Source organism: Candidatus Pristimantibacillus lignocellulolyticus (genome assembly GCA_023639215.1).
Lineage (GTDB): Bacteria > Bacillota > Bacilli > Paenibacillales > Paenibacillaceae > Pristimantibacillus > Pristimantibacillus lignocellulolyticus.
Window position 1 is genome coordinate 4,178,773 of sequence record CP097899.1, and the last position, 922,746, is coordinate 5,101,518.

Sequence of the window (922,746 nt, forward strand, 5' to 3'; positions counted from 1 at the left end):
CGTCGCCCACCTGAGGCTCCGTGAAAATAAAGCTTTTCGTTTACCCATACAAAATTAAGGGGCACAACATATGGTAACTTTCCATCAACCATACCAAGGTTTCCGATTCTTGCTTTGCTTAAAAAGGTATCAATGATGTCCTTATCTAACACTTCTCTTATCTTATAACGAACACTATCCATTCTTGACCACTCCTATATATTGATTTATTTTCGTTAGTATAGCAGTCATTGGATTGATTTGTTACATCCATAAGTATGCTTCATAAGCAATCCATAATGGAAATAGTTATAAAACAAGGAAGTCAACTACACGGAACATTCGCTCGATAAACACATAAAAAGATGCTAATTAGATTAGCACCTTTTTATGGATTATGTCTGTTGATGATGCATAGAGGCTACATGGCAATCCGTGCATACTTCGATAAATAGCGTACCTTCGCTGTAATCCATCAATGTATCCCAACGGATCTGGGCGATATATTTCATCGGTTTACTGCAATCTGGACAATTAACATATTGCCAGTCCTGAACCCAAGAAGCAAATCCACCGATTGTATTAATATCTTCACTACCAACTCCATAAAAAAGTGGAACCGGTGATTTTCCTAATATGTATGAGTTAGAAGATAGTGCCTCTATCACCTCTTCATTCATCTCGTCATCTAATTCGTTATAAGGGAAGATAGCGCTACTTTCTCCATCTAATGTAAATCGACTGAAAACAGCATCAGTATAGCAACAGCAATTAGGACAACAAGTAGCGGTGAATATGCCATCCATCTCTAGAAAGCTTAACCGCTCATCTCGTCCATCTAGCACCAGTATATCTACTAGTTGTCTTTTGCAGTGTGGACATGTATCCGTGCGAGACGTCCCAATTAGGGCAGATTTGTCTATACTTTTATCTCCCTTCTCCATAGCATAACAAGTAGCAAAATTCAATTCACGACGATTTCCCGTTCGGTCGAAAGTCCATCCGCCCGCCTGTGCATAGATCGAGGGATCTACAAAAAGGTTTTGACTCCACGGAGCGGGATTAAGCTCCAGCTCCAACAACGTTTCCAATGCCCTTTCATCGCCTTGCATTGCGAGACAACTCATCAGATTGTTCGCCTCGTGAGCATCAGTAGTTTGTAGTAATAACTCGATTAGACCATCACGCACATCAACTGGAGCATGATAATAAAGCTGCTCCATCGAAAATGCTTTGGCTGCCAACGCTGCTCGCTGTAGCTCTGGAGGAAAAATGCCACGGAGCTCCAACAGCTTACTGCAATCTTTATATTCAACCGTATCCCATTTAACCAATCGGTCAGCATGAGCAATAAGATGTTGGATTTTAACCGCAATCTGCTCATCCGTCCATCCCAATACCTCATTGCGTTCCTGCTCAGTACGACATTTCCAACATACTCCTTCAAAACCTATCGGAGCATCACAATTCTGACAGTTAAACTTCATTATTATAGACTCCTTTCATTAATGGGGTTAATGATTATGCTTTCTAGCTAATATTCTTTTTATTATCGGGTTATACTTGAATTGGATTTGATGATTATTCATATCGGTCACTCACATTCATACAATTTTAGTATACTATCCCTTTGGCATATACCAACCTGCTTCTTCGTCCCAAGCGGCCTCTGTACCGTCCAAATGTACATGCCAACTCCCATCAAAAATCGTTCTCCGAATATCGGTCAAACAATCTAACCAATAAAACAATGCATAAACTGAATCTTCAAAGTTATTAGTTAAAGGTAGTTTAGTTGATCCTTTAAAGATTACTGTCGGTTGATCAAGATCATAGGTATAAACAAAGAATGATTCTGCAATATCGTTCAGTTCAAAACCATCGTTATATTTATTAATAATGGCTGTTATCTCGTATGCTTCATTGTCAGTAACGATGTGATCTCTCTCACAAGTGTAATAAACAGAAACGCCCATATGACATTGCTCCTTTTAAATTAGTGAATGACAAGGATCAAGTTTAACTCATTCTTATTATCTCGCGTACTATTTTACTTTTTTTCCATTGATTGTATAAGTATCTTAATACCTATAAACTATCGGGAATTATTTGTTGAGTGTTATCTAATACGTCGATAAAACTTTAAAATAAAAAAACCGCGCCCAGCGCGGTTTTTTATAATGATAAATCTGTAGAAATTCCTCTTGTATTAAGCTTTAACTATAAGTATTTCACTTAAACCCAAAAGTATATTGTTTTGGTACATTCGTTTCTATTTTTAATTGTTTTGCTGCTTCTAATGACCAGTATGGATTTCTCAGCATACCTCGACCTACAGCAACTAGATCAGCTTCCTCATTACCAATTACTGCATTAGCGAGTATCGCATCATCAAGTCTTCCTACTGCAATTACAGGAACATCAAGCGTATTTTTGATTTCTTTAGCTAAAGGAACCTGATAGGCCGCATGTGTACCTGGTCTGCCCCACGCCGCTATTTGGCCCTCTCCGCCTGACGATACATCAAACATGTCTACTCCAGCATCCTTGTAAACGCGAGAGAACTGAATACTTTCGTTAATGCCATAGCCACCTTCTACATACTCTTTTGCAGATATACGCATGATTAGAGGCATATCCTCAGGCATTTCTGATTTGACTGCTTGTATAATTTCTTTACCAAATTTAGTTAGATCTTGACCATATTCATCTTCCCTTTTATTTGTAAGTGGAGAATGGAATTGATGGATTAGATAACCATGGGCACCGTGAATTTCAATAGAATCGAATCCTGCTTCGACAGCTCTTCTCGCTGCACTACGGAATTTCTCTACTAATCCTTTTACTTCATCAGTTGAAAGTGCTCTTGGTGTTTTGTAATTCTCATCGAAAGGAATTGCAGAAGGAGCGACAGGAACTATTGCATCTTCTGCTTTACGTCCAGCATGCGCGATTTGAATTCCGACTTTAGTTCCGTATGCATGACATGCATCGACTATTCTTTTTAGAGGTTGAATTTGTTCATCAGACCATAATCCGAGATCGTAGTCAGAGATACGACCATCCGGTTCTACGTCGGTCATTTCAATGATTATCATACCAGCTCCGCCAACAGCACGACTCACATAATGCAAATAGTGCCATTCTGTCGCAATTCCGTCTTTTTTCTCGACCGAATATTGGCACATAGGTGGCATAATGATACGGTTTTTCAATTCCATGCCTTTAAACTTGTATGGTGAAAATAAATTAATCATCGTAAAAACTCCTTTGAAGTCATATTACATGCTTGCGCATGCATTAATAATAACACGACAAATTTTTATTTGTCAAATAAAAAGCAACCCAGTGTAATCACCGAGTTGCTTTTCTTAGATTTGATTTATTCTTGGCTTTGAAATTGTTGGACTATTGATTGAAGTTCCTTTTGAAATCCATCTTGTAATTGAATTTCTTTAAAAATTTCGTTTACCGTAACTAATGCCTTTTCACATTTTTCCTCGCCGTACTCCGTTAAACGAGTATATATGCCTCGTCGATCATCTTCACAGATGCTTCGCTGCAAAGCACCACAATTTTTGGCTTCCATCCTGCCTACCAATCTGGATATTGCACTTTGACTTAGACCTACCATTTCTTGCAATTGCTGAAGTCTTAATTTTTTTTCACTAGTTTGAGATAAAAAATAAAGAACGTAAAATTCTTTTAATGATAAGTTGTATCTATTTTGTAACTCAGTCTCTAATTTATTGTTAATGGTAGTTTGGATATCTGTGAAAGACAACCAATTATTCAGAAGTTTGTTATTATGCATCAATTATTCACCTGTTCTGTTTCTTAATATGGAATCGATTGGTTGATCATTTTGAACTTTGGATTTTTTGTTCAGAAATAGTATAACCTTTATTGCGTGACGAAACCAGCATTTTCATTAACTCCTGTTCTTATTTGATAAGCGGATAAAGGTACAAATATAAATAAGCCCGTACATGAGGAGGTACTGAAAAACTTAAGTTTCTCAGTACCCTCTTACATGACGGACTCGTTTCAATCATTCAATAAGTATATTATTCAATTACATCGTTCAATAATTTGCTTCACATCATTTGTTATTAAATAACAGTTCTCTTCCAGAAGCGTTGTTTAGTAATAGCATTTATCAAATCAGTTGTGAATTGTTCTGTATCAGTCTCGATAACTACGCCTGGTTTTCCAACAAAATTATTTAATTCCATCCAGTTTTTAACCCCAGCATTTGCTCCAATTGGTTTATAGTGAGAATATGCTTGGTCAATAAAATTAGCAGCAAGCTGATTAAACTTCTGGCTGTCGTTACTAGCGTTTACTAGGTAAACGGAGTCAAATTGCACAGATTTTGCTGTTAAAAAAGTATAGTCTGCTTTTATTCCTATTCCGTCTGTTCCTTCAACTACACCAATCTTTTCACTGATGATTTTTGGCATAATCCCTTCGGCTGTCAAACGATTCAATACAAATTTCAAATTTGGACCGTTAAAGCCATCTGTAACAATGACGGCAACAGTGAGAGTCTTTGGACTAAATATCGTATTCTCCATACTGAGTGCTGGCGAAGACTGTGTGACAGTTGAACCACCCGAAGTTGGAGGATTTGCTCCTATAATTTTAGCAAATGAATTCGTTAATTCTAAACTCACGTTAGCAAACATATCGACAACTTGTTGTTTTACAGAATCACTTTTAACATTAGAAAGTTCAAAGCTGAATGCATCTATAATATGTTTTTTTTCAGTTGGACTCATACTATTCCAGAATAGCGTTGCTTGTGAAAAATGATCTTTAAAGCTATCACTTCTTGCACGAATTTTTCTACCTTCTACTTTTTCTTGATAAGTTTCATATCCTCCTTCAGCTGGAGTAGCAGGTCTAGGCGTGTTTCCCGCTAAAGAATTTCGATGGTAACTGACTTTCCCCAAATTAATGGTTTGACGATGATATCCTTCACGCTGATTATTATGGAAAGGTACTACAGGTCTATTAATTGGAATTTCATGAAAATTAGGACCGCCAAGACGGATTAACTGTGTATCTAAATATGAAAATAAACGGCCTTGAAGCAACGGATCATTCGTAAAATCGATTCCTGGTACAACATTCCCTAGATGGAAAGCCACTTGCTCTGTTTCTGCAAAAAAGTTATCGACATTACGATTCAAGGTCATCTTGCCAATTATTTTTACGGGGATAATTTCCTCAGGCCATATTTTTGTCGCATCCAATATATCGAAGCCAAGGTTAAATTCATCTTGTTCATCTAGTATTTGAACGCCTAATTCATATTCAGGAAAGAAACCATTTTCAATAGCATGCCATAGATCGTTGCGATGAAAATCCGGATCGATTCCTGCGAGCAAATGAGATTCATCCCAAACTAGAGAATGCACACCTAACAATGGCTTCCAGTGGAATTTCACAAAGTGCGCCTTTCCTTGTTCATTCACTAATCTAAACGTATGTACACCAAAGCCTTCCATCATTCGGAAACTTCTTGGTATCGCTCGATCAGACATAATCCACATAATCATATGTGCAGATTCTTGGTTGTTCGCTACAAAATCCCAGAAGGTATCGTGTGCAGTTGATGCTTGTGGTATATCATTATTAGGTTCTGGTTTAAATGAATGAACTAGATCTGGGAACTTAATTGCATCCTGAATGAAAAATACGGGGATATTATTACCTACTAAGTCGTAATTCCCTTCTTCGGTATAAAATTTCGTAGCAAACCCTCTTGCATCTCGTGCTGTATCTGAGGAACCTCGGGCTCCATTCACTGTAGAAAAGCGAACAAAAACAGGAGTTTTTGATGAAGTATCTTGCAAAAATTTTGCTCTCGTAAAATCCTTCATATTTTCATATAATTCGAACACTCCATGTGCAGCAAACCCACGTGCGTGAACAACTCTTTCAGGTATACGTTCATGGTCAAAGTGAGTTAATTTTTCCCGGAAATGAAAATCTTCCATTAAAGTTGGTCCACGATCACCAGCTTTTAACGAAAATTCATCCTCAGATACTTTCAACCCTTGGTTAGTAGTTAGAAACTGCCCTTCATCATCCACTCGAAATGATTCAAGTTGTTCATTTTTACTATTTTCATTTACATTACGCTCATCATCCATTATTACCCCTCCTCATTCATAAAATTTATGAGAATTTTCAAGAGAATAGACTAGAATGACACAAAACTAATAAACCAGTCACCGATTGTTTCGGCAACTGGTCTATATTAGATGGGTTTGGTTCAATTTCAAAGAAAACGTTATTTACCGTTTATTGCTTTAAGCTTTACTGTATCTCTAAATAGTCAATGTAAGCATCCCATGTTCCATTATCAGCTGTGACAATAAGTTCGATCTCTTGATTTCCAGTTCCATGACTGACATTATTTATAGTATAGACTGCTGGATTACTCCCTCCGTAATAGAAGGTACCCTTCAACTGTCCACCGATCTTCAAGTCAACTCTGGCCATATTTGAGTTATTCGAAGCACCACGAAGTGAAAAACTATGGGTACCTGTCGTGAAATTTTGTGTGTATTTTACTGAATCATTGTTAGCGTATAAAGCAACTCCAGTGAACGGCGAACTAATATTACCTGTGTACTGCCCACTTTTCGTCATACTCTCTGCTTCTTTTTTTGTAACTGTAATTGGATTAGTGGTTCCTGTTCCTTCTGGAGCAACCGCTCTCCCTGTGCTCGTAGAGATCATTCCCGAACATAGACCACGGTTCTTAAGGTTCTGTGAGATCTGCGGAATAGCTTGAAGCGTAGTTTGGTATTGGTCATGCATCAGAATTATGTCACCGTTTTGCAATTGACCAACGGCTGCTACGATCTGTGCAGTAGTAGCTCCATTCCAATCTTGGGAGTCAACATTCCACAATACTTCAGTAAGACCATTTTGTGCCTGTATGGACCTCAAAGTAGCATTGGTCTCACCATAAGGCGGACGGAATAACTTCGGTGCAGCTCCTGTAGCTGCTTGGATTGCTTGTTGTGTCATTGTGATTTGTGAAGACATCTGAGAGCTGTTTAACGTAGTCATATGGGGATGAGAATAGGAGTGATTTCCTACCCACATACCAGCAGCCACTTGAGCTTGCACTAATGATGGATTATTTTGGGCGTTTTGCCCAAGGTTAAACATTGTTGCTCGTAAACCAGCTTGATTCAATGCATTAAGCAGATTTGTCGTATTACTTGCATTGGGTCCATCATCAAATGTCAAACCTACATAACCGTTTGGACAGTTTGCATCTGCAGCAATAGCATTAGGCATAAGTGAATTAGAAAATAACGTACCAAAAAGAGCAAACACTGTTAGTACTTTACTTAGTTTTGAGTTAAACAAAATAGGACCTCCTTAAATTTAATTGTAGGTAAACCCTACGAACAAATTCAACCTACTCAACATCGATTGTCGACTTCCAGTTATTACTGTATTTCTAAATAATCAATGTAAGCATCCCATGTTCCATTATCAGCTGTAACAATGAGTTCAATCTCTTGATTTCCAGTTCCATGACTGACATTATTTATAGTATAGACTGCAGGATTACTTCCTCCGTAATAGAAGGTACCCTTCAACTGTCCACCGATCTTCAAGTCGACTCTAGCCATATTTGAGTTATTCGAAGCACCTCGAAGTGAAAAACTGTGGGTACCTGTCGTGAAATTTTGTGTGTATTTCACTGAATCATTGTTAGCGTATAAAGCAACCCCAGTGAACGGCGAACTAATATTACCTGTGTACTGCCCACTTTTCGTCATACTCTCCGCTTCTTTTATGATTCCTGTGCTTGGAGTAGGAGTTGGTGTAGGTGTTGGAGTAGTTCCGCCGCCGGAATTACCACCAATAGTAAGTGTATTTGTTGTTACATCAGCACTCCCGCTACTTTGATAGCCCTCTACCGTAAGTGCAACTTCATACATCTTACCCATTGGCATCCCTAAGCTTTCCCACTTCTTAAAGTGTTCGCTGACAGATATTGTTCCATTTGAGCGTTTAGTTGTTCTTACACTCCAATATTGTTTGAATGTTGCAGTACCTATAATTGAGGGTTGATTAGTTCTAGTAGTCTCATATATGTCATATGTCCCTCCGTCTATCGAAATGGAACCCTTTAGTGTGCCTGTTGGACGATATGTGCCCCAGTTGTCGACAATGTAATATTCTACTAGAGGGTCCTTTGTCCAACCATAAACACATAGATAAGAATTTCCGCCTGGATTGAATGTTGCATTGTAGTTTATTGATATGTTTCCAAGCTGTGCATGTGTTTTCGTCGAGTCGAACTTCTTGCCTTTACGGAATAACGCATTATTGATGTTACTCCACTGGGCACTAAATGCTCCACCACTATTAAGTGTCATACTTGTTGTTCCAGAATCCTTCCATAGCTCATAGTCGTAGCCATCTTGGGTCCCAGTTTGATTGGAGTTAATCGTAGTTGCCGCCTGTACGATAACTGCGGGGATTGTAAGCGCTAAACAAAGTAAAAGTGTTAAAAATAACCTTATTCTTTTTTGTTTCATTTGGCTTTCCTCCTTTTAATTGAATTACAGCTAGTCACACCGTGATGCAGTGCATTTTTTAGTAGGACTGTGTTTACACTTCCTTTCGCAACAATTTTGAAAGCGATTACATAATTAATTTAACAGATATCTTAATAATATTTAAGATGAAAGACTTTAGATAAAATTATAAAAAACTTATATAATTGGTTTAAAATGGAAGTTATAGTTCATTTGGGAAACCTGTTGCGTTATATCTTTCATTAGATAAAAAAATCGCACATAAGGACAGTCCCTACGTACGATTGATATTATAATTAATTGTAACAAAATGAAAGAATAAGGCACTTAGGCATTTTCCCATTTCTGTTTGATGAACAGTTCATATACTTTAAGTACAATAATTTTGATGATCATATATACAGGAATAATCAATAACATGCCTATGATGCCGGCCAGATCTCCTCCAATTAAGACGATTACGATCGTTGTTATTGGATGGATATCCAACTGTTTACCGAAAATATAAGGCGCAATAAGATTATCTTGAATTTGCTGTGCTACGAGAATAATGACAAGAGACCAAATTGCGGTGGACGGCGATTCAATGAATCCGATGATTAGAATTGGAATAGCCGACAAGATAGCACCGATAAATGGAATAAAGTTCATAATAACAGCCACGACTGTAAGTAACAGTGCATAAGGTAGGCCAATAAAAAGAAAACCAATGTACATGAGAACTCCAAGTGCTAAATTGATCAGTACTCTGCCGACGATAAAATTACTAAGCGACTGATTAATATCTGTTACGACATCTGTGGCATCTGATTGAAATCTTTTCGGAGTCAATCTAACCAATTTATCTGAGAATCCACCGCTTTCTTTCAGCATGTAGAACAGAATAACAGGGAATATAAATAATACAATTGCGACATTAGAAATAACTGAAAATAGTCCTGTTACATAATTCGTTAATAACGTAACCCCTTTATTCAAGTAATTGGTAATTTGTGTTAAAGGGCTAACATCTGATGGGAAAAAGTCTGCTAAAAATCCACTTTGCTCAATCTCTTTCAATTGTTCATTCAATGAGTTTAATAAGTTTGGAGCGTTGTTAAACAAGTTCAACATTTGCGTACGGGCGGTTGGCCACACCCCAATAAAAAAACCAATCAATAGAAATGCTATAAACAAATAGATTAGTAGAATTGATAAACCTCGGTTAATTTTTTTCTTTTCCATCCAATTTACTATTGGAAGAAGCAAATAATAGAAAAAAACAGATAACATTAATGGAATCGTTATGTTGGTTACCAACGATAAAATCGGTTTAAATACAAAATCAACAAGCGTACCAACATACACGATTGCCAATATCATAAATACAGCAAGACATAATTTAATAAAATGATTAAGCTTTAACAAAAAAATTCAACCCCTTATGTGTAACTCGTTACAAAGTAAAATAAAAAAGCATTATATTTTAAGATACAACAATAATGGGCCAGAAGCAAATAGTGGAAAGAACTATTAACACAAAGAAACTGTCAAACTCTAAAGAGTTGACAGTTTCCTCATACATAAAAATTTAATTGAGTTGCGAAGCATCAAGCTCAATCAATGCATGGCAATTCCTCGATGTTGTGCAGGTCGTAAGCATATAGTCTGGATCCAACTGGACCTGGTGCAATTTCCAGTTACTTTCCAATTCCCCCGATTCTACCACCGATTGTATACAGAAAACTTGATCATTCTCGCCGCTCCCTTTAAGTCCAGTTCCAACAGCGATAGGAAAATTGCTAACATTGAGAGCAGTTTTAACAACACTGAACGAGTTCAACGGTATGGCCAATCCCTTGCCTAAAGCTTTGATGTAGCTTTCTTTGGCCGTCCAGATCATATTAAACATCCGATCGCGCTCATGTTCAGGGAGATTAATTAATGTTTCATATTCGGTGCTGGTGAACATAGACTGTGCCAGCTGCAGATCCGCCTTGACCATCTTCTCAATATCGATACCGATTGCCTCTGAGTGGAAAACTGCCACTGTCCATACACCAGAATGTGAGACATTAAATTGTACTTCATTGCCAAGTAAGATTGGCTTACCGTATTCGTTTTGAGTAAATATCATCTGATGAACTGGTAATTTGTATTTCTCGCGCAGTACATAATTCACTATCATGTTTCCAGAAAGTGATCGCCATTGATCCTCCCAATGCCGAAAACGTGCTACCCGCATTGCTCGTGCAACTGGCACAAGCGCAGACCAGCGCTCAATTCTTTCAAGATTTACTTGAACCGAACAATTATCCATTCGCACAGCATAAATAGTTGGAACAGACATCATACTTGTCGCAAGCTTAGCGGTGTCAAGTCACACCAGACTTCATTCACGAAAGTCAGGCATTCTGCTTTAGTACCACTCTTCCCAGCATTACTCCAGCCAGATGGATTATGAAGGTGCAATGGCCATAAAGCGTATTGCTCCTCTGCATTGACAACTACTTTATAGCTGTCATCTAGAATTTTGTTCTCCATTTAAAGTATCCTCCCTTATTCATTAATTAGATCCCTGCACCAATTTGGCGATCTGCAAGTTGCTGTAATTGATCTTTATTTCGAATAATCACGGCATCAGGCACAGCATCAGGTAAAATTGTCTCCATATAGCGCAATTGTCGATATTTCATACCGAGTAATCCCCAGATGAACAGGATGACACCGATCGAAGTGATTAATAGCCCAATGCCCATCCCATCTCCAGTTCCGAATAGTCCTGTGTCCTTAGTTCCTGCTGGCAACGCGGAAGCAAGTGGAACGAAAACAGACGCTACAAGTGGTCCTGCAAGAAGGAAACTAAGTGGACGCATGCTGAAAGCCATAACTTGATTCGTTGCCAATACTCGACCTTGTAATTCAAGTCCTACCTTCGTTTGAATTAATGCAAGCCAGTGCGTATTAATAAGTGCAAGTGCTAGACCAAAGCCGAATAATCCGATGGCTGCAGTCACAAGTGAAGGATAGATACCTGCAATTGCAATCGATGCACCAGTCAACATAACGAACCCGACCATCCCATCCGCTCTACGGTCAAATCCGCCCCATACTGACATAAGTATCGAGCCGATTAATAGTCCTGCACCTTCGAAGGCAATTACAATACCAACTTTGTCAGCGGTCATGAATTGTAGAAGGAACGGTGTCGTTAGTACGTTATATAAGCTCATGAAGAAATTGACAACAATGAAAAACACGACCATTGCGATCAAGCTCTTCCTTTGCATAATATATTTCCAACCTCCAATGATTTCTCTGCTCATTGGTTCCTCGCGCTTTTTGAACATCAAGTTCGGGAATCGGATCAGCGAGAGAATGACAATTGACAGACTTAATAGTACGAGATCGATAATGACAATTCTTTGTAGCCCGATCAATACGACTAGAGCTCCTCCAAGTGCAGGCGCCATAATTCCGTTCAAGGACATAACGAGTTGTCCTAATCCGTTCGCGTGTCCCAAGTACCTCTTTGGTACGAGTTGCGCTGTTGCGGCTTGGTAGGCAGGCATCGTGAAAGCTCCAGCGATTGATCCTATACCTGCAGCTACGTAGATCGCCCACAGTGATAATGCGTCCATATAGAACATAGTCGCGATGAAGATACACGAGCATAATGCTAATAACTGACCTACCAACATCACCTTTCGTCTATCATAGCGGTCCACAACTGCACCTGCGAGAGGTAGCAGCAACAATGTGGGAAGTATTGCATACAGCGATATCGTCGCATAATCTGAAATCGATCCGGAACGTTCGTAAACCCATATTCCTAAGGCGAATCCGGTCAATGACGTACCTATTGTGGAAATAATCAAGCACAATGTAACTAATAAAAACGTTTTTATGCTGGGTTTAACGTCCTTCTGCAACTGCTTCCTTATTTTTACGTGCTCAGTGACTGATGTTGTCTGAGATTCGTTGTTCAAAGAAAAACGTTTTTTTTCTAATTCGTTATCATCATCCCACTGACGAATCTGCTGTGATATAATTTTTACGACATGATCTGATTGATGTTTATGAAAATAATGGCCAGCCTGTTCAACGATATGCAATCTCACATCATCACTGAAATCCTGCCACTCCAAGTAACGTTCCTCGTAGAACTCAGTCATTCGATCGGCACCGCCGACAATACAAGATACTGGAGCTTTCAGTTTTGGTTGCTCTGGTAGAGCGTACAAAGCTGTGTAATAATCCTCCGCTTCTCGTACATCATGCCGCAAGTTACGCAGCACGAATTTCTGCTCTTCCGGGGATATTTCGTCATCGAAACCACCAAAGGCACGGAGCATGTCGCGTGCGAATTTATCGGACGTCCATTTCTCCTGTGGGAATAATCTATGCCACCATTCCGTAAATCTGAATGGTAGTCTTGTTCCAGGGAAGGTGCCTGCCATAAAGACTCCACTTACCTCTACATTCGCTTCCTGTAGCAAAAGCGCGGTACGAAGTACCATTGCCCCGCCTAAGCAATGTCCATACAGATAAACTTCACCTTTAACTTTGTTAATGATTTCTTCTGCAATCCGAGCTGAGGTTTCCTCGAGCGACATTAGCAATTGACCATCTCTACTGTAATCATGCCCGGGTAGTTCGACGGCAAACAAAGAATAGTTAGGTGGCAACCCTTTAGCCATCGGCTGGAATGTAATCGCGCTACCCCCACCGTACGGTACGCATACTAATGTAATAGCTTTGCCTCCGATATTGGATGCCTTCTTAAATTCAATTAGTAAATCATCACTACGCGTGGCTCCTGATGAGAGATGCTCTGCTAATTCACGAATTGTCGGATACTGAAAGAGATCCATCACGCTGAATGAATTGCCCATCTTACGTACAACTTTAATCGCCTTGAACGAATCACCACCAAGATCAAAAAATTCGTCGGTGACTCCAACCTTATCTAGACCTAGTATCTCACCCCATACTGCAGCAATTTGATGCTCTTCTTTGGTCTCGGGTGGAATAAATCCGGCATCACCTGCTCGATTTTCGACACTAGGTGCAGGTAACTTAGTACGATCAAGCTTACCGTTTTCGTTAAGCGGTAGCCGTTCGATCTCGACGAAGGCCGAAGGTAACATATAGTCTGGTAAAATGTTTTTAATATGCTTTCTTATTGCACTTACATCGATCTTAGTTCCAAGCATATCTTGCTCTTGACTACCATGTGTCAAGTTGTGCTCCCGCACTAGATAGGCAATCAATCGTTTGTCTCCGGGTTCATCTTCACGTATTATTACGACCGCATCGCGTATTCCTTCGAACTGCAGGAGGACTTGCTCTATTTCGCCTGTTTCGACACGATAACCTCGAATCTTGACCTGTTGATCCATCCGTCCAATAAATTGAATTGTTCCGTTTGGCAAATGGCGAACGAGATCACCTGTACGATACATTCTTGAGCCCGGTCGGACTGAAAATGGATTAGGTATAAATCGTTCTGCAGTTAGATCTGGCTTACCATAGTAGCCGCGTGTGACTGCGCTACCGCCGATATACAATTCGCCAATGGAACCAGCAGGAACCGGTTGAAGATAAGCGTTAAGCACATACGCAGGTGCGTTCGGTATAGGACGACCAAGCGGAAGAATCGCTTGATGATCGTTCTCTTTTGCATCAACAGGAACTTCATAAGCTAGCACGGAAACCGTCGTTTCTGTAGGGCCATAATGATTCTGGATTCTGCAACTAGGATGAAGTCGTCGAATGTCTGCAATTGTTCCCCAATGTGAGGCTTCACCTGCTAGAATTAAACATTCGCGAGGTATGATAACGCTCGGATTAGATACGCCTAGAAGTAACTCCATATGACTTGGAACGATCTTCATGACGTCAATCGGATACAACTCGCAATATGCCGCGAAAGCATCGGGATCAGCAGCACGTTCATACGGGATGACATGCAGTGTTCCTCCTGTTGCAAATGCTCCCCAAATCATTGGCGTTCCGAGGTCGGCAGCAAGCGTGCTGACGATGGCGAAACTCAACTCTTGTTTTAACTTCATACGCTCCATTATGCCATCCAAATAATTGGCATAATTGCTATGCTCAACTGCTACGCCCTTTGGTTTGCCCGTTGATCCTGAGGTAAACAATACATACATTAGATCTTCCGGTTTCGAGACAACTTCTGGATTACTTGCATCTTCTCTAGCGATCGCATCCCAGTCCTTGTCGAGTGAAACGGTGCGTAACGATGAAGAATCCGTACTGTCGAATAGTGGCTGTTGATCAGTTATAGAGCTTTCGGTTACGATAACCGATACTTCAGCTTCCTGAGCAATCAATCTTAATCTTTCTACTGGTAACTTAGGATCAAGTGGAACATAAGCGCCACCTGCCTTTAAGATGCCGAGCAAGCCAACGATAATATCGACTGAGCGCTCCATATAAAGACCTACTGTTTGATTAGGTATAACCTTTATTCCTCGCAAATAATGTGCTAGACGATTCGCCCTTTCATTCAGTTCCAGATAAGTCAGACTAACCCCTTCAGAGCATACGGCTAATGTCATAGGTGTAAGGATTGCTTGTCGCTCAACATTGAGGTGCGGAAATTGGAACTCCGCCATAGAAGTCTCGACAACATTCCAATCGACGAGAGTTTTTCTTAATTGTTCGCTCGAAAGTGATGCAATTTCATATAAGGGTAATTTTGAATTGTTTAATATACGCTCTAAAATATTATTGTACTGGTCTGCCAATTGCTGAATGGTTGACTCGCGGAACAGGTCTACCCTGTACGTCAACGTAACATCCATACCTAATTTTTGATTCTCGAATACTGTCATCGTCAGATCCAGCATGCCTCCACGTTTGCCATCGCCCACGAAAGGTACAATTTGGAGTTCAGGTAGATTAATCATAGACTGACCAATTCTCTCGAACAAAAACATCGTATCGAAGAAAAGTGAATGACCAATTACACGTTCCGGATTCATCTCTTCGACAAGCCGGTCGAACGGCAAATCCTGATTATCGTTTGCTTCGAGCACTGTGTCTCGGACTTTTGCAATAAAGTCGCTAAAGGTACCACCCATGTCGATTTCGGAACGCAGCGCAACTGTGTTGGCAAAGAAACCAACTAGCTTCTCTATTTCCTGCTTACCTCGATTCGCCATAGGCGTCCCAATGACAATTTCTTGCTTGCCATTATAGCTCGCTAGAAGTACTTTATAAGCAGCTAGTAAAAGGACGAACGAGGTGCAACCGAGCTGTTTACTCGTTTCACGGATACGCTGTGAGAATGAAGGATCGAGAGTCAAGCTGTAGAAACCGGCTTTGCGTTCACTTTGAATAGCGGGGCGCGGATAATCTGTTGGAAGATCAAGTGTTGCTGGTGCTGGTGTCAGTTTCTTCTTCCAGTAATCGAGCTGATCTTCGTATTCTGATCCTGTCATCCATTGCCTCTGCCAAACGGCAAAGTCCGGATATTGAATCGGTAGTTCTGGTAGAGACAATGGCTCATCTAGCGTGATAGAGCGATAGATCGTGGCAAGTTCTACGTCGAACACTTCGGCTGACCATCCGTCATAGATTAAGTGATGTGTCATCCAGACTAGGATATGCATTTCCGAATCAAGACGGAAAAGCATCGCTTTCACAAGCGGACCATTCAGAAAATCATAAGGTGCCGTTGATTCTTTGTCGATGAGCTCATAAACTTTATTTTCATCTTTCAACTCAATTATAGGTAGGTCGATTATCATCTGAGGACGAATCATCTGCACGTAATCATCGTTCTCGTAAGCAATGACAGCACGCATAATTTCATGGCGCTTAATTATCTCGTTCAATGTTCTATGCAGAGCTGGAATGTTAAGTTCACCAATCAGTTTATAGCCGTTAGCAAAGTTATATCTCGATGTTCCAGGCATATACTCTTCGAAAAACATAATTCGCTGCTGTGGAAACGATAATGGGAACTTGTTCTCACCAGCTGGCCTTTGCTGTTTCGGAATAATAGCGGATTCTGCAGCAGCTTTTGCCTTCTGCTGCCTAGCCTTCATCGCAAGGAGAGCTCGGCGTTCAGGTGACAATTGTTCGAGTCGGTCAATTGTTTTAGTCATAGAGCACCTCCGTCAAAGGCAATTGTTGATTGTTAAGTTGACGCTGTAAAAGCCTCTGCGCGAGCAAAGAACGCTTGTTGGAATTAAGTGCCTCATTGTTTACATCTAGACGATGATCCGCTAACGAGACTACGCTTTGTAAGAGCTGCTCCTGCTTTGCTGCCATATAATCTACACTCAATTGATCCGATTCAATGGCGTTGCTTCTCCTACCAATGACCGATTCAATAGCTGTACATGCCATTGTCATCGTATCATGTTCTGCCAAGGCCTTAGCTAACTGACGACAGCGCTCCTTCACCGCATTTGTCTGGATGGTTTTTATAGTATTAGCGATCAATGTTGGTTCCCACTGCATCGGCGGTAAATAATCGCCGATACCGAGTTGTTTAATCCGCCTTCCGTTATCTGGTCGATCCGTATCGGCTGCGAGCGCTAGCTGTGGTACCGCTGCAGTCATCGCTCCGGTAATTGTTCCAATCCCGCCATGGTGAATCACGCCGCTGACTAGTGGATAGACACTGGCAAGTGGCAGAATCTTGTACCAGCGAATATGATCTGGAAGCTCGCCTTGAATGAATTCTTCATGTCTTGTAACCAGAATCGTTCGCTGACCTGACAATTTGACACCTTCAATCGCAGCCTGGTAGAAGTTCGGTTTAATCATTTTGCCTGTCCCACCTGTAATCAAAAGCGGCTTCTCGCCTGACTGGATAAAATCTAGTAAATCGATTGGCAATGGCTCGTATTCGATCTCATCTGCGAGTGGGAAACCTACTGTTTCCACCTTCAGCGCCCAATCTGGAGTTTCGACTGCTGCATCAAAACTCTCATGCCAGAAACCGATGTTTTTCTTCACAGCTCCCATCCACGATGTCCAATTCGATACCGGAGTAAGTCCTAGATCGTTCCGGAAAGTATTAATACTTGATATTCCGAAGTCCAGTCCAAGTTCCTCCCAGATATGCAGCTGCGTTACATAGCTTGGTGCCAGTATTGCGGAGACGATAGGTACTTGCATAATTTCAGACACGATCATTGCTACATAACCGTCACGATCCCTACAAATGAGTACGGAATCTTCTTCTTGGCAAAGCTCTGTTATGATGTCATACTCGTGTTGGAATTTTTCCTTTGTATAATACTTGCGTTGGTAATCTTCATAGAGTTCAGGCTTATTCAGCGGATCCTCGATCATGGAAAGATCTTTCATGATCTCTGTATATTCCTCTGGTTTATCGATCCCACGAAATGCGATACCTGACTTCTCGGCAAGTTGTGAAAACACACCGTGTGTCACCAGAGTTGCCTTATGTCCGCGGCGACGAAGTGCAGAAGCCAACCGTAGGAACGGGAGTACATCTCCGTTCGTCATATGCGTGCTAAGAACGAAATTTGCCAACAACTTTCCCCTCCTTTCGTCTAATGATTGTCACTTCAGTAACGCCTCGATTTCTGCTTCTGATAGATGTTCCATTTCGCTCAATAACGCTTCGAGTTCGGCATCGTCGGTGTCGGCAAGTAAATTCGTTTCTATGATCGCAGCAAGTGAGCGAATTGTCGTTCCTTGTGTAAGCATGTCTTTTAGAGATACTTTCACACCAAATAGATGTCCACAGCGGACAAGTATTTGAGTTGCTACGAGCGAATGACCGCCCAAATCAATAAAATTGTCATCAAGTCCGATTTCATCAAAATTGAAAAATCCAGACCAGATCTGAGCAAGCTCTTTCTGAATGTAAGTCTGTGGTGGAACATATTCTTGACTGATCATGAGGCGTGACACAGTTGGACTCGGTAATAGTTTCCGGTCTGTCTTGCCACTTGGGGTTAGTGGGAATGTCTCCATCTCAATAAAATAAGAAGGAATCATATAGTCGGGTAAATGCTTCTGTAGATAATTTCTTAACTCGCTAATAGATGGAGAATATACAGGGTTAGGGATGAAATAAGTTGTGATGCGCTGGTCTCCGGGTTGATCTTCACGAACGACAGTTACGACTTGATTGACGCCTGGATGTTGTTCAAGTACATTGCTAATCTCACCTAACTCGATACGGAAGCCCCGTACCTTTACTTGATCATCGTTTCGACCTAAACATTCAAGATTCCCGTCACTGAGCCAGCGTCCAAGATCTCCGGTATGGTACATACGTGATCCCGGTTCTTTGCTATACAGATCGGGTACGAATCGCTCGGCAGTCAGATCCGGTCTGCCGTGATAGCCACGTGCAAGTCCGATACCACTGATAAAGAGTTCTCCGATTTCACCTTGACTGACCTGTTCATATCGGTCGTTTAGGACGTACACTTCGTCATCAGAAATAGCCTTACCAATCGGAATTATAGATCGTTCAAGGTTACGGTCGCTAGTCCAACTCGTTACAAATACCGCTGCCTCTGTTGGGCCATACAGATTGTGGAGTTGTCCAGACATTGTGCTGCAGAAGCGTTCGTTCAGCGCTGCAGATAAAGGCTCCCCACATAAGAAAACATGCTTCAGAAGAGGGAGATCTTCGGATAGGTCTGAGCTTAAAAAGGTCTGGAGCATCGTTGGCACGAACTGTACAAATGTAATTGACTCACGTTTCATAACATCCCACAAATATGAGGTATCAAGATGCCCTTGGGGCTTAGCCATAATGAGACTTGCACCACACATATGAGGCCAGAAAAATTCCCATACCGAAACGTCAAAACTATAAGGAGATTTCTGAAGAAGTCTATCGTTTTGCGTCATTAGGAAGGTAGATTGTAGCCAGAGAACTCTGTTACGTATGGCAGCATGTGTATTCATTGCGCCTTTAGGTTTGCCGGTTGATCCTGAGGTATAGAACATGTAAGCTAGATTGTTTTCATCTAAAGTGATATTAAGATTTCCTTGCTCTTCTCGATATCCTTCCGATGATTCTACTTCATCTAAAATCAGTACATCGGCGTCAAACTCATCCAGTAGTTCTGAAAATTGACGCTGCGTAATTACAAGTCTTACGTCGCTATCATTAATCATATAAGCAAGTCGATCCTTCGGATAATCCGGATCTAACGGTACGTACGCACCCCCTGCCTTCAATACAGCGTAAAGTGCAACAACCATTTCAATCGAACGCTCCATAGATATTCCTACTAGAATGTCTGGTCCGACACGAAGCGACCTTAACCGATACGCTAGTAAATTTGCGCGACGGTTCAACTCGTCGTAAGTTACGGACTTCCCCTCGAATCTAACGGCTTCTTCATTGGGTGTACGTTCTGTTTGTTGCTCAAACAACTGGTGAATCAAATTTTTCACCTGCATTCAATCACTCCTTTTCTTGTGTAGTAAATAGTAGAAATTACATATATTGTATAAATCAAGCTGCATCATCATTATAGTGAGCAGCTAATCAAAGTGTCAATATTTATGTTAAATTGAAAAAAAAGTATTCAATGAGTCCAACAAAAAAGATTCTTCTCGTTACCAAGTACATAAAAAGTAGCCGCATACTTTCATAATGTTGTTTCTAGTGATATCTAATTCTTCTTTTATCGGTTTTATCTGTTCTGCTGAATTACATCCAGACAAAATAACAAAATCTATAACAAGTTAAGACGATAAAAACGTTTTTATTAAATCTTTTCTCATAAGTGTTCCTCACTTTATTAAGTTTAGATTTTTTAAACTATTCGGTAAATTGCATGAATATCCTTCACGAGATGACATTTCACTATCCATGGCATCTATCAACTAGTGATATCTATCAATACTTGATATTAGTTGAAAATGATAGAAATAGGTATTCCGCTTAGCTCATGCAAGGATGCATGTACATACAATACAAATGAATAGATAAGTCGCATAAAGATGGAGGATGAGAACGATGAGCTATGTTTAATAGAAAGATTAATAAATAGAGAGAGAAAAAATCTATGCGAATAGAGGTTAAGTTAATGCACAATGTTATGATTGCCCTCACCATTATTACCTTTTTGTGTACCATCTCTTTCATATTCTGGCGTCCCAATGTAAACGAGGCTATACCAGCAACTATTGGTGCATTTTTCATTTTTCTTATCGGCAGTGTCACATTAACTGATCTAGGTGTAATAACCGAAACAATTGGCGGTGCTGCAGTCACCATAATAGCAACAATCGTCATGGCCATCGTATTAGAAAGTTTTGGATTCTTTCATTGGAGTGCAAACAAGTTGTTAGAACTAGCAAAGGGTTCAGGTATTCGATTGTTCTGGTTAACCAACCTTCTTTGTTTTTTAATGACCCTCTTCGTTAACAATGATGGTAGCATATTAATTACCACACCGATTCTAATGATGTTGCTTCATAATATCGGACTAAAAAATCATCAGAAAATCCCATATTTATTGTCAGGAGCATTGATAGCGACGGCTTCAAGTGCACCAATCGGAGTTAGTAATATTGTCAATTTGATTGCTTTGAAAATTGTTCACATGGATCTTTACATGCACACAGCTATGATGTTCGTGCCTGCTACTTTAGGTCTTCTCCTCCTTGCTCTCTTGTTATTTGCTTACTTTTACCGTGTCCTTCCTCGAAAGTTACCTGAAGCAAAAAGATTCTCACCTCATGCTTCCGAAAAAGGATATCATCCATTAAAAGAAGTCAAACCGCTTATTCCGCATGAAAAACAAACCAAGTTTATGATTTATATATTAATTTTTGTTTTTATAGTTCGGGTGAGTCTCTTCGTAGCTTCCTACATCCACTTTCCGGTCCCTTTAATGGCAGTAATCGGTTCTATCTTCTTGCTAACTTGGCGTTGGATTTACTTGAAAATCCCTCCAACCGATATGTTGAAGAAGACCCCTTGGTATATTCTTGTGTTTGCTTTTAGTATGTATGTCATTATTTATGGTTTGCATAATATTGGCTTAACCCAAATGCTCATAAGCTTTTTTCAACCGATAATATCGGGTGATTTACTTCAAGCGAGTGTCATGATGGGGATACTCGTGTCGATTCTTTCAAATTTATTCAATAACCATCCTGCTTTAATGGTTGGAACACTTACCTTAACGAATATGAATCTCGAGCCCCTTACACTAAAAATATCATATCTAGCAAGTGTCATTGGTAGTGATATTGGTTCACTCCTTTTACCAATTGGAACTCTTGCAACGTTGATGTGGATGCATATTGTTAAGAAAGGTAAAGTGAAAATAAGTTGGGGCGATTATTTGAAAGTGACTTCCGTCGTCATTCCAATCACGGTGGTTATCACTTTGGTTATTTTGTATTACTGGGTATCATGGTTATTTTAGTAACTTCATTCAAATTAGGAGGTTTTAAATATGAATGATCTTTACCCATTCATCAATAAAAAAGTTGAAATAGAGATCTCTGGCAATAACATTTATATAGGAACATTAATTGACGTTGGGACTGATCTAGTTGTACTCTTCTCAGAAAATCGTTTTTATTATATACCATTGGTTCATGTACAAAACTTAAAAATGGCATTATCCAATAATGAGGAAGATAATCCCCCCGAAGTTCCTATTGATTATCAAACAGAAAACCTCTCTTTCCGAAAAATACTTCAAAACGCTAAAGGTAGTTTTGTAGAAATTTATATTACAGGGAATAAATCTATTCATGGCTATTTAACTAGTATTATGAATGATTACTTCGTTTTCTACTCTCCTGTCTACAAAGCGATGTTTGTTTCAATGAATCATTTGAAATGGTTAATCCCTTATAGCAATGATGTCACGCCGTATTCTCTTAATAATCATACGTTACCAATTATAAACCTCACTTTATCTCGATCATTCGCGGAGCAGTGTAAAAAACTTGAAGGCAGCTTAGTTGTTTTTGATTTGGGTGATAAGCCGAATAAAATTGGCTTACTACAAAAGGGGAGCGGTCAAATGATAGAACTGATTTTGGCTGATGGAACCAAGCAATGTTGGAATATCCATCATTTAAAAACAGTCTATAAAGCATGATGCAATATACTACCAATAGAGAAACATAAAAAAACGACCCTCAAATAAAGAGGGCCGCTCAACAAAAGGTTAGCTAATGCTTTTATAACGTATGCAATTGTAAGCACAGAAGATTGGTTATTTACCTAGTTTTAGTAACATTATTACTATATTAAAACCCACTAAATAGCATGTTCCTGGTATTCCCACTGGACTCATGCTGTTTAGTTTTGTTTGTTTAGGAAACATTTTTTCTCTTCAGGATATGATAGACATTACAAAACATACCGAAAAGAATGCCGGTAATAGGAAATATTGCCCAGTTGATATCCCACCGCTGATAGACAAATCCAATAAACAGGAATATCGCTGTAGCTAGTGGCCATACAATTCCAGCGACTGCTCCGATTATCCGTTCCTCTTCCTTCTTATCTGTGGACGTGATACGCGACCCTTGGAGTAGTTTCGTGTAAGCACCTTGAATATTCCCATAATAGACAAACAAGAATACTGCCAAAGCTGCAGTAAGCATAAAGACAGCAACTCCATATGGTGTAAAGTCATCGTTGATAAATGCCGCAGCGAAAATAAATACTGGCGATAGCACGCATAGACAGACACCCATAATTACTGAAATCCGGAAAGTCATGGCGAACTGGTTCTGGCTGCGTTGTAGCTCCGTCTTCAGTTCATAAGGTAATTGAAAGCCATGCTCCAGATTTTTGAATCGTTCAAGTTTCATACCGCTATAGATGAACATCCCTACTGCCACTGCGATTAGCACGAACATTCCGATTAGTCCGAGCAATGTGCCCATTTCCATTGAACTGTTATTAGTCATAATGGAGTTATTCTCAAACAGAGTATCTAGGGAAATCAATAGCGCCACACCAGACACAGCGAGAAAGACGCCAAGACCAATCCAAAATCCAGAACTGCGTTTGGCAGCCGCATAGTCGTAAGCCTCTTGTAGGGTCAATACAGGAATTTGTGGTTCTACACTTTCCTGATGAATGCCTAGCTCAGCTGTCAACTCATCGATATTGCCGAATTCAGAAATAACGATGCCGATCGCCTCGTTCTCCGATTTACCATTCAACTTCAGCTCATGATACTTGTCTTCCATCCCGGACAGCAGTTGCTGCTTCAGACGCTCTAGTTCTGGTGTCTTTTTTAGACCGGCGAACATATTGTCCAGATACACCACAATTGTCTCCATATTCTGTCACCACTCCCTAATAAATTGGTTTACAACATCCTGCGTAACCTTCCACTCCTCACATTTCTCCCTGTAATAGGTCAGTCCCGTTTGGGTAATCCGGTAATACGTACGCCGCTTGCCTAGACTTTCATCTCGATAAAAGGATTCAATATACCCGTTCTTTTCCATTCTGGTGAAGGCGGAATACAATGTTGTCTCCTTCATAACATATTTCTCCTGTGTTAGCTGCCTAATATTTTTAGAAATCTCGTATCCGTATGATTCCCCGTCCAGCAGCATGTAGAGGATGAGTGTATCATTATAGCCACGTATGACATCACTGCTGATCACGAATGTGGTCCCTCCTTGATTACTTCATCTGTCGTAGTAGTTACAGTGTAACACAATTACTACGACAGATGAAGTAGTTAATGCAAAATTAGGTAAAAAATATCCGCACCGGTATGAAGGTGCGGAGAAGATTGTTTGCTGTTACTGTAGATGATTGTTAATGGTTTGAAGCTTATATATTTCATCCTATCAGTGCTGCTATAACTACACACTGATGAACCAATGACATGTAATCGGTATTTGCTTCTAAGTGAATATACTCGCTATATGCTGCTAAGTTCATTTTCTCGTTACAAAATACTAAGCAACATGCCACCTGCAGCTCCTGAAATTACTATAATCCATGGAGGAAGTTTCCAGAATACAAGCATCACAAATAATATTGATACAAGTGCAAAATCACTAGGGTTCAAGATTGCAGTGGTCCATAAAGGATCGTATAGTGAAGCGAGTAATATACCAACTACAGCTGCATTTATCCCTACTAAAGCACCTTTGATTTTCGGATTAGTCCTCAATGTGTTCCAAAAGGGTAATGCCCCAGCAACAAGGAGAAATGCTGGTAAAAATATTGCAGTTGTAGCAATAACTGCTCCTAATAAACCTCCAGCCATTGTGCCAAGGTAACTAGCAAAGGTAAACAGTGGTCCAGGTACGGCTTGGGTAGCACCATACCCTGCGAGAAAATCTGCTTCACTTACCCATTTATTGAAAATTACTTCATTCTCAATAAGCGGTAATACTACATGCCCACCGCCAAATACCAAAGAACCTGTACGGTAAAAGCTGTCGAACATCGCCAACCATTCGCTCTCTCCCCATTGACTTAATAGAGGTAAAGCAATTAGAAAAATAAAAAATAAAGATAGGCAGACGAATGCAACTGAACGAGTTATCGTAGTTGGTAAATTGTTCACCACATGTTCTTCCTTATTACGATAAAACCAAAATCCTATAAGTCCAGCTATAACAATGATCATAATCTGACTTAATGCTGTCTGCCAATATAATGTAATGATTGCAGCGACTACTGCAATCGTTACTCTATCACGGTCAGGTGTAAGCTTTTGCCCCATACCAATTATGGCTTGAGCAACGATTGCGACAGCTACAATCTTCAATCCATGAATCCAACCTGCATTTCCAATATCAAATCCTTGTAGCAAGTAAGCGAATAGTACTAAGGCAATTATCGAGGGTAGCGTGAAACCTAACCATGCGACAAAACCACCTAATAAGCCTGCTCTTAAAATTCCAATCCCTATCCCTACTTGACTACTAGCCGGTCCAGGTAGAAACTGACAAAGTGCTACGAGGTCAGCGTAACTTTGTTCATCCATCCATTTTCGACGACGTATGTATTCATTATGAAAATAACCCAAATGTGCAATCGGACCTCCAAAAGAGGTGAAACCAAGTTTTGTAGATACGCTAAAAACTTCAATGAGGGTTTTTAATTTTCCTTTCTTTTCGAGCGGGACCAGCACAATGTTGTTCGTATCCATACTGATTATTAGCACCTACTATCTTTCATTGGGAATTATGCAAATCACAATTTCGAAGGTTGATTTCCAATGTATATATTGTAAGCTTAATATCATTAAAGATATAGCCGATTTACAATCTCTTCATATTTCGATTTCTTTTCTTTATGGACTGTTCCACCACTAAGATGACTTCCACATAATAAGAAAACCTGTAAACAGCATCTCTGCAGTTTACAGGTTTATCACTTTCATCCGTTTGAGAATAATGTTATTGATTCATCACTTCACCTAGAAGGAAACTTATATACAATTATTCAGTATTCTTCTTGATTGCAATAATACGCATGCGGGACGTGTCAATCATCCATTGCCCATTGTGCTCAAGTTGAGGCTTCACTCTTTCTTCGATGGCATTGTAGATTGACTCTTTGTCTACTGGTGAGACATCGTGAAAGAAATGATTATTGAATCCATCTAACCATTTTCGTATACCTACATCATTCTTGAGTGGAGATAACTTATCAAAGTGCTGTGCGAACATAACTCGAAATCCAGTCTGCTCTAGAAGACTGGTGTACTCACCGATAGTAGGGAAATACCACGGATCCCTTCCCTCCCATTCATAACCATGCGACTCAAGCTCTTGCTTAATTGCGTCAGTTAGTATTGCAATATTACCACTACCAGCGAATTCAGCTACGAATCGTCCACCTTCCCGAAGTGCGTGCCAAATCGTACGAGCGACGGCGGGAGCATCTTTTATCCAATGAATGGCTGCATTAGAGAAAACAGCATCAAAGTGAGAATCCGTTCGGTATTGAGTGGCATCGCTAACTTGTATATCAAGTTCTGGGTAGTGTTCCTTTGCAAGCTTGATCATGTTTTCCGATAGGTCAATACCTGTAGGTATCGCTCCTGCTGCCGCGATTTGTGCTGTTAAATTTCCATTTCCACAGCCGAGATCCAAGATTCGTTCACCGGTTTGGGGTTGCAATAAGGACAAAGGTTTTGCTCCAAGTTGTGCAATAAAATCAAGCTTCTCCATATTGAATTCTGATCCCGAATGATGATTAGAGGGTTCGTTGGGCATATAATAAATCTCCTTTTATACTTAAAGTTAAATTAAGGTATTTACAGATATGTTATATCTGTAAATAAGTAACATCATTACTATCAAGGACTTTAAGTGTCTATAATAGCAATGATTCTAATCAACTGTCAAGAAAGGTAATCTGAAAGCGTCAAACTAGGTCACTGTTGTTAATTAAATTGACTTTTTATTGTAAAAAAATCGATACAACGAATAAATGGATAATAGGAATACGATATAAATTGCTGCTATAATGATCCACTCTTTTGAACCTGATAACAAATTTACACCTATCAATGTATATACGATCATTATAGGTATTTTCCCAAGCAAGGTTGCTATTAGAAATAACTTAAATGATAAGCCAAACACTCCTGAATATATGTTAATTAATATTGCAGGCATAATAGGAATAATACGTGCTATGAAAATAGTAGCAAATATTCGTTGTTTAATAACATGATCAATTCGATGTATTGTTTTACTTTTATTAAGTAATATGTTGCCTTGTTGAAGAAGTAAATAACGAAACATGATATAGATAAATACGGATGATAATGTAGAAGCTATAACACTCAATGATACTCCTATTGTCACTCCATATTTTGCACCAATTACTCCACTAACTATACCAAACGGAACTCCAGGTATCGAGGCTAAAATCGTTATGACTAACAACACGATAATCAAATTACGATTATCAGTTGCTTTTATCCATTCAAGTAAAGTTTCAGAATTCATAAAGAGTATTACCAATACAGATACATTAGCAAAAACAGTTATCCACTTATATAATTTCATTCGCCAATTCGCTTTCTAAATTCAGTAATATAATTGCATATTCATGATCAACCTCTTACTGATTATAAAGTTATCACTTGCATTTGACTAGCGAATGAACTCGTATCCAACCATAAATTGTTATGGATAAGAGCCAACCGAATGGCTGATTATAGCTATAACTTAAAAAGAGCGAAATTGACTAGTTTTCTTTAGCCAATTTCGCTCCTATTTAATTGATCTTAACTATTCTTTGCTACCTTGAAATCCTTTGTCACTTATATATTCATTCGGTACATCTTCACCATCATGGTTATTATTTTTCATTTGGCTAAGCCGACCATTTCGGTGCTCACCGCCATGAACTTTATTCTGCCTTTGACCGTTATTATCAGTAAGTTCATGTTCGTTATGAACATAATTGTGTTCGTCTGACATATCGCAACACTCCCTTCTTTCTACGCATACAACATAGAATACGTAATCTAGACTAGTTCTATTCGAACATCCTCTTTGTGCATAAAATTACCAGATATGTACGAGTTATGTTCAATGTTACAAATATCCATTTAGTTAGACCTGTTTAACTAATTGGAAAGAAAGAAGTCTGTTAGTCGATTACTGTGATAGATAGCATTCTGCCATCTTCTTTGTTCTCTTCAAACTGTATTGTTAGTGTATCATTCGGGAAGGGTACTTTTATAAAGTAGGTAGTGATCGTCTCGTTGCTTTTTTCAATAACTTCTGTAGCTCCGTAGCTAAATTGGGTACCAACTTTGGTTACAAAATCTAAAATACGCTGTAAGCTAGCTCCTTCGTATTGATTGCGTAAGTAATCCGTCCACTCACTTTCCCTCCAATTAGGTGCGTTAACATCAATATTTTCTCGTTTCAATATTTCCAAAATATTTGAGACCATATTCCCATCTGCTTCCTGCATTGCTACAGCTAGTGCGATATAAATTTTGTTAAGTGATGTAACATCATTTGATTTGTTTTTGGATTTTAGTAATTCAAAAACTTCATCAATCGTACGCTCCTTGCTGAACCAGTAAGTATTAATATACATTGGATTTACATGACTTGTTCTCGGGATGAGAAATTGTCCGTCATTTGAAACATTGAAAACTTGTGAGATATCCAGATTAGATGGATATTGGAACACAAATATATTATTACCATCTCCGCTAACCATAACTTGGACGGACAAAGGTTCTAGAGCATGTTCACTTCCTTGAATGATCGAGGCCGAGCCATTTAAGGTTGAGTAGTACTTCGTGCCATCTAGCGCAGTTTCCTGAACAAGCCGATACAATAGTTTACTTTCTCGTAAAAATGGTTGCACATCAATATTTGTAGTGTTCCCATTTACAGTTCTAACTTCCTCATTAATTTGCCAAGTGATGTCGGCTATACCTCGTAATTGTTGTGGTTTTTGATTACTTGATAAGTCTGGAAGTTTCATATCAATATAATAGTCGCCAGATTGCCATTCATAAGCTGTATACCTTTGATCTGATATATAGAAGATATCAGAGAAATTCGCATTGTAGGAAATTCCTTCAAATCGATCTTTATTACCCAAGTCAAAGACACTAAGATACTTGCCAGATGTTGAAACAATGCCGACCGTAACCAATATTGGTATAAGTAAGATAGTAACAAATATTGAAATTCGGCTAGTATCGACTTTTTGAAATTGTTGTTCAGGTATCTTTTCATTACTACCCTGCAACTTGACGATAAGTAGCTGCACAAACTCCCCGACCAGCCAATTCCCGACTAATGCATATGTAACTAGTGGTAACGCATATCCCCACGGTGATGTTATTAATTTCGTAAGACTTATAATAAATGTTAATAATAATGCAAGCAGAGCCAATGGAAACATCGACCAGAAATAGCGCGTAAACTTTTGAGGTGATTTAGACAGCGCTTCACTAAAGGGAATCTCTTGAAGTACAATTAGGTAAGGGGTAAGTGAGAAAAATATTAAACAAATAATCAATATTAATGCTAGCGGAAAAAATGCTGCAGCTAGTAAAAATGTTAAGAATCCTATAATTAACTGAAATATTGACCAAGCTAGCATTCCTTTGAAATATTTTCGTCCACAATATAACAATGGAACCGTCTTTTGTTGTTGGACCCACCCTTTGAGCCCTCCAAGATACATTCCACGGACAAAGCTTTGTAACACTACAAATACAGCCGATAGAATAATCGATAAGATTACCCATGATTGGGTTCCCGATTGTAAGTGTGTATATGGGACTTTAATATCTGTGAGTGTTGGCATATTTAGTGGTATTGTTGCGTTAAAACTTATTGTTTGTGCAGCAGGATCTCCTGTTGTAAACGATGTATCAAAGAAAGGAAATGTGGAAACTCCAAAATATATACCAAGAACGACTAATACTGTAGTAAGGACTTCAAACATAATTATTAGTACTATTAATCTTAAATTTGCCATTGACGTCTCCTTATCAACATCATAGAAGTTTCCATTATTGTGATTCTCCGCTTGAATCTGTTTTGTACGTTTCGAAGAAATCTTCTATAAATTGTGAGGCTGCTTCTTCATTCGCAAATAGGCAATCAAGTAAATCTTCTTCCAGACTGGTGATAACAGTACCATTGAAGAGACTTAAGAGTGCTTGGTAATTTAATGTGGATTTCGCACCTATCAATTTAGAAAGTTGCGCGATCTCATATCCTAATTGTTGAACTGTTACTTTCATTCCTAATTGTTCGAAAATATGATCGTACTCTATAGAAGTTTGAGGTTTCTCTGTTTCCATTTCAGAAAAATACTGATGACTATACAATTGGATTAATGCTTCATATTTTTCAAATTGAATACTCCCATGTAGATCTTCATAGTAAAACCGTTCTTCACAGGCGATACCGAATGTACGAGTCTCACTGCACCACTCCTTGTACTCTGGTGAGTCCAATACTCTATTCATAGTCTCATCTATTGATAAATCTTGTTCCAAATATGTACGAGCTAAGTTTGTTATAGATTGAGATAATTCCCAATCGCGTTTAAATAATTGTTCGTCCATAATTACCTCCAAATTTTTCCTATATAATAGACGTATACTTGTTGGAATAGTTGCACTTTTTGGAGAATACATCCAATTTAATTCCAAATGATATCTAGTAGACAACATTAAAAAGAGCTTGGTCAGTGACCAAACTCTTTAATCTTCATATTTAGCAGCTAATTGCTTAATGGATTACGCCCATTTTTCTCTAATTTGCTCTGCTTCTCGTACCATACGTTCGATCAACTGGGTAACTGTGGGAATATCATGAATTAGACCGACCACTTGACCTGCCCAACCAAAGCCTGCTTCTGCATTTCCTTCGTGTATCCAACGTTTGTTGGCTTCACCGCTAATATAGTTTTTCAAATCCTCATAAGTAGGTGAAGTTTTTTCGATAGCGATAATTTTATCAGTATACTCATTTCTTAATGCTCTTGCAGGAGAATGAATGGAACGTTTGATGACCGTAGTATCAATCTCAGAACTTTCAATAATAGCTTCTTTATAAGAAGTTGAAGCGTCGACACACTCCTGAGTAGCGATAAAGCGTGTTCCCATCTCAATGCCTTCCGCTCCAAGCGCATGAGCAGCCATCCATCCACGACCATCTCCGATACCGCCTGATGCAATGACCGGAATTTCAACGGAATCAACGACTTGCGGGACAAGCACCATCGTGCCTACATCATCACGTCCTAGATGTCCTCCACCTTCATGCCCAACTACAATAACTGCAGACGCACCTAGTTGTTCGGCTTTTTGTGCTTGTCTACGTGATGCGACGAGTACCAATGATTGAATATTGGTTGGCTGCAACATCTGTAATATTGTCGTAGGATCGCCACCAGTAATAGTTACCACGGGGACTTGCTCATCTATAGCGGTCTGAACGCGTGTCTTATAATCGATACCGTGCATGCCTATAGCAAAATTAACACCGAATGGTTTGTTGGTTAGACTGCGTGTACGGTTAATTTCTTGGAGTAATGCGTCGTCACTAGCTAAGCTCATAGCGGTTATTTGACCTAAACCACCTGCATTAGAAACTGCTGAAGCAAGGTCAGCATACGCTAGATAAGCAAGTCCTCCTTGAATAATCGGATACTTTATTTGTAATAGTTCTGTTATTCGTGTATCCCAATTCATTATCGTCCCCCCTTATCTCTATTTGAAAACTACTTCTCGAAATATATATGATAATGAAGTGCACATCGCTCATTAAAGATTGCCTCACAATGAGGACAATTCGTTGCATTCATATATTGTTTAATCGTTGATTCTGTGTGACAGCTACCACAGAGGATCGCCAATTCGTCAAATTGCTCTTGTGGCCAACGCTCGATGCTGTGATTAGCATGTTCTTCATGGCATTTGTAGCAAGGATAATATTTTTCGCAACATTTAAATTTGATAGCAACAATATCTTTCTCAGTATGATAATGAATACAGCGTGTTTCATTATCTACAATATTCCCATAGATGTTCATTCTATCTCCCACCAATCTAAACAAACAAGAGGATTACTATCATTAATATTACGATTATGCCGACTACATAATCCAATTGTTGAAATTTTAATAACTTAAAGGTAGTTCTCCCCTTACCATTACCATACGCACGAGCATCAATCGCAAAAGTTAGTTGCTCAGCACGTTGTATGATCGTGAATAGTAACGGAATAAGCATTGGAATATATGCAAAGATTCGTTTGTGAAGCGGTAGCACTGTAACATCATGACCTCTTGCTTTTTGTGCCAATAATATACGATCTAGCTCCTGTAAAATAGTTGGGATAAACCGTATCGCAATGACGATCATTAGTGCAAACTGCTCTACAGGTATATTGAATTTGGATAGCGGCGACAATAATTTAACTAGACCATCCGCTAATACTAATGGTTTAGTAGTTAACGTTAATATAGAAGCAAGTAAGATAAGCAATAGGATCCGCCAAACGTAACGTGTCCCATTCTGTAAACCCTCCACCGATATATGGATGAAAGACCATGACCAAATGACGTTTCCTGTAGTAAATATGACATGGTATAGAAACGTAAAAAGTAATATGAATAAGATAGGTTTCAACCCTTTTACAAAAACAAACAAAGGGATCTTTGATAATAACAATATGCTCATAACGAAGATTGTTGCTATTGTGTAGCTAACGAACGAATCTAGCATTAGGAAGCTAATCATAAGGAGGATGATAGCTAAAATCTTCGTACGTGGGTCAAGTCGGTGGAATATGGAGTAAGTCTCCTGATATTGTCCTATTAAAACTGTATTTGACATTTATTAACTCCTTGCATGCCAGATAGGCGATACCTTTTCGAGAATATGCTGTTCCCTACAGCTTGACACTTCTATTGTCTGTCCGGATAATTCCTCTACTAACATTAACAGTTGTACAGGTTCAGGTAGAGACAATCCGAGATTTTCTAGTAAATCAGCTTGTTTTAGAAATAAATGGTTCGTATCAAAATGCCCCACAAGCTTCCCTTCATGAAGCATTATCACTTCATCTGAATATTCGGCAACATCATTCATTTGATGTGATACAAAAAGAACAGTTCGATTATGCTGGTCTTGCCATTGCTTTAGTAGCTGCAACAAAGCGGCTTTATTTACAGGGTCAAGACCAGCTGTTGGTTCGTCTAAAATTAGAAGTTGGGGATCTGTAATTAATACTGAAGCGATTGCTATGCTACGTTTTTGACCACCGCTCAATTGGAACGGTGCCAACTGGAGAATTTCCTCCGACAAATCCATCTGCGAAAGAATAGAATCGATAGATTTCTTAATTTGCTGATCAGAATAACCTTTAATTTTCGGTGCAAAAGCAAGTTCTTTGTATACCGTTGTTTCAAATAATTGATGCTCTGGATATTGAAAAACATAACCTATATCAGAATTGACTTTGATATGACCTTTCCGTTCTCTTAGAACTGGCTGCTTATCAATCAAATATTCTCCAGAAATATTGGGAATTAGACCTTTCAACAGTTGGACAAATGTAGATTTTCCTGCTCCAGTTTGACCAATAATTGAAATCCATTTACCGCTTTGGATCGTACAATTAATATTGTATAAAGCCATGCTTTCATTATAATTAACACTCACATCATTTAGTTGATATTCCATTGTAAACGGATCAACTCCTTCCAATCTGCGTTAACAGGTGATTTGGAGTGAAGTGTATTGTATAGCCGTACTGCAAATGGCAGTTCTAACTGATATTTCGTGACATCGACGGTTAAGAAGAACGTGGTTGGATCACCATCAAATTCAAGCCTACCTTGATGAATGAGTAAAATACGCTCGGCACATAATACTTCATCCATATGATGAGTGATAACAATAATCGTCATACCTTGGCGATGTAGTTCATTCATAATGGATAGTATCTGTTCTCTACCCTTTGGATCGAGCATTGAAGTAGCCTCATCAAAAATGATAGCTTTAGGGTGCATTGCCAAAATTGCTGCAATGGCCACTCGTTGTTTTTGACCACCTGAAAGCTGGTGAGGCATCATCTCGATATAATCCTCCATCTGTACAGCTTGTAGTGCATCTTCCAACCTACTACGCATTTCCTCACTTGGTACACGAATATTCTCCAGGCCAAATATAATTTCATCCATCACAGTTGTGGTAATGAATTGATCTTCTGGATTTTGAAAAACAATGCCAATTTGTTGGTGAATCAGATTAAGATCTGTCTTTTTTGACGTGTCTAGACTGTTGTATTTGACACTACCTTCCTTAGGAAGCAACAATCCATCCATTAGTTTTGCAATCGTTGATTTACCACAACCATTTGCTCCAACAATGGCCACATATTCTCCTTGTTCAATTGTAAAGTTCAAATTCTCTATGATGGGCTTTCCCTTTTTATAATAGAAATGAACATTTTCGAATGTAAGCATTTAATTATTTCCTTTCTGTCGTCGCCATGATTCAAAAAAGTCGTCTATACTGTTTTCAATTATGACAGGCTCAGGTTTCCTCCACTTGGTCACTTTCGTACCGTTGACACCAAATATTTCACCGGATAAATCGGGCTCAGGCTGGTCTAGTAATGTGACTACGAAACGAGCAACATCGTCTGATTCTCCTACTTTCCAAAATTCTGGGAAAGGGTCATTTCTAAGTTCACACTTTTCCTTCAAACGATCGATGACAGGTCTAGTCATATCCGTTAGTGCAGCTGGTGAAATACCATTAACTCTAATTCGGTTGCGCTTTAGTTCTGCTGCCAGCGTCCATACCATGCCAAGTATTGCTGCTTTTGCTGCACTATAGTTTACTTGTCCAACTGAACCACTTAATCCAGCTGTAGAGGTCATCAAAAGAATATCGCCGCCATTCTGTTGCATATAGGGTAATACTCGTTGAATGCAATAAAAGGCGCCGTTCAAATGGACATCTAGCACAGATTGCCACTGTTCATCTGTCATATGCAGACATAGTTGGTCATGCAAATTACCAGCGTTATGGATCAATACATCTATCTGGCCAAACTTCTCCATAACGGTATTTATCATAGCCGTGACATTCACAGCATCTCCAACATTACAGCAGTATCCCAGTGCCTCACCATCACTTCGGTTAATCTGTTGTACAACCTCATCAATTAATAGTTGATTAATACCGTTAATTATTACGATATAACCTGCCTGACTAAGAAGTAAGGCGATACTACGCCCAATCCCCCTCGTTGCTCCAGTAATGATGGCTACTTTCTTCATAATGACCTCTCTTTCACTGAGAAAGCACCAGATGCAATGACTTCACCAGATTCAACACTTACGCTCACAATTATCTCTTCATTGTGTTCTATATATTCAAAAATCGCCACAGTATCAACTAATAGTGGCTTTTGAAATGTCATGTTATAGTTCATAATCCATTTAGTTGGGTGTTGCATTAAGTATATGGATTGCGCTAGACCCATTACATACATACCATGCGCGATGGGGCGCTTATAGCCTATCTTTGTAGCAACTTCAGCATTAACGTGTATGGAAGCATGATCTTTTGATACAGCTGCATATTGCTTGATTATATGACTTGTTATTAATCTCTTAATTTTAATCTTGATCACCAACCCGAATCAATACTGTTTCTGTTGTTACGATCAGTTTGCCATCACATCTACATGTAAGTTTGTAATAATAAAGTGTTAGTAGACCAGTTTTACTTGTCTTCTTCTCTATATTCGTTAGCTGTAATTCACAATCTAATAACATTCCTGCAATAATTGGAGCTTCATACGAGAAATGTTGAGCACCATGAATCAACGGTACACTATTGTTCATTTCCTGCCAAGGTATATTGAATTCTTGCCAAAAAATAATTGGCATCGTTGCGGGTGCAATAAGCTTATCATTAATAGTTTGCAGTGGTGCGTCAATACTTTGAGCATAGCGGGAAATCCATTCTTCTGTTACATGTAAACGGTGTTGGATACTATTCAATTGACTACCTCCACAATTGTTGCTAGGCCGATCCCACCACCAATACCGAGAGTCGCAAGTCCCCTATTGTAAGGTTTATTAAGCATTTCTGAACATAGTCGTGTTATCAAAATAGCACCCGATGCACCGTATGGATGACCTATCGCTAAAGCGCCACCTCCAAGGTTGACTTTATGCTGTGGGATTCGAAGTTCCTGCAAAGAGGCGATTACTTGCGAAGCGAATGCCTCATTGAACTCTACAATATCCAAATCGTCTACCGTCAAATTCTGACGGCTTAGCACTTTTTGCACAGCGGGAACAGGTCCCATACCCAAAAAATTAGGATCGATCCCAGCAGCTTGACCATCCACTACACGCAATATCGGCTTAAGTCCGAGCTCTCGACATTTTTCAAGTGACATGATGAGAACTAGTGCAGCCCCATCATTAAGTGGACAAGCGTTGCCGGCGGTTACAGTACCATGTTCAAGAAAGATTGGTTTCAGCTGTTGTAACTTCTGCAGACTTGTATTAGCTCTTGGACATTCATCGACAGTTAACCAATTACCTTGTACATGTAGAGGAACGATCTCTTGCTGAAATCGACCAGATTGCTCATAGTGAATCGCTTTCTGATGACTTTTCAAGGCATATAGATCTTGTTGTTCTCTAGTAATCTCGTAATATTGGGCGACATTCTCTGCAGCGATGCCCATATCAGGGTCACCATAGGAGCTAGGGGTGAAAGGTGCTCGTGTGTATATCTGAGGTACTCCCATAAGCGAGGATGGCTTGGCCATTTTCCATGGCGCTCGGCTAGTGCTTTCAACTCCACCTGCCAAATATACTTCGCCTGCTCCACTCTGAATGAAGCGTGCCGCTATATTGATTGCCTCCAACCCAGAACCACACTGCCGATCAACGGTTACACCTGGTATTGTGACTGGTAGTCCTGCTTCTAGTGCAGCAACTCGTGCTATATTTCCACCTGGACCAACGACATTACCAACAATGACATCATCGATGATGTCAGGTGAGATATTATTTTCTTCTACTAAATGGCGAATAAGTGGTGACAACAGTGCCTCTGGCTCAACAGTGCTTAGTATCCCACCAATTTTACCAATAGGCGTACGCTTTGCCATTACAATTACAGCTTCTGTCATATATTCACTCTTTCTTCTGGTTTTTCATTCTCTTCGTAAATTCTTTCATTGCTTGACGGGCAATTTTACCACTACTCGTATAAATGAACTGATCTATAGTTACAATTTCTTTGGGCGCTTTATAGCTTGCTAAATGCTGCCGACAAAAACTTTTGATTTTATCCAGAGATAAACGCTCATTTCCATTCCACTTTACAAGTGCTATCAACTGTTCGCCCCAGTATTCATCGTCATCGCCAAGTACCATTACTTCTTGAATTTCTGGGATTTGTAGAAGGACTGACTCTATTTCCTCTGGATATATATTCAGTCCACCAGAAACGATCTTGTTTTGCGATCGACCAGCCATATATAAGTACCCATCTTCATCCATATACATGTAATCTCCAATGATGAGCCAATCATCTCGAAATGTAGCTGTTGTCGCTTCGGGTAATTGATAATAGCCAGAAAAGATCATGTTACTACGGATGTATAGTTGTCCGATGGTCCCAGGAGATACCTCATCAAAATGTTCGTCACGAATAGATATTTGTACCCCTGAAAATGGCTTGCCTACAGAATTAGATTTATTATCAGTATGAATATCTATATAGCTGATGTAGCTGGCTTCAGAAGAACCATAAAATTCGAATAGCTTTGCCCCACTGAACAATTCACTACATCTTTGTTTTGATGCAATGGTCCATTTACCACCTGAGCTTACTAACGCTTGAATATGAATCTCATCTTGTAAACCCTGTTGCATCAAGGATTCAACCATTGTCGGAACAACAAACAAAATTATATTGGGAATCTCTTTACACAACTGTAAAATACATTCCGCTTTAAATTCTTTTACGATATGAAAAGTTGAACCGCTGTATAGACTTTGCATTAAAGCGAATAGAGACAAGGAATGAACAAATGGACCTGGTGCTAACATATGCTCCAAGTTGGTAAATTGAAAAGTTTCACTCGTCGCCTTAAAGCTATTGATCCATGACGAGTGCGTACGCATATACCCTTTTGGCAAACCTGTTGTGCCTGAAGTAAATCCAATGAATAATAATTCATTGGATTCATCCATTTCTACTTCTGACGTTAGCGTATGTAACCATTGCTCATAGGAACCTATGTCCTCAGCTGAAAATGTGAGAAGTTGTATGCTACTTCCCTGTAAGACTAACTTGTTTGCAAATACAGTCTCTGTAAATATCATTCTCGGTTTACATTGTTGCAAGATGATGTTTATTTCTTTTATGCTCCATTTGGGATCCATTGGGATAGGGACACAACCTGCATAAATGGCACCTAGAAAAACCTCTACAAATTCCATACGATTCGAAGAAAGAATGGCAACATTGTCGTGAGTAAGTCCTTCTTGTCTTAATCCTTGAGCTATTTTCTTGATTTTCTGTACCAACTCAGAATAAGTTTGATATATGAGACCATCGGATAATGCGATTTTATTTGGTTGCTCGGCTGCATACTGTAGTAAAGGTTCTACCAAATTCATCGATCATTACCCCCATTCAATATTTACTACTTACTAGTTATTCATTTTATCTTCGATCGGGCTTAAAGCTTTTAATTGAACAACAATAATAGCCGCAATAATTGCTTTAATAATATCCCCTGGTAAAAATGCAGTAGCTCCTATTAGTCCAGCCCAAATTGATGTATTCGTAATAAGTGCCATAACTGGTGCTCCAATCATACTAATCAGTAAAACACCAAATACAACATTAATGATGATAAGTTTCCATGTTTTTAATGTTGACCATACTTTTTCTGTCAAAAAGCCAATGCAAAATGCAGCAACTGGCCAGCTTAGAAGGTAACCAGCAGTCGGCCCTACTAATACCGACAGGCCTCCACGACCTCCAGATAATAAAGGTAAACCTAAAGCTACTAATACTATAAATAAAATCATACTAATTGTACCTGTCTTCTTACCAAGAAAGCTTGCTCCTAACATAACACCAAGCGTTTGTAAGGTGATTGGTACTGGAATAAATCCTAGTGGAATGGGTGGAATCATCCCTAATACTGCAATTAATGCAGTGAATAATGCTGCTAAAACCATTTCTTTTGTTTTCAATTTGTTACCTCCGTCATTATATAAAAATTACTCCCTACATGAGTCGACTTCTATGTATTAACTAAATGATAGCTTGAATTTCGAATATTGTAAACCTAAATAATAGTTTTGTTGGTTAACAATAGGTGTGGCTTATTGAAGTTAGCATTATTTAGACACAAAAAAGGAGCAGTTGCTAAAGCAAACTGTTCCTCTTAGTCAATGATTGGTTCTCGTTAATTTAATCAAGTGCTTTTATTTTCATTGGGTTCAAATCAATTAATTTTGTGTTTTTGAGATGCAGCTCCATTTTCATCTCTGCTTCCTTCATGACAGCTTGAATCGAGCAGTTCTCACCATGAACAAAGTTGCATTCAAATAAAGATGTTGAACCTTCTATGGCTTGAATAATATCCAAAAACGTAATTTCGTCTTTTTTACGTGATAAACGATATCCTCCATTAGCTCCGGATATCGATTCGATTAACCCCGCTTTGACAAGCCTTGTTAATATTTTAGACAAATATGTTGGTGATACACCTTGAGTTTCTGCTAGTTGTTGTACGCCTACAGGCTTGACTGGAGAAGCTTCAACGAGCATAAACATTGTGTGTAGTGCATAATTTGTTGCTTTAGTAAATTTCATCATTCCACCTCGATCAAAGACTTATTGTGTCCATAATATCTATAGAGGAGATGGTTGTCAAGAGAGCAGTTAATTAGTCATGTAGTAACTTTCCTGCTTCAACATTGTAACTTTATAGTTGCATCAACGAAAATCAGCTAATTTCCATTGCGTTTTGGATATTATAATCGTTGATATCTATATCTAAAGGCAAATCAAGTGCCAGCTTTGCTAATTGATTACCTATATATGGTCCCATGGTTAGTCCAGAGGAACCTAATCCATTAGCCGCCATAACACCGTCCCAGCCAGGAATTGCACCAATGACAGGTAGAAATCCTGGGGTGAATGGGCGAAACCCTACTCTTATCTCATCAAATGTGCTTTCTGCTAATTCAGGTGCAAGTTCAAGCCCTTTGTTTAGTATTTCTTGCATTCCGATTGGGGTTACTCTAGTATCGTATCCTTCGATATCATTTTCATGAGTAGCTCCTATAACAATTTTCTGCTCTTCAAAAGACAGCAGGTATTGATCAGTTGGTGGTATAACTACTGGCCAAATGCCAGTGTCTTGACTATGTTCAGCCTGTAAATGCATGATCTGAGCTTTTTGAAAACTTACTTTAAAATTGATGCCTAAGGGCTGTAACAAAGGGTTGGCCCATGCCCCTGCGCAAACGATAACTTGATCAGACAAGAAGCTATTTTCACCTACAGATGCACCTATGACTCGGTCAGCTACATATAGGAGTGTTGCATCCCCGTTTATAAGTAAGGCACCATTTCTCTCTGCTGATCTGATTAGTGCATCTCGTAGTGCTCGACCATCTACTCGAGCAGCACCGCTAATATGTAAGGAATGATAGCCGTCTCCTAATAATGGAAATTTCTCTTTAGTTTCTTTATCGTTAAGAGGAGTTATTGTACCGATTTCTGGTGCATCCTCTTTACGTAAATGTGCTCTCTCTTCTATCTTTTTAAGTTTTTCCAAATCGTTATGAATAACTAAAGCTCCAACTTGTGCATAGCCTGTTTCTGTTTCCCCATCGCTTTCAAGCTCAGCTATCAATTCCGGATAGAAACGAGCACCTGCTTTGGCAAGCCGATACCAAGCTTGATTACGTCTTTGGGAAAGCCATGGACAAATAATACCAGCAGCGGCATCTGTCGCCTGACCTCTATCTTGGCGATCTATTATAATGACTTCTGCACCCAGTTTAGTTAATTGATACGCTGTAGATGCGCCTACAATTCCTGATCCAATTACGATAACTTTCTTCATATTTCCATCCTTTTTCTTCATCACAGTATCCATTTATAAATACTTTATGACATTAATTAATTTATAAGCTTTAGCCACTTTATAGCAACGCGATTGTCACTTCAAACGGCATTAGAGTAGTTGAATCTATTATACAATAGATTCAACTACTCTAAATGTCTAGGTTCTTCTTTTGTAGCGACTAATATTATATGCGAAGCACCGTATAATTCAATTTATTTACACAATGAGGTGTATAATTCGAGTTATGCATTAGTATCGGTTATTGCAGGAACATTAATTTCTTTAACACAAGCTGCTTTCGAGAGACTAATTACACACTTTACAATTGCTATCATATCTTGAACTGGAATGCGGGTTCCATTGTATTCATTAATCGCTTTATCAGGCCCATCCTCATATGGAATATCGGCTGCTAGCTCACCTGGGTTGATACAAGTGACTGTAATGCCATCTTGCCTTATATGTTCCCGTAAAGCATTTGTTATTCCACGTAGACCGAATTTGGAAGCGACAAAAGAAACTTGAGAATTATTGGTGTGATCCAATCCAGCAGATGAGCCGATGAGAATAATCTTACCTGCTTCCGATTTTCGTAAATTAGGCAACAATGCTTGAATACATGTTATCGTTGACGTCATATTGACGTGAATGATGTTTGCAATATCTACAGGATCATCGTGGTCAAAATTATAATCATCTTCGAACCCAGACTTTTCCCATATCCCTACATTATATATGAGTACATCTAACATCTCTTGTTGAAGAGAAGCTGCTATTTTCTTAGCAACATTCTGTTCAGCTAGATCTGCCGGTATCCAATTGCGCTGAACACCATCTTGCAAATCCAAGCTATCAGGTCTTCTTCTAGATACGATCCAAACATGATCACCAGCAGATGGTAGTCCTTTAACAAAAGCATCTCCTAATCCTTGACTAGCTCCAAAAATAATATATTTTTTCATCTGATTCTCCTTCTATGTCCTGACTACTATCGTCCAATAGCATACAAATTAGCTATTCTAAAGATTAACAATCTTTGTAGCGACATTATTACAAAATTCACTATCATGCTCTACAAAAAGAATTGTTGGTGCATATTCTAGCAGTAACTCTTCAATTTGCATACGTGAAATAACATCAATGAAATTAAGTGGTTCATCCCATACAAGTAGATGAGCTCTCTCGCTAATACTTTTTGCAATGAGTACTTTCTTTTTCTGTCCTCCACTAAATGTCGAAATATCCTTTTCAAATTGAACTCTCGAAAAATCTAGCTTACGTAACATCGCTTTGAAGATGCTCTCATCAATCCCATTGAGTGCAGCATATTCAGATAAATTACCTTGCAGATGAGAGGTGTCTTGAGATACATAAGATATTTTTAACTGACTATCTTTATTGAAACTCCCAGTATAGCTCATATCCTCACCGCAAATTAATTTGATAATACTTGATTTCCCTGAGCCATTCATACCTGAGAGTGCTATTCGCTCTCCTTGTTCTATCGTAAAACTGACATCAGAGCATACCTTCTTATCATCATAATAAATTGATACATGATCAAGTTCAGCAAGTTGATGTTTATGATAAGTAAGATGTGAGAGTTCAAGACGTTCAGAAGCTTCGATGTTTTTGAGTAACTTGGATTTCTCTTCAACGGCAGATTTCTGTCGTTGTTCAATTGCTTTAGAACGCTTCATCATTTTTGCAGCCTTGTGACCAACGTATCCTTTGTCTAGCTTTGATCCTGAATTTCGTGTACCATTTTTCGTTTTTTCCACTTCATGGGACCAATCGCCCGTTCGTTTGGCAGAATGGGATAAGCGCTTAATATCGCTTTTAAGCTTCTCATTCTCAGCAATTTCAAAGTTATCTTGTCTTGATTTATTTTCCCACCAACTCGAAAAGTTACCTTTTTGTATTTCGATGTTAGTCTTATTGATGGAAAGAATATGGTCTACGCAGTTATCGAGAAATGCTCGGTCATGGGATACTAATATATAGCCGCGTTTCGTATTGAGGTAATTACTAACTAGCTTTCTTGCATGCATATCAAGATGATTAGTTGGTTCATCAATTAATAGAAAACTATTTTCTTTAATGAACAATGTAGCTAATAATACCTTCGTCTGCTCACCATTAGATAATGAGGCAAAAGGACGATACAGAACATCTTCAGATACTTGTAGCAAATTCAGTTCACGCATTAATTTCCAATGAATATAGTCGGGAAAAATCTCATCGATGACATCGATCGTATTATTCTCCTTGTTAGGAACGTGGAAGGGAAAGTACTCAAAACCAACATGAGCAGAAATATTTCCACTATACTCATATTTCCCTTGCAACAACGCCATAAACGTTGTTTTCCCTCTACCGTTTCTTCCGGTAAAACCTAATTTCCAATCCGTATCAAGTTGAAAACTTACATTTTCAAATATATTATCGTAGCTGCCATCATAGGCAAACGTCAGGTTTGTAACATTAATTAATGACATAAAATAATCCTCCTCTAGGACAAGTTCACTTCAAATTCGATGTCGACTATGTTACAAAGCTAATCATCGTTATCAAAATCCGCTTTTTGAACTTCCTTAATAAAAAATAAAAAGAGCTACAAGAAAGTTACCCCTCTCGTAGCTCAAATATATACATTTAAACTAACCCCAAATAGAGTTAGATTAGGACATATTGTTTGAGTGAAAAGATGTAGTAACTTTCTTGTATATAACAATAAGACGTACGCAAATAAGCGATCATAGTTTTATTGTTTTATAATTCTACAAGAAATTCTACATACTTCTTTCCAACCCCTATCCTTAATTTACAAGTATCATACCATGCTTAAATTGTAAGTTCAACATTTGAATTAGACATCAATAGGAACGAAGTTAATCTTCGAACTTTAAAGTGAAGAGGATAGCATATTCGAGTTTGCTTAACGACTCTGGTGAAAAATCCAGTGTAGAAATAAAATTGCCACTAGTTGCTTGCATTCCCCATACAGGTATAGGACTCTCTGTAGTAAATGTGCTAACTTCTTGAATATCCATTATACCCTTTAATGTTAATTCTTTATCCCCTGGAAATTCAAAGGTAGACGTGCTTGAACCAGAAGCATGAACTGTACTCACTTTAACTTGGTTAATATCTTCTTGCCCTTCCGTAGAAATGGTATTAATTGAAATAATAAGTTCAACCTCATTGCTTTCTGGATTTTCTGTATTTCCAAATAAACCAATTAAGGATCCTTTCGATTCGACTTTCTCGCCATTCTTCCATATATCAATATCCAAGTTTACATTTGGTGCTTCTCCATCATAGCGCAGTTTGAATGCACCGGACATGGTACCAAGAAATGGTTTGAATTTTGCAGCCTCGCCTTTGAAAAGGTCTACAGGAGTCAGAGTAATCCCTTCGGATGGTTTGTCTATCTTCTCATTAATAGTCGACTGAGATTCTCTGCTACATCCCGTTAAAGCTAGTAAAAGTATTAGTAAGCAAGCAATATTACGCATAACATCCCTCCTGTTAGGGATTGTACTATAAATCATCTGCATTTACCACATATGCCCAGTTTCTCTTTTGAAAAATCATTGCTGTTGGATAGATTACGTCTTACGCTTTTAATTGGTTTATAGAATACAAAATAAGCAACGAATAGTTATGACTACTAACCATTCGTTGCTTACATTAGTTGTTGCTATTGATCGGGCTCATACACTCTAGATTATGTTAACATTAGGAAGCATTTTTTCGTAAATAATAAAACCATCATTTTCTGCTATGTAGGTATAGCCACATTGCTTGTAAAAATTATTAAGCTTTTCATTATGAGCGATACAATCTAGCCTTATTTTATCTCTTCCAGAAAATTGAATTCCATTATCAATCCACGACAAGATGTCGAACCCCAATCCTTGTCCAGCATACCCGCGATTGACAATTAAGCGATGCAAGTACACGGCATTGTTCTCGCTTGTTGCCGCTTCTCCCCAAAGCTTTCGATCCCACTGGCTAGCATATTGCTGCAAGATGACCATCCCAGCTAGAGCAGTTTCTCCTTCTTTACGAAAGATAATCATTTCGCCATTAGCTATTGCGGTTAAAAGATATTGGTCATCTTGTTCATTTGGCAAGTTATTCCACTGTGTTGAACCTATACTACTGAACCAACTGACTGTTTGAATAACTAATTCATTAATTACTTTCACATCGTCAGGATCAGCCTGAGTAGCATATATGTCGTTGTTAACAGACGAATTTATTATTTGAATAGTAGTCATATTGCACCTCTCTTGTTGTTATATCGTTATCAGAAGTAATCTGAGAAGTATGGGTGCTCTTGTCTAATCCATTGTTCTAGTAATTCAATTGAAGCTTTATCTGCTTGAAGACGCCCAATTCTAGCTAAGTAAGTCGGACGTTTGTAACCCATCAACATCGTAGTTAATGTTGAAACATCCACAGTCACGGAGGGGCTAGCGCCTCCTTCTTGAATGGTACCTTTCCCTTCAGTATCCACACGTAAAGTGAATATACCTTCGTTCCATTCCAACATAGGATCGTTTAGTTCGAAAATTAGCTCGAATTCTTGATCTAGGCACCGAAAAGGATATTGTTCAATGAATAATTTGACGTCTACAATCCGAGCCATATAGTATGGAGCGAGAGTTTCTTTAATATCTCCATCATCTAAAATAAAGGCCAAAGGTTCATTTTTGTAGATGTCGCCTTTAACTAATTTAATCATTGAAAAATGAGCACTGATAAAATTCCACAAACCAGTCCGAGCTTCTTCGATAATGTAAACCATCTCTTTAATATAAAATATTTCTTCTGCAACCCAATATAACAAATACCCCATAGGTGAGTCGTTTTCATCATAATAGATTGCTACTGTCATATCATCTAGATCCCAACGTAGATACTCCTCCCAAGCTAACTCGTTTCTGAGCATCGCTCCATGATGAGAGACTGCAAACTGTTCATATATTGCTTTAATATCGGGATGTTCAATGGTTACTCGTTCAACACTACCTGGAACAAACCTCGTCTTAGGTAACTGTGTATCAGGGACTTCAAATGAGATTTTATCCGTAATGATCTCCCAGCCTTTTCTTCGATAGTATGGAATCGAGTATGGGTATAGAAAAGAGATCGATTGCTTATTCTCTCGCATGTTAGTTAACGCATGTAGCATCAGCTTATTCATTAAACCTAAGTTTGCATATTCAGGATATGTACCAACACCAGTTAATCCACCCATCTCATAAATATGCCCGAAAATATTAACTTGAAATGGGTATATCGCTAACTGAGATATTAATTTCTCTCTATCAAACCAACCTAAAACTTCCGCGTGTTTGAGAACAGCCAACTTAGATTTAGTAATTTCTCTATTTTCCCAACCAAAGGTTTGTAAATCACGATTGGTTACTTGAAATACATAGCGTAGCAAATCATTAAATTGCTCTCCATGCTTAGGTTCTACAGTACCTAATCTAAGTCTGTCCCGTAACTTACTACGACTCATCATCACTACCCCCGCTACATTACTAAGCACTTTCTAGTTATTATTGTTAATAGCATTATCATAAATGCATGATGTTATAAGACAATATAAACTGAATAATTACTTTCTACCATAATCAGCTTTAATCTGTCCCCATTCCTTCGTATTCCATTTCATTACTTTGGTATCGTACTTATTGTTCTCTAACCAAGCGATCGCACGATCAACTAAGTCCCATATTTCTTGCGTAGATGCATCTCTTACTAAAGTTGAAGAAACAGCTTTGTTGTTCACCCATTTGATCGCATTTACTGAGTCGCTATATATATTTCGTGAACTACCGATTTTTTTAAGATAAGCAAGCGCATGGACAATGGCAAGGAACTCACCAAGATTGTTGGTACCTTTCGATATCGGACCGACGGAAAAAATAATCTCACTATTTCGCGTGTCTACTCCTTTATATTCAACAGGACCAGGATTTCCGCTTGTACCAACATCTACAGAGATCGCATCATAATCGATTTCCCCACTACTGGGGCTAACGACGTTTGACGAACTAGTTTTGGAACTTGTTTTCGCTTTTCCTTGTCCCCAATGTTTCTCCCAACCATCTTTGAACGCTTTTGTTGCAGCATCTTTTGTATCAAATGCTTTATATTTCGCATCGAACACTTTAAGCACTTGCTGCTGACATTCAGGCCAGCTCATATATATTCCAGGCTTTTTCCCGCTCCACACAACATAATACTTCTGCTTTGCCATTATTGAATCCCCTATCTACTCATTAATATGTTCTTCTATTGTAATGCTAACTTTATATCCTGAAAACTTTCTCATATTGATAACGGCATGATCAAAAATAAAGTAATTACCCTTTATGCCAATAAGACGATCTTTAATGATCGGAGTTTTACTTAAATCGTATGTTTTAATCTTATCAGGAGAGTTTATCTTAGGATGTTGGAATTCAGATATGATTGCATCATGGATTAGAAATGGCTGAAATCTTTGTGTAACTAGTGGGAAAAGTTCATCTCTAGTTTCTAAAAGTTCTACGAGATCGGCTTGATCCTTTAGCATTTTACGCCAATCTGTCTTGTCACGCACATGCTGAGTCAATTCAAATTCAAGTTCACCGGCCATTTGTCTCGTAGGCAATTCGGCAATCGGTATAGCTTGAATAGCTCCTTGGTCAACCCATCGCTTTGACTGATTGCCTTTTCTGGTTAGCCCAACTTTCACGCCACTACTGATTGATAAATACACATAATGTGGTACCATGCAGTAGGTATGTGCAAATTGTTCGTTACGGCAAGTGCCTTGAGAAAAATGACATTCATGAGGTTTCACAATGCACAAATCATTTTCCGCTAGATCGATAAAGCAAGGATAACAATAGCCAGAATTATATGTTTTTTTAATTTTACGATTACAGTGTATACAACGTATTTCATCGAGAAACTTAATTTCAAGTTGTTGACCTATCCATTCATTACACGGTAGTTCAGTCTTGTCCAATTTTAAGCTATATTGTACAGGCTTTTCATACTGATGTGTAAAGCCTCTTAACATTCCAACATATTGCATGTTCTTAGCACTCCAAGTCATTTTGATAATGATTACTCCTTTAATAATAACGTATTACCCCAAAAATAAATACAACCCCTACAATAGTAGAGGTTGTAACTTGGAAAAATAACAATTCACATTTGGAATGAGTTAGATTGCAGATTATTATTGCGGGCTATCTTGTTTTTTCTCTATAATAACTCGAGAATTGCCCATCATGAAGACGAATACGGCAGCTATTCCGATTGGAATAATGGCAAGTAAGAAAATTTGTGAGATTGAGCTCGACATGGCATCTACTATCTTCTCTAGAATTGGTGCGGGTATCGTCTCACGCACACTTGGCTCGAAAATTTGTCTAGTGTCACCTGCATTAAACATTTCTGAGAAATTACTAAAGCCAGCATCTTTGAAACTTTCCGCTAGCTGATTAGAAAACACTTTATTTTGAATCGTTCCGAAGATTGTAATACCCATCGTCATACCAAGTGTACGAAGAAATGCATTCGTAGAATTGGCTGTACCGCGATGACGTGGCTCCAAATTGTGTTGTGAAGCAGTAGGTAATAATGAGAATGAGAAGCCCATTCCAAATCCTACAATAATCATAAACACCGTAAGTAAAATTCTAGATGTATCAGGTGTAAGTGTACTTAGAAGTGACATTCCCGCAAGGTAAGAAACAACAGAAATTATCATCAGGTTACGGTAGCTTGTTTTCGTTGAAAAAATACCACCGACCGAGCTACCTGCTACCGAACCTAACATCATCGGCGTTAGAAACAGTCCGGCACTTGTTGCTGAACCACCGAATACCGCTTGAATAAAAATTGGAATATAAACGGTCAATATTATAAACGTACCACCGTATAGAAACGCTAAAATTTGCGATGAAGCAAATAAACGACGTTTGAATAAGAAAAATGGTAATATAGGTTCTTCTGCTCGCAATTCTACAAAGAAAAACACAATAAAGAATAGAGCAAAGCTTGCGAATAATGCAATAATCGGAGTTGAGTTCCAATCGTATTTATTACCACCTAGTTCTAAAGCAAACATTAGACTGACAACCGCAACCACAAGTGTTGATGCTCCCCACCAATCGATCTTTTGCTTTGTATGGATAGGGGTTTCTATATAATTTCTTATAATTAGAAATAACGCAACGATACCTAGCGGTACATTGATGTAAAATACCCATTCCCAGCCGATAGAGTCAGTAATATATGCACCAAGTAAAGGTCCTACTAAACTTGCAAGACCAAATACGGCACCAAGCATTCCTACCATTTTCCCGCGCTTCTCTGGCGGGAAAATATCGAAGATAATTGTGAAAGCAATTGGCATTAATGCACCGCCGCCGATACCTTGAATCGCACGATAAATGCTTAATTGTTCAATTGATTGTGCTAATCCACACAGAGCAGAACCAATTAGAAACACGGTTAAACCAAATACAAAAAATCTCTTCCTACCATACATATCAGATAATTTACCAAAGATAGGCATCCCTGCCATCGTTGTTACCATATAAGCTGATGTTACCCACACAAATTTCTCCAGACCACCAAGCTCAGACACAATCGTTCCCATCGCAGTTGCAACAATCGTATTGTCAATTGCTGACATGAATATAGCAAGTAATAACCCTGCCAAAACTAATGAAATATTACTCTTTTTAAGTTCCACTGGTTTACCCCTTTGCAAAGTAGAATTCTATTCGATATTATGTACATAATAATAACTCGACAAACTAACATCTTGACTAGCAAATATCTTGGTCATCAAGATAAACATATATTATAAGGAGGTAGCGCTTTTGTCAAGAAAATCGAATAACCCATCAAATGAAACATTACAAAATTTCGTCAGTCAGATGAGAGGTTTAGGAAATCGAACAGTCTTATATCAACAAGTTGTCGCAACCAAACTAGAATTGAACAATAACGATTACATGTCGATCGATATTATGCGTGAAAAAGGTCCAATTACTGCGGGTGAGCTTTCCAAATTATCTGGGCTTACAACAGGCAGCGTTACTGCTTTAATCGATCGATTAGAAAAACACGGCTATGTTCGACGTGAAAATGATCCTAATGATCGACGAAAAGTGATTATAGTCCCTTTATATGAGGATAATGAAGAAGTAAGTAATGCATATCATCCACTACATGAAGCAATGATGGCTTTAGGATCTGAATATACTGCGGAGGAACTTGAACTCATTTCTAGATTTTTAAGAGAAGCTAGTAACGTTATCGAAACACAAACGGGTTATATAACTGCGAAACCGCGTGATTAGAAATAACTTTTATATATAGGTAATGAATAGGACGCTATCCTTTTTATTGATGATAAAGGAAAGCGTCCTTAAAGTGTTTATTGAGATACTTGACGAACTAAAATGGATCAACATTATAACTATTACTTCATTATGTGAAGTGACATGCTATCTTAGTTATCTTGAAATATTACCGATTACACGTTGAATTGCATCATCAGCAGAAATAAGTTCTTTTGTGATACTTCTACGTTCTACCCACTCTACATTACCATGAATAGCATCTTTACCAACTACAATGCGATAAGGAATACCAATGAGATCGGAATCTTTGAATGTAACTCCTGGTCGTTCATCACGGTCATCAATAAGTATTTCTACCCCATGTTTCTCTAAATGTGTCTCTAATTGCTGGACTAACTGCATTTGAATTTCGTCTTTAGTAGAAATAACTATTATATGAACGTGATATGGTGTTAATGCCGTTGGCCAAATGATTCCATGTTCATCATGATGCTGTTCCACGACCGCTGAAAGGATACGGGATACCCCAATACCATAACATCCCATAATCATTGCTTTATCTCTACCAGATTGATCTAGAAAGGTTGCTGACAATTTTTCGCTATACTTTGTTCCTAATTTGAAGACATGACCGATTTCTATTCCTCGATGTAGTTGAAGTGTTCCTTGCTCACATCGTGGACATGAATCTCCTTCGACAACATTACGGAAATCTGCTACATGAGTCTGATCTAGATCGCGAGACACATTTACATGACGATAGTGGTAATTAGCTACATTTGCTCCTGCTATGCCATCATGAATTGAAAGTACACTTGCATCAATAAGAATTGGAATGTTTAAGCCGATTGGTCCAATGTACCCTACTTCTGATTTGATGAACTGCTCGACTTGTTCCTTTTCAGCTAACATGATTGTTTCTGCACTCATATACTGTGATACTTTAATCTCATTGACATCATGATCACCACGAACAACAACAGCGACTGGTGCATTATCTACGATGTAAAGTAATGTCTTCAATATTTGACTTGAATCAACCTGTAAAAATTGTACGAGTTCATCAATTGTACGTGTATTTGGAGTATGAATCTGCTCTAGTTCGGTTACTAGTAAAGGATTCTGAACGTTTGAAGTTGATGTCTGCTTACTAGCTTCCGCCTTCTCAAGGTTCGCGGCGTACTCACAACTACTACATGCTGCTATTGTGTCCTCTCCGATGTCAGCTAATGCCATAAATTCATGTGTACCGCCCTCTCCTCCAATCGCTCCTGCATCAGCCTCTACTGCACGATAATTTAGTCCTATTCTAGTGAAAATTCGATGATATGCATCATACATACTTTGGTAGGAATTATCTAGCCCTTCCCAATCTGTATCAAAGGAGTAAGCGTCCTTCATCAAAAATTCTCTACCACGTAGTAATCCGAAGCGTGGTCTACGTTCGTCTCGGAATTTCGTTTGGATCTGATAAAGTGTCACAGGTAATTTACGATATGAGTTAATCTCATTACGCACTAGCGAAGTAATAACTTCCTCATGTGTAGGTCCTAGTGCGAATTCACGATTATGACGGTCGGATATACGCATCAATTCTGGGCCATACACTTCATTCCGTCCAGATTCCTTCCATAACTCAATAGGCTGAATGGCTGGCATTAATAACTCTTGAGCATCAGATCTGTCCATTTCTTGTCGAATGATGTTTTCAATGCGTTGTAATACTTTTCTGCCAAGTGGTAGGTACGCATATATTCCTGCAGCTAGCTGACGAATATAACCTGCTCGTACCATAAGTTGATGACTCACTACTTCTGCATCAGAAGGAGACTCTCGTAATGTGGATAGTAATAGTTTACTTTGTTTCATAATGCTACACTCCTCAAAATATTTCTTAATAAAGCACAAAAAGACGCATTCGCTAGGGACGAATGCGTCGTGGTACCACCCTAATTTGATCATGAATTCCATCTTGATCCTTCATTTTATAACGGATAACTCCGATAATGGATGTGCTATGCTCCATTATAGCTCACAAGGTAGGACGTAATTGTATCGGATGAAAACTCTTTCAGCTAGCGAGTTTCTCTCTGGTCACCGAATCGAATTAATGAGCCTTGATCATTGCTTTGTACATATTATATTTTCAATAATATAACTGAATTCATATTAAAGGTCAATGATGATAATGATGTTTTTTGTCTATAGTTGCAGCTCATGTTAAACAGTATTAAATCCGTTCCATTTTCGTTAGTAACGTGCTATTAGCTAACTCACCAATTTTTCTTATTACATGTTCCTCATCACTTAAGATAACCTCATTAGCTAATTCTACTAATTGAGGATGATCTCCAACACATACCGAGTATTTTGCATAGGCAAACATCGAGAGATCATTCGCATCGTTGCCAAATGCTATATAGTCATGAGGCTGTATTCCAAGCGCTTGAATTCCAGCCCATTTATCAATACCTTGTGGACTAATATCGATAATATTCTCATTACCATGTTTCGAAATGACTACTGGTAACGTCGTAAGTTCCTCCAACAAAGCCTTATTATTATCGCTGTGTAAGATGACGACTTTAACTAAACCTTCTAAGCTATCTAATGGTTTATTTACAGCTCTTTGCTGTGGATCTAGATTGTTCCGGATGGCATAATCTTTCCTAGCGTAATATGCATAGTCCCAACTACTATCGATAAGATAATCTGCGTTATATTTTGCAATAAGTTGCAATAGAGTAACTGTTATCGCAGGATCAAAAAAGGTAGTGGAAATCTGCAACTTACTGGGAACGACAAATGCCCCATTCCCTCCAATCATCGGATAATGATGCATAGATTGTGGCAAGATTGGTAGCAAATCACGTATTGGTCTAGCAGAAGCAAATATAATAGAATGTCCATTGTATTCAAGTCTTTCTATTGCCTGCACCATGAATGGAGATAAAGGTTCGCCTTTGAAGCAGATCGTTCCATCAAGATCAAATATAAAGTTCATTAATATCATCCTCTATAATTGCTAATTGTAAATCTTATTCTATTTTTGTTAGAACGAATGAAAAAAGCAATATGATCCAAAGTGGAACTTATTGCTTCTCGGTTAAATTTTATGCAATGAAATGATTTGTTTCGTACGAGGAGTAAGAACTACTGTAAGAAGATCTTCTACTTGGAATAACTTATTCTCTCGCTTTGTTATACGAATAGTCATCTCTTTACTGGTAGTCAATCTAATTCTCAAATCTTTCCCATAGATAGAGATAACTTCAGCTTGTACAGTCTTTCTAGATGAGCTGTAAAGATCAAGTAATAATAGTGCGCTTAGAACGGTTAGTATAATTCCAAGAATTAAAAAACCTAAAGCTATCATAATGTTGTTTGCGTTAAATGTAATAAAGGAATAGATAAAACAAATGATAGTTACTACAATCGAAGCATATGTAAGTAATCTAAAAGAGCTTAAGCGGTTCATGTCTACTCTCCTTTGACAGTAAAGTACTATATGTATTAGAGGTAAATCATTACTGACTCATTATATGCGACTATATGTGTGAGGGCAACTATCAATTTAACATTAAAGAAAAGGAAATACACCAGTTGTAACCAGTGTTTTCTCCAAGAAGCTAGGTCACCTCTTTATTAAGAAATACTAGTTCGCATTCTGGACAGGAAGTTGTTTGAGGGGATATCGTTGTACCACAAGCGGGACATTGCTCTGTCTGTAATTCAATCTGCCCATTATTAGTCATATTGGCTGGATTATCTCTATCATTAATTAACTGTTGAACGAGTTGTTTTAATTGATTTACTTCAATTGTTAACTTTGAAGAATCAATAGCACTCGAAACGATCCAGTACATTAACATGATGACAAGGCCTAATCCAACTAACCAAGTTAATAAGCTGAGGGTAATTTCCAACATAATGTAAGTCTCCTATTCAGATGGCATCTAAGTTTTTTTGAATCATTTTATTTAATGATGCTAACGTCAACTGGTGAATTAATACGAGCAGTACTTATATCTGTAGCTAGATTAGTAGCTATACCAGTTACTTGAAATCCGATATTGTTTGTCTTGTGTGCTAATAAAGGAAGAGTACTAGAGTTAAAAACGATTTTATATGAATCGTCATAATATCTCGATAAGATAGGTACTACTTCAATTTGCTTAGCCTTCCCATAATTGAACACCGTAATATTACAGTTTCCTTCAACTAAAGAGTCCGTTATTGTTAAATCGCATCGCTCTTTTTCTATATCTATGACAGAAGTTGAAGATGAAGAGTAAAAAACGGCATAACTCACACCCTTAGTTACTGAAGGAAATATTATCATTAAAAGCACAATGCACAATATCGAACGAGAAAATAACTTAGGATACTTCATCATATGTATTTTTTTAAGTAAGATTAGACTAATTAAGACTGCGAAGAATCCTATACTACCAGTATAATGCAATCCTGATTCGCCATTCGAATATATAGGAACGTTCAGCCAATGAAACAACTGTTCACCGACTGTGAAGTCAAGATGTGTGGGCAATTGTATTGCTACACCAATGATGACGATTGCGATAAGAAGTTTAGAATATTTCAAATAGACCTCCTTCGAACGTTTAATTCACTCTCACATTCAGAATGAGAACTCATTGCTAAAAATAAATATTGAGAGAGTTATTTGTTAACAGTCTTACCGTTATTACTTTTTGATGAGACAAAATTCAATCCTTCTTCATCAAGTGATTGTTGGAGAATGCGAATACCTTTTGGCCCAAATCCATGTAATTGCAATAGTTCTTTACTGCTATGACGGCTAACATCTTCTAGTGTTCGAATATTAGCACCTAATAGTGCTCTAATGGCAGGCTGCGATAACCCTTTAGGGAGTTGATGATCTGAATATTGTTGACTCATGATAGTACCTCCTATTTATTAATTGAGACGTTACAATTATAGGATAAAATATTTAACGATATAACCAAGTATGCCACCTATGAAGAACAATGCCATACCACTCCCGAATTTCTTGTTGAATTTCTCAGATAAAATAAGGTCAATAATTAGAGCGATACATATTATTCCTATTCTAATCCATAACGTATTTAGAAATAGAGATGAACCTAACCCAAAACATAACAAATACATTATAGCTATTAAAACTTTCATAAAAACACTCCTCTTCTAATGTGAAAATAAAGACTACTTGTATTTAGCAGATGAGTTGTTTCTTCATTCACTGAAACAAATAATGGTATTGTCTACACTTCAACGTTGCTAGATACTAATTTTCTCTTATCAGTAAAAATTGTAAGTATTGCATCTAATAATGAATACAATATTGTACCAACTAAGCAAATTCGAAAGAAAATAGAATGACTAAAAATTAAACTCATTTCGAATGATGGACTGAAATATATTAGAAACAGTAAATAAGTAACAGCAGCAGCAATAATGTACATTATAATTTTTACTGAAGTTCTCAACACAGTAAAACGTATGCTCATCATAGGTATTAATTTATCAATAAGAATAGAACTCCCTATACCTAATGTTAAATAGATCGGAACTACAATGTATAGTAAAGATAACATCATCGACATAAGTGTAGCATTCTCAGTTGGTCCATTGAGCCAAGCCATCCATAGTGAGAGTAACGGTGAGCATAACAGTGCAGTAACTATTTTTCGAAATACATATTTATATGCTAGCAATTTCCCACCTCGTTACTAAAATTTCTTTACTTAATGCGGTTAGAGCTATCTTTCATCCGCTCCTTTTCTTTTGTAATTTCTATCAATCGATATATTGCTTGCTCAACATTCTTAGAAGTTGAAATTTGTTGTTTAAGTGCGATGATACAGAAAATGCCTATGGCAATAATGATAATAAGCAACACGACAATTGTTGCATAAAGCATATGTGTCCTCCTCCTAGTAAAAGTTACTAGTATAGATGGTAAATTAACTAGAATAGATGTTATTTCTCTACGAATGGTATATTTCCATAGTTACATCAAAAATAGAAGTGAATTACACACATTATGTAATCTTACAATAATATACATAAAATTGCGTGATAAAAAAGTACTACTTTTTAGCAGAAGTTTTACAGCTTCTATAATAATTTGTGCTCCTTGTTTTCTATAAATATCTTTAGAGATGTTTGTCTGTAGCGAAGAAATGAACGCATGTAGTATTTGAGGATGAATGCATCAATGAATGAACCAATCCAGCCAAAAGGTGATTGGAAATGCAGTATATCTCTAACCAATGTGCCATTAATTTGTGGTTCGAATTCATGTCGATGTGAAAGGTGCTTGAATGCACCTTTCTGCATGACATCTACGAAGTAATTAGGATAATTATAATCTACAACTTTAGCGGTAAGTTGCTGCCGAATTCCGAGATGACGAGCTTCGAATGTAATCCATTCGTTATGCCCCAACAATCCAGTTTTTCTTTCTGAAATAATGATTTCTCTAGTAAATGGCCAAACTGTTTTTGTATGTAACTGTATGTCTCTGCTAGAATCAAAACATACTTCAACTGGAGCAAATATTAGCTTTTCTTCAATAATGGTTATGATGTCGTTAACCCCTTTCTATATTATGAATCTATTACCTATCTTCCACTACTATCGTTCTTGTAGATGTAATGAGCTTAATAAGTACGCCTAAAATTGTTCCGCTAAGTAAACTAAATATCGTGAGAGCTAATTGAGTGAAAAAAATAAAACCAACAAGATAATCGTCTCCCTGTAGTTTAGTTGAACCTCCAAAAGTTAAGAGAAACAAGAAATAAAGGATTGGACCACTGACAATATTAATAAATGCGATCCCTAAATAATGTTTGTCATAAGATTTATAGGTAATGTACGCAAATAGACTAGTAATTAGTAAAAATAGAATGAGCATGTAGTTGTAGTGGAGGTTATCATGGTATACAAAGTAGAATAGCAACTCATTTATCATGATAAATAGCATTGGAGTCAGTAATATCATCACTAGTAATCTCATTACGCTAGTAGCGGTCAATGTTGTCACTCCTCAATTGTTACGAAACTGATCTCGCTGATCTTGATCTCGCTGCATAGCCTCTTTCACATAATCTCTCCTTGGAATTCGGCTGCTTATATCAAGTAATAATACGATGATAATTAATAGTAGTAAAATAATGATAAATTGCATATGAGTACACCTCTCCATTCCTCTTAATATAATTAGGTGTCATAACTATAGACGTAATAATGGTAAATTTGTTTCAAAATAACAAACACACCTAGCTAAGTATAATTGGTTAGTTAGGTGTGTTTGTTATAAGTAGTATGTAGTTAGTTAGTGTCTCTCTAAGCATATTGAACGATAAAGATAATTATTCAATAATTAGCATGTCCTGTTCATCAAACTTCCAATGTTCCGAATAAGCAACTTCCCAATAGAAACCATTAGGGTCAGCGAAATATCCGCTATAACCTCCCCAAAATACTAAACGAGGGGTTTTCACAATCGTTGCACCCGCTGCTTCTGCCTTTTTCATAATGTTATCTACTTCTGCTTGAGACTTAGCATTGTAGGCTAACGTAAGGCCTGAGAAGCCAGTTGCTATTGGTGGCTGCTCTTCATTAATATCTTTAGCTAACTCCTCTAATGAGTACAATGATAACCTAGTACCGCCATTATTGAAAAATACAATGCCAGGATTTTCTTCACTTACTGTAGTCTCGAAGCCCAATCCATCACGATAAAACTCTAAAGATTCTTTTATGTTTCGCACACCAAGTGTAATTAGATTAATTCTGTTCATCATTATCCCTGCCTTTAATTAATAGAGTTTGTAATCCTTGTACGATTCGATATAAATAATACATATCCTATTAAGAAACCTATGCTGTTCAAAAGATAGTCATCTACATCTAGGCTACCTCTACGCAATAATAATTGGGAAAGTTCCATTATTGTTAATCCAATAAGAAAAATTGCTAGAAGAAATATTAGTTTCTTATTAATGAGGATAGGAAGTAATATGCCAAACGGAACAAAAACAATAATGTTTCCGATAATATTGATTAAGAGTGGTTTGCTGAACAATGGATAAAGTTGAAACATTTCAATAATAGTTGTTAAAGGAATTAGATTGTATTGATAGTGTAGTTGTGGAGACCTACCAAACCCAAAGAGCATCCAATAAACAAGTAACAACAAATACATGATTAATAGAATTAAAGGATATTTAGCTTTCATTAAAAACGTCCAGTTCTACTTCAAAGATAGAATCTACAATGATAGGTAAGTTATCTCTAACACTTACAGCGCCAAATACCGATCTAGCATGTACGCCTTTGTCACCGAAAACATCGTACATGAGATCAGAAATACCATTTAGTACTTTATGATGCTCTTCAAAGGATGGTTCTGCATTGACAAACCCTTGAAGTTTTACAACTCTTTTCACTTTGTCTAAACTACCCAATGCGTCCTTCAATACGGCTAATAACTCTATACCAGTATTGCGAGCAAATTGGTAACCTTCTTCCGTTGTATAGTTACTTCCTAATTTGCCTTTAGGATTACCGCTAGGTCCTTTTCCAGATACAAACATTAACCCATTAACCATAACGAAATTCGTATATTTCCCTGCTGGATTACTAGCTTTAGGTAATTCGATATTTAACGACGTTAATCTTTCTTCGATTGAGCTAGTCATTACATTCCCTCATTTACTTGAATGATTGATTGTGCTTGGTTTCTGTTATGTAGAATTTTAATCGTAATACGATAAGCAATTATTCCGATTATTGTACCTATTATAATAGCGAGTAATGAATAGGATAACACAAGAAGACAGAATACAAAACTTGGAAGGAATAATGTTTCAAGTGCAATTTCGAGTTTACTTATCGTTGCAGCCCCAAAAATAATTGCAAATAGAGTATAAGTTGTTACTGATGTGCGCATAACCTTCCATATACCTTTGCAAATAAGTGAAGTACTAACTGCTGAAGTAAATATAAGTACAATAAGAGCTGTAGTAAATCCCGAATTGATATTAGCATGGTCTGCTTTTAGAAGTAAACTTAAACATAGTAAAGTAAGGATACAATGCACTGTAGCGGGTATTAAGCGTAATGCAAAAATTTTCATGATCAATCCTCCAAAATCGCAACGAGTCGTTAGTTCAGTCTGAATTAATTAGTTCAGTCTGAATTAATGTGTAATTATCATGATGTATGTAAAATTTACGCTTTAGACGAGTCGCTGAATACATTCAACTCTATTATCAAATGGATCTCTAAACTCAAAACGTTCATATCCAGGTATCGGAACACACTCAACAATAGTAATACCCTGTTTTATAAGTATATTTTGGATTGCGGTTAAGTCACTAACTTCATAACCGATATGAGCTTTTGTAAGGTTCCGTTCAACACCATCTTCTGAACCAATATGCACCTCGCGGTCACCTACTTGAACCCAAAATCCACCTCTACCTTGTAAGGAAGCGGGCTTCTCTATTTCTGGTAAGTTCAAAACTTCACAATAAAAGAGTCTAGCTGCTTGTTCCATACCTTTAGGAATAGTAATTTGAACATGATGTATTCCAATTATCATCTGTGCATCATCCTTAGCTATGAGATAATGAGTTGTAGCGTTTACAGCATTGTAAATGAGTTTTAAATTCTAGCAACCCAATTAAATTATATCATATTTGTATAATAATGGTTCACAATTACTTTCTTTTTGTAAAGGATGTTCTGAATTTATAAAGCAACCATGTCTTAACCATAGATTCACCCATCTTATGTATTGCTATTTTGTCTTTATATAGGAAATCGTTAAAATTAACAGGTAATTTAAACTTTGGTTGAACAGGAGTTTCCGAGATCCACTCATCGAATGAAATTTTCCCCTTTTCTACTTTGCTGAAATGACGTTCGGGTAATATATAAACAATCCCTTTCGTCCAAGGTTCATTTTTCAAAGTTTCTGAATTAATCGAGAAATAATAGAAACGTTTGTTACATGACATAAAGCATCCATTGCGAAAGCTTCCAATGACATTGTTTCTATTCAGCACTGCAAAAAATACAGGTAAAAATCCATCTTTTGATGAAAAAACAGCCTCGACATACTCTCCATTGAAAAGAGTCTGTTTACGTGGTACAAACTCGGTAATATTTTTATGGTTAGAACCATGCAACAGCATTTGCTTGTTGGTAGTAACATACTGCAGAAAACGATATTTTGGATATGTGCTTGAATAATGAATATTCCCTTCATGTTGATATGCATAATCTAGTATTTTTTCAAAATCTGAGATTTCTTGCTGCGAGAAGGATTGAACTGAATTAGAATGAAATAATAGCTTCAATACACTGTGTAATAGCAGAGAACTCCCTCCTAAATGGATGTTCTAAAGTGGTTAAATATCCAAAAAACGTCGGATAGTTTCATATAACTTTAGTTTTTCGGAATTTCGAATATCGTGTCCAGAATGGATAAATTGAACCTCATCAATATGATTGAATATTGTTCTATAATGCTCCATATGAGAGGGTTCGATTAGTGTGCCTTCTTGTGTCCCTCTAATAATAAGCGCTTCCTTATCAATATAATTAGTGAATTTGAACGATGTAGATTCGGTTCCGATTCCATTAACTGCTTCCCTCGTTATATTTCTTGTTCTTTTAAAAGGAATAATATAATTATTGTAATAATCATCAACCCAGTTATAACCCATATCTTTATGCTCTGGTGGATAATCTTGAAGTATTACTTTATGGATATAATCAGGGTAATTCATGATATAGCCGAGCGCATAAGAAACGCCTCTTGAATAAGCGTAAATGTGGAAATGAGTTAATCCAGCATGCTGAACTACGTTAATGATATCCTCGATATGATCAACAAGGTCATAGCCTACAATTGGAGATTCACTGAGTCCTCTTCCTCTGAACGACAATACAATGCCACGTCTAGGCCATATTTCTTGAAGAAGTTCTTCATATTCTTCAGCAGTCTCAGATAGACCCGGGCATACTAAGAGTGGTACTAACGATAGGTTAGCATCTTCCTTCGAATCTAAGTAATGAATGTTTACCTTTGCTTGAATTATTTTTGAATGAATTTTCAGTGGGTTCACCTACTATATCTATTGGGATAATATTCTATCCCCTTATTTGTCTGCTATGTTCAATGACTTCACCATATAGACTATTAGTTCATCATCGACGATAAATGTGTGACCTGGCGACACATACTCATTGTTGTAAGTAAGACCATTACCATCCAGAATATAACCACGCTTACCATACATTCTTTGTGCATTACCATAGTCTCGATATAAACCGACTCCCAAACCTATTATATTCCCAGTTCGAGATGCAATTCTCTCACACTGATCCATTAAGCTGCTTGCAATCTTATTTCTTCTAAACTCTGGAAATACATTCAGGTCATTTATTTCTGGAATATTGTTATGTAGGAAATACGGGTACTTGGATTCATATAATAGATGACAACAGCCAGCTAGTTGATTATGGAAATAAGCAATTAATGTAATTCTCTTGCCGCTCCCATTCTCTTGTAGACAGTTATGGTAATAATCGCTCTTGCAATACCAAGGAAATTGTATAGAAAAATGTGTATCCATCATTTCTGCTTCTTCTGCCGTTGAAAGTTGCTTAATACTTATATTGTTCACTGTTTCACCTCAAGTATAGATAAATAAAAATATGGTTAATGTCATTAATTGTTATAGTTGAATAATCATTTCTTTGACAAATACAGCAGTTCCAGTTATAGATACATTGATACTTTCATCGGATCTCATTGCAGTAACGATGACTCTGCCATCTCTTCCTATTTCTTGTCCTTGTTCAACGATTAGCATAAAATGATCAACTTCTCTATTCATGTATTTTAGATAGTAAGCTCCCATTACTCCAGAAGCAGTTCCTGTCACAGGATCCTCTATTGTTCCAGAAAAGGGTGATGAAAAATGTCTTGCATGCATAAATGCGTCACTATGTTCAGTCTCTAAACAAAATGGATGTATTGAAGCTCTTGGGTTATCTAATAAGATTTGAGGAAACTCATTACTCGATGGATTCATTCTTTTGAAGGCATCTAATCGCAATATAGGAATTAATAACGTCCATGTACCTGTGCTGCCGTATACAATTGGTATGGATCCATCTATATCATGGTTAGATAATCCTATTGATTGAGCGAGTTTATCAACATCACCATTAAATGGTTGGAAAGTAGCTGGACTTTGATTCATCTCAATAAATAATATACGATTCTGCATTGAAAAATTAATTTCAAGTATACCAACATTAGTCTCAATTCGAATTTGATTTTTATCACCTAACAACCCTCGAGTCTTTAGACAATAAAGTGATGCCATGGTTGCGTGCCCACATAAATTTATTTCATGTCCTGGAGTGAAATACTTCAACTTTACTTCTGCAACTTCGGATTTCAATATAAATACAGTTTCATTAAATCCCACGTTATATGCTATTTTTTGCATCTGATGTTCAGTTAATAATTCCTCACTCAGGACAACTCCTGCTGGATTTCCTTTATTCGGAATAGTAGAAAAAGCATCATAGTGATATACAGTAATGTGTGTTCTCATATTTGATGATCCCTCACGTCTCTATCATTTTATTTCATACATCAATACCTGAACAAATCAACCAACCGTTTTCCTTATGAACTCCCGTAATTAAAGAAATTAGAGACTAATTATATTGTCATAAGCTTACGAAAAAGCTTCAGATTAGTCATCTGCTTGTAGTAGTTTATTTTGTACCAATACAATAAAAAAATGAGCCCGAATAAAATCTATTAGCATCTTGGCAGAAAATTTCTACTTTCCGGACAAGGTCAATACGTTGATCCTCCGTTATTAATTGCTCTTGAACAAGATGTTTTGCTTGATTTCTACCCATTGCTAATCGTAAAGGGAATGGAATCTCATCATAAAACCCAGTAAAATCACTTGTATCGGTAATAACTTTCACATCGTCAATACCAACTGATTTATATAGAGAAAATAACTTCCTTCCAATTAAACGATCTGTACCGTTCGTTTTTGAGTACTGTACATTAGCTCGAATTAACTCCGAAAATTCATGAGCAAAGGGATAGAAGATCATCGTTTCATCATCAACATCGACACAGATAATGGTTCCGTTAGGTTTACAAACTCGTCTCATCTCTTGAATAATATTTTCCGGATGTTGATTATGCATTAGTACTAAGCGTGTATATACAAAATCGAAAGTATTATCTTCATATGGTAGTGCAGTAGCTTCAGCTTGTAATACTGTAACGTTATTCTGATGCTTACATTCTAAGTTTGTTAATATATCTTTGCTACTATCTATTCCTATAAATTCGACCTGTGGTAACATAGGAGCAAATAAATTTAGCATCGCACCAGTTCCGCAACCAACATCAAGAACTTTACTTGAATGAATTAATCCGTGATTAAGAAAAATACTCGTAATCGTTTTCGAGTGATTATCAACATTTTTAGTTAGTCTTTCTATTTCGATTAGTTTTAATTTGTCTTCAAATGTATCAAAAGAATATGTGTTCTTCATAAAACATCCCTCATTCTAGTTTAGTTAAATATAATGTAATATTTAGTGTAAACTTTCGTTAACTACTCTTAATAGCTCCTCTTTGTGGTCTGGATGACATGCTATTAAATAAGGTTCTTCATTCATTCCTATAAATTCATTACCGTCAAAGTCGATAACGATTCCGCCAGGTTCTTTAACCATTAGAATCCCAGAATATAGGTCGTCACCCTCGGAATTATATAAAATAATCCCATCAATATCTCCCTTAGCTAACATACACCATTGCAGTGTTGGAGCCCAAAGTCGCATCATCCTCTTGAATTTCACATCAATATGATGTCTCAACCGAACCGCAACCGCGTCGTTTTGTACTTTATGACCTTGAATCCAACCAATATTCCCTCTGAATATATTAGCGTTTCTATTAACCAACATTGGTAACCCATTACATGTTGCCCCACTGTCCTTCTCAGCTATAAATAATCGATTTGTCATCGGTTCATAGATGACTCCAAGAACGGGCTCAGATCGATAAAGTAGTGTGATTGACGTAGAATATACAGGAAGACTTATTGCAAAGTTGTTTGTTCCGTCTAGCGGATCAATTAACCAAAGCCAATCACTTGGTACTCCTAGATCGCCAATCTCTTCACTGTGAATTTGATGGTTTGGAAATGCTGTTACAATTGCACTGACAATTAATTGTTCAGTCAAATGATCCACTTCTGTTACTACATCTCCGAACTCATCTTTCACCTCTAAGCCTTTATAGTTATCGAATTTACTTTTTGCTATATCACCAGCTTGAATAATGATTGATTCACATAATTTTCTAGCCGCTTTAATAATCTGACCGTTCATTTGGCACCTCACCTATATTTTAATTAATAATTTGAAGTGAATCCCATATCGGAATTTTCAGACAATTGTAACTTTAAATTCCTTAATATGGCAATGCGGTATTGTTGAGTAATTTCTAGAATTTCATCATTCTTTGAGGGTTGATTCATTAATCATCAGTAGAAAACGAGGACAACTTTTAGAAGCGGTCTGCATCTCTAAGTTGTCGTCGAATTTTCTCGATATAAAGTTTGATGTATTATTCAACAAATGTACTTATTTGTGCAATAAGAGTTGTGTCAATGATTCCAACTAAGATAGTTATTTGTTTCTAGTTATCTTATGTTTACTAACATACTTCCGTATGAAGTAATAAGATGTGGCAAAGAGTATAAATAATCCAATTATTTCAAATAAATCATCTAGCCCAAATGGTTGGTCAACACCTAATAATACGTACGGACTAGACCAATATGCTATGTGTAATGTGCCATTTGATTGATTGAGAAAGTCAGCGTCTATAGTTATTTCATTTGATAACTCACTAGATAAATCGCTTGAAAATTCACTTGAAAGATGTTGCGTGTTCAAATAACCTTGTACAACTTGCCAACCAATAATTAACGACATTAACAATACTGAAAAGAGTATCGATTCAATCAATATTCTTTTATTCATTGATTATCATCCATTCTTTATTCTGCTGAACTAACCAAGTATTGTAGTCAGTAATTTCATCTTTTAGATCGTAAACTTTATCCATATCCATGTAATGTCCTATCACAGTAAATGGTATTCTAATTTCAAGTTTGTTTATTTCCATCTTTGAAAAATCAATAAATAAACCTTCTTTTGAAATTTCTAGAAGTGTTTTTGAAATATCACTAGGTATAGGAGTAATCTGTTTTCTTGTAAATTTTTTTAACTTGAACGTCATAACATTTGACAATATCAATTCATAATCTAGTAGCTCACTTACATAAATTTTATTGAACCAACCATCATCATGTGCATAGTATGCAAATCTATGTTTGGGTATAACGTGTAAAGGTTTAGCAAGATGACCAAAGTAGAGTAGCTCAGCAATTTGAAGTGAACTCAAATTATCAAGATCTTCTTCTTTATTGAAATCTACCCAACAAAAATCCCCATATCCGTATACATCATCTTCAATTAACTCATCAATTTCTTGAGTTGTTGTATATTCGAATCTAGAGGCTAGGTTTAACTGAGTATTATCGAACTTATGTTTCAACAGGATGAGATTTTCTGGTCTATGTTCAACAGACGACATAAACTCATAAAATTCTATCCCGTATGAGTAAAAGCAATTATTAGCATACTCGCTACCGTTTACATAGATTAAATCTCGTATATTCTTTTTCTTTTTCATTAGAAAATCCCTCAATAATGATTTTTTCTTAGTGGAAGATTATCCCAGCTCTATTTGCAGCTAGGACGCTACCAAAAAATTGAGAATTCTTATATTATACAATAATAGGTAATTAATGATTTTTAAAAATATTGATAAAGGCTAGCGTAAGCTAGCCTTCAACTAAATAAACGGAGTCATTTGCTGTAACAGTTCCTACTCTTGTTATATCAGCATATAAACCAAATTGTAGATTCATATTTTTATTAATGAGTTTTAATATGTTTACATCCTTTTCTAACGTATCAGGGTCAATCGTAATCATAGCACAGCGTTCACAAGGATACTTAATGGTAAGTTCACTATTACCGATAATTAGTTCACGGCCAATGAGCTCATTTTCCTCAATACCTTCTGCTAGCGTGATATAGAAGTTCGCTCTGAATCTGCGGTGATCAATTTGCTGGCCATAAAGCTCTTGAAGCCTCTCTATGGAACGATCTGTAATAATAAGTATACTCGCATCATCAACGCCAAGTAGGGTATTAGCATTAAGATCAAACTGTTCCATCGCTATCGTTGTTTTGGAATACTGCTGGATTTCTTGGAGTAGCTGCTCATCCCAGTTATAGCACACTCCACTTGGTGATTTAATTGACACAGTCAATTCATCTTCGCCTGGAGATGAGACTAATTGTGCATGATAGCCGATCATTTCTGGTATTTTTCTAGCAGTGATATAACGAGCCCAACCTGTCTTCTCATTGTTTACAAAAGCATACCCTCGATCGCCCAATATACCATACGGTGCTAATTGTACAGTTTCTAATATCTCCCCAGAAAAAGACTTCACAGGATACCTATTTATTTCAATGAGTTTACCTATTTGTGTGGTTTTCATAGTATGTAACTCCTTCATTTATCTCGTGCTGATCGGTAATGACTTGAGAGTCTAACCTAATTGCAAATTACTTCGTAGTTTCCACCCGTCGATATTGAATCCACCTGTCTCTTTCAACACATAATCCACCATATTATTATAACAATGAATCATCTTGTCAGCATTGTCTGCATTTAATGCTTCAATAAACATAATGCTAAATTGTTGGTCTGGAAAAGGATGTTTCAAATACTTTCTCAAATAAGAATCTTCCGTTAAGTATCGACTAATTTGGTAATGTGGAATTTGTTCTAATTGAAGTACAGAACAATACATATCGAATAAATTACATAAAGAATTATAATAAACAAATGAGAAATCAGATCTTTTTTGTTCTAAACAATCCAATAAATTATCGTAAGCGTCCCATAATGAATATTTTTTCATTTCAATCAGTGATGGTGATAAGGTTTCGTAACTTTTGGCTTTCCAATCTAATGCTTCCAGCTTCAATTGCTCAATATTGCCAGTACGATCAAAAAGCACTTTGCCAGTAATAAATTGAACCATTGCCATCGTCCGATGTTCATTAAAATCTTCTTCAAAGTAATACCTTATTTGCTGAGGAGGATTTGCAAAATACTCAATTAACCATCCGTCCATTATACAATTTCCTCTTTCTCTCCACTGTGTCTCTTCAGAAAGTATGATATGAATATCAATATCTGATCGATTAGATGGCTCTCCAGTGATATAACTTCCACATACTAAAGCCCCAACAACATCTTCGTTCTCTTTCCAAGTGGATAAAAATTGCTCTACTGCTAATTCCCATGGTTGTATATCTATCACACCTTTTCATAAAGTTTTATAAGCATCCTTTAAAATAATGAAGGTTTTTATTGATTATTAAGAATAATAGTATCAACTATTTTACGGAGTTGAAGTTGTGTTTCTTGCGAAGCAATAAATTCTTCATTTTGAACCATTAATAATTCCCATCTATCTTTTACAGCATCATATTTTTCTGTTCCGAGTTCATGAGATATTACAACTAGTTCATCAAGGATGTTGGATATGATTTGAATTTCATCTACTTCCTTCTCATCTAATGTGAAATAGTGCCTTTCACCATCATTAAGAATGTGTTCGTTGTGATTATTAAACAAATGATCGAAATATATGGATATATTTTGAAATGAATCAAATAAAGTAAAGTTGGTATTACTCATTGCACTAAGATCCATATGATCTTTTGGATGTAGTGTATTGTATAACATTAAAAATTCACTTTGAATGGTTTCCATATTATTGAATCCAGTTTGCAAATAATTTCGATTGGTTCCAATTGGACCAACATACATTCTACGATCCGATATTGCTTCTTTCAAAGATTCATTAAGTGACGATAGCTTATAATATTTAGATAATCTATTATTTATAGCTACTTCGTATAGCGCATGATCTGTTCTTTTACTTTTATTATATTGGTTAATGTTATAACTCACCGATACCACGAGCAGCACAACAATAATTAAGGTAATGATTTTCAATTTAATGTTCATTATCGTCTCCTTTATGATCGTTCAAGAATTTATTTTAATAATCTATTCCTCTCAATTCATCCAATAACTACAGCAAAAAATATGTAACAGAAAAGCAAGAAAACCGCCGCTGCATGAATATTGACTAATAAACAAAATTACCCCTAGTTATTAAACTTACTTTGAAATAGTCATTTTCATTCTCCAAACGATCGAAGCAGCTACAATACCAATAAAAGTTCCACTAAATGGAGCGACGAACATGATTCCTAGAATATTATGACTGGATGACAAAAGTAATTTCAATAACGTAATTAATATTGCAGTTACAATTACAATAAACCAGTACATATATTTTTGTTTTTGCGATACCTTTATCGTATTCGAACTTAATGGATTACTGCGGTACAAATAATAAGCTAACAGACTTATTAGTAATATCATTCCTAACATAGATGATCCATATTGAAGTAATTTATAAGTCGGCATATTCATAATTAGTTGTTCATTTAATACAGGCATTATATTAACAAAATGACCATGTGCATGAGTAAACTCATCTATAAATATATGAGTTACAAAACCTATTACGATAGACATTATGAGTACAATCCATGATCTCGATGATCTTAAATTCTCTAGCTGAAGAAAATGGTAAAACCGAGTATTAAGATTATAACGAGAAGTGATATGAAGAGGTAATGGCACTTTTATTACATAGTGAACGAGATAAGCTATAATTAAAGATAAAGGAATAGCTTGAAGGAATAATCCTGACAATGAATGACCGATACTTCTGGAAGGCTCAAGCATAACGAAATATTCTAAGTCAGGAGACATACTCCCTAATATCAACCCTGTTGTACTAAAATATTTGGGCTTTATGTACTTCAACGGTACAGCAAACATTGCATGTGAAATAGTAAACGGCATAATAAACTCCTACTCCATACGAATTGTAGTTAATATTTTGCTTACATGAGTAGTTCTTTGACTCCAACATAATTATTTATAGATAATGCTTTCGTTAACAGTTCTTTGCTGTAACCGTTAGTTTTCATTGCATTAATAATACTTTCAACACGATCTGGTCTATCTCTCCTTAAGTTAGACTCAAGTTGGATTTCCAATGGGATAATAGGTATGCTATAATCTCCAAATTCGACTTGCTTGGCAAGGGACCAAATATATTTCCCGCCTTCCCAGATTCCCTCTCCTTTATCAGAATCAGCAATTCCAGCAGAATCGGAGATATGAACAACTTCCACGTTAAATCCATTGATCATCCATTTTCCTTTAGTCCAAGAGAATCCCGAAGGAAATGTCTGAGTGTAGTATGGCTCTTCTATTGATGATAACCATTCGGAGTCGTAATATGAGAGTTCACTTTTGGTAATTATACTATACGGTGATAATAAGAAAGCTAATTTACTTACGTCCTCCTTATTTCTAACATAAATATCTATATCATTTGGAATCATTTTTGCGCCTTGCAAGACAGAACTAACAGAACCTACAATGATCCAGTCACAATTTACACTGGAATGATGATATAATTCGCAAAATGTTTCTAGTGCACTCTCCCAGTTCATAAATACATCCCCAATTTCTGATTTAATGTAGATTTCTAGTCAACATTGTGAAACCATAAATACTTTAAAGCTAAGAAAAGGTAAGATAGTTAATGATTTCTGTGTTTACTAACTGGGCTTGCTCGTGATTAATCGCATGCCCTGTATTTTCTATAATCTTATACGATAATTGATGTGCCTGAAGCCTTTTTATTGACTTCGGATAGTAACTCAATATGTCTTTGTCACCAATTAGAAATAAGGATTTATTTCTGAGTAATTTGATTTGATCATGATCAAATATAGTTACTTTATGCTGCATCATGGATTTATTATTGAAATATTTAAGGAGATAATACCAGTGATTCATTAGCTCACTATTATTTTCGAAAACGGAATGATTAGTTCCACTTAACTTTCTAAGTAGCTTCTTACAACTTTTTTCGGTTGGAAATAGTGCCTCCGGTAAGAAGGCTCTCATCATCTTGCTCATTACTTCAAATTGGCTACCTGCAATACTTCCAGCCATACAAACAATTTTGGTAACTTTAGACGGCCTAATAATTGCATAATAATAGGCTAAGTAAGCCCCATATGACACCCCTGCAATATGTGTTGTTTCTATTAATAATGATTCTAGTACTTCATCTAACCAAGTCGTTTGATTAAATTGCTTATAATACGTTTCATTCGGTTCGCTCTTACCAGAACCGCCAATGGCATCTATTGCAATAACATAGAAATGATCAGATAACTGTTGTATATTATAGATCCACATCATCGCTATGTTGTCGCCTGTACCATGTAGTAGTACTACTGGAGGTTTATCACGAGAACCTGCTGTTACAATATGTGTGCTGCCATACGAAGTCTGAATATCCATTTCTTCGTAAACTACATCCCAATCTACTAACAATCTATCATAAGAATCAAAGATAAGTTGTTGACCTTCACTAGATTTGTATCTTTTCATTAAGAATCACACCCTACTTAGAATGATTGGAAATCGCTATCGTGTTGTATTGACCCTTTTCTAAGATTAATCCGTTTAGCTGTAGACCATATGCACATCCGCCATCAATTCCGATCTTATCTTCTCCAAACCACACATCTGCTGAACCATGAATATCAAATACTTTTGTATGTCCAAATACTACCTTCTTATCAATGGCTGTTGGATGCAGGTAAAACTCATCTTTAATGTACATGAAATCATGATCGGTTTGTTCTTTCCAGTTGACATATTTAGGATTTATACCTGCATGAACATATATATGATGATCGTCTTCATAAAAAAGTGGTAAGTTACTTAGGAAGTCAATATGATGACTATAATTCTCTCTAATGATTGAGATTGCAGAATTTAAGTCGAGTTTCGAGTTCATATTGTTATGATCACAATAACTATTTATTGTATCAATTCCACCATGCTGGATAAATTTAGATTCAATAATGTCATCTTTATTTCTAATTAAATCCACTAATCGTTGATCATGATTACCTCGTAATGCGACAGCACCATATTCTTTGACAAGAAACATCACTTTATCAACTACTTCTTTACTGTTAGGCCCTCTGTCTACATAATCACCAAGTAAAACTAACTTATCCGAAGTTGTTGTTAACTCCAACGAATTAATTAATTGATCAAATTGATCTATACAGCCATGAATGTCGCTGATCATAATAATTCTACTCATAAACTACCTCCATTAGATAAATTAATTTAATTCTATCATAAATTGGAAATTAGTTGTCTCAAAAGTGTAATTCATAGATAGTCAGGTTGAGTAATTCCAGTTTCAAGAATTGAGCTAATGTAATCTTCCTCAATTGCCCATTGTTCTAGCGCACTTAATACTGTTTTTGCAACTCCTATTCCTCTATAGTCTTCTTTCACATAAATTCTTTTCATTTCGACTACATTGTCAATTTTCGTTTCCTTAAAACAACCACACCCTACAGGTATGCCAGCATAATAAGCAACAATTACTCGAAAATCTAAGTTTACGTAATTAAATTCAACAAAATTTTGTTGTGTACCTGGATATCTAACGTGAATGTTCTTTATCAATATCTGATAGTTGCTGTTTTAACTTATTTTGCTCGGTAATATAACTTTTACTACTAAGGATATCACTTGATTTTTTACCAATCTTGTCATAAATCATGACTAATGACAATGAAATAACCGCAAAGTTATAGATTAGAAATCCTGAAATTTCAAATTCATTATAGATAACGGTATTAAGAACGATAAATAGAGCAAATGCCAATAAATACTTCATTTAATTCTCCCTCCTATTTTAAAATAGATGGAATTCTTTATATATCATTATTAATTTCATTCATAATATAATTCATATAATTAATTGTATCATTTCTTCTTTTTATCTTAGATCGGTAAAGTGATTTTGATACGTTTTGTCTTGCATTAATTGATTCAATGATAATGTTGTGAAATTGATTTGGTACAATGTTTAATGCATAATTACCTGCTGCTACTTTAGTAGTTATCTTATGTTCACGAAAAGTATAGTACAACCGAGTTATGCCAAGTACTCCCCATTCAATCTCAGAAACTCTAAGGTAAAGTAAATATGAATATAGAGAGCGCCAACTAGATGATTTCTGTATCCAGTTCTTCCAGTAACCATTTAAGTTATCGTGCATCTTTGCAATTAATAGATCCCAATCTAAAGAAAAGTTTAATTCCTTCGCAGCAGGTCCAATAATATTAATCCCAAAATGTTTCAATTCATACCATGTGACAAGATTCATTTCAAAATAGCCCTGTTCCTGCATTCGACCATCCGAATAGTATGGAAAGGGATCTACTTCTTCTGAAAGCTTCCCTACATCATCCCAAGTAATATAGATTCCGCTTAAATTTGGCTTCTTATATTTTCCCTCAACTTTTTGATGAATTTGGTTGAGTTGATCAATTTCAGTCTTACTTAATCTTTCATCAGATATCGCTATAAAATCAATATCACTCCGTTCTAACGAATAATCACCCATTGAAATAGACCCATAAATATAAAAACCTTTAATTAATTTAGAATTAATCCGTTGAACTTCATCTAAATATAAGTCTATTATTTCATTAATTCTGGGATGTAAGTTAGGACGTATCATCTCGGTTCACATCTTTCATTTAAAAAGTTGCACTTAACTAATTCTCAGATTACAAACAAATATAAGTTCTGGCCCTTCTTCTATTGGACGGAGATCATAATATCCGAATTCTTCTCTAATGTTGAATCCACTTGTAACTAGTAAGTTTCTAAGCTGTTCTTCATAGTAATACTTCATTGCTAATTTCTGAGTATGCTTTTGTGTTGTGCCATCTGGCTCTTCAATGTAATATATGTGCTCGGGGTAAGTAATCTGTTTATCTGTATCTATACTTTTACGTATTTGAGTTCTTGTTACCTTTTTATTAGTATTCTGATCATAAATTACCCAATCTTCATGCTCATCTTGTACCCATGTTTCATCTAGCAATCCGTAAGGACGATATGCGGTTAGTATGAACACTCCATCTTCAGTTAATTGAGTTCGAACGTTCTTTAAAAATCGTGTTATCTGACTTTCTTCAGTAAGTAACTGGAATGATCTAAAAGGAATGATTATTAAAGAGAATTTCTTATTAGAAATGAATTCGGTCATATCTGCTACGAAGGGGTTGACTCTGCTTCTTGTATCCATACTTTCATTCAATAATTTATGTTCTAGTACTTTGATCATATGATCAGAAAGATCAATACCGGTAACATTAAAGCCTTCCCGAGCTAGTGGGATACTTATCCTTCCGGTACCACACGCTACTTCTAATATTTCTTGACCGTATTGATGGGCGTAGTCTATGTAAAATGAGAGATCGTCCTTTACTATATCTCGTTGATCCAAATCGTATAGGTATCCTATATTATTATATTGATTAGTTATCTCCATTCACCTCCTTTATGATTTCTATTACTTCCATTAACTCTTTAATCGTTTGACAGGTTACTTCTGGACGTTCGTAGTAGTAATCTTCTTTCCATATGCCTGTCATTCCCGCCGTAATGGACCCTTTAACATCGTTTTGTGGGTGGTCTCCCACATAGATCGCTTCGCTTGCACATACTTGCAATCGTTGTAACATTCTTTCAAATATTTCAGTTGCTGGTTTCTTTATCTTTTCTTCCTCTGATACTACAATCACGTCAAAATAATCGGTTATACCAAGTCCTCTAATATTTGATCTTTGAAATTGAGAGTATCCATTCGTGATGATACCTAATTTTAAGTTCTTAATTTTTAATTCGTTCAACATTTCTTCCATCCCACTAAAGCCAATACAATGATGTTGAAAGCGTTCGAGATAATCTTCTAATAATTCTTTACTTGTAATATTCAGTTGATATTCATCAATCAGTTGTCGGTACACAACATCTTTCCAAACATAGCCACGCTGATGCAATTCAATAAATCGTTGTCTGAAAATTGAATACTCTATTTTCTGTAATGCTATTAGCGCGTTGTATTGCGCGAATAGAAACTCTTTTAAGGAACTTTCTCGATCTAGCAATGTTCCATCTAAGTCAAAAATTACTGCTTTGATCATTTCTATTACCTCTTATTCATGTCTATTATGTTCCGAGGGAAGACAGACGCCCACCTTAGATAGATCTTATCTTAGGTGGGCGTCTATGTTGAGTACTCTATATTACTGGATGTTTATGGTTTATCTACTTCTTACAACGATGGTTGCTCTAACAATGTTGCATTACAGTACTCAATAAAGAAATTTCACTTTTATTGATTCTTCTCATTCTTAATAATACCTGTGAAAATTTCGGCTCTCCTTGATTCGATAATTATTATCTCATCATCCTTTTTAACATAATCAGTTAATGAAACAACAAATAATATTATAAAAACACCAAGAACTATGCTTTCTATTATGATTAGAAAGAGAAACTTTGAACCGGTGAGAGCTAATGTTAATTGCACGAGTGTAATAATTATCAAGAAAATTATTGAGTATAATGATCTTTCAACATATTTGTTAGTCATAGTTCACCGTCCTAATATGAGATAACTTTATATGTTCTTAGTAAATATAATTTCCAAAGGCTCATCTTCGAGTAATAAGCTACCTGAATCCCGATAACCTAATTTTCTATAAAAATGCTGAGCCCCTTCATTAGCTAAGCTAGAGGTCATAACCAAGTTAAAACCGAGCTTCTTCATTTCATCTTCCCAAAAAAGAACTGCTTTCTTACCAAACCCTTTACTTCGATAGGTTTCATCAATCCAAATCATATTCATAAAAGGTGTATTATCCCAGAAATATGAATGCCGCATCCACCCAACGTTATTAGCTTCTTCATTCTCCAGAATATAAATTTCATTTCCCTTAATTTTGGGTAAGATTAAGCTTTCTAAAATATGTTTATCATGTTCTCTAATATATTCGTAGTGCGAATCAGTTGCAGCAATTATTCTCATTATTATTACTCCTCTATTATGAATTAACTATACTCATCCTGTTCTCTAACCGGACTCTGAATCATTTCAAAAGATAGTTATAATATGCTGAAAATTCTCTTATTATTGAGTAGATATCTCTAATCTCAAAGATTTTGGCATGGGCTGAATATACTTCTTTAATATCCATTTTACTAAATGCTAATTTGGTCCTAGATACATGGAAATATTGAGAGATAACCATCACAGATTCAAATTTTAGTTCATCCATAATCTTGCTTGTATTCTGGGCGGTCATATAAGAGTTGTACCCATTATTATCTTCTATAATGTTGTCTTCTGGTATCCCTTTATCCACTAAGTAAGATTTCATAACTCTTGCCTCATCGAAACCTTCCTTACCAGTACCACCACTTACAATGATAAAAGAATAGTAACCATCTTTATAAAGTTCTATGGACCTATCTAATCTTGCTTTTAACCGTATAGAAGGCTGTCCATTAACTTCTACTTTATTTCCTAATACTACTGCTGCGTCAACATGTTTCAATTCATCATTCAATCCATCTATTACTACGAAAGTAGTGTGAATAATAAACCAGATGAAAAGAATGGTTACTATTATTAATAAACGTTTATTTGTAATAACGTTCAATCTCTCACCTCATTCCCAGTTATTAAGGAGAAATATAAGAAGTAATCAGCGAAAAAGCCAAGAAACCTAAAATAATTAGTGCAAGAACTATAGAAAAACTTTTTACAAAACCATTTAAAAACGCAGGCTCACCCTTTTTACGCGGACCAAGATAAAACTCTCGAATCCATAGAACAACAGTGCTTGCTAAACTTGTTTTCACAGCAAATCTAAGTAATTTTAGTAAGTACTCCCGTATCGAGATTGAGTAAATTGTAGTCACATTAGATTCTATACGTGTTATAGTATCTGGAATAAAAATAATAGCTAGAGCTAGCCCAATTAAAAATCCGTATATTGCTCCCTTTACTAATTTCTTTTCGATATTAAAAACCTCCGAATACTACTCTATTTTCTTTGAACAATTACTTTGACAGTATCCCTTGTTCCACAGAATTATTAATTATCGATTGTGCATATTCCCACAACTCATTTGAGCCATTTGCAATCTCTTTGTTGCGATTGAAAACCTGTTCGCTAGTAATATTGTATTTCAGCCAAGTGTCACCTTGATTATTGTGATTATGGATGAGCGGTTGTAAGCGATCCAGTGATGAAGCGAATTTTGCTTCGTCTGTCTCCTTTTTCTCAAATTCAATCCATAAATCCATTAGTTCTTGCTCTTGTTCAGCTGGTAATATTCCAAATAATCTCTTTGCCGCTTGAACTTCTCGGTCAAACTTATCTACATAACCTGAACTATCATACGCAAAGGTATCACCTTCATCTATCTCTACCAAATCATGTATTAACAGCATTTTTATAACTCTAAGCAAATCAATTTTATTATTTGCATTGTTCTGTAGAATTAACGCCATCATCGCAAGATGCCAAGAATGTTCCGCGTCGTTCTCTAATCTTGAACCATGCATGATTTTAGTCTTTCTCTCAATTGTTTTGAGTTTATCTATTTCTATTAAGAAATTCATTTGTTCTTTCAATAAAGTATCCATTTAGTATCTCCTTATAAGGTTGTTGCCTATTCTTCGAGAATTCTATTCATTCAGCACTATCTCTCTATAGTGCTCTACCACTGGGAACGGACTATAGTAATGGTGCAATAAGGCTTTCCATTGTTGATATTGTTCTGAACCTCTGAATCCTATCTCATGGTGCTCAAGCGTCTCCCATCGAACTAATAAAATATACTTGTTCTCTTGTTCAAGACATTTCTGTAATTGATGTTCGATATAACCTTCCATGTTCGCAATAATTTTCGAGGCTTCCTTAAAAGTTGATTCAAAACTATGATTGAGTTCAGGTTTAATATGTAATATAGCTACTTCTAGTATCATATCTATTTCCCCCTTGTAGTACTTAAATTTTTTTATTTACTTAAATTTGTATCATATCGTCCAATAATTCTAACATCATGGCCTAATGTATCCAATATTGTAATTGCTTTATTTATGAGTAGTTCACTGCAATTATTATTCGATTCTAAAAAGAATCTATATACTCCAATTTTCTTTGTCGTAGGCCTTGATTCTATCCAAGACAGATTTATACTGAGTGCTGAGAATATATTCAAGATTGCAGATAATACCCCTGGTTGATCTTGATCAGGCGTAACAACAAACAGTGTTTTCGCAGCAAACGGATTAATTGGGCATTCATTACTAATAATTACGAAACGAGTTTCATTATCAAGATTATCTTGAATATTGTGATCTATTATTGTGAGGTTTAATAGTTTTGCAAGTGACTTTGAGCCAATTACAGCAACGTCATCCCTATCACTATTTTTTAACGAAAATGCTGCTGCTGCAGAACTATCATACTGTAAGCTCTTAACATTTAAATTTCTCAAGTATGCTCTACATTGAGTTAGAATCGGTGAAATCGACCATACCTCTTTAATATCATTTCTATTAATATCCTTATTCGTGAGTAGATGTAATGAAACTGGTAATATCAATTCCCCCTCAATAAATACATTAGTATAATTGATTATTGAATCAATAGTCATGTTAATTGTACCTTCAATTGTGTTTTCTAAAGGAACAATCGCTTTATCTACTGTACTATCACCAACTGCCTCGATTACATCTGGAATGGTATTAAGTAAAAAGAATTCCACTTCGTCTTCTATAAAATATTGTTTAGCAGCTTCTTCGGAAAATGTACCATTTGGTCCAAGATAAGCAACTTTCATATTCTTAAGGCTCCTTTTTCAATCTTATTCATCTGCCTTACAGCTTAGCTACTAATTGGATAATATGATAGGGATTTCAATAAAATCGGTACCCATAATCTTAACAGTTCCTTTTTCAGCAGACCCGACTTCAACGCCCAAATTAATCTTTCCAGTTGGAGTAATATTTTCCTCAGGTACAATATCAATGACAATAGTCCCTTTTCCTCCACCCGTAGGTTTATAACTTCGATCTCTGCCAATTTCAATCATCTTAAATATGTAAACCTACCCTATTTCAAATGTTTTAATGACATTACTTTAAGTTTTTCCCGATGCTTTTCAAATTTCATTATAGGTACTCCCCATCCACAGCTTGATTGTATTTCATAAATATCTATAATAAAAATTTGCCTTATAATTCTAGATTCAATGTTTTGATAATACCGCTGCATTATACTAACAAACTCATCTGAATCTTTACTAACAACTCTTCCTATTCCATAAGCACGTAAAATCACCGGAGTCTCGTCAAAACTATTCCACATCAACGTAATTCTTTGATTCTCATTAATATGGGTAGCAGTTTCATTGCCGCTACCATAATAATCTGCATACATAATTAATTGGGGATTTAATATTGTTAAAGTGTCATATCCTTTTGGTGATAAGTTTACTTTCCCATTAACGAGCGGTGCCGTTGCTACAAAAAAGACTTTCTGTTCCTTAATGAATTCAATTTGTTCTTGATTGAATTCCCGATAAAAATTAGCCATGTAAGATCACATCCATTCATGAAATTGCAACATTAACACATAACTTCATTATGAAAAATAAAAAATCTGTTTTACAAAAAGCTGCTCTACTGATTCTTCCATGCACTCATTGTTCGAACTAAATTTGATGTCGTAATGGTTGGTTACTAATAAGGTTGGGTTAAGTGTATTCTTATAGGAATTAGGGCATCCACTGGTTTATATCATGATGTTCGTCAGTAAAGTAATCGACGGAGTTAAAAGATGAGGGTTACTAGGAGTATTGTTCTAACGTTAATTATATCAAACCATCTAAATTATTACATATATTTTACAATTACTAACTTATCCGTTCCAGTTTTTCTTCAATAATGAGTTTATTACCACATCGATATATTTCTCATTCTTATAGAAATATTCATAAAGCGTTCCTTCTTTTTGAAATTGAAATATATCTAAAATTTTTCTTGTATTTTTATTTTCAGAATGATGCAATGCCTCCATACGATTTAATTCAAGTTCTCTAAATCCATAGTTGATTATTACTGATAACGCTTCGGTCATATACCCTTTCTTCCAATGTTCTGGTGAGAGTTCACAACCGATCTCTGCTTTATGATGGTGCTTTATCCACTTATGGAAACCGCATGTTCCAATAATACGATCGTCATTTTTTAATGTTATTCCCCATCTGATTAATTCAGCAGCATGAAACTTATCATTCCAATAGTTTATGATGGTTTCTGCTTCTTCTAATTTGGTTAAGTTATTGATGTCATAAAACTCAGTCACTAGATCTTTTGTTAAGTACGCAAACAATTCCGGAGCATCATTACTCGTTAGTTGTCTAAGAATTAATCTATCTGATTCTAGAACTGGAAACTTCATGTTTTGCCTCCTCAATGTATATTCATTTCGATTATTCAACTTTCACGCCGTTTTCATCAAAATTAATAAAAATAAAGCCCACCTTAGATCTATCTTCTCAAAGGTGGGCTTCTATGCTCGTGTGTAATTAATTCATAAACCATTAACACGCTGAAACTATTTCTTAAGTACATCAAACCATCAATCTGACACTTTGGCCAATGCTTTTTCTTTTTCTAATATCGTCTGTTCGTACGTATCAATTTTACCATTTAACCGCTCAAAAACTTTTTTCATCTCTTTCATTTTCAATGCGAGTTGATTACGTTGCTCAATTAGGAGATTCTTCCGCGTAGGGATTGATTCATCACCTTGTTGATATAGCCTCACATACTCAATTAACGTCGCCACGGGTAGACCACTATTTCGCATACATTTGATAAAATCTACCCATCGACAGTCGTCTTCAGTATAATGTCTAATCCCTTTGCTGTTACGGTTGACCCGTGGGATTAGTCCGACTTTTTCGTAATAGCGAAGTGTATCCTGTGTTAAATCAAATGTTTTACTTACCTCTGCTATTAACATGCAGCGCAACTCCCCAACTTAATATTATGATTATTGAACTTTAGTTCGTTCCGATTTTTATTTTGCTCCAACAACCGGATGAGGAACATAAGGCTCTTCCAATACCGCAACTTCTTCAGCCGTTAATTTAATGGACAATGCAGCTACAGCTTCCTCGAGATGAGTTGATTTTGTAGCGCCAATAATAGGAGAAGTTACTGGTTCATTTTGTAACAACCATGCTAGTGCGATTTGAGCGCGAGGAACGCCACGGTTTTCTGCAATCGCCGCAACCCGCTCCACTATCAATCTATCTGCATTGGCAGTCGCATCATACTTATGTTTCTGGACTTGATCCGTTTCAGAACGATGTGTTGTTTCTGACCAATCGCGAGTCAATCTACCCGATGCAAGCGGACTGTATGGAATTACACCGATTTTTTCTGCTCTACAAAGCGGCATCATCTCCCGCTCCTCTTCACGATAAATAAGGTTCAAATGATTTTGCATCGACACAAACTTTGTCCAACCATTATTGTCAGCTACATGTAATGCCTTTAAAAACTGCCAAGCGTACATGGCAGAAGCCCCAATGTATCTTGCCTTTCCTACTTTTACAACATCATGCATGGCTTCCATCGTTTCTTCAATAGGTGTATTATAATCCCATCGGTGAATTTGATAAAGGTCAACATAATCAGTTCCGAGTCTCATTAAGCTCTTATCAATTTCACTCATAATCGCTTTACGAGAAAGACCGGCACCATTAGGACCTTCATGCATACGGAAATGAACTTTTGTCGCAAGCACGATCTCATCGCGATTAGCATAATCCTTCAGTGCGCGTCCAACGATTTCTTCACTTGTTCCATCTGAATACACATTTGCAGTATCAAAAAAATTAATTCCAAGCTCTAAAGCTTTCTTAATAACTGGGCGACTACGTTCTTCATTGATAACCCACGGGTGAACCCATCGTTCTGCTATTCCAAACCCCATGCAACCAAGACAAAGTCGAGATACATCCAATCCCGTATTCCCAAGCTTCATATATTCCATCTGGTTTTCCCCACATTCGCTTAAATTTTGTAGTTATCCTCAATAGTTTAACTCTTGGAGTTAACTCCAAGTCAAGCGAATAGGCGAAATGAACTCTATCAGTTCTACTCTCAACTGCAACTATTTTTTCTTTAATTTGTATCGATATACTACAGCTATAATTAATAACCCGATAATTATCAGTATAATAAAGGCTGTGATCAATCTCCATTTATAGAAATCAAAAAGAAAATTAACATTATCACTAGGTTCTAATCCTTGACCCAGCTGCTTAAGGTCTGCATCTGCACTATCCAAAGTTGTAGACCTTCCACAATTCATGACTATATATTTATCTTCATGCTTGTAGGAATAAAGCAAGTACTCTTCACCTTGTTGAAATTCAAACTGACAACTGGACCAATCAGTATACACAATAAATTGTGTTGTTTGTACACCTTTCCATGAATCATAGACATCAATTAAAACTGCATTGAAGGCATTGCCGTTCATAGTAGATTTTTTAATGCCTTTTACTTTACCTGTAAAAACAGCATCCGACTTTTCTAATGCTTCAATTGCATCTTGTGGATAAGCACAAGAACAAGCTGATACAGAAGATGAGGAAAATACCGCAATTAATTGAAATATTAGTACTCCGATAATGATTTTCATTACAATCTTTATTGAAATCCCCCCAATCGAGAATTACTCATAACTCATATAAAATGTAATGTGAGTATTCCTGCCTCCTCAATCACTTCACATACTTTTATAGGGCATCTTTAATTTCGATTATTTGCTTGGTATGTCTTTGTTCGTGTAATTCGAGTGATCTAACCCATTCAATTAATAACATCTCTTTGAAAACGGGATGTGTAAATTCTCTCCTGCTCAAAATGGATGGGTCTTCTAGTGCGTCTAACATTTCATATAACTTCTCCCTGGTCGTTTTGAGTATTTCAAGAATTTCTTCATATTCTACAATCTCATCAGTGGGTTTAGCAATTTCAGGAGCTTCTAACTTCTTCGTTCTATCAAGTAGAAACTCAATTGGTTTATTGCCAATTGAGGAGTCAACCTTGCTTTTTAACGATTTCTTTATTGCAAGCATATATAATTCTTCTGTCTTAACTAGATGTTGACATACCTGACCAATACTCCAACTATTTAATTCTTTTGGCTTGTTCAGTTGATCTGTATTCAATCCATTAAGTGTGGTTAGCAACACATCTCTCGTTTCTTGTAATTTCTGAATGATTTCATTAAGATCCACGAAAAACACCCTTTCAATATGTATTTGCAATATCTCACTTTAACAATTTTTATTCGTAAACGCCGCATAAGTTGATATCTTCAGATGATAAATCCATTAAATTTGAAATAATCATTCCGTGACAAACAACTATAACTTTAGATTAATAGCTGCAGTCTGCAATGATCTTGTGTAGGGGGAAGAAATAATTAACTCACAAAACTTACTAGCAAACGATCATATCCTTATAAGCCTTCAGATGATTCATAATTACCTTCGGAGAGAAATTGTTCCAGTCTAGTTTTTATATCTTTCCATTCAGGTTCAATAATACTGTAAATTACATAATCCATATTGTTGTATTTCCTTCGTAATATCCCTTCTCGTATTGCTCCTAATCGTTCTATTGCTCTTTGAGATATTATGTTATCTGTTGTAGTTATGATTTCAATTCTATTCGTGTTTAAAATTTCAAATCCATACTTCAGCATTAAATATTTCGATTCAGTATTTACTCTCGTCCTCCATACTTTTGTGGAATACCATGTTGAGCCGATATTAAGATTGTTATTTTCTTCTGATATTCTTAGAAAACGAGTTGTCCCAACTATTTCATTTCGTTCTTTATCAAATACAACAAATGGATATTGTTCGCCACTTTCACGACCTGCTAATGCCTTCTCAACAAACTTATCCATATCTGCAATTGAATTAATCTTTATGGGGTAATTGGTCCATATTGCAGTGTCTCTTGAACATTCAAATAAATGTATTGAGTGTTCCCTCTTTAATGGTAGTAACTCTACTCGCTTTCCCTTTAAACCTACGAACTTAAACATATGTATCCCTCACTATCAATTACTTACATGCTTTTCATAATATACAATGGTCATCTTATCATTAACGACATTTATCTCTTCAGTTCTCTTGTAGCCTATCTTCTCATATAGGTAGCAATTCCCTTGCTCTTCTAAAATAGTATCCAGTTCCCACACTTTAGCGTCATAATATTTCTCTTCAATCATTGTAAAAACTTTTTGTGCAATTCCTTGTCCTTGATGTTCAGGTAAAATAAATATAGGGCTAACGCGGTATACATTATTATTTTTCCTCACGATTCTAATTGCACCAACAGGAGTATTAGAATTTTTGATGATATAATAATCAGTAAATGATTGATTTATTCGACTAACAATTCGTTCGACAGATTCAGTTGCTGGGCTTGATTCAACGTCTTCGTATTTTTCAAACAAAGGCATAAATGCTCTAATTTGCATTTCATGAATCAAAGCAGCGTCTTTAATATCTGATTTGTGTAAGTGTATTATCATTTGTTTGTCCTCCATCTTAAGATTTAACGACAAACGCCCACCTTAGATAGCTGTTATCTAAGGTGGGCGTCTGTCGTTGCATAGCTTCAGATTGATTTATATTGTTCAGAATCAATAAACTCATCCAAAATTATTCTAATCATCTCAACAATGTTTTCGGGTAAATCCTTGGGTTTGAAGTATCTATATTCCAGTACTTCAAACTCATCAGGCCGTATACTACCTGTAAATTGATTAGTTATATAAGTTACAGCAACATAATGTGTTTTTTGACCTGTTTCAGATGTGATATAAAATCTACTGTCAGAAAAAGTTCGGAATTCAATTAGATTTTCCACACTAATCTCAAGCTCTTGCATTACTTCTCTACGGATTGCATCTTCAATTGATTCCCCAGGTTCTAATAATCCTCCAGGTAGTCCCCATAAATCATCATTATGTCTTACAAGTAACAATTCTGCTTTTGAATTATAAATAATTAGAGTAGGTCTAACTAAAATTAAAGGTAATTCACTACTGCTATCCTTAAGGTCATTATTAGACATGATTTAAATCCTCCTTTATTTTGTGCAATTGCATTCAGGTCTATAGTTCACTTTAAAGTGCTTTAATATGCCAATCATATATATTACCCTAATAGGGGATATAATTATCAAAATTATTAAAGAATCACCTTTCGATAATTATTAATTGCTATAATCAAGTTCATTTATTATGAGATTAAGAAGTTTACCTTCTAATACATCATATGTATAGGAACCACTATATTCTTTAGCTTCTAATCCAGTCCATTGAAACGCAACACTTACTTGGGAGTTATTCAACCATTCAACGATATTGAAATAAGGATCTGGTCGATTTTCATTTACAGTTGTTTCAACGTCCCAGTTCTGTTGTACTTCTTGTAAATATGGGAGAACGATTTCAGACATGTTTTGTGTGTCTACAACATAAGTTCCACCCGATATCCTAGATTCAAAATTTACACCTACAAAACGGTCATCAGGTGACCATAAGAAAGAGTTATTATAATAACCAGGTGTCGTGGACCATTGAACTTGTTCGGAAGCGGTATCCATCAATCTTATTCCTTCTACTGGATACAAGCCTGCTGCAGTAATGCTTTTATTCACACCAAATGTTTCTATACGATAGATTCCATTAAAAGATAATAATGATACGTGATTAACCTCCGCGTCAACTTGTTCCTCAGAATCATCTATTTCTGCAGGAGGTGTTTCCTGAGGTGTTTCAATTGTAATGGTGTCATTCGTACTATCATAATGATTAAGCGGAATGGTTTCACTATCTAGATTCATAGTTACTACTTCACTTGAGCAGCCAGCTATAATAATCAATATTAAAATAACAGATAATATTTTTCTAGTCACAGTATTCCATTCCTTTCACATGGATTCTAAAAAACATTTAATGTGACTTGGCAAAGTAGCTCCGTAAACACAAATTTGCACGATACCTTCATTATATTATAAATGTAAATATAATACACATATATTAATGTTTACCTAAACGATTCATACATTCTGCTATCTAAAAATCATCTCTACTAGTCGATAATTTATACTTATCTTATGGGCCAATTCTTCTAACTTTAGCGTTAAACAAGAGAAACCCACCTACGATTTTCTTTCATCCGGTGGGTTTCTCTTGTTTAATATTCAACTGATTAAGTATTTCTTCTAAAGCATACTAAATGGTGTTAGATGAAACATTAGTACTTAGTCTTCATCATCCTTTATATAATGTAACTCCAAATCAATTCTTACTCGTTTTCCGAGTAGTACATCCATTATTTCGTCTTTTAGTTTTTCTAAGCGACTATGAACCCATAAAGAGTCTGTTATTAATCCTCCTTTCATACCCCCAGCTATACCATCACCAACTTTTTTTGCTTCAAAATATATACGTGCACCTTCACCATCGTCATCCCATTCTATTTTGTTAATATCATTAAGCAACTGTTCGACACGATCAAATTGGCATTTTATCAAATTAACTGGATAACTCAAATAAATTTGACCTCCCCAGTCACCTTCCATAATTATGTATGAGCTCTTTGTTTTTTTGGCTTTTTCATAATTTCTGAGAAATGTGCTCGATTGTCCATTTGCTAGATTAACCATGTGTCTAACCGGACTATGGTGATCAGGTATGAAGTTATCCTTTACTTTTGGCTTCAAAATATTATTCTCAGACTCTATTAAGTTTATGCCCTTAAAAGTTACTCGTTTAAAGAATTTACTTAGCATCTAGTTTGCTCCAATCAAAAGCTATTTTTCAAAAAGTTAAGAAATTACAGACAGATGCCGACGGTCAAATAAGTACTCGCTGTTACTTAGTCTCAATACAATCTTGCAATTTTCTGTGTAACTTAGCCTATCGACTTTCCTCGTTTACAACGATCATCTGCACCACAGATCTATCGTCACCCTTCAGTTCGACGTTACCTGCTAATAGTTGTGAAGAACCATCTCCATCTAGATATATAGCTTCCTCTAATTTGCCAATAGCAATATTCTCCTTAATTGCAGTACGAAATTGTTCAGCGGTACATTTGTTAGAAGTGACGATGAGATAGAGCTTACCCGAACTATCGTAAGCCATTCCACTGCGAAGTCTCTCTTCGTCTGGAAATGGTAGTACTTCTTCTTGGACTGCTACATTATACCAATTGCTATCGTCCTTTAAATTCATGCTGACTCCGCCTTGAGCCCAGAACTTAGCCTTGTCAGTCATCTTCAAATCGTCGACACTTGTAACTCGTTGCACGTTAATTGACTTTGAAACTCGATCAAACACAATGGTACCTCGGGCATATTTGGCATTGAACCAACCGGAACCATAATCATTTGGATTTCCGCTTGTGGGCATACCATCCATAACCGCGATGCTTAACAAGTTATTATCCCAAAAGAAACCACCATTGATACCGTTAATTCCCGAACGTACAACGTTGTCATTGATGCTAGCAAGGGATATGCTGGTGGGATCTGTCTGTATAACATTAAGAACAACTCCGTTGTCAGCGGTTATTTGAGAGTAATTTTCGCTTTCTGCAGCGTCCTCTTTATTTAAAAACCAAATCGACACTATCCCTAATATTACAATCAAAGCACTTAAGTATATAAGAAAATATCGTGTTCTGACAGCGAATATTTCTTTCGCTGTTTCTTTTATAGCCATTCGTCCGTATCCCCTAGTTTCTATTCCCTCTAAACTATGAAGCTAAATTAGAGGGAGTTATTTGTTAAACCACAATTCGAAAAATTGGTCTAAAAAACCAAAACCATATGACACCCAGCGATATCATTATGCATCCAATAATTTGTAATACTATTTCTAGCCGCCTTGGAATTTCTTTCTTTGGTATATACGCTTCAAATAACAATACCCATTATAAATGTTGGAATGGACAAATAACCGAAAGTACTTGATGTCCACTCTAGCTCAGTACCATTTGAGATATTTTTCAATAAGTTCATCGTTAAGTTCCTTATCAGTTATTATTACCTCGTATTTCTTTGTACCACTTTCTGAGCTGATTAATATGAGCTTGATGATAGCGGTTATGGTCAGCCATATGCCATAATCCCCAGCGAATAGTAGCCTGCTTTTCGTCTTCATGTCCAAACGTGACAAATTTATCAAGATCAGCATCCATCAATTGAATACATGTATCTCTCAACATAGTGATTACATTTTCGTAATCAGACATAAGTGTATTCAAAGACATCCCTTGGATCATTGGAAGTCTATTATTTGTATCTATCATGGGACCATACTGCTCTATGAGTAACTGTGAAAGTGGTAGAGCCCTAAATCTGTAAGTCCAATTCAGATCAACGTACATAATATGTCTTAATAGCTGAGCTGTACTATTAAACTTGTCATTTGGTCCCTTGTAATCTAATTCTTCTTGGGTCATACCTTTAGTGATTAAACTTAGTCGGTCACTATTCTCTTTTACAGCGGAATACAACATTCCAACGATAGGTGACATATTATCTTCACCTCGTAAATCGTGGATCAGCCTCAATTCAGCTCAACTCCATTCAGGTGTTCAATATTGTTACAAAAGAACTCTTGTCAATTGAATTTCTTCTTCAGAAAATATTGTTTTATCCCATCTGGGTATTCATCATTTATCCCGAATATTTCATATCCCGCATTAACATAGAAATCTAATGACTGATATGAGCAAAACGTATTTATATTTGACATTGTTTCTTTAACCTAAATTGCAATTTATCTTTAATCTCTTGTCTATATACTCCTGACATCTCATCAATTCTAACTGCTAAAGTTGGTAGCATCCAATGTTCAAGAAATTCTTAACTTATATTAGCAAGCTGTAGATACTCAGTTATATACTCTTTATAAAATACCTCTCGTAGATCTCTATTATTTAGCCAAGGAGGGGCATTAGGTGGTAGTGATTGGGATTGAATCATCATTGCAGTTCTAGTAATATCAGCTTCTTGATTACCTACTAAAAAGTTCAACCAATCAATTATGACTGGGCCATTTGGTGAAATAATAATGTTATCGGGATGAAAATCATAATGACAAAGGCTATTTCCATCAGGTAATGAGTTCAATACATCTAAAATTGTTTCTTTCTCATCATTTAACATTTCTTGAGACATGTTAACTTTATCAGTTATTTGGGATTTTAGATTCGGTAGTAACTTATTCTCAACATTGTGCATCTCATATTGTAAATTTGCCATCAACTTAGCATTATAAGTAATACTTTTTTCATTTGGTTCAATGTGCCATAACATTGTGGGCCCCTCAATTTTTTCGTAAACGATCCCTTGCTTACCTTCATATTCTACATACCCAACATATTTCGGACTTCTCAACAGTAGGTTATTTATTATTTCTGCGTTTTTGGCTTCAATTATCACAGAATTTGGATCATAAAATAACTTTAATACTTCATTCTTCCCCCATTGATATACTTTTGCAGTGTTACCAATACCAATTAATTCACCAATCATCATTGTATTTCCCTCGATTCAAGCAATATTAGTTTGCGAAAGGGCTTCATATCATTACTTAGCGATCGCATTGAAATTATATGTCTGTAGATTTTGGTGTTGGTCAACAATTACTACATAATCTAAACCTGTGACATCGACAGAGATATTTCTTGGATAAATTTCATCTGCTGGTAATGATGTAGACAGAATTGAATTACCAATCGGCTCGCCTTCTTTCGTAGACTCACTAATAATGATAACTCCATCTGAACCACTCTCCCCTAAAATGGCTTCATTAAAAGCAGAATAGTTCAGTGTTGTAAATTGTTTGTTTAAATGAATAACAATACTGTTTACCGTTTTATCTTGTTGATTATAGATTTCATATACATGACCATCCGCATCTGTCAAACTATCAGAGACTGTAACTACTGAATCTGATAATTTTGATATGGCAATATCTACAATATCGCCAGAAATGTAGTTAATACTCGGAAGTTCTTCATTTGTTGGTGTTGGGGTTAAAGTAAGTTCAGGAGTTAGCGACGGTTCCATCGATGGTGTGGGGGATGGTGTTGAGTTTTCTTTAACAATAGGTATTGTCGGAGATTCCTTATCTTTCTCTTTAAACGAGTTGGAAATTAACATTCCAACAATAATACCGATAACAAGAATAACAATAGCAATTGTAACAACCGCACTTTTACTTTTCATCTAACCACTTCCTTATGTTGATGTTATTAACATATAACGGAATATCCATCAAATAAGTTGCTGATTGAGAATAAATGCGAAATAATTAATTCGCTGAAGGTGACTCTTCTAGATTTGATGCAACATCAATTCGTATAATCCTAAAAAGGATCCTAATTTACTCAAGCATTTATCACGAATTAAATTCATTCCAATCTTCTTTCAACATCCCATATATCACATGATCTACATAATGATCGTTAATCCATTCTGCTTGTCTTACTATTCCTTCATTACTAAAAAGAAGTTTTTCAGGAATTGCCCTACTCTTAAAATTCTGTTCAGCCGCCCTTATCTCAATTCTGTTAAGGGATAAATCACTAAATACATAATTAATGACTGCTGTGCATGCTTTTGTTATCATTCCATTTCCTTGATGTTCTTCTGACAACCAATATCCAATTGTAGTTTTCTTATTATCCCAGTCAATACTATGTAACCCTATACAACCGACAATTCTGTCTTTAAAAAAGATACCCATATTTAAACCATTGCTATTAGCAAAAGAATTCAATGAGAATTGTATAAATTCCCTTGTTTGCTCAACACTTAACGTTTCGTCAACCCAAGGTAACCATTCTCTTAAGTAATCCCGATTCATATTCGTTAAATTATATAGTTCTTCAGCATGACGTTTTTCAAGTATTTTTAATTGGAGATTTTCACTAATAATATGACTGAACATAACTTTCCTCCCGAACTGTTTGATATTTCACGATTAAAGATATTACTATCGAATCAGCTATTCAATAATTCTTAATTTTGGTCATTTATGTAACCACTTTTTTGATTTGATTCTATTATGGAAATAATCTATGTTTTGAAAATTTGAGCTTTTCCGAATATTTAAGTCAAATAAATCTTCTAATCCGAGTGGAGCCATAATATGAATCTGGTTATCCCAATCCATCCTTATTCCTACAGCCGTTGCTGTTTCAGGCCAATGTCTCATGGCATCTGCTATATCAGCATATGGTCTCGATTTATTAGTTATATGCATCCTTGCCTGATTTTTGACTGACCAGTTATGTCTCGGCTTCTTAATTATCAATTGCTTTTCATATTCAATTTCTTTATCAAAAGACAAATCAGATGAATCGTAATAAATGATATCGACATCTTCGAGTAAAGTTTTTTGATTATATCCATGTAGAATATCCCAGCAGTAATTTCTAACATAACCTGCTGCTATCCATGAGTTAGATAAATTCAGTTCTCTCAAGAGAGTTAAGTCTTCCATTAGTTCTTCATTTTTAACCATGATTTCTATTAATCTTTGTTCTAACAACGTTAATTTCCCCCTACTTTAATTTGAAAGGATACGATTCTAATACAACTTTTTGATCTGTAGTGCTAACAACAATGGTTAGTTGCTCCGCATCTGAGAATATCCGCTCAGGGTTTAACATTGAAACATAGAGATCACCATTTTGATTGGGAAGTAGTATAGTTTCCCCTTCAATACTCCCCATTTTAATATCTAAATTTGCCTCAGGTCCAAATGTCACTCCACGTTCTCCATCCTTTTGAAAAATTGTAATTTCATACCTTTCTGCAGGGTTAAGATCTTTCGCTGATACAATAATATCAACGCCGCGAGTCATATTGTGCACAATCGTTGCTCGACCAGATTTGTCTGTAAAAGAAACTTCATTAATTTGGTCAGGTTCAATCAGAGTAATCTCTTTGGTAATAGATTCATTTGAACATCCTATACTAATCATAATAAGTAAAGCTGCTAAAAAATACCGCATAAAGTATTTCTCCTTCCCTTGCTGGAGGATCCTAACTTCTACGTAGTGTGAGCTCGCCACAATTATCACATACTGCTGGGAAATACCTACTATTTCCGCTTTCATGGTTCAGAATATTTAACCTAGTTAAATATTGTTGGTTGTCCATATCTTTTTGATTATTCTTACTCAAAGACTAGACACTTTTAAAATAATGATAAAATTCTTCATCTTTTATAAATCCGAATTCTTCATATATTTTTTGTGCTCTATCATTACTAATAGACGTTGACAATGATAAACCTTTTGAGCTTGTTTCTTTTGCATAACGATATGCTTTGTCTAATAACAATTTTGCTATACCATTACCTCTACGTTCGATTTTTACAAAGAGATCATTTAAAATCCAAGAACGTTGCATAGATATAGAGGAAAATGATGGGTACAATTGAGTGAATCCAATAAATTCTTTATTCTCGGTTTCTTCCACTATAAAAATAATCGATTCATTACGCTTAATTCTTTCGCATAAAAAATGTTTTGCACCACTAATATCTGAATTTTGATCGTAAAAAATTCGGTATAAATCAAATAATTCGGATAACTTTTCTAGATCATTAATTGCAGCTTGTTTAATTGAATAATTATTCATACTTGTAACCTACTTTCATATTATCAATGCAAGATCCTTTCATTCTAACTTATACACTTTGTAATCTTTTGTTTATAAATTCAATGATTCTTTGTCTATTCCAAACTACAAATTTATATTCAACTCCATCACGCGTTGTAATTAACATTCCATTTGGTACGATTCCCAAGGTATTTCTTTTCTTTATCGAAGTTATTTGATCAATGATAATCTCTGTACTACCTTGTTGAATATTTAGAGCATGTGACGTAAATAACAAACTACCATCAGAAATCTTCAATTTTCCACCTACAGACTCAATTCCTCTAAACAGATTTGCAAATACATCAAAATGGATATTTTCTTTATTCTCAATCAATTAATTCACCCTTTTCATTTTAGTATTATAATTGAGGACTATTATTTCATAGTAAATACACTGTTATATGAAGGAATGCTTTGTGGAGCTACTATCAAAAATCTCTTTCAAATAAGTAAACCTTACCATTTTGAGGCTTTAAGAAACTATCACCCTTGTATCCTCTTCTTTTCAGTTCGTTACTAACTACTGTCATAAATGCTCCGTGAGTAACAACCAATATACTCCTACTAGCGTTTGATTCGATCTCATCAATTATTCTATTTGCTCTAAATAAAGTATCTTGTTTACTTTCCTGTGAAGCATGGTTTAATAACCAACATAATCTGCCTAATATTAACCACAATGAACGATGTAACTTTAGTTTAGTTATAATAAATGCTTTAATGTTAATTTCTCTTAATAAGGTTGTTTTAACTATATTGTCATTAAAAATTAGTTCAGCTGTTTTGAATGACCTAGGTTGATCACTGGAATAGCAAAGATCCCAATTCATTTTCTCTATAAACTCATTACTTTCAATATCACACTGGTCATAATATTCGACCCAACTATTGAATTCCGATGATGTCATCCAAAGTGTTTTCGTCATATCTGCTACCCTGAAATGTCTAACTAAGCCTATTCTCATAATAGTTCTCCTGCACTTGTGTTCTCTAGTATATTTAGCATTTCGTTTTTTAAACAAAACATTTATTCACTAATTATTTAATTGATTCAAGTATTTGGATTTAATAATATTTAGATGATGTGTTTCATGTCCAACGATGATATAAATAATTGCACGCGCGGATAAAACATGATCATTAAAATTTCCTACTCTAGTAATTGCCTCTTTGGTTAGATTATCTACTAAGCTAATTGAAGAATTTCGTACAGCACAATAATCATCCAGCACTTTAGTTAGAGGTAAGTGATCACAAGATGACATCTCAGCAAATATATCACGGTCATACCCTGGTAATTCTCTCACATCACTACGCGCTATACGTAACAATCTATAGCTCCATAATCTTTCTACATCAGCTATGTGTCCTATAACTGTCTTTATTGTCCATTTATCTTGAGCATAACGAAACATAGCTTCTTCCTCAGTGAGTTTGCTTAAAAACGATATATTATCTTCCTTTTGTTTTCTTAGAATGTTGATAATATTGCCGTCTGGAACTAAATCGACATATTTCTTAGCTAAGAGTAAATATTCATTCTGATCTGGTCTTGTAATCATAACTTCCTCCTTGTGATATTTCTCTAAATAAATTAAAGTAAGATTTTCATTTACTACAACTGATTTGATTACTCTATAGCCTAGCTTATTGTATAGATATAAGTTCCGTTTACTCTTATGCCCTGTAAATAATTCGAATCTGTTACAAGTCGGGAAATAATTCTCTATTTCATTCATTAAATATGTTCCAATACCATTATTTTGATAATTAGGATGAACAATGAGCTTGCCTACGCTACATGTCCCATTGTTTTCAAATGCTCTAACGGAACCTACAATTCTATCATTCAATTCTGCTTTTATAATTATTTGATTATGGTACTCTTCCGAGAATTCTTGAAGTGTTTGCTTAAGTGGTTGTATAGAATCATCATATATCTCTGCTTCACTTTGATATGATAAATATTGAAGTTCTAATATCTCTTTTAAGTCTGATATTTGTGATTTCATAATTTTCATTAACTTACTCCTTTCACAAATTCAGGTTCTTTCAGATATCATTTAAGTATTCACGCGTTCAGTTGAAGCTTCTTATAGTTCATTGCTATATAGTTATATCCAGAGTATATCGTTAAAATTACTGCTATTAGCATCAAAATCTTATCTATCGGTAAATTTGTAATAAACGAAAACGGATAGTTATTTAGCAATATGGCTGTAATGGCTATTACTTGTAAAACCATTTTTAATTTCCCATAATTATCAGCTGCCAAAGCTATTCCTTTGGAAGAAGCTACCGATCTTATAGCTGTTATTAGAATCTCTCTTCCTATAATTATTAATGCTACCCAACTAGGTATCATCTGTAAAACTACAAGCATTATTAATGCTACAGAGATTAATAATTTGTCCGCAAGTGGGTCAAGTAACTTACCAAGATTCGTTACCATGTTATATTTCCTTGCAATGTACCCGTCTAACTTATCAGTTGCCGCAGTTAGTACAAAAAGAAGTGATGCATAATAAATACCAAATTCATTTAAGTGAGCAAAGAAATAAACTTTACTCTCTAACCAATGTGGGTAAGGTTGTAAAAGAATGATTAAAAACGGAATTAATAGAATTCTGATTACTGTGATTTTGTTTGCAAGATTCATATTATCGCCCCCTTAATTTGATTATATATTCAGTCTTTCTAATTGATGGTCTTCTATTAACGATATACTTTCTCTATACTTCACATATTCCTTTATTTGTTTAGATATATTTGGAATTAATAGTATAAATTCTAATTCATTTATTGGTATCCATTTAACAGCAACTTGGTGAAGGTCTGGATTGTGAGGAAGTCGTGGGATTGAATGATTGATTAGAGTGCATTCAAAAATAAGGTGCAAGCCATGACTCTCATTCTCTGAGTAATCTCCTGACTGTTTATGAGAATCAAACTCATATGTCAACGCCAAATTTCCGACCGCTACTTCGGCATTGGTTTCTTCAAATGCTTCTCTTATAACTCCATCAACAATTGTCTCGCCTGGTTCCAAACCTCCACCAGGTAAATTGTAGTGGGTTCCATTATCTTGATATTCAACTAGAAGAATTGAATCATCTTTAATTATTAAACCAGTACACCTTATTCTAACGTGTGGTATAGTTACGCCTCGTTTTTGTATTATGAAATTAATATTTTCCTCTCAACTTCTGATAATGTAAAGCTATTCACGAACTTGAGTAGCAAGTTGATACGTATTAATCCTTGTTTAATTCACTTGCTAGTATGTAAAATTATTGTTTTAAATTACTATTCAATTCATATCGTCTCTTTTCTTTTTTAGGAGATTTCTTGAGCCATCCTGCATTAGGTTCTTAGTATAGATTTTTTATCATTCATTAAGTCTTCAATTAGTGGCCTTTGTACAGTGCTTATTTCTTCAATATTAATTTCTTCTATCGATTTAAACTCCAACTGTAATGACTCTTTTTGTTTATCTGCAAATATAAGTGTTTTATTATCTTCAGCGACTTTTCCTGTTAAGTCCGCTTTTGCATTAAATATAAACATTACAAACACAACTTCATTTCCATCTGGATACGTATATTTCATTCGTGAACCACTGTAAACAGTATAAAGCTCATACTGAGTTACCTGTAATCCAGTCTCTTCATAAATCTCTCGAATCATCGTCTCTTCAATAGATTCCCCTGCATTCATACCACCTCCAGGAAGTCCCCAGTTGCCATAATCAGATCTACGTTGTAGCAATATTCTACCTTGATCATCTCGTATAATTGCTCCACCAGTTACTAATATTCTCATCTTTGATTAACCTCTCTGCAATATAAGTATTTTGATAATAGTTTCATATAGCTTTTAGGAATTCTTGAAGTATCCGCCTTCGATACACTACTCAATATATAAGATCTTCACGAACTTCTATTCCCATCGCATGGCAATAATCCTGATACTTTTTCAATACTGTATAAATGTCATCCTGTCCAATTACTGAATTATTATTATCGAAATATTGAAGTGATCCTCCCAAAATAAATAATGTAATGACCTCTTCTTCTTCAGTAATCAAAGTATGAATATCTCCTGGCGGTTCAAAAATAAAAGTCCCTGGTTTTGCAATCCAGTTACGTCCTTCATATCTCCATTGTCCTTGTATATTGTAACCAATAACGGAACCACCAGTATGACGATGACGAGTCAACACTTTATTGCTCTTTATCTTAAATAGATACGTCCAAGTGCCAGTTGATAGGTCAAATCTAAGTGGTTTAAAATGACAATTCACTTCCCCTTCATCGAAGGGAACCCAAGGTAAATCATCAATATTAAATACTCGTTCAGGTAATTGCATACTTTCTGCTAGTTTTACAACAGCATCATTAATCAATTGATTCATATGATGATCACCTCTTTGGGTTTTACTAAATCATACCTTGCCAAAAATTATGAAATACAAAAATGATCTCACTAATATGTCTCCTTAAGATGGAAATTAAATCGTTATTGAATTAAGGTTTTCGTCTGGATTTACTAATGATATGGTTGGATCTCCAACTTTTGCGGTTCTTGGTGCGAGGATTAAACTAATTATACTTAAGATTACAGATGCATCTCGTTTCATATTACTATAACGAAATGCGATCCAACATTGTTGCTTTTTGTTTACATTTATTATTTCTTCTTGAATTAAAATATTGTTGAGTTCTCAAGAAATCAATTTCGAGTATCCAATCTATTATGTTGATGTTCTTCAGCATATTTTAACTCTCCATTACTTAAATTTCTTCCGCTAAAATTTCACTTTACGTACTTGTTTTCAATCATTCTGCTGCAAGTTGACACTGAATCTACTACCTGCTAAATGCAACACCATTAATTCTTCATCTAAATATTTTTCATTGTGTTTTAATGCACGTCGTTCCAATCCATAAATCTGAAATCCTAATGATTTGTATAGATTTGTAGCTGAATCATTATTAGCTACAACAGTTAGATTGATCTGCTCTAATCCCACAATTGCTTTCGAATACATTATTAATTCAAACATTAAATTTTTGCCTACACCCTTGCCCCGCATGTCTCCTGTGACGTACATACCGAAAACATTGCCTTTGTGAGAGGTTTTAACTCCATTCTCCCTTATAAAAGTAACAATTCCGACTAGTCTACCATTATCTTCAAACGCTCCTAAAACAAACTTGCCCATATTCGGTTTAATTCGCTCAATAACGGTCTCAAGTGTGAATTTATCTTCAAGATCAAATGTAGATCCGAAAGCATCGGGATTAGTTCTTAGACCATGCAATCTTAAGTCTTGATAGGATTGTGCATCCGCTTCTTGAAGAATTTTAATATACATAAACAGCCTCCATTTACTGAAAGGATATTATCTTGTAATACCTTCTATGACATTTAATTAATACCATTAAGTATTTTTTATATTGGTTTATAAATTATTTTGAGGCTTTCATTGTATTAATTCCGCTTCTTCTAACCAAAGCCAATCAGTAATGGTTGGAATCAATAAATCGAGTGAAATTCCATCAATTTGTTAGTTTAATATTTCCCATAACAATCCTTCATTCATTTTAAGTAGTGTACCAAATACACCAAGCGTCCTAAAGATAACTATACAATTGAAGATAACTTTAAAAATTTTATCCCCTTAATTAGTTTCACCCCTCACTTTCATGATTACATTTAATTTTAAAGCCGCTGCGTGAATACTATTTTATTGATGTTGCAAAACTTCATCGAGTGGCATAATGAAGTATTTCATTAGGTGTATTAAAATAATGATTTGCATGAATCTTTATTTCTTTATCTGCACCCCACACAGCTAATCCAAATGAAACCCCAGAATCTCTAGCACACTGAGCATCATATATTGTGTCACCTATATATATTGATTGTTGGGGATTTGCTTTCGATATCTCTAAGAATTTTAAAATTGGCTCGGGATTTGGTTTATGTAAGTTAGTATCGTCTGCACAAACTACATAAGATAAATATTTCATAAGTCCAAAAGGTTCAAAATCATCAGTTAATTCTACTCTTGTTTTAGAAGTAACAATTCCAATTTTAATTTTTTGTTTATGTAACCGACCTAGTAAATCCTCTATGCCCGGATAGACACTGATTGAATCACTAAATTCTTTCATGTAAATATTCCAAAGATCATTCGCTCGATCTATATCCTTTATTCCAAGCTGAGGTAACGAGTTCGATCCAGGAATCCCTAAAACAAATGATAACTCATCAAAGTTATAGGATTTATTAAACTCAACAAATAACATCTTTTGTAGAGAACCGAGAACTGCCTTTTCCGTATTAATAAGTGTTCCATCTACGTCAAAAATGATTGTGTTATACATTGTCGCACACCTTTTCTTTAAATAACTTACAAATAGTTAATTCATTATTTACTATACTTAGGAACTCTTTGGACATGCTATGATATACTTTTGTGTTTATAGAATTTTCATTATATATTTCATTTCCAGTAATGATGTCATAAATCTTAAATCCTCTATCTTGGGATGAACAATATAAATATTCATCAAAAAACAAATTACCATCATCGATATTAAATCGCTTGAGTTCTCTTCCATCACGAACATCAATAATTCTAAACAACAAATCACTAGTGTAATTATGAATATCATCTTCATCAACTAGATCATAATCAAATCTACCAACTATACCAATTTCAGTCTCACTAATCCAACAGACCGGTTCATTCCAGTCATACTTACCCCACCAAAGTGATTTCTTACTCTTCCCATCTTCAGATTCCCATACATTATTTATTATCCATTCATTAATATTCCAAGATGTTACAGAACCTAGGGGGTGCCATTCCCAACCATTATCAATTAGCCAATTATTATTAGGTGATACCGATAATTGACCGTGAAAATAATCCAAATAATGTTCTGAAGAAATAGGCTCGTTATTTACTATCTTAAGTTCCGGATCTACTCTTGATGTTAATAACTCTCCAGTTAAAGGATCAGATATATCTAATCGATTCCACTTGGTACCATGAACAAGTAGTTCGTTTATTGAATTCAATAAATGCAATAGGGAAATCCGTTTGATCGTAATGATAATCGTCTCTTGAAAATCGCATTAATTCTTTCTTCATACTTAAATCAATAATAGTACCATTTCTTCCACGTGAATTAAAAACAGATATTAGCCTATTATTGGGAGATATAACGAGGGATACTTTCTCTTGAAAATTAATTTCTGTATTTTTCATTGAATAAATATGTTCAATTGATTCCAGCAATGTGTTGAGCTCAAAAATGCTTCCTAATCCAGTTATAACTAAGTATGTGTTTGACTTATTAATAATAGGCTGAATATCCAATATTTTTTCATCGAGCTGTTTTCCAAATTTATTAAGTACAAACTTAAATGTATAACTCCCCATAAGTATCCCTCACAATTTCTATAAATTAATACTAGAACCTTCGAAAATCATTCCAATACTTCTTTTAGAATTAACCAAAAGTTCTCATAATCATATCCAACTACTTCAGCATTAATTTTCCTATTTGGAGTCACATAAGAGTTTAAGAAATTAGTATCGATTTTCATAACTCCAAATCTATTGTTTCCAAGATTGAGAATAATACCTTGAGGATAATTCACTTCAAAACTACCTACTACTTTCATACCAACATATATTTCTTTAATTGTTTGATTCCATTCTTCATGATATGGGTCTATCGAGAATAACCATTCAATTTCAAATTCATCTTTATCTATTGGAAATAAATGAGCATTTTCTTTGATTTCCTGATCTGCAAGAAAAAAATGATATCCTTCTTTTGGCCTTGCTGAATTCAAAATAGTATCTTGAATATGTGTTACTTGTCTGTAAACCGTTCCTTCTTCATCTACTTCAAATAAAAATAGTTCATTATTGTAATGATTCTTAAGATATTTTAACTTCATAGATTCACCTTCTTATTATCAATTTCACCTAACGTTCAGGTATTCTGGCCCCGACCTTCCGCAGGGAGTTGAGTTTGAGTGCATAATGCAATATATTAGCCGTCTTAGATATTCTAAAGATTTAGTTCTCTCGTGGTTCCCCATTTCGCTTTTATTAATGGTTTAGTCTGAACGATTAAAGGTTCAACAAAATTATCTTTATCAAAATAAATTTCGAAAAATTCAGTTTTTTTGTCTCTTTTGATTGTTATTTCAATAATATTTTCTAAATCAATTTCTATTAAGGTATCTTTATTTACATTAATTCTAATAAATCCACTTCTACATGCGGGAAGAAGGTAAAATTCAATTTCTGTTGAATTTCTCTCCAACATAAAAGATACTCCTGAGTAATACCACCCTGTTTCTTCATCAGCAACTAATGAATTACATTCAAACAAATATTCAAGTTCATAAATATCTGGAAATTTTATAAGATTCATTCTCAATTCACCATCTTTGCTAGTATTTCAAATTAAGTTCAGGTGTTCACGAATTTTCGCTTCAATTTGTCATTAGAATCTACTTCTCTACCGCTTGCATCAAGTGACCAAATCCGTATTTACAACCCTCTTATAATATCAACCTCAACGAAAAAATAGGCTTGTATTGCTGATGCCAAAGTAAATAAAAGATAAATTAATACGAAGCTTTTGAATTTTCTTATTAGCAGCCCACCTATAATAAAGTTAAGTGTGAGAAACAGAAGTAACATTAATTCAATACTTATGATCGCTTCTTTAGAATAAAATGAATCTTTATCTACTAACATCACTTCATAAATGCTAGTAGAATATCTATAAATTAATCTATTCAATATATTAGTCGAAATAAGAGTAAAGAATAAGGCAGCAATGCAACTAAATAATAGTTTTTTCTTTTCTAACAAATAACTTATACAAAAGAAGTTCGTACTTTTTGTTTTCAATACATCACTCCTTCAATGTGTGAATACTATGCTATAGGTATGAATTCACTTCATTGAATAATATGCTAAATCATGCTTTCCAACCGGTTTCTTTATATATTCTTTTTATCTGTTGTATAAAACTATCATCTTCTCTGCCCTTATTTGTAATGACTTCTTGTGTAGTAACAGCCCATCTAAAAATTTGTTCAATACTTCCATAACTTCGTTTAAACCCCTTTGCTAACTTTAATATATTTTCTTTTGTTGGAGCGAAAGACAATACAATTCTTAACTCTTCATCACTCCATGCTCTTCCTTTATTTTCGGTAACGTATTTTTGTTTCTTTTCATATTCAAAAATAAGTAATTTTGTCTTTTGAATGACTTGATCTGTTGTTAATTCTTCAATTCCTTCAGTTAATAATTCAAATAATCGATCTTTAAATTCTTTCTTTTTCATAAATTACTCCTCCATTTTTTGAATTAGTCATCTATTCAATCCAAAATTAGGTTCAATAAAGTGAAAAGCGGTACCTGAAGAGGCAAGCTTAAATGGATTATCTGAACCATTCCATTCCTCAAAAGATGTATTTATTACTTTAATAGAGTTCAAGGACTTAAACTTCTCCGCAGTGAATTGTGCTAATTTGTCACCCAATTCTATGCAAGTATATTCTTATAATTCTTATGTACGAACCCTGCAGTTGCTTGACCTGTTCCACAACCAATTTCAAGAATTCTGTCATTAATCATAATATTCGAATAAATCATAATATCATCAAACATCGCTTCCGGATATGTAGGTCTATATTTTTCATATTCATTTGCAATGTAATTAAATGTTTCTTTGTTCTCCATACAAATCCCTTCAAAATAAAATCAATTAGTTTCTTCAACAGTGTCAGTCATATCAAGATTTGAAAAACCTTTATAGTTCCTATCAGTATAAAGTAATAAGTATAGTACAATTATCGTGGACTAACTCACCATATCTCTGATTTCAATCTTCCCATTACAATAGTGTTATAATATATTTCGTCTGCTAGTAATTTATCCATTTTTAATATTCCTTCAATTTCAAATCCATGATTTTTATACAATTCTATTGCTTTGTTATTTGTTTCTAACACATTCAATGTCATTTTTTTTATATTTACAGAATCAGCCCAAGAAATAGACTCTTGTAATAGGTTTTTCCCAATACGATATCCCCAATATTCTTTTAGTACGCATACTCCAAACTCTACTTTATGTAATAATCGCTTTAGATTTGTTCCTTCACATCGAGAATATCCAACAATTTGAGTATCAATTACTGCGACCAAAAATAAATTTCTTAAACTCTCAGTATCTGTTTTAATAATTTCTTCAAATGCCGAGGTATCAATATATGCCTCTCCTCTTTCTCTATCCATATTTTCTGTCTCTCCGTCAATTTGCACTCGTAGTTTAGACAGAGTCTCTGCATCTTCGATTACAGCAGAGCGAATAGAATATTTTAATCCTTTCACTTCTAGGTCTTTTGATTTAATAATCATAAATCCACCTTCAAAAATAATTTTATAAGTTGGCATGCGCGTGTTAATAATATTTCAATAATTCCTTATCTATTTCATCTATGTATCCTATGTCTTTAATTCCATCCCAAAATATGATCTTGTTTGCTTCTTCATTCATTAGAAAAGGTCTCTCATTTTCTATATCTGCGCTAAAAAGGCCCCCATACTCGATTTTTCCATTCCTTAATTTGAATTTCATTAGTCCTTTAAACTCAATTCGTCCTGGAGATTGATTCGTTTCTTCAAACATCTCCCGTATTGCACATTCTCTTAATGTTTCTCCAGGCTCGATTAATCCTCCAGCTAACTCCCAATTGTCCTTCCAGCTATTAAACAATAGTAAAAATCCTTCCTTATTCTTCGCGACGACAAAAGCGTGTGTAATTGGGTAGTCTAAGCTCGTTTGATCTACTTGTTCTTCTGTGATAACTAATAGTTCTTCAAAAACATCACCTTTTTGGTTTATACAAATGGGCATCATTGTTCTCTCCTTAATAAACGAATTTTGTCACTTTCCTATTACGTTCAACTGGCCACTTATCATTGTAAGATTCAATTCTTATTTATTGTTACTTTCTAGTAATTCCCTTGCGATTGTTTCAACTGTTTTAATACATAATTTTGAGACCTTTAATGACATTTCTTTTGAATCGGTATCCCAGTTATTCCATTTGTCATTCACTAAACTATCGCTTACAAAGCCTAACCAGATGCTTTTTACTTTGCATATGTCAGCACAAGCATATAATGCTGAAGTTTCAAGGTTTATAATCTGGGCTCCTTCTGACTGATACTTACGAATCAAATCTTTCGTTTCCCGATACAATGCATCTACATTTGCAACGATTACTTCTTTAATATTGAACTGCAGTTTAATTGATTCTTCCCTTGCAATTTGAAGCAACTCGATATTACAAAGCAATTCTTTTTTTTCTGGTAAATAGATATTACTAATACCATCAGTATTAAGAGATCTAAGCCCTACTATCAATTCTCCTTTTTTAATTTCCCCATCAATCGAGCCGGCAGCACCGTAACCAATTATATACTGTACTCCTAAATGTGTTAGTTCTTCTACAAGAATTGCTGCTTGTGGCCCTCCCCAACTTAATCTAGTAACAATTCCAATCTTTTGTCCGAAAATATCTGCTTCAAAAACTTGTCTTTCTGTTTCATTTGCGTCAATCCCATAAAATATTTTATAACCTTTTATTGGCGTTGCATTAAAAGTATTTGTTAGGATTTCACATCCTATGTAGTCCCTGAAACAAAGAATTACAATTTTCCAGTCTGGTTTAGGGTTATTCATAAAACAATTAATCATAACTGATTTGGGACTTAAGTATCTATCATCTATAATTTCCACTGAGAATACCTCCAAATAATATAATTCCGGGAATTTCCTATAACATTTCGGAACTCACGAAGATCCGTAGCAAGTTATCACTGAATTACTACGCTGCCCAAAGCGTCATAGTGACCGATGCGTAGCCGCCGTGTGAATCCTGTATATGAGATGTTACCGACCTCTTCGTTATACCTACATAATTTTATTTAATATTGTTTTTTCTCTATCAACTGTTAATGTGAGGAACTTTTGTTCAATGTTTTTCCTTAGAACTTCTTTCATTCTATCCCTTCCAATCTGATCAAAACGTAGTTGAACAAGTTTTACATGATCTTCATCTGATTTAATCTTCTTCTCTATCTCTTCATATTGTTCAAGACTATCATATTCCCACATAGCAAAGATTTCACTAATATCATCATCTACCGACATACACCATCGACCAATTAGTCTTGAACCATTTTTTAACTGAGCAGGTAACAAAATATCATTAAATAATGAATTAAATTCTTCTACGAATGATGTATCTACAAAATACGTCTTCCTACGATAAATCATCTTTGCACCTCTTCCGGTAATTTAATTAACATTTAAGAATTCACGAACTTCAGCTGCAGGTTGTCACTGAAACTACTCCTTTGCCAAAAGCATCCTAATGACCAAGGGGTAGACGTTGTGTGAATACTGCGTTATCAGATGTCAATGTATTCCTACATATTCCAAAGTGCTTTATTTATGTTTAGCTTAGTCATCAGAGATTATAATTTTCTTGCCTTAATCACAAACGTTATAGGAAACAACTTTGCTCTCTTTGATAGATCACTGTGATCATCCTGTGATTGCATAATTTCATCATCAGACTGCTCAATCATTTGTTCAATTACAAATCCCGCTTTTGCCAACGCATTTACATAGGTTGATAAATTACGATCCGCTAATAAAAGCTCGCCTTCTTCAACGGCTACCGGATACCAGCATTCATCGAAATAGCTCTTCTTAAAAGTAAACTTATCTTTGTCTGAAGTAACACATCTGTGTATGGGGTGAGACCAACTGAAAATAAATACACCGTCTTTTTTTAGGTAAGCAGCAATCCGGCAAAAAGTACCTTCAAGGTCCGTTGTCCAACCTATCGCATAAATTGAATAAACATAATCAAAATATTCCTCCGGGATGCCACATTCTTTTTCCATGGGAGAACAGATCAATTTTGCCGAAAGACCGTATGCCTTCAAATGCTGCGATGCCTTTTCGATTTGTCTTTCTGATATATCTATAGCCCAAAGTTCAGACGCGTTGCGTTCCCCTTGATATTGCAAGGATTGACCGTTGCCACATCCTATTTCCAATAGTTTTTTCCCTGAGACATCACCAAAAAGCTGGTATTTTTCTTCTGATATATATGCTCCATAATAAGGAAGCACAATTGCTCTTAAGAAGTCATTGCCCTTTGTACCCCAATAAAAGCTGTTTGTTTTATGAATAATGTCCTTATCCAGGTCTACCGAAATTGCGGTGCCGACTTCGCTATCGACTATAATGTTTGTTCTATTAGAAGATTTTTTGCTCATGAATATACCTCCTCTAAATATAGTTAAATTAACTGTTCATTTTACAATCCTTTTAAGATAGAAGTGAGTAGATCATTACTAATTCATTGCCCTTCCTACCCTTAATATTTTTACCGTTATACACGAACCCTGATTTCTCATACAATTTCTTAGCAGGAGTGTTCTTCTCATGTACTGTTAGAATTATCTCTTCAGTCTCCGGGAAATTATCACATATAAATTTGGGCAAGACCCTCATTGCTGAACCAGCATACCCGCGACATTGATAATTCCGATCGATAGACAATGATCTTAAAAATACATTCTGAATTTTGTCTGAATAATCCTTGGCTTCTTTACTACGATGTAAAATGAAAAAACCGATTGGTTCTGTCTCTAAAAATATTATTATTGCAAAGCAATTGTTATCTAGTTCAAAAAAATCAAGAGCTTTTGATGGTACAAATACAAAATCCTTCTGTTTTTCATTCAACTCAAAACTTCTTACGATGGATTCCCATTTTGAATTATAGAAATCAAGTCTACATTTCAATATGTTGTCTTCCTTTCAAGGTAAATTTCAGATGATTAATAAATAAATCAATTATTGTGCGTTTGAATATTGTGTTCTAGCCTTGCATTGATTCAATAACGTTCAGTTATTCACGACAAACGCCCACCTTAGATAGCTCTTATCTTAGGTGGGCGTCTGTGTTGGTGAGCTGCTTCTACTTGATCTAATTTTTTTCAATCTTTAATTCTAATCCTTTTTGTAAAAATTCAACTAACAAATCTTCATTTGCTTGACCATCTTCAGAGGCATGCGATATCATCCATGAAATAGCAGCAATTATAAGACAAAACAATGTTGATACAATTAGTTTCCATAAAAAACTAATTACACCAGTCCAAATATCCGCCAAGCTCACACTAATAAAACAAATAATAAACATAGTCATTAGTGAAACTATATCTGTGTATCCCCTATATGTACGATAATAAACACAAGTTTTGTCGTTTTTTGCACTAATCTTTCCAAGCACCTTATTTCGAACTAAGTCACTCTTTAACATCCCCCTAGTAACAGAAATACTAAAGAACCCCTTGTTAATCCAACCAACAAATTCTCCCCCATCAAGTGAAATGGAATAAAAGTCTACACTATGTTTTATTACTGATTCACAATGTGATTTTGAAAGTTTTGTTAAACATAAATACTTCAATGAACTCACCTACTATTATTATTTATTCCTATCACTGATTCTACTACTTTAGCCCAAAAGCATTAAGTGACCAAGGGGTAGACGCTGTGTGAATACTTGTATTATAAGATGCATCTAACTATTGGAACATCGACTGATGTATCTATTGTTGATCGGAGAATATGATTAGACATGGTTTATGATATGGAGTCTCTGAGGAGTTATTCTGAAAAAAAATTGTTACAGGTATACTTCTTGTGTAACGAAGGAGCATATGCGACGATGCGTGAAGTCGGTGTTATCTGATCATGATGTTTTCTTAGAATACTCTTATAAATATTATTTCCATCCGCCCCATATAGATATCTTATTACCATCAGGGTCAAATACATTAAAGAAATCCCCACAACCTTCTGATTCATTAATCCCTTCAATTCTTACACCATTTATTTTCATGTTGCTATATATTTCTTCTATGTCAGTGACTTCAAGAGTAATTACAGACATTTCTATTCCACCTACTTCAATAAAGTTCAGAGTAGAACACTCCTTGGTTTTAATCAAAAATATAGCTTGTTGCTCTCCGACTCTTAATTGAACTTGATCTTCAGTAACTGGGTTTCTTAATTCAAGGCCAAGGTTCTTCTGATACCATTCTGCTGACTCATACGGATTAGTTATTGGAATATAAACACATTCAATCTGTTTTACTTTTGCATTCATCACTTCATCGTCCTTTCATTTTGCATCAATTTAGATAACGTTCTTGTATTTACGAAGTTCCGTAGGAAGTGTCACTGATGCTGCTACTTCTACAAAACATGTTTTCATTAATATCATAGGATCTCATAAACTTTGCAAATCCTTCATCATAAAAGCTAGCAATCTTTACATCATGTTTAATCAGTTTTTCTGGTAACTTTTTTATCTTTTGTTTCAAAAAAATAACAGGCATTGTGTCTCCATTCTTCACAAAATTTGCTTGTGTGTTATCACTTGTCTTCCAGAGTAGCAACGTCGAACTGGATGTGAGCGATAATACGGCTAAATCGTTAGGTAGGTTTTTTCATACTTTCAGGTATTCAAGAACTCGTGTAGCAAGTTGTCAGTGAGTCTAGTATTCTGCGAAAAGCATCACAGTCACCAAGGCGGAATCGAAGGTTAAGTCTGTGTTAGGTGAGGTCCCTGACTTCTATGAACTTCTATCAATTCGATTTCTGAGATCTGTTATATTGGTTTATATATTATTTTGAAGCTCTCAAAAAAGGAAAAGCTAATAAATTTTATTTCGGGTACTAATTCTAACCATATAACTTCAGATCCTACGGGAGTTTCTAGCTGACTTTTATTTACTCCGATTCGACTCCATACTACTTCAATGTCAGACTTAATTGAATCATCTTACAAAATGTGCTCTTTCCTCTTGTTTTGAACTAAAAATGTAATCTGGAAACGTGTTTGCAATCGGTGGTATCTGATCTTCAGAAAAAAACTTCAGTTCCTTCATTTCTTCATTATCTGGATCTAATTGTCCATCTTTAATAGTGCATTCAAATACTATTGTTACGTATTCTACTTGGTGACCATTCTTATAAGTTAATCTTTGTTCTTTTCCACCATATACACCGATAATTCGTATGGGCTCAATATCCAGTCCAGTCTCTTCTAAAGCTTCTCTAATCATAGCCTGAGCTGGTGTTTCTCCAATCTCAATCGCACCAGCGATTAATCCCCAATTCTGTTCGTTGTGTTTTCTTCCAAAGAGAATATTGCCTTTCTCATTTCGAATAATTCCAGCTACACACGGCATGAAAATCAGTTCGTCTCCAATTTTCTCTCTAAGATTTTTATAGTAATTTGACATTCCCATTTTGATTACTTCCCCATTTCTCAGTTATGTCGCAAAACGTTCTTGTATTTACAAATTTCCGTAGGAAGTTGCCACATGTATCTGCTACTTATGCTAAAAACATCAAGTGACTAAGGCCCAGAGCTACCGTGTGAATACCGTGTTTTATGAAGGTGATGAATTCTTCGGCTTAACTTCAACCCTTAACTCCTCTATCATTTTCATTTTTACTTCGTTTAATTTTATCTCTGATTTATTAATCGGTTCTACCCATCCAAAACCATCATCCTTATACCTTGGAAATACATGCATGTGATAATGTTCTAAGTCATTAAATATTCCACCGTTTTGTATTATCGATATTCCATCTGGTTGGTAAATCCCTTTAAGTACATTAGATATTATTACTGATGCATTTATTATGGATTTAATTGTAGTCTCGTCTATTTCTTCAAGATCTTTAAAATGTTTCTTAGGTAAGATTAATGTGTGCCCTTCATTCAGTGGGTCAATATCTAATACACAGGTGATACTATCATCTTCAAAAACTACATTTGTTTCTAATAATTGATTCGCAAGTTTGCAGCCTAAACAATTCATGATTTATATCCCTTTCTATTTTTACTATGTTTTCATATCCCTTCACTATAACGTTCAGGTATTCACGACCTCCCGTCGACTTAAGGTCAGTCAGGGTCCTGCGCAATCTTCTTTCCTGCTGCTGAAAAGTCACTTGAGACTTTGTCTAATTCTACAATTATTCTAATCCATTTATCACTCTTAACAAATGGATTAGTATTATATTTTGTTATATCTTTTTGATCTTCTCTTGTAATCCCTATATATTCATGTGAGATTTCATTAATCCAATTATCTAGAAGTTCGTTTAATTCAATTAACTTCGTTTTTTCTTCGTTTGATATCATTGAGATATCATTGTGTTCAAAATACCACGCGAAATCATTTGATACACTTGAAGTTTTGTTTTGTAATTGAATTCCTTTGGCTAAACCAAAATTACCAACATAGTAATCAAGATCCTGTGAAAGGCGCGATATTGTATATAGTCTTTCCACTATAATTTTATTCGTTATGGAATTGGTATGGTTGTTAAGTAAAGAAGCTATTTCATCCTTAAGAGAAAATACACTTCCAATAAGCACATTGTGCTTATTGGATATCTCTTGTGAGAGATATCTAACGTACTTTTTATTTTCTTGGCTTTCTTTAAAGTACAAAACAGTAATACTTAAAAGTAATAAACCCACTATGCAATGCTTCCAATTGATCTTCATTTCTTTAGCTCCTTAGGTAATGCGAGATAACTTTACTTGATTCAAGAATTTGCTAATGCAAGTTTTCACAGAAAATTCCTCCTTGAATTTCCTCTGCTGACCAAGTTGTAGCCGATTCGTGAATTTTGTGTTATACGTAGTGACCTCTTCCTAGTTAAAACTATACTTAATTGCTATTATTAACAATGTCTCTCAATTTCGATATTGTTTATTTTAGCCCATTTCATAATTTCTGAAATTTCTGTAAAGAATTATTGCTAATCGTTAATGGTCCTATAATCAATTTCTCATTCATTATTTCAAATTTATATTTTGTAATCTTGCTCTTCAATGAAATGATTAATATAGGTAGTGAACAAATAACAAACAAGATATAATACAAACTACTTAAATTAACAAAAACTCTGATCCCGCTATATGTAGCAAAAACTAATAAGAATATTGGCATTGCATAATGAAATTTCCTACTATACAGAAAGGTTACATACAAATCTTTATCTTGGATTCTCATTATGGATTCCCCCTCTATATTGTAATAATGTCACTTCTGCTAACATTGTTAGAATCTACCCTAAACCATTATTCATTCTATCTTTTTAATAAAAGTCACTATTTTCCCTGTTTCCTTAAATCCAATTTTCTTGTGGAAATCTTGACTACCATAATTTTCCACACCTGTATCCGATGCAATCTCTATACAACCTAATGATTTTAACCATACTTCTCCTGCCTCAATTAGCTTTCTAGAGATTCCAATATTTCTATAATCTTCGCCTACATAAATTCCTTCGATATACCCTACTGGATTTGAACTACAGCCTTCAACATAGTCAATCCTTAAGGATACATGAATAAAACCAATATACTCATTTTCAATAACTGCTAGATAAACCATATCTTTATTTGACTTTATTAATTCTTCAAATTCATTCTTGAGTTCACTCCAAATATTATTTGGCCATAACTTTATAGCTAATTCAGTGACTTCATCAAGATTTTTTTCATTTATCTCTTCTATAATCATTGTGCTCTCCTCTATTTTTTTATTTATAGGGAATTTCGGCGACTTCTTCGAAATTCTAAGTAAAACTATACTTCACTAGAATCTCCCCCCACGGTGCCAAACCTACTTCCTGAAATCCTACCTTCTCATAAAACTTTTTTGCAGAATCATTTTCCGGGTTATAACCTAGCATTAAAATATCGGTTCGATCATCCTTCATTTCTACATCATTAATAATAAGTTTCATTGCTTTCTTGCCATATCCACGACCTTGAAATTGGTTATCGATCATAAATCTGTAAATCCAATAATTACTGTCTTCAGGAGCTTTGCCATACATTGCGAAACCGACAAGTATTTCCTCAAAATAAATTGATTTAGTTACAAAGTCAGGTAAAAAATGTGCCTCTGCGATCGAATATAGATTAGATGCAATAAATCTCTGTTGTTCTTGTTTAGGTTTCAAATCAATACATTCTTCCCAATTGCTTTGATCTATAGATCTTAAACTAATCAAATTCTGATTTCTCCCATATTAGAATAGAATGTTTCTTTTTGAATAATGATGTGATGATAATTTCTGCACATTCGTCTGGTGTATTCAAACTCGTATCGACTGAGCAACTATAACTAATGTTTTGTGACATTATTTTATATTGCTCATCTGATTGATCTACTCTTCTGTCACCACGTTCTATATTTCGCTTTCGACAAAGATCTAATGGACAAAATACCTCAACTATTTCTAATGGAAATCCCTCAAATATTTCTTTGACTTTTTCATAATGTGGCTTTAACTCAGGCCTTTCAACAAGCATCCCATCGATTAAAACATTCTTTCCACTATCGGAGAATAATTTAGCTGTGTGATACATCATAATGATTACCTCACTTAAATACTTCCAATAGTCTGTCTGCAAATGTTTATCACCAATCGTATTTTCAAAAAGATCATTTGCAACAACATAAAAAAAGGGTTCAGAGTAAGATTGCATGGCTTCCACTATTGAAGTTTTACCTGAACTTGTTATACCATTCAAAAATATAATTGTTCCTTTATCCATTTTCATCCTCTTTCTTACTACTCAATAATAGTCATCAAATGACAATGCGTAGGCGTAGCGTGAATGCTGTGATAAGCCAAGTCGTTTGGCCTACTAGCATTATTTTATACTTTATTAAATCTCATCCCTGGTGAATGATCTGGTCGTCTTTCAAATCCGTGGTTTTCATAAAATCTATACTTATCTTTTGCTGAAAATAACTGAATCATTTAAATATCATGGTTCTTACATTTCGTTATTAACTTTTGTAGCAATTCAGATCCTATTCCATGTCTTTGATACTCTGGTAATATAATTACATCACAAATTAATGCATGTAATTCTCCATCTGATAATACTCTACCAAATCCGATTATTTCATTTTCTTTTGAGTAAACACTTATACTATACCAGCTATTCTCAAGAGAATTGCTTAAAGAAGACTTCCCTTTATCTAGTATTCCTTGCCATTCCGTGCTTTCTATCATTTTTTCCTCAACACTTATGTCTCCTTCTAGTCTCACAACCCTACATGATAATGCTGACAATCATTCTTCATGTAACGCCCTACTTCTGTCTCTTTTCCTACACTATCATCCTTATGTCTTTCGGTATCGATATGTATATCACTAAATTAAAATACGGAATAAAGATATCTCCCCATCCACATAATGATCCTGATAATACCCACTTACTATGACTTTGAAGGCTCTTCTGAAGTAAATTAACTCTATCTTCAATCGCTCTAACTTTCGTAAATGCTACTTCTGCTGGTAGCCAATAATAGTCATCAATATCAAAATGTTGATATCCATCTCTATCCGCCATCGCTTTAGCTAATGTGCTAGTTCCCGAGCAAGATACCCCTAGAATATGAATTCTATTGATTAAGTCTTTTCTCCGCCCATTAGGAGTCAGAAGTGATTTATTGTAGTAATGCAAAAGTAAGGAATAACCCCATTTTTATTGCATTTTTCATTAACTTCAAAATTTGTTCTTATAATCTCTTCTTTTGCTTTTTCAGATGTTCTCTTAACATACTGTTTCCATGATTCAAACATCTTCCTTTTCATTACATCAACAGTTGTGTATAGTTCTGACTCTCCATCAATTTCTATTATGCCGCTTATCTGACCTTGTGGGTATAAAAACCATATTTCCCAACCTATCGTTGCTCTTTGTTGTGCAATTATTAAATCGATTGCCGTTAAAATGTCTTCACACCTTAAGACAACCTCAGTTGAAGACAGTGATTTTTCTTTTAATGATTGTGGCAATAAATCGATATCTATTTTATGCATAAATTTTAATACTCCTTAGTTAATATCGAATTTGAATTCAAGTTATCATCCGGCTGTACGTACCTTCAAACAGTACCAGCAAATAGGAAATATATTGAGAGAGATTTCAATATATTTCCTATTTGTTTTGGTTCACACTATCAGGTGTAACTAATTTTAAAGAAAAAATATGCCCACAGTCTTTACATGCATTCGCCAGTATAAGGGAATAATTTTTAGTGAATGGCATTTTTTTGAATGAGGTTATCGTTGTAAATACTACACCTGCAAAACCAGTCGTAAGCTTACCTTCAATAACATTAATTGAATCACATTTCTCACATTTCATTCTATAATCTCCCTTGCAGTAGATTTATCCTTAACTAACAATGATAGTTAATCCTCAGACAAGTATATAGAATTCTTGATATTTCTACTCTATTAAACGCATCAGTCACCAAGGCGAAGCCACCGTGTGAATCTTATGTTATTGGATAACAATTCCTTCTTCGAAAGATCCAACATTACTTACTATTTTAAAATGAATTATTTTCTTAATTATTGCTTGAAAACTTGTTTATTCCTTAACATTAAAACATGTACAAATCATAATAATATTTCCATCCGGATCCTTAAAAGTGAATTCTGATAAGTCTGGAAAGCTTTGAATCTCTTGTACAATTTCTATACCCCGTTGATTTACAAATTGATATGCAGCATCTATATCTTCGGTGTTCAAGTTGAATAATGGCTGATTCTGTGGAACGAATACATAATTGTCATCAAAACAATGATCATCAAGAGTTAAACCCGGTCGCCCTTCACCCATTTCAAATGTATAAATGGGTCCTTGAACTTCGCCTTTAACTTCCAAGCCCAAAAGGTTACTATACCATTCAACTGATTTCTCTAAATCCGTTACATGCACAAAGATAGTATCAACTCTATTTGCTATTGGACTATTCATAATATACCGACCTCCAAGTTTAACGATATTGTTTATTAATAATTGCACTGATTCTTGTTAACATTCAGGTATTCATGAACTTCCATGTGAAGTTGTCAGACTTAGATGACCTCTTTGAATTTCCTCTGCTGATCAAGACGTTACCGCAACTTCATCTGATATATCAATTCTCGGAAAACTACGACACTATCAAAGTTTTCATGTTACTATTGCATTCTTTTTTGGAATTAAACTTTGCTTATTCAATTTGAAGTAAAGTTTTATCTAAGGTGAAGTTATTTTTGCGTATACTTTGTAAAATCTATATTGATTTCCAATTACATTTTTGCACATAACATATCTGTATCCATTCGAAGGTAATTCGTAATTCTTATAGTTGTTTAATGCTATCAATAAAGCCATTCCTCCAAGTAGGATAAAGCGGTTTCCAGCCATATTCCTGACGAGCTTTTCTGTTCGATGCCCCTCGCTCCCAACCTTTTCTATCCAAAAGATTTTCAGGCGTAGGTGCACCTAATTCTTTAGCATAAACCGGGACCCAGTCCAAACCTTTTGCCGGCTCATCGTCAACAATATTAACTGCACCCGATGGCCAACTTAATGCTGAAACTGCTGCTTGAGCGGCATCCTCAACGTGAATGAACGAAGTAATTCCTTCGCTTGCAGGAAACTGCCTTTGAAAAAGTTGTTTTGCCATAAAACCATTACTCTCGAACCAAGTATCTGGACCGTAGAACATTCCATAGCGTAGAATTACATGATGTGGCAACTCAGTCACAGTTCGCTCCAATTCAAAAATACCGTCAATCGTAGTTTTTCGAGGTTCTTCGGCAAGGACATGCAGAGCTTCCTCTTCAAATGCTAGTTCTTCCCCGGGCTCATACGCCCAGGAAATGCTCTGAGCAATAATACGTTTAACGCCAACATTTAAAGCGGCATCAACCAAATTACGCGTGCCATCTATGCGAATTTTAGTATTCTCTGAAAAGTTCCTATTACTCAACGAAGTTAATTGATGAATTATGACATCTGGTTGTGATTCTTCTAACGCAGATATTATTTCCTCACGATCAAAGACATTAGCAATTAACGCATTTGCTCCTATATTCTCGATAATGGATTTATTACTAGCGTTTTGGGTCAATCCAAATACTTCATGACCTTCAAGTATTAATTTTGGAAGTAACAAACGACCAACAACTCCAGTTGCACCAGCTACTAAAATTTTCATAAACCGGTTCCTCCTAATCTCAAAATACACCATCAAAATATTGTTGAGTAAAATATTTGATTGATTCTTCCTGTTCTAACTCTACTTCTATCTTGTCAATTCAAAATCTGATTTATATGGATTTGCATAGAGATCAAAGTGAATTTCTGCTCCTAACTGATATGCCATTTTTACAAATTCATGGCTTATCCCGACTACAGGAGTTTCTCCATTATTCATTTTTATCACAATCATAAATAAACATTTTAAATTATATTCCTCGCAAAAGTTGGTAATTAACTCTTCTTTATTTTTTAATTGTATTAAAACTTTGTTTATTTGCTCTTCCAATTCATATGTTTCTTCATAATCTGTTCCTAATTCCCAAGACGTTTCTTTCCTGAATCTTCTTCCTTCATAATGGTAATGAGGACTTGGTTTTACTAATATTTCATCACCTTTTTTATATGATTCCGTAGGTTCTAGTTCCAAAATATCGGAAAGTTCCTTTATCGGAAAACTCTCGCCATAAATACTTAAATAAACTTTAGCATTTGTATTTTCCAAACAACTCACCTCACCTAGTAAAACGCGTATGCTTTTCTGGATTAACTTCGATAATTATTCTTCTCTGATTCTTTTCTTTTATAATAATCCCAATATGAATATCCAACTAATAAAGCTCCTGGACCAAATATAGTAATAATATTTGTTGAAATTCCATATGCAAGAAAATACAATAAACACCATAAACCAATTAGAATAATTCTTAGTAATATCCTATCTTGATATTTCTCTTTTTTATTTAATACGCTACTAACAACCATTCCTATTATCAATGTATTTATTATTTGTATCATTTGTCCTCCGGATAATTTTGAATTTGATGTATTTTATGAAAACACATTTCTCAATCCTCTCGCATAACTTTGAGGTATTCACTTACTTGCGCAGCAAGTTCGTCACTGATTCTGTTACTACTGCCAAAAGCATCAAAGTGACCAAGGCGCAGCCGACGCTTGAATAATGTGTTATGTGCTGTTGTCCTACTTCATTGATCAACTAGAGTAAATGATTAAGTCTAATTCCATTTTGTTCAACTTCCAAACAATAGATTTCTGGATTTTTCATAGCTTGCCAATCTTTAAATCCAAATGTTTGATTATACTGCATTATTATTAGTGAAAGTAATGCTCCATGTGTTACTAAGATGACATTATTTTCACGCATCTCAACTATTTCATTTATTAATTGAATACCTCTTTTTATCGCTTCGCTTGATGATTCACCGCCTTCAAACTTTAATTCTAGGTCTTCATAGGTTTCTTCTAGTTTTATTAGCCAATCTTCAAGATTAGATGTACTCAAAACTCGTTCCATTAGTCGTTCATCTATCTTAATTTCTGTATTACTGATTATTGAATAAGGCTTTATTGTATCTATTGCCCTTAAATAAGGACTTGATATAATCTTTTCAATCCTCTTACCCATAAAAAAATCTACTATGAGACTCGAAGCATCTTTACTACCCTCTTCAGTTAAAGGAGATTCTGGTTGTTGACCAACTGCTTTGCAATGTCTAACAAGATAAATCTTCTTCATTGTTCAACTTCCTTTCATAAGTTTCAGGCAATGGCTTGTTACGTTCAGGTAATCACGTACGTTGTCACTGATATAACCACTCTACCAAAATTATCATAGTGACCGAGGAGCGTATGCATTGATGCGTTAATGCTGTGTTATAAGTTGTCCCCGCCTTCTTCGAGCCACAAAAATACTGTGTTTTATGGAATTAGAGGAGATTGATGTTCATTTATTTTATCAGCTACAATTGTATAAAATGCTGGTACACCACTATTAATGTGATGCGGCTCCTCTTCTAATTTCCTTAAAATCATGTTCTTTTCTGCTAATGTAGATAGAATTTCACCCATCGTCCATTTTCTCAAAAGAACTTTTGGTAGGTCTTTACGATCTTCTTCTGAAAGAATATCTGAAAAAGCTATCTTTTCTTCAACAAGATTTGAATCAAAATAATTAGAACTTTTGCTTGTAAAAGGATGAAAATCCGTCAAAATCAGTCGACCATTGTTTCTTAGTAAGTTATTTACCAACTCAAAAATAGGTTCTAAATTAGAAAAGTAATGTAAAACACCAAATTCCATAAGAACCAAATCATAATTTCTAAGATTATTCTCAGCTGGTATATTTAAAACATCTGACAAAATATAATTAAGTTTCACATTAGCATAACGAGCAACTTCGGAAGCATATTTTTGGTTCTCTTTAGAAATATCAACAATAGTGACATCTGCACCAAGCAACGCTAATGGAATTGCCTTGCTTCCTGCTGATCCAAGAAGATTAATAATTCTCATTCCATTTGGGTCACCAATATACTTTATCCATCTACGAAGCTTATGTTTCCCATTAAGCTTTAGTTTTTCTGCTTGTGCTTCAGGATGTCCGAATTGAATCGTCCATGCTTCATAAGCTTTTGTATTCCATGCTTTGCTATTAATAGTCGTTTGTTTATCTTGCATTAGACACCTCATTCTATTTTAGGATTTTGCAGGGAGCTCTTATAACGATTAGGTATTCACGAACTTGCGCAGCAAGTTGTCAGACTGCAATCACATCTTGAAACTCTTCTGCTGACCAAGGCGTAGCCGCTGCGTGAATACTGATTAATGTGATGTTATTGCCTTCTAGTTTTACTTTCAAAATTCTATAATACTATTACATTCTCAAACTTTGCCCCGTACCCATTCTTCCCTATATGAGGCTCAATCGCCCATTTCTTCCCCTTAAGAGAAAGATCATTATTTTCGGGATATATATATATTCTTTTATCATGATTAGAAAAGTTTTCTATTGTATGTCCAATATTTCCATTTGGATCTAACAATGTATATCCTTTGTGTTCTATTAATTCTGTACAAAATTCAAATAATTCTCCCACTGTATTAACTTTATTCGAAAACTCATATGTCAATTCAAAAATTTGTTTAGCATCTTCAATCAACTTCTGGAATTCTTCGTTTTTTCCTACAAGTATCGTTTCTGAGTAATCTCCCCACATTCCATTCAGCATAGGACTATAATCTACTAAGACAATATCATTCACTTTCAGATATACTTCTTCTGAAGGTAAATGGTCTCCGCGAGTGCAAAAAATAGTATTTTCATTAAAGTTTACAAGCATCGGATACCATAGTGATTCAGCACCTAAAGAACGCATTATTTCTTCACACTTATCAGCAAATTCTTTTTCAGATATCCCTGGTTTTAGATATTGTTTCGAATTCTGACATGCAACTATAGCAAGCTCTTGCGCATCTATTGATTTAATTAGTCTCATTCCTTTGCAGTGATTTCATATAACGTTCAGGTATTCACTAACTTGTGCAGCAAGTTGTCAGCCAGCATTCATATCCTGAATTTCCTCTGCTGACCAAGGGCGAATGCCCGCCGCGTGAATCTTATGTTATTTGATGCATTCGACTTCTTAGCATCACTTAAAAATGCCAAATGTTTCCACGCTTACTTTAAGTTATTGCAACTTGGATGTACTTGTCGTTTATATGGTTTGTTATTTTTGTTTTTAACAATGAAGTTCTTTGTTGGATCTCCAACTTGTGCGGCTCATGATGCGAGGAGTAAAATACTTAATATAGTAATTAGGTTAGATTTTCTATCTTCTTATTACAACGATGCAGGATCAAATATTGTTACAAATTATATCCTGCTAATATTAGCGCTTATTCCAATGGTTTTACGATTCCGTATGTTACAGTTAACGTTCAGAGATTCACAAACTTCTGAAGGAATTTGTCACTTGAATCTACTACTCTGACAAAGACATCACAGTGAACATGGCGGAGCCGCCGCGTGAATACTGTGTTATAGGAGGTCAACGCCTTCTTCGAAACATCTAACTATTTTCAATTTATCTCAAAAGATTTTCCTTGTTTTCTAGAATATCCTTGATTTTATTAACTAATAATTGATAAAAGGTTACATCATGAGGGACAAACTGAGCCCTGCCAGCAACTTCCTTCACTTTGATTTTATTTCCATTACCATCCATGAAGAACCCATGAATATCAATTTGATTTGTTTTGTTCATCCACAAATCAAAAAAATCATAGAATTGTGCAATAAATATGCCGGAAACTTCTTCTTCTTGTAGAAGAAAGTCATCAATAGACCCGTTGTACTCATGTAAATAAACATGAGCCAATTCTTTGTCAATAATTTTACTATTAGCTACAACATAATCCATGACTCCCAATGGAATTAGATCATGAAAACTAACATCAATACCAGTCTCCTCTTTTACCTCTCTTATTCCATCCTCAACAGTTTCGTTTGATAATAAATGACCTGCGGCTGTAATATCTAGGAGATTAGGGTAATCCCGTTTATGTTCACTTCGTAATTGAAAATAGATATAATCGTTGTTCACATCTCTGTTAATGAACCAGCAATGAAATGTTTCATGCCAATAACCATATTTATGAACATCTACACGAGTTGCCACACCAATTGGAACTCTATCATCGTCAAATATATTTAAAAGTTCTGAATCCATCTAAACATCCTCCTCTTCGTTAAATTAGTGCAATTTAGTAAGCATTTCTACCTTATACTTGCTTTGATTTACTATAACGTTCAGGTATTCACGAACTTCCCTAGGTAGTTGTCACATGAATTAACTCCATTGCTAAATGCCTCAGAGTGACCAAGGCGTATGACCGATGCGTGAATACTGTGTTATAGGAAGTCTGTGCCTTCCTTGAAACAACATTCAAATTCATTATTTTATTGTAAGGTTATGTTAAATCTTAATGTTGATTTTCAGTGAAAGTATAAACCGCCCTAGTCAAAGTACCGACTAGAGTAGTTCACTTAAAACCTTAATGATTTTTTCCTTAGTTTGTGGTAATCGATTTTCAGCACCATCTGGATATAAAGGTTCACCCCAGGTAAATCCATCGCCTTCGTATCTTGGAATGAGATGCATATGATAATGTGCCAAATCATTGAATTTCCCACCGTCTTGACTCATTCTAATACCATCAGGCTTATACAAGCATTTTAAGACAGTTGAAATGATTTTAGAGGCGTCCATTATGCTGTAAGTGGTATCTTGCTCGATTTCATCGATATCCAAGTAGTGTTTTTTTGGAAGAATTAGCGTATGCCCTTCATTAAACGGAGCAATGTCAAGTACACAAGTAATAAGTTCGTTCTCAAATATAATATTCAGATTTGGTTCAATTCCATTTGCAATCCTACATCCCAAGCATTCCATATGGTAGTGCCACCTCACTTTAAAAGAAGTTTTGTTGTTATATACGTGTGAATATTCGATTACACTAATAGATTCTCCTACCAAATAGCTCAACAGTATGCCATTCGAATAACAACATTCAAAAATAATAGAGTCTATTGTAATGTAAACCCATTTAGATACTTAGACATTATTTCATTTGAGATACCTATAGCTTCGGTTCTGTCTAGGGCTGGTGCAGTGACCATCAAACCATTCACAGCAGACCAACCACCTAGATTATCATTCTTTATTTCCAAAAGTGCTATGGTAAGCTTGTCAATTGATTTATTAAAGTACACAGTACCGAGTGGGTAATGATGTGGTTCGCCATTCTCAACATATTGATAAATAATCAAACCACTGTTGTCTTTACGTAAAACAACTTCTAATTGTCTATAGATTTCAGGAACTGGAACATAAACATCCTCTATATCTATTATTCCCTTAAATCTCCTGTTATCGGGAAAAGTCTTATAAATCTTTCCGCGGACTAGAACCCACCTTGTTGTTCAAATTCAATATTATCCATCCCCAGACTGTATTTGAACCCGTCAACTTCCATAAGAATTTCCTTTGGATAGTAGAAAGTAATAGTAAATAGTATTACAAATATTCCAACAACTAATATAGATTTGATTAATTTCCTCATTGCATCACTCCAGAGTATTGATTATTACACAGATTTCCGATAACGTTCAGGTATTCACGAACTTCCGCAGGAAGTTGTCACTGATTCTACTACTCTGTCAGATGCATCAAAGTGACCAAGGCAGAGCCGCTGCGTGAATACTGTGTTATCGGATGTTATCGTCTTCTTCGATTTATCTACACTGATGTTGATTTATATTCTTTCTGTTTACATTGTTTTGTAATATACAATATCTGTCCCATATGCTCCGAATAATGGGTAGCACACTGATGTAGCATATCCAAATTTGATCGTTCTTTCCCTCTGACTATTTGTTTCCCATCGAACTTCTCATCTGGTAAGTGCTTTATTATTCCTATTACATACTCCATATTGGTATTGATTAGTTTTTCTGCTGCTATTTTTGTCATGAATGTCTTTAGGAATTCCTTATCACGATCTCTATTTATCTCTTCATTACAAATGCCCTTTCTAATCCTTTCTTTAATATTTCCTTCTATATGTCTTAATAAAGTCGGAATATTATGACTTATTTTATCAGGGGACCAGTTTAATTGTTCTTCGCTTAGTTGTTCTATTGCCTTTAAGGTTCGATTTTGTATTTCCTCAAATTTCTTCATGAGCCACTCACGATTAAAATTTTCCATTGATGCCTCCCGAATTAAAATCCTACGATAATTTCATATAACGTTCAGGTATTCATGAACTTGCGCAGCAAGTTGTCAGAAAGCGATAACATCCTGAAATTCCTCTGCTGACCAAGGCGTAGCAGCCGCGTAAATACTGTGTTAGAGGAAGTTGCAGCCTTTCTTGATATACTTAGAGATTAGGCTTTAACAGCCTTCCATATGTATTTTTGTTCTCTTATACCAATTTTATTATCTATCATGTTTTCACTCACTTTTTGCATTAATTGATTCTTATTTTCCGGCAGAGTATAATCCGGATTTCCTGGGATACAAGTTAGAAATTTAGCGTATTCTTCTTCATTCGGATAATAAGATACTGCACTATTGTATTCATGAATTTCTATATCAACAAATCCATTAACATCTAATTTTTGAATGACTTTATCAACACTTACATGTATTCCATATATTATTCCACCCGAACGAAGCACTTTACTGTGTTCAATAATGGATGTAGGGCCTCTTCGGTTATATATCAAATCAAATTGATTGTCCTGAAAAGGAAGTTCTGTCTTGGTTGTCGTATGAATAAAGTTTACATTAGAAACTTTAGATTCTGATAACAATTCATTTGCAATTGTAATGAGTTCAATCGAATTATCAAAACCAATTATTGAATTAGCATACTTCGACATCTTTAATGTAAATTCACCGTGTCCACAACCAGCATCTAAAACTGTACTATATTCAGAAAACATTGTGATTAAATTTTCTTCAAATACTTGCTCACTTGAAACTCCAATTGTTGTCGATATTGCATTATTCTTATATCCGCCATTTCGTTTAGCGATCATGTCATACCATTCCATCCCCATGATTAGCCTCCGTTAAGTTTGGTTTTAATAGATCTTGCAGCCATTTCATCTAACGTTCATGTATTCAAGAACTTCCGCAGGAAGTTGTCACTGAATCAGCTTCTTCTGCCAATAGCATCAAAGTGACCAAGGCGTAGCCGATGTGTGAATACTGTGTTATATGCTGTTGAGGCCATCCTTGATATATCTTAGATATGCTTTAAGTCATTATTATGTTGTATGTTTTTTTATTTATATATTTCTATAACCAGTTTTCATCATTTTTCCAATTTTCTTTAATAAGTTGTGATTCAATCTTTATACGATTCTTTAAGTTGGAATATAATAAAATCACTAATCCTGTAATAAGAGATATACAACTTAAGATAAGAGGACCTGGACCAACATATTCGAGCATAGATTTAAACAAGTCTCTACTCCAAGAACTCATTCCTGATCCATAGATAGCTGCAGATAAATACCAAATTCCATATAAAAATGCTGAGATACAAATAAAAATTATTCCTATTGTGTTTTTCATGATTCCCCCCGTATTGTTTATTATAACTTCTCGTAAATAGATTTAAGTCCTGATATTAAACTAAAACAAAAATGAATAATCATAAAAGATTTCTTGAGCAATCGATTTTGAATGGGTTTCATATTACTAATTGCCCAATTGCATATAACGTTCAGGTATTCACGAACTTGCGCAGCAAGTTGTCACATGAATCTACTACTCTGCCAAAAGCATTACCGTGACCAAGACGCGGTCGTAGCTTGAATACTGTGTTAGGTGATGTGACTGCCTTCTTGAGCTGCTGCCTCAATCAGTTCTTCCATCTTAAATAATGAATGTAATTTGAGTCCTTCTTCTTGTAATTTCTTTCTACCTTCTATATTTCTTTCTATTACGATGATTACATCGGTTACGATTGCTCCTGCTTCTCTCAGGTCCTTTGCACTTAAAATGACTTGTCCACCAGTCGTCACAACATCTTCAATAATGCAAACTTTCTTGCCCTTTACATCAATTCCTTCAGCCAATTTATATGTGCCATATGCCTTAGCCTTTTTTCTTACAAAGGCTACTGGGATATTTGATTTCAAAGAAAGTGCCGTTGCTACTGGCACACCACCAAGCTCAAGTCCCGCGAGTATTTCAGTTCCTTTAGGTATTAACTTTTCAAGCTCCTCTGCAATCTTGGATAATAATTGAGGTTTAGATTCGAATAAGTACTTATCAAAATATTCATTTGAGACTTTACCCGATCTTAAAAGGAACTCGCCAGTCAGATGTGAAATATCATAAATTTCTTTTGCTAAATTCTTCATTTAACTACCTCCATTAATATGTTTATGTACTTGCAGTGATTTCACCTAACGTTCTTGTATTCACGAACCTTGCGCATGCAAAGTTGTCACATGAATCTACTACTTCTGCCAAAAACATCAAAATGACCAAGGTGCAGCCGCCGCATGAATACTGTGTTATCTAAAGTCGAGGGATCCCTGTAATACTTGATACATTACTCTATAATGTATATTTCTAATACTTCTATATGATAGTCTGATAAATGATAAGGTTTTATCCAAATTTCTAATCGGTTCGAATTCTCAATATTAATTATTGAAACTTCCTTTCTTTCATTATCATCTAGCTCATATACTTTTGTTCTCTTAGTGATTTCTACGTGTTTGTATGCCTCCTCACTTCCGTGTTCGAATTGATTATGATATAGATTGAATACTGTTTCTTTAGGACTAAAGTTTTTCAATTGTAAAGTGTAGTTTATTTTCATCTCTTTACCGAACTGTTCTTTTCGTTGATCTACTAAACTAACAAATTCACCTAAATAACGATAAGCTACTTCATTCTCAGTGTTTTTTTCCTGTTTTGTACATGCTGTACTTAACAGAAATACTACTAATAATATTAATAATTTTTTCATTAAAATGTCCTTTCGATTTGCCTCGATTTCAGATAACGTTGAGATATTCACGAACTTCCACAGGAAGTTGTCACTGAATATGCTACTACTGCCAAAAGCATCAAAGTGACCAAGGCGGTTCCGCCGCGGTGAATACTGTGCAATATGATGGGAAAGCCTTCTTGGAATTACTCACACAAAGCTTTATTCAGGTCCTTTGTATATATTGAATTCTTGTTTACTTCCCATTATAGTAAGGGTTAAATTATTATCTTTTATTTCATATTCATAAGGGGGTTCTACGAATGTTGACCATAGTTTTCTGCCATTAATATTCCAACATGCAAGTTCTAGTTCGGCACTCATAATTATTACATCCCTACTCCTTCTCCATCCCAAAAACCCAAAATCTGCTTTATCAATTCCAATTCTTGTTGAATTCTCAAAATCATAAATAATTAAGCGCTCACCTGCTCCAATAAATAATAAGTTTGTTTCTGGTGCTACTAGAAAACCAGGAACAAATCCAGATGAATAAAGTGAAAATTTCATATTAAGCAAAATATGAGTGGAACTATCAGAATTGCTAGTAATATAACAAATTAAAAAGTAATCATATTCTTCATCATAATCAATCTCTTCGAAAAGAATTGCTACTTTTTTATAATCATCATAAAGAGGTGGGAACTCATTTATTGAAAAAGTAATATTAATTTCATTAATATAGTAAGATATCAGTATTTTCACCTCGAATAATTGATTGCATTCCTTTAATATAACGTTCAGGTATTCACGAACTTCCGCAGGAAGTTGTCAGACAGCAATTGCATCCTGAATTTCCTCTGCTGACCAAGGCGTAGTCGCCGCGTGAATACTGTGTTATGTGAAGGATCATTGTTTTAATTCTATATTTGTTAATAACTAAATAATAAATGATTTATATCTCTCAGTTATTACAAGCTGTGATTATTTATTACAACATTAAACTTTGAATTACTTTTCTTTAAATCTTTCAATTATCATTACCCATGTACTCGGTCCTCCTTCTTGAGGATGCATAGATATAACAACTACTAACGTTATTATTATGAATATCAACCATATCAATATATTTATTGAAAACTTTCGCTTCATATTCTTAAGTCTAAAATTCATAGCATAAATAAAAAACATAATAATAATAGAATTAATTATCAATGTCATTGGAACGCTTAGAATACGACCTAATCCTGTCATAGGAAAATAATAAATCATTAAATTAATAAAAATAACAGTTGGTATTATTGAAACAATGAATACTATCAAACTTTGTTTTTTATTCATTTTATTCCTCCATGAATAGCTCCTATCTTTCCTATAACGTTATTGTATTCACGAACTTCCGCAGGAAGTTGTCAGATAGCGATCACATCCTGAATTTCCTCTACTGACCAAGGCGTAGCCGCAGCGTGAATAATGTGTTATATGATGCCAGTGCCTTCATTGACCATCTATAATACTCATTGTTTTTTTGAGACTTGTATCTCCTTAGCATATATCGTTAACAATGAATTAGTTCCCCACGAACTTATAAAGGAGTACTTCTTACTGTCTTTTATTTCTTCCTCAGTTACTAAATCATCGTTTATAGAATCAGTGAATTCTGTTCTAAAATCTTCATTGTTATCTGTCTTTAAATGTTCAATGTCATTACCAATTGATCTGTTATCAATCATTCTTATGTAGTCAGTAAATTGAATTAAGAGTATTTGATCGTTCCATGTTTTATAGGTTATTTTTACATTTTCATTCATATGTTCTATTTTAATTATTTCTCCGTCTGCTAAAGAGATATCTAATAAATGAGTAATTATCATTCATTAACTCCTTTCTAATAAGATTTCGACTAATATTTCCTGCACTGGTTTCATATAACACATTATTTACGTATTTCGGTCATAGTGTCTTTTGCTGATATAGTGGGTAGTGTTTCTTTCGGTCTATTAGTGAACTGTGTTCACTTTGCTGTTCTTTATCTAATGTCTGCTTATGAGAGAAACATTTTTAGCCTTTACATATCGAGTGGGCTCGTTATGTTGCGAGTATTAATGTTTGTGACGTGTGTGTACTTTTGAGTAGTACTGATATGATGGTGTCCGAGTAATTCTTGTATGAAGCGTATGTCCATTCCCCCTTCTAGTAAATGTGTTGCAAATGAATGTCGTAAGGTGTGCAGACTTACTTCTTTATTCATTTTTGTTTTTGCCAATACTTGTTCAAACACTTTCTGTACGGTTCGCTCTGTAATATGTCCTTTGTTCTGCTAACCTGGAAATAGCCAATTTGTTAACTTGTTATTCGCTTTATATTGTTCTATAGCTTGCCATGCTGTCGCAGATAATAAAGTATAACGATCTTTTCTGACTTTCAAATTTAGATATAGGGAAATGTCTTTTGTTCATAACCTTGGAAAGGGCTGCTGATGAATAGCTATTTGTTGAAGCGGTTTGTGAAGTGATGTCAGTATTGTGGTTAAACTTTAAGGTGTCTTGCTTATTTGCACTATAATTTACACTGACTTTTGAACCGAGAAATTGTTCTAGCTGAACCTTTTTTCTTGTATGTGCTCGACAGTAGGCAAAAAGATTGCATTCATCCTTTAATTGAGTCTCAACGATTATGTTTTTCTCATGAAACAGGGATACTAGTTGATTAACAGCTGAGCAGGTATACGGAATCATCCAATCTTTCTTTACTGGATCATATTTTCTTCCATGAATCTCTTTAACTCATTGAATAATTGCAACATCATATCCAAACGAAACAATTAACCACTGTTCATCTTGTTATGTTACATAAATCATTGAACATACCTCCATTATATAATAATATACAGTTATTGGAAACGACAAAAAGGGTCTCAAGCAATAGCTTGAAACCCGATTCTTTCGGCTTTATCTTATGATGTTATACTAACATAAATTCTGTTATTATCTTTGTCAAATGTTATTGTAGCTCCCAAATCGCCAACGATATCTCGAATTGGTGCATACGTAGTATTATTTTTAGAAATCACATTTTTACTTGATAATGATAAAGTAGCACTCTTCTTATCTTTTGTAAGTTTGATAACTTTTGCAGCATTATCAATTTCGAGTGTTGCTCCTATTGCCTTTACAACATCTCTAACGGGGAAATAATTACTATTATCTTTTACTAAGATATCATTATCTAATTTGACTAGTACATCATTAACATATAACTTGACCGTCGATTTTATATACTCTTCTTTTTTGACAGTAGAAGTCTTGGATGTACTTGATCCACCATTGTTTTTCTTAGTAGAACTATTGCTCGATGAGCTTGTACCACTTGAAGTTGAACTTTTTGTAGAACTGGAACCTGAATGATAATGATAGCCAGTACATAGTCCTTTGCTCTTAGATTTTGCAGAGCAATTATGTCCTCCATTCGCATCTGTTCTACCTGAGTGGGCAGCTGTTGTTGGTACCAGCAACACAATAGATAAAACAAAAACGATAACTACCTGAATACTTTTCTTCATAATGTCCTCCATAAATGTGTATTAGGCTTACTGATATGAACCTTAGCCTTATCAGGCCGTTTATGTAATTTATGATGAATTCCATCGTCCGCAACCTAGTACTATTATACATTTTTAATACAATTTTGGTAGGGAAGTTACAGAAATAAAAATACACATTCAACAATATAGAAGGATCTTCTAATATTGAATGTGTATTCTTCGTGGTATATTACTTTGCTAACTCATTCACCCATACCATCATCTCGCCCTCACCACGATTAGCCCATGTATAGTAAGGAATAAATGTTAGTGCAATTGGTGTTTCTGAAATTGTTGTATCAGCAGCATATAGCTGATCAGACCAAGAGTTAGCATCAATAGTTACTGCATTTGCTTGTATCGTATATACACCATCAGCTAGTGCATCGTTATATTTCAAAGTAAGTTCAGCATCGTTAGGTAATTTTACTTGTTGTAATAGTTTTCCATTATCAGCCTCTTCAATACAATAGACGATCGGGCCACGTTGTAGAGCAACTTTACCTGCATTTGCTTTTACTTTTGGATGACTCTTCATTCGTTTAATACTCATATCGAAATCTACTTCTACAATATCTCCTGTTGCCCACTCCCGGGTGATCTTCGCGTAACCATCTTCCGTAATATCAGTAACTTGCACAACCAATCCATTTACTTTTATCAAAGTTTTGTTGGACCAATTAGGAAGACGAATGGCCAATGTCATATTAACTAGCTCGGTAGTAGAAAGTTCATATTTCACTACTCCACTCCAAGGCAAATCAGAAACCTGCTTCACAATTACAGTTGAACCCTCGATATCCAGTTCTGTAGTGCCACCGATAAATAAGTGAGAAAACACGGTGTTACCAGTTACAGAATACATATAATCACCTAGTGATGCTAATAAACGAGCAAGGTTAGGAGGGCAACATGCACAACCAAACCATTCTTGACGTACTGGTTTCACATGATTGTAGTTCTTATTATGACCGTTACATTGGTCAGGTAAAACTTCAAGTGGGTTAACATAGAAGAAATGTTTACCATCTAATGACATACCAGATATCACTGTATTATATAGTGCACGTTCCATCACATCCGCGTATTCACTCTTTGCTTCCAATTGAAGCATACGTTGAGCAGCAAAGATTAAACCGATCGAGGCACATGTTTCAGAATAAGCAGTATCATTAGGTATATCATAATCTACGGAGAAAGCCTCTCCTGAAGCCATAGAACCAATTCCACCTGTAATATACATTTGCTTATGAACAATGTTGTTCCATAATGTACGACTTGCTTCTATTAAACTAACATCCTTTGTTTCTTTCGCAATATCAATCATCCCTGCAAGCATATATACTACTCGAACGGCGTGTCCGATAGCTACATCTTGTTCCCGCACCGGTTTGTGTGATTGGAAATATTGTGAATCAATTTGAATGCGGCCTTTATGCCAAATACTACTCCAACCACGTTTTTCAGCTTCTTCTATGAAAAAATTATTAGTTCCACGTTTGTCGATAAAGTATTTACTCAACTGAAGATATTTGTTTTCACCCGTAATACGATATAACTTCACTAAAGCAAGCTCAATCTCTTGATGTCCATCATAACCTTGAATCTGTCCTTGTCCGTCACCGAACACATTAGCAATATCGTCAGCCATTTTACACACAATATCTAGTAATCGACGTTTGCCAGTAGCTTGATAATAAGCAACACCTGCTTCAATCATATGCCCAGCAGTATATAATTCATGAGCTTCCGTTAGATTCTTCCATTTAAGTTGCGGTTCCTTAATAATGAAGTAAGTATTAAGATACCCGCTAGATTGTTGTGCTCTCTCAATAATCGTAATCATTTCATCTGCGATTGCTTCAAGCTCGCTATTAGATTCTTTAGTTAGTAAATATGCGACTGCCTCAATCCATTTTGCTACATCAGTATCTTGAAATACGAATCCGTAAAAATCACCTTCAGCTAATCCAGCTGCAATTTTAAAGTTCTGAACTGCGTGACTTGGTTCCGCACCTTCTACGCGATCATTTATCGCTTCCCATTGGTAAGGCACAACAACATCTCTGACTAATTTTATATAGGGACTCCAGAATGGGTCCGCAATATTAACTTGTTTCATTGGAATAAATTGATTTGGCTTTGACAATGGAACGGGTATCGACATAATCGCACTCTCCTATAATATTAGATTCTCACACTCTACAAATCTATTTTATGTGCTAATATGAATATATACGATACAGTATTCAAACCAATTTATTATAAAATCTCACACTACGGAGTGTGCTTTATGAAGCCAATGAACTATCTATATTTCAACGCACCGCCTCAACCTTATTATTTAGAAAGCGGATTTCAAATCCACGAGAAAGACGATACTCATCCAAACCGAACGAATTTAGGATTTTTTGATTTTATACTTGTTAGGGAAGGTACTTTGTTTATTGGGGAAGATAACGAACCATGGACATTAACAGCGGGTCAATCGCTTATTCTATTACCAAATCAATCACACTACTCTGTGAAACCTGCTGAAGACCATACATTATTTTACTGGATTCATTTTCAGACGATAGGCGCCTGGACACAAAGTGATCAGCAACATGTGAAACTTAATATTGAGGAACATCAACAATGTTTTTACCCAACACCATACACGATCCAATTACCAAAACATACAACGTTCCCCTTTCCTCAACAGGCGTATCAATTATTAGAACAAATGAACGAGGCGATTACAGAAAGAGAGTCTAGTGCTTATTGGAAAAAGCAATATGCCTTTGAACAATTGTTAAAAATGATGGATGTGAGACAGAATAATGATGATGCAACACCAATAGTAAAATTAGCTGAACAAGTTGAGAATTTTATTAGAAATCACTATCAGGAGTCAATTACGAACGAAAGGCTCGCTTTCACTTTCAATTATCATTACAACTATATAACACGAGCAATGAAGCAAATGTATGGTATGACCCCTAATGAATATGTGACGAAAGTCCGTATTGATCAAGCGAAGAGTTTGTTACTAAATACTCATTTGACAGTTTCAGCAATTGCAGAGCATGTGGGATTTGAAAACATACCCTATTTCTCCAACTGTTTCTCTAGACATGTCGGATTATCCCCTTCTCAATTTCGCAATCAATATTTTGAATAAATGAAAAACCTACCCTTTGTCAGCCTATGATTACTCAGTGAGTTATTTCCAAACTCAAGAGTAAATCACAATGACATATAAGGTAGGTTTATTAAATTTAATATGCGGTTATTATTTTACTTTATTAATTTTAATGGATCAATGTTACGAGTTTACCTACAAGAATTGATAGACTTTAGTTCATTGTAATGAGTTCATTGTAATGAGTTCATTGTAATGAGATTATTGATATAAGTTTATTGATATTAAATCAGTAAAGTTAATTCCTTTTATTATGATTATGATTGTTCTCCATAAGGGAAGATCGTTACAATTGTACCGTCCTCGTTATACTTCAGCTCAGTGAATTTAACGCTACGTTTATGGTTAACTCCTCCAGATAAGGAGCAATCGTGATAGAACAGATACCATTTACCTTTAAACTCTATAATCGAATGATGTGTCGTCCAACCAAGTACTGGCTCAAGAATTCTTCCTTTGTATTCGAAAGGTCCAGTAGGCGATTTACTAGTTGCATACACAAGGTAATGTGTTGAACCTGTGGAATAGCTTAAGTAATAAGTATCGTTATATTTATGCATCCACGGACCCTCGAAATATCTACGATCCTCATCACTTGCAAGAATAGCATTACCATTCTCGTCAACAATGCTAATTTCTTGTGGATCCGTTTTGAAAGTAAGCATGTCGTCAGACATTTCAGCTACTAACGGTCCAAGTGCTGGGCCATTTACATCTGGATCTGCTTCATTAGCAACAAATTCCCCAGACTGCCATTTTTCAAGTTGTCCACCCCATAGCCCACCATAATACATATAAGCACGATTATCTTCATCTACATATACAGCTGGATCGATAGAATAGCTTCCTGGAATGTAGTTTTCTTCGGGTTTGAACGGTCCTTCTGGTTTATCACTTGTTGCTACACCAATACGGAAAATTCCATCATGGTCACGTGCTGGATAATATAAATAATAAGTATCATTTTTGAAAGCCGCATCTGGTGCCCACATTTGAGCGCTAGCCCATGCAACATCACGAACATGAAGTGCTTCACCATGATCAATAACTGGAGCATCTACATCGTCCATGGAAAGAACATGATAATCCTCCATTTTGTACTGATCCCCATTATCGTTATCTGGACCATCATGATCTAGGTCATGAGAAGGATAAATATAAATTTTATCATTAAATACATGTGCAGAAGGATCTGCTGTGTAAATATGTGTTACAAGAGGTTCATTTTGCTTAGCTGGTTTTGTCATTGAGCTCTCTCCTTTATATATTAGTTTATCATTTAAGAAAAATGTACACGCGTTCATTATTGCTTAATATGATAGCGTTGTCAATAGTTTTTTTAATCGCTTACATTTTTCGAGCTCATTTAAAATTAATAATAAATAAAGCCTTCTGATGAATTCACATCAAAAGGCTAGAGCTTGAATAACCAATAGCCCACATATGCAGCAGCTATTCCTACGATTAAAGATGCGGTCACATAAAGAATTGCACTACCATACTTTTTTTCTTTCACAAACATGATCCACTCATAACTAAACGTGGAGAATGTAGTAAATGCTCCAAGAAATCCAACCCCGAAAAGGTACCACAACCCCTTAGGTAGTATATCTTGTTCATAACAGGAAAATAGACATCCGAGAATAAAAGATCCTACTACATTAACAAGAAAAGTAGCTCTAGGGAATTTATTAGTGTTCTTAATACTATGATTGTTACTAATGTAATACCGAGCACATGCCCCTAATGCCCCCATAGCTCCAATTGCAATAATCATAAGTTTACCTGCTTTCTCTTGAACTTATCTACAATCATTATGGCGACAATCGCGGCAACCCCACCACCTACTATACTTCCAAGCATATATAATAAAGCTGCTAAATATTGATTCTGCTCTAAATATCGTAACAAATCTAAAGAAAATGTTGAAAAAGTAGTGAATGCTCCGAGCAAACCAGTTCCGAGTAGCCATCTTATTTCTTGATTCCACCGAAAATTAACAGTTACTACACTATACAACAATGCCAATAAAAAACTACCTATAATATTAATCCATAGCGTAGGTATAGGCTGACTTGTTATCCAGTGTTCACTAATTACATATCTAATTATTGCACCAACAATTCCTCCTAGTGCAATATAACCGTATGCTTTCATTACGTTCATCTTCCTTCTAATGACTTTATAATCTTCAACCATAACTATGTATAATTTCATAATTTGCATTTTTCACAATGAACGTAGTATAACAAACTACAATTTTCATTTTAATAAATATAAGCAGACATAAGACATGCATATATTACCATATATTAAGTGAAGTGAATACACATAAGGAGTGATATTTAGTGTCCCAAGCCAATATACCAAACATAACTCCCGACATTAGTGTGACCAAACAGCAAAGTCTTCATCTTCTACTTAGTTCTGTAGCATTGAACGAACTTGCATTTTCACATCTTATCAATGCTGAAGCTGAGAAATTACAAGCCTTCGTCGCTTTTACTAATGAGGCAACTTGCTTAGAAACTCGAGATTTCATTCAAATGAACAAAGCAGTGTCGACGCTTATGGAAGATTTAACTTTGAGTCAATGGCTTAACTTGAAAAAGCTAGATCGTACAATTGCTTTGCTCTCGGAAGAGCATTTTGAAGAAAATTGCGAGGAATAAGTAACATTCCGCAAGTAAAGGAGTGAATTAAATGTCATTACCTAATATACCTAACATTGACCCCAGAATCACCCTATGTAATGAAGATGTTTTCAATTTATTGATGGCTTCAATTGCAATGAAAGGTCTTGGATTAAGTCATCTTGTTAATGCGGAGGCTGAAAAAGTACAATTTGCTTTAGGAACGTTGCACGCTTCTCATGATCCTGCTTGTTTAGACGATATTCTAAAAATTAACGATTCTGTACGAAAAACACTAACAGGAGTTATGCAAACGGAGTTAATATTGCTAATGCAATTATCAACTACTCTAGAAAGCTTTGTTGATGCGAATGAATGTGAAAATGACAATGAAGATGATTGTGTAGAATAAATTATATAGACACTCTAACTTCTTTTGAAGTGAGAGAGTCTTTTTTTATCGAAAACTCTTAATTCATTTTTAACTCTAGTTATTGTTTCTAGTAGTGGCAACTAGCATACGACAGATCTAATTTGTTAGATAACTAGTTCAATGTCGTCATAGTGTGTCCTTCTCTCTGAATCTCGCATATTATATATCATTACCGAGGATTGTGAGGGATCAATATGAGCAGAGAGATTAATGAATCTAGTAAAGAGAAAGAAGTTACTATTTCTTGTGGCTGTAGAAGAAATAGAATTAGGTCATTTGGCTGTTGTGGAGGATTGTTAGGATTCAACAATAATCGCCGAAATTGTCATCGTAGACGTCATGAGAACAGACGTCATAGACGTATTAATTCATGCTGTTAATTACATTAAAATCCCAAGAAAACCTAGTCTCTTATTAAGACTAGGTTTGATGAAGTTACAATCGGTTCTATTATCGCTAGTTTACCAATCTTACCGGATATACCGACTGATTTTAAATAGTCGGTATATTTCTTATTTCCTCTTATATGCAATTCGCCAATGGATTCAGAATGATTAGATTTATTTAGTATTATTTTATGTGAAGCAGATTCCTTAACAATTTTATTATCTAGATTTTCTAACTTTGTAATAATCCGTTTACTAGTTTGTACAACTGACTTGCTCTTATCGACTTGTTGTGGAGCATCATATGTCGCTACAAGAAAGTTATCGAAAACCAATGATTCCTTAGAAATTAGATCAATACTTGTTTCTTTAGCTCCAGTATTTGTACCTTGTTCATTTAACTTAGTTTTTCGAATGTAAGATGCACTTATTGATATTCCTTGATTCGTTTGAAGAATATGACGCCAATTATTTTGTATTCTTGATGGTTTTAATTTACTAACTATGTTTATGATGTTCCAAATTCGAGGAGCATATAATTTGATAGATTTACCGGATAAGCTCAATTCATTCGAACGATTTCGAACATATGTATTTTCAAGTTCTTCAAGTCGTGGAAATAGCTCATTAACCTTTTGATAGGTTCTCATTTGCATAAGTATGGCATCTTCAATCTTCACTCGCATATGAGGCAATTTATGTTCAATTTGTTTATCAATTTTCTCAAGTAATTCAATATTACCTTTCACTATCGTCGCGAGTTTCCAGACGACCGCTTCAGCATGTTCTATATATTCAATATCTTCTTTATTCAACTCGCTCACCTTGTTGAAACAACTTTATTGAAGAGTCAAGAAGCTTAATTTGAATCCGTTGCTTCTCATTGAGTGAATCAATAACCTTTCCTACCGTTTCTTGAAATGCTACGATATCTTGTCTTGTTGGGTGTGTAGAGAAACGACTCTCTTCTGAGAGAAATGCTTGTATATGAATGGCTTCCGCATGTAGTAATTGAGAAAGGGCTGTTTGATCATGCAATAATAACTCTAACCATTGTATATATAATGCTTTTACTCGCTCACCATAATTAAGTTCAGTAGCTTGCTCTTCAACAGAAACCTCTGAGTGTAGCCTGCTATTATTTTGCGTTTCACTGCTAGTCGTATCATCAAAAGCAGCATAGAAGATATTATCATCTATAATGTTATCTACATTGAACTCATCATTGGTTATAGCGTGAATTTGCATTTCACTATACCTATCCACGTTAGGATCATTACATATATTTTGAATTTGCTGTTGATCCATATCATCAATCATATACTCTATTTGATAGTTAAGATCAGTACTGTTTCTTATATGATCCTGATGGTCTGCTATTATTGGCTGGTGTTCCAATCCTAATGGTTCAATAATAACCTCATCATCGTGGGTGAAATTTTGTTGGTCAATACTCTCAAGTTGCTTTTTCAAATCGTCATTATTTACTTTTTCATACCATTGCAATACATACACCCCCTCACTCTTATATATGTATAGGCTCATATAAGCGGAAAATGATATTCAAAAGTCATTCCTCGTACTAATTATATGAAGAACATAAAGTAAACATGACGAGTCTAATTTGCATAAATGATTAATGACCTGTACTAATATGCTAGTCTAATGACATAACCCAAAAAATGCTAAATACAATATAATTAGATTATTTAAAGGATGTGAATGCAAATGTCTCAAGCTAACATTCCTAATATAACTCCTACTATCGATCTTACTCGCGACCAAGCCGTTAATTTACTACTCTCCTCTATTGCCATGGAAGAACTCGGATTAAGTCACATTATTAATGCCGAGGGTGAAAAGATTCAATATGTGTTAGGTACATTACCAGGTGTCACGGGACCTGGAGCTACGATTTCTGATTTACTATCTGTCAACGAAAGTGTACGGAGTACATTAAGAGAAATTACAAAGACAGAATTCGGGTTACAGAACAAGCTAGAAACGGTATTAAGTACGCCTATTGCTATTGGACCCACTGGTCCAGCAGGGCCTACCGGACCATCCGGTGGACCAGTTGGTCCAACTGGGGCTACTGGCGTCGCTGGACCAACTGGACCAACAGGTGCTACTGGAGTTCAAGGACCTCTCGGATTAACTGGAGCTACTGGGTCTACCGGAGCTACTGGAGCTGATGGTGCTGTTGGAGCTGTAGGAGCCACAGGTGCCACTGGTGCTATTGGACCAACTGGAGCAACTGGAGCTACTGGAGCTACTGGAATTACAGGTGATATTGGTGCTACAGGAGCGATTGGAGTAACGGGAGCTACAGGTGCCACTGGGCCGATTGGTGCTACAGGATCTAGTGCAATTATCCCTTTTTCTTCAGGATTACCCGTTACATTAACTACGTTAGTGGGCGGCGTGGTTGGTTTACCAGCTGTTATAGGATTTGGTAGTTCTGCTGAGCTTGCGACGGCATTAGGTGCAACAATTGATTTAACAGGAGCAGGCGGCACGCTTCTTAATTTTGGTTGGTCTATCCCTAGAAATGGTACGATAACTGATATTAATGCTTTCTTTAGTGTAACGGCAGGTGTAAGTCTAGGCGTAGGAACGATTGCTATTCAGGCCCAATTATATGAATCGACTGCTCCGAATAATACGTTCACCCCATTAGTAGGAACTACAGTAGTATTAGCTCCATCATTAGGTCCAATTATTTCAATTGGTAATATTGCAACAGGCAGTGCAACTGGTCTGTCCATTCCTGTTGTAAAAGGAACACGCCTATTACTTGTATTTAGCGCTAATCCAAGTGGTATTACGTTAGCTCAAACATTGGGCGGATATGCTAGCGCAGGTATTGCTATAAGTTAAACAGTTGTTTAAACATAAAGAAGAAGATGGGAGAACTTATCTCCTATCTTCTTCTTTTGCTATTAAGCGAAAGTTCGACTTGCGAAAGCCTGCTATTTGAACAAGTGCATTTAATTATCGATGACACACATAAAATTTCTAACAATTGGAACATTAACAATATACCAACAAGTAACTAATTTCAGCATGCTAAGGAGTCAAAATGAAAAACTCAATGTGGTCTCAAGAGAACAGAAATAAGAATATTCGGAATCAAGAGAAAAAATTGATAATGGTATGCTTCATCGTTGCAGGCATTATGACATTTGCCTTGTTACGCAAATGGTTATAACTATCGCTTTCGAAGTGACGATATGTTTATAAAAAGCAGTATAAGAAAGCTAACAAAAAGTTTTAGGGGAGAAAAACAATATGAACTATGATCCAGTAGTACTTAGCAGAATGTTAACATCATTAACTTTAGGGTTTCATATTATCTTCGCAACAATCGGTGTTGGTGTTCCATTATTTATTGGACTAGCTGAATGGATTGGTATACGCAAAAACGATTTTGAATACATACTTATGGCACGGCGCTGGGCAAGAGGTTATGTCATTACAGTTGCTGTAGGTGTCGTGACAGGAACTGCTATCGGCTTACAGTTAAGCTTATTATGGCCAAGTTTTATGCAAGTAGCGGGTCAATCGATCGCTCTTCCTCTGTTCATGGAAACGTTCGCGTTCTTCTTTGAAGCGATTTTTCTAGGTATTTACTTGTACACATGGGATCGATTCAAGAATAAGACTACGCATCTCTGGCTTCTAATACCAGTAGTTCTTGGTTCATCGGCTTCTGCTTTGTTTATTACGATTGTTAATTCATTTATGAATTATCCTGTAGGTTTTACATATTTGGATGGTCAAATTATCGGTATTAATCCATATAAAGCAATGCTTAGTCCAGCAATGCCCTCAAAGGTTGCACATGTCATATCATCAGCATATTTGACATCAGCTTTAATACTAGCTGCTATTGCTGCACTTTCCTATTTGAAAGGACAAAAACATAGATATCATCGTAAAGCATTAAAGTTAACGATGATATGTTCATTTGTATTTATGCTGTCTACAGCTCTAATTGGAGATATTTCAGGTAAATATCTTGCTGTCTATCAGCCGGAAAAATTAGCTGCTACCGAATGGCATTTCGAAACGACAACACAAGCTCCACTTGTATTCGGGGGTACATTAGACGAAAATCATAATGTTAAAAATGCTCTAGTCATCCCTTACGGATTAAGTATTCTTGGCTTTAATAACCCCAATGCCGAGGTTATCGGATTAGATCAATTCCCTGAAGAAGATTGGGCTCCCTTATGGATTCATTATCTATTCGATATGAAAATGGGTTATGTTGCCCTTCTAACTTTGATAACAACTTTCTTCATTGTTCAGTTAGTAAGAAAAAAAGGAAATATCTACAGTAAATGGTTGTTGTGGTGTGTAGTGATTTCTGCACCCATAGCCATGCTTACAATAGAACATGGGTGGATTTTTTCAGAAGTTGGTCGTCAACCTTGGATACTACGTGGAATTATGAGAACAGCAACAGGAGCAACACAATCGGATCATGTGGATCTTATGCTACTATTGTTCTTTCTGCTGTATCTTGTTCTTGGTATTGCATCAACTAGAGTACTTGTCAAAATGTTTCGTAATAATAAGGCAGAAGATGAACTCGCCTTATATGAAAATTAGAGGGTGATAATATGAGCTATGAAGTACTTGGTATCACTGTCCTTTGGACATTTCTTTTTGGATATCTGATTATTGCGTCCATCGATTTTGGAGCTGGATTCTTCATCTATTACAGTACGATCTCTGGAACAAGACATTTGATCCATAACATAATAGATCGTTATCTCTCCCCCGTCTGGGAAATAACTAATGTTTTCTTTGTTTTTTTCTTTGTTGGAATTGTAGGATTTTTTCCAGATACTGCCTTCTATCTAGGAACTGCCCTACTAATCCCAGGAAGTATTGGAATTGTGCTACTAGCCATTCGCGGAGCATACTACGCATTTAATCATTATGGTACGACAACTAAATCATGGTACACATTGCTTTATGGTGCAAGCGGACTATTTATTCCGGCTGCCCTATCAACAGTACTGACTATTTCAGAAGGTGGCTACATAGAGGTTAACACGAGCGGACAAGTTATTTTACTTACAAAAAAGCTTTTCACTAGCTCTTATTCGTGGAGTGTAGTCATATTGGCATTAGTTAGTGTGTTATACATATCTGCAATGTTTCTCACCTATTATGCGGACAAAGCGAAAGATATAGATGCTTATCGAGTAGTACGGAATTATGGTTTAGTTTGGAGTATTCCTACCATACTAAGTAGCTTGTTTGTTTTCTTTGCTATTTACAATCATAATCGTGAGCATTTCGATAAAATGTTAGATATCGCTTGGGTGTTTGTACTTTCACTGATCTGTTTTGTCATTGCAGTTACTCTTGTTTGGAGAAACAAGCACCTCGGATGGTCGTTTATCTTTGTGATGTTACAGTATGGCTTTGCGTTTTATGGATATGGAGCAGCACATTTACCATATGTGTTATACCCTTATGTCTCAATCTATGAGAACTTCACTAATGAGAATATGGCTATGGCATTAGTTGGAGTATTTATTCTAGGGCTCATATTACTTATTCCATCGCTGTACTTAGTTATGAGACTATTCCTATTTAATACTTCTTATGTTAAAGGAGAATGAGCGTAATGGATATTCACGATTTTATTATTTTCGTTCTACCTCTAGTTGTTGTCGTAGTAGCAGTAATATTTCTAATTGTATGGGGAGCGATCGGTAATACGAATGAGAAGTAACTTACCTATACCAAGTTCTAGACTACTGTCACGATAATTTGGGCCATTTTCATCACACCCCAAACAATATAGTCATAGGATACCTATAATTATATTGTTTGACAGGTGGTGAATTGATGTGGCAGATGGAGATTACCCAATAACCCCTCCGTTTTCTATTTCAAGGGAAGATGCAATCAGTGCGGTAATTGCATCAATTGCGCTTGAAGAAGTCGGATTAAGTCATATATTAAATGCCGAAGGCGAAAAAATTCAGTATGCACTTGGAACAATTCCTGGTCAAACTCCAATATATTCTACGATTGAGGAAATTCTAGAAGTAAATGAAAGTGTCAGACAAACAATAAGAACTGTCACAGAAGCGAATAAAATTTATCAAATAAAACTGGCTACAGTACTTGGTCAACCGATACCTTATGGCCCAACGGGACCTACTGGACCAACAGGTCCACCCGGCGGTGGGCCGACTGGCGCGACTGGAGCTACCGGTGAACAAGGTCCAACTGGTGCTACTGGTGTTCAAGGAGTAACTGGACCTACTGGCGCTACTGGTATCCAAGGAGAAACCGGACAGACTGGTGCTACTGGCGTTCAAGGAGAAACTGGGCTTACTGGTGCTACCGGGAACCAAGGAGAAACTGGGCCGACTGGCAATACTGGGATCCAAGGTCTAACAGGATCTACTGGCGCTACTGGTGAGCAAGGTCCAATAGGTGCTACTGGTATTCAAGGAAATACTGGGCCAACTGGTGCGACTGGAGTTCAAGGAGAAACAGGTCCAACTGGCACTACGGGCGTTCAAGGAAATACTGGTGCTACCGGCGCCACTGGCATTCAAGGAGTAACTGGATCTACTGGGGCCACTGGCATTCAAGGAGTAACAGGTTCGACTGGCGCTACTGGTGAGCAAGGACCTACTGGACCTACCGGGGCTACTGGTGCTACCGGACTTCAAGGACCTACTGGATCTATCGGTGCAACTGGTATTCAAGGACCTACTGGGCCGACTGGCAATACTGGGATTCAAGGTCTAACAGGAGCTACCGGCGCTACTGGTGTTCAAGGAGAAACTGGTGCAACCGGCGCTACTGGCGTTCAAGGAGATACTGGGCCTACTGGCGCTACCGGTATTCAAGGAAATACTGGACCTACTGGCGCTACCGGTGCTACTGGCGTTCAAGGAGAAACTGGGCTTACTGGTGCTACTGGAGTTCAAGGAGAAACTGGACCTACCGGGGCTACTGGTGTTCAAGGACCTACTGGGCCGACTGGCGATACCGGCGTGCAAGGTTCAACTGGGGCTACTGGGATTCAAGGAAATACTGGGCCAACTGGAGCCACTGGCGAGCAAGGACCAACTGGATCTACTGGGGCTACCGGAGTTCAAGGAGAAACTGGTGCTACCGGGGCCACTGGTGCTCAAGGAGTAACTGGAACTACCGGGGCTACTGGGATCCAAGGACCAACTGGAACTACCGGCGCTACTGGCATTCAAGGAGTAACTGGATCTACTGGGGCAACTGGCATTCAAGGAGTAACAGGAGCTACCGGGGCTACTGGTGAGCAAGGACCAACTGGAACTACCGGCGCTACTGGTGTTCAAGGAGAAACTGGTGCTACCGGGGCTACCGGACTTCAAGGACCTACTGGAGCTACCGGCGCTACTGGTATTCAAGGAAATACTGGGCCGACTGGTATTACTGGCGTTCAAGGTGTTACTGGTGCTACCGGCGCCACTGGGATTCAAGGAGAAACTGGTGCTACCGGCGCTACTGGTATCCAAGGAGAAACTGGTGCTACGGGGGCTACCGGACTTCAAGGACCTACTGGACCTACCGGCGCTACTGGTATTCAAGGAAATACTGGGGCAACTGGCGCTAGTGGGATCCAAGGACCAACTGGACCTACCGGCGCCACTGGCATTCAAGGAGTAACTGGACCTACCGGCGCCACTGGGATCCAAGGCGAAACTGGGCCTACTGGGGCCACTGGTGTTCAAGGACCAACCGGACAGACTGGCGCTACTGGCGTTCAAGGACCAACTGGACCTACCGGCGCCACTGGCATTCAAGGAGAAACTGGGCCTACTGGGGCTACTGGAGCTCAAGGATCAACTGGATCCACGGGGGCTACTGGGATCCAAGGCGAAACTGGTGCTACTGGTGCTACTGGCATTCAAGGAAATACTGGACCTACCGGCGCTACTGGTACTCAAGGAATCCAAGGCATCACTGGACCCACTGGCGCTACTGGGATCCAAGGCGAAACTGGACCTACCGGCGCCACTGGCATTCAAGGAAATACTGGAGCTCAAGGATCAACTGGACTTACTGGGGCGACTGGGATCCAAGGAGAAACTGGACTTACTGGGGCGACTGGGATCCAAGGGGAAACTGGTGTTACCGGTGCCACTGGTTTTCAAGGACCTACAGGAGATACCGGTGCTACTGGCGTTCAAGGAGAAACTGGTGCTACCGGGGCTACTGGTGTTCAAGGACCAACTGGACCTACCGGCGCCACTGGCGTTCAAGGAAATACTGGACCTACTGGGATCCAAGGACCAACTGGCATTCAAGGAGTAACTGGATCTACTGGGGCCACTGGCGAGCAAGGTCCAACTGGGGCTACTGGTGCTACCGGTGTTCAAGGAGAAACTGGTGCTACCGGGGCCACTGGTGTTCAAGGACCAACCGGACAGACTGGCGCTACTGGTGCTACTGGTGCTACTGGCGTTCAAGGTCCAACTGGGCCGACTGGGGCTACTGGAATTCAAGGTATCACTGGTACTACTGGCGCTACTGGCGTTCAAGGAGTAACCGGACCTACTGGGGAAGGATCAACTGGACTTACTGGGGCTACCGGAGTTCAAGGAGAAACTGGTGCTACCGGGGCCACTGGTATTCAAGGACCTACTGGAGCTACCGGGGCCACTGGTGCTCAAGGAGTAACTGGGCCGACTGGGGCCACTGGTGCTCAAGGAGTAACTGGGCCGACTGGGGCCACTGGTGCTCAAGGAGTAACTGGGCCGACTGGGGCCACTGGTTTTCAAGGACCTACAGGAGATACCGGCGCTACTGGAATTCAAGGTATCACTGGTACTACTGGCGCTACTGGCGTTCAAGGAGTAACCGGACCTACTGGGGAAGGATCAACTGGACTTACTGGGGCTACCGGAGTTCAAGGAGAAACTGGTGCTACCGGGGCCACTGGTATTCAAGGACCTACTGGACCTACCGGGGCCACTGGTGCTCAAGGAGTAACTGGACCTACCGGGGCCACTGGGATCCAAGGAGAAACTGGGCCGACTGGGGCCACTGGTGTTCAAGGACCTACAGGAGATACCGGCGCTACTGGTGCTACTGGCGTTCAAGGTCCAACTGGGCAAACTGGGGCTACCGGTGCCACTGGTATTCAAGGAGTAACTGGACCTACCGGCGCCACTGGGATCCAAGGAGAAACTGGGCCGACTGGGGCCACTGGTGTTCAAGGACCAACCGGACAGACTGGCGCTACTGGCGTTCAAGGACCTACAGGAGATACAGGCGCTACTGGAATTCAAGGAGAAACTGGATCTACTGGAATCCAAGGAGTAACAGGTTCGACTGGCGCTACTGGTGCTACTGGCGTTCAAGGTCCAACTGGGCCAATTGGGGCTACTGGAATTCAAGGTATCACTGGTACTACTGGCGCTACTGGCGTTCAAGGAGTAACCGGACCTACTGGGGCTACCGGTGCCACTGGTATTCAAGGAAATACTGGACCTACTGGGGCTACTGGGATCCAAGGAGAAACTGGGCCAACTGGCGCGACCGGACCTACAGGCGCTACTGGAACCCAAGGAATTCAAGGCATCACCGGACCCACCGGTGCAACCGGAACTCAAGGGATCCAAGGCATCACCGGACCCACCGGTGCAACCGGAACTCAAGGAATCCAAGGCATCACCGGACCCACCGGTGCAACCGGAACTCAAGGGATCCAAGGCATCACCGGACCCACCGGTGCAACCGGAACTCAAGGAATCCAAGGCATCACCGGACCTACAGGCGCAACGGGTACTCAAGGAATCCAAGGTATCACTGGGCCTACCGGCGCAACTGGTACTCAAGGGATCCAAGGCATCACTGGACCAACTGGCGCTACTGGTACTCAAGGGATCCAAGGCATCACTGGACCTACAGGTGCAACCGGAACTCAAGGAATCCAAGGCATCACCGGACCTACAGGCGCAACCGGTACACAAGGGATTCAAGGCATCACCGGACCTACAGGCGCTACTGGAACTCAAGGAATCCAAGGCATCACTGGACCTACAGGCGCTACTGGCGCTACTGGAGATCAAGGAGCTACAGGAGCAACGGGTGCGACCGGACCCAATATCATGAGTACTGGAATATCAGTGAACCGTGCAGCTACAAATATTAGTGCTGGGGCACAAATTGGAAACTGGTTATCAGCAAATCCTTACTATACTTCTGCTGATTTTAATACAACGACCGGAGTTTATACTGTTCCTGTTTCTGGACGATATCAGATTAGTGTCGCGATTCCATATGCAACAACGGTCGCGATCGGTGTTCAATTAGGTGCAGGTAATACTCCAGCAATTGTATTAAGAAGAATTTCACCAACTACAACGGATCTTGCACGAAGTCCATTCCCTATTTTAGATGTAAACATTCTACTTTTATTAACGCTGCGAGTTTTACTTGCATCAGGTAGTGTTAATATTTATACAGAAGTCATACTATCCGCTGGAGATCAAATTGCAGTGTTCTACGATAATTCAGGGATTACTATTACTCTTAATTTGGGTGCAGGATCTCCAGTAGGGCAAATATTTACGATTCATCGAATCACTTAAACTAAACAAGGGTAGATCGGAAGTATTATCCTCTGATCTACCCTTGCATCATTTGGATTGCATCCATAGTAGTGACGCAACCATTGGTACAATAACGATAATAATAATTCCAATAACTATAGAAAGGAAAAACGTCAGCCTCTTCTTCTCGCTCATTTTCTTAGGCGACTTAATATGACAGGTCGGACATATTTCAATTGATTCAGAAATTACCGAACCACATGATTTACAAGTCATTGTTGCATTCATAAAATACCCACCTTATTTTCATATCTATTATCTCTTACACTATTATATTAAAATCCATAAATTATCACATACATAGTTCTACAGATTAATTCGTTCTTTCCATTCTCGTTTTCTAAATTGACTAGGTGATTCTCCCATAATACGCTTAAACAATATAGTAAAGTAATTAGTATTCTCATAACCAAGTAGTTGGGCAATTTCGGACACCTTCATGGTAGTCTGAACTAGCAGTTGCTTTGCCTCACCCATTCTTCGATTCAAAATGTAATTTATCGGTGAGTCGTTGTATTTACTGCGAAACACATGCGACAAATAATAGGCGTTCATATGAAATGCATTGGCAATATCATTTAATGAAATGTGACGTAAGTAGTTTAAGTCCAAATAGTCTTTAATTCTAATCGCCAAAGATTCAGAATCTCTCTCTAGTCTCTTAGTAGATAGCTCTAACTCAGACAATCTTCTCACCCATATCATTAACGTCATTAACAAATATTCTGAAGCTTCTTGAAAATCTTCTCTTTGCTGTTGCGATTCCTCATAAATCAGTGAAAACAGTGATTCGATCGTATCTCTATTCTGTTTTGTTTTTATAATTGGTCTGTTCTCAAGTGGTATTAACAAGGAGCGATCAGGATGTGAAATTCCACAGTAGTAAGTTTCAAGTGGTTTCGTTGTTGACGAATATTCCTCATGAATAATCCCTTGATTATATACAAGTAGATCTCCCTCTTGAACAGCATATCGTTCCCCACTAATTGTAACTACACCTTCCCCTTTCACTACGAAAATAATTTCGCTCCAATTCGGGTGATGATGACTTGGAAAACTCCAATTTGTTCTTTCAATTATTCTACCAATATACAATAATTTTTCATTCGTCATTATACGCATTCTTTCTATTTACCATATTTTCAACAAATAAACCCAACTATTAGTATACATAAAGTTATAGTAAATTTCATCTTCAAAAAGCAAGATATATCATTTAATTTGAAAGGAAGCCAAGATGTTGCATTGAAATAGATCATAGAAAATTTTATGATAAATTAGCTTTATATATAGAGAAAATAGATTGGATAGGAGTTTTACAACTATGAGCAACACTACTGCAGCGGTGGTTACTAGTGGAATTGGAATTAAAAAGAAAGAGAAAATGCCTATTTCATTAATGTGGTTAGCCATTGGAGCATTCGCCATTGGAATGACAGAGTTTCTAGTTATGGGTCTACTACCTAATGTTGCTAATGATTTGAATGTATCGATTCCGCAAGCTGGTCAAATCATTACAAGCTATGCACTCGGCGTTGCCTTCGGCGCACCATTATTGACTGTCCTTACCCATTCGATCGCTAAGAAAAAATTATTAGTATTTCTTATGCTTATTTTCATTCTTGGGAATGGTTTATCGATGATTTCACCAAACTATACATTGCTAATTATGGCTCGGGTAATGACCGCTTTAGCACATGGTACATTTTTAGGGGCCGGTACATTAATTGCGACTCATCTTGTTGCTCCTCACAAAAAAGGTAGTGCTGTAGCTTTAGTTCTGGCCGGACTCACCATCGCAAATATTGTAGGTGTTCCTTTCGGAACATTTATCGGGCAACAATTTGGTTGGAGAGCTTCTTTCGGAGTAATTACCATTTTAGGAATTATTGCATTATTAGGAATAGCAAAGTTTATCCCAACGATTAAAGAAAATCAGCATGCAAGTATTATGCAAGAAATTAATGCTGTTATGAAACCACAGGTATTAATAACATTAATGGCAGGATTATTTGGATGTGCTAGTTTGTTCGCATTGTTCACATACATCTCTCCAATTTTGCAACAGATTAGTGGTTTCCAAGAGAATAGTGTAACTTGGATCTTAGTAATATTCGGTGTATCGGTAACTATAGGTAATTTAATTGGCGGCAAACTTGCTGATTGGAAAATGCTCCCATACCTTATTATTAATTATGCAATACTTAGTATCGTACTTGCCTCTCTTTCCGTTACATTACAAAATCCTATATTAGCGATTATTACATTGTTTATATGGGGTGCAGCTGCATTTAGTATTATGCCCGGAATTCAACTTCGAACGATGACACTTGCGAGTGAAGCACCCATGTTAGTCGCTACCTCGAATCATTCGTTCTTGAATTTAGGTAATGCAATTGGAGCTTATCTTGGTGGTGTTGTTATAACTATCAATGGTCTTGGCGGTTTACCTTGGTTAGCTTCTGGACTTTCCTTTATTGGTTTTACACTAGTATTCATCATTTATAAGACAGATAAGAAAACTGCATAAATACAAATAAGCCGGTAAAATAGGAGCCCCCTACTCTACCGGCTTTTAATTATTCAAAATCTACATTGATAACTACAATTTCGGATTGGCTTCCTAGTCTAATAGGTGGACCCCAAAATCCATATCCTGATGAAACGATCGAATGAAGTTGACCTTTTTGCAAGTATCCATAATCATTTTCGAAAAGTCGATTCGTAATTAGATTACCTGGAGCAATTTGACCTTTATGTGTATGACCTGATACTAACAAATCAATTCCTGCAGCTTCAGCTTGAGCAAATTCGTACGGCTGGTGATCCAACATGAAAATAGGCTTACTTTGATCCAATGCTGCTACTAGTTCCTTTGTAGCCAAACGATCACTTTCTGTCTTATCTTTTCTTCCCACGATATAAATTTCATCATTTAATAGGAATACTTCATCATATAACATTTCAATATCAGCTGTCTCAATCGCTTCAATAAGGTTGTCCATTTGACCACGATATTTATCATGATTTCCTAATGAACCGAATACCCCGTATTTGCTTTCCAGACCAGACAATATATTAAAGATCCCTTTCTTCTCCACAATCTCTAGATCATCATCAATGATATCTCCAGGAAAAAGAATAAGATCTGCATCAAGCTTATTAACTTCTTCAACTAAACGCTTAGCATGCTTTATTCCAGATAAGTATCCAAAGTGAGTATCAGAAAGCATAACAATTTTCAAATTTTCACTACTAGATTTTTGTATTGCTATATTATATTCGGTTACTTTTGGTGTATAGGCAAGATAACTACCATACATTAACGTTCCTAATACAATAACAAGTACAAGTGTTGTAGCAACCACTCTTGTACGATTACGGTCAACCTTAGTGAATTTCAAAATTAGCATAACAATATGCACAACTGGCAATGTAAGTAACAATAATCCGAAAATAGCTAACCAATAATTGCCAATAACACTAAAGAACGTTGAGCCATTACCTAATCTTACAATAATAAATGAAGTCGATAATACGATAAGTACAATACTGTAGCAAGCTACAAACCAACGGCTACCTTTCAATCCAAAACCTCGGTAACCACTCCATCCAACGTAAAACACCAATAAACCATATAAAAGAAGTGTAATAATTAATCCGATAATCAATTCGTCTGTCTCCTTTTCTAACTAGCAACATTGTGATATACTTCACATACAATACATAGTAAGGTAATTCTTCGTAATAAGACTAAATGTGAAAGGAGTGCAGCTATGATGACAACAGAAATCCCCCACACGTTTAATCCAAACGGTCGCTCTACAAGCCCATCATTAATAGTGCTTTATGATGGCCAATGTTCATTCTGTAATGGTGCAACGCAATGGATTATTACTCGTGATCGGAAAGCTAAATTGTCCTTTGCTGCAATTGAAGGCGAACTAGGACAACGCCTCATTCAACAATTTAACATACCTTCTAGCCTCGACAGTCTTATCTGTATTGACAAGGATAAAGCATACTTATACTCTTCCGGCGCCATTCGTATAACGAAATATTTAGATGGTGCATGGAAACTAATTTATCTTCTAACAATCATTCCAACATTTATTCGTAATCCTGTATATCGTTGGTTCGCCAATAATCGCTATCGATGGTTTGGTAAACAACAAGCTTGCTTACTTCCTACACCGGAGATACGTCGACGATTTCTAGATTAGGTATGTTCGGAATTTGTATAGAGGAAATCGCTTGTTTCTTATCATCATCTTGAATATGTGTATAGATCATCGTAGTCTCGATCGATGTATGCCCCATCAACTCTTTTACGATTCGAATATCAACTTGGTTTCGTAACATTAATGTAGCAAACGAATGTCGAAGTTTATGACATGATAGTTTTAAATGTCGTAACTCATTATGATCTTCTTTCATTGCTTGAAACATCATCGACATTATTTTTTGAATTTGCCTAATCGATAATCGACGCCCTTTCTGTGACACGAAAAAGGCGTCTTCTTTTTGTTTATACGGAGTTAGTCTTTGTTCCATAATATGCTGCATATATGTATTCACTTCTGCTGATAGAGGGATCTCATTCCATTTCCGCCCTTTTCCAAGAACAGTAATCGAACCTTTCTCACCATGATAATGAGAGAGGTTCAGACGATGAACCTCCCCTACTCGCAAACCAGAATACGCCATTAATAAAAATATTGCGATATTCCGCTCTTTATATTTTCCATCAATATAACTCATCGTGTTTTGTAGTTGATCTTGTTCCAAGTATACAGGCAATACATTTTTTTCTGTCTTGGATTTTTTTACATCTATCGCAGGATTTCCTTGCATCATCTCAAAATCATTCATTGCTTTGAAAAAACTTCTTAATGCTGCAAGAGTGCGATTTCGAGTTGCTTCTGACACATGCTCCTTATGTTGAACGAGATAACTTACGACCGTCAGCTTTTTAATTTTCTCTAGAGGAAGCTGTTCAATATAATCTAGAAATGAAGATGCTTCACGCTCATATTCTCTCTTCGTCGCAAGAGTATATCCTGATTGCTTCATCCACAACTTGAATGCCATTATATATTCATCATGTTCCATTATTTTATCGTCTCCACTCATGTTGTAATCTAGTAGTCGATTATACCAATATTTGAAAGTTTTAATCATCAAAAATGACGCATACTTACTCGACTATCGCTATTAAAGTCGCTCTAAATCGAAAGTGCGCAAAATATGTGTTTTGCGCACTTATTGTAGCACATTATGACGCCTTTCTCTATCCAAACATTACCAGATTGAGTGTGTCACTCTAAGTTTGCTAGATTAGAGAAAAAGCCAGATATACTCATATTATTCATGAGTATATCTGGCTTAACGCTTTTATAATTCAATTGTTTAAACCTTTACATTATTTCTTTGGTTTTTCGAAGTACCAAGTAAATGCTAGTTTCTCCATTTCTGTCACAAATGCTTTTTTCGCTGGACTGTACCCACTCGTATTCTCAAACTGTCGAGCTAGTTCTTCTTTAAAGTGACTGTATCTGGCGACTTCCTCTGGGTGGACACGGAGATAGTCTCGAAATACTAAATGTCTTTCGATTTGAGGATTATCGAATTGATAAAAGTGAATATGATGGGTTCGATTATCTCCGCCTTTACGAAATAATCTTCTTCCTGGAATACCCCATTCTCCAGCAACATCGTACCCTAACGCATTCATTTTCTCATTCCATGTATCTACTTCCTGAATTTCATTAACCATACACATCATATCAATTACAGGTTTAGCTAACATGCCAGGAACAGACGTACTGCCGAAATGTTCAAACTGAGTAATTTTATTTCCAAAAATTACTTTAAGATTATTAACCTCATCTTGAAACAGTTGAACCCATGTATCGCTAAAGGGAGTAAGACGAACCTTAATGATAACCACTCCTTTGTAATCAAATATCAATATTTATAGTTCTTCATTGAGAAAAGAATTCCTGCCCCAATCTTGTTGGATTCTATTTTCTGCAGGGTTACGAAGTAAGGTTAAAATCGCTCCAACGTCAAATCAGCATTTACGGAGAACGCAGCTTTGCTACCATCTGCAGCAGAAATTAGTAATGATGAAGGTCCAGACTTTTCAGTTTCCCCCGCAATATAAATATTTGTGATTGTAGTTCTTCCTGCACCATCTGTTACAACCATCCCATTCTCTTGCATTTCACAACCAAGTTTCTCAGCAAATTGATTTGGTCGATAAAAAGTTGGAACAACAAACCCAGCTGTACATTCAAATGTTTCACCAGTTGCAAATTCAATTTTTTCAAGAATACCGTCATTACCTATTAATGATTTTATCTGATCCGATTTTATATTGATATTACGTGCATGTAACTGTTGAACTGCTTCTTCAGAAAGTAAGACTCCATTAGTAATTACAGTGAGTTCCTTTGACCAGTTATATACTAACTTAGCCATATGCAATACATGTTCTTCTTTCTCTGCTATCACAATTAAAGGCTTATCCCGTAGTTCCCAGCCATCACAGTATGGGCAACTAAAAAGACTCTTCCCATAAAAATCTCTTACACTTGGAGCCGGAAATTCCTCTTGAATACCAGTCGCTAATATAACCTTTTCGGTATGGAACTCCTTATCATCTGCTGTTTTCACAATATATCTCTCATGCTCATTATCTTTGATGATCTCTGTAATTGTTGCATTCAGTTTTGTTATCGATGGATATTTCTCCAGTTCAGTAAAACCTAACTCCTTAAACTCTTGTGGTTTAATCCCATCACGAGTTAGAAAACCATGAGACTCCTGTGTCACTCTATTTCTATTTGTTCCATCATCAAATATTGCAATTTCTCTTCGTGCTCTTCCTAATGTAAGACCTGCACTTAATCCAGCTGGTCCTGCTCCTACAATGATACAATCGAAAACTTTCATATCTCTTCCCCCTTTACACTATAATTAATCTGAATAATCATAGATATTATGTATCTACTATATATGTAATATAATTATTAGTCAACCCATCCTCCATCCAGTTGAAAGCATAATAGTAAGAAACAACAAAAAAGAGCCTATTACTAGGCTCTTTTCGCACTATAATCGTAACAATTCACGATTCAACTATTTACCCATTTGCATCATGCGATAAAGTAGAAGCATACCTTCTTCTCTTGTTAAAGCTTGTTGTGGTTTGAATGCTACATTACCAGATGATGTTGCATATCCTTGTATGATTCCTTGCTCAGCAAGATACTGAATAGCCTCTTGACTATAGGTAGAAATCTGATCATTGTCTTCAAATTTGATGGAATTATTTGATGTTGCAGGTGTAACGATACCTTGTTGCGTCATAAAGCGATACATGAATACTGCCATCTGTTCACGTGTAATTTGTTGCTGAGGACCAAACTGCGTAGCAGATAATCCAGTTACGATTTGTTGATTAACTGCCCAGTTCAAGCCATTTGCATAATAAGCATTACTATTCACGTCTGTAAATTTCGTAGACGAGCTTTGTTGCTCATCTGCTCCTGCTATTCTTGCTAAGATCGCAACAAGTTGTGCTCTGCTCAATTCTCCCTTAGAATCAAAGCTTTGCTCACTTATTCCATTAATCCAACCTCTAGCTAACATATATTGAATTGCAGTTATAGCGTCACTACCTTGAACATCTTGGAATGATAATGCAGTATAAACAATGATATACTTACCATTTTCTATGTCAGACAGCTTAATCTGTTGCTTCGTCGTATCATACTCGGAAGCTTCAATTTCAACCAAAGTACCGTCCGCTAACTGTTTATAAATGACTAATCCTGCAACATTCGAGCTCGCTGTAGGTAAAGAATATGGAAGTGAAAGTTCAAGTGGCAATGTTACTTCTTTACCTTCTACTTTAGAGGTAACAGTAATTAAGCCTGCATCACCCGAAGCGATAGTAATTTCTAACTTTTCTTTCCCTGTTAACTTCAATTGTTCCTGTAGATCAGCTAATACATGCTTATCTATTACAATCGTACCTTCATTTGTAATAATCTGAATTGAAGTCCCTGTAGTAGATCTAAGTGCATTAAACGATGCTGTTGCAACGGAACGATGGTTTGCACTATCATTGACTACTTTTGGTGTATTGTTTTCAGCAGATGTTTCACCACTACCCGGGTTTACATAATTATTATTAGGTTTCACTTCGATTGTGGTCTTTGCTTCTGAATATCCATCTAGTGATGTTGCACTAATCGTTACATTTCCAGCCTTAAGCAAAACTATTGCACCTTTACTATCAACAGTCGCAATGTTTGTATTTGAACTTGCCCATATTACATCAGTTGCCATATCAGAAACACCCTCTAATTGATCAACTAATGATACTGTAGAACCTTGTTGATAAGAATAGTTTTCTGCTTTAAATGAATAGGTTGTAACATCTAACTCATATACAGCTACTGTTCCCCCAACTTCATGTGCTACCAGTAAGATTGGTTTTCCTGTTGGACTATCTGCAGCGCTAATAAATTCTAGACCTTCCGGTGCACTGTCTGTATCTAGTCCCTTAGTATAATCACGCGTATTCGTGTAATTCACAAAGTGCGCATTACTCGGATCCGTTACATTATATACTGCTATACCACCAACGCGTTCAAAACCGATAAAAGCAAGAACTTGAGAACCTACTTTGCCAACTTTCACATCTTCAGGCTCTGGACCTTTTTTCGTACTGCGAGAATCTAAAGTAGTATTACTGTTACTGACATTGAAATATTGCGGTAGACGTTGTCCAACAACACGTTCAAATTCATTTCCAGAATCATATACTTGAGTCATAGTACTGCCATTCCAGATAGAGAATGAACGGGCACCATATAAGTAAATGCTATCATTAGGCATACCACTTGCAGCTTCTAATTTATCATAGGTCTTAGTGCTAGCTAGTAATTGTGCTGCTGCAGATTCTGGAACTAATGTAGCTTTCAAGTCACTAACTTTGCTCTCATTCGAACGATTATCCCAGCCTGTTGCATCGCCTTCATTGGCAGTGAAGATATAGTTAATGCCGTTAATTGTGTGAGATGCTATTCCATCCGGCATATATATTCCTTTGAATGGAACATTTTCAAGCAAAATTTTATCATCTTTAACGACATCTAATGCATTACTAGCGATCGATAGATCTTTATAACCTAATCCTTTAACGCTAATAATAGATTGAGTTTCCATTGATATTGTAGCAATCGCATTATTCTCTTGTAATGCTACATACGCATAACTACCATCTTCAGATATCGTAATATATTCAGGCTCCAAATCATGCAATGCATCAGCTTTTGATCCTAGAGTAGTGATCATACCATTAGCGTCTGTAGCACCGCGAATGATAACATTATCATCAATTAATGATGGATTATCGAAGTATAGGTTTTTGACATTCCCAGTAGTCGTATCAATAATCGAAATGCTACCTTTTGGATCAATTCCTGCGTCACGAGGTTCACCTTCGTTAGCAGTCATTATAAATTTGCCGTCAGTAGTTCGTGTAATCATGTCTGGTTGAATACCTACCTTGTATTCGCGAAGTAATTTACCATCATAATCAAGCACTAGTACTTTCCCTGCTTTATCACTTGCTTGCTCTGCAACAGATACAACGACTTCTTTCACGACAGTATTTACATTAACACTAGTTAAATCACCATATAGAAAACCATCATGTTCAGCTAGTTGTTGAACATCAATACTCTTCTCACGAGTAAGCGACTCATCTGCAGTAAGTGAAACAATTTCGAGGCTTGGAGGATTTGTTGAGCCATTTACAAGATAGAATTTACCGTTATCTTTATTGTATTTTACAATCTCAGCTACGCCACCATCTTCATTCGTAACCCCAACTTTATATTCTGATATTTTGTTAATTTTAATGGAATCAAGCAAAGGATCACCTAGATTAGAATCTGTAGGAATCTCTGGCTTTTCTTCTTCAACAGGTGGATACGCTGGTGTCCAGGCACCATCTTTTGTACCACGTGGCGCAACTTCAGCAAGTAAACTGGAAGAAATACTACTATAGTCTACCTGAACAAAATCATTTTTGTTATTATCATTATCCTTACCTAATTTACGGATAATGGCTTTCTTTTTTGAAGTTCCTTCAAGATCTCCAGATGGATAAGCTGTTTCATATCCATCAATGTCACTACCACTATCATTACTACCTGTTCCTACTAAATCAACATAACCTGCTTGTTTGGTATCAAATGGATTAGTTTCAGTAAGCACTGTTGTATTATGAACTAATGCCACCTTTAATCCTTTATTATTAATGAAACGATCGATAGAGTGATCAGCTTTATCAGTAAGGTCTTTTACGAGCGTTTTGGCTTCAGCACCCGTTGCTTTCCCAACGATCAAGTAAGAAGAATGAGCTGGAATTATTCCTTCAAGTGGATACATTTCCCATGCGTTTGTTGCTCCAGTCGTAGCGTTCGTTCCTCGGTCCGAATATTGTAGTGACCAATCATTCAAATCTACCGCGTCATTCGTTGGATTGTAAAGTTCGATGAATCCATGAGAGAATAAGCTATCAGTCGCTGTTTTTAGACCAGCACCATATATTTGCTGAATGACAATATGCGGAACTGTGACATCATATTGACCAGCTTGGTTGTATGGTGTCCCTAATGTTGCAAGTGCTTGAGCATATGTTGTCGTTACTGCTGGTACTAAAGTAGTTGATACGATTGAAGCAATAATTAACCCACTCGTAACTTTTTTGAATCCTTGAATGATTCCCATAATTTCACTCCTAATTTTTTTATATACTTCTTGAAGTACTTCGTAGCTAACAAAAATAGCATCGGAAGCATAATCTTTATGTATGATGTGTCCTATTATATCTATCGTTTGTTAACTAATAAGCTTAATAGTATTAAGAATATGTAAAAAAAGGTTGTCCCAAAAGTAGATAAAATCTACTTTTGGGACAACCTTTAGTTGTTGAAAATGACCACTTGCTTCAACCTCATATTCGATGCCGATTAAACTACGTTAGCATTCTCATCGTTATCAAAGTCCGCTTTTTGAACTTCCTCTTTCAATGAAGGTTCAAAAAGTGGGCTTTCAGAACCAAGAAGATGAGGTGCTACTTGAGGAAGGAGGAAACGCAAGTGTACGTTATTGGTACACGCGTACCGGACTTCCCAAGTTCACCTCATATTTGATGCCGACTAAACTACGTTAGCATTCTCATCGTTATCAAATTCCGCTTTTTGAACTTCCTCTTTCAATGAAGGTTCAAAAATTGGTCTTTCAGAACCAAGAAGATGAAGTGCTACTTGAGGAAGGAGGAAACGCAAGTGTACGTTGTTGGTACACGCGTACCGGACTTCCCAAGTTCACCTCATATTCGATGCCGACTAAACTACGTTAGCATTCTCATCGTTATCAAAGTCCGCTTTTTGAACTACCTCTTTCAATGAAGGTTCAAAAAGTGGGCTTTCAGAACCAAGAAGATGAGGTGCTACTTGAGGAAGGAGGAAACGCAAGTGTACGTTATTGGTACACGCGTACCGGACTTCCCAAGTTCACCTCATATTCGATGCCGATCAAACTACGTTAGCATTCTCATCGTTATCAAAGTCCGCTTTTTGAACTTCCTCTACTAGGAGTATTTACGTTTCAGCCATTCATCAGCTAGTTCAACCCAACTCGCCGCAGCACGATTAATTTGAGATTCATTGTTAGAAGTTGTTCGATCAGCTAATGATAGACCATGACCACCTTGTTCAAATACATGAAGTTCATACGGAATACGATGTTTCACTAATCCCATCGCAAATTGCAATGAATTCGCAGATAGAACGAGATCATCTTCCGAAGTATGCCATAAAAAGGTTGGCGGAGTATGTGAACCGACAAACCTTGATGGACTGAAGCTTTCAAGTAATTCAAAAGACTGTTCTGATGTACCAAGAACAGCTGAGTTCATAAGTCCAAGCATATCTTTATACTTCACAGCTTCCTCTTCATTCATTAATTCCATAGAAATGACACTATCAAGTAATGCATAACCAAGAATTAACGCGTTCGGTTTAATGTATTCAGCGGATACTCCAATATGTTCACTTACGTATGGTTTGTCCCAATGTACGCCAATACTTCCTGCCAGATGTCCACCTGCGGAGAACCCAGCAACAGCTATTTGATCAACATGAACATTCCATTTCTCTGCATTATCACGAACCACCGCAATAGCCTTAGCCACATCATATAGTGGTTGAGGGAATTTCACGAGTGCATTCGGATTTTGTTGATTCTGAGGTTGAATTGGAGCTTGTCCATAATAAGTATTGTAATGTAACACAAATGTTATATATCCTAATGAAGCAAATCTTAACGCTACAGGCTCAGCTTCACGATCAGAAGTGTATAGATAGGCACCACCTGGGCAAATGATAATGGCGGGTCTTGGTTGACTAGCTTGATCACTGGCTACTTGATATGGAACATAAGACGTAAGTGTAACATGCTCTTGATCATCCCATAATTGGATAGTTTCAATATACATACTTGCCCCTCCTATAACTTTTCGTGACATTCTGTAACACTTCTTAGTTAACAAAAAGTCGCTTCGGAAGCATTAGTTAAACTTTCTGTGTGTCCTTAATTGCTTTTAAGTAAACAAAAAGCCTCTTCGAAAGTATTAATAACAATCTATTCGTCACCAAAATTAACGTTATGATACACTTGTTGAACATCATCAAGATCTTCTAGCGCATCAATTAATTTCTCAAATTGAACTTGAGCATCTTCTGCTAGTTCAACTTCATTAGCAGCTAACATCATAATCTCAGCTACGTTAAATTCATTAATTCCTGCAGCTTTAAATGCATCTTGAACAGCTTGGAATTGATCTGGTTCTGCATATACTACTACATTATCCTCTTCAGCAATAATATCATTCACATCAACATCAGCTTCAATCAGTAACTCCATTACTTCGTCTTCTGATTTCCCTGATACACCAATAACTGCCGTAGAATTGAACATATAGGCTACTGAACCACTTACACCCATACTACCGCCATTTTTATTAAATGCAGAACGAACTTCAGGTGCAGTACGGTTTACATTATTAGTTAACGCATCAACGATGACCATAGTACCATTAGGACCAAAGCCTTCATAACGTAATTCAAAGAATACTTCATCTGAACTACCTTTTGCTTTATCTAATGCACGATCAATAATTGCTTTTGGTACATTATATGTTTTCGCACGTTCAAGCACGACTTTAAGTGCACGGTTAGCTTCAGGATCTGGCTCGCCTTTTTTCGCTGCTACATAGATCTCAATTCCGAACTTAGCATACACTTTACTAGTGTTTGCATCTTTTGAAGCTTTCTTATCTTTAATATTATTCCATTTGCGGCCCATGGTTCTCCCACTTTCTACTTAATATTCTTTACTATTATAACTGATATCAATAGTAAAATAACAGTCTATCTCTAATGTAAAGCATAAATTATTGAATTATTATTTGTACTTTGTGTCTATTAGATTAATTCGTCAAATTTTTTAGGCATTCATCAGTGTGTATTGTATTTTACTGTTGCGTTAATTTGAGGAGTAGTTTATCGCTATTTTACAATTTTCTTTTAATTTATTTAGTTTACATAATTATATTTACGTTTTATAATTATGGCTTGACACTTAATTTACAATTTATCTCCGTCATTTCATAAAAAAAATCCAATGACCTCGTTCGAAGTCATTGGATTTACGTTTGATCCAAAATATAAATAATATGACACTCTAAAAAAGTAAATAAGTATCCCAAATTGTACTCCTCTTACTTTCATAAATTATACCTACAGCGGTTTTAACTATTCCTATCTTGACTCCTTATAGCATTTAATAATATCGATTGTAATTATTTCAGATATGATCAATTTATCTAATATTGATCATGATTTGATGAACTTAGATTTCCACATTCGATATAGTCCAATACTAAAATGCTAAAAGCAATAACTTCTATAATTCTAGGAAGAAGAGCAAACCAAAGCAGTTTTTTAGTATCTTGCCCGCCCGATAGCTAACAAATCGATATGTAAAATCTGAAAATTCAAGAATTATCTATTTCAACATACGTTTAAGAATATATGTACTTTTGCTTTCTTTGACTACCAATTCCCATCCTTGATCTCCAAGAATATTTAAAACTCTTATGAGGGGGATATCATTGTATTTTGGAAAATGCTCCTTTTCATCCAAAATGTATCTAACACCGTATAGATCATCCTGCTTTCTCAGGACAGTATATTCAAACTTCATGACAATCACCTCTTATTCTTTTCCTTATATATACTACCATAAGTTGGATACATTGTAAGTTTAGATTACAATGGCCGTAAATAGAGAAAAGACAATCTTGATGAGATTAAACTCTCGTGTCCTGTTAGTTTAATAAGTTTGTTGTCTGTTTCTACACCTCAGACCGTTAAATCATTTTCTGATTTTATAGTAATAGCTTCTTGTAAAAGTCTTTGGAGAACAGCAGCAAAAACGGCGATCACCATAGAGGCTAAAATAATACTTAATCCCATTGGTATGAAACTTGGTGGGTCAACCCTCTTCCCCATGAGATAGTAGAATGGCATACCCAGCAGGTACAAGGTACTGATTGTGATGGCACAGTATTTTATCTTCTTTAAAGTTTTTACCGACAATTCCGAGAACGCTTGATTCTTATCGATATAGCTTAAAAGTTTAAAAGCTTGATACAGAGCAATGTAAAAAGGAATCGCCGCTGCGTACATATCGATTAAAACGAGAGCTTTCATATAAGTTTTATCTGGATACAAATCTCCAGCAAAATTCCCAATCTTAGGTACTAAAAATATGCATATCTTCATAACAAAGAATTGCTCCTACATTCAATTGGTAAATTTATTACTTATTCAACAAAACTGCCTTTTGGTTTAATGAAAAAGAGGAGCTCTATGGTGCAAGCCCCTCCACTACTGTTCCCCGTTATTTCTATAACCGCTATTTATTTCTTTTTAATTGGGATCCATATTTCGCTCTTAAATTGCGGTGTTGTTACATCTTTGTGCTCATTCCAGAGCATTTCAGGTCCTTCGCTTAGCTCATATTCCGAAGACGGAAACCATTCGGCATAAATGCGTCCCCAAATCTCTTGAAGTGCACTTGGAAAAGGGCCTACTGCCGTGAATACAGCCCATGTAGAGGCTGACACCTCCAACTGAGCGAAGCCATCTTGTGATTCATTCGTTGTGGCCGCCCCGATGTAATGATCCAGCTCTCCTTCCTCCTCCATTCGACTTTCACTGAAATTTGTGGATGCACTGATTAGTCCTGAAGGTTGAACATTCGAAAAGCTTTTGATCTTATCAATCATATCTGGTGTAAGTCCCGCAAACATCGATGCAATCTCTGGATTCACCCCCTGAAATACTAGTGATACTCTTTTTTTGATCCCCACTATGCGAAAAGCCTCTTTGTCTTCAATTCGGTAGTTCATTTCACTTCCTCCTTTGATAGTTAGTTGAAATGTCATCCGCGGGAAGGCTTTAAGGGAATGTCCATGGCTCCGGGCTTCCGAGGGAGTAATACCATGTATGCTTTGGAATGCCCTCGTAAAGGAATCCGGCGAGGTATATCCATATTTCATCGCAACATCGATGATCTTAATATCACTATGGCTTAACTCGAGTGCTGCCAAAGTTAGACGCCTCCTGCGGATGTATTCCGATAGAGGAATTCCTGCAAGGAATGAGAACATCCGTGTTAGATGATATTCCGAACAGCAGGCAATTTTCGCCGCCTCCTGATAGTCCACACGATTAGTAAGGTTCTCCTCAATATAACTTAAAGATTTGTTCAGTAATGCCAGCATATCCATAATTATCGCCTCCCCTCGTTACTCAAAGCATAACAAAGAAGGTAATTTCCTTCCCGACATTTAGTGCACAATTCTGCAGGATCTATTATATTGTCGAAGGTCATCCCTTCAATTTTGCGTCAATATACCCTGTGTCAGACAGTTATAACATGATTAATTCATGTTATAACTGTTATTTATTAAATCATTGAAGGTAGGTTTATCTCTAATTTACAATTTAATTTAGTACAGATTTTTAAGTATGTCCACAAGATAACTTGTCCTTGACTCCTCAATATTATAAATCGTTCCTGAATCGGGAAGTTTCATTAAAGTGCTATTACTTGATTGGTCACCTAACCAGAGATAGTATAGTTGCTTACCCAAAGTGAACTGATATTCAGGTGGAGGCATATCTACTTTCCCTGTTTGTTTTTCAGCAAATCTTGCTGCATAAGTAAATTGTTTAATAGCTTCCTTATCCTTAATAATACGTTCTGAATTGGGTAGAACTTCATAAAACATTACCATTTTGTTTACTACTACCTGTGATTCTGTTACTCGTAGTAAGAAATAACAAACTATAGCCATGATTACCAAAGCAGTAATTAGCCCTATTCGAATATATTTTACGTTTGCTTTCATGGTATCACACTTTCTAGAAGAAATTTATGCCACTCTTTACTTCAAACTTGAAATGTACAAATTTCGTAAAGTTAAGATTCTTATAATTCAGATACTTAACTTTAGTTAACATAATAATTATTTTGTTTTAATTCTTTCACTGCTTATTGCACATATTATCATTAACGCTATGCCGTTGGATATTGTTTCTAATTTATACCAAATAATTAATTCCACCTTTTATTTTGTGCTTACTTAGAATATATTTAATTTCAACTTATTTAATTAAAACTCTATTTGCTCTTCTTCGGAATCAATTTCTTACTCTATATTTGAATGATGGGTTTTTAACGATTAATAATATGAACGTTATTGAAATCTACATTACTCCCAGCATATTGTTCATTATTACACTCTAAAATCACTTCAACTTTATATGTACCATCCTGAACAAATTGAATCGACTGATCTTCCATCTTGATCGTTAGGATTTCATCTTTTTCCTCAATATTATCGAATAAGGCGTATATTATTGCCTTATCTTCCGTCGTTAATTGCCCATATATTTTCACTTCAGCAATCCTTTGAATTTCATTGTCTCGGCTGTTTGGAACCATATATTGCTGCATAAATTGCTTTGCTTTTTCATCATTCATTTGCTGAAGAAAAAATTGGAAGGGTACTCCTTGGAATGAGGGTAAATATGCGTTATGCCAAGGCATTGTTCTAGTCAGAAGATTGAAGAACCAGCGAAATTTCAGAGGCTCTGGAGGTGAGATATCTACTTTCTGAGCGATTAGTTTACTATAGGTAGCTTGAATGTCATCGACTTCTATTGCAAATCCAATTAAGCCTCGATGGCCATTATTATATTTTGTAGTCCAATCTTGAATCCATCCACCTCCATCTTTCCGCTTAATACGTACAAATTCAAAATACTCATCCCCAATCCATATATTTGATACTTTGAATCCCTTTGTCCCCTTCCCCCATTTTGGGTTATATGGTAATCCTATCGAGTGGAAAGAACTAATTATTTCTTTATCTTCTTGAATGGTTCGATCGACATTGACTACCAGATGATCGATTTTCAAAACATTAACCCCCTCATAAAATATACAAATATTACTATTATTTTACTCTAAATTGGGCGACACCACTATGAATTTAATTAACAAATTTATAGTAAGGAATTTTCGCATATTTCAATCTTTTAGAATCTAGTTAACATAATTATTATTCCGTATTATTATTAGTTCATTACAAACACAAAAAAACAGCATGCCATTCATTGGCATGCTGTTTTTTTGTGTTATTTTAGAATACTTTCGTAGTCCAATCTTCACAATTCCACGTTTCTGTAACGACATCTCGATAGAATTCAGGCTCATGCGAGATAAGCAAAATACTTCCCTTATAAGCTTTAAGTGCACGTTTTAATTCATCTTTCGCATCAACGTCCAAGTGATTCGTAGGCTCATCGAGTACAAGCAAGTTCGTTTCATTATTAATTATTTTACATAGACGAACTTTAGCTTTCTCTCCCCCACTTAGTACTACGATTTTACTTTCAATATGTTTAGTCGTTAGACCACATTTTGCAAGCGCAGCACGAACTTCAAACTGAGAATACGAAGGGAATTCACTCCATACTTCTTCAATACAAGTATTATTATTGGCGTCTTTCGCTTCTTGTTCGAAATAGCCAATTTGTTGAAACTCTCCGCGTTCTACTTCCCCTGATACTGCAGGAATTAGACCAAGAATACTTTTAAGCAATGTGGATTTACCAATACCATTAGCACCAACTAAAGCTATCTTCTGTCCACGCTCCATACGCAGATCAAGCGGACGAGATAGTGGCTCACCATAACCGATAACTAATTGTCTAGCTTCAAAGATTAACTTACCAGAAGTACGTCCTTCTTTGAAGTTAAACTGCGGTTTCGGTTTTTCTTTCGCAAGTTCGATAACATCCATCTTATCGAGCTTTTTCTGACGAGACATCGCCATATTACGTGTAGCTACACTTGCTTTATTACGAGCAACAAAGTCTTTCAACTCAGAAATCTCTTGTTGTTGACGTTTGTAAGCAGACTCAAGTTGTTGTTTACGCATCTCATACACTTCAAGGAAATGATCATGATCACCTACATAACGATCTAACTTTTGATTTTCCATATGGTAGATCAAGTTTATTACACTATTAAGGAACGGCAGATCATGCGAGATAAGAATAAATGCATTCTCATACTCTTGAAGATAACGTTTCAACCATTCAATATGTTGCTCATCCAAATAGTTCGTAGGCTCATCTAGTAGTAAAACATCTGGTTTTTCCAAAAGTAGTTTCGCTAGTAATACTTTCGTACGTTGTCCACCACTTAGATCATTAACATCTTTATCTAGACCAACATCTGTTAACCCTAGACCACGAGCGATTTCATCTACTTTTGCATCAATTAGATAGAAATCTTGATTCGTTAATGTATCCTGAATATTACCTACTTCTTCAAGTAGCTTTTCTAGCTCTTCAGGCGTTACATCACCCATCTTCATGTACATATCGTTCATTTCCTGCTCCATATCGAGCAAGTATTGGAACGCGCCTTTTAATACGTCACGCATCGTCATTCCTTTTGAAAGAACGGCATGTTGATCCAAATAACCAACGCGCATACGTCGCGACCATTCTACTTTACCATCATCAGGCTGAAGTTTTCCTGTAATGATGTTCATAAATGTAGATTTACCTTCACCATTCGCGCCAATTAGACCAATATGTTCTCCTTTAAGTAATCGGAATGAAACATCACTGAAAATAGCACGATCACCAAAACCATGACTTAGACGTTCAACATTTAATATACTCATTTAGCACCCTATCCTTTGTTCGTATCTCGATATATTATAAGCGTAATCAGTGGTCAGACTCAACTGTTAATTGAATTTTTCCCAAATCAATTCTGCTAATCTTTCACTAAATTTGTCGATAAGTATATGCAATACGCCATCCACAAACCGACAAACATTGTTCTTAACCTTTGTTAGTATAGAAACTAATCTGGTTAATTAACTTTTGAGGTGACTATACTATGGAATTAAATTTGATCATGAATGAACATTTTCAAAATGAAACAATTTGCTTCGACGGCTTTGCATTCAAGAACTGTATTTTTACCGATTGTGTAATTCTCATCACTTGTATGGATTTCGAATTCAGAAATTGTACGTTCTTCGGTTCGACATTACACATTGAACCATCATTGCCGATATTTGAAATCTCTCATCAACTCTCACAATCTCTCTATGACGATTCAACGCACTGCTATCGTGATGATTATCAATATCCTCAGACTGCATTGCCATTACCAACACGTTAATAAAGCTTAGATTCAGTATGGTGGACAGTTTGCAAAATAATAATTGTACTTAGTGTAAATGATTCATCACACCATCGACGAATATGAAAAGAGCAGTTACGTTGCAATCTACGATTGCGGAACGTAACTGCTCTTTCTATATATTATATAGATGAACTATTCAACTTGATGAATTTTGATAAGGTTAGTAGCACCTGCACGTCCAGTAGGAATACCCGCAGAGATAACTACGAAGTCACCAGCTTCAACAAGGCTTGTACGAAGACTGTTACGAATAGCAGAACTGAACATATCGTCTGTTGTCGTTACATATTCACCTTTTACTGGTACAACACCGCGAACAAGTGTAAGTTTTCTTAAAGTCTTTTCATTCGGTGTAATCGCAATGATCGGAGCTTTTGGACGATATTTAGATACCATACGAGCAGTAAAACCACTTTCAGTAGGTGTAAGAATTGCTTTTGCATTGATTTGCAATGAGCTATTTACTACTGCTTGAGAAATAACTTCAGTTACAGAAGTTGATTCAACGTTCATTTTCTTCGCGTAATCATCATTATAATCAACAGTAGACTCAGCACGTTCAGCGATCATCGTCATCATCTTCACTGATTCTAGTGGGTACTTACCTGCAGCAGACTCACCAGATAACATAATAGCATCTGCGCCTTGAAGTACTGCGTTAGCAACGTCACTAACTTCTGCACGAGTTGGACGAGGATTCACTTGCATTGAATCCAACATTTGAGTCGCAACAATAACTGGTTTACCAGCTTTATTACATTTATCAATCATCTGCTTTTGAATCATTGGAACATCTTCAGCAGGAATTTCTACACCAAGGTCACCACGAGCAACCATAATACCATCAGAAGCTTCGATAATCGCATCAAGATTATCTACACCCTCTTGATTTTCGATTTTCGAAATGATTTGAATATGTGAAGCATTATTATCTTCAAGAATTTGACGAACTTCTAATACATCTTCAGCTTTACGAACGAATGACATTGCAATCATATCGATTCCTTCTTTAATACCGAAGTCGATATGCATAATATCTCTTTCCGTTACTCCCGGTAAAGTCGTACTAATACCTGGAAGGTTCACACCTTTACGAGGTTTCAGCGTTCCACCGTTCATTACTTCACAATGCATATTTGAACCTTCAACGTCTTTCACATGTAGCTCAATCAGACCATCATCAATAAGAATAACATCACCAGGCTTGATAACACTTGTCATATCTGGATAGTTCACACTAACGCGAGTACCGTTACCAACAATTGGCTCAGTAGTTAATGTGAAGATTTCACCTGCAACTAACTCGTAGCTAGATTCTTCAAGTGTAGCAATACGAATCTCAGGACCTTTAATATCCATCATTGTTGCAATGATTTTACCAGCTGCGTTAGCTGCTTCACGTACTAATTGAATACGAGCGCTATGGTCAGCAAGTTCTCCATGTGCCATGTTTAGACGCGCAACATTCATACCTGCGATCATCATTTCCTTAAGGATTGAAATAGAATTACTTGATGGACCCATTGTACATACGATTTTTGTGTGGCTCATATAAGTCTCCTTCTGATATGTGTTATTTCTAGTGTCAAAATACTTAATTCAGTTAACCAATAAACTTATTGTATTCCTTTTTCAGCACCTAGTACATGAAATATAGTATAATGGGTGTACTATAGTATACCGAGGTGCGATTATGATCGAGAGAATGACAATAAAGCATGATCAAGGAATGAATTGGCAGGAAATGATAAGCCACAAATCCAAACAATACCATTTATATATTATAACTTACGGCAGTTGTACTTTTACATGCAACGATGTGACCATATTGGCGAGTAAAGGTGATTTCATCCTTACTCCACAGCAAACGACCATTATAGAGGAAACACCTCATCGAACGATTCATCAGAAATTTAGCTTTCAATTTACTGCTGTAGATGAACTTTATGAGATGCTCCCCATTCTACAAACTAAGACTATGACTCATTCATCATCTGGATTGTTCGATAGAACGATGGAAACATTTCGGCCCATTTGGAATGAGCATGGCGAAGACTATGCTTATACAAGCTTGCGAGTTAGCTCATTTCTACTTGATACATTAGCACTTTGGCAGCGAGAGTTGGATCGTGGCGAGCTTGCTCCCGCTTCAATTATGCATATTGATCGAATGAAAACTTATATTCAAAGTCATTATCGCGAACATATTACGAAAGAACATCTTGGAGACTATATTCGTCGCAGTCCTAATTATGTAGCGAATCTATTCAAGAAAGGTACAGGGCAAACGATTAGTGAGTATATTCATTCGATTAGGATGAAAACAGCTATTTATATGCTTTCCCAATCTGTATTATCTATTACAGAAATTTCGGATTATCTTGGATACTCAGACGTTAGTTACTTTCAAAGAATTTTCAAACGAACTTATGGCAAACCTGCAAGTAAATATTTAGATGACCGTAGAAGCAACGATGGTTAAATTCTAGTTTGCAACATAATAGGACAAACTCACGTTTAATTATTGAAAGTAATATTTTGGAAGTGAGGTTATTCATATGCGAAGCTGTTTATTATTATTTTTTCTATTTATTGTACTAAGTGGATGTACTAAAGCATCTTCAGTGACAACAGATAATACTACAGTGACTCTAACTGATACTACACTTGCCAAGCAATACGGTGATCTATTGGATAATATTGATTATATTTCGATTAGAAGCGGTAATGGAGATCTGTTTGAAATCAGACAAACTGATATTATTAATCAATGGGTTCAAGATGTCTCTACCCTTCCGCTTGCAATATATAAAGAAACAGATAGCACAGTTGGAACGCTTTATAGCGTAAACCTTTACTCCGCCAACGAATTAAGTGTGGATTTCTCCACAACCTCTGTGAATGGTTATCACCTTAAGTCAAACACAGATTTAGTTAATGCTATTAATGATTTACTGACTTCAACTAGAATAAAGTCCATTGTAATATCATGTACAGAGGTTTGTCATCAATTTATGAATGAACCATTCCCTGAACTGATATTTGAGGATGTCCATGAAATAAAAGTATTCGAAGATGCGATAAATTATGGACTAATTGATACACGCGAAGCCGAGTACACTCCTCTGTTTCATATGGATGTGACTTTTAATGCTGGATCGCCTATGGAGTATCACTTGAATGTTGCAGATGATGTGAACATAAAAAACGGCTTACTACTGACTCCTAAAGGTGAAGCTTACGTGATCACCGAAAAAATAACGAATGAATTAAAACTGCTTCTATACAAAGACTGATTATATTTACACCAAGTTGAAGCTTGTATATTACTTGGTCAATCTTTATAGTAGATTACACATTGACAAACTAATCTACTATATTTTTGTGGAGGTATACATGAGTAGCAAAATTGAATTACCCAAAATCCCCGCGGTTTTGCCCCAATTAACAGGGGAGTTATACTCCTTACAAGTAAAAGATGAATTCAGTAATGGCACGATTAATGATATTACGATAGACGATCAGCATGCTAATAAAGTATCTTTCGATAAAGTGGTCTTCAACAATGTGACGATTATGGAGTCCACGTTACAGGAAATGGAACTAACAGATGTCATCTTCGAAAAATGCGATTTATTTAACGTTGATTTATCTGGCTCTTTTCTTCATCGCGTCCAATTCAATAATTGTAAATTGATAGGAACGGATTTCACGAAAAGCAGATTTCAAAACGTATCATTACATAATTGTGTTGGTGATTACTCCGTCTACCGATTCTCAACATTTAAATCCGTAAATTTTGAAGGTTGTTCTCTTATTAGCTCTGACTTTTACCATTCAACGGTACAAAAACTATCATTATCACAGTGTAATATTGACCAAGTTTTATTTTCGGGTACGAAGTTGAACGGAGTCGATCTAAGTAATTGTGAATTTGATGGATTGCAAGTAGATATTGAAGATCTTGCAGGTTGTATCATCGCTCCACAACAAGCCACTTCATTCGTCGGTCTATTAGGCATAATTATGAAATAGCTAAAACAATAAAACGAGCTCCTCCCTCATTAAAGGGTGAGCTCGTTTTATACTATCACTTTCACAATAGTCATTATAATTCAATGTATACATTATTTTCTTCTTGTACCCATTTGACCTTTGCCCCTAATGCCTCACTTAAAAATCGAAGTGGGATAAGTGTAGCATCACGATAGATAACAGGTGCTTGACTCATCATATATGACTCACCATTGATCGTTGCTTTGGTTTGATTAACTTTCATAACGATTTGTTTCTCGCCATATTGAATGTTCACCCCGCCATCTTGCCATATCACCTTCCCTCCAAGTGCTTCTACAACCCCTCTAAGAGGCACCATAATCGTGTTATTGATGTTTTGTGGTGAAACATCATAGCTTTGCTTAACACCATTAATATAAACACCTACAGCTGGATCGGCGATATTTATTTTGGAGATCTCATTTTTACTATCGATTCGATATACAATACCTGAGCCAGTATATAAAAATTGATCACCTTTGTTCGTTTCTGTTAATTTCATGGAATGAAGAAGCGATAAATCAGATGCCTTATAGATTTCTAATTTTTTGTCATTCTGCAACATGACCGTTTGATCATCTGCGGTTTGGAAATTATGATCACCCATCGTTAGCTGTTGGGTTTTTCCTTTGGAATCAATTAGGAAAAACTTATTTCCTACTGTTCCCCCAAAATAGCTTTTAAATGTACCTTTCCCTGGATGATGATCATCATAGAGCGTGTCTCGACCAGCTTGTCCAGAAAGCTCCTTACTCCATACTTTCTTTCCTGTAGAATCTTTTGCAAAGTATGTTGTCTTATCTGTTGTACTATTGTATTTATAATAAATAACAAGACCATCGGTCGTAATTCCCGAATAGTAACCATCGCTAAAATTAAAATCTTGTGTGAATTTCAATTTCATGGAATCATCGTAATATGAAAGTCGAGATTTTTGCTTCCCTATAACAGTTATCGTTGTAAAGTAACCATTTTGATAACCGTCAATGTAACTCTTCCATTCTTTCTTCGTTTTCAAGTTACCTTTTGTATCATACGTATAAGTAACAAATCTTTCTGATCCTGTTTCTAAATACGTCATGATAGAGCCATTATCTAAAATAAGTACGCCTGAGATAGATCTGATCTTCTCTTTATAAGGTTTCTCCCACAACTTCTTACCAACATCATTGTAGGCAGTAAGTTTGTAAGCATAAACACCTTCACTATCTCTCGTTGCTGTAATAGCATATACATTGCCTTTATTATCAACTTGAGCTAATGAACCAAAAAACGAATATAATAAGTTCGAATTTTTCAAGTAGTCAATGCTAGCTTTGTGTTTACCTGTATTCGTGTTCACAATATGCATTTTGTCATTTGAAAAATAATATAAATTGCTGTTGCGAATCACTGAGGTGTACTGACTTATATACGCATACTGGTCTTCATTGTTAGGGGCAGTATAGCTCCAATCTGCCTCTGGTACGGTTGTCCATGAGCGTGCTAATACTGGTGTCGGTAATAACAATAAAACAACAATCATTGTACTAAGAAATAACTTTTTGACATTCATGTTCTCTAAATCCTCCCAAGATGTATAATTTATGTATTTGTATATAGTACACCAAAATTCAGAAAAATGGTCATATGAATTTTAGTTTTCTATTCATCTTTCAAGTGTATGTTAATGATTATTACAAGATTATAACAAGTAAATGTTAGTTATTAAAAAGGATATTTACCTTTCCAATTTTCGTAGAGATTTGTTATAAATTTTACTTGAAAATTATTATTAATATCGATATAGTACTTAACACATCATCTAATTTGGAGGTACCGTATGTTTGAATATATTGATCAACACTATACTGGGGTAAATTTTAATCATAAAGATTTAAATGATGGAGATTTAATTCGCTGCACGTTTGAACGTTGTACATTTGTAGATGCCTCTTTGGAAGAAATTAATACGAGTAATTGCCGCTTCATTGAATGTAGCTTCAATGGTGCATCATTAAATAGTTCGATACATACGGAATCAGCATTTGAGAACTGTATATTTGATGAAGCCAATCTATTCGTTTCTAAGTTCAATAATTGTAAAATGACCGGATCAAGTTTTATTAAAACTCGTATGGATGGAATTTCAATCATAACCGGTGACTGGTCCTACACGAATTTAAGACAAGCTCGTTTTGAGAAACAAGATTTGCGAGGGGTTCGTTTTTATGAGGCTGATCTTACAGATGCAAACTTGCAAAAAGCAGACTTAAGAAACAGCGATCTTACGAGAACAGCTTTGACGAATGCCAAATTAACTGGAGCGGATCTACGTGGTGCCAACATGGATGGCGTTAACTTCATGTCAATTAACGTTAAAGGTGTTCGATTAGACAGAGAACAAGCGGTCTATCTAGCTCTTTCTTATGGAGCAAAGATAGATTAAGGTAAATAAGTCGTTTACAGTTAGAGCATTCCTCTTCGTTTGTGAGGGATGCTCTTTTTTATTGTCTTTTTTCAGTTTCGCAAGCTTCAATCAACCATGCATGTACATGTAGCTTTTTAGCAAAATGGAGAAGCGGTTTACTTGTTGACAATGTAATCCCATATGAAGAAAGCAATGAGTTTACTTCGATTTCAGCCTCTGCATGCTGTAGTGGCCATCGGCAATGATTAATTTCACCACGGTAGACTCTCCCCTTTGTATCTACACTGTACAGACAATATCGCTCAGTCAGCCAATACTCTAAAGAACCAGGTTCGCTTAACCTTACCTCACTAATTGGACGATAGGTTGCTTTGAATTGTTCTCTACTCGCTCGCGAGTCTTCTCTAGTACTGAAATAACTCACATTATGATGCTCGTCTGACTTATAAACAATTGTTGTTCGGAAATACGGAAGTTTAAAGCTAAGTCGCGCTAACTCTACAACAATAGACTGATCTGCATCTAAGCTGAAGAAATACACACCTGGTTTTCCGTTCAAAGTAACATAGGTTCTTACATTAATTTGCGGAAATTGAGACAAATAAGGAACCTCAGGTAAAAATCGAGGTCTCACCCCACTCATCCCACATGCTACAACGCTTACCCATGCTTGTCCATCATACGTATCGAGTGGTAAGCAGTTCGGAACAATTGACTGGAGTTTTTCAACTGGAATGGGCCAATGTGCAAATAATACATCGTTCCATGTCTGATGCATTACCCAAGGTCTATTGGGCACAGGGTAAGGACGTAACATATCTGTTGGTGAGCCATTCTTGTCTTGCTTTTGTGTTGCCATTATTCTTAACCTGCTTTCTAGAGTAGTTTTGATCATTATTTGGAAGTATTACCTCATTTACATATACTATATCCTTCTAAGAGGATACTTATAGACCTTGAAAATAAATAATTTCTTATGCTAATTAATAATCATCGAATTGCTAAGTATGATTTTGGATGGTGTTACTATCAAGAGGTAAATATTATATTAAAGTGAACAACGAGGAAGTATTCTTGCACCAGCTCCAAGAACACTTCCTCGATTTCTCTTTTTTAGTTAGTTATTTTACTGAAATTTCAATTTCGTAGTTGTAAGACTTCATGTAATGCATACCTTCAATTAATATATAATGTGGTTCATTCGTAGTATCAAAAAGTAACGTTCGTTCCTTCATTAATGTACCATCAGCTTGTTTTATCATATCCTGCCTTACTGTTGTATTTAATGGAACTACTCCATCACTCGTTTCTATGGATACCCCATCAAGCATCACTTCCTCATCTGTCGCAATCGTTATTTCTACTCCTTCAGAAGTTGTAGAGATATTGTTAACCCTCATCTTCTTTTCACCTATCACTAATGACTCCGTTTTATTTATATCTAACGAATATTTAGCTTTGAGCTTCTCATACCCAACAAACTTATTCATAACTAATTGTAATGACTCAAGTTCTTTCGGCAGTACATCGTATTTAATCTCAAACGTGGTCCCGTTATACGATGTTGTTCTACCACTACCTATCATCGGAATCACTTTACCATTAGCAATTAATTCGATCCCATCTAACGCTGAACTTACTCTATCAAAGTTATCTACATTCATCGTCCCTTTAATCAATGTCATCGTTGGTGTAGCAGTGATTGACTTAAAAGTAATCTTGCCTTGGTCTACCTTAAAGCTCTTATTAATCTTTTGCTTAATTTCAGTTTGCATCGCTTTATCCGGATAATAGTCAAATGTAATGCTATCTTCACTCATTCCATTAGTGGTCGCATTCTGCCAGTAAGAAAGTGTTAATTTCTTTGAAAAGGGACTTACAGGATCGAAACTCATCATCCCTCTTATTTCGGTTTGATCGTCATTGATTATTGACGTACCTGAATTGAAATTTGAATCCGTTAAAAAACCTGTAATATGAGGTCTACTAAAGAGATCAATCGTATCATTTATTCCATTCGGATTAGATAATGTATAGTACATAATAAATTGATTTGCATCCGACATGATCCCATCTATCATTAGTTCTGTGCCGTCAAGTAGCGTTGTTCTTACATCTACACTTTGACCCATCCCCGCTTCATTAAGATCCAGTAATGTACCGTCAATAAGAGCATCAAATCCAAATATCTTTTTTCCATAATAAGCAAACGCATTAAAATTGTAACTAACGATGGAAGTCATGATTAATACAGCCGCAGCGACCTTCCATACCTTTCTATAACCTTTTGTTTTCTTTTGCGCAGACTTATCTAAAGCATTGCGTAATCTTGATTCTAGTTCTTCTGGTGCTGTTATGGAATCCATGCGATTATGCTCTTCGTTCAACAATTTTTCGATATCATTCATGAACATCACCCCCATACTTTTCTCGTAATTTCTTTAACCCTTCAAATATTCTCGATTTCACAGTTCCTATTGAGACTTTTGTAATCTCTGCTATAGTTTGATTGTCGAAATCATGAAAATACTTGAGTTGAATCGCTTCCCTTTGATACTCATTAAGATGCAATAATAATGACTGCAAGTCTATCTGTTGATCACTTTTCCGATATGGATCAACTCTATTAGCATTAGATAATTCATTATTTTCAATAACATTCAAATCATCTATTAGGAGCAACTTATTACGCTTAAGAAGCAAACTTTTGCAACAATTTACTAATATCGTTTTGCTCCAACTATAAAAGGATTCTTCTTTCTGAAGTTGTTGTACCTTTTCATAGAGGATTACAATCATATCTTCCATAGCATCTAATGCATCTTCCTTATTCCCAGTATAGGCGTAGGCAAGTCTATAATAAGTATCTTTTTGCGACATGATCAGTTGAAGTAATGCTTCTTTATCGCCTCTTTTGGCTTTCTTCACTAGCCTTACTACATTCATCTTTTCACCTCTCTCGCTTATAAGAGTATCTAGTATTGTAAAAAGTTCATTTATTAGTATTTTTTTATTATTCTTTTCTCTAGCCAATTCCCTCTTGCTGCCCTAAGCCATTTCTTGCCCATTTTAACCTACTATCCATCAAGCTTAAAAGAGCCCTCCTAACATAATGCCCCTTCTTTTTCATAACCCCAACTTTTATGTTTTCTTTTATACAGAACTATGCATATTCATAATTTACTAGAGTTATATAAATTTCTATAAGTTTATAGTCTTTGAAAAAAAGAGATTGCCTAAACTCATTAGTATGAGATATAGTATTTTGATTATTGCAAAATGTAAGGATGGTAACGATGGTAAAGAAACTAACTCAAGATTTATTTTATTTAGTACTAGGATCATTTCTGTTTGCCCTAGCAGTCAACGTATTTGTCATTCCCAATGAACTTGGAGAAGGTGGAGTTACAGGGGTTTCCATTATTTTTTATTATTTATTCCAATGGTCTCCCAGTCTAGTCAGCTTAATAGTGAATTCTTTATTACTAATTTTCGGATATCGATTTCTTGATAAAAAGATGATTATTTATACAATTATTGCTGTATTGCTGAATTCCATTTTTTTACACCTTACTCACGATTGGAATATTCAATCCAGTGAATTAATAGTGAATGCGATATTTGGAGGTATACTTGTCGGAACAGGTATTGGGATGATCATCCGGGTTGGTGGCAGTACAGCAGGTACAACCATTCTCGCAAAAATTGCTAACAAATATCTCAATTGGAATATTAGTTACGCCCTCCTATTTTTTGATCTAATCGTTGTATTTTCCTCTTTCTTCATTATCGGGATAGAGAAACTTATGTTAACCATCATCATGCTTTATGTCGGCACAAAAGTGATGGACTTTATTATTGAAGGACTTAACCCTAAAAAAGCAGTCACAATTATCTCCGTGCAGCAAGACAAAATCGCCGAACAGGTCAACTTGATCATGAACAGAGGCGTTACTGTTCTGCAAGGAAAAGGATACTATAGCCAGGAGCCAAAAGAAGTGCTCTATATTGTAATTAGCAAACAGGAAGTATCCACACTCAAGAAAATTGTTAAAAAAGTGGATAAAGAAGCATTCCTCACCATTCATGATGTAAGAGATGTATTTGGAGAAGGTTTTGTAGAGTTATCAAAATAAAGAATCCCGTTTCAGCATCCCACTACTCGAAGGTAGTCCTAGAAAGATATTCCAGAAAAAGAAATAACCCAAACGACTCCAATTACTACGAATTGAAGCTGTTTGGGTTTTGTTCATTATAACAGTTTATACCAGCTGTTTAAGAAAGAGGCATTCACAGCTATTTCCTCAAAAAGATTCAGTGATCCACTCTCTAACTTGATGCATGCTACCATTAGGAAAAATGTAACACTAATAAGCAACTTTTAACCTCTCTCTTACACAAAATATCAGCTATGATCCAAATTTCTCACTGCACAACAAAATATCCAATAAATGAACATGAATTAATTAATTTCATGTTCATTTCACTATTCAACAACCCTCCAAGCTCACTAGCAACTGCTGCATCTGCTTGATTCCTTTCGTTTGGGTAATTATGATAGCATGAAGAATCGGCTTTAACGGCGGACAGATATTAAATTGTAGTACGTTGTTACACATACGTACTGCTCCCTCATGATGTGGAATCATTTCTCTCACAAAATTTCCATTTACACCATTAGTAATTGGCGCTGTACCCATTTCGTGGAACATCGTTTCAGATACTTCTTTGAATACATTCATATACTGAGATATTTCATAGTTAGTATTTGTAAATAAACTGCACCTCTGATGCATCGCTTGCATGTTCGCAATGCTTTTTGTTTGTTCTGCAATAATGTTCAATACTATATTTTGCAACTCCAGGTTGGTAGTGTATCGCAATATGTTTTTAGACATTTCAATTGCTGCAGCATGATGTGGGATCATCTGCCTAATAAAGATATCTGAAATACTATTAGTGGGATGTACACTTGTCATTTCCCTAATCATGGTATTAAGTATTTTAAAGTACGTATCTAGATATGCTTTCGTCACAAGACTTAGTTCGTTAACACTAATCATTAGAAAAACCCCCTTTTTCTATAAAGTATTCTCGGCATTAGGCTATTGTGCTTTGAATCTCATTTGAGGATATGCACTGTTTCCTTCATAGTGTTATGAAGGACTCGTTATAACATTTTTCTCTCCTATGTCCCATGCTAAGCTCGTTTTGATTAATACAATACTAATAAAATACAAATAAGCCGAAGCACATGATCCAATCACGCTCCGGCTTATTCTCTTTCATGTTCATTTAGAAAACTTTACATAACAAATCTTTAGTGATGTCTCTTCAGTGATGCTATTTTAAGCAACCTATTTCTGTAATTGCATCAAAATTTGCGGATCTTTAATCTTCGTATCTTCTGCCAATAGAACAATTTTAGACATAATTTCCGCTGTTTTTGGGTCTTCATCAAGGAATGGTAAGAATATACGTCCTCGATGTTGAGAATGTACAGGAATAATATGCAATGCTCCTAGAGCTTGCTTGTAAACCATCCCACTTCCCAAATGAACAGCATACTCACCTAAGCTTCCAGTAATGTGTGCGTAACTACCATCTAATCTAACATTGGACAATCTCATCAGTCGTACTGACTCTTGTACGATCGCTTGACGCATCTCAATCGTAGTTAAGCTAGCTTCAGGATCTACACCACCTACATGTGCTATACTCACCACAAGATCAACATCTCTCATCACTTCTGAGAATAGGATTGGTGGTACTTTGTCTAATGACACATGCTCATAGGTGGATCGATTCATAAATTGTATGATTTCAAGTGTAGGTGCTTCTGTATCTGCAGGCGAGAACCAATCTGCCATAGCATATAGACTTACAATTAAATTCTCAGCGTAGAATACCTTCTGCAATCCTTCCTCGTAGCTAACTGTCCATTGTCTGCTCTTCAGAAGTGCAACCGTTTTTTTCGGCTGTACTTGATATCCAGCATAACGACGAGAATGAGTAACATGATGAAGCTCATCTGAATTAGGCATATACAGTTCACGGAATACTTGCTTGAAAGGCTGTCTAAGCTGGCGCTCGAATAGATCACGTTGGAAACTACTCCATTGTCCACTTTCATATAAATGTACTGGGTGAGCAATTAGTAGATAATCATCTACCTTTAATGTCGTATGCTTACCAGATGCATCGCGTAGCGATAATTCTTCTCCATCGAAATACCCTAGCTGATCACCGACTTTGAATACTAACGAGCTGATTAATGGGCGGATCACCGGATTATTAACCAAACCTACTAATTCATTACAAGTAAAACTATTGCTTAATTCCATCGATCGCTCTAGCTCTTTGCGAGCTCTGCGATACTGCTCAATCAACTCTGACTTCATTTCTTTTAGTGTTGTAATAAATTCATCTTTTTTATACTTTGCAGGAATGGATTTAAGTTCTTTACCTTTTCGATAAATTTGAATATCCGCTTGCCCTTCATCATCTACAACTAATTGTACAGTCGTTTCTTCATCAAGTTTGTGCGGTTCGAAGTAGACCTTCATCTCATCTATCTTACGTGCTTCCATATCCCACTTCAAGCGAGTAACGTCTTTATAGCCCGCATTACGAGCCAAATTATCTAATGCAATCTGAGATATGATCGCTTCACTTGCTCGACGCTGAGCACCAAACTTCTTACTTTGTAATAGAAATTGCTGGATAAAGTCATAGCGTTTGCGCAAATCCTGCTCTTTATCACTTAAAAGTGGAATTAAGCTGTAACTTAGCAAATGATCCTTATTTCTTTTATCAGTAACAGATAAATGCATTGCTTCAAGCTTGAGTTTTCCAAGTGTAGCATCTGCAAATAATTGAGAACGTCGATGATTAGCACCTGCAGATATGTATTTCGCACACTCATACAACATGTTAAACCGTTCTTCTCCCAATGTTGCATATGCTTCCTTGAACCAATCTATATCAAATGCCCCATCATTAAAGTTCTGAGGTGAAATTGGAGAAAAATGAGCAACGACAGTTTCCTTTTCTGCCGAGAAACTTTCATTGATATGAGCGTGGAAATACCATGCTGCACTTCGCAACCCATTCCAATCCAAATACTGTGCAACAATATCAATCCATTGTGGTGCATACATTGCAGCTTCCAACAACTTTCTATTAGTCACACTAGAATAATCTTGAAGCAATGTATGAAGAAGCGCAGAATCCTCACCTGCTTTAGGATAACAATTTTTCAATAAATGACTGAAAGCTTCTTTCTTAGTTAAACTACCATGGTAGCTATATACATAACCTCGAACGAAAGCATCCTGATCCAGTGCTGCTAGCAGTTGAACGAAATAATTCATACCTTCAATTTTTCGAAGACTAGTTACATATGGTGTTACATCTGTCGCCATATCTCCTCGTAAAAGCTCAATACTGACAATACGATTTACTACGGTATTACGAATAGATAATAGTTTAGGACGATCCTCTAATGATCCTAACTTTGATGCCGTAATGTCACTCAAATAACTAGTACTATCACCACTATCAAGTAATGCCTTATACAACTGCTTTTCTCCAATGATGTCTTCCTCAAAAGCACGAATTTGCTCTTCAAATACAAATGAGGTACTTCGATCTGGTTCATCTAACAGCTGATCATACGAAAATACAGTATGATAAAACTCTTTAAATGAATCATGATCATATACACGAGAACGAAGGATTTGCAACCATGGGCGGGTAAGTAATTCAAATATGAATAACTTATCTTTGTGTTCTTGTTGATCTATTTGTTGAATCCAATTAATAATAGCCAGTTCCGCCAAAGCAAAAGTATCTGCTTTGGTACTATCGTAGAAGTAGGCTTGTAATAGACGACTGACTTGATTATTGTATGTTAATTTGTTTAATGCAGACTGAACCTTCAATATTAGCTCCAGTGGATACACTTCTGCTAGAAATAACTTACGCCAATCTTCCAGCAACTTGTGGTTTCTTAACTCGTGATATTCCAGTTCTGAATCTGAATAATAGCTGTAGAATCTGTCCAACGTATTATCCAGTTCATCCAATATTGATATATAGTATAACTGCATGAGCTCTTTAGGATTCAAGTTACTCTGCTGTAAATACTCGCTCCACTGTTCGTGCAATGGATAGTGCTTCAACTTAGAAAAAGGTTCATCACTATGAGGATTATGATTATATGAATGTGTCTCTCGCAAATGAGTTCCGATTAAGAGTGTATCTTTGTAACCAGAATAATACTCCGACACATACTCAACATCACGATGCTGATGTACAAGTTGATCCAAACCCACTATAAAGCTTTCAATCTTGTCAAAGTTTAATGTAAATATATCCTTTTGAAATAAAAACTCTCCAATGTATTTCTTTTCCAGAAGCCACGACTCTGTACCTTTCGGATCAAATAATCCAAAGCCATCTGCCCTACTCGTTCCTTTTGTACTTATAAGCTTGTTAAGTAATGCCTTTTCCTTTGCAGTTGGATCTGCAATAAGATCTGCTAAAGGTATTAATCGTTCTAACTGTTCTGCTTTAGCTTCATCTATAACAAACTCGCTAATAACCTCCAAGGCAGCTAATCTCTGTTGTTCATTTTTTGCTTTTAGCAAGTTCGTTAAGGAAGTAATGAGTCTTTCTTCTGGCTGAAGCATAAGTACACTAATAGTGTTTTGTCTTAACGAACCCGATTTTAGCTTTAACAACGCTTCTATTGGCAACAGTTCATTTTCAGATAGCTTCATTTTTTTAATTTGTTCAAGCGCCAACTCACGATTGGTCATACTTTTGTCGGATAAGCTATCTAGAATAAATGCTCGAATGTTTGGATTGTCCTTATCAACCATGAAATGTGATAATAATTCTCCACGCATATTAGGGGAAAGTTTATCTTTTCTAGCAATAAGCTCTGCAATCCACGTACTGTCCATATCATATGCGGCTAGATAAAGCATTTTGGTTACAGGTAACTCAGAAGTGAATTGTACATGTATGAACTCTAATGCTTTGGAAGTAGCACTATACTGCTGTACCATCCCATCAAACATTGCTAACAAAAGGTCAAAATCACGTTGCCTTTCAACTTTATTTTCCAGTATCTCAACACGCTCAAATGTAATTGTAATATCTTCTGCTGTTGTACCTGGCCTGCGCCATATTGGTAGATAATGATAGCAGTAGTTTGTCAATACCCAGTATTGCAATTCAGCATTTTTCGCAGCTAAATTTTCTCTAGCTAACTGCAAAGACAGTTTACTATTTCGGCTATTCGATAATATGTACATCGCAATAATTTTTTGATAATGTTGTCCATGCTGCATTAACTGCTGTATGTTGGCGTACAAATCTGTTTCCTCATATACAGCTGTCGCCCAAAGTGCAATATAGACCTCATTCGAGTTAATGCTGTTCAACCATTGCTCACGTATATCCTTTTCGGTAAGTGCATTATAGGCTTGCACGATTAACCGACCAACAACCCGCTGATTTGCAGCCTCTAGTTCCATTCCAAGCCAAACGCTAAGACCTCGCACCACGGAACTATAACGGATATATCCTTCGTCTATAATAATCTTCAGCATATATAAGTAAGCTCCAACTGTTCCTTCGTCCATTGTCTCAACAATGCTTTGACGTAAACCTTCTTGAAGCCTTGCAGCTATTAACAGTTCACCTATCATGTGATACATATCTTCTTTATGACTCATGAAAATACCTTTGATCATTTCGTTTCGTAGGAGAGCAGTTTGGTTATCTCCATAAATAATTGTTTTCAAAGAATCTATGATTTGTGCATTACCTTGATCTAACTCATAGCTAATGATATCTCCAATGATCTTATTAATATAATAATGAAATTTATAATCCGATTTTGTTAAATAGTTAAACAAATCAAAAGAGGATCTATCTATGATCATGAGAGCAATGATCTTTTCAGTAATGATTTCCAAATGATTACTCAGTGAACATGATCGAAATGGACGTCGTGCATATCCTCTATCATAAGGGTACTCAATTGCATGTTGAATGATATGATCTAATACATTACCTAAACTATTTCGAAGCAAATGTTTAGCGATAGTTAGAAACGATCCATTCATTAGTTGATCTATAGTAGCACTTTGATTTTCCAGAAAGTCATTAAACTGTTTAATATGATCTTTAGATATCATTTTGTTATTGCTTCTATCCATTAAAATCTGTCCAATAATACGTTGTTCTCCTTGAAGTCCCTCTAAACGCTGCTGAACAAAACATTCATACTGCTGATCATGTTCTTCGTTTGTCATTGTCCAAACTCCCTTCACCAGTAGCTTCCAGCTAACATTGTAAGTCTAATTAAGGTTATGTCATCATGGCCTTTTAATGAGAGAGGCTCATCTAACATCTTTATTTCTTCATCATTAATAAATACCCGATACAAGTCATCCCTATAGGCAAGTAGAGCCGTATCAATTGCAGTTGCTAGATTGGGTTTGCCGTCATGATAGATGGCACCGAAACTAACTTTACCATTTTCGACTCTATCTTGAACCTCTTTCTCGTCCAAATATGGAAAGAGGTATTGTTCTTGCTGGCGCTCCAGCAATCCCTGAACATTCCACTCTACCAATGCCTCTATTAACTCTCTTAATGTTCGAGGTGTATGTAATAGCTCAATAGGCAGACGTGTCAGAGCAGCTTTGCGTTTTCCAATACTTTTAACTGTTATGGATAGTTGTATCATTTCTGTACTCCTTTCTTATTTTATAACTAGTATATGTTTCTTAGAATCATTATTACGTTACAATGCCATTCTTATTACTTAAATCTTCTGCTATTGAATATGAACGAAATGATAACTTGACCATTCACCTTAAAGTGATTGGTCCTCAACTAATAAGCCCTTCTTTTACAATAATAGGCCGTGTCTCTATCAAGACATTACCGGCAACTGCTCTGGAGATCATACAGGACTCCTCTGCCATATGTGCCAGCCTTTCAGCCTTCGTCAATTCAGCATCTGTTGCATCCGCTTGGAGCACAATTAGTGGTTTATGTACGATCCGTTCGTACGTAAACACGTTATTCGTCACATCCACAATCGCTTCAGATTCCAATGTCAGATGCTGTGGTGTAATATATGCACGTTCAAGCATTGCTGCCAGAGTGATCAGATAACAAGTCGACGCTGCCCCCAAGAGCATTTCGTCAGGATTGGTACCTGTTCCTGGACCTCCCATTTCCTGCGGAATTGAAATTGTTGTTTTTAACCCACCTGCTTCTATATGTCCCTCACTGTTACGTCCATCATTCCATACCGCTTTCAGATGAAAAGGATGTTTCATCTCACTCATTCCTTTCAATGATCTCCGGTTCAAACCCCGAAATACTGTTAATTGTTTAAGTACAATCTATATATAATATCCATTTAATACAAAATAAATAATTATCCAACATATTTTAGTTCATTCTATCATTCCATAACACTTCATTAAGGAGAATTTCGACATTTCGCATTTAAGACTCCTACAGTTATAAATCTTCCATACGTTTCTCTTCGCTTTTGGTTACTTACTTTACGAAATATTCATTAATGCTATTAACTAATACTCACCTTCTCTAAAATGAAAAAAGACCACAATGGCAAGCACCGTGATCTATTAGGATATTATATTATCCAAACCGCTTGCGATATCCACATTTACGACAAAGCTCTTCCACAGCTTGTCGCTTCGAGAACCCATCATAGATTGCCGTTGCTCTTGTACCCTCAATAATCTCGTCAAACCGTTGTTCATGAACATTACCAAGCTTCAATATACCCTCACCATCAAGACAGCATGGAATAACAGTACCATCAATGAGTACACCTGCTTGATTACGCAGCGCATGACAGAAGCCTACTCCTTCATCTTCTTCCTCATCTAGTGCTGGCCAGCGGAATTGAGGGTCTTGATTCAAGTATACACGATCAGCAATTTTCAGTCCTGAACCTGTTCCTGGTAAATAGTATTCTTCAATTTTATAATCTAATTGAAATGCAGATTCAATCATTTCGAGCAATTCACGATTTCGTTCTTTTTCAATATTCACTTCATTATCTTCTGCCAAGTTCCATAGACGGAATGAAGTGATCATCTTTGAAGTTGTTCTTGCCTCTTCTACAAAATCTAATATATCTGCTAAATACTTTTTCAGATCACGATTGCCTGGATCCCCATCAAAGCTATGTAATGAGAAGTTCATTTGCCGTAGTGCAGGCTTACCAAGTAACTTCTCTCGATTTTTATTAATAAGTGTTCCGTTAGTCGTTATATTAACTTTGAATCCTTCTTCATGAGCGATATCTAGTAAAATATCAATTTTCGGATGCAGTAGTGGTTCACCTTTTACATGAAAATAAATATAATCAGTAAATGGCTTTATTTGCGATAATGTATGACGATAATCTTCCACCGACAAGAAGCCCTTCGCACGTTCTGTAGGAGGACAGAAATAACATGATAGATTACAAATACTCGTGGTTTCTATATAAAATTTCTTGAATCGTTTCATATGTACAATCCTTTTCATTTATATTAGATACATCTATCATATCATAAATGAGCTACAATATTAATTCGCCTATCCATTACTTATTTCATACAATTATTGCGTCACCATTTATTGATTGCTATAATTGCAACTGTTGAAATTACATCTATGACGGCAAGTACATTGTAAATAACCGTCTAGAATTAGTCAGAAAGAAAGGTAGGATTCCACTTGAAAAAACCAGAAAATAAATATTGGGCTATCGTCGTGTTTGCAGGGTTATTCGAAGTGTTCTGGGTCTCTGGTCTGAAATACTCGTCTACCCCACTTCAATGGTTTGGCACCACAATAGCTATTATTATTAGTTTCTATTTACTTATCCTTACCTCTAGCAAATTACCAGCAAGTACAGCTTATGCAGTATTCGTTGGGCTTGGTGCTGCTGGAACTGTAGTTGCTGAAATGGTTGTATTCGGAGAGCCAGTACATTGGGGTAAAATTGCACTTCTAACTACGTTATTACTTGGCGTTATCGGTTTAAAATTAGTATCTCATGATTCTCCGTCCAAAGAGCAAGATACGATGCATGCTAAGGAGGGCAATGAATGAGTTGGTTTTTCGTTATTATCGCAGGATTATTTGAAATAGTAGGTGTAGCAGGTATTAATAAACTTAACGAGAAAGTTAATGCCATTAACATTCTAATTATGGCTTTAGGTTTTGGCTTAAGCTTTTTGTTCCTTACTTTAGCACTTGAGCAGCTACCTATGGGTACAGCCTATGCAGTGTGGACCGGAATCGGTGCAGCAGGTAGTGCTGTCGTTGGTATCATCTTCTATAAAGAATCAAAAAGTATAGCTCGACTACTATGTATTGCTGTCATTATAGCATCAGTAATCGGATTGAAATTAGTTAGTTAATTCTATTAATCATTTATGTAGTTAAGTATTTTTAACATTAAGAAAAGGCTGGTCACACTCTTAGTTGAGCATGACCAGCCTTTTTATCCTATATTAAATATCAAATTCATTTTTCGGTTTACGTGGTTGACGCGGCATTTTTTTCTGTACAGCAGGTAAATGACGCATACTTCTCATCATAGGTCCTTTGCAAATCGGACAAGTTTGGTCCTCTTGAGCAAATTCTTCTCTAACCCATGCTTTACATTCCGCATTTTTGCATTTTAAAATTTTTGTTGGTTTAAGCTCTGATGTTGTATTCGTAGTTGACACGCTTGAATGAGTCCCTTCACTTACAGTTGATTTTCAACTTGTTGATTTTATGTTTTTGGTATTTGTTACACAATGACTGGAACGACACAAACTGGTTTTGTGGAGTGTACTTCTACACCGATGTTCTCAAGTAAGCCACTGTTTGTATTACGTTTGAACGTTACAATGTTGTTACCATCGCGATTTGCCACTAATAAGTATTCACCAGTAGGAGTTAATGCGAAGTGTCGTGGATGACCACCGCATGTAGAAATATATTGAATAGCCGTCAATGTTCCGTCATTCGCATTTACTTCGTATACAACGATACTGTCATGTCCACGGTTAGAGCCATATACAAATCTACCATCAGTGGATATTGTAATTTCAGCACAATAGCTTTCTCCATTAAAGTCAGCAGGTAACGTTGAAATCGTCTGAATTTCAGTTAACTCTCCTGTTGATTCCTCGTACTTGAATGCAGTAGTAGTAGAATTTAATTCATTAATTACATATACATAAGGCGCAGCAGGATGGAATGTCAGATGTCTAGGGCCAGAACCAGCCGCAAGCTTCGTTATATTGACTTGAATAAGCTTCCCATTCACTTGATCTACTTTATAGCCAATAATTGCATCTAAGCCTAGATCTACTACGTATAGATATTTACCATCTGGACTATAAAAACTAGAGTGTGGATGTGGTACAGCATTGTCTTGGCGGTCTGGGTCAGCTGTAGTAGCGATATGTTGCGCCTCATCCACTACTTTGTCTAGCGATCCATCTTGATTCAATGAAACTAAGCCAATCATCCCAAGATGATAACTCGTTACAGTTAAGTATTTGTCAGCTTGATCACGCTGCACATGACATGTCGTACCAGTAACTGTCGGCATTTTCTCTACTAATGATAGTGTACCAGCTTCCGTGTCTAATGAAAAATGTGAAATTTCCCCAGACTTCTTACCATTCGCATTTTCAATTTCTGAAACCGCGTATAATTGTTTCTTTTCAATATCTACATTAAGAAAAGTCGGATTTAACAAACCAACATATTCGTCTGTTTTCGTTAATTGTCCTGTCTGTTCATTCAATGTAAATACTTCTACTCCACTTTCATGACTTTCAGCATATGAACCCACGTATACATTCACTTTAGACACGAATAATCCCCCTAAAACATTTTATTACTTCACGGGATACTTCTTGTAGATAAAAGTAACCTCCAAAGCATGATCTAGAACTATTTATTAGAGCTATATCTACTCGAGATACTTCTAGCATATAAAAAGTATCTCGAAAGTATATACTTCAAGTTTTACTTGATGTCACAGTTATCTGGACCGCATATTCCTACTTCATCATCACCTTGAATATTGACTAATGTTGGATTAGTTTCAGCCCAAGTTTGTTCTAACGCATTTAAAAATACATGTTGTGGTTGCGCACCACTAATTGCATATTTATTGTTAAGTACAAAGAACGGCACACCACTAATACCAAGACTGCTAGCTTGCTGTTCATCCGCTCTAACATCACTCGCATATTGATCAGATGAAAGTACGCTTTGAACTTCTTCTTCTGATAGTCCAGCTTGTACTGCTAGCTTTATTAGTTCAGCATGATCTTCGATATCAACATTATTCGTGAAATATGCTTCAAATACTATATTTACATAAGATGATGCTATGCCTTTTTCTTGAGCAAGAAGCAATAAACGATGTACATCAAATGTATTAGCGGTAAGCATATTATCAAATTCAAAGCGTAAGCCTACTTCAGCAGCTTGACTTGCAACACCTTGAGTCATTTCCTTCGCTTTTTCCGCAGTCATACCATATTTCTTAGCTAATGAGCCAATTGTTAAACTTTTAGCATGTTTACCTTGATCAAGTTCAAAACATTTGTAAATGACTTCGACCTTATCTTTATGAGCAAATTGTGCTAAAGCGCTCTCGAATTTGGTTTTACCAATGTAACAAAATGGACATACAAAATCTGACCAAATTTCAACTTTCATTACGAACACCTCCTGCGGTATATTTTTTTTGAGCTATTCGAACTAATCCTGTTTCCGAACCGTTACGAACTAAGCTTAAATCATTGTACCTCACTAATTCTGTTGGTACAATATTGACATAACAAATAATAGGGGGTATGAGAAACTTGAATATACTTAAACAAAAAGATCGTACGGATCTTGATCGACGAATTCCTCTTATGCCTTGGTATGTTGAGCAATTTATTCAATATAAATTACCTGATTTATCACCATCTTCCTTATTAGAATATACAAGAGATTACGAAACCTTCTTTAATTGGCTAATAGCGGAAGGTTTGTCGGAAGCGTCCAAGATGAATGAGATCACATTACTTGAATTAGAAACATTAAAAATGGAATCAGTCGATGGCTACAAAATGTATCTCTCTACATACAAAGAAGATCGAAACAGTCGTACCACAATTCAGCGTAAGCTTTCGTCCCTTCGTTCGCTATTTCACTACTTAAGTCAAATTGCCGAAGACGATGACTTCTACCCGCTTCTGAAACGTAATGTAATGGCTAAAGTTGCAATCAAACGAACTCATAAACCTAAAGATACAGCTGCCAAACTCGAGGGGAAACTTCTACAAGAAAATGAGATTGACGAGTTTCTATCATTTGTTCGTGTAGATTATGGTAATGAGGTCATTCGCAACAAGCAAGCTACTTATTCTTATCAGTTAAATATGGTTCGAGATTCATGCATTATTAGTCTTATCCTCCACTCTGGCTTACGTGTATCTGAGCTTGTGAATCTAAACGTGGATGATATAGATCTTAAGAAAAAACTTTGTTATGCATTTCGTAAAGGTGATAATGATGAATCGTTCAAATCACCTGTCTACTTCCGTCAAGCCGCAATTGAAGATATGAAAGCTTATCTCGAACTTCGTGAATCCCGCTACAAAGCACCAAAAAAAGAAAAAGCATTATTTCTTGCAATTGCTAATGGGAAAAATGAAGGCTCGAGAATGACAAAGCGAGCAATCCAAGCTATGGTTATTAAGTATGCGACGCATTTTGGAAAACCATACTTATCGGTTCATAAATTAAGACATTCATTTGCTACAGATTATTATTTGCGAAACGATATATATAAAACTCAAGAGCAATTGGGGCATGCTTCACCTGAAACGACTCAAATATATGCCCACTTAACCGATAAAACGATGGCAGAAGCAATTGATCGCTCTTCTCTGGAATAACCTCTCTAGAAAGGGTACAATAGATGAAGGAAAGTAACAGGAAGCTACATCTAGACGCTACAAAAAGTTTAAGTTTATGCTTTCGAGGTACTTTTTGTTTACAGGAAGCTCATCTAGACGCTACAAAAAGTTTTAGGAGGATTCATATGATTATTGAACATACGATTATTATTGGAGCAGGTCCGTGTGGACTTGCAGCAGGAATAGAGCTACAACGTGTTGGCATAACGCCACTTATTATCGAGAAACGTAATGTCGTTCATTCGATCTCGCAATACCCTACATATATGAATTTCTTCAGTACTGCTGATCGATTAGAAATTGGTGATATTCCATTCACATCACCTAACGATAAACCTTCTCGTCTCGAAGCGTTAAATTATTATCGTATGGCTGCACAACGTCACAAGTTACGTATTAAGCCTTATACGTCCATTACAAAAATTACTAAGGTAGACAACCACTTTATTCTTGACGCTATTGATCATTATAATGAACCTTCACAATATCGTGCAGATAACGTCATCATTGCTACTGGTTATTTCGATCATCCGAATTTGCTTGGTATTGAAGGCGAAGATTTACCTAAAGTAAGTCATTTCTTCCGTGAAGCACATCCTTATGCTGGTCTAAACGTTGCCATTATCGGTGGTAGTAACTCTTCCATCGATGCAGCGTTAGAACTAGAACGAGTTGGCGCAAATGTAACGGTGATCTATCGCCGAGCTGAGTTATCTAGAAGTGTCAAAGCTTGGGTACGACCTATATTTGAAACAAAAGTAGAAAAAGGATCTATACAATTATTATTAGAGGCTCAAGTTCAATCGATTTCGAATCATCATATTGAGGTAAATACTCCCGAAGGTATCGTTACGCTCCAGAACGACTTTGTACTTGCGCTAACAGGCTTCCATCCAGATCAACCATTCCTAACCACTGCTGGAGTAACCATTGAAGCAGAAGGGCATCCAACCTTTAATGAGGAGACGATGGAAAGTAATGTACCTGGAATTTATCTTGCAGGAGTGGTCGTTTCTCGTAAGCAAGATGCGAATGAGATCTTCATAGAATCCGGACGTTTCCATGGAAATAAAATTGCTGCTCATTTAATACAGAAATACACTGTGGAATAACGAATCGGTTATCCAGTTAACAATAAGACATAACGATAAAAAGACTAAAATCAAGAAGTTTTCCTGATTTTAGTCTTTTCTGTATGATCTATTATTTTTTCGCTACAAATTTATCGAATAACTTTTGCAAGATAGACTCATTTGGTATTTTGTCACCATAACGTGCATCATTGTATACATCTAGTAATTGATCATAGTCTTCTTGATTATGTTCATTTCGCTGTATGCGCTGCGTAGTTTTACGATCCACTTGAGGTTGAGCTTGTACAGCTACAGCTTCGATTGTTTGCTTCGCAGTATTGCTCGCATCATATTGGAACCCTGACTCAATTTGTTCTTTCACCACATGTGTATACAACCCTCTAGCTTTATCGTATGAAGATAGTTCTGACCAGTTTTTGACGCTCAGCACAATATTTCCCCGCTTTATTCGCTTTGCTTGTTTGGCTCGCTTAGCAACAGGTTCGAGCTGCTCTACTTCATCAATATAGCCATCATTACTGTCAGAAGCTAGTTTGTATGGATTGAAAAGTCGTGCTATTAATTTCTTAATTCCCTTAACAATCATCCTTATACCATACACAATGATCAATAGTGCTGCTAATACAAGAAGAGTAATAGCTAAGTATTTGAAAATTTTCTCGAGGATAATCCACCACATAGAAGGTTCATCCGGCGGAATAACTTCCCCCATCTCTTCCATAGGTGGAGGCGTCGTCATTTCCTCTGGTACTTCAGAAGATTCAAAACTAGTAAGCCATGCGAAGAATCGTTTAATTAAGTTCATGATCCATTCTTCAATCTGTTGCTGAAGTCCTCTTAATAGCGCAATTGCAAGTAATATAACAGAGATGATCGTTATAATGACACGATTGATGCGAAGTGACATACGAAACGTTCGTGATGTTGCATCAACAATTTGATGTTCACCTAACATTCGTTCGTTCGTAATATACAGTAACAAGATTAAAGCGCACATGCCTAAACCATAAAATACTCCATTGAACGATGTAAGCTCTGTTAGTAATGTTACCTTCAATATTTGTAGCACAATATATGCAATAATACCTATACTCATATGCGTAGGCGTGAAACTCCCACGCCAACTATACATAAAGCTTCTAATACCACTATGAATGAAAAACACAGTGGCAATGATCATAGCAATGATGCTAACAATTGATACAGTAGTCAAGAAAGTTGAATATACTAATACAATGAGCACAACGCTAGTAACAATAATATAGGCTACTCTAGTATAATTTTTATACTGCTTGCCTTCCTTAAACAGTAATTGTGGTAGTGTATAGGCAATTACCAACCCGCATAGCCAACCAATAAGCGCGACTGGGGGAAATAGATAGACGCCAATGGTTACAAAGAGTGGCGCAAAGAAGATCAGTTCTACTAATGCTTGTCCAATCGTTCGAATAACTTTTTTGACACTAGGTTTACTACTTGAGGCTATGCTCTCACTCATCCTGCAGTCACCTCCTGCAGTACAGTTTCTCTGCCATCTGCATTTTGTACATCCGATAATTGCAAACATAGAGCTGCGTTATTATTACTTCTTAGTTGATTCAATTGAGCTTCCAATTCTTCATTCCAAAAGGATGAGAGAAATAGAAAATCAGTGTAGGATACTTTGGAAGCAATAATAGCATCAAGTAACTCAGAGAATGATTCCGTACGTTCAAGCTCTAACGTCGCCATCACATCAAGCATAGATAACCAATGATTCTCTCCACTATTAGGTTCAATATAGAGACTGTTAGTCTGATCAGCAGTACGCATATTCGTTGCAAAACCTGCTTGCATTCCTTGCTTTATGACTTCTTCAGTAATACCAGCTACATAGCGGATCCCATCTTCAATCATCGATGGATTAGATACTACACGCCACATCCCTTCACGATCATCAACATTAAGCACAACCATTAATTTGCGATTGGCAGTAAAATCATATTGATGAACTTGTAAACTCCCCGCCCTAGCAGTTGCTTTCCAATTAATCTGTTTGAATGTATCTCCGGCTTCATATTGACGTGTACCTGCCACTACAAATGGATCAGGGAGAATGTACCGTTTCACTGATACATCGCCTTGCCAACTATGATATGGTATGTTATCTAACGGAATTGCCATAGGCTTTGGATAAACAGTCAATTTCCCATTTAGCTGGATCGAGCGATTAACCTTGGCTAGACTCATAAGATCTCCACTCGTCACGCTTACCGTATTCAGCTTGTACTTCCCTCGCATCATCGGAGTCATCTTGTGCTTTCTAGTTATTTTCGTGAATCCTCTTAACGTGAAAAAGCTATGATGATTCTGATAGAGACTACCCGAACTTACAGCAAAATTATCTGACTTGCCGAATTTCAAGGAAGCTTCAAGTTGTGACTCAATATAGAGCCATGGAATAAGTAATCGTTTATTATTGCTAATTTGTTCAATCATTTCGATCTCTTCGCCTTCAAAACATACGGTTTTATTGAAATGACGCGTATAGTCGACATGACGAAGAACAAAACGACGATACCAATAATATTGCGCGATAACAATAATTAATGCCGTTAAGAAAAACCAAACTAACACCATAATAGCCCTCTATTCTGCAACAAGCTGCGCTTCAGAGGGAACGGGCAATCGCTCCAGCAGTTGATCAATCACTTTTTCAGTACCATTCATCCCACGTTGTAAACCTCGAAGCACAATGCGATGCGCAAGTACAGGTTTTGCCATCGCTTTAATATCATCAGGGGTAACGTAATCCCGACCGCGTAATATGGCATGAACTTGCACTGCTCTTAGAAGCGCTTGACTACCACGAGGAGATACACCGATCACCACATCCTCATGTGAACGAGTTGATTCAACAATATTAAGTAAATAGGCCAATACGTCATCAGACACACGAACTTCTTGATAACTATTGCTCGCTGCTATTAATTGTTCTCTCGTAGCGATAGGCGTAAGTTCTGTCAATGGATCGCTTCTCATAAATCTCTTCAGAAGGACAAGTCCATCTTCAGTGGAAGGATAACCCATTTTAATTTTGAATAAGAAGCGATCGAGCTGTGCTTCTGGTAAGGGAAACGTTCCTTGTTGCTCCACTGGATTTTGTGTGGCAATAACCATAAAAGGTCGCTCAAGCTTCATGGTTTCACCATCTATACTTACCTGTCGCTCTTCCATACACTCTAATAGACTTGATTGTGTTCTTGGTGTTGCACGATTAATCTCATCAGCAAGAAGTAAGTTAGTAAACAGTGGTCCTGGACGAAATTCGAAATCTGATTCTTTCTGGTTGTAGAAATGAATCCCACTAAGATCTGATGGTAATAGGTCAGGAGTGAATTGAATCCGCTTAAAAGTTAATGACAGAGAGCTTGCTAATGACTTTGCTAACATCGTCTTACCGGTTCCTGGCACATCCTCTAGTAATACATGACCAGATGTAACCAAAGCGATAACAAGCAACTCAATAACTTCCTCTTTCCCTACAATGACTTTACCTACGTTTTGCTTCACAGCTTCATTGAGTTGATAGATAACATCTGCGTTCATTACGACGGCCTCCCATATATTGATTAGCTACGATAATTTCTACTTAAATATTACTCAGCATATTTTCTAACCTTAAAACGGGTGTTACATCTATCATCAAAACGGATATTGTCTATTACTGTTATTACGTTGTAACTGTTGTAGTTCGTGCCAATGAATAAGTTTTATCCCTTGATCTTGCAAATGTTGATGCCACTGAGGTCTTTGCATCACTTCCCACTCTATTACTCTTTTCTGTGGTTCTCTATGAAACCTTTCTAGTTCAATTGAAGGTTTACTTGGATGAATGATTAATTCCGTAACACCTGGTTGTAGATGATTGACAAACTCCTTTAACGTGTCAGTAAAACTATCCACCGTCTCACCCTTGCCTAATTCAAACGGCAATCCAACTAAATAATCTAAAATAACTACACCCTTTTGATCAGCAAGATCAGCAAGCAGTTTAATCGATTCGATATACTCTTGACTGACAACATGTTGTTGTAGTGGATTAACATAACGAGGTAATCGGAATGGTAATCCGTAGTAAGCGCATACATCTAAAGTTTCAAGTAGGAAATGTCTACCCGTCTCCAGGCCGTAAAGGCTTCCCATGTGACTATCTGCATGCGTAGGCTTTACACCCAAATTCAACGCCATTTCTAGTTGGCTACTCAACTCTATACTTACCTGACTTGGTGTGGCGCTTTGTTCAAAATTACGGCAATTATCATAAAAATATCCTTCATTGGTAACAAGCGAGGATACATCACTATGACGTGTTACTGGACCCCACTTGTAGTTTTCCCACTCACTTGTAAATGTGAAATGAACACCAACATCATATTGTTGGTTTGAAGCACTCCAGAGCGCAGCCTCTCTAGCCCAAGCACAAGGTAACATTAATGTAGCAGAACTAATAGAACCGTTAACTAGTAATTGCTGTACTGCCGCATTTACTGAATAATTCAATCCAAAATCATCACCATTAATAATTAATAAACGGTCTTCCTTAGCATAACCTAACTTTTCAGCTAAACTCATCATTTACGCCCCACCTTCATCCCCATTTTATACGTGAAACGACTTAAGATATGTAATTGCGTAATCTGCATTGTTGATAATATTTGTAAGTACTTGTTCATCATCTAATCTATCTTCATAACGTCCAATGAAATGCATAGCTACGTCTACTACTCTAAGTTTCACTAGATGCTCAAGAAGACTCAACTCTTCTTCTTGTAAAGGCAGTTCTTTAATAAATGCATTTTTCATTACTTGTATTTTATAATTCAAATTATCGGTATTAGGCTTGATAAGCTCCGCTAGTAGTACAGCTAATTCCATCGCTCTAACGTCTCTTGTAACAAATTCAAAATCTAATATAGCTACCACTTGGTCATTAAGGCATAATGCATTACTACAATTAATATCACCATGTATCCACTGTTGAGGTAGTGCTGTAAATTGCGGAGCCATAGATTCTAACCATGATCTCTCTTGCATAATACGAAGCAATTGTGGCTTTAATTGAGATAAAGTGTCCGTAGTTGAACATACCTTATCTATTCTATCTTCATCTAGTGGTTCGTAATTAGTTGCAATCTCATAATAAGGAGAGTAAGCAGGTATCGTATCGATTGATAAAGATGCCAGTGCTTTACTCAATTTTGCAGTGGCAGTAGCAAGCCATGCAATATGCTCTACACGATCAATTGAAGGTCTATCACCTTCAATATAATGAAACATCGCAACTAATTTACCATTAGATAATTCAGTTATTGTACTATCAAATCGATTCATTACCGGAATTGGAGACATAATGTGTAAAGGCGATTGTAACTGTAATAGCTGCAAAACCTCATGCTCGAATTGCAATTTGCTTTTATCTTGATGATTATTGTAAATGCGTAAGTTATATTGCTTATTACCATCCCGAACAATACGAGTAGTATTATTCATACCGCTATGTCCGACTAATATGGTCGGCTGCTCAAGACAGCTATAGAACGTCAATGCCTCGTTTATCAATTGTGTCTCGAGGCTAGGTGAAGATTGTTCCTGTTGCTCCATAAAGCCCTCCTACCACTTTTCATAACTTCTTAACATTTTACTTTTCCAAGCGAAAGTAACTTTAGAAGGTTAGACTAATAAATCTGGAACTGTAGGAAATAATAGTTCAATTTCCTAATATAGCATAATTATGTTTCTATTCATCATTATAACGCCTAAGTGACTTTATTGGCAAAATTGACCGAAAAAACGGATACTTTCGACATCAACATCATATAATTCACTATGATTTTACCGTCGAAAAGTTGAATTAAAATGTAACTTTATGCGCTTCCCCAGGAAATAATCAAGGAAATAAATCAATATTTCCTTGATTATTCTCCATATTCGACGCCGAATATGCTCCTGTTTCACTTCGTTGTCAAAGTCTGCTTTTTGAACTTCCTCTCACAATAAAGGTTCAAAAAGCGGGCTTTCAGAACCAAGAAGTTGGCCAACAGCGAAAACGAGTAGCACAGCGTACGTATTGTGTACGTGAGCATCTACAATGTTTCTGCAAGAAACATGCCTCGAAAGCTTATGCTAGGCTTTCGATGGGGGACATCTTCGAAGCCGAATATACTACGAAGTTATACATCGTTATCAAAGTCCGCTTTTTGAGCTACCTTTCAGTGGAGAGGTATTTTTCCTTCTAGCTCGATCGTACCCTTCGCCAACTGACTATTATTCATCGTCAACTTCACCATACCAATGTTGATGTAAGTATAGATTAGTCCCAGTACGACTAAAAGTCCAATTCCTATTAATACAACTGGATTCACATAATAACTTGCTGCTGCTACAATGACTAACAAAGCGAATATTAGTATCCATCGTACATAGTTCGTCCATTCCCCTAGCTGCCAAAGTGAATCTATCTTCTTATCTCGTAAGAAGTAAAGTGTAAGTACATATAGACTGCCATAGCATACGACAACAACCATCGCGATCGTTACTAGTATCGTGCTAACATTTAGTGTGCTTAACACGATTATTGATAATATAGCGATAAGCCCCGCTACAGCAACTGCAATATGTGGTACTTGACGATTGAATGAGACTATACCTAGTTTATTTGAAAATGGAAGCATACGATCTCTAGCCATAGCTAATATCGTTCTCGAAGTATGGGTTAAACTACTTTGACCATTGTGCCAACAAGCTAGCACAGCAATGACGATAAGGATGTCACCCCATCCTTTCGACTGCGTAACAAGATAACTTAGCCATTGTTCAATATTACTAATACTTCCATCCGTGCTGTAGTTCATAACGAGATTCGATAAGACTAGTAATACAATGAATCCTATGATATACGTATAGCTACTAGAAAGGAATATAGACCACGGTGTTCTAATACGTGGTTCTAATGTTTCTTCTGCCCCGCTTGAAGCTTCTTCAGTCCCTACAAACCATTTACTCATTAATGCTATTAGAAGACCTACTTGTGCAAATGTAGCTGAACCCTCATTGAGATATAGAGATGAAGCATTATGTTGCGATACAAAGATGTAGATAGCTGAATAACTATTCGAAAACATCGTCATGACGACACAACTAATCAATGCTAGTACCCCTAAAAGTTGTAATAATAGTCCCATGATTTGCAATGATCTTATGTAGGAGCTTTTTATACTATTAGCGAGAACTTGTAGGAATACAATCATTGCAGCAGTGCTATAGAAGCCTACTTCATGCTGTAACCAAGTATTATGTGATGCTAGTAATATAGCTAGAAAATATGTGCATCCTAAGCTATACCATATGATGAGCCCGACTTGTGCAATCAATTTAAGTATACCTATAACACTTGCTAACATAGATCCGGATTGCCGAAACACAACATGATACAATCCACCCGCTGTAGGTTGCGACGATACTAACTGGGCAAGCAAAGCAGATAAAAGGATAAACACTATCCCTATGATAGGAAACAGTATCAGTACAAGCTCTAGTCCCCCATTCTTCACTAACGGCGCAAATAACAACAATGACGTTGCCAGTACCCCGAGTGTATTAAACGATAAACTAAATGAACCAACCTCACCATAATGCCGTTTTAGAAATTGCCCAATGCCAAAACGATGTAAATCATGCTTGTCATGAAAAAGTTGAATGTCGTCACCATACAACGATGAACTAACATAATTTTGTGCTCTAATTCGTTTCTGAACATATATACAAATCCCAATAATCATCATCATACCAATCGCTAACATTGCGATCATACTTACAAGTTCAATCATTACTACACCTCCACTATAACTATGTATATGTGTTTTCTTCATCGCCATGTCAATAAATGAGCTTTTTCAAATGACCATACAATGAAAAAACTAGAATAGTAATGTTCGTTCAGCGGCAAAAAAGCATCCCTCAATAAAAACCACACCAGCAATTTGATGTAATTTCTATAGATGAATGCTTAATTAATAATATGGATGTATGTGCCCAAATAACAACGCAATATCTAGCAATATGTACGCCTGCGTGCACAAAAAGCATCTCGAATAATATTTCTAACTTAACAGCTTCGATTACAATAAATGATCAGATGCCAAATCTGCTTTTTTCAAAGCACTGATCAGAGCTTTCTCCTTTTCCACCAGCACTGTAATTTGGCTTATGATCCACTCTATGTCTACTTCTTCCTTCTTTTCGTAATAGTTTAAAAGCATACTATGTATGGACTCGGAAATTCCAGAACACTCTGCCGCTTCATTAACTAGTGCCTGATCGAAAGACATCACTTCCAAAAATCTAGAAAATAACAGACGCGAGCCAAATAGAATAGCAAAAAAGTACATAAACTTTTCCACATCTTTAATCAGATGATTAGGAATAAGTTTCTGAACGATCATATACGTCGAAAAATCGTCAGTAAAGCTATTTAACCATTCCTTATATTTATTCATTAAGTTTTTAGTATCTACTTCAACGGAAGCATAGTCCAAATACGTAATGCCTCTAATCATTCCTGGAGTAGCAGTAAATGCTTTTTTTATTATCGCTTCGCTTATTTCTCCACGAAATTTTGGTGGATCCTGTACAACATAATGAGGTTCTTCGCCCTCGATAAGATCATCAAAAATAAATGAATGGAATGATCTATACTGCTGGTAATGCTCCCTATGTGGAATATAATAGTTGCAAAGCCATATAAAAATGGATAAGTCCTCTTTAACCAACTGAGCGATATGCTCCTTCGCAGATTGAAACCTCGTATACTTTTTTTCCACAACATTTACGCCTAACAAATTGAAATCTTGATTTTTGCTTATACAGTTTGTATCGAATAACCAACGATTTTTGTTTTGAGTAAATAAGTGATCATATATTGTTTTGGTGTTCTCAAAACAATTATAAAAATAATAATCTACCGGGACACCTTTCGTTCTTAAATGGGAAACAAGTTGAGCATTTCTGCAATTAAAATAATTTTCCTCATATCTAAATAATAGTTTGTACACAACCTCATCTCCTAAACTTGTTGTAGCTCCGTAGAAAAACTTCTCATGTAACAAAAAGTCACTTCGATAGCATTAGCTAAATAGTTATCACATCATTTAAAATTGCGCTAATCCTTGCTGTTAGCTCGTCAATTTGATCAACTAGAAATAGATGCCCTCCAGTAAATGCAACACATTCCATCTGCCGGGCCCACTTTAACCAAGCAGTCGTGTCTTCATTCGTGAAAATGTGATCCTCCGTCCCATAAAATACATACAGCGGTGATATTAACCGGTAATCGCTTGGGCACACATAGGTCCTTAATGCCTCGTAATCCGCTCGAATAACTGGTAAATAGTAATCCATAAAAGGACTATACTGAAGTAATTCATCTGGTATACCACCAAACGAAGTCACATGAGCTAACAATGATTCATCGTCCCGGTATATAGTATGTTTATTATAACGGTCTGGAGCAACACTACCCGATACGATGACAGCTGCCGGAGGCATTCCCTCCAATTCAAGCACCTGTGCCATCCGGTGTGCAATTATACCACCCATACTATGTCCAAATAGAACATATGGATATTGAAAATAAGAACGAAGTCGTTCTATATATAGCTGCACAAGCATCTCAAGATTATTAATAAGTGGATCTGCATTAGATCCATGTCCCGGTGGATCTAGTGAAATGACCTGCCAATCACCGCCAAGCTTCAATTGAATGGGTTTGAAAGCAATTGAGTTTCCACCTGCGTAGGGGATACAGATCAAATACTTTCTGCTGCTAGTAGGATTTAATACCTTAATTAAATTTTTCATTTAATTCCCAGCCTCTTTTTGCAAGCTCTTCGTTTCCGGTTCCCATCTTGTTAGACTCAAGCTATAGTAAACAAATAAAATGAATGCAATTCCTGCTAGCCCAAAATAGATACTTTCTAAGTTAATCATTTTCGGATAGAGCAGCAATACTAGCCCTAATGCGATTGATTGTGCCAGCATCATAATTGGCTCAATCCATGCTCCGACCCTTCCCATTTTATCCGCCGCGACAATTTGTGGCAGCCAGCCCCCGAGTGCAATATTAACAGGAGCAATACAAGCACCTACAACGGTAACGAATAATAAATAAACCCATATATTCGTTATAAATCCAAAAACAATAGCTAACACACTAATCAGAAATAAACCTGTATTGATGACGATATGTGGTTTGAATTTTTGTAAAGCCTTAGAGCCAATGATACTTCCTATAAAAAAACCAGCACCTAAAAAAGCAGCGAACAGGGCCATATACTGCTCGTAATTATCCGGTACCAATTTATATTTCAAAGTAAAGACGGGAAGGACAGTTAACGTTCCATTAATTAATCCAAACACAAAATAGCCTAAAACGATCGATAACAATAAGCGATATCGAAGGATATACTTTATTCCAATCATGAAATCAAGCGTTACCGTTCTAAAATCTAAGCTCCGCCAGTTTGTCTTCCCATTCGGTAGCCTTACCTCCAATGAAATATTACAGGAACGAATGAGCAATGCGGAAATAACCATACTAATTCCGTCGATCACGATTGCCCAAGCAATCCCTAAATATAAATAGGCGGCTGCTCCTAGCCCCATCCCAAATACAACAAAAACTCCGGAAACCATTTGATTTAATCCGGCTGCCTGCATCAATTGCTTATCTTGAAGAATCCCTTGCACTAACGCAATTTGAGCCGGAATAAAAAACTTAGAAACGGCACTTCTCAAAAATATTAATACAAATACGAGCGCCAGCATATCCAGCACAATAGCAATTAAAATAAATATGGTAAGTACCATTCGAATCCAATCCGAATATTCTGCTATTTTTACTCGATCAAATCGATCAGCAATGACTCCGACAATGAAGAATACAAACAGACTTGGTAAAGCATACATAAGCTCGGCTGCATTAGCATACGCAGGCTGCTCGCTAAAACGATCCAACAAATAAAATACAAATGCCATATTTCCCAAAATCGTTCCCAATTGCGATGTCAATGAAGCAAAAAATAACTTAACATAATTTTTATTTTTTAAAACTTCCATCTATTGTGCCTCATTTCTCCATCAAGGTTTCCCTATGAATTCAAATCCCATAACGAAACAACACCTTACTAATTGCTTGTGCTCCTGATTGTAACGCTGTAATAGGAATTCTTTCATTGGCTGCATGAATATATTCGGTAAAGCTAAATGAGTGGGGCAAATCCATTGGTAAAAAGCCATACGTTTGAATACCTATTTTCGCAAAAAAACGACTATCCGTTGACCCTGTTAAAACGAATGGAATTGGAATACCTTGTTGATCCTGTTCATGTAAAATTTGCGATAGTGTTGGAAACAAACTCATATCTACCGTCTCCGAAAAAGGATCATGCATTAACGTTTCGTACTCAAGCTCATACCCGATAACTTTATTCAATTCATTCATTAAATCCTTGGGTTCGAATCCTGGTAATAATCGACCATCGATTTTCAATTCGATTTGCTCTGGAATCGTATTAACCGCCGCTCCCCCCTGGATAACGGTAATATTCGCAGTATTATAAAACAAAGGTGACAATGTGGAGCCTTTTTCCCCTAATATCTTTAAGATCGTAGTCGTCCAAATCGGATTGAGCAATTTCCTGAATATCCACTTTTTAGGTGGAGGCATAGCATCAGCCATTGCTTCGATCATCACACGGACAGCAGGTGTAATATGTACTGGAAAATGGAAAGGACGTAGTCTTTCTATTATATTGCCTAGCAGTGCAACCGCACTTTTGTTTTGCGTTTGAGAGCTGTGTCCTCCCGTGCCTTTAACTATTGTTTTCATCCAGCATAATCTTTTTTCAGTTACCATAATCGGATAATATTTTTGATTTCCAACATAAAATGAAAAACCACCGAATTCTCCTATTGCATGTCGAATACCTGCAAATTGCTCGGCATGGTTTTCAACAAGAAATTTCGAACCGAATGTGCCTCCCATTTCCTCGTCACATACGACAGTAAGAACGATATCTCCCGGCAGTTCATTTTCTCTAGATTTCGCCTCAAGAAAAGCGGAAAGCATCATTGCGATGCCTCCCTTCATATCTAAAGCGCCACGTCCCCATACATATCCATCAATTATTTCTCCACTGAATGGAGGCACGGTCCAGCTTTGGTTTTCTGCTGGTACAACATCCACATGTCCATATAACAACAGGGGCGAAGCTTGTCCTTTCCCTCGAAGTCTGGCGATTAAATTGGGACGATTCACATCAAGAGCCAGCAAAGTAGAATCGATTCCATTTCTACTAAGCAAGTCTTTTATATATAAGATGCATTCCCGTTCATTTCCAGTCGGATTTGTTGTATTAAACTGAATAAGATTTTGTAGAATGATAACCGGATCATACTCAATTTTCATATTGATCCTCCACTTTTCTTACTTTTGTAAAATGAGATAGCCTACTCCGAAATCAATGCTAGCAAATAATAAAAGAATCCTCTTTCCCGCCCGAATCTCTTTCTCTTTTTCCAGCTCTTGCAAACTAATATAAGGATCATTACCTAATAAGTTCATATCTGCCCATTGCGTTCTCGTGAAAAATTCGGCCGAGGTTTGTCGAGAACTAACTTCAATCGCCTGACAAAAGGAATCCGATAAATGCTGACAAATAATATAATCTATTTCGTGAGTTGAGAGCGCAAGTAGAATTAGCTTCTCCGCCTGCTCAATCATAAGCTGCTCCGCAAGCTGATAATCTTCTTCCTTCCATAAAGGATAAGAAAGAGGAATACCATCGTTCACCTTCTGCACCTCGATGATTTGATAATCACCCGCAGATGAAGACAGCATTATTGCAGAGGCGCTGTCCCCCCGTAAGTACCCTGTGAATTGATATCGCAGCACATTAAACTCAACACTATCTACTGTCAACATCAATGCAAGCCCTTCTTGCTTATCAAACAATGAGGCTTGAGCCAAGCAAATTGCGTTTAAACTAGATAAGCTGCCGCTTTGTGAGACCATTAATGGAATGCAATCATGCCATTCAAATTTACGTTTTATTTTCAATGCTGGCAGTACATAAATTTCTTCTAGTGTCTCATGGCAATAAAACACATAATCTAAGTTATTCAAATCCATATTAAGCTCTTTAATAATCTCTATAGATACCAAACTACCTATGGCCTTAAAAACTGGCACTTCTCTAGCTTCTAGTTCTGTCTCTTGCTCCAATAACCCCGCACGAAATTCCTTGTAATGCGCCGGTGTTGAAAAGAATATCCCACTAAATTCATCCTGCAGCGCTTGATCGGCATTCATCATATCGTCGGAAGATATTTTTTGAAGTTTAGGCACATCCGTCTGCCCGATTGTCAAGTATAGGTTACTCACAAGTTCTCTACCTCACTTTACCGAAAATTCAATATTGATGGAGTCCACAGCCCATAAAACCTCCGTAGCCAACATTAATCGTAATATAGAAATCTCCCTGCACAATCGATCCATCTGCAATCGCCTGCTGAAGATTATACTGGATATCTGAGCTCGGCAAATGTCCTACTTCACTCGTCTTTACGTAAAACTTTTCCAACGGAGCACGTAGTAATAAGGCCACTGTTTCCCATGCTACCAAGCTCACATTAGAACCTATAATTAGTTTAACATCGCCTAACGAGAGATTTGCTTGCTTGAGAATAGACTGAATCGCACCACGAATGCCTAGAAAAAAGGTTGTATTAAAAAGTGCCAAGCCTTCTAAGTTCGATTCATCATAAACATACCCATCTTGATTAAACACTTCATACGTTTTGTGACCTTCTCCGGATCGTGTTAATAAACATGCAGTGGCACTATCGCCACATAAATAAAATTCAGTTAGCTTATGCGAACTTCCACTTAATTTGTCAGCGGAAACAATGAGGATCGCTCCTTGATCGGGATTTGAAGAAAACAGATTTGTCGCCATACGCAATGCCATATGAAACGATGCGCATGTTTGCTTTCCAATAGAGTAAATATTCGTATGCTGAAGACCATACGTTTGAATTATTTTTTTGAATAAATTATGCTGCGAATTCCAATTTCCACCATTTACAAACAGAATAGTTTGGATTGGAATCGAATTTCTGTTCAGTATTGGAGTAATTGCTGCAATAATCATTTCTTCCATCGTTAGTTTTGTTTCGAATGGAGCATGCCTAAATCCATATTTTTTTTGAAATGCTTCCACTTGCTCTTCCGTAATTGCCATTCCCTGCTTCCGCAAAAGCTCCACACCGTCTTGAACTGAAAATTGTTGCTCAGGAATATAATTTGAAAAATCAGAAATGGAAAAATATACTTTTTTGTTCATCAATACATTTAATGGCTTTGCTTGAGCAAGTTCTCCCATAATATGACCTCCTTCGATAACAAGGATTTCATGAGCCTATAGCATTGAGCCTGATCCAATTTTCTCAAAATAGAAGCTTTTATAAAAAGCTGTTTAGTATGTTCCCAACCGTTTCTAATATCTTGAATTTGTGAAAGAAGCATTTCGTACGTACTGGTCGAAATCAATAATAATTCATGTAATGACCTAATCAGTGAATCATTTGCTTTATGTCGATTAGCAATAATATTCAATCCGACCATACTATAGGTGAGATAATCATTTAATCTACTTTCATCCAGCTCTATATTCCATAAGCCCTCTATCTGGAAGGCTTGGATCTCAGTTATTAAACGAGCGGCATGATAGCGTACTTCTTCCAAACTAAGCTCATACGGTGGGATTTCCTCACGAATACTGTACTTTAAAATTGGTGGAAGCTTATAGTTCGGATTTGTACAATATTCAGAGTTTTCATAAGCAGCAACCAACCTCTCCTCTGGAACGCCATGCTCCATATAGCCGTCCAAATTGTCATCTATAACATAGTAGGTTGACGTTTTTTCATCGTATCCGTTAAATAAAGAATAATGATACCAATGAAACTTCTCGTAAGCTATACTATTGGGAATCCAATAGTATAGATCTACATTTAAAGAAAATATTTGTTTAGTCCTGCATAATTCTTTGATCTCTTGCAGGTAATTATCGTTATCCTTGAAATAGTAAAGGTCTAGCGGGCCAACTACATTGGAAAGGGAGAATTCCTGTTTCTTTCCTTCATTTGCATATAAATAGTCCAAATAATACATTGAATCTATCGTAGGATATCTAAATAAAGGATCAGTTGCCGCTTCCCAACGAAAATATTGATACGAATTTAAATAAGCTGCATAGCGATAGCTAGGTTCAATCGTACAAGCTACAGAAAACATTTGATTCAAAATACAATTCATCCAAAATTCATCAAATGGCTTGATTTTATTTGAATACATTTTTTTCTCCCCCTGACTGAACCCTTTTCTTCTTCAGTCTGTTTCCAAAAGTAAGCTCTTGAACAAACAAGCATTTTTGCGGAATCCCCCATGACGGCAGCCTGTCCTTGCAAAACGTTCTCATTCGTTTTCTAAATTCCGCAGCAGGCATGTCATAGTTTAATTGAATGGTAGCTGTAATCATCGTCCCCGTAATGATATGCTTCTCACCACATACAGAAACATCAACCACTTCTTCCATCTCTAGCAATACATTTTCAATTTCAATTGGATAAATTTTCTCTCCGCCAATGTTAATCATTTCCGATTGGCGTCCTAATATACGAATATACTCACCGTTACACTCTACGGCATCCCCTGTTCGATACCAGCCATCGTTTGTAAAGCGGCTCTCGGCATTCAAATATCCCAACATAGTGAATTCCGATTTTACTTCTAACAGCCCGTCGACAATCCGTGTCTCATAATCCTCTCCTTTGAATTTCATCCATAAAGAGTTGGAGGATTGTGATGAAGAACGAATAATGCCGATCTCAGACATACCGTAGCTTTGTAACAATTTAATTTGCGGCAAAATACGATTCATATGTGCTAAAGTATGCTCCGTCATCGCCTCCGTACCATAATTTATCAGCTCTAGGCTGCTCAAATCATGTCGCTTATACGCTTCACTAAGCAATAATAAATTTAAAAATGTCGGAGACGCTGGCAGTACTTGTACATTATGCTTGGCTATCGAGGCGCATACTTCATCTGGTGAACGATCCTGCAATGTAACGATGCATCCACCACTGGCCAATGTACTAAGAAGAGTATTAATTCCCCCAATATGATCAAAAAACAGAAAGCCCATCATTCGTTTACCGGCTCTTTTTCGATTTGTAGAAAACTTTTTCAACATGACGGAAAAATTATGAACGGTCGCTTTACTTTTTCCAGTTGAACCAGAGGAGAATAAAATTAGACCTGGATGCTTTTGCTCTTGGATAGCCAAGAGCAATTCATGTGTAGGAGTTGTCGGGAATGATTGAACAGTAGCCTGGTCCTCCGCATCGATAGCAATAACGAATTGAGCTTGAGCTATTTCATATACATCCAACTCTCGGCTTTTCATACCACTTGTCAATGGAACGATCAGACATGCTCGATCTATTAGAGCGAGCATGAGTGCTAATGTTTTCGGTGTGAAATCACCTTCAAGAACTACGATGCTTCCCGCTTGAATCTGATGGCTATCCAGAAAAACCTTACTATGCTCGAAACCATCTAGTAATTGCTCGTAGCTGTAAGCTTTATTTTTCCATATGATTGCATCGTTTGAGCCGTATTCCTTGAATCTCTCAAGCAGAAAGCAAGTATGCATCCCTTATACCCCTCCCAAATAAATACATTGACCTGTAATAAAATCACTCTCTTTCCGAATAAAAAAATCAACCGCATTAGAAACATCCTCAAATGTACCCATTCGTTGGATCGATTGCCTTGCAATCAACTCATCCATCTTTGCACGCGGAACAGTCCGAATCAGATCCGTCATGACTGGTGTAGGTCCAACGCAGTTCACGGTAATACCATAGTTGGCATATTCTCTAGCGACAATCTCGGAAAATGATACAACCGCCGCTTTAGAAGCGGCATAGATGGATTCACCCTCCAATTGCAGCGGATAAGCAACCGTTGAGAAGTTGACAATTCTACCATAACGTTGCTGCATCATTAATTTGGCGGCTTCTCTAGTAAATAAAAATGTCCCCGTAACATTCGTATCAAAAATACTTTTAACAGTCGATAAAGGAGTTAGCAAGCTATGATTCATAGAGGCTATGCCTGCGTTATTAATCATAATATCCAGTTTTCCGTATTTTTTCTTGACATGCTTCATAACTTGCTTTACCTCAGCTTCCTCCGAAACGTTAGCGACAACATGATCATAACGATCATGCTCCCAATCCGCTTCATTACGACTGCATCCTACAACATAATGACCCAAATCAGCGTAATACTGAGCGAGATATTTGCCAATTCCTTTGCGAGTTCCTGTAATGACTGTAATTGGCGCACTCATGCGGATTCCTCTTCTAACAGCTCTTCAATATACTCTGCAAGTGTCCCTACTGTTTTAAAGGGGCTCGATGATCTAGACATTGCTTTTTCACTAGTTAACGTAATATCGTTGGATTCCATATTTTCATTGATTCGTTCTTCCACAACCACGATAAAGCTTACAAGCTCCAACGAATTCAATACAGCATTTTCACCGAAAAGTACTGTCTCCCTATTAAACTCAATTCGAACCTCATTGGCACTTAGAATTTCTTCCAGCGACGGGTACACGATGTTCTCCAGGATCATGTCGATTGTTTCAGGGTTGTTTGAATTTATTACCATTATATATCTCCCTTTCCTTCTTCCATTTTTTTGAACTCACTTATTTTTAGAGCCAATGCTTTGATCGTATTATGTTCAACAATATTCAATCCCTCTACAGGCAAGCCTCTGTCTTCCATTTCGATTTGGACGCGAACAGCTTGAATAGATTGGCCGCCTAGCTCGAAAAAGCTGTCATGAATTCCAATCTCGTCCATGTTCAAAACTTCCCGCCATATCGATGCGATTTCTTTCTCTAGCTCATTGCTTGGCGCTTCATAAGACTCTAATCGGGAATGCTTCCCCTCCAGCTTCTTTAATGCTTTACGATCAATCTTTCCATTTGCTGTTAACGGTATTTCATTAATCTGAACAAAATAAGAAGGGATCATAAAGCTCGGTAAATTCTGTAGTACCGCTTCCCGTAAAGTGTTCAAAGACAGCTCGACATCAGCTACAAAGTAGGCACATAAATAGCTGTACCCCTCATTATCTTCTTCAGCGATCACCACAACCTCTTGAATCGAAGAATATTTTAATAGATGGATTTCAACTTCACTTAACTCGATACGATAGCCGCGAATTTTCACTTGACGATCTATTCGCCCTAAATAAACCATGTTCCCATCAGGCAGCCATTTCGCCAAATCCCCTGTGCGATACATTCTCTCGTCGGCAATCCACGGATGAGGGACAAAGCTGCGGTCAGTCAAATCGGGTCTATGAATATAACCTCGAGCCAATCCTTTACCGGAAATGCATAGCTCACCAGCTACCCCAACCGGTACCGGTATATCCCCATCTCCCAAAATAAACGCTTGATTGTTATAAAGCGGTTTGCCAATTGGCACATTTTTTCCTTCAGGTGTTCGAGAATGATATATATACATATTGGAGCATATCGTCACTTCAGTCGGACCGTACCCATTAATTAAGTACATATCAGGATTCAAGCTCATAAATTGTTCCAATAAGACATCCTGTATAGATTCAACACCGACTAACATTTTATTAAGTTTCACTAGATCCCGATGCTCTAACAAACCTTTTGCTACTGCAGATAAAATTGTAGGAGGAATATAGGCAAATGTAATTTGCTTATTCACAATCGTTTCGACCAATGGCTTGACATTGACAAAATTTCTCATATCATACAGAACCAATGTTCCCCCAAACACTAATGGTAAAAACAGCTCACTTACACTCACATCAAAAGAAATATTAGTTAAGCTCAGTCCACGATCTTTTGTTCCAAACGTTTGGCCGCAATGTTGATTCATAGTGTAGACAAAATTGTGGAAGGAGCGATGTTCAATCATAACGCCCTTCGGCTCTCCCGTTGAACCAGATGTATAAATTACATACATAAGATTACGTGAATTTTGAATTGGCTGGAGATTACGCGAATCCCCTGTGTACAGGCTATCATCTAGTAGATGAATAATCTCTTTATCCTCTCCTAGATTCAATTCCCCAGATACATTCGTTAATACGACCTTCACTTTACAATCATTAAGGATAAACGTCTTTCTAGCATCGGGATATTCTGGATCAATCGGTAAATAAGCCCCTCCTGCCTTTAACACAGCCATAATACCGATCATCATTTCTACCGAATGGTACGTCAACAGGCCAACTACTTCATCCGATTGAACACCTTCGCTTCTCAACCGTTTGGCTAGCTGATTAGCCTTCTCATTAAGTTCACCGTAAGTAATAAACTGATCCTCAAATTCAACTGCAAATTGATTCGGATTCAATCTTGCTTGTTTCTCAAACATTTGGTGAATCATTAGCCCTTCATTAAACTCACCTGATAAATCATTAAATTGTACAGTTATCTGATGCCAGTCCTTATCCGTTAGCATATTCAGCTCGCCAATTTTCTTTTGTGGATGTTGAGTGCATTGCTTCAATAGCTCAATATAATGTCCCATCATTTGTTCAATCGTACGCTGGTGAAATAAATCGCTACAATATTCCACAATTAATTCGATTCGATCTTGTCGTTCTACTGCTTGAACCATAAGATCAAATTTTGCAGTATCCATAGTAATCGCATGTGAACTAAGTTCGAAATGCTCTCCGACCATACTAGGTATTTTCAAATTTTGCATAATGAACATCGTATCAAAGAGTGGATTACGACTTAAATCCGTAAAGCCTAATTCCCGCACTAAGTCATCGAAAGGAAAATCTTGATGCTGATACGCTTGAAGTGAGTATTCTTTCACTTCATTCAAATATTGCTCATAGGTTTTATTCTTTGAAGGCTTGTTTAGGAATACCAGTGTATTAATAAACATGCCTACCAAAGCGTCTAATTGTGGATCCAATCTACCAGCAATCGGCGTTCCAACAGCAATTTCTTCACTTTTCGAGTATTTAGACAACATAATTTGATACGCGCTCATCATCACCATAAATAAGGATGCATGTGCTTCCCGAGTAAACTGCTTCAATTCCTGCGTTTGTGTTTCATCGATTTCAAAGTACAACGTATGGCCTTTTTCACTTTTAATCGATGGACGAACAAAATCCAAAGGAAGATCAAGTATAGGAAGCTCTCCTGACAAAGCTTCTAGCCAAAACTGCTTTTGCTTTGCCATTTCCTCTGATTGTAAAGCCTCCTGCTCCCAAACCGAATAATCCTTATACTGTAATGACAAAGGCGGTAATTCATGCCCATCATATAAAGCAACAAATTCTCGAATTAATATCCCCATTGATGTACCGTCTGAGATAATATGATGCATATCAAAGAGAAGGATATACTCATCATTAGCCATATTAAACACGAAGACGCGAAATAAAGGAGCCGAGCTTAAATCATATGGCTGAATACATTGTTGAAGCTGAGTGTTTATATCGTTCTCAGTCGCCTCCATCCACATGACCTCAATGGACATATTATCGTGTATACGTTGAACCGGATCACCATTTTGAAAATAAAAGCTTGTTCTTAAAGATTCATGTCGATTAACGAGCAATTGCAAAGTTTTTTCCAAATGGCTACGATCCATCGTCCCCTTCAATCGCAAAGCCTCGATTAAGTTATAGCTCGTACTAGTTGACTGCAATCGATCCAATAAAAACAGTCTCTTCTGAGCCGAGGAAACAGGATAATTCTCTTGTTCAATCGCCGGAACTAATGGAAGGGAGCTTGTTACTTTCGCAGGCTGACCCTTATATGTTTGAATAAATGAAGCTAAATTTATAATCGTACCTTGCTGTATAACATCTGAAATTTCAATAGAAACGTTTAATAGACGATTAATCTCATGAACAACCTGTAAAGCAATGATCGAGTCTCCCCCAAGTTGGTAGAAATGCTCGTTAACGTCAATTTCCTGGAATCCTAATATTTGACCTACAATTTGCCCGACATCTTCCTCTAGCGAATCGTATTTTTCAGAGTCTTTTCCTGTTAAATAAACCTTTTTATTTTCAGATAACGCTATCATTTCCTTATCAAATGCAGCTGCTGCCGCTACAGGACTCACATCCAAATAAGTACTCGCAGCGTTTGGCTCTATCCAGCATCGGTTCTCTTGAAACGAATAGACTGGCAGATGTAGACGAGTTCTTCTTTCCCCTGCAAAAATTTCACGCCAATCAATCGATTCACCTTGAACATACTTCGCACAAAGCTCAGCATCTTGTGTTTTATAGATAATATCCTGCACTTCTTTGATATCATCCTTCGCTCCCATAGCAGCCATGAGCTTCTCTCCAATAAATATTTCCTTCACTTCTGCTTGTGCCGCATCTATTTGATTCAACTGCATCCATTTCATTTTCTCCAATTTATGCAATAAGTCTTGAATATCTTCCACAATGCAAGCAAATCGATACTTATAATGCCCTCGACCTACTGCAGAAGTGAAGCACACATCGCGAATCGATAGATGCATAGCATCCTCTTGATAGAAGAATGAAATATAATCATTGGTCATTTGCAATAAGGAGCGATAGCTTTCGGCTGATAAAGTAAAGATAGAAGGACTTTGCTTCAGTTCCTTTATCTCCTTTGTTTCCGTATGCTGGAGACTCTCTTCCAAAATAATGTGGCAATTTGTACCGCTCATACCGAAAGCACTAACACCAGCTCTTCGAATTCCAGACTTCGCTTCCCACTCTCTCATACGTTCGTTGACATACACAGGAGAACGAATAAAGTCAATTGCTGAATTTGGTTGCGTAAAATGGATCGTTGGTGGAAGCTTACGCTTTTTCAAAGCGAACACTGTCTTCACCAAACTCGCTAACCCCGCAGCGTGATCTAAATGCCCAATATTGCTTTTGACCGATCCGACTGCACAAAATTGATTTGCCTCAGTATAATTGCGAAATGCTCTCGTAATCCCATCAATCTCAATAGGGTCTCCGAGCACAGTCCCTGTCCCATGAGCCTCAATATAGGATATCGTTTCAGGCTCGACATTGGCATCCTGCCATGCACGCACAATCACATCCTCTTGCGCTGCTGCATTCGGAGCAGTAATCCCAATTGAGCTGCCGTCTTGATTTGTTGCGCTGCCTTTCACGACAGCATAAATACTGTCACCATCCTTTAGTGCTTTATGCAATGGCTTTAGCAGTACACCTACAATCCCTTCTCCGCCTCCCGTTCCATCTGCATCATTATCAAATGGCTTAGCTCGTCCATCGGCTGATTCAATCCCGACACTAATGCCGACATCGACCGGAAAAGTATAGATTTTTGAACTGCCTACTAACGCTAGTTCACATTCTCCATTACGAATTGCTTGACAAGCCAAATGAAATGCAACCAAGGAAGATGAACAAGCTGTATCTACCATTAGCGCAGGACCTTTAAAATCCAACAAATACGAAATTCGACTCGCAATCATCGAACTCAAGTTCCCAGGAATAGCCATCCCAAGCGATTGTAGATCCAAAGCTTCAATCATTCGTTTATAATCATGAAAGCTGTCTGCATTATAACCGAGAAAAACTCCAGTTCTGCTTCCCCTCAAAGCATCTCCGCCATACCCCGCATCTTCGATCGTATGCCAGGCTGTTTGTAGAAACATTCTTTGATTTGGATTCATTAAGCTAGCTTCTTTAGGCGACAATCGAAAAAATGAATAGTCAAACATACTAATATCATCTAAAAAAGCGCAATCTAGTAATTTAGCAGACTTCTGGTCAATTCCAATCCTCCGCATGTATTCTTCGATATCTTGTAAGCGATTTTCCGGAAGTGGTCCAATACAATCCAAACCTTGCTCTAAGTTTTCCCAAAATTGCTCTAGGTTTTTGGCATGCGGTAGCTTCGCCGACATTCCAATAATCGCAATATCTTTATTTGAAATTTCAGAAATTTCAATCGCTGCTTCGTTCTCTTCTTCTAATTGAATCGATTGAAATTGTAGCATGCCTATCCCTCCAATCTAATATGTCGTCGTTAATTGTGACCTTCTTTTTTTCCGCATTAATAAAATCGTTAAGCCGATCATTATAACTAAACCCGCTATGGTAACTGTAAATGCTAGTGGATCATTGCTGATCCCACTTCCAATCTCCAACTTGTACCCGATAAAAAACAGACTCATCGCAGTAGTTTGCACAATGATTGGCGCCCATAAAGAACGTACAATAATATAAATAAGACAATAAACGGTTCCTGTAACGACCGAAATAAGCATAAAAGCAACACTCGGCTGAACGAGGCAATATGCAACCATTTGGATAATAACCGCTACCGAAATTGGCATCACCTTTTTCAAAGTATTGAACATCAAGCCTCTAAAAATGACTTCTTCTAATGCAGGAAAAAGAATACCTAATGCAACGATAATCAGCACAAAATTCCCACTATTCATCATCATATGCACGTTTTCCTCTAAATCTGGAAACATTTTATTTAACGAAGCGATCTGAAGAAGTCCAATACTAGCTAATGCACCTGCAAGTCCAATTAGAAAACTGAAACCCGCAGTTTTAGGAGTAACTTTCACCAATTTCAATACCTTTGCCAACGTTTTCCGCTCTGTATTCAGAAATATCAAATTCCATTTGTGCACAAGCCAATATAATAGCATCGACAAACAAAAAATCGAAATTAAGTTGATCGATGGATTAGCTACAATGATTGTCGAATAAAGCTTGACCTTCATCATGAGCTCGAAGACATACATAGAAAAATAGAATATGATAAAATAAATTGCGATATTAGCTGCTGTACCCAGATATTTTTTCATTGTCCGCACCTCCCCTTCAAATACTGTCCACTTCTGAGAACCTATCCAGCTGCTCCTCCAGCGGAATACCCTTCGACTGCAATATCGTTTCCAGCCATTGCCGCCCTTGTTGAACTTCTTTCTCACTAGGCTGCTTATTCACTTGCTCTAATTGACTGTGAAGCTGCAATAATTGCTGATAGGGTTCAATCACATCCGCTTTCACTTTTTGAGTGTTCACATTGTAATTTGGTGTTGAAGCAGCAATCGCTAAAAACTTCGAAAGCGGATGGTGGTAGCGCATTGGTCTACTTGTTTTGTTTGTGAGTTTAATTGCAAGTTGCTTGCGATCTTCCGTAACGTTATAAGCGATTGCTTCAATTGCAGCATGACTCTTCCACAACTGCTTCAGCACAGTTTTCGGTCCCATTTCAATTGCCATTTCGACTCCCAAATATTGCAATATGTTCATCGACTTATTCCACCGTACAGGCTCTGTCATTTGCAGCGTTAATTCCTCAACTAAACTTTGCTTCTTTAAATCAATCGCATGACCTGTGACATTCGATAAAACTTTATATTGCAATGCCCCAACTTGAATCTGCTCAAGCTCGTGCTTCAATTGATCGGCAGCAGACTGCATAAATGGATGATGAAAAGCAGCTCCCACCTGCAAATTGGTCACCTTAGCTCCTATCTTTCGGAAATAAGATGCCACTTGCTCTAGCGCTGAATAGGATACCGAGATGACGACTTGAAACGGTCCATTATAACAAGCTATACAAGCTTCTTCCTTACTTTGAACAAGTTTTGTCAATTGTTCCTCGACCGTTAAATAATCGATTCCACCAACAGCAATCATTGTACCCAGACCCAGTTCTGCCGCCGCCTTCATCGTTTTCCCTCTAAAATCAACCAGCTTCAAGGCATCTTCAAAGGATATCGACCCAGCGCTGCAAAGCGCGGTATACTCACCCAAACTATGTCCAGCTGCCGCAAAAGGACGCAGTCCAAACTCCTCCATATACACTCGATACATCGCAATAGAAGTAGTCATTAGTGCCGGTTGGGCAATATCAGTACTCGTTAACTCTTCTAGTGAGCCATAAAAACAGGTGTCGGCTATATTCCAGCCAAGAATATCATTCGCTTCTTCAAAAGTTTGTTTAGCAATGGGATGATGATCATAGAACCACTTCCCCATTCCAACCATTTGAGAGCCTTGTCCTGGGAATAACAAGACTACTTTTTTCATTTACTCACCTCATTTATTAAGGATATCGATGAGCGTTCTCTCACTGTCAATAAAAGATGAATAACTAATAAAACAAGGAGTCCAACTAAACTCACCGTAAACAAAAGCGTTGGAGAAATATCATTAATTTGCGAACCCGCTTGGAGCCAAAACATAACCGTTCCGCTACTAAATATATGAGTAATTAACGAAGCCCAAAGAGATTGGGAGGCCCAGCTAATGACCCCATACACAAGTGCTCCTAGTGCTGCAAAACTTCCTAATATCGGATCCATTAGAATGAGCCCAAATAAAATTGCTTGAACAGCTAACGCGATGTAAGCTGGAGACACGATACGTAGTTCATTAAATATTAATCCCCTGAATAGTACTTCTTCAAATAAAGAGCCGACTAATACAGTGCCTAGTAAGGTTAACCAAATCGTGCTCCCTCCACCTACAAATTCAACTAAACTATAAATTTGCGGCCATTGCTCCCGAATGCTGGGAAGACTAGCAGTACTATAGATGACCGTTCCTAATGCTACTCCAATCATAGGTGCATTAATAAATGTGTTTTTTTGCGATGTACGCTTAAAGCGACAAAATGAAAACAATGAGCGCTTACGAGCCTTTAACAAGAGCCAATAAATGATAAGCGTAACTCCATTGTTCAAGATAAATAATACTTCAGAGGATACTTGATATAATATCCTCTGGCTAACAAGCTGAATGACAACATAGACCGCTAAATATAACACGATAAAAGCGATGGCTCGGACGATTTTCACAAGCTATTCTCCTTTTGGATCGCATGTATACGCGATCCCCTATGTTTATTGAAAATAACGACTAATAAAACAACAATAAGAATACCGGTAACCGTTAAAAATGTGTATTGCATAGTTGGATCTGTCACATGAGTGTCCGTTCTTCTAAATAAAAACTGGCTGCCTTGACATGCATATTGTGCTAATATAGGTGCCCAAATCGTACGATAACGAACATACAACAAAGCGAATACTACCGCCCCTATAAATCCATACGTAGTCAATGGAATGTCAAAGTTGAAAAATAATCCGCCATATAGTAAGCCTTGAACGATAATAGCAATTGTAAGTGGTACAAGCTTACGCAACTCCTTAAAAATCATGCCGCGAAATAGCATTTCTTTGAAAATATTTCCATACAATAAAAATGCAAGAAAGACTAGTACGCTTGGTCCATCATTAAGATAAGCTAAAATCTCCTCAAACTGTGGAAACTGGGCTTGTATCCAAGTCAAACTAAAAAACAAGTCTGTAAACCATCCCATTAACAGTCCAATCGATACAATCGTTACTATTTGCAGCAGGCTTGGTCTTGTAAAATTAGCCTCTTTAAAAATATGAACCTTTCGAACTTTTAACATAATCAAAAATAAAATAGGCATTTGAATAATATCATTAAATACAATAAATGTAAGCGGGTTTTCTGCAAACCAACTAGAGGTTGGAAAAATTATTCTCGAATAAACCTGTAATAAACCGTAAAATAAAACAAAATAAATGGCAATGATCCATACCATATTAAATATGCTTCTATACTTTGTTTTCATTTCTCACTCTCGCCTTCTTTCAATTCTGTGGATCTTCTTTTGTAACTGCAACGTTTAACTCGACTGTAAAGGCTTCAATCACTTGATCCATAACCTGAACGAAAGAATTGAGAAACCTTTTCATTCTTTCCTGATTCAAACGTTTTCCATTAAATTGAAGTGCCAGCTGTATCTCCTGCTTATCAGACATGCTCGCTCCAAGACAAATATCATAGTCGCTTTCCTCTACGAAAGAATGAAGCTCATCCATCGAGAATACAGGTAATAGAACTCCCTTTGCTCTTGTTTTCACGATTTTTCCACGCCATTCGGACAGTGGAACAATCTCAGCTGACTCCTGCTTGAGACATTCGTGGATATTCAATATCAGTTGTTTAAAGTCACTTACTTGAGTAAAGTTTTGATGCAGTTCAATAACCTGAACATGTTTTTGCACAACTTGAATGATAATATCCTGCTCCTTAGAACGTTGGTGGAGTAAATAACAATATATAGCAAGCCATATTTCATTGATGTCCACTTCTAAATCGGCAGCAATATACGACAGATATTGTATCGTTTCACTCTTAGGTGAATAAAAATATTCCATTCTCATTTGCTGTGATCCAAGAAACTCAAAATCAGTTAATGGCCACGACAACAGCGGAACTTTCTTAACTACACTTTGCTGTTTCTGAGCTTGAATATATTCGGACAGTTTAAATATCGTAGGATGCGCGAATAAATCGGTCACTTTAACTACATCAGGATACAAGGAAGTAATTTCTGCTTGCACCCTTATGAGCAGTAATGAATTCCCTCCGATATCAAAAAAGTTGTCGTGAACACTAAAGGTTTCGATCCCTGATAATTCTTTCCAAATCATCGCCAATTGCTGCTCGATTTCGTTATTAGGTAATACTAAAGTGTCGTTTCCTTCTACCAGTCTTTGCGGCTGTGGAAGTGCTTTTCGATCTATCTTCCCATTAAAGCCAAGAGGCATTTGTTCTACTTGAATGATATAACCAGGTACCATATATTCTGGTACTTTTTGCTGCAGCCACTGCTTAACTTCTGTACTGGAAAGGGATTTGCTTGCCACAATATAACCGCAAAGATATACCTCTTGCTGCTTGTTATGCATTACGACTACAACACATTCCCGGATATGCTCATGCTCCAGCACAATATGCTCAATCTCCCCTAATTCAATCCGGAAACCACGAATTTTGACTTGGTTATCCTTTCTTCCCAAGTATTGAATATTTCCGTCTGGCATCCATTTAGCTAAATCTCCTGTACGATACATCTTTTGCCCAGCTTGGAATGGGTGATCTACGAACACTTTTTCAGTCAATTCCGGTCGGTTCACATAGCCTCGCGCCAAGCCATCTCCTGCAATACATAATTCTCCTGGAACACCAATCGGTTGCACGTTGAATTGATCGTTTAAAATCAATAACGAAGTATTATAGATTGGTTTGCCGATCGGCACAGCGTTTGTTGGCGCATTCCAACTGCATTCGTAACTAGACACATCAACAGTTGCTTCCGTTGGCCCATATAAATTAATTAATCGTGTATTGAAATGATCATTTAACCATTTAAATTGATCCACCTGCGGAACTTGCAATGTTTCACCGCTTGCAAAAACATAGGCAAGACTTTTTAGCCCCGGGATCGTATTCAAACGATGGCAATGCTCCAAAAACAGCTTGAGCATAGGTGGAACGAAATGCATATGACTCACTTGATATTGTTCGATTGCTTTCACAATAAGCGTCGGATCTTTTTCCCCGCCATTTTCCAAAAGAGCCACCTTACTACCAGAAATCATCCACCAAAACAGTTCCCATACAGACACATCAAATGTAAATGGTGTTTTCTGTAAAATCACACTATCTTGTAAAAGTGGATATTGATCCTGCATCCATAGGAGTCGATTCGTGACTGATCGATGCTCGATCATTGTCCCTTTTGGCTGCCCCGTTGAACCTGATGTATAAATGACATATGCCAAATTCCGACTCGTATGCACAAGTGGAGGATTGCTGCTGTCAGAATGATAGGATGACTCCTTGTCCACATCAATTTCTATTATTGCTTGAGCTTCGCCTGTTTTCTCTCCTAATAGATTCAAATATTTTGTACGGCTTATTAAAATATTGGATCCGCTATCCTGCAATAAAAATTGAATTCGCTCTGTCGGGAAATCAGGAGACACCGGCAAATATGCTCCTCCTGCTTTCCAAATCGCCAAAATGGAAATCAGCATTTCTGGAGAACGCTCAATCAATAATGGAACAATTCCATCCGGCTTAGTACCGTTTTCACGCAAGGTTCGCGCCAGTTGATTCGCTCGCTCATTAAGCTTACCGTAAGTGAGCGATTCATCTGCCCATTGAATCGCAATATGATCTGCTTTTTCCACTGCCTGGATCTCGAAAAAATCAAGCAGTGTCCGATCATCTGGATAAGCCTTTGATGTTGCATTAAAATCATTGATTCCAACTTGCTTTTCTTGCTCACTCATCCAGTTCAGCTCAGCGATTGTACTAGTTGGATTTTTACATACACTTTGAATAATTTGAATATAATGCTGCAGCATTCTCTCAGCGGTTTCTTTCGTAAATAAAGAAGTCGCATATTCCAGGTTTAATGTAAATGCTGAAGTATGCTCGATAACTTCCAAAGTCAAATCAAATTTTGCAGTTTCATGCTTAAGTGCATATGGCGTAAACGTAATCTCATCTGACCTCAGTTCAGGCATCCCCATGTTTTGTACAATAAACATAGCATCGAACAATGGATTGCGTGAAAGATCCCGTTCAAGCTTCAATTGTTCAATCAAATGCTCAAATGGATAGTCTTGATGTTCAAACGCCTCGATGGTTAACTCTTTCGTTGCAGCTAACAGCTCGCTATAGCTTTTGTCTGCTTCAACTTTTGTTTTTAAAGCTAGCGTATTAACGAACATTCCGATCAGAGGTTGGACGTCTTCATGTGTTCTTCCTGAAACTGGCGTACCGACAACGATCTCATCTTGACCAGCATATTTGTGCAGCAGCACATAAAATGCGGTAAGCAGAACCATATATGGGGTCGCTCCATACTCCACTGCCAAATTACGAATGACCTGCGAATCCTGCTTACTTAATTGTGCAACGATTCGCTCTCCCTCAGTTGTTTTCCTTGATGGTCGCACAAAATCTGTCGGAAGCTGTAAAATTGAGAAGCCATCGGCAAATTGCTCGACCCAGAATTGCTCTTGAACCAAAGCTGACTCACTATCCAACCACTGATTTTGCCACTCCGTAAAATCTTTATACTGTATTCGTAACGGCTGTAAAGTCTTTCCTTTATAAAACGTAATAAATTCATTTGCCAAATGTACAGTAGATAGGCCATCAGCAATCATATGATGCATATCGAACAACAATATATGCTGATTCGGCGATTTCTCAATTAAGACAACGCGCAACAACGGAGCTGCTTCCAAATCAAACGGGCGAAGGAAAGAACGTAGCGTTGCATCCTCTTCTCGTCCATCTACGATGTCGATTGTGAAATTCACCTCTGGATGTACACGCTGTACAGGTACACCCTCGGACCAACTAAAGCTGGTTCGTAAAGATTCATGACGTTCGATAAGTAACCCAAAGGCAGCCTCTAACCTTTGTATATCGAGCAAACCGTTGATCTCAATCGCTTGTGACAAATGATAAGCTGTACTCGCTTCCTCCATTTGATGCAAAATGAATAAACGCTTCTGCGCTGAGGAAAGTGGATAGTTTTCCTTCAACTCCACTTGAGCAATTGGAACAAATAGTTCCCTTTCTGCTGAAGCAATCTGATCAGCCAATTGTTTAATCGTAGGTGACTGAAATACTTCTTTCAATGAAATAGAAATGTGAAAAGCTTCATGTATTTTCATAACGAGTTGAGCAGCACGTAATGAATGTCCGCCTAAGCTGAAAAAATTATCTTGGACGCCAACCTGCTGTACACCCAATATCTCCTGCCAAATCGCAGTCAGCCTAAACTCAATATCATTACTTGGCTTTACATATTCCACTTCATCTCGAGTATGCACGTCCGGTAAAGGCAAAGACTTCCGATTAATTTTCCCGTTTGCACTTAAAGGAAATTGATCCATTCGTATATAGAAACTAGGAATCATATACTCAGGCATACTCCTACTTAAATGCGTGTCCCACTCTTTCCGACTTATTTCTTCATCAGAAATATAGTAACCACATAAGTAGTATTCCGACTGAGCATCTTGATGAGCAATAACGATCGCATCTCGCATCCTGGAATCTGAGCTCATATGGAAAGCAATTTCATCGCACTCAATTCGATAACCACGAATTTTAACTTGATAATCCATTCTTCCTAAATATTCAATTTGACCATCTTCACGCCATCTAGCAAGATCTCCCGTACGATAAAGCTTATTATTTTTGTTGAACGGATGATCAATAAATTTCTCTTCACTCAATTTTAATTGATTGAGATAACCTCGTGCTAAACCATCCCCCGCAATGCATAGCTCCCCAGGTACACCGACTGGCTGCAACTGAAAATGATCATTCAAAACGAGAAGCTGTATATTATCAATCGGTTTGCCTATCGGCACAAGCTGATCCACTTGTTCAGAAAAACAATCAAAATAGGACACATCAACCGTAGCCTCTGTCGGACCATACAAATTCACTAATCTAGTTCCCAATCGCTCATACAATAGTGACTGGAATAACCGCATCTGATGAATATGAAGCGCTTCACCACTTGCAAATATTTGTTTCATACTACTCAGCTTCCCAATATCCTCCGGATGCTGCTGGAGATGTAGTAAAAAGATTTGCAGCATAGATGGAACAAAGTGCAGGGTTGTCACCTGATGCCGGTGGATCGCTTCAATAATTTCGCGTGGATCCTTTTCTCCTTCAGGAGCAAGCAAATGTAAGACCGCTCCTTTTGTAGCACCCCAAAATAACTCCCATACAGATACATCAAAAGTAAATGGTGTTTTCTGCAAAATTACATCCGTTGCATCAATCGGATAGCTTCTATGCATCCAGTTCAAACGATTGATAGCAGATCGATGCTCAATGAGTACGCCTTTAGGCTGACCTGTCGATCCTGATGTATAGATGACATATGCCAAATCCCGTGATTCATTGACGGTTTCAAGCGGACGATCGTCTGCATCATAATTTGACGCCTCATTTAGATCAATTATTTGTATCTCATCATTCGTTAAAGAGATCAATGAAATCAATTTGTTTTGAATTAAAATTCTTTGCGCTTGACTATCTTCAATAATATATTTCTTGCGTTCAAGAGGATAATGAGGATCCAGTGGCAAATAAGCTCCACCAGCCTTCAAAATTGCCCAAATGCCTACAATCATTTCCAATGATCGTTCAGTCATAATCGGAATAATTTCTTCTCGCTGTACACCCGAATTTCTTAGTTTTCTAGCTAGTTGATTTGCCTTTTGGTTAACCTCAAGGAAAGTCCATTGCTGTTCTTGATATGTAAGTGCTACTTGATGTGGGGTGAGAAGAACCTGTTGTTCAAATTGATCTACTAATGTTTGTGTTATAGGATACGGCTCGTACGTTTGATTAAATCCGAATAAATGCTGCTCCATTTCCTGTAGGCTGAGCATATCCAACTTCATTAAGGATAGTTCAGGCTTGCTAATCAGTTGCTCTGCTATTTGTTGAAAATGCTGTGCAAAACGATCCATTGCTGTTCTCAAATAGAGATCGGTATTCATTTCTAAATAACAGCGGAGCTCTCCTTGCTCCTCTAAATAAATATCTAATTTAAAATCAAGCTTAGCTTGTCCTAAATCAAGATCATAGCGTGAGCATTCCCATTCACCGACTTGCCACACTTTCGGGGATTCCAATTGACTATGAACGACAAGCATCGTATCAAACAAAGGATTCCTTGAAGGATCGATGGAAGTATGAGTATCAGCGATCATTTGATCGTAAGGATAATCCGCATGGTCATAAGCATCCATTAATACGCGATGAAGATCTTGAATCCAACTTCTGCATGATTGCTGCTCAGCTAAGCGACAACGAATCGGTAAGAAATTATTGAACATTCCCACCATATCTTGAACCTCAGGATGATTGCGTCCTGCCACAAGGGAACCGATCATGAAGTCATCCTGACCGCAATATTTATAAAGCGCTATACTGTATGCGGCAAACAAAACAGTATGAATCGTTACGTTCTCCTGCAGAGCGAATAAGCGAATTTGCTCCCCGAGCTTTGCATTCACGGTAAATGGAATCGTTTCACCGCGATATGTTTTATGTTCCTGACGTGGGAAGCTAAGTGGCATGTTCAAGACAGGCAACTCACCAGCTAGCTGTTCCTTCCAATATTGCTGCTGCCGAGCAAAATCATCAGATTTGCTTTCCTCCTCTAGCCACTGAACATAATCCCTATAGTGCAGGTGTGGTGCTGAAGACGGTTGTCCCACCATAATCTGAAACATTTGATCTAAGAGCATCTGAACGGAAACCCCATCCACAATAATATGATGCAAATCGATCAGTAAATAATGCTCTTTCTCGGCAGTTTTCAGCAGACAAACACGTACTAACGGAGCTTCGAATAAATCAAATGGATGAATTAAACGCTTTAAATGTTCATCCAATAGATCATGACCTACCGATTCGGTATGAACATGAATACGAGCATGTGGATGCACGGTTTGCATCATATTTCCTTGACTCCAAGAAAAAGATGTTCGCAGTGGTTCATGAATGGCAATCAACTGTTCCAAAGCTGCTTCTACTTGCTTTGGATCAATAGAACCTTTCACCTTCAAAACGATCGGTATATTATAATTTGTACCCATAGATTCAAATTGCTCCTGAATCATCAATCGTTTTTGAGCAGGTGAAACGGAATATTCTCCTTTTTCATTTTCTTGCGAGCGTATAGAAGTAAAGGTTATTCCTTCATTTTGCTGAATCAATGCAGACAATGTGCGAATCGTAGGCACTCGCATAAAGTGTTGAAATAGAACTTTAACATTAAACTGCTCATAAATTCGAGCAATTAAGATCGTAGCTTTAAGAGAATGGCCTCCTAGATTGAAGAAATGGTCTTCTATGCCAATCGGTTTACGTTGTAGTAGCTCTTCCCATATAACCGTAAGCTTACGCTCTATTTCATCCGTTGGCGGCGAGTACGTGTCTTGTTGATTACAATATTCGTTTGGAGATGGCAGCAGCTTTCGATTTATTTTCCCATTCGAAGTTAGTGGCATCTCTTCTAACGAAACATAATCTGTAGGAATCATGAATAAAGGCAATTTTTCAGATAAGTATAATTTAATTTCCTCTGTATTTAGTTCTACATTCGCTACATAATAAGCACATATAGAAGCATTTTCTTTCTCTCCGAGTGATACCACGATCGTTTCTTGAATATGTGGATGAGCAAGTAAACATCTCTCAATCTCACCTAATTCGATACGGAATCCACGAATTTTAACCTGCTGGTCCATTCGATCCAAAAATTCAATATGCCCGCTTGGAAGCCAACGAACTAAATCTCCCGTTCGGTACACTCGCTCTTTCACATCATAAGGATGTTGAATAAACTTTTCCGCTGTTATATCTGGTAAATTTAAATATCCTTGTGCTAATCCATCGCCCGCTATCCAAAGCTCCCCTGGTACACCTATTGGCTGCGGCCGGCCATAACTATCCACTACATAGATACTAGTTCGATTAATCGGCCTTCCTATTGGGACACAGCTCTTTTGATCATCCCATTGATTAATCTCATAATATGTCGCAAACACCGTCGTTTCAGTCGGTCCATATACATGGATGAGCTTGCCTGGTCCAAGTACATGAAACGCCTTTTGCACATGAAGAACGGAAACTCTTTCTCCACCGAATAATATTTTACGAACATGAGCGATCGAGTCGATATATTCATCAACAATCACATTAAACAAAGCTGTGGTCACAAAAAATACCGTTACTTTTTCAGTGACGATAAGTTCACTTAACCGATGCATATCCTTTGTTGTTTCTGAATCAGCGATAACAAGCCTTGCACCATTTAATAGTGCGCCAAAAATATCAAATGTAGAGCCATCAAAAGCATAATTAGATAGCTGCATCAGCGTATCCTGCTCTGTAATCGTAATGTAGTTCGTGCTTTTCACAACTCTAGTAATGTTGTAGTGCATCGTGCATGTCCCTTTTGGATTTCCAGTTGATCCAGAAGTGTACATCACATAAGCTACATCCGCAGCATCATTCATCCGTGGAGGATTCGCACAATTCAAGCTATCATACGATCCATCATCCAATAACAATAAATGTTTAAATTTGGAATAAACCCCCTCACGACTTCGCATCGTTAAGAGACATGCTGCTTGACTATCATTCATCATGTATTCTATTCGTTCCATTGGAAACGTTGGATCAATTGGCAAATATGCCCCGCCAGCTTTAAGTATCCCTAAAATCGCCACAATCATCTCTAGTGAGCGGTCAACAATTAATCCGGCAACAAAATGATTGCCCAGCTCTTTTGAAATAAGCGCATATGCCAATTGGTTTGCTTTTTCATTGATTTCCTGATACGAATAATGTTTTCCTTGGAATACAACAGCAACTCCATCTGGATTATCCCCAGCCTGTCGCTCGAACAACTGAGTAATTGTCTGATCCTTCGGATAAGAATCAAATGCTAGGTTCCAGCCGTTCGTTAATAGCTGCTCCTCCTCAATTGATAAAATATTAATATCTTTAAGTTTTCTGTCTGGAAACTTTACAATGTCATGAATGATACGTATATAATGCTCTGCCAATCCATTTATCGTTTGTTCATTGAATAATTGTGAAGCATAGCGAAAAGTAAAGCCAAGACCTTCTTCGTGAACAGCAGCTTCTAGCGCTAAATCAAATGGAACCGAACTCGGTTCAATAATACTAGCTTGAATTGTTAATTCATTAGCAGTTTCCGGCACAAGCAACTGCTCTTGAAGGACAAAAACATATTCAAACAATGGATTTCGACCTGGGTCGCGATGAACGCCCAATTGCTCTACGACAAACTCAAATGGATAATCTTGAAGCTCGTACACTTCTAGAGACATTTTTTTAATTTCATTTAAGTAGTCCGAATACTTTTTGTCGCCCTCCGGATAGCTTCTTAATGCAGACATATTAACAAACATACCGATCATTCGTTCTAATCCAGCATGATTTCTCCCTGCAATAGGAGACCCGATAATGAGATCCTCCTGCCTGCAATATTTGGACAATAAAATTTTATAGGCAGATAGCAGCACCATATATAATGTCGTGTGCGTTTGCTGTACAAGTTGTTGTAAAGCTATAAAAGTCTCTTTATCTAAATTGAATGTAGAATACGCACCATCATAGCTTTTTGTTGAAGGTCTAAGCTGATCCGTTAACAGCTCTGTCACCTGAAGATCACCTTGTAGCGTATCCAGCCAATATTGTCGCTCGGCATTCATTGGATTCGCAGCCATCATTTCCTGCTGCCAACTAGCATAGTCCCTATACTGAAGTGCGGGAACAGGTAACTGCTGCCCTTGATATAGCTTAATCATTTCATCCATTAATAAATTCATCGAAAAACCATCTGAAATAATATGATGAATATGAATTGATATAACAGATTGATGTTCAGCCCATGACCATACTTGCATCCTCGTTAACGAAGCCTCAGCCAAATTAAAGGGCTGAATAGACGAGCGAAGCTCAGCTTCCAGTGGTTCGTTCTCAACATCCAACCACTCGATAGCAGCAGCAACGTGATCGTGAACTCGCTGCACAATTCCATCCTCCCGAGTGTGGAAAGAAGTACGCAGTACCTCATGTCTAGCTATCAATTCAGAAAAAGCATGTTTCAACGCATCTTTGTTGAGCTTTCCAGTAATCTTCATCACACCTGCGATGACATAAGCCGTTTCTACACCCTCATATTGCTCCACCATATACATTCTTTGTTGTGCAAATGTCGTTGGGTATACTTCTCTTAGTTCCCGAAGCGGCTCTACACGAAGGATTTGAATCTTCTCCGCTTGATCAATAAATCTAGCCATCTCCGCAATAGTCGAAAGCTCAAATATACGCTGGATTGGAACCTCTACTTCGAATTCATGCTCAACTTTGGCTAGAACGAGCGAAGCGCTCAAAGATTGTCCGCCAATCTCAAAAAAATGATCGTCCGTACTAATCTGTTCTCTGTTAAGCACTTCATGCCAAATATTCAGCAGCTTTCTTTCTGTATCATTTTGAGGCAGTTTGCAAACCTTTTGACTGAGCTTTACTTTCATTAAGTTTTCTAGCGTCTGTAAAACACTAGTAAATTCCCCGTTAATAAATTGCTCTGCCAGCTTATATCTTTGTATCTTTCCGCTCGTTGTTTTCGGAATTGTTCTAACTGGAAGCACGTATTTTACATCAATCGCCATGCGGCTGTTCAACGTTCGTTGAATTCTTTCCGCTTGATTCACGAAAGTTTCAGGCTCGCCACGATGTGCCACGAAAAATACAATTTCTTCACTTCCCAATGCATCATTATAAATTCCGCAGGCCGTAGTTCTACCAGGTTGAATCCCTTCTAAAGATTCTATCGTTCCTTCTATATCATGAGGATACACATTTTGACCATTAATAAAAATGATATCCTTATGTCGGCCTGTAACACAAAGTCTCCCGCCTTGCATATAGCCGATATCTCCCGTAATAAACCACCCATCTTCTGTAAATGAATTCGCATTGATTAATGGTGATTTGTAATATCCGGAAGTTACGTTTTTTCCACGAATATGTATATGCCCAACCGTTCCTTCCGGTAGTCGGACATGATCATCCCCACAAATTTGCACTTCACATTCAGCAACCGGAAAACCAACATCAACAAATGTGACCCGATTTCCTTCATGATCTTCACACAAAACTAGTGGGGAGCCGATTTGCAAGGCTTCTCTAGCCGCATGAATAGCTACAACCTCCTCCTCAACGGGAGGAAATGTCACAGCAAGGCTTGCCTCAGCTAGACCATATACCGGAAACATTGCATTTCTTTTCATGCCGTAAGGAGCTAAACGAGTTAGAAAATCATCACATATTTGAGCTGATATTGGCTCTGCCCCGTTATAAATAAGTCTAACGCAGGAAAGATCCCATTCACTTGCAACCGTTTCCATAAAGAACTTAAGGAAATGATGATAGCCAAAATTCGGTGATGAAAGCATTGATATTCGTTGCTTATGAACAGTGTCTAGCCACAACATCGGCTGCATCATAAACAAAGTAGAAGGCATTATCCACTGATTCATGGATGCATATAATGGTGATAAATGGAACCCGATTAAACCCATATCGTGAGTTAAAGGTAGCCAACTGATCGCGGAGTCCTTCTCTGTTGCTTGAGAACCGCCTACGATCGCTCGTATATTTGTAAGCAAATTATTATGGGTTAACATTACACCTTTCGGCTTGCCGGTAGATCCTGAAGAAAATTGAATAAAGGCACAATCATTAGGAGATATATCTGGAGGAGTTCCCTGATCATTGAGGTTTAATTGATCATAAATCAATACGCGTTGATAATTCGTAAATTGATATTTCTCGTGCTGGGCTGACACTTGTTGGAGGTGTTCATACTGTTTAAAATCTGTTGCAACATAGGGATTGTCAAGAATATTCCATACTTCAAAAAATTTATTTATTTGCTCTTCAGTTGTTGCATATTGAATAGGGACTGGGATTATGCCACCTAAAATACAGGCCCAAAATGTAAAAAGAAAGTGATCGTTGTCTTGAAGCAATACAATGACTTGATCCCCTTTCTTCAGTCCTTTCTCTTGCATATAACCGAGATAAGCAGCCGATTTCTGATACAAATCATCGTAGGATACATAATTCTCTTGTTTCCTGCTAACAAACGTAATTCCTTTTTCCTTCGTCCGATTCAAAGTGAGTAACTCAACTAATGTACTCCCCTTATGCATTCCTATGCTACCTCCCCATAATCTACTCTTGCTTAAAGGTCACTATGTCCCTAGCTTAGTTTATTTCGTAGATGAGTGTTGCACATAGTTATACGATTATATTACATATACTCATCTCGAGCTTACAAGGGATACTATTCGACTTTAGGGGGTACTATTCATTGTAAAAAAATAACTGTTTAACCGTTAATATTCTATATTTTGAACATGATATTGTATATAATCTCCAGAAAAATTTTCGATAGCAGTTGAAAGCATATAGCCCTCTAATGGCTGAAAGGTGTAGTATTCCCATTCTCCCTGTAATACTCGTCCAAACTGAAGGGGCACAGCAAAGGACAAAGGCGATAAAGAAAACCCCATCCCCTTTGCTTTAATATGTGCTTCCTTTCTCGTCCAAAGCATAAAAAACGCTTTGAATCTCTCCTCCTCGATAAGTTGCGTATTGACATAACCCATTTCTATTTCATCAAATACTCGAGGCATGACAACCATATGATCTTTAACAATATGCTCTACGTCTACACCAATGTCGCCAATTGTCGTAATCGCGCAAACGATTACTTTGTTCGAATGCGAAAGGTTAAAAAATATTTTATTATTATTTTTGTAATAATGGTCAGGGAGAAATAGCTTGCCATATTTATTTTTAATAAAATGAATATCATGCGGATCACAGCCTAATCGCAGAGCAAGCTGTGTTTTTAACACAATACGTCCAAGCAAAAACTCCGTTTTTTTGAATTCTACTTGATAGCGATGATAGACCATTAACTCATCTTCATCTAACAGACTAAGATCCCGTTCGAGCTTACTCCTATCAAATCTCTCTCCTACTGGCACTACATACAAATTGATTTCGTTCAATTGATCTTCCTCCTACTTTTGAATTTCATTCTATTATTATTCATAGCTTAAGTAAGATAATAGCAGCTACGTCATATGACATTGTATACGATATTCCATCTTACTAGAATATACATACTCGATCAACGGATATTGGAAATTGCGAAGACATAGGAGCAAGTATTTGCATTCCCGAGCTATAAGAAATGATAGAGCCTAGTATACTAGATCTTGAAACGTTTTATCGATATTTCTAGGAATAAGGTTGGAGCGTGGGGCTATATACCTAATCAAAAAGATCCATGCAATCAAAAACATCCAGTAGATTAGTATGGAAAATTAAAAACGCAACCTCAGAGGAACCCCCTAAAGTTGCGTCCATTGCGTGTATGAATAAGTTCTTAAACAATCCCGAATATGCTACTTAAGCAAAACGGAAGCGCAAGGCTTTGTAACAATACCCAGCAACGTGTCCGCCTGCGGACACGAGCGACCACTGCCCTTGCACGAGGCTTAAAAAAAAGGTTCAAAATGTGGGCTTTCAGAACCGAGCAGGTGAAGCGTTACTTGAGCAAGGCGGAAGCGCAAATGTACGTGGTTGGTACATGCGAACCGTACTTGCCAAGTTCGCTTCAGATGCGATGTCGAGTAATCCTCGAAGCATACCCATCGTTATCAAAGCACGCATTTTGAACTACCACTTATAATGAAGGTTCAAAACATTCGCTTGTCAGCACCAAGAAGATGACCCACAGCGGAAACGAGTAGCACAGTGTACGTTATTGGTACACGAGCACACACAGGCTTTCGATGGGGGGCATATTCGCAGCCGACTAAGCCACGTTAGCAACTCATCGTGATCACGAGTGGATGTTTTGAACTACCTATATCAGGTTCTTTTCTCTTTCTGTAAGTCTTCTCCCATACACATCAACCACCAATTCTCCGCCATTTAGACCAATGACACGATCGGCATATCTTTCTGCCCAATCCCCTTGATGAAGAACTGCAATAACGATAATCCCTTGTTCTTTACATAGTGCCTTCAATTCAGCTAATACTAATTCTGCTGCGTGTGGATCAAGTCCTGCAACAGGTTCATCCGCTACGATTACTTTAGCACCATGAACTAAAGCTCTTGCAATTGCAATACGCTGTTGCTCACCACCACTAAGATTTTTCGCTTTCATCTTAGCCTTATCTAGCAATCCGCGTTTCTCAATCATATCCATTGCGCCCATATAATCGTCATTACGAACCATGCCTGTCCAACGTCTCCACGCAGGGGTCTGACCAACCGCACCGATAATAACGTTCTTCAAAGCTGTCTTATCAGGAAACAGAAATGGCTTTTCTTCTAAGTACGCTACTTCTCGCTTAACTTTAAACTTTGCACCGAATCCACCTTCAAATACATTTTTCCCATTAAATATATATTTGCCAGATGTCCAGTTTTGTTGAAGTGCGAGACATTTCAACAATGTAGATTTTCCGCTTCCGCTTGCACCTTTGATCGCTATGAAATCACCTTCATAAGCATCGAAAGTAATATTTTTTAACAATTTTGGACCACCAGGAATTGATTTAGATAGTTTTTGTATTCTTAACATTTTTCGCATCCTTCCCATTTATGCAAACGCTTATACTACTAGTTTACGTTAAAAAAACAACACTTTCCATACGAACAAATGTTTGGTATAATATTATCAGAACACATGTTCTAATAATTCATTATTAGGAGGCTTGATTAACATGCATTCCAATCGTCAACATTTTCGTTTCGTAGAGAAATTCCCGCCTCAACGAGATCTTACTTTCACTTTTTTTGATGATGGTAGACTAACAATTGAAAATAATGATACTGGTGAGCAAGTTAAGCCTTCAGAATTACATCGAGAAAGTAAAGATTTCTATGTACAGCGTCGTATTTCCTATATCAAGAACAAACTATTAGAGTGCCAACAACGTCATGCATAATAGTGTCATTTATGGTAATATAGTTCCTTATTCATTGACTGAATCGCTCCAATGGGGTAGATTGAACTTACAAGCATCCATGTAGATAAGGAGTTTTCATATTATGTCGCAACAAATTTTGTTTGATCTTGATGATACATTAATCTATTGTAACCGTTACTTCTTTCGAGCTATAGATAAATTTGCTGAACAAGTGGTAAGTTGGTTCAATCATCCTATGGTAACCATTGATGAAGTGAAAACTAAGCAAACTCAGTTAGATACATTACTTATTGCTGAGAGTGGCTTCAAGAGCGAACATTTTCCTCAATCATTTATTGAAACTTATTATCATTATTGCCAATTAATTGGTCGCGCTTCCTCACCTATAGAGATCGATACTCTTCAAAAACTTGGACGTGCTGTATATGGACATGAAACGGAAGCTTATCCTCATATGGAAGACACGTTGAAACAATTAACCGAGCAAGGACATCAACTTCACCTCTATACTGGTGGTGAGCAAAAGATTCAATTACGTAAAATACAAGATATGTCTCTAGATCGATACTTTGATGATCGCATATATATTCGTCAGTTAAAAAATATTGCAGCTTTAGATGAACTACTTACCGCAAATTCATTTGAACGTGAGCGTACTTGGATGATCGGAAACTCCATTCGCAACGATATTGTGCCTGCATTATCCGCTGGAATCCACGCTATACATGTCGTTGTTCCCGATGAATGGTGCTACAATATTATAGATGTTAATGTTGAGCCTAAGGGTCAATTTTTATCCGTTCAATCGTTGCAACAAATTCCACCATTCATTTCACGCTATTAATCTTTCTAAGATCATTCTTGTAGTTTACGCACGTAAAAAGATCAGTGACTTAATGTCACTGATCTTTTCTTTTCCCTATACAATTATAGAGGTTGAATTATTAATCGGGTATTAGATTTTTTTCCATACAGCAGCATTACTAGGATTTTCATTTTGTGTCCACCATTTAGCTTCATAGGAAACACCGTTATATTGGACTTTATCTCCGCCAACATACACTTTTGTAGAAACCCATTCAGGTAGTTGACTGCCTTCGCCTCCACCTGACTCACCACCACTAGATTCACTAACTAATTGCCATACTGCCGACTGGCCAGGTGTCTCATTTTGTGTCCACCATTTAGCTTGATAAGTAGCACCGTTATATTGTACCTTAGCTCCAACTAAATAAACCGCAGTAGAACTCCACTCTGGATTAGTGCCACCATTGTTTCCACCATTTTCCGCTGCTGTAGTAATAGTTACGACTGGAGAAGCTTGTGATTTCGCACCTGATCCATCAACAGCTCTCACAGTGTACGCATATGCTGTATTGGCAGTTAACCCTTGATCTACATAAGAATTTGTTGTAGTTGTTCCTACTAGATTGCCATTACGATAAATTTCATAATTAGCAATACCTGTTGTTGCTGTAGAAGCAGTCCATTTCAGCGAAATACTTGTATCAGTTTTGCTAGCTGCACTAACATTTGCAGGCACGCTAGGTCCTTGTGTTGCACCACTGCTCACAATGTTAGCATCGATAACTTGATAGAAAGCCATCGGCGTATCCCAGATATCCCATACTCCAAGAATTAGGTGATAACCTGTACGATCAGTAGGGATATTACATTCATGTGATGTTGTAAAGTCTGGTCTAGCTCCTTCATCATAAAATTCACAGAACAGTTCAATATCATCGCGACCTAACGGTTGATTAGGATCCCAGTCTGCTTTTGTAATGTAATATTTCCAATTTTCTGTTGCATGAGCAGCAGTAAGCTTCCATGTAAACGTATTCAATCCAGTTTGAAGAGTTACTTTTTTCCAACGATCTGATGTTTGTTCATCAAGTTCCTTGAAGATTCCTCCACCCGCGATTTGACCGTCTGCAGGACCGTTTGTCGGGAAGTTTCCAGTTGTTTCGATACTCTGTGGTTCATATTGCACACTACCACAATTCGTGTTTTCACCTAGCTTACACATATATGACCGGCTATTAGGTCCTTCGATATAACCGTGAGCGGAAGCCATTTCTGCAAATACGATAGAGATTAAGAAACAAATTACCAATGCAGAAAAACCTACCATTAGTGCTTTTACTTTGGAAAATACACGAGGATTTAAACTTTGAATCGTCATTATAACTCTCCTTTTTCAATAGTATTTTTGAAACATAATATTTAATGGTCAATTTTGGAAGTTTATCTGGAAAATAATGCTTATGACCACGTTTACATACTACCATTATTTCGAATTTTTCATATAGGTATGAAGTGCTTTTCACGAACTTTATGTAAGTATTCTGAGATTTACACTTATCTAAGATTTAAGATACTGTGCAATGATTTTTTGAAAACATAATGTCTTATGAACTAATTTGAAATTGCATTCGTCAAAATTTGATTAGTTATATTCGCCTAGTAATTTCACAATTTGAAGGTCTAAAGTGACTCAATTTCAAAAAATGAAATTAAAATAATAAATAATTTGAACTAAGATATATTCCAACATTTTTTCCCCACGCAACAAACAAGCCATTATACCTGTACTATAATTTCTCAGTAAATACAAAAGAAAGATCAGCAACACATCTCGTTGCTGATCTTTCTCTAATCAATCATTTGAATCGATACCATTGGCTTTCATATCTATTGATAATTCTCCTGTATTACGATTGACTAACACAATGCAACCGTCCACATGCTCACCACCAGGAGTATACAGCTTCAAGGTTGGAGTAGAGCCGCTCTTAATCAATGTCTTAAGATCGTGTGGTGTAATAGAATGTCCGAACACGTCTCGTCTAATGATAACGGAGCACCCTGAACGATAATGAGAACAGCCATAATCTTTGCGTCCCATGAATAACTGTCCACCACAGCCTACTCTAGGGCAAGAAGTAATCAATTGTAAGCCACTCGTTGCGCTCGCAGCTTTATCTCTAGTAGTTATTGTAGCTTGCCCAATTGCATTAACCTGACTTGCTGATGTTTCAGCCTTTGAGCGACTAGCTGCTGATGCAGCTTGTGAGCGAGTCGTTTTTGTAGCTTCGGGATCCTTTACTGCTGTTTTTCTAGTACGAGGTTTAACCTCTTTTGTCTCCGTTTTATCAGCATCCGCTTTTTTGGTGCTCCGTGTTCGTTTCGTAGCAGCTTCCTGTTTCTCGAATGAAGATTTGGCTACCATCGGTTGCACCCGTACTTTATCAACGATCATCGTAGCAAACTTCTTCACATTATTCATAAATTGCTCATTCGATGCGTTTCCGCGAGCAATATCATTCAATCGTTTCTCCCACATTCCGGTCATTTCAGGTGAAGTTAGAAGCTCTACACCCGCTCCGCGAATGAGTTCTATAGCGATTTTCCCTTTGTTCGCAATCGTTATCTTCTTACCAACCATCGTAATATAGCCTACTGTCTTCAATCTCTCGATCGTCGAAGCACGAGTTGCCGGTGTGCCGAGTCCAGAATCTTTCATAGCCTCACGCATTTCATCATCTTCGATCTGCTTCCCTGCACTCTCCATAGCTCTTAGAAGCGTTCCTTCTGTATATGACTTTGGTGGCTTTGTTGCTTTCTCTCTTGCTATTGCTGTTTTGCATAACACATCAGCATCCGCATTCAACTCGAATGGTTGATCAAGTTCAGTTACTTCTTCTTGTTCATCACTATCTGCATTAGCTTTCTTTCGCTTCGTTGCCGCTTCTTGATTCTGATCGTTGTAAATCACTTTCCATCCAAGTTCTAACAACTGCTTCATATTACTTTTGAATAAGTGCTTTTCCACTTTTGTAAGAACAGTATGTCCCGTATACCTTGCAGGCGGAAAGAATTGGGACAGAAATCTACGCACGACAAGATCATATAGCTTTTGTTCATCTGCTGAGAGTGAAGTCGCTTTACGTACCGTTGGCATGATCGCATGATGGTCTTCTACTTTTGCAGGATTACAAATCGATTTATTACCAATATGTACGAGCGACCGATCACTTTGTTGTACCCATTGACCGTAACTTGTATTTTGTAATGCACTAAGTGCTTTATGCATCTCTGGTATATTTTGTTCTGTTACATAGTTAGAATTCGTACGCGGGTAAGTTATTACTTTATGCTTTTCATATAAACTTTGAGCAATATCTAGTGTTTTCTTAGCAGAGAAATTAAGCTTACTATTCGCCTCACGTTGCAATAATGTCAGATCATACAATCGATGAGGGTATTCCTTAATTTCTTTCGCTTCATAGGACTCTATTACCCCTCGCTTCCCTTTCACATCGGAAACGATTGCGTCAGCTTTTTCTTTTTCTGTAATCCGGTCACCTTGCCAAAGCCCTTTATAGTTTGTTTCTTCTTGTTGGAACTGAGCTTCAACATCAAAAAATGTTAATGAATCAAATTTTGCTATTTCAGCTTCACGATCATAGATTAATGCTAGTACTGGTGTTTGAACTCTACCAACAGACATTAATTCATTATGTTTCGTTGTAAATGCTCTAGTTCCATTCATACCGATAAGCCAATCCGCTTCGCTTCGAGCAGATGCTGCTAGCGTAAGATTATAATATTCAGATTCCGAACGTAACTCTTGAAATCCTTTACGGATCGTTTCAGCAGTTAAATCTGAAATCCATAACCGCTGGACAGGATGATTCAACTTTAAGTACCGTTGAATAAGCGAGAAGATATATTGTCCTTCTCGCCCCGCATCACAAGCATTGACAATATGATCACAACGTTGTGCTAGTTCTTTTATCACTTTCAATTGATCAGCTGTTCGCTTATTTGCTATTAATTTGAATTGCTCAGGTATAATTGGTAAATGAGAAATATTCCATTTTTTATATCGATCATCATAAGCGTCTGGTTCTGCTAATCCAACTAAATGACCAATCGCCCAAGAGATAATATATGTGTCACCTTCTAAATAACTACGCATATTTTTCGCTTTCGGCTCAATAGCAGCAGCAATATTTCGACCCATATCAGGTTTTTCGGCTATAATTAATGTCTTCATAATAACTCCTTCATGATTCATTCACTAATAATTAATGTTGTTAATCATTAATATAATTAATCATGGTAGTGAATAAGCTATTTACTCCAGTTGACCAATTCGGGTCTTCTGCATATTTACGATTAATCCAAACGATCGGATCGATATCTTTAGGACGATCCTTACTTAAATTTACAAGAGTTCGAGCAGCAATGGCAGTCGAATCTTCGATTGTCGTATTATAATCTTCCCAACTATGAAATACATTAAAAGGATTATTAGCAATTTCTTCCGCTCGTTCATTATCACGACTTACAAACCCTTGTTCCTGACCTGTAATTGCGAACAGAAGAACTGGATGGATATTGAATTGTTTGGCAGTATCCATAATAGCTGTATAGTAAGGTTCATCAACGAGCATAGAATTCCGCCCATTCAAATATTGAATCAATAACGACTCATCAAATGTTGTATATTGAAAAGAAGACGGTAGTTCATTATAAGCTAATACTTCCGTAGTTTCGATAGTTGCACTTTGATTGGTTACCTTATTCGCAGTTTGCTTGTCCTTTATAATGGCAGGTGAAAAATAGGTGTACATACTAACAGCAGCGATAAGTACAATACAAGCTAGTCCGTAGCCTACACTTTTCTGATGTTCGTTAATGAGTTTTGTTACTTCATTCCACAACGACCACTTACTTGTATCTGTATCCGTTGTTACGCCTTTCTCTGATCTCCAATTACGGAGTAAATCAAATTCTTCGTTCGTTAACGATGCTTGACTACAAGCCTGATCAATGTCTAAGAGCGAGACTGGACGTTTCTGCGGAATAACGACTTGTTCAATCAACTGATTCGTAATCTGACGTTTTAATTCTGGATGATATGATGGCAACTGACGCTCAATAACCTTTACAATAGCATCTGCAACGATTTCAGCATGTTTCTCTTGGGGTAAATGTGCATATTTGTGTTTAACATAGAACCGTATGCGATCCACTGAATCAAGCGATAGAACACTACTTTGCTCCATAAACAGCTTCAGCCTCATTTCTCCAACAGTATTTATATTCACTTTCAGTTATCAAAGTCCGCTTTTTGAACTACCTCTAAACTTTTCTCTATTGTACGGCTTTTGCAATCCGTAACTGGACCTGGTCTGACTCAATATATTGTCGTACCTGCTCTTTTTCAGAGAAAGTCAGTTGATATTCACAATCACAACCAACATCCTGTGAAACCATCTGCGCAATAGTACCTTCATGTGAACAGATAACTAGAATATTAAAGTCGATCAGATCAGTGGGGATTGGCGTACTTTCCAATACTATTGGAACGAGATTAATATCAACCCACTGTTGATCTCTTTTCTCAATATGTATATCATATGTAATAAATTTCAACTCTTCTATAGTATCTAATCCGTATTTAATCAAGCAGTAATCTCCTTAATGAACACAATATAATCATATTTTATCATAAATTAGCTCTGTATGGACAAGTACTTAGAGATCATACAACATATTAATACGCTCTTGCTTATCCTTAGTAACATACATCTTTACTAATACAATCTAATCTGATCACATAATAAATTAACCATAAAAAAAGCGAGGAATTGTCATCCCTCGCTTTGCAATCATCTTTTAACTTTATTGAACATCTATGGATATCATTGAACATTATAGAATATCAATTAACATTTATTCACATCTTTAATTATTATTCAAACAATTCCGGATAAAACCCTTTTGCTAACGTCTCAACTGTATACGCCATTCTATCACCAGGCAATACACTCTCCAATGAGATCGTTACAAATCGCTCTTCTTTGAGTGCCTCTAATTGTGAAAGGACAGGGTCACTATTAATTTCAAGCAATTTCTGTTCAAGCGCAGGCACATCATAATCATGGATTAAGATGACATCTGGCTGTCTTGCTAATATTTCCTCATAACTAACTGTAGACCATTGCTTGTCAGTAATATCATCAAAAATGTTTTTACCACCAGCAAGTTCGATTAATAATGTCTCAAAATTTGTTCCTGTAGCGGTAAAGACACCATTACCACCACTATCGTAGACAAGTACTTTAACTGGCTCTTGGTCAGCAACGACTTCTTTGATTTGTGACATTCTATCTTCTTGATCTTTAATAAATGCTTCTGCAGCCTCATTAATTTGGAATATGGCACCAATATCACGAATTTCTTGATACATTTGTTCTAATGTAGTCGCACTGTTCACATAAGTAGTCATACCGTACTCTTCTAATTCATTGATATCGATAGCTTCTTCACCAAATTCCCAGTCGATCCCATATACAAAATCTGCGCCACTTGTTAGTACTGCTTCACGCGTAGCAGGTCCATACGTTAATTCGGGAATTTTCTCATACTCTTCTTCATAGGCAGGTAGAGCTCCTCTACTATGATTGTCTAAACTATTTCCGATAATATATTGTGATAATCCTAAAGCGATGAACAATTCCGTTGTATTAGGGCCTAATGTTAGTACTTTGGAAGGCTTCTGCGTAATCGATAATTCTCTACCATAATTGTTAATCGTTAAAGGCGTAAACTCAGCTTGTCCTTCATCGGACTCATTTACTTTTGAACCATTATTAACTTTAGAGTTATTTCCCGTACAGCCAACCAACGCCCCCACTAATACGATAGAACTTAACATTAATGCAATTTTTCTAAGTTTCATACTCTTATCCCCTTATCTCTATATACTAGCTGGTAAATAAGTAATACTAATCTTCTTAGTTAACGGATGAACAATAATATGTGTTCGAATGCCAAACACCTCACCTAATAATTCTGAAGTTAGTACTTCTTCTGGCGTACCTGAAGTGAATATCTGTCCATTCTTCATGACATAGATACGATCGCAATAAAGCGCTGCAAGATTCAAATCATGGATCGCTGACACTACAGTTAACTTCAGACCTTTAATTAGATCGAACATTTGCAATTGATACTGTATATCCAAATGATTCGTTGGCTCATCTAACATAAGAAAGTTGGTTTGTTGCGCTAGAACTCGAGCAATAATGACACGTTGTTTCTCTCCACCTGATAAATCTAAATAATTCGTTTTTGCGAGATGAGTGAGACCAACATTATGTAAAGCTTGCTCTACAATTTCTTGATCTACTTTCGTATCCACATCGAATAGTTTCTTATATGGACTTCTGCCCATCGCAACAATTTCATCAACATTGAAGTCAAAAGGTATCGTATGTTCTTGTCCGACTACCCCTATTTTTTGTGCTATTTTTTTCGTGTTTAACATTTTATAATCGTCGCCATCAAGTAATATCGTCCCTGTGTCTGGCTTCAGTGCTCGATACAAATTCTTCAAAAGTGTCGATTTACCACTCCCATTCGGCCCAACGATACCTACAAATTCACCAGCAGCGACATGAATGGAAATATCATCTATTATTGCCTGTTCGCCGTAACTATAGCTTAATCGCTCAACCTGCAGTCTCATTCCAACCTCCTACAACATCACGTCGTTAATTGATCAAAACTGTCAACCTATACGACTTTATTTCTTAGTTTACGCCTTTGAATTTTTCTTCAATAACCAAATGAAGAATGGACCACCGATTAAAGCAGTCAATATACCAAGTGGTAATTCCCCCGGTGCAATGACAATTCTAGCCACAACATCTGTCCATACTACAAGGATTCCCCCCATAAGCGCACTAATCGGGAGTACTTTTCGATGATCCGAACCTACTAACAAACGTGCAATATGCGGTACCATCAATCCTACAAAACCAATTGAACCACTTACCGCTATCGTCGTTCCCGCTAATAACGATGCTACCAAGATTAATACCTTTTGCATTACACGCACATCATATCCCAAAGTACCAGCGGTCTCATCTCCAAGTAATAATGCATTTAACGAACGATAGTTAATCATCAAAATGATGACACATACGAGCATTGTCACAAAAGGTAAAGTTAGATACCCCCAACGCGCTCCTGCCAAGCTTCCAGACAACCAAAACGTTGCATTATGAATACCCAGTGCATTAGGTGCACTAAGCGTAATAACATTTTTTATAGCATCCATAATCATCGCTAAAGCAACACCTGAAAGTAATAACTGAGTAATGTTGATTCTCCCTTTTACTCTAGAAATCGTATATACTATAATAATCGTTATAGCTGAACCGAGGAATGCACTGATCGGTAATGCATAACTACCTAAAAATGCGAATACACCAAAAAGCATGCCCAGTGTTGCTGTAGCAGAAGCACCAGAAGATACTCCTAAAATAAATGGATCTGCCAAATGATTTCGCACTAGAGCTTGCATCGCCACACCCGTAACTGCAAGTGAAGCGCCTACAATCATTCCTAGCAGAACGCGAGGAAATCGCAATCCCCATACGATGTTTTGCTCTAGTAATGTCCAGTTTTCCGGAATAAAGTCTGTAAGATACGGTATTTTACTTATTAAAATTTGCAACACAGTTTTTGGAGCAACCGAGACAGGACCGATTCCAATGGCCAATAATATTGACGCAAGAGCTACGATTGCCAATACAATAATAATAAATCTCACATTTGTAGCTTTTTGCTTTGCTCGAAGTAAACGATTTGAAGTAAGATGACTTCCGGTCATTATGTAATTCCTTTCCTTTCACAATATCTACATTATTAACTAGAAAGAGGTAATCAATATGGACAATAACAAATTAACTCGTTTTGGTGTTTCAATGGATGAGAAATTATTACAAAAATTCGATGATCTAGTAGAACAAAGAAGTTATCAAAATCGCTCAGAAGCGATTCGCGATCTCGTGAGAGAAGCAATACTGCAACAGACTTATTCAGATAATAGTGAATATGTAGCAGGAACAATACTATTATTTTATGCTCATCATCAAAATGGACTAGTTAATGAAATGATGAATATTCAACATGATTACCATGATCAAATCTTAACGACAACGCATCTTCACATTGATCACAATAATTGTCTAGAAGTTATCGTTGTCAAAGGATTAGCACATCAATTAAAGCAATTAAGTGATCAATTAATTGCCCTAAAGGGTGTTTTCTATGGCAAATTAACCGTGTCACCTTTGAGTTAATTCGTGTTACTGACATCTGAATTTTATCATATTGTTATGTAAATTACTACAGAAATTGCACAACCAATTATCCTTACATATTTACAAAATCAATTAAATTGTGCATGAGTATAGTTTTATTTCAAAAAGATCCGTAATATCTTATATGATATTACGGATCTTTTTGGATACACCTATAAAAAAACAGTAAAAAGCTAGTTATCGAACTAACTCTTTACTGTTTCATCCTGTTGTACCATCTATTCGATGCCAACTTGCTTCCTAATATTACTTCCTTATTAGGTTTGTTTTATAACTACTTCTTTAAGGTAACATTGAACTTCCCATTAGATACTTATCCACTTCTTTAGCTGCTTGACGACCTTCGTTGATCGCCCATACAACAAGACTTTGTCCACGACGAACATCTCCTGCAGCAAATACTTTATCAATGTTCGTTCTGTAATCACCATAACGGGCTTTAACATTCGAACGGCTGTCAGTTGCAAGTGTTAACTCCTCTATAATAGTCGCCTCCGGACCTTCAAATCCAATTGCTATTAGCGCAATATCAACAGGCCACACTTGCTCTGTTCCTTCAAGTTCTTTGTATATTTTTTTACCATTCTCATCGATATAACGTTCGATTTTCACAGTATGAAGTTCTTTCAAGTTCCCCTGCTCGTCACCAACGAATTTTTTCGTAAGGACAGAGAATTGACGAGGATCTGCCCCGAATATTGCTTTTGCTTCCTCATGTGCGTAATCTAACGTATATACATTAGGGAATTGAGGCCATGGGTTTTTCGAAGCATCACGTTGTAGTGGCGCTTTTGCTACTGTACCGAATTGAACAATAGATTCACAACCATGTCGTAGTGCAGTAGCAACACAGTCAGTACCAGTATCGCCGCCCCCAATGACAACAACATTTTTCCCTTTAGCGGAAATATAGTTCCCATCATCAAGATTTGAATCTAAATAACTTTTGATTGTACTATTCAAATAATCCATTGCAGGGTAAATCCCTTTAAGCTCTGATCCTTCAATTGTTACACTTCTTGCTTTTGTAGCACCTAGCGCAAGAACAACCGCATCAAATTGATTCAAAAGCTCTGCAGCAGGAATGTCTTTACCAATTTCTGTGTTCGTAACGAAATTGATACCCTCTTCTTTCAATATCGTAACACGACGATCTACAACATGTTTCTCAAGTTTCATTGTTGGGATACCATATGTTAATAATCCACCAATACGATCATCACGTTCGAATACCGTTACCGTGTGTCCAGCTTTATTCAATTGAGCTGCAGTAGCTAATCCAGCAGGACCAGAACCAACAACTGCTACTTTCTTACCCGTGCGAACTTTAGGCGGTTGTGCAACAACCCAACCTTCCTCAAAACCACGCTCAATAATTGCTTCTTCTATCGTCTTAATTGTAACGGCATCGCCGATCAAACCAACTGTGCAAGAGCCCTCACACGGAGCAGGGCATACACGTCCAGTAAATTCCGGGAAGTTATTCGTTTTGTGTAAACGATTCAAAGCCTCTTTCCATTGCCCTCGGTATACAAGATTGTTCCACTCAGGAATTAGGTTGTTTACAGGGCAACCAGATACTGTATTTGCTATCTCTATTCCTGTATGACAATATGGCGTACCGCAATCCATGCAGCGAGCACCTTGAGTTTGTAGTTGTTGTTCTGGCATATGTTTATGAAACTCTTTCCAGTCATTAACACGTTTCAGTGGATCACGATCTGTAGGTACTTCTCTTTGATAGTCCATAAATCCAGTTGGCATTGACATGATAGCGTTCCCCCAATATCCCAAAGCCCTTACCATTACAACATTCATTAGTGAAGGCATGGATATATTTATTAATCCTCAAGTGAGGTAGTGTATATTAATTCGTTACACTAATGCTATCATTTTTAGCTCGTTTTCCGTAATGGACTATCATCATAATCATTTGCACTATTTGCATGAATTTATCTTAATGAGAAACTAGCAACCATTTGCACTATTTCACACGATTATAAGTATGAATTGTAAAATCATAGTTGTTTTTCTCATCTTTTAGTACAGTTTCGCTATTAATCAGGTGAAAATCGTTCTCATTATAGCATGGGAAAAATGCATCGGCATTTGTAATTTTTACATCAACTTTTGTTATATACATCGTATCAACATATGGCATAAACAGCTTATAAATCTCTGCCCCACCAGTAATCATTAGTTCTTCATTTCCATACTTTTCGATCGCCTCTTCTACAGAGTGTACAATTTCACAGCCTTCTATTGTAAGACCCTGCTGTCTTGTTAGTACAATATTGGTACGATTGGGTAGCGGTTTGCCCAAAGATTCAAACGTTTTACGACCCATTAACACTGGTTTATGTATAGTTGTTCTCTTAAAATGTGCAAGCTCGGCAGGCAAATGCCATAACATTTTATTATCTAAACCAATCGCATTATTTTGACTCATTGCAACAATTAAACTTAAAGACATATTATTCTCTCCCTATATAACATCGATTTCATTTATTATAACTGTTTCTTGTATTTCATCTATACCTTGTACTTCATCTATTTCTAATATATTATACGACATCTAATAGAACTCTGCCTAATTTGTATGAACAATCAGGTTACTGATAATATTTGATTTTTATGATGAATATCATGTTCGATAAATTCGTGGATAATGTAAAGCAAGGAATAAGGTGTGTTTGTATGTGGACATATTGCCACACCGTTTGCGGGTACATGTTTAACAGCAAGATCCAGATCAGCTAACAGCATTTCTACTAATTGAATACGGGTTTGCTTAAATTCGTCTAGTAGATGATTTCGAGAAATTCCCGAACGAGCATACTCATAAGCTTTTTCGTTAAATGAATCGAAATCTGGGAAGACCATCTCTTCCCCATTTCTAACGGCTGGTATAATTGAATAGATGAGGTAATTATCCCAATTTGTTAGATGCGAAATAATTTCTCTTACCGATGCTTTTCCTTTAGCAACTGGTTTTAGCCATATATCTTCCTGTAAAACACTTAGTGTCTCTGTCCACTCTATAAAATCTTTATATCTAAAAATCGTTTCTTTGCTTAAACTAATCATATTGATAACCTCCTGTTTAATGAATGCACAGTATAAAATAAGAACTAACGTTCTTATTTTATACTGTGCATTCCCTAGAAGCAAGTTTTTATGCATTTTATTGAAATTATTAACATTATCTTCTAATTTAAGAAAATCAAAAGCCATCATTAAAAGCTCAGAATGCTCTGTCGCTTAATGATGGCTTGTTATAGATGCATATATTCTACATACTGATCTCAAGTATGTTTTCTCAGTCAACTACACAGCTACAGGAGCTTTGATCGTAGGGTGAGGATCGTAACCGACTACTTGCATATCGGATAATTCGAAATCAAAGATTGACTGCTTGTCTTTATTTAATTCTAAAGTTGGTAATGCTCTTGGTTCACGAGACAGTTGTGTTTCGATTTGCTCCAAGTGATTCACATAAATATGGGCATCACCTAAAGTATGAATAAAGTCACCAACCTCAAGACCACATTCATGTGCGATTAGATGAGTTAGTAGCGCATAACTAGCGATATTAAAAGGAATCCCCAAGAAGATATCTGCGCTACGCTGATACAATTGACAGCTCAACTTACCATTTGATACATAGAATTGGAACATCGTATGACATGGTGGCAAAGCCATCGTTGGAACATCTTCAGGATTCCAAGCAGATATAATTAATCTTCTAGAATCAGGATTAGTTTTGATTGTAGCTATGATGTCGGATAACTGATCAATAACATCCCCTAATGTTGTTTTCCACTCACGCCATTGCTTACCATATACATTACCAAGATCACCGTATTTCGCAGCAAAAACATCGTCTGATAATACTTGCTGCTTGAAATATGTTAACTGTTCCTCATACTGCGCTGCAAATTGCTCGTCCGCTAGCGCGCGATGGGCAAAGTTAGTCATATCCGGTCCAGTATACTCATCGGATTCAATCCAACGTTTGAATGCCCATTCATTCCATATATTATTGTTATTTTCTAACAAATAACGAATATTACTATCACCTTTAATAAACCATAATAACTCACTAGCAACAAGCTTAAAAGGTACACGCTTTGTCGTTAGTAACGGGAAACCTTCTCCTAATGGAAATCTCATTTGATAACCAAATAATGAAATAGTTCCAGTACCAGTACGATCTTCCTTCTTCTCGCCTTTTTCTAAAACATCTTTTAATAGCTGCAAATAAGCTTGCTCGCTAGATACCATTCCGCTCACTCCTAAAACTTTTCATAACTTCTCGATACTGAAAAAGCATATTCTCATTATTATAACATTATAGGAATGATCTACTCAAACTAATTTTAAAAACATACAGAATACAGTTATTATCTTCAAAAAAAAAGGCATCCAGCCCATAAACGAGAGTAACACCTTGAATAAATTAAGGTTAGTTTAATTCATTTTTTCTATCTAGTTTACGTTTTTTCCTCAATTCATGGCGTTCTGGAGCCTGCTCAAATAATTGTTTTTCAAAATCTGTTTGTGGTTCAAGTTGCGGAACTGAAACAGGTCGTCCATTCTCTCCTAATGCAACAAACGTGAAGAATGCATTAACCGTGCGCTTCTTCTCCCCAGTAAATAAATTTTCAGCAGTTACTGTTACATATATCTCCATAGAGCTACGATGCGTCCATGATACAAAAGCTTTTACTTCAATAACTTCACCAATCATGATCGGCGCTAGAAAGTCAATACTATCCATGGAAGCAGTAACTGATCTTGTACGCGCATGTCTCATCGCCGCAATTGCCGCAGCTTTATCCATATATTCCATTAATCGTCCACCGAACATCGTATCATAGTGGTTCGTGTCAGAAGGAAATATAAGTTGCGTCATAAGTGTAAATGAATCCGCAGGTGTCTTTTTTTCCAAATCCATGGTAGTCCCTCGTTTCTTTTTTAGTAATATTATTCACGAGTAAATATGTTGAATAACATCTATATGTGAAAAAGGTTTCAAGTAACATATACAATCATATGTCACTTGAAACCTTAATGAAAACAATAATCTGTCGTCAAACTAATTATTGTATATTATTTTTTTGCAATTGCATGAATCGGATGTCCAAGAAGCATTTCAGCAGCATCAAGAACGATTTCACCAAGTGTAGGGTGAGCATGGATTGTAAGAGCGATATCTTCAATCGTAGCACCCATCTCGATTCCTAGAGCAAGCTCAGCAATCAAGTTAGAAGCTTCAAGACCAACGATTTGAGCACCTAGCAATAGACCTGTTTCAGCATCACCGATAAGTTTCACAAAACCTTCAGTTGCATTCAAGCTCATTGCACGACCGTTAACGCCATAGTTGAATTTACCAACTTTAACATTAAGACCTTGTGCTTTTGCTTCGCCTTCACTAATACCTACGCTACCGATTTCTGGATCAGAGAAGCATACTGCTGGGATACATTTGTAATCAACAGCGCTAGCAAGACCAGACATATGTTCAGCTGCGATACGTCCTTCATACATTGCTTTGTGAGCAAGTGCAAGACCAGGAACAATATCACCAATGGCATAGATATGAGGAATATTCGTACGACCATATTCATCAACTTCGATAAGACCACGATCAGTCATTTTCACATCGATTAGATCTAGACCAAGTTCACCGTCAGTATTAGGACGACGACCAACAGTTACTAGAAGATAATCAGCAGTAATTGACTCTTCTTTATCACCAACAGTATAAGTTACTGTAACATCGTTTTCTGTTTGAGTTGCAGCTTTTGCTTGTGCGCCAGTAATGATGTTAGCACCTTTACCTTTGAATTTCTTAGCAACAACAGCAGAAACATCTTTATCAAATCCTGGAAGGATTGAATCAGAACCTTCGATTACAGTTACTTGAGTACCATAGTTAGAGTACATTTGGCTAAGCTCGATACCGATATAGCCTCCACCAATAACTACGATGCTTTTAGGAATTTCAGGAAGTTTAAGCGCTCCAGTAGAAGAAACGATACGTCCTCCGTAAGGGAAAGCTTTAAGTTCGATTGGACGAGATCCAGTCGCAATAATACAGTTTTTGAAACGGTAACGCGGAGCTTCTTGATCGTTAAATACGCGAGCTTCGTTTTGGTTAATGAACATTACTTCGCCGTTGAAATATTCAACTTTGTTTGCTTTAAGCAATGCAGCTACGCCGCCAGTAAGCTTATTAACAATACCGTCTTTGAAACTTTGAACTTGTGCCCAATCTACTTTAGCTTCGCCAACTTCGATACCGAAAGTTGAAGCGTGAGTAACGTTCTCATATTGATGAGAAGCTGAGATTAGAGCTTTAGAAGGGATACATCCAACGTTAAGACATACACCACCAACAGTTCCTTTATCTACACAAAGTACTTTGTGTCCAAGTTGTGCAGCACGAATAGCAGCTACATAACCACCAGGACCAGCACCAATGACTAAAGTGTCAATATCTAATGAAGCGTCTCCTACTACCATCTCTTACACCTCCATAATGAATAGCTCAGGCTGTGCCAAAAGCTTTTTAATGTGGTTCATGAAGTTTTGAGCAGTTGCACCATCAATTAGACGGTGGTCAAAGCTTAGAGAAAGAGCCATAACTGGAGCTGCTACTAGTTCGCCATTACGTACAATAGCTTTTTCAGAGATACGACCTGTACCAAGAATAGCAACTTCTGGGAAGTTGATAACTGGAGTGAAGAACATACCGCCAGCAGAACCAATGTTAGAAATTGTAATTGTGCTACCACGTAATTCATTAGCAGCAAGCTTACCTTCACGACCTTTAACAGCTAGATCACGAATGTTGTCTGCAATTGCAAACAAGTTTTTACGATCAGCATCTTCAACAACTGGAACGATTAGACCATTCTCAGTATCTGTTGCGATACCTACGTTATAGAATTTACGGTAAACGATCTCTTGGTTAACTTCATCAAGTGTAGAGTTCATAATTGGGAACTCACGACAAGCAGATACAAGAGCTTTTACGATGAATGGAAGGTAAGTTAGTTTTGAACCTTTTTTCTCTGCGTATGGTTTGTATTTCGAACGTAGAGCAACAAGTTCAGTAACATCAACTTCATCCATAATTGTTACGTGAGGAGCAGTGTATACTGATTTGGACATAGCGCCAGCGATAACTTTACGAATACCTTTGAATGGTACACGTTCTTCTGGACGGTATGCACTACCAGTAACAACAGGTGCTGCTGCTTTTGCTTCAGCTGCTGGAGCCGCTGTTGCAGCTTCAGTTGCTTGCGCTGCTGCTGGAGCACCGCCGAATCCTGAAACATCTTCGCGAGTGATACGGCCATTTTTGCCAGTACCAGCAACTTGTTTAATATCTACACCTTGCTCACGAGCGAATTTACGAGTGCTTGGAGTTGCAAGAACTGAAGCATTATCAGAAACTGCTGGAGCCGCTGCCGCTGCTGGAGTTGCCGCCGCCGCTGGAGCTGGAGCTTCTTCTTTCGCTTCTTCAGCAGAACCGCCAAGACCTTCTGGAATTTCACCTTCAGCTTCGATAATAGCTACAACTTCGCCAACTTTGCGAGTCTCGCCATCTTTCATCAAAACTTCTAGTACTTTACCGTTAACTGGACAAGGAACTTCAACGATAGCTTTATCATTTTGAACTTCCATAATGATATCGTCGTCAGTTACCGCTTGACCTACAGTAATACAAACTTTAACAATTTCGCCTTCATGCAAACCTTCACCTAGCTCTGGAAAACGGTACTCGAATTTAGCCACGGAAATTTACCTCCTAGTTGCTTAGCCTGCCTTGTTGACAGGCTTAAGCTTTTATATCAATTTCATTATGTCAATTAGATTAGAAATTTAGTACTTTGTTCACTGCAGCAATTACACGAGCAGGACTTGGAAGCCATTGATCTTCGATTTGTGCATAAGGATACACTGTATCTGGACCAGCTACACGAAGCACAGGTGCTTCAAGGTGTAGAATAGCATGCTCATTCACTTGTGCAATAATTTCCGCTGCTGCACCAGAAGTTTTTTGTGCTTCTTGTACGATAATGCAACGGTTAGTTTTTTGAATTGAAGCAACGATTGTATCAATATCTAAAGGCATAAGTGTACGTAGATCGATAACTTCTGCTTTCACACCTTGTTTTTCAAGCTCATCTGCAGCTTTTTGAGCTGTATGAACCATCATTCCGTAAGCAAGGATCGTTACATCAGAACCTTCACGAACTACATTTGCTTTACCGATTTCTACTGTATATTCACCTTCAGGAACTTCATCACGGAATGCGCGATACAAGTTAAGATGTTCCATGAAGAATACTGGATCATTATCACGAATAGCAGAGATCATAAGACCTTTTGCATCGTAAGGGTTTGAAGGAATAACTACTTTGATACCAGGAGTCTGGATCGCAAGACCTTCAAGAGAATCTGTATGAAGCTCAGCAGCTTTTACTCCACCACCGAAAGGTGTACGGAATACGATTGGTGAGTTATAACGTCCACCAGAACGGTAACGCATACGTGCTGCTTGAACGAACATTTGGTCTAGTGCTTCATAGATGAAACCAACGAATTGGATTTCTGCTACCGGACGGAAGCCTTGAATACCCATACCAACTGCCATACCAGCAATTGCAGACTCAGCAAGTGGAGTATCGAATACTCTATCCTCACCGAATTCTTTTTGTAAACCTTCAGTTACACGGAATACACCGCCAACATGACCTACATCTTCACCAAAGAGTACAACGTTAGGATCACGTGTAAGTTCTACGCGCATCGCATCGCGAATTGCTTCTAACATATTCATTTGTGCCATGGTCGATTTATCCTCCCTATTACTCGAAATCAGCTTTTTGAGCTTCCAAGTGTTGCGGTGTGTGCTCAAACATAGAATCAATAAGTCCAGCAACTGTCATTTTCTCAGTTTGCTCTGCTTTTTTGATATTCTCAGTTACAGCTGCTTTAGCTTCTTCTTTTACGCGAAGAGTATCTTCTTCTGTCCAAAGACCTTTTTTCTCAAGGAATTTACCGAAGCGAGTAAGTGGATCTTTAAGCGCCCATTCTGCTTCCTCATCCTTAGTACGATATTTAGTCGTATCATCTGCAAGGGAATGCGGACGGAAACGATAAGTTAGTAATTCAAGTAAAGTTGCGCCTTCACCATCACGGCCACGTTTAGCGGCATCTTGCACTGCTTTAATTACAGCAAGAACGTCCATACCGTCAACTTGTTGACCAACAATACCTGCAGCTATTGCTTTATGAGCAACAGAAAGTGCTGCTGTTTGTTTCGCGTATGGTGTTGTAATTGCATAGCCGTTATTTTGTACAACGAAAATCGAAGGAAGTTTGAAAGCACCTGCGAAGTTCAACGCTTCGTAGAAGTCACCTTCAGATGAACCACCGTCACCTGTGTACGTAATAGCTACATTTTTTTGATTTTTCTTTTTGAATGCCATTGCTACGCCCATTGCGTGAAGCACTTGCGCACCAATAATAATTTGAGGCATCAATACGTTTACGCCTTCAGGAATTTGACCACCATGTTGATGACCACGAGAATACAAGAAAGCTTGGTAAAGTGGTAGACCGTGCCATACGATTTGTGGCATATCACGGTAACCAGGAGCTATAAAATCATCTTTATTAAGTGCATATTCACTACCAATCATTGAAGCTTCTTGACCAGAAACTGGTGCATAGAAACCAAGACGACCTTGACGTCCTAAATTAATAGCACGCTCGTCCCAAGTACGAGTGAATACCATGCGGTACATAACTTCTTTTAGCTGCTCATCAGTAAGATCCGGCATATATTCCGGATTAGCTACTTCACCATCTAATGTAAGTACAAATAATGGTGCAACTGGCTCTGATTGAACTTCATATGGCAATTTGCTCATGGAGAACGCTCACCTCATCTTAAAATATTTGAAAATTGTGTGTCTCTGTTATAGAATTATTATAACCCTGTTTAATGTTGATGGTCAAAGCAAAAAAGCAAAAAGTCGCTAATTTTAGCGAATTCTCATCATTTCCTCATCAAATTGTATATATAACAGATTCATATTTTGACTATAACAGTATAATACAAAAGCTAGATTCTGCTTTCATTTTACAGGTTACCTTTTATTTTCCCTATTATCTAATTTTCCATACTACAATTTAAAGGAGATTTTTAGCAATGACAGACGCTCGTTATTTAAAGCGTACGATCTTAAAAAGCGTGATTACAAGTAATATTTTACCCGAAGGAAGTCGTAACTTAAGAATTTACCTACCGCCAGGCTATAATGAAGTACTTAGTTATCCAGTCATCTATTGTCAAGATGGTGAAGATTTCTTCAACTTCGGTAGAATTGCAACAACCGCCCAAGAACTTATTCTAGATGAAGGGATTGAACCTTTCATCATTGTCGGTGTCGATGTTGATAAATCGGTTAGAACATCTGAATATTCACCCGATGGATTGAAACATCAAGCATACGTTGACTTTTTTGTCGAAGAATTGCTGCCTTATATTGAAGAGAACTACCCTGTCCGCACAACACCTGAAGAGCGAGTTATAGCTGGCGATTCACTCGGTGGTACGGTATCATTACACATTGCTTTACAAAATCCAGATTTATTCACACGAGTAATGTCTATGTCTGGAGCTTTCTATGATGCTTCGCAACAAATTGTCCTGACGCTTGGAGATTTAGAATGGTTAGACATTTTCATGATTGTTGGTTTACAAGAAGAAGCTTATGAAACTGACACAGGAGTTTATAACTTCGTGCAATTGAACCGTGATATGAAACATCTATTAGAAGAAAGAGATGCTAAAATCTTCTATGAAGAAAAAGATGGTCGTCATCAATGGGGTTTTTGGCAGAAAGAAGTGCCTGCAGCAATTCGCTACTTCATACCAGAAGGCTAAATAGAGGGGTGTAAAGGGAGTATAACAGCGATTAGTAATATCGCAACTGTTATACTTCTTTTTATTTTTAATCTAATTCAGTACTTCGCGAAGCACAACAACACTAGCGGACACGGCTGACCTTATTCTTCCAATTTCCGCTCATATCGAGTTTTCGCGGACACAGATGATCTTATTCACTAGATCGCTAGTGAATTTTCAGCATTATACTATCAATAGCGTATCGTAAGTCCGCTTACCTCTGAAGTTATTCGTTTTAAGCTAATTAGCGTATTCTATGTCCTCTCACACATCTACGTGTTCAACCTAATTGTCCGTTCGCACACTAGTGAGCTTATGCCGATGATAGCGAATACCCCAGCTTACTTAGGTTAAGGACATTCACAGTGTTCAGCACTTATAAGCTAATCATCCGAAAACTAGCGCATTATGCACACTCTCGACGTTGACCACTCGAAAACTAATCTTATTCAGTACTTCACGAAGTACAACAACACTAGCGGACACTGCTGACCTTATTCTTCCAATTTAAGCTCATATTGAGTTTTCGCGGACACAGATGATCTTATTCACTAGATCGCTAGTGAATTTTCAGCATTACACTATCAATAGCGTATCGTAAGTCCGCTTTCCTATGAAGTTGTTTAATTTAAGCTAATTAGCGTATTCTAAGTCCTCTCACACATCTATGTGTTCTGATCAACCTGATGTCCGTTCACACACTAGTGAGCTTATACCAATGATAGCGAATACTACATCACACTTATGTTAAGGACATTCACAGTGTTCAGCACTTATAAGCTAATCATCCGAAAACTAGCACATTATGCACTCTCTCACCGTTACGTAGTCATTAGAATCAGAAAACAAATTCACATCCTCACCTTATAGCTACGGGCTCTCTTTTTACCACTCGAGATTTCAAGTATTTGGAGGTGAACAAGGTTATGTAATACTCGTCTGGCATGACGATCACTGATCCGTAAATGATCAGTAAGTTCCAAGGGTGTAATTTGACGCAATAGGCGTCTAGTAAATCTCACAGTTTCAGCTTCCAACCATGACAAGTTGTCAGGAACATTCGAAGCCAAATATTTACCTATAAAAGAGAGCACTAATTGTTGACACTGTTGTGGCTCATCCACAATTGAAGGATATGCAATCGGTAAAAAAGTCCATCCATCTAGTGCAAGCAAACAATGTCGTCTACATAAATCCTTAAAACGCCACACATCCAGATCTCTTGCATGAGGTCCGTATCCCTGAATTTCAATACCTCCTTTTACTCCACCGGGCATAAATGCTAAATCCAAGTAGCGATAACCATTGTTGAAATCGCGAACCTCCCACTCTGGAAACAAATGATTCAAATTACCGACAGCAGGAAACCATATTGTTCTGAGAAACTCAACAGTGCCATGACCTAAGCCCTTTTCTAATTTTTCTAATCTTCTTGGGTTATTCTCAGTTGCAATATTCTCCGCTAACCATTCTTCATATCGCTTTGTAAACCGATCCATAAAACCTTCCTCCTTCTATTTAGATTAGCCAGATTCAAAAATACGTTTCTAGTACAAACAAAAAGCCGCTTCTACACAATAACATCCAAATCAATAGATCTGGATATTCATGTATAGAAGCGGCGTATGCTTTACGACCGTATTTAGTTATTATAACTCTTACTTTCAAAATCATCAATTTAAATTCAAGCTGAACCAACCATTTAACACTAGAGGACACTGCAGACGTTATTATTGCAATTTTGGCTCATTTACAGTTTTAGCGGACTTAGATAACCTTATTCAACATAATTTAGCCAACTGCCAACCATTTACTATCAATAGCGTATCGTATGTCCGCTTATATCTCAATGTGTTCAGTTTAAGCTAAATAGCGAACTGTATGTCCTCAAAAATCTTAATGTGTTCATTCCTAACTTATTCTAACTTATTGCCCATACATGTATATAAGTAATTACAAACCTTGCTTGATCTCTTCAAGCAACTTTCTACATCCCTCTTCCACCAACTCATACACATATTCAAAGTTACCCGTGTAATATGGATCCGGAACTTCTGTCACATCTGCTCCATCAACTAATGACATAAACGTAATAACTTTACCTTTAACGCCATCGACTTTAGCAGCGTTGAACACAGCTTGTACGTCCTTCAAATTTTGATCATCCATACATACGATATATTGGAAATCCACCTCATCTGAAGCAATAATTTGACGAGCTTTCATACCTGTATATGAAATTTTCTTATTATCTAATAAATTTCTAGTACCTTCATGAGGTTGTTTACCGATATGCCAATCTCCAGTCCCTGCGGAATCAACTTCGATCACATCAGATAATTTCTCATTCTCTACGAAATGACGCATTACCGCTTCAGCCATCGGTGATCTGCATATATTACCAAGACATACAAATAATACTTTAGTTTTTTTAGTCATGTTAGTTCCTCTTTTCTTTTCAATGCTTCTATATATAATAGCGAAAAGAATCACAATGAACAACCATGTTAAGTAGAATCATTACATACTGAACTTAAGAAAGTACAAAACTTTTGTTACGCATGACATTTCTAATCGATTCCTTTATATTATTAAGTAGTATGAACCATCATTTTAATTGAAGATTCATAAAGCAGATTTTTTCAAATCGATCAAATCGAGCGATAATTGCTTCATAATAGATGTCGAATACATTACGAAGATTACCATCGTTATCATAGTCTGCTTTTTGAACTACCTAATAGAAAGGAACTCAATATGCAATCACAGATCAGTATTATTTGTAGTGGTGGTCAGCTCGGTAAATGGGCACTCCCCTATATTAACCAAGAACATTATCTTATTGGAGCAGACCGAGGTGCACAATTTTTAATAGAAAATGGCTTTACACCGAATATCGCGATTGGAGATTTTGATTCTGTAACGAAGGAACAATATGACAGCATACAACAAAAGAGCATGGAAATATTAAGTTTCGATGCCATTGATAAAGATTATACTGATACTGAACTTTCATTCCTACATGCTATAGAACGTGGTAGTACTGAAATAATATTACTAGGTGGTCTCGGAACAAGATTTGATCATTCGCTAGGCAATATTCAACTATTATCTTTAGCGCTTCATAAAGGTATAAAAGCTTGCTTAATCGATGCCCATAATCGAATTCGTCTCATGCATGACACATTGATCATACAGCGGGATCATTATCATTATATTTCTCTATTACCCTACTCTGAAATCGTCACAGGTATTACGTTAGAGGGATTTAAGTACCCGCTTTATGATGCAACCATTAAGAAGGGTGAATCCATCGGTGTCAGTAATGAACTTATCGATGATGCTGCAACTATCCATATCGCAACAGGCCAGTTACTAGTCATTCAATCTAATGATTAATGATGCATAGTAACAACAAAGAATCGATCAAGCTACACTAGCTTGATCGATTCTTTAAGTCGTGCGTATTGCACATGTTCAGGTAAACTTAAACTCTCTCTAGTATCGATATCATGTGATAAATGAGTTAGCTTCACTTGCTTTGGTTTCCATAAGGTAATACATTCTAATATCTCAGTTACATCGTATAATGAACGAGTTTCCATAGGGAATGGTTCCTTATAAAAACTCGTGCCAATAATTAGAAGATCGAGATTAAATAACGGTCTCTGTTGTTCTTCCGGCAAATTAATCGAATCTGGACAATATACCCAATTGATAGCTTCTTGTAGGTGTGTGAATCGGAATGCGTAGGAGTATCCATTATGTCCATGATTAACACGCCATATTGAGATTTTCCATTCTTCAAATGTATAACCCTCATCAAGCGCAATAAATTCCACCTTATTAGCAATCCAAGGAAAACGTTCTTTAATTACATCTAACACTTCTGCTGCTGCATACAGATATGCCGGCAAATCAACATAGCGACATTGGTCATACCATTGGGGTAATCCACCAATATGGTCGAAATGAGCATGTGTAATGAGCATATGCTGCACAAAACGTTCGTTAGCCTGTTCCATCTGAACATACCAGTCTGGCCCACAATCTATCCATAACGGTGCATGATTGTTTAGAAATAGTTGAACGCTTGGCCGTAATCTGCGATTTACACCATCTACTGACCTGGCTTCACTGCATACGTTGCACTCACAATAAAGCCTTGGTACACCATGAGCATCACTTGTTCCGCGAAAATATATATCCATTATAGAGGGTATAACTCCAATTCATCAGTTAATCGCAACTTCGACACCATTGCTAACCACTCTTTTGGCTTATTAGGCAATGCAGCATAGTAACCTTCTAAGAAGGTAGCCACTAGTTCAGCAGAAATTGTAACTTGACCTTCATCTGTTGGTAAGAAGCAAAGATCAAGTTCTGATACTGCCTGACCTTCATGATCCCAAGAAGGATGTACATATGGGAAGTTAATCCGTTTATATCCAATATGCGATAACACTTCTCGACGAACAATCGGATTCATCGGAGAGACACCGCCGAACTCATGAATTTGCGCACGGAATGGGTCATATACTTCTGCAAACATTCCTTGTGACACTGTCCCTGACTCCTCAGCTAACTTTTTCAAATCTTCTTCTCGATTACGAAGTAAGAAACGTCCAATACCTAGATTTGGTTGACCAATGATTGTGAAATCTGTCATCGCCACTCGTAAATCACAATAATAACGATACTCAGTAGAACCTACAACTTTACCATCATGGATAGCCACATAGACATGTATAGATGGATCTTCAAGAGGCTCTCTCCACAAATCAAAAGCAAGCACTTCTTCAGGAGGAAATATCGTTCCTAGTAATTGATGTAGTGCGGGGAAATAAGAATCTTCAATTGATGTGATACGATGATATGTTAACATTATCATTCACTCCTAATTATTAATGTACATGTACTCATGTCATAACATCTCTTTTAGACAAAGTTAGATCGTCCGCTCGTTATTTACTAAAAATGGATTACGCCATTCCATAATAACTGCATTATTACATGACTGTTCATCATCCAAATAATGATGAGCTACCCTCACGGGAACACGACCACATCTCAGCAGGAAACTAATAACAGGGTCATTAAGTTCACCCGCAATTACTTGATCAACGTATTGTTCTGGTGTTAAAGAGTGTCTATGTCCGTAATAACCTGGCATACGACTACCACCAAGCAATGATTTCAATCCTAATTGTACAACTGTCTCGTACATCGATTGCACTAGCCACTTCCCAATTCCGGCTTTGCGATAAGCCGGTACTACACATATATCTGCAACATATAACGTGTCACCTTGTGCATTGTGAGTTCTTATATATCCATCATCAGTAATAATTGACCACTCATGTTGATGTTCATACTCTTGCTGCTCGACAATAAGACAAGTCATAGAGCCAACAATAACCCCATTTACCTCTGCACATAATGCACCATCAGCAAATAGAGTCGTATGTAATAATAATTGCTCTTTATTCCACCATAATTCCTCTGGATATGGCGAGGGAAAACTTTGCCTTTGAACATCAATTAAAGCATCAAAATCTTGCGCTGTATAATTTCGTATAATCAATCGTTCAGGTTTACCATTTTGCATCACATATAGCTCTTTGTTCAAAAAATCCCCCCCAAGGTTCGTCTCATATTCGATATCGAATAGAATATGAAGCCGTTCATCGTTATTAGAGTCCATTACTGGAATTTCCACTATTATGAGAGGTAAACTCGTATGAGAGACTAAGACCAATCCGTATATAGATCTGTACGACGATCACGCCATGTCATAACAGAGCCATGCTCTCGAACCTCTTTTAGCAAGCTTAGATCAAGATCTCCGACGACTAGCATATCATCATTAATGACACCTTCAGCAATAATTCCAGCTGGAGGAAATGGGATATCATTAGGAGCTAGTATAGCAGCCTGACCATAATTGGCACGCATGAAATCTACATTACGAAGCGCTCCTACAGTGCCTGTCGTAACGATATAGATTTGATTTTCAATCGTTCGAGCATGACAGCAATAGCGAACTCGATGGAATCCATGACGATCATCGGTACAAGAAGGACAGAAGATAACATCTGCACCTTTCGCTCTTGCAATCCGAACGATTTCAGGGAATTCAATATCGTAGCATGTAAGCATAGCGATCTTGCCAAATGGTGTATGGTAAACATCTACACCATCCCCCGCACTCATTGACCATTCATCGACTTCAGTTGGAGTTAGATGAATTTTATGTTGTACATGCACTTCACCTTCTGGCGTGAAATAGTGTGCGCCATTACGCAATGAACCATCTTCCATCTCAATAACATGTGTGCCACCAATAATATGCATATTATAATCAGCAGCGAGCTGTTTGAATAACTGAATATATGAAGCCGTGAAACTAGGCAATTGCTTAATAGACATCGCTTGCCCATGTTCATCAACGATCGAAAGTAATTGAGTCGTCATAAACTCAGGGAATAGCAACATTTGCACACCATACTCCGTAGCATTGCGAACATAATGTGTTACTTGATGAGCAAACTGCTCAAATTGTTGAATATCAGCTAATTTATATTGAACAGCACCAACTCGAAACTTCACAACATACCTCCTAAAACTTTTTGGACAACTTAGATAAACTTCTTTGCAACAAAAAGTTACCCCGAAAGAATAAGCTAAAAACTTTTTGATCAACTTAGATAAACTTCTTTGCAACAAAAAGTTACCCCGAAAGCATAAGCTAAAACTTTTTGATCAACTTAGATAAACTTCTATGCTTCGAAAAGTTATTTTCTCTGTTTAAATTGTAATGTAATTGTAGTACCGATATTGTGTAAGCTGAATACTTCTACTTTACCTTCATGTAGATCAATGATCCGCTTGGCAATTGCAAGTCCCAAACCTACACCACCAGTAGTTCTTGCTCTTGCACCATCAACTCGATAGAATCGTTCAAATAGATGAGGGATTTCGTTCTCAGGAATTCCGATCCCCTTATCTTTCACTTCGATACGAACAATGCCTTTGTTCTGAGAAATTGAAATGTCGATTGGATCTTTAGAGTACTTAATGGCGTTATCGATTAGAATCACTAGTAGCTGTTGAATCTTATCTTTGTCACCGACCATTTTTACATTATGAGACTTTGCTTTCACACGAATGGAACGTTGGAATGTCGTTTCCATCATCGTTGCAATCTCATCTGCAACTGGAATGACATCAAACGTGTCTAAAGATAACCAATCCTCTTGTTCAGCTTCAGCAAGAGTTAACATTGATTTCGTTAAAGTCTGTAGTCTTGTCGTCTCTCTAGCAATCGCATCAATCGCCTCACTACGAACATTCTCATCATCGGCACCCCAACGTTTCAATATATTCGCATAACTTGAGATAACCGTTAACGGTGTCTTCAATTCATGAGATGCATCCGCAACGAAAAATTTCTGTCGCTCATAAGTACGATCAAGTCGATCAATCATTTGATTAAAAGCTCTTATTAATTGTTGTAATTCTGCAGACTCCTCACGTTCCCCAAGTTCAATCTTGCGGAGTTTACCACTACGATCGATCTCCCGCATCGTAGTAACCATCTGAGAAATCGGCTCTGTTAAGCGTGAGGTAAACCAGTATGTACCAAAGATTGCGAACAATATTGCCCCACCACTTGTTACACTAAGCGCCGCAATTAGAATTTGTAAATAGTCGTCTAATTCATCTAGAATTCGATTTACTTCCAACATCGCAATAACTTTACCATCTTCAAACAGAGGAATTCGCGAATAGATGATTCGCTCTCCACTTTTTGTGTACATACCAGAATTTCGGTATGAACTATATTCTGCAGGCAGCTCTAATAATAATGAATTAGATCCCTTAATGTTAACAACACGATTGTTAGGACTAATAATTCGGATCATTTCATTCTGATTGTAATACTCGTTAAGGAGATCGGCCGAATTCAATCCCCTGCCACTTTGTATTCGCGGATTTTCGAGGATGAGCTTCACTTTGTTAGCAATGATCTCTTCCTCGCTTTCCGTCGTAATTTTGATAACGTAGTAATACACAAAAATATTGAAAAAAATGAGAATCAATATAAGCCAAAATATTGTAAATAAAGTAAACCTTTTGCGTAAAGTCATCAATCCGGCTCCTTGATCATGTAACCTACACCACGAACAGTGTGAATCAGCTTATACCTATATCCTTTATCGAGTTTTTGACGCAAATAACGAATGTAGACATCTACTAAATTTGTCTCGCCAATGAAATCGTATCCCCAAACTTCAGATAATATTTCTTCACGTGATTTCTCTTCGTTCACATGTTCTACTAAAAATACAAGTAATTCAAATTCTCGCGGTGTTAACTCGATCATATTTTCTTTACGAGTTACTTTACGAGTTCTCAATTCAATCGTTAAATCTCCGAGCGTAATAATATCTGAACCTTCTAAATCTTTTGGTTTCTGTTGGAATATACGCAAAATATTTCGTACTCTAGCTAACAATTCTTCAACTGCAAACGGTTTTGTTATATAATCATTGGCTCCATGTTCAAAACCACTAACTTTATCAGGCACAGTATCTCTAGCAGTTAACAATATAATAGGAATTAGATTGCCAGACTGTCTTACTTGTCTCAAAACTTCAATACCACTCATCTTAGGTAACATCACATCTAATAAGACGAGTTGATACTCGCCAGTATTAATCATCTCATAACCTTGCTTACCATCACTAGCAAGACCGACTTCATATCCTTCATGTTCAAGTTCTAATTGTAGAATGCGAGCTATTCCAGCTTCATCTTCTACGACTAATATTTTATCATTCATTACTTGCACCACCTTATATTCTAGGTACTTTCATCATAAAGGAAGGTAGGTCAAAATTGCAAGCTAGTCTATGCGTTGAAACGTCAAATGCAGCTTGTTAATTAACGGCATTAACTTCTTTCGTAGCTTATTTAACACTCTAGATTTATTAGAAAGCCAATGATAACTCCACATCGCACTATATATGTGTTGCGCTGGTAGCAATGAAATATTAAAGATTTCCTTACCATTATTAAGTGCGTTCCAAGATTTGCGACCACTAAAATTCGTATCTTTATTATTGATCCATGTATAAGTAATATTAATTTCTTCTAATGTTATGAGTAGGCGCTGTATATTACGAAAATTCCGTTCATTACTCATTATAATTGCTGGATCGCTTACGAGAATTACGTAGTCTAACTTGTCACTTATGTGAGATAGTTCTTCAGCATTCCAACCACTCGAAAAGTCAATAAATTGGTAATCCGCTTTACTATCAGCACTAATTATAGTTTCAAATGATTTCAGAGCTTCGGATGGATCATTAACTCCCTTACTTCTAAATATATAATGTTCAATATGATCAACAGTCATTACCTTATAATATTGTTCAACTTCACCGAACGCTCTTTCCGATTCCGGCATAACCTTTTGGAGAGCAGGTATACTTTCAAGACAAGTAGAATGCCCACAGTACTCTACAAATTTTACTCGGTTGTTCAATGCATAATGCTGAGCCATTAACAAGGCAATTGTTGTCGCACCAGCATGTGTATTAAGTGAAAATACACCTATCGTCTTTATCTTTTTTGTGCTGAATAGTTGTTTTCCCGCTGTATAAGCAGTTTCTAAAGGTACAAACTCATGTAATAGAGTTCTCACTTCAGAAGCTTGTACGATTCGATATTGCGGATCTGGTTGTAAGCATTGCAATATTAGATGACGTACTGCTTTAGGAATATGTGACATTTCACGTTTGATTGTATATTCTATTTGTTGTAAATCGTATTGATTGGCAATTTGTTTCCCCCCTGTACATAAGAAGTAGAGAATACAACCATAACTATATAAGTCACTCTGCTCATCCGTAGGTAATCCTTTCATCTGCTCAGGTGCAGCAAAACCAGGTGTGCCAAATGCCATCGTATGATGACTTGATTTACTTCGATGTAATTTACTTATACCAAAATCGATTAATTTAATTTGTCCATTTCTACAAACCATAACATTTGATGGTTTTATATCTCGATGTATGATCGCTGGTTTTTGTTCATGTAAATATTGAATAGCTTCAATCAGTTGGATACCCATAGATAATAACAGTTCAACGGGTAATACCCTCTTTTGTTCCGAGCAAAACTGCATGAGATGTTGACCTTCAATCCACTCCATTACAATCATTTCTTCGTGATATTCATTAGCATGAAAATGATCATAAATAACCGGTAATCCTTGATGATGTAGCAACGTCAATAACTTCGCTTCCGATTCTCTTGCTTGCGCCATTGAAGCAGTGGCAGTAAGATTGTTCACTTCTTGTTTTATTACTTTCATTGCCCTTACTGCACCTTCTAATCTTAAATCACGCACCTTATACAGCTGTCCCATCCCACCTTCAGTAACATAATCAACTACTACATAACGCTCAGCAATAACTGTCCCAGCTGTTAATTGTCTCATTGTCGTTCCCTCCTTTTAGTGGCACATTATCAAGATTTTTTTGAACTTCATCTAAACAGAAAAAAGAGCATTCCACTGCCTCTTGGCAGTAGAATGCTCTCCTACTTCACATATAATTTAATTACAAGATTGCGATCATTATTACTTAACCGTTCTTTTGGATAAGCAAAGTGATTTCATCACGATTATGGAAAAGTTGTTTTGCTTGTAGTACCGTATAACCTGAACCTAATCTTTCCTTCACTTCTCGAATGCTTTGCATCACTTTTTTGTTCATTAGTTTCAATGTAATGATACCATAAGAGTAAGGTTTTAATGCTGGACGTAATACTAGCACTAATTTACTCATCATTAATGGATTCCAACTCATATCACATACGATGAGATCAAAGCTTGCTTTCGGAAGTTTCACATCTGAGGCATTCATTTTCAGATGTGTTAATGCAGGATGACTACTAACTTTTTCATCCAATACTGCTGGGTCAATGGCTGTTACTTTCAAACCTCGCTCTAGCAGCAGGCTACTCCATCCTCCTGGAGCGGCACCAACATCAATCGCCTGTTTGAACAATGATAAATCTAGTCCAAATACTTGTTCTGCTTCAAGCAACTTAAATTTAGCACGAGAAGCTTGACCTTCTTCACGTTGGAAACGAATTGCACCACCTGGCCAATCTGAACGAAGTTCCTCAACTGTACCAAAACCAACATATAGATGAGTGTGATGAGCAAAGATCGTAATAATTAGATCGGGATTTTGCAATACTAGCTGCCCACCCACTTCTACAATCGCTTCCTCCATAGCACTCTTAATCTCTGACTTCGTATTGACAAGTAAACTTTCACGGCTTGTACGAATATGAATTGAGATTTTTTTATCTGCAACGGATGAATCAATATAAGAAATCATTTCAACAAGTTGATTAACGTCGGTTGCTTGTCCAGTTAAGACAAACTCACGATCAATCGGTTGAACATGTCTTAGAAAAATAAGTTCAGATGTAGACAACCGTTGTTGTACTTCATCGCTTTCCATTGGAATATCGAATAAAAATACTTCACCAGGAACTAGCTGTGTGAAATTGATGGATGTAAATAATCTACGCAGTTCTTCCATCGCGTATGGTGAAAAATTTTGATTGGATGTACCGATCCACTTGCTCATGTTTTGCCTCTTTCATCATTCAATTAGATTTTTTGTTATGTCATCAATAACTTGTTGAGGCATTGGTTTACCGAAAAGTTCAACGTCTGCTGGTATTGATTCCTTCAAAGCATAATACATTTGTTCCCTGCCGAACATACTTGACGTGTGTAAATAGATCGTCTTAGGAAACTTACGTGTAGTAATAATATGTTGAACGACTTCAAATCCTGTTGGTTGATTCCAACCAAGATCATAGTCCAAAGATAATATATCGATATCTTCCATATCAATTAACATTTTACACTCTGCCGCATCTTTTGCAAGTACAAAACCTTTTGGACATATGCGGAAATCATCTAAATAGACATGAATCATATGATAGTCTCCTTTATTCTGTATCCAAAAGTTGTACTGATATTATGAAATATCTCATTCATTATTGCTGACAGTGTGGACACACATAACTTTTTTGTTTGGCTACAACAAGTTGCTGAATTGGCTCTGAACAGACCGTACATGGCTCTCCTTCACGTTGAAACACTTTCAATTTATCATTATAGCTACCAGTAAATGAGTCTTGAGCAAACAATGCTTGCTCCTTAGATCCCCCATCAGCAATCGCATTTTTCAAAACCGTTTGCATAGCTGTAAATAACGCTTCCCCTTCAACTGCAGTTAAAGTGTTGGCTTTACGATTAGGTTTCAGGCGAGCTTCAAACAAGATCTCATCACTATAGATCGCTCCAATACCTGTCATTAAAGTAGCGTCGAGCAATAGAGTTTTCAAATAGTTACGTTTTTTCCCTAATACAAGTTGTAGGGCACTTAATGTAAAGCGTTTATCAAGTGGGTCCGGTCCACAAATTTTTAATTGATCATCTACTTCGCGAACTGTCAACAATTGAATAGCTTCATCAGCAAGCTCATAGAAAGCAACGTATCTATTATTAAAGTACAATACCAAATGTGCACCCGATTTCAATGGTTCGCCAGCTTCTCCGCCGTAAAAACGACTACTTTCATGTAAGTAGATCATAAGACGCTTACCTGTATCAAGATGTAATATCAGATGACCTGCTCGGCGTTCTACAAACCATATCGTTGCATGCACTAATGCATCGGATAGTTTTGTTTTTTTACCTACTAAAGCTTTACTATTCACTACAATTTTTGTGATTGGAGCTCCTGCATATTTTTCAGCTAATACAGCGCGTATAACATCTAATTCTGGCAATTCATACATGCTTAAAATCCTCCCTATCATGTTCCAAGAACATTACATCTTATCTATTCTTTCATAGATTGTCATCATTCAAATATAACTTAATCATTACCCAAAAATCGCTGGAAATCTTGTATTGTTTCGAAAATATACTCAGCATCACAACCAGCCTGCTCAGTATAGTATGACTTATTGTTCGCATTCGTTAACCCTGTATATAATAATACTGTTCCACAGCCAGAATGAACGCCCGCTGCGATATCAGTAGACATATTATCACCAACTACTAACGCTTCATGTGCTTCTACACCTAACTGAGAAAGCGCATATTGTACTAGTATACTCGAAGGTTTTCCAATCACAATGGGCTGCTTACCAGATGAAGCTTGTAGCATAGCACCAATCGATCCTGCTCCAGGAATTAATCCCCCATTAGCAGGTAGTAACAAATCTGGATTAGTCATAATTGAAGTAGCACCTGCACGAATGAGAGTTATCGCTTTAGTAGCCTTCTCGTAATTGAATGATTTATCTATTCCTTGTACAACATAATCTGGATTTTCATCTGTAATTTCGATTCCAGCATCTTCTAACGCGGTACGTAATCCATGCTCACCGATCATAAAAACTTTAGGTTTTTGTGGGCTATTTTGCTCTGTAATATAATGTGCAGTAGCTTGAGCAGATGTGCATATATGTTCAGGCTTTGCAAAAATACCCATCGCATTCAATCGATCCGAAACTTGCTCTGGCGTTGCCGAAGAGTTATTCGTAACAAAACGATAAAGCCAGTTATGCTCCTGCAAATACGTTATTAACTGACTTGCACCCTCTATTGGCGAATCTCCATGATACATCGTACCGTCTAGATCAATGAGTAGTGCTTTATATTTGTTATGCATAGCGGTCATTTTATCATTCTCCTATTATATGAGAACATCTTGCAGATGTTATTCGATTTAACCTCTAACTTGTCTCATTTTAATATATCAATATTCAAGATAACATAATAATTCATTTCTATACAGAAAAAAAAAGCTAATGGTAGGAAAATCCTCACATTAGCTCTAATTAACTACATATTTATACCTTGTTTCTTCTCTAGCCTTGCCAAACGTTTACGTATCGCTAAGACATGTTGTTGTTCACTTCGTTGTTTACGACGACTATAGTTAACATGTTTCAATGATGCCTCTAACGCAATGGTTGCATAGCGATACGCTTCATCAAATTCCTTTGTCTTATGCTCATAATACATTGAAAGTTCAATCGCAGCATCTATCTCATCTCTTTGTGGAAATAGACCAATATGATCCACCATTCGATGCCATAATGTAAGTGCACGAGCCATATTTTGTTGCTTCTTATCGCGCATCGCTAGTAGCATTAACGTATTCGAAGCCGTTGTTGGTACATGTACTGCCATAGTGTATAGTTGTTCGGAGTAGGTTGTGAAACCCATCTTCTCTAACCATAGCCCTGTTCGTACCATTTCTTCTGGCTCTGAAGGTTGTTGAACATAATGAGTGATCTCTGTGTCACTCAACAAATGAGCAAACCTTGTTGCTAGTGAGACCAGAGATAACATATCAATTTCATTATGCAGAAATACACCTTCTAATATTTTTGGATTACCATCTGACAAATATTCAAAATACAGTCTAGGAGCTTCTGAACCTGGTACATCCTCTACTCGTGAAATTCCTAGGCGCATTTCCTCTATATGACTAAGTTTGCAAGATTCTAAAGTATTACGCCATAAGCTACGAGATGGGTGTAACAAATCAATATGTAACGGCTCCCATATTTCTTGGCGCATACCATTAATGACATAGCGACTATGTACTAACGGCCAATCAAAACTTTTACCATTATATGAGATAAGATGAGTATAACTTTTCGTTAGATGATGCAAATGCGCTAGCATTGCCCTTTCCTCTGCTGGATGACGAATCAATGCTTGTTGAACAATAAGCGTGTCATTCTCCCAGAAGGCAAGTCCAATCATAAATGGTATATTACCTGTGCCAACACCAAGACCTGTTGTCTCCAAATCTAGAAATAGAATATTGTTTGCATGTGCTTGCTGATCTGGGAAAAAGGCTTGAAGATGATGAGCAACTTGTTGCCATTCGCTCAATTGATGCATGCCATGGTAATGACTACTGTCATATCGATGTGTACGCATTAAAAATTCGCCATGTTCATTGCTCATTAGGTTTACATCTAGTGCTTTCCATTGTTCTGCATATGGTTCTTTTGCGGTCAATAACTGATTCTCGACAACCGTTTGCTCTTGTGATACTCTATCTACTACTTGAAAGTTATCAACTGAAGTTACTGAATTCGTATATTCATTAGACGATTCATCATTTTTTATTCCTTGCAATCGATGCAAACGCGATTTCAAACTACTCATCCAAACCCTCCTCTCAGCATTTTGATCGTAATTATAGATCAAGTAGTTGCAGTGCAGCTTGTTTACCTATAATTCCTACTTCTTCAATAGGACCAACACAAGCAGGACAACCACTCACACATTGGCATTGTGTAATTAATTGCTGTGCATTGCGAATTAACGAACTATGAATCTCATAAAGTCGCTTACTAAGACCTATGCCACCAGGATATCTATCATAAAAAAAGATCGTCGGTTTGCCAGTGTGCAATGCTTTCACTTGAGGCACAACTCGAATATCGAAAGGATCACACATAAGATAGAGCGGAGCTATATTAGATAATACATTGGCTAGCCCTAATAGCGCAGATTGTACTTGTTCCTTCGTCATACTTGCTAACCGTTCTTCGGAGAAAGTGAACCAATAACTAGCTGTATGCAATTCTTCTTCTGGCAGATTGATAGGACCGGACCCTATATTTTCATGAGTCAACAAACGTATCTTTTTGAATATAGTAGGTTGTGCATTAACCGTTACTTCGCCATAACATTGCTCTAGATCACCAGTTGTCTTCTGCTGGTCAATATGAAGCACCTTCAACTCAACTGCGAGATTTGCGTCGGTATAATAATCTACATCTACTTCACGAACATATGCTTTTTTCTCTTCATAATCTAGTTTTTCAACCTGATATTGAATTCCTTCGTGAATGTAGATCGCTTCTTCATGAATTAATGTCGGTGCGCTAAAACGGTCAACTTCACCAATGACTTTGTTCTGATTACTTATATCAATAATAATAAAGTTCTCACCAGCTGCTGAGCGCAATGATATATTGTGAGCTGGGAATGATTGCGCCATCCAGAACCATCTGTCTCCCGAATAATGAACGACTTTCTCTTCCGTTAGAAATTCTAGCATATCCTCCAAAGATTCTTTGCCAAATTGTTCACCACGCTGGAACGGTAATTCATAAGCCGCACATTTAATATGATCAATAAGAATTAATAAATTATCAGGGTCGATCAATGCTTGCTCAGGTGGTCTGTTAAAGAAATAATCAGGATTTTGCACCATATATTGATCAAGTGGATTGCTACTTGCAACAAGGAAAGTTACCGATACTTCATTACGTCTACCTGCACGTCCAGATTGCTGCCATGTACTTGCAATAGTACCAGGGTATCCATTCAGTACACATGCTTGAAGTTGTCCAATATCAATGCCGAGTTCAAGCGCATTCGTACTTACCACCGCTTTAATTTCTCCAGTTCGCAAGCCTCTTTCAATTTCTCTACGAAGTTTTGGAAGGTATCCCCCACGATAGCCTCTAATGGTATGATCATTAACTTTATGATCCGTTAACTCCTGTAAATACGTTAGGAGCAACTCTACACGAACACGACTTCTAGCGAATACAATCGTTTGCAATCCTTGCTTAATTAACATGCTGGCTAATTTCTTAGTTTCTAACACGCTACTTCTCCGTATCCCTAGCTGTTCATTGACAACAGGTGGATTGTAGAAGATAAAGTGCTTTTCACCGGAAGGTGCTCCGTTCACATTTACAACATGAACAGGTCTACCAATAAGACGAGAAGCATGTTCCCCAGGATTCTCAATGGTAGCTGATGCTAATAGAAATTGCGGGTTTGAACCATAAAATTTGCAGATTCGTAATAATCTCCGAATAACGTTAGCAACATGGGACCCAAAAACTCCTCGGTAAGCATGTACCTCATCAATGACTATGAATTTTAAGTTTTCGAATAATTTTACCCACTTTGTATGATGGGGTAATATTGCCGAATGTAACATATCTGGATTCGTAACCACAATATGCCCGCTATTACGAATAGCTGTCCGAGCACTCGGTGCTGTATCACCATCATATGTATTACATTTCAACTCACAATCCATAAGATCAGCAAATTGTTGAAGTTCAGCCACCTGATCTTGCGCTAAAGCTTTCGTAGGAAACATATATAAAGCTCTTGAATTAGGATTATGCACGATTTCTTGCAAGACAGGAAGGTTATAGCATAATGTCTTACCCGAGGCTGTTGGCGTTACTGTCACAACATCATTACCACGTGCAGAGGCTTCAAATGCATCTCGTTGATGCGTATATAATTCTGTCATCCCTTTACTTTGCAATGCACGATAAAGTTCTGGATGCAAATCTAGTGGCAAACTAACGCTATGTGCATCCCTTGGCGGGATAACACGCCACTCGGTAACATTTTTCATGATTTCAGTCTGATCTTTCAGTCCTCTAAGCCATTCATGCATATCTTTTGCCTTACCTGTCCACTCGTTCATCCCATTACTCCTTACGCTTAGCAATCACATTTTTCAATTCATCTATATCATTCACTTCAATTAATATTATTGTTATATTACAAATCTAGTTTACAGAATATACGTTCGTAATACAATGGTAAAATGTATAGTTAACATAATCTCAGCGATAGTTTTCACACACAAAAAACGTCGCGGATAAAAGCATCCACGACGTTTTTTGTATCTCTCATAACTCTTGTATCTCTGTTCGTCCATATTCGATTTCGAATATGATACCTTGAACTTATATCTTTTGAACTTATATCTATTGAACTAACTTTAAATAAGAGGTCAAAAAGCGGGATTTCAGAATCGAGAAGATGGAGTGCTACTTGAGAAAGACGGAAGCGCAAGTGTACATTAGTGGGTACACGCGAACCGTACTTTCCAAGTTCACTTCATATTCGACGCCGACTACGCTACAACGCATACTCATCGTTATCAAAGCCCGCTTTTTGAGCATCCTTACGCTTTGTCTACGTTGAAGTACTGTGCTTCTGGGTGCGCAAATACCATCGCCGATACCGACGCTTCAGGCTCCATCATAAATCCTTCAGTAAGCTCTACTCCAATGTCTTCAGGTTTCATTAATTCAAATAAAGGTCCTTGATCCTCAAGATTTGGACATGCAGGATAACCAAACGATACTCGAATCCCTTGATAACGTGCACCAAAACGTTTCTTCATCGTCATCTCAGGTGGATCTGGATAACCCCACACATCACGCATAATATGATGCAGTTTCTCGGCAAGACCTTCGGCTGTTTCCAATGCACATGCTTGCACGGCATGTGATTTCAAATACTCTCCGTTATCTTTAAAGTCGGAAGATATTTTCGAAATCCCTTTACCTGCCGTAACAACAAGGAATCCTACATAGTCCATGATGCCACTTTCCACTGATTTCAAATAATCAGCAAGGCATAGATAAGGCTCCACTTGTTGACGAGGGAAACTAAATCGCTTGATTTCTTTACTGTGATCCTCTGGATCGTAAATAATGATATCATTACCAGATCCTTGAGCAGGGAAGAAACGATACATACCATTTGCTTCTAAAAACCCTTCCTCCATACCTTGCGCATATATACTATCGACTGTTGCTTTCAATTGAGTTGTTCTCTCATCTCCAGCTTCAATCAGTTTATCTACTTGACCTTTCACACCTAGATGATGTCCTAGCAACATTTGCATATTCACATATGGCATTAACTGACTCAAAGGAATATTACGTAAAATATGACGATCCGTATCTGGCGGAATAAAGACAGGTGCATCTTGAGAAATATTAGATTTCACCGCTCTAGTCATTGCAGGTAGCTTCTTATCCGTATCTACTTCATTAGCTAATTGCTCTCGAATTTGCACAAATTCTTCTTCAACAACGGCACGTAAGTCAGGTGTCGTTATCTTATTAGCGATATCAAGACCATCCATCGCATCTTTGGCATAGAGGACAAGACCATCATATTCAGGTAATATACGTGTTCTAGTAAATTTACGCGTTAACGCTGCGCCACCAACTAGAATCGGTGCATCAATACCTGCCGCACGTAAATCTTGAGCCGTTATAATCATCTGTTGCGCAGATTTCACTAGTAAGCCTGACAGACCTATTGCATCGACTTTTTCTTCACGATAGGCTTCAATAATGCGATCAGGCGGTACTTTAATACCAAGATTTATTATTTTGTAGCCATTATTAGATAAAATGATTTCAACTAAATTTTTACCGATATCATGTACGTCACCTTTTACAGTTGCTAGAATAATTTTACCTTTAGTTGCAGAGTCAGATTTTTCCATAAACTGTTCAAGATGCGTAACGGACGCTTTCATAACCTCGGCACTTTGTAACACTTCAGCAACAATCAACTCATTGTTATTGAATAATCTACCGACTTCAGCCATACCTGCCATAAGTGGTCCATTAATAATATCAAGTGGCGTATATTTCTCACGTGCTAATTCAAGGTCAACAATTAGCCCCTCTTTAGTACCTTCGATAATATAAGAACCTAGTCGCTCTTCTAATGATAAATTAGAAAGTTTTTCGACCTTCTCAACTTTCTTATTACGGAATGCAGCTACAAATGCTGCTAACGTCTCATCAGTCGTATTGTAGATTAACTGTTCAGCAAGTTCGCGTTCTTCAGCAGAAATTGACGCGTAACGCTCTAGTTTCTCTGTGTTGACAATGGCATAATCAAGTCCTGATTTCGTAGCATGATATAGGTAGACAGAGTTCAATACTTCACGCCCTGCATCAGGCAATCCGAATGAGATATTACTTAGTCCAAGAATCGTCTTCGTACGAGGATATTTCTCCTTGATCATTCGGATCCCTTCAAGCGTCTCGACAGCTGAACCAATGTACTGTGGATCACCCGAACCGACAGGGAACATATTCGGGTCAAAAATAATATCTTCTTCGTTCACACCGTATTTGTTCACTAACAGATCATATGCACGATCTGCAACTTCTAATTTTGCTTCACGCGTGACCGCCTGTCCGCGTTCATCAATGAGAATCATAACTACGGCTGCTCCATAACGATGGATCAATGGAACGATTTTTTCGAATTTAATCTCACCATCTTCAAGGTTAATGGAGTTAATAATCGCTTTACCTTGAGAGTATTTCAGACCTAGTTCAATAATGTGATCATACGTAGAATCGATCATAATTGGAGCTTTAATCTTTTTCATTACTTGCGGTAAGAAGTTATGAACCGCATACTCTTCATCAATATCAGTATCCTGCAGATTGATATCAATGACATGTGCTCCATTTTTCACCTGTGCACGAGCAATTTCAGAAGCCTCATCAAATTTCTCTTCTTTGATCAGTCGTTTGAATTTACGTGAACCTGAAATATTAGTACGCTCACCAATCATAATTGGGCGATTATCTTCTTCGATAAATACAGTATCTATCCCAGATACAGCATCTGGATGATTACCGCTTTGTGGGCGCGGCTCATAATTAGCAAGAACTTTAGCCATTTCCTCGATATGTGCAGGAGTAGTACCACAGCAACCACCTGCAATATTAAGCCATCCTTGCTTTGCAAAGTCTTCGATTTTACGAGCTAAAGAAACAGGCGTCTCATGATATTGACCATTTTCATCTGGCAATCCAGCATTCGGGTAACATGATACTGCAGTAGGTGCAATGTCACTTAATGAACGAATATGATCACGCATAAATTCCGGACCAGTTGCACAGTTCAAGCCAATAGATATGGGCTGTAAATGTTCTAATGATATATAGAATGATTCAATACTTTGACCTGCCAACGTTGTTCCCATCGGCTCAATAGTACCTGATATCATAATTGGCAAAGTTATTCCAGTAGTTTCAAATGCTTTTCTAACACCAATACTACCTGCTTTAACGTTAAGTGTATCTTGTGATGTCTCTAGTAATATCGCATCTACTCCACCTTCAATAAGTGCAACGGTTTGTTCATAGTAGCTATCTATTAATTCATCAAACGTAACGCCTCCCGTTACAGAAAGTGTTTTCGTCGTTGGGCCTAGTGCACCTGCAACAAAACGTGGTTTATCTGGCGTACTATATTTGATTGCAGCATCTTTTGCTAACTTAGCTGCTGCTAAATTTATTTCTCTAGCCTTATCTTGAATATCATAATCAGCTAGAACAACACTCGTTGCCCCAAATGTATTCGTTTCAAGAATATCTGCTCCAGCGGCTAAATATTGTTCATGAATAGACTGAATAACATCTGGTCTAGTCAATACAAGCATCTCATTACAACCATCTAACTCAGCACCGCCAAAGTCATCTTCATGCAAATCAGCTTGCTGAATCATCGTACCCATTGCACCGTCTAATATTAAAATTCTTTTTTGAAGTTCTTCTTGAAGTCTGCTAATTGCCAATTATATACACCCTTCCCAAAATCACTATCACAAATTTTATCAGATATTCAGTAAAGTTGAAAGGTAAATAATCGACAAGTACTATAATATCATTTATAATTATAAGTATACGAAATTAATTCCTATTGGAAAAGGTGGAATAATATAATGGCAGAAATAAGAATTCGAAATACAGACGAACGTATTCAAGGAGAAGAAAACGTTAGTGCATTCCTTGAGAAGCAAGGCGTAATCTATGAACATTGGGATGTTTCCAAACTTCGTTCAGGACTACAAGAGAAGTTTGATCTTAATGATGAAGAGAAGCAAGAAATTCTTACAACATTTGATGAGGAAATCCGTGAAATTGCTGGTCGTCGTGGATATCTAACTTGGGATGTTATTACATTATCTGAAGGCACACCTAATCTTGATGAATTACTTAAGAAATTCGAAAACGTTCATACTCATACTGAAGATGAAGTTCGTGCAATCACTGCAGGTAAAGGTATTTTCATTATTAAAGGTTCTGACGATGTAGGTTACTTTGATGTTGAACTAGTAGCTGGAGACTTGATTTCAGTTCCAGAGAACATCCCTCACTTCTTCACATTGATGGACAATAAAAAGATTGTTGCTGTACGTCTATTCATTGAGACAGAAGGTTGGATTGCGCATCCTCACGAAGATCCTGCTTTTCAAAAATAATTTAACATTAATAAGAACTGGTTCACCTCCGGGCAGACCAGTTTTTTCTCATTAGTCGTTCCATGACTCATTATTTTTCTTTTCCTCTACAACTTAAATAACTCCACTTGGACAGTTAATAAGTTATTCACAACACAGTCACTTAAAGAGATAACCATTAAACAGTAAAAAGCATCTAAACTGCAAAAATGTGCAGATCAGATGCTTTTTGTATAAGTAATTAAGTTAATAATTCAAATAAGTCATTCAAACTAGTAATAGTATGTGTAGGAATAATATCATCGTTGCGGTCTACTCCATGGCGATTGATCCATACAGAGGTCATTCCAACTGTATTCGCACCAAGAATATCCGTTGTTAACTTATCACCAACCATAATGCAATCTTCTGCTTGAAGTTCAAGCTGGCCCAGTGCATAATTGAAAATCGATGCTCTAGGCTTTCCTTCACCAAATTCACCAGAGATAATAATATGATCAAAGTAAGGAACAAGTTGCGGTACACCCGCAAGTTTTTCACGTTGTAGATCAGGTGAACCATTCGTCAGAAGTAACAATTTATACTGGTCTTTAAGCTGGTCTAGTACAGCGAATGTCTCATCATAGACAATTGGACGACTGCGACGTTCAGCAGGGAACATTTCGCCTAATTTCTTACCTAGCTCAGCATTGTTAATACCAAGTGCAGCCAAACCTTTTGTCCAGGAATCAGTACGATATGATGGAACAAATTGTTGAAGTTGACGGAATTCCGTTTGTTCGCCTTCTTCAAAACGTGCCCAAAGACCTTCAAAAGGATTAATACCTATCATTTTAGTAAATGGAAAAGCTTCAAAAGCTTCATAAATAGCTCTCGCTTCTTGGCGAACTGCTTGTTCTAGTGCCTCTGGATCTACTCCAGTTTCAGCTTGTGCATATTCACATGTCGTACGAAATGCTTCTTTCACACTACGGTCATCCCACAATAATGTATCGTCCAAATCAAAAAGTACAGCCTTCTTCACGCTTGTTTCTCCCCTTTAAATGGTTATACTATCACTCTTACAAATTATTAATAAAGTTTTGCACTCATTCAGAAACAAACAAAGATCTATTCTGTAAACTTAATCTCATGCTTCTCAGCAAATTTCTTCAATTCAACTGTCATATCTTGCAGTGGGAAACGGTTGAAGAGTTTGGAATATGTCCAACTGCTACCGTGGTTAGGCACGATGATAACATATCCGCTTTGAATTTTAATTTCTTTGATGGCAGCCGCAAATAACTGCTTGTCCCCCATCATTCTGCGAGATTGAACATAGTCTTTACCAATCGTAAGATACGGTTTACGGAAATAGAACAACGCTGCAAGTAAAATGTAACTCACAATAGTTAGCCAGTACATTGTATCGAATTTGAAATTTGGATCCATTAACATAAGGAAATTATACATACCAATAAAAAGTATAAGTACTACTGGTAAAATATAATTTCTTCCTGTGAAACGAATTTCATTTTTCTTTTCAACATTCATAACTAACTTACCATTACCAGCTTTTTTACGTGCCTTATTAACTATAGCCGTATTTTTACGAACTTTTCTTTCCCAAGAACGTGACAATATGAATCCCCCTCAGAACTATTTGGTTGTTACTTTAATTTAATAATGTTTTATTGTCACCTTGATCTTCAGCATCTACAAACTCAATATTATCTAGTTGTTGTCTCATATTAGATCTAAAGTTGATAAGATATTTTTTGCGTAATTCATCACGTTCTTTTATCTCATCAGCTGTTAAACCTTCTGACTTATTTTTACGAGATAACTCATTTATTCGAGCAATTAACTTTTCCATATCCATCTCTTCCACTCCCTTCTAGCTAGCAATAACATAATGTTGACATGAAAATCAAAGAGTTGCAACATCACATAGTTGTTAATATTAGAACAACATTTACATTATAACAAAAAAGTCTGTAAAGTTGCATCACCTATCGATGAACTTTACAGACTTATATATCAAACCATTATATTGAAGGTAATATTAACTGTTGACCAGGAATAATAGTATTACTTTCTAACTTATTCCGGTCCTTTATGAGGTATACAATGTAACCTATATCCGAGGCATCACTGTAGTGATTGTTTGCGATTCCCCAAAGTGTGTCGCCAGTACCTACAGCAATGATAGATTCTCCGTCCATAGGTAATTCGCTATGCGAAGTCGATGCAGTAACATTGAATAGAAATAAACTCATTACAATTAGAGTCACTAATGAAAGTGTAATAATTAATTTCCCTCTTATTGACCCTTTTGCTATTAAATGACGAGTAGCTTGCTTATGTACTTTCATCTCACTGTTGTTTTTACTTGAACTTATATAACTGCGATATGCATATGGATTATAAGTTGACATTAAAATCATCCCCCCAAACATTTGTTCTGTTTTTAGAATACACGAACAGACGTTCCGTGTCAACGATTTACCATAAAATATACGAACATATATTCTTGAGAACTTATGTTTGTGCGAACTCGAGTTCTATGTTATAATTTCCCTAATAAAGTATGGAGTTGATCTAATGAAACAATTATCTAAGCGACAGCTATCTATATTAGAGTTTATTAAGCAAGAAGTAAAAGATAAAGGTTATCCACCTTCTGTTCGCGAAATTGCAGAAGCAGTTGGATTATTATCAAGTTCTACTGTTCATGGTCATTTGGATCGACTAGAAAAAAAGGGATTTATTCGTCGTGACCCATCGAAACCTCGTGCCATCGAAATTTTAGATCAAGATATGATTGAATCAGAAAGTAATATCATTCCGTTTCCAGTTAAACATATTCCTGTTGTAGGTAAAGTAACTGCAGGTATACCAATTACTGCGACTGAGAATATTGAAGATTACTTGCCACTATCTGCTAACTTTGTAGGCGAGAGTAACGTATTTATTCTTAATGTTATCGGGGAGAGTATGATTGAGGCTGGTATACATAATGGAGATTTAGTCATTGTTAGACAACAACAATCGGCTAATAATGGAGATATTGTTGTAGCTATGACTGAGGATGATGAGGCTACTGTTAAAACATTCTACCGTGAAAAAGATCATATTAGATTACAACCAGAAAATTCATCAATGGAGCCAATTCGTTTGCAGAATGTAACTATTCTTGGAAAAGTAATAGGACTATTTCGTGATATGCATTGATTGTCTAATTCTATTATATTAATTTAGAATAAAATGATAGACCATCAGCTACAATGTATCTGATGGTCTATTTCATTTAACTAATTTCATTAAAGAATGTATCAGCAAAGATGACTATGATAAGTTTTAGCTTTTGCTTCCAATGTAACTTTTTATTAATGAATGTAACATAAACGAAGACTATGAAAAGTTTTAGTTTTTGCTTCCGAGGTAACTTTTCATTAAAGATTGTATCATCATGAAAGACTATGAAAAGTTTTAGGAGTGATTGGTTTGAAGAAATGGATTTTGATAAGTACTCTTTTGTTTACCCTTTTATTATCTGCTTGTGGGATTGATACTACTATATCCCCTTCTATCAATTCCGGTACAACGGGAAGTAATGACGCTAGCCCAGAACCTACAGTTAATTCGGCAGTTACAACACAAACTAATCCCGATGAATATGACTATGTTCTTGTATTCCCTAGTGATAGTTATCCTGAAACTGCACTTCATATTTATAGTGCGTTAGAAAACGGTCATTCGGATGTATGTACCATTGATCGTGATGGAGCAGATGCCAATCGTAAAAAGTCATTAGCTGGTATAGACACCAAAGAAGGTTATGATCGAGATGAATGGCCTATGGCAATGTGTGCTGAAGGTGGAGAAGGTGCTGATATTGCTTATATTAATCCAAGTGACAACAGAGGTGCTGGAAGTTGGGTCGGTAATCAATTATCCGCTTATGAAGATGGCGAGAAAGTATTATTTATAGTAGAAAAGCCAAAAAATCTATTTGGTAATAAACCTTCTAAAGATCTCAATATTGATGAGGATGTTACACCTACAGCCAAACCAGATAAACTAGATTCTACTACTACTGACAGCAATTCAACTGACACATCATCAAGCATTGTATACAAAAATTGTACAGAAGTTCGTGAGGCTGGTGCAGCCCCTATTTTAAAAGGTGAACCTGGATACTCTAAAAAGTTAGATCGTGATGGAGATGGCATAGCTTGTGAAGTTTAAGTGATATCTTCTCGTAATCTAGACAACAATCAATTATAAAGTTACCTTTTGAGAGTCCTAAGCCAATACGGTTTAGGGCTCTTTTCTATTAAAAAGAACAATGAATATTTTCTTCAGATTTCTCATTAATTTGTCAACTTTTCTTCTACTCCAAACGTTTAATATATATACACAACAATGAACTGAAATATTAGCTCCTTCAAACCAAATGAAAGAGTGTCTCTTGCTTCTGTGTGTTTTAACGAAAGGTGTGAAGGTCATGTACATCCCTGCTCAGTCAACAGCCCAAAGAAAAATTGCAATTCAACAAAGAAAAAAAAAGAAACGAAGGCAACTACTCGCTCTAATCGTATTAATCGCACTAATTATTCCGTTTTACCATTATCCCGCTAAAGCTGTCCAACATTATGTATTACCGTTATTCTCAGGTTCAACTGTATTATCAGAATTAGATCAATCACATCAAACAACTGACATTACACCGAATAAGAAGCCAGATTCCAACGAAACTGATTTACCTATTGTACAAGAACCTGATTATGAAGCAAATGATGATGTCAACACTAATAATGGCGTAACAACCTCACCACCACATACTGCACCACCTGAAATTGCGCCTGAACATACTAAAACACCGGAATCAACGCCTGTACCTACTGAGAGACCTGTTACAACACCTGATCCTGAACTCACTGAGCCAGTAGAAACGGAACAACCACCTATTAAGGATCCAGAATCTACTACGCAGCCAGACAAAGGAACTGATCATGAAACTACCTTACCTCCGGATCAAGGTGCAGATAAAGATCACAGCAATAAGAAATACGTGGCACTCACGTTTGACGATGGGCCTGACACGAAGTATACTCCTGCTATTTTAGATATATTAAAGCAACACAATGTGAAAGCTACATTTTTTGTTGTAGGAACACAGGTTGAAAAACATGGATCGGTTCTTCAAAGAATACTAGATGAAGGACATTCCGTAGGGAACCATTCTTATAATCATGCAAATTTAACTAAACTTACTAATAAAGAAATTGTTAAGCAAATAGAGCAAACAGATGAGTTAATTAACGCTGTTATTGGCTTTAAACCAGATTGGATTAGAGCACCATATGGGGCTGTCAATGATATGGTTAGAGAGTCTATGAAAGATGACAATAGAAGCTTCATTGGATGGGATGTTGATACACGAGACTGGGCTGGAAGTTCGGTTCAAGAAATGAGACAAAACATAAACAAGAATACAAAATCTGATAGCATTATTCTAATGCATTCATTTGGCGGTAAACATATTAAGAACACAGTCGAACTATTACCTTATATTATTAATGATCTACAAGAAAAAGGATTCACACTAGTTACATTAGACGAAATATATAAAAACAAGGCTTAGTTCAAGCCTTGTTTTATTTTTTGCGAGAAATTATAGCTGAGAACTAGTAAAGTTAATTTGCAAATTTACATTCTCTATTATTCACTTTATATTTGAAAATATTTTAATTGCATCTTCCTTGCTAGTTTCAATTGCAAATCTACCATTTGTTGGCCATTCACTAAAATTAAATTCTTCTAGTGATTTATTCATATCTGTTTCCGAATTAAATTCATATATCTTGACAGGAGAATTATCCATATAAAAAACAACTCCGTCTGTTGCATTTATAAGTTGGAACATTGGTTTTTCTTCCACGTTAATCTCTATACCAGCTTCTACAAACGCACTTATAAAAGTTTCAAGTTTTCTTTCATCTGAAATATCACTTGGTGTTTCCGAGCCCTGTGTTTCCGCAGTTGACGATTCATTCCTAGGTGTTTCCACAGATATTGATTCATTTTTTGGTGTTTCATTACTTGATGCCTCATTAGTTGAACATGCAGACAATAATAACATCAACACTAGTACTATTAAACTTAAATATAGCTTTTTCAATACTGCAACTCCTTCATAATAGTTTCCTATATATTACCACAATTATCAGTTATGGTTTTGTTTTTTAAATAAAGTTTCACAACCATTCTAAATTTTTTGTATATAGGCAAATATCGTGTCCGTTATAGTTTCCAGTCCATAGACTATTGTGAATAATAATTATAGGAGGCTATTTATGAACAGTAACGATTATCAACAAATATGTTGGAACTGCATGAATAAATATGTTGGCATTCAAACGGCAGACGGAAAAGCTTATGACGGATTTATAGCACATGTTGATCAAAATTATGTCACACTTGCAATTCCCACCGATGAGATTGTCGATCGACTAACTGGATTACCCGCACACGAAGCGTACAGACAGTTTGGCTTTCACCCTGGATTCTTCCCTCGACGCAGATTCTTCCAACGCCGAGTTCCACTCTCGACTATCGGAGGTTTATTTTTACTTCCATTTTTCTTCTAATCATAGTTTAAGGGGATGATTACTCATCCCCCTAAAAAAATATATTATTTCGTTACATACTTTTGAACCTTTCATGGTTACTTGTGCTCAAAATACTCAATAACCCCATTTTTATAATGCCTTATATTCATCTACAGCAATTCATTTCTATTCTCATACAATAGATTATCTTCACTTAAGGAGGTGCCGCAAAATGAGTAAAAAAAGAATTCATGTTATAAAGCTTAGACCTGGTCAAAAGGTGCTTGTTATCGCAAAAAAACACCACCGTCATAACAACACAATTTAACTTTTGAAGAAGGAGCGCCATTAGGCGCTCTATTTTCATTTTCACTTATATTGCGCATTCTCTAATATAACTACTTTTTCTTCTTTAGAGTTTTCACCCATTTTTTTCGTGTTTTCGACCAGTCTAAAAATATTATCACAACATTGCTTAGCTCCTATAACTAATAATGGAACACCAATGAAATCAATTTTAAGTCCTCTTGAAAAGAAACCTCCAATTGACATTAATAAAGGTACTGTTGGCGAAGTATTTGAAAATATTATCGTCTCATTAAAATGATGTTTACTACCAAGTAATAAACTTAAGTCTTTTAACGCTGGGACCACAAGTTTAGAGGACTTCCTACCAATTGTATATACGGAATTCCCCTGTTCATCAATACCGTGAAATATTATTCTGCCGAAATCTTTTTTCGTCATCTTATTAAAAAAATTAACATTTAATATTTCTTCCGAAGTTAGTTTTCTTTCGGATTGGGTAATTTGTTTTAAATGATAAGCTGCTGCCAATGATGTTGTATGTGTCCCGCCATAGTCATTATAGATATAAATCATCGTACCATCCCTCAGTTTTTATTATGTTATAGGATGGGCATGTACAATAATTTCTATTCTTTAAAGTTGTGTTCGATATTGGAGATCTCATATATTACATATTTTACATTTTTATGGTATTGTTCATTTATTAATATAGGATTGGAGTTGTTTTAATTATGAAACTCAAGAAAACGATTATAATTGCTATAACATTATTCTTACTTTCCTCTTCCTTTCTAGTTGCATCGGATAATGTGACGTCTTATCTTTTCAAAGGTAAACTATTTATTAATAATGAGATTGTCAATTTGAAACAAGATATTTTTAGCATTAATGGTAGTGTATACGTACCTGTCCGAGCTTTAGTAGAAAAAATGAGAGGGAATATTAGTTATAATAAAAGCAATCAAACTGTTCATATTGAAGAAGCAAACTCTTTAGATAAAAAATCAACAGTAAATAAAACAATAAAGAACGATCAGTTTACCCTATCTGCTTTCTCCAGCAAATCTACTTTTAAGTATGGTGATCAAATTGAACTTTGGTCGCGTATTACCAACCATACAGAGCATTCTATAAATATATTACACGGTGAATCATTAATTGAATATTCGATTACAGATGTTAATGGATTTACTAGTAAAGAAAATTATGGATTAGCTTTATTGCCTAGCTCGTACCAATCTGGGGATGAGCTTCATTCTAACATCAAACAAAATTCATTTTTAACATATAATCTGAACAAAATCGGATTAGATAACAAGGATGATATTTATTCTTTCTATAATGAATCAGCACGACCTTCTGTTTTACCACGTGGAGATTACATAATTACGGTAACAGCAAAGTATACAATTGATGGGGATGATACACATAAAATCAAAACTTTAGAAGTAGCTATTCCACTTACTATTGAATAATTTCATAGTGAAACCTAAATAAGATGCGCCTGTAAATACAGTCAGCATCTCATTTAGGTTATCTGATAATAAAATATTATTAAATGGAACATATCCGGATTCCCTTGTTTTATTAATAATTTGCATTGCTAACTTTCATAATATCCAAAAAAGGAACTTTAGTAATTTCTCCATCTTTACTTACATGTACTAGCTTCGTACGCGAGTCCATTACAACAATACACCCTATTACATTATCTTCCCAATTCCATACTTCTAACTCTACGATAGTATTTTCATTTTTTGCTTCAACTAATCGTTCTCCTAATTCCTCTAATTCAAACTCATCTCGAGTTGGACGTTTTGGTTTCGCATTACCCTTTTTTGGTTTCGGTATCATTCTATATATGCTCCTTCAATTTCACTTATTCAATATTTGAATCCGTCCTTTTGAGCGAACAGTGTATCTAATTTCATATGCTCCTGTAGTCATTACCTATATTTTATGCAAAAGGCTTACCACCATTAGCTTCTAATTATACACGAACGTACGATCTTATTACAAGGTTTGAAATTAATATAATTTTAGTTTCAAATATTCCTTAAAACTTTGGACATATTAACAAATAAAGGAGTGATAAGGATGCATACTGTGTGGAAAGGTGCTATCAGCTTTGGATTAGTACATGTACCCGTAAAAATGCACTCAGCTACTGAGGACAAGGATATACACTTTAGACAACTTCATAAAGAATGTGGGATGCCCATCGCATATGAGAAAAAATGTCCACATTGTTCTAAGGATGTTCTAGCTGAGGATATTGTAAAAGGGTTTGAATATGACAAAGATAAGTTTGTGATTGTAAATGAAACAGAATTAGAATCAATAAAACCTGAGTCAGCTCGTATTATTAAAATACTTGATTTTGTTGAGTTAACAGATATCGATCCAATTTATTATGAAAAACCTTACTACTTATCGCCTGATATGACAGGTGCAGGGGCATACAATTTGCTAATGGAAGCGATAAAGCGAACAGGTAAGATCGGTATAGCTAAAATATCAATACGAAGTAAAAGTAACTTAGCAGCCATACGAGTCGTAGATAATTGTCTATGTCTAGAAACCATGCATTTTCCGGACGAAATTCGAGCTATAAATCAGGTACCAAACTTACCTCAAGCAGTAGAAGTTAACGATAAAGAATTGCAAATGGCTATCACATTAGTAGAACAACTAAGTGAAAAATTTGACGCTAGTAAATATACCGATGAATATCGTGTAGCATTAACTGAATTGATCGAACAAAAAATAGCTGGAGAAAGCATCGATGTCATAAATGCCCCTTCTGCTACTAAATCAAATGTTATAGATCTAATGGCGGCATTACAAGCTAGCTTAGAAGTCACCAAACCCCAACCACCAACACCATCTCCTAAGCGTAAAAAAAGAACTAAAAAGGAAAATGTATCATGATTGATATGCCTCTTCCAGCTGTACCAATGGCCCCAGTCAACTCTAGTGAGATTCCTATTGGACCAGAATGGCGTTATCAAATTAAATGGGACGGAGTTCGAACTCTAGTCAGATTAGATGGTAACGGCGGTGTGGAGTTATTTTCCAAGCGTGTAGAGCCACGTAATGATACTTTTCCCGAGATTGTTGAACTACTTAAGCCATTAAGAATCGGAGCTTGCGTACTAGATGGAGAAATAGCTTATTTTGATGGGACTCGGCCCAATTTTCAGAGGGTACGTCTTGGCGTAAGTAAGAAGAAATTTGATAATTCATTGATCTTTGTTGCATTTGACATTCTCTACGATCAAGGCGTAGATATTAGAGGTTTAACATTTATTGAACGATTCGAACGGTTGCAACGGTACTTTCCAAAGCCACAGCCTAGACTTATGGTTTCAGATATTTTTGACGATGGTCAAGGTTTATGGGATTGGCTACACGAGCGTGAATGGGAAGGTATTATTTCCAAGAAAATTGATAGCCCGTATGTAGAAGGTAAAGGTCATAAGTATTGGTATAAGAAGAGAAAAGAACTTAGATTGCATGTTGATGTTGTCGGCATTAAGCTCAAAAACGGATTAGTATCTAGTCTCATATTACGTTACAAAGATAAATACATTGGACACGTCTCTGGTTTAGACCAAGCCTCTAAAAGACTGATTCTAGAGTTTGCTACTGAACATCAGGGTGTATGTCCTTTTGAGAAAAAACCTAAATATGATGCGTTATGGCTAAGTGTCCCTTTCGTTTGTAAAGTAGCAGCTTTGGAATTTAGTGAAAATGGATTGTTACGGCAACCTAAACTTCTTGGTTTCGGAGTTTAACTCGTATGTTAACAAACAACTTAAAGGCATGCTAACAATATTTACATTGTAGTTCAACAACTTATTTCACAAACTCAATAAGCATCAATTCAGTATCAACAATTACTTCAACAAGAACAACAAAATGCTAGAATATTAGAACAACTTGTACAAAAGGAGCTACATGCTTCCCAAGTTATACAAACAGTTCTACAAGGTCATCAAACCGCCACTAATCAGCTAAATCAAATTAAATCTCTTTGTAATCAAATTAGCTCAATTCAATACAAATTAAATAGATGAACTTATTTACATTAAAAAAGTTCAATTTAAAAACCTTCCCCTGCCCCATTCATAATGATAAAAATCCACTCGACCATATTGGTTGAGTGGATTTTATTTCTTTCAAACGTTGCAGCTATAAATAATACCTCTATCTCGTACTAAGGTTTTCTCAACGTTTATTTTTACTAAAATATTATTGTATTAGTTGGGTACACTATTGAAAAATTAGCAGGAGGTTACAATATGTCGAAAGATGGCTTTATTAATGAACAACGAGAGCAATACACTGATCTCGCTACTGTAGAATCTCAACGAAATGACTTAGTTGCAGAAGAGTTCACAGATGGTCCTTATGGTTCACCTGTTAATGCTGAGTCTTTAGGAAAAAGTACGGCTTGGCGCGTTGATCAACGTCCTCCTAATCGTTTTGATTATGAAAATCGCGAGTTGCATTCCGGAAAAGAACGTGAATATCCAGGCGATCAAGGACAAGGTAATGCCGCTTTAGAAACGTTCAACGAACCTGACGAGTAAAATTCGAAATTCTTGATTTATTAATTTCCAAATTTTCCATAATCCTTAATTGATACCTTTGTATTGCAGAGTACCTCTACATTGGGATAATGATCGTGCCAAACTAAGTTACTCCACTGATTGTAAGTAAGTGAATTCCTTACGTACTTTCCCATACCTAAACTATCAACATTATTTTTTTGCATTTCTTTAATCATTATTTTCGCTTGCTCATTGACGTATTGAGATACAATACCTTCTAGTTCTTTTATATCCTTGTCATTTGCTAGACGAAGATCACCAACATACTCCAAAATAGCACCTTTAATATTCAAACTTATATCAACTGTAAAATGATTTTTTTCAAGATTAGATGTTACTTTAATATCACGTTTACTGTTTAAACTGCTGAGCATTACATGTTCACTTTCTTCACTTATCTCCTTTAAGTTGATACTTATTTCGCCCTGTTTAAAGTTTTCGTACAAAAACGCCGAGAAGTATCACTTTCTTAAATCTTTAATGCGATGTTCCATACAACCCCACTAAATAACCTTCACTCCAATGAAGGTCTACTCAGACAACCTAAATTGTTGGTTTTTGGTGAAATTGAATAAATGACTCTATACATCTTTAGGACCTGACACTCCCTAGTAACAGGGATTAGATATAAAATATCTGACCATAATAGTAGTATTAAATTTAGGAGGCAATTAAAAAAATGAATAAGAGTAATTCAAATCCGATGCACGAATGCGAGCAAATGGTTCAAATGTTGATTCAGCAGACTACTCACTCTTACCAAGTCTATGAGCAACTAAAACAGCAAGAACAACGAAATGCTATGCAACTTCAAAGTTTAATATCTAAAGAAAGGCAAGCTATACAAACAATACATACTGCTCTTCAATCTCATCAACAAGCTATTGCAGAAATGGAGCAAGTAGTAGAATTGTATAAACAAATTGTACCTACACATAATAGTTCTTCTTCAACTAATTAAGGTGAGATTTACTCTGGTCAATAATTTCAAAATGGTGGATAAATCACAAACTAATCAGAAAAGATAATTAGTTTACATTCGTAATATTTTTTGGAATAATTCACGTTGGTTTTGCCAACAAAAAAAGCCCCTACTACTGATGGGGACTGACCCCTTTTTTTGAGACAGGGATAAAACACCTTCTATGCAACCAGTTTCCGATATTCAATCGGAGACTGGTTGTTTAGTTTCGTTTGAATGCGAAAGTTGTTATAATAATAAATGTAATCTCTGACTGTCTGTTCGATGATTGCAGTAATTGTACAGGTCAAATGGTCGAGATAGAATGTTTCTCACTTTAGTGTGGCGTGAAACGATTCAATGGGGGCATTATCAGCCTGTAGACACGAAACATTTAGATATTGAGGTAATACATTGGAACAATGTAGGGTATTCATTTTGGAAATCACTTGGATTTAAGGAAATGTAACAATACCTAATCATTAAAATGTACGGATTATAAGTTTTCAACAACTACGGTATTTCCAAAATTCACTTCAAAAAGTAAGTCAATTAATTTCGCAGCTGTATATTCTGGTGTTTGTAACTTCCCCTCTTGTGCTAATTGTATAAATTGATCTACATAAGGAAAATTTTCTTTACTCACTGAACGAATCTCAGCTTGTAATTGTGTATCTATCATCCCTGGATATACAGAGATAACCTTGGTGGGATACAACTGATTTGACTGCTCTATGCTCACGCTCTTGGAGAATGAATCCAAACCCGCTTTCGATGTACTGTAACAGCTTTGTGCTGGCATGAGATAACGGGCAGAAGCTGATGAAATATTCATAATCCGCTTGTTTATGTCTATTTCTTGTGAATACCTGATGAAATTCGACGTTAAAATCATTGGAGCAATCAAATTTACATTCACATTCTCTATAATGCTGTTAGCTGTGTTTTGTTCAATTGGTGCCACAGGAGATAACATACCTGCATTGTTTATTAGGTATATAGCTGTTATTTCTGCATCACGTGTAATTGCGCTAAATATCTCATCGGATAGACTATCAATTTTACCTATATCATTAAGGTCAAAGGGGTAGTAACTCAACCTAACATTTTTCTCTCTTGCTCGTTCAATCAGCCGTTCATTTTTAGTCCTTGATATGCAAAATATATGATGATTATCAGCCATTAATTGATTGGCCATTGCTTCTCCAATACCTCTAGATGTACCTGTAATAATAAAATATTTCAATGGACTACTCCCCCCAATTTATGTTATTTGTCACTCTGTGCTCACATCTTTTATAAGAACACTATTCACTACTTCCTTCCAAACTCCCTCATAATCCATAGTGAAGTTCATCATCATACATCGGGATATATTATCAATGACTAATGCGAGCATATGAGCCTTGTAATCTACATTTCGCGAAGGTACTAATCCTAATTCTACCCCCTTTAATAACAGGTCACGAAATCCATTCAAAAAATCTTGCTGTATGTTCATTAAACGCATTCTGTAAAGCTCTTCACGTTCCGCTAATATCATAAATTCACTTAAAACCCTCAACATTGCAAAATGTTCTTGATTGTCATCCGGCAGCATTTCTAAGCCGCCTTGATACAATACCTCTATAAAATTCTCTTTAGTTACTAAATCCATCTTAAAGTAAGTGTAGAAATGATGATCTCTAAAAATATGCTCAAAAGTCCGGCTTATAAGGTCTTCCTTGGTCTTGAAATGATAGTAAATTGAAGGCTTTGTTATACCAACTTTACTTGCAATCATCCCTAAGCTTGTTCTTTCTAGACCATGCTCTGCAAACAGATCAAATGCTGCTTCTATTAGTTGATTTGTTGTAAGTTCCTTTTTCTTAATATTTATCCACTCCTCTAGTTATCTTACTGAAACATAGTATAAATGACATGGAAATAGAATATCAATAATTTAACGATCGTTAGTTAAATTATAGTTCGATTTTCATTGTTTATTTGAGTGCCTTCTTTTTAATTTCTTTATCAAATTTTCTGCGAAATATTTGATATCTTAAAAATATTAAGGAGTGAAGATCTAAATGATTTTACCGAAAGTGCTATTTCACCAGTTAACTCAACTGATATACCTATTGGTCCTGAATAGTAATCAAATTAAATGGGATGGTGTGCGAACACTAGTAACGCTTGGTGGTCAAGGTTGCGATGAGATATTTTCGAAACGAGTAGAACCACGTAATGATACGTTTCCTGAGATTGTGGAATTACTTAACCTTTGCAAATCGGTGCTTGTGTACTGAATAATGAGATAGCTTATTTTGATAGGACACGCCCCAACTTTCAAAGAATACGTGTAGAGTCTACAGTCTACATTGTAATAAGATAATGCATATTAAAAAAAGCCACTCTTTAATGAGTGACTTATTTTTCATTTAATTAACTTAAACCAATTTATTTCCTTTTTTCTTTACTTTGATTCCTGACGCTGATCTGCTGCTTCTGCTCTTTTCAATGCTTCCAAATCATTTTGATCGGCCTGATCAATTGCAAATTCTACATCTTCATTTTTTGAGCTAGGTATAGCTTTCTTTTGTTCATTATCCTTATTCAAAATTATCACCTCACATTTGCATAATTCCATTTAGGATGTCCACTAATTAGTTTTTTAAGTCATCATATGGCTATTCTATCTAGGAAATACTTACATTTCTTTTACTTAATTTCTTAAATACCGAGTATTCCTTATTGGACTTAATAAAACTTATTATCTTTTGGGCACACTCTGTTGGATTCATCTCTTCCGTATTTATTTCAAGGTCATATTCATCAAAGCAATATACGTTGCTAAACTGCGAAGCTGTTAGTCCAATCTGCCTATCTCCTCTTGTTTGCTCTCTTCTTATGAGTTCTTCTTTCGAGCATAGTACACCTATAAATAACGTAGGCTGATCGAAAAATTGATCAAGAAACTCATTAAACTTCTTGTCATTGTCGATTACAGTATCTACTATTACGTTAAAACCCATTTCTGTTAACAATTTAATTGTCGAATAATACACTGAGATTATGGAATCATCAAGTATTTGTGAGACAACTTGATGATCTATTTCTCTTATAGGTTCATCTGGAAATTTATTATTAATAAAATCATTATAATTATTAAAAAAATCATCAATTGATAAATGAATGTGCTATAGCTCGTATCATAAGCCCTGTCATTATCTATCCATGAACATATGATATTAATATATTGGTACTAGCTCCTCCTAGATAATGCTAGAATCAATAAAAATTAATAGAAGGTGGAGATAACATGGGTTACTACGGTCCTCACAAAAGGAAGCATAACGGATACAAGAACAATAATTTCAATCACAATACAAACAACAATACTTTTTATTTAACTGGTGGACTAGCACCGGTCACTCCTGAACCAACCTCTGGGTTTAGAGCTATTAATAATACAGTTTCTCAACCCCTTGCCGCAAACACTTTTGTAAAAGTCTTATTCCCCACGGAACAATTCGATTTAGAAAATGAATACGATCCAACAACATCTATATTTATCCCTAAATCACCAGGTGTATATTCCATTATTGCGAGTATTAATTTCTCTCCAACAATTCCCTTCCAAAATTACAGAGCACGTGTTGAAATTCATCTGAATGGCGGAGCAGCCGTCGCAATTGATAATGACTTCTTTGGTCCAACATTACCCGCTTTCGTTAATGTAGCAAGTGTCTCTGCTATTCTTCAATTAAATGCAGGAGACCGAGTAGAAGTTTTTGCTACAGCTAACATTGCAGGAACGCTTGAAGGGCCAAATGTTGCCGATGCTGGCGCTGGCTCGAATTTTCAAGCAGCTAGATTCAAATCATAACGTGCATCGCGACACGATTATGTCCCAAACCTATCGAAAGCGTCGTTACCCTCACCTGTTTGCGTGCTCGGCAGAGATTCCACTCTGTCGTTTTTTTGTATACTGTACATTTTATAGCTAACTTTGATTCAAATTTTCATTGTGTATAATGTTTTCTAATTGGGTAGTCGAAATCTACAATCGAAAAAATGAGTCCCTCAATAGATTTGAGGGACTCATTTTTTAGTATTATGATTACTTAATATAAACTGATGAAGTATCTTTATCCCAACGTACCGTCATATCGAAAAACTCGCTTATCATCCTAAGCGGAACAAATAAGGAATTGTCAATCGTCGTCACTTGTGATGCTTCAAGAATGAGAGTTTTTCCATTTTTCGTAGCTGTAGCTGTTTTATTGTTTTGGTTCCATGTGACGTTTGCACCTAATCGTTCAAATACTTCACGCATAGGAACTTGTGTTGAACCGTTGATAATTACAGGTTTTTTACTAAAGTAGACCTGGACATTATTAATAAAGACTTGCACACCAATAATGTTAGACCAGTCATATGTACGAACTTTTTGCCCATAACGATAAATCATCGTTTTCTTTGTAGCAGGAATAGCAAAAGGTTCCTCGAGTGTAGTGAAATCGTAAAGGTATTGTTTAGATCGTGTATGGAGCATAGAGATAGGATCATATGCGATAAGTTGAACGACATCAGGGTTCATCGCAGGTCGAAGGTAACGAATATCTTCAGAGCCAATAACGGGTAGTGAATTTTCAAAATAATGGACGATGTTAGTTGTCCCTGTATGTGATATTTTATCTGAAAAACGACCAACTGTGAAATAATAGGTTAGATTTTTGTTAGGATCAATAGTCGCTGCAGTAAATTCAATACGATAAAACCAAGAATTTTCTCGATATTCTGGGGTGAATGAAACTAATTGTGGTACCACATTAGTTTCAATCTGTCCATCAGGGACAAGCCCTGTAAGTTCTTGGATATAGGCTTGTAATTTAGGTAATTCATTAACATGAGGAATGAGTTCATTTTCTACGTCAGTCATTCTAGGCATATCTCCATTAATGATCTGAGCGGTCCTTCTTTGCTCCTTTTCCCCGTAAAGTGCAGCATAGTCATCCGCCATAATTTCATGTAAGGACCAAGTATGCTCCTGCGTACTAGTTGTTTGCGCTCTAGTATACAGAATTGGGTAATCTTTTATCTCACGTAGACGCAACCATTTTTCATCATAAATAGATAGCCAATAGTTAGAAAAATGATGACCGTACTCGTGAGATAGAACAGTGTGAGGAGTTTCTGCTACTGTCCAAGATTCACCGTAATTTAAGTAAATGACTCCATCTGATCTATAACATCCAGAAGCATCTTTCAATTCACCACAACCATTACCTTTTGCAACAACAATACCCTGGAGGGATGCTAACTCTTTACCAGTTCGATTACGTGTAATAAAACTTTTGTATAGTGTAATTAAATCAGATTTGGTCCAACCTGGGGCTTCACTCCGAAATACTATGCCTTCAGGGGAAGTATACGTGACACTTTCAGCATGGACGGTTGAAGGAATAAATGAGATTAAGGGGATAAGTAGTGCTACACAGATAAATACACAAGAAAATTTTTTCAATGTAAGCCTCCTAGGTTTTGGCATTAAAAAACCTTATTCATCATACAACATAAGTTAGTTTTCGACAATATTTACATTTATATAGATTACTTAATAATTCTTTTTCCTACAACTCATAACTTAGGTAAGTATTTCTTGTCATTCGGTTGCCAACTCAACTGTTGACAATCATTGGACTGATAATATTGCTCGTATCTGTTTATTTGGCTCAATCTAAAATATATTTGGTTTATCGATCTTAATGATATCACTCTAAAAGTCTGCAATAGCTACACAAAAAGAAAAACCCCCAATGCCAGTAGCATCAAGGGTTCCCCTAATTAGTAATGAGTCAAATATTGATCAAGTTCCCATTGGTGAACTTGTGTGCGGTACATATCCCATTCAATCTCTTTCAATTCATAGAAGTGAGCTAGTGCATGATCGCCTAGTGCTTCACAGATGACATCACTACGAAGTAGTTCATTCAATGCTTCACGAAGATCGTTAGGTAAGCTGTGAATATTTTCATCCAAACGCTCTTCTTCTGACATAATATAAATATTACGATCAGTTGGAGCTACTAAAGGTGTTTTATTACGAATACCATCTAGACCCGCTTTCAATACCACAGCAAGTGTTAGATAAGGGTTAGCAGCAGGATCTGGGTTACGAACTTCTACACGCGTAGAAATACCACGAGAAGCAGGAATACGAATCATTGGTGAACGATTGCTCGCTGACCAAGCTACGTAACATGGTGCTTCATAACCAGGAACTAGACGTTTGTAAGAGTTAACAGTAGGGTTCATAATAGCAGCCATAGCACGTGCATGGCTCATAACACCAGCCATAAAGTGACGTGCGTCTGAACTTAATCCTAGTTTATCACTCTCATCGTAGAACTTGTTCTCATTCCCATCGAATAAAGAAACATGACAATGCATACCTGAACCATTTGCACCGTATAACGGCTTAGGCATAAATGAGGCATGTAGACCATGTACACGTGCTACTGTTTTTACAACTAATTTAAATGTTTGAATTTGATCAGCAGCGCGGATAGCATCTGCATACTTAAAGTCAATTTCATGTTGACCTGGAGCAACCTCATGGTGAGATGCTTCAATTTCAAATCCCATTTCTTCTAATGTAAGAACGATATCACGACGACAGTTTTCGCCCATATCCATTGGTGCTAGATCAAAGTAACCACCATGATCATTCAATTCTGTAGTCGGATTGCCTTTTTCATCTGTTTTGAATAAGAAGAATTCTGGTTCTGGACCAACATTCATGCTTGTATAGCCCATTTCCTCTGCTTCTTTCAATGCACGTTTCAAGATGCCACGTGGATCCCCTGCAAAAGGCGTTCCATCAGGCATATATATATCGCAAATTAGACGAGCAATACGATCTTCAGTTACCCAAGGGAATACAACCCAAGTGTCTAGATCTGGATACAGATACATATCTGACTCTTCGATACGTACATATCCTTCAATAGAAGATCCATCGAACATCATTTTATTATCAAGTGCTTTGTCTAGTTGACTTACAGGGATTTCCACATTTTTCACTGCACCAAGTAAATCTGTAAACTGCAAGCGAATGAATCGTACATTTTGTTCTTTCGTAATACGTTTAATGTCCTCTTTCGTGTAACCCATGAAATCATCTCCTTAAACTTTTCATTTCTTCTCGATATAACTTAGCAACAATGAAAAGTTACTTCGAAAGCGCAATCCAGACTTTTCATTTCTTCTCTATATAACTTAGTAACAATGAAAAGTTACTTCGAAAGCGTAAACCAAACTTTTCATTCCTTCTCGATATAACTTAGCAACAATGAAAAGTTACTTCGAAAGCGTAAATAAACTATTCTCATATGAAGAGTTAAAATTAACGCTTATGCAAAAATCTAGATAATTGACCTTGAATGATTGATGTTTGACCTGGTCTTTTCTCAATCAATTGTTGTTTTAGCATACGGTGAAGCTGTGTATCAGACATTTCACGACGCTTCACTTCCGATTGTTCACTTACAATCGTAGCTTCTTCAGATTCTTTTGACACCGGATTCATAACTTGCTTGATTCCAGCAATATTGACGCCTTTTTCAATAAGCGACTTTATTTCAAGTAGTCTTTCTACATCATTAAATGAGAATAAACGCTGGTTACCACCAGTTCTTGCAGGAACAATCAGCTCATGCTGTTCATAATAACGAATTTGTCTTGCCGTTAGATCGGTAAGCTTCATTACAATACCAATTGGGAACAATGCCATGTTTCTACGAATATCGTCAGCCATATCGCACCATCCTTCCTATAGCTATAATATCATCATTGTACCTAGCTAGTATAAATATGTCAACCTGTGTAAGGTTTGGTCACAATTAAGCCATTAATCGTCATCTTTTCTAATGAAGTTAGGAGACCATATTTGACATGAGCATATGTCAATCCGCCTTGCATATAGGCAATATATGGTTCGCGAATTGGTGCATCAGCAGATAATTCTAGACTTCCACCTTGTATAAATGTTCCCGCTGCCATAATAACTGCATGCTCATATCCTGGCATATCCCATGGCTCAGGAGTAACATGTGAGTCGACTGCTGCCGCTTGCTGAATACCTTGTACAAAGGAGATGAGATGATCAGCTTGTCCAAAGCGAACCGCTTGAATTAGATCCGTTCGTTTCTCTTGCCATGTTGGTTTTGTCTCAAATCCAAGCTTTTCAAACACTGCTGCAGCTAGTACACTTCCTTTTACTGCTTGAGACACTAGATGCGATGCTAAAAATAACCCTTGGTACATCCCACGTAACGTACCAAGCATTGCACCTACCTCACCGCCGATGCCTGGAGCTGTTAGGCGATAGGATGCTGCCTCTACATATTGCTTCTTACCTGCAATGTATCCACCCGTCTCTGCAATACCGCCTCCTGGATTTTTGATCAATGAACCTGCCATCAGATCAACACCAACTTCTGTTGGTTCTAACAACTCAGTAAACTCACCATAGCAATTGTCTACAAAAATAATGACATGTGGTGCAATTTCGCGAATACGTGTAACCATCTCTTGGATTTGCGCAATATTGAATGACGCTCTCCAATCATATCCGCGAGAACGTTGGATGCCAATGACTTTCGTATTAGACTTAATACTACCTTCTACGGTATTCCAATCCACTTGTCCATCTTCTAACAAATCAATGGATTGATAAGAAATTCCCCAATCAGCTAATGAACCTGAACCGTCTTGACCTTTTCCTATTACTTTATGCAACGTATCGTAAGGTTTCCCAGTTATATATAACAATTCGTCTCCAGGGCGCAACACTCCGAATAAGGCGCAACTAATCGTATGTGTTCCAGAAGCAAAATGTGGACGAACTAAAGCTTGTTCAGCGCCAAAAACATCGGCATACACAAGATCTAGCACTTCACGACCTCGGTCATTGTAACCATATCCAGTTGATCCAGCAAAATGAAAATCACTTACCTTATGATTTTGGAACGCCTCAATAACTTTCCATTGATTTTGCTCACTTATACGCTCTATATCAAGAAATGCTTGTCTAATTTCTAATTCAGTTTGTTCTACTAATATTTCAAGTTCTTTCCATGTCTCGCTGCGTTGTTGTTTCATTACAAAGATCTCCCTTACCATCAATTAGGCACTTCCGCAAATAAATGCAGAAGTGCCTTCATCATTATAACTTAATATCTTCAGAACGAATACTAATTAATTCATTTCTAGAAGGCGGATACTTTGGATACTGCCCCATGAGACGAACGGCATGTTGTCTTATTGCCTTCTCTAGCAAGTTCCTTACATAACGAGCATTACTGAATGAGAATTGTTCGCTTTGCTTCGCTTGCATCACAAGCTGACGTAACTTGAACATCGCATGTTGGGAAAGGGAATAATCTCTTTCTTTGATCATCAACTCACCAATTTGCATTAATTGATCAACCGTATAATCAGGAAAATCAATCATGATGGGAAATCTAGATGGTAAGCCGGGGTTAGTCATTAGAAACTGTTCAATTTCGAATGGATAGCCAGCTAGAATAAGAATAAATTGATTTTTCGAATCTTCCATATGCTTTACAAGTGTATCGATCGCTTCTTTGCCAAAATCCTTTTCTCCGCCTCTTGCAAGACTATAAGCTTCATCTATAAATAATACTCCACCCATCGCCTTCTTAACTAAATCTCTAGTTTTTTGAGCCGTATGCCCAATATATTCACCTACGAGATCAGCACGTTCGACCTCGATGAGATGACCTTTTGAGAGCACTCCCATTTTCTGAAACAATTTCGCCACAATACGCGCAATCGTTGTTTTCCCTGTTCCAGGATTTCCTTTGAAGATCATGTGATACACTTGTGCCGAACCATTCAAACCAGCCTCTTGACGCATTTTCGTTATTTGCAACAATGCAAAAATTTCATATACGATTTGTTTAACTTGATCCATCCCAACCATCTGATTTAATTGCTCTTCAAATTCAGCGTAAATGTTAGGTGCGGCAACTGTTTTTTCTTCGCTATCATGCTTTTCTTCTATTATGTGAGCATCGTTTATCATTTGGAGCGGTTCATGATTTCGTAACACCACATTAATCTGACGTGATGAACGAGTGGATACGTAAGGCTCACTTGAAATCACTTTACTACTCATTACTAGCATCACCTTTCTTTCCTCAAAAGCTGTGCAAGCTATACGTAGTATCAGTGTATTCTAGCTACTAATTACATATTAGAAGATTCATGAATTTAACTCAAAAGTATATGCCTAATGGTGAAAGTAATTTATTCAATTGCCATTTCGTATAAGCTAACACTTCTCTAGTGTAATGATATGACTCATTCAACACTTGCGTTTTTACGCCATTTACTTGGACATTTTCCATATTTAAAAATGTTGCAATGTCAGCAGAACGCTCACCATGATAATTATGAGTAATGATGATGAACGAATTCAGATTATGTTGTTTGGCTACCTCATAACTGAATAATAGATTTTCATATGTATCAGTAGATTGTTTTTCTAGTAATAGTTTCTCATCAGGAATACCTGCTTTTATAAGATAATCACGCATCCCTTCTGCTTCTGATAATAATGAAGCATTAGAACCTTTACCCCCACTAAGTATTATGTAATCTATCGTTCCTTCTTCGTACAGAGTTATCGCCGCATCTAGCCGTTCTCGTAAAGCTGGACTCGGAACATTGTTCCATAGTGCTGCACCTAATACAATTCCCGCATCAGCATGTTGAAGTGAACCATCTTTGTTTCCATACAGAAGCAATCCATAACAATATAGACACCATATAAATATAAGTGAAATAAATAAAATAAATAGACGAAAACATTTCCCAAAGAAACCTATTTTCTTTCGAGGTCGCTTCACTTTCTTAACAACTACTTCTGAATCTTCATAAGATTCGTTATCGCTTGGCAATTTCGAACGATTTACTTGGTTGACTTTCATTGATACTGATCCTCCTTACGCATTGAAACACACCTACGATTCACTTAATTCCCATGCTTGATCGTAGACACGCTTATGTTTCATACTAAGTGTGAAATAGCGAAACTTCCCATTGCGAATCATCGACAATAATCTGTTCGCGGTTTTTTTGGCCATCGCCACATCTTTGTATGAAACATCTCCGCTCCTGAAGGCTTCTTCTAATTCATCTTCATCCATTAAAAACACTTCTCCACTAGGTAAGACGACGACATCAAGATACAGATCATCAAACCAAGGAACATGTTGCTCTGTTAAACCTTGATTTTTACATACATCAATGTACCATTGGACAACCTTTCCTTGTTTATCGAACATTGTCGTTACAACAAAATGTTCTCCTTTAGGGAAATGTTGCATCCACAAGTATCCTTCATCAGCTAGACATAGACGATGATTCCCATATTCTTTATACAACGGTTCTCGAAGCTCAAGTATGCGATAAAATGTAAGTAGTCCATGAAATTCTTTATTATCAAGCATCTTACATGAATAACTTTTACGTACGATTCTACGCCAGTTTGCTCGATCAGAAAATTTTCTTTTCATAGTAAACGTACCTTTCTTATTACACCATTAACACTATAATTGAAGCTTAACATAGTCGGCGCTAATATCCAACATTTACGAAAAAGAGAGCTCAAGAACTATAACGGTTTCGCATGTATTCTTATGGAATATCTAGCGTGAATGTCATATATGTCTTTGAGCTCTCTTCAACAATTATATTATTGAAAGTTCACAATAACGCTTTATGGTGTTATCAATCCTGAATTATTACCACCTTCAGGTGTAAACTCCTCTACAGGCGGCACCTCTTCCGAAGGCTCCTCTGGCACAATCGGTGTTGGTGTAGGAGTTGGCGTTAATTCAGGAGTCGGCGTCGGTTCTACCGTTGGCGGTGGAGTGACAATCGGTCCCTCTGTTGGATAAGGATTACCTTCAACAAAGTCATCATCATCACCATCCATTGGAACATCCGGTGTAACTAGATCGCCATCTGGAATATCTATGGAAACAGTATTGGATGGTTCACTTGAAATATTATTTTCTAGATCATGCGCAACTACATAGTACTGATAATTGTTGCCAGGGAACACAGACATATCATCCATCATATTTCGATCTTTAGTCTCAGCATAATGAACAAAGTTCCCACTATTCTGTTCCATTCGGAACACTTCGAAAGTGACGTCTCCTTCATATTGAATGTCCCATTTCAAAGTAACTTTTATAGCATTTTCATCATATGTGTAAGACAAATTACCCATCGTTAATGCTGGAACTTCTACTTTAGGAGTTTCAACTGGCTTAAAGTCATTTTTAGGAATGCTAGCTAGTGCAGGTTTCATTACTTTTGCAAATAAAGAGGCCGCTTGCGAGCTTCCACTCTTCAGTACATGCGTTGCATTCGTCTTGTCATAACCCATCCAGACAGCAGCTGTCCATTCTGCGGTATATCCTACAAACCATGCATCACGGTTACCTTTACCATTATAATCCGGAATACCATGTTGCGTTGTACCTGTCTTACCAGCGACTGGACGGTCAATCTGAGCTCTCTTAGCCGTTCCAGATTCTACAACACCACGCATCATCGAAGTAAGATACGCTGCTGTAGTATCTTTCATTAAGCGTTCTGCTTTAGGAGCTTTATATTTTTTCTCATATCCACCCTTACCAGTAATTTTAGTAATGGTGTGCGGATCTACAGACATTCCATCGTTAGCAATTACGCTAAACGCAGTTGCCATTTGTAGCGGCGAGAATCCTCTACTTAGTCCACCAAGTGCACTCGATAAATTCATATCATCATCAGTAAGTCCTACCCCTAATTTGGTAGCAAATGAATCAGCAGCTTTCAATCCAACTTCATTCAACAACCATACTGCTGCAAGGTTACGAGAATCTTGCAGAGCTTGCTGCATCGTTACTGATGCTGCGCCCCATCTATCTGCTGGGCAGTAATTACCAAAACATTTTTTATCATTTTTCAACACTGTTGATGGTGTAAAGTTACCTGTTTCTAAAGCAGGACCATAAGAGATAATCGGCTTATAAGCTGATCCCGGTTGTCTTGGTTGAGTAACACGATTCCAACCTTTTTTCACATAATCACGACCACCAGACATTGCCTTTATCTCTCCAGTTGCATGATCAATAATGACCATTGCACCTTGTGCTAATTCTTCATCAACACTTTCTTCAAAGTTATCTTTATTATTAAATTCAGTATCCATTGCATCTTGAGCACCAACACTTAATGTTGTATAAATTTGGTATCCGCCAACACGCAATTCTTCCTCTGATAGTCCAGTAACTTCTATTGCTTCTTCTACAACATAATCAATAAATGCTGTGTATTTAGAATTTGTAAATTTTTCTGCGTGATCTGGCTGTACATATTCTACAGCTTTAGCTTCATTCATTTCCGCTTCCGTAATATACCCTTGGTCGTACAACAATTTCAACACAACCGCACGACGCTCCATTGATGCTTCAGGATTACTAATTGGATTGAAACGGTTTGGTGCTTTTGGCATTGCTGCTAGTGAAGCAGCTTGCCATATTTCTAAATCTTCCAGGTTGGTATCAAAATAATATTCAGCGGCAGCTTTAATACCATGGATCCCTCGACCATAATAAATTCGATTCAAGTACATCGTCAAAATCTGATCTTTGGACATTTGTTGTTCCAGTGCAACAGCGATTGAAGCTTCGGTTGCTTTACGGAACACGGTTTTGTCTGCTGATAGAAACACATTTTTCGCAAGCTGCTGAGTAATAGTACTACCACCTTCAACTGCGCTTCGAGCAATGACGTCTTTCACCAAAGCTCTACCAATTGCGATAAAGTCTAATCCGGAATGTTCATAGAATCGTTGATCTTCTGTAGCAACGAAAGCTTGTCTAACAATTTCCGGTATTTCTGAAAACTCAGCTACTTCTCTATTATCTGTTACGTCATATAGTCTCGATATTTCTGTTCCACTTGCATCATAAATAATCGATGCTTCACCGAACTCTAGTTTATTTCCATTTTCCGCAAGTATTCTCTCACCATTAAAAATAATGAGTAAATATCCTACAATGGCACATACGATACCTAGTACAATCGCGAAGAAAATACTATAAAACCAAATTTTACCTTTATTTTTCTTTTTCTTCTTGCTTTTTCCTTTAGTATGATTTCTATTTGTTTCTTTTTTATTCGCTCGGTTATTTTCACCTTGCTCACTCATGCTGACCCCTCCTAAAACTTTTTGCAACTGCTTAGTATAACTTCTAATGTAAGAAAAAGTCGCTGCAGAAGCATAAGCACACTTCATTTACATGAAGTATATACAATAAATAGCAAAAGCAACCCAGCTTACGAAGGGTTGCTCCTGCATGCCGCTATCTAATTAGACGAAAAACATCTGAAAAAGTTTCAATTGCGACTAAACCGTTCTAATGGCTTGAATCTTGCTGCATTAAAGTTACGTTTCGTTGCGGAACAAAAGTAGAAATTGCATGCTTGTATACCATTTGTTGACGACCTTCTACTTCAATAATAATCGTGAAGTTATCGAATGCTTTAATAAATCCACGAATTTGGAATCCATTCATTAAAAACACGGTAACTTGAATTTGATCCTTACGAAGTTGGTTCAAAAATGTATCTTGAATATTAATAGATTTGTTCATATGGACGTTACCCCCGTCTACTTATAAGATTGATTAGTAATATATTCAAGATGATCTTGAAACTTTCCTGCTATTATAGCATGAATACGTTGTAAATTGTTGTGATTATTTTCATCCATGTCAATCCACTGTATGTCCTTCATATGACGGAACCATGAAAGTTGACGTTTTGCAAAACGTCTTGTGTCACGCTTTAGTAGCTCAATAGCCGCTTCATAACTACACTCACCTTGTAAATAAGCGATCATTTCCTTATATCCTAGCGCTTGAAGCGGTACAGCATGCAATGGCAAATCACGAGCTAATAGTGATCTCACCTCATCTAACAAGCCTTCCTCAATCATGAGGTCGATACGTTCTTCTATACGAGCATATAGCTTCTTGCGATCTCTCGTCAAGCCAAGTATACAAAGTTCATAAGGTGATTCTTTCACTTGATCTTTCTGTTGTTCGCTAAATGTGATTCCTGTAACATGATGCACTTCTAAGGCACGTATAACCCGTCGGACATCATTATAATGCAGTCGCTCAGCTGTAGGTGGATCTATGGATGCTAATCTATCGTGCAAAGCTTCTGGACCATGCTCTGCCACAAATTGTTCCTGCTCTAAACGAAAGACTTCATCTGAACCTTGATCAGCAAACCGATATTGATAACAGAGTGATTCAATATAAAGTCCTGTGCCACCCACGATAAATGGTAACTTTCCTTTAGCGTATATATCATCAATTAAGGCACGAGCGTTCGTTTGAAAATCAGCTGCAGAATAAGACTCTTCTGGTTCGCATATATCAATCAAATGATGAACGATACCTTCCCTTTCTTCCATCTTAATCTTCGCGGTACCGATATCCATCTCGCGATATACTTGCATGGAATCACCAGATATTATTTCAGCATTGTATTGCTTAGCAAGTTCTATACTAAGTGCTGTCTTACCAACCGCAGTAGGACCGATCAGTACTAATAATGGTTTTTTCAGCGAAGTTGCTCCTTGTCCTTCATAAGAAGGTTCAACAGTATTATTATCGATTGCTTCCACTTCCTTAATTATGTGTATCATTTAGATCTTATGCGTACCATACGCCGTAAGCAATTTTATTACCTCTCACTTCATTCACACGTGGTATTTCTAGCCTCTCAAATTCATTACTTTTACTATGTTCCTTCAAGATAACACTTTTGCGAGCAATACGCTTCGCATGCTCAATACTAGTCAACGTCAGCGGATTAGGATTAGCTACAGTACGAATCGCCTTAATCGCGCTAGATTCATGCAATGGCTGTCTAAACATCGGATCAAAATATACAATATCTACACTATTATCGTCCAAGCTTGCTAAATATTGATCATGCGCTTCACATCTAAGATCAATTCTTCGCATCGCTTGCTCTATTTCTTGTACTGATGTTTCATATGTTGCTAGTCCTTCACGCACAATCGTATACAACAAGCGTTGACTTTCAAGTGCAGTGATATTCCCTTGTTCTCCAACAGTCAATGAGAATAGTAGTGTATCAGAACAAAGACCAGCGGTACAATCAAGCACCGTATCTCCTGCTTCACATTTACTCAATGAAATCAACTGTTCATTGCCACCACGAAGCATAGACTTTAATTTCACAAATGCCATGCTTGGATGATAGATAAGCGGCTTATTTTGTTCCTCTGCCTCTTTGTCATACAATCGCAATTCGCCATCAGTAGCTACGAGTACTTTACCGTCATCACTTTGTTGTAATAGCTTTGATACCGTCAATTGTCTTCGCGCAACTAGAAGTGCAGACAACTCATTAGCTAATCGCTTAGCCTGTTGTAGTAACTCACTAGTAGGCGCCTGAGACGTCGTTACGATCAACTCATCACCCGCTTAAACATTTTCTCTAATTGATATGTCGATAGATGAACAATAATTGGTCGACCATGAGGACAAGTATAGGGTTGTGAACATGCTGCTAATCTTCTGAGCAACACTTCACCTTCTTCACGGTTCATCCGATCATTAGCTTTTATTGACGCTTTACAAGAACACATTATCGCTGCTTGTTCTCGGAATTTCGTAATATCTATCTTTTTCCGCTCTGAAATCACATAATCTGTCATTTCCTCTAGAATCATTTGCTCTTGTCCCTTTGGAAGCCATTCCGGATATGCACGTACAAGATAAGTCTGTTGCCCGAACGGCTCCATCGACACACCCGCTTGTTCCATGTAAGGTAATAGCTCTCGCAGTGCTTCCGCTTCCCCTGGTGTAAATTCCATCGTAATCGGAACGAGTAATTGTTGACTGGCAAGCTGTGGATGACCAAATTTATATAAATAATATTCATAATTAATTCGCTCATGAGCAGCATGTTGGTCGATCAGATATAGACCATCATTCGATTGAGCAATAATGTAAGTGCCATGATGCTGACCAATCCAATGTAATTCCGGGAAATCAATATTTCGCTGTCCGCTATGTCCACTTTGATTCGGATAACCTTGTTGTTGCCAACCTTGCAAATTGTAAGTTTTGGATGAAGGCATCTGCTCTGATTCATTAGCGTTATTGCTCGAAACATTCGTATCAATGTTTTGTATTGACGATGAATCTACATTCGCTGATTGGGGAAGTTGCGCATCGTTATCTATATTGTGAGATTGATTTTCTGTATACTCTGCTCTGTGCTGCTGCTTCATTTCATCGCCCATCATTCCACTGTTTGAAGAAACTTTCACTTCATCCGTACGATAACTTGATCCTGTAGCTCTACCGTACAGTCTTGAAGTTGCGTCTTTCGGTATATACTCAGAAGTACCACTTTGTACATCATAACTTCGATTACCAGCAGTAGACTTTGTGTCACGGCTTTGATCATTTCCAAACGTAATTTGTTTGGACGGTGCAGCATACTGTAAACCGCCATCTGCCACATGGAATGAGATAGAATCTTGAACTAATGATGGACCAACACGTTCAGGGCGTTTTACAGCATCCATTCCCGGAGTATAACGAAGATTACCAAGCTTTTCACGTACAGCCTTTTCAATTAAAGCTTTAAGTTCTACTTCCTTACTAAAGCGCACTTCTAATTTGGAAGGATGTACGTTCACATCTAGCAAAGCTGGATGCATTTGTATTTCAATGACGGCAAGTGGAAACCGATTTATCGGTAACAGTGTATGATAAGCCTCTGTTATAGCATGATTGACAGCAATACTTTTTATATACCTGCCATTCACAATAACAGTCATACCGTTACGGTTAGCACGAGTCAGTTCAGGCTTTGAAATATATCCGATAATCTCATAATCTGGATCAGACCCATCAATAGCCATCATCGTCTTCGCAGTACTTGTTCCATAGATCGCAGCTATCACTTGCAAGCGATCACCCGTTCCTAATGTTCTTAGCAACATATTTCCATTATGCTTTAATGTAATTGCAATGCCTGGATGAGCTAAAGCGATCCGATTCATATAATCTGAAATATGACCTAACTCAGTCTGAATCGACTTCATATATTTCAAGCGGGCAGGCGTATTAAAGAATAAATCTTTGACGATCATGTCTGTACCTCTTGGTGCATTACATGGCTCGTCCACGATACGCTTGCCGCCTTCAATAATAAGCTTATGAGCAAGTCCGCTTTGATTAATGGAAGATATGCATTCGACCTTTGCAACTGCGGCTATACTTGGCAAAGCTTCACCACGAAAACCTAGACTCGCAATTCGGAATAAATCACTGCTCGTAGATATTTTACTTGTTGCGTGACGTTCGAACGCAGTTACCATATCTTCCTGTTCAATTCCGTCTCCATTGTCTGTTACGCGTATATAGGCAAGTCCACCTTCTTCGACAGTTACATCGATTGTCGTACTACCTGCATCAATTGCATTTTCAACTAACTCTTTGACAACAGATGAAGGGCGTTCAACCACTTCACCTGCAGCAATCTGATTCGCTAATTGTTCATCTAGTAATTTCACTCTTGCCATTGCTTATCCTCCTCTCAAAATGGGCTTTATTTTATTTACGGAATTTATGATTATTGTAGTAATCAGTGCTTGATATGTGCTGATACGTACTTGAATAGGACTTGAATAGCACTTGAATAGCACTTGATAAGATAAACACTACACTCGAACGGACTCAGAAGCCGTTATTTATGAATTTCAAGGTCGAATGGCATTCTAAAGGACACAGTAGTCGTTATTTATCCTTTTTGGAGCCCAAATGCATCAAATAGTTTGCAATAAGTGCATTTGTGTCCGCTAGAATCAATATTAAAGCCATATACTGCTAATAAGTGCATCTGTGTCCGTTATCCGTCGAGTGTAGTAACCAAAATCTACTTTGATTGATATTTAAGCATTAATTTTGTTTATGCTAGTAATAGTTAATGTAGTTTAGTTTTCAGTTCATTCAATATATTCATTGCTTGCATTGGTGTCATATTAAACAAATCCAGCTTTTTTAACTGTTTGACGACTTGTTCTTCCGAACTAGAGAGCTTAGGCTTAACCGGTTCGGTTGTTGCTTCTTCAAATATGGAAAGTTGCACGACATCTTGATGAGGCGAAGCTTTTGGAAGTTCATTGCTAACCTCAGTGGCAATCGCTGTGCTTGCAATTGCGTATGATAATTCAGCTTCACGTTGTGCTTCCATAATAGGAGATGTTGATTCAGCTACAATCAACTTGTCTGAAGAAAGAGTCGCTTCTCCATGAACAATCCCTTTACGAATCGTCTGTGTATCTACCGTCAATTCTTCATCGAGTAATTGATACGCTCTTGTAATTATTGAATCAGGTAGACCGGCAAGTTGAGCACAGTATATGCCGTAACTCGTGTCAGCTGCACCTGGAACTAATTTACGTAAGAAGGTAACATGGTCTCCACTTTCTTCAACTGCCATCCGAGCATTTACAAGCGATGACAACGAAGTAGATAAGTGAGACAACTCATGGAAATGTGTCGACACAAGCGCTTTACAGCCAATATGCTCATGCACGTACTCAATCACTGCTTGTGCAATGGCCATCCCTTCTCCAGTAGACGTACCTCGTCCAAGCTCATCGATGATGACAAGGCTACTCATTGTCGCTTGTTCTGTCATCATCTGAATATCTTTCATCTCTACCATAAATGTACTTTGTCCACCAATTAGATCGTCTGCAGCACCAATTCTAGTAAAAATCCGATCTGTTAACGGTATCGTTGCCGATTGAGCGGGTACAAAACAGCCGATTTGCGCCATTATACAAATTAGCGCAACTTGACGCATATACGTACTTTTACCTGCCATATTAGGCCCAGTAATGAGCAGAATACTATGGTCATCACGATACAAGTCTGTTGCGTTAGCTATGAACGAAGAACCTTCCATCATCAACTCAACAACAGGATGACGTCCCTCTACAACATGAAGATCATATTGCTCTGTAATTGTTGGCTTCACGAATCTTAGTTCAGCACTTACAAGCGCCAAACTTTGATACACATCAAGTTCTGCTATCATCGCAGCCACTTTCTGAAGGCGCGATAAATGCTCCAATAGATGCTCTCTTAGTTCGATAAATTTGCTATATTCTAAATCGACCATTTTCTCTTCTGCTTCAAGAATTAGTCGTTCTTTTTCTTTCAATTCTGGAGTTACATAACGTTCAGCGTTGGCTAAAGTTTGTTTTCGTTCATAACGTCCCTCTGGTAAATTAGCTACGTTCGCTTTAGAAATTTCCAAATAATATCCAAAAACTTTATTGAATCCTATCTTCAATGTACGAATTCCGGTTGCTTCTCGTTCTTTACGTTCTAGCTCTGCAAGCCATACTTTCCCGTTCTTACTTGCTTCACGCAGTTTATCTAAGTAGTCGTCATATCCATCACGAATCAGACCACCCTCTCGTAATGATAGTGGTGGATCATCAATGAGTACTGTATCGATTAGATCAGCCAAATCATCGCAAGGATCTACGCTACCCACTAATTGTTGTAGCACATTGGAACTCGATTGTTCACAAAGTTGAACGAGTGCAGGCACACGTCGTAATGATAGTTTCAACGCATGTACATCTTTTGCATTCGCATTACCGTAAGCTACACGACCAACAAGACGCTCAAGATCGTAGATAGGTGCTAATTCACGTTTGATGTCCTCTCGCAAAATCATATCAAGATACAATGTTTCAACCGCACTTTGACGTTGCTCTATTCCTTTTGCGCTTAGTAATGGCTTATCAATCCAACGACGTAATAATCTTGCGCCCATTGCCGTCTGGGTACGATCAAGTAACCATAACAAAGAACCCTTCTTACTACGATCTCTAACTGTTTCAGTCAATTCTAAGTTTCTTCTCGTATGATAATCAAGAATCATATATTGGTTCGGCTCGTAGTTATGTAGTATTTTCAAATGACTTAGATTACGCTTCTGTGTGTCTTCCAAATAACTTAATAACACTCTAACCGCTTTACGTCTTGCTCCTGTTAGCTCACTCAACTGCTCTATGCTGAATTGTTCCGCTAACATTTCCTCCGTACACATTTCCCATGGAGTAAGCGGAACTTTCTTGCTCCAATTATTAGATTGTTCTAGCTGAGTCAGTAACGATTGATCTCCAACTAATTCTGAAGGTGCATAAATGTTCACTTCATCCATTAAAGAATCAATTCGTCCAACAAATGAAGTTACATAGATTTCACCAGTAGATAGATCACTACTAGCCAAACCAAATAATCCTGCTTGTTCCACGACCGCAGCAATAAAGTTATTTTGTTTGCCGTCAAGGGACTTCGATTCCATTACTGTACCAGGAGTAATTGTCCGCACAACTTCACGACGTACAATTCCTTTAGCAGCTGCAGGATCTTCAACTTGTTCGCAAATAGCAACTTTATATCCTTTTTCAATTAATCTTGCAATATAGTTATCCGCTGCATGATAAGGTACGCCACACATTGGTATTTTTTCTGCCGAACCACCGTCTCGACCGGTTAAAGTAATCTCTAGTTCTCTAGATGCAAGAATAGCATCATCAAAGAACATCTCGTAAAAATCACCTAGTCGAAAAAAAAGAAAGGCATCTTGAACCCCTTCCTTAATACTTAAATACTGTTGAATCATCGGTGTATAAGTTGCCATTTTTGATCCTCCTAAAACTTTTCATTATCTAACTATTAAACTTCTTGAACAAATGAAAAGTTACTTCGTAAGCATTCGCTAAAACTTTTCATTAACTAAATTAGTAAGCCTATATAGGTAACTGCTCGCCAGCTTCCAACTTCTTATTCACTTGCTTAAGAAACTTTTTCTCGGATTCCAGTTGATCAAGCGTATAGCCTAGCCAAGTCTGAAGCTGTTTACGATCTAAAGTCATTTGTTCCTCGTTATATTCAATTATAATTTTCTGTAGGTTATTAGCAGTTGAGAACAGACAAGTGGCATTAAACATCATACTTACTTTTATTTCAAGGTCATTACCATTTAGCTGCTCAAAATAAGATAATGTAATACTTGTCGGTTCATTTCCTTCTGCAAAGTAATCGACAATCATCGCTTTCCACCTCAAATTTCAGGAAATAAGACATCTCATTTTCTTCTCTATTCATTCTAGCATGTCATGTTACAGTGTTCGAGTTTTTTTGCAAAATAAAAAGGATTTCCATCACTTACTATACTATAGTAAATGAGAAATCCTATGTTTTTCTATTTTTTGATGGGGAGCATATTCGATGTCCAATACGCTACTATAGCATACTCATCGTTATCAGACGCCGCTTTTTGAACTACCTCTTCCAATAGAGGTTTATAAAGCGGGATTTTAGAACCGAGAAGATGACCCACAGCGAAAACGAGTAGCACAGCGTACGTATTGTGTACGTGAGCACACGCAGGCTTTCGATGGGGGGCATATTCGATGTCGAATAGACTACGTAGCTACTCATCGTTATCAAAGTCCGCTTTTTGAACTTCCTCTTACAATAAAGGTTTATAAAGCGGGATTTCAGAACCGAGAAGATGACTCACAGCGAAAACGAGTAGCACAGCGTACGTATTGTGTACGTGAACACGCAGGCTTTCGATGGGGGGCATATTCGATGTCGATTACGGCTACGAAGCCATTCATCGTTATCAAAGTCCGCTTTTTGAACTTCCTCTAATGCCCCAACGTGTTCTTATATCAACTTGCTCATCCCACCTACGCCCCCCATGAATCGCCCTCAGTAAAGGATTAATATCATTCGCTAGTTCTACATAAGATGGCAATGATGCTATTTGTTCTAGTATTGTAAGACTCGCAGATATTAGTAGCTCTTCATCTCGATTATCATACGCTAAGTACCATTCCGGCTTTAGTTTACAATTTTGAGAAAGCTTATAGTAGTCTTTCATAGCAATATATGCTAACGCTAATGCCGCTTTAGTGACCGCAGGAGAGACTAACCAGCTGGGCGGCGTCCTATACTCGAAGCCACCATGTGGCTGTCTACGATAATCTCCTAGCGCCCCATATCGTCTATAGCGTCCTCTACCTAGAGGATCCTCAATTGTTGCTAGTGGTATAGCTACCAAACCATCTAACATCCGTAATAGTCGAGGTGAAAGTCTAATTCCACTGAAATGAATATGTCCCCCCAAAGCCAATCCTGGCGATGGCATAGCACCCGCTACCCAGCGTAATTCATCATCTTTAATATATTGTCTTGCTTCTAATAACAATTGCTTAATATTTGCAATTAATTGATTAGTATATAGTTTTGGAGATGGCCTCAGTTCTACTAAAGGATAAATAATATTGTGACGAGACCTCAATGCATCAGCACCTATATGTACATTTGAATCAGTATCAAAAAATTTAGACGCTGGAACAATTTGATTATGTTTATTAATTAAAGCAAATTCTGGATCAGCTCCGATTAAGAACGGAGAGTCAGCGCTATGCTCTGTTTTATCCATTAGTGATCGTAATGATGACGCGATTGCTTCTTGATCATGATCGAAATGGAGATCTGATAGAGACCACACTTCTCGAATGGCAATCGTTCCAGTTCCACTTATTGCTACAAGTACCGAACCAGCATCTAACCATAATGCATACAAAGCTCGACTTGCATGAACCTCAAGTTGACGTAATGTTTTCTCAGCCAATATTGTACCATCGTGACTGATTTGCATCATTTGATCTCGTGCCACAGATTGTCCCTTTTGCATTGGTTGCATTTCACAATTCACTCGTTGCCAACTTAGTAGACATAGATCAAATATCCTTACGAGAAATAATCTTTCATCCTGAAGTCGCTCTCTCACTAGCAAACCTCTCGCCGACCATAAACTTTTCCGCTCAGAAATAGAACTATTTGAATAGGTTACACTCGCAACATTTACAAATTGAGTCTCCCAATAATATTTATCATTAAGAACTTGATCACTACGAAGCCAAATCGTAACTGTATCTGTTTGTTGATCAGCAATATTTGACTTCATCATTTCGGCTTTATCATCATAACTAACTATTAAATCATGTCCAGAAACCTTTTGAAGCATCGCATAAGAACAAAATAGCAGCTCAGGTTGTGTAATGAACTTGAATTCATTCACGTTACCGAGCTGCATATACCATTTATTAACCATCAAGGTTCAACCGCCTGTATTAATTTTTTCTTGTTTTGAAAATAAATAAAAACAATGAGGGCTTTCGCCCTCAAGTTTGTTGTGCTATCGACATATCTTATACTAATTAAAACTTCTCCTAGACATCACCGTCTAGAAGATCAAGATCGTCGAAATCATCTTCTGCATCATTATCATCTTGATCGAAATCTTTGCCATCTGGATCTGGACATCCATTTGGAACAACTGCTACAGAAACTTTTGTTTCCGCAATCATTTCAACAACAAACTCACGTTCTACTCTTACTTGCACGGAATCGCCGTTTGCAGAAATATTCGCCTCAATACAATTCGGTTCAGTAACTGACTCAGCATAAACTTCAGTTGTTGAAACACGATGCTTAGGATCAAGGAAGTACAGAGGTACATTCTCTACAAATTGTACGCTCTCCTTCGCAACATCCGTTTGCGAATTGTTGTTGTAAGAGTACCAAATATTAATGTCATAAGTACCGATTACTTCAACTCCATTACCCGCTTTGACCGCTTCATACTTCGTGTTAATAACCCAAGCACCAAGAATGCTAGTTGGTCTGTGCGGTGGTGTAACTGTGTGAGTTGACGTGCTAAACTTGCGTCCTTTACCGCAAACAGCTTTTGTAATAATTTCTCTGCAGCGCAGCTGTTTATTTGCTCTTGCCATCGACTTAACCTCCTCCATACAATCATTCACTTAAGTGTATGCAAGTGATAGGCGTTTGTTGATTACTGTGTCCTACAATTCCAATATATTTTTTCGAAATATATGTAAGATGGAGTCGTAGCCTAATCTACGCCTATTTGAGTCGACTCGAAGCTCCTTCTACATGTTAATTCATTAGTATGAAATAAGAGCTTATCCTATGACCACATTTTTAAAAAATGTTGGTAGGATAAGCTCTTATTGTATGAATATATATCTTTTTAGTCTAATACTTGCCTATTTCATTACGATCATGGTGACAATTAGTTACTTCGATTCACGCTTTATTATCTTCGTAGCAGTACCTTGTCCTGGGTAAGAAGTGTTATATTCTCCCGTAGTCCATATGTCAACAAGATCACCTTTTGCAAAATCCTTTGCATTTTTATAAGTAAGATACATAGCATTAGGCTGGGCTAATCGTAGAATTTCATCAATTGACTTAGATTCAATTTGTTCATATTCAATATCCCATACAACTAGAAGCCTATTTGTTGAAATGTCGATCACATAACCTTGTATGTTTGGCTCAACGCTATTTACTTTATTCTGTTTACTGTTCGAACAACCAGATACCAATGTGAAAAGTACTAGGATAAGGATAGTAATTTTACTAGAATGCATCTTATCACTTCCTTAACTAAGATTACATCATTAATATTATAATTTAGCAATATTAGTACATTTCTTGCGCTTAACGGTAAATTAACCCAATCCTTCAACCTTGAGTACTTTTTCAGTATCTTCTTTTTTCCTCTTCAACCGTTTTGCAATATCAAGATATCGATTCATCTCATGCATAAGCATCAATAATGAAGCTCTTATCTCAAATTCATCCCTTGTCAGAGGAAGTGGCATCTCACGAAACTGTTGACTTAGTGCTTGAAGCTTGTCCTTTACTTCTCCAACGTAAACTTCAGAACGAGTGTCTCGGCCTAACTGTTCTAGGAGATCGGCAATATGATTACTATGTTCTACATGTCCATTAATAAGTGCAACTTTTTCCATCATCTGATCAATCGAATCTAGTTGCTGCCTTCGCATTTCAAAATATGTAGACCAATAGGCTTCCATTTCCCAGAAGCGGTTTTCTTTGCTTCGAATGGAAAGTGTACTACCTTTCTTAATGGCTGCATCTACTTCAAGCAATTCCTCTCCGCTCCAAATATATGTCTGATCTCTAAGTGTGATTGCCATTTTACTAAAGATGAGGCAATACTTCTCATCAATTTCAGCTCTTAGTTTTTGAATAGAATGATCATCTTTAGGCATGTACACCATGTTAATAACCGTCGCTGAACCGAGCCCAACTAATAATAAACATATTTCATTCCAAATTAGTGCTGGGGTAACTTCTCCAAACGTATATAAATGGAAGACAATAACACAACTCGTTACAATCCCTTCCTTTAAGTTAAATCGAGAAAGTATTGGGAATGAAATAAGTATGAAAATAGCTACTGTCCAATAATAAAACCCTAATATCACGAAAATAAGCGAAGCTAATCCTAATCCAAAGACAGATGCAAGAAATCGTTCTGCCGTCTTCGTAATCCCCTTCATTCTGGTCACTTCTACACCTAGTATTGCTAATATCCCCGCTGACAGTGCAGGTTTTAAGTCAAAGTAACTCGCCAGATAAATGGCTATAATTGTTGCGATTGCTGTTTTAATAATCCGTATTCCCATCTGACTGCTCCGTTTCTTTGCTAGAAAATATTCAAAAAGTTCGATAATTATGATAAATTCCAAATCATTGACTCTTCCAATTTAGATAAATCATTCGAACTTTTTGAACGTTCAATGTTTAATTCTTTGTTACTAGTATAACTATTGGTCACCGTTCTTTCCACCCAGAAGTTATTTTTCGCTCTACAATACTAACAACTTGGTACATAAACGTAGCAACGACAGCAATAACAACTAGAGTAGATAATACTAACGTGAAATTGAATACTTGAAAACCATAAATTATTAAATAACCTAATCCAGAGCGGGCAACTAAAAACTCACCTACGATAACACCTATCCAAGACAAACCAACATTCACTTTTAGCGTCGATATTATTACAGGAAATGACGAAGGTAAAATAACATAATAGAAGCTTTGAAAGCGGTTTGCCCCAAATAATGCTACAACCTTTAAATAACCTTGTTCCGTTTCACGAAATCTATTGTAAATGTTAATCGTTGTGATTATAACCGTTACTAACAACGTAATCGCGACGATCGAATCAAAACCAGGTCCTAACCCTACAATTAGCAGCGGTCCGAGCGCTACCTTTGGCATACTGTTGAGTACAACGAGAATCGGATCTACAACTCTGGCCACGAATGGAAACCACCATAATAATGCGGCTAGTATAGTACCAAGTAATGTCCCTAATAGAAAACCTGCTATTGTTTCTGCAACTGTAATTCCGATATGAGGTAATATCGAGCCGTCGGAAATCGTTGTATATAAATGCAAAGCAATTTTACTAGGTGAACTGAAAATGAGCGGGTCTACGAGTTTGGATTTACTGGCAAGCTCCCAACATATAATGAACGATACTACTAGAAGGAATTGTGTTAGTAGAACAAGTAATGTTTTTAGCTTTTTGTTACGTTTATATATAAGATACAACTGCTTATGCTCTCCAACATACTTATCCATCTAATCATTTCCTCCTCTATCCATTTCTTCATCTAACTCATTCCATATTTCGTCGAAGTACGACTGGTATTTAGGATGTTTTCTAGCTTCAATCGGACCAGCGGCTCTCATATCTCTTGGTATCGTTACAATTTTTCGAATATGACCTGGATTTCTCCCTAGCACCACAATTCGATCACTAATGGCTACCGCCTCTGCAAGATCATGGGTAACAAGGACAGCCGTTTTCCCCATTCGATCTAGCGTTGACTGCACAAGCTCTTCAAGTTGCATTTTTATATGCAGATCTAGAGCAGAAAAAGGTTCATCTAATAACAATATCTCAGGTTCAGTAATAAGTGTTCTTGCTAAAGCTACACGTTGTCGCATTCCACCAGATAATTGATGTGGGTATTTATGAGCGGTATCTTCGAGACCAAGCTCAAATAGTAACTGCTCCGTTTTCTCTACTAATTCCTTCGTACGTTGTTTGCGAATATCGAGGCCAATCATTGCATTTCTTTGGATACTTAACCAAGGAAACAAATAATCTTGTTGTTGCATATAACCAAGCTTTGGATTGGGAGAAAGTATATTCTCCCCCATCACCTTTAGTTCTCCATAAGTGGGTTTAATTAAACCCGCTATAATATTAAGGATCGTTGTCTTTCCACAACCACTAGGTCCAACAAGACTTATAAATTCTCCCTTATGCACGACAAGATTAACATGATCTACTGCTAATGCGGCTCCTGCATCATTGACATAAATATGGGAGAGATCTTTAAGTTCTAATATTACCTCTTTGTTCATGACAGTCTCTCCTATAACGAATTATTGATCAATTGCAGTTTGAGCGAATGTTGTATTTACAATTTCACTATGCTCAGTACGTGCTTTCAATTCGCCTGCACTTGTCATTACATCGAGTAAATTGTTCCATTCTTGTTCATCAACAATCGGATCCGTTGCATAAGAACCTTGTTGCTTATAGCGCTCAATAGAACTAACCATAATTTCACGATCAACATTTTCGAAATATGGTGCTACTACATCAGCAATTTCAGCAGCTGTATGCTCATTTACCCATAATTGAGCTTTATAAACTGCATCAGTAAATGATTGAACGACATCTTTGTTTTTGTCGATATAGCTTTGTTTCGTCATGAATACGGTATACGGTAAATGTCCGCTTTCTACTCCGAAAGATGCTACAACATGACCAATACCTTCTTTTTCAAAAATAGATGCCGTTGGTTCAAATAATTGTACATACTCACCAGTACCAGATGAAAATGCAGGAGCAATATTGGCAAAGTCTACATTTTGAATTAATTCAAGGTCATTTTGCGGATCAATATTATACTTTTTCAACGTGAATTCTCCAGCCATTTGTGGCATGCCACCTTTCCTTTGCCCAAGGAAAGTCTTGTCACGTAATGACTCCCAACTAAAGTTATCATCTTTTTCACGAGCAACTAGGAAAGTACCATCCGTTTGTGTCAGTTGTGCAAAGTTGATAATCGCATCATCCGTACCTTGTTGCGTTACGTAGATTGAAGTCTCTGATCCAACTAGAGCAACATCAATAACATTAGAAAGTAGCGAAGTCATTGTTTTGTCGCCACCAGGTGTTGTAGTTAGTTCAATTTTTATGCCTTCCGCTTCAAAAAATCCTTTTTCAATCGCTACGTATTGTGGAGCATAGAACAAAGATCTCGTGACCTCGCCAATTCGGACTACTGTTGATTCCTTCTCACCCTTACTACAACCACTTAATATAGCTGATGTAGCAACTATCACCGCAATCAACATCAGTAAAGTTCTGCTATGTTTCATAGCATTCACTCCCTTTCTTTAATGTGCTATAGCCTATTCAGCGGAATCTCACATGGTGAAAAAGTTGTTGAAGATTTTAATATAAGCAGCTCTTATAGTACTTTTCCAGCATTATGAGGTGTTTCAAAAAAGTGCATCATGTTCCAAGTGCTCTACGAAAGGGAATTTTACCCTTCATTCTGCTCACTGGCACCTTTTGCGCTCGATGAAAGGGATTATTGCCCTTCATTCTGCCCACTCCCACCATTTGTGCTCGATGAACGGGATTTTTACCCTTCATTACGTTCATTCCCACCTTTTGCATTCAATGAAAGGTTTTTTTACCCTCCATTACGCTCTATCCCACCATGTGTGCTCCATGAACGGGGTTTACACCCTTCATTCTGCTCAACGTATACAAACAAAAAAAGCCTTGGTCACGACAGAACATCGTGCCCAAGGCTTATATAGTATTAACTAAGATTAAACTTCTTCCAAGCGGTAAATATCTTTATACTTGTTCTTCAAGTATTCAACTAAATACTGTGGATTTAACGCTTCATTCGTAATGTCTTGAACAAGTTCACTCGGTGATTTCATCTTACCATATTGATAAATTCGCTCCGCTAACCAGTCTCTAATCGGATGTAAATCTCCCGCTTCTACTTTAGCCCATACATCTGGCATATCCTGCTCTAACGTATTCATAAATTGCGCAGCATACATGTTACCTAGAGAATACGAAGGGAAATATCCAAACGCACCGCCCGACCAATGTACATCTTGTAGTACGCCTTCAGCATTATTAGGAGGCGTCACACCCAAATATTGCTCATACTTTTCATTCCAAACTTTTGGAAGATCTTTGGCTTGCAATCCTTCATTAAAGATCATCTTCTCAATTTCGTATCGAATGATGATGTGTAAGTTATACGTCAATTCATCAGCCTCAATACGAATAAGTTGTGGTTTAACTACATTGTTACCACGATAGAATGTATCCATATCAATAGAAGCTAACTGTGGGAATTTAGATTGCAACTCCGCATAATAGGCATTCCAGAACGGTCTACTACGACCTATTACATTTTCCCAAAATCTTGATTGTGATTCATGAATTCCCATGGATGTACCTGTGCATAGCGTAGTTCCGATTAATTCGTCCGCTATATTCTGTTCATACATCGCATGGCCACCTTCATGAATAGTACCGAATAGAGCACTCGTTACATCATTAGGCAGGTATCTCGTTGTAATACGAACATCACCAGGGTTTAGTCCAGTTGCAAACGGATGGACACTTTCATCCAGTCTTCCCGCTTCAAAATCAAAGCCCATTTGCTCCAGTATAAATCTGCTATATGCTTTCTGCTGCTCTACAGCAAAGCTCTGTTCTAAGAAATCAGTTCGTGGCTGATACGGACTAGCTGCAATTTTCTCAGCTAGTGGCACAAGTTGATCACGCAAATCTCCAAAGATCTGATCAAGCTCAGCAACGGTCATACCTGGCTCATATTGATCAAGCAATGTATCATAACGTGTTGCTTTGACTCCCCATAGATCAATCATTTCATTTGTAATCGTAATAATTTCATCTAATAAAGGTTGGAAACTATCGTAGTCGTTCTCTTCTTTGCAAACTTCCCATTTGGATTCCGCTTGCGCCGTAAGAATAACATACTTCTGATACAAAGCAGGTGGAATTTTAACGCTGCGATCATAATCTTTGCGCGATTCTTTCACTAAAATTTGATCTAGTGGACTTAACTCGTTCCATACTTCTTCGCTTTCAAGCTCAGTCAATAAAGTACCTAGCAGTTGTGAAGTTGAGCGAGCGAACATTTCAGCTGATAATGTTCCAATTACTTGTGAACGTGTGTCCATTCCTTTTCGAGGTGCTCCAGTACGCAAATCCCAATATAGAACAGCAAGTGCTTCCTCGTACTGTTTAATTTCTGTATTAATGTGTCGGAATTGTTCAAGTGGTTTCATACATTATCATCCTTTCCTATGTAACCTAAAAATGAATCCATTTCAGTAATAACCATAAACATTGTTGCCATTTCACTCAAATAAACTCTATAATCAACTATACTATATTCATGAATCTAATGCCAAAGGTGAGGTTAAATATGCAAATTACATTTACACCATCCGCTCAAGAACAATTAATGCCAATTTTAGCTTCGACTCATAAAAAACTAAAATTTCTTCATGATTCAAAAGGTAGCGGATGTGCTGACAATGGCGTTGCTACTTTAGAATTTATTGAAGAACCTTCTATTGACGATGTCGAAGGAATTGCTGCACCATTTCCTTTCTATTATGAGCCAAGACATAAAGTGTATTACGAAGATCATATGAAAATGGATTACAACACGAATACACGTAGCTTTATATTAAAGAGTGACAGTCAAATATATAATAGCCATGTACGAATCATCCGATAAAAACAAAAAAAGGGCGCTATAACCACTAATTATCATTCAAAGTGGTTGTAACGTCCTTTCTATTGCATTTAGTGAAACATCCTTTATTTCACAAAGCAAGTAAACCGTCCTTAAAGTAGATACAGAGTAAAATATATATTAATTTAATTAGCCTATTCTGTCTTCTCCGTATTACTGCGACTCAATGTTTTCTTCTCTAGTGCTACTTGTCTTGCAGAAATAACGTCACTGCGATCTCGCAACTTATGTCGATGAATGATATCATCGGTTGTCTCTTCACTAGATAATCCCCAACGTAAATCACGCAAAGCGGTTTCGTGTTCACATTGCTTACGTAATTGATCATCTACAATATTAAACATCATATCTTCATAAGGTAATTGTAACTGACAAGCTTGCACATGCTGTTGCAATTGTAGAAGTAGATCTTGAAGGTTAACTCCTAATACAACTTGTGGTTGCGGAGTTAATTTATGAATAGCAGACTCATACATCAGTCGTGCTCCACGCAAATTATGTCTACGCTCATGATATTGACCTACTGCAACTTGAATGCAACCTACCCAAAATGCTTCATAGCCGTCTGAAGGGTTTTCTTTCCAATATTCTTCTAACAATTCATGACATTCGAAGTAATCCCTAGTTGCATGAAATTCAATTAAATAGTTAATATATTCCACTGGGTAGATCATTTTCTATCACCTACAAAATAATTATTAGATAAAAGTGAAACCAATGTATATAATAGACGTATTGCTTTACGATAGCAACTTTAAGCTACTTTTCAGGAGGGACTTATTTTGAAGAAAAAAGGATTTATCACAATGCTTGTTCTTACCGTGTTTCTATCTTTGAGCCTTGGCTTTGGTGACACAGCTGATGCAAAAAGAGGTGGCGGCGGGTTCAAATCTAACAAGCAAAGCTACACACAAAAGAGCGATAGTACAACACAATCAGGCAGTTCTTCCAGCACAACTTCAGGTACAAAATCAACTACAGGTGCAGCAAACACAGCTAAAACTGGCGGTTTATTCGGCGGAAGTTCCTTCATGAAAGGAATGATGATTGGTGGATTAGCTGGTATGTTATTCGGTGGCATGTTCGCAGGTATGGGTGGATTTGGTGAAATTCTTGGTTTGCTAGTTAACCTTGCTGCAATCATGGCAGTGTTCATGATTATTCGTGCAGCTTGGACATACATTCGCAATAACAAAAAGCCAGCAGCAGCTGGTCACTATCAAGATCGTAACCGTCGTGATGATGAAGATGATCGTAATCAAAGAGGTCCTTTCTAATCATGAGAATATACACTAATGAGATTATTAATGCTATCTGTGTAAATATAGCTGATCGTCGCGGTGTAAAACCTAACGATGTAGAGGTTCAACTTGCTTGGGATGAAGAGTATGGATATACAGCTGAGATCTGGGTAACTGGTCGTTCTCAATATATTATTCAATCGAATATTCTTGAAGCGCTTGAACAATATTTCTACAGTGAATATCAAATGCGAGTATTCCGTTCAGATATTACGCTTGGAATTGACGAAGAATCAGAACAATTTTGGGCAGAGACTCGTTCTTAAGCTCTCCCCTAACACTTAAAACGCAATATAGTCAGAAATGACTATATTGCGTTTTTTCATTTTCACATATTAAGACTGAAATCTAATTACCCCCTATTATGATTGTGCAGTTAAGTACATATTATGCTATTTTCTTCAATTCTCATAATCTACCAAGTAACATTTCATAGTTTTTCACGTTATACTAGTTATATGCGGATAAATTTGTAATTAGGAATTTTATCAGTTTACTAGAAAAGTTTAGACCATGCTTCCGTTGCTACTTTTCTTTACTAGGAAGTTTAGCTGTTTACTAGAAAAGTTTTAGGAGAGTGATTCGTTCGTGACAAAGAAGTTTTTATCATTTTTAGCAATTATCCTTTTTATTACCCCATTATTGACTATACCCGCTACAGTTGATGCAGCAAGTAATACGACACTTTATCGTGTTTATCAGAATGAAAAGTTACTGAAAGAGTTTCCTACTTCGCAGAAAGCGATAGCATATGCGAAATACTATAATTATAGTCATGTAGAGAAAATAAGTAATCGTGAGTGGGTATGGAACAACATCCCTAAGTACAAAGTATACATAGACGGGAAATCTACTACGAAATTAGAATACAGTTCTTTAGCTGGAGCAACAAAGTATTCAGCAACACAACTAAATTCCTACGTCCGTGATCTTGAAAATGTTGGTTGGGCATTTGAAAATTATGCAAACTATCAACTGTATCAAGGTGATAAAACGTATAGTAACTGGAGTTTCTACAGTCTAAATGATGCGAAGAAAGCAGCTGCCAAATGGACGAACTCTCATATTATCGATCTGAATAGCAATAGTTGGATTTGGGATAATATTAGCGAAGCATCACGCAAAACAATTAAGTCATCCACTCCAATATATATGATAACTGTAGATGGCGAGCAAGTTGCGCAAAGTAAAAAGTATTCTTTCCTAAAAGAAGCTATTACTGCGAGTAATAAAGTTAGTAACAGCGAAGTTTATAACACTGCTACAGAAAAGGTAGTCCATAGCAATATCGCAAAGTATAACGTTTATACGCAAGGAAAACTGTCATCCTCCTTCGTATCTCTTGATTCAGCAGTTGCTTCAGCTAAAAAACTTTACGCTGCAGAAGTAAAAGTTGCTGATTCAGTATTATGGACCAATATTTCGTATTACACCGTATATCAAGGCGATAAAGCAGTAAAATCATTTCACGCTTTGAAATCAGCTTTGGCTTATTCAAAATCATTAAGTAATAGTACAGTCATCAATCAAGATGGCAGAAAACTATTTACCACTGTGAAAGATTTCTTATATCTCGGTTGGAACGGCTCTAGTACAGTTAATACAATTAACCAACATGTAGCTAATACTCAAGGATTAGATATTGATTCACCAACCTGGTATTTCTTAGAAGATGCAACTGGCAAGCTAAACGATACTTCTAATGCAGAGCTAGTAAAAACGATGGCAGAGCAGGATATAGATATCATTCCACTTGTTCATAATCAATTTGATAAAACATTAACCACTGCATTTTTGAAAGATGTTCCTGCACAAGATAAGTTCATTACGTCCCTTATTAACAGCTTAAAATCTATTAATGCAAAGGGCTTTAATCTTGACTTTGAAAGTATTGCCGCAACGGATCGGAACGCTTTCACTAATTTTGTTAAAAAATTAACAGAGGCTGCACATAAGCAGAAGCTAACAGTTTCTATCGATCTATTGCGTGGCGATGTTTTGTGGAATCATAATACAGCATACGATCAAGAAGCTATTGGTAAAATCGTAGATTACGTTATCATTATGGCTTATGATGAACATTGGACAGGTTCTAGCGAGGCTGGTTCAGTAGCAAGTCTAAGCTGGGTTGAAGAAGGTATTAAACAATATCTTAATTATGGCATCCCTCGTAATAAGCTTATTCTTGGTATACCTTTCTATGTGCGTGAATGGCGTCTTGATTCAAAAGGTAACCTCGTTGACAACAGATCGATAACAATGAAAAACATTGCTCAAGTGATCGAACAAAATAATGCTACTGGCGTTTTCGACGCGAAGACCGGGCAATATAAGTACACTTATCAATTAGATGGCTATACACATGTTTTCTGGGCTGAAACAGAACAGACTGTTATTAGTCGTATTAAATTAGCTAAGAAATATGAACTTGCAGGTATCGCTGCGTGGCGATTAGGGTATGAAGATGCTTCACTATGGGAAGCGATATTGAAATATAAATCACAATAGAGGTAGTTCAAAACATTCACTTGTGATCACGCGGTAATGTGCTATCGCTTACTCGGCAGCGAAGAAGCCATTCATCGGAAGCCTGCGAGGTTCGTGTACCACTTATGTACACTCCACTTCTCGTTTCCTAGCTTCATGGCTTCTTCTTGGTGCTGACAAGCAAATGTTTTGAACTTTTATTGGTTGAGGTAGTTCAAAACATTCACTTGTGATCACGCGGTAATGTACTGTAGTTTACTCAGCTGCGAAGAAGCCATTCATCGGAAGCCTGCGAGGTTCGTGTACCACTTATGTACACTCCACTTCTCGTTTCCTAACTTCATGGCTTCTTCTTGGTGCTGAGAGATTCCGAGTAGACGAGATGTTCCATTACCATTATAATAATAAATACTCCTTTGATGAGATAACAGCTAAGAAATGAGGAACGATCAATGATACAAAAAGCAACTTTTGCTGGTGGATGCTTCTGGTGTATGGTTACACCATTCGAAGAGCAACCAGGAATTCACGGTATTATCTCAGGTTATATGGGTGGAGAAGTGGTTAACCCTACTTACGAGCAAGTATTAACTGGAGAAACTGGACATCATGAAGTTGTCCAAATTACATTCGACTCTTCTATTTTCCCTTATGAGAGATTATTAGAGCTATATTGGCCTCAGATTGATCCTACTGATCCGAACGGACAAGGTAATGATCAGAAGAGTCAGTACAAAACAGCTATCTTCTACCACAATGAAGAACAGCGCCTTCTAGCTGAAGAGACTAAAGCTGCTCTAGGTAATAGTGGTCGTTTTGATAAACCAATCGCTACTGAAGTTAAAGAAGCGGTAGAATTCTATCCTGCTGAAGAATATCACCAAAACTTCCACCGTAAAGACCCGAAATATTACAAAGAATCTCGCGTATATTCCGGTCGTGACGTTACATTGGAAAAGGTTTGGGGTAATAAAGAATAACTAGAAATACATAAAAGAGCTAACCATTTACTTTTCAGTAAATAGCTAGCTCTTTTTTTATAGTCGTCTCTTCACTACTGCCGTCACTTCATCATAACTGATTAGAAAGAATTCTAATCAGTTATGATGACATATTTTTGTCCCTCGCCATTTAAACTTACCCGTAGCAAAAAATAAGCAGGTATGTAAAATTCACTCTGGCGCTTTATCAGAAGAAAGTGTATTATAGGTTACTGTCAGTTCATTTTATTATATCATCCAGTGAATTTTCAAAACTTTTCAAAAGGGGTTTATCATCATGACTAGACATAAGTTAGGCTTCTGGATTCTGACTGCCCTCGTGGTCGGCAACATGGTCGGTTCCGGAATCTTCATGCTGCCTCGATCTCTGTCGGAAGCTGCGAGTCCTGCCGGGGTCATTCTGGCCTGGTCTGCTACAGGATTAGGTGTACTTACACTGGCGCTTGTCTTCGGCAGCCTTGCAGTACGCAAGCCCGAGCTCAGCGGCGGCCCGCAAATCTATGCGAAAGAGCTGTTTCGTGAAGGTTCGCACGGTTCTCTCATCGCTGGCTTTATGTCAACTTGGGGATACTGGCTCGGCAATATCGCTGGTTTTGTGGCGGTTATCACGACATTCGCGAGCTACCTGTCTACCTTTTTCCCGGTGCTTACTAGTAACAATGTATGGCTAACCTTGGGAAGCTTCACATTAAAAGCGGGCAATGCCCTAACGTTCCTCGTCTGTTCGATACTTTTATGGGGAACACACGCCATTTGCCTAAAAGGAATGAACAGCGCAGGGAGATTGAATCTTATCGCTACGGTGACCAAGGTCATCGGCTTTACGCTCTTTATCGTAATTGCACTCTTTGCGTTTCAACAGAGCAATATCGGGCCATTCTTGGCTCCGCGCACCAATGACAGTGGGAATACGATTAGCCTGCTCTCTCAGGTTAACGCGGCAGCGATTGCGACACTGTGGGCTTTCATCGGAGTGGAATCAGCAATGGTCTTCGCCGCACGCGCTCACCGCAAGCAGGATATCCGCCGCGCGACTATCACTGGACTGCTGATATCCTTCGTACTGTATGTAGGCATCAGCATCCTGACTATGGGTCTGCTGACACAGGATCAACTGATGGCTTCTCAAAACCCTCTGGTGGACGGCATTTCTACCGTGCTTGGACCTATCGGTGGCAAGCTGCTCGCAGGTCTCGGGCTGATCAGTCTGCTCGGCTCCACGATCGGCTGGGTACTACTTAGTGCCGAGGTACCGTTCCAGGCAGCTAGGATGGGTGTTTTCCTGAAGTTTTTTTCCAAAGAAAATAGTAAGGGCATGCCAACTGTATCTCTCTGGATTTCTACCGCACTCGGTCAAATATTGCTGTTATCCACGATCTCGGGTTCCATCTCGGCGGCGTTTGATTTTATTATCTATATCGCTACGCTCGCATATCTGGTGCCTTATCTAATAGCATCACTCTATCACCTCAAGCTGACCTGGACCGGAGAAACCTACTCGCTGCAGAAGGAGCGAGTTACCGAAGGAATCATTGCGGGTATGGCCACCATCTATTCGCTATGGGTGATTGTGGCTGGTACCGCGGATCTCAAGACTTTCCTGCTTGGACTGGCACTGATTGTCAGCGGTATTCTATTCTATCCTTTTCTACTGCAGTATCATAAAGTCCAAACAAAACAATCCAAGGTAATGCAGCGTTGAAATGAGGAAAGGCGTCCGTCATAAGATGGGCGCCTTTTCTCCAGCAGTGCAGTTACTCTAAAATTATTATCAATTTCTTAGTCCGTACACCAGCAAAGTACACCTGTTAGATCAATAACTTAAAAAATCGATCCGAGGTTGTACGTACAATCGATATATCATTCATCGTTTCTGCTAAAATTAATGAACCTTCCAGAGCAGATACGAATAAGTAAGCACATTCACTTGCACTTATACCAGCTCGAAATTCCCCATTAGTAATACCTTGCTCTAGTAATTTATTAATTAATTCATGAAGTACTTTGAAAAACTGTTGAATGCGATCATGGACATCTTTCGCATCTACTGGACTTTGCTGATACATCGCGGTAAAAGGACAAGTCCCCTTGTTTCCTCTCGCTTCGATTTCTTGCAACAGCAATTCTATAAAACTCTCAATTCTTCGCCTAGCTGAAATCTCTTTTTGTCCAAGTGAAATTTCTAATGCCGACTCGTATCGATTGCCCCAAAAGCTTACAACCGCAAACAATAATTCTTCTTTGCTCTTGAAGTGATAATATAGATTCGATCTAGAAATCCCGCTTCTTACACATACATCCTCGATGCTGGTATATTTATAACCTTTACTCAAAAATAAACGGGCAGCAATATGGATCAGTTGTTCTCGATTTCTCGCGACCATTCCTCTACACCCTTTCACAATTAGGACTGCACAGTCCTAATTTATTTTAGAGATTGTCATATTTTTTTAATTCATAGCGTTTTCCACAAAATTTGCATTTCAAAGTGATTCGATCTTCACTAATAATATAGCTCACAGCGTCGTCATCTTCCATATCTAAACTTTCTATTCCACGTTCATCAATATCACCTGTAGCAAAAAAAGAAGTTTTATTACCGCATTCGCATTCAAAATGTAACATATTGTTCAAGCCCTTCTATATAAAATATGTATCCCTACGTTGATAAGATTGCTTTCCTTAGTTATAATAAGCGATGATAACATATCTAGACAAGACTTACGATTAGGAAGGAATTAATTGAATGTATATAGCAGATCAATGGACTGATTTTGAAGTAATAGACACAGGTGAAGGTGATAAGCTAGAACGTTGGGGTAATTATGTACTCCGTCGCCCAGATCCACAAATCATTTGGCCTATCCAAGAGCTAGATGAGCAATGGCGTAAAGCTGATGCTCACTACTACCGTAGCAACTCAGGTGGCGGCGAATGGAAAGTGAAAAATCCTAAATTACCGGAGCGTTGGACGATAAGCTATAAAGAGCTTCGTTTCCATATTAAACCAACTAGTTTCAAACATACAGGACTATTCCCTGAGCAAGCTGCGAACTGGAGCTGGATGATGGATAAGATCCGACAAGCTAACCGTCCAATTCGCGTATTGAACTTGTTCGCTTATTCTGGTGGTGCTACCGTTGCATGTGCTGCTGCTGGAGCAGAAGTATGTCATGTTGATGCATCAAAAGGTATGGTTCAATGGGCGAAAGAAAATGCTCAATTATCTGGGCTTGAAGATGCACCGATTCGCTACATTACGGATGATGTTTTCAAATTCGTACAACGCGAGCAACGTCGTGGTCGCACATACGATGCCATTATTATGGACCCTCCTTCATACGGTCGTGGACCAAAAGGTGAAACATGGAAACTAGAAGAAAACCTTTACCCATTCCTACAGTCTTGTACAAGTATTCTTAGTGATAATCCTTTATTCTTACTAATCAACTCGTACACAACTGGACTTTCTCCAACCGTGCTAGAACATTTGCTAACCATGAGTATGCAGAAAAAATACGGCGGCGAAATTAACTGTGGCGAAATCGGCTTGCCAATTACTAAGTCTGGTTTAGCGCTTCCTTGCGGTATTTTGGGTCGTTGGGAGTCCAACTAATGCAGATCCCTATCATTTATGAGGATAACCATATCATCGTTGTGCAAAAACCACCTGGAATTCCATCTCAAGAGGACGAAACAGGTGATGCTGATATGCTTACTTTAATTAAAGAAGATATTAAGATCCGCTTTGAGAAACCTGGAAATGTATACTTAGGTCTTGTCCATCGACTTGATCGCCCAGTTGGTGGTGCAATGTTGTTTGCTAAGACCTCTAAGGCAGCTTCTCGCATGTCTGAAGCAGTACGCAGTCGTTCATTCGATAAAACTTATATGTGTGTAGTAGAAGGCGCTCCTTCGTCGTTAGAAGCTGATCTATTGCATTATATCGTCAAGGACACTCGGATCAATCAAGTGACGGTCTACAATAAACCTACAGCAGATAGTAAAGATGCTAAGTTGAGCTATAAAGTGCTACATCAAGCTAATGGACGTAGTCTGGTTGCTATCAAATTGTATACTGGAAGATCCCATCAGATTAGAGCTCAAATGGCTCATATTGGTTGTCCACTTGTAGGCGATCAGAAGTATGGAAAAGTTGTTAGCAAGCGTTATTCTCAAATCGCGCTTTGGTCTACTTCGATTACTGTGGCTCATCCAACAACTAAGGAATTGATGACGTTTCAATCTACACCTTCAGTACAACAAGATCCTTGGTCAATTTTCAGCCAGCAGCAATTAACACAAGCTGCGAATTGGTTTATCTAGTCTTAGCCGTTCGATCGTAGTTCTGATTCGGTCGAACGGTTTTTTTATTATCAAATATTAGTGAAGAAGGTGAAAAGATGAGTTCGCGATCTTCATTACCTAAGCGAAGATTACTCTGGTTAGTAAACGGTATACTTTTAGTACTTACCTCCATTGCTATTATTGCTTTATTTGTAATTGTTAATTCCGATGAATTGGACGCACCAACTAATTCGAATATACCCATTGGTCAAGTAGACATTGAACCAACCGAAGAACCTACAATTGTTGTCACACCAACCCCTACCCCAGAACCTACACCTACACTCCCTGAATATACTGATGCGGTTTGGATCGGCGTTGGAGATATTATGAGCCATTCCCCTCAATTACCTGGGGCATATAATAAAGCAACAGACACTTACGATTTCGATCCATTTTTCGAACCTATAACGAGTTTACTTGAAGACGGTAACTGGATTATGGCAAACCTAGAGACTCCGATTGCAGGTAGCGATATTGGATATAGTGGATATCCCACTTTCAATGCTCCTACTGAGTTAGCAGAAGCTTTATGGAACGCTGGCTTTAATGTATTGTCAACTGCTAATAATCATTCGCTTGATAAAGGCGAAAAAGGATTACTACGTACGCTAGAAAATGTTCAAACAATCGGCTTTACAACGGTAGGTACTGCAGCGTCCATTGAAGAATCTACTGCTTCAACTATTGTTAAACATAATGATATAGCTATGGGTTTCTTATCTTATACTTACGGGACGAACGGAATACCTATCCCAACAGGCAAAGATTATTTAATTGATTTGATAGATAAGGATACTATTATTGCAGATATGAACAAATTAAGAGAAGACGGTGCTGAAGTCATTACGGTAGCACTTCACTTCGGTAATGAATATCAATCACAGCCTAGCGAGGAACAAAAGAAGTTAGCACGAGCGCTCATTGCTGCTGGTGCAGACATCATCGCGGGTTCTCATCCACATGTTCTGCAACCGTATGAGATAATATCTACGTTCGATGATAACGGCAATGAACGACAAGGGTTAATTATATACTCAATGGGGAATTTCATCTCAAATCAACGTGGTGAGTCTAAAGATTACGGAGCAATCTATAAGGTCAATATCCGGAAACATTATAATACTGGAGCGATTGAATTAACGAATGTAGAGGTAACTCCAACTTGGGTACATCGCTACAAACCGGACGATGCATATCGCTATCGCATTCTACCTGTAGCTGACACATTAGAGACTCGAGATGACCCGCTACTGACTAATAAAGATTATGACGCGTTAGAGAGCAGTCTAGCCATGCTTAACAAGCGATTAACTTCCATGCAAGGGACAAAGCAATAATATATTATAACAATAAAAGATATCTTAACGTTCTCTCCTTATTCACTTTCGAATAAATAGAGTCTGCGCTAAGATATCTTTTTTAATTTCTGAAGTTATTGATAAGTTATTTTATATCGTCCCGTTATGTAATGCATTTATGAATGATATATGTTACCTATGATGTACTTGCAACTTTTCCAAGTAAGTAGACAAGTAGTTGTTGATTATGAGCGGAAATTCGATCTAGCGATTGTTCAATAATATCACGCCGAATCTTTGATCCTCTTTCTGTCTCAGCTTGTCCTTTATTTGTGACTTCAATCCAGACAACGCGACGATCTTTTTCGTCACGTACTCTAATAATAAGTTCATTACGTTCCATACGATCTAAAATGGTTGTAATAGCTGCTGGTGTCGTTGATAAATGTTGCAGTAAATCAGATGGTTTCATCGGTGAGCACTCTAGCAGTAGCTCCAAAATATTAAGTTGTCCTTCTGTTAATGGTGATAGTTCTTGTTCCAGTGTCAATTTCCAATCTCGTGAAAGCTTATTCCATAATTTCGAGAAATCTTCTGATACCATTGCTTACACCTACTTCCTGACAATATTATCTAATACTTATTATACTGATTATATTTGTCGAAAGAAAGATTAACGCAATTAATAGTTTACGATAAAAACTGCTAGATTATACAATGCTATTACATCAACTAACAGTTTGTACGAGAACAATGTAGCAATTTGCTAGAATACGAGAAATAAACCGTTATCTCCTTCTACCGAAAAGAGATAACGATTTTCTCATGCTAACGATATTCTTCATTCTATCAGTTAGATTTCTTTCTCCATCTCAGTATGACTAGAACTATAGCAACAAGGAATAAGAAGACAGCTAATACAAGAGCAGTATTTGCAACAGTAGGCGTAGCTTGTTGGTTTACACAGATACCTATAAATGCCCATACAAAAACTAATACAGCGATCGGATCAATATTACGAGTACCTATAGCCACAGCTAGTATTGTACCTACAACGAGCATAATTATTGACCATCCTATAGCACTTATTCCCCATCCATTCCACTGGTTTGCATTTAGTGCTACAGCAATATTTATGATTGTCGCTACACATATCCATCCAAGGTACAAACTAAAAGGCACGGAAACTAACCAATAATTTAGTTTGTTTGTATGAGATGCAACATACTTTTGTGTCGTTATGTATAACACAATTAAAGTTATGAGTAACGCTAACATAATAAATACGCTACTGTTTATCTTTTCATATTGCCATAATATAATCCACGCACTATTAAACACACAACTAAGGATAAAATATGGACCCATCGTTTCACTAACTTTACTTTCCTTACCCTTTCTTGTGAATGAGTAGATGACATGACCAATTAGAAATGCATAGATCAATAACCAAATCATAAACGTATATCCTGCCGGTGTAATTAGAACTGGATACTTAGCTGACACTTCTGCAGTTGTCTGTCCTCCAAAGCTGCCTCGCTGTGCTGCAAAGTTAATAACAAGCATTAGAATAAGCCCAATTAGGTTTATCCATTTATAGTTGTGTTGCATCTTAGCCCTCCTATCTTTATCGTTACAATATTAATATATTCTACTTTACCCATTATTATTATATTTAACGCAGATTATATATATTAGCTGAAATTTAATATTATCATTATCAGGTTAATTGCAAGACTAAATCTGACTCTTGTTCACAACAAAAAACACCTTCAAGATTGCATCTCACATCTTACGACATGAATTACATTTCTTGAAGGTGTTAGTATTTATCAAATATTTTGTAGGTATTATTTTTACAATTAGAGAGAATAAACTTTTTGTAATGCCTTGCTATTCATTAGAAACCTCGGCATATGATCTACCTTGACTTAAGCCATACTTCGCAGCAATAGCAACCAGCTCATTGTACTCATCTTCAGTTAGCTTTTCTAGCATTAAAGTTCTTGCTTGCTTCTTCTCTTCACCAGATAATCCACCACTCGCTAATGACTGCATTGTTGAAATATCAGAAGCAGATAAACGCTTCGTTAAAATTGAAACTACTTTTGCCTTCTCACCTAACGTTACTTTTTCTTCAACTTCCTTTGCCTTATCTGTAGAAACTGTAGAATCGTAACCGCCTGTTCCTGAGCTACCCTCTGAAGATTGGTTCTCACTAGAATTAGGATCAGTTACTATAGTTCCAGTACTTCCTTCACCTTGGGGTTTACCTTCATTAGATGAACTTGAATCATTACTAACAGGAGTATCACCCGCAACAACATCATTAGAGCCATTATCATCCGGTGAAACATCAGGATCACCACTATTTGAGTTACCTTCTTCTCCTGTATTCTCTAGTATTTCTGTACTAAGACCGCTCATAGAACCAAGCATCTTGTCAATCGCATAATTTGCAGCAAATGCGCCACCTATAGCAACTACTACTAGAATAGATGCTATCCATAGTACTACCTTTTTCCATCTCTTCATCGTTTCCATCTCCTACTAACTATCAATATTATTGTGATGCCTAGGATAACACCTAAGCTATCAATACCAACATCTCGTACGCTTGCACCTCTACCATCTACAAAAAGCTGATGTAGTTCATCCATACTCGCATAAATAATTCCACCAATTATCGTAATCAAGATTGACCATTTCTTGCGTACTCCACTTATTAGACATAGAGTCATAATAAAAATGCCAAGTAATGAATAGATCGAAAAATGTGCAGCTTTACGCAACTTATGATCCCACTGATTTATCGTAATATCCGTTCCCGTCAACTTCTCATAGATATGAATCGTATGTTCAGCAATAGTTGTGCTGAGTTTAGCAGAACTTGAAGCTGGTTGATTGGATAGTAGATATATAGAGATTAGTAGAGCAATAACTAGTCCCCATAATATTAAACGGAGAATTCTTCTATTATGTTGCATAATTTATCCTTTTTAGTTCACAATAGATTTTAAATATGTCATAAATGGTTCGCTAAGTTCTTCTCTTCTTAAGGCATATTCAACCGTCGCTTCCAAGAAACCTTGTTTATCTCCAACATCATAGCGACGCCCTTCAAATTCGTACGCATAGACCGCTTCGCTACGAGACAATTGATTGAGAGCATCTGTAAGTTGAATTTCACCGTTAGCACCAGGAGCTGTATTTTCGAGAATGTTAAAGATTTCAGGAGTAATAATGTAACGACCTAGAATCGCGATATTAGAAGGTGCATCCTCAGTATTTGGCTTCTCAACCAATTGATTGACTCGAGATACAGAATCGCCTATCTTCTGTCCATCGACTATGCCATACTTATGTACATCTTTCTGATCAACTTGTTGTACTCCTAGTACAGAGCTATTGTAATATTCATACACATCTATTAGTTGTTTCAAACATGGTTTCTCACTGTGAACAATATCGTCTCCTAGTAAGACTGCAAATGGCTCATTACCGATGAAACTTTTAGCACAATAAATTGCGTGTCCGAGTCCTTTAGGTTCCTTTTGACGAATATAATGAATATTAACCATATTGGAAATCTCTCGAACTTCTTCTAATAAATCTAGCTTTCCTTTAGCCTCAAGTTCAAGCTCTAATTCAACGGATTTGTCAAAATGATCCTCAATAGATTTCTTATTGCGTCCTGTAATAATAAGAATTTCATCAATTCCAGATGCAACTGCCTCTTCAATAATATATTGTAAGGTAGGCTTGTCCACAATAGGAAGCATCTCTTTCGGCTGTGCTTTAGTAGCTGGTAAGAAGCGAGTACCAAGTCCTGCAGCTGGAATGATCGCTTTTCGAATTGTCATGTGGGCCTCCTTAAAGTTTATACACACCTTCAAAATTACATATATTTTTGGTATCAAGTATTAACTTATTTCTAAATAATTCTAGATTAACCTTGATATGATCATGTGCTGTTAAAATAACTATTATATCTATATCGTCAATAAATTCAATAAAGTCAAAGTACTGATTGTCAACAATGTTATTTTTAATCAATGGATCAAATACTTTTACCCCAAACGCTAAATGTTCGTCCATTCTTTCAAGTAGTTGAAGTGTAGGGCTCTCTCTTGTATCGTCAACATTTTCTTTATATGCAAGACCATACAATCCGATTCTTGATATGTCTCTAATTCTATGCTCTCTCATAATATCCCGAATTCTACTTAATACATGTGAAGGCATAGAATCATTTATTTTTCTTGCAGTTAGTATTAAGTTAGTTAGGTCAGGGTAATCGCCAACTAAGAACCACGGATCAACTGATATACAGTGACCTCCTACTCCTGGTCCCGGTTGTAAAATATTAACTCTAGGATGCTTATTTGCTATTCTAATAATTTCATAAACATCCATGTCATCTGTTCGACAAATCTTGGATAATTCATTAGCAAAGGCTATATTTACATCTCTATAGGTATTTTCCACAATTTTCGACATCTCTGCTGATCGAATATCTGTTAAAACTATTTCACTTGCACAAAAGTTTGCATACAATTCTTTTATTTTCTCACCAATTTCCATACTATCAGTACCGATTGTTCTAGAATTGTGCTCAAGTTCGTATATCATGTTACCTGGAATTATTCGTTCTGGAGCATGACAAAGATGTACATCCTTCCCGATTTCAAACCCTCTCCCAATAATAACATTTCTGATATGACGATCAATAGACCCCGGAGAAACAGTAGACTCGATAATTATTATTGCACCTGATTCACAATAATCCAGAATATTGTTCACTGCGTTAATAACATATGAAGGATCCAATTTCTTACTAGTGTGGATATATGGTGTGGGAACAGCAACAATATACATATCCGTTTTCTGGTACTCGGTTGTAAACTCAATACCATTGTTTCTTGCCAATTCAAATAGCTCTCTCAATCCTTCTTCCTCAAAAGTGAGTTGATTGTTATTTAATGAATTAATGATCTCAATATTGAGATCAGTTCCAACTACTTTAATTCCGCTTTTAGCAAACATTAACGCAGTTGGCAATCCTATATATCCTAATCCTATAATATTAAGCATTGTAATTATTCATCCTCCGATTTTTACTGAGTTTATAAATAACTATGTAAAACACTATATAAACTATTGAATATGAGATTGAAACATAAGTTAAGAATGCTTCAATACTTTGACCAAAAATATAACAAATAAAGTATGATACTAACGATGAAATAATAAATAAAGCTTGCATAAAAACTTCTAATTTTTGCTGGCCAACAACCATCAAAGTTGGAGATACAGCAGAAACTATTAATCTTATTCCATACATTGGAGCTAGTATTTGGGCAAATTTCCCCGCAACACTCCATCCTGGACCAAAGAAAAATTCAAATAACATCGGGCTAAATAACATTAATACAATCACCATCGGTATTGAAACAAACGCTAATAGAATTGTTATTTGAGTAATTAATTTGTTGAAACTTAATTTGCTTTCAAATCTTTTTGAAGCGCTTCTAAAGAAAACTTTTGAAACGTTGATACTGACCAGACTTAGAGGTAATGCCAAGATTCTAAATGTCATTGAATAATATCCAAAAATAGCTAGTCCAAACAGACCAGTAATAAAAAAATTAAGTAAGGAATACGATAGAGAGTTTATAAAATGAGCAGGAAAAGCATAAAAGAGCTGCTTTTTATACTTGATAAGAACATTCTTTATTCTTATCCAACTTCTAGCATAGTAATTTTTTTTTTGAGACAAAATAAATTTACTTTGTTTCTTTAAACCAAAAAACATACCTATTTGTTGAGAAATAACTAATCCAATTGTTTCAAATTTGAATAGTCCTAATGTAATAAAACCTACATTTTGAAATAAAGTTCTTCTTACATAAACTGAGGAGATTAACTTATATTCTTGATGTCTGTTGTTATAATTATCTAAAATATTAATTATAGCTTGAGTAATTAACATTAAAATAATAAGATAGGACCAACCATTTATTTCTTCATATATTTGAGGGTTATATTGCAAATAAATAATATAAATAACCGTGAATATGCCTCCAAGAACAAAGGCTACAATCAAACTTCCCCATATTAAATCTACAGCTTCATCTTCATTTGAGGCTAGTACAATAGCAGCATCGTATTTAGCTGATATAACCGGTCCAAAAATAGAAATGAAAGTTAGTAAAAGACTATATATACCCAATTGATCAGGAGTATATATTCTCGTTATTACCAGTGATCCAAGTATTGTTATAAGTTGAGCAATTGAGGAACCTGAAATCAATCTAATAATAGACTTAACAAAAGGGGATGCTTTTTTCATTACCATTCATATCATCCCTCTACAGAATTACTCTTAATTATTTATTAGACAGTATGTAAATAATATCTACTTAATCTAATTGCTTTATCTTTTTAGCTGGTACCCCACCTATGACACAATTTCCAAAAGGGAAACTCTTAGTAACTACCGCACCAGCGCCAACGATTGTTTTATCCCCCAGTACAACTCCTGGTAAAATAACTGCATTCATTCCTATCCAACAATTATCGCCAATGTTAATATCTTTTGCATCAATATGATTATCAAGATTATGAACATCATGGTTTTGTGTTATTAATCCTACGTTAGGTGCTATATAACTACCTTTACCAATTCTAATTTGTGCATTGCCCCATGTTTGAAAATAACATCCATGATGTTGAAAATTATTCAAGTCATTAGTATCAAATTTCAAATTTTTAGTATTCCCAAAGGCGTTATTATGCGAGACAGGAAAAGGTACATGGCGATTCGAACCAAGAATTTTCTGGAAAAGCAAACTTCTCCAACACCACCTCCATCCAACAACCGCATTATCAAACCAACGTCCTTGTAGGTATTGTTTGTCATAAAATAATGGCATAATACATTTTGAAATTAATATAAATGATCTTTTTAAAATTTTTTTCATTAAAATATACAACCCCTGAATTAAACTATTTCTTCTTTGAACCTAATATTTTCAAAATAATATTATTATCTTAAAACTATTAATAGATAAAATTTTTATTCCCCTTAAGAATTAGAGTTGTTAACTAAACGTTTCGCAATCGTCTGTGGAGAAAAATAATTTATAGGGTTAAAATTCTGCTTAAGATTCATTATTTCATTAATTGTTTTTCTAATATCATTAACGTTATTCTCACAAATATAATATCGTTCAAATTGAGAGAAATAATTTACTAACTGTGTATAATATTCACCATCAACTATAAGTAATATAGGCTTATTTGTAGCTGAGTAATGATATATTTTACCAGGAATTTGAGTCCCTTTTTTATTACATACACATATCAATAAATCTACTTCAGCTTCCAATTTTCTAATGAAATCAATGCTTTGTCTGGACATAGAATTAATGTTATGAGTATTAGTTATTTCAATATCCGAATTGCCAATAAGATGCAGCTTAATATCGCTATCTGTTAATGAATTGATTAATGGGGTAATTGTTCTATCCTTACTAAAATAATCGCCAAAATATCCTAAAGTGTATTGTGAATTATTAGTTTCTTTATAAAATAATTGTTCATTGTAGGGAATAGGCTCAAAAACCATCTTTTTCTTTAGTTCCGGATATTTTTCTTGCATTACCACATGAGTAATTGGTGATACATAAATTGATTTATGACACTTCTCTAAAATTCTACGTTCTTCACGTTCTACTATCCAGGTAGGGAAAAGTGTATTTTTATTAACATCAATAGCAAAGGGATCGCCCCAATATTGATACCATAACTTCGTTATATTGGGATATTGTGTTATTAATTGTTCAGCTATTAGATGTGATGACTTAGGATCTGATGAAGAAATTATTAGGTCAAACTCCTCATTAGCAAGTGATACTGGAATTCGTTTAGCTAATCTTGCTCGTGAATCGTACAAAGATAATCTGGTATATACTTTATATGCAATAACCTTAAGTTTTGCTTTTAATTTATCTAATGCAGATTCTATTTTTTTTGAAGTGAATTTGGTATGTACAGCGCCCAATTCAATCCAATGTCGATCTTTAAAATCAGTTCTTACCATTGTTTTATCATAATAACTTGATTCTATTTCAGGGATAGAACTTAACGTAGAGATTTCAAATCCTAATTGTTGAAACCCTCTAATTAATGCCAAATTTCTCATATTCGCAGACGAACTATATTCCAGTGGAACGGATGTGATATATAGTATTTTCACTTACTCTTCACCTTTCTACTTGAGATCAACACACCAATAACGAGCGCTATAAGTAAGAAACTCCTCACGAGTGGCTGGATATCTGCTGCTTGTACAAATAAAAAAAGTAAAATATTAATCGAACTAATCACTAGAATGTAGGCAGAGTTACTTTCCCACTTCGATAACTTAAAATCAATTTTCGCTAATGTGATTCCCAGTAAATATGAGAATAGAACAACTCCTAATAAAGAAAATTCTATAATTGAAAATGTAATAAGATCATTAGGGATTCCACCTAAGGATTTCCAATTTTCTCCTAAGAAGTATTGTGTGGTTACATCATATGAGATGCTAAAGTTAATTCCAGGTATAAACGAAATAATTGATGTAATAAAATCTTGGCCATATCGTATTCCACTAGCAGTAATAATATCCAGAGAATTTATGAGATTTTTGTACGGAAATGAAAATTGGTATAAATAACTGCTATAGTTAGTGGAGTATTCTATCCAAACCCCAGTACTAAAATACAAAAATATACTATCTAAAATATCCAATAGCGGCAATGAAACAAATCCTGTTAAAATAACTATTGGCCATGGATACTTAATTCTCTTTTTAAGAATAGGTATGAGAAAACAAAGGAGATAGGCAATTAACGGAGCCCTACCTGCGTTAAACAAATAAAATATCACTGCTAAAGGAAATGTACAAATCATTATTATAAGGTATCGTTTATTTTCTGGTTGAAATAAATAAACCGTCATAAAAAAAATCGGAACAAGAGTAATAAGTCTTGCAGGAATTATTAATAATGAAGCATAATACGGCATAAATTCTGTCAACTGTGTGTTAAAGGATCTAGCTAATTCAGAGATTGCCAAGGCCTGTCTAACGCCACCTAATGATCCTAAAAATAGAATAAAACTTATTCCCCCAATAATTAATGAGATCCAGCCTACCAACTTAAAATATTTTATTATAACAAACGTATTAGATTCAAATCCTGTTTTTGAATTTGACATTCGATTAATTGTTCGATTGTATATTAGATAAAAAATCATTATAAATACAAGTACAATAACTTGATAAAAAAAGAGTTTACTTGTATTGTAGTCGTATAAATATATTTGGAGGTCAGTATATTGACTCATTTCTTCTTCGTTAATTAATAAAAATAAAGGAATGATCATATAGAAAAACATTATTGAGAATAATAAACTAGTAAATGTATTAGCCCCTTTTTTTCTACTTCGATTCATAATAATAAAAGTAGTAACTCCAATTGATACTATCAACATAAATATAAGCATTAATTGTAACTCCTTGTTTTGAATGTTATCTATATAAGTCTTATCTAGAAAGCACAAAATTAAGTCATCTTTTCAATCGGAGATATAGATTTTTAAGTCTACTTTTCATTTCTAACCAAGAGTATTGATCACTATATAATTGTTTCATCTTTATACTAATCTCTGTATTATTAACTAGTCCATTTAATTGGCCCAATCCTTCTATTAATCCATCCTTTGAATATTCAATGGAAACTCCAAAATTGGACTGTTCTATTATATCGGACATCCCTGTTGCCTTAGCCATTATTATCGGTTTTCCCAGCATTAAAGCCTCGTAGAACTTATTTGGAGCAGCATATTTGTGGTTTTTAATTGCTGGATTATAGCAGGCTATCATTACATCACATTGACTTTCAAGTAGCAAAACATCATAATATTGAATTTTCCCATAATAAAAAATGTTGTCTGACTTTATTGACCATTCTTTAACGGTATCTTCAAGTTGTCCAAAACCTCCGATGTGAAATTCGTAGTTTTGATTGTCTTTGACGACTTCCATTAATTCACTTAGGAGTCTATCCTCACTTAATATCCCTACATAAACTATTTTAAGTTTGTTACTATCAAATTCATTAGAACTTTTCATTAAATCTAGTGAAATGTCTTCAGGTGAATTGTGAATAATACTTAAGTTCTTAGGATTAGTTCCTTTTATCTGAATAATTCTTTCTTCAGAGCAAAGAATTACTTCATCTGCATGATTGATAATAAAATGATCAATTCGCTGTATGAAATTACGAAGCTGATTAGGAACATTGAATGCATCAACATAATAATCGAAAATATCATAGACCAATTTCTTTCCATATAGTTTTTTAAGTATTAGACTCGTGAGTGCCGTATCAAAATCGCATGCATGTATAACATCAAATCTTTTTCTATTTTTAGTAACCCATTTAATAATTGCCAATTGAAATTTAATTAGTGGTTTAATGTTGTTTCTCATTCCGCCACCATATGTTGCTTTTATTCCAATCTTATTAACAACAACAGATTGATTACTACGAAGATAATATGAGTCAATTGGGTGATCTTCTTCTCTATTCCATGCAAATATTTCCACATTATATCCTTCTTCAATAAGTGCTTTTACTTCCTTTTCAACTCTAGGATCAGGATCAACTGGATTTGATCGTAAAAATAATACGTTCATTTAACTAATTCTCCCTCAGATGAGAATATTGGTTTGTATGTAATAACTCTATTTCATACAATTTACTCATTTTCTCTTGAATTACAGATTTTGAATATTGGTGAACTATTTCTTTATTATGTTGACCAAATGTTATGCGCTTCTTCCTATCATTTGAAAGAGACTGAATAGCTTGAGCAATATCCTTGGCATTATGACCAACTAATATTCCATTAAAATTATTAATTACCAAGTCTCGATTCCCTCTACATGAAGTGGCAATTATAGGTAATTCAGACGCCATCGCTTCTAATATATTGAGTGGTAGCCCTTCTTGCAAAGACGTAGAAATAACAATATCAGACAATCCCATTAGATTATCAACATCATTACGGTATCCAAGAAATTTTATAGTATCTTCAAGATTGGCATCTTTGACTAATTGTTTAAGATGCACTTCAAGTATACCGGTACCTACTAATAACAATTTCATAGGACTACCAGTATCTACTAAAGACATAGCTTCAATCAGTAATTTTTGATTTTTTCTAATACTAAGTTCCCCGACATAGATTATAATCTGATCATTTGATGCATAACCATATTGTTTTCTTAACTGGTCCTTTTTTTCAATAGAAACTGATTTGAATTTCCCAGTATCTATCCCTACTCCAGGGACATATTGAACCTGTGAAGATAATAATTTATCTTTAGCTGTATTTTCATCTTCTTTATTAATTGTGATAATACAATCTGTGAATCTAGAAAGAAATTTTTCAATTTGAAAATATATTAACCAATTCTTCCTTGGAGCACCTTTAAAAAAATGAAAACCATGAGCTGTATAAATCACTCTAGTACCTTTCTTTCTAGTTTTCCTAGCTGCTAATCTTGTAATTGCACCACCTGAAGGAGATTGAGTATGAATTAAATCAAAATGTTGCTTTTGAAGTAATTTTTCTAATTCCCTCAAAGCCTTAACATTTTGAAAACTAAATGGACTTCGATCAAAATTAATATGATGTTTTGTAACTCTAGGATCATCAAATTTATCTAGATCATCGCCGAAATTTGCAGCAACATGAACTTCATGTCCCAATTGTAATAAAACTTCATAATCTGAATGACCAAATTTATAAAAATGTCGACCTAAATGTACAGATATTAATACTTTTGCCACTAATTTTTCCTCCAACATGTTTTCATGTAACTCTAATATTAAACGTAACTGTTTCCATTACTTTTTCGCATAATAACGTCGCGTCTTCTACTGTATCTGATGTAGCAATCACATATCCAATACGATCAACGCTACTTTTAATAATTCCTACTTGGTCTCCTTTTGATTTATTGATTATAACTTCCTTTACACCAGGAATAGAAAGCGATTCTTCTATTCCTTGAAAATCTTCAAGAGTCCCTTGTGGAGTAACAAAATACTTTATTACTGCTGAATTATGTTTACTTGAATTTAATGTAACCTCTTCACCTACTGCAATTCGAATGCATAATTCCACCATATCGATTCCAGTAGACAATGGTACTAGATGTGTAGTTATGTTATCTCCACCTAATCTTGCTCCCACCTCAACAATTTTTGGACCATCATTAGTAACAATAATTTCAGTATGTGACGGTCCAATATTTATTCCTAGCGCCTCTACTGCTTCTTGTGTTAACTCTATAATTTTCTGTAATATATCAAAAGATAACTTTGATGGTTGTGCATGTCCTAATTCTACAAAGTGAGGTGCGCCTGTAGTTAACTTGTCTGTAATCTGGATAACGTGACACTTTCCATTAATACTAATTGTTTCAACACTAACTTCAGTACCTTCCATAAATTCTTCTATTAATAACACACCATTTTTCGAATTAGTTATACTATGTTGATAAGCATCTTCAACTTCTTCATAATTGGAAGTATCATGTATAAGGAAAATACCACGACTACCAGAATTATCTGATGGCTTCACAATAACCTTCGTTGTGTACTTTTTTAAAGCGGATTCGAATTCCACTCTATTTTTTACAACATCGAATTTAGGAATTGCTATATTTTTCACATCTAGTCTTTTTCTCATAGCTGCTTTATTTGTAGTATGTTTAGCAGTCTCTACAGTAACGCTATTAAGCTTCATTTTTTGGGATACAGTAGCGACTGTCATCATTGGCATATCACTTGCTAATGTCATAATCCCATCAATATTACTAGATTGTGCGTACACTAATACATCATCAATTTCATTAACACTAATTATTTTAAATTCATCAGCATATCTAAGTCCTATTGCAAGAGGATTCATGTCTACTGCAATTACATACAAACCCAATTGCTTAGCTTTTTTAATTGCTGGTAATTGTAAAATACTTGCACCTAATATCATAATTTTCTTCATCGCATAATCTCCTGAAATAATTATTGACGATATACATTTTTTGGAATTAATAAGATTTTGACAGTCAGAACTATGATTTTTATATCAAATAACAGAGACATATGTTTCACATAATAAATATCATTCTGTAGCTTTTCTTTCGTCCCTACTGCATTACGATGTATCGCTTGGTTATACCCAGTTATACCTGGTCTTACTGTATGAATCACTTTTTCTTCTTCAGTGTATTCATCAACCCAATTCGCAGAGTCTGGTCTGGGACCGATAAATGACATATCTCCCTTTAAAACATTAAATATTTGAGGTAATTCATCGATGCTGGTTTTTCTTAATAATCTTCCAACCTTTGTGATTCTGCTATCATCCTCTGAATTAAAAGTTGAACCATCTTCTAATCTAATATCTGGAGCATTTACATACATCGATCTCAATTTATACATTCTAAATATCTCTCTGTTTTTCCCTATACGTTGTGCATAATAGAATGCTGGACCTTTTTCTTCTAATTTAATTGCAACTATAGCTAATAAAATAATAATTCCAGCAAAAGGCGATAGAATTAATGAAATCAATATATCAAACATTCTTTTAGATTGTTGGTACATGTCTTACTCCTCAATTATATTAAGTCAGTACTTATTTTCCGATCTAAGACTATGCTTTTTTGTGGCACAATAACTTGGTACTCTTCAGTAGACTCTGAAACATATGAGCTTGCTCCTATTAATGAATAATTAGCAATTTTAAGATGATTTTTAACTGTACAATTGTTCCCCAAGAAGCAGTTGTTACCTACCTCTACAAATCCTGATAAACTAGTACCTACAGATAAACTATTAAAATTCCCGACTACATTGTTGTGTGAAACATTTACACTATTCCAAATGATGTTCCCTGAACCAATCGTTGAATATGGAGCTACTACTACATTTTCCATAATAATGTTTCCTTCACCAATAACTGAGTTAGATGAAATAACAGCTGTGGAATGTATATAGTTTATAACCCTATAACCATATTTTTTTATTTTCCTATATAATTTTTCGCGAATTGTATTCATTTTACTGTATCCAACTCCGAGAATAATGTCATACTCATTAACTGGATAACTTTTCGTTAACTCTTCTAATGCAATGAGCGGTATATTATCGAAGTACTCCGTTTCTACATAATCTTTTTCTACTGAGTATGCAATTACTTCTAGTTCTGTATCAACTTCAATATAATATCTTATTAATCGAGAATACTCGGTGTTTCCTATAATAATTATTTTTTTGTTCATCTATTAATCACCTAGTTAATTTTTCTACACTACTTATTTATTTTTATCAGTTGTAATAAGTTAAAGACAATATGTTCAATTTCTTCATATGTTAATTGAGTATTCAGCGGCAATGTAATTTCATTTTTAAACATTTCGTAAGCATTTGGGTATTGTTCAATTGAAAAGTTCAAATTTTTGTATGCTGTCAATAATGGCAATGGCTTATAATGTACATTTACAGCAATCCCTTTCTCACCCATTGCTTGAATAATTCTATTTCTTATTTCTTCAGTTGCACCTTCAATACGCGTTAACAATAAATGCCCACTAGAACTATATTGATCGCAATAATGTGGCATGACTTGAACATTAGAATCCTTAAGCAATTGTTCATATTGTTGAATATATGCCTGTCTTAATGTAAGCATTTGACCGTATCTTTTTAATTGTACTAATCCTATTGAAGCCATTATATCAGTCATATTACATTTATAATTTGGTGCGACGATATCATACTCCCAAGATCCAGCATTTGTTTTCGCTAATGCATCTTTCGTCTGACCATGAAGTGATAAGAGCATAAATTGACGATAGATTTCTTCATTATCCAATCCGGGTACATCTCTCCAAGTGACAGCACCACCTTCAGCAGTGGTTAGATTTTTGACTGCATGAAATGAGAAAGATGTAAAATCTGCTACTTCTCCACTCATTCTCCCCTTATATGTGGCACCAATAGAGTGAGCTGCATCTGCTAGGACAATAACTCTACCAAACACTTCTTGAATTACATTAGAAGGTTTAAATAAATGTTTTTTACTCTCAACAGCTTCAAAGATTTGGTCATAATCACACATAACTCCAGCAATATCTACTGGAATTATTACTTTTGTCTTTTCTGTTATTGCATCTGCAATTGCATCGTAGTCAATATGATAACTATCCATCCCAGTGTCTACTAATACAATAGTTGCACCGACATGATGAATTACACTTGCTGAAGCAGAATATGTATATGCAGATGTAATTACTTCATCCCCAGGTCCTACACCTAACATTCTAAGAGTCATTTCCATACACGCAGTTGCTGAATTCAACGCAACCGCTTTAGACGTATTGCAATATTCTGCAATTTGTTTCTCAAACTTTTTAGTTTTAGGACCCGTTGTAATCCAACCTGATCTTAATGTGTCTACTACTTCTGCTATTTCTTCTTCTGTAATATCGGGAGGTGAAAAAGGAATAATTCTCATCTATATTCTCCTAAATTTATATTCTCAGTTATGTAATTAATAATAAAAGGGAGGCAGCAAATATATTGCACTCCTCCCATCCTCTTGACTACTTACGCATTATGAACTCGTAACAAGAACTCTAGTATCTACCCTTTTTTCAATCACATAAGTAGGAACAATTCGCGAAAGCAGCTCTTGAATAATTACACGATCTTCACCTAATATACGTTCTAAGCGTCTTAATTCTAGTTCAATATCTTCACGATTGAAGGATGCTGGTCTGCCAATAAATATACGACTATGCTGTGTATCGGTCATTCCTTCTTCTTGCAGCAACAATTCCTCATATAGCTTCTCACCTTGACGAATACCGGAATATTGGATCTCAATATCAACACCTGGTTCATACCCAGATAGACGAATCAAGTCTCTAGCTAGATCTGAGATCTTCACTGGTTCACCCATGTCAAGAATGAAGATTTCACCACCGTTGGCATACGCGCCTGCTTGAATAACAAGTCTGGAAGCCTCTGGTATCGTCATGAAGTATCTAACCATCTCAGGGTGAGTTACCGTAACGGGACCACCTGCAGCAATTTGTTCTTTGAATAATGGAATAACACTGCCTCTACTTCCAAGTACATTACCAAAGCGAACCGCACTGAATTTTGTTCTGCTTTGCTTTGCTAAACATTGAATAAACATTTCAGCAATCCGCTTTGTTGTTCCCATAATACTCGTTGGGTTAACAGCTTTATCTGTTGAAATCAATACAAAGCGCTCTGCACCATAAACATCTGCACATTCAGCAACATTACGTGTACCGAACACATTGTTTTTTATGGATTCGGAGGGGTTTTCTTCCATCAAAGGCACGTGCTTGTGCGCTGCTGCATGGAAAACGACATGTGGTTTGTGCTGGTCAAATATTTGTTCCATTCTTTTACGATCCTGGACATCTGCTATGATTGGCACCAGATGCTCAACTTTATCTTTCAACTCACGATGAATTTGATAAATACTATTTTCTCCATGACCAAGCAATAATAGTTTGCTTGGTTTGAAGTGCATAATTTGCCTGCAAAGTTCAGAACCAATAGAGCCACCTGCACCTGTTACTAGCACTACTTTATTAGTTAAATATTCATCGATTCCATCGTTTTCAAGGACAACAGGTTCACGACCGAGCAAATCTTCAACTTCGACATCACGTAGCATGCTTAGTTCTACTTTTCCTTCAAGTAATTCATTAATTGGAGGAACGATCTTCAATTTCGCATTCGTCTGTTTGCAAATGGAAAGAATATCTGATATTTGTGTACGGGATGCTGATGGCAAAGCAACAATAATATCGTCTATTTGCTGTTCTTTACATATGTTAATAATATGTTCTCTTCCCCCAATTACAAGAAGACCGAACACTTCTTGCCCCCACTTTCTCGGGTCATCATCAATAAATCCGATGGCTTCTTGGCTAGAAGCGACGTTCATCTTAAGTTCGCGATAAACTAGAACGCCGCATTGACCTGCACCAATAATTAAAGATTGTCGTTGCTTATTAGGAGTCTTAATGTAATTGTCTTTTATAATGCGAAGCATAAACCGCGATCCGCCAATTAATAATAGACAGAGCTCATACGTACGAAATCCGATTGCAATGGGTACTCGACCTGGAATAACTAGTGAAGTAATCGTATAGGCTAATACAATTGCAATTGTTACAGCTTTAAAGATGATTATTACCTCGCCAATGCTGGCAAATTGCCACGCCCGCCGATATAATCCATAATTGTAAAGTACGATTAAACCAATTACGATAGCAATTCCACAAAATATAGCTGCTTGTCGGATTTCTGCTGAAGAAAGTTCAGCATTGTAACGAAATAAATAAGCTACAATTATGCAACCTAATATAATACTACAATCAATTGCCATTAGTACTAGCGTTCGCATTCGAGAGTAGCTCATTTCTTGCCTCCATCATCTCTACTAGTCTTCTTTCTCTCCGTAGTAATAATAGTAGTAGTCATCATTTTTCTTTTTCTTAACATTATTAAGCACTACACCGAGTATCTTAGCGTTTACTCTATCTAACTTTAATTTGGCATCAATAGCAGCAGTACGCTTGACTTGGCCAGAATCGACAACAAGAATTACACCATCACAAATAGAAGCAACTAATTGAGCATCAGTTACAGCTAGTAGAGGTGGCGTATCAATAATGATAATGTCATATATTTGTTTTAGCCCGTTCATTACTTTAATTAATTGGTTAGAACCTAATAATTCCGCAGGATTCGGTGGTATTGGACCAGAACTTATAACATCGATATTTGGAATATCCGTTGCTCTAATAACCTCTTCTAAGCTCGCCTGATTAGTTAGGACATGTGTAATGCCCGCACGATTCGTTACGTTAAAAGTTTTATGTACTGTTGGCTTACGCAAATCTAACTCCATTACTAAGACACTATAATTAGATTGTGCATACGTTACTGCAATATTAGCAGCTGTTGTTGATTTTCCTTCCCCCGGGCTAGCAGAGGTCACCATAATAACTTTCAAGTCATTATCTACAGCTGAAAAACTAATATTCGTTCTTAACGTACGATACGACTCACTAATTGGTGATTTAGGATTACTAAGCGAAATTATCGTTCGTTTCGCGTTATTCGTTGATTGTGACATTTTTCTTCGCCTCCACTCTAGCAGACCTCGTTGTTCGCGAAGCGGATCTAATAGCTCCTACTTTAAAATCTTCAGATGATAATTTAGGAATACTAACTAGAACAGGTAAATCTAAATATTGCGCAACATCCTGTGGATTTTTAATCGTGTCATCCAAATATTCTAATAACAAGGCGATCCCAACACCCAGCATTAAGCCAATAACAATACTTATGGCAATATTAAGCATTGGATTAGGCTGTACTTGCGATGGATTCTCACTAAGCTTCGCTTCATTTAGAATCGAGACATTATTTACAGTCATTATGGTAGGAATTTGTTGAACGAATACTGCAGCTACTTCATTCACAAGTTTAACCGTTGTTTCATAATCATGATGACGTGCAGAAATAGTTAACACTTGTGTATTATTTACTGATGAAACAGTAATTAATTCAATTATTTTTTCTCCAGTCAACTGCAGTTCTGGGTTACGCAATGCTACTTCATCTGTAATCGCTGTTGTTTTAATGATTTGTTTGTATGTATCTATTAATCTGAGATCAAGATTGACACTATTTAGATCAAGTCCACTAGAGACTTCGTTGTTGTTGTTAACAATTAATTTTGTGGTAGATTCATATTCAGGCTTAATAAAAAAATAACTAACAATTGCAGTTACGATTGCTAGTGTTGCAACAATTGCTACGATTATCCTGAGTCTTTTCTTTATTATCTCCACATAATCTCTTAATTCTAATTCCATTATATGAATGTGCTCCCGTCTATACATATTCTAGTTGTTCGTGTTGTTAGGGGTCTTATCTGCATAATATCTCAAAAGAAAAAGATTCCTCCCCCCATAGATGCAGAGGAGGAATCCCAACTATTATCTTAAGCTTAGTAATTTGTTAATAACTACAGCTGCTTCAGCACGAGTGAATGTTCCTTTTGGATCATAAATGCCTAATCCTTTACCTTGTACAATTCCCTCTTGAGCAACTAGTGCAACACCTGCACGATGCGCTGGAACAACTTCAGTTTGGTCTGCAAATACATTTAATGTCTCATTCACATCACCAACTGGTTTGTATCCTAATACTTTCACAAGTACGTTAGAAGTAATTGTCGCCATTTCACTTCTTGTAATTGGTGCATCAGGGTCAAACGTAGTGCTTGTACGACCATTAATGAAGCCGTATGCTGCTGCTGTTGCAACAACAGATTGATACCAATCATCCTCATTTACATCAGTAAATGTTTCAGTATTAGTTTGCACCTCGATGCCAAGTGTTCTTACAAGCATAGCTGTAAACTCAGCACGAGTAATTTCAGCACGTGGAGCGAATACTCCTTCAGCGCGTCCAACAATGATACCTTTTGCTGCTGCTTTTAGAATATCATCCTCTGCCCAAGCAAGTTCACTACTATCTTTGAACGCTACTGGATTTTCGATAACAACATATGATGAGAAAGAGTTACGCATTGCAGAGAATTGCTTTTTACCTGGGATATAAGTACCACCCAAATTAATTAATTTGCTTCCTTCGATTTTTGCAAGTGTAAGGAATTGTTCATTATTAACACTTCCACTATTCACCGGAAGAACAATACGTGCTTGAGATAGGAATTCATGTTTCTCTTTACCATCAGCGCCAATTACTACAACATTGAATACATCTGATACTTGCTTCATGCCGCCTGTTAATTGAGGAGTAATACCAGTAAGTGCACCATTAGCTTGAAGAGCAGATACTTGCTTCATACCACCTGTTGATTCAAGAGTAATACCAGTAGCTTTTGTAATTTGAAGTGCATTATTTGCTGCAAGCTCCGTTAATGGAACCTCGATCAACGCACCATTAGAAGTTACTCCAACTGCGTAGATCCCTTTTGCTTTAAGAGCACTTAGTAGTTCACCACTAATTACTACTTTAACACCATCAAGATTTCCTACTGATAGATTAAGTACCGGTTTAACTGGATCAGCATCTTTTACAACTGCTTGAAGTGCTGCATTAGTCGATTTCAATACAGAATCCAATTGACTGAATACATTAGTTAAGTCTGCTGGTGTTAACTTCAGTTCACTAACACCATTATTAGAAGTCACTCTACTTCCTGCGTTCACAGTCAGTGCAGCTCTTAATTCTTCTTCAACAATCGCACGAAGCGCGAATATATCTTTATTAGAAGTTAGTTCTCCAATTTCTGCTAAAGCTGCTGCAAGTTTATCACTAATACTTTTAGCTAACGCATCTGCGTTAGTTGATAAACCTAGACCAGTGTCAACTGGAGGCGTTACACTCCCCTGTGGGTATAACGTTACCGTTTGTGTAAATACTTTAGCATTATTTAAGTAGCTCGGAACTAGAGCGCCTTGTTTCAATTTAGCTGTTATTACAATGTCAGTAGCTGATGTAATAGCAGATGTAGTTTTTGCAGTTAGGAAACCATCTGCACCAATTTCAAAAGTAACTCCTGTCGCTTCGAAGTTGAATGCTGAGAACGGAAGTGAATTTACTCCTAGAATTTTGAATTGTGTAAACTTGTAAGTATTAGAATCAACTCTTTGTGCACTACCAAGTGCACCTTCAGTTACAAGACTAGCTTTCACATAAGCAAGACCAAGGGCAGCACTTGCTTTTTTGTATACAGTTGGATTAGCTGCGAAGATCTCTGTTTCTACAACATTTCTTACATTTGTGAAATCATCTTTCAAAGCTTTCTTTGTTGGATAAAGTTCTGTTAGTAGTGTCACTACTTTATAGTTACTATTTGCCCAATGTAGATCAACTAGAGCATCAAACTGGCCTGTTACTAGTGCATTAATTTCCTCAAAGCTATCGATTGCAGTAAGAGGCTGGTCTTTAATAGCTGCAAGTGCAAGTCTCTCAAGTTCATTCACAAAGCTATCAATGTCTGCTTTGTTAAGTTTCGTGAAGCCCTCTCCATCCAATAAAGTATTAAGTCTATCTAAGCTATCGTTAAGCTCAGTAGAAATTTCTGTTATGTTCGGATATAACTCTACAATTGACAATTGCGCAATTATTGTTAATTCATCTTTAACTTGATCAGCAAAAGCTGGTTTTGCATCAAGTGCATCCCATAGATTAGGCAGCAACAATGCTACATCAGCATTATCCAAATAACTCTCAACTTGGTCAACCGCTGGATCAACTAGCGGTTTCAATTGACTATCTAATTGTGCATATACATTGTTCAGCTTACTAACTGTAGTAACGACAGCTGGGTCTGCTGCACTCACCTTATAAGAAACAGGGCCAAAAGTTAATGCGTTTGCTGCAAGTAGTGCTACAGCAGATAACATAATCGTTTTTTTAGTCATTTTCTTCATCTCATTATCACCTCATATATTATTATGACAAATTCGTCATTTGAAACTATTAGCCTAGGAACTTTGCAATTAATGCAGCCTTAGTATCAGCATATTGCTTTTGGAATTTGGTAGCATCATCGCCAATTTCATAACCATGTTGCTCTAGCTGTGAGTTCAAACTACTTATTGCTTCACCAACTTTTGTATCGCACTCTCCTAGCGCAGCAATACCTTGATCAAGATAGGTTTGCTTTTCACTATCTGATGCGGATACATACTTGTCATACAGGCTATAAGCTTTTGTAGAACAAGCCGTTTGTAATTCTTCAAGCTTCGTCTGAGTTGCAGCTACAATACTTGCTCTTGTCGGTTTAGTTGGATCAACTTCTCCCGATCCTGAACCGCCTGTTCCAGTACCCGGATTAGTTCCAGTACCTGGATTAGTCGAGCCATTGCCATTCCCTGGATTAGAACCCCCTTGATTCTTATCCAGCTTCATTGTAATGCTTTTAGTAACGCCATCATATGAGATAGTACTGTTAGTTTGTTCTGAGAAGTATCTAACTGGAACATATACTGTACCCTTATAATTGATCGTTATAGCATCGATAGGTGATGGCTTCTTCACACCAAAAAACTTATATTTTGTTTCAATTGTAGCCAGTGTAATCTTCTCTGTGCGAGAAGTAGATGCGGGCTTTGTAATATCCGCATTTGCAGTTAAGAATTGCTTTTTATACTGTAGCAGTTGTTTCAATTGTGCAGTTGTAGGTTGATCAATGATAACTGTCGAATTAGCTTGGTCCCATACAACCCACAGTTCAAACAAATAGCTTGCAAAGCGAATCGGTACATAAGTACGGCCTTTGTAAACAAATGCCTGTTGCTCTTTGGACGTGTGATAAACTTTACCATCCACAATGAAATGCATATCCATACGCTCGACTGTAAGTGTTTGTTTGCTTGCTGCTTCACTTAATTGTGAACCAACAGAGCTACCTCCTACCATCAAAACTAATAAAATCGCGATGGTTTGTACTACTCTTTTCATAGATAATCTCATTTCTCTCCTCCATTTTCTCGTTTGCCTTACCAAAATCTATACCAACTACGCTTTGCTACTAAGGGAAGCTCTTGTTCAATCGCTTCATTATGCAGTAACAGCTTAGCGTTGTTTTGATAGTAATCAACAAATTTACTCCCTAACTGTTTATGTATGAATTGGTATGCTTCAGAAAGAATACATGGTCTAGTCTGGACATTGTGCGCGTCTGTTGCAATAAAATGAACAAGTCCTTCTTTACACATCGTTAATGATATTTTTTGTATGTTTTTACCTAGCTGACCTGTTATAGAGTTGGTCGTCATCTGAGCTAATGCTCCATCTCGAACGAAATCTCGTAATCTAGTACTATCATTAGCAAGTTCCTTATTACGTTCTGGATGTGCAATAATCGGAACGATACCTATTAAACTTAACTCATACAAGAGCTCTTCTGCTAAATCAGGAACATGTGAACTTGGAAATTCTACAAGCATATATCTACTATTATTAAGTGACTGAAGCAGTCCATTCTCGTAATCTAGTAAAAGATCCGAATAAGTACGCACTTCTTGTCCAGGATATATATGTAATGGAATATTATGTATTTCTAATTGTTGTGATAATTGCTTAACTGCCTCTATTATCGTGTCACGTTCATTAATAAAGCGATGTGCTCGATGATGCGGAGTTGCCACAATATGATGAATTCCATCTTTCACCGCCTGTCTTGCCATCATAATTGCTTCTTCCATATTTGAGGTGCCGTCATCAATTTTAGGCAGTATATGACAATGTATATCAATCACAGTTAAATCCCTCTCCTAATGTATTCCAATTAGTATAATATAAATCCCCCATATTTTCCAGTGAAAATATATCTATATTCTTATTTTTATTCATATTACCTGAGCCGTTTATTACTTTATCTCTATTATTTATTTCATATATCATATTTATAGCACTTTATTACTATATCTTAATATCCATCTACATTATTCGACAATCAATCCGTGACTTTAACATTATTTCTGATTATTTCTATTCTATCTCAATAATTTTATTATAAGGAAAAAGAGCTATTCCAATGTAGATTTTAACTTACATTGGAATAGCTCTTTCGCATTATTGATGGTATGAATAGCCTAAGAGTGAATTTGTGTCACCTGAAAATTGATTAAACATGTCTAATCACAACTAACATTAAAACTGTAATCATCTGTCACCACAATTGATTTGTCGCTGAATCTAATTATGCCCATTAGCTAAAAAAAGGTTCTCCTAAAGTATTAATTAGGAGAACCTGCTTCAATTAATTATAATTAAACATCCGTTTTTGCGATTCCAGTTAACTCTTTAAGTTGGAACATTGTACTAATGGCGTCATCTTTATCGATGCTAAAGACTGCTCTACCAATCGCTTTACGCTCTTCTATAATCGTACGTTCAGAATCTACAGTATATTTACTACCTTTTTCAGTAAATGCTGCAACCTGAATCGGTTCTCGACAATAGAATGCTGCAAATAACTTCGAACCATTTGTGCGAACCCGTTTACCTTCTTTGAATTCAAAGGTTTGAACGCCTTTACCACCTCGAGCTTGAATCGGATAATCAAGTAACAATGTACGTTTCCCGTGACCGGTATCAGATACGACAAGTATCTCACCCTCATCATTATCAACCCAAAGTCCCGAAATAACCTCATCATCTGCTTTTAAGCTAATACCTTTAACTCCACCAGCAATACGTCCCATTGGATTCACTTCACTTTCAGAGAAACGAATGGACATCCCTTGTGCAGTAACCAGTATCAATTCTAATGCTCCATCACTCAATGCTACTGTTACAATTTCATCACCATCAGCTACTTTACATGCTGAGATTGCTGTTGAGCGAGTCGTTGCATATTCTTTCAGTTCCGTTCGTTTGACTTGCCCTCGCTTTGTAACAAATACGAGACTCTTCTCGATGTTCAAATCTCTAATAGGAATAACCGTGACAATACTATCATCTTTCGCAAGTGGAATGATGTTAACGATTGCTGTCCCTGTATCCTTCCATTTGAACTCTGGAATCTGATGAACAGGCAGTAAGAAGTATTGTCCTTTTTTCGTAAATAAGAGCAAGTTATCTAAAGTGTTCACTTGTAAGAAGTCACGAATTACATCGCCATCCTTCACGCCTGAACTTTCAAGTTCAGCACCTGACCTCGTGTAAGAAAGCATATTTGTACGCTTCACATAACCTTCGTGACTCAATGTAACAAGTACATCTTCCGAATTAACGAGTACTTCCAGATTTACTTTCAGCTCTTCAACTTCACTTTGAATATCAGAACGACGCGGAATTTCATAAGTCGTTTTGATCTCAAGTAGTTCCTGTTGAATTACAGAAATTAATTTCTTAGGATTATCAAGAATAGAACGCAAATACTTAATCTTTTTCATCGTATCCGCATGTTCTTTTTCTAAAGAATTAATCTCAAGATTCGTTAAGCGATACAATTGTAATGTTAGAATAGCATCCGCTTGCCGCTCACTAAATCCATATTTCGCCATCAAATTATCGCTAGCATCAGCACGGTTTATAGAAGCTTTAATCGTTTCTATGATTTCATCCAGAAGGTTAAGAGCTTTCACTAGTCCTTCTAGAACATGAGCACGATCTTCAGCTTTTTCGAGATCATATTGAGTACGTAATGTAACAATCTCTTTCTGATGCTCGATATACGCAGCAATCATTGAAATAATTCCTAGCTGTTGTGGCGCTTTGTTCACAATAGCTACCATATTAAAGTTATAAGTAACTTGCAAATCTGTTTTTTTGAACAAATATGCAAGAATACCAGTAGCGTCTGTTTCTTTCTTCAGCTCGACAACAATTCGCAATCCATTACGACCACTCTCATCACGAACTTCAGCAATACCATCTATTTTTTTCTCAAGTCGAATATTTTCCATCGCCGTAACTAGACGGGATTTTACAACTTGATAAGGAATTTCTGTAATAACGATCTGCTGTTTGCCACCACGAAGCGTCTCGATTTCTGTTTTGGAGCGTAAGTAAATACGTCCCTTACCTCTTTCGTAGGCATCACGAATACCTTCTTCCCCCATAATAATACCACCTGTAGGGAAATCGGGTCCTTTAACAATTTGCATAATTTCAGAAAGCTCAATTGATGGATTATTCATATAAGCAATACTAGCATCAATAATCTCACCTAAATGATGTGGAGGAATTTCTGTTGCAAATCCAGCAGATATTCCACTTGCACCATTGGCTAACAAATTCGGATAACGCGATGGTAACACGACAGGCTCTTTTGTTGTATTATCAAAGTTATCTTTGAACAATACGGTACGCTTTTCAATATCGCGTAATAATTCCATCGCTATCTTCGATAAGCGCGCTTCTGTATAACGCATCGCAGCTGCAGGATCATCATCTTGTGATCCCCAGTTTCCATGACCGTCAACAAGTGGATATCCCATCTTCCAAGGTTGCGCCATCCTTACCATACCCTCGTAAATAGATGAATCACCATGGGGATGATAGTTACCCATAACGTCACCGACGGTTTTAGCAGATTTACGATATGGTTTATCAGGACTATTACCTGAATCATACATCGCATATAATATACGACGTTGTACTGGCTTCAAGCCGTCGCGCACATCGGGTATAGCACGATCTTGTATTATATATTTGGAATAGCGCCCGAAGCGGTCTCCAACCACTTCTTCTAGAAACGCCGGTAAAAATTCTTCTAAAGTACTCATAAACCTCGCTCCTTAAACTTTTCATCAGTATCACGAACTTGAGGAAGTGTGAGCCTACTCAACATACTCTGTAAAGTCTACATTTTCGATGATCCAGCGTTTACGAGGATCTACTTTGTCTCCCATAAGCGTAGATACACGACGTTCTGCCTTAGCAGCATCTTCGATTTGAACTTGAAGCAGCGTACGCGTCTCAGGATCCATTGTCGTCTCCCAAAGCTGATCAGGGTTCATCTCACCAAGACCTTTGTAACGTTGTAATTCGTATCCTTTACTCATTTCTTTTGCATAATTTTGTAACTCTTCGTCACTCCAAGCATAACGAACTGTGTTAAGCTTTCCTGATTTACGAGTTACTTTATATAAAGGTGGCTGAGCGATATAGACACGCCCACTATCAATTAACGGCTTCATATAACGGTAGAAGAATGTAAGTAGTAACACTTGAATATGAGCTCCATCAGTATCAGCATCGGTCATAATGATGACTTTGCTATAGTTACTTTCATCAGCTTCAAATTCAGAGCCTACACCAGCACCTATTGCAGATATAATTGCACGGTACTCTTCATTTTTCAAAATATCAGCAAGTTTTGATTTCTCGGGATTCATCGGCTTACCTTTAAGTGGTAAAATTGCTTGATGTTTCGAGTCTCGTCCTTGCTTAGCTGATCCGCCAGCAGAGTCACCTTCTACAATAAATAACTCATTGCGACTAGCATCTTTAGACTGGGCAGGAGTAAGCTTACCACCCAAATTGGAACTTTCACTACGTTTTTTCCCTGAGCGTATCTCTTCTCGTGCTTTACGCGCTGCTTCACGTGCCTTTGCAGCTTGTACAGCTTTCTTCAAAAGAGATTGTCCAACTTGTGGATTTTCCTCAAGAAAGACATTCATACGCTCTGTTACAATGGCATCAACTGTACCACGTGCAGATGAACTTCCGAGTTGATCTTTCGTTTGACCAACAAATTCAACCTCAGACATTTTTGTATTAATGACCGTCATCATACCTTCACGTAGATCATTACCATCAAGGTTTTTATCCTTCTCTTTAAGGATACCTACCTTACGAGCATAATCATTCATTACACGAGTATATGCTGCCTTAAACCCTGTCTCATGTGTACCACCGCCACGAGTTGGAATAGAGTTAACGAAGGATACGATGGTTTCTGTATACCCATCGTTATATTGAAGGGCAATTTCAACTTCAATATCTTCTTTCTCACCAGCAAAATGAACAACATCATGCAAGACGGATTTACCCTCATTCAGGAATTCGACAAATTGACTCGCTCCACCTTCGTAATGGAAAATATCCATTGTACCAGTGCGGTCATCTTTGATCGTTACTTTCAAACCCGAATTAAGAAAGGCAATTTCTTGTAAACGCTCTGATAAAGTATCGTAATTGAAATGAATGCCGTTAGTGAATACTTTAATATCCGGTTTGAATGTAACTTTTGTTCCCGTGCGATTTGTATTCCCAGTCACTTCAAGTGTAGTTACTGGTTCTCCAACATGCTCTTTACCTTTTTTATCTATCCAATATTCAAAACGTTGCTTATGAATTTTTCCATCACGGAAAATCTCTACCTCTAGCCATTCTGACAATGCATTCGTAACTGATGCACCTACGCCATGCAAACCACCGGATTTCTTGTACCCGCCGCCGCCAAACTTTCCACCTGCATGCAAAATTGTAAATACGACTTGAGGAGTTGGAATTCCTGATTTGTGCATAGCTGTCGGAATACCTCGACCATTATCATGAATGGTAATCGAACCATTTTTATGTAATGTCACTTCTATCGCTGAACAATGCTTAGCTAAATGCTCATCCACAGCATTATCAATAATTTCCCAAACCAAATGATGTAGTCCAGAGTTACCAGTACTACCAATATACATACCTGGACGTTTTCTTACTGCGGTTAATCCTTCAAGAATTTGAATATCATCCGCACCATAATCTTCGCTCTTTGAAGCTGTATTAAAAAGATCGATTTGCTCTGTCATGATCTTCCCCCAATCAACTACCTGTCATTGTCTTTATTAATGAAGTTTAATTAAAATTAACATTGTCTTCAAGTGAATGTTCAAAAAGCGGGCTTTCGAAAGCTGTGAAGATCGAGTTGCTTTTCGGAAAGAGGACAACTAAGTAAGACGTATATAGTGTACTTTATTAGTACACTAGTCCCGAACTTCCCAAGTAAGCTTCAGCTTCGATAGCGAGAAAGTTTCCTGCATCACTTCGTTATCAAAGTCTGCTTTTTGAACATCCTCTTAAAACAAACATATTAACATCATACTCGCAATACTGCCAATTAGGCAAACAGTAATCCCAATTTTTGTGAAACAATGATTGGATTTTATCATAATTTACCGTTTCATCGATACGAACATACATTCTACACGACTAGAGCGAAGATAGCAAATACAATCGAAAAGATATTGATAAACGTTCAACGATAGTATGAGATATCGACGCTTTAGACCTCATTTTTAGTGTCTATGTGGCGATTACTTGAGAAATCGTCGCATTTGGCATCATTTTTAGTGCCTACGCGACGATTACTTGAGATATCGAGGCATTTAACCTCATTTTTAGTATCTATGTGGCGATTACTTGAGAAATCGACGCATTTGACCTCATTTTTAGTGTCTGCGCGACGATTACTTGAGAAATCGACGCATTTAACCTCTTTTTTAGTGTCTACGCGACGATTACATGAGATACCGAAGTATTTGACCTCATTTTTAGTGCCCAAGCGACGATTACATGAGAAATCGACGCATTTGACCTCACTTTTAGTCCCATTCTACGATTACTTGCGAAATCGTCGCATTTGACCTCTTTTTTAGCGCCTATGTGGCAATTACATGCGAAATCGACGCATTTGACCTCATTATTAGTGTCTATGTGGCGATTACATGAGAAATCGACGCATTTGACCTCATTATTAGTGCCCATGCGACAATTGTATGCCACATCGACGCATCATACCTCATTTTTAGGGCTTATGTGGCGATTGCATGCTATATTAACGCACAGTAAAGATGAACTTTGATCAACTTAATTCCATAGGCAAAAAGCTTTAGCCAATCCCTGATTCCATCACGGATAACTAAAGCTTTTATAACATATTATATCCAATTATTAGTTCATCAAGCGTTAACGCTCTTCATTGACTCCAATATAATAGCTTTCGTAGCTTCATAAATATCATTAAATTGATCTAACGGCAGTGGATTTACCCCTAATCCTAATTCAATCGTAAACCCAGGTCTACGCCAATCTTGTATGAACCAATCTTTATAACCAGCTGTACTGTTCACCGTTCGGACTGCAGTATATCCACTCGCTTGTGCCATTCGATTTGCAATCATTTCTGATTCAGGTGGTTCAAGTCCTTGGAATCCCCAATAAATTTCTTCCCCTTGCGTATGCAACGCTAACACTTGGTTGAAATTTCTCTCTTTTGTCAGATCTGCAAGTGCAATAACTTCAGGCTCAGTTAGAGGGGCAGTACCTGAGTAATCTCGTGGAGCTGGCTCTTGCGGTCCTTGTACAGCATCAACCTCCCAAAGTGCTGGGAACTGTTTATTAAGATCAACACCATTAATATTGGCTTTCCAACCTTGAAAATCAGTACTTTCATCATTAATGTAATATGCATTTGAGCGAAATGGCTCTTCGTCTGGTAAACCATTCAACACAAGATTTACACCATCCGGATTAACCATTGGAACGAAAGAGAAGGTATTCGTCTTATAACTTGGATAAATACTTTGACCGTTCAATGTTCCACTATTCGTTAATGCAAGCAAGTAATCATTGATAAATGTCATCAATGATGCCGCAGTAATCCATTCATTGGCATGCATCGCTGCATTATAATGTAACTCTGATGGACCCGTTCCTAACCGCAATTCTAATATGTCTTTGCCCATCACTGATTTTCCGATCGAATTCACAGTTAACATCGGATATACTTCCATTAATCTCATAGCATCTTGATATAAATGATCATATGTGTAATTTTTGTTAGCATTGATAACTCTGCCAACAATTCGACGAGGCAATCTTATTTTTGATCCAATGTGTAATTGATCAACTTCTAAATTCGGATTACTTTGCAATAAAAGATTTACTGTAATATTGTTACGCTTAGCAATTTGCCAAATCGTATCGCCCGCTACAATTTCATATTCATACCATTCATAACCAGGAATTATGACAACGTCTCCGATTTGTAATTGTTCGCCTAGATTCGGATTTGCGTCGATAATTAGTCCAATTGGGATTTCGAACATGACACTATAATTCCACAACGTATCACCTTGTCGAACCAATATTTCCATCCGTCATTCCTTCCTTTCCAAATGCTCTTATTCTAGCATATGACAGAAGCCTAGAAATCGTGAATGAATTCAACTTGAGGGAACATGACAAGCGAATCCTTAAGGATAAAATATTGTATTCAATGAATCTGCGAGTTTGTATCATTGCATCTACAAGTTCTGTTTCAAATTCTGAAAGAATTATGTATTTCGAAATTTAGTGTGTGATGTGAGGTTCTCAAGCATTTGAGGAGTAATAATTATATCAAGTTGTTTAAAAGCCATTAAAACAGCACCAGTTACTGGAGGGTGAGCTGGGGTAACGATACTATACTTTTTATTGTTACCTTCCGACATTCGAGAAGCAAGTTGCTGTTGAAAATATTCGCTGTTTACTACACTTCCTATCAATGCAACTTTGACTTCTGGTTCAGAGAAGTAAGAAGCGAGAATTTCTACACCGACCGTAATCTGGTGTATAGCTCGATTACAGACTGTTTGTGCCAAAGGACTACTCTTAATAGCAAACTCGGTAATTATTGGGGCTAATTCAGCAAACCGTCGATTCCGCTTTCTTTCGTCAGTAATAAATCCTTCTAAAGCAAGTTGTGACAAATCTTCTACCGAAGCCACGTACCAGAACTGTAATATAGACTGTATCAACTGTTGATCTTGTGCCTGCACATTGCCAGCTAATAATTCATAGGTTGCATCATATCCCAAAAATCGTGCCGCACTGGCCGCATATTGATGTAGATCATAGTTTCTAATATGCTTACCTTCCTCTGTTACTGAGAAAATGATTGCACCTGTACCCGAAATAACGATAATCCCTGGTTCTGATAATAAAGCGCCGCTATGCGCGACTACTGCGTCATTTACATGTAATTTTGCACAATTAAGTCCTGGAAGGTCAGTAAGTGCTTCAACCCAATTCAAATCAGCTTCTGAATCATAACCAGCAATACCAGCAACAAGTCCGACTACTTGACTTACATTTCTCCCTGATTCATGCAATGCCTGTACAAGTGCCTGATATACATTTTCTCTTGCTTGTAAATCCTTATAAATAGAAGATGAACCTTTTTCAACGTAAGATAATACCGTCCCTTTTGTATCTGCTACTATGACTCGTGTATGAGTTCCCCCACCGTCTATTCCAACCACGACACGATTATTATAGTCCTCCATTTACTAACTCCCTTCAGCAGAAAAATGAAAACTACGATGATTGCCTTATTAGCATTAATAATATTGTTATATTATACAACTTTACCAAACTATCTCATATCCTAAAATTCACTTTAAGCCATCACCATTCTAATCGTATATTTTGTCAGACCACAATTTTCCACAGTCATAAACTTTACTTGCTCTCAACAAAAACACTCCAATGATTAGATAGAAATCTAACCATTGGAGTGTTTTTTACAAATTATTAAGCTTTTTCATCAGTACAACCGAATGACTAGTTACTAGTCATTCTTCTATTTATATTTACTCCAGTTGGTATCACTGTTGTTAAGTAAATAGTCAAAATCATTTTCCAGTCGCTTTTGCTCTAATCGTTGTTGCTCCGCTTTCGCAGCAGCTTCCTTGTTCTTACGATCTTGATCCGCTTGTACAAGTGCATCACTTTGTGCTTTTAATTTCTCTAGCACATCACCACTTAATAGATCTTTCAAACTTGATCCACTTGTCGCGTTAGATTCACTGTTGACACTCGTATATTCCTTTTGCTTTGTTACTTTTTTCTGTTTCTTACCCATATTCTCACCTACTTTAACCTACTTTATATCTTTGATGAATAATGAATTAGCAGCTCTAGTTGCGTAACTTCTTGCTTCCTCCGTATTAACTCCACTAGAAAGTGCTACAGCCATTCGGCGACCAACTTTAGTTTCTGGCTTACCAAATATGCGAACTGTAGTGTTAGGCACAGATAACGCCTCTTCAATCCCACCGATATTAAATTGTTTTGTTTCCGTTGTTGCTTTCAATGTATGCGTCGCACCAGGCGTCAATTGACGAATAGTAGGTATAGGATAGCCTAGAATTGCTCTAACATGCAAGGCAAACTGTGAAAAATCTTGTGTTGCCATCGTCACCATACCTGTATCATGTGGACGTGGTGATACTTCACTGAATAAAACGCCGTCCTTCGTTAGGAATAGCTCAACACCATAGATCCCATAGCCACCTAATTCATCAGTAATCGTACGAGCAATTTGCTCGGCTTCAAGTATTTGAGACTCAGACATCGCATGTGGCTGCCATGATTCGATATAATCACCGTCACGTTGTATATGACCAATAGGATTACAGAAAGTAGTTCCAGATGCAGAGCGCACCGTCAACAACGTAATTTCTGATTCAAATTGTACAAATCCTTCAACGATTATACGTGGTTTTTGCGTTCTTCCACCTTCCATCGCATATGTCCAGCATTTTTCTATATCTTCTTCGGAATGACATACACTTTGTCCTTTTCCTGAGGAACTCATCAGCGGTTTAATGACACATGGAAACCCAAGTACTTCCGTCGCTTCACGTAATTGCTCTAATGATTCTGCAAATTGATAAGGTGCTGTTGGTAAACCAAGAGTTTCTGCTGCTAATCGACGAATGCCTTCACGATCCATTGTAAGCTGAGTAGCACGAGCGGTTGGAATAACTCGATGACCTTCGGACTCTAATTGCACTAACATATCTGTAGCTATTGCTTCGATTTCAGGAACAATATAATCAGGCTTTTCAGCTTCAATGACTTGGCGCAATGCTTCTCCATCTTGCATATTGATAACATATGAACGATGAGCTACTTGCATAGCTGGAGCATGTTCATAACGATCTACAGCAATCGTTTCAACACCTAGACGCTGTGCTTCCATAATAACTTCTTTCCCTAACTCTCCAGAACCTAATAATAGTAATTTACGAGCTTGATTTGAAAATGGTGCTCCATACATAACAAAGAACCTCCTGGAATAATAAGACTACCCACTCGAATATCAATATTCGTGAATAGACATTGTTTTACTCCATTATTGAGGTTCTTCAAAGAAAAATCAACTATAAACATCTTATTGAGTTTACTATTGTCAAATAATGTCCGTCTTTAGAACTGCTTCTTCTAATAAAGGTTCAAGAAGCGGGCTTTCAGAACCGAGAAGATGCCCCACAGCGAAAACGAGTAGCACAGCGTACGTATTGTGTACGTGAGCACACGCAGGCTTTCGATGGGGAGCATATTCGACGTCGATTAAACTACACAGCCTAAGCATCGTTATCAAAGTCCGCTTTTTGAACTACCTCTCTAAAGGTAACGATATTGCGCTTGTATTAGCCCGTAGTAAACCCCCTTCTCATTCATCAATCGCTGATGATTACCTTGTTCAACGATTTGACCATGATCTAGCACGATAATTTCATCGGCATTACGAATGGTAGATAGTCGATGAGCGATCATGAACGATGTTCTGCCTTTAAGTAATACTTTCAATGCATCTTGAATCTTCAATTCCGTATCTGTATCAATGCTTGCCGTAGCTTCATCGAGAATAAGAATTTTCGGATCTGACAGTAACGCTCTGGCAAATGATAATAATTGTCTTTGTCCCATAGACAACATATTACCACGCTCTTCTACTTGCGTATCATATCCATCTGGCAAACTCATAATGAAATCATGAGCATTAACCGCTTGTGCAACTTTTACAATTTGATCGTGTGTCGCATCTAATTTACCATAACGAATATTATCTTTAATCGTACCTGAGAAGATGAATGTATCTTGCATAACAAGACCTACTTGTGTTCTTAAACTCTCGAACGTAATATCGCGAATATCGGTATTGTCGATCATAACCCTACCTTGCACAGGATCATAGAAGCGACATAATAGGTTAATAATTGTACTTTTACCCGAACCAGTATGACCGACCAAAGCGATAGATTGACCCGCTTTCACATCAATCGAGATGTTTTTCAGTGCTGGTCTACCTGGCTCATATTCAAAGACAATATTATCAAACTTCACATTACCTACGATATGCGGCAAGTTACGTGCTTCTGTCTTCTGTGCAACATTCGGCTCTTCATCGATAAATTCGAATATACGCTCAGATGACGCCATTGCGATTAATAGTTGCGAATACATCTGTCCAAGACGATTGATCGGCTCCCAGAAGTTACTCATATAACTTGAGTATGCAACTAACATACCTACTGAGAATACACCGATCTGAATGAGATGCGTACCGTACCAGAATAGTATACAAGTACCGATCGCAGCAGTAACCTCTATAATGGGACCAAACGCCTGATTCATTGCAGATGCTTTATTCCAAGATTTCAAGTTAGATGCATTCATATCTTTGAAAAATTCAATATTGTTCTCTTCTTGTACATAGGCTTGCGTCACTTTCATCCCTTGAATACTTTCATTCAAATGTGAATTAATACGCGAGTTTTTCATACGTACGTCCTGCCAAGCAAAACGAATACGTTTTCTCAATGAAGTCGAAATAATAAACATTAGCGGTACAGTAATCATAACTGCCAAGCCAAGCTTAAAGTTAATGACTAACAAGATAACGACTATACCTACTAATTGAATAATATCCATCAATAGATTTACGACACCGTTGGTGAACAAATCCTGCAAGGCATTGACATCATTCGTTACACGTACAAGGACTGAACCCGCTGGACGCTTATCGAAAAAGCGGAATGATAACTTCTGAATATGAGTGAATATATGTGTACGAAGATCGTAAAGTACCTTTTGACCAATGACATTCGTATTACGAATCCGATACTGGGTTGCAAACAACTGAATGAGATACATCGCAATCATAATTGCTCCGAGAAGCCAAAGATCGCTAGTTTTCCCCGACCCTAGTTCGGGATTAATAACATGGTCAATTCCATAATAGATAAGTAGTGGAACACCAAGTCTCGTTAATGTGCCGATTATCATCATAATAATAACAGGAATAAGTTCACGTTTATAAGGCTTCATGTAAGTAAATAATCTACTAAGTTGTTCCCAGTTAAAACTTTTTTCGATAGCATCATCATCAGTATATATAAAACGATCATTTTTTATCGTTTCTTCTGCTTTTGCTTTTTTCGCCACTTGTCAGTCCTCCCACAACTTTTTATTACCTACTTGATTTATTTCTCTGCAAATAAAAAGTAGCTTCGAAAGCATATTCTACACTTTCTCACTAACCGCAGAGGCAGTTTGTTGCTCTGGCGAATCAGCATATTGAATTTTATATGTGTCACGGTAAGGTCCGTCTTGCGTTAATAGTGATTGATGATTACCACGTTGTACAATATGACCTTCGTCTAACACGATGATCTCATCTGCAAATCTTAATGATGAAATACGATGCGCAATAATAAATGTCGTTCTTCCAGCCATAAGCTCCTTGAAGCCCGCTTGAATTTCGTGTTCTGTTTCCATATCCACTGCACTTGTCGCATCATCAAGAATTAAGATTTTAGGATTTTTAATAAATGCGCGCGCAATCGCGAGACGTTGCTTCTGTCCACCAGATAGTCCCATGCCTCGCTCACCGACTACCGTGTCATATCCTAATGGCAGTTCCATAATAAAGTCATGCGCTTTTGCAAGCTTAGCAGCAACTTCAATCTCCTCTTGTGATACACCTGAGATACCATAAGAAATATTATCTCGAATTGAGGATGAGAATAAGAACGTTTCTTGAAAAACAGGAGCAATTATTGTTCGCAATGATGCGACATCTAAATCGCGAATATCTTGACCATCAACCATAATCGAACCTTGCTTAACATCATATGCCCGCATAAGTAATTGAATAATCGTTGATTTACCAGATCCTGTAGCTCCTAATAAACCAATAACTGACCCTGCTGGAGCATGTAAGTCAATATTAGATACAGCTGGCTTCTTGTCTGGATAATTAAATGTAACTTGATTAAATTTCACTTCACCCACGACACTTGAACTATTAAGTATTTTTGCATTTGCTTTATTCTTAACTTGAATAGGCTCTGCTAACAAGTTTAACACGCGTTCACTAGAAGCTTTGAATTGCGTATAGTTATTAATATGGAACCCTAGTCCCCACATTGGACCAATAATGAACCAGATCAGATTGAAAGATGCAACAAATTGACCAAGCGTTAAAGAACCACTCATAACCATCGTTCCGCCCGCTACAAGTAAAATAACGACACATAGATTAGCTACAAGTTCCATCATTGGGAAGTACTGCGCCCATTTGACTGATGCATTAATTTGATTGTTTTGAAAAGCAATACTACGTTCAGAGAATTTATCTACTTCGAATCCTTCTCTTGCATAAGATTTAACAGTACGTACCCCTGTAATATTTTCTTGTACAGCAGTTGTTAGGTTACTCATCGCTTTACGCATTTCTCTAAATATAGGATGAATCCGACCTTCAAAACGGAAAGCAAGATATAGCAATAAAGGAAGCGGAAGTAACGTTATTAATGTTAACTTCCAACTGAACACCATCATCATCGTTCCACCTAAAATCGCCATAAGAAAAACATTTAATAGCTGAGCAAAACCAAAACCAATAAAGTTACGAATAGCTTCAAGGTCTGCCGTTAAGCGTGACATTAGATCACCCGTTTTTGCCTTATCGTAATATTGATAAGATAACGCATTCAATTTCTCGTACAATGCATTTCTCATTCTTGTAGCGACCCGATTACCAAGTCTACCACCACACAAACCATGTAAAAACTGATTCATTGCCTTAAATGTTACGACTGCTACGACTAATAACGCAATCGGTACGACGAGTTCAAAATTCTCCTGCATAATAACCTCGTCGATCAAGTACTTCATAAGGTAGGGCTGAGCAAGACCTATTCCAGTAGCAAGAACGAGGAAAAATAATGATCCCACAATAAATTTCTTCTCTGGAGAATAGAAGGCTTTCAGCTTCCTCAGTATTTCCAAGACGGTCAACTCCCCACATTTGTTTAATATGAAAGAATCTTATCAACTCCTGCAAATAACAGCAAACTGCAATTTGTAGCGTTTCCAACTATGTGCACTCTAAAAGTGGCAAATGAGTGAACATAGTTTCACTTTACTCTTAAATAATGGAACTTAGTAGCCAATATGTCAGTATTGCTCCATTTTTGTATGTTTTCACACTCATTTATGCAAAAAAGCCCATTTCTTTCTAACCTAGAAAGAAATGGGCTTCCGCTTAAGTTTTTTACAAAAAAATGACTAAGAAATATTGACGACCTCATTCACTGCTCTCGATATTTCTTGTAGCTGTAATACATAGGCTTCATCAGACAGTAGCTTGCGCTGTTGCGATGTAAATTGAGCAACACTTGCAAGTAATTTATCTGCTTGCGAATTCGCAAGTTGTTTCCACTGTGAATCATAATGTAGCTGCCACTCTGAGCTAACTGCTTGCATCCACATCTCCATCGTTGGAAACAGTATAGCATCTAACTCTTTACGGAGTGCAACTTTACCAGCGCCTTCAAAAAATGTTTTCGGTGATTTGAATTGACTCCAAAGCCACTTTGATTTCATGTCATCAAAAGTCCAAGAAGATTGTCCTGCTGGCTGAACAATATGTTCGACCTGGAATGTTGCGATTTGATAACCATTTAACCTCTGCATTGCTTGTTGCCCTAATTGTGTATATGGTTCAGCCAATTGATTCTTCAAATTCTTCTCGATACGTAACGTTGTCGCTAACAATTCTTGCTCCAATTCTAGGGCAAGCGTTCTTTGCAATTCTAGCCATGAAGTCCAGACCGCTTGTTGCAGTTGCCCAATATCATCACGTAATTGCGACGGGTTAAATGCATAATTGTAGAAATCACCAAAGCGGAAACGAATTCGCTGAATAATGTAATACATCAACTCTTCAATTTCTTGAACTAATGCTTGAGGTATTGGTGAATTTGCGAATCGTTGGATCTGCTCTCCTAATTCACGTTCTGACAACGCGATTGCTTGGAGCGTTGCTGCTTTGTCTGCTTGTGCATCACGAGCTCCATTTAATAGACCAGATACTAATTGTTGGCTACGCAGTAATTCTTGCTTAGCAGCATCTACCGTTAATGAACCTAACTCTTCATGAATGAATCGGAAAAATAATTGTTCGAATGCTGAAAGGCCTGATTGCTGCAATAATGTCTCATCTTTACTTTGTCTCGCTTCTAAAGCTTGAATGCTGGATATCGGGAACAATCTAGGCTGCATTATGCCATGTCCATTCAAATTGCTCTCAACATGATTAAGGACACCTTGAAGCTCATCGCTATCCGAAGCTAGATCTGCTGCATTGACAATAAAGAACATTTTATCAAGTTCAAACTGATCCTTCACACGTCCCAATTGATTCAAAAATTGTCTATCTGCATGTGAAAATGCGTGATTGTAGTACGTGACAAATATTATCGCATCCGTATTTTTAATATAATTGAACGCGACGCCAGTATGCCTTGCATTTACAGAATCAGCTCCAGGAGTGTCCACTAATATAATTCCTGCAGCTGTCAACGGACAATCATAATAGAACTTAATTTCTTGTACATAGCAAGATAGCTGTTCTTCTGCAACATACTTCACATACAGATCACGATCCACTTTACGTTCTTTGCCTAACCATTGTTCTTGCGCAGCCCATCCCTGTCTTGCCGCTTTAATGAAGCTATAATGTGCTCTTCCCCCATTGTGAATACTATCAGGCGTTATACCATCAATAAGCTTGAAGAGATGCTCTACATCTTCTCTCGCTTTTTGAGTAATTGTATGTCCTAACAATGATAAGGAGTAATAAATATCATCGAGCATTAACTCTTTTGATTTCATATAAATGAGTGCTGTGTTATGTTCAAATCTTTCATTTGGAGGCATTAAACTGTTAATTGCAGCTGTCGTTGGATTCGGACTAACTGGCAATACCGCTTCTCCGATAAGTGCGTTAGCTAACGATGATTTACCAGCGCTGAACGCTCCAAATAATGAAATCGTAAACTCATTATGAGTTAGTCGTTCACTCTTCACTAACAAATCATGTGCATTTCCATCAAGACCTTCAACAGACGAGATTAGCTTCGCTACTGCTTTAAGCTGATCACTTATGCTGGTCTGCAAGGATTGTTGTTGCTCTACAGAAAATGAGCTAATCTTGTTATCCTCTTGTGCTGCAAACATCTCACTTAAGTCCACATGTTCTCTCTGCTCAACAAAAGTAACAAGTTCTTGATCGCTGTCTGGTTGTGTATCTTCTAGTTGTAGTTGTATTGGATCAGGAAGGGTAGGAGATTCAATTGGTGGTTCCAAACTAGACAATAATTTCGCTTGATAATTATTGATTTCCGTTTCAAGCAAACGATATTGTTCTACTGCAGATGCTTTTTCGTTCCACTGCATTAGTTGCTCTTGCAACTCAATAATTTGTGTCTTATTACTTTCTTTGAAGAATTCCCACAGTTGGTCGACAATATCTAATGCGACTTGACGATAACTAAGCTTAATTGCACTAGCCAAATCTTTGCTATATGTCATCGTATATTCATTACCAAAAACTGCACCATGGTTTACTTTAGAGATAAGCATTTGTTCCTTTGGACTATTCTCATCGATCTTTAAGAGCAATTGCTCTAATAATTGATCGTCAAAAACAATCCTTTTACCTGCGTTACGAAGTAATACTTTAAGATGCCATTCAATCGCGGCATTTGTAAGCTTCTGCAGTTCTTCATGAAATTGTGCTAAGCGACGCTCTTGCTCTTGGGTAGTTTTACCTTTAGCAAATAACAAACCTTGACGAAAACCTGGTTTGCGACTTTCAAGAAATTGATGTGCCAAATCCCGCAATTCAGCAGGTGTAATATTAGCATTGTCTAACAAAGCTTCAATCTCTTTACGAAGCTCGATCGGAAACTGTTCTATATGCATGTGTAACTCTGAAATTCGTGCGTTAAGCTCCTTCAATTGCGATTCCACATGAATTAGCTGATCTTCGCCTCCAATAGCTTGGAGGAGCTTGTGACGCTTCTCTGAGGAATGTTCCTCTATTACCTGTCCATGTTCCTTCGCTAACTGAAAAATCGATGACCAGACACTGAATGTACTCAGATGCGATTGTTGCTTAGTCAACTCATCTATCAAACGTTGCAGTAGCTGCCATTGATGATGTGGATGATTAGGTTCTCGCAGTGACAAGTACAAAATTCCTGCAGGTTCCAAATGCCATGCATGGAATGCTTCTACAACACTTTGTTCGTAATCTGCAAAACTTAATTCTTGTTCACGGTGCTTATCGATCTGATTAACAATAAAGTATAATGGCTTATTCCATTCCTTCAACTCTTTCGCAAAGGAAAAGTTGATCTCTGACTGAACATGATTGTAATCCATGACATAGAAAACTACATCAGCCATATGTAAAGCTGACTCTGTCGCTAATTTATGGGCGGCATCCGTAGAATCTATGCCAGGTGTATCAAGTAGGACGAGCCCATTCTTTAAGAGCGGACTTGGATAATGAATGTTGACTGAAATAAATTGTTCACCATCTGTACAATATTGATCTAACTGCTCAATCGCTACTTCATCATAACGAGTTGTACCATTACTCCACACTTCTACTTCTGCCTTGCTTTGCTCACTATAAGAAATCGTTACGACATTCGCACTAGTGGGTATTGGGCTAGAAGGTAGCAATTTGGCACCACATAAAGTATTTACTAATGTAGATTTGCCTGCAGAAAAGTGTCCACATAAAGCAATAGTAAGCTGACCTTCAGTCAGCTTACTATTCAACTCTAATGCTTTGTGAGCATGTATATGATCGTTATGTGAAGTCATTTCACCTGAGATATATTGAATCTTCTCTAGTAAACTGGCCATCGACATATCAATGTCTCTCCTTATTCAACAACTTCTTCTTCATATACTTCTTCGTCTTCTCCATCAGAAGGTAAGCAGATCTCGAATACATTACCATGTTGAAGAATCATAATATCTCGAGCTTTTTCTCTCATTACTACAACTTCTGGTTTAACACGCATACGTTCAATGTATTGGTGCGGTACATGTCCTGAACCACTTACCGTAATACCATCGAATAAAATATCTTCATTTTCTTGAGGAGGTGATTCAAGAACTTGTTCATAGATATCAGAAAATTGTTCAAAACTATTTGTGTATACAGAAATGCATTTCATTTGTTAATCATCCTCATTACGTTAGTTTAGTTTTTAACTTAGCTTTAGTTTTTTCTGTGACTTTCATACGTTTCTTTCCTTCTTTGCACAACTCAATTAAAGGACAGACTGCACATTGCGGATTTTGCGCTTTGCAATGATAGCGACCAAAAAAGATTAAACGGTGATGTGTTAGGGTCCATTCCTCTCGCGGTACCAGCTTCATCAGTTTATGTTCTACTTCTAATACGTTATCGTCTTGTTTGGCAAAACCTAAACGCTTGGAGACTCGATCCACATGGGTATCAACTGCAATGGCAGGAACACCAAACGCATTTGACATTACCACATTAGCCGTCTTACGTCCAACGCCAGGTAATTCAACTAGGCCTTCATGAGTATTTGGTACATCACCATTATACTTATCAATGACGATACGGCACAATTTTTGTATATTAGAAGCTTTACTACGAAATAAACCTATTCTCCGGATATCTCCTTCAAGTTCTTCAAGAGGCACAGCCAAATAATCTGCAGGAGATTTATACTTTTGGAATAAATTAACCGTCACCTTATTCACTGTTTCATCTGTACATTGAGCTGAAAGCAGTACAGCAATCGTTAATTCAAATGGATTGCTGTGAATAAGTTCACAATGAGCATCAGGAAACATATCAGCTAATATGTCTAATACATGCCTCATTTTTTGCTTTCCATTCATTCGTTTGCCTCCACTTCATAACCATCGTTCAAAGTGTAGCGAAAAAATCTACACTGTGCAAGTAACAATTCACTATATTACAAAAAAAACTGCCCTAAAAGGGCAGTTTTCACAAAATGTTACGTATAATGACTCATTTAAGGTATAGTAATCGTTGAAATTTGGTAACCAGCAAATACTACATTAACAGTACTACCGATAACAAGATCATTAATTGTTGCTGGTGAACCATCAGCTTTCACAACATTAACTTCTGTAAATAATGCAGAATATGGGTTACCTTTAGCATCTTTGAATTTAATATCTTTTGTTAATTGTGTAATCGATTGAATCGTTAACGGATGTGTTTCATGCAATCTGAAAGATGAAACCTTCATTTCATTAGAAGCAAGAGAGAATGTTAAACTCGAACCAATCTTCATGTTCAAGAAATTAGTCGTCGTATTTGTTAGACTTTGAATTGTTGCCCCATTGTAAGGTAACTTCACTATCGATCCATCAATAAGTTTGAACGTTACCATTTTGTCTGTATCGTTCAACTCAACTAATTCACCTTCATACTCCGTAACCATATCATAATAGATAACAACATTTTTACCATCTTGCTCTGCATATCGAATTACAATATTTTTCCAAGTAGCAACCATACCTTTAACGTTTGCATAATCAACTAATACACCATCTATCATATAGCGTGTACTGTTCGTCAAAAATAAAGCTTCCGCCTTATTACCTTCGGAATTCATTGCAGTTATCAAATTGTTCGTAGTGTCGACATTAATAAGTTTTGGAGCATACATCGTCTTAATATTACGATTAGATACAACAATACTCGTAACTTCATCTTTTTCATTCATCGTAATCGTCACTTGGTCAGCTTCGCCAATTAGATCTGAAATTGATGGATTATTTATAAAAGGAATTGAAATCGCTACTTTCGGAGCAAGGAACTTACTTACAAGACCTTTATCCGTTTTTACAGTAATAGATTTACTATTTGAATTGTAGAATAATCCTGAAATTGTTGTTACTACTTGCTCGGCATTATTCAACGTGATGGAAATTGGGATTGCATTATCACGGAAAGTATCTCGTAAAATCGTAATACTATCATTTTCTTTAATTGATGTTACTGGAATAGTTTCACCTTTGGCATTCAATATTTTCACTTTATCATTGTAAGTGATTGCGACAGGTTTGTTGTCAATCCATACATAGATTGTTTTCTCAGCAGTATTAACTTTACCAACAGTGTATGTAACACTCTCCACATGCTTTTCATATCCTTGAGCTTCGATGAATTTAGCAACTCCACCTGATACGAAAACAGCTACTTTTCCATATTGCGTCAGTTTACTTCTATCAACTGCAAAATCATTATCCGTCTCGTAATATCCAGTTGTAGCATCTGTCGTATACGTTGTTTCAACATTATTCTCATATAGAGTAATAGATTTATCCGTGATCGCAGTTACAACACCATAATGCTGACCTTCTACTTCAATTGGGAAGTCCTTTTGCGCACGGCTTAGTATTGTAGCAAAACTTGCACGATTAATTGGAGATGTAGGACCAAACGTTGTTGTTGTAAGTCCTTTTATTAACCCTAATTCAATCGCTGCATTCACATAACCAAGATATTTACTATCGATTTTGCTGTTATCTGTAAATTTGGTGGCAGTTGTAGCAAGTTGTGATGCTTTCTCTTCAGCACCTAGTGCTTTAATTATTAATTTAGTAACCCATTCACGACTTGCTGCTTTAGAACCCCATTTATTAGCTTTATCCGCTGCTGCTAGCTTATACTCAAGCTCACGATCTAAAAGGCCTTTTTCGAAGGCTAATTCTATGTATGGTTTATAATCATCTTTCACAACAAAACCTTCATTGAAAAAGATCATATCTGCTTCTTTAAGTTCATTCGTTAAGCCTGCAAAACGGATCGCCATAATAACAGCTTCTTCTTGCGAAATTGTATTATTATGTTGGAATGTAAACACTCCTGTTTTTTTGTCTTGATACCCTTTAACGATTTGTTGCAAAGATAAACGATATATATGCTTTTCACCGTAAAAGCCCGCTGGAATATCTACAAATGGTGTAATTCCAGTTGTTGCTGCTTGTACTACTGCAGCATTTGATGTTAATACTGGAATAGCGCTACCAGTAATTAGAGTAAAAGCAATTGCACCCGACATAATCTTTTTCCATGAAAAATGTTTTGGCATAATGGATTCCCACCTTATTTATAATAATTATAGGAGGATATGAATAGCTTCATATCCTCCATCAAAGTAAAGTACAACCCGCAGAGGAATGGTGTTAACTTGCCCATTGTAATCCACTACGGTTTGTACATATTGTACAGTTTATTTCAAAAATCTACTAATCTATCATAACATTATTGAATGATAGATTGAAATAGCAACCGGTATCGTTTCAACAATAATAACGACCATTATTTCAAATTAAGATATTCTTTTACACCAGCAGCAACTTCTTCAGCAAATTTTTTCTGGGTTGCTTCATTAAACAGAACTTTAACATCATTGTCATTACTCATAAAACCAACTTCTAATAATATTGCAGGCATTGTTGTAGCCTTGATTACTTTAAAACCAGCAGTTTTCACACCACGGTCTTTCAAACCTACAGCAGCAACCATTCGCGGATGTATAGTTTCAGCTAACTTCTTACTATCGGCACGACTGTAATACGTTTCTGTACCGCTAGGAGCACTTGTAGTAAAACCATTCGCGTGAACAGATATAAATATATCTGCTTTCTTACCCAGTCCTGGTATTTTCTCTGCGAATGCAACACGTTCATTTAATTCTAAGAAGGTATCATCAGATCTAGTAAGATGAACGACTATTTTCGGGTTTTTTTCAAGTTCTGTCTTTAGTTTCAATACCGCACTTAGATTAAACGTTTTCTCAAAAAGTCCTAATTTATTATTAACGTAGCCTGGATCCTGCTTACCGTGACCTGCATCAAGCACAACATGATAAACATCTTTTCCTGTTACTGGTGGAACAGTAGGTGTCGGTGTTGGAGATGGTGTCGGTGAAGGCGTTGGAGATGGCGTAGGTGTTTCCGTATCGACATTATCACCAAACAATATTTTCACTTCTGTATCCGTTTTGACAATTTGGTACTTTGGAACTTCGTTAAATAGAATAACAAATCTTGCTTTTAACGGATTATTGCTAAAAATAGAATAGCGATATCCTGTTATGTTCTGATAACCATCTAACGTTACTTCTGTCTGCCCTTTTATAAAACCATTAGATAAGTCATATGTATAACTTGTATCTGGTAGATCAACGACAAGCCTGTTCGGTGAAGTTAACAACATCGTTGTTGGCTCTTTCATTGAACCTGTATAGTTAATATGAATAGTAGAATCTGCATCCACCGTTACTCCAGTAACCGTACCTGTTTGCACTGCAGGTACCGTCGGTTCCGTTACTTCAGGCACTTTCACCGGACTGGTCAAATATATTTCTTTCTCCGCTTGTTTCCAAACTAGTTTAAACCCTAAAATCTCAGTTACAAAACGTAGGGGCACCATTGTTCGCCCTTTAACTACAATCGGAGCCAAAGCTAACTCATAGCTTTCATTGTTAACCAATCCAATTTTCTGTCCTATCGTTAGTACGATATTAAAGTCATCATCCGTTACTGTAACTTGTTCTAATGCTTGATTCCATTTTACGCCATATCCGAGGCCTGTTGATAATACAGCTAGTGGGACAAGTGTGGTACCTTGTATAATGACTGGATCCACATCACTTTTTAACTGATTTCCATCAACAAAAATTTTTGGAACAACTGCCGCTGATACATTGCCTACTAATCCAAACATTACAAATAAACATAGAACAATAATAAAACTACTTTTACTTTTTTTCATTTCCCACCTCGATGATCATTTCTTCAATCTCATATGTTGTCAACCTATCACCAATTTAGACGCATTTTGTCCAAAAAAGTTGCGCTAGGCAAAAAATATTAAACTATTAAAATATCTCTATGGATCATTATATCTTTTATTTATTAATATGTATGTAAAGGAATTTAGAAATAAAAACACCGACCAGCAATAAATTGCCAATCGGTGCCTTCAAATCGTATATTAAACGATGCCTTGTGCGCGTTTTTCTTCATATGCAGTAATTGCATCTGCATGTTGAAGTGTAAGACCAATATCATCAAGACCTTGAAGTAAAAATTGACGACGGTGCTCATCGATATCAATATTAATATCAAGACCATAGTTATCAGTTAACTTCTTACTCTCAAGATCAACACTTAGTTGATAGCCATCATACTTAGCTGTACGTTGGAATAAGTCTTCCACTTGCTCTTCGCTAAGCTTAATAGGTAGAATACCATTTTTGAAACAGTTATTAAAGAAGATATCCGCATAAGATGGAGCGATAACTACTTTATAACCATAATCAAGGATTGCCCAAGGAGCATGCTCACGAGAAGATCCACAACCAAAGTTAGCACGAGAAATAAGTACAGATGCACCTTCATAACGTGGTTTGTTCGGTTCGAATTCAGGATTCACATTACCTTCTTCGTCAAAACGCCATTCGTAGAATAAGAATTGACCAAAACCACTACGCTCAATACGTTTCAAAAATTGTTTTGGAATGATAGCATCCGTATCAACGTTGACACGGTCAACGGGAGCTACGATACCTGTATGTTGAATAAATTTATCCATGATGGTTACCCCTTTCTTATCTCCAATTAGTTAGCTACTGGTTGTTTAACTTCCCAGTTACGAACATCTGTGAAACGCCCTTCGATAGCTGCAGCTGCTGCCATTGCAGGAGACACTAGATGTGTTCTACCACCACGACCTTGACGACCCTCAAAGTTACGGTTTGAAGTTGAAGCACAACGTTGACCTGGTTTCAATACGTCTGGGTTCATAGCTAGACACATTGAGCAACCAGCTTCACGCCATTCAAATCCAGCTTCTGTAAAGATTTTATCAAGTCCTTCTTTTTCAGCTTGAATCTTAACGCGACCTGAACCTGGAACAACGATAGCTGTAACTCTATCAGATACTTTATATCCGCGTGCGATTTCAGCAGCAGCACGTAAATCTTCAATACGACCATTCGTACAAGAACCGATAAATACATAATCGATTTCAATCTCAGTCATTGGTGTACCTGGTTTCAAGTCCATATATTCAAGCGCTGCTTCCGCAGCTTTACGTTCATTTTCAGTAGCCATTTCAGCTGGGTTAGGAACATTAGCTTCAATGTTAGTACCCATACCTGGGCTAGTTCCCCAAGTTACTTGCGGAATTAGAGAATCAACATCAAAGTCAACAACTGTATCGAATTCAGCGCCTTCGTCAGTTACTAGCTCTTTCCAAATTTCTACTGCAGCATCGTAATCAGCAGGAACATGCTGACGACCACGTAAGTAGTTGAAAGTAGTTTCATCTGGAGCGATCATACCTGCACGAGCACCAGCTTCAATGGACATATTACATACAGTCATACGCTCTTCCATTGTAAGACTACGGATTGCTTCGCCAGTGTATTCAACTACATAACCAGTTGCAAAGTCAGTACCATACTGAGCAATAACACCTAGAATCAAATCTTTTGCAGTTACGCCTGGTTTACGTTTACCATTGAAACGAATTTCCATCGTTTTTGCTTTAGATTGTTGCAAACATTGAGTTGCCATAACATGCTCAACCTCAGAAGTACCGATACCGAATGCAAGAGCACCGAATGCACCATGAGTTGAAGTATGTGAGTCACCACAAACGATAGTTTTACCTGGAGCTGTAAGTCCAAGTTCAGGACCCATAACGTGAACAACACCTTGGTCAATTGTATCAAGATCATATAGCGTTACGCCGAAATCTTTACAGTTTTGCGTTAGTGTATCAATTTGTTGTTTAGAAATTGGATCTTTAATGTTGAAACGATCTTGTGTTGGAACGTTGTGGTCCATTGTAGCAAACGTGCGCTCAGGACGACGAACTTTACGACCAGTCATACGAAGACCTTCAAATGCTTGTGGAGAAGTTACTTCATGAACAAGATGCAGGTCGATATAAATTACACTTGGTTTGCCTTCTTCTTGATGAATGACGTGATTTTCCCAAATTTTCTCGAACATTGTTTTTTTCGCCATTAAACTCACCTCTATCGATTCTGTAGCATTGCCGTGCAACGCATATTTTTATTAAATTAACTATAACATGTCTTTTTTCATTATTCTAAGATATAATATCTATAGCCTTTATAGATAAAACCTATAGAAGAGTAAAACTTTATTGATTTTGATAATCCTTCTCAATTAGGATCGCTCCGAGAACCGATTGCTATTTTTATCGGGGACACTTTGAGAGCTGATTGTATTTCATGTAGGAGACCGCTACGAGAACGAATTGCTGTTTCAATCGCCGTTGTCCTCGGATTTATTGTAATTGTAATAGTGGTACAAATCCGAGGACAAAAACGACCGCTACGCTTTTCCACTAGCAATCCGTTCTCTTCGCTGGGAATTCATATTAGCGATAAGTTCTCTCTGCTGGGGAGTACACTAGCGCGTCGTTCTCTCCGCGGGGGAGTTTACACTATCAATTAATTCTCTCCGCTGGGGGTTTACACTAGCAAGTCATTCTCTTCGCTGGGGTAGTAGGTCTGTGCTTTTAAGTATTACTGCGACTTAATAATTTCTTCAAACTTTCTTCAAACAAATATGTACTAAACGGATCATAAATGAACTTTCATATACTAATTTCACACCAAATAACTATAAGGTAGGTATTAAAATGGAATTAAGACAATTAAGTTACGTTATACAAATCGCGAAGGACAAGAACTTTTCTCGGGCAGCGGAGAAGCTTCATATTGCACAGCCTTCTCTTAGTCAGCAACTTTCTAAGCTTGAGCAAGAGCTGAATGTGATGTTATTTCGAAGAACGACTAATTCTGTGGAACCAACTGAGGCTGGTCAAGTATTTGTAGATAAAGCGCAAGATATACTTGATGCGGTTGAGCAACTTCGTCAAGAGATGGATGATATGGCGCAAATGCGTAAAGGTAAACTTGTAGTTGGGACATTACCTATTACTGGAGCACATATTCTACCACTTGTACTTCCTCGTTTTGGCGAACAATATCCACAAATTGAAGTCGTGCTTGTCGAGGAGACGACCGCAAAGCTTGAGCAATTAACGGCTAGCGGTGGGACGGATCTAAGTTTACTTACTTTACCGCTTATTGACGCTACCTTATCGTGTGAACCTTATATGGAAGAAGAAATCTGTGTCGCAGTTCCGAAAAACCATAGACTTGCGGGTCGCACAGATCCAATAGATATACTTGAGTTGAGAGATGAACCCTTTATTGCTCTGAAACGTGGTCAAGGGTTTCGTCAAATTACATTAGAACTCTGTGAAACCGCAGGCTTTACGCCAAGAGTTGTATTTGAGAGTACTAATATTGATACTGTGCAATCACTTGTTGCTGGTGAGATGGGTATCGCATTCGTTCCAAATATGTTGACTCGCAATTCACTGTCTGATTATACACCGATATATCTTAAGCTGAAATCACATCCAACTCGGACTCTTGTGATCGCTAGTCGTAAAGGAAGATATTTATCTAAGGCAGCTCAAGCTTTTATTGCTACTTTAAGAGAAACAATTAATGAGCATTAACTGCCTATTTCTAAATTTTATAAGGAGAGATTTCAATAAAAAATTTTCTATTACAATCACACTGTATATTTCCAACACCTGAAATAATAAAAACTGCGGATTTTTATGAACAGAAAATGGGATTCAAAGCTGTTCAATTTCTCGAAGCAACAGAACCTCATATTTGTTTGTATCGAGATACAACAGAAATTATATTAACTAGAACAAACGGACAAAAAGTAATACCTAATAGAGAATTATATGGCTATGGATATGATGCATACTTTATTACAAAGAATCAGGAAGAACTTCAAGAAGAGTTTATTAACTCTAATGTGAAATTAATCCGTAGATTAGATCATACTGATTACAACAATAAAGAATTTGTAGTTGAAGACATAGATGGAAGATGGATTGCATTTGGTATTAAACTAGGTTAATTGTACTTAATCAAACCTAAAATAATAATGATAATTAAAGTTAACTGAATCTAAATTAAAAACAGGGTTGCCCCACTACATGTAGGAGCAACCCTGTTTTTACGATATAATTGTATAATTAATATCATATGTACATGCCCTTTGATGATTATTAATTATCCTACTTAGTACTGCTCAGGTCGGCGATCTTTGAACACTGGAATGGTAGAGCGAACTTTATCAACGATGCTCATATCTATTTCTCCACTCAATATCGTCTCCTCGTCTCCAGCTTCAGCAACGATTTCTCCCCAAGGATCAATAACGATAGAATGACCGAAGAATTCACTCTCACCACTTATACCCATGCGATTGCATGCAATAACATACATTTGATTTTCTATTGCTCTAGCCATTAACAATGTTCTCCAATGATGCAGTCGAGGATTTGGCCATTGTGCAGGCACAAACATTACTTTAGCTCCATCTAGTGCAAGACGACGGAACAATTCTGGGAAACGAATATCATAACAAATCATCATCCCTGCATCAATTCCATCTATTTGTAATTGCCCTACTTTGTCCCCTGCTTGCAAATACTTCTCTTCATCCATAAGACGGAACAAATGTAACTTAGAATAATCACTAATTACTTCACCATTACGATTGAACGCATAAATTGTATTATACACACCATCTTCTTTGGATTCCGCAATAGAGCCAGCAACAATGTTCACTTTATGTTCTGCTGCGAACTGTGATAACCATAATTTTGTTGATTCACCGTTACGATCGGCTAATGTTGTAATTTCGGTTAAGGCATAACCTGTATTCCACATTTCCGGAAATAGAATAACATCAGGTTTTTGATCTGCAGATACTGCCTGATATAACTTATTTTTTAATTTCACAGTATTCGCTTCTACATTACCAACCTCAACGTGCATTTGAATGATTGCGAATTTCAACGTCTGACTCATGATGACTCCTCCTAAAACTTTTCATTAGCTTCTTGTATTGCTACTTAGATATGAAAAGTAGCTTCGTAAGCGTTGATCTAACTTTTCATTAGCTTCCTGATTAGAACCATTTCCCTAATCATACCTTGTCATGGATACATGTCAAGATGGGCAAGCTAATCTCATCACAGCATGTTACTTTTATAATTTGAGCTTACTATTACTAAGCTTGGAATATTATTCAATTCCCATTGCTTATTGTCATTCGCTTACAATTGGAATAAGTAACACTGCATCTTAATTGAAGGAGAATAACCAATGAAAATACTTTCACTCTTCTCACTTGCAATATGTTTTTGTTTTTCTTCATTGTTACCCCTAGAACATTCCTATGGTGCACCGAATCATTATGAAGTCGATGCAGAAGCCGCATTTATAGGTGAAGACAATGCAATACCGACGCAATTAATGCTCCCAGAGCAAAGTGAGCTCGCCAATCGAGTTCAAGTTTTTGACGTAAAGAAAGGGCAAGTTGTTCAAACAACCGAAAACAATGATTATTTCCAAAAAAATGTTCATCAATGGCTATCTGGCATTACTGGCTTTGCTCCTGAAGTATCTCCAGACTTAAAAGCAAAATATATTGTACGTGTACCTGTTAAACCAGCTGCAACTCTGAAAGTCGGAACAACGAAACTAAATGTCATCGAAGTATTTCTCTTCTATTATGAGGACAAAGAACCAATGTTGCTCATATTTGATGAAGCAAAGAAGCCTTATATTTTCAACATTCATAATGATGTAAAACCATTCATTCAATATTTATCTATTCCCGATTAACAGGCTTGGATTTTTTCCTCATCCACTTCATTTCTCTCGCCATTCATGCTACATTAGTTCTATTGTAAAAATTGAAAAGTAATTTCGAATCATGGATGGTGGAGAGTTAATGACGACAAAGCAAAAAATAATAATCGAACCTGCAACTAGAATGACCGGTCTACCCACTCAATTTTTTTCTACTCTTGTTGCAAAAGCAAACAAACAAATTGCATTAGGTAAAGATGTAATTAATTTAGGTCAAGGTAATCCCGATCAGCCGACACCTCCACATATTGTGAGTTCTCTACAACAAGCTGCTGCAAATCCGCAGTATCATAAATATCCTCCATTTAGTGGTTATAGTTTCTTGAAGGAAGCTGTTGTGACTCGCTATAAGGAAGATTATGACGTTGATCTTGATCCACAAACAGAAGTTGCAATATTATTTGGTGGTAAAACTGGACTAGTAGAAATTAGTCAGTGTTTCCTTAATCCAGACGATGTTTGTCTAGTTCCTGACCCTGGCTATCCAGATTATTGGTCTGGTGTTGCTCTAGCAGGTGCTAGTATGCATTTCATGCCACTTATTGAACGTAACGAATACTTACCTGACTTAGCAGCGATCGATCCTGCCATTGCAGATAAAGCTAAGCTGATGTTTTTAAATTATCCTAATAATCCTACCGGAGCGACTGCTGATAGTGCCTTCTATGATGAAGCTATCGCATTTGCTCGCAAACATAATATTATCGTAACAAGTGACTTTGCCTACGGAACGATTGGCTTCGACGGCAAAAAGCCAACTAGCTTCTTACAATCTGCAGGAGCAAAAGATGTCGGCATTGAGTTTTACACTTTATCGAAAAGTTACAATATGGCTGGCTGGCGTGTTGGTTTTGCTCTAGGTAATGCACAAATTATTGAGCAAATAAATTTGATTCAAGATCATTATTATTGCTCTCTATTCGGTGGTATCCAAGAAGCAGCTGCAGTTGCTTTAACCAGTTCACAAGAGTGCGTAGAACAATTAACAGCTACTTATGAAAGTCGTCGTGATGCACTCTTCACTGCGCTTGACGAAATAGGTTGGAAAGCTGCGAAGCCTACTGGTTCATTCTTCTGTTGGTTACCAGTACCAGAAGGATACTCTTCTGCATCATTTGCTGATCTTCTATTAGAAAAAGCAGCAGTAGTTGTAGCTCCTGGACATGGATTCGGAACTTCAGGAGAAGGTTATGTTCGCCTTGGTCTTCTGACAAGTGAGGAGAGATTGCAGGAAGCTGTCTATCGCATCGGCAAACTCAACCTCTTTTGATCGTGATCGCACGTGATCACGATGTGAAGCTTCGTAGTATAGTCGGCATCGAATATGGCATTCATCGTTAGCTCCAGTGCTCATGTACCAATAACGTACATTCCGCGCTTCGCGTCACTAGCTTCATCCCATCTTCTCGGTGCTGACGCGCGATCTTCTCGAGGAAGCTTTCTTCTTGAATAGCTACCTCGACATGACTTCTTGGATTTCCTTCGATGATCTGGGCTGTCGCTCACTTTGTGATCGAAACGCTGCTTACTTCTTGAATGGCTACCTCGACATGACTTCTTGGATTTCCTCGATGGTCTGGGGCTGTCGTTCACTTCGTGATCGAAGCGCTGCTTGTTCTTGCTTCTTGATTGGATATCTTCGATGGCCTGGGTAGTGGCCGTATTATGGCTTGTTTTCTTTACAGCTACATCCATTTCATGATATTCTATTAACAATTACATATTAACGTGTTGATGAGACCAGTAAGTAGAAATTGCTTAATCCAGAGAGTAAATTCCTTGGGCTGAAAGAATTTACTATTAGCATACTACTGAAACCAATCTCTGAACGGCCGATAACAATCGGACAGCGCCTTCTGTTATAAGGCTTAAGCTGGACACTATACTTGTGTCAACTAAGGTGGTACCGCGGGAGTTAACGACTTTCGTCCTTTATTTAGGACGAAGGTCTTTTTTATTGTCTTCACTACTTTAAGCTAGGATGGTATATATGGAACGAATTGTCGTGAAAATCGGTAGTAGCTCCCTAACCTCTGATGAGGGTGGACTACATAAACAAAATATTCAATTTTTTGCTGCTGAACTTGCTGAATTATATAAACAAGGTAACGATGTTATTCTTGTTACTTCAGGTGCGGTAGCTGCTGGTTTCCGTGAAATCGGATACGAGTCTCGTCCTAAAATGGTTCATCAAAAACAAGCTGCTGCTGCAGTAGGTCAAGCATTATTAATGCAAGCGTATCAAGAAGCTTTCTCACAATATGGTATCGTTGCAGCGCAAATATTACTTACTCGCTATGATTTCTCTAATCGTAAACGGATTAATAACGCTTTAATGACAATCGAAGAATTACTTGCTCAACGTATTATTCCGATCATTAATGAGAACGATACGGTTTCTACCGCTGAAATCGTTTTGAAATTCGGTGATAATGATCATCTATCCGCGCTTGTAGCTACAATGACTAAAGCTAATAAGTTGGCGATTATTACTGATATGGATGGCTTATATACAGCTGATCCCCGTAAAGATCCTGATGCAACCAAAATCGAACGAGTTGCTGAAATATCAGATGCTATTATGGCACTAGCTGGTGGGGCTGGCAGCGCTGTCGGTACTGGTGGTATGAGATCAAAAATTGAAGCTGCTCGTATTGCAATGCGAGGTGGCGTAACAACATTCATCGGGCGTGTACAATATACTGGAGAATTACCTTCCGCTATTTTAGGGAATGGTCGAGGTACATACTTCGATACAGAACAAACATCGTTACCTATGAAAAAACAATGGTTAGGCTTCCACTCTACTCCAGTCGGTTCAATTACGATTGATAATGGAGCTGTAACAGCACTTATTGATAGACATAAAAGTTTATTGCCCGCAGGCGTAGTTCAAGTATCTGGAGATTTCCATCCTGGCGATGTGGTTGAAGTTATCGACACACAAGGCACCATTGTTGGGCGAGGTGTTGTCAACTATGCAACATGGCAATTACAAGCTGCTGCAGGACTTAATTCCGATGAAGTTGAACGACGTGTTGACGTACAGCGCATAGAAGTAATTCACAGAGATGAATGGATCACTCTTTAGAAGTTGTTTAAAAAGTGGAATTTTATAACGATGTAGTTCTAACGCAGCTTATTCGACATCGAATATGTCCCCCATCGAAAGCCTGTGTGTGCTCGCGTACACAATACGTACGCTGTGCTACTCGTTTTCGCTGTGAGCCATCTTCTCGATTCTGAAAGCCCGCTTTTTAAACTTTTATTTTAAGTTTCGTGCATTTGTCCGCTTGTGTACTCGTATCGTACACGTTGCTGGGTTTTGTTACATTGCGTGATTATCAAGACAACAATGAAAATTTAGGAGGGTTTATGATGACGAATTTCTCGGAAGTAAAAACTAAAGCGTTGCTTGCTAAGCAAGCTGCTGCTGTAATGAATAATTTATCTACTGAACAAAAAAATAACGCTTTGCTTGCGATGGCTGATGCACTAGTTAATGAAAGTGCAGCTATTATTAAAGCTAATGCGCTTGATATTGAACATGGCAGAAATAATGGTACAACTGAATCATTGCTAGATCGATTAGCTTTGAATGAAGATCGCATAATTGGAATAGCTGATGGCTTAAAACAAGTGGTTGAACTTGAAGATCCAGTTGGTGAGCAGCTTTCTCAATTCTCTCGCCCTAACGGACTTGAAATAAAGCAAATTCGTGTTCCAATAGGTGTTATCGGTATGATTTATGAAGCTCGTCCTAATGTTACGGTTGATGCTACTGGTCTTTGCTTGAAAACAGGGAATACTGTAGTATTACGTGGAGGCTCTGCAGCTCTACAATCTAATCGTAAAATTGTTGAAGTTATGCGTAACGCGCTAATAGCAACTGATGTCCCTGCTAATGCTATTCAATTAATTGAAGATTCAGATCGCGCATCAGTTAATGAAATGCTTAAAGCTAATGGATTACTCGATGTTGTCATACCTCGTGGAGGAGCATCATTAATCCGCACAGTTGTGGAAAATGCTTCGGTTCCAGTTATTGAAACAGGCGCTGGCATATGCCATACATTTGTAGATGAAACTGCTCAATTAGAAATGGCTGCACAAATTGCATTAAATGCAAAAGCACAACGTCCATCTGTATGTAACTCAATGGAAACTTTACTTGTTCACGAGAAATTCGCTCAAACGCATCTAGCACAATTACTTGCTCCATTAACAGAAGCAAATGTTGAAATTCGCGGCTGTAAAGACGCACAATTACTATTAAGCAGTATTATTGCAGCAACGGAAGAAGATTTCGCTACGGAGTATAATGACTATATACTGAACGTACGAATTGTGAAGGATGTTAATGAAGCCATTGCTCATATTACAAAGTATGGTACGATGCATTCTGAATGTATTGTTACAGAAGATGAGATCAATGCTGCTTTATTCCTACAAAGTATCGATGCAGCAGCTGTCTACCACAACGCCTCCACTCGCTTCACAGATGGTTTTGAGTTTGGCTTTGGAGCTGAAATCGGTATAAGTACACAGAAGTTACATGCTCGTGGACCTATGGGATTACCCTCATTAACTAGTACAAAATATATTATTCAAGGAAATGGACAAATTCGTCCATAATATAGATGAATATAGACTGTGCTTTCAAAGTATCTTTTCATTATGAAAAGTGGCTCAAAACCAAAATCAACTTCATTCAAAGTTGATTTTGGTTTCTTCACCCGATGAATAAAGGACATCAGAAACCTTATTTGCTGAGTATGCCTTTATTTTTCGATCCTTACGGACATAGACGCACTTATTGCACATCTTTGGATGCATTTTGGTTCCATTTACGTTAAATAACGGCTGTCATGTCCTTTAGAGTACCATTGGATCTTGAAATTCACCCATAACGGCTTCTCTGTCCGTTCGGGTGTAGCTTTTATCTCGTCGAGATCTGATTACTGTGTTTAGCATTAGAAGTAATTTTTCATCATCAATGAAGTTAATTTGAAGCATATGAAAAGTTTTAGGAGGGAAAATGTTATGACACACGAGAACTACCATGAAACTAGCGCAATCTCAAATCAACTTATTTGCTTCTACGGAGCCGGTTCGATGGCTGAGGCGATTGCTAGAGGACTACTCAACCAAGAGTTAATTCCAAGCAAACAAGTATCGATGCTTAATCGTTCAAATAAAGATCGTCAACAACAATTACATCTCGAGTACGGTGTTCAAACAACAATGCAAGGTAAAACTAATGAGCAATATCTTCAAGAAGCAAATATCATTTTCCTTGCGATGAAGCCAAAGGATGCAGTTGAAGCCATTCGTGCACTTAAGCCTAATCTTTCTTCTAATCAGTTGATTATTTCGGTAATCGCTGGATTGTCAATTACTGCTCTTGAAAAATTAATTGGAAATGACATGGCTATTGTCCGTACGATGCCCAATACTTCAAGTACTATTGGTTTAGGAGCAACTGGCATTAGTTATTCATCGTCTGTATCTGAAGAACAACGTTTCATGACTGAAATGATGTTTGAATCTATAGGTATTCATGTAGTCATCGAAGAGCAATTACAAGATGCAGTAACAAGTGTATCTGGTAGTGGTCCTGCTTACTTCTACTATGTAATGGAATCGATGATCAAAGGAGCACAGCAATCTGGTCTAACTGCTGAGCAAGCTAAGTTGCTAGTCGTGCAAACTGCTTTAGGTGCAGCATCTATGGTTAATACTACTGGCGAATCTCCTGCTGATTTGCGTCGCAAAGTAACCTCTCCTAATGGAACAACTCAAGCAGCGCTAGAAACGATGGCTGAAGGTAATCTAGAATCAACTATTATTGCTGGAATGAACCGTTGCGCAGAGCGCGCTCAAGAAATTGGTAAAGGCATCGAGGAGGACATCTAATATGAGTATGTGTATTGCAACATATCGATCATATGACGATACAGCTGATTTTAATAAAAAAGCTAATTCTATTGCGATAGGTCTAACTGTAGGTAGTTGGACTGAGCTACCAGAAGCGAAAAAAGCTTCTATGGAAAAACATCTTGGTAAAGTATTATCAATTGATGTTCACGAACCTACTAATGCTGTAGCTGGTGAACGTTATGCAGATATTAAAATTGCATATCCAGACATTAATTTCAGTCAGGATATCCCTGCTCTCCTCGTTACGATTTTCGGAAAATTATCAATGGATGGTCGTATTAAATTAATCGATATAGATGTTTCAGAACAATTCGCATCAGCTTTCCCTGGACCGAAATTCGGTATAGAAGGCATTCGTAATCTTGTTGGTGTGCATGATCGTCCTTTACTTATGAGTATTTTCAAATCCGTTGTTGGCCATGATCTTTCTACACTTCGCGAGCAATTTTATGAGCAAGCTTTAGGTGGAGTTGATCTCATAAAAGATGATGAGATTCTTTTTGAAAATCCATTAACTCCAATCGAAAAACGTGTTGAAGTATGTATGGAAGCTGCTCGACAAGCGGAAACAATCACTGGTCAAAAGTTGCTTTATGCAGTCAACCTTACTGGTCCAACAAGTAAACTAGCTTCTCAAGCCAAAAAAGCAATTAATGCAGGTGCAAATGCACTATTATTTAATACATTATCTTATGGTTATGATGTATTGCATGAATTAAGCAGTGATCCAGACATTAATGTACCAATCGCATCTCATCCAGCTATGGCAGGCGCGATGTATCCATCACCGCATTACGGTATTAACGCAGCAGTATTACTTGGTAAACTTAATCGTTTAGCAGGAGCTGATCTAGTACTCTTCCCTTCTCCATATGGTTCTGTCGTTATGCCAAAGGAAGAAAACCTTGCAATTAAAGAAGTTTTACTTAATGAGATGCATCATTTGAAAACTAGCTTCCCAGTACCATCAGCTGGTATCCATCCAGGTATTGTTCCTTTAATTTTGAAAGACTTTGGAATGGATGTCGTTGTCAATGCAGGTGGCGGTATTCATGGTCACGCGATGGGCACTGCAGCTGGTGGACGAGCATTCCACCAAGCAATTCAAGCAAGCATGAACGGAATTAATTTGCGAGATGCTGCAACGCAGTCACATCACGAAGAGTTACGAGTAGCAATAGAAGCTTGGGGGATCAAACAATAATGACAACAGCTAAGAAGAAAATTGTGTTTTGTGATTTTGACGGCACAATTACAGTTAATGACAACATTGTTGCGATAATTAAACATTTCAAGCCTGAAGGCTGGGAACAATTGGTTGAGAAAGTTATCTCTACTGAGATTTCAATTCAAGAAGGTGTAGGCTCATTATTCCGTCTCATTCCCGCTTCTATGGAAAAAGAAGTTGTTGAATTCGGTATTCAAAATGCTGTCATTCGTGATGGATTTGCCGAATTTGTACAATTCTGCAAAGATAGTAACATTGATTTCTATGTAACGAGTGGTGGTATCGATTTCTTCGTATATCCATTACTTAAATCTTTTGGTATTCCTGAAGATCATATTTTCTGCAATAAAAGTGATTTTACTGGAGAACAAATTGAGATTTTATGGCCACATTCTTGTGATGAACAATGTCACAATCACTGCGGAATGTGTAAACCTACCATTATGCGTAAATTCAGTAGCGAGCAATATGAAAGAATTATTATTGGTGATAGTGTGACTGATTTTGAAGGTGCAAAAATTGCTGATACTGTATACTCAAGATCTCATCTTACTGAAAAATGTAACGAGCTTGGTATAGCACATACAGAATTCCAAACTTTCTTTGACATTATAGAAGCTATGAAACAGAAAGGATAATTACTACTATGAGCTTTGATAAAATTTCATTGCACGAAAAACAAGAAGTATTAATGAAATTACGTGAAGTAAAAGAAGCATTTGCTGCGCGCAATTGGTTCCCAGGTACTGCGGGAAATCTATCGATACGTATCGGAGACTACACACCAGATCAATTCTATTTCGGCATAACTGCAAGTGGTAAAGATAAATATGTTAATACTTCAGAAGACTTTCTATTTGTAGATCAAGATGCTATTCCTTGTGAAACGACTAATTTGAAGCCATCTGCTGAAACGCTGGTACATTGTGAAATTTACCGCAAAACAGGCGCAGGAGCTATTTTCCATATTCACTCTGTGTTTAGCAATGTTATCTCTGAATATTACTGGCATCGCCGTTCTATTCCAGTTGATGGCGTAGAACTAATTAAAGGATTGAATATTTGGGAAGAAGAATATCAGTTGGAAATTCCTATTGTGAATAACTTTGCTCATATCCCTTCTATTATTCCTGAGATTACAGAAAATTTAGATCCGAGAGTACCTGGGATTGTATTGCGTAAACATGGTGTATACGCATGGGGAGCTAACGCTTTTGAAGCGAAACGTCATCTTGAATCATTTGAGTTTATTTTTGAATATGTTTATCGTCTTGAGATGTTGAAAAAAGGTTTACCTTCCGTATAGTGTAAACAGTAATCTTCTTCTTTCATAAATGTCTTATATATAGATACTAAAAAAGGAATGTCCCCGTCGTCATCTCACTAGAGCGTGACTTCTGGACATTCCTTTTTCAATAATTATTTCCGTTTATTAAGTTTGTATAAATTATAACTTTCGCTATCAATCTCGATAATATGCTCAAAGTTAAATCCACACTTTGCTATAACTCTATTCGATGGTATGTTACTTAATAAAGCAATAGCGTTTAGCTCATCGACGTTCGTGTTCTCAAATAAAAAATGGACTATCCCTTTTGCAGCCTGCGTTGTATAGCCTTTACCTCTATGATCCTTAGAAATTGCATACATAATCTCTCGATTAGGAGGTGGCAATTCATCTTTTATGCCTGTACAACACCAACCGATAAGTTCATTTGTCTCTTTCAAAATGATTCCTAATCGTAGTCGTAGTTCACCAATGTCTTCACCTTTCGATAAAGCATCTAAAAACTGTTTATTCTCCGGAATTTCATAGTTAATAAACCAATCTTCCCTTTGTTCTTTTGATACGTTCCAACCTGGTAAATATTCATAAATCTCCGGTTGCCAAGTAAGTTCGTGAAATTTTTCTAAATCAGAAACGATGAACTCTCGTAAAATGACGTCCCCACAATCAATCTTAAAAATAATATCTTCCCCTTATCTAGCTTTGACTTCCCTCAATAGCTAGTAATAATACTGCTGCTGCTAGACCTAAGCGAGGGTCTAATTGTTTGTTTGTATTAGCTGAGAAATCCACATTTAATTTACTAACCATAGGATTAAAGTTTTGTTGGAATTCTACAACCGTTCTCCCATCTATTTCACCATGAAATTTTTGTGGAACTAGATTTGTTAAAAATCTTCTTAGTAATGCAAGTAGCGCACTATCTTCCTTAATAAGACCAACTTCTTGTTCATTAGCATTGAGTATAATCCATTCGTCTTTCAGAATTGACTTCATACCTTTACGACGCAGAGAACCAAGGTTTTCTCTTGTTACAACATCTACTACATCATATGTTGCAGCGAAATCAATTACACTACGAGCTTGAATCATTATCAATTCCTGTTGCATAGATTCATCACTATATAGACGAATATCCTCTTTCAACTTGAAAGCTTTCATCTGAGAGAACATGACTAGCTGTTCATTATTATCATAAATATGAAATTTAGCTCCTAGTACAGTTAATATTTTCTTTCTAACAACGTACTCTGTATGAGTAAAGATCGGATTCAATGAAATACCTCCTATTAGTAGTGCATGTTTAATGTTAATCCCTACCTAATGAGCATCCTCAATTAAACATAAGAGAAAATAGTTAGGAGTCCATTAGATTTACAATGATACTACCATAATAAGGCATTATTCATTTATGTTGCAATATAAACTATTATTGAAATTATATTTTTATGTATATTTATTTTCATTAAACAAACATTATATTTGTGATATATTGCAAACTCGAATTAATCAAACTCACAATTGTACAAAAGTTAGTGGGCTCGCTTCTATTTTACGTCGTCTCTTACCTCATTCATAATAGCACTGGAGGAAATTATGATGAATACAACTAAACAGAATGAGACTGAAAAAATGTTATCTGTTTTTGCATTAGGTGGCTTATTTGAAATAGGCAAAAACATGTATGTCGTGCAATATGATCAAGATATTGTAATTGTCGATTGTGGTTCAAAATTTCCTGATGAAAGTTTGTTAGGTGTAGATCTAATTATCCCTGATATTTCTTACTTATTAGAGAATAAAGAATCGGTACGAGCTATGATTGTGACTCATGGACATGAGGACCATATAGGAGCTATTCCTTACGTACTCAAACAATTGAATATGAAAGTTTATGGATCTGGATTAACTTTAGGTCTAATTAAAGGAAAACTAAAAGAACATCATCTTAATCAAACCGAATTACATGAAATTAACTCGGACTCACATTTGGAACTCGGTAGTCTGAAGCTTTCTTTCTTCCGTACTAATCACAGCATTCCAGACTGTCTTGGTGTTGTTATCGATACTCCTGAAGGCAGAGTTGTACATACGGGCGATTTCAAATTTGATCTTTCACCAGTCAACCAACAATTCCCTGATATACATAAGATGGCTAACATCGGTGAAAGTGGTGTTCTACTTCTACTATCCGAGAGCACCAATGCCGAGCGACCAGGATTCACCCCCTCTGAGAAAATAGTCGGTGAACGTATTCAAGATGCTTTTCAAAGAGCAGAGAACAAAATATTTCTCACAACTTTTGCCTCTAACGTTAATAGACTACAACAAGTCGTAGATGCTTCTCATAAGACCAACCGAAAAATCATTCTACTCGGTAGAAGTATGGTTAATGTCGTAAAAGTTGCCATGGAGTTAGGTTATTTGAACGTTCCTGAAGATATGATTATCGACGCCAACGAAGCTAAAAATTTCCCTAGGGAACGTATCACTGTCCTATGTACTGGGAGTCAAGGGGAACCACTAGCAGCCCTTTCAAGATTAGCTAGCTCTACTCATCCATTGATTGCAATCGAAGAAGGTGACACAGTTATCTTTGCTTCTTCACCTATTCCTGGTAACGAAAGAAGTGTATCAAGTACACTTAATCATCTATATATGTTAGGAGCAGACGTTATCCATGGAAATGGCTCTTCAACTGGCATGCATGTGTCAGGTCACGGAAGTCAAGAGGAATTAAAATTAATGTTAACATTAATGAAACCCCATTATTTTGTTCCGATTCATGGGGAATATCGTATGCTTCATCAACATCGAATTCTTGCTCAATCTGTTGGGGTAGATTGGAACAATATATTCATCTTACGTAATGGAGATACGCTAGATATTGTGAACAAGCAAGCAGAACAATCTCGTCAGGTAACAGCAGGAAATACGCTTGTAGATGGCTTTGGAATTGGAGATGTCGGTGATATTGTACTACGGGACCGTAAACATCTTGCCGAGGATGGCATTCTTGTTGTAATTATCACTTTAAGCCAACAAGAAAGTGCTTTATTATCGGAACCAGAAATTATTACAAGGGGATTTGTATATGTTAAGGAATCAGAGGAACTGTTGAACGCGGTTAGAAATTTAGCTATTGTTGAAATAGATAAACTACAGCAATCAGAAAATGACTGGAAATGGTCTCACTTGAAAACGAATATACGAGACTCTATTGGTAAATTTATATATGCAGAAACAAGACGAAGACCGATGATATTACCTATTATGATTGAAGTATAATCCATCTAGACGGCTTTACAAGAATATCTCAAATTGTTATAAAAATGCGTGAGCTCGTTTTGAGCTCACGCATTTCGCATCACTATATTAAACTAATATATCTCATTCAAAATGGCAATTACTTTTCATTTACTTTAAGTCTAATCACGTTCCAAGAGGTTTTTAAAAGTTGGGCAGTAATATGTCCACCTTCTACAGAAGTTGTTGTGCAAGTTTGTGGGACAACATTGTTCGGGTTATGCTTTGTATTCACTGCTTTAATATCTTCATTGGCTAGTACAATATGTTCGATCAATTGAACTTCACCGAAGCTGCGCAGATCAATATCAAGTTGCAGACCTTCTTCCAAATGTCTGTTTACCGCAAATATCGTTACTTCATTAGACTCTTCATTGTACACACTAATAGATTCTAAGTAAGGGACATCAGTAAAATCTTTCGAATCGTACTTCGGACTACTGACTAGCGGATGAAGAACCGTTCCTCGCCCATAGACAGAAGTATGCAGGAATGGATAGTAAGTCGTTTGTAACCACAATGCTCCCCCATTCTCAGTCATAATCGGAGCAATAACATTAATAAGTTGCGCCATGCATGCCATTTTAACTCTATCAGCATGTTTCAATATCGTAATTAATAAGCAGCCTACAACGAGTGCATCTTCTACATTATATACATCTTCCAGATCTGGTGGTCCGATTTGCCAACGTTGTTCTGCCGTACTCGCCCCTATTGTGTTCCATACATTCCATTCATCTAGCGATAAATATATTTTTTTCTTACTTTTCTTTTTCGCTTTAATATAATCACAAACTGCTGCAACGCTGCTTATGAATTGATCCAAATCAAGTGATTTTGCTAAGAAGTTTGGTGTATCTTTTTCATTGTTATTGTAGTATTGGTGAAGAGACAAGTAATCTACGTTGTCATAAGTTAGATCTAATACTGTCGCTTCCCATTCGGCAAATGTACTCATACCACTACCAGAGCTACCACAAGCGACAAATTCTAATGTTGGATCAATCCAGCGCATCGCTTTAGCTGATTCATTAGCAAGTCGTCCATATTCGTAAGCTGTTTTCGCACCAATTTGCCATGGCCCATCCATTTCATTTCCTAAACACCATGTTTTGAAAGCATGAGGTTCTTTATATCCATGAGCTATACGTAAGTCACTCCAATACGATCCTGAAGGGTGATTACAATATTCAACTAAGTTTCTTGCTGCATCAATTCCTCTAGTCCCTAGATTGACTGCCATCATAACTTCTGATCCAGCTAACTTGGCCCATTCTGCAAATTCATTCGTACCTACATAATTAGGTTCTGTTGTACTCCATGCGAGGTCTAGCCTTTGTTTACGTTCATTTTTCGGACCAACGCCGTCTTCCCAGTTGTATCCAGACACGAAATTCCCACCTGGATAACGAATAATAGGAATGTTTAACGATTGAATTGCCTCTAATGCATCACGACGAAAACCTTGCTCATTTGCAGTAGCATGATCAGGTTCATATATACCACCATATACCGCACGTCCCAAGTGTTCAATAAAAGAACCATATACTCGAGGATCTACCTCAGCTAGCTTAAAATCTTTGTCTACAATCATCTTTGATTTCAATGTCATAAATGTTGTTCCTCCTAAAACTTTTTGTAGCCTCTCGTATTACTTCTTTGTAACAAAAAGTAGCTTCGAAAGCATGGACTAACTTTTTATTAACTTCCTGTAGTAAGTTCTAGCGATGAAAAGTCATATCGGAAGTATTTTCTCATAAGGATTAATTATTTTATTAATCCTTTGGTTGGATTATACTATTATTATAAGTACATTAATTACTTTTACACAATTCAAATATTGAGGATTAACTAATTTACGTATTCTACTGAATTTCGGAGGGATGATAATGTATTTAACAACAAATTCGGAATCATTGCGAGTATATGAAGCGCTAGGAAGCGAAGTAAGACTCAAAATTATTGATTTACTTGATAAGAGAGAAATGCATATTAAAGAATTGGCTACAGAACTATATCTAAGTAGTGCCATCGTAAGTTCTCATGTGACTAAACTTCAGAAGGCTGGGATCGTCAGCTCTCAAATGAAAAGAATCGGTACTGGCACTTATAAATACTGCTCTCTATCCGCTAATTATATGCAAATTAAATTGTCTAGTTCTGCTGACATTGCTAAAAAAGTTGTTGAACTATCTATTCCTGTAGGGCATTATACTGATTTACAGGCACAGCCGACCTGTGGAATCGCAACGACAGAGAAGCTGATAGGATTTTACGATGATCCAAGATACTTTCTTGATCATGAACGAGTTAATGCAGGTATACTTTGGTTTGCAAGAGGTTATGTGGAGTATAAAGTTCCGAATTACTTATTTATGGATCAAATTGTGAAAGAAATTGAAATATCTATGGAAATTGGATCAGAAGCGCCAAGTATTAATGAAAAATGGCCGTCAGATATTATGTTTTCGATGAACGGAATTGAACTTGGGAAATGGACTAGCCCTGGTGATTTTGGTAATATACGAGGTCGTTTAACACCTGACTGGTGGAATCCAACTGTTAATCAATATGGATTGCTAAAAGTATTGAAAATTAACGCTGGAGGAACTTTTGTCGATGGTCAGCAAATATCAGATATTACGTTAAATGATGTTCATTGGAAAAACGACCAATGGTCGTTCCGCTTCACAGCAGATGACATTGGTCGTAGACGAGGTGGCTTAACTATTTTCGGTAGAGGCTTTGGTAACTATAATCAAGATATCGTATTTAGAGTATTCTATGAGTGACTATGAAAGTATGTTGTATTACAGCTCATACTTGCTAATCTGAATACCTAGATTACTATCTCTAAGAAAAATCTAGCGGCTCGGATTAAGCTGTCTAGTAATTTACAATCTTTCTGCAGAAATAATAATAAACATCGGTCTGCGGTTCTCATCTTTCATCATTGGATCATGATTAAACATCTCATCGTAAGGCTTAGGTTCTTGGACAGCTTTAATTGTAAATCCAGATTGTATGACATCATTAATGTAGGTAGAAACTGTACGATGGTATTTAATAACACCTTCTGCTAAAAAGTTGGTTATCCGTGTCCCTTCTGATTGATAATGATCTACTGGCCAATGAAGACGATTTCCTTGATCGTCTTCATACCAATCTTGTTCATCCCTTGAAGTAAAGATCGGATGTTCAACTGAGAAGATGAAAGAACCTCCTGGCTTAAGACAAGCATGCACCTTTTCACAAATATCTTCGAATGATTCGATATAATGAAATGCTAGTGAACTAATCACAACATCAAATTGTGATGGAGCAAATTCGATGTCCTCTATCGGCATTTGCATATAGGTTATAGTAGAATCATTGGAGTATTCACGAGCTTGTTGCAACATATTCTCAGAGATATCTACTCCAATGACTGAACTTGCCCCTTGATCCATAGCATAACGACAATGCCAACCGAACCCACATCCAAGATCGAGAACACTTTTATTATTTAAATCAGGTAGTAAAGATTTTAGGACATGCCATTCTCCAGCAGCTTCTAGTCCTTTGATCGAACGAGCCATTTGTTTATATGCGTTGAAAAATTGCGAATCATCATATTTGTTTTGTTTCATCCGAATTACATCTCCATTGCGTTAGATTAGAACTATCAATATTGTAACATATACCTGTACATTAATACTTCACAGTGTCTTGGTCATCATTCTAATATTATAGTATTAAAAATTACACTGCCCAAGATCTTAAATCTTGGGCAGTGTAATTTGAATAAATCTACTATTAACAACATAATTAACATCAATAGATCCGATCCTTCGTAAGCTTTTGCCTCCTAAAAATATCCCCCTGTCATTTTTAATCAAAACAATACAAGCTTGCTATTAGAAAAGGTATGTCGTTTTTTAAGTCAAACTCTATTGAATCGAAAAGTCTGAATTAAGAAACATTAGAGTGACTTTTATGTTCTAATTGCTAGCTACCGCAAACAAGTAGGCCGCTAATCGTAAAGTTATGCATGTTCATAACAGATATTCAAACTATACTATGAGTGCATAATAATTCCAAATAAAGGAGATTCGATTTATGACTATATTTAAATATTCGGTTGGTCCATGGAATGTACACAATGGAGCAGATAGTTACGGTCCTGCAGTTAGAAGTGACATTGACTTTGAAGAGAAGTTGAAAAAGTTTTCAGAAATCGGATTTAGTGCCATACAATTTCACGATGATGATGCTGTGCCAAACATCAATGAATTATCCGATGAGGACATCAAGCTTGAAGCTAGAAAGGTCAAAAAATTACTAGATAAGTACAATTTAGTTGCAGAGTTTGTTGCTCCTAGACTATGGATGGATCCTCACACCATCGAGGGTGGTTTTATGTCTACTTCAGAGGTAGATCGAGAATTTGCTATGTGGCGTTCATACCGCTCGATAGATATCGCAAACGAATTGGGATGCGACAAAATTGTATTGTGGTTAGCTAGAGAAGGTACGTTATGTGCTGAAAGTAAAAGCCCAGTTGATGCAACAAAGCAATTAATTAAAGCTATTAACTGTATGCTTACATATGACAGTAATATTAAAATTGTGATTGAGCCTAAACCTAATGAACCTATTGATCGCAGCATTTGTGGAACAATGGGTCATGTTCTTGCTGTATCAGCTGCAACAATTGATCCTACTAGAGTTGGAGGACTGTTGGAATCTGCTCATGCTATTTTAGCTGGTCTTGATCCTTCTCATGAAATAGGTTTCGCAATTGCGATGAATAAATTATGGGGTGTCCATCTAAATGACCAAAATGGGATGAAATTTGATCAGGATAAAAGCTTTGGTGTTGAAAATTTACGTCAAGCATTTAATCAGATCAAAGTATTAAAGGAAAATAACTATGGTTCAAATGGTGAGTATGTTGGGCTAGATGTTAAAGCGATGCGTACAACCATTGATAAGGATAGCTATAAACATTTGGAGAACAGCTTAAACATAATCAAAGCTTTGGAAACTAAAGTTGAACGCTTTGATTATGAATACCAAAAACTATGCGTTGCTAATCGTGATTTTGAAGGGTTAGAAATGTATGTCATGAATCTACTAATGGGTATTGACCAATAAAGATGTCATGCAAATTGAATTACTGTTGTTCAATAAGTCCATCTGCATATTTTTTAAGAATAGTTAAGCTTTCAACATCTGAATAAAAACGCTGAGCATTGGATAGATCCACTCTCGGACTTACATCGTAACACTGTTTATTATTATTTCTATATTCTGTTGGTGTACATCCAAATTGCTTGAAAAACATATTATTTAAGTAACGTGTATCTGAAAAACCACATTCTAAACAGATATCAATTAATTTCATATTGGTTTGCAGAATAAGTTGTTTTGCTTTATTTAGGCGAACTTGATTCAAGTAATTTTGAAAAGTTGTATTTAAGTTATCTTTGAAGAAATGTGACAAGTACGTTAATGAAAGTTCCTCACGTTCTGCAATAGTAGATAGAAAAAGCTTACTTGAATAATTCTCTTCAATATAACTTATGATTCTATTAACTCTATGAAGACGTTGAAGATTCTTTGCACGCTCTTCATCGCTGATTGAAGCATGAGGGATTAATTGAAACAAGGTATAAAACAAATGATTTATTAAACTTAAACACTTGAACTCATAACCATAATCATGCTTAAAATAAGCCGAGGATAACTGAATAATTAATGAAATTAACATACGATTATCATCTTCTGAAAGAAACGGAGTAAGATTTGATACGCTAAAATTAGTATTCGATATTGCAGGATAGTAATTAACGCAAAATTTATTAGAAATTTGTAAAGATAATATTAACGCACTATTATTTTGTGTCATTATTTCATGTGGTTGTATCGGATTGAATAAAATGATTGAATCCTTATTTAAATAATAGCTCTCTTTTTTTGAATTTACCGTACATTCCCCTTCTAGTAATAAGCATATTTCGAAATCATTATGAAGATGTGAGTTTCGAAACGATAAATTCACAACAAATGGATTGAAATGCTTCATTCTAGGATGATTAATGATTTCATATTCGTTATTCATCATGTCCTCCCGGTTATGGATACGGAAATGTAATTATGAATTTCTTTATTTAGTATGTTACTACATATAAATGGAATTCGATATAGAGGAGAGTGAAATGTGTCGAAAATACCAGTCCTTTATCCTGTTATTGTTGGAGGTCATATTTGTCTCGATATTATCCCTACAATTAAAGGAGAGGAATTTGAAATCGTACCAGGTAAGTTGATGGATATTGGCAAAGCTGTGCTAGCGACAGGGGGAGCTGTAGCTAATACGGGGTTAGCATTACATCGACTTGGAATACCTGTTCAATTGATGGGTAAAGTTGGGGAAGACTTTATCGGCGAAACGATTATTTCTATATTCAAAAAAATAGAAACTTCATTAGCTAATAATATGATTATCGCTCAAGGTGAATATACGTCTTATTCAATAGTAATCAGTCCACAAAATATGGATCGTATGTTTCTTCACTTTACAGGTGCTAATGATACTTTTCATTCAAATGATATAAAATTTGAAACGTTGCTACAAGCTGGATTATTTCATTTTGGGTATCCCCCACTTATGAGACAAATGTATGAAAATAATGGAACAGAAATAATTAATCTAATGAGTAAAGCTAAAGAAGCAGGTAACACAACATCATTAGATTTAGCTACGCCTGATCCTGACACATTCTCTGGTCAATTGGACTGGTTTGAGATATTAACAAATTTATTACCCTGTGTCGACTTATTTTTTCCAAGCCTTGAAGAAATTCTGTTTATGGTTCAACGAGAAAAGTATGAAGAAATGCAACTGAAATATGGTAGTGAGCATTTAATTAATCATGTCGATGCCCCGCTCCTCTATGAACTGTCAAATATTCTGCTTACTATGGGAGCTCCAATCGTTGTAATTAAACTAGGTGAATATGGATTATATATGAGGACAACCGCTAACAGAGCCAGATTACAACAGTGTGGACGGTATGCCTACGAAAATATTGAATATTGGTACAATCGCGAGCTATATATTCCCTGTTTTAAAGTTAACGTTGTTGGAACTACTGGTGCAGGTGACTGTACCATTGCAGGATTCATTGCTGGATTTATTCAAAAATTCAATCCTGAACATGTAATGATTAATGCTGTTGCGACTGGAGCATGTAATGTAGAACAATCAGATGCTACGAGTGGGATTATCCACTCCAATGAATTAAATTCACGGATTGCTGCGGGTTGGGAGCAGTCTCATAAGAAACTTCAATTAACAGGATATATTCCAAGTTTTCATAATGAAGTTATCGTTTACCTTGGAACTAGAGATCAATATTATTCATAAGGAGAGTAGAATATGTTTCGTAAACCACGTTTAAACCGTATGTTTAGTGAGCAAGGCAAATGCTTTGATGTTGCAATCGATCATGGATTTTTTAACGAATACTCGTTTCTATCTGGAATTGAAAACATGAAAAAAACAATAGAAACAGTAGTTGCCACAAACCCAGATTGTGTGCAACTAAGCCCTGGTCAAGCTCGTTTCCTCCAAGAAATACCCGGAAAGAACAAACCAGGATTAGTATTACGTACAGATGTAGCTAACATCTATAGTTCAGAATTACCTCAAGTATTGTTCAGTGAGTTAATTCATCAAGCCGTTGAACAAGCTGTAAAGTGGGATGCAGTAGCTGTTTGTGTGAATCTGTTACTTCTTCCTAATCAACCAGAACTTCACCATCAATGTATAAGAAATGTTGCTCACTTAAAAACGGAGTGCGAGAAATATGGTATGACCTTGATGGTTGAACCACTAGTGATGCTTCCTAACGATGTCAAAGGTGGTTATATGGTAGATGGCGATATTCAGAAGATTATGCCGCTTGTTCGTCAGGCTGTAGAACTTGGAGCAGATGTTATTAAAGCAGATCCCTGTGATGATGTAACGGAATATCATCGTATTATTGAAGTAGCATCTGGAATACCGGTTCTTGTGCGAGGCGGTGGTAGAGCTAGTGATGAAGAAATCATTTCTCGCACTGTAGAACTAATGAATCAAGGAGCATCAGGAATCGTCTATGGTCGTAACGTAATACAACATCCTAATCCGACTGGAATGATCGCAGCGTTGATGGACATTGTTCATCAACATGCAACGGAAGAAAAAGCACTTCATATTTTGAAAGGAGAAGACTTCCGATGAGTAAAAAGGTTATTCGCTTTGGAGTCATTGGTTGTGGTTTGATGGGAAAAGAATTTGCTAGTGTTACGGCTAGATGGTTTCATCTGACACAAGTTAATTTCGAGCCGCGTATTGTAGCAGTTTGTGATGCTAATCCAGATGCAGCAAAATGGTTTCACGACAATATCAATAGCGTAGAGCGTACTTATTTCAATTATAAAGATTTGCTTGAAGATTCGAATATAGAGGCCATTTATTGCGCAGTTCCACATCATCTGCATGCTCAAATTTATATCGACATCATTCATTCTGGTAAGCACTTACTAGGTGAAAAACCTTTTGGGATTGATTTGGATGCAAATTATCAGATTCAAGCTGCAATGGATGTAAATCCCCATGTGCTTGTTAGATGTTCTTCTGAGTTTCCATTTTTCCCTGGAGCACAACAAATTGTTCAATGGGTCAATGACGGTCGTTTTGGGAAAATTATTGATGTGGAAGCAGGATTTTGGCATTCAAGTGATCTAGATCCAAACAAGCCAATCAATTGGAAACGACAAATTCAATCAAATGGTGAATATGGCTGTATGGGTGATTTGGGTCTACATGTGCTTCATCTCCCCCTCCGATTTGGATGGAAGCCGAACAGTGTTCGGTCATTACTTTCCAAAATTGTAGATCAGCGACCTGATGGTACAGGTGGAATGTTACCTTGTGAAACATGGGATAATGCTATCCTTTCCTGTGATGTGAGTGCTAATGGTTCAAATTTCCCTATGGTATTATCTACGAAACGAATCGCACCAGGGCATATGAATACATGGTTTCTTCGGATTAACGGAACTAAGTTTTCAGCAGAATTTTCAACCAAAAATCCTAAGCAAATATCCTCACTCCCTTATACTTCCGGTCAACAGCAAGCTTGGCACGTTGTAGATGTTCCGTATAAATCTGCATATGAGACTATAACTGGAACTATTTTTGAATTTGGTTTCTCAGACTCAATTTTACAGATGTGGGCAGCATTCTGTGATGAAGTCGTTAACGGTAAAGCAATGATGCAATCATTTCAATGTGCATTACCAGAAGAAGCAACAGATAGTCATCGTTTATTTACTGCAGCTTTAGATTCTCATCGTACAGGTCAAACCATCTCCATTAACTGGAACTAATGATATTTCTAACATTCTTTATCTATGCTTAATAAAAAACAGGATATTTCCCCCATAATGTCGGGTAGATATCCTGTTCATTATTGTGTAGAGGCACCAAAATCCGTAATTTCCAACTTAATATCAAAATCTACATTGCACTCACTAAACTCTTCATCCCATTGATCACTCACTTTTTTCCAAGCAGCAGGATGTTGTTGCTTTAATGTTTTTCCGAAATTAGCAACTTCGACAATGTAGGTTTCCTGTAGTTTCTTTAATACTTCTTCAAGTTGTTTGTGTAAACTATCAGTAAAAATTTTCTCTGCCTCTTTTAAGTAAGTAGGATCTGATGCGTATGTGTTAACATCCCAATTTTCAATTAATCTCCCCTCTGTTTTGATCGTGACTTTAAAGCTAATTTTTCCATTTTCAACAATTGATTTAATTTTACTCTTAGCTTCTTTTATTTCATAGGTAATAACCTCATCATGTAAGTTGTAGCTCTTAATAAGTCCACCCTTAACATTATCAGTGATCCAATTAATCGCACTAACATCTTCCTCTGTTAAATATCCTACCCATTTGCCGGAAGTTCCTTTTATAATTCCACTTCCGCTAAATTTGATCTCATTATCTGTACTAATTATGTTTTGTAACATGAAGCTCTGTTTAGAATGCAAAAAGGTATTAAGATGATTTAGTGTTATAGGCGTCATTATTCGACTTGAACGTTTATGATTATCAATGAGATTCTTTATATACAAAGCAGGTAGTATACCTGACTCATTAAAACTTAACGGTTCCGCAGCTTTACCTGTAGTGATAAAGACTAAGCAATTAGGACGAATATCATTGTCTTTCAACATGAAATCAATATACTCATTTAGATGCTGTTCTTTAGCTAACTCACTTGAAATGATGACGACCTTTAAATGATGTGCAATGACTGGTCTATTCTGTCTAATCGCAAATTCTCGAAGTATTTCAATTAAGGAATCACCCGTTTGTGTAATATTGTTATATAATTTACTTGAATTTGAAGGGTTAGTAGATTGGACAGCTTGAGGCGGTGCAATTTGAACTGTTGCAGTTAGTAAGTGCTTGTTAGGAAAATCACTGCCCTTTTCATTCATGATTTCTTCATGCTTGGAGATTTCCCCTTTATCTAATGCCAGACCTAGGTATAAGCTTAGATCCTCAATTTCATTGCTACTCCAGCAGCCGCTAACTAGAACCATTAAGATAATTATACTTACTATCTTCATCGTAATGACTGAAACATTACACATGCGAGATCACCCTTTTTCTAAAGCTGTACACAATAAATAATATTAATGCAATAATAAATAATAAAATACAGTAGTAGCTAATCACATAACCAAGTACAGTAATATCATTGATGTTTCTAGGCACCATTGTAAAGATGTAACTTACTGGCAACAGACCCAAAAGAATTGGGCGCTTCTTATTGCCTAATACATGGCTTAAACCTAGTGAAGCTCCATAATACATGCTAGAAAATGCACAAAATAGCTGCATTACCCAGATGACAAGGAACAAGATTTCAATTCGCTCGAAGAAGAATCCCTTTAGCTCATAATTTCGCACGAGATCAATTGTCGGCCAAGTGCTTAGCATCCCTGCCTCCAATGATAAAGACCCTATAACTAGAATTAGCGCAATCAAATATATAACTACGACCAATCCCAAACCAATTGCAAAAGACTTAATTGCTTTTTTAGGCTCATTCATATAGGCAAAATATATTGCAACAAGCTCATATCCTGCAAAACTGTTGAAGCTATGAATAGAACCGTTAAACACAGGAGAAATACCACTACCGAAAACTGGTTTTAAGTTGTCGATATGGAACATAGAGAAACTTAAACCATATACAATTATTATAATGATAATAGTTATCGGGAGCACAATTTGAAATAATCGCATCATCGCATTGACACCACCTAAAAGCAAGTAGTAGCTTACTAGCATGAACGGTATGACAATGGCCCACTTAGGAGTTCCCTCCAATAAGTAAAAAACAATTACTTCAGCAAGGATTCTCAATTCATAAGCAGAGGTAAGTAGTAAATATAAGCTAAATAATAAACACACCAAATTACCTAGAGGTCTTCCTAATATCTTTGAAGAATATTGATATAACGTTTGTTCCGGAAATTTTTGAGATAGTTTGATGAAAAATATTAAGGCTAGAACAACAAGGATGCCGGTAAGCAATAACGTTAACCACACATCAGGTGTACCAACGTCTTGGATAAGTATTCTTGGCATCACTAATAACCCTGCGCCTAGAGTGGTACAAGTCATACTTGCCATTGCTTGATTAGCTGAAATACGATCGTCTTTCGTAACGAACATCCTTATAATCCTCCTTAGCTAATAACAGCTTATATGCGCTTTTTATTTTTTTGTTTTGAGACTTTTAGGTCGATCTCTCATAAATTTAAACGGACTCCGCAGTAATACATCCTTATTATCCCCTGCCTGCAAAGGTGCAATTGGCGATAAGTACGGCAAACCGAAACTTCGAAGATGTATCAAATGGGTACTTAGTAGTAAAAAGAAAATGATTGTGCCATATAATCCTAAAATAGCGGCGAAAAACATTGCCACAAATCGGAGTAAGCGTATTGATATCCCTAAGCTATATTCTGGTATTGTAAATGAGGAGATTGCAGTTAAAGCAACAACAATCACAAGAAAAGGGGTTACTAACCCGGCTCGTACTGCCGCCTCACCTACTACAAGACCTCCAACAATTCCCATTGCAGGTCCAATTGGTTTAGGTAATCTAATTCCAGATTCTCTTAAAATTTCAATTGAAATTTCTAGAATTAACACCTCTAAAATAGAAGAGAATGGTACTCCTTGTCTCGACTCAATAATTGACATTGCTAACTGTGTTGGTATCAAACCTGGATTAAATGAAATGAATGAGATGTATAGTGCAGGTGCAAAGAGTGATAAAAAAGCTACTCCTATTCGCAAAATTCTTGTAAACGTTCCAGAAATCCAGCGTTGATAATAATCCTCAGGTGACTGAAACAGCATCATAAAACTTGCAGGTGCTATTAATGCAAAAGGAGTTCCATCAAGCAATATAGCTACTCTACCCTCTAGTAAAGCGGCAATCACTTTGTCTGGTCTTTCTGTATTTTGAAATTGCTGGAATGGACTAAATATATTATCTTCCATTAGTTGTTCTACGTATCCCGACTCTGCAAAATAATCAAAATCTAACTTTGTTATTCTATCCTTAATCTCACTTACAAGCTCATCGTTAGCAATATCCTTCATATAAGCCATGACCATTGTTTTTTGTGATTTGTTTCCTACATAATCAGCATTTATAACTAAATTATCATTTAGACCATGTCTGCGAAGCAGGGCTGTATTTTCACTTAGTACTTCAGTGAATCCAACACGCGGTCCTCTTATCAATGCATCAGAAACAGGCTCTTCAATGGAACGCGAAGGCGCATCTGGTATACCTACCAAAAGAGCCGTACTCATCCCATCTATAAGTAACCCAGTATAGCCATATAAAATCATCCTTGAAAGAGTATGTATGTTATCCATCTCATTAACATGAATTACAGGTAACAAGTGTTCTTTCACATATTTAGCTATGTTCACTTGGTAAGGAATATTTTGTGAATAACCCTCGATCATGAGTGGATTTAGAATATGTTTATTAATGAAATCACTTTGCTGCATCCCTTCCACAAAAATAAGAGTAGCTTTACGATTCAACAGCTTAATATTGAAATCTCTAAAATGCACGTCGCTATTATGCCCTATCTTTACTTTAAGTAACTCTAAATCATTATCTAAATGACCTGCAATTTTGGGAACATCTTGGTTTTCATCACTATTGTTTTCATTGGTTTGATGATTTTGTGAGTTTTTTTCAAATATTCTGACACGCTCACGGTAAACTTTTGTAACAAAAAAAAATGTTTGAGGGATTAACAGCATCATGAGTGCTTGAAAAAAGACAGAAAAGCTTGGGATAAACGAAATAAGAGATGACCACATTATTCTCATTCCTATTCTTAAGAAAGATTTGTGGTTATTGTTACCTAAAGAGCTTAAATTATACTGTTAAGTTTAGCTTTAAGATATAAGTTCAGTTCAACTTTTCCGATAGTAAGCTATGCTCAGTAAACGAGTTGACTTTTAGAAACTCCAGATCCATGTTTGAAGCGTAGAGGTCTCTACTAGTTCTTGTACAATGCGACTTAGATTTTGAATTGTTATTTTGCTATGCAAATAGGGTAGGATTCCTTGGAATCCTACCCTATTTGAATTACCTAATATGAAATAGCTACTGCTTTTTAAGTAATTCAAGTAACTTGTTATTCATTTCTTTCGAAATCGAATATATAGTGTTTGTGTCAGAAGAATTCATCAACGCGCTCTTTCCATCAGTTTCGGCTATCCAAATATTAAAATTTTGTTTGTCTTCATTCTTATACACAACCATCATTTTATACTCTGGATTAGTCATATTTACAATTCCAGGTTCTCTTTCCGCACTCGCAATGATACTTTTCAAAGTTTCATTTGAATTATCATCATGATAGACTGTTTCACTATTGCTGAATAAATTAGTAATACTTATATACTCAATTTCACTTTCAAGATTATTGGTTTCGCTAACTTCTTGGTTAAGTTTGATATCAGAATTATTAGTATTAGTTACCTGCTGCTTTGAACGAGTTTTATCTGCATCCATTGTAGCATTACCTTCGGATTGGCAACCTACTAGAATTGCCGACATCAGGGCTATGTAAAGAACTAAAATTGAAATTTTCTTCATCCAGCATATCCTCCATTCCTATAGTCTTTCCTAGACCTAGACGGAACATATCCTCTCAAAGTTTCAAATCCCTTTTTATTCAATAAAAGAACTTTTACAAATAGCAAGTATTAATGTAATAACTATCATTACTACTGCGAAATTTTCTATAAAAACACTCAGTTTCATATCAGAAGGGCGTGTATACGGAATAATATTGAACACACGCCCTAGTATCCCTTTTATAAACAATCAGATAACTTTACTGAATTACTCTATCAGTTACCAAACATATTAATTAAATGAATAATTAAAGTATCGTTCGGCATTACGCATACTTGTCCATAAATCTGAACTTTCTCCACCTATATACCAATAGGCGATACCAGCTAAGTCTTTGCTAACAACATATTTATATTTTGTAATTAGTGAACGGGAATCCTCCAACCAGATTGAATGTTTCACTGAATTTGACTTATAGCTCGCAGTATATTGCCCCAGTGAATTATTCCATACAGGTCTCAAACTGTAAGTATCGATCAACTGATTTTGCTTAATTAATGAAATATACTCACTAGATGCAACAGTACCATCTTGTTTTAATGTCCAGTCACGATTATATAAAGGCATAGCCAATATCACTTTATTATTTGGTACGACTTTTAATAATGTATTAATAGCATTTTGAATGTATGGGAGCGAAGCATTCGGCCCAGGATACTTGACTCCATCATAATGTTGATCATAACCCATCATTACCATGTAATCTACTTGTTTGCCTAGAGAACCATAATCGAAAGCCTCCGTCCAATCCGTTCCAAGATCAGGCGACACATCCATCGATAATACTGCATTTACCTCATGCAATTCTCGGGCTAATAAAGTAACAAACGTCGTCAAATATGTCCGATCATCTGAATGTACATTTTCAAAATCTAGATTAAGTCCATCTAGTCCATATTTCGTTACTACTTTTACTAATTGATCAACCGCTATATTTCTAGCCGCTTCACTAGATAGCATTCGATGTGTAGCTTCCTGATCAGATCGATTGCCTACCATTGCCCAAATTTGCTTGTCATTGTTCTTCGCCCACGAAACAAGCGAAGTTTCTGTTTTATCCGTTAGGTAACCTGATTCCTCAACAAAGTACCAACGAGGAGATAACGTATTTACATTAGATTTCAATATATTTCGTTCATACTCTGCTCTTGTTTGCCCATACTGCCAGCCTATTACAATATGTTCTTTCGGCTTACCCGCTAACTCTGCAGCCCAGTCAGCATTTTGCAATACTCGATTAATGAGAACCGCTATTTCCTGCCTTGAAATGGGGTCAGTTGGACGGAAATATCCCGTCTCATCACCTTTCATTAATCCCAGTTTATTAAGAACAGCAACAGAATAACTTGCCCAATCCGCAATTTGACGACCATCCTTAAACGCTGCTTGATTATTAGTTGTACTATTTGATTGTTTTAACACTCTAGCAAATAATACTGCAGCTTCTTGTCTCGTAACTGCTTCCTTTGGTGCAAAAGTTGTACTAGATCTACCACTCGCAAGTTCAAGCTGTACTGCTGCCTGTATCCAACCGTAGTACCAGGCATTCTTCGGTACATCAGTGAAAGAAGTAACCGGACTTTCAGCAGGATTCAGCTTCAGCAGTCGCCCTAGTACAGTAACAAATTCAGCTCTAGTGATGGATTGAGCAGGTGAAAAACTAGTCTCTGATGTCCCTGAAACTATCCCTTTACTATGTAAATGTATAATTTCATTTTTTGCATAGCTAGTGCTTATATCATCAAAAGGTAGTTTTTCTTCTGCAGATATGTATTGAATAAAGAAACTTGTTGCGCATATGATTGCGACTGTCGCTATCATTTTACTTAAATTATATTTCACGAGATTCCTCCTAGAATACTAATATAGAAATTGTATCAAGGAATGAATGTTAATACATCGATGAAATATTGGAAGATTAATAGATTAGATCAAGTAAGTAAAAAACTCCTGACATCAAGAGATCAGGAGTTTTGAGGCCTTATTTTCTAAATGATTGCAAAAACTGTACGGCTAACTGAATATCCGCTTCTGGTTTCTCGCCAACTTCACGTTCAATTGTCAAATATCCTTTATATCCAATATCATTTAATGCTTGTAAATATCCATCCCAATTGACAGAACCTTCACCAAGTGGAACTTCACGAAAAGCTGGTCCATTTGTAGCCATTTCAGCAATTTTATCATGATCAAGTTCAACCTCGTAACCGAACTCTCCATACACATCACGTGGAGCAATGTTGGATAGCTTAATACCATCTTTAGCATGAGTATGTACAATATAGTCCTCTAATGTATATACACCTTGAACTGGATCATCACCCGTTAACATAACCATATTAGCAGGATCAAAATTTACGGCAACACCTTTAGATGACAATTCGTCCAAAAATATTTTCAGATGGCTGGCACGTTCTGGACCTGTCTCGATAGCAAAGTATGCACCTAAGCTATGTGCATACCGACTTAATTCATCACATGCCTCATGCATCACGTTATACGTTTGACTTTGTTTATCTTCTGGTACAATTCCGATATGTGTTGTCACTATATTTGAGCCTAGATCAAGAGCAAGGTCTAGAATGCGTTTCGACTTTTCAATCTTCGCCTTATTTAATGAAGGGTCTTGGAACCCATGTCCACCAAGATCTCCGACTAATGCTGAAATTTCTAACCCTAAAGAAGCAATGTATGCCTTCCATTCTTTTCGATCAGATGGAGACAAATTTTCAGGATCAAATTCACCTTTTACAGCATAAATTTGCACCCCGTCCGCACCAACTTCTTTTGCTTTAATTAACCCATTTTTAACCCCTACTCCAAAACTATCAACGATAACCCCAATTTTATTCGTCATGATTGGTTTTTCCATTTGTCATTCCTCCTCATCAATTCATATATAAGGCTACTTATTATGAAACTTAGATGGTTTGCCAAACTCGTTTTAGATATTGTAAACCAAGTCTAGTCCCTCTAGTACATTCTTCCATACCTTCAAATTCTAAAGAAATATATCCATCGTAGCTACTTTTCTTCACTAGTTTTAAAATTGCAGGGATATCTATATCTCCTTGGCCTAAAATAGCACCTCTTAACCATTTTCCGCCTGAGGATCTAAACCAATCCTCTTCTAGAAGGTGATGTGACGGACGAATATAGAAATCTTTGAAATGAACCATTGATGCTAAGCTTATATTTTTAGCCACAGCCACCACAGGATCCTCATCTGCACATAAGAAATTACCTATATCCACTGTAGTACGGAAGTTAGCACGATTTACTTCGCAAACAATCGCTTGAACTCGATCACTATGCTGAACATAGTATCCATGGTTTTCGATGCTTGTCGTAATATTGAAAGTTGCAGCATGATCAGCAATTTGACGACATGCATCTACTAGTCTTGGTAACTCTTGTAAGAAATGACCTATTGAAATATCCTCTGACTTAGCAATATCATGTCTCATTCTAGTAATACCTAGCTTCGCACACGCTTCAACTTCTTTTTTTACACGAAAAATTTCATCTTCAAATGCTTCATCATCTAAACCTGAGAAGTTTGCAGAGATAGCATAACTCGATAATTCCAACCCAACTTTTTCTGCTGTCGTTTTAATTACATCAATCAACTCAGGCTGATCAACTAAACTATAGCCTAACGGAACAATTTCAACATGCTCGGCGCCAAGTTCAGCGATTTTTTCAATTACACCTTCTAATGACAACTCCCCTGATGCATACGCATTGTGTAAGCTATAGGTACTAATTCCAAATTTCATATATACTACCTCCTTAATCATTCTCTTAAGTCAACCATCTTGATATTTATGCTTTTATCTCAATCCACTCATCACATTGAACTAATGCTTGTTCTCCTGCTTCTATCAGCGCTATGACCGCTAAAGTCTCTTCTGGTTTAACGGGTAGCTGTTGGTCTTCGAAGAATCTCAATATGTGCTCAATTAATTGGTTAAACATATCCGAACATTCTGCAATGAATTGACCTTCACCATCGACATAAGTTAGCATCGCTTGGAATGGAGCTATTTTCATTTGCATAAATGAGGCTTGTCGACCCTGCTCAAATTCAATGATAAAATGACGACCTTGCTCTGTTGATAAGCTCTTTATTCTCTTTGCACCTGTACCCATTAAAGTAACAATCATTTCAAATTGATGTACAGCATAATTAGAAAATCTTCCTGGACCAGAAACAGCTAGAAACTCGATTGGATTCTTAGATGAAATCGCTTTTTGCTCTTGTATTTCTAACGCAAAGCGAAGTGCAGAAGAAGAAAATAAAGGAGTATGTCCAGCTTTAGCGTTTTCAAAAATTCGCTTGGCAATTTTCAAACTTGGTGCAAACGTTTTGTCCATATATACTGGTTTACCCGATTGTAACGCAATTGTTGAAAGTCTCTCATGGTGCTCAGGATGATCTGGAGATAATATGATGATCGCATCAGACAAAGCTATCAATTCTTCAATAGTCGCAACACGTTGAACATTTTCTTTTTCGCACCATTGCTCTGTTGTTAATCCCTCAGCTTTATCTATCTCGGCCCAAGCGTACGTTACTTCCCAATCTAATCCTAAAGCTTGTGCACGTTCACGAATCCAAGTTGGGTAGTTATTTGCATGCCATTCATCTAAAAAGTAATCAATAAAACCTATTTTTTTCATAGATTAACCTCTTTACCTCGTGTAGAAGATTCATACAAGGCATCCATAACTTGAGTAGTAATAAGTGTGTGATCAATATTTGCACGATTTTTTTCCATTGAAATAATAGATTCTAGGAACGCTTTGACTTCCGCAGCAAACATATCCTCCTGTACGAAAGTAGCTGCTGTCTCGTATAACATTCCATTTTTACTAGAGTAGATCGTAAAATCGCCACCATACGTTAATTTAATACCCGCTTTAGTACCTAGAAATTCTATAAACATCGCACGTTCACCGATATTTTGAGCCCAAGCACCATTTAAATTGATAGTGGGACCATTCGTACGAATTAGACCTGTGATGAAATCCTCTACATTAAATGTACCATCTAAGATTGGAGGACCTGCCCACATACTTGTATATGCGTAATCTTTCATCTGACTGCCTAGTGCACCGTAAGTAGAACCTGAAACGGTTAGCGCCTTTGTCTCTTCCCCTAGAATATAGAAGATCAAGTCCAAGAAATGGACACCCCAGTCGATCAATACACCGCCGCCAGACTTTTCTTTCATTGTGAATGGACCGCCTAAGCCTGGAATTGAACGATGTGAACGGAATGAACAATAGATATGATATAGATCACCGAGTTCTCCTGTCTCAATTAGCTCTTTAATTTTATTAACTGCAGTGTTGAATCGATTGACTACACCTATGTTAAGTATTTTTTGATTTTCATCTGCAGCTTGTTTCATCTCTAATGCTTCTGCATAGGTCATCGCTGCCGGTTTTTCACATAGAACATGTTTCCCTGCTTTTAATGCTGCGATTGATATTGGAGCATGAGAAGCATTAGGAGTACATACTGAAATTGCATCAATTTCTGGATCAGACAATACTTCATTGAAGTCAGTAGTTGTATATGGAATTCCAAATTCTGTAGCTAATTCATCAGCTCTTTCAATAATTCCATCTACCAAATACTTAATTTCCACCATTCCACTTTTAACATATGCTGGCAGATGTTGCGTACGAGCGATTTGACCACAACCAATAATTGCAACTTTTAATTTCTTCATCTTTTCACAGCCTCCGATTTAATAGTCCTATTGATGGATTAAGCTCACAGAAGATTTATATTTAGCGCGAAACGTCTCTCATACCATGCTGCATAGCTTGTAAAATTTCTTGTTCAGTTGCTATTGGCGTATCTCCACCAACGGTATGTGCAAGCATTGCAGCAACTACCGCGAATTGAACACTATCGCTTGGATGTTTACCAGTTAACTCTCCATGTATAATTCCACTTGCAAAAGCATCTCCTGCCCCAACGCGATCATACACTGTAAAACTTTTTGGATCTGAATAATGGAACTTCCCTTTTTTAAATATGTAACCATTTAAGGAATGAGTACCATCTTCATTAATTTTTCTATGTGTCCCTGACACTGTTTGCACTCCATAGCTCTTAGCTACTAGAGGGATCAATTGCTCTAATTGTGCTTTACGCTCAGTTTCGCTAGTCGGTAGTCCAAGAAGATGAATGGCATCCATCTCATTCATGAAAACGATATCTGAAAGCTGTAGAATCTCGGCATAGTGCGGGCGAGCAAGTTCATATCCTGCTTCTCCCCATAATGAAGGACGATAGTTACAATCAAAGATGACTAATTTACCTGCTTTTTTTGCAGATAATGCAATACGCCTTAGCGCTTGACGAATCTGATCGTTCATTGCAAGTGTGATTCCGCATCTGTGAACCGCGTCAATATCATCCAAATAATTTTCAAAAGAAAACTTTTTAAAGTCTGCTGTATTAAAGCTACTTCCCCAGCGGTCTGAATAAGTCACTCTACTTTGTCTCACACCAAAACCTTGCTCTAAAAAGTAGCTACCGATATACTTACCATCTCTAACGACATATTCTGTCTGAATTCCCAGCCGACGCAAGTATGAAATAGCAGCATCACCAAGCGCGTTTTGAGGTAGTACAGACCATAAAATACCCTGATGACCAAAACGAGATAGAGCAGAAACGACATTAACTCCCGTTCCGGAAAAAGAATAAAGTAATGTACTGCTTTGTTCCAGTGTTGCATATCGCGGAACCTCTAAACGCATCATTACTTCACCGAAGGATGCGATCTTACTCATAGCGACCAACCACTTCTTTTACCAATTCAAGAAGCAATTGAACATCTTCAATTTTCGTGGCACCTGTTACTGAATCTATAATAGATGTGTATACATGTGGAATAACTTGTGGAACACCTTCACTTAATGCAATATCTAATATCTGACTGAAATTATCGAGATCAATGCCGCCTGTTGGTTCTAATGCAAAGTCTTCTTCTCCACATGCTTTAGCAACCAAACGATATTCATCTATAGATTTCAGACCACCCATTGGGAAATATTTCAGTGCATGACCACCCATATCACGCACTAGTGCAATCGCAGCTTTTACAGGAACAATTGCTTTTTCCTCTTGTTGCCCACTAAAAACCCCAGTCGATATATTTACAAAACCAGGTTTGCCACACGGTGATACAAGGCTATTAATCCAGCTATTTCTACTATTTAAATTGGCAGATGTGGCACCAACAGCAGGGAATATTTGATTAATATGTGCTCCTGCATAATGTTTAACGATCTCAGCTACAACAGCACCTTGGCGGCTATCTCCTGCCCCTAAACCAATCGATACTGCATTATCAATTACTAAGCCATATTCTTTCATTGCCGCTACTGCACTTAGCACATCTGGATATGCTTTGGATAGAATACCTACTAACACATGTCCTTCTGCAGCTGCAAAAATATCTTTTGCATTTTGAATAGAATTAGTGAGCACATTTAAAGCAACTTTACCTTTATATAAACGCTTATCCATATTACTCATGTTTGGCTCCTCCAATAATCTGGCTTATTGTTGATGCAAATCGTTTCAATTCATACTTAGCATGCATCCACTAATGAATAAACTTAGCATAGAAATTTTGTAAGCGTTTCCCACATAGTAAACACAGATCTATTCAACCGGTTGTTACTTTACACCTTTCTGTGGTTTGAAAACATCTATGGGAGTTATTGTTATACATTCACATAAATTGAACGATACTCTTTCGGTGTCATTCCTGTCACCGACTTAAATACCGATACAAAATATTTGTACTCTTTATATCCTACACGATCAGCTATCTCGAAAACTTTATCATTCGTACCCGCTAATAGACGTTTTGCATGATTGATTCGAACATCATTAATGTACTCTTTAAAATTCTTTCCTGTCTTTTGTTTGAAAATATTACTGAAATGATTTGGTGTAATATTCAGCCATAATGCTATTTCAAAAGCTTTAATATCATCGCTATAATTTTCAGCAACATATTTCATCGCTTTCTCTACAATCCAAAAGCTTTTGTTATTACACTGTGTTCCTACTAACTCAAATAATTGATGCACTTCGTCTACAATCTCTTGTTCAACAGATGTATAAGTATTGTGTATATTCAAATCAATATTTTGTTGATTTTCTTGCAATTGTTCCAATGAAAAACTGTTGTTGTGAAGTCGTTGTCTCAATAACACTTTATGCTCTTCGAAAATAGCAACCAGCTCTGAGCAAAGATATTTTTTATCCCTTAACACTTTCACAAAGTCGCGTACCATTTTTTCCGCCTCTACCCAATCCTGACGATGTAATATATTTCCTAGTTGACTTACCCATTCTTGCGAAACCGAATGAACACAATTTACTTTTCTTATACTTTCAATTAACACACAGTGTTCAGCTGATAAAACAGTGCCCTCATGCAACATATGGTATGGAAGCAGTTTTCTTACCTGTTCACATATTGCAGAGGTTTGTTTCGAATCATGATAAGGTTCAGATATAGCAAAATACATTTCATTTTCGCGTTTCCATTTTGTTGAAATTTCCTTTAACTTATTTTCTAAGTTTAGAGAATTGTCACTTTGCTTTTTATCATATATAAAAACGAAGAGAACATTGGGATGATAAAATGAGATAATCGTTTCCATCCCTGCCTCCTGCAAATATGATTGGATATGCTCTGTCCAATCTTGCTGCAGCTTACATTTTTCCTCTTTATTCAATGTTCCATAGTATTTATAGTAATCCATTAACTGACTTGCAATAATTCTGTAGGTCCCACTTGCACCTACCAAACGTCTTAATGGTACCACTTCTTCATCAGAGAAATTTTGTTGAATCGCATTTTTAAACCAAAGAGACTCATCATCTTTTCCTATTTCAATATTGCTTTCAATATTTTTTTCATTAATACTTTCAACGATCTGGATGACGACTGATTTCAATTCATCGATATCTACTGGCTTTAATAAATAATCGCTCACTCCAAGTCTCATCGCACTGCGCGCGTAATCAAAATCCTCATAGCCACTAATCATTACAATTCTAATATTTGGATAGTTCCCTCTTATTCGCTCAGCAAGCTTCAGACCATCCATACCATCCATTCGAATATCAGATAATACGATATCAATTGGCTGAGATTGGATAATGTTTAAAGCTTCTTCACCATCATAGGCTACGTCCACGACTTCAATTCCGAGTTGACCCCAATCAATTGTTTTTCTTAATCCTTCGCAAATAATTGGTTCATCATCAACGATGATCAATCGTTTTAATTGTTGATTTTCCTTAGAAGTTTTATGAAATAGGCTATTCATGAATTATCCACCACCATTTGAATTGACATAAGGAATCTTAATTCTTATCGAAGTTCCCTCTTCACGACCAGTAATAAATTCAATGCCAGTTCCAGAGCCAAAATAAATTCTGAGACGTTCATTTATATTTTGTAAAGCTCCAATTTTATCATTAGATTGTTGACGATTTCTTAATTTGGCCTGAACATGTTGTAACGTATCCGTATCAATCCCTTTGCCATTATCACGAACATCAATCCATACTTCTTCACCATTGCGATATGCATGGACTCTTATCCAATTATTTTTAGATTTTGATATAAAACCATGAATTAAAAAATTTTCCACAAGAGGCTGAATAATCGTCTTAGGTAAAGTAACATCAGCTAAATCATATTCCATAAACAAACCATAATGTAACCTAGAACCAAGTCTTACTTGATGCAATATGAGATAGGACTGCACAAACTGCATTTCTTGTAGAAGCGTTGTTTCATAATGACCATTGTTCATACTTGAACGGAAAAATCTAGAGAGCATCTCAATTAAGTGACTTGCTTGCTCTGCATTTTCTAACCGCGCTGTCCACCTTATCGTATCAAGCGTATTGTATAGGAAATGAGGATCCATCTGACTATGCATTAGCTTCAACTCAGATTCTCTTTCTCTAATTTCCATTTTATATTTGTGATCTATCAACTCTTGAATCGTATCTACCATTTTGTTAAACCTGCGACTCAAATCCGATATTTCATTGTTAGATCTTACTGGAACACGAGCATTGAAATCGCCCATCATAACCCTGGTTGTTTCATTTTTTAATCTCAGAATAGGATTAATAATTGTATATTGAAATCCAATTAATGCAGTAATAAGTAGAAGCAATATGCCGAATAACACACCATTCATCATGTGACGAACACTAATTAACTTTTCGTTAATAACCGATTCTGGAATAGCGGTTACTATTGTCCAATCGGTTCCATCCATCTCCCTTAGAAACGTGTAATAACTGCCATGTTCTGTCTTATATTTCAAATCTCTTACGTTATTATTATTCATATTATAAATAATATCATTAGCGTTTAATTGCGTTGTTAGATTTTTATCTGATTGAAGAATTTGCTCTCCGTTTGGACCTACTACAAATACTGCCCCTTCATCACGATACTGCTCATTCTCGAGTAACTGTACAATGTTTTTTTCATCTAGTCGAATTGTTAAATTACCAAGTGGTGTCGTTACGTCCTTATAGAGATTGAGCACTCGGAATAGAGAGACTACTCTTACCTCACTATTCCAGCCACTATCCACCGCGTAGCTGTCACTCCAAACTATTTTCCCTCGTTTTTTAGTCGCTTCTCTAAGCCAAAAACTTTCGTCGCCTGTTATGGGCTCTCCCATTTCAATCGAAAAACCATTTAGACCTTTAATCGAAATACTCCTAATGTAAGACTTAGAAAATACGTGAAAAGTAAGAAATCCTTCAACTGATTCTCTTAATTTTGAATTACTTTCACTGTATTCCTTTGTTTCAGATTGTAAAAAAGCATTAAGATCTGAATTATATACAAGATAATTTGCTACATCTTCTACCATTGAGAATTGTTCTTCAAGCTGGTTAGTGACAGTATCTAAATTTCTAAGAGTTGATTCAATATATTGACTTTGCAAAATTTTGGTATAACTAGATTGTACGAGGATGCCAACTCCTAATGTAGGTAAAATGACGAGTAATAAAAAAATGAGTATGGCGATTTTTCTTAGCCCGAATTTCCGAAAAAATCGTTTGTTTTTTCGCATTGGATGCATCCCCTTTATCTAAACCCTTTTATCCTTTAACCGCTCCCGCTACCATACCATTTACTAGTTGCTTTTGAAGCAATAAATAGAAGATGATAATTGGAACTAAGGCAATTGTAAGTGCTGCCATTTGCAAGGTCAAGCTGGCGGTTTCAACTCCTACAAAATTAGCTATGCCTAAAGGTAGTGTTTTAAGAGATTCAGAGCTAATTAATACTAATGCAAACAAATATTCGTTCCAGTTATAGATGAAGTTTAGTATAACTACAGTTGCAATGGCTGGTCGCGTAATTGGTAAGATAATAGACCAAAATATACGATATAAACCAGCTCCCTCCATAACTCCTGACTCTTCTAGATCTCTAGGGAAAGTACGCATAAACCCTTCTAGAATAAAGATAGTCAATGAAAGGTGAAAGGCCGTATACGGTAAAATCAACGATAGATACGTATCAAGTAAACTTAAATTTTTCATAATCATAAAAATCGGAATCAATGTCGCATGAATAGGTATAAGCATACCCAATAAGAAAAGTGCGTAGGTTGCGCCACGAAGTTTAAATTCAAATCGTGATAAGAAATATGCAGCCAAGGAGCCGAGCAAGACCGTTACCATCAAGGATGCAAATGTAATTAACAAACTATTTATAAAATATAAATCCATGTTTGCAATATCCCACGCTTTTGCGTAGTTAGAGAATTGTAATACTTCAGGCAATGAAAATGGACTAGTTGCATATTCTTGCTCTGTTTTGAAAGAACCTACTATCATATAGAAAATAGGAACGATATTGAATAAAGCAAACGCGCCAAGGAACGTGTAAGCTATTACATAATACAACGGTGTCTTTTTGTTCATATTGTTCAGTTCCTTTCTAGTTCTTTTCCCTACCAACCCTGTTCGCTATTACGACAACTATAAAACTAAATAATAAGATTAGAATTGAAACTGCACTACCATATCCAAATTGTCTACTAACAAATGCATTATTGTACATGTAGATCGTCATAACTTCGGTTTGATGAGCAGGTCCACCACCCGTTAAGATTTGAATCAAGTCAAATACACGGAAGGAGTTACTAATGCTAAAAATAATCGTTACTAGAATTGTAGGGCGAATAATTGGAATTGTAATTGTAAATACTTTTCTCAACCCTCTAGCTCCATCTAGCTCAGCAGCTTCATTAACTTCACTAGATATATTTTGAAGAGCAGCTAAGAAGATAATCATGTATAATCCACAGTTTTGCCAAATATACGCTAAACTGATTGATAACATTGACCAATCTGGATCACCTAACCAGTTTTTCTGCCAGCTTTCTAAACCAATAACTCCTAGAATACCATTAAGAAAACCATACTCTGTGTTATAGATCATCCCCCAAATAAGAGAAACCATTACTGACGAAACTACTACAGGTAGAAAGCCCACCGTTCTAAAAAATCCATTACCCTTTAATCCTTTATTAAGTAATAACGCTAGTGCTAACCCAAGAGGAATTTGACCAATAAGGCCTGTAATCATAATAACGACATTGTTTTTTAAGGATAACCAGAATATATCGTCCTTAAATATATCAACAAAATTTTCAAAACCTATAAAAATTTTTGGTGAAATTCCATCCCAATTAAAAAATGAATAGTATAGAGAAAACAGAATCGGTATAATAGCGACCCCAATATAAATGATTAGTGAGGGGAGTAGTCCCACAAATATAGCAAGCTTTGTATTTCGTAATGTATGCATTTGGCACCATCCTCCAAATAGTTCATGTTCTTCTTAAAAAGAAGCCAGTGTGAATCACTCTACACTGGCTTGTTTGTTACATCTTAAATATAGTAATTAATGATGTGTAGTGTTATTTCCCTATTAATGCTTGTGCATCAGCAGCAACTTCTTCTGGGTTACTTCTACCAACTGTAAGAGCCTGCAAACCATTCTCAATTTCTTTTGCTGCTTGCGTGTTAATTACTGCATCAAATACTGGTGCAGTACCGTGACTAGTAAGTTCATACATTTCTTTCAAGTAAGGACTAATGTCATCACCCATTTCAACGTTAGCTGGAACAAGGATACCTGCTTTTGCCAAATCAACATACAATTCTTCGTGTACAAAGAATTTCATGAATTCAAGTGCTGCAGCTTGTTTCTTCTCATCCAAACCATTTTTAATAGAGATACCGAATTGAGCAACACCCGCAGATTCTTTAGGATCACCTAGACCACCTGGAACACTTGGAAACAGTGCGATACCGAATTTATCACCTTCTTCATTGGTTGTACGAATACGACCATCAACTGTAGCAGATGACATATGCATAGCTGCTTTTCCTTGAATCAAATAGTCTTGAGCTTGAACGGAGTCCATGTTGTTCGCATCTACGTTGAAAGCTTCAAGAGCAGTTAACTCCTCAATTACAGCGATTGCTTTTACATACTGAGGATCAGTTAACTTAGCTTCTCCAGCCATTACTTTCGCCAAGAAATCTGTCCCAGCAAAGCGTTGACCAATAATTGACATGAATGAAGATTGAAGAGGCCATTTTTCTTTGTTTCCTAATGAAATCGGAGTAATATTAGCCTCTTTTAGCTTTTTAATCATAGAGATAAACTCTTCATACGTAGTTGGAAATTCAGTATATCCAACTTGCTCTAAATATTCTTTGTTATAGTAGATAATATCTACAAAGTTACGTTTAGTTGGAATCGCTAATTGATTACCGTTCGCGTTATATCCAACTAGTGATTCAGCAAGCACTACATCATTCCAGTTATCCATGTAGTCATTTAGAGGTAATAATAAGTCACCTTTTACTAAAGGATCAAGATCAGCACCAGGCCATACCACATTAATATCAGAGATGTTGTTTGCCGTTGCAAGTGTAAACAGCTTTGTTTTGTATTGTGCTGCTGCTACTCCATCTTGCTCAATTTTGATATTTGGAAATTTTTCTTCAAAAGCTGCGATCCGTGCTTTATATACTTCGTTATCCACGTTTGGAGATGTCCATGGATGCATCATCGTTAAAGTAATTACTTCGTCAGATGAAGAACTTCCATTTTTACTACCTGCATTGTTTGACGCATTTTGGTTACCACAAGCTGCTAAAAAAATCATTACCATAGCCATTACTGTACCAAACGAAAATTTTAACCATTTCTTTTGTTTCAAAACAATCAGCTCCCCTATAATATGATATCTTTTATGACATGTTTTTTTGTTGATACGTTCATTCATGTCATAAATTTATTGTAAATGCATTTTCTTCATAAAAATATCCGAACAATTCACGATTATATCCGAAAAATTAAAATTATCACAATTTAAGTTATATTAAGTGACATAAATATAACACAACATACAAACTATTAAGAATAAAACAATGAAGATTCAATGTTAGGAAGCGTTTTCAATTTACCATTTCAAAAACTCACGATACATATTAATCTGTTGAGTGAAAATCATCCAAACAACCTTCACCCAACTTCATATATCTTGTCCTTAGTGACCCGCTAAAATATACTCTACTAGCTCATCTATTGGAACAGTTGCTAGTGCGATCGCTGTATCGGTAACACCGTAATAAATGTATAATATACCATCTTTCACTACATTACCTGTGGGAAAAATTACATTCGGAATTTGATAACCAAATTTTTCATAATACGGCTCTGGCTCCATAATATAATTATTCGTTCTTGCAATAATGATTTCTGGATTCTCCAGATCTAGAAGAAGCGCGCCAACACGATAAACACTATCGTAATCAACTCCATGATAAAGAACTAACCAGCCTTTATCCGTTTTTACTGGTGGCGTTGAACCACCGATTTTTTTCTGCTCCCAATCTTCTGGGCCAGCTTTAGCTAATAACTTTGGTTCATCCCAGTTAATAAGATCATCAGAGTATGAAATCCACATTGCAGCTTTTTCAGTTCCGTATTCATCACCAACATACTCTTCAGGACGTCTTAGTAATACAAATCGATTGTTAATCTTTTCAGGAAATAATATATTGTCCCGATCATTAATTTCTAAAGGTGTAGTATCCGATACATACTCCCAATTAATGAGATCTTTTGAACGTAGTATACTAGAACGAGTTAACCAATGTTGTGGATCTTCTCCCCATCCATCTGGATATTCAGGAATTGAACGCTCTGGGAGACCTGATCCTGTAGGGTAATAGTTCATTGCACATGGACGCAATGCGTAGTTCAAATAAAAAGTACCATCTATTTTAACTATACGTGGATCTTGGACACTTCCGTATGGAAAGCCCAACATGTCAGGAGTGACAATTGGTTCATCTTTCACATGAGTAAAATTGACTCCGTCTTCACTCTCTAACAAACCTAAATAATTTTTACAAGGAGTTAGTGAACCTGCCGTTCTTTCAATCATATAAAATTTTCCATTATCAATAATTACTGCTGGATTAAACACTGTTGCTTTGCGCCATTCAAACAACCCAGGTACTACAATAGGATTTTGAGGATGTCTTGTAATTTGCATGATTGAGCCTCCTAACAAAGTAGTTGTTCATTACTTGGGAACATTATATAACGCAATAATTATCGATGATATCCAACAAACTATCGATTATATCCAATAATTATTGAAATATATTATTTAAATCAAATATTACTATCTTTGCTCTAGTACCTAAAAAACATCTAGTTATCTACTAACTTAATCAAAGCCCAATCAGACCCTCATAGATTTGAATATTATACATTATATAAATTAATTTATTATCAAGTGGAGGGAAAGCTCTTGTCAGATCTTGGAGTGTCTATTATCACATGTACTAATAATCCCGATTTTCTTATGAATATCTTTAACAATTATCAGAAGCAGATCTACACAAAAAAAGAATTGATTATCATTATTAATAAAGACAGTATTAGTTTAAAGGAATGGAAAAAAAAAGCAGCTAATTATCCCAATGTCTCCGTCTATAAAGTAGCAGAAAGAGTATCATTAGGACAATGCTTGAATAGTGGAATCAGCAAGGCCAAATATCCCCTTATCGCAAAATTTGACAATGACGATTTCTATTCACCTTACTATTTAAGGGAGCAAGTAAAAGCACTCCTACGAACAGGAAGCTCTGTCGTCGGCAAACACGCATGTTTGGTCTATCTTTCTGCAAGCAAAAAACTTGTCATTCGTTCTCCTTTTGAAAAGAATAAAACTGTCGATTTTATTCAAGGAGGCACCATATTATTTCGCAAAAAAATTCTTAAGAATGTACGATTCTCAAATCTCACAGTTGGTGAGGACGTAAAATTTTTAAAAGATTGCTCGAAGAAAGGCTATAGAATATACGCTACTACTCCAACGAATTACGTATATATTCGCCGAAAAAATAAAAGCACTCACACATGGCAAGTGAACGATAATGAATTCCTGCATGGCGGCAAGCCTGTTGCCGTTACTACGAATTTCCGTCAGTACGCCGTGCGCAAATTTTGAGCTTGAAAATTCTTCCTTGACTTAAAATAATATTGTATAACTTCAAAACGGACTCATCTTCTAATAAGGGAGTCCGTTTTGACGTTTTTCCAATTATTTTCTGTAGCTATAAAAAAAGAGCTAACCGACAATCATATGAGCATGATTGTTAGTTAACCCTTCTTCGACACTCTTTATTTTAGTTTGAAATAAATGAATGAATCCTCATATTTAAGTGACTCATCTTCCTTTTGTACAACTAAATAGCCAGTTTTATTTTTATGGACAGCTACAATAATTTTTCCTTCAGCAGTATAACTCGCCGTTTCACCTTTTTTAATTTTTTTGGTACCAGTAGCATCATCGAATGCATCACCAAGTGATCCACCATCGAAATATTTTTCAGTTCCAATAACATAATAATCATCTACAGTATTAGTTCCCCAAAACCACGGTTCGTAATATACACCTATATATTCACCATCTGAGTTACTTGATTTGATTAGTTTTCCATTTTTCATTTCTACTTTAACAGTGACCATCTTATATTCTAGATCCGGATCATTCTCAATGTAGTATTCATCTAAATCACTAGAAATGTGTAAATATATTACAATTTGTAAGTCATGCTTTGATTCTCATTGTGTTACTATACAAGTAACCCATCACCAATTAAGGAGATGGGTTACATTTCTTACAAACATATTGGTGTTTTCCTTGTCAAACTTGAACTAGCCCTTCCTGTATAGCTTCACGTAAAAACGGGTTCGGTTCACCTATGCAATAAAGCTTTAAACTATGCATTGCTCTAGTACAAACCGTGTAAAAAACTCTGCGCAGGCTCTCATCACTGTAAACTAACTCAGATGCATCATAAATGATGACAGCTTCGAATTCGATGCCTTTGGATAAATACGATGGTATGATGACAACTCCTTGTTCATAATGTGGGGAGTCATTTTCTATGAGTTTAATATTTTCAACGTTAGACATCGCTACATATGCGTTCTTGCTTTCCTCCGCTGATTTACATATTATCGCGATACTATGATAACCATCACTTCGTAAAATTTCGACTTTAGAATTGATGCAGCGGTGCAATTCTTCTCGATCAGACAATTGTGTCAGTACTGGCAATACCCCTGAACGTTCAAAAGGTATAATCTGCTGCCCGTTCGGAACTAATTTACGTGTAAATTCAATAATTGGTTTTGTTGAACGGTAGCTGCGCGTCATGTTAATGACTTCTGTTTCTTCTTGTCCGTATAAGTTGCTAAGTATGCTAAAATCTATCATTTCATTGGCATGCACGAAAATCGCCTGATTAAAATCACCTAGCACAGTAATCCTCGCCGATGGAAACAATCGTTTTATAAACTCGAACTGAAATGGCGAATAGTCCTGTGCCTCGTCAACAAGTATATGTTTTATCGCGTTATTAGTCTGAAAACCTTCAATCAATTCTTTCATTAATAAATAAGGAGTAGCATCTTCATATAATAATTTACCTTCATCTAGCATTTCAGTTGTCGATTGACATATATCCGCCCACTCCTCGGGTGTTTCCCCCACTAACCACTGTTTGATTTGCTTGGGATCTATAAAAAGCTGTTTGTATATACTCTTAACATCGATGAACTGAAGCTCCCGAATACTTTTTCGCAACGGCTTCAATTTCTGGCGAACAATTAGTTGTGCTAGTGCTTCCGGCTCCATCTCATAGTCGGCAATCGCTTCTCTATTAAAGCCTCGTTTTTTCGCTAAGTAAGCATGTGCTTGATAATATTCCTCGTTGCTAAGAAGCTCAATTTCTTCCTGAACCCATGGCTTCTCTTGTTCCACTCTTTCGGTTTCCGAAACTAACTTAATGAGCCATTCCATTAACTTCTCAAGTCTATTATGGAAGTTGATTGAGCTGTCATTGCTATAAAATTCATCTGAAATTTGCTCAACAGTAACTATTGGCTTTCCTCGAAAGTTAATGTTTTTGAATATCATTCCAGATAACTCTAGTGAATTTCTATATGACTTTATGACTTCAAAAAAATAGGTAGATGCTTTGAATTGAATGCCCGACACTCTTGAACGATGTGAAGGGGTATTAGCTGTAGTTAACACATATTCCAATTGCTCATAAGGATTCTCAACCTGAAACTCTTTGCTTAATCGATGATCCATGTATTCCTGAAATGTAACCTGCTGCATATTTTCTTCGCCGAGTTCCGGCAGAACATTGGATACATAACTGTTGAACATTGAATTAGGTGAAAATAGAATAATCTGATAAGCCTTCAGTCTATCACGATATTTGTAGAGCAAATAAGCAATTCGCTGTAAAGCGGCAGATGTCTTACCACTGCCCGCTGCACCATGAACAATGAGCAACCTTCCGTGATCATGACGGATAATCCGGTTTTGCTCCTGCTGAATCGTAGCTACTATACTATGCATATGTTTATCTGTTCCTTGACCGAGAACCTGCTGCAAAATCTCATCACCAATAGTGAGACTTGTATCGAACATAGAATGAAGTACACCTTCGCGGATGTGATATTGCCACTTCTTCTTCAATTCCCCTTGGATGATGCCTCCAGGCGTTTCATACTGGGCAGGACCTGGTTCGTAATCATAGTAAACGCTTGAAATTGTTGATCTCCAGTCATAGATAAGAAAATCCTCTCCACTCTTATCCATAAGGGAGGAAATACCTATATAGACCTTTTCTTGATGTGGCATTCCTTCTTCTATAAAATCAATTCTGCCGAAGTAAGGAATTTTCTGCATACGGCGCAACGTAGATAGTCTCTTAGAAGCATGTTTGTGGGTGCTTTGACTTACGGACAGTGCTTGAGTTTCTTGTCTTAAACTGATCACTGTCTCAAGAAAATCATCAAAGCTATCCATATTCACCTTAATTTCATCCCCAAAGTTTTTGCGAATATTTACGACTTCGTTTTTTCGTAGTGAAGTTTCTTCCTCTAACTTACTAATTTGCTCCGCAATCGTCTCCATTACATCATCCACACGTTTTTGCTCCTGCAGAAACTCCGAATTCATAGCATTCACTCCTTTAAAATATAGGGTTGACTAATGAGCAACAATGCAATATAATTATATTAGGAATACTGTACCTATTTATTAATTATTTGCTTATCTATATAAATTTACCACGAGTCTGCATTTTTTTCAATGTATTGGACTCTATTTTTATGTCTATAATCAAACATTTTTATTAAAACAAAAACACTCCTAATGAATGCTTAGGAGTGTTTTTGTTATTTGTCTATTTTAGTTTAATTTGCTAGATCTCGTACTTTCAAATGAGTAACATCATATCCCGATGGATTTTGGAACGCCCGTAGCCCAAATGCCGGAGCTACTGCAAAAATATGATCAAAGATGTCTGACTGAATAGATTCATATACCGCCCAATTGGTATCATTGGTGAAAGCGTAAATTTCCAACGGTAATCCATTATCTGCTGGCGCGAGTTGCCTAACAATTAGCGTCATTTCTTTATGAATTTTTGGATGATTTTTAAGATATTGCTGAATGTACACTCTGAATACCCCAATATTCGTAAGCTGTCTACCATTCACTTTATTAGTTGTGTTAATGTGATTCTTCGTATTATACTGATCAATTTCGTTCACTCTTGCCTTCATGTATTCAGCAAGATAATGAATCTCTGTAAATTCATCAATCATTTCCTGCGTACAAAAGCGGATGCTGTTCGTATCAATATTAATGGAACGCTTAATTCTTCTACCACCTGAAACTTGCATACTTCTCCAATTTTTGAATGAATCAGAAATTAAAGCATAACTAGGGATTGTAGTGATCGTTTTATCAAAATTCATCACTTTAACTGTATTCAAAGTGATTTCTATGACATCACCATCTGCACTGTACTTCGGCATCTCAATCCAATCACCCACACGTACCATATCATTCGAAGATAATTGAACACCTGCTACTAAACCTAATATTGAGTCCTTAAAGATTAACATAAAAATAGCTGATAATGCACCAAGACTACTAAGAATGATCAATGGATTTTGTCCGAAGACGATCGAAATAACTACAATACCACCAATAATAAATAGAAATATTTTGACAACTTGAATATATCCCTTGATTGGTTTGACCTTGGATACGTCAAATGATCGATAAATATCATCAATAGCATTAAGCAACGCGTTAATAACGATAATAGCTACTATAATTATATAAGTTGCTGCACCCTTTTCGATCAATAATTGATAGGCAGGAAATGCTGACCCAAAAAAATAGACAATAATGGCGGGAACGATATGAGATAAATTGTGAAAAACTTTCTTCTCTAAGATAATATTGTCCCATGTGTATTTATTGTTCGTTATAATATGAATAACGATCTTTAGCACTATTTTTTGAGCTATATAATTTGCCAGTATGCAGATCACAGCTATAAAACTAATCATAATAATATTTGATAGATAAGTAACTGTTGTTGGGCCCATTCCGTATTGTTCTAGTTGACTTATAATGAATTTCATTGTCTCCTCCTCTTCAACTATGTTAGCTTACTATTATAAATTAGTTTACACTTCAAAGCAAAATTAGCATAGAACTAATCTATCACAGTATCATCTTTTTCTACAATAACCTCAAGATATGTCAAAAAGAGCCCAGTCCTAATACGGACTGGGCTCTAATATTGGTGGTGAAGGGAAATTGACCCCTTCTATTTACAATAATCTAATCTTGATACATTACTCCTTAAGCACGTTCAATCGTGAACTCGAAGCTTAAGTTTTGATTGGCTGGAATTAGATACTCATCATGTACTGGAGCACCCCAGCTATCGTCACCGCCAACACCCATTTGTTTACCAGCTACCGTTACAACGGTATAGTGAACATTGGGCAATTCATAATGATGCATTGCACTTTCAAGTTCGAAAGCAGTGTATGGCGAAATATTGCACTCAACAGGTGCTGTTGCAGGAGAAGTTAACTTGATACCTTGACCAAGCTTATTCGTTACTGCAACACGACGTACGCCAGTACGGTTACCTGATTCTTGTGGTACAACATATGCTGATACATTATCTTTTGCTTCATTACTGAATGTCATTAGACGAGCGCCGAAAGCACGATCGATATAGTTCTCATCTGGTCCCATTGCATACCAATCTAATTGATCATAATCTGCTGGAACTTTGAAGGAAAGTGCGAAGATCGGAAGTTTTGGTAAGTTCTCTGCACCAAAGTATTCTGATTTTACATGAATCGCTCCACCTTCAGATACCGTATAAGCAACAGTCACGGTTACTGCGTCACTAATGTTTAATTTATAAGTGTATTTAACAGTTACAGAATTGTCAGTTTCGATAAGCTCAAGATTAACACATTTACGAGTTAAGCTCGCTGCAAACCATGCACCTGACTCAAAACCTTGTGCAAACCCTTTATCATTGTCTGTCATCGCTCTCCAGAACAATGGTGCAGGTTGACCAGCAATCATCTCACGACCAGCATAGTTCACAGAGATTAGTGTACCAGCTTGCTTAGAGAACATAATGCTAAAGTCTCTGCCATGAACCCCAATATTTACATCACCTTCAGCTACGCGGAATGTACGTTTCATTGGCGCCACTTCCTCAGCTTCAACAACAAAGATATGTTGACCAAAAGCGACTTCATGTCCAGCTTCTGCCCACAGCGTTGCTTCTTTCAAATTCAATGAAGCTGTAACTGCATACTCACCCGCTTCGAATTCTGTATAGAAATCAACTGGAATATAAGATTCATTTCCTGCTGGCACATCAATATCCATTGCAATATCTTCAACTAATTCACCGTTGTGATGTAGTGCGATAACAAGTTCATATCCTTCCGTACCAATAAACAAATTCTCATTGACGATATTTACACCGTTCGCGTCAGGCGTTAACTTCATGTTCTGATAGAGGAATTTCACTTCTTGCATTTTTGGTGATACTTGGCGATCTGCGTATACAATACCATTTGTACAGAAATTGTAATCTGTAGAACGATCATCAAAATCTCCACCATAAGCAAGGAACTCCTTGCCATAACGATCCTCTTTCACAATCACTTGATCGATGTAATCCCAGATGAACCCACCTTGATACATCGCGTATTTATTTTCAAGCTCAGTGTATTTATGCATACCTCCGACAGAGTTCCCCATCGCGTGCATATACTCACAACTAATATAAGGCTTGTCTGGGTTATCATTCAAATACTCTTCGATATCTGCTGGTTTTGCATACATACGACTTTCCATATCACTTGTATCATTGTAGTTACGGTTGTGGAATACTCCTTCATAATGTACAAGACGAGACGGGTCGCTACTACGGAAGTAGTTTGCAACGTTTAATAATACTTGTCCTGCATAGGCTTCATTACCTACAGACCAAATTAGAATGGAAGGATGATTCTTATCACGTTCAACCATAGAAATCGCACGATCCATTACAATATCTTGCCATTCTTCCTTGTTTTCTGGAACGTTCCAAGATGGTTCAACTGCCCCCATCTTCTGCCAAGAACCATGTGTTTCAAGGTTCATCTCATCGATAAGATAAATACCGTACTCATCACATAGCTCATACCAAAGCGATTGATTAGGATAATGTGAAGTACGAACAGCATTCAAATTGTTTTGTTTAATTGTTTTAATATCCCATAGCATATCTTCATCCGTAATTGCACGACCGCGACGGCTATTGAATTCATGACGGTTTACACCTTTGAAGACAATACGTTGACCATTAATATGCATCACTTTATTTATCATTTCAAAGCGACGGAAGCCAACACGATGAGGAATAACTTCTATCAATTCACCATTTTCATCTGAAACCATTACGAAAAGTTCATATAGGTATGGAGATTCTGCACTCCAAGGATTCACTTCACCAGCATCGAGATTAACCGTTACTTTATTAGACGAACTATTTGTAGAATTCGTTTCAGCAACTGGTGCACCATTAGCATCATATAGCTGCATAGCAATGTTGTAACCTTTATCTGTTTGCATAGTAAAGTCTACAGAAAGAGCACCTTTTGTATACGTATCATCTAGATCAGCATGGATAAACATGTCTTGTACATGAATTTCCGGTACAGCATACAAGTATACATCACGGAAAATACCTGAGAAACGCCAGAAATCTTGATCTTCTAGCCAACTTCCCGTACTACGTTGATAAACTTCAACAGCTAGTTTGTTCTCACCGTCGATTAAGTAAGGACTTAATTCAAATTCTGAAGGTGTGAAGCTATCTTCACTATAACCAACGAATTGACCATTCAACCAAACGTAAAACGCTGATTCTACACCTTGGAACGAGATATATGTTTTTTTGTCTTTCATATTTGAAGGGATATTAAAATAAGTAATATAACTACCAACTGGATTATCATTCATCGCAACTGCAGGTGGTCTAAGTTCGTGTTGACCATCCCAAGGATACATCGTATTCACATACTGCGGCTTACCATGTCCTTGTAGTTGGATATGACCAGGAACTTCGATATATCCCCAGCTTGAACTATCATGATTACTTTCAAAAAAAGTCATAGGACGATCAATTGGATTAGGAGAATATTGAAATTTCCAGTTGCCATTTAGTGAATGACGTAATGCCATAGGAGCTCTTTGAATGGCTTCATCAAATGTCTCATAATATTTGTGATCTGAATGAGCTTGTACCCGATTCACGGCAAATACTTCCGTATCCGTTAGCCATTCCAGTTTTGGTATAGTCGTTGTCATTAGTAAACCCTCCAATAAATACATAATGTAAAAGCCAGATAATGCCCACATGGAGCATCGTCTGGCTAAGGTAGTTGATGTTATTTCACAGACCCTGTCATACCTGCCACGAAATGCTTCTGCATAAAGAAGAATACAAGTGCTGTAGGAATCGTTGAAATAACGATTGCTGTCATAATAATACCATAATCAGGTGTATAACTTGAACCTAGATTAGATATTAACATTGGTACAGTTCTCTTCTCTGGAGATTGAAGAATAATAAGTGGCCACAAATAGTTGTTCCAGCTTGACATGAACGTAATAATACCTGCTGCTGCATAAGTAGTTTTCATTGTTGGCATGAATACTTTGAAAAATAATCCAAGCTCTGTCAATCCATCAATTCGACCTGCTTCCAAAAGATCTTTCGGGAACATTTTTGAGTTTTGACGGAAGAAGAAAATTAAGAATGCAGTCGTTACCGTAGGTAGAATTACCCCAGCTAATGTATCCACACCAATACCTGGTGCAGTTGCTGATACTTTAGAAAACATTTGGAACAAAGGAACCATAATTGCTGCGAATGGAATCATCATTGATAACAGCAATATGGAGAATACTCTATCTTTAGCCTTACTACGATAGATCTCAAAGCCGTAACCAGCTAAAGAGGCAATCAATAGTGATAATACCGTTGTTGAAATTGAAATTTTCGCTGAGTTCCATAATGCTGGTCCAATATCAACAGTGGCGAATAAGTTTTTAATATTTTCAATAAGATGGGAACCTGGTAGTATTGTTCCTTGCGTTACATCTGCTGATGTATTCGTTGCACTCACAATCATCCATAAGAATGGGAAAATTGAGACAATCGCTGCAACGATTAGAAACAAGTATATGAAAAAACTTTTTAACTTACTCATTTGTCGTCACCTGCCAATTTGAACTGCAAGAATGCTAATATAATGATGATTATTACGATGGAATAAGAAACCGTCGCTGCATAACCAAAATCTGATGAATATTTGAATGATAAGTTATAAATGTATTGAGAAATCGACAGAGTACTATTTCCTGGTCCGCCTTTTGTAATATTAACGACCTCATCAAATAGTTGTAACGTTCCGATAGTCGATGTAATTGACGTAAATAAGATAATCGGTTTAAGTAACGGAATTGTAATTCCGAAAAATTGTCGAGTAGCTGATGCACCATCAATTCGTGCTGCTTCATATATTGAGTTATCAATATTTTGCAATGAAGAAAGGTAGAAAATCATGTTGTAACCTGTCCAACGCCATGTAATTGCAATGATAATTGTTACTTTCGCCCAGAACGGATCTGTAATCCATTCAATAGGAGTATTCATTAGATTTAGTTTCATTAGGAATTGGTTAATCAAACCATCTGTTGCAAACAAATATTTGAAGATTATTGCGTAAGCTACTAATGATGTAACTGCAGGCAAGAAGATTGCAGTACGGAAAAATCCTTTAAATTTCAAATTGCTACTATTAAGTAATACTGATAAAAATAATGCAAACAAAATCATAAGCGGTACTTGAATGATTAAGTACAACATCGTATTTTTAAGTGCTGCAATAAATGTTGTATCAGAGAATAATCTTAAGTAGTTATCAAATCCAACAAATTCTAAGTTCATGCCTTTGCCTGATTTGAAAGAAAGAAGCAAGGCTTGAATCATTGGATAAAAGTAGAAAATAACAATCATGATGCAAGCAATACTGATGAAAGCCCAACCTGTTAAGTTTGACTTTGTTTGTATACTCATGCCTTTCTTAGCTGTTTTCACGATAATAGCCCCTTTCTTTATGGCCATATTAACTTTGGTCCTTTGTTCTGCTACTACATTTCCAGTAGCAGTAGAACAAAGGATCCTTAATTAATAATCTTAACTTCGAGTTACAAATCTATTATTTAATTTGTGACTCAGCTTGTGTTTGAGCGTTACCTAATGCTTTTGCAAGATCAGTTCCGTTCAAGTAATTTTGCATTTCTACTACTAGAAGATCTTCAATTGCATAAGTGTGCATACCGTAGTTTACATTAGGAATTTGCTCTGTCCAAGCTGCAAGATCAGCGATAGTTTTTTGACCACTGAAGAAATCATCTGCTTTTGTATAAGCTTCACCAGTAGCAGCAGCTTTGAATGTACCGATTACACCGATATCAGTAACTAGTGTTTGGTATAGATCAACATTAGAAGCAAACGTAGATTTTAGGAATTCAGCAGCAGCTTCTTTACCGTCAACATTCAATACATACCATGAGCTACCACCAAGGTTTGATGCATGTACAGATTCAGCTACGTTAGGAAGTGTTGGGAATGGTACGATCGCCCACTTACCTGATTGATCAGCTGATGCTTTGATTGAAGCAGTGATCCAGTTACCTGTTGGAACAGAAGCAACTTCACCACTATTGAATGCACCAACGAATTGGCTCCAGTCAGAAATAACTTTTACAAAACCAGCATCCATAATGTTTTTGTAAGTTTCAAAAGCTTGTTTTAAAGCTGCATTATTTGCAAGATCAGGAGTAGTTCCATCTTCTTTCATATACCAAGAACCAGCAGATTGAATCATCATACGAATTAATCCAAGGTCATTAGGATCTTGTGTTAGCATATCTTTACCAGTTTTTTCTTTTACTACTTTACCGATTTCAATGTATTGATCCCAAGTAATATCTTGTAAATCAGCTACAGTGTAACCAGCTTGTTCTAAGTAATCCGTTCTTACATAAAGTCCAGTTACACCACTATCGAAAGGCACACCATATTGTTTGCCATCGTAGCTAGTAGAACCGATTTTGTAATCTGCGAAATCATCAGCTTTAATGAACTCATCAAGCGCAAAGAATGAATCTGGATAAGCTTGAAGGAAGCTTTGTGCACGATAATCTTCGATTAATACAATTGTTGGAAGACTTTTCGTAGTTCCAGAGTTGAATCCAGCATTCAATTTTTGAATGATATCTGCTTGTGCATTTTCAATAATGTTTACCGTTAAATCTGGGTTAGTTGCAGCGTAAGCTTCTTTTGCTTTTTCCATTGCTGCAATATTAAACGCTTTATCCCAAGCCCACACTGTAATTTCTTGTTTGCCTGTTGTGTTAGTACCAGTATTTCCGTTGTTTGCATTGTTTGTGTTGCTAGAACATGCTGTTAGAAGCATAAAACTTGCTAACATTACTGTTAATAACTTCTTCACTATAATTCAGCCCCTTTGTTTTTCTGTAATCCATTGAAAGCGTTTGCCGGCTAACGATTACATTATATCAACTACAATTATGCCTTCGTTAGCAATATATTTGTCTGGATTGGTCATATCTATTGTTCCTATTGGGGCTTATTTTATGAATTATGATTATTTTTATATATTGGTATTTTTTTGAGGTACCGTGATCGGCATTGTAATAATAATTCTAGTCCCTTGATCTGGAGAGCTAATAATTTTCACTCCATAGTTCTCGCCATATAGTAATTCAAGGCGATCATTGACGTTTCTAATGCCTATCCCCGAGAAGAAATGACTAGAATGACGAGTGCTTTTTTCCTCATCATTTTGTTTGGAATCCATTCCTATCCCATTATCTACGACCTCACAAATAAGATTACTACCATCTCGAGATATCATAACGTAGATATACCCATCATTTCGTCCGCGGAATGCATGGAAGAATGCATTCTCGATAAATGGTTGTATAATTAATTTTGGCAGCTGATATTCTTTACAGTTATCATCAATGAAATAACTTACATTAATCTGTTCACCATAGCGAATATGATTGATTAATACGTAATTTTTCAAGTTTACTAGTTCCTCTTCTACAGAAATTGTTTCACTTGCGTTGCCAATTGTATTTTGTAGTAATTCAATTAATGCGTTAATGGTTAATGTAGCTTTCTCTTTATTTCCTTGTTGAACTAATATTTTTACCGAAGCTAAAGTGTTGTATAGAAAATGCGGATTAATTTGCATTTGTAATGCAGATAATTCAGCATTACGTTGGTCTTTCTGAGTCTGAATAAGTTGCCTGATATAGTCATTAAGTTCATCAAGCATGTAATTATATGCATTTCCGAGCTCTCTAATTTCATAACTACCCGAGACAGTGAAGTAATTACCAAAATTACGCTTCGTTATTCTCGACATTTGTCTAGCTAACAAGGTTAACGATTTTGTAATACGGCGAGTAATAATGAAAACTATAAAAAGTGCAATGCAAACAATTAAGGCACAAATAACAGCTACCATCTTAAAGTTCATCATCTGACTTAATGCAGCTCTCTTATCCACGGTGTTCACAATAAATAAATCATAAGTAGGTAAATATTGTGCTATTAATAAATGCTGTTTACCTTCCCATTCTACTTCTTTTACCCGGATCTCACTTGTGTTCATCTCTATTACTTCAGACAACAAATGTCGCTCATTTGTACCAATTAAAGCATCTCGATTTGAAGAGATAACTAATCCATCTTGATTTAATAAAAGCACGTCGTTACCGATACTAGTAAATCCGGTATAACTTTTTTTGAACTCTGATTCTTGAATCGCAAAATAAAGCATGCCATAAAGAAGACCACTTTTACGGTCCATTAACGCTTTTGTTGTTACAATAACAGCCTTATCATTTTGAGCCGTTATGGAACTGGCATCTAGATGATATTGCAGTTTTTTTGGCTGTTTTAACGCATCAATTGTAATTTGATTCTCGCTCATATCCATATAAGTTAATGGCCAAAATGCACTATCCGTTGAATGACGATAGCCATTCATACCCGTTATCATCATTGTAATCGGATAAGTGGATACGGTTGATTGCAATCTCTTCATTTCTTTCTTGACAAGATAATGACTCCTTAGAGCTTGTTTCGTCGTTTCATTGTTAACAGTTAAAAACCGTTTAATCTCACCACTGCTATTGGTATTACTAGCTGTCATGGAAATTGCGTAATTCATATTTTCTAAACTAGTCTGAATTTGCGTCATAATTTTACTATTCGTTATACTAAATGTTTCCATAAATACCTTTTCAGACATTTGCAACATCACTAACCAAGTAAATAATGCTACAGTAATAACGCTAATCAATGTTACGGAAAACATTTTAATAAATAATCCCTTAAATTGAAATTTCTCCTTAAGCCATTTCATTCTAAAGCTCCTTTCTATGTGAGATGCCCTTTACGATATTGACTAGGTGAAACCCCTTTTATTTTTTTGAATACCTTCGTAAAGTAACTATGATCAGAATATCCAACTTTCTCACTTATATCAGAAATGGATAATTCACCTTTTTGAAGATATTCAGCAGCTTTATTGACGCGAACACGATTCAAATATTCACTAAATCCTTCATCATTATGTGACGAAAAGAAACTAGATAAATAAGATGGATTGAAATGAAAATGATTCGCAATATCTGTTAGATTAATTGGTTCCATATAATGCTGACGAATGTAGCTAAGAATCATTGTCATATTAGGATTTACTGAGGTCAGTTTACTCATTGCTAAAGTTACATTCATTTCATCTATGAACGAATGTAACTCTTTTAATGCATCAGAGACATGTACAGCCTCATTAATCGACCTGAAATAAGTATACTTCTTACTCTCAATAAGCTCAGTATCCATTTCTAGTTTACCTAAAATAATTGTAATATTGAAAACTATGTTACCTAATACCGTTTTAAACGCAAACACATCTTTCTCATAATCTGTAGATGCATATTTGATGTAGTCAAATAACAATTCTAACGCGTTATTAAAATTTCGCGCTTGCATTAATTCAGTAAATTGACTCATATTAAATTCAACTGTTTGGGGATGTAGCTTCGGTAACTCATTTCTGGTGATAAGTGTTGTATTCTGAGGTAAATAAAAACGGTATGAACACATTTTCAGAAAACCTTGATGATATTTCTCATACAAATCACTAATTTTCGTAAATGGATCTCCCAAAGTCCAACTAAGACCGCTTACATTTGCATTAGATTGAATAGCAAAACTTCGTATTTCAGGCATGATCTTCTCCCAATCACGATCATTCATATTCAAAAGGTAAACAGCCATATTATTATCAGTGGGTAAAGCCATCGTCACAATCTTCTTTCCGTACGAAAGAAACATCGTACTTAGTTGCTCAAGCCAACTATCTTTATTAGCATTAGCAATGTACTTCATCTCCGCTCCAAAAAATCGGAAGCTATTATGTGGAAAAACATTATGAATATTATCCATAGATTCATCCATCTCATACCCTGACATCAACTTATCAAGTGTCATCTTAACGCTGAGCAGTTCATCCTTTCCACTTTCCAGAAGTTGTAATGATGGAATTTTTCGAGCTGCACGTTTCAAAATAGTTAGTAATTGAGTCGCTTCTAATTTCGGCTTTAATATATAATCCGCTACACCACTTTGAAATGTTGATCTTACATAATTGAACTCACCAAAGCTACTCAATACAACAACTTCAATATGGGGATAACTACTTTTTAGAATACTTGTAAATTCAACACCGTCCATCAAAGGCATTACGATATCCGTAATTACAATATGAGGTGATAATTTTTCTACCAATTCTAAAGCTTCTTTACCATTTGATGCTTCACCAACGATACTGAACCCTTCACTTTCCCAGTTCAATAAATGCTTTATACCTTGTCTTACTAATACTTCATCGTCAACAATTAATATTTGACAGGTTGGGTTCATCATTATTTCCTCCCAAAAAGTTTCATTTATCGTCTCTGTATGTACCTCTCCATAAATAATTTCATAGAAGGATAATACTTCATCGCGAATTATTATTTAATTGTCTCATTCTACATCAAGTTTTACACTTTTCATATGGTAGTCTAATTCCATTTTCTAACAACAACAAAAAAAAACCTATATGTCATGTGAGTATAATGCATATAATTGCATCATAATCTCACTTATGACTTATAGGTTTTTGGAATAAAATTTTTGTGAATGTAGCTTAGCTTCTTCCGCTGTTGTTACACGATTTCTCGACCACTCTATTAATATCCGATCAATGTAACGTAAACTTAACTTACCAGCAAATACAGATTCTTTCAAAGCAAATCGAATGATTTCATCTGAATATCGATCTTGATCGATCCAGGCGCCAATCGTTTCATATTCCATTGGTGATAATGGTCTTCCGAACTCTTGCTCAAATAATGAAAACAGATCTGCAAATTGATCTTGATGAATAACTCTATGTACCTTCTGACGTTCAGCCTTTTTCGTAGCTCGCAGTTCCTTCGCATACCAGTTCGTTGCAAGCATGTACCAACCTGACCAATTATAAGTTTCACCTATAACATCATGAATTGTTTCCTGCTCAATGGTCAGGAAACCGCTATTAAATAGCTTCTGAAGCCACCCTGTAATGACGTGACTATGAACACCCATCCGCTCAGAAAGTTCCTCAGGAGTTGGGAAAGGATTATGTTCAACCTCTGCAAACTGAATAATATGAAGTAACAGCATAGCTTCCGAATCCTCTAAACCAAGTGCACGATAACTACGTAGTAACAATGATGAAACTTGAATTCCACCCTCTTGTAGTATCACATTCATACCGTGTGCGTAGGCCTTCCAAATATGATCACTCATAATATCCTCCCTTTCCTAAGGTAGTTTAAAAAGTGGACTTTGATAACGAAGTGATGCTTTGAAGCTTATCCGACATCGAATATGAAGCGAACTTGGAACGTCCGGTACGCGTGTACGTAACATGTACACTTGCGTTTCCTCCTTTCTCAAGTAGCGCTTCATCTTCTTGGTTCTGAAAGCCCACTTTTTAAACCTTTGATTATTATAAATAGCTTTAAAAAATTAAAATAAAAGTTCAAAGTGATTGACTGTCAGCACCAAGAAAATGACATGAAGCTAGGAAACGAGGAGCAGAATGTACGTTATTGGTACATGAGCACCACAGGCTTCCGATGAATGGCATTTTCGCCGTCGAGTTTACTAGAGAACAATACATCGTGATCACAGACAGTCTCTTTGAACATCCTCTACTTAACGAGATTATAAGTGTCTCTTGCGATTAGTAACTCTTCATTCGTAGGAACAACCATGATTTTCACACGGGAATTTGGAGTTGAAATTACACGCGGCTCTTTGCTACGTTTTGCATTCAATTCCTCATCAATTTCGATACCTAAGAAAGTAAGTCCATCACATACTGCTTTACGAAGAACAACAGAGTTTTCTCCAACTCCAGCTGTGAATACCATCACATCCAGGCCGTTCATAGCAGCAGCGTAGCTACCAACATATTTTCTTACACGATATACATACATATCGAATGCAAGCTTAGCATCTTCATTCTCACCCATTGAATCTGTAATTTCACGCATATCAGAGCTTAGTCCTGATACGGCTAGAAGTCCACTATGCTTGTTCAACATAGAATTGACTTCATTCAATGTTAGATCTTCTTTGTTCATAACGAAAGGAACGATAGCAGGATCTAAATCACCACTACGAGTACCCATCATTAGTCCTTCAAGAGGCGTCATCCCCATACTTGTATCGAATGATTTACCATCAAGTATTGCAGTAAGACTACCACCGTTACCGATATGACAAGTAATCATCTTCAATGAAGCCAAATCTTCCCCAAGCACTTTTGCAGCAACATCACTTACATATGCATGGGATGTACCATGGAATCCGTAACGACGAACTTTATGACGTTTGTACAATGATTTTGGAATTGCATATAGATAAGATGTTTTTGGCATCGTTTGATGGAAAGCTGTATCAAATACAACAACTTGCGGCACATTTGGCAAGTTCATTTCTACAGCCACAATCCCCATCATATGAGCAGGATTATGAAGAGGCGCTAGTTCGAACAAACGTTTAATTTCGCTCTTCACTTCATCTGTTACAACAACGGAATTTTTGAAAATTTCTCCACCATGAACGATACGGTGACCTACAGCATCTATTTCTGACATTGACTTCACTACGCCATGTTCAGCATGAGTTAACATATCAATGACACGTTTAACACCCGCTACATGATCCAATATTTCTCTAACTTCAACAACTTCTTCTTTGTCAACTGGTTCATGCGTAACAATGGATGAATCCATCCCTATACGCTCCACACGACCACTAGCTAGTACAGATTCATTCGTCATATCGAATAATTGATATTTCAATGACGAGCTTCCAGCATTAATAACAAGTACTTTCATTAGATTCGATCTCCATCCGTATCATATTTGAAAAATCCTACTCCAGCTTTTACTCCTAAATGCCCAGCGCGTACCATTTTTTTAAGTACGAATGATGGTCTATATTTCAGCTCACCATATTCACGGAACATATTTTCAAGCGCAGCTTGAATGGAATCAAGTCCAAAATGATCAGCCATTTGGAATGGACCGTATTTAAATGAATAACCAACGCGCATTGCGTTATCGATATCTTCTGCTGTAGCAACGCCTTCTTCAAGTACATGAAGTGCTTCATTGATTAAAAGGCAGATTAAGCGAGTGGTTACGAATCCTGGAGATTCAAATACCATTACTCCCTTTTTCTGAATTACATTTTCTGCAAATAGTTTTGTTGCGTCTACTGTAGCCTCAGATGTTTTCAAACCACGAACGATTTCAACCATATCTATCGTTGCAACTGGGTGGATAAAATGCATACCAATAACACGTTCAGGCGAACGCGTTGCGCTAGCAATTTCAGTTAAGCTAAGTGAAGATGTATTACTTGCAAGAATAGTATCAGAACTTGTTACTTGATCAAGTTGTTTAAATATTTCTTTTTTCTTATCCAAATCTTCGGAAATGGATTCAATAATTAACTCACAATCAGCTAACTGTTCCATTTCCGTAATGGCATTAATACGAGATAAGATCAATTTTTTTTCTGAAGACGTGATAGCCCATTTCTCTATTTGTTTATCCAGGCTAACCTCTATCATGTGCAAAGCATGTTCTAGTCGGTCTTTAGAAACCTCAAGCATGTAGACATCTAAGCTATTTTTAGCTAGCATCTCAGCTATTCCTTGACCCATTGTACCTACTCCAACAACTCCAACTTTCTTAATCATAGGTTTGTCGTTTCTCCCTTACTACATTTTGTCCTTTACATTATACCTCTTTTTCGAAAACTTTGTAGGCTCAGTAAGCGCTCTTATGCATTTTGTCATAAATTTTTCTAAAATGTCTGGTTATTTAACAATAAATTTCTAAAATTGTCACCACTAACAAACTCATCTTCCATTAATTGTGGCAAGGTGTTATCAAAAATCACATAATACTGTTCTAATTTTTGCTTTGTCTTCATCAATAATTCATCTAATACTTGATTTGTAATAGAATTCCAGCGATCTGGGGTCATCATACTACTATCAATTATTCCAACTGAAGTTAACCCTGACTCTACCATAGTCTTTACCAACTGTAATGCTTGATCAAAATCACCTTTTGATCCTGTACTTCGCTCACCATAAAATATTTCTTCAGCAACTGAACCGCCTAATGTAACCATAATTTTGCCTTCAATCTCAGTTTTCGTATATAAATATTTATCTGTTGTTGGTGTATGTCGAACAAACCCAAGCGCACCACCACGAGGAGTCAGTACTACTTGTGCGACTGAACCAGGTGCCGTAACTTCTGCCATAATAGCATGACCTAGTTCATGACGTGCTACTCTTAATTTATCTTCATAAGTTGCTTCACGATTGTTTTTTTCGCCTAATAATACTTTATCGATAGCAGCTTGCACATGTTCTCTAGTAATAAGCTCATTACCTTCACGCAAGGTATAAATAGCAGCTTCATTCATAACAGCTTCAAGCTGTGCACCTGAAAATTGATACGTATCTTTCGCAATCTGATCAAAATCAACATCTTCATGAAGTTTTTTATTCGTTGCATGCAATTCTAATATATGACGACGACCTTTTTTATCAGGAAGTGATACTTCAATATGTCGATCAAAACGACCTGGCCTAACTAGTGCTTCATCTAGAATGTCTTTCCGATTCGTTGCTGCGATTAATAAAATATTCACTTCTGTATTATGATATATACCATCTAATTCGGTTAAAAGCTGATTTAATGTTTGATCATACTCACGATGCTGTCCACCGTCACGTTTACCACCAATAACATCTATTTCATCAATAAAAACTATTGCATTTTTCTTATTCTGATCTTTCGCTTGTTTTCTAGCCTTTGTGAACAGTTCACGTACGCGATTAGCACCTGTACCTACATACTTTTCCACAAATTCACTCCCTGATGCTGCGATAAACACGCTGTCTGTATAATTAGCAGCTGCTTTTGCAAGCATTGTTTTACCTGTACCTGGAGGACCAGTAAGCAGAATACCTTTCATTAGACGAATTCCGCGTTTCTCTAATTGATCACGTTGAACTAGAAAATCTAATGCTTCTTTTAGTTCCTCTTTTACATGTAATTGACCACCAACTTGATCAAATGTGATTGGTTCAATAATCGACTTATTCTGTTTTTTCAGACTAGCTAGTCCTAACTGTTTATTCGGTTGCGTAGTCATCATATAGATTACTACAAATAATGCTACACTGAAGATTCCTGCCCCGATGTTGACGAAATACCCAATAGACACACTAAATATTGCGACAAATATACCAATTGCAATTTCCTTTGCATAGTTACGCATTATTCCATACCCCCATCTCCTGATTGTTGATCGGAAGTAATACATGTTTGATCACATTGTCTTTACTTAATGTTACGTAAACATAGTTTTGATCAATAGAAGCATTTGCCTCTAGACCTTTTACCTGCTTCTGTAGTGAATCCATTAAGATAGGGAGCTTACTATACTGCTTAGATGACATCGCCTCTGCAACATTGAACAACTCTTTCTCCCATAGTGAATCTAGAAGGTCGCTCTTTTCTTGATTAACGAGAGATATATTTATAAGATCAGAATCTTTAGTATGTTTGGACATGATTGCTTGTATTTCATTTACTGCTTCTTCAAGACTAGCAGTTCCAACTGGAGAAATCTCAATCGTAACGCCCTCTTCTTCTTGTACAATCGGTAAAGTTACTTCGGAATATTGAGCCTGTTTAAGCTCCGTTTCTAACGGTTTTTGCTGTGCTACATACTGATAAGTAAATCCACCAGACACTGTAACTATAATCGTAATAATAAATGCGATAATCATTGGCTTTAGCTTCAAGTTTTGCAATTATTCCACCCCAATTATCAATATATCAATTCATATTGTTATTTTGTATATCAATTAGTATATCATCTTTGCTATACGATTTGACTGCATAAATAAAGGAAACAAGATCTTTACGATCTCGTTTCCTTAGGAATTGTATATTCATTTATTAAACTTCCATCTCTCATTGCATAAAATGCATAGATGGTATAGTCACTTGTATCCTCACTATAATGTACTTCCCATGCTAGTTGTCCTGATATATACGCTTCTTCTATTGTAAAATCTTGAGCTGACGGTTTTGATGATTGCAACCTTTGTAGTATAACATCTGAAGCAATAATATCACTGGAATTCACAGATGTTAGAACATTATTATCTTGCCAGACTGCATACTGCTCTTGCCCATCCCATGTTTTCGCTAACAATATCCAATATTGTTCTTCCCAAATATATTTTTCAAGATAGCTTTCAGTGGATAAGTCATATTGCTCCTGAAGACTAATACGTACATTATCTTTTTCAGTCCAACGATCCATCTGAATATTACGATAGAACATGACGAGTAGAACAGTAATTAGAATGAGGAACAAAACGATGAGGATTATCCATTTGCGTGGAGTCATCCATTTCGAACGCTTCTTATCTATTGCTCTCATCTTAATTCAACAGACGCTCAAAGCTAGCTTGCGCTTCAAAGCGGACTTTCTCCTCATCCATAGTAAGTAATGTTCTATTACTCACAACTTGCTTACCATCAATCCATACATGAGATACATCTCGACCATTTGCAGCATAGACCAGATGAGAAATAAGATCAGTTCTTGGGAAGAAATGAGGTTGATCAATATCAATAGCAATAAAGTCTGCTTTCTTACCGACTTCAAGTGTACCGATCTCCGATTTCCAAATCGCTTCAGCACCCATCGAAGTCCCCAGTTGCAAGGCTGTGTATGCCGGAACTACTGTCGGATCTCCTGATACTCCTTTATGAAGCAATGCCGCAGCTCTAATCTCTTGGAATAGATCTAAGTTGTTATTACTTGCAACACCATCAGTTCCTAGAGATAGTTTAACGCCAGCTTTCAACATGTCAGGCACTCTTGCTACACCGCTAGCAAGCTTCAAGTTACTAATCGGATTATGAGAAATAGATGCACCTCTTGCTGCCAACAATTCAATTTCCTCATCCGTAAGATGAACAGCATGAGCTAACAAAGCTGGACGACTGAAGAAATCTAGTGCATCCAGATGAGCAACCGGACGTTTTCCGTACTCATCAACGTTTTGCTGCACTTCAGCTTTTGTCTCCGACATATGCGTATGTAACGGCAAATTCAAATCATGTGCCGCTTGAACTATGCGTGCAATATAATCTGGTGGACATGTATAAGGTGAATGTGGAGATAACATTGTAGATATTCTTCCATTACCTTGACCATTCCATTGTTTTGCAAAAGAAATCGCTTCTTCTAATTTGGCAGTTTGTACTTCAGGTGAGCAAAGTCCAATAACTCCTCTAGTAAGAAAAGCACGAATGCCCGCTTCAACTGAAGCTTCAGCTACTTGATCCATACGATCATACATATCAACAAATGTAGTCGTACCACTTAACAACATTTCGGCAATTGCCAAATTACTTCCAGCACGTGTGTCTTGGTCAACATATTTCTCTTCCATCGGCCACATTTTTTCTTGTAACCATACTTGCAAATTCAAATCATCTGAAAATCCACGAAGTAATGTCATTGCAGCATGACCATGTGTATTAACTAGACCTGGCATAAACACCAAGCCTTTACCATCAAAACGATCAAAACCTTCTACATCAGCAGGTCTTGTTTCACCAATATATGTGATAACATCATCAGTTACGACCATATGACCAGTTAACACTTTTGGTGTAGTTCCTGCCATCGTAATGAACAAACCGTTCTCAATCCATATCTTACTCATCATTTGCCTCCTCTTTGTTATTCAAATAATAAGCTAAGCTCAATAATTCTTTTGTAAAATCAGCATATTGTATACGTACACTGTCTGGTGCACGTAATATTGTTGGGGCAAAGTTCAATATACCTTCTATGCCTGACTCAATTAATTGATTAGCAACATTTTGCGCTTCTGAAGCAGGTACAGTTATAATGCCAATACGAATGTTTAACTCGGCAATCTGTTTTGTTAACTGAGCCATCGGTTGTACCGTTAGATTATTAATTTTCGTATCTACTTTACTTTCCACATTGTCAAATACAGCAACAATTTGCATATTATCATTACTGTATTTGTTATAATTACACAAGGCATGTCCCAGATTACCAGCACCAATTAACGCAACATTAATCGTTTGATTTATTTTTAGAATATGTTGTATTTTATCAATTAGATAATCTACCTCATAGCCAATTCCTTTGCGACCAAAGTCTCCAAAATAAGCGAGATCTTTGCGAATTTGTGCAGGATTAAGATCTAATCGATTACCTAGATCTTGTGAGGAAACGGTCTGAATTTCACGACTTTTCAATTCATGAAGTACTTGCAAATATACAGGTAATCTTCTGACAACTGCTTCAGAAATTTTTGTTTGCTTCATTTCATTATTCCTCCTTTAACCACTCTTCCATTCGCCCCGGCATTTGACTCGTATGCATCGTTTCGATTTTCGGACCAGGTAATGAATATAAAAAATGTTTACCATAATAAGCTTCAATTACTCTAGTATCATATATGATTACAATCCCTTTGTCTGTAGCGGTACGAACTAATCTTCCAAAGCCTTGTTTAAATCTAATAACGGCTTGTGGGATCGATAATTTCATAAATGGATTTTTCTTTTGCCTTTGAAGTAATTCCGATTTCGCCTCAACCAATGGGTGATTAGGTGGTTGGAAAGGTAATCGAACGATGGCAAGACATTGAAGTGATTCCCCAGGTATGTCTACACCTTCCCAGAAACTACTTGTCCCTAGTAAAACTGATGCTTGATTTTGTAAAAATCTTCTCGTTAACTTCGTGCGATTATTACTATCAATACCTTGGCCAAGCACTTGGATATTACTGCTTTGAAGCGCTGATTTCAGTGGATCATACACTTGTTTTAACAATCGATATGAAGTGAATAAGACAAGCATTTTACCACCGAGCGTTTGAGCACTCTCTGTTAATGAACCTACTAATTTATCCAAATAAGCTGAGTCTATATTAGCACCCTTTAACACCGGGAAATCTCGAGGAATAATAACTAGAGCTTGTTCTCTATAGTTAAACGGTGAATCGAGCATGACTGCTTTCACCCGATTGGAATTTTCGTAAGCAGATAATCCCAGTTGCTCTTCAACATATTCAAAGTTTTTCTGGATAGATAATGTTGCCGATGTCATAACAACAGTATCTTTCACTTCAAATAAATACTTCTTCAACAAACCACTAACATCGACAGGAGCAGAAAATAATTGCAACGATCTGAACTTATACGCTTGCGTTCCTTCCATCCAGTACACATAATCTTCCTGTTCAAGTTTCATAAACATTCGCAATTCGTCTTTAATCCTATTTAAATCACGTAATATTCCATTAAGATCAATTAGTATACTTTGCAAACCTGTATCTTCCTCAAGGCGTTCCTTCACATCAGTTGAAAGCTTCTCAAGAGATTTAACTAAGCGTGACAGTTGAACATGGAAGTTATTCTCCACTTCCATAGCTTCGTTCCATTCGCTCGGTAACTTATGTCGATCTAAGCGGAATACCATACTAGCTGTACCTTCCGACCCGACTTCATTACTTTGAGTTGAATCCGTACTGACGATACTATAGAGCCATTCAAATAACTTATCCCAATGCTCTTTAATATCTTGAAGTTGTGGGTATGTGCTATCGATCACTTCATTCCAAGCGGCAGTATGATCATCATTATCTTCTTGTACACGAATTCGAAGCGATGGAAGAACTCCGGTTCTCATATCTTTGAATAACATATTCATCGCATATATATACGAAGTGTACGTCATTTGGTTACCTAGATGTTTACCGGCAACTTCCTCAAGATGATGTGCCTCGTCTAATATTAAATTAGTGTATCCAGGTAAAAGACGGTGGTCTGCTTGAATATCTGTAAAAATCATCGAATGATTCGTAATACAAACGTCTGAGATATTCGACTCATGTTTAGCACGATGATAATAACATCGCTTGAACCAAGGACAAGCTCGATTCAAACATGAATCGGCATCACTTGATACCGTCCCCCAGAAGTCCGCACCACGTAACCCAAGGTTAAGTTCTTCTTGATCTCCCGTTTCTGTTTCCGATAACCAGATAACCATCTGTGCTGCCGTTACAGGATCATCAACTGGAGCAACAAAGTCCTTAGTATTCAATTTATGTTCGAATTTCCGCATACAAAGATAATTACCTCTACCTTTTAACAATGACGCTCTGAAAGGAAACGGTAAAATCTCATTAAGTAAAGGGATATCTCTGTTGCGAAGCTGCTCTTGTAAATTTATAGTATGAGTGCTAACAATAACTTTCTCTTCTGTCTGTATACCGTAGTATAACGCTGGAATAAGATACCCTAACGATTTACCTGTACCCGTTCCTGCTTCGATGAGAAGATGCTTGTCATCATTAAGTGCTTCATAAACTTCTTGATACATTTGAATTTGCGGTTTTCGTTCTTCATAGTTCTCAAACATTTCTTTGAAACGATTTTGCACATCTTCAATATATTGTTCAAAGCTGGTCACTCGTTCAAAGTACTCATTCGCATTTTCTTTTTCTCTAGCTGAAGTTTCATCAGCCCAGGGTGTTGCCTTTAAAGCAAACTGACGGTAATAATCATATTCCGCAGAATCAAATACAGACTGTTGCTCAATTAATTTTTCAGTGTAGCTCAAATACCATCCAAGATCTCGCGACTCATCAAAAAATGAAGATAGCCGCTGCAATGTAAGCAGCGGCATAGAACGTAGCTTTGATACACAATCAATGAAAATATGAGCTGTAGCCAGTGCGTCACTATCAGCACGATGCTGCATTTCATGTTCTACTCCTAATTGCTCAGCTACCGTTCCTAACTGATACGAAGTGATGGACGGGTATAAAATACGTAAAAAGTCCATTGTATCCAGTCTTCTTCCATTGAATGGAAGATATCCACATTGGTCAAGGGCATGATTCAAAAAATTAGCATCAAAGCCCACGTTATGAGCAACAAGAACAGCATCATCAAGATGTGGTATTAGTCCAACTAAAGCATCATTCAAATCAGGAGCATCTTGAACATCACTAAATTGGATCCCTGTTAGTCCAGTAATAAAAGCAGGAATCTCAACCGTTGGCTTTACAAATGTACTATACGTGTCAATGATTTCTAAATCATCCGACACAACGACTAGTCCAATTTGTATAATTTCATCCAAGGCACTATGTCCAGTTGTCTCCAAATCCAAAATGGCATACTTCATTCAATGACCGTTCCTCTCACGTACAGATCAACTCTGTGCTACCAAAATATAATGATAACTGCTTTGGCGTCTCCAAGCAGCATTGTAAATTTTTAAGTGAATCCTCAAACTCTGGGTAAATAGAATAAGCTTTACGGAATAAGTGCTCTGCTTGGTTCATATTCAACTTAATGGCGTGAATACAGCCAAGTGCATTGAAACTTAACGCTAGCCATTTTGGGAAATCACTTAAAACAGTTAATAATTGAAAATGTCTTTGTGCTTCGTTCCAGTTACGCATATGCATTAACGTCATACCATAATATAGTCTTGCCATATTGCACTCTGGAGTTGTGGTCACAATTCGACCAAATAAATCTGCTGCCTCGGGAAACATAAAAAGTTTATAATAGCCTTGAGCTCGATCAAGAATAAGTTCATCTTCAGTTGGAGTAAAAAGATCACATTCATTGCATGGTTGCACTTGCCCAGAAGAGAACTCTTTAGCAAGCACGCCCTCTGCCAACTTTGAATCATTTAATGAAGCAGGTATTGCTGTTGATTGCTCTGACTTTGCACTTGCTGCCTCATGTTCACGCTCACGATAAAATTCGAAAAACACTGCAAGTTTTTCTTCGAAAGACACCCAATGATCAATAAATAAGTCATTCGTTTCCTTCAATTCTTGAATTCGAAAACAGTACTCTTGTTTTTCCTCGTCATCAGCTTCTTCATAATGCTGAATAATGTAATCGAGTAACTCATGCATCGATGAAAACATTTCACTTATCATACCGTATCCCGCCTTCTTTTGAATGTAGGAGTCTACGGTCATTTTTTGTTGAAATTGATCTTTTCATTCACCATGGGATTCGTTACATAAACAAGGGATTAACTTGATTATAGTATGGTCGAGTGAATTTCACCATTCATAAATTGTGTAGGCTTATTATTACTATCAAGAATAACGATTGTAGGCTTGTAAGAAGTTGCTTGTTCTTCCGTCATTAAGCTATATGAAATAATAATAACATTATCTCCAGGCTGAACAAGTCTAGCAGCAGCACCATTAAGGCAAATTACGCCAGTACCACGTCCACCTTTAATAACATAAGTTTCTAACCTGGCACCATTATTATTGTTAACGATTTGAACTTTTTCATTTTCTAATAAATCTGCAGCATCCATAAGATCCTCATCAATGGTAATACTACCAACATAATTCAGATTCGCTTCTGTTACTGTAGCGCGATGCAACTTAGACTTCATCATTGTTCTATACACGCTCGATCACCTCTCCAACATGGAATAACGCATTATCTATTAATCGGGTAGTACCGAACTTCACGGCAACCGCTACTATAAATCTTTGGTTTTCAAGACTTTCAGCAATGGCAAGGTGACCCTCTACTCCTGTTAATGAAGGATAATGCAATAATTCAACATAATCAATTTCACCAGTAGTATTCGTTACAATCTCATTGGTTATAAGAGCAATACATTCATCTGTTGTCAGCTTATTGTTATCTTTAAGTTGATGATGTAGTTTGTTAAGCGACAAACTTAATGTTGTAGCTTCCATTCTATGTTTCGCTGATAAATATACATTTCGAGAACTTAATGCAAGTCCATCCGGTTCTCTAATAATTGGACAAGGAACAATATTTACATTCATATCAAGATCTTGCACCATTTGTTCAATAACCGCTACTTGTTGAGCGTCTTTCATCCCAAAATATGCTTTTTGTGGTTGTACAATGTTGAAAAGCTTACTAACAACTAAACCAACACCATCAAAATGACCTGGTCGAGAGGCTCCACATAAGCGACTTGTTACTTCTTCAACTTTGATTGTCGTTAATGGTTTTTTCGGATACATCTCTTCTACAGATGGCAAGAATACAATATCAACACCACATGATGCAGCAAGCGCTAAGTCTCTTTCTTCATCACGAGGATAACGATCTAAATCTTCGTTAGGTCCAAATTGCATTGGATTCACGAATATGCTTAGAACAACAACATCATTATCAGATTTAGCTTCACGCAATAAGCTAGCATGTCCTTCGTGTAAGTAACCCATCGTCGGAACGAATCCGATCGATTGTTGATGCTTCTCGGCTTCTCTAACAGCTAATCGTAGCTGTTGCTTCGTGCGACATATATTCATGTTGAATATTCTCCTCTATCTGTTTGCTGCTTTTAAGTGGAAAGTTCCTAAGTGAACTACCTATCCTGATTACCATATAAATTGTCTATATTATGTTCTGGAGATTGAAAAGAATGCTCTTCTTGCGGAAATTGGCGCGATTTCACATCTGCAACATATTCTCCGATCGCACTACGAATAATTTCTCCAACATTTGCATAAGTTTTCACAAATTTCTTCGCATAATTAGGAGATGAATATTGAAGGATATCGTGATAGACAAGTACTTGACCGTCACAACCTCGACCAGCACCAATCCCAATTATTGGGATATGCAACTTCTCACTAATAATATTTGCGATTTGCTCTGTTACAAGTTCGATTACGATTGCGAAAGCTCCCGCTTCTTGTAGGGCAATCGCATCATCTAACAATTTTTTCGCTTCACCTTCGAGTTTACCTTGTACTTTATAGCCACTTAGTTGATGAACCGCTTGTGGCGTTAATCCAATATGACCCATTACAGGAATACCTGCACCAACCAATGCTTTTACATGTTCAATAATTTCTGTACCGCCCTCAAGTTTTAACGCTTGAACATGGCCTTCTTGCATAATTTTTGCAGCATTAATGAGCGTATGCTCTTTGCTAATACCATAAGTCATAAACGGCATATCTGCCACAATAAATGTATTTGTAGCTGCTCTTGCAACAGCTCTTGAATGATATACAATATCATCAATCGTAACAGGAATTGTTGTATCGTATCCAAGTACCACATTTCCTAATGAATCTCCTACTAATATAACATCAATTGATGCTTCCTCTGCAAGCTTAGCTGATGGGTAGTCATAAGCAGTTAATACAGAAATAGGATTACCCTCCTGTTTCATCTTAGCCATAGCAGATATCGTTAATCTCTTTTTCATGAAGTTCAGCTCCTTTAATTGTTGGTCAACGCAAAAAAACCTTTTAGCCATGCTAAAAAGTCCCCAAACATAAAAAGGAAATCATCAATAGTAATGCTTCCTTCTGTCTCGGTCCTTTAGGCTCTGAGCAGAGTGTGCATTCTAAAATCTAAATTAGAATTTAACACATTTTCTAGTGCAGCTTCTAAGAATACCGCCTAGTACAAATAGTGTATCAGAAAAATGTTTTGACGTAAATATACGTTGGATTTTCGCAAACTAAAATCGCCAGTGTGCGTAATTAATATACACGGATATAATTTGTTACTGAAAGAACATACATTGGAGGCTTATGCTATGCTTTCCAAGTTCGCTTCATATTCGATGCGACTATGCTACAACGAGTTACATCGTTATCAAAGTCCGCTTTTTGAATTTCCCTTTTAATGAGAGTTCAAAAAGTGGGCTTTCAGAACCAAGAAGATGTAGTTAATTTTCGAAAGGCGGAAGCGCAAGTGTACGTAGTTGGTACACGCGAACCGTACTTTCCTAAATTCCCTTCATATTCGATGTCGACTAAGCTACAACGAGTTACATCGTTATCAAAGTCCATTTTTTGAACTTCATTTAACCTCGCCCATTTCTGCGGAGTATATCTCTTTCTCCGTCCCATCATCAAGTTGAACCACGATAGAACCTGCATCCGTTAGTCGTAAAGGAGTCCCTATAAATGTTTCGGTTGGCGTCGTAAGACTCACTTTGTGACCTAGAGAAATTGCATTAGCTTCCCATAACTTCGCAATATTACTGAAGCCATCCTGTTCGTATATTGCCATTAACATTTCCCACTCTGACAAAAATAATTGAATGAGTTCGGTGCGATCAATTACTTTTCCCATAATTAAGCGCAATGAAGTCGCTTTATGTTGTAATTGTTCATCATAGTCTTGTGCTGAAAGATTAGCATCTATACCGATTCCGGCAATGACATATTTCAACATCTGATCTTCACTACTTGATTCCAATAAAATCCCGCTTATTTTTTTTCCTTGATATAATAAATCATTCGGCCATTTAATTCCGATTTCTAAACCTGAGTAGTAACGAATCGCGCGACAAAGGGCAACAGCTGTTAGCAATGTCAATTGTGGTGCTAATTGGATTGGTGTGTGTGGTCGTAACACTACGCTCATCCATATCCCTTTACCGTACGGAGAATGCCAATGGCGACCAAGTCTGCCTTTTCCTTTATTTTGTTGTTCAGCGATGACGACTGTCCCTTCCTCAGCACCATCTTCCGCTAATTGCTTCGCAATAATTTGTGTTGAATCAATCGCATCATAATGATGAATAATAGATCCTAGTCGTTTGCCTTGAAAATGATGTTGTAACTTATTATGGTCAATAGCGACTGGTTCATAGATCAGTCGGTAACCTAGCTTCGTAACTGCTTCAATCTCATAGCCCAAAGCTTCTAACTTTTTGATTTGCTTCCAAACCGCTGTTCGACTAATTCCTAGTTGTTGACTAATCATTTCTCCCGAAACATACTGCTGTGGATGTTCTAATAACATTTGTAATAATGGTGATTGTGTCGTCGAATTCATGAATTGTTCACCCCGTATCTTTTGTTGAAATCAATCTGTATAGTACCTCGGTCATTTTCCAATTGACCGAGGGCTACCTGTTTCATAATATAAGCCAATTGTTCCTTTACCCAAGCACCCGAAGGTTGTCCACTCCATTTCATTAGGTCATTACCTTTGATGCAAAGTTCCTTAATAGAATGGATATACAGTAATTGATGAATTGTTGTCAACTTCTCATATAGATTAGGTGCAAAGATAGGAGCAAGTTGGTAAAGCCATAATTCAAGATTACTTAATGGATGAGTTAATAATAAATCTATCCACTCATTTTGCAATAAATGTTCGTCTTCCATGTTGATTCGCATTACCGATTCTTGAATTGATAGGCTAGCAACAATCGTTGCACGTTGCTCATTGGAGAATTTAAGAGCTCGTAGATCACTTGCTGTCTGTTCAGCTGATAAATTCGCTATAAGAAACAACGCTGACCATCTAGCGTTAATATGAGTTAGCGTTTTCGTATCCAACGTAATAAATTGTGTAATATTTACTTTCTGCCAACTTCTCGCAAGCAATAATTGTTCTTTCGTATGTAATAACAAACCAGTTCTCTGAAGTAGTCGTACACCTCTAAGAAATGATGGATACTGAAGCATTCGGGAAACTTCATAACTAACTCTTTCCATAGCAATAAAAGATAACAATGAAGCTTGCTTCGAAATAGCCCTCCATAAGGAAAGTACAGGAGTTAATTCATAGGTTGTACTAAACCTTACCGCACGTAGCATTCGCAATGCATCTTCTTCAAAACGTTCATCACTTCTACCAACACAACGTAATTGACCGTTCTTTAAATCTGAAAAACCTCCGAATGGATCATGAAGTACAAAGTCACGATCTAACGCCATTGCGTTCATTGTAAAATCTCGTCGTTGTAAATCTTCATAGATATCCTTCACAAAATTAACCGATTGTGGTCGACGGTGATCCTCATATTGGTCTTCTGCACGATAAGTAGTAACTTCATAACTTTGACCAGATTGTAATACAGTCACTGTGCCATGTTGCAGTCCTGTAGGGATACAGCGTTCGAATACAGTCATCACTTGATCAGGAGTAGCACTTGTAGCAATATCAACGTCCGATATAATACGCTCTACCATTGTATCTCTAACTGCACCACCAACGATGTATGCAGTAAAACCTGCATGTTGAAGTTTATCTAATATAAGACAAGCTTCAACTAATGCAGGCTGAATGTTTCTTTTCTGAAGTTGGTTCTTCATAATAACCACCTAATTGGTTAGGAGAGACAAATATCAGCGGGAAGCGGCTCAATTTCCGACTCCAAACCTAACACTTTATAATAAATACTTTCATATTCATACGTAATGCGATCATTACAGAAATCTTCTTGTGCTCGCTTAATACAAGCAGCTTTGAATTGCTCATGCAACTTCTCGTCACGTAATAACTGTAGTGCATTATCAGCCATTGAATCAACATCGCCGATATCAGAGAGATAACCAGTTTCACCATGAGTTACAAGTTCTGGAATACCACCTGCATTCGAACCAATCGTCGGAACACCACAAGCCATTGCCTCAAGCGCGACAAGTCCAAAACTTTCTTTCTCAGATGGCAATAATAATACATCAGCTAATGAAATAATTTGCGCTACATCCTCTTGTTTGCCAAGGAACAGCACTTTATCTTCAAGTCCAAGATTATTTATTTTACATTGAATTTTCGTTAATTCAGGACCTTCTCCTACTAACAATAATTTAGTAGGTATTTGTTGTGATACTTTTGCAAATATATCCACAACATCAGAAACTCGTTTTACAGGTCGGAAATTTGAAATATGCATCAAAATCTTTTCATTCGGTGCTGCATAATCATTTCGTAATGTAGATACATCTCTAGGATAATAAATGCGTTTGTCTACAAAATTATATGTTAATTCAATCGGAGTTGTAATATCAAGCAATTGGCGCGTCTCTTTAATCAGATCTTGTGAAACGGCTGTAACCGCATCACTTTGATGAATCGCTAACCGAATCAAATCTTTAAGTGACTCATCTTGAGCCAGCACCGTAATATCTGTTCCATGTAACGTAGTTACCGTCTTCATACCGTTATTAAGCATTTGCTTCGCAAGAAACGCACATACAGCATGAGGAACGGCGTAATGTACGTGCAAAATATCAAGATTTTGCATCTTAGCTACTTGAGCCATTTTACTTGCTAAACTTAGATCGTATGGTGGGTACCGGAATACATAATAATCATTCACTTCTACTTCATGGAAATATATATTTTTATGAAACTTTCCTAAACGAAAAGGGATACTATGTGTAATAAAATGAATTTCATGTCCTTTTTCAGCAAGTAATTTCCCTAACTCGGTTGCAACAACACCTGAACCGCCAAGTGTTGGATAACATGTAATTCCTATCTTTAGTTTACGCGCCAACGGCGACGCACCTCCTGTGTTCCTAACTATGTACTTTACATATGTTTGAATTTCAGTATTCATTACTACTGATTTACCTTAACTTATCTTGTGAATTCATATCTTGTAAAGTTTTATTTAGTTTTTCTAATGAATTTGAGTACATTTCATTCTTTTCAAAGCTGAGTACTGATTACGACTACAAGAGCATCACCAAGCAACGTGTTCACTTGTGTACACAAGTGAACAAAGATCGAAGCTTATTATAGAGGTTCACATATTCATCTATCAGCATCACCAAGCAACGTGTACACTAGCGTACACAAGCGGACAAACGCTCGAAGCTTATTATAGAGGTTCACATATTCATCTATCAGCGTTACCAAGCAACGTGTACGCTAGCGTACACAAGCGGGCAAACGCTCGAAGCTTATAATAGAGGTTCACATATTTATCTGTCCGCATTACCAAGCAACATGTACGCTAGCGTACACAAGCGGGCAAACGCTCGAAGCTTATTATAGAGGTTCACATATTCATCTGTCCGCATTACCAAGCAACGTGTACGCTAGCGTACACAAGCGGACAAAGGTCGAAGCTTATTATAGAGGTTCACATATTCATCTGTCAGCAATACCAAGCAACGTGTACGCTAGCGTACACAAGCGGACAAACGCTCGAAGCTTATAATAGAGGTTCACATATTCATCTGTCAGTATTACCAAGCAACGTGTACGCTAGCGTACACAAGCGGACAAAGGTCGAAGCTTATAATAGAGGTTTAAAACGATCGGCTGTCAGCACCAAGAAGATAACATGAAGCTAGGAAACGAGAAGCGGAGTGTACGTTAGTGGTACACGAGCATCACAGGCTTCCGATGAATGTCATCTTCGACGCCGACTACGCTACAACGTATAAACATCGTGATCACAGTCGATCGTTTTAAACTACCTCTACAGGGAATGGTTTTTTTGTTGCAAAACCTTCCGCAAACCTCCAACCTTGTGCTTGTGCAAGCAATGCATCGCGGTACTGAACTGACTCTATATAGCGATTCGTTAAAGGCGTACTTACTGCATCAGCTGTTGCAGATGTATCAAATTGTGAGGCATAGCATCGTAAAGCTTTCTCTTTATTAGCTTGTTGTTCACTAATATCAATAGCAAACGATACATTGCTCACATCATTAATATAGTAGAAATACACTTGATCAACTTTCCAAGCAGGTAGTTCTGGCATGTAGTTACGAAGTTTCGCATTGAATACCGCTTCCTCAACCATTTTGCTACAAGCAACATGATCAGGATGTCGATCTTCCCAATATGGAGCAAATACAATTCGCGGACGATATTGGCGAATTTGAGATACTACTTGATCGATCTGTTCCTTAACTAGTAGTAACCCACGATCTGGCAACCCTAGACAAGTACGTGCAGATAGACCAAGCACCGCGGAGGCCATGGCAGCTTCTTGCTGCCTTAGCTCCACGGTGCCATTAGAAGACATCTCCGCTTTCGTCAAATCACATATACCAACATTATAACCTGCTTGAACATGTTTCATAATCGTGCCACCCATTCCGATTTCTGCATCGTCTGGGTGTGCACCGAAAACTAATATGTCTAGCTGTTGCATTATTCGTCCACTCCCGGCTTGTATTTATGTACAAGTTCTCTCCAAGAGAAGTCTCCTCGCTCAACAGCTTTTACTAATAACTCAGCAGTCGCTATATTTGTTGCAACAGGAATACCCTGTACATCACATAGACGAAGTAAAGCCGTTATATCCGGTTCGTGAGGTTGTGCCATAAGTGGATCACGCATGAAAATAATAAGATCCATGTAGTTTTGAGCTACTAAAGCACCAATTTGTTGATCTCCACCAAGTGGACCCGAACAGAAACGAGTAATTTGTAATTCTGTTTGCTCCATAATACGTTGACCAGTAGTACCCGTTGAATATAATTTATGTGGTAAAAATACATGTTCATAAGCAATTACGAAATTAACCATTTCGTCTTTTTTTCTATCATGTGCGATAAAAGCAATGTTTAACATTAAGATTCTCCTCTTTGGCAGTAGTATAATTGAGTGCTAATCCATAATATGTTCGAATCCATATACTAATCCTACATATTGCATAACTTTTTTGACTGCCACGTTGACACCAGGCATATATCCAGCACGATCATAAGAATCATGACGAATTTTTAGCGTCTGCCCATTTCCTCCAAAAATAACTTCTTGTTGAGCAAAAACGCCAGGTAAGCGTACACTATGTATACGGAAACCTTCATAATATCCTCCACGTGCACCTTCGATAGTCTCATGCTCATTAGGATTTCCTTGACGTAACTCCTGACGAGTTTGAGCAATCAATTCAGCGGTTTTAATAGATGTACCAGACGGAGCATCTAATTTTTGATCTCCATGGTACTCAATAATTTCTACATGCGGCATATATTTAGCTGCTTCTTGAGCAAATTTCATCATTAGTATAGCACCAATTGAGAAGTTAGGGGCAATTAATCCACCTATACCTTTATCTTTACAAAGTAGCTCTAATTCCGCAATTTGTTCGGGAGTGAATCCTGTAGTCCCCATAATAGGGCGAACACCGTACTCTATTGCAAGTTTAGCATGTTCATATGCAAGCTGTGGAATAGTAAAATCAACCATAACATCTGCTTTTGTAGAGCTTAATGCTTCTTCTAAAGTAGAAACAACGGTTACTCCCGTCAACTCAGCACCTACAATACGACCTGCATCTTGACCTTCGAAAGAAGGAGCAACAGCAGATACCAATTGCAATTGTTCATCTGCTAACACCATTTTCACAACTTCTTTCCCCATACGACCACTTGCGCCTATTACTGCAACTTTTATTGTCATTGTTGTTCTCCCTTATTCCCAGAATCAATTTTTGTCCATCTATTTGCATCTCTTGTATTAAATTTATGCATAACTTTATCATGAGCAGTTGTAAGATCAATGTTCAATGAATTGGCAAAGCAATTCAATATGAACAAAATATCCGCAAGTTCTAACTCGATAGAATTATCTGCTTCATCATGTTTTTTAGGCTTTTCACCGTAAGTATGGTTAACTTCTCTAGCAAGTTCCCCAACTTCTTCAGCAAGTCTGGCAACCAAAGCGAGAGGGCTAAAATAACCTTCCTTGAATTGTGATATGTAATCATCGACTTCACGCTGTAGTTGTGCTAATGATTTCTCAGCCATTTTCATACGCCCCTTCTTCAAGAACCATTCCCTTATATGTTACCGTATCAGTATTAATAAAACAATGTTTTTTGCGAGAGAAAGTAAGGCATACTAATGCTTGACAACAAACTGCGTGAAAAGGATTGATTCATATGCCATATAAAATAAATACCTCGATAAAACAGTTAATCCCTATTACAATAGGAGCTGCCTTATATGCGTTTGGTTTGCAAGTTTTTGTTATTCCTAATCAACTAATGGAGGGTGGAGTTACAGGTATAGCTGTACTCTTGAATTATATTTTTAGCCTTCCTATGTCTATAACAACACTGATTATCAATATCCCTCTATTTCTAGTCGGCTGGAAAATACTCGGTCGAAAAAAGATGATATATACAATTTTTGGCTCAGTAATGCTCTCCATATTTCTCGCTTTATTAGAATATGTATCTCATCGAGGCTACCTTATAGCATTCGATCAAAGCTATGACTCTATGCTTATCGTTCTCTATGCTGGGGTAACACTTGGGGCTGGGCTCGGCATTGTATTTCGTTATGGCGGAACTACTGGTGGCATCGACATTGTCGCCCGCATATTGTCTCGTTGGCGTGGTTATAGCATGGGGCAAATCATATTAGTGTTCGATGCAATTATAATTGGTGTTTCCGTATTCTACATTTCACTAGATAAAATTTTATATACGTTAGTAATGGTTTTCATTGCCTCAAAAATGATTGATTTCATTCAAAATGGTGCTTATACCGCGAAAGCATTCTCCATAATTACAGATCGCGGAGATGAAATTGCCCATCACATTTCAATCGAACTTGAAAGAGGAGTGACTCTAGTACCCGCATTAGGCGCATATTCAGGAAAAGACAAAAAGGTCGTCTATTGCGTCGTACCGCGCTCCGAGACTCATCGTCTGAAGCAACTTATACGCAATATCGACCCTATCGCATTTATCGTTATTCATGAAGTGCAAGATGTGCTTGGAGAAGGTTTTAAGGAAGAAGAATAAAAACTGAATTTTATTGACTTCGATTATACTTTTTTCACTCCATATGGTGCTTGCTTGTATTTACGGTATGCTGTAAATGTTAACAAACCCGAGATAAGAGCACCGATTAACAATGCTAACGTCGTTGGATTCCACCCACTTGAGGCGCTCACAACTGGAACAGTGATCGTCTCTTCTGCTTGTGCAAATAAAGTATGGATCGTCTCTTCTATGTTAGAAATTGCTGTTTCTATTTCCTTAAACTCCTGCGGTGTCCATGTTACTTGAGTTCCATCTTTAAAAAATCGATTCAACTGGTCTGAACGCAGTTGCAATTCTGTCATTCGCATTTCATCCCCAACCATATAGGCTGCTGTTTGCATGCGATCAACTCGTTGCCCAAAAATAGTTAATTGAGCAATGACAGCATTCGTCTTCTTGTTATTAGATATCGTTGATGCACTTGTTGTTTTTATAGAACGAAGGTCATCTAACAGAACAGACTCATATTGAAGCCAAGGTCCATGTTCATCTTGCAAGAGTGCATCACTGGCTAATAATAACGAACTAATTGGCTCTCTCCAAACGACATTGGGCTCATTATTAATAATTGCTTGTTCGATCGTCAGTACATCCTGCTTCATTTGCTTCCAAGCCGTAACTGTTCCATATCGTAATAACTCAGTATTATTGAGTTGTTTCTTTATATTTTGTAAAGTTTTATAGGCTGCTTGCTTATGAGACTCATTCCCTTGAGCATATAGTTCGGAAATTGATTGATCTAATTTCAACAAACGAGTATAGGAAGAATCCATCATATCGCTTGTTCGATCTACACCGGAATATCCTAACACAGAAGCTCCAGAATACAATAAACATATGCTACAAAACAGCGCTAATAAAATTATTTTAAATTTCATAAAAGCAACCCCCCTATTACTATCATATGGGGGGGGTGGACAAGTTATGACCGTATTTTCTTTTTCCACACAATATAGCCTACTAATAAACTAGCTAGCGATAAACCTATCGTGAACCATTTCACTTCGGTTACACTATCATGTAATGCTCTTGGCAGAAATGGATAGATGCCATAGTGATAATCTAACGTATCGTTAAGTAATAACCAACCTGTTGCAATAGTTAGTGAAACGCCACTTACACGCATGAATCTTACATATAATAGTGCCTCAAACGCCATCGCTAGATGTGATGTCATAAGCATATAGCTTTGCCATTCAAGCGGCTCACCTTGTGTTGCCCCCGCAATAATTATTGCTGTAGCCCAAACTCCATACTTCACTGAACAAACTACTGCAAGTGATTCGATAATAGTTCGACTCCAGCGAACGAATCGAGAAGTTCCTTTGGGTGGATATAGCATGTACAGAACAGCAATAGTGAAAAAAAGACTAGCCGTCGGTGAATCAGGTACAAATACTAACAACCAACGCCAATTCTCATAGTTGGCAATTGTCCATTGCAATTGACTATCATACCAAATATAGCCATATATCGTTCCTAACAAATTAATAAGGAATAGCGGCCATAAAAAATTGCGATTCATTAAAAAAGACTTACTGAAAAACCATTTGATTCTCATGAGTATATTCCTTTCAAAAAAAACCTGATCGCAACTTGCGATCAGGTCTTAAAAGATTACTTCTCTTGCGTTTGTTTGGATAACCAAGTTGCTAGTTGATCCAATTCCTCGTCGGTTAAATCACCCGCAAATGCTGGCATCTGATCTTTACCATTAGCAATGATATCATGTATCTCTTCTACAGACTTAGAGTTACCGATACCAAGTAACGAAGGTCCTACTTGACCGTTTAGATCTGCAGCGTGACAACCAATACATTGAGATTGATATACAGCCATCGCAGGATCTTCCGCTTCAATAATAGCTGGAACTTTTGCTGCTTTCAGCGGATTAGGACGTGGTTCACCTTTTTCATATGCTTCTTTCGCTTTCTCAGCACGAACATGATGCTCCGGTGTCATTCCTTTTTCCTCAAGTTGATGTTGGTAATGAGACCAAGAAACAACTGTAAGATAAGTAACTGCCACAAGCGATAATATCATTAGAGAAGAAGCGATAGGGCGGCGATAGAAACGACGCTCTTTACCTGTATCAAGGAATGGTGCTAATAGTAAACCACCGAACATAATCGCTGGAATAATTAGTGTTCCAATTAATACATATTGTTGTGATACATAAGGATATTTCAAAAATTGGTATAAGAATAAGAAATACCAGTCTGGCATCGGAATAAACGATGCATTGGTAGGATCTGCTGGGTAGCCAAGTGGAGCTGCTTCAGACATTACCCATACTAGAAAACCAACTAACACAACGCAACCTACCATCCACTCTTTCAGAAGAAAGTTAGGAATGAAGGCTTCCGATTTACCTGGAAAAGCTGTATAGTCTGGTGGCGTGAAATCCATATTCGTACGTTTTACGCGCGAATCACCAACATATACGACTTTCTCATTCGATTTATGACCATGTGCCATAATTGTAGCCTCCCTTCGCTTATAGTGGACCAGAAATACCTTGTTTACGGATCATAATAAAGTGGGCAGCTAGCATTGCAATTAGTGCACCTGGTAAGAAGAATACGTGAACTGCAAAGAATGTTGTCAATGTTCGCGCACCTACGATGTCACCACCATATAAAATCTTAGCGATATATTCACCGATTATTGGTACAGAAGCGGCAATTTCTACCCCTACTTTTGTTGCGTAGTAAGCTTTATTGTCCCAAGGAAGTAGATATCCAGTGAAACCAAGACCTAACATAATAAAGAAGATAAGCATTCCGACTACCCAGTTCATCTCACGAGGTGCTTTATAAGAACCTGTAAAGAATACTCGTAGTGTATGTAAGAACATCATAACAATTACTAAACTCGCCCCGAAGTGATGCATACCACGAACAATGTTACCAAATGGAATTTGGTGTTGTAAGTAGTCAACACTTGCATAAGCGTGAACAATATCTGGAACATAATACATTGTTAAGAACATACCAGACAAAATCTGAATAACCGTGATGAAGAACGTAAGACCACCAAAGCAATATACGAATGCTGAGAAGTGATGCGCTGGGTTAACGTGTTCTGGAACTTCGTGGTCAGCAACATCTCTCCATAGCGGCGTAATATCAAGACGTTCGTCAATCCAATTGTATATATTTTTAAACATCTAACATACGCCCTCCTATGCTCTAGTGTTTGGAATTATGCCGCCAAGATAAACGACGCCATCTTTTACAACAACTTCATACTCATCCAATGGTGAATTCGCTACGGCAAGATTTTTGCCGTCTTTGGAATAACGTGCATCATGACATGGACAGTCATATTCACTTTTTCCATGTGTATTCCATGCTACTGTACAACCTAAATGCTTACAAATCGGAGAAAGTGCAAAAACTGTATTGGCAGCATCCTTGGAAATCCAAGCTACCTTCTCAGTTTCACTTTCATACCAAGCATCTACTTGGTGTACTTTGAATCTTACTTCTTGCGGCTCAGTGGTAACTTTATTTTCATCTAATACTTTTACTAACGTGCTCTCGCTACCTTTAGCCAATAAAGGATCAACTGCAAAGCGAACCATCGGTAACACTGCACCACCTACCATGAAGGCAGTTGTACCGCCAAGCGTGTATGATAAAAACTGACGCCGGGACATATCTTTGCGTTGAACCGGTTGATGCTCCGAATCATGTTGTTCATGGTTACTCATTTTCTGTTCTAACCCCCTTTGCCAACCAATTCTTCCGTATTGCTCAAAAGCAAAACCGCATGACGAACTAGGACATAATTATAATAGCCTAGCTACCAAATACCGTCAAGAATTTGACAGGACATTTGCGACAATTAGGAAATTTCGTTCATTAATTTGTTGTCAATTTGTCACATTTAGCATTCTATCGGGATTGTTTTCCCCTATTATAAGCCATTTCATACATTTTTAACAAATTATTTATGAATTATTGTGACGCCACAGTTCACGAATTTGTAAATTCACTTGTTCCGCGGAAGGGTTTTCACCATTTTCTGTTGGAGTAATCCACAAGTCTGCTTCATTTATTTGAAACTCAGTATGTAATTTTGCCGTAATAAGGATGATATACTTAAAACCTTGAGCTTTGAGAGCGCTACAAAATGCCGAAATTTGCGAATGAGCGGATGGATTATGACTAATATAATGGCAAGCTGGATAGGTAACAACTCTACCCTTGAAAGGTAACTCTACTAAATCCATAATATCTCTTAGATTTTCTAATGCTATTGTTGTTTCAACAGGAGTTTCACTACCGTCTAATCCAGTTATCGGTAGCAAACATGTATCGAGATAAGGCTTAAGTTCTTCCCACTGCTCCTGTTCTATTTCACTAAACTTCAATGTCTGTCCCTCCTGTAACTGAGATCAAGTCCTACTTGAGGAAGGAGGAAACGCAATTGTACGTTATTGGTACACGCGGCCCGGACTTCTCAAGTTCACTTCATATTCGATGTCGAATATGCTACGAAGCCAATCATCGTTATCAAAGTCTGTTTTTTGGACTACTCCTAATATATTACATAAGAAAGCCTCCGATTGCTATAGCATCCGAAGGCCAATATCATTACACTATTCTAATTGCTTCAATTGACTACTAAGTTCGTAGAATAAATGTTCATCACCTGTTGCAAGTGCTTCATCTATCCCCGTTTCCAACTTATTGCGCTGATAACTTTTTAGAGCATCATCTAATATCATCTCAGCTGTTAATCCTAACATCGCTTCGTATTTTACATTCATCTTGTCGATAGGTAACACCTCCATAACGGTGCTATACATTCCTATACTCATATCCTTTAGTTACATAGCTTTCCATTGTTCTTTTCATTCTATCAAGATCATCTTCCGTTAACTCACGAACAACTTTAGCTGGAGTTCCAAGTGATAATGTATAGGGCGGGATTTTTTTATTTTCCGTAATGACAGCACCTGCACCTATTAAAGCATATTCACCAATTTCTGCACCGTTAAGTACAATAGCCCCCATGCCGATTAAACTTCCTCTCCCAATTAAACATCCGTGGATGATCGCTGCGTGCCCAACAGATACTTCATCTTCCAAAATAAGCGGTTGTCGTGCATTCACATGTCCAACAACACCGTCTTGTATATTACAGCGATCACCAATTTGAATTGGAGCTAAATCACCACGAAGTACAGCATTATACCAGATCGTGCTTTGTTGACCAATTGAAACATCTCCAATTACTTTCGCACCTTCAGCAATAAATACTTCTCCGCCAATCGTTGGCATAATACCTTTATACGGCAACAGCATACCATCATCCCCCTCATAAATTAGAGAAATTCTAACAATGAGGTAGGCGATTGTCAATGTTTATTGTTACCCGTTTGCAAACTCTCAACCATTTTGTATCCGAAGACTGATCTCTTAATTACGATACCTTGCTCCGATTCACCAATTGCGATTAATCCAAAGTGCAGTAGCATTTTCACAATCCGTTTATGCAATATCGCTCCAGCCGAATCAAAATAATACGGCTTTATGTATGGTTCAAGTACAGCTTCAAAAGATTTTATTGTAGTCCAGTCTTTAGATAAACTACAAATCCAATAATAGAGCGAGTTAATATTGGGAATTGCTCCCTTATACAACTTTAGCCAATGTGAGATAATGGATTGCATCTCTTGATTACCTATACTGTCTTTTGCAATTTCTCCTGTTTTAGTTATGTCTACAGTATCACCATCGATACATAACCATCCTTTGGAGAAACAATAATCGTACATGAATGCCATACGATCTGGATATTCACCAAATCCTTTACCGTATCCAAATTTCCAAGCACCTTTACCCGGCATCTCTTCTTGTATTGCAAATAGTTCATTCAACTGAATAACAAATCTTCTGTGCATCGTTCCATCAAGAGCAACATTCGGTTTATAAGTCGCTATATAATTGAGCATCACTTTCAGATCAAGTAGTAACTGACCACCTTCTTCTCGATAGATCGATGGCTGCGTTCCGCGCTCAATTGCTACCGACAATACTTCGGCTAAAGTAATTTTGAATCGTTCCTTCAAATCTTGCGGAACATGGAACAAATATCGGTCATTGCCAGCGTATCCGTTGAACAACCAACCTTGCTGTTTGAATTTTGCAATAATTTCACGTGGTGTTAATTCAATAACTTGTTGCTTTGTTGCCTTTTTTGGTTTTACTTTCTTTTTCTTCTCTTCTGCGACTGAGGTATTCGTATTCTGCACTTCATTCAAAGCTGGAAACCTGCACTGTTGTACTCTTGCTAGTAAATCTTCCAAACTATAGGATTTCCTAGTTTCAAACAATAAGTAATTGACAAACCTCAATTCCTCTAACTCCATTTTTGCTAATTTCTCTTTAATGACATCACGTCTATGTACCGTTGCTAGAATGGACTGAATTAATTCATGCTTTGAATTTCCATTACACTCACAACCATACACTGAAGCTATTCTTGTGAGTTGAGTAATATCGGCATAGCTAAGCATATCTGATAAATTCATTGGAACTCCTTTCTCGCAAACATTGTAACTACGTTGATCCAAACTTCTAGTTTATAGTTTCTAGTATTACTATTTTTACTCATTTCATACTTTAGAAATTAAATTGTTTATAGAACTTTGCTAATGAAATTTCAACCTCTTTATACACAACTAAAAAACAATCCAAGTTCACTGTTAATGAGTGAACTTGGATTGCCCTAGTATCTTATATTATTTATTAATACAACATTTCTTGAATTTCTTACCACTACCACAATAGCAAGGATCATTACGCCCTATTTGTGGAGCTGTAGTTACTTGAGATTGTTGTGGTTGTTGTGCAACATCACTTTGCTCGCCGTTACTATTTAAGCTAGCAGAGTTATGACCTTTCAAGAACCATTGAGCTGTATGGTTGTACATAATTACTAGACGCGGTAACAATAAATTCAATGTTTGTTCGTCTTGAATGATTAACTCGCGCTTCATATATTCAACCAAATCTTGAAGTTGTAGTCCAGCACGAATTCCGAATTCTGCTTGATCTGCAATAAGATTAGCATCAAGTTGTTGTACTTTGAATTGCTTCATTAAAAACTCAACTAGAAGTTGATGCGCTTGCGTTCTTTGAGTATAACGCTCGCCTCCCGCTTTATTCAAATCTAAAGCTGTGAAGTACGCAAAATCCAATTCTGGACGTTGGTTATGTTCTTTCACAATTAGTGTTGGATCAGGAATTGCAGCATGATGTACATACTGTTCATTCAAACCTAGATCATTATGATAATGTCGATAGTTAATAATAATATGCATGAGTGGAACTTCAATTTGGTTGAAAACTGCATATCTAGCAAGGTTATTACTAACTTGTTCATGTGTTAGAGCACCGTAGTAATACATCATGCCTTTCACCGTATTAATTAAACTACTATTCAAAGCAACTTTTTTATGATCTAATTTTCGCAAGTGATCATCTACTACAATTACAAGTTCATTCGGCATTGCAACAACATCTTGTCCATTTACTTCGGTATGGAAGAGCAACCCCAATTCCAACCAATATTGAAGCTGTTGTTGTGTCAATTGTTCATTAAAAGGAATAATTCCTTTACGACGAACAACCTCTTGAAGGAGCTGTACTCTCTCTTCATCGAATAGTTCTAGTAACGAAGATAATTCTAACTCATAAGCACTAGGTAATTGCTCGATAATCGTTTGCTTAAGTTGCTCTCTATTTAACTTACTAACATTTTTGATAGCAGCATGCTTACGTATGCTTGTCAATAAATCTTTAGACAAACCTTCAAGCGCATGGTGCAAATGAAACACTTGACTCCCTTGAGCGCGTGCAGCATTCTCTGTAGCTACTGACATTTTTAAAAGCCTCATTTCTCATTCGTAATAACGTGTCCAAAATTATATGATACCGTAAATTACAAATCAGCACAACAATCCTTCATAATTTCCAATCATTTGAAACTGAGTGAATAGATCATTAAGAAGCTTTATTTCGCTAGATTAGTTAGTAATTATCGCTTCAACCTAGGTCAGACAATTTGCCATCTTTAACAATTTCAATAAAGTTCGATGCACGTTAGAGCTATCATTTAATATTGATTTTCAACCTGAAGAAAACCGCCCTACGTGTGAAGTGACCCCTTAAAGTTAGACACCATGAATCTAACTTTTGGAGGTACAGTTCACTGCAGGCGGTTTATTCAGCTAACGTTCCCCTTCAGAATTCTTGTAAAACGTATAATTTGGACTCAAATAATGCATTTAACGGTTGTACTTCCAGTACACTTTTTTTTGTTCATTAAAAATAACCGCGCATCGACCACTTCATTGGGAACGAGGGAAGCCAGATATCGTTCAACCGCTCTCCTGCTTCAACACATCATCCGTTAAGAAGTCCCAACGACCACGCGATATCTGGACGCCTGAAGGTTAAACATTTGAGCGTATTTCCCATCTATTCTCATAAGCTCTTCGTGTGAACCTTGCTCAATGATTTGACCATTTTCCATCATGAGAATGCGATCCGCCATTTTGGTAGTCGATAAGCGATGGGAAATGAAAATGATCGGTCTATCTTCTGCCTTCTCTAACATGACTTGATTCAAATGGTATTCACTCATAGGGTCCAATGCGCTGGAAGGCTCGTCTAATATAATTAGAAGAGTCGGCTTAGCGAATACTCTTGCGATCGCTACCTTCTGAGCCTCTCCGCCAGATAACTCGATTCCGGCATCGTCAAATTCCTTAGTAACGGAAGTCTCGGTCCCTAGTCGCAAAGATTGCAGCTTATTGCCAAAACCACTTTTCTCAAGCGCTTCTCTTATCAGATAGGAATCTCCTGATGCAGCATGGTTCATGACGACGTTTTGAGAAAGCGTAGCAGCGAACAACTGATGATCCTGAAACACGGAGCTAATCTTCATACGGTAATCGTCTAGCTTCAATTGATCGATTGGTATCCCATTTAAACGAATTTCTCCCGAGCTTGCATCGTATAGACGCATGATCAGCTTAGTCAATGTCGTTTTTCCCGCACCATTGTAGCCAACGATTGCAATTTTTTCTCCAGGCTTGATGTTTAAATTAACGTTTTTGAGGATTGGCGGCCCGGATTGACCATATTGGAATGATAACTCTCTTAGAGTTAATCCAATAAACTTATTCGGCACAGGTATAGGATCTTCAGCTTCTATCAGACCGTTCTTTTGATCCAGGAAGCTTCTTAATTTCTCAATATAGAGGCTGTTTTCTTGCATCTGGCTGATAAGCGTTGTCATATATTGCAAATTGCCTTTTAAACGCCAGGATGAATTAAGCAGCGTAACCGCGCTTCCAAAACTTAACGTTCCTTTCACTAACGTCATAAACACAACATAAACGACGTACAATCCGCTCAAAATCAACTCATTAAAAAAATACTCTGAGGAAAAGTTTAACCAGAACTGCTTTTTCGAATGTTTTTGGACGATTCCGTTCATCTCTTTATGTGTATCAGAAAAATTTCTGAAAAATTTCTCCTTGATGGAATAAAGTCTTAATTCCTTTGCATAATCAGCCAAGTAAAACAACCGCTTCAAATAGATTCGTTTACGATCCTTTTCGTTAAGCTCCATCCTCATTTTGTACCCGATTTTATTGGTGATCATGCTGACAATTAGAGTTAAAATGAAGGACACTAGCACAAACAGCAGACCGAGCTTGTCAACGAACAGGAAAAAGCTTATAGAGGTTATAATAACCGTAACAGATCTGCAAATTGTTCTGATGTTGTTTATCGTAGCATCTATTCGATTATGAGCATCATTGGCGCTCCACACATAATCATTATAAAAAACAGGATCGTCATAATTCGCCAAATCGGTACTAATGGCTTTTTCGTAGAGATCCATCCTTATCTTTTGATACAGCAATTCTTTTCCTTTAGGTTCAACGCTCTGGTAGTAAATACTGTCCAGTACAAAGCAGATTGCGATAAACAGAATTGTTAATCCAATATATAAGGCAACCGTAGAAAAAGAAGTTCCATATTGAACGCTGTCGAACACGAACTTAATCAATAGGACATGCTCAATAAAAATTTCGATTTCCTGCAAGCATGCATACAAGCATGTAAAAATGATATATTTTCGGGAATAGCGCAGCCCGTACTTCAATACAAACCAATTATTTTTAAGGACCCGATTAAAGCTATGCTTATTAGGCTTCATGCAGATTCACCACCTCAGCCAACTCTTCTTGATCCATATACTTTTCTGCTTGCTTTAAGAATAACTCCGCATATTTTCCCTGCAGCTGCATCAATTCCATGTGTGAACCAGACTCTTGGATTTCGCCATTCTCCATGTAATAAATTCGATCTGCCAGCATAGCGGATGACATGCGGTGAGAAATAATGACAACGGCTTTATCCTTGCAGGCTTCCATCATACTTTCAAAAATCTCAAATTCCGCAATCGGGTCGAGTGCGCTTGTAGGCTCATCAAGAATGAGCAGTTCGGCCTGTTGCGCAAAAATGCGCGCGATCGCAATCTTTTGAAACTCGCCACCTGATAAAACTACTCCTTGTTCATCAAACTCCTTCGTAAGCATCGTATCTATTCCCTCCGGCAAAGTGGCTACCTTATCGTATACTCTGCTCTTCTTGAGCGCATTTATGACGAGCTGGCGGTCTTCTTCGGTATCTACATCACGCATAAGCACATTCTCTGCAATCGTCATCGAGAAAATCTTAAAATCTTGAAATACGGTACCATACAGTGAGCGATAGGACATGAGATCGAACTCTTTTATATTGCGGCCGTTTAACAATATTTCTCCCTCCGTAGGATCGTACAATCGCATCATGAGCTTGATTAACGTAGATTTACCTGCTCCATTGTGGCCAACAAGAGCAATTTTCTCGTTCTTATTCACTTCCATTGTAATATGGCGAATAGAGGGTCTTTCTGCTCCATCATACGTAAATTGAAGCTTCCGAAATGCTAATTGCTGTATCGGCGGCGCAATTGGTTTGTCTGGATCGGCATGCTCCTGGATTTCGGAAACATAGCTTAAAAAAGTTTTTAAATTTTCGATGTAAATGCCGTTCTTGTTGATCTCTACAAAACTATCAGACAGCCGGATGAGCGACCAGGCGCCACCAACCATTGCGCTCCCAAGAACGATAAAGGAGCTGATAGAAATCGATTGCTTAACAATTGCTAGATAAGCACCGTACAGCAAAACCCCTTGGAATATGAGCGTGAAGGTAGTAAATATTTTGAAAAAGGAAATTACTCCCGCCTTTACTCTATACTTATGAACGACAGAAATGACGCCATCATACCCTTCAATATACGTGTTTCTCAGTACTGAAAAAATGCGGGACAACCGGATTTCCTTGGCAAAGTGCGATAAATAAATGACACGGTTTACATAGTCCATTTTTCTTTGGTAGGGGACCCGCTCATCATTTTGCTGGAACTGAATTCGGTTCAGTTTTTTTCCAAAATAAAAGTTGCCGATAATCGGCAATAAAGCAAACCATACCACCCACGGATCTATGGCGTACATCACGGCAAATATACTAATCGTTGCAAGCGTTACGAATATAATTCTTGAGAGATTGGCAAGAACAGCACTTACTCGTATATCCGCTTCTTGAATGGCTTTCGTATATTTGTTATAAAATTCATGATCCTCAAAGCACTTCAATTCCACGGTTGCAGCTTTGCGAAAAAGAATGAGATACAGCTTCTCATATAACTTGAGATCGCTTAAAGGTCTGAAGCGATAATCATACCAATTATCCAGCAAGACTAATGCGAATAGCAAAACCAAAGTCAGTATTATGAAATAGACAATTTGCTGAAAATCCCTTCCGATTGATATGGACTCAATGATGTACTTCATGAAATATACGGTAAAAAATACATTAGCAAGCTGTCTGCCGGCTTGAACTGCAAATTCAGCCACCACTCTCTGCGGATGTATACTCCATGCTAATTTGAACATAAATAAGTTGTTGGCGATATTGACTTTAATATGTTGAAATGTTTGGCTTAGCTTCTGCAAGATCGTTCCTTCCCCCTGTATCGTTAATAGCATTCAATCAGCCTTTTGAAAAAAAGCTTCACCCAATAATTAGTAATTCAAAATTTACTACAAGGAATAATGGAAAACAACCCCAGAAATTATATGTATTGTAATTTATAAACAAAAACATAAAAAAGGTATAGACATTAGGTGAGTTACGAATCCAACACTATCAGTCATTGGAGATAGACCAGCAGTTCCATAATCTCATTTATTGACGTTTCGGAAAATGCTTATATTTCTTCTTCGTTTAGCACATCACTCCAATCATATTAGAAGATTAAGTATGTTTTATTGAAACTACTCAGAAATAAGTTTAGGAAAGCTAGTATACAGCCTAAGGATTTGAGACGCGTCAATTCAGCTATATACGAAGGAAGGATTGTCGAGGTAGACTATGGAAATTTTATAATGGAGGCGGGGTTACTTTTTCATTCTAGGGATAAGATGGGTCTGTATTTTAAAGTTCCATCATGACATTGTAAAAGTCTCGTGCATGTCGGATTTATGTACAAAAACATCCTATTTTATGAATATATAAAAGGAGCTGCCGTGGCAGCTCCTTCATGGTTGTATACAGTCTTTCATAGAACTTACGTTTCTCGTTAGTTCAATGATCTATTTATTATTCCGAAAAAATTTGAACAAACACCGATAATGTTGGCTCTATTGCAATAATAGTTCATGTCTAATTAAGTTTATGTTGAACTAGTTATCGCATTTTGGTCAAGATGCTTATTGCAATTATACAATAATAACTTCCATCCCTCTTCATTACGCTCTAATATTGAATAAGATAAATTACCGATCCGCTCATCTTCTAGATCAGGAAATAGTTCCAGTAACAAGTGCGCAATAAAACTACCATGAGTAACGCACAAAATATTAGAAGTCGGATAATTCACATATAACTCTTCCAATATTTCAACACCTCTAGAGCGCATATCTTCTATAGACTCTGCTCCCAGATCAAGACTTTTCCAGTCTTCACCCCACTTAGCGACGCGTTCTTCTAGCGTAGTCCCTTCAACTTGACCAAAATATCGCTCTCTGAGGCGCTCATCGACAGTAAGAAGCGGTATTTGTAGTGATTCATAAATATGCGCCCCAGTAACTTTAGCGCGTTCCAAATCGCTTGTTAACACGTAATCCCAGATCGCTTTGTCAGATTGTAAACGACTTGCTAGTAATTTAGCTTGGGCAATTCCATTTTCATTAAGCGGAATATCCGTTTGCCCTTGAATTCGCTGAATAGCATTCCAGTGGGTTTCGCCGTGGCGGACTAGACCAATTAACACATTCACTCTCTCCTTAAGGAAGTTCAAAAAGCGGGCTTTGATGACGATGAATTGCTTTGTAGTTTATCCGACATCGAATATGAAACGAACTTGGTCCTGAAAGCCCGCTTTTTGAGCTTTCATTTTAATTAACTTTATGATCAACATCACTGCAAAAAAAGGGCTATATAACCATTTTCAAACTAGCTACGCGTCCTTGTGAACCAATTTAACAGTAAAATCGTCATTATTATGCCCAGTAGCGATAATGCTACATAATATTGCGGGAAAGTTGGGACGACTTGCATGACAATCGGATCACTAATACTCGCAACAGGTATTTGACCTTTATAAATATTCGAACTTACTAAGTTAATACTATTTGCATTGGCAATGTCTACTACCCCTGAGACATTAGCAGCAATCGTGGATTTCGTATCCTCTTTATAATCAAAAATAAACACAAATAATGCTATCGAAAACATCGCCAAGCAACTAGCAATAATCATTGCAATATTGCGTCTGAAATTACGTGAGAATTGATAGCTTTTTGTTGCAATTGGCAAGTACCATGCTTCTTCAGCATAAATTCTATCCATTACATGTTTGTTAATATAATCAATATTCGTACCTTTTATGTCTGTATCATCGAAAGGATATTCAGAAAAAGAAATGGTACTGTAGTCCAGCTCTAATAATGATGAGCAATGCTCACAATCAAATAAATGAGCTTCGATTTCAATACGCAACGGATCGTTTTCATCCAGTTCCATGTAGCTATTTATGAATTGTTCGATCTCATTACATTTCATTTCTGATTCATCCTTTCATAATCATCGCTTGATTTATCCTGCTCTATATAAGCCTCAAGCTGTTGTTTCACACTGGCTCTCGCTCTGAAAAGTAGCGATTTCACAGAGCTAACGGTTTGTTCTAAAATATTTGCAATTTCTTGATAATCCATTTGTTCATATTCTCGAAGTATAATAGCTGATCGTTGCTTTTCAGGTAATTTATTGATTGCTTCACGTACCTTTTCCATACGTTCATTAATAAGAAGCTGCTGTTCTGGCGTTGCAGCATCTGAAATAATCGGTTCCATGTTGACTTCCTCTATCGAAACATAAGCTGCTTTTTGCTTACGGAGTTCACTCAATACTGTATTTCGCGCAATTGTATATAGCCACGTAGAAAAGGTTGCATCTATTTCGCGAAACGTATGCAAACTTCGGTATGCTTTATAAAAAGTTTCAGAGCAAAGATCCTCTGCGAGTGACTCTAGCTTTGCACTTTTCAACATATGATAGATAAAGGCCATGATTCTACGTTGATAGCGATTCATTAGCTCAGAGTAGAGCTCGACATTGCCATCCTTGATTTCTCGTATTATCTGGGAATCTGTCATGACAGGCGAACCTCCTCCACCTGCAATTTATTCCCGAAATCCACTATACATGTATACTGAATTCGGATCAAAAAGTTGCGTTTTTATATATGATCAATCATTCTTAGTTAATTCGAGCATAAATGACAAAATCCTTCATCTTACATAAATTATCTTTTTTTCCATATGTTCATTAATAGTTATAACTTCATAGTCTATTATCGTTTATCTTGACAGAAAAAAAAAGACCACTCTCAAGGAGTGGTCCGTGTCCATCTATGAACACAAGAGTTATTGGATAGGAGTGGAGAGAAACCATACTGTACTTTTATTATATGTATACGCTTCCAGTTTGTCAATAAGCGCTTACATTTTAATTTTCAGCAAATATTTTCACATAAATATACAATTCACTTACTTTTATATGTATTTCTTAATTACTCAAAATGAAAAGAATTTAACATTAAAAAACGCTCATGAAAGGAAAATTCTCTCATAAGCGCTCTTTTTATATCTAATTCTAAGTTATTGTTCTATTTTATACCCTTGTTCTCCTAGTAATACAATTGCTTGATCAAGATGTTCCTGTGTTCTGAAACTTAGTTTTAATACGCCAGGAATTTGTTCTCGATTCTCAATAATTTGAATATTACTCAAATTAATTTGAGCTTTGCCTAGTTCACTAGCAATTGAACCAATAATACCAGGATGATCGGGAATATCGACATAACAATCATAGATTGAATGAAGCATTCCTTTTCTTCTTTCTGGTAATTTACTGCGGAAGTCACCAGCTTGGCGGAATGCTTCCACAATCCCATCTCCATCATCCTGCTGAAGTAACTGCTTGAAATGATCCATGTTTTTCTGCCAATCGTTAAGAAGGCGCAAAAGAACTTCTTTATTATCCAATAAAATATCACGCCAAAGCGGTGGATCACCAGATGCAATACGCGTAATATCGCGGAAACCTCCAGCTGCAAGCGTCTCATATAGACCATTATTATCATTATAGCCTCGGATTTGATTAACAAGGCCAACAGCAATAATATGAGGCAAATGACTAATTGCTCCTACAATGGTATCATGAGCTTCCGCGTCAACTGGAACGATATGTGCCCTCGTATAACTCAATAATTCAATTAACTGATTAAGACTAGTTGCTGATGTATCTTCATCTGCTGTTAGCACGTAAAAAGCATTTTCAAGTAAGCGACTTGAAGCAGCCTCCACACCTGAACGCTCCGATCCTGCCATTGGATGTCCTCCAATGAAAACTGCAGAGGTTTGCTTGAATACTTGAGCAGAAGCCATCACAGACGCTTTCGTACTGCCTACATCCGTAATAATGCATCCTTGCTTCAAATCAAGCTTACTAAGTTGCTGCATGTACTCATCCATCAGACCAACAGGAACACATAAGAATATAAAATCTGCATCTAAAGCTGCTTCTTCAACCGAAGTCGTGCCAATATCAACGACGCCACGTTGAACGTACTTTTCAGCAGAAGATGAGCGATTAGAATATCCAACAACTGTAATATTCGGTTGTCCCTTTAAGCACAATGCGATGGAGCCTCCAATGAGACCTACACCAAATATCGCTACCTTTATCATAAATTAAGCTAGCACCGCCAAATCCGTTAAAACTTGTTCTAGGACATTAATGAATTTTTCATTTTGCTCTGGTGTACCAACAGATACTCGAATATGTGTTGGGTATTGCTTCCAACCTGCACGTATAATAATTCCTTTACGCAACATCAGATTGAAAATTTCCATCGATGGTTTACGCACATCAACCATAACGAAGTTACCATGACCTTCGAAGAATTCAAGATTCATTCGAGTGAATTCATTATGAAAATAATCTAGACCTGCACGGTTCGCCAAGCGACATTGTTCAAGGAACGCATCATCTTTAAGCGAAGCTTTTGCTGCTACTTGGGCTAGACGACCAGTATTGAATGGCTCACGTACTTGGTTAATTGTACGAATAACATCAGCGTTACCAATTCCGTAACCAATACGATTCGCAGCAAGACCATATACTTTAGAGAACGTACGCAGCACAACTAAGTTACTGTATTTATCAAGTAATTTAACGCCATCTGTAAAGTTAGTATCGAATACATATTCTCCATAAGCTTCGTCAAGAACAACTAGCACATGCTTAGGCACTTGGTCTAAGAAGGAAAGCATATCCTCGTGAGCAATAATTGTTCCGGTTGGATTGTTCGGATTACAAATCCAAAGCACTTTCGTCTTATCCGTTGTTGCTGCAAGCATCGCAGGGAGATCATGCTTACCATCCTTCAAAGGTACCTCGACTAACTTCACATTCTCGATCTCAGCATTATGTTTATATTGAGAGAATGTCTCATTTGCCATTACTGTCTCATCGCCAGCAACTAGAAAAGCACGAGCAATCATTAGAATAATGTCGCTTGAGCCTGTACCAAATATAATTTGGTCATTATCGACATTAATTTTACGTGCAAGAACATCCGTTAATTCAACACTTGCGCCATCTGGATACAAGTGTAGTTGATCTATTTCTTCAAGCATTGCTGCTTTGGCTAGTGGCGAATAACCTCGTGGGTTTTCATTGGATGCAAGTTTAATGACTTCATCTAATCCTAATTCTCTTTTAACATCTTCTACTGGTTTACCTGGTTGATACACTGGTAAATGCATAATATTTAATTTTGGCTGCATGGGCCATTCACCTCTTTGTCTATAATTGCATTAACGCGTTAAATAGTGACTACTTCATATTGTCTCACAACTTATATTACTTTTAAAGTCTATATTTATGTATCTACTTTTAACGATCTTTTTATTAAACTCTATAGTCCAGATTGCCTTATCACCTATAATCTCATAAGCTGATATACAAAAACCGTATGCTAGCGGACAGATCCTATTAGCATACGGCTTTATATGATGATACTCACTTACAAATACATTTATTGTAAGTAATGATTGGATGAATGATTACCTATTATCCTTTTAAGCTAGCAACAAAATCACCGATCTGTTTCAAACCTGCTTGCTTGGTCGCTTCATCAGCTAACAATGGCAAGCTGTTCTCGATTGTACGAACGATTGCACTACCTACGATAACACCATCGCATTTACCTTCGAAACGAGCAACTTGTTCACGATTAGAGATACCAAAACCGATTGCAATCGGAACCGAAGATGCACTCTTAACTACTGCTAGAAACTCATCAATGCCAGTATGGAATGTAGCTCGCTCACCTGTAACTCCTAATGAAGACACACAATATACAAAGCCTTTTGCATGCTGTGTAATACGAATGACACGTTCATCGGAAGTTGGTGCAACTAAAGGGATAAGATGGATATTATATTGCTGCGCTAATTCTCTAACTTCTCCATCTTCTTCAATTGGAAGATCAGGAATAATAAGTCCACTAATATCATTACTTTTCACAATATCAAAAAATGGTCTAAGCCCAAACTGGAAAATGGGATTAAAGTATGTGAACAGAATTAATGGAATTTGGACACCTTCAGCACGCAACGTCCCACCCAGATTAATACAATCTGTTAATGTAATACTGTGCTGTAATGCGCGTTCTGAAGCACGTTGAATTACTGGACCATCTGCTAGCGGATCAGAATAAGGCACACCTAATTCTATAATGTCAGCGCCTGCTGCTTCTAAAGTTTTAATAATATCGACCGTTGTAGCAATATTGGGATCGCCTACAGAAATGAATGGAATTAATGCAGTATTGTTCTGCTCTTTCAGTTCAGCGAATTTTTTATCAATTAAATTCATATGAGTTACCTCCAATAATTTTTCATTAGTCCATCTCGTCTACCACAGTTCAAAAAGCGGGCTTTCGCAATCCGAGAAGATGGAGCGCTACTTGAGAAAGGCGCAAGCGCAAGTGTACATAATTACGGACACGCGAACCTACAATGTTTGTGAAAGAAAACCTCGGAAGCATTAGTTCGCTTCATATTCGATATCGAATAATCGACGTCAGTATGCACTTCGTTGTCAAAGTCTGCTTTATGAACATCCTCTACAAATGAAAAGATCCATCGGAAGATTTACCTAAGTAACTCATAATCGCTTCTACATCTTTGTCGCCTCGACCAGACAAACTTACTACGATTGTTTGATCTTTGCTTAAAGTTGGAGCTAACTTAATCACTTGTGCAATAGCATGTGCTGATTCTAACGCTGGAATAATCCCTTCCGTACGAGAAAGTTCTTGCAACGCTTCCAGTGCTTCTGCATCCGTAATAGGTGCATACTCTGCACGACCACTGTCTTTCAAGTAAGAATGTTCAGGTCCGATACCAGGATAATCAAGTCCTGCTGAGATTGAATGAGCTGGTTGTACTTGGCCGTGCTCATCTTGCAGTACATAACTCATCGAACCTTGGAATACACCGTGACGTCCTTTTGTCATCGTTGCTGCATGCTCATCTGTCTCTACACCACGACCAGCAGCTTCCACGCCTAATAATTTCACACCTTTATCTTGGATAAATGGATAGAAAATACCGATTGCATTACTACCGCCACCGACAGCAGCCACAACATAATCAGGTAGTTTATTTTCGTATTTCAATATTTGCTCACGAGCTTCATCACCGATAATACGCTGGAAATCTCGAACCATCAAAGGGTATGGATGAGGACCAGTTGCAGAACCAAGAATATAGTAAGTATCTGTTACATTACTAACCCAATAACGTAGAGTTTCATTACAAGCATCTTTTAACGTGCGTGTTCCACTAGTTACAGGTACAACTTCAGCACCAAGTAAATTCATTCGGAATACATTTAGTTGTTGGCGCTTCATATCTTCTTCGCCCATAAATACTTTACATTCAAGACCTAGTAAGGCAGCTACAGTAGCAGAAGCAACACCATGTTGACCCGCTCCAGTTTCAGCAATAATCTTCGTTTTGCCCATACGTTTAGCAAGCAATCCTTGCGCAATTGCATTATTAATTTTATGCGCACCCGTATGGTTCAAATCTTCACGTTTCAAGTAAATTTTTGCTCCACCAAGCTTTTCAGTTAAATTCGGAGCGTAATATAATGACGTCGGACGACCTGAGTAGCGATATAATAAATCAAGTATTTCTGCTTGGAATTCTGGATCTTTGGAATAGTGAAGATATGCTTCTTCTAATTGTAACAAAGCATTCATTAATGTTTCAGGAACATATCTGCCCCCGAACGGTCCAAAGCGACCATTGGAATCTGGAATTTGTGTCATGCTTCTATCACCTTTCTGACAAACTCATTTATTTTGTGCAAATCTTTCACTCCATCTGATTCTACACCACTGGAAACATCTATTCCATCGCAACGATAGCTCGAAATTAATTGTGCTACATTGCCTTCATGCAATCCACCAGCCACGTATAGCTGCAGTTCAAATTGATCTGCAACTGCTCGATATGTCGCAATAGCTTCCCAATTGAAAGGTTTACCTGTCCCGCCACCTGGAGCATCTATTAATATACTCTCAATATAAGGAATATATGGAGTCAATTCATCCTTAATATGTTGCTCCGCCTCATTATTATGCTCACGTTGTTGTTTGATTGAAATTACTTTCCACAACGCTAAATTGGGATAGGCTTCATGCAACAAACTATAGTATTGCACATCCTCATTGCCATGCAATTGCACGACATCGAGCGGAACATGTTGCAATAAAGCAATCATTTCTTCAAGAGGATGATTGACGAATACACCAACGGCACGTATCCTCTCTCCACTAAGGCGATGAATAGCATCGACAAGTTGCTCAGCTTGTGCAGCTGTAACTTGACGCTTACTCGGAGCAAAGACTAGCCCAACTTCTTGAATCGGTAATCCTTCCATCGCCTCTATAGTTGCAACATCGCGTAAACCACATATTTTGATGCGCGGCTTAATTGATAACGACTCTACGACTTCTTGATTCATACGTTTGTAACCTGACCCATTAATTGCTCAATCGCTTGACCAACATCTCCTTGACGCATGAAATGTTCACCGATCAGCAATCCTTGTGCCCCTACAGATCTTACATATTCATAATCTTGCTGACTCAATATGCCGCTCTCACTAATGTTCATAACATGTTCAGGCATCATACCGATTAAAGCTTGAGTTGTCTCAAGTTTTGTTTCAAATGTGTGCAGATTACGATTATTAACACCGATCAATGTAGCCTTATTTAATTTAAGCACTCGTTCTAATTCCGATGTATCATGAACTTCTACAAGAACGTCCATTCCTAATTTTTTCGCAAGATCGTGGAATTCACTAAGCTGTTCATCTGTCAGAATAGCTACAATTAATAAAATACAGTCCGCACCTATAGCTCTTGCTTCATAAATTTGACGGTAATCAATAATAAAATCTTTGCGTAATAATGGAAGTTTCACTGCTTCTGAGATTCTTTTCAAGTATTCATTAGATCCTTGGAAGTAATCCACATCAGTAAGCACGGATAGACAATCTGCACCAGCAGACTCATAGGCAAGTGCAAGTTCAACCGGATGGAAATCTTCACGTATTAATCCTTTGGACGGAGATGCTTTTTTCACTTCCGCGATTAACGCTAAATCACGTTTACGACCACCTGCACGCAAAGCTTTCTCGAATCCACGGCATGGAGGCAATGTAGCAATATGTTGTTCATACTGCTTAATATTGAAGTTTTCCGCTAATTGCTGTACTTCAACTTTTTTCGTCTCGACAATTTTATTAAGAAACATAATTCAATTCTCCTGTCTTTTGAATAAGCTGATCAAGCTTCAAAGCAGCTTTTCCAGAATCAATGATTTCTGCTGCGATTTTCACACCTTCAGCATGAGTATTAGAAAGACCGCCAAGGTAGATACATGCTCCAGCATTGGCTAGCACAATATCACGATATCCATCACGACGTGTGCCATCAAATATTTCTCGAATGATTTGAGCGTTTTGAGCTGGCTCGCCTCCAAGTACATCGGAAAGTGGACGTGTAACTAATCCTAATTGTTCTGGTGAAATATGATATGTGGTTACACTACCATCTTTCAATTCAGATACTTTCGTTGATGATGAAATACTAATCTCATCCAACCCATCGAAGCTACTGACAACAAGTGCTCGTGTTATTCCTAATTCCCGTAATACTTCCGCTATAATCTCAGTCTTACTAGCATCATATAAACCTAGTAATTGACGATCTGCACCAGCAGGATTTGTAAGTGGGCCTAACATATTGAAAATCGTTCTTGTTCCGATTTCTTTACGTGGTCCAGCTGCATGCTTTAAGGAAGGATGATAAAGTTGAGCGAACATAAAGCAGATGCCTACTTCATCAAGACATGCTTTCGCTTGCTCTGGAGTAACGTTAATATTAACACCAAGTGCTTCAAGCACATCCGCACTACCGGATTTGCCTGACATTGCACGATTTCCATGTTTTGCAACCGTAATACCAGCAGCCGCTGCTATTAGTGAAGATGCTGTAGAAATATTGAACTTACTAATTCCGGATCCGCCAGTACCGCATGTATCTAGCAGTCCGCTTTGGTGACTATCGACATGATTAGAGAAGCTACGCATCACTTCTGCAAGCCCAGTAATTTCATCTTTTGTTTCACCCTTCATTCGAAGTGCTATCGCTGCAGCTCCGATTTGCGCAGAAGTAGCTTCTCCGTTCATAATTTGAGTCATCACGGATTGTGCTTCTGCTCGCGAAAGATCATTGCTAGATACTAGCTTAGCTATCGCTTGTTGCATACTTATTGCTTCGCTCATATTCATCTATCCCTCCTTAATTTAACACTTCGTAATCAGTATTAATGGATGTTTTCAATTGCTCTTGTTTAGTACCAAACATTTGCTCAGCTGCACGAATCGCTTTCAAACTTGCTTTTGCTTTATTCACAGTTTCCATATATTCACTTTCAGGATTAGAATCCCATACAATGCCTGCACCGCTCTGTACGTAAGCACGATTATTTTGGAATATAATTGTACGAATTGTAATACAAGTGTCCATTGAACCACCGAAGCCAAGGTAGCCAATCGCACCAGCATAAGCACCACGCGCCTCATTTTCTAACTCAGCGATAATTTCCATCGCACGTAGTTTCGGCGCTCCTGACACCGTTCCAGCTGGTAAACAAGATATAAATGCATCAAAGAAATCTTTATCTTCACGTAATTTGCCGGACACATTCGATACGATGTGCATGACATGAGAATAACGTTCAACTTCCATAAACGTATCACAACGTACGGAACCAAACTCAGATACTCTGCCGATGTCATTACGACCAAGATCAACAAGCATTAAATGCTCCGCTTTCTCTTTCTCATCAGCAAGCAAATCTTGCTCTAGTTGCTTATCTTCTTCAACTGTCTTACCACGCGGACGTGTGCCAGCAATTGGACGTGTTTCCACTTTACCGTTATTGACTTTCACAAGTGCTTCAGGAGAAGTACCTACGATGACTTGTTCACCCATTTTCAAATAGTACATATATGGAGATGGGTTCATTACACGTAGTACACGATATACATGAAGCGGATCAACCGTTGTTTCTATACTGAAGCGTTGTGAAAGAACTACTTGGAATATATCACCAGCGCGGATATATTCTTTCGCTTGATGAATGTTATCTATAAACTTTTCTTTCGTAATATTCGATTCTACTTCCCCAAGATCTGGATCCAAATCCATAGATCCTCTAGGAATATCAGTAGCTACGTTCACTTGACTAATCTCTTCGATCATCGCCTCTATACGGCCAAGAGTACGGTTATATGCTTGCTCAATTTGTGCATCTGTTGATCCTTCTTCGATATGAACATTGCTAACTAATAGCAATTGTTGCTTCAAATGATCAAATACGATAACTTGATCGCAGAACATAAATTGAATATCGTTCATATTGAGATCATCTACTCGGTGAGCAGGTAATTTCTCATAATATTGTAATAGATCATATCCAAAAAATCCGATAGCTCCACCTGTAAATGGAGGAAGCTCAGTATTAGCAGGAGTACGGAATGAACGTAACTTTGCTTTCAATAGTTCAATAGGTTTATCTGAAAGAATTGTCTTTTCGCCATTTTGCTCGAAAACCATCTCTCCATGTTTTCCATATAACATCAAGAACGGATCTGTTCCGATAAATGAATATCTAGCCCATTTGGCGCCACCTTCAACACTCTCAAGTAAGAAAGCGTGCTCCTTTTTAGCAAAATGCTTAAACAATCGAATAGGAGTCTCAGTATCAGCCATAACCCGGCGTACAATTGGAATTAAATTATATTGATCAGCTAATGAAATAACTTGTTGTAATTCAGTAGACATACTCTTCACTCTCACTTTCTAAGGCAAAAGCCCAATCGATTTTGGATATGAAGATAGGGTAACTATCAAAAAAGGCCCCTGCTATCAGAGCAGGGACCATCGAAATTAAGTATGAAATAGAAATAAGCAATGAACTACAGACTTTTCGTTCATACAATTTAACAACAGCTCTCTGTCGTTACAATTGTTACAACTCATCTGAGTTAATCCTATTCCTTGAACTCATCTCATCTCTTCTCGATAAAACCTATCTCTTCTAAACTCTTCTCATCTAACTACTACTATATCCCAATGAATATTATGATGTCAATGCTCTTATTTTTGAGCTAAATCTGGACGAAGAGCAATTGCTCCACCTTTGTAAACATGTTTAATTTCTGCTTGCGTTTTGTCCGTATTGACTAGCACCATCAATCGTACGCATTTTTCAAGGCTCCCTTTTACAGGAACTTCTAGTGCGCACATCTGTGGTACTAATTCCCACCCTGGTAATTGTCGAATCGCTTGTGCAGGGAATGCTTGATCAAGATCTTGCGTAACGGTAATAAATACACAAGAAATGTCTGCTGGGTTTACATTGTTTTGACTGACAATATCTTTAACCATATCTAAGGTAACTTCTTTAATAAGCTCGGCTTGATTTGACTCTACTGTTGCTGCTCCTCGGATTCCACGTACATTCATAATTAGCCCTCCTGCTTTAATTCTTCTATAATTTCACGTATCCATTCAACTGGTACGTTTGGTTTAATTTCTACAGTACCAATTTCTGTTGGTACGACAAACACTGTTGTTCCTTCTGAAAACTTCTTATCATGCATCATTGCAGCTAAGATTTCATCTGTATCGTATTGGCTTGGGATAGATGTTGGTAAACCACAGCTTTCAAGCGCTAAAGTTGTAACGCGCAGAAGTTCTTCTGATGCCCCATAACGAACGCCTAACTTTGCCGAACCAATCATACCAATGCTTATCGCTTCACCATGCATTAGCTCGCCATAGCCCGCTACAGCTTCAAGCGCATGACCGATCGTATGTCCCAGATTAAGAATGGCACGCAAACTATTTTCTTTCTCATCTTGCGAAACGACTTGAGCCTTCACGCTACATCCTTTGTATAGTGCGTATCCGAGACTTTCAGGATCTTTCGCTACTAATCTATCAGCGTGTTCGATACACCAGTCTACGAACTCGGCATCCCAGATCAAACCATGCTTAACGACTTCAGCTAATCCTGATTTCACATCACGATCAGGTAAACTTTGCAAAGTGTTCAAATCATACAATACGAATTCAGGTTGATGAAAAGCACCGATAATATTTTTCGCTAACGGATGATTTACTGCTACTTTACCACCTACACTACTATCATGAGCTAGAATCGTTGTTGGGATTTGAACGAATTTCACGCCGCGCATATAAGCCGCTGCTACATAACCAGCTAAATCTCCAACTACGCCACCACCTAGTGCTACGATTGCAGATTTACGATCAAGTCCACCTTCTAAAGCAACTTTTACTAACAATTCAAGATTAGCTAGAGACTTAGACTGTTCTCCCGCAGCTACTACTGCTGTTACAACGTTAAAGCCATCTTCTCTTAGCGATTGTGCTAATCGATCAAGATATTTTGGGGCTACATTCTCATCAGTTACAATCATAAGTGGTGATTTTTTACTAATACCATGATTCGAGAAATAAGTAGCAACCGTGTCAAGCAAGCCTGATCCGATATAGATTGGATAAGAGCGGTCACCAAGTTCAACCATTAATTTATGCATATTAATATCTCTCCAATTGTTCTTTATAACTATTATAATTGGCATGAATCTCTTCGATAGAGTCTCCGCCGAATTTTTCCAGAAATGCACGAGCGACTTCCCAAGCTACCACATGTTCCATTACTACACTTGCAGCAGGAACAGCACAGCTATCAGAACGCTCGACTTGAGCGGTAAAAGCTTCTTTTGTATCAATATCAATACTACGAAGAGGCTTGTACAAAGTTGGAATTGGCTTCATCACACCTCTTACAACAATTTGCTCTCCATTAGTCATTCCACCTTCAAATCCACCAAGTCGGTTCGTTGCACGATGATAACCTTTCTCAGCAGTATAAAGTATTTCATCATGTACTTGAGAACCACGAATTTTCGCAGCTTCAAATCCAATCCCGATCTCTACACCCTTAAATGCGTTAATAGAAACGACTGCTTGAGCGATTCTAGCATCTAGCTTTCGGTCATACTGAACATGACTTCCTAGACCAATCGGAACACCTTCAATAATACATTCCACGATTCCACCAATAGAATCGCCTTCTTGCTTAATTTGATCGATGTAAGCAGTCATTTTTTCTTCAGTTGCTTTATCTACGACACGAACAGAAGATTCTTCTGTCAGAGCAATCAGTTCATCAACAGGAAGTTGATTAGGTGGTGCAACGATTTCACCGATTCGAATAACTTGTCCAGCAACTTTAATACCGAACTCGGCAAGAAATTGACGGGCAACCGCACCAACAGCTACACGAGCAGCTGTTTCACGAGCACTAGAGCGTTCTAGAATATTACGAAGATCATGTTGATTGTATTTCAATCCACCATTAAGATCTGCATGTCCAGGACGCGGTCGATGAACACGACGTTTGGTTTCATCGTTACCTTCAATAGGCTCAATATTCATTACTTTAGTCCAATGTGTCCAGTCATTATTGGCAACAACAATCGCGATCGGAGCTCCTGTTGTCTTCCCATGACGCACACCACCAACAATATCAGCTGTATCTTTTTCGATTTGCATACGGCGACCACGTCCGTGACCTTTTTGTCTACGTTGTAGTTGGAAGTTCAATTCCTCGAAATCAAGGTTTAAATTACTTGGTAGTCCTTCTATAATTGTGGTCAATTGAGGCCCGTGGGTTTCCCCAGCTGTCAAATATCGTAAACTCAACAATAGTTCCCCCTCTACAAGCAGAACTTCCTGCTCTCCATTTAATCCCGTAAACATCTTTGCTCATTATAGTACAGCACTGCTAGTTTGACAAGAAAGCGTATAGCTTTACGCTATGTAATCGTTTCTATATATTATCCCATTTCTGCCTGATTAACTATATAATTATCTTAATATATGTGCGATAGCTCTTAGTGAGGGTTATTGATAATAAGTTTAGTTGGTGATCATATGAATAAGGTTCTCATTATTGGTAGTGTGGCTAGTGGTAAGACAACATTAGCGAGGCAATTATCGAAAAAACTTAATATACCCTGGTATGAACTCGACTCTATTGTTTATCATCAAACTGCTCTAGAGCGTTATAAACGTAGTGCGGCTGAACAGGTTGAGACAATTATAGAAATTAATCAAAATGGAGATTGGATATTTGAAGGAGTGGATCGTCTATCGTATCAATGTTTATACGAGATGGCAGATACGATTGTATTTCTTGATACACCGCTATGGAAGCGAAAAATTCGAATATTCAGCCGGTTTGTTAAACAACAACTTGGTATAGAAAAGAGTAACTATACATCGGATCTTAAAATGTTAAGAATGATGTATCAATGGACGCAAGGTTTTGAAAATGATAGAGCCCAGTTTGAAGCCAAGTTGCAATTATTTGAGAGTAAAGTTATTAGGCTACATAACAATAATGAGATGATAATGAAACTTTAACTAAACAAATATACAAAAATGAGCTAAAGGGTCTGTTAAGATAGCCTTTAGCTCATTTTTTCTATAAATAGTATAAGTGCGTATGCAATTATAATTTACGATAGAAGAAAGTATCCACCGTTTCAAATCCGTACTGTGAAGGAGTGAATATTTGTTCCGTACTTCCAACGAACAATAAGCCTCCTGGTTTCAAAGCTTTTGCGAATTTATGATACAACTCATTTTTCGCTTCTTCTGTGAAATAGATCATCACATTACGACAAACGATAAGATCAAAGTCTTTATCGAAAGTATCGAACAGTAAATTTTGTTGTTTGAACTGTACCGCTTTCTTTAATGAATCAACGACAGAGAAAACGCCCTCTTCTTCTTGGAAATATTTCTGACGAAACAGTTGCGGAACATCACGAATCGAACGGTCAAGATAAAAACCTTGAGTTGCCTTTGCTAGAACACCTGCATCAAGATCCGTTGCAAGTAAATGCGTCTTTTGCAAAGCATGTAATTCATTCAATATCATAGCAAGTGTATACGGTTCTTCACCTGTAGAACAAGCTGCGCTCCATATTTTCACTCGATTATTCGTTTGAATCATCTCAGGTAAAAACTTTGTTCGAAGTGTTTCCCAGCGTTGTGGATTTCTCCAAAACTCCGATACATTGATTGTCATCCGATCAAGAAATTCATCTAACAATACTTTGTTTTGTGATAGTTGTTGAAAGTAACTGTCAAATGTCTGGAAACCGTGTTTCATCCGTAATGTAGTTAGACGTCTTTTCATTTGTGCTTCTTTATATAAGGAAAGATCAATATCTGTTTTTTTCTTAATCTGATCTATGAATCTAGAAAAATCTAAATCTTCTGACATAACCTAGCCTCCAAAGCTCATGTTAAATCCAGCGCTGAATCGTATGTTCGAACGAAACAAGCTCGTTCTCGTTGAAAAACAATTGAATTTCTCGTTCAGCATTTTCAGCAGAATCAGAACCGTGTATAAGGTTAAAGTTAGTATGAACAGCAAAATCAGAACGAATCGTACCCGGAAAAGCTTCGACAGCATCGGTTTTACCAATCATAGCTCTTGATAAGGCAATGACATTATCACCTGACCAGACCATCGCAAATACGGGACCAGAAGTAATAAACTTAAGTAATGGCTCGTAGAAAGACTTACCCTTATGCTCACCATAATGTGTTTCTGCTAGTTCAGTCGAGATCATCATAAACTTAGCAGCATTAAGTTGTAGACCTTTCTTCTCAAAACGCGAAACAATTTCACCAATTAAACCTCTTTGTACTCCATCAGGCTTAATCATTAAAAACGTTCTTTCCACAATATATGCCCCTTCCCCTAGTAAGCGGTATATTAATAATTGCGTTTCCCCACGAAATGTGCGATATCAACAAGGTTCTTCTTGGCTGGAATCGTTGGCAGTTCTTCAAGCACTGCAAGTGCTTTAGCAATATAACGATTTGCCATGTCCTCTGCCATTTGGCTACCTTTACTATTACGAATAAGTTGGATAGCTCTTTTCGTATTAGCTGAATCTCCATTTGCATGAATATTACGAATTTCGACTAATAGATCATCACGAATGTCTTCATCTTGAAGTGCCAAAATAACAGGCAAAGTAATATTTCCTTGCCTCATATCTGAACCTGGTGGCTTACCGAGCTGTTTCTCTGTTCCATATAGGTCAAGTAGATCATCAATGATCTGAAATGCCATCCCAACATTATAACCATAACGATATAATGCATTATATTGCTGTGGAGTACAACCCGCTACAATACCACCTAATTGTGTGCTTATAGCAAGTAATAATGCTGTTTTCCGGCGAATACGTAATAAGTAATTGCGCACTGTTTGATTCGTATTGAAGAAATCACGGATCTGTTCCATTTCCCCAATACACATTTGAACTAGTGCCTTCGAAAGCATTGTATGTACATCTTTATTCTCAATTAATGAAATCTGTGTCAGAGCTTTGCCATGGATATAATCACCTGTATACATCGCAATGCGATTATCCCATTTTGACTTCACTGTAAGCTGGCCTCGACGTGTCTCTGCATCATCAATTACATCGTCATGAACAAGAGAAGCCATATGGATTAACTCTAAAGTTACAGCCACAGTCTTCAGGTCATTCAAGTTGTACGTGCCGAATTTACCACCAAGCAATACGAAAACAGGACGAATCCTCTTTCCACCCGCTTTAAGTAAATGGAGCGCAGCCTCAGACAACAATGGTTGCTCATCTGTTACAACTCGTTCTAGCTCATTCTCTATTTTGTTAATGTCGCCCTTCATCTTGGCGTATATTTCTAATAGTTTCATGATCTCACCTTTTGAATAGCTCTAGGTTACTATATATCATAGCTTCTAACTTGGTTGAATCTTATCTGTTGTTTCTAGAATAGTATGATGATATCCTTATTAGCTTTTTCTACCGATATGTAATGCTGCGATACCCCAGAAAAAGTTTTTGACAACGACATTTACAGCTCCGACTTTCTCAAATAGCTGACGCAACTCTTTCGCATCCATAAATAATTTCAAAGAATCGGGAAGCCATTTGTAAGCAGCAAACTGTTTCGCGAACATCTTGCCTAACAATGGTACCATCTTTTCGAAATAAAAATAGTAAATGGATTTGAATGGTTGTTGCTGAGGTTTGGACATTTCAAGACAAACAATTTGTCCGCCAGGTTTCACAACCCGTAGCATTTCTGCAACCACTTGTTCATAATTTGGTACATTTCTTAAGCCAAATCCAATCGTTACATAATCAAATGAATTATCTTCGAAAGGAAGTTCCATAGCATTACCTTGAACAAGTTTAATTTGCTTATTCAATCCCGCTTCCGCTACTTTTTGACGTCCTACTTCAAGCATTTGTTCGCTGAAATCGAGTCCTATTATGTGACCAGTTTCACTTGCTTTTGCAAGATCAATCGTCCAATCACAAGTACCACAGCATAGATCTAATGCCGTTTGACCTTTTTGGACGTTCATCTTCTTCATCGTCTTTTTACGCCATACTTTATGTAGACCAAAACTCATAAGATCGTTCATCATATCGTATTTTGGAGCTATCGTCTCAAATAGTTCATGAACATGGCTTTTTGAATCATTTAAGTTATTGCTACTCATTGTGCTTCAACTTCTTTCATCGAAAAATTGCCGAGTTGTTTTTTCATATTTTCAACTGTATGAGATAATTCAGCCTTTAGTTCTGCTAACTGCTCTGTATCAAGTATTCTCAGGACAGCTTCATATGCTGTATGTAAATAATCTAACATATGGCGACGTATATGGTACTTGTCCACAAGCAGATTGTAACTATTCTGTTGTAGCATTTTTTTCTCTTCGACCGAGGTTACAATATTATGTAAATTCCAATATGCAAAACTACGAGCATATCCACCAGCGTCGAATATATTACTCAACTCATCAAGCATAACTTCAAAAGCTGTAACTTGTTGTAATAGTTCTTTCCATACTTTTGCTATCGGCTTACTCAAAAATTTATGGAAAGGAGCAAACATTTCACTTTTTAGTGAGATTCTGTTCATTAAGTATTGTTCTGCCGTTAAGGTTGCTGATTGAGCTGTTGAATAGAAAGAAATTTTCAGACGATTAACATCTGCAACCGCTTTACTTAGTATAGCAACCAATTCAATTTCACCTTTAACTGCAAGAAGTTGATAAAATCTCGCACTAAAGTAATCGCCCGCCAAAATTTTCAATTGTCTAGAACGCATTTGAGTTTCCGTTCGCTGTCCAGTCTCCGTATCAACAAGATCATGCGTATCCATACCTAGTTGAACTAGAGCGGTCACAAGACTGAATAACTCACTACGTTCTCTCGTCTCTTTAGATTGCGCTAATACAGCATATAGTAGCTGTAGTCTAGGCTCCGAATACGACGGTAGTTCAGTATGAGCATGGATCATATCGTAGCTTACGTATGGGTCTGCCGCATCCGCTACAGAGTATTTTTTCATCTATGAAGCCTCCGTACAAAAATAGGTTATATCCTCATAACAATGCTAATCATTATAACACAAATCTTAATTCATTCCTAGAAAGGTTATTAGCGATACTATAGGATGTTATCACTAATTTGGCTATTGCCAATAAATTGTCTTTTTTATGCGTAGTCTCTGCTCCCAGTTGGGATCAACAAGCCACCCGACATCTTGCAACTGCTCGATTCCATTCTCTAACCATGCATCATTGCGATACAGATTACAAGTGAATATTATGACACTATCGTTACGATTATGTTGTTTCTCCATTACTTTCACTTGTAGCTGTTCAATGTTCAACGTATGATTAAATGCTAGACTAACAAACTGCGGTAGATCAGCATAAATTATTTGCTCTGGTGTCTGTTCATTATTGACCAACAATACCACTTCTAGAACATGACTATTCAAATTAATTTTAGATAAATGGCTCGTATCTATAAAAGTATTGATAACATCAACAATGTTATCATTAGTTAAAGTAACTTGCTTCGTATGTGTCCCAGCGTTAACTGGCATCTGGCGATATGAATCATCCTTTATATGTAACATACTATAGTATAAAATGATACTAATCATCAGTGTCATTACAGATGCCAGTAACAAGCCTTTCAACTGCTTCATATTTCTACCTCCTATAGTATTCACTTCTCTATAGTCTACGGTAGTAGTACGAGCAATATTCAGGTTACGAGAAATTATTCCACTTTATATTAATGCTTCCTTACTAGAATAAGATTTTCAAAGAAAAATCCCAATAGCGACGTTGATGTCATCTATTGGGATTCGATATTACAAGAACTTCTATTCATCTGTATGCACGGTACCATACTTCGTCAACACCGTAGCTTTACCGCGGATTTTAATTGCGGATGTATGATCAGTAAACTGACAGATTAGCACTTCATTCTTATCAAGTTTTTCAGTATGATGAAATCTTGTATCTTGACCTCTAGTCAAACCCATAACAGTTACGCCCTGATCTTTGGCTTTAATTACTACATAATCGCCTGTCTGTTGCTCCATCTCATTCCCTCGCATTCTTAAAGACAATCTAACTTACCTCACAGAATTATATTAGAATCATCTCTATTGTGCAATGCCTACTTGGAAAAGTTAATATTCCCTATGAAAAAGAGGCTTCTTCTATGTATACAGAATATACAGAAGCAGCCTCTAGATGGCAAAATATTATTGAGCAACCAAATCTTTAAGTTGCTTACCTGGTTTGAATGCAGGAATTTTGCTTGCAGCGATATCGATTTCTTGTCCCGTTTGAGGGTTACGTCCTTTACGAGCTTGACGCTCACGCACTTCAAAGTTACCAAAGCCAACAAGTTGAACTTTGTCGCCACCTTGAAGAGCTTCACCGATTGCTTCAAACACTGCATCAACTGCTTTACCTGCATCTTTCTTAGTAAGACCAGAAAGTTCAGAAACTTGGTTAATTAGATCTGTTTTGTTCATTGTTTCACCTCCTTAAAGTAAAGCTAGACTAGCGAAATACTATATTATCTCTCATATTGACCTGTTTTTTTGAAATATATACCTTTTTTCACAATAAAACTATAGTAATACAAGAAAAAGACAATTACAAGCAGGAAAATAAAATATTCCGAGCAGGAATAAGGACCTCAATTGACGTACTCCATCCATTTGGACTTCTCTAAATCATTTGGAAAACAATTCATACTAAATGAGCATAACGCTAATGAAACTAAGGTACTAGTAACTTTAGAACTAATTCCTAACAATTTTCGAATGTCTTTTTTGGAATAATATACTCATCTGTTTCACATTTAGTTTCACTAGAAGTATTTAGATTAGATGTCATTTCAACATTTCCACAAGCCGATGCTATCACCAACATTAAAAGAGTGTTCTGGTTAAAGAAGTTAACAAAAGGAGAAAGAAAACGTAAAAATATTCACATAGGTATAATAGTCATGCCTACAACTTTAAATCTATTCAAAATAGTTATCTTATGTTTAATAGCATATTTGTCACATAATGCGCAATATGTTAAGTCAAAAAAAGCCCAATTTATGGGCTCAAAATTTCTCTGGTTTTGCAATTTTAATTGATGCTACTTCCCCGCAATTTTTACAAAAAGTATATATAACTGGGGAACCTGTAGATAAAAATTTACTGATTGGCATTACGTTAGCGTACCCATTGCTTATTTCACCTTTAGTAAATGTATTACTTCCACAAGCTTTACAAGTTAAGTTTTCTTGATTCATAGTAACCACCCTTAATGAAATTAATATATATTAATACGATTTATTCCAAGGGAAGTTTCTTAATTTATTAATGCTACGTGTTGCAGCACGACGAAACTATAAAAGGGTACGTCAATTCTGCTACATAGAAAAAGGCAGTCATAGCGACGCGCGGTCGTTATAACTGCCTTTTTTCATATGTTACTACAGGATGATTGCAATTAAGCCACCTGATCCTTCGTTAATAATTCTACCAAGCGTTTCTTGAAGCTTGTAACGTGCATTGTCAGGCATCATCGCAATTTTACCTTGAATACCTTCTCGCACAATATTGTGTAAAGAACGACCAAATATATCGGATTCCCAAATTTTAATTGGATCATTCTCAAAATCTTGCATTAAGTATCGAACTAGCTCTTCACTTTGTTTTTCGGTGCCGATGATTGGAGCGAATTCAGACTCCACATCTACACGAATCATATGAATAGAAGGTGCAGTCGCTTTCAAGCGCACTCCGAAGCGTGAACCTTGTCTGATCAACTCTGGCTCATCAAGTGCCATTTCCGCAAGAGATGGTGCTGCAATACCATAGCCAGTTGTTTTCACCATTTCAAGCGCTTCTGAGAAGCGATCATACTCTTTCTTAGCATGAGCGAATTCTTGCATTAAGGATAATAAGTGATCTTTACCACGAATCTCTACTCCAACCACTTCCATAAGAATTTGGTCGTATAGTTCATCTGGAGCGTATAGATCAATTTCAGCAACGCCTTGACCCATATCCATACCACTTAACCCTGCACGACTAATGAAGTCATATTCGAGGAATTGTTGGACTACACGATCTACATCACGCAATCTTTTAATGTCCTTAACTGTGTCTCGTACAGAATTTTCAAAGTTACTACGTAACCAATGTTGTTCAGCTAGTACCATAACCCAACTTGGAAGATTAACGTTCACTTCATGAACAGGGAACTCATATAGTACCTCTCTTAGAATCGCAAGACCTTCTTCTTCATTCATCGTTGCAACACTAAGTGCAATTACCGGAATATCGTACTTTTCTTGAAGCTCTTGGCGTAGAGCTTGAGTTTCCTCACTGCGTGGGCGTGTTGAGTTAATAATTACGACGAATGGTTTGCCAACCTCTTTCAACTCTTCAACCACTCGTTCTTCAGCATCCACATAGGAACTACGTGGGATTTCAGCTATCGTACCATCTGTAGTAACTAGAACACCTAGAGTAGAATGCTCTTGGATTACTTTGCGAGTACCGATCTCTGCTGCTTCTTGAAACGGAATTGCTTCGTCAAACCAAGGTGTAGTAATCATACGAGGTCCATTCTCATCCTCATAACCCTTCGCTCCATCTACTGCATATCCAACACAATCTACTAGTCTTACATTCACTTCTAAGCCTTCAGCTACTCTTAATTGCACCGCTTGATTAGGTACAAATTTCGGCTCAGTCGTCATAATAGTTTTACCTGCGGCACTTTGTGGCAATTCATCAACAGCACGAATTCGCTCTGACTCTACTGGAATGTTGGGAAGAACCACCGTTTCCATAAATCTTTTGATAAACGTTGATTTCCCCGTACGGACCGCACCGACCACGCCGAGGTAAATATCCCCGCCAGTTCTTTCGGCAATGTCCTTGAAAATATCTACTTTATTCACTGAATATCCCCTCCCAATTGATTTTCCGGTTCGCCGCCATCCACCGGTCAAAAGGGCAGGCCAGCGACGCAACTCGTACATACTTATTGGACTAGTTATAGCTTATGTTCACTTTGTCCAATTATTCCGATAACTTCGAAAAGTTTTTAGTTTTTCATCGCTATCTGCCTTCCCTTCAAGACTCAAATATATGTATATAGATAATGATATATTCCTCTGATGACTAGAATATGATCTTTCAATTGATAAATTGAAGAGAAAAAAGCCGTATTCATTATAGTGATATCACTACACTGAATACGGCACTTGTTACTAATATATAAATAACTCTATCCAACCTATCTCAAATGAGAATTTCACTATTTCGCTAACTTATTCAAATGCTACAGGATCACCATTGACTAATTTATAATTAGTTGATTTGACTGGAACATAATCAGAATTCGCAATTAGTAATTCTCTTAGATCTAGTTGGTCAGATACGACTAACGAACTGTCTTTTTGTAGCAATTGCATAATATCAGATGCATAGTCAATATAGACATTCCCTTTATTACTAACGAGTAATTCACTCAGATTTCCAGTGTATACACTTTTTATCGTTGGCTTCTTAATATTCAACTTATCAAAATCGATATAAAAAATTCCCTCATAAGCTTCCATTCCTGCAGGAATATCACCATTCGCTGTAATATAATCTGTCACTTTTGACTGTAGATCAATGACTTGTTGCGTTAGTAATATACTTTGTGCTTTCACAATAGGCTCTTCTTCTTCATTCAACACTAGATAGTAGAAGTTGCCTCCTGATTCAAAAGCTGAATTCGGAATATAATCAATATACTTATCATCTATAAGTTTGCCAAAATTAACACGAAACTTCTCATATTTCGGAACTGAACTGTCACTATTATGTATAGGTAATACTCCCGTAGTTGTAAGGTACTGTTCAATAGCACCTTGTGTATTACGCATAGCTTCTTTGGTTACAATTACTCCAGAGCTTGAATCTGGTTTCGGATACATACAACCTGTCATAAGCAGAATTAGAGTAGTTACCAACATAAGTACTTTGATCAAAGACCATGATTTTCTTTTCAAACTATATTTATTCATCTTATCCCCCTACCATAAAGCGTCATCTTCTTCTTGTAGTTTCAGTTGCCGAGCAATTGCAGCTCGGAGTGGATCAGGTGGTAATTCAACTGTAACTGTTTTCTGCACGATCGCTTGACAAGCCAAACGAGTGCCTGTCAATTCAAGTCCTGCAAGCTTACGACGTTCATTTTCTTTCATCGGTGCTAAGCCGCTACAATCAGCTATGTTCACTTTACACATGAAGCAAGCAGCGTTACCGCCACATCTAGTGACGATAGCGACACCAGCCTTTCTAGCAGCTTGTAGCACAGTCGTACCAGGTCTTACTTTGATCGTGCGGTTCAATGGCAAGAAAATAACTTCTGCATCCATAGGGAACACCCCCATAATTAGAAATATGTCTTGTTTATTGCGACAATTTTGCCTTCAGTACCGGTAATAACCGCTTGACAACCTAAGCGATATCCTTGTTCAAATTCTTCAGGCTCAAGACGATCCCATTCTTCATCGGTGATCTCATCAAGTAAATCAGCACCCTCAACAATAAGACAGCGACAACGTGCGCATGTTCCTCTTGTACATGAATAACTCCAATCTACTTTATGCTTAATGGCATGATCCAAGATGGTCAATCCATCTTCTGCTTCAACAGTACTTGTAATCGTTCTACCTCTAAGTTCTAATTCCATATGACAAACCTCAATTCCTTTCGCTCACAACATTATGTATTATATAATGGAAAGAAGACCCAATAAAAATCCGATACATAGCATAATAAATGCAACAGTTGATAAAAGTCCTTTAATAATACCTTTAGTTTTTATTCGTGCAAAAGTAATAATAACAGCTGCAATTGCCATAAGGCCAATTCCGATTAAAGACATCCACATCTTATCCATTGGATTCATGAAAAATTTTCCCCTATCTACAAATGTATGTATTGTTAATTCTACATCATTATAGCATCTCTCTAATATTGTGACAAAGCTAGTAAAACAGTTATGCAAAAAAATGACACAGAATAATGTTTATCGTAAGAAAAACATTATTCTATGTCATAGCAAATTGTTACTATCTAATTAGTATTTTCATTAAAGCTTCAATGTTAGAAGTTTTCATACCGCTTGACTTTATCGTCTTCACAATATGCTCGAATTGTGAATCAGTCATTTTAATTTTAGCCATATCTGCAATGGATCTCACTAATTTGCGTAGCTCAGCTTCGTTTTCTAATGAATCAGGTTGAACAGTGCTAGCAATTTTGCTAACTGAATTAGCTGTAATATTTTTACCTGTTTTTTTCTTTATGGCACCTAGTACATCTTTAGATAAATCGTTGGACATAACAAAACCTCCTCTACGATACGTATTCTACATATCATATGAGAAGGTATATAAGGTTGTGATTTCAATTATTGATTAGGTTCCATTTCATTCGTTCGAACTCTACCCATTAACACTCCTATAGACTTATCAATAGGTTGGTCATTGAACAATACTTCGTATAATTGATTCGTAATTGGCATTTCAATATTGTAAACCTTGGCAAGATCATGAGCTGCTCTAGTCGTTTTAACCCCTTCAACAACCATCCCCATTTTCTCAAGAACAGTTGAAAGTGGTGTTCCATCCGCAAGCATATAACCGGCACGAAAGTTACGGCTATGTTGACTTGTTGCAGTAACGACTAAGTCACCAACACCAGCAAGCCCGATGAAAGTCAGAGGATTTGCCCCCATCGCTGTCCCAAGTCTTGAGATTTCAGCTAAACCACGAGTTAACAATGCTGCTTTTGCATTATCACCTAGGTCTAATCCATTAATAATACCAGCAGCCAATGCAATAATATTTTTCAATGCACCCGCAACTTCAATGCCAATAACATCATTATTTGTGTATACACGAAAAGTAGAGTTCATTAACGCTTCTTGAGCTTTTTCAGCAATATGTATATTTTCCGCAGCTACGACCACTGTCGTTGGGAGCTTCAAAATAACTTCTTCGGCATGACTAGGGCCAGAGATAACAGCTATTTCCGACAGTGGACGTCCAAGAGATTCTGAAAGAACGATAGACATACGCTTCAACTTCTCTGGCTCAAAACCTTTTGTGGCATGAACGACGATCGTATCCGCTTTTAGATATGGTTTCGCTAATTCAGCGACCGTTCGCATTGCACTAGAAGGAGCAACGAATAATGCAATAGTAGAATCGACTAACGCCTCTTCCATACTCGTCGTCGCTCTTATGTTGCTCGGCAAAGTTATGTTCGGTAAATATTTGTTGTTCGTATGTTTCTCATTAATCTCTACAGCTTGTTGCTCTGTTCTAGTCCATACTACGACATCATATTGATTGGATGCCAGTACAGAAGCAAGCGCTGTTCCCCAACTTCCTGCAACAATTACGGTTGCTTTTCGTTTGGCCTCGATCAAAGACATAACACTATGCTCCTTTCTTACTACCTAATTTGTTCTCAGTTCCATTCATCAGTTTCACAATATTAGAGCGATGACGTATGAATGCAAATATACAAATGATTAACGTCCCAATAAAGTTAGGCCAAGTAAATTGTAAAATAAGCACAAAAATAGGTGTTAAGAATGTGAAGATTAACGAACCTAAAGACACATATCGAGTAAATACGATAGACAGTATAGCTATTATTCCTGCAATTAATGCAGGAATAAAGACTAACGAAGTAAGCACTCCGATAGCAGTTGCGATACCTTTTCCACCTTTAAATTTGAACCAGATAGGCCAGTTATGACCCACTATAGCTGCTAAACCACAAATGACAGGCAACCATGCTTGATCAAACAACGCGCTCGCAACTAATACACTACCCATACCCTTCAGTAGATCAAGAACAAGTACTAGTATTGCAGGACCTATCCCAAGTACTCGTAATGTATTGGTAGCCCCAGCATTGCCGCTTCCATGACTTCGTATATCGATACCTTTGAATAGTTTTGCAATAACTATACTGAAGGAGATTGAACCTACTAGATAACTGATAACAATCATTAATAATGGTAACACACTGTTCTCCCCTAATCTTGATCAGATTTTTTTCTAGAAAAGATGCGCACAGGTGTACCTTCAAAGTTGAATGCGGCACGGATTTTGTTTTCCAAATAACGTGCATAAGAGAAATGCATCAATTCAGGATCATTTACGAAACAAATAATTGTTGGTGGTTTTGTAGCAACTTGCGTCACATAATTAATACGAAGTCGCTTACCTTTATCAGAAGGAGCCGGATTCATAGCTACTGCATCTGTAATGACATCATTAAGAAGATGCGTAGCAATACGAAGAGCATGTTGCTCAGATACATGGTTAATAACAGGTATTAACTTATGTAAGCGAAGCTTTGTTTTCGCTGATAGGAAAACTACCGGCGCATAAGTCATAAAAATAAACTCATCACGGATACTCTCAGTAAAGTGTTGCATCGTTTTACCGTCTTTTTCTACTACATCCCATTTGTTTACCACAAAAATAGATGCTTTACCTGCTTCATGAGCATAACCTGCAATATGTTTGTCTTGATCAATAATGCCTTCTTCACCATTAATGACAACTAGAACAACATCTGCTCTTTCAATAGCTTTCATTGCACGCATAACACTATATTTCTCAGTATTCTCATATACTTTTCCACGTTTACGCATACCTGCAGTATCGATCAGTACATATTTCTGACCATCAACCTCGAATGGCGTATCGATAGCATCACGAGTCGTTCCAGCAATGTTACTTACAATAACACGGTCCTCACCTAATAATGCATTGACAAGTGATGATTTACCTACGTTCGGTCTACCGATTAATGCTACTCTAATAACGTCATCATCATACTCATCTTCCTTTGGTTCAGGAAGGAGAATTGTAGCTGCTTCTAGTAGATCACCAATACCAATACCATGAGATCCAGAGATAGAGATAGGTTCACCAAAGCCTAAAGAATAAAACTCATAAACTTCATCTTGACGTCCATCATTATCAACTTTATTAACAGCGAGAACGACCGGTTTTTTAGAACGATATAGCATTTGAGCTACTTCTTCGTCTGCGTGAGTTATACCCACTTTAGCATCAGTCATAAATATGATTACATCTGCCTCAGCAATAGCAAGCTCAGCTTGCATGCGAACAGATTTCATAATTTCATCATCACCATCAATTTCAATACCACCAGTATCAATGATACTGAACGCTTTTCCGCTCCATTCCGCTGTACCATACAAACGGTCTCGAGTAACTCCAGGTTTATCTTCAACGATAGCAAGTCGATCACCGATAATACGATTGAATATTGTTGACTTACCAACATTCGGTCGACCTACAATTGCGATAATGGGTCTAGCCATATAATTATTTCCACTCCTACTACTTTTTATTGTTATACTTCTCGAAATAAACTTCTTATACATAAAAAGTTACTTCGGAAGCATTAACTTACTTTTTTTGTTTGCTAGCGAATCACACTTTCGTTACCCATCATAGCAAAAAAGTTCACAATTGGCTAACTTTTCGTTCTATTTAATAGTATAACAATGAAATTACGCCCAATTTTAACCACCATTTCGAAAATAAGGATAAATACAAAGCCAAATATTATGGACATAGAAATCATATCCCACCATAATAGATTTCCGATATGGGCAATATATTCACCTTTCTGTTGCCACAACAATAAAATCTCAGCACAAATTGATCCCCAAAATACGATTCCACCTAATTGGCTTACAGAAATCCCAAGCGCACCTAATAATACGCCACACCCAATGGGGATATACCAGATAGCCATATTTGCTTCCACCCAAGGCGAATAAAATATGATAGCATGACTAATTGTAGATACTAAAGCTAGCAGCAAAATATACATGATGCTATATAATATGTGAGCTCTGTGTGGTATACGTTTGAATAATAATGCAATGTGTAATAGTACTATAAGTAGTATTGAGCCATCTATTGATATTTTAAACTTATGTAGGTTAAGAGGTATACTCCATCCGAACCAATTGGATAACGCTATACTTATGTATGAAAAAACGATAAAACCAATATTAACATGTTGTTCCAACCATGATTTCCAACCAGTTAAAAGCAAAATCAATATCATAATGAACAGCAATATTGTCCAGTATCCTTCTGTCATCTCGATCACCTATCATTAATATGTGCTATTTCTGATCATTTCACGCATCAATAAGAAAAAGCCTTGTACAACAGATCAACTGTTGTGCAAGGCTCTCAATATATCATAGGTAACGACTAGGACTTACTTAAATTGACTTAGTTTGTCCCCAAACAACTCAGCTAGGGAGAAGCTCATATTGTTACCGTTAAGACTAACGTTAGTTTTATCAACTTCATCCATATTAACTTCAATATCTTCTGCTTCAGTCGCAGGTGCTTCTTGTGTTTGTTTAATGCTTAAGCTTATACGCTTGTCAGCAGGGTTGAATTCCAAGATTTTCACTTGTACTTCTTGACCTTCTTTGACAACTTCGTATGGAGAGTTAACACGACGATAAGCAAGCTGAGAGATATGAACTAGTCCTTCAATACCAGCAGAAATCTCAACAAAAGCACCGAAAGTAGTAACACGTTTTACTTTACCAGTAACGATGTCACCTACATTAAACTGTGAAGTAATGTTTTCCCATGGTCCAGGTTGAGCTGCTTTAATACTTAAACTAATTTTACCTTTTTCAGCCTCAACTTTAAGAACTTTTACTTGAACTTGTTGTCCAACAGTAACAACATCTGCAGCATTTGTTACATGTTCCCAAGCAAGCTCAGATACGTGAACTAGACCATCAACGCCGCCAAGATCAACAAAAGCACCGAAAGTTGTAACACGTTGTACGATAGCTGTTAATTCTTGTCCTACTTGAATCGTAGCAAGTTTGGCAGCCTTTTGTTCTTGATATTCTGCCTCAAGTACATCTTTTTGAGATAGAATAACTTTATTATTTTCACGATCGATTTCTTTCACAATAACGCGTAGTGTGCGTCCTTTGTAATCACTGAAATCTTCCACGAAATGACGTTCAACCATAGAAGAAGGAATGAAAGCACGAACGCCAACATCTACAACTAATCCACCTTTAACAACATCTGCAACAACAACTTCGAAAACTTCTTTTTTCTCTAGAAGTTTGTCGATATCGTCCCAGCCTTTTTCGTTATCAACAAGTCGTTTGGAAAGCGTCATCGTTTCTTTGTTATCGTCGATAGAAAGTACTTTAAGTTCCACTTCTTCACCAACTTTAACAACATCAGTAGCTTGCTGAGCTTGAACAGATGATAATTCACGAAGAGTAATAATACCGTCATATTTATAACCAACGCTTACATAGGCTACGTTGTCTTCAATTTTAACGATTGTTCCTTTTACGAAGTCACCTTTCTTCAATGCCACCATATGATCTAGTGCCGCCTGATTGGATTCTTCAACTACAGAATCTTGTTCTTTTACTTCTTCTGACATGAAAATAACCTCCTCAATTCATTTCCCTACTTTATTATTTAAAGCTCAATACATAGAAATGGTATTCAGCAATAAAACAATTATACTTTTGCCTTTAGCAAGTTAATTTGCTTCATGATTTCATTCGTTACGGCTTCATATTGATCAATGTCATCTGTTGCTGTAACATTATGAATATCGACAGGCTTACCATAAGTAATGGTAGTCTTTCTAAATAAACGATAATCGCCTACAATAGCTGCAGGAATGACTGTTGCTTTACTACGTAAAGCAATCATGGCTGTACCTTTTTTTGCGCCAGTACCATCATCGCCTTTTTTGCGAGTCCCCTCTGGAAATACTCCCATTACATCTCCCGTTTTCAATAGGTTAATAGAGGATTTTATTGCATCGATACTAACCCCTCCACGCTTAACGGGATAAGCGCCAAAAGAACGAATAAGCATTCCTAGGACAGGTATTTTGAATAATTCCTCTTTTGCCATAAAGCGAACTTGACGTTTTATTAGTATACCAACTGCAGGGGGATCTAATAGACTAGTGTGATTGGTCGCAATAATTACTGCGCCTTCAGCTGGAATATTTTCAGTGCCAACCGCGTTGATTCGGAATAATATACGATATATGAAACGAAGTATTGCACGAAAAATTTTATAAGACATCTATCCTATTACCTCCGCTAGTTTTTTCTGACTTAGACTTACAATTAAGTCTGTTACCTCATCAATGCCTATATGACTACTATCTATGAGAATAGCATCGTCAGCTTGAATAAGAGGTGCAATCTCTCTTGTTTCATCTAGTTTGTCTCTCGTAGCGATTTCTGCTTCGAGTTGCTCTAGTGGAATATAATTGTCTGTTGTTAATTCCTTATAACGACGTAATGCTCGTTCCTGGACGGATGCAGTTAAAAAGATTTTCAACTCTGCATCAGGCAACACATGAGTGCCGATATCTCTACCATCCATAACGATCCCTTTGTTAGCAGCAAGTTCTCTTTGCAACTTACTAAGATGACTTCGCACATGTTCATCTGAAGCATAATGTGAAACTTCAGTTGTAACTTCTCTTGTACGAATTAAACCTGTTACATCTTCTTGTTGCAACAAAATCATTTGTCCTGCGGGGGTAGGAATCAGTTCAATCTCTAGTTGCGCAACCATTTGTTGTAATGTTGATGATTGATTTGCACTTACTCCGTTACGCTGTGCATATAATGTAACCGCACGATACATCGATCCTGTATCGACATACACATAGCCTAACTTAGAAGCTACTTGACGTGCTACTGTGCTTTTCCCAGCTCCAGCAGGCCCATCAATCGCGATATTAATGCGACTCATACCTTGCACTAACATGCTTTAAGCCAACTCCCTTCAAGTTAACGCCAAACAAAAAGCAGGCATAGCCTGCAAGTAGAACAAATTATACCATAGAAAGAATAGGCATGCAAAACTAAGGAGTTGATTGAATATGTTCTCCTTCCCATCGTTCAGTTGGTACAATTCGTTGCCTGATGCTATTCACCTGCAATATTGTTTGAACAATAATTATGACAAATAAGCATATTACGACACATTTAATCGCTAATCTACTATATTGATCAATCATTTTTATGTATTTGTTGCGGGATTTCATAATGACACCTCATCAAAGATAGATATCGTTACTATATCCCACTTTTTAACTAATATTCATCGATCACGTAATTCGATCTGTTTTTCGAACAAGAAGCGAATAATTCGTTGTCGCTCGGATTCAGTAATTTCATGAAATTTCATCATAACAATTTTCCGACCAGTTTCTAATACTTTTATTCGCAATACTTCTCCAACGAAATTACTATGTTCAATCATTCCATTACGATGCGGCAGTAGAACCCAACAGTTTAGTTTTTCAGTTGCCTCAAAATGTTCGTGTCGGTCAATGATGAAGGAAATCCCTCCGCCACCAATATCATCTGTCTTATAGATAAATTGTTGACCTTTCTCATCTCGAACGGCAATATCAACTTCAAGCATTACTCTGAAAAAGTTTCTGCGTTGCATTGAAGTCATCTCATCTTTTGATGGTCTTGCTAATTCTACAAGCGGAAATTCACCCAACATTACATCGGTTACATGCGTTTCAAAAAAATGTTTTACACCATTTGTAGTAATAAAATGAGCGGCCAGAGCATCTCCGACATGTAATCTTTTTACTCTTCCTGTTACTGTATCAATCGGAAATTCAATAATTAAGCTTTCTTCATTTTCATCAGCTACTCGAGCTTTGAATTCAATGACTGAATCCTCTACCTCATCAGACTTAAGATGAAAGAATATGATCTGACTTACTTTAGGTACAATCAACATAGCCCCTCCCTCCGCAAGAGATATTATACCACTTACGTACTAGAGGAGCTATATAAAACTTGCTTAATCACGCACTTTTTGATCCTGTTTACTCAGTTTTTCTATTGTTTCCTCTATTGCTGTATCACTATTAATGTAAATGCGATATAAATTGTCGTTAATTGTACCTGTAAACTCATAGCAAAGCACTTCCGTACCTAGATCACCTTTAATAACTGCCATACGCTGATCTTTCGTTTTCAAATTCGGGTTAAGAGCTTTTCTTGCATCCGTTAATGAAACGACTGGCTCATTTATAAGACGTTCACGATGATGTGCAGCGAACTCATTCCCTTGGAAACTAACGATTTCTCCATCATCTAATGCCACTTTCACCATTATTTTATCTGGATAAATATATACATCATCTTGATTATAAACAAATGTAAATGTTCCAGAATTACCAAACTCATCATAACTAACTGCGGCCATATTGTTATAACCACGTTCTTGTAAGTAGTTTTCAGCTTTTTTCTTTGCCTGCTCTATCGTTAACTCCGCCGAATTTACGTCTCTCATATGTACAAATGAGAGTAATTTTCCACCTTTTGCTGAAAAGGTAAGCTTTTTATCATTATCATCTTCTTTAACTAAAGCAGTGAAGGTTGGATAATCACTTTCTTTGCCGTTCTCCGTTACTTCGATCTGCTCTTTCGGCACTCCTGTAAATTGACTCGCTAAATCAATAACTTGCTCTGCTGTAACAGGAACACCGCTTAATAGTTCAATATTATCATCGCTATACATACTATTAACGGCTGGACCCCAATTTAGCTCTGAATAGCGACCAACTCCTTCATTCAAGCCGCGAAGACCACTGACCACTGGATTTTCCGTATTTCCTTCATTAACAGACAAGGCAAGTTCAACATCCATCCAACGTAAGCTACTAGCCATAATATTTTTTTGTAATTGACCTAACTCATTGGAAATCTCACTAGAGTTTTTATATAGTGATTGCAATGTTGCAAGTTCTTCTTCATTAAGTGGTTGCTTCGTCAGATCACGTACTGCTGTTTTATATGCAAAATTGGAAACTCGCGATAAGAAGTTATTTGCATCGACAAAAGGTAAATAACTAAGTGGTAATTGTGCGATCTGATTTTGTGCTTCACCTGAGATTCTCCATACATTTACTAATCCCTTACGATGATAATCCATAGACGTCGAGTTGACAGCAAGTGTGTTACCAAGTTGATTGTTTAGTTGACTAACATAATAAGTTAAATCTCCAAACGCCCGCTGGTATTGATTTTCAGCTTTCATTAATACCGTATTCTTTTCTTGATGTTCTTGGTAGCCCCAATACATTGCTCCTATAAGTAGAATTGTCATAATAGGAAACAGTACAGCACTTAGTCTTTTATACATACAAAAAGCCTCCTTAAAAACCAATTTGACTATAGTTTGGTTTCTAATAGGAAGCTTTATGCATCAAAAATATTAGATTGGATGTTCTTCAATTTCTAAGTCATCAATATTATCGCAAATACACATTTTGAAGCCAGTATCATATACTCCATTATCTTTACGCCCTCTTAGAATATACTTCTCTCCGCATACTTTACAACGAATTAACACTTTGATACGAGTCATCATTTATTCCTCCACATTCAAAACTAATACTGCTAGTATGAACGGAATTTTTATAAATTAACCTCGTCTTTTGCTCGAACATATCTAAAAGGTGATCGTAAATGTGCTGATTTCATTTTTGACAAACCAAAAATCCAGAGCAGAATCATAAATGGAATTATAACAAAAATCCAGTCGTTTTCTCTTACAAGAATGATCCAATCATACACACCATGTAATAGGATTGGTGCTAATAACGATGCTCCTAAATATATTTTTCGCCCTTTCCCTTGGGAAAACTTCGCTCGACCCAAATAATAGCCCATTAAAACTCCGAATAATGCATGCCCTGAAACGGGTAGTAATGCACGTAAAAACATTACGCTGAAATCTGCTGGCATGAATACGGAATATAGTATGTTTTCTAGAGTAGCAAATCCAAGTGATATTGCCCCAGCATATAGAATTCCATCATAAGGCTCATCGAATTCGGTATGATTGTAGATCAGATGAAATAATACAAACCATTTGATACTTTCCTCTATACCTGAAGATTGAATAAATGCTTGCACAAATAGCCCGTCGCCAAGCCACAGTTCAATCCCACGTTGCAACACTAAAATAGGTATTACTAGTAGTATTCCTAACAAAAAGATACGAATAACCATGTGAATTGGCTCTGCTTCGTATTTATCTCTAAGATATAAGTAGGTGAGTAAAGACAGTCCGGGAGCAACTGCGGCAGAAATAACGGAAAATAGTAACATTATATTGCCTGCTTTCATTAAAGATTCGAAAATAACAAGTGCATCTAAACTAGATTACTTTATTACATTATAACGAAAAACGAAAAAAAGAACATTGACTTTTTACTGTCAATGTTCTTAAAGTTTTTTCCTGTTAATTGAACCTTATTGAAAGTGAGTACAAATCTGATGTACAGCTTCTTCAGCCATAATCACCTTGCCGTATTCTTCTAACATAGCATAAGTTACTGACGTCGCATCACCGTATTCGGCTAGAATCGCTAATACAGAATTAAAGCTCGTTGATTCTATATCTGATGGTTCAATTGACAAGATCCACTTATTATTATACGAAAATAATGTTCCGCCATCTGTTAATTGAGAAGCCTTCAAGGCTTTACAAACCGAAATAATATGCTCAAAATCATTAAAAGAATACATGATAATGTCACTGTGCTCCATTGTTACATCGAGATCATAAATATCATCATCAAGATCATCGTCCTCACTAAAGCCATTAACAGATTCACCGCCACGCTTACCTCGTGTAACGACAACAAACATGCCTTGTGCCGGCATTGCATACACTTCCACTGCTAATGGTCTACCACTTGCCTCAAAACCAAGCTCAGTATAAGCTTGTTCCATTAATTCCATAAATAGATCATGTAGCTTAGGAGGTTCACGTAACATATCTTCCTTTTGGATACCCCGCTCCAACAAATCGTCGTAAGTCAGGAAAATCCTTATCTTGTCCTGACCTAATCTTTCGATCTTCATGACAGGATCCTCCTTTGCAGCATCTGACTATAGCTTATGTAAAGAAAAAAGGAATGTTACCAAATTCTTTTTACAATTGCTATAAGCATACTTTATCATGTCTTGATAACTATTGCACTAAAAAAACAAAAAATAGGTACCTTTATTAAGTCTAATAAGCATATGTAAATATGATAAATTTATGAACCTTTTCTTATTAATAAAGACTGATCCCACAATAGAAGGATCAGTCCAAAAAAAACTTTGATTAGTGCTTAACCGTTTGAGGCTCTTTTGTAATTTCATTAAACTCACTTTGTAATTGTGGATCATTTTCAATAATGTTTTTTATTAATGATTCGTTACTTGCATGATCCTGTTTATTCTTCTGTGATTTGTCCTCTGAAGATGAATCCATCTTAGATGAATTAGATGAACCAGATGCTCCACTTGCAAAGAGGCTAGAAGCTGCCTTGTTCCACATATCATTTTTGACATCAGACATCATGTTAGTCACTGCTTTAGCGGTTTCTGGCTTACGTTGCATCAGATACATCGCGCCAACCATCCCGGCTACGCCACCTATTATAAAGCTACTCATTCGCATAACTGACACCTCTCTTCTAATATGACTTCTCCTATAGAATGACCATCAAAGAAGACACTCATACGTTAGAATCGAAAGGTAAATAGGTGCAAACTTCCCTTAAGATGTTGAATAATATTTGTTACCGTACCAAAATAAAAAGATGACTAAAGCAACGAATAAAATGAACAAGAGATTATAATAAAGACGACTAAGTTTATTTTTACTTGAAGGATGTTTTTTGCTTCGTGACGGAAGCTTTGTCTCTTCGTTCTCGCCATCTAAGTAAATTTGATTATCAGCCTCTTGTTGTCTGTGATTTCGTGCTGAGCGACTGAACTTTTCTTTCCTACTCATGATTCCCTCCTAAAACGAATCAGCAATCCCATAACAAAGTCGAACAAAAAATGAGCAATGATTGGAGCCCATATTGAATCTGTCTGGATATATATCCATCCTAACCCATAGCTGATTGAGAAAACAAGACCTGTTGGGATCCAGTGTTTCAAATATCTCACATGGATGGTAGCAAAAACAATACTTGTCCAATATGGCCCAAATGCATGTTGCATTGCCCCTCGAAATAATAACTCTTCACAAATAGCAACGACCAGCGAAATAAGTGCGATATGCCATACTGCACGAGTGCCAAAAATCCGCTCATTTACTCCACCATCATCACCAAGATCATCAGGTACAAATTTGGATAACACCAAATCGACACAAATTGCTACAACAGCTAATCCGGCGCCCCATAAAAAAACATTTGTAATTGATGTTGGAATAGATAATAATGAAATCAAATTTTGTTGTTGAAAAATTACCCATATTAAGCCGATAATAAAAGTAAGGCCTTGAGTTGCGTATAAGTTAATGAGCAACATGCGATCATCTAGATCATCAATTGTTACTTTGCGGAACTGAAATTTTTTAAATTTGAACTTTTTCATCTGTACACATCCGTTCTAAGTTAGATCAATATTTGACATAAAGGAGAAATGAAATGGATAAACGTTTTTCAAGAACAGCCACACTTTATACAATACTTTTTTTAGGAATGCTTGTTTTTGCAGTAGTTGCTTTTTTCTATGGTATGAATATTGGGACCAATCGTGTCGAAGCAAAGTATGCTCACCTCAATGAGGAGAAAGTCGATAAAACAAATTATGTGTATCAACAACAAGAACTCGCTTCCTTCTATCTTACTGTATACTCACCTTATCGTGAATTTCAACTAGATTGGTCTGAGGCACTTCATAATATCTCTAACAAAAAAGTAAGTAATGTTTCTTCACTATATAAAGAATTAGAAGGTCAAGCAAGTAAAAAAGCAATTGAAGCTGCAAGTTACAACTTACAAAATGCAGGACAACTAGGTGAAGCTCAACAAAATTATATTCGAAGCCTTAATCAATTCGAGAAAGTAGCAGCTACACTGCAAAAGAAATCATCTTCTATTACGTACGAACAGATCATTGAGTTGCTAAAATCAAATGAATCTTATCAAACAGCAGTATCACAAGCTTTAAAGGGACAAGACATATATTTTGAGACGATGAATCTTTGGGCGATTTCGATAGATCCGAACATTCCAACTGATTTCGATGAGAATGTTAGCCAAAAAATTTCGACTTGGAGCAAATATCCGCTCGTAATTAAAAATGAAATTATCGCAAACTATTTAGCTGAACAAAATGATTTTGTTGAATTTTTGCCACATGATTTGACAAGTGCTATCGATCAATTTATAACCTCAGGACAAGCAGAAGCTATGAATCTAACGACTATTGACGGAATTATTACGTTATTATTAAACACCTCTGCTGTAAGACCTGGTGACTATAATCTTAATAAGAATAAATTGTATTCTCAAGAGTTTCTTCCACAAATTCCTTTCTTCTATCCTAATGTAGAATAAAGTTGAATTTTTGTGAAATTTCACAAAACAGATCGAAAATTCGTTTTTTAATCATTCTGAAGCATTGATTTTATGTATAGAGTTGCTATAGAATAAGAATTACCGTAATGTTCGTTGATGAAACTCTCGACCCACTATTTTCATCGGTGCGGAAGAGAGTTTTTCTGTCTATACTAATTGCGATGATTACATCGCACATCCAGGGGGTAGTTGTAATTATGTATAAAGTACTTGTATCCGATCCAATCAGTGACCTTGGTATTCAACAACTCGTTGATGCCCAAGACATCGTAGTAGACAAGAAGCCTGGTTTATCAGAGGATGAATTAGTATCCATCATTGGTGAATACGATGCCTTGCTTGTTAGAAGCCAAACAACAGTAACTGAGAAAATCTTGGAAGCTGGTAAGAAATTGAAAGTTGTCGGTCGTGCTGGTGTAGGCGTTGATAACATCAATCTTGATGCTGCAACGAAGCTTGGCGTAATCGTTATTAACGCTCCAGACGGTAACACAATCACTACATGTGAACATACTTTTGCAATGATGATGGCACTTGCTCGTCACATTCCTCAAGCTTACAAAAAGACTACTGAAGGAACTTGGGATCGTAAGTCCTTCCTAGGTGTTGAACTTCGCAATAAAACACTAGGTGTACTTGGTATGGGCCGTATTGGTAGCGAAGTAGCTAAACGCGCCAAAGCATTTGGTATGAACATCCTTGGTTATGACCCCTTCTTAACGGAAGAACGTGCTCAAAAACAAGGGATTACTCTTGCTACAGTAGATGAAATTATTCGTAATGCAGATTTCATGACTGTTCATACTCCATTGACTCCTGAGACAAAACATATGATTAGCAAAGCACAATTTGAAGTTATGAAGCCTGGTATGCGTATCGTTAACTGTGCTCGCGGTGGAGTTATTGACGAGATCGCATTGGTTGATGCTATTAATGAAGGTATTGTTGCTGGTGCAGCATTCGACGTATTCGAAGTTGAACCGCCAGCTGCGGATCACCCATTCTTGACACATCCAAAAATTATTGTGACACCACATCTTGGTGCATCTACTGTTGAAGCACAAGAAAATGTTGCAATTGATGTTTCAGAGCAAGTGCTTCATATTCTTCGTGATGAGCCGTTCACGAATGCTGTTAACATGCCTCCAATCCCTGCTGAAGTACGTAAAGTGCTTGAGCCTTACTTTGAACTTGGTGAAACTCTTGGTAGCTTCATCGCTCAAGGTACTGAAGGTGCTGTGGAAGAAATTAGTGTTAGTTACTCTGGCGATCTAGCTGATGTTGATACACAACCATTAACACGCTACATCGTTCGTGGAATTCTAGCTCATTACTTAGGTAAAGATACTGTAAATGTAGTTAACTCCATGCATACAGCGAAACAACGTGATGTAAACATCGTTGTTCAAAAATCTCGCGTTGCGCATAATTTCACTAACTTAGTGACTGTTACCCTTCGTACGAATAAAGAAGAGCGTTCTGCAGCTGGAACATTATTGTCTGGTTACGGTCCTCGTATTGTTCAAATTGATAAATACAATGTTGACGTTACACCTCGCGGTAACTTCATTCTTATTTCACATAATGACAAACCTGGTATCATTGGTCGCGTTGGTACATTGCTTGGTAGTAACGATGTTAACATCGCTACAATGCAAGTTGGTCGTCAAGATGAAGGCGGCACTGCAGTTATGGTTCTACGAGTTGATAAAGGAACTCCGAAAGAAGTTCTTACTCAATTAACAGACCTTCCTGAACTAATCACTGCAAAAGAAATCATCATCTAATCCATACTTTCTTACACAAAAGGCTAACGAGTTAAACTCGTTAGCCTTTTGTTGTTCCACGATTAACAATATTATCAATGACAATTCTACGAAAAAAGAGGTTCCTCGACGGTAATAGCGTTCAACGTCAAATTGCTACAGCAATCTACATTAATGCCTTACGGTTCAAGAAACCTCTAATATTACTGAATCATTTCATGTACCTTTACTGGTAACAATATTGTGAATGTCGTGCCATGACCAATCATACTATCTACGGCAATGTTTCCGTGATGTTGATCAATTATGTTCTTCACAATAGCAAGTCCTAACCCTGTACCTGAGCTATTTTCCCGTTTCCTCGCTTTATCAGCTTTGTAGAAACGTTCAAATATGTAAGGGATATCTTCTGAAGGTATACCTTGTCCTTCATCTTTCACTTGCACTTGGATGAATGATTCATGATTCAGTACAACTTCACTAGCTCGAATAATGACTCGTTTACCAGCGTCGGTATGTCTGAACGCATTATCAATCAAATTCGTAACAACTTGTTCAAGACGATCCTCATCGGCATGCTGAAGCTCTAATACAGCCTCTGCAAACTCCGACACTAACTCAACATCTCTTTCCTTCGCAAATACGGTAAACTTGCGTGCAACACGTGAGAGCAGCATATTAACATCAACAAGTTGATATTTCATGTTCATATGTCCTGCTTCCATTCTCGCAACGTCTAGAAAATCATTGACCAATCTTCCCATTCGGAGTGATTCATCATGAATGACTTGAACTAGTTCTTGGCGATCAGTAGGTGATACAACGATATCATCTAAGAGCGCTTCGCTATACCCTTGTAACATTTGCAATGGCGTACGAATTTCATGTGAGATATTAGCTACAAAATCTCGACGAATTTTATCAACCTTATGTTCTTCTGTAACATCACGGATAACAGCCACCACACCTCGCATCTTACTTGCAGACATTAATGGTGTTAAGACGACAGACCATACATAACTTTGCACATGAATTTTATCGGTAATTTCCTTACCATGATTAAGGACAAGAACATAACTTTCACGAATAGGTGCAGGCACCATTGGATAATTAACTATTTCACCAGTCGACCATTCCTCTTCAATGTTTTTCCATTGCTGAGTAAGTAAATGTCCATCTGGATTCGTAAGAATAATTTCACCGTTAGCATCAAATGTGATAACAGCATCACCAATACTCCGTAATATGCTTGAAAGGTGATTACTTTCATGATGAAGTTCATGAATAAGCTTCTCTAGCTGTTCGGTCATGTTGTTAAATGTTTGAGCTAGTTGTCCGATCTCATCCGAAGAGTCGATATGAACTCGAGTTGAGTAATTCCCTTCTGATATCGACACTGCAGCGTCTTTTAATTGCAGAAGTGGCTGCTGAATCTTTGAAGATAAGAAGAAGGCAAAAAAAGTAGATAATAAGAAGCCTATAATTGCCGTAATAATAAAGAGCACCTTAATGTCATTCGCATTTTCATCAAAAGATACATCAATATATTGCAGCAAAAAAGCACCAAGTATTAGTAGCACTACAGCTACTAATACTATAATCGTTACCCAAAGCTTTCCGATAACACTGTGCCACAGCATGCCAAACAGTCTTCGAAGCCATTTCATTTACTTCGGCACCTCTAGCTTATATCCGACTCCCCAAACCGTTGTAATCATGCTTGCAGCCTCTGCAGATACTTTATTCAACTTCTCACGTAGTCTTTTCACATGAGTATCGACTGTTCTTAAATCACCGAAAAATTCATAATTCCATACATCTTTTAATAATTCTTCTCTAGAGAATACTTTATCAGGTGAAACCGCTAAGTAATGTAACAGCTCATATTCTTTTGGCGTTAAGCTTACTTCTTGCCCACCAGCTGTTACGCGATGCGCATCATGCTCAATAATTAGATGTGGAAAAACTATACTATTTGAAGTGTTCATTTCTTTCGTTAAGAACGCTGTCGCTGAAGAACGGCGTAAAATTGCTTTCACACGATAGATCACTTCTCTAGGTGAGAATGGCTTAACAACATAATCATCGGCTCCAACTTCAAATCCTTGTACACGGTTCATTTCTTCACCTTTTGCTGTTAACATAACAACTGGCGTTGCTTTAACTTGACGAAGGCGTGTACATACTTCTATCCCATCAATACCTGGCAACATAACATCAAGTAAAATAAGCGCATAATCTCTATTCATAGCAAGCGATAGTGCTGTTTCTCCATCTTCCGCCTCTTCTATTTCATATCCTTCTTTTTCCAAATACATTTTCAGTAATCGACGAATTCTTTCCTCATCATCAACTACCAATATACGACTCAAATATTCTGTCATTATATTACACCTCTTCCTGTACCATCGTAACGCTTATATTAGTTTACACCTGCATACGAATGCATGCCTGAGATCAGTAGGTTAACTCCTACTAATGTGAATAATACAATAACGAAACCGATTACTGCAAGCCAAGCTGATGGTTTACCATGCCATCCACGGGAAAGTCTGAAATGTAGATATGCGCTATAGAATAACCAAGTTATCAATGCCCATACTTCTTTCGGATCCCAAGCCCAGAATCTTCCCCATGCGATTTCTGCCCAAATCATAGCAAATATTAATCCGCCTAGCGTAAATATAGGGAAGCCAATAGCAATAGCACGATAACTTATTTCATCTAAATCATCTGGATCAATTCCATCTAGCATAGGATGAATTAGAGCTCCAAGTGGCTTTCTAATAATAAGACGAATGACAGCATACATTAATAATCCAACAATAATAGACCAAACGACGGTATTAAATTTACGGCCTGCATCGACACCGCCAAACCAAGATGGTGTTTCTAACAACGCATCACTCATTCCTAAAAATGGTGTTACATGTAGCGAAGTACTATTGTACGGTTTAAAAATTGGTGGCATCGTATAATCAACGGTAGCCATTTTAGTAGTAACTTCTCCAACCGCAGAAACTTTTACGTTCTCTTGCTCAAATTGTGCAGTGTAGCCAGCACCTTTGAAACCAAATGAAGCAACGATGAAACCACATATAACAAGAATAGATATAAGTGTGAATTCTACCCAACGTTGTGCTTTACGACCTTTTTTCGATTTATCACTAAAGTCTACTACTCTTAGAAGATACATAAGCCCTGCAGCAAAACCAACTGCAAAGAATGCTTCACCAGTTGCTGCCATCGTTACATGGACTTTCAACCAGATTGACTGCAAAGCAGGGATTAGTGGCTGTACTTCTTGCGGGAAAACGGATGCATAAGCGACAATAATGATAGTTAACGGCAGAGCAAACATACCTAGTAATGGTTTTCTATACATAAAATGAATAATCGTATAAGCGACCATAATTGCCATACCTAAAAACGTAATAAACTCGTACATATTACTTACTGGCGCTTGTCCACTACCAATCCAACGAGTTGAGAAAAATAAGATGTGTGCAATTAAACCAGCCGTGGATGTAATAAAGGCTATGTTACTCCATCTAGCCTCATGTTCCTTAGGATCACGATTACTCCATTTCTTACCTGCTACAGCAATGCAATAAAAGATAAAAGCAAAACAATATAAAAAGAAAGCTACGATAAATATTGAACTACTAAAATCTAATAAACTCATCCTTTGTTTCCTCCGTTATCGAGACTCTTAGCATCTAACTCAATACCGACTTTTCCTAGTGCATACGAAGTATCAGTTCGCATACCATACCAGTTCTTTGTCGTATGAGCGCCTAGTGTCAATTTATGCTCATCAATACGCAACCAAATCCGACGATGTTGCCAATACGTTCCTAGTAATAGGCCAATCATACTTATAATTGCCCCTATCCATAAAAATTTCACTGCTTTATCAATTCGTATATTCAAATAAGTCGTTGCTTCTGAGAAAGAAACGTTTTCCATACCATCAACTTTAATTTCTAATTTATCAGTTAGTTCACGATTGATTGTATTTTGTGAAAAACGAACTTTATCTTTTTGAAGTGGGAAGTACATAAATACTTCTCCAGATTCTTTCAAATTCGGACCTTGAATATTGAAAATGAATGCAGGTGCATTAGGTTCGCGAGATAAGGTTATCGGCTCACCTTCACTATTAATTGAGAAGTCCATGTACTTGTCGATTAACGTAATTTTGTAAGGTCCTACTTCATAGTTGAGTTCTGGATCCACCATCGAAAGATGGAAAGGTCCAAAGGTTTCACCGGTTTCTTTGTTTGTGATCATAGGCGACACTGCATTGATTCTAGGTGTTAGATCATAATCAAATTGATGAAGCTTTAGATCTTTGTACCGTAGTGGGTCGTTTATTAGAATGGTATGCCTAAGCACTTCTGTTAAATTAGGCTTCTCGAAATCATCGTTACAATTACTTTCACACTCGTATAAAACCGCAAATGTTTCGAAATTTTTCACACGACCAGTATTTTGTAAACTTTCAGGCAACTCAGCATTATCGTAAAGTTCCATCTTAAAGCCTTCACTTTTTACATAATAATTGGTACCACTAATAGGTACAGTATCACCATCTACAACTTTAACGTAATTGTCTACATTCCATCCTGGTATCCCTCTTGCAAGAAGTGCCAATAGAACTAAAATAAGACCAATATGATTTATGTATGGACCCCAACGACTGAAGCGATTTTTCTCAGCCAGTAACGCTGTTCCATCAATATGTACTTTATATCCTTTTTTCTTAAGTGCTTGTCCGTAATTTTGCACCCATTGCTCTTCGTTTCCTTCAATTAGAGTAGAGTAAGTAACTTTCTGCCTAGTTAGGAACGAATGATGCTTTCGTATTTGTTGCTTATTCAACGCACGATATAAAGGAAGAACTCGATCGATACTACATATAACTAAAGAGGTTCCGATCATGACAAGCAGCGTAATAAACCACCAGCTGTTGTACGTATTATGAAGGCCAAGTAAATAATAAATTTTACCTGCAGTACCATAAGTTTCTTCATAATAAATTTTTGGGTCGAAATTGTTAATAAAGGTGTTAGCTTGTGGGAAAATAGTACCGAACATAGCTCCAATAAATGTAGCAATGATTAAATAAATAGCGATCTTCACAGAGGAAAAGAAATTCCAAATCTTATCTAATAGATCCGGATTCGCTTTTTGTGAACGACGTGCTACACCATCATAACGCATTTCAAGAGGTTCATTCGAATCGATAATCTCTTGAACAATAGGTTTGCCGCATGTTTCACATAATACAGTACCTACTGCATTTTGATGACCACACTCACACTTTGTATTCTCTGGTAAAAGCACACTTAAACCTCCTAAACATTATGATGAACAATAATTCTACTTCAGGATCAAAAATAATCATTGTGGACGTTATGAACAACTTCTTATTGCATTATTTGTTGGATATGTTCTTCTATTTGCTTCTCCGTCATTTCACCAACAACTGCTGCTTGCAAAGTGCCGTCAGCGTTTACAAAAAATGTTGTTGGATATGAACGCAACCCATATTTCTTCTCCGTTTTACGATCGACATCTCTAACAACAGCGTAAGTCATATTGAATTTGCGCACATAATTTGAAACCGTTAATGAATCTTCGCTTAGATTAATACCGACAATTTCAAGGCCCTGTTCATTCCACTTCTCATATTGATTTTGGAATGATGGAATTTCACGTATACAAGGCTCACAAAAAGTACCCCAAAAATTAATAACTAATGGAGTTCCGACATAATCTGAAAGTGCAACAGCTTCATTATTTAAGTTTGCTAGTCTAAAATCAGGTGCTGGTTGACCAACTTTGATCAAATTGTTACTGTCATTGTTTTGAAACGACTGAAAAATTGCATAGCCACCAATAATAAGAACGGCAAGCAAAACGACAACTTGTACCTTTTTCCTATATTTACCCATTATGTATACACCACCACTACTCGAATCTTTAAGTGCATATTCAGTTACAATACGATATTCTCATTATAACGAAAATTAGACGGCAAAATATGCCGTCCTCAATCCCTAATTATGAACTTTATGTGTCTTACGTGCTTCATTTAACAATTGTTTTATTTCTGATTCAGTTAGATGACGGAACTTACCGCGAGGCAACCCCTCAAGAATAACCTCACCGAAGCGAACACGTTTCAAGCGAATAACTTTATGGCCGATTGCTTCAAACATACGACGCACTTGGCGGTTACGTCCTTCATGAATTGTAATAGCTATCGTCGACTCATTATTTTCCATTTTTACATCTTGATATTCAACAGACGCTGGAGCAGTCATCCCATCTTCCAGTTCAATACCACGCTGTAGTTTTTCTAACAAACTACCATGTGGGACTCCTTTTACCGTTGCATAATACGTTTTTGGCACATGATGACTCGGATGTGTTAACAAGTTTGCAAACTCACCATCATTCGTAAGAAGCAGTAGTCCCTCTGTGTCGTAGTCAAGACGACCTACAGGATATACGCGTTCTTTAATACCAGGTAAGAAATCCGAGACAACTTTACGACCCTGTGGATCTTTTGCGCTCGTAATAACACCTTTTGGTTTGTTTAACATCACATATATTTTTTTCTCACTACGAATTGGACGACCGTTCACGGTGATGACATCAACATTTGGATTTACTTTCGTACCCATTGCAGTCACTTGTTCGCCATTTACTTCAACAGCACCAGACAGAATTAACTCCTCACATTTACGACGAGAAGCAACTCCAGCCTGTGCCAATATTTTTTGTAATCGTTCCACTATGCTCACCTCATCTACCATCATAACGATTACGACGATAAAGCACAAGCGTTGCTACTGGAATACAAGCATACAAATTACAATTGCTGCTACAAATCCAACCAAATCAGAGATTAGACCCACTTTTAAAGCATATTTCGAGTTACGTACTGCTACAGCACCGAAATAAACCGTTAATACATATAATGTTGTATCAGTACTACCTTGTATTGTAGAAGCAATTCTGCCAATTAATGAATCAGGACCATATGTCGCAATTAGATCCGCCGTAAATGCTAGCGAACCTGCTCCGGTGATCGGGCGTAACACCCCTAATGGTAAAACCTCGCTAGGTATACCGAACGATTCAAAAATCGGTTTAAATGCTAGTAGCATCATATCCATCGCTCCGGAGGCACGAAACATACTAATGGCAACCATCATCCCAACGAGATGCGGAATTATACCAATTGCCGTTTCAAACCCATCTTTAGCCCCATCTACAAAGATTTCGTATACCGGTTGACGTTTTTTAAGCATAGCATACAAAGGAATAAACACGATAATAGCAGGAATCATGTAAGAAGAAAGTTGAGTGAATATACTATACAAATGGTTCACCTCCATTAGAGGATCGAACCGTCGTTGTTGTGTTTACTTGCGCGGAAGAATTAATCGTGGTGTATGTACTTGGTGGTCCTTTATCTCGACTACGATACCATCGATCGACTAGTATAGCTGTTAATGTGGCAACAAAAGTAGCAGCTAAAGTCGTTCCAATAATTTCAGCAGGATTAGCTGAGTTGTAATTCATTCTAATCGCAATTAATGTTGTCGGCACTAATGTTATACTCGACGTATTGAGCGCAAGTAGCGTACACATTGCAGGTGTTGCGGTATGCTTGTCTGGATTCAGTGTTTGTAATTCCTGCATTGCTTTAATGCCCATAGGTGTTGCCGCATTACCTAATCCAAACATATTGGCACTTAGATTACTCATGATGTAACCAAGCGCTGGATGTCCTTTCGGAATATCTGGAAACAACCAACGAACAATCGGATAAAGTAAGCGAGATAACTTATGAAGTAACCCCGCTTCTTCAGCGATTTTCATCATGCCTAACCAGAACACCATAATACTAATTAATCCAAAACTAACGGTAACACCAGATTTGGCTCCGTCAAATGCTGCTTGCGTAACAGCATCCATGTTACCGTTAATTAGTCCAAAAATAACACTTACGACAATTAGAAATAACCATATCCAATTGACCATTCCCATGCCTCCCCCCAACATGTAACGATTATTGATATTGTATTACTTTATTCATCTAACCAATTTGACATCTTCTCAAGCCAACTCAGATGATCTTTACTATTTTTCTTGAATTTTGCAAATGTCTCTGAAGACACCGCATTCTGTTCTAATGAGAGTCTTGGACTATGTGCATCGTAGATTGGAACATTTCCGATATTTTTTCCCTCAAGGTAAAAATTCATTTTGCCTCTTTCTCCTAATGCAAAATGTACTGATTTCGGATCAATTAATTCAAGATCAGCTGTAATTTTCCCTAATTCATTCTCATCCAATGGATAAGCATATTGTTGTCCATATACAAGTGTACTGCCTGTAATCGTTTCTTCTTTTTTAGCTATGATGGACAGAGGATAGTTTTTGAAGCCCCAGTCCAGTAATTTGCTATGATCTTGCCAATCGTCTCCATCATTTAATGTAACTGCAACTAACTGTTGTCCATTTCTAGTTGCTGAGCTAACAAGGCAACGGAACGCCTTTTTTGTATAACCTGTTTTAACCCCATCTGCACCTTCATACATATAAAGCATTTTATTTTTGTTGCGCCATGAATAATTCCATTTTTCATATGGATTTGGTGCTTGCTTCTCTTCAGTTTTGACGATTTCTGCAAAAACTTTATTTTTCAATGCATAGGCAGTAAGAATAGCAAGATCATTGGCAGAGGATATATGACCTTCCTCATCTAAGCCATGTGGATTACGAAATTGAGTGTTGATTAAGCCTAGTTCAAGAGCTTTTTCATTCATTAGGTATACAAATCCTGCTTCCGACCCTCCAACATGTTCAGCGATTGCTGTTGCTGCATCATTACCACTTCGTAACATGAGGCCATACAGCATATTCGATAATGTCATTTCCTCTCCAAGCTTAAGATAGATTGAAGAACCTTCCCTTCCCGCAGCTCTTTTTGTAACTACGGCTTTTGAACTTAAATCACCATATTCTATAGCAACAATAGCTGTCATAATTTTAGTTAAACTGGCAATTCGTAACGGCGTGTCTCCATCTTCACTATACAAAATCCGCCCCGACTGAACGTCGATTAAAGCAGTTGCTTGCGCATGGGTTGATATTTCCGGGGTAGCTCGTACCACTTCAGCGTTTACTACTCCAAAGATCAAGCATCCGATTAGTGTTCCAATAAAACCTTTCGACCAAATAGAATCCTTCATAGTTCTCCTCCTGATGTCATTGGACTTACCTATCATATTTTGCAACCTATTGATGTAGTATATGCAGAAAGTTGAAATTGTAGACGAGCACCCAGCTCTTTCCACTAGCTTATTCGAAGTATTTGATGATTAGCACAAAAAAGCCAACTAACTAGGAAGTGATTCCAATGTTAGTCGGCTTTTTCTTCGTACATTAAGACAATATTATAATGGAGAAAAGATTACTGGTGATAACCACTTGTATTATCATCAGAACTTTGTTGAATTGATGCAGTACTGCTTGCATCCGTATTTGATGTTATCATGGATTGTATTTTATCCATCCATGATGGTGCAGCATCAATCACTTTGTCTAACAGATGAGTTTGATTATCTAGCGGCACAACTTTGACGCCTTGAGCACCTACAACAAGAAAAGCAATTGGAGTAATGGATACACCGCCACCACTACCACCACCGAACGGCATAGCGCTAGTAGCAGAATGTAGTCCTTCTAGCTGAGTGTGATGTGGCTCATCTTGATCCATCCGTATTTCACTACCTCCAGCTACAAATCCTACACCAACACGAGAGATCGGTAATATCGTATCACCACTTGGTGTATGAATGGGATCTCCTACAATCGTGTTGATTCCTAACATTTCTTTAATGTTTTCTAGACTCGTGGACATTAACCCTTGAATAGGATGTTCTGACATTTGAAATCACTCCTAATTGATGATATGAAGCCTACGCAATATTTTGCTCAACATTACCGTAGAATATAAGCATCAATTATTACCTTTAGAGGAAGTTTAAAATGTTCGACTGTAATTAAGATGAATCGCGTTGTAGTTTGCTCGACGGCTAACATATCCTCCATTCGAAAGCATGCGTGTGCTCACGTACACAATACGTAAGCTGTGCTATTCGGCAGTGATAATGATCAATTCGTTCCCGCTGGTACATTACTTCGTACGATATACCTCTTTTTCCATTTTGAAATTCGAAACATAATATATATGCCTGTAAATAGTGCATGCCACAGCTTCATTTTAACCAAACAAGACCATTCCGTCGCGAAGAACGTCGTCTGATAAATTGGTTCAATCTTTACAACAGGTGACTCCTTTACTCGTACAAGTCCTGAAAGCGTTCCAAAGATCATGCCTTTCACAGACCATAATAAGCCACAAGTCATCGCTGTTGTCACAGCATCACCAGTTCCAACATAACTGTACCATTTCCATTCCGTAAGTATACCGTTACTCAAAACGCGTTTAAATCTACCTCGCATGTCATGAACCATTTTCAAAGCAGCATGCCATTGCTTATATTGCGCAATTGCAATATCAGGGTCCCAATCCCGACTTCCGCGTTGCTTATTCTCACTAGCTTCACTGTCTTGTTGAGCTTGAAATGACTTTTTACCAAATTCAAATTGGGGCATTACAATTTTGAATTTGAATAAACCATACAATCCAACTATTTTGATTAAAATGTAATCTTCATCTTTTCGACTCCGCGCATAACAATCAAATGTAAGAGTAGAGTAACAAGCAGCGATAACTAGGGCGACAATAAAAAGACCGACCAACCACGCCCAATTACTAAGAATCCAAGGCAGCATGTTCCACCTCCTCTACTTAAGTATATTGACCATAGTATGACCAGTCTTATTGTTATCATTCCTTCACTTCATCCAACGTCATCTGACGACCTTCAAATCTTTCAAACAACAATTGCGTTTGCTCATCCATATCTTCATCTTCTAAAGATACCTCTTTCGGTTCTGGAAGTTCTTTAATAGAACCAAGACCAAAACTATCAAGAAATATTTTAGTAGTTCCATAGAGAATAGGGCGACCGATCGCTTCCGCTCGTCCTACTTCTTCAATTAGATCTTTCGCTACTAAAGTATGTATCGCACGTTCGCATTTTACGCCACGAATTTCTTCGATTTCAACTCTTGTAATTGGTTGCTTATACGCTACAATAGATAACGTTTCAAGTGCTGCTTGTGAAAGTTGTGCTCTTGTTGGCGTATAAGCCATTCGTTCAAAATATGCTGCGTGTTCTGGATGTGTTGTTAGACGATATGAACCGGCAAGAATCCCGATTTGCACACCTCTCCCATCTCGTTCCAAATCACGTTGTAAATCAAGAACTAACTCCTCAATATAGTCAACATCTATACCCATTATATCTGCGAGTTGACGTTTATTAAGCCCTTCATCTCCTGCCATGAAAAGCAAACCCTCAATAATCGACTTCAATTGCTGAAATTCCATCGGAAATACCTTCTCCTCTCCACTGTATCACAATATCATCGAAGAGCCCGTGCTGGTAGCAACGGATATGCTTCATTTTCATTAATTCGAGAATAGATAGAAAAGTAACTACAATTTCATGCTTAGACATATTTTCGCGAATAAGTTTAGAGAATCGAACCGTTTCATATTGTTTTAATACTTCAACAATATCTTTAATACGATCCTTAACTGAAATTTCATCTCGTTGAATTGTCGCTATAACATCTCTTCGATTCGCACGTTTCATAGCTTTTTGCAGTGCTAAGACGAGATCAGACAATTGAATACCTTCTAATGGATTGACATATGTCTCCTTCATAAAACCAGTCATATCTTCTGGTTCACGTGAAAATACAAGACTTCTCTGAAATTCTTTATCTTTCAGATCTTCTGCAATCTGCTTGAATTTACGATATTCAATCAACTTCTGAATCAACTCTTCACGCAAGTCAGGCCCTTCATCATACCACTCTTCATATTCATTCTCGAATACAGGAGGCTTCGGTAATAACTGCTGGCTTTTAATTGCTAATAGCGTAGCAGCCATTACCAAAAATTCACTTGTTATGTCTAGCTCCAATTCCTTCATATCATTCAAATATCCCATATACTGATTCGTAATCTCGCTAATGGATATATCTTGAATATCAATTTCCGATCGATCAATAAGATGCAACAATAGATCGAGCGGACCTTCGAAAGAATCTAGCTTGTATTGTACGGACACACCATAACCTCCTGTCTTGTAAGAATGTTTAAAAAACGGACTTTGATAACGATGTGTTGCTTCGAAGCATACTCGACATCGAATAAGAAGCGAACTTGGGAAGTCCGGTACGCGTGTACCAATAATGTACACTTGCGTTTCCTCCTCCCTCAAGTAGCGCTCCATCTTCTCGGTTCTGAAAGCCCTTTTTTTAAACCTTCATTGTAATTATTAGTCTTTAAAATTTAGCGGAGCTAAGACGCTTATGCAACGGAGCATAGAGCACAACGTACGTAACTAGTACGTAAGCGAACTCACAACTTCGAAGCGAAACCAACTAGTCTATGCAACGAAGCATCACTAACAAGGATCTCGATCGAATTTCAAATAAAGATTCAAAATGATCGCTTGTCAGTACCAAGAAGATGGTATGAAGCTAGTGACGCGAAGCGCGGAATGTACGTTATTGGTACATGAGCACTGGAGTTAGCGATGAATGCCATATTCGCCGTCGACTAAGCTACGTCAGCATATTCAACGTAATCACAAGCAATCACTTTTGAATTTCCTTCAAAAGGTTCGCCATCTCAATCGCTGTAATCGCTGACTCATACCCCTTATTCCCTGCCTTCGTCCCAGCTCGCTCAATCGCTTGCTCGATCGAATCAACAGTCAATACGCCAAATACAGTAGGAACTCCTGTTTTCAACGCTACTGCAGACACACCTTTAGCCGCTTCGTTACAAACATAATCGAAATGAGGCGTTGCTCCGCGTATAACGGCACCTAGTGTAATTACTGCATCATATTTTCCGCTCTCTGCCATCTTTTGTGCTATAAGTGGAATTTCAAATGCTCCTGGAACCCACGCTACATCTACTTCATTATCTTGTGCACCATGACGTTTGAATCCATCTAATGCTCCAGCTAATAACTTACTTGAAATAAATTCATTAAAACGTCCAACTACTACCCCATACTTTAATCCTTCAGAAATCAAATTACCTTCATATACAAATGCCATCTTAATTTCCCCTCTCTATTCTAATGATTATTTCGTATAAAAGCATTACTTTTATATGAATTTGTTAAAATTTTAAGATATGACCCATTTTTTCTTGCTTTGTATGCATATACTTTTCATTATCTTTGTTATGTTCAAGCTGAATAGGTACTCTTTGTACAACTTCGAGCCCATGTCCCTCTAACGCTGTAATCTTGCGAGGGTTATTAGTAAGCAGACGAATCTGTTTCACACCAAGATCCTTCAATATTTGAGCACCAATGCCATATTCTCGCAAATCAGCAGCGAATCCAAGTTTAATGTTAGCCTCAACTGTATCTAAACCTTGCTCTTGTAATTCGTACGCTTTCAGCTTATTAATTAACCCTATACCGCGACCTTCTTGACGCATATACAATACGATACCAGCACCAGCTTCATTAACGGTGCGAAGTGCTGCTTCAAGTTGCACCCCACAGTCACAACGATGTGAATGAAATACATCTCCAGTTAGACATTCAGAGTGTACACGAATTAATACCGGTTGAGAAGGGTCTATCTCACCCTTCACTAGTGCAATATGCTCTTTATGATCAATTACATTTGTATAACCGACTGCAGTAAACTCACCAAAGTCTGTTGGAAGCTTACAAGATGCTTCACGAGTAATTAATTTTTCCGTTTGACTGCGATATTCAATGAGCGCTTTGATCGTAATTAACTTTAATTGATGTTTCTCCTTGAAAAGTTGGAGGTCATCCAAACGTGCCATACTGCCATCTTCATTAATTATTTCGCAAATAAGTGCAGCTGGTTTCGCACCAGATAATTTGGCCAAATCAATTCCAGCTTCTGTATGACCAGCTCGTTGCAAGACACCACCTGCTTTAGCAATTAGTGGAAAAATATGCCCGGGTCTACGAAAATCTGTCGCTACTGCGTTGTCGTCGATTAATGCATGAATTGTCATCGCTCGTTCATGTGCGGAAATGCCTGTTGTCGTTGAAGTATGATCAACTGAAACTGTAAATGCCGTACCATGAAAATCAGTATTCTGTTTAACCATTGGTGGTAAATCCAGAGACCGTGCTCTTTCTTCAGTAATCGGCACACATACTAGTCCTCTTGCCTCAGTAATCATGAAGTTAACAGCCTCAGGTGTAACATATTCAGCTAACGCGATTAAGTCTCCCTCATTCTCACGGTCTTCATCATCAACGACAATAACCGATTTACCTTGTTTCAAATCTGCTATCGCAGATTCTATGCTATCAAATATATCTGTTTGTTCACTCATCGTTATTCCTCCCAAAACTATAATTGTTACATAAATCCATGTTCGGTCAGGAACGCATTAGATAAATTAGATTGTTTGGGCTTATCTATATCTTTAACTTGATATTTCAATAAATGTTCAACATATTTTCCGATAATGTCGGCTTCAAGGTTCACAATATCACCAACATCTCGTTGTTGTAATGCCGTCTGAGCTAACGTATGTGGAATGACGGATACTTTCACAACATTTTGGAGAACACTAATGATCGTTAGACTAATACCATCAATCGTTATTGAGCCTTTTGGAATGACATACTTCAGTAATTCTCTATCACCTACTTGGATCTCGAAAACTACTGCATTTCCATCTCTATATCTTGCAGCGATATGTCCAGTCCCATCAACGTGCCCTTGCACAATATGCCCGCCAAATCTTCCTCCGGCGATCATAGCCCGTTCCAGATTAACGGTACGCCCATTTGTAAGTTGTGATAGTGAGCTTTTTCGATATGTTTCCGGCATGACATCAGCTGTAAAATCATTCGTATGAAACGACGTTACAGTAAGACAGACACCATTAACAGAGATGCTGTCCCCAATAGCGACCCCTTCAATAACCTTTTTAGCAGCTATACTAAGTTGCATAACCTCACCTTGTTTACGAATCCCTTTTACTAAGCCGATTTCCTCAATTAGTCCCGTAAACACAATCCATCCCTCCTCTCATTCTCTTTTTTTATACCTAGTTCAACTCCTGCTTGACCGATAGAATTACTCAACTTTGTAGTTGATTTATGCTTGTATTACTTATGATGGATGAGATCGTATATACAAAAAACCCCCAAAGGCTATTGCCATTGGGGGTAGATTATGTAGAAATTTCTACGCTGAAAAAGCCTAGAACTTTGCATCAAATTGACACAATGCTTCATAGACATCTCTCAATGTACGAATTCCTTAAAAAGCGAATTCAAATAGACCTTGTATGATGATTATACTCAAAAAAGTATACCTCATCACAAAGATATATTGAAGCTTCTCCTTCTCCCATCCAGACTTTACTGTCGGTTCTAGATTCACACTAGATCAGCCAATCCATTATGTCGCCATAATTAGATTGGGTCGCGGACTTACACACTATGAAGTGAAACTCACTTCATAGTGTGATCACCGCCGGTTGGGAATTTCACCCGACCCCCGAAGGTAAGCATACTACTATTCAATTGAATTAATTGTAATATTAAACTTCGTAAACTTCAACTGATTCCATTTTAGAACCATTTGACAATGCGTCTACCAATTCCATACCTGAAACAACTTTACCGAAAACAGTATGTTGTCCATCTAAATGTGGTTGAGCTTGATAACAAATGTAGAATTGGCTACCACCAGTATTGCGACCAGCATGTGCCATCGCAAGTGAACCGCGCTCATGTTTGTTAGGATTGATTTCACAATTAATTGTGTAACCTGGACCACCAGTACCACGACCGTCTGGGCAACCACCTTGAGCTACGAAACCTGGAATAACACGGTGGTAAGTTAAACCGTTATAAAATCCATCAGATGCAAGTTTTTCGAAGTTTGCAACAGTATTTGGAGCGTCTTGGTCGAATAAGTCGATTACAACTTCTCCACCTTCAGCTAATTTAATTTTTGCTTGTTTTGCCATTTTGACATCTACCTTTCATCTTTGAGATAACATTACGTTACCAATTTTAAGCCTATTTCGCAAGTGTAGATTTTTGTAGACGTGCAGGAACGACATCATTGCACACAATATTTTCCAAAGATTCGCGTTTAACAACTAAATCTGCTTGACCATCTTTTACAAATACTACAGCTGGGCGACGAATTCGATTGTAGTTACTTGCCATTGCATAGTTGTACGCACCTGTACAGAATACAGCTAGTAGATCACCAGTTTTTGATTCTGGAAGATTAACATCCCAGATCAACATATCGCCACTCTCGCAACATTTACCAGCAATTGAAACTACTTCTGTAGCTTCTTCATTCGCACGATTAGCTAATACCGCTTCATATTGAGATTGATAAAGTGCTGGACGAGGATTATCCGTCATACCACCATCAACCGCTACATATTTACGTACGCCAGGAATGTTTTTGCTTGTACCAACTGTATACAACGTTGTACCAGCATCACCAACCATACTACGACCTGGTTCAGTCCATATTTCAGGCCAAGCATAGTTTGCTTCTGTAAAATTCGTTTTAATCGCATCTGCAATCGCATTGACATATTCACTAATTGGAAGTGGAGAATCTCCTTCAACATAACGAATACCAAAGCCACCACCCACGTTAATTACAGTGAAATGAATGTTAAATTCATCACGAATTGCAACTGCAAATTTCGTAATTTTTTCAACAGCCATACGGAAACCTTCAACTTCGAAAATTTGAGATCCGATATGGGAGTGTACACCCAATAAGTTTATGTTAGCTAAATCATTAGCTTGGATAATTGCTTCCCTTGCAGATCCATTACCAAGATCAAAGCCGAATTTAGAATCTTGTTGACCAGTTGAAATATAATCATGTGTATGTGCTTCAACACCTGGAGTAACACGAAGTAGCACATTCACTACTTTATTTTTTTGTGCTGCAAGATCATTAAGTACGTGTAACTCAATAAAATTATCAACTACGAAACAACCAATTCCAACTTCAAGAGCCATATTGATTTCTTCGTCAGTTTTGTTATTACCGTGGAAGTGAATACGTTCAGCAGGGAAACCCGCTTCCAGTGCAGTATATAATTCACCGTCAGAAACAACGTCTAGAGACAAGTTTTCTTGCTCAGCTAATATACACATTGCTTTTACAGAAAATGCTTTACTCGCGTAAGCAACTTGAAATTTCAACCCTGTAGCTGTGAATGCATCTACATATTCACGTGCGCGTTGTCTAACTAAAGCTTCATCAACTATATATAGTGGAGTACCAAATTCACTTGCAAGATTGGCAACATCAACTCCACCAATTTCCAAGTGACCATTATCATTTACTTTACTAGTACCATGTAAATACATAAATTCCCCTCTGCTTTCCTCTATCACTGAAAGATAGACCATTATTCATCATTTCTCACAGTATAACTCATATCGTAAGCAATAAGAAATGGATATTTACACATGAAGTTTGTATTTTTCAGTGCTCATCCTCATTTGGCATACGATCATATTGTTGTGGTCTCATGATATTTGGCCTGGTCCGATTATACAACATTGGCTTCCGAATTAAAATATTTATTACCGATTTTAGGTCAAAAGGAATAAACGGCCACAGGTATGGACGATTTACAGAGCGTTCCATCGCTAATGCTACAATGATTATCGTTACAGGCACCACCAGTCCTGTTAAGCCAAATATCGATACGGTAACAATTAATAATAAGCGAATTAATCGATTAGCAAGCCCTAGCTCATAGCTCGGCGTAGCAAACATTCCTACTGCTGCAATAGCCATATAAAGGATTACTTCATTAACAAATAGCCCTGTTTGTACAGCAATATCTCCTATGAGAATAGCAGCAACAAGTGACATCGCAGTTGCGAGTGACGTTGGAGTATGTACGGATGCCATTCGCAATAGATCAACACCAATTTCAGCAATGATAAATTGGATGACAATCGGAATTTCACCTGTTTCTTTCGGACCAACAAAAGCAAGAAAATCTGGTCGATATTCTGGATGCAACACAAATAATAACCATAGTGGCAACAACATTAATGACATTAATATGCCAATAAACCTTACCCAACGTAAATATGTACCTACGAATGGCGTTTGACGGTTCTCCTCGGCATGCTGCATCAAGTCAGCGTAAGTAGTTGGCATCGTCATTACACTAGGTGAAGTATCTACAAACACTGCTACAGCACCTTCTAGCAAGTGAGAAGCAACTGTATCTGGACGTTCTGAGTAACGTACAAGCGGAAATGGATTCCAAGCTCGATTTATCGTCACTTCCTCCAATTGCTTATCTGCTAATGGTAATCCATCAATACGAACAGCTTCTATTTTTTCTTTGATGGATGCTAACAACGTTTTATCAACAAGATCATCAATATAAGCGATGCAGACATCCGTTTTCGTTCTAGTACCAACTCGCAAAAGTTCATACCTAAGCATAGGATCTTTCAACCGTCGTCTGACGAGTGAAATATTAACCATCAATGTTTCAATAAAACCATCTCTACTTCCACGAACAACTTTCTCTAATGAAGGCTCAGCTAAACCACGCGCCGGAAAATTACGCACTTCAATCAATAATGCAATTGGCTGATTGTCTATAAATAATGCGCACTCACCACCAAGCACACTTGCAATCATCAAATTCCAATCTTCTTCTTTTCGCACTTGAGCCGATGGCACATAGTATGTGAAAAAGCTATGTAATGCATCATAACCCAAATCTTTCGCTTCAAGAAAAGTTAGCCTTTTCAATATTTCAAGCATTATACCGGAGTTAACTAGTCCACTAACACAAAGCATTGCAATGCGAGTATTGCCAATTGTCATCTCTCTAACAGATACATCAAAACTTTTTTTGTAACCAATTTCGGCTTCAAGTCGAATGAGAATATCTTCTATTTTTGATGGAATGGGTTCTACAGGAGCTGTCTGCTTCTGACGCTTCATATGACTTAAATGGTGACTTTCATCTTCTCCTTCAAACATGCTTTCATCATCTATACTTTGCTGATGTGAAAAGAATTGATCATAAAGTAATCCATCATTTAAGAACTGATTGGATGGTGGTATCGGATCGTTTCCCGCTTGCTTATGATTTTCCTCCTGATTTTCGTAGGTCATTACTATACACTCCTTTTAAATATATTTAGATTAGCATTCATATAGAGATTCAAAGTTACCACTGGAAGATTAGCCAATCAAAAAAGGAACCTACCGTTTTTCCAATGACCATAGCCATCACTAATGCAACCATAGCCCGTGATAAACTCAGACGTTTGGCTATAATCGGAAGCACGTTCATCACTTCTGTTAGTGCAGCTGCCAACATTCCTACAAACATTCCATCTAGTAACCCAATGAAGCTGGTTATAGGCGGTAACGGTAAATTTAGTTGGATATTCAAAAAATCTGTTACTGTAAAATAAAGCGCTCCACCTATTAAGGCGGACTCAAAACAAAATGAGAGGTGATAGCTATTCGTTAACTGAGCAAGTCTTGGAATAAGATCAAAAATAACGAGTAAAGCTACAAAGCTTGTCCCGACAACAATCCCGCCAGAAAGCGCAAGGAACATAATAAAACCAATTTGTAAAAACTCAATCATATCCTTCCTCTCCTACCGAACTTTTCTCCTTATCTTGTCGATTCCTTATTTCCTCTGCGATCACATATGTATTAACATTCTCTTGATACATATACATTTCTACTTCAAGTGGATTCGGTTCCTCATTAAACTTCTTACGGAAAATATGATTGAAAAACAATATCATCCCGGCTCCTACCCCCACCGAATAAGGAATTTGAAACCAAAGTGGATGATCTTCACGTTTACCGGTAATTAGCTCTACAATTCGGATATGTGTATCCCTCATATTAACATCCGAGTGAAAGTTCATAAGTGCTAATCCAGATCCGAAGAATAGCAGTAACCAACAAACGACAAGTAATATGTAGCGAGGTTTTTTCTCGTCACTTGAAATCATCACTAATACTTGGGGATCACCGTACACATCAATTGACATCGTCGGCCATCGTTGTTTTACCTTCTCAATAATTTGCAGAAGATCGATAACTACTCGGTTTCCATCTTTAAGATTGTGCTTATATAGAATTAACTCAGAAAGTTGAGCATCTATTTCTTTATCACCAACAAGAATATGCGCTGCATCAGATAGTTTCACACTCTCTTGCTGACGAATGCTAATTCTACGTTTCAAGCGCAAATAGAGTGTATTTTTCTCCGTGTCCATACTAGTCACACCTCTTTTTAATCCAAATATGGTTAGATCATATGTAGTATTTGCAATTGTAGCTTTCCTACTCTATTTATTGAAAAAAAGATCATTTCAACATAATGAAATAAATGTTTAAACATAAAAAAACTGTCAGTGAACTAGTTAACAACTGGTTCATTGACAGTCTAGATTTTTTTATAGTAGGCACTTACTTTCGTTTCTATATCCATGGACAGTTACTTGATACGTATATGAAGTCTCATTGATTTGATTATCCAAAGTCCGCCCATTTATAGATTGAAGTCAATTATCATTTTCATATTCCATTTATCGCTCTTGCTCCACATAGCGAATACCTGATTGTTCATATCGATAAAATGGATTGCGTCCATCCCATCCTTCACCCATGACAAATGGGTTCAATCGTTCGTACTCAGCCACTGAAACAATACAAATATAATAATATCGCTGTAGTCTATCTTGAATTATTGAAGGTGTAATCTCATTATCAGAAGTTAACTTAATAAACTCATTTATGTAGAGATTTTTCGGAACCATATATTCGAAGACAAGTTTCTTCTTCGAGCCTTTGAGTCCAGCAAACATCATTGCTTCTTCACTAATATAATCTCCCATTTTATAGTGTTGATAAGGAAGTTTCTGTTTCTTATAATAACTCTCCGTTAAGGAATAAAGCTTGGAACTTATTTCGTTGGCACTCATTCTATATTTCCCGTTATAGATGTCATTCGAATTCATATGAATCTTCAATAAATCAAACAATTGAGACGTAAGGAACTCAATTAATCCATTCCTAAAATCAGTACTTGGTAGGTTAAGTGGTTTTGTTATCTCTTCTTCTGAAATTATATCTTCTTCAACCTCAACCGAAGGTTCATTATTTGCAATTATTATGTTTCTATATAGTCCAACCCTTACTCTTTTCCAATGCTCTGAACGATCCAAAGCATAACTGATTGCTTTACCCACAGCTAATTTATTATCACTTTCGTAACGTTTATTGTAATAAGCTGAGCTTCGGAATAACTCCTGCAAGTTGTGGGTTTGAATTTCTATAGTATCCAATTCATTTTCAGCATAATAATTTACAAATTGGAGTGTCGCTTCATTAAGGGATAGGTTTGCTGTCATTTCATTCGTCATCGGGAGACCCTCCAAAATTGATCGTTCTTTCTATACTAATAGAGAGGGTAGCCATTAGGCAACCTTCTTTAGTACTAATGATGGTTTAAAAGGGACTACTGAATATAAAAAGGATCCGGAATAAAAAATTCCGGATCCTCTAATTTACTTCATTAAAATCAGATAACTTATAAGTTGTAGTATTTACACTATAAGGCAATCTGTTCTTTAATAAGTTGTAATATTTTCTTCTCAAGACGTGACACCTGCACTTGAGAAATACCGAGTCGATTGGCAACTTCTGATTGTGTCTTATCGCGATAATAGCGCAAATATACAATCATACGTTCACGCTCACTTAGTCCACCAATCGCCTCTGTTAACGCTAATTTATCGAACCATTTATCTTGCGAATCATCTGCAATCTGATCCATGAGCGTAATTGGATCACCGTCATTTTCAAAAACTGTTTCATGAATGGATGTTGGTGGCTTGTTAGCCTCCTGAGCGAAGATAACGTCCTCAGGCGTAATCCCCAATCGTTCCGCAACTTCAGAAATAGTCGGTAATCTTCCCATTGTTTTGGAAAGTTCATCTTTCATTTTACGTACCTTATTGGCGGTTTCTTTCAAGGATCGGCTAACCTTGAGTGTTCCATCATCACGTAAGAAACGTTGAATCTCACCAATAATCATTGGAACTGCATATGTAGAAAACTTTACATCATAAGATAAATCAAATTTATCTACAGACTTGAGCAGTCCAATGCATCCGATTTGAAATAGATCCTCTGGCTCATATCCTCGATTCATAAAGCGCTGCACGACTGACCAGACAAGCCTAATATTTGAGTTAACAAGACGATCTCGCGCTTCCATATCACCTGATTGGCTTAAGGCGATTAATCGCTTCACCTCAGAATCTTCCAAATACGGTTGGCCCGTTTGCTTAAAATCGACTTTCATGAGGTTCAACCCCTATGCTCTAGTAATAGAGCGCTTTTTTTGATTCAATGCGCTTCGTCATTATAATACGAGTTCCACCGCCGACAGTGCTTGATGCTTCGAAATGATCCATAAAATTCTCCATAATCGTAAAACCCATTCCAGCACGTTCTCCATCAGATAATGTAGTGAATAAAGGTTGACGTGCAAGTTCCATATCTTCTATCCCTTTACCACTATCACTAATTTCGATGATGATTCGATCATTTTCAATACTTGCATTAATCTCTACTTCTTGACTTGGATCATTATCATATCCGTGAATAATGCAGTTTGTTACTGCTTCAGATACAACTGTTTTTAAATCATTTAATTCTTCTAATGTAGGATCTAGTTGACTGGCAAATGCAGCAATTGCAATACGAGAGAGCGATTCATTCTCAGATCTAGCACTAAATACTAGTCTCATTTTATTTCCCGCGTTCATGATACCACCTCCAAGCTAGAAAGTGCGCGAACCTCATCGTCATATACATCGATAATTTTGAATAAACCAGATAGCTCTAACAGCTTGTGTACTGGTGAATCAATATGACAAAGAATTAATTTTCCGCCCCTATTCTTCAACTGCTTGTAACGACCGAGCAGTACGCCAATACCTGAACTGTCCATGAAGGTTAATGTTTCTAAATTCATCACCATATGATGTGAATTCTCCTTCAAAAGCACTTCATCCAGCTTTAGTCGAACATCCTCAGAAGTATGATGATCTAGTTCTCCGGTTAGGCGTACAATGACAACATTTCGATTGTGTACTACTTCTGTGCGCAATGACATCCATCGCTCAGCTCCTCATCGTTATATTTGTGTCAAATAAAACTAGCTGCTTTTTGGCGAATAGAGAATCATTCCACATCTGCATTGTTAATTCCTGCACCGTGACAAAACTAGAAGAAAACGGTCAATTGCCGACAAATACTTCACATGATCTTACTTAAATAAGCTCTGCGTGGAACGTTTTAATAAGCGGAACCAGTTTACTTTCTCAACCGTTCGTGGTGCTAGCAATTCAAATTCTTTCATCGCTTGTTCACCTTGATAAATAGTTAACTTCCCAATCGGTTGGCCCGCAACAATCGGTGCTTTTATTGATTTATCCATATCAACTTCATAGTGAATTTTTGAAGTATCACTACCTCGTTTAATAAGAATCGAGAAAGGTTGCTCTGCAGCAAGATCAACTCTGCTCTCCATTCCTTTTTCAATCTCAAGCGAACCAATCGTTGCTCCCTTTTCTATAACGACATGATTACTATACTGTGCAAAAGCGTAATCCATCATTTGTGAAACATCGGAGTTTCTTACTTTTGTATTAGGTGCTCCCATAACAACTGCGATTACCCGCATTCCATCACGAGCTGCAGATGCTGACAAACAGAACTTCGCTTCGCTGGTATAACCAGTTTTAACACCATCCGCACCTGGATAGAAACGTACCAATTTATTCGTATTTACAAGCCAGAACGGTTTTTCGGAATCTTTACGAAGATAATCTTGGTACTTCCCTGTAAACTGCCTGATTAAATCATATTTCATTAATTCACGCGATACTAATGCGATATCATAAGCGGAAGAGTAATGATTCTCTACCGGTAACCCATTAGAGTTCATGAAATGAGTGTTATTCATACCAAGTTGCTTGGCACGTTCGTTCATTAGCTTGACGAACTCCTCTTCTGTTCCACCTAACTTTTCAGCTAAAGCAACTGAAGCATCATTTCCAGATGCCATAGCTACACCTTTTAGCATCTCTTCTACAGACATTTCTTCGCCTTCTTCAAGAAAGATTTGTGATCCTCCCATAGACGCTGCGTTTGCACTTGTACGAACCATATCTGTTAATTTCATCTTCCCTTGACCGACTGCTTCCATAACTAGTAGCATCGTCATTACTTTCGTAATGCTCGCAGGAGGTAGTTTTTCGTTACTATTTTTCTCAAAAATAATGGTGCCGCTATCTGCATCTATTAATACTGCTGAAGCAGCGTTTAGTGCAAGTGTTGGTCCAACATTAGAGTTCGTTTCAATTGTTTCTACCTCTTCAGATGATAGCGTAAGCGCGTCAATCGTTGCTCCAGAATAACTGGACGAAATGAGGCAAGTTAATACCAACATCAATACTATTTTTTTCAACTTATGTCCCTCCTACAAACTTTTCGTATTTTCTTGAGAAGCTTCCTTGTAACGAAAAGTTACTTCGGAAACATAAACCTAATTAGCTGTTCTTCTAGACATAATGAAAACAGTCTTCATTAGTTGTCTCACTTACTTAGTCATTGTTGACGAATATATTAAAAATTATTCCATCCATAGTAGTATTCATCTTTGTGAGTAGCGACAAGTTATGTAAGTTGAATCGTATTTAGAGTTTCAACTAGTAGAAAATAGATATACAAAAAATTGAAGAAACAATAATGAACTTACAAAATCAAAAAAGCCTGCAAAGCAATAGCTTATCGCTACCACTTTACAGGCTTCAATATTTTAGTGTGCTCTACAATGTAGTCACTCCATCTTTTGTCACAATCGCCATTAAGAGAGGACGTAATTGTGGATTCTGCTCACTAATATGATAAGCGCTATGAACCATCATGACCGGCTCTGAGTGCTCGTCCAATTCTTTATTCACATGTAGTGTCGCTAGCACTTCACCTTGCCGCACGGCGTCTCCTACCTTCTTTTGGAGTACAATTCCAACTGCATGATCAATCGACTCTTCCTTAGTAGCTCGACCAGCACCTAGTTTCATCGCCGCAATTCCTAGTTGCTCAGCACCTATCGCATTTACATAACCTGAATGTTGGCTCTTCACATCGTACAGTTTAGATGCCTGAGGTAGTTTATTCACATCATAAATAATTGATCCATCTCCACCCTGAGCTTCCACTAGCTCTTGTAACTTAAGTAATGCCTTACCGCTTCGTAAGCACTCTACTACAACATCTCTAGCTTCTTCATAACTATTAGCCTGTTGACCCAATACAACCATATGTGCAGCAAGTGTGATGCAGAGTTCAGTAAGATCAGTAGGTCCTTTACCTTGTAGTGTAACTATCGCTTCTTCGACTTCAAGCGCATTACCGATGGCAAATCCTAATGGCTGATCCATATCACTTATGACTGCCGCTGTATCACGACCAACTTCCGTTCCAATACTAACCATCATCTGTGCTAATTCGATTGACTCTTCTAGCGTTTTCATAAAAGCCCCGTTGCCTGTCTTTACATCAAGCACAATAGCATCTGCACCTGCAGCAATCTTCTTACTCATAATAGAGCTTGATATAAGCGGAATCGATTCAACTGTTGCAGTAACATCACGAAGTGCATACAATTGTTTGTCTGCTGGTGCCAAATCACCACTTTGACCAATAATAGATACGCCTATCTTATTCACTTGATCAACAAATTGTTGTTGAGTGCGTTCCGTGTGGAAACCAGCTATAGATTCTAGCTTATCAACAGTACCTCCAGTATGACCAAGACCTCTACCAGACATTTTCGCAACTGGAACTCCTAACGCTGCAACAAGTGGAGCTAGAATTAGACTAGTTTTATCACCGACTCCACCAGTAGAATGCTTGTCTACCTTCACGCCATTGATCGCTGACAAGTCAATTTGATCTCCTGAGCTCGCCATAGCTAAAGTCAAATCCGCTACTTCTCTAGGCGTCATTCCATTAAAATAAACGGCCATCGTCCATGCAGACATCTGGTAATCCGGAATGTTACCTAGACAATACTGCTCAATCCATTCATTAATTTCTTGAGTAGATAACTCTTTTCCATCGCGCTTCTTCTGTATAAAATCTACTGCTCTCATGAGTTACCTCCATTAAGTATGCTAGTGAATTTTGAATATGTCCTCGCGATCAGTTGAAGTCATAAGTGTAATTAGCGATTACAAAGCTATATCTCTTAGAATAAGAAGCTCAAAGTACATTTCTATACAAGAGCATCTGTAATTGTAGTGTAAGAAACATAATACGGTAGCAATGCTGTCTCAATAAAATATTAGATTAAATATCGATTATGTTTCTTATCAGATTCATGAAATTTAGAAAACTCTTCAAACAACTTTACAAAGCACAGGTTAACAACGGATAACTCGCATGACTATATTGCGCCTTCATGATGTATTCATCAAGAGTTTGACTAAGTACAATAACATCATGATGTAGCAAGCTACCTCGTTGGCTTGCTGTAATTTCCATCTGTTTGCGGAGAAATTCAATTTTCACATTAAGCTGACTGTCTATCACTTGTCTAACCATCCTTCTTCATAATAACTTGTTTTACGCAGACTACTAAGACATTATACGACGAAGTGATTTTCGAATGTTGTCACAATCCGTCAGTTCAATTGTGACAACATTGTGACAGTTTTATTAGATTTTGGCGATTAATGACGTAACTAGCTCTAAAAATTGCGATTTAACTCGATCAGTCGTTTCCATAACTTCCACATGCGACAATGGTTGATCCAATATACCTGCTGCCATATTACTAATACACGAAATACCGACAACTTCAATTCCACTATGTCGAGCTGCAATAACTTCAGCAACCGTTGACATTCCTACTGCATCAGCACCAATGATTCGTAACATTCTAATCTCAGCGGGTGTTTCGTAGGATGGACCAAGTAATCCAGCATATACACCTTCAACAAGCCCTATTCCTTTTTCAGATGCCACATTTTTTGCAATCTCTCTCAAACGTTTACTATACGCTTCAGACATATCTGGGAACCTTGCACCTAGATCAGCGTCATTAGCTCCGATCAACGGATTTTTACCTGTTAGATTCAAATGATCTGAGATTAACATTAGATTACCTGATGCAAACTCTAAATTAATACCACCAGCTGCATTTGTTACAATTAGAGATTTGACACCTAATGCTTTCATCACTCTAACTGGAAACGCCGTTACTTCTGGTGAATATCCTTCGTACATATGGAAACGACCACGCATAAGTACAACTGTTTTTCCTGCAATGGTTCCAATCATTAATTCACCGGCATGACCTTCAACCGTAGATACAGGAAAATGAGGAATATCTTCATAAGAAATTACTGTTGCGCTATCAATATGATCTCCTAACACACCTAACCCTGATCCAAGGATAAGACCAATCTCCGGCATTACATTTATTTGCTCTGCAATATATTGTGCTGCTTCTTTAATTTGCTGACTTGCAGTAATTGTACTCATCTTAATTCCCCCTAAATTATATTCACTATTCTAATGTGACTACTTGTCCTACGTTACTTTGAATAACCTATAGCTCATCACATCGTTATCAGAGTCCGCTTTTTGAACTACCTCTATTATTGAAGTAGAGACAAGAAGCTATTTCCTGTCGGCGGTGCCGCTACTTCGAAATTATCCGCGATTGTAGCTCCTAAATCTGCAAATGTCGATCTCGTCTCAAGTTGTTGAGGATCTTTCAAGGACGGACTATACAACAAGATAGGAACATATTCACGAGTATGATCCGTTCCAGGGTGAGTAGGATCATTACCGTGGTCAGCAGTAATAATCAATAGATCACGTTCGCCTATTTGCTCCATCATTGCAGGTAAAGCTTCATCAAATTGTTCTAATGCTTTGCCATAACCGATTGGATCACGACGATGACCGTACAGAGAATCGAAATCAACGAGATTCGTAAATAAGAAACCATTAAATTTTGTTTTCAAAAGTTCAATCGTTTGTTGAATCCCCTCTTCATTGCTTTTCGAAGGATTGGATTGATTGATTCCCTCACTATCAAATATATCATAGATTTTCCCAACAGAGATCGTCTCAAAACCACCATCTTGCAATTCGTTAAGTACTGTTCTTTGCGGTGGTTTCAAAGCATAATCATGTCGATGAGGTGTACGCTTGAAATCTCCTGGTGAACCAACATAAGGTCTAGCAATAACTCGTCCTACAGAGAAGCGATCTTCCATCGTTAATTCGCGAGCAATTTCACAAGCTTTATACAGTTCCTCCAGTGGAATAATTTCCTCATGGGCTGCTAACTGGAATACACTATCTGCACTTGTATATACAATCCAAGCACCACTCTTCATTTGCTCTTCGCCAAGCTCATCTAAAATCTCCGTACCACTGGCAGGTTTATTTCCAATCACTTTTCTGCCAGTACGAGTCTCAAACTGCTCAATTAACTCTTCTGGAAACCCATCAGGGAAAGTTTGAAAAGGAGTCTCAATAAGTAGCCCCATGATTTCCCAATGACCAGTCATTGTATCTTTGCCGACTGAAGCTTCTGCCATCTTTCCATAATAGGCTTGAGGCTTCTTCGTTGAATCTGGCTTCCATTCGTGAATAGGTGCAATTCGATCCAACCCTAACGCTCTAAGATGAGGTAGATTAAGTGCCGGATATTCACGAGCGATATGACCAAGAGTATGACTTCCTACATCACCAAATTGATCAGCATCTGGTAATTCACCAATACCTACACTATCCAATACAACGACAGCAATTCGATCAAACTTCATATGATCACTCCTAAACTTTTTGTATCTTCATGGTTGACTTCTTAGCAACAAAAAGTCACTTCGGAAGCATATACTAAACTTTTTGTATCTTCATGGTTGACTTCTTAGCAACAAAAAGTCACTTCGGAAGCATATACTAAACTTTTTGTGTCTACATGGTTGACTTCTTAGCAACAAAAAGTCACTTCGGAAGCATATACTAAACTTTTTGTATCTTCATGGTTGACTTCTTAGCAACAAAAAGTCTCTTCGGAAGTATTACTAATTTTTTTGTGTAGTCATGCAAATGACAAGTAACATTTCGCATCTTAGGCTCTTGGGTGTGAGCTACTGTATACATCCTTCATTTTCGACTTAGCGATTGAAGTGTATTTCATCGTCGAAGTAATATCGACATGCCCGAGAATTTCTTGTACCGCTCTTACATCAGCACCATTTTCCAGTAAATGAGCAGCAACAGAGTGTCTCAACGTATGAGGTGTAATCTCTTCTGACACACCCGCTTCAAGGGCGTATTTTTTAATAATTTTCCAGAAGCCTTGCCTTGTTATTCGCCCACCATGATGATTGAGAAATAACACTTCTTGTTGCGTACTCTCTACCGCTAATTGAGCTCTACCATGTTCCAAATAAGCCTCAATGGCTTCTTTGGCGTAATTGCCAAAAGGTACAAACCGCTCTTTCTGGCTTGGACTTATTACTTGGATAAATCCTAGAGATAGATGAACATGATCTACATTCAGAGAAACTAATTCTGTTACTCTAATACCTGTAGCATACAGCAGCTCTAACATGGCTTTATCACGAATACCTACTGCAGTTGACAAGTCAGGTACTTGAAGCAAGCGATTCGTATCTTCTTGCGATATTATTTGCGGCACTTTTTTCTCGAGTTTTGGGGCTTCTATAAATATGGAAGGGTCATGTGAGATGAAATCATGAATAATAAGATAGTGGAAAAGGGCACGGATGGATACCACATGTCTAGCAATAGTGGCTGGCTTAAGATCCGCTTCTTTCAACTGCATCATATACTTCAAAGTATGATGCTTATGTACGCTTGTCCATCCCTTTACACCTTCACCTTCAAGATAGCCAGTAAATTTTAACAGATCTCTTTCATATGACTGATAGGAGTTTGTCGTTAGCTTACGTTCTTGTTGTAAAACTTTTAAGTATTGATGTAACTGCTCGTACATCCTCCCACTCCTTAAACTTTTCATTTAAAATCTCTATTACACTTCTCGCAAATGAAAAGTACTTCGAAAGCATTGACTTTTACGAGGTATATCATTACCTATTTTCTATTCTCCATACCACAAAAACCAAACTAAACGATCTGGCATAGAACTTTTATCAATATATTGTGACGAACTATCGAATACTTTCACTGCGTTTCCAATCGGTTTTTGGTAATGAGTATTTGGTTGAATCAGTTGCTGTACCCATTGATAAGCAGTTGCAACTATAACGAGTAATACGATGAACAAAAAAAAGAAAAGCAGTTTATGTATCATATCCTTCATAATAACCATCAACATACCTCCTAAAACTTTTTATACTCACATATGAAAAGTAGCTTCAAAAGTAGATACATAAAATATGTACATGCATTTTAAAGTAGTATGTTGGATTACAGCAAAATATGATGTCTAATTGCCTCATTATGAAAAAAGGCCTGCAACCAATTACATGGATGAGCAGGACCAATTATTGTTTATTTTCGTTTAAATCACGACAGCTACGGCAAACGCCATGAAAATCTAATCTATGATCTACTGTTTCAAAACCTAGTTGTGCGAACAATCGTTCCTCAAGCGGTAATAGCCAGTCATCCTTAATTTCACTCATCGTACCACATTGAATACAAATGAGATGATGATGATGATGATGATTCGTATCGCCTCTAAGATCGTAACGAGCAACGCCATCTCCGAAGTTAATCTTCTCAACTACATGCAGCTCTGTCAAAAGCTCCAATGTCCGGTAAACAGTCGCTAGTCCAATTTCAGGAGCTATCCCCTTTACGAGTAAAAATACATCCTCTGCGCTAAGATGATCTTCCTCATTTTCTAGTAGAATACGAAGGGTGGCTTCTCGCTGTGGAGTCAACTTATAGCCCTTATCTTGTAATTGTTGTTTAATATTTCCAATCTGGGCTTCCATCTCTCTCCTCCTACCATTACTTCCTACTAAAATCTGCTTTTATTATATTAGTATAAAGCGATATAAGTCAAACTTTTTCAAAGTTATTTAAACGTTTGTCTTACATTGGCAATTGCACCAAATACCATTCCATCATTTGAGGTGATACATATACTTCTATAAACGCTGCCACAGCAAGTAATACAAGCATGGACATTGCTACAGCACTATAAGAAATAAGTGCCTCTCTCACATTACCCGCATTACCATCATGTAATATTAATCGCTTTTTCACTAAAAAAGTTGAAAACCCAATCGCAGCTGAGCTTAGAATCAGTATAGCAGGAACAGCTACGACATTATGTGGAATTACTGTGACAAGACTTAACAAAACACCTTGTGCACCGAACATTTGCACAACGAAATGAATACTGCATCCAAGCAGAAAACCCTTTAAAAAATTCAAAACAATAATGATCGGAACACCTACCACAGTAATTCCAAGAATGAATAGTAATGCGACCCATTTAAAGTAGCCGAAAAATGTATCCCAAAACAAATATGAACTATTTATATCACTATTTTGTTTTATCCAATTCATATATAAAGCAATCTCATTACCAAGTCCTATCTGTTGTTCGCTCGGCAACACCTGTATAAATAAACTGCCAAAGACTGCTCCAGCAAACATTACTACTCCAAGGTAGACCCATTTCATCATATTACTTTTCAACATCATATCACCCTTTCAATCTAACTTATGTCTTCAAAACATATGCTAGATTAATAGAGTTTATGCTATATTAGTTGATTCTAATTACTTAAGTAAGTGAGCCTGTTCGTTGCAACAACTTCCATGCATTAACGGCTAAAAGTGTTTTTGCATCACTAATATCACCAGTAGCAATATAAGCATCCGCCTCTTCAATTGTGATTAATCTCACAATGACATCCTCATCTTCATCGAGATGTTGTTGTCCAATCGTAACCTCATTAGTGAAATACGTATATAAAATTTCATCTGCAAAACCAGGTGAAGTGTAATATTGATGTAATAATTGTAGATTATGAGCAACATAGCCAGTTTCCTCTTCTAATTCACGAGCCGCTGCAACGATAGGCTCTTCCATGGGATCAAGCTTTCCTGCTGGTATCTCAATTTGAGTTTTACCTAGTGGCTTACGATATTGTTCAACTACAATTAATTTTCCATTGTGAATCGCTACTACAGCAGCAGCACCAGGATGTTTCACTATTTCACGAGTCGCCGTTCTGCCATCAGGCAAAGCAACTGTATCTACTTGAAGACTGATTACTTTCCCTTTGAAAATGTGTTCTGTTGAAATTGTAGGCTCATTCCATATTGCTTTATTATTTTTTTCCTTCATTTTTGTTTTCCTCCGATCATAAGTAAGCTAAGCCAATATTTAATGTAAAAAAAGACAAGTTGTCATAATGTAACAACCATTTTCATAGTCTCATTTATAAAGACTAAGGAGATGAGTGAATTTGAAACAAATGATAAATAAGAACAAACTTATGCTTTCAGGAAAAGCAAAGCATATTCAAATAGCTTTAAACGGAATTGCCAAGAGTCAATATGGCAATTGTACATTAGCTCAATATACAGCTAATCGACCTGAGATGCGCATAACTCTTGGCAATTTGGAGTCTTAATATTTAAATTTTGAAAGTAGCGGATTTTTTCAAGATTTCTACGACTAATTGTGCCGTTTGTACAAGATATTCTACTTTTATTTGCTCCTTGGTCGTATGAATATGCTCATATCCCACTGCAAGATTTACTGTAGGTACACCTAAGCCATTGAAGACGTTGGCATCACTGCCTCCACCTGAATGGAATGTACGAGGTGTAGCACCCATCGCTTCAATCGCCGCGCTCGCTAATTGAACTACCGGCGAATCAGCATCGTGGCAATAAGCAGGATATACGATATTGCTATTGAATTTCGCTGTAGCACCATATTTTTTTGCTGTCTTTTCCACAGCTTGTTTCATACTTTCCACTTGAGCATCAAGCTTATCTTGCTTGATGCTTCTTGCTTCAGCGATAAGCTTCACATAGTCGCATACAATATTTGTTGGACCTCCACCTTCAAAACGACCAATATTAGCTGTCGTTTCCTCGTCAATTCTACCCAATGACATTTCACTTATTGCCTTTGCAGCTACTTGAATCGCACTAATCCCTTTTTCAGGACTAACTCCTGCATGTGCAGACTTACCATAGAATTCAATTTCGATATGAGATTGTGTTGGAGCTGCAACGGCAATATCGCCGATGTCACCATTTGAATCCAACGCATAACCATAGCTTGCTTCTAACCGTTCAGGGTCAATAGCACGTGCACCTAATAAGCCTGATTCTTCACCTACCGTAATTACAACTTGCACTTTTGCATGTGATTCTCCACTAGCCTTAATTGCTTCAATTGCTTCAAAAAGAGCGGCAATTCCTGCTTTATCATCGCTACCAAGTATTGTCGTTCCATCAGATCTAATGTAACCGTCAGCATCAATTTGTGGCTTAATGCCTACACCTGGAGTAACAGTATCCATATGACAAGTAAATAATATCGTTGGTTGATCCTTAGCATCATCAGTCGCTTCAAGAATCGCGAATAAATTGTTAGCTTCATGACCTGTCACTTTTGCTGCTTCGTCTTCTGTAACTGTCAAGCCTAACTCCGTCAATCGTTTCTTAAGTACTTTACTAATTTCACCTTCATGACCTGATTCACTATCTACTGTAACCAAATCAATAAATTGCTCTACTAAACGTTTTTCTTGTACCATTTTGTTTCCTCCATCCATCTCTTTCGTATACAATAGAGTATATCAATGTAATTCTATTCATCGAAAGGAGCTTTCTCTATTATGCGCCAACAAAAAATTATTCGCATCGTTGCAATTATTGTTGCAGCTGCTATGTTGATTACTACACTATTCGCAGGTATCGGCTCTTTCTTCCTATAGATGTAGTTCAAAAAGCGGACTTTGATAACGATGATTGACTTTGTCGTATATTCGACATCGAATATGAAGTGAACTTGGGAAGTCCGGTACGCATGTACCAACTACGTACATTTGCGTTTCCTCCTCCCTCAAGTAGCACTCCATCTTCTTGGTTCTTAAAGCCCACTTTTTGAACCTTCATTGTAATTGATGTATTTCAAAAAGCGGACTTTGATAACGATGATTGACTTCGTCGTATATTCGACATCGAATATGAAGTGAACTTGGGAAGTCCGGTACGCGTGTACCAATTACGTACACTTGCGTTTCCTCCTTCCTCAAGTAGCGCTCCATATTCTTGGCTGGCGAAATCCCACTTTTTGAACCTTCATTGTAATTGATGTAGTTCAAAAAGCGGGCTTTAATGACGATGATTCGCCTCGTATCCGATTCGACATCGACTACGAAGTCTTACTTGCACAATAGTATTTATTACGCGAAGCCGAAGCGTTGTTTGAACAGCGGCACTATCTGTGCTGCCGCTTCTTCTACAGTCATTGAGCCGCCTGTAATATCATTAAACGAAGTAACTCCAAATTGTCCGATTCCGCATGGCACAATTCCACTAAAGCCTTCGGCAGCGATTCCTGACTTGATATTAAGTGCAAAACCATGACTTGTTATAAAGCCGCGACGCTGCCTAGCTTTATTAAATTTAACGCCAATCGCGGTTATCTTCTCGTCACCAATCCATACTCCAGTATAATCTGATTTCCTTCCACCTTTTATACCATATTGAGCTAACCAATCAATAACAACTTGCTCCACTGTTCGTAAATATTCGTGAAGATCAAGACCAATAGCATCAAGGTAGAGTAGCGGATAACCAACAAGTTGCCCAGGACCATGATATGTGATGTCACCACCACGGTCAATATCATAGACAGAAATTCCTCTTTGAATCAACGTATCTTTATCTAGTAGTAAATGCTCTGGGTGACGATCAGAACCAAGCGTATAGGTTGGTGGATGCTGAAGAAGGAGCAGCGTCTCAGGACGCTCCCCCTTATCTATTTCTTTCACGTATGCTTTTTGCAGGTCCCAAGCTTCTTTGTAGTCTAGCATACCGATATAATGAGCATCCAACATTTTGCTTACAGTATTTTTTGCTGCTTCAGACATGGACGGTATCTCCTTTGTATCAAGCTACAATCATTATATCAGTATATAGAACTTTCAAGGTTAAAGCTTTCTAAATTATCTTTAACACGTTGCAAGAAACGACCGCAGATTACACCATCAAGTATACGATGATCGAGTGACAAGCAAAGATTCGCCATAGAACGTACCGCAATCATATCATTAATAACTACTGGTTTTTTCACAATCGATTCAAAAGTAAGGATTGCTGCTTGTGGATAGTTAATAATCGGATAAGACAATATAGAACCAAACGAACCCGTATTATTAATTGTAAATGTACCCCCTTGCATATCGGAAAGTGAAAGTTTACCTTCACGAGTTTTACGTGCAAGCTCTTCGATTTCCTTCGCAAGTCCAGCGACATTTTTAAGATCAGCGTTTTTAATAACTGGTGTCATTACAGAATCTTCTGTTCCTACTGCAAGAGAAATATTAATATCACGTTTCACGATGATTTTGTCTACCGCCCATACAGAGTTCATAATTGGAAAATCACGAATCGCATTAACAGCAGCTTTCAACAAGAACGCAAGATATGTAAGATTAACACCTTCACGCTTTTTGAACTCATCTTTATATTTATTGCGGAGTAATACTAGATTCGTAACATCAACTTCGATCATCGTCCAAGCATGTGGAATTTCACTGACGCTTTGACGCATGTTACGAGCAATTGCATTACGGATAGGCGTTATATCAATATAAGTTTCTCCACGACCTTGTGAATATGGATCATCAATTTCAATCTTAGGAAGACGAGGCGATTCAGATAAATGCATACCACCAGTTCGTACTTGTGAAGAAGTCGCTTCTTGTTGAGGCGTCGGTGTACGAACCATAGAAGCTTCCATAGCAACATAAGCAAGTACATCTTTACGTGTAATACGTCCACCCATTCCCGTACCTTGTACGTTTGCTAATTGAATTCCATGTTGTGCTGCAAGTTGTTGTACAGCAGGAGAGTAACGATTTCTCATAGAATCATCACCTTGAACTTGTATCGCTGCGGCCTGAGTATTCATTGCTCCAGTCGTTTGTGTTGTGGAAACCGCTGCAACTTCGTCATTGCTCGCTTCTCCCTCAGTCTCAATTAAGCAAATTACAGTCCCAACAGGTACATCTTCACCTGCTCCTACTAAAATCTTTGTTAGTTTACCTGCCACAGTAGAAGGAATCTCAGCAGTCACCTTATCTGTGTTAATCTCACAGATAGGTTCATATACTTCGATCATATCTCCAGGTTGTTTCAACCAGCGATCAATTGTTGCAGTTACTTGAGATTCAGCTAATTGAGGCAAAGTAATTTCAGTTATTGCACTCATGTTTTTCCAACTCCAATCGTCATAAATAAGCTATGCACGAATTTTCAGCATTTTTCTATATTTGTATTAATAACAACTAAAATTCAGCTAATTGCTTCATCGCTTCTCGAACTTTATCCGCATTCAACAAGAAGAATTTTTCTCCTGGCGGGTTAATTGGCATAGCGGGCACATCTGGACCACATAGTCGCATAATTGGAGCATCAAGTTCAAATAATAGCTCCTCTGCAATGATTGCTGCTACTTCAGCACCAACGCCACCTGTTTTGTTATCTTCATGAACAATTAACACTTTACCTGTACGACGAACTGATTCAAGTATAGCTTCTTTATCAAGTGGTTGTATCGTTCTAAGATCAAGAATATGTGTACTAATACCTTCTTCAGCCAGTTCAGCAGCAGCCTGTTCAATAAAGCGTAGAGGCAAACTATAACTAATAACAGTAATATCATCACCCTCACGAAGTACATTCGCTTTACCAATTGGTACAATATAATCATCATCTGGCACTTCACCACTTACTAGACGATAACTTTTCTTATTCTCGAAGTATAATACAGGATCTTCATCACGAATAGCAGCTTTCAACAAACCCTTTGCATCATACGGCGTATATGGTGCTACAATTTTAAGTCCGGGTGTACCGAAAAATACAGATTCGGGACATTGTGAGTGATATAAGCCACCGAATACACCACCACCGATAGGAGCACGAATAACAATCGGACAACTCCAATCATTGTTAGAACGATAACGAATTTTAGCAGCTTCACTAATAATTTGATTCGTTGCTGGGAACATAAAATCGGAATATTGCATTTCCGCAATTGGCTTCATACCATACATTGCTGCACCGATTGCTACACCTGCGATCGCTGACTCAGATAGTGGAGTATCAATTACTCGTTGTTCACCAAACTGCTCATGCAAGCCTTTCGTCGTTGTAAATACTCCGCCCTTAACACCAACGTCTTCTCCAAGAACGAATACATTCTCATCTCGTTCCATTTCTTCTTTCATCGCGAGACGAATCGCCTCAATATAATCTATTTTAGCCATTACTCTACTCCTCCCTTATTATCATTAGCATATACATGATCCATAACTGATTCAGGAGTAGGGAAAGGAGCTTTATCTGCATAGCTGCTCGCTTCATCAAGCTGTTTCTTAATTTCAGAACGTAATTCGGCTTCTAGCTCTTCATTCCATAAGCCATGATCTACCATATATTGTTTGAATTTCGGAAGTCCATCTAGCGTTCTATTATGATCGACTTCTTCCTTGGATCGATATGCTAAATCATTATCAGAAGTTGAATGTGGTGAAATGCGATACATCATTGCCTCGATCAAAGTAGCACCATCACCTGCAATTGCACGCTCTCTTGCTTCTTTCACAACTCGATATACCTCAAATGCATCATTACCATCAACACGTTCACCATGAATACCATAGCCTAACGCACGATCCGATACTTTACCTGCTAATTGCTTATGTATCGGTACAGAGATCGCATATTGATTATTTTCACACATTAAAATTACAGGTAACTTGTGTACACCAGCAAAGTTACATCCTTCATGGAAATCACCTTGATTACTAGAACCTTCACCAAATGTAACAAAGCTTACAAATTGTTTCTTATTCATTTTTGCGGCAAGCGCAAAACCAACAGCATGAGGAACTTGCGTCGTTACAGGACTTGATCCAGTAACAATACGTAATTTCTTACTTCCAAAATGACCAGGCATTTGACGACCACCACTATTAGGGTCTTCAGCTTTAGCAAACGCAGAAAGAAATAATTCTTTAAGTGTCATCCCTACGGATAGAACAAAGCCATAGTCACGATAATAAGGAAGAAAATAATCATTGTTCCGATCAAGCGCAAATGCAGCTGCGATCTGAGCGACCTCCTGGCCAATACCAGATACGTGAAAATTTATTTTACCAGCTCGCTGCATAAGCATCATCCGCTCATCATACATCCTTGCTGTGAGCATTTTTGTATACATAGCAATAACGGTTTCCTCGCTAATGCCTAATTGATGATGCTTGGCTTGCTGACCTGACGAAGACAATACTGTCATATTATCTTCCTCCTTCTCTATATAAATTATAACCAGGTACTAATACCACGTCATATATCTATTATACTCCTATATTTTAAAAAATAACATGTGACATTTATAATAAAAGTTTAATGACATCTATGAGTGAAACCAAACACTCCCAGCATTACCAGTAATGTGTACATTTGTGTACACGAGCGGTCAAACGTTCAACCACCTGAATTACTCAGCAATGTGTACACTTGTGTGCACAAGCGTCCAAAAGCTCGAGGCTTATAATAAAAGCTCATCCACCCAGAATCACTCAGCAACGTGTACACTTGTGGACACAAGCGATCAAACGCTCGAGGCTTATAATAAAAGCTCAAATCTTTCGCCTGTCAGCACCAAGAAGATGCCATGAAGCTAGGAAACGAGAAGCGCAGTGTACGTTAATTGGTACATGAGCATCACAGGCTTCCGATGAATGGCAGCTTCGCCGCAGAATACGCTACGTTAGCATAATCATCGTGATCACAGTCGGAAGATTTGAGTCTCCTCTCCTATCAAAAGGAGATTGCTCGTCCGTCTACTGCAAGCATAGCCTCCCCAATCGCCTCCGACAACGTAGGATGCGGATGAACCATTGCTCCTACTTCCCAAGGCGCTGCGTTCATCCAACCTGATAATGCAGCTTCAGATATGAGCTCAGTAGCATGTTCGCCAATTATATGAACGCCTAAAATATCATCTGAACTCTTATCTGCAATAACTTTTACAAATCCTGTTGGATGCCCAGATACAATAGCTTTTCCAAATGCTGCAAAAGGTACCCTAGCTTTCTTAATTTCAAAACCAGCAGCTACTGCAGCCGCTTCTGTATATCCATACGAAGCAACCTCAGGAGATGAGTAAATACAGCGAGGAATTAGATGTGCGGCTACTACATTAACTTGACGTCCAGCGATATGATCTATTGCTGTCAATCCTTCATGTGCTGCAGCATGTGCAAGTTGTACGCCACCGATACAGTCACCAATAGCATAAATATGCGGTTCACTAGTTTGACCATAATCATTTACTACAATGACATCATTTTTAACTCTAACATCCGTATTTTCTAAGCCAATCTCATGACAATTAGCTTTTCTACCAACGGAAACGAGCATTTGATTGCCTTCTAGTAGTACATTACCATCAGCTGTAGTGGCAGTAATAGAGAAGTGATTATCGATCACTTTATATGAAGAGACATCAAGTTGCACACCAGTGATGATGCGAATTCCACGCTTATCAAGTAACTTCGTCATTTCCAATGAAATTTCAGTATCTTCACCTGGCAATAGGCGAGATCCAAGTTCTACGATTGTTACTTGAACACCAAAGTCATTCAATAATGATGCCCACTCTACGCCAATTACGCCACCACCAACAATTAACATGCTTTCAGGAAGCTTGTCCATCGCTAAAGCTTGATCACTATTCAATATGGTGATTCCATCAGCTTCAAGACCTGGTAAGTTACGAGGAGTGGATCCTGTCGCAATAATTAGATTTTGACTTACAACAGACTCCATTTCACCATCTGGCAATTCAACCGCAAGTGTTCCACTACGAGGTGAGAAAATGGAAGGTCCAACCACACGACCTTTGCCTTTAATCACTTGAATACCATGACGTTTCATTAGACCTTGCAAACCTTTAAATAATTGTTCTACTTTCTCATCTTTTTTTAGTTGAACATTATTAAATTGAAAAGTTGAGAAATCTGTACTTACATCTATGCCATATTCTGAGCTGTTCAACAACGTTCGATATACTTCGGCACTTCGTAGTAAAGCTTTACTTGGGATACATCCTTTATGTAGACAAGTACCGCCAACCTTGTCCATTTCTACGATAGCTACTGATTTCCCCATTTGAGCTGCACGAATAGCGGCAGTATACCCACCAGGTCCACCACCGAGAATTGCAACATCTACTTGAATACTCATTTACTATACCCCCATCATTTCTATCAATATATGCAACGACTTGTAAAATATCCTCTTTCAATAAAAGTCCATATCGATCGTTGGTCTGCATTCGTGACGTTTCTTTAAGTAACAAATATATGTTTTCGATTTATGTAATGTGTATATCGATGATGTTACTTTTTGCTAAATATTATTGCTTAAGAAAACTTTGTATATCTTATTGTACATCTTTTCGCTAAGGAAATCATCGTTTACGTATTCACTGTACCGTTTATGGCGTTTTATGGTACTATAATTTACAGATTATGATAATCAATTCAAACCTTTTAGGAGATCACTTATGAGATTAACTGTACAGCGCATCATTGCTATGTTTTTACTAGTTATACCAGGATTAATTGCTTGTTTTGGATTTTTGAAAGTAAAAGATTCATTATATGATTATTATATTTCCTTCGGCATAGAGGGAGTCGATCCTTCACTTCAATGGTGGAAATTAATACTAGGTCTAATTATGTTTGTTGCTGGTACTGGATTTATTGCAGGTTGGACATTTTTCCGTGATCGTAAACGTAACTATGTTGCAACACGTTTCAAAGTAAAACGCGAAAAACCACCTAAACCTACAAAGTCTTCACAATAATTAACACCCATTTTATATAGCTTTAATATTCCATTAACAAACCTGCTCTATACTACTATTAAGTTAGTAGAAAGGCAGGTGAAATGAATGATCGTTTTCGATGTAATTGTAGATGGGACTAAGGTCGATACATTACGACCTATGGCTTCGAAACTTAGGGATCTAAGAAACTTTATCGATCAACAATTTGAGCTATTAGTTGAAAAGTATGGACAGAATGTTCACTTAAATAGACGATTCGAGTATTAATATCGAATTGTCTATTTTTTTCTAAATGAATAAACTAGCTCATATAAAGACTCCCCAATTTCCACAAAAAATCTAACAACACTTTGTTAGCACTTCTTCTCACCCGTCCAATAAGTTGTAGTAATTATGCCGATCAAAATTTTACCAATATATGTTTTGACAGTAAACTCTATCAGTAGTTATAATCCTGCTATTCTTGTAAATCTTTAGTATTTATAATCATAGGAGGTTACATCATGTCAATCAAAATTAAACATCGTTCTTCTAGTAAACTAGCAGCACTAGTCATTGCTGCAACTATCGCTATTGCACCACTAGCAGCGCCTGCGACTACGTATGCAAGCATTAACTCAGGGAATCTAACGCAGTCAGAGCAATACCAAACATTTTTAAGCACGAAGTATCAAATTAATGTAAATTCCCAATTAACTAAAGGTCAATATATTCAATATGTTGCCGATCTACTTCCAGGGGACGCAAACTCTTCTACACTTGCCTTCACAGATGTTGCTTCAACAGATGCTCAATATGCTGCTATAGTAGAATTGAATGAAAAAGGAATACTTTCTGGGGCAACAGTTTCAGCTAAGCAACAACTTGAACCATGGGTAGCTGCAATTATAGCTGTTAGAGCTTCTGGTCTGAAAGAACTAGCGCTAACTTACACAACTGCGAAAACAGATGCTGCATTGAAAAAGATCAATTCATCTTCAGCTCAATGGGCACCCCATGTTGCTCAAGAACTTGCAGTAGCAATTGACAATGAATTGATTCCTGAACAATATTATAAAGAATTCTCCAAAAAATCTGTTGCAAGTTCCGAATTAATCAATACATTATTAGGTCAAATCGTGACTTTCAATGGCCAATACAAACAATATCTTGGTAGTTCACAAGATGCAGATATCATAGCTGAACTTATCGCAGCATATAGCACATCAGATATTATTCAAGTTAATGATCTTCAAACTATTGTAAACACTGCACTTGAAAAAGACATTATTACAGGCTACAACTTCAAAGATAGTCGTTTTGATGCTAATTTTGTAGATGAATATGCACTAACATACGGTCATTCTGATCTGAAACACGCTATTCAATTAATTGGTTTACTTCGCAGTGAAGGAATCGAAGCGAAAGTTCAATTTGAACCAAAAACTTCAGCATTCCAATACTTGATAGAGTGGGGAGAGCCTACACAATCCGATACATACCAAGTTAAACAAATCGCTAATGGTAAATATGTAGCTTATTCGAAAGAATATGATCTTAAGCTTGAATTTACAAGTTTAGCGGATAAAGCTAAATTCCAAGATATTATTAATGCTTATGCCAAAAAAGATGCGGATGATGAGCAAGGACTAATCTATGCTTCTTGGTGGCAACCTTTGTATCATTCAAATACAGAGCTAGCTGATTATGAATCAGTTTCTAACAATACAATTTCGTTAGGCAATTATTACGCTCAAACATTCTCTCTTAATGAAGAAGTAGAAGAGATTGTTGCAGGTATGAAGCAAGTGAACCCTGATGTTGTCGTTAAAACGAACCAATTCTGGGTAAATAAAGCTTTCTTCAATTATTTAGGTGGTAAAGATCACAAGTAATAACCACAAAGATTGCAAGTAAAATAAAGAAGGCTTAAAACTTAAGCACGAGTAACGTGCACCAGTTTTAAGCCTTTTTTATGTGAGATTAAGAAAAGTTCGCTTTGCAAAAAGCAGTTACCATCTCAAGTTCATCGTCTTCCATTTCAAAATCAATATATTTGCCAACATCACCTGTCTGGAACTCGTGTTTTACGATTTTCTCAGTACCAGCGTCTACAACATATATTACACGAAGGATAACACCTTCTTCATGAAACAGTTCATCATCTTCTTCTACTTCGAGATCCATAATAAATTCGTATCGATCTCCCTCTAATATTTTGAACGGGTCAGCAATCGTTTCTACAGTAAATTCTGTAATCTTAAACATAGGTTAGCTCCTCTTGTTTCAACTTAACGTATTACTGATTATAACATTAGTATGTCAGATATGCTATCAATACATTAATTTAAGCTTAAAAGGCTTGTATTTCTTAGTTTTATTCTGTTATCTCAAGAACACAAATCTTCGCTAAATCCAGTAACTACCTATGAACAATAACACTTCTGTGAAAAGCTTCGCATGAATTAAAGCAAATTGGATGCCTTCAGTTAAACCATTCACATACTAAACCCAACTTTACTGAGAGTTTCATGAAAACTAAACATTAATAATATTGAATGCTCTTAGATACACAAATAACGTTGGCATACTAAAAAGCCCCATGCTCGCCATCAATGGCAACATGGGACTTTTTATCAATCGTCGATTACTCAACTTGTACTATGAAGCTGCTTCAACAAAACTTCTAAATATCTCTTTACTTACGTTATCTGCTACATATGAAAATTCAGGATGCCATTGTACAGCCATAAGATAGCGGTATGCAGGATGTTCGATCGCTTCAATAATACCATCTTGGGCAACTGCCATCACTTTACAACCAGGAGCAAGTATATCAATCGCTTGATGATGATAACTATTCACATCTAACCGCTTTTTCCCTACCATCCGATACAATGAACTTTTTCGCTTTACTTCAACTTCATGGGAAGGTGTAGCATACGGAGGTTGTTGAACATGCTTAAGTTTACTGTCCAATTGCGATGGTAAATCTTGATACAAAGTTCCACCTAGTAAAACATTGAAAATTTGAATCCCTCTACAAATACCTAACAGTGGCAAATCAACAGCAAGTGCTAATTGAAATAGTTTCTGCTCCATCTCATCACGTTCATGTATGCTTAAGCCACATTGTTCCAATCGCTCTTGCCCATACAACTTAGGATCAACGTCATGCCCACCAGTGAACAATAACCCATCCATTCCAGTAGCAATTTGTTCTAAATTCGACTGATCCACAGTTAGTGGAAGCATCACTGGAATGGCGCCCGCTTCCTCAAGTGCTTTCATATAAGCGGGCAACATCCAATAACTATCCTTCTGTTCATCATACAGTGGAAGTACTCCGATCAATGGCTTTCTCATATAGCTCACTCTCCAATAACCAATAGCTATTCATGTTAAGATGCTATTTTTCTCTATTTCATTATTGTAAATGAGTTGATCAAAACTCTGAATGAACTTAACGGATTATAATTTATACTTCGTGTACGAAAAGCATAATAATCTTTATAAAAATCTAACTTGCTGTAGCTAGCGTAATTCCTCTCTAGCACATCAATCTCAAAACCTGACTATACCTACATAATAAAATTACAGTACAATTAAATCTATCACTGAAAGTTGAATACGTAATAGGCGAAAGATATTGAGGTGTTATATGAAAAAGTTACTTAAATACATTCGTCCCCACTGGGTCGCAGCCATACTCGCTCCATTATTTATGATTTTAGAAGTTAGTATGGACTTGCTCCAGCCATTATTTATGGCGACGATTATTGATGATGGAATTATGGCAGGATCACAGTCACATATTTTACAAACTGGCCTTTATATGATTGGCGCAGCAATTATTGGACTTATAGGGGGTGTTGGCTGTACCATTTTTGCTTCTTATGCTTCGATGCGCTTTGGACAAGATTTGCGGGAAGATGTATTTCATCATGTTCAAAAATTTTCATTCCGAAATATTGATCAATTAGAAACTGGTTCTCTTATTACGAGATTAACGAATGATATTGTTCAATTACAAAATGTTGTGCAAATGCTATTACGAGTACTTGTTCGCTCTCCGTTATTGATGATTGGGAGTATTGTAATGACGATTTTTATTAGTCCTAAACTAGCAATCATTGTAGCTATTTCCGTCCCAATACTTTTCATCGTCATGTTTTTTATTATCCGCGGGACATTACCACTGTTCACAAAGGTACAATCAAGGCTCGATCGGTTGAATACGGTATTACAAGAGAATTTATCTGGAATGCGCATTTCTAAGGCATTCGTTAGACGCCAATATGAGAAAGATCGTTTCGGACAAGCAAATGATGATCTAACAACGCAATCCGTAAAAGCACAACGACTAGTATCTATTAATGGTCCGATACTATCGATGATCTTGAATGTCAGTGTTATCGCAGTATTATTGTTAGGCGGCAAAGATGTAATTAATGATTCATTCGAAGTAGGTAGTTTAGTAGCTTTCATTAACTACGTGACTCAAGTGTTATTTGCCGTATCTTCTGTAGCAATGCACCTTGTTCGTGTTAGTAGTGCAAAGGTTAGTGCTGATCGAGTATTAGAAGTGTTGAATACGGAATCAGATCTAATCGAACATACGAAACTAGATCGTAAAATTTTCGGACAAGTCGAGTATCATAACGTGTCTTTCCGGTACAGAGCAGATCAAGTCAGTGATACGTTGCGAAATATTAATTTTAAAGTAGAAGCCGGTCATAAGATTGCTATTATCGGTGCAACTGGGTCAGGTAAGTCCACCTTACTACAACTGATTCCAAGACTATACGACGTGTCCGAAGGTCAGATTCTTATTGATGGAATAGACTTGAAACAATATTCATTTGCTGCTTTACGCTCACAGACTGCGATGGTATTACAAGAGACAATTCTTTTCTCAGGTTCGATTCGAGAAAATATATGCTACGGCAGACCTGATGCTTCAAAACAAGAAATTATTGCTGCAGCTATCGCGGCTCAAGCTGATGAATTTATCGTTGCTATGAAAGATGGATACGATACCGTGATTGGACAACGTGGCATTAATTTATCAGGAGGACAGAAACAACGGATCTCGATCGCAAGAGCTTTACTTATGAAACCTGCTATTTTGCTACTAGATGACAGTACAAGTGCGATTGACACTCGTACAGAAGGATATATACAAGTTGCACTGCGTAAACTTATGCAAGGGCGAACAACATTTATCGTCGCTCAAAAAATTAGTTCTGTTATTGATGCAGACCAAATTTTTGTAATGGAACACGGAGAAATTATTGCTCAAGGTAATCATGAACAATTAATCGTTCACTCTCCTCAATATCGTGAAATCTATCAATCGCAACTAGGACAAGAGGAGGTCAGTTATGAGTAAGTCAACAAATACACCACCCCCTGCTACTCCAGACTTTAGTATGCGAGGCGGATCTCAAGGGAATATCGGTATGAAGAAAGTAAAACCGAAAAACACATGGTCTACGTTGAAGCGAATATGGAACTATTTATCTATGAATCGCAGCGGTCTAATCATTGTTATTATCGCAACAATGATTACAACGTTACTCTCACTTGCAGCTCCTTATTTACTAGGTGTCGCCGTTGACAACTATATTATCCCGCGTAATTGGAATGGGCTTGTTCAAATTGCGATACTGTTACTCATTGTCTATATTAGTGTCTCTCTAACCGCTTGGATTCAACAGCATATGATGGTTAAAGTTTCACTACTCACTGTACGAGATATGCGACAAACGATATTCAATGCGATGCAGAAATTGCCTATCTCTTTTTTCGATACTCGTACGCATGGTGAACTTATGAGCCGTACGACGAATGATGTTGAGAATGTTTCTGTAACATTGAATTCTACAACTACTCAATTACTGTCTAGTATAATTTCTTTAATTGGGTCGTTAGTGATTATGTTGTACCTCAATGTATGGTTAACATTGCTCAGTATGGTCACGATCCCAGTCGTTATGTTGTTCACCAAATACGTAGCGAGCTACACTCGCAAACAGTTCTCGGCACAGCAGAAAAAACTGGGCGAATTGAACAGTTATATTGAAGAAACGATTTCTGGTCAAAAGGTTGTACAAGTGTATGCTAGAGAACATGTTGTGGAAGAGCATTTCAACAAACTGAACCGTTCGTTAACGAAAAGTAGTATATCAGCTCAAATATACTCTGGCTTAATTGGACCGACGATGAATGTATTGAATCATAGTAGCTTTACACTCATCGCTGCTGTTGGTGGTTGGATGGCCTTTCATAATTACACATCAGTAGGTATAATCGTTGCTTTCGTTAATTATTCTAAGCAATTCCAACGCCCAATTAATGATCTTGCCAATCAATTCAATATGGTACAATCTGCAGTTGCAGGCGCAGAACGAGTCTTCGAGGTGATAGACACGGAAGATGAATATCATGATGTTCAGATTAAACAAGATAGAAAAACAATTGTTGGTGAAGTCATATTTGACAATGTTCAATTTGGATATAAAGCAGATACTCCGATACTGAAAAATATATCGCTCCATGCAAAGCCTGGACAGACGATCGCGCTCGTTGGACCGACAGGAGCAGGAAAAACTACGATTATTAACGTACTAACTAGATTTTACGATATTCAGCAAGGGCATATATGGATTGACGGACAAGAGTTACATCAATATGAGAAAGATGATTTACGTCGTCAGCTCGGCATCGTACTTCAAGACGCATATGTATACTCGGAAACTATTCGAGAAAATATTCGCTATGGTCGCTTAGATGCGACCGATGAGGATGTAGAACATGCAGCGAAGATTGCCAACGTGCACCGATACATCAAAGAATTACCTGCTGGATATGATACGATGCTAACAAGTGGAGGCAGTAATATTAGTCAAGGACAACGTCAGCTATTAACTATTGCTAGAGCCGTTCTCGCTAATCCCGCCATCCTCATACTCGATGAGGCTACGAGTAGTATCGATACAAGAACTGAAATGCATATCCAAGCTGCGATGAAGAAATTAATGGCTGGTCGGACAAGCTTTGTCATTGCCCATCGTCTTAGTACTATTCGTGATGCTGATCAAATACTAGTAATTAAAGATGGTTCGATCATTGAACGTGGTAGTCATGATGAATTGTTGAATAAGCATGGTTTCTATCATGATCTATATAATAGTCAATTCAAGCGAAATCGTTAATTGCAACCTTCTCCTCTACTATTCGTCTAGTAGGCATATATTAGAGTCATTGAGGAGTGTGAAATCATGCAAAAATTGATGATCAGTCTATTATTAATCTGTATTCTCTGTACAGGTTGTTATAGCGGAAATAGTAAACCTAAAACGATAAGTGAGCTCTATAAAGGTGACATTATGAAAGTAGATAGAATTGCAATTTTGGATGGAGGAACTGGAAAAGAAAAGACAGATGAGAATGCAGATCATATTGTCTCTTTGCTAGAAGTGATAAAGGATGAGACGTTGACTCTTAATTCTGATCAAGGAGAACGTGATGGATTCAGTTATGTAGTAGAACTATATGAAGGAGAGAAACTTAAGATGGTCTTCTCTCCTAATAGTTTCAAGAAAAAGTACTATATTACTGATGAAAGCTTGACGATTTCAATTCAGCAGTTCTTTGACGGGACGACTGAGTGAAATTAGATAAATTTAAGGGTGATTATTTTCGGAATATAGCTACCATCCCCATTTCATTTATATTTATCATTCCTTCAACTACTTCACTACATGAAACTTAATAACTATAACCCAGCAATAATTCCTCTTAATAAGCCTTATAATACCTTTTCCACGAAAAGGAATTAGTCATTTTTTGTCGAATAATATCAATTATATTCAATATTAGACTATACTGGAGGCATTTATGAATCAACTAGAAGCATTGCTCAAAGTAGCTCCATTATTACAAAAGCTTTATAAGAACGAAGAAACTATGGTTGCCATTACAGATCGTGAAAAATTTATTTATTTAGAAGCAGATCCATCTATGATTGTTACTGCAGTTGGAGAACCAACTATAGAGGGTGATGGTCTATATGAATCGATGCGTGATAATGAAACCTACTATGTTGAAATTCCTAAAGAGGTTAGAGGCATGGCATTCAAGGCAGTAACGATGCCTGTTACCGATGATGACGGTGAGATCATCGGATCATTCGGCGTAGGATGGTCTCTAGCTCAGAAAGATGCTCTTATTGCTGCAGCTACTAATCTAGCAGCTTCTTTGGAACAAATCTCTGTCTCTGTTACCGATATTGCGGATAAGGCCCAAACTTTGACCACTGCGCAAGAACATACTTCAGAGCTTATGAAACAAATAAGTCAACAAGCGAAACAAACCGCAGAAATCTCTAAATTAATTGAAGAGGTCGCTGATCAAAGTCATTTACTTGGTCTAAATGCTGCAATTGAAGCTGCTCGTGCCGGGGAACATGGACTTGGTTTCGGGGTAGTGGCTAATGAAATTCGTAAGTTAGCACAACATAGTCGAGATGCGGTAAAAAATATTGAGGGTAGTTTGAAAGATATTAATCAATCCATTCAGAACGTAGCGGATAAAGTTGCTAAAAGTACATTGATGATTCAGTCACAAGCAGCCGCTACACAAGAAGTTACAGCGAGTGTTGAAGAACTAAATTCACTTTCCGAAGTATTAATTGATATGGCCAAATAGTTGTCTCTCTGATAAAAAATAAAGTCTATCATATTATTCCTCAAGGAATTGTACATATTTCATCATGCCACCGTTCATACTATGGGTACTTATGTGGAGGTGAAAATGCATGGGAGAAAAAACAGTATTCAGTGCAGGTGAGAAAGCGCCCAATACCGCTCATTATATCGAAATTGGTGAAAAAAACCACGTTATGGGAGTTAAAAATCCACTGAAAATATCATTATCTGCTGGGGATACATTCCCAAACACTTCAAACCACAATCGGAAGTGGTCTAAGGTGGAGAAAGATTAAATAAGTTTTGAAAATAGTCTATCCGATAAAACAATTATAAGTATGAAAAATCTGCCTTCTAGTTAAGAAGGCAGATTTAATTTGTATAAGAGATAGCTGCATCGCGGTCCATTAGACTCGTATTCTAAGTAGTAGCCTTTTTCAAATGGAGCTTACTTACCCCATACTTCTTCAGAAATTTCTTTAATGAATTTTAATTTATTCCATTGTTGCTCTTCTGTCAGAATATTACCTTCCTCTGTAGAAGCAAAACCACATTGTGGGCTAAGGCAAAGTTGATCAAGAGGAACATATTGTGCCGCTTCATGAATACGAGCGATAATAGCTTCTTTCTCTTCTAACTCTCCGATTTTGGAAGAGACTAGACCAAGAACAATTTTCTGTCCTTGTACATGCTTCAATGGCTCAAATGAACCTGATCTGTCTGTATCGAATTCCAAATAAAATGCATCATAATCTGTAATGCTGAATAGTGTTTTCGCGACTGGGTCATAGCTACCTGCGCCAGCCCATGTCGATTTGTAGTTACCACGGCATACATGAGATGTGATGACAAGATCTTCTGGCAAATTAGCTACAGCATGCTTGTTCAACTCAGCATATACTTTACCGATATCTCCGACAAATATACCTTCTGCTTCTCTAGCATTAATGAATGATTCATCACAAAGCATTCCCCAAGTGCAATCATCAATTTGCAAGCTACGACAACCCGCAGCATAGATTGCTCTAATAAAACCTTGATACGCATTAGCGATATCATGCAATAGCTCATCAAAATTAGGATAATGTTGTTGTAATGCTGCTTGATTTTCAAATCGTTGAAGCTCAAGTAATAGTTGTGCAGGAGCAGGAATCGTTTGTCTAGCAATCGCATTTTCGCCCGCTACTTCTTGCAAAAATTTAAAGTCATTAATAAATGGATGTTCACTAAATCCGATTTTACCAGTTACACGTGCAGTTTCTGGACGTGACTCTACACCGTGGAATACATAACCTTGAGGTACTCCTGCTTTTTCAACGCCATCAAGTCCCCACATAAAGTCAAGATGCCACCAAGAACGTCTAAATTCTCCATCCGTTACAGCTTTTAAGCCAACTTCTTTTTGCTTCGCTACTAGATTAATTATCTCTTGATCTTCTACCACTTTTAATTGCTCGGCTGTAATTATTCCATCTAGAAACTGTTGACGTGCTTGTTTTAATATTTCTGGTCGTAGGAAACTACCTACGACATCATTTTTAAATGGTGAATTGTGATTAGTGCACATGTATAATCTCTCCTCTGAATACGGATCTTTTTAGTTATTTCTTCCTTGAACCGCGTCTCTTAGCTGTTGAATCAAGATTACCATAGCCAAGCTAATCATAAGTAACGCTAATAATCTATATCCAGGTATAGATTGAAACTATAACGAACTTAAAAGTATTGATCTATTCAATATGATGGTGTAAAGCTTCAATATACGATTCTGCAAGATGTGACAAACTTACATTTTTATGTGCAATCCATCCGATTTCAATATCATCAACGATCTCAAGCGGTACCGGTATTATGTCATTACCATTAAGATCTTTACTCAGTACACCTGATGAAATGGTATAACCATTCAAACCAATTAATAGATTGAATAATGTAGCGCGATCAGTTACTTTAATACTTTTCGGACGAGAAACCGTACTTAAAATTTCTTCAGAGAAATAGAAAGAATTATATTCTCCCTGCTCAAAGCTGAGGTAAGGATATTCCTCTAGATCTTCCATCGTCACAGATGTTTGCTTCGCTAAAGGATTATTGACACTTATAAATACATGTGGTTTAGCAATAAATAAACGATGAAACACTAGATTACCTTCTCTAAGTAATTTCGAAATAACTTTCCGGTTGAAATCATTAAGAAATAGAATACCAATTTCACTACGCATAGACTTTACATCATCGATAATTTCATGAGTTTTCGTTTCACGAAGCGCTAATTCATATTCAAGTTGACCATGCTGTTTCACAAGTTGAACAAATGCGTTCACCGCGAACGCATAATGCTGAGTAGATACCGAGAAATGTTGCGGAGATGGAGCAGCATCCAAGTAACGATTTTCTAATAGTTCAGCTTGCTCTACAACTTGGCGTGCATAGCTAAGAAATTCAATACCTTCCTGAGTTAACGTTATTCCTTTATTGGTACGCTCGAAAATTGTAATGCTTAGTTCATTTTCAAGCTCTTTAATTGCATTAGAAAGGCTCGGTTGCGAAATAAATAGAAATCTTGCTGCTTCATTCATTGAGCCACGCTTATTAATTTCAAGTACATACTTCAATTGTTGTAATGTCATCAGTTCCTCCTACAGACATAATATAATCTCATCATAACGAAACCTGATTATATTGGCTAGTGCTACAAAAAAAAGCATATGCATTTTGATATGCACATGCTTTTCCATCCATATTAAGGTCAACCTACTTTATGTCAATTAACGAATTGTTTTTAGCGCAGTAGACCAAGGAATAACTTGATCAAGCATTTGATTCACAGAATCAGCTTGAACTTCTTTTGGCTTGAATACTGTACCATTTTCGAAATCAGTGAATAGAGAAAGTGCAGGATGCACACGAACATCAGCGACTAGTAATTCTCCAAGAATTCCACGTAGATGCTCAGCTGCACGTGCTCCACCTACTGAACCATAGGATACGATACCAGCAGCTTTGTTGTTCCACTCTTCACGAAGGTAATCTAACGCGTTTTTCAATGCACCAGTAATAGAGTGATTGTACTCTTGAACGATAAATACGAAACCGTCACAATCTTTAATACGAGCAGACCATGCACCTACTCCAGATGCGTCTCCACCAGGTTCACCTAAAAGCGGTAATTTGAAATCAGCGATATCAATAATTTCATATTGAGCATCATTACGTTGGTCTGCTATGCTCTTCACCCATTCACCAACTTGCGGACTTACACGACCTTCACGAGTACTACCTAGAACGATACCAATTTTCAACATTTCAATTCCTCCATTATTTTCATCTTTTTTTGTACCAAATAACTTACTTAATATGCCCATTTTACTCTTATTACTCCTTTGTAAATTCGATTGTGCTTCTTACTGTATTAATAGGTCTAACTTGACTTTCAATCTGTGCACGCTTCGGCTCAAGGAATGGTGGCAGTGATAATTTTTCACCAACTGTCTCATATTCCTCGTCTCCCATGAAACCAGGTCCATCTGTTGCCAGTTCAAATAAAATTTGTGGTGCAACACGTGTATATAAAGACTCGAAGAAATGTCGATTAACATATCCCGATGTGTTAAACCCAAAACTTTCAAATCTCTCTGTCCACTCATCTAAGACAGCTCGATCTTCAACGCGGAAAGCAGCATGATGCACTGTTCCAAAACCTTGTCTGGCAGGAGGTAAGCTGTCATTATGCTCAACTATAATTTGAGCCCCATTACCACCTAGACCGCCTTCAAACAAGTAAAAGCTATCCTCTTGTGCAATTTCTTTGAAAAGCATTACTTTCTCAAGCATTTCCTTGAAGTATTTAAAGTTAGCAATACGAATGAAGATTGGACCTAGCCCAGTTATCGCATATTCCAATGGAATATGACCTTTTTGCCACGGCGTTCCTGATTCAACACCGCTGTTGTTCTCATCTGAAATTAGCTGATATTGTTGATCATCAAAATCGACGAATGATAATGTCTTCTTACCAAACTGTTCTTGTATACCATTATGTTCTACTTTTAGTCGATCAAAACGTTTTACCCAATATTGTAGAGCGGCATCCGTCGGAACGCGGAATGAAGTCTTTGAAATTTCATTCGTTCCATGAACTCCCTTTGGAATGTTCGGAAAATCAAAGAACGTCATATCTGTCCCAGCAGATCCTTTATCATCCGCAAAGAATAAGTGATACGTTTGAATATCATCTTGGTTAACTGTTTTCTTTACTAATCTCATACCCAATGTATACGTAAAAAACTCATAATTTTTCTCTGCACTACTCGTTATCGCAGTTACATGATGAATACCTTTTAATTCATTAACCATTTCTACACCCCTCATTTTTGCAGATTAGATTATTTTCTTATAATGCACAATTCGAGTGCAAACCATTATATATCTTTAATTTAAGATATATAATAAAAACTAAGATCAACACTTTCTTAAGCAACTTATTTTCATGTATTTATTCACAGATACATTTAATAACTACCCATTGATAAAGTGTTTTGATTATATTTCAAAGTTAAGTATCTTTAACTTAAGACAATGTTATCATGAGTATTCTTCTTTGTCAAACAAAAAAATACTTTTAATTAGTTCTTAATAAATATATGCAAGCGACGCTGCTTACTACATGGTGCCGCTCGCATTTTTTCTATATTTATCAAGGTAACTTATTTTGCAATTCGTTCCATGTACTAAGTGCTTCTGCTCTTGAGTTTGCTGGTGCAACGATCCATAAATCTTTCGTCGTTTTTAAATCTTTTTTCATTTCCGTTTCTTCCGCCGTATTCGAATCACTATCTAACGGTTCAAATATATTGATGCTTATTTTGGAAAAATCATCTGACATTCGGATAACTCCATTAAAGCTTGAACTCACAGTTCCATTTAGAAAGGATGAGATATCTATAAAACCAAATAAGTGATTGTCTACTTCTTGGAGAAACGAAATATAGCTTGAATTCTCAACTTTTGTAAACTCATTATTATGAATACTAAATGTCCCTTCAAATCTCTTGTAGTTAAACCACTGTGTATAGTACTTGCCTTTAATCGTAATTTTCGTATTTTCTACAATTGTTCCATCGTCCATACGAAATTGAACTGCAGAGAGTTCTTTATCAATGTTATGTGGAATACCTGATATTAAATATAATATCCTCGTAACAATAGCTAGACAAATTAAAGACACTATAACGATTATAATTGGTTTAATAATTTTATGTAGCACATCACGTTTTTTCTGAGCAGCTATAAATTTCTCATAGGCAAGTTCTTTCTCTTCCGCAGATTCAGTTTCAAATTGTGATATTTTATACTGATATGCAAATTTATGTAATGGAGTACGGCTTACTTCAACTGACAACCGTTCAACAAGATGTTTGGCATCTGAGATCACTTCCTGCTGAATACGTTCAATTGCTTTGATAACAGCAAGATCTTGATTCTCTTTTTGAGGTGAGACATTAAGTTGTTGAGACAATATGTCATTTATCTGCTCAGGTTGAGTTTGTAGTGCAATTATATGCTCCATACTAAAATTCCATTTTGTAAGAGCTGCGGTTACTATTAACTGTTCTATGTTGTCTTCGGTATATATATAATGCTTCTCACCATTAATGGTTTCAATATTAGGAGATATCAGCTTTCTTTCTACACATTCAAGAATCAATTGTTCAGTAAGACTTGTTCGAGAACAGACTTCCTGTATTTTCATGCTTATTTTAACTCCTCTTCATCCCGATACTACTATCGTGTAACAAACGTTAACCATAATTAAAATAATGTATATCGCTATCATCACTTATAACTTGTAATCGTATTATAATATAACACTCCAATAATTCCCATGTTTATTATATTTTCTCTGCAACTGAATCATTTCATCACAAATAATCGATACAGAACAAATGTTCGTATATAATAGTGGTTGAGGTGATAGAAATGAACGAAAACATATCTTTTCAATCGACTAAGCAACATTGTTGCTCCTATATGACCACTTACTCTAATTACGATCAGTTATTACAGGAGATACTAATTTCAAAATCTCAGCATGTTATGATTGAACTTCAATTATTTGATGATTATGAAGACTTACGCTTAATAGGCATAATCGAGGATATCGATACGAAGAGTGGAACGATTCGAATAGATGGTGAGTGGTTTCAACTCAATAAAGTCAAAGGGATATCGCGGTAATTTAATATTGTACGATAGAAGTAAATAATGGCCGCATCTGTTCACATCATCAGTGAGCAAATGCAGCCTATTGAAATAAAGGAATATAATAAGGTTCTTCACTTATTTATTTCATATGAGTAATGACTCATTGTTCTACACATAGTCTCCTGGTGCCGTTTTACTACTCATCGCTACTCCAAAATCTGTATAGATTCTTTGGCTTAGATTATTGCCTCTATCCTCTGCAATATGGTAGGCAAGCACCTGGAACGGAATGACAAGAACAAGCGGTGCCATCCATTCATTAATATCGAGATCTAATCCAATCGTACGAGTATCACTTGATGCTTCAAGTTGGATACAATACGTATAAGCTGTGTACTTACTTTCATATTGCTTTAATCGTATCATACGATCTCTAACCTTACTTTCTGTTTCAATAAAGAAAATACGATGTTCTTTATTAACTTCCAAATAAGGACCATGCATAAATGCTTCTAGCTCTATACCTCTTGTCGGCACGCGGACAGTCTCAATAAATTTCGTTTCAAATTCATTTACCGTTCCAACAGAAGGGCCATAACCGACAGCAGTAAACTTAGGTGCTATTAGAAGTTCTTCCTTATACTGTTCATAGAAAACTTCAGTTTTATTAATAATTCGATGAATAGAACGACATGCAATATTAAATTGATTCAATTGACTTTGAACTTCTTTTTCAGTAACTGTACCACTCAATTGGCCTATACGTAATCCTACAAGCATCAACGTTAATACGGTTGCTGTGAAACCTTTCGTGACATAGCCTACTCGCTCTTTGCCACAACCTACATCAACCATAACGTCTGCAACTTCAGACATTGTGCTTTGAACATCACTGGAAAGAGCCGCAATTGGAAGGCCACTCTCTAGTTTAATTCGTTCTAGCGCGCCGATAGTTGACGTACTTTGACCGCTTTGTGAAACACCTACAATATAATCGATGTGATCTGACAACTGATCATAATTAGTGAAATGAAATGGTTCTCTTACATCCAATAGCGCACCAGTCATTTTCTCTACATAATAGCGAGCACTTTGTGCCGCGTTTATACTAGAACCAGTTGCAAGAACTAGCCAGTACTTTTTCCCAAGAGCTTGTCTAGCCATTGCCTCCACACTACTTGGATATTGACTTAAAATCTGCAAGGTCATTTGCTCTTGCTCAAGAATATATGACTTCATCGTTGGCTTAATCTCCATCCTAATCCTCCTTTTCCATCTCGTCATACTTGATGATGGAATTTATCTGTATATGAACTACATGCAATGCGTAAGATCTTCTCGTGGATCACCTGACAAATGACCTTCTCCTGACTGGATGATCATTCGCGGATCGGGAGCCAAATATCTTGCTGCATTTCGCAGTACCTGACGAATCTCCTCTTGATAATAGATCGGGAAAGTCTCATGGCCAGGTGTGAACCCGAAAACCTTCCCTCTTCCACGATCATAAAGAACTCCACTTCGGCAAACATCTCCGCCTTCCCACCATGCGATAAATAATAATTTATCGGGATCTGGGATGATCATAGGTTCTCCGTACATTTCATCTTTTGGAATCTCGATAAAGTCAGATATTCCTTGGCAAATAGGATGACCTGGTGTAATTACCCATAAACGTTCCTTCTCGCCTTTAGGCATTGTGCGAAAACGTCCCCATTCACCCGCTTCGAATTCAATTCCTAACAATCGTTGCCATGGCTTGGAGAACGTTGCAGAATGTAGTGCTACAAAACCCATACCATCTTGCACGACACGTTTGCATACCGCATTAGCTACCCTATCGTCCAATAAATTATTATCGATATGACTCCACCAGAATAGGACGTCTGTACTGTTAAGCACTTCATCACTTAGACCATGCTGTGGCATATCTTGAGTAGCTATCGTAACAATAAATTCTTTGTCATCGAAGGCTGCTGCAATCGCTGTATGCATGCCATCGGGATAAACACTTTTCACAGGCTCATGTTTATCCTGATTATGTTCACAAAAAACGGTTACTCGTATTTTACTCATTGTAAACTCCCCTTCTTTGATGATTCGGGTAATTTATTGATCAAATTAATATCTACTGCTCAGAATCAAGTTCTTGGATAAACTCAATTTCTTCTCCATCAAAGCCGATAACATAAGCAAAATACATATAAACGGGCTTTGGTTTTGCTTCCAAAATATCTGCATAAGTAGGTTCAAGCTTAGGTTTAGCACCAGCTGCAATTGCCCGTTGATAGCTTGCTTGAATATCGTCAGTTCGAATGGCAACATGTAACCAACGCCCCATTGGCGGAGTTTCCTCTTGACCACCATCGAATACTTCAATACAAGCGCCATCTCCCATATCCATCATATAGACTCGTTGATCACGCCCCCATATATGCTTAATAGTAAAGCCCAAACCTTCTTGATAAAACTTTATTGTTTCATCAAAATTAAAAGAAGTCATCCCAATATGGTGAACACTTGGTTTAGTAACGTTCATCCTTAATCTATCCTTTCACCGCTCCTGCAACGGAGTTAATATAATTCTTTTGGAAGAAGACAAAAATAATGATGATAGGTACGATTGAAATTATTGTTGCTGCAGCAATATAACCAAATTGGAAGTTAAATGCCCCTTGAAGATTATTTAGCGCTGCTGCGATAGGATATTTATCCGAATCGAGTACAATAATCGGCCATAGGAAGTTATTCCATTTGTTAATGAAATCAAAAATAATAACTGTAGAAACGGTTGGCATAATTTGAGGCACCATGATGCGATACCAGATTTTAATCTCTGACGCACCATCAATTCTAGCTGCCTCCAGAACCTCATTCGATACGGAGAAATACGCTTGACGAAATAGTATAATACTAAATACGGCAACTGAGCTTGGTATAATAACAGCCCAATAACTTCCCATCATACCAAGCGCACCCACTGTTATATAATTGACGATAAGTCCCGCAGCCGCCGGAAGAATTTGCGTTACTAGTAGAACAGTAATAATTAACTTTTTTCCGTAGAAATCGAATTTCGCAAGTGGATAGGCACATAATGATGCAAAAATCACATCTAGTAAAATACCAAAGAAGGTCATATATAATGTATTCCATATATATTTGTGGAGTTGTAAAAACTCTACAACGCCCACATAGTTTGCGAAAGTTGGATTCTGAGGTATTAACGCCATCTCGTAAATGTTTTCATTGCCCTTAAAGGATGTACTTAACATCCAAAAGAATGGTCCAGCACATATAATAGCTACAATGATTAAGATGACATATAAGAGCGCTTTTTTAGCCATTGTCTGATCCGCCCTTTCTACCATAAATAAAGATTAATAAACTGAAGAGCGTCGTAATAACACTCATAACTAATCCTGCTGCTGCAGAATAACCAAATTCAAAGGAACTAAACGCTTTTTTATAAGTATAGAGATTCATAACCATCGTCGAGCCATCAGGTCCACCTTTTGTCATTGCAAATACCACATCGAATACACCTAGCGCTGATAGTACACTAAATAGTGTACAGAACCAGATATACGGTTGTAGCATTGGAAGTGTAATCTTGAAAAATGCTACCCTTTTATTCGCACCATCAATCATTGCTGATTCTAGTAACTCCGCTGGAATAGATTGAAGACCTGCCAAATATAGCATCATATAATAACCAAGACCTTGCCAGATGGTAACAAACATAAGAGAGAATAATGCATATTTCGTGTCAGCAAGAAAATAAATGGGAGAATTGATAATACCCATATCAAGAAGTAAGCTATTAATTATTCCATCCTGATTGAAAATAAAACTCCACATAATAGAAATAGCAATCATCGACGTAATAACCGGTATATAATACATCACTCTGAAAAATACGATACCTTTTAATTTAGTGTTAACAACTACAGCCAATAGAATAGATAAAAATTGCAATACAGGCACACAAGCCACAAAAAGAGCAGAGTTTTTCATAGCAATCCAAAATTCTTCATCTTGGAAAGCGCGGTTGAAATTATCGAACCCCACATAATGTGTATCACCTATCGCTGAATAATCTGTAAATGCTAACGGTATGCTGTATACGATCGGATAAATAACAAATATAGAAACTAGAATTAACGCCGGTGCCATAAAGAGATAAGAAATAAAACTCATTCGAAGCTTTTTGTTCATTTTCTTCACTGGCTTAACGTTATTCTCTGTGGGAATATAGCTTGAAGCCGCGCTAGTACGTGCCATATGATTCATCTCCTTCATTGTGTGGTCCGCTACTCTCATTACAAGAATGAGGCAAACAAAGGACAATTAAAGATGGATCTGACAGATAACTTTTCTGTCTGTCAGATCCAAAATAACTTATTTCAATAACGCATTTACTTTAGCTTCTACATCAGTTAGTACAGTTTGAGGATCTTTATTAGCTTGCATGATAGATTCGAACATGCCGTTAATTAACGAGATAACTTCACTTTCCTTCTCAACTCCGAGACCCAAATCAAAGCTCACTGCAGTCGCTTTGGCTGCTTCAGCGCGTGCTTGACCTGATAACGTTTCTGTATCAGATGTGAAGAATGGATCTGCAGCAGCTGTTTGCGTTGTTGGCATAATTGCTGCTAGTTTTGCGAATTCCAATAAATACTTATCACTTGATACAAATGTCGCGAATTTAATCGCTTCCTCTTGATTCTTGGATGCTTTAGGAATAGCTAAACTTTGAAGAGCTCCTTGAGCAATCCCAGCGTTCCCAAGTAATGGTGCTCCTACTGCAGTTTTACTAACAGATCCTGGAGCTTCATTTTCAATTCTGGTAACCGTTTGTGCACCAAGACTAATTAGAGCTAGCTTATCTTGAGCGTATAGCTTAATCATTTGATCCCAGCTATTCCAATCCGTTTTAGGCATCCAACCTTCGTCTACACCTTTTTTAAGTTCTGTTAGAAGTGCTACTGCCTCTGGTGTATTAAAAGCTGCTGACTTCTTGTCTACACTTAATAGCTCGATACCATTACTGTAAAGCACTTGTGCCATCTCATTAGGGAAATACAGGAACGCACCAGTGTTATCTTTCACTTGTTTAGCCATTGCAAGCATTTCTTTATAGTCTTTCGGTGGGCTATCAAGTCCTGCTTTTTGAATTAGTTCTGTATTGTATGTGGAGATTGGAGGAGTTACATACCAAGGTATCCCATACATTCCATCACCGATCATGTTCGATTTTGTAAGACTTTCCAAGTATGGCGCTAATTGTTCTGCACTTGCAGCAGTATTTAGATCAACTAGTGCATCCTTACCAGCCATACCAAGCAATAACGTAGTCCAAATATTCACAACGTCCGGTGACATGCTACCAGCAATTTGTGCTACTAATTTGGATTGCATCGCATCATAAGGCAGATCTGTCCATTTAACTTTGATTCCCTCATTCTCACTTTCAAAATCTTTAATAATTCCGTTAATGTAATCTGTAAAAGTAGGTTGTAATGATAATGTCCAGAACTCTAGCGTCACATTTGATTTCTTATCTCCACCAGTATTGCTTTTCTCTGTATTTACATTTGCTGGTTTAGAATTCCCTCCACATGCTGCTAGAACAAAAAGCAATGTAAATGTCATTAAGATAGCTAATGTTTTCTTCATTTGCAATTCCCCCTAATTTGATATACACCAAAAGTCATTTTGTTTCAGTAAGCGTTGTCATTCATTTCATTACAAGTTGCATACTTTTTAGATCTCGTTCAGCGACATCTAGCTTACCTCCTAATGTTACTGCTTCATTCTCAATCGCAAGCCATTGACAATGTTGTAAGTGACATTGATTGATAATAGTTGACCAGCTATTTAAATCAACCGGTGAGGCTATCGCTGTTTCAATCCCCCCTTCCAAACTATACGGTTTAGCATGAACAACCTTAATTCTTCCTACTGCTTCCTGTAATGCTTTCACAGGATCATAATGAGCCTCTAAGCAATTTCCAGTATCAAGCTCTAGAAAAATAGATGGTTTCGTGTGTTCAAGCAATATATTCCATGGCGATAAACCATCGAAATCATCTTCAAATTCATGTGCATGAGTATGGTAGCCTAATGTCATACCCGCCGCTTCAACTTGCACTGCAATTTCATTCATTTTTTTGGCATGCGCTAGCCAAGTTTCCTTATTATTTTCTGCTGCTGTATGTGCTACATTCCAAGGACCACCCAAACACGGAATAATGATATTAGGATTTCCTAATTCATGGTGGTACTGTAATGTTTCAGCGATTGTCTCAGACTGTAGTAGTTTCCACTCAACATGCCAGCCGCATATTTCTAATTCATTGACTTCCAACAGTCGCTTCACATCAACCGCTGGCCAGCTAGTTTCTCCATAAAATTCAACTCCCTGATAGCCCATTTTTTTAATAGCTGAGAGTGTTTCTTCTAGGCTTTGCTGAAGCTCTTCATATACGGTATACATTGCAAGCGCTAATTTCATTATCAATTAGCCTCCTCACCCTTTGTTAACCAATTAATAGTGTTAGTAGCTAACTTAAGCATTTCCGGATCATTTTGCATTTCAAGTGTATGACCTTGACTTATTGCTACCAATTTACCTGAACCATAGGCATGACACCAAACACTAGCAGCTGTAATATCAACTGAAGTCGCACAAGCTAGCAGATTCGTTCTAGTAATATCGACCTGACAGAAATAATGCTCGTCTTTTTGGGTAAATGGTTGAATCCCTTTCGTTATCGGATGATCAACATTCAACAGTGGTGTAACAGTAACTGATGTTTGTTCAGGATGATGAACAAAACGACCGGAATTCAGTTTCACATAGAATGGACTCTGCTCGTCAATAAGTACAAGACCCGCATGATAGAACAATATACCCATACCAGCTTCAACCTTTTCAATGACAAGCTCTTGTTCTTCAAAAGTAATATCAGCTTCTCCATCAGGTCGACCATTCGTATAAAGAATTGCAAGATCAGGGCTTTTCTCCATCTCAATTAAATCTCGTAAACGCTCAGTTGTTGTCACTTCCCACCCTTCTGCAAATAGCTTTTGAACAGCAGGAGCAATCACTTCTTTCGGATGATAGAAATCATTCCAAATAATTACGACTTGTTTTTTCATAGTACTTACACTCCTTTTGACGTTTCATTTATTAATATAAAGTTTCTTGCTTAGCAAAACCAACTGCTGCTGCTCCGATTAATCCGACCACTGCTGGATCCAGTTGTGATAACTGCACACCTTTATGAACTGATTTCATTGCTCTAATATGAAGTCGTTTAGGTAACTCTGTGCGCATCCAACTACTCCCTGCGACGCCTCCACCTAATAGAATAAGTTCAGGATTTGTTACTCTAACCAGATTAATAATTAACTCTGATGCTGCATCCACTGCATCATGTGCAATGAGCCTCGCAAGTGGATCGCCTTCATCAGCAAGAGCAAATATGTCTCTTGCATCTACAAAACCAAGTGAAGCAAGTTTGAGTAGAGGTGATTCCGGATATCGCTGACCAAGTAACTTAATCCGTCGATCCATTCCTCCACCTGAAGCAAGTGCTTCTACACAGCCAAAGCGCCCGCAAACACAAGGTGTATTACTTTGATAATTTACTGATAAATGACCGATCTCTCCTGAATCATTCTGATAACCTCGAATTAAGTTTCCCTCTGATACAAAGCCGGCCGCGATACCTGTTCCAATATTTAGATAAATAAAGTCCTTACTGTTTTGCCCAAGTCCAAACCTTAGCTCAGCTTGAGTAGCTGCTTTCACATCATTATCGATGCCAATTGCCATTTGGAAGCGATCTCCTAATATGTTAGCAATCGGTATCGGGCTTTTGCGATCAGGATCTATCATGATCCATTGACCACTACTTTGATCAATGAGTCCCACAATTCCTAAACCGATCACTTCTGGATATGGTTCAACAAAACCCACTGTCGAAATATAATCTTCTATTGAAAGTAATATAAGTCGTAGTGCTTGCTCTTGATTAAGAAATCCTGAGGGATACTGCTTACTTCGCAATATCTCCCCTGACTCATTTACCTGCCCAATTAATAGTTTCGTTCCACCAAGATCTACCCCAAGTACCGTTCTTTCCATCACTTTCACCACCTAGTTAGAGCGAATCTCAATTTTATTTTGCATGATACCATTAGGAATCAGTACAAGAAGCCAAGGTTTATTATCATGTTCTATAAGTGCTGTATGCTTTGTTACTTGGCCAGGACTAGCTGTCATAACTGGAGAAGTCTGTATATTGTTAGCACGACATTCGAAGCTAACTTCATCATCACCAGTCACCAAAATTTCAATATGAACGGACCGTTCTTCTACCTCATACTTGATTGCATAATTATTAAATTCATTTGTAAGTTCATACTCTGCGCCATTTACAATCGTTAACTGTGTAGATTTCTCGTCGCAGATGAACTTATACTCACCACTTGGAAGTTCTAGACTGAACTCACCTGTTCGAATTGCAGTTTGCACACTATATTCCTTCCCAGTAAGCAAACACACTGCTCTTAGTAACGAATCTGCATGTTCTGACAGCCATCCGTAAACTTTAGATTTTTTATTAATATGACTAGCAAGTAATAAGTAGCGAACACTTGGATGGATCCACATTTCTCGATAAACTGCATTGTTACTCTGTGGCCAATATGGAACATCCTCATTACGATAACTTTGGATACCTACACATAACGAACCGCTCAATGACCCAGGTAAACAAACATATTGTGCTGCATAATTATAGCCTTCGCCTAGCATTAACGATTGACCGAATGGATTTTTCCCGACGATCCACTCCAATTGTCTCTGCGCTAGTTGTTCAAGTTCGTAATCATTTCGAATGGTAGCACCATAAGCTAGAGCATTACCAGTACCAAGTACTAGACCATTATTTCCTCGATAACTGAACCAAATCGGATATCTTCTTAAATAGTAGCCTTTTCCTAGCGCTATACCATTTCTAACTTGCTCCTTGTATTCATCGAGCATTCCAGGATGTGCAAATGCTTGCTGTTTCAGGAATAGCTCAGCATCATTATCCGCTTCATCCTCGTGATATATCGAAGCAGGACTCATCTCATAAGGAGCTGTAATCGCTATAGACTGTTTACAGTATTCTGTATAAAGAACGATAGAATGATACCAACGTGTCCAGCTCGGATGATTCGGAAGTAACTGACATAATAAACTTAAGGCCATTATTGGTTCGTGCTCATGCGATCGATGATTATAATGCTGAATCTGATTTTTCTTCTCATCTCTATAGAAGAATCCAGTCATTGGAATATCCCAATCTGGATAATCTTGCTGCTGACATGCCATTACTCTCTCCGCAATCTCTATCGCTTTCTCCAAATAGTACTCATCACCATCTACCTCATAAATATGACAAGCTGCTAGTACTCCCACACTATACAGAAGAACTGGTGAGGATACGCGCGCTGGATCCATTGCCTCGGTATACTCTTCAAAGTCGATCTTCTCATATGCGAAGCCCCAATCTTCTTTTGCAACTTGCTTTAAGTATCTGCTTTGCTCCGGATCAGCGTCCTTCAGTACCATTGATGCTAATGCTTCAGCTGCAGATGCCATGAAATTCTCAATTGCAAGGTTTTGCGCTTCACTATTCATTTGATCACAGCTACCAATAATGTTACTCGTCCAGACTGAGCCGCCACTTCCCATTGTTCGATATCCATCACCAAAGCGAGTACGAAGCATCCAATCTAATCCCCATTTTCCTTCTTCAATCAATCTATCGAATAATTCAATATTATCTTTTTGATTAATTGCTGCTTGGAAGAAGGAATAGACTCCTTCAGCAGTGTTGGTCAAATTTTGAGACATATCAGCTGCATCATGCCATCCGCCATTTGCGACTACGCTTTTGTCACCATGATGATTAAGGACATTACCATGACAGTACTTATGCACTCCAGGGACCTCGTATCCACATCGTTCTGCGAAAAACAGATTGATCGTCTTCCAAATCGAGTTTTCCCAAACATCATCAGCTATCGGGAAGGTACGGGTAATCTTCTCACCACATACAATTAGATAGTTACCTTCGTCTTTCACCACTGAGAAGTCCATAATCGCGAATTTTCCTTGTTCATTCTCAATGCGTTCAAGTTCACTCTCGAACACTACTTTACCAGTGCTAGCATCTACTACTTTGAAACGGTCTGCTAAAGTATGATGAGCGATCGCTCTCTTAATTGAGCCTGTTTGATATCCAGTACCACAAAATATAATTTCGTTTTGTGCAGGTTCCCAACCAATCCACTTAGCTGTTTTTTCTAACTTCTCTAATTTAATCTGTGAGAAGTAAAAACAAGCATGATCCACTGCTTCTGTTTCATTACCTACCATATCGTAACCAATTTTGAAGGCTGTAATTTTATCTCTAGCAACGTTAGGAATTTCTATACTTACATGGTTCCACTCATGATTTCTCAAATTAATATTGTGACATCCCTCACGTTGATATCGATCCGGCACTGGCTCCTTACCTTCGTTCACAAGTTGAATATGTAAACTTACGAACTTAAAACCAGGCATTTCAGGACGAATACTTAAGGAAATACGATCAAAGTCAGTCCAATCTTCATTATTCACAACCCGAGTAAGATAAGGCGTATAGTAAATTCGTGCGTAACTACCCGGCCAATGATCAAATCTTGTGGGGGATACAAATTTAATGTTTTGTTGTTCATCTAAACAATAGTCAGAGCTTAGCGACATCTGTGCAGCACTATCAACCTCCCAAAACTTCAGACTAATACACTCATCTAACACTCTAGACGCTATTACCGTTGTATCTTTAATACTATTTTCAAAGTATTCTGCTTCATCTAGCGGTAAAGGACGATGAACCATACCACTTTCTTCTAGTTGCTTATAGAACATGCTGTTGCGCATAGGGCATTATCTCCTGTCGAGTATCATAATTATTCGCAATGTGTAACGATACACACCGTTTGTAAATAGAATATATCAGAATTCAAACCAATCGTCAACAGGAAACCGCTTACTTTTTAATGAATTTCAAAATATTTATTATACATACCGAATAAATATTAATAACTTGTGTAATAATCAAACAAAAAAAGCACTGACAAATGATATCAGTGCTTTTTTTGTTTGTTTTACCTATATAAAGGAAAAAGTGTGTATCGTTATATATCAGTCTTATATCCTACTTTTACAACTTTCTCTAATGATTAGATTAGTTTTAAGTACTATTCGTTCATCTGATATTTCAGGAGTATTAACCTTTTGAATAAGACGTTTAATACCAGTATAACCAAGATCATATAAAGGTTGTCTCATCGTTGTTATTCTTGGACTTGTTGATCCGTAGTCTGCAGGATCCTCATCATCAAAACCTATGATAGATATATCATCAGGTACAGACAACCCAGCCTCCTCTAATGCTTGCATTGCACCAAACGCACAAATATCCGTAGCAAAAAATATAGCATCAGGTAAGTTACCTGCGTTAATCAATTTCTTCATCTCTCTATATCCAGCGGTGTAGTAAGAACGATCCCCCCGCGGGAAGCGGTCACCATCATCAAAAACAGTCTCCTCTGGATCATAGGAAGGATGAATAATTAGATCACTAGAAATCGGAATTTGATAGTCTTGTAGCGCTCTAATATATCCATTCATCCGTTCTAACGTAATTTTTAAATTCATATTTCCTGCCATATGCGCGATCCGCTTATGTCCCTGTTTAATCAAATGCTCAGTCGCTCGGAAAGCTCCATCAGCATTATCAATAACGACTTTATCTACCTGTATTCCTTCAGCGTCATTCTCGATCAGCAAAAAGGGGAAAGTTGATTCCGCTAATTCGGATATTAACGTATCATCTGATGTTAAACTACCATAAATAATTATACCGTCAACTCTTCCTTGTGTTAAAAAATTTACATGACGTCTCTTTTTTTCTAAATCACCATTTGAAGAGCAAAACATTACATTGTATTTATTTTCTTTATCAAAATCTTCTGCTCCTTGCTCAAGTCCAGATATCAATCTAGCAGCAAAAGGAGCACATAAATTATCTAATACAATTCCGATGCTTTGTGTTTTTTGCAATACTAAGGAACGAGCTAGCCCATTTGGACGATAATTCAACTCTTTAATAGCCGTTCGAATACGCTCTTTCGATGCTGGACTCACCCCAGAACGCTCATTTAAATATCTAGAAACAAGCGTAGTTGACAGTCCTGCACGCTCCGCTACATCCTTAATTGTTGCCATTGAAACAACTCCTAAAACAAAATTTCAATTATAATTCAAGATTTCTCCAGTCATAGATAATACATGTTTTGGAGGTAGTCTTACTTAGAATTGATTGATAAGCAGCATCACAATTTCGGGGATCTGCTAATTCATAAATACCTTTAACCTTCAGGTCACCATCTTTAATCCACTGCATGCATACTGCAAAGTTACCATAATTACTAGCAGGAATAAAGTCGATGGGATGCTTCGGAATACTCCACTCCCATCCAGAAGTAATTGTTACAAATCCGTAGAATATCTTTTGAAGTAATTCGTGAGCAAATGTATCTGTACCTCTATACCAAGGAACACCTACTAAAGATAGCTCGCCACCTTTACGTAGCACTTCTAAAGCACTCAATGTAGCCTGCTCAGCACCTGAACATTCTACAGCAAGACCGATATTTCCTTTTACCGGAATATCTTGAACTTTTTCATATACATGCCGTATTCCACACTCTTGCGCAATTTCCCTTCTATTCGCACCAGGATCAACAGCATAGACTGGATAACCACAATGTTGAAGCATCTGTGCGCACATTAATCCTACAATTCCCAAACCAGTAACAAGCACAGGTTCAATCGGACGGATTCCAGTTTTCAACATACTTGTCATTGAGATTGCCGGAAAACGACAAAGAACGGCTTCCTCCGGCTCCATACCTTCAAGCATAAGTACAGTATCACTAACATCGACGATATTATAAAGTGAATGAGGAGCGCTTGCAAATACTTTGTCCCCAACTGCGACTGTTGTAACTTGATCACCTACCTCAAGCACCTCCAAAATCGCCGCATAGCCTGTTTCCATCGGATACTGTTCCGGCTTAAAATCTGCCATGTAGCCACCAGCCTCGGAACCTGAAGATATTAATGAAACTAGTGTTTTACCTAGTATTTTCGTACCTTCTAGTTTAACATATTGCAATTCCTCTTTTCGTAGCTCAGCCTTGCCTTTTGATACAAATTTTACACATTGATTAATAATTGTGTTCATAGTTGGCACTCCTTTAGAATTAGAAAGATTACATTACAATCAGTGTGAATCGATACACACTCACATTAGCATAGTAAAAACGATTATGTCAACGTCATTATTCCCTAGTTGCATTCATTATCGAAACTTTATGATCATTATTCTTTTTCCCCCACATGAAAGACAGTAAGAACAATAGCATAGCTGCTGCAATAATACTCATGCCCGTCCAGTAAAGTGGCTTAATGCCAAAATTATCAATTACTAATCCACCACTATAATTGCCGACAATTGCAGCTAACCCCATACCGATTGCACTTACTAGAGTTTGCGCTGTTACTTGCATATCTTTCGGCGCTAGCTGATACACATAGTTTAATGTCCCTAGCAATAATAGACTATAAGCTGGTCCTTGCATAATTTGTCCCAGTGCCACTTGAAGAGGCGACTCCGCTAAAGCGAACAACAGTTGAGACATGAAATATAAGCTAGAGGCAAAGAAAATCATAGCCACATGACCGAATCTCCTTAATAATAATGCCCCAAACAGAAAGGCAGGAATTTCAGCAGCAGCTCTAAAAGAATTGCTCCAGCCGTACATTTCTACACTGCCACCTGTTGCTTGAAATAAATTTGGAAGAAAAGTGCTAGCTGGAGAATTAGGTAAAAAGAGCATAAAAACAAAACATAACAACAACATATATCGATTATTACTGATAAGTAATTTCGGAGAAAATTTCAGTTTTTTTCTCTCCTCTTTGATCGGTAAATTGCTACCTGCGTATCGAATAAGCAGAAAGAATGCAATCAGCGTTAGTATAGACACTATAATGTAGACAGGAAACATTGACGCAATCGTTCCACTGCCGACAACTTGTGAATATATGAGAACAGCACCAGAAAAGCCGATCGATCCCCATAGACGAATTGAACCATAGTTTTTACCTACATGCGCTAATATCCAAACATCTAGTATCGATGCAATCGCGCACTCAAAAAAACTAACTGATACAAGAATTACCCCCAAAATAATTGGTACTTCTGTAGTTAATAACATACAGTACATAATCGTAGCCATAGTAAAACAGGCGATAAGAATTGGGATTCTAGCATTAAAACGATCACTAATATATCCCCATAATGGTTGTAGAAAAATAACGATAACTGCACTTATTGAAATAATTAAGCCGATAATTGTATTACTTAAACCTTTTTGTTGGAGATATAACACTGTAAATACTGATTTTGCCGTTGCTGCACAATACATTAACTGCACAAACGAAAAGATTATATTATTACGAATCCCAGGTTTTATTGCCATATACGATGTCCTCCACGCCGTTCAATTCACACTATCTATTTTTCAAAACGAAACGATTGCAAACGTTCTAAGTACGATTCAAGTCTGCAATTAACCACATTAAGCGACAGGTAGTATGAACCCACACCTCTTTATAGGTAGGTGCGTTTTGCATTGGGAAGAAAGGCTCGTCTAAATTTTCAAACGTCTCAAAGCCTACAGGAACAGCTCCAACTAGCTGATCAGAAAAAGCGACATACAACGGATGATAATCATACCCTTCACCGTAGACACTGCTTATTGCAAATGGATTATAACCTAACAACCACTCGACTTGACGCGTTGCAATATCTTTTAATTCTTTATCCGGTAGCGCTTCATCAATAAAAGCAATCGCTTTCGCTTTGCCCATCAACGTAGCATGAAAACCACGGAACTGATAAGCAACAGGGAATCTCCGAATATAATGGGTATCATTCAATTGAATTCCTTGCAATACTTGCTCATTATACTCATCCAAGGTAGGCTGACCTACAGAATTATCACCTTCGTGATATAATCCTGTAAAATCACAATTATTCAGTTCATAAATTGCATTAGGTAAAACACGATACGGCTCAACCATATGTGCAATTGTTTTAATATAGCTAGCATAAAGTTCCATACTTCTCTTCCACAGCAATGCATCTGCATGATTCGGTGCAATTGTATACAATCTACCTAACGCTTGCATTGGCGCATGTTCTAAGCTCGAATGGAAATAAGCTAATATTCTTGATTTTGCGCGACTTTCATAGAAAAATCCAGATAAAGGAGTCTCAAAATCTACTCTTAACTCTAACTGCTGACATTCGATAATTAACAGCGCATATTTAACTGCGAATGCCAAATAATGTTCTTCCCCTGTCAAAACGTATAACTCGTAACCAGCTATAGACGCTTGAGCAAATAGATCAATCTCCCGCTTGTGAGGAAGCATGCTTTCGATTTCTTCTAAACCAAATGCAAAATCTTCTATCGCTACTCGTTGGCAAAGAGCCGAAAAGTTCGCGTCCTCGGTATATATTCCAGCAGCTTTCGCACATAAAGCTGCCGCATTCAAATTACTAATAGCATTATTTTTCGCTTCCGTGCGAATATCATCATGATCTCCATGCACATTATTAGTCCAAATTCCAATGATGCAACCAGTATTTCTATATCCATCACCAAAGCGAGTTCGTATGATCCAATCTAATCCCCATCTAGCCTCTTCCAACAAACGGACATAGAGACTTGTTTCTTTCTCCTTTATTGCAACCGCCAGCTCTAACATCGCATAGGCTGATTCTATAGTATTAGTAAGCCCTTGAGAAACATCGCCTGCATCATGCCACCCACCTGATATAGGAAGTGTTCTTCCGTCGGGATGAACACAAAGCACATCCAGATGACAAGCTGTGTGAACACCAGGAATATCAGCACCACAACGCTCAAGATTAAAGAAATTAAGCGTCTTCCAAGCAGCAGATAAATATGCATCGTTACCTATGGCAAAAGGACGAGAATTAATATCTCCTATACGTAACGTATACCATCCTGATTTTTTATAATTAGTGAAATCCATCTTTTTAAAGTCATCATTTAACTGCAATGTTTCTGCTTCATAAACTACTAGACCTTCTGTATCTAGTAATTGAAAGTTACTTGAATCGCAATGTTGGACAAGCGCTTCTTTGAGAGCCTCTTCACGGTAACCACTATGGCAATAAGCAATACTATTTTTCCGAAGGTTAAACCCTAGATAATTCTCCTCTTCCACCACTTCAAAGCTAAGATCAGAGAAGTATACTTTCAACTCCTTCGCAGTATTAGGCATGCTTCCAAGTAGCGGCACCGCTAAGGAAACCCCTTCTACACAATCACGATATATATATGGGATTTCCCAGACAACATGATGCCATTGACCCGGGGCAAGGCACGGATGATGTGTTCCTTCAAATCGCCCAGGCTTAGGCATAATATTTTTACCCTTATTATGAATAGACATTTCCAAATAAACGGCATGAAAACCAGGAGCATCAATATATACCCATACGGATAACCGATTATAAGCGCTTAAATCTTTTTTTTCAAAACTAATCATACATTGACTTATCCCGTATGCACGATTATTGTCTTTTTTTACTGACAATGTAGTTGGCGTCTGGATCAATAAGCTTCGCGCTTCATCTCTAACATAATCATAACTTATCTCCGAATGCCCTGGACCTTGATGATTAAGCGATACAGATGCAAACTCAATCATTTTTCGTTGGTTAACTTTTTTCTCTCTCCACCGCTTTTCTCCCGAAGCAGTCATATCGGGTTGCATTCCTTCACGCAAAAATCGACTCTTCTCAAGCTGTTGTTGCAACTCTGTATACATTATGATTCACTGTCCTTTCATCATTTCGGTAAATTGGCGTTCTTTGAATTAATGCCGATATAGATTACGCTTACAATTCATTCTAAAAACAAAATGTGAAACGTTACACACTCACATTAGCATAGAGAAAACGAATTAGTCAACGGGATTATTTTTACGAAGGGCAGCTAGTTTAATATTGAACATATAAACAAAAAGCTGCATCTGTTCATAATATCAATGAACAAATGCAGTCTATTGAAATGAAATGGCTAGTTATTGCCAAACAAAAAAGAACCCATACTAATCAGCATGGGTTCTACTAATTCAATTATTATAAAGCCTCAAGTAATTTCAAAATATTTCTTGGCATCATATTAGCTTGCGCGAGCATAGCAACACTTACTTGAGCTAACATTTGAGATTTTACAAGTAACATCATTTCTTCAGCCATGTCTGCATCCCTAATTCTAGATTCAGCGCTACTTAGATTTATTGACATATTAACTACGCTATTATATCGATGCTCTAACCTATTTTGATACGCACCAAGCTTCGCACGCCCGGTTGACACATCATCTACCGCTCCTTCTAAAGCACCCATTGCCGCGCCAGCACCTACAGCAGTCGATATATCGAGTCCAGCTATACCAGCAACTGCATCCAAAATATTCGGCATATCAAAAATAATATGATCATCAGCGCCTGATCCTGCCTGTATAATTAATCCCTGTCCAGGTAATGTCAGATCACCGTTAAGTAGCTTTATTCCATTGAAATTCGTTTTTCCAGCTATATGATTAATTTCTTCCTTTAATTGAGCAAATTCTAATTGAAGTTTTACTCGATCCGCGTCCGAATAAGTACCGTTAGCAGATTGATTCGCTAACACACCCATTCGTTGAATCATTGCATGAATTTCTTGCATAGCACCTTCAGCCGTTTGAATTAACGAAATACCATCTTGAATATTTCTAGAAGCTTGATTTAACCCATTAATTTGATATCGCATATTTTCAGAAATAGCTAAACCTGCAGCGTCATCAGCTGCTCTATTAATACGATATCCGGTAGAAAGTCTTTCCATAGATTTAGAAATTTGATTATTATGAGCGTATAAATTGTTGAGAATATTAAGTGCCATAACATTCGTTCTAATATACATGAAATTTCCTCCCTCTAGATATTGTATTCTTATATTTCTATTATAGTGATCTCAAATTTATTATACAATAAGGAAAATTATTATGTAACTTCCAGAAAAGCAATTCCGAAAGTATGTTGATTTCATATTATAGCGATAATAAAATACCACTCCCTCTTAGGTTTTAACCTAAGAGGGAGTGGTATTATTTAATCTACTATCTATATGGTTTAGCAATTACCGACTTGTTATATAATCAGTCATCTAATTCTACACTTTCAATATGACCTTCAGCATTGATAACCCATTCAATCTGTACTCCACTTTTCATTCCAAGATTATCTTCATCCTCAATGATAATTTCACTTGGTATAACGATAGTCTTCTCTTGACCTTGCTCCACCTGAACGATAATCTTATCTCCATTGACCGATTTGATTACTCCATCATATTCAATGTTTTCCATAACTATTTCACCGTTAGGGTCTGAAATAGTGATTAACTTTCCGCCATCTGTAAGTAATTCGACTTTCTTCAGATAGTCTTTATTTATCGTAACCTCTTTAATAACTTTTTTGACAGTAACCCCTTCAGGAATCATAGTTTTGTTCAGTTGATCATTATTTATCGGTGTTTCATTGGTGGCTGTTGGTGAGTTTGAAGGTGCTGTTGTCGTATTCATCGGTGACGGTGCTACTGAAGGAGTAATTACTTCTTTAGGATTCGCATCAGTATTTGTATTTGAGCAACCACTTACTAACATTCCTAAACTTAATGACATAAGTAATAACACGTTAAATGATGTACGTAATCTGCTTTTTCTCGTTGTCATCTTACACCTCATGTTCTTCTATTTTATCGTATTATACTTCAGTATGTACTTTTTTCCCAACTTTAATGCTTAACTTATTTCATTATATACCCATATATCCTCATTTCGAATCACCCGATGTTGCAACGTAACCTCCTACATCCCGACCCAAATCACAAGTATATACCCACTCCACAATGTCTCCATCTTGTAATGTATATCGACTAGCTCCATAATTCGGGAACCAATCATTAACTTTATACATCCATCCACTTAATTCACCACAATCGAACTCGTATATATTATTGATTCCTTGAATGTAGTTACTGTTATAGATAGGTGTCATCTCGAATTCCATATGAATCTTATTGGCTTTCATCTCTCGCAGTAAAACATCAAACACTGATTCTCCTTCATAGAAAACAACTTTTTTTGCAGCGTATATGATGCCATCTTTCGGAAGAACCTCTAGCTTATCTTCATTAAATATATTTAGATTATTAAGAATCGTTGCTGCTGAAACAGAAAGAGTTACGGTAAACTCTTTTTTCTTATCAATTTCAACATCTTGCCATTCAACTGGCTTTGGTTTTCCAGATGGAACAGGATCTGTTTCATATTTTTCTTTTTCAGTTTTCTCTGGAGATACAGTAGCTTTCGGCGTAATGACAGGAGTAGTCGTTGGTTTAACCGTTGGAGTACTAGTCGAAGAGGAAATTGCATCAACCGGTTTCGTCTGTTGCTCTGTTCCCGTTACTTCCTTTGTTTCATTCTCAACCGCATCAGTTGGATTCGGTTCTATGGAATTGCTATCCGTACTAGACTCATTCGTTACATCTTCTTTTTCATTAGAGCCGTCCGTGCTAAGTGCGTCATTGACTTCTTTATCACCTATAATCAGCTCGGAATCTCTCATATTGCTACTTCCATCTGCAATATCAACATTCGCATTTAAATCTGCAACTTCAGTAAGAGGATCAGTTATCGTTACTGTTTTTTTCTGGAAGTCTCCCCCCCAGAAAAATGCTACAGCAAGAATACTAACGATCACAATCGCTGTTAACCATTTCTTTCTATTCATCGAATAACCTCCACATTACACAATTAAGCAAAGGCACTAATATATGCCTCTGCTCACTGTGCAAATGTTTATTTTACATCTGTCATATCATAAAGTCTGTTCTTATTAGTAATGAATCTCTCATAGGAAACCAGGGCATAGAAAGCCTGATCCGTCGCCATTAGATCAACTTCTCCTGGCTTTGCACCTCCATTATCTGATCCGCCAGATTTCACGTGATAAAATCCACCGTTAGATGCGGTATAACCTAGCAGTGCGTCTACAATAGATTCACCATGTTTAATGAATCTTGTATCTTTATCAGGATTAATTCCAAGGCCAGTCAATGCTACGATTACTTGTGCAATACTTTCAGAGTTAGCCGCACCCCAACTTGTATAAGCACCATCAGATTGCAGTTCATTTGCTAACCATTTGAGACCACGATCAACTGCAGATTTCACTTTTGCATCAGTCTTATAATATGGTGTCAATCCTTGAATAGCCATCGCAGTAATATCTGTGTCTGCTGCCGTAGGATCACTTCCTAGTGCCCAACCTCCACCAGATATTTCTCTATCCAATATAAATTGAATTAACAACTCTCTTGTTGTTTGCGTTTTGACACCTTCAACTATAGGAATTTCATAATTGTTACTATCTAGAGCTATAAGAGCAAAGATGGGACCATTGATCCCTTGTTTAATTAATGTTTCATAATCAGCAAGTGGCTTTCTCAAATCATAGCCCGCTACATCCTTGATGTCTTTACCAAGCGCAGTTAGTGCTAAAATCACTCTGTCATATTCTGTGTATTTTACATTATGTAGTTTCCCAGCTTTATCTTTAAGTGTCTGTTCTACATTTCCATAATAATTATTGTAATAGGCTTGATTAATTTGCTGACCAGAACGAGCTAAACCGAACACCGTCCAATCGCCACCAACACTAGCTAAAACAGGATCAGTTACTGAACTTAGTAAAAACTTAGCTGTCTTTTGTATTTGATTATTAATTTTAGTAACTTCTAGCGATGCGATATAAGCATCAGTGTCCTGTTTATATAAATAAGATCGAACAGCTACTACCGCCGCCATTTCTCTCGTCACTGCAGCTTGAGGATTAAAGCCAGTTGCATCACCAACGATTATTCCTAATGCAACGACCGCTTCAACATCTAGCTTAGCCCAAGATGATACTTTATCGATGTCTTTAATTGAACTTGTAGAGACATCGGTTGTCAGTTTTAACGCTCTTGCTATAATTACAGCCATCTCTTCACGAGTAATGGTTGCCTGTGGATTAAATTTATTGTTATAACCGTTTATAAGACCGTTTTGATAAGCTACGTTAACAAAAGGATAGAACCAATCCTTAGTTGTAACATCACCGAAGGATATAGATGGTTCAATATCTGTGCTTAGATTAAGTAGTGCTACTAATATTTTGGTAAATTCTGCTCTAGTTATCGATGATTTTGGATTAAACTTACCGTTACTTCCTTGAATAATACTCTCATTAGTTGCTTGTTGGATGGCATCAACTGCCCAAGGTGAGATTGTATTATAATCACTGTATAATACTTTAATTGAAGGCTTAGACGTTTGATTTTGATCATTCACACTATTAGAGCTTTCACTACTGGAAATATTATTTGCCAATGTTACAGATACATTAGACATAAATATCGATAAAATTAAACTTACAATCAGCACCCCTGCTAACCATTTGTTTCTTCTCACTATCTAAACCCCTCTCTAGCTTCTCTATTAGATCCATAGTCATAACAAAAAACCTCTTACCTAAAGACAAGAGGTTTAAAATTGCGATAGCTCATCATTTGCACGCAAAAATAAACACCTTCCTATCCATCGTAGAAAAATTGGTGTGACACATTAGGCAGGTATTCTGGCTTAAGGATCATCATTTATGCTGCCTTCCCAGTTACCCAGTGGCATTAACATAAACTCCTCTTTTACAGCGGCGGGACCGCGTGGGAATTGCACCCACTTCCCTTTTAACCAATATTGAATCGATATCGAATCAACATTGGCACCTAAAGTTGGATATATAATTATTTGTTCATCATAGCTTAGTAAACACTATTTGTCATGGTAATATTGTTCTCGTATTACATACGAAAACACTTTACATTACGGATTTAATTTTGTATAGATCAACTCATTTGCCACAGCATTTTTTATATTTAAGCCCACTACCGCATAGGCAAGCATCATTTCTACCAATCTTATTAGTACCATTTACCAGTTTAAGTTCCTGCGGTTGTGTTTGTCCCTCTTGCGAGAAACTCGCTACCTCTGCAGGAGTAAAGCCAACATTAGACCATAGTCTCGTATCATTATATAATTCTATAACCAATCCAGTTATTTTTTGGATTTGCTTCATGTCTTTGAATACTACATCTCTTTTCTCAATTTCGAACACAATATCGTTTAAAGGCGCTTCGATCGAACAAGCAAACTGTACATCATCAATAATTTCCTTAGCTAACATAACATTGACATGTAACTCATCAATTAAGTGACGATAAAGCCTCGTATAGCTAGGAGTAATTTCAAAATACAAATCATCTGCGAACTTTAAGAAGTCCTCTTTACTTGGAACATATCTTGGTTTATCCTTCACTAGTTCAAGTAAAGCTTCATGTTCATCCATATTTTCCTCATCAAAAAAAGTACATATGAATCGACCATTGTACCAATCAAAGGTTTGTGATCTTTGTAAATAGAAATGAGCAATGTTCTCAAATTCATCCATTGTAATCTCTTGCCCATTTTGATTACTATATAGATCAACGAGTTCTTGAAGGCTAATGGTTCCATATAAATGGGATGCTGATAAGATATATTGAAGAACTAGCTGTTTCTGTTTTCTAACTTCCAATACTTCATTCCAATCTATCTCATCATATAGAGCTTTGATTTCAGCAGGAATTACGAAGGTAAGCTTCTCTTGGTGATAGAATGAGTACAATATACCTTGCATTTGAAGGAAGCGGTACTTTCCAGGTATGATCTCTACCGTCAATTGTTCTGGATTATGGTATACATCTTGCCAGAACTCAAGTTCTTGATCCGTCGACAACATAAGACTTTCAACTAAATACTCTTTATTTGCAAGATGTTGTGTTGAGGTAACCACTAAATCTTCTTTATTCAGTTTAGAGTAACCTACTAATCTTAATTTCTTCGCAAATTGTATTAAATCTTCTTTTTTAACTTGTGTTAACAGTTCAGCTAGCTTGTGCTTAGCTTCACTATGAATCGCATACTCTATATTCAAAGCATGATATATTGACGTTTCAGATGCTTCCTTCATGTCCAACCCTCAATCTATTTAATTAATTTCTCTACTACATATAGTACTGATACCATATTCACAATATACACTTTATATATTCGATGTGTTAAACTATTTCCCCAAAGAAGATTGTCTAATCATTAGCTCTGAATCGATAATAAAATGCATTTTGTCTAGAAACTCATTATCTGTCAAAGAATCGATAATCTTTTCTGCCATTATCGCACCCATTGTATTTTTAGGCTGCTTTACAGAGCTAAGTGGTGGCAATAAATAATGCGCAATTCTAGTATTATCTACACCAACAACAGCAAGCTCATCAGAGATAATTATTCCCTTCTCCCTGCACGCCTTGTATACCCCAAGCGCCATCTCATCATTGGCGACATATACAGCTGTAATCGGTATGTTCTTGTTAATAAGGCGTAATAACGCAGCATAACCGCCCTCTTCATCGAAGTCTCCATTATCAATCAGATCTGGTCTAAACGGTATATGATGCTCTTTAAGTGCATGCATATATCCTTCTAATCGTTCATAAGTTTCGATTGAATCTGGAAACCCTCCAATGTAAGCAATGTGCTGATGACCCTGCTCGATCAGATGATTAACAACTTGAGTCGAGAATTTCACATTATCTGTCTTACATGTTGGAATACGGTCATGTGTGACGGTTTTACCTATAACACCGATTGTATATCCTCTGTCAGCATAATCATAAAGAACTTCGTTATCACTAAGCGGCGTGACGAGAATCATTGCATCTACCGCACGATTAGCAAGTAAACTCAAATACTCCTGTTCCTTCTCAGACTTGTTATTAGAATCACAAATGATGACCTTATATTTACGAGCATAGGCCATATTTTCAATCCCTTTAATAATTTCAGCAAAGTAGGCTATGTTAATTTCAGGCACAATAACACCAAGATTCATCGTCCGCTGTGAGCGCAGATGCTTAGCGGCAGCATTAGGATGATAATCCATCTCTTTAATCGCTTCAAGTACTTTAGCCTTGGTTCGTTCTTTCACAAGAGGACTGTCATTCAGCACTCTTGATACGGTTGCTGGAGACACACCCGCACGTTTAGCAACATCTACAATTTTTTTATCCACAATAACTATCAACCTTTGTCATAAGACCATATTTTCTTTATTATATGATTAATTCCATATTAATAAAAGAGGCTACCCAGCAAGTCGATACCATCTCGACATTGGGTAGCCTCTGAGTACTACTTATCTAAGTTTAGCAAACGTAAAATCATTACAGTTGCTTCAGCTCTAGTTGCGTTGTCGTTCGGTACAAATAAATTACCGCTACGACCTTCCATAATACCTTTATCAACAGCTAGCTCTACCCAGCCTTTCGCCCAGGTTGGAATATCGCTACTATCAACGAAGGTTAGTTTTTCGCCGTCAGAAGCTTTCAAGTTCAAACTACGGGCAACCATTACTGCAATTTCTGCTCGTGTTATTTGTTGATCTCCTCTAAAGCTATCATCCTGATAACCTTGGATCAATCCCGCTGTTACCGCCTTTGCAACGTCAGTTTTTGCCCAATTCGGAATATTACTTGCATCAGCGAATTCAAGCTCTCCCTGTACTTCTAGTTGTAACGCTCTAGATAGCATTACGGCAAATTCTGTTCGTGTAATAGAAGCGTTTGGCAAGAACTTCCCACCTGGATATCCATTAATTAGGCCTTTACTTGCTGCTTCAATAATTGACTGTTCAGCCCAATGACCCTTAATATCGTCAAATGAAATAGGGTTCACAATTGCATCCGAAATAACTAGTGATGCCGTTTTATTGACTACATAGCTATTTGTAATTTGTTTGCTATCGATCACTTTCATAGCATTCCAGTTTACTAATGTTGAACCGCTTTCCTTCGCTTTAAATGTTAACGTTCCAATGAACACATCACCATTTTCGCCCGCCACATTTCCAGTCTTCGTATGAGTGATTATTATTTCATTACCTTTTTTAATTGGAGCTTCCGAAACTCTTTTTAACTGCGATGTAGCCTCTAACAACTCCAACTTAGTAGCATCATAAGTGAACTTAGCTTCATAAGCGTACATGTCATTTACTTTTGAGCCATTCATCGTTAGCGTAACCATTTCCCCTGATTTTAGCTCAAGCTTATCAGCTACTAATTTAAATTCTGGTGAACTTAATACATGATCAGAGCCTTGATTAGAATCAGGATTACTTGGCTCTACTTCTGGTGCTGGATATTGGTACAGCTCAAAATCATCAATAGCAGCCCAGTTTCCACCTTTAGCATCAGAAGTAATACCAATCTCTATTTGTCCATTTGTTACTTCGATTCCATCAATCGTAAAAGCAGTCCATGTGCCGCCACTAGCACTGCGCAAGTCTTTTGTTTTTTGATCTCCACCATAATTTTTCGCTTCTAACTGTAAGCTATTTTGACCTCCACCAGTACGTACCCATACTTTTAATTTATACAAACCATTAGGTACTTCTACTTTACGGAATGTAGATTGCTTATAATCTGCTCCAGCCCAATGTGTAAGCTTATATTTTCCTCGTGCCCCGTCATCATCGACAAAGCCAGCAAGACCCTGACCTTCTGGATGCCACTGCTGCCAATGCGTAAGATCACCTAATTCGAAGTCCATATTAGGGAGAGAAACCAGTTCAGCTGCCGCAATTGGTGTTCCTGATACTATTGCTGATTGTGCTGATTCATTAAGAACATTATTGACTGCTGATACAGAAAATGTATAGTTTTTCCAAGCTTTCAAATTAGTTACGGTATATCGCGAATCTATTGCAGAATCTACAGATGCAACCTTAGCTCCATCTACATAAATATGATATCTTAAAAATTCATTTTCTGTATTAGCTGCCCAGACAAGTTTTGCTCCATTAACAGTAGGTTCAACCGTCAGTCCAACAGGCGTTTGAGGAACCATTTTATGTGATCCCGTTGCCGTTGTTGCGACTACTGCAACTGATGCCGCAGATTGCGCAGAAGATTGATTTGCCGTTACACGGTAGGAATAAGTCATTTCTCCTCTTAATCCTTTATCTGTGTATGAGCTTACATCTCCTGATACAACACTGATCAGTTGATAGTTAACATAACTAGAATTTTCTTCGTCATCAGAATGGATCACTGAACGGTAAATATTATAGGAATCCGCACCAGTCGATGATGACCAATTCACTACGATATTGTGTCCGTCTTGTACAACTGCCCTTACATCTTGTGGGGTATCAACTACTTGATCTCCTTGAGCAGCTACTGGAGCTTTTGGCGTCTGACGGAATAATTGTACATCATCAAATGATGCCCACTCATTAGCTGCATTATCAGAAGTGATTGCTAGCTCTAGTTCACCGTTCGTAACGGATATCGCAGGAATAACAAGCTGAGTCCAGTTACCTACATAGTCTGTAGTATGTGCAGCCACACTTATATCTGCTCCACCATATTGACTTGCATTCAGACTTACATTCGTATTTCCACCCTTTTGATACCATACGGATGCTGTATATATTCCATTGGGCACTTGTATCTTACGATAAGTTGTCTGTTTATATGCTTCACTCGCATAATGTCCTAATTTATAATTACCTGTTCGTGGGTTATCTCCATCGACTTTATGAACAGCAGCTTGCCCTTCTGGTGTTCTGCTTTCCCAGCCTACAAGATTACCTTCTTCAAATCCTCCACCAATGTTTAAGTAGTTTGTATTGTCTTGAAGGGAATCTGTTGAGAATTGGAACCAATTCAAGCGAACTGAACCACTTAGTACAACGTAAAGATCATGCGTTCCTGTCACACCATCGATTTTAACTGACTTCGTTTTCCATGATTGTAGACTGCCGGTATCAGAAACATTGACTTCACCAACATATTCACCTGTGGGACTACCTAGTCGAAACTCAATTTTCCCGTCTCCTACAGCTGCTGCCCTTACTTGTAAACTAGCTGTTCCATGTACGAATTCAGCTTGATCGAACTTGACATAGCTATTACTGCCATTTGATTCTACATATTGGCCACCACCATCATCGGTAGCAATACCTGCGGTTACATTATTCATTTCATTGTATTGTTCAGCTTGCGTTCTAGCATAAGGATTCATCGCTGAAGCTCCTACCTGTGTTCCCTCCCATACAAAGGTCGCAACTGCACCCGCTGGAAGTGAATAGCTAAAGTTACGTGATCCCCATTTAACCTTTAATGATTTTTGTTGCGATGAAGAATTTAGAACGATTAAAGCTTTTGAACCGTCGACATTTTTAAAGGCAACGTTTTCAATATTACCAGAACCAAATGTATTTGACTGTATACGAACTGCACCAGGCAGTACAAAGCGACTCGCTTGACCAAATGCATAATATTCTTCATTATATTTCACCGATTGGTCTTTCTCGTTAATTGTAACGATTCCTCGGCAGTCTTTACAACCACCTACTCTAGGTCCATATTCTTCATTAAGTGCGATATTCCATTTCAAAGAAGTTTTCGCCCAATTTCTCGTAGCACCAATAATTAAGTTTTGTACATCCCATACGACATTGCTGGCGAAGTCAGGAGCAAATTCTCCTCCAGAGCTTTCTGTGAAATAAATATCCTTATCAGGAAATAAATCTTTTACTAGCGATTGACTTTCCACTTTTCCTGCGTACCCATGGAATGCTGTTCCTGTAATATATTTGTTTGCTTCAGCATCCTTTAGAATATCAATCGGATAATCTGGTTCATCCCAGTTATGATCCCACACAATAATTTTAGTATCGATGTTAGCATTTTCTAAAGCTACACCAAGATGCTTCGCTAGTTCTGCTTGATCCTCTGGCTCCATTAGCATACTAGGATAATCAGAAGACTGATGATGCGGTTCATTTTGCAAAGTTACAGCATCAATAGTAATACCTTCTGATGAATATGCTTGAATAAATTTTACAAAGTATTGAGCATATACGTCATAATACTCTGCCTTAAGCTTACCACCCATAAGTGAACCATTTTCCTTCATCCACGCTGGTGCACTCCACGGGGATGCCATTACTTTAAGTTGAGGATTAATCTCCAGTGCTTGCTTAAGAACAGGAATAATGTATGCGCTATCATGTTGAATTGAAAAATGTTCTAGATTAGGGTCTGTTTGACCTTCTGGAATATCGTTATATGTATAAATACTTCTTGCAAAATCACTCGCTCCCATCGGAAGTCTCACATAGCTGAATCCAACACCCTCGCCAGTTCTACCAAATAAATTATTCATAAGTTCGTCACGAGATGATTTTTCCATTCCGTGTATAAGCCATGCTGAGGAATCTGTGAGAGAGCCACCAAAACCATCCATAGTCTGATAAGTTACAGACTCGTTTACATTTATAGTATATTGTTCATTCTTAAGAATTTCGTCAGTAAATTCGAGTGAACCCGCTTGCTTCTCAAGAAGCTTTGACTTATCACCAGTCGTCATCCATACGTTGACTGACTCTCCTCCGGCCGCAGATACGCTAGGTGTGCTTGCACTACTAAAGCTCGTAAATAAGAAACTTACCAATAATGTATGAACTAATAATTTCTTTATTTTCATGTTGTCATTACCCCTCTCAATATTATTTAAAAATCTATCATTTCTCTAATTGCTGCCTTCAAGCTTCAGCTATTATATAATCACCTCCCCTTTCTATTTCCATCGTCTTTCGGAACGAAGATTACACACTTTCTTAATGTTGATATGGTGTGTTTATTGTCCCACTAAGCAGATAATATCATTTTATGAAATCGATTTCAATAATAAAATACAAAAATAGTAATTTAATAAAATGATAATCCCTTGAATATATCGATTTTATCACACATTATAGTGTGTACATTATTTCCCTTAAAATGAAATCGATTTCTTATATGATTATATAAAGCAAGTGATGCTGTGAGGTGAGTGCGAAGTGTTTCAAGTTTAAGTATCCTTTAGAATCTATCTCCATCATAAAAATACCGTAATGTATCGGATCTCTACATCCATACATAACGGTATTTCCGGGGGTTAATCATATCCATGTATATATTGTACCTTTTACTACTTTAATTCCGTTCTCCTCAGCCCATTGTTCCCACTCACGTATTTGAAGTTCACTATTATGTTTAAATCTAAAATGTAGTTTCGTACTTACAAATCTTTTCCCAATTTGTTTAATACCTATACTTTGGATAAAGTATCCTTGTATTATTAATTTTTCTATCTTATTTATAGGAAGCTCCAATTTCTTCGTCTTTAAGCCATTTTCTGTAATTTCAATTTCTTTAGTAAATCCTGCATTTGAGATCAGTTGAATAATAATTACAGATAAAGATAACACAATAATAACCCAATTTAACAAATTAGAAGTAAATGATATGTTATCAAATCTTATAAAAAAAGACAGCTGTATTACCAAATGTATTGAGAAAATGATCGGTTGTCCGTAGGCAGAAATTGGCAAACTAATTTCACATTTCTTATTCAACTTTTGTCCTCATTTCACAACATTCACTAAATCTATCCCTTAATTTCTTTGCCACACTTCGAGCAGTAACTATATGAACTATCATTTATCTTGTTACCGCAATAAGGACAGAAACTAAAACTACTTGTATTACTTATTTGTTCGTTAAATTGATTATAATCTTGCCCCTGCGTATTATTGATGTACCTATTCAGCGGATCTGGTTCTTCATTAGTTTCAGTAATATCAAATAGAGACATTCTATTTTTTGCTGTTGCATTATTATAATGATAAATCGCTTGAGCAATAGAAATTCCTACAAATATTATTCCAAAAAACACAAAAAAGATCGGAGCACCCATGCTTGCCGCCGTTATGGTCCAAAAGATTCCGAATAATCCAATTGCTACACTTCCTACAGCTCCCATTGCAGAAGGACCTCGACCTGGTTTTACACTTTTACTCATTTGTATCACCTCTCCTATAATGTAGTAATAAAATATGATGAATTTGCCTTTACTAACTTATATTATGGGTCATATTTCCATTTTACTAAAGAATCGATTTATTAGATACAGAGTTTTATTCCTAATAGGACTGTTTTAATACGATTTTTACTATCAACATTGCTCCTCTCTTGATTCTTATAAAAAAACCTTCGGATTTATAACATCCGAAGGTTTTGAGAATTACTTATCTAAACTCAATAGTCTTAATATCATTACTGTCGCTTCTGCTCTTGTTGCGTTATCATTCGGTACAAATTTATTACCGCTACTACCTTGCATAATTCCTTTATCAACTGCTAGTTCTACCGATCCTTTAGCCCAGCTTGGAATGCTGCTACTATCAACAAATGGTAGTTTGGAACCGTCAGCAGCTTTCAAGTTCAAACTGCGAGCAACCATTACCGCAATTTCTGCTCTAGTTATTGGTTGGTCACCTATAAAGCTATTATCTTGATAACCTTGGATAAATCCAGCTTTTACCGCTTTAGCAACATCTGATTTTGCCCAATTCGGAATTTTGCTTGCATCAGTGAATGTAAGCTCGTCCTGCACTTCCAGCTTCAATGATCTTGATAACATTACTGCAAATTCTGTCCGTGTAATGGAACCGTTTGGTAGAAACTTCCCATTAGGATATCCATCAATCAAACCTTTGTTTGCTGCTTCAATAATCGATTTTTCAGCCCAATGACCATTAATATCGGTAAATGAGACTGGATTCACGATCGGACCTGCAATAGTAAGTGATGCCGTTTCATTCACTGCATAACTATTTGCTTGAAGTTGACTGTCTACTACTTTCATAGCGTTCCAATTCACTACGGCTATACCGCTTTCTTTCACTTTAAATGTTAATGTTACAATTAATAAATCTCCATTTTCGCCAGCACTATTTCCAACTTTCGTATGTGCAAGTGTGATTTCATTATCCTTTATCATTGGAGCTACGGAAAATCCTTTTAATTGTGATTTAGCTTCCATAAATTCTAGCTTAGTAGAATCATAAGTGAATGTAGCTTCATACGCGTACATATCTTTCAGTTTTTTTCCATTCATCGCCAACGTAACGACTTCACCTGGTTCCAGTTCTAGCTTGTCTGCCGTTAATTGAAACTGTGAGGTACTTGCTGCAAGAGCTGAACCTTGCATGAAATTAACTGTACAAATGATACCAACCAATAAAAACATTAATATTTTCCTCTTCATATATGTCCACTCCTTTTTTGATGTTTCGATTATCGTAAGTTAGGAGATGATTAATCTTTTCCTAAATTACGAGTATATACGCTTGTTAATTCATTAGGATTGCTTGCATAACGATTGTCAAATCTACGATATCAATTTTGCCAAAGCTACAAGATCCTCAATATCAATCTTATTATCATTGTTAATATCAGCAAACTTTACATCGTTCCAATCTGCATCACCAAACTTTTTACCATAATGTTTTGCAATATGTGCTAGATTCTCAATGCTTACTTTATCGTTACCATTCACATCTCCTGGAACCCCGATAGATACTGCAGACTTAAACGTTTCTAATGCCGTATTCAAAGTAGCTACCGCTTCGTTAATTTGCAATTGCGTTGCATCAGTATCTTTAGCTACATCAGCTGCACTATGAATTGCATCCTGCAAGACGGCTTTCGAACCTACCGGGTATTGACCAGCATTTGTACCTTCCAATGCTGCATCATGTGTTGATTGTGCTGTGTTAATTAGATCATTTAGAGCTGTACGATCAACTTGAACTACAGTAAATTCATGTGCACCGATATCTGGTTGTCCTGCATATAACGGCGTGCCGTAAATATCATGTGCTCCCGAGTTAGGAATAACTACTCCTGCATCAATTGCAGGTGAATCAGCTGTAAGCTTGAAGTTAGCTATATTCGTATCCCATATTTGCTGTGTCCAAGTGTCCATGACGATACTTTCTGCATCAGGACTAACAAGATTAGCAGGTCCTGTTACTAATGTTGAATATGAATTCGGGCTTCCCGGTAAGCTTGCTACGCTCGCTGGATAGAACAGATTGTTCGATACATTTGGAGCATCATAAGATGTCGTCATTTGTGAATATTTTTCAAGCTTACCTTCAACATGTACGATATTGTTTTTGAAGAACATGTTTTGAATATTGTTTTCTTTGATCAAATACAGCACCTTCATACCTTCTCCAATATAGATCGTATTGTTATAAATTGCAGTACGATCATTCATACAGAAGAATATTTCTGTGCCGTTACCATCATTTTTACTAATATTATAACGGAACACATTGCCTACCCCTGCGCTCGCCATTGTTAGCAGGAAGCCGCCTCTATTATTATGACTGTAATTATATTGATAAATATTGTTTGTTGCACTAATATCAAAATCAAACGCTTCGCCGTCATTATAGCCATGAACCCCATCATAAACTTCGTTGTTTTGAATTAATACCTTATCGGTTTGATACAACCAAAGTCCCGCATAGTTTCTAGATTTAGGGCTCATACTGTGTCTTCTAATAATATTTTTTTCTACCAACCCGCCCGAAGCCATTTCGGAAATAACAATACCATCTCCCAAAATATTTTCGATCAAGTTATTTCTAAACACGACATCGACATTTTTGATACTGCCTGTATCGCTGCCGTTTTTATATGTTTTGGTACGAAGGCCTTCAATAGCAACATCTTTAATGTGAGAATTTTCTACAAGAATATCTCGGAAACCAGATGAGACATTTGTGATATTGCCTTTTTCATCAACGGTATCCCCTCTGAAAATAATACCGCCTGATATTTTTTGAGCGTCGTCATGTGAGTTTATATCATGTACATATACATCTTTCACATGAACATGATCAACAAATCCATTACCACCAGCTACTACCATAATCCCTGCTCGCGCAGCCTCTGATACTATAGCACCTTTATTCGTTACTTCTATTCCATTAATCTCCCAATAGGATAAGTTGTATAAATGTACAGCACCTTCGGCAAATGCATTATTCGTATCTTTATTAGAAATACCGCCACCATTAATAATTGGTCTACTCGTTGACTCACCATATACATCTACAATAATTGGCGCTTCTACTGTACCTGATCCTTTAGGTCTAAATTGACCATTCCATATTCCACCACGTTTAAATAATATTTTACTGCCCGGTTGCCATTGAATTGCATTCAGTTTTTCAAGCGATTTCCATGCCGTTTGTTCACTTAATCCATCGTTATTGTCGTCACCAGCTTCACTGTCCACATAATAAACACCAGTTGCTGCACCTTGAAGACGTGTCACCGTGTACATTTTCACAACCGTATTTCCCGCTTCATCACTTGCTGTCACTTTGATCGTATTTGTTCCTAATTGCAATGGGACATCATATTGACCATTGATGTTTGGTGCAACTAAATCATCATTAACTATTACTTCTAGATCCACTTGAATCGTATCATTCACACTTTTCGCACTAATCGCTACATCTTTAATACTTTCTGTTGAATAAATCGCTTGATCCTCGATTCCCACTACTTCTAGTGTAGGAGCTGGCAAGCCTTCAACGAGTACAAGGCGTGGCGCTTCTGCTTGAGAGTTTTCTTTACTTAGGAAATAAGCACCTTTTTGATCATGTCCATTGTCAATTTTCAACACGAAATAGACGAGTCCAGATTGTTGTGCTGCTAACTTTTTGTTAATAAACTCACTGATATCTAATCTGACAAACCTATTTGGATATGCGTTAGCAGATACCCTACTGTATGCAGCATCGGCTACTTTCTCACCAATGGCAGGTGCATTACCTGAAGTTAGCGTCGTTTCATCGAACCCAGAAACCTCATAGATATTAATAACTTCCGATGTTCTTTCATTCCCCATCAGCTCTGCTAAAAATAACTCAATGCCTGCTTCCTTCACATAAGGTACATTACTAGGTAAAGCGAATGACAGATAAATATTTCTCGTTGTTCCGCCACCCACTGGCTCTTTTAATTGCATTTTTGCGCCATTAAAGTTCTTGTTTAACTCTCTAATATCTGTATAGGTATCCCCCGTTACAGGAATCACTTGTGACTTCGAATAATTAACAGTATATTGTTTTGTTTCAGATACATTACCTGCAGCATCCATTGCTGCAATCGTAATCATATTCTGTCCAGACTTCAGTCTGATTGTATTGCTTCCATTTGCAGCTGTTACGGGAACTCCATTCACCGTCAACAAAATTGCCGGATTAGCATCTACATTATCTAAAGCCTCGATCGTAAACGTTAAATCTTCCTCGATTAATTGCTGGCCATCTGTTAATCCGATAACTTTAACGGTTGGAGAAATTGTATCCACATATTCGGATTGATAAATGCTTAAATATGGTTTGTATTTACCTGATTCTTGGTGCTGAGAATAAAAACGGATTCCTCCATTGTCTGCCTTTGCCTTCGGATAAAGAGCTAAAGCAAAAGGTGATGTAGCATCTGCCTGAAGTGATTCCTTCAAATCAGTCACATCAATTTCAACCCATGTGCCGGTATTCGCATCCGTAAACGTCTGTTCACCGATTGCAACAGCGTTATCCATTAACCCAAGCGTATTATTCCATGTCCAGTTTTCTTCACTTATTGAAGGTTTTTCTGTTCTGAAAACTTGAATCGTATCTGTCTTATCGTTACCTGTATGTTCCTTTAAAAACATCGTCAGCTTAATACTTTGTACATTATTCCAGTCGATGTTCGAGCTAGCAGACATATCAAACTCCATATGTCCTCTTCTGCTAAAGCTCATATCGCCCGCCCATTTCGTTTCAATGAGTTCTTTAGCAATTGTAGTGGAGCCTGTCGTTGCCTGCTTATCAGCATGAGAACCTCCACGTACTGTCGTACCATATAACGAATTTGCTTTAATCGGGGATGATGATTGATCATCCCCTGCAATTACTGGATCGATTATCTCTGCAGCAGAAACCGATCCGCCACCTACAAAATTCAAACTTTGTGCAATCATCATTACCGCCAATAAAAGCGCTGTCATTTTAATTCGAATTCTCATCATTACTTTTCTCCTTTAAGTTTATTTCATTTGAATTTGATTGAACCATTCTTCATTGACATACATGACTTGATTACTTTTCTCTTTCTCAACCTGCTGCATAAAGTGATCATCCTGCAAAACATCTTCTATCCACAACTTTGCTTCATCAAACGTACTAACTGGCTCTTCCTCTCTATCCAAACAAACGACTATATACGTCTGTCCGCTAATTTCAGTTGGTGTGCTCGTTTGACCAATAATTAGTCCATAAGCAAGTTCCTTCAAATGTGCTTCAAGCTCGGATGAGTTTTCGTCTTTCCCTTCATCTATCCCGTATTGTTTATGTTGAATGACGTAACCATACTGGCTGAAATACTTCTTCTTAAGATCATCTATCTTTACTCCGCTATGAATCTCATCAATAAGATTCGAAATCACTTCATCCATATTCTCAAAATCTAGTACTTCCAAAGTAATGACAAGAGCTTCAACTTGATCAGGTAATTTGAAACGAACTGCTTTGTTCAACTCATAATACTGAAGCAGTTCAGTTTCTGGTATGGAAACCGCTTTCACTTTAAAAGAGTTTTTCGCATCCACTACCAATTTACTGTGATACACCATATATTGTTGGATCCCATCCAACGATTCCACACCAAACTGATTATCCTCCTTATCCATTTGCTTTTTAATATGGTCATACGAAACACTTCTAATCAGACCATGTTGGACTGCTAGCTGCTGTTCAGCCTTTACTTGTACTAGCTTGCTTAACGCTTTTTCTCTTGCAAATTGTATCGGATTTTCACCTTCGAAATCGGTATTCCAAAAATGCTCATTGTACTCTGCACCATATGTTTGTGAAAAATAGTCCGCTGTAATTGCTTTTTCGTCTTGAAGAAACATTCTGAATTCTTCTTCCGGTATCTCTATACCGTTAATGGACAACAATACAGAACTGCGGCTCGTAGTTGCACTTTCGATCGAAGCCCCGCCTAGCCAAATGCCGATCATAAGGATTACTAGCACAGGTAGCCCGAGCAAGGCTAGACGTTTCCAACTTCGTCTACCTTTTTTTACTTTCATCGAGTTTAAATCCCCCCTCTTTACACGTCGAATTTTCATAACTGCATACATTGCGACTAGCTAATCAATACTACCTTTTATATGATCCTACTCATATTAGCAATCTGAATTATCGCTAACAGTATATTATTTTTACTTTTTACTAACAAATTCGACTTCTTTACATAGACGCACAAAAAAAACTCTGGATTATACTGCATCCAGAGTTTTTCCTTGCTACGTTCTATTTCTTCGACCATAAATAAGTATTCATTTACTTCCATGCAGTATATTCGCTAGGCTTTATCCCCATCTCTCTTTTAAACAGTTTAATAAAATAACTTTTATTGGCGTAACCCAAATAATCTGAAATTTCTTCAACCGGCTTATTAGATTGTTGTAGTAATTCCTTCGCCTTCTGTAGCTTCACCTTGTTGACATACTCAATAAAGTTTTGGTTTGTCTCACGTTTAAACAATCGGCTAAAATAGCTTGAGTTTAAATTCAAATAATTAGCCATATCTTCCAATGTAATCTTCTCTGTCACATGTTGAATAACAAATTGCTGAGCTTTTATAACTTCCGTCCTCGTAGAACTGACTACTAACATGCTTAATTGTTTCGTTACATTGCTTAAATAATCGACAATCCAATCTCTTAAATGATCTAATGATTCAATAGAGTTCACTACATCATACAACTTATCTCTTGTTGAATCTTGTTGAACTTGAAGGGTAATCTTCGTTTTCATCTGTAGATCTAAAAGCAATTGCAACACCATTTCTTTCACATCGCTAGGATGAAACTTTTTGTTTCTTACTTCTTTGGTCCATTCAGTAATCTGAGTACACAGCGCATCCGGTTGATTAAGTGCAATACTATTATTAATCGCAGAAAATAACTGTGAATATTCCGCATATATATCTTCCTTGGAAAACACAGTTACTTCAAATCGATGAATCCTTGATTCATTTAAGTAAAAACATTGCTCCGTATTTTTCAACATTGGTCTCAACACATTTTGAATTTCTTTCGGATTAAGAGATCCCTGACCTTGAAAACAAGAGACTGATATTTTCAAATACTGCTGAATCGCTGAAATACATTGCTGCATCGCATAGTAAATGGTTTGTTGCTCCTTCGCTGGATCATCACAGCAAAAAAGAATCACTAGCTGTCTGTAACTATACTGAAAAATGGTACATTGACTAGACTCCAAAATATCTTGCAAAACGTTTTCAACGGCAAAAGAAATGGTGTAATCGTTCATTTTACGTGAATTAGCAAGCGTTGACATGCGGTCGATTGACACGACCATTGGTATGTAATATTTTGCCTGCATAGAGATACCTATTTGACGTGCTTGTTCAATCCAGGCCACTTTCGTCCAATTCGATTGATATAAAGTGTCCTTCAGAAACTTTTCCTTTAATGCCGATTGATTCATAGACTCTTTTTGTTTATACATGATCATTTCTGCTGAACGCTTTTTCTCAGAATTTATTTCTAGCACTACTGTTCTCAAAATCTCTTGCAGCTGATCCACATCTAAACTTTCTTTTAAAATATATTCTCCAACATTTAGTTTCATCGCTCGTTGCGCGTACTCGAACTCATTATGACAAGACAATATAATAGCTTTAAAGTTAGGATTGACGGTTGTAAATTTCTCCAACATTTCTAATCCATTCATTTTGGGCATTCCAATATCGGTAATAATAATATCTGGATTTTTCAACCCTGCAGCCTCCCAAGCTTCAAGACCGTTCGAATAACAACCAATAAGCTCAACAGCTAGTTCTCCCCATTGAAGAGACTTTGAAAGATATCTTACTACCGGATAATCATCATCTACTAGAATTGCTGTTAGCACAAAGATCACTTCACCTTCTATTTTGATGGGAATTCCATAATAATTTCCGTGCCTACATCGGGCTCACTTTGAATATCGAAATGAAAAAGTTTACCATGAATTAATTGTAGCCGCTGAACGACGTTGCTGACACCGATCCCCGAGAAACCTTTAATCTTATCAACCTCTGTAATATCCTGTTCTTCTTCAATGTTTAATCGAACCTTTTTCAACTTATCTAGCTTCTCTTTCGACATCCCTTTTCCATTGTCCCGAACTGATATTTTCAAAAATGCGGTCTCATCCTTGTATGTACGATTTGCTTCGATAACAATTTTTCCATCAAATTGTTCAAACCCATGAATAATAGCGTTTTCAATTAAAGGTTGTATCATAAATCGTGGAACTAATAACTTGCCGCATTCATTATCAAAAGCATTTTCCAGTACAACTTGATTGGCATGTCTAAAATTCATCAATTTCACATAATGATTAACCGTGTTCACTTCTTCTTGAAGAGAGATGAATTCGTTATCACGATTAATTGTCATCCGCAACAAAGATGAGAGCGAGCTAATTAATTGTGCATTTTCTTTATCGCCTTTTTCGAGAATATTGAGGCGTATCGAATTCAACAAATTAAACATGAAATGCGGATTAATTTGTGATTGGAGCATTTCAAGCTCAGCTTTGCGCTTCTTCGCCTGTTCACTTTCTATTTGTTCAAACATCGACTGGATACGATCTAGCATTTGATCAATCGTCCGAGCTAAACGACCAACTTCATTAGGGCCTCTAATTCCGTTCCGAGCATTAAGCTGCCCCTCTCCAATGGTAGTGACAAAGTTGCTTAAGTTTCTAATTGGTTTAGTTAATGCAGAAATAAGAATAATTAATACGACAAAAAATAAAGTAAAAAATAATGCTTGAACGATAAAACTAATAAATAAAACCTGATTATTCTTTGCAATGGCTGCTGAATAAGGAATTAGGCTAACGACTCGCCAATCATTACTTTCCAACCACTGCTCTACATAAATATACTTTTTCTGCCCAATTTCTATCGTTCGTGGATTCCCGTCCTCCGACCACCAAGACATCTTCTTGCCTATTTCCGTCGAATCAGCATGAGAAATCACTGTTCCTTCATTATCTATTAACATCATAGTTTGATTATCATCATTTACTAGACGAGAGCGAATCATTCGTTCATTCACATTCACAATCACGGAACCAATTGAATTATTAAGCGCTCGCTTAATCGGGCGACCAATTGTAATCCAATGAGCTGAATTTTTATTATAATTAAAGTTTTCTCCCTGCCAGTAAGAAGAAAAAACAGGCATATTATTCAAAAGAGGAAACCATTCTTTTTCGTAAAATATGTTGGGATTAAATTCACTATACGAGTAATTTGTATAAATATAGCCATTCTTTCCTAGGATGGTTACATAAAAATCATCCTTTGGAGCAAAGAGATCATCCAACGTACCGGATAACCGACTATAGCTGAGATTATAATCTTGTTTTTTTTCACTCGTTGTTAATTCATCCCGATTAACTAAGAGCATTTGACGAATCTCACTACTCATCAGTACGAAATTCGATAATTCTAATGTCTGTTCAAAAACACCATTAATTTCGGTTGTCGTCACCTTCAGCGTATTTTCTGCGCTAGATATTGCCCTCTCTAATATAATGTCTCTCGTAAAATAATTCGTAAAAAAATATATTATGATGAGCGGAATTAGAATACATAGTAAAGCCGACCATACCAATTTCATACGCAAAGAATATTTTTGAATAAACACAGATGTAGTCTCCTTACATAAATTGAAATTGGGACAGGAAAATTTACAATTTCCTGTCCCAACTTATTATACATAACCTTCATCCGAAATCTACATCAACATTTTCTTGCTTAGTTATTTTTAACAATATCTGCAATTTTTTTGTCAATGTTCGCGATCGTTGTATCCACATCTTGTTTGCCTAGAATATACAATTCCGCCTCAGGGATAACTGTATTTTTCGCTTCATCAGCATACTTCGCAGGAACTGGAGCGACACCTGGATTAGTGTTTTCCATTGTATATTTCAATGATTCTACATCGATCTTGGATGGGTCTTTAGCTCCAGCCACGATTGTATCAACAAGTTTGTTTGTATCTGAATTTGCCCAACCAGAGAATACACGTCCTCCGATTTCCAAACCTTTAGTTGTATACCATCTAACGAAAGTATAAGCTGCTTCTTTGTTTTCTGACTTAGCTGCTACCCCCATAAAAGTCGGTTGTACTGGAGAATAGTGCTTGCTTTCACCTTCAGCTTTTGGAATTGGCGCAAATGCAGTTACAAACGAAGCAGGAATAGCGTCTGTACCGCCAGATTCAGCAACCATCCAGTCGCCGATTGGCAACATTGCAGTAAGACCATTGAAATATTGATTACGATAAGCTAGCTTCTGAGAAATAATATCTTCATACATGTTTGCACTTTTATCTTCATACATCATTCTATTCATCATTTCCAAGTTTGCTTTAAATAATGGATCTGACGCATTTGATGTTCCATCTGCTTTAAGGAATGTATTATCTGTAGACTTACTCATTAATTGTAATTGGAAATAATCTGGCCAGTTATGCAAATATGCACCATAACGCTTAGTAGCACCTTCACCTTGCGTTAATTGCTTCGCATAATCTTCGAACTCTTTCCAAGTCCAGTCAGTTGGCACCGGCAATCCAGCTTCATCCAACATATCTTTGTTCAAAAGAACAAACCAACGTTGCATAGATGATGGAAGTGCATAAATCTCATCATTTACTTTTGTATCAACAAGATATTCTTCCTCATACTTATAACCTTCTTTGTCAATGAAGCTTGTCAATGGCTCAAGTAACCCAATATCCGCACGCTGAGCATAGTTTGTATAAGGTAGCTCGATAATGTCTAGCTGATCCTTAGATGCTGCCATCAAGTCTAGCTTTTGCATAGCTGCAACAGAATCGCCTTTTTCATTAAGTAAATCAAGTTCTACTTTAATGCCAGGGTGTTCTTTTTCAAATTCTGGAATAATGACATCCCACTTCGCTTTGTCATTAGGTTGCCAAGTGCTTAACTTAAGAACTACTTGCTCCGCTTCTGATTTACCATTAGCATCTGCTGGTTTATTAGTAGCGTTCGGTGCATTGTTTCCATTACCTCCGCATGCCGCTAAAGACATTGCCAACGTCAAACTTATTAATACTGTTGAAAATTTTCTCTTTTTCATCTAAAACCCTCCTAATTAATAATCAATACTAATTGTAAATGCTTACAATATTATGCTAACATACTGTTTTTTCACCTAAAGTACTCAAATTTTACTGAAAAGAAACTATTTTGACTTTCTTTAACCTTTTACACCACCGGCAGAAATACCCGCAATAACTTGTTTTTGTCCAATTGCAAAAATGATAAGTAACGGTAGAATAGCAGAAACTGCTCCTGCCATCATAAGCGAGTAAACATCACCATATTGGTCACCGAACAAACGTATTCCTAGTTGAATCGTAAATAATTCTTTTGTTTTAATGAAAATAAGTGGATATTGATAATCGTTCCATGTCCATATAAAACGTAGAATAGCATATGTCGCTACAGCTGGACGAATTAGTGGGAACGCAATTTGGAAAAATGTACGGAGATGTCCTGCACCGTCCATACGAGCCGATTCAAGGTACTCATTGTTAACACCCATGAAAAACTGTCTTAACATAAATGCACCGATAATACTAAAACTATTAATTAAGATCAAACCAACATGAGTATCAATTAAATTTAACCAATTAAACAATAAAAACTGAGGAACTAGTGAAGCTTGCGGCGGTACCATGTACAAAGCAAGTACAACTACAAACATCGCATCTCTACCTGGGAAACGTAACTTAGAAAAACCATATGCAGCTAATGCACATACAAATACATTAATCAAAGTCGTTGCTAGTGTTATATAGATAGAGTTCACATAGTACTGTACGAAATCGCCAGTCCATACTTCTTTGTAATTTTCAATTGCATTCCAATTTTGAGGAATCCATTGTATCGGAAAAGTAAATACATCTGCCTCTGTCTTAAATGAAGTTGAAAGCATCCATAGAAATGGAAGTAAAAACACGATACCTAGCAATGCCATTGCCAGAGTCCAACCAATTTTTGGTATATTTATATTTTTCATTATCTATTCCTCCGAGCCCAAGCTTAGTAGTTAACCCATTTCTTTTGTGCCAGCATTTGCAAACCTGTAATAATAAGACAAATCACGAACAGAATAAGTGCCATACTTGATGCATATCCCGTTTTCAGCTGATTGAATGCAGTGTCGTACAATTCATATACGATAACCGTTGTTGAATTGGCAGGTCCACCTTGTGTCAACACTTGAATTAAGTCGAAAATCTTGAACGTTCCGATGATACCTGTTACTAGTAAGAAAAATGTCGTTGGTGAAATACAAGGTACTGTAATGTTAATGAATTTTTTCCATACATTTGCACCATCAATATCGGCAGCTTCATATAGATCTTTCGGAATTCCTTGCAAACCAGCTATAAAAATAATGATATTATAACCAAGTAAAATCCAAACTTGGATCATCATTAATGATGGTAAGGCAAAGTCAATATCAGCAAGCCATTTCGGTGGATTATCAATCCCGATCGAGATCAAAAAGTTATTAACGGGTCCAAGTGATGGATGGAAAAGAACCTGCCACACCATAGCTACCGCTACAACACTTGAAATATACGGCAAAAAGTAAATAACTTTGAAAGTATCTTTAAGATATACGTACTTATCAAGTAAAATAGCTATTAACAATGCAAGCCCGATCGTAATCGGCACCGTAATAATAAATATTAGATTGTTAAGTAAACTTTTCATAAATACATCGTCATTAAATAATCTTATAAAGTTATCAAAGCCTGCAAATTCAATTGCTCCAACCCCTGCCACGAAGTTCCAATTCGTAAAGCTTAGTAATAATGAAGCGACAACTGGTATTAAAGTTAAAATAACCAATCCGATCATTAAAGGAGCAACAAATAAGTATCCTGCAATTTTTTCTCTTGTCCCCATACTTAAGCGGGCCCGTTGTTCATTCTGTTTCATCTTTCTCCTCCTCAGTATCCTTTTCAATACTATTATTGTAAGAAAGATAGCGACTGCTATTAAGAACTAGAATTGTTCAATTTGAAACTTTTTTTACTTTTAACCGACAATCTTGGGATGAATTCACTATGAATATTAGTAAAATAGAAGGATGCACTAGTGTAACGAAAAAGAACTGATAGAAGAATTGACTACTTTACTGTAGTCAATTCTTCTATCAGTTCTTTTTTTCTTTGGCTTTGCCAAAGGGTTGATTTGGCTTAAATCTACTTGCAACTTGTAAGCTAATTAACATATTAGTTGAAATAACTAATTTATAAGAAAAGTAATAGATATGTTGCTCAAAATGGAAATATTCACATAATTAGTAACTTGACTTTCATAGAACAAAAAAGACGAATTAGATTTTTTATAAACATAGTTCGTCTTTTTGAAATTAATATTATTATGATTAATGCTTCTATATACTTATGCGTTTAAAATCTTCAAGATATTCTGTGGCAAAGTATTAGCTTGTGCTATCATAGCTTGCCCCGCTTCTGATAATATCTGAGACTTTGTTAAATGTGTCATTTCTAAAGCCATATCAGTATCCGTTATGCGAGAATGTGCAGCAGATAGATTTTCAGCACTTGTGAGTACGTTATTTAGAGTGTGTTCTAAACGATTTTGATATGCTCCCATTCTTGATCGTTCCGAAGATAATAGATTTATTGCGTTATTAATACTGACTAATGCTGTTTTTGAAGTGTTATTAGAAATTAAATTAGCATCACTTATCCCTAGAACTGAAACTCTTACATCTGGAACAACAATCTCAAGATAATTTTCTGCTTCTACACCTTTTTGAATCGCAATGCCTTGCGAGACCATTGCATCTTTTGTTCCCTTATATATATTTCCAAACATTCCAACTGCTATGTATTCTTTTCCATTAAATACAATTGCTTGTGTTTGAGATCCACTTCCAATTTTAGAAACTTCCCAATTTACTGCATCAGTTGAACTTAAAACAGTTGATCCCGCTACCATATGATAATTCTCGCCATCATAAAGCAAATTGTTTGGAGCAAACCCCGCTATTGGTATCTGTTGCTTCACCCAATTCTGTCCATCGTCAGACGTTAAAACAGTTCCACTTCCTACTGCAACGTATTGATTATTAGCCCATACTACCTGTCTCAAATCATCTGACACACCAGATGTTTGTTCTGACCAAGTAATTGCGTCTGAGGATTTTAAAATAACCCCATTTTTTCCTACTGCTATATATTCACTCCCGTTTGAAGCAACATCCATGAGCATTTCGCTAGTATTAGAATTTTGTGCTACCCAAGAGTTCGCCACATTAGGATTAGTAGTAGTAGCAATTGCTCCATTCTCTCCTACAGCAATATATTTTCCTCCCACATAATCTGCTATAAATAACCTATCAAAATGCGGTGGAAAAGAATAACTATACCCCGAACGATTTACGCCATCTGTAGTTGTATAAATTTTTCCACCTTCAGTTATTAAAAATTGACTTCCGTCCCACTTAACACTATGTAAATTTACTGATGTTACGGGTGAATGTGGTTCGAACCAAGTTGTGCCATCATATGAGGCTAACGTATTGCCTGCAAACCCAACAGCTAAATACTGTGTTCCACTCCATGCTATATTATAAAAGTGTTTATCAGAACCTGAATTAACTTTTTCCCAATTAATTGTATCTGTAGCAGTTAGCTGTCTGTTCCCATTCAAAACATTTATCCCGTTAAAATTCGTATTCTCTGCTATACTATTTATTTCACGCTTTAACTGTTGGAACTCTAAATCAATCTTTGCTCGATCCGAATCAGAATATGTCCCGCTAGCAGACTGATTTGCTAATACGTTCATTCTTTGCAACATCGCATGAATTTCCTGCGTCGCACCTTCAGCAGTTTGAATTAAAGAAATACCATCCTGTATATTTCTAGATGCTTGATTAAATCCATTAATTTGATACCTCATATTTTCGGAAATAGCAAGACCTGCTGCATCATCGGCTGCTCGATTAATCCGATATCCGGTAGAAAGCTTTTCCATTGCTTTTGCTCTTTGATCACTATTGATTTTTGAGTTTCTATGCGCGTTGATAGAATTAAGGTTAGTGCTAATATACATATAAGTTACCTCTTATGGAATATTGTTACAGATTATCACTATTATAGGCATATAATTATTATTATTCAATCCTTTTAATTAATTTAGACTACAAATTAAAAATCTTATCGATTGCGGCTCCTATTTCTTGGACTAACTGCAACAAAGCATAATATAATTCTGTAAATCAGTTAAATCTCCCTATAATGAGCAGATTAATAATTACGAATTCGGTTAAAGCGATAAAGTGTGTTTGGATTTCAGTTGTCTACACGGATACGTGTTTATCGTCAGATACGATTGTTACGTTGATGTTAGACATTAGCGCACACCACCGCCTGCTAGATCTTTGTTTAACTTATCCAATATCAAATCCGCATTTATTATGTTACATCTTCGATACTCTTAGATTTCGTTTGCCACATTTGACGAAGCGGTAACTTTCGTATGTTAACCTTCATAAAGCGTTTCCTCCCTCGGATACAATCTTAGTTTCCATACAGTCATCTGACTGAACGTTGTCGTCCCTTATTAATGATACTAGGGCGTCACTTACGCTCCTTGCAAACTTCACATATTTCATAATCAATTTTGAAAATGTGACGTCTACCGTTTGATTTCCAAGTCACATAGCTAGAATGTGCTCACTCCACTTTCGCCTAAATCGTATTTAACGTGTCCGTGTACGGATGCGTCCCGAACCTTCTCCGCTTTTACGATAGGCACGCCTATCAGCGACGAGTCCGGAACGTACGGAGCCAACGTCGAATTTTACGATCACGAAAGAATCACCTCCGTTTTCTGCGCATACAGCTATATAGTAGTACGAGTATCCGAATCGGCACAATTTGAGGGTTATTAATTTTCAGACACTACGTTACCCTTTCGTTTAACTTCGACATTAGCCGTCCCCCCCCCGTGACCTATCGAATACCCTAGGAAATAGGTGTAGCCCGAAACACTATATCTATCACGGTTATAGAAAAACGTATATAGAACTTATCGATATATTTGGTATACGAAGATAATAGTTGTTACTAGATCTTACGTTGAATTACATTGGTACTTATAACATTGACGTTGATATTAAAAGGATGTGTAAGTAAAACAGATAAACAAAATACCTAGTTTACTAGTCAGGATGATCCAAATTACACCTCAAAGGAGTACATGTCCGAATATACCGTTTATGGTAAATCGTGGAATTTGAAAGAGGAGGTAGTGGTATATAGAAAGTATGAGAAAACGGCTGCGCAACTTAAATTAGCAATAAAAGTTGAGAGGTTACGCGTTGAGTTACTCGAAGAGCAGACGAAACTTGACCTGGAATATATGCCGAATGCCGTTAACGCTGCTTCAAGGATATTATGCGTATAGTTGCAGAGATTAAATCGTAGACCACCGGTTAAAGAATTACAAGTCGTCGGTTACTTATATTCGTGGTAAATATCTTTCAATTTACAGTCACTTGACGACTATATGCTTTCATTTCAGAACGATAAACACGTCGCCGCCAGTTACGTAGATGCTCTAACTATAATAAAAGAAATCATACCGAAAACTCTAAAAGACCCGGAGTATACTCACAATAAACGAAAAAGCAAAGAGCCTTAGACGTAAATGTCCAAGGCTTTTTTGCTTTTATAACCGATATGCAAATATGCTTTTGGTTCGAATACGAACGAAATTTATCGGAAGTAGGTGAAAAAATTTATCGGAATAGTTACTGAATGAAATACCGTAACCGTGCTGGGCTAAGACACCTTATGCTCAATTCTTAGCTTATCCGCAACCATCGCGATGAATTCCGAGTTCGTTGGTTTAGACTTGCTAATATTGACTGTATAGCCGAATAGGTGGCTAATGCTGTCGATGTTGCCTCTTAGAGCCATAAGGGTTTTAAGATTTTTATTAACCATATACTTTTCCCATCTCACAAGGCATTTATAGGTTTTATGACCACAATTTGTCTGTCTGTGATTATTGTAATATGTGATAAATTTGAACATAAGTTCAAAGTGTATAAACTTATAAAGTAATTGCATATGCACTTACTGCTTCAGTTGTTAGGAACATAACTGCAACAGATGCTGCGTTTTGAAGAGCTGCTCCTAGATATTATCGATTTCCCTTATGTACGATAGTTGTTATTGAAGAGTCTGTTTTCACTTTCAGATTAAATCAGCTTTCATCGTACTTTTTGAAATTAATTTAACAATCTCTTTCTGTATATGAGTTAAATAATTACTTAGAAATTCATCACCTATTATTTTCTCAACTTTAATTAGAACTAATCGAAGCTTATTAATAAGATCTTCATTAAGTTCTATAAACTCTAAAGTCTTTAGATATATGTCAACTTTATTTCTAATCACATTATTTTTTAAATCATCATCAATTTTCAATTCTAATCTATGTATATTTTCTTCCGCTATAGAGTTACTAAATACTTTCAAACCTTCAAAAATTTGATATTCCATCTTTATGTAACTATAGGGGGCACCTTCATTAAACTCTCCTTGAAGAGCTTCCTCCCAATAGTCAATGATTTCGACAATACTTTTACTATTAATATATTCTATGTGAGCTTGAAACTCTTCGTCTTTATTTTTAAGTTCAGGAAAACAATTGTAAAATAAAAGGTTATCAATAGTTTTTCTCATAACAAGGCTATAATCCACGTAATCATTCCCTGTAGAAGCATAGTAAATGAAATTTTTGGATTTGTTTAACTTATCTAGTTCTGAGGAATTCCCGATTCTTTTTAATGCATTGAAAGCCGCAAGATAAAACCCATCATTAAATATTTTTCTCTCATATGCAATAATTGCGGTATCATTTGGAGATATGTTATCGATGTTATCCTCATACTTGATACTACTCGCTACATTTTCGCAACCCTCAACTATTCCACGGCTAACGCCCATATCACTCGGGAAAAATTGAAAGGAAAAATCACCTTGATTATACTTAACATCATTTTTTCGATCTTCTGTGTAATGAGAATAGTTTTGCTCTATGGTTTTTTCAAATGAGCTATCTGTATTTAAATAGACATAGAAACTATCGTATTCATCAGCATATAAATTAAAGGCATAAACACCTTTGTTATCATCAGAATTAACAAATCCATTAATAATATGTTTAGTACCCTCAAAAAGCGCATCCTCTAATTTTTCAAATGTAATAATTTGAACATTAAAAGGAGCAATGTCAGAGTAAACAACTCGACCATCCTCAGTTTTAACAAGATAACCATTGCCTTCTAATTCCTTATCGCCATTTAGAAGTTGACATATTCCTGTATAATATAAGTTCACATCAAAACCCCCACTGATTTAGATTAGGCAATATTTCATAAAAAATCATTCTTTCATCAATACAATAGTACCATATAATGGTATAAAATTCCCTATCGTATAGCTATATGTTACTCTTGAGTCTCTGAACTTTAACAACACAAAAAACCACTCCCTAATAGAATTATTAAGAAGTGGTCATTGCTTGATTTATTATTTATAATCTACGATAAATTCTAAGCATTCACCAATTCTCCCATGTGGCTTCACATTCATCACAAATGAAATAGATTTTAAACCTTATTTTTGTTTTATATACAAGCCATTTCCATCACACCTAGGACAAATTACCTTCCTTGAAATGGTTATACTGACATATACCCATCTCTTATAGCGGATTATTCATCACACTTATCAAATATCAATTCGAAGTCACCTTCTAATATTAGATGCCCAACCACTTCTTCAATGCGTTTACGACTGCATTCATCCACAAGTAACATGTCACTTCCCCAAAGATACTTTCCATGTAGGCACTCGCCAGTTTGTTGATTTTTTTCTACTAATGTCTGTATGTTCTTAAATGTAATAAATGTAGCAATCCATCTTGAACCATCTTCAAATGCAACTATTGCATCAGTATTATCATCGTGTATGTTCCATTCTCCTTCCGGCCACTGTTCAGCTTCAACCCAAATGGAATACTGCTTACCCTTCATCCAATTACCTCCGATATCATGCGATAAATTATCATACCATAAAATGGTATATGAGTCTTTATCGAATCGCAAAATATACAAATTACTCTCTAACTCTACCTGCTTAAATAGACATTAATAATAACTCATCATATGTTGAATTGGATAAGAACAATATATAAATAATAATAAGCCTATTAATAAGAATTGATGTAATATTTTTCTTAATAAAAAAAATACCGTTATTTATTGAGTTTTCAAACCCAATAAATAACGGTATTAGTTGGCTCAAAATAAGGATTTCCATACCCAATTCTGAAAATTAGTTGGTTTATGTATTCCTTAAAACCCTCCTCACTACAGCAATCAGCTAACCTTATGCTCAATTCTTAGCTTATCCGCCACCATCGCGATGAATTCGCTATTAGTAGGTTTAGACTTGCTAATATTGACCGTATAGCCGAATAAGTGGCTAATGCTGTCGATGTTGCCTCTTGTCCAAGCGACTTCGATCGCGTGACGAATGGCTCTTTCTACACGAGATGGTGTCGTTTTGAATTTTTCGGCGATAGCTGGATACAATGTTTTTGTGATTGATCCAAGTATTTCAATATTGTTATATACCATCGTGATTGCTTCACGTAGGTATTGATATCCCTTAATATGTGCTGGAACACCGATTTCATGGATAATACTTGTAATGTTAGCATCAAGATTTTTACCTTTTCCGATTGGAACAACATTCGATCTGCTCATTGAAAGGCTCGAATTGAATGTAGAAGAACTCATAGAACTTGATTGAGAACCTACTAATTGTCTAATGCGGTTAGAAAGCATATCCATATCGAACGGTTTTAATATGTAATATGATGCCCCTAATTGTACTGCTTTTTGAGTAATGTTTTCTTGACCGAATGCCGTCAACATAATGATCTTCGGCATAGGATTAAGATCCATCTCTCTAATCTTTTCAAGTACTCCTAGTCCATCTAAATGGGGCATAATGATATCGAGAATTAATACATCTGGCAACTTTCTAGCGCTCTCCAAATGTCTTAATACTTCATCTCCATTAAATGCTACTCCACATACATTCATATCACTTTGTTCAGAAATAAATTCCGATAACAAGTTAGTAAATTCTCGGTTGTCATCTGCCAATAATACGTCAATCTTCTGCAAGATGTAAGCCTCCCTTTAAATTATATGAATGTCGAGTCGAATTTTTCTGTCTCACTACAGTTTCGACATGAGAATATGATTTCCTTCTGTCGAAAATCATTTTTCTTTATTTTTTTTCAGTATTTCGATATAATAAACATTTGACTACACACTTCGAATTAATTCGACATAAGCTCACAAGATCAGCTACTACAATTATAGAGAAGGTCACCATTACATTTTCTTGTAATGGTGACCTTCTTATCGTTATGAAGCAACATTTTGTTCAAGATCAGTTTCTGAGTGTAACAATACCCCTGCATCTTGCAACATCCATTCGATGAAACAACCGTATCCAGAAGTCGGATCGTTCACGAATACATGTGTAACAGCTCCAATTAATTTCCCATCTTGAATTATCGGACTACCAGACATCCCTTGCACGATACCACCTGTTTTACTAATCAATCTTTCATCCGTAATCTTAAGCACCATACCTTTTGTTGCAGGCGATGATTGCTTGGCTACATGAACAACTTCAATATCAAAACGTTCTACCGTTTGTCCATTCAACACGGTTAAGATTTGAGCAGGCCCTTCCTTCACATCTTCTGCGAATGCAACTGGAATTGCATCACTGTCAAAGCTGTGAGTAGGCATCTCATTCATCTTACCAAATATTCCGAACGGAGTATTGCGCTCTATACTACCTAAAATCTTTTTCTCTTTTACAAAGATTGCTCGTTTTTCACCTGGATCACCATTTTGACTCTTGTTAATTGAGGTTACACTTGATTGTAAAATCTCACCATTACCAACTACGATCGGAGTTCCCGTGTCCATATCCGTAATGACATGTCCTAATGCGCCGTATACACCTTGATCTGGAGCATAGAATGTCAACGTCCCGACTCCTGCAGCAGAATCACGAATATAGAGACCGATTCTCCAAGCTTGATCACCTTTATCATAAATTGGTTTAAGCTTTGTTTGCATCGATTTTCCATTACGAATAAAAGTGATGTTTAATGGTTTTTTGTTTGAACTATATTTTTCACATAGTTCACCCAATTGCTTAACATTTTGCACTTTGTCTTTATTAATGCCAACAATAAGATCGCCTAGACGAAGACCCGCTACTTCTCCAGGAGATTGTTTCTGACTAGATTCATCTAATACTTGATGATGACCAACAACTAATACACCAGCTGAATTCACTTTTACACCAATTGTCTGCCCGCCAGGTACAACTTTAAGATCTGGCATAACATCTACTTTCACTGTCTTAAACGGGATCTTACCAAATAATTTTACTTTCATCTGGGTTTGACCAATTTGATAAGAATGTAATGATAACGGATCTTTCAAACTTACTGACAACGAAGATTCTGATGAACCATTTACTTGCAAACTTTTCGGATCTACCGTTAACTGAGCGTGCACGGGCACACTATACTGTACGTTTTTTAATTGCCCACTAAATAGCCTGAGTTCATCGGGAAAAGCTACAATCTGCTGCATCGGAGTAGATATCCCGACAAGACCGACCATAATTACGAGAATTAGTCCAAAAATACGTCTAGGTTGCTTTGGGTCCAATCTTTTCACGCTCCTGTCATTCCATCGCATGACGATAGGTAGATCGCCAATGGCGTACCTATAAGTTACCCCGAGCAACAAGTTTTATGACCACAAAAACATTCCCATATTTCCTTACATTACGCACCTTTCAAGCCCAGAGCCAAATCTAACATTTCTTGAGCATGATGTTTCGTTTTTTCAGTTATTTCCACGCCACCAAGCATACGTGCAAGTTCATTAATTCGTTGTTCACCTGTCAGCTGTGAGACAGACGTATATGTTCGTTCTCCTACAAATTGCTTACGGATTTCATAATGATGATCTGCCATACACGCAACTTGAGGTAAATGGCTTATAGAGAAGACTTGACACTCTCCTGCAAGCGAAGATAATTTTTCTGCAATAGCTTGTGCTGCTCGTCCACTTACTCCAGTATCTACCTCATCGAATATAAGTACAGGAATTTGATCGATTTGCGCAAAAATAGATTTCAATGCCAACATAATACGTGACATCTCTCCTCCTGATGCTACCTTATGTAACGGCTTCAAAGGCTCGCCTGGATTCGTACTCATCATAAAGACTGCATGATCAATTCCAGTGGCGCTTAATCGTACTCGGTCCTCAACGTCTTGTGTAGTGTGATTGATCTCCACTTCGAATTTGGCTGCACCCATTTGCAAACCAGTAAGTTGTTCTTTTATCTCATTAGAAAGCTTGATCGCAGCCTCCTTGCGTAAAACAGATAATTGTTCTGCCAACACATATGCTTGCTTATATTCTGCTTCTTCTTGTTCTTTCAATACTTGTAATCGCTCATCACGATTTTCCATCTTATCACGTTCATCTGTGATTTTAGCTAAATAGGCGATGATTTCTTCAATACTTTCACCATATTTACGTTTTAATGTACGGATAAGATCAAGTCGATCTTCTACATAAGTAAGCTGCTCTGGATCAGACTCAATACCATCACGATAATTACGAAGTTGATACATAACATCTTCTGCACCATAGTAAGCAGCTTGAAGCTGTTCAATCATTGGAGATAATGCAGATTCATCATAACTAACGATATCTGTTAAGCGGGTTATCGCTCTACTCAAAGCTTCTATCCCTTGTCCATCATTAAGCAGACCATAGGCTTCATTGACAGATGTGGTGCGTTTTTCAGCGTACATAAGCATTTTACGTTGTTCTAATAATTCTTCATCTTCACCAGGTTTTAATTTGGCTGCACTTATTTCTTCAATCTGAAACATATACAGATCTTGCATCTGAACATTGTGACGAGAAGTATTTTCTAATTCATGTAATTGTGAGCGAATAAGTAATAATTGTTCATATTGTTGTGCATAAGCTTTTTTATTATTCAGAAGGCTCCCGCCTCCATACATATCTAACCATTCTAGATGCTGCTCGTTTTTAAGCAGAGATTGATGTTCATGCTGACCGTGAATATTAACAAGGCTCTCTCCGATTTCCCGTAACATTGTAATCGTAACAAGTTGACCATTAACACGACTGCTAGTTTTACCCGTAGAGCTTAGTTCCCTACGAACAATTAACATCTCATTTCGATCATGTTGGATTCCAAGATTTGCTAACTTCGACCAGACAGGATGTTCATTGGATAAATCAAACATAGCTTCAACCTCAGATTTATCACAACCGTAACGAACCATATCAGCAGACCCTCGTCCACCGACAACTAAACTGAGTGCATCAATCAAGATTGATTTACCTGCACCAGTTTCACCCGTTAAAACATGAAAACCATTATGAAATTGTACACTTGCTTCTTCAATAACTGCTAAGTTGCGAATAGAAAGTTCATGTAGCATGAACATACGCCTCCTAAAACTTTTCATAAGATAATGGATAAACTTCATTGCGATGAAAAGTTGCTTCGAAAGCATGAGCTTAACTTTTCATAAGATAATGGATAAACTTCATTGCGATGAAAAGTTACTTCGTAAGCATGAGCTTAACTTTTCATAAGATAATGGACATACTAATTTAATAATAAAATATATATCTTCTTCTTATTTCAACATATCTAAAAAACGCTCAACAACTAATTGACTTTGAGCACTTGACCTACAAATGATAAGAATTGTATCGTCGCCTGAAATTGTTCCCATAATATCTGGAGTGTCCATCGTATCAATTAATGCGGCAATCGTATTAGCAGTACCAGGTAAGCATTTCATAACAACAAGATTATCTGTATAATCTATGTGTGTAAAATGATCCTGTAGCGCTCTACGAAGTTTATGAATTGGATTTGGTTTTTGACTTTCACCAGGCATTGCGTATTTGTAACTACCCGATGCAGAAGGGATTTTAATAAGCATTAACTCTTTAATATCTCTAGAAACTGTTGCTTGTGTAACTTGCATCCCGCTATGGCGCAATGCTTCCACTAGATCTTCTTGAGTTTCAACATCTCGAGCCGTAATAATTTCCTTTATTTTAAACTGTCTTATACCCTTCACTTATAAAACCCCTATTCTTTATTATTCAACAAAGTGAAACGCAATTTTCCGAAGCGTTCCTTCTCTATAATTAATATATATTATTCCCGACATGTCTGGAACTAATAACGAATACAACAACAATCGATCACGCATTTCGTTATTGCTCCACTCCATAGGATGACGTTCACGTTCATACTTTACAATATACATGCGACCCTTTTTCTCTGCAACATAGTCCACATATACATTTGTCGCCTTATCTAGTACAATATCGTCTAACTCAATCGCGATTGGTATTGTATGACGCCCCGATATAACTACATATCCATTCTTCGTTAGTAAATTAACATTAGGATCATCTTCCTTAATCCTTCCGCCTTTACCAAGCTTAATTCTAGACATGGTCTGTGCAGTATGTAGCCAACGATATAACCAGCGGTATGCGAGTAGCAATAATACAATGGCAGCAACAATCATAATAAACCATTCACCGTATGGTGCCAAATCATTCCCCTCCTATACTTTTCAACTTCCATAAATACTTTTACAAATTATATACATCCATGGAGTGAAAACCGCATCTGAGGTTAATATAGAACATTTGTTTGTATTTACAGTTTATCTCAATTACTGAGTCCCTGTAAAGAGAAAAGATGCCTCACGATAAATAACCGATTGGCATCCTTCTAGATGGATATTATTTTTTCGCGTTCACCTTAAAAGTTTCGTTAGCTTCAAGCACGATACTCTCAATACGTTCAAGAGGGATTTCTTCACCAATTGGAGTGTTCTCCCAAGTCCAATGTGCTAAGAACTCAATGTTTCCTTCGCCGCCTGTAATAGGAGAAAACGTCAAATTTTTAAGGGAATAACCAATCTCGTTAGCCATACTAAGAACTTTTACTAACACTTCTTTATGAACACTTGGTTCACGAACGACACCTAGCTTACCGACTTTTTCACGGCCAGCTTCAAATTGCGGTTTAATAAGTGCAACTACTGAAGATCCAACTGGGAACAATGTAGATAATGTAGGTAAAATATGTTTTAACGAGATAAACGAAACATCAATACTCGCAAAATTCGGATTTGGACCTTGTAATTCTTCTACTGTTAGATATCGAAAATTCGTTCTTTCCATCACATTGACTTGCTCATGTTGTCTTAGTGACCAGTCCAATTGATTATAACCAACATCGATGGCGTACACATAGGATGCACCATGTTGCAGAGCACAATCTGTGAATCCGCCAGTTGAAGCTCCGATATCAAGCATAACTACATCTTGCATATTAAGATCAAAGCTCTTAATTGCTTTTTCTAATTTCAAGCCGCCTCGACTAACATACGGGTGTATTGAACCTTTTACTTTAATAGCAGAAGAACGTGCAACTTTCATTCCAGCCTTATCTACTGGCTCTTCATCGACGAGGACAAGTCCAGCCATTAAAGCTTTTTTCGCTTTCTCTCGACTATCAAAGTAACCAAGCTCAACAAGTAATACATCAATTCGTTCCTTTGGAACTGCTGTCATTGTATCCCTACCTATCAATTGTGCAAATTAGCACTTTTCTTACGCTTTGGCAACATATCATGAATGACATTAATAACGCCATCAGCATTCAATCCAATTTCATCTCGTTGCTCGGCAATACTTCCATGCTCCACAAATAGATCAGGTATACCCATCAGACGAATAACCATATCATCAATATGTTGTTGCGAATAATGTTCAAGAATTGCGCTGCCTAGTCCACCTAGTTCAGCACTTTCTTCAATTACAATTAATTTTTTATGTTGTTTAGCTAATCGTTGAAGCATCTCATGATCCAACGGCTTAACAAATCGAGCATTAATAATTTCAACGTCGATACCTTCACGTTTCAACTGTTCTGCTGCTTCCTTCGCAACTTTAATCATTGGACCAAGTGCCAATATTGCGAATTCAGATTCTCCCTCTTTCAACACTTCCCAAGATCCAATCGGAAGCGCTGTTAATTCTGGCAGAAGTTCAACACCTTCAACATTAATACGCGGATACCTTATTGCAATCGGTCCATCATTATATTCAACAGCTGTTTTCATCATTTGGCGAAGTTCATTCTCATCTTTAGGCATCATAATAACCATATTTGGTACATGACGTAAGAAAGGAATATCGTACACACCTTGATGTGTTTCTCCATCAGGTCCAACAAATCCAGCTCGATCAATCGCAAAAATAACATTCAAGTTTTGACGACAAATATCATGGACAACTTGATCATACGCACGTTGCAAGAACGTAGAGTAAACCGCAAATACAGGCTTCATCCCTTCGATAGCAAGTGCTGCCGCCAACGTAGCTGCATGTTGTTCTGCAATTCCTACATCAATCATGCGTGTAGGGAAACGATTAGCAAAGTCAATTAAACCTGACCCGCCTGGCATTGCTGGTGTTACCGCAACAATACGCTCATCTTTTTCAGCCAACTCAATGAGTACGTCACCAAAGATTTTAGTATACATCGGAGGTCCAACAGCCTTGACCATTTTACCTGACTCAATCTTATAAGGTGATGCGCCATGCCATGCATGGGAATCATTTTCAGCAGGCTTGTAGCCTTTGCCTTTAGTGGTGATGACATGTACAAGTACAGGTCCATTAATCTTATCAGCTTGCTTCAACGTTTCCATTAATGCTTCCAAATCATGTCCGTCAACCGGTCCAAGGTACGAAAGACCAAATTGTTCAAACAAAATGCCGCTCATTAATAGGTATTTCAAGCTGTCCTTGAATCTGCTTACAGTCTCAGCAAGTTTCCCACCAATAGCAGGAATTTTGTTAAGCATCTGATTAACATCTTCTTTGGCTTTCTGATATTGGCGACCAGTACGAATTTTACTTAAATACTGATGTAGAGCACCAACATTAGGCGCAATTGACATCTCGTTATCGTTCAAGATAACAATCAATTTACGTTTCTCATGTCCAATATGATTTAACGCTTCTAGTGCCATACCACCGGTTAGTGCACCATCACCGATCATTGCCACAACGCGATTATGTTCACCTTTAAAGTCGCGAGCCATTGCCATGCCTATAGCCGCAGATAGTGAGGTACTACTATGTCCAGCTTCCCACACATCATGTTCACTTTCATTACGTTTCACAAACCCACATAAACCTTTATATTTCCGTAAAGTATCAAATTGATCTTTACGACCAGTAATAATTTTGTGAACATAAGACTGATGCCCAACATCAAATATAAATTTGTCTTTTGGACTGTCAAATAAATAGTGCATTGCTAGAGTAAGCTCAACAACTCCAAGATTTGGAGCGAGATGACCACCAGTAATAGACAATTGACCAATTAAAAACTGACGGATTTCTTCTGCTAATTGTTCTAATTGTTCTGTTGATAAATGTTTTAAATCTTCTGGGCCATCTACATGTTCTAAAAGCACATTGCTTTCCTCGCTTTCAAAAAAAAGATTGTCATCCCAATCCCTTTATTCATTACCATATATTATAGCACAATCATTGAATACTACCTAATGGTCGGTTAAGAGTACAACTATTACGCTCCCTATTCGATGTCGAGTACTCTACGAAGTTAATGATCGTTATCAAAGTCGGAGTTCTGCACTTCCAACCTAAAAATCTCTGTTTACAAGGTAATCTGCAAGCTCCAATAATTGTCCCGGTTCCTGTAAATTAGCTTCTACAATTGCTGTTTTCGCTTGCTCAGTAAGCTTCTGAACTAGTGCAATACTTTCATCCAAACCTAGAAGGAACGGATAAGTTACTTTTTGTTGCTCGATATCACTTAGTACCGGTTTGCCAAGCTTCTCAGCATCTCCAACCAAATCAAGAATATCATCTTGTATTTGAAAAGCTAACCCGATATTTCTACCATATAGCTCAAGTTTTTCAAGTTGGATCGCACTTGCACCAGCAGTCCTTGCACCTGAAAGTACAGAACAAACAATAAGGTCACTTGTTTTGTGTTCATGTATATATTCAAGTTGTGAGATCGAAGTTATCCCTTGCTCTCCTTGAATATCAGCCACCTGTCCACCAACCATACCTTTAGCACCGGCATATTTAACGAGGTCATCAATGATATCTATTGCGACTGCAGCACTGATATAACCTTTTTTCGCCATGTCGGTAACAAAACCAAAGCTTTGTGTAAGTAATGCATCTCCAGCTAGAATTGCCATTCCCTCGCCAAAAACTTTATGATTCGTTGGCTTACCGCGACGGAAATCATCATTATCCATCGCAGGTAGATCATCATGAATCAGTGAATATGTATGTATATACTCAATTGCGCAAGCAGCGCCATATGCTTTTTCATAGATGTCGGTTTCTCCGTGTATCGCATAAGCAGAAGCTAATACGAGGTACGGACGAATACGCTTACCACCAGCGGTCAAAGAATATTCCATCGCCTCTATAAGAGTAGAAGGAGCTCCTTCTAGTACTTTTAGTGATAATAGAAGTTGCTGACCAACTTGCTTCGCTACTGTTTTCACATGCTCTTGTATCGTAATTGAGTCATTCACGAGATTACTCTCCTTTTTCTAATTGAGCTGTTGGGAATGGTTTCGTCTCCGTACCATTATCAGTTTCAATAAGCATTTCTATTTTTGCTTCTACTTGCTTTAATTTACCGTTACAAAGATTAGAAAGCAGCATACCTTCCTGATACAATTCAATCGCTTGCTCTAGCGGCACATCACCATTTTCCAATTGTGCAACTATCGTTTCAAGGCGCTCCAATGCCTGCTCAAAGCTCTGCTCCTGCTTCTTACTCATTACGAATCCCCCCAAACTTTTCATTGCTACGAGTAAATCTTCTCATATATGAAAAGTTAACTCGAAAGCTTATACTTAACTTTTTATTACTTCTAGTATTACGACACATAATATAAAAAGTTACTTCGAAAGTGTATTAGTTATTTGCTGTACTTCGCAACTCAATGTTCCATCTGCTAATCTCACTTCAATATGATTCCCAATTTTAACCTGATCTATATTCTTCAACAGTTGTTGATTATCTGTATAGGTCAAGCTATAACCACGAGCCATTACTTTAAGCGGACTTAACGCATCCAATTGTCTCATATTAGATACGATCTGCACTTTCTTGCCATCAATAACACGTTTCATCTGAACGTCTAATTGATTCTTCAAGTAGCTGACATTACGAGCCAGTAGCTTTATTCGATGTTCTGGATGAAGTCGTGCTAACTTACTTTCTTGTGCAGACAGCTTTAACTTATGACTGTCCAGTTGTTTTCGCAAATTAACTTTTAGTCCCGTTTGCAAATAGTCCACTCTTTCAGCTTGTTGCAAAAAGAACCTTTTTGGTTGTACAAAAGTGGGTGCTTGTTGCGCTCTGCGAAGTCGTTCAGTTAATCTATCTAGTTTGGAATTCATCGCATAATGAAGTTTTTCATTAAATCTTGCAACTGTAGAAGCAAGCTCTTTAGTATGAGGAACCGCTAGTTCTGCTGCAGCAGTTGGTGTAGCTGCACGAATATCCGCAACAAAATCAGATATCGTGTAATCTGTTTCGTGTCCTACAGCACTAATAACCGGAATACGAGAAGTAGCGATCGCTCTTACAACTATTTCTTCATTGAAAGCCCATAGTTCTTCGAGTGAACCACCACCACGCCCGACTATCAGTACATCACATTGCGAGGTTTCATTCATCATATGAATTGCTTTAACAATGGATGGAGCAGCTAATTCACCTTGAACTTGAACCGGTGCGATTAACATATTTGCCATTGGATAGCGACGTTGTAAGGTTGTAATGATGTCTCGAACTGCTGCGCCAGTTGGTGAAGTAATGATACCTATGCTCTTAGGAAAAAGAGGAAGTGTTCGTTTGCGTGTCTGTGCAAACAATCCCTCCTCCTCTAATCGAGCTTTCAATTGTTCATATGCAAGATATAAGCTTCCCAAGCCATCGGGTTGCATTGCATTCGCATAAAACTGGTATGCACCATCACGTTCAAATACTGAAATGGTACCGCGAGCTAGAACTTTTGTCCCTTCTCGCGGCATAAATTTCAATCTGGCATTATGAGAAGCAAACATCACACATTTGATACGACTTTCTTTATCCTTCAACGTGAAATACATATGACCACTTGAATGATGGGTAAAGTTAGATACTTCACCTCTAAGCCATACATCAGATAATACTGGATCAACATCCATAGCCATCCGAATATATTTATTGACTTCCTTTATCGTATAAATATGAGGCTCATTTCTCATAAATGGCTCACATCCCGTTTGCTTTTTTTGCTGCAGTAATCGTATTTTTCATTAACATTGTAATCGTCATAGGACCTACGCCACCTGGTACTGGTGTAATGTGCCCAGCTACAGTTTTACAACTTTCAAAGTCAGCATCTCCAGCTAATTTACCAGTATCAAGTCGGTTAATACCTACATCAACAACGACAGCTCCTGGTTTAACGAATTTGCTATCAATCGCATTAGCTCGTCCAATCGCAACAACTAGAATATCAGCTTGTTTTGCAATTTCTTCAAGATTCGCTGTACGAGAGTGACAGATCGTTACGGTAGCATTTTCACGAAGTAGTAGCATGGCAACTGGCTTACCAACGATATTACTGCGTCCGATAACTACAGCATGTTTACCCGCAATCTCTACTCCACTACGCTTAATTAATTCAATAACGCCTGCTGGAGTACATGGTAATAAGCTATCATCGCCGATAACTAGATTACCAACACTTTCAGGATGGAAACCATCAACGTCTTTATCAACACGAATAGCATCAATAATTGCTTTTTCATTAATATGTTTTGGAAGAGGTAATTGAACAAGAATACCATTAATAGAATCTTGATTATTAAGCTTATCGATAAGTGCCAATACCTGCTCTTCAGAGCTGTCGGCATCCATACGATGAACTTCAGAATACATACCTAATTGAATGCATGCTTTTTCTTTTGAGCCAACATAAACTTTAGAAGCAGCATCTTCACCAACTAATATTACAGCTAAGCCAGGAGTTACTCCTTTTTGTTTCAATTCAGCAACCTCAGAAATCATTTCATTACGCATATCAGCAGAAATCTGTTTTCCATCAATAATCTGTGCACTCATGAATTATCTCTCCCTTAACTTTTCATTATGTCATCTCGATATACTTCTCGCTAATGAAAAGTACATCGGAAGCGTATGCTCAACTTTTCATTATGTCATCTCGATATACTTCTCGTTAATGAAAAGTACATCGAAAGCTTATACCTAACTTTTCATAATTCTCGATGTATTTCATCAACTTCCATTTGATGCCTCACAACGAAAGAAGCTTATCGCATCATTCGCGACAAGCTTATGCTTTTTCTAAATCTAGGTTTTGCAGTAATTTAGCTAGTACACCATTAACGAATTTGCCTGATTCCTCAGTACCAAAATGTTTCGCAAGTTCGATAGCTTCGTTAACTGCTACTTTTGGTGGAGCATCTTTACTGAATACCATTTCAAAACATGCAAGTCGTAGTATTTGAAGATCAACTCTTGATAATCGGTCAACTTGCCAACCTGTTAGATGACTCGTCAATAAATCATCAATTGCAGCTTTATGTTCATTTACACCTAATAACAACTTACGTGCAAATTCATCTGTCGCTTCATCACTTATTTTATCACTTACTTCATCATCTGCTTTAATTTCCTCAATAATCATTTCTAATGCTTCAAATACTTCTACATCATTTAGCTCTAATTGATACAAGCTTGATACTACCATTTCTCTCGCTAATCTACGTTTCATATGCCCTCCACAACAATTTGCTCAAAATCAACAGTAATCTATGATCTCATCCCTGCCCCGAATATTTTACAATATCCGAAGTACGGAGCAGACCACAGCTCTAGCGATATGGCCTAAATAGCTTTAAGAAAGTTTGCCATAATTGCTCTAATGGTGCTAGTGGATGTGAAGCATCTTCCTTCTCTTTTCCAATCCAGTAACCAACTCCTACAAGCAATGCTACAAATAGCATATCCCAAAAACCAACTATTAAATATATAATTCCAAAGAAAAGACCAATGCCAGCACCAATTATTCTTTTCCAATATACAGGCCAAATATCTTTCCACATAGATAGCTCACCTCTATTCTACGCGACTTTTAATCGTATTCGTTTGAATAATGTTTGCTATATATACAGATACATTAGTAACAGGAATACCCGTTATTTCTTCTAAATAATTTTTCACAGAGATTTGAATTTCCTCCGTTAATTGCGGAATTGAAACTTCACCGTCAACAACAGCACGAAGAACAATGTCCATACCTGTATCAGTAGCCTTAACTCTAGCTTTCAAATCTTTTACACCACGTATCTTCATAGCCGCTTTTAACGCTAAGTTTTCCATAGTTTCAATCGAGATCCTAATGTCACCATATTCAGTACGTTGATCAACAGATTGAGAAGAAACTGCACTACGAGAAAGTGAAACTATAAAAAATCGTAAACTAATTAAGAACAATACGATACCGACAATAGCTAAGGCAATAAGATAATTATTATTGGTATACAGCGTTTCGATGAATTCAATGGAAAGTGATTCGTTAATCCAAGCGAAGCCAACAGATACGAATACTACTGAAATAATACCGATAACAATGCTGTACAAAAACAACAATAGCTTGTCCACTACTCTGATCAATGATCTTCATCCTCTCGATTTATTGAAAGTTCAAATCGTTTCGTCTAACAGCCCTTCAATGAGTACACGAGTGCTCAAAAGCTCGAATTATCCAGTGAAGGTTCAAATCGTTCGATTGTCAGCACCAAGAAGATGACATGAAGCTACCTCTAAATTAATATAATCAACCCCCTTGGCAGAGCACCTCAGCCCAACACAAGGGGGTTAATTGTTCTAGTTTACACGCTTCGTATGATCTTCATTCTCAACTTTTCCATCAGGTTTAAGATGTACATCATGTACATGTACGTTCACTTCAACAACTGAAAGTCCGGTCATCATTTCAATAGAGCGTTTAATATTTTCTTGAACATTGTTTGCAACTTCTGGAATTTTATGTCCATATTGGATAATAACAGAAACGTCAACTGCTGCTTCTCTTTGTCCAACTTCAACTTTTACGCCTTTAGCAACGTTCTTTTTACCAAGAAGCTCAGCAATACCACCAGCTAAGCCACCACTCATACCTGCAATACCGTCAACTTCAACCGTTGCTAGTCCTGCAATTACTTCAATGACTTCTGGGGCAATTTGAATTGTACCCATGTCTGTTTTTTCATATTCAGCAATAATACTCATGCTGGTTACACCTCCAAATAATCAATACCTGCCTAAGGTCATGCTTACCTTCGTTACTTATTTCTATACTATAACATTCAGTAAGAATTATGACAAACTATATTGCTTAGTGTATTGATGGCTTAAGCTGTGCCATTAATGTCATGTTCCTCAAGGAACTTAATGTCAAAGTCACCGCTAATGAACTTCTCATGCTCAAGCACTTTCAAATGGAACGGAATAGTTGTCTTAATACCATCAATTGCAAATTCTTGCAAAGCACGTTTCATACGGCTAATCGCTTCATTACGAGTTGGTGCCCATACAATAAGTTTTGCAATCATAGAATCATAATGTGGTGAAATCGTATATCCTGGATAAACTGCACTATCTACACGAACACCGTTACCACCAGGTGGCAAGTAGAATGCAATATTTCCTGCAGATGGCATGAAGTTACGTTCAGAATCTTCTGCATTAATACGACATTCAATAGACCAACCATTTATACTTAGATCTTCTTGAGCGATTGAAAGTGGATTACCTTCAGCTACCGAGATCATTTCCTTAATCAGATCCGTATTTGTGATCATCTCTGTAACGGGATGTTCAACTTGAATACGAGTATTCATCTCCATGAAATAGAATTGATTGTCAGGACCTAATAGAAACTCTAACGTTCCTGCACCAGAATAATTAACTGCAAGTGCGGCACGAACAGCAGCTTGCCCCATCGCCGAACGAAGTTCAGGAGAAAGCATTGAACAAGGAGCTTCCTCGATTAGTTTCTGACGACGACGTTGTACAGAGCAATCTCGTTCAAACAGATGAATCGCATTACCATGCTTATCAGCCATAATTTGAACTTCAACATGCTTCATACCAGTCAAATATTTCTCCAAGTATACTCCACCATTACCGAAAGCTTTTTGAGCTTCCTGTTGTGCAGTAGAAATTTGGGTAATCAGACTATCTTCATCTTCAGCAATACGTATACCTTTACCGCCACCACCTGCTGTAGCTTTAATGATGACAGGATATCCGATATCACGTGCAACCATAATCGCCTCGTCCATATCTTCGATAAGTCCATCAGAACCAGGAATAATAGGAACGTTAGCACTCTTCATTGTAAGTTTTGCAACTGCCTTATCACCCATTTTGCTAATTGCTTCAGGCGAAGGTCCGATGAATGTAATGTTGCATGATTCACAAATTTCTGCAAAATCAGCATTTTCAGCTAGAAACCCATAGCCTGGGTGGATAGCATCACATTCGGTAATTGTAGCAACGCTCATAATATTTGTTAGATTTAAGTAACTGTCTTTGGAAGCGATTGGCCCAATACAGTATGCCTCATCTGCTAGCTTCACATGTAATGAATCACGATCTGCTTCAGAATATACAGCTACCGTTTGGATACCTAGCTCACGACAAGCTCGAATAATTCGAACCGCAATTTCTCCACGATTCGCAATTAATATTTTTTGGAATTTCACGAATGACGAACCCCTTTCAACCATTAAATTCTTGTAGTGGCAAACGATTAGTCCGCTTTCACTAGGAACAATGGTTGACCAAATTCAACCAACTGGCCATTCGTTACTAAAATTTCAACGATTTCGCCATTTACTTCTGCTTCTAGTTCATTCATAAGCTTCATTGCTTCAAGAATACATACAACTGACTTCGTATTCACTCGATCGCCAACGTTTACGAATACAGCAGCATCAGGTGTTGGTGAACTGTAAAAAGTACCTACCATTGGAGATGTAATTTTGTGATACTGTTCAGATGTTGCAACTGGTTGTACAGGAGCTAGCTCACTTTGTACGACAGGTTGGCTTACAGTAGGCTGCGCTTGAACAGCTGGTTGCGTATATGTATGCATAACTGGAGCCGTCTGAACTGTAACCACTTCAGATTTGCTAGGTTTACGAATATGTAGGCGAGTGCCTTCATTTTCGATTTCGAGCTCTTCAACGGATGTTTGATCTACCAGCTTGATTATTTCTTTAATCTCGCTCAACTTAAACATGAACGTAATCACTCCTCATTTTTCACATAACGTCTAGTATTATATCACAAATAGACAATAACACGAATTTTTTTTTATGAGATTTTAAGATAACTCCATCATAAGTAGATTATGTCTACTTATAACTGGAGTTATCCACGAAAAGTGATTACTTTTTTCTAAGGATTTGGAATAAATTGCACGGAGACTTGCTCAGGTCTTACATCCATTACAGTAATCACTTGATCAATAATTTCAGCTGCTTGCTTTTTCTCTAGAACATCACTTGTAACGACAACTTTATATTTATCATTCAATTCCTCAGATACAAACACAACTTCATACGTTTGCATGAGGTCATTTTCAAGTTGAGTCACTTTTTCCATTTTCCCTTCCAATTGTTCCAATTCAGCAACCGCAGCTATAGATGTTTCTTCATCGACACTTACATCAGCAATAACTGAGTTAATTCGATTGTTTTCTACTTCGTACTGCTGTTCACGTTTTGTAAGCAATTCACTGAACATTCCACCTTCGAAATAGTTTTCTGCTTTCAATTGTTCTAGTACCTCTTGGTCTAAAGCACTAATTGTGTACTTAGAACCATCTTCATTCGTTCCTGATACCGCAGTAGCATCTTTTCCTTCTGGAGTGCTTACTTCAGCCACATTTTGCAAATTAGTTGCGTCTGTCACTTTATCTTTACCACCGATATCTTGTGTGAATAAATAGTATGCGGATAACACCACCATCAAACTAAGCATTGAAATTAACCAAATCGTTTGTCTCTTTGTATTCATTATAAAACCCTCCATATATTGATTATTTTTTACTTGGCACTACGGAAATTCTTGTTGGCACTACATTCATTCCTTTTTCAACTGCTTGTATAATCAATTTCCGTACAGCTGCATCCTCTGCACCTTCTGCTACTATTAACACTCCACGGATTCGTGGGTTAATAATTTTTGTAATAAGAGGTTGCTCACCATTATTAGCTTGATACAACACGACTTTTCCATCTGAGGTCACTGACGTAATATTTCTAGTGCCACCATTGCGATCATTCTCCTCAGTTGTACTTTCACTCGTATTCATATTTCGCTCTACGACTTTTTCTTCCGTAGATTCAACGGTAACCATAACATCTACTTTTCCGACACCAACCATCTTCTCAAGTATTTCCTTGAGCCTTTCTTCAAGAGGACTCTCAACACTTGCAAAGGATGAAGTTGCGGTATCACCATTACGAAAAACCTCCTCTGTAGTAGAAACGGCAGAGGGTTGTTGGTCAACCGTATCGATGTCTTTGAATGAAAAAAATGAGTTGATTAGCATTAGGAATATGCCAATTGCGCCTAAGATGATCAATCCCTGAATAACTTTCACTCGTTTTTCACCACCAGGGCCACCACCAAACCACTTTTCAATAAATTTCAACCATTTCACCACCTTATGTCTTCCGATAATATGACCCGCTAACTTTTGGCTTGTACGTAAATTTGATTTTCTTTAACATTCCAACTTGCTGCAAGAATGGATATGATTTGTAAAGCTTGCTCATCTTGCACCGCATGGTAACCACTCTGTTGCTTTGGTTTTTGTTCCGTTTCTGGGTTAGGTGATTCTGATTCCTCACTGACAGTTACATCAACCTGTACTTTGATTTCACTCACTTTAATTGGCTCCTGTACCGCTACTTCTTCAACTTGTGACTCAGATGGCACCTGCTTAAGCGTGACCGTTATGGATTCAATATAAGGAGTTTGATCTGCGCTAGTACCTTTGTTCCAACCTAATTGAACTGCAACCTGTTGAACGTTGGCATCACTTTGATTGAGTAGTTGCTGCTTCATTGCTTCTTCTAGACCGAGTTTGGTTAATTGTTCAGATGCTTGCTCGCGATCAACCTTCAACTCCGATGCACGCTTATTAATTTCTTCTAGTGTTGGAACGTTTAACTCTTCACCTTCGAATTGTTCGTCCCATAATGAATAACTGGCAGCCAATTGTGAGGTAAAATCTTTCTGAAAGAGATTCAGTAAAGGATTAAGCATTGTGAGTAGCAAGATTAATCCAATAACTAACCGCGAATAACGTAGCATCTTGTTGTTTGGTAGAACTAATTCGACAATTACCGCCAACAAAATTACTGCAATTACGCTTTGTAGCCATTCTCCTAGCCAGGCTAGCACATTATCCTCACCTCCTTATAGGTAGTTCAAAATGTTCAATTGTGATTACGATGTTATATCAATGTAGATTAGTCGACTTCGAATATGTCGGTCATCGCTCTCTCCAGTACTCACGTACCAATTACGTACGTTCCGTGCTTCGTGTCACTAACTTCCCGTCATCTTCTTGGTACTGACAATCGAACATTTTGAACCTATATTGAATGGTAGTTCAAACTGCTCGTTCGTGATTACGATGTTTAGGCTTGGTAGATTAGTCGACTTCGAATATGTCGGTCATCGCTCACTCCAGTACTCATTTACCAATTACGTACGTTCCGTGCTTCATTTCACTAGCTTCCCGTCATCTTCTTGGTACTGACAATCGAACATTTTGAACCTATATTGAATGGTAGTTCAATCTGTTCACCTGTGATTACGATGTTAAAGCCTCTTCACCGCACCATGACGGTGGCGTTCCCCGCTGTAATGATGATCGTGATTGCAAGGAAGAACATTAGACTTACCGCCGCTAGTGCCGCAAACACATACAGCATCGTCTTCCCAATCGTTTGTAGACATGCAGCTATAGGTGAATCACCTAATGGCTGCATGATCGCTCCTGCAATGTGATAGATCAATGCTAAAGCAACAATCTTGATTGCAGGGAAAGCGCAAATGATAAGTAGCACAATGACACCGGCTAGTCCAATTGCGTTTTTTGCTACCAACGATGCGGATAGAATAGTGTCAGCAGCATCAGAGAACATCTTCCCTACCACAGGAACAAAGTTGCCCGTTACGAATTTGGCAGTTCGAAGTGCAACGCCATCAGTAATTGAACTCGTTGCTCCCTGCACAGAAATGACGCCAAGAAATACAGTCAAAAGTATACCTAGTAGAGTAACTGCAATCCCTCTTAACATGTTGGCTAAATGAGTCACTTTGAAGCGATCTGTCATTGCACTAACAATATGTAAAACTGCTGAGAAGAACAGCAATGGAAACACAACTAGATAGATTAAAGTGCCAACGACATGAATCATAAAAATGATCAGTGGATGCATTACTGATACTGTGACCACTCCACCCATTGAAGCTAACAATGTAAGTAGAAGTGGGATCATGGCTAGCATGAACGTGATCATCTCTTCAATCGCTTCCTTCGCGTAACCAATAGCTACACTGAAACTATTAATTGCGATTGTAACTAGTACCATGAAAACGATGGAATAGGCAACTTTACTAATTGCGTTTCGTTCAAATGCGTTCTGCAGTGTTTCTAGCATCATACTGAATACCGCTAACATGACGATGATTATTAGAAGTTTACTGTTATAAATAATTTCCTGAATAAAGTAAGCAAACAACCCTTTTATTATTGTGCTAGCTTCAAATTTATTTCCTTCATCAGAGAACATAAGTTCATTAATGGTAGGAAGCTGGTTGTTCGGAAAATACTGCCTGTATTCTTCACCCATTTGCTCCCAATATTGCTCAATTGTTTTCGTATCAAGTGAATTGACCTGTTCTTCTACCCATTTGGACGTCATATCTGAGGAATATTCATCGCTTGGTGTACTGCTTGCTTCTGCCAATGGCGAGAAACAAGTAAGCAATAATATCATAATTATCCATGTTAGTAATCGACTCACTACTCTCATTTAACTGTCCTCCTATCAACTTCCCATAGGAAGTAACGATAGCAATGTTTCGATAATGACATTAATGATAGGTATTGCTAGAACGAGAATGAATATTTTACCAGCAAACTCGATTTTTGAAGCAATGCTTTCTTGTCCGGCATCTCTCACCATTTGGGCTCCAAATTCTGCGATATAAGCGATCCCTATTATTTTAAGTACTGTTTTTAAGTAAATATCCGGAATGCCGGATTTCGTTGCTAGTTCATTTATTACAGTAATTACAGCATCAATTTTTCCAATGACGAGTAAGAAGATGAACACACCTGTAAATGACGTAATAAGAAATGCGAACAATGGCTTCTGATCTTTAAGGACTAAGACGAGGATCGTTGCGATTAAGCCAAGTCCTACAATTTGAATGATTTCCACAGCGTTCACCTACTGAAATAGAAAAATTGCCTTAATTTCTTGAAATAACTCTCCTAGTAGATCGATAACCATAAATAGTCCTACTACAAAGCCCATTACAGTTACCCAATGCGCCATGTCTTCTTTCCCCATTTGTTTCAATACAGAATGTATAATCGCAATAACAATGCCGACACCTGCAATCTGAAATATTGCTGTTACATCCATCTTTATCATCTACCCCTCTTACACCATCAATATGACAATTAGAACAGCTCCTAATGCACCTAAACTTCTCCACATTTTCACGAATTTGTCTTGTTCTTCTCTTGCTGTTACTTCTTCGGTTTTCAATTGTAATTGAGCAAGTTGGAGATGTTTCTGCTGATCTTCGGAGTCACTCATCCCAAGAACGGAGCCCATTCTAAGTAAAACTTCTTTCTCCCTGATTTTCATTGATGTAGTGGACCAACATTGTTCTACAGCCTTACACCACGCTTCATTGAGCGAAAGTTCTTGTTCCCCTTGCAGCAAATCTGCGGTAGTTTGGAAAAGTTCACGTATTGGTGGTTCAGTTGCTTCTGCGGTTACGAGACAAGCTACTGGTAAAGGCGTTCGTCCATAATTGATTTCAGTTTCAAGGCGTTGCAACGCATGTATGAGAATACGCAATTCTTTTGCTCGATCTACATACTTTGCTGCTTGCAAAAAACCAACTGCTGTTCCAGAGAACAGAATTAGTAAAGCACCTAGCAGCTTAATCATTATCCACCCACCTTTCATTTTCAGTGTGCAAGTTCGCTTCATATTCGATGCCGATTACGCTACTTTAGCCAATCATCGTTATCAAAGCCCGCTTTTTGAACTACCTCATTCAATAAAGGTTCAAAAAGCGGGCTTTTAGAACCGAGAAGATGGAGCGTTACTTTAGGTAGGAGGAAGCGCAAGTGTACGTTATTGGTACACGCGGCCCGGACTTCCCAAGTTCGCTTCATATTCGATGCCGATTACGCTACTTTAGCCAATCATCGTTATCAAAGTCCGCTTTTTGAACTACCTCTTCCAATAATGGTTCAAAAAGCGGGCTTTCAGAACCAAGAAGATGGAGCGCTACTTGAGGGAGGAGGAAGCGCAAGTGTACGTTATTGGTACACGCGGCCCGGACTTCCCAAGTTCGCTTCATATTCGATGTCGAATATGCTACGTAGCATTCTCATCGTTATCAAAGTCCGCTTTTTGAACTACCTCTATAGGACGAAGTCTTTAGCTAGTTCCTCTCTCGCCTTCTCCACCGGCACTATACGATGCATAAAGCCTTTTTCACTGCGCCGCAGTTCGATTATGTTAGCAAATACTTTTTCGTCGATTAGTCTCATAATCTCATGTCGCCCAAGTACTTCTAACACATCGTAAGCATGTGCCGTAGCTATCACTTTCACTCCAGAATGAGCTGCCTCTCGAATGGATACCGCATCTTCTACTCGTCCAATCTCATCTACTATGATCACTTCAGGCGACATCGACCTGAGCATCATCATCATTCCTTCTGCCTTAGGACACGCATCCATGACATCTGTTCGAGGCCCTACATCGAATGTAGGAATCCCTCTAACACAAGCTGCTATTTCTGAGCGTTCATCTACAATTCCGATCTTCATTGGTAATCGTCTATGCCCATCACCATAACTTAATGATCGAGCTATATCTCGTAATATCGTTGTCTTGCCTTGTTGTGGAGGAGATATAATTAGTACGGATTGAAGACCGCCTCGCATGTGTGAAAATAGCTTGGGCAATAATTGTTTGGATGCTCCTATCACTTCTCGCGCAATCCTTATATTGAAGCCACCAATATCGCGGATCCCTCTTACTAAGCCTCCATCCAATATCGTTCGACCAACAATACCAATACGATGCCCGCCTGCAACTGTAATATAGCCACGTCGTAATTCTTCCTCCATCGTATACAGAGAATAGTTCGTTATTTTCTCAAGCAATTTACGGCATTGCTCTGTAGTAGGATGATAGGCTAATCTTGAATCTTTCTCATGTTGACCCGCTTCTGTTACATAGTAGAAGTTCCCTTGAAGCGTAATTTCTAATGGTCTGTGTTCACGAATTCTTATTTCTTCGATGCTGTTCTTCATGTCTGCCGGTAACTTCTCAAGTATCTTTTTTATTTCAATTGGAAGTAGTTGAACAATATCTGCTAACATCGTAATGGTCACTCCCTACAAATTGCTCTTGACGATACAAGTCTATGCTTGTCTTTTCAAAAATATCCCTATTTATTTCATACGTTTTAATAGCTTGCTAGAGAGAATGATAATTACTAACTTACAATTTACGATTCAGGTTAAATTCAGATTGACACCTGCCTAATAATTCATGCATAGGATATCACTATATAGCAGAGCGATAGAAAGAAGGATTGTCTATGCGAGTACAAGTTATTTCCAATGCGAGTGAAGCACATCAGGGGAAATTTATTGGAAAAACTGCAATAGTTATCGATGTTTTTAGATCATCTAGTTCCATTGTGAGTGCTTTAGCTTCAGGTGCAACTTGTGTCATTCCAGTAGAGACAGTTATGGATGCAAAACAAATATATCGAGAATACGACATCCTTGGTGGGGAAAGATTTTGCAAACGAATATCAGGATTTCATTATGGGAATTCACCGATAGAATATCGTAGCTCACAGTTGCAAGATCGTAGAGTCATTCTTACAACTACGAATGGAACGAGAGCCATTCATCGTTCTAAGAGGGCATCAAACATATATATCGCCAGTCTAAACAATGCAAAAGCATGTGCTAATGCAGCGCTATATAGTAATAATGACGTTGTCATTCTATGTGCGGGTAGTCACGACCAATTTACAGTAGAGGATGGATTATGTGCAGGCTATATATTGTCCCACTTAGTCGCTCATAGTAAAAACAGTGAAAATCATCTACAAATAGATGATTTTGGTAAAGCTATGCTTGCTTTATATGAACATAATAAAAATGACATTTCACACGTTATTAGCCAGGGCTTATCTGGGAATCGTTTACAAGAACTTGATATGACATCTGATATTGAAGATTGTGCGCGGCTTGATGTATACGATATAGTGCCCGTATATCTTAATGGGGTTGTTGTCGTTAATGCTAATAATACAACGTACAGTTAGAAGCATAGTGAACCTATAAAAAAAGGAGTTTCCGTCCTAACTCGTTATGTTAACGAGTAAGAGACAGAAACTCCTATTTATATAATAGCTATTTATCTTCTTTCAGATGGTCCACCTACGAAGGCTTGTTCTGTTGCATCTAGGCCATAGGCTGTGTGCAAAGCAATAACTACTTCATTAAGTTTCTCAGAACTAATTACACATGAACATTTAATTTCAGAAGTGCTCACCATATTAATGCTAACTCCTAGCGAAGAAATAGTTGAGAACATTTTTGCAGCAACTCCAGGATTACTCACCATACCAGCACCTACAATAGATACTTTTACAAGATTGTCTTCTGAAATTGTCTCACGATATGGAACTATATTTTTGATACCTTCGATAACTGAAATTGCTTTATCTTTATCGCCACTAGCAAGAGTAAAGGCAAAATCAGCCTTACCATTTTGAGTTCCACTTTGAACGATAATATCAACATCAATACCATTATCTGCAAGTGCACCAAACACATTCGCTAATACACCTGGAACATCTTCCACGCCATTGATTGTAATTCTTGCTACATTTTTATCAAAGGCAATACCGCGAACAACTACGCCTTGTTCCATAATCGCTTCCTCCTTCACACTTGTGCCTTCATTCTTAGTAAAGCTTGAACGAACGACTAACTGTACATTATTATGCTTCGCATATTCAACTGCTCTAGGATGTAGTACTGCTGCACCTAGATGTGCAAGCTCAAGCATTTCATCATATGAAATTTCATCAAGCTTACGAGCATTTTTCACGACGCGCGGATCTGTTGTATAGACACCATCAACATCAGTGTATATTTCACAAATATCAGCGTTAATTGCCGCTGCAAGTGCCACTGCGGTTGTATCAGAACCACCACGACCAAGTGTCGTAATTTCTCCTGCTTCACTTGCACCTTGGAACCCAGCAACAACGGCAACATAACCTAGTTTCAACGCTTCTTGTAAACGTTGAGGTTGAATGTCGACAATTTTTGCTTTTCCATGTACGGAATCAGTTTTCATACCAACTTGCCATCCAGTAAAGGACTTAGCTTTACCGCCAGAAGCTTCAATCGTCATCGACAGAAGTGCGATAGAAATTTGTTCTCCTACTGTAAGTAACATATCCATTTCTCTTGCAGATGGATTTGAATTTAACAATTTTGATTGTTCGATCAAATCGTCTGTTGTATCACCCATAGCTGAAACAACAACTACAATATCGTTTCCTTCTTGTTGTCTTTCAATGATTCGTTGTGCAACACGTTGCATTCTCTCGGGCGTTCCCACGGAACTACCACCAAACTTCATCACGATCAAAGACAAAGCTGCTCACTCCCAACCTTGACATAGGTAATTAATCCTTACTTATATATGCATACGGTTATATATTATATCACCCATTGCATTTTATGAATACATTAATATGAAAAAAGCTGCTTGAATATTTCAAGCAGCCGTTTATTACTAATTATGCGCGAGAGATGTATTTACCTTCGCGAGTATCAATTAGAAGCACATCACCTTCGTTAATAAACAATGGCACTTGAACGTTATGTCCAGTTTCAACTTTAGCATTTTTAGTAGCACCTTGAGCAGTGTTACCTTTAACGCCTGGTTCTGTTTCAATAACTTTCAAATCAACACTGTTTGGAAGTTGAATACCAAGAATTTCACCTTGGTAGCTTGTAATATTAACATTCATGTTTTCTTTTAAGAAATTCAATTCCCACTCTAGTTGAGATTCACTTAATGTGAACTGATCATATGTTTCATTATCCATGAAGGAATACTCTCCAGCAGCACCGTATAAGTATTGAACTTCGCGGTTTTCAATAATCGCACGACCGATTGTTTCACCTGCACGGAAAGTTCTTTCAACTGTATTACCATTACGAAGATTTTTCATTTTCGAACGTACAAACGCTGCGCCTTTACCAGGTTTAACGTGTTGGAATTCTACTACTGTGAAAATATCGCCTTCTACTTCAACTGTTAAGCCTGTCTTAAAATCGTTTACTGAAATCATGAATGATTCCCTCCTGAGATAAGTTTCTGATCACACAAGTATTAGTTCTTTTGGTGACTTGGTTAGTATTTGAATGCCTGTTTGAGTAATTACAATATCATCTTCGATTCTTACACCACCAAAACCAGGGATGTAAATACCAGGTTCAACTGTAACTGTCATTCCAGGTGTTAATATTGTATCGCTGAAGCGAGATAGTCTAGGTGCTTCGTGAATTTCCATCCCGATGCCGTGCCCCGTACCATGTCCAAACAGCTCACCATATCCGTAATTAGTAATCACATCTCGAGCAAATGCATCCCCTTGTACACCTGTCACACCCGGTTTAATGTTAGCTAAGGCGTTCATTTGTGCTTCAAGAACGATGTTATAAATTTCAAGATGTTTTTCAGTCGGCTTTCCTACAACAACTGTCCTAGTTATATCTGAGCAGTATCCTTTATAGTAGGCACCAAAATCTAATTTAACAAATTCATTATTGCCGATAATTCGCTCGCTGGCAATACCATGTGGCAACGCAGAACGTTCACCAGAGGCTACGATCGTCTCAAAAGATGAACTTGTTGCGCCATTTGAACGCATAAACATTTCCATTTCTAGAGCGATATCTAATTCCCTAACACCTGGCTTAATGTAATTCAATATATGAGCAAAGGTACGATCAGCAAGATCAGCTGCTTCTTGAATAATTTGAAGTTCTGCTTGATCTTTAATCATACGAATTTGTTCAACAAGACCTGCGGTTGGACTAAGTTCAATACCTGCAAGCTCATTTTCCCATTGTTTATATTGAGCAAATGAAATATGATCTTGTTCAAATCCTACTTTGTTTATACCAAGTTTTTGAAGCAATGTTTTAATTTCAACCATTGGTTGTGACATATACTCAAGTACCTGATAGCCTTTTGCCTGCTCTGCAGCTTGTGTACGATAACGAAAGTCCGTTAATAAGTATGACGCAGATGTCGTCAATAATAATGTACCTGCTGAGCCTGTAAAACCGCTAAGATATCTTCTGTTTATTGGGCTATCAATGATGATTGCTTCTAATTGCTTCGCCTCTAATAGAGAGTGAAGTTGTTCTGTTCTTGGGTTTGTCATGGTTTATACCTTCTTTCAACATACATAGTAAAGGCGGCTCAAAACTTTCGTTTGTGATCACGATGTAATACTTCGTAGTCATTCGAAAAATTATTTATTCAACCTTTAGTCTGAGATAATTGTGTCACTAGAGCCTCTAATCCCAATGTGTAACCAATTGGGCCAAAGCCTGCGATTTGTCCTACTGCAATCGGTGCGATTACAGAATGATGTCTGAAAGCTTCTCTCTTATGTATATTCGAAATATGGACTTCTACAACAGGGAGAGAAATCGTACTAAGTGCATCACGAATAGCATAACTATAGTGTGTCCATGCACCAGGGTTAATAATAATTCCATCTACATTACCATAAGCGGCATGAATTCGATCAATCATCGCACCTTCATGGTTACTTTGAAAGAAACTAACTTGAACCCCCAGTTGTGAAGCTTTTTCCGTAATCATTTGCTCAATTGCCGCAAGAGATACATCTCCGTATATACCAGGTTCACGAATACCTAGCATATTCAGATTTGGTCCATTTAACACGTCAATACGATGCACAATATGCGCCTCCCAAATTGCCTTCAATAGCTCATACAATGAGCCTTTGACATTTTACCACAAAAACGGGCGTTTTGAGAAGTCAAAGTTCGTTAGTTAGGACGCGTTTGCAGGCTCACGTGATGCTTCATCCGTGAATTCGAACGCAATAGAGTATCCGATGAATAATCCCCATACTACAAATAGGCATAAATCTGTTACTGCTAACGTAAATCCAACTCCAGTTTGAATCTGTGTAAATCCAAATAAAGGTCCAAGACCAAACAGAATTCCCCACCATCCTAGTCCGTACCATAAACCTGGCCAAGCTCCTTTCAAATTGCGAAAAAACCACATATATAAGACGCTTGCTACTATTGAAAAAGCGGTAAAAGAGAGAGTTCCTAGCGTCTGACCGAAGCCGCTTGTCATTTGCTCATTACTCAACCAATTACGTATGAGAAACGATACGGGTTCACTCGTAAAGTTACAATAATAACTTATCATTCGTATACAACTCCAAAATAGACCTGCAAAAAAACCAATGTATATAGCATAAGCTAGCGGTTTTGTAACACCTGTTCTTTTGAAATTTTGAAATATTGAGTTCATCGAACTAACCTCCTTGAGTTTATTGTTCTAGTATGGATAATTCCAACTATTCTTAATCGCCTAACAAAGTTAGTTGCAACATATAACGTTTGTTTTCATGACTAGGTCGCTAGTAGTTGTGACCAAGTCGTTGGCAATCTCATATAAAATCAAGTACAATAGAACAATAGATCGTAGCATAGAAAGGAGACTTTTTCTTGTCAGACAAATCTCGTGGTATTTATGGCGGACAAGCCGTCATTGAAGGTGTAATGTTTCAAGGTAAACATGTAAACGTAACTGCCGTTCGTCGAAAAAATAAAGAAATAGAATATTTAGAGGTTCCTAGAACGTATACAAGTTGGGTTCAAAAACTTAAAAAAGTCCCATTTGTTCGCGGAGTCGTTGGTATCGTTGAATCTAGTGCAAAAGGGTCTCAACATCTAAATTATTCTGCGGATGCATATGCAGAAGATCAAATGGACGAAATGACAGAAGAAGAAAAAGAGAAAGAAAGAGCTAAAGCAGCCAAAAGCGAAGGAAAATTTAGTCTAGGTATGGTACTTAGTGTTGCTGCAATAGGCGTGCTATCTTTTGTTTTTGGTAAGCTGATCTTTACAGCTGTTCCTGCTCTATTAGAAGAACTGATTTTTCAAAATATGTTTGAAAGTAAAGTCGGGCATACTGTTTTAGAAGGACTTATTAAAATCATCTTATTATTAGCGTACTTATATTTCCTATCATTGACACCTATGATTAAGCGTCTTTTCCAATATCACGGTGCGGAACATAAAGTTATTACTGCCTATGAAGCTGGTGTCCCTCTCACTGTGGAGAATGTACAGAAGTATACACGATTACATTATCGTTGTGGTTCTAGCTTCATTATTTTCACAGTAATCGTCGGTGTCATCATATACTCTATGCCTATGTTTGTATGGGATAGTATTTGGGAAAGAATTTGGATTCGTCTTGCATTACTACCAGTTGTGCTTGGTATTTCATATGAAGTACTTCGCTTAACCAATTCTGTTCGTGAAATACCTGTATTGCGTTTCCTAGGGTATCCTGGACTATGGTTACAACTTTTAACAACAAAAGAACCAAAAGATGATCAAGTTGAAGTATCAATTGCATCTTTTAATCGTATGCTAGAGATAGACAACAAAATTTCTCAAGGAGCTACACTTACTAAATAAAGTGAAAGGAGCATCATTGAATGAAGTTCCGTCATTGGTTAAGTTACCTTATATTTGCTTTAGTAGTACTTGGTATCGGTGTAACGATCTCTCGAGATCCTATCATGATTATCATTCCATTAGTCATTTTCGGAGTAGTCTTTTACTTGATTAAACGTCCTCCGTCTTTCAATCGCAATGAAAAAAAAGCGACTTATTATCGGAGTAGTACATCTACAACTAAGCAAAGTAAACCGAAAAAAGATCGCCCGCGTTCAAAAACTGTTCCTTTCAAAGTTATTGAGGGTGGTAGAGATGATAACGATACACCTCGTTATCACTAATGTATCACACTAGCGAATGTTTGTTACGAAATAGGGCATGAGTTCGGCTTAAGCCGAACTCATGCCCTTTACTTATGTAATCTTTAATGCCATATCAAGCAATTTTACGAATTGCCTTCAAGGAAACTTTCATAGCCTCTATATAAATGATAGAAATAATTCAATTGCTGCTAAACGAATAGACTTCCGAATACACCCAAAAGTTTTTTATTATCTAGCCATTCAATACAGTTTCTGTTTCAAATCTTCAAGCCAATTCCTTCATCCAATCCGAGCATGAGATTCATATTTTGTACAGCAGCACCTGAGGCGCCTTTACCTAGATTATCATATCTTGAGATAATATTTACTTTATCTTTTTGTCCAAAAACAAAAATTTCAAGACGGTTCTTATTATTGCATTCTGATATCATGAAGTCTCCTTCATCAAGGTATTCTTCTGAATCATACGGCATTACATGAACAAAACGTTCTGTTTCATAATAGGCTGATAATACTTCATGCACATTTTTTGCATTAGAGTTTCTAGGTAGAATCCTACTAATTAAAGGCACTGACATTGCTAGTCCTTGTGCATAGTTAGCTTTAATAGGTGTGAATAATGGTTCGTGTAAAAGCCCTGAATACAATAACATCTCTGGAATGTGTTTATGTTGATGTTGTAATGAATAATGTCTTGGAACGTTCAGTTTTCTTGCAGCTACTAATGCCGCATTCTCATATTCTACTATTCCGCTTCTACCAGCTCCGGAGTACCCTGTCACCGAGAAACACGTAACAGGGTACTCTTCTTGTAGAATACCAACTTCGATTAGCGGTTTAATGGTTAGAATAAAGCCAGTTGCATGGCAACCTGGGACTGAGACTCTCGATGCAGTCTTTATCAAATCTCTTTGACCTTTCAACTCAGGCAAACCATATACCCAATTATGATCAGTTCTGAAGGCAGTACTAGTATTAATGATTTTTGTGTTTTCATTTTTCACAAGCTCAACAGATTCTATAGCCGCTGAATCAGGTAAACAGATAAAAACGATATCTGCTGCATTAAGAAATTCACTTCGTACTTTAGCATTTTTTCTTTTGTCGGGGTCTATCCTAAGAATTTCAATGTCCGATCGATTTGACAGATACTCAAAGATCTTCAAACCGGTTGTACCTTCTTGTCCGTCTACGAAAACCTTATATTTCATAAAATCACTCCATTTAGTATATTTATACAATAATGTGAATAACTATACAACTTTATTTTACTTTGATCAAATATTATTTGAAGGAGTGATTTTTAGTAACACTAAAAAGAGGCTGTCCAAAAAATCATTGACCCATGACTTTTTGGACAGCCTCTTCAATTGTTTACTTATTCTTCGTTATCTAATTCAGTTCTAAATTGTTGAAATTGCTCCATACGAGCAGGGTCTCTGCGGAAATATTCTACTAGAGTCTCGATGCAAGTAATTGAATCCGAACTCAAATGATGCTCAATACCCTCAACATCAGCATATATATTTTCAGCTTGCACACCTATCGTCGTTAAAAATGTCTCAAGCAGTTGATGACGTTCCATCAATCGTTTCCCCATTTTTTTACCCTTAGGAGTAAGGATCAATCCACGATATTTCTCATAGATCAAATAATTATCTTTATCTAGCTTTTGAATCATTTTTGTTACAGAAGATGGATGTACTGATAAGCCTTCAGCAATATCTGAGACCCTCGCATATCCCTTTTCTTCCATAAGCTTATAAATTCTTTCCAAGTAGTCTTCCATGCTCGGAGTCGGCATTGAAGAACCCCCTAACATTACTTCATCACCAGTCTAGCCTTTGGTGTCACTCGTATTATGATACACTTTTTCATAGGAACCGTGCAAGCTTTTGTAGATTACTTCATCTAGACTAGAACTTCAGCCAGTCTGGTGTAATCATATTAAGCCATATTGTAATCTTTGTCATCTGATCAGTAAATAATAGAATCCCCATTAAGATCATTACAGCGCCACCGATTTTCATTACCAAACTTGAATATTTCAATATCCATTTAGCAGATCCTAAGAAGAATGCTAGTACGAAGAATGGTATCGCAAAACCTAGAGAGTATGCTGTAGTCAACTTAAACCATGTCCCTGGCTCAGCTGCTGCCATCGAAAGAATAGAAGCTAATGCCGGCCCAATACAAGGTGTCCATCCCGCAGAAAACCCTATTCCAAAAACAAAAGAGCTAACATATCCAGTTTTCTTTGGTATGAGATTCATACGCTTGTCTTTCATTAATAATTGCGGTTGGAAAATACCAACTAGAAATAAACCCATAATAATAATTAAAACTGCAGAAACTTGGCGAATGACTTGTTCATATTCACTGAAAAATTCACTAAATACATTGGTACTATATCCTAATGTGTAATACACCGTACTGAAACCAAGCACAAAAAAGAGTGTGTGACTCATCATTAGCCATCTCTTCTTTGATCCTAGCTCATTCTCTTTCAGTTCAGCTACTGAAATACCCGTTATGTAGGATAGATAGGATGGATAAAGTGGCAAGCAACACGGCGAAATAAATGATATAAACCCTATACCAAACGCTAACCAAATCGAAATTTCATTCAATTCCAGTCACCTCATCAGTTTATTATCTGGTTCTGAGCAATAAATTTTTTCCTAGCAAAATAATTAGTAAGAACGCAATCAAGACAAGTACAATTGTACCACCCGCTGCCAGATTCCATATACCTGCAACTAATAAACCAATAATTACTGCCAATTCACCGATTAATACAACGATAAATATACTTTGTCGGAAGCTTCGAGCAAGTAGTAAACTACATGCGGCAGGAATTGTTAATAATGCTGATACAAGTAATCCCCCAACGATTTTGATAGAAACACTTATAACTAAAGCAGTCATTACACTAATAAGTATATTATAGAAACTTACAGGAACACCACTTACCGAAGCAGCTTCCTCATCAAAAGTAAGTAGAAATAATCCATGCATATGCTTACCAATAATAAATAGCACCACAACTGTTACACCAAAGATCAACCATAAGTCAGTTGAATTTAAAGTATAAATGAATCCAAATAAAAAACTATTTGGGTCCATATTCAAATCACGACCTAAAGTAAAGAAGATCGAAGCTAATGCGATTCCGCCTGACATAATAATGGCTAGCGATAATTCAGCATATGATTTGTATGACTTCCGCAGTTTTTCAATAGCAAATGAAGCTAGTAACGCAAAAATTAATCCATATAATATTGGATATTTTCCAACAACGAATCCTAAAGCTACCCCGGCAATAGCCGCATGAGATAATGTATCACCAATCATCGATAAACGACGTAACACTAAAAATATTCCCATTAACGGAGCAGTAATGCCGATTAGAATTCCTCCGATTAGTGCACGTTGGAAAAATCCACTCATCAAAATATCCAATCTATATTCCTTCTTTCTTACTTTCCAATTGAGTACGCAATGATCGCAAACTATGGGCTAAGTTTTGCTCGACACAGTCTTGAGTTTCATGAGAATGACGAATATAGAAGTTCAATTTCCCAGAGCTTGCAGCAGGCTTATCTCCTAAATAACCTTTGATCATGTCCATATCATGAGAGACCATTAAGAAGGTCATATTATGATGCTGATGCATATGTTTGATCATATGGAAGAAACTAGCTTGAGTCTCTGCATCTATACCTACTGTTGGTTCATCAAGAATGAGTAACGAAGGATTATTAATAAGTGCACGCGCTAGAAACACTCGTTGCTGTTGTCCGCCAGATAATTGCCCAATTTTCTTATCGGCCAAATCTTCTACGCCCATTGCCATAAGTGCATCATCACATTTAATATAATCTTCTTTCGAATTTCTCCCGAACCATTTGCGCTTCCCAACTAAGCCTGAGATAACTACTTCTCTAACGGTAGCAGGAAACAGTGGGTTCAATGAATTTTTTTGTGGTACATAACCTATTTTCTCCCACGCTTTGAATTGTGACAACGGTTGTCCAAATAATTTAACTTCACCAGAGCTAGGTTTCAACAATCCCACAATCATTCGAAGCATCGTAGTTTTTCCCGCTCCATTGGTACCAATCAAACCTATAAAATCTCGTTCTTTCACACTAAAACTTACATCTTTCAATATTTCACGTTGCTGATAGGAGAACGATACCGAATCAACCGTAATAATATCTCGGTGGCAAGAAGCATCTATTTGAGTAGCCATATTTCCTCCTAAAACTTTTGTTACTTCTCGAAAGTGACTTCTAGCTTACAAAAGTCGCTTCGGAAGCATAAACTAACTTTTCATGTAGCTCTCTATTATACTTCATTTGAATGAAAATTACTTCGAAAGTATCAAGACAGCAAAACGGAGCTTATTAAGCTCCGCAGCGAATCCAATACTACTATTGTAATGCTTGAACTAAATTTTGCAAGTTCAGCTCCATTAAACTAAAATAATCTTCTCCAGCTTTTTCTTGTCTCGTCGTTAGACCTTCTAGAGAATATAATACCATCGTATCAACTTTAGCTTCAGATGCAAGCATTTTAGCTAGATTATCCGATACTAACTCTTCGAAGAAGATATACTTCACATCATTAGCTTTAACTGTCTTAGCAATTTCAAGAATATCTTGTGCTCTAGGCTCTGCATTAGGGCTAAGACCCATAATAGATATTTGCTCTAAATTGTAATCACGTGCTACATAACCAAATGATTGATGCGATACAACAATAGTCCGCTTAGTAAGATTAGATAATGCATCAGTATATTGTTTGTCTATACTTGTTAATTTTGCAACAATCGCATTGTAATTTTCTTCGTATTGTGCTGAATGTTCTGCATCAACTTCAATAAGGCTATCTTTAATGTTACTTGCTAACACTAATGCTGACTTGGGCGACACCCATGTATGAGGATCAGTTGTATGGCTATGAGAATGACCTTCTTCTGCAGTAGCAACGTGATCGTCTTCCGTTGCATGATCATGGTCATGGTCTTCTTCATGCTCCGATTCCTCATTAGCTGTATCGATCAACGTCATTCCTTCACTAACTTCTTTTACAGCAACTTTACTATCAGATTCCAAACCTTGCTTGAAATTTTCAATCCATGTTTCAAGTCCAGCTCCGTGATATAGTAATAGATCAGCATTGGAAGCAGTAATAAGATCTTTACTCTTAGGTGTCCAATCATGTGGTTCCACACCAGTTGCGATGAGATTAGTAACATCTACTTGCTCACCACCAATTTCTTTTGTTAAGTAATAAATAGGATAAAAGCTTGTTACTACTTGAATATGTGAAGGATCTTTACTAACATTTGATGATCCCGTATCATTACCACAACCCGTAATCGTAACGATCATTGCGATAATAACAATAAGTGCACTAAAACTCTTGTTTATTTTCTTTAACATCATATAATCTCCTATAAATGTGTTTTGTTAATAGTAATCGTTACTATTACGATTTTCATTATAGTAGTTCAATAGAGTAGTGTCAACTGTTTCATTCCAAAAATAAAGAGCTGTTTATTGCCATCATTAGCAATAAGCAGCTCTTTCATACACATTATTATTTCACAATTGCACCATTAGGCATACTGTCTGGTACCGTTGTTAAAGTCAATTGATCATCTACAGAAGCAGCAAGGATCATACCTTGAGATAGTTCACCACGTAGTTTCACCGGCTTTAAGTTTGTTACACAAATAACTTTTTTGCCAACAAGATCTTCTGGTTTATAAAACTTAGCAATACCAGATACAACTTGTCTTTGCTCGTAACCTAGATCAAGTTGTAATTTCAATAATTTATCCGCTTTTGGTACAGGTTCAGCTTGAATAACTTGTGCGACGCGTAATTCTACTTTAGAAAAGTCCTCAATACCAATCTCTTCTTTAATATCAGCAGGTTTTTCAATTGCTGGCGTTGGTTCAGCAGCAGCACTACCACCCTTCATAGAGTTAGTAATGAATGTTACTTCCTCTTCTAGATCAAGACGTGGGAATATAGGATCTGCTTTCGCTACTTTCGTACCCGTTGAAATTTTGTTATAGTCTGCAATGCTATTCCAAGCCGTTAGCTCACCTTCAGCAATACCTAGCTGTTGCCACATTTGGCGCGGAGCATGTGTCAAGAATGGTTGAATCATAATGCTAATTGAACGAAGTGACTCGGCTAGATGCCCCATAACGGAAGCTAATTTTGTAGCTTCTGCTGGATCTTTCGCTAATGCCCACGGTTGAGTCTCATCGATATATTTATTCGTACGACTTACAAATTTCCAAATCGCAGTTAATGCTACCGAGAACTCCATGTTATCCATAGCTTCTTCAACTTGATTCAAAGTAGATTTTGCATAACTCTCTAATTCTTCATCAAATGAAGAAGTTACACCAAAGTCTGTTGGAATATTTCCATCGAAATATTTATCAATCATCGCAACTGTACGATTCAACAGATTACCTAGATCATTGGCAAGGTCGAAGTTAATACGTTCGATAAAGTTATTTGGAGTGAATTCACCATCTGAACCAAATGGTACTTCACGTAGCAAATAATAACGAAGTGCATCTAGACCGTAACGGTCAATAAGGACAACCGGATCAATAACTGTCCCTTTAGATTTTGACATTTTTCCTTCCTTCGTTAACAACCAACCATGAGCAAATACCTTTTTCGGAAGTGGCAAATCTAAAGCCATTAACATAATCGGCCAATAGATAGTATGGAATCGAACGATTTCCTTCCCTACAAGATGTACATCTGCTGCCCAATATTTCTCGAACATATCTTTCTTAGCATCATCACCATATCCGATAGCTGTAATATAGTTGGATAAAGCATCAATCCATACATAGATAACATGCTTTGGATCTCCAGGAACTTTAATTCCCCAATCAAACGATGTACGAGATACTGCTAAATCTTCAAGACCTGGCTTAATAAAGTTGTTAATCATTTCATTACGGCGTGATTCCGGCTGAATAAACGTTGGATGATCTTCATAGTATTGAAGCAAACGATCTGCATATTTGCTCATACGGAAGAAATAGCTTTCTTCTTTCAGTAATTCTACTGGACGACCACAGTCAGGACAGTTGCCGTTTACTAATTTATTCTCTAGGAAGTAAGATTCACAAGGTGTACAGTACCATCCTTCATATGAACCTTTGTAAATATCATCTTGATCAAGTAACTGTTTGAATAGCTTTTCAACTACGACTTTATGTCGTTCTTCAGTTGTACGAATAAAATCATCATTAGAAATTTCTAGCTTAGCCCAAAGTTTTTGAATGCCACTAACAATTTCATCAACAAATTGAATTGGAGTTTTACCACTTTTCAAAGCGTTTCTCTCAATTTTTTGCCCGTGTTCATCTGTACCTGTCAAATACCATACATCATAGCCACGTAGACGTTTGTAACGTGCTGTAGCGTCTCCTGCTACCGTCGTGTATGCATGACCGATATGCAACTTATCACTCGGATAATAAATTGGTGTTGTGATGTAAAAGCTGTTGTTGTTGCTGGACATTGTATCACTCTCCTAATTGTAATTCAAAATATTTACTTGTGATCACGATGATTATGCTGATGTAGTGTATTCGACGGCGAATATGGCATTCATCGGAAGCCTGCGATGCTCGTGTACCAATTACGTACTCTCCGCTTCTCGTTTCCTAGCTTCTTGCCATCTTCTTGGTGCTGACAAGCAATTATTTTGAACCTTATTATAAGTCGTAATTCAAAATATTTACTTGTGATCACGATGATTATGCTGATGTAGTGTATTCGACGGCGAAGATGGCATTCATCGGAAGCCTGCGATGCTCGTGTACCAATTACGTACTCTCCGCTTCTCGTTTCCTAGCTTCTTGCCATCTTCTTGGTGCTGACAAGCAATTATTTTGAACCTTATTATAAGTCGTAATTCAAAATATTTACTTGTGATCACGATGATTATGCTGACGTAGTGTATTCGACGGCGAAGATGGCATTCATCGGAAGCCTGCGATGCTCGTGTACCAATTACGTACACTCCGCTTCTCGTTTCCTAGCCCTAGCTTCATGCCATCTTCTTGGTGCTGACAAGCAATTATTTTGAACCTTATTACAAGTCGTAGTTCAAAGTACTTGCTTGTGATCACTTACTCATTAGTTCATGTTAAAAAAACGAGCTTTTTGAACTACTTCTTAAAATGAAAGTTCAAAATCGCGGGCTGTCAGCATCAAGAAGATGCACTTCAGCTAAAACGAGTTGCACAGTGTACGTTATTGGTACACGAGCACACGCAGGCTTTAGATGGAGGGCATATTCGATGCCGAATCAACTACGTTAGCATAAACCGCGTGATCACAGCCCGCGATTTTGAACTACCTCAAAACGCAAAAAACTCTCGTCCATATGGGACGAGAGTTACTACTCACGTGGTACCACCCAAATTCCAAGACTTGCGAAAAAACTGCTTGTCTTGCTTCTTAGATTGCCAACTGGCAATATCTTTATCGCAGACTTACGCCTTGCCCTCACGATATTCGCTCGAACAAAGAACCTCCAAGACCATATTCCAATACCTTCAACATGTCGGCTTCCACCAAGCGCCGTACTCTCTACAAAGGAAGGTTACTGTACTCATCTCTTCACTGGTTATCGTTATATAGATGTTAAATTTGAACTAATATAACTCTAATATAAAAAATGTACACGTCAATGTCAAGTGAGTCTATTTACTCTTTGTTTTTGGCTCTGGTACATAATCTATACCACCTTGATGAAACGGATGACATTTGCTAATTCGTTTTATAGCTAACCATGACCCTTTGAATGGACCATGCTTTTCAATCGCTTCAAGGCCATATGCCGAGCATGTCGGATAAAATCGACAAGTCGGTGGCTTATGAGGCGAGATGAATAAGCGATAAAATTTAATTGGAGCTTGAGCAATAGTTTTCATTACATTATTCGTACTCATCCCTATTCGCCGCCCTGAACTTGCTCTTCCTCAGCACAAGCTTTGCAATGACCGAAAACTTCAAATTTATGTCGAATCACTTTAAAATCAGTAGGAACATTCGTTTGTTCCATTGGACAAAACTTAATGGGATAAGTTTTACCACAACCAAGACATATCATATGATGGTGATGATCATTCTCACGACAATGAATTTTAAACTTCACGCCTTCTTCGAACATCACTTGTTCCAAAACACCTAATTCCTCCATCACTCTTAGGTTCCTATATACAGTATCAAAGCTAAGCCCTGTATACGTTTTTCCCATATGATCATAAACATCTTTCGGCGATAAATAGCCTACCGCTTCTGAGAAAAGTTTTGCTAATGTTTTACGCTGATCTGTAACTCGTAAGCCTCGAGCTGACATAAGCGTAACAATCTCATCAAATGTTTGCATCTAAATCCCTCCTAACTAAATAAGTTAATGTCTTGTATTGAGAAAAGCTCCCTTGCATTAAGAGAGCTTCGTATCTACCCGTTATAATACATATCTGCTAAAAAAGCACCAGACATACCTAAGAAAAATACTGTTGTTAATCCCCATAGCATACTACGAATCATAGTCAATTTACGAATCTTAGTCTCAGGTGCATGCTCTAGTCGAGCCATTGAAACTGATCGGTGAAGAAACAACGTCGTAATAAGTGAAGCGACGAACAATATATTAATGCCGAACCATATTGCTTGCCAATACATGCTGAAACCCCCGTTTGCTATACATACCAAATATTAAGAATAACCATAAGGACAATAAAGCTTACTAGAGCACCTGCAAAATTGTACCAGCCCAAGCGGAATCTTTGTTGAAACATTTGCAAAATACCAAAGCTTAATAACCCAAAAATAAGTAAAATAAATACAACAGCAATGATAAATAAATCCGCAGAAACATCGCTTACATCTACTACTGACACGGTGGACACTCCTTCACGATCTAATCGTAATCACTAGACATTATACTAGATCATGAGATTATTAGCTAGTTTGTTATAAAATGTCGATAAAATTTTATTGGTCTTGGTCGTTTAGTAAGTCTAATGATCAGCTTATCTTCCTCAATTTTCGCTTTGCACTCTTTAGATTTCACTAATTTAGGCAGTTTTATCAATTCAATATGCTGATCTGGTAAGCCTTCTATTTTCACAAAATCTTCTCTTACAAATAATAGAATGTCTTCTTGTTCATAGCCTATTGGTAGTTGAAACGTTACTTCTAGTACTTCTTTTCCTTCTCTAATTTGATAATTACTTTTAGATGCATGTTCGTTTTTATTTGTAGTTGTAGCGGCAGTTGCTTGTTTTATCTGATTAATCCAATTATCTAGCACTGGAATTTCCCTTAGGCTTTCCAGATTTTTCGGAAAATTTGTATTGCTGAACCACTTCTCGAAATCATCCCAATTCTTCAATTATCTCACCTCGTATGATTCTTCTATTGTTTATCTTATGCACGAGCTAACAAGTAGGCTACTATCATTGTCAATATAGGAACTCTTAGGCAACTGATGCATAAACTACACTAAAACACTCGAAGCAGGTGAGTTCATGCCATCAATAGTCGGCTTTGTAAATGTAGTGAGTAACGGGTCAAGTGGAATTGTACAGTTTGGTGATGCTGTGCAAGTTTCACCTTCTAGCTCTTCCAAAACTTATGCTGGAGCTGGTTCCTTCTTAACGGGTAGTTTAGCAAATTCTAATACAGGACTAAGTGCTACCAATTCATTAGATAATGATCTTGTCGACAACGTCAGTGGAGTATTGTGATCGCTATGTTAACTGTACAACAACAAATCAACATTCATAGTATTCACATTGAGACCATTTCGAATAGCTCTGTTTTTCAAATTGGTACATCAGGAGCTATCTCTGCTGTTTCTCATATCTCTACACAAACTATACCTCACACAGCAGCATATCATCAGCAATTACAAATGGACCAATTCACACCTTTTCTAGTCCCGCTTCCAAATCCTAGATAATAACAATAAAATTACAGAAGGGCTGGATCTACGATGTATAACTCTGAATCTTCGACATCTTCGCAGTTAAACCCATGGCAACAATGGGCGTTCCGTATCGAACAACGACTGCAAGAACAACAAGATACGATTGATACATTACAAGCAACAGTATCCCAACTAGAGCAACAACTAACAGATCAAAAACAAAATCATAGTTCCAGTAACCCTCCTATATTTCATGTTGATAAAATCGAGTATCATTTTGATCAGTTAAAAGTAGAAACTTTAGAAGGCTCCTTACAGATTGGCATGTCAACAGCTAGTAGCAGTCAATTGCCGACGATGATTGAAGAGTTAGCAATGAAACAGAAAAATGTTCACGGTAATTCACCACATCCCAATTCCAAAGTCAAAGTCGTAGAAGGTAATACAGCTCATAATCTTTCCAAACCAATTAAAACATCCGTTCACAGTAGCATTCCTTCGGCAAATAATGCCCCTCCAACTGAGCATTCAGCGAACCTCCCTGCCGGTTTTGAGCAGTACTTGAGTGAGCAATTAAGAACTTATCTTCACGAACAAGGGGTAAGCTATATTCGCAAGATGAGTTCACAATTAGATATCCCAATTGATGATGATCATATCACCCAAATTATAGTTGATCTAGAAAACCAAATTGAGGCTCGAATCCATCATTATGTAGCCGATGAAGCACCTTCTTTGACTCGAATTGCTCCATCTTCTGATCAAGAGCTACAGCATGAATGGGAAAAGATTGAGAGATCGGTAAGTGAACGTACTTGGCATGATATAGAGACTGCAATTAGGTACTATTTACAAGAACAAGCCGTGCGATAGGAGATTACTAATGAAAATTATTATTCAAGAACAACATCTCCATGTGGAGCAAATTGATGTCATTGCTAACTCAAGTTGTTCTAATATCCAAATAGGGGATAACGACCAAGTGGTACTCTATTCTTGTATCGAAACACCACCTGATGGTGTTCAAATTGGGCCATTTAACTCCGCTTCAAAACCTGCACTATGCTCATCAGGTAAATTAATTCAATTACCTGAGCCCACATTAAGTAAGGGGAAATATCGTTATGAGTCATAATACGCTCTCTAGTGTTACAAAGCTAAATGTTATTAATAATTCCTCGAGTTCAATCATTCAAGTTGGTGATCGTGACAATACTTCAATGTTCAGTAGAAGTATTGTTGTAGTACAAGATGTAACAAGGAATACGGGAGATGAGCCTGATTTTAATCAATATCAACTATTTTGCAAGCCATCTCCCAATCTAAAGCGCCTCTTGTATCACAGTAAGATCATTGAAAAAGAAAATGATATCGAACAACCGTTGGATCTTAACTCAGTGCCCAATATCACCATTGGCCGAATGAAAGTAATATCTAACTCTGACTCGTCGAATATCCAGATAGGGAATGGTAAGCATATTAATTCGGAGTACCGTTCAAAAAGCTTTGATCAGCATTTCGTTTCGAATCCACACAAAGAAGGGTATCCTTTCTTACCGTAACGGTAATGAAAGGATACCCTTCTTTGTAATTCGTTTTGACCTGATCATCAATTAGCAACCTAACTGTTAACAGTAATAAATTTAGAAAAGATAATCACTATACTGTTTGGTTTAATTGCTTGTATTTCGCAGCGTATTTACATACTGATTGAACAACCGTAGCATGTGACCATGTTAACGGCGCTACAGATAATGGTGTGCCATCAAATGGATTCAATTGTTCCGCTAATACTCCACTAGATAAAGCATGCTGAGCAACCCATTCCAACGTACGTCTTGGACTTTCAAGATCTGCAATCGTTTTGGCAGACTCTATCTCAAAGTTAGCTACCCACAATGTACATATAATCCATGGGTTGCCTGGTATCCGCTCAATATCACCTGATTGTTGGAAATAGTAGTCATTCATATAACGCGCAATTCCACCAATTTCAGTTTTAACTTGCAATCCATCCTTAATCGCTAGCATCGTTTTTTGTACACGATGATCATTTACAGGAAGCACACCAAAGTCGAGAATACCAAACATACTACTTTCGAGTGTCATATCTTTTACCCATACGTTTTCCTTCATTACTAGTCCACGGGCAAAACGTCCAGCTTCTTCATCCCACAGATGCTCAAGCATTCCTTTTTTTATTCGCTCTGCAGTATTTCGATAATGATCGCTACGTTCGTAGTCTCCGAATAAATCGGTAAAGGAAGCAGCTGATATTAAGCCTCCGTATACAGATGCTACAGTGTAGGTCCAAATTCCGTAACGTTCTTCCCATAAGTCATAACTTGGTTTGGGCAAATTCAAGTCTTCTTCCATATAACTACTTAAGAAATTAGCTGCTTTCCGTATAAGTTTCGTATATAATCCTTGCGGCAGCTCAATAACTTGATGACGAGAGTAATCTTGCCATAAGGCAAAAAGAACTAATGCTGTCTCATCTTCTTGAATTGGTAGTCGACGGCTCCCTTGAACGATATAAGGATGCCAACTTGAACCTACCGTTCCATCTGGATTGTACTTATGATACAAATATCCTTCGGACGAGATCGTATTCGCACAAAATTGGAAGAATGGTGCAATCATACTTTGGTATCCTGCTAAAGACATCGCATCAGCCACTAGAGCGCCATCACGAGGCCACATATAACTATAGTGATCTCTATTGTACTGCAAAATATCAGTATCATTAGCAGCTAGAATGGCGCCTTTCTCGTCAGTCTGGGTTCGAACAAGCAATAAACTTAACTTAAATAATTTGCGAACCTCATTCGGCAAGTCTCCAAGATCAGACTCTGCACGTTGTAACCAATGATTCCAGTATACGACTACACGACTTAATAGTTTTTCTGGGTGGTGCTCACGAACATATTGATCTAGACGTTTTACTTCTTCTAGATTAGGACCGATAGACATCCAGTAGAAAATGGTCTTTTCACTATGGGCTCCAACGACAGTTCGGAAACTAAGCGTACTATCAACCGAACCTTGAGCAATCGTATTTCCCATTAGTGTACCATCTTCCGCATCTCGCCATGTTCCCTCTGCTGTATTGAAGCGTTTCACCCCAGTAGAATATTGTAAGATTCCACCTTCATCTGAGAAACCATTGAACATAAAATAATTAGAACGTTTGTAGTGGTAGATTGTATGATTTTCAGGATAATATACTGCTGTATCTCCGACTTCTGTCCCCTCAATCATAAGATCTTGGTGGAAGAAAAGTCTCACTTCACGAGCTTCATTTCGATGATTGCGTATTGTCACTTGTTTAATGAAAATACACTCTCTTTGATGAATTCCGTCATTAATTTGTAATTCAATGCCTAATCGATCATGCTTAGCTATAACATTGGTAACTAGAGAGTCTTCCATGTAATCAAGGTCAAACTTCCACTCCGCATGATCTAACCATGAGAACTCACCTTGCACCCAAATTCCAACTCGACAATAATGTCCTCCAACATGATTCAATTGCCCAACATACGGATAATAAATATCCCTAATAAAACCGTGCTGATCCATATTAAGCAGCATCTTTCCATTACCTACAACTAAGTGACGTGCCATGAAGTTATCCCCTCTCCTTTAGCTAAGTTGTTGATATAGCTTTTTATATAGTTTCGCTGAGCGATTCCAACTATAATCTTCTCGAGAACCATTATCTACAATTCGTTTCCACACTTCTTGATCACTGTACAATCGAAGTGCATGACGAACGGTATATAAATAATCATGTGCATTATAGTTCGTAAATGTGAATCCATTCCCAGAATAAGTATATTCATTATAAGGAATAACAGTGTCCCGTAACCCACCAGTTTCTCTCACAACAGGAACGGTACGATATCTTAGTGAGATTAGTTGGCTCAAACCACATGGTTCAAAACGTGATGGCATTAAGAACAAATCAGCTCCACCATATATTCTACTTGCGATTCGATCGCTATATCCAAGCCAAAATCTAAATTTAGTTGGATGCCTTAGTGAAGCCTCGTAGAAATATTTTTCATACTTCTCATCGCCAGAACCAAGTACAATCATCTGCACATCGTCTTGTAATAGCTCGTCCAATGTAGCGATAATTAGATCAAAACCTTTCTGCTCAACTAATCTAGAAACAACACCGAGTAAAGGTATATTAGCATCTTGCGGCAATCCCATTTCAGCTTGTAAATCTAGCTTATTTTTTTGTTTTCTTGTAAGCGAATTACGATAAGGTGCTACAAGATGGGTGTCCGCCATTGGATCAAACATTTTCTCATCAATTCCATTAACGATTCCGATCAAATCTTCACGACGATATTGCAACAGAGTTTCCATCTTTTCGCCATAATAAGCCGTTTGGATTTCCTCAGCATACGAAGGACTAACCGTTGTAAGCTTGTCCGCATATTGTAATCCTGCCTTCATACAACTGGCATTCCCGAAAAATTCAAGACCTTCTGCATTGAAATATTCATCTCCAATGCCAAGTAACTCTTTCATATTATCTATACTGTATATACCTTGATACATCAGATTATGTATCGTGTATACGGATCGAGACTGCGACCAATCGGGATGAAATTCATATCTCGTTCGAAGTAAGAATGGGATTAATCCTGTTTGCCAATCATTACAATGGACAATATCAAATTTTTGTCCGTAATAGGGTCCGGCTTCAAGAACTGCAGCCGAGAAGAACACAAAACGTTCCGCTTCGTCACCATATCCGTATAGACCATCTCTTTTGAAATAATGTTCATTGTCAATCAGATAATAAGTGATTCCTTCAAGTTCGCCCTTCCATAATCCACAGTATTGATTTCGCCAGCCAAATCCTACCTCAAACTCTGCTATGAGCGTGAAATGTTCTAAATATTGAGACTGAATGGAACCGTATTTAGGTAATACAACGCATGTACTAACATCTTGCTCATCTAACGCTTTTGGCAGTGCACCTGCCACATCAGCTAGTCCACCACTCTTAGCAACAGGTACAGCTTCAGAAGTTACAAACAGTACGTTCATCCTTACTACCTCCTAAACTTTTTGCTGCTTCTTGATTCACTTCTAGTTTTTCTAAAGTAACCTCGAGAGCATAATCCATAACTTTTTGTTACTTCTCTATCTAGAACCTACGATATTAATTGCATCGTAAGTCTGTAACCTAAACTTATCTCTACAAGCGGGCTTTTGTTAGCCAAGAAGATGAGGCGCTACTTGCGGAAGGAGGAAGTGCCAGTGTACCTTATTGGTACACGCGGCCCGGACTTTCCAAGTTCGCTTCCTATTCGACGTCGACCTATCTACGAAAACACATTCATGGTGATCACAAGTGAGTTTTTTGAACTTCAGCTTATAATAAGGGTTCAAAACAGTCGCCTGTCAGCACCAAGAAGATGACCCAAAGCGATAACGAGTAGCACAGCGTACGTCTTGTGTACGTGAGCATACGCAGGCTTTCGATGGGGAGCATATTCGCCGCCGACTAAGCCACGTTAGCACATTCATGGTGATCACAAGTGAGTTTTTTGAACTTCAGCTTATAATAAAGGTTCAAAACAGTTGCCTGTCAGCACCAAGAAGATGACCCACAGCGAAAACGAGTAGCACAGCGTACGTCTTGTGTACGTGAGCACACGCAGGCTTTCGATGGGGAGCATATTCGCCGCCGACTAAGCCACGTTAGCACATTCAACGTGATCACAAGTGACTTTTTTGAACTTCAGCTTATAATAAAGGTTCAAAACAGTCGCCTGTCAGCACCAAGAAGATGACCCACAGCGAAAACGAGTAGCACAGCGTACGTCTTGTGTACGTGAGCACACGCAGGCTTTCGATGGGGAGCATATTCGCCGCCGACTAAGCCACGTTAGCACATTCAACGTGATCACAAGTGACTTTTTTGAACTTCCTCTATATGATGCGACGCTTAGGCGCTAGATACGGCCCAGTCTCCACACCACGAACTTCTCTATTTTCCTCAATGACAACATCTTTATCGAAGATGCTACATTTCACATTACTATTAGGTAAAATGACTCCATTTTGCATAATGATACTATCTTCAACGACTGCACCTTTATGAACGTGGACTCCACGGAATAATATGCTATTACGAACAGTTCCTTCTATTAAGCAACCATTTGCAATAATAGACTGCTCAACAATTGCATCTTGCTTGTATCGTGCCGGAGGACCATCTTTTACTTTTGTATAGATTGGTCCTGGTTCGTAGAATAGCTCCTTCCATACTTGAGGATCAAGCATCTTCATACTGTTGGCGTAATAGCTATTTATCGTATTCACACATGCTAGAAAGCCGTCATGAATATAACCACATACTTTTAATTGACCTAATTTAGAGAAAATAGCATGTCTTACTAGATGATCTTGACCTTTAGCTAACGACGTTTCTACTAGATCCATAAGTAATTCTTTCTTCATCAAATACATTTCCATATTCGAAAAGTCGCTAATCATAGGACCATAAGATTCCTGAATTTCCGTTATTCGACCGGACTCATTCATACGCACTTTTCTTGCTTTACCCAGTAATGGCTCAATACTTTCTTTACATACTACAGTAATATCGGCCTCTTGCTCTAAGTGGTGAGCAAGCACTTGTTGATAATCAATATTACAAATCATATGACTACGTGTAATTAGCACATATTCAGGTTGTGAACGTAAGAAATAATCACGATTTTGGTAGAAATGAAAGAGATCACCACGACTTAATTCTTGAACATCATCAGTTATAGGAGGTAATACAAATAATCCACTTTGACGATGTTGTAAGTCCCAACTTTTCCCACTCCCAATATGATCCATTAACGAGCGATATTTGCGATGAACAAAGATACCTACTTCATTAATTCGTGAATTAACCATATTAGATAATGTAAAATCAATAATACGATAGCGTGAAGCGAATGGAACCGTTGCCGTACAACGGCCTTGTGTTAATGTATCAAGATCATCTTTTTCATGGATAAGATTAATAACGCCCATAATTTTTTGATTCTTCATTACTCCACCCCCATCAATTGATCCTGTGGGAACACATGCTCACCAACTGGAATAACTGTAATTTCATCGCTACCAGGTGTGCCTATAACTGAACCATCTTCAATAATTGCCCCATCTCCGATAATCGCTCGATAGATTTGCACGTTGCTTCCTACTTTTACTTTAGGCATAATGACTGATTCTTTCACAACACTACCTTCAGAAATCGTCACACCATAAAATAATATAGAACGGTCAACATCACCTTCGACAAAGCAGCCTTCTGTTATTAGACTTGACTTAACTTTTGCAGAAGCCGTTACAAATTGTGCAGGTTGATTAGGATTTACTGAATAAATACGCCAGTTAGGATCACCTAGATCAAGTGAAGGTTCATCTTCTAACAAGTCCATATTACCTTCCCACAAACTCTCAATTGTTCCCACATCTTTCCAATACCCATCGAAAATGTAGCAAGAACATAGCAAACTATTATCCATCATTGCAGGAATGATATCTTTACCAAAATCATTACTAGATAAGACGTTGTCTTCGTCATTAACCAAATACTGTTTCAAATCGCTCCAATTAAATATATAAACGCCCATTGAAGCTAAATTACTCGTAGGATTTTTCGGCTTCTCTTCAAAACCAGTAATAACTGAATCATCATCAATATGCATCAAACCAAACCGACTAGCATCTTTCCAATCGACTTCAAAACCAGCAATGGTAACTGCTGCACCTGTTTTTTTATGATTTTGCAACATTAGATCGTAGTCCATCTTATAGATGTGATCACCTGATATTATTAATACATACTCCGGATCATAACGCTCTATAAATGAGATATTTTGATAAATAGCATTGGCTGTCCCTTTGTACCAAACTCCGCCTTCTTTTTGCATGTAAGGAGGGAGAATCGTCATCCCACCATCACGTCGATCAAGTCCCCAGGGTGTACCAATTCCGAGATACCTATTTAGTTCTAAAGGCTGATACTGCGTTAAGACACCAACAGTATCTATGCCTGAATGTGCACAATTGCTAAGGGTAAAATCTATAATTCTATATTTTCCTCCGAAATAAACTGCAGGCTTTGCTAAATCTTTCGTTAATACACCTAATCTTTTACCTTCACCACCGGCTAATAACATTGCTATCATTTCTTTTCGAACCATGGACATCATCTCCTCGTTAAATGGTGTCCCCCGAATGAAGTGTGTATAGCATGAATGTAAATGGGGGGAGTTCAATAGAAATACTTTGCTCACGACCATGCATACCTATCGTTTCACTTTGTAATTCTTTCTGAACATGTTCGGTTGTACCACCGTACTCCAGTTCATTACTATGCAACATTATCGTATATATGCCTTTATGTGGTACTCCAATACGATAAGGAGCATAATACTGCGGAGAAAAATTGACGACAACTACAAGCACTCCAGATTGACTTTGTCTGCTGAAAGAGATGACAGATTGCTCTGCATTATTTACATCAATCCAGTCAAACGTGCTCGGATTAAACTCATTTTCCCAAAGAATAGGTGTGTTACGGTATAACCAATTCAACTGTTTCGAATAATGATGCATTTTTTGATGAGAATCGTACTTCAAAACATCCCAATCAAGATTATCTTGATCTTTCCATTCATCAAATTGACCCCATTCACTACCCATAAAGAGCAGTTTCTTACCTGGATGGGTCATCCAATAGCCATAAAATAATCGCAATTGCGCAAATTTCTGTTCGTAATTTCCCCACATTTTATTAAGTAGAGATCGTTTTCCATGAACTACTTCATCATGAGAAAGTGGTAATACGTAATTTTCGTTGAAAGCGTACCATATAGAAAAAGTTATGAGATGATGACGTTCTGTGCGGGTTGACGGCGGGAGAGACATGTATTTGAGCATATCGTTCATCCAGCCCATATTCCATTTGTAGTTAAATCCTAAGCCTCCCATATATGTCGGCTTTGTTACGGATGCGTAGGATGAGGAATCCTCCGCTAACATCAATGCGTCGGGGTAATAATGAAATATCGTTTCATTCAATTTGTGGAGGAATGCGATAGCGTGTAAATTTATATGACCGCCATCAGCATTTAAAGTATGCAATTCAGGTGGCTTATCCATGTGAAGATCGAGCATAGAAGCAACGGCATCAACACGTAAGCCATCAAAGTGAAATTGATCTAACCAATAAATAGCGTTTGAAACAAGAAAGCTTTGAACTTCATGTTTACTATAATCGAAGCTTAATGTACCCCATAATGGTAGCTCAGCTCGCTTCCAATCTGCACCTTCAAAAATTGGTGTTCCATCGAATGATCTTAAGCCATGATTATCTTTGCAGAAATGACCTGGAACCCAATCCAAAATAACACCAATGTTATGCCTATGACATTCATTTATCAAATGCTTCAGTTGTACTGGCGATCCAAATCTACTCGTTGGGCTATAAAACCCAACAACCTGATATCCCCAAGACTGGTCGAGTGGATGTTCAGTGATTGGCAACAACTCGATATGAGTATATCCCCAATCAGCTACATACGGAACTAGATGCTCTGCTAACTCGGTGTATGTATAATAATCTTCTTTACCTTTAATCTTCCATGATCCTGCATGAACTTCATAGATTAACATTGGTTTTTCATAGGATGGCTTTGTCGACTGCTCACGATACCAATTCTGGTCTGTCCAAGTAAACCTTGGTAAACCCACTACAATAGATGCTGTATTCGGTCGTCGCTCACTATAAAAAGCAAACGGATCACTTTTCACAATTCGTTCATTGTGCTTCGTTAAGATTTCATACTTATAGAGAGAGCCAATTTTCAAATGAGGAATAAATGTTACGAAAACACCAGATCTCGCTACGCAGCTCAATTTATGATGATGACCATCCCAATGATTGAAATCACCAACAATAGCAACTTCTATCGCATTAGGTGCCCATACAGCAAACCTGATACCATCTTCGCCTTCCCAGTGAATAGGATGTGCGCCCATAAACCTATAGCTATGATGCGATGAACCACGATTGAATAAATAGAGATCCTGCTCTGAAATACCGAACATAGCAGTATCCATCACTTCACCCCCAGTAGGTTTGGCTTTGAAACTATTATATTATTTTCATAAACAGTAGTACATGAACCTCTAGCCCATTCATTTGCACTATACATCATATTAAAGCGGAAATCCCCCATTTCTTACAACATAGAATTTAAACAAGCTATACGATTACTTACAATAAATATCGTATAGCTTGCAAACATGACATTCATGTTATGTTCTTGGAATAAATGGAGATGGTTCGCCAAATGAAAATAGATGTAATTCATGCATTGCTCTAGTACAGGCTGTGTAGAACAATTTACGTTCACGTTCCAAATGATATTGGGTGGAACTCGCGTCATAGATCATAACAGCATCAAATTCTACACCTTTTGCTAGGTAGGCAGGAATGACCATAATACCTTGCTGGAATGTAACTGTTTCTTGATCGACTAAGCGTAATACTTTCCACCTATCTTGTAATCGTTCAAAGACTAACTTACTTTCATGAGCCGTCTTGCAAATAATTGCAATTGAGGTATACCCTTCGCGTATCCAATGATGTAACTTGTCATCGATTTGTTGATCATACTGAGCAGCTGAATCAAGTACAGTAACTTCTGGAACCCTGCCATGACGATTGAACGGTATAATCTGGTCGCCACCTTCAATCATCGCAGCTGTGAACTCGATAATCTCATGAGTAGAGCGATAGCTACGAAGCAATGTCATGCGCTCCGTTTCTTCCTCTGAGAATAAATTCTCGAAAGGGGTGAACTTCTCCTGCAAAGAAGAATGAACAAATATCGATTGGTTTAAATCTCCAACAATAGTCATTCTGCTTCTAGGGAATATTTTTCTCATATATTGCAATTGGAAAGCTGAATAATCTTGACCTTCATCAATAAATACATATTTTACGCTCGTATTCGTTTGGAATCCTTCTAACTTTTCCTTTAAATACAAATATGGTGTTGCATCTTCATACAACATAATATTTCGTGATAATGCATCTAATGTTATTTTTGCAATGTCAGTCCAAAGCGGATTGGAAGAATTACTCCATTGCTTCTGAATAAACATTTTTTTGTAGACACCCTTTACATCTACATATCTAAGCTGCTTTACATGTCTTCTAAGTTTTTTGAACTGTTGTTGAACAATTCTATTTGCTAAGAAATCTCGCTCAGCTTGAAAATCATTGAATGAATTTTCATTGAACTTCTTCTTGTTAATGAGATGTTGGAAAGCTTCGGCATATTGCTCAGTATCAAGTAATTCTAATTCCTCATCTACCCATGCTTCTTGTTGCTCTAACTTCCCTAATGCTGTTAACTCCTTAAGCAACCACTCTGTTAATTCCTTCAAGCGAAGTGGTATCGATAGTGAAGGATCTAATCTATAAAATTGTTCCGTTATTTGCTCATGTGAGATGAGTACTTTATCACGGAATACGATATTCTTAAACTTCATTCCTTGCTCACTTAGATACTTAACGTAATCATTAATGACATTCATGAAATCAGTAGAGGATTTCAAATGAATACTTGCCATCCGAGCTTCATAATCTTGATCTTCATACTGAGTTAAGCTGTACTCCATTTGTGTAAAAGGATCTTCTAGATGCATTTTTCGACCTAATCTATGTTCTAAATATTGTTGATACGTTGTTTGTTGCATATTTTGCTCACCAAGTTCAGGTAGTACTGTGGAGACGTAGCTGTTGAACATTGGATTTGGGCTGAAAAGTACGATCTGATCTGCGTTCAAACTTTCACGGTAACGATACAATAAATACGCTACACGTTGCAATGCAGCTGAAGTTTTCCCGCTTCCCGCTGAACCTTGAACAACTAACAATTTTGCTTGTTCATTACGAATAATGGCATTTTGTTCTTGCTGTATCGTAGCAACAATACTTTTCATCTGAGAATCTGAATGCTTGCCAAGAACTTCTTGTAAAATCTCATCCCCAATTGTTACGCCAGTGTCGAACATACTTACTAAATTGCCATAACGAATATTGTATTGTCGTTTCAATGTCATTTCACCATGAATGACACCGCTAGGCGTACGATAAGTTATCGGTCCAGGCCCATAATCATAATAGACACTGCTTATCGGTGCCCGCCAATCGTAGATTAAGTAGTTCTCATTATTATCATCGAGTAATGAGCCTACTCCTAGATATATAGCCTCTACAGGTCCTCCATCTTCTGAAATATCAATTCTTCCAAAATAGGGACTCTGTTCGAATTTATGCAACAATCGAATTTGTTCAGACATCAGTCTATAACTACGCTCTCGTTCTGAGAGTAATTCTGCTTGTTGTTTCATACTTGCATGACTTTCGGCAGATTCTGCAGCATCCTCAAAATTCAAAGTTACATCGTCCCAGAAATTAGTTTTAATATTAACTATTTCTGATTTGACATCACCCTTCTCATCCTCTATATGCTCTAAGCGCTTGCGCACTAATTGTATAATATCTCGTACACGTCGCTCTTCATTGTTTCGATCATCTGTTGTACTGGACATATGTTCCTCCCTCTGTAATAACTCCTATGTTATCTACAATTAAACTTCCTGATGGTTGGTTGAGATATAACGAGATTTGTTCCATGTCGGATAAATTTATATTTTCGCCAAATAAATCAATTGGAATGATATAAGTTTGTAATAATGGTTCTACATTAACATCATACTTCCCCTTCTTAATACGCTCTTCAAGTAAGCTAGACTTCGTGAAATCATCTTCCGCAGGCGCTAACAAACTGAAGTATGAAGCTAGATCTAACTGAATGCTTCCAAATAAGTCGGAATACAATTCTAACTCAACAGGTAATGTTACGTCCAGTTTATCTATTTCAATTATAGGATCACTGATTTTACTCGGTGTAGTTTCATTCTGTTCCTTCAATGTTTCTTCTTCAATATTAGTTACCGAACTGTTGAGATTAGCATTAGAATTCTCCGTTTTCGTCTTAAATTCATCCTCTTTACTTGAGTCCTCTTTTTGACGATATTCGGTTCGAGCAAAAGAAATCGTAATTGCTTCAATATTTTTATTGAGCATATACTGCTGTTGCTTTGATAGGTTGAACGTAATATGTTGTTGCTCTCCAACCCATTGTAGCCACAAAGCACTATTCTGCTTATCTCCATCACTTCTGCCTTTAAGTTCAATAACTTCTGCCTCTAGTTCAGTTGAAGTGCTCCATGCCGGTTCTTCATAATCTCTTTCAAAATTGAATAACAACGATTCATCTGAACTACTATAACGCGTGACGTATCCTGTTGGGGGCAGATATTGTCCAACTGTTCGAAAATCTTGAAAAATCGCTTTGAATTGATCTTGTTGCAAAAGACTAGCTTGTAGAAAGCTACTAATATAGATTTGAGCAGCTTGACGTTGATCATCGCCTGACATCAGATCTTCAGTATTAAGCAAGATAGCACCTGGAAACTGCTCATCATACTTACCCCATACTGTATTAAATTGCCCATGATTGGCATGATATAATTCAACTGTAGCTTTAAAGTGACCTTCTTCATTCAATCTGGTTCGCTCATACTGTCTATCACCAAATGATTCTGTAAGATCAGAATCCATCGTCCCATGTAGTGTTAGATAGTTCACATTATACAAATTCGCTTGTTTACTATCGACACGATAATCTGTAGGAGCTATTCCCACTACAGCTTTAATCGATACTTTCTCTAATATATTTGTTATTTCATTATCTACTAACCATTTTTTCGCATCAACTGCCATAGCTGCCGCTTGACCGCCACGCGAATGACCTATTAAAGCTACTTGATCCCAATCAATCGATAACTGATCATATTGCTGCTCGTAAAATGAGGTAATATGGGCAAGCATTAGCCAAGAGCGCAACAATTGATCATCATCAACGATTCCTGACCAGACAGAGTAATTCAAAAAGTTTGCATCAATTGAGCACACAATCATCCCTTGTGAAGCTAGTAATTCACCTAAATACGCATAACCATCTGAGGAATCTTCTTCACCTACATGATTGCCATGCATGATAAATACGATTGGAAATTCACCTTCGCCAACTGGAGTCCAAACTTGACCATTGATCGGAATCTGATCTTCGGAAAAACCCCAATATAATTCTTTCGTCCATTTCCAATCCTTTAACACATCTGATCCATCCATAGGTGCAGTGTAGATAATATCTTCCACTTCTTCAGCCATAAGATCAGTATCATCCGCATAGCTTTCGTAATCATAATGTCTTACTTCGTAACTACCGGGCTGGGCAGGATTAATCGGAAATCTGTTCAATGATAGTAGTACTTGTTCAGTACTTCCATCAAGATCCATCTCCGCACTGTTATCATCACTAATATCCGCACTACTATCTTCGTCACTTTGTGATATACCAGGATTTAACAAAACATCCTCATATAACTGAGTGATTAGATCTTTATTTTCGCCAAAAAAATGCTGACGAACCTCATTACCTAATGCAACAACAAGAAATAGGATAACTAAATTGCTCAAAATATAGGAGAATGTCTTTTTCCGGTATGCATGTAAATACGCTGCATATAAAGCGACCACAATCGTAATGATCATAATTACTGCAGTCATGAATATGGATACTTTCCATCCCCAATTCGATTTCATCATTAATAAATAACTTTGCGTGATCAATATAGCTGAGCTTGCAATCATACTTGCACATTTATGCAAATAGAAGAAGGCTAGTATCGATTTCAATAAAATGAACGCAATGATCAATAAAGTAACATATAGACTTCCAAATATTAAATAATCAAAAATAATACCTAGTCCAGTTGGTATACCTGGAATAACTAATACCCACTGTACACATAGTGAAAGCATGAAGATAAGCGAAAAAGATATAATGAAAGCAGATTCTTTCATTAATATGAATTGCCATCTTCTTTTCATCCAGTCGTATAATTTGATTTTTAGTGATTTTCGAATCATTTGTTCTTCCATCATCTCTTCGAGATCGTTAACCAAAACCGCTCATTCTCCTTTTCTAACTGTACCGGAACCTCATAAAACTGACTCATTGTCTGAGGTTTTAATACTTGAGATGTTTCTCCTTGTGCAAATATTTCACCTGTCTTTAATAACAAAGTATGACTAAAGCAAGGTAATATTTCTTCTACATGATGCGTCACATAGATTAATGTCGGGCAATTAGGTTGTGAAGAAATATTGCTAATCATATCTAGTAATTGCTCTCTTGCAATAATATCTAGTCCAGTACATGGTTCATCTAATATTAATAATTTGGGTTCATTCATGAGTGCTCTACCAATTAATACTCTTTGCTTTTCTCCTTGTGACAACGTACGATATGCACGATGTGCAAGATAATCGCAACGTAATGCCACCAAGAGATCCATCGCTTTCTCGATATCTTCAGCCGAAGGTTGGTCATACACCCCTATTGATGCTTCTCTTCCGCTTAATACGATATCGAGTGCGTCATCACTACCATAAAGCTTTTGCTGAAGTGCCGTACTTACCCAACCAATTTCTTTGCGAAGCTCACGCAAATCATATGTACCAAAGCGATGACCTAATACACTAATTGAACCAGATGTTGGCCACTGATAGCCGTTAATCATATTAAGTAAAGTAGTTTTCCCAGATCCGTTCAAACCAAGTAAACACCAATGTTCACCTTGCTGAATTGACCAGTTCACATCTTGTAATATTACTTTATCTTCTCGTTCCCACGTTACATTATCTATTTGTACAATCACGACTATTCCTCCCATAACAACTGTAATTATATAATCATTTTACCACGATATAACCCTCTTTGCTTCCTAAGTATCTATAGCGAATTCAATCCTCAATAAAATAAGTAAATAATGCTTTCAATACTGAAACTACAAAAGTAACGTCTACAAAAGATATAAAAAGCAGGCAGAGGCACACCTTTGAAAGTGAACTTCTACCTGCTAAATTAATCAGTTAACTATAATAAAATAAAATATTCAAAAATTGAGGATGCAATGGCAACGACAGCAATCGTACCTGAAAGCCAAGCAATTGCTTTTGTTCCTTGCGAGTAAGACATAGAAGATAATGCTAAAGCTGATAAGCCTGTCCAAAATGGCCAGATAAATAAAGCACTTATCGCAACAACTAATGCTAAAGTGCCGACGTACCAACCAATAGCACTTACACGTTGATCCGATTCATTGAAACTCATGATCGTTCGAGGGGCATGATCGTAAGCAATCATCTCTTCATACGTGAAGTCAGCTCCCATCTCTTCATATATTCCACCATGCTCTAATGGAGGAATAGGTTCATGTTGAAGAACTGACGTATCATCGTTAGGAATATTACTCCGATGAGTTATCGGTAGATTGCGATAATTACGACTCATACCGCCATATTTTCTGTTTCTTGCCATCTACAATCACCCCTTCGGACTGAAAGTTAGACAACATGTCTCTGCGGATTGATTAGCTGAATCTTGGTGTTCCGGAGATAATAATTCATTGGCAAACTCATTCATAAAATTCCGATTAGCATGAGCGTCAATTTCAATCTGAATAGATGCTGCACCACATTGATTATTTTCTTCCCAATAGTTACAATTCGCTACACTACAAGTTACGCCTTTTGGCATAAAAAAATCACCTCCACTATCAGTTTACCCTGATATTGAGATGATTTATTCGATCCTATTTTTTCCCCATCATTCGACGTTGAGTCATGTAATCACTTTCGTAATATGCCAATTCGTCGCGTAGGTCTTCATAATATTTTGTAATATTCATAATAACATTTCTAGCTTCACGCTTCGGTTTAAAACGGAAGCGAATAGCATCTTGTCCAGTATATGCATAACGTCCATCCTCAGAATAACATTCATTCTTTGGATAGAAAAAGGCATTTACACAATTATGATAAACTTCATACAATGCGCGTTCAGCAAAATCAGTATCAAAATTCGGTCTTCTAAGTAGAACTCCTAGCTTCTCAAACGAAACTTCAGAATAAACAAGCAAATGGCGTAAATCAGCTAGAAAACCTCTGTAAAATAGTTGTTCTTCTTCTGTTTTCTCTTCACTTATTAGATGATCGAGTGAGAAATTGTTAAGGAAAGGTTCAAGTTGAGCAATCGCTTCCTTTAGTTTCTCACGAGCTGATTCACTCAGCCCCTTAACATTAGTCGAAGGCATGTTGGTAGATCCCCTTTCATATTCCAAACCAAAACTATAACATTTATATCCTATCACAAATTGTTACAAAACGGTACTATTTAACTTTCTGTTCTGCATAAAAAACTGTCTTTTACTAAAAATAAGGATACAACATAACAGAACAATAGGGAGTGTTAAATATGTCCAAAAAATGGTATGCCGTTATTGGTGCAATTGTAATTGTTATCTTAATGATGCAGCTTGTGCCCAATAAAGATAAACAGAACAATGAAATAGCACAATTACCTCAGCTAAACGTAAAGAATGATTCCGAACATGCTTCCATTGAAGAAGAACAAAAATTAAAAATTTTACAAAAGAATATGGACAATAGTTTGCAGCTGGTGATGACCGAGATGAAGTCTGATTTAGAGCTATTGGCTAAGGAAAAAGACGCAAAGGAAGCTACAGCCATTATGTCTCGTTTCCAAAAAGAGCATCCTCATTATGTATATCTCCGTTGGGAAAATGATAATGCAAAAATACAGCGAGGAGATATCCCTGGATCAGAACAATCCATTGCAAAATCATATATGAAAAAAGCTGATCAGCTTTATGTAAGTGGTGATCTATACGACTCCGAAAACTTCTATGGCTTAGACCATGAAAAATATCGAGTACTTGGTCTAGTTGAAGATCATACAAAAGTCATTGCCGTTGTAAAAGAATCGATTATACCGCTAGTTGAACAACATCAACGGAACAATTTACGCTTAATTCCTTATCCTGCAGAAGGGCAAATGAAAATTGAATCGGTCAAACCCAATTCTACTATAGATACAACGGTTATTGATGGAGAGGATAATGGAAATGCAAGTCATTATTACAAAAATGAGGTCGTTGTTCAATTTATTAATCAGCCTGATCAACAACAACTTGATAAGTTAAAGCAAGAAATACATGTTGAGCAAGTTCTTAAAATGGGTAATACTTTTATTTTCAAATCGAATGAATTAAGTACAGAACATTTAATCGCTTATTTTAAAGAGAATTATGAACTTAAATTTATCGAACCTCACTATTTGTATATGACGAACGAAGAAACAGTCTCAGAAGTAAAGCCTAACGATGTTCTTTTCGAGAAGTATCAATGGAATATTTCAGATATACAAGCAACAACAGGATGGAATCTATCTAAAGGTACTGAAGATGTTATTATCGCTGTGTTAGACACCGGTGTTCAAGTGGATCATCCTGACCTGCAAGATCGCCTTCTAGAAGGTTATAACGTGAATGACTCCTCAACTAATTCTAACGATGATTTTGGGCATGGTACTCATGTTGCAGGTATTATTGGTGCAACAGTTAATAACGATGAGGGAATTGCAGGAGTATCTTGGTATAACAAAATATTACCTGTAAAGGTACTCAATAGTACTGGTGCAGGTTCTACGTATAGTGTTGCTCAAGGGATAATATGGGCTACTGATCATGGAGCAAAAGTTATTAATATGAGCCTTGGTAATTACGCATCAGCTGATTTTTTACATGAGGCTATTCAATATGCATACAATCATGATGTTGTTCTAGTCGCGGCAAGCGGTAATGACAATACGAGCCGTCCTGGATATCCAGCTGCATATCCAGAAGTATTCGCAGTTGGAGCTACAAATAATAGTCGAGAACGAGCTTCATTTTCCAATTATGGTGATTACATCGATGTTGTAGCCCCAGGCGATTCCATAGCGAGCACTTACATTGGAGGTCAATACTCTTCTTTATCTGGTACTTCAATGGCATCTCCACATGTGGCTGCGTTAGCAGGATTAATCCGAACACTTAATCCATTGCTCACGAATGTTCAAGTTATGGAGATTATGCGACAAAGCGCAACTGACCTAGGCGATAGTGGTAAAGATGATTACTTTGGCTACGGTGAAATCGATGTTTACCACGCATTAACTATGGCCGCAGGATTTCAAGGTACACTACAAACATATCCTCAATCTGTTAAGAACAAATTAGACAAACTTATAAAACGATAAAGCAATAAGAGCCATCCACATATCATTTCGCAATAACGAAATCGATATGTGGATGGCTCTTTGTTGTTAGCATTAGTCGTGCGGAAAGTTTGCCTTAAGCCGGGTTCTGTACTATAAGTGGTAATAACGGGAACGACCCTCCCACTACAAGCGACAATCATCTATCTAGGCCATACATTGCTATATGGCTCAAGCAACTCACCCGAACGCGCCTCAGGCTAAGGCTGTAGCACAAAGCTACTGCATTCTCTCGGTTTTGCTCCAGATGGGGTTTACCAGGAACGTAGTCACCTACGCACCTCGTGGTCTCTTACACCACGGTTCCACCCTTACCTGTTCTGACATAAGTCAGCCATCGGCGGTCCATTTCTGTGGCACTATCCTTCAGCTTGCGCCGACTGGACGTTATCCAGCATCCTGCCATGCGGAGCCCGGACTTTCCTCTCGTAGCATCTTGGCTACCAGCGATTGTCTGTCAAACTTTCCGATGCAGATTACAGTATACCTATTTACTCTCAAAAACTCAAGAGAAAAGGTTGGAAATTTTAGAGGTAGTTCAAAAAGCGGACTTTGATAACGAAGAGTATGCTAACGTAGCACAGTCGACATCGAATATGAAGCGAACTTAGGAAGTCCGGTACGCGTGTACCAAACATGTACACTTGCGTTTCCTCCTCCCTTAAGTAGCGCTACATTTTCTCGATTCTGAAAGCCCACTTTTTGAACTTTGATTTTAAGTAATATCTCAATCAATATACAAACAAAAGAAATATAACTAAACAAAAGTAAAAGGTTCCGTATGAATTGAAGACGCAATAATTTTCACATCTGCTTTTTCTTTACTACATTTGTTCGTAAGCCAATTTGTGACACCCTTGATCATCACTTGTTCGATATGATGACCTGGGTCAATGATAGTCATACCATCTGCAAGAGCGTCTTGAGCAGTATGAAAATCTATGTCTCCAGTAATTAGCACATCAGCACCTGAAAATTTTGCGGATTTCACATATTTGGCACCCATCCCACCAAGTACTGCAATTTTTTTAATAGGCGTGTTAAGATCACCTACAACACGTAGTGAAGGCACATCATATGCCTTTTTAAGCTTCTCAGCTAACTGCCCCAGTGTTGTTGGCTCTGCAAGTGCACCACTTCGTCCCAACCCATATTGAGCGCCTTGATTATGAACTGGAATAAGATCATACGCTACTTCTTCATATGGATGTGCCTTAATCATTGCTTGTATTACTTTACGTTGATTGCTGCCTTGTACGATACATTCAAATCGAACTTCTTGCTCATGATGGATCTCATGTTTATTCCCAACATAGGGATTACTATTTTCTTGGGCCATAAATGTCCCGATACCAGCAGATTGAAAACTACAATGACTGTAATTACCTATATGTCCCCCACCTGCACGCCATATCGCCTGTTGAACATTGTCTGCTGACGTCTGAGGTATGAATACGACTAGTTTGTACAACGGATCTACGTAAGTTGTTTCTAGGATTTTACGCCCTTCTGGCAACATCCCAGCTGCATCAGCTAATAAGTCATTAACACCACCTACAGCAACATCAAGATTTGTATGTGAAATGTATACTGCAATATCATTTTTAATTAGTAGTTCATACAATTTTCCAGCAGGAGTAGAAGTATCAATTTTGGCAATTGGTCTGAAAATGATCGCATGATGCGCGATAATTAGTTGTGCTCCGATAGAAATTGCTTCTTCAACAACTGCTAATGTAACATCAAGCGTGACAAGCACCTTGTCAATTTTTTTGTCGAGGGTTCCTAATTGTAAGCCAATTGTGTCATGTTCAACTGCATAATATTTCGGTGCGAACTGTTCCATATATTGTATTATTGTTTGTCCGTGAACAGCCATTCCAGCACCTCCGAAATTTGATTTTTCTCTTGCTCGGTAGCCTCAAGCTTCGTCTTAGCTGAGTCTAATGAAGATTGTTGTAGCGATGTCATGATATAATCGAGTTTCTGTAATTCTGATTGCCATTTTTTACGTAACACATGATCGCGCTTTGGCATTAGATGTGGTCCCATACGGAACATAATTGTTTCATTTATTGCTTCACTATATGGTAGAGACATATGAGAACCACTGAATAGTTGCTTATTATGATGTTCTGCTTCTACTGATTTGATAGCATAAAGAACTTCATAAATCTTTCCATCTTCTTCAATAATAATCTCATCGATAAGAGCCCAATGATTAAGAACTAACCATCTCCGAACCGTATCTTCACCTACATTCGGCTGAAGTACTAATTCCTTGACTCCCTCTAATTTTCCAGCTTGAAGACCTTCTTCAAGAATATCGGACATTAATACGCCGCCCATACCACATATGGTAACCGTATCAACTTCATTAGGAGTAATGACAGCTAGACCATTGCCACGTCTAGCCTCGATTTTCTCATTTAAGCCTGCATTTGCGATCTGCTTGTGTGCCGCTTGCCAAGGTCCTTCATTCAACTCACCTGCAATTGCCGAAGGGCACTTAGCTGACTGAATGAGATATACTGGCAATAACGCATGATCAGAACCGATATCTGCTACTTTATTTCCTACTGTTATGTAATTTGCAACTGTTTGAAGTCTCTTAGAAAGTAGAATCATTAAATTACCCACACCATCCATTGTTTTCGAAGTAAAAATAAAGTTAATCCACCAGTAATCATTTTAGCAATAAGTTGGAGATGAATAAAGTCCGTTTGATCAATGAACATAAATTGGAATAATTCCGGCATAAACCAAGTACAAATTGCAGTTAATAACATGACGCCCGCTACAGCCTTGCTGAAGCGATGGATAAACCAAGATACCCAACCATAAAGAATAGCTAGTGGCATCCAGTACAATTGAACCTCATACCACTCTTGAGCTGCTGTAAGCTGATGTAGTAATAAAGAATACGATAAGAGAAAGGCTAGCCATCCGACAAAGTGAAGTGCACTTAACTTTTGTTTAATTCCATATACGATCCATATCAATGAACATATGACAATTAATCCGCCGTTCCAATACCATTCTGTATACTCTTGATCGTGAATAATAAATAATCCGCCACACAAAAATAATAGATGACCTAACGTTATTGTCAAAAATCCCATTGGAGGATTGTTCACACGAATCCGTTCTCCTAGCCATAATAACAGGCCGGTTCCAACTAAAATTAGAGCGATTTGCAATGCAATGTGAAAAACGCTAAAATAAAGCACAACAAACGAAATCAAGGTGAAAATCCCAAAAGTTAGGAACCATTGTTTTCCTGTAGCATTAGAAACAGCCATTATTGCTTTACCGACAATATGGTCTGGAACCTCCGATTTTGGAGCAGCTACTGGATCAGCGTACAAGTTTATTAAGAAGTCGCAATAATGATCAGGCAATAACTTAGATCTTCGCCAATGTTCGATTTCTCGAACAATTATCGTTCTACGTTCAGCTTTCATGCACATATTCCTTTCCTTAGGTTATTGAGAAAATGACCTAACTGCAGCGCAGAAAGGTCATCTCATCATATATCATCTATTCAAGGAAATCTTTTAGTCGTTTGCTACGGCTTGGATGACGAAGCTTTCTCAGAGCTTTCGCTTCGATTTGACGAATACGTTCACGAGTAACACCAAAAACTTTACCTACTTCTTCTAGTGTACGTGTACGACCATCGTCTAGACCAAAACGTAAGCGAAGTACATTCTCTTCACGCTCTGTTAAAGTATCTAGAACATCTTCAAGCTGTTCTTTTAATAATTCGTAAGCAGCTGCATCTGCGGGTGCAAGTGCCTCTTGATCCTCAATAAAGTCACCAAGATGAGAATCGTCTTCTTCACCGATAGGTGTTTCAAGTGATACCGGCTCTTGAGCGATCTTCATTATTTCACGCACTTTTTCAGTACTTAATTCCATCTCAGCAGCAATTTCTTCTGGAGTTGGTTCGCGTCCAAGTTCTTGTAATAATTGACGAGAAACACGAATTAATTTGTTGATTGTTTCCACCATATGAACAGGGATACGAATCGTACGTGCTTGGTCAGCGATCGCACGCGTAATGGCTTGACGAATCCACCATGTAGCATACGTACTAAACTTAAAGCCCTTCTCGTAGTCAAATTTCTCAACTGCCTTAAGAAGACCCATGTTACCTTCTTGAATTAAGTCAAGGAAAAGCATTCCACGTCCAACGTAGCGTTTTGCAATACTTACAACAAGTCGTAAGTTAGCTTCTGCTAAACGTTTCTTCGCTTCCTCGTCACCATTCTCAATACGAATAGCCAACTCAATCTCATCTTCTGAAGATAGCAACGGAACTCGACCAATCTCCTTAAGATACATACGTACAGGGTCATTAATTTTGATACCTGGCGGCAACGCTAGATCATCATCAAAATTAAAGTCATCCCCTTCACGCTCCTGATCTTCTCCAGCAGGCGCAAGTGGATTTTCTTCTTCTTTTTCGTTCAACACCTCAATACCAAGGTCATCTAATTGTTCGAAAAATTCATCGATTTGCTCTGGTTCCTGATCAAAGGGAGAAAGCTTCTCCATTATTTCTTTATAAGTTAAAGAAGATCTTTTCTTACCTATTTCAATCAGTTGATCCTTCGCATGATCCAACTTTTGCTCAGTATCTAATTCAGTATGCTGATCATTCGCCATTTTGCGACTCCCTCCTCCCTAGAAATTAACTAAGATAGTTCTTTAAATCTCTTTCTAGGGATATAATCTCAATACCTAATTGTGCTGCCAACCTAGAATCACCAGCACGTTCGGCACGTACCATCAACTCTTTTTTCTGTTCTAACTCTTGCTGCCTCGGGATTTTTCGTATATCTTGTATCCAAGCATTCATAATATCATCGTCGAACGGAAATCCGCCGTCCATCATTAATATCTCAGATGCTTTTTGCTCTAATTGCTCATCTTCCAATGTAGCTATAAAGCGTGCAGCGTCTGCATCATAACCTGAAGCATAATACACATATAAATATGCAGCTAAGGCAGCATGATTGTATACGTTAAAGGAATCACCTAATTTATCATGGACCGCCATTGCAACATCACGATTTCGCATCATAATATGCAACAAACGACGTTCTGCATTCACGTAGGCAGGCAATACAGTTGAAAGTATTTCTGTTTTCCGCTTTTCATTCCTACCATTATTCCACGAAAATTGGTTATTATCCCTTTGAGGCTTTAAATTTTGCTGCTCGATTCGATATTCATTACAATCCTGCTTCAAAACATCTAATGAAAGTTCAAATTCTTTTGACAGTTCCTTTAGATGAATTTCTCGCTCAGTGGATGAATCTAACTCAGCAACGATTTTTATTGCATCAACGATATATTGCCGTTTGCCTTCTTCTTTAGAAAGTATATGGTTCTTTCTGGAATATATAAGCTTAAATTTTGTAACTGAGACAGGTTCTTCTATTACTTGATAGAGGAAGTTTTCTGCTCCATATGCTTCTATATATTCATCGGGATCCATTCCTTTCGGAAGTAAAGCTACTTTTACTACAATTCCTGCCGCTTCTAATGAGGGGATGGACTTGTATGCAGCAGCTTGTCCGGCTGAATCGCCATCATAACAAACGATAACTTCATCTGCATGACGCTTCAACAATAATGTATGTTCATCTGTTAATGCTGTTCCAAGTGTAGCAACTCCATTACTTACTCCAGCAGACCAAGCCTTTATGACATCCATATATCCTTCGAATAGCACGATTTGCTTCGACTTTTTGATGGCGGGTCTAGCTAAATTAAGGTTATAAAGCATTTTACTTTTCGTAAACAACATCGTTTCTGGAGAATTCAAATATTTAGGTTGTCCTTCTCCAATTATTCTACCGCCAAATGCGATAGATTTACCGTTCTTATCCCATATCGGAAACATAATCCGATTACGAAAACGGTCAAAATGGCCCTCACTGTCATTTTTGGAAGAAATCAATCCAGCTTTCTCCAACAATGCAGGTTCAAAACCACGACCTGTCAAAAAACGCGTCAAAACGTCCCAATCACTTGGTGCAAAACCGATCATAAATTGATCAATCAGCTTATCACTCAATCCCCGCGATAATAAGTATTTCTTGGCCTCGGCACCTTGTTGAGTATTGTTCAACAAATAATGATAGAACTTAATAGCAAGTTCATGAGCCTCAATAATTTTATTACGAGTACTATCTTGTTCTTTAGAGTGAGCACTAGTGTTAGAAGTCCACGTGATTGGTAATCCAGCATCTTCCGCAAGCATTCGTACCGCTTCCGGAAAAGTATATCCCTCCATTTCTTCGACGAATCGAATCACGTTACCTCCTTTACCACAGCCGTAGCAATGATAAATTTGTAACTCAGGGGTAACAGTGAATGAAGGAGTCTTTTCAGAATGAAACGGGCATAACCCCTTCATGTATTTACCATTTTTAGTTAAATGAACATACTTACCGACTACTTCTACAATGTCATGATGATTTCTTACTTTATCAATGACTTCATCTGGTATTAAGTCTCCAGCCATAGTTCATCACCTTCACTATTAACACCATAATAATATTCGCTAAACTTCACAGTTCTCCTGCTAATTTCTTAAAAGTTTTGTCAACTTTTGTTGAAATCTTTTTCTATCTTCATCTGAAAATGGCTTCGGACCCTTGCTACGCATGCCTTGTCTGCGTCTTTTAGCAGATTCTGCTCTACGCTCTAACAAGTAGTCAATGTTGTCGTCAGTATATTGTTCACCACGAAATGAGATCGTAATCGCATGTTTTGCCATGACAATACATGCCAATCCAAAATCTTGTGTTATAACAAGATCTCCTCGTTTCACATAATTAGCAATATACATATCCGCTGATTGATCACTTCGATCTACTTGAATCATTTCGACATCCTCTACATCAGGTAAGCGATGATCAAAAGATGCGACCATACACACTGAAGTTTGAAATTTACGAGCCGTTTCGATAATTTCAGTTTTGACAGGACACGCATCACCATCAACGATGATCTTCATCTCATTCACCTTCTCAGATCTAACATACTAAATATAGTGTATTCAATATTATATACGCTACATAGGCAAAAAATCCTCTTTAATACAAGTTCAAAAAGCAGGATTTCAGAATCAAGATGATAAAGTGCTGCTAATAATATTAATTAGCCTTTTCTGACCTTCTCCATAATAAGACTTGCCGTTTCTTCTACAGCGCGGTGAGACACATCAATAACAGTACATTGCAATCTTTCCATTATGTCCGATGCATATTTAAGTTCATGTTGTATCCGTTCTGTAGTAGCATAAGATGCTGTATCAGGCAAACCTAACGCTTTTAAGCGCTCTTTGCGGATGATGTTTAAATAATTCAAATCTATCGTTAGTCCGATTATTTTGGAATTTTTCACTTGGAACAATTCATCAGGTGGTTTGATCTCAGGTACAAGCGGAACATTTGCAACTTTGAACTTTTGATGTGCTAGATACATAGATAACGGAGTTTTCGACGTGCGCGAAACACCAACAAGAACGATATCAGCCTTCCTTACACCAGAAGTATCTCTAGCATCATCGTATTTCACTGCAAATTCCACCGCTTCAACCTTTTTGAAATAATCAGCGTCAAGAACGTGGTTTAGACCAGGTTCTTGACGAGATTTTTTACCCGTTCGAGTTTCTAACGTCTCAATAAAGGGACCAAGCAGATCAATCGCTTGAATGTCTAATTGTTCAGCTAACAGCTTCATTCGCTCACGTAGATGCGGAATGACAAGCGTATACATGACAATAGCATCTAACTGCTTCACCTTTAATGCTACTTGATCAATAGCTGCTTCATTCGTAACGAATGGCGCTCGGCGAATGTCAGCATGAATGGGATGAAATTGAGCTATTGCCGCTCTAACTACAAGTTCTCCCGTATCACCTGCTGCATCTGAAACGACATAGACAATGACATCAGATTGTGAATCTGGCAATGAAAATCCCTCCTAAAACTTTTTGTTGCTTACTATATAACTTCCTTTACAACAAAAAGTTACTTCGAAAGCATATGCCAAACTTATTGTTACGCCCACACTAATTTAGAAAGATCGGCAATTTGATGGATGTCATCAGCAATTAAAGCTAAAGTTGCTAAACGATTGCGTTTCACAGCTTCATCTTCGGCCATAACCATTACAGAATCGAAATAAGCAACGATAGCTTCACGTAGCGACGCAAGTAGATCATATGCTGCTTCTACATTACGTGTAGATATGGATGCAACAAATTGCGGATGTACATTATTCCAAGTAGTATATAGTGCTTGTTCAGATGATTCTTGGAATAGTGACTCATCAACTTGTTTTGTTTCTGCTTTAGAAGCCAAATTGCATACACGGTTAAATGCTTCTACATTTGTTTTAAAGTTCGCTTTACTCGTATCTTCCAGTTGAGTCATTAATACTTTCGCACGTTCCTTAGTAAGAAGTAAATCACTGAAACCTGCAACCATAACAGCATCAATTACATCATACTTGGCACCTTGTTCAGATAACCAATTTTTTACACGCAATCCGAAGAAATCTTGCAAATCTTTAGAAATTTCTTCAATTGCACGTTTCATGCCACGCTTTTCATGAACAGATAGACTAAGCTCGAATAACTGTTTCAATGATAATTGAAGATCGTGTGCTAATAATATTTGTACAATACCGGTAGCTTGACGACGAAGTGCATATGGATCTTGAGAACCCGTAGGAACAATGCCAATTGAGAAACAGCCTACAATAGTATCAATTTTATCCGCAAGACTGACAATTGCTCCTACCATATGTGAAGGAACAGCATCACCAGAGAAGCGCGGTTGATAATGCTCATTAATAGCTTTTGCGACTTCAGTATCCTCACCAAGACGCGTTGCATAATCTTCACCCATAATACCTTGTAGTTCAGGGAATTCGTATACCATCTGAGAAACTAGATCGAATTTACAAATAGCAGCTGCGCGATCTACTTTTGTTTGCGTAGATTTTTCTACTTGTAATTGCTCTGCAATAAGATTGGCAGTAGTTACTGTGCGACGAACTTTATCACCAACTGAACCTAGCTCTTCATGATATACAATATTTTCAAGCTTCGATAACGCGGCTTCAATCGTTAATTTATGATCCTCTTCATAGAAGAATTTCGCATCTGATAGACGTGCGCGAAGTACTTTTTCATTACCTTTGGCAACAACATCAATCGAATGAGCGTCACCATTTCGAACGGTTACGAAGAACGGTAGCAACTTCCCAGCCTGATCCAACACCGGGAAGTAACGTTGATGTTCACGCATTGAAGTAATGAGTACCTCTTGCGGGATGTGTAGGAATGATTCTTCATATGTTCCAAACAATGTACTCGGATATTCAACAAGGAATAATACTTCTTCAAGAAGATCTTCCTTAATTGCAATTTTCCAATTTTTCTCTGAGGCAAGTGTATCAATCTGCTTAACGATTAATTGTTGACGCTCTTCTACATCAACAATAACGGATTGTTGACGAAGTTTAGCTACGTAATCACTAGCATTATCAATCGTAGTTTCTTCTCCTAAGAAGCGATGTCCACGAGAAATGCGTCCAGTAGCCACACCAGCAAGTTCAAAATTAACTACATCATTACCGAACAACGCTATCATCCAACGAATCGGACGCACGAAACGCATCTCATGACTGCCCCAACGCATATTTTTCGGGAAAGACATAGAAGTAATCACATCTACGAAACCTTGAGAAAGTAGACTGGATGTTTCCACACCAATGCTGCTTTTCTTCGCATACACATATTCCACACCAGCAAGTTCTTGGAAGTACAACGCTTCAGGTTCAACACCTTGACTACGTGCGAAACCAAGCGCTGCTTTGCTCCAATTTCCAGCTTCATCTTTAGCAATTTTACGAGCTGGACCTTTTGCTTCTTCTTCTATGTCGCTTTGCTTGTCCGCTACATCCGTAACAATTAGAGCTAGACGACGAGGTGTTGCATAACTATTAATAGCTGTAAAAGAAATGCGATGGTCATTTAACCATTTTTCGAATTTTTGTTGTAATTGCTCCATTGCGCCTCGTACAAAACGAGCAGGAACTTCTTCCAAACCAATTTCTAATAATAAGTCTTTAGCCATCTTACTTCTCTCCTTTCTTCAATAACGGGAATCCTAAACGTTCACGTTCCTCTAGGTATGTTGAAGCAATTGATCTAGCTAAATTACGAACACGACCAATGTATCCCGTTCTTTCGGTAACACTAATTGCACCTCGTGCATCTAACAAGTTAAATGTATGGGAACATTTCAATACATAATCGTAAGCAGGGAAGACAAGGCTCTGGTCCATTGTTTTTTTAGCTTCTTCTTCATACATATTAAATAGTGAGAATAACATCGCCGTATCTGATGTTTCAAATGTATATTTGGAATGTTCAAATTCAGGTTGGTGGAATACATCGCCATAAGTAACACCATCTACCCACTCAAGATCAAACACATTGTCTTTTTGTTGAATATACGAAGCTAGACGCTCCATACCATAAGTAATCTCAACTGCTATCGGGCTCATATCAATACCGCCAACTTGTTGGAAATAAGTAAATTGCGTAATTTCCATACCATCAAGCCATACTTCCCATCCAAGACCCCAAGCACCTAGTGTTGGAGATTCCCAGTTATCTTCTACGAAGCGGATATCATGCTCTCTTGCATCGATACCTAGACGTTTCAGACTTTCAAGATATAGCTCCTGAATATTATCTGGAGAAGGTTTTAAGATAACTTGGAATTGATGATGTTGATAAAGACGGTTAGGGTTTTCACCATAACGACCATCAGCAGGACGACGGGAAGGCTCAACATATGCTACATTCCATGGCTCAGGACCGATCGAACGTAGAAACGTCATTGGATTCATCGTTCCAGCACCTTTTTCAACGTCATACGGCTGTACTAGAATACAGTTTTGTTCTGCCCAAAATTGTTGCAGTGTTAAAATCATATTTTGAAAATTCATTCACGTTCAACCCCTTAATCTTTCATTTTCTTTGGTTCAGGACATCTTGGCAAACAAAAAAACTCCCGCCTCTACGCCTGTTCCCAGACATAGGGACGAGAGTTATATTCCCGCGGTTCCACCCTACTTGACTATTCTTCTGAATAATCCACTTTCATTCGAACGGCTCCAGAGCGCCACGTATTAAGTTCGATCTGTTAGGCTTTCACCACCCCTAACTCGCTATTTGAGCGAACACATCTATACGTTTCTCTTTCTCAGCCTCATATTGATATTCTCATATTCTATTCAACTATCGGGCAATTGTCAAACTAATTTGCCTAAGTTATCCAAGAACTGACGAGTTTTTAACTTCAAACCTAATTGAGCGTCAATTAATCCACGAATAAGTATCGTTAGTTCCTTTTTTGTTTCTGCTGAAACGGTAATATTTCCGATTCGACGCATATCCATTCCTTTGAAAAATCTAAGTAATTTCAAAGCGGAATCACTAATCAGTACTAGGGAAGCGTCATTAGAAGAGCATCTGGAGCACACAATCCCACCTGAATAAAATGACATTTTGAATGGGCCGACATGATTACCACAATGAATGCATTCTTCAACAACGGGACTGTAGCCCGTCATTTGCAATACTTTCAATTCATACAGTTGAGTAACTACCTCGAAGTCTTTACCGTCTGAGAGTGCAGCAAAACATGCTTTCAATTGTTCAAAATGTTGTACATTCACTTCATCTTCAAGAATACCTCGATCGGTTAATTCTGCAATGTAGGATGCATGGGCAGACAGATCAAGATCTGACCGCAGAGAATGATTTGAAGAAATGATTTCAGCAGTTTGCAACGTGCCTAATCCTGTATTTCGTACAAATGAGAACTCTCCATATGTAAAAGGTTGTGCAAGCGAGGCATGCTTGCTACGGACCTTTTTGGCACCGCGCACAAGCACGCCTACCTTACCGGAATTATTCGTTATGAGTGTAATTATTTTATGTGTCTCACCATAGTCCATCGTTCTTAATACGATACCTTCAACTCGATACAGCATTGTATTACTTCCCCCAACCACGGACGATTAGAAGTGAACATACTCGAAGATTACAGTTTCCCTTCTTCAAGAGGTATTTCTTCAAAATCATCCTGAATGCCAATTGCATCGGTATCGATCGAATCTTTTTGCTCCTCCATTGCTTTGAACAGCAAGTAAGACTCGACATCCCCGGTTAACGCAAAATATTTCCACGAAAATTCTCTCATTCGTATCCATCCTTTCCGCCTAGGAAATGCTACTCCAGATGGTATTAGGATGAACACATTATCGAAAACTATCCTTAGTAAATTACGTCATTTACTAATCATGCTTGAATCCAAGATCATTAAGCACCCTGTCTTGATTACGCCAATCTTTCTTAACTTTTACCCAAATTTCAAGGAAAACTTTTGAGCCAAGTAAATTTTCTATATCAATTCGCGCATTTTTGCCGACTTCTTTCAGCAGAGCTCCACGTTTACCAATGATGATTCCTTTTTGTGAATCACGCTCAACAAATACAACTGCCCCGATATAGACAACTCCGTTGTCTTGAACACGCATATCTTCTATATTTACAGCAATTGAATGCGGAATTTCATCACGAGTTAGATGTAAAATCTTCTCACGGATCATTTCTGCACAAACAAATTGTTCAGGATGATCCGTAACTTGGTCTGCTGGATAATACTGAGGGCCCTCAGGTAAATATCTACCTAATTGCTCCATTAACGTGTTAATATTATTACCATTCAATGCTGAGATCGGCACGATTTCTGCAAAGGAATACAAATCTTTATACTTCATAATTGTTTTCATTAAAGATTCTGGATCCACTTTGTCTAATTTATTGATAACTAAAAAGACAGGCGTTTTAACCTTTTGCAATTGTTCAATAATATAACGATCACCGCCGCCAATTGGTTCAGATGCATCAATAAGAAACATTACTGCTTCGACCTCACGCAGTGCGCTTTCTGCTGATTTCATCATGTAGTTTCCAAGTTTGGAGTTTGGTTTATGGATACCAGGTGTATCAAGGAATACGATTTGCATATCATCCTTCGTATATACACCATGAATTTTATTACGTGTTGTTTGTGGCTTGTCTGACATAATTGCAATTTTTTGACCGATAAGATTATTCATTAATGTAGATTTACCTACATTCGGTCTGCCGATAATAGCTACGAATCCTGAGCGAAATTTTCTCTTGCTGTTAGTTGTTTGTTGACTCATTAATTATTGCTCCTTCTAAAAACTATTTATTAATTAATCAATGGGGCATATTCGATGTCGAATATACGACGAATCTAATCATCGTTAGCAAAGTCCATTTTTTGAACTACCTCTTCCAATTACGGTTCAAAAAGTGGGCTTTCAGAATCGAGAAGATGAAGCGCTACTTGCGGAAGGAGGAAACGCAAATGTACGTTATTGGTACATGCGTACCGGACTTCCCAAGTTCGGTTCATATTCGATGTCGAATAATCGACGTTAGCAAATACAATGTTATCAAAGCCCACTGTTTGAACTACCTTAAAGTGAATGCTCCTGGAAGTAGTTCCCCCACCGTCATAACACTACTTTCCCCTGCTAAATTCCCCATAATGACTAAAGTATCTGGTTCACATAACTCTATCATTACTTGACGACAAACGCCACAGGGTGTAATAGGACCGATCGTATCTCCAACTACTGCAATCGCTGTAAATGTTTTGGGTGCAACCCCTGAAGCAATCGCACTAAACAAAGCAGTGCGTTCCGCACAATTCGTTGGTCCGTATGCAGCGTTCTCAATGTTACATCCAAGATGAATGCGTCCATCTTGATCTACTAGAGCTGCACCTACTCGAAACTGCGAGTAAGGTACATAAGCAAGTTTCATTGCTTCTTTCGCTTGCGATAGTAGTATCTGCTGTTCAGACAGTTCCATCATTATTCCCCCTGTTCTCGCTTATCAGCACGATGATTATGCTTCGTTGATTACTCGACTGCGAATATGTCATTCATCGTTTGCTCCGGTGCTCGCGTACCAATTACGTACGCTCTGCTCCTCGCTTCTCTAGCTTTATGCCATCTTCTTGGTGTTGACAAGCGAGCTCGCTTGTCAGCATGATGATTATGCTTTGTTGATTACTCGACGGCGACTATGTCATTCATCGTTTGCTCCAGTGCTCGCGTATCAATTACGTACGCTCTGCTCCTCGCTTCTCTAGCTTTATGCCATCTTCTTGGTGTTGACAAGCGAGCTCGCTTGTCAGCATGATGATTATGCTTTGTTGATTACTCGACGGCGACTATGTCATTCAATTAAAATAGCAACACCCAAAGCTTAGGCATGATAATAATACATCCGATGAATATAGAAGCAATAGCCATTATAAGTACTGCCCCTGCTGCTACATCTTTCGCTACTTTGGCCAAAGGGTGATAATGTGGGCTTTCCAAATCTACTAAAGCCTCAATAGCTGTGTTTACTAATTCTAAACTCATAACTGCTGCGATAACTAAAATAATAATACACCATTCTACCCATGTAATAGAAACAATGGCACCAAGTATGAGAACAATTGGTGCCACTGTCAAATGGATTTTCATATTACGTTGTGTAGAAATACCATACCAAATTCCTTCAAATGCGTATCCCATGCTACGTAAAACCTTAAACATTAGCGTGTCAAACCAACTTGTTGTAGAACAGCTTCTTGTTTTTGTGTCATTACTTCTTCCGCTTCATCATCTTGATGATCGTAGCCTAGTAAATGCAGAAAACCATGAACAAAAAGGAATCCGATTTCACGTTCAAGGGAATGCCCATATTCTATCCGTTGCTCTTCTGCACGTTCCACAGAAATAATAATATCTCCTAGCATACCTGATATTGGGTCAATCTCATCTTCACTTTCAACTTCAAAAATGATGTTCAATTCATCTACACCATCATCATTTAGTGCGAAAGATAATACATCAGTTGGACGATCAATATTACGATACTGCTTATTCAATTCATGAATTTCTTCGTTATTAGTAAATGTTAATGTAACTTCACCAGAAGTTAATCCTTCATTTTCAGCAGCTATTTGTAAGATTCGAGTTAATTTCTCAATCCATTCATCCGAAATTTCGAATTCACTTTGATTATTGTTCCAATCTAATACTATGCTCATTAGATCTGCTCCTTCTCGTTACCTTTTTGTTTGACATCCTCTGGATATTCAATTCGTGAATGGAATATGCCCATTAAGCTTTCTTTCAACGATTGTGCTATTTTATCTAGTTCTTTCATCGTCAGATCACATTCATTGTACTGATTATCATCGACTCTGTTTTTTATTATTTTGTGAATCATATCTTCAACCTGTGTAATCGTAGGATTACGCAAGCTTCGTACTGCTGCTTCTACACAATCTGCAATTCCAACAACAGCCGCTTCTTTGGACTGAGCTTTAGGACCAGGATAACGGAAATCTTCTTCTTTGAAATCAGGCTCAACACCTTGTCCCTCTGCTTCTTTCAATGCTTTGTAATAGAAGAATTTCAATGAAGTTGTACCATGATGCTGCTCAGCAATATCACGTAATTGTTTAGGAATATTGTATGCCTTCAACATTTCCGCACCATCTTTAGCATGTGCAACAATAATTGACTTACTCAACATTGGATCAATCGTATCATGTGGATTACTCATATTCGTCTGGTTTTCTATGAAATAGCTCGGACGTTTTGTCTTACCTAGATCATGATAGAAAGAACCTACTCTACATAACAATCCATTTGCCCCGATAGATTCTGCTGCAGCCTCAGCTAGATTACCTACCATTACACTATGATGATAAGTTCCTGGCGTCTCAGTGAGTAATTTCCGCAGTAAAGGATGATTCGGACTAGATAATTCTACAAGTTTCAATGCAGATAATATACCAAATGAAATTTCGAAAAATGGCATAAGACCAACAACAAGAATTGATGTGACTAATCCACTACCAAAAGCAAGTCCTAGTGAATATAGCATTGGCATCCGATCTAATTGCTCTGCCATTAATAGCATCGTTAATACGGAGAATGAACCGAATAAGCTTACCATTATTCCTGCTTTTAATATTGCCGATCTTTGACTTGCATGTTTTATGGAATAAATTGCTGCCAAAGATATAACTATAATATATACTCCAAACTTAAAATCAAGTAACAGTGACGTATTCGTGTTCAATATGACTGAACCAACAATACTGAAAATAAATGTACTAGCCATCGCAAGATGCTCGTCTATAAGTAATGTAATCAGCATTATACCTAGAGCTGCGGGCGCAAAATAACCTGCTACGTTTGCGGTTTCTGACTGAATTACTGAAGTTATTTGAATAACTCCAAAATTTATAAGGTAGATAAGTAACAGCATAAGTAGCTGTGTGTTGTTATAACTAGCACGCTTTAATCCTACACCTGACGATTGTGATAAATACACATAAAGAAATGCAAATAACATGAGAGACAATAACACAACACCAATTCGTGACCAATGATGATCAGTACCTTGAAGTACATTAGCTTCTGTTAACAGAGCAAAGAGGTCTGGTGTAATTTCTTGGTTTTTTTTCACAATTACTTCATTTTCTTTATAAACGATTGGCGTTGTATTGTTACGTGCTTCTTCTCTAGCCTCATCTGTCATCGTCTTATCAAAAAAACGATTTGGCATAATAGAGAAACGAGCAATTTCTTGAACAATTTCACGAGCCGTGCGGTTAGAAATTGTACTAGAATTCACCATTTCAGCTACTTGAGTACGAGCTGTTTCAGCATTACGAATTGGTTCGATCGTTAACTTTCTAACGATTTCTTTTGCCACCATTCTCATTTCAGTCAGTTGTTCTTGAGAAAGTTGTGGCAATTTGTAAAATGTTTCTTCTGGAATCGTATAACGCTGTTCCTTCGCTACATTGCTCATCTCTTCTAGCAACAATTCGTTATAAGTAGTGGTGGCATTGCTTGATTTTACAAATATTTGAATATGTTGGTCGTATCGGCTTGGAATCTCTGAGCGATATATATCTATTTTGTCTTCCTTACTTACTTGATCGTCAGCATTTAATTGTTCAATTCTTAGAAATATAGACTCCACTAACGAGTCATTTCGCGATGCAACAATAGAATAAGAATCTTCAATCGCATTAGCAGCCTTTTCTTCTGCTTCTCTCGTTGCTTTTTCATCTCTAATTTCTGTTGGTGCCTTTATATCTTTATCACTCACTGATCCCTCAGTAATATTGTATGTTTCAGGAATAATATGTGGTGCTAGATTGAGATAGAAAAGAATGACGAACAACGCCATCAACATCCATTTAACTAGATTACTTTGTCTCCAACCAGTGAAATTCAAGTGGTTTCCCTTAACATTTCGGCTATTTTTCTGTTGTGTCATTCACAATCATCCTTTCCTTTAAAATCTAGATTTATGTAGATTATGATTTGGACTCAGCGTCACGATCATATGCCATAATGATTTTTTGGACAAGAGTGTGACGAACAACATCTTGTTCTGTAAAGAGCATCATGCCTATCTCATCGATATTTGAAAGAATACGTTTCGCCTCGATTAATCCAGAGTTTTTACCTCGTGGTAAGTCGATTTGCGTAACGTCACCGTTAATAACCATTTTAGCACCAAAACCAAGACGAGTAAGGAACATTTTCATCTGTTCGGGCGTCGTGTTTTGTGCCTCATCTAAAATAATAAAAGCATCATCTAATGTTCTACCACGCATATAAGCAAGTGGTGCAATCTCAATCATACCACGCTCAATCGCTTTAACCGTTTGTTCTGCTCCTAGCACATCGTGCAGGGCATCATATAAGGGACGTAAGTATGGATCGACTTTTTCCTGCAAATCACCCGGTAAGAAGCCTAGATTCTCACCTGCTTCTACTGCTGGACGAGTTAATATAATGCGCTTTACTAAGTTTTCTTTCAAAGCGGCAACTGCTAGTACAACAGCTAAATAGGTTTTACCGGTTCCAGCTGGACCGATTCCAAAAACGATATCAAGCTTACGAATTAATTTCGCATAGTGACGTTGACCTATGGTTTTAACCATAATTTTTTTACCACGATATGTCGTAGCTAACGGTTTTTTGAATAAATCTAACAATTCTTCTGCTTGCATTTTCATGGCAAGATCAAGTGCGTACGTCATATCTCGTTCAGAAGGTGAATATCCTTCTCGAACCAATTGTAAAAGGACTTGATACAACTGTTCCAAAGAATCTACTTCATTACTTGGGCCACTAATCGTGATTTCTGCATCTCTTGAAGATATTTTAGCACTAACTCGTTGTTCAATTAGACGTAAATATTTATCTTGCGGACCAAAGATAGCTAAAGCCTCTTCCGCATTTTGGACTAGAATTTTGACTGTTTTCGCTTCATTTTGCAACTATACTCAATCTCCCTGCATTTGGACTATTGGTAATTCCTTCGTAATTGACTGATTCACTTCAAAAAGCACCTTCATTACAACTTTACCATTGTCCGACTCTTCATGCAAAACAATTTCACTAACAACACGAGCATCTTCACCAGCCATTGATTGAACATTGATTCTTGCTTGTTCTAGACTTATTAGCTTCGCTTCTTCAACTGATACTTCTTTTTGTTCAAACCGCGCTTCTTGTTCAACTTCTTTCATCGTACCAAACGGCAATTCAAAATTCCAAAGATGTAGTTGCTCTCTTGAAGTCAATATTTCCGATTTCTCATACGGAGTTTGACCATATCCTGATATCTGCATCGCACGATTACCTATAACAAAGTAGTTTCGTTCCTGCTTCTCTCCAGTATACGCTCTATATTTCTGTATTAACGGTGTAGACACATTATATTCATACCATACGATTCCTTTAACTTTTCCTTGAGCAACAACAACCTCAGAATGTGCATCTGTTCCAATAATACCTGAAATTAATGTTTGTCCCTTTTTCACACGCATGTTTTTACGAACAAGCGGTTTTCCTTCTTCTGCTATTATGTACGTTATTATTGCATCATTAGTTGCAACAAGATGGCGTGGGCTATACTTTTTCCGTTCTTCTGGAATTGTCATTTCTACAACTTGAATTTTAACTTTTGTTCCATTTTTCACTACACCTATCCAATTTGTACCAGGAATTGCATTTACTAATTTTTTTGAGATAATATCTGTGTCTTGTAGCCGGAACGACCATTGCAGAGGATAGAGTCCTTCTGCTTTCGCAGCTGCAATGATCTCCTCTTTTGGTATTCGCTCATTCCCTTCAACATCAACAGTCCATACTAAGGATGAAAGAAGAAAGATTATTGTAAAGAACAACGCTATTCCAACAGAAAACCAAATCCGTTTTTCCATACGACTTAATAAAAATGGAAGCCCTTCTTTGCGCACAATTCGCATCGTACTTCCAGCAGCTCGAATATATTTTTTGAGACCGAAGTATTGAGCCAAACTCACTTCAAACCTGACAATTTCTGAGCTTGTCCAACGAATATTAGCTAATGATAACTTCGCAGACAATACCTCGTTGAGGAAACGAGCAACGTCTCCTCCTTGTAACTCAACCTCTACCCGACCTTTCACCCACTCTACCAATGTTCCTTTCATTACAAACCCTCCTTCAACTTTCATTACTGTTTGATACAGCTTCTTTAAGTAAAATAATAATCTTCGTAATCTCGTTTACTCACGGAAGCAACTGAATTCCTTTAATAACACCTTCCACGAATACTTCATCCGTCCAAATCGTTCTAATGATTAACCCTTCTCCCGTAACTTCTAATTCGCCTTTACTAAGTGAAAGGCGTAATAAATCCTCACGGAAATGAATTACTCCTCTATGATTTTCAATATATAGCTGACGATCACCGATCAAGGTCATTCTAGGTAACTCAAATACAACGTCTTCTGGCATATCAAGCAAAGTCGCTGTTAGTCTATGTAGTTTCCTTTTAATTTGTCTCATTGATGAAGGTTCCCCTTTCTCAAACATCGATTTGTTACCTGCCAAGAGACACATCGGTACTATACCAAAATATGCAGCGATCAGTGTAAATATGAGAAAATGTAATAGTTTCAGCATCAACACAAAAAGGGCCTAGATAAGTTTCTTCATTTCGAAGAAAATATCTAGGCCCTTTATTGTGACTCTTACTAATTTCAAACATTTCCTAACGTCTAAATGGTCGTTTGGCTCTTGGAGAACTCAACACTTCTGACCACAGTACCGCTTTTCGTAATTCGTCAGCTGTTAATTCCGAGTGTTTACGTTTATCCTTATCCTCAGGTGCTGCAAAGGGGTCTACAGGCTGCTTAGCCTTTGATTCCCGCCCTAATTCATTCTGTGCGAAGTAATCAGTCGATAAATCATCCCGCCCTGTCTGAAGCGTTCTAGCGGCTTGTTGTAGTCGCTGTTGCTGCTCATAACGCATTTTTTGCTCTTCACGCAACTGATCGGCACGTTGCATTTGTCTTTCCCTATGCATTTCCTCTTCTTGTAGGCGTTGTAATTCCGCTCTACGTCTCTGCTCTAAACTATCGTCATATTCAGGCTGTTCGTAATCATCTTCATCATCACGCTCATCCTGATTACGATTAGTCTGATTCGTTCCCCCACCAAAAGTAGGCATCGAATTACCCTTTTCAGACTTCGATCCAGAGAACAGTTTATAGATGAAAAATAGAGCACCGATAACAAAAATAAAGTTATTTTGTATAAATTCAACAATATCCAAGGCTAACACCTCCTATCTGCCTCAAATGTGTTACACACTTTGTGTACGATTGAGATAAGAATTAGCCTTATTTATTTTTCGGGTCCGTAGAATCACCTAGTGATGAACGCATAGATGTATCAGCTTCAATGTTTTTCATGTTCAAATAATCCATAACACCTAGTTTCCCACTACGTAATGCTTCAGCCATAGCTAGAGGTACTTGAGATTCGGATTCTACTACGCGAGCTTCCATCTCAACAACTTTAGCTTTGTTTTCTTGTTCTTGCGCAACAGCCATTGCACGACGTTCTTCCGCTTTAGCTTGTGCAATTTTTTTATCAGCTTCCGCTTGTTCCGTTTGAAGATGTGCACCAATGTTTTTACCTACATCTACGTCTGCGATATCAATCGATAGAATTTCGAATGCAGTACCAGCATCAAGACCTTTTTCAAGAACGGTGCGTGAAATTTTATCAGGGTTTTCTAGAACGTCTTTATGCGAATTCGAACTACCTACTGTAGATACAATACCTTCACCGATACGTGCAATAATTGTATCTTCACCAGCACCACCGACTAGACGATCAATGTTTGCACGAACTGTAACTCGAGCTCTTACTTTAACTTCGATACCATCTTTCGCTACTGCTGAAACGATTGGAGTTTCAATAACTTTTGGATTAACGCTCATTTGTACTGCTTGTAGAACATCACGACCTGCCAGATCAATAGCTGCCGCACGTTCAAAAATCAATGGGATATTCGCACGTTGTGCTGCAATTAATGCATTAACTACTCGGTCAACATTACCACCTGCTAGAAAATGACTTTCTAACTGATTAATAGATAAACCAAGACCTGCTTTTGTTGCTTTGATCAACGGGTTCACGATACGACTAGGAACTACGCGACGTAATCTCATCGCAAACAGTGTAATAATCCCTACTCTTACGCCTGAAGCAAGTGCTGATATCCATAGCATAATTGGGAAAAAGCTTAATAATACGCTTAATACGATAACTGCCAATATTACAAAAATTACAACAACCAAACCTGGGTCTAAACCAAACATCCAATCATTCCTCTCAATTTGTAATCAAATTAATTTGCCTGTTCAAAAAGGTCGGCTTTCAGTGACGAGAAGATGGAATGATACTAGAAAACGAGGAGCACAGCGTACGGGTTATGTACGTGAGCACCGTAGATTTCGGTAGCAATCCATCTTAGATGTCGAGTATGCTACTACGCATAACTTCGCAATCAAAGTCGGGCTCTTTGAACATCCTTACACGTTTTCTTTCACTTCTCTAACGACTACCCATGTACCTTCAGCCTTAACAACCACGACAGGACGATTCACTTCTACGAATCCACCTTCAGTTACAACATCAACGCGAGCATTGCCGATTTGTGCTGCTCCTGCTGGTCGTAGCGGTGTTACCGTAACGCCATGTAAACCTAATAGCGAATCTTTCGAATCTGCAGATATAAATCCTTCTTCAGTCGTAAGTTTCTCACGTAGAACGAGTTTATTCCAAACAGCTCTACCTTTTTTCGTACGTGAAACGATGACAACTAAGATGATAGCAATCACTAATGCAATACCAATGGACGTAAGTCCGGTCTGCCAATCTGGTGAGGCAAGTAATATTCCAGCGATTATAGCTCCTCCTCCCAATAATCCCAGTATACCAAAAGCCGGAACTATTAATTCTAAAACAATTAAAATAAGTCCTACGATAAAGAGTACTACTGTTTCCATACCTGCAAGACCTGAAACGTATGAACCAAAGAAGAACAATCCCATACTAATCGCTCCTAGAATACCAGGTAATCCAAGGCCAGGTATAAACAGTTCAATCGCTAGGCCAGCAAAACCTAATATTAATAATATGGTGGATACAATTGGGTTAACAAGAAAACTTGCTACATTCTCAGCTGCACTAGGTGTAATCGTAATAATATCTCGACCACCAAGTTCATGAAAATTCAACACATCAGTAACCGTTTCAGCATTGAAATCAGAATAACCAATTCGTAATGCTTCACTTGCTGAAATTGCAATAACATCACCCACAGATTTAACTTTACCTATAGTATCTGTAAGATCAATTTCTACTCTAGGATCAACCATTGCTGCTGCCACATTCGTATCTCGTCCATGAAGTCTTGCTGCTTCTTGCATCTGATCTACCCAAAAACTAATCGTTTTCGGATTATCAATTAACGTTCCACTAGAATCTACAACTGCAGCGGAACCCATTGTACTTCCTGATTGCATCGCAATGTAATCAGCATTCAGAGCAATATAGGTGCCTGCCGACACAGCTTTACCTTCAATGAATACTGTAACAGGAATTTCTTGAGCACGTACTAACTCACCTATTGTATTAGCTGAATCTACACGTCCTCCATATGTATTGAGGACAATAACGATATGACTTGCGTGTGCCTCCTCAGCTTCACTGAAAGCTCTTTCAACAAAGGTAGCCATACTTTGATCAACTGTTCCTTTAAGAGGAATTTCATATACTGCTGGACCAGCTGATTTGGATTCTGCCTGAGCGAAAGTTGGAGCTATTAATCCATTAACAAGTAATATCGCAAATAAACTTATTACAAAAACAGTAAGCATTTCACGAAAACGATGAATCGAGAATTTGCTATACATGTTATCCCTCCTCTTTTGCAACTCCTCTATATACGTCTATCTTAGTGAAATGTTTCATCTATTATAACACAATGTTCACATGTTGTTTGTTAGTATCAACAAAAAAAACACCCCGTTAGGGGTGTTTTTGAGTCCGCACGTATTCTATTGCAGAAATTGTTGCACTGCATTATTTACTAGTCTACCGTCAGCGCGTCCTTTAGTTTTTGGCATAAGGGCGCCCATCACTTTCCCCATGTCGGCTTTCGAAGAAGCACCGAGTTCTTGGATGGTCTGCCTTACTATCTCTTGAATCTCTTCTTCAGTTAGCTGTTCGGGAAGGTATTTACTAATAATATCAATTTCTGTTGCAAGATTTACGACAAGGTCGTTACGACCAGCTTTCTCAAATTCTTGGAGGGAATCTTTACGTTGTTTGATTTCACGACTCAATATATCAAGCACTTCGCTATCGTCCAACGGACGTTTTAGATCAATTTCCAAGTTTTTAACAGATGCACGCATCATACGAATTGTACTAAGTCTAAACTTGTCCTGACTTTTCATTGCTTGTTTCATATCATCGGTCAATCTATCGCTCAGGTTCATTATGGAAGGATCCTCCTAAAACTTTCTCTTGCGCGCAGCCTCAGACTTCTTCTTACGCTTTACGCTTGGCTTTTCATAGTGCTTACGTTTCTTAACCTCTGCCAAGATACCATCTTTTGCAGTGGAACGCTTAAAGCGACGAAGCGCAGCATCAATAGTTTCGTTTTTACGAACTTTAATTTCAGACACCAGTTATCCCTCCCTCCGAAACAGACCGTCCAGAGTTTATTACACGGTTCATCAACCTTAATTATACGTTAAAAAATAAGTCTATGTCAACTTCTTAATAAGAACTTATTCTGCTAATAACGGTCCCATCAATTTTCCTGCTAACAGATGGAAATGTAAGTGATATATTACTTGCCCACCATCAGCATTAACATTGTTAATAAGACGATAGCCCGCTTCTGCATATCCTTCTTCTTTTGCAATGTGACGAGCAGCAGCAAAGATTTCGGCAACAACCAGATCATCCTCACGAGTTACATCATTCATCGTAGCTATATGCTTCTTAGGAATAATTAAAATATGAGTAGGCGCTGCTGGAGTAATGTCTCTGAATGCAAGTACATGTTCATTCTCGAATACTTTTGTCGAAGGAATCGTACCCTCAATTATTTTACAAAATAAGCAATCCATTATTATTTCCTCCTTATTGTCGGTTTACAGTATGTAACCTATACATCTCGTTTAATTGTAATTATTGTACAGCTTCAACATTTACATATTGCTCGATCGCTTGAACTTGTTCAATCCAGTCAAAACCGTTACCAAGTCTGATCATCGCATTTTTGTTACCTTCAACTTTAAAGTTAAAACTGTTGACAGTCTGCGCGAGGTATTCAGATCCTTCGATCATCGCATTTAGTTCATCGAGCTCAGCTTGAGTAAGTTGACCTTCTACGCTAGCAATCAATTGAAGTTGATCTTCAATCAACGTTAACCATTCAAGTTGCTCTGTATCCTCGGTAGAGAAGGTCGCTTGTTTAAACTCCGTAGCGATTACAATTAATTGTGACATTTCTTGTTTCAGTTCAACTACTAGAGGCACAGCATGAGCTGCCGTTAATCTTGCGAGCTTATGATCTTCTGGTGAAAGATCTACAATGTCGTAAACATACTGCATTAACAGTGTATTTTTCTCATTAAACGTAGTTAAATGTTGTACAATATGTTCCCCAATTTCAACTTTTTGATCTTGACCATAACTCATATTCTTTGTTGAAAATAACACATTGAGCATCAGACTAGCGACTAATAGAACGAGCGTAACTGCTAAAGTGATAGACCTTTTCCCTGTCGGTTCAACCTGCTTTTCTGCAACCTTTTGACTCACATTTTCCCCTCCGATTATTACGAATAATAATATTAGTATACTACCTCTACAACTGGATCGCTCGACCTCCGTCGAAGAAAAACACATAAATCTCATCTACTTTACGATGTAAAATCATCTCTAATCCTCTAGCATACATTTCTAATTGGAAACGATGTTCTTCAGCTTTCAAAGCCCAATTTCCATTCATTATTCGATCCGTTTTATAATCGACTAGGACGAGACCACGCTCATCTTCAAATATACAGTCAATAATACCTTGGATGAATACTTTTTCGCTACCTGTAATTTCATCAATATTACGATGAACTTCATGAGCAGGTAACATAAAGCTGAATGGAAGCTCGCGTTTTAGCCAAGTTGCATGTTGCATACGATAGCCTAGTTCAGATCGGAAAAGCTCTACAATCGCTTTTATGTTAATGACGCTCGCTTGTGCAAGCGTAATTATTTGCAGTTGCTTCATTCGCTCTATGCTTTGCTCAATCGTTTGTTCGTCAATATTTAACGTCAACGGAATATGCTGCATCATTAAATGATTAATTGAACCTTTCTCAGTAGCTGTTATCTTTTTCTCTTCCATGAAAGAAGGTCGTTCCAGATGTAATGTGTAATCTTTCGTTACAGCATTGTCCATTACATCGTTATCAGCCTTATCATTATTAGTTCCATCCGCATTATTATCTGTCTGATAGAATGTTTCTGTTTCCTCTTCAAATGCAGCTTGAATCCGTTTCATCTCCGTAATAGAAGCTTTTGAACCAATTGTTGTTGCCCCTATAAATGGGTAATTGCGTTCTAGATTAGTCCGCAATTGTTGATCCTCAGCGACATCATCTAATTGTGCTAATGCTTGCAGGGCAGTCATTCTTTCAGTTTTTACTAGTTCATCTTCCTCAGAATCCTCGACTTGAGTTTCGTTGATTGCTGCAAGTGACTCGGCAGCCACAACTGAGACCATCCAATCTTGCGGACTAACTACAAGTCCTTTCTCTGGCTCGTCCATAGACATTTGCAATTGCGTTGCAACAAGTGGTGCGATCCAATCTAAGTAACAAGATGCTGCTGCAATACTAGATTGCTGTAGTGTGCCATCGAGTGCTAGTGAGGAGTTCCACTTGGGTAGTTGTTTCGGTAATCTACCACTAGTTCCAAGCAAATATAATTTTTCTTTAGGTCTAGTTAATGCAACATATAGTATGCGCATCTCTTCCGCTAGTAGTTCCATTTTCATAGAACGACGAATCGCATAATAAGGCAATGATGGATAACTAATTCTCATCGCAGCATCCACATATTTCGGTCCAAATCCTAATTCCTTATGGTAGAGAAATGAAGCATTCAAATCTTGCTCATTGAATTTTTTACCTAACCCTGCAACGAATACGATTGGGAACTCTAGCCCTTTACTTGCATGTGTCGTCATGATCTTCACGACATCTTCTTGTTCTCCAATAGCTAGCGCGGTACCAAGATCATTACCACTGGCACGCATACGTTCAATAAATTTCAAAAAACGGAAAAGCCCTCTGAATGAAGTAGCTTCATATTGTCTTGCTCTATCATGTAACGCACGTAAATTGGCTTGACGTTGTACTCCAGCAGGAAGACCACCGACAAAATCATAATATCCAGTTTCTTCATAGATCAACCATAACAGATCCGATAAGGAACCTTCTCGAGCTAGATTACGCCATTGATCTAGTTTATGTAAGAAATATGACAATTTCTGACGACCATCTAGTTCATAATCTTCACTGCCAGCTGCATGAGTGATCGCATCATAGAAATTACTATCCATCGATAGAATACGAATGCCAGATAATTGCTCAGCAGTAAGACTGAATAACGGAGACCGCAACGTCGCTGCTAACGGTATATCTTGATACGGATTATCAATGACTTGTAAACAAGAAAGCATCGTCTGTACTTCAACTGCCTCGAAATAACCACTTCCAATACTTGAGTAAGCGGGTATACCTGCTAATTGAAGCTCTTCCAGAAAAATAGGAGCCCATGCTGAAGTAGCACGCAATAAAATGACTGTATCTCTCCACTTCATAGGACGATACGTAGCTAATTTACTATCGAAAATCATACTTTTCTCTTCAGACAACTTTAACAATTGCTGTGCGACATATCGAGCTTCTAGTTGTGCAACATTCAATTCTTCTAACTGATTATTTGCAGTTAGCTCCGTTTGCTCTTCTTGCTCACTCGATTGTTCCTCAGCAACACGCTCACCACGATCGATGATTGTTAACTGAACTTTACATTGATCCAATGAAATTGGTGCTTCATAATAAGTTGCACCATGAACTAGTTCTGCACGCTCGTCATATTCCATCTCAGCAACTTTTTCTTTCATTATCGCCCTGAAAACTTCGTTAACTGCATCTACTACTTGTGAGCGACTCCGGAAATTACGAGCAAGATCAATTCGTTTCCCACCTTCAATAGTGAAGGCTGATCCCGAACTATATTTCTTATATTTTTCTAGAAACAACTTCGGTTCTGCCAAGCGAAAACGATATATACTTTGCTTCACATCGCCAACCATAAATCGATTTCCGATGCTTTGATTTGCTATTAATCGTACAATCGTTTCCTGTACCATGTTCGTATCCTGATATTCATCTAACAATATCTCATCAAATTGCTGCTGGTAGTCCTTCGCAGCATCTGAAGGAATTAGTTGATCTGAAGTTGATTCTTTATCTAGTAAAATAGCTAGACTATAATGTTCCAAATCACCAAAATCAAGTAATCCTTTTGAGCGTTTCGTTGCATCAAATGCAGCACTAAAATCGTGAATTAGAGCTACCAATGCTTTCATTAGCGGGGCAAGTTCATTCAATTCTTCTAGAAATTGCTCTGCACTTCTTCCAAAGTAATCATTCGCAATCGATTGAATCGTATCTTTTCCTTGCTCACGATAATTTTTGGCACGATCTTGTATATCTTTATCATGATCTTTCCCACGTAAAGGTGCTAATTTATCAAATTGTACAGATGCAAAAATATCGGGCCACTCTCGCCAAGGCGATTGTTGTAATTGATGTTGCAACACTGTGACTACTGCAATATCAGCTTCAAAAGTTGATGCATACGCATACGGACCTGCAGGCAACTTAGTTAATAATAATGCTTGCTCAAAAGCACTTATCGCTCCTTCAAGTTTCAAATGCACATCATCAATAATTTGTTGTACCCAGCTACTACGTTCTAATTCGTCGATACTTGAAATGAGATACGGCTTCAATGTATCGTTAAGCCACTGTGCTGGCCAAGGATGAGATCGTGAGAAGAGATATAGCCGCTCAACGAGTTGAAATAGTGGATCATCACCTTTTTCTCCACCATAACTATTGACTAGCTTAAGAAAATCTCCGCCTCCCGCTCCATCCACACCACTATAACGTTGCTCAAATAGTTCATTCATTACATCAGCACGGATTAATTCTATCTCCGTCTCATTCGCTATACGAAAACCAGGATCAAGATCAATCAATGAATAATATTTGCGGATGACCTCCATACAGAAGGAATGCAACGTAGTGATCGATGATTTCCCCATTAACGCTAACTGCTTACGCAAATGATCTGAATCTGGCTCTTCTTCAAGTTTTTTCTCTAAAGCTATTTTCAGACGATCTTTCATCTCTGCTGCCGCCGCATGTGTGAACGTAGCTACGAGTAAGCGATCAACGTCAGTGTTAGAAGCGACTTTACGAATAATGCGTTCAACTAATACAGCTGTTTTTCCAGAACCAGCCGCCGCGGCTACTAATATATTCGATCCATCAGACACAATTGCTTCATATTGTTCATCTGTCCAGCGAGGTGCATTTGCTGATGATTGTCCACTCATTACCGTCACTCCCCTAACTCACGCCAAATCTCATCCTCGGAGGTTTTAGCTAATTTACGATATTGATTACCTTCAATTACTGGATCAAACTGACATACTGGTTTATAGTCGCAAAATTGACACGGTGTTCGGTCTGCTAACTGATATGGCTCTACAGATACAACACCTTCTTGAATTTCTTGACCTATGTTCTTTATTTTAGTTTTAACAAACCCACGTAACATATCCCACTGATCATGACTGACAACGGAAGCACTGCTATAGAAGCTATCATCTTTCTTCACTGCTACAGGCAGAATTTGCGAATATCCTGTTTCTAGCTCACTGTCCATCATACGAACAACAGTTGTATCAGCAGTCAATAAACCCTTCATCTTATAGCGTTTCAACATAAGATCATCTGCTTCTTCACTACTAATTCGATTTTTCACTTGCAATAGTGGGTTATGAACATGGAAATATAGCACTCCAGCAGGTGAAACTTTCTGTTTCAGCCAGCCTTCTCCATGAGTCATCAATACATCGAGATAGGTTAACATCTGAAGTGATAAACCATGTATAACTTCATCCAACTTCAAAGCCTTACTACTAGACTTATAATCTAACACACGAAGTAACAGGCCTTGATCACTCTCGGCAGCATCTATTCTGTCAATACGACCTACTATTTCTAACATATTGCCATTATCAAGTTGAACTTGCAGTGCAGGCATATTACCATTAGGACCAAAATCAACTTCTGTACCTACGGGGTTAAATTCAGCTCGTCCAGCGTGTTCCCCAAGCATAATTGCAGCTTGCATAACGATCTCTTTCAATTTGCGAGCAATGTAGCGGAATCGCTCACTACTTAGTAATATTTGCGATTGAAGTCTAGGTACAAGTTGATCAACGATAAGACTAACTTCTTGCTTCACCTTATCGTGAGACATTCTTCCCCAACTACTACCAAGTTGATTCGCTAATTTCCCGAGTGCTGCATGGAATAATTGTCCCATATCGGGTGCCTCTAGCCGATACTGCTTCCGTTCCTTCAGACGTAGTCCATAGATCGAGAAATGCTGGAATGGACACGATACGAATCGTTCGACACGTGATACACTCATCCGCATTTGCGAGCCATACAACCCTCTTGCTGTCTCTATTTGCAATGGCATTTCGATATTGTTAAATTGTAGTGAACGAAGCAACGCTGTTAATTTATGAGCATATTCAGGCCTGATAGCATACCAATTATATAGATCCCACCATAACGAAGGCAGTTTCTTTCCTTGTTTCCATTCACGAAGCATAACGATTAGATACGTCATCGCCGCATCTGGGTGAGCAAGAAAATTACGTTGCTCCTGTTCACTCATTCTCAAATGAGGTTCAATTGCAATATGTTGAACATTTATCATCGGAAATTGAGATCGTATTTGCCTGATAATCTCTGAGGGTAAAATACTTTTCCCCTCTTCGTCGGCTAACGGATAGCTTATCCATAACTTAGAAGAAGCTCTCGTTAATATTTGATAGATTAAAAAGCGCTCATCTAGTAATTTGCGGCGTGAACTAGGTGCCATCGCAAGACCATCTGTAACTAATTGTTCACGGTCTGCTTCGGACAATAATCCATCTTCTTGTAATCGCATCGGCAATACACCATCTGATGCTCCAATAATGTAGCAAGCCTTCACATTAGATAGACGAGTTCTTTCCATCGTTCCAATGACAACTTGATCCATTGATGGTGGAATGGATGCTAATTGCAAACTATCTAATCCAGCTTGAATCATTCCAGCAAATAATTCTGTTGAAACTTGCTCATCTCCAGCTAATTCGACGAGTTCATCTAATAGACCCATCACATTACCCCAGAGCTGTCGATGTGTACGAGCCATCATCAAGTTACCTCGCGCTTGCTCTTCATCACTCCAACGCTCTAATCGTTGTGCGACTTGTGCATCATCAAGTAGCTCATATAATGCTTGACACATCTGACGTACATTACTAGCTTTTGTTAACTTATCAGATAATTGCTCTAGTGGGGGCATAATACTCCCTCTAGCAGCCAAGGAAATGTCTAGTTCACGTTGTGCTTTATCCGAAATATGATAAGCAGTCTCTTCTTCTTCGTCGAGCGATATGGTAGCTAATGCTTTCCAGTAGTTGGTGTCGTTCCACTTCCAACCATTAATACCGGAAGCGAGCACATAGTTTTCTAGTATATCAAACCATTCCCTAGGTATGGTCTCATCTTGAGGGAATAGCATTTCCGTCTTAATGCAGCGGAACATCGCATCGTATTGCCATCCGTGAACGATACTTTCTAATGCAGAAGATATAAATTCTACAAAGGGATGATATAATGTTTTCTGCTTCTGATCCATAAAGAATGGAATTTGATATCGACGGAAAACAAGTTCAATATAGTCAGAATAACCATCTAAGTTACGAACTAAGACTGCCATATCGCGCCAACGATAACCATGTTCATGAACTTGAATTAACAATTGTCTTGCTATTTCTTCGATTTCAGCTCGCCGATTTGCCGAGGCTGCTAATTGAATAGCTGAATCCTGACTCCACTGCGTATTAGAAGGCTCATATACTTTGCGCTTACCATAATTTTTTTCCAAAAAAGCAAGTGCTTCTACATTTCCAAATCTAGAAACACCGGAAGATTGTAAAATGATCGACTCTTCAATTTCTATTCCATACTGCTCGGCTAATTGCGCAATCCTTTGATACGTCTCAGCTGTTTGATGGAATAAATTCAGTTCATCAATTGGTTCATCTATTCCAAATTCTCGATCAAGTGTTAATGCGATTGTCATATGTGCACTATTAGCCATAAGAGCACCTAACGCTTCATATTCAGTAGGTGTCAGACCATGAAAACCATCGACCCATACCCTACAACCCTTTAATGAACTTGCATGCGGGAGACCCTGTACCATGTAAGATAAGTAATCTTCCGAGTCAACATACTTGTGATGTAGTTCTTGCTCCATATATCGATAGAGCAATCCCATATCATGAAGTTTCTTCTGCAGTAGTTGCGAATATTCAGATTTATCCGTTTGAATTAATTGCTGTACTTGCTCCGCGGAAACACCATATCGTTTCCATTCCGTAATCATATTAACAAGTCTCTCGATAAAACCTGCTTGATCTTCACTATTTTTGAATAATTGAAGCTCCGAGGCATATCGATTAACTAATTTGTATAGAAGCATATGCTTCCCGGTCTCAGTAATGGGAACAAGCGCAGTACCACCTGTTTCTTGCATAACTCGAAATGCTAGTCGACGAAAACTAAGAGCCTGCGCTCGTAGCATCCCTTGCGGTTCACCCTGATCTATTAATTCATACTCCATTTGGAATGATGCTTGCTCTGGTGTCAGTAAAATGAGGGGAGAACCGAGTGGATCGCTCTTTAATTCATTTCTTATTTGTTCTAAGCAGTAATGTGTTTTACCGCTTCCTGCTCGACCGAGGATAAATCTAACAGACATTCTCTCTCCTCCTTCCTTTATAGGTAGTTCAAAAAACGGACTTTGATAACGATGATTGTTCTAACGTAGATTACTCGGCATCGCATCTGAAGCGAACTTGGAAAGTACGGTTCGCGTGTACCAAACATGTACACTTACGCTTCCGCCTTCCTCAAGTAACGCTTCACCTGCTCGATTCTGAAAGCCCGCTTTTTGAACTTTTACTGTAATAGTAGTTCAAAAACGGACTTTGATAACGATGATTATGCTAACGTTGCTTAGTCTGCATCGCATCTGAAAGCCCACATTTAAACCTTTATTTAATATTAATTACGTTTTGAAGTTACTTCGAAGATTGCAAATTTTAAATAATGACTTTCATTGACCCCTAAAATTAGTGGGTGATCCTTGCCTGCTGCACGCCATTCTACTAGGCGTAGTACTTTACCCGCATCTTTTGCTGCTTCTTGAATCGCTTCAAGGAACAGTTCGGGTCTCATATGGTATGAACAACTAGCGGTCACAAGATATCCACCTTCATTGACAAGCTTAAGTCCTTGTAAATTAATATCTTTATATCCACGCTTCGCTCCTTCAACGGCCGAACGGGTTTTTGCAAATGCCGGCGGGTCAAGTATAACTACATCCCATGAACGACCTTCATTTTCAAGTTTTTTAGATGTATCAACGCCGCCATTAGCGCGTTGTTTACGATCATCTAAACCTTTCACTTGAGTACGCAAATATTCGAAAGCATCCGCAACTACGAATTCTACACGATCAGTAAAACCGTTGCGCTCAACATTACGTTTCGCCGTATCAATCGCATGAGCAGATACGTCTAAGCAAGTGACTTGCTTAGCACCATATTTGCAAGCATGCAATGTGAAACTTCCAGTATGAGCAAAACATTCTAACACTGTCGCTCCATCCCAATAAGGGAATGTGACTTCTTTACCATTGCGATTAACTGGTGCAAGACGACCATCTTCAAGTTGCGATAATGCGATTCCACTACGTTCTCCCCAACCTTTCATTAAAGGTTCAAGAGATGCACGATTTTCACGTTGATCGAAGAAATAACCTGTTTTCTGACCTTGTACAATATCTACTTCCATCAATAAGCCATTTTCACTTATTTCAACAATGGAAGGACATTCGCCATAAATAACACCAGTACGCTCTTCTAATCCTTCAAGTTTACGAACACTTACATCACTACGTTCGTATATGCCCTTTGGTTGAAACACTTCAATAAGAGCTGAGATTAATGCTTCTTTATGCTTTTCCATACCTAGTGATAAAATTTGCAATACTAATACATTTTCAAAACGGTCGACAATTAAGCCTGGTAAAAAATCCGCCTCACCATATACTAATCGACAATCCTGATCTTTCACAAAACGAGCACGATGTATTTTACAACGTGTTAAGCGTTCTACAAAAAATTCGTGATCCATGGTCTCAATTGGTTCATAAGAAACGATTCGCACAGTTATTTGAGAAGCAGGGTTCCAATATCCTGTCGCCAAATATTTCCCGTTGTGGGCAACGACGTCTACTAAGCTACCAGGTTCAAGACCTTCCTGTGCTACTTGTTCTATTTCACTAGCGTATATCCAAGGATGAGCTTCCTCTACTCTCTTTTTACGTGCTTTTATTAGTTTTACTATTGCGTTCGCCATTGTGAATGTTCCTCTCTTGTTCTCAATTTGGATGAAGTGCTTGTCATGCTTGTCTAATCTAGTGCATAAGTTAAACATAAGACATTATGAAGGTGAAAGGATTCAAGACATGATAAGTGCAATTATCTTTCATAGTATTTTAGGGTTTTCGATCTTTATGTGCGGCATGAAATTAATGGAATTAGCATTATTCCGCCTAGGTGGACCTACTTTCTTGCGTCTATTAGAACGTTCTACTCGTACTCCACTTCACGGCCTAGTGCTTGGGACAGCGAGTAGTGCCTTCTTACAAAGTAGTACTGCTGTTACAGTATTATCAATTGGATTCGTTAATAGTCGATTACTACCGTTCTCACGTACATTAGGTATTATTCTCGGCACTAATATTGGAACTTGCCTTACGACTGAATTAATTGGACTAGAAATCAATCATCTTGCAAAACCATTAATGATAGGTGCTCTAATTCTATGGGGCATAACCGTTCTACTCGTCGAGTATCGCATTATCCCCGCATTATATCAATGGAAAGGTAGCGAGTATATCCGTTCACTATCCATTGTAATATTCGGATTTGGCACGCTGTTACTTGGATTAACCGTCATGCAAGGAATCGGTCCCGTTATTCAAAACACTGAATTATTTCATTGGTTTCTAGCGCAAGCGCAAACTACCCTTTGGTGGGGCATACTCTCGGGTGCTGTTCTAACAGCACTTATCCATAGTGGTGCAGCTGTTATCGGCATGATCATGGGTATCGCCGCACTTGGTGTACTTCCGCTAGATCTAAGTATTGCCATCGTTCTAGGATGTAATATTGGGACGTGTGTAACTGCAATTATCGCCTCACTTGGCGGTTCAAAAGGGGGACAATACGTAGCAATGGCGCATCTTGTCCTTAATATAGGAGGAGCATTATTATTCTTCCCATTTATCGATATGCTTGCAACAGCAGTTATGTGGACTACGACATCCATTGCAACGGCAATTGCACATGCACAAACTTTATTTAATATCATCTGTTCTTTCATTGCGCTGCCTATATGTTATATGAAATGGTTCAAACGATTCGACTAGTAAAGGTAGTTCAAAAAGCGGACTTTGATGACGATGTAACTCGTTGTAGTTTAGTCGCATCGAATATGAAGCGAACTTGGAAAGTACGGTTCGCGTGTACGTAATCATGTACACTTGCGCTTCCGCCTTTCTCAAGTAGCGCTCCATCTTCTCGGTTCTGAAAGCCCGCTTTTTGAACCTTTATTTAATAGTAAGTTCATAAAACAAACTACCTCTAATAATAAGCAAGAAAGGATTCCCTATCCTCTTCTTGTGAAAGAAGTATAAGAAATCCTTAATCTATATTCTCTGAAGGATTAATTTAGTATTAGGCCTGCATTGCAGTGCTTTGTGTATCGATTACATCAGAATAACGCTGTAACACGCGAACAAGCTGACCTTTACATTCATTCACGCCAGCCTCAGTAATTTTCACTCGGCAAATCTGACCAATAAGATCTTCAGATCCTTCAAATACAACAGTAATATAGTTATCAGAATGACCACTAATTAGACCGCTACCTTCAAAACCTTTATGCTCTCGCTCTGGGATAACGTCTAACAGTTGTCCGACAAACTTCTGGGCATAGTTCAATTGCATTTTTTCAGATAATTCAATGAGACGATGAACACGTTCATTTTTCACTTCTTCATCAACTTGATCATCCATACGTGCAGCAGGAGTACCTGTACGTTTGGAATATGGGAATACATGCATCTCGGAAAAACCTAGTTCTTCCATAAAACGATATCCCGCTTCAAATGATTCATCCGTTTCACCAGGAAAGCCTACAATAATATCAGTTGTAATAGCTACACCAGGCATCGCTTCTTGCAGACGTCTTACTTTCTCAGCAAATTGCTCCGTTGTATATTTTCGACGCATTCGCTTCAAGACGCTATTCTCACCCGCTTGAAGTGGTATATGTAAATGACGACACATTTTTGAAGATTTGTTGAGTACTTCAATCATCTCATCATCTATCTGACTAGCTTCAATCGAACTAATACGAATACGTTCCAAACCATCTACTTTATCCAAATCCCATAGAAGGCGCGTTAGATTGTAATCTTCCATATCGTCCCCGTACCCACCAGTATGAATACCAGTCAATACAATTTCTTTATAACCAGAGTTAACTAATTGATTCGCTTGTTCGATAACTGTTTGTGCTTCACGAGAACGAGACAAGCCACGTGACCATGGAATAATGCAGAATGTACAGAAGTTATTACAACCTTCTTGTATTTTCAGAAATGCTCGTGTGCGTTCTGTAAAGTTTGGCACATCAAGTTCCTCAAAATTACGAGTTTTCATAATGTTACGAACAGCATTAACTGGTTGGCGTTCTTCTTGAATTTGTTGTACATAGGTCATTATTTTATCGCGATCTTGTGTACCAATCACAAGATCGACGCCTTCGATCGCCATTATTTCCGCAGGAGAAGTTTGAGCATAGCAACCTGTAACAGCAATAATTGCATCAGGATTACGACGAACTGCACGACGAATAATTTGGCGACTTTTTTTGTCACCAGTATTCGTTACAGTACAAGTATTAATAAGATATACATCAGCGGTTGATTCAAAATCAACTTGCTCATAGTTATTGTCCTTAAAAACTTGCCAAATTGCCTCTGTATCGTAAAAATTCACTTTACAGCCTAGCGTATAAAATGCGACCGTTGACATAGGTCACACGCCTCCCATCTCACCCGATTCATATAGTATGCAGGATAAGCCTACTATTCCTGCTGTTTCAGCACGCAATATTCTTTTTCCTAAACCAACTAACTTAGCACCAGCACTTTCGGCTTGCGCAGCCTCTCGTTCAGCAAATCCGCCTTCTGGCCCTGCAATAAGCAATAAAGTAGGAGAACTGATACCAGCAGTTACACATTGTTCTTTGAATGGCTGGAGAACATTTCTTAGATGAATACCTTGACCATCTCCATCCACTTTCTCATAACAGAACAAAACAAGATCATACTGCTGGAAGCTATTAAGCAACTGCTTCCAACTAAGTGGCTCAGCAATGGTCGGAATGGTATTGCGATGCGCTTGTTCAGCTGCCTCTTTCGCAATTTTGCTCCAACGTTCAATCCGTTTAGCTTCTTTTTTGCGATCATATTGAACAATGACACGCTCAGACTCGAATGGAATGAACGATGTAGCGCCTATTTCCGTACATTTCTGAACGATAAGCTCCATCTTGTCGCCTTTAGGTAGCCCTTGTGCAATGGTAACTTTCCATCTCGACTCAGCATCAAGTGGCAATTGCTCAACGATGCTAAGCTGAACCTGCTTAGCCTCAAGCTCTGTTATTTCTGCTAGAACCGTTCGTTCGTGTCCGTCGCTTACAATAACTTGATCGCCTTCCTTCATCCGCATCACTCTAATAATATGATGTGCATCTTCATCTTGAATGACAATGCCATCTAGTACAAATTGCTCTTTGCTTACAAAATATCTTTGCATTCCATTCATCCTTTAATCAATATATCTACCTTAAACTCGCACCATATTTACAAATAAATACCTATAATATTGATATAAAGAAAGTCATAATACTTTCACTCATGTTCTGACCCAACATTAGTACAGGAGTAATCGTAACTGCTCTTAGTGGTGGAATAAATACAATTAGTAAAAATATTATTGATCCCCAATGAGCATTTTGATCCAACTTGTATCGTGTACGTAATGGAAGGAATTCTGAAACGATTCGATAGCCATCAAGTGGTGGCAACGGAATTAAGTTAAATACGAATAGCAAGAAGTTATATTGAATCATTAATCCAAAAAACAAAACAAGTGCATTGGTTACACCATCAGAACCTGCATAAAGCAATCCTGTCTTAGCTAAAATTACAAATGCAATAATTGAAATAATACCTAAAACTAAGTTACTCAACGGGCCAACTAATGACACGATAACACTCATGACCCGAGGATTTTTAAAGCGACTAGCTCTAACTGGCACCGGCTTCGCCCAACCAAAACCAGCAATAATGATTAGAATGAAACCTAACCAATCCAAATGCACCATCGGATTCAGTGAGACGCGACCTTCACGATAAGCCGTGTCATCACCAAATTTATAGGCACTATATGCATGAGCGAACTCATGCACAGTAAATGCAATTAGTAAAACCAATACGATAAACGGTAGTTCCTCAAACGGAAAGTTACTAAAGTTCATTAGTTCACCTGTGGCTTACGAGCAACAAAAGCAAGCCAATCCTCATCACGATGTTTGTCGGCAATTTCAAATCCTGCTGCTAATAATCCTTGTTCCACTAATTCTTCTTTGTTTTTCCAAATACCAGATGCAATATAAGTACCACCTGGCTTCAATGCTTCGTACACATCATCAACAAATAGCATGATTATCTCTGCCAAAATATTCGCGACAACAAGATCAACTGGTGGTTTAACTTTCAATTTATCTGTATCATCAGTACTTCTAAGTACGCCTAACAGATCACTTAGTTTTACTTCTGCACGATCCGATAAATTGTTCAAGTTAATGTTTTCGATCGCACTAGACACGGCAACTGGATCAAGATCTAATGCCAATACATTTTTCACACCAAGCTTCAACGCACCAATAGCTAATACTCCTGAACCTGTACCTACATCAATCATTTCCTCTCCACCTTTAATTACGGCTTCAAGTGTTTTCAAACAAAGTGATGTCGTCGGATGTGTACCTGTTCCGAAAGCCATACCCGGGTCAAGCTCAATAATGATTTCACCCTCTGATGAGTCATAGTGCTCCCAAGTTGGTTTAATCGTAATACGATCCGTAATTTTTATCGGATGGAAAAATTCTTTCCACGCATTAGCCCAATCATCGTCGTCAACTTCCACGTAAGAGTACACGACATCTCCTGGGTCGATGCCAAATTCTTTTAACTCTTCTACACGTGGCGTGATGTCAGCGATTAGCTGATCCATATCTACTTCCTCAGTGAAGTAACCTTTAATGATCGCAACTCCTTCAGGAATATCATTTAGAGCACGGTCATACCATTCACCATACTTCGTATCACGAGGTTTATTCATATTTTCTGACTCCTCAATCGATACACCACCTGCACCATTCTCATGCAAAAAATTCGATATCATTTCAGTTGCAACCTCTGTTGTTGCAATCGTAAGTTCATACCACTTCATTATGTATACCCTCCATCTCTTTACGGCACATTTACATTAAGCCTAATGTCTATTGTACAACAGCTAGATGCTATTGACAAAGTCTAGCTAGAAATCTTGAAAGAGTTTCTTGTAAACTATCATTTGATGTTGAACTAAGACATTGAGAAGGGTTGGTGGAACATTTCCGTAATCAAGGATTAGTCGATAAAATGAAAGGTTTCATTGATCGTACTGTTATGGTTAATCGCAACTCAAATGAATACGAGTAAGTTGTTATATTTATAAATAATGCATGGGATAAATATATTAAGGCAGTTACAAAGTGGTTGGGATTAATGACTTTGTAACTGCCTTTTTAATTGTATTGTAGTGTCAAATCAATAACTATAAATATAACCATCCTTGAACTTAATGATCAATTTGAAGCTTACTTGTTTAGTGAATTCCTCATCTATTATTAATTCCGGGTAGTCCTCTGCAAAGACAATCAGATGCTTATATGAATATTGTAAATTACCGTTTGGCTTGGCTTGTTCTGGTTCATATTCATTGTCAATTGCGAATTGCTCCAAAGTGACCGAAGGATCAATTACCCCAGCTGCAAGTGACACCTTGTATTTAGCTTCGATTTGATCATAATTACCCGAGTGCTGCTCTACTTGCTTAGTCACATCGATTTCGTCAAGCTGCTTGTTGTCTTTCCATACTTGAAATAATACCTTTTCCATTTCCATACCAGTAAATCCTAAATCTCTGATGGAAAATGAGTAGTCCAATTCCATCCTATCTTGTGAAGTTGAAGTTCCGCTACTATGTATGGAAACACGGTTTTCGTACATATCGTCAAAAAGTAGAAGTTGTTGCTCTGACACATTTAATTTCTTTTGCACTGTTGCAGCGCTTTTCTCCCATACATCAAATCGATAATTTTGATCAAGTGACATCTCTAGCTTAGTACCATATATCAGCCCACTTTGCTCAACTAAAGCCACTTCCTTCGAGCGATCATCATCTTGAGCACTATAGGAAATCGAAATTTCAGCTAACGGCGACACTTCTTTTAAAGTGACCATTAACTCGACTAGTGCTTTTTTCTGAATGGGATCAACATCCAGCAACGTATAGTCAACCAGAGCAATCTTGTCGGCTTGATTTCTCAACTCATTGCTCACTCCAACAATGTTGTTTTCTAAAGAAATCATACTATTTTGTATGGAGTTCATTCTGTCATTTGTTTGGGTTTCGTAATTGCTCAATTTCTTTCCGAGTGAACTTCCGAAAAATATCATTACGATTAGATTCAAAGCTAATAAGGCAATGATAAACTTCTGTTTATCCATAAAAAAACCTCCTATAGTTAACAGTGTTAAGTCCATCATATATGAACTGATTCCCACTGTATACCATAAGAGGGTAATATTAGACTACTCTTCAGTTGTCGTTCGTTATGTTACGATTTTTTATTTGCCCTATGAACGATTACACTTGTCCTATTTTGGTTCACATCTAATGCTTTTTGATCCTCATGATCATCTACTGTTAATTCCTCTGCAAATTCCTCTTCATCCCAGTTAACAGGCAAATTACCGAAATTAACTTTTTTCATTTCATTGTTCTCGTTATACATACGATGTCCTCCCCTACTTTTGATCAAACTTTTTCGATTGATTAGTTTCATTGGAAGCAATTTAGCTCATCGGCTATAGTATGAACATGCTGAGAAGATCTATTCATCTTGTTAATCTGAACAACTTTTATGAAAAAACAAAAAGAGGACCCTACCTACGAATAGGTACAGAATCCTCTCCCTTATTTGGATTGATTACTCTCCACGAAAAGCCTTTTTCATTTTATCAAAAATGGATTCATGGTGTTCTTCCGTTACTGTAGTAGCTGGTTCACTGGAGCCACCAAATTGACGAAGCAATTCTTTTTGCTCATCTGATAGCTTAGTTGGCGTTACAAGAGTGACTTTCACATGTTGATCACCAGCACCAATTCCACGAAGCTTAGGTACACCTTTACCTTTCAGGCGGAAGTATGTGCCTGTTTGAGTACCTGCTGGAATTTTCAGCTTAACTCGTTCATTCAATGTCGGAATTTCGATCTCAGCACCTAATGCAGCTTGCACGAAGTTAATCGGCACTTCACAATAGATGTCATCTCCTTCACGATCAAAGAATTCGTGACTCTTCACGCGTAGAACAATGTAAAGATCACCCGCTGGGCCACCTTTTAATCCACCTTCGCCTTCGCCACTAATGCGAATTTGAGATCCTTCATCAACACCTGCAGGAATATTGACTTTAATACGGCGTTGTTTCTTCACACGACCTTCGCCATGACAAGTTGTACATTTCTCTGGAATAATTTTACCAGTTCCACGACAAGTCTGACATACACGTCGGTTAGCAATACGACCAAATGGTGTATTCTGAACCACTTCTTGTTGTCCTGAACCATGACATGTCGAACATGTTTTTGGTGTTGTTCCAGGTTTTGCACCTGTTCCCGTACATGTGTCGCAATTTTCTGTTCTAGGAATCGTAATTTCTGTTTCTTTACCAAATACCGCTTCCTTGAATTCAATTGTCATCGTATATTGCAAGTCATTACCACGTTGTGGGGCGTTAGGATCACGTTGTCTACCTCCGCCACCACCAAAGAACATATCAAATATATCTCCAAAACCGCCTCCGAAGTCAGCGCCACCGCCGCCCATGCCTTGGTTTGGATCAACATGACCAAAACGATCATAAGTATCACGTTTGCCATCATCACTTAGTACATCGTAAGCTTCTTTCACTTCTTTGAACTTCGTCTCTGCATCTGCTTCCTTATTAACGTCTGGATGATACTGACGTGCTAATTTACGATATGCCTTCTTTACATCTTCTGCTGAGGCGTCTTTACCAACACCTAGCACTTCATAATAATCACGTTTATTTGCCAATTGATCTCACCTCCATCTATTGTATTAATATAAGTGCAATGTTGTTATTTGTCACCTTAAATGCAACTAAAGCCATAAAAGCGAAGCGCGCTTACTTGTACGTAAGCAATCTTTAACCACCAAGCCTTCATACAACTACGAAACTTAACATCGTTTTACCTGTCAGCACCAAGAAGATGCCATGAAGCTAGCGAAGCGAAGCGCGCAGCGTACGTACTTGGTACGTGAGTACTGGAGCGACCGATGAATGGCATATTCGCAGCCAAATAAACAACGTTAGCATAATCTTCGTGATCACAGGTAAAAAGAGGTCAAAGGCAGGGGTAGCCTGTCTTTGACCTCTCACCCGTTACATATTACTTGTTGTCATCTACTACTTCATAGTCAGCATCAACAACATTATCTTTACCTTTTGCGGAACCTTCTGCTTGAGCTGGTTCACCTTGACCTTCAGCTTGCGCTGCTTGTTCGTAAAGTTTTGTGGACAATTGTTGTACGATTTCCATCAATGCATCAGTAGCTGATTTGATCGACTCAAGATCATCAGTAGCAATAGCAGCTGTAACTTTTTCTTTTGCTTCATTAGCTTTAGCAACTTCAGCTTCGTCAACTTTACCTTCAAGATCTTTTAAAGTTTTCTCCGTTTGGTATACAAGTTGGTCAGCACTGTTTTTCGCTTCTACTAGTTCTTTACGTTTGTTATCTTCTTCAGCATGAAGTTCTGCTTCTTTCATCATTGCTTCGATATCAGCGTCGCTTAAGCCGCCTGAAGAAGTGATTGTAATATTTTGGCTCTTACCTGTACCTTTATCAAGAGCAGAAACGTTAACAATACCGTTCGCATCGATATCAAATGTTACTTCGATTTGAGGTACACCACGTGGTGCTGGTGGAATATCATTCAATTGGAAACGACCTAGTGTTTTATTACCAGCTGCCATTGAACGCTCACCTTGTAGAACATGAATTTCTACACCTGGTTGGTTGTCAGCATATGTGGAATAAACTTGAGATTTACTAGTAGGAATCGTAGTATTACGATCGATCATTTTAGTAAATACGCCACCTGCTGTTTCAATTCCAAGAGATAGTGGAGTTACGTCTAGAAGAACAACGTCTTTAACATCACCAGTTAATACACCTGCTTGAACAGCTGCACCAAGTGCAACTACTTCATCTGGGTTAACGCCTTTATGAGGCTCTTTACCGATTAGTTTTTTAACTGCATCTTGTACAGCTGGGATACGAGTAGAACCACCAACTAGTACTACGCGATCGATTTCACTAGTAGAAAGACCAGCATCTTTCAATGCTTGACGAGCAGGAACCATTGTACGCTCAACAAGAGCAGCAGAAATCTCATCGAATTTCGCACGAGTTAAGTTTAACTCTAAATGTTGAGGTACGCTATCTACCATAGTAATGAACGGCAATGAAATTGTCGTCGTTAATACACCAGAAAGCTCTTTCTTAGCTTTTTCAGCAGCATCTTTAAGACGTTGTACAGCTGATTTATCTTTAGAAAGGTCTACACCTTGTTCTTTTTTGAATTCAGCAACGATGTAATCAATGATCACTTGGTCAAAGTCGTCACCACCAAGCATGTTGTCACCGCTTGTAGCTTTAACTTCGAAGAAACCATCACCAAGTTCAAGAATGGATACGTCAAACGTACCACCACCAAGGTCATAAACTAGAATAGTTTGATCTTCTGATTTTTCCATACCGTATGCAAGTGCTGCAGCAGTAGGCTCGTTGACGATACGTAAAACTTCTAGGCCAGCGATTTTACCAGCATCTTTAGTTGCTTGACGTTGGCTATCATTGAAGTATGCAGGAACTGTAATTACTGCTTGAGTTACAGTTTGACCAAGATAAGCTTCTGCATCAGACTTAAGTTTTTGTAAAATAATTGCAGAAATTTCTTGAGGAGAATATTCTTTTCCATCAATCGTTTCTTTATGGTTACTACCCATATGACGCTTAATAGACATAATCGTACGGTCAGGGTTAGTAATCGCTTGACGTTTTGCAGTTTCACCTACAATACGCTCACCATCTTTTTTGAAACCTACAACAGATGCAGTCGTACGACTACCTTCTGGGTTTGGAATTACGACAGCTTCTCCGCCTTCCATAACAGCAACGCAAGAGTTTGTTGTACCTAAGTCAATACCAATAACTTTACTCATTTTAATTTCCTCCTAAAATATTTGTGGCTTCACGAAGTAACTTCTATGTAACAGATAGTTACTTCGAAAGCATAATATAATTATTTATATTGTTTTTGAAGTCTTTTTCCCATTAGGGGTTCAAGACAGCATTGAAACGAAACCCAGCAACGTGTACGGCATGAGTACACGAGCGGTCAATCTTTCGCCCGAATCTTCCAATAGAGGTTCAAAAAGTGGGCTTTCAGAACCGAGCAGTTGAGACGCTACTTGAGAAAGGCGGAAGCGCAAGTGTACATGATTACGTACACGCGAACCTACAATGTTTCTGCAAGAAACATACATCGGAAGCGTATGCCGCACTTTCCAAGTTTGTTTCAAATGCGATGTCGAATAAGGTACGTTAACAACCTCATCGTTATCAAAGTCCACTTTTTGAACTATCCCCTAATTAGCCGCTTACTTTAACCATCGCTGGTCTTATTACCTTATCCTTAATCAAGAAACCTTTTTGAAGTTCTTCGACGATAATTCCTTCTTCATATTCATCAGTTTCAACAGTCATAACTGCTTGATGATATTCAGGATTGAATGGTTGACCAATCGTCTCCATCGTTGATAAACCTTCAGCTTCCATCGTACTCATAAGGAGACGGTAAATCATGTCTACACCTTTTGCCAAAGCATCATAATCTTGATTAGCAGCAGATGCTGCAATAGCACGATCAAAATTATCAACAGTAGGAAGTAAATTTTCGACTAGTTTAGCTGATGCATATTTCGCAAGCTCTTCTTTTTCCTTCTGAGTTCTACGACGGAAATTATCATAGTCTGCTTGAACTCTAAGTAATTTTTGCCCAGCCTCGTCTAATTGAGCTAACAATTCAGCTGTTTGCGAATCTACCTCAGTCACCTCGTTAACTTGCGGCTCTTGGGCAGCATGTTGGGTAGTCTCATCCATCTCTTCGTGATTCATATTTGAATCGACCTGCTCATTAGCAGTATCAACGAATTCATTTGTTTTCTTCTTAGTACTCACCCTATCACCTCCTTGAATTAGTTCGATCTTACTTATTTATACCAACGACTCATTGCTGTACCCACATCTTTGGAAATAAGATCTAAGTAACGAATTACTTTTTCATATTCCATTCGAGTTGGGCCGAGAATTCCAATCGTTCCAAGTACGTTTCCATCTAGCGCATAAGTTGCTGTAATTAAACTACAATCTGTGATGGCTATATGATCATTTTCCGACCCAATCCGAACTTGTATCCCTTGTGGAGATGCAGAAAACAACTTCATTACTGTAGGTGTCTCCTCTAGCATATCCAGAATCGTCTTAACCTTATCAACATCTTTAAACTCGGGCTGAATCAACATATTGGTAGCACCACTCATAAATACGCGATGTTCATCCCCTTGTTTCAACGCGTCATCTATTACATTAAGAAGGCCTTCAAAATGGCCGACATAGCGTTCAAGTTCTTGACCTACCTCAGCATACAGTTTCGCTTTCAAATGAAAGAGCGGTACACCTGCAAGTTTCGCATTCAAAATATTCGTCACTTGCTGTAATTGGTCCATTGATAATCCTTGAGGCAATTGTATCGTACGATTTTCAACATGCCCTGTATTCGTAACAATTATCGCAACGGCAGTCGTATCAGTTAATGGGATTAAACCAAAATGCTGCAAGGCATTTGTAAATAGTTCAGGTCCTAGTAGAATAGATGTGTAATTGGTTAAATTGGATAATACAAGTGCTGCATGTTGGATAACTTGTTCCATACGATTCATCTCATCTGTTACAAATGAGCGAATGACGGAATGATCAATTTCAGAAGTCTCAGTTTTATTAATTAGATGATCAACATAATAACGATAACCTCTAGTTGAAGGAATACGACCTGCAGATGTATGTGGTTGTTCAAGGAATCCAAGTTCCTCTAAGTCAGCCATCTCATTACGAATGGTTGCTGGACTATAACCAATATCATCACGCTTAGAAATGCTCCTTGATCCGACCGGTTCTGCTGATCGGATATAATCATCCACTATCGCTTTTAAAATCAACCTTTGTCGTTCTGTTAGCATTTCACATTCCTCCATTCTTAAGATGTAATACTTATTATAACCATTTCGTTAGCACTCATCAACCCCGAGTGCTAATCGTTAATACAAAAATACCAAATCGGTCTGATTATTGTCAAGTCGATTTGGTATTTATCTTCATAATTTATAGGATTTTTTTCATAACTGCGATTTCATCGCATGCATGACGCTTAGGACAGCTAATACAATCTGTCCACACTTTTTCAGGAAAAATCTCTTTATCAACTACTGTAAAGTTATTTCTCAAAAAGAATGATACCGCATATGTTAACGCCATTATTTTACTAATGCCCTGCTCTTGTGCATTTTCAATCAGGCGATCTACAATTTTCCCACCAATGCCATAACCTTTATAACCGTCTGTCATCCCTAATGAACGAATTTCTACTAGATCATCGCCTAGTCTCGTTAATGCCCCGCATCCAACGAATTTCCCATCCACTTCAGCAACGACAAAAGTATCTATACTACGAATAAGTGCTTCCTTCGAACGAGGCAGCATAATTCCTTTCTCAGCGTAACCTTTAATTAATTGATACAAAGACTCCACATCATCCGACGTAGCGTTTCTACATAAAACATGTAGTGTTTGCATAGCTGCCTTCACCTCCGAAAAGTACTCATTCATAATTATACAGTCAATATGAATGAATATACATCATTTCAGAGAATTATGCAATCCTATTTATTCACTATCTTCGAGAAATGCTGCAAACACTTCATTGCCTAGTAACAGCCCTTTATCCGTTAAGCGGTAGATGACATCATCTTGTATTTCAACACGTTCTAACAAGCCTTTGTTCATTTGATCATTGATGATCGTTCCAAAATGATATTCTAACGTTTCATTAGGAAATTGTGTATGGAATACGGAAGATTTAACACCGTCTGCGAGACGTAAACCAACCATCATAAAGTCTTCCATAGCATCTTTTTCAGATACCTCAAATTGGTCTAGTCGAGGCAATTTAGTCTTACACGCTTCAATATAAGGCTGAACACCTTTAATATTCACATGTCGCTGGCGATTAACATAGCCATGTGCACCAGTTCCTAGCCCATAATAAGGTTCGTTACGCCAATAAGTAGAATTATGTTTACTCTCGAAACCAGGCTTAGCGAAATTGCTGATCTCATAATGTTTATAGCCACGTTCTTTGATTCTCTCCATTAATAGGAGAAACATTGCATATTCATCATCTTCATGAGGAAGTACCAATTGATTACTTTCATAAAGTTTGTGGAACAATGTGTTTTCTTCAATTTTCAAGCTATATAGTGAGTAATGAGGTAAATCAAGCTCTAGTGCTTTACGAACGCTATCTTCTAATAATTCCACAGTTTGACCAGGTAGGCCAAACATTAAGTCGATCGACATATTCGTAAAACCAATCGCTCTTGCATTTTCAAGGCTACGGTACACGTCATCTACTTCATGTATTCGACCAATTCTTTTCAATAATTCATTATTAAACGACTGAACACCAAAACTAAGGCGATTGACACCTCCATCGAACATCGCCTGTAGCTTATCCTTGTCCGTTGTCCCAGGATTAGCTTCCATTGAAAATTCAACATCATCTGCTAATGGAAACCAGCGTCTTACGGAAGCAAGAAACTTCTCCATCTGCGGCGGTGTTAATACCGTTGGTGTTCCTCCGCCAACAAATACGGTTTTGATTATCTCCGGCCTCCATAGCTCGACCGTACGTTGCATCTCAAGCTCAAGTGCATCTAAGTAGGCATCAACCGGTTGTCCCTTCAATATATAAGAAGTAAAGTCACAATAATGACATTTATTCGTACAAAACGGGATGTGAATATATAATGCTTGTGGTATCGGCTGCATTTGGTAACCTCCTAAAACTTCTCATATACTTTCTGTATTGCTTCAAGCGAATGAAAAGTAGCTTCGTAAGCATCGTCTAAAACTTTGCGTTGCCATCATATAAAAAAAGGGTTGCCCATTATCGCTCCTCGAAACGACGATTGGGCAACCCTAAATAGCTACTTCATCTGTTTAATGAAGTGTATGTTATTCCATTAATCTTCGTCGATCTTCAGAACCGCCATGAAAGCTTCTTGAGGCACTTCAACGCTACCTACTTGCTTCATACGTTTCTTACCTTCTTTTTGCTTCTCAAGCAATTTACGTTTACGGCTAATGTCACCACCGTAACATTTTGCAAGAACGTTTTTACGCATCGCTTTTACTGTTTCACGAGCGATAATTTTCGTTCCAATCGAAGCTTGAATCGGCACTTCAAACATTTGTCTAGGAATAAGACCTTTTAGTTTTCCACAAATGATACGACCACGATGGAATGCACGATCACGGTGAACGATGACAGATAACGCATCGACTTGTTCTCCATTCAACATAATATCCATCTTCACTAGATTAGAACGACGATAGCCAGTAAGCTCATAGTCGAATGAAGCGTAGCCTTTTGTACCTGACTTCAATTGATCAAAGAAATCATATACTATTTCAGCTAGCGGCATTTCGTAAATGATCGTTACTCGGTTTTCATCCAAATATTCCATATTAACAAACTCACCACGTTTGTTTTGACAAAGCTCCATAACTGTTCCAACATAATCATTTGGAACAATGATACTCGCTTTAACATAAGGCTCTTCAACATAATCTAATTTTCCCACTTCTGGATAGTTAGAAGGATTGTCGATATTGAACTTCTCACCATTCGTTAAAGTGATTTGGTAAATAACGCTTGGTGCTGTTGTAATTAACGGAATATTGAACTCACGCTCAATACGTTCCTGAATGATTTCCATATGCAATAGACCAAGGAAACCACAACGGAATCCAAATCCAAGTGCTGTTGAAGATTCTGGTTCGTAACGTAATGATGCATCGTTAAGTTCAAGCTTCTCAAGCGCATCACGAAGATCATTATAATCTGTTGAATCAATCGGATATAGACCGCAGTATACCATCGGATTAATACGGCGGTAACCAGGCAATGCCTCAGGTGCAGGTTTAATTGCGTCAGTAATCGTATCACCGACACGAGTATCCTTCACATTTTTAATACCTGCTACAACAAATCCTACATCACCGACACGTAATTCATCAATTACTGTAGCTTTAGGAGCAAATACTCCAACTTCGATAACTTCAAATTCCGCTTTAGTTGCCATAAATCTGATTTTCTGACCTGCTTTAATGCTACCATCCATGACTCGAACATATACGATAACACCTTTGTATGCATCATAATGCGAGTCAAAGATTAATGCTTTTAACGGTTGGTCAGGATCGCCTGTAGGTGCTGGTACTTTTTCAACAACTTGTTCAAGTATCTCAACAATTCCGATACCTGCTTTTGCTGAAGCGAGTACAGCCTCACTAGCATCAATTCCGATAACATCCTCTACTTCTTGCCTAACACGCTCAGGCTCTGCACTTGGCAAATCAATTTTGTTAATAACCGGAAGAATCTCAAGATTATTATCTAGTGCCAAATACACATTCGCCAAAGTTTGTGCTTCAATCCCTTGCGCCGCATCCACGACTAACAATGCCCCTTCACAAGCAGCTAAGCTACGTGAAACCTCATATGTAAAATCGACATGCCCTGGCGTATCAATGAGATTAAGAATGTAGTCTTCTCCATCTTTTGCACGATACGATAATCGAACGGATTGCAATTTAATTGTTATTCCGCGCTCACGCTCAAGATCCATATTATCTAGAAACTGAGCTTGCATTTCACGGGAAGTTAACGAGCCCGTTACTTCTAATAAGCGGTCTGCTAATGTTGACTTACCATGGTCAATATGAGCAATAATAGAAAAATTTCTAATTTTCTTCTGTCTTTCACGAACGTCGGTCATGCCAAACCCCCACACAATCCTTGAATGAAATCAATCAACCTATTATAACAGTAAGAGTTGGGTACAGCAATGGACAAGGTTGAAAACTTTTCAAGCGATACTCAAATAGAGCATCGCTTGAACAAAAATATGATTTATTTAACATCTGTCGACTATGCTACAGCGGCGTTACATCGTGATCACAAGTGATTGTTTTGAACTACCTTCTAATAAAAGTTCAAAACATTTACTTGTCAGCTCCAAGAAGATGACTCACAGCGAAAACGAGTAGCACAGCGTACGTTATTTAGTACGTGAGCACACGCAGGCTTTCGATGGGAGCCATATTCGATGTCGACTATGCTACAGCGCGTTACATCGTGATCACAAGTGATTGTTTTGAACTTCCCCTATTAATTTATGACTTTACTGAATAGCTGAGCGATATACTGCATCCCCGAACTAGAAGCATTTTGCAACACACCAGAAGTTGTATCTGCGAGTCGATTAACAGCAGGTTGCTCTGCAGCTTCATTAAGTAGTAATTGAGATTGTAAATTTGTCTTTTCATTCTCCAAAGTCTGCTTCTTCAAGCGAGCAACCTCTTGTTCAAGTGCCACAATCTCTTGTTCAAGTGGCGAAAGTGAAGGATCTATCGTTACTGTTTCTGAGGATGAATTGGTTGTATTAGGCGCTTGATATGCGTCATTTGGTTGTAGTGCAACAGATTGTTGTGGGGACAACGGTCCATATACTCTCTCGATGCCAGTTGTAGTCATCTCCAACATATAAAGTACAATGATCGTCATCGCGCTTCCTACTAATAACCACTTCCAAGCTTTACCTCGAAACATTTCGTTCACTCTTCCTTTCATTTTCAATTTAACAATTTATTGCGTTTCTATTGTTGTTTACTTTCTTCATATATTTCAGAAATAATTTCGGCAAGCACATCCGCTGTACGGTATGATTCTTCTAATGTATTCTCTACTCCACCAATCTCAATCAGTACATTTTGCTCTGCTAGAGATTGATTGTACTCTGCATTACCAGTAGTAGCAGTTTTCCCTAATATACCTCGTGATAAACCTGGATAATTCTCTTCTATCTTCTCATTTATCTTTTTAGCAAATGCTTCGTTTTCTTTCCAATTCGTATTTCGTTGTCCAATAACGAAATATACTTGTGCGTAACTGACTCCATCAATTTCTGCAGTTGTATATTTGCGCGCTTGTGAATCACGATGTAGATCAAAGAAAAACTTAAGATTTTCATTGCTAGCAATTGCTTCTTTTACAGTCTTTTTTGAATACTTGTAACTATAATTCCATTCGTAATTAGGTACAGTGGTTGGATAATCGGTAGTAGACACCATTGCCCCCATGCCCCGTTTCTCAAGTTGTTGTGCCAATCGCTCTCCGACTAAAGTTATATTTTTCTCTTTGGAGCTAGCATTGCTTTCGCCTTCTTGAATTTCACTATTCCATGACTCCCGATTATGAGTATGATAGATAAATACGATACTATCGTCACCCTTTACTGAAGCAACATCATTCGGCTTTGTCGTTGGTTCTAAAGGTACAATTTCATTAGATTCCTCACCATTTTTCGGCGTATTCCATTTATCTAGTAAGTCATTCATCTGCTGATGATCTAGTCCATCATCAATAGCGACTGTATTTGCACTACTTTTGCTTCCATCTAACAGTTGCTTAAATAACGATAGACCGAGTTGACCCAATGAAAGTGTTTGATCAGATTGATATGAAGCATATAAGGGCAATTCCTCCGCTAGTATTCCTTGTACATATTGATTATCCACTTGAAGATTAAGTCCTGATTCTGTTTTCACATTAGCTTCAGCTAAATTCACTCGAATTAACGCTCCCGCACCTATAACTACAACCGCAACCATAGTAACCAGTACCATAATTGTAAAACGTTTAGCATACTTCCATATTTCATTCAATTCATTCCAATCTTGCTCATTGTGTGGAATTGTCATTCTTCTTTCCAATGTGGGTCTCCCCTTTCTCTCTATCACTTGTCTAGTAATCTATTAATACTCTATGAAAATACGAAGAATAGTAGAACAATTTTTTATTTTATAGTTATAAGTTCGGTAGGCAGGTATTCAAATCGCAATTAACTCATGTAAAATCAAAAAGCCACTAGAAAAATAGCTTCGTGCTACCTTCTAGTGGCTTACATGTATAATTATTTCACTTCGTTACAAAATCCGCCGTTTAAGTTTCAACTTTACCTTTACATTAATGCGTGTAGGCAGCTACATTACTTGTATCAATGGCCTCATGTAATGCAGCATTCAATCCACTTGCAATAATATTACCAATGTCTTCTATAAACTCATCAATTTCTTTCGGTGTCACGAGCATATTATGTCCAATTGGGTCTAGTACTTCTTTTACAAATGTTAAACGTTCCTGTTCGCTCATCTTGTTCAACAATCCAAAAATCCGATCATTATCCCCATCTTCTTTTGATAGGTGATTGCGCATTAGATCAATCGTATTGTTCACAATTGTCGCTGCATAAAGTACCGTTGGCACTCCAATCGCAATCGTTTTAACGCCTAAACTTTCGAAAGTCAGACCTTTGCGTTTATTTCCGATACCTGATCCAGGATGAATACCAGTATCTGCGATTTGTATCGTTGTGTTTACACGTTCAATTGATTTAGAAGCAAGGGCATCGATTGCGATAACTAGATCAGGTTGAGATTGATCCACAATACCTTTCACGATTTCACTTGACTCGATTCCAGTAATGCCTAACACTCCAGGGGAAACCGCACTTACTGGTCGATACCCAGGTGCTACATCATTAGGCATTAACTCAAAGAAATGCCTTGTCACCATAACATTTTCTACAACGATTGGTCCAAGTGCATCAGGTGTTACATTCCAGTTGCCTAAACCTACAATAAGTATTTTTGCATCTTTGGGAATTTCTAAACGAACAAGAAATTGCTCAAATTCTTTAGCCATAGCTGTTGCTACTCTATCCTGTAACTTTGTATCTCCATTACGCAATTCAGGCACTTCAAGAGTGACATAGTGACCAATCATTTTACCTATAGCATTAGAACCGGCTTGATCTTGGACATGATGCCTAGTAATCTTAATTCCATTATCACCCGCAGTTTCCATTGCAACGCCTGCTATTGTGCCCCCACTTAGTTCCACTGCCATCTCAACGGCTTCTAAGGCAAGATCAGTTCGAACATTATATTGTTGCATATCAATTGAAGTCATTATTTTCCCACCTTCTCATCACGTTGTAACCATATTGTTAGCGATATATATTCATTTCATGCAATATTGATTTTATTGATTAAAACCGCTCTGCTATTGCTTTTTAATGTGCATCATGATAATATATTTTAAGTTGTGTTGATAAGGTTTCTGGAAAGAAACGCTTGACTAGTCTAGGAGGTGAATTCCATGCCAAACATTAAATCCGCTATCAAACGTGTTAAAACGAATGAAAAACGTCGTGCTTTGAACGCTTCTCAACGTTCTGCTCTTCGTTCTGCAGTTAAAGTTGCTGATGTAGCAATTGCAGGCACTGATGTTGAAGTAGCTAAATCTGCTTTGATCAATGCTTCAAAAAAATTGGACAAGGCTGTAACTAAAGGCCTAATTCATAAAAATGCTGCTGCTCGTAAAAAATCTCGTCTTGCTAAAAAACTTAACGCTCTTAGCGCTCAAGCATAATAGCCGATGAACGATAAAATCCTCACCTTTTTCAAGGAGAGGATTTTTTTATGTTTATTTTTAGTTGTTTATCACAAAACTATAAAACAAAACCCAGCAATGTGTACGGGGCGAGTACACAAGCGATCAAAGCACGAAGCTTCCAATAATGGTTCAAAAAGTGGGCTTTCAGAACCGAGAAGATGACGCGCTACTTGAGGAAGGAGGAAGCGCCAGTGTACGTTATTGGTACACGCGACCCGGACTTCCCAAGTTCGCTTCATATTCGATGTCGATTATGTTACGAAGCCAATCACCGTTATCAAAGCCCGCTTTTTGAACTACCTTAATGAGAGAATTGCATTCGATATGTACTTCCTAGTGACAGTATATACAACTCTAACCCCAGCGCTTTATCGATTTGACCTGTTTTCATACCATAATCTAGATCAGCCAATGAACTTAATAATAGTGCTAATTGCTTGATTTCATAATGTCTTGCTTTTTCTGCAGCAAGCTTCACACTATAAGGATGCGCACCAAGAATACCTGCCATTTGCTGAGGGCTGTAGTGATGTTGTTCGAGTTCTTTAATCTGTAGCATCATCCGCAATTGACGTGCGATAAGTGCTACTAGTTTTATTGGCTCTTCTTTCCTAACTAATAGTTCACGATACATAGAAAGTGCTGTCGTTAACTTAATATTGACGATAGCATCTACTAGTGCGAAGACATCCTCTTCTACAGTAGTTGTAGTCAACTGTGCAACTAATTCCTCTGTAATCTTCCCACCATCACCAACATGCAAACAAAGCTTGTTCAGTTCTTGTGAAAGTTGCTGCATAGATACACCAACGCGACTAATAAGTAGCTCTGCACCTTCAACTTGCAAAGATCTTCCTTGATCGCTTGCTAGTTTAGTTAGCCACTGTTTCAATTGATTGTGATCTAGCTCCGGAAAATGAACAACGCAACGTCTTTCTTTCATCTGTTTAACTAGCTTTTTACGTTCATCTAATTTTTCTGCATACACTGCAAAAATAATGATAGAACTCTCAAGTGGATACTCCATATACTTCATTAAGGAGTCAGTAAGATGTTCTACCTTGTTACTCTCTTTAGCAGCTGCACACATAATTGAACTATCTCTGACAATAATTAATTTTTTATCAAGAAAGAATGAAGGTGACTCCGCTTCAAGCACAATTTCTTCCAATGGTGTCTCAGACGTATCAAACTTAATTATCCCCATGCCTTGTTCTTCATCAGTAAACACTTTGTTCTTAACTAGATCTATAAATTGTTCCATCCGATAACGATCTTTTCCGTATACAACATAAAATGGCTTGAAATAACCATTTTGAACATCTTTTATCACATCTCTTGCTTCCATCTTACCACCACCTGAATGATCTCATCTACTTATAGAGGTTGTTTGGTTTTAACGACACAAAGTGTAACACTGTCTTACTAAAAGTGCAATAATTGTTCTATTTCTATACATTAGTATTTTCATCTTTTTAGCTACTAAGTAAGCTAAGTGTCGTTTGTTCCCGTTCAATTAGGTATAATGGAAGTTAGCCATTCATTATATACATTGGAGGAATTGATTTGCATACTAAACAGAGTCTAATGAAACAGCTTGAAAGTGCAGCAATTAATAAATATGGTACTATTCTAATGCACTCCTCGATGAAGAGCATCGGTGACGTTGAAGGCGGTGCAGATACCGTCTTGGATGCACTATCACAATATATGCAAGAAGGGCTATTAGTTTTGCCGACACACACTTGGTCATATATAAAAACGGATAACCCTAAGTTCTATGTAGAATCCTCTCCAGTATGTGTAGGTATTCTACCTGAACTGTTTCGAAATCGTGAAGGCGTGCAACGCTCACTCCATCCGACGCATTCTGTCGCTGCTTTAGGTCAAGATGCTGCTTCATTCATAGCAGGTGCCGAGATGTTCGATACACCTTGTCATCGTGAATCGGTATGGGGGAAACTGTTAGATCGGAAAGCTCAGATACTTTTAGTAGGTGTTGACCAAAGGAGAAATACATTTATTCACGGAATAGAGGAATGGATCGACATACCAGGTAGACTGACAGATGATCATCAGAAGCTATATACCATTCTACCTGATGGAACGGAAATAGAGGTACCGTCTCGTAGACACCATGGCTTATCTTGGTCAGAGCATTTTTGGAAGGTAGAAAAACTTCTTGAGCAGCAAGGTGCCATTTACAAAGCACCATTTGGTGATGCCGTTACGTGGGTATGCGACACTGTAAAATTAACTGATATTCTGACAGCTATGCTGCTACAAAACCCAGATTTATTTTCAGATAACGAGCCTCTACAAGTTTAATTTGCAATCTATAACATTGAAGTACTGTTGTTTACCATTACACCTTGCAGATCATTAATCTAAAGCAAGGGTTATGAAAGGATAATCTAAAATGCAAAACCTTCAACTTGGACCTTTAGTATTGAATATGGACTTGCTTATATACTTGCTTGCGGGAATAACTGGTGTTCTTGCCGTACGACTTAGGAGCAGAGGACAATTAGATAAGGAACAATTATTGTCATATGCATGGAATACCATAATCATATGGATGATCATCTGGAAGGCTAGCCTTCTTCTCTTCGATCCAATGAGCGTCATTAGTTATCCACAAGCACTTCTTTTCTTTGATGGGGGTTCTAAAGGCTTCTGGCTTGCTACTGTAGTTGCAATTAGTTATATTAGCTATCGATACAAAGGTAAACTAGGAAATTATGAGGCAGCTGCCTTCATAGTAATCATGCTTTCGGGATGGACATTGATCTTTAGTGGTGCACAGATTTTATTAACTAGCTCTACTCAGCTCATTCATTATGTAACATTACTGCTCTCTTTTGTAGTGCTACTTTTATTACAAAATCCAACCCGAAAAGTAACCATTCGTTATACCGTTCAACTGCTATCAATTGCCTTTGTCATTGGTCTCATAGGTAGTATGGTACATGATCAGATACAAGAAGGAATATTCTCAGCTAGAACTTCCACTCAACTTGTAGATGAGGAGAACCAAGCAGTCATTGGTATTCGTAATGGACAGAGCGCTCCAAACTTTCAACTTATGGACCTACATGGAAATTCTGTGAATTTGGCCGATTATCGAGGGCAAAAGGTAATCATTAATTTCTGGACTACGTGGTGTCGTGTTTGTAAAGCAGAAATGCCACATGTAGAAAAGCTATACGAGCATTATAAGAATGAAAATGTTGCAATACTTTCTGTAAATGTAACGAGTCAAGAAAGTAATGCAGGTGATGTTGAGCAATATGTGGAAGAGCGATTACTAAGTTTTCCTATTATTATGGATGAAATAGGATCGGTCAGCAAGCAGTATAAAGTAGCCGCTTATCCTACAACATTTATTTTGGATGAAGCGGGAATTATTCGAAAACAACAAGTAGGCGCTATTAGCTTCGAAAGTATGAAGAACGCTATCCAAGATATTTAAAACTAAAGTGCTATTCTGCAAGGTCTACTGCCTTACAGGATAGCACTTCTTCAAGTATTACTCCTTCTCATATTATTCAATTGCAATATAGATATCAACCTGAGCATGAGTTGGATCGACGCAGCGTTCATCATAATATTCGAAGTCACCGGTGTAGGTCCGCTTCATACTGGAAGCTTCCGACCATTGCCATATTTCATTCCATGCTTGAAAAACAACCTCTTGAATCGGTCCAGTTGATGTCTTAAAAACAGCATATTTAGCTGCTGGAGTGATGACATAATCCATCCCGACAGGCTTGTCCTCTATATTCTGAATTCTTTTGCCAATGAGTAACCGATACCGTCCTTCAGCACCATTTTCGTAATCAGTATAACAACCATAAATCGTGCCATCATTTGCTTGTTCCGATATAAGTGAGCTTATATCATCCGAGTAAAATTTTGTCCATAACGCCCCGAGTTTCCCTTTGCCACTAATTTCATCTGTATTAGTCGTTATGACGCTAATACCTGCTAAAATCATGCTATCCTTTTCCTCTATTCTTAAAGGCTGAAGCTGGCTCGTTTTTGGATTTTGATGATCTTCATATTGAATCTCAGTAGTCATTCTATCACTCCTTCTTAGTTATATTGCAATTATAATAAAACAAACCTGACAACTATCTGTCAGGTTTGTTTTTCGATCCATATATATTTGCTATTTCTCTAGCTCTACTTTCAATAATTTGACGCAAATGCGGAGGATCAAGTACTTCGACATCTGGACCTAAGCTAATAATAAAATTATACAACCATTCATTTTCAGGGAAGATTTGTCGAACAAGGATGCTACCATCTTCCTGAATGTCAATTTCCTCAATGCTGAACCATTCCTCCGCAAAATGCTGCTTATTCTTTTTAAAACAAAGAATAATTTCGATTGAATTTTGCGGAGAAACCCACTCTTCACCTATATTTCGTTCTCGTAAGAGCAGAGAGTCTCTCATAAAGATTTCCTCTATTATAATGGGATCCTTCATTCGAAGTAACTTAAACAAGCGGAATTCAGCTCGTTTGAGGCAGAAGGCTTCAAGATACCAATGCCTCCCCTTCAAGATGAGCGTATACGGTTCAACAATTCGTGTGGTCAGCTCCCCATTGGCATTTGAATAGTTAAATCTCATACGAGTCTGCTGCTCAATTGCTTGCTTGATTAGCTGCAACTTAAATTGAAGTCGTCCTGATCCACCCCAAGGAGAAAGGTCAATAACTAAATGATTCGCCTTCAAATGAAATTCTACCGCTCGAGCGGGAGAGATTATACTATTTATTTTCTCAATAAGATGTTCATTACTTTCACTAATATACGAATTGGACATTCCTCGGAGCGCTGTGATTATAGCAGCTAACTCATCATTTGTTAATACATTGCGATCTAGTCGGTATCCCTCGGCGAGTCCGATTCCCCCGTTCATTCCTTGATAAGTCACAATTGGGATGCCTGCCTGATTAATCGATTCGATGTCGCGGTATATTGTACGAACAGAAACCTCAAAACGATCAGCCAGTTCCTTTGCCTGTATCATATTGCGATTTAAAAGCATGATCACAATTGCTAACAACCGATCTATTTTCATATGACAACTCCAGTGCTTAATAGCTAAGACTTGCTCATTAAAATTGTCATCGCTTGTACTCTTCCTCACAATAATATCGTTAAAAAGTTGTAGAAGGAATGACATACAAAACAAAGGGATGTTTCATAATAATGAAAACATCCCTTTGTTATTATGTTAACATTCTTAGCTAGATCCATGGTACTAGCTTTAGAATGGTCATACGACGGTAGAACCTGTCGTAGACTTTGACATAATGTAGTATACGCACTCTGACTCTGTTGTGTGACTATTGTTGTGCATTTAATTTCCATGCATAACTAGTAATCATACCCGTTTCATCAGTTATTTGAAAAGTAAAGAAAGTTCCTTCATTATCCCATTCGATAAATTCAAATAAACCTTGTTTTGGCACTTCCCATTGTTGTACTATTTGATTTGAACTTGTCTCATACACCGATATTGTATGCTCTTCAAACTGTAAATAGAACTTTTCATCCTTACTTGGATATCGTTCTACACTTGCCCCACTATCATTTACAGTTTGCTCTTGGATTGTAGTAGCAAGCTCATTCAAAACTCCTAATTTATCTACATTTTCCGTTAATGAACCAGTTAATTCAGGGACAAAGGCACTAGATGAAGAATCTTTTGGTTTTTCCGTAGTAATCTCTTTTCTTATATTTGGTATTGCCGGAGCTATCGTGGTACTCCCTACTTCTAAATACTCTTCTAATCCACCACTAGGATCACTACTTTGACCATTGATATTGGGAGCAACAGACGAACTGTATTGTCCGATCTCATCGGTCGTTCTCACCTTACCTGGTGAGTCAGCAGCCATGTCTGTTTCCTCTTCATTTGTAAAAATTTGAGCTGCAGCTGGTTCGGGCCCAATGTCATTTTTAGCATTAATTTTCATCGCAAGATCAGATGACGTAGAGTTACTAGTACCAGGTATGCCATTCAAATTAACCATCAGTACAACTATCGCTGCCGCTGTGGCAATACTTCCAACCGTAGTTAACCATCTATTACGTCTTTGCTTAGCTATAATTAATGAATTACGTTTCTCATTATCGATTCTTTCAAGTTCTGGCAATATAGCATCAACAATGCTGATGGAAGGGGTTACACGAGGCAATTGCTCTAAACTTCCTGATAATAACGTTAATTTTTCGAACAAAACTGTACACTGAGCACAATCGCTTAAATGAGTCATTAATGTTGCTAATTCTGACTCACTCAAATCGTAATCCAAATTTCGTTGCATCAATTCACCAACCTCTGTGCAATTCATCCTCTTACACCACCTTTCTGATAATCTTGTAGTAGATGTTGCAGCTGTTGCCTTGCTCGGAATAAATAAGACTTTACTGTGTTCAATGGTAAATCAAGTGATACAGCAATCTCATTATACGAGAAATCTTGTAAGTACCTTAAAATTACTACTGTACGATGATGCTCTGGTAATTGATCAATTGCTTGTTTAATTTCTTCAATTGCAAAACCTGCCATTACATCATGCTCAACACTACTTTTATCCTGAAAAACAATTTCATGTTCGTCGATAGAAATTGTAGGCTTAGTCTTTCGGAACTTATCAATACAAATATTTGTAACAATGCGTTGAACCCATGTTTTGAACTGAGCTTTTTCTTCGTATGTTTCAATTTTCGTATATATGCGAATTAACGCTTCTTGTGAAGCATCAAGAGCATCTTGCTCGTTGTTCAAAATATAATATGCGGTTCTATACACATGGTTTTCGATCTCTCGCAAAAGAGCGATTAACGCTTCTCGATCTCCGGATTGAGCAGCTTTAATCAGTGAAGGCTCGACCACGCGAAAGCTCCCCCTCTCATGCAACCTTATTGACGGAACAATAGAAAAGAAGGTTGCAACTATTTTCAAATTTATTAATTAAATTTATTATTTTCAGTTCATTTTCAGTTTTATCTCAGAAACTTTCATTCAAAGCATATCAAATTATATCCCTCACGTACACTTCTTATTTCCAATTCATAAAATAGATATCGTCATTTGTAGCTCGAAGCTTCACTTCTCCGAGTTGATCTGTACGAAAAATTATAGAATTATATTGTTCTAATCGTGATAATACTAATGGATGAGGATGACCATACACATTATAGCGCCCTACAGATATTATTGATGTCTTCGGTTCAAAATAGGAAAGCCATGAATACCCCGTCGAATATCGACTTCCATGATGTCCAACCTTCATGACTGAAATATGGTTAATCACTTCATTGTTTGAATATAACTGATTAACAATATTTTCTTCAGCTCGCTCGCCAATGTCTCCAGTATACAAAAAAGAGTGTTTAAACAAATGCAGTATCATAACTAAACTATGTTCATTTTGCTCAGAGATCATTTCCACTTCCGTCGGTAATACTTCTAAGGGCCACAGGATCTCAAATGTAGTTGCATCATCAACCTCAATCTTCTCCCCTATAATCGGACTTCGTAATGTAATATTCTTTTCGAGGATAATGGAAAATAATTGCTGAATATCTGCCGAATCTTTGTAACTACCATTCCACCATACTTCTTCAACTGGTATCGTTTTTATCACTTCAATTAAACCACCAATGTGATCAGAATCTAGATGAGAAATAATAAGAATATCTAATCGATGTACTCCTCGCTTCATCAAGAGTGGAACTAGAACATCTTTGCCTACTTCAAATGGATCTTGTCTTAATTTCCATTGCTCCTTCGATTTCCCAAAACTTACCGTTCCCCCTCCATCTATTAATATATGTTTACCTGAAGGCGTTCGAATATAACTAGCATCTCCTTGTCCAACATCTAAAAAGCTAACATATGCAGAACGAGTGAATAGTAAAGGTTCATACGCGTAAATTAAAAAACCTACTGTTAAAATTGTTATCATGAATAATCTACCGTGCTTGCGGAAGTAAGAAACTTTGCGATTTGGGTACAATATGTTGAGTTCTTCAATGCCATGCAACGGAACTGTTTCTTTATTACTCTCATTCCTATCAATAACCATTTCGCTAGAATTAGCATACTGAGTCTGCAACTCTGCGAAAAATGCTAATAATAATACATACCACCCAATAATCCACCATATCGGCGGAGTTGCCCAAATAAAATGAAACTGATGCACTTTACTGAGCAATGCAACAATATTAAAAGAAGCCTCATTGCACCATTGGACGATTAACACGAATGGTTTGGTAATTGCAAGATGGACATGACTAATTATCATAACAAAACTAGCTAATGGCATGACAATAAAACTAATAAAGGGTACTAGAATAAGATTAGCAACGAAAGAAAGTAGATGAAATTGATTAAAATAATAAATGGAAAGTGGAAATGAAATAAATTGCGCAACAAGAGTTACAGCTAACGAATCCATCAACCACTTACTCTTTTTCGTTCGAGGTAACGCTTTGCTAAGTGCTGGAACACCTATAATAAGTCCAATAGTAACGATAAAAGATAATTGAAAACTAACATTATGTATCATATATGGATTAATTATTACTAGCGTTAAAGCTACGATAGCTATTAAATGAAGCCCATCTTTCAATATATTCATTCTCACGGCAATAAGTCCAAGCATCGCCATTAATCCAGCTCTTAATATTGATGGTGATGCACCAGTTATAGCAACATATAGTGGGATTAATACAAGTAGAATATAAATTATTCGTTCTTTACTGAAGCGAAAAATTCTAAGAAGGACTGTAACGATATACATAAACACTGCAACATGTAATCCTGATATCGCTAATATATGAGTTAATCCTAGAGTGGAAAATTGTCGAAATTGTTCAGGGTCCAGCTCTTCACGAATTCCTAAAATTAATCCCTTTAAGTATCCACTTTGTTCCTTTGAAAATAACTGATCAAGCGGTGCACTTATTTTTACTCGTAATTCATCTATGACTGCCTTAAAACGAATTATCGAGAATGATTCCTCATCTGGAAGTTGTTTTATTGAATGGATCCCTTTACTTTTGAGCAACCAATGTATACGACTGTATTTGAGATATTGTCTATAATCAAAGCCGCCATCATTATTTCTTATAGCAGGCCGTGAAATTTCACCTGTTAGTTGAATATTTAATCCTCTTTTCCATTGTTTTGCGATTTCTAGTTCTTCTTCTGCTTGTAATGTAATATATACTTTAAATTTTTCTGAAATATCGTGTGCCACTACTCCATTGTTCCGAAATATTTGAGATGTTTCCATATCAAAAGATACACGATCCCCATCAATTTCAACTAATGAAGTAATCGTTCCTATCACTTTTGTCTCGAATGTTTCGATTAGACTATTATCCCATTCTTCAACTAACGCCGTCTTATTATGCAGATCTACCATATATCTTTGTCCCGCTCCAGCAATAAGGCACCCTACTAATATCAAGGCAAGAATTATTGTGCACCGTCGTAATAATACTGTAATTATTGCAATTAAAAGTAAACTTGCTATCCATAAAATAATAGTTATAGTGTCGTTATTACTAATAATAATATTTCCAAGCAACCAACAAGTTGTTATCGCAATAACTGGTCGTCTATTAATCATATGTCCCTTCCTCCCAACAAAAAAAGAACCTAATGACTACTCAAAAGAGCAGTCATTAGGTTCTTCCTAGGACTAACTATAATGTTATTATTGCTGAATTTCCATTGCAGCAAGAGCTGGCGGTTCATATAGATCAAGGGAACGGAATAGAATGCCAACTTGCTCCATTAAGTGCCTTACTTTAATATCATCTTTCTTATAAGGTCGATGATATACAATTTCTTTCACCCCACTGTTGGCAAGCATATTAGCACAAGTCCAACATGGTTGATCTGTCACATAGACGACAGATCCTTCTCGGTCGATCCGATCTGTAAATAGTAGAAGATTTTGTTCCGCATGAATAGTACGAATACAACGTTGTTTTTTGATCATTTTTTCGGTACCTTGATCATCATGTACAACCTCATACTCCTCTGTTATCATACAACCTGCCTCTTCGCAGTCTTCTACTCCCATTGGAGCACCATTATAAGCGGTTCCTAATAACTTTTTACCTTGAACAAGTACCGACCCTACATGACGACGATGACATCTTGAACGAGTTGAAACCATATACGCAATGTCCATAAAGTATGTATCCCAGTCTTTACGAACTGATTTATCAATATTTTCTAACATGATACTCTTCCTTTCATTGCTGCATGTCCACTATGTTTTATTGCATCTATTATAAGCGCTCAACGAACAATTTTGCAAAGAAAGAAATTGAAATTAAGACTATTATTGTTGACTAGAGGCAATCGCTTGCTCTAGATCAGCAATAATATCTTGAATACCTTCAGTACCAACAGACAGACGAACCATACCTGCTGCAACACCAGCTGCTTCTCTTGCATCATCACTTAATTGCTGATGAGTTGTACTAGCAGGATGAATAATTAGTGACTTAGAATCACCAACGTTAGCTAGGTGTGAGAATAGTTGAACGGCATTAATTAACTTCTTACCAGCTTCTATTCCACCTTTAATGCCAAATGTCATAATCGCACCTTGGCCGTTCGGCAAATATTTCTGTCCCAGTTCATAAGAAGGATGACTAGGAAGACCAGGGTAGTTCACCCATTCAACCGCTTCATGTGCTTCCAAATACTCAGCAACTGCTTGTGCGTTAGAGCAATGACGATCCATACGTAAATGTAATGTTTCAAGACCTTGTAATAGCAAGAATGAATTGAATGGTGATAAAGCTGCTCCCATATCGCGAAGAAGTTGAACACGAGCTTTAATAATATAAGCAATTGGTCCAAGAGCGTCTGTATACACGATACCATTATACGTAGGGTCTGGCTCAGTCAATCCTGGAAATTTATCGTTTGCTGACCAGTCGAATTTACCACCGTCAACGATAATACCACCAATTGATGTCCCGTGACCGCCAATGAATTTCGTAGCTGAGTGAACAACAATATCAGCGCCATGTTCAATCGGACGGCATAAGTATGGGCTCGGGAACGTATTATCAACTATAAGTGGAATACCATGTTCATGAGCAATCGCAGCTACTGCTTCTAGATCAATAACATCGCCTTTAGGATTACCGATTGTTTCTACAAAAATGGCTTTTGTCTTTTCGTTAATATAAGCTCTGAAATTGTTAGGATCAGACGGATCTGCGAATCTTACTGTAATACCTAATTTCTTAAATGTGTGAGCAAACAAGTTGTATGTACCACCATAAAGACTAGTTGATGAAACAATCTCATCACCTGCACCTGCAATATTGAAAATGGAATAAGTAATTGCTGCTTGTCCAGAAGAAACTGCAAGCGCTGCTGCCCCACCTTCAAGTTGAGCTACACGATTCTCGAATACATCCGATGTCGGGTTCATAATTCGAGTGTAAATATTACCAAATTCAGCAAGACCAAATAGATTAGCTGCATGATCTGTATCTTTGAATCCGTATGATGTCGTTTGATAGATTGGTACTGCTCGTGACATCGTTGTTGGATCGATAGTTTGACCTCCGTGGACGGATAGCGTTTCAAGCGAAAGTTTTCTTTGTTCAGACATTAATAATTCCTCCTAAACTTTTTGTTGCTTCTCGAGGGACATCTGTAAACAAAAAGTCTCTTCGTAAGCGTAAGCTAAACTTTTTGTTGCTTCTCGAAGGACATCTCTGTTAACAAAAAGTCTCTTCGTAAGCGTAAGCTAAACTTTTTGTTGCGGTTTCTCCACGTATAGATCGCAATAATAAGCAAATCTAGCCCATGAATGACAATATATTAAATAAATGCCATGAAACCACTTTCAATTCCATTATGACTGATCTATGGCTTGGCTACAATACTTTCTTGTATTCCAGCATAAAGTTTTTCCCCAATACCTTTAACACGCTTAATATCAGCTATATTTTTAAAAAGCCCTTTTTGTTCACGATCTTCAATTATCGCTTTTGCTTTTGAAGGTCCTATCCCTTTTAACTGTTGCAATTGCTCTGAAGTTGCCGTATTTATATTAATTTTACTTGATTGGTTAGTAATTTCAGTTTCTTCCATACTATTATTAGAGTTCATTGGCACTTCAGTAGAATTTTCTTCCTCATCTGTGTTATTCATTTGCACTTCTTCTAATGATGTACCAACAATTGAGTCATCTTTTACTTTTACACTATCCGTTGAATTATCGTTCATACTCAATGTTATCACCTTTCCGGCTTCATCTTGTTCTAGAAGTTTCTCTTCCAAAAGCAAGTTTAACGATTCCTCTGCTCCCTTCTGTGTTTCAGAATAATGAATAAAGATTGCCATCGTAACTAATAAAAGCCCTGTACCTAGCATTCCAATCCACATAAACGTAACTGCTGAAATGTTTGATTCTTTCTGTTTCAATACATTCACCTTCTTCTGGCATTATTTATTGACATAACATACAAGCCTTAGGGAATACGATAGATAAAAGAATAGAGCTTTCGTCACTTTCATAATAGCTTATACTTACGAGGTAACTTTTCGCTGCATAGAAGTAAATATAATCCGTTCGAAAAGTTTTAGGAGGTTATCGCGATGAAAATTGGATTTATCGGAGCAGGAAGTATGGGGAGCCTATTGATTGAATCTTTCATCTTATCGGAAGCAGTTGAACCGTCACAAATTAAAGTCAGCAATCGAAGTATAGAAAAAGCTCAGGCACTAGCATATAAATATCCTGGCATTGAAGTTGAAAGTAATAATGTACATGTTGTCTTTGAAACTGAGATCGTATTTCTTTGTATAAAACCTCATGAGTTTGCTACCGTTATTTCAGAAATTAAACCTTATGTACATGAAGAACAAATTATCGTTTCGATTACGAGTCCTGTTCTGTTGTCTCATCTTGAGTCGGAATTGAATTGTAGAGTTGCGAAAATAATTCCAAGTATCACTAATAAAATGTGGAGTGGTGCTACACTATGTATTTACGGCAATCAAATCGAAGAAATTTATCAGACAAAGTTGCAAAAATTACTTTCGTATATAAGTGAACCCATCAAAATTGAGGAGAGTTTTACTAGAGTTGTGTCAGATATCTCAAGTTGTGGTCCTGCTTTCTTTGCATTTTTACTGCAACAATTTATTGACTCAGCAGTGGAAGAAACCGGAATTCCAAGAGAAGGTGCAATGAAGATCGCAAGTAATATGCTATTAGGTACGGGGTTATTACTTACTGAAGGTGGTATGACAACAGAAGAGGTTCAACAGCGAGTTGCTGTGCCAGGGGGAATTACAGCCAAAGCACTCCATATGTTAAGTAGCGAAACTGCGGGAATTTTTAATGCTTTAATACGGACAACACATGCCAAATATTACGAGGATTTAGAAGTAGTTAATCAAACATTCGATAGAGAAGAAGTTGGCGGACAATAGCTATGTTTAGCTATTTCCGCCATCTCTTTTTTGTACTAGTTTGCTACGATATTAACAAGCTTACCTTTAACTGCAATTACTTTACGAACAGTTTTACCTTTGATTAGTTCTGCAACTTTCGGTAAAGCTTTAGCTTGAGCTTCCATATCTGCCACATCAAGATCAGCTGCAATAGAAATACGCTCGATAATTTTACCGTTAACTTGAACAACAATTTCAACTTCTTGGTCCACTGTCCAAGCTTCGTCAAATGTTGGCCACGCATGATATGTGATTGTACCGGAATGTCCAAGTACTTCCCATAGCTCTTCAGCTAGATGCGGAGCAAGTGGTGAAATCATTTTCACAAAGTCTTCCATTGCTTTACGTGGTAAAACTTCAGCTTTATATGCTTCATTTACGAAAATCATCATTTGGCTAATCGCCGTGTTGAAACGTAAATTTTCCATATCGTCAGTAATTTTCTTAATAGAACGATGCCATGTGCGCATAAATGCATCACTTGCTGGCTCACTATCAGAAACACGTGGATTAAGCTCTCCACTTTCTGTTACAAACAGACGCCATACACGACTTAAGAAACGATAAGAACCTTCAACGCCATTGGCACTCCAAGGTTTCGTAGCTTCTAGCGGCCCCATAAACATTTCGTACATACGTAGTGTATCTGCCCCATACTCATTGACAATTTCATCTGGATTAATAACATTACCACGAGATTTGGACATTTTCTCATTATTTGTACCAAGAATCATACCTTGGTTAACTAATTTTTGGAATGGTTCCTTCGTATTAACTACACCGATATCATAAAGTACTTTATGCCAGAAACGAGCGTATAGTAAGTGAAGTACAGCATGCTCAGCTCCACCAATGTATAGATCAACTGGAAGCCACTCTGCTTGTTTCTCAGGAGAACAAAGTTGCTCATTGTTCTTAGGATCGATGAAACGAAGGTAATACCAACAGCTACCAGCCCATTGTGGCATAGTATTAGTCTCTCGACGAGCCTTCATACCAGTTTCAGGATCAACAGTGTTTATCCATTCTGTTACGTTAGCAAGTGGTGACTCACCAGTACCAGATGGTTTGATAGCTTCAACGTCTGGTAGTAACAATGGCAATTGATCTTCAGGCACTGTTTTCATTGTTCCATCTTCAAGGTGAATAATTGGAATTGGCTCTCCCCAATAACGTTGACGAGAGAACAACCAGTCACGAAGACGATAAGTTACTTTCGCAGCTCCTTTACCGTTCTCTTCAAGGAATTTAATCATTGCCGCCATTGCATCTGCATTGTTAAGACCATTCAAGAAATCGGAGTTAACATGTGGACCATCACCAGCATAAGCTTCTTCAGCTACATTACCACCAGAAACGACTTCGATAATAGGTAGATCAAATTGTTTAGCAAATTCATAGTCGCGTGTATCGTGACCAGGAACAGCCATAATTGCACCAGTACCGTATCCAGCAAGAACATAATCAGCAATCCAGATCGGAGCTTTAGCACCATTCACAGGGTTTACTGCATATGCACCAGTAAATACACCACTTTTTTCTTTTGCAAGATCGGTACGCTCTAGGTCGCTCTTACGAGAAGCTAACAGTTGATAAGCTTTAACTGCTTCTTGTTGCTCAGCAGAAGTAATTTGTTCAACAAGCTCATGTTCTGGTGCTAACACGCAATACGTTGCACCAAATAATGTATCTGGACGAGTTGTAAATACAACAAGTGATTCATCGGAACCTTCAATTGGGAATGTTACTTCTGCACCTGTGGATTTACCAATCCAGTTACGCTGCATATCTTTAATGCTTTCAGTCCAATCAAGATCTTCAAGATCTTCAAGTAAACGTTCAGCATATTCTGTAATTCTCAAAATCCATTGACGCATTGGCTTACGCACAACTGGATGATTACCACGTTCACTCAACCCATCGATAACTTCTTCGTTCGCTAGAACCGTACCAAGCGCTTCACACCAGTTAACCGGAACTTCTGCAACATAAGCAAGACCACGATTGTAAAGTTGAATGAAAATCCATTGTGTCCATTTATAATATTCAGGATCCGTCGTACTAATCTCACGATCCCAGTCATACGAGAAACCAAGAGATTTAATCTGGCGACGGAAATTATCGATATTTTTGATAGTAAAATCGCGCGGATGTTGTCCTGTATCTATCGCATGTTGCTCCGCAGGCAAACCGAAAGCATCCCAACCCATTGGATGAAGAACGTTGTAACCTTGCATTCTCTTATAACGAGACAAAATATCTGTCGCCGTATAACCCTCAGGATGTCCTACATGCAGACCAGATCCAGATGGATAAGGGAACATATCTAAAGCGTAAAATTTAGGCTTATCTTTATCTTCACCTGTTTTAAAAGTCTTATTAGCATCCCAATATTGTTGCCACTTAGGTTCAATCGTCAATGGACTATACCCATGACGTGATTGCTCTGTACTCATTGTTATTCCTCCTAAAAACTTTTTGTTGCTACCTGCTATAACTTCTATAAAACAAAAAGTTACTTCGGAAGCATAAACCAAACTTTTTGTAGCTACCTGCTATAACTTCTATAAAACAAAAAGTTACTTCGGAAGCATAAATTCACTTACAATGAAGGTTCAAAAAGTGGGCTTTCGTAAGCCGAGAAGATGGAGTCAATTTTAGGAAGGAGGAACATAAATGTACGTACCTTGTACATGCGTACCGACCTTCCAAAATTCACTTCAAATTCGACGTCGAATACGATGCGTTAGCATACTCATCGTTATCACAGTCCATTTTTTGAACTTCCTCTAAACAAAAAAACCTCTCATCCCTAGCGGATTAACGCTAGGGACGAGAGGATTGCTCACGTGGTACCACCCTAGTTAGCAGTGATCTACTTGATCTACTACTCACTTTTCACCTTTATCGCAGGTATACGGTGTATTTATAAAACAAATTCATACACTGCTCAGAGGCGAGTTCCTCACGATCAAGTACCGACTTCCACCAAATGCCGGCTCTCTGATATCTTGATATCGATTGTACTACTCCTCATCAACGCATTACATATTAATAGATAATCTGATTATATAAATCGAATACTACAGTGTCAAGTCGCTCGTCTCATCTTGTTGCTGTTCTTTCTGTTTTCGAGGAGTACGATGACTAGTCATAAAACGATATCCTATTAATATTAGCAAAGTAGAATGCAGCATTACTCCGATTAGAGCATCTACACCTTGCATAATTATGGCCATAAACCATAAGCTTACAATCGGTAATTGAATCACAAATACGATAGCCATAAAAATTTCTAAAGGCTTATCTATCACAATAACATTAATCACCTTACGGAAAGCTAAAGTGCCAATCATAAGTAATCCAAGCACGATAGAGATATATCCCCATGTCGTTAAGCTCTGTAATAAAAACCCTTTACCAATACCTAGAATCTTATAATCAAACCATGAATACCAAGTATAATTAATTCCCGCCAAACAGGTAAGCACTGCTACTAAGGCCACTTGAGAGATTCGGTAGAACATATGCTACACCACTCTTTCCAATTTTATTTTCCACATCTTACTGATAGCTCTTATGTAGATGAAAACGGGAAATATGATCATGCAATCCAACTGCTTTCAACACCTCATATTGATACGGTCCAAGTAAATCAAAATGCGGATAGCGGGCTCTATTATGAATATATTTAGGGTCCAATTGAAATTGCTCACACCAAGCGACTAATTTTGAGATATCTTTGCAGCCGACTTTAGTAACTGTTCGTGCTTCAGGAAATCTATCATCTAGCCAATAATGTGTCAAATATGCAATTTGACCTTGTTCAACAGTAGTTTTCCAATCATTTAATTCTGCTCTTGTAATCCCAAAAGCGATACACAACGCCTCCTAAAACTTTTCATAGCAACTTGATTTACTTCTTTGTAATGAAAAGTTGCTTCGAAAGCATTAACTTAACTTATCATAGCAACTTGATTTACTTCCTTGTAATGAAAAGTTGCTTCGAAAGCATTAACTTAACTTTTCATAGCAACTTGATTTTCTGCTTGAAAATGAAAGTTACTTCGATCGCATACACCTTAAACTTTTCATTAAGTCTCGATTTATTTCCTTGTAATGAAAAGTTACTGTGCAAGTACTCTTTCAACTTTTCACAGCATAAATCTCCATGATAAAATCAAAATTGTTACGTATAAAAGTTGTCATAATTCATTATTTGTATAAAGTTCACTATACTTTAGCATACCATATGAAAGGATATGATGCACTTCTTGTTTACAACTGTTATACTATCAAGAGATAAGTAGAAATGAGGATAACGATTAATGACAAATGCATTTAACCAATTGGGAGTAGCAGAGCAGCTTGCGGAGCAGTTGAAGCTACAAGGAATTATCCAGCCAACTCCTATCCAAAAGACTGCTATACCTGATCTTCTCAATGGTATAGATATGATTGCCCAAGCACAAACAGGAACAGGAAAGACATTAGCCTTTACACTTCCTATCCTACAACTGATCCGTCCTGATAAGGATCACGTTCAAGCATTAATTCTTACACCAACACGTGAGTTAGCTCTACAAATTACCGCTGAAGTAAAAAAACTTGCTAAGAGCGTAGGTGCTACTGTACTCGCTTGTTATGGTGGACAAGATGTTGCAGCACAAGTGAAAAGACTAAAAAATGCACCACATATTATTGTAGCAACTCCTGGTCGACTGATGGATCATATGCGAAGAGGAAGTATCAACATCGGTAGAATTTCTCATCTTGTACTTGATGAAGCTGATCAAATGCTTCACATGGGTTTCCTTCCGGAAGTTGAATCAATTATTATGCAGACTCCAAAAGCAAGACAAACGATGTTGTTCTCTGCAACTATGCCAGAAGCTATTCGTAAATTAGCAGTTCAATATTCAAAGAACCCAATTAACGTTCACATTAAGTCAGAGCGTGTAACACTTGATAATATTAAGCAGCGTGCAATCGAAACAACAGATCGCGAGAAGCAATCTGCTCTTCTACATCTGTTACAAACGGCTAGTCCGTTTCTTGCAGTTATTTTCTGCCGTACGAAACTTCGTGCCAAGAAGCTAACAGAAGCACTGCAGGATGCAGGTTATAACGCGGATGAATTGCATGGTGATTTGACACAAGCGAAGCGTGAACAAGTTATGAAGAAGTTCCGCGATATGAAATTGCAAATACTAGTAGCTACTGATGTTGCTGCTCGTGGACTAGATGTTGAAGGTGTATCTCATGTATACAACTACGATATCCCACTAGATGCTGAAAGTTATATTCATCGTATCGGTCGTACTGGTCGTGCTGGTCATACTGGTACAGCGATTACTTTCGTAACACAACATGACAGATTGAAACTTGAAGCAATCGAGCGCGGTATCTCAGCTAGATTACCACTTCGTAAAGTAGATGGACTTGAAGTTTCTCCTCGCCAATATGGAGAAGATCGTCAAGGTTCTAGAAATAGAAAAAGTAAACCTGGTAGCGGATATGAATCAAAAGGCCGTAATGGAAACGATTCTAGTCGCTTCAACAAAGGCGGGAAGGGATCATCTGAGCGTGGTGGTAAAGGATCTTCGGAACGTAGTGGTAAAGTATTCCCTCGTCCAGTTTCTGAATCGTCTAAACCGAAAGCAAAAGACAAAGCCAATCCTTGGGGCATTTCCAAATCTGATCTAGATCTAGCTCAAGGAATTAAACCAAGAGATGCTGGCAAATCATATAGTTCATCTCGTACTAGCAGTAGTAGTCGCGGTGACAATTCCAGTAGCAACCGATCAAGCGGTGGACGCTCTGGCGGTAGAAGCGGTTCAAGAAGTAGCGGCACTCGCCGTAAATAGATAATACAGAGAGGGATGCCTTCTTAGTCTTCATTGCGAAGATTGAGAAGGCATCCCTCTTATTTCTTATGAATCATTGGCATCACTAATGACTACAGTTTGATCAATAGTATTCACAATATACGTATGAGTTTGATCTGAATTCTCTATTGTCTCCATGTTTCGCTCATTGACAACAATGGTCCACTCTTGCTCATTAGATGTCGTTTTCAATATTTCTGGATAGAAGTTTCTTTCATATTGACTGGAAAAATAATGAAATAATATTTGAACCGCTTTTTTCTCTTCATTATTTTGCTTAGCTGACCAAAGTCGTACTTTTGCTTGATGTGGAAATACGGCATTAATGCCTTCATCTTTGTAGTACACCTTAACTTTTGAACCGATCGATCGCCGAGTCGCCCCTTGATGAATCAATACATTCATACCAGCGCCATTGTCTTCATAAATAATTATCGTCTGATCATTGACCTTATCAACTTGATAAACATATCCGACGAAATCCGCTTTACCAAACGGCACAAAAATGAGTATGCATACTATCACTGTAATAGCTAACAACAAGAATAACAATAGTTTACGCATAATTCCCTCCAACATTACTCTCGATCAATTAATGCTGTATATCGAAATAATGAATTTTCTCAACAGAAGAGGTAACATTTCGTCCTGCGTTTTTAGAACGATATAATTGTTGGTCAGCTGCATCGATTAGCTCTACCTCAGAATTAAATGTTGATTGTTTTGTCATAGACGCTACTCCCACACTAATTGTTGCAAAACCATCTACTCGTTTAATGTGAATAAGCTTCTCATCTTCAACGCCTTGTCGTATTACATCTGCGATCGTATAAGCTTCCGAAAGAAGCATATTAGGTAAAACAATTACGAATTCTTCCCCACCAAAACGTGCAAACAAACTATTGACAGGAAGGTAGCGTGCAACAATTTCTACGACTTGTTTTAATAGATAATCGCCTTGAATATGACCATAATGATCATTATATTTCTTGAATTCATCCAAATCGAACATAATGATAGACAATGAAGAACCCTCTTCATGAGACTGTTGAAAAGCTTGTCTAATATATTCATTAAAACGATGACGATTGTACACTCCTGTTAGACCATCGATTAAAGCTTGCTTTTCCAGCAATTCATTAGCTTTCGTCAGTTGTTCAGTACGAAGGTTTACTTTCTCATCTAATGTCGTGTTGAGTTGGATTAATGACTCATTCAACGATTCCGTTTCAAATACTTTTTCCGCATAACTGCGACTCATCAAAATAACATGGATAACGACATATATGCCAACTGCAGGTAACGCTAAATTAATCGATTTAATCCAACCTTGACCAAATGCATAATCGTTCAATGAACCAACACTAACAATGATTAATCCTACCATATTGACAATATCCCTCTTACTACCCGTGAGAAATCCTTTTACAATAACGACTATAAAATAAATTATTAGAGGAATAACTAGATAAAAAACAGTGAAGTATAGTTTTTGAAAAAATACTGGCTTTGTGAATAAAGTAATTACCATTAAAGCAGAAATAAAATAAGTTGTGTAGACAACTACTTTCTTTGATATTTGCTGTTTATACCATTCCGATATCAACCATATAAACGTCAAAATACTAGCCACTGTAAAGAAATACTCCAATCTTGTTCCCCATATCCAAGGTAGTTCAAGTATTGTTAACGTGTAATAGAATGGATATCCATAAAAAGAGCGTATAGAGAAGAACAGACAGAATAAACCAAACATAAAAAACACACGTTCTTGTCTACGAAACCATGCAAAAAGAATCATAAATAGACTCATAATACAAATACAACCATTAACAAACAATGTCCATATAATATTCGTATTAAATTTTTGAGCTACGACATTTGCTTCACCGATAAACATTGAGTTCTCGATTCCACCACGAATATGCTCAAAACTAGATATTTGTAAAGTTATTAATATTTCATCTGTATTTGGCACCTTATACCCTAATCGTGGTGCCATCTCTGATTGATGGGAAGTTTTATCGCTCCCGACTTGTCCATTACTAGCGATTTCAATTCCATCAACGAACATTTTGTAAGCGCTGTATTGAAATGGGATATGAATAGCTAAAGTACGACCTACATACTGTTTAGGGATTTTTAATCTTGTAGCATACGTTGCATAAGTATTCGTTGTACCTGCATCGTCTTCGAATGAACTTGGTAGTTGTTCGGTGTCAGCGTAATCTCGCAATATATATGAATGTACTTCTGTGGGTGAAAGTAACATTTCGGGAAAGTAGAACCATTCTCCATCTAGTGCAGAATAGAATGGTTGTTCATCACTTGCGACTTCACTTAGATCGATAAATGCAGCAATCCTATCATCGTCTGAACTTTTTGCAAGAGAACTTTTGGGATATATATTAACAAAAACAATCATCGTCACGAACAAAACTAGAAATATAGCACATACTTTTTTTATAGGAGTAGACAATTTCAGACCGCCTTCTCATGTTGATTTCTTAGAAATTAGTTTACCATATTAAAGAAAAAAGTACATGAAATATATTGTAGCATCTACGATAACTATATAAACTACTTCCCTCCTCAATGCAAATACGCCCTTACTATTTCATGTACAATTGAAACATTACATGAATATAGTAAGGGCGTGCAAAGCCAACTATCCTTGAACTAGTTTTGTTCTTATTTTATTTGATATGATTTCAATAATTAGTATTAGTAGAATTAGGCCAATGAGTATTGAGCCAGCTTCAGACCAGCGATATGAATTCATAGCGAATATTAATGGAGCACCGATACCACCCGCTCCTACTAAACCAAGTATTGCCGCATCCCGTAAATTCATATCGTATCGATATATAAAGATCGATAGAAACATCGCTGTTAGTTGTGGAATAATGCCAAACCGTATTTTTTCAATGGTCGTACATCCAATGGATTCCATCGATTCTAATACTGACGTATCAAGATCCTCAATAACGTCAACATATAATTTAGAGAGCATACCGATACTTGTCAGTGACATTGTAAGTACACCTGTAAACGGACCTGGACCTGTAACACGAATGAACATGAGTCCGTATACGATAGCAGGTATCGTTCTAATAATAATTAATATAAATCTAACAATAAAGGATATTGGTTTAGGAACGATATTAGATGCCGATAGAAACGCAAGTGGTATCGCTAGTATGCCCCCCACAATTGTACCAAGTAAAGCAATGGACATCGTCTCTAACAACAAATATGGGACACCTTTTTGTGTGAAGTTAAAAAGTATATCTAGGTCCGGAGTAACTAGACCGTTTAATATATTTCCCGCTATTTCAAGTCCATTGGCCGACCAATTTTTCAGTTGTATTGCAGAAGTCGACCAAAAAAACAATAAAATTACAGCAAGCGTTGAGACGATTTGCGTCCAACGCATCTTGGGCCGGTTTATATATTGCTTATCAATCGCATTCATGGCGTTTCTCCTATGTCAGTTTTTTGCGGAAATATTCACTAATGGACTCAATAATATATACTGTTGCAATAAGCATAATAAGAATCATTCCTAAGTTACTGTAGTTTCTCCACCCTAGACTTTCCTTTAATATTAATCCAATACCACCTGCACCTACAAAACCAAGAATCGCCGCATATCGAACATTACCTTCAAAACAGAATAGAGAAGTAGACAAATAGTTTGGAAGAACTTGTGGAAATATTGCATAGCGGAACGATTGAACTGTCGTTAATCCCATTGCATGCATCGCTTCATATGCTCCCATATTTGCATTTTCAATTTGTTCATATAATAACTTACCTACATATGCGATAGAGAATAGAAAAATAGCAACAGTACCTGCCATTGTTCCTAGTCCAAATACGAATGTAGCAATTAATGCAACAACTAATGTAGGTAACGTCCTTAGCAAACTTAGTACGAATTTCATCGTTATTGATAGCCACTTCATACCATTAATATTGCTTGCAGCTAAAATTGCAAGTGGTAATGCACAAATTGAACCTAGTAATGATCCAAAAAGAGACATCTTAATCGTTGCAATCAGAGGATTCATTAATTGTGAGATGTAATCCCAATTAGGTGGGACCATATCTTGAAGAATAACAAAAAATTGATGAATTCTACTGAATAGTAGCTCCAAATTGAATCGGGTCAGTTGAATCGAGTAATAGATTAGAACAAGAGCAATCATCATGTATAGCGGGAATAACGAACGACGTTCATGCACCACTTTACCGTTTGGTAAAGTAATCGTTTTCGTTAACAACTTGCTGCTTTGCATCTCGATTTATGTCACCCTCCTCAATATTTCCATTATAAATGTATTGCAACACCTCTTCATTCACCTCTGAAGTAGTTCCATCAAATACTACTTCACCTCCGCGAATACCAATGATACGTGTCGCATATGCAAGTGCTAAATCAACATGGTGAATATTGATAAGGATAGTCATATTAATCTCTTCATTGATTCTTTTGAAATCATTCATGACTTGATGAGCTGTTATCGGATCCAACGATGCGACTGGCTCGTCAGCAAGTATAATACTCGGGTTTTGTGCTAACGTTCTTGCTAATGCAACACGTTGCTGTTGACCGCCTGATAATTGATCTACTCGAACGAAAGCTTTATCAAGAATAGTTACTCGATCCAATGCCATCAATGCTTTCTTCTTCTCTTCCTCTCTAAAAATACCAAGAAGCTTTCTCCACCAAGAAATCTCGGGAACAAATGCAACTAATACATTATTAATGACAGAAATTCTGGTTACAAGGTTAAATGATTGAAAAATCATACCTATATTTCTTCTTAACGTCCGAATTTCTTTTCCCTTAAGCTGCTTTATGTCCGTTCCGTTCACTTTCAAAGAACCATCCGTAATATGATGCATACGATTTATGCAACGTAGTAAAGTAGATTTTCCTGCTCCAGATAATCCGATTATTGCCACGAATTCTCCTTGCTTGATAGATAGATTTATATCTTTTAACGCTTGATAGCCGTTGGGATAGCGCTTGTTCACATGATCAAATTGAATCATTTTTAGACTCTCCAATCATTGAAAAATGAGAACATATTATGTTGGATCGTTCTCATCCTTCCTAGTATTAAGTTATCCTTGTATTTGAACATTGATTGATAGAGAAATTTAAAAAGCAGACTTTGATAACGATGAATGGCTTCGAAATATATTCGACATCGAATATATTCCGAAGCCAACTTACACCTATCTCAGACCACTACTTCAATTGTTGTACTAGTTCCTGTGCTTTTCGCTCATTATCATAATCACTGTCTTTTGCGATTTGGTACCCACCATGGCTGTAAATCGCAATGACTTCTTTCCCAGCATCTGAATTACCGATATTAATAAATGCTTGTTGTAATGCTGCTTTTAGATCTTCATTCATAATTGAAGAATTTTTACTTACACTAATAGTGTCATTATATATCGCAGGCATTACACCAATTAGATCAGTTTCTTCCCATATCGAAGCTGTGCGACTATATTCTGAAATCCATTTGGCAGCATAATCACGTCTAGCGTCCGCATAAGTTACCATTACATCTGTTTGACCAGTTGCTAATCGAGCAAATGCGCTTGCATATGAATCTGCTTGTACAACTTGAGAAAGATCGGTGATTGTTTTACTGAAGTTTTCCTTCAACCAAAGTGCAGGGTATATATAACCAGCGGGTGATGAAGATGACATAACATTCCATGAAACATCATTCAAATCTTCAAATGTTAGAGCAGTTCCAGCATTAACTTTTGCAGCTAACGCCTTACCTTTTTCTGAAGGACCTGCAATTAATAACGCACGATAAGAAGTGGCTTGTACATCTGTGGCTTCTGTTGGTTCATTTTTATTCCAATCTACCGGATTATCCGAATCATTATTAAGTCCAGCACGTGTTGCAGTTAGAATAACTTCTGCACCGTCATCATAAAGCACATATGTACCACCTGGAATTAATCCTACATCTGTCGTTCCTGCGGATAAGGCTTCTCCTACTGCCTCGTAGTTTGTACCTACAGTAATATCAACTGTTCCAATTTCATAGCCTTGTGCGGTAAGTTCTTTTTTTAACATTTCTTTTAGCGGTTCGGTAGCAGTAATAATTTCTTGTGGGTCACGAGAAGGTACGAAGCTTATACTCAGCTTGTCTATATTTTTGTCTGCTCCTGCCTTCGTAGCATTTTCATTGTTATTACTACCACATGCCGCTAAAAATACAATAATCATAAGTAAGCTTAAGCCCATTCCAAATTTTTTCATTGAAGATTCCCTCCTATTTTTCTAGTACTAGGAGAATATAACAATCATTTGTAAGCGGAATGTCATCCTCATTTTAATTATTGATTAATATTGGTACTTGCATGGTGAAACAATAATTTATTGTAAAATTGAGGTGTGATCAATTTTAGATAATATAATTAGAAGTACATTTCATATTCAATACAGTACTAAGAGGTGAACGAATGTCAACACACACGATTCAACTACTCGTTACAAGTGATATTCATGGTTACATAATGCCTACATCATACCGTGGTGTACCTGAATCACTTGGTCTTGCTCAATTAGCCACCAGAATAGAAGAGCTACGTTCATTCCATCCAACTTTGTTAATTGATAACGGTGATCTTATTCAAGGGAGTCCACTTACCTATTTCAAACAAACTTTTCTCCCATTAGATACCAATCCTATTATTCAAGCTACCAATGAACTAGCATATGATGCAGCTATATTCGGAAATCATGAATTTAACTATGGAAAGGAAAATTTAGATAGGATCATTGAACAATCACAGTTTCCTTGGCTCAGTTGTAATATTAGAAATGATGATGGTACAGATTGGGTGAAACCATATCAAATATTTGAAGTTGATGGTGTGCGCATCGGAGTTATTGGCGCCACTACACATTTCATTACGACTTGGGAAGACCCTGCACATCTAACAGGACTGCAAATTGATGATGCCCTATCATCAGTAACTTATTGGCTCGGGGTTATGAAAGAGCTAGAAAAAGTGCATGTATCGGTTATTAGTTATCATGGTGGGTTTTCACATTCCTTAGAGACCGGAGGATTAGAGGAGACTGATTCAGGTGAGAATCAAGGATTTCAGATGTTGCAACAACTTGATTTTGATGTCTTAATTACTGGGCACCAACATCGAGAGATTAGTACAAAAGCTTATGGAAAATCAATCGTGCAGCCTGGATCGAGAGCTGTTAAAGTTGGACAGGTAATGATACAAATAGAGTTAGAAAATGATGAGGTCACTCATATTCAACATATCCCCGATTTAATATCGATTGTTGAGCATGATCATCTTCATCCTAAAGTGGTTGCTTCAGTAATTGCGTTACATGATGAGACCGAACGATGGCTCGACGAACCGATTGCCGCTGTTAAAGGAGACATGCTGTATCATAATGCAATGGATGTACGGATTCATAAACATCCTTATATACAGTTTCTTCAACAGCTTCAAATGGATGTTACAGGTGCTCCTATCTCTTGTACCTCACTATTTCACGATCAGCCAGGAGGCTTCAAGCCGATCGTTACAATGCGCGATATAGTAACGAATTATATATACCCTAACACACTTAAAGTACTTGCTGTGACAGGACAACAGTTAATGTTGGCACTAGAACAATGTGCATCTTATTTCACAGTAGAAAATGATCAAATCGCAGTAGCTCCCTCATTCCTTTATCCTAAAGCACAACCTTACAACTATGATATGTGGGAAGGGATTAACTACACGATGGATATATCAAAACCGATTGGCTCTAGAATCATTCAAGCAACAATTAATGAACTACCTATTAAGCCTCTGGAAAGTTTCCACGTAGTAATGAATAATTATCGTGCGACTGGAGCTGGGAACTTTCCTTATTTTACAACTTGTCCTGTCATCTCCGATTTGCAAATTGATATGACAGAAGTAATTGCTACTTACCTACGTACACATCCTGTTATTCATGCCCATGTCGAGCAAAACTGGAATATTATTAAGTAAGTAGCTTGTTGAACAACTAGATACAACTGAAACATAGGATGCCTCAGCCTCAACTATTGAAATCAACACAAAAACGGGTTATCCCATCATTACTAAAATGATGATAGGATAGCCCGTATCTTGCTTCAATTGTCCTTAATATTGCGTTAGTCTAACTTTGACATTACAGTTGTTCCATTACTGTGCCTTCAACTGATGAAATGCTTTCCTATGCTTTCTTCGAAATGCAAGTGGAGTAGTCAAATCAAACGCAGCCTCTACTCTTTGCTTTGAAGCACTAACACATCGTTTACATACTTTCAGCATTGTACCATCTGATTTTTTCTGCGTTTCAAGCAACTTTATTCTTGTAGCTAGACAGATAGGACAAGTACCGCGGCTTCGTGAAGGCTGTTTATATAATAATTTTCCTCGATTATTTTTCGCCATTATATTCCCTCCAAACATTCTTTTAGTATTCATACTCATTGAGTAGTGAATCTCTTATATTTAATGCGTTCATAGTCTAATATATTCCTACTTCACTAGATTTTTTATAAGCAAAGCAGTTAATTATTTTAACTAAAAAACAGTCTAATGTTCGAGGGTACCCTCAACATTAGACTGTTTTTATACTGATATAGTTATGTTATTAATCGTGATATTCTTCAAGTCTTTCAAGAAACTTGTTCGCAGTTAATTTCGGTGTTCCTCCATTAAGGCGATAAACCTCATCACTTCCAGGCTTATTAATTCCGGGACGAGTTGTAAAGAATAATGTTACCCCTAGATCTTTTAGAACCTTCTTAGATTTTTCATTAAATGCACCAAACGGGAATGCAATCATTTGATAATCATTATTTAACTCATCACTTAAACGCTGTTCCATTAGTGATAAATCTTTTGTGATACGTGCAAGATATTCCTTATCTGTTTCTACTCTTCCTTTATCCTTTAGATAAAGAGGATTTGATAACATTGGTCCTGTTTTGCTTCCATCTTTATTAAGTGGTCCATAATTATGAAGATCATACGTATGACTGTAGAAGCTATTACCTTTTTCCTTCATATCACGCATGTCTTCCCATGTTAAGTGAGCAGTTTTTACATTATGTAGGTCTGAGCTTGTTCCAATGATAAAGTGTGTTCCAACCATATCGTACTTTTCCATAATCGGTACTGCGTACTGGCGGAAACTATCATATCCATCGTCAAATGTGATAACCACTGCGTTATTTGGAACTTTAGCTTTCTTCTTCATAAATTCAGCGAATTGTTCCACACTAATGACGTTATACCCTTTTTCATCTAGCAATTTCATATGAGTGCCAAATCTAGCAGGAGAAATCGTTGCTCCACTTTCTGTCTCATCAATATGATGATACATAAGAACGATTACTTTGTTCTTATAATAAGTTTTGGATTTCTTCATCTGACTAGCATAGACCTCTGGAATACAAATAATTAATACTGCCAAAATTAAAATAATAATCGATGTTTTCTTTTTACTCATGTCATCCACTCCAGATTATTTATATAATTTCATATTCGATGTCGAAAATGTTACGTTAGCAAGATCATCGTTATTAAAGTCTGCTTTTTGAACTATTTCTTCAAATCAAGGTTCAAAAAGCGGCCTTTTAGAACCGCATCTACCTCTACAATTGAACACCTTGTTCTTTCTCTATTAGAGCCTTCTCAGACCTTCTCTTCGATTTCGGTAAGTTCCCGAATACGATCCAGTTATAAGGCACAAATTTAGCGAATAGAGTTACGACCACCCAAGATGCTACTAATGCTAATAAGAAACCACCTAGATACCACAGATGATGAAGATAGATATTTCCTGATGTAGCTGGGAATTTACGATAGATCATGAGAATAAACGGATGGAATAAATATATCCCAAATGATAGCTCTCCTAATCTAGTAGCTAACCCGCGTATAAAGGTTGGTAGTTTGCGATATAAAATAAATGAAAGTTGCAGCAATACAATTGCTGTTAATAAAGCGTGAGCATTCCATACGAAGTCCATCCATGTTGTATTATATGAAGCAGCATTTTGACGGATTTGATAGTAGATATTGACGTGATATAGACCTGCAATTACCCATAAACAAAGGGTAGATATCCAGAGCGTTAATCTCTTCTTCGTAACATTATCCTTCGCTACGATGATCCAACGTTTCAATTCATTAAAGTAAATTCCTATGTATGCACCCAAGAAATAATAGGAGAAGTAACTTAGTGACCAACTACCTCTACTTTTAACTGGTACGTCGAATCCAAAGTCGGCCCCATATTTATTAATAATGAAGAAACTCCATTGAATGATGATCCCTATTGGAATTAGCCAATGTGTTAGTTTAGGTAACTTCTTAAATATGAAGAGTAAAATTGGAAACATTAAATAAAATTGAATACTAATATAGACAAAATATAAATGGTCATGTGCTTTTCCTATTAATAGTTGACCCCACAGTTTATTTAACAATTCACCTAAAGAAAGACTTGCGGAGCCAAGGTAATACTTCAGGAAAAAGTAAAATAATGAGAATACTAGATAAGGAATAATAATAAATAGCAATCGTTTCTTATAGAAACCTGCGATCAATTCTTTCGTAATCGGCCTTGAGTAGTAATTGTAGAACAATACAAAACTACTTAAGAAAATAAAGGTTGTTGTGCCAAACTTCAAAAAGATATTAGCGAAATTGTATAGAAAAAATAGATTAGAATCTATCATCCCAGTACTTACCGCAACAGATGTCGAATGAACTGATAATACTCCAATAATTGCTATTGCTCTCACGATAGAAAGTTCAGGAATCGCACTGTTTTTTTTCAATAAACTAGCATTCATTTGTAATAGCCTTCTTTCTTTTACTCAAAAACTAGTAAAATTAACCTTGGTTTAATTGTTAAGTATTACCACGTACAATTATCGACCAATTTGTTAGTTATGTCAAATAGAAGGAACTAATGTAGTTTGAAACAAATATGTATGTAATCCGAAAGTAGTCTTAAATAATGACAACAATGAGCTTAAATGTGATTACTGTAAAGAGAACGACCAACACAATAACTGGGAGTTGAGAGAATTATGAGATATCAAAGAAAAGTATTTGCTTCATCATTGGTTATCGCATCATTTAAATACAAAAAAAATCCTCTTATATAGACTTTCCATAATGATTATGGTTGTATCTACATAAGAGGATTGATGTTCGACTGTTAGATCATTTATGAATTAGTAACGATGTTATTCCCTGTTCCACGATGTTGCTTCAGTAAACTCACTTCTTCATCCGTTAGTTCACGATATTTACCTAAAGGTAAGTTTTCATCTAATTGCAATGGACCCATACTTAAACGAGTCAAAGTCAATACTTGCTTACCTACAGCAAGGAACATGCGCTTCACTTGATGAAACTTTCCTTCTGTAATCGTTAGCTGTATTCGAGTACATAGTCCTTCATCAGACTGTAAACCCTCGAAGATCACTAGATTTGCTGGCTTTGTAACGTAACCATCATCTAGCGTTACACCTTGCTCGAAAGCGATCTTATCTGCCTCATTAACTTCTCCAAGCACTAATGCTTCGTAAGTTTTATCTACATGTTTCTTCGGAGATAGAAGTTCATGTGCAAGCTGACCATCATTCGTTAACAGTAGTAATCCTGTTGTGTCTTTGTCCAAACGTCCTACTGGAAATGGGCTTAACAAATTATCTTCGGCGGACAGAAGATCGATCACCGTACGCTCACGACCATCCTCTGTTGCAGAGATAACACCTTGGGGCTTGTTCAACATAAGGTAGATAGTAGACTTATAATGTACTTGCTCATCATCAAATGTGATTATTTGTATATCTGGTTGTACTATAATTCCACTATCTTTAACTTTCACACCATCGATGAATACACGACCTGCTTTTACTGCCTTTTTGATTTCACTACGTGTCCCATAGCCCGCATGAGAAAGCAGCTTGTCTACTCTTAATTTTTCTAACACTATATCAGTCTCCATCCCGCTGGAAGTTCATTTTTGATCATACCATCTACATACTTACCAAAACCTACAGAACAGTGATCTACACAAATTAGTACGTAGCCATTTTGTTTAGTCCCATCCTTTATTATAAGTTGATCTGAATCAATAAAAATAGTTTCACCTTTCAGATAACGTTGTAACAGCTCATCCGTACTTGCAAAATTAATACTTCTAATCGCTTCATCTTGCCTCATACCCATCGCTAACGGATGAGAAGGTATGAACTTTCCGTTTTTTAACTCTCCGATATACCAACCTGCACGCACTACTTTCAAGCCCGCTAATGAAGGTAGACCCTCTGGTTGTAAGTATACACGATTTCCGTAACAAATGGCCTCGTAATTCACAATAGGAACAATTGAAAGCTGTTCCTTAGCAAATTTGTTCCACATTTCTTCAGGTGTAGCCTCTGCATTTATTGACTTTCCATAATTTTGGTTTTGTTTCAGTTTTTCTTTTCCTTTAATAGAGGAACGATTACCATTTCCACTCTTCACAAATTTAGATTCATTTTTAGTATGCTTATCACGCTTTGTTACAGTATTATCTATCGTTCGCCACATAATATGTCGTTCAACTTCGCGACCCGATGAAGATTCTGAAATATCTCTAGCTATACCCTCACGTTTAAGAACAGCAACATAATGACCTTCGCCTTTCATACGATGAGGCCATAAACGTATTGTCCCATCGATAGAAAGTAATTGCTTTTGACTAAGTTGCTCCGAAATTTCATCACTTACCCATTGATGATTACCATGAGACCAACCCCAATTAACTTCAACTTGTACCACCGAAAACTCCGGCTGTCTGGTGAGAAATCTCGCGATTTGCTCTTCATTCTCTTCTGGAGAAAATGTACATGTCGAATAAACGATTTGACCGCCTGGCGCAACCATTTTGGCAACATCGTCTAATATCTCTCGTTGCATACTACTGCACCGTTCAACTGAGAAGTTTTCCCATTCTTCAATCATACTTTCATTTTTTCGGAACATCCCTTCGCCAGAGCATGGTGCATCGATCAATACTCGGTCAAACCATTGTGGAAAGCTCGTTGCAATCTGACTAGGGTGCTCATTCATTACAACTGCATTACGGACCCCTGCTAACTCAATATTTTTAGCCAATACTTTCGTTCTTTCAGTGGCAATATCATTACTTACTATAATCCCCTGCCCTTGCAGCTTGCTTGCAATTTGCGTAGATTTGCCGCCAGGTGCTGCGCAAAGATCGAGAACACGTTGACCTGGTTGTACATCAAGTAACTCTACAGGCACCATTGCGCTAGGTTCTTGCATATAGTACATTCCTGCGTGGTAATGAGGATGTTTTCCTGGACGATCTTGCTCTTCATAGTAATAAGCATTATCAGTCCAAAGAATCGGTTCAAGATGTTTTTTAAAGGGAGTAAGTCTAAGCCATTGCTCATGACTTACTTTCAATTCATTAACCCGAAGACCATAATAGCGTTTTTCATCATACGATGACATAAAATTGTCATATTCTTGTTCTAATAAAAACTTCATCTTTTCTAGGAAAGACGCGGGAAGTGTGGCGCTCATGCAGTTGCCTCCAATAGTTTAGAAATATTTCATCTACTTATAAAATCGTGTATAATATAAAAAAGTAAGTAAGTAACAATAATACTTACATGTACTTGAAAACAAAGTTGGAGGGAATCATTAAGTGAATACGAATAAGAGAAATACTAAGAAAAAGAAATCAAACATGGTATTAGTTTACATCGGAATTATTGTTGTATTACTAGTAGGAATTTTTGCAATGGGTAAGCTAGAAAAGGACAATGTATTATATAATAAGCCTGCCGGTGAATTAAATACTGCTACACGTCAATTACTTAACGATCCGAATTACCAGAATATTATTTTACCCGAAGAACTAGATCAAAAGATAGAGGAAAAAGAAGATTTTGTTGTCTATATGTTCTCAGCAAGCTGTAATTACTGCAAACAAACTACACCTGAAATTATGCCTATCGTAAATGAATTAGGTATGGACTTACCGCAATTCAATTTATTAGAATTCCCTAAATATCAAGAAAAGTATGGCGTTGAATATACTCCAACACTAATTGCATTCGAAGATGGCGTTGAAGTTGAGCGTCTCGTAGGCGGTATTGTTGCAGATGGATCACCAGAAGGAGCAACACTTAGCGATTTCCGGACCTTCTTTGAAAAATATAATAAGTAAAGAGGATTGATAATGGAAATTAATGAACAAAAGTCAAATTCAGATCAAACACCATTGAAACAGAGTAATTTGTCTTCATTCATGTATCTATTTCTAGTCGGTTTCGCACTAATCACTTTATTAGCTGCATGCAGTATGGACAAGGATGAACATATTCATACGGTCGGTTCAGAAACATGGGAAACTACTACTTCTACAGATGAACTCCCTACTTTCTTAAGCAACCATACTAAACTCACTTCTGAGTTATATAGTCATGTTGGAGAACATGCGCATATGATGGGAGAACTTCCTTGTTATTGTGGGTGTATGGAAGGTACTGAGATCGATGAAGCACATGATTCATTACTCAGGTGTTATTGGGCGGAGCATCCTGCAGATGACGGAGCAGTGACATGGACTGATCATAGTACGACATGTGGTATATGTAAGCATGAGATGGAAATGGTCATAGAAATGTCTAATAAAGGCAGCACTTTAGATGAAATTAAACAAGCGATTGAACAGGCATATAAACAGCCATAGTAAAAAGCACCTCATCTGCCGATAACGGCGAATGCGGTGCTTTTTCGTGTCCATAGGAAATTCTATTTAAATAGTTAGTGAACAGGAAAGATTATGAATGATGGTTCTTTTTCGCTTTCGCTACTTCTGCAGCAAGATCCAACGATAATTGTTCCAACGCCAAGTAATCTTCCTTATCAAAATATTCATTGAACTTATGTTGGTATTGTGCAGCGACGCGTACTTGATGAAAAGTATATAATTTCTGAATACCCCAAAGTATTGAAGCAACAACATTCGAATTATCTTCAAAGCTGGTTTGGGCATCCAAAATTTCTTTACGAATACTGGTCATCTCATTATCTAGCTGCGATGCTGCCTCTGCAGCTTTTTGAAGACGTTGTTGAACATCTTCTGGCAACGCTTTTTTATATTTATAATTCAAGGAATGTTCGATTGTCGCCCAAAAATTCATAGCTAATGTACGTATTTGAATTTCTGCCAAAATAAGAGTATGTCCCATTGCTGTTTGCACTGGGTATTCAATAATCATATGATAACTGCGATAACCACTTTCCTTATAATTAGCTATATAATCTTTCTCATATACCAACTTCAGATCTTTGCGGGTACGAATCAGTGAGGCTACTCGATATATATCATCTACGAACTGACACATAATTCGTATTCCTGCGATATCCTCTATCCCTAGATGAAGCCGATCTTCACTTACGTTCAAACGTTTTGCTTTATCAAGAATGCTAGAAATTCTTTTCACACGTCCAGTAACAAATTCAATCGGCGTGTAATCCTCTCTAGCTTTCAGCTCTGATCGCATCGTTTTTAGTTTAACTTTCAACTCTTCAACCGCTTGCTCGTACGGCTGCAGAAATAGGCTCCAATCTCTGCCGTCCATTTGGCCGCCTCCTGTTTTATCTATGATCTGCACCAATTGCTTCGACGATATTACTAAAGTCATCTTTACGTAAGCATTCTTTCAAACCATCTGTTAACTCGCGTAATACCTCAGGCCCTTTATATATCAACGCCGTATATATTTCTACTAATGAAGCACCGGCACGAATCTTATCGTATGCATCTTGAGCTGTAAAGATTCCACCCGAACCAATAATTGGGAGATTTCCATTAGTTAACTGATATACTTTACGTATAATCTCTGTGGAGCGATCACGCAAAGGCACTCCACTTAATCCACCAGTTTCCCCTTGATTCTGATGGGTAAGTCCATCACGAGACAATGTTGTATTCGTTGCGATAATACCTGAAATTTGGCTATTCTGAATCGTAGCAACAGTATGTTCTAATTGATCATCTGACATATCTGGAGCAATCTTCACGAATATTGGTTTGGAAGGTGCATTACGTTTACGTGCCTGAATATCCATCTCTTCGCATACATGAACCAATAAATTATGTAATTCATTTCCATGTTGTAATTCTCTTAGTCCTTGAGTATTAGGTGAACTAATATTTACTACAAAGAAATCACCATCATCATATAACGTTCTAATACATGAACAATAATCTTCGTGTGCTAATTCGTTAGCAGTAACCTTATTTTTACCGATATTTACAGCGATAGGCATTTTTTGTTGTTTACGACGTTGAAGTGATTTTGACATCGCATCAGCACCTTCATTATTGAAACCCATACGATTAATTAATGCCTCATCTGAAGGTAAACGGAACAATCGGGGTTGATCATTTCCAGATTGAGCTTTTGGAGTAACTGTCCCTACTTCGGCAAATGCGAAACCAATATTAGAAAAACCATCAGTTGATACACCATTTTTATCTAAACCAGCTGCTAGACCGACCGGATGTTCAAACGTTAAGCCTAAGACATTCGATTTCAATTCAGGTGCTGGTTTTACGCCAAACATTCCATTCATAATGGCAAGTGTACCAGGCACTTTACTCCCCATTGCTAGTCCATCTATGACAAGATGGTGAGCCTTTTCAGGATCCATCTTAAAGAAAAAAGGTTTTAACACTTTACTATATAACATTTATTCCACTCCGTTTCAGTATCACTGCTATAACAATAATTGTATCCTTTTTAATACAAAAAAGAAAGTATTCTTAACCGGATTGACACAATGATGACGCTATCATGTTGCCAGTCCAACATAAAAGCATTACAATATACATACAAGCATTGAGTAAGCCTCTACCCGAGGAAATTTACGGATGAGCGACCGCATTTATATGGTAGCTTTTATCGCCAAATAGAATTTGCCCAGCGCTACGCTCGGGATTTCATAAATTCTATTGTGGACAAAAAAAGAAATAGAAAGGTTGAATGAGTATGAGCGCACCTAAACGTAAACCAGCAACAATGAAAGTTAAACCAAAAGAAGAGGTAAACAAAAAAGCTCTATATTGGGTAATTGGTGCTGCAGTTGCCATTGTTGTTGTCATTTCTGTACTTCTTATTGTGTTCTCATAATTAATAATAGCTATACATATGAACAGCCCTACTTCGAGCACGAAGTAGGGCTGTTCCTTTACGCTATACAATTAAGCATTGAAAGGCTCGTCAGCAATTTTAATGGAATCTGTCGGACATCCATCACAAGCATCCTGCATATCTTCAAACATATCTTCAGGGATTTCAGTAACCCCTCTGTTAGCGTCGCCTTCAAAAATAACTTCTGCTATACCCTCGTCATCGTAATCATAGATGTCGGGAGCAGTTGCACCACATGCACCACATGCGATACAAGTGTCTTTTTCAACCCAAGTAAACTTAGCCAATGCCATTCCCTCCTAGTTCTATCACAGAAAGCAAAAATAAAATTAAGCTGTATATATACCAAAAAATATTATAACACAAAATAATTTAATATGCTTACTAACTTTTATCTAGATCTTCATAATCTTTTTCGAGCTTTTGAAGTGATGTTCCACGAATTTTCTTATCACGAATTAAACTAGAAGGATCGTCACTTAGCATTCCTGCAGTCAACACCGCACTCTCACCGAATTTATCACGTAATTGGTCCATAACTTTCGTGAGTGCTTCTTTCTTCGGTTCTTCATTATAACTAAACAGATCTAACTGAATAGCTGAAGACTGTAACGGTTGTAAATTTTGCAACGTAACTCCTAACAATCGCACAGGATCACCATAACGCCAATGCTGTGCGAACAATCGTTGTGCTTGTTTATGGATCTCTTCCATATTGTGTGTTGGCGTGTCCATCGTATAAGAACGAGTAATCGTCGTCATATCTGGCTTTCTTATCGTTATTTGAACCGTTCCCGCAACTAGACCTTGATGTCGTAACCTTCTTGTTGTCTGATCTGATAAGTTTAGTAATACGCGATTAATGTCTTCGCTATTCGTCAAATCTGCTGGTAATGTTGTCGTATGCCCTATCGACTTATTAACTTCCCGCTCCGATTTCACCTCATTATTATCTATGCCATTTGCTGCGTCCTTCATCCATGAACCCATCACGCCAAATGACTTAAGTAATAATGTTTCCTCTGCACTAGCAAGTTCACCAATCGTATGGATATGGAGCTTTTTCAACTTCTCAGCAGTTTTTTGCCCAATGCCAAACAATTCAACACAAGGCTTCTCCCATAATATATGCGGTACATCCCTTCGACGCAACACCGTTATGCCATTGGGTTTCTTCATATCGGATGCCATCTTTGCTAATAACTTATTCGGAGCTACACCAATCGAACAGGGAAGATTCCATTCTTGCTTAATTCGCTTCTGAATCGTTTCAGCAATATGAAGTGGAGTTCCAAAAAGTTTGGACCCGGTAATATCGAGATAACATTCGTCAATCGAGACTTGCTCAATAACTGGTGTATATTGATTAGCAATCGACATGAACCCTTTAGAGTAGCGACGATACAAATCAAAATTCGGTGTAATGAGTATCAGGTTGGCATCAATACGTAAAGCTTCCCGCACATTCATCCCTGTACGAATGCCGAGTTTTCTTGCAGCGTATGAACAGGTAACAATAATTCCTTTTCGCTGCTCAATACTTCCAGAAACTGCAGTAGCTTTTCCTGCATATACTTCCGGCTCTTCTGCTTCATGTACAGAACAATAAAAAGCATTCATATCTAAATGTAGAATTACTCTACCATTTGCCGGATAATGTCCATTAATATTATTATCATTCATTTTATTCACCACCATTTTGATAACAGGTATGCAAACCGATCATTATATTATAGAATTAGCATAGACAACCATTTCATTTGAGTCAATATGGATAAAAGACAACATTTCCGCATAACATTTCATACAGTTACTATTAGTGCTATAATACGTAAATATAGTTAGTGTCTGTTATCATTTAAGGAGGCGTCAATCTTAATTATGTCATCTAAAATATTTATTTTCGATACGACGCTGCGCGACGGTACACAAGGTGAAGGTATAAGCCTGTCCGCAGATGATAAGCTTAAAATCGCTCAAAAACTCGACTCTTTAGGAGTTAACTATATTGAGGGTGGAAATCCAGGTAGTAATGGTAAAGACATTGAATTTTTCCAACGAGTGAAGTCGTTGAAATTGAATGCCAAACTTACCGCTTTTGGTAGTACTCGTCGTAAGAATAGTATTGCCGAACATGATGCGAGTCTACTTAGAATTATTGAATCTGGTGTACCAGCTGCAACTCTAGTCGGAAAAGCATGGGATTTCCATGTACATATTGCACTACAAACTACTCTTGAAGAAAACTTAGCAATGATCCAAGATTCGTTTGCTTTTCTGAAACGTAATAGTATGGAAGCGATGTATGATGCAGAGCATTTCTTTGATGGTTACAAAAATAATCCTGAATACGCAATTGCTGCACTAAAAAGTGCCCAAGCAGGTGGCGCGGATTGGTTAGTTCTATGCGATACGAATGGTGGAACACTACCGAATGAAATCGCTGAGATTGTCTCTCGAGTGAAAGATGAGCTTGATGTGCCTATTGGTATACACACTCATAATGACTGTGAGTTAGCTGTCGCTAATACACTTGCTGCAGTTGGTGCTGGTGCAACTCAAGTTCAAGGCACGATCAATGGCTATGGAGAACGTTGTGGTAATGCAAATCTTTGTTCTATTATTCCTAATCTTCAATTGAAAATGAATTATGATTGTCTTCCTGACAATAAAATTACTACATTAACAAATACTGCTCGTTACATTAGTGAAATTGCAAACGTTCATATGCCTGTTGGTCAAGCTTATGTAGGTAATGCTGCGTTCGCACATAAAGGCGGAATTCATGTTTCTGCTATTATGAAGGACTCAAAAACATACGAGCATATCCAACCTGAATTGGTAGGTAATAAGCAACGTGTGCTTGTCTCTGAACTTGCAGGGCAAAGTAACATCATTTCTAAAGCATCTGCTCTTGGACTTAATGTTAATACGAATAACGAAAAAACTAAACAAATTATGGATCATATTAAAGAACTTGAGCATGAAGGGTATCAATTTGAGGCAGCTGATGCATCACTTGAATTGTTACTGCGCAAAGCTTTCGGTGATTGGGAACCTGCATTCCATGTAGATTCTTTCAAAATCCATAGTGAAAATAAAAACGACGTAATGATTTCTGAAGCAATCGTGAAAATAACAGTTGATGGCAAACCGATTTATACTGTTGCAGAAGGTAATGGACCTGTAAATGCACTCGATACTGCGCTTCGTAAAGCACTTATCCAGCATTACCCTGATATTGAACATGTTCATCTGACCGATTATAAGGTTCGCGTAATTGATGAAAAAGATGCAACCGCAGCTAAAGTTCGCGTATTGATTGAATCTACAGGTAAGTTAAATAGTTGGAATACGGTCGGCTTATCCGGTAATGTTATTGATGCGAGTTGGGCAGCAATTGTTGATAGCTTCCACTATGCTCTAATTAGTTTGGAGAAAGCGAACATTAATTCCCTACCTAATACTTCCCTAGAACATGCTGGACTTGCAAATCTATAATGCATTAAGCTTGGATCTCTTCAATGAGATTCAAGCTTTTTTTAATTCCATCTTCACTAGTTCATCTAGTTCATCTGCTTATAACTTGACTTTGGCAGTTGCATCGCACAGATTAAACTTACCGCATAGGTCAAGGCAAACAAAATAAATGAAAACTCACGATATGAACTATTGATGACAAGCGTTGCAACGATTGGCGCAAGTGCTGCTCCAAGAAATAAAATAAATGTATATATTGATGTCGATAATCCTCGATGCAATTCTCCATAAATTCCTACCAAAGCAATGACAATTGGTACAAGCCATGCAATAGAAAAAGTAAAAACGATACTAATTAAAATATAGACACTCAACTGTTGTTCAAACGTTAACAGTAGTAGAGATAGTATCGCTAGCGATAAAGCCAGTCGCAACATAGTTACGAGTGGCAATGGTATATATCGTACAAATGGGCAAATGAGCATACCAATTGCACCATACGCACGAAACCACAGTAATTGAGTACTTGTTAATTGACCATGCAATATATTTGCAAAGATCGTATAACAGCCTACAAAGCCAAATAAGACCGTAAACGTAATTACGTAAACTAATAACAATCTTTTATTCCGAAAGTCTTCTAGGGCAGCAACAATACGTTCTAGTGTATTGTTCGATGTTGTTCGCTTTACTAATCTTATTAATCGGTTAAATGTTATATAGCGAATCCTCAAAACATCTTTTGTTCGATCATCTATGTTCGGTAACCCTATCAAAACAATTATGGCTAGCAATCCATAAATGATACTCATCCAGCCATATAAATGTTGCCAGTAATGATACGTAGCAAAATAACTTGCTAAGAGCTGCCCTACAATTCCACCAAGTAGAAATCCCATACTAATATAACCAACAACGAGTACTCTCTTTGGTAATGTAAAACGTTCCGCAATATAAGTAAGTGCCACTGGCGAGAAACTTGCAGCTGTAGCACCTTGTAATGCACGTAATAACAGAAACTCCCCGTACTCTTTCACAAAATAGCAACAAATCGTAATGATTGATAAAGAAATTAAACCAATAACAATGATGGGCTTACGACCAACATAGTTAGAAATAGGCCCATATATTAGGCAACCAAGAGCAAAACATATAGAAAATATAGTACTACTCCACGCCGCTTCAACATTGTTAATATTCCATGTTAATTTCAATTCATTTATTATTGGAACCGTGAAATAAACTGCTGATAACACAAATAATGCTGGGAAAAATAGAACCAGTATAACGACAATATCGTAATAGTTGCGTATCTTATTCAAGGGCTGATCGCTCTTAGCTCCCATCATATCCACCTTCTTACCACTCAAGATGCATTAGCCTATTCATCATCAAATAGAAATGTCACCCTTTTTTCGCAAGAAAAAAGAGTTATCTTATTGTCATATGAATCGACAATGAGACAACTCTCTTTGAGAATTTATTGCTTTTATGCAAATAACGGATTCATGTTCATAAAGAAACATAACTGACTTACATATATTGCTCAATAATTCTTTCCCATTGTTCTAACGTAATAACTCCATTAATACGTTCACGAATAACTCCATCTCGATCAACTAAAAAACTCGTTGGGAATGTTCCTACTTTATATAAATTAGTAATATCGCCTTCACGATCAAATAAAATATCAAATGTAAATCCTTGATCCTCTACAAATTGCCGTGCTTGGCGTTCACGATCATCTTTGGTAGCATTCACACCATACAAAACTAAAGAATTACTGTATTTCTCATGTATCTTCTGCAAATCTGGAGCTTCAAGTTCACAAGGACCACACCAAGATGCCCAGAAATTAATCAATTGTAATTTAGGTTGAGCTGATCCAAAACTTATCATTTGCTCATTAAAATCAGGAAGTTCTTGTGCCGGCGACAATTGTCCAGCTTTTGGTTTAAAATCTTCTAGTGATACTCCACCATTAGAGAGCATAGTTTCCGACTTGCGCCCATCTATATAGTTATAAATCCCTAAACTAGCAAGTAACAACGATACAACAATTATGGAATATATTCTTTTCATGTCGTCCCTTTCCTAAAGCCAGTACTCTATCCTTATCCTACCATGAGTTGCCATATGCAACAAGATAACGATATTGCAGAATGATGAACATAACACTATTGTTAACCTTCCTAGTGATCGTTATACTAATGTACAATAATAAGACTTGAGGTGAACACATTGAACACACTTACCATGACATCATCCTGCTACAAAGAGATATTAACCTATGGATACGCAAATCTTCCTTTTGAGTCTTGTGGTGTAATAGCTAGTAGCAATGGCGAACGTATCGATACATTTATTCCGATTATAAATGATCACCCAAACCCGTTGCACTACTTTTCTTTCCAACCTCAATCTTGGATCAATACCCTATATCAGTTGCAACGAAATAACTTACAATTGATTGGTTACATGCATACACATCCGAATGAAGAAGCGTTACCTTCTTCCTTAGATACAATAGGTTTTGATAATCAACAACAGCAATTACTATGTATAGTTAGTTATAAACAAAAAGATAGTCCCTATATTCGATTGTATCAGCATCTGCCGACCAAAGGAATGAAAGACTACCCGTTAATGTTGACTTAAATAGGCGTAAACATCACCTAGTGTGACTATGTTTTTTTTGAGTGATATTTTATCCATATATTTATTCCATAACTTTGCTGTCATTATAGAATCTTCTAATGCATGATGGCGATTAGCGATAGGAATTTCATTACGAAGCAGTAATGTATCGAGATCATATTGAGGGAGTCCAGGCTCAAGCCATTTTGCAAGCATTATTGTATCAATAACTCTATGATTCAAATTTGTTTTAGAGGTGCGCCATAATGCTTGATTCAGAAATTGCTTATCATGTCCTGAAGCATGAGCAACTAGTATCCTTTTTCCGATAAAAGACATAAAACTACTTAATACTTGTATAAGATCAGGGGCATCCTTAACCATTTCATTGCTGATTCCTGTTAGTTCCGATATATTAAGTGGAATATTCCTTTTAGGATTAACTAAAGAGTAGAAGCTTTCCTCTTCAATAATTTTACCACCTCGCACACTAACTGCACCGAATGAAATGATTTCATCACCATTGTTTGGACTGAACCCCGTTGTTTCCAAATCAAACACAACAACCTCTAAACTATCTAGTGTCGCATCAAGCGCTGATGTTCTGCGTTGTTCGCGATTCATATTTCGAATTTGTGCCATATGCTGAGCATTTTGGGACCCAAGCATTGAAGCGATAGCAGGTGTAAAGCCACCTGTTCGATATAAATTCCACATTCTCCCGACACCATTAGGCTCTTTCATCAGTTACACCGTCCTACTTTAACCTTCCAAATTCTCTTAGTACATGCCTTTGAATTTCTTTTCCAATTTTTAAATTTTTCTTGAGATCTCTTATTTCATCCGAATCTAACTTTTTCGGATTAAGTTTGCTATAACCTTCATAATACCCATCCTCCAAACGATGCCCCGCTCGTAAACGCAAGCTCAACATCTGTAGAAAGGCCTCTCGATATTGTTTATATTCACTTACCGAAATAACTTCTTTATCAAATAAGCTATCAATTCGACTAATCGTGGATGTGCTTGGAACATGATTGTTCAATGCTAACCAACGGATGGAATTAACTATTGGTATGTATGCGCCATATTTGACATCAATACTACCAACATGATCACCATAACGATCCGTAATAAATTGACCAAAAACACCAACTAACATTTTGTACTGTACCGTATTATCAATCATTCGTTCCATTATTGTTACGTGTCGAAACAATCCTAATTTGTAATAATCACTTATACGATTGAAAAGTTGTTCATTACCAGCAATACATCTCGCGTCTGCACAGATTAGTAAATAACGAATGGACTCCCAAGAGGCATCAATAAACCAATTTTCCAATTTCTGTTTCCATTCCGTTTCTGACTGACACCACATTAGCTCATTACTTTGAACTTTCCCATCACATGGAGGATAGCCAAGTTGTTTCAACATGTCTACAACTCGTCCTGAGAAATTGATGTAATATTGCTTTACTTCCTCATTGTTAAAAGTATCTTCGTAGATGAGGGCACTATCTTGATCACTAGCTAGCGTCTGCTCACTTCTGCCACCACTACCTAGCAATAGATATGAATATGAAGTAGGAGGGGGCCCTAGGCCCTCTCCTACCATTCTTAATTCTGCTAATGCAACGGTTTTCCTAATCAGAGTGTCATGTACATCATTGATATGAAAATTCCATTGTTCAATGTCATACGCGCCATGCAGTTGCTCAATATGCCCTGTTGATTGTTGAAATTGATCTCTCAAGCCACGTAGTTGCGTTACATTTTTTGCACTCGAAATTTCATCTTTCAGCTTAGCAAATTTAGCAATTTCCAACTCTATCGACTCCTCATACAACCGTAGTCATTATCTTGTATTAAGCATTTTCACTTTTCGTTAATTGCTCAGGATATCCATATGCACCATGCTCCGACAAGTCAAGACCTACAATCTCTTGTTCTTCAGTTACACGGAAGCCCATTACTTTTTTCATAATTCCAAGAACGATGAATGAAGAAACTGCTACGAATACTCCAGCAAATACAACTGATTCGATTTGAACCCAAAGTTGTTTGAAGCTACCTGTATCAAGTAAACCACCTTGACCAACACCAACTTTTTCAGCAAGTGCTTGTGTAGCGAAGATACCGTTAGCTAGCGTACCCCATACACCTGCCATACCGTGAACAGACAATGCATAGATTGGATCATCAATTTTAAGTTTTTCAAACATTTTAACGCTATAGAACACAAGCACACCAGCGATTAGACCAATTACTGCAGCTGCCCAAGGATCTACGAATGCACAAGATGCTGTAATTGCTACCAAACCACCAAGAACACCGTTAAGCATTGATGTAATATCAGCTTTACCACTTACTGCCCATGAAATTAATAGTGCAGAAACACCACCAGCACCTGCAGCAATCATTGTAGTGAAACCAACATAAGCGAAGAATCCATCTCCGATTGCTACTGTTGAACCAGCGTTGAAACCGAACCAACCTACCCATAGTAAAAGAACAGATAATGCTGTAAATACTTGGTTATGTCCTAATATTTCGTTCGGAGAACCATCCTTGTTGAATTTACCGATACGTGGCTTAAGTAAAATTGTTGCTACTAGAGCCGCTACTGCACCTGATAAATGGACAACTGTTGAACCTGCAAAGTCTTGTGCGCCATGATCAGCTAACCAACCGCCACCCCAAATCCAGTGCGCTACAATCGGATAAATAAATGATACATAGAATAATGTAAAGATAACATACGAACCTAATTTAGCTCGTTCTGCAAATCCACCCCATGCAATTGAAAGTGAAATTGCTGCAAACGCTAATTGGAATAAGAAGAAAACTGATGCTGGAAAACTTTCTCCTTCAAGTACTTCTGTTGCCGGAGAGAAGAAGAATTCGCCCCAACCAATAAATGGACTCATACCTTCTGAAGCCGACGAACCGAACGCTATTCCATATCCTACTGCCCAATAAACGATTGCTGCTAAACCGACTGTGAAAATTGTTTTACCTGCGACATGCCCTGCATTTTTCATCCGAGTGGAACCAGCTTCTAGTAGAATGAAACCACCTTGCATCAATAGTACTAGGATAAATGCCAACATAATCCAAAGTGAATCTAATCCCATAGTAAGGTTTGCAATATCTGCTTCAGAAGCGTATGCTGCAAGCGGGAAGACCATCGATATCAACCCTAAAGCCAGTAATGTTTTTTTAATCATAACAACCACTCCCCAATATGATGTAATGTTATCTAACATATTTCGTAAGAATTAATGTTATTGTACCGTTGATGGAGTGGGAAAAGAATATATTTTATGTATTCATATTTGCACTTTTATGCATGACTTGTAAATTCATTAAAGGAAAACATCATTACCTAACATAAAACTATGTTTTTCTACAATTACTATTCTAATCAGTGATCATTCAGTTTACGTAGTACTATAAGTTTTAACATTTCCTAATAATATTTTTACACTTTATTGCTACCCGAGAACATAATTGGATAAGGCTCTTCTATTATTAGAATAAAGCGAATATTTTTATTTCTCTATTAATAGGAAGAGACGTTTGACGAGAACCACCTTTTACTATTAAAATCAGTAGAGAGGCTACGATGAAGGACGGTGAATTTTTTGAACGAAGCAATATTATATAGGATTGGTGAACTTTCGAAACTTGCTAACATTAGCCCTCGGACGATTGATTACTATACATCTATTGGACTTATTCTGCCTACTATGCGTACAGATAATAAGTATCGTTTGTACAATGTTGAAACCTTACAACGATTAGAACGTATTGAATCATTAAAAAAAGATAAACATACGTTAGATGAGATAAAAGAGATTTTGGCACAATGGGATAGCATCACTTCTCAAAAGAAGTTAAGTTTAAAACTTTCAGAACTAGAACAACAACTTTCTGTTCTTCAACGTGAAGTTAAGCAATTAGAACCGGTTCTGGACCAACTTAAGCCTAAGCAAGCAAAACATCTTTACACTCGATTGTTGCCTCAAACAGCAGCTTGTATAGAAGCTTTGATGCTATTAATGAACAAAAGCTCACTTATGTAACGTAATCATCTTGTACATGGAGGAATTTCAAATGATGATAGTTCTCATTATTTTGGCCTTTGGATTGACGATTTGGGCACAATTCAAAGTAAAAGGCACATTTAAGAAATGGTCAACAGTTGCAACTTCTAGTGGATTGACTGGATACCAAGCAGCTCGTCGTATGTTAGATAGCAACGGATTACAACACATTCCGATCGAACCGATTGCTGGTTCACTGACAGATCATTATGATCCAATTAATCGTGTAGTTAGACTATCTGAACCTGTTTACTATGAAAGATCAATTAGCGCTATTGCGGTAGCTTGTCATGAGATCGGCCATGCTATTCAACATAAAGAATCATATCCATTTTTAGTAGCGCGTCACAAAATTTTCCCAGTAGTTAATTTCGCTTCTGGTGTAGCACCATTTCTATTAATCGCAGGTTTTCTTTTCCAAATGATGGGCCTTGCTCAACTTGGTGTAATATTCTTTGCTTGTACTGTATTGTTCCAACTCATTACATTACCCGTTGAGTTCAACGCAAGTAACCGAGCAAGAGATGTAATGATATCTGAAGGATTTATTCGTAGTGATGAAGAAAAAGGCGTTGCTAAAGTGCTTAACTCTGCCGCACTTACATATGTTGCTGCAGCACTTCTATCTCTATTAGAGCTTATCCGTTACGTTCTTATCGTTACACAAAACCGCGAATAAATGTGAACCGCTATAGAAAAAGAAGCTATCGCTTAGGCGATAGCTTCTTTTTCTGAACGTTAACAATCATTGATTGTTATAATAACTTTCTTGTGAAGTAATCCATCATTACAATTACTTACGCGCGAAATAATTCATCAGAAAATTATAAAATACTTTTGCTACTAGCGGTAGCTTTTCATTAGTACGATGTATAATTCCAACATTTCGAGTAATGACAGGATCGATCACCTTAACGATTGCAATCGGAATTGGCGCCACAAACTCAACAGCCATCTTAGGCAGTAAGCTCACACCCATCCCAGCTGCCACGAGCCCACGAATCGTATCAGTCTCTTCTCCTTCGAATGCTATATTAGGAGTGAACCCTGCAGCCTCACAAGCATTCATGACGATAGGTCGCAAAGAATACCCTTCTCCAAACACAATAAATTGATCATCTTTCAATTCATTAAGTCGTATTTCTTCCCGTTCAGCTAATGGATGATTGCTTGGTAAAATCGCAAACAGTTCCTCTGTAATTAATACTTTCCCTGTAACTTGATCCTGCTCATTAGGAACAGGTGAGATAAAAGCTAAATCTATATCACCTTTAACCAAATCACGAATTAAAGTTGGGTACATCCCTTGTCTAAATCTAAACTTAACATCCGGATTATGATGTCTGAAAGCAGCTACAACTTGTGGCACTAGAGAAATACCTAAGCTATGCGGAAAGCCAAGACGAATTTCTCCCTTTTCTGGGTCAAGAAATTCATGAACTTCCTGTACTGCGCGATCTAGTTCACGCAATATTTCGTCTGCGCGTCTTAGGAACAGTTGCCCAACTGGTGTTAATTGTAGATTACGTCCCTTTTGAACAAACAACTTTACTCCTAATTCTTCTTCTAGCTGATGGATCTGCCTACTAACTGCTGACTGAGCAACATGCAATTCTTCTGCAGCTTGCGTTACATGTTCCTTTTGTGCCACCTTTACAAAGTAATAAAGCTGTCGCAATTCCATAAGTTAAAATCTCTCCTACTCCACTTTTATCCTTTTCTCTTTCTTGCAGCTATACGATCAAACAATCGATACAACACAAATCCCGTTATTAAGCCTCCGACATGTCCCCAAAGGTCAACTCGAGAATATATGAGTGAAAAGATTATACCCGAACCTACTATCCAATATATCGTCTTGATCGATGAAGGATCAAGCCATTTTTTACGAAATACTACAAGAAACAGATATGCACCTAAGACGCCATAGATCGCCCCAGACGCTCCAACAGCCACATGAATACCTTCTATACCTATATTACCTTCAAGATTATTGACACAAGCAGAGATAAAGTTACCGCCAATACCACATAGAAGATAGAAAATGAGATAACGCCCACTTTTCATAATACGTTCCAGCGGCGGGGCCATAATGATCAACATCATCATATTTTGGAGGAGATGCATAAAATTCGCATGCATAAATATCGACGTGACATATCTCCAAGGTTGATCCAAACTGAATGGATTCTCTACCGGATGAGTAAGAATTGCCCCATACTGGTATGCAAAATTCCCCTCATTCGGATTTCCCATGAAGAACAGAAATATAAAGTACAATGTACAAATAGCAACAATTGATGAAGTTATCGGGAAACTTTTCAGATATCCACGAAAACTTTCATATCTCAAAAATATCATAGTGAGAATCACTTCCTTTAACGTAATTGGACAAGTTGATGTATGTAGGCTTATAATATGAACGTAGTTAAAACACTAAATTCAAGGAGGAAATTCTAATATGTCTCAAGAACGTACTGGTGTTGCAGCATTTAAAGGTAGTCCTCTCACATTAGTTGGTCCACAACTAAATGTTGGCGACCAAGCTCCAGATTTCAAACTTAACAAATCACTTGGTGAAATTGTTTCCCTTGAAGATTTCGCTGGCAAAGTGAAACTTATTAGCGTTATCCCTTCCATCGATACTGGCGTTTGTGAAGCTCAAACTCGTCGCTTCAACGAAGAAGCCGCAAAATTAGGTGATAACGTTGCAATTCTAACTGTAAGTGCTGATCTACCATTCGCACAAGCACGTTGGTGTGGAGCAGAAGGCATAAATGATGTTATTTTGTTATCCGATTATAGAGATAATAACTTCGGCATCGCATACGGAGTATTTATTAAAGAATTCGCAATTGATATGCGTTCAATTTTTGTACTTGATCAAAATAACGTTATTCAATATGTTGAATATGTAAGTGAAATGAGTAGCCACCCCAATTACGAAGCCGCTTTAGCTGCCGCTAAGCAACTTACATAATTGGTTTCTTGTAAACAAAGCGAGTGAAGGTAATAACCTTCCTCGCTTTTTCATTAGTTGTTATGCAATTTATAAGCAGCTAGCTTTTTATCTAAAACACGGTAAATATCCATAATTACTCGGTAATTGGAACCAAGATCTCCCAATGAACCGCGAGACGCTGAATAAATATCTACTGCAGAACGCAACGGATCAACACTAATTACAGAAACTGTAATATCCATCGTTCTCCCAAACATCGTACGTTTCTCAAGTACGATTTCCCCCACAGATTGAACTTCGTGTAATAGACGGTAGCCCTGCATTTTTTTCAAAATGGAAACTACTTCATCCCAAGCCTTATCTTTCGAAAGCTTATAAAGATGTGATTTAAGTGCTGGATCTTTTACTCTATCGCCTGTTCCTTCAAAACTACGAATTAAGCCGATTAAGGTACGTTTCAACAACTAAGATCTCCCCCTCTTCTCTCTACTCTTCCATTCATAATAACATGTTTCTACCTATGAAAAAAGAGCTTTCACTGGCGGTAACCAGTTAATCGCTCTCGATCTACAATAAATACCCGCAAATGCCGTTAAGCCCAAATGTTTCTGAACCCGCTCTAAGCAGGTGGGTGCCCTCATCTATACATTTGAGATCCCTTTGAAGGGCATGTCAGCCGTATAAAAATTTGAACTCCCTTGAAACAGCCATTGGTTCAAAACAACGAAGAGCCTTTACGAACACCGCAGGATGTATTGTAATTATAGACCGAATTAGTCAAAAAGTAAACGAAGAATCGCCTGTAATTATTTGGGTTCCTTATAGTCTGTTTTAACTAAATCTTCGCGATCTAGCTCTGCAGTAATTTCAGGTTCCTCTTCTTCACTCTTCTTCATATCTTCCAGTTGTTGCTGTAATTTATTATAAATAAAGTTAAAGTTCCAATAAGCGATAACTGCAATAAGACTTCCCGTGAAAAACACTAGCAACCACGTAAATTGAGTGAAACTGATATATAGTACAGCTCCACATAATACTGCTGTTGATAATGATCTGAACGGTTTACCAATTGTAATCAATATCGCGTTTTTAATTAATTGAAAAGTCTTCATATGATAATGAACAAGCATCGAGAAGAAGTTAAACAATGAGATAACAACTAGAACAAGGAGACCAATGAAAATACTCGATACGATTTTTCCAGAATCGCTGTTAAGGAAGAAATAATAATCTACGATTAGCACTACAATAACTATAGAATAAATAATTCCTGTTACCATACTTTGCTTAAAGTTATCTTTATATCCTTTGAAAAATGTTTTGAACATTGGAACATCGGTATCGCCCGTTACCCATTTACGTGCAATGGCAAACATCGCAGCTGTAGACGGGAAAAATGTAAATGGGGCCAATATTGCCAATATGAATGACGTCTGTTGAATAAATGAAAGCAACTGATCTTCAGGCACTGTATTATTCAATAAGGATATCAAGCTCATCCCAAAAAATATAAAGAATGGAGAACCACATAGTATCCACAGTAAGTTTATACATGATAATCTCATAACCCATTCAGATGCACGATATAATCCACCCATTACGCCTCTAGGTTCCATTGAATACGCCTCCATTTTCACTTACAAGTAAAAATCAATAATTATGCCCAAAAATGAGTAATATAGGTATCCGTCTAATCCAACTAATAATTATAGCATAGTATATGGTATGTTCCCCAACAAGAAAACTTAAAGGAGGTTGCTAACATGGGCAACGCATCATATGGATCATTTGGAACAGGATGTAATAATAATTCATTTTCTGCAATATTAGTATTATTCATTCTTCTAGTAATTATCGCTTGTACTCTTGGCTGTATAAATTAATTTAGTCACTAAATAATATGTAGGAAAAGTCCGTGATGCCCGCTAGGCAGCACGGACTTTTCCGATTTTACTCATTAGTTGTTGTTGTATTTGGACGAGGACGACGGTTTTCTGAAGGGCGACGTTGTTCATAACTACGACCTTCACTACTGCCACTACGTTTGTTGTAGCCGCTGCGTGCGCCATCTTTTGAACCCTCGCTACTGTTACCTTTGTAGCCGCCACCAGGACGACGATCTCTTGAACCGCTGTTACCGCCACCACGATAACCACCGCCACCTGATCCACTACCACCACGATTGAACGGACGACCGCTAGAACGAACATCAGGTCTACGTTTTTTCGCACGAAGTGGTTCTTCAGGTGTTAATTCGATATTAACTTCTTTCTTATCGCCTGTAAGCAATTTCAATGCTGCAGCAACTAATTGCACAGAATCGTATTGCTCAAGTAATTGAATAGAAAGACCTTTGTATTCTGCAAAATCACCATTATCAACTAAGTCGATAACACGCTCAGCAGTAATACGTTGCTTACCTTCAATTGCTTCGCTTAAGCTTGGCAAAGGTTTTTTAACCATTTTTTGACGAGTAATTTTCTCGATAAAGTGTAAATGATCAATTTCACGTGGAGTTACGAATGACCAAGCTTTACCTTCTTTACCTGCACGACCAGTACGACCGATACGGTGTACATAGCTTTCAGGATCTTGCGGTAGGTCAAAGTTGACTACATGCGTTACACCAGAAACGTCAAGTCCACGAGCAGCTACGTCAGTAGCAACTAGAACATCAATGCTTCCATCACGGAATTTACGCATTACAGCATCACGTTGATTTTGTGATAGATCACCATGAAGGCCATCTGCACTATATCCACGTTTTTGCAATGCTTCACTAAGCTCATCTACACGGCGTTTTGTACGACCGAATAGAATTGCTAGTTCTGGAGATTCCATATCAAGCAAACGGCTAAGAGCTTCAAACTTTTGGCGTTCATGAACTTCAATGTATGACTGTTCAATGGACGGTGCAGTAACTTGTTTAGGAATTACAGACACATGTTCAGGCTCACGTAAAAATTGTTGTGCTAGACGTTGAATGTTGACTGGCATTGTTGCTGAGAACAACATTGTTTGGTGATCCGCTGGAACTTGCTTAAGGATGTTTTGAATATCCTCCATGAAGCCCATGTCCAACATTTCATCCGCTTCATCTAGTACAACCGTTTGAACATCTTCCAAACGAATTGTTTTGCGGTTAATATGGTCAAGTAGACGACCAGGTGTACCAATAATGATTTGAGGCTTCTTTTTCAAAGCGCGAATTTGACGGCCAATTTCTTGTCCACCATAAATTGGCAATGAACGAAGTCCTTTGTATTTCGTAAGCTTTCCGATTTCTTCTGAAACTTGTATTGCAAGCTCACGTGTAGGGGTCATAATAAGCGCAACAATGCGCTCTTCGCTAACCGGAATTTTGTTAATTAGCGGAATCCCGAATGCCGCTGTCTTACCCGTTCCTGTTTGAGCTTGGCCAATCAAGTCTTTACCAGTTAATCCAATCGGAATCGCTTTATCCTGTATAGGTGTTGACTCCTCAAATCCAAGCTCTGTAATTGCTTGTAACACTTTAGGTTCCAAGCCAAATTCAGCAAATGTTTTCAAACTATTCTCATACTCCTTCTATTTTAAAGCCTCTAAAAAAACGTCTTTACTATTATAGCACAGATTGTCACATGAATACTAGTTGCGGTTTGTTACCCATACTATAAATGTAACTACATTTGAGATAATATAACATTACGAAATGAGCGAATGACCAATGACTTCAGTTGCATTTAACAAAAAACAATTTTTATTACGACTTATTATGTTTACAATAAGTTCTGCATGTATTTCCTTTGGATTCAACATGCTACTTATTCCTAGTCAACTCCTTAGTGGCGGAGTATCGGGCGTTGCGATGCTTATAGGATATATTAGCAAGAGCAATATAGGTTGGTTATATTTAGTACTCAACTTACCAATTTTAATATGGGGTTGGTTTTCATTAGGAAAGAAATTTGTCGTATGGAGTATTTATTCCGTTATTACTGCTACGATATTTATGCAGATTATTCCAGTTCATGCTTTGGCAGATGATATTCTACTAGCAGCTGTTTTCGGCGGTATTGTTGTAGGGTTTGCAAGTGGACTTGCTTTAAGAAGTGGCGGTTCTACTGGAGGATTCGATATTATCGCCTCAATTATCACCCAAAAGAGAGATGTACCCGTTGGCGTTATACTTTCGGGACTTAATGCTTTTGTTATCGTCGTGCATATATTTTTCACCGGTAATTGGGAGTTAGCACTATACTCCTTGGTTGCAATTTTCTGTGTAGGAAAACTTATCGATAGTATACATATCAAACATTTAAAAGTCACTGTATTTATAATTACTACTCGCACGGATGAAATGCTTCAGTCCTTATTATCGCATCCTAGAGGGATAACGATTATTAAGACTCGAGGTGCTTATACATCAAGTGATCGTGATATGTTAATGACCGTTAGAACTAGATATGAGCTTGCTGAACTTAAGAAAAATATTCTTTCTGTTGATAGACAAGCATTTGTTACCATCGTCGAGACCGTTGGCGTACTAGGTGAATTCCGAAAATTCAAAGAAACTTAGCCTAATTAAAGCCCATTTTATTATCTTTCTGTATTTTATTGTTACCGTTATGATATAATAAAGACGTTCTAATCAACTGTTTCGAGATGTCGTTTTCTTTCGCAAGTAACACTTTAACGATTGGGGTGTTGTTGAATGGATACGGAAACTGTTACACTTGCAACAATTGTTGAGCGTCTAGCACCTGAATTAGTTAATTTTTTGACCAATCAGGAGTTAGATACGAAAATCGTATTACGTGATGGCATCGAATTACTTGAGCCTGAAGATGCAATGGAAATCGTGCAATTCAGTATTTGTCAAGGTCAAACGAGTATGATTTTGCATTAAATGGAATGAACACTGCTTATTGCTTCATTAATAAAAAAGCGTATGCCGTCAATGAAAATTGTGGCATACGCTTTTCAATTTTAAAAACAATCCAAATTTAAACCATGATTATAATGAATCCACTACAATACTATTAATAGCATTAATATAGGCAAGCACACTTGCTTTCATAATATCTATATCAGTAGCTTTTGCAACATATGACTTTCCATTATGATCCACTTTTATTTTCACTTTCCCAAACGCTTCTTTCCCTCTTGAAACAGAACTGATATTGTATTCCAGTAATTCCAACTCTAAACCGCAAATGGCTGTAATTGCGGAATATAGTGCATCTACCGGTCCAGACCCCGTAGCACTATGAGTTAGAATTTCATTCCCCTTACTAAGCTTTACACTCGCAGAAGGGAATGTACTGTTGACAATGGCTTGGAAGTCGATTAGTTCATAGAAATACTGACTCATATTTTGGCGTTCCTGTTTATTACCATGTAACTCATGATAATTTTCAACAAGGACATATAGATCATGATTATATACTTCTTTCTTTGTATCAGCGATCTCTAGAAAATTTGTAAATACTCCTTCAAAATCATCTTCATTATCAGGCATTATTCCTAGTTTTTCTAACACACTTTTCACTGCATGCCTTCCAGAACGAGCTGTTAACACTAACTCCATATCATCTAGACCAACATCACTCGGCGATATGATTTCATATGCATCACGTGATTTCAACAGTCCGTCCTGATGAATTCCAGAAGAATGGGCAAATGCATTATCACCTGTTATAGCTTTGTTCACTTGAACTTCAAGTCCCATAAAGTTACTAACTAGACGAGAAGTATTCATAATTTCTTTCGTATTAATGTTCGTTACTGCTTGATATATATTAGACCTAGTCTTCAACGCCATGACAACTTCTTCAAGGGCAGTATTTCCTGCACGTTCTCCAATACCATTTATTGTTACTTCTATTTTATCTGCACCATTTTTGACAGCCGCTAGCGTATTCGCCGTGGCCATACCAAGGTCATTATGACAATGTACACTTAGCAGAACTTTGTCATCTAAATTTTTCAAACGGTCATTCAACCTGTGAATAAGATACCCAAACTCATCAGGAACTGCAAATCCCACAGTATCTGGCACATTAATTATTGTAGCACCAGCTTTCACAACCGCTTCTATCGTTGACCACAAATATTCAAATTCTGCTCGAGAAGCATCCTCAGTTGAATACTGCACCTCAGGAAGTAATGTTTTGGCATACTTTACTGCTTCTACACCTATATTTAGCACTTCGTCTTTTGACTTACCGAATTTTTTCTCTACATGAATATTAGATGTTCCAAGTACGATATGGATCAATGGATTTTGTGCAAGTTTCACACTTTGATACACTGCATCAATATCACTTTTCACCGCTCGAGCTAAAGCAGTAATCATGATGTTATCAGATTGACCAACCTTTTTCGCAACTTCTTGAACTGCTAGAAAGTCACCTTGTGAAGATGCCGGGAAACCAGCTTCAATAATATCAACTTGAAGCTTTTTGAGTTGTTTTGCCACCTCAACTTTTTCATACATATTAAGTTTGGCTCCTGGTACCTGTTCTCCATCACGCAACGTCGTATCAAACACCAAAATTTTTCTACTCATCATCATTCACTCCTCCAACTTTTCATGTTCTTTTCGAAATTACTACTCGTAAATGAAAAGCAATTCGAAAGCTTTAACTCAAACTTTTCATGTTTTTCGAGAAACACTTGCACATGAAAAACACTTCGATAATCAAGCTAATTAACACTTAATGACAGTTAGAAGCAACAAAAAAAGCCTCGTCTCTATATAACTATAGAGACGAGGCGTTGCTCGCGGTACCACTCTAATTGATTATTAAGGTACTCAAAAAGAGCACATAATAATCCACTTTAATTCGGCAGCCAACACTGCCTATCTTGATAACGGTAGAAAACCGACATCTCCTACTTAACGTTCAGAGAGTAGCTCTTGGACGAGTTCAAAAAACTTAAACTATCGGTTCTCACCAACCACCGACTCTCTGAAAGTTACCATTTTCCTAATAGTTCCAATCAACGCTTACTGATATTGTTTCACATTATATTCCGATCAGTTAAACTTGTCAACAAATTTCTTAGATATTTATTGTGACAAACGAAGTGCTAAGTCATACATATCCATATCGAATGGACGTTTCGTAGTTGTTACTAGATCGATATCATTAACAACAAGTTCGCCATTGATTACACCGCAACCTTTGCCAGAAACACCTTCCATTAGTTGTCGTACTGCAAAATCTCCAAGACGACTTGCAAGAATACGATCTTGTGCAGTCGGTGTACCACCACGCTGAATATGTCCAAGTACAGTTACACGTGCATCAATACCACTGATTTCAGTAATTTTTTGTGCAACATCTTCACCTTTTCCAGCGCCTTCAGCAACAATGATAATACTATGACGTTTACCTTTTTCAAAGTTAGCTTTCATACGCTCCGCTACTTCAGTAAGATCATATGGAACTTCAGGTACGATGATTGTTTCTGCACCACTTGCTAGTCCAGCATGAAGCGCAATATCACCACAGTGACGTCCCATTACTTCTACAACCGATGTACGCTCATGAGAAGACATTGTATCACGGATTTTATTAATCGCATCTACAACTACACTTACAGCAGTATCGAAGCCAATTGTGAAATCAGTATATGGAATATCATTATCGATAGTACCCGGAATTCCCATTGTTTTAATGCCTAATTTACTCAATTTGTTAGCCCCTTGATATGAGCCATCTCCACCAATAACAATTAGACCATCAATACCTCTTGCCTTTAAAATATCTGCGCCACGTTGTTGACCTTCAGGCGTAGTGAATTCTTTACATCTTGCTGTTTGTAGAATCGTACCACCACGTTGGATAATATCACCAACACTACGAAGATCCATTGGACGCAAATCGTCGTTCAATAATCCTTGGTAACCACGTTGTACTCCAAACACTTCAATTCCATGGAAAATAGCACTACGAACGACAGCACGTACGGCTGCGTTCATCCCTTGTGAATCTCCACCACTAGTTAGTACTGCAATTTTTTTGACTGATGACATAAATACTCCTCCAATTTCATTAAAATAAAAGTTCAAAAAGTGGGCTTTCGCAAGTCGAAAAAATGGAGCGCTACTTGAAGGTATTCGCTACATTTTCAATGCAGATCAAGCTTCCCGAGTTACTTCATTATCAAAGTCTGCTTAATGAACTATCTTTTATAAATTAAGCCTGTTGCTTACGTATCCATATACTATTTACAAAAAAGAATAATCGAGTTAGCGGGCTTTTCTTCATAAGTTGTCTTGATACTTTACGAACATCAGATTGCTGCTGTACTTTCGGATCTGACAAATATAAAGCTAGTAAGCCTTCTATAATTAAGCGGTGAAAGCCCGATGCAGGAAGTTGTTGTACATCCTTCCTAGCTCGATTCACTATCATAGCGATACGGTCAACAAGTGTAGCTTCACTTTCATAGTAATTGCAAAAATTCAAATCTCCACCGGCCTTGTCTTCTTCTTGATCAATTAGGTAATCAAGTAGAATATGTAGTGCACAAACGTGTGGGAAATATATATCTTTAATTCTTATACCATCTTCCTCGGTAACTCCCTCTTCAGTAGCAGTAAGAAAAAGCATAAACATCGCTAGAGTTGATCCTGACGCTGCAGCAAACTCATTCCACTGCAAATGCGGATACTCAAACTTATGTTCTTCCCACCATCCAAGCAATTTCTCTTCACGTAGATCTTTAGCAATATGCTTGTACACTTGCAAGTCACCATATAAAGATACCAAATGTGTTACATGGAATTGCACAGCGTTATAAGAAGGTAACAACATAATTTGTTGTTGGCATTGTGACACAAGATGATGTAAATAACCACCATCATCCTTCTCCTCACGGAATGCATAATAGTCCTTCAACGATGCACCAGGTGTAACAGCATCTAGCATAGATTGATGTAGCATTCTAAAATCTTCAGCGTCTAGCGAAGTGCTTCTATCACACAAATTATCCAAATAATCACTAATCGTTTGTAGTGCACAAATTAGCGGTATTAAAACTGTACGATATTGCAAATTAGCTGCGGCGTATACGCCACCACCCTGGCAGTGAAATTTCTTATCTTGAATACTATTAAGGGCTTGCATTCTAAGTTCCGGATCAGGTATCAATTCTGCACGGTTTTTAAGCTTTTCTAGCTCAAGTGCTACATCCGGGAGTACATATTTGTACACACGATGCATTAATCTAATGGCACCATTAGGCGCCTTTTTTCGACTTTTTGCGATAAGAATGTTGATGCACCTCCTTGATCAGTTAGATCAGCACAAGCAGATGAAAAGTGCAAATTTCTATAAGAGATCATCTACATGTAAATGTAACATATAATTACTGCAATAATCTAGCCATCAGCATACACAATTTCTGTTATACTATTTTTACAATCCCTTAATAATAATCATATTGGAGTGAACACCAGCATGCAAGACTCAGTTACTCACCCCAGTCCTAACGCTAAGCGTGAGACTTTAGCTCTCAGGAGTTATAGCTTCATATCGTATTCAACACAAGCTTTAGTCGTTAGTTTTCTGCCGTTATTTTTTCTTGACAAAGGTTTTAATGCAAGCCAAATTGGGTTTCTCTATTCTGTAGGACCAATGATATCGATATTCGCAAATATGTTTACTGGTTTTATAAGTGACAAAAATCAGACAATTGTTAAATTACTTCGCATTTTGTTTATTTTCCAATTTATTGCGATTGGATTATTACATCAGGTTGATTCATTTTCGATCACTTGTCTCATTATGACCTTATTCTATTTTTGTCAAACACCAATTAATCCTTTGAATGATAGTTTAATATTGCTATCCAGTAAATATACAGGGACACCTTATGCTTTAGTTCGAATATTTGGTTCACTAGGATTTGCTATATGTGCATATAGCTTCGGACTTATTCTTAAAGAAGTTGGTACTGGTCAGACATTAAATCTGATGCTACTGACGATTGCTGCATCAATACTCGGAACTTTTATCATTAAAGACTATCATGGCAGTTCGAAGAAATTTGATTTTTCAGGACTAATTTTGATATTAAAACAACCTAAAGTAGTCTATTTCTTTATTTTACTCTTTTTCATTTCTACAGCACATCGTATGTATGAAGGATTTCTCGCAGTAACACTTCGCCATATAGGAGCATCCGATTCATTTGTAGGGTTAGCATGGTTGATTTCAGCATTAAGTGAAATACCCGTACTCTTTTTACTTGGTAAATACGGAGATAAGTTTAAAGAGATTCCTTTATTAATCTTTGCTTCCATTATGTATGCGTTGCGAATGTTTCTACTCTCATCCATTACCGAACCGTATTTGGTAGTTGTTACTCAATTGATGCATAGCGTTTCATTCGGAATTTACTTCTCTACTGCACTCCGTTATATGTCTCAATTACTTCCAGATCATTATCGAGCATCTGGTCAAGCAATCTTCACCATTATTTGGATGGGTGTAGCTGGAAGTATTAGTGGTTTAGCTGGCGGACAAATCTATGCTAATTTTGGTTATCAGCTATTTTACTGGCTTGCTACTGCTTTTGCAGTTGTAGGTGCTATCGGATTCGTTTTTTATCATTTCAAGTATGCAGAACGTTAGACAAAGAAAGAGGGCAAGCTACCATCAAATGATGGTAGCTTACCCTCTTGTCTAATTAGATTTGATATCGTTCTGTTGTTGAACTTTAATTGTCATTCGATCTATTATAACTTTGTAACATTCTCAGCTTGTGCGCCGCGATTGCCCTCAGTAATATCAAATTCAACCGATTGTCCTTCATCTAAAGACTTAAAGCCATCGCCTTGAATTGCAGAGAAATGAACAAATACGTCCTCGCCATTTTCAGCTTGAATGAAACCATAACCTTTTTCTGCATTAAACCATTTAACTGTACCTTTCAAAATAAACAACCTCCTAGATTTGACCACTGCAATTACAGTGAATACGGTCATTATACGATTAATCCATAATAAATGCAATTTTTACAAATTATGAATATTTTCTATTATATTGGAGATCATATAAAGTTATGCCTATAAATTACTTGTAATTCACCGTCTTTTGTTGATTGTCACCTCAATAATAGCTATGATATTAATATTAACGTATTTCAATTAAGAAAGAGAGATCAATATGTACAAAAAACATGTAATCTACAAGCGCGATAAATACAATATGCTGACTGTCGAAGTTCAAGGAAAAACTCTTGTCATTCGAGAAATATCTGATCAGTGGGGCGAAGAAGGACATCAATTTATTAGTCGACCTGAAATGCTTCATTGGGCTGCCAATCATTTTCGTGCAGAAGATTTTGTTGGTCGTGAAGATGAACTTCAAGAGATTATGGACAACTTTCGTAATGTCTAATTAATAAGAAACTTTTACTTAATAAGAACATTCATTCTCAAGCTTGAAAACGGAGGTGAATCATAATATGGATCCATCCATCAGTCTCGTATTCATTATAGCTGCATTTTCGTTAGGCGCTGTTTTAGTTTTGAAAAAGGATACCATTCCACCTTCTTTGAAGAAATGGCTAGCTATCTTTTCTATAGTAATGATTTTATTCGCATTTTTCATTATTGTAGATTCTTTATTCAAACTAGGCACATAATCTAAGTGAAGAACATTATAATTGGGTATTCAAAGATTTCACTGCAAATAACTTCGTATAACGCATAGTTTCTTTCATTTCGGAGATAGTATATGGGTATATATGCTATCCGAGGTGAACCTATGAATAAGTTAATATTTGCTAAATTAGTTTGTTGCATTATGCTGGTAGCATTATTACAATCTACGACACTACAAGCTTCCAGCAATGTGTACATAAGTCAATCCAAAAAGGATCTAAGGAGGAATAGTATGAGTACTGTACCTAAACGTGAAGACGTTGCAAAAGAATTCCAATGGGAGCTTGAACATATCTTTGAAAGTGAGAAAGCATGGGATCAAGAATATGATCAAGTTAAAACATTAATCCCTCAATTCGCAGCTTTTCAAGGTAAATTGTCTTCTGCTGCTGAAGTTAATAAATGCTTCGAGTTAGAAGATACATTATCGATCTCACTTGAGCGATTATATGTATACGCTAATATGCGCTTGCATCAAAACATGGCAAATACAAAGTATCAAGCTTTATCTGAAAAAGCTCGTAAAATTAATGTTTCAGCAAGTGAGGCCTTATCCTTCATCACTCCTGAAATCCTTGCTTTAACTAACGACGAACTAGATGCATTAATTAATAGTGAGCATTTGAAGAAATATCGTCATTCACTTGAAGAAATGAAACGTTCAAAAGCTCATATTCTATCTCAAGCTGAAGAAGCACTAATGGCTCAAGTAAGTAATATTAGCTCTTCATCGAACAACATTTTCAGTATGTTAAATAACGCTGATATGAAATTCCCTAAAGTGAAAAATGAAAAAGGTGAAGAAGTAGAATTAACTCACGGTACTTACATTCAATTTCTTGAAAGTAAAAACCGTGATGTCCGTCAGGAAGCATTCAAAGCAGTATACGCTACTTATGGTAGCTTGAAAAACACACTTGGAGCAACGTTTAGCGCTAATATTAACAAAAATCTATTTTATGCTAAAGCTAGAAAATATGATTCGGTGCTTGATATGTACTTATATGGCGATAACGTACCAACCACTGTTTACACTAACTTAATTGATACGATTCATGACAACTTACCTTTAATGTATCGTTATATGGAACTTCGTAAAAAGCTACTTGGAGTAGATGAGCTTCATATGTACGACCTATTTGCTCCATTAGTAGATGAGTTCGATATGAATATTACATATGATCAAGCTAAAGATATCGTTGAAGAAAGTTTACAACCGCTTGGTGAGCAATATTTATCTGTATTGAAAGAAGGCTTAAATAGTGGTTGGATCGATGTATACGAGAACGAAGGCAAGCGTAGTGGCGCATATAGCTGGGGAGCTTACGGTACACATCCATACGTACTATTGAATCACAATGATAATTTGAATAGTATGTTTACATTAACTCATGAGATGGGTCATGCCCTTCACTCATATCATTCAGATGAAGCGCAAAATTATCGTGATGCTCAATATCCAATCTTCCTTGCTGAGGTTGCTTCTACACTGAATGAAGCACTACTCATGGATTACTTACTGAAGAAATCAACTGATCCTAAAGAGAAGTTGTATCTGCTTACGTATTACGCTGATCAATTCCGTACTACAGTATTCCGCCAAACAATGTTTGCTGAGTTCGAGAAGATTGTTCATGAGCGTACAGAGCAAGGCGAATCGTTAACTCCTGAAGATCTAAGTAGTATCTATTATGACTTGAACGTCTTGTACTATGGTAAAGGTGTTAAAGTTGATGAAGATATCGCTATGGAATGGGCTCGAATTCCTCATTTCTACACAAGCTTCTACGTGTACAAATACGCGACTGGCTTCTCAGCGGCTACAAGTTTCTCTAAGCAAATTCTTGATGAAGGCGAGCCAGCAGTTGAACGCTATCTCGGTTTCCTTAAGAGTGGTGGCAGTGACTATCCTATCGAGATTTTGAAGCGTGCTGGTGTTGACATGTCTTCTCCAGAGCCAATTCAACAAGCGATGAGCGTATTCGAAGATCTTATCTCACAAATGGAAGAGCTAGTAAAATAAGCTACACATCATAAAAAGGCTTCCTCTTACGTTTTCGCATCACGCGTGAACATAAGGAGAAGCCTTTTATTAATCAAATCATAATCAACATTAATCCAAGAGCTACAGCTCCACCTATTACACTTGATATGCCATTGACTCTATCGTTGTTCATCCAGGATAGACCACGCCAATATTTCGTCATCGTGCCACAATGCGTTTTGCGCTCAATAATTTTTCCACAATTTTCACAGCGATACATTACTTGCAATCTTGCACCGATTACGGAATCAATCATCGCTCCTACGAAGCCAGCTATTGCTCCAGCAACGATATAACGGTAATCAAGTTGCATAAATAGACTACTAACTAATCCAATCAACGTCGCACCTGCTAACGATGCCAAGCTCCCTAACCAACTTATACCGCCGCTAGTACCTGAACTCACTCTTTTCCAAGTAATGACGGAGATCGGCTCACTTTTACTTAGTGCACCTATTTCAGTCGCCCATGTATCAGCAGTTACACTAGCCATTACGCCAATGTAAGCATATAGCCAACCCTCATGTGGCATTAAGGCATGACCAATACATAACAGTAGGCCAATTCCACCATTTGCCCATACTTGACCTGCATCGCGTCTACCACTTTTCTCGTAATTACCTTCCACTTCCCGCTTCTTAGCTACAGAACGCTTCCACTTTGACCAAAATGTTGAGCTTACGAAAAATACGATTAATAATGAGAACCAGATTGGCTCTCCAAACAAGACGAAACCTGTACCCATTATCATCGCAGACAACATACCAGAAAATGATAATGATTGTTTACGATAAGCACTATAACCTATCAAACCGCTTCCTATTGCTCCTAGAATTAATCTTATCCACCATTCTGAAACGATTGTTACCATGAAATTTCCTCACTTTACTTGCACTTCGATACTGTCATTATGGCTTTGTTAGTGATAATTTGCCACGATCGTCAATCTCAACGCCATTCAATGAGACATCTTCTAAAAACTGTAGCATCTCTTTTGCCTCTTCATCTTTTACTGGTGTAGGCTGTGCATTGACAATTTTCATCGGGTAAAATGTCATTTCGCATTCCGCAGTAATTTTACAAGTCGCACCCAATACCCCTGACTCCGCTTGCTTGCCCTTCGGATGTGAAGCAAATACAAAATTACCTAATGAGTAGGCAATCCATTTCCCATTATATTGTTCAAATCCTTGTAATACATGAGGATGACTTCCAACAATCATATCAGCCCCTGCATCAATAAAATTACGTGCTAATTGCAATTGATAATTTTCCGGCTTATTATTCCGTTCGATTCCCCAATGAATCATTACGATCGTAATATCTGCCAATTTCTCTGCTTCTTCAATAGCTTGTAATGCTCTACTTGCTGTATCATAAGCTTCTGCTAGTCCAGCAGTATATTTGTTCGCTTTCCATGTTGTATAAGGCAAGACACGACTAACCCCAATATAAGCTACTTTAATTCCATTCACCTCTTGGATAACAGGTGAATATGCTTCCGCATCATTGTTTCCTGCACCCACATGCTTAATTCCATATTCATCCAAATGAGTAATCGTATCAAGCATACCTTCAACACCGTAATCTAATGTATGGTTGTTCGCTAATGAAACAACATCTATACCTGCATCAACTAAGCCTTGTAGCCCCTCTGGTGCCCCTTTGAACACAAATGTCTTTTCATCATCAGCCGTTCCTCGTGTTGTTATCGGCATTTCCAAATTTCCCGCCGTAATATCTGCTGAACTTAGATGGAATAATGCTTTTTGAAAAGGATAACTATAGCCTTCTTGTTGTAGCCAACTATTAATATATTCCCCTTGCAAAATATCTCCAACAAAAGCCAGATTCACTGTAGTTGAGGCTTGTTCTATCGGAGTTAGCTCTTCCTCTTCTACAATTGGTGGTTCTTCTGTTACTACATTATCATCAATTGCGATTGTGCCATCATCTGTACCGTTATCATCAATTTGTTCATCCGTAACTAGTGGCTCATTGGGCTTAATCTCCTCTTTAGTAACTGCTGAACCATCTAATTCGTTCTTTTTAGGTGTGTCGTTGAACATCGATAATTTACCTACTTGCTCTTTGGCAGTATGCCATAAATCTTCCCCACGATAAAAGATTGCTACAACAATAATAATTATGGCCAGCAGCGTTGTATTGACTAACCATAAGCGACGCTTTGTTTTTTTATTTTGAACCTTCGTTTGTTGCTCGCGTTTCTTTGTTTCCATTCTAGATAAAGACATGAGAGAACTCCTTTTCATATGTAATACATTCACATATTCCAGAACTTCTCTCATTATATCGTTTAATTGATAGTCTGAGTTAATATTTTCTAATTTACTTCAATGAAAAAGCTAAAAATTTAATTACAAATACTTACAAAATATGAGTTTGATACTCCAGTGACTATGAAGTATGGTAGAGTTTCTGTACCTTTATGGGTACTAAAAAGTATTTATGATTTATCCTTAAGTTGAATAATCTTAACGGTCATATCTAAAGAAATCTTCTTCAAGTTGAAATGAAAATCCATTAATCGGGATTACTACATAGTATAATTTATCTCCCGAGACTTCAACTTCATAATGATAGTAATAATCATCAATAAACCAGGACTTGAGCGGAGTAGTTGGTATTTTTTTGTAGTCCGTAGAAATAAAAGTAACTTCATCACTATTTATTTCATTCTGGACAATAGCCTTCCCACCTTCGTAAGTAGTAGATGGTAAATTAAATATAAATAAAAATGGAATTAAAACTAATAACACAATAAAACCTATAAATATCACCTTTCCAAACTTTTTTATTAACACAAAACAAAGTAATAGAGGAATAATTGCGATATCAAACAACCACGTTTTTATCACACCGTAGTATAACGAGTCTATTAGGTGAAATGCTAACAACTCAACAAAAAAAATTAAAGGCAATAGTTTTGCTAATTTTTTATTTCTCATTAACGCACCCCCATTATCTAAGCTCTTGCAGAAATTTTATATAACGTCAATTTTGCGACTTCGCAACAATCCGTGACACCGCTAATTCATGCTAAAAAAATCGCCGATAAAGTTCTCCGGCGCTCACCAAGGAGCTGGGCATAGATTTGCGGGTTTGATGCTTTTTCATGCCCCAGCATACCTTGGATGAAATCCAATTGTGCACCGTTATCAAGTAGCTGGCACGCATAAGTATGTCTAAATCGATGGGTATATACATTTGCTTTGATTTCTCCCCGATCTGCCAGCCGTTTAAAAGCCCACCTGATCGTAGGAATAGCCATTCGTTTAGTCCGATTTGTATCGGTTACAATTAAGGCTTTACAGGTGTCAGTACGGCTAGCAAGATACTTCTTTAACTATACTTTGCACTCTGTCGTACCAATGTATATCAGTTTGTCGGTATTGATAAATTAATAAAGAAAATAAGGAAATTATAAGCAATAGTATTATTGGAGTTGTACTAAATGAAGCAGTTAGATTTGCGAGAGAGAAGTTGATTTTTGCTATGCAGAAGAAAATTGAATAAGTAATTAGTGAAACAAAAAAACTGTTTAGTGTTTTTTCGTCTTTATGAGTGAAATTTGCAATTAATGAAAATATAAAACCTTAAATTATGACGAATAATTAATTGAAAAGTTGCACTAAACTACCCTATCGCTTAATAAAAAGAGCAGGCTACCGAAGCACCCGCTCATCAATGTGAATTATTGAACTATCGTTCTCCGTTAGTTGAATGAATGAGTGCTTAAATGGCAGTTCTAAGCTAGATTATTTTATTTTCTTACTGTTCCAATCAACGCCATATCCGTATATATAGATTCCTCAATATTAGGAAGCAACCTGTAAATTGATTTATGTATAATATTTTCAATTTCTTGCTTAATAGTGAAGTAGTTTTTCCATGAAATTGGTGAATTAGAATTGATTCCATTTCTAATGGCAGCCGACACAATTCGCTTTTCTATTGTTGAAAATCCCTTATCATCTGCTAATGCATCACATACTCTAATTAGTTTGTCATAGATAGTCCATTCAATTTGATTTTGTATCTCACTTAATTGTATTTGTACGTGCAAGGGGATTTCCTTCCAACCATTAATTAGCTCTAAATCTGATATTGCAATTTCATGCGTAACGCAAACATTAGCAGTGCCCTCGAAGCCCTTATCAATCATAAATAAATAACCATCCAGTGCATGAATGACTGAAGGGGTAAAACCTACATACCGACCAATATCATGTAATAGTCCACTTGTATAAGCTATATTTGGGTCAATTTCGTATCCAGCCTTTAGTAAATCTATTGCTATATATTCGGCTGCCTTTGCCACGTTTTTTGAGTGTTGAACCCAAGTTCCAGGATTTAATATTGCTGCTTCATTTAACAAATGCTCTGCATATAATCTATCTTCAACAAACTTCATTCTACCAACTCCATTTTCTTTTATTAGCCATTTTCCAAATAATAACACCGTTGAGCTAAACTTCCCGTTGGCTTAACGAAAACAAGGAGTAGCTACCGTGGCAAACTGCTCCTTGTTTGATTTAACTAGCGTTCCCTGTTAGTACAATGATTCTCTATAATCGAAGCTTGAGTTAAACTTCTCCCCAAAATATCTCAGTTTCATAATCGAATAGAACAATACCATCTTGCTTATTCCTATCAAATAGATTTCGAAGTTCCGTCATCATCGGATCGTAATTCGGATGCCCGGGTACAGGACTGTAGGAAGAGGATAGCAACCGGCCTCTCAAGCCCTCGAAATCGAACTCCTGACTCATTCTGAATTTCGCTTCATGCATCGTGCCTTCCTTGAAAAAAGAGAGAAGCATGGTCCGTGAAATATTTTTATGATTAATTTTTTTGTAGTCATTACCGTATGTATGAAGCAGCTGATCGTATTCTTCGCGAAATAAAGTACCGTTTGTAAGACGGGAATTCCAGATTAGTATTACTCTCCCACCTGGCTGTAGAATTCTACGGAACTCGTTTTGGGCAGCTAAACGATCAAACCAGTGAAACGCTTGTGCACAGACAATAAACTCAACCGACTGATCAGGTAATCCAGTAGATTCTGCAGAACTCAATATAGTCTGAAAATTCGGATTTTTTTCTAACATTTTCTCTGCGGCTAACCGCATTTCCTGATTCGGCTCGACCGCGGTCACATAGCTTCCACGTTCCAGAAGTAGCTTTGAAAAGATGCCTGTTCCGGAACCGATGTCTGCTATTTTACTGTTCGAATGCAAACCTACGAAGTCGTACAAATAATCAACAGCCTCTTTCGGGTAGCTAGGACGGTACATTACATATGAATCGACCCGGTCTGAAAAACGTTCTTTACTGTTCATTTTTCATCACTCTCCTAGTGTTTCATTTTTTGGTCTGTTAGTTGAGAAAAGGCTGCCTTGATGTCATTGAACTATCGTTCCCCGTTAGGGTGTTAGTAATAAACGTCTATTTCTCTTTTCATCAAGATAAATATCTAGCGCTTTTATACCTCGTATCTGCAGTTTAATGAACAAGTATAGACTATATAGACCCATCAACATTAATAGTCCGTAAAAAATAAACATAAAAATAGCTTGCAATGAAAAAACGAAAATACTATGTCGCAACTTCCTTTTTTGGTAATTTTAGTTATATTATATCATTTTTTATAAATTTTCTCATTCACTTTTATTATTATACTGAACGTTAGCTTAATAAAATGAGCCGGATACCGAAGCACCTGCTCATCAATGTGTATTATTCAACTATCGTTCTCAGTTAGTATGATAACTTCTTTGCTGTAGTGTATAATTTGTATGAGAATCGGAGGGTCGTTCTATGAATATTTTAGTTTTAGGGGCAACTGGACGAGTTGGAGGTCAAATAGTTACTTATGCTCTTCAGGACAGACATAATGTGACTGTATTAGTACGTACTCCAGATAAGATTCAACTAGCCAATGATAATTTAACTATTCTTCAAGGTAATGTTTTAAATAATGACGATATCGCACTCGCAATGCATGGGAATGATGTAGTCATTAGTGCACTAAATACAGATGGATCAAACACCTTATCAGAAAGCATACCTTTAATTATCAAAGAGATGATAAACGAAGGTATTAAACGAATTATTACTATTGGTACTGCCGGTATCTTGCAGAGTAGAACTATCCCAAATTTACTTCGTTATCAGTCCAGTGAATCAAAACGTAAATCTACACGTGCTGCAGAGGAACATCATAGAGTGTTTAATTTACTAAGACAATCAGAACTTGAGTGGACTATTGTCTGTCCGACGTTTTTACCAGATGGAAAACGAGTAGGCAAATACCGTATTGAACAGAATCTTTTACCTGAGGGTGGCATTGAAATTTCTGTTACTGATACTGCAGAATTTGCATACAACCAAATAATAAGTACCAATTATATAAAATCTCGTGTTGGGATTGCCTACTAATAATTTTTCAGTCCTGAACTTTATTCTCTTCAGACACTTAGGGTGTCTGAAACTCGATAAGACATCTCTCATATCACAAAAAAAGATATAAAAAAGCTATTTTATCCATCATAATAACTCAAGATGGATAAAATAGCTCCTCACTAGTACCTTATATTAATCGTTTTTTCACTGCATGATCTTCCAAATAGTCCAGAATAATTCGAGCTCCTGCTTTCCCTTGGCGAATGCAATCAGGTAGTCCGACTCCATCGAAAGCTGCACCTGTTACCCAAACTCCTGGCAGTTTTTCACTCAGTTCGATTCTCATATCCCTTATAGCATTCACATGTCCGATTGGATACTGTGGCATTGAATGATCCAATCTCGTAATCTCTGTGAATAAAGGCTCTGCGGTTAAGCCCACCGATCTTCTAATATCTTCGCGTACAGCAGCTATTAATGATTCATCATCGAGTTTAACGGATAGTTGATCTTCTGAATGCCCCACATAACATCGCAGTAACACTTTATCCTCAGGTGAGGAATGTAGCCATTTATTTGATGTCCATGTACATGCTGTAATATGTAACCCTTCCGAACGAGGCACTAAAAATCCTGATCCATCAAAATCTACATCGAAATTAGATTTGTCGAATGCCATTACTACGTTCGCTACTGATACATATCGGATATTAGCTAGTGCTTCACTGTTAATATGAGGACTTAGTAATTTATCGGATACAAATGCTGGCGTTGTAACAATAACTGCTTGTGCTTGTAACTGTTCTCCGTCTTGCAATTGCACAGTATAACCTTGTTCCGTTTTTTCGAAACGTTCCACTTTGCTATTGAGCTTAATTGTAATTTTAGATAACGCCTTCTCTAACGCATTTACCATAGTTGCTAGACCATTGCGGAAAGTCATAAATGTTGCTGGCGTTTTACCTTGATTCTGTGCATTAGTTACACGTTTATTATGACGTGATCCAAGTATAACACTACCAAATTCCTTCTCTGATTGAGCAAATTGTGGGAATGTGGCATTAAGACTTAACTTATATAGATCGCCAGCATAAATACCAGCTAGTAATGGCTCGGCGATTTTTGCTACAAGTTCTTTCCCAATCCGTCTAGCTAGAAAGCCACCGAGAGATTCATCTCGCTCCGCTGGCGTTGCTTCTTTAAGTAAATCAGCTAGTGCGGCGAGTTTACCCGCTGGACTTACGAGATCACTTTGCAAAAATCGAATAATATCTGTCGGTATGCCAAGTACTAGTCCCGGTGGCATAGCATGTAAACGAAGCTCGTTCATAATATAAGTCTTTGAGGCATTAGGATTTGTCGCTACTAGTTCATCCTCTATCGCTAGATCATGCGCTAGATCAATAATCGCTAATTTACGAGATAGAAAAGAATCTGGACCTTTTTCAATGACAAATCCTTCTTTATGCAGCGTATTAATTTTCCCGCCTAAATGATCACCCGCTTCAACTAACACTATGCGAATGGTTTGACCACTTTCTCTAGCTAATTTTTGTAAATAAAAAGCGGAGCTAAGTCCGCTGATCCCTCCGCCTATCACGACAACTGTATCAATCGTTTCTTCACTCCGCATTATGTCATTCCTTCCCGAGTGGCGCACTTACTGTAATAACAGACTCTGCTAACGTATCCATATATAACGGGTCAGTGTTTAGCATAGCGATACGTTCGAACGATACACCAAGCTGCGCAGCTTTCTCTTTCGCTTCAATATCAAGATCGTACAACACTTCAAGATGATCGGAAACGAAACCTATCGGCGCTGACAATATTGCTTTATAACCTTGTTGTGCTACTTGTTCCATCGTATCTAATATATCTGGACCTAACCACGGCTCATGCGTACGTCCTGCACTTTGCCATGTAAATTGCCAGTCTTCGATTTCCGTATTTTCAGCAATGGATTCAGATGTTTGCATTAATTGGTGTTCATACGGATCGCCTAGTTCTCTAATCTTCTCAGGTAAACTATGTGCGCTGAAAAGCACTTTTACTGGCTTATCTCCTTGCAATGGTGCAAGTTGTTCATATACGTTATTCACTCTATCTGTTAGTGCTTCGATAAGTTTAGGATGAAGATGGTATGACTTTACGAATTTCATCTTAATACCTAGTTCATCAGCTTTTTCTTGTGCACGCTTTACATAACTACCGACACTCATTACAGAGTAATGAGGGGCAAGTACGATGCCGATAGCTTGCTTAATATCATCTTTGGCCATTTGCTCTACACCATCTTCGATTAATGGTGCTGCATGTTTTAAGCCTTGGTAACAAACATAACGATCTGGCGCAAGTTCATTCAGCCTATTTTGCAATCCCGCTACTTGTGCATCGGTATTTTTACGTAATGGGAATACTCCCCCTACAATTGCCTCATAGCGTTCAGTCAATTCTTTAAGTTGTTCAGCAGTAGGTGCATGACCACGACGAATATGAGTGTAATATGCTTCTACATCATCTAGCGATTGGGGAGTACCGTACGACATAACTAATACCCCTATTTTTTGCTGTACCATCGACTTATATCCTCCTAAAACTTTTTATCCTCTTGGGATACTACTTGCACATAAAAAGTATCTTCGAAAGCATACTCTAAAACTTTTTATCCTCTTGGGATACTACTTGCTTTATTATAATGAAGGGTTAAAATGTTCGCTTGTCAGCATCAAGGAGATGGCTTGAAGTCTAGGTAGCGAGAAACACAGCGTACTTTAATCGTACGCGAGTATCACAGTCTCCGACTTCATGTCATATCCGCCGCCGAGTTCTCATCGAAGTTTGTACATCGTGATTACAAGTGGACTATTTAACCAACCTTGCAATAGCTTGCTCCGAATAACTATGAATATAGTCTGTCAGATCCTTCAGCTTCTCAAGAGACGCTTCTGGGAAAAGTCCATGCCCCAAATTGAAAATAAATCCAGGTTCTGCAATCCCTTGATCGATAATCTCAGCCGCGTACTTCTCAATAACTTTTTGCGGAGCTTGTAGAATCGTCGGGTCTAAGTTTCCTTGTACTGCAAATTGATGCTCTAATCTTCTACGTCCATCCGAAATCGGAACACGCCAATCTAGTCCTATAACATTAGCTTTCACATTTTTTAGTTCAGGCAACAACTCACCAGAAGCTACACCAGGGAAATAGATTTTTGGTTGTGAGATATGTTCAAGTTCAGCGAAAATACGTTCAATCGTCGGTAACACGAATACTCTGAAATCGGCAGGTGACAACGCACCTACCCAGCTATCAAATAGTTGGAACGCTTTACCGCCAGCTGCAATATGAGCACGTAAATACGTAATGACCATATCACCTAGTTTGTCCATCAATTGAAACCATACTTGTGGCTCGCTGTACATTAATTCTTTTGTTTTCAAGTAGTTTTTAGAAGGACGACCTTCAATGAGATAACTAGCGATTGTAAACGGAGCGCCTGCAAATGTAATTAGCGGTACCTCCAGCTCACGATCTAATATTTTTATCGTTTCAATAACATGAGATAAATCTTTGTCTACATCGATCGGCTTTAACTTTGCTACATCAGCAGCTGAACGTATCGGATTGTGGATGACCGGACCTACATTAGCAACAATATCAAAATCAATCCCAATCGATGCTACTGGATTCATAATATCAGAATATAATATAGCTGCATCTACACCTAGTTTTTTAACTGGCATCATCGTTACTTCTGCCGCTAATTCTGGTTGCTTACATATTTCTAGAAGTGAATATTTCTCTTTAATTTTCCGGTACTCTGGATCATACCTACCAGCTTGACGCATATACCATGCAGGAATGCGCTCAACCTCCTCTTTCATACATGCTCGTATGAATAGGTCATTGTAAGCCATTGCAGAACCTCTTCTCTATGTAATATTATCTATCTTTCATTATGCCCCTTTTGTTATTATCTAACAACTGATAGTGATGCACACCTATGACAATCCCATGACATTTCAATATCTTCTTTCTCCATAAATATTATTTTTCAAACATGCTATACTATAGTTATGAAACAATGGAAAAAGAATCTTGTTGTATTATGGTTTGGCCAATTTCTCGTTATGGCTGGCATGACGATGATTATGCCTTTTCTTACGTTATATTTGCAAAATGAGCTAGGTGTCACAGATCCTCATAAAATCGGAATATGGGCTGGTGTAATTTTTGCAGGAAATTTCGTAACTGCTTTTTTATTTCAGCCACTTTGGGGAAAGCTGTCCGATCGTTACGGACGTAAGTTAATGTTACTTCGCTCTGGATTCGGTATGGCAATTGTGATGGTTCTCATGGGATTCGCAACAAGCCCTTGGCATTTGTTGTTACTCCGCTTACTTAACGGCGTAATCTCCGGCTTTAATCCAGCATCTGTAGCATTAGTCTCTGCCACTACACCAAAGAATAAGCTAGGATTCGCTATGGGAATGCTGCAATCTGGAGGAATTGCAGGTACAATTCTTGGTCCACTTATTGGTGGAATTCTTGCAGACTCTATTGGCTACCGTCCAATTTTCTATGTGACTGGTATTTCAATATGTATCGCGTCATTACTTTGTTTGTTTATTGTGAAAGAATCTTTTGATCGTAAGCAAGCTGCGACTGAAGTACAGATGACAGTAATTGAAGGTCTTAAAAAGATTATATATATTCCGCAAATTGCTGCATTATTTGCGGTTACATTGCTTATTCAATTCGCTAATATGAGCCCGATGACCTTGATTCCGCTTTACATACAAGAGTTAAGTCCTAATGTTGCTAATATCGCTTTTCTTGCTGGGCTTGTTGCATCAGCGACCGGATTATCTAATATGCTCGCCTCACCTATATTAGGTAAATTAGGTGATCGTGTCGGTTCAGAAAAAATATTAGCATATAGTCTTATCGGCGCCGCCATTAGCTTTATTCCACAAGCACTTGCTGATACCGTATGGCACTTGCTTATTGCTAGATTTTTTCTCGGATTTTTCCTTGGTGGTCTAGTACCTACCGTTAATTCTTTGCTAGCAAAATTTTCACCAGCTGGAATGGCAACACGAACGTTTAGTTTTAATACTAGTATGATTAGTCTAGGAAATGTTATTGCCCCTATCGCAGGAGGTTTCTTCTCCGGTTGGATCGGAATCAAAGGATTGTTTATTACATCTGCCATTCTAATGGGACTTAATGGAGTGTGGGTATGGTTTGCACTTCTCCACAAACGGCAAATCAATCAAAGTAATCAATAAAAAGTGCTAAGTAGCATATTTGCTGCTTAGCACTTTTTGTTGTATGTAGAGGGTACTAGAAGATAAGTAGCAATTCAAAGCAAGAATAATTAACTTAATCGATTACGAACTAGTAATGCAGCTCCTGTCGCAACAGCATCCTCCATTAATATACCTTGAGTAAATTGTGTTTGATATGAAGGGAAATTGTACGTATACAGCTCAGCTGTCTGCGCTACTAATTGTGCATATTCCTTATAAGAGTTAATTAGTGAACCTCCAAGAATAACTTTATTAGGCTGAAAAATGTTTATTAAATTAGCAACGCCAATACCCAGATAAGTAGCTGACTGCTGAAATAGCTCTGTTATAAATGGGTTTTCTAAACGTAATTCTCTAATTAACAGATCAAAGTCTACATCCTTATCATTAACTGGAGACTGATTAGACAATAATGTACGTCCCAACCTAATTTTCTTTTTCACCTGTTCTACTAACACAGGTATAGAAACATAATTCTCTAGTGCACCTGGATTACAACCATTAAGTACAGGAGCATCCCCAGCTTTAATGATCATCTGACCAAATGCACCCTCTCGATCGTAGATTCCCTGTACTAAATGTCCCCCTGAGATCATAGCCGAACGTAAACCTACTCCTACATTAATATATAACAAATGATCTGCTACACTCCCCTGTGTGCGAAATGCAAGCTGTTCACCAAGTGCTGCACAATCCGTTCCGTTATCAAGTACTGCTTTTATTCCGATTTTGTCTTCTATTAAAGTTGTGATTGCAATATTGTTCCAACCTTCAGCGCTATAATACTTTGGATTAATGATCATTCCTTGATTTCGATCTAAAGGTCCAACTGCTCCAATACCTATACCAATGATCTTTTCTTTAGTAATTTGATGATCATTGCAAAAGGAACTTATCGTTTGATCTATATATTCAATAAAGGTATATGGATTCATTGTGCTATCCATTCTCCATCTTGTTAATGCCTTTGCATTCAACTTCATATCAAATAATCCAAGTACCGCATAAAATCGGGAAATTTCAATTCCAATAATATATCCATAATGAGCATTTATATTATAAAGAATAGGTTTTCTCCCACCACTTGATGGCCCATATCCAGACTGAATTAATAATTGTTCCTCAACCATTTCTTGTAGTACTCTCCCTAATGAGGAACTAGAAAGGCTTAATAGTCGTTGAAGGTCGAATTTTGAAATATCACTTCGTTCAGCGATATAGTTAAAAATTCGTATTTTTATTTCTGATAAACTTTTATTGTCCATATTTATATCAGACCTCAATTCACTATATACGGATAGGATTAATAATATATATCCTTCTATTATAACCAAAAAAAAAATAAAAGAAATCAACAAAGATAATCCCAAAATGAATTTAAGATGGTATAATGAATAAATATAAAAGACATAAAGTAAGAAAGGCAGAGGATTATGAGTAAATTCCCAACGAACTTAGAATCAAATCAGGATAAAGTTTCTAGAAACAAACAATTATTACTTATCTTTTGGACTTTTCTAAAAATTAGTCCTGTCTCATTTGGCGGGGGGTATTCGCTCATACCTAGTATTGAAAAAGAAGTAGTAGAAAAACAAAAGTGGATGTCAATGAAAGAAATCGGAGATGTCTTCGCCGTTGCTCAATCCGCACCAGGTGCTATTGCCATTAACTCTGCTATTTTTATAGGCTATCGACTTAATGGTTTTTTAGGTGCTATTGTTGCTCTGCTCGGAACGCTACTTCCTACTTTTATTATTATGCTTGTCCTCTCTATATTCTTTTTATCTATTCAGGAAGCACCAAAAATACAAGCAGCTTTTTTATCTATACGTACTACAATCGTCGCTTTAATTGTCTATGCAGCATTAAAGATGGGGAAAGAATCCATTATAGATTTTACAAGTACTATATTGGTAGCAGGGACTATCTTTACACTCTATTTTTTCAGTTCAATTGTTCATCCTATTATAATAATCATCGCATGTGGCTGTATCGGAATTATCGTTAAATTCGCTAAACATAAATGGCTATCATCTACGAACACTAACAAATTAGATACAATTCCAGAAAATCAATATTATGACTATATGATCTAGCAGAGGTGAAAACATGAGTGAATTAATTCAACTGTTTATCATATTTTTTATGATTGGTTGTGTATCTTTTGGTGGTGGCTATTCCATGATACCGTTAATGCAAACCGAAATAGTGAATCGCTATCAGTGGTTAACGATGGATCAATTTTCAGATGTTGTAGCTGTTGCTGGAATGAGCCCTGGTCCTATTGCTACTAATATGGCAATCTCAATTGGCTATATGCATTTACAGCTTCCAGGAGCTATAGTAGCTACTATCGGAATGGTATTACCATCCCTTCTATGTATTATTTTGCTGGCAGTTTTTTATAATGTAGTATCAAAAAATGAAATCTGGGCAAATGCTTTATATGGCATTCGTGCTGCAGTAACAGGCTTTATCTTCTACTCGGCCATCATTTTCACTAAAAACAATGGTGTTTTCTCTTCAGATGTTTCATATACATTGAGTCAAATATTTATCTTTATCGGATCTCTAGTTGCATTAATGTATTTCAAAAAACACCCAATATATGTTATTGTCGTTTCAGGACTCGTTGGGGTTGCATTATATAGCTAATGAATAGGTGTGAATATAATGGAGAATAAGAAAGCATGTTGCGGAGGCAATCGAAACTCAATCACAATATCAAATGACATTAATATGAACCCTAATACTAGGAATCATGTTGAAACAGTACAAAAACCAAATAGCACCTCTTCCCAAATGTTAACTCATCATGTGGAATCATTCGTTCCTCTAGAAGGCGGTACATTTTGGATGGGTTCAAATTCTGACGAAGGTTTTCCTAATGATGGAGAAGGTCCTATGCGAGAAATATTTATTGATTCCTTTGAGATTAGTAAATACACTGTGACGAACATACAATTTGCCGATTTTGTAACCCATACTGGTTATGTAACTGAAGCAGAGAAATTTAATTGGTCTTATGTTTATACTGACTTTGTATCTAAAAATAATTTAATTCATAAAATTGCATCACCACCCAAGCTCCCTTGGTGGTCTGCAATTAAAGGTGCATATTGGGCTTGTCCAGAAGGGGAAGGAAGTACATGGGTTGGTAGAGAAAATCACCCTGTTGTACATATTTCATGGAATGATGCCACTGCGTATTGCAAATGGATCGGTGGACGTTTACCAACAGAAGCAGAATGGGAATATGCTGCTAGAGGCGGATTAGAAGGAAAAAGATATCCTTGGGGAAATGAGCTGCAGCCCAATAAACAACATATGTGTAACATTTGGCAAGGTAAATTTCCAATAAAAAATCATGCAAGTGACGGGTATTTAGGGACTGCACCTGTTGAGGCATTCGAACCAAACGGCTACGGTTTATACCAAATGTCTGGTAACGTTTGGGAATGGTGTCAGGACTACTTCGATAGAAATTATCATCAATCATCTAACTCAACTAATCCGTTATGGACTAAAGATACTGGCTTACGTTCTATACGTGGAGGATCTTATATGTGTCATCGTGATTATTGTAATCGTTATAGAGTTGCTGCTAGAAGTTCCAATACACCTGATACCTCAATCGGACATTGTGGATTTCGTGTAGTTAGGGACCGTAAATAGCTTAACATAAGCTTACTACGTAGAAAGTTAATTATTGCTCGTTACAATGGAAATTAATCGTTAATTTAGTTTTTCGTATACAAAAATACTCCCTAGAGATGAATCTCTAGGGAGTATTTTTTAACCTAATATCGGACTATCTTGGAATGTCAGCTCTAATCGATCTGTACCATGTAATTCAAACACAATAATCTCATTATTGCCCTTCCGCAATAGAGGTGCTGGTATATATAACGTCTTCTGAGGTCCTTTATTCCAATACCTTCCTAAGTTAAAACCATTAATGTAAACGACGCCTTTAATCCATCCTTCACAATTAAGAAATGTATCCGCAGGCTCTTCCTCAATTGTCAATAATGCTTTGTAGAAGGTTGGATCAGATTGAGTTTTGTTACTAGTGTTAAAAGTAAGTTGCTCTATGTTATCAAGCGGTAGTGGATGTACCTTCCATCCATATAAATATTGATTACCGTGGCGAACTCCTTCTGTAATCCCTTTACGATCTGCTATATAAGGTCCATAATTAATACGCCCCATGTTCTCAACCAAAATCCTTATACGAGCACCAGATGACGGTACAGCAAAACTAACTTTTGTACTTTCATCCCATCTTTCTACAACACCCATAAATTTGTCATCGAGGTATACTAAAGCTCTATCGTGACATTCTTGAATCACAAGTTCACGTTCTTCACGAGGACCAGAAATAAACGTTTCATAGAGTATGAATCCATCATTTTGACCATAGAACTCCATTGATTCTGGACAAGTAGTTTCATGCGGAACAGATAATTTTTCTAATTGTTTAAACAATGAAACACCTTTCTCCACAGATATCATGCCATAATTTTTTTTCGGTATCGGCTTAGGTAGATTTAATTCTGGTAACTCAATATATTTGGACACGACATTTCTAACAGCAAAATATTTTTCTGTAGGTTCACCTGACTCATTCAATGGAACATCATAGTCATAACTCGTAATGGTTGGTTCATATTGATTACGTTCTAACCCATTAGCGCCACTCGTGAAACCAAAGTTTGTACCTCCATGAAACATATAAAAGTTAACAGATCCATCCGCTGACAACATTTCATCTAATGATTCGGCAACATCAGATGCCTCTCGTGTATGATGTTCTTCACCCCAGTGATCAAACCAACCGTTCCAAAATTCCATACACATAACCGGTCCGTTCGGTTGGTATTGGCGAAGCATGTCAAATGCTTCAACAGCTCTAGATCCAAAGTTAACTGTTTCTAATACATCTGGTACCATGCCACCTTGTAGCATATGATGTTCAGGTCCATCGGATGTAAATAGTAATACATCCATACCTCTCTTTATCATTGAATCTTTTAAGTATATAAGATAGTTGGTATCATTCCCGTAGCTACCGTATTCATTTTCAATTTGCATCGCAATAATTGGACCACCGTTCGTGCAAAGAAGTGGTTTCAATTTTGGTAATAATACATCATAATATGCATCCACTTTATCTAAAAATGGTTGATGCATACAACGTAATCGCATATTTCTATCAGAAAGCAGCCAAGCAGGTAGACCACCAAATTCCCATTCTGCGCAAATGTATGGACTTGGACGTACGATAACATATAAGCCTATCTCTCCTGCTAGTTTAATGAAACTTTCAATATCTGCCATACCTTCAAAGTTAAATTTACCTGGTTGTACCTCATGAAAATTCCAAGGTACATATGTCTCTACCGTATTAAAACCACATGCCTTTAACTTAGTTAAACGATCAGACCAATACTCAGGCACAACTCTAAAGTAATGAATAGCTCCGGATAGTAATCGTATAGGCTTCTCATCCATGCAAAATTGATTATTTTTCACTTGAAATATGCACATTTATCATCGCATCCAATCTAGTATAGTTTCATTTATCTTAAACATAAGCGCATTGCAAACAAATGGACAAATAAAGCTAAAATTTGACCATTTGCTTGCGGCAATGTTACAGTGATTTTAATATTAACTTTTATAATCAAGATAATTTGATTTCAATACATATATTGGGATTTATTTATAGAGATTATATAGGAGGTCGTCATCTATGGAGGCAGAATATCATTTTCCTAATTTGACAAGCACATTACAAATTACTGGTTGTCACCTTGGAAATTATCCTGCAAATTGGTCATATCCCATTCATCATCACTTCTTATTTGAATTACTCTACTGTAAGGAGGGAAGAGTATGGCAAACTGTGGGAAACTCTTCGTTTTTCCTCGATGCTGGAGACTGGCTTCTTATCAAATCAGGAGTTTCACATACAAGTGAAAATCGTTCTGATCAATCATATGTAATTTTTAATCTGCATTTTGATATTGATGATCCTCTTGTAAGATCTACATTATGTGAATTCGATTATTTGATCGTGAAGTCCGACGAACCGATACATGACTTATTATCAAAGCATTTAGTCGAACTCGAAACTGCCACATTACATATGAATAACTCAAATACAAATGAATACCAAACAGCAATTAGTCGGCTCGTTATACAGTCGCACACGCTTGGTTTAGTAGCGCTTTTTGTAAGACACTGTATAGAATCCACCATGAAAGATGCAATTGAAACTAGTAAAGTGCAGCAATCTACTGTCTTCGAAACGAAGATCGCGTATGCTATTGAGGAAAAACTACGTAACAGGCATCATCACTCGATAGAGGAAATTGCTAGTATGTTGGGAATGAGTCGTGGACAATGCACCCGCATATTTAGTCAAGTATATGGACTTTCACCTAGACAATATGTTAGTAAGCTTGTGCTAAATGAAGCAAAGCAATTACTCGTTACTACTACACTTACTATGGAAGAAATTTCTGAACGACTAGGATTTCAATCTGCTAGCCATTTTTCTAGGCAATTTCGTCGCTGGACAGGTGTCTCACCAACTACTTTTCGGCCAAAATATAGTCGTTCTAAACATGTAAATAATCAATAATGAAACAAACTTCAACCTTTATTCTGGTGAAATCTTTAATTCTATTGTTGGATTGACTGTAATCCACTTTTCTTATCTCGGGGTTAATGGAAACCTCATTCAACCCCATCTTCAAAATGTTTGTGATGATGTTTATCGCCTTTATGCTTGAGATCATCAATCGTTTTCTCTAACGTAGAAATCACTTGGTCTTTTATTTTCCTTACGGTCTCATAGAATAATATTTCTTGATCTCCTACTGGCTTAATACCGGCTAAAGCTTGAGCAGCAACAAATCTCCTGTGATAATCCTCAAACTGTTCTAGTGAACTTATGACATGTTTGGCATATAAAGCAATATCTCTATTTTGACTTGGAATTTCTGTTATTAATTTTTCAATTTGAATACTCATAATTATTCCCTCCTGGAGATAGCCTTGTGACCCGACTAGTTATCTCCTATGGTACCCCTATTTTTTATTAAGATTCATGGAATTTGTGCATGTTTAATTTCATGCTTGTTGTTGTGTTTTCTCACTATTTAATATTTAGCTCTAATCCCCATTATCCGACAATGTTGAGAAGTATCTTGTTCCTGTATTTTTGATACTTATCTTACGCAATCTTCATAAAAATCATATTATTATATGATAAATAATCACAAACACCCTATCTTTAATCCAATTTGAATTAAAGATAGGGTGCAGATGAATACGTTACTTTGCTCTTTTATTGTGTTTTGATGTATAAAAGCTTCATAAACTTCTGTTCAAAGGTGAATATCCTTCTAATCAGGGTTGTCACTAGAGACATAATATCCGTTATTTATTTTCAAAACGTACTAAGCCTTAGTTCATAAAAATATTGTACAATCGGATGCTTCAACTTCATCTTCTCACTCATGTTTAAAATTCGTTTTTTCCCAACTCGTCTGTCCACCAAAGCTAAAATATTCAATAAGATATCATTACTCTCTATGCTTTCTTCTATAGACATTGATAAAAACTTGTTCGCTACAACAACGAAATTCGATTTACTTAACGTTAACTGTGCTGATAGAAGTTCCTTTGCTACTTCGGATATTTTTCTACTTCTTGCTATTACTTTTAGACGGTCCTCAGGAACTAACCCTTTCGTATCTTTTCTAATTGTTTCAATATCCTCATCGATAATAGGAATTTCGATATCCGGATCATTTTTTATCTCCAAATCCGTCTGATACCATCTGATTAAAGTAGTTCTATCACTCATATTGAGTATATTCTTTTTATCTACTGCAATATAACAAATTCCTGCTTTATCAGGTAAATAACGATAACTAGTTGAACGGTACTCGACCCTTCCATTTAAGGCAGGACTGAGAAAACTCTCCAGTTGTTGCTTCAATTTACTCCAGGACATATAATCCTCCGATGTTCTATATTATGAATACCCATTGATGTATTTACTATATTTTCTATTGGGTCAGTTAACCTATTATCTATCATACAACAACGAACACATCGATCATACTAAATTCAAGTAACAATAGTTGGATTTCAGTAAAGTTACGTATCAAAAAAATAAGTAATAAAGGTTAATGGGAAAATTTGTCGAATGATAAATTAAATAATTAGTACTAATCACCATAATAGGAAGGAGTTAAAAAGTGCAGCAAAATTATAAACCTACAACAAAAGTCGATATGAAGACTAAGTCAAAAGATAGACTAGGGCAAGCGGTAGTATCTTTGATATTCGCTATATTTGGATTTCTATTTTTCATAGTATCAATATTTATTATGTTCTTTAATTCACATACCAGCGATACTAGCACAGTATTTACAGTAATTAGTCTTTTTCTTGCTTTCATTCTAAATTTCATTGGACTCATCTTAGGTAGTAGAGCAATACGCTCTTCTAGAGGAAGAGGTATAGCAATAGCGGGAACGATCCTGACATCAATTTTCCTTTTCATCACGATAATATTTATTGGTGGTGCGGGACTTATTTATTATTACATTTTGTGGTAAGTTGGGCTCTCAGAGAAACGCCGTCCTGTTTTGAGTCATTAAACGATCTATGATGCTAAGTAAAAGTTATATTATTTCATATAATCATTATTAAGTGCTTTGTAACCTAAAAGAGCTGTAGTCTGAAAAGTACAGACCGCAGCTCTTTTAGGTTACCTTATATTTATCATAAGCTGTCTACATTCACCCAAGCTTCTGTTAGAATCGATTGTTCTACCGCTTCAAGCACTTGCTGGCATTTTACCCCGTCATAAAAATCAGGATATGTTCTAGCACTGTCTTCGCTCATGCTCTGCATGATTTCATAAATTAAATGAATAAAAGCATGCTCGTATCCTATCGTATGTCCCGGCGGCCACCAATTACCTGCATATTTATGACTACTTTCAGTTGCCATAATGGTTCGGAAACCTTGCAGATGTGGTTCATCTTCTCGAAGATAAACTTCTAATTCATTTAACCGTTCCAAATTAAAACGAATGGCTCCTTTACTTCCATAAATCTCAAAAGTATTTCCGTTTTTCCAACCCGTTGCGAATCTGCTTGCTTCGAACATCCCCATAGCGCCATTTTTAAACTGTGCTAGAAATGAAGTCGTATCATCTACGGTCACATCCCCGAGTTTCTCTGAAGCAACAGCGGTTAAACCTGTCATCGAAGTAGGAATTGCTCGTTGATTAACAAATGTCTTTTGCTGACCAACTACCTTCTCAAAATCTCCGATTAAATACCTTGCAAGATCAACACAATGTGCATTGAGATCACCATGAGCACCCGAACCCGCATACTCCTTCTGTAGTCGCCAAGCTAGCGGAAAACTTGGGTCAACTAGCCAGTCTTGTAAATAGGATGCGCGATAATGATGAATATCACCAATTCTGCCTTCATCTATCAATTGCTTTGCCAATTGCACGGCAGGAATATAGCGATAATTAAAGCATACAGCATGAATGACACCTTGTTCCTCGGCAACCTTTAGCATTTCTCTTGCATCTTCTAATGTTAAAGCAAGTGGTTTTTCACAAAAAACATGCTTCCCCGCTTTAGCAGCGGCTATAATAATATCCTTATGTGCATTACTTGGCGTATTAACATCAATAAAATCAATGTCATCTCTTACGATAAGCGAACGCCAATCTGTTTCATATTCACTCCAACCAAATCTTTCTGCTGCTTCTTTCACACTCTCTTCATCTCGTCCGCAGATTGCTTTCATCTCAACAAAATGGTCCAAGTCGAAGAACATACCAATATCTTTATACGCATGGCTATGAGCTTTGCCCATAAATTTGTAGCCAACCATGCCAATTCTTAAAGGTCGTTTTACGCCCACCAAATCTCACCCGCTTTTTCGCCAATGATAATTTCGTTCAGAAATTGAGCTGCCTTTGAGAAACCATCCTCCACAGACATCAAACTATCTTCATGTTCGATGCTTATTACTCCATCATATCCTACCTTGCGCAGCGTACTAACAATATTTTTCCAGACTTTCATATCAACACCGTAGCCAATCGTTCGAAAAATCCACGAACGATCTAACTCATTCGAATAAGGCTTGACATCTAATACACCATTTAATGCAGTATTTCTAGCATCTATGCTCGTATCCTTCGCATGCATATGATAGATTGAACTACCAAGCACCTTGATGCACTCAACAGGGTCCATCCCCTGCCAGAACAAGTGAGACGGGTCAAAGTTTACCCCGATATTATCACCCGCTTCACGCCGCAAACGTAATGCAGTTTCCGTATTATATACGACAAAGCCAGGATGGGCTTCAATAGCAACCCGAACACCATATTGACGACAATACGCAGATTGTTCGCGCCAGTATGGAATGACTTTATTTGACCATTGCCATTCTAGTACTTGAAGAAAATCTGGTGGCCATGGACACGTCACCCATGAAGGATATAAAGAATGATCAGATTCTCCAGGACAACCTGAGAAGGTAATTACCGTGTCGACATTAAGTAGAGCAGCTAGCTTTACCGTATCTTGAAAATCTTTATGATCAGACTCAGCCTGTTCCTTATTCGGGTGTAGAGGGTTACCGTGACAGCTAAGTGCGGATATAGTAAGACCACGTTCACTAATTAACCGTTGAATTCGTTCAATCGCTTCTTTGTCTTGAAGAAGTTCTGAAGGAGCTATGTGGGCTTTCCCCACATAGCCTCCTGTTCCAATTTCTACAGCCTGTAATCCAGCAGCTTTCGCAGCATCTAGTGCCACTTCCAATTGACGTTCACTAAACAGTACGGTGAATACTCCTAATTTCATGGCTACCGTCCCTCTCGAAAATTAGTAATTTGCGTCTGCTTTGAAATATTTATCTACATTTTCTGATGTAACTGGTGTTGCTTCAAGAATAATATGATGAGGAACCGTTTTCTCCCAGAAACCATCTAAACCTTCATTTTCTAATATTTTGATAGCCATATTTACTGCCGTACCGCCCATTGTTGGAGAATATGTCAAAGATACAATAACTTCTGGCAAGCTCTTTTCTTTAATCATCTGATATATTTCTTTCATACCCCCTGAACTCACTATGAACATATCCTTCTCACGTTTTGAATCACGAATCGCTTGCACAATACCTATTGTCATATCGTCATCTTGAGAATAAACAGCATCAATTTCTTTATTGGCTTGTAAAATATTCTCCATCGCCTTCAACGCTTTCTCTCTCGTGAAGTCACCAGGCTGTGTAGCTACGATCTCCACGCCAGGATAATCTTTAATATAATCACGGAAGCCTTGTGATCTCAGATCGGTAACTGTCGATGGAACACCGGAGATTTCAACAACTTTACCTTCTGCTTTACCATTTTTCTTAGTAAGCTCATCCACCAAATATTTAGCGTCCCCGTAACCTATACCGTAGTTATCTCCACCTACATACGTACGATAGCTTTCAGTATTAACCTCACGATCGACTACAATCAATGGGATATTCGCTTTCGCTACTTTTTCAGCTGCTGGCGTCAAAGCTGCCGACTCCATTGGTAGCATAACTATTGCATCAACTTTTTTCGTAATCAAATCTTCGATATCAGATGTTTGTTTCGCTGGGTCTTTTGCCGTATACAGCAAATATTTCACGTTGCTATGTTTTTCTGCTTCTGCTTTCGTATTAGCAATAAGAGCTCCCATCCAGCCATGGTCAGCTGCAGGTAGAGAAATTCCAATCGTATATTCTCCTTTAGATGCTTGTTGGTCCTCATTTGATGTGTTTTCAGCATTTTGCGAAACCGCTGGACTATTTGTATTCGTACAAGCCGACAAGATTGCAGTAAGAGCAACAAGTAATATTAATGGCAACAATTTAATTTTTTTCAACATCATATAACCCTCCAAATAATTTGAATTTGAATAAGCACAATAACTTTTCCAAACATTAATTACGTTTCTGAAGCAACACAGCAGCAACGATAATTATGCCTTTTACCACCCCCTGCAAATATGATGAAATATTGAGCAAATTCATAATATTGCTTAATACTCCAAGAATTAAGACACCGAACAAAGTACCAAGTATTCTTCCTCTGCCTCCTGACAAACTCGCACCTCCGATAATAACCGCGGCGATTGCATCCAATTCATACATATGTCCTGAGGTCGAAGTTGAAATCGAGTTTAATCTTGAGGTTTCAATAATAGAGCCTACAGCCGCTGTAAAACCGCAAATCATGTAAGAAATAATCGTGACGCGAAACACTGAGATGGCAGACAAACGAGCTGCTTGCATATTGCCCCCTACTGCATATACATGTCTTCCATATACCGTCTTTTCAAGCACGATATACGATAATAAAACCATAAATACAAAAATGAAAACTGGAATTGGTACACCAAACGCATATGCATTACCAATTTTGGCATAGGTCGAGTTCATGCCTGATATTGCTCCTGCATCTGCATAAAATAAAGCTATCGACCTTGCTATCGTCATCATGGCAAGTGTTGCAATAAAAGCCGTTATTTTTCCGTATGTCACCATTAACCCGTTAATTAAGCCAACTAATAATCCACAAATTAAACCTAAAATGATCGAAACAGGAATAGATGCCGAATAGGTCACCTGTGATGCCATAACAACCGTACCAGAGAGTGCTAAAACTGATCCTACTGAAAGATCAATCCCACCCAATATAATTACAAACGTCATACCTAAAGATAGAATACCTACAATTGAAACCTGTCTTAAAACATTCGTAATATTGGTAATATTGAGGAAGTGCTCACTCAAGATTGATGCAAAGATGATTAAGATGATAAGTGCGAAGAGTACGCTGTACTGTTCCCACAAATATTTAAGAATCCTTCTTTGTTTTGTTTGTGGTTTATTTACTTCGATAGCTGTGTTGGACATTATAATAAACTCCTTTCTTTATACGCCTGCTGCGAGCGCCATCACATTTTGTTCATTTGCGATAGAATGATCTAATTCTCCTTTGATTTGCCCATGGTGCATAACAAGAATGCGGTTACATATTCCTAATAACTCTGGAAGTTCAGATGAAACGATAATGACTGCTTTGCCTTCAGCAGCTAGCTGTGAGATCAACTCATAAATCTCACCTTTAGCACCAACATCTATCCCTCTCGTCGGCTCATCTAGAATAAATAATTCACTATCAGCAGCGATCCATTTCGCTAATACCACTTTCTGCTGATTTCCACCACTTAAATTTTTCACAGGACTTGTTATTTTGTTAACCTTCACATTCAGTTGTGCAATTTTCTTCTGGACAAGCTTGCCTTCTGACCGCTTACGAATAAAGTTCCATTTGCTAACTTTGCGCGTACATGTTACCGATATATTCTCGCTCACACTCATATCAAGAAACAGTCCAGTATGTTTCCGATCTTCGGTTGCAAATCCTATTCCTGCCAGCACGGCATCTACGGGGCTACGGAACTCCGTTTGCTTGCCTTTCCAAAATATAGTTCCTTTATCCGCGCGCCAATCACCAAATATCGTTCTAACAAGTTCTGTTCTTCCAGCTCCGATAAGTCCTGCAAAACCAATGATTTCACCACGCTTGACCGAGAAACTCACATTCTCAAAATTCGGTTTTCGTGTCAGACCCTCTACCCGTAAAATTTCTTCGCCAATGGAATGACGGATGACTGGATACAATTCATTCAGTTCTCTTCCAACCATAAGACTAGCAATCTCTTTCTCCGTCAGTCCATCCATCGGAAGAGTCTGCACAAACTGTCCATCCCTAAGTACCGTTAATCGATCGCAGAAATGTTTCAGCTCATTTAATCGATGGGAAATGTATATAATAGAGACTCCTTGGGTTTTAAATTGTTGAATCAGATCAAATAATTTCTGAACTTCTCTTTCCTCCAATACTGCAGTAGGCTCATCCATAATTAGAATTTCTGCATTCATCGATATAGCCTTAGCTATCTCAACAATTTGCTGTTCGCCAATACTAAGACTAGCTATCATCGCGTCTGGATCCAATTTCAGATCAAATCGTTCTAGAAGCTTCTCTGTTTCCTTCTTCATCTGTTGGATATTGGAGAACACTCCAAGCTTCTTAGGCTCGCGACCAAGAAAAATATTTTCAGTTACAGTCATATGGGGAATGAGATTCAATTCTTGATGAATAATCGAAATCCCATAATTTTGAGAAACAGTTGGTGAAGATAATGCAACCTGCTTACCATTCAACCTTATCTCACCTTCATCTGGTTGATATATACCGGCTAATATTTTCATTAACGTTGATTTGCCTGCCCCATTTTCACCCACTAATGCATGAACTTCACCTTTTAGGAGGTTCATATTCACATTATTAAGCGCTTTCACGCTTTGGAAACTTTTATTGATTGCTATCATTTCCAGTACCATGCTTCCCCCACTCCTTATCTACTGGTCTATATATTTATTGTAAATATATCTTCTTAATGGAACAATTAACTATATTGGGGCAAAACTACATATTCTTGCGAAAGAGATATCTTCCCTTAGAGCACAAAAAAAGCAGCTGTTCCATAGAACAACTGCCTCCTCTATAACTAATTAGCCGTTACGACTTTATCTATATAATATAACTAGAAGAAGAATCCCCTTCAGAATCCCTTGAAGGTAGGGTGACACATTTTGCAAATTCATATAGTTACTAATCATTGTTAACATAAGAACTCCACAAACTGTACCGAGTATGGAACCTTTACCTCCTTTGAGATTGGATCCTCCGATAACAATTGCTGAGATTACATCCAGCTCATATAGGATGCCGGAGCTGCTAGTAGAAATTGAATTGAGCCGCGATGTCTCTAGCACTGCTCCCATCCCAGCGGCAGTTCCACTTATCGCAAACGCAGTAATAACGATCCAACGAGTGGGAGCACCACTTAAAGAAGCAGCCATCGGATTTTGACCTAATGCATATATGTATCGACCTAGTAATGTTTTAGTCAGAACAATGTGAGCAGAGACTGCTACTACTATAAGTGGAAATACTAGATATGGGATTCCCCAAATTGAGCCATGTCCAAGTTCTGTATATCGAATATAAGTCCCGTTCACAGCACCACCCGACCCATACCACATTGCGATTGAACGAAACAGAAACATCGTACCTAGCGTCGTAATGAATGATGGCACACGTCCATAGGCGATAATGAAACCATTGAGAAAACCTACTAAACAACCAACTATAATACCGAGAGCCATCGATAAGATTATGTCTGTCCCAAACATGCTCTGAGAACCCATTATTACTGTTCCTGATATAACTAGAACAGATCCAACAGAAAGATCAAACATACCTAGCAAAACGACGAAATGTACGCCAAGTGCAATGATGCCAATAGTTGATGCTTGTCTGATTATATTTACAATATTTTCCCAAGTAAAGAAGTATTCATTAGTTACTGAGGCAAGAACAAAGATAATAAGCATTGAAACGAACGACTTGTAGTTTCCAAGCCACTTCATTTCACGGAATTGCTCCAATTGGGTGAATGCTCTCCTCCGCTTCTTGATAAGCATACCCTTCCCCCCTAGCTTTGTAATCCAGAAGCAGCGCTTAATATTTTCTCCTCTGTCGCAAATTCATGAAAGATCTGTTCGACGATCCGCCCCTCATGCATGACTAGTATTCGAGTACACAAACCGATTAATTCTGATATATCTGACGAGATTACAATCATACCTTTGCCCTCCTGAACGAGTTCATGAATGACAACATAAAGCTCGCTTTTTGCTCCAACATCAATCCCACGCGTCGGATCATTCAAAATATATAGATCACTATCTGCAACAAGCCATCTACCGAACATAACTTTCTGTTGGTTTCCTCCACTTAAAAATTTTATTTCTTGATCGGGATCTATCATTTTAATATCCAATTGTAAGACGGCATCCAGTGCTTTGCTCTGCTCTTTCTGTTCATTAATAAAGTGCCATTTATTTAACATTGGCAAACCTGAAATCGTTAGATTTCGATAAACGGGCATATCCGAGAACATGCCTGCCTTCACTCGATCTCTATCCACCAAGCCAAACTTATGCTGAATTGCCTGTCTCGGATTTCTAACTTCTACTTTTTCATTCCGCCAGTAAACATGGCCTGCATCCGTTCGTACACGTCCAAATAAAGCATTGGCAAGCTCTGATCCTCCAGAATCCGCAAGACCTGCAAATCCTAATATTTCACCTTCATGTAGCGTAAAGTCTATGTTCATAAACTGATTTTTCTTACTAAGCCCTACTACTTTCATTAATTCGGCACCTATATCGAGTGGCACTGGAGGGAAATGATGTGTCAACTCTTTTCCTACCATATAAGTAATGATTTCTTGTTCATCAAACCCCTTCGCATCACGAGTAATGACATGCTGACCGTCACGCAAAATCGTAACTCGGTCACAAATGTCTTTCACTTCCTTTAACCGATGTGTGATGTAGATGATACCTACACCTTCAGACTTAAAAGTCTCTATCATCCGAAATAAACGAACACATTCTTGTTCAGTCAAACTAGCCGTTGGTTCATCCATAATTATGAGTTTGCATTGTTGGGAAATTGCTTTTGCAATGGCAACCGTTTGCTGACCACTGATCGATAAATCTCGGACAAGCGTGTTGGGATGAAAAGAATAACCCAGTTGCTTCAATATAGATTTCGTTTTGAGCTTCATCTTGCTATAATGGGTAAACAAACCAAAACGCTTCGGTTCGCGCCCTAGAAATATATTTTCAGCTATCGTCATATCCGGAACTAACGCTGTTTCTTGATATATGGTAGTGATTCCAAGGCGTTGTGCCTCTAATGTTGAAGGTAATAGAACACGATTTCCTTCAACATAGATTTCTCCATGATCTGGTTCTTCGACTCCAGAGATTAATTTCACTAATGTTGATTTACCTGCACCATTCTGCCCAAGAATGGCATGTACTTCGCCCTGCCTTAGGTCGAAATTCACATGATCCAACACCGTCACACCAAAATAAGATTTGGTCAAATTATTCAATTGCAATAACAATGTCTTCACCACCTCAGTGCATTTCTCATTTCGCTTTTTCTACAAACACAAGTCCTTGCTTACTGATTTCATACACAAAGTCTAGAGGAACGGATAGACAAAATAAATTAACTATCTTGTGATAAAAATACAGTATCTTGCTAGTCAGTTTTTTTCGACTTGATTTCATGGTAGTTTTTAGAAATAATAATAACATAAAACTACTGTAAGCGCTTTACATTTTGAAGTCTCTTAGATGCGGAAGGTGATTTCTATAAATATGTCCAACCCGGTCATTTTATTGGAGACGCCAAGTCTCATCTCAGTTTCATATTTACAAGATATATTAAATATTGAGGGTAACTCCAGAGAAAATGTATTCACGGAGCTACAGCTAATTCAAGGTGGACGAGGGGAGATTCACTTCGACAATCAAGTAATATCTGTCAGAGAAGGTGATCTGATGGTCTGTAAACCCGGAATCAAGCTACGCACGCGTTCATCTGATGATTATCCTCTTAAAGGGATTAGTATCATAATCGGTAATCTCAAGCTTCATAACATGCCTCCTGAAATCTTATTAGATGAGGAGAAAAACCCGATTCTTCATCTCAACAAAAATTATGATGTCCTCTCACGCTATTTCACCAACGTGCTACTAGAAAATTCAGATGCTAAGCTTGGCAGTTTAGACTTAATTTCCTTCATGCTCCAAAGCATAATCATACATATTATTCGTATCGCCAATCAACCGAAAGAAACAGCAAGCATATCTACAATTTCACGAAATACAAGAGATTATATTAGAGAGAATTACGCACAGGATCTATCGCTTAATGCGCTAGCTTCATTTGTTTTTGTAAGCCCTTACCATCTCGCACATATATTTAAGGAAGAGATTGGTATGTCTCCCATTCAATTCATGATTAAATGTCGGATAGATGAGGCGAAACGCATGTTGGCCGAAACCGATCTATCGGTTAGAGAAATCGCTCAACTTGTCGGCTATCCAAATGCTAATTATTTTAATATGTTATTCAAGAAAATTGCAGGGGAATCGCCAGGTAAGTTTCGAAAGCACTCATAATGTCATTAGCGTAGAAAAAACCATCTGCTACTCAGTAGTCAAATGGTTTTTTCTACGCTAGTGATTCAACTTCAAGTAAAGCTTACTTCACTCTTGCTATTGCTAATCCGTCATATCCAGGTAGAATTGTGCTCTCTAGTCGAGGATCGCTCACAATTTGTTTGTTAAATGCTCGAACAGCTTGTACCGCTGGACCTTGCTTTGCTTCGTTCACTGTACGACCACGTAATAATATATTGTCCGCTATAATTAATGCACCAGCATCTGCCATCTTAATTGCATACTCCAAATAGATCGGATAACCTTCTTTATCTGCATCAATAAAGAACAACTGATATTTCTGTCCTGATTGATATAACTCTTCTAAGCTTGCTTTAGCATCACCAACTTTGTAGCTAATACAATGACCGAATCCCGCTTCTGTTACATGCTTTTGCGCAACTTCTGCATAATGAGGCAGTAACTCAAGACAAGTAAGATGTCCTCCCTCTTTCAAGCCACGTGCAAGACAAACGCCACTATAGCCACCTAATGCTCCGATTTCTAGTGCATTTGAAACACCATTCATCGATACAAGCATCGTTAGTAACTTCCCATATCCATCAGCTACGGCAATATCAGGCATACCTTGTGCTGCCGTTCCTGCACGAATTATTTCTAACACTTCATCACGCTCAAATAGACCATCTATATACTGTTCTTCTATATTCACCTTGATATTTCCCTTCGTTGTTAAATAATTATGCAAAATGCTATATTTTTGCCTACACTTTATTGTATGATTTTATAGGCATTGTGACAAGAAGCGCTATTATTACATAGTACTTTGTAATTACGCCAATATGAGATACAATAACTCTATATGATTGTAGAGGTTGTTTAAAAAGCGAACTTTTTGAACATGCACTTTTAGGCTAATAGAAAAAAAGAAATGAGTGTTAACAGATGGCAAAACTGAATTTAATCGCTACTGCTCCAATGGGACTAGAAGCAATTGTAGCTCGTGAATTGAAAGAGCTTGGATATACAGATACACAAACAGAGAATGGTAGAGTTAATTTCACAGGAGATTTCCTTGATATTGCTCGTACGAATCTGTGGTTACGATCTGCTGGTCGTGTACTTGTTAATATGGGTAGATTTCAAGCTACTACTTTCGATGACTTATTTGAAGGTGTAAAAGCACTTAACTGGGATGAATGGTTACCTGCTAATGCTGAGTTCCCAGTCAATGGTCGCTCTCACAAATCACAACTGACAAGCGTACCTGCTGTACAAGGTGTTGTCAAAAAAGCAATCGTTGAGAAATTGAAAGAAAAGCATAATACTGAATGGTTCCCAGAAGATGGTCCACTATATGTTCTCGAAGTAACATTGCTGAATGATGAAGCATTACTTACGATCGATACATCAGGTTCTGGACTTCATAAACGTGGTTATCGTATTGCTTCAACAGCGGCTCCACTACGTGAAACGATGGCTGCTGCGATTGTTCAATTATCTCGCTGGACGCCTGACCGTCCATTATACGATCCTTTCTGTGGATCAGGCACTATTCTTATTGAAGCTGCTATGCAAGCTTGGAATATCGCTCCTGGAACGCGTCGTAGCTTTGACAGTGAAGCTTGGGACAATATTCCTGGTGAGCTTTGGGAACAAGCGCGTGAAGAAGCGTTTGATTCTGTGAAGGACGATGTGAAGTTGCAAATTACTGGATCTGATATTGATCCACATGCTATTGATATTGCAACTCAAGCGGTTCGTCGTGCTGGCTTCGGTAAAGAAATTAAGCTGCATGTCTTACCTGTCGCAAAAATTAAGCCTGAAGGAGACTATGGTGTTATCATTTCTAACCCTCCTTACGGTGAACGTCTTGGTGATGAGACAGAAGCTGAATTAGCACTTCGTCAGCTTGGTAAGGCATCACTTTATTATCCAACCTGGTCACATTTCATTTTCAGTCCTTCTCTTGAAGTTGAACATTATATGGGCAAAATTGCAGACAAAAAGCGTAAACTTTACAATGGTCGCATTCAGTGTAACTTAGTACAATTCTTTGGTCCGTTGCCACCTCGTAATAGATAAGTAAATAAGGGATGCAATAAGATGAACAGCCTACTGGCTATCGTCTCGTTGCATCCCTTTTTATTATTGAATTATAATGTTGTATCCGTTTGGTGATCTTCTATCCATGACAAGATATCACGAAGTGAAGTTACTGGCACAATATTAAGTTCTGGTGCACCAGTTGTTGCTTCAAGATAACCTTCTTTCGGCACGAAAAACACATCCGCTGTCGTTCGACTAACAGCATATGCTTTCTGCTGAATTCCGCCTACCATTCCAACCGTTCCATCAGGTTCAATTGTACCTGTCCCTGCTATTTTCAACCCACCTGTTAGATCAGCTTCACTTAGTTGATCTAGAAATGCTAACGTTAACATCGCGCCATGTGATGGTCCACCAGCATGAGCAAGGTAAGATTTGAACGTAAGCTCTTCCTCCATTTGTGTACGATAAGCATTTTGAATAGATACACCAAGAACTGCCCTATTTTCCCCATCCGTTGAAGCTACAGTAGAAACAGTCGATTTAACTTGTTGACCCTCTCGTAACAGTTCTATTTGAACATGATCTCCTGCTTCTACATGAGAACTCATATATGTAATGAGTGCTGCTGCATCATGTAACGTTTCGCCATTAATAGCAGTAACAATATCTCCAGCTTGAATAACACCATCTGCTGGAGAATTGGCGACAATTGCGATTACTTGAATTCCTTCATAAACAATCGCCTCGCCTAATCCTGCTTGTTCCCACGCTACTGCAGCTGCAAGTTTATCCGCATCCGTTTTCATCTCTGCCACTTGACTATAGGTTTCAGTTATACTTGGTTCGTTCGCTTCTCGCTTGTTCATCTCATAGGAAGGAAATATCGCGCTGTACAGCCAATCAATTGGAAACGCAGGTCGCTCGAATACGAGTACACCTTCAATGATTCCATTATTTTCTGACCGCTGCTGACCAATCGTAGCATAAGTGTTCATATTCATCGTCATACCTGGATAGGTCACATTATAACCAGTTGGGCAAAGCAACACGAGAAGGATGATGCAATACACCACAATCGGACCAATTAATGAACTGTTGTAATGTCTAAACTGCTTGCTTACAATCTGTGAATTACTTCGCACATCTATCACTTTGCTCCATACTAATTCACCAACAATGGTAACAACAGTAATAGCTGTCACAATAATAAGCAACTGTAAATGCTGCAACGGTTGCGTTAGAATAACGATCATCGTTACTGAACCCATTATTACAATAATTCGCATTATGGTTAGTGCTAAACTACGTTGTTGATTCTGTTGACTACGCCATATCGCACCAATTAACCAACAAAGTGGGATTATTATAACAACATAATACAATTGATCAATATATTGTATCCATTCCTTCCCTTTTGCAAAAAAGAATGCATCTGGTAACCAAATCATCTGAAATATGATGATCGCAAATAGAATACTGACAAACCCGCCTATATACCAACTTCTATTCATCTGTAGACTCACCTTCTATTGTCAGCAAAAAATCCTTCAACTTATGGATAACCATCTAAGTGAAGGACTCTATGTTGCGCTATTATTATTTTTTAAGATGAACTAGTGCTTTTTCTATCGCTTCATCTTCCGTTGCACCTTTTATATATCGACCATTAATGAATACAAACGGAGTACGTTTGCATGGTCCACAATATGATTTGCAGCCAACTTTAATTTCAGAGTTAGGTGCAAGTTTCTCTATCTTTGCAACCGTCGTCTTCATCTTCATATGTCTGCACTGATCGCAGACTCTAATATCATTCGTCGCCATTCTTCCTCTTCCCATTTCCCATATGCTTTTTATTACAGTTAATGATCCCCGTGGTTTCCTTTTGAAGGGTTAGTAATTGCAAATCCTTCTTCAGGTGTGTAGAAATAGTCTACACGGATACCATCCAAAAATTCATTGTCTTTTTCTAGAATAACATCAATTCCGCTATCCGTCGATACAACAACATCTTTATCTGTAGGCTCATCTACGCCCATACCATAATGTGCGTGATCCCCATGAGCATGAGTTACAAATACACGTAATAATTTACCTGCACTTTCCGGCTTATCTAATTCAACTTTCAATACTTTAGCTGCGTTACGAGAAATTTTGCATTTCATTGCTTGTCCGCTCCTTTTGCTCTGTGTAATTAACATGGTCTATCTTGTTATATTATACTTCTTCGCCATTCTACTCGCAAACCATTCTGCAACAATCATCGTAAATGCGATATCATCAACAGGTAGAAATGGCATGAAGTCGGGTGCTATCCAATAAATAAAAACGGGAATTATAAATAAGCCCTTTTCCCATAGTGCGACGGTCGGAGATGTAATTATTTTGAAAATTAATTGAAAGGTCTGTTTCCAATGTCCTAGTGACAATATTTTTTTCATATGACCACTCCTCTCGGACTTCTCAAGTCCGCTTCATATTCAATGCCGACTAAGCTTCCTATATCTCATCATTTTATTTTAGTATACCCACTATCTATTTAATCCGCACTAGACTTTAAGCTAGTTATTTACTAAGTTATTCCTCCAAAGCAACACAAAGGGGATAATTCAGTGGCTTCTAGCCCAAAATTATCCCCTACTAATATATATTACAATATGTGACTATTATTCACGCTACTTTTCCACTCCGGCTCATACTGATGGAGCTCATCTGCAAGCCATTGTCGCACTATCATTTGAAATGTCGTTGGATCTCCACTGCATATAAAGCAATGCTTCTTTATTTTTGTATTCGCAATGACGGACTCATTATCTACAGATCCACTTGTAAATTGGCTTGTCGTCACAATTGCCTCATGATCTATATGACCTTCGGTTTGCTCATATTGACCTTGCTTTTCCAAGATGGCAATGACTTCAGTTGTTGTCTCTTCTGCTGAATGAATTAGTGTAACAGATTCACCCATTACCTCTGCAATTGTATCTGCTAGAAATGGATAATGCGTGCATCCTAGTATTAAGCAATCTATTGGATATGAACGCATATGCACAATGGACTCATAGACGATCTTGTAGGCTTTAGCTGACTCATATTCCCCTTTCTCAACAAGCGGAACGAATGCTGGGCATGCCTCACTTACAATCTGAATATCATCTGCAAGTTGATAAAGTGCTTGATCGTAAGCTTTACTCTTAATCGTACCTTCTGTGCCGATTACTCCAATATAACCTGTCTTTGTGCCACGAAGCGCTGCTCTAGCACCAGGCTCAATTACGCCAATAACCGGAATTGAAAGACTTGCACGAATATGCTCGAGCGCAACTGCTGTTGCTGTATTACATGCAATGACGACAAGTTTCGGATCATACTTGAGCAAATATTGTACGACTTCTTCCGTAAACTGCATAACTTCGTCTTTCGATCTTGGACCGTAAGGTGCACGAAGTGTATCGCCGAAATAGACAATTTCTTCTCGCGGTAATTGCTTTAATAATTCTTTCACTACCGTCAATCCACCTACACCAGAATCTAATACCGCTATTGGTCGCTGCACAATTCCACCGCTCTCTTCTCTCTAGACTCTGTCCATTAAGTAGTATCAATTATTGTGATTTAATTTGCAAGCATTAATTATGCGGATTTTCTTGTTCTACCTCTTCTTGTTCATTAGTAGCACATACTTGCTTCCTACTACCAACAATTTTTTGAATACCCAGCTTTGCACCAGAGACAATCTTTACTGTACGATCCTCAATCTGTTTGCTCGCTTCATAAACCGTTTCAGACACATGATCAACAGCCTTTCCTGTTGCCTCTGCAACCTTTTCCGCACCTACTTTAATATCTGAACGTAATTCTTTACCACTTTTCGGCGCAAATAATAATGCCGTTACACTTCCAACTACCCCACCTGTAATAATTCCTGCCAAAAATGCTGTGCCACGTTTCGTTATTTTCATCGTTAACACTCCTCCATAATTTTCATCTACACCCTTAACATTTCGAACTTTTTGTAGATCACTACTCTCTTGTTGTACTATTATCTAGTTGCTTCTTGCGTACACCTTGCCATAATTGCCACGCAGACACCGCCAGTTCAGCCCATTGTATAGCATCTTCGACTTGACGCTCAGCTTTCTCTTGCTGTACGTACTTCAATGCACGATGTGAAATTTTACCCGTCACCTCATCCACCATTGCAGCGGTATGTTCAATCGTTTGGCTAATCTGTTTTGTTGCCTGAACAATTCCTTGTGCCGCTTGCACACTGCTTGAGATTGCTTTAACAGTCTCATCAGTCGATTGAATGAGACTACTGCACTCAAGTGATAGTCTACTTATGTCTTGCTTCATATCAGTTGCTGTTGCTGTTAATTCGTTCATACGAACAACTAATGATCGTAATGTAACAATTAAAGCAATAACAAGAATGACAAAGGCTCCTGTAGCGATCCAAATACTGATTTCAATCGTTAACATAGTTCCTCCTCATACCGATAAATTTGGACATAGTCATCGCTCACTGTCGTTGTAATCAATTTCTTGTAACTAGACATATGCCTATTCGCGTAACACAGTATAAGCAGATTGGGCTTGTTTTGACACAACATTTCACATCATTTTTCAAAAACATATAATTACGCAGAAAAATCATTATAATACAGCTATTTAACAGCTAAGTTGCTGATGGGTGAGACACGCACAATAGTTGACTTACCTTTGTCATTATTTGTATCATTATGAGATTGGGTTCATTCCAAATTTATGTAGCAGCTTAATCGGTCTGAAATATTAGTGTAGATGAATAATTGTACATACAAGAAGGAGTGTCTATGAAGAAACGGTCTAGAGTAATTATTACGCTTAGTACAATTGGCATACTCTTGCTCTTAGTAGGAGGATATATCTACTACAATAAACTTTATTACCCGGTACCTCCTATCGATGGCGTTAGTCAACGAGAGGCTATTACTACTTTTGAACGCTCGGATGATAATCTCGCCTTATTAACTAGTAATAATAAGACTCATTGGTATATCGCTTCTGGTGGTAGTGGAATTAACGTTGTTGATGAGCAGATTACTGAACTTGTTAGTCAATATGGTTGGGAACTAGAACAGAAAGAGGGTTCTGGACTATTCTTTACTCGAGAAGGTGAGAAATTAATTGCAACGACGCGAATGTGGACTAGAAATTATGTTCTAATTCAAATCCCTCTTACATTCAATAGCTAATATACACATACAAAAAGGGGCAACAACCAAGTGTCATCATTCCATGACATTTGGGTGCTGCCCCTTCTTAATTTCTAATATAAGTTCTACATGCTGTTTATCTCAGCTTCATGCTTCAACTTGAGCGTTACTGGACATTTGAATACGATAATTGCATTTCGTTCCACCTTTAGCTAGACACTCTGTGCGCTCTACCTTAGCTCCTAATAAGTCTTGAAACAACTCAAGCTCACATTGGCATGCTTGATGATAACGATCTGCCACACCTTTTATCGGGCAATTGTATTCTTCGATATAATAGTAATGCTGATCCCGCTTCGCCTCAGCCATATAACCGCCAGCATTTTGAATAGCAACAAGCTCATCAACCTTTTCGGCTAAATCCTTTTGCGCCATTCTATCTTCATAGCGATCTAATAACTTACGCTTACGTCCTTGAAACATCATATTAATATATGGTGCAGTTTCTGGATTATCATCTAGTTCACTAAGTAGGTCAACGGTAAGCATATGATATTTTTGCGGAAATAGTTCCTCTGATTTACGCGTTAGTTCATAAGCATGACTTGGTCTCCCCATACTTTGCTTCACTGAAATAATTTGCACATAATCTTGCTTTGCTAACTCGTGTAAATGTCTTCGTATCGCCATTTCTGTCAGCTGAAGTTGTTGGGCTAATGCGCTAATTTGCATTCGCCCTTGACTTCGTAGTTTATACAATATAGCGTCACGAGTCGAACTAGTTGGCTTCATTATTACCCACCTCGCTTCCATCACAATACGAGCTAATCCATTAAGCTAGCTCTTTTTCAACATACTGTTCGACCGCTACTTTAAATTCTACTAGCAAAGTTGGTAACTTCTCGACTAACGGATGTAGTTCTGAACTCTTCCAATTATAATAATCTTGCACAAGCGGTTTACGAAGACGTACTAATTCCAATAGATCAGGTACTATACTTTCTGGAAAAACACCTTCACCACTTGTAATTTCAATAATATCTTCGTAGCTACTTGCATCGCGCATAATAAATCCATCTATTAGATAACTGCCAATATCAGTCACAATTTCTATTGCTAGATGTAATGCTCGCTCTTGCGCCAATGCTTGTAATGTTGCGCCTTCCCATTGCTTACTTAATTGCTCCATTGCTGCTGTTAGCGTCGGAATTGTCGCTAGTCGAATGGCTATCTGTTCTTGATTGACGTAGTACACGAATTCACCGCCTATAGCAAGTTATTAATTGTTGTTAGACTCGTTCTTTTTCTTTGCCTTACGCTTAAGCCAAACTCCCATCACAATACAACTTGCAATAATGATGAAAAGATACGTGGCCATTTCATATACATCGCGCATAATTACCTCTTAGCTTTCGTAGTCAACAGCTACAGAAGATTCACGCACAGTGCTCATATGCTCGATCACCTTTTGGTGAACGGGATGCACTTGATATGCATCAAGATCCGCCATAGTATCGAATTTTGTAACAAGTGCAATATCGTATGAACGCTCAGAGTGGATAACATCTACTCCAACTTCAATGAATTTCAATTGTTCAATTTTACCTTCCATATTGCGAAGCACCTCTGCAGTAACTTCTACTTTCTCAGGGCTATTATCCTTTAATTTAAAAAATACAATGTGTGTAATCAATGAGATTGCCTCCTATAATTCACGATATTTGCATTAATATAATGTTAGTACTAGTCTTATGATAACCCAAGTTGCTTCTAGCCGACAACTACATAATACATAGAAGAGGCTGCCGAGATCAACTCGACAGCCTCTTCTACTGCTAACTTATTAAGCTGCTGTAATAATAAGTTTAGCGTGCATTGTTTTGTGACCTTGTCCACAAGGAATATTACACTCAATTAGATATTCTTTTGCTTCAGTAAACGTCACTTGTGTTTCTGGGTTATCTTTGTTCAATTTCACTTCCACACCGTTACTGTCAATTAACTTTGCAATGTCAATACCGTGTAGGCCGCTCTTGTTAGAGAACTTCAATATAACAGTTTCGCCAGCTTTAGCAGTGAATTCTGCTTGGTTAAAAGTAAAATCTTCATTCGCTTCGATTTTCATGATACTATTTACGCCTTCTGGTAGTTCTTCTGGCCCGGTCTTTGGTTTTTCTGGCAAACCGAAAGCAAGTAAACTTGCAGCCATAACTGCAGCAATTGATACTAGTGCTAACATAATCCATTTTTGCATTACAACGTGCTCCCCTTTATACTCATAATGTCTAATCCCTATATTACCTAACAATACCCAATTTACTCAACCAATTACTAATATAAACATGAAAATTTTTCGTGAATTATGACAAAGTGATGAACATTTTGCGAATTATGCAGACATATATTTTTTCAACACCCGTTCACACTCCACCTTTACAAATCCCCATAACATAAAAATTTGATGATGATAACCTCGACAGACGTATTTTGCTAGTAACCCATCTTGTTGTTGCAGCTCCTCATAGATCTTAATTCCACCTTTACGAAACATTCTACGATGGTCTGCCATATCTAATAATACACGATCCTGAATGCCGCGTAACATCGATTCATACAATCTAGGCAATTTAATTTGCGATAAACCGATAGCTTTCACATCATGATCAATAATACGTAATATCATTTCAAGCAACACATATTGTTTAATAGCATCCGCTTCAAACTCCTCTTGAATTGGAGCATGTGACGCCTTTTCTTGTACATGCGAATTTATTTCAGTTGTGTCTTGCTTAACATTCATCTTAGTTCCCCCTAAAACTACTCATTGGCTTTTCAATACATTTCTTTCGCAAATGAAAAGTACTTTCGAAAAGCGAACACTATTCATCGTTCCCTATAAAAACATTGGATATAACAAGAACATATGTTCTCATTATATCCAATCGATGCTTGTTTATGCAAGTAAGGAAACAATACATAATTTTCATGTAGTAAAAGCTTTAACAATCGGGGTAATTGGCCGTGATCACGAGTGGATGTTTTGAACTTCATCTTCCAATAAAGGTTCAAAACATTCGCTTGTCAGCACCAAGAAGATGACCCACAGCGGAAACGAGTAGCGCAGCGTACGTTTTGTGTACGCGAGCACACACAGGCTTTCGATGGGGGGCATATTCGATGCCGAGTAAGCAACGTTAGCATACTCAGCGTGATCACGAGTGAATGTTTTGAACTTCCTCTTCCAATGAAAGTTCAAACATTCGCTTGTCAGCACCAAGAAGATGACCCACAGCGGAAACGAGTAGCGCAGCGTACGTTTTGTGTACGCGAGCACACACAGGCTTTCGATGGGGGCATATTCGATGTCGACTAAGCAACGTTAGCATACTCAGCGTGATCACGAGTGAATGTTTTGAACTTCTACTCTAGGAAGTTGTGTACAATGCCTTAATTCTCTCTCTGGCTACAAGCGCCGGAGCATAGTTATTATATTCCGCAAGTACCTCTTCGATAAGAAGTAATGCACTTGTTTGCATACCCTGCTGTTCTAAACATACCGCTTTTTCAAATTTAGATAAGAAACTTCCTGTACCACATAAAGTTAGATGTTGTAAGTTATTTTCGCCAATAAGAAGTGCTTGATCAAACGCAGTGATCGCCTCATCCAACTTCCCTTGTCCTTTCATGATCAACCCTTTATAGTAATACAAATCTACAAAGTCAGGATGAATTTTAATCGCAAGATCAATCGATTGCTCTATCCCTTCAAAGTGTTGTAAATCAATTACAATGCTGTACTTCAACTTATATAGCAGTGATGGAGGAAGTTGTTGCTTCGCAATAAATCCTGTAATCGCTAAGTTAACAAATTCGTATGCCTTCACTTTCTCCCCAAGTTGATTCAACTCATTAGCAATAAAATAATCCGTCCACGGATTGTTTTTATCTCTAGCTTTTTCCTTAAGTAAAATATTCACATTTCGATTCATCTTATTTTTTTCAAGTACACGTTCTTGTAGATATCCATAATGCGATAGTTGTGATGTGAGCCTCTTCACTTGATGAGCTTGAAGTGGTACTGACAAATTTAACTGTTCATGAATTGCACCAGTGAATGTTGCTTTCGTACGACGAAAAATTCGATATTGAACAAGTAGATTAGAACGTTCGTATTGCGGGGGTCGATGTCCGTAATAATTAACGACTTTCAATCCCAGCAAAAGTAATTCTTCCTGTTCTATCGCTTCGCGAATGGTTGCATGACCACTTTCTTCAAGACGTTCATCTGCATCGATATATAATATCCATTCACCAGTTGCTTGCTCTAAAGCATAATTACGCGCATCTGCAAAATTATCATTCCATTGAAAATCATATACTTGTGCATGGTATTGCTCAGCAAGTTGTTTCGTTGTATCCGTTGATCCCGTATCTACAACAATAATTTCATCAGCAATTGATTGAATAGAAGCCAAACAATACGGTAAGTGACTTTCTTCATTTTGAACAATAATGCATGCCGTTAATTTCACACTAGAAGTCATCGTCGCCCTCCTCATATTTCGTATAGTGTAATTTATGAGAGGCTTTGACCTAATTATGCTTACAATATAAGCTTGGGAGCAGCGTTCCATAGGAAATCAGCTTTATATTTTCTAGTACAACAAAAAAACATCTCCAAGCCACGCGATGATATGACAACTATCAATCGATTAACTTGAAGATGTTATTAGTGTAAGTACAAGGTTCTTCTTACATTAGCAATGTAAGCTTATCATTTAACGGTTGTCGATTTTCTCTGGGTAAAGATCATGATTCATTAGACGATAATCGGCCATTTGTTCATATTTCGTGCCAGGACGTCCCCAATTTGTATATGGATCAATCGAAATACCACCGCGTGGTGTAAATTTCCCCCATACTTCAATGTAACGTGGCTCCATTAATTTGATAAGATCATTCATTATAATATTCATGCAATCTTCATGGAAATCACCATGATTACGGAAGCTGAATAAGTATAGTTTCAACGATTTACTCTCTACCATCTTTACATCAGGGATGTAGGAAATGTATATCGTTGCAAAATCTGGCTGGCCTGTAATTGGACAAAGACTTGTAAATTCGGGACAATTGAATTTCACAAAATAATCGCGATTGGGATGCTTGTTATCGAATGATTCCAGTACTTCAGGTGCATAGTTAAACGGATATTTCGTACCTTGATTACCAAGCAATGTAATACGATCAAGCTCTTCTTTATTTCTTCCTTCCATTTATAACCCCTACCTTTATAATGTTATATGTGTATAAATCCTCTTCATATTCAATGTCGACTACGCTACGTCAGCATACCCATCGTTATCAAAGTCTACTTTATGAACTACCTCTTAAAATAAATGTTCAAAAATTCACTTGTCAGCACCAAGAAGATGCCATAAAGCTAGTGACGCGAGGAGCGCAACGTACGTAATTGGTACGTGAGCACCACAGCAAGCGATGAATGGCAGCTTCGCTGCCGAGTAAGCTACAACGCTTTACATCGTGATCACAAGTGAATATTTTTGAACTACCTCTTAAAATAAAAGTTCAAAAATTCACTTGTCAGCACCAAGAAGATGCCATAAAGCTAGTAACGCGAGGAGCGCAACGTACGTAATTGGTACGTGAGCACCACAGCAAGCGATGAATGGCAGCTTCGCCGCCGAGTAAGCTACAACGCTTTACATCGTGATCACAAGTGAATGTTTTTGAACTACCTCTTAAATTAAAAGTTCAAAAATTCACTTGTCAGCACCAAGAAGATGCCATAAAGCTAGTGACGCGAGGAGCGCAACGTACGTAATTGGTACGTGAGCACCACAGCAAGTGATGAATGGCAGCTTCGCCGCCGAGTAAGCTACAACGCTTTACATCGTGATCACAAGTGAATATTTTTGAACTACCTCTTAAAATAAAAGTTCAAAAATTCACTTGTCAGCACTAAGAAGATGCCATAAAGCTAGTGACGCGAGGAGCGCAACGTACGTAATTGGTACGTGAGCACCACAGCAAGCGATGAATGGCAGCTTCGCCGCCGAGTAAGCTACAACGCTTTACATCGTGATCACAAGTGAATGTTTTTGAACTACCTCTAAACGCCTTTTTTATTGCCCCATACCCATGTATGCAGCTGCGGCAACACATACACCGCATTCAGCTCACTATCAGCCATCGTTAAATTAATTAACCATTCATATCGCTCTAACAAATAAGGTAGCATGCGCACCGGCTCTTGCTCTGTCAAATTCCCGTTACCAGCTTGTACGTAGAAACTAACGCCCGAATAGCGTTGGTGAACAACTTTAGCATAAGCAAGATCTGCCTCATCGAACACAACGACTTTTAAGCAAAAATTCGATTCATGCTCCACTAGTTTACTAACAATTTCATCTAGCTTCTTCCAATCTGTCTCCATGCCGGAGCTAGGCGGCTTAGGAGAAATCGTCATATCATCAATACTGGTGAACCAATCTTGCCAACGACTACCTTGTGTTTCTAAAGCTACTTTCTTCCCTCGTTCATGAAGAGCATCTATGAAACGATTTAACTGTGGCAATAGCGCTGGGTTTCCTCCAGAAATGGTGACATGATCGTATGCATCACCAGCAAGCTCATCTAACGAAGCGATAATTTGTGCAGCAGATCGCAGTTGAATCTCATCTTTCGCTGTACCATCCCATGTAAACGCAGAATCGCACCACGCACAACGATAATCACAACCAGCAGTTCGTACAAACATCGTCTTACGTCCTACAACCATGCCTTCTCCTTGGACAGTGGGACCGAATACTTCCAGTACAGGAATGGTACGTTCAGCACTCATCGCTCCACTCCTACTGCATTCAACTGACGCAATAATTTACGAGGGCGGTATATACAGTAACTTGTAGGTGTTTCGCGTAAAAATACTTGCACACAAGTAGCCTTATTATCTGTTTTAGCTAAAAAATCACTGACAAGCTCATAAATTGTACGAGCAACGACTTCCGTCGTAGGAAAATATTCAGACTCATTATTATTAAAATCTTTATGATGATCGTTCAGCAAAGTGTGATCAAAGCGATCATGAATGAGCTCTTTAATGAGGGAAAAATTCACTAAAAAACCTGTATCATCTAATTGATTACCAGCAACAGTAACGTTAACAAAGTACGTATGACCATGCATCTGCTGACACTTTCCAGCTTTCGGTGACGGTACGTAGTGGGCTGCAGCGAATTGAAAATCTTTATTAAGCTCATATTCAAAAGGATGCTCTACTTGAGGATACATTTGCTGGATCATTACTTAGCACCTCCAATCTCAGTGAATTGTCTTCTTTCAAGATATTGTTCTAATCCTCGACGACGAAGCTCGCATGCTGGACATTCGCCGCAACCATCTGCAGCAATACCGTTATAACATGTCAACGTACGTTCACGTACAAATTCAAATGCACCAAGTTGATCCGCCATCTCCCAAGTTTGCGCTTTGTCCAACCACATTAATGGCGTATCAATAACGAATTGATAATCCATAGAGAGGTTCAATGTTACATTCAACGATTTCACAAATATATCTCGACAATCTGGATAACCACTGAAATCCGTCTCACAAACACCAGTCACAATATGTTTGGCTCCAATCCCTTTCCCTACAATTGCCGCAAAAGAGAGAAATAACAAGTTACGACCATCAACAAAAGTAGTTGGTAGCTCACCATCCTTCACCTCAATATCGATATCTGATCGTGTTAAAGCATTAGGTGCAAGTTGGTTCAATAGGCCCATATCTAACACATGTTGCTTGACCCCAAGTTCCTCTGCAATAGAGGCTGCACATTCAAGCTCCAACATATGACGTTGACCATAGTTAAAAGTAATCACCTCTACCTCAGCAAATCTTTCTAATGCCCAAAACAAACATGTGGTACTATCTTGACCACCACTAAATACAACAACCGCCTTCTCTTCGTGTAACATTCTAATCCTCCTAAAACTTTTTGTTAGCCTTCTGATATACTTCCTTGCAACGAAAAGTTACATCGGAAGCATATGCTAAAACTTATCGTATACTTCGTGATCAATAGCAATTATTGCTACTCAGCACCAAGAAGATGACATGAAACCAGGGAAGAAGAGAGTATCGCAACGTACGTTATTGGTACGTAAGAAACGTAAGCGACCGATGAATGGCATATTCGCCGTCGAATCCTCTAGGAAGCATACTCTTCGTGATCAGTAGCGATTATTGCTACTCAGCACCAAGAAGATGACATAAAGCTAGGGAAGCGAGTATCGCAACGTACGTTATTGGTACGTAAGAAACGTAAGCGACCGATGAATGGCATATTCGCCGTCGAATCCTCTACGAAGCATACTCTTCGTGATCAGTAGCAATTATTGCTACTCAGCACCAAGAAGATGACATAAAGCTAGGGAAGCGAGTATCGCAACGTACGTTATTGGTACGTGAGAAACGTAAGCGACCGATGAATGGCATATTCGCCGTCGAATCCTCTACGAAGCATACTCTTCGTGATCAGTAGCAATTCCTCTCATAACAACTAAAAAAGGCGAGCATTACCCCTAGATGGGCAATACACGCCGAACACAAAACGACGACGCTCATCATCTTTTACCAGATAATAGCAATCGTTTCGTCTAGTTTTTTATAGAGGGAGTTCGCGAACCTCTCCTGGCATATACCAGATTTTCCTGTTCAATTGTCAATTGCTACTATAGCACAGCGTCTCCTACAGCTTCAAGTGTATTAATTGTATATTGGATTAACTGCTCAATATCATCCATCTGATCCTCATTAATCCGACGATTAAAAGGAAGTTCAATCGTATTACGATAGATGATAGGTAACCAAATTGGTGAACCGTGAACAGGATGTAATTCGGTGTCGAACATCGCACTTAATGATTGACGAGGCAACATATTCCGTTCCCATATCTCGGTAATCGCTCGTTCAATCTTCGGACATTGTTCAAGCGGATTGTCTATAAGACAATGAAATCTAAGCATCAAACTACAGGCTGGATGTGCTTTGTCGTATTCTAATATTTCACCCGCCAAATCTTGTACCGAACTTGACAATACAATTTCAGCAGATAGTGGAACTTGCTTTAGCTCCACTTGAGCAAGTACGAAAGTAAGCGTCCAAGTACGTGACATAACCGCAAGATCAAGAGTATCTTTCCGATCTATAATAGATATAACACCATCCAAATTATCTAGGTCATAAAGTTGATTCTCAAAAGCTATTTTCAAATTTTCAAATATTGTTGGGTCAAACATCTGCTACCATCCTCTATTGTCATTTCATAATCGTATTATAACCTATTCATTGTAGACCTTCTGGACTTAATTATACTTTTTATATGCGGAACCAATGCAACCGATATCATATTACAATCGTATTAGATAATAGCGTTTTCAAATTCCGACATCAATTTATTCATTTAGTGGTAAATAATAGTTTGAAAAATGTACTCCTGCAATAAAATATCGTATACTAGATGAGATATGTTTAATAATTAATGGAGCAATTACTATTAGGGGTGACACAATGGAAGACATTAAGATGGCCTATGAGCGATTAGGTCTTGAGCCTTTCGCGGAGAAAGATCTGGTAGAGAAGAAATACTCTAGCCTATTACGTAAAGATCGTTCTCGATCAAAACTATCTGTAGAAGAGCAAAGTAAAGATCCTGATTTCGATTTCCACAAAATAACAGAAGCTTACCGAGCTATACTAGATTACGAAACTAAAAAATATACCGATGCATTCGAAGAGAAAGAATATGGTAAGTACAAGAAAATGGCTGGACAAGCTAAGAAATTCGATCATTTCTGGCGTTATTATAAAATACACACTTATGTTGCGATCGGTCTTATTGTACTCCTCATTTACGGAATTATTGCTTTCATGGATCGTCAAGAAGAGAAGAGATATTTAGCTAGTTTACCACCGGTCGATATACACATGTCATTTTTAGGTAATTTCTTCAATACAAGTGAAGACAATTCTTTCGAGACAACAAATGCTAAATTTCTAACTGATTTCCCAGATTTCCAAAGGGTAGTCTCTGATCTCATCTATGTTCCAGAAGAACAAGCTATGCAACCTGCCTACCTACAAAAGGCTGTACTCATGCTAATGACAGAGTCACCAGATATCTACATTGTAGATGATCCAATGTTCCAATATATTGTAAGACAAGGTGTATTAACTTCACTTGATGAAGTAGCATCCCTTAGCGATGTATTAGAAAGCAAGTATGCTGTTACCGGAGGTATACTTGATGGTGATGGTAACATTACAGAAGAACATGTCTATGCGATCGATCTAACAGAAAGCGCATTTGGTAAAGATTTGGCCATTGCATCACCTAAATTAATCGTAGGTATTCGCACTGATGCAGCAAATCCAGAAAAAGCACTGAAATTAATTGAAACCTATGTACAAACATTGCCTCTTCCATAATTATCTCAGGAGTGTATGAATTTCATACATTCCTTTTTTTGTGATTTTAATCATATTTAGCATTTGTGAACTGGATTATGATAAATAATATTTACAAATACATACAGATTAATCACAACGAGAGGTTGATTGCAATGAAAAACATATTTAAATTAAACACTATTTTCAAAAGAGTTATGACTTTAGTAATATTTCTTGTAGTGTTAATCTCATTCTCTTTAAATGCGATAAGTTTTTTCGTATCAGAAAACGAACTTTCGAAAGAATATGAAAAATCACTAATTAACAAAGCGACAGATAGCGCAATCATTATACAAGAAAGACTTGCTCGTAAAGTAATTGAGCTAGAAGCATTGGCTAATCAGCCAAATGTTCAAAGTAATAACTGGGATGAGCAATTACCGATCCTGAATTCTGAAGCAGAACGTCTGAACTATGAAGGAATTGCTATTGTAGATCTTAAAGGTCAGGCACATTATACCGACGGTGAAACAATAGATCTTAGCGATCGCCCCTATGTTCAAGAAGCATTAACGGGAAAATCTACGATGTCAGAAGTCATTATTAGTCGTAAAACGAATGCCCCTGCGCTATTAATCGCAGTACCTATAATAAAGCAAGATCAAACTCAACAATTACTATTAGCGCGAATCGATGGGTATTACTTAAGTGATATCGTTGAAGACATTCGTGTCGGTGAGACAGGCTTCACTTATATCGTGAGTGACAGTGGTAAAATTCTTGCTCATCAAAACAAAGATTTAGTGCTGCAAGAAACAAACTATATTACATTAGCAGAAACGGATGCTACATACGACGAGTACGCTAAATTATTAAAAAATATTATCACGGATCGCATTGGAACGAAAGAATTTAAAGATGCTGATGGTAAGCAAATGATTGCCTACACTACGATTCCTGGAACAAAGTGGGTAATTATTACTGGTGCCTTATCTTCTGAAATAACAGCAGGACTCAATAATATATTGCTATATTCTGTAATACTTAGCTTTGTATTTATCTTTATCGGAATCATTGTCGCATACCCGTTCAGTCACTCTCTTTCAAAAGCCATAAAACGTGTGGAGTGGAACGGACTGCAGTTAGCAAAAGGTGACTTTACTATACCTGTCGACGAGAAACTACTATTAAGAAAAGATGAACTAGGTAGTCTAGGACGCTCATTCGAAGAAATGCGTACACAACTGAAGTTGATGATTGATCAACTTAGAGCGATCTCAGATCAAGTTGTTGTATCATCCAATGATATGCATTCAAGCAGCACACAAGTAGCTGAAGCAACTGATCATATCGCTAGTACAATGGAAGATATCGCTGGCAATGCACAAGCAAGTGCAACCGCTAGTCACCAGACAAGCACTTCAATGAACGAAACAAATACTGGACTGCATCGAATTACAGTATCAGCCAATCATGTATTTGAAACTGCATCAGAATCTAATAAACTTTCGGCTAATGGTACTGCCATGATGAATGATGCAATGACCCAGATGGATAACATTTATCACTCTGTTGTACAATCTTCTGATCTAATTGAGCAACTCGCTATACAAAACGAAGAAGTTCGTAACTTCGTCGATATCATCTCAAGTATAGCTAATGAAACCAATCTACTTGCATTGAATGCTTCAATTGAAGCGGCAAGAGCAGGTGATGAAGGTCGTGGTTTCTCTGTTATTGCACAGCAAGTTCATAAACTTGCGGCTCAGTCTCAAATCTCTGCCAAGCAAGCCATTGAGATTGTTGAACATATTACTACGAGTACTACTAAAGTAATGAATGCTATGGAGAAAGGTCAACTTGAAGTAAATGGTGGCGTTCAAGCAATTAAAGAAGCAGAACACGCCTTCCTGAAAATTAATAACAGTATGCAAGTGATGACAAGTGATCTTGAAGAAATAAGTGCGGCTTCGCAGCAACTTGCTGCTGCATCAGATGAAGTAACAGGACAAATGAACGGCATGAATCAATTGGCTCAACAAACTGCTGCGTCCACTGAAAGTATCCTAGCTGCTACGGAGGAGCAAACAGCCTCCCTGCAAGAAGTAGCTAGTGTTTCCAGTGAACTACGTAGTATGGCTTTGAATATGAACGAGCAAATGAAAAAGTTCAAAACGAAATAAACTTAAAAAAGCAGTTAAGTAGACTCTGAATAAGTCTACTCAACTGCTTTTTATGTTACGTATAATTAGGATTTTTCATTTGGCATTTCTGGTACTACGTTATCTTTATGCGTTTCAATAAAACTGTGCGCATCGAATAAAATGGCAGCTGCCTCAGCACGAGTCAACAGATGTGACGGATCAAATTTTCCTGATTCATCTAAAGAAACGATTTTATACAATAGCGCACGTTGAATAGTTCCTTGGTAGTCAACCGTAATATCCTTCTCATCTTCAATTACAATAAACATTTTGATCATCGGGTATTGTCCTGTAAGTTCAAGTGCTTGTACTAGATAATGTGTGAACTGTTCCTTGGTCAACGGTTGATTAGGGTCTATATCTGCTGGGATATCTAAACCGTTGTAGTGGGCAATAATGAAATCTTGTGCATACCATGCGTCGTTAGGAACCTTTTTGTAGAAACCTTCAGCTGTAGGCGCACTTGAGAAATCAATTGCTGCAAGACTGATTTGAGTGGCTCTTACAATTAAAGAAATGCCTTGGGCAGCAGTTAATTGATCTTCTGGCTGGAATGACGTATCACTCACTCCTTTAATAATACCTTGCTGTTGTAATGCTTCAATTTGTATTTTACTACTTACACCATTAATATCGTTGAAAGGGGTAGCTGCGAAAGCCTGTGTAGTTAATGATGCTGAAAGCATGGCTGCGACCGCTGCAATTGCTAAATGTTTCTTCATGGTGTCCACCTCTTCTATTTAATTAAGTTTGTCTGTTCTCCTACTAGAACGACACTAATACGAAAAAGGTTGCAACAGCATCAAATTTTCTAAACGTTGTAGTTTTCATATAATGCCATTAGATAACGCAACATAAATTGTCTATTTTTATTACTACAAATTTACGGAACGAACATCCTTCCAATTAGTATTTGTAAGAAGCTCCGCACCCTTACCCGAAAAAGCACGTTTTGCCTCTGCGTCATCCATTAACTGATATCTCATCCAAGCAGTCAAATACCCTCTATGCTGCCCCCCATCATGTTCAATGGCAGTATGTGCCGCTCCTTTTGCCATTGCCATTATCACCGGAATATCCGGATTAGCATCAGTCAATGCCCGCTGATTGGACGTTGTAGGTGATATAATAAAATCACGTGTTCCACCCATAATAAAAAACGGAACTTTCAAAGCTGAAGTATCATATTTATCCTTTGGATCGCAATATTTCAACTGAGGGAGAGCAATCGATACAACTGTTTTAATAAGCGAACCATTATCGTAATTAGTATGGGCATTAATGACTCCAGTAGAACCTTGAGAATGACCGGCAGCAGCAATTTTATCAGACTGAATAGTTTGATAAAATTGACTTTCAGGCAAATCATTTTCAGCCAACATGTATTCTATGGAAGCTAGAATTTCTTTCCCAGTTCCAGTAGTTTTGCTATATGTATCAATAACTACAAATCCCCAACTAGCCATGTGAGTTAACAGCTCGTCATATTGTTCAGGTAATGCCCCTGTTCCATTGCCCCAAGCAATTAGTGGATGCATAACACCTACTGACTGAGGGTAATAAATTTTATACAGGTTTTCACCAAGTTCGTCCAAGATCAATATCGTTTCAACTTGATACTCTCCTGATGAAGCATATTTCTCTTCGACACTGTCCATCTCAAAGGTAGCAGATACAGAGTTTACAAGTAAGAAGGATACTGTAGAGAAAGCTAATATTAGAATTAAAATAATACCAAATGATGTTAAAAACCATTTGTTTCTAAGTACTCTATTGATTTGTGGCATACAATCTCCTCCCATTATTATTAATATTGTACAGTATAAATGCTAACCTATCATTTACATTGCAGTACCACTTCAATATTTTGGTTGTAATTCCCAAATTCCTTACCGAAAATAGTAACTCCACCACAATTTTTTGCATTGCTATCACAACTAATCTTCAACAACAATTCTTTATCATAAGCGATATCAAGATCAGTAATTGTTATATCAGATATTTGCAAGCCATCGATAAATGAGCCCTGCTCTGTTACTCGGACATGCTTCATAATGCCATGCTGAATGTTTTTGTACCACCAGCTTGGTGTAAATACCCCCTTATCTTTACCGAACCGACCAGGATATGTCCAAACTCCAATTTTTGTGTCATTAATACTAAATACAATATCAGAAGGCAACATTTCTGACGAAGAACATGGCGTTTCCGAACAAATTTCCAAAGAAACTTCAATTGCTGATAATTGATCGTTGGATATCATATAATTAGGGATACGATATTCCACAAATCCTGAACTAAACCACACGATACTTGCATCACTATGAATCGGATCAGCGAAATAACGTGGATCATCACACATTCCAAGCATATTCGTCTCGGAAGCTAATCCGCAACTTGGTTTTACGTCATATGCAGCATACATTCCTACCGGTACATCGACCTCATACCTTTTACCTTCATTAGGTGTGACTTCCAATATCGGCTGCTGCGAGGGCAATGTAAAATCTAAAACCATTTTTTCTAAATGTAAAAAGCAAAGTTTCTGTTGTCCTCTTTTGCCAGCGACAAGCTCACTTCGAACAATACCTGCTGTTTCAAGCATTTGTATATGCCGCGTAACAATCGGTGGTTTAATATGTAAAGACTCAGATAATTGTTTAATATTCATAGGTGTTAGCTTCAATAATTCAATCATCTTAATTCGTGTAGGCGAAGCAAAACATTCTAATATATAACTATTCCCTGTATTAACCGCTACTTTCATCTTGATTCCCCTTAAGCTTAAAATTACTTTTCACCCTATTGTATAACTGAAAAGTTAATCTTTCAACAAACTTCGAAAAGTTGACAGCCATATTTATGTAAAATACAATGAAACTAGGCAAAAAATCTAATGAAAAGTTAACTAAAAAGTTAACCTAATCAATAAGGAGGCAATACTATTTTACCTTTCTCTTTCCATAACCCTACACGTATCATTTTCGGTGAAGGTACTGCCGGGCAAGTCGGTACTGTAACAGCTACATATGGCACAAAAGTTCTACTTGTGTACGGTGGTAACAGCATTAAACAATCCGGTCTTTACGATAATGTGATTGAACAATTAACAAATTCAGGTGTGCAATATGTTGAATTAACTGGAATTGAGCCTAATCCAAGACTTACAAGTGTATATGAAGGAATTGCGCTTTGTCGTGAACACAATGTTGATTTCATTCTAGCTGTTGGTGGTGGAAGTGTTATAGATGCTTCCAAAGCCATTGCAGCAGGAGTACCTTATGAAGGTGATGTATGGGATTTCTTCACGAATAAAGCTCGAATCGAATCAGCCCTTCCACTTGGTACCATTCTTACATTATCTGCAACAGGTACTGAGATGAATGGTTCTATGGTAATTAGCCATTGGGAAAGTAAATTGAAACGTGGTTCTGGTAGTCCACATGTATACCCACGTTTTTCTATTCTAGACCCTACGCTTACCTTTACCGTTCCCGAGCATCAGACCGTATATGGCTCGATTGATATTATGTCGCATGTGTTCGAACAGTATTTCAGTCTAACAACTGATACGCCACTTCAAGAACGTTTCTGCGAATCTATACTACAAACTGTAATAGAAAATGTTGAAATTGCCATCGCTAATCCAAACGATTCAGCTGCAAGAGCTAATCTAATGTGGTGTAGCACGATGGCACTTAATGGCGGACAAATTTCTCTTGGTATGCGTAATGACTGGGCATCTCATGGCATCGAGCACGAGATTAGCGCTATCTATGATATTCCCCATGGCGCTGGCTTATCAATCGTGTTCCCAAATTGGATGGAATATGTATATAAAGAACGTCCTAGTCGCTTTGCTCAATACGCTACTCGTGTATGGGGTATTAGTAGTGAAGGAAAAACAGAGGATGAACTTGCATTAGCAGGTATTCAAGCAACGCGTGACTTCTTTACTAAAATTGGCGGAGAAGCTACTCTCTCTCAATTCGAGATCGATGGTAGCCAATTAGAGCGAATGGCTGTTGAAGCAGTACGCTATGGACCTATTGGGTCGTTTAAGCAGTTACAACAGGAAGATGTACATGCGATACTAAAGAACTGCCTTTAAGCGGTAATTCAAAAGGCGGACTTTGATAACGATGATTGACTTCGTAGTTTATTCGACATCGAATATGAAGCGAACTTGGGAAGTCCGGTACGCATGTACCAAACACGTACATTTGCGTTTCCTCCTTCCTCAAGTAGCGTTCCATCTTCTCGGTTCTGAAAGCCCGCTTTTTGAACCTTCATTTTAAAGCAGGCTTTGATAATGATGATTGACTTCGCAGTATATTCGACATCGAATATACTACGAAGTTATTTAGGCACCACTCATAAATTTAGGGGAGGAATAATATAAATGACTACTCATAATAGTTACAACGTTACGTTACAAAATGGAGTGCAAATGCCTTATCTAGGTCTAGGAGTATGGAAAGTTACAGATGAAGTTGCTGAGAACACTGTACGTCAAGCTATTGAAGTTGGCTACCGAGCCATTGATACTGCTACTTCATATGGAAATGAAGCTGGCGTTGGTCGAGGCATCGCTTCTAGCGGTGTTAATCGTGATCAAATTTTCGTTACAACAAAGATTTGGAACGGACATCAAGGTTATCATGAAGCATTAGCGGCATTTGATGACAGTCGCAGTAAATTGAATATGGATGTAGTCGATCTCCTTCTAGTTCATTGGCCAGTAAAAGGAAAATATACTGAGACATGGAGAGCATTAGAAGAGATCTATACAAAAGGCTATGCACGTGCAATCGGAGTAAGTAATTTCCAAATTCATCATCTTGAGGACATCGCTACGAAAAGCGAAATAACTCCTATGGTTAATCAAGTAGAATTCCACCCTCTTCTAACACAAGAGCCGCTTCGTCAATATTGTTCTTCGCATAATATACGAGTAACAGCATGGAGTCCGTTAATGCAAGGTAATCTCGACATTCCCTTGTTGCAAGAACTCGCTGCAAAACATAATAAATCAGCTGCACAAATCGTACTGCGTTGGGATATTCAAAATGGTGTAATCACTATTCCGAAAACTACAACACCTGCTCGTCTCGTTGAAAATGCTGATGTATTCGATTTTGAACTTACAAATGATGAAATGACACAAATTTCAGCGCTTAATGAGAATAAACGCTTTGGTCCAGACCCTGATAACTTTAATTTCTAATACATTTAAGCAGTGCAGTCTAGCTGTACTGCTTTCTCTAAATTCATTCATACTTAGTTCAACGAAGTATTATAACAAGGCTATTCCTCTGCTTTCTCAATTATTAACCCTCATCAAATCCTTTAGGTTGCCTCTCAAAGACTGATCTCACCTATGCCCTACATGATGAATAACAGCAACTTACTTTAGCTCCAACAATAAATAGATAATGACTACAAACTTTACGGCTAACAAAGCTTAAAACTGACCATAATATCGACAATTTATAATAAGATTTTACAAGTGTACTATACTTTTTTAAGTCTATTGACCTAAAGGAATAGAGTTAACAAATGTCGAACTTCTTTGAAGATAATACTAATAAAATAGTTATGATGAAAGGGTGAAATCTATTGAAGCTCAAGTCTATTGCAGGAGGAAATCATGACGACATTTTAAGCAACGAAAATACTAATGTATTTCGATCGATTATCGAAAAACAAACCCATCGAGCGTTCCCACATCACAATTTTATGCAGTTCGTTAGAACATTAAGTGATTACGATAAATTAATGCTATCCATTGCATTACAATTACCATTTACGAAAAAAGATTTACGCAAATGGCCAGACCTCTTATTCCTTAAAAAACTAAGCACTGTAATAAAAAAATCTTCCTCTGATATAACGACTAAACAACAACTATTGATATATATTACTAGTCTCATCATCGTAGATACACCATCAATAGAACAACTGAACGAAAATCTAATAGAGCAAATAGCTACATATGGCTATTGGAACGTATACTGGACGGTTTATTATCATCCAGATCGAGATAACAATGAAGACCTATGTATACAAATAATAGAACAACTAAATTCACAATATGTACAAGAAGTTGCCGTGCAAGAAATTGCCACACAAGAAGTTGCCGTTACCGTTAATACGATGCCAACTCTTGTGCAAGATCAGAATAAGTTTGAAAAAAAGATAGCTGTACTAGAAGATAAAATCAGCAAAGAAATTACAACAAGACAGCAATTAGAGCTTTTAGGAGTGCAAAAGGATAAATTATATCGCCATTTGCAGCAAGAACAGGACAAGTTAACCTTGCAAGCCCAGCAGTTAAAGGAGCAACTAACTATGTATGAAGTAAAAGTAGAAAGAATGGAAAGTACTCAACAAGAAATGACCCAAAAAAGAAAAGACGAAGAAGAAAGATGGTTGATTGAGCGGAGTCAGTTGTTGTTACAGACTAAACAATACTCCGATGAACTAAAAAAATCTGCACAAATACAAGATCAGTTACAGAAAGAGTTAGAGGAAAGTAAAAAACAATCTAATAGTTGGCAACAAATCGCACAACAAAAGCAAGAACAAGCTGCTTCAAAATCCATTGTCATTCCCGTAACACCTACTTTGGAACAGCAATTAACAGCAACGACAATTAGTTTGCATCGTGAATTAGATCAATATAATGAAACTCTTATTCATACTTTAGAGCAACCTACGTCAACTGAGCTTGAGCTACGAACTCATTATCGTCAACAAATGAGAAATGTACTTGAACTTATCGAGAATATTGAAAACTATCAACTAGTCCATAATCAATTCACACAAACTATAACGCAAGCCAAAGAGCCGAAAGCTCAACAGCAACAAACTAATAAAGCAACAACAACCGGACAAGACGATCTTACAACTACTATCTTATTACCAGAAAAGCAAGGTGCTATGTTATACGGCACGTTCTATCGCCGAGATCATGGAGGATATATTTCACTTGAAAATGGTGATATTTTTAACATTACAGAATCACTTGTTCAGCAATTAGAGTTACAACATGAAGCAGAAGTACTATGTACACCAACTGCTCACCCAGGTAGACATAATCATTATACAATTGAGCTTTTATTCCAAGGTGATGATAACTTCTCACCTATTAATCAATATGACGGATTCGTTCATCAGGATGAGGATTTGAAATGGTACTGTGTCGACCTCAATGATGAGGATAATCGCTTCCCTATTCATTTTAAAGATGTTGAAATTCAAAAACCTGGTCATGGCGACCCATGCACATTCAATGTAGCAGAAGATGGTCATATTGCGCGCTTAACCCGTTTGTATCGACTACATGGTGATATGACAGATGTCCACCCTGCTCGCAAAAAATCAGATAAGCCTAGAGAAACGATAAGTTCACCAACGCGTAATAAAGTTGAACCATTCCTTACAGATTGCACGATCACAATTATTGGTGGTCAAAGAAAATGGTTCGAAACGGTCGTAAAAGAAACAGGTGCTGAGCTCGTTCATGATGGTGGTGAACGACCAGAACGTATTGCTTCTGATCTAAGTCGTTCACAAGCATTATTTATGATTCTGACATCAACCTCCCATCGAGCAACATGGGAAGGTATTGAAATTGCAAAAATGAATCAAGTACCTCATTTCGTTATTCAAGGTTCCAAATCTAATCTACGTATGTTGCTGTGGGAGAATCAAGAGCTTATTCGCAGCTCGAATCGGATGGAATGAGATGGCTCATGAAGCAGTGAAGCGTGTAGGTCCCGCTGCGATGACAGTCATTACTCCAATCGACTTTTGTTCCACGATTTATTGAAATAGCTAGTGGTATAAATCGTGGAACAAGGCCGAGCGCTTCCGCTTTTCCATAATGACTGTCCTTCCGCTGCTTCCACGCTCACTGATCAGTGAGCCTTGTGGAAGTTGGTAAGTGGGTAAAAGATAAACAAAGAAGGCAAGTATGAGCACACCTATGGGTGCTTGTACTTGCCTTCTTTGTACTACTTGCTTTATTTCACTTCGGCTACTCCGTAGCGGAGAAAACTAATCACTAGTGGAAAAGCGATAGCGGTCGTTTTTGTCCTCGGATTTATACTACTATTACCATTACAATAAATCCGAGGACAACGGCGATTGGAACAGCGATTAGTTTTCGGAGCGGTCTCCTATTGAGGCAGCCATTAATTTTCGCGGCGTATACGCGGTAAGATTTGCTCGCCAAAAATGGTTAGGTCTTCTACGTAGTCAGGGAATGTTAGCATCATACCGTCGATATGCGTAATATCCAATATTTCTTGAATACGCTTCGTAATCGTATCAACACTTCCGTGAATCGTTTCGGTCATAAATGCACTCTTTGCACGTGCAACCATTGAATTCTCTCGACCATCTGGATCAAGTCCATAACTGCGAAGCATCCCTTTAATAGCACCTGTGTCAGCACCCTCTTGGTACAGCTTCATTCGTTGTTCAGCAGCTTCATCTGTTTCACCAGGAACAATCGTAAACATAGCATACGTCTTAATCGTTTTGTTGCGATCCGCAGCCATTTGCTTAGCTCGCTTACTAACAGATGCTAATTCGTCCAGATCTCGTCCACCGATAAAGCTTGCATCTCCTTCATCAATCGTGAAGCTTAAACCTCTCTCGGATTGCCCAGCACAAATAATTTCCGGACGTGGCTGCTGAACTGGCTTAGGAAGTGACTCACAATTGTCCATTGTGAAATATTGCCCTTTGTGTGTAACAACATCTTCGCTCCATAGTCGCTTAACCACATGCATCCACTCTTTTGCAAGATCATAGCGCTCACTATGTCCAAGTTCTTCTGGCCACATCCCCATCTGCCGGAATTCATTAGCATACGAGCCAGATACTACATTCATTCCAACACGACCATTACTAATCTGATCTAGAGTCGCGAACATTTTAGCTGCAACAGCAGGATTGAATAATAAGGTGTGCACCGTTGCATATATTTTCACTCTAGAGGTAGCTTCAGCAAGACCAGCCATCATCGTCATAGACTCTAATGAAGTTCCCCAGTGATTCGTCGAACCGCCGTATCCCTTCCATTTAGCCATAGACATAATAAAATCCAGTCCAAGCTCATCTGCTATTTTGGCTGCTTTTCGATTAATATCATAACAACCATTAAGCGTTGGTGTTGTTTCAGAAATAATCCAGCCTCCGTTAGTTATCGGAAGAAACACACCAAAGTCAATATGTCGATCGCTTATCTTTGTCATATTCACACACCCCTTATCATTGGTCATTATTGTGGCCAAATAAGTTCTGTACCTTTATAGATTGCATCGATATATGAATTATTCATAACTTCATCAACTGTTAATTGCTTCGCTATAACTTTAGCATCAAACAGCATCTTAATTTCCCGATTCCATTGTTCATCGGTTTGCCATCCTATTCCATGCGCTGTATCTTTAGCTTTCTCTAACAATTCACTTTCAACTTTCCAGCGATTCGTTTCAGTTGGAATATCATAGACAGAATCTGAACGTGCAGCTAACACTGCAATTGATTCATCTATATTAGCAATAGCATATTCATGTGCCTTAGCAACTGCTCGTAAAAAATCTTCCACCGTTGCTGGATTCGCAGCTGCAAATTCATTATTAACAGCTAGTACACCAAATGATGTTTCTGCACCGAATTCACCTGGATCAATGACACGAACGTCATGTCCGAGCAATTCCATTTGATAGGGTTCGTTCGATTTGTATACCGTTAACGCATCGATCTGACCTGATGCAAGAATCGTTGGATCATAACCAACAGAGACACCCTTCACATCAGAAGCATCCATACCATTATATTGTAACATTGCAATTAAATTAGCAGGTAATGCCCCGTGATAACCAATTGTTTTCCCTTTCAGATCAGCAGGTTTATAAATACCAGAATCATTCATGACAAGTAAAGCACTCGTACCTTCCGCTCCAAACGTAGCGATTCCACTAATACCAGCACCATTCGAAACAGCTTGAATCACTTGACTAGGTGTTCCCGAACTAGCAATTTGTGCTTTATTTGCTGCTAGAAACTTCATTCCCTCGGCATCAAGCCCCGGAATAATTTTCACATTTAACCCTAACTCATCAAAATATCCTAATTCATCAGCTAAAACTACTTCAATATCAGGAGGGGATGCAGCGTAATAAAATCCTGTGATGTACGTTATCTCGCCTACTGCTTCATTTAGAGCTTTACGTTCTTCTGCAGTAAGCTCAACATTCGTATTAGCATTATTGTTCTGATCTGTACGATTAGTATTATTACCACCATCACTACAAGCTGCCATAAATAGCAGTAATGAAAGTGCCAGTATAGTCATTGATTGCTTCATGATCTCTTAACCTCCAACTTTTCATTTATTATCGATATATGCAACCTATTTCCAATCGTTTGCTGAGACATGCCAATATAGTACTTTCTTCTCAATATATCTAACAATATTCGTAAGTGTAATTCCCATAATCGCTAACATAAAAATAGCAGCAAACATACGATTCGTCTGCATATAATTACTTGCCATCATAATAACATTGCCAAGTCCTTCTGTTGCACCGCTCCACTCACCAACAACAGCACCCATTACACTTAAACTTACACAAGTTTTTGCAGCGCTAAACAGATACGGTAAACTATTTGGAAATCTTAGCTTCATGAAAATTTCTAATTTACTCGCATGTAAAGAACGCATATATTCATAATGATTTTCATCAATCGAACGAAATCCCATAATGGAATTAACAAGCATCGGGAAAAATGTAATGATCGCTGCAATTAATACTTTGGGTAGTGTACCGAAGCCAAACCATAAAATAAATAACGGTGCAATAGCCATGATCGGTGTCACATTCGCAAGTACCGCAATTGGTAACAATGTACGTTCAAGCACAGATGAATGAGCCATTAACACCCCCATTATGATAGCTATACTCATTCCCAGTAGAAATCCTAACACTGCTTCCTGTAAAGTAATCCATGCATGCGAAATATAGAAACTGAATGAACTAACAAACTCTTGGATAACCGATGAGGGTGCTGGTAGTGTAATCGGATTAATATCGAACATCATCGTACATAATTCCCATATTATAAATAAGCCAACAAAAGCGGCTAGTGAAGGCCAATATGCCGAACTTACATATTTCTTTTTGAATCTTTTAGCAAATGGTTTTTTTGGAACGTTCACGTCCAAAGGAGCTTTTGCTTTCTCATTAAAATTACTCACAATAGATGTGCACTTCCTTTCAACGTACCCCGACTTGTCATGTAAAGCACGACTATTGCCACTCATCACGTAAATACCCTCTAATTTCGCTCATGTATTGATGGAATTGTGCACTTTCCTCAATGTCAGCGGATCTAGGTCTTGGCAAGTCGATATCAATGATTTTCGTTATTTTCCCTGGACGTGCACTCATAACAACAACTTTATCAGAAAGCAGTACTGCTTCTCTAATATTATGTGTAACGAAGACGACCGTTTTTTGGTGAGACTCCCATATGTCCAGAAGCTGATAACTTATTTTTTCGCGTGTAATTTCATCCAGCGCTGAGAATGGCTCATCCATTAATAGAATCGGAGCACCAGATCCAAATGCTCTAGCAATACCAACACGTTGTTGCATACCGCCAGATAATTCTTTTGCATAGGAATGTGCAAAATCACCAAGTCCTACTGATCTAAGTAATTCCATCGGATCTTCTCGCTTAGCAGATACTTGAACCGCTTTTTTGTTAACTTCAAAAGGAAGATTCATATTTTCGAGTACTGTTCGCCACGGGAATAGTGCAGGTGACTGTGGAACAAAACCAAACTGCTTTTGTTTTTGAGCTTCCTTAGGTGATAACCCACCAATAGTAACTTCACCCTCATCACCTTTTACAAGTCCACCAATCATTCGCAATAAGGTTGATTTCCCACAGCCACTTGGACCGATTAAGCTAACAAATTTTCTTTTCTCAATATGTAAATCTATATGCTGAAGAGCTTTCGTAGTCTGCTCTCTTTGTCGAAAGGTTTTACTTACATTTTTCAATTCTATATAAGACAATTACAATCACCACACTTACAATATATTCGATAAATTAATAAAAATAATTAACAGTCACTATCTTATCATGTATTACTAACAAAAAGAAAGTGCCTAAAAGTGAGTTTTCATTATTATGCCATAATACCGATAAAATTGATAGGGATTAATAGATCATCATAGGGGTGATTTTACTCATTAAAATATAGTATTGCAATAATAGATGTGCAGTACTCGTCGTATGTAATGAAATTTAGCAATTAGGAGGCGATGACGAAGTGTAACTTAAAAGTAAGCTATAATTTACTAATATGTACCATTATTAACGTAATCATAGGAGTCATATATATTATAATTAGTAATGCATAAAATGCATAAAAGACAGGAGGCTACTCTTTTGACAATCCACTATGAAGAATATGGGGTTAATAATGCACCATTGATGTTGTTTTTACATGGTGGTGGTGTAAGTAACTGGATGTGGGATGAGCAAATACACTATTTCCGTAATTACCATGTCGTGGTACCCGATTTACCTGAGCAAGGATTAAGTGCTAATGTGGGGAAATTTTCAATCGAGTATAGTGCAGAACAACTTAATAAGTTGATTATAGAAAAAGGTACTGGTAAAAAAGTAATCGTCATCGGTTTCTCCCTAGGTGCTCAAATAGCCATTCAGATGTTAAGCATGCAGCCTCAACTGATTGATTACGCCATTATTAATAGTGCCTTAGTCAGACCTAGTCCATTAGCAAAATTGTTAATAAAGCCTACTATTAGATTAACATATCCACTTGTTAGAAACAGATCTTTTGCACGTCTTCAAGCAAAAACTTTATATGTACATCATAATTATTTTGAAAAATATTATCGTGAAAGTTGTCAAATGAAATTAGAAACATTAGTTAGAATTTTAGAAGAAAATATGTCTTTCGCTATACCTGATCAATTTCAATTAGCAACGACAAAAATATTAGTTACTGTTGGCGCAAAAGAAAATTTCATGATGAAAAAGTCTGCCGTTGATCTCGTTCACAACAACATTAACTGTCGTGGCCTCATTATTGCTAATGTAGGTCATGGACTTCCATTAGCTAATTCTACATACTTTAATCAAATGGTTGAAGACTGGATTCGAGAAGAAAAATTACCTCAGAATTGCAAAGTGATACAGTAATAAACGTTATCATTAATTGACTATTAATTATTAAAACAACTATTTCTTCTAGATTTTGTTATAATTAAAGTGGAATATAATAGAAGATAGGAGCGATTCATTGTGAAACAAATGCCATTCGTACAACGAGGAATTACTTCAAGTCGCCTTGCTATTGGCTGTATGGGTTTTGGGGGCTCTTGGGACGCTTCAGAACCTTATACTACTGAACATGTAAAACAGTTTGAAGCTGTGGTAGATGCAGCACTTTCCATCGAAATTAACTTCTTTGATCATGCAGATATATATACAAGTGGAAAAGCGGAACGAATCTTCGGTCACATATTGAATAACAAACCTTCCTTACGAGATTCACTTATTATCCAATCTAAATGCGGCATACAACTTGCAGATGGCATATTGCCAGGTCGATATAATTTTTCTAAAAATCATCTATTAAGCTCCGTTGATGGAATTTTGAATCGACTATCCACTGAATATATCGATATACTGCTCCTACATCGTCCTGACCCATTACTTGAACCAGAAGAAATTGCTGAAGCTTTACATATGTTGAAGTCTTCTGGTAAGGTGAAATATTTCGGTGTTTCCAATATGCATACAGGTCAAATCCGTTATATAAAACAAGCACTTGCTGATGACCTCATCGTTAATCAACTTCATCTTAGCCTTCAGCAACATGATTTTATCGATCAAGGTTTGCTCGTTAATCGTAGTGAAGGAGCAAACACTAATTTTGAGCAGGGATTAATGGAATACATGCAACTTGAAAATATGCAAATTCAGGCTTGGGGTCCGCTTGCACAAGGTAGATATACTGGTGCTAGTAGGCAAAATACTACTGAAGCAGAGTTGCTCACAACAGGGCTAATTAGCAAACTAGCAAATGAAAAAGAAACAACGAAAGAGGCTATTTTACTCGGTTGGCTTATGAAACATCCTGCGATGATTCAACCGATTCTTGGGACAACCAATCCCGAGCGCATTTTAGCTTGTCAAGACGCTGAGCGACAAGCATCCTTAATGACGCGTGATGAGTGGTGGACACTATACACAACAGCCAACGGATCCCATACCCCTTCCTTATAAGGTAGTTCAAAAAGTGGACTTTCATAACGATGACTAGCTTCATAGCTTAATCGACATCGAATACACCCTTTCCGAATGTTTTCCAAATTAAAAGGAAAATGATGCATAATGTTTCTATTAGAATCTCATACTAACTTCGAAAGGAGTTGATAAGTATGAGTTCAAGAGGCAGACTTATTGTCCCTGAGGCAAAATATGCGATTGATCAGATGAAATTCGAAATTGCACAAGAGCTTGGCATTCAGTTGCCCCAAGACGGTTATTACGGCAGCATGACAACTCGTGACATCGGATCAATTGGCGGCTACATAACAAAACGACTAGTCGCTCTAGGTCAACAACAACTATCATCAAAACGTTTCTAGCATACCAAATTACCGTTAAGGCTGCCTCAAGTGCTTAATATATAAGCGAAAAGAGGTAGCCTATTTACTTTGCACTTCCATTTATTCATATTTATCGTTAAAATAGATTAATGTAAGCAAGATATTCATAGAGAATATAAGAAAGAAAGGAATATCTAAATATGATTATTCAACCAAAATCAAGAGGTTTTATTTGTACGACAGCTCATCCACAAGGTTGTGCAAGTCAAGTTCAAGATCAAATTAATTATGTGAAATCACACCCACAGCTTAGCGGTCCGAAAAATGTTCTAGTAGTCGGAGCTTCAACTGGTTACGGTCTTGCTTCTCGCATCGTCTCAGCATTTGGTGCAAATGCAAATACAATCGGCGTATACTTCGATAAAGCTGCTGAAGGTGCTCGTACTGCAACAGCAGGTTGGTACAATTCTGCTGCTTTTGAAACTGCAGCTGCTGAAGCTGGCTTAAAGTCTTATAGTATTGTTGGCGATGCATTCTCGAATGAGATCAAAGCAAAAACAATCGATCTAATCAAATCAGAATTAGGTAAAATTGATCTTGTAGTATACAGCGTAGCATCTCCACGTCGTGTGCATCCAGATACAGGAGAAGTATTCTCCTCTGTGATTAAGCCACTTGGCGAAGTATATACTAACAAAACAGTTAACTTCCACACTGGAGAAGTTACAGAAGTAGCTATCGAACCTGCAACTGAAGATGAATTACGTCAAACAATTGCAGTAATGGGTGGCGAAGACTGGCAAATGTGGATTGACGCATTGCAAGCTGCTGATGCACTTACTGCTGATGCAACGACTGTTGCTTATAACTATATCGGCCCTTCCATTACACACGCTGTGTATCGTGATGGTACGATCGGTGCTGCGAAGAACCATCTTCTAGAAACAGCTCACAACCTGAATGATCAATTGAAAGCAACTGGTGGTCGTGCATTTATTTCTGTAAATAAAGCACTTGTAACACAATCAAGCTCTGCGATTCCAGTTGTTCCATTGTACATATCTGCTCTTTACAAATTAATGAAAGAGCAAGGTACTCATGAAGGTTGTATCGAACAGATTTATCGTCTATTTACAGAAAGACTATACGTTGACGGTGTTACACCAGTTGATAAAGACGGTCAAATACGTATTGATGATCTTGAGATGAACCCTGAACTTCAAGCTGAAGTAGCTAAAATCTGGGAAGCTCTAACAACAGAAAATGTATACGATTTAACTGATCTTCAAGGTTATCGTGATGAGTTCTTCGGACTATTCGGTTTCGGAGCAGAAGGCATTGACTATGAGTTAGATACAGAGCCAAACGTTGACATTCACAACTTAAAGTAATAAAACGAGATGGTCATGAAGATTTATTTCTTCATGACTATTTTATTTCCCAACTAAGATTGGTTTTCATTTGTGAATACATCATTATTTTGATATGATAAGATTGCTAATTATAGTTGCTACGTGACACACATATTTTGGAGGATATTATGGCTCAAATTAAAATTTTTTCCGGTTCATCTAACCGTCCACTAGCGCAAGCGATTTGTGATCAATTGCAAGTCCCAATGGGTCAAGCGAACATCTCGCGCCTACAAAGTGGAGAAATTCATGTATCTTACGAGGAGACTCTTCGTAACCACGATGTTTTTCTTGTACAAGCGTTATCACATCCTGTTAACGAATATCTAGTTGAATTACTTGTTATGATTGATGCCGCAAAACGTGCGTCTGCAAATTCAATCAACATCGTTATGCCTTATTACGGATATGCACGTCAAGAACGTAAGAGTCGTCCGCGTGAACCTATTTCTGCAAAAATGGTTGCTGACGTTATTACTACGGTTGGTGCGAATCGTATTATTACCGTTGATCTGCACGCTGATCCGATTCAAGGATTCTTCGATATCACAGTCGATCACCTCACGGCGCTAGATATTATTATTAAATATATACGCGAGAAAAATATCGTGAACCCTGTAGTCGTATCCCCAGATGCTGGGCGTGCTACTGTTGCAGAAAAACTAGCTGGTCTCATTGATTGTCCGTTTGCAATTATGATTAAAAACCGTCCTGCTCATAACAAATCTGAGATTACGCATATTATCGGAGAAGTTGAAGGTATGACGCCAATCATTATTGAGGACTTAATCGATACAGGTAGTACGATTGTAAACGTCGTTGAAGCTTTGAAGAAGAAAGGCGCTAACGATGCGTACATCTGTGCTACTCATGGTTTATTCTCTGAAAATGCAGTACAGAAACTAGATCACCCGAATATTGAAGAAATTATCATTACTGATACGATTCTGTTAGATGATAATATTCCTGATAAATTTGTTACACTATCTATTGCTCCACTTATTTCTTCAGCAATTAAAATTATTACTGAGGGTGGCTCGATAGCTACACTATTCAAATCTTAATAAATGAAACGAGCCGTCTAGGATCATAACTTGATCTTAAACGGCTCGTTTTTTTAGTTGATACATCACACTGTATTATGCAAGATTGAACCAATCTACCATCTAGCTCCATGAACTCATCAAGATGCTCACTAAGGAACAAATATTCTGTATCCCGCCTCCACCGATCGTTCCAGTCATTCCCTCTCTCCTTCTTGATTAATATTGTGTATACTAATCAATAAGAGTAATATGATAGATAACACTTCATCTAGATTACACTATAATTCGCATTCATTATATCAAATAACTAGTGAGGTAAAATGTATTGAAACAAAAGAAAATAACAATAATTACAATATTAATGCTTGTCCTCATTATTGCAGCTTTCTACTTTATATTTTCCGTTCAACATAGTAAGGAAACGATCTCTTTACAACCAAGTGAACTTGCACAAAGTACTATTACACCATCCAGTAACGATAGTCAATCAACGATAGTCACAACTCCTAGTCTAGAGCCTATACCTACAACTACACCCAATATAATTACTCCAAACGTTGACAATAACGAAGAAGTAGAACAATTGCTACAGACTCTTTCCACAGCTCAAAAGATCGGACAATTGCTAATTATCGGAGTCGAGGATAAACAGTTAACTTCTGCACATCAGAAATTAATACAAGATCAATATATTGGCTCCATCATTCTTTTCAAACGTAATATTAAAAATGAAAAACAACTAACAAACTTTATCGCACAGCTAAAACAACAGAATGTGTACACAGACATTCCACTGTGGATCACAATCGACCAAGAAGGTGGAAATGTCAATCGATTACCTGAAAAATTCCCTTCTGCATCAACTTTAGCCGAGCATCATGATCCCACATTAACTTATGATTCTGCTGCTACAATGGGAGAGACATTAGCTAGATACGGGATTGATGTTGATTTTGCCCCTGTATTAGATATTAATAGTAATCCAAAAAATCCTGTAATAGGTGATCGAGCATTCGGTACTACACCACTGGAAACAGCAGAGCAGGCCGTCGCTATGATGAAAGGATTACAATCTTATGTTATTACCGTAGGCAAGCACTTCCCAGGTCATGGTGATACAAGTGAAGATTCACATAAGACGATGCCTACTGTCAACAAATCATGGGAAGAACTGCAACAACTAGAATTAATACCTTTCTACGCTGCTATTGAACAAAAAATCGATGCACTAATGATTGGTCATCTTTATTTCCCTCAACTTGATAGCGAATATCCAGCATCATTATCGAAAGAAATTATTACACATAGATTACGCGAAGAAATGGGTTTCACAGGTCTAGCAATATCGGATGATATGGTTATGGGTGGAATAACAGAGCAGTACAACATAGGTGATGCCGCTGTTATCGCTCTACAAGCAGGTATCGATATGCTTATCGTAGGTCATGAGCCCACGTTGCAACAAGAAGTCATAACAGCGATTACGACGGCTGTAGAGAACGGTATTATTTCAGAGCAGTTATTAGACGATCATGTGCGGAGAATATTAACAGCTAAGCTAGATCAATAACCAACAACCTAATAAAGGTCGTACGCATACCAACAGCCCAAGGTAGGTTATCCTTGGAGCTGTTGGTTTTTATATCTCTCTTCCAATGAATGTTCGTCTCATATTCGATGTCGAATAAGGAATAAGCAACGGCGCTACTCTTCACTATCAATGTTTTCTTTTTGAACTTGAACTACCTCTATTTGAATTTACTGCTGCCTCCAAGGCCACCGTTGTTATTGCCACCTATGAACATTCGAAGCATCATTTCTGCCTATAGTCTTTCTTCTTCTGCTCTTTCTCTTGCCATTTTGTTGTCTACAGCCTGCTTTACAAGATTTTCAAATTCATTGACTTTTTGAGTAGCATCTCTTAATTGCTCATTGGCATGATATAGATTACGAGGTGTTAAAGAAACGGCATTTTCTAAAATTTGAATGCTGCTACTCGCAGCACATTCCGTCTCATGAATGCCAGGATAACTATATACAACATGCGACTGTGCAGTTGAACGCAATTGAACGATCGATTTTTTTAACTGACCACAAGTCGTCAAGTACTCTCTCACTCGCTGTTCTGATCGCTCATGGATATGAAGTAATTGCGCACTGCTATCTTGAATCGCCTGTAATAATGAATTTGCTTCTTGTAATATGTTATCAGATTCCAAATAACGTTGAACTTCAAATGAATTGTAGTTCTCTGCTTTATCCATTTGCTCTTTCAGCATCTCTACATTCCGTTGCAATTCGGTAAGTTGTTCAGCAGCATTTCTCCAATGAATTTCATGGAATTGTAGTTGCAAAGCATTAATTTGTTTTGTTATTTCAGTATGGTGATCTTTTTCATATTGAATCATAGCTAACTTAAACTGATTCAATACTTGTTGGTTACGATTTCTTGCATCTATCGATTGCTTTACTTCAGCTAAAGAGGTTGTTAACCAGTTATTGATTCGTTGTATCCCATCACGAACAATGATCATATCACCAATATTCAATGCCTTCTTCATCGATGCTAATTGACCATTCATCGAGTCAAAAAATTTGTAAGGTGAAATCTCATCAAGCTTTAGTCGTTCTTGATGTACTAGTTCATCAATCTTTAGTTTTGTTTCATTAATTTTATTTGGTAACTTCGATACTTCACTTACTAACGACGTGTACTCATTAATATCGCTACACCAAGTAGTGATTTGAGATCCATATTGATCTAATTGAACTTTCGCTTCTACGGGATTGAAAGCAAGTAATGCCGCACACTGATCAATCATTTTCTGAATATCCAATTGTTTCTCAGATAACTTAATTAAAGTCATTTCATTATTTTTATTCATCGTTTCGAAATTTTGCTTCGCTTGATTAAAGCTCAATTGATAATCTTGTAACACTTTTGTAGCTATCGAAATTTCATTGTTATAGGAATGAAATACATCCTCAAGTCTATTTGCCAATTGTAGTTGTTGTTTCACTTGATACATTAATTCCTTCAAATGAACAACATGTTTCGAACTTATCCATCTCGGTATTGGCTTTAAACTTCGTAACTGCTCCGGGTAGGTCGTTGCACGTTGCAATAATGTGTACAGCTCATTTTCGGATGCCTCAATAATTGCTTTAGAATGACCTTGACTGAATTTAAGAGCAGTCGTTAAACCATCCTCAAGTTCATGAACTTTACCAAGCACCGTTTCTAATTCATCTGTAAGATTGTCTACATCCTCATTGTATCTTCTGCGCTTACGCGATTGAACCATAAATATAATCACTATTGCTACAACAATTATAAGCCCGAAGATTAATGCTATCCCTTGTGCACTTGTTGTATTAACTAATAAAACCAATCGGAATGATTCTGCCTGTATTTGTGATTCCAATAATGTAATCTCGCTTGATGATAGCGAGCTCGTTTCATCGTAAATGTACTGATCTGTAGCTGAGCTTGCACCTATCTGTGTCGTTAGTGAAAACTGAAGAAGTACGATACATATCCCTGCAACGAGCATCATTGTCCATTTATTCATTTTCATTCCTCCGAAAAGAAAAAGCCAAGTTAATTAACCTGGCTTTTTCAGCTTATACCAATATTATGCTATGAATTGATTATTTATTTGCATCAAGTTCAGCTTTAAGTGCAGCTAACTCATCGTCTACAGCAGTAGTACGAGCATCTTTCAACACTTCAGCAAATTTATCGTCTAAAGATTTGTCTTCGTTAGCAAGTTCATACGCTGCGTCTGCCTCATCATGCATTCTTTTAATCTTTTCTTCCATACGATTAAATGTAGCACCGACGTCATTAGTGCCTACACCAGACATCGTTTGATTAATTTTTTGTTGAGTTTTTGCTGCTTCAGCTTGTGCGATCAAAGTATTACGTTGATCTTTCATCTCTGTTACACGAGATTTCAATTCAGTTAATTGCGTACGAAGTTTATCAGCTGTTGATTTGGCACGATCATAACTTTCTTGAAGTTGATCACGCTTCTCAACTTGTTTCTTCTTATCTAGCAGTGCTTCTCGAGCTAGATCTTCATTGTTCGCTGCAAGTGCTTGACGAGCTTGTGCATCACGACGAGCAACAAGTTCCTCAGCTCCTGAAAGTTCACGTTGGAACCTCTTTTCAACAGCCATTTGAGATGTAACTGCAGCTGTTACTTTCTCTACATCTTCATCAAGTTCACGAAGCACCTGATCAATAATTTTTACCGGATCTTCAATTTTATCAATGGCTGCATTTACATTTGCTTTACCAATGCGGAATAATCTATCAAATATACTCATCTAGAACTTCCTCCTTCGGATTAACACGATAATAGTTATACGCAATAATTGCATAGTCGTTTCATATTGTGTTAAATCTCATCATTACATATATACGCTAATATTAATCAAGTGCTAGTAATCCGATTGCGATAGCTCCACATAAACCAGCATTATCACCTAATCCTGGAGCAACTACATATTGATCAATATTTTCCAATATCATCGGGTCTTGAACATATCCATTCAAGTTTTGTTGTAATTGCTCACGAATAAGAGGGAAAAGTTGTTCTTGGTGCATCACACCACCACCTAATATAATCTTTTCAGGCGAAAGCAATAATACAGTTGATGTAAGTGCTTGAGCAATATAGTATGCTTCTATCTTCCAAGCTTCATGATCAACTGATAATTCAGAACCTTTCACACCATAACGACGTTCAATTGCCGGACCTGCTGCTACACCTTCAAGACAATCTTTATGATACGGACAAGAACCTTCATATGTATCATCAGGATGTCGCTTAACCGGAATATGTCCCGCTTCAGGATGTAGAAGTCCATGGATAAGTCGACCTTCAGCATATACACCTACGCCAACTCCTGTCCCTATCGTGTAATAGACGCAACTCTTCATGCCTTTGGCACTTCCCCAAGTAGCTTCTGCAAGTGCAGCGCCATTCACATCAGTATCAAACCCAATCGGAACGTTGATCGTTTTTCTTAATTCCGCCAATATATTGAAATTCCCCCAACCAGGCTTAGGAGTCGTTGTTATAAAACCATATGTTTCACTTGCTTTGTTTACATCAATAGGGCCAAAAGTTCCTACACCTAATGCATCCAATTGTTCATTAGCGAAAAATTCTTTAATTTTCTCCATTGCTATAATTGGTGTTTCCGTAGGGAAACTAATTTTCCGTTCGATATGACCAAGCTCATTACCAATACCACAGATAATTTTTGTGCCACCAGCTTCAATCGCTCCAATTCTCAACAATAAGACCTCCTAAAACTTTTTATTGGATACTTGATATACTTCACTGCAAATAAAAAGTAGCTACGAAAGCATAAACAAAAACTTTTTATTGGATACTTGAAATACTTCACTGCATAAAAAGTATCTACGCTACGAAAGCGTACACCTTAACATATTATTAACTACTTGAGAAACAAATAAAATCCATTAACCTATCTACGATAATGATAGATTAGTTAATGGATTTTGTATACTATCTTAAATTCCCCTTAATGAATACAATTAAATGAATAAGTACCAACAAATAATTGCGAGCGCATTAGCTAGCGTTGAAGCCAGAATACCGTAGCGATAACGTAAGAAAGAGCAAACTATGCCTATATATATACTCTGCATTGAAGCTAATAAATAGTGTTCTTTTAATAAGATCAGTATCAAAAGGTGCAGCAAACTATATATTGCCGTAGTAATAAAGGCTGACATAAAAGGAGAATACAACCGATCTAAATATCCTTGTAAATATCCTCTAAATATTAGTTCCTCAATAGCCTTTCCTACTAAAATAAACAAAATAATTGATATTAAAAGAGTTACATTCCCATCAAACGGAACTTCTCCAAATGTGTGTAGATTTAATAATAAGACAGGTATTATAAGTATGATCGCACCAATTGAACCGTACATAACAGATTTAAATATACTCGAACCAGCCCAGATGACATATCGATTCAACTTTACTTGAAATAAGATACATCCTACAACGATCAGTAATCCAATAAGGCTTAATGTGAATAGTATCCATCCATCAGAAGTAAATTCAATGTCTAGTCTCCGATGCTCACCTTGTAGCCACCATAATTGCTTGTACAGAAACATAATCTCTATAATAACAAAGCTAGCAATGAAAATAACTATTTTCCAAACTATTTTCTTATGTGCCACCATCATATATAAGAGAAGCATCACAAGAAGAACAGGAAATAAGATCCACAACAATTCCAGTAATAACTCCATTATTGCACATCCTTTAGCAGAATAGAGGCTTTACCTCTTTACAAACTATCTAAAGTATATAGCAATTGCAATATTTTGTTAATAACTTTCTGTCAATGCATCTAAGTGACGATAATAAATACCCAAGATAGTTCTATAATACTAACTTGGGTATTTATTTAATCTATTCAAAGTTCAATTAATTTACTGAGCATTTAAAGTGCTTTTTTATGAACTCGATGTAGAAGTTGATTCACCTTCTACACTGGTAAAATCCGATCGCAAACTTATCTCTGTCCCACGAGTACTGCCAGATTGACCACCCGGAGTCATCATTTCACCGTTAGGCATTATTCTCCATTTGTACCCTCAGGTCTTGTTGGCATCTCTCCGTCTGGCATTGTCATCTCGCCATTTGTACCTTCAGGTCTTGTTGGCATCTCACCATCTGGCATTGCTGGCATCTCACCATTATCATCGCTTCTTCCACCCATTGGACCTCTGCCGCCGCCCATGCCACCACCAAAGCCACCCATTCCGCCTCTGGATGTCGTTATTCCGTTAGCATCTACATATGAAATTTTATCAGCAAGTGTAAAACTTACTATTTTATTACCAAGAGAACCTGTTGTGTCTTCTGCAATATTTAATATGTCATCCAATACCGTTTGACCACCAGAGTACAATGTATAAGATTGACCTTGTTCAATAAGTGGAGAACTAATCATTACGGATTGATAGGTTTTGTCTGGTTCGAAAGCAACGATAATTTCACCTGCTTCATTAGCTAATTGAACAAGTGTATTTGCAGCTTGAGTTTCTGTGTAGTACATTAATAATGCAGCTTGAGTAGATATCTCAGATGGCGCTAGAGCCATGCCACTAGAACCAACAGCTACTAATGTACCTCCTGACATATTGAATGTGCCGTCATAATCTAATGGTCCGTTGCCATTATCCTCAGGTCCATTAACTACTACTGTACCTCCGCTCATCTCAAAATTCCCGTTAGAATCTAAACCATCGCCTTTTGCATCAACTTTAATTTGTCCACCAGTTATTTTCAATAAAGCATCAGATTCTGTAGCAAAGCTAGCTCCACCTCTTCCGCCAAATGCCGATTCATCATTACCACCTGCAACATTAACACCATCATCAGAAGCTATAATTGATATGTTACCGCCATTTACTGTAATTTGATTACCTTCTAGTCCTTCGTAACTTCCATTAATTTGTACAACTCCATCATTAATTGTTAATGCACTGTCCGCATGGAAACCATCATCACCGGTTGTAATCGAATATTGTCCACCATGAACATTTACATTGCCATTACTATGAAAAGCATCATCAGCACTATCAACATTGAATGTACCCTTATACATCGTTAACTCCGTTGCTGACTTAATTCCTTTGGCACTAGTTGTTTCATCAATTTTTGATTCACTACCTTCACCAGATACAATATTGAATTGACCATTTTCGATAACGGCTGCTCCGATAGAATCAATCCCATCGTTGCCAGAAGTGATATCAAATGTACCATCTACGATATATATAGCACCTAATTCCTCAGTATTATCATTAGTCGATTTCATCGCATCGCCGGCTACGTCTAATGTATACTTACCTGTACGAATTGCAAGCACATCTCGACCAATAATACCATCATCCACAGAAGTTACAACATATGTACCTTCTACTAATTTCAAAGTATCTTTTCCAACAATTGCGTCATTAAAGCTCGCATTAACGATTAAAGTTCCTGCTCCATTGATCGAAAGATCATCCTTACTATACAAGGTTCCTGAAGGCTCATCTGCATTATCTTCATACACATAGTCAGAACCGTCTGAAAGACTATTTTGCGTACCTTCAGCTAGCGTAATAATGGTCTTCCCTGCCTTTTCTACATAAATAGCTGCGCTATCTTCATTATGAATAGTTGCTCCATTAAGGATAAGTTTCACATTCCCGTTATTTTCAAGTTTCACATGAATTTGACCATCATTAAGCTCACCACTTACGACATAAGTACCCGGAAGAGCTATCGTAACGGTTGTCCCTTCAATAAACACACCACTTGATGCTGATGTTGTGATCGAATCACCATTTAAAGCAATTTGCTTAGAAGATTTTTCATCCCAGTTACTATCTAAATCCTCCGCATCAAATTCAGCTGACAATACTTTTGACGTTGAACCTTTATCATTCTCAGATGTAATCCCTGTCGTTACTTCGCTAGGATTACTTGTACAACCAGCTAACATTAAACTCATCGTTAGCATTGATATGCCAAGCCATTGGTATATATTCGACTTCATAAACCTCACTCCTATTTCCTAATATAGCCTCAGTTTAAGACTCATAACTTAGAGGTAAATTAGTGTGAACTTAAAGGTTAATGAAAGTTTCGTAATAAAAAACTCGATAAAGAACAAAATGCTGTTCTTCATCGAGTTTTTTCTGAAACTACGTTATTGTTATACATCTAACTATTTCATGATTTCGCCTGAAGTAATTCAACATACTACTGTTTATTTCAATAGTAATTATGCTGTTACTTTCTCATTTTTCGTAAACATAAATTTCAATAAGGGTGGAGTAACGATTGTTGTGACAATAACCATAATAACGATAGATGTAAAGTACTCTGGATGTAATAACTGTGATGAAAGACCGGTTGCTGCAATAATTAACGCAACCTCTCCACGAGATACCATACCCGCTCCAATGATAAGTGCCGGCTTTGAATTAAATCCTGTTAGTCTTGCTCCCACCCAACAACCAATAAGCTTCGTTACAATCGCCATAATCGTTATTATTATTAAAAATCCGATTTGATCGCCAATTCCAACAAATGATACATCAAGTCCAATACTTACAAAAAACACTGGAACGAAAAGTGTATAAGCGATCGGTTCAACTTTGTGTTCAACCGTTTTTCTAAATGGAGTTTGTCCTACAGCAATACCAGCTGCAAATGCTCCAATAATTCCTGCCATATGCATATATTCTGCAAAGTAAGCAAAGCCAAAACAAATAACAATCGCTATTGATATAACAGGCTCTGTCACCTTTAATTTCCCTAAACATTTCATTAATAGCGGTACGATAAATATGCTCGCTAATACAATAATAACAAAGAAAATCACTTTATTAAGTACGAGCATTCCAATTGAACTACCTTCATCTGCACCAGTAAAACTCATCATAAATGCTAATAAAATTACGACAAGTACGTCATCAATAACAGCAGCGCCTAAAATTGTAGCGCCTTCTCTTGAATTCAATTGATCCAATTCCTTCAACACTTGAACGGAAATACTTACGGATGTAGCACAAAATAGCGTTGCAAAGAACAATGAATGATTAGAACTGAATCCAAAGGCCAGACCAACAGTATAACCACCGATAAAAGGCAATATGATACCACCTATGGCAACGGCTAATGCTGATTTCCAAGTTTTTTTCATTTGTTCTATATCTGTTTCAAGTCCTGCAATGAACATAAGTAATAGAACACCTATATTAGCAAACGTAGTTAATAGCTCATCACTTTGTACCCATCCAAATACTGCTGGACCAAGTACGATACCTATTATTAACTTCCCCAGAACAGCAGGTTGACCAAGCTTAACTGAAATATGACCTGAAATTTTCGTTGAAAGTAAAATGATAACGAGTGTAATAATAAATTCCATTTGAATCCTCCCTTATGCAAACACCTGTTGTAATAAGTATCAAAGTTGATTTCGTTGCAAGTAGCTAAGGGCATCCTTCATACGTTCATTATATAATATATCTCCACTCGTGTTATGGAATATCACTTTTCCACTACCTTTACCTCGAGCCATACCGTATCGATGTAATAGTGCAGCAAGACGTCGTACAGTCCCCGTACTACCATCGACAATATCAATATGAGAAGGTAAGATTTCTCGTAATAATGGCTTGAAATAAGGGTAATGTGTACAACCTAGCACAATGATTCCGTAATTTTCTAGATCAAAAGGTGCTAATTGTTCTAAAAAGTACTGTTTCACTTCTTCTGTATCATACTTCATACTTTCACAAAAAGGTACAAGCTTCTCCATTGGTAAAGAATCGACGATTCCGGAATCATCTACACGTGAAACAAGAGCATAGTATTTTGGTAAAGACAGTGTAAGGGGCGTAGCAAATACTAGCACTCTTCGTCCGGTGGAATGATTCATCTCTACTGCAGGCTTAACTGCTGGCTCCATTCCGATAATAGGCAAGTTAGGATACTCGTTTCGTAATGTTTCTACAGCAATGCTTGTAGCTGTATTGCAGGCTATTACAAGTGCGTCTATATCTTGCTTCATCATACCGTGAACGGTGTCAAGAATATAACCATGTACTTCATCTTTTGTTTTTGTTCCATAAGGAACATGCAAAGTATCTGCAACAAAATAATAATCTTCCATTGGTATGCGTCGAACTGCTTCAGATAATACAGTTAACCCACCCATTCCTGAGTCAAAAATACCTATTGTCATTATAATCGTTCCCTTGTACTCAAAATCATCAATGTATTAATCACATGTATTATCATAATACTCTTACTGCAATAGAACAATAACTCCGTATATAAAAACTTATAATAATTCTTTAATAATATTAGCGTCTTCTTTCCCTTGTAAGGCATGAACAAGGTTACGTGCAGCAAGCTTAGCCATATCATGCCTTGTCGCCTCTGTTGCTGATCCAATATGCGGAGTCAGTACAACATTAGATAACTTCAAGAATGGGTGATTGCTCGGTAAGGGCTCCTGTGCAAATACATCTAGGCCGGCACCTCTAATCTGCCCCTGCTGCAATGCATCGATTAGATCCTGTTCTATAACAGTACCTCCACGGGAAGCATTAATAAATATAGCGTCATTTTTCATCCTAGCAAATTGTTCTTTACCAATCATATTTCTACTTTCATCCGTTAAAGGCAACATAATGACGATAAAATCACATTGCTCTAGTAAGTGATCCATTGAAACATACGATAAATCGAATTTCTCTTCCACTTCTATTTTCCGTGAACGATTATAATACATAACATCCATATCAAATCCTAATGATGCTCGTTTTGCAATAACTTCTCCTATACGTCCCATCCCAATAATACCTAATTTACGGTGATGAACATCGATTCCAAATAGCTTTTTCCCTTCATTTCCTTTCCAGTTTCCTTCTTTAATGTATGTATCTAATTGTGCAATTCTACGTGCTGTAGAAAGCATTAGTCCCATAACAAGATCCGCAACCGTATCATCAAGAACATACGGCGTATGCGTTCCAATAATGTTTCGTTGCTTTAACTGTTCTATATCAAAATGATTGTAGCCAACACTCATCGTACTAACAACTTTCAAATTCGGTGCTGCATCTAATAACTTATTATCTATCTTTACAGAACTGCTATTGAAAAAGCCATCGACATCTTGTAAATAATGAAGTAATTGCTCCGGATTACGTTCTTCGTCTTTGCCCCATGTTTTTACAGTACAGTGCTCCTCGAGATATTGCAGCACATCGTGTGGCAATCTTCGATCTACAAATATTAGTGGTTTCATCGTTCTACCCTCTTTCAATATCGCTAATCCTATCGTACTGCAACTTGAAAATGAATACAACGAAAAGAGTTCTTTTGCAGCCTCCCAACTGCAAAAAGAACTCTTCTACATAAGTACCATATTTTTCACTTTAATGGATTGAAAATAGCAGGTATACAAGCTATCATTAAAGGAACTTATATTTTAATATCCTCCTCACTTAATTTTTCCTTCTCCCAAATATAGAATAACAAATTCATAAATTCGATTCTGTAACTCACATTACAAAAAAAATCGAATAATGAATGAAAGGTTGCTTACATTGAAAAAAATAGATACCGTTAAATTACGCGCCTCAATACCATTCTTTCAAGACATCGATCAACAGTTATTAGATCAGCTTACGCCTTATATGAAGGAAGTAAGTTTTACAAAAGGGAATGTTATCTTTCATGAAGGAGATGAAGGTAATCAAATTTTCTTCATTCGAACAGGTATGGTTTGTATATATACATCTAACAAAGCGAAACGTATTACGTTAGCCTACTTAGATAAAGGTGAATATTTCGGAGAAATGGCTTTGATGCAACCTGGCCTCCTACGCTCAGCTACTGCTGAAGCGATGACCTCTGTAAAAGCATATGCTTTGCATCGTGCAGATTTCCAACAGTTAGTCGAGAAAGATCGTAATGTTCCATTTCTAATATTAAACTATACGATGGAACGTCTCCGTAAAGCTAATCAACAAATTTATGATTTAACATTTCTCAATGTACAGCATCGAATAATTCGTCGATTGCTTGATCTTTGCAAAGAATTTGGAAATTTACGTACTGATGGAGCATATCAACTCACTGTTAAAATCACTCATCAACAACTTGCAGACGCTGTGGGAGCAGCTAGAGAGACCGTTTCAAAAGTTTTAATAGATCTTCAAGATCAACAATTAATACTATTTCAGAATAAAAAGCTAATCGTACTCCAATTAGCGCAATTGGAGCAAAAAATAGAAGGCTGGTATTATCCATCTCAACCTATCTCTGAGTAATGAAGGAGTTTCAATGTAATGAATATGCTGATGAACGAAAAGATAAAAGCTTCTGAGGTAGAACTTACAGGGCTTAATGGAGAAAATCTTGGTACGATGACTACAAAAGCAGCGTTAGCATTAGCGAAACAATATAAAGCTGATCTAGTGTGTACAAATTTACTTTCAAGTCCACCTCCTTGTCAATTAATGGCCAAAGGAATGGCGAAGCAAACAAAAAATATAGAGAAGTCGGCAGCTTCTCCAAAAAAAGTTAAAGAAATCCGTTTAACTCCGTATATTGAAGATCATGATTATGATACTAAAATCCGACAATGTGTTTCTTTGCTTCAATCAGGGCATCCAGTTGCTCTAATCGTGAAGATTCAAGGCAAAGAAGGTATCGCTGCCAAAGCTTTACTTGAACGAATGCTCATTACATTAAAAGCAGACGGTACGAAACAAGCAGGGATTCATGTAAGTGGCAAACAGGCTTCGGTAACTGTCCTACCGAAATAGAATACTTAATAAGACATACTAAAGGGTGTAACAGTAGCTCGGACCTACGGATAGGTTTGAACAACTGTTACACCCTTATTATTGTATCTATTCTTTATTACGTCTAATCTGATCTTAGATTAGGATTAGGATTGGATAGAATGCCGTTTAATTCCTTCATAAACATATCAATATCCTTAAATTGACGGTATACAGAGGCAAAGCGAACATATGCTACTTCATCAACAGGATACAATTGAGTCATAACGATCGAACCAATATCACTACTTTCTACTTCAGCATGCGCAGTTGTTCTAAGTTCTTTCTCTACTTCTGAGACGATAACTTCCAAGCGCTCAACTGGAACTGGTCTCTTCTCACAAGCTCGAATCAAACCACGTAATATTTTATCGCGACTAAATTCCTCACGACTTCCATCCTTCTTAATGACAATCAATGGAGTTTCCTCAACCATTTCAAAGGTTGTGAAGCGCCTGCTGCATTGCTCACATTCACGTCTTCGACGGATTGACTTATTTTCGTTAGCTGGACGAGAATCTAAAACCTTCGTACCAGAGTAATCACAGTATGGACATTTCATTTAGAACCCTCCCTTCTTTTACCAATGATAACTTGTAATAAAACATTTAATATCGCACATAATACATTTACCAACCGCGAGGAGGTGAAAATAACATGGCACAAAATCGCAGCAGCAACTCATTGCTTGTCCCTCAAGCAACAGCAGCTCTTGATCGTATGAAATATGAAGTAGCACAAGAGCTAGGAATTGCTATCCCGCAAGATGGTTACTACGGTAACATCACTACGAGAGATGCAGGCTACATTGGTGGTTCTATCACTCGTCGTTTAGTTCAGATTGCTGAACAATCTTTAGCAGGTCAAAGTTAATATTATACCTTGTATAATGAAAACAAGCTTTGGGGCTGTTCTTCTACCAAGAAGACAGTCTCAAGGCTCTTATTCATTTGTCATAATTATGTGCGAATAGAATATCATCTATTTATTTTTATCTACAACAGTATAGCATAAAATATAAAATGCCGTATAGTTGTTGCATCTATCCATAAGTAAATTATAATTGCGGGTACAGTTCTTTATATTTATTATAATAATAAATCACTTTCTGTACATAGCGTCTTGTCTCACCAAATGGAATATCATCTGAAGTAGCAAATTCCCCTGACCAAGTCCCTTGCTCAATCCATTTCGATACATTTCCAGGACCTGCATTATAAGCTGCTATCGCTTTAACTTTCTCTCCGTCAAACTGTTCTAACAAATGATTCAAATACCATGTTCCTAACTCAATATTCATTGTTGGATCATGTAATAATTTCTCTGCCGGAATATGTTCTAAATTCGCTCGCTCAATGATCCAATCCGATGTAGTTGGCATTAACTGCATTAAACCAACTGCCCCTTTTGGTGATTCACGACCTGTTTGAAAATTAGATTCCACTCTAATGACCGCCGCAATAAGATGTGGATCAACATTATATTTTTCGGAGCTTTCAATAATGAGTCCATTGTACTTTACAGGATATAATTTCTGTATAAACCAGTCCGATTTTCCAAATAAAAAAACGATAAAACATACAACAACTACTAATAACAACCGACTTCTGAATTTTTTTCTCTTCATACACTTACCAGCCTTTGAATAAGCTCAACCACTTGCTTCTCTGTTTCCTCAATCGACCCAGAATTATCAATTACATAATCAGCTAACGCTCTCTTCTGTTCAATATCCATCTGAATATCTACTCTAGAAGTCGCTACATCTAGCGTAATGTTATTTCTAGCTACCAACCGCTCTATTTGCATTTTTCTGGGTACGTACACTACAACAATTGCTTCATATAAATGCATCTGATTAGTTTCATACAATAATGGAATATCAGCAACAATAATTGCATCTGGATTTTCATCTTTATAACGGTCTATTGTTGATAACATTTTTGAACGAATAGCTGGATGTGTAATCGATTCTAACTTTGCCAGCTTGTCCTTATCTGAAAAAACAATAGCACCTAAAGCCGCCCTATTAAGACTACCGTTTTCATGTAGTATGGCTTGTCCAAAAAAGGAGGTAATCTCCTTAAGGGCAGGTTGCCCCTGCTCGACAATATCACGAGCAACCTGATCTGCATCGACAAGTAAGGCACCATGCTTAACAAGCAGACTACTAACTGAACTTTTCCCACTTGCAATACCGCCTGTCAAACCAATTAACAATGCACTCACTCCTCCAACTTTTTGTATCATTCATATATTGCTTCTTCTCCGCAAACAAAAAGTACTACGGAAGCATTTACTACTTTTTGTTATCTTCCAAATATACTATCTCGAAAACGAAAAGTACTTCGGAAGCTCATTTTAAAAGAATTTACTAATACCTAGTATAATTAATAATAAGCCGGGTAAGCCACTGAAATATTTCACGATTGGGATATGTGCTAGCTTTTGACCTATTTTGGTTCCTACAATAAGAAATAACGCACTGCATATCGCAATAATGATTGGTGTAACTATTGGATTAAGACCTAGTAAGGCAGCCCCAATACCAGCACCTAATGCATCTAACGATAATGCAATACCAAGCATTATCGCCTCAGAAGAAGAAATTGTTCCTGATGAATCAAAATCTGCTGTTTGCGGCGTACGTAATATTTGAATAACCAGACCGAGTCGCTTTAATTCTACTCGAAAAAGCGTTGCAGTCGTTTGTAAAGAAACTGCATTAATCACATTATGTTCTGATAGATCACTTGTTTGCTCATTATGATTTTCTACTTTTTGCTCTTGCTCTGAGCGCTGTTCTTTTAGACTTTGAAAATATTGATACAACGCCCATAATCCAATTAATACTAGAATACTTGCACCTACATCATTGGCAAGCTGAGGAGACAAATAAGCTGTCAACCAATTACCAGCCAACATCGATACACCAATAACCGCTCCAGAAAAACAAGAAATAATAATTATAGATAAAAAAGGAATTGTTATTTTACGTAATCCGTAAGTAATCCCAACTCCAAAGCTATCTAAGCTAACAGCTATAGCTAGTATAGCCATTGAGGCGAAATGAACGAACAACATGATAGTTCTCCTTCCCACATCGACACTATGCAGTAGACGAATGCCTACGAACGTAACGTATCATATGCAGGTGAAGGAAAATAAGTTACTTTAAAGGTAATTCAAAAAGCGGGCTTTGATAACGATGAAGATGCTAGCGTAGCATACTCGGCTTCGCATCTGAAGCGAACTTGGAAAATACGGTTCGCGTGTACGTAATCATGTACACTTGCGCTTCCGCTTTTCTCAAGTAACGCCTCACCTGCTCGATTCTGAAAGCCCGCTTTTTGAACCTTCATTTTAATTAGGTAGTTCACAACATCTTATCGTATCACGATAAGTATGCAAACCTAGCTTAGTCGGCTGCCAATATTAAACCAATCTACAATACTTTTATTTCAACTTCTGACAATGAGAACAAATATGAGTGCCTCTGCCACCTACTACAAACTTATGAATGGGCCTTGAGCAGTTCGTACATTGTTCACCTTTACGCCCATAGACTAGAAGTTGTTGTTGGAACATGCCCATCTCGCCTTGTCCATTAACGTATGATTTGATAGATGATCCTCCGGCTTCCACCGCTCTCGCTAATGTATCTACAATTGCACTGTGAAGTTTCTTCCATTCCTGAGTTGACAAAGTATCAGGTGTACGTTCAGGATGAATCGCCGCAGTGAATAACGCCTCATCCACATATATATTTCCTAGCCCTACAATTAATTCTTGGTTTAAAAGTAGTGGCTTAATTTTCGAAGTTCGATGTTGCAATTTTTGTTGGAGTACTTTCGCTGTAAATTGTTCATCAAGTGGTTCAATTCCTAATTTACTTAATGGTAAATTCGTCATTTCTTCTCCTGCTTTGAATAGATGCATCGTACCGAATTGACGAATGTCTTTGTATCTAAGCTCAGTACCATCTGTGAAAGTAAACAGTACATGAGTATGTTTCTCTATTTCTTCATCCGCTAGATATAATCCATAACGCCCTTCCATTCGAAGATGCGAAACAAGAACCAGATCATTACAAACTATTCGAATGAACTTGCCTCGTCTTTCAACGGACAAAATTGTTTGACCTACTAGCGCATCACAAAATTGCTCTATTTCTGCTGGTCGTTGAATAATACGTGGAAGTAACACTTTTACCTGCATGATCTGCTTACCTTGGACAAGCTCTGTTAATGTACGGGTCACCGTTTCTACTTCTGGTAATTCTGGCATTACGTTCACCTCAATCTAGTTACAATAATATAAGCAAATAAATTAGTTCAATAAGCGATATTTTCGAACTACCTGTAATAGATGTAAGCATAAGAGTTAAACCCTCCTATGCTTACAATTTCCGTATCTATTTCGCTTCATACCAGCTATTGCCGAAGCTTACATCAGCACGAAGTGGCACATCTAATTGTAGTGCCTCTGACATCACTTGTGGAACTAATTGTTTCATTAGTTCAAGTTCATGTGGAGGAACTTCAAATACTAATTCATCATGTACTTGTAATAACATACGACTTTCTAACTGACGTTCCTTTAACGTTTGCTCCATACGAACCATCGCTAGTTTAATGATGTCAGCAGCAGTTCCTTGAATTGGAGTGTTCATTGCAATTCGTTCAGCGAATGAACGTAAATTAAAGTTTGAAGAATGAATATCTGGAACATAACGACGACGATCAAGTAACGTTAAAATGTAACCATTGCTCTTCGCCTCTGCTACGATATCTTCCATATATTTGCGGACACCACTAAAGATATTGAAATATTGTTCAATAAATTGAGCAGCTTCTTTCCTCGTAATTCCTAAATTCTGAGATAGACCGAAATCACTAATCCCATATACAATTCCGAAATTAACCGCTTTGGCTGAACGACGCATATTACTGTCGACTTCTTCAGCAGTTACGCCAAATACATCCATCGCCGTCTTCGTATGAATATCCATATTATGAATAAACGCTTCTTTCAATTTCTCATCGCCCGAAATATGAGCCAATACACGTAGCTCAATTTGTGAGTAATCCGCTGCTAATATCGTCCAACCGGCTTCAGAAGGAACAAATGCTTTTCGAATCTTTCTTCCTTCTTCCAGTCTAATTGGAATGTTTTGCAGGTTAGGGAACTGACTACTAAGTCTACCTGTAGCAGCGATCGTTTGACGATAGTACGTATGAATCTTTCCAGTTGTAGGGTTAACCTCTTTCAATAATCCTTCAACATAAGTTGATTGAAGCTTTGAAAGCTGCCTGAAATTCAAGATATGAGCAATAATCGGATGGTAAGGTGCTAGTTCTTCTAACACTTCTGCATCAGTAGAATATCCTGTTTTTGTTTTCTTCTTTGCAGGTAGAGATAACTTTTCGAAAAGGACTTCTCCTAATTGCTTCGGTGAACTAATCTTGAATTCCATTCCTGCTAATTCATAAATACTCGCTGTAATTAGTTTCAGTGCAGCTTCAAGCTCGACACCTTGATTTTCTAATTCACTACTTGCTACCTTAATTCCTTGCAGCTCCATCTTCGCAAGAATACGTGATAATGGCCCTTCAAGATCGTAATATAGAGAAAGCATAGACATCTGTTCTAATTCTTCATTCAATAGCGGAACTAGTTTTTCGACCGTTCTAGCTTTCAACGCAAGATGCTGGAATAGCTTCTCATCCTCAGGTAACTTCAACTTCGCACCTTTACCATATACTTCATCATCTGAAGCTAGTCCGTATACGTTGTGTCGCTCAGCTATCGTATATAGCAGTTGGTTACCGTCAGTAGGATCTAATAAGTAAGCAGCCAGTTGCACATCAAATTTCGCACCACCAAGCTTCACGCCAATCCAGCTTAAAACCAATTCGGATTTGTGAAGATCGTATCCGTACTTAGGCTTGTCTTCATTAGAAAGCCACTCGCAGAAAGGTTGTAAAAGCGGCTCAGTCAATTGATCTTTCGCAATAACATACACATCATCTTGGAAGGAGATAGATAAACCTTCAAAGCTTGCTTGATGTGGATTATCTCCTATTGCTTCTATAAACAAGCCATGCTCAGCACTTTGCTCAATTGCTTGCATAAGCTCATTCACTACACTCGCATCATTGTCATTGGCGATTACATGAATACGTAATGACTCAAGAGCAGAGCGAGCTTCTTCCGCAGAAGAACCACTCTCAGCAGATAATTGTAATCGTTCAATGAGAGATTTGAATTCTAACTTTTGCAATTGCTCAGCAAGCTGGTTATGATCGTAACCATTAAATTGCATTTGATCTTCATTGTGTTCAAGCGGAACTTCGCGGAAGATCGTCGCTAATTTCTTACTCATAATAGCTGATTCTTGATTGTTTGTTAGATTCTCTTTCAATTTCCCTTTTTGTGCATCAAGATTAGCTAATACTTCTTCCACGCTAGGGAATTGATGTAATAATTTAAGCGCAGTTTTCTCACCTACACCAGGTACTCCTGGAATATTATCTGAAGTATCGCCCATTAGACCTTTTAGATCAATAATTTGCAGTGGAGTTAATCCATATTTCTCAGAAATCGTTTCTGGAGAATATAATTCGATCTCACTAACTCCTTTTCGAGTAAGAGCAATGGTGACATTCTCTGAAGCAAGCTGTAACATATCCTTATCTCCAGAAATTACCATCACTTCTACACCTTGTTCATCTGCCTTTTTCGTTAGAGTACCAATAATATCGTCGGCTTCGTAACCAGACAATTCATACTGCTGAATCCCAAAAGCCGTGATAAGCTCTTTTAATATAGGAAATTGTTGTGATAACTCAGGAGGAGTTTTTTGACGTCCACCTTTATAATCCTCGAATTGTTCATGTCTAAAGTTAACTTTACCTGCGTCAAATGCTACAAGAATATGACTTGGCTTATGTTCTTCAATCAGCTTCAAAAGCATGGTCGTAAAACCATATATCGCGTTTGTATGCATGCCTGAAGAATTCGTAAGAGGTGGCATTGCAAAAAATGCACGATATGTAATACTATTTCCATCAATTAACATCCATTTACTCATATGTGAAGCTGCACCTCATTCTATTAACAATTTAGTTCATTTTCTTACTATGTTACTATGATACCACAAAAAGGACCTTCCCTAATCATTACGATTATGGGAAAGTCCTAATTTGTTCATTATTTTTATGCATTTAGATCAGGTCTTTTCCCAGTTACAAGGTAGACCACACTTTCACCGATATTTGTCGCATGATCTCCAAAGCGCTCCATATATCGTCCAACAAAGCTTAACAACTGAGCTTGCGCAATATTACGTGGATTTTCCATCATAAGAAGTAGTAATTCACGCATCATTTGACCATAAAGCGCATCTACTTGATCATCATCTTTAGCCATCTTATAAGCAAGATCAACATTCTCATGAACAAACGATTGAATCGCCTCGTAAGTCATGTTACGAATTATTTCCCCCATACGTGGCAAATCAATAATAGGTTTAATTAAAGTTTCTCCATCAATCTTAATTACAGCTTTAGCAACATCAAGTGCAAGATCACCCATACGTTCAAGATCATTAGCAATACGGAATGCTGCAATAATTCTGCGCAAATCTTTGGCAACTGGCTGTTGCGTAGCAATTAACTTCAAGCCTAACTCAAGAATCTTCTCTTCCATGTCATTGACATGAATGTCAGCTGCAACAACTTCTTTGGCCTGCTCAATATTATTATTCTTTAACGCAGTAACAGCCTTATCAATGGCACCTTCAACTAACTCTCCCATTTCCACAAGCCATTGATTCAACTGTTCAAGCCCTTGATCAAACTCTTTACGCATTATCACTTAGTTTCCTCCCCATATATGAAGCCATAATAAATTCAATAATTAACTAACAAGAAGCTCACGAAGCCGCGAGTCTTTGAACATTCCATGAGGATAGTTCAATAGGAGCCACGAAGCCGCGAGTCTTTGAACATTCCGAGTAGGAAGGTTCAATAGGAGCCCCAGACCCACCAGAGATGTCCAACATCCTTCGAAGCATAGATCACTTGTCAGTACCAAGAAGATGACATGAAGCTAGTGAAGCGAAGCGCGGAGTGTACGTTATTGGTACACGAGCACTGGAACAAACGATGAATGGCATCTTCGCCGTCGAATAACCATCATGAGCATAATCATCGTAATCACAAGTGATCAGCCGAAGCGGCCAGAGATGTAGTCCTCCGTACGCTTATCCCCCGGATTAGAGAACAACTTCTCGGTTTCGTCGAACTCAACAACCTCGCCATTTAAGAAAAATACCGTTTGATTAGATACACGAGCTGCCTGATGCATATTATGAGTAACCATTACGATCGTATATTTATCACGTAGATCTTGAACAAGCTCTTCAATTTTCAGAGTTGAAATAGGATCAAGAGCAGAAGTAGCTTCATCCATTAACAAGATGTCAGGGTTAACAGCTAGTGCACGTGCAATACATAAACGTTGCTGTTGTCCACCTGAGATCGATAGCGCTGAACGTTTCAAGTGATCCTTCACTTCATCCCAAAGTGCAGCTGATTTTAAGCTTGTTTCTACAATCTCATCTAACTCTTTCTTGTTTGTTGTGCCGTGAAGACGTGGACCATATGCGATATTATCATAAATCGATTTAGGGAATGGATTGGGCTGTTGGAACACCATACCTACTTTTTTGCGCAGCGTTTCTACGTCAACTTCATTAGAATAGATATCCGTACCACTAATAGTTAGTTGACCTTCGATTCGAGTTCCAATAATCATATCGTTCATACGATTAAGCGTGCGAAGTAATGTAGATTTACCGCAACCTGATGGTCCGATAAAAGCAGTTACTGCTTTTTCAGGAATCGTTAAATTCACCTTCTTCAACGCATGGAAATCTGTATAGTATAAATCTAAGTCTTTTGCTTCAATCAATGTAGCCATAATTCATTCCCTCATTTCTGATCGTAATTAATTAAAATTTCTTCTGATATCTGTTACGAATAATTACTGCTGAGATATTTAACAAGATCAGTATAGCTAGCAAAATAATAATTGCACTTGCTCCTAAATCTTTGAATTCTACTTGTGGTCTAGAAATCCAGTTGTAAATTTGGATAGGCATTGCTGTAAATGCATCTGTAAGACTTTGTGGTAGAAAAGCAACATAAGTTGATGCACCAACAATAATTAGTGGCGCAGTTTCACCAATCGCACGTGACACCGCTAGAATGACTCCCGTTAATATCCCTGGAATAGATGAAGGTAGTACGGAACGTGATACGGTTTGCCACTTCGTAGCCCCTAAAGCGAAAGAAGCATCTCTTCTCGAACGTGGTACTGCACGAATTGCCTCTTGGGAAGCAACGATAATAACTGGTAATACTAGTAACGTCATCGTTAACGCACCTGATATTAAACTTTTCTCTAGTCCTAACATACGGACAAACAATGCAAGACCTAAAATACCGTATACGATAGATGGAACACCAGCTAGTGTACTAATATTCAATTGAACCAATCGTGTAAACTTATTTTTCGGAGCATACTCTTCAAGATATATAGCAGCACCTACACCCATTACAAAAGATAGAGGAATTAGGATCAATAGAATGTAAAGTGATCCCATCAAACCTGATTTCATCCCAGCATTTTCTGCTTTACGTGATGGGAAGTTAGTAAACAAGTCAGGAGATAAATGTGCCCAACCATCGATAATAATATCAATAATTAGCACTGTTAATGCAATAATCCCAACTGATGTAGCTAGTAAGAAAATTGTATGCAATAATTGATCTTTGAGACGACGATTAGCGATTTGCTTTCGATTTGCATCTTGAAAAATATTCATCTTAGTACTCCTCTCTAAAGCGTCTTGAAATGTACTGAGCAAGGATATTCAACAAGAAGGTAAAGATGAACAATGTCATACCTACTGCAAAGATTGATCCATATTCTACACTTCCACGCGCTACATCACCCAAGCTTACTTGTACAATGTAAGCAGTCATCGTTTGAATACTATCCAAAGGGTTAAATGTTAAGGTTGGTGTAGAACCTGCTGCCAGTGAAACAATCATCGTTTCACCTAAAGCTCTAGAGAAGGCAAGAACAGCTGATGAAACAATGCCTGAAAATGCAGCTGGTACAACGATTTTCAATGCTACCTCAAATCTAGTTGCTCCTAAAGCGTAAGCGCCATCTCTTAAAGTTCTTGGTACTGCACTCATAGCATCTTCACTTAATGAACAGATCATTGGAATAATCATAATCCCGACAGCAATACCAGCGCTTAACGCGTTGTATACACCCGCTCCTGGGAAAATATACTGTATAACAGGAGTAATGATACTAATTGCAAAGTATCCATACACAATGGTAGGAACACCTGCTAATACTTCGAGAATTGGCTTTACAATTCTCCTAACTTTATCCGGAGCATATTCAGATAAATATATAGCGCTAGCTAATCCAATTGGTAAAGCTACAACAATTGCGATCGTTGTAATCATTAAAGTACCAGTAAGTAGCGGTAAAATACCGAAGCTTTGTGGCTGGATGAGTGCAGACCATTTTGTTCCAAATAAGAAGTCCTGAATAGGGACAACTTTGAAGAAATTGATTGTTTCAGATAAAAGCGTGATCACAATGCCTATCGTCGTTAGAACGGATACAATCGCACATAAAAATAGTAGTACAGGCATCACTTTATTCATTATGCTTACACGACTATTTTTAAATGGATTGCTATACTCATTAGCATCTGCGCTCAATGTCGACTGTGTCTTGTTCGGCATTTACTTTGCCTCCCTTATTGTTTACAATTCTTTAACATATTGTTGAAAAAAAAGAGATGCCGCGAGACACCACCTTTTTCTCTTTTAATTCTTGTTCAAAAAGCAGACATTCAGCTTCGATGTTAATATAGCTTTCTACGTTACTTTGTTATCAAAGTCTGCTTTTTGAACTACCTCTATTACAATTTTCAATGTACTTATTTAATAAGCGCTTCAACATTTGCAAGTTGCTTAGCATACTCTTCATCTGGAAGACCTACATAACCAACCTCAGCAGATAGTTCACCAGCATTTTGCACATAGAATTTCATGAACTCAGCAACTTCTGGACGAGCCATTTCAGCATTGTTTACATAGATGTAAAGTTCACGAGATAGTGGAGAATAAGAATTATCTTTGATTGTATCGAAAGTTGGAGTAACTGGACCATTACCTCCATCAATTGGAACAACTTTTAATGTATCTTGGTTAGCTTCATAGTAAGCAAATCCGAAGTATCCAATGCCGTTAGGAGTACCAGCAACACCCGTTACAAGTGTATTGTCATCTTCTGAGAAAGTAACGCCATCCGTTTTCATTGAAACGTCTTTTAATGCAACTTCAGCGAAGTAGTCATAAGTACCAGAATCTGCACCTGGGCTATAGATTACAATTGGTTTAGCTGGCCATTCAGCACGAATGTCAGACCAGTTAGTAGCATTACCTTCAACAGAGAAGATTTTAGTCAACTCTTCAATTGTTAAGTGGTCAATGAAATCATTTTCTTTACTTACTACTACAGAAAGACCATCGTATGCTACAGTAACTTGTGTATATTCGATACCAGCCGCTTTAGCAGCTTCTACTTCTTTATCTTTCATTGGACGAGATGCATCAACGATTGCAATTTCTCCAGCAATGAATTGCTCCATACCGCCACCAGTACCAGAAACACCTACTGGAACACGTACATCTTTATGAACAGCGTTGAATTCTTCAGATACAGCTTCTGTAATTGGGAATACAGTAGAAGAACCATCTATTTTAATTTCACCGCTAAGCTTAACTTCCGGAGTTACCGGCTCATTTGTAGTATTGCCTGCTGTTGCATTGTTTGTTGTGTTGTTAGTTGAGTTATTTGCTGCACCTTCGTTTGTATTACCACACGCTGCAGTGAATACTAGCATTGCTGCCATTGTGAATGTAAGAATTCCTTTAATTGTCTTGTTCTTAATCAACTTAACCACTCCTCAGTTTTAGTTTCCCTCTTTGTTTAAGCATTTATTTATTATTGCTTACAGGTTTAATATTACTAATAGATTGTTAATCTCGTATTTTTATAATGTAAACACTATGTAAAATATTTTTACAAACATCATTGCAATGTTTACATATTCATCTCATTAAGTTTCTTCAACTCATTGACTGTTTTATTCGCTTGATCATTAGCATGTAATGCCTGTTCACCAATCAGTTGCAGGTTATTCTTATTCTCAGCAACCATTTTGAATAATGATAAAAATATCGATTCTGTATCTGAGATTAGCTTGTCACTTTGTAAACCTATTTGTAATCCTTCATCAGTAATCTCTACAGTATCCTTTACAACATCAACGATCTTTTCAACGGAATGAGATATTTTTGATGCAGATTGTTTCGTTTGTCCTGCCAAATTCATTACCTCTTGAGCAACAACAGTAAATGCTCGACCGTGCTCTCCTGCTCTGGCTGCTTCGATCGTTGCGTTGATCGCTAACAAATTACTTTGCTCTGACAGTTCATGAACGATTGAAGTTATTTTCTTAATTTCGTTAACACTACTTTGAAGCTCTGTAATTTGTGATTGTTGCTTCCTTGCATTTAAGCTGATAATTTCTAGTGTGTTCGTTAACTTTTGAAGCATTGTCTTGCCTTCTAATGTGAAATTAACCATTTCATCGGATTTCTCACCACTAATTTTTGCTGCTTGTCCCACGTTAACAATCTCGTTAACAATTCGCTTAATTCGTTCTTGCGACGAATAGATCAAATACTGTTGTTCTTCCTTTAGTTTGTGTTGTAGTTGATTAGACAACTGAAGCAAGCTAGACATTGTTAATATTCCTTCAACAATTTGTCCATCAGTTACGATGACACAGTCGTATAGACGATCACCCTTACGACTCAATGCCAATTCTATAATTGAATTAGGTGATTCTCTTCTATCTACTATTAAAGGCTCTTTATCTGCTAATTTCTCAATTGGTTTTTCACTAAACAAATCTGCACTAAAACGTTGACTTAATCGTCTAAATAACTCATTGCGCATCATTAAACCTAGAGGTCTACTTAACCCATCTACAATAACGACACACTCATGTTCTGGATTATTACGAAATATTGCTAACGTTTGCTCGCAGTTCATATCCGGTGATATGCAAGGTGTTTTGGATATAACGTTTATTAACAATTGATGTTCTTGTTGAAATTGAGATGTTTCATTTAACTTTGTATTCACTACTTTTTCTGACACAGCCTGCATCATTTCATCTCCTTCACTTCGGATCATAATAAGGTTACTATAGATGAGAAGCGTTAGCGTACATGCCAAAGTTTGTAAAGTTATTATTAAAATTTCTTGTTTAAGGACATAATTTGATTCAATTATGTATTGCTATGTGGTTGATGAGTTATATAATTAGGATAGTTAAGTCAAGCTTTCGTTATACTTTTCATTCGATAGAAGTATAGTCGAGACATAAATGAAAAGTTTAAGTACTTTTCTTACATTGAAGCAGTCTGTGAAGTAACAAAAAGTTTAAGGAGTGGTTATGTTGGAGGCAGTTAACGAGCGAGTATCATATGATAACCCTCTTTTAAGTATTAAAGTATTTCAAACTCATCGCGAGCATAATACTAGGACTGATTGGCATCACCATAAACAACTTGAATTAATTTTAATATTGAAAGGCCAATTAGATATTTACATGGAAGCTGAAAGTATGATCATGAAAGCTGGAGATGTATGTATTATTGGCACATCTGAACTTCATCGTGATTACTGCTCAGAAGATCTTGATTATATAGTCGTACAGTTTGATCTGGAGCACTTCTTCGATCAAGGATCAATTTCATATATGCGCTATTTCTCAGAAACACATATACCTTTAAGCCAAGCTAATTATATTTTTCATGAAAATGAAGCAGTCAAGCAAGAAACTGCAAACTGCATTAGTCAAATACTGCATGAAGCCTCTACTCGCCAGCGAGGATATGAAATCGCTGTTAGTATTCTAATTAAGCAAATTTTGTTAATTCTATTACGCAATGATCATAAGAAGGTACTTGCAGAGCAAGATTCATTCGATAAAGTAAGATTGAAACCAGTGCTCGATTATGTCGAGGAACATCTTACTGATCGCATTCAAGTAGAAGAAGTGTGTCGAATAGCGAACATGAGCTACTACTACTTCGTAAAATATTTCAAAAAATCAATTGGCTTTTCATTCACGGAATATGTAAATTACAGAAAAGTGAAACGAGCTGAAAGATTATTGCTTACAAAAGATATTAGCATTACTGAAATTGGCGAAAAAATTGGGATGCCGAACATGGCTCATTTCTATAAAATGTTCAAAAAACATAATGATTGTTCACCTAAGCAATATCAGAAAAAGATGTTGCAATGGAAACCAGACCATCAAAGCGAATAATATCAAACAAAAGAGCAGTTTCTACGACTTCGTAGAACCTGCTCTTTTGTTTGTCGAGAATTTTACTCAACGCTTGTACAATATCTGAATATGTTCTGCAATGTATTCAGAACTATAATTTAATCCATTTTTTAACCACCACATAATAATGCCTACTAATGATGACGCTTTGATGTCAATATCAACATATTTTTTAGTAGGAGATTTAATAATATTATCTCTTCTGGAACTAATTAATCTTCTCATTAGCACAAAGAGTTGCCCTTCGAATTGTTCTACTTTGAATAATACAAGTAGATGTTGCCGCTGATTATATAAATAATCGAGTAAAAGAATGAGTTGCTTACTCTCTGATATATCTTGTGTCTGAATTAGTAAATCAATCTTTTGAGATAATCCCTGTACAATTTCTTCTGTTAGCCCAGTGATTAAATTAGGAATATCTTGATAATGCAAATAAAAGGTCGTGCGGTTTAATGAAGCTTGCTGTGTCACTTTCTGTACTGTTAAATCATTAACTGTGTACCCTTCTTGTAATAGTACAAGTGCCGCATTTTTAATCATTTCTCTTGTACGAATAGTACGAGGATCTTCTTTTCTATACAATTCATCACCCTCTGTCTAATAAATCTAATTTATAGGACATATATAGAGTCCATGCCGAGTTGTCGACAATGTGCAGCATATTGTTTATTGTAACAAACACAGGAAATTGTTAATGTATTTTATAGACATAGTGTCGATGAAATCATCATAACTTAAGGAGAAATTATATGCAATTGGAAGTTAAGAAAAACACTAAGAAACTACTGTTAATTGTAATGATAGCAGGTTGTTTTTTGTCAACGTTAAATCAAACGTTACTCAATGTAGCCCTTAGTGATTTAATGGTTATTTTTAATGTAGCACCAGCAACGATTCAATGGTTAGCGACAGGATTTATGTTAGTGAATGGTATAATGGTGCCACTAACTGCATTTTTTATGAAGCGATTTACTACGCGTCAATTATTTATTAGCTCAATGCTCTTTATATTAATAGGTTCTATTGTTAGTGCATGCGCAATGAATTTTGGAGTGTTGCTAACGGGACGAATGATTCAAGCTGCAGGGGCAGGTATTATCATACCATTAATGATGACGGTCATTTTATATTTATATCCAGTAGAAGAACGTGGTGCTGCCATGGGGAAAGTTGGATTTGCGATTATCTTTGCACCTGCAATAGCACCGACCATAGCAGGCTATATATTGGAATATGTGTCTTGGAGATGGCTCTTTATTGGATTAATCCCATTCATATCCATCATAATTTTATTAGCCTATAAGTATTTATTCAATGTAGCAGAAACATCAAAAGTAAAACTTGATGTTTTGAGTGTCATTTACTCGTCAGTTGGTTTTGGCTTTTTACTATTTGGCTTTAGTAGTGCAGGTAGTAGAGGTTGGGGAGATTGGCTAGTGATCACTACAATTGCTGTAGGACTTGGTACTACTGTACTATTTTATAAACGTCAAATTGCTTCAAACGATCCATTACTAAATATGTCTGTGTTTAAATATAAAATGTTTACAATGACAACGATTGTTAATATTGCAGTAACTATTCTAATGTATGCCGATTTAATTTTACTACCGATTTATTTGCAGGACGGTCAAGGCTTTACTGCATTAGAAGCAGGATTGTTACTATTGCCTGGAGCAATTATCAATGCATTTTTATCTCCGGTTACAGGAAAGCTCTTTGACAAGTATGGTGCGAAACCGTTATTTATTATAGGGATGAGTTTAATTGCATTTTCCATGTGGAGTGTTATCGATCTAACTTCTTCTACTACGTATATGTATGTATTAGTACGTACGATTATTTTGCGAATAGGTTTAAGTTTTATTACAATGCCTTTGAATACTGCAGCATTAAATGCTCTACCAAGAGAACTAGGAGCGCATGGCTCTGCCATTAATAATACCATTCGTCAGTTAGCAGGTGCAGTCGGAACAGCTGTCATTGTCACAATCTATACCATTCAATCACTATCTCATGCAAAAGGTTCAAATGCAGGACAGATATCGGCTGCAAGTGACACGTACTTCTATATGTTGTTAATTGCTATTGTAGGTTTAATAATAGTCTTCTTTGTACCAAAAAAGACTTCTATGGTACAAGAAAAAGACAGCATGAACTAATCACTTTATTGATACTGAAAAGCCATACTAAATCGCTTTTAAGAAAAGCAACTATCCACAAACAGGGAAAAAATCCCTGTTTGTGCCTCAGAGCTTAAGCCACGCAATCCTGAAAGTACAATTCGCTTACGAAGTAGGCGAATCTTTGAACATTCATTCCAAAGGAAAGTTCAATAGGAGACCCGCTTCCCACGACTCACCCACAAATCTGTGCAATCCTGAAAGTACAACCCGCTTACGAAATAGGCGAATCTTTGGACATTCCAAAGGAAAGTTCAATAGGAGCACCGCTTCCCTGAACTCACCCTCAAATCTGTGCAATCCTGGAGACACAACCCACTTACGAAATAAGCGAATCTTTGGACATTCCAAAGGAAAGTTCAATAGGAGCACCGCTTCCCTGAACTTACCCTCAAATCTGTGCAATCCTGAAAGTACAATCCGCTTACGGAATAGGCAAATCTTTAGACATTCCAAAGGAAAGTTCAATAGGAGCCCCTCTTCCCTGAACTCACCCTCAAATCTCTTTAAAACCCCGAAGCATGATCGGTTGTCAGCACCGAGAAGATGACATGAAGATAGTAAAGTGAGTAGCGCAGCGTACGTTTTGTGTACGTGAGCACACGGAACAAGCGATGAATGGCATATTCGACGTCGAATAATCTACGTAGCGATACATCGTGATCACAATCGATCCAAAAGAAAAAGCTTGTACATCCTATTTCAAGGGCTGCACAAGCTTCTTCGGCATCACAAGTTTATATCCGACACCACGGATAGATTCAATTCTTACAGATTGCTGTTCAAGTTCTAGCTTTTTACGTAATGAACTTACGTGGACATCTACTGTTCGCTGACCACCAATGTAATCGAAGCCCCACACAACATTCATGAGATCGTCGCGACTTATTACCATACCTGGACGTTGAACAAGATATAATAACACTTCAAATTCTTTTGGTCGTAGTGAAATAGGTTGTCCCTGCACGTTGACCTCATACTTTTCTGGATAAATAGACAGTTCCCCAGCTTGAATCACTTTCTCGTTAGATAAAAGTGGTTTCGGGTCCTCGTTTTGCGTTCTTCGTAAAACTGCCGATACACGTGCAAGAAGTTCCGCAACACCAAATGGTTTCGTAATATAGTCGTCTGCACCATGTTTTAATCCTTGTACGACTTCTTCTTCTGCATTACGAGCTGTTAGAATAACAACTGGAGTTCGCACATTATTCTGATGTAGTCGATTCAAAATCTCAAAACCATTCATACCTGGAAGCATGATATCCAAAATAATTAGATCAAAATTTCCTTGTAACGCGGCTTGCAGGCCATCTCCACCATGTTCAATCACAGTTGTGTCATAGCCTTCTTGAATTAAATTATAAGATAACAACCTTGATAATGTCGGTTCATCCTCGATAACTAATATCTTATTCGACATGTTCCTACCTCCAAAAGCTACACGTACAATAAGCCGCATGCATTATTTCTATTTAACAGTGTAACATTAATATAAAAGTTAGGTAAATATAAATATTAAGCATGTTCAAAACATTCGCTTGTCAGTACCGAGAAAATGCCATGAAGCTAGTTACGCGCGGAGCGGAGTGTACGTTATTGGTACACGAGCACTACAGCAAGCGATGAATGGCAGCTTCGATGCCGAATCAACTTCGAAGCAATAGCATCGTGATCACAAGTGACTGTTTTTGAACTACCTGTTATTGTATACTTGGTAATTCAATTGTAAATTTGGTACCTACTCCTACAGTACTGCTTACAGAAATCGTTCCTTTATGCAGTTCAACAAGATGCTTAACGATCGATAATCCAAGACCAGTTCCTCCAGAAATACGAGAACGAGCTTTATCTACACGATAGAATCGTTCAAATATACGTGGAAGGTCTTTCTCAGGAATACCAATCCCCGTATCAGATATAGAAATTAGAATATTTTCTTCTTTCGTCTCAGAAATGACGATGTTAATAGTACCACCTTCTGGTGTGTAATTTATCGCATTACTCAATAAATTAACTAGAATTTGACGAAGTCGATCTTCATCTGCTTCCATATAAAACTCTTCTGGTGAAGTCATATTAACATGAATGTTTTTACGAATCGCACTGACTTCGAGAATAGCAATTGTATTACACATAAATTCATTAATATCAACTGGTGTTAACATTAGTGGGGCACGCCTTGATTCGATTTTGGATAATTCTAATATATCGCCAATTAATCGATTCAATCGTTCACTCTCATCATATATAATTTGCAAGAAAGAGCGAGTCGTTTCTTCGTCTTTCACTGCGCCACCAAGTAATGTCTCAGCAAATCCTTTTACTGCAGCGATTGGCGTTTTCAGCTCATGCGATACGTTAGCAACAAACTCACTACGCATCCGCTCTAGACGTCTAATTGCCGATACGTCTTGCAGTACAAGAAGAATTCCACCAAAATCTGAACTATTTCCATGATAGATCGGCACAAGATTGAGTTCTAACAATCGTTCTTCTGGATAGTAGAACGTAATTTCTTCATGAATAAATTCCTTCGTATCATACCCTTCCACAATCAATTGTGAAAGCTCATATTGCTGCTTAATGTCACTATACGGTTTTCCAATCAACTTACGCGCAGATACACCAAGAATGTTTTCAGCTCGCTCATTCATAATTAGAATTAAGCCGTTAGCATCCATCATTACTACACCATTGATCATATTAGAAAGGACACTTTGTAGATGGTTTTCATTTTGGCGGATTCTAGCCATTTGAATCTGAAGGCTTTCTGCCATTGCATTAATCGCATTACCTAGTTCCCCTATTTCATCTTGCTTAATTCCTTCCACACGAGCACGATAATCCATATTTTTAATTCGCTTAGCTACTTGTGTAATTTTCTCTAAAGGTTTTGTTAAGCTAAGTGCAATTCGATAGCTTGTTAACGCCGCTATTACGAATAGTATAATTAATCCAACGATAAGTACCATCGTTAAACTGTTAATCGACTGCTCCACTTCATCAAGGCTCATTGCAAGTCTAATGACATATGTATCATCAATGATATCGTTCGTAATAGGAATTGCAACATATAGCATACTTTTATGAAGTGTATCACTTGCACGAATACTTTTACCTATACCTGATTCCAAAGCCCCAATAATTTCTTCACGACTACTATGGTTGTCCATTTCAGTCGCTTTAAAACTGGAGTCTCCAAGTACTGTCCCATCTGATTTAATAAATGTAACACGAGAATCCATAAGTTCCTGAAGCATAGTTGCTTGATTAGTATAGTAGTTAATAACGTCTTCATTATCACCTGATACCCAATCCATTTGTGCTGCAATTAGGCGCATTTCTCTCTCAAGTGTTTCTTCTAATACTTGAATATGATTTTCTTTGAATGTGTTCAACATTAATAATCCTGAGGCAACAACAGATAATGCGACCATGGAAATAATAATGATAGTGAGTCTTGTGCGAAAACTAAACATTGTTCCCTCTCCTTGAATAGATAGTACTACCATCGTACCCCTGTCTAGTTACTTTGGCTATATGTGCGATTATTAATTTTTTGTAAAAATAACGAATATAACGTTGCGATCGGTTGCTGTAACAGTACTCCGATAAGAATAGGTACCGCAGTACTGGGACTGAAATAACTCATTGCAATAACGATTCCTAATGAAACATTTCTTATGCCTGAAGCATAGGACATCGTTACTTGTAGAGACCTCTCACTTTTTCTCATTACTGTAACATAACCTATAGCATAACTTACTATAACAATAACAATGGAAAATGGAATAATTTTTACAATATCACTTTTCAGATCATGTAGATACGGCGTAATAGCTGACGCATTTAGTAATATAACGATAACAAAACAAAGTTTAGATAATGGTGCAACGATCGGCTTAACTTTACTTTGTATTGTACCTTTCGACCATTCGTTCAAAGTGATGCCTACTAACGTTGGTAGGACCACAATTAATAATAAATCAATCATCATCTGACTTGTATTCACTTCAATTACACTACTAAAAAATGTTTTTAGTCCTATTGTAATAATAAATGGACTTAACAAAGAATCAATCACTACAATCGCTAATATAAGTGAGACGTTCCCACTTGTCATGGACACCCACATCACTGATGATATGCCAACAGGAATTAATGTGAACATAACAAGACCTACTACATATGGAGAATGATATCCAAATATAAGCCCTGCAAAAACGTATACAATAACGGGCACAGCGATATGAATAATAATTAGAAAATAAGATATTTGCAATGGTTTTGCAATAACAACTCTAACTTGTTGTAAACTACAGCCGATCGCCATCGCTACAGTAACAAAGGCAAACAGATAAGGTACTAAACCTACGTACTCATTTATTGGTTCACCAAAACAGATACCGATGATCATAACAAATGGAACAATAACAAACATATATTTTTCAAACCAGTCATTTATAGTCAGACCGAATGAAGCCATTGCCGGTTCCTTCTTTCCAATATCTAGTTGTTTCAATCAATAAAGGTTATAATCATTTATGAGAAGAAAAATATTGTTGCCTACTCGACTTCAAGCAGCAGATGAGGTGAAAAAATGAATAATAGTCATTATGTAAAAGCCATTTTTCAGATGCAATATGTCTCTCGCTGGCAAGAGTTTTCTCCAAGATATAAAGATAATGCCGCAAGTCATAGTTTTCGATGCGCAGCAATAGCTGTACTAATAAGTATAATAGAAACTCGATTATACCATAAGCCAATCTTACCATCTGAATTAATTGGCAAAGCTTTACTTCATGATTTGAACGAAACGGTAACTGGTTCTATTAAGTATGTTACCAAAAAAGAACAGACCCTTTCACCACATATTATAAAATTAGAAAATGAAGTTAATAAAGAATTCGTAGCCTATTTATCTAAGTCACTCCAACCTAGTTTTACCGAATATATCGTTCAAGCTGAAGATAATAGTTATACAGGTAACCTTATGAAGGCTATCGATTCTTTCGATGCGATGCTGTTTTGTAGACGCGAAAGCAGTTTACAACATCAAAGTTATTTCACTGAACGTTACGAACAATTACGAAATTCATTAATGCAAAGTAAATTCGAATCTATTCGTTGGTTGCTGTTGGCATTAGAACAAGATGAAGGCGTTGCTCAATTTCTAGACTACATCCTTAATTTAGATCTTATTGATCGTTGGGGTGGAAGCTTTAATCTTATTCCAGATAATGATGCAACCCACTCTTTCCGAGTTGCTGCATTATGTCTATTCAACGCTCATTTGGAAAAAGAGAAATATAATAAGGAACATATCAATATGTATGCCATTCTTGGGAAATCAATCATGCATGATGTTGTTGAAGGGGTTAGCGGAGATGTTGCTTCACCGATCAAACGCTCATCTAACGAAATTAAACAAGCGTTCATCAATTTTGAGCAACAAGTTGCAAGAGATATGGTGAGTAATTTACCTGCATTCATGCAAGAAGATATGATGGATTTTCTCGTACATGCCAAAGATGACAGTTATGAAGGAATGTTAGTGGATATCGCCGATAAACTTGACGCACTCATCAAAAGCAATCTTGAAATGCGCAATAATCCACATTATGTCAGCAAGTACGAGCAACAATTGACTCATATTCAGCATCATTATGAAAATCCATCCGTTATTTTCTTCCTCGCATATATATTACATGATATTACCTACGATCACTTTATGAGATAAGCTGATTACTACTTACTCATCATTCGTTTGTCTTAATGTTTTCGCATAATTAGCTATATCGCGATATAATGCTTTCCAGTTAGAGTTAGCTGTTAGAGGAGGTGTAGCTTCTGCTACACTCTCCTCTTTTTGCGGTTCACTTGGTTCTATTCGTTTAAGCTCTTCTTTAATCTCATCTATAGAGATTTGTCGATCTCGATGCTCTGATATTTCTGATATTCCCACATTATTTTCATTACTCATTCCGATCACTCCTTAAGCCAAGAGTCTCGTAGTGTAAACAACTCTTTCAAATCATCTGTGCTTAACTCTGTTATCCATTGATCAGATTGACGTACAATTTGATCATTCAATTGTTGTTTCCCATCTATCATCTCATCAATTTTCTCTTCTAACGTACCAATCGTAATAAATTTGTGTACTTGAACCTGCCTCGTCTGACCAATCCGGAATGCACGATCTGTTGCTTGATTTTCAACAGCAGGATTCCACCATCGGTCAAAATGAATAACATGATTGGCAGCTGTTAAGTTCAGACCAGTACCACCAGCTTTTAATGACAATACGAAAGCTACATGTGGGATCGCTTCATCTTGGAATGCTTCAATCATTTCATCCCTTTTTTGCTTCGGTATTGCTCCATGCAAATATGGTACTTTTATCTCATAACGTTGCTCCAAGATCCGCTGGATTTGATTACCCATTTCAATATATTGCGTAAAGATAAGACAACGTTCACCTAACTCAGCAATTTCATCAACAAGTTCAACCAATCGTTCGAGCTTACTTGAACGTGTAATTTCCCACTGTTTCTTCGTTTCTTGATGCAGTAGTAATGCTGGATGATCGCAAAGTTGCTTTAACTTCGTTAATGATCCCAGAATTAAACCTCTACGTTGCATAGGTGTTTCTTTATGAAGTTTATCTAGCAATTCACTAACGATTCCCTCATACAGCGATACTTGTTCTGTAGTAAGTGGCATAAAGCTCTTTGCTTCTTGCTTTTCAGGAAGGGATAACGATATTGTAGGGTCCTTCTTCACACGACGCAACATAAATGGCTTCACCCAACGTTGCAAGCCTGCAATGCGCTTCTCATCCTTCTCACGCTCTATAGGTGCAATCATCGATTTACGGAATTGATATAAGCTACCTAAATACCCAGGATTAATAAAATCATAGATTGACCATAATTCCGTTAATCTATTCTCCATCGGTGTTCCTGTTAATGCAATACGTTGCAACGCTTGAAGTTTTCGAATTGCTCCAGCTTGTTTCGTATAAGCATTTTTAATATTTTGAGCTTCATCCAAGCAAAGTGAATCCCACTCATAAGTTTGAAGGTCATCAGAATCAATTTGAGCCAAAGCATAAGACGTAATAACTAGATCAGCATCTTTAATAGATTGTGCAAATTGAGCATCCCGAGGACGTTTCGTACCATAATGCAGAACAATATTTAAACTTGGGACAAAACGCTTCAATTCTCTTTCCCAGTTACCAATTACCGAAGTTGGACAGATCAGTAATGATGGTGCTTCACTTTTACGCAATTGATTGTGCTTCACGTAAGATAAGTAGGCCATGTATTGAATAGTTTTCCCAAGTCCCATGTCATCAGCCAGTACTGCTCCTAGACCAAATTGACGCAAGAAAATAAGCCATGATGCACCTTGTTGTTGGTACGGGCGTAATTCTCCAAGAAATGTAGAAGGAGTCTCGATTAACGGAATATCTTGAACATTTTGTAATTGCATCAACCATTTTTTCAAATGATCATTCAACTCTATCTCTGTGTCCAGGTCATAATCAAGTTCTTCATCAATCCAATCAGCATGTTCACCTCTTAAATGCATTTGCAGAACATCACTGAATGTAAGACCCTTTTTACGATGAACATTTTTTAACCATTTTTTAACTTGAGCCACATCTTCAGCGCTCAAATAAACCCATTGATCACCAAGTTGAACTAATTTTCGATTGCTTGCTGCAATACTCATAAAATCATCTTCACTGATCTCTTTGTCACCAATTGCAAATTTCCAATCAAACTGTACAATTTGATCTAAACCAAACATCGGTTCAGCAGCCGATCCTAACGAGGATTTGACTTTCCCCTTCATTTTCAGCTTGCGATTTTTAACACTTTCCCACCAAGCTGGCAATATTACTTTACAACCTGAAGATAATAAAGCGGCACTTTCATACTCTAAAAACTTCCATGCTTCATCTTCGGTTAAAGGATGTTGCAAAACATCATATTCATCGCTTATTAGTGTGTTGTCGATAACACTTTGATAGCGTAGACGTTCACGTTGGAGCTTCTCATGTAATGTTGCGCTCCATGGCTCATTAATTGAAGTAGCAATCCCATCACTATTAATCATGGACCAACTCTGCGCCGCACTGTTAAAACTTAAACTATACCATTGCTCATCATTTACATTATATATAGATGTACGGAGGAACCATGTTTTTGAGCGATTAGTTGGCTCATGAAGTGCAATTGCAAGTTTATAAGGTAACACATCTTCTTTAAAACCAACCGCAGTTAACCACTCTTCTTCATCGTTAACTTTATTCATAAGCAATGCATCACCTGTTACATCAAGAAGCGCATTCCAGCTTCGTCTAACCGTTGATTCATTTTCAATAATATCATTCACAATATGACTGAACCAGTTTCCGATTCCATCAAAACCATATTGTTTTGCTTTCTCCCACCATTCATCAATCTGTTCAATAGGGACCGAATTTTGGAGTGGTCTCCATGCCGTAGTATGCGTGTTCCAATTCGCTGTTTCCGGCTCAAACTCTCCATTTTCCAAGCACTTCAAATAGAACTGCGCTAATTGTTGCAGTAATAGTAAACGTTCTGAATACTGAATATTCAGTAAAGATAATGGTGCTGGAGCTGCCAAAAACTCTAAAGCTTGTTTCGGCGTTAAAATGAGAATCGTTCTACCATTTAATTTACTTTCTTCAATTTCTGTACCATACCAAGACGGGACATGCCAACCGAATATATAACTGCGCAATTGACCGAAGGTTGTTTCTTTCCAGCCATCCACACGTAAAATGATCTCATATTTCTCTTCTCTCTTACCCCATATTCCATCTAAAGCCAAAGGCTGTATGCCGAAACTCATCTTCATTACAATAACTTTCCTTTCAGAAGTTCTTCCTGAAATGCCCGCAATCTATTATAACGGCTTTGCATCATATCGAAATAACTTCTCCATACATTTGGCTTCTCTAGTTGCTCATACAAGCCATGTAGCTTTTTCATATGCTTGGCAGCTGTTCTATATCCTTGCCGGTTACGACTATGAATGGATAATTCAATGGCTTGATGGTACATCGGTAATAACACCGAGGGTGCATACTTCTCAATCGGTTGTAACTCATTGGCTTTGAAATCTTCTGGTTTACGTCCCATATAAAGTTGCAAATCTGCCCAATCCTTATATTGCTGCTCATTAATATAATGCTCAGAGAGTGCCGCATATGAATGGGGAAGAAATTCAACCATATATTTCAGCCATTTGGAGTTACCCGGTTGTTGTTGACTTCCTTTACGACACAATTGGAGAAATGGCCCAATCGAGCGAACTTGTTGTGTTTGCACAAAATGATCATTCAAAAAATCCATCCATAGCTCAACTTGATCCCACTGCCCATTACTCATTCGATTCTCTACAATCGGATAAATAATACGTTGCACGCGATCAAATTGACATTTATCTAAATAATAAATCGCTCGTTCATCGGCCTTTTTACCAAGCATGAGCACTGCGATAGAACCATATAAAAACGAAACGACATATTCACGATTCTCTAGCTGAACAAGATTTTCTAATTGAGTGAATAACTCTTCATTTTGTTCATCGTCTGCAGCAAGGAAACCAATTAATCTATAGTAAGCGTAATCCCATTCAAACATTGGTTTCTCAAAAGTAGTTGCCTTCTCAAATGTAAAGTTCATCATAGACCTTATCCATAGTCGCTCATAAGGTTGCAATGCATCATCTTGCAATAGTCCTAGCAGCTCATATAACTGATTACTCCAGGGCTCTGCAAGTCGTTTAAACGTCATTTCATGATAATATCGACTAAAACTATCCACCGCTTGTAATGCTCTCTCGCCTAGTGATAACACGAATAATATGGAAGCACACCAGTGTAATCGTTGAATATTGGGTTGACTTGATTTAGCCATACCTTTTATTGATGTTAATGTATTAGAAAGTGGATGAAAAGAATGTTTACACTTCTTCCAATCATCACCAAATTGTTGCATCATTTTTTGAAAAACTTCTTCTGGGTCTACTTGTTGGCTTATAAGTCCTTCATTATTCTGTTCCAATTGAGAGCTATTTGTAACAGATGGAATAGAAGATGCACGCACTAGACCTAATAATTGAAAGTATGCTTGCTCAGCAAGAACCTTTCCATTTTCTAACATTTTACAATATTGAAATAGTAATGCTGCCATATGTTCACAGTACACAGGTTGCTGGCAAGTACAACTACTATAGCGAATATGATCAGAATCGATAACAACTGCGTGAAGTTCTATATCTTTCACTATGCCATTTATCATATTGGTTCCGTATACGTTGACTTTTTGTACGACTTGAGTTTGATATAACTTCCAGCCTTGTTTCAACACATTCGAATATGACCCTTCACTACTTAGTTGTTCAAAGGCCGTTAGCAATCGATTATACATTTGCATGCTTCTTACTTCACCTGCTTTCTACATCAATCTGTCCATTCTATCTATTATATCAAAAAAAACGCTCAAACTATAATCATTTCCTTATTCTTTTCAAATCCAACGCTAATTGAAGTCGCAAATGATCACTTTATATAAGTACACAATATAAAAAGCTATACATTAGCATGGTTCAGCTCATGTATAGCTATAAAATAATTGCGGACTAAACAGGGATTTTCACTGAAAATTCGATATAGTGTTCATCAACTTCATATACTTCTAACTCACCTTTGTATTGCTTAACTAACTCAGATACAATCGATAAGCCAAGTCCTTGATGGTCGCCGCCCTTGGATGTGAAACCAGTAACGAATAGTGGACTATTTACAGTCTGACAAGCGTCTTTGCAATAATTTGTTACTTTTAAATATAACATACCTTCCTGCTCACGACCATATAAAATAACTTTACGATTCTGTTCACTATGCTTAAGAACTTCGTCAAATGCATTATCGATCAAGTTACCTAGTATACGATTAATATCTAGAGTTTTGCCTGCCAGAGCATGCAAATTGACACTTTTCACATCACGCACAAAATCAATTTTAAATCCTTCTGCTTGTGATATTTTTGATCTCACAAGTGCTGCAACCGTTGGATTGCCTATATTAATAAAATCATTTACATAATGTATTTCCCCGGCAATAGCCTCTGTAAATTTTTCAAGCTCATCATACATTTTCATTTTGGTTAAAGAATGGATCGTCTGAACTTGATTAATGAAATCATGCCGTTGAGATCGTATCGATTGGAACAAAGCATTAATTTCTTCGATATAGGTTTCTTGAGCAACTTGTACAGCCTGATCACGTAATTTGCGGAAATATCTCATAACAATAATAACAATTGGTAACATAATAAGAGTAACTATAATCGTTATTAAAGCTACTCTAATAATACTCTCAAGCAGTTTTTCTTTAATAAGACTATAATCTGATACGATAACTAGAACATATCCACTCATTTCAGTACCTTCTTCATCCACCATAGCTAATTTATCATCAGCAACTTGAACAGGGATGAACATTTTATACGTATGACTACTACCTATTTTTTCTTCTCTACTTACATTCTCCGACTCTAAATAAGCCTTTTTCACATCTTGTTCATCATAACTGGAAACAAAGTCATAGCTACCATACAATACTGGACGCTGTACAACATGTTTCCGAACAGAACCATCATTATTTACTGTGACACGATCATTTGGGAAAGTGTCTGGATTAACTATACTTATTTCTAAAATAGAATCGTTAGCTTCTTTTAAGTTTTCAAATAAACGATCTAGCCCTGTCGCTTTATTGTAATTTGCTACTGCTTTATAATCGACATAAGGATCAATTATGTAATTGGTAGTACCGTCATAGAAGTAACCCCATTTATAAACTTTTCTGTAGTCAGTAGAAGCTACCTCATATGGACCTGACCAGAAGGAAGGCAAACTCGTACCTACCCATTCATGACTAATACCTTTCATGTCAAATAACTCATTAAAAATTCTAAACCAAGGATCCCAATCTCGAGTACTCTTCATAATTTGCGAAGGATCAGAAGAACGATACAATAAAATATCTTTATCATCCATTTTTCTTAGTAAAGTAATATGTGAGAGATCTAACTCAGTAGCAAGTTCAGTGAGTTGATCATTCGATATTTGCTCAATATCATTGTTCAAAGCATATTTCGCAGCAATGGATGCAGTTCTTAACTCTCTTCCGATCTGATCCTCGAACATTTGCGATCCTTTACGCGTCTGTTCAACTGAACTTTCTATCTGCTTACCTAGTACTTCTAACTCTTTATCTAACTGCTCAACGAGCATGTTTCTAGTAATAAAAAAATATACACAATTATTAATAATAACAAGCAACACAATCGTGCTAATTGCCATATACCAAATATTTCTTTGCATAACTACTCTCCTAAAATCCATATATGTAACATGATTAATACCATAAAACACTTCCTTATATTAACACATAAATGATAATTAGAGTTCTTTTACATATAAATTCATTTTTCATATAATGTGGATTAAATTAAAAGCTATGTTAAATTTAAATGTTGATTTTAACAATAAGAAAACCGCCTCTTTGTGAAAGGCGGTTAATTGAGCCATTGTCTCCCAATAGTTTAATCTACCCTTGAATTTCAATCGCTGCGGCATAACTCCCGTGATCATCTCCAGACCATTTGCCCCAGACAATTAACACGTATGTCCCAGGTTCGGATGGAAGGACAAACGCATCCCCTTTAACGGGAAGCTCCACATTATTTTGGTTTTTCCATAGTCCTGCCCATACGTTATCGGGTTTGTCACCTATGAAATTCAACGTGAGTTCGGCATTTGGCTTTACAACATAAACGGTCGTGTTTTTTACTAAGTCGTCGGGGCTAGGGGCATCCGCGATCGCATTGTTCCACTGGTAGGAACCTTTGATAAGCTCAATCTTTTGCCCGTCTGCTTCTCCCACAGCACTTGGCGGATCATTCGATACTAATGTCACTGTCTTAGAACATCCGATAACCAGTGCAATCGTCAAAAGCAAACATATACTCTTAATCAATTTACTTTTCAATATACAACCCCTTCCTTTACTTAATTTATCAGAAGGATAACCTGTAATGTTTGTTGCTGCCCGAAAGCTTAACAAGAATAAGCAGTTGTCTAAATAACGAAACTAAGACAAATAATGTTGCAAACATTTGGATTTCCCTACACATTTATACAGATTGAGTTCTGTCATGTTTCGCTTGCCCTTTTCTGAGTACAGAAAGTATGTCTCGCCCATTTTAAAAACAACAACCAGATTTAACATAGACAAAATAAAAAAAAGACAGTCATCGTTATTATTTTCATAATAACAACATACTGTCATCAATCTGCTCCTTCACATTGCATATCATTTGAGCCATATAGAGTATGGAATCACTTCACAATTATATCTGAAGTTCTCCCATCTTAATTAACTCAACAACTGCTTGCGAACGACCTTTTACGTTTAGTTTTTGCATAACATTCGTAACATGTATTGAAACACGCACGAATCAAATCTTTCCTAACACACTATGAACCTCTACTCTTCCCTCACTAGTGATATCTATTTTATCAATAATTTTCAAAAGCAACGACCGAGTGAATTCCACATCTTCAAAAGAAGTTAACTCACTCAATTCTTTAACAGTTTCCTTCAATGTTTGCACAAACGCTTCACTATTCTTTTGTTCTTTGACCCTCTTCGAAAGCGATGTTAATTTAGCACTAGCTTCATCTATTGTTTTTTCGTATTGAACTTTTTCAAACTCATACTGTTCTTTAGTTAACTCTCCCAGCATGTTTAACTTTCTAGTTTCAAACAATAACATCCGGTTATCTGAAATCACTTTTTCTAGTTGTTTTAACTCTTTATCAAAGTCTCTAGTCTCGATAATAACATCCGATTCAAGATTTTTTACCAAAGAAGGGTATTTAATTAAACGTTGTAACTTTTCAATTATCTTACTTATAACGATATCTCTCGTTTCCTCATATGGCATCCAAATTGAGTTGTCACAACCTTTATCGCCTTGTCGTCTATGTTTACTGCACATTAGATAACGATATCGCTTCACTTCTTCAGTCTTCTTTAATTGTCTGTGTGTACCCATCGAAACCATTGCTGCACCACATTCTTTGCAAAATGCCATCTTTGCAAAGACATTAACAAATGCTTTTCTGCCGCCGCGTTTGCCGCCACCGCGAATCTCACGAAGTTCTTGTGCTTTTTCATAATCATCTTTACTAATTATAGCTTCATGTGTTTGAAAATCTGTACGCTCCCATTGATCACTACTCTTGGCGACTAACTTTTTACGTCTGTTGTGCATATCGTTAATATCTTCATATACTTTTTTACTTTCTGATTTGCCAAATGTTAAGTAACCGGTATAATTCTCATTTTGAAGTATTCGTTGAACAGATGATAATCCCCATATCCCACCTTTTGGACTAGGAATATTTAATGTTTCATTTAGATGAAGAGTAACTGACTTCTCTCCCATACCTTTATTAATGTAACAATTGAATATTGTTTTAACTATTTCTGCTTGCTCAGGAACCACTTCTAATGTTTTCCGACCTTCTACAACTATTTTTTTATATCCAAATGGTGCAATACTTCCAGTAAAATTACCTTTCTTAGCTGATTGCCTTATACCTCGTTTAGAAGCTGTGCTTGTTACCTCTGATTGTTTTTGGTTAACTGATGAGATTATAGTAAAAATCATCTCGTTATCTTCTTTTGCTGAATCGTACATATCTTCGATGGATACAACTCTTATGCCTAATGCATTAACAAGTATCCGTTTCAACGATATTGCATCTAATGTATCACGACTAAATCTTGATAATGATGCAAAGTATATTGTGTTAAAATCTCCGTTCTTTGCGTCGTTAATCATTTGTTGTACATCTTCACGTTCTATAATATTTGTCGCTGTACCACGATCTAAATAAACTTTTGTTATAGTCAATCCTTCTATATTTGCACTTTCTCTAATCAAACCTTCTTGATGCTCAGGGCTGTCCTTTTGTGAGTCATTAAGAGTCGAGACACGAACATATGCCCGTGCCTCGACTGTCGTGTTTATATTTTTTAGCATGATTACATCTCACTCCTTGACGTGGTTACGCAAATATTCTCTAATGTCCATTTTAATGGTTGCATTGTGCTTTGCCAACGCCAAACTGATGTTCGGTTCTATCATGTCAATAACCTTCTCGACCACATCCCCTTCCGTGGGGATGAAAACAACTTCTATATTCACTTTTGTTCTCTTCTTCTTTTTCTCTTCAATCATTCCACATCACCCACTGTTATCTTATGAAGTAGTGCTTGAACAACTTGCTTATTTGTCGCTATTTTTCAACACTGCAATTCTCAAATCTACTGCAAGCAAATAAAATGCTCTCCAGCGGATCTCTTTGAATACCGGTTGACTAATCGGTGGTTGGAATACGTGATTGTATACCTTTTGGTCTGTAATGTATCTATAATCCTCAACCATGTAGCGCTTTTCAATTAAAAAACGTTCTTTTGGGGGAAGCTTCTTCACAGCTCGCTCTACCTTATAAACAAACGCCCTTCTAGCTGTTTGTGCATCAGTATTATAAATGGCTATGTTTGAAGTTTGATCACTGGTTACATTTGTTGAACCATGTTCCCTGACGATATAGCTCTGCGTTGTAGCAGCTTCACGTTCCTCGAAAGTTAAGTACTTGCACATATGATACTTTTCAAACGCCGCAACAATCGCCGCCTTTGTTTTCTTCGTGTCCAGTTCAGGAAATTCTATATCAAAACTTATTTGCTCATCCAAGTACAGACACCGCCTTTCTAGGGAAGCCCCCATGTTGATGAGGGCTGTGTTATTACTTAATCCAAATTGTCATTATCATCTTCTTCTGTTTGATCTTGTTGATCTTTTTCTGATCGTGTTTCTTCATTTAAAATTTCTTCCTGTTCATCATCCTCACCAATGCCATCCATTGGATCGGTGAACTGTTCAAGTGTGGTTTGATTTTCATCTACCACTTCTGCTGTACCGTCTGCATTAACCTTTACTTTCAATCCCTCGCGGAACTCTTCAATATCCATATCTGATTGTGTAATGCTCAACTGTACTGATTGACCTGTGAAGCTGAAATATTCGAATGAGTGCTTATTGCTCTTACCAGGATTAACGATGAACTCTAACACTGTGCGTTTAGCATCCTTTGAATTCTTCTTGAACTCTGCTGTAAGTGACTCTAACTCATGCACCTTGATTTCAACCACTTCACCAACCAATGCGTTTAACTCAACTTCATTTTCGATCTCGCCTGTCACATGGAACTGAAGAAGTTCCTTTTTGCTATCTCTCGTCATTTTGTTGAAGTGTGTGCTTAATTTGATTTCCATATCTAAACATCTCCCTATGAGTTAATTGATTTTCTTTTCAACTTATCTAATCCAACTGTCAACTCTAGCTTGCTTATGCCGAGTTTCTTAGCCAGCGGCGTTCGTCGCATTCCCTTGTTTTCTTTAATGATCTTTAAATGTGCTTGTGTGAAACTGAAAGTGTGTAATGAATCAAGAAGTTTATCTTCCTCGTTCTCCATTTCAACAACTGCATTAGCATCTCTTTGAGCAACAAACTCCTTGTACAGTTCCTCTTGCTGCTTAAACACTTCTTCAATGTCTACATTTGTCACGTAACATTGATATTGGCGATCTGTATCAAACACACGATGTATTAGATTTATCTGTTGAAGCCACAGGAGCATATTGAATACGCTAGTAGGATGAATTTCACTTTTCTTTACGACTTCTTTTGACTTGATGCCAGGATTATCTTTGATTGATTCATAGACCTTTCGAAGAGTTTTCGTGACTCTTAACGGTCTTCCCATTACCTTCACCTCACTTTATAGGCACATATGTTCTGTTTTTAGGGTGCGAAAAGGCGCTTCACTCCCTGTTTGGTGCTACAATACTAATTTCATTTGTCCATCAGACTCTTGGAAGAAATCATCATCTTCTACATCATCACTTAGTAGGACCTCAAAAATTGCTTCTAATACCTGTACCACAATACTGTTCCCTGCAATTTTGTAGAGTGTTCCATTTGTGCAGCCTATTCTAGTTGGATGTTCTGAGAGTACTTTTTCATAATCCTTATCATCAAATCCCATTAACCTCCAACATTCACGCTCTGTCAGTAATCTGTATTGTGAATCATTGATAGGTATAATTCCACTGTTAGGACAACGATTTTGCTTAGTTGTAATGGTCCACACATGATCTTTGATCGGTGTTAATCTACCACCAAAACTTGAATCACTATCTCCAATCTTTTTTAGCATTGATGGCGACTTGATTGTATAAATATCATTTACATCAACCTCTATAAATTCATCGATTGGTCGCAATTGACGTTTACGCATTTTGCTAAAGTTGAACGGCTTGCCATTTAAGATACTAATAGTGAATATTCGTTCTCTCTTTTGCGGAATACCGTAATCCATTGCATTAATGACTTCATAACTATTCGTGTAACCAAGGTTAGAAATATAGTCTAAATACTTGTTGAAGCTATGAATCATATCCTTGTCTAGTACACCCTTAACGTTTTCCCATATGACCACTTTAGGCTTCCATTCGCCCATACTTTCAATGATCCTCAACGTTTCAAACATAAGAGAACTGCGCGTTTTATCCTCATCCTTACCACCAAGCCTAATGCCTGCTCTACTAAAGTCTTGGCAAGGACTACCGTGTACTAAAATGTCAGGGCATAGATTCCAGCCTATTACTGACTGCGGTTTGTGAAGATGTTCATATAATGCGTTGTATGCTCTCACTGCTTTCTCATCTATCTCGACGTAGTCAATAGATTTGTGCTCGATGCCTAAATTTATCATTGCTTTCCTTGGAGCACCTGCCCCACCGAAAAGCTCAAGCAATTGAATTGGCTTATCAGTGTTGATGACTCGCAAATTTACTCACCTACTCTCAAAACGATAGATCTTCAGGCAACAATATAAGTCGATCTGCTTCTACTCGTTGTCGCTCAATCTCTGCTGCTATCTTAGGTTCGGGCGCATATTGCTCATGCCATCCATCAGGCTTGATGATCTTGCCTTGCTCATTCTTGAGCACCTTACCGTTTTCTCCAACCTTGCCCATGTTCGCTTGCATCACGATATCTTCGAATGGTTCAGGAGTTAATCCCATGTATGTGTAAGTTCCTTTCGTAAATACCGTTAGATCGACTAATGCATCAACTTGACCTTCGATGCTATCAGCTCGTAGTAACTCCGCTATCTCTTCTAACATCCATGAGACACGCTTTAGTAGCAGATTGTCACTCTCATTTGCTGTATATCGTTTAATACCTTGCGACATTAATTCAATATCTTTTGCGATATATACAGCTTCAGGATCAACCTCTAACATCGTTGGTACTTGTGGCATTACCTCATCACATGCTATGTGAAACTCTTTGATTTGTTCAGTAAGTGTTTTCAATTCGTTCATCCTCTCTATTCTTTTCCATCACAGCAAACCATCTGCCATATGGCACTACACCTTTACTCTCATTAGCGTGTCTGCGTGAATAGTGATATTTGTTAGAGTAATACGATTTTTCTTCCCTGCCTGTTTGCACCAATGACCAACCACGCTTTTCGGCGTCTTTAATCTTTTGATTCAACTCATGCTCGTAGTAACTGTGGATTGTGTGTCTCATCGCCTTGTACCAGGATGCTTATCAGGTCTGCCACTAAATGACTTTCTATAGTGCATGGTGAGCAAGAATTCAGCTTTCGCTTTTTCAAGTTTTGTTGCAGTTTCATCGTGATAAGCGATTGTTGCTAACTCCACTGGATTGGCTCTGCACAAACTTGCAATCCCCATCTAAACCACCTCATTTCCAAACGTATGTTCGGTTTTATTGCAGCAATGTGCCGCTTAAAATCGTTATGAGTGCTTATTTTCCTTTTCTAACCGTTTCCAATACTTCCAACTGATACTTATGATAGTCACCTAGACTGAACTGTCCTGTTGTCTGATGTAGTCCTAGTGCCATTCTAGCAAGCACATATGCATCACGAACGTTATCACTCTTATGCTCGAATCCCCATGCTTTATAGATGTGTACTGACAATTCATCTTTCTTGGTGTTACCCTTACCACTTGCAAACTTCTTCAATGCGGTAGGAGCAATCTCTGTATATCCACTGTGTTCATGTAACCTCATCCGTAATGCCCAACCTAGACCGTACTGGATGCTTACTGCATTGCCTTGAGCACCATAAGCGAATCCTTCAATTGTAATAATGTCGTTTGGTTCTAGCTGCTCAATCACCTTGTCGATAATTTCAATCATTCGAACCGGATCTTTAGCCTTTGATGTGATTTCCAAACCGTCAATCAGATTGCCTTGTGCATCTATGATGGCTACACCTGTTTTTGTTGATGGATCAATACCTACGAATCTCATTACAACACTTCCTTATCCAGTATTTTTATCGCTCGAACACCAACAACCTTGATGTACCCATTTACTTCTAGCCGCTTTAAGTGTCCATGCAATGTAGATGCGCTTTGTAAGCCTACCATTTCGGCTAGTTCACGGTTGCTAGGTTGATAGCCATGCTCAGCGGTGTATTCCTTCAGCTTGCTCAACACTAACTTTTGTTTGTTCGTTAGTTGCTTTATCCTGTTCAGCCTCCTTTACCTTTGCTTGTATCCCCTCGGCAACCTCTACAGCTACAGATGGATGCTCATCTTGCACTCTAATGATCTCGTTACGTTCGTTACGTGCTACCCATAATAGTTCTTGATTCCACTTTGTCATTGCTTGTCCCATGCTGTACCTCCTGCAAAGTTTTCTCGGCAATGTATCGACTTTCTTCATCCCTCGTTTGATCTTTAATATCTGCCATAGCTTCAATCAACTTCTGGTTCTGTTCACGTACGCCTTTGAGGATTACACGTAGTTGATCACGCTCTTCTTGTGCTTCTCTCACGTATCTTCCAAGAGTTTCACTTGCTTTACTTACAACAAAGTCACGTCTTTGAAGTTCCTTGTTATCTTGCTGTGCTTGCTCTAGTTGCTCTAATACCTCTTTATGAAGAATTAGAATTTCAAGGATTTCTTTTGTCGCACCAGGAGATAACTTTACAAATTCACCTTTGGTTAATATTTTTCTCTTATTTGAAAGATCATCAATGTATCCTTGCAGCTTGTCACTCACTAGATTCACCAACCTTAAAATAAAATTCGCTTGCAGTTTGGGTCAGGAGCGGTGTACACATCACTTCCAGTAGCTCCGTTCATTGATTCATCATGCATCGATTCAAGCATCTTACCTACCCATTCATCTGAAACGGTGTACAAATGCATTGCTAGTCCTTCTGCAACCAACTTTTCAGCTTGATGCTTATAAATTACTTCCCCATTATGATTAATCATTTGACCGCTCGGTAGATCATTTAATTTAACTGTTTGTTCACTCACTAGATTCACCCTCCGCAATAGCTACAAACTCACCTATATCCTCGCCATAACTACCCTTGTATACTTCACGATCATGATTCCAACATTCCTTGCACATCTTTTCTCCTAATGCTGCATCAAACATATGAGGATGACTTACTTCAGTTGTTAAACTATCGCACCAACCGCATTTTTTGGGACGCTCTAACCACCATTTACCTTCTTCAAACCATTCAACCCAACGGAATGCGATCTGTGATAAATCAATTACCTTTATCTCACCATATATTTCTGTCGTATGTTCAATTTCTGTAGATGTAAATCCAAGTGATTCTAACATTTCTCTATTTCCTTCAATGTCTTCACAGTAAGCATAATAAAGTGTTTCATCACAACATTCTGAATCAACAATGTCTATTTGGTTCAATATTGCAACTGCTTCTTGTTTTTCCATACTTTATTACTCCTCTCAATCTTCTTCTGTTCCACCAATCCATCCCTCAACTGCGATGTTGGAAGTTTGAACACTTCAGCTATCACTTTGCCTTTAGCATCCTTGATGATGATGTAAGGCACATCTTGCATAAAGGGATCAATGCGACGTTGTGACGGTTGTTTTCGCATAGTATCACCTACTCAGATGCGCTACAGCTGCTTGATGTGCAAAGTGTGGGTTACGCCGCTTGTAGTCGTCTAGAGTTAGACACATGCGGTCATATTTAATGAACGCTAACTTGATTAACTTCTCCAACTCATTTCGCTTCTCTCCGCTTATAATTGGGTTAGTTGTCTTCTTTTGAAGTTCTTCAATTTTCACAGCTGAGAACACGATATACTCAAGTACTAGCTTGTAATCTTCTTCGGTGACAATTACATCTGGTATTGGTGGGTAATCATCTTTATTCATTCTAGGGTAGGTCATTTAGAACCCTCTTCTTTCACTTTAGGCTCAATGTCTAACAACTTACCAACATCCTTCCAAAAGACCATTTCTACAGTGCCTATTGGGCCCCCACGATGTTTACCTATAATAATTTCCATGATGTTTTTCTTCTCGGATTGTTTATTATAATAGTCATCACGGTATAAAAACGAAATGATATCTGCATCTTGTTCGATAGCTCCTGATTCTCTCAAATCGCTCATCATCGGGCGTTTATCCTGTCTCTCTTCAACCTTTCTACTAAGTTGAGACAAAGCTACCACTGTGACTTGTAACTCACGAGCTATCGTCTTACAAAGGTTCGAAATGTAAGTGACTTCTTCATGACGGTTGGGAAACTTCTTTTCTGATTTCATAAGCTGCAGGTAATCGATATAGATCACAATCTTATCTATTCCTTGACTACGTAATTCTTTAACTTTCTTCTTAGATGTTCTGCGAATGTATTCAATAGTCATACCTGGAGTGTCATCGATGTAAAAATTAAGGTTCGACAATTCTTCTAATGCAAAGTTATATTTTTTCAAATCATCGAAATCAAAAACACCAGTGTCCAGTTTTTTTGAACTAAGATTGGATACTATGCATACCATCCTGTCTAGCAATTCTTCCTCTCCCATTTCACCAGAAAAGAATATGGATGTTGAATCCTGTTCTCTAGCAACACGAACACCGTCATTCAATGCATGTGCTGTCTTGCCGATTGATGGTCTTGCTGCAACTACCTCAAATTTCCCTTTCTTATGGCCGTTCGTCATTCCATCAATTGTTTTAGAAAGTGTAGGGGCACCGACGATCCCCTCTGTTTGAGTTCTGTCATACACCGTATTTACATACGTTTTTACAATGTCAGAAACTTTTTTGAGTCTGATATCTTTGTGTGTAATCATCAAACCTTGAAGTCTTTCAACCTCTTCATGCATAAGTGAGAGATGAGTCGCTATATTGTCCGAATAACCAACATTTGATGCGATCTGCATGAATGTTTTTCTAGATTCACGTTCAATGTATGCTTCTCTAATGTTGCGCTGGTAGTACGTGAACTCTAATGGGCTGGTCTTCGAAACTGAACTTTGAAGTTGAGTCAAATAACTAATATTACCGATTTCATCTAAGTTCCCATCTTCTTCAGTTGCAACTCTTGCAAGTAACATAATCGTTTCAACTTCTAGATCTTTTGAATCGTCTATTGCATAAATGAGATACTTCAAAATTGATTGATGTCTTGGGTCAGCAGTGAGTTCATGCGGTTCGATAATTCGGTCATGGATAAAATCTTTGTTCTGCAAAATAGACCCTAGAAAATAAACTTCATTTTGATATTGAATCTCCATAACATCATCCACCGGACCACCTCTTTAACATCTCTAGCGGCATCGGAACAGCATTCTTCTTAGCTTCTTCTAGCTGCAACATGTGTTGCTCTGTTAACTGTTTGTGATCTTCGTAGAAGCTAGGTTGAGCTGATCTGCATAAGGCTGCGATTGATGGAAAGTAGTCGCTTGTTCTCGAATGTTCTTTCATGTTGTTAAGCGCAAGTTCAAAATCAACTCTTTCCAGTTCCTCATAATACTCTTCAAATATCATTGGCTGTTCTTTGAAATTAGGTGCTAGATTCGGGCATCGTAATGATGCCTTGCCCAGTATCACTAACAGTTGTTCTCGCGTCACTCTGTGAACCTCCTAACCCTTGTAAGAAGAAATCCATGTTGTCGTTAACTTTGCTGTTCTTTCCTGATCCTTTACTTTGTCTTGGTCGTTGAGCTGACTTAATCACCAACTCTTTGTACTTCTCTCTTAACTTATTTGCCGAAAGTATATTGGTTTTCCAAAAAGCATCACTTGTACACCAATTAATCACGTTGTATAGTTCAACCTTATCCACGTTATCTTTTTCAAACATAAGTCTGAAATCGTTCGCCCATGTTTGAAGATTGATGTTATCCATCAGATGTTCTTTACCTACTTCCTGCATGCCACCTCTTATTTTTTCTTTAAGATAAGCAGCGGCCTTATAACAAGATTCGTCCTCAGAATAAATTCTTTTCTTATTATGAGAGGGAGAAGGTTTTTTCTTTTTACCTTCATCTCCTTCATATACATTCTTATTATTGTTTCGTCTCTGTTTCGTCTCTGTTCCAAGTTGTGTTCCTAGTTCATCCTTTTTATAGTGTCCAAACCCTTGATATTGCTCATAATTTAGGACTGTAAACACTGTTCCAAGTTCATGTGTTTTCGTGCATACTCTCTGCAACTTAACTAATCGTTGAATTGTGCGATTAATAGTAGCTGTGGAGTACGTTTTCACCTGTCTGTTATCGATAAATTGCAAGTCCTCTTGAATCTTTCTTGTGGACCTTAACCACTGTCCTCTATGAAGGGTTAGGGTATCATCTACCCTGTGCCCCTCTTCTGAGAAAATAGCATTTCCGTAGATCAGAAAGAACAAGCGGAACTCTACGATGTTTTGCCAAATTGGATTATTGAATAATTCCCTACTGGTTTGAAATGCCCCACCTGCCACATTCTCACCTACTCCTTGCTAGATTCAATAAAATCACTTAGCAGCTCATTCACATCAGTGACTAACTTCCTTTTACTCTTGCCATCCCATGTTGCAAATAGCGCATCAATGTTAGCTTGCAGCTCTTTATGAGTCATGTTGCTTCACTGCGTCTTCTGCTAGGATTTCACGAATAGCTAACGTTAAGTTTTGAGCTAACTTGTTAACATCTATCGGATATAGAATTTTTTGAAGCATCAATTCTTCGTACAATTTGTTTTTGATTCTTTCCTCTGTAGTCGGTTCTTCTTCGACTGTGTAGCCGTTGACTAGGGCTTGAATCAACAAACCTCCGTTTTGGTGTGCAAATCCTCTCAATACTTTTAATCGATCAGTTTCAATAATCACGCTATCTTTAGTAGTAAGTGCATACATAAGGTAATTAACACTCGTAGTTTTCATGAAATTATCAATCGCTTTAACCACATCTTGTGGCAACACAACTTTTTCAGGAGTTCTATTATCGCGTAAATTGAAGTATGCCTTTTCCCATTCATTAGCATCTGAAGTAGCACGCTCTAGACTCAGTTTCATTCCATTGAGTTCCTTCTGCAATTGCGCTACATTATCGATTAGCTGATCTTTCTCAGCTTCGATAGTGTCGATGTGGTTTAGTAGTTTTAGTGGCAAATGTGATTGTAAAAATGCATATAGATGACAAGTTTTCCAAATAGAATCCAACTCTTCTTTGCTCAATTTCCCCATCTATAGGACCTCCTTATTTATCTGCTACGTACACCGGTACGCCTGTGAGTTTCTGTATCTCCTGTTTGAACAACGCTTCATCACTGTTGCTGTCACTTAGGTGTATGAGCCACACTTCTTTCAACTTGCTGAGATCATTAGCTCGTAAGAAGTCAATCATGTTTTCTAAGCTGAAGTGTGACTTTAATAACCGCTTGTATCTTGAAACTAGGTTCTTGGAATCATCTAAATCAGAAGCTAATTCAATCTGACGTTTGACGATCAACTCACTGTAGTTGCATTCGATTAACATGTGTGTGATGCCGCTAAACTTGTATTTGATGTAGTAAGTATCTGTCGCAAATAGTAGTGTTTCACCTAGCTTATTGATTAGTAGATAGCCTAGCGGCTCATCAACGTCATGCTGCACATCAAAGGGAATGATTACCCATGATCCAATCTTGAACTCTTGAAATGATCCTGTGATATTGAAACGATGGTGCGCATAGTCTAGTGCATCACTCGTACCTTGTGACAAGTACACTTCAACACCTTTGTTAGCTAGCTCCTTTAAGCCTTTTACATGGTCAATGTGATTGTGCGTGATTAGACATCCTTCAAGTTCTGAAACTTTGAAATTAACACCCTTCTGTATTTCCTTGAATGAGAGTCCAGCGTCAAGCAACAACGCTGTCTCTCCGTCTGTGATGTGATAGGCATTTCCTGCT

Annotated in this window: 882 protein-coding genes, 2 other RNA genes, 9 pseudogenes, 3 riboswitches and 4 other annotated features (2 of these 900 cut by a window edge); of the genes and pseudogenes, 139 read left to right on the forward strand and 754 right to left on the reverse strand. The window is 37.4% G+C overall.

Features of this window, described 5'->3' with window-relative positions; genetic code table 11:
• The 14 genes from NAG76_17880 to NAG76_17945 all read right to left on the reverse strand — a co-directional run.
• Nucleotides 1–182, reverse strand: the beginning of a protein-coding gene (locus tag NAG76_17880; protein ID URN93678.1) for a pyridoxamine 5'-phosphate oxidase family protein. It extends 349 nt beyond the left edge of the window; 182 of the gene's 531 nt are visible here — the first part of the coding sequence; its start codon is at nucleotides 180–182; its stop codon lies off the left edge, out of view.
• Nucleotides 183–374: 192 nt separating this feature from the next.
• Complete coding sequence (locus tag NAG76_17885) at nucleotides 375–1,466, reverse strand: hypothetical protein (GenBank protein URN93679.1); 1,092 nt, start codon at nucleotides 1,464–1,466, stop codon at nucleotides 375–377.
• A gap of 135 nt (nucleotides 1,467–1,601) precedes the next feature.
• On the reverse strand, nucleotides 1,602–1,955 hold the full coding sequence (locus NAG76_17890; GenBank protein ID URN93680.1) for a hypothetical protein: 354 nt from the start codon (nucleotides 1,953–1,955) through the stop codon (nucleotides 1,602–1,604).
• A 255-nt stretch (nucleotides 1,956–2,210) separates the two neighbouring features.
• On the reverse strand, nucleotides 2,211–3,236 hold the full coding sequence (locus tag NAG76_17895; protein URN93681.1) for an NADH:flavin oxidoreductase/NADH oxidase: 1,026 nt from the start codon (nucleotides 3,234–3,236) through the stop codon (nucleotides 2,211–2,213).
• A 125-nt stretch (nucleotides 3,237–3,361) separates the two neighbouring features.
• Entirely contained in the window at nucleotides 3,362–3,793 is a 432-nt protein-coding gene (locus NAG76_17900) for a MarR family transcriptional regulator (GenBank protein URN93682.1), read from the reverse strand.
• Nucleotides 3,794–4,091: 298 nt separating this feature from the next.
• A complete protein-coding gene (locus NAG76_17905; GenBank protein URN93683.1) occupies nucleotides 4,092–6,140 on the reverse strand; it encodes a catalase in 2,049 nt (682 codons plus the stop codon).
• A gap of 166 nt (nucleotides 6,141–6,306) precedes the next feature.
• A complete protein-coding gene (locus NAG76_17910) occupies nucleotides 6,307–7,374 on the reverse strand; it encodes a polysaccharide deacetylase family protein (GenBank protein ID URN93684.1) in 1,068 nt (355 codons plus the stop codon).
• Nucleotides 7,375–7,457: 83 nt separating this feature from the next.
• The gene (locus NAG76_17915; GenBank protein URN93685.1) at nucleotides 7,458–8,558 is read right to left on the reverse strand and encodes a glycoside hydrolase family 11 protein; all 1,101 of its coding nucleotides are present in this window, start codon (nucleotides 8,556–8,558) and stop codon (nucleotides 7,458–7,460) included.
• Nucleotides 8,559–8,885: 327 nt separating this feature from the next.
• Entirely contained in the window at nucleotides 8,886–9,965 is a 1,080-nt protein-coding gene (locus NAG76_17920) for an AI-2E family transporter (GenBank protein ID URN93686.1), read from the reverse strand.
• A 163-nt stretch (nucleotides 9,966–10,128) separates the two neighbouring features.
• Nucleotides 10,129–10,890, reverse strand: a complete 762-nt coding sequence (locus NAG76_17925) for a 4'-phosphopantetheinyl transferase superfamily protein (GenBank protein URN93687.1) — start codon at nucleotides 10,888–10,890, stop codon at nucleotides 10,129–10,131.
• Nucleotides 10,887–11,081, reverse strand: a complete 195-nt coding sequence (locus tag NAG76_17930) for an MbtH family NRPS accessory protein (protein URN93688.1) — start codon at nucleotides 11,079–11,081, stop codon at nucleotides 10,887–10,889. The genes NAG76_17925 and NAG76_17930 overlap by 4 nt, the downstream gene beginning before the upstream one ends.
• Before the next feature lie 26 nt (nucleotides 11,082–11,107).
• A complete protein-coding gene (locus NAG76_17935; GenBank protein ID URN93689.1) occupies nucleotides 11,108–16,675 on the reverse strand; it encodes an amino acid adenylation domain-containing protein in 5,568 nt (1,855 codons plus the stop codon).
• Nucleotides 16,668–18,077: a glycosyltransferase gene (locus NAG76_17940; protein URN93690.1), complete on the reverse strand. Its 1,410-nt coding sequence runs from the start codon at nucleotides 18,075–18,077 to the stop codon at nucleotides 16,668–16,670. Before NAG76_17940 ends, NAG76_17935 begins: the two co-directional genes overlap by 8 nt.
• A 30-nt stretch (nucleotides 18,078–18,107) precedes the next feature.
• Nucleotides 18,108–19,973, reverse strand: a complete 1,866-nt coding sequence (locus NAG76_17945; protein ID URN93691.1) for a non-ribosomal peptide synthetase — start codon at nucleotides 19,971–19,973, stop codon at nucleotides 18,108–18,110.
• A gap of 632 nt (nucleotides 19,974–20,605) precedes the next feature.
• Between NAG76_17945 and NAG76_17950 the strand changes: the two genes are divergently transcribed.
• Together NAG76_17950 and NAG76_17955 are read left to right on the forward strand one after the other, a co-directional pair.
• Nucleotides 20,606–21,955 (forward strand): arsenic transporter, encoded by a 1,350-nt coding sequence (locus NAG76_17950; GenBank protein ID URN93692.1) that lies wholly within the window; start codon nucleotides 20,606–20,608, stop codon nucleotides 21,953–21,955.
• 30 nt (nucleotides 21,956–21,985) lie between these two features.
• A complete protein-coding gene (locus tag NAG76_17955) occupies nucleotides 21,986–22,642 on the forward strand; it encodes a DUF2642 domain-containing protein (protein ID URN93693.1) in 657 nt (218 codons plus the stop codon).
• Between the two features lie 217 nt (nucleotides 22,643–22,859).
• Here the strand turns inward: NAG76_17955 and NAG76_17960 are convergent, their stop codons facing one another.
• The 29 genes from NAG76_17960 to NAG76_18100 all read right to left on the reverse strand — a co-directional run bounded on the left by NAG76_17960 (nucleotide 22,860) and on the right by NAG76_18100 (nucleotide 49,896).
• Nucleotides 22,860–23,810: a permease prefix domain 1-containing protein gene (locus NAG76_17960; GenBank protein ID URN93694.1), complete on the reverse strand. Its 951-nt coding sequence runs from the start codon at nucleotides 23,808–23,810 to the stop codon at nucleotides 22,860–22,862.
• A gap of 36 nt (nucleotides 23,811–23,846) precedes the next feature.
• Nucleotides 23,847–24,173 (reverse strand): PadR family transcriptional regulator, encoded by a 327-nt coding sequence (locus NAG76_17965; GenBank protein ID URN93695.1) that lies wholly within the window; start codon nucleotides 24,171–24,173, stop codon nucleotides 23,847–23,849.
• Nucleotides 24,174–24,463: 290 nt separating this feature from the next.
• Nucleotides 24,464–25,678: a chromate transporter gene (locus NAG76_17970; protein URN93696.1), complete on the reverse strand. Its 1,215-nt coding sequence runs from the start codon at nucleotides 25,676–25,678 to the stop codon at nucleotides 24,464–24,466.
• A gap of 292 nt (nucleotides 25,679–25,970) precedes the next feature.
• Nucleotides 25,971–26,750 (reverse strand): methyltransferase domain-containing protein, encoded by a 780-nt coding sequence (locus tag NAG76_17975; protein URN93697.1) that lies wholly within the window; start codon nucleotides 26,748–26,750, stop codon nucleotides 25,971–25,973.
• 174 nt (nucleotides 26,751–26,924) lie between these two features.
• Nucleotides 26,925–27,551 (reverse strand): VTT domain-containing protein, encoded by a 627-nt coding sequence (locus NAG76_17980; protein URN93698.1) that lies wholly within the window; start codon nucleotides 27,549–27,551, stop codon nucleotides 26,925–26,927.
• Between the two features lie 225 nt (nucleotides 27,552–27,776).
• Entirely contained in the window at nucleotides 27,777–27,968 is a 192-nt protein-coding gene (locus NAG76_17985; protein URN93699.1) for a hypothetical protein, read from the reverse strand.
• A 172-nt stretch (nucleotides 27,969–28,140) separates the two neighbouring features.
• Nucleotides 28,141–30,003 carry a hypothetical protein gene (locus NAG76_17990; GenBank protein URN93700.1) on the reverse strand — a complete coding sequence of 621 codons (1,863 nt, stop codon included), beginning with the start codon at nucleotides 30,001–30,003 and terminating at the stop codon, nucleotides 28,141–28,143.
• Between the two features lie 34 nt (nucleotides 30,004–30,037).
• Nucleotides 30,038–30,598, reverse strand: a complete 561-nt coding sequence (locus tag NAG76_17995) for a hypothetical protein (protein ID URN93701.1) — start codon at nucleotides 30,596–30,598, stop codon at nucleotides 30,038–30,040.
• Nucleotides 30,599–30,772: 174 nt separating this feature from the next.
• Complete coding sequence (locus NAG76_18000) at nucleotides 30,773–31,729, reverse strand: nitronate monooxygenase family protein (GenBank protein URN93702.1); 957 nt, start codon at nucleotides 31,727–31,729, stop codon at nucleotides 30,773–30,775.
• A 29-nt stretch (nucleotides 31,730–31,758) separates the two neighbouring features.
• Nucleotides 31,759–32,070 (reverse strand): CHY zinc finger protein, encoded by a 312-nt coding sequence (locus tag NAG76_18005; protein ID URN93703.1) that lies wholly within the window; start codon nucleotides 32,068–32,070, stop codon nucleotides 31,759–31,761.
• A 16-nt stretch (nucleotides 32,071–32,086) separates the two neighbouring features.
• Nucleotides 32,087–32,875, reverse strand: coding sequence for an energy-coupling factor transporter transmembrane protein EcfT (locus NAG76_18010; GenBank protein URN93704.1), 789 nt, complete (start codon nucleotides 32,873–32,875; stop codon nucleotides 32,087–32,089).
• A gap of 3 nt (nucleotides 32,876–32,878) precedes the next feature.
• Nucleotides 32,879–33,724 (reverse strand): ATP-binding cassette domain-containing protein, encoded by an 846-nt coding sequence (locus NAG76_18015; GenBank protein ID URN93705.1) that lies wholly within the window; start codon nucleotides 33,722–33,724, stop codon nucleotides 32,879–32,881.
• Nucleotides 33,709–34,509 carry an energy-coupling factor transporter ATPase gene (locus tag NAG76_18020; GenBank protein ID URN93706.1) on the reverse strand — a complete coding sequence of 267 codons (801 nt, stop codon included), beginning with the start codon at nucleotides 34,507–34,509 and terminating at the stop codon, nucleotides 33,709–33,711. The genes NAG76_18015 and NAG76_18020 overlap by 16 nt, the downstream gene beginning before the upstream one ends.
• On the reverse strand, nucleotides 34,510–35,331 hold the full coding sequence (locus NAG76_18025; protein URN93707.1) for an SDR family oxidoreductase: 822 nt from the start codon (nucleotides 35,329–35,331) through the stop codon (nucleotides 34,510–34,512).
• A complete protein-coding gene (locus NAG76_18030; GenBank protein ID URN93708.1) occupies nucleotides 35,328–35,687 on the reverse strand; it encodes a MaoC family dehydratase in 360 nt (119 codons plus the stop codon). The genes NAG76_18025 and NAG76_18030 overlap by 4 nt, the downstream gene beginning before the upstream one ends.
• The gene (locus NAG76_18035; GenBank protein URN93709.1) at nucleotides 35,674–36,060 is read right to left on the reverse strand and encodes a MaoC family dehydratase N-terminal domain-containing protein; all 387 of its coding nucleotides are present in this window, start codon (nucleotides 36,058–36,060) and stop codon (nucleotides 35,674–35,676) included. The genes NAG76_18030 and NAG76_18035 overlap by 14 nt, the downstream gene beginning before the upstream one ends.
• Nucleotides 36,057–37,208 (reverse strand): thiolase family protein, encoded by a 1,152-nt coding sequence (locus NAG76_18040; GenBank protein ID URN93710.1) that lies wholly within the window; start codon nucleotides 37,206–37,208, stop codon nucleotides 36,057–36,059. The genes NAG76_18035 and NAG76_18040 overlap by 4 nt, the downstream gene beginning before the upstream one ends.
• Before the next feature lie 4 nt (nucleotides 37,209–37,212).
• Nucleotides 37,213–38,706, reverse strand: coding sequence for an AMP-binding protein (locus tag NAG76_18045; GenBank protein URN93711.1), 1,494 nt, complete (start codon nucleotides 38,704–38,706; stop codon nucleotides 37,213–37,215).
• A gap of 33 nt (nucleotides 38,707–38,739) precedes the next feature.
• Nucleotides 38,740–39,291, reverse strand: coding sequence for a biotin transporter BioY (locus NAG76_18050; protein ID URN93712.1), 552 nt, complete (start codon nucleotides 39,289–39,291; stop codon nucleotides 38,740–38,742).
• A gap of 220 nt (nucleotides 39,292–39,511) precedes the next feature.
• The gene (locus tag NAG76_18055) at nucleotides 39,512–39,916 is read right to left on the reverse strand and encodes an RrF2 family transcriptional regulator (GenBank protein ID URN93713.1); all 405 of its coding nucleotides are present in this window, start codon (nucleotides 39,914–39,916) and stop codon (nucleotides 39,512–39,514) included.
• Nucleotides 39,917–40,049: 133 nt separating this feature from the next.
• Complete coding sequence (locus NAG76_18060) at nucleotides 40,050–41,177, reverse strand: FAD-binding oxidoreductase (GenBank protein ID URN93714.1); 1,128 nt, start codon at nucleotides 41,175–41,177, stop codon at nucleotides 40,050–40,052.
• A gap of 245 nt (nucleotides 41,178–41,422) precedes the next feature.
• Nucleotides 41,423–42,142 (reverse strand): SDR family NAD(P)-dependent oxidoreductase, encoded by a 720-nt coding sequence (locus NAG76_18065; GenBank protein URN93715.1) that lies wholly within the window; start codon nucleotides 42,140–42,142, stop codon nucleotides 41,423–41,425.
• 57 nt (nucleotides 42,143–42,199) lie between these two features.
• A complete protein-coding gene (locus NAG76_18070; GenBank protein URN93716.1) occupies nucleotides 42,200–43,678 on the reverse strand; it encodes an Lsa family ABC-F type ribosomal protection protein in 1,479 nt (492 codons plus the stop codon).
• A 393-nt stretch (nucleotides 43,679–44,071) separates the two neighbouring features.
• Nucleotides 44,072–44,698 carry a hypothetical protein gene (locus NAG76_18075; protein ID URN93717.1) on the reverse strand — a complete coding sequence of 209 codons (627 nt, stop codon included), beginning with the start codon at nucleotides 44,696–44,698 and terminating at the stop codon, nucleotides 44,072–44,074.
• 207 nt (nucleotides 44,699–44,905) lie between these two features.
• Complete coding sequence (locus NAG76_18080; protein URN93718.1) at nucleotides 44,906–45,466, reverse strand: GNAT family N-acetyltransferase; 561 nt, start codon at nucleotides 45,464–45,466, stop codon at nucleotides 44,906–44,908.
• A gap of 29 nt (nucleotides 45,467–45,495) precedes the next feature.
• Nucleotides 45,496–46,716, reverse strand: coding sequence for a GNAT family N-acetyltransferase (locus tag NAG76_18085; protein ID URN93719.1), 1,221 nt, complete (start codon nucleotides 46,714–46,716; stop codon nucleotides 45,496–45,498).
• A gap of 99 nt (nucleotides 46,717–46,815) precedes the next feature.
• Nucleotides 46,816–47,460 (reverse strand): ribonuclease H family protein, encoded by a 645-nt coding sequence (locus tag NAG76_18090; protein ID URN93720.1) that lies wholly within the window; start codon nucleotides 47,458–47,460, stop codon nucleotides 46,816–46,818.
• 15 nt (nucleotides 47,461–47,475) lie between these two features.
• Nucleotides 47,476–48,285: a DUF2797 domain-containing protein gene (locus tag NAG76_18095; protein ID URN93721.1), complete on the reverse strand. Its 810-nt coding sequence runs from the start codon at nucleotides 48,283–48,285 to the stop codon at nucleotides 47,476–47,478.
• Nucleotides 48,286–48,432: 147 nt separating this feature from the next.
• Nucleotides 48,433–49,896 carry an MFS transporter gene (locus NAG76_18100; GenBank protein ID URN96875.1) on the reverse strand — a complete coding sequence of 488 codons (1,464 nt, stop codon included), beginning with the start codon at nucleotides 49,894–49,896 and terminating at the stop codon, nucleotides 48,433–48,435.
• A 247-nt stretch (nucleotides 49,897–50,143) separates the two neighbouring features.
• On the opposite strand from NAG76_18100, the gene NAG76_18105 reads away from it, so the two are divergent.
• The gene (locus tag NAG76_18105) at nucleotides 50,144–50,569 is read left to right on the forward strand and encodes a MarR family transcriptional regulator (protein URN96876.1); all 426 of its coding nucleotides are present in this window, start codon (nucleotides 50,144–50,146) and stop codon (nucleotides 50,567–50,569) included.
• Nucleotides 50,570–50,725: 156 nt separating this feature from the next.
• Here NAG76_18105 and NAG76_18110 read toward each other — a convergent pair whose 3' ends face one another.
• The 116 genes and pseudogenes from NAG76_18110 to NAG76_18685 all read right to left on the reverse strand — a co-directional run bounded on the left by NAG76_18110 (nucleotide 50,726) and on the right by NAG76_18685 (nucleotide 131,039).
• Nucleotides 50,726–52,441, reverse strand: coding sequence for a proline--tRNA ligase (locus tag NAG76_18110; protein URN93722.1), 1,716 nt, complete (start codon nucleotides 52,439–52,441; stop codon nucleotides 50,726–50,728).
• A 361-nt stretch (nucleotides 52,442–52,802) separates the two neighbouring features.
• Entirely contained in the window at nucleotides 52,803–53,576 is a 774-nt protein-coding gene (locus NAG76_18115; GenBank protein URN93723.1) for a Cof-type HAD-IIB family hydrolase, read from the reverse strand.
• Between the two features lie 102 nt (nucleotides 53,577–53,678).
• Nucleotides 53,679–54,050, reverse strand: coding sequence for a hypothetical protein (locus NAG76_18120; GenBank protein ID URN93724.1), 372 nt, complete (start codon nucleotides 54,048–54,050; stop codon nucleotides 53,679–53,681).
• A 151-nt stretch (nucleotides 54,051–54,201) separates the two neighbouring features.
• The gene (locus tag NAG76_18125) at nucleotides 54,202–54,501 is read right to left on the reverse strand and encodes a hypothetical protein (GenBank protein URN93725.1); all 300 of its coding nucleotides are present in this window, start codon (nucleotides 54,499–54,501) and stop codon (nucleotides 54,202–54,204) included.
• Nucleotides 54,502–54,548: 47 nt separating this feature from the next.
• Nucleotides 54,549–55,175 (reverse strand): hypothetical protein, encoded by a 627-nt coding sequence (locus NAG76_18130; GenBank protein ID URN93726.1) that lies wholly within the window; start codon nucleotides 55,173–55,175, stop codon nucleotides 54,549–54,551.
• A 77-nt stretch (nucleotides 55,176–55,252) separates the two neighbouring features.
• Nucleotides 55,253–55,492, reverse strand: coding sequence for a DNA-binding protein (locus tag NAG76_18135; GenBank protein ID URN93727.1), 240 nt, complete (start codon nucleotides 55,490–55,492; stop codon nucleotides 55,253–55,255).
• 36 nt (nucleotides 55,493–55,528) lie between these two features.
• The gene (locus tag NAG76_18140; protein ID URN93728.1) at nucleotides 55,529–55,744 is read right to left on the reverse strand and encodes a hypothetical protein; all 216 of its coding nucleotides are present in this window, start codon (nucleotides 55,742–55,744) and stop codon (nucleotides 55,529–55,531) included.
• Nucleotides 55,745–55,836: 92 nt separating this feature from the next.
• Nucleotides 55,837–56,289 carry a hypothetical protein gene (locus NAG76_18145; protein URN93729.1) on the reverse strand — a complete coding sequence of 151 codons (453 nt, stop codon included), beginning with the start codon at nucleotides 56,287–56,289 and terminating at the stop codon, nucleotides 55,837–55,839.
• A 26-nt stretch (nucleotides 56,290–56,315) separates the two neighbouring features.
• On the reverse strand, nucleotides 56,316–56,495 hold the full coding sequence (locus tag NAG76_18150) for a hypothetical protein (GenBank protein URN93730.1): 180 nt from the start codon (nucleotides 56,493–56,495) through the stop codon (nucleotides 56,316–56,318).
• Between the two features lie 197 nt (nucleotides 56,496–56,692).
• Complete coding sequence (locus tag NAG76_18155) at nucleotides 56,693–57,025, reverse strand: SRPBCC family protein (GenBank protein ID URN93731.1); 333 nt, start codon at nucleotides 57,023–57,025, stop codon at nucleotides 56,693–56,695.
• A gap of 169 nt (nucleotides 57,026–57,194) precedes the next feature.
• On the reverse strand, nucleotides 57,195–57,611 hold the full coding sequence (locus NAG76_18160; GenBank protein ID URN93732.1) for a hypothetical protein: 417 nt from the start codon (nucleotides 57,609–57,611) through the stop codon (nucleotides 57,195–57,197).
• Nucleotides 57,612–57,623: 12 nt separating this feature from the next.
• Nucleotides 57,624–57,764 (reverse strand): hypothetical protein, encoded by a 141-nt coding sequence (locus NAG76_18165; GenBank protein URN93733.1) that lies wholly within the window; start codon nucleotides 57,762–57,764, stop codon nucleotides 57,624–57,626.
• A 184-nt stretch (nucleotides 57,765–57,948) separates the two neighbouring features.
• Nucleotides 57,949–58,380, reverse strand: coding sequence for a VOC family protein (locus NAG76_18170; protein ID URN93734.1), 432 nt, complete (start codon nucleotides 58,378–58,380; stop codon nucleotides 57,949–57,951).
• Nucleotides 58,381–58,394: 14 nt separating this feature from the next.
• Nucleotides 58,395–58,817, reverse strand: coding sequence for a VanZ family protein (locus tag NAG76_18175; GenBank protein ID URN93735.1), 423 nt, complete (start codon nucleotides 58,815–58,817; stop codon nucleotides 58,395–58,397).
• The gene (locus NAG76_18180; GenBank protein ID URN93736.1) at nucleotides 58,807–59,280 is read right to left on the reverse strand and encodes a RidA family protein; all 474 of its coding nucleotides are present in this window, start codon (nucleotides 59,278–59,280) and stop codon (nucleotides 58,807–58,809) included. Before NAG76_18180 ends, NAG76_18175 begins: the two co-directional genes overlap by 11 nt.
• Complete coding sequence (locus NAG76_18185; GenBank protein ID URN93737.1) at nucleotides 59,280–59,717, reverse strand: hypothetical protein; 438 nt, start codon at nucleotides 59,715–59,717, stop codon at nucleotides 59,280–59,282. The genes NAG76_18180 and NAG76_18185 overlap by 1 nt, the downstream gene beginning before the upstream one ends.
• A gap of 102 nt (nucleotides 59,718–59,819) precedes the next feature.
• The gene (locus NAG76_18190; protein URN93738.1) at nucleotides 59,820–60,185 is read right to left on the reverse strand and encodes a VOC family protein; all 366 of its coding nucleotides are present in this window, start codon (nucleotides 60,183–60,185) and stop codon (nucleotides 59,820–59,822) included.
• A 118-nt stretch (nucleotides 60,186–60,303) separates the two neighbouring features.
• Entirely contained in the window at nucleotides 60,304–60,945 is a 642-nt protein-coding gene (locus NAG76_18195; protein ID URN93739.1) for a hypothetical protein, read from the reverse strand.
• 51 nt (nucleotides 60,946–60,996) lie between these two features.
• Nucleotides 60,997–61,716 carry an alpha/beta hydrolase gene (locus tag NAG76_18200; protein ID URN93740.1) on the reverse strand — a complete coding sequence of 240 codons (720 nt, stop codon included), beginning with the start codon at nucleotides 61,714–61,716 and terminating at the stop codon, nucleotides 60,997–60,999.
• 33 nt (nucleotides 61,717–61,749) lie between these two features.
• Entirely contained in the window at nucleotides 61,750–62,277 is a 528-nt protein-coding gene (locus tag NAG76_18205; protein URN93741.1) for a GNAT family N-acetyltransferase, read from the reverse strand.
• Nucleotides 62,278–62,328: 51 nt separating this feature from the next.
• Nucleotides 62,329–63,219 carry a PhzF family phenazine biosynthesis isomerase gene (locus NAG76_18210; GenBank protein URN93742.1) on the reverse strand — a complete coding sequence of 297 codons (891 nt, stop codon included), beginning with the start codon at nucleotides 63,217–63,219 and terminating at the stop codon, nucleotides 62,329–62,331.
• 166 nt (nucleotides 63,220–63,385) lie between these two features.
• The gene (locus NAG76_18215) at nucleotides 63,386–64,192 is read right to left on the reverse strand and encodes a methyltransferase domain-containing protein (GenBank protein URN93743.1); all 807 of its coding nucleotides are present in this window, start codon (nucleotides 64,190–64,192) and stop codon (nucleotides 63,386–63,388) included.
• Nucleotides 64,193–64,234: 42 nt separating this feature from the next.
• On the reverse strand, nucleotides 64,235–65,035 hold the full coding sequence (locus NAG76_18220) for an inositol monophosphatase (protein ID URN93744.1): 801 nt from the start codon (nucleotides 65,033–65,035) through the stop codon (nucleotides 64,235–64,237).
• 300 nt (nucleotides 65,036–65,335) lie between these two features.
• Nucleotides 65,336–65,692, reverse strand: a complete 357-nt coding sequence (locus NAG76_18225) for a hypothetical protein (GenBank protein URN93745.1) — start codon at nucleotides 65,690–65,692, stop codon at nucleotides 65,336–65,338.
• Complete coding sequence (locus NAG76_18230) at nucleotides 65,685–66,407, reverse strand: hypothetical protein (GenBank protein URN93746.1); 723 nt, start codon at nucleotides 66,405–66,407, stop codon at nucleotides 65,685–65,687. The genes NAG76_18225 and NAG76_18230 overlap by 8 nt, the downstream gene beginning before the upstream one ends.
• Before the next feature lie 151 nt (nucleotides 66,408–66,558).
• Entirely contained in the window at nucleotides 66,559–67,287 is a 729-nt protein-coding gene (locus NAG76_18235) for an MOSC domain-containing protein (GenBank protein URN93747.1), read from the reverse strand.
• Between the two features lie 51 nt (nucleotides 67,288–67,338).
• Nucleotides 67,339–68,118: a nucleotidyltransferase domain-containing protein gene (locus tag NAG76_18240; GenBank protein ID URN93748.1), complete on the reverse strand. Its 780-nt coding sequence runs from the start codon at nucleotides 68,116–68,118 to the stop codon at nucleotides 67,339–67,341.
• Nucleotides 68,119–68,165: 47 nt separating this feature from the next.
• Nucleotides 68,166–68,831, reverse strand: coding sequence for a hypothetical protein (locus tag NAG76_18245; GenBank protein ID URN93749.1), 666 nt, complete (start codon nucleotides 68,829–68,831; stop codon nucleotides 68,166–68,168).
• 156 nt (nucleotides 68,832–68,987) lie between these two features.
• Nucleotides 68,988–69,743 (reverse strand): DUF4184 family protein, encoded by a 756-nt coding sequence (locus NAG76_18250; protein ID URN93750.1) that lies wholly within the window; start codon nucleotides 69,741–69,743, stop codon nucleotides 68,988–68,990.
• Nucleotides 69,744–69,784: 41 nt separating this feature from the next.
• Nucleotides 69,785–70,402, reverse strand: coding sequence for a hypothetical protein (locus NAG76_18255; protein ID URN93751.1), 618 nt, complete (start codon nucleotides 70,400–70,402; stop codon nucleotides 69,785–69,787).
• 70 nt (nucleotides 70,403–70,472) lie between these two features.
• Nucleotides 70,473–71,354: an alpha/beta hydrolase gene (locus NAG76_18260; GenBank protein ID URN93752.1), complete on the reverse strand. Its 882-nt coding sequence runs from the start codon at nucleotides 71,352–71,354 to the stop codon at nucleotides 70,473–70,475.
• A 13-nt stretch (nucleotides 71,355–71,367) separates the two neighbouring features.
• Nucleotides 71,368–72,081 carry a serine/threonine protein phosphatase gene (locus NAG76_18265; GenBank protein URN93753.1) on the reverse strand — a complete coding sequence of 238 codons (714 nt, stop codon included), beginning with the start codon at nucleotides 72,079–72,081 and terminating at the stop codon, nucleotides 71,368–71,370.
• Between the two features lie 71 nt (nucleotides 72,082–72,152).
• Nucleotides 72,153–72,455, reverse strand: coding sequence for a GNAT family N-acetyltransferase (locus NAG76_18270; GenBank protein ID URN93754.1), 303 nt, complete (start codon nucleotides 72,453–72,455; stop codon nucleotides 72,153–72,155).
• Nucleotides 72,433–72,669 carry a hypothetical protein gene (locus NAG76_18275; GenBank protein ID URN93755.1) on the reverse strand — a complete coding sequence of 79 codons (237 nt, stop codon included), beginning with the start codon at nucleotides 72,667–72,669 and terminating at the stop codon, nucleotides 72,433–72,435. Before NAG76_18275 ends, NAG76_18270 begins: the two co-directional genes overlap by 23 nt.
• 37 nt (nucleotides 72,670–72,706) lie before the next feature.
• Complete coding sequence (locus NAG76_18280) at nucleotides 72,707–73,519, reverse strand: DUF4111 domain-containing protein (GenBank protein URN93756.1); 813 nt, start codon at nucleotides 73,517–73,519, stop codon at nucleotides 72,707–72,709.
• A 33-nt stretch (nucleotides 73,520–73,552) separates the two neighbouring features.
• Nucleotides 73,553–74,338 (reverse strand): class I SAM-dependent methyltransferase, encoded by a 786-nt coding sequence (locus tag NAG76_18285; GenBank protein ID URN93757.1) that lies wholly within the window; start codon nucleotides 74,336–74,338, stop codon nucleotides 73,553–73,555.
• On the reverse strand, nucleotides 74,325–74,993 hold the full coding sequence (locus NAG76_18290) for an HAD family hydrolase (GenBank protein ID URN93758.1): 669 nt from the start codon (nucleotides 74,991–74,993) through the stop codon (nucleotides 74,325–74,327). Before NAG76_18290 ends, NAG76_18285 begins: the two co-directional genes overlap by 14 nt.
• Before the next feature lie 479 nt (nucleotides 74,994–75,472).
• Nucleotides 75,473–75,880, reverse strand: coding sequence for a GNAT family N-acetyltransferase (locus NAG76_18295; GenBank protein URN93759.1), 408 nt, complete (start codon nucleotides 75,878–75,880; stop codon nucleotides 75,473–75,475).
• Between the two features lie 61 nt (nucleotides 75,881–75,941).
• Nucleotides 75,942–76,514: a YdcF family protein gene (locus NAG76_18300; GenBank protein ID URN93760.1), complete on the reverse strand. Its 573-nt coding sequence runs from the start codon at nucleotides 76,512–76,514 to the stop codon at nucleotides 75,942–75,944.
• A gap of 404 nt (nucleotides 76,515–76,918) precedes the next feature.
• The gene (locus tag NAG76_18305; protein ID URN93761.1) at nucleotides 76,919–77,506 is read right to left on the reverse strand and encodes an HD domain-containing protein; all 588 of its coding nucleotides are present in this window, start codon (nucleotides 77,504–77,506) and stop codon (nucleotides 76,919–76,921) included.
• 42 nt (nucleotides 77,507–77,548) lie between these two features.
• Nucleotides 77,549–77,848, reverse strand: a complete 300-nt coding sequence (locus NAG76_18310) for an antibiotic biosynthesis monooxygenase (protein ID URN93762.1) — start codon at nucleotides 77,846–77,848, stop codon at nucleotides 77,549–77,551.
• Nucleotides 77,849–77,880: 32 nt separating this feature from the next.
• The gene (pheA, locus tag NAG76_18315) at nucleotides 77,881–78,708 is read right to left on the reverse strand and encodes a prephenate dehydratase (protein ID URN93763.1); all 828 of its coding nucleotides are present in this window, start codon (nucleotides 78,706–78,708) and stop codon (nucleotides 77,881–77,883) included.
• A gap of 51 nt (nucleotides 78,709–78,759) precedes the next feature.
• Nucleotides 78,760–78,960 (reverse strand): DUF648 domain-containing protein, encoded by a 201-nt coding sequence (locus NAG76_18320; GenBank protein ID URN93764.1) that lies wholly within the window; start codon nucleotides 78,958–78,960, stop codon nucleotides 78,760–78,762.
• A 20-nt stretch (nucleotides 78,961–78,980) separates the two neighbouring features.
• A complete protein-coding gene (locus tag NAG76_18325) occupies nucleotides 78,981–79,463 on the reverse strand; it encodes a pyridoxamine 5'-phosphate oxidase family protein (GenBank protein URN93765.1) in 483 nt (160 codons plus the stop codon).
• 324 nt (nucleotides 79,464–79,787) lie between these two features.
• A complete protein-coding gene (locus NAG76_18330) occupies nucleotides 79,788–80,330 on the reverse strand; it encodes a GNAT family N-acetyltransferase (protein ID URN93766.1) in 543 nt (180 codons plus the stop codon).
• A gap of 180 nt (nucleotides 80,331–80,510) precedes the next feature.
• Nucleotides 80,511–80,897 carry a MerR family transcriptional regulator gene (locus NAG76_18335; GenBank protein URN93767.1) on the reverse strand — a complete coding sequence of 129 codons (387 nt, stop codon included), beginning with the start codon at nucleotides 80,895–80,897 and terminating at the stop codon, nucleotides 80,511–80,513.
• A 57-nt stretch (nucleotides 80,898–80,954) separates the two neighbouring features.
• A complete protein-coding gene (locus tag NAG76_18340; protein ID URN93768.1) occupies nucleotides 80,955–81,935 on the reverse strand; it encodes an aldo/keto reductase in 981 nt (326 codons plus the stop codon).
• A 120-nt stretch (nucleotides 81,936–82,055) separates the two neighbouring features.
• The gene (locus NAG76_18345; GenBank protein URN93769.1) at nucleotides 82,056–82,589 is read right to left on the reverse strand and encodes a hypothetical protein; all 534 of its coding nucleotides are present in this window, start codon (nucleotides 82,587–82,589) and stop codon (nucleotides 82,056–82,058) included.
• A 97-nt stretch (nucleotides 82,590–82,686) separates the two neighbouring features.
• A complete protein-coding gene (locus NAG76_18350) occupies nucleotides 82,687–83,190 on the reverse strand; it encodes a DinB family protein (GenBank protein URN93770.1) in 504 nt (167 codons plus the stop codon).
• Nucleotides 83,191–83,414: 224 nt separating this feature from the next.
• Nucleotides 83,415–84,008, reverse strand: a complete 594-nt coding sequence (locus NAG76_18355; GenBank protein URN93771.1) for a GNAT family N-acetyltransferase — start codon at nucleotides 84,006–84,008, stop codon at nucleotides 83,415–83,417.
• 15 nt (nucleotides 84,009–84,023) lie between these two features.
• Nucleotides 84,024–84,500: a GNAT family N-acetyltransferase gene (locus NAG76_18360; protein URN93772.1), complete on the reverse strand. Its 477-nt coding sequence runs from the start codon at nucleotides 84,498–84,500 to the stop codon at nucleotides 84,024–84,026.
• Nucleotides 84,501–84,586: 86 nt separating this feature from the next.
• Nucleotides 84,587–85,045, reverse strand: a complete 459-nt coding sequence (locus NAG76_18365) for an NUDIX domain-containing protein (GenBank protein URN93773.1) — start codon at nucleotides 85,043–85,045, stop codon at nucleotides 84,587–84,589.
• A 141-nt stretch (nucleotides 85,046–85,186) separates the two neighbouring features.
• Complete coding sequence (locus NAG76_18370) at nucleotides 85,187–85,891, reverse strand: hypothetical protein (GenBank protein URN93774.1); 705 nt, start codon at nucleotides 85,889–85,891, stop codon at nucleotides 85,187–85,189.
• Between the two features lie 348 nt (nucleotides 85,892–86,239).
• On the reverse strand, nucleotides 86,240–86,770 hold the full coding sequence (locus NAG76_18375; GenBank protein URN93775.1) for a hypothetical protein: 531 nt from the start codon (nucleotides 86,768–86,770) through the stop codon (nucleotides 86,240–86,242).
• Nucleotides 86,771–86,897: 127 nt separating this feature from the next.
• Nucleotides 86,898–87,704 (reverse strand): phosphodiester glycosidase family protein, encoded by an 807-nt coding sequence (locus NAG76_18380; GenBank protein URN93776.1) that lies wholly within the window; start codon nucleotides 87,702–87,704, stop codon nucleotides 86,898–86,900.
• 313 nt (nucleotides 87,705–88,017) lie between these two features.
• On the reverse strand, nucleotides 88,018–88,551 hold the full coding sequence (locus NAG76_18385; GenBank protein ID URN96877.1) for a DinB family protein: 534 nt from the start codon (nucleotides 88,549–88,551) through the stop codon (nucleotides 88,018–88,020).
• A 301-nt stretch (nucleotides 88,552–88,852) separates the two neighbouring features.
• Nucleotides 88,853–89,524 carry a phosphotransferase gene (locus NAG76_18390; protein ID URN93777.1) on the reverse strand — a complete coding sequence of 224 codons (672 nt, stop codon included), beginning with the start codon at nucleotides 89,522–89,524 and terminating at the stop codon, nucleotides 88,853–88,855.
• Between the two features lie 54 nt (nucleotides 89,525–89,578).
• Nucleotides 89,579–90,220: a hypothetical protein gene (locus tag NAG76_18395; protein ID URN93778.1), complete on the reverse strand. Its 642-nt coding sequence runs from the start codon at nucleotides 90,218–90,220 to the stop codon at nucleotides 89,579–89,581.
• Between the two features lie 172 nt (nucleotides 90,221–90,392).
• A complete protein-coding gene (locus NAG76_18400; GenBank protein URN93779.1) occupies nucleotides 90,393–90,944 on the reverse strand; it encodes a GNAT family N-acetyltransferase in 552 nt (183 codons plus the stop codon).
• A gap of 81 nt (nucleotides 90,945–91,025) precedes the next feature.
• Entirely contained in the window at nucleotides 91,026–91,547 is a 522-nt protein-coding gene (locus NAG76_18405) for a nucleotidyltransferase family protein (protein ID URN93780.1), read from the reverse strand.
• Between the two features lie 13 nt (nucleotides 91,548–91,560).
• Nucleotides 91,561–92,013 (reverse strand): hypothetical protein, encoded by a 453-nt coding sequence (locus NAG76_18410; protein URN93781.1) that lies wholly within the window; start codon nucleotides 92,011–92,013, stop codon nucleotides 91,561–91,563.
• Between the two features lie 175 nt (nucleotides 92,014–92,188).
• Nucleotides 92,189–92,644, reverse strand: coding sequence for a GNAT family N-acetyltransferase (locus NAG76_18415; protein URN93782.1), 456 nt, complete (start codon nucleotides 92,642–92,644; stop codon nucleotides 92,189–92,191).
• A gap of 49 nt (nucleotides 92,645–92,693) precedes the next feature.
• Nucleotides 92,694–93,002, reverse strand: coding sequence for a GRAM domain-containing protein (locus NAG76_18420; GenBank protein ID URN93783.1), 309 nt, complete (start codon nucleotides 93,000–93,002; stop codon nucleotides 92,694–92,696).
• Between the two features lie 94 nt (nucleotides 93,003–93,096).
• Nucleotides 93,097–93,633: a histidine phosphatase family protein gene (locus NAG76_18425; protein URN93784.1), complete on the reverse strand. Its 537-nt coding sequence runs from the start codon at nucleotides 93,631–93,633 to the stop codon at nucleotides 93,097–93,099.
• A 69-nt stretch (nucleotides 93,634–93,702) separates the two neighbouring features.
• A complete protein-coding gene (locus tag NAG76_18430; protein URN93785.1) occupies nucleotides 93,703–94,689 on the reverse strand; it encodes a GNAT family N-acetyltransferase in 987 nt (328 codons plus the stop codon).
• 50 nt (nucleotides 94,690–94,739) lie between these two features.
• Complete coding sequence (gene pgsA, locus NAG76_18435) at nucleotides 94,740–95,327, reverse strand: CDP-diacylglycerol--glycerol-3-phosphate 3-phosphatidyltransferase (GenBank protein ID URN93786.1); 588 nt, start codon at nucleotides 95,325–95,327, stop codon at nucleotides 94,740–94,742.
• Between the two features lie 21 nt (nucleotides 95,328–95,348).
• Complete coding sequence (locus NAG76_18440) at nucleotides 95,349–95,774, reverse strand: NUDIX domain-containing protein (GenBank protein URN96878.1); 426 nt, start codon at nucleotides 95,772–95,774, stop codon at nucleotides 95,349–95,351.
• Between the two features lie 257 nt (nucleotides 95,775–96,031).
• The gene (locus NAG76_18445; GenBank protein ID URN93787.1) at nucleotides 96,032–96,490 is read right to left on the reverse strand and encodes an NUDIX domain-containing protein; all 459 of its coding nucleotides are present in this window, start codon (nucleotides 96,488–96,490) and stop codon (nucleotides 96,032–96,034) included.
• Nucleotides 96,491–96,581: 91 nt separating this feature from the next.
• Nucleotides 96,582–97,082, reverse strand: coding sequence for a 2,4'-dihydroxyacetophenone dioxygenase family protein (locus tag NAG76_18450; protein URN93788.1), 501 nt, complete (start codon nucleotides 97,080–97,082; stop codon nucleotides 96,582–96,584).
• A gap of 420 nt (nucleotides 97,083–97,502) precedes the next feature.
• A complete protein-coding gene (locus NAG76_18455; GenBank protein URN93789.1) occupies nucleotides 97,503–98,045 on the reverse strand; it encodes a GNAT family N-acetyltransferase in 543 nt (180 codons plus the stop codon).
• A gap of 391 nt (nucleotides 98,046–98,436) precedes the next feature.
• Complete coding sequence (locus tag NAG76_18460) at nucleotides 98,437–99,060, reverse strand: HAD family hydrolase (GenBank protein URN93790.1); 624 nt, start codon at nucleotides 99,058–99,060, stop codon at nucleotides 98,437–98,439.
• Nucleotides 99,053–99,769, reverse strand: a complete 717-nt coding sequence (locus tag NAG76_18465; protein ID URN93791.1) for a hypothetical protein — start codon at nucleotides 99,767–99,769, stop codon at nucleotides 99,053–99,055. Before NAG76_18465 ends, NAG76_18460 begins: the two co-directional genes overlap by 8 nt.
• Complete coding sequence (locus tag NAG76_18470; GenBank protein URN93792.1) at nucleotides 99,699–100,124, reverse strand: hypothetical protein; 426 nt, start codon at nucleotides 100,122–100,124, stop codon at nucleotides 99,699–99,701. The genes NAG76_18465 and NAG76_18470 overlap by 71 nt, the downstream gene beginning before the upstream one ends.
• A 47-nt stretch (nucleotides 100,125–100,171) precedes the next feature.
• A complete protein-coding gene (locus NAG76_18475; GenBank protein URN93793.1) occupies nucleotides 100,172–100,651 on the reverse strand; it encodes a hypothetical protein in 480 nt (159 codons plus the stop codon).
• A 113-nt stretch (nucleotides 100,652–100,764) separates the two neighbouring features.
• Entirely contained in the window at nucleotides 100,765–101,133 is a 369-nt protein-coding gene (locus tag NAG76_18480) for a hypothetical protein (protein ID URN93794.1), read from the reverse strand.
• 555 nt (nucleotides 101,134–101,688) lie between these two features.
• Nucleotides 101,689–102,060, reverse strand: coding sequence for a hypothetical protein (locus tag NAG76_18485; GenBank protein ID URN93795.1), 372 nt, complete (start codon nucleotides 102,058–102,060; stop codon nucleotides 101,689–101,691).
• Nucleotides 102,061–102,260: 200 nt separating this feature from the next.
• Nucleotides 102,261–102,458, reverse strand: coding sequence for a hypothetical protein (locus NAG76_18490; GenBank protein URN93796.1), 198 nt, complete (start codon nucleotides 102,456–102,458; stop codon nucleotides 102,261–102,263).
• 125 nt (nucleotides 102,459–102,583) lie between these two features.
• Nucleotides 102,584–103,138, reverse strand: a complete 555-nt coding sequence (locus NAG76_18495; protein URN93797.1) for a GNAT family N-acetyltransferase — start codon at nucleotides 103,136–103,138, stop codon at nucleotides 102,584–102,586.
• A 43-nt stretch (nucleotides 103,139–103,181) separates the two neighbouring features.
• Nucleotides 103,182–103,637, reverse strand: coding sequence for an NUDIX domain-containing protein (locus NAG76_18500; protein URN93798.1), 456 nt, complete (start codon nucleotides 103,635–103,637; stop codon nucleotides 103,182–103,184).
• A gap of 81 nt (nucleotides 103,638–103,718) precedes the next feature.
• Nucleotides 103,719–104,525 carry a hypothetical protein gene (locus tag NAG76_18505; protein ID URN93799.1) on the reverse strand — a complete coding sequence of 269 codons (807 nt, stop codon included), beginning with the start codon at nucleotides 104,523–104,525 and terminating at the stop codon, nucleotides 103,719–103,721.
• A 174-nt stretch (nucleotides 104,526–104,699) separates the two neighbouring features.
• Complete coding sequence (locus tag NAG76_18510; protein ID URN93800.1) at nucleotides 104,700–105,065, reverse strand: NIPSNAP family protein; 366 nt, start codon at nucleotides 105,063–105,065, stop codon at nucleotides 104,700–104,702.
• Nucleotides 105,066–105,265: 200 nt separating this feature from the next.
• Entirely contained in the window at nucleotides 105,266–106,078 is an 813-nt protein-coding gene (locus tag NAG76_18515; protein URN93801.1) for a class I SAM-dependent methyltransferase, read from the reverse strand.
• A gap of 52 nt (nucleotides 106,079–106,130) precedes the next feature.
• Nucleotides 106,131–106,610 carry a GNAT family N-acetyltransferase gene (locus tag NAG76_18520; GenBank protein ID URN93802.1) on the reverse strand — a complete coding sequence of 160 codons (480 nt, stop codon included), beginning with the start codon at nucleotides 106,608–106,610 and terminating at the stop codon, nucleotides 106,131–106,133.
• 184 nt (nucleotides 106,611–106,794) lie between these two features.
• Nucleotides 106,795–107,280: a hypothetical protein gene (locus NAG76_18525; protein URN93803.1), complete on the reverse strand. Its 486-nt coding sequence runs from the start codon at nucleotides 107,278–107,280 to the stop codon at nucleotides 106,795–106,797.
• Nucleotides 107,281–107,598: 318 nt separating this feature from the next.
• Nucleotides 107,599–107,982 (reverse strand): VOC family protein, encoded by a 384-nt coding sequence (locus NAG76_18530; protein URN93804.1) that lies wholly within the window; start codon nucleotides 107,980–107,982, stop codon nucleotides 107,599–107,601.
• Nucleotides 107,983–108,655: 673 nt separating this feature from the next.
• Nucleotides 108,656–109,129: an NUDIX domain-containing protein gene (locus tag NAG76_18535; GenBank protein ID URN93805.1), complete on the reverse strand. Its 474-nt coding sequence runs from the start codon at nucleotides 109,127–109,129 to the stop codon at nucleotides 108,656–108,658.
• 144 nt (nucleotides 109,130–109,273) lie between these two features.
• Nucleotides 109,274–109,708: an HIT family protein gene (locus NAG76_18540; protein ID URN93806.1), complete on the reverse strand. Its 435-nt coding sequence runs from the start codon at nucleotides 109,706–109,708 to the stop codon at nucleotides 109,274–109,276.
• Between the two features lie 86 nt (nucleotides 109,709–109,794).
• The gene (locus NAG76_18545) at nucleotides 109,795–110,403 is read right to left on the reverse strand and encodes a hypothetical protein (GenBank protein ID URN93807.1); all 609 of its coding nucleotides are present in this window, start codon (nucleotides 110,401–110,403) and stop codon (nucleotides 109,795–109,797) included.
• A 583-nt stretch (nucleotides 110,404–110,986) separates the two neighbouring features.
• The gene (locus NAG76_18550; protein URN93808.1) at nucleotides 110,987–111,427 is read right to left on the reverse strand and encodes a GNAT family N-acetyltransferase; all 441 of its coding nucleotides are present in this window, start codon (nucleotides 111,425–111,427) and stop codon (nucleotides 110,987–110,989) included.
• Nucleotides 111,428–111,482: 55 nt separating this feature from the next.
• A complete protein-coding gene (locus tag NAG76_18555; GenBank protein ID URN93809.1) occupies nucleotides 111,483–111,923 on the reverse strand; it encodes a GNAT family N-acetyltransferase in 441 nt (146 codons plus the stop codon).
• Nucleotides 111,916–112,470 (reverse strand): chloramphenicol phosphotransferase CPT family protein, encoded by a 555-nt coding sequence (locus NAG76_18560; protein URN93810.1) that lies wholly within the window; start codon nucleotides 112,468–112,470, stop codon nucleotides 111,916–111,918. Before NAG76_18560 ends, NAG76_18555 begins: the two co-directional genes overlap by 8 nt.
• 209 nt (nucleotides 112,471–112,679) lie before the next feature.
• Entirely contained in the window at nucleotides 112,680–112,937 is a 258-nt protein-coding gene (locus NAG76_18565; GenBank protein ID URN93811.1) for a GNAT family N-acetyltransferase, read from the reverse strand.
• Nucleotides 112,938–113,034: 97 nt separating this feature from the next.
• Entirely contained in the window at nucleotides 113,035–113,391 is a 357-nt protein-coding gene (locus NAG76_18570) for a hypothetical protein (GenBank protein URN93812.1), read from the reverse strand.
• On the reverse strand, nucleotides 113,364–113,750 hold the full coding sequence (locus NAG76_18575; protein URN93813.1) for a hypothetical protein: 387 nt from the start codon (nucleotides 113,748–113,750) through the stop codon (nucleotides 113,364–113,366). The genes NAG76_18570 and NAG76_18575 overlap by 28 nt, the downstream gene beginning before the upstream one ends.
• 118 nt (nucleotides 113,751–113,868) lie before the next feature.
• On the reverse strand, nucleotides 113,869–114,078 hold the full coding sequence (locus NAG76_18580) for a hypothetical protein (protein ID URN93814.1): 210 nt from the start codon (nucleotides 114,076–114,078) through the stop codon (nucleotides 113,869–113,871).
• A gap of 228 nt (nucleotides 114,079–114,306) precedes the next feature.
• Nucleotides 114,307–114,696 (reverse strand): VOC family protein, encoded by a 390-nt coding sequence (locus NAG76_18585; GenBank protein URN93815.1) that lies wholly within the window; start codon nucleotides 114,694–114,696, stop codon nucleotides 114,307–114,309.
• Nucleotides 114,697–115,066: 370 nt separating this feature from the next.
• Entirely contained in the window at nucleotides 115,067–115,927 is an 861-nt protein-coding gene (locus NAG76_18590; GenBank protein ID URN93816.1) for an NAD(P)-dependent oxidoreductase, read from the reverse strand.
• A gap of 87 nt (nucleotides 115,928–116,014) precedes the next feature.
• The gene (locus NAG76_18595; GenBank protein ID URN93817.1) at nucleotides 116,015–116,473 is read right to left on the reverse strand and encodes a DUF4279 domain-containing protein; all 459 of its coding nucleotides are present in this window, start codon (nucleotides 116,471–116,473) and stop codon (nucleotides 116,015–116,017) included.
• Nucleotides 116,474–116,514: 41 nt separating this feature from the next.
• Nucleotides 116,515–116,766: a hypothetical protein gene (locus tag NAG76_18600; protein ID URN93818.1), complete on the reverse strand. Its 252-nt coding sequence runs from the start codon at nucleotides 116,764–116,766 to the stop codon at nucleotides 116,515–116,517.
• 202 nt (nucleotides 116,767–116,968) lie between these two features.
• Nucleotides 116,969–117,508 carry a histidine phosphatase family protein gene (locus NAG76_18605; GenBank protein ID URN93819.1) on the reverse strand — a complete coding sequence of 180 codons (540 nt, stop codon included), beginning with the start codon at nucleotides 117,506–117,508 and terminating at the stop codon, nucleotides 116,969–116,971.
• Between the two features lie 182 nt (nucleotides 117,509–117,690).
• Complete coding sequence (locus NAG76_18610; GenBank protein URN93820.1) at nucleotides 117,691–118,449, reverse strand: methyltransferase domain-containing protein; 759 nt, start codon at nucleotides 118,447–118,449, stop codon at nucleotides 117,691–117,693.
• 185 nt (nucleotides 118,450–118,634) lie between these two features.
• A complete protein-coding gene (locus NAG76_18615; protein URN93821.1) occupies nucleotides 118,635–119,267 on the reverse strand; it encodes an aminopeptidase P family protein in 633 nt (210 codons plus the stop codon).
• 588 nt (nucleotides 119,268–119,855) lie between these two features.
• On the reverse strand, nucleotides 119,856–120,500 hold the full coding sequence (locus NAG76_18620) for an NUDIX domain-containing protein (protein URN93822.1): 645 nt from the start codon (nucleotides 120,498–120,500) through the stop codon (nucleotides 119,856–119,858).
• Between the two features lie 303 nt (nucleotides 120,501–120,803).
• Nucleotides 120,804–121,223, reverse strand: a complete 420-nt coding sequence (locus NAG76_18625; protein ID URN93823.1) for an HIT family protein — start codon at nucleotides 121,221–121,223, stop codon at nucleotides 120,804–120,806.
• 511 nt (nucleotides 121,224–121,734) lie between these two features.
• Nucleotides 121,735–121,893, reverse strand: a complete 159-nt coding sequence (locus NAG76_18630; protein URN93824.1) for a hypothetical protein — start codon at nucleotides 121,891–121,893, stop codon at nucleotides 121,735–121,737.
• Between the two features lie 176 nt (nucleotides 121,894–122,069).
• Complete coding sequence (locus NAG76_18635) at nucleotides 122,070–122,540, reverse strand: DUF1572 domain-containing protein (GenBank protein ID URN93825.1); 471 nt, start codon at nucleotides 122,538–122,540, stop codon at nucleotides 122,070–122,072.
• A 179-nt stretch (nucleotides 122,541–122,719) separates the two neighbouring features.
• Nucleotides 122,720–123,397: a class I SAM-dependent methyltransferase gene (locus tag NAG76_18640; GenBank protein URN93826.1), complete on the reverse strand. Its 678-nt coding sequence runs from the start codon at nucleotides 123,395–123,397 to the stop codon at nucleotides 122,720–122,722.
• 241 nt (nucleotides 123,398–123,638) lie between these two features.
• Nucleotides 123,639–123,917: a hypothetical protein gene (locus NAG76_18645; protein ID URN93827.1), complete on the reverse strand. Its 279-nt coding sequence runs from the start codon at nucleotides 123,915–123,917 to the stop codon at nucleotides 123,639–123,641.
• 251 nt (nucleotides 123,918–124,168) lie between these two features.
• The gene (gene pyrE / locus NAG76_18650; protein ID URN93828.1) at nucleotides 124,169–124,711 is read right to left on the reverse strand and encodes an orotate phosphoribosyltransferase; all 543 of its coding nucleotides are present in this window, start codon (nucleotides 124,709–124,711) and stop codon (nucleotides 124,169–124,171) included.
• Between the two features lie 194 nt (nucleotides 124,712–124,905).
• Nucleotides 124,906–125,379 (reverse strand): hypothetical protein, encoded by a 474-nt coding sequence (locus tag NAG76_18655; GenBank protein ID URN93829.1) that lies wholly within the window; start codon nucleotides 125,377–125,379, stop codon nucleotides 124,906–124,908.
• A 132-nt stretch (nucleotides 125,380–125,511) separates the two neighbouring features.
• Nucleotides 125,512–126,054, reverse strand: a complete 543-nt coding sequence (locus NAG76_18660) for a hypothetical protein (GenBank protein ID URN93830.1) — start codon at nucleotides 126,052–126,054, stop codon at nucleotides 125,512–125,514.
• A gap of 246 nt (nucleotides 126,055–126,300) precedes the next feature.
• Entirely contained in the window at nucleotides 126,301–126,630 is a 330-nt protein-coding gene (locus tag NAG76_18665) for a hypothetical protein (protein URN93831.1), read from the reverse strand.
• A gap of 176 nt (nucleotides 126,631–126,806) precedes the next feature.
• Nucleotides 126,807–127,163: a hypothetical protein gene (locus NAG76_18670; protein ID URN93832.1), complete on the reverse strand. Its 357-nt coding sequence runs from the start codon at nucleotides 127,161–127,163 to the stop codon at nucleotides 126,807–126,809.
• A 194-nt stretch (nucleotides 127,164–127,357) separates the two neighbouring features.
• Nucleotides 127,358–127,540: pseudogene (locus NAG76_18675) on the reverse strand (tyrosine-type recombinase/integrase).
• A gap of 705 nt (nucleotides 127,541–128,245) precedes the next feature.
• Nucleotides 128,246–128,851: a copper amine oxidase N-terminal domain-containing protein gene (locus tag NAG76_18680; protein ID URN93833.1), complete on the reverse strand. Its 606-nt coding sequence runs from the start codon at nucleotides 128,849–128,851 to the stop codon at nucleotides 128,246–128,248.
• 211 nt (nucleotides 128,852–129,062) lie between these two features.
• On the reverse strand, nucleotides 129,063–131,039 hold the full coding sequence (locus tag NAG76_18685) for a glycoside hydrolase family 127 protein (protein URN93834.1): 1,977 nt from the start codon (nucleotides 131,037–131,039) through the stop codon (nucleotides 129,063–129,065).
• 126 nt (nucleotides 131,040–131,165) lie between these two features.
• Here NAG76_18685 and NAG76_18690 point away from each other — a divergent pair, with 126 nt between their 5' ends.
• Entirely contained in the window at nucleotides 131,166–132,035 is an 870-nt protein-coding gene (locus NAG76_18690; protein ID URN93835.1) for an AraC family transcriptional regulator, read from the forward strand.
• Nucleotides 132,036–132,313: 278 nt separating this feature from the next.
• Here NAG76_18690 and NAG76_18695 read toward each other — a convergent pair whose 3' ends face one another.
• From NAG76_18695 to crcB (NAG76_18705), 3 genes are all read right to left on the reverse strand, one after another.
• Nucleotides 132,314–133,303, reverse strand: a complete 990-nt coding sequence (locus tag NAG76_18695; GenBank protein URN93836.1) for a glycoside hydrolase family 43 protein — start codon at nucleotides 133,301–133,303, stop codon at nucleotides 132,314–132,316.
• 167 nt (nucleotides 133,304–133,470) lie between these two features.
• Nucleotides 133,471–133,833, reverse strand: a complete 363-nt coding sequence (crcB, locus tag NAG76_18700; GenBank protein URN93837.1) for a fluoride efflux transporter CrcB — start codon at nucleotides 133,831–133,833, stop codon at nucleotides 133,471–133,473.
• Nucleotides 133,830–134,213, reverse strand: a complete 384-nt coding sequence (gene crcB / locus NAG76_18705) for a fluoride efflux transporter CrcB (protein ID URN93838.1) — start codon at nucleotides 134,211–134,213, stop codon at nucleotides 133,830–133,832. The genes crcB (NAG76_18700) and crcB (NAG76_18705) overlap by 4 nt, the downstream gene beginning before the upstream one ends.
• Before the next feature lie 191 nt (nucleotides 134,214–134,404).
• Here crcB (NAG76_18705) and NAG76_18710 point away from each other — a divergent pair, with 191 nt between their 5' ends.
• A complete protein-coding gene (locus NAG76_18710) occupies nucleotides 134,405–134,728 on the forward strand; it encodes a hypothetical protein (protein URN93839.1) in 324 nt (107 codons plus the stop codon).
• A 31-nt stretch (nucleotides 134,729–134,759) separates the two neighbouring features.
• Nucleotides 134,760–135,101 (forward strand): hypothetical protein, encoded by a 342-nt coding sequence (locus tag NAG76_18715; protein URN93840.1) that lies wholly within the window; start codon nucleotides 134,760–134,762, stop codon nucleotides 135,099–135,101.
• 424 nt (nucleotides 135,102–135,525) lie between these two features.
• On the opposite strand, the gene NAG76_18720 is transcribed toward NAG76_18715, so the two are convergent.
• Both NAG76_18720 and NAG76_18725 read right to left on the reverse strand, forming a co-directional pair.
• Entirely contained in the window at nucleotides 135,526–136,323 is a 798-nt protein-coding gene (locus NAG76_18720) for a hypothetical protein (GenBank protein URN93841.1), read from the reverse strand.
• Nucleotides 136,316–137,014, reverse strand: a complete 699-nt coding sequence (locus tag NAG76_18725; protein URN93842.1) for a hypothetical protein — start codon at nucleotides 137,012–137,014, stop codon at nucleotides 136,316–136,318. Before NAG76_18725 ends, NAG76_18720 begins: the two co-directional genes overlap by 8 nt.
• 222 nt (nucleotides 137,015–137,236) lie before the next feature.
• On the opposite strand from NAG76_18725, the gene NAG76_18730 reads away from it, so the two are divergent.
• From NAG76_18730 to NAG76_18745, 4 genes are all read left to right on the forward strand, one after another.
• On the forward strand, nucleotides 137,237–138,388 hold the full coding sequence (locus tag NAG76_18730) for a hypothetical protein (GenBank protein ID URN93843.1): 1,152 nt from the start codon (nucleotides 137,237–137,239) through the stop codon (nucleotides 138,386–138,388).
• Nucleotides 138,389–138,799: 411 nt separating this feature from the next.
• Nucleotides 138,800–140,125 (forward strand): cytochrome ubiquinol oxidase subunit I, encoded by a 1,326-nt coding sequence (locus tag NAG76_18735; GenBank protein URN93844.1) that lies wholly within the window; start codon nucleotides 138,800–138,802, stop codon nucleotides 140,123–140,125.
• A gap of 11 nt (nucleotides 140,126–140,136) precedes the next feature.
• The gene (locus NAG76_18740) at nucleotides 140,137–141,150 is read left to right on the forward strand and encodes a cytochrome d ubiquinol oxidase subunit II (protein ID URN93845.1); all 1,014 of its coding nucleotides are present in this window, start codon (nucleotides 140,137–140,139) and stop codon (nucleotides 141,148–141,150) included.
• A gap of 981 nt (nucleotides 141,151–142,131) precedes the next feature.
• Nucleotides 142,132–146,127: a collagen-like protein gene (locus tag NAG76_18745; protein ID URN96879.1), complete on the forward strand. Its 3,996-nt coding sequence runs from the start codon at nucleotides 142,132–142,134 to the stop codon at nucleotides 146,125–146,127.
• Between the two features lie 48 nt (nucleotides 146,128–146,175).
• Here the strand turns inward: NAG76_18745 and NAG76_18750 are convergent, their stop codons facing one another.
• Together NAG76_18750 and NAG76_18755 are read right to left on the reverse strand one after the other, a co-directional pair.
• Nucleotides 146,176–146,376 (reverse strand): hypothetical protein, encoded by a 201-nt coding sequence (locus NAG76_18750; GenBank protein URN93846.1) that lies wholly within the window; start codon nucleotides 146,374–146,376, stop codon nucleotides 146,176–146,178.
• Between the two features lie 78 nt (nucleotides 146,377–146,454).
• Nucleotides 146,455–147,261, reverse strand: a complete 807-nt coding sequence (locus NAG76_18755) for an AraC family transcriptional regulator (GenBank protein ID URN93847.1) — start codon at nucleotides 147,259–147,261, stop codon at nucleotides 146,455–146,457.
• Nucleotides 147,262–147,532: 271 nt separating this feature from the next.
• Here NAG76_18755 and NAG76_18760 point away from each other — a divergent pair, with 271 nt between their 5' ends.
• Entirely contained in the window at nucleotides 147,533–148,678 is a 1,146-nt protein-coding gene (locus NAG76_18760; protein URN96880.1) for an MFS transporter, read from the forward strand.
• 49 nt (nucleotides 148,679–148,727) lie between these two features.
• On the opposite strand, the gene NAG76_18765 is transcribed toward NAG76_18760, so the two are convergent.
• Nucleotides 148,728–149,819, reverse strand: a complete 1,092-nt coding sequence (locus tag NAG76_18765) for a metallophosphoesterase (protein ID URN93848.1) — start codon at nucleotides 149,817–149,819, stop codon at nucleotides 148,728–148,730.
• 108 nt (nucleotides 149,820–149,927) lie between these two features.
• Between NAG76_18765 and NAG76_18770 the strand changes: the two genes are divergently transcribed.
• A complete protein-coding gene (locus NAG76_18770) occupies nucleotides 149,928–150,371 on the forward strand; it encodes a DCC1-like thiol-disulfide oxidoreductase family protein (protein ID URN93849.1) in 444 nt (147 codons plus the stop codon).
• On the opposite strand, the gene NAG76_18775 is transcribed toward NAG76_18770, so the two are convergent.
• The 12 genes from NAG76_18775 to NAG76_18830 form a co-directional block, all read right to left on the reverse strand.
• Complete coding sequence (locus tag NAG76_18775) at nucleotides 150,337–151,260, reverse strand: tyrosine-type recombinase/integrase (GenBank protein URN93850.1); 924 nt, start codon at nucleotides 151,258–151,260, stop codon at nucleotides 150,337–150,339. The two genes, NAG76_18770 and NAG76_18775, sit on opposite strands and share 35 nt — an antisense overlap.
• 310 nt (nucleotides 151,261–151,570) lie before the next feature.
• Nucleotides 151,571–152,089 carry a GrpB family protein gene (locus NAG76_18780; protein ID URN96881.1) on the reverse strand — a complete coding sequence of 173 codons (519 nt, stop codon included), beginning with the start codon at nucleotides 152,087–152,089 and terminating at the stop codon, nucleotides 151,571–151,573.
• Between the two features lie 110 nt (nucleotides 152,090–152,199).
• Complete coding sequence (locus tag NAG76_18785) at nucleotides 152,200–153,105, reverse strand: NAD(P)/FAD-dependent oxidoreductase (protein ID URN93851.1); 906 nt, start codon at nucleotides 153,103–153,105, stop codon at nucleotides 152,200–152,202.
• Nucleotides 153,106–153,291: 186 nt separating this feature from the next.
• The gene (locus NAG76_18790; GenBank protein ID URN93852.1) at nucleotides 153,292–156,960 is read right to left on the reverse strand and encodes a choice-of-anchor I family protein; all 3,669 of its coding nucleotides are present in this window, start codon (nucleotides 156,958–156,960) and stop codon (nucleotides 153,292–153,294) included.
• An 865-nt stretch (nucleotides 156,961–157,825) separates the two neighbouring features.
• Complete coding sequence (locus tag NAG76_18795; GenBank protein URN93853.1) at nucleotides 157,826–158,731, reverse strand: alpha/beta hydrolase; 906 nt, start codon at nucleotides 158,729–158,731, stop codon at nucleotides 157,826–157,828.
• Between the two features lie 146 nt (nucleotides 158,732–158,877).
• Nucleotides 158,878–159,600 (reverse strand): YebC/PmpR family DNA-binding transcriptional regulator, encoded by a 723-nt coding sequence (locus NAG76_18800; protein URN93854.1) that lies wholly within the window; start codon nucleotides 159,598–159,600, stop codon nucleotides 158,878–158,880.
• A gap of 702 nt (nucleotides 159,601–160,302) precedes the next feature.
• Nucleotides 160,303–160,500 carry a hypothetical protein gene (locus NAG76_18805; protein URN93855.1) on the reverse strand — a complete coding sequence of 66 codons (198 nt, stop codon included), beginning with the start codon at nucleotides 160,498–160,500 and terminating at the stop codon, nucleotides 160,303–160,305.
• A gap of 158 nt (nucleotides 160,501–160,658) precedes the next feature.
• A complete protein-coding gene (locus NAG76_18810; protein URN93856.1) occupies nucleotides 160,659–161,081 on the reverse strand; it encodes a DUF2975 domain-containing protein in 423 nt (140 codons plus the stop codon).
• Nucleotides 161,082–161,218: 137 nt separating this feature from the next.
• The gene (locus NAG76_18815; protein URN93857.1) at nucleotides 161,219–162,091 is read right to left on the reverse strand and encodes a GyrI-like domain-containing protein; all 873 of its coding nucleotides are present in this window, start codon (nucleotides 162,089–162,091) and stop codon (nucleotides 161,219–161,221) included.
• Between the two features lie 222 nt (nucleotides 162,092–162,313).
• The gene (locus tag NAG76_18820; protein URN93858.1) at nucleotides 162,314–162,715 is read right to left on the reverse strand and encodes a hypothetical protein; all 402 of its coding nucleotides are present in this window, start codon (nucleotides 162,713–162,715) and stop codon (nucleotides 162,314–162,316) included.
• Nucleotides 162,716–163,041: 326 nt separating this feature from the next.
• Complete coding sequence (locus NAG76_18825) at nucleotides 163,042–163,788, reverse strand: VOC family protein (GenBank protein URN93859.1); 747 nt, start codon at nucleotides 163,786–163,788, stop codon at nucleotides 163,042–163,044.
• A gap of 223 nt (nucleotides 163,789–164,011) precedes the next feature.
• A complete protein-coding gene (locus NAG76_18830) occupies nucleotides 164,012–165,568 on the reverse strand; it encodes an ATP-binding cassette domain-containing protein (protein URN93860.1) in 1,557 nt (518 codons plus the stop codon).
• Between the two features lie 221 nt (nucleotides 165,569–165,789).
• Here NAG76_18830 and NAG76_18835 point away from each other — a divergent pair, with 221 nt between their 5' ends.
• The gene (locus tag NAG76_18835) at nucleotides 165,790–166,077 is read left to right on the forward strand and encodes a hypothetical protein (protein URN93861.1); all 288 of its coding nucleotides are present in this window, start codon (nucleotides 165,790–165,792) and stop codon (nucleotides 166,075–166,077) included.
• A gap of 156 nt (nucleotides 166,078–166,233) precedes the next feature.
• Here the strand turns inward: NAG76_18835 and pyk are convergent, their stop codons facing one another.
• A complete protein-coding gene (pyk, locus tag NAG76_18840) occupies nucleotides 166,234–167,652 on the reverse strand; it encodes a pyruvate kinase (GenBank protein URN93862.1) in 1,419 nt (472 codons plus the stop codon).
• A gap of 142 nt (nucleotides 167,653–167,794) precedes the next feature.
• Between pyk and NAG76_18845 the strand changes: the two genes are divergently transcribed.
• From NAG76_18845 to NAG76_18855, 3 genes are all read left to right on the forward strand, one after another.
• Nucleotides 167,795–168,583, forward strand: coding sequence for an AraC family transcriptional regulator (locus NAG76_18845; protein ID URN93863.1), 789 nt, complete (start codon nucleotides 167,795–167,797; stop codon nucleotides 168,581–168,583).
• Nucleotides 168,584–168,659: 76 nt separating this feature from the next.
• Entirely contained in the window at nucleotides 168,660–169,397 is a 738-nt protein-coding gene (locus tag NAG76_18850) for a hypothetical protein (GenBank protein ID URN93864.1), read from the forward strand.
• A gap of 100 nt (nucleotides 169,398–169,497) precedes the next feature.
• Nucleotides 169,498–170,136, forward strand: coding sequence for a pentapeptide repeat-containing protein (locus NAG76_18855; protein ID URN93865.1), 639 nt, complete (start codon nucleotides 169,498–169,500; stop codon nucleotides 170,134–170,136).
• A gap of 73 nt (nucleotides 170,137–170,209) precedes the next feature.
• Here the strand turns inward: NAG76_18855 and NAG76_18860 are convergent, their stop codons facing one another.
• Complete coding sequence (locus tag NAG76_18860) at nucleotides 170,210–171,712, reverse strand: copper amine oxidase N-terminal domain-containing protein (protein URN93866.1); 1,503 nt, start codon at nucleotides 171,710–171,712, stop codon at nucleotides 170,210–170,212.
• A gap of 267 nt (nucleotides 171,713–171,979) precedes the next feature.
• Here NAG76_18860 and NAG76_18865 point away from each other — a divergent pair, with 267 nt between their 5' ends.
• Nucleotides 171,980–172,585: a pentapeptide repeat-containing protein gene (locus NAG76_18865; protein ID URN93867.1), complete on the forward strand. Its 606-nt coding sequence runs from the start codon at nucleotides 171,980–171,982 to the stop codon at nucleotides 172,583–172,585.
• A 58-nt stretch (nucleotides 172,586–172,643) separates the two neighbouring features.
• Here the strand turns inward: NAG76_18865 and NAG76_18870 are convergent, their stop codons facing one another.
• From NAG76_18870 to NAG76_18880, 3 genes are all read right to left on the reverse strand, one after another.
• Complete coding sequence (locus tag NAG76_18870; GenBank protein URN96882.1) at nucleotides 172,644–173,384, reverse strand: DUF2071 domain-containing protein; 741 nt, start codon at nucleotides 173,382–173,384, stop codon at nucleotides 172,644–172,646.
• A gap of 304 nt (nucleotides 173,385–173,688) precedes the next feature.
• On the reverse strand, nucleotides 173,689–174,975 hold the full coding sequence (locus tag NAG76_18875; protein ID URN93868.1) for a DUF4179 domain-containing protein: 1,287 nt from the start codon (nucleotides 174,973–174,975) through the stop codon (nucleotides 173,689–173,691).
• Nucleotides 174,968–175,513 carry a sigma-70 family RNA polymerase sigma factor gene (locus NAG76_18880; GenBank protein URN96883.1) on the reverse strand — a complete coding sequence of 182 codons (546 nt, stop codon included), beginning with the start codon at nucleotides 175,511–175,513 and terminating at the stop codon, nucleotides 174,968–174,970. Before NAG76_18880 ends, NAG76_18875 begins: the two co-directional genes overlap by 8 nt.
• A 350-nt stretch (nucleotides 175,514–175,863) precedes the next feature.
• Here NAG76_18880 and NAG76_18885 point away from each other — a divergent pair, with 350 nt between their 5' ends.
• Nucleotides 175,864–176,703: a YitT family protein gene (locus tag NAG76_18885; GenBank protein URN93869.1), complete on the forward strand. Its 840-nt coding sequence runs from the start codon at nucleotides 175,864–175,866 to the stop codon at nucleotides 176,701–176,703.
• A gap of 354 nt (nucleotides 176,704–177,057) precedes the next feature.
• On the opposite strand, the gene NAG76_18890 is transcribed toward NAG76_18885, so the two are convergent.
• The 5 genes from NAG76_18890 to NAG76_18910 all read right to left on the reverse strand — a co-directional run bounded on the left by NAG76_18890 (nucleotide 177,058) and on the right by NAG76_18910 (nucleotide 185,143).
• Nucleotides 177,058–177,630, reverse strand: a complete 573-nt coding sequence (locus NAG76_18890) for a DUF305 domain-containing protein (GenBank protein URN93870.1) — start codon at nucleotides 177,628–177,630, stop codon at nucleotides 177,058–177,060.
• Nucleotides 177,631–177,924: 294 nt separating this feature from the next.
• Nucleotides 177,925–182,895: a DUF4132 domain-containing protein gene (locus NAG76_18895; protein URN93871.1), complete on the reverse strand. Its 4,971-nt coding sequence runs from the start codon at nucleotides 182,893–182,895 to the stop codon at nucleotides 177,925–177,927.
• Between the two features lie 14 nt (nucleotides 182,896–182,909).
• A complete protein-coding gene (locus NAG76_18900) occupies nucleotides 182,910–183,332 on the reverse strand; it encodes a hypothetical protein (GenBank protein URN93872.1) in 423 nt (140 codons plus the stop codon).
• Between the two features lie 145 nt (nucleotides 183,333–183,477).
• Entirely contained in the window at nucleotides 183,478–183,933 is a 456-nt protein-coding gene (locus NAG76_18905; GenBank protein URN93873.1) for an OsmC family protein, read from the reverse strand.
• Nucleotides 183,934–184,261: 328 nt separating this feature from the next.
• Entirely contained in the window at nucleotides 184,262–185,143 is an 882-nt protein-coding gene (locus tag NAG76_18910) for a radical SAM protein (protein ID URN93874.1), read from the reverse strand.
• 210 nt (nucleotides 185,144–185,353) lie between these two features.
• Here NAG76_18910 and NAG76_18915 point away from each other — a divergent pair, with 210 nt between their 5' ends.
• Together NAG76_18915 and NAG76_18920 are read left to right on the forward strand one after the other, a co-directional pair.
• A complete protein-coding gene (locus NAG76_18915) occupies nucleotides 185,354–185,731 on the forward strand; it encodes a multidrug efflux SMR transporter (protein ID URN93875.1) in 378 nt (125 codons plus the stop codon).
• Nucleotides 185,728–186,042: a multidrug efflux SMR transporter gene (locus tag NAG76_18920; GenBank protein URN93876.1), complete on the forward strand. Its 315-nt coding sequence runs from the start codon at nucleotides 185,728–185,730 to the stop codon at nucleotides 186,040–186,042. Before NAG76_18915 ends, NAG76_18920 begins: the two co-directional genes overlap by 4 nt.
• 93 nt (nucleotides 186,043–186,135) lie before the next feature.
• Here NAG76_18920 and NAG76_18925 read toward each other — a convergent pair whose 3' ends face one another.
• The 3 genes from NAG76_18925 to NAG76_18935 form a co-directional block, all read right to left on the reverse strand.
• Complete coding sequence (locus NAG76_18925) at nucleotides 186,136–186,354, reverse strand: hypothetical protein (protein ID URN93877.1); 219 nt, start codon at nucleotides 186,352–186,354, stop codon at nucleotides 186,136–186,138.
• 65 nt (nucleotides 186,355–186,419) lie between these two features.
• On the reverse strand, nucleotides 186,420–187,496 hold the full coding sequence (locus tag NAG76_18930) for a lactonase family protein (GenBank protein ID URN93878.1): 1,077 nt from the start codon (nucleotides 187,494–187,496) through the stop codon (nucleotides 186,420–186,422).
• A 155-nt stretch (nucleotides 187,497–187,651) separates the two neighbouring features.
• On the reverse strand, nucleotides 187,652–188,353 hold the full coding sequence (locus NAG76_18935) for a DsbA family oxidoreductase (protein URN93879.1): 702 nt from the start codon (nucleotides 188,351–188,353) through the stop codon (nucleotides 187,652–187,654).
• A 146-nt stretch (nucleotides 188,354–188,499) separates the two neighbouring features.
• Here NAG76_18935 and xerS point away from each other — a divergent pair, with 146 nt between their 5' ends.
• The gene (gene xerS, locus NAG76_18940) at nucleotides 188,500–189,582 is read left to right on the forward strand and encodes a tyrosine recombinase XerS (GenBank protein URN93880.1); all 1,083 of its coding nucleotides are present in this window, start codon (nucleotides 188,500–188,502) and stop codon (nucleotides 189,580–189,582) included.
• 152 nt (nucleotides 189,583–189,734) lie between these two features.
• Nucleotides 189,735–190,715 (forward strand): YpdA family putative bacillithiol disulfide reductase, encoded by a 981-nt coding sequence (locus NAG76_18945; GenBank protein ID URN96884.1) that lies wholly within the window; start codon nucleotides 189,735–189,737, stop codon nucleotides 190,713–190,715.
• 91 nt (nucleotides 190,716–190,806) lie between these two features.
• Here NAG76_18945 and NAG76_18950 read toward each other — a convergent pair whose 3' ends face one another.
• The 23 genes from NAG76_18950 to NAG76_19060 all read right to left on the reverse strand — a co-directional run bounded on the left by NAG76_18950 (nucleotide 190,807) and on the right by NAG76_19060 (nucleotide 230,450).
• Nucleotides 190,807–192,195 carry a chloride channel protein gene (locus NAG76_18950; GenBank protein URN93881.1) on the reverse strand — a complete coding sequence of 463 codons (1,389 nt, stop codon included), beginning with the start codon at nucleotides 192,193–192,195 and terminating at the stop codon, nucleotides 190,807–190,809.
• Nucleotides 192,192–193,316: a DUF58 domain-containing protein gene (locus NAG76_18955; protein URN93882.1), complete on the reverse strand. Its 1,125-nt coding sequence runs from the start codon at nucleotides 193,314–193,316 to the stop codon at nucleotides 192,192–192,194. The genes NAG76_18950 and NAG76_18955 overlap by 4 nt, the downstream gene beginning before the upstream one ends.
• Nucleotides 193,317–193,325: 9 nt before the next feature.
• Nucleotides 193,326–194,285: a MoxR family ATPase gene (locus NAG76_18960; GenBank protein URN93883.1), complete on the reverse strand. Its 960-nt coding sequence runs from the start codon at nucleotides 194,283–194,285 to the stop codon at nucleotides 193,326–193,328.
• A 96-nt stretch (nucleotides 194,286–194,381) separates the two neighbouring features.
• On the reverse strand, nucleotides 194,382–195,314 hold the full coding sequence (locus NAG76_18965; GenBank protein URN93884.1) for a polysaccharide deacetylase family protein: 933 nt from the start codon (nucleotides 195,312–195,314) through the stop codon (nucleotides 194,382–194,384).
• A 24-nt stretch (nucleotides 195,315–195,338) separates the two neighbouring features.
• The gene (locus NAG76_18970; GenBank protein ID URN93885.1) at nucleotides 195,339–196,340 is read right to left on the reverse strand and encodes a phosphotransferase; all 1,002 of its coding nucleotides are present in this window, start codon (nucleotides 196,338–196,340) and stop codon (nucleotides 195,339–195,341) included.
• Nucleotides 196,341–196,948: 608 nt separating this feature from the next.
• Nucleotides 196,949–198,565, reverse strand: a complete 1,617-nt coding sequence (locus NAG76_18975; protein ID URN93886.1) for an APC family permease — start codon at nucleotides 198,563–198,565, stop codon at nucleotides 196,949–196,951.
• A gap of 291 nt (nucleotides 198,566–198,856) precedes the next feature.
• Nucleotides 198,857–199,789 carry a hypothetical protein gene (locus tag NAG76_18980; GenBank protein URN93887.1) on the reverse strand — a complete coding sequence of 311 codons (933 nt, stop codon included), beginning with the start codon at nucleotides 199,787–199,789 and terminating at the stop codon, nucleotides 198,857–198,859.
• 76 nt (nucleotides 199,790–199,865) lie between these two features.
• The gene (locus NAG76_18985) at nucleotides 199,866–200,594 is read right to left on the reverse strand and encodes an alpha/beta fold hydrolase (protein URN93888.1); all 729 of its coding nucleotides are present in this window, start codon (nucleotides 200,592–200,594) and stop codon (nucleotides 199,866–199,868) included.
• Nucleotides 200,595–201,851 carry an MFS transporter gene (locus NAG76_18990; GenBank protein URN93889.1) on the reverse strand — a complete coding sequence of 419 codons (1,257 nt, stop codon included), beginning with the start codon at nucleotides 201,849–201,851 and terminating at the stop codon, nucleotides 200,595–200,597.
• A gap of 40 nt (nucleotides 201,852–201,891) precedes the next feature.
• The gene (locus tag NAG76_18995; GenBank protein URN93890.1) at nucleotides 201,892–203,202 is read right to left on the reverse strand and encodes a M20/M25/M40 family metallo-hydrolase; all 1,311 of its coding nucleotides are present in this window, start codon (nucleotides 203,200–203,202) and stop codon (nucleotides 201,892–201,894) included.
• Nucleotides 203,203–203,220: 18 nt separating this feature from the next.
• Nucleotides 203,221–204,162: a hypothetical protein gene (locus NAG76_19000; GenBank protein URN93891.1), complete on the reverse strand. Its 942-nt coding sequence runs from the start codon at nucleotides 204,160–204,162 to the stop codon at nucleotides 203,221–203,223.
• A gap of 43 nt (nucleotides 204,163–204,205) precedes the next feature.
• Nucleotides 204,206–205,177: a hypothetical protein gene (locus NAG76_19005; GenBank protein ID URN93892.1), complete on the reverse strand. Its 972-nt coding sequence runs from the start codon at nucleotides 205,175–205,177 to the stop codon at nucleotides 204,206–204,208.
• Nucleotides 205,147–206,151 carry a hypothetical protein gene (locus NAG76_19010; protein URN93893.1) on the reverse strand — a complete coding sequence of 335 codons (1,005 nt, stop codon included), beginning with the start codon at nucleotides 206,149–206,151 and terminating at the stop codon, nucleotides 205,147–205,149. Before NAG76_19010 ends, NAG76_19005 begins: the two co-directional genes overlap by 31 nt.
• Nucleotides 206,138–207,514, reverse strand: coding sequence for a fatty acid--CoA ligase family protein (locus tag NAG76_19015; GenBank protein ID URN93894.1), 1,377 nt, complete (start codon nucleotides 207,512–207,514; stop codon nucleotides 206,138–206,140). Before NAG76_19015 ends, NAG76_19010 begins: the two co-directional genes overlap by 14 nt.
• Nucleotides 207,515–207,517: 3 nt before the next feature.
• A complete protein-coding gene (locus NAG76_19020; GenBank protein ID URN93895.1) occupies nucleotides 207,518–208,216 on the reverse strand; it encodes an SDR family oxidoreductase in 699 nt (232 codons plus the stop codon).
• Complete coding sequence (locus tag NAG76_19025) at nucleotides 208,213–208,539, reverse strand: hypothetical protein (GenBank protein URN93896.1); 327 nt, start codon at nucleotides 208,537–208,539, stop codon at nucleotides 208,213–208,215. Before NAG76_19025 ends, NAG76_19020 begins: the two co-directional genes overlap by 4 nt.
• Nucleotides 208,539–213,920, reverse strand: a complete 5,382-nt coding sequence (locus NAG76_19030) for an amino acid adenylation domain-containing protein (protein ID URN93897.1) — start codon at nucleotides 213,918–213,920, stop codon at nucleotides 208,539–208,541. Before NAG76_19030 ends, NAG76_19025 begins: the two co-directional genes overlap by 1 nt.
• Nucleotides 213,921–213,935: 15 nt before the next feature.
• Nucleotides 213,936–214,745, reverse strand: coding sequence for a CPBP family intramembrane metalloprotease (locus NAG76_19035; GenBank protein URN93898.1), 810 nt, complete (start codon nucleotides 214,743–214,745; stop codon nucleotides 213,936–213,938).
• A gap of 16 nt (nucleotides 214,746–214,761) precedes the next feature.
• Nucleotides 214,762–215,979, reverse strand: a complete 1,218-nt coding sequence (fabD, locus tag NAG76_19040; GenBank protein ID URN93899.1) for an ACP S-malonyltransferase — start codon at nucleotides 215,977–215,979, stop codon at nucleotides 214,762–214,764.
• Nucleotides 215,976–216,749: a CPBP family intramembrane metalloprotease gene (locus tag NAG76_19045; GenBank protein URN93900.1), complete on the reverse strand. Its 774-nt coding sequence runs from the start codon at nucleotides 216,747–216,749 to the stop codon at nucleotides 215,976–215,978. The genes fabD and NAG76_19045 overlap by 4 nt, the downstream gene beginning before the upstream one ends.
• Nucleotides 216,746–217,555 (reverse strand): CPBP family intramembrane metalloprotease, encoded by an 810-nt coding sequence (locus NAG76_19050; GenBank protein URN93901.1) that lies wholly within the window; start codon nucleotides 217,553–217,555, stop codon nucleotides 216,746–216,748. The genes NAG76_19045 and NAG76_19050 overlap by 4 nt, the downstream gene beginning before the upstream one ends.
• 19 nt (nucleotides 217,556–217,574) lie before the next feature.
• Entirely contained in the window at nucleotides 217,575–229,583 is a 12,009-nt protein-coding gene (locus NAG76_19055) for an amino acid adenylation domain-containing protein (protein URN93902.1), read from the reverse strand.
• A gap of 186 nt (nucleotides 229,584–229,769) precedes the next feature.
• The gene (locus NAG76_19060; GenBank protein URN93903.1) at nucleotides 229,770–230,450 is read right to left on the reverse strand and encodes a 4'-phosphopantetheinyl transferase superfamily protein; all 681 of its coding nucleotides are present in this window, start codon (nucleotides 230,448–230,450) and stop codon (nucleotides 229,770–229,772) included.
• Nucleotides 230,451–230,962: 512 nt separating this feature from the next.
• Between NAG76_19060 and NAG76_19065 the strand changes: the two genes are divergently transcribed.
• Nucleotides 230,963–231,136 carry a hypothetical protein gene (locus NAG76_19065; protein URN93904.1) on the forward strand — a complete coding sequence of 58 codons (174 nt, stop codon included), beginning with the start codon at nucleotides 230,963–230,965 and terminating at the stop codon, nucleotides 231,134–231,136.
• Between the two features lie 177 nt (nucleotides 231,137–231,313).
• On the opposite strand, the gene NAG76_19070 is transcribed toward NAG76_19065, so the two are convergent.
• Nucleotides 231,314–232,039, reverse strand: a complete 726-nt coding sequence (locus NAG76_19070; GenBank protein ID URN93905.1) for an ATP-binding cassette domain-containing protein — start codon at nucleotides 232,037–232,039, stop codon at nucleotides 231,314–231,316.
• Nucleotides 232,040–232,181: 142 nt separating this feature from the next.
• Here NAG76_19070 and NAG76_19075 point away from each other — a divergent pair, with 142 nt between their 5' ends.
• Together NAG76_19075 and NAG76_19080 are read left to right on the forward strand one after the other, a co-directional pair.
• Entirely contained in the window at nucleotides 232,182–232,406 is a 225-nt protein-coding gene (locus NAG76_19075) for a hypothetical protein (protein URN93906.1), read from the forward strand.
• 103 nt (nucleotides 232,407–232,509) lie between these two features.
• Nucleotides 232,510–233,232 carry an HAD family hydrolase gene (locus tag NAG76_19080; GenBank protein ID URN93907.1) on the forward strand — a complete coding sequence of 241 codons (723 nt, stop codon included), beginning with the start codon at nucleotides 232,510–232,512 and terminating at the stop codon, nucleotides 233,230–233,232.
• A gap of 111 nt (nucleotides 233,233–233,343) precedes the next feature.
• On the opposite strand, the gene NAG76_19085 is transcribed toward NAG76_19080, so the two are convergent.
• From NAG76_19085 to NAG76_19115, 7 genes are all read right to left on the reverse strand, one after another.
• Nucleotides 233,344–234,573, reverse strand: coding sequence for a lytic polysaccharide monooxygenase (locus tag NAG76_19085; GenBank protein URN93908.1), 1,230 nt, complete (start codon nucleotides 234,571–234,573; stop codon nucleotides 233,344–233,346).
• Between the two features lie 474 nt (nucleotides 234,574–235,047).
• Nucleotides 235,048–237,450, reverse strand: a complete 2,403-nt coding sequence (locus NAG76_19090; protein URN93909.1) for a DNA topoisomerase 3 — start codon at nucleotides 237,448–237,450, stop codon at nucleotides 235,048–235,050.
• Between the two features lie 40 nt (nucleotides 237,451–237,490).
• Entirely contained in the window at nucleotides 237,491–238,465 is a 975-nt protein-coding gene (locus NAG76_19095; protein ID URN93910.1) for a hypothetical protein, read from the reverse strand.
• A gap of 88 nt (nucleotides 238,466–238,553) precedes the next feature.
• Nucleotides 238,554–238,868 (reverse strand): hypothetical protein, encoded by a 315-nt coding sequence (locus NAG76_19100; GenBank protein URN93911.1) that lies wholly within the window; start codon nucleotides 238,866–238,868, stop codon nucleotides 238,554–238,556.
• Nucleotides 238,869–239,154: 286 nt separating this feature from the next.
• Nucleotides 239,155–240,144 carry an ABC transporter substrate-binding protein gene (locus NAG76_19105; GenBank protein URN93912.1) on the reverse strand — a complete coding sequence of 330 codons (990 nt, stop codon included), beginning with the start codon at nucleotides 240,142–240,144 and terminating at the stop codon, nucleotides 239,155–239,157.
• Between the two features lie 18 nt (nucleotides 240,145–240,162).
• The gene (locus NAG76_19110) at nucleotides 240,163–240,933 is read right to left on the reverse strand and encodes a heme ABC transporter ATP-binding protein (GenBank protein URN93913.1); all 771 of its coding nucleotides are present in this window, start codon (nucleotides 240,931–240,933) and stop codon (nucleotides 240,163–240,165) included.
• Between the two features lie 69 nt (nucleotides 240,934–241,002).
• Nucleotides 241,003–242,082, reverse strand: coding sequence for an iron ABC transporter permease (locus tag NAG76_19115; protein ID URN93914.1), 1,080 nt, complete (start codon nucleotides 242,080–242,082; stop codon nucleotides 241,003–241,005).
• Between the two features lie 58 nt (nucleotides 242,083–242,140).
• Here NAG76_19115 and nikR point away from each other — a divergent pair, with 58 nt between their 5' ends.
• Nucleotides 242,141–242,554, forward strand: a complete 414-nt coding sequence (gene nikR, locus NAG76_19120) for a nickel-responsive transcriptional regulator NikR (protein ID URN93915.1) — start codon at nucleotides 242,141–242,143, stop codon at nucleotides 242,552–242,554.
• A gap of 303 nt (nucleotides 242,555–242,857) precedes the next feature.
• Here the strand turns inward: nikR and NAG76_19125 are convergent, their stop codons facing one another.
• The 9 genes from NAG76_19125 to pdhA form a co-directional block, all read right to left on the reverse strand.
• Nucleotides 242,858–244,345: a glutamate synthase subunit beta gene (locus tag NAG76_19125; protein ID URN93916.1), complete on the reverse strand. Its 1,488-nt coding sequence runs from the start codon at nucleotides 244,343–244,345 to the stop codon at nucleotides 242,858–242,860.
• Nucleotides 244,346–244,559: 214 nt separating this feature from the next.
• Entirely contained in the window at nucleotides 244,560–245,048 is a 489-nt protein-coding gene (locus NAG76_19130; protein ID URN93917.1) for a dihydrofolate reductase, read from the reverse strand.
• Nucleotides 245,049–245,182: 134 nt separating this feature from the next.
• On the reverse strand, nucleotides 245,183–245,662 hold the full coding sequence (locus NAG76_19135; protein URN93918.1) for a DinB family protein: 480 nt from the start codon (nucleotides 245,660–245,662) through the stop codon (nucleotides 245,183–245,185).
• A 240-nt stretch (nucleotides 245,663–245,902) separates the two neighbouring features.
• Complete coding sequence (locus NAG76_19140) at nucleotides 245,903–246,859, reverse strand: thymidylate synthase (GenBank protein URN93919.1); 957 nt, start codon at nucleotides 246,857–246,859, stop codon at nucleotides 245,903–245,905.
• Nucleotides 246,860–247,040: 181 nt separating this feature from the next.
• Complete coding sequence (locus tag NAG76_19145) at nucleotides 247,041–247,532, reverse strand: acyl-CoA thioesterase (protein URN93920.1); 492 nt, start codon at nucleotides 247,530–247,532, stop codon at nucleotides 247,041–247,043.
• Between the two features lie 155 nt (nucleotides 247,533–247,687).
• Nucleotides 247,688–249,106, reverse strand: a complete 1,419-nt coding sequence (lpdA, locus tag NAG76_19150; protein ID URN93921.1) for a dihydrolipoyl dehydrogenase — start codon at nucleotides 249,104–249,106, stop codon at nucleotides 247,688–247,690.
• 3 nt (nucleotides 249,107–249,109) lie between these two features.
• Nucleotides 249,110–250,384: a 2-oxo acid dehydrogenase subunit E2 gene (locus NAG76_19155; GenBank protein URN93922.1), complete on the reverse strand. Its 1,275-nt coding sequence runs from the start codon at nucleotides 250,382–250,384 to the stop codon at nucleotides 249,110–249,112.
• A 79-nt stretch (nucleotides 250,385–250,463) separates the two neighbouring features.
• The gene (locus NAG76_19160) at nucleotides 250,464–251,441 is read right to left on the reverse strand and encodes an alpha-ketoacid dehydrogenase subunit beta (GenBank protein ID URN93923.1); all 978 of its coding nucleotides are present in this window, start codon (nucleotides 251,439–251,441) and stop codon (nucleotides 250,464–250,466) included.
• A gap of 19 nt (nucleotides 251,442–251,460) precedes the next feature.
• Complete coding sequence (gene pdhA / locus NAG76_19165; GenBank protein URN93924.1) at nucleotides 251,461–252,528, reverse strand: pyruvate dehydrogenase (acetyl-transferring) E1 component subunit alpha; 1,068 nt, start codon at nucleotides 252,526–252,528, stop codon at nucleotides 251,461–251,463.
• 281 nt (nucleotides 252,529–252,809) lie between these two features.
• Between pdhA and NAG76_19170 the strand changes: the two genes are divergently transcribed.
• Nucleotides 252,810–253,547 carry an alpha/beta hydrolase-fold protein gene (locus NAG76_19170; GenBank protein ID URN93925.1) on the forward strand — a complete coding sequence of 246 codons (738 nt, stop codon included), beginning with the start codon at nucleotides 252,810–252,812 and terminating at the stop codon, nucleotides 253,545–253,547.
• Between the two features lie 872 nt (nucleotides 253,548–254,419).
• Here the strand turns inward: NAG76_19170 and NAG76_19175 are convergent.
• The gene (locus NAG76_19175) at nucleotides 254,420–255,067 is read right to left on the reverse strand and encodes a transcriptional regulator (protein URN93926.1); all 648 of its coding nucleotides are present in this window, start codon (nucleotides 255,065–255,067) and stop codon (nucleotides 254,420–254,422) included.
• 454 nt (nucleotides 255,068–255,521) lie between these two features.
• Nucleotides 255,522–256,007, reverse strand: coding sequence for a low molecular weight phosphotyrosine protein phosphatase (locus NAG76_19180; GenBank protein ID URN93927.1), 486 nt, complete (start codon nucleotides 256,005–256,007; stop codon nucleotides 255,522–255,524).
• Between the two features lie 318 nt (nucleotides 256,008–256,325).
• Between NAG76_19180 and NAG76_19185 the strand changes: the two genes are divergently transcribed.
• Nucleotides 256,326–256,967, forward strand: coding sequence for a thiamine diphosphokinase (locus NAG76_19185; protein URN93928.1), 642 nt, complete (start codon nucleotides 256,326–256,328; stop codon nucleotides 256,965–256,967).
• 32 nt (nucleotides 256,968–256,999) lie between these two features.
• Here the strand turns inward: NAG76_19185 and NAG76_19190 are convergent, their stop codons facing one another.
• The 14 genes from NAG76_19190 to metH all read right to left on the reverse strand — a co-directional run bounded on the left by NAG76_19190 (nucleotide 257,000) and on the right by metH (nucleotide 275,032).
• Complete coding sequence (locus tag NAG76_19190; GenBank protein ID URN93929.1) at nucleotides 257,000–257,779, reverse strand: MBL fold metallo-hydrolase; 780 nt, start codon at nucleotides 257,777–257,779, stop codon at nucleotides 257,000–257,002.
• Complete coding sequence (locus NAG76_19195) at nucleotides 257,779–258,459, reverse strand: GNAT family N-acetyltransferase (GenBank protein ID URN93930.1); 681 nt, start codon at nucleotides 258,457–258,459, stop codon at nucleotides 257,779–257,781. Before NAG76_19195 ends, NAG76_19190 begins: the two co-directional genes overlap by 1 nt.
• A gap of 57 nt (nucleotides 258,460–258,516) precedes the next feature.
• Nucleotides 258,517–259,176 carry a GNAT family N-acetyltransferase gene (locus NAG76_19200; GenBank protein ID URN96885.1) on the reverse strand — a complete coding sequence of 220 codons (660 nt, stop codon included), beginning with the start codon at nucleotides 259,174–259,176 and terminating at the stop codon, nucleotides 258,517–258,519.
• Between the two features lie 140 nt (nucleotides 259,177–259,316).
• Nucleotides 259,317–260,177, reverse strand: a complete 861-nt coding sequence (locus NAG76_19205; GenBank protein URN93931.1) for a carbon-nitrogen hydrolase family protein — start codon at nucleotides 260,175–260,177, stop codon at nucleotides 259,317–259,319.
• Nucleotides 260,178–260,362: 185 nt separating this feature from the next.
• Nucleotides 260,363–261,718, reverse strand: a complete 1,356-nt coding sequence (locus NAG76_19210) for a HAMP domain-containing histidine kinase (protein URN93932.1) — start codon at nucleotides 261,716–261,718, stop codon at nucleotides 260,363–260,365.
• A complete protein-coding gene (locus tag NAG76_19215; protein ID URN93933.1) occupies nucleotides 261,718–262,413 on the reverse strand; it encodes a response regulator transcription factor in 696 nt (231 codons plus the stop codon). Before NAG76_19215 ends, NAG76_19210 begins: the two co-directional genes overlap by 1 nt.
• A 63-nt stretch (nucleotides 262,414–262,476) precedes the next feature.
• The gene (locus NAG76_19220; GenBank protein URN93934.1) at nucleotides 262,477–264,075 is read right to left on the reverse strand and encodes a serine/threonine protein kinase; all 1,599 of its coding nucleotides are present in this window, start codon (nucleotides 264,073–264,075) and stop codon (nucleotides 262,477–262,479) included.
• Between the two features lie 145 nt (nucleotides 264,076–264,220).
• Nucleotides 264,221–265,240, reverse strand: coding sequence for an SAM-dependent methyltransferase (locus tag NAG76_19225; GenBank protein ID URN93935.1), 1,020 nt, complete (start codon nucleotides 265,238–265,240; stop codon nucleotides 264,221–264,223).
• Nucleotides 265,241–265,255: 15 nt separating this feature from the next.
• Complete coding sequence (locus tag NAG76_19230; protein URN93936.1) at nucleotides 265,256–265,597, reverse strand: cell division protein FtsJ; 342 nt, start codon at nucleotides 265,595–265,597, stop codon at nucleotides 265,256–265,258.
• A 61-nt stretch (nucleotides 265,598–265,658) separates the two neighbouring features.
• On the reverse strand, nucleotides 265,659–266,465 hold the full coding sequence (locus NAG76_19235) for an endonuclease VIII (protein ID URN93937.1): 807 nt from the start codon (nucleotides 266,463–266,465) through the stop codon (nucleotides 265,659–265,661).
• 80 nt (nucleotides 266,466–266,545) lie between these two features.
• Nucleotides 266,546–267,355, reverse strand: coding sequence for a TIGR01457 family HAD-type hydrolase (locus NAG76_19240; protein URN93938.1), 810 nt, complete (start codon nucleotides 267,353–267,355; stop codon nucleotides 266,546–266,548).
• A gap of 164 nt (nucleotides 267,356–267,519) precedes the next feature.
• On the reverse strand, nucleotides 267,520–268,863 hold the full coding sequence (locus tag NAG76_19245) for a ribonuclease H-like domain-containing protein (GenBank protein URN93939.1): 1,344 nt from the start codon (nucleotides 268,861–268,863) through the stop codon (nucleotides 267,520–267,522).
• Nucleotides 268,864–268,894: 31 nt separating this feature from the next.
• Nucleotides 268,895–271,135 (reverse strand): DEAD/DEAH box helicase, encoded by a 2,241-nt coding sequence (locus NAG76_19250; protein URN96886.1) that lies wholly within the window; start codon nucleotides 271,133–271,135, stop codon nucleotides 268,895–268,897.
• A 516-nt stretch (nucleotides 271,136–271,651) separates the two neighbouring features.
• Nucleotides 271,652–275,032 (reverse strand): methionine synthase, encoded by a 3,381-nt coding sequence (gene metH / locus NAG76_19255; GenBank protein ID URN96887.1) that lies wholly within the window; start codon nucleotides 275,030–275,032, stop codon nucleotides 271,652–271,654.
• Between the two features lie 207 nt (nucleotides 275,033–275,239).
• On the opposite strand from metH, the gene NAG76_19260 reads away from it, so the two are divergent.
• On the forward strand, nucleotides 275,240–275,779 hold the full coding sequence (locus NAG76_19260) for an acireductone dioxygenase (GenBank protein URN93940.1): 540 nt from the start codon (nucleotides 275,240–275,242) through the stop codon (nucleotides 275,777–275,779).
• A 220-nt stretch (nucleotides 275,780–275,999) separates the two neighbouring features.
• Here NAG76_19260 and NAG76_19265 read toward each other — a convergent pair whose 3' ends face one another.
• The 4 genes from NAG76_19265 to NAG76_19280 all read right to left on the reverse strand — a co-directional run bounded on the left by NAG76_19265 (nucleotide 276,000) and on the right by NAG76_19280 (nucleotide 278,175).
• Nucleotides 276,000–276,782: an HAD family hydrolase gene (locus NAG76_19265; protein ID URN93941.1), complete on the reverse strand. Its 783-nt coding sequence runs from the start codon at nucleotides 276,780–276,782 to the stop codon at nucleotides 276,000–276,002.
• 86 nt (nucleotides 276,783–276,868) lie between these two features.
• A complete protein-coding gene (locus NAG76_19270; GenBank protein ID URN93942.1) occupies nucleotides 276,869–277,378 on the reverse strand; it encodes a hypothetical protein in 510 nt (169 codons plus the stop codon).
• Nucleotides 277,379–277,412: 34 nt separating this feature from the next.
• On the reverse strand, nucleotides 277,413–277,619 hold the full coding sequence (locus NAG76_19275) for a DUF896 domain-containing protein (GenBank protein URN93943.1): 207 nt from the start codon (nucleotides 277,617–277,619) through the stop codon (nucleotides 277,413–277,415).
• 166 nt (nucleotides 277,620–277,785) lie between these two features.
• A complete protein-coding gene (locus tag NAG76_19280; GenBank protein ID URN93944.1) occupies nucleotides 277,786–278,175 on the reverse strand; it encodes a LysM peptidoglycan-binding domain-containing protein in 390 nt (129 codons plus the stop codon).
• A 166-nt stretch (nucleotides 278,176–278,341) separates the two neighbouring features.
• Here NAG76_19280 and lexA point away from each other — a divergent pair, with 166 nt between their 5' ends.
• From lexA to NAG76_19300, 4 genes and pseudogenes are all read left to right on the forward strand, one after another.
• The gene (lexA, locus tag NAG76_19285; protein URN93945.1) at nucleotides 278,342–278,971 is read left to right on the forward strand and encodes a transcriptional repressor LexA; all 630 of its coding nucleotides are present in this window, start codon (nucleotides 278,342–278,344) and stop codon (nucleotides 278,969–278,971) included.
• A gap of 420 nt (nucleotides 278,972–279,391) precedes the next feature.
• A pseudogene (locus NAG76_19290) lies at nucleotides 279,392–279,736 on the forward strand (NucA/NucB deoxyribonuclease domain-containing protein).
• Nucleotides 279,737–279,916: 180 nt separating this feature from the next.
• Nucleotides 279,917–279,988, forward strand: a complete 72-nt coding sequence (locus NAG76_19295) for an excalibur calcium-binding domain-containing protein (GenBank protein URN96888.1) — start codon at nucleotides 279,917–279,919, stop codon at nucleotides 279,986–279,988.
• A gap of 259 nt (nucleotides 279,989–280,247) precedes the next feature.
• Entirely contained in the window at nucleotides 280,248–281,387 is a 1,140-nt protein-coding gene (locus tag NAG76_19300) for a polysaccharide deacetylase family protein (protein URN93946.1), read from the forward strand.
• Between the two features lie 81 nt (nucleotides 281,388–281,468).
• Here the strand turns inward: NAG76_19300 and NAG76_19305 are convergent, their stop codons facing one another.
• The gene (locus NAG76_19305) at nucleotides 281,469–281,924 is read right to left on the reverse strand and encodes a hypothetical protein (protein URN93947.1); all 456 of its coding nucleotides are present in this window, start codon (nucleotides 281,922–281,924) and stop codon (nucleotides 281,469–281,471) included.
• 175 nt (nucleotides 281,925–282,099) lie between these two features.
• Here NAG76_19305 and NAG76_19310 point away from each other — a divergent pair, with 175 nt between their 5' ends.
• Nucleotides 282,100–282,393: a phosphatidylinositol kinase gene (locus NAG76_19310; GenBank protein ID URN93948.1), complete on the forward strand. Its 294-nt coding sequence runs from the start codon at nucleotides 282,100–282,102 to the stop codon at nucleotides 282,391–282,393.
• Between the two features lie 330 nt (nucleotides 282,394–282,723).
• Here NAG76_19310 and NAG76_19315 read toward each other — a convergent pair whose 3' ends face one another.
• Nucleotides 282,724–283,236: a DUF3189 family protein gene (locus NAG76_19315; protein ID URN93949.1), complete on the reverse strand. Its 513-nt coding sequence runs from the start codon at nucleotides 283,234–283,236 to the stop codon at nucleotides 282,724–282,726.
• 158 nt (nucleotides 283,237–283,394) lie between these two features.
• Here NAG76_19315 and NAG76_19320 point away from each other — a divergent pair, with 158 nt between their 5' ends.
• The gene (locus tag NAG76_19320; protein ID URN93950.1) at nucleotides 283,395–284,138 is read left to right on the forward strand and encodes a copper amine oxidase N-terminal domain-containing protein; all 744 of its coding nucleotides are present in this window, start codon (nucleotides 283,395–283,397) and stop codon (nucleotides 284,136–284,138) included.
• Nucleotides 284,139–284,250: 112 nt separating this feature from the next.
• Here the strand turns inward: NAG76_19320 and NAG76_19325 are convergent, their stop codons facing one another.
• Nucleotides 284,251–284,517, reverse strand: coding sequence for a YolD-like family protein (locus NAG76_19325; protein URN93951.1), 267 nt, complete (start codon nucleotides 284,515–284,517; stop codon nucleotides 284,251–284,253).
• Nucleotides 284,518–284,760: 243 nt separating this feature from the next.
• Here NAG76_19325 and NAG76_19330 point away from each other — a divergent pair, with 243 nt between their 5' ends.
• From NAG76_19330 to NAG76_19340, 3 genes are all read left to right on the forward strand, one after another.
• Nucleotides 284,761–285,594, forward strand: a complete 834-nt coding sequence (locus NAG76_19330) for a Ku protein (protein URN93952.1) — start codon at nucleotides 284,761–284,763, stop codon at nucleotides 285,592–285,594.
• On the forward strand, nucleotides 285,591–286,460 hold the full coding sequence (locus NAG76_19335; protein ID URN93953.1) for a DNA ligase: 870 nt from the start codon (nucleotides 285,591–285,593) through the stop codon (nucleotides 286,458–286,460). The genes NAG76_19330 and NAG76_19335 overlap by 4 nt, the downstream gene beginning before the upstream one ends.
• A gap of 507 nt (nucleotides 286,461–286,967) precedes the next feature.
• Nucleotides 286,968–287,258 carry a hypothetical protein gene (locus NAG76_19340; protein ID URN93954.1) on the forward strand — a complete coding sequence of 97 codons (291 nt, stop codon included), beginning with the start codon at nucleotides 286,968–286,970 and terminating at the stop codon, nucleotides 287,256–287,258.
• 20 nt (nucleotides 287,259–287,278) lie between these two features.
• On the opposite strand, the gene NAG76_19345 is transcribed toward NAG76_19340, so the two are convergent.
• Nucleotides 287,279–287,725: a Ger(x)C family spore germination C-terminal domain-containing protein gene (locus tag NAG76_19345; protein ID URN93955.1), complete on the reverse strand. Its 447-nt coding sequence runs from the start codon at nucleotides 287,723–287,725 to the stop codon at nucleotides 287,279–287,281.
• Between the two features lie 233 nt (nucleotides 287,726–287,958).
• Between NAG76_19345 and NAG76_19350 the strand changes: the two genes are divergently transcribed.
• A complete protein-coding gene (locus tag NAG76_19350; protein URN93956.1) occupies nucleotides 287,959–288,240 on the forward strand; it encodes a hypothetical protein in 282 nt (93 codons plus the stop codon).
• Nucleotides 288,241–288,422: 182 nt separating this feature from the next.
• Here NAG76_19350 and NAG76_19355 read toward each other — a convergent pair.
• The 3 genes and pseudogenes from NAG76_19355 to NAG76_19365 form a co-directional block, all read right to left on the reverse strand.
• Nucleotides 288,423–288,617: pseudogene (locus NAG76_19355) on the reverse strand (IS3 family transposase).
• 119 nt (nucleotides 288,618–288,736) lie between these two features.
• Nucleotides 288,737–289,486: a (S)-benzoin forming benzil reductase gene (locus NAG76_19360; GenBank protein ID URN93957.1), complete on the reverse strand. Its 750-nt coding sequence runs from the start codon at nucleotides 289,484–289,486 to the stop codon at nucleotides 288,737–288,739.
• 30 nt (nucleotides 289,487–289,516) lie between these two features.
• On the reverse strand, nucleotides 289,517–290,023 hold the full coding sequence (locus tag NAG76_19365; protein ID URN93958.1) for a TetR/AcrR family transcriptional regulator: 507 nt from the start codon (nucleotides 290,021–290,023) through the stop codon (nucleotides 289,517–289,519).
• Between the two features lie 286 nt (nucleotides 290,024–290,309).
• On the opposite strand from NAG76_19365, the gene NAG76_19370 reads away from it, so the two are divergent.
• Nucleotides 290,310–290,528, forward strand: coding sequence for a hypothetical protein (locus NAG76_19370; GenBank protein ID URN93959.1), 219 nt, complete (start codon nucleotides 290,310–290,312; stop codon nucleotides 290,526–290,528).
• 167 nt (nucleotides 290,529–290,695) lie between these two features.
• On the opposite strand, the gene NAG76_19375 is transcribed toward NAG76_19370, so the two are convergent.
• Together NAG76_19375 and NAG76_19380 are read right to left on the reverse strand one after the other, a co-directional pair.
• Nucleotides 290,696–290,869 (reverse strand): YfhD family protein, encoded by a 174-nt coding sequence (locus tag NAG76_19375; GenBank protein URN93960.1) that lies wholly within the window; start codon nucleotides 290,867–290,869, stop codon nucleotides 290,696–290,698.
• Between the two features lie 49 nt (nucleotides 290,870–290,918).
• Nucleotides 290,919–291,413 (reverse strand): annotated as a pseudogene (locus NAG76_19380) (chloramphenicol phosphotransferase CPT family protein).
• A 128-nt stretch (nucleotides 291,414–291,541) separates the two neighbouring features.
• Between NAG76_19380 and NAG76_19385 the strand changes: the two are divergent.
• Nucleotides 291,542–292,108 (forward strand): complement C1q domain-containing protein, encoded by a 567-nt coding sequence (locus NAG76_19385; protein URN93961.1) that lies wholly within the window; start codon nucleotides 291,542–291,544, stop codon nucleotides 292,106–292,108.
• 234 nt (nucleotides 292,109–292,342) lie between these two features.
• Here NAG76_19385 and NAG76_19390 read toward each other — a convergent pair whose 3' ends face one another.
• The 22 genes from NAG76_19390 to NAG76_19495 all read right to left on the reverse strand — a co-directional run bounded on the left by NAG76_19390 (nucleotide 292,343) and on the right by NAG76_19495 (nucleotide 319,754).
• Complete coding sequence (locus NAG76_19390) at nucleotides 292,343–293,749, reverse strand: copper amine oxidase N-terminal domain-containing protein (GenBank protein URN93962.1); 1,407 nt, start codon at nucleotides 293,747–293,749, stop codon at nucleotides 292,343–292,345.
• Between the two features lie 320 nt (nucleotides 293,750–294,069).
• Entirely contained in the window at nucleotides 294,070–295,398 is a 1,329-nt protein-coding gene (gene glnA, locus NAG76_19395; protein URN93963.1) for a type I glutamate--ammonia ligase, read from the reverse strand.
• A gap of 232 nt (nucleotides 295,399–295,630) precedes the next feature.
• On the reverse strand, nucleotides 295,631–296,041 hold the full coding sequence (locus NAG76_19400; GenBank protein ID URN93964.1) for a MerR family transcriptional regulator: 411 nt from the start codon (nucleotides 296,039–296,041) through the stop codon (nucleotides 295,631–295,633).
• A gap of 59 nt (nucleotides 296,042–296,100) precedes the next feature.
• Nucleotides 296,101–297,387, reverse strand: coding sequence for a methionine gamma-lyase family protein (locus tag NAG76_19405; GenBank protein URN93965.1), 1,287 nt, complete (start codon nucleotides 297,385–297,387; stop codon nucleotides 296,101–296,103).
• 64 nt (nucleotides 297,388–297,451) lie between these two features.
• Nucleotides 297,452–298,426 (reverse strand): AAA family ATPase, encoded by a 975-nt coding sequence (locus NAG76_19410; protein ID URN93966.1) that lies wholly within the window; start codon nucleotides 298,424–298,426, stop codon nucleotides 297,452–297,454.
• A 100-nt stretch (nucleotides 298,427–298,526) separates the two neighbouring features.
• A complete protein-coding gene (locus NAG76_19415) occupies nucleotides 298,527–299,240 on the reverse strand; it encodes a YdcF family protein (protein ID URN93967.1) in 714 nt (237 codons plus the stop codon).
• Between the two features lie 33 nt (nucleotides 299,241–299,273).
• Nucleotides 299,274–299,828, reverse strand: coding sequence for a DUF402 domain-containing protein (locus NAG76_19420; GenBank protein ID URN93968.1), 555 nt, complete (start codon nucleotides 299,826–299,828; stop codon nucleotides 299,274–299,276).
• 203 nt (nucleotides 299,829–300,031) lie between these two features.
• Entirely contained in the window at nucleotides 300,032–302,521 is a 2,490-nt protein-coding gene (locus tag NAG76_19425) for a penicillin-binding protein (protein URN93969.1), read from the reverse strand.
• Nucleotides 302,522–302,729: 208 nt separating this feature from the next.
• A complete protein-coding gene (gene hfq / locus NAG76_19430; protein ID URN93970.1) occupies nucleotides 302,730–302,966 on the reverse strand; it encodes an RNA chaperone Hfq in 237 nt (78 codons plus the stop codon).
• 17 nt (nucleotides 302,967–302,983) lie between these two features.
• Nucleotides 302,984–304,030: a tRNA (adenosine(37)-N6)-dimethylallyltransferase MiaA gene (miaA, locus tag NAG76_19435; GenBank protein ID URN93971.1), complete on the reverse strand. Its 1,047-nt coding sequence runs from the start codon at nucleotides 304,028–304,030 to the stop codon at nucleotides 302,984–302,986.
• Nucleotides 304,031–304,037: 7 nt separating this feature from the next.
• Entirely contained in the window at nucleotides 304,038–304,826 is a 789-nt protein-coding gene (locus tag NAG76_19440; GenBank protein URN93972.1) for a class I SAM-dependent methyltransferase, read from the reverse strand.
• Entirely contained in the window at nucleotides 304,823–306,952 is a 2,130-nt protein-coding gene (mutL, locus tag NAG76_19445) for a DNA mismatch repair endonuclease MutL (protein ID URN93973.1), read from the reverse strand. Before mutL ends, NAG76_19440 begins: the two co-directional genes overlap by 4 nt.
• Nucleotides 306,953–307,353: 401 nt before the next feature.
• Nucleotides 307,354–310,098 (reverse strand): DNA mismatch repair protein MutS, encoded by a 2,745-nt coding sequence (gene mutS / locus NAG76_19450; protein ID URN93974.1) that lies wholly within the window; start codon nucleotides 310,096–310,098, stop codon nucleotides 307,354–307,356.
• A gap of 109 nt (nucleotides 310,099–310,207) precedes the next feature.
• Entirely contained in the window at nucleotides 310,208–310,510 is a 303-nt protein-coding gene (locus NAG76_19455; GenBank protein URN93975.1) for a hypothetical protein, read from the reverse strand.
• A 578-nt stretch (nucleotides 310,511–311,088) separates the two neighbouring features.
• Nucleotides 311,089–312,588 (reverse strand): hypothetical protein, encoded by a 1,500-nt coding sequence (locus tag NAG76_19460; protein URN93976.1) that lies wholly within the window; start codon nucleotides 312,586–312,588, stop codon nucleotides 311,089–311,091.
• 118 nt (nucleotides 312,589–312,706) lie between these two features.
• Complete coding sequence (locus tag NAG76_19465) at nucleotides 312,707–313,270, reverse strand: outer spore coat protein CotE (protein URN93977.1); 564 nt, start codon at nucleotides 313,268–313,270, stop codon at nucleotides 312,707–312,709.
• A 306-nt stretch (nucleotides 313,271–313,576) separates the two neighbouring features.
• A complete protein-coding gene (locus NAG76_19470; GenBank protein URN93978.1) occupies nucleotides 313,577–313,933 on the reverse strand; it encodes a YobA family protein in 357 nt (118 codons plus the stop codon).
• 81 nt (nucleotides 313,934–314,014) lie between these two features.
• A complete protein-coding gene (locus NAG76_19475; protein URN93979.1) occupies nucleotides 314,015–315,061 on the reverse strand; it encodes an aromatic acid exporter family protein in 1,047 nt (348 codons plus the stop codon).
• Nucleotides 315,062–315,146: 85 nt separating this feature from the next.
• Nucleotides 315,147–315,965, reverse strand: coding sequence for an ABC transporter permease (locus NAG76_19480; protein URN93980.1), 819 nt, complete (start codon nucleotides 315,963–315,965; stop codon nucleotides 315,147–315,149).
• Entirely contained in the window at nucleotides 315,966–316,757 is a 792-nt protein-coding gene (locus tag NAG76_19485; protein URN93981.1) for an ABC transporter ATP-binding protein, read from the reverse strand.
• Nucleotides 316,758–316,778: 21 nt separating this feature from the next.
• A complete protein-coding gene (locus NAG76_19490; protein URN93982.1) occupies nucleotides 316,779–317,783 on the reverse strand; it encodes an ABC transporter substrate-binding protein in 1,005 nt (334 codons plus the stop codon).
• Between the two features lie 462 nt (nucleotides 317,784–318,245).
• Nucleotides 318,246–319,754 carry a carboxypeptidase M32 gene (locus NAG76_19495; GenBank protein URN93983.1) on the reverse strand — a complete coding sequence of 503 codons (1,509 nt, stop codon included), beginning with the start codon at nucleotides 319,752–319,754 and terminating at the stop codon, nucleotides 318,246–318,248.
• A 140-nt stretch (nucleotides 319,755–319,894) separates the two neighbouring features.
• Here NAG76_19495 and NAG76_19500 point away from each other — a divergent pair, with 140 nt between their 5' ends.
• The gene (locus NAG76_19500) at nucleotides 319,895–320,212 is read left to right on the forward strand and encodes an iron-sulfur cluster biosynthesis family protein (GenBank protein ID URN93984.1); all 318 of its coding nucleotides are present in this window, start codon (nucleotides 319,895–319,897) and stop codon (nucleotides 320,210–320,212) included.
• Between the two features lie 152 nt (nucleotides 320,213–320,364).
• On the opposite strand, the gene NAG76_19505 is transcribed toward NAG76_19500, so the two are convergent.
• Nucleotides 320,365–320,904, reverse strand: a complete 540-nt coding sequence (locus NAG76_19505) for a DUF309 domain-containing protein (protein URN93985.1) — start codon at nucleotides 320,902–320,904, stop codon at nucleotides 320,365–320,367.
• 108 nt (nucleotides 320,905–321,012) lie between these two features.
• On the opposite strand from NAG76_19505, the gene NAG76_19510 reads away from it, so the two are divergent.
• The 5 genes from NAG76_19510 (at nucleotide 321,013) to NAG76_19530 (ending at nucleotide 326,721) form a co-directional block, all read left to right on the forward strand.
• Entirely contained in the window at nucleotides 321,013–321,507 is a 495-nt protein-coding gene (locus NAG76_19510) for a hypothetical protein (GenBank protein ID URN93986.1), read from the forward strand.
• A 2-nt stretch (nucleotides 321,508–321,509) separates the two neighbouring features.
• Nucleotides 321,510–321,797 carry a YxcD family protein gene (locus tag NAG76_19515; GenBank protein URN93987.1) on the forward strand — a complete coding sequence of 96 codons (288 nt, stop codon included), beginning with the start codon at nucleotides 321,510–321,512 and terminating at the stop codon, nucleotides 321,795–321,797.
• Nucleotides 321,798–322,119: 322 nt separating this feature from the next.
• The gene (locus tag NAG76_19520) at nucleotides 322,120–324,039 is read left to right on the forward strand and encodes a glycosyl hydrolase family 18 protein (GenBank protein URN93988.1); all 1,920 of its coding nucleotides are present in this window, start codon (nucleotides 322,120–322,122) and stop codon (nucleotides 324,037–324,039) included.
• A 434-nt stretch (nucleotides 324,040–324,473) separates the two neighbouring features.
• Entirely contained in the window at nucleotides 324,474–324,998 is a 525-nt protein-coding gene (gene msrA, locus NAG76_19525; protein URN96889.1) for a peptide-methionine (S)-S-oxide reductase MsrA, read from the forward strand.
• 298 nt (nucleotides 324,999–325,296) lie between these two features.
• Nucleotides 325,297–326,721: an amino acid permease gene (locus NAG76_19530; protein URN93989.1), complete on the forward strand. Its 1,425-nt coding sequence runs from the start codon at nucleotides 325,297–325,299 to the stop codon at nucleotides 326,719–326,721.
• Nucleotides 326,722–326,827: 106 nt separating this feature from the next.
• Here NAG76_19530 and NAG76_19535 read toward each other — a convergent pair whose 3' ends face one another.
• Together NAG76_19535 and NAG76_19540 are read right to left on the reverse strand one after the other, a co-directional pair.
• On the reverse strand, nucleotides 326,828–327,403 hold the full coding sequence (locus NAG76_19535) for a TetR/AcrR family transcriptional regulator (protein ID URN93990.1): 576 nt from the start codon (nucleotides 327,401–327,403) through the stop codon (nucleotides 326,828–326,830).
• A 46-nt stretch (nucleotides 327,404–327,449) separates the two neighbouring features.
• Nucleotides 327,450–327,644: a hypothetical protein gene (locus tag NAG76_19540; protein ID URN93991.1), complete on the reverse strand. Its 195-nt coding sequence runs from the start codon at nucleotides 327,642–327,644 to the stop codon at nucleotides 327,450–327,452.
• A gap of 121 nt (nucleotides 327,645–327,765) precedes the next feature.
• On the opposite strand from NAG76_19540, the gene NAG76_19545 reads away from it, so the two are divergent.
• From NAG76_19545 to NAG76_19555, 3 genes are all read left to right on the forward strand, one after another.
• Nucleotides 327,766–328,635: a class I SAM-dependent methyltransferase gene (locus NAG76_19545; GenBank protein ID URN93992.1), complete on the forward strand. Its 870-nt coding sequence runs from the start codon at nucleotides 327,766–327,768 to the stop codon at nucleotides 328,633–328,635.
• Complete coding sequence (locus tag NAG76_19550; protein ID URN93993.1) at nucleotides 328,635–329,345, forward strand: RluA family pseudouridine synthase; 711 nt, start codon at nucleotides 328,635–328,637, stop codon at nucleotides 329,343–329,345. Before NAG76_19545 ends, NAG76_19550 begins: the two co-directional genes overlap by 1 nt.
• Before the next feature lie 77 nt (nucleotides 329,346–329,422).
• A complete protein-coding gene (locus NAG76_19555) occupies nucleotides 329,423–330,706 on the forward strand; it encodes a CapA family protein (GenBank protein ID URN93994.1) in 1,284 nt (427 codons plus the stop codon).
• A 157-nt stretch (nucleotides 330,707–330,863) separates the two neighbouring features.
• Here NAG76_19555 and NAG76_19560 read toward each other — a convergent pair whose 3' ends face one another.
• The 37 genes from NAG76_19560 to leuC all read right to left on the reverse strand — a co-directional run bounded on the left by NAG76_19560 (nucleotide 330,864) and on the right by leuC (nucleotide 379,593).
• Complete coding sequence (locus tag NAG76_19560) at nucleotides 330,864–331,271, reverse strand: MarR family transcriptional regulator (GenBank protein ID URN93995.1); 408 nt, start codon at nucleotides 331,269–331,271, stop codon at nucleotides 330,864–330,866.
• Between the two features lie 245 nt (nucleotides 331,272–331,516).
• Nucleotides 331,517–332,278 (reverse strand): tryptophan-rich sensory protein, encoded by a 762-nt coding sequence (locus tag NAG76_19565; protein ID URN93996.1) that lies wholly within the window; start codon nucleotides 332,276–332,278, stop codon nucleotides 331,517–331,519.
• Nucleotides 332,279–332,560: 282 nt separating this feature from the next.
• Nucleotides 332,561–333,202 (reverse strand): hypothetical protein, encoded by a 642-nt coding sequence (locus NAG76_19570; protein ID URN93997.1) that lies wholly within the window; start codon nucleotides 333,200–333,202, stop codon nucleotides 332,561–332,563.
• Entirely contained in the window at nucleotides 333,199–333,654 is a 456-nt protein-coding gene (locus NAG76_19575) for a VanZ family protein (GenBank protein URN93998.1), read from the reverse strand. The genes NAG76_19570 and NAG76_19575 overlap by 4 nt, the downstream gene beginning before the upstream one ends.
• Nucleotides 333,655–333,666: 12 nt before the next feature.
• The gene (galU, locus tag NAG76_19580; protein URN93999.1) at nucleotides 333,667–334,530 is read right to left on the reverse strand and encodes a UTP--glucose-1-phosphate uridylyltransferase GalU; all 864 of its coding nucleotides are present in this window, start codon (nucleotides 334,528–334,530) and stop codon (nucleotides 333,667–333,669) included.
• Between the two features lie 10 nt (nucleotides 334,531–334,540).
• Nucleotides 334,541–335,761, reverse strand: coding sequence for a nucleotide sugar dehydrogenase (locus NAG76_19585; protein ID URN94000.1), 1,221 nt, complete (start codon nucleotides 335,759–335,761; stop codon nucleotides 334,541–334,543).
• Nucleotides 335,754–337,025 carry an oligosaccharide flippase family protein gene (locus NAG76_19590; GenBank protein ID URN94001.1) on the reverse strand — a complete coding sequence of 424 codons (1,272 nt, stop codon included), beginning with the start codon at nucleotides 337,023–337,025 and terminating at the stop codon, nucleotides 335,754–335,756. The genes NAG76_19585 and NAG76_19590 overlap by 8 nt, the downstream gene beginning before the upstream one ends.
• A 64-nt stretch (nucleotides 337,026–337,089) precedes the next feature.
• Entirely contained in the window at nucleotides 337,090–337,650 is a 561-nt protein-coding gene (locus tag NAG76_19595; GenBank protein ID URN94002.1) for an acyltransferase, read from the reverse strand.
• A gap of 104 nt (nucleotides 337,651–337,754) precedes the next feature.
• Complete coding sequence (locus tag NAG76_19600; GenBank protein URN94003.1) at nucleotides 337,755–338,927, reverse strand: hypothetical protein; 1,173 nt, start codon at nucleotides 338,925–338,927, stop codon at nucleotides 337,755–337,757.
• Complete coding sequence (locus NAG76_19605; protein ID URN94004.1) at nucleotides 338,924–340,222, reverse strand: oligosaccharide repeat unit polymerase; 1,299 nt, start codon at nucleotides 340,220–340,222, stop codon at nucleotides 338,924–338,926. Before NAG76_19605 ends, NAG76_19600 begins: the two co-directional genes overlap by 4 nt.
• A 64-nt stretch (nucleotides 340,223–340,286) precedes the next feature.
• Nucleotides 340,287–341,417 carry a glycosyltransferase family 4 protein gene (locus tag NAG76_19610; GenBank protein URN94005.1) on the reverse strand — a complete coding sequence of 377 codons (1,131 nt, stop codon included), beginning with the start codon at nucleotides 341,415–341,417 and terminating at the stop codon, nucleotides 340,287–340,289.
• A 4-nt stretch (nucleotides 341,418–341,421) separates the two neighbouring features.
• On the reverse strand, nucleotides 341,422–342,576 hold the full coding sequence (locus NAG76_19615; protein URN94006.1) for a glycosyltransferase family 4 protein: 1,155 nt from the start codon (nucleotides 342,574–342,576) through the stop codon (nucleotides 341,422–341,424).
• A 22-nt stretch (nucleotides 342,577–342,598) separates the two neighbouring features.
• Nucleotides 342,599–343,795 (reverse strand): ATP-grasp domain-containing protein, encoded by a 1,197-nt coding sequence (locus tag NAG76_19620; protein URN94007.1) that lies wholly within the window; start codon nucleotides 343,793–343,795, stop codon nucleotides 342,599–342,601.
• Between the two features lie 20 nt (nucleotides 343,796–343,815).
• Nucleotides 343,816–344,400 carry a sugar transferase gene (locus NAG76_19625; protein ID URN94008.1) on the reverse strand — a complete coding sequence of 195 codons (585 nt, stop codon included), beginning with the start codon at nucleotides 344,398–344,400 and terminating at the stop codon, nucleotides 343,816–343,818.
• A gap of 14 nt (nucleotides 344,401–344,414) precedes the next feature.
• On the reverse strand, nucleotides 344,415–345,077 hold the full coding sequence (locus NAG76_19630; GenBank protein URN94009.1) for an acetyltransferase: 663 nt from the start codon (nucleotides 345,075–345,077) through the stop codon (nucleotides 344,415–344,417).
• 29 nt (nucleotides 345,078–345,106) lie between these two features.
• Entirely contained in the window at nucleotides 345,107–346,312 is a 1,206-nt protein-coding gene (locus NAG76_19635; protein ID URN94010.1) for a DegT/DnrJ/EryC1/StrS family aminotransferase, read from the reverse strand.
• A gap of 99 nt (nucleotides 346,313–346,411) precedes the next feature.
• A complete protein-coding gene (locus NAG76_19640) occupies nucleotides 346,412–348,262 on the reverse strand; it encodes a polysaccharide biosynthesis protein (protein URN94011.1) in 1,851 nt (616 codons plus the stop codon).
• Nucleotides 348,263–348,283: 21 nt separating this feature from the next.
• Nucleotides 348,284–348,982, reverse strand: coding sequence for a CpsD/CapB family tyrosine-protein kinase (locus NAG76_19645; GenBank protein ID URN94012.1), 699 nt, complete (start codon nucleotides 348,980–348,982; stop codon nucleotides 348,284–348,286).
• A complete protein-coding gene (locus NAG76_19650; protein ID URN94013.1) occupies nucleotides 348,963–349,727 on the reverse strand; it encodes a Wzz/FepE/Etk N-terminal domain-containing protein in 765 nt (254 codons plus the stop codon). The genes NAG76_19645 and NAG76_19650 overlap by 20 nt, the downstream gene beginning before the upstream one ends.
• A 123-nt stretch (nucleotides 349,728–349,850) precedes the next feature.
• The gene (locus NAG76_19655) at nucleotides 349,851–352,319 is read right to left on the reverse strand and encodes an S-layer homology domain-containing protein (GenBank protein URN94014.1); all 2,469 of its coding nucleotides are present in this window, start codon (nucleotides 352,317–352,319) and stop codon (nucleotides 349,851–349,853) included.
• 49 nt (nucleotides 352,320–352,368) lie between these two features.
• Nucleotides 352,369–353,364 carry a copper amine oxidase N-terminal domain-containing protein gene (locus tag NAG76_19660; GenBank protein ID URN94015.1) on the reverse strand — a complete coding sequence of 332 codons (996 nt, stop codon included), beginning with the start codon at nucleotides 353,362–353,364 and terminating at the stop codon, nucleotides 352,369–352,371.
• A 26-nt stretch (nucleotides 353,365–353,390) separates the two neighbouring features.
• A complete protein-coding gene (locus tag NAG76_19665; protein ID URN94016.1) occupies nucleotides 353,391–354,152 on the reverse strand; it encodes a tyrosine protein phosphatase in 762 nt (253 codons plus the stop codon).
• 513 nt (nucleotides 354,153–354,665) lie between these two features.
• Nucleotides 354,666–357,128 carry a DNA gyrase subunit A gene (gene gyrA, locus NAG76_19670; protein ID URN94017.1) on the reverse strand — a complete coding sequence of 821 codons (2,463 nt, stop codon included), beginning with the start codon at nucleotides 357,126–357,128 and terminating at the stop codon, nucleotides 354,666–354,668.
• A gap of 54 nt (nucleotides 357,129–357,182) precedes the next feature.
• Nucleotides 357,183–359,150 carry a DNA topoisomerase IV subunit B gene (parE, locus tag NAG76_19675; protein URN94018.1) on the reverse strand — a complete coding sequence of 656 codons (1,968 nt, stop codon included), beginning with the start codon at nucleotides 359,148–359,150 and terminating at the stop codon, nucleotides 357,183–357,185.
• A gap of 1,149 nt (nucleotides 359,151–360,299) precedes the next feature.
• Nucleotides 360,300–361,496 (reverse strand): M14 family metallopeptidase, encoded by a 1,197-nt coding sequence (locus tag NAG76_19680; GenBank protein ID URN94019.1) that lies wholly within the window; start codon nucleotides 361,494–361,496, stop codon nucleotides 360,300–360,302.
• A 180-nt stretch (nucleotides 361,497–361,676) separates the two neighbouring features.
• Nucleotides 361,677–362,666 (reverse strand): ATPase, encoded by a 990-nt coding sequence (locus NAG76_19685; GenBank protein ID URN94020.1) that lies wholly within the window; start codon nucleotides 362,664–362,666, stop codon nucleotides 361,677–361,679.
• A gap of 296 nt (nucleotides 362,667–362,962) precedes the next feature.
• Entirely contained in the window at nucleotides 362,963–363,244 is a 282-nt protein-coding gene (locus tag NAG76_19690) for a YqkE family protein (GenBank protein URN94021.1), read from the reverse strand.
• Between the two features lie 18 nt (nucleotides 363,245–363,262).
• Nucleotides 363,263–364,444 (reverse strand): formate-dependent phosphoribosylglycinamide formyltransferase, encoded by a 1,182-nt coding sequence (purT, locus tag NAG76_19695; GenBank protein ID URN94022.1) that lies wholly within the window; start codon nucleotides 364,442–364,444, stop codon nucleotides 363,263–363,265.
• Nucleotides 364,445–364,791: 347 nt separating this feature from the next.
• Entirely contained in the window at nucleotides 364,792–366,615 is a 1,824-nt protein-coding gene (locus tag NAG76_19700; GenBank protein URN94023.1) for an ABC transporter ATP-binding protein/permease, read from the reverse strand.
• Between the two features lie 78 nt (nucleotides 366,616–366,693).
• On the reverse strand, nucleotides 366,694–368,463 hold the full coding sequence (locus NAG76_19705) for an ABC transporter ATP-binding protein/permease (protein ID URN94024.1): 1,770 nt from the start codon (nucleotides 368,461–368,463) through the stop codon (nucleotides 366,694–366,696).
• Between the two features lie 279 nt (nucleotides 368,464–368,742).
• Nucleotides 368,743–372,402 (reverse strand): dynamin family protein, encoded by a 3,660-nt coding sequence (locus tag NAG76_19710; protein ID URN94025.1) that lies wholly within the window; start codon nucleotides 372,400–372,402, stop codon nucleotides 368,743–368,745.
• A 14-nt stretch (nucleotides 372,403–372,416) separates the two neighbouring features.
• Complete coding sequence (locus NAG76_19715) at nucleotides 372,417–372,713, reverse strand: NAD/NADP transhydrogenase alpha subunit (protein URN94026.1); 297 nt, start codon at nucleotides 372,711–372,713, stop codon at nucleotides 372,417–372,419.
• 16 nt (nucleotides 372,714–372,729) lie between these two features.
• Nucleotides 372,730–373,413, reverse strand: a complete 684-nt coding sequence (gene nth, locus NAG76_19720) for an endonuclease III (GenBank protein URN94027.1) — start codon at nucleotides 373,411–373,413, stop codon at nucleotides 372,730–372,732.
• Nucleotides 373,414–373,550: 137 nt separating this feature from the next.
• Nucleotides 373,551–375,641: an S-layer homology domain-containing protein gene (locus NAG76_19725; GenBank protein URN94028.1), complete on the reverse strand. Its 2,091-nt coding sequence runs from the start codon at nucleotides 375,639–375,641 to the stop codon at nucleotides 373,551–373,553.
• Nucleotides 375,642–375,871: 230 nt separating this feature from the next.
• On the reverse strand, nucleotides 375,872–377,329 hold the full coding sequence (locus NAG76_19730; GenBank protein ID URN94029.1) for an N-acetylmuramoyl-L-alanine amidase: 1,458 nt from the start codon (nucleotides 377,327–377,329) through the stop codon (nucleotides 375,872–375,874).
• Nucleotides 377,330–377,551: 222 nt separating this feature from the next.
• Nucleotides 377,552–378,151, reverse strand: coding sequence for a 3-isopropylmalate dehydratase small subunit (gene leuD / locus NAG76_19735; protein URN94030.1), 600 nt, complete (start codon nucleotides 378,149–378,151; stop codon nucleotides 377,552–377,554).
• A 26-nt stretch (nucleotides 378,152–378,177) separates the two neighbouring features.
• Complete coding sequence (gene leuC / locus NAG76_19740) at nucleotides 378,178–379,593, reverse strand: 3-isopropylmalate dehydratase large subunit (protein ID URN94031.1); 1,416 nt, start codon at nucleotides 379,591–379,593, stop codon at nucleotides 378,178–378,180.
• A gap of 643 nt (nucleotides 379,594–380,236) precedes the next feature.
• Here leuC and NAG76_19745 point away from each other — a divergent pair.
• Complete coding sequence (locus tag NAG76_19745; protein ID URN94032.1) at nucleotides 380,237–381,127, forward strand: LysR family transcriptional regulator; 891 nt, start codon at nucleotides 380,237–380,239, stop codon at nucleotides 381,125–381,127.
• 35 nt (nucleotides 381,128–381,162) lie between these two features.
• A complete protein-coding gene (locus NAG76_19750) occupies nucleotides 381,163–381,546 on the forward strand; it encodes a glyoxalase (protein ID URN96890.1) in 384 nt (127 codons plus the stop codon).
• Between the two features lie 164 nt (nucleotides 381,547–381,710).
• On the opposite strand, the gene NAG76_19755 is transcribed toward NAG76_19750, so the two are convergent.
• Nucleotides 381,711–382,505 (reverse strand): carbon-nitrogen family hydrolase, encoded by a 795-nt coding sequence (locus NAG76_19755; protein ID URN94033.1) that lies wholly within the window; start codon nucleotides 382,503–382,505, stop codon nucleotides 381,711–381,713.
• Nucleotides 382,506–382,802: 297 nt separating this feature from the next.
• Here NAG76_19755 and NAG76_19760 point away from each other — a divergent pair, with 297 nt between their 5' ends.
• From NAG76_19760 to mtnB, 8 genes are all read left to right on the forward strand, one after another.
• Nucleotides 382,803–383,324, forward strand: a complete 522-nt coding sequence (locus NAG76_19760; GenBank protein ID URN94034.1) for a hypothetical protein — start codon at nucleotides 382,803–382,805, stop codon at nucleotides 383,322–383,324.
• A 109-nt stretch (nucleotides 383,325–383,433) separates the two neighbouring features.
• A complete protein-coding gene (locus NAG76_19765) occupies nucleotides 383,434–384,621 on the forward strand; it encodes a pyridoxal phosphate-dependent aminotransferase (protein URN94035.1) in 1,188 nt (395 codons plus the stop codon).
• A gap of 452 nt (nucleotides 384,622–385,073) precedes the next feature.
• Nucleotides 385,074–385,287: a binding site (T-box leader), on the forward strand.
• 54 nt (nucleotides 385,288–385,341) lie between these two features.
• Entirely contained in the window at nucleotides 385,342–386,442 is a 1,101-nt protein-coding gene (proB, locus tag NAG76_19770; GenBank protein URN94036.1) for a glutamate 5-kinase, read from the forward strand.
• Nucleotides 386,443–386,729: 287 nt separating this feature from the next.
• Nucleotides 386,730–387,986, forward strand: a complete 1,257-nt coding sequence (locus tag NAG76_19775; GenBank protein ID URN94037.1) for a glutamate-5-semialdehyde dehydrogenase — start codon at nucleotides 386,730–386,732, stop codon at nucleotides 387,984–387,986.
• Between the two features lie 408 nt (nucleotides 387,987–388,394).
• Entirely contained in the window at nucleotides 388,395–389,267 is an 873-nt protein-coding gene (gene proC / locus NAG76_19780) for a pyrroline-5-carboxylate reductase (protein URN94038.1), read from the forward strand.
• A 1-nt stretch (nucleotide 389,268) separates the two neighbouring features.
• Nucleotides 389,269–390,495: a 2,3-diketo-5-methylthiopentyl-1-phosphate enolase gene (locus tag NAG76_19785; GenBank protein URN94039.1), complete on the forward strand. Its 1,227-nt coding sequence runs from the start codon at nucleotides 389,269–389,271 to the stop codon at nucleotides 390,493–390,495.
• A complete protein-coding gene (locus NAG76_19790) occupies nucleotides 390,495–391,157 on the forward strand; it encodes a 2-hydroxy-3-keto-5-methylthiopentenyl-1-phosphate phosphatase (protein ID URN94040.1) in 663 nt (220 codons plus the stop codon). The genes NAG76_19785 and NAG76_19790 overlap by 1 nt, the downstream gene beginning before the upstream one ends.
• Nucleotides 391,158–391,165: 8 nt before the next feature.
• The gene (mtnB, locus tag NAG76_19795) at nucleotides 391,166–391,825 is read left to right on the forward strand and encodes a methylthioribulose 1-phosphate dehydratase (protein URN94041.1); all 660 of its coding nucleotides are present in this window, start codon (nucleotides 391,166–391,168) and stop codon (nucleotides 391,823–391,825) included.
• A gap of 113 nt (nucleotides 391,826–391,938) precedes the next feature.
• On the opposite strand, the gene NAG76_19800 is transcribed toward mtnB, so the two are convergent.
• Both NAG76_19800 and NAG76_19805 read right to left on the reverse strand, forming a co-directional pair.
• Nucleotides 391,939–392,490: a GNAT family N-acetyltransferase gene (locus tag NAG76_19800; GenBank protein URN96891.1), complete on the reverse strand. Its 552-nt coding sequence runs from the start codon at nucleotides 392,488–392,490 to the stop codon at nucleotides 391,939–391,941.
• Nucleotides 392,491–392,503: 13 nt separating this feature from the next.
• The gene (locus NAG76_19805) at nucleotides 392,504–393,082 is read right to left on the reverse strand and encodes a hypothetical protein (protein URN94042.1); all 579 of its coding nucleotides are present in this window, start codon (nucleotides 393,080–393,082) and stop codon (nucleotides 392,504–392,506) included.
• A gap of 324 nt (nucleotides 393,083–393,406) precedes the next feature.
• On the opposite strand from NAG76_19805, the gene NAG76_19810 reads away from it, so the two are divergent.
• Nucleotides 393,407–395,095 (forward strand): ribonuclease J, encoded by a 1,689-nt coding sequence (locus NAG76_19810; GenBank protein ID URN94043.1) that lies wholly within the window; start codon nucleotides 393,407–393,409, stop codon nucleotides 395,093–395,095.
• Nucleotides 395,096–395,213: 118 nt separating this feature from the next.
• Here the strand turns inward: NAG76_19810 and NAG76_19815 are convergent, their stop codons facing one another.
• Complete coding sequence (locus tag NAG76_19815; protein ID URN94044.1) at nucleotides 395,214–396,725, reverse strand: alpha-N-arabinofuranosidase; 1,512 nt, start codon at nucleotides 396,723–396,725, stop codon at nucleotides 395,214–395,216.
• A 277-nt stretch (nucleotides 396,726–397,002) separates the two neighbouring features.
• Between NAG76_19815 and NAG76_19820 the strand changes: the two genes are divergently transcribed.
• Nucleotides 397,003–397,905: an ArsR family transcriptional regulator gene (locus NAG76_19820; GenBank protein URN94045.1), complete on the forward strand. Its 903-nt coding sequence runs from the start codon at nucleotides 397,003–397,005 to the stop codon at nucleotides 397,903–397,905.
• 102 nt (nucleotides 397,906–398,007) lie between these two features.
• On the opposite strand, the gene NAG76_19825 is transcribed toward NAG76_19820, so the two are convergent.
• Entirely contained in the window at nucleotides 398,008–398,742 is a 735-nt protein-coding gene (locus NAG76_19825) for a class I SAM-dependent methyltransferase (protein URN94046.1), read from the reverse strand.
• Nucleotides 398,743–399,211: 469 nt separating this feature from the next.
• Between NAG76_19825 and NAG76_19830 the strand changes: the two genes are divergently transcribed.
• Nucleotides 399,212–400,249, forward strand: coding sequence for a TIM barrel protein (locus tag NAG76_19830; GenBank protein ID URN94047.1), 1,038 nt, complete (start codon nucleotides 399,212–399,214; stop codon nucleotides 400,247–400,249).
• Between the two features lie 19 nt (nucleotides 400,250–400,268).
• Here NAG76_19830 and NAG76_19835 read toward each other — a convergent pair whose 3' ends face one another.
• Nucleotides 400,269–401,216, reverse strand: a complete 948-nt coding sequence (locus tag NAG76_19835) for an AraC family transcriptional regulator (GenBank protein URN94048.1) — start codon at nucleotides 401,214–401,216, stop codon at nucleotides 400,269–400,271.
• A gap of 99 nt (nucleotides 401,217–401,315) precedes the next feature.
• On the opposite strand from NAG76_19835, the gene NAG76_19840 reads away from it, so the two are divergent.
• Genes NAG76_19840 through NAG76_19850 form a run of 3 tightly spaced genes read left to right on the forward strand, consistent with a single transcriptional unit; the run spans nucleotide 401,316 to nucleotide 404,533 of the window.
• On the forward strand, nucleotides 401,316–402,524 hold the full coding sequence (locus NAG76_19840; protein ID URN94049.1) for a carbohydrate kinase family protein: 1,209 nt from the start codon (nucleotides 401,316–401,318) through the stop codon (nucleotides 402,522–402,524).
• A 12-nt stretch (nucleotides 402,525–402,536) separates the two neighbouring features.
• A complete protein-coding gene (locus NAG76_19845; GenBank protein URN94050.1) occupies nucleotides 402,537–403,382 on the forward strand; it encodes an aldolase in 846 nt (281 codons plus the stop codon).
• Nucleotides 403,379–404,533 carry a Gfo/Idh/MocA family oxidoreductase gene (locus NAG76_19850; protein ID URN94051.1) on the forward strand — a complete coding sequence of 385 codons (1,155 nt, stop codon included), beginning with the start codon at nucleotides 403,379–403,381 and terminating at the stop codon, nucleotides 404,531–404,533. Before NAG76_19845 ends, NAG76_19850 begins: the two co-directional genes overlap by 4 nt.
• Before the next feature lie 80 nt (nucleotides 404,534–404,613).
• On the opposite strand, the gene NAG76_19855 is transcribed toward NAG76_19850, so the two are convergent.
• The 17 genes from NAG76_19855 to NAG76_19935 form a co-directional block, all read right to left on the reverse strand.
• Entirely contained in the window at nucleotides 404,614–405,804 is a 1,191-nt protein-coding gene (locus tag NAG76_19855; protein URN94052.1) for a Ger(x)C family spore germination protein, read from the reverse strand.
• Nucleotides 405,797–406,894 (reverse strand): spore germination protein, encoded by a 1,098-nt coding sequence (locus NAG76_19860; protein URN94053.1) that lies wholly within the window; start codon nucleotides 406,892–406,894, stop codon nucleotides 405,797–405,799. The genes NAG76_19855 and NAG76_19860 overlap by 8 nt, the downstream gene beginning before the upstream one ends.
• Before the next feature lie 42 nt (nucleotides 406,895–406,936).
• Nucleotides 406,937–408,574 carry a spore germination protein gene (locus NAG76_19865; protein ID URN94054.1) on the reverse strand — a complete coding sequence of 546 codons (1,638 nt, stop codon included), beginning with the start codon at nucleotides 408,572–408,574 and terminating at the stop codon, nucleotides 406,937–406,939.
• Nucleotides 408,575–408,863: 289 nt separating this feature from the next.
• On the reverse strand, nucleotides 408,864–409,358 hold the full coding sequence (locus tag NAG76_19870; GenBank protein URN94055.1) for a hypothetical protein: 495 nt from the start codon (nucleotides 409,356–409,358) through the stop codon (nucleotides 408,864–408,866).
• Nucleotides 409,359–409,631: 273 nt separating this feature from the next.
• Entirely contained in the window at nucleotides 409,632–411,242 is a 1,611-nt protein-coding gene (locus NAG76_19875; protein ID URN94056.1) for an S-layer homology domain-containing protein, read from the reverse strand.
• Between the two features lie 139 nt (nucleotides 411,243–411,381).
• Complete coding sequence (locus NAG76_19880) at nucleotides 411,382–412,272, reverse strand: sugar phosphate isomerase/epimerase (protein ID URN94057.1); 891 nt, start codon at nucleotides 412,270–412,272, stop codon at nucleotides 411,382–411,384.
• 49 nt (nucleotides 412,273–412,321) lie between these two features.
• Entirely contained in the window at nucleotides 412,322–413,179 is an 858-nt protein-coding gene (locus NAG76_19885; protein URN94058.1) for a sugar phosphate isomerase/epimerase, read from the reverse strand.
• Between the two features lie 46 nt (nucleotides 413,180–413,225).
• Complete coding sequence (locus NAG76_19890) at nucleotides 413,226–414,083, reverse strand: hypothetical protein (protein ID URN94059.1); 858 nt, start codon at nucleotides 414,081–414,083, stop codon at nucleotides 413,226–413,228.
• Nucleotides 414,080–415,141: a Gfo/Idh/MocA family oxidoreductase gene (locus NAG76_19895; GenBank protein ID URN94060.1), complete on the reverse strand. Its 1,062-nt coding sequence runs from the start codon at nucleotides 415,139–415,141 to the stop codon at nucleotides 414,080–414,082. The genes NAG76_19890 and NAG76_19895 overlap by 4 nt, the downstream gene beginning before the upstream one ends.
• Nucleotides 415,142–415,202: 61 nt before the next feature.
• Nucleotides 415,203–416,216, reverse strand: a complete 1,014-nt coding sequence (locus NAG76_19900) for a sugar kinase (GenBank protein URN94061.1) — start codon at nucleotides 416,214–416,216, stop codon at nucleotides 415,203–415,205.
• Nucleotides 416,209–416,964, reverse strand: a complete 756-nt coding sequence (locus tag NAG76_19905) for a KDGP aldolase (protein URN94062.1) — start codon at nucleotides 416,962–416,964, stop codon at nucleotides 416,209–416,211. The genes NAG76_19900 and NAG76_19905 overlap by 8 nt, the downstream gene beginning before the upstream one ends.
• 191 nt (nucleotides 416,965–417,155) lie before the next feature.
• A complete protein-coding gene (locus NAG76_19910; GenBank protein ID URN94063.1) occupies nucleotides 417,156–418,778 on the reverse strand; it encodes a response regulator in 1,623 nt (540 codons plus the stop codon).
• 3 nt (nucleotides 418,779–418,781) lie between these two features.
• A complete protein-coding gene (locus NAG76_19915; GenBank protein URN94064.1) occupies nucleotides 418,782–420,560 on the reverse strand; it encodes a sensor histidine kinase in 1,779 nt (592 codons plus the stop codon).
• Nucleotides 420,561–420,588: 28 nt separating this feature from the next.
• A complete protein-coding gene (locus NAG76_19920; GenBank protein URN94065.1) occupies nucleotides 420,589–421,419 on the reverse strand; it encodes a carbohydrate ABC transporter permease in 831 nt (276 codons plus the stop codon).
• Nucleotides 421,420–421,435: 16 nt separating this feature from the next.
• Nucleotides 421,436–422,308, reverse strand: a complete 873-nt coding sequence (locus tag NAG76_19925) for a sugar ABC transporter permease (GenBank protein ID URN94066.1) — start codon at nucleotides 422,306–422,308, stop codon at nucleotides 421,436–421,438.
• Nucleotides 422,309–422,420: 112 nt separating this feature from the next.
• Nucleotides 422,421–423,734, reverse strand: coding sequence for an extracellular solute-binding protein (locus NAG76_19930; GenBank protein URN94067.1), 1,314 nt, complete (start codon nucleotides 423,732–423,734; stop codon nucleotides 422,421–422,423).
• A 330-nt stretch (nucleotides 423,735–424,064) separates the two neighbouring features.
• Complete coding sequence (locus tag NAG76_19935; protein ID URN94068.1) at nucleotides 424,065–425,078, reverse strand: glycosidase; 1,014 nt, start codon at nucleotides 425,076–425,078, stop codon at nucleotides 424,065–424,067.
• 261 nt (nucleotides 425,079–425,339) lie between these two features.
• Between NAG76_19935 and NAG76_19940 the strand changes: the two genes are divergently transcribed.
• A complete protein-coding gene (locus NAG76_19940) occupies nucleotides 425,340–426,041 on the forward strand; it encodes a glycosyltransferase family 2 protein (GenBank protein ID URN94069.1) in 702 nt (233 codons plus the stop codon).
• A 173-nt stretch (nucleotides 426,042–426,214) separates the two neighbouring features.
• Here the strand turns inward: NAG76_19940 and NAG76_19945 are convergent, their stop codons facing one another.
• The 29 genes from NAG76_19945 to NAG76_20085 form a co-directional block, all read right to left on the reverse strand.
• Nucleotides 426,215–426,562 (reverse strand): hypothetical protein, encoded by a 348-nt coding sequence (locus NAG76_19945; GenBank protein URN94070.1) that lies wholly within the window; start codon nucleotides 426,560–426,562, stop codon nucleotides 426,215–426,217.
• A 178-nt stretch (nucleotides 426,563–426,740) separates the two neighbouring features.
• On the reverse strand, nucleotides 426,741–429,077 hold the full coding sequence (locus tag NAG76_19950) for a UvrD-helicase domain-containing protein (protein ID URN94071.1): 2,337 nt from the start codon (nucleotides 429,075–429,077) through the stop codon (nucleotides 426,741–426,743).
• 236 nt (nucleotides 429,078–429,313) lie between these two features.
• Nucleotides 429,314–430,558 (reverse strand): mechanosensitive ion channel family protein, encoded by a 1,245-nt coding sequence (locus NAG76_19955; protein ID URN94072.1) that lies wholly within the window; start codon nucleotides 430,556–430,558, stop codon nucleotides 429,314–429,316.
• Between the two features lie 223 nt (nucleotides 430,559–430,781).
• The gene (locus NAG76_19960) at nucleotides 430,782–433,811 is read right to left on the reverse strand and encodes a DUF4981 domain-containing protein (GenBank protein URN94073.1); all 3,030 of its coding nucleotides are present in this window, start codon (nucleotides 433,809–433,811) and stop codon (nucleotides 430,782–430,784) included.
• Nucleotides 433,812–433,891: 80 nt separating this feature from the next.
• Nucleotides 433,892–434,716, reverse strand: a complete 825-nt coding sequence (locus NAG76_19965; protein ID URN94074.1) for a carbohydrate ABC transporter permease — start codon at nucleotides 434,714–434,716, stop codon at nucleotides 433,892–433,894.
• Nucleotides 434,713–435,606, reverse strand: a complete 894-nt coding sequence (locus NAG76_19970; GenBank protein ID URN94075.1) for a sugar ABC transporter permease — start codon at nucleotides 435,604–435,606, stop codon at nucleotides 434,713–434,715. The genes NAG76_19965 and NAG76_19970 overlap by 4 nt, the downstream gene beginning before the upstream one ends.
• 121 nt (nucleotides 435,607–435,727) lie before the next feature.
• The gene (locus NAG76_19975; GenBank protein ID URN94076.1) at nucleotides 435,728–437,026 is read right to left on the reverse strand and encodes an extracellular solute-binding protein; all 1,299 of its coding nucleotides are present in this window, start codon (nucleotides 437,024–437,026) and stop codon (nucleotides 435,728–435,730) included.
• Between the two features lie 162 nt (nucleotides 437,027–437,188).
• The gene (locus tag NAG76_19980; GenBank protein URN94077.1) at nucleotides 437,189–438,976 is read right to left on the reverse strand and encodes a sensor histidine kinase; all 1,788 of its coding nucleotides are present in this window, start codon (nucleotides 438,974–438,976) and stop codon (nucleotides 437,189–437,191) included.
• Between the two features lie 14 nt (nucleotides 438,977–438,990).
• The gene (locus tag NAG76_19985; protein ID URN94078.1) at nucleotides 438,991–440,541 is read right to left on the reverse strand and encodes a response regulator transcription factor; all 1,551 of its coding nucleotides are present in this window, start codon (nucleotides 440,539–440,541) and stop codon (nucleotides 438,991–438,993) included.
• Nucleotides 440,542–440,772: 231 nt separating this feature from the next.
• On the reverse strand, nucleotides 440,773–441,453 hold the full coding sequence (locus NAG76_19990; protein ID URN94079.1) for a DnaD domain protein: 681 nt from the start codon (nucleotides 441,451–441,453) through the stop codon (nucleotides 440,773–440,775).
• A 407-nt stretch (nucleotides 441,454–441,860) separates the two neighbouring features.
• Nucleotides 441,861–443,054 carry an acetate kinase gene (locus NAG76_19995; GenBank protein ID URN94080.1) on the reverse strand — a complete coding sequence of 398 codons (1,194 nt, stop codon included), beginning with the start codon at nucleotides 443,052–443,054 and terminating at the stop codon, nucleotides 441,861–441,863.
• Nucleotides 443,054–443,923 (reverse strand): 3-hydroxyacyl-CoA dehydrogenase NAD-binding domain-containing protein, encoded by an 870-nt coding sequence (locus NAG76_20000; protein URN94081.1) that lies wholly within the window; start codon nucleotides 443,921–443,923, stop codon nucleotides 443,054–443,056. The genes NAG76_19995 and NAG76_20000 overlap by 1 nt, the downstream gene beginning before the upstream one ends.
• Before the next feature lie 107 nt (nucleotides 443,924–444,030).
• Complete coding sequence (locus NAG76_20005; protein URN94082.1) at nucleotides 444,031–445,524, reverse strand: AAA family ATPase; 1,494 nt, start codon at nucleotides 445,522–445,524, stop codon at nucleotides 444,031–444,033.
• Nucleotides 445,517–446,062, reverse strand: coding sequence for a hypothetical protein (locus tag NAG76_20010; GenBank protein ID URN94083.1), 546 nt, complete (start codon nucleotides 446,060–446,062; stop codon nucleotides 445,517–445,519). Before NAG76_20010 ends, NAG76_20005 begins: the two co-directional genes overlap by 8 nt.
• 110 nt (nucleotides 446,063–446,172) lie before the next feature.
• Complete coding sequence (locus NAG76_20015; protein URN94084.1) at nucleotides 446,173–446,700, reverse strand: hypothetical protein; 528 nt, start codon at nucleotides 446,698–446,700, stop codon at nucleotides 446,173–446,175.
• A gap of 1 nt (nucleotide 446,701) precedes the next feature.
• The gene (locus NAG76_20020) at nucleotides 446,702–447,997 is read right to left on the reverse strand and encodes an amidohydrolase (GenBank protein URN94085.1); all 1,296 of its coding nucleotides are present in this window, start codon (nucleotides 447,995–447,997) and stop codon (nucleotides 446,702–446,704) included.
• Nucleotides 447,990–448,634 carry a redox-sensing transcriptional repressor Rex gene (locus tag NAG76_20025; GenBank protein ID URN94086.1) on the reverse strand — a complete coding sequence of 215 codons (645 nt, stop codon included), beginning with the start codon at nucleotides 448,632–448,634 and terminating at the stop codon, nucleotides 447,990–447,992. Before NAG76_20025 ends, NAG76_20020 begins: the two co-directional genes overlap by 8 nt.
• A 4-nt stretch (nucleotides 448,635–448,638) precedes the next feature.
• Nucleotides 448,639–451,509, reverse strand: coding sequence for an ATP-dependent DNA helicase DinG (dinG, locus tag NAG76_20030; GenBank protein ID URN94087.1), 2,871 nt, complete (start codon nucleotides 451,507–451,509; stop codon nucleotides 448,639–448,641).
• 16 nt (nucleotides 451,510–451,525) lie between these two features.
• Nucleotides 451,526–452,281: a hypothetical protein gene (locus NAG76_20035; protein URN94088.1), complete on the reverse strand. Its 756-nt coding sequence runs from the start codon at nucleotides 452,279–452,281 to the stop codon at nucleotides 451,526–451,528.
• A 107-nt stretch (nucleotides 452,282–452,388) separates the two neighbouring features.
• A complete protein-coding gene (locus NAG76_20040; GenBank protein ID URN94089.1) occupies nucleotides 452,389–452,772 on the reverse strand; it encodes an aspartate 1-decarboxylase in 384 nt (127 codons plus the stop codon).
• Nucleotides 452,765–453,658: a pantoate--beta-alanine ligase gene (gene panC, locus NAG76_20045; protein URN94090.1), complete on the reverse strand. Its 894-nt coding sequence runs from the start codon at nucleotides 453,656–453,658 to the stop codon at nucleotides 452,765–452,767. Before panC ends, NAG76_20040 begins: the two co-directional genes overlap by 8 nt.
• A gap of 56 nt (nucleotides 453,659–453,714) precedes the next feature.
• The gene (gene panB, locus NAG76_20050; protein ID URN94091.1) at nucleotides 453,715–454,566 is read right to left on the reverse strand and encodes a 3-methyl-2-oxobutanoate hydroxymethyltransferase; all 852 of its coding nucleotides are present in this window, start codon (nucleotides 454,564–454,566) and stop codon (nucleotides 453,715–453,717) included.
• 602 nt (nucleotides 454,567–455,168) lie between these two features.
• Entirely contained in the window at nucleotides 455,169–456,152 is a 984-nt protein-coding gene (locus tag NAG76_20055) for a biotin--[acetyl-CoA-carboxylase] ligase (GenBank protein ID URN94092.1), read from the reverse strand.
• Complete coding sequence (locus NAG76_20060) at nucleotides 456,149–457,420, reverse strand: CCA tRNA nucleotidyltransferase (GenBank protein URN94093.1); 1,272 nt, start codon at nucleotides 457,418–457,420, stop codon at nucleotides 456,149–456,151. Before NAG76_20060 ends, NAG76_20055 begins: the two co-directional genes overlap by 4 nt.
• A gap of 17 nt (nucleotides 457,421–457,437) precedes the next feature.
• The gene (gene bshA, locus NAG76_20065) at nucleotides 457,438–458,610 is read right to left on the reverse strand and encodes an N-acetyl-alpha-D-glucosaminyl L-malate synthase BshA (protein ID URN94094.1); all 1,173 of its coding nucleotides are present in this window, start codon (nucleotides 458,608–458,610) and stop codon (nucleotides 457,438–457,440) included.
• Between the two features lie 922 nt (nucleotides 458,611–459,532).
• Nucleotides 459,533–460,228, reverse strand: coding sequence for a bacillithiol biosynthesis deacetylase BshB1 (bshB1, locus tag NAG76_20070; protein ID URN96892.1), 696 nt, complete (start codon nucleotides 460,226–460,228; stop codon nucleotides 459,533–459,535).
• Nucleotides 460,225–460,647 (reverse strand): methylglyoxal synthase, encoded by a 423-nt coding sequence (gene mgsA / locus NAG76_20075; protein URN94095.1) that lies wholly within the window; start codon nucleotides 460,645–460,647, stop codon nucleotides 460,225–460,227. The genes bshB1 and mgsA overlap by 4 nt, the downstream gene beginning before the upstream one ends.
• A gap of 36 nt (nucleotides 460,648–460,683) precedes the next feature.
• Nucleotides 460,684–461,481 carry a 4-hydroxy-tetrahydrodipicolinate reductase gene (gene dapB, locus NAG76_20080; protein ID URN94096.1) on the reverse strand — a complete coding sequence of 266 codons (798 nt, stop codon included), beginning with the start codon at nucleotides 461,479–461,481 and terminating at the stop codon, nucleotides 460,684–460,686.
• Entirely contained in the window at nucleotides 461,478–461,828 is a 351-nt protein-coding gene (locus NAG76_20085; protein URN94097.1) for a nucleotide pyrophosphohydrolase, read from the reverse strand. The genes dapB and NAG76_20085 overlap by 4 nt, the downstream gene beginning before the upstream one ends.
• Before the next feature lie 134 nt (nucleotides 461,829–461,962).
• On the opposite strand from NAG76_20085, the gene NAG76_20090 reads away from it, so the two are divergent.
• On the forward strand, nucleotides 461,963–462,832 hold the full coding sequence (locus NAG76_20090) for a YitT family protein (GenBank protein ID URN94098.1): 870 nt from the start codon (nucleotides 461,963–461,965) through the stop codon (nucleotides 462,830–462,832).
• A 23-nt stretch (nucleotides 462,833–462,855) separates the two neighbouring features.
• On the opposite strand, the gene NAG76_20095 is transcribed toward NAG76_20090, so the two are convergent.
• The 26 genes from NAG76_20095 to aroC all read right to left on the reverse strand — a co-directional run bounded on the left by NAG76_20095 (nucleotide 462,856) and on the right by aroC (nucleotide 489,946).
• Complete coding sequence (locus NAG76_20095) at nucleotides 462,856–463,731, reverse strand: sporulation protein YpjB (protein ID URN94099.1); 876 nt, start codon at nucleotides 463,729–463,731, stop codon at nucleotides 462,856–462,858.
• Between the two features lie 44 nt (nucleotides 463,732–463,775).
• Nucleotides 463,776–464,414, reverse strand: coding sequence for a DUF1405 domain-containing protein (locus tag NAG76_20100; protein ID URN94100.1), 639 nt, complete (start codon nucleotides 464,412–464,414; stop codon nucleotides 463,776–463,778).
• A 56-nt stretch (nucleotides 464,415–464,470) separates the two neighbouring features.
• The gene (locus NAG76_20105) at nucleotides 464,471–465,331 is read right to left on the reverse strand and encodes a c-type cytochrome (protein ID URN94101.1); all 861 of its coding nucleotides are present in this window, start codon (nucleotides 465,329–465,331) and stop codon (nucleotides 464,471–464,473) included.
• Nucleotides 465,332–465,350: 19 nt separating this feature from the next.
• Entirely contained in the window at nucleotides 465,351–466,022 is a 672-nt protein-coding gene (locus tag NAG76_20110) for a cytochrome b6 (protein ID URN94102.1), read from the reverse strand.
• A 15-nt stretch (nucleotides 466,023–466,037) separates the two neighbouring features.
• Nucleotides 466,038–466,568: a ubiquinol-cytochrome c reductase iron-sulfur subunit gene (locus NAG76_20115; protein ID URN94103.1), complete on the reverse strand. Its 531-nt coding sequence runs from the start codon at nucleotides 466,566–466,568 to the stop codon at nucleotides 466,038–466,040.
• A gap of 240 nt (nucleotides 466,569–466,808) precedes the next feature.
• The gene (locus NAG76_20120; protein ID URN94104.1) at nucleotides 466,809–467,231 is read right to left on the reverse strand and encodes a YpiF family protein; all 423 of its coding nucleotides are present in this window, start codon (nucleotides 467,229–467,231) and stop codon (nucleotides 466,809–466,811) included.
• Between the two features lie 228 nt (nucleotides 467,232–467,459).
• Nucleotides 467,460–467,639 (reverse strand): IDEAL domain-containing protein, encoded by a 180-nt coding sequence (locus tag NAG76_20125; GenBank protein ID URN96893.1) that lies wholly within the window; start codon nucleotides 467,637–467,639, stop codon nucleotides 467,460–467,462.
• A 22-nt stretch (nucleotides 467,640–467,661) separates the two neighbouring features.
• Nucleotides 467,662–468,168 (reverse strand): gamma carbonic anhydrase family protein, encoded by a 507-nt coding sequence (locus NAG76_20130; protein URN94105.1) that lies wholly within the window; start codon nucleotides 468,166–468,168, stop codon nucleotides 467,662–467,664.
• 53 nt (nucleotides 468,169–468,221) lie between these two features.
• Complete coding sequence (locus tag NAG76_20135) at nucleotides 468,222–469,397, reverse strand: hypothetical protein (GenBank protein URN94106.1); 1,176 nt, start codon at nucleotides 469,395–469,397, stop codon at nucleotides 468,222–468,224.
• A 210-nt stretch (nucleotides 469,398–469,607) separates the two neighbouring features.
• On the reverse strand, nucleotides 469,608–470,750 hold the full coding sequence (locus NAG76_20140) for an SEC-C metal-binding domain-containing protein (GenBank protein ID URN94107.1): 1,143 nt from the start codon (nucleotides 470,748–470,750) through the stop codon (nucleotides 469,608–469,610).
• Between the two features lie 530 nt (nucleotides 470,751–471,280).
• On the reverse strand, nucleotides 471,281–473,101 hold the full coding sequence (locus NAG76_20145; GenBank protein URN94108.1) for an ABC transporter ATP-binding protein/permease: 1,821 nt from the start codon (nucleotides 473,099–473,101) through the stop codon (nucleotides 471,281–471,283).
• Nucleotides 473,091–474,947, reverse strand: a complete 1,857-nt coding sequence (locus NAG76_20150; GenBank protein URN94109.1) for an ABC transporter ATP-binding protein/permease — start codon at nucleotides 474,945–474,947, stop codon at nucleotides 473,091–473,093. The genes NAG76_20145 and NAG76_20150 overlap by 11 nt, the downstream gene beginning before the upstream one ends.
• A gap of 719 nt (nucleotides 474,948–475,666) precedes the next feature.
• On the reverse strand, nucleotides 475,667–476,266 hold the full coding sequence (locus NAG76_20155) for a histidine phosphatase family protein (GenBank protein ID URN94110.1): 600 nt from the start codon (nucleotides 476,264–476,266) through the stop codon (nucleotides 475,667–475,669).
• A 182-nt stretch (nucleotides 476,267–476,448) separates the two neighbouring features.
• Nucleotides 476,449–477,057, reverse strand: coding sequence for a zf-HC2 domain-containing protein (locus tag NAG76_20160; protein URN94111.1), 609 nt, complete (start codon nucleotides 477,055–477,057; stop codon nucleotides 476,449–476,451).
• Nucleotides 477,054–477,650, reverse strand: a complete 597-nt coding sequence (locus tag NAG76_20165; GenBank protein ID URN94112.1) for a sigma-70 family RNA polymerase sigma factor — start codon at nucleotides 477,648–477,650, stop codon at nucleotides 477,054–477,056. The genes NAG76_20160 and NAG76_20165 overlap by 4 nt, the downstream gene beginning before the upstream one ends.
• A gap of 504 nt (nucleotides 477,651–478,154) precedes the next feature.
• Nucleotides 478,155–479,246 (reverse strand): prephenate dehydrogenase, encoded by a 1,092-nt coding sequence (locus NAG76_20170; GenBank protein URN94113.1) that lies wholly within the window; start codon nucleotides 479,244–479,246, stop codon nucleotides 478,155–478,157.
• Between the two features lie 3 nt (nucleotides 479,247–479,249).
• Entirely contained in the window at nucleotides 479,250–480,347 is a 1,098-nt protein-coding gene (hisC, locus tag NAG76_20175; GenBank protein ID URN94114.1) for a histidinol-phosphate transaminase, read from the reverse strand.
• 286 nt (nucleotides 480,348–480,633) lie between these two features.
• Nucleotides 480,634–481,440 (reverse strand): tryptophan synthase subunit alpha, encoded by an 807-nt coding sequence (trpA, locus tag NAG76_20180; GenBank protein ID URN94115.1) that lies wholly within the window; start codon nucleotides 481,438–481,440, stop codon nucleotides 480,634–480,636.
• A 250-nt stretch (nucleotides 481,441–481,690) separates the two neighbouring features.
• Nucleotides 481,691–482,902, reverse strand: coding sequence for a tryptophan synthase subunit beta (gene trpB / locus NAG76_20185; GenBank protein URN94116.1), 1,212 nt, complete (start codon nucleotides 482,900–482,902; stop codon nucleotides 481,691–481,693).
• Complete coding sequence (locus NAG76_20190; protein URN94117.1) at nucleotides 482,899–483,600, reverse strand: phosphoribosylanthranilate isomerase; 702 nt, start codon at nucleotides 483,598–483,600, stop codon at nucleotides 482,899–482,901. Before NAG76_20190 ends, trpB begins: the two co-directional genes overlap by 4 nt.
• Nucleotides 483,597–484,397: an indole-3-glycerol phosphate synthase TrpC gene (trpC, locus tag NAG76_20195; GenBank protein URN94118.1), complete on the reverse strand. Its 801-nt coding sequence runs from the start codon at nucleotides 484,395–484,397 to the stop codon at nucleotides 483,597–483,599. The genes NAG76_20190 and trpC overlap by 4 nt, the downstream gene beginning before the upstream one ends.
• Entirely contained in the window at nucleotides 484,387–485,430 is a 1,044-nt protein-coding gene (trpD, locus tag NAG76_20200; protein ID URN94119.1) for an anthranilate phosphoribosyltransferase, read from the reverse strand. The genes trpC and trpD overlap by 11 nt, the downstream gene beginning before the upstream one ends.
• Before the next feature lie 16 nt (nucleotides 485,431–485,446).
• Nucleotides 485,447–486,994 carry an anthranilate synthase component I gene (trpE, locus tag NAG76_20205; protein URN94120.1) on the reverse strand — a complete coding sequence of 516 codons (1,548 nt, stop codon included), beginning with the start codon at nucleotides 486,992–486,994 and terminating at the stop codon, nucleotides 485,447–485,449.
• A gap of 315 nt (nucleotides 486,995–487,309) precedes the next feature.
• A complete protein-coding gene (gene aroH / locus NAG76_20210; GenBank protein ID URN94121.1) occupies nucleotides 487,310–487,678 on the reverse strand; it encodes a chorismate mutase in 369 nt (122 codons plus the stop codon).
• A 2-nt stretch (nucleotides 487,679–487,680) separates the two neighbouring features.
• Nucleotides 487,681–488,775 (reverse strand): 3-dehydroquinate synthase, encoded by a 1,095-nt coding sequence (gene aroB, locus NAG76_20215; GenBank protein URN94122.1) that lies wholly within the window; start codon nucleotides 488,773–488,775, stop codon nucleotides 487,681–487,683.
• A 1-nt stretch (nucleotide 488,776) separates the two neighbouring features.
• The gene (gene aroC, locus NAG76_20220) at nucleotides 488,777–489,946 is read right to left on the reverse strand and encodes a chorismate synthase (protein URN94123.1); all 1,170 of its coding nucleotides are present in this window, start codon (nucleotides 489,944–489,946) and stop codon (nucleotides 488,777–488,779) included.
• Nucleotides 489,947–490,177: 231 nt separating this feature from the next.
• Between aroC and NAG76_20225 the strand changes: the two genes are divergently transcribed.
• Entirely contained in the window at nucleotides 490,178–490,669 is a 492-nt protein-coding gene (locus tag NAG76_20225) for a hypothetical protein (GenBank protein ID URN94124.1), read from the forward strand.
• A gap of 88 nt (nucleotides 490,670–490,757) precedes the next feature.
• Here NAG76_20225 and NAG76_20230 read toward each other — a convergent pair whose 3' ends face one another.
• From NAG76_20230 to NAG76_20380, 31 genes are all read right to left on the reverse strand, one after another.
• Complete coding sequence (locus NAG76_20230; protein URN94125.1) at nucleotides 490,758–491,537, reverse strand: protein-glutamate O-methyltransferase CheR; 780 nt, start codon at nucleotides 491,535–491,537, stop codon at nucleotides 490,758–490,760.
• A 22-nt stretch (nucleotides 491,538–491,559) separates the two neighbouring features.
• A complete protein-coding gene (gene ndk / locus NAG76_20235; protein URN94126.1) occupies nucleotides 491,560–492,003 on the reverse strand; it encodes a nucleoside-diphosphate kinase in 444 nt (147 codons plus the stop codon).
• A gap of 32 nt (nucleotides 492,004–492,035) precedes the next feature.
• On the reverse strand, nucleotides 492,036–493,010 hold the full coding sequence (locus NAG76_20240) for a polyprenyl synthetase family protein (protein URN94127.1): 975 nt from the start codon (nucleotides 493,008–493,010) through the stop codon (nucleotides 492,036–492,038).
• Between the two features lie 99 nt (nucleotides 493,011–493,109).
• Entirely contained in the window at nucleotides 493,110–493,826 is a 717-nt protein-coding gene (locus NAG76_20245; protein URN94128.1) for a demethylmenaquinone methyltransferase, read from the reverse strand.
• Entirely contained in the window at nucleotides 493,823–494,680 is an 858-nt protein-coding gene (locus NAG76_20250; protein ID URN94129.1) for a heptaprenyl diphosphate synthase component 1, read from the reverse strand. The genes NAG76_20245 and NAG76_20250 overlap by 4 nt, the downstream gene beginning before the upstream one ends.
• A 123-nt stretch (nucleotides 494,681–494,803) precedes the next feature.
• A complete protein-coding gene (locus NAG76_20255) occupies nucleotides 494,804–495,328 on the reverse strand; it encodes a hypothetical protein (protein ID URN94130.1) in 525 nt (174 codons plus the stop codon).
• Between the two features lie 180 nt (nucleotides 495,329–495,508).
• Entirely contained in the window at nucleotides 495,509–495,730 is a 222-nt protein-coding gene (gene mtrB / locus NAG76_20260; protein URN96894.1) for a trp RNA-binding attenuation protein MtrB, read from the reverse strand.
• A gap of 165 nt (nucleotides 495,731–495,895) precedes the next feature.
• Nucleotides 495,896–496,171, reverse strand: coding sequence for an HU family DNA-binding protein (locus NAG76_20265; protein URN94131.1), 276 nt, complete (start codon nucleotides 496,169–496,171; stop codon nucleotides 495,896–495,898).
• A gap of 584 nt (nucleotides 496,172–496,755) precedes the next feature.
• Nucleotides 496,756–496,947, reverse strand: coding sequence for a hypothetical protein (locus NAG76_20270; protein URN94132.1), 192 nt, complete (start codon nucleotides 496,945–496,947; stop codon nucleotides 496,756–496,758).
• Between the two features lie 183 nt (nucleotides 496,948–497,130).
• On the reverse strand, nucleotides 497,131–498,609 hold the full coding sequence (spoIVA, locus tag NAG76_20275) for a stage IV sporulation protein A (GenBank protein URN94133.1): 1,479 nt from the start codon (nucleotides 498,607–498,609) through the stop codon (nucleotides 497,131–497,133).
• A gap of 372 nt (nucleotides 498,610–498,981) precedes the next feature.
• Nucleotides 498,982–499,725, reverse strand: coding sequence for a hypothetical protein (locus NAG76_20280; GenBank protein URN94134.1), 744 nt, complete (start codon nucleotides 499,723–499,725; stop codon nucleotides 498,982–498,984).
• 9 nt (nucleotides 499,726–499,734) lie between these two features.
• On the reverse strand, nucleotides 499,735–500,079 hold the full coding sequence (locus NAG76_20285) for a 2Fe-2S iron-sulfur cluster-binding protein (GenBank protein ID URN94135.1): 345 nt from the start codon (nucleotides 500,077–500,079) through the stop codon (nucleotides 499,735–499,737).
• 17 nt (nucleotides 500,080–500,096) lie between these two features.
• Nucleotides 500,097–500,396 (reverse strand): (2Fe-2S)-binding protein, encoded by a 300-nt coding sequence (locus NAG76_20290; GenBank protein URN94136.1) that lies wholly within the window; start codon nucleotides 500,394–500,396, stop codon nucleotides 500,097–500,099.
• Nucleotides 500,397–500,435: 39 nt separating this feature from the next.
• Complete coding sequence (locus NAG76_20295) at nucleotides 500,436–500,615, reverse strand: DUF2768 domain-containing protein (protein ID URN94137.1); 180 nt, start codon at nucleotides 500,613–500,615, stop codon at nucleotides 500,436–500,438.
• Nucleotides 500,616–500,778: 163 nt separating this feature from the next.
• Nucleotides 500,779–501,051, reverse strand: a complete 273-nt coding sequence (locus tag NAG76_20300; protein URN94138.1) for a stage VI sporulation protein F — start codon at nucleotides 501,049–501,051, stop codon at nucleotides 500,779–500,781.
• Nucleotides 501,052–501,119: 68 nt separating this feature from the next.
• Nucleotides 501,120–502,148: an NAD(P)H-dependent glycerol-3-phosphate dehydrogenase gene (locus NAG76_20305; GenBank protein ID URN94139.1), complete on the reverse strand. Its 1,029-nt coding sequence runs from the start codon at nucleotides 502,146–502,148 to the stop codon at nucleotides 501,120–501,122.
• Nucleotides 502,149–502,152: 4 nt separating this feature from the next.
• Nucleotides 502,153–502,734, reverse strand: coding sequence for a glycerol-3-phosphate 1-O-acyltransferase PlsY (plsY, locus tag NAG76_20310; GenBank protein URN96895.1), 582 nt, complete (start codon nucleotides 502,732–502,734; stop codon nucleotides 502,153–502,155).
• Nucleotides 502,735–502,760: 26 nt separating this feature from the next.
• Nucleotides 502,761–504,083, reverse strand: coding sequence for a ribosome biogenesis GTPase Der (gene der, locus NAG76_20315; GenBank protein ID URN94140.1), 1,323 nt, complete (start codon nucleotides 504,081–504,083; stop codon nucleotides 502,761–502,763).
• A gap of 155 nt (nucleotides 504,084–504,238) precedes the next feature.
• The gene (locus NAG76_20320) at nucleotides 504,239–504,523 is read right to left on the reverse strand and encodes a hypothetical protein (GenBank protein ID URN94141.1); all 285 of its coding nucleotides are present in this window, start codon (nucleotides 504,521–504,523) and stop codon (nucleotides 504,239–504,241) included.
• Between the two features lie 477 nt (nucleotides 504,524–505,000).
• A complete protein-coding gene (gene rpsA, locus NAG76_20325; protein URN94142.1) occupies nucleotides 505,001–506,215 on the reverse strand; it encodes a 30S ribosomal protein S1 in 1,215 nt (404 codons plus the stop codon).
• 80 nt (nucleotides 506,216–506,295) lie between these two features.
• A complete protein-coding gene (locus NAG76_20330; GenBank protein ID URN94143.1) occupies nucleotides 506,296–506,877 on the reverse strand; it encodes a 1-acyl-sn-glycerol-3-phosphate acyltransferase in 582 nt (193 codons plus the stop codon).
• A complete protein-coding gene (cmk, locus tag NAG76_20335) occupies nucleotides 506,878–507,573 on the reverse strand; it encodes a (d)CMP kinase (protein URN94144.1) in 696 nt (231 codons plus the stop codon).
• 97 nt (nucleotides 507,574–507,670) lie between these two features.
• Nucleotides 507,671–507,853 carry a hypothetical protein gene (locus tag NAG76_20340; protein ID URN94145.1) on the reverse strand — a complete coding sequence of 61 codons (183 nt, stop codon included), beginning with the start codon at nucleotides 507,851–507,853 and terminating at the stop codon, nucleotides 507,671–507,673.
• Nucleotides 507,854–507,909: 56 nt separating this feature from the next.
• Nucleotides 507,910–508,569, reverse strand: a complete 660-nt coding sequence (locus NAG76_20345) for a PilZ domain-containing protein (GenBank protein ID URN94146.1) — start codon at nucleotides 508,567–508,569, stop codon at nucleotides 507,910–507,912.
• Between the two features lie 63 nt (nucleotides 508,570–508,632).
• A complete protein-coding gene (ypeB, locus tag NAG76_20350; GenBank protein ID URN94147.1) occupies nucleotides 508,633–509,979 on the reverse strand; it encodes a germination protein YpeB in 1,347 nt (448 codons plus the stop codon).
• 72 nt (nucleotides 509,980–510,051) lie between these two features.
• Nucleotides 510,052–510,204 (reverse strand): hypothetical protein, encoded by a 153-nt coding sequence (locus tag NAG76_20355; protein ID URN96919.1) that lies wholly within the window; start codon nucleotides 510,202–510,204, stop codon nucleotides 510,052–510,054.
• A gap of 50 nt (nucleotides 510,205–510,254) precedes the next feature.
• Nucleotides 510,255–510,950 carry a glutamic-type intramembrane protease PrsW gene (gene prsW, locus NAG76_20360; GenBank protein ID URN94148.1) on the reverse strand — a complete coding sequence of 232 codons (696 nt, stop codon included), beginning with the start codon at nucleotides 510,948–510,950 and terminating at the stop codon, nucleotides 510,255–510,257.
• 144 nt (nucleotides 510,951–511,094) lie between these two features.
• Nucleotides 511,095–511,709: a genetic competence negative regulator gene (locus tag NAG76_20365; GenBank protein ID URN94149.1), complete on the reverse strand. Its 615-nt coding sequence runs from the start codon at nucleotides 511,707–511,709 to the stop codon at nucleotides 511,095–511,097.
• Between the two features lie 247 nt (nucleotides 511,710–511,956).
• Nucleotides 511,957–512,289, reverse strand: coding sequence for a hypothetical protein (locus NAG76_20370; GenBank protein ID URN94150.1), 333 nt, complete (start codon nucleotides 512,287–512,289; stop codon nucleotides 511,957–511,959).
• Between the two features lie 105 nt (nucleotides 512,290–512,394).
• Nucleotides 512,395–512,631 carry a hypothetical protein gene (locus NAG76_20375; GenBank protein URN94151.1) on the reverse strand — a complete coding sequence of 79 codons (237 nt, stop codon included), beginning with the start codon at nucleotides 512,629–512,631 and terminating at the stop codon, nucleotides 512,395–512,397.
• Nucleotides 512,628–513,224 (reverse strand): CPBP family intramembrane metalloprotease, encoded by a 597-nt coding sequence (locus NAG76_20380; GenBank protein URN94152.1) that lies wholly within the window; start codon nucleotides 513,222–513,224, stop codon nucleotides 512,628–512,630. Before NAG76_20380 ends, NAG76_20375 begins: the two co-directional genes overlap by 4 nt.
• A 53-nt stretch (nucleotides 513,225–513,277) precedes the next feature.
• Between NAG76_20380 and NAG76_20385 the strand changes: the two genes are divergently transcribed.
• Together NAG76_20385 and serA are read left to right on the forward strand one after the other, a co-directional pair.
• Entirely contained in the window at nucleotides 513,278–514,192 is a 915-nt protein-coding gene (locus tag NAG76_20385) for a hypothetical protein (protein URN94153.1), read from the forward strand.
• Between the two features lie 218 nt (nucleotides 514,193–514,410).
• A complete protein-coding gene (gene serA / locus NAG76_20390) occupies nucleotides 514,411–516,000 on the forward strand; it encodes a phosphoglycerate dehydrogenase (protein ID URN94154.1) in 1,590 nt (529 codons plus the stop codon).
• Between the two features lie 182 nt (nucleotides 516,001–516,182).
• On the opposite strand, the gene NAG76_20395 is transcribed toward serA, so the two are convergent.
• The 35 genes from NAG76_20395 to NAG76_20565 all read right to left on the reverse strand — a co-directional run bounded on the left by NAG76_20395 (nucleotide 516,183) and on the right by NAG76_20565 (nucleotide 548,683).
• Nucleotides 516,183–517,646, reverse strand: coding sequence for a cell wall metabolism sensor histidine kinase WalK (locus NAG76_20395; GenBank protein URN94155.1), 1,464 nt, complete (start codon nucleotides 517,644–517,646; stop codon nucleotides 516,183–516,185).
• Nucleotides 517,647–518,363 carry a response regulator transcription factor gene (locus NAG76_20400; GenBank protein ID URN94156.1) on the reverse strand — a complete coding sequence of 239 codons (717 nt, stop codon included), beginning with the start codon at nucleotides 518,361–518,363 and terminating at the stop codon, nucleotides 517,647–517,649.
• 38 nt (nucleotides 518,364–518,401) lie between these two features.
• Entirely contained in the window at nucleotides 518,402–519,664 is a 1,263-nt protein-coding gene (gene ccsA / locus NAG76_20405; protein ID URN94157.1) for a cytochrome c biogenesis protein CcsA, read from the reverse strand.
• Entirely contained in the window at nucleotides 519,661–521,328 is a 1,668-nt protein-coding gene (locus NAG76_20410; protein ID URN94158.1) for a cytochrome c biogenesis protein ResB, read from the reverse strand. Before NAG76_20410 ends, ccsA begins: the two co-directional genes overlap by 4 nt.
• 83 nt (nucleotides 521,329–521,411) lie before the next feature.
• On the reverse strand, nucleotides 521,412–521,939 hold the full coding sequence (locus NAG76_20415; GenBank protein ID URN94159.1) for a redoxin domain-containing protein: 528 nt from the start codon (nucleotides 521,937–521,939) through the stop codon (nucleotides 521,412–521,414).
• Between the two features lie 105 nt (nucleotides 521,940–522,044).
• The gene (locus tag NAG76_20420; GenBank protein ID URN94160.1) at nucleotides 522,045–522,785 is read right to left on the reverse strand and encodes an rRNA pseudouridine synthase; all 741 of its coding nucleotides are present in this window, start codon (nucleotides 522,783–522,785) and stop codon (nucleotides 522,045–522,047) included.
• Between the two features lie 54 nt (nucleotides 522,786–522,839).
• Nucleotides 522,840–523,343, reverse strand: a complete 504-nt coding sequence (locus NAG76_20425) for a spore maturation protein (GenBank protein ID URN96896.1) — start codon at nucleotides 523,341–523,343, stop codon at nucleotides 522,840–522,842.
• A gap of 25 nt (nucleotides 523,344–523,368) precedes the next feature.
• The gene (locus NAG76_20430) at nucleotides 523,369–524,040 is read right to left on the reverse strand and encodes a nucleoside recognition protein (GenBank protein ID URN94161.1); all 672 of its coding nucleotides are present in this window, start codon (nucleotides 524,038–524,040) and stop codon (nucleotides 523,369–523,371) included.
• Between the two features lie 47 nt (nucleotides 524,041–524,087).
• The gene (locus tag NAG76_20435) at nucleotides 524,088–525,254 is read right to left on the reverse strand and encodes a D-alanyl-D-alanine carboxypeptidase (GenBank protein URN94162.1); all 1,167 of its coding nucleotides are present in this window, start codon (nucleotides 525,252–525,254) and stop codon (nucleotides 524,088–524,090) included.
• Between the two features lie 221 nt (nucleotides 525,255–525,475).
• Nucleotides 525,476–525,952, reverse strand: coding sequence for a GerW family sporulation protein (gene ytfJ, locus NAG76_20440; GenBank protein ID URN94163.1), 477 nt, complete (start codon nucleotides 525,950–525,952; stop codon nucleotides 525,476–525,478).
• Nucleotides 525,953–526,179: 227 nt separating this feature from the next.
• Entirely contained in the window at nucleotides 526,180–526,863 is a 684-nt protein-coding gene (locus NAG76_20445) for a DUF2953 domain-containing protein (protein ID URN94164.1), read from the reverse strand.
• Between the two features lie 55 nt (nucleotides 526,864–526,918).
• Nucleotides 526,919–527,524 (reverse strand): SMC-Scp complex subunit ScpB, encoded by a 606-nt coding sequence (gene scpB / locus NAG76_20450; protein URN94165.1) that lies wholly within the window; start codon nucleotides 527,522–527,524, stop codon nucleotides 526,919–526,921.
• Nucleotides 527,493–528,272, reverse strand: coding sequence for a segregation/condensation protein A (locus tag NAG76_20455; protein URN96897.1), 780 nt, complete (start codon nucleotides 528,270–528,272; stop codon nucleotides 527,493–527,495). Before NAG76_20455 ends, scpB begins: the two co-directional genes overlap by 32 nt.
• Before the next feature lie 532 nt (nucleotides 528,273–528,804).
• Nucleotides 528,805–529,275 (reverse strand): 6,7-dimethyl-8-ribityllumazine synthase, encoded by a 471-nt coding sequence (gene ribE / locus NAG76_20460; GenBank protein ID URN94166.1) that lies wholly within the window; start codon nucleotides 529,273–529,275, stop codon nucleotides 528,805–528,807.
• 64 nt (nucleotides 529,276–529,339) lie between these two features.
• Nucleotides 529,340–530,533, reverse strand: coding sequence for a bifunctional 3,4-dihydroxy-2-butanone-4-phosphate synthase/GTP cyclohydrolase II (locus NAG76_20465; GenBank protein ID URN96898.1), 1,194 nt, complete (start codon nucleotides 530,531–530,533; stop codon nucleotides 529,340–529,342).
• Nucleotides 530,534–530,577: 44 nt separating this feature from the next.
• A complete protein-coding gene (ribE, locus tag NAG76_20470; GenBank protein ID URN94167.1) occupies nucleotides 530,578–531,240 on the reverse strand; it encodes a riboflavin synthase in 663 nt (220 codons plus the stop codon).
• 327 nt (nucleotides 531,241–531,567) lie between these two features.
• A riboswitch (FMN riboswitch) is annotated at nucleotides 531,568–531,741 on the reverse strand.
• A gap of 31 nt (nucleotides 531,742–531,772) precedes the next feature.
• Complete coding sequence (locus NAG76_20475) at nucleotides 531,773–532,204, reverse strand: peptidylprolyl isomerase (protein ID URN94168.1); 432 nt, start codon at nucleotides 532,202–532,204, stop codon at nucleotides 531,773–531,775.
• Between the two features lie 52 nt (nucleotides 532,205–532,256).
• Nucleotides 532,257–533,588 (reverse strand): diaminopimelate decarboxylase, encoded by a 1,332-nt coding sequence (lysA, locus tag NAG76_20480; protein URN94169.1) that lies wholly within the window; start codon nucleotides 533,586–533,588, stop codon nucleotides 532,257–532,259.
• A 118-nt stretch (nucleotides 533,589–533,706) separates the two neighbouring features.
• Nucleotides 533,707–535,374: a spore germination protein gene (locus NAG76_20485; GenBank protein ID URN94170.1), complete on the reverse strand. Its 1,668-nt coding sequence runs from the start codon at nucleotides 535,372–535,374 to the stop codon at nucleotides 533,707–533,709.
• A 55-nt stretch (nucleotides 535,375–535,429) separates the two neighbouring features.
• Nucleotides 535,430–535,858: a stage V sporulation protein AB gene (locus NAG76_20490; protein ID URN94171.1), complete on the reverse strand. Its 429-nt coding sequence runs from the start codon at nucleotides 535,856–535,858 to the stop codon at nucleotides 535,430–535,432.
• Nucleotides 535,851–536,504, reverse strand: a complete 654-nt coding sequence (locus NAG76_20495) for a stage V sporulation protein AA (GenBank protein URN94172.1) — start codon at nucleotides 536,502–536,504, stop codon at nucleotides 535,851–535,853. The genes NAG76_20490 and NAG76_20495 overlap by 8 nt, the downstream gene beginning before the upstream one ends.
• Before the next feature lie 312 nt (nucleotides 536,505–536,816).
• Complete coding sequence (locus NAG76_20500; protein ID URN94173.1) at nucleotides 536,817–537,653, reverse strand: hypothetical protein; 837 nt, start codon at nucleotides 537,651–537,653, stop codon at nucleotides 536,817–536,819.
• A gap of 188 nt (nucleotides 537,654–537,841) precedes the next feature.
• Nucleotides 537,842–538,597: an RNA polymerase sporulation sigma factor SigF gene (gene sigF / locus NAG76_20505; protein URN94174.1), complete on the reverse strand. Its 756-nt coding sequence runs from the start codon at nucleotides 538,595–538,597 to the stop codon at nucleotides 537,842–537,844.
• 19 nt (nucleotides 538,598–538,616) lie between these two features.
• The gene (gene spoIIAB, locus NAG76_20510; GenBank protein ID URN94175.1) at nucleotides 538,617–539,063 is read right to left on the reverse strand and encodes an anti-sigma F factor; all 447 of its coding nucleotides are present in this window, start codon (nucleotides 539,061–539,063) and stop codon (nucleotides 538,617–538,619) included.
• Nucleotides 539,060–539,413 carry an anti-sigma F factor antagonist gene (gene spoIIAA, locus NAG76_20515; GenBank protein ID URN94176.1) on the reverse strand — a complete coding sequence of 118 codons (354 nt, stop codon included), beginning with the start codon at nucleotides 539,411–539,413 and terminating at the stop codon, nucleotides 539,060–539,062. The genes spoIIAB and spoIIAA overlap by 4 nt, the downstream gene beginning before the upstream one ends.
• 153 nt (nucleotides 539,414–539,566) lie before the next feature.
• Nucleotides 539,567–540,769: a D-alanyl-D-alanine carboxypeptidase gene (locus tag NAG76_20520; GenBank protein ID URN94177.1), complete on the reverse strand. Its 1,203-nt coding sequence runs from the start codon at nucleotides 540,767–540,769 to the stop codon at nucleotides 539,567–539,569.
• Between the two features lie 361 nt (nucleotides 540,770–541,130).
• Nucleotides 541,131–542,459 (reverse strand): pyrimidine-nucleoside phosphorylase, encoded by a 1,329-nt coding sequence (locus tag NAG76_20525; GenBank protein ID URN94178.1) that lies wholly within the window; start codon nucleotides 542,457–542,459, stop codon nucleotides 541,131–541,133.
• A 256-nt stretch (nucleotides 542,460–542,715) separates the two neighbouring features.
• Nucleotides 542,716–542,898, reverse strand: a complete 183-nt coding sequence (locus NAG76_20530) for an aspartyl-phosphate phosphatase Spo0E family protein (GenBank protein ID URN94179.1) — start codon at nucleotides 542,896–542,898, stop codon at nucleotides 542,716–542,718.
• A gap of 126 nt (nucleotides 542,899–543,024) precedes the next feature.
• Nucleotides 543,025–543,852, reverse strand: coding sequence for a purine-nucleoside phosphorylase (locus NAG76_20535; protein URN94180.1), 828 nt, complete (start codon nucleotides 543,850–543,852; stop codon nucleotides 543,025–543,027).
• A 116-nt stretch (nucleotides 543,853–543,968) separates the two neighbouring features.
• A complete protein-coding gene (locus tag NAG76_20540) occupies nucleotides 543,969–545,150 on the reverse strand; it encodes a phosphopentomutase (GenBank protein URN94181.1) in 1,182 nt (393 codons plus the stop codon).
• 308 nt (nucleotides 545,151–545,458) lie between these two features.
• On the reverse strand, nucleotides 545,459–546,349 hold the full coding sequence (gene xerD, locus NAG76_20545; protein URN94182.1) for a site-specific tyrosine recombinase XerD: 891 nt from the start codon (nucleotides 546,347–546,349) through the stop codon (nucleotides 545,459–545,461).
• 105 nt (nucleotides 546,350–546,454) lie between these two features.
• Nucleotides 546,455–546,685 (reverse strand): YqzK family protein, encoded by a 231-nt coding sequence (locus NAG76_20550; GenBank protein URN94183.1) that lies wholly within the window; start codon nucleotides 546,683–546,685, stop codon nucleotides 546,455–546,457.
• A 175-nt stretch (nucleotides 546,686–546,860) separates the two neighbouring features.
• Nucleotides 546,861–547,316 carry a transcriptional repressor gene (locus tag NAG76_20555; protein URN94184.1) on the reverse strand — a complete coding sequence of 152 codons (456 nt, stop codon included), beginning with the start codon at nucleotides 547,314–547,316 and terminating at the stop codon, nucleotides 546,861–546,863.
• 100 nt (nucleotides 547,317–547,416) lie between these two features.
• Nucleotides 547,417–548,031 carry a stage II sporulation protein M gene (gene spoIIM / locus NAG76_20560; protein URN94185.1) on the reverse strand — a complete coding sequence of 205 codons (615 nt, stop codon included), beginning with the start codon at nucleotides 548,029–548,031 and terminating at the stop codon, nucleotides 547,417–547,419.
• An 85-nt stretch (nucleotides 548,032–548,116) separates the two neighbouring features.
• Nucleotides 548,117–548,683 carry an NUDIX hydrolase gene (locus tag NAG76_20565; GenBank protein ID URN94186.1) on the reverse strand — a complete coding sequence of 189 codons (567 nt, stop codon included), beginning with the start codon at nucleotides 548,681–548,683 and terminating at the stop codon, nucleotides 548,117–548,119.
• Between the two features lie 121 nt (nucleotides 548,684–548,804).
• Here NAG76_20565 and NAG76_20570 point away from each other — a divergent pair, with 121 nt between their 5' ends.
• Entirely contained in the window at nucleotides 548,805–548,972 is a 168-nt protein-coding gene (locus tag NAG76_20570; GenBank protein ID URN94187.1) for a hypothetical protein, read from the forward strand.
• Between the two features lie 3 nt (nucleotides 548,973–548,975).
• On the opposite strand, the gene NAG76_20575 is transcribed toward NAG76_20570, so the two are convergent.
• Entirely contained in the window at nucleotides 548,976–550,112 is a 1,137-nt protein-coding gene (locus NAG76_20575; GenBank protein ID URN94188.1) for a M20/M25/M40 family metallo-hydrolase, read from the reverse strand.
• Nucleotides 550,113–550,193: 81 nt separating this feature from the next.
• On the opposite strand from NAG76_20575, the gene prli42 reads away from it, so the two are divergent.
• Entirely contained in the window at nucleotides 550,194–550,292 is a 99-nt protein-coding gene (gene prli42, locus NAG76_20580) for a stressosome-associated protein Prli42 (protein URN94189.1), read from the forward strand.
• Nucleotides 550,293–550,763: 471 nt separating this feature from the next.
• Here prli42 and lipB read toward each other — a convergent pair whose 3' ends face one another.
• The 5 genes from lipB to lpdA (NAG76_20605) all read right to left on the reverse strand — a co-directional run bounded on the left by lipB (nucleotide 550,764) and on the right by lpdA (NAG76_20605) (nucleotide 556,842).
• Nucleotides 550,764–551,453 carry a lipoyl(octanoyl) transferase LipB gene (gene lipB / locus NAG76_20585; protein ID URN94190.1) on the reverse strand — a complete coding sequence of 230 codons (690 nt, stop codon included), beginning with the start codon at nucleotides 551,451–551,453 and terminating at the stop codon, nucleotides 550,764–550,766.
• 38 nt (nucleotides 551,454–551,491) lie between these two features.
• Entirely contained in the window at nucleotides 551,492–552,796 is a 1,305-nt protein-coding gene (locus NAG76_20590; protein ID URN94191.1) for a 2-oxo acid dehydrogenase subunit E2, read from the reverse strand.
• A gap of 76 nt (nucleotides 552,797–552,872) precedes the next feature.
• The gene (locus tag NAG76_20595; GenBank protein ID URN94192.1) at nucleotides 552,873–553,856 is read right to left on the reverse strand and encodes an alpha-ketoacid dehydrogenase subunit beta; all 984 of its coding nucleotides are present in this window, start codon (nucleotides 553,854–553,856) and stop codon (nucleotides 552,873–552,875) included.
• Nucleotides 553,856–554,887 (reverse strand): thiamine pyrophosphate-dependent dehydrogenase E1 component subunit alpha, encoded by a 1,032-nt coding sequence (locus NAG76_20600; GenBank protein URN94193.1) that lies wholly within the window; start codon nucleotides 554,885–554,887, stop codon nucleotides 553,856–553,858. Before NAG76_20600 ends, NAG76_20595 begins: the two co-directional genes overlap by 1 nt.
• Nucleotides 554,888–555,414: 527 nt before the next feature.
• Nucleotides 555,415–556,842, reverse strand: a complete 1,428-nt coding sequence (gene lpdA, locus NAG76_20605; protein URN94194.1) for a dihydrolipoyl dehydrogenase — start codon at nucleotides 556,840–556,842, stop codon at nucleotides 555,415–555,417.
• Between the two features lie 322 nt (nucleotides 556,843–557,164).
• On the opposite strand from lpdA (NAG76_20605), the gene NAG76_20610 reads away from it, so the two are divergent.
• The 3 genes from NAG76_20610 to NAG76_20620 all read left to right on the forward strand — a co-directional run bounded on the left by NAG76_20610 (nucleotide 557,165) and on the right by NAG76_20620 (nucleotide 559,323).
• Nucleotides 557,165–557,467 carry a DUF2627 domain-containing protein gene (locus tag NAG76_20610; protein ID URN94195.1) on the forward strand — a complete coding sequence of 101 codons (303 nt, stop codon included), beginning with the start codon at nucleotides 557,165–557,167 and terminating at the stop codon, nucleotides 557,465–557,467.
• An 87-nt stretch (nucleotides 557,468–557,554) separates the two neighbouring features.
• Entirely contained in the window at nucleotides 557,555–557,716 is a 162-nt protein-coding gene (locus NAG76_20615) for a hypothetical protein (GenBank protein URN94196.1), read from the forward strand.
• 236 nt (nucleotides 557,717–557,952) lie between these two features.
• Nucleotides 557,953–559,323 carry a hypothetical protein gene (locus NAG76_20620; protein ID URN94197.1) on the forward strand — a complete coding sequence of 457 codons (1,371 nt, stop codon included), beginning with the start codon at nucleotides 557,953–557,955 and terminating at the stop codon, nucleotides 559,321–559,323.
• An 88-nt stretch (nucleotides 559,324–559,411) separates the two neighbouring features.
• Here NAG76_20620 and NAG76_20625 read toward each other — a convergent pair whose 3' ends face one another.
• The gene (locus NAG76_20625) at nucleotides 559,412–559,696 is read right to left on the reverse strand and encodes a DUF6509 family protein (GenBank protein ID URN94198.1); all 285 of its coding nucleotides are present in this window, start codon (nucleotides 559,694–559,696) and stop codon (nucleotides 559,412–559,414) included.
• A gap of 393 nt (nucleotides 559,697–560,089) precedes the next feature.
• A complete protein-coding gene (locus tag NAG76_20630) occupies nucleotides 560,090–560,794 on the reverse strand; it encodes a gamma-glutamyl-gamma-aminobutyrate hydrolase family protein (GenBank protein URN94199.1) in 705 nt (234 codons plus the stop codon).
• A gap of 295 nt (nucleotides 560,795–561,089) precedes the next feature.
• Between NAG76_20630 and NAG76_20635 the strand changes: the two genes are divergently transcribed.
• The 5 genes from NAG76_20635 (at nucleotide 561,090) to NAG76_20655 (ending at nucleotide 566,435) form a co-directional block, all read left to right on the forward strand.
• The gene (locus NAG76_20635; protein URN94200.1) at nucleotides 561,090–562,820 is read left to right on the forward strand and encodes an ABC transporter ATP-binding protein/permease; all 1,731 of its coding nucleotides are present in this window, start codon (nucleotides 561,090–561,092) and stop codon (nucleotides 562,818–562,820) included.
• Nucleotides 562,813–564,645, forward strand: coding sequence for an ABC transporter ATP-binding protein/permease (locus NAG76_20640; protein URN94201.1), 1,833 nt, complete (start codon nucleotides 562,813–562,815; stop codon nucleotides 564,643–564,645). Before NAG76_20635 ends, NAG76_20640 begins: the two co-directional genes overlap by 8 nt.
• A gap of 66 nt (nucleotides 564,646–564,711) precedes the next feature.
• Nucleotides 564,712–565,104 carry a hypothetical protein gene (locus NAG76_20645; protein URN94202.1) on the forward strand — a complete coding sequence of 131 codons (393 nt, stop codon included), beginning with the start codon at nucleotides 564,712–564,714 and terminating at the stop codon, nucleotides 565,102–565,104.
• Nucleotides 565,105–565,330: 226 nt separating this feature from the next.
• The gene (locus NAG76_20650; GenBank protein URN94203.1) at nucleotides 565,331–566,140 is read left to right on the forward strand and encodes a methyl-accepting chemotaxis protein; all 810 of its coding nucleotides are present in this window, start codon (nucleotides 565,331–565,333) and stop codon (nucleotides 566,138–566,140) included.
• Nucleotides 566,141–566,249: 109 nt separating this feature from the next.
• Nucleotides 566,250–566,435 carry a YjzC family protein gene (locus tag NAG76_20655; GenBank protein URN94204.1) on the forward strand — a complete coding sequence of 62 codons (186 nt, stop codon included), beginning with the start codon at nucleotides 566,250–566,252 and terminating at the stop codon, nucleotides 566,433–566,435.
• Between the two features lie 152 nt (nucleotides 566,436–566,587).
• Here the strand turns inward: NAG76_20655 and NAG76_20660 are convergent, their stop codons facing one another.
• The 5 genes from NAG76_20660 to NAG76_20680 all read right to left on the reverse strand — a co-directional run bounded on the left by NAG76_20660 (nucleotide 566,588) and on the right by NAG76_20680 (nucleotide 571,891).
• Nucleotides 566,588–567,706, reverse strand: coding sequence for a 5-methyltetrahydropteroyltriglutamate--homocysteine S-methyltransferase (locus NAG76_20660; protein URN94205.1), 1,119 nt, complete (start codon nucleotides 567,704–567,706; stop codon nucleotides 566,588–566,590).
• Nucleotides 567,707–567,869: 163 nt separating this feature from the next.
• The gene (locus NAG76_20665; GenBank protein URN94206.1) at nucleotides 567,870–568,769 is read right to left on the reverse strand and encodes a LysR family transcriptional regulator; all 900 of its coding nucleotides are present in this window, start codon (nucleotides 568,767–568,769) and stop codon (nucleotides 567,870–567,872) included.
• A 138-nt stretch (nucleotides 568,770–568,907) separates the two neighbouring features.
• Nucleotides 568,908–569,504, reverse strand: coding sequence for an NAD(P)H-dependent oxidoreductase (locus NAG76_20670; GenBank protein URN94207.1), 597 nt, complete (start codon nucleotides 569,502–569,504; stop codon nucleotides 568,908–568,910).
• 10 nt (nucleotides 569,505–569,514) lie between these two features.
• Nucleotides 569,515–570,510: a ring-cleaving dioxygenase gene (locus tag NAG76_20675; GenBank protein URN94208.1), complete on the reverse strand. Its 996-nt coding sequence runs from the start codon at nucleotides 570,508–570,510 to the stop codon at nucleotides 569,515–569,517.
• 325 nt (nucleotides 570,511–570,835) lie between these two features.
• On the reverse strand, nucleotides 570,836–571,891 hold the full coding sequence (locus NAG76_20680; GenBank protein URN94209.1) for a MerR family transcriptional regulator: 1,056 nt from the start codon (nucleotides 571,889–571,891) through the stop codon (nucleotides 570,836–570,838).
• A gap of 227 nt (nucleotides 571,892–572,118) precedes the next feature.
• On the opposite strand from NAG76_20680, the gene NAG76_20685 reads away from it, so the two are divergent.
• On the forward strand, nucleotides 572,119–572,376 hold the full coding sequence (locus NAG76_20685; GenBank protein URN94210.1) for a hypothetical protein: 258 nt from the start codon (nucleotides 572,119–572,121) through the stop codon (nucleotides 572,374–572,376).
• Between the two features lie 135 nt (nucleotides 572,377–572,511).
• Here the strand turns inward: NAG76_20685 and NAG76_20690 are convergent, their stop codons facing one another.
• The 61 genes and pseudogenes from NAG76_20690 to spoIIIAA form a co-directional block, all read right to left on the reverse strand.
• Entirely contained in the window at nucleotides 572,512–573,600 is a 1,089-nt protein-coding gene (locus NAG76_20690) for an SIS domain-containing protein (GenBank protein URN94211.1), read from the reverse strand.
• 57 nt (nucleotides 573,601–573,657) lie between these two features.
• On the reverse strand, nucleotides 573,658–574,419 hold the full coding sequence (locus tag NAG76_20695; GenBank protein URN94212.1) for a ThuA domain-containing protein: 762 nt from the start codon (nucleotides 574,417–574,419) through the stop codon (nucleotides 573,658–573,660).
• 52 nt (nucleotides 574,420–574,471) lie between these two features.
• Nucleotides 574,472–574,882, reverse strand: coding sequence for a VOC family protein (locus tag NAG76_20700; GenBank protein URN94213.1), 411 nt, complete (start codon nucleotides 574,880–574,882; stop codon nucleotides 574,472–574,474).
• Nucleotides 574,883–574,889: 7 nt separating this feature from the next.
• Complete coding sequence (locus NAG76_20705) at nucleotides 574,890–575,690, reverse strand: carbohydrate ABC transporter permease (protein ID URN94214.1); 801 nt, start codon at nucleotides 575,688–575,690, stop codon at nucleotides 574,890–574,892.
• Entirely contained in the window at nucleotides 575,683–576,627 is a 945-nt protein-coding gene (locus NAG76_20710) for a sugar ABC transporter permease (protein ID URN94215.1), read from the reverse strand. The genes NAG76_20705 and NAG76_20710 overlap by 8 nt, the downstream gene beginning before the upstream one ends.
• Nucleotides 576,628–576,744: 117 nt before the next feature.
• Nucleotides 576,745–578,025, reverse strand: coding sequence for a sugar ABC transporter substrate-binding protein (locus tag NAG76_20715; GenBank protein ID URN94216.1), 1,281 nt, complete (start codon nucleotides 578,023–578,025; stop codon nucleotides 576,745–576,747).
• Nucleotides 578,026–578,086: 61 nt separating this feature from the next.
• Nucleotides 578,087–578,863 (reverse strand): sugar phosphate isomerase/epimerase, encoded by a 777-nt coding sequence (locus tag NAG76_20720; protein ID URN94217.1) that lies wholly within the window; start codon nucleotides 578,861–578,863, stop codon nucleotides 578,087–578,089.
• Between the two features lie 2 nt (nucleotides 578,864–578,865).
• The gene (locus tag NAG76_20725; protein URN94218.1) at nucleotides 578,866–579,510 is read right to left on the reverse strand and encodes a ThuA domain-containing protein; all 645 of its coding nucleotides are present in this window, start codon (nucleotides 579,508–579,510) and stop codon (nucleotides 578,866–578,868) included.
• Nucleotides 579,511–579,541: 31 nt separating this feature from the next.
• Entirely contained in the window at nucleotides 579,542–580,501 is a 960-nt protein-coding gene (locus NAG76_20730; GenBank protein URN94219.1) for an ROK family protein, read from the reverse strand.
• A 12-nt stretch (nucleotides 580,502–580,513) separates the two neighbouring features.
• A complete protein-coding gene (locus tag NAG76_20735) occupies nucleotides 580,514–583,336 on the reverse strand; it encodes a glycoside hydrolase family 9 protein (protein URN94220.1) in 2,823 nt (940 codons plus the stop codon).
• A gap of 270 nt (nucleotides 583,337–583,606) precedes the next feature.
• Nucleotides 583,607–584,686, reverse strand: coding sequence for a LacI family transcriptional regulator (locus NAG76_20740; GenBank protein URN94221.1), 1,080 nt, complete (start codon nucleotides 584,684–584,686; stop codon nucleotides 583,607–583,609).
• A gap of 28 nt (nucleotides 584,687–584,714) precedes the next feature.
• Nucleotides 584,715–585,707: a zinc-binding alcohol dehydrogenase gene (locus NAG76_20745; protein ID URN94222.1), complete on the reverse strand. Its 993-nt coding sequence runs from the start codon at nucleotides 585,705–585,707 to the stop codon at nucleotides 584,715–584,717.
• A gap of 97 nt (nucleotides 585,708–585,804) precedes the next feature.
• Nucleotides 585,805–587,007, reverse strand: a complete 1,203-nt coding sequence (locus NAG76_20750; GenBank protein URN94223.1) for an MFS transporter — start codon at nucleotides 587,005–587,007, stop codon at nucleotides 585,805–585,807.
• A gap of 67 nt (nucleotides 587,008–587,074) precedes the next feature.
• A complete protein-coding gene (locus NAG76_20755) occupies nucleotides 587,075–589,393 on the reverse strand; it encodes a glycoside hydrolase family 9 protein (protein URN94224.1) in 2,319 nt (772 codons plus the stop codon).
• A 313-nt stretch (nucleotides 589,394–589,706) separates the two neighbouring features.
• Nucleotides 589,707–590,537 (reverse strand): flagellin FliC, encoded by an 831-nt coding sequence (locus NAG76_20760; GenBank protein URN94225.1) that lies wholly within the window; start codon nucleotides 590,535–590,537, stop codon nucleotides 589,707–589,709.
• Between the two features lie 235 nt (nucleotides 590,538–590,772).
• Nucleotides 590,773–591,348, reverse strand: a complete 576-nt coding sequence (locus tag NAG76_20765) for a hypothetical protein (GenBank protein ID URN94226.1) — start codon at nucleotides 591,346–591,348, stop codon at nucleotides 590,773–590,775.
• A gap of 100 nt (nucleotides 591,349–591,448) precedes the next feature.
• A complete protein-coding gene (locus tag NAG76_20770) occupies nucleotides 591,449–592,408 on the reverse strand; it encodes a DUF4430 domain-containing protein (protein ID URN94227.1) in 960 nt (319 codons plus the stop codon).
• 68 nt (nucleotides 592,409–592,476) lie between these two features.
• Nucleotides 592,477–594,129 carry an S-layer homology domain-containing protein gene (locus tag NAG76_20775; protein ID URN94228.1) on the reverse strand — a complete coding sequence of 551 codons (1,653 nt, stop codon included), beginning with the start codon at nucleotides 594,127–594,129 and terminating at the stop codon, nucleotides 592,477–592,479.
• A gap of 138 nt (nucleotides 594,130–594,267) precedes the next feature.
• Nucleotides 594,268–594,462: riboswitch (cobalamin riboswitch) on the reverse strand.
• A 106-nt stretch (nucleotides 594,463–594,568) separates the two neighbouring features.
• Nucleotides 594,569–595,726 (reverse strand): SEC-C metal-binding domain-containing protein, encoded by a 1,158-nt coding sequence (locus NAG76_20780; GenBank protein ID URN94229.1) that lies wholly within the window; start codon nucleotides 595,724–595,726, stop codon nucleotides 594,569–594,571.
• A 93-nt stretch (nucleotides 595,727–595,819) separates the two neighbouring features.
• Nucleotides 595,820–596,824 carry a LacI family transcriptional regulator gene (locus NAG76_20785; GenBank protein URN94230.1) on the reverse strand — a complete coding sequence of 335 codons (1,005 nt, stop codon included), beginning with the start codon at nucleotides 596,822–596,824 and terminating at the stop codon, nucleotides 595,820–595,822.
• Between the two features lie 119 nt (nucleotides 596,825–596,943).
• On the reverse strand, nucleotides 596,944–601,302 hold the full coding sequence (locus NAG76_20790; GenBank protein URN94231.1) for an S-layer homology domain-containing protein: 4,359 nt from the start codon (nucleotides 601,300–601,302) through the stop codon (nucleotides 596,944–596,946).
• Nucleotides 601,303–601,759: 457 nt separating this feature from the next.
• Nucleotides 601,760–602,215 carry a hypothetical protein gene (locus tag NAG76_20795; GenBank protein URN94232.1) on the reverse strand — a complete coding sequence of 152 codons (456 nt, stop codon included), beginning with the start codon at nucleotides 602,213–602,215 and terminating at the stop codon, nucleotides 601,760–601,762.
• Nucleotides 602,216–602,247: 32 nt separating this feature from the next.
• Nucleotides 602,248–602,661 (reverse strand): zinc ribbon domain-containing protein, encoded by a 414-nt coding sequence (locus NAG76_20800; GenBank protein ID URN94233.1) that lies wholly within the window; start codon nucleotides 602,659–602,661, stop codon nucleotides 602,248–602,250.
• Nucleotides 602,662–602,883: 222 nt separating this feature from the next.
• A complete protein-coding gene (locus NAG76_20805; protein ID URN94234.1) occupies nucleotides 602,884–603,909 on the reverse strand; it encodes an S-layer homology domain-containing protein in 1,026 nt (341 codons plus the stop codon).
• A gap of 123 nt (nucleotides 603,910–604,032) precedes the next feature.
• Nucleotides 604,033–607,743 (reverse strand): DNRLRE domain-containing protein, encoded by a 3,711-nt coding sequence (locus tag NAG76_20810; GenBank protein ID URN94235.1) that lies wholly within the window; start codon nucleotides 607,741–607,743, stop codon nucleotides 604,033–604,035.
• An 18-nt stretch (nucleotides 607,744–607,761) separates the two neighbouring features.
• A complete protein-coding gene (locus NAG76_20815; GenBank protein ID URN94236.1) occupies nucleotides 607,762–608,808 on the reverse strand; it encodes a hypothetical protein in 1,047 nt (348 codons plus the stop codon).
• A 253-nt stretch (nucleotides 608,809–609,061) separates the two neighbouring features.
• Nucleotides 609,062–610,660, reverse strand: coding sequence for a response regulator (locus tag NAG76_20820; GenBank protein ID URN94237.1), 1,599 nt, complete (start codon nucleotides 610,658–610,660; stop codon nucleotides 609,062–609,064).
• A gap of 17 nt (nucleotides 610,661–610,677) precedes the next feature.
• Nucleotides 610,678–612,450: a histidine kinase gene (locus tag NAG76_20825; GenBank protein URN94238.1), complete on the reverse strand. Its 1,773-nt coding sequence runs from the start codon at nucleotides 612,448–612,450 to the stop codon at nucleotides 610,678–610,680.
• Nucleotides 612,451–612,560: 110 nt separating this feature from the next.
• On the reverse strand, nucleotides 612,561–613,913 hold the full coding sequence (locus NAG76_20830) for an extracellular solute-binding protein (protein URN94239.1): 1,353 nt from the start codon (nucleotides 613,911–613,913) through the stop codon (nucleotides 612,561–612,563).
• A 120-nt stretch (nucleotides 613,914–614,033) separates the two neighbouring features.
• Nucleotides 614,034–614,858: a carbohydrate ABC transporter permease gene (locus NAG76_20835; GenBank protein URN94240.1), complete on the reverse strand. Its 825-nt coding sequence runs from the start codon at nucleotides 614,856–614,858 to the stop codon at nucleotides 614,034–614,036.
• 23 nt (nucleotides 614,859–614,881) lie between these two features.
• On the reverse strand, nucleotides 614,882–615,790 hold the full coding sequence (locus tag NAG76_20840; protein ID URN94241.1) for a sugar ABC transporter permease: 909 nt from the start codon (nucleotides 615,788–615,790) through the stop codon (nucleotides 614,882–614,884).
• A gap of 468 nt (nucleotides 615,791–616,258) precedes the next feature.
• Nucleotides 616,259–616,516: pseudogene (locus NAG76_20845) on the reverse strand (hypothetical protein).
• 1,068 nt (nucleotides 616,517–617,584) lie between these two features.
• Nucleotides 617,585–617,941 (reverse strand): annotated as a pseudogene (locus NAG76_20850) (flagellin FliC).
• 1,733 nt (nucleotides 617,942–619,674) lie between these two features.
• A pseudogene (locus tag NAG76_20855) lies at nucleotides 619,675–619,803 on the reverse strand (sporulation initiation factor Spo0A C-terminal domain-containing protein).
• Nucleotides 619,804–620,091: 288 nt separating this feature from the next.
• The gene (locus tag NAG76_20860) at nucleotides 620,092–621,240 is read right to left on the reverse strand and encodes a hypothetical protein (protein URN94242.1); all 1,149 of its coding nucleotides are present in this window, start codon (nucleotides 621,238–621,240) and stop codon (nucleotides 620,092–620,094) included.
• A 377-nt stretch (nucleotides 621,241–621,617) separates the two neighbouring features.
• Nucleotides 621,618–621,938, reverse strand: coding sequence for a hypothetical protein (locus tag NAG76_20865; GenBank protein URN94243.1), 321 nt, complete (start codon nucleotides 621,936–621,938; stop codon nucleotides 621,618–621,620).
• 345 nt (nucleotides 621,939–622,283) lie between these two features.
• Entirely contained in the window at nucleotides 622,284–623,099 is an 816-nt protein-coding gene (spo0A, locus tag NAG76_20870) for a sporulation transcription factor Spo0A (GenBank protein ID URN94244.1), read from the reverse strand.
• Nucleotides 623,100–623,345: 246 nt separating this feature from the next.
• Nucleotides 623,346–624,677: a SpoIVB peptidase gene (gene spoIVB, locus NAG76_20875; protein URN94245.1), complete on the reverse strand. Its 1,332-nt coding sequence runs from the start codon at nucleotides 624,675–624,677 to the stop codon at nucleotides 623,346–623,348.
• A gap of 119 nt (nucleotides 624,678–624,796) precedes the next feature.
• Complete coding sequence (gene recN / locus NAG76_20880) at nucleotides 624,797–626,503, reverse strand: DNA repair protein RecN (protein URN94246.1); 1,707 nt, start codon at nucleotides 626,501–626,503, stop codon at nucleotides 624,797–624,799.
• A gap of 201 nt (nucleotides 626,504–626,704) precedes the next feature.
• Complete coding sequence (argR, locus tag NAG76_20885; protein URN94247.1) at nucleotides 626,705–627,157, reverse strand: transcriptional regulator ArgR; 453 nt, start codon at nucleotides 627,155–627,157, stop codon at nucleotides 626,705–626,707.
• A 21-nt stretch (nucleotides 627,158–627,178) separates the two neighbouring features.
• Nucleotides 627,179–627,643 (reverse strand): hypothetical protein, encoded by a 465-nt coding sequence (locus NAG76_20890; protein URN94248.1) that lies wholly within the window; start codon nucleotides 627,641–627,643, stop codon nucleotides 627,179–627,181.
• Between the two features lie 193 nt (nucleotides 627,644–627,836).
• A complete protein-coding gene (locus NAG76_20895) occupies nucleotides 627,837–628,673 on the reverse strand; it encodes a TlyA family RNA methyltransferase (GenBank protein ID URN94249.1) in 837 nt (278 codons plus the stop codon).
• Nucleotides 628,674–628,687: 14 nt separating this feature from the next.
• Nucleotides 628,688–630,589, reverse strand: coding sequence for a 1-deoxy-D-xylulose-5-phosphate synthase (dxs, locus tag NAG76_20900; GenBank protein URN94250.1), 1,902 nt, complete (start codon nucleotides 630,587–630,589; stop codon nucleotides 628,688–628,690).
• Nucleotides 630,590–630,778: 189 nt separating this feature from the next.
• Entirely contained in the window at nucleotides 630,779–631,693 is a 915-nt protein-coding gene (locus NAG76_20905) for a polyprenyl synthetase family protein (protein URN94251.1), read from the reverse strand.
• 4 nt (nucleotides 631,694–631,697) lie between these two features.
• Nucleotides 631,698–631,946, reverse strand: a complete 249-nt coding sequence (gene xseB, locus NAG76_20910) for an exodeoxyribonuclease VII small subunit (protein URN94252.1) — start codon at nucleotides 631,944–631,946, stop codon at nucleotides 631,698–631,700.
• Nucleotides 631,947–632,066: 120 nt separating this feature from the next.
• Entirely contained in the window at nucleotides 632,067–633,422 is a 1,356-nt protein-coding gene (gene xseA / locus NAG76_20915) for an exodeoxyribonuclease VII large subunit (GenBank protein ID URN94253.1), read from the reverse strand.
• A 7-nt stretch (nucleotides 633,423–633,429) separates the two neighbouring features.
• Nucleotides 633,430–634,284 carry a bifunctional methylenetetrahydrofolate dehydrogenase/methenyltetrahydrofolate cyclohydrolase FolD gene (gene folD, locus NAG76_20920; protein URN94254.1) on the reverse strand — a complete coding sequence of 285 codons (855 nt, stop codon included), beginning with the start codon at nucleotides 634,282–634,284 and terminating at the stop codon, nucleotides 633,430–633,432.
• A gap of 232 nt (nucleotides 634,285–634,516) precedes the next feature.
• A complete protein-coding gene (gene nusB / locus NAG76_20925) occupies nucleotides 634,517–634,957 on the reverse strand; it encodes a transcription antitermination factor NusB (GenBank protein URN94255.1) in 441 nt (146 codons plus the stop codon).
• Between the two features lie 100 nt (nucleotides 634,958–635,057).
• Nucleotides 635,058–635,288, reverse strand: coding sequence for a DUF2273 domain-containing protein (locus NAG76_20930; protein ID URN94256.1), 231 nt, complete (start codon nucleotides 635,286–635,288; stop codon nucleotides 635,058–635,060).
• A gap of 13 nt (nucleotides 635,289–635,301) precedes the next feature.
• Nucleotides 635,302–635,859 carry an alkaline shock response membrane anchor protein AmaP gene (amaP, locus tag NAG76_20935; GenBank protein URN94257.1) on the reverse strand — a complete coding sequence of 186 codons (558 nt, stop codon included), beginning with the start codon at nucleotides 635,857–635,859 and terminating at the stop codon, nucleotides 635,302–635,304.
• 213 nt (nucleotides 635,860–636,072) lie between these two features.
• Nucleotides 636,073–636,477, reverse strand: a complete 405-nt coding sequence (locus NAG76_20940) for an Asp23/Gls24 family envelope stress response protein (protein URN94258.1) — start codon at nucleotides 636,475–636,477, stop codon at nucleotides 636,073–636,075.
• 122 nt (nucleotides 636,478–636,599) lie between these two features.
• Nucleotides 636,600–637,955, reverse strand: a complete 1,356-nt coding sequence (gene accC, locus NAG76_20945; GenBank protein URN94259.1) for an acetyl-CoA carboxylase biotin carboxylase subunit — start codon at nucleotides 637,953–637,955, stop codon at nucleotides 636,600–636,602.
• 47 nt (nucleotides 637,956–638,002) lie between these two features.
• Nucleotides 638,003–638,494: an acetyl-CoA carboxylase biotin carboxyl carrier protein gene (gene accB, locus NAG76_20950; protein ID URN94260.1), complete on the reverse strand. Its 492-nt coding sequence runs from the start codon at nucleotides 638,492–638,494 to the stop codon at nucleotides 638,003–638,005.
• 158 nt (nucleotides 638,495–638,652) lie between these two features.
• Complete coding sequence (locus NAG76_20955) at nucleotides 638,653–639,273, reverse strand: SpoIIIAH-like family protein (GenBank protein URN94261.1); 621 nt, start codon at nucleotides 639,271–639,273, stop codon at nucleotides 638,653–638,655.
• Nucleotides 639,274–639,295: 22 nt separating this feature from the next.
• Complete coding sequence (gene spoIIIAG, locus NAG76_20960; protein URN94262.1) at nucleotides 639,296–639,913, reverse strand: stage III sporulation protein AG; 618 nt, start codon at nucleotides 639,911–639,913, stop codon at nucleotides 639,296–639,298.
• 38 nt (nucleotides 639,914–639,951) lie between these two features.
• Nucleotides 639,952–640,668, reverse strand: coding sequence for a stage III sporulation protein AF (gene spoIIIAF / locus NAG76_20965; GenBank protein ID URN94263.1), 717 nt, complete (start codon nucleotides 640,666–640,668; stop codon nucleotides 639,952–639,954).
• A gap of 434 nt (nucleotides 640,669–641,102) precedes the next feature.
• Complete coding sequence (gene spoIIIAE, locus NAG76_20970) at nucleotides 641,103–642,311, reverse strand: stage III sporulation protein AE (protein URN94264.1); 1,209 nt, start codon at nucleotides 642,309–642,311, stop codon at nucleotides 641,103–641,105.
• A gap of 15 nt (nucleotides 642,312–642,326) precedes the next feature.
• Nucleotides 642,327–642,722 (reverse strand): stage III sporulation protein AD, encoded by a 396-nt coding sequence (spoIIIAD, locus tag NAG76_20975; GenBank protein ID URN94265.1) that lies wholly within the window; start codon nucleotides 642,720–642,722, stop codon nucleotides 642,327–642,329.
• 9 nt (nucleotides 642,723–642,731) lie between these two features.
• Nucleotides 642,732–642,935: a stage III sporulation protein AC gene (spoIIIAC, locus tag NAG76_20980; protein ID URN96899.1), complete on the reverse strand. Its 204-nt coding sequence runs from the start codon at nucleotides 642,933–642,935 to the stop codon at nucleotides 642,732–642,734.
• A 12-nt stretch (nucleotides 642,936–642,947) separates the two neighbouring features.
• Entirely contained in the window at nucleotides 642,948–643,466 is a 519-nt protein-coding gene (spoIIIAB, locus tag NAG76_20985; protein URN94266.1) for a stage III sporulation protein SpoIIIAB, read from the reverse strand.
• Nucleotides 643,467–643,948: 482 nt separating this feature from the next.
• Nucleotides 643,949–644,917 (reverse strand): stage III sporulation protein AA, encoded by a 969-nt coding sequence (spoIIIAA, locus tag NAG76_20990; protein ID URN94267.1) that lies wholly within the window; start codon nucleotides 644,915–644,917, stop codon nucleotides 643,949–643,951.
• Nucleotides 644,918–645,138: 221 nt separating this feature from the next.
• On the opposite strand from spoIIIAA, the gene NAG76_20995 reads away from it, so the two are divergent.
• Nucleotides 645,139–645,879: a 2-phosphosulfolactate phosphatase gene (locus NAG76_20995; protein ID URN94268.1), complete on the forward strand. Its 741-nt coding sequence runs from the start codon at nucleotides 645,139–645,141 to the stop codon at nucleotides 645,877–645,879.
• Between the two features lie 92 nt (nucleotides 645,880–645,971).
• On the opposite strand, the gene NAG76_21000 is transcribed toward NAG76_20995, so the two are convergent.
• The 5 genes from NAG76_21000 to NAG76_21020 form a co-directional block, all read right to left on the reverse strand.
• Nucleotides 645,972–647,225 carry an aspartate kinase gene (locus NAG76_21000; protein ID URN94269.1) on the reverse strand — a complete coding sequence of 418 codons (1,254 nt, stop codon included), beginning with the start codon at nucleotides 647,223–647,225 and terminating at the stop codon, nucleotides 645,972–645,974.
• Between the two features lie 145 nt (nucleotides 647,226–647,370).
• On the reverse strand, nucleotides 647,371–647,928 hold the full coding sequence (efp, locus tag NAG76_21005; protein ID URN94270.1) for an elongation factor P: 558 nt from the start codon (nucleotides 647,926–647,928) through the stop codon (nucleotides 647,371–647,373).
• Between the two features lie 30 nt (nucleotides 647,929–647,958).
• Nucleotides 647,959–649,029: a Xaa-Pro peptidase family protein gene (locus tag NAG76_21010; GenBank protein ID URN94271.1), complete on the reverse strand. Its 1,071-nt coding sequence runs from the start codon at nucleotides 649,027–649,029 to the stop codon at nucleotides 647,959–647,961.
• A gap of 98 nt (nucleotides 649,030–649,127) precedes the next feature.
• The gene (aroQ, locus tag NAG76_21015) at nucleotides 649,128–649,574 is read right to left on the reverse strand and encodes a type II 3-dehydroquinate dehydratase (GenBank protein ID URN94272.1); all 447 of its coding nucleotides are present in this window, start codon (nucleotides 649,572–649,574) and stop codon (nucleotides 649,128–649,130) included.
• A gap of 96 nt (nucleotides 649,575–649,670) precedes the next feature.
• On the reverse strand, nucleotides 649,671–650,165 hold the full coding sequence (locus tag NAG76_21020) for a YqhR family membrane protein (GenBank protein URN94273.1): 495 nt from the start codon (nucleotides 650,163–650,165) through the stop codon (nucleotides 649,671–649,673).
• A 197-nt stretch (nucleotides 650,166–650,362) separates the two neighbouring features.
• Here NAG76_21020 and NAG76_21025 point away from each other — a divergent pair, with 197 nt between their 5' ends.
• Together NAG76_21025 and NAG76_21030 are read left to right on the forward strand one after the other, a co-directional pair.
• Nucleotides 650,363–651,343 carry a DUF1385 domain-containing protein gene (locus NAG76_21025; protein ID URN94274.1) on the forward strand — a complete coding sequence of 327 codons (981 nt, stop codon included), beginning with the start codon at nucleotides 650,363–650,365 and terminating at the stop codon, nucleotides 651,341–651,343.
• Between the two features lie 20 nt (nucleotides 651,344–651,363).
• Nucleotides 651,364–651,666: a hypothetical protein gene (locus tag NAG76_21030; GenBank protein ID URN94275.1), complete on the forward strand. Its 303-nt coding sequence runs from the start codon at nucleotides 651,364–651,366 to the stop codon at nucleotides 651,664–651,666.
• Nucleotides 651,667–651,905: 239 nt separating this feature from the next.
• Here the strand turns inward: NAG76_21030 and argC are convergent, their stop codons facing one another.
• From argC to NAG76_21090, 12 genes are all read right to left on the reverse strand, one after another.
• Entirely contained in the window at nucleotides 651,906–652,859 is a 954-nt protein-coding gene (gene argC / locus NAG76_21035) for an N-acetyl-gamma-glutamyl-phosphate reductase (GenBank protein ID URN94276.1), read from the reverse strand.
• A gap of 167 nt (nucleotides 652,860–653,026) precedes the next feature.
• The gene (mntR, locus tag NAG76_21040) at nucleotides 653,027–653,452 is read right to left on the reverse strand and encodes a transcriptional regulator MntR (protein URN94277.1); all 426 of its coding nucleotides are present in this window, start codon (nucleotides 653,450–653,452) and stop codon (nucleotides 653,027–653,029) included.
• A gap of 112 nt (nucleotides 653,453–653,564) precedes the next feature.
• Nucleotides 653,565–654,278 (reverse strand): cytochrome c biogenesis protein CcdA, encoded by a 714-nt coding sequence (locus NAG76_21045; GenBank protein ID URN94278.1) that lies wholly within the window; start codon nucleotides 654,276–654,278, stop codon nucleotides 653,565–653,567.
• A 22-nt stretch (nucleotides 654,279–654,300) separates the two neighbouring features.
• Nucleotides 654,301–655,110: a metal ABC transporter permease gene (locus NAG76_21050; protein ID URN94279.1), complete on the reverse strand. Its 810-nt coding sequence runs from the start codon at nucleotides 655,108–655,110 to the stop codon at nucleotides 654,301–654,303.
• A gap of 1 nt (nucleotide 655,111) precedes the next feature.
• Nucleotides 655,112–655,903 carry an ABC transporter ATP-binding protein gene (locus tag NAG76_21055; GenBank protein ID URN94280.1) on the reverse strand — a complete coding sequence of 264 codons (792 nt, stop codon included), beginning with the start codon at nucleotides 655,901–655,903 and terminating at the stop codon, nucleotides 655,112–655,114.
• A 181-nt stretch (nucleotides 655,904–656,084) separates the two neighbouring features.
• On the reverse strand, nucleotides 656,085–657,101 hold the full coding sequence (locus tag NAG76_21060) for a zinc ABC transporter substrate-binding protein (GenBank protein URN94281.1): 1,017 nt from the start codon (nucleotides 657,099–657,101) through the stop codon (nucleotides 656,085–656,087).
• 154 nt (nucleotides 657,102–657,255) lie between these two features.
• Nucleotides 657,256–659,220, reverse strand: coding sequence for a methionine--tRNA ligase (gene metG, locus NAG76_21065; protein URN94282.1), 1,965 nt, complete (start codon nucleotides 659,218–659,220; stop codon nucleotides 657,256–657,258).
• An 868-nt stretch (nucleotides 659,221–660,088) separates the two neighbouring features.
• Nucleotides 660,089–660,339 (reverse strand) — a binding site (T-box leader).
• Between the two features lie 70 nt (nucleotides 660,340–660,409).
• Nucleotides 660,410–660,640: a membrane protein insertion efficiency factor YidD gene (gene yidD, locus NAG76_21070; protein URN96900.1), complete on the reverse strand. Its 231-nt coding sequence runs from the start codon at nucleotides 660,638–660,640 to the stop codon at nucleotides 660,410–660,412.
• A 20-nt stretch (nucleotides 660,641–660,660) separates the two neighbouring features.
• A complete protein-coding gene (locus NAG76_21075) occupies nucleotides 660,661–661,098 on the reverse strand; it encodes a transcriptional repressor (protein ID URN94283.1) in 438 nt (145 codons plus the stop codon).
• A gap of 74 nt (nucleotides 661,099–661,172) precedes the next feature.
• Nucleotides 661,173–661,397: a hypothetical protein gene (locus NAG76_21080; protein URN94284.1), complete on the reverse strand. Its 225-nt coding sequence runs from the start codon at nucleotides 661,395–661,397 to the stop codon at nucleotides 661,173–661,175.
• Between the two features lie 17 nt (nucleotides 661,398–661,414).
• Nucleotides 661,415–661,615: a hypothetical protein gene (locus NAG76_21085; protein ID URN94285.1), complete on the reverse strand. Its 201-nt coding sequence runs from the start codon at nucleotides 661,613–661,615 to the stop codon at nucleotides 661,415–661,417.
• A gap of 65 nt (nucleotides 661,616–661,680) precedes the next feature.
• Nucleotides 661,681–662,109 (reverse strand): Hsp20/alpha crystallin family protein, encoded by a 429-nt coding sequence (locus tag NAG76_21090; protein URN94286.1) that lies wholly within the window; start codon nucleotides 662,107–662,109, stop codon nucleotides 661,681–661,683.
• Between the two features lie 136 nt (nucleotides 662,110–662,245).
• On the opposite strand from NAG76_21090, the gene NAG76_21095 reads away from it, so the two are divergent.
• From NAG76_21095 to NAG76_21115, 5 genes and pseudogenes are all read left to right on the forward strand, one after another.
• Entirely contained in the window at nucleotides 662,246–662,464 is a 219-nt protein-coding gene (locus NAG76_21095) for a spore germination protein (protein URN94287.1), read from the forward strand.
• Nucleotides 662,465–662,469: 5 nt separating this feature from the next.
• Nucleotides 662,470–662,577, forward strand: a pseudogene (locus NAG76_21100) (spore germination protein GerPB).
• A 135-nt stretch (nucleotides 662,578–662,712) separates the two neighbouring features.
• Nucleotides 662,713–663,519, forward strand: coding sequence for a spore germination protein GerPC (locus NAG76_21105; GenBank protein URN94288.1), 807 nt, complete (start codon nucleotides 662,713–662,715; stop codon nucleotides 663,517–663,519).
• Between the two features lie 10 nt (nucleotides 663,520–663,529).
• Nucleotides 663,530–663,781: a hypothetical protein gene (locus NAG76_21110; GenBank protein URN94289.1), complete on the forward strand. Its 252-nt coding sequence runs from the start codon at nucleotides 663,530–663,532 to the stop codon at nucleotides 663,779–663,781.
• Nucleotides 663,771–664,208, forward strand: a complete 438-nt coding sequence (locus tag NAG76_21115) for a spore germination protein GerPE (protein URN94290.1) — start codon at nucleotides 663,771–663,773, stop codon at nucleotides 664,206–664,208. The genes NAG76_21110 and NAG76_21115 overlap by 11 nt, the downstream gene beginning before the upstream one ends.
• 97 nt (nucleotides 664,209–664,305) lie before the next feature.
• On the opposite strand, the gene NAG76_21120 is transcribed toward NAG76_21115, so the two are convergent.
• From NAG76_21120 to NAG76_21170, 11 genes are all read right to left on the reverse strand, one after another.
• Nucleotides 664,306–666,273 (reverse strand): glycoside hydrolase family 15 protein, encoded by a 1,968-nt coding sequence (locus NAG76_21120; protein URN94291.1) that lies wholly within the window; start codon nucleotides 666,271–666,273, stop codon nucleotides 664,306–664,308.
• 18 nt (nucleotides 666,274–666,291) lie between these two features.
• Nucleotides 666,292–667,716, reverse strand: coding sequence for a glycogen synthase GlgA (gene glgA, locus NAG76_21125; protein URN94292.1), 1,425 nt, complete (start codon nucleotides 667,714–667,716; stop codon nucleotides 666,292–666,294).
• Nucleotides 667,717–668,604: 888 nt separating this feature from the next.
• A complete protein-coding gene (gene glgD, locus NAG76_21130) occupies nucleotides 668,605–669,720 on the reverse strand; it encodes a glucose-1-phosphate adenylyltransferase subunit GlgD (GenBank protein URN94293.1) in 1,116 nt (371 codons plus the stop codon).
• Nucleotides 669,720–670,880, reverse strand: a complete 1,161-nt coding sequence (locus NAG76_21135) for a glucose-1-phosphate adenylyltransferase (GenBank protein URN94294.1) — start codon at nucleotides 670,878–670,880, stop codon at nucleotides 669,720–669,722. The genes glgD and NAG76_21135 overlap by 1 nt, the downstream gene beginning before the upstream one ends.
• 16 nt (nucleotides 670,881–670,896) lie before the next feature.
• Complete coding sequence (gene glgB, locus NAG76_21140) at nucleotides 670,897–672,801, reverse strand: 1,4-alpha-glucan branching protein GlgB (protein URN94295.1); 1,905 nt, start codon at nucleotides 672,799–672,801, stop codon at nucleotides 670,897–670,899.
• 198 nt (nucleotides 672,802–672,999) lie between these two features.
• Nucleotides 673,000–675,306, reverse strand: coding sequence for a UvrD-helicase domain-containing protein (locus tag NAG76_21145; protein ID URN94296.1), 2,307 nt, complete (start codon nucleotides 675,304–675,306; stop codon nucleotides 673,000–673,002).
• Nucleotides 675,287–677,791, reverse strand: coding sequence for a hypothetical protein (locus NAG76_21150; protein URN94297.1), 2,505 nt, complete (start codon nucleotides 677,789–677,791; stop codon nucleotides 675,287–675,289). Before NAG76_21150 ends, NAG76_21145 begins: the two co-directional genes overlap by 20 nt.
• On the reverse strand, nucleotides 677,767–678,546 hold the full coding sequence (locus NAG76_21155; GenBank protein ID URN94298.1) for an ABC transporter ATP-binding protein: 780 nt from the start codon (nucleotides 678,544–678,546) through the stop codon (nucleotides 677,767–677,769). Before NAG76_21155 ends, NAG76_21150 begins: the two co-directional genes overlap by 25 nt.
• A 218-nt stretch (nucleotides 678,547–678,764) precedes the next feature.
• On the reverse strand, nucleotides 678,765–679,208 hold the full coding sequence (locus tag NAG76_21160; protein URN94299.1) for a hypothetical protein: 444 nt from the start codon (nucleotides 679,206–679,208) through the stop codon (nucleotides 678,765–678,767).
• Nucleotides 679,209–679,214: 6 nt separating this feature from the next.
• Entirely contained in the window at nucleotides 679,215–679,427 is a 213-nt protein-coding gene (locus tag NAG76_21165; GenBank protein ID URN94300.1) for a DUF1540 domain-containing protein, read from the reverse strand.
• Between the two features lie 55 nt (nucleotides 679,428–679,482).
• Nucleotides 679,483–679,983, reverse strand: a complete 501-nt coding sequence (locus tag NAG76_21170) for a YpuI family protein (GenBank protein ID URN94301.1) — start codon at nucleotides 679,981–679,983, stop codon at nucleotides 679,483–679,485.
• A gap of 161 nt (nucleotides 679,984–680,144) precedes the next feature.
• Between NAG76_21170 and NAG76_21175 the strand changes: the two genes are divergently transcribed.
• On the forward strand, nucleotides 680,145–681,989 hold the full coding sequence (locus NAG76_21175) for a S8 family peptidase (protein ID URN94302.1): 1,845 nt from the start codon (nucleotides 680,145–680,147) through the stop codon (nucleotides 681,987–681,989).
• An 80-nt stretch (nucleotides 681,990–682,069) separates the two neighbouring features.
• On the opposite strand, the gene rnpB is transcribed toward NAG76_21175, so the two are convergent.
• From rnpB to NAG76_21325, 30 genes are all read right to left on the reverse strand, one after another.
• Nucleotides 682,070–682,473, reverse strand: an RNA gene (rnpB, locus tag NAG76_21180) — RNase P RNA component class A.
• Nucleotides 682,474–682,764: 291 nt separating this feature from the next.
• Nucleotides 682,765–683,886, reverse strand: coding sequence for a Nif3-like dinuclear metal center hexameric protein (locus NAG76_21185; protein ID URN94303.1), 1,122 nt, complete (start codon nucleotides 683,884–683,886; stop codon nucleotides 682,765–682,767).
• Nucleotides 683,862–684,635: a class I SAM-dependent methyltransferase gene (locus NAG76_21190; GenBank protein ID URN94304.1), complete on the reverse strand. Its 774-nt coding sequence runs from the start codon at nucleotides 684,633–684,635 to the stop codon at nucleotides 683,862–683,864. The genes NAG76_21185 and NAG76_21190 overlap by 25 nt, the downstream gene beginning before the upstream one ends.
• Nucleotides 684,635–685,471, reverse strand: coding sequence for a hypothetical protein (locus tag NAG76_21195; protein URN94305.1), 837 nt, complete (start codon nucleotides 685,469–685,471; stop codon nucleotides 684,635–684,637). The genes NAG76_21190 and NAG76_21195 overlap by 1 nt, the downstream gene beginning before the upstream one ends.
• A 76-nt stretch (nucleotides 685,472–685,547) precedes the next feature.
• Nucleotides 685,548–686,678 carry an RNA polymerase sigma factor RpoD gene (gene rpoD / locus NAG76_21200; protein ID URN94306.1) on the reverse strand — a complete coding sequence of 377 codons (1,131 nt, stop codon included), beginning with the start codon at nucleotides 686,676–686,678 and terminating at the stop codon, nucleotides 685,548–685,550.
• A gap of 25 nt (nucleotides 686,679–686,703) precedes the next feature.
• Nucleotides 686,704–688,545 carry a DNA primase gene (gene dnaG, locus NAG76_21205; GenBank protein ID URN94307.1) on the reverse strand — a complete coding sequence of 614 codons (1,842 nt, stop codon included), beginning with the start codon at nucleotides 688,543–688,545 and terminating at the stop codon, nucleotides 686,704–686,706.
• A gap of 60 nt (nucleotides 688,546–688,605) precedes the next feature.
• On the reverse strand, nucleotides 688,606–689,040 hold the full coding sequence (locus tag NAG76_21210) for a YaiI/YqxD family protein (protein URN94308.1): 435 nt from the start codon (nucleotides 689,038–689,040) through the stop codon (nucleotides 688,606–688,608).
• Nucleotides 689,041–689,183: 143 nt separating this feature from the next.
• Complete coding sequence (locus NAG76_21215; protein URN94309.1) at nucleotides 689,184–689,999, reverse strand: kinase/pyrophosphorylase; 816 nt, start codon at nucleotides 689,997–689,999, stop codon at nucleotides 689,184–689,186.
• 89 nt (nucleotides 690,000–690,088) lie between these two features.
• Nucleotides 690,089–692,173: a glycine--tRNA ligase subunit beta gene (glyS, locus tag NAG76_21220; protein ID URN94310.1), complete on the reverse strand. Its 2,085-nt coding sequence runs from the start codon at nucleotides 692,171–692,173 to the stop codon at nucleotides 690,089–690,091.
• A gap of 1 nt (nucleotide 692,174) precedes the next feature.
• Complete coding sequence (gene glyQ, locus NAG76_21225) at nucleotides 692,175–693,053, reverse strand: glycine--tRNA ligase subunit alpha (protein URN94311.1); 879 nt, start codon at nucleotides 693,051–693,053, stop codon at nucleotides 692,175–692,177.
• A 306-nt stretch (nucleotides 693,054–693,359) separates the two neighbouring features.
• Complete coding sequence (gene recO, locus NAG76_21230) at nucleotides 693,360–694,103, reverse strand: DNA repair protein RecO (protein URN94312.1); 744 nt, start codon at nucleotides 694,101–694,103, stop codon at nucleotides 693,360–693,362.
• Between the two features lie 50 nt (nucleotides 694,104–694,153).
• Nucleotides 694,154–694,312, reverse strand: coding sequence for a YqzL family protein (locus tag NAG76_21235; GenBank protein ID URN94313.1), 159 nt, complete (start codon nucleotides 694,310–694,312; stop codon nucleotides 694,154–694,156).
• A gap of 94 nt (nucleotides 694,313–694,406) precedes the next feature.
• Nucleotides 694,407–695,324, reverse strand: a complete 918-nt coding sequence (era, locus tag NAG76_21240) for a GTPase Era (protein URN94314.1) — start codon at nucleotides 695,322–695,324, stop codon at nucleotides 694,407–694,409.
• A gap of 295 nt (nucleotides 695,325–695,619) precedes the next feature.
• Nucleotides 695,620–696,021: a cytidine deaminase gene (locus NAG76_21245; GenBank protein ID URN94315.1), complete on the reverse strand. Its 402-nt coding sequence runs from the start codon at nucleotides 696,019–696,021 to the stop codon at nucleotides 695,620–695,622.
• A 377-nt stretch (nucleotides 696,022–696,398) separates the two neighbouring features.
• On the reverse strand, nucleotides 696,399–696,758 hold the full coding sequence (locus NAG76_21250; GenBank protein URN94316.1) for a diacylglycerol kinase family protein: 360 nt from the start codon (nucleotides 696,756–696,758) through the stop codon (nucleotides 696,399–696,401).
• On the reverse strand, nucleotides 696,758–697,255 hold the full coding sequence (ybeY, locus tag NAG76_21255; protein ID URN94317.1) for an rRNA maturation RNase YbeY: 498 nt from the start codon (nucleotides 697,253–697,255) through the stop codon (nucleotides 696,758–696,760). The genes NAG76_21250 and ybeY overlap by 1 nt, the downstream gene beginning before the upstream one ends.
• Nucleotides 697,255–699,510: an HDIG domain-containing protein gene (locus NAG76_21260; GenBank protein ID URN94318.1), complete on the reverse strand. Its 2,256-nt coding sequence runs from the start codon at nucleotides 699,508–699,510 to the stop codon at nucleotides 697,255–697,257. The genes ybeY and NAG76_21260 overlap by 1 nt, the downstream gene beginning before the upstream one ends.
• Before the next feature lie 40 nt (nucleotides 699,511–699,550).
• The gene (locus tag NAG76_21265; protein URN94319.1) at nucleotides 699,551–700,522 is read right to left on the reverse strand and encodes a PhoH family protein; all 972 of its coding nucleotides are present in this window, start codon (nucleotides 700,520–700,522) and stop codon (nucleotides 699,551–699,553) included.
• Nucleotides 700,523–700,528: 6 nt separating this feature from the next.
• Complete coding sequence (yqfD, locus tag NAG76_21270) at nucleotides 700,529–701,722, reverse strand: sporulation protein YqfD (GenBank protein ID URN94320.1); 1,194 nt, start codon at nucleotides 701,720–701,722, stop codon at nucleotides 700,529–700,531.
• A 79-nt stretch (nucleotides 701,723–701,801) separates the two neighbouring features.
• Entirely contained in the window at nucleotides 701,802–702,080 is a 279-nt protein-coding gene (gene yqfC, locus NAG76_21275; GenBank protein URN94321.1) for a sporulation protein YqfC, read from the reverse strand.
• Nucleotides 702,081–702,285: 205 nt separating this feature from the next.
• Nucleotides 702,286–702,849 carry a hypothetical protein gene (locus NAG76_21280; GenBank protein ID URN94322.1) on the reverse strand — a complete coding sequence of 188 codons (564 nt, stop codon included), beginning with the start codon at nucleotides 702,847–702,849 and terminating at the stop codon, nucleotides 702,286–702,288.
• A 67-nt stretch (nucleotides 702,850–702,916) separates the two neighbouring features.
• The gene (floA, locus tag NAG76_21285; GenBank protein URN94323.1) at nucleotides 702,917–703,903 is read right to left on the reverse strand and encodes a flotillin-like protein FloA; all 987 of its coding nucleotides are present in this window, start codon (nucleotides 703,901–703,903) and stop codon (nucleotides 702,917–702,919) included.
• 213 nt (nucleotides 703,904–704,116) lie between these two features.
• Nucleotides 704,117–705,502 (reverse strand): ATP-dependent Clp protease proteolytic subunit, encoded by a 1,386-nt coding sequence (locus tag NAG76_21290; GenBank protein URN94324.1) that lies wholly within the window; start codon nucleotides 705,500–705,502, stop codon nucleotides 704,117–704,119.
• A gap of 144 nt (nucleotides 705,503–705,646) precedes the next feature.
• Nucleotides 705,647–706,090: a GatB/YqeY domain-containing protein gene (locus NAG76_21295; protein ID URN94325.1), complete on the reverse strand. Its 444-nt coding sequence runs from the start codon at nucleotides 706,088–706,090 to the stop codon at nucleotides 705,647–705,649.
• A 15-nt stretch (nucleotides 706,091–706,105) separates the two neighbouring features.
• On the reverse strand, nucleotides 706,106–706,279 hold the full coding sequence (gene rpsU / locus NAG76_21300) for a 30S ribosomal protein S21 (GenBank protein URN94326.1): 174 nt from the start codon (nucleotides 706,277–706,279) through the stop codon (nucleotides 706,106–706,108).
• A gap of 105 nt (nucleotides 706,280–706,384) precedes the next feature.
• Complete coding sequence (locus NAG76_21305; GenBank protein URN94327.1) at nucleotides 706,385–706,729, reverse strand: histidine triad nucleotide-binding protein; 345 nt, start codon at nucleotides 706,727–706,729, stop codon at nucleotides 706,385–706,387.
• Between the two features lie 61 nt (nucleotides 706,730–706,790).
• Nucleotides 706,791–707,426, reverse strand: coding sequence for a hypothetical protein (locus tag NAG76_21310; GenBank protein URN94328.1), 636 nt, complete (start codon nucleotides 707,424–707,426; stop codon nucleotides 706,791–706,793).
• 46 nt (nucleotides 707,427–707,472) lie between these two features.
• Nucleotides 707,473–711,297: a helicase-exonuclease AddAB subunit AddA gene (gene addA / locus NAG76_21315; GenBank protein ID URN94329.1), complete on the reverse strand. Its 3,825-nt coding sequence runs from the start codon at nucleotides 711,295–711,297 to the stop codon at nucleotides 707,473–707,475.
• 5 nt (nucleotides 711,298–711,302) lie between these two features.
• Entirely contained in the window at nucleotides 711,303–714,797 is a 3,495-nt protein-coding gene (gene addB / locus NAG76_21320; protein ID URN94330.1) for a helicase-exonuclease AddAB subunit AddB, read from the reverse strand.
• A gap of 305 nt (nucleotides 714,798–715,102) precedes the next feature.
• A complete protein-coding gene (locus tag NAG76_21325; protein URN94331.1) occupies nucleotides 715,103–716,461 on the reverse strand; it encodes a class I SAM-dependent rRNA methyltransferase in 1,359 nt (452 codons plus the stop codon).
• Nucleotides 716,462–716,570: 109 nt separating this feature from the next.
• Here NAG76_21325 and NAG76_21330 point away from each other — a divergent pair, with 109 nt between their 5' ends.
• Nucleotides 716,571–717,536, forward strand: coding sequence for a Na/Pi symporter (locus tag NAG76_21330; GenBank protein URN94332.1), 966 nt, complete (start codon nucleotides 716,571–716,573; stop codon nucleotides 717,534–717,536).
• A 307-nt stretch (nucleotides 717,537–717,843) separates the two neighbouring features.
• Here NAG76_21330 and mtaB read toward each other — a convergent pair whose 3' ends face one another.
• The 16 genes from mtaB to gpr form a co-directional block, all read right to left on the reverse strand.
• Nucleotides 717,844–719,208 (reverse strand): tRNA (N(6)-L-threonylcarbamoyladenosine(37)-C(2))-methylthiotransferase MtaB, encoded by a 1,365-nt coding sequence (gene mtaB, locus NAG76_21335; GenBank protein ID URN94333.1) that lies wholly within the window; start codon nucleotides 719,206–719,208, stop codon nucleotides 717,844–717,846.
• A gap of 3 nt (nucleotides 719,209–719,211) precedes the next feature.
• A complete protein-coding gene (locus tag NAG76_21340) occupies nucleotides 719,212–719,994 on the reverse strand; it encodes a 16S rRNA (uracil(1498)-N(3))-methyltransferase (GenBank protein ID URN94334.1) in 783 nt (260 codons plus the stop codon).
• Nucleotides 719,995–720,055: 61 nt separating this feature from the next.
• Complete coding sequence (locus NAG76_21345; protein URN94335.1) at nucleotides 720,056–720,718, reverse strand: site-2 protease family protein; 663 nt, start codon at nucleotides 720,716–720,718, stop codon at nucleotides 720,056–720,058.
• The gene (gene prmA, locus NAG76_21350) at nucleotides 720,718–721,695 is read right to left on the reverse strand and encodes a 50S ribosomal protein L11 methyltransferase (protein ID URN94336.1); all 978 of its coding nucleotides are present in this window, start codon (nucleotides 721,693–721,695) and stop codon (nucleotides 720,718–720,720) included. Before prmA ends, NAG76_21345 begins: the two co-directional genes overlap by 1 nt.
• A 359-nt stretch (nucleotides 721,696–722,054) precedes the next feature.
• Nucleotides 722,055–723,017 carry a hypothetical protein gene (locus NAG76_21355; GenBank protein URN94337.1) on the reverse strand — a complete coding sequence of 321 codons (963 nt, stop codon included), beginning with the start codon at nucleotides 723,015–723,017 and terminating at the stop codon, nucleotides 722,055–722,057.
• Nucleotides 723,018–723,127: 110 nt separating this feature from the next.
• A complete protein-coding gene (locus tag NAG76_21360; protein ID URN94338.1) occupies nucleotides 723,128–723,304 on the reverse strand; it encodes a hypothetical protein in 177 nt (58 codons plus the stop codon).
• A gap of 195 nt (nucleotides 723,305–723,499) precedes the next feature.
• Nucleotides 723,500–724,630, reverse strand: coding sequence for a molecular chaperone DnaJ (gene dnaJ, locus NAG76_21365; protein ID URN94339.1), 1,131 nt, complete (start codon nucleotides 724,628–724,630; stop codon nucleotides 723,500–723,502).
• Nucleotides 724,631–724,986: 356 nt separating this feature from the next.
• Nucleotides 724,987–726,822 (reverse strand): molecular chaperone DnaK, encoded by a 1,836-nt coding sequence (dnaK, locus tag NAG76_21370; GenBank protein URN94340.1) that lies wholly within the window; start codon nucleotides 726,820–726,822, stop codon nucleotides 724,987–724,989.
• A gap of 430 nt (nucleotides 726,823–727,252) precedes the next feature.
• Nucleotides 727,253–727,840: a nucleotide exchange factor GrpE gene (gene grpE, locus NAG76_21375; protein URN94341.1), complete on the reverse strand. Its 588-nt coding sequence runs from the start codon at nucleotides 727,838–727,840 to the stop codon at nucleotides 727,253–727,255.
• 32 nt (nucleotides 727,841–727,872) lie between these two features.
• Nucleotides 727,873–728,898, reverse strand: a complete 1,026-nt coding sequence (gene hrcA / locus NAG76_21380) for a heat-inducible transcriptional repressor HrcA (GenBank protein ID URN94342.1) — start codon at nucleotides 728,896–728,898, stop codon at nucleotides 727,873–727,875.
• A 142-nt stretch (nucleotides 728,899–729,040) separates the two neighbouring features.
• Nucleotides 729,041–729,511: an N-acetyltransferase gene (locus NAG76_21385; GenBank protein ID URN94343.1), complete on the reverse strand. Its 471-nt coding sequence runs from the start codon at nucleotides 729,509–729,511 to the stop codon at nucleotides 729,041–729,043.
• A 90-nt stretch (nucleotides 729,512–729,601) separates the two neighbouring features.
• The gene (hemW, locus tag NAG76_21390) at nucleotides 729,602–730,765 is read right to left on the reverse strand and encodes a radical SAM family heme chaperone HemW (GenBank protein ID URN94344.1); all 1,164 of its coding nucleotides are present in this window, start codon (nucleotides 730,763–730,765) and stop codon (nucleotides 729,602–729,604) included.
• A gap of 194 nt (nucleotides 730,766–730,959) precedes the next feature.
• Complete coding sequence (lepA, locus tag NAG76_21395; protein URN94345.1) at nucleotides 730,960–732,777, reverse strand: translation elongation factor 4; 1,818 nt, start codon at nucleotides 732,775–732,777, stop codon at nucleotides 730,960–730,962.
• A 392-nt stretch (nucleotides 732,778–733,169) separates the two neighbouring features.
• Complete coding sequence (locus NAG76_21400; protein URN94346.1) at nucleotides 733,170–733,610, reverse strand: hypothetical protein; 441 nt, start codon at nucleotides 733,608–733,610, stop codon at nucleotides 733,170–733,172.
• 47 nt (nucleotides 733,611–733,657) lie between these two features.
• Nucleotides 733,658–734,773 carry a stage II sporulation protein P gene (locus NAG76_21405; GenBank protein ID URN94347.1) on the reverse strand — a complete coding sequence of 372 codons (1,116 nt, stop codon included), beginning with the start codon at nucleotides 734,771–734,773 and terminating at the stop codon, nucleotides 733,658–733,660.
• Between the two features lie 253 nt (nucleotides 734,774–735,026).
• Nucleotides 735,027–736,031 carry a GPR endopeptidase gene (gene gpr / locus NAG76_21410; protein ID URN94348.1) on the reverse strand — a complete coding sequence of 335 codons (1,005 nt, stop codon included), beginning with the start codon at nucleotides 736,029–736,031 and terminating at the stop codon, nucleotides 735,027–735,029.
• A gap of 189 nt (nucleotides 736,032–736,220) precedes the next feature.
• On the opposite strand from gpr, the gene rpsT reads away from it, so the two are divergent.
• On the forward strand, nucleotides 736,221–736,493 hold the full coding sequence (gene rpsT, locus NAG76_21415) for a 30S ribosomal protein S20 (protein URN94349.1): 273 nt from the start codon (nucleotides 736,221–736,223) through the stop codon (nucleotides 736,491–736,493).
• Between the two features lie 325 nt (nucleotides 736,494–736,818).
• Here rpsT and holA read toward each other — a convergent pair whose 3' ends face one another.
• On the reverse strand, nucleotides 736,819–737,865 hold the full coding sequence (gene holA, locus NAG76_21420; protein ID URN94350.1) for a DNA polymerase III subunit delta: 1,047 nt from the start codon (nucleotides 737,863–737,865) through the stop codon (nucleotides 736,819–736,821).
• 218 nt (nucleotides 737,866–738,083) lie between these two features.
• Here holA and NAG76_21425 point away from each other — a divergent pair, with 218 nt between their 5' ends.
• Both NAG76_21425 and NAG76_21430 read left to right on the forward strand, forming a co-directional pair.
• Entirely contained in the window at nucleotides 738,084–738,845 is a 762-nt protein-coding gene (locus tag NAG76_21425; protein ID URN94351.1) for an AAC(3) family N-acetyltransferase, read from the forward strand.
• Between the two features lie 91 nt (nucleotides 738,846–738,936).
• Complete coding sequence (locus NAG76_21430; GenBank protein URN94352.1) at nucleotides 738,937–739,989, forward strand: TlpA family protein disulfide reductase; 1,053 nt, start codon at nucleotides 738,937–738,939, stop codon at nucleotides 739,987–739,989.
• 72 nt (nucleotides 739,990–740,061) lie between these two features.
• Here NAG76_21430 and NAG76_21435 read toward each other — a convergent pair whose 3' ends face one another.
• The 8 genes from NAG76_21435 to NAG76_21470 all read right to left on the reverse strand — a co-directional run bounded on the left by NAG76_21435 (nucleotide 740,062) and on the right by NAG76_21470 (nucleotide 749,011).
• Entirely contained in the window at nucleotides 740,062–740,598 is a 537-nt protein-coding gene (locus NAG76_21435) for a GyrI-like domain-containing protein (protein URN94353.1), read from the reverse strand.
• A 52-nt stretch (nucleotides 740,599–740,650) separates the two neighbouring features.
• On the reverse strand, nucleotides 740,651–741,607 hold the full coding sequence (locus NAG76_21440; protein ID URN94354.1) for a YafY family transcriptional regulator: 957 nt from the start codon (nucleotides 741,605–741,607) through the stop codon (nucleotides 740,651–740,653).
• 268 nt (nucleotides 741,608–741,875) lie between these two features.
• Nucleotides 741,876–742,886, reverse strand: a complete 1,011-nt coding sequence (locus NAG76_21445; GenBank protein ID URN94355.1) for a zf-HC2 domain-containing protein — start codon at nucleotides 742,884–742,886, stop codon at nucleotides 741,876–741,878.
• Nucleotides 742,883–743,431, reverse strand: coding sequence for a sigma-70 family RNA polymerase sigma factor (locus NAG76_21450; GenBank protein ID URN94356.1), 549 nt, complete (start codon nucleotides 743,429–743,431; stop codon nucleotides 742,883–742,885). Before NAG76_21450 ends, NAG76_21445 begins: the two co-directional genes overlap by 4 nt.
• A 166-nt stretch (nucleotides 743,432–743,597) precedes the next feature.
• Entirely contained in the window at nucleotides 743,598–746,177 is a 2,580-nt protein-coding gene (locus NAG76_21455) for a DNA internalization-related competence protein ComEC/Rec2 (protein URN94357.1), read from the reverse strand.
• Between the two features lie 87 nt (nucleotides 746,178–746,264).
• Nucleotides 746,265–746,786, reverse strand: a complete 522-nt coding sequence (locus NAG76_21460; protein ID URN96901.1) for a dCMP deaminase family protein — start codon at nucleotides 746,784–746,786, stop codon at nucleotides 746,265–746,267.
• 114 nt (nucleotides 746,787–746,900) lie between these two features.
• Nucleotides 746,901–748,193, reverse strand: coding sequence for a homocysteine synthase (locus NAG76_21465; protein URN94358.1), 1,293 nt, complete (start codon nucleotides 748,191–748,193; stop codon nucleotides 746,901–746,903).
• Between the two features lie 257 nt (nucleotides 748,194–748,450).
• On the reverse strand, nucleotides 748,451–749,011 hold the full coding sequence (locus NAG76_21470) for a helix-hairpin-helix domain-containing protein (GenBank protein ID URN94359.1): 561 nt from the start codon (nucleotides 749,009–749,011) through the stop codon (nucleotides 748,451–748,453).
• A 174-nt stretch (nucleotides 749,012–749,185) separates the two neighbouring features.
• Between NAG76_21470 and comER the strand changes: the two genes are divergently transcribed.
• Nucleotides 749,186–750,025, forward strand: coding sequence for a late competence protein ComER (gene comER, locus NAG76_21475; GenBank protein URN94360.1), 840 nt, complete (start codon nucleotides 749,186–749,188; stop codon nucleotides 750,023–750,025).
• Nucleotides 750,026–750,060: 35 nt separating this feature from the next.
• Here comER and leuS read toward each other — a convergent pair whose 3' ends face one another.
• The 3 genes from leuS to NAG76_21490 form a co-directional block, all read right to left on the reverse strand.
• Entirely contained in the window at nucleotides 750,061–752,502 is a 2,442-nt protein-coding gene (gene leuS, locus NAG76_21480; GenBank protein URN94361.1) for a leucine--tRNA ligase, read from the reverse strand.
• A gap of 369 nt (nucleotides 752,503–752,871) precedes the next feature.
• Nucleotides 752,872–753,095, reverse strand: a binding site (T-box leader).
• A 34-nt stretch (nucleotides 753,096–753,129) separates the two neighbouring features.
• Complete coding sequence (locus NAG76_21485; protein URN94362.1) at nucleotides 753,130–753,573, reverse strand: hypothetical protein; 444 nt, start codon at nucleotides 753,571–753,573, stop codon at nucleotides 753,130–753,132.
• Between the two features lie 37 nt (nucleotides 753,574–753,610).
• Entirely contained in the window at nucleotides 753,611–753,925 is a 315-nt protein-coding gene (locus NAG76_21490; protein URN96902.1) for a hypothetical protein, read from the reverse strand.
• 449 nt (nucleotides 753,926–754,374) lie between these two features.
• On the opposite strand from NAG76_21490, the gene NAG76_21495 reads away from it, so the two are divergent.
• A complete protein-coding gene (locus tag NAG76_21495) occupies nucleotides 754,375–755,913 on the forward strand; it encodes a DEAD/DEAH box helicase (protein ID URN94363.1) in 1,539 nt (512 codons plus the stop codon).
• A gap of 66 nt (nucleotides 755,914–755,979) precedes the next feature.
• Here NAG76_21495 and NAG76_21500 read toward each other — a convergent pair whose 3' ends face one another.
• The 6 genes from NAG76_21500 to NAG76_21525 form a co-directional block, all read right to left on the reverse strand.
• On the reverse strand, nucleotides 755,980–756,498 hold the full coding sequence (locus tag NAG76_21500) for a hypothetical protein (protein ID URN94364.1): 519 nt from the start codon (nucleotides 756,496–756,498) through the stop codon (nucleotides 755,980–755,982).
• A 28-nt stretch (nucleotides 756,499–756,526) separates the two neighbouring features.
• The gene (locus NAG76_21505) at nucleotides 756,527–758,413 is read right to left on the reverse strand and encodes a diguanylate cyclase (GenBank protein URN94365.1); all 1,887 of its coding nucleotides are present in this window, start codon (nucleotides 758,411–758,413) and stop codon (nucleotides 756,527–756,529) included.
• Nucleotides 758,414–758,602: 189 nt separating this feature from the next.
• A complete protein-coding gene (gene phnE / locus NAG76_21510) occupies nucleotides 758,603–759,409 on the reverse strand; it encodes a phosphonate ABC transporter, permease protein PhnE (protein ID URN94366.1) in 807 nt (268 codons plus the stop codon).
• 10 nt (nucleotides 759,410–759,419) lie between these two features.
• Entirely contained in the window at nucleotides 759,420–760,235 is an 816-nt protein-coding gene (gene phnE / locus NAG76_21515; GenBank protein URN94367.1) for a phosphonate ABC transporter, permease protein PhnE, read from the reverse strand.
• A complete protein-coding gene (phnC, locus tag NAG76_21520; protein URN94368.1) occupies nucleotides 760,186–760,995 on the reverse strand; it encodes a phosphonate ABC transporter ATP-binding protein in 810 nt (269 codons plus the stop codon). The genes phnE (NAG76_21515) and phnC overlap by 50 nt, the downstream gene beginning before the upstream one ends.
• Before the next feature lie 199 nt (nucleotides 760,996–761,194).
• The gene (locus NAG76_21525) at nucleotides 761,195–762,235 is read right to left on the reverse strand and encodes a PhnD/SsuA/transferrin family substrate-binding protein (GenBank protein ID URN94369.1); all 1,041 of its coding nucleotides are present in this window, start codon (nucleotides 762,233–762,235) and stop codon (nucleotides 761,195–761,197) included.
• A 203-nt stretch (nucleotides 762,236–762,438) separates the two neighbouring features.
• On the opposite strand from NAG76_21525, the gene NAG76_21530 reads away from it, so the two are divergent.
• The gene (locus NAG76_21530) at nucleotides 762,439–763,992 is read left to right on the forward strand and encodes a bifunctional metallophosphatase/5'-nucleotidase (GenBank protein ID URN94370.1); all 1,554 of its coding nucleotides are present in this window, start codon (nucleotides 762,439–762,441) and stop codon (nucleotides 763,990–763,992) included.
• A gap of 177 nt (nucleotides 763,993–764,169) precedes the next feature.
• Here the strand turns inward: NAG76_21530 and NAG76_21535 are convergent, their stop codons facing one another.
• From NAG76_21535 to NAG76_21555, 5 genes are all read right to left on the reverse strand, one after another.
• A complete protein-coding gene (locus NAG76_21535; GenBank protein URN94371.1) occupies nucleotides 764,170–764,421 on the reverse strand; it encodes a hypothetical protein in 252 nt (83 codons plus the stop codon).
• Nucleotides 764,422–764,623: 202 nt separating this feature from the next.
• Nucleotides 764,624–765,484 (reverse strand): polysaccharide deacetylase family protein, encoded by an 861-nt coding sequence (locus tag NAG76_21540; protein URN94372.1) that lies wholly within the window; start codon nucleotides 765,482–765,484, stop codon nucleotides 764,624–764,626.
• Between the two features lie 145 nt (nucleotides 765,485–765,629).
• Nucleotides 765,630–766,835, reverse strand: a complete 1,206-nt coding sequence (locus tag NAG76_21545; GenBank protein URN94373.1) for an acyltransferase — start codon at nucleotides 766,833–766,835, stop codon at nucleotides 765,630–765,632.
• 380 nt (nucleotides 766,836–767,215) lie between these two features.
• Nucleotides 767,216–767,986: an rRNA pseudouridine synthase gene (locus NAG76_21550; protein ID URN94374.1), complete on the reverse strand. Its 771-nt coding sequence runs from the start codon at nucleotides 767,984–767,986 to the stop codon at nucleotides 767,216–767,218.
• Nucleotides 767,986–769,590: an RsmB/NOP family class I SAM-dependent RNA methyltransferase gene (locus NAG76_21555; protein ID URN94375.1), complete on the reverse strand. Its 1,605-nt coding sequence runs from the start codon at nucleotides 769,588–769,590 to the stop codon at nucleotides 767,986–767,988. Before NAG76_21555 ends, NAG76_21550 begins: the two co-directional genes overlap by 1 nt.
• 124 nt (nucleotides 769,591–769,714) lie before the next feature.
• Between NAG76_21555 and NAG76_21560 the strand changes: the two genes are divergently transcribed.
• Nucleotides 769,715–770,239 (forward strand): thioredoxin family protein, encoded by a 525-nt coding sequence (locus tag NAG76_21560; GenBank protein ID URN94376.1) that lies wholly within the window; start codon nucleotides 769,715–769,717, stop codon nucleotides 770,237–770,239.
• A gap of 12 nt (nucleotides 770,240–770,251) precedes the next feature.
• Complete coding sequence (locus tag NAG76_21565; protein ID URN94377.1) at nucleotides 770,252–770,764, forward strand: PCYCGC domain-containing protein; 513 nt, start codon at nucleotides 770,252–770,254, stop codon at nucleotides 770,762–770,764.
• A 91-nt stretch (nucleotides 770,765–770,855) separates the two neighbouring features.
• Here the strand turns inward: NAG76_21565 and NAG76_21570 are convergent, their stop codons facing one another.
• Both NAG76_21570 and NAG76_21575 read right to left on the reverse strand, forming a co-directional pair.
• A complete protein-coding gene (locus NAG76_21570; protein URN94378.1) occupies nucleotides 770,856–771,659 on the reverse strand; it encodes a GTP pyrophosphokinase family protein in 804 nt (267 codons plus the stop codon).
• 16 nt (nucleotides 771,660–771,675) lie between these two features.
• On the reverse strand, nucleotides 771,676–772,773 hold the full coding sequence (locus NAG76_21575) for a quinone-dependent dihydroorotate dehydrogenase (GenBank protein URN94379.1): 1,098 nt from the start codon (nucleotides 772,771–772,773) through the stop codon (nucleotides 771,676–771,678).
• 299 nt (nucleotides 772,774–773,072) lie between these two features.
• On the opposite strand from NAG76_21575, the gene NAG76_21580 reads away from it, so the two are divergent.
• Nucleotides 773,073–773,213, forward strand: a complete 141-nt coding sequence (locus tag NAG76_21580) for a hypothetical protein (protein ID URN94380.1) — start codon at nucleotides 773,073–773,075, stop codon at nucleotides 773,211–773,213.
• Between the two features lie 71 nt (nucleotides 773,214–773,284).
• Here NAG76_21580 and NAG76_21585 read toward each other — a convergent pair whose 3' ends face one another.
• Both NAG76_21585 and NAG76_21590 read right to left on the reverse strand, forming a co-directional pair.
• Nucleotides 773,285–773,521 (reverse strand): ferredoxin, encoded by a 237-nt coding sequence (locus NAG76_21585; GenBank protein ID URN94381.1) that lies wholly within the window; start codon nucleotides 773,519–773,521, stop codon nucleotides 773,285–773,287.
• A gap of 97 nt (nucleotides 773,522–773,618) precedes the next feature.
• Complete coding sequence (locus NAG76_21590) at nucleotides 773,619–774,917, reverse strand: DNA polymerase IV (protein URN94382.1); 1,299 nt, start codon at nucleotides 774,915–774,917, stop codon at nucleotides 773,619–773,621.
• Nucleotides 774,918–775,115: 198 nt separating this feature from the next.
• Between NAG76_21590 and cimA the strand changes: the two genes are divergently transcribed.
• Nucleotides 775,116–776,735, forward strand: a complete 1,620-nt coding sequence (gene cimA / locus NAG76_21595; protein URN94383.1) for a citramalate synthase — start codon at nucleotides 775,116–775,118, stop codon at nucleotides 776,733–776,735.
• Nucleotides 776,736–776,800: 65 nt separating this feature from the next.
• On the opposite strand, the gene NAG76_21600 is transcribed toward cimA, so the two are convergent.
• Entirely contained in the window at nucleotides 776,801–778,060 is a 1,260-nt protein-coding gene (locus tag NAG76_21600; GenBank protein ID URN94384.1) for an MFS transporter, read from the reverse strand.
• Nucleotides 778,061–778,247: 187 nt separating this feature from the next.
• Nucleotides 778,248–778,796 carry a TlpA family protein disulfide reductase gene (locus NAG76_21605; protein URN94385.1) on the reverse strand — a complete coding sequence of 183 codons (549 nt, stop codon included), beginning with the start codon at nucleotides 778,794–778,796 and terminating at the stop codon, nucleotides 778,248–778,250.
• 159 nt (nucleotides 778,797–778,955) lie between these two features.
• Here NAG76_21605 and NAG76_21610 point away from each other — a divergent pair, with 159 nt between their 5' ends.
• Nucleotides 778,956–779,372: a Mov34/MPN/PAD-1 family protein gene (locus NAG76_21610; protein ID URN94386.1), complete on the forward strand. Its 417-nt coding sequence runs from the start codon at nucleotides 778,956–778,958 to the stop codon at nucleotides 779,370–779,372.
• Here the strand turns inward: NAG76_21610 and NAG76_21615 are convergent.
• Genes NAG76_21615 through NAG76_21625 form a run of 3 tightly spaced genes read right to left on the reverse strand, consistent with a single transcriptional unit; the run spans nucleotide 779,358 to nucleotide 782,581 of the window.
• Nucleotides 779,358–780,095, reverse strand: coding sequence for an exonuclease domain-containing protein (locus tag NAG76_21615; protein ID URN94387.1), 738 nt, complete (start codon nucleotides 780,093–780,095; stop codon nucleotides 779,358–779,360). The genes NAG76_21610 and NAG76_21615 overlap by 15 nt on opposite strands.
• 13 nt (nucleotides 780,096–780,108) lie before the next feature.
• Entirely contained in the window at nucleotides 780,109–781,179 is a 1,071-nt protein-coding gene (locus tag NAG76_21620) for a DUF294 nucleotidyltransferase-like domain-containing protein (protein ID URN94388.1), read from the reverse strand.
• A 40-nt stretch (nucleotides 781,180–781,219) separates the two neighbouring features.
• A complete protein-coding gene (locus tag NAG76_21625) occupies nucleotides 781,220–782,581 on the reverse strand; it encodes an ammonium transporter (GenBank protein ID URN94389.1) in 1,362 nt (453 codons plus the stop codon).
• 417 nt (nucleotides 782,582–782,998) lie between these two features.
• Here NAG76_21625 and NAG76_21630 point away from each other — a divergent pair, with 417 nt between their 5' ends.
• Nucleotides 782,999–783,439, forward strand: a complete 441-nt coding sequence (locus NAG76_21630; GenBank protein ID URN94390.1) for a MerR family transcriptional regulator — start codon at nucleotides 782,999–783,001, stop codon at nucleotides 783,437–783,439.
• Between the two features lie 31 nt (nucleotides 783,440–783,470).
• Complete coding sequence (locus NAG76_21635; GenBank protein ID URN94391.1) at nucleotides 783,471–784,139, forward strand: zinc metallopeptidase; 669 nt, start codon at nucleotides 783,471–783,473, stop codon at nucleotides 784,137–784,139.
• Nucleotides 784,140–784,253: 114 nt separating this feature from the next.
• Here the strand turns inward: NAG76_21635 and NAG76_21640 are convergent, their stop codons facing one another.
• The gene (locus NAG76_21640) at nucleotides 784,254–785,144 is read right to left on the reverse strand and encodes a LysR family transcriptional regulator (GenBank protein URN94392.1); all 891 of its coding nucleotides are present in this window, start codon (nucleotides 785,142–785,144) and stop codon (nucleotides 784,254–784,256) included.
• A gap of 26 nt (nucleotides 785,145–785,170) precedes the next feature.
• Nucleotides 785,171–785,821 carry a rhomboid family intramembrane serine protease gene (locus NAG76_21645; protein ID URN94393.1) on the reverse strand — a complete coding sequence of 217 codons (651 nt, stop codon included), beginning with the start codon at nucleotides 785,819–785,821 and terminating at the stop codon, nucleotides 785,171–785,173.
• 100 nt (nucleotides 785,822–785,921) lie between these two features.
• On the opposite strand from NAG76_21645, the gene tpx reads away from it, so the two are divergent.
• Entirely contained in the window at nucleotides 785,922–786,440 is a 519-nt protein-coding gene (gene tpx / locus NAG76_21650; protein ID URN94394.1) for a thiol peroxidase, read from the forward strand.
• Between the two features lie 53 nt (nucleotides 786,441–786,493).
• Here the strand turns inward: tpx and NAG76_21655 are convergent, their stop codons facing one another.
• The 3 genes from NAG76_21655 to NAG76_21665 all read right to left on the reverse strand — a co-directional run bounded on the left by NAG76_21655 (nucleotide 786,494) and on the right by NAG76_21665 (nucleotide 788,038).
• A complete protein-coding gene (locus NAG76_21655; protein URN94395.1) occupies nucleotides 786,494–786,886 on the reverse strand; it encodes a DUF1499 domain-containing protein in 393 nt (130 codons plus the stop codon).
• A 109-nt stretch (nucleotides 786,887–786,995) separates the two neighbouring features.
• A non-coding RNA gene (gene ssrS / locus NAG76_21660) (6S RNA) lies at nucleotides 786,996–787,177 on the reverse strand.
• Between the two features lie 51 nt (nucleotides 787,178–787,228).
• Nucleotides 787,229–788,038 (reverse strand): DUF624 domain-containing protein, encoded by an 810-nt coding sequence (locus NAG76_21665; GenBank protein ID URN94396.1) that lies wholly within the window; start codon nucleotides 788,036–788,038, stop codon nucleotides 787,229–787,231.
• 147 nt (nucleotides 788,039–788,185) lie between these two features.
• On the opposite strand from NAG76_21665, the gene yjcZ reads away from it, so the two are divergent.
• Nucleotides 788,186–788,305, forward strand: a complete 120-nt coding sequence (gene yjcZ, locus NAG76_21670; protein ID URN94397.1) for a sporulation protein YjcZ — start codon at nucleotides 788,186–788,188, stop codon at nucleotides 788,303–788,305.
• Between the two features lie 67 nt (nucleotides 788,306–788,372).
• On the opposite strand, the gene NAG76_21675 is transcribed toward yjcZ, so the two are convergent.
• Complete coding sequence (locus NAG76_21675) at nucleotides 788,373–789,971, reverse strand: DEAD/DEAH box helicase (protein URN94398.1); 1,599 nt, start codon at nucleotides 789,969–789,971, stop codon at nucleotides 788,373–788,375.
• Between the two features lie 205 nt (nucleotides 789,972–790,176).
• On the opposite strand from NAG76_21675, the gene NAG76_21680 reads away from it, so the two are divergent.
• Together NAG76_21680 and NAG76_21685 are read left to right on the forward strand one after the other, a co-directional pair.
• Nucleotides 790,177–790,980 (forward strand): YitT family protein, encoded by an 804-nt coding sequence (locus tag NAG76_21680; protein ID URN96903.1) that lies wholly within the window; start codon nucleotides 790,177–790,179, stop codon nucleotides 790,978–790,980.
• A gap of 135 nt (nucleotides 790,981–791,115) precedes the next feature.
• Nucleotides 791,116–791,310, forward strand: coding sequence for a hypothetical protein (locus NAG76_21685; GenBank protein ID URN94399.1), 195 nt, complete (start codon nucleotides 791,116–791,118; stop codon nucleotides 791,308–791,310).
• 108 nt (nucleotides 791,311–791,418) lie between these two features.
• Here the strand turns inward: NAG76_21685 and NAG76_21690 are convergent, their stop codons facing one another.
• The 3 genes from NAG76_21690 to NAG76_21700 all read right to left on the reverse strand — a co-directional run bounded on the left by NAG76_21690 (nucleotide 791,419) and on the right by NAG76_21700 (nucleotide 795,637).
• Entirely contained in the window at nucleotides 791,419–792,972 is a 1,554-nt protein-coding gene (locus NAG76_21690) for a 2-isopropylmalate synthase (GenBank protein URN94400.1), read from the reverse strand.
• 194 nt (nucleotides 792,973–793,166) lie between these two features.
• Nucleotides 793,167–793,419, reverse strand: a binding site (T-box leader).
• 57 nt (nucleotides 793,420–793,476) lie between these two features.
• The gene (gene pfkA, locus NAG76_21695) at nucleotides 793,477–794,445 is read right to left on the reverse strand and encodes a 6-phosphofructokinase (protein ID URN94401.1); all 969 of its coding nucleotides are present in this window, start codon (nucleotides 794,443–794,445) and stop codon (nucleotides 793,477–793,479) included.
• Nucleotides 794,446–794,608: 163 nt separating this feature from the next.
• Entirely contained in the window at nucleotides 794,609–795,637 is a 1,029-nt protein-coding gene (locus NAG76_21700; GenBank protein URN94402.1) for a tetraprenyl-beta-curcumene synthase family protein, read from the reverse strand.
• Nucleotides 795,638–795,874: 237 nt separating this feature from the next.
• Here NAG76_21700 and NAG76_21705 point away from each other — a divergent pair, with 237 nt between their 5' ends.
• Nucleotides 795,875–797,050, forward strand: coding sequence for an MFS transporter (locus NAG76_21705; protein URN94403.1), 1,176 nt, complete (start codon nucleotides 795,875–795,877; stop codon nucleotides 797,048–797,050).
• A gap of 104 nt (nucleotides 797,051–797,154) precedes the next feature.
• Here NAG76_21705 and NAG76_21710 read toward each other — a convergent pair whose 3' ends face one another.
• Nucleotides 797,155–797,355, reverse strand: coding sequence for a cold-shock protein (locus NAG76_21710; protein URN96904.1), 201 nt, complete (start codon nucleotides 797,353–797,355; stop codon nucleotides 797,155–797,157).
• 229 nt (nucleotides 797,356–797,584) lie between these two features.
• Here NAG76_21710 and NAG76_21715 point away from each other — a divergent pair, with 229 nt between their 5' ends.
• From NAG76_21715 to pepF, 3 genes are all read left to right on the forward strand, one after another.
• Nucleotides 797,585–797,818, forward strand: coding sequence for a hypothetical protein (locus NAG76_21715; protein URN94404.1), 234 nt, complete (start codon nucleotides 797,585–797,587; stop codon nucleotides 797,816–797,818).
• A gap of 67 nt (nucleotides 797,819–797,885) precedes the next feature.
• A complete protein-coding gene (locus NAG76_21720) occupies nucleotides 797,886–798,065 on the forward strand; it encodes a hypothetical protein (protein URN94405.1) in 180 nt (59 codons plus the stop codon).
• Nucleotides 798,066–798,316: 251 nt separating this feature from the next.
• Nucleotides 798,317–800,107: an oligoendopeptidase F gene (gene pepF, locus NAG76_21725; protein ID URN94406.1), complete on the forward strand. Its 1,791-nt coding sequence runs from the start codon at nucleotides 798,317–798,319 to the stop codon at nucleotides 800,105–800,107.
• Between the two features lie 73 nt (nucleotides 800,108–800,180).
• On the opposite strand, the gene NAG76_21730 is transcribed toward pepF, so the two are convergent.
• The 6 genes from NAG76_21730 to NAG76_21755 form a co-directional block, all read right to left on the reverse strand.
• Entirely contained in the window at nucleotides 800,181–800,999 is an 819-nt protein-coding gene (locus tag NAG76_21730) for a DUF92 domain-containing protein (protein URN94407.1), read from the reverse strand.
• Between the two features lie 37 nt (nucleotides 801,000–801,036).
• Nucleotides 801,037–802,383, reverse strand: a complete 1,347-nt coding sequence (locus NAG76_21735) for a CapA family protein (protein ID URN94408.1) — start codon at nucleotides 802,381–802,383, stop codon at nucleotides 801,037–801,039.
• 240 nt (nucleotides 802,384–802,623) lie between these two features.
• Nucleotides 802,624–803,097, reverse strand: coding sequence for a hypothetical protein (locus tag NAG76_21740; protein ID URN94409.1), 474 nt, complete (start codon nucleotides 803,095–803,097; stop codon nucleotides 802,624–802,626).
• An 86-nt stretch (nucleotides 803,098–803,183) separates the two neighbouring features.
• Nucleotides 803,184–803,420 carry a tyrosine-type recombinase/integrase gene (locus NAG76_21745; protein ID URN94410.1) on the reverse strand — a complete coding sequence of 79 codons (237 nt, stop codon included), beginning with the start codon at nucleotides 803,418–803,420 and terminating at the stop codon, nucleotides 803,184–803,186.
• Nucleotides 803,421–803,912: 492 nt separating this feature from the next.
• On the reverse strand, nucleotides 803,913–804,563 hold the full coding sequence (locus tag NAG76_21750) for an HD domain-containing protein (GenBank protein ID URN94411.1): 651 nt from the start codon (nucleotides 804,561–804,563) through the stop codon (nucleotides 803,913–803,915).
• 172 nt (nucleotides 804,564–804,735) lie between these two features.
• Nucleotides 804,736–805,491: a class I SAM-dependent methyltransferase gene (locus tag NAG76_21755; GenBank protein ID URN94412.1), complete on the reverse strand. Its 756-nt coding sequence runs from the start codon at nucleotides 805,489–805,491 to the stop codon at nucleotides 804,736–804,738.
• A 478-nt stretch (nucleotides 805,492–805,969) separates the two neighbouring features.
• Here NAG76_21755 and NAG76_21760 point away from each other — a divergent pair, with 478 nt between their 5' ends.
• Nucleotides 805,970–806,590 (forward strand): SDR family oxidoreductase, encoded by a 621-nt coding sequence (locus NAG76_21760; protein URN94413.1) that lies wholly within the window; start codon nucleotides 805,970–805,972, stop codon nucleotides 806,588–806,590.
• A gap of 151 nt (nucleotides 806,591–806,741) precedes the next feature.
• Here NAG76_21760 and hemG read toward each other — a convergent pair whose 3' ends face one another.
• The 3 genes from hemG to hemE form a co-directional block, all read right to left on the reverse strand.
• On the reverse strand, nucleotides 806,742–808,187 hold the full coding sequence (hemG, locus tag NAG76_21765) for a protoporphyrinogen oxidase (GenBank protein URN94414.1): 1,446 nt from the start codon (nucleotides 808,185–808,187) through the stop codon (nucleotides 806,742–806,744).
• Nucleotides 808,188–808,191: 4 nt separating this feature from the next.
• Nucleotides 808,192–809,133 (reverse strand): ferrochelatase, encoded by a 942-nt coding sequence (gene hemH, locus NAG76_21770; protein ID URN94415.1) that lies wholly within the window; start codon nucleotides 809,131–809,133, stop codon nucleotides 808,192–808,194.
• A gap of 286 nt (nucleotides 809,134–809,419) precedes the next feature.
• On the reverse strand, nucleotides 809,420–810,472 hold the full coding sequence (gene hemE / locus NAG76_21775) for a uroporphyrinogen decarboxylase (protein URN94416.1): 1,053 nt from the start codon (nucleotides 810,470–810,472) through the stop codon (nucleotides 809,420–809,422).
• Nucleotides 810,473–810,631: 159 nt separating this feature from the next.
• On the opposite strand from hemE, the gene NAG76_21780 reads away from it, so the two are divergent.
• Nucleotides 810,632–811,846, forward strand: a complete 1,215-nt coding sequence (locus NAG76_21780; protein URN94417.1) for an MFS transporter — start codon at nucleotides 810,632–810,634, stop codon at nucleotides 811,844–811,846.
• Between the two features lie 89 nt (nucleotides 811,847–811,935).
• Here the strand turns inward: NAG76_21780 and NAG76_21785 are convergent, their stop codons facing one another.
• Entirely contained in the window at nucleotides 811,936–813,132 is a 1,197-nt protein-coding gene (locus NAG76_21785) for an ROK family protein (GenBank protein URN94418.1), read from the reverse strand.
• Nucleotides 813,133–813,300: 168 nt separating this feature from the next.
• On the opposite strand from NAG76_21785, the gene NAG76_21790 reads away from it, so the two are divergent.
• The 3 genes from NAG76_21790 to NAG76_21800 are packed head-to-tail and all read left to right on the forward strand — an operon-like array spanning nucleotide 813,301 to nucleotide 815,542.
• The gene (locus NAG76_21790) at nucleotides 813,301–813,963 is read left to right on the forward strand and encodes a chromate transporter (protein URN94419.1); all 663 of its coding nucleotides are present in this window, start codon (nucleotides 813,301–813,303) and stop codon (nucleotides 813,961–813,963) included.
• Nucleotides 813,964–813,976: 13 nt separating this feature from the next.
• Nucleotides 813,977–814,522 carry a chromate transporter gene (locus tag NAG76_21795; protein ID URN94420.1) on the forward strand — a complete coding sequence of 182 codons (546 nt, stop codon included), beginning with the start codon at nucleotides 813,977–813,979 and terminating at the stop codon, nucleotides 814,520–814,522.
• Between the two features lie 18 nt (nucleotides 814,523–814,540).
• Nucleotides 814,541–815,542, forward strand: coding sequence for a formylglycine-generating enzyme family protein (locus NAG76_21800; protein ID URN94421.1), 1,002 nt, complete (start codon nucleotides 814,541–814,543; stop codon nucleotides 815,540–815,542).
• Between the two features lie 120 nt (nucleotides 815,543–815,662).
• Here the strand turns inward: NAG76_21800 and NAG76_21805 are convergent, their stop codons facing one another.
• Complete coding sequence (locus NAG76_21805) at nucleotides 815,663–817,417, reverse strand: beta-galactosidase (GenBank protein URN94422.1); 1,755 nt, start codon at nucleotides 817,415–817,417, stop codon at nucleotides 815,663–815,665.
• 205 nt (nucleotides 817,418–817,622) lie between these two features.
• On the opposite strand from NAG76_21805, the gene NAG76_21810 reads away from it, so the two are divergent.
• On the forward strand, nucleotides 817,623–818,516 hold the full coding sequence (locus tag NAG76_21810) for an AraC family transcriptional regulator (GenBank protein ID URN94423.1): 894 nt from the start codon (nucleotides 817,623–817,625) through the stop codon (nucleotides 818,514–818,516).
• Between the two features lie 95 nt (nucleotides 818,517–818,611).
• On the opposite strand, the gene NAG76_21815 is transcribed toward NAG76_21810, so the two are convergent.
• From NAG76_21815 to NAG76_21855, 9 genes are all read right to left on the reverse strand, one after another.
• Nucleotides 818,612–818,908: a hypothetical protein gene (locus NAG76_21815; protein URN94424.1), complete on the reverse strand. Its 297-nt coding sequence runs from the start codon at nucleotides 818,906–818,908 to the stop codon at nucleotides 818,612–818,614.
• Nucleotides 818,909–819,326: 418 nt separating this feature from the next.
• A complete protein-coding gene (locus NAG76_21820) occupies nucleotides 819,327–819,896 on the reverse strand; it encodes a hypothetical protein (GenBank protein URN94425.1) in 570 nt (189 codons plus the stop codon).
• 776 nt (nucleotides 819,897–820,672) lie between these two features.
• Nucleotides 820,673–821,809 (reverse strand): Gfo/Idh/MocA family oxidoreductase, encoded by a 1,137-nt coding sequence (locus NAG76_21825; GenBank protein URN96905.1) that lies wholly within the window; start codon nucleotides 821,807–821,809, stop codon nucleotides 820,673–820,675.
• A gap of 20 nt (nucleotides 821,810–821,829) precedes the next feature.
• Nucleotides 821,830–822,792, reverse strand: a complete 963-nt coding sequence (locus NAG76_21830; protein URN94426.1) for a sugar phosphate isomerase/epimerase — start codon at nucleotides 822,790–822,792, stop codon at nucleotides 821,830–821,832.
• A gap of 21 nt (nucleotides 822,793–822,813) precedes the next feature.
• Complete coding sequence (locus tag NAG76_21835) at nucleotides 822,814–823,857, reverse strand: substrate-binding domain-containing protein (protein ID URN94427.1); 1,044 nt, start codon at nucleotides 823,855–823,857, stop codon at nucleotides 822,814–822,816.
• A gap of 55 nt (nucleotides 823,858–823,912) precedes the next feature.
• Nucleotides 823,913–824,887, reverse strand: a complete 975-nt coding sequence (locus NAG76_21840; protein URN94428.1) for a ribose ABC transporter permease — start codon at nucleotides 824,885–824,887, stop codon at nucleotides 823,913–823,915.
• An 18-nt stretch (nucleotides 824,888–824,905) separates the two neighbouring features.
• On the reverse strand, nucleotides 824,906–826,384 hold the full coding sequence (locus NAG76_21845; GenBank protein ID URN94429.1) for a sugar ABC transporter ATP-binding protein: 1,479 nt from the start codon (nucleotides 826,382–826,384) through the stop codon (nucleotides 824,906–824,908).
• A 186-nt stretch (nucleotides 826,385–826,570) separates the two neighbouring features.
• Entirely contained in the window at nucleotides 826,571–827,530 is a 960-nt protein-coding gene (locus tag NAG76_21850; GenBank protein ID URN94430.1) for an ABC transporter permease, read from the reverse strand.
• A gap of 11 nt (nucleotides 827,531–827,541) precedes the next feature.
• On the reverse strand, nucleotides 827,542–829,026 hold the full coding sequence (locus tag NAG76_21855) for a sugar ABC transporter ATP-binding protein (GenBank protein ID URN94431.1): 1,485 nt from the start codon (nucleotides 829,024–829,026) through the stop codon (nucleotides 827,542–827,544).
• Between the two features lie 259 nt (nucleotides 829,027–829,285).
• On the opposite strand from NAG76_21855, the gene NAG76_21860 reads away from it, so the two are divergent.
• On the forward strand, nucleotides 829,286–830,092 hold the full coding sequence (locus NAG76_21860) for an AraC family transcriptional regulator (GenBank protein URN94432.1): 807 nt from the start codon (nucleotides 829,286–829,288) through the stop codon (nucleotides 830,090–830,092).
• Nucleotides 830,093–830,174: 82 nt separating this feature from the next.
• Here NAG76_21860 and NAG76_21865 read toward each other — a convergent pair whose 3' ends face one another.
• Nucleotides 830,175–830,804: an O-methyltransferase gene (locus NAG76_21865; protein URN94433.1), complete on the reverse strand. Its 630-nt coding sequence runs from the start codon at nucleotides 830,802–830,804 to the stop codon at nucleotides 830,175–830,177.
• Between the two features lie 233 nt (nucleotides 830,805–831,037).
• Between NAG76_21865 and NAG76_21870 the strand changes: the two genes are divergently transcribed.
• Nucleotides 831,038–832,177, forward strand: a complete 1,140-nt coding sequence (locus NAG76_21870) for a class I SAM-dependent RNA methyltransferase (GenBank protein ID URN94434.1) — start codon at nucleotides 831,038–831,040, stop codon at nucleotides 832,175–832,177.
• A 71-nt stretch (nucleotides 832,178–832,248) separates the two neighbouring features.
• Here NAG76_21870 and NAG76_21875 read toward each other — a convergent pair whose 3' ends face one another.
• The 7 genes from NAG76_21875 to NAG76_21905 form a co-directional block, all read right to left on the reverse strand.
• Nucleotides 832,249–833,655 (reverse strand): PDZ domain-containing protein, encoded by a 1,407-nt coding sequence (locus tag NAG76_21875; protein URN94435.1) that lies wholly within the window; start codon nucleotides 833,653–833,655, stop codon nucleotides 832,249–832,251.
• Between the two features lie 85 nt (nucleotides 833,656–833,740).
• On the reverse strand, nucleotides 833,741–833,968 hold the full coding sequence (locus tag NAG76_21880) for a DUF1450 domain-containing protein (protein ID URN94436.1): 228 nt from the start codon (nucleotides 833,966–833,968) through the stop codon (nucleotides 833,741–833,743).
• 38 nt (nucleotides 833,969–834,006) lie between these two features.
• Nucleotides 834,007–834,309 carry an iron-sulfur cluster assembly accessory protein gene (locus NAG76_21885; GenBank protein URN94437.1) on the reverse strand — a complete coding sequence of 101 codons (303 nt, stop codon included), beginning with the start codon at nucleotides 834,307–834,309 and terminating at the stop codon, nucleotides 834,007–834,009.
• 39 nt (nucleotides 834,310–834,348) lie between these two features.
• Nucleotides 834,349–834,585, reverse strand: coding sequence for a hypothetical protein (locus NAG76_21890; protein URN94438.1), 237 nt, complete (start codon nucleotides 834,583–834,585; stop codon nucleotides 834,349–834,351).
• A gap of 209 nt (nucleotides 834,586–834,794) precedes the next feature.
• Entirely contained in the window at nucleotides 834,795–835,700 is a 906-nt protein-coding gene (gene racE / locus NAG76_21895; protein ID URN94439.1) for a glutamate racemase, read from the reverse strand.
• 73 nt (nucleotides 835,701–835,773) lie between these two features.
• On the reverse strand, nucleotides 835,774–836,106 hold the full coding sequence (locus NAG76_21900; protein URN94440.1) for a YtxH domain-containing protein: 333 nt from the start codon (nucleotides 836,104–836,106) through the stop codon (nucleotides 835,774–835,776).
• A gap of 61 nt (nucleotides 836,107–836,167) precedes the next feature.
• Entirely contained in the window at nucleotides 836,168–836,626 is a 459-nt protein-coding gene (locus NAG76_21905) for a DUF948 domain-containing protein (protein URN94441.1), read from the reverse strand.
• A gap of 353 nt (nucleotides 836,627–836,979) precedes the next feature.
• Between NAG76_21905 and NAG76_21910 the strand changes: the two genes are divergently transcribed.
• The gene (locus NAG76_21910; GenBank protein URN94442.1) at nucleotides 836,980–837,381 is read left to right on the forward strand and encodes a hypothetical protein; all 402 of its coding nucleotides are present in this window, start codon (nucleotides 836,980–836,982) and stop codon (nucleotides 837,379–837,381) included.
• Nucleotides 837,382–837,489: 108 nt separating this feature from the next.
• On the opposite strand, the gene NAG76_21915 is transcribed toward NAG76_21910, so the two are convergent.
• From NAG76_21915 to NAG76_21965, 11 genes are all read right to left on the reverse strand, one after another.
• Complete coding sequence (locus NAG76_21915; GenBank protein URN94443.1) at nucleotides 837,490–838,134, reverse strand: DeoR family transcriptional regulator; 645 nt, start codon at nucleotides 838,132–838,134, stop codon at nucleotides 837,490–837,492.
• A 40-nt stretch (nucleotides 838,135–838,174) separates the two neighbouring features.
• Entirely contained in the window at nucleotides 838,175–838,597 is a 423-nt protein-coding gene (locus tag NAG76_21920) for a DUF86 domain-containing protein (GenBank protein URN94444.1), read from the reverse strand.
• Between the two features lie 150 nt (nucleotides 838,598–838,747).
• Nucleotides 838,748–839,035, reverse strand: a complete 288-nt coding sequence (locus tag NAG76_21925; GenBank protein URN94445.1) for a Dabb family protein — start codon at nucleotides 839,033–839,035, stop codon at nucleotides 838,748–838,750.
• A 150-nt stretch (nucleotides 839,036–839,185) separates the two neighbouring features.
• A complete protein-coding gene (locus NAG76_21930) occupies nucleotides 839,186–839,596 on the reverse strand; it encodes a cytochrome C oxidase subunit II (GenBank protein ID URN94446.1) in 411 nt (136 codons plus the stop codon).
• A 135-nt stretch (nucleotides 839,597–839,731) separates the two neighbouring features.
• Entirely contained in the window at nucleotides 839,732–840,142 is a 411-nt protein-coding gene (locus NAG76_21935; GenBank protein URN94447.1) for a hypothetical protein, read from the reverse strand.
• Between the two features lie 625 nt (nucleotides 840,143–840,767).
• Nucleotides 840,768–841,886 (reverse strand): glycosyltransferase, encoded by a 1,119-nt coding sequence (locus NAG76_21940; GenBank protein ID URN94448.1) that lies wholly within the window; start codon nucleotides 841,884–841,886, stop codon nucleotides 840,768–840,770.
• 234 nt (nucleotides 841,887–842,120) lie between these two features.
• Complete coding sequence (gene queF, locus NAG76_21945) at nucleotides 842,121–842,618, reverse strand: preQ(1) synthase (GenBank protein ID URN94449.1); 498 nt, start codon at nucleotides 842,616–842,618, stop codon at nucleotides 842,121–842,123.
• 857 nt (nucleotides 842,619–843,475) lie between these two features.
• A complete protein-coding gene (gene queE / locus NAG76_21950; protein URN94450.1) occupies nucleotides 843,476–844,207 on the reverse strand; it encodes a 7-carboxy-7-deazaguanine synthase QueE in 732 nt (243 codons plus the stop codon).
• On the reverse strand, nucleotides 844,204–844,668 hold the full coding sequence (gene queD / locus NAG76_21955; protein URN94451.1) for a 6-carboxytetrahydropterin synthase QueD: 465 nt from the start codon (nucleotides 844,666–844,668) through the stop codon (nucleotides 844,204–844,206). The genes queE and queD overlap by 4 nt, the downstream gene beginning before the upstream one ends.
• Nucleotides 844,668–845,345, reverse strand: a complete 678-nt coding sequence (gene queC / locus NAG76_21960; protein ID URN94452.1) for a 7-cyano-7-deazaguanine synthase QueC — start codon at nucleotides 845,343–845,345, stop codon at nucleotides 844,668–844,670. Before queC ends, queD begins: the two co-directional genes overlap by 1 nt.
• A gap of 675 nt (nucleotides 845,346–846,020) precedes the next feature.
• Nucleotides 846,021–846,064: riboswitch (PreQ1 riboswitch) on the reverse strand.
• A gap of 37 nt (nucleotides 846,065–846,101) precedes the next feature.
• The gene (locus tag NAG76_21965) at nucleotides 846,102–846,668 is read right to left on the reverse strand and encodes a hypothetical protein (GenBank protein URN94453.1); all 567 of its coding nucleotides are present in this window, start codon (nucleotides 846,666–846,668) and stop codon (nucleotides 846,102–846,104) included.
• A gap of 271 nt (nucleotides 846,669–846,939) precedes the next feature.
• Here NAG76_21965 and NAG76_21970 point away from each other — a divergent pair, with 271 nt between their 5' ends.
• Nucleotides 846,940–847,857 carry a hypothetical protein gene (locus NAG76_21970; GenBank protein URN94454.1) on the forward strand — a complete coding sequence of 306 codons (918 nt, stop codon included), beginning with the start codon at nucleotides 846,940–846,942 and terminating at the stop codon, nucleotides 847,855–847,857.
• 134 nt (nucleotides 847,858–847,991) lie between these two features.
• Nucleotides 847,992–850,001 (forward strand): methyl-accepting chemotaxis protein, encoded by a 2,010-nt coding sequence (locus NAG76_21975; GenBank protein ID URN94455.1) that lies wholly within the window; start codon nucleotides 847,992–847,994, stop codon nucleotides 849,999–850,001.
• A gap of 65 nt (nucleotides 850,002–850,066) precedes the next feature.
• Here NAG76_21975 and NAG76_21980 read toward each other — a convergent pair whose 3' ends face one another.
• The 3 genes from NAG76_21980 to NAG76_21990 form a co-directional block, all read right to left on the reverse strand.
• Entirely contained in the window at nucleotides 850,067–850,744 is a 678-nt protein-coding gene (locus NAG76_21980; protein URN94456.1) for an S-layer homology domain-containing protein, read from the reverse strand.
• Nucleotides 850,745–850,897: 153 nt separating this feature from the next.
• On the reverse strand, nucleotides 850,898–851,809 hold the full coding sequence (locus NAG76_21985) for an alpha/beta hydrolase (GenBank protein URN94457.1): 912 nt from the start codon (nucleotides 851,807–851,809) through the stop codon (nucleotides 850,898–850,900).
• Nucleotides 851,810–851,859: 50 nt separating this feature from the next.
• Nucleotides 851,860–852,789 carry an ArsR family transcriptional regulator gene (locus NAG76_21990; GenBank protein URN94458.1) on the reverse strand — a complete coding sequence of 310 codons (930 nt, stop codon included), beginning with the start codon at nucleotides 852,787–852,789 and terminating at the stop codon, nucleotides 851,860–851,862.
• Between the two features lie 177 nt (nucleotides 852,790–852,966).
• Here NAG76_21990 and NAG76_21995 point away from each other — a divergent pair, with 177 nt between their 5' ends.
• From NAG76_21995 to NAG76_22005, 3 genes are all read left to right on the forward strand, one after another.
• Entirely contained in the window at nucleotides 852,967–854,133 is a 1,167-nt protein-coding gene (locus NAG76_21995) for an iron-containing alcohol dehydrogenase (GenBank protein URN96906.1), read from the forward strand.
• A gap of 291 nt (nucleotides 854,134–854,424) precedes the next feature.
• Nucleotides 854,425–855,249 carry an aldo/keto reductase gene (locus NAG76_22000; GenBank protein ID URN94459.1) on the forward strand — a complete coding sequence of 275 codons (825 nt, stop codon included), beginning with the start codon at nucleotides 854,425–854,427 and terminating at the stop codon, nucleotides 855,247–855,249.
• Between the two features lie 392 nt (nucleotides 855,250–855,641).
• Nucleotides 855,642–857,771, forward strand: a complete 2,130-nt coding sequence (locus NAG76_22005; GenBank protein ID URN94460.1) for a hypothetical protein — start codon at nucleotides 855,642–855,644, stop codon at nucleotides 857,769–857,771.
• 449 nt (nucleotides 857,772–858,220) lie between these two features.
• Here the strand turns inward: NAG76_22005 and NAG76_22010 are convergent, their stop codons facing one another.
• The 4 genes from NAG76_22010 to NAG76_22025 are packed head-to-tail and all read right to left on the reverse strand — an operon-like array spanning nucleotide 858,221 to nucleotide 862,123.
• Complete coding sequence (locus NAG76_22010) at nucleotides 858,221–859,288, reverse strand: LLM class flavin-dependent oxidoreductase (protein URN94461.1); 1,068 nt, start codon at nucleotides 859,286–859,288, stop codon at nucleotides 858,221–858,223.
• Between the two features lie 26 nt (nucleotides 859,289–859,314).
• Nucleotides 859,315–860,406 carry an ABC transporter substrate-binding protein gene (locus NAG76_22015; GenBank protein ID URN94462.1) on the reverse strand — a complete coding sequence of 364 codons (1,092 nt, stop codon included), beginning with the start codon at nucleotides 860,404–860,406 and terminating at the stop codon, nucleotides 859,315–859,317.
• A gap of 45 nt (nucleotides 860,407–860,451) precedes the next feature.
• A complete protein-coding gene (locus tag NAG76_22020) occupies nucleotides 860,452–861,297 on the reverse strand; it encodes an ABC transporter permease (GenBank protein ID URN94463.1) in 846 nt (281 codons plus the stop codon).
• Between the two features lie 52 nt (nucleotides 861,298–861,349).
• Nucleotides 861,350–862,123: an ABC transporter ATP-binding protein gene (locus NAG76_22025; protein ID URN94464.1), complete on the reverse strand. Its 774-nt coding sequence runs from the start codon at nucleotides 862,121–862,123 to the stop codon at nucleotides 861,350–861,352.
• A 376-nt stretch (nucleotides 862,124–862,499) separates the two neighbouring features.
• On the opposite strand from NAG76_22025, the gene NAG76_22030 reads away from it, so the two are divergent.
• From NAG76_22030 to nagZ, 6 genes are all read left to right on the forward strand, one after another.
• Complete coding sequence (locus tag NAG76_22030) at nucleotides 862,500–863,279, forward strand: alpha/beta hydrolase (GenBank protein ID URN94465.1); 780 nt, start codon at nucleotides 862,500–862,502, stop codon at nucleotides 863,277–863,279.
• 102 nt (nucleotides 863,280–863,381) lie between these two features.
• Nucleotides 863,382–864,368: an aldo/keto reductase gene (locus NAG76_22035; protein URN94466.1), complete on the forward strand. Its 987-nt coding sequence runs from the start codon at nucleotides 863,382–863,384 to the stop codon at nucleotides 864,366–864,368.
• Nucleotides 864,369–864,523: 155 nt separating this feature from the next.
• Nucleotides 864,524–864,733 (forward strand): alpha/beta-type small acid-soluble spore protein, encoded by a 210-nt coding sequence (locus NAG76_22040; GenBank protein ID URN94467.1) that lies wholly within the window; start codon nucleotides 864,524–864,526, stop codon nucleotides 864,731–864,733.
• A gap of 161 nt (nucleotides 864,734–864,894) precedes the next feature.
• A complete protein-coding gene (locus tag NAG76_22045) occupies nucleotides 864,895–866,085 on the forward strand; it encodes a trans-2-enoyl-CoA reductase family protein (protein ID URN94468.1) in 1,191 nt (396 codons plus the stop codon).
• A 149-nt stretch (nucleotides 866,086–866,234) separates the two neighbouring features.
• Nucleotides 866,235–867,170 carry a ribose-phosphate pyrophosphokinase gene (locus NAG76_22050; protein URN94469.1) on the forward strand — a complete coding sequence of 312 codons (936 nt, stop codon included), beginning with the start codon at nucleotides 866,235–866,237 and terminating at the stop codon, nucleotides 867,168–867,170.
• Between the two features lie 307 nt (nucleotides 867,171–867,477).
• Nucleotides 867,478–868,722 carry a beta-N-acetylhexosaminidase gene (gene nagZ, locus NAG76_22055; protein URN94470.1) on the forward strand — a complete coding sequence of 415 codons (1,245 nt, stop codon included), beginning with the start codon at nucleotides 867,478–867,480 and terminating at the stop codon, nucleotides 868,720–868,722.
• A 253-nt stretch (nucleotides 868,723–868,975) separates the two neighbouring features.
• On the opposite strand, the gene NAG76_22060 is transcribed toward nagZ, so the two are convergent.
• From NAG76_22060 to NAG76_22095, 8 genes are all read right to left on the reverse strand, one after another.
• Entirely contained in the window at nucleotides 868,976–870,724 is a 1,749-nt protein-coding gene (locus tag NAG76_22060; protein ID URN94471.1) for a hypothetical protein, read from the reverse strand.
• A 79-nt stretch (nucleotides 870,725–870,803) separates the two neighbouring features.
• Nucleotides 870,804–871,484 carry a PspA/IM30 family protein gene (locus NAG76_22065; GenBank protein ID URN94472.1) on the reverse strand — a complete coding sequence of 227 codons (681 nt, stop codon included), beginning with the start codon at nucleotides 871,482–871,484 and terminating at the stop codon, nucleotides 870,804–870,806.
• A 103-nt stretch (nucleotides 871,485–871,587) separates the two neighbouring features.
• Entirely contained in the window at nucleotides 871,588–872,463 is an 876-nt protein-coding gene (locus NAG76_22070; protein ID URN94473.1) for an ROK family protein, read from the reverse strand.
• A 261-nt stretch (nucleotides 872,464–872,724) separates the two neighbouring features.
• The gene (locus NAG76_22075) at nucleotides 872,725–873,456 is read right to left on the reverse strand and encodes a CPBP family glutamic-type intramembrane protease (protein URN94474.1); all 732 of its coding nucleotides are present in this window, start codon (nucleotides 873,454–873,456) and stop codon (nucleotides 872,725–872,727) included.
• 329 nt (nucleotides 873,457–873,785) lie between these two features.
• The gene (locus NAG76_22080; protein URN94475.1) at nucleotides 873,786–875,759 is read right to left on the reverse strand and encodes a carbohydrate-binding domain-containing protein; all 1,974 of its coding nucleotides are present in this window, start codon (nucleotides 875,757–875,759) and stop codon (nucleotides 873,786–873,788) included.
• A 228-nt stretch (nucleotides 875,760–875,987) separates the two neighbouring features.
• Nucleotides 875,988–877,139: a cation:proton antiporter gene (locus NAG76_22085; protein ID URN94476.1), complete on the reverse strand. Its 1,152-nt coding sequence runs from the start codon at nucleotides 877,137–877,139 to the stop codon at nucleotides 875,988–875,990.
• Nucleotides 877,140–877,178: 39 nt separating this feature from the next.
• Entirely contained in the window at nucleotides 877,179–877,958 is a 780-nt protein-coding gene (gene murI / locus NAG76_22090) for a glutamate racemase (protein URN94477.1), read from the reverse strand.
• Between the two features lie 99 nt (nucleotides 877,959–878,057).
• Nucleotides 878,058–879,029, reverse strand: coding sequence for a D-glycerate dehydrogenase (locus NAG76_22095; GenBank protein ID URN94478.1), 972 nt, complete (start codon nucleotides 879,027–879,029; stop codon nucleotides 878,058–878,060).
• Between the two features lie 301 nt (nucleotides 879,030–879,330).
• Here NAG76_22095 and NAG76_22100 point away from each other — a divergent pair, with 301 nt between their 5' ends.
• Together NAG76_22100 and infC are read left to right on the forward strand one after the other, a co-directional pair.
• A complete protein-coding gene (locus tag NAG76_22100) occupies nucleotides 879,331–880,056 on the forward strand; it encodes a Crp/Fnr family transcriptional regulator (GenBank protein ID URN94479.1) in 726 nt (241 codons plus the stop codon).
• A gap of 18 nt (nucleotides 880,057–880,074) precedes the next feature.
• Entirely contained in the window at nucleotides 880,075–880,554 is a 480-nt protein-coding gene (gene infC, locus NAG76_22105) for a translation initiation factor IF-3 (GenBank protein URN94480.1), read from the forward strand.
• Nucleotides 880,555–880,657: 103 nt separating this feature from the next.
• On the opposite strand, the gene nrdR is transcribed toward infC, so the two are convergent.
• A complete protein-coding gene (gene nrdR / locus NAG76_22110) occupies nucleotides 880,658–881,134 on the reverse strand; it encodes a transcriptional regulator NrdR (GenBank protein ID URN94481.1) in 477 nt (158 codons plus the stop codon).
• A 95-nt stretch (nucleotides 881,135–881,229) separates the two neighbouring features.
• Between nrdR and NAG76_22115 the strand changes: the two genes are divergently transcribed.
• Nucleotides 881,230–881,445 (forward strand): alpha/beta-type small acid-soluble spore protein, encoded by a 216-nt coding sequence (locus NAG76_22115; protein URN94482.1) that lies wholly within the window; start codon nucleotides 881,230–881,232, stop codon nucleotides 881,443–881,445.
• Nucleotides 881,446–881,629: 184 nt separating this feature from the next.
• On the opposite strand, the gene NAG76_22120 is transcribed toward NAG76_22115, so the two are convergent.
• The 11 genes from NAG76_22120 to NAG76_22170 form a co-directional block, all read right to left on the reverse strand.
• Nucleotides 881,630–882,199 (reverse strand): lytic transglycosylase domain-containing protein, encoded by a 570-nt coding sequence (locus tag NAG76_22120; GenBank protein URN94483.1) that lies wholly within the window; start codon nucleotides 882,197–882,199, stop codon nucleotides 881,630–881,632.
• Nucleotides 882,196–882,792: a dephospho-CoA kinase gene (gene coaE / locus NAG76_22125; GenBank protein URN96907.1), complete on the reverse strand. Its 597-nt coding sequence runs from the start codon at nucleotides 882,790–882,792 to the stop codon at nucleotides 882,196–882,198. Before coaE ends, NAG76_22120 begins: the two co-directional genes overlap by 4 nt.
• 141 nt (nucleotides 882,793–882,933) lie before the next feature.
• Nucleotides 882,934–883,653 (reverse strand): MntP/YtaF family protein, encoded by a 720-nt coding sequence (locus NAG76_22130; GenBank protein URN96908.1) that lies wholly within the window; start codon nucleotides 883,651–883,653, stop codon nucleotides 882,934–882,936.
• A gap of 375 nt (nucleotides 883,654–884,028) precedes the next feature.
• Nucleotides 884,029–884,859, reverse strand: coding sequence for a DNA-formamidopyrimidine glycosylase (gene mutM, locus NAG76_22135; protein ID URN94484.1), 831 nt, complete (start codon nucleotides 884,857–884,859; stop codon nucleotides 884,029–884,031).
• A gap of 127 nt (nucleotides 884,860–884,986) precedes the next feature.
• Complete coding sequence (gene polA, locus NAG76_22140) at nucleotides 884,987–887,665, reverse strand: DNA polymerase I (protein ID URN94485.1); 2,679 nt, start codon at nucleotides 887,663–887,665, stop codon at nucleotides 884,987–884,989.
• Between the two features lie 125 nt (nucleotides 887,666–887,790).
• Entirely contained in the window at nucleotides 887,791–888,450 is a 660-nt protein-coding gene (phoU, locus tag NAG76_22145) for a phosphate signaling complex protein PhoU (protein ID URN94486.1), read from the reverse strand.
• 351 nt (nucleotides 888,451–888,801) lie between these two features.
• Nucleotides 888,802–889,557: a phosphate ABC transporter ATP-binding protein PstB gene (pstB, locus tag NAG76_22150; protein URN94487.1), complete on the reverse strand. Its 756-nt coding sequence runs from the start codon at nucleotides 889,555–889,557 to the stop codon at nucleotides 888,802–888,804.
• A gap of 31 nt (nucleotides 889,558–889,588) precedes the next feature.
• Complete coding sequence (pstA, locus tag NAG76_22155; protein ID URN94488.1) at nucleotides 889,589–890,464, reverse strand: phosphate ABC transporter permease PstA; 876 nt, start codon at nucleotides 890,462–890,464, stop codon at nucleotides 889,589–889,591.
• Between the two features lies 1 nt (nucleotide 890,465).
• Entirely contained in the window at nucleotides 890,466–891,410 is a 945-nt protein-coding gene (pstC, locus tag NAG76_22160) for a phosphate ABC transporter permease subunit PstC (GenBank protein ID URN94489.1), read from the reverse strand.
• 197 nt (nucleotides 891,411–891,607) lie between these two features.
• Complete coding sequence (locus NAG76_22165; GenBank protein ID URN94490.1) at nucleotides 891,608–892,627, reverse strand: PstS family phosphate ABC transporter substrate-binding protein; 1,020 nt, start codon at nucleotides 892,625–892,627, stop codon at nucleotides 891,608–891,610.
• A gap of 149 nt (nucleotides 892,628–892,776) precedes the next feature.
• Complete coding sequence (locus NAG76_22170) at nucleotides 892,777–893,910, reverse strand: methyl-accepting chemotaxis protein (protein ID URN94491.1); 1,134 nt, start codon at nucleotides 893,908–893,910, stop codon at nucleotides 892,777–892,779.
• A 292-nt stretch (nucleotides 893,911–894,202) separates the two neighbouring features.
• On the opposite strand from NAG76_22170, the gene NAG76_22175 reads away from it, so the two are divergent.
• Nucleotides 894,203–895,081: an AraC family transcriptional regulator gene (locus tag NAG76_22175; GenBank protein URN94492.1), complete on the forward strand. Its 879-nt coding sequence runs from the start codon at nucleotides 894,203–894,205 to the stop codon at nucleotides 895,079–895,081.
• 66 nt (nucleotides 895,082–895,147) lie between these two features.
• On the opposite strand, the gene NAG76_22180 is transcribed toward NAG76_22175, so the two are convergent.
• A complete protein-coding gene (locus NAG76_22180; GenBank protein ID URN96909.1) occupies nucleotides 895,148–895,645 on the reverse strand; it encodes a TetR family transcriptional regulator C-terminal domain-containing protein in 498 nt (165 codons plus the stop codon).
• A gap of 209 nt (nucleotides 895,646–895,854) precedes the next feature.
• Here NAG76_22180 and NAG76_22185 point away from each other — a divergent pair, with 209 nt between their 5' ends.
• Entirely contained in the window at nucleotides 895,855–897,267 is a 1,413-nt protein-coding gene (locus NAG76_22185) for a DHA2 family efflux MFS transporter permease subunit (protein URN94493.1), read from the forward strand.
• Between the two features lie 718 nt (nucleotides 897,268–897,985).
• Here the strand turns inward: NAG76_22185 and NAG76_22190 are convergent.
• The 3 genes from NAG76_22190 to NAG76_22200 form a co-directional block, all read right to left on the reverse strand.
• On the reverse strand, nucleotides 897,986–898,708 hold the full coding sequence (locus tag NAG76_22190; protein URN94494.1) for a response regulator transcription factor: 723 nt from the start codon (nucleotides 898,706–898,708) through the stop codon (nucleotides 897,986–897,988).
• A gap of 280 nt (nucleotides 898,709–898,988) precedes the next feature.
• Nucleotides 898,989–900,767, reverse strand: coding sequence for a cell wall metabolism sensor histidine kinase WalK (locus NAG76_22195; protein URN94495.1), 1,779 nt, complete (start codon nucleotides 900,765–900,767; stop codon nucleotides 898,989–898,991).
• A gap of 44 nt (nucleotides 900,768–900,811) precedes the next feature.
• The gene (locus tag NAG76_22200; protein URN94496.1) at nucleotides 900,812–901,774 is read right to left on the reverse strand and encodes a bile acid:sodium symporter family protein; all 963 of its coding nucleotides are present in this window, start codon (nucleotides 901,772–901,774) and stop codon (nucleotides 900,812–900,814) included.
• Between the two features lie 114 nt (nucleotides 901,775–901,888).
• On the opposite strand from NAG76_22200, the gene NAG76_22205 reads away from it, so the two are divergent.
• Nucleotides 901,889–903,028: an HD domain-containing protein gene (locus tag NAG76_22205; GenBank protein URN94497.1), complete on the forward strand. Its 1,140-nt coding sequence runs from the start codon at nucleotides 901,889–901,891 to the stop codon at nucleotides 903,026–903,028.
• 12 nt (nucleotides 903,029–903,040) lie between these two features.
• Here NAG76_22205 and NAG76_22210 read toward each other — a convergent pair whose 3' ends face one another.
• The 27 genes and pseudogenes from NAG76_22210 to NAG76_22340 form a co-directional block, all read right to left on the reverse strand.
• Complete coding sequence (locus NAG76_22210; protein URN94498.1) at nucleotides 903,041–903,271, reverse strand: hypothetical protein; 231 nt, start codon at nucleotides 903,269–903,271, stop codon at nucleotides 903,041–903,043.
• Between the two features lie 5 nt (nucleotides 903,272–903,276).
• Nucleotides 903,277–906,183, reverse strand: a complete 2,907-nt coding sequence (locus NAG76_22215; protein URN94499.1) for a DEAD/DEAH box helicase — start codon at nucleotides 906,181–906,183, stop codon at nucleotides 903,277–903,279.
• A complete protein-coding gene (locus NAG76_22220) occupies nucleotides 906,183–907,766 on the reverse strand; it encodes a hypothetical protein (GenBank protein ID URN94500.1) in 1,584 nt (527 codons plus the stop codon). Before NAG76_22220 ends, NAG76_22215 begins: the two co-directional genes overlap by 1 nt.
• A gap of 205 nt (nucleotides 907,767–907,971) precedes the next feature.
• On the reverse strand, nucleotides 907,972–909,720 hold the full coding sequence (locus tag NAG76_22225; protein ID URN94501.1) for a GHKL domain-containing protein: 1,749 nt from the start codon (nucleotides 909,718–909,720) through the stop codon (nucleotides 907,972–907,974).
• Between the two features lie 226 nt (nucleotides 909,721–909,946).
• Nucleotides 909,947–910,462 (reverse strand): hypothetical protein, encoded by a 516-nt coding sequence (locus tag NAG76_22230; protein URN94502.1) that lies wholly within the window; start codon nucleotides 910,460–910,462, stop codon nucleotides 909,947–909,949.
• A 286-nt stretch (nucleotides 910,463–910,748) separates the two neighbouring features.
• Nucleotides 910,749–910,838, reverse strand: a pseudogene (locus tag NAG76_22235) (DNA-binding response regulator).
• An 18-nt stretch (nucleotides 910,839–910,856) separates the two neighbouring features.
• Nucleotides 910,857–912,449: a recombinase family protein gene (locus NAG76_22240; GenBank protein URN94503.1), complete on the reverse strand. Its 1,593-nt coding sequence runs from the start codon at nucleotides 912,447–912,449 to the stop codon at nucleotides 910,857–910,859.
• A 9-nt stretch (nucleotides 912,450–912,458) separates the two neighbouring features.
• Nucleotides 912,459–912,647 carry a hypothetical protein gene (locus tag NAG76_22245; protein ID URN94504.1) on the reverse strand — a complete coding sequence of 63 codons (189 nt, stop codon included), beginning with the start codon at nucleotides 912,645–912,647 and terminating at the stop codon, nucleotides 912,459–912,461.
• 48 nt (nucleotides 912,648–912,695) lie between these two features.
• The gene (locus tag NAG76_22250; GenBank protein ID URN94505.1) at nucleotides 912,696–913,166 is read right to left on the reverse strand and encodes a transcriptional regulator; all 471 of its coding nucleotides are present in this window, start codon (nucleotides 913,164–913,166) and stop codon (nucleotides 912,696–912,698) included.
• A 56-nt stretch (nucleotides 913,167–913,222) separates the two neighbouring features.
• Nucleotides 913,223–913,747, reverse strand: a complete 525-nt coding sequence (locus NAG76_22255) for a hypothetical protein (GenBank protein ID URN94506.1) — start codon at nucleotides 913,745–913,747, stop codon at nucleotides 913,223–913,225.
• A gap of 14 nt (nucleotides 913,748–913,761) precedes the next feature.
• The gene (locus NAG76_22260; protein ID URN94507.1) at nucleotides 913,762–914,238 is read right to left on the reverse strand and encodes a hypothetical protein; all 477 of its coding nucleotides are present in this window, start codon (nucleotides 914,236–914,238) and stop codon (nucleotides 913,762–913,764) included.
• A gap of 75 nt (nucleotides 914,239–914,313) precedes the next feature.
• Nucleotides 914,314–915,249: a DNA (cytosine-5-)-methyltransferase gene (gene dcm / locus NAG76_22265; GenBank protein ID URN96910.1), complete on the reverse strand. Its 936-nt coding sequence runs from the start codon at nucleotides 915,247–915,249 to the stop codon at nucleotides 914,314–914,316.
• A gap of 91 nt (nucleotides 915,250–915,340) precedes the next feature.
• Nucleotides 915,341–915,856: an HAD family hydrolase gene (locus NAG76_22270; GenBank protein URN94508.1), complete on the reverse strand. Its 516-nt coding sequence runs from the start codon at nucleotides 915,854–915,856 to the stop codon at nucleotides 915,341–915,343.
• Nucleotides 915,840–916,076 carry a hypothetical protein gene (locus NAG76_22275; GenBank protein URN94509.1) on the reverse strand — a complete coding sequence of 79 codons (237 nt, stop codon included), beginning with the start codon at nucleotides 916,074–916,076 and terminating at the stop codon, nucleotides 915,840–915,842. Before NAG76_22275 ends, NAG76_22270 begins: the two co-directional genes overlap by 17 nt.
• On the reverse strand, nucleotides 916,073–916,243 hold the full coding sequence (locus NAG76_22280) for a hypothetical protein (GenBank protein ID URN94510.1): 171 nt from the start codon (nucleotides 916,241–916,243) through the stop codon (nucleotides 916,073–916,075). The genes NAG76_22275 and NAG76_22280 overlap by 4 nt, the downstream gene beginning before the upstream one ends.
• 73 nt (nucleotides 916,244–916,316) lie before the next feature.
• Entirely contained in the window at nucleotides 916,317–916,829 is a 513-nt protein-coding gene (locus NAG76_22285; protein ID URN94511.1) for a hypothetical protein, read from the reverse strand.
• 156 nt (nucleotides 916,830–916,985) lie between these two features.
• Nucleotides 916,986–917,198 (reverse strand): hypothetical protein, encoded by a 213-nt coding sequence (locus tag NAG76_22290; GenBank protein URN94512.1) that lies wholly within the window; start codon nucleotides 917,196–917,198, stop codon nucleotides 916,986–916,988.
• Nucleotides 917,146–917,586, reverse strand: coding sequence for a hypothetical protein (locus NAG76_22295; protein URN94513.1), 441 nt, complete (start codon nucleotides 917,584–917,586; stop codon nucleotides 917,146–917,148). Before NAG76_22295 ends, NAG76_22290 begins: the two co-directional genes overlap by 53 nt.
• Nucleotides 917,587–917,600: 14 nt before the next feature.
• Nucleotides 917,601–917,849 carry a hypothetical protein gene (locus NAG76_22300; protein ID URN94514.1) on the reverse strand — a complete coding sequence of 83 codons (249 nt, stop codon included), beginning with the start codon at nucleotides 917,847–917,849 and terminating at the stop codon, nucleotides 917,601–917,603.
• On the reverse strand, nucleotides 917,842–918,282 hold the full coding sequence (locus NAG76_22305) for a hypothetical protein (protein ID URN94515.1): 441 nt from the start codon (nucleotides 918,280–918,282) through the stop codon (nucleotides 917,842–917,844). Before NAG76_22305 ends, NAG76_22300 begins: the two co-directional genes overlap by 8 nt.
• A complete protein-coding gene (locus NAG76_22310; GenBank protein URN94516.1) occupies nucleotides 918,252–918,452 on the reverse strand; it encodes a hypothetical protein in 201 nt (66 codons plus the stop codon). Before NAG76_22310 ends, NAG76_22305 begins: the two co-directional genes overlap by 31 nt.
• A gap of 4 nt (nucleotides 918,453–918,456) precedes the next feature.
• Nucleotides 918,457–918,750, reverse strand: coding sequence for a hypothetical protein (locus NAG76_22315; GenBank protein URN94517.1), 294 nt, complete (start codon nucleotides 918,748–918,750; stop codon nucleotides 918,457–918,459).
• Nucleotides 918,747–920,117 carry a replicative DNA helicase gene (locus NAG76_22320; protein URN94518.1) on the reverse strand — a complete coding sequence of 457 codons (1,371 nt, stop codon included), beginning with the start codon at nucleotides 920,115–920,117 and terminating at the stop codon, nucleotides 918,747–918,749. Before NAG76_22320 ends, NAG76_22315 begins: the two co-directional genes overlap by 4 nt.
• Nucleotides 920,110–920,442 (reverse strand): hypothetical protein, encoded by a 333-nt coding sequence (locus NAG76_22325; GenBank protein ID URN94519.1) that lies wholly within the window; start codon nucleotides 920,440–920,442, stop codon nucleotides 920,110–920,112. The genes NAG76_22320 and NAG76_22325 overlap by 8 nt, the downstream gene beginning before the upstream one ends.
• Nucleotides 920,375–921,295, reverse strand: coding sequence for a hypothetical protein (locus NAG76_22330; GenBank protein ID URN94520.1), 921 nt, complete (start codon nucleotides 921,293–921,295; stop codon nucleotides 920,375–920,377). The genes NAG76_22325 and NAG76_22330 overlap by 68 nt, the downstream gene beginning before the upstream one ends.
• 126 nt (nucleotides 921,296–921,421) lie before the next feature.
• Nucleotides 921,422–922,039 (reverse strand): hypothetical protein, encoded by a 618-nt coding sequence (locus tag NAG76_22335; GenBank protein URN94521.1) that lies wholly within the window; start codon nucleotides 922,037–922,039, stop codon nucleotides 921,422–921,424.
• Between the two features lie 13 nt (nucleotides 922,040–922,052).
• A protein-coding gene (locus NAG76_22340; GenBank protein URN94522.1) for an MBL fold metallo-hydrolase crosses the window boundary here: on the reverse strand, nucleotides 922,053–922,746 show its 3' portion. The gene runs 32 nt beyond the window's last position; only the last 694 of its 726 coding nucleotides appear in the window; the start codon falls outside the window, past its right edge; it ends in the stop codon at nucleotides 922,053–922,055.

Bases quoted from the DNA above. Each gene is read 5' to 3' on its own strand.
- NAG76_17885 (URN93679.1), bottom strand. From the start codon at position 1,466: ATGAAGTTTAACTGTCAGAATTGTGATGCTCCGATAGGTTTTGAAGGA.
- NAG76_17890 (URN93680.1), bottom strand. From the start codon at position 1,955: ATGGGCGTTTCTGTTTATTACACTTGTGAGAGAGATCACATCGTTACT.
- NAG76_17895 (URN93681.1), bottom strand. From the start codon at position 3,236: ATGATTAATTTATTTTCACCATACAAGTTTAAAGGCATGGAATTGAAA.
- NAG76_17900 (URN93682.1), bottom strand. From the start codon at position 3,793: ATGCATAATAACAAACTTCTGAATAATTGGTTGTCTTTCACAGATATC.
- NAG76_17905 (URN93683.1), bottom strand. From the start codon at position 6,140: ATGGATGATGAGCGTAATGTAAATGAAAATAGTAAAAATGAACAACTT.
- NAG76_17915 (URN93685.1), bottom strand. From the start codon at position 8,558: ATGAAACAAAAAAGAATAAGGTTATTTTTAACACTTTTACTTTGTTTA.
- NAG76_17925 (URN93687.1), bottom strand. From the start codon at position 10,890: ATGATGTCTGTTCCAACTATTTATGCTGTGCGAATGGATAATTGTTCG.
- NAG76_17930 (URN93688.1), bottom strand. From the start codon at position 11,081: ATGGAGAACAAAATTCTAGATGACAGCTATAAAGTAGTTGTCAATGCA.
- NAG76_17935 (URN93689.1), bottom strand. From the start codon at position 16,675: ATGACTAAAACAATTGACCGACTCGAACAATTGTCACCTGAACGCCGA.
- NAG76_17945 (URN93691.1), bottom strand. From the start codon at position 19,973: ATGCAGGTGAAAAATTTGATTCACCAGTTGTTTGAGCAACAAACAGAA.
- NAG76_17950 (URN93692.1), top strand. From the start codon at position 20,606: ATGCACAATGTTATGATTGCCCTCACCATTATTACCTTTTTGTGTACC.
- NAG76_17955 (URN93693.1), top strand. From the start codon at position 21,986: ATGAATGATCTTTACCCATTCATCAATAAAAAAGTTGAAATAGAGATC.
- NAG76_17960 (URN93694.1), bottom strand. From the start codon at position 23,810: ATGTTCGCCGGTCTAAAAAAGACACCAGAACTAGAGCGTCTGAAGCAG.
- NAG76_17970 (URN93696.1), bottom strand. From the start codon at position 25,678: ATGGATACGAACAACATTGTGCTGGTCCCGCTCGAAAAGAAAGGAAAA.
- NAG76_17975 (URN93697.1), bottom strand. From the start codon at position 26,750: ATGCCCAACGAACCCTCTAATCATCATTCGGGATCAGAATTCAATATG.
- NAG76_17980 (URN93698.1), bottom strand. From the start codon at position 27,551: ATGAAATTATATAAGTGGATAACTGTTTTTGCTAATGTATCTGTATTG.
- NAG76_17985 (URN93699.1), bottom strand. From the start codon at position 27,968: ATGTCAGACGAACACAATTATGTTCATAACGAACATGAACTTACTGAT.
- NAG76_17990 (URN93700.1), bottom strand. From the start codon at position 30,003: ATGGCAAATTTAAGATTAATAGTACTAATAATTATGTTTGAAGTCCTT.
- NAG76_17995 (URN93701.1), bottom strand. From the start codon at position 30,598: ATGGACGAACAATTATTTAAACGCGATTGGGAATTATCTCAATCTATA.
- NAG76_18000 (URN93702.1), bottom strand. From the start codon at position 31,729: ATGAATTGGGATACACGAATAACAGAACTATTACAAATAAAGTATCCG.
- NAG76_18005 (URN93703.1), bottom strand. From the start codon at position 32,070: ATGAACATCTATGGGAATATTGTAGATAATGAAACACGCTGTATTCAT.
- NAG76_18010 (URN93704.1), bottom strand. From the start codon at position 32,875: ATGTCAAATACAGTTTTAATAGGACAATATCAGGAGACTTACTCCATA.
- NAG76_18015 (URN93705.1), bottom strand. From the start codon at position 33,724: ATGGAATATCAACTAAATGATGTGAGTGTTAATTATAATGAAAGCATG.
- NAG76_18020 (URN93706.1), bottom strand. From the start codon at position 34,509: ATGCTTACATTCGAAAATGTTCATTTCTATTATAAAAAGGGAAAGCCC.
- NAG76_18025 (URN93707.1), bottom strand. From the start codon at position 35,331: ATGAAGAAAGTAGCCATCATTACTGGAGCAACGAGGGGGATTGGGCGT.
- NAG76_18040 (URN93710.1), bottom strand. From the start codon at position 37,208: ATGACAGAAGCTGTAATTGTAATGGCAAAGCGTACGCCTATTGGTAAA.
- NAG76_18045 (URN93711.1), bottom strand. From the start codon at position 38,706: ATGAATTTGGTAGAACCTTTACTACAGTATGCAGCCGAGCAACCAAAT.
- NAG76_18055 (URN93713.1), bottom strand. From the start codon at position 39,916: ATGAAATTTACTAAAGCAACAAATTATGCACTACACACAATGTTTATG.
- NAG76_18060 (URN93714.1), bottom strand. From the start codon at position 41,177: ATGAAGAAAGTTATCGTAATTGGATCAGGAATTGTAGGCGCATCTACA.
- NAG76_18065 (URN93715.1), bottom strand. From the start codon at position 42,142: ATGAAAAAATATATTATTTTTGGAGCTAGTCAAGGATTAGGAGATGCT.
- NAG76_18070 (URN93716.1), bottom strand. From the start codon at position 43,678: ATGTCATTAATTAATGTTACAAACCTGACGTTTGCCTATGATGGCAGC.
- NAG76_18075 (URN93717.1), bottom strand. From the start codon at position 44,698: ATGCGTAATATTGCTTGCTTACTAATACTTTTACTAGCTTTAACGGGA.
- NAG76_18080 (URN93718.1), bottom strand. From the start codon at position 45,466: ATGACTACTATTCAAATAATAAATTCGTCTGTTAACAACGACATATAT.
- NAG76_18085 (URN93719.1), bottom strand. From the start codon at position 46,716: ATGAGTCGTAGTAAGTTACGGGACAGACTTAGATTAGGTACTGTAGAA.
- NAG76_18090 (URN93720.1), bottom strand. From the start codon at position 47,460: ATGGCAAAGCAGAAGTATTATGTTGTGTGGAGCGGGAAAAAGCCTGGA.
- NAG76_18095 (URN93721.1), bottom strand. From the start codon at position 48,285: ATGCAATATGTTGGAATGTTAAGAGGCTTTACACATCAGTATGAAAAG.
- NAG76_18100 (URN96875.1), bottom strand. From the start codon at position 49,896: ATGTCAGCAATTGACAATACGATTGTTGCAACTGCGATGGGAACGATT.
- NAG76_18105 (URN96876.1), top strand. From the start codon at position 50,144: ATGAGAGGTTTAGGAAATCGAACAGTCTTATATCAACAAGTTGTCGCA.
- NAG76_18110 (URN93722.1), bottom strand. From the start codon at position 52,441: ATGAAACAAAGTAAACTATTACTATCCACATTACGAGAGTCTCCTTCT.
- NAG76_18115 (URN93723.1), bottom strand. From the start codon at position 53,576: ATGAACTTTATATTTGATCTTGATGGAACGATCTGCTTCAAAGGCGAA.
- NAG76_18120 (URN93724.1), bottom strand. From the start codon at position 54,050: ATGAACCGCTTAAGCTCTTTTAGATTACTTACATATGCTTCGATTGTA.
- NAG76_18125 (URN93725.1), bottom strand. From the start codon at position 54,501: ATGTTGGAAATTACCCTCAGCTTATTAACTTGGTTAGTTGGATTAGGC.
- NAG76_18135 (URN93727.1), bottom strand. From the start codon at position 55,492: ATGAGTCAACAATATTCAGATCATCAACTCCCTAAAGGGTTATCGCAG.
- NAG76_18140 (URN93728.1), bottom strand. From the start codon at position 55,744: ATGAAAGTTTTAATAGCTATAATGTATTTGTTATGTTTTGGGTTAGGT.
- NAG76_18150 (URN93730.1), bottom strand. From the start codon at position 56,495: ATGCTTTATGCAACAATTGTCGTGTTGCTTATTATCATTATTGCCATA.
- NAG76_18165 (URN93733.1), bottom strand. From the start codon at position 57,764: ATGCAATTTATCATTATTTTACTACTATTAATTATCATCGTATTATTA.
- NAG76_18170 (URN93734.1), bottom strand. From the start codon at position 58,380: ATGAACAGAATTAATCTAATTACACTTGGTGTGCGAAACATAAAAGAA.
- NAG76_18175 (URN93735.1), bottom strand. From the start codon at position 58,817: ATGAAAGCTAAATATCCTTTAATTCTATTAATCATGTATTTGTTGTTA.
- NAG76_18180 (URN93736.1), bottom strand. From the start codon at position 59,280: ATGACTAGCTCAATCGAAGAAAGATTAACGTCGTTAAATATCGAATTA.
- NAG76_18185 (URN93737.1), bottom strand. From the start codon at position 59,717: ATGAAAATTTTTGCATTACGCTTAATACCCGCTACAGTGCATTGTATC.
- NAG76_18190 (URN93738.1), bottom strand. From the start codon at position 60,185: ATGATAATTGGAATACATCATGTTCAAATTACTATTCCTAAAGGTATG.
- NAG76_18210 (URN93742.1), bottom strand. From the start codon at position 63,219: ATGAGAACACACATTACTGTATATCACTATGATGCTTTTTCTACTATT.
- NAG76_18215 (URN93743.1), bottom strand. From the start codon at position 64,192: ATGAAGAACACATATTCTTTTGATACATTTGAAGACAAATTAAAACTA.
- NAG76_18220 (URN93744.1), bottom strand. From the start codon at position 65,035: ATGAACGGTCAGATTATTAAAGCGGCTAGAAAATTATGTGAATCAATC.
- NAG76_18225 (URN93745.1), bottom strand. From the start codon at position 65,692: ATGAATAAAAGAATATTGATTGAATCGATACTCTTTTCAGTATTGTTA.
- NAG76_18230 (URN93746.1), bottom strand. From the start codon at position 66,407: ATGAAAAAGAAAAAGAATATACGAGATTTAATCTATGTAAACGGTAGC.
- NAG76_18235 (URN93747.1), bottom strand. From the start codon at position 67,287: ATGAAAACCACACAAATAGGTAAACTCATTGAAATAAATAGGTATCCT.
- NAG76_18245 (URN93749.1), bottom strand. From the start codon at position 68,831: ATGAACATTAAATTGAAAATCATTACCTTAATTATTGTTGTGCTGCTC.
- NAG76_18250 (URN93750.1), bottom strand. From the start codon at position 69,743: ATGCCGTTTACTATTTCACATGCAATGTTTGCTGTACCGTTGAAGTAC.
- NAG76_18255 (URN93751.1), bottom strand. From the start codon at position 70,402: ATGAACTGGGAGAGTGCACTAGAAACATTTTGCGAATTATATCATCAT.
- NAG76_18260 (URN93752.1), bottom strand. From the start codon at position 71,354: ATGAAAAGATACAAATCTAGTGAAGGTCAACAACTTATCTTTGATTCT.
- NAG76_18265 (URN93753.1), bottom strand. From the start codon at position 72,081: ATGAGTAGAATTATTATGATCAGCGACATTCATGGCTGTATAGATCAA.
- NAG76_18275 (URN93755.1), bottom strand. From the start codon at position 72,669: ATGAAGTATTTATTGGCATTTGCTCTATTTATCGTTCTTAATACCGTT.
- NAG76_18280 (URN93756.1), bottom strand. From the start codon at position 73,519: ATGATACGTCCTAACTTACATCCCAGAATTAATGAAATAATAGACTTA.
- NAG76_18285 (URN93757.1), bottom strand. From the start codon at position 74,338: ATGGAGATAACTAATCAATATAATAATATAGGATACCTATACGATTTG.
- NAG76_18290 (URN93758.1), bottom strand. From the start codon at position 74,993: ATGATCAAAGCAGTAATTTTTGACTTAGATGGAACATTGCTAGATCGA.
- NAG76_18295 (URN93759.1), bottom strand. From the start codon at position 75,880: ATGAGAATAATTGCTGCAACTGATTCGCACTACGAATATATTAGAGAA.
- NAG76_18305 (URN93761.1), bottom strand. From the start codon at position 77,506: ATGGATACTTTATTGAAAGAACAAATGAATTTCTTAATAGAAATAGAT.
- NAG76_18310 (URN93762.1), bottom strand. From the start codon at position 77,848: ATGATACTAGAAGTAGCTATATTACATATTAAACCTGAACTCAATCAT.
- pheA (URN93763.1), bottom strand. From the start codon at position 78,708: ATGAAAGTTGCTTATCTTGGACCAAATGGTACATTTTCCGAAGAAGCT.
- NAG76_18320 (URN93764.1), bottom strand. From the start codon at position 78,960: ATGATTGAAATTGGCAGAGATCGAAGTTATAAACCTACGGGTGGAGGA.
- NAG76_18325 (URN93765.1), bottom strand. From the start codon at position 79,463: ATGGCTAATTTTTATCGGGAATTCAATCAAGAACAAATTGAATTCATT.
- NAG76_18330 (URN93766.1), bottom strand. From the start codon at position 80,330: ATGAAGTTTCCAGTTCTAGAATCAGATAGATTAATTCTTAGACAACTA.
- NAG76_18335 (URN93767.1), bottom strand. From the start codon at position 80,897: ATGTTAATAGCAGAGGTAAGTAAAACATTTGATTTAACACAGGATACA.
- NAG76_18340 (URN93768.1), bottom strand. From the start codon at position 81,935: ATGGAATATATGAAGCTTGGGAATACGGGATTGGATGTATCTCGACTT.
- NAG76_18345 (URN93769.1), bottom strand. From the start codon at position 82,589: ATGAAAATCATTATCGGAGTACTAATATTTCAATTAATTGCGGTATTT.
- NAG76_18355 (URN93771.1), bottom strand. From the start codon at position 84,008: ATGTTTAAGTTCGTAGGTTTAAAGGGAAAGCGAGTAGAGTTACTACCA.
- NAG76_18360 (URN93772.1), bottom strand. From the start codon at position 84,500: ATGATAATACACTTACACAAATCAGATATTAAAGACGCTGCTTTGATT.
- NAG76_18365 (URN93773.1), bottom strand. From the start codon at position 85,045: ATGTCTAATAATGACCTTAAGGATAGCAGTAGTGAATTACCTTTAATT.
- NAG76_18375 (URN93775.1), bottom strand. From the start codon at position 86,770: ATGCTAAGTAAATTCTTTAAACGAGTAACTTTTAAGGGCATAAACTTA.
- NAG76_18380 (URN93776.1), bottom strand. From the start codon at position 87,704: ATGGCTATAAAAGAAACAGCGAAAGAAATATTCGCTGTCAGAACACGA.
- NAG76_18390 (URN93777.1), bottom strand. From the start codon at position 89,524: ATGATTGGTGAATTAATTGGTATTGGTAACACTGCAAAAGTATATCAA.
- NAG76_18395 (URN93778.1), bottom strand. From the start codon at position 90,220: ATGAAAAGTAAAAGTGCGGTTGTTACAATTGCTATTGTTATTCTTGTT.
- NAG76_18400 (URN93779.1), bottom strand. From the start codon at position 90,944: ATGTTCAGTCATATTATTAGTGAAAATCTCCAATTAAAAATACTTGAA.
- NAG76_18410 (URN93781.1), bottom strand. From the start codon at position 92,013: ATGCGGTATTTTTTAGCAGCTTTACTTATTATGATTAGTATAGGATGT.
- NAG76_18415 (URN93782.1), bottom strand. From the start codon at position 92,644: ATGAATAATTATTCAATTAAACAAGCTGCAATTAATGATCTAGAAAAG.
- NAG76_18425 (URN93784.1), bottom strand. From the start codon at position 93,633: ATGAGAATAGGCTTAGTTAGACATTTCAGGGTAGCAGATATGACGAAA.
- NAG76_18430 (URN93785.1), bottom strand. From the start codon at position 94,689: ATGAAAATTATGAAATCACAAATATCAGACTTAAAAGAGATATTAGAA.
- pgsA (URN93786.1), bottom strand. From the start codon at position 95,327: ATGAATCTTGCAAACAAAATCACAGTAATCAGAATTCTATTAATTCCG.
- NAG76_18445 (URN93787.1), bottom strand. From the start codon at position 96,490: ATGAGAATATTAGTAACTGGTGGAGCAATTATACGAGATGATCAAGGT.
- NAG76_18450 (URN93788.1), bottom strand. From the start codon at position 97,082: ATGAATCAATTGATTAATGATGCTGTTGTAAAACTAGCAGAAAGTATG.
- NAG76_18455 (URN93789.1), bottom strand. From the start codon at position 98,045: ATGTATATTAAAATTCTTCAAGAAGCGGATGCACAATCCTATCAAGAC.
- NAG76_18460 (URN93790.1), bottom strand. From the start codon at position 99,060: ATGTATAACACAATCATTTTTGACGTAGATGGAACACTTATTAATACG.
- NAG76_18470 (URN93792.1), bottom strand. From the start codon at position 100,124: ATGGGGAGTTATACATTTAAGTTTGTACTTAATAAATTTGGAAAACAG.
- NAG76_18475 (URN93793.1), bottom strand. From the start codon at position 100,651: ATGAAGTTAAAATATCTTAAGAATCATTACAATAATGAACTATTTTTA.
- NAG76_18480 (URN93794.1), bottom strand. From the start codon at position 101,133: ATGAATCTTATAAAATTTCCAGATATTTATGAACTTGAATATTTGTTT.
- NAG76_18485 (URN93795.1), bottom strand. From the start codon at position 102,060: ATGAAAAAGAAAGAATTTAAAGATCGATTATTTGAATTATTAACTGAA.
- NAG76_18490 (URN93796.1), bottom strand. From the start codon at position 102,458: ATGGAGAACAAAGAAACATTTAATTACATTGCAAATGAATATGAAAAA.
- NAG76_18495 (URN93797.1), bottom strand. From the start codon at position 103,138: ATGATTATTAAATCAAAAGACCTAGAAGTGAAAGGATTAAAATATTCT.
- NAG76_18500 (URN93798.1), bottom strand. From the start codon at position 103,637: ATGCCCATTTGTATAAACCAAAAAGGTGATGTTTTTGAAGAACTATTA.
- NAG76_18510 (URN93800.1), bottom strand. From the start codon at position 105,065: ATGATTTATCGTAGGAAGACGTATTTTGTAGATACATCATTCGTAGAA.
- NAG76_18515 (URN93801.1), bottom strand. From the start codon at position 106,078: ATGAGCAAAAAATCTTCTAATAGAACAAACATTATAGTCGATAGCGAA.
- NAG76_18530 (URN93804.1), bottom strand. From the start codon at position 107,982: ATGAATGCAAAAGTAAAACAGATTGAATGTGTTTATATTCCAATAACT.
- NAG76_18535 (URN93805.1), bottom strand. From the start codon at position 109,129: ATGGGAATGTCAAATTACTATAAAAATCTTAGAGAGAAAATTGGAGAC.
- NAG76_18540 (URN93806.1), bottom strand. From the start codon at position 109,708: ATGAATTGTTTAGGCTGCAAACTTGCGAATCAATTATTAGAAACAAAT.
- NAG76_18545 (URN93807.1), bottom strand. From the start codon at position 110,403: ATGAAGATCAATTGGAAGCATTGCATAGTGGGTTTATTACTTTTAAGT.
- NAG76_18550 (URN93808.1), bottom strand. From the start codon at position 111,427: ATGATTATAGAAGAGATAAATGAAAAAAATCTTGATGAAGTCACTGAA.
- NAG76_18560 (URN93810.1), bottom strand. From the start codon at position 112,470: ATGGATAAAGGAACAATTATATTTTTGAATGGTATAACAAGTTCAGGT.
- NAG76_18565 (URN93811.1), bottom strand. From the start codon at position 112,937: ATGATAGAAAGCACGGAATGGCAAGGAATACTAGATAAAGGGAAGTCT.
- NAG76_18575 (URN93813.1), bottom strand. From the start codon at position 113,750: ATGCATAAAATAGATATCGATTTATTGCCACAATCATTAAAAGAAAAA.
- NAG76_18580 (URN93814.1), bottom strand. From the start codon at position 114,078: ATGAAATGTGAGAAATGTGATTCAATTAATGTTATTGAAGGTAAGCTT.
- NAG76_18585 (URN93815.1), bottom strand. From the start codon at position 114,696: ATGAATAGTCCAATAGCAAATAGAGTTGATACTATCTTTGTGCATGTA.
- NAG76_18590 (URN93816.1), bottom strand. From the start codon at position 115,927: ATGAAAATTTTAGTAGCTGGTGCAACTGGAGTTGTTGGTCGTTTGTTA.
- NAG76_18600 (URN93818.1), bottom strand. From the start codon at position 116,766: ATGATACAAATAATAAATACATTGATAATAGGAATGGTTGTTAGTAGC.
- NAG76_18605 (URN93819.1), bottom strand. From the start codon at position 117,508: ATGAAGAAGATTTATCTTGTTAGACATTGCAAAGCAGTTGGTCAACAA.
- NAG76_18610 (URN93820.1), bottom strand. From the start codon at position 118,449: ATGCAAGATAAACAAACGACTATTAATAGCAAAGCATGGAATACAAAA.
- NAG76_18615 (URN93821.1), bottom strand. From the start codon at position 119,267: ATGAGACTAATTAAATCAATAGATGCGCAAGAGCTTGCTATAGTTGCA.
- NAG76_18620 (URN93822.1), bottom strand. From the start codon at position 120,500: ATGGATTCAGAACTTTTAAATATATTTGACGATGATAGAGTTCCAATT.
- NAG76_18625 (URN93823.1), bottom strand. From the start codon at position 121,223: ATGGAATGCTTGGGATGTAGGATTGCAAATGGAATTGAACCAAATCTG.
- NAG76_18630 (URN93824.1), bottom strand. From the start codon at position 121,893: ATGAGGAAATTAATCAAATCTATATTAGTTGTTGGAATATTTGTAATA.
- NAG76_18635 (URN93825.1), bottom strand. From the start codon at position 122,540: ATGGAAAATTTTAATCGTGAGTGGCTCATGAAGAAATTTGAGGAAATA.
- NAG76_18640 (URN93826.1), bottom strand. From the start codon at position 123,397: ATGGGGATGGAATGGTATGACATGATCGCTAAACGAAATGGCGGATAT.
- NAG76_18645 (URN93827.1), bottom strand. From the start codon at position 123,917: ATGAAAAACACAATAGGAATAATTTTTATTTGTATCTCAGCATTTTTA.
- pyrE (URN93828.1), bottom strand. From the start codon at position 124,711: ATGAAGAATTTAGCAAAAGAAATTTATGATATTTCACATCTGACTGGC.
- NAG76_18665 (URN93831.1), bottom strand. From the start codon at position 126,630: ATGAATAAAAAACAAAGTTTGATAGTATTCATTGTTTCAATAATACCA.
- NAG76_18670 (URN93832.1), bottom strand. From the start codon at position 127,163: ATGATAATTACTCATTTATTAGATATCTCTTTAGCAGACGGAGAAATA.
- NAG76_18680 (URN93833.1), bottom strand. From the start codon at position 128,851: ATGAAGAAAAGTATTCAGGTAGTTATCGTTTTTGTTTTATCTATTGTG.
- NAG76_18685 (URN93834.1), bottom strand. From the start codon at position 131,039: ATGTCGATACCCGTTCCATTGTCAAAGCCAAATCAATTTATTCCAATG.
- NAG76_18690 (URN93835.1), top strand. From the start codon at position 131,166: ATGAAGCCAATGAACTATCTATATTTCAACGCACCGCCTCAACCTTAT.
- NAG76_18695 (URN93836.1), bottom strand. From the start codon at position 133,303: ATGACAAAACCAGCTAAGCAAAATGAACCTCTTGTAACACATATTTAC.
- crcB (URN93837.1), bottom strand. From the start codon at position 133,833: ATGATTATTGCAATTGGAGCTATGGGGGCATTAGGGGCATGTGCTCGG.
- crcB (URN93838.1), bottom strand. From the start codon at position 134,213: ATGAAAGCATACGGTTATATTGCACTAGGAGGAATTGTTGGTGCAATA.
- NAG76_18715 (URN93840.1), top strand. From the start codon at position 134,760: ATGTCATTACCTAATATACCTAACATTGACCCCAGAATCACCCTATGT.
- NAG76_18730 (URN93843.1), top strand. From the start codon at position 137,237: ATGTCTCAAGCTAACATTCCTAATATAACTCCTACTATCGATCTTACT.
- NAG76_18735 (URN93844.1), top strand. From the start codon at position 138,800: ATGAACTATGATCCAGTAGTACTTAGCAGAATGTTAACATCATTAACT.
- NAG76_18740 (URN93845.1), top strand. From the start codon at position 140,137: ATGAGCTATGAAGTACTTGGTATCACTGTCCTTTGGACATTTCTTTTT.
- NAG76_18750 (URN93846.1), bottom strand. From the start codon at position 146,376: ATGAATGCAACAATGACTTGTAAATCATGTGGTTCGGTAATTTCTGAA.
- NAG76_18755 (URN93847.1), bottom strand. From the start codon at position 147,261: ATGACGAATGAAAAATTATTGTATATTGGTAGAATAATTGAAAGAACA.
- NAG76_18760 (URN96880.1), top strand. From the start codon at position 147,533: ATGCCTATTTCATTAATGTGGTTAGCCATTGGAGCATTCGCCATTGGA.
- NAG76_18770 (URN93849.1), top strand. From the start codon at position 149,928: ATGACAACAGAAATCCCCCACACGTTTAATCCAAACGGTCGCTCTACA.
- NAG76_18775 (URN93850.1), bottom strand. From the start codon at position 151,260: ATGGAACATGATGAATATATAATGGCATTCAAGTTGTGGATGAAGCAA.
- NAG76_18785 (URN93851.1), bottom strand. From the start codon at position 153,105: ATGAAAGTTTTCGATTGTATCATTGTAGGAGCAGGACCAGCTGGATTA.
- NAG76_18790 (URN93852.1), bottom strand. From the start codon at position 156,960: ATGGGAATCATTCAAGGATTCAAAAAAGTTACGAGTGGGTTAATTATT.
- NAG76_18795 (URN93853.1), bottom strand. From the start codon at position 158,731: ATGTATATTGAAACTATCCAATTATGGGATGATCAAGAGCATGTTACA.
- NAG76_18800 (URN93854.1), bottom strand. From the start codon at position 159,600: ATGGGCCGCAAATGGAATAATATTAAAGATAAGAAAGCTTCAAAAGAT.
- NAG76_18805 (URN93855.1), bottom strand. From the start codon at position 160,500: ATGAAGTTTGAATATACTGTCCTGAGAAAGCAGGATGATCTATACGGT.
- NAG76_18810 (URN93856.1), bottom strand. From the start codon at position 161,081: ATGAAGATATGCATATTTTTAGTACCTAAGATTGGGAATTTTGCTGGA.
- NAG76_18815 (URN93857.1), bottom strand. From the start codon at position 162,091: ATGGATATGCTGGCATTACTGAACAAATCTTTAAGTTATATTGAGGAG.
- NAG76_18820 (URN93858.1), bottom strand. From the start codon at position 162,715: ATGAAAGCAAACGTAAAATATATTCGAATAGGGCTAATTACTGCTTTG.
- NAG76_18830 (URN93860.1), bottom strand. From the start codon at position 165,568: ATGAGTATATTAAATGTTGAACGTCTAAGTCATGGTTTTGGTGATCGT.
- NAG76_18835 (URN93861.1), top strand. From the start codon at position 165,790: ATGGAATTAAATTTGATCATGAATGAACATTTTCAAAATGAAACAATT.
- pyk (URN93862.1), bottom strand. From the start codon at position 167,652: ATGAGCCACACAAAAATCGTATGTACAATGGGTCCATCAAGTAATTCT.
- NAG76_18845 (URN93863.1), top strand. From the start codon at position 167,795: ATGATCGAGAGAATGACAATAAAGCATGATCAAGGAATGAATTGGCAG.
- NAG76_18850 (URN93864.1), top strand. From the start codon at position 168,660: ATGCGAAGCTGTTTATTATTATTTTTTCTATTTATTGTACTAAGTGGA.
- NAG76_18855 (URN93865.1), top strand. From the start codon at position 169,498: ATGAGTAGCAAAATTGAATTACCCAAAATCCCCGCGGTTTTGCCCCAA.
- NAG76_18860 (URN93866.1), bottom strand. From the start codon at position 171,712: ATGAATGTCAAAAAGTTATTTCTTAGTACAATGATTGTTGTTTTATTG.
- NAG76_18865 (URN93867.1), top strand. From the start codon at position 171,980: ATGTTTGAATATATTGATCAACACTATACTGGGGTAAATTTTAATCAT.
- NAG76_18870 (URN96882.1), bottom strand. From the start codon at position 173,384: ATGTTACGTCCTTACCCTGTGCCCAATAGACCTTGGGTAATGCATCAG.
- NAG76_18875 (URN93868.1), bottom strand. From the start codon at position 174,975: ATGAATGATATCGAAAAATTGTTGAACGAAGAGCATAATCGCATGGAT.
- NAG76_18880 (URN96883.1), bottom strand. From the start codon at position 175,513: ATGAATGTAGTAAGGCTAGTGAAGAAAGCCAAAAGAGGCGATAAAGAA.
- NAG76_18885 (URN93869.1), top strand. From the start codon at position 175,864: ATGGTAAAGAAACTAACTCAAGATTTATTTTATTTAGTACTAGGATCA.
- NAG76_18890 (URN93870.1), bottom strand. From the start codon at position 177,630: ATGATTAGTGTTAACGAACTAAGTCTTGTGACGAAAGCATATCTAGAT.
- NAG76_18895 (URN93871.1), bottom strand. From the start codon at position 182,895: ATGACAAACGAAGAACATGATCAGCAGTATGAATGTTTTGTTCAGCAG.
- NAG76_18900 (URN93872.1), bottom strand. From the start codon at position 183,332: ATGATACAACTATCCATAACAGTTAAAAGTATTGGAAAACGCAAAGCT.
- NAG76_18905 (URN93873.1), bottom strand. From the start codon at position 183,933: ATGAAACATCCTTTTCATCTGAAAGCGGTATGGAATGATGGACGTAAC.
- NAG76_18910 (URN93874.1), bottom strand. From the start codon at position 185,143: ATGAAACGATTCAAGAAATTTTATATAGAAACCACGAGTATTTGTAAT.
- NAG76_18920 (URN93876.1), top strand. From the start codon at position 185,728: ATGAGTTGGTTTTTCGTTATTATCGCAGGATTATTTGAAATAGTAGGT.
- NAG76_18935 (URN93879.1), bottom strand. From the start codon at position 188,353: ATGAAAGTTGAAATTTGGTCAGATTTTGTATGTCCATTTTGTTACATT.
- NAG76_18950 (URN93881.1), bottom strand. From the start codon at position 192,195: ATGAGTGAGAGCATAGCCTCAAGTAGTAAACCTAGTGTCAAAAAAGTT.
- NAG76_18955 (URN93882.1), bottom strand. From the start codon at position 193,316: ATGGTGTTAGTTTGGTTTTTCTTAACGGCATTAATTATTGTTATCGCG.
- NAG76_18960 (URN93883.1), bottom strand. From the start codon at position 194,285: ATGAACGCAGATGTTATCTATCAACTCAATGAAGCTGTGAAGCAAAAC.
- NAG76_18965 (URN93884.1), bottom strand. From the start codon at position 195,314: ATGATGAGTTTAGCTGAAAAGTTAGGTTATGCTAAGGAAGACCGTTTA.
- NAG76_18970 (URN93885.1), bottom strand. From the start codon at position 196,340: ATGGAGCAACAGGAACAATCTTCACCTAGCCTCGAGACACAATTGATA.
- NAG76_18975 (URN93886.1), bottom strand. From the start codon at position 198,565: ATGATTGAACTTGTAAGTATGATCGCAATGTTAGCGATTGGTATGATG.
- NAG76_18985 (URN93888.1), bottom strand. From the start codon at position 200,594: ATGAAAAATTTAATTAAGGTATTAAATCCTACTAGCAGCAGAAAGTAT.
- NAG76_18990 (URN93889.1), bottom strand. From the start codon at position 201,851: ATGGAAGTTTTAAAAAATAAAAATTATGTTAAGTTATTTTTTGCTTCA.
- NAG76_18995 (URN93890.1), bottom strand. From the start codon at position 203,202: ATGAAAATTGAGTATGATCCGGTTATCATTCTACAAAATCTTATTCAG.
- NAG76_19005 (URN93892.1), bottom strand. From the start codon at position 205,177: ATGGGAGAACTTGCTCAAGCAAAGCCATTAAATGTATTGATGAACAAA.
- NAG76_19010 (URN93893.1), bottom strand. From the start codon at position 206,151: ATGTATTCAAATAAAATCAAGCCATTTGATGAATTTTGGATGAATTGT.
- NAG76_19015 (URN93894.1), bottom strand. From the start codon at position 207,514: ATGCATACTTGCTTTCTGCTTGAGAGATTCAAGGAATACGGCTCAAAC.
- NAG76_19020 (URN93895.1), bottom strand. From the start codon at position 208,216: ATGAGTGCGCCAATTACAGTCATTACAGGAACTCGCAAAGGAATTGGC.
- NAG76_19025 (URN93896.1), bottom strand. From the start codon at position 208,539: ATGGTAATAAATTCAAACAACCCTGAAACAATCGACATGATCCTGGAG.
- NAG76_19030 (URN93897.1), bottom strand. From the start codon at position 213,920: ATGCTACAATTTCAATCGATTCAATTAGAAGAAGAGAACGAAGCAGCG.
- NAG76_19035 (URN93898.1), bottom strand. From the start codon at position 214,745: ATGAAAAAATATCTGGGTACAGCAGCTAATATCGCAATTTATTTTATC.
- fabD (URN93899.1), bottom strand. From the start codon at position 215,979: ATGAAAAAAGTAGTCTTGTTATTCCCAGGACAAGGCTCTCAAATGGTT.
- NAG76_19050 (URN93901.1), bottom strand. From the start codon at position 217,555: ATGAAAACAAAGTATAGAAGCATATTTAATATGGTATGGATCATTGCC.
- NAG76_19055 (URN93902.1), bottom strand. From the start codon at position 229,583: ATGCATAAGGGGAGTACATTAGTTGAGTTACTCACTTTGAATCGGACG.
- NAG76_19070 (URN93905.1), bottom strand. From the start codon at position 232,039: ATGTTAAGAATACAAAAACTATCTAAATCAATTCCTGGTGGTCCAAAA.
- NAG76_19075 (URN93906.1), top strand. From the start codon at position 232,182: ATGCATTCCAATCGTCAACATTTTCGTTTCGTAGAGAAATTCCCGCCT.
- NAG76_19080 (URN93907.1), top strand. From the start codon at position 232,510: ATGTCGCAACAAATTTTGTTTGATCTTGATGATACATTAATCTATTGT.
- NAG76_19085 (URN93908.1), bottom strand. From the start codon at position 234,573: ATGACGATTCAAAGTTTAAATCCTCGTGTATTTTCCAAAGTAAAAGCA.
- NAG76_19090 (URN93909.1), bottom strand. From the start codon at position 237,450: ATGAAGACATTAATTATAGCCGAAAAACCTGATATGGGTCGAAATATT.
- NAG76_19095 (URN93910.1), bottom strand. From the start codon at position 238,465: ATGGAGCAAAGTAGTGTTCTATCGCTTGATTCAGTGGATCGCATACGG.
- NAG76_19105 (URN93912.1), bottom strand. From the start codon at position 240,144: ATGAAACTTAGAAAAATTGCATTAATGTTAAGTTCTATCGTATTAGTG.
- NAG76_19110 (URN93913.1), bottom strand. From the start codon at position 240,933: ATGAGACTGCAGGTTGAGCGATTAAGCTATAGTTACGGCGAACAGGCA.
- NAG76_19115 (URN93914.1), bottom strand. From the start codon at position 242,082: ATGACCGGAAGTCATCTTACTTCAAATCGTTTACTTCGAGCAAAGCAA.
- nikR (URN93915.1), top strand. From the start codon at position 242,141: ATGGACAATAACAAATTAACTCGTTTTGGTGTTTCAATGGATGAGAAA.
- NAG76_19125 (URN93916.1), bottom strand. From the start codon at position 244,345: ATGTCAATGCCAACTGGATTTATGGACTATCAAAGAGAAGTACCTACA.
- NAG76_19130 (URN93917.1), bottom strand. From the start codon at position 245,048: ATGTCTTTAAGTTTAATTGTTGCAATGAGTCAAAATAATGCGATTGGT.
- NAG76_19135 (URN93918.1), bottom strand. From the start codon at position 245,662: ATGATTAGTTTAAGCAAAGAAACGATTTTTAGATATAAAGATTTTATA.
- NAG76_19140 (URN93919.1), bottom strand. From the start codon at position 246,859: ATGGTATCTAGCGAGCAAGCTTATTTGCAGCTATTAAAAGATGTTTTA.
- NAG76_19145 (URN93920.1), bottom strand. From the start codon at position 247,532: ATGGATTTGGAAAAAAAGACACCTGCGGATTCATTTACACTTATGACG.
- lpdA (URN93921.1), bottom strand. From the start codon at position 249,106: ATGGTAGTAGGAGACGCTTCATTAGATATTGACACTTTAGTCATTGGT.
- NAG76_19160 (URN93923.1), bottom strand. From the start codon at position 251,441: ATGGCACAAATGAATATGTTAGAAGCAATTCGCGATGCGATGCGCGTA.
- pdhA (URN93924.1), bottom strand. From the start codon at position 252,528: ATGAGCAAATTGCCATATGAAGTTCAATCAGAGCCAGTTGCACCATTA.
- NAG76_19170 (URN93925.1), top strand. From the start codon at position 252,810: ATGACAGACGCTCGTTATTTAAAGCGTACGATCTTAAAAAGCGTGATT.
- NAG76_19175 (URN93926.1), bottom strand. From the start codon at position 255,067: ATGGATCGGTTTACAAAGCGATATGAAGAATGGTTAGCGGAGAATATT.
- NAG76_19180 (URN93927.1), bottom strand. From the start codon at position 256,007: ATGACTAAAAAAACTAAAGTATTATTTGTATGTCTTGGTAATATATGC.
- NAG76_19185 (URN93928.1), top strand. From the start codon at position 256,326: ATGCAATCACAGATCAGTATTATTTGTAGTGGTGGTCAGCTCGGTAAA.
- NAG76_19190 (URN93929.1), bottom strand. From the start codon at position 257,779: ATGGATATATATTTTCGCGGAACAAGTGATGCTCATGGTGTACCAAGG.
- NAG76_19195 (URN93930.1), bottom strand. From the start codon at position 258,459: ATGATAATGTTAACATATCATCGTATCACATCAATTGAAGATTCTTAT.
- NAG76_19200 (URN96885.1), bottom strand. From the start codon at position 259,176: ATGCAAAATGGTAAACCTGAACGATTGATTATACGAAATTATACAGCG.
- NAG76_19210 (URN93932.1), bottom strand. From the start codon at position 261,718: ATGACTTTACGCAAAAGGTTTACTTTATTTACAATATTTTGGCTTATA.
- NAG76_19215 (URN93933.1), bottom strand. From the start codon at position 262,413: ATGAATGATAAAATATTAGTCGTAGAAGATGAAGCTGGAATAGCTCGC.
- NAG76_19220 (URN93934.1), bottom strand. From the start codon at position 264,075: ATGAGACAATTAACAGCTGGGACAGTTATTGCTGAGCGTTATGTAGTA.
- NAG76_19225 (URN93935.1), bottom strand. From the start codon at position 265,240: ATGAGCAAGTGGATCGGTACATCCAATCAAAATTTTTCACCATACGCG.
- NAG76_19230 (URN93936.1), bottom strand. From the start codon at position 265,597: ATGATTCATGTCTATTTAGATGATTTCCGCATATGTCCAAAAGGTTTT.
- NAG76_19235 (URN93937.1), bottom strand. From the start codon at position 266,465: ATGTATGAATTGCCAGAATTAGATGTTATACGCGCTGTATTAGCTGAA.
- NAG76_19240 (URN93938.1), bottom strand. From the start codon at position 267,355: ATGACCGCTATGCATAACAAATATAAAGCACTACTCATTGATCTAGAC.
- NAG76_19245 (URN93939.1), bottom strand. From the start codon at position 268,863: ATGAGTAGTTTGAAATCGCGTTTGCATCGATTGCAAGGAATAAAAAAT.
- NAG76_19250 (URN96886.1), bottom strand. From the start codon at position 271,135: ATGCATGAATGGCTTAGAGGACTGAAAGATCAGACTGAAATCATGAAA.
- metH (URN96887.1), bottom strand. From the start codon at position 275,032: ATGGGTACGATGATTCAGCAAGCTGATTTGCATGAAGATGACTTTGGC.
- NAG76_19260 (URN93940.1), top strand. From the start codon at position 275,240: ATGGCAGAAATAAGAATTCGAAATACAGACGAACGTATTCAAGGAGAA.
- NAG76_19275 (URN93943.1), bottom strand. From the start codon at position 277,619: ATGGATATGGAAAAGTTAATTGCTCGAATAAATGAGTTATCTCGTAAA.
- NAG76_19280 (URN93944.1), bottom strand. From the start codon at position 278,175: ATGTCAACTTATAATCCATATGCATATCGCAGTTATATAAGTTCAAGT.
- lexA (URN93945.1), top strand. From the start codon at position 278,342: ATGAAACAATTATCTAAGCGACAGCTATCTATATTAGAGTTTATTAAG.
- NAG76_19300 (URN93946.1), top strand. From the start codon at position 280,248: ATGTACATCCCTGCTCAGTCAACAGCCCAAAGAAAAATTGCAATTCAA.
- NAG76_19310 (URN93948.1), top strand. From the start codon at position 282,100: ATGAACAGTAACGATTATCAACAAATATGTTGGAACTGCATGAATAAA.
- NAG76_19315 (URN93949.1), bottom strand. From the start codon at position 283,236: ATGATTTATATCTATAATGACTATGGCGGGACACATACAACATCATTG.
- NAG76_19320 (URN93950.1), top strand. From the start codon at position 283,395: ATGAAACTCAAGAAAACGATTATAATTGCTATAACATTATTCTTACTT.
- NAG76_19325 (URN93951.1), bottom strand. From the start codon at position 284,517: ATGATACCGAAACCAAAAAAGGGTAATGCGAAACCAAAACGTCCAACT.
- NAG76_19330 (URN93952.1), top strand. From the start codon at position 284,761: ATGCATACTGTGTGGAAAGGTGCTATCAGCTTTGGATTAGTACATGTA.
- NAG76_19335 (URN93953.1), top strand. From the start codon at position 285,591: ATGATTGATATGCCTCTTCCAGCTGTACCAATGGCCCCAGTCAACTCT.
- NAG76_19340 (URN93954.1), top strand. From the start codon at position 286,968: ATGTCGAAAGATGGCTTTATTAATGAACAACGAGAGCAATACACTGAT.
- NAG76_19350 (URN93956.1), top strand. From the start codon at position 287,959: ATGAATAAGAGTAATTCAAATCCGATGCACGAATGCGAGCAAATGGTT.
- NAG76_19365 (URN93958.1), bottom strand. From the start codon at position 290,023: ATGATTGCAAGTAAAGTTGGTATAACAAAGCCTTCAATTTACTATCAT.
- NAG76_19370 (URN93959.1), top strand. From the start codon at position 290,310: ATGATTTTACCGAAAGTGCTATTTCACCAGTTAACTCAACTGATATAC.
- NAG76_19375 (URN93960.1), bottom strand. From the start codon at position 290,869: ATGGAATTATGCAAATGTGAGGTGATAATTTTGAATAAGGATAATGAA.
- NAG76_19385 (URN93961.1), top strand. From the start codon at position 291,542: ATGGGTTACTACGGTCCTCACAAAAGGAAGCATAACGGATACAAGAAC.
- glnA (URN93963.1), bottom strand. From the start codon at position 295,398: ATGGGTTACACGAAAGAGGACATTAAACGTATTACGAAAGAACAAAAT.
- NAG76_19400 (URN93964.1), bottom strand. From the start codon at position 296,041: ATGGCTGACGATATTCGTAGAAACATGGCATTGTTCCCAATTGGTATT.
- NAG76_19405 (URN93965.1), bottom strand. From the start codon at position 297,387: ATGAAACAACAACGCAGCGAGACATGGAAAGAACTTGAAATATTAGTA.
- NAG76_19410 (URN93966.1), bottom strand. From the start codon at position 298,426: ATGAGTAGTAAAGTGATTTCAAGTGAGCCTTACGTATCCACTCGTTCA.
- NAG76_19415 (URN93967.1), bottom strand. From the start codon at position 299,240: ATGAAAGTCAACCAAGTAAATCGTTCGAAATTGCCAAGCGATAACGAA.
- NAG76_19420 (URN93968.1), bottom strand. From the start codon at position 299,828: ATGAAAAGAAAATTTTCTGATCGAGCAAACTGGCGTAGAATCGTACGT.
- NAG76_19425 (URN93969.1), bottom strand. From the start codon at position 302,521: ATGAGTGAGCAAGGTGAAAATAACCGAGCGAATAAAAAAGAAACAAAT.
- hfq (URN93970.1), bottom strand. From the start codon at position 302,966: ATGAACAAATCTATTAATATTCAAGATACATTTTTGAACCAACTTCGT.
- miaA (URN93971.1), bottom strand. From the start codon at position 304,030: ATGATACACATAATTAAGGAAGTGGAAGCAATCGATAATAATACTGTT.
- mutL (URN93973.1), bottom strand. From the start codon at position 306,952: ATGGCAAGAGTGAAATTACTAGATGAACAATTAGCGAATCAGATTGCT.
- mutS (URN93974.1), bottom strand. From the start codon at position 310,098: ATGGCAACTTATACACCGATGATTCAACAGTATTTAAGTATTAAGGAA.
- NAG76_19455 (URN93975.1), bottom strand. From the start codon at position 310,510: ATGATTGTCGATTACTTTGCAGAAGGAAATGAACCGACAAGTATTACA.
- NAG76_19460 (URN93976.1), bottom strand. From the start codon at position 312,588: ATGGTTAATAAATGGTATATGCAGCTCGGTAACGTGAATGAATTCAAG.
- NAG76_19465 (URN93977.1), bottom strand. From the start codon at position 313,270: ATGGCAAGAGCAAATAAACAGCTGCGCTGCAGAGAAATTATTACAAAA.
- NAG76_19470 (URN93978.1), bottom strand. From the start codon at position 313,933: ATGCATTCTAGTAAAATTACTATCCTTATCCTAGTACTTTTCACATTG.
- NAG76_19480 (URN93980.1), bottom strand. From the start codon at position 315,965: ATGGATAAGTATGTTGGAGAGCATAAGCAGTTGTATCTTATATATAAA.
- NAG76_19485 (URN93981.1), bottom strand. From the start codon at position 316,757: ATGAACAAAGAGGTAATATTAGAACTTAAAGATCTCTCCCATATTTAT.
- NAG76_19490 (URN93982.1), bottom strand. From the start codon at position 317,783: ATGAAACATAGCAGAACTTTACTGATGTTGATTGCGGTGATAGTTGCT.
- NAG76_19495 (URN93983.1), bottom strand. From the start codon at position 319,754: ATGAAACCACTTGAACAATTCCGACACATTAATACAGAAATTAAACAG.
- NAG76_19500 (URN93984.1), top strand. From the start codon at position 319,895: ATGCAAATTACATTTACACCATCCGCTCAAGAACAATTAATGCCAATT.
- NAG76_19505 (URN93985.1), bottom strand. From the start codon at position 320,904: ATGATCTACCCAGTGGAATATATTAACTATTTAATTGAATTTCATGCA.
- NAG76_19515 (URN93987.1), top strand. From the start codon at position 321,510: ATGAGAATATACACTAATGAGATTATTAATGCTATCTGTGTAAATATA.
- NAG76_19530 (URN93989.1), top strand. From the start codon at position 325,297: ATGACTAGACATAAGTTAGGCTTCTGGATTCTGACTGCCCTCGTGGTC.
- NAG76_19535 (URN93990.1), bottom strand. From the start codon at position 327,403: ATGGTCGCGAGAAATCGAGAACAACTGATCCATATTGCTGCCCGTTTA.
- NAG76_19540 (URN93991.1), bottom strand. From the start codon at position 327,644: ATGTTACATTTTGAATGCGAATGCGGTAATAAAACTTCTTTTTTTGCT.
- NAG76_19545 (URN93992.1), top strand. From the start codon at position 327,766: ATGTATATAGCAGATCAATGGACTGATTTTGAAGTAATAGACACAGGT.
- NAG76_19550 (URN93993.1), top strand. From the start codon at position 328,635: ATGCAGATCCCTATCATTTATGAGGATAACCATATCATCGTTGTGCAA.
- NAG76_19555 (URN93994.1), top strand. From the start codon at position 329,423: ATGAGTTCGCGATCTTCATTACCTAAGCGAAGATTACTCTGGTTAGTA.
- NAG76_19560 (URN93995.1), bottom strand. From the start codon at position 331,271: ATGGTATCAGAAGATTTCTCGAAATTATGGAATAAGCTTTCACGAGAT.
- NAG76_19565 (URN93996.1), bottom strand. From the start codon at position 332,278: ATGCAACACAACTATAAATGGATAAACCTAATTGGGCTTATTCTAATG.
- NAG76_19570 (URN93997.1), bottom strand. From the start codon at position 333,202: ATGAAGAGATGGAAAAAGGTAGTACTATGGATAGCATCTATTCTAGTA.
- NAG76_19575 (URN93998.1), bottom strand. From the start codon at position 333,654: ATGCAACATAATAGAAGAATTCTCCGTTTAATATTATGGGGACTAGTT.
- galU (URN93999.1), bottom strand. From the start codon at position 334,530: ATGACAATTCGAAAAGCGATCATTCCAGCTGCAGGACTTGGTACTCGC.
- NAG76_19585 (URN94000.1), bottom strand. From the start codon at position 335,761: ATGCTTAATATTATAGGATTAGGATATATAGGATTGCCAACTGCGTTA.
- NAG76_19590 (URN94001.1), bottom strand. From the start codon at position 337,025: ATGGTAATGAAAAAAGCATCCCCTTTTGTTAAGTCTATTATTAGATTG.
- NAG76_19595 (URN94002.1), bottom strand. From the start codon at position 337,650: ATGAAAAAAATTTTAAAAAGATCATTTATATTAATTTCAAAATGTATT.
- NAG76_19605 (URN94004.1), bottom strand. From the start codon at position 340,222: ATGCTTATATTTATGTTGATAGTATCAATTGGAGTTACTACTTTTATT.
- NAG76_19610 (URN94005.1), bottom strand. From the start codon at position 341,417: ATGAACGTATTATTTTTACGATCAAATCCAGTTGATCCTGATCCTAGA.
- NAG76_19620 (URN94007.1), bottom strand. From the start codon at position 343,795: ATGAAGAAAATTATGATATTAGGTGCAAGTATTTTACAATTACCAGCA.
- NAG76_19625 (URN94008.1), bottom strand. From the start codon at position 344,400: ATGTACCAACAATCTAAAAGAATGTTTGATATATTGATTTCATTAATT.
- NAG76_19630 (URN94009.1), bottom strand. From the start codon at position 345,077: ATGAACAAAAAAATAATTATTATAGGAAACACCGAGTATTCTCGATTA.
- NAG76_19635 (URN94010.1), bottom strand. From the start codon at position 346,312: ATGAGAATTATTCCTTTTTCACCTCCCGATATTACAGAAGAAGAAATA.
- NAG76_19640 (URN94011.1), bottom strand. From the start codon at position 348,262: ATGAGCTACTCTCGAATGCGAACGCTAGTACTAATGGCAATTGATTGT.
- NAG76_19645 (URN94012.1), bottom strand. From the start codon at position 348,982: ATGTCACAATCAACGAATAACGCGAAACGAACGATAATTTCGCTTAGT.
- NAG76_19650 (URN94013.1), bottom strand. From the start codon at position 349,727: ATGGAATTAGAATTAAGAGATTATGTGGAGATAATAAAGAAAAGACTC.
- NAG76_19655 (URN94014.1), bottom strand. From the start codon at position 352,319: ATGAAGAAAATGACTAAAAAAACGATTATGTTATCTGCTGTAGCACTA.
- NAG76_19660 (URN94015.1), bottom strand. From the start codon at position 353,364: ATGAGATTATCTATGAAAAGAGTAGTACAAACCATCGCGATTTTATTA.
- gyrA (URN94017.1), bottom strand. From the start codon at position 357,128: ATGAGTACTTTAGAAGAATTTTTACCGGCGTTTCTAGAAGAAGTGGTT.
- parE (URN94018.1), bottom strand. From the start codon at position 359,150: ATGACAGAGCAAATCGATCTTTTTAATACAGCTTCAAAGAGCGAAGAT.
- NAG76_19680 (URN94019.1), bottom strand. From the start codon at position 361,496: ATGGAAATATTGGTTCGACAAGGTGATACGTTGTGGAATTATAGTGTC.
- NAG76_19685 (URN94020.1), bottom strand. From the start codon at position 362,666: ATGGAGGACTATAATAATCGTGTCGTGGTTGGAATAGACGGTGGGGGA.
- NAG76_19690 (URN94021.1), bottom strand. From the start codon at position 363,244: ATGGGTAAGAAACAGAAAAAAGTAACAAAGCAAAAGGAATATACGAGT.
- purT (URN94022.1), bottom strand. From the start codon at position 364,444: ATGTATGGAGCACCATTTTCAAATCAAGCTCGTAAATTACTATTATTA.
- NAG76_19710 (URN94025.1), bottom strand. From the start codon at position 372,402: ATGTCGATGGCCAGTTTACTAGAGAAGATTCAATATATCTCAGGTGAA.
- NAG76_19715 (URN94026.1), bottom strand. From the start codon at position 372,713: ATGAAATGCATTTCTGTATACACAAATAGTTTTGAACAATTTTCTGAT.
- nth (URN94027.1), bottom strand. From the start codon at position 373,413: ATGAATGGAAAGCAAAAAATGAGGCATGTATTAGACATATTAGCTGAT.
- NAG76_19725 (URN94028.1), bottom strand. From the start codon at position 375,641: ATGCCAAAACATTTTTCATGGAAAAAGATTATGTCGGGTGCAATTGCT.
- NAG76_19730 (URN94029.1), bottom strand. From the start codon at position 377,329: ATGAAAAAAAGTAAAAGTAGTTTTATTATTGTTCTATGTTTATTTGTA.
- leuD (URN94030.1), bottom strand. From the start codon at position 378,151: ATGGATAAATTTATTCAACATACAGGTATCGTAGCTCCCGTTGACCGT.
- leuC (URN94031.1), bottom strand. From the start codon at position 379,593: ATGGCGAAAAAAACAATGTTCGAGAAAATTTGGGAAAATCACGTCATT.
- NAG76_19745 (URN94032.1), top strand. From the start codon at position 380,237: ATGGAATTAAGACAATTAAGTTACGTTATACAAATCGCGAAGGACAAG.
- NAG76_19755 (URN94033.1), bottom strand. From the start codon at position 382,505: ATGAGTCAGACGTTGAAATTCGCAATCATTCAAATGCACGTTGAGGTT.
- NAG76_19760 (URN94034.1), top strand. From the start codon at position 382,803: ATGAAAATACTTTCACTCTTCTCACTTGCAATATGTTTTTGTTTTTCT.
- NAG76_19765 (URN94035.1), top strand. From the start codon at position 383,434: ATGACGACAAAGCAAAAAATAATAATCGAACCTGCAACTAGAATGACC.
- proB (URN94036.1), top strand. From the start codon at position 385,342: ATGGAACGAATTGTCGTGAAAATCGGTAGTAGCTCCCTAACCTCTGAT.
- NAG76_19775 (URN94037.1), top strand. From the start codon at position 386,730: ATGACGAATTTCTCGGAAGTAAAAACTAAAGCGTTGCTTGCTAAGCAA.
- proC (URN94038.1), top strand. From the start codon at position 388,395: ATGACACACGAGAACTACCATGAAACTAGCGCAATCTCAAATCAACTT.
- NAG76_19785 (URN94039.1), top strand. From the start codon at position 389,269: ATGAGTATGTGTATTGCAACATATCGATCATATGACGATACAGCTGAT.
- NAG76_19790 (URN94040.1), top strand. From the start codon at position 390,495: ATGACAACAGCTAAGAAGAAAATTGTGTTTTGTGATTTTGACGGCACA.
- mtnB (URN94041.1), top strand. From the start codon at position 391,166: ATGAGCTTTGATAAAATTTCATTGCACGAAAAACAAGAAGTATTAATG.
- NAG76_19810 (URN94043.1), top strand. From the start codon at position 393,407: ATGAATACAACTAAACAGAATGAGACTGAAAAAATGTTATCTGTTTTT.
- NAG76_19815 (URN94044.1), bottom strand. From the start codon at position 396,725: ATGACATTGAAATCAAAGATGATTGTAGACAAAGATTTTAAGCTAGCT.
- NAG76_19820 (URN94045.1), top strand. From the start codon at position 397,003: ATGTATTTAACAACAAATTCGGAATCATTGCGAGTATATGAAGCGCTA.
- NAG76_19825 (URN94046.1), bottom strand. From the start codon at position 398,742: ATGAAACAAAACAAATATGATGATTCGCAATTTTTCAACGCATATAAA.
- NAG76_19830 (URN94047.1), top strand. From the start codon at position 399,212: ATGACTATATTTAAATATTCGGTTGGTCCATGGAATGTACACAATGGA.
- NAG76_19835 (URN94048.1), bottom strand. From the start codon at position 401,216: ATGAATAACGAATATGAAATCATTAATCATCCTAGAATGAAGCATTTC.
- NAG76_19845 (URN94050.1), top strand. From the start codon at position 402,537: ATGTTTCGTAAACCACGTTTAAACCGTATGTTTAGTGAGCAAGGCAAA.
- NAG76_19850 (URN94051.1), top strand. From the start codon at position 403,379: ATGAGTAAAAAGGTTATTCGCTTTGGAGTCATTGGTTGTGGTTTGATG.
- NAG76_19855 (URN94052.1), bottom strand. From the start codon at position 405,804: ATGTGTAATGTTTCAGTCATTACGATGAAGATAGTAAGTATAATTATC.
- NAG76_19860 (URN94053.1), bottom strand. From the start codon at position 406,894: ATGTTCGTTACGAAAGACGATCGTATTTCAGCTAATCAAGCAATGGCA.
- NAG76_19865 (URN94054.1), bottom strand. From the start codon at position 408,574: ATGTGGTCATCTCTTATTTCGTTTATCCCAAGCTTTTCTGTCTTTTTT.
- NAG76_19870 (URN94055.1), bottom strand. From the start codon at position 409,358: ATGAAGAAAATTTCAATTTTAGTTCTTTACATAGCCCTGATGTCGGCA.
- NAG76_19880 (URN94057.1), bottom strand. From the start codon at position 412,272: ATGGAAAAACCAATCATGACGAATAAAATTGGGGTTATCGTTGATAGT.
- NAG76_19885 (URN94058.1), bottom strand. From the start codon at position 413,179: ATGAAATTTGGAATTAGTACCTATAGCTTACACAATGCGTATGCATCA.
- NAG76_19890 (URN94059.1), bottom strand. From the start codon at position 414,083: ATGAAAAAAATAGGTTTTATTGATTACTTTTTAGATGAATGGCATGCA.
- NAG76_19895 (URN94060.1), bottom strand. From the start codon at position 415,141: ATGAAGAAATTAAAAGTTGCAATTATTGGTTGTGGTCAAATCGCTCGT.
- NAG76_19900 (URN94061.1), bottom strand. From the start codon at position 416,216: ATGAGTAAGATCGCATCCTTCGGTGAAGTAATGATGCGTTTAGAGGTT.
- NAG76_19905 (URN94062.1), bottom strand. From the start codon at position 416,964: ATGAGTAATATGGATAAGCGTTTATATAAAGGTAAAGTTGCTTTAAAT.
- NAG76_19910 (URN94063.1), bottom strand. From the start codon at position 418,778: ATGAATAGCCTATTTCATAAAACTTCTAAGGAAAATCAACAATTAAAA.
- NAG76_19915 (URN94064.1), bottom strand. From the start codon at position 420,560: ATGCGAAAAAACAAACGATTTTTTCGGAAATTCGGGCTAAGAAAAATC.
- NAG76_19920 (URN94065.1), bottom strand. From the start codon at position 421,419: ATGAACAAAAAGACACCGTTGTATTATGTAATAGCTTACACGTTCCTT.
- NAG76_19925 (URN94066.1), bottom strand. From the start codon at position 422,308: ATGCATACATTACGAAATACAAAGCTTGCTATATTTGTGGGACTACTC.
- NAG76_19935 (URN94068.1), bottom strand. From the start codon at position 425,078: ATGCAAATTACAAGACATCCTCAAAATCCTATTGTAGTACCTGGGTTG.
- NAG76_19945 (URN94070.1), bottom strand. From the start codon at position 426,562: ATGGTCACTGTTAAAGTAGAAATGAAAAATGGAAAACTAATCAAATCA.
- NAG76_19950 (URN94071.1), bottom strand. From the start codon at position 429,077: ATGAATTCGGAGTTTCTGCAGGAGCAAAAACGTGTGGATGATGTAATG.
- NAG76_19955 (URN94072.1), bottom strand. From the start codon at position 430,558: ATGAAATTCATTATAAGTCAACTAGAACAATACGGAATGGGCCCAACA.
- NAG76_19960 (URN94073.1), bottom strand. From the start codon at position 433,811: ATGACAACGACTATACCAAAACTGGAATGGCTAACGGATACGGAAGTA.
- NAG76_19965 (URN94074.1), bottom strand. From the start codon at position 434,716: ATGAGTAAGTTAAAAAGTTTTTTCATATACTTGTTTCTAATCGTTGCA.
- NAG76_19980 (URN94077.1), bottom strand. From the start codon at position 438,976: ATGAAATGGCTTAAGGAGAAATTTCAATTTAAGGGATTATTTATTAAA.
- NAG76_19985 (URN94078.1), bottom strand. From the start codon at position 440,541: ATGAACCCAACCTGTCAAATATTAATTGTTGACGATGAAGTATTAGTA.
- NAG76_19990 (URN94079.1), bottom strand. From the start codon at position 441,453: ATGAGTGATCATATTTGGAAGGCCTACGCACACGGTATGAATGTGATA.
- NAG76_19995 (URN94080.1), bottom strand. From the start codon at position 443,054: ATGAAAGTACTTGTTATTAATGCTGGAAGCTCGTCATTGAAATATCAA.
- NAG76_20000 (URN94081.1), bottom strand. From the start codon at position 443,923: ATGATTAAGAAAGTTGGAGTTGTTGGAGTAGGTACAATGGGTCAAGGA.
- NAG76_20005 (URN94082.1), bottom strand. From the start codon at position 445,524: ATGCGTAACTATGCAAAGGAAATTGCAATTGGTATATTTGTCGCAATA.
- NAG76_20015 (URN94084.1), bottom strand. From the start codon at position 446,700: ATGAGAGCAATAGATAAGAAGCGTTCGAAATGGATGACTCCACGCAAA.
- NAG76_20020 (URN94085.1), bottom strand. From the start codon at position 447,997: ATGAGTAAGATATGGATTGAGAACGGTTTGTTCATTACGATGGCAGGA.
- NAG76_20025 (URN94086.1), bottom strand. From the start codon at position 448,634: ATGAAGCAAACAAAAATTTCTGAAGCAGTTGTCAGAAGATTACCTGTA.
- dinG (URN94087.1), bottom strand. From the start codon at position 451,509: ATGAAGTATGCCATTTTGGATTTGGAGACAACTGGACATAGTGCCTTG.
- NAG76_20035 (URN94088.1), bottom strand. From the start codon at position 452,281: ATGATAAGTGAAATGTTTTCATCGATGCATGAGTTACTCGATTACATT.
- panC (URN94090.1), bottom strand. From the start codon at position 453,658: ATGAATATATGTCGCACGAAGCAACAGCTACGATTAGCTGTTAGAGAA.
- panB (URN94091.1), bottom strand. From the start codon at position 454,566: ATGAAAAAGAGATTAACGATATCTGCTATGGCTAAGATGAAACAGGAG.
- NAG76_20055 (URN94092.1), bottom strand. From the start codon at position 456,152: ATGAATTCGACGACACAATCACCATTATTACAAATGTTATTAGAACAT.
- NAG76_20060 (URN94093.1), bottom strand. From the start codon at position 457,420: ATGAAGAACCAACTTCAGAAAAGAAACATTCAGCCTGCATTAGTTGAA.
- mgsA (URN94095.1), bottom strand. From the start codon at position 460,647: ATGTTAAACATTGCTTTTATCGCACATGATAGAAAAAAAGACGAAATG.
- dapB (URN94096.1), bottom strand. From the start codon at position 461,481: ATGACAATAAAAGTTGCAGTAATAGGCGCAAGTGGTCGTATGGGGAAA.
- NAG76_20085 (URN94097.1), bottom strand. From the start codon at position 461,828: ATGGCTGAGAAATCATTAGCACAACTACAGCGTGAAGTCGATGATTAC.
- NAG76_20090 (URN94098.1), top strand. From the start codon at position 461,963: ATGCCATATAAAATAAATACCTCGATAAAACAGTTAATCCCTATTACA.
- NAG76_20095 (URN94099.1), bottom strand. From the start codon at position 463,731: ATGAAATTTAAAATAATTTTATTAGCGCTGTTTTGTAGCATATGTTTA.
- NAG76_20100 (URN94100.1), bottom strand. From the start codon at position 464,414: ATGAGAATCAAATGGTTTTTCAGTAAGTCTTTTTTAATGAATCGCAAT.
- NAG76_20105 (URN94101.1), bottom strand. From the start codon at position 465,331: ATGGCACATGGTCATAAATCGAATGAGAAAGTCGTATATGTTGGTGAT.
- NAG76_20110 (URN94102.1), bottom strand. From the start codon at position 466,022: ATGTTTAAAAATATATACAATTGGATTGACGAACGTCTTGATATTACG.
- NAG76_20115 (URN94103.1), bottom strand. From the start codon at position 466,568: ATGAGTAACCATGAACAACATGATTCGGAGCATCAACCGGTTCAACGC.
- NAG76_20130 (URN94105.1), bottom strand. From the start codon at position 468,168: ATGCTGTTGCCGTATAAAGGTATTATGCCAACGATTGGCGGAGAAGTA.
- NAG76_20135 (URN94106.1), bottom strand. From the start codon at position 469,397: ATGAATTTATCAGATATGCTTAGCTATGCCGATATTACTCAACTCACA.
- NAG76_20140 (URN94107.1), bottom strand. From the start codon at position 470,750: ATGTCAGTAGCTACAGAGAATGCTGCACGCGCTCAAGGGAGTCAAGTG.
- NAG76_20145 (URN94108.1), bottom strand. From the start codon at position 473,101: ATGAAGCCTAATAAGCATAGCTTTAATCGGGTCCTTAAAAATAATTGG.
- NAG76_20160 (URN94111.1), bottom strand. From the start codon at position 477,057: ATGAAATGTAATGAGATCGAACAATTCATAAATAGCTACATGGAACTG.
- NAG76_20165 (URN94112.1), bottom strand. From the start codon at position 477,650: ATGACAGATTCCCAGATAATACGAGAAATCAAGGATGGCAATGTCGAG.
- NAG76_20170 (URN94113.1), bottom strand. From the start codon at position 479,246: ATGATAAAGGTAGCGATATTTGGTGTAGGTCTCATTGGAGGCTCCATC.
- hisC (URN94114.1), bottom strand. From the start codon at position 480,347: ATGCAGCCAAAATTAAATATTATGCATTTACCAGTGTATCAACCAGGT.
- trpA (URN94115.1), bottom strand. From the start codon at position 481,440: ATGAATTTAATTGATAAAAAATTCGCTGAACTGAAAGAGCAGAACAAT.
- trpB (URN94116.1), bottom strand. From the start codon at position 482,902: ATGACACAAATTCCAGATTCCAATGGTCGCTTTGGACCGTTCGGGGGC.
- NAG76_20190 (URN94117.1), bottom strand. From the start codon at position 483,600: ATGAATCAAGAAGTCGTAGAGTCGTTATCAATTAAGCCGCGCATCAAA.
- trpC (URN94118.1), bottom strand. From the start codon at position 484,397: ATGTTTCTTAATAAAATTGTCGAGACGAAAAAAGTTGAAGTACAGCAA.
- trpD (URN94119.1), bottom strand. From the start codon at position 485,430: ATGAGCGAAGCAATAAGTATGCAACAAGCGATAGCTAAGCTAGTATCT.
- trpE (URN94120.1), bottom strand. From the start codon at position 486,994: ATGTCTACTGAATTACAACAAGTTATTTCATTAGCTGATCAATATAAT.
- aroH (URN94121.1), bottom strand. From the start codon at position 487,678: ATGAATGTACGTGGAATCCGAGGAGCAGCAACAGTAGAGTCAAATCAA.
- aroB (URN94122.1), bottom strand. From the start codon at position 488,775: ATGCATAAATTAATGGTTGAACTTGGTGACCGCTCTTATCCAATCTAT.
- NAG76_20225 (URN94124.1), top strand. From the start codon at position 490,178: ATGAATAAGGTTCTCATTATTGGTAGTGTGGCTAGTGGTAAGACAACA.
- NAG76_20230 (URN94125.1), bottom strand. From the start codon at position 491,537: ATGTCAGAAGATTTAGATTTTTCTAGATTCATAGATCAGATTAAGAAA.
- NAG76_20240 (URN94127.1), bottom strand. From the start codon at position 493,010: ATGAAACTATTAGAAATATACGCCAAGATGAAGGGCGACATTAACAAA.
- NAG76_20245 (URN94128.1), bottom strand. From the start codon at position 493,826: ATGAGTAGCAATAACTTAAATGATTCAAAAAGCCATGTTCATGAACTA.
- NAG76_20250 (URN94129.1), bottom strand. From the start codon at position 494,680: ATGAAAAAATACTCTGTAGCGGATGCGGCAGACCCATACGTAAGCTAC.
- NAG76_20255 (URN94130.1), bottom strand. From the start codon at position 495,328: ATGAAGCAGTTGAAAGGCTTGTTACTGGCATCTGTAATGACACTGATG.
- mtrB (URN96894.1), bottom strand. From the start codon at position 495,730: ATGGAGCAACAGACAGGCGATTATGTAGTAATTAAAGCCAAAGATCAG.
- NAG76_20265 (URN94131.1), bottom strand. From the start codon at position 496,171: ATGAACAAAACAGATCTAATTAACCAAGTTTCTGAACTTTCTGGTCTT.
- NAG76_20270 (URN94132.1), bottom strand. From the start codon at position 496,947: ATGAATCAAGAAAACTTAACTTGTAAAGCTTGTGGAAGTAATACATTT.
- NAG76_20280 (URN94134.1), bottom strand. From the start codon at position 499,725: ATGAATAAATATAGTTTGAAAAGAAAATCATGGTCTTTGATCAAAGTA.
- NAG76_20285 (URN94135.1), bottom strand. From the start codon at position 500,079: ATGGATGCAGAAGTTATTTTCTTGCCATTGAACCGCACGATCAAAGTA.
- NAG76_20290 (URN94136.1), bottom strand. From the start codon at position 500,396: ATGGAATTAGAACTTAGAGGTAGAACGATTACAAGTACTGTTGAAGCA.
- NAG76_20295 (URN94137.1), bottom strand. From the start codon at position 500,615: ATGAATCCAATGGATAAGATGTGGATGTCTTTAATCGGAATTGGCCTT.
- NAG76_20300 (URN94138.1), bottom strand. From the start codon at position 501,051: ATGTCCAACGATTTATCTAAAGATGTACTAGGTGCCATAAAGAAAAAA.
- NAG76_20305 (URN94139.1), bottom strand. From the start codon at position 502,148: ATGTCTTTGATCGAGGCCAAACGAAAAGCAACCGTAATTGTTGCAGGA.
- plsY (URN96895.1), bottom strand. From the start codon at position 502,734: ATGATTGTTATCAGTTATCTAGTAGGTTCAATCTCCTTCAGTATAGTT.
- der (URN94140.1), bottom strand. From the start codon at position 504,083: ATGGCTAGACCCATTATCGCAATTGTAGGTCGACCGAATGTTGGTAAG.
- NAG76_20320 (URN94141.1), bottom strand. From the start codon at position 504,523: ATGGCTATCTGGTATATCCCCATTGGGTGTGGCGTATTATTAGGTGCG.
- rpsA (URN94142.1), bottom strand. From the start codon at position 506,215: ATGTCAGAAGAAGTAAAAGAACAAGATTCTGTAGTTGAAGAATCCAAT.
- NAG76_20330 (URN94143.1), bottom strand. From the start codon at position 506,877: ATGTCTTATAAAATTTTTCGTGCAATACTTCGTTTCATATATCGTATA.
- cmk (URN94144.1), bottom strand. From the start codon at position 507,573: ATGTTAGTGCAAGGTATGAGTCGCATTAATATCGCGATTGATGGGCCT.
- NAG76_20340 (URN94145.1), bottom strand. From the start codon at position 507,853: ATGAAATCCCGCAACAAATACATAAAAATGATTGATCAATATAGTAGA.
- NAG76_20345 (URN94146.1), bottom strand. From the start codon at position 508,569: ATGTTGATTGTACCTAAAGTAAGTCAGATCATATTCTTTCATCTTAAG.
- ypeB (URN94147.1), bottom strand. From the start codon at position 509,979: ATGTATAAAAGACTAAGTGCTGTACTGTTTCCTATTATGACAATTCTA.
- NAG76_20355 (URN96919.1), bottom strand. From the start codon at position 510,204: ATGACTCGTATCAAAGTGTTAATTCGTTGTAAAGTATGCGGAGAGAAG.
- prsW (URN94148.1), bottom strand. From the start codon at position 510,950: ATGTTACTATTTTCCGTTATTTCTGCCGCAGTTGCTCCCGGACTGTCT.
- NAG76_20365 (URN94149.1), bottom strand. From the start codon at position 511,709: ATGAAGATCGAAAGATTAGGTCAGGACAAGATAAGGATTTTCCTGACT.
- NAG76_20370 (URN94150.1), bottom strand. From the start codon at position 512,289: ATGAGTAGCTTTATAATAGGTGGCGTAGCCGGGATGGTTGGCGCGATG.
- NAG76_20375 (URN94151.1), bottom strand. From the start codon at position 512,631: ATGAGTAGGAAAGAAAAGTTCAGTCGCTCAGCACGAAATCACAGACAA.
- NAG76_20380 (URN94152.1), bottom strand. From the start codon at position 513,224: ATGAAAAAGTTCAAATTTAAAAAATTTCAGTTCCGCAAAGTAACAATT.
- NAG76_20385 (URN94153.1), top strand. From the start codon at position 513,278: ATGGATAAACGTTTTTCAAGAACAGCCACACTTTATACAATACTTTTT.
- serA (URN94154.1), top strand. From the start codon at position 514,411: ATGTATAAAGTACTTGTATCCGATCCAATCAGTGACCTTGGTATTCAA.
- NAG76_20395 (URN94155.1), bottom strand. From the start codon at position 517,646: ATGAAATGGCTTCGAAGACTGTTTGGCATGCTGTGGCACAGTGTTATC.
- NAG76_20400 (URN94156.1), bottom strand. From the start codon at position 518,363: ATGACAGAATATTTGAGTCGTATATTGGTAGTTGATGATGAGGAAAGA.
- ccsA (URN94157.1), bottom strand. From the start codon at position 519,664: ATGAGTTTATTAGATTTTAGTAGTTCAATATTTATCGTAGCTTTCTTT.
- NAG76_20415 (URN94159.1), bottom strand. From the start codon at position 521,939: ATGGGTAAATATAGGAAAAAGGTACAAGTTGTCGTTTTGCTTGCCGTT.
- NAG76_20425 (URN96896.1), bottom strand. From the start codon at position 523,343: ATGATTCCTGCTATTATCGTGTTTATTCCTTTGTATGCTATGCTTAAA.
- NAG76_20430 (URN94161.1), bottom strand. From the start codon at position 524,040: ATGGTCAATTGGATATGGTTATTTCTAATTGTCGTAAGTGTTATTTTT.
- NAG76_20435 (URN94162.1), bottom strand. From the start codon at position 525,254: ATGAAGGATTCTATTTGGTCGAAAGGTTTTATTGGAACACTAATCGGA.
- ytfJ (URN94163.1), bottom strand. From the start codon at position 525,952: ATGTCAGAACATCCTATTCAAGGGTTAATGTCCACGAGTCTAGAAAAC.
- NAG76_20445 (URN94164.1), bottom strand. From the start codon at position 526,863: ATGCTGCCTTGGATTCTTAGTAATTGGGCGTGGTTGGTCGGTCTTTTT.
- scpB (URN94165.1), bottom strand. From the start codon at position 527,524: ATGGAATTTCAGCAATTGAAGTCGATTATTGAGGGTTTGCTTTTCATG.
- ribE (URN94166.1), bottom strand. From the start codon at position 529,275: ATGGCATTTGTATATGAAGGTAATTTGATTTCTGAAGGATTAAAGTAT.
- NAG76_20475 (URN94168.1), bottom strand. From the start codon at position 532,204: ATGGCAAAACAAGCAAAAATTAAATTAGCTGAAGGTGGAGAAGTTGTA.
- lysA (URN94169.1), bottom strand. From the start codon at position 533,588: ATGTATTTACATGGTACTAGTAAAGTAAATGATAATGGTCACTTGGAA.
- NAG76_20485 (URN94170.1), bottom strand. From the start codon at position 535,374: ATGACCTACGAAAATCAGGAGGAAAATCATAAGCAAGCGGGAAACGAT.
- NAG76_20490 (URN94171.1), bottom strand. From the start codon at position 535,858: ATGATTGAGTTTTTACAAATTGGTTTTATTATGTTCCTTGCGCTTTCT.
- NAG76_20495 (URN94172.1), bottom strand. From the start codon at position 536,504: ATGGACACGGAGAAAAATACACTCTATTTGCGCTTGAAACGTAGAATT.
- NAG76_20500 (URN94173.1), bottom strand. From the start codon at position 537,653: ATGACGAATGAAATGACAGCAAACCTATCCCTTAATGAAGCGACACTC.
- sigF (URN94174.1), bottom strand. From the start codon at position 538,597: ATGAAAGTCGATTTTAAGCAAACGGGCCAACCGTATTTGGAAGATTCT.
- spoIIAB (URN94175.1), bottom strand. From the start codon at position 539,063: ATGAACGCGGGAAATAAAATGAGACTAGTATTTAGTGCTAGATCTGAG.
- spoIIAA (URN94176.1), bottom strand. From the start codon at position 539,413: ATGTCATTGCGCACAGAAGTAGTACACAATCGAAATGTTGTCATTGTA.
- NAG76_20525 (URN94178.1), bottom strand. From the start codon at position 542,459: ATGAGAGCAGTAGATTTTATACAGAAGAAGCGCGATGGAAAAGAGTTA.
- NAG76_20535 (URN94180.1), bottom strand. From the start codon at position 543,852: ATGAGTACAATTACTGCAAGTCAGCAAATTAAAGAAGCAGCACAATAT.
- NAG76_20540 (URN94181.1), bottom strand. From the start codon at position 545,150: ATGAAGTTTGATCGAATTGCTGTCGTTGTATTGGATAGTGTAGGTATT.
- xerD (URN94182.1), bottom strand. From the start codon at position 546,349: ATGTACGAGCAGTTACATCAATACTTAAAAGTTTTACAACAAGAACGT.
- NAG76_20550 (URN94183.1), bottom strand. From the start codon at position 546,685: ATGGTTATTATGAAGGATATGATACATAAACTGCTTTTCTTTTTTTTG.
- NAG76_20555 (URN94184.1), bottom strand. From the start codon at position 547,316: ATGGAAGCCCAGATTGGAAATATTAAACAACAATTACAAGATAAGGGC.
- spoIIM (URN94185.1), bottom strand. From the start codon at position 548,031: ATGTTGAAAAGTAATATGATGAAATGGGTCTACCTTGGAGTAGTAATG.
- NAG76_20565 (URN94186.1), bottom strand. From the start codon at position 548,683: ATGAAGGAAAAAAATAATAAAGCAATATGGAATGAGCCTACAATTTCA.
- NAG76_20575 (URN94188.1), bottom strand. From the start codon at position 550,112: ATGGTACAAGAAAAACGTTTAGTAGAGCAATTTATTGATTTGGTTACA.
- prli42 (URN94189.1), top strand. From the start codon at position 550,194: ATGCGCCAACAAAAAATTATTCGCATCGTTGCAATTATTGTTGCAGCT.
- lipB (URN94190.1), bottom strand. From the start codon at position 551,453: ATGTCTGAAGCAGCAAAAAATACTGTAAGCAAAATGTTGGATGCTCAT.
- NAG76_20590 (URN94191.1), bottom strand. From the start codon at position 552,796: ATGAGTGCAATAACTGAAATTACTTTGCCTCAATTAGCTGAATCTCAA.
- NAG76_20595 (URN94192.1), bottom strand. From the start codon at position 553,856: ATGGCTAAAATAGATTATATTGAGGCGATTCGTCTCGCGATGAAAGAA.
- NAG76_20600 (URN94193.1), bottom strand. From the start codon at position 554,887: ATGACAGTATTGTCTTCGTCAGGTCAGCAAGCCAAGCATCATCAATTA.
- lpdA (URN94194.1), bottom strand. From the start codon at position 556,842: ATGAGTATTCAAGTAGATGTTGCAATTCTCGGTGGTGGACCTGGTGGG.
- NAG76_20610 (URN94195.1), top strand. From the start codon at position 557,165: ATGAGATTAACTGTACAGCGCATCATTGCTATGTTTTTACTAGTTATA.
- NAG76_20615 (URN94196.1), top strand. From the start codon at position 557,555: ATGATCGTTTTCGATGTAATTGTAGATGGGACTAAGGTCGATACATTA.
- NAG76_20620 (URN94197.1), top strand. From the start codon at position 557,953: ATGTCAATCAAAATTAAACATCGTTCTTCTAGTAAACTAGCAGCACTA.
- NAG76_20625 (URN94198.1), bottom strand. From the start codon at position 559,696: ATGTTTAAGATTACAGAATTTACTGTAGAAACGATTGCTGACCCGTTC.
- NAG76_20630 (URN94199.1), bottom strand. From the start codon at position 560,794: ATGAGAAAGCCATTGATCGGAGTACTTCCACTGTATGATGAACAGAAG.
- NAG76_20635 (URN94200.1), top strand. From the start codon at position 561,090: ATGAAAAAGTTACTTAAATACATTCGTCCCCACTGGGTCGCAGCCATA.
- NAG76_20640 (URN94201.1), top strand. From the start codon at position 562,813: ATGAGTAAGTCAACAAATACACCACCCCCTGCTACTCCAGACTTTAGT.
- NAG76_20645 (URN94202.1), top strand. From the start codon at position 564,712: ATGCAAAAATTGATGATCAGTCTATTATTAATCTGTATTCTCTGTACA.
- NAG76_20650 (URN94203.1), top strand. From the start codon at position 565,331: ATGAATCAACTAGAAGCATTGCTCAAAGTAGCTCCATTATTACAAAAG.
- NAG76_20655 (URN94204.1), top strand. From the start codon at position 566,250: ATGGGAGAAAAAACAGTATTCAGTGCAGGTGAGAAAGCGCCCAATACC.
- NAG76_20660 (URN94205.1), bottom strand. From the start codon at position 567,706: ATGTGCACTAATCACAATTCACCATTTAAAAATGATGTCGTAGGTAGT.
- NAG76_20665 (URN94206.1), bottom strand. From the start codon at position 568,769: ATGACATTACAACAATTGAAGTATGTACTTGAAATTAATAAGCGTGGC.
- NAG76_20670 (URN94207.1), bottom strand. From the start codon at position 569,504: ATGGGCATATTAAGTAAGTTATTTGGTACAAAAAAAGATGAAAATAAT.
- NAG76_20675 (URN94208.1), bottom strand. From the start codon at position 570,510: ATGAGGGGTGTAGAAATGGTTAATGAATTAAAAGGTATTCATCATGTA.
- NAG76_20680 (URN94209.1), bottom strand. From the start codon at position 571,891: ATGAAAATACAGGAAGTCTGTTCTCGAACAAGTCTTACTGAACAATTG.
- NAG76_20685 (URN94210.1), top strand. From the start codon at position 572,119: ATGAACGAAAACATATCTTTTCAATCGACTAAGCAACATTGTTGCTCC.
- NAG76_20690 (URN94211.1), bottom strand. From the start codon at position 573,600: ATGGAGATTAAGCCAACGATGAAGTCATATATTCTTGAGCAAGAGCAA.
- NAG76_20695 (URN94212.1), bottom strand. From the start codon at position 574,419: ATGAGTAAAATACGAGTAACCGTTTTTTGTGAACATAATCAGGATAAA.
- NAG76_20700 (URN94213.1), bottom strand. From the start codon at position 574,882: ATGAACGTTACTAAACCAAGTGTTCACCATATTGGGATGACTTCTTTT.
- NAG76_20705 (URN94214.1), bottom strand. From the start codon at position 575,690: ATGGCTAAAAAAGCGCTCTTATATGTCATCTTAATCATTGTAGCTATT.
- NAG76_20710 (URN94215.1), bottom strand. From the start codon at position 576,627: ATGGCACGTACTAGCGCGGCTTCAAGCTATATTCCCACAGAGAATAAC.
- NAG76_20715 (URN94216.1), bottom strand. From the start codon at position 578,025: ATGAAGAAAACATTAGCTATCTTAATGACATTTACATTGCTTTTTGTT.
- NAG76_20720 (URN94217.1), bottom strand. From the start codon at position 578,863: ATGAAATTAGCGCTTGCAATGTATACCGTATATGAAGAGCTTCAGCAA.
- NAG76_20725 (URN94218.1), bottom strand. From the start codon at position 579,510: ATGAAAAAACAAGTCGTAATTATTTGGAATGATTTCTATCATCCGAAA.
- NAG76_20730 (URN94219.1), bottom strand. From the start codon at position 580,501: ATGGAAAGAACGGTACTTGGGGTAGATCTTGGTGGAACGAAACTATTA.
- NAG76_20735 (URN94220.1), bottom strand. From the start codon at position 583,336: ATGCGCAACAGCATGTTCTATAAGCAACTAGAAGAAAGTGGTATGGTT.
- NAG76_20740 (URN94221.1), bottom strand. From the start codon at position 584,686: ATGGCAACAATTAAGGATGTAGCGGAGCGTGCAGGACTGTCAACTACG.
- NAG76_20745 (URN94222.1), bottom strand. From the start codon at position 585,707: ATGAACACAATTATTAATCAATGTGTAAAATTTGTATCAAAAGGCAAG.
- NAG76_20750 (URN94223.1), bottom strand. From the start codon at position 587,007: ATGGCAATAAAACCTGGGATTCGTAATAATATAATCTTTTCGTTTGTG.
- NAG76_20755 (URN94224.1), bottom strand. From the start codon at position 589,393: ATGTATACAGAGTTGCAACAACAGCTTGAGAAGAGTCGATTTTTGCGT.
- NAG76_20760 (URN94225.1), bottom strand. From the start codon at position 590,537: ATGTATATTAGAACGAATGTTATGGCACTTAATATTCTCAACAATTTA.
- NAG76_20765 (URN94226.1), bottom strand. From the start codon at position 591,348: ATGACAACGAGAAAAAGCAGATTACGTACATCATTTAACGTGTTATTA.
- NAG76_20770 (URN94227.1), bottom strand. From the start codon at position 592,408: ATGAATAGAAAGAAATGGTTAACAGCGATTGTGATCGTTAGTATTCTT.
- NAG76_20780 (URN94229.1), bottom strand. From the start codon at position 595,726: ATGAAGGAAGCATCTGAAACGTCAATATATCATGCTTTGAATATAGAG.
- NAG76_20790 (URN94231.1), bottom strand. From the start codon at position 601,302: ATGAAAATAAAGAAATTATTAGTTCATACATTATTGGTAAGTTTCTTA.
- NAG76_20800 (URN94233.1), bottom strand. From the start codon at position 602,661: ATGAGTAAAAGTGTAAAACCAGGTCGAGGTCCTTCTGCAATGGGAGCT.
- NAG76_20805 (URN94234.1), bottom strand. From the start codon at position 603,909: ATGAAGAGGAAAATATTAATGTTTTTATTGGTTGGTATCATTTGTACA.
- NAG76_20810 (URN94235.1), bottom strand. From the start codon at position 607,743: ATGATGAGAATTCGAATTAAAATGACAGCGCTTTTATTGGCGGTAATG.
- NAG76_20815 (URN94236.1), bottom strand. From the start codon at position 608,808: ATGAAAGTAAAAAAAGGTAGACGAAGTTGGAAACGTCTAGCCTTGCTC.
- NAG76_20830 (URN94239.1), bottom strand. From the start codon at position 613,913: ATGAAAAAGAGAAAATTTTCAACAGTATTAATAAGTTTGACGTTGGCA.
- NAG76_20835 (URN94240.1), bottom strand. From the start codon at position 614,858: ATGAAAAATATAAATATACCAAAAATTGGTTGGACTCTGGCAATGGCA.
- NAG76_20840 (URN94241.1), bottom strand. From the start codon at position 615,790: ATGAAACAGAATGAACAACGGGCCCGCTTAAGTATGGGGACAAGAGAA.
- NAG76_20865 (URN94243.1), bottom strand. From the start codon at position 621,938: ATGAAGGGTAAGCAGTATTCCATTTGGGTTGAAGCTGAACAGTGGCCG.
- recN (URN94246.1), bottom strand. From the start codon at position 626,503: ATGCTACATGAACTTTCTATTCGCAACTTAGCAGTTATTGAAGAAGCA.
- NAG76_20895 (URN94249.1), bottom strand. From the start codon at position 628,673: ATGACAGCAGTTCCAAAGGAACGAATTGATGTATTACTTGTTGAGCTT.
- xseB (URN94252.1), bottom strand. From the start codon at position 631,946: ATGAGTAAGAAGCAGGAGCAGAGCTTTGAGCAGGCATTGGAGCGCCTT.
- xseA (URN94253.1), bottom strand. From the start codon at position 633,422: ATGAGAAATGAGCCTCATATTTATACGATAAAGGAAGTCAATAAATAT.
- folD (URN94254.1), bottom strand. From the start codon at position 634,284: ATGAGTGCACAGATTATTGATGGAAAACAGATTTCTGCTGATATGCGT.
- nusB (URN94255.1), bottom strand. From the start codon at position 634,957: ATGAAACGTAGATTAGCGAGAGAAATGGTAGTATCAAGCTTGTATCAA.
- NAG76_20930 (URN94256.1), bottom strand. From the start codon at position 635,288: ATGTGGAAAGATATTTGGCCTGTATATTGGAAAAGAATAATTGGTGCT.
- NAG76_20940 (URN94258.1), bottom strand. From the start codon at position 636,477: ATGAGTATTATTGCTGAATATGAAAAAACAGACATGGGTACAATTCAA.
- accB (URN94260.1), bottom strand. From the start codon at position 638,494: ATGTTTAAGTTGAGCGAGATTAAAGAAATAATCAAGCTGGTAGATCAA.
- NAG76_20955 (URN94261.1), bottom strand. From the start codon at position 639,273: ATGAATACAAAGAGACAAACGATTTGGTTAATTTCAATGCTTAGTTTG.
- spoIIIAE (URN94264.1), bottom strand. From the start codon at position 642,311: ATGAGAGTAGTGAGTCGATTACTAACATGGATAATTATGATATTATTG.
- spoIIIAB (URN94266.1), bottom strand. From the start codon at position 643,466: ATGATTAAGCTGCTAGGTGCTTTACTAATTCTGTTCTCTGGAACAGCA.
- spoIIIAA (URN94267.1), bottom strand. From the start codon at position 644,917: ATGTTAGCAGATATTGTTCAACTACTTCCAATTGAAATAAAAAAGATA.
- NAG76_20995 (URN94268.1), top strand. From the start codon at position 645,139: ATGCGAGTACAAGTTATTTCCAATGCGAGTGAAGCACATCAGGGGAAA.
- efp (URN94270.1), bottom strand. From the start codon at position 647,928: ATGATTTCAGTAAACGATTTTAAGACAGGCTTAACAGTTGAAGTAGAA.
- NAG76_21010 (URN94271.1), bottom strand. From the start codon at position 649,029: ATGACAAACCCAAGAACAGAACAACTTCACTCTCTATTAGAGGCGAAG.
- NAG76_21020 (URN94273.1), bottom strand. From the start codon at position 650,165: ATGAACTCAATATTTCAAAATTTCAAAAGAACAGGTGTTACAAAACCG.
- NAG76_21030 (URN94275.1), top strand. From the start codon at position 651,364: ATGAAGTTCCGTCATTGGTTAAGTTACCTTATATTTGCTTTAGTAGTA.
- argC (URN94276.1), bottom strand. From the start codon at position 652,859: ATGAAATATAAGGTTTTCGTAGACGGACAAGAAGGTACAACCGGTTTG.
- mntR (URN94277.1), bottom strand. From the start codon at position 653,452: ATGCCGACTCCGAGCATGGAAGACTACTTGGAAAGAATTTATAAGCTT.
- NAG76_21055 (URN94280.1), bottom strand. From the start codon at position 655,903: ATGGCTACTCAAATAGATGCTTCTTGCCACCGAGATATTATTACGGTT.
- NAG76_21060 (URN94281.1), bottom strand. From the start codon at position 657,101: ATGATGTTAAAGAAAATAAACAAGAGTTTTAGTGCACTTATTGTTATT.
- metG (URN94282.1), bottom strand. From the start codon at position 659,220: ATGTCCAGCAACAACAACAGCTTTTACATCACAACACCAATTTATTAT.
- yidD (URN96900.1), bottom strand. From the start codon at position 660,640: ATGAAAACTATTGCTCAAGCTCCAATTAAATTTTATCGCTTATTCATC.
- NAG76_21075 (URN94283.1), bottom strand. From the start codon at position 661,098: ATGCAAACATTTGATGAGATTGTTACGCTTATGTCAGCTCGAGGCTTA.
- NAG76_21080 (URN94284.1), bottom strand. From the start codon at position 661,397: ATGTATTGGCAAGCAATATGGTTCGGCATTAATATATTGTTCGTCGCT.
- NAG76_21095 (URN94287.1), top strand. From the start codon at position 662,246: ATGCCATCAATAGTCGGCTTTGTAAATGTAGTGAGTAACGGGTCAAGT.
- NAG76_21105 (URN94288.1), top strand. From the start codon at position 662,713: ATGTATAACTCTGAATCTTCGACATCTTCGCAGTTAAACCCATGGCAA.
- NAG76_21110 (URN94289.1), top strand. From the start codon at position 663,530: ATGAAAATTATTATTCAAGAACAACATCTCCATGTGGAGCAAATTGAT.
- NAG76_21115 (URN94290.1), top strand. From the start codon at position 663,771: ATGAGTCATAATACGCTCTCTAGTGTTACAAAGCTAAATGTTATTAAT.
- NAG76_21120 (URN94291.1), bottom strand. From the start codon at position 666,273: ATGGCACGTCACTTAGTTGTAGGTAATGGAAAGATGCTGCTTAATATG.
- glgA (URN94292.1), bottom strand. From the start codon at position 667,716: ATGAACGTACTGTTTGTAACTTCTGAAGCTGTACCTGTTGCTAAGAGT.
- glgD (URN94293.1), bottom strand. From the start codon at position 669,720: ATGAAGAATCAAAAAATTATGGGCGTTATTAATCTTATCCATGAAAAA.
- NAG76_21135 (URN94294.1), bottom strand. From the start codon at position 670,880: ATGGTTCGAAAAGAAATGATAGCAATGTTATTAGCCGGTGGTGAAGGT.
- glgB (URN94295.1), bottom strand. From the start codon at position 672,801: ATGGATACTGCTATGTTCGGTATTTCAGAGCAGGATCTCTATTTATTC.
- NAG76_21145 (URN94296.1), bottom strand. From the start codon at position 675,306: ATGTCCAGTACAACAGATGATCGAAACAATGAAGAGCGACGTGTACGA.
- NAG76_21160 (URN94299.1), bottom strand. From the start codon at position 679,208: ATGGCAAGAAACAGAAAATATGGCGGTATGAGTCGTAATTATCGCAAT.
- NAG76_21165 (URN94300.1), bottom strand. From the start codon at position 679,427: ATGCCAAAAGGCGTAACTTGTAGTGTAGCGAATTGTAACTATTGGGAA.
- NAG76_21170 (URN94301.1), bottom strand. From the start codon at position 679,983: ATGCCTTCGACTAATGTTAAGGGGCTGAGTGAATCAGCTCGTGAGAAA.
- NAG76_21175 (URN94302.1), top strand. From the start codon at position 680,145: ATGTCCAAAAAATGGTATGCCGTTATTGGTGCAATTGTAATTGTTATC.
- NAG76_21185 (URN94303.1), bottom strand. From the start codon at position 683,886: ATGGCTGTTCACGGACAAACAATAATACAATATATGGAACAGTTCGCA.
- NAG76_21190 (URN94304.1), bottom strand. From the start codon at position 684,635: ATGATTCTACTTTCTAAGAGACTTCAAACAGTTGCAAATTACATAACA.
- NAG76_21195 (URN94305.1), bottom strand. From the start codon at position 685,471: ATGAAAGCTGAACGTAGAACGATAATTGTTCGAGAAATCGAACATTGG.
- rpoD (URN94306.1), bottom strand. From the start codon at position 686,678: ATGGCGAATGATCAGCATACTGAATTAGATACTGAGCAAAAGTTGGAT.
- dnaG (URN94307.1), bottom strand. From the start codon at position 688,545: ATGGCTGGAGACTTAATACCAGATGAAGTCATTGATAAAGTAAGAAAT.
- NAG76_21210 (URN94308.1), bottom strand. From the start codon at position 689,040: ATGAAGATCATCGTTGATGGTGATGCGTGTCCTGTCAAAACTGAAATT.
- glyS (URN94310.1), bottom strand. From the start codon at position 692,173: ATGGCTAAAGACTTATTATTAGAAATTGGTTTGGAAGAAGTTCCTGCT.
- glyQ (URN94311.1), bottom strand. From the start codon at position 693,053: ATGAATTTTCAAAATATGATTTTAACACTGCAACAATTTTGGGCAGAA.
- recO (URN94312.1), bottom strand. From the start codon at position 694,103: ATGCTGTATCGAGTTGAAGGTATCGTATTAAGAACGATGGACTATGGT.
- NAG76_21235 (URN94313.1), bottom strand. From the start codon at position 694,312: ATGAGAGAATTTTCGTGGAAATATTTTGCGTTAACCGGGGATGTCGAG.
- era (URN94314.1), bottom strand. From the start codon at position 695,324: ATGAGTCAACAAACAACTAACAGCAAGAGAAAATTTCGCTCAGGATTC.
- NAG76_21245 (URN94315.1), bottom strand. From the start codon at position 696,021: ATGGAACTGTCTGAACAGCAGATACTACTATCGCAAGCGAAAGAAGCA.
- NAG76_21250 (URN94316.1), bottom strand. From the start codon at position 696,758: ATGTTTAAGGTTTTACGTAGCATGGGATACGCATTTGAAGGAATTTGG.
- ybeY (URN94317.1), bottom strand. From the start codon at position 697,255: ATGAGCATAGTATTAGATTGGAACAATAATCAAAGTGAATTCGAAATT.
- NAG76_21260 (URN94318.1), bottom strand. From the start codon at position 699,510: ATGACACAACAGAAAAATAGCCGAAATGTTAAGGGAAACCACTTGAAT.
- yqfD (URN94320.1), bottom strand. From the start codon at position 701,722: ATGAAAGGAACATTGGTAGAGTGGGTGAAAGGTCGGGTAGAGGTTGAG.
- yqfC (URN94321.1), bottom strand. From the start codon at position 702,080: ATGAGACAAATTAAAAGGAAACTACATAGACTAACAGCGACTTTGCTT.
- floA (URN94323.1), bottom strand. From the start codon at position 703,903: ATGTTTGGTTTAGACCCAGGTTTGGTTGTTGTAATTTTTGTAATATTG.
- NAG76_21290 (URN94324.1), bottom strand. From the start codon at position 705,502: ATGTATAGCAAATTCTCGATTCATCGTTTTCGTGAAATGCTTACTGTT.
- NAG76_21295 (URN94325.1), bottom strand. From the start codon at position 706,090: ATGAACCTGAGCGATAGATTGACCGATGATATGAAACAAGCAATGAAA.
- NAG76_21305 (URN94327.1), bottom strand. From the start codon at position 706,729: ATGGATTGCTTATTTTGTAAAATAATTGAGGGTACGATTCCTTCGACA.
- addA (URN94329.1), bottom strand. From the start codon at position 711,297: ATGAGTGGACAATCATCAGCAAATGCACCTCGCTGGACAGATGAACAA.
- addB (URN94330.1), bottom strand. From the start codon at position 714,797: ATGTCTGTTAGATTTATCCTCGGTCGAGCAGGAAGCGGTAAAACACAT.
- NAG76_21325 (URN94331.1), bottom strand. From the start codon at position 716,461: ATGGCGAACGCAATAGTAAAACTAATAAAAGCACGTAAAAAGAGAGTA.
- NAG76_21330 (URN94332.1), top strand. From the start codon at position 716,571: ATGATAAGTGCAATTATCTTTCATAGTATTTTAGGGTTTTCGATCTTT.
- mtaB (URN94333.1), bottom strand. From the start codon at position 719,208: ATGTCAACGGTCGCATTTTATACGCTAGGCTGTAAAGTGAATTTTTAC.
- NAG76_21340 (URN94334.1), bottom strand. From the start codon at position 719,994: ATGCAAAGATATTTTGTAAGCAAAGAGCAATTTGTACTAGATGGCATT.
- NAG76_21345 (URN94335.1), bottom strand. From the start codon at position 720,718: ATGAACTTTAGTAACTTTCCGTTTGAGGAACTACCGTTTATCGTATTG.
- prmA (URN94336.1), bottom strand. From the start codon at position 721,695: ATGAAGTGGTATGAACTTACGATTGCAACAACAGAGGTTGCAACTGAA.
- NAG76_21355 (URN94337.1), bottom strand. From the start codon at position 723,017: ATGGATAAACAGAAGTTTATCATTGCCTTATTAGCTTTGAATCTAATC.
- NAG76_21360 (URN94338.1), bottom strand. From the start codon at position 723,304: ATGTATAACGAGAACAATGAAATGAAAAAAGTTAATTTCGGTAATTTG.
- dnaK (URN94340.1), bottom strand. From the start codon at position 726,822: ATGAGTAAAGTTATTGGTATTGACTTAGGTACAACAAACTCTTGCGTT.
- hrcA (URN94342.1), bottom strand. From the start codon at position 728,898: ATGCTAACAGAACGACAAAGGTTGATTTTAAAAGCGATAGTGGATGAT.
- NAG76_21385 (URN94343.1), bottom strand. From the start codon at position 729,511: ATGCAAACACTACATGTTTTATGTAGAAACGCTACGTCGGATGATGTG.
- hemW (URN94344.1), bottom strand. From the start codon at position 730,765: ATGCAGCCGATACCACAAGCATTATATATTCACATCCCGTTTTGTACG.
- lepA (URN94345.1), bottom strand. From the start codon at position 732,777: ATGACCGACGTTCGTGAAAGACAGAAGAAAATTAGAAATTTTTCTATT.
- NAG76_21400 (URN94346.1), bottom strand. From the start codon at position 733,610: ATGTTTCGAGGTAAAGCTTGGAAGTGGTTATTAGTAGGAAGCGCGATG.
- gpr (URN94348.1), bottom strand. From the start codon at position 736,031: ATGACTTCAATTGATATGCAACAATATAATGTTCGAACTGATCTTGCC.
- rpsT (URN94349.1), top strand. From the start codon at position 736,221: ATGCCAAACATTAAATCCGCTATCAAACGTGTTAAAACGAATGAAAAA.
- holA (URN94350.1), bottom strand. From the start codon at position 737,865: ATGGAAGCAAGAGATGTGATAAAAGATGTTCAAAATGGTTATTTCAAG.
- NAG76_21430 (URN94352.1), top strand. From the start codon at position 738,937: ATGCAAAACCTTCAACTTGGACCTTTAGTATTGAATATGGACTTGCTT.
- NAG76_21435 (URN94353.1), bottom strand. From the start codon at position 740,598: ATGACTACTGAGATTCAATATGAAGATCATCAAAATCCAAAAACGAGC.
- NAG76_21440 (URN94354.1), bottom strand. From the start codon at position 741,607: ATGAAAATAGATCGGTTGTTAGCAATTGTGATCATGCTTTTAAATCGC.
- NAG76_21445 (URN94355.1), bottom strand. From the start codon at position 742,886: ATGAATTGCACAGAGGTTGGTGAATTGATGCAACGAAATTTGGATTAC.
- NAG76_21455 (URN94357.1), bottom strand. From the start codon at position 746,177: ATGATTAATAGACGACCAGTTATTGCGATAACAACTTGTTGGTTGCTT.
- NAG76_21465 (URN94358.1), bottom strand. From the start codon at position 748,193: ATGTCTGAACAAAGAAAACTTTCGCTTGAAACGCTATCCGTCCACGGA.
- comER (URN94360.1), top strand. From the start codon at position 749,186: ATGAAAATTGGATTTATCGGAGCAGGAAGTATGGGGAGCCTATTGATT.
- leuS (URN94361.1), bottom strand. From the start codon at position 752,502: ATGAGTACAGAGCAATCACGTCATGGGTATAGTCCATTGACGATTGAA.
- NAG76_21485 (URN94362.1), bottom strand. From the start codon at position 753,573: ATGTTCTACCGAATCTCTCAAGTGGCCTTAGTAGCAGTGCTTACCTGT.
- NAG76_21495 (URN94363.1), top strand. From the start codon at position 754,375: ATGACAAATGCATTTAACCAATTGGGAGTAGCAGAGCAGCTTGCGGAG.
- NAG76_21500 (URN94364.1), bottom strand. From the start codon at position 756,498: ATGCGTAAACTATTGTTATTCTTGTTGTTAGCTATTACAGTGATAGTA.
- phnE (URN94366.1), bottom strand. From the start codon at position 759,409: ATGAATGCGATTGATAAGCAATATATAAACCGGCCCAAGATGCGTTGG.
- phnE (URN94367.1), bottom strand. From the start codon at position 760,235: ATGCAAAGCAGCAAGTTGTTAACGAAAACGATTACTTTACCAAACGGT.
- phnC (URN94368.1), bottom strand. From the start codon at position 760,995: ATGATTCAATTTGATCATGTGAACAAGCGCTATCCCAACGGCTATCAA.
- NAG76_21525 (URN94369.1), bottom strand. From the start codon at position 762,235: ATGAAAAAATTTGGAATGGGCTTAAGCTTACTTATGATTATTGTATTT.
- NAG76_21530 (URN94370.1), top strand. From the start codon at position 762,439: ATGTCAACACACACGATTCAACTACTCGTTACAAGTGATATTCATGGT.
- NAG76_21535 (URN94371.1), bottom strand. From the start codon at position 764,421: ATGGCGAAAAATAATCGAGGAAAATTATTATATAAACAGCCTTCACGA.
- NAG76_21540 (URN94372.1), bottom strand. From the start codon at position 765,484: ATGAGTAAAAAGAAAACATCGATTATTATTTTAATTTTGGCAGTATTA.
- NAG76_21545 (URN94373.1), bottom strand. From the start codon at position 766,835: ATGAATGCTAGTTTATTGAAAAAAAACAGTGCGATTCCTGAACTTTCT.
- NAG76_21555 (URN94375.1), bottom strand. From the start codon at position 769,590: ATGAGCGCCACACTTCCCGCGTCTTTCCTAGAAAAGATGAAGTTTTTA.
- NAG76_21565 (URN94377.1), top strand. From the start codon at position 770,252: ATGGAAATTAATGAACAAAAGTCAAATTCAGATCAAACACCATTGAAA.
- NAG76_21570 (URN94378.1), bottom strand. From the start codon at position 771,659: ATGGACGGCAGAGATTGGAGCCTATTTCTGCAGCCGTACGAGCAAGCG.
- NAG76_21575 (URN94379.1), bottom strand. From the start codon at position 772,773: ATGTTATATAGTAAAGTGTTAAAACCTTTTTTCTTTAAGATGGATCCT.
- NAG76_21580 (URN94380.1), top strand. From the start codon at position 773,073: ATGAGCGCACCTAAACGTAAACCAGCAACAATGAAAGTTAAACCAAAA.
- NAG76_21590 (URN94382.1), bottom strand. From the start codon at position 774,917: ATGAATGATAATAATATTAATGGACATTATCCGGCAAATGGTAGAGTA.
- cimA (URN94383.1), top strand. From the start codon at position 775,116: ATGTCATCTAAAATATTTATTTTCGATACGACGCTGCGCGACGGTACA.
- NAG76_21600 (URN94384.1), bottom strand. From the start codon at position 778,060: ATGGGAGCTAAGAGCGATCAGCCCTTGAATAAGATACGCAACTATTAC.
- NAG76_21605 (URN94385.1), bottom strand. From the start codon at position 778,796: ATGAAAAGAATATATTCCATAATTGTTGTATCGTTGTTACTTGCTAGT.
- NAG76_21615 (URN94387.1), bottom strand. From the start codon at position 780,095: ATGAAAGAGCCTAATGGTGTCGGGAGAATGTGGAATTTATATCGAACA.
- NAG76_21625 (URN94389.1), bottom strand. From the start codon at position 782,581: ATGATTAAAAAAACATTACTGGCTTTAGGGTTGATATCGATGGTCTTC.
- NAG76_21635 (URN94391.1), top strand. From the start codon at position 783,471: ATGATGATAGTTCTCATTATTTTGGCCTTTGGATTGACGATTTGGGCA.
- NAG76_21640 (URN94392.1), bottom strand. From the start codon at position 785,144: ATGGAATTGCGACAGCTTTATTACTTTGTAAAGGTGGCACAAAAGGAA.
- NAG76_21645 (URN94393.1), bottom strand. From the start codon at position 785,821: ATGATATTTTTGAGATATGAAAGTTTTCGTGGATATCTGAAAAGTTTC.
- tpx (URN94394.1), top strand. From the start codon at position 785,922: ATGTCTCAAGAACGTACTGGTGTTGCAGCATTTAAAGGTAGTCCTCTC.
- NAG76_21665 (URN94396.1), bottom strand. From the start codon at position 788,038: ATGGAACCTAGAGGCGTAATGGGTGGATTATATCGTGCATCTGAATGG.
- yjcZ (URN94397.1), top strand. From the start codon at position 788,186: ATGGGCAACGCATCATATGGATCATTTGGAACAGGATGTAATAATAAT.
- NAG76_21680 (URN96903.1), top strand. From the start codon at position 790,177: ATGTTTACAATAAGTTCTGCATGTATTTCCTTTGGATTCAACATGCTA.
- NAG76_21685 (URN94399.1), top strand. From the start codon at position 791,116: ATGGATACGGAAACTGTTACACTTGCAACAATTGTTGAGCGTCTAGCA.
- NAG76_21690 (URN94400.1), bottom strand. From the start codon at position 792,972: ATGAGTAGAAAAATTTTGGTGTTTGATACGACGTTGCGTGATGGAGAA.
- pfkA (URN94401.1), bottom strand. From the start codon at position 794,445: ATGTCATCAGTCAAAAAAATTGCAGTACTAACTAGTGGTGGAGATTCA.
- NAG76_21700 (URN94402.1), bottom strand. From the start codon at position 795,637: ATGCATCGTGTGTACAAATATGTACTCCCGGATGTAGCACTTGAGCTA.
- NAG76_21705 (URN94403.1), top strand. From the start codon at position 795,875: ATGCAAGACTCAGTTACTCACCCCAGTCCTAACGCTAAGCGTGAGACT.
- NAG76_21715 (URN94404.1), top strand. From the start codon at position 797,585: ATGTACAAAAAACATGTAATCTACAAGCGCGATAAATACAATATGCTG.
- NAG76_21720 (URN94405.1), top strand. From the start codon at position 797,886: ATGGATCCATCCATCAGTCTCGTATTCATTATAGCTGCATTTTCGTTA.
- pepF (URN94406.1), top strand. From the start codon at position 798,317: ATGAGTACTGTACCTAAACGTGAAGACGTTGCAAAAGAATTCCAATGG.
- NAG76_21730 (URN94407.1), bottom strand. From the start codon at position 800,999: ATGGTAACAATCGTTTCAGAATGGTGGATAAGATTAATTCTAGGAGCA.
- NAG76_21735 (URN94408.1), bottom strand. From the start codon at position 802,383: ATGTCTTTATCTAGAATGGAAACAAAGAAACGCGAGCAACAAACGAAG.
- NAG76_21740 (URN94409.1), bottom strand. From the start codon at position 803,097: ATGAGAAATAAAAAATTAGCAAAACTATTGCCTTTAATTTTTTTTGTT.
- NAG76_21745 (URN94410.1), bottom strand. From the start codon at position 803,420: ATGGCTATTCCTACGATCAGGTGGGCTTTTAAACGGCTGGCAGATCGG.
- NAG76_21750 (URN94411.1), bottom strand. From the start codon at position 804,563: ATGAAGTTTGTTGAAGATAGATTATATGCAGAGCATTTGTTAAATGAA.
- NAG76_21755 (URN94412.1), bottom strand. From the start codon at position 805,491: ATGAACAGTAAAGAACGTTTTTCAGACCGGGTCGATTCATATGTAATG.
- NAG76_21760 (URN94413.1), top strand. From the start codon at position 805,970: ATGAATATTTTAGTTTTAGGGGCAACTGGACGAGTTGGAGGTCAAATA.
- hemG (URN94414.1), bottom strand. From the start codon at position 808,187: ATGCGGAGTGAAGAAACGATTGATACAGTTGTCGTGATAGGCGGAGGG.
- hemH (URN94415.1), bottom strand. From the start codon at position 809,133: ATGGTACAGCAAAAAATAGGGGTATTAGTTATGTCGTACGGTACTCCC.
- hemE (URN94416.1), bottom strand. From the start codon at position 810,472: ATGGCTTACAATGACCTATTCATACGAGCATGTATGAAAGAGGAGGTT.
- NAG76_21780 (URN94417.1), top strand. From the start codon at position 810,632: ATGAAACAATGGAAAAAGAATCTTGTTGTATTATGGTTTGGCCAATTT.
- NAG76_21785 (URN94418.1), bottom strand. From the start codon at position 813,132: ATGGACAATAAAAGTTTATCAGAAATAAAAATACGAATTTTTAACTAT.
- NAG76_21790 (URN94419.1), top strand. From the start codon at position 813,301: ATGAGTAAATTCCCAACGAACTTAGAATCAAATCAGGATAAAGTTTCT.
- NAG76_21795 (URN94420.1), top strand. From the start codon at position 813,977: ATGAGTGAATTAATTCAACTGTTTATCATATTTTTTATGATTGGTTGT.
- NAG76_21800 (URN94421.1), top strand. From the start codon at position 814,541: ATGGAGAATAAGAAAGCATGTTGCGGAGGCAATCGAAACTCAATCACA.
- NAG76_21805 (URN94422.1), bottom strand. From the start codon at position 817,417: ATGTGCATATTTCAAGTGAAAAATAATCAATTTTGCATGGATGAGAAG.
- NAG76_21810 (URN94423.1), top strand. From the start codon at position 817,623: ATGGAGGCAGAATATCATTTTCCTAATTTGACAAGCACATTACAAATT.
- NAG76_21815 (URN94424.1), bottom strand. From the start codon at position 818,908: ATGAGTATTCAAATTGAAAAATTAATAACAGAAATTCCAAGTCAAAAT.
- NAG76_21820 (URN94425.1), bottom strand. From the start codon at position 819,896: ATGTCCTGGAGTAAATTGAAGCAACAACTGGAGAGTTTTCTCAGTCCT.
- NAG76_21825 (URN96905.1), bottom strand. From the start codon at position 821,809: ATGGTTGGCTACAAATTTATGGGCAAAGCTCATAGCCATGCGTATAAA.
- NAG76_21830 (URN94426.1), bottom strand. From the start codon at position 822,792: ATGAAATTAGGAGTATTCACCGTACTGTTTAGTGAACGTCAATTGGAA.
- NAG76_21835 (URN94427.1), bottom strand. From the start codon at position 823,857: ATGTTGAAAAAAATTAAATTGTTGCCATTAATATTACTTGTTGCTCTT.
- NAG76_21840 (URN94428.1), bottom strand. From the start codon at position 824,887: ATGTCCAACACAGCTATCGAAGTAAATAAACCACAAACAAAACAAAGA.
- NAG76_21845 (URN94429.1), bottom strand. From the start codon at position 826,384: ATGGTACTGGAAATGATAGCAATCAATAAAAGTTTCCAAAGCGTGAAA.
- NAG76_21850 (URN94430.1), bottom strand. From the start codon at position 827,530: ATGCTTATCAAGAAGCGGAGGAGAGCATTCACCCAATTGGAGCAATTC.
- NAG76_21860 (URN94432.1), top strand. From the start codon at position 829,286: ATGTCCAACCCGGTCATTTTATTGGAGACGCCAAGTCTCATCTCAGTT.
- NAG76_21870 (URN94434.1), top strand. From the start codon at position 831,038: ATGGCAAAACTGAATTTAATCGCTACTGCTCCAATGGGACTAGAAGCA.
- NAG76_21875 (URN94435.1), bottom strand. From the start codon at position 833,655: ATGAATAGAAGTTGGTATATAGGCGGGTTTGTCAGTATTCTATTTGCG.
- NAG76_21880 (URN94436.1), bottom strand. From the start codon at position 833,968: ATGGCGACGAATGATATTAGAGTCTGCGATCAGTGCAGACATATGAAG.
- NAG76_21885 (URN94437.1), bottom strand. From the start codon at position 834,309: ATGAAATGCAAAATTTCTCGTAACGCAGCTAAAGTATTGAAAGTTGAA.
- NAG76_21890 (URN94438.1), bottom strand. From the start codon at position 834,585: ATGAAAAAAATATTGTCACTAGGACATTGGAAACAGACCTTTCAATTA.
- NAG76_21900 (URN94440.1), bottom strand. From the start codon at position 836,106: ATGAAAATAACGAAACGTGGCACAGCATTTTTGGCAGGAATTATTACA.
- NAG76_21905 (URN94441.1), bottom strand. From the start codon at position 836,626: ATGTTAACGATTGAAATCAGTATTTGGATCGCTACAGGAGCCTTTGTC.
- NAG76_21910 (URN94442.1), top strand. From the start codon at position 836,980: ATGAAGAAACGGTCTAGAGTAATTATTACGCTTAGTACAATTGGCATA.
- NAG76_21915 (URN94443.1), bottom strand. From the start codon at position 838,134: ATGAAGCCAACTAGTTCGACTCGTGACGCTATATTGTATAAACTACGA.
- NAG76_21930 (URN94446.1), bottom strand. From the start codon at position 839,596: ATGCAAAAATGGATTATGTTAGCACTAGTATCAATTGCTGCAGTTATG.
- NAG76_21935 (URN94447.1), bottom strand. From the start codon at position 840,142: ATGAATGTTAAGCAAGACACAACTGAAATAAATTCGCATGTACAAGAA.
- NAG76_21940 (URN94448.1), bottom strand. From the start codon at position 841,886: ATGACTTCTAGTGTGAAATTAACGGCATGCATTATTGTTCAAAATGAA.
- queF (URN94449.1), bottom strand. From the start codon at position 842,618: ATGGAAGGAAGAAATAAAGAAGAGCTTGATCGTATTACATTGCTTGGT.
- queE (URN94450.1), bottom strand. From the start codon at position 844,207: ATGAGTGCTGAACGTACCATTCCTGTACTGGAAGTATTCGGTCCCACT.
- queD (URN94451.1), bottom strand. From the start codon at position 844,668: ATGATCCAGCAAATGTATCCTCAAGTAGAGCATCCTTTTGAATATGAG.
- queC (URN94452.1), bottom strand. From the start codon at position 845,345: ATGTTACACGAAGAGAAGGCGGTTGTTGTATTTAGTGGTGGTCAAGAT.
- NAG76_21965 (URN94453.1), bottom strand. From the start codon at position 846,668: ATGTTTGACCCAACAATATTTGAAAATTTGAAAATAGCTTTTGAGAAT.
- NAG76_21970 (URN94454.1), top strand. From the start codon at position 846,940: ATGGAAGACATTAAGATGGCCTATGAGCGATTAGGTCTTGAGCCTTTC.
- NAG76_21975 (URN94455.1), top strand. From the start codon at position 847,992: ATGAAAAACATATTTAAATTAAACACTATTTTCAAAAGAGTTATGACT.
- NAG76_21980 (URN94456.1), bottom strand. From the start codon at position 850,744: ATGAAGAAACATTTAGCAATTGCAGCGGTCGCAGCCATGCTTTCAGCA.
- NAG76_21985 (URN94457.1), bottom strand. From the start codon at position 851,809: ATGCCACAAATCAATAGAGTACTTAGAAACAAATGGTTTTTAACATCA.
- NAG76_21990 (URN94458.1), bottom strand. From the start codon at position 852,789: ATGAAAGTAGCGGTTAATACAGGGAATAGTTATATATTAGAATGTTTT.
- NAG76_22000 (URN94459.1), top strand. From the start codon at position 854,425: ATGACTACTCATAATAGTTACAACGTTACGTTACAAAATGGAGTGCAA.
- NAG76_22010 (URN94461.1), bottom strand. From the start codon at position 859,288: ATGACAAAGATAAGCGATCGACATATTGACTTTGGTGTGTTTCTTCCG.
- NAG76_22015 (URN94462.1), bottom strand. From the start codon at position 860,406: ATGAAGCAATCAATGACTATACTGGCACTTTCATTACTGCTATTTATG.
- NAG76_22040 (URN94467.1), top strand. From the start codon at position 864,524: ATGAGTTCAAGAGGCAGACTTATTGTCCCTGAGGCAAAATATGCGATT.
- NAG76_22045 (URN94468.1), top strand. From the start codon at position 864,895: ATGATTATTCAACCAAAATCAAGAGGTTTTATTTGTACGACAGCTCAT.
- NAG76_22050 (URN94469.1), top strand. From the start codon at position 866,235: ATGGCTCAAATTAAAATTTTTTCCGGTTCATCTAACCGTCCACTAGCG.
- NAG76_22060 (URN94471.1), bottom strand. From the start codon at position 870,724: ATGAATAAATGGACAATGATGCTCGTTGCAGGGATATGTATCGTACTT.
- NAG76_22065 (URN94472.1), bottom strand. From the start codon at position 871,484: ATGAGTATATTTGATAGATTATTCCGCATTGGTAAAGCAAATGTAAAT.
- NAG76_22075 (URN94474.1), bottom strand. From the start codon at position 873,456: ATGGAGTTATTACTGGAATTGTTGTGGATCTTATTTCCTGTTCTTCTT.
- NAG76_22080 (URN94475.1), bottom strand. From the start codon at position 875,759: ATGAAGTCGAATATATACCAATGGCTTGGCATATCAATGCTAACGATG.
- NAG76_22085 (URN94476.1), bottom strand. From the start codon at position 877,139: ATGGAATTTATTATTACACTCGTTATCATTTTACTTTCAACGAAAATT.
- murI (URN94477.1), bottom strand. From the start codon at position 877,958: ATGACAATAGGTATTTTTGACTCAGGAATGGGTGGGTTAACTGTATTA.
- NAG76_22095 (URN94478.1), bottom strand. From the start codon at position 879,029: ATGAAACCACTAATATTTGTAGATCGAAGATTGCCACACGATGTGCTG.
- infC (URN94480.1), top strand. From the start codon at position 880,075: ATGAATATGCTGATGAACGAAAAGATAAAAGCTTCTGAGGTAGAACTT.
- nrdR (URN94481.1), bottom strand. From the start codon at position 881,134: ATGAAATGTCCATACTGTGATTACTCTGGTACGAAGGTTTTAGATTCT.
- NAG76_22115 (URN94482.1), top strand. From the start codon at position 881,230: ATGGCACAAAATCGCAGCAGCAACTCATTGCTTGTCCCTCAAGCAACA.
- NAG76_22120 (URN94483.1), bottom strand. From the start codon at position 882,199: ATGAAGAGAAAAAAATTCAGAAGTCGGTTGTTATTAGTAGTTGTTGTA.
- mutM (URN94484.1), bottom strand. From the start codon at position 884,859: ATGCCAGAATTACCAGAAGTAGAAACGGTGACCCGTACATTAACAGAG.
- polA (URN94485.1), bottom strand. From the start codon at position 887,665: ATGAGTAAATGGATGTTAATTGATGGAAATAGTATTACATATCGTGCA.
- pstB (URN94487.1), bottom strand. From the start codon at position 889,557: ATGGCTACATTGATTGAAGCAAAAGACTTAGATTTATACTATACAGAT.
- pstA (URN94488.1), bottom strand. From the start codon at position 890,464: ATGAATATTTTTCAAGATGCAAATCGAAAGCAAATCGCTAATCGTCGT.
- pstC (URN94489.1), bottom strand. From the start codon at position 891,410: ATGCCGAACAAGACACAGTCGACATTGAGCGCAGATGCTAATGAGTAT.
- NAG76_22170 (URN94491.1), bottom strand. From the start codon at position 893,910: ATGCAGGCTGTGTCAGAAAAAGTAGTGAATACAAAGTTAAATGAAACA.
- NAG76_22180 (URN96909.1), bottom strand. From the start codon at position 895,645: ATGATTAAAAATGCGGCACTTGTACTATTACAAGAAGGGTACACAGTT.
- NAG76_22185 (URN94493.1), top strand. From the start codon at position 895,855: ATGCAATTGGAAGTTAAGAAAAACACTAAGAAACTACTGTTAATTGTA.
- NAG76_22190 (URN94494.1), bottom strand. From the start codon at position 898,708: ATGTCGAATAAGATATTAGTTATCGAGGATGAACCGACATTATCAAGG.
- NAG76_22195 (URN94495.1), bottom strand. From the start codon at position 900,767: ATGTTTAGTTTTCGCACAAGACTCACTATCATTATTATTTCCATGGTC.
- NAG76_22200 (URN94496.1), bottom strand. From the start codon at position 901,774: ATGGCTTCATTCGGTCTGACTATAAATGACTGGTTTGAAAAATATATG.
- NAG76_22205 (URN94497.1), top strand. From the start codon at position 901,889: ATGAATAATAGTCATTATGTAAAAGCCATTTTTCAGATGCAATATGTC.
- NAG76_22210 (URN94498.1), bottom strand. From the start codon at position 903,271: ATGAGTAATGAAAATAATGTGGGAATATCAGAAATATCAGAGCATCGA.
- NAG76_22215 (URN94499.1), bottom strand. From the start codon at position 906,183: ATGAAGATGAGTTTCGGCATACAGCCTTTGGCTTTAGATGGAATATGG.
- NAG76_22220 (URN94500.1), bottom strand. From the start codon at position 907,766: ATGCAAATGTATAATCGATTGCTAACGGCCTTTGAACAACTAAGTAGT.
- NAG76_22225 (URN94501.1), bottom strand. From the start codon at position 909,720: ATGCAAAGAAATATTTGGTATATGGCAATTAGCACGATTGTGTTGCTT.
- NAG76_22240 (URN94503.1), bottom strand. From the start codon at position 912,449: ATGCTAAAAAATATAAACACGACAGTCGAGGCACGGGCATATGTTCGT.
- NAG76_22245 (URN94504.1), bottom strand. From the start codon at position 912,647: ATGATTGAAGAGAAAAAGAAGAAGAGAACAAAAGTGAATATAGAAGTT.
- NAG76_22255 (URN94506.1), bottom strand. From the start codon at position 913,747: ATGGAAATCAAATTAAGCACACACTTCAACAAAATGACGAGAGATAGC.
- NAG76_22260 (URN94507.1), bottom strand. From the start codon at position 914,238: ATGGGAAGACCGTTAAGAGTCACGAAAACTCTTCGAAAGGTCTATGAA.
- dcm (URN96910.1), bottom strand. From the start codon at position 915,249: ATGATAAATTTAGGCATCGAGCACAAATCTATTGACTACGTCGAGATA.
- NAG76_22275 (URN94509.1), bottom strand. From the start codon at position 916,076: ATGAGACACACAATCCACAGTTACTACGAGCATGAGTTGAATCAAAAG.
- NAG76_22280 (URN94510.1), bottom strand. From the start codon at position 916,243: ATGGGGATTGCAAGTTTGTGCAGAGCCAATCCAGTGGAGTTAGCAACA.
- NAG76_22285 (URN94511.1), bottom strand. From the start codon at position 916,829: ATGAGATTCGTAGGTATTGATCCATCAACAAAAACAGGTGTAGCCATC.
- NAG76_22290 (URN94512.1), bottom strand. From the start codon at position 917,198: ATGGGACAAGCAATGACAAAGTGGAATCAAGAACTATTATGGGTAGCA.
- NAG76_22305 (URN94515.1), bottom strand. From the start codon at position 918,282: ATGGAAAAACAAGAAGCAGTTGCAATATTGAACCAAATAGACATTGTT.
- NAG76_22310 (URN94516.1), bottom strand. From the start codon at position 918,452: ATGCGAAAACAACCGTCACAACGTCGCATTGATCCCTTTATGCAAGAT.
- NAG76_22315 (URN94517.1), bottom strand. From the start codon at position 918,750: ATGACCTACCCTAGAATGAATAAAGATGATTACCCACCAATACCAGAT.
- NAG76_22335 (URN94521.1), bottom strand. From the start codon at position 922,039: ATGGGGAAATTGAGCAAAGAAGAGTTGGATTCTATTTGGAAAACTTGT.